Below are 922,746 nucleotides of genomic sequence, written 5' to 3' on the forward strand. Positions count from 1 at the left end.
ACTCGATGGCGAATCAGGTTGATAGCCAGGTGGAGATCAGCACGTTCCTCGAACTGAATGTGGACGAGAACCTGCGTAACACACTGGAGCAAGAAATCAGCGCGATGCCTGAAGTAAGTGAGATTCGTTTTGTTTCCAAGGAAGAAGGACTCAAGGAGTTCCGTGAGCGTCTTGGAGAGAGTGCAGATAACGTGCTTAGCGGTTTCGATGTGGACAACAACCCACTGCCGGAGACCATTGAAGTTGAGGTCATTGAACCGGAAACCGTCACTTTTGTGGCGCAAAAAATCGAAGCTTTGAACGAAAAACACCCGGAGAAGCCAATCATGAAAGTGAACTACGGCAAGGAAACGGTGGAAGTGTTGTTCAAATTTACGAAGCTTGTTCGTAACATCGGATTTATTTTTGTTGGGGGACTGGGTCTCATGTCCATGTTCCTGATCTCGAATACGATTCGCGTAACGATTCTGGCACGTCGCCGGGAGATCGGTATTATGAAGCTGGTCGGCGCAACCAACACCTTTATTCGTTGGCCTTTCTTTATTGAGGGTGCACTCATTGGATTTATAGGCTCGGTCATTACAGTTGGTGTGCTGTTTGTTGGATACAGCCAGTTGATGAACACGATTGGTCAGGATGTTTTCATGCAGATGCTTAACTTGATTCCGCTCGGCGAAATCTGGGGGCTGTTTGGAACACTGTTGATCGGACTCGGTGTGCTGGTAGGTATTTTGGGAAGTACACTGTCCATTCGGAAATCACTCAACGTTTAAATTTTGTTTTCAACGATCGAATTGCAGAATATGTCGAAAAGAATGACAAAGCAGGTTCATTAATGGACGCTGTTTGACGATATGTAGGAAAGACGGAGTCTTTAAGATTGAAGAAAGCAAAGAACATGTTGTTCACCACCTGTGCAGGTTGCTTTCTTGTGAAATCATAGGATGGGGGATCATCATTTTGAAAAAAACTGCTTCGCTGCTGGCCTTTACGTTATTGGCCAGTTTGACGCTTCAACCTTCTGACGGATATGCCAAGAGTAGCATCAGCGATATTGACCAACAGATTCAGCAACTGGAGAGCAAGGCGGCTTCTGCCAAGCAGGAGCAAAAAAAAGCGGCTTCCAACAAAAAGGAAGCGCAGCATTACAAGAACAAAACCAACGCTTATCTGAAGGTTGTCATGGAACAGATCAATGTCGTTAGTGATGAACTGGCCAGTGTATCCTTGCAGATCGAGAACACGGAAGAAGATCTCCGTACAACGAAGAAAGATCTGCAAGCGGCAGAAGAACGCATTGTTGCAAGGGAAAAATTGTTGGAGTCACGTGTACGCCTGATGTACACGGACGGTGCTGTATCCTATCTGGATGTACTGTTGTCCTCTACCAGCTTCACTGACTTTCTGACTCGTGCGGATTCACTCAAAACGATCGTGGATCAGGATCAACATCTGCTGGATGAGCACAAAGCGGACAAGCAACTTGTTGTGGACAAAAAGGCAGAATTGGATGTGCAATATGCGGAAGCCAAGAGCCTGTATGCACAGAAGAAACAGCGCAAGTCCCAATTGAATGAAAAAGAAGCGGAAAAGCAAGTGCTTCTCGCTTCATATGATGCTAAAATTGAAGAGTCAGAAGAGTTGACACAAGAGCAGGAAGACGTATTAATGCAGATTGCCAGCAAACGTTCGGCACTTCTTCAAGAGAAAAATAAATTGCGTGAACAGCAAGCAGCCGCAGCGGCCAAAGCAAAAGCAGCGGCAGCAGCTCGGGCGAAGGCTGCTGCCAAGGCGCCAACCAGAGTGAGTTCGGATAGCAGCAGTGAGGTCACGTATTCATCCGGTAATGGTATCTTCTCAAGACCGGTATCTGGAGGACGTATTTCTTCTCCATTCGGTCCTCGTACCCATCCAATTACGGGCGTAGTGGGTAAGATGCATGCCGGTGTCGATTTTGCTGTTCCTCAAGGAACTTCAGTTCACGCTGCTTCTGGCGGAATCGTGATCATGGCTGAATGGTATAGCGGATATGGCTATACGGTTATTGTGGACCACGGCGGTGGACTATGGACGTTATATGGTCACTTGCGCGAAGGTGGATTCAAAGTCAGCAAGGGAGACACTGTAAGCAAAGGGGATACCATTGCTGAGTCAGGAAATACAGGGAACTCTACTGGACCTCACTTGCACTTTGAAGTGAGAGATAACGGTACCGCTGTAAATCCGATGAACTATTTGTAATTATTGCTCCATTGTTCGAATGGAAAAAACATATTCCGTACAAGCTAGACATATAATAAGCTGGCATGTTCAGGGAATGGATTCTCGCAACAATGGAATCGGACACGCTTCAAAACTAAAGGCGGTGACAAACGGATGATGAAGAAAAGATCGGCGCTACTGCTTGTCATTGTGGGTCTCCTGGGTGGTAGTTTGCTAACCCTGGTACTAATGACTTACCCGGGAATAGCAAATCAGACCACAGCGGGCGAAGGTTTGCTGGCTAGTGTAACCGGCAATACACAGCAGAAGAACGATTTGAAAAAGATTGAAACTGCGATGGATTTGATCTCAAGCAACTATTATAAAGACGTGGATCAGACCAAATTGATTGACGGTGCGATCAACGGCATGATGGAATCGCTTGGTGATCCGTACTCCAACTATATGGGGCAGGAAACGGCTGCTCAGTTTGAAGAGTCGATCGAAGGTTCATTTACCGGTATTGGCGCAGAGGTATCCTCACAGGATGGAAACGTTGTTGTTGTTTCCCCAATCAAAGGATCACCTGCCGAGAAAGCGGGTATTCGTGCAAAAGACATGATTATGTCGGTCAATGGCGAATCCCTGCAAGGGTTGGAACTGAACAAGGCTGTTAACAAAATCAGAGGTCCCAAGGGCAGTGAAGCGAAGGTACAGGTCAAACGTGCCGGATCTTCCGAACTGATTGAATTTGTGATTGTACGGGATGACATTGATCTGGAGACCGTATATGCTCACATGGAGGATGGCGGAATTGGCGTTATTGCCATTACTCAATTCTCTTTGAATACAGGTGATCGCTTCAAGGAAGAGTTGGCGAAGCTTGAGAAGCAGAACATGAAAGGTCTGGTCATCGATGTACGGAATGACCCAGGCGGTGTATTGCAAGTCGTTATTGATATTGCTGAACAGTTTGTTCCTAAAGGCAAGGTTATTGTGCAAGTTGAAGACAAGAACGGCAAAAAGGAACAAAGCAAGTCCAATGGATCAGCAAAGGCTTATCCAGTCACAGTCCTGATGAACAAAGGCAGTGCGAGTGCGTCGGAGATTTTGGCCGGGGCATTACAACAGTCAGCAGGCGCTAAGTTGATTGGTGAAAACTCCTTTGGTAAAGGAACCGTGCAGACGAGTTATGACAAGCAAATGGGTGACGGCAGCTTGCTGAAGATCACAATTGCCAAGTGGCTCACTCCGAACGGAGACTGGATTCATGAAAAAGGAATCAAACCGGATATTGCGGTAGACCAACCGGATTATTTCTCGGTGGCACCGATTAATAAAGAGAAGTTACCACTGAAATATGACAGCAATAGCACGGATGTGAAAAGTGCGCAGACGATGCTGAGAGGACTCGATTTCAAACCGGATCGTGTGGACGGATACTACGACCAGAAGACAGAAGAAGCGGTTAAAGCATTCCAGAAGCAAAAAGGCATTCAGGCTACAGGCCAGATTGACGAGAAAACCGCTGAATCACTGGAAGCGGCTCTGATTGAACGTATTGCCAATCCTCAATATGATGCACAGCTGAAACGCGCGATCGAAAATGTCTCGAAGGATATTTCGTCCGCTGTGTCGAAGCCATAAAGAAGGCTGATTTTCAGCCTTCTTTTTTTCTGAACCGGCTGAAAGAGAGGGGTGACCGACCACAATGGAATGGGTATGGCCGTGGTTAACTACATTAGGGGAAGCTTTGTTGCAGTTGTTTATTCAGCCGTTTTATTATATTGCGGTGATCCTGATTGCGCTGATCTATCATCGTCAGTTACTGCAGGAGCGTAAATTGTTCCATGTTCGTTTGCAAAGCTCGATAACACAGACGATTCGTGCGGTGCTCGGAGGCATACTCATCGGTACCATCGTCTCAATTGTGTCCCTATTCCTGGGTGCACATCTTACACTGGGAAGCCTGATATGCATATGGGCTGCAACATTAATTCTATCCTTGTTCCGTATCCGGTATCTGTGCTTTGCTTATGCGGCCGGGTTACTGGGTGTGTTGCAATTTGGTTTGAATCTGGCTTCAGGCTGGCAACCATCGGGTTGGATGGGTAGTGTAACGGAAACGCTACGTACCCTGGATATGCCTGCACTGCTTGTCCTGGCGGCGCTTCTACATATGGGTGAAGCCCTGTTGGTACGCATGCAGGGGGTATCGATGGCATCACCGCTTCTCTTCGAGGGAAAACGCGGGAAACTGGTTGGTGGATATCAACTGCAACAGTTCTGGGCCATTCCTCTACTAATTCTTGTCCCGGTCACAGGCAGTGGAGCGGAGCTGGCTTGGAATCCACTGATGAATGCAGGACATAGTTACATGCTGGTTGCGTTACCGATTATGCTCGGATTTGGTGAGATCACGCAGAGTATGCTTCCGGGACAAAAGGTACAGATCTCATCGAAGCGGTTGATGATATATGGGGCAACTTTGCTCGTGTTCAGTTTGCTTGCTGCATGGTGGTCTCCACTCATGTTGGTTGCTGCACTAATCGCATTTATTGGACATGAATTTCTGGTATGGTACAGCGCGTTTGAAGAGCAAAACCGCAGTCCGGTATTTGTCCATCCGCAGCATGGGCTGAAGGTATTGGCTGTTATTCCGGAGAGTCCTGCTGCAGATTTGGGGATTGAAGCAGGAGAGACCTTGTACAAGGTGAATGGTAAGTTGGTTCATTCGCCGGAAGAGTTACATCGTGCCCTGCGGATGAACCCGGCTTTTTGCAAACTTGAGGTTCGCAATCATCAGGGAGAAAGCAAGTTCATGCAACGAGCGATCTATGAAGGGGAGCATCATCAGCTTGGGGTCATTATGGCACCGGACAATCACGAGGTTTGGGCGATTCGGTTACGTCCACTGACACTGTTCCATATCATCAACCTCAAATTGTTGGCCCGTCTGAAAAAACCACAAAGGGACGAAGCTCCCTTGGCTTTACCGCCAGCCCCGGTGTCCAGTGATAAAGGGTCCGTGGAGATGTAACTAGCATACGTGATGAAGTATGTTTGCATAAATCAAGCAATGAAAAAGGTATTTCCTAACGCCGTCGCAGGCAAGGGAAATACCTTTTTTGTTATTGTTTTAACATAAAGATGGCGATTTGGGTTCGATCACGCAAGCTCAGCTTGCCGAGAATATCCGTGACGTAGTTTTTGACTGTGCCTTCACTGAGGAACAGTTTGGCGGCAATTTCCTTATTGGACAACCCCTCCGATATGGCTTCGGCAACCGCCAGCTCCATACGTGTCAGTCCAGAGGCTTCGATTGGGTTCTGTGTCAGGGGAATCGCAGCGGGACGGAGAAGGCCTGCCAATTTGCGGGCAATATCCGGATGAATTAACATATCGCCGTTATGTACGGTCTTGATGCCTTGAATGATCCGCTCAGGGGGCACATTTTTGAGTAAATAACCGCTTGCGCCATTCTGCAATGCCTGAATAATATACTCATCGTCGTCAAACGTAGTCAGCATGAGCACCTGGATTTCAGGAAAACATGACTTGATGCGTTTGGTACCTTCAACTCCGTCACATTCCGGCATCCGAATATCCATCAACACCACGTCCGCAGGCGTTCCTGCTTCAAGCAATTCCAACGCTTCCTGTCCATTTGAGGCTGTGCCTGTAACGCGAATGCCGGAGTCCAGTCCGAGCAGCACTTTCAGGCTCTCACGAATGAAGTAATCATCGTCGGCGAGAATCAGCCGAATAAGTGGGAGTTGGGCTGAATCATTGTTTTGGTTCACATCATTCCGTTTGGACATGAAAACATTCACTTCCTTTTTTCAGAGTATATCCATCTGGTTCGTTAATGGAATGCGTGTAATCACTGTATACGGATAAGCTGATTGAATCTCCAGGACTCCTCCCACCATTTGTGTGCGCAGAAGCATGCCTTCCTGTCCTATGCCATTTCGCTTGGAAGAATGAGGATTGATTTTGCCATCATTACTCACACTCATACACACTTCTTGATCCCCGAATACCAACTCCACTGTGATCGAAGAAGCATTTCCATGTCGCAGGGCATTGGTCAAGGCTTCTTTGGCATTTTTGAACAAAACGATCTGTATGCTGGGATACAGCACATGAGATGGGCCATGAACTTCATAATTTGTCTTCACGCCGGTATCTCTGCCCACTTCCTCTAGGAGACGATCCAGGGCGTAGGCTTCGGATGCATAGGAATTAGGTTGCAGTTTGTGCAGTGTGCTGCGCATATCATCCATACTGGTGGCCAATTGATCGCGAATCTGTCGCACCATTTCCGTTCCTTGTTCCATATTCAGGGGGAGGGTCAGCAAAGCGGCTTCCGACATCATTTTGGTGCGAATCAGTCGATGCCCGATATCGTCATGAAGCTGTCTGGAGATACGGGTACGTTCCTCTGCCTGAGCCACTCCTTCAAGTTGCTTTGTAAATAACAGCAGCTGCGCACGCGCTTCTTGTAGCTCGTAATGTTTGCTGCGGAGCTCGTCATAGACTTGTTCCAGTTGTCCGCGGCTGCTCGCCGTTCTTGATCCCTGCCAGGACAGAGCCGCTGTGATGAGCAGAAGCAGGTTGCCAAGAACCATCGCAATTGTCTCTGTGGAGAGTAATGCAGTGGCGGTTGTATTTAGTGTGGTTAACCCTGGCTGCGATGCCTGTGGGACAGAATAATGCCAATGCAAAGCGACATTGTTAGCAACGAGCTGAATCGCAAACATCAACCATCTCCGACTTCCCTCCAGTCTGTATATATATACGTAGAGCACGGATAGAGAGAGGAATAGCAGAAACGGTCCATACGAAACAATCAGCCAGCAGCTCCAGAGTATTTCGGCCAGAAGCAACAGCCATTGCTGTGTACTTGAACGGTTGAAATCTTTCCACACGGAGAGTCCAAGGGCGATGATGATATGCAGGGTGTAGACGGCTTCGTTTTCCAAGGGCAGCATCAACATGTACAGTACTGCTGGAACGATAATTAATCCGTATTGCAGAAACCGCATCGGCATATGTAAATGACATCCTTTATATAAAAAGTGGAGTAGAAAATCTCTTGGTAATGCGCCCTTGATTATACCATAAGCAGCATTCGAATCAGGAGATGACTTAAGTCACCTTCGATTCATGACTTTTCGTACCTTCGCTACAGATTGCGATCCGTTACAATAAAATTATGAAATCCAGCGGCGGAAGCCGAAACGGAAAAGGGGCGTATAAGGGATGGGCATACTTGAAGTAGATCATGTAGTAAAACGATACGGCAGCAAGCTGTCCGTGGATCATTTGAACCTTAGTGTTGGCAAAGGCGAAATTTTTGGATTGCTTGGTCCCAATGGAGCAGGAAAAAGTACCACCATCAGCATGATTGCAGGGCTCCTGAATATGGATCAGGGTGAGATCAGATTAGATGGGATCTCGGTCAAGGAGCGACCGCTTGAAGTAAAGCGCAAGATCGGACTCGTTCCGCAGGATCTGGCTTTATACGAAACCATGTCTGCTGCGGAGAATGTGACTTTCTTTGCCCGACTGTATGGACTGCGTGGAAAATTGCTTAAGGAAAGAGTGCTGGAGTCCCTTGAATTTGTAGGGTTGCAGGATAAAGCAAAGGATGCCCCCTCGACCTTCTCTGGTGGTATGAAACGCAGGTTAAACATCGCATGTGCGATTACACATCGCCCGGATCTAATTATCATGGATGAACCGACAGTTGGCATTGATCCGCAATCTCGGAATCATATTCTTGAATCGGTACGCACACTTAACAAGATGGGTTCAACGATCATATATACAAGTCATTACATGGAGGAAGTGGCGGCGATTAGTCACCGGGTTGCGATTATGGATCAGGGGCGAATTATTGCCTGTGGGACTGAAGCAGAGCTGAGAGAACGGGTAGCATCGGAGGAAAAAGTAGTGCTCTCCACTTCCGGTATCGGTGCCGACGTTGTGGAAGAACTGAAACTTCACCCTCGCGTGCGGATGGTAGACGTTTCAGAGAATACACTGACCATTACGCTGCCCTCGGCACAGCAGGATCTCCAGGATCTGCTCTTCATTTGCAGCAAACATGAAATATCCATTCAGTCGCTCAAGGTCGAAGAGCCGGATCTGGAAACGTTGTTCCTCAATCTGACCGGGCGTACGCTTCGGGACTAGGGGGAACAAGAGATGAATATATGGCATATTTGCATCTTTGAATTGAGGCGTATTCTTAAGATTCGATCTGTAGTGTTAAACCTGTTCATTTTGCCGTTGTTACTGATTTTTATATTGGGTACGGCACTTTCCAGTACGATGGGTACGGCGAAGGATGTTATTCCGGATACTGTACGTGTGGGAATCATCCATTTGAATACTGAATCTGGTGGAGGATCAAGTGCGGTTAATCAAGCACTGGATACATTCGTGAATTCCCCGGCGGTAGCTGAGATGGTCCAAGTGCAGAACTTTACGACAGAAGAAGAGGCAGTCCATTCACTGCGTACCGGCAAGCTAGACTTTGCTGTAATGATTCCTTCGGATTTTGAGCAAAACGTGATGACGGGGAAAGAGGCCAGGTTACAGTGGATACGAGGAAAGGACAACACACTTAATACCTTGGGTGAAACTTTGTTCACACGTTTTACGGATGAATGGAACCGACATATGGCGATTACCAAAGTGCTCGGTCGGGAAGTGACTACTGCCATGGCCTCTGCTTCGGAGTCTGGTACGGCGAATTCCACCTCTATTGCTGTCACTAATCCCGGTAAGACAGGTACGGCGTATAGTGCCTCCCAATACTATGCAGCTTCCATGCTGGCGATGTTCATGTTGTACTCAGGCATGACAACAAGTACCAGCCTTTTTGGAGAGCGTGATAACAAAACGTTAATTCGCCTTCAGGCTGCGCCTATAGGCAATGGAGTTATTTTCGCTGGCAAAATTGCAGGTAATAGTCTGCTCGCTTTCTTACAAGCAACAACGATCATACTTATGACGTATTGGTTCTATGGTGTAGATTGGGGAACGCATCCTTGGTATATTGTGCTCACTTGTGTATGTATCACATTGGCATCCATGACCCTTGGCGTGATCGTGGCATTGGTATGCAAAAGCTCGGCATCGGCCAGCGCAACCATCCAAGGTATCATCGTTGCAATGACATTTATTAGCGGTGGGTTCACGCCCATTCCGATTGATTTTGTACAACGGATTAGCGAATTTACGGTTAACCACTGGGCGCTCCAAAGTTTTCTGAGAATGATGCTGGATGCACCTGTACGAGAGATTGTATATAGCATTCTGATGTTAGGCGTGGTATGCGCTGTATTACTGTTCATCTCAGGATTGATCTATAGAAAGGCAGGATACCGATATGAATAGTCTACACATCGCCTGGTTGATGATTAGACGTACACTTGGCCGTAAAATGGGCTTCATTACGTTTCTGCTTCTGCCTTGCCTGGTGATTACAGGAGCGGTTGCTCTTTTTGGAAGCGAGCAGAGTGCACGTACTGTTATTCCCTATGTCAATGAGGATGGAGGGGTGGCAGGGACATGGATGATTCATGAACTTGCTGGCAAAGAGGAGTATCTGCTCAAGCCGATGAACAACCAAGCAGAAGTGAAGGAAGCCATCGCTCAGCAAAAAGGAAGTTCTGGCATCATCATTCCGGTACATTATACGGAGGATCTGTTACAAGGAAAGCCAACCGAAATTCAATTGGTGGAACTGCGTATAAGTGAAAGTTCCTATACTCTACGAGCAGCAGTTGAAGGTTTGACGAGCGGATTGCAACAATCTGCTTCAGCTGTTAAGGTGGCCGCAGGTCCTGTTTCAAGTGAGACTGAGATACTATCGAGTACACATAAGCCATTTGAACAGCTTTTACAGGAGATAGGAAAACATCAGGTTGCTGGTGAAGTCACCGATCTGCAGATCTATCCCAAGCCAGGCCTGAACAATGTGACTGGATTTACGATTATGTTTATGATGGGGCTGCTGACTAGTGCAGTGGCTGTGATAATGGAAGATCGCAGGAAACGTACGATGGCCAGAGTATATACGGCACCCGTCCGTGCATATGAGATTGCGCTTGGTAATTTCCTCGGCAGCTTTGTCATTGGTATGATTCAGATTGTTCTGGTTTTGGGAGTCAGCAGGTGGTTGCTGCATTATGATGCCGGTATTCCTTTTGGCATTCATTTCATCATCTTGGCCGCATTTATGCTGGTCTCCATGGGGATCGCAAGTACCGTGGCAGGATTAATCCGTAATCCCAAAAATGCCAACATGCTGAATTCACTTGTCATTATGCCAACCTGCATGATAGGTGGTTGTTTCTGGCCGATCTCGTTGATGCCGGATTATATGCAAAAGCTCGCCAACTTCGTTCCACAGAAATGGGCGATTCAGGCGGTGGAAACGATCTCTGCTGGCGGTACATTGTCGGATATCACATTGCCACTATTGATTTTGTTTGGCATGGCTGCCATTTTACTGACCGTAGGCTCTGCGATTCTACGCCCTAGCCAGCCAGGAGTAGAGGCATAAGGTAATACGACATAAAAGAAAGCACGCTCTGCTGAATTGAATTCAGTTAGAGCGTGCTTTCTTTGCATAAGGAATGATGCATTATGTGAGATATTGATGATTAAGGTTGGAGTTGCCGCAGGACCGTTATTTCAACCCGACGGTTCTTTTGTCTTCCGGCCGCTGTGGTGTTGTCACCCGTTGGGCGTGTATCCGCATATCCGGCATACTGGAAGCCGTCCGGGTTAAGCTTCTCTGTATCCAGAAAAAATCGTAATACAGACAGTGCGCGTTCTCCGGAAAGTTGCCAGTTATCGGTATAGGCGGAGTTAGCTCCCACAGGAATGTTATCGGTATGACCCTCAATGCTGACAACGGTATTCAGATCACGGAACAGGCTGGCAAGTTTACTGAGCGTTGGTGCTGCACCGTCCTTTAGAGCGGCCTGGCCCTGATCAAACAGGAAGCGGTCACTGAGGGTAATGGATAGGCCCTGTGGCTTGTCCGCAACAAAAATCTGATTTTCCAGTTTATTATCCTCGATATATTGGGTAATCACATTGAACAGATTTTGCAATTCCTGCTCCTGTGATCTGAACTGTTCTTCCCGTTCTGTGAGGGGCTTGTGGTCATCATCTGGTGTTGCAGTCCCGGTATCGGAAGGGTTTCCTTCACCTTTTGAAGGATCTTCACCCTGCACCTCGGATGGTGGAGTCTCTGTAATCGTTTGACCGGGTTTCTCCCCGAGTCCCTCACCAAGCTCAAGGATAGAGTCGGACGCATTAAATGTATTTTGTAATGATTGAGTAACGACGTCATATTTACCGGAATCCAGATTGCTCATGGCGTACATGATGACAAAAAAGATCAAAAGCAGAGTTATGAGATCGGCATAAGTAATCATCCAGCGATCCCGATGATCGATAGTTTCACGTTTTCCGCGCCGTTTACTGCGCCGACTCATCCAATCCCTCCTTTGCTAGGGGGCGTATATGCTGACGATGCGTAAGGGTGAAAGACTCCAGTCTTTTGCGTACAAGCTGGGGATTCTCACCGTTCTGAATGGCAAGTACACCTTCGAGAAGCATTTCCATGGTCTGCACTTCATCGGCACCTCTGGATTTGATCTTGGAGGCAATGGGCAAAAAGATAAGATTGGCACTGGCGACCCCATACAGGGTTGCGGTAAAGGCAACAGCAATGGCAGGTCCGAGTCCGGTTGGATCGGTCAAACTGCCAAGTACCTGAATAAGTCCCATCACGGTTCCGATGATCCCCATGGTTGGAGCGTACCCACCAGCGGATTCGAATATTTTGGCGTAGCCCTCATGTTTTTGTTCAATCGAGTCGATCTCCATCTCCAGGATCTGGCGAACCACATCCTGATCTGTACCATCAACAACCATCTGAATCCCGTCTTGCAAAAATGGATGCGGATGATCCATAACCTTGCGTTCCAATGCAAGTACACCTGAGCGGCGTGCGATTGAAGACATCTCCACCAGTTCTTCGACCCATAAGCCTGATTCATTGTTGTTACGTCCAAAAGCCATACGCAGGGCAGCTGGAATCGTACGAAGGCGATGCGCCGGGAAACTGGCAACCACAGCAGCAATCGTTCCACCGAATACAATTAAAGCAGCCGTTTTTTGCAGGAGACCGGACAATTGGCCGCCTTCCCACAAAAAACCGCTAATGACTGCGGCAATTCCGGCAATAATACCGATAAGTGTCGCAATATCCATAAATTAACCCACTCCTATCTTCATTTCACGTTTGCATCACTAAAACGAACGAGGTATAATTAAACGGGAACAAATATTCCTATTACTATAAGTTTTCCCATATGAAAATTCGGGGAACTTCGACAATATATAGTGACTATTATTTTAGACGATAGGGTGAGATACGGCAATGAGCGATATTATAATGAGCGACAAAACGTTCGAAATCGAGTCAGAGTTTTCTCCCCAAGGTGATCAGCCTGCAGCCATTAAAGAATTGGTGAAGGGTGTTCAGGAGGGGAAGAGGTACCAGACACTGCTGGGTGCGACGGGTACGGGTAAGACGTTTACGATAGCCCAGACGATAGCCCAACTGCAACGTCCTACGCTGATTATTGCACACAACAAAACGTTGGCAGCGCAGCTTGCAAGTGAGTTCAAAGATTTTTTTCCTAATAACATGGTTGAGTATTTCGTCAGTTATTACGATTATTTTCAGCCAGAAGCATATATCCCGTCCTCCGATACGTATATCGAGAAGGATTCAAGTATTAATGAAGAGATCGACAAACTGCGGCACGCAGCGACGAGTTCGTTGTTTGAGCGCAGGGACGTCATCATTGTAGCGAGTGTTTCCTGCATTTATGGTTTGGGTTCACCGCACTCGTATTCAAGCATGTTGCTGTCACTTCGGGTAGGCATGGAGAAACCGCGCAATCAGATTTTGTCTCGTCTGGTAGAGATCCAGTATCAGCGGAACGATATTAACTTTGTGCGGGGTACGTTCCGTGTTCGTGGGGATGTTGTTGAGATTTTCCCTGCCTCCAAGGGCGAACATGCAATTCGGGTTGAGTTGTTTGGTGATGAGATCGAGAAAATTACGGAGATTGATGTGTTAACCGGAGAGCTCATTGGCGAACGTGAACATATTGCCATCTTCCCGGCGTCTCACTTCGTAACGCAAGAAGAGACGATGAAGGTTGCGCTGGTGAACATTGAGCGTGAACTGGAGGAGCGTCTTGAAGTGTTGCGTGAACAGGGGAAACTGTTAGAGGCTCAGCGACTGGAGCAGCGCACACGGTATGATATCGAGATGATGAAGGAAGTTGGATTCTGTTCGGGGATTGAGAACTATTCCGGTCCACTGACTTTCCGCGAACGCGGCGATACCCCGTATACACTGATGGATTACTTCCCGGATGACATGTTGATCGTGGTTGATGAGTCTCACGTGACTCTGCCACAGATCCGTGCGATGTACAATGGTGACCAAGCGCGGAAGACAGTATTGGTTGAACATGGTTTCCGACTGCCGTCGGCGCTGGATAATCGTCCGCTCAAATTCGAAGAGTTCGAAGGCAAGATGGATCAGATTATATATGTATCGGCCACACCGGGCCCTTATGAGATTGAGCATACCGATACGATGGTGCAACAGATTATCCGTCCAACCGGACTGCTTGATCCAATCATTGAACTGCGTCCAACGAAGGGACAGATCGATGACTTGATCGGTGAGATTAACGACCGGATTGCCAAAGACGAGCGTGTGTTGATTACAACATTAACGAAGAAGATGTCCGAGGATCTGACGGATTATCTGAAGGAAGTTGGAATCAAGGTTCGTTATCTGCACTCCGAGATCAAAACATTGGAACGGATGGCGATTTTACGTGATTTAAGGTTGGGCGTTTTCCATGTTCTAATCGGAATCAACTTGCTCCGGGAAGGTCTCGATCTGCCCGAAGTATCCCTCGTAGCTATACTGGATGCCGATAAGGAAGGATTCCTGCGTTCCGAACGCTCACTGATTCAAACGATTGGTCGTGCAGCACGGAACAGCGAGGGTCGCGTTATTCTATACGGTGACAAAGTGACGGATTCGATGGATAAAGCGATAAAGGAAACAGAACGTCGTCGTGCAATCCAGATCGAGTACAACGAGAAACATGGAATTACACCACAGACGATTCGCAAAAAAGTGCGTGATGTGATTGAGGCAACCAAAGTTGCCGAATCCAAGAAAGACTATCTCACGGGCGCAGCCGAGAAGATGTCGAAGAAAGATCGCCAGGCGCTTATTCAGCGCCTAGAGGTAGAGATGAAAGATGCAGCCAAAAACCTGCAGTTTGAGCGTGCTGCCGAGCTTCGCGATGCGTTGCTGGAACTTCGCGCTGAATAAGATACTGCTTACTCATATGCTCCAGTTAAGATGGATCTGTAACAAGAGAACGGCCAATTGGCCGTTCTCTTGTTGAGTAAGGAAATCGCTTATATCTACCGATAATAAGAGATGTTGAAATCTTGAATTCGGGTCTATACTGATAGAAATGTTGAAATTGGTTAAAAGGTTTATAGGAAAGCAATCGGGAGTCGTGTCCCCCTGAGAGTCAAGAGCGCCCCGGTGTTGAACTCGGAGCCGAGCCGAAGGCAATGGCGACCTTGTCGCGAACGTGGCGAAGCCGAGAGCGTCCCGCTCTTGACCTTGGAGCCGAGCCAAAGGCAATGGCGACCTGCCGCGATCAAGGCAAAGCCGAGAGCGTCCCGCTCTTGACCTTGGAGCCGAGCCAAAGGCAATGGCGACCTGTCGCGATCAAGGCGAAGCTGAGAGCGTCACTCTCTTGACCTTGGAGCCGAGCCAAAGGCAATGGCGACCCTGTCGCGATCAAGGCGAAGCCGAGAGCGTCCCGCTCTTGACCTAGGAGCCGAGCCAAAGGCAATGGCGACCTTGTCGCGAACGTGGCGAAGCCAAGAGCGTCACCTCGCAGTAGAGCGGTCGCATAAGGTTTCGGCAATGAGCCGGAACCTTATGCGGAGCCGCGGGCACACGACAACCCTTCACATAGCAAGACCCGACCCCTCACCGTTGCACCGCTTGTTTCGGGTGTCCAGAGGGCTGCGCCCTCTGGGGCCCTCCCTTGGAAGGGAGGGTTTGGGAGGGATCGAAAAGCCTTTATAAAGGTTTGGATTAACACACTGAGAGGATGAATACTATTGGCGAGCGATAACATTGTCATTAAAGGCGCACGAGCGCATAACCTGAAAAATATCGACATTACCATCCCACGTGACCGCTTTGTGGTATTGACCGGCCTGAGTGGCTCAGGCAAGTCCTCGCTGGCTTTTGACACGATCTATGCCGAAGGACAGCGGCGTTATGTAGAATCATTGTCAGCTTACGCAAGGCAGTTTCTGGGACAGATGGAGAAACCGGATGTTGATTCCATCGAAGGATTGTCTCCTGCCATTTCAATAGATCAAAAAACAACAAGCCGTAACCCGCGTTCCACAGTGGGAACCGTCACCGAAATTTATGATTACCTGCGTTTGTTATTTGCACGTGTGGGCCATCCACATTGTCCGGACCATGGCGTGGAGATCAGCTCCCAAACGGTAGAACAAATGGTTGACCGTATTATGCAATACCCAGAGCGTACCCGGCTACAAATATTGGCACCCATTATCTCGGGCCGTAAGGGTGAGCACAAAAGTGTATTTGCCGATGTGTCCAAGCAGGGCTTTGTCCGTGTGCGGGTGAACGGGGAACTTCGTGACCTGTCAGAAGATATTCAATTGGAGAAAAATAAAAAGCATACCATTGAAGTCGTTGTTGACCGAATTGTCGTTAAAGATGATGTGCAGGCACGTCTGGCCGACTCTATTGAAACAGCACTAAATCTGTCTGGTGGACAACTCCTGGTGGACATTATGGGTGAAGAAGAGCTGCGATTCAGTTCCAACTTTGCCTGCCCGGTGTGTGGATTCAGTATTGAAGAGCTTGCACCACGGATGTTCTCATTTAACAGTCCGTTCGGTGCTTGCCCGGATTGTGATGGGTTAGGTGTCAAAATGATTGTTGACCCTGATCTGCTCGTACCGGATCGGACTAAGACCATCGAAGATGGTGCTTTTGATGCTTGGACAGGTGGAACGTCCACCTATTATCCGCAGTTCCTGAAGTCAGTATGTGAGCACTTCAACATTCCCCAAAATGTACCTGTCGAAGATCTGCCAGCTGAGCAGATGAACAAGTTGTTGCAGGGTACAGGTACGGAGAAAATCCGTTTCCGCTATGAGAATGATTTTGGACAACGGAAGGAAGCACTGGTTACCTTTGAAGGTATCGTGAATAACCTGGAGCGTCGTTATCGTGATACAGCATCTGAAGGTATCCGTGAATTTATTGAGGGTTACATGAGTGCGAAGCCTTGTGGTACATGTAAAGGTCAACGTCTGAAACGCGAGAGTCTTGCGGTTACGATTAATGATCACAACATGGCCTATGTGACTAGTTTGTCCATTGGTGAAGCTGGCCGATTCTTTGATACATTGGAATTGACGGAGAAAGAGCAGACGATTGCCAAACTGATTTTGAAAGAAATCAACAGCCGTCTCGGCTTCCTGGTGAATGTTGGTCTGGATTACCTTACACTGAGTCGTGCTGCCGGAACATTGTCCGGTGGGGAAGCTCAGCGGATCAGACTGGCTACACAGATCGGTTCCAGCCTGATGGGTGTACTGTATATTCTGGATGAGCCAAGTATCGGTCTGCATCAACGGGATAATGACCGTCTGATCTCAACGCTTGCGCACATGCGCGACATTGGTAACACGTTGATCGTGGTTGAACATGATGAGGATACGATGATGGCTGCCGACTATATTATTGATATTGGCCCAGGTGCAGGTATCCACGGGGGTACCATCATGTCACAGGGTACACCGGAGGAGATCATGAATGATGAGAACTCCTTAACCGGTCAATATCTGAGTGGACGCAAATTCATTCCGATTCGTACAGAACGTAGAAGTGTAGGAGACCGTTGGTTGGAAGTACGTGGAGCCAAAGAAAATAACCTAAAGAATCTGAATGTGAAGATTCCTGTAGGTGTATTTACCGCGGTAACGGGTGTGTCAGGTTCTGGTAAATCCACATTAATCAATGAGATCCTGTACAAAACGCTGGCACGTGATTTGAACCGTGCTCGGGTACGTCCGGGTCAGCATAAAGAAATTCGCGGTCTGGAACATATCGATAAAGTCATCGATATTGACCAGTCGCCAATCGGACGGACACCACGTTCCAACCCGGCTACGTATACAGGAGTCTTTGATGATATCCGGGATCTGTTTGCTCAGACGAACGAAGCCAAAGTACGTGGATACAAGAAAGGCCGATTCAGCTTTAATATCAAAGGTGGACGTTGTGAAGCCTGCCGTGGAGACGGTATTATCAAAATCGAGATGCACTTCTTGCCGGACGTTTATGTTCCTTGTGAAGTCTGCAAAGGCAAACGATACAACCGGGAAACGCTTGAAGTGAAATATAAAAACAGAAATATTTCCGATGTGCTGGAAATGACGGTTGAAGATGCAACCCAATTCTTCGAGAACATTCCGAAGATCCATCGCAAAATGCAGACGCTGATGGATGTGGGCCTGGGTTATATCAATCTGGGACAACCTGCAACTACATTGTCTGGTGGTGAAGCCCAGCGGGTGAAGCTTGCTTCCGAGCTGTATCGCCGCAGTACAGGGAAAACCATCTACATCCTCGATGAACCGACTACCGGTTTGCATGTCGATGATATCGACCGTTTGCTGAACGTATTGCACCGTCTGGTTGATTCCGGGGAATCGGTGTTGGTGATTGAGCATAACTTGGATGTTATCAAAACAGCAGACTATGTTGTTGATCTGGGTCCAGAAGGCGGTAGTGGTGGAGGAACCATTGTTGCAACCGGAACCCCTGAGGATATCATCAAAGTGGAAGCTTCCTACACAGGCAAGTACTTGAAGCCGGTTCTGGAGCGGGATACCGAGCGGAGCAAGGCACTGCAATTGGTGGACTAAGGTCAGCTAACCATTAGTTATATCCTATGAAGTGGCATTATTGGCCCTTCTTTTCGAAAAGGTTGAGACGTTGGATTACGATCTGATGTGCTCTGCTTCCGAGAAGAAGGGCTTTTTAATTTTGAATTATGCACCGTTTTTCTTCGGACTATAGTTATTTCGTGAAAGTGTTTACATATGCATGATGACGAGCAATACAGGAATATTCGGCCAAATTGGCTTTTTTTCATTTTTATGGATGATAGGGCTTGCATTACAAGCGGGGTACAGATAACATAGAGGAAGATATTAGGGTATGCGTTAGCTGTTCAACTATGGTAAGGAGGTCTGTCTATCCATGCTGTTTGCAGAAGCTGCCACGGCGAGTACATCGAATTTTAATGCATTTGATATTTTTGTCATCTTATTTACGATCCTGATTTTCATCGGAGTTGTTCGGCTTCTTCGGGCACCGAAGAAAAATCTGTTTGCGATCGGATTTGCAGTAGTCAGCCTACTGGTATTTCTGATGACAGACTATGCGATGATAACAGGTTGGTTTGCTCAGTAGGAATACCGTTAAATGTAATTTAAGCCAAAAGAGGTACAGACGAACACTTTCCAGAGAGACATGGAGGGTGTTTTTTTCGTTTATATCGAGCGATAGAACAAGATTCTACCTTCTCTACTAAAATAGGACTTAAAACAATTGTATATCCAGATTCTGTATGATACATTGAGGGATACCGGAATTGCAGATGAGAGAAAGAGAGAATAGATTCAGCAATGAATCCGATGTCGAGTCGCGCAAGAAGGATGTATAGAGAGGGTCAGGTGAGAATATGAGCGTGTTGGGTAAAAAGGGGATAGCCATACTGATGGCTGCTGTACTCTCGATTAGTGTAGCGGCAACGGCCGGTGCAGCTGAATCCAAAGCGGCAATGCAAGCGAAGGTGGTAGACGGTCAAGTCTATGTGAACACCAAGGATCTGCTCAAGGCAGTTGGTGGAAGTGGACAATATGATGCCAAATCAGGAACGTACACGTACAAGGGAAGTGAAGCCATTCCCAGCGTGATCGAAAAGGTATCTCCTTCGGTCGTAGGCATTATTGGGAAATCTACCGAAGTGCAGGACGGTGCAACATCAGACGACCGTTATAATCTTGCACATGGTACAGGTGTCATTATCCGGTCGAACGGATGGATTGTAACGAATGCTCACGTGGTCGACGGATTAACGAATCCGGTTGTCGTAACGACGGATGGCAATACATACAAAATTACGAAAACATACAGTGATGCACTAAGTGATCTGGCGCTAATCAAAATCAATGCCAAATCACTCAAACCGGCGAGCTTCGCCAAAGCTTCACAAACCACTGTTGGAGAAACGGTGATTGCCTTGGGTACGCCGATTTCCTTTTCTTTGCGCAACTCGGCAACGGTAGGGGTAATTAGCGGCTTGAATCGTGGTGTTGAGGCGACCTACCGGTTGATTCAGACCGACACGGCGATTAACCCAGGAAATAGCGGAGGACCGCTGGTCAACCTGAAGGGTGAAGTGGTTGGTATCAACTCGATGAAATTCTCTGCGGTAGGCGTAGAGAGTTTGGGATTTTCGATTCCAGTGGATACCGTTCAATATATCATCGATCAGTTTTTTAAATATGGAAAAATAAAACGTGCAAGTCTGGGGCTACAACTTGAAGAAAGCTGGTCTGCGATTGTGGGCCTGCCTACAGATGATCCCTTAACGATTACGGGTGTACTGTCTCCTGAAGCCAAGAAAGCCAAAATCAAAGAGGGCGATGTCCTTTACAGTGTCGCGGGCACACGTGTCTCTTCAGTAGTGGATATCAATGAGTTGCTCAAAAAGTATCTGCCTGGACAAAAGGTGAAGCTGTTGATGCAATCGGATGGCGATATCGTCACCCGCACGTTAATGCTTGCTGATCGCGCAGACATCGTAGACGAGGAAGATGAAGCGTTCCTTGCAGATGAAGAACAATAAAGCCCGGCGATCAGCCCGGATGGAGAGAGGACGAAAGAACGGAATGAAAAAGTCATGGATACGTGTGCTAAGCACAGGTGTATTAACCGGGATGCTGACCATTGGCGCAGCATTGCCTGTATGGGCATCTGATTTGACGACAAGTGAACTGCGTGTCAAAGCGGGTAGCACGAGCGCCTACATTAACGGCGATAAGCAGGCCATAGCCAAACCTTACAAGTTCAAGGGTGTAACGATGGTACCTATCGGTGTATTCAAGAAAGCATTTGGCAGTGAAATCCGGCTGGAGAAAAATGATGTTGTCAAAATCAAGGAAGGCCCGCACACTGTGACTCTAACGATTGGCAGTTCAATTGCCTGGGTGGATGGTGTAAAACATGAGATGGGTGCCGCTCCCAAGATGGTGAATGGCGTACTTATGGTTCCACTTCGTCCGGTTGCTGCCGGTATCGGAGCGACGCTAGCTCCAACCAGTTCCGGAGAAATGGTCATTCGTCTGTTGCAAACCGATGATTCGGTGGATGACGAGGATGGCATTCATCCGGACGAAGGCAAAACCAGAATTGGCAACAGTTTTTACGGTTGGTCCATTAACTACCCGGCAGACCTTATGGTTTTCCAGACCGGTGAGCAGGAGCGCATGATAACTTTTGGCGCTGCGGACAACAGTTATTATCTTGAAGTGTATGTCAGCGATCAGGATGTGGCTCTGGATGCGGATGATTTGTTGCAGCAACTTGTCCAGGAGGCCAAACAATCGGGAGATACGGTGCTGGATCGTGAAGCGGTGTCGAAAGGCAAAACGCCTTATGCACGGATTATCGTGAAAGATGTAGACGGAATGTTATGGGAGATGCGTCAGTATCTGAGCGAAGGTCGTCAATATGATGTGTACCTCGCGGATTACGAAGCCCTGAATTATAAAGATCTGGGCAAACGTGCAGCGCTACTCAATTCATTCCAGCCAACCTATGCGGAATCGGATCGAACGATCAAGGATCTGTCCACCGTAGATAACGGCATGCGCTCCGCATGGAACGATGACTATGGTATTGAATTGAAGATACCTGCCGGCTGGTCGATGGATAACAATCAGATGATCTATGAAGCCAAGGATGGTGCATTTCTGCAATGGCGTGTCACATCGGCGAAGGCAGGTACTACGGTAAAAGACTGGAGCGGCCAACTGGATAAGTGGATGCGTGAGACATTTACACCAGAGAGTTACGAGCCAATTGGTTCATATACGATGGATATCTCGGGAGAGACTGCCGAGGTGAATGAATTCCGTTATAACTTTGGCGGGGGCTGGCAGACCGAGTTTGATGTTCTTTTGCAGAAGAATGGGTATCGATATTATGCAGAGTATACGTTCCCTGAGGAGCAGGTTGCAGATCGGGCATGGTTTGAACGGATTATGAAAAGTGTGGAGATTAATTTTGATACGGTTGCCGATAATTTCGGTCAGCTGGATGAAGATCCTTATTTGACAGACAAAACGAAGACACTTACACGTACGTCCAAACGTTATCATTACAGTGTAGATATTCCGCGTTACTGGACGCCGTATAGTGATCGATTCGAATATTCACCTGTGGTGTACACCTTTACCGGCGGAGAATTCTCCATTGCGGCTAGCGAAGATAAGTCAATCGAGATGACGGTCAGCCAATTGAGAGAAGCTTATGCCGAAGCCACCAAAACCCGTAAGAACTTCAAGTTGCTTGGCAGTGAGGAGCTGACGTTTGCGGGTGTGCCTGCATTTTCCTTCACGTATCATGAACTGGACAAAGGCGTGCCATATGCGGGTCGCCAGATCGTGTTTGAAAAGGACGGAACAACCTATACGATCACAAGTGGCCTGAATGATGCCAACAAGACAGAAGTTCAGGCGGCAGCCTTGGAAAAAGCAGTGAACTCATTTACTTTTATTAAATAATAGTGATGCAAGCCGGAGGGTCAGAGACCTTCCGGCTTATTTGTTTCCCGTATAAGATAAATTAAAATATTTACACTGGTACTGCAATCGAAGTGTCTAGTGTAAATCTTAATGGAAATGAAAATGGTAAACGGTTTTTTCAGGAAAACGTAGAAGAGTCGGTGCAGAAGTGGTACACTATACTAGTTCAGGAGTTATGACTGCTGATCTGATGATTATGAATGACTGTAAGCTTGGAGTTCAGGCAATACAGACATAATAGATAGATATTGTAATACCGTGACAATGCAGGTGTACCCGATAAGGTGCAGTTTTAAGCTTAGGATGTTCAGGCGTTTAAGGATATAGGGATGAAATCCGGCGGATAGCCGGTTATGGGGAGGATCTACATGAAAACAGCAACAATACGAAGAGAAGACGTTGAACTTCTGGCACCTGCTGGTGACTGGGATTGTATGCGTTCGGCGGTAGCTAATGGCGCAGATGCAATTTTCTTCGGAGTCGAAAAGTTTAATGCACGGGCACGGGCGAACAATTTCCGCATGGACGAGCTGCCGGAGATTATGGCGTTTTTGCACAGTTATGGCGTAAAAGGTTTTCTGACCTTTAATATATTGATTTTTGAAAATGAATTGACGGATGCAAAAGAACTGATTGACGCTTGTGTCGATGCAGGTGTGGACGCTGTAATTGTTCAAGACTTGGGTTTGGTGAAGATGATCCGCGAGATCTCGCCGGATTTCCCGATTCACGGTTCAACACAGATGACAATCACGTCACCGGAAGCGGTCGAGTTTACGAAGCCGTTTGATATGGAACGTGTCGTTCTGGGACGGGAGAACAATTTGAAGCAGATCCAGAAGATCGGGGAGCAGGCAAAGCTTCCAATGGAAGTATTCGTTCACGGTGCATTGTGTGTATCCTACTCGGGGCAATGTTTGACTTCCGAAATGTGGGGAGGACGTTCCGCGAACCGCGGGGAGTGCGCACAAGCTTGTCGTCTGCCATATGACCTGATGGTGGATGGAGAGCATAAGCCGATGGGTGATGTAGCCTATCTGTTGTCTCCAAAGGATCTGGCAGCGATTGATCTGATGCCTGAACTGATCGAAGCAGGAGTAACTTCCTTCAAAATTGAAGGACGTCTCAAAACGCCGGAATACGTAGCAAACGTAGTAAGCAAATATCGTAAAGCGATTGACCGTTATTTTGATGGAGATAACACACCGCCAAGTAAGGAAGAAGTTCGCGAATTGCAGCAAAGCTTCTCCCGTGGATTCACGCATGGTTTCCTGAGCGGTACAAACAACAAAGAACTGGTGGATGGAACATTTCCGAAAAGCCGTGGTGTCTATCTTGGTCGTGTAGATCAAGTCTTGCGTGATGGTGTGGTTCTGAAGTTGGATGCACCCGTGAAACGTGGGGACGGAATCGTTTTTGACGCTGGAGACCCGACTCAGAAGGAAGAGGGCGGACGTGTATACGATGTGCGTCGCAAAGGCGTAAAACTCGAAGGCGAAGCCGAAGAGGGCTGGATCGTTGACGTTGTGCCAGGCCGCAGTGACGTGGATCTGCGCCGCGTGAAAGTTGGCGACAAAGTGTGGAAAACAAATGACCCGGCGTTGGACAAACGTCTGCGTCAAAGCTTCGAGACCGAGAAGCCATACCGCGTATTCCCGGTGAAGGTGAAAGTCATCGGCAGCCCGGGGCAGCCGCTTAGCACGTGGTGGACAGACGTGCAGAAAGGCACAACCGTCCGGATTGATTCCGAGATGGAACTGGACATCGCGCAGAAGCGTCCAATGACACATGAATTGCTCGAAGAGCAGTTCGGACGTCTGGGAGGCACAGTGTTCCAGTTGGAAGGAATGGACGTCAATCTGCACGGTGACGTCATCATCCCGATGCGCGAGTTGAATAACATTCGCCGTCAGGCGGTAGAACAACTCGCGGGTGAACGTCCTAAACCACCCGTCTACGTGAAACGTGCGGTAGATGTATACGGCGATTCGGTTAAACCGGCATCGCCAGTCGCTCGCGGTCAAGCGGAGTTGACCGCGCTCTGTCGTAGCCTGCCACAAGTGGAGGCAGCGATTGAAGCAGGAATCGGCATGATCTATGCCGACTTCGAGTTTATCAAACAGTTCCCGGCAGCCGTGGAAGCTGTGCATGCCGCTGGTCGCAAGATCGCGTTGGCAACACCGCGTATTCATATGCCAGGGGAGAACGGATATCATAACAACATCCTGCGTCTGAAGCCGGATGCAGTATTGGTACGTAATACAGGAGCACTGTACTTCTACCTTCGTCACCGGATGGAAAACCCGGATGCGAAGCACCCGGAACTGATCGGTGACTTCTCATTGAACATCGCCAATCACAAAGCAGTAGAATTGTTCCTGGAAGCCGGATGTGACTGGATTACCCCATCCTATGATTTGAACATTCAACAAATGGTTGATTTGCTGGGCCACTCCCGTACAAGTCAGACCGAAGTGGTTATCCATCAGCATCTGCCGATGTTCCACACGGAGCACTGTGTATATTGTACGTTCATGAGTGAAGGAACGGACTTCACGAACTGTGGACGTCCTTGTGAGGAACAGCGTGCATCACTGCAAGACCGGATCGGTATGTCCCACCCGGTGCGTGTGGATGAAGGCTGCCGTAATACGGTATACAACGCAGTGGAGCAGTCAGGTGCCGAGTATCTGACCAACTTTATGGATCTGGGTGTATCCCGTTACCGTGTGGAGTTCTTGGAAGAGACACCAGAGCAGGTACGCGAAGTAATTGATCTGTACAACCGTGCACTGCGCGGTGAGATCAGTGGTACACAAGTGTGGAAAACACTCAAAGCAACGAACCAACTGGGCGTTACACGTGGTCAATTGGTGAAATAAACAGATTGTATGGTACAACAACAGTTACAAGCATGAAGGAACCCCAATCTCTGCTTCAAGGAGCTCTTGGGGTTTTTTTTACATCATGACACAGGAGGCGAAGAAGCGTGGCGCCATTCACAATTATGGATATCAAATTGCTGTGCGGGGTCACAGCATTCAAGCGCGGAGAAGATTATAACCAATCTGGCAGGGTGACCAATCTGGTGGTTAGTGAGGATCAGCTTCATTATGAAGCACAGGTACGTGGATCGGAGCGCTATCAGGTGACGGTGGATATAGATGGATCAGGTGAGGTTGTGGCAGGCTGCAGTTGTCCGGGGGATGGCAGGCATTATGACTATTGCAAACATGTCGCTGCTGTCCTGTTGGCTATTCACGAATGGGGTGAGCAGCAGGAGCGTAATGCCACGATTGCTTCTGGGAAGCCTCCTCAACCTGCTACAGGACAAGGAACTGGTTTCAGCTCAGGTTCCAAGTCCAGGGTCGGGACACTGGTCGAAGAGAGCATGTGGGAGCGCCCCCAGTCTGCTTCACAACGAGAGCAACTGAATGATGCTCCAAAGCGTCCTCCGGTTCATTTTGCCCAGGCAGGTCGTCCAAGCTCAGCTTCGGGGTGGGGGCGCTCGGCAGATAAACCTTCTTACCGTACGGCGGATCAGATTCTGTCCATGTTTGCCAAGGATCGGAGACCGCTGCATGAAAATGATCGTAAATACACGGCCCCTGTCAGCCGTTCCTCACTGCGGGAAGAATTGCAGGTTCAGTTTATATGCAAGCTGATACAGGTTCATAAGGGTGGAGGGAAACTTGCTCTTGAACTGAAAGTGGGTAACAAACGTCTGTATGTGGTGCAGAAAGTGAAGCAATTCCTGAACTGCATCGAAAAGGGCGAGCCAATGTCATTCACCAAACTGTTCCACTATGATCCATTAATGCATGTGTTCACTCCGCAGGATCAGGCCATTCTCTCGATGCTTATTCGAATGAGACAGAGTGAGGAGGCCTATCGCCAATCCATCTCCGGTTATCTTGGAGCTTCGGACGGACGGGATATACTGATTGCTCCGCTCGTATGGAAGCCATTGCTGGAATTGCTGCTACAGGCCGACAGTCGGATGGAGGGTACAGGATTTGCCAATGGACCACTCACACTGGGTGAGGGGGTACTTCCTTTATTTTACCGGATCGCCCAGGGAGCGAATGAAGGATATCAGCTTGAAATTTCCGGACTGCGTGAGCTGATTCTTCTTCCTGCTTATGATGCCGCTGTGGTGGAAGGGCAGTTGCATATGTTGGAGCCGATGCAGATGCGAAGTCTGGAGGACTTGAGCGCGGCACTTACCTCATATGGGATCAAGGAAAGCATTGATATTTCGACCCAGCAGGTGGATGAGTTCGTACAGCATGTCGTGCCAGAACTGCGTACGCTTGGCCATCTGTCTATTGATTCACAGGTGCGTGAACAGATCGCGGAACCGGAACTCTCACCCAAGTTGTACATCGACTTCTATCGTGAGCGTATTACAGCACGTCTGGAATTCGACTATGAGGTCATGGTTATTAATCCGCTTGCAGAGTATTTGATAGATGAAGAAGAGAAAAAGGTTATTTTGGTGCGTGATCGATACAAAGAGCGGAATCTGATTGAACGGCTTGATCGGTCTTTCCTGGAACGTGATGGTAGCGTCTGGGCGAGTGAACGGGAAGATGCGATCTATGATGTTATGTATCACCTGTTGCCTGAGCTTGAGAAACAGGTAGATATCTATATGCCAAACGCCGTGAAGGCGATGGTGCAATCCTATCCAACACCGCCGAAAGTACGAGCAGACTTGGGAAGAGGACTGGACTGGCTGGAGATTTCATTCGAGATGGAAGGTGTGGACGAGCAGGAACTTCAGGAACTCATGCGTCGCATTGTGGAGAAGAAACCATATTTCCGTCTCAAGAGCGGTGTCTTTCTCTCACTTGAAAATGAAGGTGCAGATAGCTTCGCTCATATGGCCGATTCACTCGGACTGGGAGCAAATGACATCAAGAGCAGCCATATCCGGCTGCCAGCTGTTCGGGCGTTACAATTGCCGGGCAGGGATGAAGTTTCCGGTCATGTGAAGTGGGGAGGTTCTCTGAAACGTTTCCTCGATGATCTCCGAGATCCCGAGCGGATGGATTTTGCACTGCCGGGATCTCTGACCCCCATCCTGCGGGATTATCAGAACAGTGGATACCAGTGGCTGCGTACCCTCGCTTATTATCGTTTTGGCGGCATTCTCGCGGATGATATGGGACTTGGCAAAACGTTGCAAAGCATCGCCTATATCACAGCGGTTCTTCAAGAGAAGCCTGAGTACAACATTGACCATACGGGCGGTGATAAATACCGGGAGAGCGGATCATTACGGGGTGGTGAAACGTTGGCGAATTCCGACATCGATCCCGAAACTGGGCTCCCATTGGATAAGATGGCTTCAGAGAATACGGATGGCTTTTGGTCTACGATGCATCAGGATGGACTGACAATCCGAACGAGGGTCATTCATCCCCCGGTACTCGTCGTTGCGCCTGCCTCGCTGACTTACAACTGGGCTAATGAGTTTGCGCGGTTCGCCCCGCATCTGAAAGTCCTGATCGCAGCCGGTCAGAAAGAAGAGCGAGCCAGCATGCTTTCAGGTATGGATGAGGCGGATGTGATTGTGACGTCGTATCCTTTGTTACGACGGGATTTGGACACCTACCTGGGCCGAACCTTCCATACGCTCATTCTGGATGAAGCTCAGGCGATCAAAAATGCTTCTTCCCAGACCGCGCAGGCAGTGAAACAAATTCAGGCGCCGCGTCGTTTTGCACTCACAGGAACGCCTGTAGAGAACTCGCTGGATGAATTGTGGTCCATTTTTGAAGCCGTATTCCCTGGGTTGTTTCCAAGTTACAGAAGATTCCGCGACCTTCCTCCGGAACGGATCTCGCGGATGGTGCGTCCATTTATTCTGCGTCGCCTGAAGAAGGATGTGCTGGAAGAATTGCCGGATCGCATTGAAACGGTACAGCGGTCAGAGCTCACGGGTGAACAGAAGAAACTGTACGCCGCATACCTCTCTCAACTTCAGGATGAAGCATCGAAGGACATGGAGGATAACGGATTCCAGAAGAATCGTATCAAAATTCTGGCTGGCATCACGCGTTTGCGTCAGTTGTGTTGTCATCCAGCACTCTTTGTTGAAGGGTATCAAGGCGATTCCGGGAAAATGGAACAGCTGCTCGAAACGGTCGAGGATTGTTTGGCGGCAGGCAAACGTATTCTCATCTTCTCTCAATTCGCGAGCATGTTGAACTTGATTCGTCAGACGCTCGCAGCACAGGGAAGAAATCTTTTCTACTTGGATGGTCAGACCCCTGCACAGAGCCGTGTCGAGATGTGCCGCCGATTTAATGAGGGCGAAGCTGAACTGTTCCTGATTTCCCTGAAGGCTGGAGGTACAGGGCTAAACTTAACGGGTGCAGATACCGTTATATTATATGATCTATGGTGGAATCCCGCCGTGGAAGAACAGGCAATTGGCCGTGCCCATCGTATGGGACAGAAACAAGTGGTGCAAGTCATTCGTTTAGTTACCGAAGGTACAATCGAAGAGAAGATTTTGGAGCTCCAGCAGCGGAAGAAGGACTTGATTGCCGAAGTAATTGAACCGGGAGACGGGGGATCGACGACCTTATCCGAACAGGATATCCGCGAATTGTTAATGGTATAATGGAGTCCAAGCATCCTAGCAATAAGAATCATTAAATATATGAATCTATACAAGATGGACTAATCATTTACATGATAACGGAGAGGACAGAAATAACCTGAAAAAGCGAAGCGTTCGCCTAAAAGCTTTCTGAAAGAAAGCTGCATCGGAAGCATACGCTATCCCCGGATTTTCCCCTTTAAAAAAGGGAATGAAAAAAATCTGGGGGTAACAGCGATTGGAAGGTTGTTCTGTCATCGTAGTGTCAGTGTAAATAATCTTTAGTTCAACTTATCTAGCAAAAGGAGTGGGTTCGTGTGCGTATTCGCAAAGCGATTATTCCAGCTGCAGGGCTGGGTACCCGGTTTCTGCCTGCCACCAAGGCGATGCCTAAGGAAATGCTGCCCATCGTGGACAAGCCAACGATCCAGTATATTATTGAAGAAGCCGTAGCTTCAGGCATTGAAGATATCATTATTGTGACAGGTAAAGGGAAGCGGGCTATTGAAGATCACTTCGACTATTCATTCGAGCTGGAGCAGAATCTCGCGGACAAACAGAAGTGGGACTTGCTTAACGAAGTACGCAAACCCTCCGAGATGGCAGATATCCATTATATCCGTCAAAAGGAACCGAAGGGACTTGGTCACGCCATCTGGTGCGCCCGCAAGTTTATCGGCAACGAGCCTTTTGCCGTCCTGTTAGGGGATGACATTGTGGAAGCCGACCATCCCTGCCTGAAGCAGATGATCGATGTCTACGATGAACTGCAATCTCCGATTGTTGGTGTACAGCCTGTTGATTGGAGCGAGGTATCCCGCTACGGGATTGTAGACGGAGAATTGCTGACTCCTACCGATGATCGTGTCTTTCGCGCGCGCCGCTTAATTGAGAAACCAAAGACTGAAGATTCCCCTTCGAACCTTGCTATTATGGGACGTTATATTCTTACACCAGATATCTTCGAGATACTAGGTCAACAATCGGCTGGCGTTGGGGGCGAAATTCAGCTCACGGATGCCTTGTCCCGATTGAATGAACAGCGGCAGATTCTCGCATATCATTTTGACGGACTACGCCATGATGTTGGTGAGAAGTTGGGCTTTATTGAGACATCGATTCACTACGCGTTGCAGCGACCGGATCTACGGACAGATCTCTTAAAGTATTTGGAACAGGTCGTAAAGGATCAATAAATGGTTTTCCGCATGCCCTTGAAGTCCAGCCGAAGAATGATATCGCGGCTGGACTTTAATTTATTTTATGGAAGAGTAAATATGAGGGTTATACAGGCCAATGAACAAACACTTACCCGACACTTTACATATACATAGTCAATATGAAGAAATGATGTTAACAGCAAAACGGAGGGATGTCATGAAGGTACTTCCGCTGTTTATGGATGGCGCTGCCATCTTGGAACCCAAGGTTTATGGTGATCACCGTGGATATTTTATGGAGAGTTATAATGAGCAGATTCTGCATGAACAGGGAATACAGCACGTCTTTATTCAGGACAATCAATCCTTATCGGCTGAAGCGGGTGTTCTCCGTGGGCTTCATTACCAGCTCCAGCCCAAAGCACAGACTAAATTGGTGAGGGTTATATCAGGGGCTATATATGATGTGATTGTGGATGTCCGCACGTCATCCCCTACCTTTGGCCAATGGAAAAGTGTCATTCTAAGTGAGTACAACCAGCGGCAACTGCTTGTTCCTCAAGGATTTGCTCATGGTTTCTGCACCTTGGTGCCTCATTCCCAGGTAACTTATAAGGTAGACGCCTATTATTCGCCTGAACATGACCGTGGAATTCTGTGGAACGATCCTGCGCTCGCCATTGATTGGCCTGTGACGAAACCTATATTATCGGAGAAGGATCAGAAGCATCCTTTACTGAAAGATGCTGAACTGAACTTCGACTAATTAATCAGACTTTTCAGATACTTCTGTATCTGGAGGCAGAGGGAGAGAGACAGCATGAAACTACTGGTTACGGGTGGGGCCGGATTTATCGGCAGCAACTTTGTATTATATATGCTTCGTGAACATCCGAGTTATGAGATTATCAATGTGGATGCATTAACGTATGCGGGGAACTTGGAGAACTTGCATACAGTAGAGTCCAATCCCCAATATACCTTCATCAAAGCAGATATTGCAGATGTACAGCAGATGGAAGCTGTTTTTTCCCAAGGCATTGATGTGGTTGTGAATTTCGCTGCCGAGTCTCATGTGGATCGAAGTATTCTGTCCCCGGATATCTTTGTGCGTACCAATGTGATGGGTACTCAGGTTCTATTGGATGCGGCAAAGAAATATCAAGTCACCAAATTTGTTCAGGTATCGACAGATGAGGTATATGGATCACTAGGTGCAACAGGTTTATTTACTGAAGAAACCCCTCTGATGCCTAACAGTCCTTACTCTGCAAGTAAAGCTGGCGGGGATCTGCTCGTCAGAGCCTATCATGAAACATTTGGACTTCCTGTAAATATTACACGTTGCTCTAATAACTACGGACCTTTTCAGTTCCCGGAGAAACTGATTCCGCTGATTATATCCCGTGCATTGAATGATGAAGCCATCCCAGTATATGGTGACGGGCTCAATATTCGTGACTGGCTGTATGTCGAGGATCACTGCAGCGCGATTGATCTGGTGATTCATAATGGACAATCTGGAGAGGTATACAACATTGGTGGTAATAATGAACGTACTAATATTTACATTGTGGAGAGCGTATTGGAGCAACTGGGTAAACCTGCGAGTTTGATTCAATATGTACACGATCGATTGGGTCATGACCGACGTTACGGTATAGATCCTACCAAGATACGTACAGAGCTCGGCTGGCAACCTGCACACAATTTTGAGACAGGGATCAAGGAGACGATCCAATGGTATCTGAAACATCAAGATTGGTGGACGAGAATTCAATCAGTCACGTATCAGGACTATGTTCAGCTTCAGTATGGCAAGCGGATGGGTGATTCGTCCAAATGAACTATAGAGTTATGGTGACTGGCGCGGCGGGACAGCTGGGTTATGATGTGGTGAAGACCTTCGAAGCAGAGGGTCATCAGGTATTGGCCTGTGACAAAAACCAGATGGATATTACCGATCAACAGCAGTGCACAGATATGATTAAGACGTTCCGACCCCACATCATAATTCACTGCGCTGCTTACACAGCGGTCGATCAGGCTGAGGTAGATGAGGATACAGCATACGCAATCAATGCATCAGGTACTAGAAATATTGCGGTTGCCGCCGAGAGTGTGAAAGCAAAACTGGTATATATCAGTACGGATTATGTATTTGATGGGAGTGGTAGTACACCATACCGAGAATACGATGTAACGAATCCGCAGAGTGTTTATGGCAAGTCGAAGCTTGCTGGGGAACGGCTGGTTCAAAGTTTGTGCACGCAATGGTTTATCATCCGAACATCATGGGTGTTTGGCGTGTATGGCAGTAATTTTGTCAAAACCATGCTGGAACTTATGGCGAAACGTCCACAATTGCAAGTTGTTCATGACCAACAAGGTTCGCCTACCTATACGGTGGATCTTGCCCGATTCATTCATACCCTTTCTACGAGTGAGAAGTATGGCATCTATCATGCCTCCAATTCAGGAACTTGCACATGGTACGAGTTTGCACAGGCAATAAGAGAGGAAGCCGGTAAACAGATTGGGTTCGAGCCGACAGCCGAACTTACTCCATGCACAACCGATCAGTTTCCGCGGCCAGCCCCTCGTCCTGCATACTCGGTGATGGATCATCTGGCGATTCGAACGAACGGTCTGGAACCTCTGAGACCTTGGCGTGAGGCGCTGATTGCATTTTTGAAAGAGTTGAGTGTACTGCAAAAGGACTGAGCATGTCGATGGCCCTTACTTTATTCCCACAGTCTATCCACCATTTAACAGCCGCCTCGGGCGGCTATTTTGTTTTACACCTCATCAATTCGGGTAGTTAGCTATCAAAAAGGTACTGAGGATGTGAATGTGATATGAAACGCATTGCCGCCGTGTTAATACTACTGATCGTTACCGTGGGCACACTCTTTTTCGCCTATGAAAGTGAGAGTGAGGAACAACGGGACGGATTTACCGCTTATAGATTAATCGCCCACGCCATGGGCAGCATTCGTGATCAACCATATACCAACGCCTATGAAGCGATGATTGCCAATTACGAGAAAGGCACACGTGTTTTTGAGATCGACTTTATGCTGACATCGGATCGCAAAGCCGTAGCCAGACATGAGTGGACCGCTAATATGAGTAAAATGCTAGGACAGGACCAAGAGCTTCCCGAGGAAAAACAGGCCGGAGCGTTGACACATGATGAATTCATGGATACGCCAATCTTGGGCATGTACCAACCCATGGATGCCGATGGCATTATAGATGTACTGGCTCAGTACCCGGATATGTATATCGTAACCGACACCAAGGAACAGAAGGATGAGGATATACAGCAGGTGTTAAGATCCCTCGTGGATGCTGCCAAAGAACATGATCCATCCGTGCTGGATCGAGTGGTTGTACAGATCTATAACGAACCGATGCTTGAAACGGTGAAAGAAGTCTATGCATTCCCTTCCATTATCTATACGTTATATGCCACACAGGATACAGAAGATCAGGTCGTTGATTTTGTACAAAAGAATGATATTGATGCCGTGACTATGCCGGAATATAAAGTAAACCAGAATTTCGTCGCCAAGCTGAATAGTGCAGGCTCAGTCACCTACGTGCATACTATCAATGACACTGAACAGGTGGCTAACTATGAGAAATGGGGCGTGTACGGGGTGTACTCGGACGTGCTGACGGAGCAGGAGTTGGACGAGATGAATACACGTTTTGCCTGGAAACCGTGAAAATTCATGTTTTTCTGTTCCCCTTTTTATACGAACATTGACACTCACTGTCTGCTGACTTAGACTTAGTTTACAAGCTTTCTAGGATGCAGAAGAACTTCTGGAGGAATGTTCGTTGATAGACATGATTAAGCAGTGGAGACATGTATTTAAGCTTGACCCGGACCGGGAGATTACGGACGAAGAACTTGATCTGGTCTGCATGTCGGGGACCGATGCAATTATCGTCGGCGGATCTTCCGGAATTACTTATGATAACACGGTAGACCTGATGTCCCGTGTGCGTCGCTATGAGTTGCCCTGTGTGCTTGAAGTATCTGATCTGGAGGCCGTTGTTCCCGGGTTTGACGGATATCTGATCCCCATGGTCCTGAATGCAACGGACAGCAAATGGATGATTGGGCACCACCAGCAAGCCATAGAGCGTTATGGTTATCTTATCCCTTGGGATCTGCTGATTGCCGAGGGTTATATTGTGCTTAATGCAAACTCCACGGTAGCGCGGTTGACTGGTGCAGATACGGATCTGACGACAGGAGCTGCGGTGGCATATGCCCAGGCTGCGGAGCGTCTGCTCAATCTTCCCATTGTATATATGGAGTACAGCGGAACGTTCGGAGATATGGAGCTTGTTGGTGAGACACACAGACAATTGGAGCGGGCACACCTCATCTACGGCGGTGGAATTGATGATCCGGAGAAAGCCTCGCAAGCTGCCCAGGTGGCAGATACCATCGTGGTAGGTAACATTGTGTATAGCGATTTGAATAAGGCACTTGAGACGGTGTTGGCTGTAAAAGGTACCATATAATCGGTTTAGTTTACCATTCCCCCATTTTCCCCTTATGATCTGTTAAAATAGAACTTTGCCCTTACTAATTAAAGAAGTTATATGAGCGTATGTCGTTTACACGAGAACGAAGAGGAGAGAAGTAAGCTGACGAAGCGATGCGTTCGCCTTTATTCCCGGATTTTCACCTCTTACCAACAATTCGTATAGAGGAACTATGTTTACACAGAAACGGAGAATGCAGAAGCAATCTGAAGAAACGAAGTGTTCTCTCTTGTGATTTCAACTACCCTTAATTATAAGTTAAACTATTTTTACACGAGAACGAAGAGGACAGAAATAAGCTGGAGAAGCGGAGCGTGCGCCTTTATTCCCGGATTTTCACCTTTGAAAAGTAGATCGAAAAATCCGGGAATAACAGCGATCGGAAGATTATTCTGTCATCGTAGTGACGAGTGTAAACGATAGCTCACTTATACCGACCAACCAACGAAAGGAGCATGCATGCATGCAACCTGTAAATATACATGATGCCGTTGCACGGCTTAACACCCCCCAACGGCAAGCCGTCGAGGCGACGGATGGCCCACTGCTGATTATGGCGGGAGCGGGCTCCGGCAAAACCCGGGTGCTGACACACCGGATTGCCTACCTCATTGCAACACGGAAAGCGCCCCCGTGGGGCATTTTAGCGATTACATTTACGAACAAAGCCGCTCGTGAGATGCAAGACCGTGTATCCCAACTGGTTGGTGGCTCCCAAGGCCGCGACATTTGGGTATCCACGTTCCACTCCATGTGTGTGCGAATTCTGCGTCGTGATATTGAACGTATTGGCTTTACCTCCAACTTCAGTATTTTGGATTCATCGGACCAATTATCTGTAATTCGCAGCTGTATGAAAGACCAGAATATCGATACCAAGAAATTCGAGCCCAAAGCAGTTCAATCGATGATGAGCACGGCCAAGAATGAACTGATCAGTCCGGAGCAATATGAGAAGCAGGCAGGAGACTATTTCGAGGGTATTGTAGCGAAGATATATAAGATGTACCAGAAACGGTTAAGAGCCAACAACTCACTTGATTTTGATGATCTCATTATGCAGACTATTCAACTGTTCAAGGAAGTACCTGAAGTCCTCGACTTTTACCAAAAGAAATTCCAGTACATTCACGTGGACGAGTATCAGGATACGAACCGTGCACAGTACATGCTGTGCCGCATGCTCGCTGACAGCCACCACCGCATCTGCGTTGTAGGGGATAGTGACCAATCGATCTATCGCTGGCGCGGGGCGGATATCAGCAATATCCTGAACTTTGAGAAAGACTATCCAGAAGCAAACACGATTTTGCTGGAGCAGAACTATCGTTCAACTTCCAATATCCTGAATGCAGCGAATGAAGTGATTGGCCTGAATACAGGGCGTAAACCGAAGAAACTGTGGACGGACAAAGAGGGTGGTTCGAAGATCAAGGTATACCGTGCGGATTCCGAACATGATGAGGGGTATTTTGTTACCTCCGAGATTAGTAAAAATGTGAAAAACGGCAAATCCTATCAGAACCATGCCATTTTGTACCGTACCAACGCCCAGTCCCGGGTTATAGAGGAAATTTTGATCAAGTCTGATATTCCGTATCAGATTGTCGGCGGCATCAAGTTCTATGATCGTAAAGAGATCAAGGACATTCTGGCGTATCTGCGCCTGTTATCCAACCCCGACGATGATATCAGCCTTACCCGGATCATTAATGTACCGAAGCGTAGCATTGGTGATACAACAGTAGCGAAGCTGGCGGCTGCGGCAGGAGAGCGTGGAATTTCCATTTTCCGAGTACTGCAGGTCGTGGATGATCTTGGTTTTGCTGGCCGTACGCGTAATGCGCTGGTGGAGTTCTATGACATGATCGCTGCGTTGCATCAGATGGTAGAATATCTGTCTGTAACTGAATTGACCGAGAAGATTCTTGAGATGAGCCAATACCGTCTCGAGATGCAAAATGAAAACACACTCGAATCCCGTGCACGGCTGGAGAACATTGAGGAGTTCCTGTCGGTAACGATGGAATTTGAGAAAAATAATGAAGACAAAACGCTCGTATCGTTCCTCACCGATCTTGCATTGATTGCTGACATCGACAGCATGAACGATGATGAAGAGGATCAGAGCGACGCTGTTACCCTGATGACCATGCACAGCGCCAAAGGTCTGGAGTTCCCGGTGGTCTTTATCGTGGGTATGGAGGAAGGCGTCTTCCCTCACAGCCGGGCCTTTATGGATAATGAAGAGTTGGAGGAAGAACGCCGACTTGCTTATGTGGGGATTACTCGTGCAGAAGAGCAACTTTTCCTGTCGTGTGCCCAGATGCGTACCTTGTTTGGACGTACCACAGCGAATCCACCTTCCCGCTTCCTGGACGAAATTCCGGATGAGCTGAAGGAAGACACTTCCATGGCTCGTGATCGTTACCGCCGCGGCAGTAGCGGAGGCGGCTCATATGGTGGACGTGGACTAGGTTCTAGTGGAGGAAGTAACTTCGGTGGTGGCACCAAGCTCTTTGATCACCAAAGCAAGAGCGGTTCATCTGCTACCTCATCCACGCCAACTTCGCGTGTGACTACGAGTACCTCCCGCCCGACATACTCTACGCCATCATCTGCTTCCAAGCCGGTGGCTTCTAATGGTGAAGCAGGATTCAAGGCAGGGGACAAAGTGCAGCATGGCAAATGGGGGACAGGCACAATTGTTGCAGTAAAAGGGACTGGTAATGATACCGAACTGCAGATTGCCTTCCCGGCTCCGGTTGGCGTGAAACGTCTGCTTGCCGGTTTTGCCCCGATTACGAAAGTGGAATAAGAACGAAACTTCCTTTTGCACGATAACGGAGAGAACAGAAATAACTTGAAGAAGCAAGGCGTTCGCCTTTATCCCTGGATTTCTACCTTTTAAAATGAATAAAAGAAATCCGGGGATAACAGCGATCGGAAATTATTCTGTTATCGCAGTCCAAGTGCAATAGGAGTGTTCGTTCTACATAGATCAAATTAACGGAGGGATGGCCCTGTATGGACCCGATGCACCGGATGGAGCAACTCGTTACCGAGCTGAACCAGCATAATTATCAGTACTACACGATGGATCAGCCACAGATCAGCGATAAGGAGTATGATCTTCTGTACGATGAACTGGTTACGCTGGAACAGGAAAGCGGCATGGTTCTGCCTGATTCTCCAACACAGCGTGTGGGCGGCGAACTGCTCAAGGGGTTTACCCCACATCGCCATTTATCCTCATTATGGAGTCTGGACAAAGCGCAGAATATTGAGCAGTTGCGCAGCTGGAATACCCGTGTACTGAAACTGATTAACGACTATAACAGTAAAAATCCGGATACGCCTTTACCGGAACCAGGTTATGTCATTGAGTTGAAGTTTGACGGATTGACGCTGAACCTGACGTACACCAACGGTGAGTTGGTACAAGCCTCTACGCGTGGTAACGGTACTGTAGGTGAAGGTATTTTGGCACAGGTGAGAACAATCCGCTCCGTTCCGCTCAAAATTCCTTATACAAGCGGTACGATTGAAGTACAGGGTGAAGGCATTATGAACCTGTCTGTCCTGGATCGATACAATGAGACGGCGGCAGAACCGCTCAAGAATGCGCGGAATGCAGCAGCGGGAGCACTGCGTAACCTGAATCCAAAGGCGACGGCTGAGCGTCGGCTGAATGCTTACTTTTATAACGTAGGTTATTCGGATGACGTTCAGTTTACCAATCATCAGCAGATGATGGACTTCCTGCGTGAGAACCGCTTCAAAGTTAATCCGTCGATTACTTATTTCCATGAGTTTGATGATGTGATGGAACAATTGGCTGCGATTCAGGAGAACCGGGGTCAGTTGGATTATCTGATCGATGGAGCTGTTATCAAAATTACGGACATGCGCACCCGCGAGGTGTTGGGTTATACCGATAAATTCCCTCGCTGGGCGGTGGCATATAAATTCGAGGCAGAAGAGACCACGACGGTTCTTAATGCTGTGGTATGGAATGTGGGCCGTACTGGCAAAGTAACTCCGTTGGCACGCGTAGAACCGGTTGAACTTGCCGGAGTAACGGTACAGAACTGTACGCTGAACAATGTCGGCGATATTGAGCGCAAAAATCTGAAGTTTGCTCTGGGCACACGGGTCTTTATTCGTCGCTCCAACGACGTCATTCCTGAAATTCTGGGTAAAGTGACGGAGGAGAGTGATGGCGAGGAGATCGTCTTCCCTGAGCAGTGTCCTGCATGTGGATTCCCACTGGAGCAACGCGGAGCGCATCTGTTCTGTAACAATAGACTTGCGTGTAAACCGCAAACGGTGGCACGTATTTCCCATTTTGCTTCCCGTGATGCCATGGACATCGAGACGTTCAGTGAGAAAACGGCGATTCAGCTGTATGATGAATTGAATGTACGTGAGCCTGCTGACCTGTATACGTTACAGTTTGATGATCTGGTGAAGCTGGAGCGGTTTGGGGAAAAGAAAGCGAACAACCTTATCGCTGCGCTTGAGCTTAGTAAAGATAGAGACTTGGCTTCCTTCTTATACTCACTGGGTATTCCGAACACAGGTAAATCTACAACGCGCATGCTGGCTGATCATTACCGAGATCTGCACGCCATTATGAATGCAACCGTAGAAGAATTGGTTGAACTACCTGACGTCGGTGGTATTGTGGCGGAGAGCATCGTAACTTTCTTTGCAGATCCGTTTACACAGGCTGCAATTGAGAAGATGCTCAACTTGGGTGTGAAAGCTCAGGCACCTGAGGCGCCAGCCGTTGCTGTTGTGGAAGATTCCTTTTTCAGTGGTAAAACGGTCGTCTTGACCGGAACGCTGCACCAATTGACGCGGGAAGAGGCGACGCAAAGACTGGAAGCGCTCGGAGCGAAGGTGACTGGCAGTGTGTCGAAAAAGACAGATCTGGTTATTGCCGGAGAGAAGGCAGGTAGTAAACTAACCAAAGCCCATGATCTCGGTATTCCAACGATTGAGGATGAGGACGAACTTGTACGTCTTTTGAATCCCTAGGGTTAAAGGATGAATTAACAGAAGAGCTCATATAATAAAGCCCCCGAAGACACGAATATGTGATCGGGGGCTTTTGCTGTTTATTGAATTATTTGATACAACGAATGAACGCTCATCAATCTTATCTTATCATGATCCACTTAAATTGTTAGGGATACGTTGAGATGCGCCTGTAAGCCATGCATCCTTATCATACCCTCGCTCTTCCCAGTAACCGATATGTTCGCTGTCGATGAGTTCAATGCGATTTAACCATTTTACTGATTTATAGGCATACATCTGAGGAATGACGAGCCGTACCGGACCGCCAAGATCAGCCGGGATGGGTTTGCCATCATGCATGACAGCGACCATAATATCTTCCATTTGTGCTTGATCCATCGTAATCGCATCTGTATATACACCATCACCGGAATAAAACTTCACACTATGAGCTTCCGGTTTGACCCCGGCTTGTTTCAAAAGCTGTGCAAGAGAAATGCCTTCCCAGGTATTCTTATATACAGACCAGCCCGTTACACAGTGGAAATCACTAACCTGTACGGTACGAGCGAGCTTCACGAATTGTTCCCAGTTCCATACCTGTGCCCGTTCAACCAACCCATCAATTCGAAAAGACCAGTTAGCATTGGAGAAGGACGGTATGGGCGTAACCGTATATACGCGGAAATGACCTTCAGCTCCGCCTCCAATGGGAGGTGAAGAGGCAGACAGCGGTTGTGGCAGAGGAACCATACGGTTAGGATCGTTCTCCAGCATGCTATCAATACTATTATCGATCTTGAGATTTCGTCCTACCCAGGATATAAAAGTAGGTCCAAGAGTCACGGCGAGACCAACCCCCACAGCAGAACGGATGAAAGCTCGTCGTGTATACAACGGTTGAGGTCGCTCCTCAGATTTGAGGGGATCTCTCTCGGAACTGCGATCAAACTGTGAAGAAGATATAGCAGCCGGAGTTTCTTTTTCATCCGATATTGAATCAGATGGATCAGCAATATTTTGAGTTTTTGTTGAAGTTGTAGTAGTTTTAACCGCACGACGTGCAGGGTCCTTTAACCATTTGGTCCGAGTGATGGAGTGATAGATAATATAAGGTAAGCCCACCCAAGTCAGCAGGTCATGGATCAAAAGTGCAGCATTCGACCATCGAGGTCCAGCTAGCTTGAACTGCCATAACAAAATACCCGAGAGTAGCCAGCCTACCAGCAGCGCAAGAACAAAGATGGTGTTCACCCTTTGCCAAGGTCTATTACGAAGCTGTTTCCAGTGCTTTCCGGCCAAAATCAAGTAATATACTACGGGTGCCAGCATAGCTAGACCAACGATGATATGTAGCCATTTTAACCAGACACGACCGATTCCGAGTATCTCTCGCCAAAAGCCGCCTACCAGCATAAGACCTGATATAGCAAGGATCACAACAATCCAGGCATTCCAAGCATGGATGGAAACCAACTTTTTGCCATAACCTTTGCGCATGTTCTTCAACCATTGTTTCAAGTGCGATCACCCCATATAGGTTAGTAATGAGTTTATTCAGAACTTTAATATGTAATAGCCAGCTGCAAATGGAGTGCGTTATCGGTGTAAAGGTACTCATACGAGACGATTAACGATTGTTCATAACTACGTATGAAGAAGTACACTTGATTGCTTAGCCTTATCTCTATATCTATATACCTTATTATAGAGTTTTTGGATCACTTTCTTCAAACCAACAGGAGGGCAGGGCTCATTATCCCAATCGGGCACTCTAGCTGTCTTTCATCTAGATCCTTATTACGTATGGTTTTAGAAATCAATATTATAGAAAGGACATGTTTCTTGGATATAAAGTAGCCTTTAATAGGGTTCCATTTTTGTTTCAGATATTGTGTTAATGTGCCGCATATAGGCTGAAGGCAAGATAGCGTTGTTGAAGATTTATATAATATCAAATGGTAGATTAAAAATGCTTGCTAAATAAATCGCTACATGATATATTATTTCTTGTCGCTTCAAACGAATGATTGTCATAATCATTTGAAAGGTGACGAAAACAAAGTGTTGACAGTAAGTTAGTTAACATGATATGATAAGATTCCTGTCTGGTTGATAAACATCAACATAAACGGACATACAAGTTCCTTGAAAACTGAACAAATGGATAGTAACTTTTGATTCACAATGAATCGTCAGATTCAAAATGAGCTTATCGCTCTTTTCAATACTTTATTGGAGAGTTTGATCCTGGCTCAGGACGAACGCTGGCGGCATGCCTAATACATGCAAGTCGAGCGGAGTTGATAGGAAGCTTGCTTCCTTGATACTTAGCGGCGGACGGGTGAGTAACACGTAGGCAACCTGCCCTCAAGTTTGGGACAACTACCGGAAACGGTAGCTAATACCGAATAATTGTTTTCTTCGCCTGAAGGAAACTGGAAAGACGGAGCAATCTGTCACTTGGGGATGGGCCTGCGGCGCATTAGCTAGTTGGTGGGGTAACGGCTCACCAAGGCGACGATGCGTAGCCGACCTGAGAGGGTGATCGGCCACACTGGGACTGAGACACGGCCCAGACTCCTACGGGAGGCAGCAGTAGGGAATCTTCCGCAATGGGCGAAAGCCTGACGGAGCAATGCCGCGTGAGTGATGAAGGTTTTCGGATCGTAAAGCTCTGTTGCCAGGGAAGAACGCTTGGGAGAGTAACTGCTCTCAAGGTGACGGTACCTGAGAAGAAAGCCCCGGCTAACTACGTGCCAGCAGCCGCGGTAATACGTAGGGGGCAAGCGTTGTCCGGAATTATTGGGCGTAAAGCGCGCGCAGGCGGTCATTTAAGTCTGGTGTTTAATCCCGGGGCTCAACCCCGGATCGCACTGGAAACTGGGTGACTTGAGTGCAGAAGAGGAGAGTGGAATTCCACGTGTAGCGGTGAAATGCGTAGATATGTGGAGGAACACCAGTGGCGAAGGCGACTCTCTGGGCTGTAACTGACGCTGAGGCGCGAAAGCGTGGGGAGCAAACAGGATTAGATACCCTGGTAGTCCACGCCGTAAACGATGAGTGCTAGGTGTTAGGGGTTTCGATACCCTTGGTGCCGAAGTTAACACATTAAGCACTCCGCCTGGGGAGTACGGTCGCAAGACTGAAACTCAAAGGAATTGACGGGGACCCGCACAAGCAGTGGAGTATGTGGTTTAATTCGAAGCAACGCGAAGAACCTTACCAGGTCTTGACATCCCTCTGACCGGTACAGAGATGTACCTTTCCTTCGGGACAGAGGAGACAGGTGGTGCATGGTTGTCGTCAGCTCGTGTCGTGAGATGTTGGGTTAAGTCCCGCAACGAGCGCAACCCTTATATTTAGTTGCCAGCACTTCGGGTGGGCACTCTAGATAGACTGCCGGTGACAAACCGGAGGAAGGTGGGGATGACGTCAAATCATCATGCCCCTTATGACCTGGGCTACACACGTACTACAATGGCCGGTACAACGGGCTGCGAAATCGCGAGATGGAGCCAATCCCAACAAAGCCGGTCTCAGTTCGGATTGCAGGCTGCAACTCGCCTGCATGAAGTCGGAATTGCTAGTAATCGCGGATCAGCATGCCGCGGTGAATACGTTCCCGGGTCTTGTACACACCGCCCGTCACACCACGAGAGTTTATAACACCCGAAGTCGGTGGGGTAACCGCAAGGAGCCAGCCGCCGAAGGTGGGATAGATGATTGGGGTGAAGTCGTAACAAGGTAGCCGTATCGGAAGGTGCGGCTGGATCACCTCCTTTCTATGGAGAATCGTTTCCTGCAACGGAAACATTCAAATAAGCAGGTTCTTAGAACCTGCAACAGCAACACAGTTACTTATCCATTTGTTCAGTTTTGATGGAATTTGAGGGGCCATAGCTCAGCTGGGAGAGCGCCTGCCTTGCAAGCAGGAGGTCAGCGGTTCGATCCCGCTTGGCTCCACCAAACAATTTCATCTATTTGGCTTGTTCTTTGAAAACTAGATATCGAAACGAAACAAACGCGAATTAGAACATTCCTTTAAGCTGAACTTGTGCAAACAAGTCAAGTGTATAAAGGTAGTTAAATTGCTTTTGTGATGGTATCGGGTGAGAGCGACTTTTGGATTTGGACGCAGTCCAAACCAAGGGAAGCGAGCGACCGAAACCGGAACAAAATGGTTAAGCTACTAAGAGCACACGGAGGATGCCTAGGCGCTAGGAGCCGATGAAGGACGTGGCGAACAACGAAACTGCCTCGGGGAGCTGTAAGCAAGCTTTGATCCGGGGGTGTCCGAATGGGGAAACCCAGCTGGGGTAATTTCCAGTTACTCATAACTGAATACATAGGTTATGTAGAGGCATACCAGGGGAACTGAAACATCTAAGTACCCTGAGGAAGAGAAAACAATAGTGATTCCGTCAGTAGCGGCGAGCGAACGCGGAGAAGCCCAAACCAGAGAGCTTGCTCTTTGGGGTTGTGGGACGTCTCACATGGAGTTACAAAGGAACCGGTTAAGCGAAGAGGTCTGGAAAGGCCCGCCAAAGAAGGTAAAAGCCCTGTAGTTGAAAGTCTGTTCCCTCCGAGACGGATCCCGAGTAGTGCGGGGCACGTGAAACCCCGTATGAATCCGGCAGGACCATCTGCCAAGGCTAAATACTTCCTAGCGACCGATAGTGAAGCAGTACCGTGAGGGAAAGGTGAAAAGCACCCCGGAAGGGGAGTGAAATAGAACCTGAAACCGTGTGCTTACAAAAAGTCAGAGCCCGTTTTAGGGGTGATGGCGTGCCTTTTGTAGAATGAACCGGCGAGTTACGTTCCCGTGCAAGGTTAAGGTGAAGAGCCGGAGCCGCAGCGAAAGCGAGTCTGAATAGGGCGACTTAGTACGTGGACGTAGACCCGAAACCGGGTGATCTACCCCTGTCCAGGGTGAAGGTGCGGTAACACGCACTGGAGGCCCGAACCCACGCATGTTGAAAAATGCGGGGATGAGGTGGGGGTAGCGGAGAAATTCCAATCGAACTCGGAGATAGCTGGTTCTCCCCGAAATAGCTTTAGGGCTAGCCTCGGAAAACAGAGTCGTGGAGGTAGAGCACTGATTGGGTGCGGGGCCCGCAAGGGTTACCAAGCTCAGTCAAACTCCGAATGCCATAGACTTACTTCCGGGAGTCAGACAGTGAGTGCTAAGATCCATTGTCAAAAGGGAAACAGCCCAGACCATCAGCTAAGGTCCCCAAGTGTGTGTTAAGTGGGAAAGGATGTGGAGTTGCACAGACAACCAGGATGTTGGCTTAGAAGCAGCCACCATTGAAAGAGTGCGTAATAGCTCACTGGTCGAGTGACTCTGCGCCGAAAATGTAACGGGGCTAAACACACCACCGAAGCTATGGCTTGATGCTTTGCATCAGGGGTAGGGGAGCGTTGTATAAGGGTTGAAGGTGTACCGTAAGGAGCGCTGGACATTATACAAGTGAGAATGCCGGTATGAGTAACGAAAAGATCAGTGAGAATCTGATCCGCCGAAAGCCTAAGGGTTCCTGAGGAAGGCTCGTCCGCTCAGGGTAAGTCGGGACCTAAGGCGAGGCCGAAAGGCGTAGTCGAAGGACAACAGGTCGAAATTCCTGTACCACCGTAAGCCGTTATGAGCAATGGGGGGACGCAGTAGGGTAGTGACGCGGACTGATGGATGTCCGTCTAAGCAGTGAGGCTGATGTGTAGGCAAATCCGCACATCATTAAGGCTGAGCTGTGATGGGGAGCGAAAATTATAGTAGCGAAGGTCATGATCTCACACTGCCAAGAAAAGCCTCTAGCCAGGTGAAGGTGCCCGTACCGCAAACCGACACAGGTAGGCGAGAAGAGTATTCTAAGGCGCGCGGAAGAACTCTCGTTAAGGAACTCGGCAAAATGACCCCGTAACTTCGGGAGAAGGGGTGCCCCGGTAGTGTGAATAGCACGAGGGGGCCGCAGTGAAAAGGCCCAAGCGACTGTTTAGCAAAAACACAGGTCTGTGCGAAGCCGTAAGGCGAAGTATACGGGCTGACGCCTGCCCGGTGCTGGAAGGTTAAGGGGAGTGGTTAGGGAGCAATCCCGAAGCTGTGAACCGAAGCCCCAGTAAACGGCGGCCGTAACTATAACGGTCCTAAGGTAGCGAAATTCCTTGTCAGGTAAATTCTGACCCGCACGAATGGCGTAACGACTTGGGCGCTGTCTCAACGAGAGATCCGGTGAAATTTTAATACCTGTGAAGATGCAGGTTACCCGCGACAAGACGGAAAGACCCCATGGAGCTTTACTGCAGCTTGATATTGAATTTGGGTACGATCTGTACAGGATAGGTGGGAGCCTTTGAAACGTGAGCGCCAGCTTGCGTGGAGGCAACGTTGGGATACCACCCTGATCGTATCTAGGTTCTAACCTGGTACCGTAATCCGGTGCGGGGACAGTGTCAGGTGGGCAGTTTGACTGGGGCGGTCGCCTCCTAAAGAGTAACGGAGGCGCCCAAAGGTTCCCTCAGAATGGTTGGAAATCATTCGAAGAGTGCAAAGGCATAAGGGAGCTTGACTGCGAGACCTACAAGTCGAGCAGGGACGAAAGTCGGGCTTAGTGATCCGGTGGTACCGCATGGAAGGGCCATCGCTCAACGGATAAAAGCTACCCTGGGGATAACAGGCTTATCTCCCCCAAGAGTCCACATCGACGGGGAGGTTTGGCACCTCGATGTCGGCTCATCGCATCCTGGGGCTGAAGTAGGTCCCAAGGGTTGGGCTGTTCGCCCATTAAAGCGGTACGCGAGCTGGGTTCAGAACGTCGTGAGACAGTTCGGTCCCTATCTGTCGTGGGCGTAGGAAATTTGAGAGGAGCTGTCCTTAGTACGAGAGGACCGGGATGGACGTACCGCTGGTGTACCAGTTGTTCCGCCAGGAGCACCGCTGGGTAGCTATGTACGGACGGGATAAACGCTGAAAGCATCTAAGCGTGAAGCCCCCCTCAAGATGAGATTTCCCAGTATGTAAGACCCCTTGAAGACGACGAGGTAGATAGGCTGGGGGTGGAAGTGCAGCAATGCATGGAGCTGACCAGTACTAATCGGTCGAGGGCTTATCCAATAGCAAGTGATAATTCGCATGTTTCGTTTCGAATCTAGTTTTCAGAGAACAACACTCTGAAATGTAAGCTACGCGTTTGGTGGCGATGGCGGAGGGGTTCCACACGTACCCATCCCGAACACGACCGTTAAGCCCTCTAGCGCCGATGGTACTTGGACCGCAGGGTCCTGGGAGAGTAGGACGCCGCCAAGCGAAGAACCACTGCCGATGTTATTCGGTGGTGGTTTTTATTTGTTTATTTAAGGGGATGCGTAAGCATCTCTTATTTGACTTTGTAAGAATCCTCTGACACACTCTAAGGGGTACATATATCACATATCAGGCCATGATTTGGATTGATAATAACTCTAGCGAATGGGGTGTAGGACGACATGGAAATTCAGAAATTGACGGTAGATGATTTTGAACCGGCTATGGCACTCTCCGAATATGCTTTTCAGGTGGTAATGAGTGAGGAACAAAAAGAAAAACGGCGGAGTCAATTTTCGTCACAGGATATATGGGGTGTATATGAGGACGGGCAGCTAGGAGCCAAACTTCACATAATCCCTTTTCAAACCTATATTCATGGCAGATCGTTCGAGATGGGCGGTATTGCAGGTGTAGCCACCTGGCCAGAGTATAGACGCAAAGGCTGGGTAGCGGGTCTGCTGAAGCATGCATTGGAAGAAATGAATCGTAACAAACAAAGTATATCGTTCTTGCATCCATTCTCTTTTGGTTTCTATCGGAAGTATGGATGGGAGACTTATGTTGAATTTAAACGTTATAAAGTACCTACAGCTCATTTGCCTCTGAAAAAGGCGACACCTGGAACGATTCGGCGTGGGGATCCAGGTCTCAGCATATTAAAGGAAGTATACAGTGCTTATGCTGAGCGTTATAACGGAACTCTGGTTCGGGATGATGCAAGGTGGGAGAATTCAGTTCTTGTTAATGGGACCAGCCAGAAGGCTGTATATTACGATGAAGCTGATGCAGCACAAGGTTATCTTTTATATGAGGTTAAGGAAAATAAGTTTACCATTAAAGAGATCATCTATCTGAATGAAGAGGCTAGGCAAGGGCTGTGGACCTTCATTGCTAACCATGATTCCATGATTCAGGAAGTTACGTTGCAGGCACCAGCCAGTGATACGCTTGCTTTCCAATTGGATAACCCACGGATTCAGCAAGAAATCGTACCTTATTTTATGGCGCGTATCGTTAGTGTAGAGCAGTTTATATCCCAGTATCCATTTGCAAGCCAGGACTCACCGGTGCAGATTGTTCTACAGGTAGAGGATACCCACGCTCCGTGGAATGAAGGAGTATGGCAATTAAACGTAGCGATGAATGGAACAGCGTCCATATGGAAAACTTCAGAACCAATTACTGATGATCAGACCATTAAGGTGGATATTCAATCCCTTACCGCAGTGCTGATGGGGTATCGCAGACCAACGGAAATGGCACGGATCGGAAGAATTCACGGACCAGAAGCAGCAATTAAGGCTTTGGAACAAGCGATTCCTGAACGGGAAACCTATTTGCTCGATTTCTTCTGATGACTATTCCCACTGCTCCATTTAACTTGATTAGCTTATATAGAAATATGGCGTGATCGAAAGACAAATGGACTTCTCCAGCAATTTTGGGGAGGTTTTTTTGTGTCTGGGGAATATTTCGTGTAAAATCGTAAAAAATGAATAGTGACCCCACTTGGCAAAACCACAAAATATGCTATAATGGTTATAAAGTCAAAGAAAGTCAAAGTCAACTAAAGGTTTAATACTTAAGTAGCTTTCTTTCAACAATCTGATGCATGATCGCCAATATACGGGATTCATCTCATCGGAGGATCAAGGGAATATTAAAGGACCTTCGTGCTTCCTTCGCTCTCCTGTTGATACCTGTGGAAGCAAGATTCGCTGTTTTCCTGATTGGTTAAATGGGTAGAGAAGGTGTACTCTGTGGGGGCGTGTGGGTCCTTATTGACTTAACGTTTCAGACAGTGGAGGATGATTGGATGCGTAATATCTCTGATATTATCGAACGATATCTGAAGAGTATTTTGCATGAAAGTCCCGAAGGAATGGTTGAAATTCAGCGTAATGATCTGGCAGATCAATTCTCATGTGTACCTTCCCAGATCAATTATGTCATCAGCACACGTTTTACACTCGAGAAGGGATACCTGGTAGAGAGTAAACGCGGCGGTGGTGGTTATGTTCGCATACAGCGCATTGAATTACCGGCCCAATCAGCTCTGCATAATCATTTGCACCATAGTATTGGTGAAGAGATCGGGCAGACAGCTGCCGAAGGTTTGATCTATCAATTGGAAGAAGCACGCTTCTTGAGCAAGCGGGAAGCCGGGTTGATGCGAGCTGCTGTATCTAGAGAGGTTATATTAGTCAAACTTCCTTACCGGGATCAAATTCGTGCCAGAATGTTGAAGGCGATGTTAATATCTTTGCTCGGTAAATGAAAACTATCGGGGTCAAAGGAGGTACATCAATATGCTGTGCCAAGAATGCAATAAACGTCCGGCGACACTTCATTTTACGAAAATCGTAAATGGAGAGAAGACGGAATTCCATATTTGTGAGTCATGTGCCCGTGAAAAAGGGGAAATGATCCCTGGAACAGCAGGCGGGTTTTCCATTCACAACTTGTTGTCCGGATTGCTTGATTTTGATCCAGCCAGCAAAAGTGGATCGGCAGGAACACCACCTGCAAAAGCACTTCAGTGTGAAGAGTGTGGTATGACGTACTCACAATTCAGCAAGATAGGCCGATTTGGCTGCAGTTCATGTTATAAATATTTTGACAGCCGTCTGGACCCTTTGTTCAAGCGGGTTCATGGTAGTACGTCCCATGTAGGCAAAGTGCCTGCACGAGCTGGTGGTCGCATCAAGGTGAAACGGCAAATCGCTGATCTGAAGCGTGAGCTCCAGGAGAGCATCGCGCAAGAGGAATTTGAAGAGGCGGCTCAGATCCGTGACCAGATCAGAGGACTTGAAAAAGGAATAGCTCAGGAGTAAAGTTTGTCATGAGTAGGAGGGATGCGTAATGCCTAATCTGCGCTTTACAGAGAAGGCGCTCAGCGACTGGATGCGCAGTGATGCGGCTGATTCCGAAATTGTCATTAGCAGCCGTGTCCGGATTGCACGCAACCTTCAGCATGTTCCGTTTCCGATGCTGGCTTCCAATGAGCAATCGGAAGAGGTGCTGAATAAGCTGAGCGAAGTACTTCAATACGATGACGTTCATGCCTTTGGGGATTTTCATACGTTGGATCTGATCGATATTGACGAACTCGACAAACGGGTGCTGGTGGAGAAACATCTCATCAGTCCAAGTCTTGCGAATGAATCCAGGAATGGTGCGGTTATTCTCAGTGAGGATGAGTCGGTCAGTATTATGATTAATGAAGAGGATCATCTTCGTATCCAGTGCCTCTATCCGGGGTTCCAGGTGAAAGAAGCCTGGGAGAAAGCTTCCGCAATAGATGATGCTTTTGAAGCGCACGTGGACTATGCTTTTGATGATCGCAGAGGATACTTAACCAGTTGTCCTACCAATGTAGGTACAGGTGTTAGAGCATCGGTTATGATGCACTTGCCTGCCCTAGTGATGACGCAACAGATAGGCCGTATTCTAACCGCAGTTTCCCAAGTGGGATTAACTGTAAGGGGGATATATGGTGAAGGCAGTGAGGCGATGGGTAACCTGTTCCAGATCTCGAACCAGATTACATTGGGACAGACCGAACAGGAAGTCATCGAGAACCTGCATGGTGTTGTATTACAGATGATAGGTCATGAGCGTACAGCCAGAGAACGGTTAATTACCGACTCCAGACTTCGGATTACGGATCGTGTCATGCGTTCTTACGGCATATTGTCTCATGCAGCTATTGTTGATTCCAAGGAAGCTGCACAGCGCTTATCGGATGTACGCCTTGGCGTGGATCTCGGCTTACTGGATGGATTGTCCATCACGGTAATGAATGAGTTGAATGTGATGACACAGCCGGGATTTTTGCAGAAAACATTCGGGGAAGATATGCGCACAGATGAGCGTGACATCTATCGTGCTCAGTTGATTCGTGATACGATCAATGCAGCGAAGCAGTCCTAGCTTAGCCTGATATTGTATTGAATTATGGTTTCATGCCGCATTGCGGCTTTTATATAATAAATAAGGCATGTACGAATGCCAAATGACTTTATTCGCAGCACGGCTGCAAACAAAAATGATATGAAGAATACGACGGTTATTTTATTACATGACCCTCGTTTTATCCAAAACCATGGAGGTGCAGGAGATATGATGTTTGGAAGATTTACGGAACGGGCCCAAAAGGTGCTCGCACTCGCGCAGGAAGAAGCTGTCCGTCTCGGTCATAATAACATCGGTACTGAGCATATTTTGCTCGGCCTCATTCGTGAAGGCGAAGGCATCGCTGCCAAAGCACTGATCGGCCTGGGACTCGGATTGGAAAAAATTCAGGATGAAGTAGAAACGCTGATTGGCCGTGGCCAAGAGCAACCTACCAACATTGCATATACGCCACGTGCGAAAAAAGTAATTGAACTGTCTATGGATGAAGCTCGTAAATTGGGCCATACCTATGTAGGCACAGAGCATATCCTGCTCGGATTGATTCGTGAAGGCGAGGGTGTTGCAGCACGTGTGCTCAATAACCTGGGTATCAGCCTGAACAAAGCACGTCAACAAGTGTTACAGTTGCTTGGCAGCAGTGAAGCTGTATCCAGTCATAATGGAACACCTGCCAATGTCAGCACACCAACACTGGACAGTCTGGCACGTGACCTCACGGCTTACGCCAGAGAGAATAACCTTGACCCAGTCATTGGGCGTAGCAAAGAAATTGAGCGTGTCATCCAAGTGCTCAGCCGTCGTACCAAGAACAACCCGGTATTGATCGGTGAGCCAGGTGTAGGTAAAACAGCGATTGCTGAAGGCCTTGCACAAAAAATCATTGCAAATGAGATTCCGGAAACATTGCGCGACAAACGTGTAATGACCCTGGATATGGGTTCAGTAGTCGCTGGAACCAAATATCGTGGTGAGTTCGAAGATCGTCTGAAAAAAATCATGGATGAGATTCGCCAAGCAGGTAACATTGTCCTGTTTATCGACGAATTGCATACTTTGATTGGTGCAGGCGGAGCTGAAGGTGCCATCGATGCTTCTAACATTTTGAAACCGGCTCTGGCCCGTGGAGAACTGCAATGTATCGGTGCGACAACACTGGATGAATATCGTAAATACATCGAGAAGGATGCAGCGCTTGAGCGTCGTTTCCAACCGATTACTGTAGATCAGCCTTCTCCGGAAGAAGCGATTCAAATTTTGCATGGCTTGCGTGACCGTTATGAAGCGCATCACCGCGTGAAAATTACGGACGAAGCGATTGTACAGGCGGTTAAACTGTCTGACCGTTACATCACAGACCGTTTCCTGCCAGACAAAGCGATTGACCTGATTGATGAGGCGGGTTCCAAAGTAAGATTGAACTCTTACACGATCCCACCAAACCTGAAACAACTGGAAAGCCGTCTGGAAGATATCCGTAAAGAAAAAGACGCTGCAGTTCAAAGCCAGGAGTTCGAAAAAGCCGCAGCGCTTCGTGATACGGAACAAAAAATCCGTGAAGAGCTGGATGTAACGAAGAATCAGTGGAAAGAAAAACAAGGTCGCACGGATTCTGAAGTAACACCTGAGGATATTGCACAAGTGGTAGCCAACTGGACAGGAATTCCGGTGAACAAGCTGAAAGAAGAAGAGACACAACGCCTGATGAATCTGGAATCGATTCTTCATGAACGTGTCATTGGCCAGGATGAGGCTGTGAAATCGGTCAGCCGTGCGGTTCGTCGTGCTCGTGCGGGACTTAAAGATCCAAAACGTCCGATGGGTTCATTCATCTTCCTCGGTCCTACTGGGGTAGGTAAAACAGAACTTGCTCGTGCTCTGGCTGAAGCAATGTTCGGTGATGAAAATGCAGTAATCCGGATTGATATGTCTGAGTATGGCGAGAAACATTCAACTTCCCGACTCGTCGGAGCGCCTCCAGGATATGTTGGATACGAAGAAGGTGGTCAGCTGACAGAGAAAGTTCGTCGCAAACCATACTCCGTAGTCCTGCTTGATGAGATCGAGAAAGCACACCCAGAAGTATTTAATATCTTGCTGCAAGTGCTTGAAGATGGTCGTCTGACAGATTCCAAAGGTCGCGTTGTTGACTTCCGGAATACGCTGATTATCCTGACATCCAACGTGGGTGCCGAAGCGATCAAACGTAACTCTACACTTGGCTTCACAGCGGTTGTGGATGCAGGTGCGGATTACGATAACATGAAGGGTAAAGTTATGGATGAGCTGAAGAAAAGCTTCCGTCCAGAGTTCCTTAACCGGATTGATGAAATTATCGTATTCCACTCTCTGGAACAGAAACACATTGCAGAGATTGTTACCCTCATGAGTGAGGAACTTCGCAAACGGCTGCGTGAATACGAAGTTGACTTCGAACTCACCGACAATGCGAAGGACTTCCTTGCCAAAGCCGGCTTTGATCCAGCTTACGGTGCACGTCCGCTTCGTCGGGCAATTCAGAAGCATATCGAGGACAAATTGTCTGAAGAGTTGCTCACAGGTAACGTAACCAAAGGGGATTCATTGCTCATCGACGAAGAGAACGGTGCACTGTCTGTTACGAAAAAAGACGTGGTTGTTCCTTCGAATGAGGAAATCGAAACCAAATAATATACAGCAAGCACTGGAGTTAAACTTCAGCTTGTATTAATCCTTAATCCTTCTCGGCTTCGGCCGGGGAGGATTTTTTGCACTTTGGACAGAAGACGGACATGATTATGTCAGGAACATGTGTAAAGTTTGCGATAATCCTTTACGAAAAATCTCAAACAATGGTAAACTTTTAGTAACCCTGCACGTCAGGGAGTTTGGGTGAAATTCGTCGAATAATGCAAAATGCTGTTATAAAACTAAATTATAGGAGTGCTGAAGTGGCCAAAGTTAAAACCAAGTTTCAATGTACGGAATGCGGCTATGAAGCCCCCAAGTGGTACGGTAAGTGTCCGGGTTGTCAGTCATGGAATTCAATGGTGGAAGAGACAGAGACGGTGGTCAAAACACAAGGGAGAAATTCTCCTCTGTTTGACAGTAAAGATAAACCGCTTCCTATCATAGATATAGATAGCGGTCAGGAACCGCGTGTACAGACTGGAATCGGAGAGTTGAACCGGGTATTGGGTGGCGGAATCGTTCCAGGTTCACTCGTTCTGGTGGGCGGAGATCCGGGTATCGGTAAATCAACGTTGATGTTGCAGACGTCTCATGCTTTGACGCACTCGGGTTTGCGTGTGTTATATGTTTCCGGTGAGGAATCAGTCAAGCAAACCAAATTGCGGGCAGACCGTCTCGGGGCACTCTCTGCCGAGTTGTATGTGTTGTGTGAAACCAATATGGAACGTGTAGAGGAAGCGGTGGATCAGATCCAGCCGCATTTTCTTGTCATCGACTCCATTCAGACGGTATATCTTCCCGAAGTTACCAGTGCGCCGGGTAGTGTAGCACAGGTAAGGGAATGTACGTCAAGGTTCATGCGCATTGCCAAAGGCAGAGGCATTGCAACGGTTCTTGTGGGGCATGTTACCAAAGAAGGTGCCATTGCCGGTCCACGTATGTTAGAACATATGGTGGATTGCGTGCTTTATTTTGAAGGAGAACGGCATCATACGTATCGCCTGCTGCGTGCGGTGAAGAACCGTTTTGGTTCAACCAATGAGATTGGCATTTTTGAAATGGGCGAGGATGGACTTCGTGAGGTGGGCAATCCGTCCGAACTCTTTTTGTCAGAACGTCCACTGGGTGTAGCAGGTTCAACGGTAGTTGCCAGTATGGAGGGTACACGCCCTCTGCTCGTGGAATTACAGGCGTTGATCTCGACTACTCATTTCCCTTCTCCCCGCCGTATGGCAACAGGGGTAGATCTGCATCGATTAAATCTGATCATTGCAGTGCTGGAGAAACGGATGGGCATGTTTTTACAGACCCAGGATGCATATCTGAACGTGGCTGGTGGAGTACGGTTGGATGAGCCCGCTGTAGATTTGGCGGTTGCTGTCAGCATTGCATCCAGTTTGAGAGATGTACCGACCAAGCCGGATGACGTCATCTTTGGCGAGATTGGTCTGACAGGTGAGGTTCGAGCCGTATCACGGGCCGAACAACGAGTGAAGGAAGCCGCGAAGCTGGGCTTCAAACGAGTCATTTTACCGGAAAAAAGCTTAAAGGGCTGGAAACATCCTCGCGGGATACAACTGATCGGTGTGAATACCGTGGCAGATGCACTAGCGGTTGCTTTAGATTAGGGGGCATAACAAGATGAAAGATTCGAGCCAACTGGATAATATGAATGAATTGTTAAGGCTGATCGCACCAGGTACACCTTTCCGCGAAGGTCTGGAAAATGTGCTGCGCGCCAAGACGGGCGCACTGCTTGTTGTAGGATACAGCCCTGAAGTAATGGAAGTGGTGGATGGGGGATTCTCAATTAACTGTGATTTCTCCCCGAACTACCTGTACGAACTTGCCAAGATGGATGGAGCCATTATTCTTAGCGAGGATTTGAAGCGAATTCTTTACGCCAATACCCAGTTAATCCCGGACTCTTCGATCTCTTCATCAGAGACGGGGATTCGTCACCGGACGGCAGAGCGTGTAGCAAAGCAAACGGGTAAATTAGTCGTATCCATATCACAGCGCCGGAATATCATTACCTTGTATCAGGGAACACTTCGTTATTCCCTCAAGGAAATCGGGGTTATTTTGACCAAAGCAAATCAAGCGATTCAAACCCTGGAGAAATACAAAGCGGTATTAACACAGTCCCTTACAAATCTGAGTGCCTCTGAATTTGAGGAACTGGTGACGATTCCTGAAGTGGTCAATGTAATTCAGCGTACCGAAATGGTGATGCGGATCAAAACGGAAATCAAACGATACATTCATGAACTCGGGAATGAGGGACGACTCATTTCCATGCAAATGGAAGAGCTTGTGGGTACAACGGAAGAAGAAGCCTGGTTGCTCTACAAAGACTATGCCCGTGACGACAGTGATGACAAAATCCGTGAAATTATCGTGGGACTGAAAAGATTGTCGGACGATGAGTTGCTGGATGCACATCATATTGTCCGTCTTCTCGGCTATCCTTCATCAGCCGCTACTTCTGAGGATTCGGTTGCACCTCGTGGATTCCGGGTATTAAATAAGATCCCCCGCCTGCCCAATGTCATTATCCATAACCTGGTGGATCAATTCGAACAATTGCCTCATGTTATTATGGCTACAATTGAAGAACTGGACGAAGTGGATGGTATTGGTGAAGTTCGTGCCCGGACCATTAAGGAAGGCCTCAAACGTTTGCAGGAGCAGATGTTTATCGACAGACAGATGTAAGGGTTTGCCTATATAAAGGCTTGAAATGGATGAGGTGAAACAACGATGCTAACCAGATTCATTCCGAATCTCTTTACCCTGGGTAATCTGTTTCTTGGAATGATGGCGATTTTGCTTGCGATTGATGGAAATTACAGTTTGGCTGCCATTATGGTCATTGTAGCGATGCTGCTGGATGGTCTGGATGGCCGAGTGGCACGTGCGCTTAATGCCCAAAGCGAATTCGGCAAGGAACTGGATTCCTTGTCTGACATGGTTTCCTTTGGTGCAGCACCAGCCTTGATCATATTTATGGTGTCGTTTCAAGATTCGATGCCGATCCTCGCCTGGATCGCAACAGCGGCTTTTCCGATCTGTGGAGCCATTCGTCTTGCTCGGTTTAATGTTCGTCCGGGAATCCCCGGTTACTTCACAGGTCTGCCGATTCCCGCAGCCGGTGGGGTGCTGGCTACACTGTCCTTGTTCAATAAGGATATTGGCCCGGTTAGCATGATGATTGCTACATTGCTGTTATCGTATCTGATGGTGAGTTCGCTTAAATATCCCAATTTCAAAAAGGTCGGTTTGCCACGCAAGGCAATCTGGATTGCACCGTGGGTTGTGTTATTTGCCATAGCCGTAGCCGTTATTTTTCCGGAGCAGTTATCCAAATTGATCTTTATTCCGCTGGTGTTATACGCCCTGTATGGAATGAAGCATAATGTGCGAACAGCGGCCTCGCGTAGTCGGGCGAAAAAGCGCAAGGATGAGAAATCTTCCCGTCCTTCCGATCGTTAAGTCGCCTTGGGGACAGACACTATACAAAGAAAGCACGTACTCTCCTGAACTGGAGAATGCGTGCTTTTTGTTTATTCAGATCTATTTACGGTAAAAGAAACCCTTGCGGACGACATGCATATCTTCTTACGACAGATTAAACATCCCTAACGTTGAACACTTCTGTGATTCGTGATTTACGACCTCTTCCATGTTAATGTCCAGCAGATTGCAGAGAGCCGACATGTAGAATAGGTTCCGCCCTAGCTCAGAACTGATGACCTCTCTGCAGTTCTCACACAACTCACCTTCCACATGCGTTTCCAGCAGGCCCTTGGTTTGAGCGATATCGCTCTCCGGGGCATATTTCTGCTTGGTGGCGTGCAGCTCGATGCAGCCGCATTCGGTAATGGCTTTGGACACGGCACGGTTAACAGACGCTCCGGCTTGTCCCGTTTTGGACAGTACATCAATCAGGCTGCGATGACGCAGCAACAGTTCAGAAACTTGATCCTGGAAAGCCTGTAAACTTAGCGTACTCATTTTGCCACTCACCTCGGGATATGAATTGAATTCATTATATGCCAATAATTTACCTACTTTCAACTGACGATTGCAACATTTCCAAAAAGTTCTTCCAGATGGGATTAGCAATTCAGGAATTGGATCATACTGGATATAAAGATCAAGATACATTGAAGGAGGTGCAGGGACTAATGTGGAAAAAAGGCATTTTAACTTTTACAGGATTGTGCGGTGCATGGTTCGGCTACACGGCATATCATCTGGCAGGAAAATCGGTCCCATGGATGGCTGAGTGGATTCAGTCAGCAGGATTACTGGGAGCTGGTATATCAACGCTGCTGGGAGCTGTAATGTTTATGGCTGTATGTAATATTGGTGGAACATTGATGGCAGACAGGCTGCATAGTGGGATCAATTCATTGGCGAAAGTACCTATGAACGAATTGGCTGCAGGAGCCGCAGGTACCGTTGCTGGGTTGCTGGTGGCTTTGTTGCTCTACCCTGTTGTGAGATGGATGGGGACGGCAGGAGAAGTGCTGCAAGTGGCGCTGACGGTGATTAGTGCTTATTCCGGTTATGCCCTTGCCATGGCGAAGAAAGACGATCTGGGGGCCTTCTGGATGTCTGGACGATGGGGTCATCCCGAGGTGGACGAGGATAGACGGATGGAAGAACATAAAATTCTGGATACCAGTGTTATTATCGATGGGCGTATCGCTGATATATGCAAAACCGGATTTATTGAAGGCACGATCGTAATCCCGGAATTTGTTCTGGAGGAGTTACAGCATATTGCAGATTCATCGGATCTGCTCAAGCGGAACAGAGGACGTCGTGGACTGGACATTTTGAACAAAATCCAGAAGGAACTCGATGTAAAAGTTCTGATCTACGAGGGGGATTTCGAGGAAATCTCCGAGGTGGACAGCAAACTGGTTAAACTGGCTAAAGTGCTCCAGGGTAAAGTGGTCACCAATGACTTTAACCTGAACAAGGTGTGCGAACTTCAGGGTGTATCTGTATTGAACATTAATGATCTCGCCAATGCGGTTAAGCCGGTTGTTCTGCCAGGTGAGGAGATTATGGTGCAGATCATCAAGGATGGTAAGGAACATGGTCAAGGTGTAGCCTATCTGGATGATGGCACAATGATCGTTGTGGAGGGCGGACGCGAGTATATCGGCATGATGATGGAAGTGCTGGTGACCAGTGTGCTGCAGACTTCAGCGGGGCGAATGATTTTTGCCAAGCCGAAACTGTTGGAAAAAGCCCAATAAAGCGGTATGATGGGTAGTGTATCGTTGAATGATATTGTATATCTTTGGACGATAAACTGACAGACAAGGCAGGGATTGCGGCATGGATAAAGGGTGGGGCGTTGTCATTGTGGCAGCAGGTCGCGGAACCCGGATGGGGACGACCGAGAGTAAACAGTTTCTGTTGCTGCAGGACAAGCCCGTTTTCATACATACGCTTGAGGTATTTGCTGCGCTGGACGAGATCCGCGAGATGGTGCTGGTCACAGGAGCCGCAGATGTTGAACGCTGCCAGGATTGGGTAAAAGAATACCAACTGGATTCACGTGTCCGTGTTATCCCCGGAGGGAAAGAGAGACAACATTCTGTCCATAAAGGCCTTGAGGCACTTGGGACGGATTGGGTTCTCGTTCACGACGGGGTACGTCCTTTTGTGAACCATGAGCAGATCAAGGGATGCATGGCGGCCGCCATATCCGGTGGTGGAGCAGCTGTACTGGCGGTTCCCGTGAAGGATACGATCAAACAAGTGAATGCGGAAGGAGTCGTTACGGCGACGCCAGACCGCAGCAGTCTGTGGAGCATTCAAACCCCGCAGGCTTTTCGTCTTTCCTCCCTGCTCTCCGCCTACGAATCAGCCGAGCAGGACGGATTTCTGGGGACAGATGACGCCATGCTGGCTGAACGTCAGGGAATGTCGGTCAAGGTTGTGGAAGGCAATTATACTAATATCAAATTAACAACGCCGGAAGATTTGCAATACGCTGCGTTTTTGCTGGGGGGAGAGAAGAAGCGATGATACGTGTAGGACAGGGATTTGATGTACATCAGCTGGTAGAGGGACGCCCGTGTATTATTGGCGGAGTAACGATTCCTTATGAAAAAGGACTGCTGGGTCACTCGGACGCAGACGTGCTGTTACACGCGATTAGTGATGCCATTTTGGGTGCGCTGGCACTTGGAGATATTGGCAAGCACTTCCCGGATACCGATCCGGAATTCAAAGATGCCGACAGCCTGAAATTGCTGGAGCATGTATGGCAGCTTGTGAAGGATCGCGGGTATAAGCTAGGGAATATCGACTCAACGATTATTGCCCAAAAGCCGAAGATGGCTCCTTACATTCCACAGATGGCTGAGGTTATTGCCAAAGCACTCGAAGCGGATGTAACACAGGTGAACGTGAAAGCAACAACGACAGAGCAACTGGGATTCCCGGGACGGGGAGAGGGCATTGCCGCTCAATCCGTTGTTTGCCTTGTACGTGTGTGATATCATCAATCAATTAGTGACGGAGGGGATCATATGAGCACGGAAATTCGTGTGCGTTACGCGCCGAGCCCAACGGGACACCTGCATATCGGGAATGCCCGTACGGCGTTGTTTAACTATTTATATGCCAAACATAATAACGGTAAATTCATTATTCGTATTGAAGATACAGACGTGAAACGAAATATTGCGGGTGGTGAAGAAAGCCAACTGAAATACCTGAAATGGCTCGGAATCGAGTGGGACGAAAGTATTGACGTGGGCGGAGAATACGGACCATACCGTCAAACGGAACGTCTGGACCTCTATCGTAAATATACGCAGGAATTGCTGGATAAAGGTCTGGCTTACCGTTGCTTCTGCACGGAAGAAGAATTGGAGCAAGAGCGCGAGGAACAGTCAGCACGTGGAGAAACACCGCGTTATTCTGGCAAACACCGTGACCTGACTCCAGAGCAAATTAGTGCGTTTGAAGCTGAAGGCCGCGTAGCGAGTATTCGTTTCCGTGTGCCGGAAGAGCGCACATATACGTTTGATGACATGGTTAAAGGTACAATCTCGTTCAACAGCAAGGAATCCGGTGACTTCGTCATTGTGAAAAAAGACGGCATTCCCACATACAACTATGCCGTTGCTGTGGATGATCACTTGATGAAGATCTCCCACGTCCTGCGTGGGGAAGATCACATCTCAAACACGCCGCGTCAACTGATGATCTATGAAGCGCTTGGCTGGGAGCCACCGCAATTCGGTCATATGACGCTGATCGTGAATGAAAATCACAAGAAGCTGAGTAAACGGGATGAATCCGTCATTCAGTTTATTGAGCAGTATGATCAGCTCGGCTATTTGCCTGAAGCGATGTTTAACTTCATTTCCCTGCTTGGCTGGTCGCCGGAAGGGGAGGAAGAAATCTTCTCGCAAGAGCAGCTGATCTCCATTTTTGATACGAAACGTCTGTCCAAGAGCCCGGCGGTATTTGATACCCACAAGCTGGCTCACTTGAACAACCACTATATCAAACACGCTGATCCGGAACGTATTGCCGAAATGGCCATTCCGCATCTGCAAAAGGCTGGACGTATTTCTTCCGAGCTGTCTGCTGAACAAAAAGAATGGGCTTATACTCTGGTACACCTGTACCAGGAGCAAATGAATTCTGCCTCCGATATTATCGAATTGTCGGAAGTATTCTTCCGTTCCAATCTAGAGCTTGAAAGTGAAGGAGAAGCAGTGCTTGCGGAGGAGCAGGTGCCAACCGTACTGAAGGCATTTGCGGATAAAGTACAGGCGAGCGAAGAGTTTACTCCAAGCAAAATGGCTGCATTGATCAAGGAAGTACAGAAAGAAACCGGCTTTAAAGGCAAACAGCTCTTTATGCCAATTCGTGTAGCCTTGACTGGACAGACGCATGGACGGGATCTGAACCAAACGATCGTGCTTCTGGGTCGTGATACGGTGATCGAACGTTTGCTTGCGCAAGTAAAATAATCTTAGTCGAGGACATTCCGTTTATTTGGAATCTGAACACAGTCCTATGATGTATGGATTACGTAGGAGGCTGTTGTCAGTCTGAAGCCTTTTCGCTATAATAACAACACAACGAATAATTGAAATGATTTATCTAATAGAACAGCAAAGATCGGGAGGAGTAGACTGACCCGGACAGATTCAGAGAGGATGGTCCCGCAGCAAAGAAAGATTTCTTTGGTTGCGGTGGCTGTGAACCATCCACTGTCCATCAGTCGAAATGCGCCCGTGAGCTGCACAGCCGAATCCAGCCCCGCCTTTGTCGATCATGACATAGGAAAACGTTAGGATAGGTTGTGACGATTGGTTTCCGTTACCAAACCGCTTGAGGGCTTATTCTATTTAAGAATGAACCGAGCAGAGTGGGACCGCGATAAACGCCTCTGCAGCTAAATGCTGCAGGGGCGTTTTTTTGTTTAGGCGAGTGTGCAGTACACTACCAAGGAACGCGCCGTCCGGTAAGCCGGAGGACGGGAACCTGAACAAGAGGGGAACGAGCATGTTCAAGAAGATCAGATCAGATATCCAGGTGGTGTTTGAAAACGATCCGGCGGCCCGAGGTTGGTTTGAGGTGGTATTTACCTACTCAGGGCTGCATGCGATATGGGCACACCGGATCGCTCATTTTTTATACAAGCGAAGATGGTTCTCGGTTGCCAGGTTCATTTCGCAAGTTAGTCGATTTATGACAGGAATCGAGATACATCCTGGAGCTACGATCGGAAATCGGTTGTTTATTGACCATGGAATGGGCGTCGTTATTGGAGAAACATGTGAGATTGGCGACGATGTTGTTATCTACCAGGGGGTTACTCTTGGCGGAACAGGGAAAGAAAAAGGAAAGAGACATCCGACCATTGGTAATAATGTGGTTATCTCATCCGGAGCCAAGGTGCTGGGTTCATTTAGCGTGGGGGATCAGTGTAACATTGGTGCGAACTCCGTTGTGCTTAAGGAGGTCCCTTCCAATAGTACCGTGGTAGGTATACCGGGCAGAATTGTTAAACAGGATGGCCGACGGGTAGATCGCCTCAGTCAGCAATTGCCCGATCCGGTCGTTGACTCCTTGCGCGGTATGCAAAAAGAACTCGAACGATTGCAGGAAGAAGTACGTACACTGCAAAATGCCCGTGAAAATGAGACTGTGCGTGATACGTGATACAATAAATAAAGGCAGTATAGGATGAAAGGATAAGTGACCATGACGCTTCAGATTTATAATACGATGAGTCGTACCAAAGAGGAATTTGTTCCCCAAGAGCCAGGGAAAGTAAAAATGTATGTCTGCGGACCAACGGTATATGACTACATTCATATCGGGAATGCACGCCCGGTTATCTTTTTCGACACGGTTCGTGGATACCTGGAACAGACAGGACATGATGTGAACTATGTGGTGAACTTCACGGATGTGGACGATAAGCTGATTCGCAAAGCAGAACAACTTGGAACAGACGTTCCTCACGTGGCTGAGAAATTTATTGCTGCCTATTATGAAGACCTTGAGGGATTGGGTATTCCCAAGGCGAGCAGTAATCCGAGAGTAACGGAAAACATGCCGCTGATCATTGATTTTATCCGTGAGCTCGTTGAAAAAGGATTTGCGTATGAAAATGGCGGTGACGTCTATTATCGTACAGGCAAATTCAGCGAATATGGCAAACTTTCGAAACAAAACCTGCAGGAGCTGCAGTTCGGAATCCGTGTGGGTGTAGACGAGCGCAAAGAGCATCCCGAAGATTTTGTGCTCTGGAAGGCTGCCAAACCAGGTGAGATCTATTGGTCCAGTCCTTGGGGCGATGGTCGACCAGGCTGGCATATTGAATGCTCCGCCATGGCTCGGGAGTACCTTGGGGATACACTGGACATTCACGGGGGTGGACAGGATTTGCAGTTCCCGCACCATGAGTGCGAATGCGCCCAATCCGAGGTATTAACAGGTAAACCACTTGCGAACTACTGGATGCATAATGGATTCATCCGGATTGATAACGAGAAGATGTCAAAATCACTCGGTAATGGTGTTCTTGTTAAAGACTTGCGGAATCAATATAAACGCGAAGCGATTCGTTATTTCATGTTGTCTACCCACTATCGCAACCCATTGAACTTCACGGATGATACGATGGAGCAGGCACAGAACAGTGTGGACCGGATTGCGAATGCGGTAGGTAACCTGAACCATCGTCTGAATGCAGTAACTGTTGATCAGGATATCACAGCAGAGTTTGCGGCAAGACTCGACCAAATTCGTCAACAATATCACGAGAAGATGCAGGATGATTTCAATACTCCTGATGCAATTACTGCGATGTTTGAGTGGGCAGGGGAAGCCAACCAACTGTTGCAGCAAGAAGTAGTTAATGCGGCAGACATTCGCGCGCTCCTCGAATTGTTCAGTGAATTGAATGCTGTACTGCGCATTTATACTGACGCAGAGCCAGAACTTCTGGATGAGGAAGTAGAACGTCTGATTGAAGAGCGTGTAGAAGCACGCAAGTCCAAAAACTGGGCAAGAGCGGATGAAATTCGCGATGAATTGTCTGCACGTGGCATTCTGCTTGAAGATACAGCGCAGGGCATGAGATGGCGGCGCAAATGAGCGAAGGACATCCAAATACACCAAAACAACAGGAGCAGGTCACAGAGGGAGGATGGTTCCCATATCCTCCTTCCAGACCTGCGAGGTTGATTCCACCTATTGCACTGGCCTATATTGGTGATGCGGTTTATGAGGTAGCTGTTCGTCAATATCTGTTGTCGAAAGCCAACATGCGTCCCAATCATTTGCACCGTAGTGCAACAGGGCTGGTATCAGCGAAGGCACAGAGCCGCATACTTACAACGATTGAGGCTGAACTGACAGAGGAAGAACGGGATATCGTCCGGCAAGGGCGGAATGCCAAGTCGGGTAGTGTACCCAAAAATGCAGATGTGTTGGAGTACAGACATGCCACGGCTTTTGAATGTCTCATTGGTTACCTCTACAGTAGTGGTCATCATGATCGCATGATTGAACTGATCGGGCATGGCATTGAGCACGCGGAACAACAATCGCCATCACCAACAAAAAAATAGAAATTTCAACAAAACAACGCATTACAGAGAGGATCGAACAACGATGGAAGAAGAATGGATCGCCGGTAAACACTCCGTGACGGAGGCGCTGCGTTCAGGCCGGACCATTAATAAAATATGGATTGCCGATACAGCACAGAAACATCTGACTCAACCTATTATCTCAGAAGCTAAAAAACTAGGTATTGTCATTCAACACGTGGACAAGCGTAAGCTGGATCAAACGGTACCAGGCATTCAGCATCAGGGGGTAGTTGCACAAGCTGCACCTTACGCTTATGTTGAGGTAGAAGACATTCTTGCCGCAGCAAAAGCGAAGAATGAGCATCCTTTCCTGATTCTGCTGGATGAGATTGAAGATCCTCATAACCTGGGGTCAATTTTGCGGACAGCAGATTGCACGGGTGCACATGGCGTTATTGTACCCAAACGTCGTTCGGCAGCAGTAACCGTGACGGTATCCAAAACGTCAGCAGGCGCCGTGGAGTACGTGCCAGTGGCTCGTGTAAGTAATCTTGGTCAGACCATCGATCGCCTCAAAGAGGAAGGTGTATGGGTTGTAGGGACAGATGTCACGGCTCATGAAGGTGTCTTTGGTAATGGAGTCTTTACTGGTCCTGTGGCATTGGTAATCGGAAATGAGAACAAGGGAATGGGACGACTTATTCGCGAGAAATGCGACGTGCTGATCAAATTACCGATGCAAGGTCAGATTAATTCCCTGAATGCTTCCGTGGCAGCGGGTGTTGTCATGTATGAAGTGCTCCGCTCGCGTCAAGCGCAGGAATAGAAGGTATGGCTGATTCCCGTGATGTGCTTCTTGTAGACGGGTACAACATGATTGGTGACTGGCCGGAATTAACCAAACTGGCGGAAAGTGGGCTCGAAGAGGCGCGTAACAGGCTGCTCTTTCGTCTTGCAGACTACCAGGCTTTCTCCGGCCGTCGGGTCATTGTTGTGTTTGACGCCTACCTCGTGCCTGGACTCGGTAAATCCTTTACTCAGAGCAAAGTGCAGATCTATTTTACAAAGGAAAAAGAGACGGCAGACGAATGCATTGAGAGACTCGTTCGGGAACTAAGCATGCGAAGACGCCAAATCTATGTGGCTACGAGCGATATGGTAGAGCAACATGTCATTTTTGGACAAGGAGCGCTGCGTGTATCTGCAAGGGAATTGCTAATTGAAGTTGAGCAGAACGAAAAAGAATTAAAAAAACGACTGGAAGAAGATCAGGCGAAGACCACGCGTAACACACTTGGGGGCAAGTTGAGTCCGGATGTATTAAAAGAGTTTGAGCGATGGCGCCGGGAATAACAGTGCGTTTTTACAAAATTTAGAATATTGAAACTCTTGACATTTATGTTATTGATGTTCTTTTTTAGGCAGAGCGTGGTTGACGGTGTGAGGTACCATCATATATACTGATCCTATATTTCATAGAGTAGAGTAACGGGGTACCTTGCGTTGCAGCCGGAGGGATTGTCTGTGAGTGTCGACCTCAAAGATATCATGTTATCCAAGTATGATTACCAAAGTGACGAAGACATTGTCGAAGCTTTCCGTGAAGGCGAAAGCGAAGCGTTAGAGTTTCTAATTAACAAATATCGTAACTTTGTACGCGCCAAGGCAAGATCTTATTTTCTGATTGGGGCAGACCGGGAAGATATTATTCAAGAAGGAATGATTGGCCTCTACAAATCCATTCGAGATTTCAAAGGGGACAAGCTGGCTTCGTTCAAGGCTTTTGCCGAACTGTGTATTACAAGACAGATCATCACGGCGATTAAGACAGCAACACGTCAGAAGCATATTCCGCTTAATTCTTATGTATCTCTGGACAAGCCTATTTATGACGAAGAGTCTGATCGTACGTTACTCGATGTGATTTGTGGAACCCAGGTCAGTGATCCGGAAGAACTTATCATCAATCAGGAAGAGTTTGTGGGCCTGGAAGATAAAATGTCCGAGATTCTGAGTGATCTGGAACGTAAAGTATTGATGTTGTATCTGGACGGGAGATCTTATCAAGAGATTGCAGTAGATTTGGACAGACATGTGAAGTCCATTGATAATGCACTTCAGCGCGTCAAGCGCAAACTTGAAAAGTACCTGGAAGTTCGAGATAATTAAACACATGTTGTCGTTGACGGAAAAGGCTCGGTGTTTGAGTCTTTTTTTAGTGTCTCAAGTTTATAAAATCTAAGAATGTTCATACTAGTAATCGCTCGGTCCATGCAGGAGAAGAGAAAAACAGAGATGAGAAACGAATGTACATTGTACGGAAGTAATACCCAATGAATGAAAGGCTATTCTTTCATTGACACGGTTATACCCTTGTGATAAAGTGTTTTAGGTAGGCCTAAATTTATGGCTTTTTTTCAGGATCAATTTAGAGACTCTGCTTGAATGTGGAAGTCTTCGGGAGGTGTACATCATGCGGGTAATTATTACTTTGGCTTGTACTAACTGCAAACAAAGAAATTACACTACGACAAAAAACAAGCGTAATCACCCCGACCGCATGGAGATGAAGAAATTTTGCAAGTTTTGTAACGAGCAGACTTCTCATCGCGAAACCAGATAGTTTTTGGAGGTGTCGGCGTGAAACGAAGTTTCAAATCTCTGATTTCCTTTTTCTCAGAAAGCTGGGCTGAACTTAAAAAAGTTCGCTGGCCTAATCGTAAAGAGCTGACCAACTACACATTGATCGTACTTGGTACTGTTGTGGTTATGACGCTGTTTTTTTGGGTCATTGACATTGGCATCTCCTTTGTGATCGAAGCGATTATTTAAGAAGGGTTCCGGTGGCTTGATATGGAAAAAAGATGGTACGTCGTTCATACCTATTCAGGGTATGAGAACAAGGTCAAAGCCAATTTGGAAAAACGCGTAGAGTCTATGGGCATGGAAGACAAGATATTCCGCGTTCTTGTTCCTATGGAAGAAGAAGTGGTAAACAAGGACGGTAAGAAAAAAACCGTTATGCGTAAAGTTTACCCTGGTTATGTCTTGGTGGAAATGGTACAGACGGATGATTCTTGGTATGTTGTTCGCAACACACCAGGTGTTACAGGATTTGTCGGTTCGACAGGTTCTGGGTCCAAACCAACTGCATTGTTGCCTGAAGAAGTGGAACAAATTCTGAAGCACATGGGTATGGTTGAACCTAAGCCGAAAATTGAGTTCGATATTAAGGAATCCGTACGTATTAAAGTCGGCCCTTTTGCGAATTTTGTAGGCTCCGTGGAAGAAATTTTGGTAGACAAAAGCAAGTTGAAAGTGCACGTGAACATGTTTGGACGGGAAACACCGCTTGAGTTGGAATACACGCAAGTGGAGAAGATATAGTCTCTTCAAGTTTCTTGTGGGAGGGTTGAAAAACCCGTTAACCACTATTTTGCAAGGAGGTGTCAATCATGGCGAAAAAAGTTATTAAAATGGTAAAACTGCAGATTCCAGCAGGTAAAGCAAACCCAGCACCACCAGTAGGTCCAGCTTTGGGTCAAGCAGGTGTCAACATCATGGCATTCTGTAAAGAATTCAACGCTCGTACAGCTGATCAAGCGGGATTGATTATTCCAGTTGAAATTTCTGTATTCGAGGACCGTTCCTTTACTTTCATCACTAAAACTCCACCAGCAGCAGTTCTGTTGAAAGTGGCAGCTAAAGTTGAAAAAGGATCCGGCGAACCGAACAAGAAAAAAGTTGCTACTGTTAAACGTGATGCGGTACGTCAAATCGCAGAAACAAAAATGCCTGACCTGAATGCAGCAGACGTTGAGTCCGCTATGCGTATGGTCGAAGGTACTGCCCGCAGCATGGGTATCACCATCGAAGACTAATTTTCATAAGAAACATGGCTTCGTAAAACCGGTCGATTCGCGACCGGTTGATGTGGGAGGTATATCCGCTAACACCACAAAGGAGGAATAAAACATGGCTAAACACGGTAAAAAATACCTGGAAGCTGCTAAGCTGATTGACAGCGAAGCAACTTACGAGCCTTCAGAAGCTGTAGAGCTTGTGAAAAAGGCAGCTACTGCAAAATTTGATGAAACAATCGAAGCAGCAGTTCGTTTGGGCGTAGACCCTCGTAAGCAAGACCAGGCTGTACGTGGTGTTGTTGTCTTGCCACACGGCACAGGTAAAACACAACGCGTATTGGTATTTGCAAAAGGTGACAAAGCGAAAGAAGCGGAAGCGGCTGGCGCGGACTATGTTGGTGATGCAGACATGATCAACAAAATCCAACAAGGCTGGTTCGAATTCGACGTCTGCGTAGCGACACCAGATATGATGAGTGAAGTAGGTAAATTGGGCCGACTGCTCGGCGGTAAAGGTCTGATGCCTAACCCTAAAGCCGGAACGGTAACTTTCGATGTAACTAAGGCTGTTCAAGAAATTAAAGCCGGTAAAATCGAATATCGTCTGGATCGTGCAGGTCAAATTCATGCACCGATTGGTAAAGCTTCTTTCTCTTCTGAGCAACTTAATGAGAACTTCAAAGCTCTCATGGAAGCTCTGAATCGTGCTAAACCAGCGGCAGCAAAAGGTGTTTATCTGAAGAATGTTAGTCTTTCTTCCACGATGGGCCCTGGCGCACGCGTGAACGCAGCAGCTTTTAGATAATATCTCTTGACAGGCTTGTCCTGTTTTTGATAAGATATAAAAGTTGTGAGTCCGAGTGACTGACCGTTGACATTTGAATATGCTTGCCGTAGACAGTAGGTGCCATTTGGCTTAATTTCCTGCCGAGGTGTGATTATAGAACTTAGAACGATGCAAATCGATGATGAGTATATATCAAGCCTTCGTGATTCTACGGAGGCTTTTCTTAATGGGATAAATTTGATCAGGAGGTGTACAGATTGGCAAACGCAAAAGTGATTCAAGCAAAACAAGAGTCCGTTGATGCAGTAACAGCAAAATTGCGCGAGAGCGTTACAACTGTTGTTGTTGACTATCGCGGATTGAACGTTGCCCAAGTAACTGAGTTGCGTAAGCAACTTCGTGAAGCAGGGATCGAATTCCAAGTGCTGAAAAACTCGTTGCTTCGCCGTGCAGCTGCAGCAGCAGAACTGACAGAACTCGATAGTGTTCTTACAGGTCCTACTGCAATTGCATTCAGCGTAGATGACGTTGTGGCTCCAGCTAAAATTCTGAACGACTTCGCGAAAAAGAACGATGCACTGGAATTGAAAGGTGCAGTTGTAGAAGGTCGCGTAATCGGAGTACAAGAAGTTAAAGCATTGGCAGAACTGCCATCCCGCGATGGTCTCCTCTCCATGCTCCTCAGCGTGCTTCAAGCGCCAGTGCGCAACTTCGCGCTTGCGGTTAAAGCAGTTGCGGAAAAAGAAGAACAAGGCGCGTAAGCAACTTGATCTGAATGCTGCTTAAGTGGCAAATGAATTAAAAAAAATAATATTATATATGGAGGTTCACTCATGAGTAAAGAGCAAATCTTGGAAGCAATCAAAGGCATGACTGTACTGGAATTGAACGATCTTGTTAAAGCAATCGAAGAAGAATTCGGCGTAACTGCTGCAGCTCCAGTAGCTGCTGCAGGTGCAGTAGCTTCTGCTGAAGCTGAGCAATCCGAGTTCGACGTAATCTTGACTAACGCTGGTGCTTCCAAAATCAACGTTATCAAAGCAGTTCGCGAAATCACAGGTCTTGGCCTGAAAGAAGCAAAAGAACTGGTTGACAACGCTCCAAAAGCATTGAAAGAAAAAGTTGCTAAAGAAGAAGCAGAAGCGGTTAAAGCTAAGCTTGAAGAAGCTGGCGCTACAATCGAAGTTAAATAATTTAGCTTTTATAAGCTAGATGAACAAAACAACAAACCCCTTGACTTATATCAAGGGGTTTGTTGCTGTAATTGTAAATGGAAAGTGAGTGAGGGCATGTCCAATCATTATTATTCGGACAAACCGCAAGTAGCGCATGATCGCAGAGCAACTGAAGCGGTTCTTCGCGGATTCAGTCTGCGATTCGTGACGGACGCCGGTGTGTTTTCCAAAAACGGAATCGATTATGGCAGCAGAGTATTGATTGATGCGATAGAGTTGCCATCAGGGGCTCGTGTTCTCGATGTGGGCTGTGGATACGGGCCAATGGGTCTTACAGCAGCCAAACTTGTGCCGGATGGGCATGTCACCATGATCGATATCAACGAGAGAGCCGTTGAACTTTCCAGGGAAAATGCAAAAGCGAACGGAATTAACAATGTTACGGTATTACAAAGTAATCTACTGGCTGAAGTAAAAAAGCAAGATTTTGACGTTATCCTAACCAATCCGCCTATACGGGCTGGGAAAGAGACGGTTCATACTATTTTCGAACAGGCACATCGCCATCTGAAGGTAGGCGGTTCGTTGTGGATTGTCATTCAGAAGAAACAAGGAGCCCCATCAGCGAAAGCGAAATTGGAATCTTTGTTTGGAAGAGTGGAAGAAGTGACGAAGGATAAAGGCTATCGGATTTTCAAAGCGGTGAAATCGGAAGAGGTATCTACTAAAAGCTGAATCCGAGTTTGTAAAGTAAGCAGGGGATCATTTTTTTTGCAATAGGACTATTGACTTGAAATTCAGGTCGTGGTATAGTTGTAAAATGTCAGTATTAAGATGCCCTACTTGGCTTTAGCTAACTAAAAATGTCAACCTTTTTTTACGCCGAACGGGCTTATTATGCCTTCGTTTGGCGTATAATATGTACATTTTGGGCAAACTGGGGATAAGAATGATTTGGAAAGACATCCGCCGATCAAAGTTGCTCTTTTTTCGAACGACATTTCGAGTAAGGGCTTTTCTTTATTTGTGGATGCATTGCTTTGCTCTGTATGTGTACCATTATAAGGTTACAAACAGAGGTTCGCAACGAAATTTTTAAAGTGAGTAGACATTGAGGGGTGAGTTTAAGTTGGCAGGACATCTTGTTCAATATGGTCGACGCACTCGGCGCAGTTATGCACGAATTAACGAGATACTCGAAGTTCCGAACCTGATTGAAATCCAGCAAAAATCCTATGATTGGTTTTTGGAGGAAGGGTTGCGCGAAATGTTCCAGGATATCTCGCCGATCCAGGATTTTACAGGTAACTTGATTTTGGAATTTATCGATTACAGTCTCGGTGAACCGAAGTATACAGTAGACGACGCGAAAGAGCGTGACGTTACTTATGCAGCACCGCTTCGGGTCAAAGTCCGGCTCATTAATAAGGAAACCGGCGAAGTCAAAGAGCAGGAAGTATTCATGGGAGATTTCCCGCTGATGACCAACACGGGCACATTTATTATTAATGGTGCGGAACGGGTTATTGTCAGCCAGTTGGTTCGCTCTCCTAGCGTTTACTTCAGTACCAAAGTAGATAAAAACGCCAAAAAAACGTATACCGCTACAGTTATTCCTAACCGCGGCGCTTGGTTGGAACTGGAGATGGACGCGAAGGATGTTGTTTACGTCCGGATCGACCGTACGCGTAAAATACCGGTTACGGTTCTCTTGCGTTCACTTGGTTTTGGCACAGATGCTGAGATTCTGGATCTGCTCGGTAATGACGAATATATCCGCAACACACTGGACAAAGACAACACGGATTCCACGGAGAAAGCACTCATTGAGATCTATGAGCGTCTTCGTCCGGGCGAGCCTCCAACGCTGGATAATGCGAAAAGCTTGCTCGTAGCACGTTTCTTTGATCCAAAACGTTATGACCTGGCTAATGTAGGTCGTTACAAAATGAATAAAAAACTTCACATCAAAAACCGTTTGTTTAACCAACGCTTGGCTGAGTCACTTGTAGACGCTGAGACAGGTGAAATCATTGCTGAAGCAGGTCAAATGGTTGATCGTCGTTTGTTGGATGAAATCATGCCGTATCTGGAGAAGAGCGTTGGATTCCGCACGTATCACGTGGGTAACGGCGTTTTGGATGCCAATGATATCCCTATGCAAACGATTGATGTGTTCTCACCAACTGAAGATGGTAAAGTGGTCAAACTGATTGCCAATGCAAACATTGACAAGTCCGTTAAAAACGTGACACCGGCGGATATCATTTCGTCCATCAGTTATTTCCTTAACCTTCTGCAGGGAATTGGTAGCACGGATGATATCGATCATCTGGGTAACCGTCGTTTGCGTTCGGTGGGTGAACTTCTGCAGAACCAGTTCCGTATTGGTTTGTCCCGTATGGAGCGTGTGGTTCGTGAGAGAATGTCCATTCAGGATGCTAACGTAATTACACCACAGGCTTTGATTAACATACGTCCTGTTATTGCATCGATTAAAGAGTTCTTTGGTAGCTCTCAGTTGTCACAGTTTATGGATCAAACGAACCCTCTGGGTGAGTTGACACATAAACGTCGTTTGTCCGCACTCGGACCCGGTGGTTTGACGCGTGAGCGCGCAGGTATGGAAGTGCGTGACGTCCATCCATCCCACTATGGCCGTATGTGTCCAATCGAGACTCCAGAGGGACCAAACATCGGTTTGATCAACTCCTTGTCTACGTTCGCCCGTGTGAATGAATATGGCTTCATTGAAGCTCCATATCGTTGGGTTGATCCGAAGACAGGTATTGTAACAGAACAAATTGATTACCTGACAGCGGACGAAGAGGACAACTATGTTATCGCGCAAGCGAATGCGAAGTTGAACGAAGACGGTACATTTGAAGAAGAAGCGATCATTGTACGTTACAACAAACAGTCGGATAACATCCTTACGATGCCGAGTGAGCGAGTTGACTACATGGACGTATCTCCTAAACAGGTTGTATCCGTCGCTACAGCGCTGATCCCGTTCCTTGAGAACGATGACTCCAACCGTGCACTCATGGGATCAAACATGCAGCGGCAGGCGGTTCCACTCTTGATTCCTAAAGCACCACTTGTAGGAACAGGTATGGAGCACAAAGCTGCAAAAGATTCTGGTGTATGTATTGTCTCCGATTATGACGGAATTATTGAACGTTCTTCTGCGAACGAAATTTGGCTCCGTCGTGTTGAAGAAGTGGACGGTCAGGAAGTTAAAGGCGATATCGTTAAATATAAATTACACAAATTTATGCGTTCGAACCAAGGAACATGCATTAACCAGCGTCCGATTGTCAAAAGAGGTGCTGCTGTCAAAGCTGGCGATATCCTCGCTGATGGTCCTTCAACGGAAATGGGTGAATTGGCTCTGGGACGTAACGTTGTTGTTGCCTTCATGACTTGGGAAGGTTACAACTACGAGGATGCGATCTTGCTCAGTGAAAAACTCGTTAAGGAAGATGTATACACATCCATCCATATCGAGGAATATGAGTCAGAAGCGCGTGATACCAAGCTCGGACCTGAAGAGATTACACGTGACATCCCTAACGTTGGGGAAGAAGCGTTGCGTAACTTGGATGAGCGCGGTATTATCCGCATCGGTGCTGAGATTAGCGCTGGAGACATTCTGGTTGGTAAAGTAACACCTAAGGGTGTAACAGAGCTGACTGCAGAAGAACGTCTCTTGCATGCGATCTTTGGTGAGAAAGCACGTGAAGTACGTGATACTTCCTTGCGTGTACCACATGGTACCGACGGTATCGTAGTAGACGTGAAAGTATTTACCCGTGAAAACGGTGATGAGCTGCCTCCAGGTGTTAACCAACTCGTTCGTGTATATATCGCTCAAAAACGGAAAATTTCCGAGGGTGATAAAATGGCCGGACGTCACGGTAACAAAGGGGTCGTGGCCCGCATCTTGCCGGAAGAAGATATGCCTTTCCTGCCAGACGGTACACCGGTTCAGATCGTTCTTAACCCACTGGGCGTACCTTCCCGGATGAATATCGGTCAAGTACTTGAGGTTCACTTGGGTATGGCGGCGATGCAACTGGGTATTCACGTAGCAACTCCTGTATTCGACGGAGCGAAGGAGTATGACGTCTTCGATACGATGGAAGAAGCAGGTATGCAACGTAATGGTAAAACTGTCCTGTATGATGGTCGTACAGGGGAAGAGTTTGAACGTGAAGTTACCGTAGGTGTCATGCACATGATCAAATTGGCACACATGGTTGATGATAAAATCCATGCCCGTTCCACGGGTCCTTACTCACTTGTTACGCAACAGCCATTGGGTGGTAAAGCCCAATTTGGTGGACAGCGTTTCGGGGAGATGGAAGTATGGGCGCTTGAGGCATACGGTGCAGCTTATACACTGCAAGAAATCTTGACTGTTAAATCCGATGATGTTGTTGGTCGGGTTAAAACGTATGAATCCATTGTCAAAGGTGAGAATGTTCCGGAACCAGGCGTTCCTGAATCATTCAAAGTATTGATCAAAGAGCTGCAAAGCTTGGGTATGGACGTTAAGATTTTGAGCGAAGATGAGCAAGAGATTGAAATGAGAGAAATGGACGATGAAGATGACGCTGCGAGCGATAAGCTCAGCCTCAACCTTGAGGGTACAGAGGTCGGAGCGGAATAAACCGCTTCGAGCGCATGATGACCGGCGTTTTTCATCAGGCTCGCGTCTTGCTCCGGCTTCGGCCGGAGTGGGCGTAACCTAGAATACAGGAATTGGTTAAGGAGGGTTGCTCCTTGTTGGACGTCAACAATTTCGAATACATGAAGATCGGGCTTGCTTCCCCAGAGAAAATTCGTTCTTGGTCCCGCGGAGAAGTGAAAAAACCGGAAACGATCAACTATCGTACGTTGAAACCGGAAAAAGAAGGGCTGTTCTGCGAAAAGATTTTTGGCCCTACAAAAGACTGGGAATGTCATTGCGGTAAATACAAACGCGTCCGTTATAAAGGCGTTGTCTGTGATCGTTGTGGCGTTGAAGTAACACGTGCGAAAGTACGCCGCGAACGGATGGGCCATATTGAGCTCGCTGCTCCGGTATCGCATATCTGGTACTTCAAAGGTATTCCGAGCCGTATGGGTCTTGCGCTGGATATGTCTCCAAGATCACTCGAAGAGATTATTTATTTTGCATCATATGTTGTAACTGATCCAGGAGAAACTCCACTGGAGAAAAAACAGCTGTTGTCCGAGAAAGAATACCGCAGCTACCGTGAAAAATACGGCTATGGTTTCCAGGCTGGCATGGGCGCAGAAGCGGTTAAAAAATTGCTTCAAGACCTTGACATAGACAAAGAGCTCGAGTTCCTGAAAGAAGAGCTCCGGACTGCGCAAGGACAACGTCGTAATCGTGCAATCAAACGTCTGGAAGTTATCGAAGCATTCCGTAACTCCGGCAACAAGCCAGAGTGGATGATCATGGATGTACTTCCTGTTATCCCACCGGAACTTCGTCCAATGGTACAGTTGGATGGCGGACGTTTTGCAACGTCTGACCTGAATGACTTGTATCGCCGTGTAATCAACCGGAACAACCGTCTGAAACGTCTGCTTGATCTGGGCGCGCCAGATATTATCGTGCAAAATGAAAAACGGATGTTGCAGGAAGCTGTTGACGCATTGATCGATAATGGTCGTCGTGGACGCCCGGTAACGGGTCCTGGTAACCGTCCATTGAAATCTCTCAGCCACATGCTGAAAGGTAAACAAGGACGTTTCCGTCAGAACTTGCTCGGTAAACGGGTTGACTATTCTGGTCGTTCCGTTATCGTTGTTGGACCTTACCTGAAAATGTATCAGTGTGGTCTGCCAAAAGATATGGCACTTGAATTGTTCAAGCCTTTTGTTATGAAAGAGCTTGTTAATAAAGGGCTTGCCCACAACATCAAGAGCGCGAAACGTAAAGTTGAGCGTGTAAGTCCTGAAGTATGGGATGTTCTTGAAGAAGTAATCAAGGAGCATCCGGTTCTGTTGAACCGTGCCCCTACGCTTCACAGACTCGGTATTCAAGCATTTGAACCGATTCTCGTTGAAGGTAAAGCAATTCGTCTTCACCCGCTCGTATGTACGGCATACAATGCCGACTTTGACGGTGACCAAATGGCCGTGCACGTTCCGTTGTCCGCTGAAGCTCAAGCGGAAGCACGTATCCTGATGCTTGCATCTGGTAACATTTTGAACCCGAAAGACGGTAAACCGGTTGTTACTCCTTCCCAGGATATGGTGCTTGGTTCTTATTACCTCACTATGGACAACAAGGAAGAAAAGGGCACAGGTATGATCTTGCGTACAGTTAACGAAGCTGTATCGGCATACCAACGTGGTACTGCTGGTCTGCATGCGCGTGTAGCTATTCCGGTTAAGGCGCTTGGTAAAACAAGCTTCACGGAAGAACAGCAAGAAGGAATGTTGCTGACAACTATCGGTAAAATTATCTTTAATGAAATTTTCCCGGCAAGCTTCCCGTATATCAATGATGCGACTCGTGCTAACCTATACCAAGGTACTGCAGATCACTCATTTGTATATGAAAAAGGTGCTGATCTCAGAGAAGCTATTATGAATGCTCCTCTGGCTGGCGGTGTCGGTAAAGAATACCTCGGCTCCATCATTGCACGTTGTTTTGAAATTTATCACACAACGGAAACAGCCGTTATTTTGGATAAAATCAAACAACTTGGATTCACATACTCTACACGTGCCGGTATTACGGTTGCGGTATCTGATGTTATCGTTCCGCCTGAGAAGTTTGAAATTCTTAGACAGTCTGAGGAAAAAGCACAAATCGTTACGAATCAGTACCGTCGTGGTCTGATTACGAATGAAGAGCGCTATGACCGTATCATTGATATCTGGTCAAAATCCAAAGATGACATCACTGAGATTCTGATGAAGTCCATGGATCGTTACAACTCGATCATGATGATGGTAGACTCCAAAGCACGGGGTAACAAATCGCAAATCACCCAATTGGGCGGTATGCGTGGTCTGATGGCCAACCCATCCGGTCGTATTATCGAACTCCCAATCAAATCGAACTTCCGTGAAGGTCTGACGGTACTCGAGTACTTTATCTCCACTCACGGAGCGCGTAAAGGTTTGGCGGATACAGCCCTACGTACAGCCGATTCAGGTTACCTGACTCGTCGTCTCGTAGACGTAGCCCAAGACGTAATCGTGCGTGACGATGATTGTGGTACAGATAAAGGCTTTACGGTAAGTCGTATCCAGGATGGTAAAGAGGTTATTGAAGATCTCTACGACCGTATTGAAGGCAGATACTGCTTCGAGACAGTTCGTCATCCGGAAACAAAAGAAATCATTGCAGGTCGTAATGAATTGATTGACTCCGATAAAGCAGAAGCGATCATCAAAGCGGGAATCACCAAATTGCAAATCCGCTCCGTACTCAGCTGCCGTGCAAGTCACGGTGTCTGCAAGAAGTGTTATGGTCGTAACCTTGCGACAGGTAAACACGTGGAGATTGGTGAAGCAGTTGGTATTATTGCAGCACAATCCATTGGTGAGCCAGGAACACAGCTTACAATGCGTACGTTCCACACCGGCGGTGTAGCCGGAGACGATATTACGCAAGGTTTGCCGCGTATCCAAGAGTTGTTTGAAGCTCGTAATCCTAAGGGTCAAGCAACGATCAGTGAGATTGATGGTGTGGTAAAAGAGATTCGCGAAGCGAAAGATCGTCGTGAAATCGAAATTCAAGGTGAAGCGGAGTCCAAAGTATACTCTGTTACCTACGGTTCCCGTGTGCGCGTAAGCGAAGGCATGGAAATTGAAGCTGGTGACGAGTTGACAGACGGTTCCATTGATCCAAAAGAAATGCTGCGCATTAAAGGCGTACGTGGCGTACAAAACTACATTTTGCAGGAAGTACAGCGCGTATACCGTAACCAAGGCGTAGAAATCAATGACAAACACGTTGAAGTTATGATCCGTCAAATGCTGCGTAAAATCCGCATCGTAGATGCAGGTGATACAACGCTGTTGCCAGGATCGTTCGTTGATACGCATGAGTACGAAAGAGCTAACAAAATTGCGATTCTTAGTGATAAAGAGCCAGCGGTTGCTAAACCAATCCTGCTCGGTATTACGAAAGCATCCCTGGAAACAGACTCCTTCCTCTCGGCGGCTTCGTTCCAAGAAACTACACGTGTACTGACAGATGCAGCGATCAAAGGTAAAGTCGATCAGTTGCTAGGTCTGAAGGAAAATGTAATCATCGGTAAATTGATTCCTGCAGGTACAGGTATGCACCGTTACCGCAGCATCAAATTTGCTGAGCCAGAAGATGGTCAATCTTCAGTAGAAGAACTTGAGCCAGTTTCGGTTGATTAAATAGATTCCTCCTCATTTAGAGGAGAATGAAAGTTTTGTACTTCAGGAGGCGGACGCTTGTATAATGCAGGCGGACGAATCCTGATGTGCGTAAACTTTTAAAAAATGTTTTAGGATTAGCATTGACAATGCTTGCGCTAGATGCTAATATATCAAAGGTGCGTGGGCAGCTGATTGTACATGGTTCTATTCGGAGGAATGCACAATGTCTAATGAAAAAGCCTTGCAAGATGCTCATGTCAAAATAGGTACCAAACAGACCATGCGGATGGTGCAGACAGGTATGGCTTCTGAAGTCTATGTCGCAGAAGATAGTGATCCGCAGCTCACTTCCAAAATCATTGCTTTGTGTGAACAACACAATGTGAAGTACACGAAAGTGGATACAATGAAAAATCTCGGCAAAGCTTGCGGGATTGGAGTGGGAGCAGCTATGGCTGCTGTCGTAAAATGATAGTGTAAGGAACGTTTTTGTCCGAGAACTTTTAGGGATTCTCTAAGGCAAAAACTTTTCATTTGTCTTTTTATGAACCGCCTGGGTCTGTGGACTTAGCGAAAAGAGGTTTATAAAGAAACATGAATATTTGAGGAAGGGGGTGGCAATCACATGCCAACTATTAATCAACTGGTTCGTAAAGGACGTCAAGCAAAAGTTGAGAAGTCAAAATCTCCAGCTTTGCAAAAAGGATTCAACGCTTTGAAACGTGAATCTACTAACATCAGTGCCCCACAAAAACGTGGTGTCTGCACTCGTGTAGGTACAATGACTCCACGTAAACCAAACTCTGCACTTCGTAAGTATGCTCGTGTTCGTTTGACGAACCGTCTCGAGGTAACTGCTTATATCCCGGGAATCGGACATAACCTTCAAGAGCACAGTGTGGTACTGATCCGCGGAGGTAAAGTTAAAGACCTTGCAGGAGTTCGTTATCACATCGTTCGTGGAGCTCTCGATACTGCAGGCGTAAACAACCGTATGCAAGCTCGTTCGAAATACGGTGCAAAACGTCCAAAAGCTAAAAAAGCCTAAACCATTATAAGCAGAGAACCTGAAAGCCTTCTGGCTTAGGTCTGGAAGGTACAGGGTCTGCTGAACAAGAAAGAAAGGGGGATATCCATGCCACGCAAAGGTCCAGTTACGAAAAGAGACGTGTTGCCAGATCCGGTATACAACAGCAAGTTGGTTACTCGTTTGATCAATCGCATCATGCTCGACGGAAAACGCGGTGTTGCTCAAAGCATTCTGTATAATGCGTTCAAGTTGATTCAAGAACGTACGGGTAATGACCCGATGGAAGTATTTGAAGCAGCAATCAAGAATATCATGCCAGTCCTGGAAGTTAAAGCTCGCCGTGTCGGCGGTGCCAACTACCAAGTACCAATCGAGGTAAAACCAGAGAGACGTACTGCTCTGGGACTACGTTGGCTCGTGAACTACTCCCGCAACCGCGGTGAGAAAACAATGGAAGAGCGTTTGGCGGCTGAGATCATCGACGCTTCCAACAACACAGGCGCTTCCGTTAAAAAACGTGAAGATACGCACAAAATGGCTGAAGCGAACAAAGCGTTTGCTCACTACCGTTGGTAGGATTCAGTTCACAATAAAAAACTTCAATTTTGAAGGGAGACCCATTTCATGGCTAGAGAGTTCTCCTTGAAAAATACACGTAATATCGGGATCATGGCTCATATTGATGCGGGTAAAACCACGACAACTGAGCGGATCTTGTTCTACACAGGACGTACGCATAAAATCGGTGAAGTACACGAAGGCGCTGCGACAATGGACTGGATGGAACAGGAACAGGAGCGCGGAATTACGATTACTTCCGCTGCAACTACCGCTGCTTGGAAAGGCCACCGCGTTAATATTATTGATACCCCGGGACACGTTGACTTCACTGTTGAAGTTGAACGTTCCCTTCGTGTATTGGACGGAGCAGTTGGTGTATTCAGTGCGAAAGAAGGCGTTGAGCCTCAGTCCGAAACCGTATGGAGACAGGCTGACAAGTACGGCGTACCTCGTATCGCATATGTAAACAAAATGGATATCATCGGTGCTGACTTCCTGAACGTTGTATCTGACATGCGTGATCGCCTTCAAGCGAACGCTGTTGCGATTCAACTTCCAATCGGCGCTGAAAATGATTTCAAAGGTATCATCGATATCGTTGCACAAAGAGCTCATATGTACAAAGATGATCTCGGACAAGATATCGAAGAAACCGACATTCCTGCAGAATTTGCAGATCAAGTTGAAGAACTTCGCAACGAGTTGATTGAGCGCGTTGCTGAACTGGATGAAGACTTGACAATGAAATACCTGGAAGGCGAAGAAATCACAATTGATGAGATCAAAGCCGTACTCCGTAAAGGTGTTGTAGATGTTAAGATCTTCCCAGTTATCTGTGGATCCTCATACCGTAACAAAGGTGTTCAACTGATGTTGGATGCTGTTATCGACTACTTGCCAGCTCCAACAGATGTACCATCAATCACTGGTCATCTTGAAGATGGAACTGAAGCAGTTCGTAAGTCCTCTGATGAAGAGCCATTCTCCGCATTGGCATTCAAAATCATGACTGACCCTTACGTTGGTAAATTGACATTCTTCCGCGTATACTCCGGTGTTCTTCAATCCGGATCATATGTATTGAATGCCACTAAAAACAAACGTGAGCGTATCGGTCGTATCCTTCAAATGCACGCGAACAGCCGTCAAGAGATCACTGAAGTTTACTCCGGTGATATTGCAGCTGCCGTAGGTTTGAAAGATACGGGTACAGGTGATACACTATGTGATGAGAAAAATCCGGTTATCCTGGAGTCAATGAACTTCCCTGATCCGGTTATCGAAATCGCCGTTGAACCTAAAACCAAAGCTGACCAAGATAAAATGGGTGTTGCTCTCGGTAAGTTGACTGAAGAGGATCCAACTCTTCGTGCTCATACTGACGAAGAAACAGGTCAAACAATCTTGGCAGGTATGGGTGAGCTTCACCTTGATATCATCATCGACCGTATGCGTCGTGAGTTCAAGGTTGAAACTACTGTGGGTAAACCACAAGTAGCTTACCGTGAAACATTCCGTGCTCCAGCGCGCGTTGAAGGTAAATTCGTACGTCAATCCGGTGGTCGTGGTCAATACGGTCACGTATGGGTTGAATTCGAACCTCTCGAGCCGGGTACAGGCAGCCAGTTCGAAAGTAAGGTTGTCGGTGGTTCCGTTCCAAGAGAATACATTCAACCTGCACTGTCAGGGATTGAAGAGCAAATGAAAAACGGCGTTATTGCAGGCTTCCCGCTTGTTGACGTTAAGGCTACAATCGTAGACGGATCTTACCATGATGTCGATTCCAACGAGATGGCATTTAAAATTGCCGGATCTATGGCGCTTAAAGCGGCTAAAGACAAGTGTAAACCAGTTCTGCTTGAGCCTATCATGAAAGTAGAAGTAACTGTTCCAGAAGAGTACATGGGTGACGTAATGGGTATGTTGAACTCCCGTCGTGGCCGCATCGAAGGTATGGATTCCCGTAGTGGAGCTCAAATCATCCGTGCTAAGGTACCTTTGTCTGAAATGTTTGGTTACTCTACAACTCTTCGTTCCGGTACTCAAGGACGCGGCGTATTCTCCATGGAACTCTCTCATTATGAAGAAGTTCCTAAGAGCATCGCTGAAGAAATCGTTGCTAAAACAAAAGGCACCGAGTAGTTTTCTCACACTGGATGCAAGTGCATAAGAATTCATTTCGGAGCACTTCATTCAGTGAAAACATAAAATTATAATTTTAAGGAGGCCACGTTCAAATGGCAAAGGCTAAATACGAACGTAATAAACCCCACGTTAACATCGGTACTATTGGTCACGTCGATCACGGTAAAACAACTCTGACTGCTGCAATCACAACTGTATTGTCCAAAACTTACGGTGGTGCTGCTGTAGCATTCGACCAAATCGACAAAGCTCCAGAAGAGCGCGAGCGCGGTATCACTATCTCCACAGCACACGTTGAGTACGAAACTGACACTCGTCACTACGCTCACGTAGACTGCCCAGGTCACGCCGACTATGTTAAAAACATGATCACTGGCGCGGCACAAATGGACGGAGCTATCTTGGTAGTATCCGCAGCTGACGGCCCAATGCCACAAACTCGTGAGCACATCTTGCTCTCCCGTCAAGTAGGCGTACCTTACATTGTTGTATTCTTGAACAAATGTGACATGGTTGAAGACGAAGAGTTGTTGGAATTGGTTGAGATGGAAGTTCGCGACCTTCTTAACGAATATGAGTTCCCAGGTGACGATACTCCAATCACTCGTGGATCCGCTCGTGAAGCACTGGCAAACCCAGATGGCGAATGGGCTCAAAAAATCGTTGAGATGTTCAAAGAGATCGACACTTACATCCCACTGCCTGAGCGTCAAACTGACAAGCCTTTCTTGATGCCTGTCGAGGACGTATTCTCCATCACTGGTCGTGGTACTGTTGCTACTGGCCGTGTAGAGCGTGGTACTGTTAAAGTCGGCGAAGAGATCGAAATCGTTGGTATCACTGAAGAAACTAAAAAATCTGTTGTAACAGGCGTTGAGATGTTCCGCAAATTGCTGGATTCCGCTCAAGCTGGTGACAACATCGGAGCACTTCTTCGTGGTGTTGACCGTAACAACATCGAGCGTGGCCAAGTTTTGGCTAAACCGGGTTCTGTTAAGCCTCACACAGAATTCACAGCTCAAATCTACGTTCTGACTAAAGAAGAGGGCGGACGTCACAAACCATTCTTCACTGGTTACCGTCCACAGTTCTACTTCCGTACAACTGACGTAACAGGCATCATCAACTTGCCTGAAGGTACTGAAATGGTAATGCCTGGTGATAACATCACTGTTACTGTTTCCCTGATCTCCCCAATCGCGATTGAAGAAGGAACTAAGTTCTCCATTCGTGAAGGTGGACGTACAGTAGGTGCCGGTTCCGTAGCATCTATCCAAAAATAATTCGGCTTAACGCTGAATAAAGCATATGCAACAGTGTACTGGAACGAGTAACATTGTATTGTAACGAAGCTTCGGAAGAGTTCTTTATCCGACATCGGATAGAGAACTCTTTTATTATGTTAAAAGTTTCGGAACCTGCGTCATACGAAATGAACATCATTTACGAGTTTAGAAGGATTGGCAAGGCAGCCTGGATATTGAAGAATAACACTGCAATAAACGAAGTCATTTCATCAGAAAAGATAAGTTTAAATGTTTTTCTTAAATATGCTTGCAATACGCCTATCTTTTCTATATAATAATGAATGTTGTTCTGTGACGTTGCGATGATGTGAGAGGTTACTGGCACACCCGGCCCCTTTGCCATGGGAGAGTGGCTAGAAAATTTTCACGGAGTATGTCCGATAAAAAATTGGGCGATAGAAGGAGGGACTAAAATGGCAAAGCAAAAAATTCGTATTCGTTTGAAAGCTTACGACCACAGAATTCTTGATCAATCCGCGGAGAAAATTGTTGAAACAGCAAAACGTTCGGGTGCTGGTGTATCCGGTCCGATTCCGCTTCCTACTGAAAAACAAATCATTACTATTCTTCGTGCGGTGCACAAGTACAAGGATTCTCGGGAACAATTCGAACAACGTACACATAAACGTTTGATCGACATCGTTAACCCGACTCCACAAACTGTGGATGCCTTGATGCGCTTGGATCTGCCGTCCGGTGTAGATATCGAAATTAAATTGTAATATAGCTACAACAAAGACCATGTATAGAGGAAAAGAGGTGTCAACATGAAAGCAATCTTAGGAAAAAAACTCGGAATGACTCAAGTATTTACTCCTGAAGGTAACGTAGTTCCAGTAACGGTTATCGAAGCAGGCCCTTGTGTTGTTTTGCAAAAGAAAGACATTGAGAACGATGGCTACGAAGCAATTCAAATCGGTTACTCCGATAAGAAAGAGAAAAATGCTAACAAGCCAGAAGCAGGTCACGCTAAAAAAGCGAACACTGCCCCTAAGCGCTACGTTCGTGAAGTTCGCGGTATCAACATCGCAGAATATGAAGTTGGCCAAGAACTGAAAGCTGACATTTTCGCTGAAGGCGAATTCGTTGACGTAACGGGTGTATCTAAAGGTAAAGGTTTTGCCGGCGTTATCAAACGTTGGGGACAAAGCACTGGACCTATGTCACACGGTTCGCGTTACCACCGTGGCCCTGGTTCAATGGGTTCGATCCAAGCTAACCGCGTTCCTAAAGGCAAACGCCTGCCAGGACACATGGGACATGATACTGTTACAATCCAACGTCTTGAAGTAGTTAAAGTAGACGCTGAGCGTAACGTGTTGCTCGTGAAAGGTTCCATTCCTGGACCGAAAAACAGTCTCATTAAAGTTAAAGAAACGGTGAAAAAATAACCACTGAAGAAAGGAGGAACACAAAATGCCAAAAGTATCAGTTTACAATGTAGATGGTAGCCAAGTAGGCGAAGTTGAATTGAACGATGCGGTTTTCGGAATTGAGCCGAACCAACACGTTCTGTACGATGCAGTTCTTATGCAACGCGCTTCCCTTCGTCAAGGTACCCACAAAGTAAAAGGACGTTCTGAAGTACGTGGCGGTGGACGTAAGCCTTGGAAACAAAAAGGTACAGGTCGCGCTCGTCAAGGTTCAATTCGTTCACCACAATGGAAAGGCGGCGGTATCGTATTTGGTCCAACACCACGGAGCTATGCGTACAAACTGCCTAAGAAAGTTCGTCGCTTGGCGATCAAATCAGCCCTTTCATCCAAAGTGCTTGACAATGACATTATCGTTTTGGACGCTCTCACATTGAGCACACCTAAAACTAAAGAATTCGCAGCCATCTTGAGTAACCTCAAAGTGGGACGTAAAGCTTTGATTGTAGCTCCTAGCTATGATGATAATGTAGCTCTTTCCGCACGGAATATTCCAGGCGTGAAATTCGTAGCTGCTGACGGCATTAATGTTCTTGACGTGCTTTCGCACGACAAATTGATCATTACGAAAGAAGCAGTTCAGAAGGTAGAGGAGGTGCTCGCGTAATGAAGGATCCTCGTGATATTGTAAAACGTCCGATTATTACGGAACGTACTGCTGACATGATGAACGACTTGAAATATGTATTTGAAGTCGATATCCGTGCAAACAAAACCGAGATCAAAAAGGCAGTAGAAGCTATTTTCAATGTAAAAGTGAAAAACGTGAACACGCTTCGTGTTCCAGCTAAGCCGAAACGGTACGGACGTTATTCCGGATATACTAGCGAATGGAAAAAAGCGTTTGTAACGCTGACAAAAGACAGCAAAACGCTTGAGTTCTTTGAAACTGTATAATTGAATTTTTGAAGTAAGGAGGGAAACCCAGTGCCAATCAAAAAGTATAAACCAACTTCCCCGGCAAGACGGAACATGTCCGTTTCTACATTTGAGGAAATCACCACAAATCAGCCGGAGAAATCGTTGTTGGCCCCGTTGAGCAAACAAGCAGGCCGCAACAACCAAGGTAAAATTACAGTTCGTCACCATGGTGGTGGACACAAACGTAAATACCGTATCATTGACTTCAAACGTACTAAAGATGGAATACCGGGCCGCGTTGCTACGATTGAGTATGACCCGAACCGTACATCCAACATCGCTCTGATTCACTATGCTGATGGTGAGAAACGTTATATCATCGCTCCTAAAGGTTTGAAAGTTGGAGATCAAGTATTCTCCGGACCTGAATCAGACATCAAAATCGGTAACGCACTGCCACTCGAAAACATTCCAGTAGGTACCGTTATCCACAACATCGAGTTGAAACCAGGTAAAGGCGGACAATTGGTTCGTGCTGCTGGTACAGAAGCTCAATTGCTTGGTAAAGAAGAAAAATACGTTTCCGTTCGTCTCTCTTCCGGAGAAGTTCGTCGTATTTTGAAAGTTTGCCGTGCGACAATCGGATCTGTTGGTAACCAAGACCACGAGCTCATCAAAATCGGTAAAGCCGGTCGTAGCCGTTGGTTGGGTAAACGTCCTGAGGTTCGTGGTGTAGTAATGAACCCTAACGATCACCCACACGGTGGTGGTGAAGGTCGTGCTCCAATCGGACGTAAATCGCCAATGTCACCATGGGGTAAACCTACTCTTGGTTACAAAACGCGTAAGAAAAATAAAGCTTCTGATAAATACATCATTCGCCGCCGCACGAAGTAATACACACTGTGCATAACTTCGTGAGGCATCTGCGGATGCATAATAGCTACGTTTGAAGGGAGGATCTCCACATGGGTCGCAGTTTGAAAAAAGGGCCATTCATTGATGGCTACATGCTCAAAAAGGTAGAAGAGATGGAAGCTTCAGGTAAGAAGAACGTAATCAAAACCTGGTCCCGTCGTTCTACAATTTTCCCACAATTCATCGGACACACATTTGGCGTTTACGATGGTCGTAAACACGTGCCAGTATATGTAACTGAGGACATGGTCGGACACAAACTGGGTGAGTTCGCTCCAACCCGTACGTACAAAGGCCATACTGATGATGATAAGAAAACAAGAAGATAAATGAACATCTTTAATGTTTGAGAGGAGGTTACACAATGGAAGCAAAAGCACATGCTAAGTTTATCCGGATTGCTCCTCGTAAAGTTCAACTCGTTGTTGACTTGATTCGCGGCAAGCAAGTAGGTGAGGCGGTTGCCATTCTCCGTCACACTCCGAAATCCGCTTCTCCAATCGTTGAGAAGTTGCTTAACTCCGCTATTGCGAATGCGGAACATAACTATTCTTTGGATGTTAACAACTTGGTTATCTCGCAAGCTTACGTGAACCAAGGACCGACAATGAAACGTTTCCGCCCTCGTGCAATGGGACGTGCAAGTCGTATTAACAAACGTACTAGCCACATTACTTTGGTGGTATCTGAGAAGTAGAAGGAGGGGAAATGTGTGGGCCAAAAGGTAAATCCAGTCGGACTCCGTGTCGGAATTATCCGTGACTGGGAATCTAAGTGGTATGCAGGCAAAGACTTCGGTGATCTTTTGATGGAAGACGTGAGAATTCGTGAATTCCTGAAAAATAAATTGAAAGACTCCGCTTTATCTCGTGTAGAAATTGAGAGAGCGGCTAACCGCGTAAACGTAACGATTCACACTGCTAAACCAGGTATGGTTATTGGTAAGGGTGGTTCGGAAGTTGAAAATCTTCGTAACCAAATTACGAAAATTGCTGGCGGTAAAAAAGTACACATCAACATTTCTGAAATTAAGAACCAAGACTTGGACGCTGTTCTTGTAGCTGAAAGCATTGCACAACAATTGGAACGTCGTGTTTCTTTCCGTCGTGCTCTGAAACAAGCAATTCAAAGAACTATGCGCTCCGGTGCTAAAGGTATCAAAACTCAAGTAGGCGGACGTCTTGGCGGTGCTGAGATCGCACGTTCTGAAGGCTACAGCGAAGGAACTGTTCCACTGCACACACTGCGTGCTGACATTGACTATGGTACAGCAGAGGCTCATACTACTTACGGACGTATCGGCGTAAAAGTATGGATCTATCGTGGAGAGGTTCTTCCTACGGCTAAGAAACAAGCTGCTAAGGAAGGAGGCAACTAATCATGTTGGTACCAAAACGTGTAAAACACCGTAAGCAACAACGTGGACATATGAAAGGCCAAGCTAAAGGCGGAACGACTCTGAACTTTGGCGAATACGGTCTGCAAGCTACGGAACCGGCTTGGATTACGAACCGTCAGATCGAAGCGGCTCGTATTGCGATGACTCGTTACATCAAACGTGGTGGTAAAGTTTGGATCAAAATTTTCCCAGACAAACCAATCACTCAAAAGCCTCTCGAGGTTCGGATGGGTAGCGGTAAAGGTAACGTAGAAAAATGGGTTGCAGTAGTGAAACCAGGTAAGATCATGTTTGAACTTGCTGGTGTACCGGAGGAAATTGCACGCGAAGCAATGCGTCTTGCCGCTCACAAACTGCCAATCAAAACGAAGTTCGTGAAACGTGAAGAATTGGGTGGTGAAGCAAATGAAAGCTAGTGAATTTCGCAACCTAACCTCTGCTGAAATCGAGCAAAAGATTGCCGGATTTAAAGAAGAACTCTTTAACCTCCGCTTTCAATTAGCTACCGGTCAGCTGGATAACCCGACTCGCATCCGTGATGTGCGGAAAGAAATAGCTCGTGCTAAAACCATTATCCGTGAGAGAGAATTGGGAATCGGTTAATTAGGGATAGGATGGACAATCCGTCCGTAATCAGGAAGGAGGCCAACAATGAGCGAAGAACGTAACGCACGTAAAGTGCAAACTGGTAAAGTGGTCAGCGATAAAATGGACAAAACAATTGTTGTTGCTGTAGAAACTTACAAAAAACACAACTTGTACCATAAACGCATTAAGGTTACTAAAAAATTCAAAGCACATGACGAAGAAAACACTGCGAAAATCGGTGACACGGTGAAAATCATGGAGACTCGTCCGCTTTCGAAAGATAAACGCTGGAGACTTACTGAAATCGTAGAAAAAGCGGTTATCATCTAATGCTCAGCAGCACTGCTGAAAGGAGGAATACTAAATGATTCAACCATTTACACGTTTGACTGTGGCTGACAACTCCGGTGCGAAGGAACTGATGTGTATCCGCGTACTCGGCGGTACGGGACGTCGTACAGCTCAAATCGGTGATCTGATCGTTTGTTCTGTTAAACAAGCAACACCAGGCGGCGTTGTCAAAAAAGGTGATGTAGTTAGAGCGGTTGTCGTTCGTACGAAACGTTCTGTACGTCGTAAAGACGGTTCCTACATCGGTTTTGATGAAAATGCAGCGGTTGTTGTAAAAGACGACAGAAGCCCACGTGGAACACGTATTTTCGGACCAGTTGCTCGCGAACTTCGCGATAAAGACTTCATGAAAATCGTTTCCTTGGCTCCAGAAGTAATCTAAAGCTTAATCTCGTGATGTTAGAAACAGGAGGTGTACGAAATGCCAAGAGTGAAAAAAGTTCTGGAATCCCATAACAACAAACTTCACGTTAAGAAGGAAGATACGGTTATGGTGATCAGCGGTAAAGACAAAGGTAAAAAAGGCCGTGTCATCGCTGCTTATCCTCGTGAGAACCGCGTCCTTGTGGAAGGTGTTAACATGGTGAAAAAACACCAGAAGCCTAACCAGCAAAATCCGCAAGGCGGCATTATCGAGAAGGAAGCTCCGATTCACGTTTCCAACGTAATGCACATCGATCCGAAGAGCGGAAAAGTAACCCGTGTAGGTTACAAAGTTTTGGATAACGGAAAGAAAGTGCGCGTTGCTAAACGTTCCGGAGAAATTATCGACTAATTGAACCGAATGAGAAAGGAGGGCTATGATTCATGGCATCAAGAATGAAAGAACGTTACCTGCAAGAAATCGCTCCTGCTTTGATGCAGAAGTTTAACTATACAACGGTAATGCAAGTGCCGAAAATCGAGAAAATCGTTATCAACATGGGTGTGGGCGACGCTGTCCAAAACTCCAAAGTGTTGGATTCCGCAGTAAGCGATTTGCAACTGATCGCAGGTCAAAAACCTGTAATCACTCGTGCTAAAAAATCTATCGCAGGATTCAAACTGCGTGAGAATATGCCTATCGGTGTTAAAGTAACATTGCGCGGCGAGCGTATGTACTTCTTCCTCGATAAACTGTTCAACGTTACGCTTCCTCGTGTCCGCGACTTCCGTGGTGTATCGAGCAAAGCTTTCGACGGACGTGGTAACTACACACTGGGTCTGAAAGAACAATTGATCTTCCCAGAGATCGAGTATGATAAAGTTGATAAAGTCCGCGGTATGGATATTGTCATCGTAACAACGGCGAAAACAGACGAAGAGTCCCGCGAATTGCTCACGCAAATGGGAATGCCTTTCGTTAAGTAATGTTGGCATAACGTTTCCGGGTGTCTGGAAAGACTCCCTTTTCTCCGAAATTATTTAGGAGGTGTCAGGCTAAGTGGCAAAAACTTCGATGAAAGTTAAACAACAACGTACACCTAAGTTTAAAGTACGTGCATATACACGCTGTGAGCGTTGCGGACGTCCACATTCGGTCCTGCAAAAGTTCAAAATTTGCAGAATTTGTTTCCGTGAATTAGCTTATAAAGGCCAGATCCCTGGCGTGAAAAAAGCAAGCTGGTAAAAAGTCCTGAACGGGAAGGAGGTTAACTCACAATGACTATGTCTGATCCAATTGCAGATATGCTTACTCGTATTCGTAACGCGAACACTGTTCGTCACGAAACGGTAGAAATGCCTGCTTCGACAATGAAAAAACAAATCGCCGATATCCTGAAGCGTGAAGGTTTCATCCGTGACGCTGAAGTTATCGATGATAACAAACAAGGGATTATCCGTGTTTTCCTGAAATACGGTCAAAATAACGAGCGCGTTATCACTGGTCTGAAAAGAATCAGTAAACCTGGTCTTCGTGTTTACACGAAAAGCAACGAAGTACCTCGTGTACTTGGTGGCCTGGGAATCGCGATCATCTCGACATCTAAAGGTATCATGACGGACAAAGAAGCTCGTCAATCGAAATCCGGCGGAGAAGTCGTTTGCTACGTTTGGTAATATAACGTCACAAGATAGGAGGTGCAACATATGTCTCGTATTGGTCGCAAACCAATCACAGTACCAAGTGGTGTAGACATCACCCTGGACAACACCGTTATTACGGTAAAAGGACCAAAAGGAACTTTGACTCGTGAGCTTCATAAAGACATGAAGGTTACAGTTGAAAATAACGAAATCACAGTTGTGCGTCCTTCCGATAACAAAACTCACCGTTCTTTGCACGGCACAACGCGTAGCGTTGTAAACAATATGGTGAGCGGCGTTACTGAAGGATTCGCGAAATCTCTGGAATTGGTTGGGGTCGGATATCGTGCAAGCAAATCCGGAGATAAAATCGTTCTAAACGTTGGTTACTCTCACCCGGTTGAAATTACACCGGAAGCGGGAATTGAATTCGAAGTACCTTCGAATACAAAAATCATCGTTCGCGGAATTGACAAAGAGCGTGTAGGTGCTTACGCTGCTAAAATCCGTTCCGTACGTGAGCCTGAGCCATACAAAGGTAAAGGTATTAAATATGAAGGCGAGCGTATCATCCGTAAGGAAGGTAAAGCCGGTAAGAAGAAATAAGATTTCTCTTACCGCCTTTGCGCGGCTTTCGGCTTGCTTGCTTCGTGTGTCTCTAATATACCCCGTGGCTTCTGCTTTGAAGCCAGCGAGGTAACCTGAAAGGAGTGAATCTTTGAGATGATTACGAAACCAGATAAAAATAAGGCTCGTCTGAAAAGACACCTTCGTGTTCGTAAGAAAATCCAAGGAACGGCAGCACGTCCTCGTTTGAACGTATTCCGTTCTGGTAAACATATGTATGCTCAAATCATCGATGATGTTGCTGGTGTAACAATCGCTTCTGCGTCTACTGTAGACAAAGAATTGAGCACTGACATCAAAAATGGTGCATCTGTTGAATCAGCTCGTAAAGTTGGCGAACTCGTTGCTAAACGTGCTAAAGATAAAGGTGTTTCCAACATCGTATTTGACCGTAGCGGTTATCTGTACCATGGTCGTATCGCAGCATTGGCTGAAGCGGCTCGTGAAGCAGGACTTGAGTTTTAAGATATTTTTCAAAAGGAGGTTAACGACTTGCGTGTAGATCCGAATACTTTGGAACTGACTGAAAGAGTTGTAAATATTAATCGCGTAGCTAAAGTAGTAAAAGGCGGACGCCGTTTCAGCTTTAGCGCACTGGTTGTAGTCGGCGACGGCAACGGCTGGGTTGGAGCTGGTATCGGTAAAGCGGGCGAAGTACCTGATGCAATTCGCAAAGGTATTGAAGACGCTAAGAAAAACCTTGTACACGTTCCACTCGTAGGAACATCGATTCCTCACTTGGTAACAGGTAAGTTCGGCGCAGGACGCGTGCTGTTGAAACCAGCATCTGAAGGTACTGGTGTTATCGCTGGTGGTCCTGTACGTGCGGTTCTCGAACTTGCTGGTGTAGGTGACATTTTGACAAAATCTCTGGGTTCTTCGAATTCCATGAACATGGTCAATGCGACTTTGGAAGGTTTGTCCCGTTTGAAGCGTGCTGAAGACGTGGCTAAACTGCGCGGAAAATCCGTCGAAGAGCTTCTGGGTTAAGGAGGGAATTCTCATGGCTAAATTAGAAATTACCCTCGTCCGCAGCTTGATCGGACGTCCGGAGACGCAAAGAACAACTGTGAAAACATTGGGTTTGCGCAAAATCAATAGCAAAGTGGTACAAAACGATAATCCTGCCATCCGTGGTATGATTAACAAAGTAAGCCACTTGGTTGCTGTTAAAGAAGTAGAAGCTTAAAAACGGGTTAATCCCACAAATCTTTAAGGAGGTGCAACGAACGATGAAGTTACATGAGCTTTCACCATCTCCTGGATCCCGCAAAGAACGTAAACGTCTTGGTCGCGGTCCAAGTAGTGGTACAGGTAAAACATCAGGTCGCGGTCACAAAGGACAAAATTCTCGTTCTGGCGGTGGAGTTCGTCCAGGCTTCGAAGGTGGACAAAATCCATTGTATCGTCGCTTGCCAAAACGTGGTTTTGTAAACCCAACTCGCAAAGAATATGCAGTTGTGAATACTGAAGACCTGAACAGTTTTGCTGCGGGTACTGAAGTAACTCCAGAATTCTTGATGACGAACGGCGTAGTTAAAAACGCTAAATCCGGAATCAAAATCCTGGGTAACGGTGATGTCACTGTGAAGCTGACTGTTAAAGCTAACAAGTTTTCTCAATCTGCTATTGAGAAAATTGAAGCTGCTGGCGGTACAACTGAGGTGATTTAATGTTCAAGACCCTAAAGAATATCTGGCGGGTTGAAGATCTGCGCAAAAGGGTATTATTTACCCTTTTTGTACTGATCATTTACCGCATCGGCTCCTTTGTCCCCGTGCCGGGAGTTAACAAAGATGTGTTCGAAGCGACAAATTCTGCGGGTAAAGAAGTTTTTGGACTTCTCAATACGTTCTCGGGTGGAGCGCTCTTCCAGTTCTCGATATTTGCGCTCGGGATCGTGCCTTACATCACTGCGTCTATCATAGTACAGTTGCTTTCCATGGACGTTATTCCTAAATTAGCGGAGTGGGCAAAGCAAGGTGAACAAGGTAAGAAGAAATCTGCACAGTTAACCCGTTATTTAACCATCGGGCTGGCATTGATTCAAGCGTTTGGTACGTCGATCGGATTCAACCGCTTGTACAATACAGAGATGGTGCCTAACGCTACTTTTGCAGATTATATCTTGATCGCGATTGTACTTACGGCCGGTACTTCATTCCTGATGTGGCTTGGTGAGCAGATCACCGAGAAGGGCATAGGAAACGGGATTTCGATCTTGATCTTTGCGGGTATCCTATCTACGGTGCCTAACATTATCAAACAAACGATCGAATCTGACTTCATTCAACCTGACCAACTGTTTATGAATATTCTTAAAGGTGTTATCATCGCAATTGTTATTGTGTTGATCATCATAGGAGTCATTTACATTCAGCAGGCGATTCGGAAAATTCCTGTACAGTACGCTAAACGTGTCGTAGGTAACAAAATGTACGGTGGACAGAATACACATATCCCGCTGAAAATTAATGCAGCAGGTGTTATCCCTGTCATCTTTGCTTCATCGCTGTTGATGTTCCCAACGATCATCGCCAACTTCTGGGCAGATCGCCTCTGGGCACAGTGGATCGGACAGAACCTGACTACACACAAACCTCTGGGTATGTTGCTGTATGTCGTGATGATCTTCGGTTTCACATTCTTCTATACTTTTGTACAGATGAATCCACAGCAGATGGCTGATAATATGAAAAAGAACGGCGGTTACATCCCAGGCATTCGCCCGGGTAAAGCAACCGAGAAATATCTGACCCGTGTCATGACTCGTTTGACAATGGCCGGAGCCATCTTCTTGGCAGTCATTTCCGTTCTGCCTGTATTCTTAGGGGCACTTTCTGGTTTGCCTCAATCTGCGCAAATTGGAGGAACATCCCTCCTGATCGTTATCGGTGTTGCGCTGGATACGATGAAGCAAATCGAAAGCCAATTGATCAAACGCCACTACAAAGGTTTTATCAATAAATAGGCAATAGGTACCGGTCGAGTGAAGATTTACTTGCCGGCACCTATTGTGCTGTTTGTTGATGTAGGGTAGTCTTGGAGGGAGTGACATAACGTGAACATCCTATTCATGGGCCCTCCGGGGGCAGGAAAAGGAACGCAAGCAGACGTCATCGTGAAAGAGTTCGGTATTCCCCATATTTCAACAGGCGATGCATTTCGTCTCGCGATCAAACAGGGAACTCCCATTGGCATGAAAGCCAAGGAATATATGGATCAAGGATTGCTTGTACCAGATGATGTAACCATTGGCATCGTTGAAGAACGTTTGCAGCAGCCTGACTGCAGAGAAGGTTTCCTCTTGGACGGATTTCCAAGAACCCTTTCGCAAGCAGAAGCGCTCGATGGCATTCTGGATCGATTGAACTCAGGTCTCGATCATGTAATCAACCTGAAAGTGGATCGCAACAAATTGCTGGCTCGTTTGACGGGTCGTCGAATTTGTAAAAACTGTGGTTCCACTTATCATGTGGTATTCAATCCGCCTAAGCAGGAAGGTATTTGTGATAAATGCGCTGGTGAGTTGTATCAACGCTCTGATGATAATGAAGAGAGTGTAGGTACACGACTGGACGAGTATATCAACAAAACAGCACCACTCCTCACGTTCTATGAGACTAAAGGTCTTCTTCGTCAAATGAACGGAGAACAGGATATCGATCAAGTTTCTCAAGAAATCGTGTCCTTACTGAGAGGTTAATTGATGATCATTGGTAAGTCCGAAACGGAACTGGGCTTGATGAGGGAAGCAGGGAGAATTGTTGCGGAAACGCACCGTCTCTTGGCAGAGCATATCGCTCCCGGTATTACGACTGGAGAACTTGACCATATGGCCGATCAATATATCCGCAGTCAAGGAGCTGTGCCGTCTTTCAAAGGTTATAACGGTTTCCCTGCCAGTGTGTGCGCTTCAGTAAATGAAGAGTTGGTACATGGATTTCCCGGCAAACGCAAGTTGAACGAGGGCGATATCGTTACGTTTGACATTGGCGCGCAGTACCAGGGGTATCATGGAGATTCCGCCTGGACTTATCCGGTCGGCCGTATTTCCGAAGAAGCCCGTCGTCTTCTGGACGTTACCGAGGCTTCGTTATACGCAGGTCTGGCGCTGGTAAAACCGGACGTTCGCTTGTTTACAATATCTCATGCGATTCAGAAATATATTGAAGATGAAGGGTTCTCCGTAGTTCGTGAATATGTCGGTCACGGCATAGGCGCAGATCTGCACGAAGAACCACAGATTCCGAACTATGGTCTTCCCGATCGGGGACCACGGCTTAAAGCGGGCATGGTGCTGGCCATAGAGCCGATGGTTAACGTAGGTAGACGGTATGTGAAAACGTTGGAAGATAACTGGACTGTCGTCACGGTTGATGGAAAGTTATGTGCCCACTTTGAACACACCGTAGCAGTTACACCAGATGGTATGGAAATTTTCACGAAACTGAATGCGTAGGTGATGAGGCATGAACAGTCAGTCTAATCCGCAGCTCGGTCAACTTGTGAAGATCCGTAAAGGCCGCAATGCGGACCAAGCCGCAGTAATTGTTGCTATAGCGGACAGTAAGTTCGTATATATTGCGGATGGAGACAAACGTAAGTTTGATCAACCAAAGAAGAAGAATCTTCTTCATCTTGAACTCCAGCCCATGATTAGCAGCGAGGTTGTGAACAGTTTAAACGAGAGTGGTCGGGTGACAAATGGAAAGCTCCGTTACGCGGTTCATTCATTTCTGGAATCCACCAACATTCAAGCTGAAGAGAAAGGAGACTGACTAATGGCTAAGGAAGATGTCATTGAAGTGGAAGGTACGGTTCTCGAACCGCTACCGAATGCAACATTCAAGGTTGAGCTTGAGAACGGTCATCAAATTCTCGCTCACGTTTCCGGAAAACTGCGGATGCACTTTATCCGTATCCTGACTGGAGACAAAGTAGTTGTTCAGTTGTCGCCTTATGATTTAACAAAAGGTCGCATAACTTACCGTAAATAGTAGTAGACAGTTGCAATGAACTGTGAAGCTTATGTAGCGGGTTTTGCCCGGCAAAACTTGCGAAAGCTTCGAAGCCGGTTTTACAATAGTAGAACAAGGTCAATGCTTACGAAGAGGGTTTTGCTTAGCAAAACTTTGAGGAGGTAATTCACATGAAGGTAAGACCTTCGGTCAAGCCGATTTGCGAAAAGTGCAAAGTCATTCGCCGCAAAGGGAATGTTATGGTTATCTGTGAAAATCCGAAACACAAACAAAAACAAGGTTAAAGAAGGGGGTGTAGCGTAAAATGGCACGTATAGCTGGTGTGGATTTGCCACGTGATAAGCGCGTTGAGATCGCCTTGACTTATATTTTCGGAATCGGTAAAACGACTTCCCAGAAAATTCTGAGCACAACAGGCATCAATCCGGACACTCGTGTTCGTGATTTGACGGAAGATGAAGTCAGCAAATTGCGTGAAAGTATCGATAAAGAGGTCAAAGTAGAAGGTGACCTGCGTCGAGAAATCTCTTTGAATATTAAACGTTTGACGGAGATCGGTTGTTACCGTGGAGTTCGTCATCGTCGTGGTCTGCCTGTTCGTGGACAACGTACGAAAACGAATGCTCGTACTCGTAAAGGTCCTCGTCGTACAGTAGCGAACAAGAAGAAATAATAAGGGGGGATAAGAGAAAATGGCTAAACCGAAAAAAGTCGTACGTACTAAACGTCGTGACCGTAAGAATATTGAATCTGGCGTGGCGCATATCCGTTCCACTTTCAATAACACTATCGTTACTATTACGGATCCTCACGGAAATGCAATTTCGTGGGCAAGCTCCGGCGGCCTCGGATTCAGAGGTTCCCGTAAATCGACTCCGTTTGCTGCACAAATGGCTGCTGAGACTGCTGCCAAAGCTGCAATGGAACATGGGATGAAAGCCGTTGAGGTTATGGTTAAAGGACCAGGCGCAGGCCGTGAAGCAGCGATCCGCTCTTTGCAAGCTGCTGGTCTTGAAGTTAACCTGATCAAAGACGTAACTCCAGTCCCGCATAACGGATGCCGTCCTCCAAAACGTCGTCGTGTCTAATGAGATTTGCCCCTGCGTGTGGTATATTTCCGGCACAATCTGCTAATAATGGTTGTTTAGGCATACTACTACATGTTTTCGCAAGAGAAGGTAAATGTTTCATAGAGGACCGACGTTTTGAAGGAGGGGTATTGCAGTGATTGAAATCGAAAAGCCGAAAATTGAGACGGTAGACGTCAACGATGATGGCACCTATGGGAAATTCGTAGTAGAACCGCTTGAGCGCGGATACGGTACGACGCTTGGAAACTCGCTTCGCCGAATCTTGCTCTCGTCACTGCCGGGTGCGGCAGTGTCTTCGGTTCAAATCGATGGCGTTCTGCATGAATTTGCTACAGTTCCTGGCGTAATGGAAGATGTAACGGAGGTTATTCTTAACCTGAAAGCTTTGTCGCTTAAGATTCATTCTGATGAGGAGAAAGTGCTCGAGATTGATGCTGAAGGCGAAGGAGCAATTACGGCTGGAGATATCCGTGCTGACTCCGATGTGGAAATCCTTAACCCGGATTTGCACATTGCTACGCTCGGACCAGGTTCGAGACTTCACATGCGTATTTTTGCCAATCGCGGTCGCGGCTACGTCCAGGCAGATCGGAATAAACGCGATGACCAGCCGATCGGCGTCATCCCAGTCGATTCCATCTTCACCCCGATCAGTCGCGTTAACTACGCTGTGGAAAATACGCGTGTCGGTCAAGTGACCAACTATGACAAGCTCACGTTGGAAGTTTGGACTGATGGAAGTATTCGTCCTGAAGAGGCTGTAAGCCTCGGCGCTAAAATTTTGACTGAGCATCTGATGCTCTTCGTGGGTCTTACAGACGAAGCGAAAGATGCAGAGATCATGGTCGAAAAAGAAGAAGACAAAAAAGAAAAAGTACTCGAAATGACGATCGAAGAGCTGGATCTCTCTGTTCGTTCCTACAACTGCCTCAAACGTGCCGGTATTAATACCGTGCAAGAGCTGACTACGAAAACGGAAGAAGACATGATGAAAGTCCGTAACCTCGGACGCAAGTCTTTGGAAGAAGTTCAAGAGAAGCTTGAGGAACTTGGTTTGGGACTCCGTACAGAAGAATAGACAGCCGAGTGCTTGAAGTGAAGGAGGGAAAACAATGGCATACCAAAAGTTGGGCCGTAATTCCAGCGCACGTAAAGCTTTGTTCCGTGACCTGGTAACCGACCTGTTCTTATACGAACGCATTCAGACAACTGAAGCGAAAGCAAAAGAGGTTCGCTCTATTGCTGAAAAACTGATCACTAAAGCGAAAAAGGGAGATCTTCATGCCCGTCGCCAAGTGGCAGCTTATGTTCGCCGCGAAACTATCGATGGTGAGCAAGATGCAATCCAAAAACTGTTTAGCGAATTGTCCGGTCGTTACGCTGAGCGTCCAGGTGGATACACTCGTATCTTGAAACTGGGACCTCGTCGTGGTGACGCAGCGCCAATGGTTTACTTGGAACTGGTAGACCGCGCGTAAAACAGATGAGATGAGGAAAGGGACAGAATCAACGATTCTGGATTAACCCTTTTTTTCTCTTCATTTCGGAATTCGTGCTGTAATAGAAGCTCCGTAAGGGGCTTCTTTTGCTGTTCGGGATAGGGATATGTATAGTATGGAACAAAGGTGTGGTAATAATGCGGAACTTATGTATGACGTTAACTTATGATGGCACTGCCTATTACGGCTTCCAAGTACAGCCGGGTGGGAATACCATTCAGGATCATCTTGAAGATGCGATTCGTGCTTTAACCGGTGAGAAGGTTAAAATTACAGGTTCAGGCCGAACAGATGCAGGTGTTCACGCCCGCAGACAAATCTTCAATTTTCCTACGGAGTCCCAGATCCCGATTGAACGTTGGTGTATTGCACTCAACTCCAGATTACCCTCCGATATTGTCGTTATTGATGCGATTGAAGTTTCGGCTGATTTTCATTCTCGCTATGCAGCGAAAAAGAAAACATATCGTTATACAGTCAATGCGAATCAATTCCCGGATGTATTCAACAGAAGACTGCAATATCATCATCATGCGAAGCTTGATATTATGGCAATGCAGGAGGGCTTACGACATTTCATAGGGACGTATGATTTCACCTCTTTTGCTTCACGCAAGTCTCAGAAAGAGAATCATGTCCGTTCGGTATACGAAGCATGGATGGAAGTGGACCGATCAATGTGCAGAGACCATCCGCGCGATCAGGGTGTCATTCACATTTATGTGAGTGGTAACGGCTTTTTGCAGCATATGGTTCGTATTATTGTTGGGACACTGCTGGAGATCGGAGAGGGAAAACGGAAAGCCTCTGATGTACCGAATATGATTGCTGCATGTAATCGATCTGCTGCAGGACCTACTGCAGTTAGCTGCGGTTTAATGCTCTGGGATCTTGAATACAAAAAAGATTAAATTTGGTGAGTGAAAAGCTTAATTAACACTTGCGATTTAATCGCCTATCATGTAATATAAAAGTTGTGTTTTCTTAATGGCTTTCCCACAGCCCCAATTAAGAGGTTCACATCAAATTTACAATCCATCAACACCTAAAGTTATAACTTAACGAACGAAGATAAATGAAAATGATGATTTTGAACATTTTAAGGAGGAACTTTTCATGCGTACTACGTACATGGCGAAGCCTAACGAAGTTGAGCGCCAATGGCACATCATTGATGCTGAAGGCAAAACCCTCGGACGTTTGGCGAGCGAAGCAGCTGCTTTGATTCGCGGCAAACATAAGCCACAATTCACTCCACATGTGGACACTGGCGATTTCGTTGTTATCATCAATGCTGAGAAAATCGTATTGACTGGTAAGAAAATGCAAGGTAAAAAATACTACCGTCACTCTATGCACCCAGGTGGTTTGAAAGTAACTACTGCTGAAGAGATGGTTAAAAACAAACCTGAGCGTATGTTGGAATTGGCTGTTCGCGGTATGCTTCCTAAAACTCGCATGGGCGAGAAAATGAAGTTGAGACTTAAAGCGTACAGAGGCACTGAGCATCCACATGCAGCACAAAAACCAGAAGTTTACGAACTTCGCGGTTAATTAAAAGGAGGACAGTTTCATGGCACAAGTACAATACTATGGGACAGGTCGTCGTAAACATTCGGTAGCACGTGTTCGCCTTGTACCGGGTGAAGGACGCATTGTCATCAATAAACGTGATATTAATGAATACTTCGGTTTGGAAACACTCAAACTGATCGTAAAACAACCACTGAACTTGACAGAAACGCTCAACAACTATGACGTTCTTGTTATTGCTCATGGTGGCGGAATCTCCGGTCAAGCCGGCGCAATCCGTCATGGTATCTCCCGCGCTCTGTTGAAAGCAGATCCGGAATACCGTGCATCCCTGAAAAAAGCAGGATTCCTGACTCGTGACCCACGTATGAAAGAGCGTAAAAAATACGGTCTTAAAGCGGCTCGTCGCGCACCTCAGTTCTCCAAACGTTAATATTAAAAGCCTTTGGCCTCGGTCAAAGGCTTTTTTATATATTCATGACCATTCAACCTTATACTATATATGTTTTGCAATAGCTCTCATAACTCTGATGTCTCTCCACATGCTTGTGCATTTTTCCTTCATTGCCTTTTCAATCTTCTTTTAATGTCCCTCAATACAGCCCTATAATATGTACGTTAATACATCTACATCTTACTGAACCTCTCTAATCGTTTTAGATCATTCTTTTTTCGCTTACCCATCACTCACTACACGATCAACACCTTCTTATAAAATCATCAATTGGCGCTCACGCTGGATTTCTTAAAACATTTGCTTTACTGGTTTTGCACTTAATGCTTTACTGCAGCAAGCCTCATCAGTATTTCTTATAGAAACGATAAAAGTCCCTTACATATCAATCGCTATATGTCGTCACTCACCTCCCTTTAAAACTTCATCTTCTTTTTCTTTATTTTTAATCGACTAGTCATTTTTTGATGCTGCTTTTGCCTGCAAGAACTGTCCAAACCTAGCAGCAGCAAAACTTTCCAAGCCGAAGAGATGTATTATCATCTGACCAATGACTTGGACCAACATCATTGTTTTTGTCTCATGAACTGAGAAATGGATAAATTGAACCAAAATATTGCGTTAGAGCGACAATCAAAAATGGGCAAAAACTGATTTATTTTACCATATGGCAGGCATTGACATCCGCATTGAAAGATTTATACTAAACATAATTCATATTAGATTAGTCGGCTTTAAGATGTATTGAAATGCAGAATGGGGGAAATTCACAGATGAACTTGTTGGAGAAAGAAGAATTGGCACGGACGAAGGCAGAGGAACTGGAACATGCTAGTCCAGAGGATATTATTCGTTATGCTATTGAAACATTTCCTAATATCACTTTTGCATGTAGCTTTGGTGCGGAAGATGTTGTACTTGTAGATATGTTGCAGAAGATCAGCCCATCCACAGATATTTTTTATCTGGATACTGATTTCCACTTCAAAGAAACATATGAAACACGTGATAAGATGCAAGAGAACTACAACCTTGAATTTGTACGCGTGTCACCTAAGATTACTCCGGAAGAGCAGGCAGCTCAACACGGTGAAGAGTTGTGGAAGTCTGATCCCAATGCGTGCTGTAACATTCGCAAAGTCGAACCGTTAACACGAATTCTTTCTCAGTATGATGCATGGATTACAGGTATTCGTAGAGATCAAGCACCAACTCGTGCAAACTCCAAGAAGGTTGAGTATGATTCAAAATTTGGCCTGATGAAGTTTAATCCGATTGCACATTGGACGACGGAGGATGTATGGCAATATATTCGTGACAATAACGTTGTATATAATCCTCTACATGATCAGAACTACCCGAGTATTGGCTGTGAGCATTGCACACGTCAGGTTATGCCTGGCGAGGACCCTCGTGCTGGACGCTGGTCTGGTAATGATAAAACGGAATGTGGCCTTCATAAATAATAGATACACAAGGAACTGACAAGATGACATCGATTCTGCCACATGGAGGTACGCTGGTTCAGCGTATCGTACAAGGAGAAGAACGGGAGCAATTGTTGCAAGACAGTAAACACTTATCCTCTTTGCGTATTAATACCTGGACGATATCAGATTTGGATCTGATTGGTGTGGGTGCGTTCTCACCACTTGAAGGTTTCTTGAATGAGGAAGATTACCTTTCGGTGGTGTCTCGCATGCGTCTCGCCGATGGAACAGCCTGGAGTATACCAATCACACTTGCTGTTGACGATAAACAAGCCGCATCCCTCCAGATTGGTGAACGTGTGAAACTTGTTGGTGATCAAGATGGAGTCACTTATGGATTGCTTGAAGTCCAAAGTATATACCAGGTGGATCAGGGTGAAGAAGCCCGGCGTGTATTCAAAACAGATGATCCCGAGCGCCCTGGTGTTGAAAAACTGTTGGAGCGTCCTGCAACAGAAATTCGAAGAATTCTATTATGATCCTGCAGATACCCGGAAGATTTTTCAGGAGAAGGGTTGGAAGACGGTAGTTGGTTTTCAGACACGTAATCCGGTCCATCGGGCTCATGAGTACATCCAGAAGAGCGCTATGGAGATTGTAGACGCACTCTTCCTGAATCCGCTTGTTGGAGAGACGAAGTCCGACGATGTTCCCGCAGATGTTCGGATGAAGAGTTATCTGGTATTACTGGAGAACTATTACCCGGCTGATCGTGCGTTCCTTGGTGTGTTCCCCGCAGCGATGCGGTATGCCGGTCCACGTGAAGCTATTTCCATGCGATGGTTCGCAAAAATTAGGTGTACCCACTTTATTGTTGGTCGTGACCATGCGGGTGTGGGTGATTATTATGGAACATATGAAGCACAGGAGATCTTTACTAACTTTACAGCAGAGGAACTGGGGATCACACCGCTGTTCTTCGAACATAGTTTCTTCTGTACCAAATGTGGAAACATGGCATCCAGCAAAACTTGCCCACATGATAAAGAACATCATATGGCGCTTCCCGGCACCAAAGTACGCGGGTTGCTCCGTGACGGCCAGTGTCCTCCTCCTGAATTTACACGTCCTGAGGTAGCTGAGGTGCTGATTGAAGGAATGGCGGAGCAAGTCCGTCCTAGCGGTATATTTGTCCATCTTGTCCCATATAGATGATTAGAGTCATTTATAGGGACGAGGTGGTTTTTTTATGCGTAAAAATATGGGGAAACATTTTGTAGTCTGGATTAGGTTAAAAACACTCAAAAGGGTCATGCTGAGCCTCTGTCTGCTGGCCATGTTAGTGGCGGTAATGTCCTATGAGCTGCCTTCCGCCAAGACGTCAGGTTATTGGAGTTTGCCGATGGCGGGTAAAGTCATTGCCATTGATGCAGGACACGGAGGTCCAGATGGAGGAGCGGTAAGTAAACAGGGGGTTATTGAAAAAGATATCAACCTGTCTATCGCCCTGTATGTGAGAGATTATTTGCAACAGGCAGGGGCCTTAGTGGTGATGACACGAGAAATAGACACTGATTTGGCAGAATCGGACACCAAGGGGTACTCCAAACGCAAGACGGAAGATCTGAAACAAAGAGTACGGCGGATAGAGGATAAGCAAGCAGATCTCTTTATTAGCATTCACATGAACAGTGTCCCTTCCAACCGATGGAGTGGAGCGCAGGTTTTCTATACAACTAACCATCCGGATAACGAAGGTTTGGCTAATCTGCTTCAACAAGAGATGGTTCGTAATCTGGAGAATACAGATCGAATCGCCAAAACGGTGAATACGGTTTATCTGTTACAGGCTCTGAAGATCCCTTCAGCGTTGGTAGAAGTAGGTTTCCTTTCTCATCCGGAAGAGGCACGTATGCTTGCCGACGAAGCTTATCAACGCAAGGTAGCAGCTTCGATCTATAATGGGATTCTCAGATATTCCTCAGGAGAACGGCCTAAAAGTTAGTCAGAACAAGAAAGGTAATGATATAATTGGATCAGCATACCTAATTACATGCCAATAGATAAAGCTGAGGTGCTGTCTGATGTTATCAAAAGAACAGATACTTGAACTATTACAGCCATTACAAGAACCGCAATTGGGAGTAAGTCTGACCGAACTGGAATGGGTTCGAGATATTATGGTGAAAGAAAATCATGTGGCTCTGACCATAGTGACACTGGAAAATCGACCTGAGGATACAACAGCCTTGAGTGATGCAGCGCGTAATCTGTTGTCCCAGCACGGACTGAAGGATGTACATATTCGTGTGCGTGCAGCTTCTGAGCATGATCGTGAGAGCCTGAATATGGGACAACCCGATGATGAGCCAGATCGGGACGAAGTGCTCGTAAAAGGTCACGCAGCGGGTCTAGATGGACATGAGTTGTTAAGTCCTGAATCAGGTGTTCGTTTTATTGCTGTGGCCAGTGGTAAAGGTGGCGTTGGTAAATCAACGGTAACCGTTAATCTCGCTGCAGCATTGGCACGTCAAGGCAAGAAAGTGGGCTTGATTGATGCGGATATCTATGGCTTCAGTGTACCCGACATGATGGGGATTGAAGAATATCCGGTCGTTGAAGATGGCGTTATTCAACCGGTTGAACGTTTCGGCGTTAAAGTCATGTCGATGGGCTTCTTTATTCGGGAGAATAATCCGGTAATCTGGCGTGGACCCATGTTAGGTAGGATGTTGCGTCAATTCTTTACGGATGTCCAGTGGGGCGAATTGGATTATATATTACTGGATTTGCCACCAGGAACGGGAGATGTTGCTTTGGATGTGCATCAGATGTTGCCACAGAGCAAGGAAATCATCGTTACCACGCCGCATGCAACAGCAGCTTTTGTCGCAGCACGGGCGGGTGCGATGGCCATTCAGACCGATCATGAGTTACTTGGTGTGGTTGAGAATATGGCTTATTATGAGTGTGGCAGTTGCGGAGAGAAGGATTATGTCTTTGGTCGTGGAGGCGGGGGAAGACTTGCGGAAAGTCTGCATACAAGCTTGCTTGCCCAGATTCCATTAGGCACACCGGATAATCATCCTTCCGAGCCTGATTTTTCACCTTCTGTATACAAAGCAGGTTCCCGTATAGGGGCTATCTACGATGAAGTTGCCCGGTCCATTGAATCCAAATTCTAATGGTATGAGTGTTATAAATACAAATAAAGCCTGCGTCCACCATTCGGATGCAGGCTTTTCAGTTTCTGTAATATACCAACATCTACTGTTTATGAACCTCCACCGCTGCCAGAATCTCCACTTCCACCATCTCCGCCATCACTACCACCTTCGCCCTGACCCTCTTGCTGTCCGCCTTGCTCTTGCCCCTGTTGTCCGCCACTTTCCACTTTAGGTTGCAATTCGTCCTGTACTACCTTCTTGAGCAAAGTGAGTACTTCCATGCGGAACAACGGGTTTTGCATCACTTCCTGCATGACAGTCATCGTCTGTTTACGATAATCCGGAGTCTTCGTCATATCCATGAACATCTTGGATACCTCAGGTGACTTCATGATGGCTTCAACAGACTTTTGATATGTGGGATCTTTAATCAATTGCATATGAAGCTGTTTACTTTGTGCGTTGATCACTTTGGCAAATTCACCCGCAAACTGCGGATCAGTCATGATCTTTTCGAACTCCTTCTTATATTCGGGAGCTGTGATGGTATCTTTTACTGCAATACGTATTTGTTCCGAAGATTGCACAGGCATTAACATTTTCATACCAATGGATCCTGAAGCGCCACCCGAACCGCCGCCTTCTTCAGAACCGCTGCTTCCGCTGGATGAGCTTTGACCTGTAAGAGCTTCCTCCACCGCTTTCTTGCCTTCGTCACTTTTCAAAATATCTACAACCATTGTTTTCATCTCTTTATAACTGCCCTGAGGAGGCGAAGAACTCTGATCTGAACCGCAGCCGGCAAGCATGACGGATAGCCCCAGTACGACACAGCATAGCTGCCACAAAGGCCGTTTCATGTGTACAATCCCTCCTTGATTAGATACTGGATGTAGTATGTGATGGGAAAGGGGGAAATATGTTGAGCAATGATGGTTTTTTGCTGAGAAGGTTGGTAAAATAAACACTCGGGGGTGGAAAACTTTTGAATTTACGTAGATGGTTTTTCCTGTTTTGGACAGCCTTGCTTATCGGGGCCGCGGGAGCATTGGGTACAGGATTGATTATGATGCTGGTGAACGGGGAGAAAACAAATGGATTAAATGATTTTCTTCTGTATCTTTTGATCCTATTTGGATCAGGGGTTATGATCAGCGTGTATTCACAAATGGGTTTCTTTGCATATCTGATATTGAATTATATGGGTAAAGGTGTATTTCCAAAGCGCGGTTGGCAGATCGTGCAGATTGTACTAACGGTGTTAGCCCTGCTTGACGTGATGTTTTTACGCCTGTTTGTTGGGGGAGACCGGGAGCGCATATCGGATATTGTGTTAGGTATCATTATTTTGGCAGCCGCAATTGTTACCGCTTACGTTAAAGTAAAGCTCACTCATATCTCCGCGCTTGTACCTACACTCTTTTTCATGATTGCCGTCACCATAGTGGAGACGATTGGCGTATTACGTATTGATGTGAATGCTGCAACCATATTTATTGTGGTTCCTTTGCTCTTATGTAATGCATACCAAATGCTGATATTGCACAGGCTGGTGGATGTATCTACGAACCGGAGTGCAAGTGGAAAGGCAGAACAGTTGAAAGAAAGCCGAGCATAGTATTCGTTTTGCATAAAAACATACCAAAAAGAGCTAACCTGGTTAGCTCTTTTCAACTTTTACACTCGTATTTGAGCTGTAGCTCAAGCAATCTACCAATTATTGACCGCTGGCTTGATCACGAACTTCCTTACCTTCTACACTGGAATGGTTAAGCAACTCAGACACGGTTACGAATTCATAGCCCTGGTTTTTTAATTTGTCGATAATGACAGGGAGTGCCTCATGAGTTTGTTTAGAAGAATCGCTTGCATGCAGCAGTACGATGTCCCCTGGATGTGCCTTGCTTACTACGCGATCAACAATCGTCTGTACACCCGGGTTTTTCCAATCCAAGGAGTCGGTATCCCACTGCACAACCTGATAATTCAGACTATTGGCTACCTGAAGCACTCGCTTGTCAAAGTCCCCGTTGGGCAGACGTATTAATTTCGGTTCTTTTCCCGTTAAATCGGTTAAAATGCTATGAGCTGTCGAAATTTCTTTGCGAATTTCTTCCTCGGTCAGGCTGCTGTAGTTCTCATGTCTGTGACCATGGCTGCCAATTTCATATCCTGCCTCTTTGATTGCAGTGACAATTTCGGGGTGAGTCTTGCTCCAGGGGGAGGAAAGGAAAAAGGTTGCCTTCTGCACTTTATTCTCCTGAAGAACTTTCAGAATCGGCTCTGTCCGTTTATCTCCCCAGCTAATGTCAAAGGTAAGTGCAATGACCTTCTTCTCGGTTGGAACGCTGTAGACTGCTGAAGGTGCTTCCTCCGAGAATACGGAGACATTGCCACTCTCCAGATAAATAATACCGATCGCAAAGATGGCAGCAACGAGGACAATCAGGTACCGTTTAATCTTTTTGCCGCTAAATACATAGAACGAGTTCATTTCAATAAGCGCCCCTCTCCCATAAGAAATGCTTGTTTACTCTCCAATGTATGCTCGTACTCCCCAGTTATTCGTAACGGAACCTTGTTTGTCCATCATTTTAGATTCTACAGGAGGTTATTATGTTAAAATTCAGTACATTTCTTAGAGGTCTTGGCTCCATCCGCAGTGCATTAATCTGGTCCATTGTATTGTTTGCTGTTGGTATAGGGGCAGGATGGGTGAGTACAGGGCCACTGGAAGAACTATTGTTGAACCAAATCGGAGGATTACGTGAAGTCAGTGAACGGCTGGAGCAGGGGGGCAATGTGCAGTGGAACTTCTTCCTGTTCATCTTTTTCAATAATGCCATCAAAAGTGTACTTGTCATCTATGCCGGCATATTTTTCGGTATTCTGCCTGTTATCTTCCTGCTGATCAATGGGATGGTCCTTGGATTTGTGGTGCACACCACGATGAATTATGGGGCAAGCTTCTATGATATTGTGGTTAAAGGTTTACTTCCGCATGGCATTATTGAGATTCCGGTCATTATTATTGCTTGCGCCTTCGGACTGAAGTTTGGTGGTCTGGTTATCAAAAGCCTTGTACAACTTGGAAGTGACAAGCGAAATACGATGGGTACCCGGTGGAGAGCATTCATGAATAGGACGTTAACGGCATCTTTCTGGGTTGTCATCTTGCTTCTGGTTGCAGCAATCATCGAAAGCACACTTACGTATACTCTGGTGAGAGGATAAAATTTTGTGATGGTTGGCATTCATAAATTTTCAGAAAGTTGACCATAACAATAAAACGGGTTCCAGTAGCACTACAAAAAGCGAATGCACGAGGTGCTGCATGGAACTTCTGTAAGTGTGATAAAGAGGCTATGCACAAAAAGGAGAACTCTAATGCTGGGTATGTTGTTTAACGAGAAGGAATGCAAGGAACTAGACTATGTGCTGCGTAAAGAATTAGATGAAATGCTGTTCGATCTGAGTGATAATCGTCTTGACCAAGAGATCAAATATGCTATCGCGAGCCGATATAAGACTGTGTTCCGCATGTATGCACGCTTTGCCCCGCCAAAAGAGTTGTCCAAGTATGCAAGAGGTGGGAAGCTAAAAAAGTCGAAGCCGTAATGCTGAAGTTGGTCATATATTCGATTTACAATAGTGGAAGTGAGGTGCGGCTCTTAATAGTGGGTGCTGTACCTCTGAACCATGAGAATGTGAAATTGTTAAGGGGTTCATACTTTTTGTCGAAAAAGGGTTGACCTATCTGATTTCATATGGTAAATTAATTTTCGTTCCTTTTTTAGGAGCGGTTCACTGAAACAAGCACGAAAATAAAGCGATTGAAAATAATCGAAAAAATAATGCTTGCAAAGAGAACTTCAACATGATATATTATAAAAGTCGCCGCTGAAACGACGACAACATGAAAAACAGCACTAAATTGAATGTTTGATCTTTGAAAACTGAACAACGAGTGAGTAAACATTCTGCTTGCAGAATGAACGCGAAAGTTGGAGACAAGCCTTGGCTTGAATCGACTGGAGCACAAATGAGATTTTTAATCTCGTCAGATTCAAAATGAGCTTATCGCTCTTTTCAATACTTTATTGGAGAGTTTGATCCTGGCTCAGGACGAACGCTGGCGGCATGCCTAATACATGCAAGTCGAGCGGACTTGATGAGAAGCTTGCTTCTCTGATGGTTAGCGGCGGACGGGTGAGTAACACGTAGGCAACCTGCCCTCAAGTTTGGGACAACTACCGGAAACGGTAGCTAATACCGAATAGTTGTTTTCTTCGCCTGAAGGAAACTGGAAAGACGGAGCAATCTGTCACTTGGGGATGGGCCTGCGGCGCATTAGCTAGTTGGTGGGGTAACGGCTCACCAAGGCGACGATGCGTAGCCGACCTGAGAGGGTGATCGGCCACACTGGGACTGAGACACGGCCCAGACTCCTACGGGAGGCAGCAGTAGGGAATCTTCCGCAATGGGCGAAAGCCTGACGGAGCAATGCCGCGTGAGTGATGAAGGTTTTCGGATCGTAAAGCTCTGTTGCCAGGGAAGAACGCTTGGGAGAGTAACTGCTCTCAAGGTGACGGTACCTGAGAAGAAAGCCCCGGCTAACTACGTGCCAGCAGCCGCGGTAATACGTAGGGGGCAAGCGTTGTCCGGAATTATTGGGCGTAAAGCGCGCGCAGGCGGTCATTTAAGTCTGGTGTTTAATCCCGGGGCTCAACCCCGGATCGCACTGGAAACTGGGTGACTTGAGTGCAGAAGAGGAGAGTGGAATTCCACGTGTAGCGGTGAAATGCGTAGATATGTGGAGGAACACCAGTGGCGAAGGCGACTCTCTGGGCTGTAACTGACGCTGAGGCGCGAAAGCGTGGGGAGCAAACAGGATTAGATACCCTGGTAGTCCACGCCGTAAACGATGAGTGCTAGGTGTTAGGGGTTTCGATACCCTTGGTGCCGAAGTTAACACATTAAGCACTCCGCCTGGGGAGTACGGTCGCAAGACTGAAACTCAAAGGAATTGACGGGGACCCGCACAAGCAGTGGAGTATGTGGTTTAATTCGAAGCAACGCGAAGAACCTTACCAGGTCTTGACATCCCTCTGACCGGTACAGAGATGTACCTTTCCTTCGGGACAGAGGAGACAGGTGGTGCATGGTTGTCGTCAGCTCGTGTCGTGAGATGTTGGGTTAAGTCCCGCAACGAGCGCAACCCTTATATTTAGTTGCCAGCACTTCGGGTGGGCACTCTAGATAGACTGCCGGTGACAAACCGGAGGAAGGTGGGGATGACGTCAAATCATCATGCCCCTTATGACCTGGGCTACACACGTACTACAATGGCCGGTACAACGGGCTGCGAAATCGCGAGATGGAGCCAATCCCAACAAAGCCGGTCTCAGTTCGGATTGCAGGCTGCAACTCGCCTGCATGAAGTCGGAATTGCTAGTAATCGCGGATCAGCATGCCGCGGTGAATACGTTCCCGGGTCTTGTACACACCGCCCGTCACACCACGAGAGTTTATAACACCCGAAGTCGGTGGGGTAACCGCAAGGAGCCAGCCGCCGAAGGTGGGATAGATGATTGGGGTGAAGTCGTAACAAGGTAGCCGTATCGGAAGGTGCGGCTGGATCACCTCCTTTCTATGGAGAATCGTTTCCTGCAACGGAAACATTCAAATAAGCAGGTTCTCAGAACCTGCAACAGCGATTCATTTCGGTCCGTCACTTCGGTGTGGATGGAATGAAGAGCACAAGCAACTCACTCGTTGCTCAGTTTTGAGAGCTCAAACTCTCAAACGTTTGGTGGCGATAGCGAAGGGGTTCCACACGTTCCCATCCCGAACACGACCGTTAAGCCCTTCAGCGTCAATGGTACTTGGACCGCAGGGTCCTGGGAGAGTAGAACGCCGCCAAGCGTAACCCATTTTGGGTTCAAATAGTATATGTAATGTGGGCCCTTAGCTCAGTTGGTTAGAGCGCACCTCTGATAAGGGTGAGGCCGGTGGTTCGAGTCCACCAGGGCCCACCATCTATACCTTTAAACTTTATATGGGGCCATAGCTCAGCTGGGAGAGCGCCTGCCTTGCAAGCAGGAGGTCAGCGGTTCGATCCCGCTTGGCTCCACCAAAAATGTTTTACAAGTTTGTTCTTTGAAAACTAGATATCGAAACGAAACAAACGCGAATTAGAACATTCCTTTAAGCTGATCTTGTGTAAACAAGTGAAGTGTTTTTATAAGGTAGATTGCATGAGCGAGTGATCGAAATGGAACGACTTTTGGATTTGCGCAAGCAAACCAAGCGGAGTGACAGCTCGAACACGAGCGATATGGTTAAGCTACTAAGAGCACACGGAGGATGCCTAGGCGCTAGGAGCCGATGAAGGACGTGGCGAACAACGAAACTGCCTCGGGGAGCTGTAAGCAAGCTTTGATCCGGGGGTGTCCGAATGGGGAAACCCAGCTGGGGTAATTTCCAGTTACTCATAACTGAATACATAGGTTATGTAGAGGCATACCAGGGGAACTGAAACATCTAAGTACCCTGAGGAAGAGAAAACAATAGTGATTCCGTCAGTAGCGGCGAGCGAACGCGGAGAAGCCCAAACCAGAGAGCTTGCTCTTTGGGGTTGTGGGACGTCTCACATGGAGTTACAAAGGAACCGGTTAAGCGAAGAGGTCTGGAAAGGCCCGCCAAAGAAGGTAAAAGCCCTGTAGTTGAAAGTCTGTTCCCTCCGAGACGGATCCCGAGTAGTGCGGGGCACGTGAAACCCCGTATGAATCCGGCAGGACCATCTGCCAAGGCTAAATACTTCCTAGCGACCGATAGTGAAGCAGTACCGTGAGGGAAAGGTGAAAAGCACCCCGGAAGGGGAGTGAAATAGAACCTGAAACCGTGTGCTTACAAAAAGTCAGAGCCCGTTTTAGGGGTGATGGCGTGCCTTTTGTAGAATGAACCGGCGAGTTACGTTCCCGTGCAAGGTTAAGGTGAAGAGCCGGAGCCGCAGCGAAAGCGAGTCTGAATAGGGCGAATTAGTACGTGGACGTAGACCCGAAACCGGGTGATCTACCCCTGTCCAGGGTGAAGGTGCGGTAACACGCACTGGAGGCCCGAACCCACGCATGTTGAAAAATGCGGGGATGAGGTGGGGGTAGCGGAGAAATTCCAATCGAACTCGGAGATAGCTGGTTCTCCCCGAAATAGCTTTAGGGCTAGCCTCGGAAAACAGAGTCGTGGAGGTAGAGCACTGATTGGGTGCGGGGCCCGCAAGGGTTACCAAGCTCAGTCAAACTCCGAATGCCATAGACTTACTTCCGGGAGTCAGACAGTGAGTGCTAAGATCCATTGTCAAAAGGGAAACAGCCCAGACCATCAGCTAAGGTCCCCAAGTGTGTGTTAAGTGGGAAAGGATGTGGAGTTGCACAGACAACCAGGATGTTGGCTTAGAAGCAGCCACCATTGAAAGAGTGCGTAATAGCTCACTGGTCGAGTGACTCTGCGCCGAAAATGTAACGGGGCTAAACACACCACCGAAGCTATGGCTTGATGCTTTGCATCAGGGGTAGGGGAGCGTTGTATAAGGGTTGAAGGTGTACCGTAAGGAGCGCTGGACATTATACAAGTGAGAATGCCGGTATGAGTAACGAAAAGATCAGTGAGAATCTGATCCGCCGAAAGCCTAAGGGTTCCTGAGGAAGGCTCGTCCGCTCAGGGTAAGTCGGGACCTAAGGCGAGGCCGAAAGGCGTAGTCGAAGGACAACAGGTCGAAATTCCTGTACCACCGTAAGCCGTTATGAGCAATGGGGGGACGCAGTAGGGTAGTGACGCGGACTGATGGATGTCCGTCTAAGCAGTGAGGCTGATGTGTAGGCAAATCCGCACATTGTAAGGCTGAGCTGTGATGGGGAGCGAAAATTGTAGTAGCGAAGGTCATGATCTCACACTGCCAAGAAAAGCCTCTAGCCAGGTGATGGTGCCCGTACCGCAAACCGACACAGGTAGGCGAGAAGAGTATTCTAAGGCGCGCGGAAGAACTCTCGTTAAGGAACTCGGCAAAATGACCCCGTAACTTCGGGAGAAGGGGTGCCCCGGTAGTGTGAATAGCACGAGGGGGCCGCAGTGAAAAGGCCCAAGCGACTGTTTAGCAAAAACACAGGTCTGTGCGAAGCCGTAAGGCGAAGTATACGGGCTGACGCCTGCCCGGTGCTGGAAGGTTAAGGGGAGTGGTTAGGGAGCAATCCCGAAGCTGTGAACCGAAGCCCCAGTAAACGGCGGCCGTAACTATAACGGTCCTAAGGTAGCGAAATTCCTTGTCAGGTAAATTCTGACCCGCACGAATGGCGTAACGACTTGGGCGCTGTCTCAACGAGAGATCCGGTGAAATTTTAATACCTGTGAAGATGCAGGTTACCCGCGACAAGACGGAAAGACCCCATGGAGCTTTACTGCAGCTTGATATTGAATTTGGGTACGATCTGTACAGGATAGGTGGGAGCCTTTGAAGTGGGAGCGCAAGCTTCCATGGAGGCAACGTTGGGATACCACCCTGATCGTATCTAGGTTCTAACCTGGTACCGTAATCCGGTGCGGGGACAGTGTCAGGTGGGCAGTTTGACTGGGGCGGTCGCCTCCTAAAGAGTAACGGAGGCGCCCAAAGGTTCCCTCAGAATGGTTGGAAATCATTCGAAGAGTGCAAAGGCATAAGGGAGCTTGACTGCGAGACCTACAAGTCGAGCAGGGACGAAAGTCGGGCTTAGTGATCCGGTGGTACCGCATGGAAGGGCCATCGCTCAACGGATAAAAGCTACCCTGGGGATAACAGGCTTATCTCCCCCAAGAGTCCACATCGACGGGGAGGTTTGGCACCTCGATGTCGGCTCATCGCATCCTGGGGCTGAAGTAGGTCCCAAGGGTTGGGCTGTTCGCCCATTAAAGCGGTACGCGAGCTGGGTTCAGAACGTCGTGAGACAGTTCGGTCCCTATCTGTCGTGGGCGTAGGAAATTTGAGAGGAGCTGTCCTTAGTACGAGAGGACCGGGATGGACGTACCGCTGGTGTACCAGTTGTTCCGCCAGGAGCACCGCTGGGTAGCTATGTACGGACGGGATAAACGCTGAAAGCATCTAAGCGTGAAGCCCCCCTCAAGATGAGATTTCCCAGTATGTAAGACCCCTTGAAGACGACGAGGTAGATAGGCTGGGGGTGGAAGTGCAGCAATGCATGGAGCTGACCAGTACTAATCGGTCGAGGGCTTATCCAATAGCAAGTTCTAAATCGCGTGTTTCGTTTCGAATCTAGTTTTCAGAGAACAACACTCTGAAATGTAAGCTACGCGTTTGGTGGCGATGGCGGAGGGGTTCCACACGTACCCATCCCGAACACGACCGTTAAGCCCTCTAGCGCCGATGGTACTTGGACCGCAGGGTCCTGGGAGAGTAGGACGCCGCCAAGCGAACTCTTTCATCATACATAGAAAACAGGCTCTGCATGTGGACGTTGTACGATGAATTGCATTTGCCCTGCAAATGCATATTATTCCCTGATAGCTCAGTTGGTAGAGCACTCGACTGTTAATCGAGTTGTCACAGGTTCGAGCCCTGTTCGGGGAGCCATTTGCTCTCATAGCTCAGTAGGTAGAGTGCATCCATGGTAAGGATGAGGTCACCGGTTCGATCCCGGTTGAGAGCTTTGGAAATGGGGCCCGTTGGTCAAGGGGTTAAGACACCTCCCTTTCACGGAGGTAACAGGGGTTCGAATCCCCTACGGGTCATATAGTTGGAGGCTTAGCTCAGCTGGGAGAGCATCTGCCTTACAAGCAGAGGGTCGGGGGTTCGATCCCCTCAGCCTCCACCATATTTTTTATTGGGGATTAGCCAAGCGGTAAGGCAACGGACTTTGACTCCGTCATGCATAGGTTCAAATCCTATATCCCCAGCCATTTTAGTATGAGTCATTAGCTCAGTTGGTAGAGCACCTGACTTTTAATCAGGGTGTCGAAGGTTCGAGCCCTTCATGACTCACCATCATATGCGCGTGTGGCGGAATTGGCAGACGCACTAGACTTAGGATCTAGCGTCTTTGACGTGGGGGTTCAAGTCCCTCCACGCGCATCCTTTATTTGCGGAAGTGGCTCAGCGGTAGAGCATCGCCTTGCCAAGGCGAGGGTCGCGGGTTCGATTCCCGTCTTCCGCTCCAATATTTTGCGCCCTTAGCTCAGCTGGATAGAGCGTTTGACTACGAATCAAAAGGCCGGGAGTTCGAATCTCTCAGGGCGCGCCATTATTTTTTTAGTATCGGGATGTAGCTCAGCTTGGTAGAGCACCTGGTTTGGGACCAGGGGGTCGCATGTTCAAATCGTGTCATCCCGATTTTTTTGTTTATGCGGGTGTAGTTCAATGGTAGAACTTTAGCCTTCCAAGCTAATAGCGTGGGTTCGATTCCCATCACCCGCTTACAGGATATAATGAAAGAGCCTTTGCAGATGCAGAGGTTTTTTTATTTTTATTAACGTAATAATTAGCAGTTATTTTATATAATATTTTATGTAAGGTACAGTGCAGGTTTATTCAAAAAGAGCCAAGACCCCTTTGCAATCCAAATAGGGAGGTCTTGGCTCTTCTGTTTATCTCTGTGGATGAGCTGCTTCTAAGACGTAGCAGCTATTGTAACGTGACGTGAGTACAATTTAACGTTCGTTGTGATCCGTCACTCTTCTACGCATGCCCGCTAATCCAAGCAGTCCCAGCAAACCGAGCCAGCCCCAATCCATGCCGTTATCACGGTCGGTTGTTGTGGCGTTTGCACGAACACTGTTGGTACGATAGTCACCATTGTTGCGGTAGTTTCCATCCATATTCAGGTTGGTGTTTGTGCGATCCATGTAGTTGGTGTCCTGATAAGACCGGACACGTGATCCATTGGTGTTGGTATCCATTCCTTTGGACATTTGACCATCAGCTGCAGCAGGGCCAGCCATCGCGGCCACCAGAAGCACGGAAGCAATAATTGTTGTACCTTTCTTCATCATTTAAATTCCTCCTTTTTGGTTAGAGCTATAGATTAATCTGCCCAAAAAGCTAAGAACATTATGTAGAAATGGTCTGTTAAGATATCCCTACAATTACAGTAGGTTAGGAACACACATAAGAGCCTCCCCTAATAAGCAGACTTGTAGTGGGAAGAAATTTATAATTACATCTTTAATTTATTGCGTCACTGTGGTAAAGTATACAAAAGCTTGCTTTGCCGGTCATGTTTCTTTGTATATCATCTGTTCTCAAACAATGAAATTATGCGGTTTAACCTTACAATCAGGTACATGGGATCATATCTAAAAGAACTGTATATTTATGAGTTTTTAAGAATAGGTATGAGACTTTTGATTTATCTAAAGTACGTGAAAAAGGTATCATGCGACAGTATATGACCATTAATTGAAGCAGAACAAGAAAATGAATAAAAAAGCGTGTTTTTGTGCTGTAAATCGGGGATAATCCCCATTTTTTCTAGTAGAAAAATAAAGATTTTCGTACCATTTTATTGTATGATGTTATGAAGGTGTCAAATTTACGTGTACGAATGGAACGATCAGATGGGAGGATAAGCATGACTGAAACTATGGTAACCGCCAGCAAAAGCCAATCCAACAACCTGCTTCGGCGAGACGTGCGGTTCCTGGGCAATATACTCGGAGAAGTTCTTGTCCATCAAGGCGGCACGGAGCTTCTAGATATCGTTGAGAAGATTCGGGAAACGAGCAAATCGTTGCGTGCAGAATTTCTGCCAGAACTCTATGCAGAGTTCAAAACGATGATCCAGGAATTAGACTCGGACAATCGTCACCAGGTTATTCGGGCTTTCGCTATTTATTTTCAATTAGTTAATATTGCTGAACAAAACCATCGGATCCGGCGTAAACGGGATTATGAACGTTCTGCAGGGGACGCTGTGCAGCCAGGATCGATTGAGAAAGCAGTACAGGATCTTAAGGAACGTGGACTGTCTCATACAGAGGTGGAAGAGATTCTCGATGATTTGTCGTTGGAACTCGTCATGACAGCTCACCCAACCGAAGCCATGCGCCGGGTTATTCTGGACATCCACAAGCGGATATCCGAAGATGTCATGTCACTTGATAATCCTACGCTGACGTTGCGTGAACGTGAACAGTTGCGTGAGAAACTGCTGAATGAGGTTATTACACTCTGGCAGACAGATGAACTTCGCGACCGTAAACCGACTGTACTCGATGAAGTGCGGAACGGGATGTATTACTTTCATGAAACGTTGTTCCACGTACTTCCGGATGTGTATCAGGAGCTGGAACGCTGCCTGAACAAATTTTATCCTGACCATGACTGGCACGTGCCGACGTATTTGCGGTTCGGTTCCTGGATCGGTGGAGACCGGGATGGAAATCCTTCGGTAACTTCAGATGTAACATGGCAGACGCTGTTGATGCAACGCAAGCTCGCTTTGCGAGAATACCAACGGATTATGATTGAACTTATGGGCCATCTCAGCTTCAGCACAAACATCATCCATGTATCGGATGAGCTGGTGCAGTCGATTGAGCAGGACCGTAAATCTGTTACATTGAAAAAAGTGGATATCTGGCGGAATGAAAAAGAGCCATACCGCATCAAATTGGCCTATATGATTGCCAAGCTGAACAATGTACTGGATGAGAACAAATTAGGTCAGCCTGACCGTTATCATAGCGCACAGGATTTGATTGATGAACTGATGATTATTGATCGAAGTCTGCGCCATCATTTTGCCGATTACGTAGCAGATACGACCATTCGCAAAATGATTCGTCAAGTCGAGTTGTTTGGTTTCCATACCGCAGCATTGGATGTGCGTCAGCACAGTAAGGAACATGAAAATGCGATGTCGGAGATTTTGGCGAAAATGAACATTGTAGAGGATTATGCGCGTCTGACTGAAGACGGTAAAATCGATCTGCTTGCTCGTTTGCTGGATGATCCACGTCCGCTTACTTCTCCTTATCACCAATACACGGAGGGAACCAAAGAGTGTCTGGATGTCTTCCGTACCATTAAACGTGCCCAGAACGAATTTGGGGACGGCTGTATCACAAGTTACCTGATCAGTATGACGCAGGGCGCAAGTGATTTGCTTGAGGTTATGGTATTTGCCAAGGAAGTGGGCTTATTCACCAAAGGTCACAACGGTGACGTTGTATCTACACTTCAAGCGGTACCGCTGTTTGAAACGATTGATGATCTACATGCGGCTTCGGACATTATGGAGAAGCTGTTCAACCTTCCTGTATACCGCGCAAGCGTAAAAGGACGGAATGAACTGCATGAAATCATGCTTGGTTATTCAGACAGTAACAAGGATGGCGGAGTGGTTACAGCCAACTGGGAACTGCGCGTAGCAATGAATGCCATCACGGCTGTAGGTAATGAACACGGCGTTAAGCTGAAGTTCTTCCATGGACGTGGCGGGGCTCTTGGACGTGGCGGCATGCCACTCAACCGCAGTATTCTTGCTCAACCACCGCATACCATTGGTGGAGGCATCAAGATTACGGAGCAGGGAGAGGTTATTTCTTCCCGTTATTCCCTTCAGGGGATTGCATACCGCAGTCTGGAGCAAGCAACTTCGGCTTTGATTACAGCAGCACTTAATGGGCTAGAGCCTCAGGAGTCAGCATCCGAGCGCCATTGGGACAGCATCATCAAAGAGATTTCGGAAGTATCTCTGACGAAATATCAGGACCTGATTTTCCGTGATCCAGACTTCTTTACCTTCTTCAAAGAATCAACGCCGCTTCCGGAGGTTGGTGAACTGAATATTGGTTCCCGTCCATCCAAGCGTAAAAATAGCGATAAGTTTGAAGATCTGAGAGCGATCCCTTGGGTATTCGCATGGACTCAAAGTCGATATCTGCTTCCGGCATGGTACGCGGCAGGAACAGGATTGCAAAGTTACTATCAGGATAAAGAGGAAAATCTAATTGTCCTGAAAGAAATGTATGCAAGCTTCCCATTCTTCCGTACATTAATTGATACGGTACAGATGGCCGTAGCCAAGGCAGATCTGGTGATTGCCAAAGAATATTCAGCAATGACTTCGAACAAGGAAGCCCGTGATCGCATATACGGTCAGATCGAAGCCGAATTCAAGCTCACAAAAGAGCTGATTCTGAAAATTACCGGAGAAGCTGAAATTCTGGATGATGTACCGGTTATTCAAGAATCCATTCGTCTTCGTAACCCTTATGTAGATCCGTTGTCCTACATGCAGGTTCAACTTCTGAGCGAGCTCAGAGATATGCGTGAACGTGGTGAGGACGATACGGAGCTGCTTAGAGAAGTGTTGTTGACTATCAACGGTATTGCTGCAGGCCTGCGTAATACAGGTTGATGCCTGAACTGATGCATATGAATAATTCATATGTAACAAAGTACTCATTACTTTGTTAACTAAAAAGCTCCATTCTCTGCTCTACGGAGTGAGAGATGAAACGGGACTCCTGCGGGAGTTCCCGTTTTTACTGTTTTTGGCGGATATTTGTCATACAGTCTTGATTTTTGACCAAAGTTGATTTACGATTTGATTGGTGAATTACAAGTGTGGACGGGTATCAGAAGACGGAAGACCCATCAGCATGTCTGGGGGAATAAGGGTGGACAATTTGGAGAACAGGCTTGTGAAACTGGTGCTCAAGGGCGACCAGAGAGCCTTCGCAGAAATCGTTGAACTATATAAGGACAAGCTATTTCATTTGGCATACCGGATGCTGAACAATCGTCATGAAGCTGAAGACGTTGTGCAGGAGACGTTTTTGCGTGTGTTTCGTAATATGGAGAAGTACGATCCGAACCAGAAGTTCTCAACCTGGATCTACCGGATCGCGACAAATCTGTGTATTGACCGACTGCGCAGAAAGAAACCTTCATACTCTTTGGATGCTGAACTGAATGACCAGGAAGGATCTGATGGTTATGCGATGCTCCCGAGTGATGATCGTACACCGGAGAGTGAAGCGCTCCTGTCAGAAACGCAGACACTCATTCGTGAGGCCATTGACAGTTTGCCAGCCAAGTATAAGTCCGTTATGATTCTGAGATATTTACAGGACTTGTCGCTACAGGAAATCAGTGACGTGACAGGTATGCCCGTAACAACGATCAAGACACGCGTTCATCGGGGCCGTGATTTTCTACGTAAAAAATTGGAGTATAAGTTATAAATGTTAAACGCCTTTAAATATGGGCGAAATTATTTGAAACATATCCGAAACGGATGCGTATGTAATGTATGCAAGTCTTATGCGTGCTTTTTAATGGCACATGGACTAAGTGATTTAAGAAAGGATTGGCTCTCATATGGATTGCAACTCGGCCGTCTCTTTAATGCATGAATGTTTGGATGAGTCGTTGTCCCCGGCCCAGAAGGTTGAACTGAAAAGTCACCTTGTGATCTGTCCGGATTGTCGCATGCGCTTTAAAGAGTTGGAACAGACGGAAATGTTACTCTTTGCCATGAAACACTATTCACCGTCTGCCTCTGATGAGCTGACCAATCGAATTATGAATGCTCTGCCCCAGCCCAAGAGACAGCAAGCATGGCTCAAATGGGTCAAAGGACATCCCGCGCTGACGGCGGCAGCCTTCTTTTTGGTCGTGATGCTCTTTAGCGCCTTGAATTTCTGGAATCAGAATAACGAAATGGTTGTTAAGGGAAATAATCTGGACCAGATCGTGATTCAGGGTAACACGGTTATTGTTCCTGAAGGTAAGTCAATTGCTGGCGATCTTACGATAGAAAATGGAACCGCACAAGTATATGGTGATGTGAACGGCAATCTGACGGTTATCGACGGACAACTGTTTCAGGCTTCAACGGCGCATATTTCAGGTCAGGTGAAAAGTATTGATCAGGCGCTGGACTGGTTCTGGTACAAAATAACCAATATGGTAAATGAAGTGGCTTATCGCTAGAACAGGGTAAAATCTTCAATGGTATATACCAAGCAGGGTACCTCCAGATTGCATGGGGTACTCTTTTTTTATACGCAAACTTTGTAATTCATGGTAAATGTGATGTTTATGTGCAGTTTGAGACTGCCGTAACTTGCAACCTGAACGTTAACGTTATAACCTAGATACTAAAGAGAACATACTACTACATATAGATACGCATTTTGCACAAATTGAATGATGCAGAAATGCGGAGACAAAGGATTATATAAAATCCTAATGGGTTAATATGAGATCAGGGTTTACTCATCAATGGGGATAGCGGGGGCTGGCTTATGAATTATTTTGCTGACTTAACGTGGACAGAGTCCATTAAGGACGTTATCGATATATTGATCGTTACCTATATTATGTACAAACTGATTTTGCTTGTGCGAGGGACACGTGCGGTTCAGCTCCTGAAAGGAATTCTGTTCCTTGTGCTGATCTGGGCATTAAGTACGTGGCTAAACCTGTATACGCTCAAATGGTTAATGAACCAGATGTTTACGTTTGGTGTTGTTGCGGTGTTCATTATCTTTCAGCCGGAACTGCGTCGTGGTCTGGAGCAATTGGGACGCGGTAAGCTGTTTGGACGTTCAGCGGCAGCGAGTGATGAAGAATTAACGGTTTTAATTGGTGAGATTATTAAGTCAGTTAATTATTTGTCACGGCGTAAAATTGGCGCATTGGTCGTATTTGAACGTGAAACGGGTCTGAACGATTACACGGAATCGGGCATTAAGATGCAATCTCTGGTCAGCTCGGAGCTGATGATTAACATCTTTATTCCAAATACACCGCTCCATGATGGAGCCGTTATTATACAGGGAAAACAGATTTCGGCGGCAGCTTGTTATTTGCCATTATCGGAGAATCCTTTTATCAGTAAGGAACTGGGAACACGTCACCGTGCAGCAATCGGGATTACCGAAGTTGCAGATGCGATCTGTTTGGTTGTCTCTGAGGAGACAGGACAAGTGTCACTTGCAATGAATGGACAGGTCGTTCGTGATATTAAGGAAGAATCGCTGATTGCCAAACTGTATGAGGAGTTGCGCCCTACATCCAATCTGAAAAAGAGTGGCTGGACAACCTTCTGGAAACGGAAGGGAGGACGTAACAATGGATAAGTGGTTTAACAATAATAACTTTGCCAAAATACTTGCGCTTGCGGTGAGCCTGCTGCTCTGGTTCATGATTCATCTGGATGAAGTACCAACCACCCCTACGATTACAACAGGGACAACCAACAAGGTTGTGGAACGTACGGTGCCTGTTCAACCTTATGGATTAGACAGCAACAGCTATGTGCTTACTTCATTAAGTACGGATGAGGTCCGGCTGGAGATCAAAGGACAGCGCTCGATGCTAACATCAATTTTTACGAATGACGATTACAAAGTACTGGTCGATCTGAGTCAGGTGAAAGATGGGTCCAATACACTGCCACTTGTACCTGATTTGCCTTCCGGGGTAGAAGTGGTCAGCATGGAACCTTCCATGGTTACGGTGAATGTAGAAAAATTGGGCACCAAATCCTTCAATGTGAATATTGTACCCGAAGGGGAACCATCCGCCGGATACAGCGCTGGAACGCCCGTAATTGAACCTTCGACGCCGGTTAAGGTAACTCTGCCCGAAGGACAACTCGAGGCTGTAGCGAAGGTTCAGGGCAGTGTGAGCGTGAAAGATGCCAAGGAAGATGTCATACAGAAAAAAGTGAAACTTCAAGCATACGATGCTGAAGGCAAGGTCCTTGAAAATGCGATTATAACGCCTCAAACGGTTGAAGTCCGAGTTCCGGTCAATCAGCCCTATACATCTGTACCCTTAAGAATCAAATATTCGGGACAGCTTCCGGAAGGCCTGGTACTCTCCACGGTAGAGCCAAGCGTGAAAGAAGTCTCGGTTTATGGATCAGAGGATGCGCTTGCGGGTATACAGGCCTACGACCAAGTAACCCTTGATCTTACACAGTTTGATCAGTCGGGTACATCGACAGTTAACGTGGACTTGACGCCGCCTTCCGGTTTTGAGAAAATCGAGCCTAGTTCGATTCAGATCAAGGTAACCATATCACCATTTGACGAGGCAGAGGAGACAACCAAAGTCTTTCCGAACGTCCCCATCACACTTACCGGTGCGGGGAATGGACTGGAAGGGACGCTGGTTACGCCTAGAAGCGGCGGTCTGAACCTTACACTCACAGGCTCAGCTAGTATGCTTGAGGGTCTAAGTAGTGATGATCTCACGTTGACCGGGGATCTCACTGGACTTGCGGTCGGAACGCATGAGATCAAGCTTGAAGCCGACCTGCCCCGTTATGCCAAACTGGATGAATCATCCAATGCTCTGAGTGCAACGGTCAAAATTAGCGAAAAGGCTGAAGACACCACAACTACTCCTAGCGAAGATCCGACTGAAGAGGGAACGGTAGCACCTGACCCTTCACCAGCCGAGGTCGAAAATGGGGAAACGGAGCCTGTTCCTGATGAAGAAGAAACGGAATCGAATACGGATACTCAGGATCAGGGTCAACAGGGGAGCACAAGCAGTCGAGGTAATTTAAATAATAATAACAGCGGTACTGGCAGTAAAAGTGGCGCGAATCCGTAAACGTTCTAATTTTAAAATTCTCAAAAAATAATAATAGTGCTCGTATATGATGCGAATAGAAGGAGTTAAATCATGGGGAAATATTTTGGTACAGACGGTGTAAGAGGGGTTGCCAATAAAGAGTTAACGGCAGAGCTGGCTTACAGCATTGGACGTTGTGGTGGTTACGTGCTTGCAGGTGGTGTGGAAAGACCAAAAGTGGTTATCGGCATGGATACTCGTATCTCGGGATTGATGTTGGAATCCGCACTGGTTGCAGGCCTGTTGTCCATTGGCGCTGATGTGATCCGTCTGGGCGTTGTATCCACTCCGGGAGTGGCGTATATTGCACGTTTGTTGAAAGCTGACGCGGGCGTGATGATCTCGGCTTCCCACAATCCGGTTGAGGATAACGGAATCAAGTTCTTTGGTGGAGATGGCTTCAAGCTGTCTGATGAAACAGAGAACCGGATTGAAGAACTGATGGATGCGGAGACAGATCAATTGCCACGGCCAGTTGGTGGCGGGCTGGGTACTGTAACGACAGATGAAGAATCCCGTTATCGTTACCTTGATTTCCTGAAAACGACTGTAAATGAATCGTTCTCTGGACTTAAAATTGTTTTGGACTGTGCAAACGGAGCAGCTTATGAACTGGCACCAAAATTGTTCAGTGAACTAGGTGCAGAAGTCATTGCCATTGGCGCTGAGCCTAACGGCCTGAATATTAATGAGCAATGTGGATCAACTCATCCAGAGAACCTGAAACAAGAAGTGCTCAAACATAAGGCAGATCTGGGTCTTGCTTTTGACGGGGATGCGGATCGTCTTATTGCTATTGATGAGACAGGCGCTGAGGTGGATGGAGACTTCATTCTGTGTATCTGCGGTGATGCGATGAATCGTGCAGGCAAGTTGAAGGACAGTACCGTTGTATCGACCGTTATGAGTAACATCGGATTCTACAAAGCAACGGAGAAACTTGCACTGAAAACAGCTAAAACGGCAGTAGGTGACCGTTATGTGATGGAGGAAATGCGTCGCGGCGGTTACAACTTGGGTGGAGAACAATCTGGCCATGTTATTTTCCTGGATTACAATACAACTGGAGACGGTATGCTGACTGCGATTCAACTCGTGGATACGCTCAAGGCTTCCGGTAAAAAACTGAGTGAACTAAAAGCGCTAATGACCCAGTACCCACAAGTATTGGTGAATGTGCGTGTTGAAGATAAGAGCAAATACGAGGGCAATGCTGCAATCGAGCAAGCTATTGCTACAGTAGAACAACAACTCGGTGATAATGGACGTGTACTCGTTCGTGCTTCAGGTACTGAATCTCTTATCCGTGTTATGGCGGAAGGACCAGATAAAAACGAACTTGAACAATTTGTGTCTCAAATCGCAGATGTAGTGCAAAAAGAACTGGTATAGGACTGGAAGATGTAAGAGATACCTTCTGCGTACGGTTCTCTTAAGGGAATTGTTGTTTAGAACGAGGCTTAATATAATATGATTTAGGACTTATGCATGGATATTCCTGCGTCCCGGCCTGATGAGACCATAGGTCCGTTTATCCGGTCGGGATTGTAGGTAAATATGCTAAAATTGTCACAGGTACTTTGCTCCATTGCAAAATGGACCTGACGTGCATATAATGAGTGGAGTCGTCATTCAGACACAGAAAGTGAGGAACGTAAGGTTACAGTTACACAAGCGCCAGAGCTTGGAGTTGCGCGGGATGATGTTGATCAGGATTTCTTCGGGTTGAAGAACGGCTGATTAAGATCAACGGCAATCAAGCTGACGAGGTGGAGGTGTTCGGATTGTTCGGCGGGGACCTCCCGGTGAAGCACCAGAGCCGTAAACCGGATTGCGGAAAATGGATAGGTGACTGTCCACACAACGCGCCGGTGCAGGTGCAAGAGTTAAATTAAAATTCAAATGAATGTGCGTGAAGAGCGTAAACAGTACGCGGACGGGAAAATGATGTACATTCATGATTGCATTCATAACAGCTTATGATGACTGCGGGGCGACACGAGGTCGCTCTGATCATTGATAATTGAATAAGTCCCAAGTATTCATGAAACGCTAGGCAATCACTCATTTTTCCGATATGCCGCCTCTGCCTGTTTCTCTTCGTGACACAGTATTCATATACAAACGGAGGAAATAAACTATGTGCGGTATTGTTGGATATATTGGTAATAAGAACACTCAATCGGTATTGGTCGAAGGATTGAAGAAACTCGAGTATCGTGGTTATGATTCTGCAGGTATCGCGGTATTTACACCGGAAGGTCTGCAAATCACGAAAGCTCTTGGTCGTCTTGCGAACCTTGAAGCCAAGCTGGATGGTGCACCTCTGGTAGGTAATGCCGGAATCGGACACACACGTTGGGCAACTCATGGTAAACCATCGGATGAGAACTCTCATCCACACACGGATGGAAGCCAGAAGTTCTCTGTTGTGCATAACGGTATTATTGAGAACTACCTGGATCTGAAGGACGAATTGATGGCTCAAGGTCACACGTTCACTTCCGAGACAGATACTGAGGTTATCTCTCACCTGATCGCACGTGAATACAATGGTGATATCGTCAAAACAGTACAAAAAGTGATCACGTTGTTGCGTGGCGCATTTGCACTGGGTGTATTGACAGAGCATGAGCCTGAGAAACTCGTAGCTGTGCGTCAAGCAAGCCCATTGATTATTGGTATTGGTGAAGGCGAGAACTTCATTGGTTCCGACATCCCTGCAATTCTGGAACATACACGTAACGTGTACATTCTGAATGATGGTGAAATGGCTGTTTTGACACATGATGCTGTCGAATTGATGACGATTGAAGGCAACTTTATTTCTCGGGAAATGATTCGTGTCGATTGGGATGCTGTAACCGCAGAAAAAGGCGGATTTGAGCACTTCATGCTGAAAGAAATTCATGAGCAACCAAAAGCATATCGTGATACTATGCTGGGTCGCATCGATAATGAAGGCAAAAAAGTTCAACTTCCTGAGTTGAAAATGACTGAAGAACAAATTAAAAATATCCGTAACGTTCAAATCATTGCATGTGGTACAGCGTACCATGCAGGTCTGGTTGGACGTACAGTGATTGAGCAATTGGTACGTATTCCGGTTGAAACAGATGTGGCTTCCGAGTACCGTTACCGTTCCCCAATCGTGCACAAAGATACACTTGTAATCGTAGTGAGCCAATCCGGTGAAACTGCCGATACGCTTGCTGCATTGCGTGAAGCACAATCCAATGGTGCACATGTACTGGCAATCACAAATGTAGTGGGTAGCTCCATTGCACGTGATGCAGATGATGTTATCGCAACATTGGCAGGTCCTGAGATTGCAGTAGCTTCTACCAAAGCGTATACTTCGCAGTTGATTGCTTTCAACTTGCTTGGTCTGTACCTTGCACAAGTTCGTGGTACTCAATCTGCAGAAGAGATTGCACACACGCTGGCAGCAATGCAAGCATTGCCTGAGCAAGTGGAATCCATGTTGGAGCAAGCGGAGGCAATCAAAGGGTATGCAGAGCAAATCTCCAAACATGAACATCTCTTCTTCATTGGTCGTGGTCTTGACTATGCAGTAGCTCAAGAAGGATCTTTGAAGCTGAAAGAGATTTCTTATATTCACTCCGAAGCGTATGCTGCGGGTGAGTTGAAACACGGTACGCTTGCATTGATCGAAGACGGTATCCCTGTTATTGCCCTGGCAACGCAGGAGAACGTACTTGAGAAAACAGTGAGCAACATTAAGGAAGTAAAAGCACGTGGCGCAGATGTATTGGCAATTACGTACGAAGAGCACGTAGCACCATTGCTGAAATCCGTAGACCAAGCGTTTGCGATTCCTAAGACGTTGCCACTGCTTAGCCCTGCTTTGTCTGTAGTTGCTCTGCAATTGCTGGCATACTATGCTTCCCTGGCACTGGGTCATGATGTGGATAAACCACGTAACCTGGCGAAAAGTGTAACGGTTGAGTAAGGTATTCTGTACAAATTAGTTTATTGTCCAATGATAAATAAGTATAGAACCATTAACAAAAGTATGGAACTACACGAACTAATGTCCAATGACATGGATAAATGGGTTAATCAATAGATTCAGTAAACTAATAAAGTATGAACAAAATAATGGTCCTGATGACTCTAAGTCGTCAGGACTTTTTTGATGTTTCAGGAGGGTGGTTCTGAATATTAGAACCATCTTATTTGTGTTTTTGCATTATAAATTGCGGTCATTCATTGAACGAAAATTCACCAGATTATAGAGTACCTTAGGAAGAGTATCTTTTTGTAATTCTCACATTTGAAATATTCTTCGTGCACGAATGGAATCAACTTCTTAAAGAGAGTCATGAACATTCGCAACTCGTAAGTGCCAATATATCCTCAAGCAGGATGCAGATCGGGCATATGAGATCATTTGAACAATAAAGAAAGGTGATTAAACGTGACTGGTACATCCTTCAGCGACTCACAAAATGGTATGCCAAGCAGCAACAATGCGCACGATGAAGGAGCTTATTGCGCGAAGTGAAATCATTGCCCGTTCAACTCGGATTCAGAACGCTATTGTAATCTTCATGTAAATGAGTGAAGACATCGGATAGTGTATAAGGGAAAACCTCACGTACGGTTTGATGAGGAGGAGCAGAGAAGAAGGCGTGATACAAAACTATGTCGGCTGCCATCCGTGCGGACGCTGTGGCCAGTTTCCAACCAGGCTTTCAGAAATTGGTCAGGTAATCATGTTAAGTTATTACAAAGTGCAAGGAATCGGAACACCGGCAAAAGAATATCTTAAGGGAATATATACCAAATTTACCTGTTCAATGGCTGAATGTCAACACTCGTCTAATTCCTCGATTGATGTCAAATCATTCCCAACGTTTCTTCTCCATTCACTTTTTTTAACGAAAAATGTTAACACATTATGTTTTAAGAACCAAATTTAACAATATAATGACTATATTTAACAAAAAATCACTATACATTCTTGTAAATTTTGATATAATTCAACCTAGGTCTTATTCCCTATTATTCTAATAAATGGAATTGTAGGGTTTTTTATACCCATCCAAGCTGTGTGCGAGAGACCAGTATACTGGCTAACCAACAAGCCGGCATGCGGGGACCAACAATTGTGGAAAATGACAGCCTAGAATATGTTGCTCCATGACGTCAGAAGGTTCAGAAAGGAAGGTTCAGAAAGATGGGGCCAACCTTATCCCAATTCCGATGGAGGATGAAGTGAGTGAGCATTTTTGAAAAGCTGGAATCCAACGTAAGATCTTACTGCAGAAGCTTTCCGGTGGTATTCGACCGGGCCAAGGGAGACCTTTTATATTCTGAGGACGGAAGAGCATATATTGATTTCTTTGCAGGTGCCGGGGCACTCAATTACGGCCATAACAACGATTATATTAAAGACCGGGTTCTCGATTACTTGACCTCCGACCGGATTATGCACGGTCTGGATATGTATACAATGGCCAAGCGTGAATTCATCCAGAGCTTCTCTGAGCGGATCCTGGAGCCAAAGAAGCTGAATTACAAGCTTCAATTCTGCGGTCCAACAGGGACGAATGCGGTGGAAGCGGCCCTGAAGCTCGCACGCAAGGCGAAGAAGAGAAGTGGAATATTCGCATTCATGGGTGGCTTCCACGGCATGTCGCTCGGCAGTCTGTCGGCGACAAGCTCCAAGTCTATGAGAGAAGGGGCGGGGCTTCCTCTGGACGGAGTTACGTTCATGCCGCACCCGAGCGGGGCTTTCGCAGAAATGGATACGCTCGGCTATATCGAGAATATCCTGACTGATTCGCACTCCGGAATCGACAAGCCGGCCGCGATCCTGCTTGAAACGGTACAAGCCGAAGGCGGAATTCACGTTGTCGACGTGCAGTGGCTACGCGAGCTGCAGCAGCTTTGCCGCAGGCACGATATTCTGCTCATTACAGACGAAATTCAAGTAGGATGCGGGCGGACAGGCGAATTCTTCTCCTTCGAACGAGCGGGGATTGAGCCGGATCTCATTACCCTGTCGAAGTCGATCAGCGGATACGGCCTGCCAATGTCCCTCCTGCTGCTGAAGCCCGAACTGGATATCTGGACACCGGGCGAGCACAACGGCACCTTCCGCGGCAACCAGCTGGCTTTTGTGGCCGCGAAGGCTGCTCTCGAGTACCGGGACAGAACCGAACTGGAAGCTCAGGTGAAACAGAAGGAAGAGTTTGTACGCTCGTTCCTTGATCAAGAAATCAAGCCTCTGCATCCGTCCATTGCCATCCGTGGACTCGGCCTGATCTGGGGCATTGACGTCTCGGGGTTCATGGATGAAGCCGGGGCGAAGCGGGTGACGGATATCAGCTTCGAGAACGGGCTCATCATTGAAAGAGCCGGTAGAGGAGACTGTGTACTGAAGATCATGCCTCCGCTGACCGTCTCGATGGAGCATCTGGCCGCCGGCTGCGACATTATCAAGTCCAGTATGCAGCAGGTGATCTCTCAGGAGACCAAGGATTTGCTAGTTACGACCTAAGCTTGTCCAAGCGGATGGCCGCCCCCGGCAAAAGGCACGAAAGTGCCTTCCGGAGGGCGTGCCGACTTGATGTTAAGGTAGCGCTTTCACCTAAGTGGAAGACTTTCTCCTCATGCTAGCTGCGGTAACGTCAATCAGCATGGAATTCTCCGCCAATCCAAGGGCAGTCCCGTTCATGCCATACGGAGCATTCCTTGAGTCTCATGCAGTACCCTCGTTAAATTTAATCGTCAGGAAAAGCTCACTACCCCGCAGCCGAATCTTTACTTATCCACACCAGGGCTGTGGGGGATAAGCAAATCGTACATAGAGTGTATCAACACCCCTTAAACATAGGCTTCGTCAAAGGTCGGGTGCCAAATCAGGAATTACGGTCGACTTCCTGCTGGACGGCCGGAACCCTGCGGCAAGCCTTACATCGACAGGAGGAACATTCCTTGTCGTTTATCCCCAAATCCAGTTCCGAACCCCATGTTAAACCAAATCCCGTCTTCGGGTGGCTCGTCCGCAGCAATCATATTGAAGCAGAGGAGTCCGAAGCAGCCGCATCTCTTGCGTAGAACGATGCTTGTTGTTGTCCTTTACGCATGGGAGCCGAGGGGGACAGCTGCTAGGCAGAGGATTGCCGCATGCGATCAACTGGGCAATCCAAGCAGTGACATGGCGCAAGCCATTGATATTGTTGTCAGATGTTTGAAAAGGAGATGAGCGAGGCTGGAGCGTTGCTTTGGCATATGCTCCGCCGGATTGCTTTTACCGATGAAGAGAGGGGAACGATCCAGATGGCTTTTGAAAAAGAAACGTTGTTTTGGAACGAAAAATTCGGTAGTGACGATTATACCTTGACGCGGTTGCCTTACAGCAAAGCTCCAAACTCCCTGGTGCCCAATGTGAAAACCGTTGGCGGTTCGCTTTCGGAGGAAGCGGCGCAGCGCGTCCTTCAAATGAGCAAGGGTGCTCCGCTGGCTGCTTTTATGATTTTGCTCGCTGGTGTTCAGGCACTCTTGCATAAATATACAGGAGCTTCAGACATTCTGGTCGGCATGCCGGTTGTGCCGAAAAAGGGGGAGACGCGTCGATCCGTTAATCATACGGTCATTTTGAAAAACTCGCTTTCGGTGGGGGCAACTTTTAAGACGCTGCTGAGCGAACTGAGGACTTCCTTGCCGGAAGCCATTCAGCATCAACATATTCCGTTCTTGAAAATGACGGAGAAGCTGGATCTGCAATATGCAGAAGGGATACCCTTCGTCCATACGCTAGTATCCCTTAAGGAGCTGCATCTGGACGAAATTGGGCAAAACGTGGTCACGGACTGTTCCTTTGAATTCAGTTTAACCGGCGGGACGATACAGCTAGCGCTGTCATATAACGAGCACTTATATGACTCCGAGTTCATGAATCGGGTCGTTGGCCATCTGAATCGCCTGCTGTCCGTGGGGCTTCATGAGTTGGAGCTGGACATCGTGCGAGCGGACATGCTGTCGGAGGACGAAAAATTTAAATTACTGCAAAGCTTTAACGATACCGAGAAGGACTATCCTCGTGATCGGACGATTCATCAGCTTGTGGAGGAGCAAGCGAAGCGTGTGCCCGAGGCGACGGCGGTAGTCTTTGAGGGGCAGCGTCTTTCATACGCAGAGTTGAACGAACGGGCGAACCAGCTGGCGCGTACGCTACGATCGGTCGGCGTGCTGCCTAATCAGTTGGTAGGCTTGATGGTCAGGAGATCGCTGGAGACGGTCATTGGAATTCTGGCGGTTCTGAAAGCTGGTGGTGCCTACGTGCCGATCGACCCGGAGTACCCGGAAGAACGTATCCGCTACATTCTTGAGAACTCAAACGCGCAGCTGCTGCTGACTCAAAGAGAGCTGTTACAGCAAGTCCCGTTCGAAGGGACCGTATTGGCACTAGATGACAAGCAATTCTATAGCGACGATGGTTCCAACCTGGAGGCGGCCAGCGGTCCAAACGATCTTGCTTATGTCATTTATACATCAGGTACAACGGGCAAACCCAAAGGGGTCATGCTGGAGCATCGTGGTTTGGTCAGCTTGAAGCTGATGTTCGCAGACAGGCTGGGCATCACGGAGCAAGACCGGATCGTTCAATTTGCGAGCTTGTCCTTCGACGCATCCTGCTGGGAAGTTTTCAAAGCACTCTATTTTGGCGCGGCTTTGTACATCCCGACGGCAGAGACAATTCTCGACACTCGTCTGTTCGAGAGTTATATGAACGAGCATGCGATTACGGCGGCGATTTTGCCTCCGACGTACAGCGCTCATTTGAACCCAGATCGTCTTCCCAGCTTAACAAAGCTTGTAACGGGAGGTTCGGCGGTATCAGCCGAATTCGTGCAGCAGTGGAAAGCGAAGGTTCACTATTTCAATGCTTACGGCCCTACCGAGGCTTCGATTGTTACGACGCTTTGGGATGCGGATGAGCAGCAGCCGGAGCGCAGAGTCATTCCGATTGGGCGCCCGCTGGCTAATCATCAGATTTTTATTTTGGATGCCCACCTGCAACTTGTGCCTCCGGGAGTGGACGGCGAGCTGTGCGTGGCAGGCGTGGGGCTTGCGAGAGGTTACCTGAACCAACCGGAGCTGACGGCAGAGAAGTTCGTGGAACATCCGTTTGCGCCGGGAGAACGCCTATACCGGACAGGAGATCTCGCCCGCTGGCTGCCGGACGGTAATATGGAGTACTTGGGCCGGATCGACCATCAGGTGAAAATCCGTGGATTCCGAATCGAGGTCGGTGAGATTGAAGAGCAACTTCTGAAGATCGACTCGGTGCAGGAGACGATTGTGATCGCGCGGGAAGGCAAAAGTGGGCAAGAACTGTGCGCTTACCTGGTCGCGAGCCTCCCTCTTACGCTCGGCGAGCTGAGAAGCGCGCTGGCGCAAAAATTGCCGAATTACATGATTCCGGCGCATTTTGTTCAGCTACCGCGGATGCCTCTCACGCCGAACGACAAAATCGATCGTAAGGCTTTGCCTGCCCCGGAAGGCAACGCACTGACCGGTGGCGCGTACGTAGCTCCCCGCAATGAAACTGAGCGAACGCTTGCTGATGTGTGGCAGGCGGTATTGAACGCCGATCGTGTTGGGGTAACGGATCATTTCTTTGAGCTGGGCGGAGACTCGATCAAGTCCATTCAAGTATCTTCGCGGCTTCATCAAGCCGGGTACAAGCTGGAAATCCGGGATTTATTCAAATATCCGACGATTTCACAGCTCAGCCTGCATGTTAAACCGATCAGACGTACCATCGATCAAGGCGAAATAACGGGTGAAACGGCTTTGACACCGATTCAGCATTGGTTTTTCGAGAGTTCCTTTGCGGACCCGCATCATTTCAACCAGTCGGTGATGTTTTATCGGAAGGAACGCTTCAACGAAGAGACAGTGTATCAGGTGCTGCAAAAGCTGGCCGAGCATCATGATGCCTTGCGCATGGTGTTCTGCAAGACGGAACAAGGGTTTAGTGCGTTAACCCGAGCGATTCAGAATGGTGGGCTGTTCACGCTGGACGTGTTCGACTTTAAGGATGCGGAGAATCCCACGCAGGTTGTGGAAGCGAAGGCAACGGGCATTCAAGCAGGCATCGATCTGGAGAACGGGCCCCTCATGAAGGCGGGACTGTTCCAGTGCGAGGACGGAGATCATTTGCTGCTCGCGGTTCATCATGCTGTGGTAGACGGAGTGTCTTGGCGCATTTTGATGGAGGATTTCGCTCTAGGTTACGAGCAGACTGGAAAAAGCGAGGAAATTCGTTTCCCGGCGAAAACAGATGCGTACCGCACTTGGTCCGAGCAGCTGGCTGCTTACGCGCAAAGTCCGGAGATAGCGAAGGAACGGGCCTATTGGCAGGCCGTGGAACAAATGGAGGTTCTGGCCGTGCCGAAGGATATGGAGGCGGACGTTACGACGCAGTATGACAGCGAATCGCTGTTTGTCCGTTTGACTCCTGAAGAAACGGAGCTGCTACTGAAGCGGGTTCACCGTGCCTACAACACCGAAATGAATGATATTTTGGTAACGGCGCTCGGAATAGCCTTACACAAATGGACGGGGCACGAACGGGTGCGGATCAATCTCGAAGGACACGGACGTGAATCGATCGGAACGGATATCGACATCACGCGTACAGTTGGCTGGTTTACGACCAAGTTTCCGGTCGTACTGGAGCCGGAAACCGACCGAGATTTGGCATATCAGATTAAACAGGTCAAGGAAAACTTGCGTCGCATTCCGAACAAGGGGCTTGGGTACGGTATATGTCGCTATCTCTCGAAATCGGAGGATGGATTGGTTTGGGGCGCAGAGCCAGAAATTAATTTTAACTACCTCGGTCAGTTCGACGATGATGTCAACCAAGACGAGATCGGCATATCTTCTTATTCCAGCGGCAGCCCGGCTAGCGACCGGCAGGCCCGCAGCTTTGTGCTGGATATCAACGGTATGGTGCTGGACGGCGCTTTATCGCTCGATCTCAGCTACAGCCAGAAACAGTATCGCAAGGAAACGATGGAAGCCTTCGCTCAGCAACTTGAGCACAGTCTCCGAGACCTCATTATCCACTGTGCAGGCAAAGAAAACACTGAATTGACGCCGAGCGACGTTCAATTTAAAGGCTTGACCATTGCAGAATTGGAGCATATCGCCCAGCGCTCGGGCCATCTCTCGGAAATCGAAAATATTTACTCACTTACGCCGATGCAGAAGGGAATGTGGTTCCACAGCGCGCTTGACCGGCAAACGTCAGCTTACTTTGAGCAGACGCGGTTTACGATGCGGGGAGCGCTCGACGTCCAGCTTTTTGAGAGGAGTTGGATGGAGCTTGCGAAACGTCATCTGGTGCTGCGGGCGAATTTTGTGAAAGGACCGGCGGGCGAGCCGTTGCAAATCATATACCGCGACAAGCCGGTGGGTTTTGAATATGAAGAGCTGCTTCATTTGCAGGTGGACGAGAAACAAGCTTACTTGGATAAAAAGGCCGAGGAGGACAAGCTTCGCGGCTTCGACATGGAACATGACGCGCTCGTTCGGTTCACGATCCTGCGCACCGAAGAGCAAAGCTATCATGTACTGTGGAGTTTCCAACATATTTTGATGGATGGCTGGTGCCTGGCTCAGCTGACACAGGAGCTGTTTGAGGCATACTCGGCCTTGACATCCGGCGAGCAGTCAGCGGGAGATAAGGGATCGGATTATGGGGCCTATATCGAATGGTTGGAGAAACAGGACGATCAGGCGGCATCAGCCTATTGGATGGGATTTCTGGCAGGTTATGAAGGGCAAACCATACTCCCGGGACAAAAGGAACTGGCGCCCAACGGCAGATTTACGGCTGATCACGTCACCGCCGAGCTGGGCAAGGACTTGAGCGAGCGGATGGACCGGGTGGCGAAACAGCGCCTGGTTACGGTCAATACACTGTTGCAAGCTATCTGGGGCGTGATGCTGCAAAAATATAATGGAACAAACGATGCCGTATTTGGCAGCGTCGTGGCCGGAAGACCGGTGGAAATCCCAGGCATTGAGTCCATGATCGGGTTGTTCATCAATACGGTGCCGGTCCGGGTCACGAGCGAAGCGGACACCGTGTTCGCCGACCTGATGGCGAAGCTTCAAGAGCGGGCGCTGGAGTCCGGGCGTTATGATTACTATCCGCTGTATGAAATTCAGGCCCGCAGCGTGCAAAAGCAGAACCTGATCAACCATATCATCGCTTTTGAGAACTATCCGGTGGACGAGCAGATGGAGCAGGCGGGGGACCAGCAGCACGGCGACCTGACGATTGCTGATGTTCAGATGGAGGAGCAGACAAACTATAACTTCAACGTCACCGTCGTGCCGGGAGACGAGATTGAAATTCGGTTCGACTTTAACGCCGAAGTGTTTGATAAAGATAGTATTGAGCGGCTCAAGGGGCATCTCGTTCATTTGCTGGAGCAGGTGGCGGATAACCCGGAAATTACCGTGGGCGAGCTGGAACTTGTGACGGAGGAGGAAAAGGCTGACCTTCTCGGACGTTTTAACGACACCACCACGGAATTTCCACGCGGGAAAACGCTTATTCAATTGTTCGAAGAGCAGGCGGCGCGCATCCCGGATGCAGTTGCCATCTCCTTGAATGGGCAAGAGCTGACCTACCGCGAGCTGAACGAACGCGTTAACCGTCTTGCTCATACCTTGCGTAGCCACGGGATATCCAAAGACCGTCTGGTAGCTATTATGGCTGAGCGTTCCATCGAAATGGTGGTGGGTATGCTGGCGGCACACAAAGCTGGTTCGGCTTACGTACCGATTGACCCGGAATATCCCGAGGAGCGTATCCGTTTCTTGATCGAGGATTCGGGTGCGCAGGTCATGCTGACGCAAAGCCGATTGCGCGAGCGTCTGGCGGGTTCGGACTCCGTGATTTTCCTGGATAACGAGTCCTTCTATCACGAGGACCGCACAAATCTAAATCCGGGCAACGAAGCGACAGATCTGGCTTGCATCATCTATACGTCAGGCACGACGGGCAAGCCAAAAGGCAACCTTGTTTCGCACCGCAATATCGTGCGGATCGTGCGAAATACGAATTATATCGACATCACTGAGCGGGACCATGTCCTCCAGCTTTCGAGCTATTCGTTCGACGGAGCGATTTTTGATATTTTCGGCGCTTTGACCAACGGGGCACGGCTGGTGCTGGTTCCCCACGAGACTTTGCTGGAGATCGGCCAGCTGGCGGATCTCATCCAGCGCGAGGGAATTTCGGTCATGCTGATTACGACGGCTTTCTTCAACGTCCTTGTGGATGTGAACGTCGACTGCCTGCGGGATGTCCGGGCGATTTTGTTCGGAGGAGAGCGCGTGTCGGTCGGCCATGTGCGTAAAGCGCTCGCTCATATCGGACCGGGCAGGCTCAACCACCTGTACGGCCCATCGGAAAGCACGGTTTATACCACGTACCTTCCAGTCGACTTTGTCGATGAGTCGGCGGTTACCGTACCCATCGGACGGCCGATCAGCAATACGACGGTGTATATCGTCGACAGCCAGAATAAACTTCTGCCGATCGGCGTGGCCGGGGAGCTTTGCGTCGGCGGAGAAGGCTTGGTAGGGGGCTACAATAACCGGCCGGAGCTGACGGCGGAGAAATTTGTGGACCATCCGTTTGTGCCGGGAGAGCGCATGTACCGGACAGGGGATTTGGCAAAATGGCTAACGGACGGCACGATTGAATACGTGGGGCGGACGGATGATCAAGTGAAAGTCCGCGGCTTCCGTATTGAGCTGGGCGAGATCGAAGCTCAGCTTCAGAAAGTGGAGGGAATTCGGAAAACGACGGTATTCGCGCGGGAAAACACCTCCGGAGAGAAGCAGCTTTGCGCCTATTATGAAGCGGATCGTGATCTTCCGGCGGCCGAGCTGAAGAGCGTGCTTTCCCAGGAACTTCCTGCCTATATGATCCCGGCTTACCTGATCCAGTTGGAGCGGCTCCCGCTGACAACGAACGGCAAAGTTGACCGCCGCTCCCTCCCGGCACCTGAGGATAGCTTGCAGCCGGGCGAAGGACGTACTCCGCCTCGGACTCCGTTGGAAGTGAGCTTGGCTGAAATATGGAAAAGCGTGCTCGGATTGGAACACATCGGAGTTCATGACAACTTCTTTGACTTGGGCGGCCATTCCCTGCGGGCAACGACACTGGTGAGTAAGGTGCATCAGGAGTTGAACGTCGAGCTGCCTCTGCGCGACGTATTCCGTTACTCAACGATCGAAGAGATGGCTCTCGCCCTCTCCCGGATTGAAGAGCAGTTGTTCTCGTCGATTCCACTGGCAGACGAAAGAGCGTATTATCCACTTTCCTCAGCTCAGAAGCGGCTGTTTATCCTGAATCAGCTGGAAGGAGCCGATCAGAGCTATAACATGCCGGGAGTGCTGTTGCTCGAAGGATCGATTGACCATAGCCTGCTGGAGAAAGCTTTCCGCGGATTGATCAAACGTCATGAAACGTTGCGAACCGGATTTGAGGTCGTGCAAGGCGAAGCGGTACAGCGTATTTACGAAAGCGTTGATTTTGCCGTCGAGTGCCGTCATGCGAACGAGGAAGAAGCGTCTGCAGTCGTGCAGGCTTTTATCCGACCTTTCGACTTGGCGAAGCCACCGTTGCTGCGTGCCGAGCTCGTAGAACTGGCAGCCGATCGTTATTTACTGATGTTTGACATGCATCATATCATCTCCGACGGGGTTTCGATGGACGTGTTCGTTGAGGAACTCGTTCGTCTGTATGGCGGTGAGTCATTAGAGCCTTTGCACATTCAGTACAAGGACTATGCGGTATGGCAGCAATCGGACGAGCAAAAAGTGCAATTGAAACGTGAGGAAGCTTACTGGCTGGACCGTTACCAGGGCGAGCTGCCGGTTCTGGAAATGCCAACGGACTATCCGCGTCCTGCTGTACAGAGCTATGAGGGACATACGCTGACGTCCTTCGTGGATGAGGCAACGAACGAAGGCTTGAAGCAGCTGGCCGCTCAAAGAGGAGCGACGCTATATATGGTGCTGCTTGCCGCATATACCGTGCTTTTGCATAAATACACAGGTCAGGATGATTTGATCGTTGGCACGTCAATTGCGGGCAGAACGCACGGCGACATGCAGCCTTTGATTGGAATGTTCGTCAACACGCTGGCGATCCGCAATTATCCGGCTTCGGAGAAGACCTTCTTGTCGTATTTGGAAGAAGTGAAAGAAACGACCTTAGGCGCTTACGAGCATCAGAATTATCCGTTCGAAGAACTCGTCGATAAAGTGCAGGTTAGCCGGGATTTGAGCCGCAACCCGCTGTTTGACACGATGTTCTCCCTGCAAAACCTGGAGGAGTCAGAGTTTGAGCTGGAAGGGCTGAAATTGTCCCCGTACCCTAGCGAATATGGTATGGCCAAGTTCGACCTGAGTATGGATGTTACGGAAGAAAATGGCGGGCTGGAGTGCAACTTTGAATTCGCAACGGCTCTTTATAAAGAAAGCACGATCCGGCGGCTGTCGATTCATTTTGGACATTTGCTTGCGGCGATCGTAAGCCGTCCAGATGCGAAGATTGCCGAGCTGGACTTGCTGACGGCAGAGGAAGAAGAACAAGTTCTCAGTGCGTTTAATCCAGCGCAGCTAGAAGCGGCTCCTGCGGCTACGTTCCACCGGCTGTTTGAGAAACAGGCGGAGAGCACTCCGGAAGCTGAAGCTGTCGTGTACGAAAACGATCGGCTGACCTACACGGAGCTGAATGAGCGGGCGAACCGCCTGTCGGCAACGCTGCGCGCAAGTGGAAGCGGCCGTGAGGAGATTGTTGGCATTCTCGCCGAGCGTTCGGTGGACCTGCTGGTGGCCGTGCTGGCCGTCTGGAAAGCGGGAGGGGCGTATGTACCGCTCGATCCTGATTATCCGGCAGACCGCGTGCGGTTCATGCTGGAAGACAGCGGAGCGAAGGTGCTGCTGACACAAACGCCGCTGCGAGAGCGTGCTGAAGCCTGGCTCGGCGAAGAGGAACTGGCACTGGCGACGGTGCTGTATCTCGACGAAGAAACGTCGTACAGCGAAGACCGGGAGAATGCAACGCTTAGCTCCAGCCTGGTTTCCGGTAAAGTCTCCGGCAAACTGACGGGGGCTGTGAACGGTGGTGGCGAAAGTCATCCAACTGATGCTGATGTTGTCGGTATGGACAGCTTCCATGAAGCCCGTCCTGAGGATTTGGCGTATGTCATCTACACATCGGGAACGACGGGCAAGCCTAAGGGTGTGATGATCGAGCATCGTAGCCTGGTGAACACGGCAGCGGGTTACCGACGGGAATACCGGTTGGATCAGTTCCCGGTAAGGCTGTTGCAGCTCGCCAGCTTCTCGTTTGACGTGTTCGTGGGTGATATCGCACGCACGTTGTATAACGGAGGCAACATGGTCATTGTACCGAAGGACGATCGGATTGATCCGTCTCGCCTGCACCACTGGATAGAGCGGGAGCAAGTGACAATTTTTGAATCAACACCAGCGCTGATCGTGCCGTTTATGGAGTACGTGCATGAGCAGGGGGGGGAATTAAGCGGTATGGAGCTATTGATCACAAGCTCGGATAGTTGCAGTGTGGCGGATTACCGCACCTTGCAGGAACGCTTCGCCTCGTTGTTCCGCATCATCAACGCCTACGGCGTGACGGAAGCAGCGATCGACTCTAGTTTCTATGACGAGGAGTTGGTGAAGCTGCCGCAGACAGGCCATGTGCCGATTGGCAAAGCGTGGTTGAATGCGAAGTTCTACATCGTGGATGCGTACCTGAACCCGGTGCCGGTCGGGGTGCTGGGCGAGCTGGTCATCGGCGGCGTTGGTGTAGCACGTGGGTACTTGAACCGTCCAGAGCTGACGGAAGAGAAGTTTGTAGACAGCCCGTTTGTCGCGGGCGAACGGCTGTACCGCACGGGAGACTTGGCGCGGTGGATGGAGGACGGCAACGTGGACTTCATCGGGCGGATAGATAACCAGGCAAAAATCCGGGGTTACCGGATCGAGACAGGTGAGATCGAGTCGCAGCTGTTGCGGGTGGAAGATGTGCGCGAAGCGGTGGTGCTGGTTCGAAGTGATGCGAACGGGCAGAAGGCGCTGTGTGCGTATTACACACCAGATACCGATGCGGAGCTGTTAGTGAACGATCTGCGCAGTGCGCTGGCGCAGGAGCTGCCGGGTTACATGATTCCGTCGTACTTCGTGGAGCTGGAGAGTCTGCCTCTGACACCGAACGGGAAAATAGACCGGAAGGCGCTGCCAGCGCCGGAAGGAGAAGCGGGAAGTGGAACGGAGTATGTCGCACCGCGGAATGAGCTGGAAATGAAGCTGGCGGTGATTTGGCAGGAAGTGCTGGGGCTTGCGAAGGAGATTGGTGTTCACGATAACTTCTTCGACATCGGCGGCCATTCCCTGCGGGCGACAACGTTGGTCAGCAAGATTCATAAAGAGTTGAACGTGGATTTGCCGCTGCGCGACGTGTTCCGCCATTCCACGATCGAGAGCATGGCGGCCGTCATTTACCGGCTGGATGAGCAGACATTCGTTGCTATTCCGGTGGCGGATGACCGAGAGGTATACCCGCAATCTTTTGCTCAAAAACGTCTCTTTATCCTGAACCAGCTGGAAGGTGCGGAGCTTAGCTACAACATGCCGGAAGCGATGCTGCTGAAGGGTGCTTTGGACCGGGCGAGGTTTGAAGAAACGTTCCGTAAGCTCGTGGCGCGGCATGAAATGTTGCGCACAGGGTTTGAAATGATGGATGGAGAAGCATCACAGCGGGTTTACCAGGACGTGAATTTTGCGGTGGAGTTCTATCAAGCGGATGAGCAAGAGGTCGAAGCGGTGGTTCACGGTTTCGTCCGTCCGTTTGACTTGGCTAAGCCACCGCTGTTGAGGGTAGGCCTTGTTGAGCTGGCTCCGGGACGCCATATTTTGATGTACGACATGCATCATATTATTTCTGACGGCGTTTCGATGGAAATCTTTGTTGAAGAATTCGTGCGCTTGTATGGTGGAGAGCCATTGGAGCCGCTGCGCATTCAGTACAAAGACTACACCGTTTGGCAGCATTCCCAGGAGCAGCAGGAACGGCTTCAGCATCAGGGGGCGTATTGGCTGGACATGTTCCAGGGCGAGCTTCCAGTGCTGGAAATGCCGACTGACTATCCACGTCCGGCTGTACAGAGCTATGAGGGTCAAACGCTGGAGTTTTTCTTTGACGCTTCAAAAACCGACGGCCTGAAACAGCTGGCTTCGGAAACGGGCACGACGCTGTTTATGGTGCTACTTGCGGCGTATAACGTACTTTTGCACAAATATTCAGGTCAGGAAGACGTGATCGTTGGTACGCCGATTGCCGGAAGGAATCATGGAGATGTGCAGCCGTTAATCGGGATTTTCCTAAACACGTTGGCGATTCGCAGTTATCCGTCTTCGGAGAGAACATTCCTGTCATATCTGAACGAAGTCAAAGAAACAACTCTGCACGCCTTTGAGCATCAAAACTATCCGTTTGAACAATTGGTTGACAAGGTGCAAGTCACCCGTGATTTAAGCCGTAATCCGCTCTTCGATACGATGTTTACGATGCAAAATACGGAGAACGAGCAACTTGAGCTGGAAGGGCTTCGCCTGATTCCTTACCCGAGCGTACTGGATACTGCGAAGTTTGATATCAGCTTGGATGTGGGCGAGGAAAACGGCGGGTTGGATTACAGCTTTGAATATGCGACGGCTCTTTACAAAAGGGAGACGATTGAACGGCTGGCAAAACATTATGAGCAGCTGCTCGTGACAATTGTAAACCGTCCAGATGCGAAGATTGCCGAGCTGAACTTGCTGACGGCAGAGGAAAAAGAACAAGTTCTCGGTGCGTTTAATCCAGCGCAGCTAGAACCGGCTCCTGTGGCGGCGTTCCACCAGCTGTTCGAGGAACAGGCGGAACGCACACCGGAAGCGGAAGCTGTCGTGTACGAGAATAACCGCCTAACGTATGTGGAGCTGAACGAGCGAGCGAACCGCTTGGCGGCTACGCTGCGCACAAGCGGCATCGGCCGGGAGTCAATCGTTGGCATTCTCGCCGAGCGTTCGGTGGACTTGCTGGTGGCTGTACTGGCCGTATGGAAAGCGGGCGGGGCCTATGTACCGCTCGACCCGGAATATCCAGTAGACCGGGTGCGGTTTATGCTCGAAGACAGCGGAGCGAAGGTACTGCTGACACAAACGCCGCTGAGAGAGCGTGCCGAAGCCTGGCTCGTCGAAGAGGAACTGGCACTGGCGGCGGTATTGTATCTCGATGACGAAACGTCATACAGCGAAGACCGAGCGAATGCACCAATGGACTTCGGACAAGGCTCCAACAGTGCTTCCGATCGAGTCTCCGGCGAGCTGACGGGTGCTGTGAACAGCGATGATCCGAGTCATCTGAAGGTTGCTGGCTTGGACAGCTTCCATGAAGCTCGTCCAGAGGATTTGGCCTACGTGATCTACACGTCAGGTACGACGGGTAAGCCGAAGGGTGTAATGATCGAGCATCGTAGTCTGGTGAACACGGCAGCGGGTTACCGACGGGAATACCGATTGGATCAGTTCCCGGTAAGGCTGTTGCAACTCGCTAGCTTCTCGTTTGACGTGTTCGTGGGTGATATCGCGCGGACGCTGTATAACGGAGGCACGATGGTGATTGTGCCTAAGGAAGACCGGATTGATCCGTCTCGTCTGCACCACTGGATGGAGCGGGAGCGGATCACCATCTTTGAATCGACGCCGGCACTGATCGTACCGTTTATGGAATATGTGCACGAACAGGGGCTGGATATAAGCGGGATGGAGCTGTTGATCACAAGCTCGGATAGTTGCAGCGTGGCGGATTACCGGACCTTGCAGGAACGTTTCGGCTCGTTGTTCCGCATCATTAACGCCTACGGCGTGACGGAAGCAGCAATCGACTCCAGCTTTTATGACGAGTTGTTGGCGAAACTGCCGCAGACAGGTCATGTGCCGATTGGCAAAGCGTGGCTGAATGCGAAATTCTACATCGTGGATGCACATCTGAACCCTGTGCCAGTCGGCGTGCTGGGCGAACTGGTTATCGGCGGAGTCGGCGTGGCGCGCGGGTACTTGAACCGTCCAGAGCTGACGGAAGAGAAGTTTGTAGACAGTCCTTTCACCGCTGGTGAGCGGATGTATCGCACGGGAGATTTGGCGCGGTGGATGGAAGACGGCAACGTGGACTTCATTGGCCGGATCGACAACCAGGCAAAAATCCGGGGTTACCGGATCGAGACGGGTGAGATTGAGTCGCAGCTGCTGCGGGTGGAAGGCGTGCGTGAAGCGGTAGTGCTGGTTCGAAGTGATGCGAACGGTCAGAAGGCGCTGTGTGCGTATTACACACCGGATACCAGTGCGGAGCTGTTGGTGAACGATCTGCGCAGTGCGCTGGCACAGGATCTGCCGGGTTACATGATCCCGTCGTACTTCGTGGAGCTGGAGCGCTTGCCTCTGACGCCGAACGGAAAGATGGACCGGAAGGCGCTGCCAGCGCCGGAAGGGGAAGCGGGAAGTGGAACGGAGTATGTCGCACCGCGCAATGAGCTGGAAATGAAGCTGGCGGTGATTTGGCAGGAGGTGCTGGGACTTGTGAAGGAGATTGGCGTTTACGACAACTTCTTCGACATCGGCGGCCACTCCCTGCGAGCGACGACACTAGCGGGCAAGGTATTTAAGGAACTAAACGTCAACCTCCCGCTGCGCGACGTATTCCGTCACTCCACGATTGCGGCGATGGCCGATGCGATTGCCCGGATGGAACGGCGGGAGCATGAGGCCATTCCTCAAGCGGAAGAGAGAGAGTACTACCCTCTGTCCTCCGCGCAGAAACGGCTGTTTATTCAGCACACGCTGGATGGAGCGGATCAACTTTACAACATGCCGGAACTGGTGCAGGTGGAAGGCAAGTTTGATTTAGACCGGTTGGAAGCCGCATTGCGGAAACTGATAACACGGCATGAATCGCTGCGCACCGGTTTTGAAATGGTGAAGGGCGAAGCGGTTCAGCGGATTTACCCGCAGGTCGATTTTGCTATTGAGCATCATCAAGCGGATACAGAGGATGCAGCTCAAGTTGAGCAGATCGTCCGCAACTTCGTTCGTCCGTTTGATCTCGGCAAGCCGCCGCTGCTGCGCGCCGGAGTCGTCGAACTGGAGCCGAACCGGTATATTCTCCTTTTCGATATGCACCATATTGTGTCGGACGGCGTATCGATGGCGATTGTGATGGATGAGTTCTCGAGTTTCTACGCCGGGGAAGAACTGCCGCCACTACGCATTCAATATAAGGATTATGCCGTTTGGCAGCAGTCGGAGGACCACCGAGAGCGGATCGGAAGGCAGGAAGCGTACTGGCTGCAAACCTTTGAAGGCGAGCTGCCGACGGGGGATCTGCCGATGGACTACGAACGTTCTACAGTTCGCAACTACGAAGGTGCGCATCTGGAGTTCGATGTCGATGCTTCTCTCTCTGCGCGACTGCGTGAATTGGCGGCCGAGCGTGAAAGCACGCTGTACATGGTACTGCTTGCGGCATATACCGTGATGCTGTCCAAGTACAGCGGGCAGGAAGACTTAATCGTGGGCACCCCGGTGGCGGGAAGAACTAACGCCGATTTGGAGCCGGTCATCGGCATGTTTGTTAATACACTGGCGCTCCGCAATCGTCCGTCAGGCGAAAAAACTTTCCTGTCCTACCTTGATGAAGTGAAGGAAACGGCGTTGGGAGCTTTTGAGAATCAGGATTATCCATTCGAGGAGCTCGTGGAGCGTTTGAATGTTAAGCGGGAGCCTGGCCGCTTCCCACTGTTTGATGCCGTTTTCGACTTGCAAAATATCGAAGAACGAGACGCCGAACTGGAAGGGGTCAGCCTGAAGAATTACGAGCTTGACCAACTGGAAGAAGCGAAGTTTGATCTGACGTTGTTTATGTATGAAAACGAAGGGGCGCTGAGCGGGGGCTTTTTCTACGCCACCAAACTGTTCAAAGAAACGATGATCCGCACCTTAACCGAGGATTACCTGTGGGTACTTTCTCAAATTGCGGAAAATCCACAACTTGAGCTAAGCCGGATTGAATGTCATAAACCGGCGGCAGGCGCAAAGAGTGCCGTCGATACGATCGAATTCGCGTTTTAATATTACAAGCGCGCTCCGCCGTCAAGCGAAAGTGGTGCGCATCCCAGGGAAGACGTCGAACAACTTGCAAGTCCGTAAATCAAGCCCGTAAATGCGCAGGCCGAAAGCAAGCTTTATCGGACCTGCGCCGGGGCATGCGGTCACTTCATTTTTAGGGGAGGTACGAATGAAATCTTTATTTGAAAAGGAAGAACGGTACTGGAGCAGCAAGTTTGACGACGAAGACAGCCTGAGCTTCCTTCCCTATAGTCAATCCTCCAAATTATCTGCGGGCGGCGAAGCTGCGGCAGAGCCGGCTTTGCTTCACCGTACCCTGCCGAGTGAGCTCTCGGAGAGAATTATTCGCCTCGCTAATGGTTCGGATCTGGCTTTGTACATGATTGTTTTGGCAGGAGTAAAAAGCCTGCTGTTCAAATATACAGGGCAGGATCAAGTACTGGTCGGCATGCCTTCTTGTAGCGCGGACCCGGACGTGACTCAGCCGTCGCATGACATCCTGGTGATCAAAACGTCCGTAAGCAGCCAGACTACGCTGAAAACGCTGCTCGGGGGCATCAAAGCCTCCATCGGCGAGGCGCTGGAGCATCAGCATCTGCCTTTTCGGAAAATGGTGGAGCCGCTCCATCTGGACTATACAGGGGAAGGAGTCCCAGTCGTCAACACCGTCGCATCCTTCGCCCCGATTCATCCTGAACCGCTGGGTAACCGGGTGGCGGCCGATACGGATTTTCGATTCGACCGCCAAAACGACTCTATCGAGCTAGAAATAAGCTTTGACGGGAATCGATACGAGCGTGCATTTGTGGAACAGACGGCCGACCACCTTGTTCGGCTTCTGTCCGTGCTTGTATTTCAGCCGGATCTGGAGCTTGGACAAGCCGATGTGCTTTCCCCGGACGAGAGGGAGACGTTGCTGAATCGATTTAATGATACCGAAACCGGGTTCGAGCGGGGGAAAACGATTCACGGTTTGTTTGAAGAACAGGCGGAGCTTTACCCGGACAACGTGGCCGTTGTCATGAACGAACGGCAGCTGACCTACCGCGAGCTGAACGAGCGATCCAACCGTCTTGCGCGCAGGCTGAGGGAGACGGGAGTCGCAGCGGACCAGCTGGTAGCGATTCTGGCCGAACGCTCACTCGATATGGTTGTCGGCATACTGGGGATTCTCAAAGCGGGCGGAGCCTACGTGCCTGTTGATCCCGACTACCCGGAGGAGCGCATCCGCTTCATGATCGAGGATTCGGGTGCACCGTTATTGCTGATTCAAAAGCATTTGCATGAGAAGACCGACTTCGCAGGAATGCGCCTTGAAATAAATGATTTCGTTTGGGGAGATAGTGGGACGGATTCGGAAGGTGCGCTGGACGCTTTGAATCTGGAGCCAATTTCCGGTCCGGAGAACCTGGCATATGTCATCTACACATCGGGAACGACTGGCAAACCCAAAGGCACGTTGATCGAGCATAAAAACGTTGTGCGCCTTTTGTTCAACGACAAGAACCTGTTCGACTTTGGGCCGTCCGACACGTGGACGTTATTCCATTCGTTCTGCTTCGATTTTTCCGTCTGGGAGATGTACGGAGCGCTTCTAAATGGAGGAAAGCTGGTTATCGTACCGCCGCTTACGGCGAAAAATCCGGCCGAGTTCCTGGCACTGCTGAGCCGCGAAAGTGTCACGATTTTGAACCAGACGCCAACATATTTCTACCAGCTGCTGCGTAAGGTCTTGGCGGATCATCCATACGATCTGCGGATTCGCAACGTCATCTTCGGCGGCGAAGCGCTTAGTCCGCTTTTGCTCAAGGGCTTCAAGACGAAGTACCCGGAGACAAAGCTGATCAATATGTACGGCATTACCGAAACGACGGTTCACGTGACGTATAAGGAAATTACGTGGGTCGAGATGGAGGCGGCGAAGAGCAATATCGGCAAGCCAATCCCAACACTGAGGGTTTATGTCCTGGATGAAAACCGCCGCCCTGTGCCGATTGGCGTAGCGGGCGAAATGTACGTGGCCGGGGAAGGGCTTGCGAGAGGATACCTGAACCGTCCGGATTTGACGGCGGAGAAGTTCGTTGATTCCCCGTTTGCGGATGGGGAAAAACTGTATCGCTCAGGCGACTTGGCGACTTGGCTGCCGGACGGCAACATCGAATACCTCGGCCGAATTGACCACCAGGTCAAAATCCGCGGATACCGGATCGAGCTGGACGAAATTGAGACGCAGCTTTTGAACGTGGAGGGCGTGGAAGAAGCGGTGGTACTCCCCCGGGACGACGCGAACGGCCATAAGCAACTTGTTGCTTATTACGTCGCGGAAACAAAGCTGGCGGCGAATGAACTCAAGGAGCAGCTCGCCCAGCAGCTTCCGGGGTATATGATTCCTGCGCATCTTGTGCAGCTTTCGCAGATGCCGCTGACTGCTAACGGAAAAATCGACCGCAAAGCTCTGCCGGTGCCGGAGGAAGCTGCGGCTGTAGGAGCGGAATATGTTGCGCCGAGAACACTGCTCGAGATGAAGATCGCCCGTGTCTGGCAGGATACACTTGGCATTCCACAGGTCGGCGTAAAGGATAACTTTTTTGAGCTGGGCGGCAATTCCTTAAGTCTGATGAGGCTCGTTCAAGCCGTTTACGATGAAACGGGCATTGAGATACCGCTGAATCGCCAATTCCATCATGTAACCGTTGAAGCCATGGCTTTTGGAGAGGAGGATCTGGGCCTGGATAAAGGGGGAGATTCCTTCATTAAGCTGAATAAAACAGGGGATCTGAACGTGTTCTGCTTCCCTCCAGGCAGCGGCTTCGGCATCGGTTACCGAGAGCTTGCAAGCAGGCTAGACGGCCGATTCGTGCTTTACGGCATTGATTTTATAGACGATGTCATCGATTACGAGGCCATGCTGAACCGTTATGTGGATGAGATTGTTCGCATCCAGCCGGAAGGACCTTACGTGCTGCTCGGTTACTGCTTCGGAGGCAACCTGACGTTCGAAGTAGCCAAAATGATGGAAAGAAGAGGGTATTCCGTAACGGACTTGCTCATGGTGGACTCGTGGATTAAGGACACACTCACACCTTATGAAACGTCTGAGAAAGAGCTTGAAGAAATGCTTGCGGATTTCGACGAAGAAGAAAAGGAATTAATGAGCAATCCACTCGTGCGGGAGCGTGTTCATCGGAAAATCAAAGCCACCTTGACGTACGAAGCGCAGCTTATTAATTCAGGCACAATAACTGCCCGTATTTACGAACTGATTGCGAAGGACAGCGAAGCGTTCCGCCTGGAGCACCAGTTGCCGTCCTGGCAGAGGGCAACGACGCAAGCTTATTCTGATTACCGGCTGGAGGGCGCACACGAGGAATTACTGGAACTCGCGCGTGTGGAAGAAACGGCCATTGTCATCCGTGACATCTTAGTGCAAATCAAGCGGCAGATCGAAGCGGAGGCCGGGGTCCTGCATGGGAGCTGATCGGCAGATGTCTGTTCAAGAACAAGGCACAGCGGCGCCTTCCAAGCGCCGAACCGCTTATGCCACCTGGAAAGCGTTCCGCTGGCTGATGTCCTATGTAAGCCGTCACAAAGGCTGGATGATCGTCGGTATCCTGTCCGCAATTGCCGCCGCGGTTATTGAGATATGGACGGGACGTTTGGTCGAGCAGCTGACCACACAGGCCGAGAATGGGGCGGGGCCGATCGTTCTGCAGATCGTGTACACGGTCTTTGTGGTCATCTTGATCGGTGTGCCGGCGAAGTTTTTCATGAGCTTTGGTGTGGAGCGAAGCAGTGCCTCTGCGGTGCAGGATATCCGCAACCATGTCATGCGTCATATCGGCAAACTCCCGGTCCCCTATTTGGAAAAGCAGCACTCCGGCGACGTGTTGTCGCGGATCAACAACGATCTGCAGCTCATCCAGCAATTTATGATTCGGGACCTCGCCCAGTGGTTTTATCATCCGTTATTATTTATCGGCTGTTTCGCTTATTTGATGTATCTCCAATGGGAGCTGATGCTGTACAGCCTGTTGTTATTTCCCGTAGCACTGCTGGTTTCCCAATGGATCGGCAAGCAGTTGGAACAGTTGACGGAGGAAGCCCAGGCAAACATGGGCCGAATGAACATCAACCTCCAGGATACGCTTGGGGGGATGCCTATTGTAAAAAGCTATCTGCTATCTGGTATGTTATCTCGCTCCTACCAAGTGTTGCTGCAATTAACGGCTCAAAAAAAGCTGGCCGTGAAAAAGCGGGAAGCCTGGGTCAATCCTCTGCTTTCTACGCTGATGATCAGCCCGATCATTTTCGCCGTCAGTTACGGTAGCTATTTGATCTACAACGGGCAGCTAGCCGCGGGAGAACTAATCGCCTTCCTGTACTTGCTTAATCTGTGTCTGGAGCCGCTGGAGCATATTCCCGAGCTCATCACGCGCACGTTTGAAATGACCGGTGCCCTGAGAAGGGTCTCCGAAATCGTCGAGCAGCCGACCGAAACGGAGAATGGCCGTTTGCTTCCAAAAGCGAGCGCCGCTCCCATCCATTTTCAGAACGTAACCTTCGGGTATGAAGAGAGTTCTCCAATTCTGCGGAATGTTAGCTTCTCGGTGCCGGAAGGCAAGACGATTGCACTTGTCGGAGCGAGCGGCGGAGGGAAGAGCACGGTGTTTAAACTGGTATGCGGGTTTTATCCACTTCCGGAGGATCAGGGTGAGATCCGCGTGTTCGGAAGCCTGATCCACGGCGCTGATCCAGAGCAGCTTCGGTCGCATTTTTCCGTGGTAACCCAAGATTCATATTTGTTTAGCGGTACAATCGCCGAAAATATCGGCTATGGGCGGGAAGAAGCGTCGATGGACGACATTATCGAAGCCGCCAAATCCGCTCAGGCTCATTCTTTCATTATGCAGCTTAAGGACGGTTACCAGACGTATGTCGGAGAGCGCGGCGGGTTTTTGTCCGGTGGGCAACGCCAGCGCATTGCAATGGCCCGGGCTTTTCTGAAGGATGCTCCCGTTCTGCTGTTGGACGAGCCCACATCGGCACTTGATCCGGAGTCGGAAAGCGCGGTTCAGGAAGCGCTGGGCGTATTGATGAAGCAGAGAACGTCCATGGTTATTGCCCACCGGCTTTCTACGGTACAAAACGCCGATGAAATCTGGGTTATGGAACAAGGAAATATTATCGAAAAGGGCACTCATGAACAATTGCTCGAGAGGAAGGGAATGTACGCCCAGTCGTACTACCAGGAATTTACCGAGTCTGCCGAACGCAGGGAGGTGTCGTACACATGAAAAAGGGCGGAAGGCTATCGCAAGTGAAAGAACTTGGCTACTTGCTGACGTTTATGAACCGCAAGCGCAAAACCCAGTACGCGATTGGCCTTGCTGTAACGGCGCTCACCCAGACATTGTTTCTGATCGCCTTCAGCTTGGTCGTACATAACTTGGTTGATTTCGCCGTGTCCCGAGATACGTCCCTGATGGTGGAAGCTTTTATTATTTTGGGCGCGGCCCTGTTTCTGGAAAATATAATTTCTCCCTGGTTCATTTACTTATACCAGCGAAGTGTCGAGCTGACTGTGCTGAATATCCGCAAACGTCTTTATGACAAGCTGTGCCGGGTGCGGCCGAGATTCCTGGAGCAGACGCACCATGGGGACTTGCTGTCGCGGGTGAACAACGACGTAACGACCGTTGAGTTTACATTCTCGCAGGTTTACTTCGTTTTGTTGCTTCAAGTTGTCTTTTGCATCGGCTCCATTGTCTCCATGGTGGTGATCGATTGGCGATTTGCCGGCGTATCCTTCGTCGTTCTGCTGCTGTCCTCTCTGGTCAGCCTGAAATTTGCACGGGATATCCGCGCTTTGTCCGAACAAGGCTTGCAAACGCTCGGTAAAATGACTGAAAAATTCAAAGATTTTATGGGCGGCATTCAAATTGTGAAGCTGTTCCGCATCCGCACGATTTACGGCCAGTACGAGGCGTTGAACGAACAAATGACGCAAACGCTTCGGCAAACGGCGAAAAAGAACGGTATGCAGGCTGCGGTGAACCATTTTATCAGCTACGTCACGTTCTGCGGCATCATCGTCATCGGCAGTCTTCTTTATGCCTACGGATTGATGGGAATGGGAAGTGTCGCCGCTCTGGCAGTTTTGCAAGTGAATCTGACGCACGCCTTGTTGAACTTGGGGACGGTTCTGTCGATGACCCAAAATTCGCTCGCGGGCGCTCACCGGATTCAAGAGGTACTAAGCGAAGAAGAGGAACCGGAGCGTCTGGGATCTTCTCGTAGCGAGCTTGTATCGGAGGCTGCGGTGGAGTTTCGCGATGTGGAATTTTCCTATCAGGCGGATAAAAAGGTACTTGTCGACATGTCCATGCAGGTGTTTCCTGGTCAGGTCGCTGCGATCGTGGGAGCCAGCGGCAGCGGCAAAAGTACACTGATCAAGTTGCTGCTCGGCTTTTATCCTGTGGATAGCGGTGATATCCTGCTCCAGGGCAAACCGTTCGGCCATTACACGCTGGACGAAATCCGCAGGCAGATTGCATACGTTCCGCAGGAGCCGTTTTTGTTTACCGGCACGATTGAGGAAAACATCCGTTATGGCAACCCGGATGCAACGGATGAAGAAGTGGTTGAAGCGGCCAAAGCGGCGTACGCTCACCATTTCATTCAGGAACTTCCTGAACAGTATAAAACGCCGGTGGGAGAGAGGGGAGCGTCGTTGTCAGGTGGACAAAGGCAGCGAATTGCGATCGCCCGGGCGATTCTTAAAAACGCCCCGATTCTCCTGCTGGACGAAGCAACTTCTGCATTGGATAACGAATCCCAGCATTGGGTACAGCAAGCTCTGAACGTATTGATGAAGGGGCGCACCACCATTCTGATTGCGCATCGTCTCAGCACGGTGGAACATGCAGATTTGATTACGGTTATGAACCAAGGAACGGTCGTCGAACGGGGCCGCCATCAGGACCTGCTGGCGCTCGGAGGTTACTACGCTCGGCTGTACGGATAGACCCGCTTTACGGCGGGCGGCTTCCTGCTGATATCCAGGTATAAAGCCTAACTACAAACAATCTCTAATACGGGAGTGTGTCGATGTGAGAGAGAATACGAACAAGCAATATGGATTAACGCAAGCCCAGCGCCGGATATGGTTCATGGAAATTATGAATCCGGGCACATCCATCACGATGCTTTCCGCGACCTACCAGATTACGGGCGAGATCGACACCAAGCTGCTGGAGCAAGCGGCGGCAGAGATTGTCAAAACCTATGATGCTTTCCGAATCCGCATTGGCGGGGATTTGCAAAATCCAACGCAGTGGTTCGAAGAGACGGAGAATGTCCAAACGCGGATAAGCCACCTCGAAATAGGCACGACCGAACAATTCTATGCTTGGGTGAAAGAAGTAACCGAAAAACCGGCCAGCGTGTTCGACGAACACCTCTATCAATTTACGATGATCCATTTTGCGAACGGCCAAGTATGGCTTAATTTGACTGTAAATCATATCATCGCCGATGGTTTGTCCGTCACTGCTTTGCTGCATGCGGTGATGGAAAAATACCTGGAACTGCGCAAAGGCATCTTCACCAGTTACCAGGCCCCTTCCTATCTGGATTATATTTCAACTGAACATGAATATGAGCAATCGCAGCGTTATCAAAAAGGCAAGGAATACTGGCTGACCAAGTACAACACTTTGCCTGAAACGAGCGGCATTAAATCGGTTCCGCCATTCTCGATTGGCAGCGAATCGAATAAACGTTCAATCACTTTGGATGCTTCCCGCTACGACCGCATTCTGGCTTTTAGCGAACAATATCAGGTCAGTTTATATACGTTATTTTTGTCCGCCATGTACGTTTTATTGTATAAGCTGACCGACAGCACCGATGTGCCGGTAGGCACGGTTTTTGCCAATCGCACCAGCAAGAAGGAAAAAGATACGATCGGTATGTTCGTTAGCACCGTAGCTACGCGGATTAGTCTGAATCCAGATGGGTCCGTGCTTTCCTTGATCCAAACGGTTTCCAAGGAAAATACGGCGGATCTGCGGCATCAGAAATATCCTTATAACCAATTGATCCAGGATTTACGTGAACAACACGGCCGCAACGATCTTTCGGAGCTGTTCCGCACGTCTCTGGAATATCTGCCTTTGAAAATCGTGGAGTACGAAGAAATCAAGGTACGTCTGGAGGCTCACTTTGCTAGGCACGAGATGGACGATTTACTGCTGCGCTTCGACCATATGCTGAATGAAGGCCATGTCATTCTCCATGCTTCCTATCGTACCGGCCTGTTCGAGACGACCGAGATTGATCGCATTATAGAACAGTATGTAACCGTTTTGGACCAGTTTCTTGAGACTCCCGAACTGCGGGTACGCGAGATTTCTCTACTGAGCGATGAGGAGAGACGCCGAATTCTGGAAGTGTTTAACCCGCCGGTGGCAGCACTGAACGAGGGAATAGCGTTTCATCGGTATGTCGAAAAGTTTGCCCGAGACATTCCGGATCACCCGGCAGTTGTTTACATGGACAAAAAGCTGACTTACGGCGAATTGAACAAACACGCCGAGCGTCTGGCTTCGCTCCTTCGTGAACAGGGCGTGGGAAGGGAGACGATTACGGGGATCTGGGCGGAGCGTTCGGTGGAACTGCTGGTCGGTGTGCTCGCTGTATGGAAAGCTGGCGGAGCTTATGTACCGCTGGACCCCGATTATCCGGCGGAACGTATTGAGTACATGCTCAGCGATAGCGAAGCATCGGTGCTGCTTACGCAGCGTCATCTGTTGGAGGGGACCGGAGGTTGGTTGGCTGATGACCGGCTGAAGCTTCAAGCTGTCTATGCGATGGACGATGAACAGATGTATAACGGGGATACCTCAGCAGCCGTGGAATTTGAATCTGCTGATAGTGCCCCGCAAGACTTGGCTTATGTGATTTACACCTCGGGTACGACGGGACGCCCAAAAGGCGTCATGATTGAGCATGGTAGTCTCATGAATACGGCGGATGCGTACCGCCGTGAGTACCGGTTGGATCAGTTCCCGGTGAGGCTGCTGCAACTGGCAAGCTTTTCGTTTGACGTGTTTGTTGGAGACATCGCGCGGACGCTGTATAACGGAGGCACGATGGTAATTGTGCCAAAGGATGACCGGATTGATCCGAACCGCTTATACGGCTGGATTCGGGACCAAAACATTACGGTATTTGAATCGACACCTGCGCTCATCCTACCGTTCATGCAGCATATTTATGAAGAAGGGCTAGACGTTAGCTCCATGCAGCTGCTGATTACCAGCTCCGATGCTTGCAGTGTCACCGATTACCGATTGCTGCAGGAAAGATTCGGCGGACAATTCAGCATCATCAACAGCTACGGCGTTACCGAAGCGGCCATTGACAGCAGTTTTTACGATGAGCCGCTGGACAAGCTGCCATCGTTGGGTCATGTGCCGATCGGCAAAGCCTGGCTGAACGCCCGGTTTTACATTGTCGATGCCGGGTTAAAGCCGGTTCCTGTAGGGGTTCCGGGTGAGCTTGTCATCGGCGGCGCCGGGGTGGCGCGCGGGTATTGGAACCGTCCGGACCTAACCGCCGAGAAGTTTGCAGACAGCCCGTTTGTGTCCGGCGAACGTCTGTATCGGACAGGAGATTTGGCCCGCTGGCTGGAAGACGGCAACGTTGACTTCATCGGCCGGATCGACTATCAGGTGAAAATTCGCGGGTTCCGGATCGAACTCGGCGAAATTGAAACGGCCCTGTTGCGTTTCCCGGGGATCAAGCAGGCTGTGGTGACTGACCGTACGGATGAGCAGGGGCAAAAGTATTTGTGCGGTTACGTGGCGGGGGATGTTTCCTTGCAGCTGAGCGATCTGCTGTCCCAATTGAAGCAAGAGCTGCCTGCGCATATGGTTCCGACCCGGCTGGTGTCTCTTGATCAGCTTCCGCTCACACCAAATGGCAAGATTGACCGTAAAGCGCTGCCTGAACCGACCGGAGAGGTAGAAGCGGGCCGTGAGTATGTGGCTCCTCGCACAACGCTGGAAACAAGACTTGCTCTTATTTGGCAGCAGGTGCTGGGTGTTGCGCGAGTTGGAGTCCAAGACGATTTCTTTGACCTGGGTGGTCATTCCTTGCGGGCCTCCGCGCTTGTTTCCAAGATTCGAAAAGAGCTGCAAGTCGAGGTTCCGCTGCGGGACGTTTTCCGCTACACCACGATCGAACAGCTGGCCCAAAGAATCGGCGGTTTAAAGCAGCAGGAGACGTATGAGATTACAAAGGCGGCAGAGGCCGAGTATTATCCGGTTTCATCCGAGCAAAAGCGTCTGTACGTCCTGCGCCAGCTTGACACGGCCGAGCGTAGCTACAATATGTCGGCGGCGCTTCTTCTCGAAGGCAAGCTGGACCGCACGCGCGTAGAGTACGCGTTCCGGGCGTTGATTCAGCGCCATGAGACACTGCGTACCGGGATCGAGCAGGTTCAAGGCGAGTTTGTGCAGCGCATCTATGACGAGGTGGAGTTTGCTGTAGATTATTTCCAGGCGAGCGAGCGAGAAGTGGACCAAGTGGTGGAAGCATACTATCACCCGTTTGATCTGACCAAGCCACCACTTCTTCGCATCGGCCTGATCGAAGTCGCCGAGGATCGCCACATCCTGCTGTTCGATATGCACCATATCGTCTCGGATGGCATCTCGACAGCATTGCTTTTCGACGAGTTCAGCCGTCTGTATCGGGGTGAGGAGCTGGCTCCGTTGCGTATTCAATACAAAGATTATGCCGTTTGGCAGCATTCCGAAGCCTACGGGCAGTTGATCCAGCCGCAGAAGGAGTACTGGCTGGAACAGCTGTCGGGCGAGCTGCCTGTATTGGAACTGCCGACGGACTTCCCGCGGCCTGCGGTGCAAAGTTTTGACGGCCGGACCGTGAAGTTTGATATTGGGAAAGAACGGACGGAGAAGCTGAAAGAACTGGCCGCACGGACGGGCACGACCCTGTACATGGTGCTGTTGTCTGCTTACTCGATCCTTATGCATAAATATTCGGGTCAGGAAGATCTGATCGTGGGAACGCCGATTGCCGGAAGAACGCAAGAAGAAGTGCAGCCAATCGTAGGTATGTTTATCAACACGCTTGCCATTCGCAGCCATCCGGAGCGTTCCAAGCCGTACCTTAAGTACCTGGAAGAAATGAAGGAAATCACACTCGGGGCTTTTGAACACCAAAATTATTTGTTCGAAGATTTGGTGGAAAGTCTTCACATTCCGCGCGCGACCGGCCGGAATCCGCTCTTTGATACGTTCTTCTCCCTGCAAAATACGGAGAATGAGCAAATTGTCATCGAGGGGCTGGAGCAATCGTTTTATCCGTTGGAAAACCGAACGTCCAAGTTCGAGCTGCTTCTGGATATTTCGGAGCTGGATGGTCAGCTCGAATGCCGGTTGGAGTACGCTACTGCTTTATATAAACAGGAGACTGCGGAGCGGTTCGCCAGACATTATGACAAGCTACTCGAAACTATCGCAACAGCGCCGGAAGGGGATATTGCTTCACTGGAAATGCTAACGGAGCAGGAAATCCGTGAACTGGTGCGCGGTTTTAATGATTCGGAGGCAGACTACCCGCGTCAGCAGACGATTCATGGCTTGTTCGAAGAGCAGGCGAAGCTTTACCCGGATAACGTGGCCGCCGTCATGAATGAGCGGCAGTTGAGCTACCACGAACTGAACGAGCGATCCAACCGCCTTGCGCGTAAGCTGCGGGAGACAGGAGTCGAAGCGGATCAGTTGGTAGCGATTCTGGCCGAACGTTCGCTTGATATGGTCGTCGGCATTCTGGCGATTCTCAAAGCGGGCGGAGCCTACGTGCCTGTTGATCCCGACTACCCGGAGGAACGCATCCGCTTCATGATTGAGGATTCGGGCGCACCGTTATTGCTGATTCAAAAGCATTTGCATGAGAAGACCGACTTCGCAGGAACGCGCCTTGAATTGGACGATTTCGTTTGGGTCGACAAAGGGGCGGACTCCGCTGGTGCGCTGGACGCTTCGAATCTAGAGCCGATTTCCGGGCCGGGTAACTTGGCTTATGTCATCTACACATCGGGAACGACCGGCAAACCCAAAGGCACGTTGATCGAGCATAAAAACGTTGTGCGCCTTTTGTTCAACGACAAGAACCTGTTCGACTTTGGGTCGTCCGACACGTGGACGTTATTCCACTCGTTCTGCTTCGATTTCTCAGTCTGGGAGATGTACGGAGCGCTGCTGAATGGAGGAAAGCTGGTTATCGTACCGCCGCTTACGGCGAAAAATCCGGCCGAGTTCCTGGCACTGCTGAGCCGCGAACGGGTCACGATTTTGAACCAGACACCAACATATTTCTACCAACTGCTGCGTGAGGTTTTAGCGGACCATCCGTACGATCTGAGGATTCGCAACGTCATCTTCGGCGGCGAAGCGCTCAGCCCGCTGTTGCTCAAGGGTTTTAAGACGAAGTATCCGGAGACAAAACTGATCAATATGTACGGTATTACCGAAACGACGGTTCACGTGACGTATAAGGAAATCACATGGATCGAGATGGAGGCGGCGAAGAGTAATATCGGCAAGCCGATCCCGACGTTGAGCGTGTACGTTCTGGATGAAAACCGTCGTCCTGTTCCGATCGGGGTAGCAGGCGAAATGTACGTAGCCGGGGAAGGCCTGGCGAGAGGATACCTGAATCGCCCGGATCTGACGGCGGAAAAGTTTGTTGATTCGCCGTTTGCGGAGGGGGAGAAACTGTACCGTTCGGGTGACTTGGCGGCCTGGCTACCGGACGGCAACATTGAATACCTCGGCCGGATCGACCATCAGGTCAAAATCCGCGGGTACCGGATCGAGTTGGACGAAATTGAGACACAACTTCTGAACGTGGAGGGCGTGGAAGAAGCGGTGGTGCTCGCCCGTCAGGACAACGGGGGCGAAAAGGCGCTTGTTGCCTACTTTGTGGCGGACCGGACGCTGACGGTCAGCGAAATGAGAAACTTGCTGGCCCAGGAAATGCCGGGATACATGATCCCGTCGTACTTCGTGCAGCTGGAACGCATGCCGCTGACGTCCAACGGCAAAGTGGATCGCAAAGCGCTGCCGGAGCCTCAAGGCGGCTTGCAAACGGGCGTCGAATACGTAGCGCCGCGTAACCTTACGGAGTACCAGCTTGTGAAAATCTGGGAGGAAGTGCTGGGTTACTCCGGCATTGGAGTCCTGGACAATTTCTTCGAGCTCGGAGGGCATTCCTTGCGGGCTACAAACCTTGTCAGCAAAATTCGGAAGGAAATGAACGTTGAACTTCCGCTGCGCGATGTGTTCCGCTATATGACGGTAGAGTCGATGGCTGGGGCTATTGCCAGCTTGGAAGAATCGCAGCACAGCTCGATTCCAAAAGCGGAAGAGAAAGCATATTATCCGGTTTCCTCTGCACAAAAAAGGCTATACGTCCTGCACCAGCTGGATAGCTTGGAGCTGAATTATAACCTTCCAAGCGCCTTACAATTGGAAGGGGTTTTGAACGAGGCCAAAGTTGAAGATGTGCTGACTACTTTGATGGCCCGGCACGATATGCTCCGCACTGGTTTTGAAATTGTGAATGGGGAGCCGATTCAGCGTATTCATCCACTCGTCGCTTTCAAGGTCGAGAAGCTTCAAGCAAGCGAAGATCAGGTTGCAGCCATTCTAGAAGGCTTCATTCAGCCTTTTGACTTGACCCAGCCGCCTTTGCTGCGCGCCCTGTTGATTGAATTGGAGAAAGAAAAATTCCTGCTCGCGCTGGATATGCATCACATTGCTTCCGACGGCCTTTCCATGGATGTGCTGCTACGCGAATTCGTGCGGCTGTACAATGGGGAAGAATTGCCGGAGCTGCGGATTCAATACAAGGATTACGCCGTTTGGCAGCAATCCGAGGAACAGCGTCAACGCATCAAACTACAGGAGGAATACTGGCGCGGGGTATTCAGCTCCGAGCTTCCGGTTCTTGAGCTGCCTCTTGATTACTCCCGTCCAGCCGTTCAGCAGTTTGACGGTCAAACGCTCACGTTTAGGCTAGATGCGGAGAAAGGTGAAGCTCTCAAACAGCTTGCCAGCGATTCGGGGGCGACGTTGTACATGCTTCTGCTGGCTGCGTACTCCGTAATGCTTCATAAATATGCGGGACAGGAAGATATCGTGGTCGGTACTCCGATTGCCGCTCGTTCTCACGCCGACTTGCAGCCGATTATCGGCATGTTTGTCAATACGCTGGCCCTTCGCTTGGGTCCGACGGCAGAGCTGACGTTCATGGATTACTTGCAGGAAGTGAAGGAAACGACGCTTGGAGCCTACGAACACCAGGACTATCCGTTTGAGGAGCTGGTAGAAGCTCTTCAGGTGAGCCGGGATTTAAGCCGGAATCCGCTGTTTGATACCATGTTTTCTTTGCAAAAGCACGAAAGCCTGGATTTAACCCTGGAAGGCCTGGAATGGTCGCTGTTTGACATCGAGGAAAAGACGGCGAAATTTGATCTTAGCTTGGATATCGTGGAAGAGGGTAACGAGTTGGTTTGCAAGATCGAGTACGCTACCTCGTTGTTTAAACAGGAAACGATGGTACGGCTGGCGGGTCATTACGAGCAACTTTTGGCGTCGATCCTGGCTCAGCCGGGTGCGCAGATTTCAGATTTGGACATGTTAACAGACAGCGAAAAGGATAATTTATTGGTTGGGTTTGACGTGTCTTCTTCGGCTCTTGCAAAGCAATCCGCCACAGAGGATACAGGTTTGGAAGCAGAGGAGTCTTGGAGAGAGAGTACGTTCCACGAGCTGTTCGAGGAGCAGGCGGAGCGAACTCCGGGAGCGCTGGCGGTTGTCTACGAAGACAACAAGCTGACGTATGCGGAGCTGAACGCCAAAGCGAATCGTTTGGCGTATGTACTGCGGGCACGCGGGGTGAAGCCGGAACAGGTGGTCGGCATTCTGGCCGGCCGTTCAGCGGAGCTGTTGATTGGGGTACTCGCCGTATGGAAAGCTGGCGGCGCTTATGTACCGCTTGACCCCGACTATCCAGCGGAGCGGATCGAATATATGCTCGCGGATAGCGGTGCATCGGTGCTGCTTACGCAGACCTGCCTGTTGGAGCAGGCGGAAGCTTGGCGCAGCGATGGAGCTCTAACGCTGCAAACGGTGCTTGCACTTGATGACGTCGCGGCGTACAGCCTCAGCGCGGCAGAAACGGCTGTGGGCCTACAAGCTTTAGGCGAAGCAGGCGCGGAGGCGGAGGCTTTGGTGCAAGTGGCAATGGCTGCTGTCGAAACATCTGCCACGGCAGAAGCTGAGCAGAACGTACAAGCGGCGGATCTCGCATCAAATCCGGTAAATGTAAACAAGCCAGGTGATCTGGCTTACGTCATCTACACCTCCGGTACGACGGGCCGTCCGAAGGGCGTGGCAGTGGAACACGGCAGCTTGGTGAACACGGCGGCGGGCTACCGGCGGGACTACCGTCTGGATCAGTTCCCGATCCGGCTGCTGCAACTTGCCAGTTTCTCCTTTGATGTGTTCGTTGGTGACATTGCACGGGCGCTGTACAACGGTGGCACGATGGTCATCGTGCCGAAGGAAGACCGGATTGATCCAAACCGCCTCTATGGCTGGATTCGCGACTACGCCGTGACGGTGTTTGAATCAACTCCTGCGCTGGTCGTACCGTTCATGGAGCATGTGTATGCCGAGGATCTGGATCTTAGCTCGATGCAGCTGCTGATCACAAGCTCGGATGCGTGCAGTGTAGCGGATTACCGCACCTTGCAGGAGCGCTTTGGCTCGCAGTTCCGTATTATTAACAGCTACGGCGTAACAGAAGCGGCGATTGACTCCAGCTTCTATGACGAGCCGATTGAGAAGTTGCCGAAAACGGGCAGCGTGCCAATCGGGAAAGCGTGGCTTAACGCCAGATTCTACATCGTGGATGCAAATCTGAAGCCGGTGCCGATCGGGGTGCTTGGCGAGCTGGTTATCGGCGGAGCGGGTGTGGCCCGCGGTTACTTGAACCGCCCGGATTTGACGGCGGAGAAATTCGTAGATAGCCCGTTCACCGCTGGGGAGCGGTTGTACCGGACGGGTGATCTGGCTCGCTGGATGCCGGACGGCAACGTAGATTTCATCGGCCGAATCGACAATCAGGTGAAAATTCGCGGTTACCGGATCGAGCTTGGTGAGATTGAAGCGGCCATGAAAAATGTTGCCGAGGTGCGTCAAGCGCTTGTCATCGACCGGACGGACGAGCGGGGGCAGAAATATTTGTGCGGGTATGTTGTAGTGGATTCCAGCTTTGATCTGGAAGGGCTTGTGGCCCATCTGGACGCCGTACTGCCTTCTCATATGGTGCCTTCGCGCATCATGCGCTTGGATCAACTGCCGCTTACACCTAACGGCAAGATCGACCGTAAAGCGTTGCCTGTGCCGGAAGGAAGCATTCGTGCCGAGGCTGCATACACGGCGCCGCGTACTCCTGCCGAGAAAGCACTCGCGTTGGTCTGGCAGTCAGTGTTAGGCGTGGATCAGGTTGGCACCATGGATAATTTCTTTGCGCTTGGTGGGGATTCAATTAAAGCTTTACAGGTATCTTCTCGTCTTTTGCAAACGGGGTACAAGCTGGTCATGAAAGATTTGTTCCATTGCCCGACGATTTCCACCCTTAGTTTGCGGTTGCAAACGGCGGAGAGAACGGCAAGCCAGGCCGAAGTGACGGGAGAGGTTATCCTGACTCCAATTCAGCGCTGGTTCTTTGAACAAAATCCGGCCGATGTGCATCATAGCAATCAGGCATTCATGCAGTTCTCCAAGCAAGGCTTTGATGAAAAAGCTTTACGCCAAGCGGTGCGTCAGCTTATCGTGCATCACGATGCTCTTCGTACGGTTTATCGTCAAACCGAGAATGGTTATACCGCCTGGAACCGAGGCGCTGGGGAGAACGAAGTACTGTTCGATCTGGAGGTTGTCGATTTCAAGGGAGTCCGCGACGTGAAAGAAGCGGTAGAGGCTAAGGCAAATGACATTCAAGCGAGCATCGATCTGGAAAACGGTCCGCTGGTGAAGCTTGACTTGTTCCGCTGCGACGACGGCGACCATCTGCTTATCGCAATCCATCACTTGGTCGTAGACGGCGTATCCTGGCGGATTCTGCTTGAGGATTTTGCTGCCGCCTATGAGCAGGCGCTGCAAGGGCAGCCGATTCGTCTGCCGCTCAAAACGGATTCATTCCAAACGTGGGCGAAACAGCTCGCTGATTATGCGAACGGGCCGGCGATGGAAAGCGAGAGAGCGTATTGGCAGTATATCGAGCAATTGGCCTATGAGCCGATTCCAAAAGATTTTGAACAAGGCAGATCCAAGCTGAAGGACAGCGGGCTCGTAACCGTTCGATGGACAGCGGACGAAACTGAACAGCTGCTGAAGCAGGCTCACCGTGCTTACCATACGGAAATGAATGATTTGCTGCTTACTGCGCTGGGCCTCTCCGTACAAGCTTGGAGCGGTCAGGAACGCGTGCTGGTGAATCTCGAAGGCCACGGCCGGGAAGAACTTTTGCCAGATGTGGACATTACGCGCACGGTAGGTTGGTTTACAAGCCAATTCCCTGTTGTTCTGAAGCTGGGTCACGCTCAGGCACTCGGTCATCAGGTGAAACAGGTGAAAGAAAACTTGCGTCGCATTCCGAACAAAGGAATCGGCTACGGCATCCAGCGTTATTTGTCGGCGCCGCGTGACGGAGAGAGCTTCGTTTTGGAGCCGGAGATCAGTTTTAACTATTTGGGTCAGTTCGATCAGGATTACGAAAGCAGTGGCTCGCAGCCATCTCCGTTCAGTCCGGGCTCCGATTCAAGCCCAAATGCTGTGATGGATTATGTCCTCGATATCAACGGTATGGTGTCGGAAGGCGTGTTGGAACTCACGATCCGTTATGGGGAAACCCAGTATCAACGGGAGACGGTTGAGCGCCTGGGCACCCTGCTTCAATCGAGTTTGCGTGAAGTCATCAGCCATTGCGTATCCAAAGAGCGGCCGGAGCTTACTCCTAGTGACGTACTGCTTCAAGATATGACGGTGGAGGAACTGGAGCAGCTGTCCGAACATACGGCGGCACTGGGCGAACTGGAGAATGTATATACCCTGACTCCGCTGCAAAAAGGGATGTTGTTCCACAGCTTGCTGGATGCCGATTCGGAAGCTTACTTCGAACAGGTGACCTTTGATCTGTACGGAAGCCTGAATGTGGAAGCCTTCACTCGCGGATTGGATACGCTGGTACAGCGAAATGAGGCGCTGCGGACCAATTTTATTACCGGCTGGAGAGACGAGCCGATTCAAGTGGTATTCCGCGAGCGGAAGTGTGAAGTGTATTTTGAAGATATTCGCTTGGCAAGAGATGAACACCCGGAGAAGACAATAGCCGATTTTGTAAGCGCGGATAAAGCGAACAAGTTTGATTTGGCCCAAGACTCTCTTATGCGTGTGACCGTTTTGCGCACAGGCGACGAGTCTTACCATGTGATTTGGAGTCATCATCACATTTTGATGGATGGTTGGTGCATGTCCTTCATGATCAAGGAAGTGTTCGACACTTACTTTGCGTTTCAGGAGAAGCGAACGATAGAGCTTCCTCCGGTTACCTCGTACTCCCGGTATATCGAATGGCTGGAAGCTCAAGATGTAGCGAAAGCTTCGGATTACTGGTCGGAGTATTTGGCGGGTTACGATCAGCAGACCAAGCTGCCGCAGGAGAGAACGCAGCTGAAACAGCATGCTTTTGAAATGGCTGAAATCGATGTGGAACTCAGCCAAGGACTGACTGGGCAAATTGAGCGTGTGGCGCGCCAGCAGCAGGTGACACTCAACACGTTTATGCAGACTGTATGGGGACTGGTTCTACAGATATACAACAACAGCGAGGATGTTGTATTCGGCTCCGTTGTATCCGGGCGTCCGGCGGAAATTCCGGGCATCGAAAGCATGATTGGCCTGTTTATTAATACGATCCCGGTCCGTATTCAAGGTAAAGCCGAGGAAACGGTAGCCGATATTTTGAGAAAAACCCAGGATCAAGCGCTGGCATCGGGAGTTTACGAAACGTTCCCACTGTTCGAAATTCAGTCGCTGAGCGAGCAAAAGCGCGACTTGATCAACCATATTATGGTCTTTGAAAATTATCCGATGGAAGAACAGATTGAGCAGGTTGTCGGCGGAGGACAAGAAGCGCTGAAAATCGCTAATATCCAATCGCCAGAACAAACGAACTACGACCTGGACATTACCGTCATTCCGGAAGAGCATATTTTGCTGCGGTTTACGTACAATGCACTGACGTTCAGAGAGCATGACATCAGGCAGATACACGGTCATTTTACCCGTGCATTGGAGCAGGTTGCGGCTAATCCGAATGTTCGTGTAAATGAGTTAGAGCTTATGACGGCGGCGGAAAAAGAAGAAATTGTCGGCGCGTTTAATCCGGTACAGCCGGAAATGGCTCCTGTGGCAGCGTTCCATCGACTGTTCGAGCAACAGGCGGAGCGCACACCGGAAGAGGAAGCCGTCGTGTACGAGAACGATCGGCTGACGTATGCGGAGCTGAACGAGCGGGCGAACCGCCTGTCGGCAACGCTGCGTGCAAGCGGCATCGGCCGGGAGGAGATTGTTGGCATTCTCGCCGAGCGTTCGGTGGATTTGCTGGTGGCCGTGCTGGCCGTCTGGAAAGCGGGAGGGGCGTATGTACCGCTTGATCCGGATTATCCGGCGGACCGCGTGCAGTTCATGCTGGAAGACAGCGGTGCGAAGGTGCTGCTGACACAAACGCTGCTGCGAGAGCGTGCCGAATCCTGGCTTGGCGAAGAGGAACTAGCACTGGAGACGGTGCTGTATCTCGATGACGAAACATCATACAGCGAAGACCGAGCGAATGCACCAATGGACTTCGTCCAAGGCTCCAGCATGGTTTCAGGTCTGGTCTCCGGCGAGCTGACGGGTGCTGTGAACGACCGTAATGAGAGTCACCCAAATGATGTTGATGTTGTCGGTATGGACAACTTCCATGAAGCCCGTCCAGAGGATCTGGCGTACGTCATCTACACGTCGGGAACAACGGGTAAACCAAAGGGTGTAATGATCGAGCACCGCAGCCTGGTGAACACGGCAGCGGGTTACCGACGGGAATATCGGTTGGATCAGTTCCCGGTGCGGCTGCTGCAGCTCGCCAGCTTCTCGTTTGACGTATTCGTGGGCGATATCGCGCGGACGTTGTACAACGGAGGCACGATGGTGATTGTACCGAAAGACGACCGGATTGATCCGTCTCGTCTGCACTACTGGATAGAGCGGGAGCAAGTGACGATCTTTGAATCAACGCCGGCGCTGATTGTACCGTTTATGGAATACGTGCACGAGCAAGGGCTAAAGTTGAGCGGGATGGAGCTATTGATCACAAGCTCGGACAGCTGCAGTGTGGCAGATTACCGTACCTTGCAGGAACGGTTCGGCCCGTCATTCCGCATCATTAACGCCTACGGCGTGACGGAAGCGGCAATTGACTCCAGTTTTTATGACGAGGAGTTGGCGAAATTGCCGCAGACAGGCCATGTGCCGATTGGCAAAGCGTGGTTGAATGCGAAGTTTTACATCGTGGATGCACATCTGAATCCCGTACCGGTCGGGGTGCTGGGCGAGCTAGTTATCGGCGGCGTTGGGGTAGCACGCGGTTACTTGAACCGTCCAGAGCTGACGGAAGAGAAGTTTGTAGACAGCCCTTTCACCGCTGGTGAGCGGTTGTATCGCACGGGAGACTTGGCGCGGTGGATGGAAGACGGCAACGTGGACTTCATCGGCCGGATCGATAACCAGGCAAAAATCCGGGGTTACCGGGTCGAGACGGGCGAAGTCGAAGCAAAGCTGCTGAGTGTAGGTGGCGTGAAGGAAGCAGTCGTTGTTGTCAGGGAAGATCAAGATGGGCAGAAAGCGTTGTGCGCTTATTATACAGTGGAAAAAGACTTGACGGCGGCAGATTTGAAACGTGCGATCTCCAGCGAACTGCCGGGATACATGATTCCGTCGTATTTCGTCGAACTGGAGCAATTGCCTCTAACGCCGAATGGGAAAATTGACCGGAAGGCGCTGCCAGCGCCGGAAGGGGGAGCAGGCGGAGGCCGCGAATACGTGGCGCCGCGCACCGAACTGGAGGTAAAACTGGCCGCCATTTGGCAGGAAGTGCTTGCTCGGGAGAAGAAGGTAGGCGTAACGGACAACTTCTTCGACCTCGGTGGACATTCCCTGCGGGCGACAACACTTGTCAGCAAAATGCATAAGGAGCTGGGCGCCCAATTCCCGCTTCGCGACGTATTCCGCTACTCGACAGTTGAGGAAATGGCTGTGGCTATGGAGCGTTTGGAGATCGGCTCGTTTACGGCTATTCCGGTTGCAGAACCTAGCGAGTATTATCCTCTCTCTTCCGCGCAGAAACGTCTCTATATCTTGAACCAGCTGGAAGGAGGCGAGCTGAGCTACAACATACCAGGAGCTATGCTGCTCGAAGGGCAGCTCAACCGGCAGCGGTTTGAAGAAGCGTTCCGCGGGCTTGTAGCTCGTCATGAAACGCTACGTACTGGCTTTGAGATGGTTGAAGGCGAAGCAGTTCAGCGGATCTACGAAGAAGTCACCTTCCAGGTGGAATATGTGCAGATCAGCGAGGAGCAGGCGGAAGAAACGGTGCGCCAATTCGTTCGTGCGTTTGATCTAGCGAAGCCGCCACTTCTGCGGGTGGGCATTGCTGAACTCGCGCCGGACCGGCACATCCTGATGTTCGATACACATCATATCGTATCTGACGGCGTTTCAATGGACGTACTGATCGAAGAGTTCGTGCACTTGTACAGCGGGGAGCCGCTCAAGCCACTCCGCATTCAGTACAAAGATTATGCAGTATGGCAGCAATCGGACGAGCAGAAAACGCAGCTTGCCAAGCAGGAAGCCTACTGGATTGACATGTTCCGCGGAGAACTGCCAGTTCTAGAAATGCCGACGGACTATCCGCGCCCGGCTATGCAGAGCTACGAGGGCCGCACGCTGCAATTGTTTATGAATATTGAGAAAAGCGAAGGTCTGAAACGGCTTGCAGCTGAGAACGGCGCAACGCTTTACATGGTTCTGCTTGCGGCGTATAAAGTACTTCTGCATAAATATTCAGGTCAGGAAGACGTGGTGGTTGGGACGCCGATTGCGGGCAGAAATCATAGCGACGTTCAGCCGCTGATCGGGATGTTCGTTAATACCTTGGCCATCCGCAGTTACCCGGCTGCCAGTAAGACGTTCCTTGACTACTTGAAGGAAATCAGGGAGACAACGCTGAGTGCTTTTGAACATCAGAATTATCCGTTTGAGGAACTGGTGGATAAGGTAAACGTGGCTCGTGATTTACGCCGTCATCCACTGTTTGATACGATGTTTGCTTTGCAGAATACAGAAAATGTGGAAATCCAGCTTCCGGGCCTTCATTTGTCGACGTATGCCAGCGAAGAAATTGTTTCCAAATTCGATCTCAGCTTGGACGTTACGGAGATTGAGGACGGCTTGGAATATCTGTTTGAATACGCCACGGCTCTATATAAAACCGAAACGATGGAGAAGTTGGCTGCCCACTACTTGCAATTGCTTGAATCCATTCTCCGCAACCCGTCGGCGACTATTGCCGAGCTGAACTTGTTAACGGCAGAGGAAAAAGAGCAGATTGTCGGCGCGTTTAATCCTGCGCAGCCGGAAGAGGCTCCAGTGGTAGCGTTCCATCGACTGTTCGAGGAACAGGCGGAACACACGCCGGAAGCGGAAGCCGTCGTATACGAGAACGATCGGCTAACGTACGCGGAGCTGAACGAGCGGGCGAATCGCTTGGCGGCTACGCTACGCGGAAGCGGCATTGGCCGTGAGGAGATTGTTGGCATTCTCGCCGAGCGCTCGGTGGACCTGCTGGTGGCCGTGATGGCCGTCTGGAAAGCGGGCGGGGCCTATGTACCGCTCGACCCGGATTATCCGGCAGACCGCGTGCGGTTTATGCTCGAAGACAGCGGAGCGAAGGTGCTACTGACGCAAACGCCGCTGCGAGAGCGTGCCGAATCCTGGCTCGGTGAAGAGGAACTGGCACTGGAGACGGTGCTGTATCTCGACGATGAAGCGTCGTACAACGAGGAACGAAGCAATGCGCCAATGGACTTCGGCCAAGGCTCCAGCAGTGCTCCCGATCCAGTCAACGGCAAGCTAACGGGGGCTGTGAACGGTGGTGGCGAGAGTTATCCAAATGATGTTGATGTTGTCGGTATGGACAGCTTCCATGAAGCCCGTCCGGAGGATTTGGCGTATGTCATCTACACGTCCGGAACGACGGGCAAGCCGAAGGGCGTGATGATTGAGCACCGCAGCCTGGTGAACACGGCGGCGGGCTACCGAAGGGAATATCGGTTGGATCAGTTTCCGGTAAGGCTGTTGCAGCTCGCCAGCTTCTCGTTTGACGTGTTCGTGGGTGACATTGCGCGGACGTTATACAACGGCGGTACTATGGTCATTGTACCGAAGGACGACAGGATCGATCCGTCTCGTCTGCACTACTGGATAGAGCGGGAGCAAGTGACGATTTTTGAATCAACACCGGCACTGATCGTGCCGTTCATGGAGTACGTGCATGAGCAGGGGTTGGAATTAAGCGATATGGAGCTATTGATCACAAGCTCGGACAGCTGCAGTGTGGCAGATTACCGTACCTTGCAGGAACGGTTCGGCCCGTCATTCCGCATCATTAACGCCTACGGCGTGACGGAAGCAGCAATCGACTCCAGTTTCTATGACGAGGAGTTGGAGAAACTGCCGCAGACAGGCCATGTGCCGATTGGCAAAGCGTGGTTAAATGCGAAGTTTTACATCGTGGATGCACATCTGAATCCTGTTCCAGTCGGCGTGCTGGGCGAATTGGTTATCGGCGGAGTCGGTGTGGCACGCGGGTACTTGAACCGTCCAGAGCTGACGGAAGAGAAGTTTGTAGATAGTCCGTTTGTCGTAGGTGAGCGACTTTATCGCACGGGAGATTTGGCGCGGTGGATGGAGGACGGAAACGTGGATTTCATCGGCCGGATCGACAATCAAGCGAAAATCCGGGGCTACCGGATCGAGACGGGTGAGATCGAATCGCAGCTGCTGCGGGTGGTAGGTATACGCGAAGCGGTTGTGCTGGTTCGAAGTGATGCGAACGGTCAGAAGGCGCTGTGTGCGTATTACACAACGGATATCGAACTGACGGCGGCCGATCTGAAACGAGCGATCTCCAGCGAGCTGCCGGGTTACATGATCCCGTCGTACTTCGTGGAGTTGGAGCATTTACCTCTGACACCAAACGGGAAAATCGACCGGAAAGCGTTGCCGGCGCCGGAAGAGGGAGCAAGTGCAGGGCGCGAATACGTGGCGCCGCGCAACGATCTGGAGACGAAATTGGTCTCCATCTGGCAGGACGTGCTTGGGTCAGTTACGATTGGTGTGACGGACAACTTCTTCGACCTCGGCGGTCACTCGCTGCGGGCGACGACGCTGGTCAGCAAGGTGCACAAGGAGCTGCACGTGGACCTGCCACTGCGCGATGTATTCCGGTACTCGACTATTGAAGCGATGGCTGAAGTGATTAGCCGATTGGAGCAGCAGGAATTCCTCTCCATTCCGGTTCTGGATAAAAGGGAGTATTATCCGCTTTCCTCTGTGCAAAAACGGCTGTACATCCAGCAGCAGATGGAAGGTGCCGAGCTTAGCTACAACATGTCCGGCATGACGGTTCTCGTCGGGCGCTTGGAGCAGAATCAATTCGAGGCGGCGCTCAAAGGATTAATCGCTCGTCACGAAGTTTTGCGAACTGGCTTCGAAATGGTCGACGGTGAACCGGTACAACGGGTTTATTCGGACTTAGAGTTTGCCGTCGAGTATACAAAAGCGACGGAAAGTGAAACTAAAAGCATTGCGGATGCCTTTGTACGTGTCTTTGATTTGGAGCGGCCGCCGCTGCTGCGTGTGGGCTTAGTTGAATGGGAAGCGGAACGTCATCTGCTTATGCTGGACATTCATCATATCGTCACGGATGGCATGTCTATGGGTATCTTCATCGAAGAGCTGCTGCGCCTGTATAACGGTGAGACACTGGAACCGCTTCGGATTCAATACAAGGAATTCGCCGCTTGGCAGCAGTCCGAACCTGTAAAAGAACGGCTGAAACGCCAGGAAGCCTACTGGCTGGACATGTTGGAAGGCGAACTGCCAACGCTTGAGTTGCCTACGGACTTTGTCAGACCTGCCGCTCGCAGCTTTGAGGGAGATGTGTTGCCTTTCAGTATCGACAAGCAGATGACTGAAAGCTTACAGCGCATTGCCGATGAGAACGGTGCTACCCTATATATGGTGTTATCGGCTGCCTATTCCATCCTGCTCAGCAAGTACTCGGGACAAGAAGATTTCATTGTAGGCACACCGGTTTCGGGCCGCACACATGCTGACCTGGAGCCGCTCATCGGAATGTTTGTCAACACGTTGGCGATTCGCCATTATCCATCCGGGGAGAAGACGTTCCTCGCTTACTTGAACGAAGTCAAAGAAACGATGCTGGGGGCCTACGACCATCAGGATTATCCGTTTGAAGAACTTGTGAAAAAGCTGCAGGTGCCGCGCGATCAAAGCCGCAATCCTGTATTCGATGTCATGTTTGCGCTGGAAACGAAGGAAGATAACGTTCAAAGCTTCGGGGATATCCAGATCGAATCTTATCCAGAAACGCATGCGGTTTCCCAGTTTGACCTTACCTTGGTCATTTCGTTGCTGGATGAGGGAATGAACGGGCAGTTTGAATATGCAACCAAGTTGTTTACGCGCAATCTGATCGACAATTTCGCTCAGGACCTGCTCGTGATCATCACCCAAATTTGCGAACAGCCTTCGGTGCTGCTCAAGGATATTTCTCTGAACGGCCAATCCGAACAGGAGCAAGATGAGCTAGAGGCTATTGATATTATTTTCTAATCCTTTATCCGGCTTGGGTGAAGATGGATCATTTAAGCACGTTATATGCGACATTCGGTATATTGAGAAAAAGTGGTAATGGAAATTTGTGGTGGTTTCACGACTTTTTTATCACCTGACAAAAGTATTTAAGTTATGTAACAAAGGGTCCTGATGACAGTTGTCATCAGGACCCTTTGTTTATGAACGTATAATTAATGTTCCTATGTCCAAATCAGTATGAGGCTATTATAATGAGGGCCTTTAACTGATATAGGATGAGTACTCTGGTATTATGGGATGCACAGTGATTTTCATCTATTTTTCAGACTTAGTATTTACTATAGCATCATCCATAGTCATTTTAGTCTTGAGAGTAGCTGTTGGTTACGCCCAAGTTGTAATCGTTTCAACCGGGAGACGATAGGAAGGATAGCCATCTTTTGCTGCTTTACCTATGGAGATCAACATCACGGGCTGGAACCGTTCTTTATCCAGGCCGAACGCTTCGGCGATCTGACCTTTGTCATAACCAGCCATAGGGTTCGTATCATAGCCATGAGCACGGGCAACGAGCATGAGTTGCATGGATATGAGGCCTGAGTCAATGAGGTTCATGTCACGCAGTTCGGATGCGTTTATGTTCGCATAATAAGGTTGTACCTGCTGCATCTGCATATCCATGATGTCTTGTGGCATGTATCCAAGTTCCACTGATTTGCTGAAAATCTCTTCCATGTATTCAACGTTGTAGGCATCGTAAAACACGGCAATGACAGCGGAAGACGTTAGTGCCTGTGTCTGGTTAAAAGAGGCCAGTGGTGCAAGCTTCTCTTTGCCTTCAGCACTGTCGATAACAAGAAAACGCCAAGGTTGCATGTTAATGGCCGAAGGGGCACGGGAAGCTTTCGCCAGTATTTCGGTCATCTCCTCGCGACTGATTTTCACTTCAGGGTCGTAGACTTTAACGGAATGGCGCTCCAAGACGATGTTATCAAAATCATTTGTTTTGTTGAATTGACCGGTAATTGTGTTCATATTGAAATCTCTCCTCATATCTATATTGGTGAGAGTAGGGTATAAATTATATCTCCATCTGTCTCACTATGAGGATTGTAAACTATGAAGTATACTTTATAGCAAGAAGAAGAAACGGGGGAAATCCATATGAAGATTAGTGAAGTAGCGAACCATGTAAACCTTCCGATATCCACGATTCGTTACTACGAGAAAATAGGTATTATCCCGGATGAACATATGCTGAGAGATCATAATAACTATCGAATATATGCGCAGAGCATTATTCAGCATCTGGACGTGGTCAAACAATGTTTAGCTGTTGGTTTTACGATCCATGAGATCCAATCTATGATCTCTAAACATGGGTTTTCAAGTAATGATCAAGCAAGCATTATCCAAGCGAAAATATCAGAAATTGAAGAAACACAAAAACAATTAGAGAATTCCAAACAAAATCTGTACGAAATTCTTAAATCGGATATCACGTGTGAGGAAGGTTTTGGTAAGTATTAAGCCGGAAGTCCCTCTTGAGGTTTTCATTCAGTACGTTCTTACATCATATCGATTCAATCGTATACATATCGTCCTGTATACGCAGATTACCGGGCTGCCCAGTTTCCACCTTTACCTCTGTAGCAAATACACCAGGCATACGCCCGTCTGGGAACCAGGGCATCTGTTTATCAATGACAATAAACATGCCTTCTGCATCACCGGTGGGGGAGAATTGTTTTCCGTCCCCGGCAAATGGTTCAAGTTGATAATGCTCATTCAATGTGTTCATTGTCTCAGGAACATCATCGACAGGTAGACCGATTTCACTAATACATAACAGATGCTTCGCTTCGAAAGCTTCATCAACTGCATTATCGAGTGAATGGTGAGCGATAAATTCCATCAAGTTGCCGCTTGGATCATAGAAATAGAAGGCTGTTGCATCCCAGTAGGGGAAATAATATTCATCCTGTCCATCTTTGGAGAGCAACGGAATGTTACGGTCTTGAGCCCACCTTTTTGCATCAGCAAGTTTATTCGTTGGAATCGTAAATGCTACATGATAGTAGGGCTTCTCTTGTTCTGCCGCCTTCTTGAAAGATAGTACCGAGTTCCCCGCACGAAATGAAACGCATGTTGCACTATCCTCCACAAGCTCCAATTCCAGTAGTGTACCGTAAAACTCCTTTATGGCATCAATTTGATGTGTCAACAAACCAACTTCTCTTATTATCATTTCAATATCCTCCTTTTAATCTCACCTTTGATTGAAATACTCGATTGTTTTCTCAATAAATGCCTTGGCCGATTGCGTCAGGTAACGGTCGGAGCGATGGATAATCTCAAAGTGTCGGTATGGCGGATCGTCTGTAATTCGGATGCAACGTAGCGTGGGCTCATTCATGGCTTTGATCAGAGGATAAGGCAGCAGTGTTCCTCCGACGTTGGCTTTGACCAAGCTAATGATGGAGGTTGCCGAACTGGTCTCCATGATGGTATTTAGGGTGAATCCATATTTACGGCAATAGCCATCGACCAATTCTCTGCCCGTAAATCCTTCGGGGAACATCACCGTTTGGATATCACGTAACTCCTGAATTTCAATTGTGCTTCGTTCAGCCCAATCATGATTCTCGGAAACGACGAGTACATATTCTTCACTGCACAAAGGAATGCGCATAAGCCGCCTATCAGGGGCAGACGTGATCTCGATGCCGATGTCGACTTCATTTTCCAACACTTGATTTACGACATAGATCGAAGAGATAACCTTCAATTGCACCTTGGGGAATCGAGCATGAAAATCAACGAGCAGCGGAGTGATACGGTAATCCAAATCGGATGGAAGAACACCAATAACCAATCGTCCCCGCTGATCATTGCGAAATTCAGCCAACGCATCTTGGGTATTCTGTAAATGCCGGATCATCTGTACACAGTGCTCCAGAAACAGAGTGCCTGCCTGGGTCATCACAATTTTTTTGCCGACACGGTCAAACAAAGGAACACCAAGTTCATCCTCTAACCCACGTATTTGTTGACTCAACGTAGGTTGAGATATGCCAAGTTTCTCAGCTGCCCGTGTAAAATGAAGCTCCTCACACACTGTAATAAAGTTTTCCATTTGACGAATCTCCATAAATTCACCTCTAATCATTGGTTTTAGTAATCATTTTAATAGAAACAATAGTATTGTTCAATCATTCTAATGATCCTATACTTAATCGTGTACCACCCGAAGATCTTGTCATTAACAATTGGGATCTTTGGTGAAGGCAACGATACTACTACCATGAGGTGATCCATAATGAAACTTTTTTATATTGTACTGGCGCTTATTCTTGCTTCACTGAACTTAAGACCACCGATTACTTCCATTTCTCCTCTGATGAGTACCATACAGAATGATCTGGGTTTGAGTGGCATGACCGCCAGTCTGTTAACTACACTACCGGTATTATGTATGGGCATATTCGCTCCATTCTCTGTAAGACTAAGTAGAAGGTGGGGGAACGAAGGTGCCATTGTGCTGGCTTTAATCCTTATTGGGATAGGTACGGGATTACGATTGTTCGTAGGCGCAACTCCGTTGATGATGTTCACTTCTTTTCTGTCAGGTGTAGGGATTGCATTGGCAGGGCCGCTGTTGTCCAGCTTCATTAAGCAGTATTTCCCTAACCGAGTGGCAGCCATGGTCGGCATCTACTCTACAGCGATGGTGATGGGGGCCAGCATTAGTGTGGGATTATCGGTTCCGCTCCAGCATACGCTAGGTGGATCTTGGAAAGGTTCTTTGGCTACATGGGCATTACTTGCAGCCATTGCTTTGCCGATCTGGTTAAAATTAGCTTGGTCTGCGCGTACAGAGCGACAATCCGGACAAACTTCGTCTGTCATTCATGCAACACTTCCGGTGAAGAACAGGCGTGCATGGGTGCTGACACTGTTCTTCGGACTGATGGCCGCGATCTTCTATTCATTAACCGCCTGGCTTGCGCCAGCCATTCAAAGCCATGGATATAGCCAAGAGACTGCTGGCAACATCCAAACGTTATTTACATTGATATCACTGCCCTCAACGTTATTCATTCCCATGCTTGTACACCGATACCAAAAACGTGTCTTCTGGCTTGTTGGATGTGCGATGTTGGAGTTAACAGGTGTCCTGATGCTGAATCTCTCTGTCAGTCCGTGGCTCGCGGCGATCCCGCTCGGTATTGGTGCAGGTGGACTGTTCCCGATTGCACTCATGTTGCCAATTGATGAGACAAACAATGCTCAGGAAGCTAGCAGCTGGTCGGCTATGACTCAATCTGGTGGCTACATTCTTGGAGCACTTGGGCCGCTGGCGATTGGTTGGCTCCGCGATCTAACAGGCAGCTTTGTGCAAGCATTTTATGGTTTGGCTATCATCATTGTGTTGCAGATTATCGTTCAATTGGCTATTGGCAATAAAAAAAGCTCAAAAGTTATTGATCATGAGCAGGAGCTAAAAGGTATTTAAAGTTAAATGGATATAGAAATATGACTTTTATACATGATCCAACAAGTCCAGATAGTACTGCCTTAAAGCTTTCTGTAAGATGACGGGCTCTATAATCTTAATCGATTTACCATAGCCCGCAAGGTATCTCACTATGAAATCAAGCTCGTGAGGTTCATACGAACCGACAAGATACATGTATCCCATCTTCTCGATGATCTGCATAGATGGGAAATGTTCTTGCTGGAATAGCTCCATCCCGGCTTCATCAATCAGGCATTTGAATGGAATTGCTTGTTCCGATGGTTTCCATAGAGATTGGGCATCCTGTGAATAGAGTTCCTTTACATGAGTTAAAGGTTCAATCTCTGTTGTTTCGGCTGAAATGATGCGGTCGCAGCGGAATACACGATAAGCTTGTTTATGCAGATCATAGGCCTGACAATACCAGTAGCCTTTCCTGGCATAAAGCGTGATGGGTTGAATGGTGCGGATATTGGTGTTTACAGAAGATGGCCTTTGATCAGAGGATCTACGCTGATTAGCGTACGTAATCTGGATCACTATATTCTGAACAGCAGCCATCAACAGAAACTCCAAATGTGCACTGTCGCGGATCTGCTCGGTATGTTGGAAGTAAACCCGGTGTTGGATGTTCTCAATATCCTGTCGTTGCTTGTCGGATAACGCGCTCATAAATTTCTCATGAATGGTACGGAAAGAGACTTGAAAGGGTAAGCTGGAGAAGCTGCGGAGAGCCTGCATCGCAAAATAAAGGGCATGAAGCTCACCCGTATTAAACGAAATGGGAGGCAGCTGCATCTGCTGCAGCAGACGATATCCGCCGTAGCGTCCATATTCGACATAGATGGGCGCACCTAACTCTTCCAATGAAGCGATATCTCTTAACGCGGTTCGTTTGGAGATCTGGAACTCCTGCATGAGATCTTGCAGAGTGAACTGTTGTTTTTGATTAATGAAGCGCAGCATCTGGTTCATACGTTCTGATTTTTTCATATCAAACCCTCTTAATGGTGCCATGGATTGGCACCTTTCGTTGTTATAGTGATAAGTGTAATCCAATAGGAACAAGGAGGCAATATAATGAATTTTGAAGTGATACCATTTTTGTCGATGAACGGGGATGCGGCGGCAGCCATTGCTTTTTATGAGGAGTTTCTGGGCGCCAAGGTGATATTTAAGAAAAGTTATAAAGAGATGAAGGAAATGAACCCAGGTTTCGAGTACCCTGCCGGTCAAGATGAGTATATTACACATTCGGTGCTGGAGATTGGGGTCAACAAAGTCATGATTGCGGAAGAAGCAATGGATACGGAGAGAGCATGGCAATTGGGGAACAGCACGTCACTATGTATTCAATCCAAGGATAAAAATACAATCGATCAACTGTATCATTCTCTGATGCATCATGAGGGCGTGAAGGTACTGGTACCTTACGAGCAAAATGAATTCAGCCCAGGTTATGGCATTGTACGGGACCCATTTGGCATTGCGATTCAGCTATGTGTAACTGTGCACGATTTTTAAAATGAGTTCAGGCCCCCGGTTAAGCACTCGGTATGTAAACCTGTAACTAACTTAAAAACATCAAAGAAAGAAGAGCCATGGATATCATGTGCTCTTCTTTCTTGGGTTTCTATCAAGGTTGTTTGCACAACCATCAGGATAAGTGAGACAGCTCGATGGTTATAGCGGACCTCTTTTCGTGTAAATCATATAGGTACGGATGTCGCTGTGTACAAGCAAGTTCAATGGATAAAGGAAAGAAGGGATAACATGATTACGAGAGGAATCGACCATATTGGAATAACTGTACCGGATATGGAGCAGGCGACACTATTTCTACAACAGGCGTTTGGAGCTCAACTTGCCTATGACCATATAACGCCGGATGATCCCCCACAGGAAGGACCTGAGGCAGAGCGTAAATTAGGACTGCGTTCAGGAGCAAAGGTTATTCATATTCGGATGTTATCGCTCGGGGAGAGTGCCAGTATAGAGTTATTTCAGTACGCGAATACAGCGCAATCAGAGCCAGTTAGGGCATCGGATTACGGATTGCAGCATATGGCGTTGTACGTGGACGATATGCAAGAAGCTGCACGACACTTCAAGGAAGCGGGCGGGGTGTTGCTAACAGAGCCTGGGGCGTTGACCGGTTATATTGAAGGCGGAGAAGGCAATCAGTTTGTGTATGGAAGGACACCTTGGGGGATGCTGATCGAGCTGATCTCCTATCCTGCGGGCATTCAGTATCCGAATCACAGTGAAGCGAAGCGCTGGACACCACGAAAAAAATAATAAAGATGAGACTGGATAAGAAACAGGACGATGCACGACAAATCGTTCTGTTTTTCTTGTATATAGGGGCTAAACGGTTACTAAAAAAACAGAAATTATGTTACAAATACGTTACAAATACTGAAGTGTATACCTCTTTGCCTTATGTTACGATACGTACAAGTAGATACAGAGATATTTTACGGATAAGATAGTTAATAACGTCTCTTTTCTGGACGATGAACATGCTCCGAAAGTATGTTGATGGAAGCCTTTTATCCAGGATATTGAAGAAACATTGAAACGAAGGAACAACTATATATTTTGACTGAACAGGTTTGCAATAAAGTGCAGGGATACTACTACAGCAAGCCATTGTCAGCGGATGAGGTGGAGCAGATTTTCTTTTGAAAAAATAAATAACAACAGGTGATCCAAAATGCTGTAAATCGGGTATCAATAGTAGAGCCATCTAGAAGCTGATGGATACATATGTTGTTATGATCGTTTTTTGCTAGTTAAAGCTGTCTATTATGGAATGAACTGTGGGGGTTATCAAGTGTCTATATTAGATATGGAAAAGAAAGATGTTGTCACCGATGCAATGGTCATCAAGGCGATGGAGAAAAGTCTTGCTATCATTCGATTCGATCTGGATCGCCGGGTAACCTACGTGAATGAAGTCTTTGCCCAGACGATGGGATATACGGTAGATGAGATGTATGGCATGAAGCATCAGCAACTATGCTTCGGTCAATTTGCAAATACCCCGGACTATGATGCTTTTTGGAATAGCATCTTTAATGGGGTCAGCTTCCAGGACAAGGTTGAACGCAAGGATGCAAAGGGGAATTCCGTATGGCTTGAGGCGACGTATATGCCGGTGTACGATGAGACGAATCAGAAGATACTGGGTGTCTCCAAAATCGCCACCAACATTACCAACCGTCAGAACAACATTTCGGTCGTAGTGAATGAGCTGAAAACGATGTCTCACGAACTAAATGGGCAGGCAGATGTAGGCATTGAACGCAGTCAGGAGTTAATGTCCAGTATCTCCTATATCTCAGAGGTGTCGGCTACTAACCGTGCAACGCTGACTCATTTGCAAGAACAGGCCGGATCGATTCAGGGCGTGGTACGAACGATACGCGAGATTTCGTCTCAGACGCAACTGCTCGCGTTGAATGCTGCCATTGAGGCTGCACATGCAGGAGAATTTGGACGAGGATTCGATATCGTGGCCAAGGAAGTTAAGAAACTATCCGCAATGGTGGAGAGTTCGATTAATGAGATTCGTGATAGCGTTACCGGAATAACGAAGGAGATTGGTAATATCACAGGCGGTACCAAAAAAGTAGAAGAATATGTGGAGCAGAGCCAGAAGCAGATTGAGATCGCATTGAATGATTTTACAGCAATTGCTGCTTCAGCTCACTTGTTGGATGCCAAAGCGGAGCATGTGACCAGAATCGTATAATTATAGAGCAAATAGTGGTTCCTAATACAGGAACCGCTTTTTTTTGTCGTTTAGTACACAAAAAAACGGGAATTATTGTGATCAAACGGGGACACAATACTTGGGAATACCTGCAGCTTTGTCATGCAGAGAAATGTTGGGGTGGGAACATGTGGTCAACAATTGTATCCTACGTGCCGGATTGGTCCATATGGATTCAGGCATTCTTGGTCTTCATCATTCCAATTGGTATTACATTGAGCACACGCTGGATCAATGCTGCCATTAAGCGCGGAAGCTTCTCTCGCTCGAAGCAATCGTCCGTATCCTCGAAGGATATCTCGCCAGCAGCCAAAGGGCAGGGTGAAGGGACCGAAACAGGCCACTATGCCAATATTAAATTAACCGAAAAGTACAGCATAAATCTGACGAGTGTGAAAGAAAGCTTTGGTCTCAATGCAGACGTGCATATTCGGGAATTTATTATTAGGGGAACGAATACACGGGCTGCGGTGATCTATACCGAAGGCTTGGTAGATCAGGACTTAGTTGATGATCACTTGATTACACCGTTGATGTTCGAAGGTGTTCCTCTACTTAAGCAGGAGGGTTTCCTTCATCCAGACAACGCACACTTACTGTCGGCATATCTGCAAGATCAATTACTTCCTGTCAGTCTGGTTGAGGAGACGAAGTCCCTCCAAGAACTCGCAGTTGGTGTGTTGTTTGGGAAAAATGCACTGCTGGTTGATGGTTTGCCGGGTGCTTTATTAATTGGAGCTCATAAGATCAAAACACGTGGTGTAAATGAACCCCTGTCAGAGGGGCTGCTTCGTGGGCCACGTATTGGTTTTACAGAGCAATTAAGCGATAATACAGGCATTTTGCGTCGTTATGGAAGTGATCAGAGCCTGTTTATTAAGAAGTATGAAGTGGGTTCACGGATCAAAAAAGATTTGGCGATAGCCTATATTCAGGATATTGCCGATCCCAATCTCGTGGCTGAAGTATGCAAGCGAATTGAAGAGATGGATATGGATTCGATGTTGGAATCAGGTTATGTGGAACAACTCATCGAAGACAGTACCCTGAGTCCTTTTCAACAGGTACTGAATACGGAAAGACCGGACCGGGTGATGGGTGCCCTTCTGGAAGGTCGAGTGGCAATTTTGTTGGATGGAACGCCGTTTGTATTAATCGTACCAGTGACCTTTAGCATGTTGCTTCAGTCTCCCGAGGACTATTATGAACGCTGGATTCCCGGAACATTTTTGCGAGTGCTACGTTTTATGGCCGCGATGCTGGCATTGCTTGCTCCTGCGCTCTATATCTCGTTTATTTCGTTCCATCCGGGTCTTATTCCAACGAAGCTGGTATTGACGATTATTGAAACGCGGACAGGCGTGCCATTTCCTTCGATCATTGAAGTACTGATCATGGAACTTTCGATTGAGATTCTGAGGGAGGCAGGGATACGGCTGCCTAAACCAATTGCGCCAGCGATGGGTATCGTAGGAGGTCTGATTATTGGCCAAGCAGCGGTGCAAGCGGGAATAATAAGCCAATTCCTGGTCATTGTCGTTGCGGTAACAGCCATCTCTTCCTTTACGATTCCGGTCTATAGTGCGGGATTAACGCTAAGAATTCTGCGATTTGCCGCTATGTTCAGCGCAGCCGTACTTGGATTGTTTGGCGTGGTTATGTTCTTTCTGCTTGTGTGTACACATCTGGCACGACTCTCAAGCTTTGGCGTACCTTATGTTGCACCAGCGGTACCTTATCACATGAATGAATGGAAGGATTTTGTTATCCGTGCACCGCTAAATATGATGAGAATGCGTCCCAAGATGACTAATCCGATAGATGATGATCGGAAAAAATAAATGGAATTCCATCTACTGAAGGTCTGGAGGTGAACTAAAGTGAATGGCTCCCAAGGAAAGCTAACCACGACACAGGCCGTTGTAATTATTGTCAATTACATGCTTGGTGCCGGGATATTGACGTTGCCTCGAACGACTAGCAAAGCTGTCGGAACACCGGATGTCTGGATTTCCATTATCCTATCTGGATTCATTATCATAGGTGTCGGAATAATTCTGGTTACACTGTGTCGCAGATTTCCGGAGAAAACCGTCTTCCAGTTCACTCGTGAGATTACGGGCAGCTGGATTGCTTACATACTGGGATTGTCTATGATTATGTATTTCATAGTGATTGCCGCATTCGAAATCAGAGTTATGGCTGAAGTAACCGGGATGTATCTACTCGAACGCACCCCCACCTGGGCAATTGTGATGGTCTTCATGTGGATCGGTGTATATATGATCTCAGGCGGGCTTGGCGTTATCGTACGCGTGTTTGAGATCATCCTTCCGATTACGATTATTATATTTGTGATTGAAATTTTGCTTAGTAATCAGCTATTCGAGATAGGCAATTTGAGACCCGTGCTCGGTGATGGGCTTATGCCCGTTTTCCATGGGTTGAAGCCTTCACTATTATCTTATACAGGCTATGAGGTGATGTTAATCATGACTGCCTATATGAAAAATCCGAAAAAGAGCAATAAAGCGATGACCTGGGGGATACTCATATCCACTATTATCTACTTGATCACGGTCGTGATGGTTATAGGCAGTTTATCGCTCGATGGCATCAAAACTCGAACCTGGCCAACGTTGGATTTGGTAAGGAGCTTCGAAATTCAGGGTCTGATATTCGAGCGTTTTGAATCCTTATTGCTGGTCATCTGGATTATGCAAATCTTTTCGACTACAGCTATTACACATTACTGCGCTTCGGTGGGTATTCGTGACTTGTTTCGTTCCAAAAAAATCAAAGGCATCATGTACGGCCTGCTTCCGTTCATTTATCTGACAGCAATGATGCCCAAAACCGTGGATGATACCTTCAAACTAGGAGATATGCTGGGCAATGTGTCCGTATTTTTGTTTGGCATTTTACCTCTGGTACTACTGTTGTTAAGTCTGATTCGCAAAAAAGGAGGCAAGCATGCATGATTACATTCCGTATGTTGTTACGCTTAGCCACTGTATTATGCATTCTCTTAACGATATCCGGATGTTGGAGCAGTCGGGAGATAGAGGATCTAAGTGTCTACGTCGGTCTTGGGATCGATATCGGCAAAGAGACGGAATTTGAGAAAGACATCGCTAATCAGGGAGGAGCGTATTCCAAGCAGAACAATTTGACGGCCACGGTACAGATTGCTCCCGGTAATTCCAGCAGTCAAAAGAGCCAACAATCCGGTTCGCCTTCTTCTGGTAAAACGTCCTATTCCAATGAACAGCTTACCGGAGATTCCTTGCTGCAAATCTTTCGTCAGTTTGCACTGAGGCGAGATCACCCGCTCATCGGACATCATCTGAAGGTCATCGTTGTGTCCAAGGATATTGCCAAAAAGTATGGTCTGGATCAGCTGCTGGATTTTGTACTTCGGGATAACGATATTCGCCCTAACTGTCTGGTGTTGATTAGCCATCATCGCGCTGTTGATGTACTGACTTCAGATGATCCTTCCCGGATTCCAGCATTTTATCTGACAGGCATTACCGGTAATTCGTACTTGTCCAATAAAATCCTGGACCCCGTTCTACTCTCCAAATTAGATGCACAAATGCAATCTGGTTCCAGCTTCTTGCTCCAAAATGTACTGAACTCCAATGGAGAGGACAAATTCTCCGGTGCCAGTATCTTTGATGGGAAAACGACCAAATTCATCGGGGAACTCAGCCAAACGGATCTAGAAGGGCTATCGTGGATCAGACCTAAAGAAAAAGGAGGCATCTTGAAGACATACAATAAAGCGGGATTCACCGTGGTATATGAAATGAAAAAGAAAAAAACAAAAATAATTCCAAAAGTGGTTGGCGATGATATTTCATTCCATGTGAAGACTGAATCCGAAGGTTGGTTGATGGAGGATTGGCGTGCTCCCGAGGAAGAGGAAAAAGGTGCTTATCTCAGAGAATTGGAAAAAGAATTTGCTGAACTGGCCGAACAACAGATTCGACAGGTGTTATACAAACTTCAGCATACCTATAAAGTAGATGTTGCGGATTTTCGGGATAGCTTGCGTATCAAAGAACCCAAAACATGGAAAAAAGTCAAAGACGATTGGGATAAAATTTTTAGCACCGTGCCGATCACGTATGAGGTAAAGACCACCATCACCAATCCGGGGTCTTCCACCGAATAGCGAGGTGTGCCATTTATTATTTAAATGTTGACACATTCATGATAGATCGCTATATTTATAAAAAATCATTTTCTTATCCAGAGAGGTGGAGGGACTGGCCCTTAGAAACCTCAGCAACAGATCTGAAGGATACTGTGCTAATTCCAGCGGGTGAAAGCCTGATAGATAGGAGCGTTTGTTTTTATTTGTCAGTAACGGCGCACTCTTTAGGCAGAGTGGGTCTTTTTTGTTTTTTCTGGATGAAGAAGTAGGGGAGCAGCAGGTATGGAGAACAACAACGACAAAGGGCATTTTCAGCGGAAAATGCAGGCACGGCATGTGGTCATGCTCTCTCTAGGAGGAGTCATTGGAACGGGATTATTCCTCAGCTCAGGGTACACCATTCAGCAAGCGGGACCACTGGGAACCATTCTGTCCTATCTGATCGGAGCCATTGTTGTATATCTGGTGATGCTCTGTCTTGGTGAACTGTCTGTTCATATGCCAGAGACGGGAGCATTTCATAGTTATGCAGCCAAATATATCGGACCGGCAACAGGCTACACGGTGGCTTGGTTATACTGGTTAACCTGGACTGTTGCGCTTGGCTCCGAATTCACAGCCGCCGGATTGCTGATGCAGCGCTGGTTCCCATCGGTCAACGTATGGATATGGAGTGCGCTCTTTGCACTGATGATCTTTCTGTTCAACGCTTTAACAGTGAAATTATTTGCGGAATCCGAGTTCTGGTTCTCATCTGTAAAAGTAGTGACTATCGTAATCTTCATTATTATCGGTGGCGCAGCCATGTTTGGTATCATTCCCATGGCGGATTCTGAACCGGCTCCATTTCTATCAAATATTACTGCATCCGGGTGGTTCCCTCATGGGGCTACAGCGATATTGATGACTATGCTTGCTGTAAACTTTGCCTTCTCAGGCACCGAGTTAATCGGCATTGCCGCCGGTGAGACGGAGAATCCGGAAAAGACGATACCAAAGGCTATTCATACAACGCTGTGGCGTTTGGTTATTTTCTTCATCGGAACGATTGTTATCTTGTCGGCCTTGCTGCCCATGTCGGATGCCAGTGTACTGGAAAGTCCGTTTGTAGCGGTAATGGAGCGGGTGGGAGTACCCTATGCAGCAGACATTATGAACTTTGTTATTCTAACGGCGATTCTCTCTGCTGCCAATTCGGGCCTATATGCATCTTCACGGATGCTCTGGTCTCTGGCTGATAAAAAAACAATCTCTCCGTGGTTTGCCAAACTGACCAAACGCGGGGTACCGCTGAATGCACTTCTGATCAGTATGGTGGGTGGTGCACTAGCTTTGCTGTCCAGCATCATTGCACCAGGTACCGTGTATATTACTCTGGTCTCCATCTCAGGTCTGGCTGTCGTTGCGGTATGGATGAGCATCAGTGCCTCCCAATACATGTTCCGCAGACAATATATCCGGGAAGGACATGCGGTCAAAGATCTGGTCTACCGCACACCACTGTATCCGGTGGTACCAATTGTTTCATTTATATTATGCCTAGCTTCATGCATAGGTATTGCCTTTGACCCGACACAGCGAATTGCGCTGTATTGTGGGGTTCCGTTTATCGCAGTATGTTACGCTGCTTATTATCTGACAGAACGTGTGAATAAGAAAAGAGGACAAGTACATGACGCAAGCACAACAGACTAACCCCATAGAACAGATCCTGCGTGAACATCCGGTCATGATTCTGGATGGAGCGCTGGCAACGGAACTTGAACAGCATGGATGTGATCTCGATGATCCACTATGGTCTGCTCGTGTGTTGCTTGAGAATCCGGATGTTATTGTTCAGGTCCATGCAGATTATTTTCGAGCAGGAGCCGACTGTGCGATTACATCCAGTTATCAGGCGACGGTGGATGGTTTCCGCAAGAGAGGGATTGATGAACAGGCAGCACTGGAGCTGATCCGCAAGACGGTGGAACTGGCTGCACAGGCGAGAGATGACGTGTGGGCAGAAGTGCAGGACGGTTTAGTAGGGAGAGAAAGCTCGACAGGTCGGCTTATAGGAGTTCCTTCGGTACGTTCCGAGACCGTGGAGAATGAGGAGCATATAACAGATCGTACAGGGGATCGCGAAGAAGACAGTCTTCGTCCACGTCCAATTATTGCCGGGTCCGTTGGACCGTACGGCGCCTATCTGGCGGATGGTTCAGAGTATGTGGGACATTACGGCGTGTCGGATGAGACGCTTGCCGCATTTCACCGTCCACGTATGGCGGCGCTGATTGAAGCGGGTGCTGATATTCTGGCGTTTGAGACGATTCCTTCCCTGCAGGAAGCACAGGTGCTGGTTGATGTACTGAAGGAGTTCCCTCATGCGTATGCTTGGTTATCTTTTTCTTTAAAAGACGGGACAAGCATCAGTGAGGGCACACTGCTTGAGGTATGTGCACAGACGTTTGGCTCCGAGCCGCAGATTGCAGCGATTGGCCTGAATTGTGCTCCCATGGAAGTGGTGACGGAAGCAGTGGGTATTTTGAGCCGTACCAGCGATAAACCTGTTATTGTGTATCCGAACTCGGGAGAAGTATATGATGCAGCAACGAAGACGTGGAGCGGACAGGGTACATGTGGCAGTATGAGTGATGCTTCGGAGCAGTGGGTTGCTGCGGGCGCAAAAATTATTGGTGGCTGTTGCCGTACTACGCCACATCAGATTGGTGCACTTGCGAAGAAGTGGCGGAAATAGTTCATATGAATAAAACAAGCCCTTCCACCTCCTATAGAGGTATGGAAGGGCTTGTTTTATTGTGTTAAGGCATCCTTATTACATTATTCGATAACCAGCATACGTGGGGATGCTTCCCGAATGATTTGCGAAGAGAACCATGAGCCAAGACTGGCTGCAATGATGCTTAGACAGGTGAACAGTACCATTCCACCCCAATGCAGGATCAGTGGAAGTTGTACGATACCATAACCGGAAAGGACCATTTCGAGTAGAAGAGGCAGCAGATATACGCCGACGAAAATACCCAGTATGGCTCCCACGGAGGACAGTATGAACATTCCCATGGTGAGCGACAACCGGATTTGGCGAGATGTCATTCCCAGCGATTTGTATATCCCGTACGTTCTGCTTTCTTTACGGATATTGATTCTACAGGTACTGAAAATAATGATGAATGTCACAATGATAAACAGCAATCCAATCAGGCTCATCGGGTAGATCAGGATGTTAGCAGCTTCCGCGTAAACCGAATCAAGCAATGTCTTCTGAGTAACTACCGAAGCAAAATCTTTAAATTGCTCATTTAATTCCGAGGCAACCTTATCCGCTTGTGCCGTATCGTTCACATTGATGAAGATAACATCGAATTCACTATAACCCGGGTTCACACTTCTCATGGCATCAATGGTGATTCTGCCTGAGACAGACATGTTGGCGATCGCCTGATAGATGCCTGTAATGAGGAAGGTACGCTTTTCTCCTTCAATATAGATATCGATAAGATCACCGAGATCTTTATTTGATGTTTTGGCTACACTTACACCAATGGCAATTTCATTCGCATGTTGTGGGTTAACCCCTTTTAACGTTTCGAACCCAAGTTCCTGATAACTCCCGTCCAGTACACTCAAGTTGAGACTGATGGATTGGCCCTTCACTGTTGCCGAAGACTCCAGGCTAATTACACCCGTTGTGTTCCCTTGCCAGCCTGCATTGTTAATCCTTGAATCCTCTTCTAACGTTTGTTTCAATTCAATCTTTGGAAAGTTACCTTTGTTCACGACTACTGCTGCGATATTGGCATTGTCATACCCCCATTTAGCTGCTGTCTGTTCAATTCCGGTTATACTGGTCAGCAGAACATAACCCAGAACAAGTACGGAGGAAGCCATGGTGGTTAGCAGGAGTGTTAGAACAGAGCTTTTGGTGTTTTTGAACACATGTCGGAATCCAAGCACGGCGGTCACAGGCAGTCGTGTGAACCCGATCCAGTGCGCCAATGGCGAATTCATTTTGCCAGCCATCCGGCTGTGATCTATCTCCGACATACCATAACGAATAGCCTGCACGGGCTGTATGTTGCGTGCCTTTTTGGCATATAACACAGTGAACAGAATCACTAGAGCAAATAGTAGTACGCCGGCCAGTATGGCCGCATCCAATCCTTGGACTGGAAGGTTCTGATTCCCCACTCGAAGAGAGGATACAGAAATATTAATGATCCATTTGGATATCCATATACTGAGTGCAAGTCCGGGGATAATGGCTATGATGGATAACAATGCATATTGAATAACATAGGTGCCTATCGTTTTTCGGGAAGTCAGACCTAGTGATTTGAGGATTCCTATCGTTCTGTAATTGGCCAGGATGGCATCCGCAATCGTAAACCCGATGGTCATCATGGCGATAGAGAGCATGACAACACCCATGAATATCATGATAAATCCAATAACCTGATTGATGATCAGATAAAAAGAGGCAATGGCCTCGAACTCCATTTTGGATTCTAGAAACGGAATACCTGTCTCACGATTGTATCGTTCCCAATACACCGAATTCATGCTGTAATCGTTAAAATGGATGCCCATCATACGATTCTCGTTGCCAGCAAGTGTAGCGAGATCATGTTGATAATCGGTAGGATTCATCCAGACCCGTGCTGTATTGGAGAATGGTGCCCCGTATGGTACATCGATTACAATGCCCGATACATTCAGATTCAGCGTACTTGAGCCGGTTTTGAAGCCAATGGTATCACCTACCGAAATATGATAGGTATTTGCCATGGACGTTGGAATCCAGACGGAGCCTTGTTCGGGAACTGTGTTGGGCGTCCCGCTTGAGAAAATTAGTTCATCCACACCCCATGGCGGCGGAGGCGTATTAAACATGTACAGGTAGATGTTAGGGATGTGAGTTTCATTCAAAATGATGCCTGACAATGTACGATACGTTAGCAAAGGGGACACCTGAGCTCCATCCTGAGAAGCCCACCAGTTGTGCACAGCGTCAGGGTCATTGAGCCCTTTTTCAAACGTCAGGATCTGATGAGATCCATGGGTTCGGGTATGCATTTCATAAAACTGATTGCCTGTGTTCGCCAGAATGACAATAGCTGTAGATACAAGAAGTGTCGAGAGTAGCAGGAGCAGCGCAATCAACGCATTTTGTATTTTGTTCCTACTCAGATACGACAAGCTAAGTTTAAACATGACAGCCATCGTTATTCCTTCCCCGTAACCAAAGCGAAGATAATCGCTTCACGATCCTGAATTTGATGTTCGTCATAGGTGTCAAACTCAAGGATTCCGCCAATCTTGCCGTCCAAAATGTAGATCAGGCGATCTGCCCGACAGGCGGCCTTGATATCATGCGTCACCATAACAACGGACTGTCCTTTCCGGTTGAGGTCCGTAAGGATATCGAGAACAGCTGTGCCGTGTTCCATGTTCAGGCTTCCGGTCGGTTCATCCGCAAAAATGATATCCGGTGAATTGATCAAAGCCCGTGCAATGGCAGCTCGCTGCTGCTGTCCTCCGGAAGTTTGGGAGGGTAGGCGGTTACGCTGTTCATCGATATCCATGGCATTCATCAGCTCAGCAGCGCGGGATTGGATATCCTTCGTTTTGTTTCCTGCAATATATCCCGGTAAAGCAATGTTCTCTTTGATGGAAAGGTCTGGGACCAGATTGATGCTCTGATAGATATAACCGATCCGGCGGGTGCGGAAGTTAGACATTTCTCGTTCACTGTAAGCGTCAATCCGCTGGTCGCGAAAATAGACCTCACCTGCTGTGATCTGGTCCAGTCCGCTTAGCAGATATAAGAGGGTTGATTTGCCAGAGCCAGAGTTACCCATGATGACCGTGAATTCTCCTTCATAGATGTCGAGATCAACATTACGGATGGCATGATATTGTTCACTTCCGCTGTTGTACGTTTTGCACAGATTCTGTGCACGGATAATCACTTTTTTGGACAAGTCGAATCACTCCCGAGTGCAGTATAGGGTTCATTCTAGAGGAGGGATGTTGAGGAAGCCTTATCAAATTATGAATAAAGTATTACAGCTGTGGAGTGTGGGCTCAGCAGATCGGCAGATAGAACCGGAAGGTAGTACCTTGCCCTTCTTTACTAGTAAAGGAAATATGACCTCCGTGTGCTTCAATAATGCTTTGGCAGATGGAGAGACCCAGCCCTGTACCTTCCTGAACATGTTGTTCTGCATGACTCGTCTGGCCTCTGAAGTAACGCTGGAAAACAAACGGCATGTCCTGTACACGTATTCCCTGACCCGAATCGGCAATCGTCACTTTCAAGTGTCCGGATTCCAGTTCCATATCTATACGTATCGTGTCTCCTGGAGCTGTATGCTTGAGGGCATTGGCGGCAAGATTGGAGATCACCTGTTCAATTCGAGTGGGGTCGATAGCGATTAACACATTGGGGATGAAGTTGGGTCCTTTATAGATAAGCCCCTTTGTTAGGACAACATGTTCAATAGGTTTCAACATCGACTCCAGTATAGGCCCACTGTACATCTCACGGGTTTCCACCGAAATTTGCCCCAATTCCTGAAGTGCATGAACCAGCAGATCCTCCACAAGGCGGGCCGTTTTATCCGTATGGGTCCGCATGACTCCCATATATTCCATCAGCGTCTCCTGATCGTTGCATAGTCCTTCCTCAATAGCTTCTATGTATGCTTTTATCGTGGTAATTGGTGTTTTAATGTCATGAGATATATTGGTGATGAGTTCTTTTTGTGCTTGTTCCTGCTGAATACGCTGCTCGCTCATATGTTTAATCTCCGTGCGCATTAGATCAAACATGGCATATACTTCGAGCAATTCATCGTTCCGGTTGTACTGAATTTTTTCTTCATAATTGCCTTTAAGCATGGATTCCGCATGTTGCTTCAATTGATGGATGGGAGAGAGCAGGTGTTTGTCCAGTTTTCGTTTCATCCAGAATAGAAATAAGCTCAGAATCAGTGACAGGAGCATGAGTGCGCTAATCAATATAACCGGAAAAGTCATCGATTGATGAACCGTAACCATGGCTTGGGGGATGGAAAAGATGGCATTGCCGATCTGACTTCCCATCGGTCCGTCCATCACGGGAAACGCAATATCAAGCGTATCGTTACCGTCCGCGGCCTGCGTGGCATGATGCAGATCATAATGAAGAGCTGTACGCAGATTAACTTGCGTTCCTTCAGAGGTGGGGTCGGAGGACAGAATGACTTTTCCATCCAAGTTTAGATAGGTAAGCGGAACTCCGGTCTCTCTGGCGGTGGAACGTATGTCTTCACGAATATTTTGTTCATTAAGATGCTGATGATTTTGCTCCAAAGCGAGTAAGATCGGATTGACCTTGAGTCGAACCTGATTCAGGGACAGATTGGATTCGCCTGAATTTCGATCTTGTAACAGCATCATCGACAGTGCAAGGATACTTGAAACGATAATAATGAGAAGGCCAAGTGTTGTTAACAACCAGCGTTTGGACCAGCTGTTCAATGACATGTGGGAGCCTCCAATCTCACTTATTCGTAATTGAATTTGTAACCGACACCCCATACCGTCTTCAGAACGGTCGGATGCGAGGCATCTGCCTCGATTTTTTCACGCAGTCTGCGAATGTATACGGTTACGGTATTTTCATCGCCGTAGGTTGCATATCCCCAGATGGCGTCAAGCAACTGGGCTTTGGAGAACACCTGATTCTTATGGCTTGCCAGATAATGAAGTAATTCGAATTCCTTGGCAGACAGAGAAACTTCCGATCCGTTTAATGTAACTTTATAGGCTTTTTTATCAATCACAAGGTTTCCAAGATGCAGCAGATCTGTTCTGTCTCCAACGAATGTCATGCTGTCATAACGCCTGAAGTGGGCATTAATTCGTGCTAACAGTTCGCTCAGCGAGAAGGGCTTGGTCATATAATCGTCTGCTCCAAAACCAAGACCAAGTACCTTATCGGTATCACTGCCTCTGGCACTTAGAATGAGGATGGGGATATTGTTGCGCCTTCTGATCTCTCGACAGACCTCGATCCCGTCCATGTCCGGAAGCATAATATCCAGAATGATGTAGTCTGGTTGAATAAGCTCCATAATCTGAAGTCCATCTTGTCCAGTGGCTGCCACGGCGACTTCATATTGATTTTTGGTTAAATAATCTCGCAGAATGCGCGAAATATCTGATTCATCCTCGATGATGAGGACTTTGCGCTGGTGGTTTAACATATGTATCGCTCCAGTATGATAGATGTTAATCGAATATATATGTATGAATTTGTAAAATGACTGTCTCTATAATTGTACAGTCTTGTTCTGTGGGAGTCACATAAAAAAATATTGAATTGAACTTCATTCTTATAAAAATGGTCTGACTTCTATTCGCACTAAAAGCTGATTACAGTTTACCGTATCAAAATAACCCATGAACCTCTTTAAGGTCACGGGTTTCTGATGCTGAATATCATACATGCTCCAGATCATCGATAGGCTCATGCTGTCTGGATTTGAGATACTCCGCCGGAGACACACCGAAGTGCGCCCGGAATACCCGGTGGAAATAGGAGTAGCTCGCAAAACCGCAGGATTCGGCAATATGCTCCAGTGTCATTTCACTGTATTTCATTCGTTCCAGCGCTGCATTCAGACGGATCTCAATCGCATATTGAATCATGGTCTGATTGTAGTGCTCCTTGAATAAACGGACTGCACGTGACAGACTGAGCCCTGCATAACGTGCCGCTTCCTCAAGCTTGAACGTAAACGTGGCATGCTCCTCTATAAACCGTTTTAACTTCAGCGCAGAGGACACTGCCCGATCGGTCTGAATATTTTCTTTAATTGCCCGGTCGATATACAGACATAATCCGCGCAGTAACGCATCCTTTAGCTCCGCATTTTCCTCAAGAGGTCCGCGACGTTTCTCAAGTAACATATTTCTCCACAGGCTGATGAGTTTATCATCAAGTCCAATTCGGCTCACGGTAGATCGATGCTGCCGTTTCCACCAGTTCTCGATCCAGCTGCCCTCGCAGAACAGATAATAATCTCCGCTGGACAAGCGTCCTTCCTTATGTGGTTCATCGACCACAAGATGATAGTCATCGCCAGGTTTGAGCAGCAGTAAATCCCCGCTAGTCATCCTGAATTCTTTATCCTGTACATACACTTTGCACGAGCCTTCGGTCTGCAAACGGAACAGATAGGTTTGCAACTCGCCCTTCATATTATGTGTGAACGCCTTATAGTGGTATGAGTAGTCACAGATCAGTACAGATGTCTCTAACGTATCCAAAGATAAAATCCCCCAATATGTACATCCTGCATGCATTCAAATGGGCTACATTCAATAGATGCAAAATGATGGAAATAAAATTTGATCAGATAGTTCATGTTCTGACTATATTGTATATGTTCATTCTAGCCTGTTTTGCGTTAGGATGATACCAGATAGAGCAATGAAAGCAAATTTGAGAACAGAGGTGTATCCTACATGAAAAAACTTAATATTGGTTTGCAATTGTTTACACTCCGTGATGAAACTGCAGCAGATTTTCGTGGTACGTTGCGTAAGGTAGCGGCCCTTGGATATGAAGGTGTGGAGTTTGCCGGATATGGTGATATTCCAGCTGAGGAAATGAAAGCGCTACTAGATGAACTTGGACTGAAAGGATTCAGCAGCCACGTTTCACTACATGCGATGCGCGAAGACTTGCAAAAACAAATCGATTACCTGAAAACAATTGGTGCACAATATATCATTTGCCCTTACCTGATGCCAGAAGATCGTCCTGAGAATGCAGAAGGTTGGACCAAGCTATTCGCTGAGTTACAACAATATGGAGCTGAAGCAGCGAAACAAGGATTGATCTTCGGATACCATAACCATGACTTTGAATTCCACGGCCAGGTTGGCGATGCCAATGCCTTTGATGCCATGTTCGCTCAAACATCACCGGAAGCGGTAAAAGTGGAAATGGACGTATGTTGGGTACAATTTGCGGGACAAAATCCGATCGAGTATATTAATAAATATGCGGGTCGCTTGCCGCTGCTTCATCTGAAGGACTTCAGCAAAGACGAACAGGGCCAGATGAAAACACTGGAATTGGGACAAGGTTCGGTTGACCTGCCAGCTGTTATTGAAGGCGCTACGAATGCAGGTGTAGAATGGCTGATCGTGGAACAAGACGTATGTCAGAACCCTCCGCTTGAGAGCGTATCCAACAGCTACAACTGGTTGAAAGAAAACTACCTGAACCAATTCTAATGGGCCATCGAACCATGAAAAATGCTAATCTATTTGTCAAAGGAGACTTATGTACATGAGTAAAATTAAAGTTGCTGTATTCGGCTGTGGAGCCATTGCCGAGCGCAGACATATTCCAGAGTACGCTGCCAATGAGAACGTAGAACTTGTCGCTTTTGCCGATCCGATTGTGGAGCGTGCGGAGAAGATGGCCGAGACTTACGGCGGTAAAGCGTATTCCAATTACGAGGAATTGCTTGCAAACGAAACGGTGGATGCCGTTAGTGTGTGTACACCGAACTATCTGCATGCCCCAATGGCGATTGCTGCTGCAAATGCAGGCAAGCATGTATTGGTTGAGAAACCAATGGCAGTATCCACTGAAGAAGGCGAGCAAATGATCGAAGCTGCCAAGAAAAATGGCGTGTATCTGATGGTTGGACACAACCAGCGCTTGATGCCTCCTCACGTAAAAGCAAAAGAAATTCTCGACTCCGGCAGACTTGGAAAAGTTCTGAATTTCCGTACATCATTCGGTCACCCAGGTCCGGAAGGATGGAGTGTGGACGGAGCTGAAAGTTGGTTCTTCCGTAAAGAAGAAGCTATTATGGGCGCTATGGGTGACCTGGGCGTGCACAAATCAGACTTTATCCGTTACTTGCTGAATGATGAAGTATCTGAAGTGGCTGGTTTTATCAGCACACTGCACAAGGAAGGTACTCAGGTTGACGATAACGCAACTTGTTTGCTGCGCATGAAGAGCGGAGCGATCGGAACGCTGGTAGCGAGCTGGACACAATACAGAGCTGGAGACAACAGTACTGTTCTGTGGTGCGAGAATGGTGTCATGAAGATCGGAACAGTTGAAGGCGATGAAGTTATCGTTGAACTGACCAATGGCACAGTTGAGACGTACAAAGTTGGTGCCATGGCTACCAACGAGAAACAAGTGCCGAGTGGTGTAATTGACGCATTTGTAGAGTCAATTGTAACTCAAACCCCTCCAGCGATTTCCGGAGAAGAGGGGTTGCGTTCCCTGCAAGTGATCTTGGCAGCATTCGAATCCGAGAAAACAGGTCAGATCGTTAAACTGTAATCCATACGAATGACAGTGCAATTTCTAACATTCTATATGGCTTAATCTATGATATAAGGGACTTATCTTCAGAGAAGTGTTCTGGGGTAAGTCCTTCTTTATTTGTTCCCGGGCAAGTGGGGGGGAACGTGAACAGGGATACGGTAATTGTGCAATAGGGTTTACAATAGTGGATCGCTTTTGCATAACAGAAAAGGCTGATATTATGCGCTACCGCGTAATATCAGCCCCTTAGAGTCATTAAAATTAATGATATAATGATTAACTTTCTTTAGATGCCAGCCGGTACATCACTGCCCAGATCCAGCCATGTTATTTCAGCAGGAGTCAGCGTGATGCGGGAACCTTCGTCACAGGACAGCAGCTCCGCCTGATTCTGGGCACCGATCAGGGCACAGGTTGGGAACGTTTGATTCAATACATAAGCGAGTGCAATCTGAATAGGTGATGTTTTCTTCGAATTAGCCAATTGTTCAGCCCGGCGCAACCGTTCCCAGTTGCCATCACTGTAGAATACACGCACCAGGTCTTCGTTATCCCGAACTTCAGGTGTGAATCGTCCAGTGAAGAAACCACGCGCTTGAGAGGACCAGGATAGCAAGGGCAGCTTGGTTTGGTCATGCCATGCCAGCGTCTCTGCATCTGCTGACACACAACCTTCCCAGAAAGGTTCGTTTGCTTTGGCGAGACTGAGATTTGGACTGCTGAATGTGAAGCCCTTCAAGCCGTTTGCCGCAGCGTACGCATTGGCTTCCTCGAGTCGCTGCCAAGTCCAGTTGGAGGCGCCAATTGCGCCGATTTTACCGGATTCAATATGTTCGTTTAATGCTTCAAGAATGACACTGACAGGGGTATTGGGATCATCCCGGTGCAGGGCATACATCTCTACGTGATCTGTCTGAAGACGCTCCAGACTTTCCATCAAGTCACTGCGGATGGCATCAGCGTTCACACGTGGTCCATTCTGGTCATGATGCGCGCCTTTGGTGAGAATGACGATCTGGTCGCGGTTACCACGTTCTTTCATGTAACGACCAAGGACTTCTTCACTCTGTCCACCACAATAGATATGTGCTGTATCTACGGTGTTACCGCCAATCGACAGAAAAGCATCCATGTTCGTAGCTGCTTTATCGTAGGCATTATGCACGAAATAATCGGTTCCTTTAATCAATCTGGAGACACGTTTACCTGCACCAGCAATTTCGATATATTCCATAAGTCAGTTCATCCTCTCAATTATAGTGTAATTCGTGTACGTTCTTCCGCTGAACGAAGGCAAGCTTCCAGTACTTTCATATTAGCTACTGCATCGGAAGGGGCGAAGCGCAGATCCTTGCCCTGAAGTACAGCACGTGCCATATCATCTCCCTGCAATGAGTAGTGGTTCACTTGCGGGACTTCAATCTCTCTGCGTTCACCACCAGCCGTTACATAGAAGTTGGAACTGCGGTCCTGTCCGCTGATAAATGCGGAAGGGACTTCTATAATCCCGTCGGATCCCAATACCTCCAGCGTGTTGCGGAAGGCTGCCCACATGCTGCTGTCAAACGTCACGCCAACGTGATTATCGAATTCCAGCAGTCCGGAAGCCATCATATCGACTTGATCATGTTGTGGGGAGAACATGCCAATCACGGTAACTGCACTTGGTTCTTGACCAAGCAGCAGACGTGCTACGCTGATGGAATAACATCCGATATCATACAGTGCACCGCCACCCCACTCTTTCCGAAAGCGGACATTGCCGGATGCATTGGAGTTATTAAATGAAAATGTGCTGTGAATACCACGGATCTCACCGATCTCACCACTGGCAATGATATCCCTGATCTGCTCATATCTTGGATGATGGCGGTACATGAATGCTTCCGCGAGATGCACACCTGCATCTGCACAAGCTTGAACCATCTCCTGAGCTTCCTGCTCTGTCAGAGCCAGTGGTTTTTCGCACAAAATATGTTTGCCTGCTTCAGCAGCCCGGATCGTCCATTCCCGATGAAGATGATTCGGCAGTGGGATATATACGGCATCAATGGAATCATCAGCGAGCAAAGCTTCATAACTGCCATAAGCCTTGTCGATCCCAAGTTGTTCAGCCGTTTGCTTGGCTTTATCTTCGTCTCGACTAGCAATCGCGGTTACTTCATTCAACTCGGATTGCTGCAGGCCTGGAATGACGGATTCCACAGCAATGCTAGCGCTACCAAGAATGCCCCAACGCAATTTTTGAACTGAATTCATGTGTTGTATCCTCCTGTGTATGAATGTATATTGTGATTATAAAGAATAGATCAATGAATTAAAATGATAATATATTGAGGTTAGTTAACACAATATTGTTGATCAAGGAGAACCGGCTATGATGAGACAAACCGTATTGCTTACCCTGCAGGATATTCCATATTTTTGTTATCCCGAGTCCGTTGGACATTATATGGACCACGTCCAGCATTCCGTGTTGCGGGAGGCAGGAGCACTGAACAACTTTAATATTCACTACGTCGCTGCGGGCAAAGGGTACGTGGAAGTGGACGGGGTGGTGCATGAGCTTCGCGCAGGTCAGGCGGTTCTATATTTCCCGCAGCAGCGACAGCATTATTATAGTAGTGAAGATGATCCGTGGGATGTACGATGGGTTCATTTTTACGGTGAACGTCTACATGATTATATGATCGAGCGGGGGTTACATCGCAATCTATTATGGACACTGCGGCAACGCAGCTCTTGGGAAGAGGCTCATCTGGCCTTGCTGACTGAAGCGGAACAGAACACGATGCTGCGTCCGGCTCAGCTATCTACATTGACCTATGCCGTACTCGCGGAGTTCGTGCAGCATGCAGTACCTTTAAAGAGTACACGTACCACAAGTAAGGCGGAGAGTCGGGTTCTTGCACTTCTTCCACAGATGCAGCAAGAGGCCTGTCAACCTTTCCTGTTACAGGACTGGGCGGATCTCGCAGGTGTGAGTTCGTATTACTTTTGCAAAATGTTCAAGAGTGCTGTGGAGATGACGCCTATGGAATTTATCACTCGTTCACGACTACAGATGGCGAAGCAATGGTTACTGGAACGGCCTGCGGCCAACATTGGACAGATTGCGGAGGAAGCGGGGTATCCCAATGCCAGTTATTTTAACCGCCAGTTCATGGCCCATGAGGGGATGACACCTACGGATTACCGCGGATTGTATCACAATTAACCCGTATCCTTTCGATGTTGCCAGTGTTTGAAATGTAGTGGTTTGACAGAGAACTCAATCAAGTCTATTATGGATAAATTAAATCCGTGTATAATGAGGTGCCCTCATGAAATATTCAAAAGCGACAAATTATGCTTTGCATACGATGCTTCATCTTGTAAGCACTGCTCCTGAGCAGCTGGTTAGTGTACACCAACTTGCAGAATTGCAGAAGGTATCACCAACCTACCTGTCCAAAATTTTGACCAAATTGGTTAAGGCGGGCATGATTGAATCTACTTCTGGTGCCAATGGTGGTTACCGACTTAGTCGTAAAAATCCGGACCCTTCTTTCCTGGAGATCATTCATGCGATTGAAGGTCAGGCGTCCCTGTTCGAATGTTCCCAGAATCATAACGCAGGCTGTTTGATCCAGCAGGTGATGGTGCAGGCGGAAGAAGAGATGGAAAGTTTTTTGAACAATAAAAAAATGTCAGAACTGGCTTCCCAGATGAAGGGTGCACATTCCCTGTAACTTGCACTAGAAGTGATCTTTCCCCAACCTCGCGAGAGGTAAGGAAAGATTTTTTTGTATCGTTGTACCTAATAGAAGGCGAATGGTACAATAAGGAAGGTATAGTATGCATACATACATGATCCTAATCTTACATCACATTTTACATCTCTGGAGGGACAACACATGAGCCAATCAACGATCACAGGACTGGAACAATTGCTCGCGCTTGAAAACATTCGGAACACCAAGGCGCGTTATTGCCGCTATATTGATACGAAGCAGTGGGATACCTTGGGTGATGTGTTTGCTCCGGATGCAGTGGCCGATTTCAGCACAGAGGGCAATCCAATTCCGGTATTAACAGGCCGTGATACGATCGTACAAGTATTCCGTGATCTTGTGGATGTTGCCGTAACTGTGCATCATGTTCATAGCGCCGAAGTTGAATTTGTATCTGAGAACGAAGCAAAGGTCATCTCCCCAATGGAAGATTGGGTCACGTTCCCGGAGGGCAATGAGAACAAATCCTTCCACGGATTTGGGCACTACCACGAGACTTTTGTCAAAATCGACGGCCAGTGGTACATCAAACATACAAGTCTGAAACGTCTTCGTTTGGACCTGTTTGAATAGTATAATCAGTGTAGAAGAATATAGAATTTGATCAACCGTAAAATAATAGCCCCGAGGAGCGTGATGAACGCATTCTTGGGGCTGTTTTGTGTTTGTGGGAGAGGGCAGCTGACACATGCACAGAAAAATGGGATAGAAAAAAGCCAGGTTCAGAACCCGAGGGTCCCTTCCTGACTTCTTTTGCTTAAATGAGATGTTAGATCCGGTTACTTGTTTCCGTAACTTTCCGTGACTGCATTCTCAGATACACCTGAGAGAAAATAACGGATGCCAGTGCAACTACGGTCATACCCCAGAAAATATTGGTGTACGCCGAGGATAGCGGCATGTTTTGCATCGCAGTTAACGCTACACCAGTGACAGCAACGCTGAAGGCACCGCTGAAGAACTGACTAAGTTGGAACAGTCCCATACCTGCGCCCACCTGATCCATGGTCAGATTGCCAGACAATTCATTGGACACGCTGGTGGTTAGGGAAGAGAAGCCAACGCTGAGCAGGACATACACGGCCATGATGGCGTATATGTTATTGTCTGCAAATAAGGCGAACAATCCGGCAGCAGCAAGTAGCAACCATGGTGCAAATTTCAACAGCAACGTATTGCCATGTCGGTCAATCATGCGGCCGATCCGGTTGGACAGCAGCATGGACACGACTGCACCCGGGAAGATGACTAGCCCGGATTGAGCAGGGGTCAGTCCATATAGATGTGCCAAAATTTGCGGCAGCAGGAACAACGTTGAGAAGTTATTGATGTACGATACAATCCCCAGCGAGCTGAGCATCATATATTTTTTGTCTTTGAACAAAGCAGGTTGAACAAATGGATCTGCCGCGCGCCGAATTCGGAGCCAGAACAGAAGCAGTGCTGCAACACCGATAACAAGCGTGTACCACTGACGGGAAGTCAGGAATAACAGTACACCCGTAGTACCGATGGCAAGAAGCACGGCACCCAGCAGGTCAAATGAACCTTTTTGCGGTGTTTCCCGCGGAAGCAGTTTGAAGAATACAGGAATCAAGAATAACGTTAACCCCGTAACGATAAACAGATCATGCCATCCCAGGAACTGGGTAATACTTCCGCCGATGACGGGACCAAGTCCAAGACCCAGTGAACTGGCGGACATGATGACAGCCATCGATTTACCCCGGCGATCATGTGGAATGTACCGGGTAATCAGCACAATGGCGAGCCCCGGAACTGATGCAGCACCCGCAGCCTGGATCAGACGTGCAATGAGCAAAATGATGAAATGATTACTGAAGAACCCGAGAACGGATGCCGCACCAAGTAACGTAAGCCCGGTCGTGAATAATGTACGAATAGGTATGAAATCCGATAGACGTGAGAACGTAATCGAGGAAATGGCAAATACAATGGAATACCCTGTAACAATCCATGAGGAAGCGACGGATGTAAGCATAAATTCGGCTGCAATTTTGGGCAGGGCCAGATTAAACATCATTGTATTCATAACAACGAGTACAACGGTGAAACCAAGCAAGCTTACAATTAAACCTTCCTGTATTCCGGTCCGTTCCCCTGATGATGCGGTTGCGGTGTTGTTCATAAAAACCTCCTAAAGTGATGATGTGTATTTCGCAACATTTCAGAAACGGTGTGTAACATTTGCAAAATGTAGTATGATGTCAATCCCGTGCCTAACAGCAGGGGTTACATAACGAAATCATTAAAGTTCGATTGGTGTCGAACATTAGAAATATATCATGGATCTGTGTTAAAATACAATGGATAGTCTGATAAAAGGAGACTACAATATGAAGATTTTACATCATCCACAAGTATCAGATATTGAACTTTCCTCCGTATTGTACGCATTAAGCGACCCGACCCGTCTTGGGATTGTTGCCGAAGCAGCGAGAAGCGGGGAGCAGCCGTGCAGTCATTTTCATGCACCTGTTGTGAAGTCAACGATGTCGCATCACATTCGGACCCTGCGAGAAGCGGGAGTCATTCGGGTCAGAGTGCAGGGCACACAGCATTTTCTCACCCTGCGATCCGATGATTTGGAAACGCGCTTTCCAGGACTCCTGCAACCGTTATTGCAGGCCGCAGCTCAGTCGAGCACAGATCCTTCCTAAATGTTGTCCTTTCTTCAGGTCGAAGAGGGGACATTTTTATTTTCTGATACTGCATGTTCAAAAAGTTAACGATTCAGCACCGAGAAGGTTACGAGAACCTGAAGGAGGAGGAGCGGAGTGTAGGCAAATCTACATGAGCACCGGACTCCGAAGGTGAACGCAAGATTCGATGTCGAGTTCGCTTCGTGGTCTACTTCGTGATCAATTGGGGACTTTTTGAAATACTTCTAATACTGATGCGACATTCTGTGTCGTACCATGCCCTATATAATAACGGTGAACACACAAACCATATCGAAAAGAGGTTCACAACCATTGGCAAAAACCAAAAGAGGACGCGTCTTGTGGAGTCTTCCTTCCAGAGGCCGGGGAACATGCCCGGTGTGTAGCAGTACCCGAATTAAATTGTTGTATACGCAAACAAAAACAGACGGTACAAGTCTGAAAGTATGCAAGAAATGCTTCAAAGCCGTGCAATCCAGAGTGGATAAGGCACATGTATAACATAACTGGCCTGTTCTTCGGAACGGGCCATGTCTTTTGATATAATCGAATATATTAGGAATGGATGAGATGAGGGCGGGAAGATGAGTAACATGCATCGGATTCACTGGTTTGACGAACAGATTCGGGGTGGACGTTTTCCGAATAGCAGCTGGCTTGCCCGTGAGTTTGAAATCTCCCGTCGTCAAGCTCAGCGTGATATTGAATATATGGCAAGTTCCCTGCGAGCCCCTTTGGTGTATATGGCAAAATATCGGGGCTATTGTTATGAGGATCAGACTTTTCGATTGCCCCATTTGTATATGACCGAAGAAGAGCAGCGTGTGCTGAAATATCTGGCCCATCGCTATCGACATTACGATTATGATCAAGCAGACGCGGTGAAACGTGTAGCGCATTTGCTGGAGCGTTTTACGTTGGAGGAACAACAGATGGGAATTAGCGAGCTTCCGGTATTTTCGGCGCAACCGAAGCAACTGCAATTCTTTGAATTATTGTCCCATGCCATAACTGACTTGCGCAGAGTACATATTCATTACAGGGATCACGATGGAGAACGGCAGTTTTCCTTGTGTCCATTAAAGATGATATCCCAGTATAACGCCGATTACGTGGTGGGTTATGAAGCAGACCCTGTACAACAAGTGGCCATTCGCTTGGAAGGCATTGTTCATGTATCGATCTTGGATGAGAGATTTGAGTACAGGTCAGATGCTCTCCTAGGTGGATGGGAAGAACCACTGCCTGTGCGTAAACCGTTTGTAGCTGAGATTCGCTTGAAGGAATTGCAGCAAATGGACCTATGGCAAGGGTATCGTATCCAGGCTAGGCAAGATCAGATTTATTCAATTGAATTTTATGACACGGACGCTTTCTTGCAGCATTTGTTTATTAGCGAATGGGAGGAACTTTTGTCTCCTGGGTGGCTTAGACGCAAGCTTCAGCAAAGCGCAGAAGGATTAATTAACAGGCTCGCGATACAAAGTAAGATGGAATAAAGCAGCATAGAGAGGAGAAGATCCGTCCTTGGCTGAGAATATTTTAGATAACCTCATTATGAAGCGGGAGTCCAAATCGTACGTGGATAGTCTGCATGCGATACTCACCCATACAGGCCAGTTTAAAGGTTCCAAGGTTGTACTTGCCGGATATACGGGCATGGCTTTCAAGCTGTCGATACATCGCAGACTACTTCCCATGTCGGTTACAGCGTATGGACAATGGGGGGAGGCACATCGTCCCGGAGTCGATAACCTGGGGATATTCACGATTTGGGATGGGGGACGTACACGTCATTCCACGTTTGGTTATTACCAGCAGGATGCAGTGAATTGGGTGAGACGGAGTATTGATGAAGGCACTGGTGTGATTTACTGGATTCCTGAGTTCGGTGTTATTCATGGATATGATGACAGTGACCGCATCTTTTATGTGCAAGACGGATGGAGCAAGGAACCGCAGATTCTGTTGTATGACAATTTCGGCTTAAACTTTACCGGATTTTGGTATTGTCAGGTGTTTGGTGATCAGGTCCGCATTCCTGAACAGCAGATGCTGCTGGAATCCCTGCGACTGGCGATTGAGGATTGGGATATTCCCTATTGTCTGTTACCTGATCAGAATATTGCCTCAGGTAAAAAGGCATATGATGTGTGGGTGGAGGCCCTGCGGAGTGGGGATTTCGATGAATCCGGTGCAGGTTATATTTTGGAATCCTTCTGCCATTCGCGAACCGAAATAAGAATGTATTTGCAGGGTGTTCGAGGGATATGGAACGAACTGGACCAGGCTTGTGCATGTTATGAAAAGCTTGGGACGTTAATTGACCAAATGAAAGGATATATAGTTCAGCAGGAAAATAGACGTGTCTTGCGATCAGATGCGACAGAAGATCTAGCACAGGTACTAGTGAAGGCGAAAGCATTGGAAGAGCAGGCTATTGATTATTTTCGAGTGATATCCCGGAAGTATCCTGACCGTAAAAGGTCCACTATACCACGGTGGGGAGCACATTCCGCGCGATAGGATGAGAGAGGAAGGGCGTGAAGGATGATGGCGACAAAAGTAGTATTGCAGGACTGGATTCAATCCCCGCAAGCTGTGAATTTTGCTGATGAATATAGATCATGGAGCGGTATGAGCGCGTATACAGATGCGTTGTATCGCATTTTATTACATAAACAGTGGACGGTTTTCCCACACCACATGATTGCAGGTATGACAGCAAGTGCATTCAGACTAGTGGTGGATCGGTGTCTGACGGCAGAGTCAATCTCCGCATACAACTGGATGGCAGAGAACTTTGTCGCAGCCGACTTCATTGGCGTGACGGCGAGCCAGGCAGCGGGCTTTTCGTTCGAACCGACTTTTCCGCTCTATCAGAAGCAGGCTCTGCTGGATATCAAAGCTTCCATTGACCGGGGCGTAGGTGCGATTCTTTGGCACGATCAATTTGTCATTGTTACTGGATATGATGAGGTGGAACGTGTGCTGTTCATCTGTGAAAGTAAAGGTAATGAAATCATTCGTCTGCCCTATGATTCGTTTGGGAGGGACAGTACACCCTACTGGTACTATCAGGTAATGGAAGCCTGTGCACCTATAGATCTATGGGAAGTCTGCAAGGAATCGTTAATACAGGCCGTCTACAAATGGGAAACCCATGACTATATGCTGCCGCCCCAAGATTATGCCTGTGGGGCGGCTGCGTATGCCGCTATTGCTGGTGCTTTGCAGTCAGGAACATATGACGCAGAACAAGCGGCAACAGTTCTTCGCTATTATGCCAAATCAAGATGGGATATTGCCTCTTATGTGGCAGGACTTAAGCATCTGTCCATTCAAATGGATCAGGTCATAGACGAGTATGAGCTACTCGTAAACCTGTATACAATGATCGTTGAGGAAATAGACAACTCCATCTCTTGGGATGCGAGAGAACCGGAATGTGTGCAAAGCTTGATTGAGCTTATCCGGAAGGCAGGGGCTACGGAACAACGTGCCATTGATGCCATTAAACTTGCCTTTCCAGAGACGATAGGCAATCGGTTTAAGGATGTTGGATTAAGATGAATATAACAAGTAGTTTATCTGATGTGATACCCCCCGGGTCGAAGTTCCATTTGATGCTAGAAGCGCAGTTTAAATATTTCTCACTTAACTTGGCGGGGTAACCATGCTGACCGCATTCTCAAATTCCGCCTGCCAGTCGCCCTTGATGATGCTGCCGATGTAACCATCGGGTCGAATCAGTACCAGCGTGTCGCTGTGAATGCCATAGATTTCGGTCAGTTTTTTGGTGGTATCGTTGATAACATTCTGTTCGGCTTCATTGCCGGTACTAACGATGTATCTGCGCAATTCGGCACCGCTGGTTGGCCAGATCAACTCTGGGAGAATATGAGCGGTATTGGCTCCAAAGGCAAGCAATGTGAATTGTGGTCCACGAAGGATCTCAAACAGTCGTCTTACACCGCCTGGGCCGATGCATGGAGCATCAGGTGCTCGGTCTCCGACCTGAAGTGACTTGGTCGCTGATGCATGCTCAGAGCTAAGTGGACCACTATGATACGATAGTGCGAGCTGTCGTTCTTCGTCACCGCGTTTGAGACTGGCGAGACGTTTATTATCGAGCTTGGCGTACAACTCGCTGGATTTCCCAAGAACGCGTGCGGCAACAGGTTGACGTTCAGCTTCATAGGTGTCAAGCAGGCGATCGGGTGCGCCAGCAATGACCTGACCTATCTTCCAGCCGAGGTTGTAAGCGTCCTGTACACCGGTATTGAGCCCTTGCGCACCGGCTGGGGTATGGACGTGGGCTGCGTCGCCTGCAAGGAAGACACGGCCCGACCGATAATGCTCAGCAAGTCGCACGTTGGGACGGAATACGGAACTCCAGGTAATGTCGTAGAGTCGTAAACCAGTGAGCTTGTAGAACTGAGCGGCAAGTACAGCCTCGTCCAGATCTGGGTTCTCGTCTGCTCCCAACCTGATCATGACCTGAAACTGGTCGGAGTGTGGCAATGGGCATGCTCCTACAAATTTACCTTTTGTGCGGGGCCACATATGCCAACGATTGCGAGACAAGCCATCGATTGTACCATCAATGATGAGCATACGATCTGATTCGTTGGTCTCTCCAACAAATCGAATACCTGTACCTTTACGAACGGTGCTGGAACCCCCGTCTGCCCCCACCAGATATCTGCTGCGAATCTTTTCCCCTGAAGAGAGCGTCACCGTCACCCCAGCGTCATCCTGTTCAAAAGTATCTACCGCGTTGTTAAATCCAATATTCAGCCCCTGACGTTCGAGTAGGCGGTGCAGGATGGCATCCGTGCGGTGTTGAGCCAGCAGAAGAATATTCGGATAGGGCAGATCTGGTGTAGGTTTATTTCGCTGCTGCATGCGCCACGGCACAGTGATCGGACCTAGATGGATACCTGCGAGCGGGTAAGAACTTCCCTCTGTGTGAGCATCACTCAGCACGCCTAGATCTTCAAAAACCTCCTGGGTACGCGGCTGTACCCCCTTGGCACGAGAACCCTTAAAGGCATGGGGAGCCTTATCGACCAGCCGGACACGAAGGCCGCGACGCAACAGATCTGCTGCTAATGTAGATCCGGTCGGGCCAGCACCTGCAACCAATACGTCGATATCGTAATCTTCCCTCGATGGACTCACATCCGGTTGTTGCTTCTCTTGCGATGGCTTGAATCGTATAGCTGTCATTTGTAATGTTCCTCTCTAAATTGGATCTGAAATAAAGTTCTGTTTCTAATAACTAACGGACTATGAAAATTACAACTTATTGTTTCTTAGAAACAATAAGTTTCCTTGCAACAATAGTAATTTAAATTCTATTCTTTTGTCAATATTGTTTCCTGGAAACTTTAATTATGAACCTGTCCTTGATATACTGGGATGAAGTTCATTAGTGTTGGAGGAAAAAGGATGATCAAGCCATCAAACTATCACAATAAAGAGCACCTGATTGGTGAAGTGCTGGAAGCTGTGAAAGACATACAGATTAAATTCCAAGCGGAAGATGACGAAGAGAAGGAATGGCTGCTTAAGCACAGCCCTGATCCGGAAGTTCAAGAGTTAATCGAAGAAATGACGGTTACGATGTTACATGTGCTGGATGCTATCGGAACACTTGAACCTGTAAATGGGATAACCATTTCAAAGCAATTTGGCTTTTCCAAAGGCACGGTTTCCAAAATCACCAAGAGGCTGGTACAGAAAAATATCATTTTGCCTGAATACCTGCCGGATAATAAAAAAGAAGTATTGTTTCGCATGACAGAACAGGGTCAAGACATCTATCGTTTACATCAAGCCATGCATCAACAAATTGATCTTGGCGCAAATCGTTTTTTGCAGCGATATACCGAAGATGAATTGCAGTTCTTAGCGCATGCTCTCCGTGATACGGCACAGGCGTCCTGGTTCAATTCGGAAAAAGATGGGCCATCCATCGTTTCTGGTGATGGGGGGGCTTATCCTGAAGAAGACTCAGAACTTAATGAGACCACAGGGGAGTTAACCGTTAACGAGGAAATGAATGAAATTATGGGGATGCTTCATACGCTGAATATCCTTGATCTGAAGAAGGCCAAGGCCGTTCTTGAGGATGTTTTCTTTACGAAATATGAGGATTAACGTAAGTAAGCTGTTGAGCCTGCTCATATTCATCTCGGCATACGAAGTTGTTCTGCAATAAATAAACGCAAATAAACCGGACAGGCTACAGCCGATCCGGTTTATTTGCTTTGAACATATATGCACATCAACTCATGTAATCCACGCTGGTCATAACTTTTACAAGAAAAAATAACCAAAATTTTAATTTTGGGGTAATCCAAATCCCCTCTTGTTCCGAATATTATATTAGATGGTCTTTTTTGGATGATGATATTCAAGGACAACAGGGGGCGGGAGTATGGTACATAATCCGGAAACCATTCAGGAATGTATCGAACATGCACGGCAAAGACTCTACCAGATTGCAAGTCAATACCCGGAACTATGGCATCCGGAGGTTATTCGCCAATCCATGGTGCTGGATGAGTTAATTAATGAATATAACAATGCAACTCGCGGGAGAACGATCTCGAATCAACTGAAATCATGATCTTTCTGAACAAAGAATTCCAAGAAGGGATTCCGTGTGTTTGCCTTACTCTTTTACCGCCCCGAGCACAATCCCCTTCACGAAGAAACGCTGCAAGAACGGATATACGAGCAGAATCGGCAGAGCGCCAATAAAGATCTGAGCCGCGTTAACCGTACGCTGGGACATGTTCTGGAGCTGCGTTGCATCCACGTTCATGTTGGAAAAATCCTGCTGTACGATAATGGTCTGCATTAACGTGGCGAGTGGATATTTGGAAGCATCATTCATATAGATCAACCCGTCGAACCAGGAATTCCATTGACCTACCATGGTGAACAAGGAGATCGTGGCAATGGCGGGCATGGATACAGGCAGATAGATTTTGAACAGGGTCGTGATATGGTTGGCTCCATCAATGAATGCGGCTTCTTCCAGCTCTTTTGGCACGTTACGGAAAAAGTTCATCATCAGAATCAGGTTCCAGACAGCCACCGCGCCTGGCAAAATGAGAGCCCACATCGTATTAATCAGTCCAAGCTTCTGGATCAAAATATAGGATGGAATCAATCCCCCGCTGAATAGCATCGTGAAGATGAAAAACCATGCATATAACGAACGTCCCTTGAAGTGCAGACTCTCCTTGGATAATGGATAAGCCGTCAGGAAGACAAGTGTCATACTGAGCAAAGTACCCAAAACCGTACGCTGGACTGAGATCCAGAGTGCACTGAGAAAGTTACTGTTACCAAATGTTTTGGTATAAGCGTCCACCGTAAAATCAATCGGCCATAGTGTCACCAGATTGGCGGATGCTGCCGCTTTACCACTGAAGGAAACGGCCAGAATATGGACCAGCGGCAGGATGCACAGGATCGAGACGGCCGCGATGAATATCAGGTTGAAACCATTAAATATACGGTACCCGGTTGTTTTGTGATACACCTTGATTCCTCCTTAATGCGTTATGCTAACTCTTTTAGAAAATGCGGTAATTGGCGATTTTGTACGCCATCCGATACGCAGAGATGACCAGGAACATCGCGACAAATGATTTGAATAGTCCAACGGCAGTCGCAAAGCTCATTTTGCCATTCAGAATTCCCATCCGGTAGACAAAGGTATCGATAATATCACCTTTCTCATATACCAGCGGATTGTACAGATTGAAGATCTGGTCAAAGCCTGCATTCAGGATATTGCCCAGCGATAACGTACCTACCACGATAATCATCGGCACAAGTGCAGGCAGGGTAATATGCAGTGTCTGTCTAAGTCGTGTTGCTCCATCTACCTCCGAAGCCTCATATAATGCCGGGTTTATACCCGCAAGTGCTGCCAGAAATACAATCGTTCCGAATCCAAACTCCTTCCACACATCACTGACAACCACCGTTACACGGAACCAGTCTCCATCTCCCAGAAAGAAGATCGGTTCAACGCCAGCCGCCGCTAACACCTGGTTTACCAGCCCGCCTTCCGGTGATAACATATCGAGCAGAATGCCGCCCAGGACAACCCAGGACAGGAAATGGGGCAGATACACCAAGGTCTGTGAGAAACGTTTGAACGTGGAGTTCCGAACCTCATTCAGCAGAATGGCGAATACCACGGGGGCCACAAGTCCGGCCACAATTTTCATCGAAGCAATTAGCACCGTGTTCCAGATGACCTGAACGCTGTCGGGATATTCGAACATGAACCGGAAGTTGTCCCAGCCCACCCATTTGGAGCCAGTGAATCCCAGCCACGGTTTGAAGTCTTGAAAAGCAATAATAATGCCGCCCATGGGCACATAGGCGAACAGCAATGTGAGCAGTACAGCAGGCAGCAGCATCAGATGCAGCGGCCACGTGCGTTTGAAATTCCAGCGGGTACGTTTGCGTGGATGGGGTGTCATTTTTCGCACCGGCGTATTGGTTGTTAACGGTTGTTCCATAGCCATCAGGGTCCCTCCTTTATCTCGTCCAACCCCGACAACATGAGGCGAGTTAGCCTCTGCACAGAGTGGAGCAACTGAATTATAGCAACGGAAAAGGGCGGACTATAGAACAACATTTCAATGCGGATGTTGAAATATTAACTTGTTGATGGAAACAGCAAAAAAGAGCATCCGACTGTAAAGTCCAATGCCCCTGTCTTCAGGTTGTGCTCCTGCCATATGTTATTTTGCTTCCGATATGCCCTTCATGCTGAACGTGCCTATATTATTTCACAATCGAGCCATCATACTCCGCATCAACGGTACGAACCGCTGACTGCACCTCGGCCACTAAACGTTCCCGTTCTTCATAGAGGGGGGATTCCTCTGCCTCAAAATCAAACTGAATCGCTCGTACGCTACCTTGTGGCAACGTTAATCCCTGAAGCTGTAATTCAAACAATAATGAAGCATCAAAGGCCATGCCATCCAGGTCCCTGTAACAGTATAAGCTAGAAATATCATCTTCTTTAATATGCAAAATGCCTTGTTCTGTCAGTTGCATCACAGAGCCCCCTCACGAAATGTTGATTCACTCCCAGTATAAGGGGATTACAAGTTGCAGGAAAGCAGGCGAATATAAAATCATATAGAAATGTAAGGGTTTTCAATATAAAATAGGACTTCGGTGTAGAAGGACTTCAAATTCAGGAACAGGGTGAAACGATGAAATTCACAGTATTTGCGAAGACGGTCATTCTTTTAATCTGCCTGCTGGTACCCATTCTGCTGCTCTATACGTACGCGAACCAGGCAAATGTGGACATGGTCGTTGAAGAGAAACAGCAGTCGAGTCTGAACCAGTTCAATTATTTCAGCTCCCAGGTGGATAAAAATATCGAGCAGCTCTCGCTGTATGGCCTGACATTGCTGCGAGATCCGAGTATTCTGCATTACCGTTACATGACGGACTCCACCAGCCAATATGAGAAAAACAGCATCTATCTGGATATTCTCGACAAATTATCATTGTACCAGTCCACCAGCCGCTGGAAGAACGATATTACCATTGTCCTGCCACAAGCGGAACTGGTGTTATCCACCATGTCCAGCCGGACAGTCTACGATGAGAAAATGTTGACGTTTCCGCAACCTGGACAATGGCAGCTGGAGCAGGGGAGTTTCACCTACTTTTTCACAGATAACTATGAGTGGAATGAAAAACCGGTGAACACAGGTGTGCGAACCGTGATGGAGATTAATTTTGACCCGATGAACGTGGTTGCCATGTTGGATGATTTTAAAGAAACGCAGGGAGGAGATCCTTTCTTGTTAGTACCGGGCAATGATCCGTTGCTGAACCGTACGGCAGACCGCGAACTGGTCGAAGCGATTATGCGAGATATCCCCTTTGACGGACCGGAGAGGGAAGGTAATCATCAGCTGGAGGTGGGTGACAAACAATATTTGGTCAGTTACGTGCACTCCAAACAACTGCAAGCGGTATACGTGAACCCGGTGGTATTGGATGATTTGTTAACCCCGATGGACAAGAGCCGAAATATGTTTATTACCTCCATTCTGTTACTGCTCGTGCTGAGTATCGGGGCCGCACTGCTTTTGTATCGAAAAGTCCAGGTGCCCATCCATCGTTTGATGAGAGGGCTGCAACAGATTCGCAAAGGCCAGTTGTCCACTCGGATTCCAGTCGATCACTCCCGTGATGAATTCGCGTATCTCACCCAGAGCTTCAACCATATGGCGGAGCAGATTCAGGAATTGATCGAGAAGGTATACGAGGAACGTATCCGCTCACGGGAAGCCACACTGAAACATCTGCAATCACAGATCAATCCTCATTTCCTGTACAACTGCCTGTTTTATATCAAAAATATGACCCAGCTTGGCAACCGCGAAGCGGTTATTGCCATGTCGCTAAGTCTGGGAGACTACTATCGCTACATTACGCGGGGCGAGAATGACATGACAACGGTGGAAGAAGAGATCCGGTTACTGGACCATTATCTGTCCATTCAACAGATGCGGACCAACCGGCTGACCTACGAGATCGCCGTACCGCAGCAACTGATGCAGCTCCACATTCCACGGCTGCTCATTCAACCAATCGTAGAGAATGCAGTGATCCACGGCATCGAACCGATGGAAGGCAGTGGGCATGTCGTCGTAACGGGGATGGCGGTACCCGAACATATTGAGGGTCGGAAATATACAAGATATAGCCTGTTTGTTGATAATGATGGTGTCACGCTGACAGCGGAAGAGATTGCCGAATTGGAACGGGAGATCAATGAACCAATGGGTGAGGAGATTGGAACAGGCACGTGGAATGTGCACCAGCGTCTCGTTACGCGATATGGGTTGTCGTCGGGGCTTCATTTTGGAGCGATTCCCTATGGTGGACTTAGTGTAGAAATTCGATGGTTTGAGGAGGAACAACCGCATGATGAATCTGATGGTCGTGGATGATGAACATTCGGCAGTGGAGTCGATCGCTGTCTCCATACCGTGGAGAGAACACGGGATTGGTCAGGTATTCAAAGCCTATTCTGTCAAAGAAGCCTTGGAACATATGGCATCACATCAGGTCCATATTATTATCACGGATATCCGCATGCCGGGTCTGTCCGGTCTGGATCTGGTCAGTCATATCCGGCAAAAGTGGGAACAGACAAAATGTATTATTTTATCGGGGCATGCTTCCTTCGATTATGCGAAGCAGGCGCTTAAACATGGGACGGTTAGTTATCTGCTCAAACCGGTTCGAGATGAGGAACTGATCGAATCCGTGCAGCAGGCTGCAGTGCAGATTCGCCTGGAGGGTGAGAAACAAATGCTGCATCAGCGGGCCATGTATTCGGTAAGGGAACATCTGCCCGAGAAGCGGGCGGAGCTAATGAAGGATGTACTGTTAGGGCATAAATTTGCGGATGCTGAACTCGAAGGGAAGCTGGAGCAACTGGAGATCGGGTTCCGTCCACAAGATAAAATGCAACTGCTGCTCATCCGGTATGATGACCATCAACCTACACATAAAGCGTTTCGATTGATGAAGTACGCCATCTCGAATGTAGTGGAAGAGATCTACGGCAGTACCTATCATCTCTGCCATACGGATGATGCCTATGATGATCTGGTCTTCATGGCCAGTCCCAAACAAACTCAGGCCGAACCTGAAATGTTAATGGGCCGACTTGGAGAGCGGTTGATCCACAGTGTGAGGCAGTATCTGAACGCGACCATTTCCCTATCCGTTAGTCGTATGGGGCGTTTTCCAGATCAGGTGCCGCAGTTATATCATCAAGCCGTCAGTGCACTTCGCAAGCAGGCCGAGGCGGGCAAAGGATTACATCTGAATGCGGCTGCGGGAACCAATGGGGCCACGTTGAAGTCACTTGCAGCACTGTATGAACCGCCGGGTCTAACGGCGTTGCTGGAAGCCGGGCGCATGGAGGATGCACACCGCAAAATTGATCAGATCTTTGCCGAACTGTCGAACAGTGTGTTCCCGGAGCATGTGTATGTGGCCTTTCATTATCTGGCGGCGGCATTCTCATATATGGCTCATCGGGAAGGAAGACAGTTAGCCGAAGTGCTTGGCGAGCAGTACCAGCAGTTGCTCAAGGATGGTTATGGCATCTCTCTGCGCAGTCTGGAAACGTGGACCAGAAGTGTGATGCAGCAGTGGGCAGAGAGTGCAAGCGATGCGGGACAGGATGCCGGATCAACGCTGATCAGGCAGGTGCAGCAATGGATCGACCATCATCTAGGTGAGGATTTATCGTTGCAGGTCATTGCCGGAGAGGTGCATCTGCACCCGGTATATCTGTCGAAAATGTACAAACAATCCACTGGTGAAGGCATTAGTGATTATATTATCCGTTCCAGAATGGAACGTGCGGTTCATTTGCTCAAGCATACGGCGATGAAGATCTATGAAATTGGTCAGGAAGTGGGGTACAACAACACGCCTTATTTCATTCAGGTGTTCCGCAAACATTATGGACTGACCCCGCAGGATTTTCGGAACGGTTAACAAATCAATATGAACATTGAAATTGTGATATATGTTTGCCTCCCCGGCTGCACTATCCTTTTCATGTAAGGTGCATTTGGCACATAAGGGTATCCAAGTTACCTGAGGAGGGGTTAGTTCATGTATAGAAAAATGATGACGGCATTACTCGCAATAACGATGGTTGCTGTAACGGCATGCAGTTCGGGGGCCAAGGAAGAACCAACGAAGGAAGCCGCTGCACCACTTGCTCTGCAAGACGGGAAGTATGAACCCGCGGTACAGATGAGTTATTTGCGGGCCTGGAATGATGATACGAAATTCAAGAATGGGGAAACGGCACAGAACAATGTGCATACCAAATGGGCCAAGGAACGACTTGGCATCGATCTGACCACGCCATGGGCTGTATCGGTAACCAATGATGCATTTTACACGAAATTGCGCTTGTCCCTGTCCGCTAACGAAGAACTGCCGGATATTGTCTCCATTCGAGGGGACTACAATCTGGTAAGGGAATTAATTGAGTCCGGCAAGTTTGCCAATGCAGGCGAGCTGTTTGACAAGTATGCTTCGGACACATGGAAACAGGCATCCGAATCGGCACCGGAAGAATGGTATCCTTACATGTATGAGGGCGAGCGTTACGGCATTCCAATCTTCGATTATGCGTATAACGGCGATTCGGTCATGTTTATCCGGGAAGACTGGCTGAAGAAGCTGGGGCTGGAAGAACCGAAAACTATCGATGAGCTGGTTACGGTCATGGATGCTTTTACAAATCAAGACCCGGATGGGAACGGCAAAAAAGATACGTATGGTCTGACCGTGGGCATGAAAAATGCGCTCAATACCTGGATGACGGAATCCGGCTGGATCTTCGGTATGTACAACACGATGCCTGGACAGTGGAATGATGCCGGAGACGGAACACTGCAATATGGTTCCATTCAGCCAGGTGTGAAGGAAGGCCTTGCAACGATGAAAGATTGGTTATCCAAAGGTTACCTGCCGAAAGAAGCAGGCGTCTATGACGAGATCAAGGCAGCAGAATTGTTCACCGCAGGTAAAGCAGGAATTATCGTGGGACCACACTGGATGCCAAACTGGCCGATTGATGATGTGAAGAAAAATGTGGATGGTGCCACGTATAAGGCCATTGCCTTACCTACAGGGCCAACAGGCGAGAGCCACCAACATGGTTCTGGTGCAAGCAACGGGGTGGTGCTGATTAACAAGGATATGGCGAACCCGGAGATTTTCTTCACGTATCAGAATTATCTGTTCGACAACTTTGCCAACCCGGAAGTGGGCAGCGAGTTCGAACATGGCTTCGCGCAAGGATATGACTATGACATCGTGGATGGCAAAGTTGTTGGTGAAGCCGAAGTGAAGGACGGCGTATCACCACTCAAATATACGATTACGTATGATGGTGCACGGATTCCGAATCTCATGATGGATACGCTGGCGGAACTTGCGAAGGGCAAGGAACCGGAGACTCCTTTTGAGAAAAATACGAAGATTGCCAACAAACCGGAAGTGTTTGTAGCCGCTGAGGTGGTTGTTGCGAATAAAGATAACGCCATCAAGAACAAGTTCACCGGGGCACCAACCGAGACGATGAAAATGAAGAAGGACGCAATCGACAAGTTGGAGAAAGATACGTTCAGCAAGATAATCTATGGTCAGGTAGGCATTGAGGAATTTGATGTGTTTGTGACGAAGTGGAAGTCCATGGGCGGGGATGATATTACCACCGAAGTGAACGAGTGGTATAAGACAGTCAATTAATTTACAAAGCAGGGGAGAACTGATGAATTCATCGGATCTACCCTGCTTTTTTTGTAGACATTTTAATGACAAAAAACAACAAGGATAAGAAAAATAGAGCCTTTGAGGTGGATACCAATAATCTATATAAATTGAACTAAAACATTCACAAGAGAACGAAGAGGGCAGAAATAACCTGAAGAAGCGAAGCGATCGCCTTTATCCCTGGATTTTCACCTTTGTAAGAGTGAATGAAAAAAATCTGGGGATAACAGCGATCGGAAGGTTGTTCTGTCATTGGAGTTGTAAGTGTGAATAATCTTTAGTTCAACTTATATAGTACATGATCGACTATGACTCGCAGCGCACAAAAGTTACTTGTTTTCCTAGAATTACATTCTCAACCTTCCATCCGGCATTTAACCAGGATAGTGCCTGTGTATGATTCATGGAATTATTCACCCACCATTGTTCGCGATTATACGCTGTAGGGGGTAACGTAAATCCGAGAATCTCCTCAAGCTCTGCGTATGTAAGGGTGATCGAAACTTGATTCAAATAGTTTTCCAAGGGGAAGTATTTGCTGTAGCTCATTTAGTCGGACCTCCTGAAAAGGAATACAATGATTATACAACTTGGGGATGACGATAGCGAGGGCATACCGAGAGCATACATAGATATGAAAAAAAAGGAATCCGTATCCGTAGATCTCTTTGACTAGGGCATGTCTTAAATACCACTTATGGGCATCTTTCACCACCTTTTCTCCCCCTGCTGCCTTATTGTTCCGGGTGTCCTGGAGAGAGTAAAATAATAGGTAGTATACGAACATCAATACGTATTTATAACATAGATGCCTTGGATTAATCCGGGATTCATAGAGGTTCAAGTGTGGTTGATGAACATCATAAGATGCATGGGAAGGCAGGAGATTAGATGAGTACACTTTATGATCAGGCGATGGAAGAGATGATAACGACGCTCCATGAATGGTTTGATGAACAGGAAAAGCGGGATGACTTGGAAAGTGTTGTGAAGCGAACCACGCTGCAAATGGGTATTGTTAATGATATTGTGCTGGATTACAAACCTGGACGGACCACGGTAGACAGCCTGGATCTGGGTTTGGATGATGATGTGAAATCAAAGCAGGCAGTAGCCTTTACCGAGGAGCAGGTACGGAATGAGATCGGGCCTAAGCTTGTAGAGGTTGTTCAAGCTAGATTGGACAACCTGGCAGATACTCCGTTGATTGACTACCGCTTCACCTTGCGTGGGAAATTCCCAACAACCGAAGGCAAGCTGCAACTGAATTTATTGGAATGGATAAACGAAGAGAAAAGAAAGCTGCTCCTTGAGCGTATTCATACCTATGTAGACAAGAATCTGGAGAACAGTACATATCCAACAAAGCCATTGGAATCCTTCTTTTTGACGAGTCATCTGCTCGATCCAAAGCTGTTCCCGGAGTTGGATGTAGCATGGACCATCAGGCAGTATGACCGGATTCTAGAGTTGAATCAGGGTCGTCCGGAGGCACTTGCGGAACATCGGGGTGAGATTACTCGTGCGGTGACGGCATGGGCGGAGAATCAGTTTTTGCCACAGTATTATGATGTACAGTCTTCGGCTTATCGTACCAATGAATATTCGCTTAAGCCAGGAGCAACGTTGGAATGGGACGTTGAATCACAGACAGGCCAACCGTCGGATGAGCAGGGGAAGGCGCAAACACCCGGGACTCAACCAATAGATTTGCTGTTATACGCGGCGGTCATGATTCTGCGTTTTGAGCCGAGTTATAGCAAACCCCAAGGTGTGACTTTTCTGGAACTCGCGAAGCAACTCGGTAGCAAACGTGCGGCACGTATGATGACAGAAGGTAGCGGGACGTATGCGAAGGACGATATTCATGTGAAAACGGAAGAAGTAGAATGCACAGCAAATGATGTATTTGCTCTGATGACCATTCACATTCGCAAGGAAGAGCCGGGTGCCTATCAACAGGCACTTACCTTTATCACGCATCTATTGAAACAGGGCTTTCCGAAAGGTTATAAGATCAAGCTCAAGTCCAGCGTAAAGCAGTATTTGCCGATCAAGGGACTCGCGAAGTCGGATACCCACCGATTCTTTGCCAATGCACTGGAGTATCCGGAGTTGCATCCACTCCTGGAAGAGTATGCGCGTGAGGCTATCCAGGAGTTTGAGTTTTATGAGGATACCGAGGGAGAGAAAAGCTGTATGCCGGGCAGTTATGCAACTTTTGGGCTGGGGCTCGTGGATGAGCGGTATTTCCCGCTGGTTGAATATTACATGGGCGAAGTGGATGATGAGCATCAGTTGATTCAGGATAAGTTCATTGCGGCATTTGTGGAAAAACAGGGTGTAACGGCTCAATCCATACCTGCGTTAGTCACCAGCTTGCGTCGTTCGACGGACAGTCTGAGGCTGAAGATTCAGTCCGAGCTGGAGAATGAGGAAATACTCGAACTGTTGGTTAGGCAGATTCAAGAATTTGAGCATTATGAAGCGGAACGTGTACTCTATCCGATCTTTGGCAAGGTGGAGAAGCTCACAACGCTCGCTCGCAAAGCGGAGGGAAGACGGAAGGAATTATTGCTGGAACTGTTGCAAGCCGCAGGGAAATGAAGATGTACACAAGACAAATAAGATTGTGCTGTGCGAGCCAGTAAAGCATTTTAGAGAAGTGAAAGTGTATAAGGAAAGGTGGGGAGAGTTATGGAAACATTGAGACGAGACATGTGGCAGGCGTTGAACGCTCAGGACAAAGAGGCTTGGATGCGTAAGCTTGTTCGTCAGTTACCAGACGGTATGGTATATGAGGGTCTCGAGACATTTGAACGATTCGGTCAGCGGATGGAAACAGGTGTATTTAGGGAGGATGGGTTGAGATTTGTGTTTGTCCCTGGGGATCAAGTAACCCTCGGCTGGGATCGTTGGCAGCATGGTATGAACGAAGAGACCTCAGCCGACCTGCATGAAACGGTCAGTGAGTATGGTGTAGAGAACGTGGATTCTTTCTTGGCGAGTCAGATGTCACCTGTGAGAGAAGTTACTGTTGCGCCGATGCTCGTGGAATGCGAACTGATCTCGCTTGGCTGGATTGAAGTGTCCGAGGAGGAAGCATTGGCACAGGAAGATCCTGATTTCCCGTCAGCCCTGGAGCAATTTAAGCAATCGGAAATACGTGAATATGAATTGCATCAACAATTTCGTCTGATTCGCCAAAGTGAGAATGGAGTCCGAATCCTGTGGTTCAACGAAGGAATCGAGTTGGAAGACGTCGTGAGGGAGGAAGCTGCGGCGGGTTTTGGTTTGCTGACCGAAGACGAATGGGAGTATATCTATGGCGGCGGTTGTCGCACGTTATTTCCCTGGGGTGACAGCTTCGACTATACGATGAGATTGAAGCACTTTGGAAGTCTGGAAGACGTGGATGAGAATGTGGATGAATCGATAGATCTAGACTCTACACGGGTTGAAGAAAAGGATGATCGTCCTTATGATCTGGCACTGCCGAATTTCTTCGGAGTGCAATTTGCCGGTGATCCCTACAAGTATGAGCTTACACTGGATTCGGCTGGGGATGTGATGCCCAAAGGCGGAGACGGCGGAAGTCTGATTTGCGGTGGTACAGGGCCGCTGGTTGGTTTCTTGCCTGCTGCTGCGGTCTATTATCGAGACATTAATGCCAGTGAACTCGACTGGGAGGATTTGATGGATGCGATGTACTATCGCAGGGTTGTTCGTTTGGCTGACCTGGCATTGTAGTCATGAAGAAACGAATCTATCAAGGAAGAGTTATAATGGCGAACAATAAACGTTCAAATCCGTATGAGGATTCACCTTATGTCATCTATGCAGTAGATGGTATTCGGCTGAGTGCAGGCATACTTGTCCTGTTTTTTCTTAACGTATTTCTGCTTATTCCCGTGTTCAGTGTCCCGTTCCAATCACTGTATGCGTATATTCTCGTTCCACCGCTAGCCTTTATGAATATATGGGCGATTGCCCTGATTGCTGCCCCACGTAGACTCCAACTGAATTATGTATTGTTCCGAGGCGTATTTGGCATCGTTTGTTCTGTGGGATTTATGGTGATTATACAGAAGTTTGCTTACGGGACAATTGGTCTGACAACACCTTGGTACGCCATTGGATCATTTGTGGTATATAGTTTTGCTTTGTTCCAATACGTGAAGTTTCGTTTGCGTAAGCTGCAGCAGCCCCCTCAGCGTAAAAAAAGAGATAAAAGCACAGGTATGCCTGTTGCCACATTAACGATGATTACGGGCGGAGCATATCTTCTGGCCAATATTTCACTGGCCTTTGTTACACACCAGACTGTGGCTGTTGTGCTAATGTGTGTATACATTATGTTGGCTTTTGTGGTGTTTCATTTTATCATGGACTTGCATCGGTATTACTGGCTTCGCCAGGTCATGAATAAGTCAGAGAGTTAATTGCAGGATAGGGACAGACGAACAGGAAGAGGTCTTTGCAGCAGAGTTTGAGCATACAAAACACACATCAAATCAGCCCCAGCTCATAGAGCGGGACCGAAATGATGTGTGTTTATTTTTGTTTATTTCACTTTTTGTACGGAGACCGCCATTTGCTCCAGTTGAGTGTGAGTCAATTGGTTATTTGGCGAGCTGAGTGTTACATAACGATCATCCAGCTTGAACGTGAGCATATCCGTTTTGTCTGGTGTGTACCATTTGGCTGATACGCCACTAGGCAGTTTTACCGTTTTGCCATCATAGCTGAAAGAGTAGTCTTTAGGGGATACCGTGACATTCATACGATTGAAAACAAAGTTTACACCATCACCGCCTGCACCTACGCTTTTGAACGTATCTCCAGCAACCATATGTTGTGGAGCATAGGCTGTGGTGAAACCGTCAAACTTCGCAAATGCCTTACGAATGTTATCCAATTGTTGTTTGCTATAATTCACATCTGCAAATGCAGTGATCCCTTGATCGTTGTTGCCAGTTGCCTTCTGAACAGAGACAGCGACTTGTTGCAACTGAGCTTGGCTCAGCTTATGATCCGGGGAGCTAAGCGTAACGTAGCGATCATCCAGTTGGAACGTGAGCATGCCCGTTTGATCTGGTGTATACCATTTGGCGACAACACCATTGGACAGTTTCACGTCTTTGCTTGTATAACCGTCCGAATAATCTCTTGGAGATACATCCACTTTCATATGGCTAAAAATAAAGCTAACACCATCGCCACCCGCACCTACACTTTTGAACGTGTCACCTGCGATCATCTGCTGAGGGGCATAAGCGGTCTCGAACCCATCGAATTGTGCAAAAGCCTTTTGAATGGCCTCTTTTTGTGCTGCACTATACGTTACATTTGTCAGAGCTGATGGATTGCTCGTAGCTTGGCCAATAATGACCTGTCCTTTTTTGCCGTCATAGGATACAGGCACATGCAGTGCATCGGCAAGCGCACGTACAGGCAGATAAGTAGAGTTGTTATAAGTAATTGGCGCAAGTTTGTTGCCATTGCCATCCGTTGGTGAGTAAGCCGTGCCATCGACATTAAAGCTGATTCCATGGTTAAGGTATGCAGAGATTTTCTCCAGTTGTGTTCCGGCGAATACGCCCGTTGCTCCTGTTAAAGTCATGCCCAGTACCATCATCGTTGCTACGGATTTCTTCATGTTTTTTTTCATCATATATCTCTCCTTCAAGTTGGGGGTTAGTTTTGTTTAATGGGCTCGCTGTCCCTTATGGCTTTATATTAAACCCCGAACATATCCAGAATAATTCTGAATTATCTCCAACTTGTAAACATGTGTATATACGGAGAATGTAGAGCGAAAACTGAAGATGCTTGGCATGTTTGAACGTATCCTTTGCCGAATTGAAACATTTTAGTTAAAAAGATAGAGGATTAGTCCGCCAAACCCAAGGACAATCGCACCAACATATACATAGGAGAGTTTGCTTAGGTTTTGCTTTGTGCGGCGGTCATATTCGGGGTTGCTGGTCTGATTGGCTTTGGAATTTCCGATGATCATGGTAGCAATACCTCCAAATAAGGCAATACCCACAATTAAAACATAAGGCAACCAGGTCATGAATGGACCTCCTTCGCGAATAATATGATATGTCTTTATTGTACTTCAAGTTAACCTTTGATGTAAGATTCATTTGAGAAAATAAGGGAAATGAAGTATTTGTCTTACAGTATGTATGTAGTCTTGGATCGGAAAGATCACTATAATTTTATTATTTTTTAATATTAAAAAACCTTGATACAACAGGCATTCGCAGCTTTCTTCACTGAAGGTTGCGAATTTTTTTTGCCCACAGAGTGATCCAGAATAGAGAACCCTGCGTTACACCCTATGAAGACAACGACGAGGAAAGAAATTATACACAAAACATAATCGAGGAGTGAACACGTAATGAAAATGAAAATGAAGAAGTTTATCGCACCTGTACTTAGCTTGACACTGTTGATGCCGGGGATCGCTGGAGCAGCTTCCGCACCACAGACACCAATGACAATGATGAAAGCATCCGTGAACACACCGGCGGCTGACCTGAGAGCGAACCTGGACCACCTGCTGTCCGAGCATTTTGCACTCGCAGTAACAGCAATGGCAAAAGCATATGACGGAGCAAAAGATGCAGATGCAGCTTACAAAGCACTCGACCAGAATGCACTGGATATGCAACCAGCCATCGCTTCCCTATACGGTGACGCAGGTGCCAAAGAATTCGAACGCATCTTCCGTGCTCATAACAAATACACAGATGATCTGGTGAAAGCAACCAAAATGGGCAACCAGGCTGGAATCAAACAAGCACAAGCAAACATCAACGGTTTTGTGGATGAGTTCTCCACATTCCTGAGCACAGCTACCGAAGGCAAGTTGCCAAAAGCAGCAGCCAAACAGGCGCTGCAAGTACATGAAGATCTCGTGCAAAAAGTATTCGATGAGTATGTAGCTGGAGATTACGCTGATGCATACAAGGCTTACCGTGAAGGTTTCAAAGAAATGTTCGACGTAAGTAAGGCACTCTCCACAGCCATTACTACACAAATGCCTGAGAAATTCGAAAATACCAAAGCGGATACAAAAGCAGCCGATCTGAGATCTGCACTCAACCACTTGGCTTCCGAACACTTTGCGCTTTCGGCTCTGCAAATGCAAGAGGAATTTGATGGACGTACAGCCGCTTCCAACGCACTGATTACAGCTGAAGCTGGAAACACAGCTGACTTCAAAGCAGCGATTGCTTCCGTTTACGGTAACGATGGTGCCAATGCTTTCGAGAAAATTTGGGTAACGAACCACGTTAATGCACAAAGCGACTATGTAAAAGCTGTTAAAAACAACGATGCTGCGGCTCGTGCGGCAGTAGAGAAACGTATTGATGGATTTACAACAGAGTTCGCTACATTCCTGGATTCAGCAACAGCTGGCAATCTGCCAAAAGCAGCAGGACAACAAGCGCTGACAACGCATGAAAATCAAGTACAAAACGTATTGAATCAATATGCAGCAGGTAACTATGATGCTTCTTACACAACAAATCGTGAAGGCTTCAAAGTGATGTTTGGTGTAGGTCAAGCCCTTGGTAATGCCATCGTGACTCAATTCAATGACAAATTCCAAGAGCCAGCAACACCTGCACCAGCGCCAGAAATGACAACGGTGTGGATGCAACTGAACAGCAAAATGCTGAAAATTAACGACAAAACAACCAACATGGACACCACACCAGTGCTTTGGAAAAACACAACATACATTCCACTGCGTTTCTTGAGTGAAGGTATTGGCGCAACGGTGAAATGGGACAAAAAAGCACAACAAGTAACGGTAATGGCTGGTGATGATACCCTTGAATTCTGGGTGAACAACAACGTTATGGAAGTGAACGGCGTGAAGAAAAACGTGGGTGCAACTGTATTTGTAAATAAAGATGGACGTACGCAAGTGCCTCTGCGCTTCATTGCTGAACTTCTGAACTGGGACGTGAAATGGGCACAAAAAGATGGTTCCATTACGCTGACTAAATCCATGTAATAGTAAAGTAAAATAAGATTAAAACAAAAAGAGCTGCCCCATACGGCAGCTCTTTTTGTTCATCATAAGTGGGTCAGTGTGTTTCGATACATAATTTGATGAACGGGGTGACGTACCGTTTGATGTCCATTTTTCGTACCTTTACCAAGAGCGATCAGCATGACATCCAAGTATCTATCAGAAATATTCAAGCTTGCTTTTAATCGAGCGGAATCATAACCTGACATCGTGATGGTTTCGAAACCAGCCTCATTGGCGAGCAGAATGAATGACATGGATGCTAGACTTACATCTCGGGTTAATTCCAACTTCAGCTCTTCATCGGATTTATTTGCATAGTATTGTATTGCAGCATTCGCCAGATAATCTCTGAGTGATGCATCAAAATAGCCCGACTGAAAGCCTTCTTCGTGAATGTTGATAATATTATCCGCTTCAAATGCTCGATAATCCCCTAACATGACGATCAAAGCGGAAGCATCCATCACCTGTTGTTGATTGTAAGCTATAGGTAGTAATGCGCTCCGTAAATCAGGGTCATCAATAATAAGATACCGGGTCGCTTGAATATTATTCCCATTAGGTGACTTGCTTGCAGAAGCAATGAGTGAAGTCAAAGTCTCTGGCTGTATCGTATAATTTGAATCAAAATGTCGAACGGAACGCCTTTGTTCCAAAACGGATTGTACACTCATGGGATCATCTCCATCGTTGTTATTTAGGACTCCCTTGAATTATAGTAGGCATTAACAAATGAGAAAATAACGCACAAAAAGGTGGGATAGCCACTTTAAAGTATCTATTGGGGAGGGACGGCACATTGGTTAAATATAATACCGGAATAAATATTTTCATGGATATCGCTGGCGGGAAATGGAAGTGTCTTATCCTTTTTTTTCTGAGTCAACAATCGGTTCGAACTAAGGAGTTCTATGAATTGATACCTGGAATTACACAAAAGGTCTTAACCGACCAATTGAAACAGTTGGAGAGTGATGGCCTCGTTCATAGGGAAATATTCAAGGAAGTCCCGCCAAAAGTAGAATATAGTTTAACTGATCTCGGAAGATCCTTCGTTCCGGTCTTGAACACGATGTGCGACTGGGGCAATACGTACGCAAGGACCAAAGGTATGGAGCAGGATGAACATATTCAATGTGACCATGAATGAACCCAAAAGTTCAAATATTTGGTATAATCATCGGGTAATGACCTACATAACAGCTTGAATAGCCGATGGAGTCTAGAATGAGGTATGATAATTTGGTATAAGCAAAATGAAGAGGGGGGACATAGGAATGAGTACATCATCAAAATCGGAGCGTCCAGCGAGAAATGTGGATACCCGGTTATTTGTTGCTTGGGCCGTTTCCGTTATTGCAACAGGGGGGAGTCTCTATTTCAGTGAGATTAAGGGATATCTTCCATGTGATCTATGCTGGTACCAGCGTATATTCATGTATCCACTAACCATCTTGCTGGGCATTGCCTACTTTAAGGATGACGTGGGCATCACCAAATACGTACTCCCACTTAGTTTCGTCGGTGGCGGCATTTCGTTATATCATGTAACAATCCAGCGTATTTTTTCGGCTACAGGGAATGCCGTCGCGTGCGGTAAGGTTCCATGTTATACCGACTATTTGAATTGGTTTGGTTTCATCACGATTCCATTACTGGCACTGATCGCCTTTATTATCATCATCGTGATGCTGTGGGGTATCGGCAAAACACCAAAATCTTCTTAATAAGAAAGGATAGATGGTGATGAGCGGACAAGCTCGTTGGTTCATGCCCTTCATAATTCTGCTCCTCCTGACGGTGGGATGCTCTTATGAGGAACAGTCACAATCAGGCGAGATGCCAGAGATGATTAAAGTGAAACTTGACGTTCCAGAGAAGACTTCTCTTCATAAACCAACACGGTTGCAGGTGAAGCTTACACAGGGAGATGCACCGTTAAGTCAGGCTGACCATGTGCAATTCCAGATCTGGAATGAGCTTGATGATCCGCCTTCTGTATCTCCGGAACAAGGTATGATGACAGCGGACGAACTGGAGAATCAGGGGGCTATTACTGCCAATGAGTCAGAGGAAGGGCTGTATGAAATCCAGCATACCTTTGAAGAACCAGGTACGTATGTGGTACAGGTCCATGTTACGCACGGAGCTATGCATAGCATGCCGAGAGCGAGAATTGTAGCGGAATGAAGCAATGGGCGGGTACCAAGGGTTTGGTTCAGGGTTAGCAATGGGTTTATAATGTTAAAGGTATGAAGAATGTTGTAGGAAAAGAGGGTGTTATGGCAACTATTCATGATGTTGCACTCAGGGCAGGAGTTTCTGTAACTACCGTCTCGCGTGTATTAAACAACCGGGGATATATCAGTCAGAAGACTCGGGACAAAGTGTATCAAACCATGGACGAACTGAACTATCGACCCAATGAAATTGCCCGTTCTCTTCTGCGTAAACAATCAAATGTGATAGGCTTGATTATTCCTGATGTATCCCATCCGTTTTTTGGAGAACTGGCTAGCTATGTTGAGTATCATGCTTACCAGAATGGATTTAAAATTATGTTATGCAATTCCCACATGGACCCTTCCAAAGAGCGTGAATATGTGGAAATGCTTAAGGGTAATCGCGTGGATGGCATTATTATGGGAAGTCATACACTGGAAGTTGATGAGTATATGAATCTGCATTCCCCAATCGTGACCTTTGATCGTAAGATCGGTGAAGACATCCCGTTTATCTCATCTGATAACTATCAGGGAGGGGTTATGGCTGCTGAATTGCTGCTCTCGAAGAACAGACGGAATCTGGCACATATCTGCGGTAATTTGGAATTGCAAATGCTGTCCAATCGCCGGACGACAGGTTTCGTTGATACATTGCAGGCTCATGGAGTCAAACCGGTCATGATTCATGAAACCGATCTGAATGTGTTTGATCAGCATCAGTATACGGAATTGGTGGATAAGCTACTTGCACAACACCCCGAGGTGGATGGGCTCTTTGTAACGAGTGATCTGATGGCGGTGCATGCGCTGAAGCAGATCGTGTTAGGTGGGCGCAAGGTACCCGACGATATTGCTATTATAGGTTATGATGACAGTCGTGCGGCAGCGTATACGGTGCCTGGCATTACAACGATCAGGCAGCCGGTGGAGGCCATGGCTAAACTGGCGATTGATCTGATTCGGCGCCAACTCGCGGAAGAGAAGATCGAAATGGAGCATATTTTGCCGGTTACCATCGTGGAGAGAGAGACGACCTGATACAGGTCGTTTTTTCATATTCGTCCTTTTGCAATGTAAAAATCAAGGCGCGATATTTTTTTAAAATGGTATGTCAAACGATTGACATGTCAAACCTTTGACATTATAATTCGACTTGTAAGCGTTTCCTTTTAAACTATTGATCGGGGGACATAACAAGATGAAAAGAGAACAGAGATGGATGAAATTATTGGTATTGTCATTGATTATGATGCTTGTATTGTCGGCATGTGGAAGTAAAGCAGCGACGGAGTCCAACTCCTCCTCGGAGGGGAGCAGCAGTGAGAGTGTCAAAATCACGATGCTCAATTCCAAGTCGGAAATTAACAATCAGCTGGAGCAAGCGGCTAAAGACTTCCATGCCGAAAATCCAAATATCACACTCGAAATTGTACCTGTAGGCAGTGGACAGTCTCCGTTTGAAAAAGCGTCTGCTTTGTATGCCTCCGGCAGCCCTACAACGATGATGATGCTGGACACAGGGGATGTCGAGAAATTCAAGGATCGTGTTCTGGATCTCACATCCGAGTCTTGGATGAAGGATGCTGTGGAGAACAGCACAGCGGCTACAACGTTTGATGGCAAAAATTATGCCTTCCCGTTCTCTATTGAAGGATATGGATTCATCTATAACCAGAATGTATTGGATCAGGCAGTAGGTGGGACATTCGATCCCAAGTCTGTACAGACCACTGCACAGCTTGAGGAGCTGTTCCAAAAGATTGCTGCTACTGGAAAATCACCTTTGATTGTATCTCCGATGGATTGGTCGCTTGGTGCGCATTATCTGGGGCTTGCATATGGTGGGCAGTCGGCGGACCGTGCGAAGGTGGATCAATTCATTACTGATCTGAAGGCTGGTCAAGTGGACCTTGCTTCCAACGCCGTGTTTAATGGCTTGTTAGATACATTTGATCTGATGAAAACCTACAATATTGACAAGGCTTCTCCATTGTCCGGAACTTATGAGCGTGGACCTGAGGTGCTTGGCAAGGGTGAGGTTGGCATCTGGTTCCAGGGCAACTGGGCATGGCCACAAATTTCAAGCTTTGATACAGCAGATGGAAATTATGGCTTCCTCCCAGTACCTGTGAGCAATAATCCGGATGATTTCGGTAATACGCAAATCTCTGCTGCTGTATCCAAACGAATATTGCTGGATAAGGAAAAGAGCACACCAGCGCAGCAGGAAGCGGCGAAGAAATTTTTGGATTGGATTGTTTATAACGAAAAAGGTCAGGATTTCCTGGTGAATCAAGCCAGTATTATTCCGGCATTCAGCAACATTACACTGGAGCCAACCGATCCGCTTGGCAAATCCATTAGTGAATACATCAAGGCAGGCAAAATCGAGGAATCAATGAGTACACTTCCTGCGGATCACTGGTCCAAACTGGGTGCATCCATGCAGAAATACTTGGCTGATGTCATTGACCGTGCCGGGCTTGCCAGCGAAATTCAGGCATACTGGAGCAATGTGAAATAAAGGAATTAATCTTAGCCCTGCGCAGCACATAGAGAGAGACTTGCGGTAGCCGGAGATGATGAATGTACAGCTTCCACATGAGGTCTGTTCAACTTGTTTCCGGCATAACCGTTAGGCTAATCATTTGGATAGAGTGGAGGTTGACAATGCTGACCGAAAAAGGATTATGGACACGTCTGCGCACCCGCCTGATCTTTACTGGCCCGACATTATTTGCGTTTGCTACAGTGATGATTATTCCATTTTTGTATGGTATTTATTTGACGTTTACGAACTGGGATGGCATTGCCATCGATCAAAGCTTTGTTGGCTGGGATAATTATATCAGTGTGTTCAAGGACACCGTGTTCTGGAAATCATTCGGGATGACGCTGGAGTACGTATTTATTACCGTTGTGCTGACCAATGCGGTTGCCTTCCTGCTCGCTTACGCTGTAACTCGGGGAATGAAGGCACAGGGCTGGTTTCGGGCCGGATTTTTCCTGCCGAATCTGGTGGGCGGAATCGTGCTTGGTTTCATCTGGCAGTTTATTTTTAATCAGGTACTCGTTTTTGCAGGACAAAAAATGAACCTTACTCTGTTTTCCACCTCCTGGCTGGCTGACCCGGATAAAGCGTTCTGGGCACTCATTGTGGTGACCGTTTGGCAGTATGCCGGCTATATGATGGTTATCTACATTGCAGGACTAATGAATGTGCCGAAGGATGTTATGGAAGCAGCCAGCATTGATGGGGCAAGTAATCGCAAAATGTTGGCGCGCATTGTATTGCCACTGATGGTTCCTTCGTTTATTGTATGCATCTTTTTGTCACTGCAACGGGGATTCATGGTGTATGATCTGAACGTCTCCCTGACCAGTGGCGGGCCCTTCAAGAGCACAGAGATGGTATCCATGCATGTTTATGAGCAGGCATTTCTTGCTCGTGACTACGGATTGGGTCAGGCAGAAGCCTTTGTTCTGTTTATCCTTGTAGCCGCCATTACATTGCTCCAGGTCTATTTCAGCAAAAAACTGGAGGTCGAGGCATGATGGCTGGACAATCACGCATTCTCAACTGGATGAAGTTTATTGCATTAATCGTTGTGATGATTTTGTTTGTATTTCCTTTTGTACTTCTGATCGTCAATTCGTTCAAGGCTAACCAGACAATTACCTCCGATCCGCTGGGCTTGCCAAGCTCCTTTCAATTCGATAATTACGTCAATGCGTTTGACAAAATGGGATATGTATCCGCCTTCAGCAATTCGTTGCTCATTACCATTGCAGGTGTATTACTGATTGCTCTTTTTGCGGCGATGACAGCACATTACTTTGTTCGTCACAAAAGCAAAATGAATCAGTATCTCTTTTTCCTGATGGTAGCTGCGATGATTATTCCGTTCCAGGCCATTATGATTCCGCTGGTTAAAATATACGGCTCGCTCAGCCTGCTGGATAACAAGTGGTCGCTGATCTACATGTATATTGGCTTTGGCAGTCCGCTTGCCGTATTTATCTACCATGGCTTTATCAAAAGTATTCCCCTGGAGCTTGAAGAAGCGGCTCTAATGGATGGCTGTGGCAGAGTGCAAACCTTTTTTCGCATCGTACTGCCGGTGTTACTGCCAACAACCGTAACCATTAGCGTGCTGAATGTATTGTGGATATGGAATGATTTTTTGCTGCCTTCCCTGGTGCTGACTTCATCCGAGCAGCGAACGTTGCCGCTGTCCACGTTTTATTTTTATGGGACATACACCGTGGATTACGGTCCATTGATGGCTGGTCTGGTGTTGACCCTGCTGCCTGTCCTGATCGTTTATCTGTTTGCGCAGAAGTACATTATTCAGGGGGTCATGCAAGGGGCTATCAAATAAGTTCAGTTGGGTGATAGAGAGAGAGACAGGAGTGAAGGACATATGAATCAGGAACGATACGAGAAGCAGGGAATAGACACAAGGCAAGAGACAGACCCCGGACTGACGAGTTCTTCGGCTCAAACGAAAGAGAGTTATACACTCGCCCGGGCCAACGCATATATCAAGGAACATCGACATCAGGTTGATCCAACCTATCGAATGGCCTATCATCTGATGCCAGAGGTGGGCTGGATGAATGACCCCAACGGCTTCATATACTTCGGTGGGATGTATCATATGTTCTATCAGCATTATCCCTACGAACCGGTATGGGGGCCGATGCACTGGGGCCATGCGGTGAGCCGTGATTTGGTTACGTGGTCTTATCTGCCTATTGCACTGGCACCTGATCAGAGCTACGACAGTGGAGGGTGTTTCTCCGGAAGTGCAATCGTGCAGGATGGCAAGTTGGTGCTGATGTACACGGGGCATGTCGTGACTGGACCCGACAAGGATAACGATTACTTGCAGACACAGAATATCGCTGTCTCGGACAATGGGATTGATTTTGTCAAAAGCGCGATGAATCCGGTTATTCGGCTGGATCAAATCCCAGCGCATACCAGTCCCAAGGACTTTCGTGATCCAAAAGTGTTTGAACGAAACGGTGTGTACTATTGCGTCCTTGGCTCGAATGATGCTGCGGGCAAAGGTGTCATTCTGTTATACCGTTCAACGGACTTGCTGGATTGGAGTTATGTTAACATTATGGCCCAGAGTGACGGGACGCTTGGTGACAATTGGGAATGTCCCGATCTGTTCACACTGGATGGCCGAGATGTGCTGATCATGTCTCCGCAGCGCATGCCTGCTCAGGGAGATAACTATCGCAACTTGCATTCGACCGTTTATATGATGGGAACGCTGGATGAAGACCAAGGTGTGCTGAAGTACGAGCAGTACGTTCCGCTGGATTGTGGCTTCGACTTTTACGCGCCCCAGACGATGGAGGATGCACAGGGACGACGAATCATGGTGGCTTGGATGGATACGTGGGAAACGGAAATCCCGACACAACAGTCTCATGCCTGGGCTGGAGCGATGACCTTGCCGAGACAACTCATTCGCAGGGGACAACGATTGATATTCCAGCCGCTTCCCGAACTTACACAGTACAGGTTGGAAGGCACCGAGCAGTATGGTATACATTTAACTGATGATGAACATGATTTTGATCTTGGAATTAGTGGAGACCGTTACGAACTGTATGCTGTATTCGAAGCGGAACAGGCACGACACTTCGGGTTGAAGCTGCGCACGGGTGAAGATGAAGAAACTGTGATTTCCTATGATGTAGAGCAGCGTCGTTTATGCTTAAATCGCGAGCAGGCCGGACAAGGGCCGGGCGGAGAACGAGCTGCGACAGTGGAACTGCTTGACGGGAAACTGGAACTTCATATTTTTATGGATGTCAGCTCCGTTGAGGTGTTCATTCAGCAGGGAGAGCAGGTAATGACAGGGCGAATATATCCTGGGCCGAACTCAACAGGTATTAAGGCTTTCTCGTCCGGAACGTGTACGTTGACCGAACTTTGCAAATGGGATATACGAATTCCTTGATAAAATGTTTTCTATAATACAGCCTTGACCTTGAAGTATACTTCAAGGTTTATTCTTTTTTTATCAAGAAATATTGGAGGCTGAATAATGAAATTAATGGAATGGATATTGGTACTTGTAACGATTGCCGCAGCGGTGTGTATACCCATGTATTCGAAGCGTCGGAAGCTCGTGGCAGGCATGTTTGCTGCCATGATATTGGCAGTGGCACTTCACGGCATATTGGATTCGTTCCGCGTGATGCTGCTGCCAACGTATCTTGTTGCAGGCATAATCTTCATCGTATTAATCATTAAGTTAGTGAAAGGGTATCGTAACAGAGTCACTGGGCAATTTGCAGAGAAGCAGAAACCGAAATGGCGTTCGTTGCTTCAACTCACGCTGGTTGGGATGCTGGCTCTGGTCTCCGGCGCCGGATCAGGACTGCTCACTTGGTATTTTCCAGCTTTTACAATGCCTGAGCCTACGGGGAAGTTTGCTATCGGTACGTTTTCTCAACAATTGGTGGATGAAACCCGTGAAGAGACGTTATCTCCCGAAAGCGGGGACAAACGGGAACTGATGATTAACGTGTGGTATCCGGTAAACCCGGAAGATGCGAAGGGGGTATCTCCTGAGTCTTACCCGTCTGAACTCGGAGAAGCAATTAGTCTGGTATTTGGCATCCCGCCTAAGGTGTTCAGCTACCTCGATACCATTCCGACACATGTGGTTAAAGGCGCAGCCATGTCAGACGCAAGCCGTTCTTATCCGGTGGTGCTGTTCTCTCCCGGTGTCCGCTCGGCCCGTTATCAGAGCATGACTGCCATTGAAGAACTCGTAAGCCATGGCTATATTGTTGTAGGTATGGATCATCCTTATACCTCAGCTCGCGTTACCTTCCCCGATGGGCGTAAAGTGTCTTATGAAGCCGGGCCTGAATTTGCAACGTCAGAAGAACTGTATCAATATAATGTGGAGGGGGTAGGTATTCGTGCAGCAGATGCACGTTTTGTACTCGACACGCTTGAACAGTGGAACCTGAATGATCCCAATCAGGTGCTGGAGGGCAGGCTTGACCTGAATCATACAGGCATGATGGGGCATTCTTATGGCGGGGCTACAACAGCCGAAGCACTCGCACAGGATGATCGTTTACGTGCAGGACTCAGTCTGGAAGGCGGATTCTGGGGATCGGTATCCACGACAGCCCTGAAACAGCCGTTTATGTATATCATGTCTGGCGAAACGGCTAAAAGCTTCGATCCGAATGCTTCAGCCAAAGATAACGTGTTCTACCCTGAGTTTGAGCCTGATCTGGATCGAGTAATGACGAGTAGTCTTAATGATACCTATTATCTGATGGTGGAGAATTTCTTCCATCAGAGCTTTACGGATATTTCATTAATCTCACCGAAACTATTTGCCAGAGGCATGACGCCAGAACATAATGTGGATATAACAAGATCCTATGCGCTGGCATTCTTTGACCGTTATCTGAAAGGGGAAGAGCAGCCATTGCTGCAAGGATCTTCAGCACAATTTCCTGAGGCCACCTATGATGCCACATATACCAAGATACGCAACGAACAAACACAATAAATCCGCAGAAGGGTGGAGGCGTAGGCATGGAAACCATGACAAGAGGAACGTTGGCTAAGCGTACTGGTGTGAGTATGGCAACCCTCCGTTATTACGAAGATAGTGGAATTCTGCCTGCTCCCCGTCGTTCCTCCAACGGATATCGGGTGTATACCGAGGATTATCTGGTCAAAATTAAGTTCATTAAGGATGCCCAGTTGCTAGGTTACTCCTTAAAAGAGATACAAGAGACCCTGCAACTGCTCAGCCAGGAAGACATGGAAAAGGATACGTTAAAAACCCTTGTACGCGAACGCATCGCTGACATTCAGAAGCATATTGATCACCTGGAACAGATGCAGATTCATCTGGCACGACTGTTGCATACACCAGAGGACGATATCGACAATTATATTCAATCGTTCAGGGTGCAAAAGAAAGAGCCGTAATCGCGGCTCTTTTCCTGTTTAGGAGAAAACAGGGCGTCGGCTAACGAGGATCAGCCTCTATTGTGGATGAGTATCTGGATGCAATATTCAAGTTTATAACTAAAAAAGACCTTTATCCACTCATGCCGCTAGACCCTGTGGGTAATAAAATACTGGAAGTCATGATGCCGAGATAAAAAAACACCACGAACAGAGAGCACCTGAGGATGTACTTCGGGCGTTCTCTGTTCGTGGTTTCTTTTCGTTCTATTTTAATGGTCTTGATCATGACATACCCGCTTCACGCAGAAAATGGTGCACAATCTTCGTCTGATACTTGATACGGGTTGAGCGTTTCAGACTCCAACAGGTCTCCACCGTGACGGAACGGGCTTGTAATAGTCTTGAAGCCGCTGTACGGGCAGATCCAGGCAATTCATGCTGCTTGAGGTTAAAATGACGATCACGAATGGCAATCGACCGATTCATCCGTTCGATAACTCTTCTGCAAGCTGGAATCGTCCGACTGCCGGGATTGGTGATCAACGTCTGTCCAAGTACTCGTGAACTCAGTTGAGACAGGCCGTTGGCTTCATGCAGATCGAGCCACCAGTCGGCCCGATGTTCACGCGCCAGCTGAAAAACTGCCGCAGCGAGCGGATGTTTGGCCTTGCCTGACATACGGCGTGGAAACGTACGATTCAGATCTGGCTTGCCTCTGATTTTCTTTGCGTAGGCTTGCTGGTTCACGCGTGGCACGATAATTAACAGCCCTCGCTGAATGGCGTGACGACCTGTCGCAATATCATCTGCGAGTTTTTGCGCAGCGGCCATACTCGCCGTTTCATTCCCGTGAACCCCGGATGTAATGAACATCACGGGTCCCGGCATCATGCCACGTACGATGAAGTAGGGAGTAGCGTGTACGCTGGATGCTAGAAGGACATGTTTGGTCACAAGCATGACGCTTCACCTCCGTTATTACAGTACGCCATGTCCCTCTTTCATGTAACGGCGTAAGAACAGGTCTTCATCCTATTTACTCACAAAATGGGCCGACTAATACACCCGATGAATGATATCTTCGAAATCGGGTTCTTTCATCTCTACATCTTCAATCTCACCCCAGTGCTCCAACTGTTTCAGAATGTCCATTGTGCTCCATTCCTTCCGGTTCACTTCCACGGTGACAATCTGCCCTTCCACTCCTGTAATGTGTATCGCGGACGACACAACATCCGGGATGTGAAAAGCTCCTCGGAACGTTACCCGTATCAACGTAGGCAGTCCGATGGTTTCGCGAAGTGATGAGATCGTGCCGTCATATGTCAGTTGACCATGGTTAATCACCATGACCCGGCTGCATAACTGCTCAATGTCGTCCATGTCATGTGTGGTCAGCAAAATTGTTTTGCCAAACACCTCATTTAATGTACGTAAAAATTGACGAATATTCCGCTTTGCGTTCACATCCAGTCCAATTGTTGGTTCATCGAGAAAAAGCAGTTCGGGATCATGCAGCATGGAAGCTGCGAGATCCGCACGCATGCGTTGTCCAAGTGAGAGCTTACGGACAGGCGTGGCCCAGAACGATTCAAGGTCCAGCAGCTCGGCGAACTGGGACAGCCGTTTCTTTTTATCCTCGGCACGGACGCCGTACATCTCGGCCAGAATATCATATGAATCTTTCACGGGCAGATCCCACCAGAGCTGACTGCGCTGTCCAAATACAACGCCCAGTCGACCAACGGTTCTGCGCCTGTCCTGATGCGGATTCATACCGTCAAGCCTTACCTCACCCGAGGTTGGGTGCAGGATACCTGTCAGCATTTTGATCGTGGTAGACTTGCCAGCCCCGTTCGGACCGATGTAACCCACAAACTCACCTGGGCCGATATCAAAACTGATATCGCGTACCGCTTCCTTGGACACATACTCACGTGAAAATAACGTACGTAACCCAGAGAAACGTCCTTCGCGAATAACAGGGGTCTTGAATTCCTTTTGCAGATGCCGTGCTGTGATCATATTCATGATTCGTTTCCGCCTCCTTAGCTACCTGTACTTTGATATTTGGTCATGCCGAATTGCCAGAAACGCAGACTTGCAGCCAAGCTCAGTACGGCAACCGCAGCAACAGCAACAAGAATCCACGCTCCTCCTTCACCACGTAGCAGGTAGAGTGACGGAATGTAGTTGACGAATCCCACGGGAATCACCGTTAGCAGAATGCCAGACATCCATTTGGGATATAACGTTAGCGGATATTGGGCAGCCGTTCGTGCGGCATCTTCAGTGATCGTCTGTAATTCCTCGATACGTGTGGTCCAGAATCCGAGTGTGGCAGTAGCGAGTCCGATGGAAAAAAGAATGACTGCGCCCGTCAGGATAATGAGCAGGGAGAAGGGAATGGCAGTCCAGCCGATCTGTCCGCTGTGCATCATGCCTGCCAATGACCAGCAGAGAATGAACCCGCCTTGCAGGACTTCTCCAGCCATGATGCGGAAGTTTTGCGGCAGCAGTGCCAGCAATACGGGCATGGGACGTGTTAACAGTTGATCAAGCTCACCATTGACCAGATATTTTTCCAGATGATGAACTTCGTTTCCGAATGTTCGATACAGTGTTTTGGATAACGTCATGATGGCAAAGAGATAACCGATCTCATGGAGGGACCAGCCTTTAATGGCTCCGAATTTGTGCAGCACCAGAGCAACCATCAGAAACTCGGAGATCTGAATTAAAGCGGCCAGTACGGACGCCATGATGAAATTGAACTTGTATTGCATCCGGCTGCGGATGCTTGTTCGAATCAGCATTTTATATAAATTGAACCAGGAAGTTCGCTTCATCCGCCTTGTACCTCCACTTTACGACGTAACACTTGGGTAATCGCAAGACAGATCAACGTCATAAAGACGCACCAAAGCAAGGTTCCCCATAACAAGGAGCCATCTTCGAAACCAAGATAGATTCGGGTAGGTACATAGAGCAGGAAAGGGTAGGGTGATATCCAGGCAAGTTGTTCAAGCCAGTTCGGTAGCCATTCCAGCGGAATGAAAAAACCAGCCAGCAGATTCATCATCGCGTGATTGCCCCAGTGAAGCCAGGAGGACTCCGTGGTCCACATCGACGTGGCACCAATGATGTAGTTCATACAGATGGACAAGTATGCGGCGCCGGCAAGACCAAGTGCGGCATAACCAAATGTTGAAACGTCTGAGGGCCAATGTAGGGAAAAGACAATGGAGAAGAGCAGGTAGATCGGAATACTTTTGTACACGAACTGGTAGGCAATCTGCCCCCATTCGCGTGCCATCAGGTGGGTGAACAGATGAACAGGCCTCATCAGGTCCAGTGCGATCTGCCCTGTCCTGACGGATAAGGGAATACCCAATCCATTCGTGAGAAAACCTGAGATCCAGAGAGAGGATTGCGTGAACGCAATGTAACTAATCATCCCCTGTGTCCCGTATTCTCCGAGATTATGGTCGGCCCCGATGCCGATCCAGAGGCAGGCATACATGTAACCAAACATGGCGCTTGCCAAGTTATGTACCATGTGTGCCCCGCGGTATTGCAGATTCCGGGAGTAGGCTTTGGAAGCCAGAGTGAAATAAAGCATGTGACACCTCCGATAAGTGGATTGAACGGCGTTTCCGTTCACTTCAGTCAAGGCGAAAAAGAGAGAAGGACAACAGCATACCAATTTATTCCTTCACAGGCAAGACATTTTTTTAGCTAATAATGGTATTAATAGGGGTGTTCATGATTGCGCCACAAGACAACGGTCTGTACGTTCATTTATAATTGAGAGGTAGTATCGCAAACGTTTACAATGTGAAATATTCAAATTTTAAATAAACCGCCGGGCTTGTGCCTGACGATTGAGGATACAGAACGAACAATCCGGCAAGAGAGAAGGATGTCATGAAGAAAATTGCATGGGTCACCGATAGTACCAGTACACTGGATCCCGTTTTTGCGGAGCAAAATCATATCTACATCGTACCGCTGCGCATCGTATTTGGAGAGGAATGTTACCGGGAAACCGATGACATTACATCTGAAATGTTCTATGAGAAACTTGCGGAGGCTTCACGTGCGAGCAGTTCGCAGCCACCCATTGGCGAATTCATTGAACTGTATGAGTCGCTCAAAGACAAGTACGATGAGATTATTACGATTCATTGCTCTACAGAGCTTAGCGGAACGCTGCATACGTCTATGCAGGCTGCAGAGATTGCAGGAGTGACGGTGACCGCAATTGATTCAAAGGCAGGTGCTTATCCTCACCGTGAGATGATTATGCAAGGACTGGAATGGCAGAAGCAGGGATGTTCAGCTGCCGAGATCAAAGTAAACATTGAACAGATGATTGATAACATGTCCTTTTACCTCATACCGGCCAGTCTTCAACATCTTCATCGCAGTGGACGGGTGTCCGGCACACAGCTGATCATCAGTCAACTGCTTAAGATCCATCTGCTGCTTCGATTTGAAGAAGGTAAAGTGGTTGTGAATGAGAAGATTCGCACGTTCAAGCGGACGAAAGATCGCATGCTGGATATGCTCAAGCTGGATATGGAAAAAGTAAAGCATGTGTGCATTATGCACGCGAACAATCAGGAAGAAGCCATTACAATTAAAAAACAAATTGCAGCTCTGCTGCCTAGATTAAAGACCGAAATCATGCCGTTTATCCCTGTGGTGAGTATCCATGCAGGTGCAGGAACCATTGGACTGTGTTGGATTCACAGTGAGAACGGATATAGAGAATAGAAGCACCAGCATTTATTTACAGACACTCATAGACCTGGCAGGAAACACACTTGATGTCAAAGTGTTGCTCCTGTCAGGTTTTTTCGTATGTCATTGCCAATTCAAACAAACTGTGAGGTAATAAAGAAAATGTTCATGTGGGAGGGAAACATGTGTTAAGTCACCGCTTGTTGCTTGTTGAAGATGATCGTTCAATTAGTGAGATGGTCGGGCCATACTTGGAAAAAGAGGGCTACGACGTCACTTATGCATATGACGGCTTAGAGGCAGAACGTCAGTTCAGCCAGTCACAACCGGGGTATGATCTGGTTATTCTGGATCTGATGCTGCCCCGCAAAAGTGGGATGGATGTGCTGCAAACCATTCGGGCAGTCAGTCTGGTGCCTGTGCTCATTCTGTCTGCGAAGGATGGGGAGGTGGACAAAGCGTTAGGTCTGGGCTTCGGCGCAGATGATTACTTGAGCAAACCTTTCTCGTTAATCGAACTGACTGCCCGCATCAAAGCTGCGATTCGCCGCGCCAATTATACCACTCCGCCTGTGGCTGAAGCGGCTAAAGATCAACGTATTCACATTGGAGGACTCGTAGTTGACATGGAGACGTACGAGGTGGAACGTGAAGGTACACCCGTCAAGCTGACATCCAAGGAATTTGGCATCCTGAAGCTGTTCGTTACCCATCCTGGCAAAGTGTTCACGAAGGCTCAGATCTACGCTTCCGTCTGGAACGATCATTATTATGGAGACGAAAATATCATTAACGTACATATGCGTCGTCTGCGTGAGAAACTGGAGGTAGATCCTTCGGCTCCCCAGTATATCAAGACACTCTGGGGCATCGGGTATAAGCTGGAGGCGGAGCAGGGATGACACTGATTTTTGCCATCACAACGGGTATTCTGGCCATTGCCTTCATTGTATTGTGGTTGAAATTCCGGAAACGCAGTCAACACTTGACCTATATTCATCAGAAAATATCCGATATTTTGGATCAAGGCACCTTTGAGCGCTTGCTTGTATTCAATAGTGATGACCAAGTCAGTCAGCTTCTGAAAGACATGAACCAGCTGCTGGATCATGCGCACCGCGCTAAGGCCGGTTATGCGAATCAGGAGAAGGAGATGCGTAACATGCTCTCCAACATTTCACATGATCTGAAAACGCCACTCACGGTGGTGCTGGGTTATAGTGAGACCCTACTGCACAGCCCATCATTAACCGATCAGGAACGGAAGATTATGACGGAGAAAATACAAGATAAGGCGCAGGAAGTGCTGCGTTTGATCCATTCCTTTTTTGATCTGGCAAAGCTGGAATCTGGAGACACGGAGCTAGTGCTTAGTCGAGTGAATATAAGCGAATTATGCCGGTTGAAGATGCTTTCCTTTTATGAAATGTTGACGAATCTGGGGTTGCACGTGGAGCTGGAGATACCTGATGGTGATATCTTCGTGCAAGCGAATGAAGAAGCATTGGACCGTGTGCTGGATAATCTCATTACTAATGGAATGAAATACGGGGCAGAGGGTAAGGTACTGGGACTTTCACTTGATCATTCAATAGGTGGACCTGTGACGCTACTGATCTGGGACCAGGGAAAAGGAATTCCTGAGAGCGAGCATAGTCGTGTGTTTGAACGCATGTATACACTGGAGGATTCCCGCAATCGACTCTATCAAGGCAGTGGCCTGGGTCTGACCATTACGAAACGGCTAGTTGAGCGGATGGGTGGAAGTATTCACTTGCATAGTGTGCCACATCAACGGACTGTATTCTCGGTTACCTTTAAGACTTGGTAGACCCTGCATTGGCATGTCCGGTCAGACTTAAGGTTTTTGTAAGATTTGATTAATAAAAAAGAAGACTTTTCTCTTTACAATATAGATATAGGAACCCGGACAGGGGACGTAAAGGAGAACAAGGACGATGAATTATATCGCACGAACAATAGATGTGACCAAAGTATATGAAGGGGTGGAGGTTGTATCCAACGTCAATATGAATATTAAGCAAGGTGAGATCTATGGATTCCTCGGTCCGAATGGTGCTGGTAAAACAACCATCATGAAGATGCTCACCAATCTCGTCAAACCAACCACAGGGGAGATAGAACTGTTTGGGGAGAAGCTTACGCCGACCTCTTATGAAGTGCTGAAGCGAATGGGCAGCATTATTGAATATCCTTTTTTCTACGATAGACTGTCTGCTCGCGAGAATCTGGAGCTTCACTGTGAATACATGGGGTTTCACAACAAAAAGATCATCAACAATACGATGGAAACGGTAGGGCTGAAGGATACAGGCAAGAAACCGGTCAAGGACTTCTCCTTGGGCATGAAGCAGAGGCTGGGACTGGCTCGTGCACTTATAACCACACCAGAACTGCTCATTCTGGATGAACCGATCAACGGATTGGACCCTGTAGGGATCCGGGAGATGCGTGATTTGTTCAAGCGCCTTAGCAATGAGTATCGCATTACCCTGCTGGTCTCCAGTCACATTCTTGGCGAGATAGAGCAGATTGCGGATACAGTTGGTGTCATTCGCGGCGGTCGCTTGGTGGAGGAAGTATCGATGGAGAGCATTCGTGGAAGTCAAAATGAGTACATCGAGTTACAGGCGGTGGATATCCGCAAAGCGACCTATGTCATTGAACACCAGCTGGGTTTGAGTAATTATAAACTGGTCAATGACCAAACGTTACGCATCTATGATCCGGGAATCATTCCATCGGAACTGAACACCAAGCTGATCCAACATGGCATTGAGATCGAATCGATATCCAAACGGGCTCACTCCCTGGAAGAACACTTCATGAAGCTTGTGAAAGGGGATGAAGACGTTGCTTAAACTAATCAGACTTGAGATGCGGAAGCACCGTTTTGCACGTAATTTTGCAGGTGCAGGTATCGCCAGTATAGCCATTCTTCTTTTCCTGATCATGATTGGATTCATGGATGTGGGAGCAGAAGATTATGCCTATGCCGATTACCAGACCGCCTTTATAATTATCGATACATTTGTGAGAGCGACCTTCATCATATTTGCAGGAGCTTTATTATCCAAGCTGGTGATCAGTGAGTATCGAAATAAAACCATGAACGTCATGTTCACCTATCCCATCCAGCGTCATAAAATCATCGCGGCCAAATTGATTATCGTGTTTGGTTTTACATTTGTGATGATTATGGTTACCGATCTGTTGATGGGTTCACTGCTGTTGATTGTTAATCAATTCTACTCCTTCATTCCTGAATCACTGAGCAATCGGGATATGTTGGGACTTCTGGTGAAGTACAGTATCAGTTCTTTATCGGCTGCGTGTATGGCACTCATTCCCCTATTCTTCGGTATGCGTAAGCATTCTGTTACAGCGACAATGGTCTCGTCCATTTTGCTAGTTTCGATTGTCTGCTCCGGATTCAACGGGTCGGAAGTTTCCATTCATTCGCTTATTATTATCCCTCTGACCCTTGGAGCAATAGGGATATGGATTGCTTCGATGTCCATGGTTCGTCTGGAGACAAAAGATGTGAACTGAATCATTCGGAAAACCATGCTCTGTATGGCTTCAGATGCCATTGACATCCGCTCGTACAAGGGATAGGATAATGTCAACTGAGACACGAAGGAGAATGCAACTACCATGACGATTCCAAAAACATTAACAATAGCTGGTTCGGACACGAGCGGCGGTGCAGGTATTCAAGCTGATTTGAAAACTTTTCAGGAGCTGGGTGTGTATGGCATGACCGTACTGACTACGGTTGTGGCAATGGAACCCGAAACATGGGATCACCAGGTCTTTCCTGTTGAATTAAATGTAGTTGAAGCACAGCTTCGCACTGTTCTGGACGGCATCGGTTTCGATGCCATGAAGACAGGTATGCTCGGTTCTGTAGATATTATTGAACTGGTAGCAAAACATATTCGCCGCAGCGGTCTGCCACAGATCGTTATCGATCCGGTAATGGTCTGCAAAGGTACAGATGAAGTACTGCAACCGGAAAATACGGAAGCGATGATCGAATTCCTGTTGCCAGGTGCCGATCTGGTTACACCTAATTTGTTCGAAGCATCCCAACTGGCGAAGAGTGGACCGATTCGCTCCAAGGAACAGATGGAAGCAGCGGCAGCAGCAATTCATGCCCATGGCTCGAAACATGTCCTGATTAAGGACAGAGGTGTCATTAGCCCGGGTAAAGCAATGGATCTACTCTATGATGGAACCAACTACGAATGGTTTGAAGCCGATGTTGTCGGCTCCGGATATACGCATGGTGCGGGCTGCACAACGTCTGCGGCGATTACCGCAGGATTGGCTCGTGGTCTTTCAGTGAAAGAGGCTGTTCGTGAAGGTAAAGCCTTCGTGACCAAAGCGATTGCTGGCGGATTCCCGCTGAACCGTTTTGTTGGTCCGACACTGCATGTGGCACACCGTCTGGAGCAACAACGTTAAGTGTTGCCAGGGAGCGCGCAGTAGCGCATCAATTCTGGATAACACACTTCGATTTCATTCAAGTAGCTGTCAATGAGCAGGAGCTTGCTCGTTGATGGCTTCTTTTTTATGCGAATTTTTATAAAAATTAGTAACTTTTGGCTTATATTAATCGTATATATCATGGGAGCATTCCAAAACGTATGGACACATGAACGACACATGGAATAGGTATGTTATCATCAGAAATCTAAAAAGGAGAGTCGGCCATGATCAGAACAGTGCTTCTGGTGGAAGATGAAAGCCGCATTCGTGAGATTGTGGCCGATTATTTCATAAAAGAACAATGGAACGTCATAGAAGCAGAACATGGAGTACAGGCATTGGAACTGTTGGCTCTGCATGAGGTGGATCTGGTTATTCTGGATGTTTTGATGCCTGAAATGGATGGATGGACGTTATGTGGGCATATTCGATCCCAATCCACCGTACCTATTATCATGCTGACTGCACGGTCTGAGGATGACGATAAAATTCATGGATTTCAGCTGGGCGTAGACGATTACGTTACCAAGCCGTTTAGTCCACGTGTGCTGGTTGCACGTGCAGAGACATTAATGAAGCGTGTTGAAGGTGCATTTGGACGAGAGCAGGGTGTGATTCGCTTCGGACAGGTAACCCTTGATCCATGGGCCAGACGCCTGGAGAAGGACGGAATTGAAGTGGAACTTGCACCAAAGGAATATGATCTTTTGCTTTATTTGGTACGTAATGCAGGCATTGTGTTGTCCCGGGATGCCATTTTGAATCGGATCTGGGGATTTGATTTTGAAGGGGACTCACGTGTTGTAGATACTCACATCAAGAAGTTGCGCAGCAAATTGGGTGATGAAGCCAGGTGTATCCGGACGGTGATTGGTACTGGATATCGTTTCGAGGCAGAAGCATGAGAAGAAATGGCGTAACGATGAAGCTTTTCCTGGTCATGGCAGGATGTCTGGTTCTTCTATATGGGACGACGGTTTTTGCCCAGTTGGTCTGGTTCCCCGACTTCTATCAGCATCAAAAGGTCAGCAGTATGAAGAAAAAGCTGTCCAAGTTCGAACAGCAATATTCCAATGGACACTGGAGTGATTTACAGCTAGCCAAGGAGACCGGGAAGTTCATGCGTCAGAATCAGTCACATCTGGTCATTCTGACGAATACCGGAAGACTGGTTAATGACCCGTTCCACATTACGTTGCTTCAAGAAGATGGAAGTCACGTAAAGGTGTCCTTGTCCTTGTTTATCAATAGTGAGAATGCTGGCTGGATTACATCCCATCTGAAATATGGGCAAGAACTGACGGTGAGAGGTCCGGCCAGCGAGTCCATGGTCTATCCATTCAAAATTCAGGATGCCACTTCTGCCGCATGGGGAACAGAAAGCTTTCAGGAATCAATTGAACCGGTAAAGGAATGGTCCGGGGTATTAACCGAGGTAGTTCTTCCCAATCTGGCAACGTGGAGTCAGAGGCAGGGACTGCTGGTGCAAGCACTGGATAGCCGGTTCCCGTTGTCCACCGAAGACCAACTGGCCTTGGCGAATGGCAAAATGCTCAATGAAGAATGGATGGATAGCTGGAGCGGTGTTCGCAATGTCATCACCATTGCTCCAGTGCATCGTTCCGGACCCGAGCAGCAACTGATCTTCTCGCTCACCTCTCTACAGGAGATGAGGGAAGCGAATGAGGCAACACGTTTGTTCTATGCGTATTTTGGCATAGGGGCATTTATATTGATTCTGTTGCTGGCGTTACTCCTGTCCCGAATTGTAACGAAGCCGCTCTTGGCCTTGAACCATGTCGCGAAGAAAATGTCTACGCTGGATTTCACGGTGAAATCACCCATCCGGCGTAATGATGAAATCGGCAGTTTGTCTAACAGCCTCAATGCCTTATCGGGAACCTTGGGTCAGACACTGGAAGAGCTGAGGCAGGCCAACACGCAGATGCGTACAGATATGGAAATGAAGCAGGAGATTGAACAGCGTCAGCGCAAGTTTTTTGCCGATGCATCACATGAACTTAAGACACCAATCAGCATTATTAAGGGATATTCTGAAGGGCTGAAGGATGGCGTGAGTGAGAGCAAACGGGAGCGTTACATTGAGATCATTGCCGATGAGGCGATCAAAATGGAAACGATGGTTGAAGAGATGCTGGATCTGGTGCGACTGGAATCCTCAGCGGTTCAATTGAATACGGATGCTGTTGCACTGGCTGACATGATTGAAGATATCGCCGGCCGTCTGGGTCCGCAACTGAAGGACAAAGGATTGGATGTGGTGCTTGTATCCACAACAGAACAGACGGTTGAGGGTGACCGAAGCAAGCTGGAGCAAGTTATTTTCAATATCATGATGAATGCTATACGTCATGCGATACCACATACCGATATAACTATTGAGATCAGCAGGCGTGAAGGTTTTGTCCATATTTCTATTGAAAACAAGGGCGAGCACATTGCTGAAGCTGAGCGGCAGTATATATGGGAGAGGTTCTATCGGGTAGAGCGCTCACGTAATCGTAAAATGGGGGGGACCGGGCTTGGTCTGGCCATTGCGAAGCAGATTCTTGATCTGCATGGGTGCAGTTATGGAGTGGAGAATACACCGGATGGAGTCCGTTTTTATATTATTTTTCCTAAAGCCTAGTACGAAAGGGAGTCAACTCTTATGAAGTCTTTACCATCGATTTTAACCTTGGGGAATCTGAGTTCAGGCATGCTGGCAGTCATTATGGCTATTCATGGTGAATTTGCCCTGGCTGTGATGATGATATGGGTAGCGATGTTCTTTGATCTGTTTGACGGATTTGCGGCTCGTAAATTGCATTGTGAGGGTGAGTTCGGCAAGTCCCTGGACTCGCTTGCGGATGTAGTTTCATTCGGAACAGCCCCTGTGCTGATTCTGTACTTGAATTCCATGATTGAAGTGAGTGTGCTGGGGATGGCCCTGACTGCATTGTTTCCGGTTTGCGGTGCTTTGCGTCTGGCCCGTTATAACTGTCAGAAGACACCAAGCAGTGGTTTTGTCGGGATGCCAATTACATTTGCGGGAGGTCTGATGTCCTTTTTCGCACTCTGGAGTCCTTATTTCACACATGGTGTAGCTTATCTTGTCATTATTGTATTATCCGGTCTCATGGTGAGCCAAATCCGATTCCCGTCTCTAAAACAAGTGCTAGCCTCACATGAGAAGGATATTGTGGAACCGAAATAAGGAGCGAGTCAGTATGGAATTTGCAAAAGAATTTATTGGTCAATATGGTTATTTCGCAATATACGGACTACTGGCTCTTGGCGTTATTGGCATGCCGATTCCGGATGAGGTGATGATGACTTTTGTCGGTTATCTCGCCTCCATCTCGGTATTGAATTACTCCGTATCCATCGCCGTCAGTTTCGGTGGCGCTTTTACCGGAGGGCTGCTTAGCTACATGATTGGCAAGAAAGCGGGCAGGCCGCTGGTTGAAAAATACGGCAAGTGGGTCGGCGTGAATGCCAAACGATTCAGCAGGGTGGAGTCGTGGTTCCTCAAATATGGGTATTGGTCCATCATCCTGGGTTACTTCATTCCAGGCATTCGTCATCTGATGTGCTGTTTCTCCGGGATTAGCAAGATGGCAATGGGCAGGTACGTTCTCGTATCGGGCATTGGTGCATTTGTATGGTGTGTTGTCTTTATCTCGATTGGTTTTTATGTTGGCGTGTTAACTTAAAATGGGACAGCCTGTTGGAACAACAGGCAAGGATGGAAGACCTCTTGAGTGTAAGGTGGTCTTTTTTTGTTTTTCTATGAAATCGAATGAGTAACGAATAAGGATTACTTTATAAAAACACAAAAAAAAGCCGCTCTGATCATTTCCGACCTTCGCGTTGAAGGGGAGAATGGATCAAAGCGGCGTGTGCTTCACGACCGATATATTACATTTCTAGATCAAGTATAGCTTTAAATACGGAATGATTTCAATACTTTACCCGTTCAAATAGGATTCCTCAATCCCTTTTTCAACTTGCTTTTCCCCTTTTTTTCGTGCAAAGGTGATTTTGAGGAGTGGCGGAGTGACCAGTGTAGTAACAATAACCATGATCACAACGCTGGTAAAGTACTCCGAATCGAGCAATCCTGAAGCAAGCCCCGTTGAAGCGATAATCAGAGCAACTTCCCCTCTGGAGATCATGCCTGCCCCGATAGCCAGCGAAGAGGAACGGTTGAATCCCGTCAGTCGTGCACCGGCTCCTCCACCAATAAGTTTGGTTACAATAGCGATGATACTGATAACAACAATGAACCAAATTTGTGAACCCACACCATCAAAGGTGACATTTAAGCCGATACTAACAAAGAATACCGGGACAAAAATTCCGTAAGCAATCGGCTCGATTTTAGTTTCAACCTCGTGTTTGAAGTTAGTTTGGGAGATGGCGATACCAGCGGCAAATGCTCCAATAATTCCAGCAACACCCATCCACTCTGCAAAGTAGGAGAAGCCAAAACAAATAATCAGTCCCGCAGTAATGACGGTCTCCGTTACCTTCAGTGGTGCCATCCACTTCATGATGCGTGGAACAAGGAACCAACTGGCAGCGATAATAATAACAAAGAATAACAGCTTCTTGCCAATAAGCAGAGAAATCGAAGTGTCTCCTCCACCTGTGCCGAGCAAGCTCATCATGACGGCGAGCAGAACCACGACGAGCACATCATCCACAACGGCTGCACCCAGAATGGTGGTACCCTCCCGTGAACTCAGCTGATTCATATCCTTCAACGTCTGAACTGAGATACTGACGGAAGTAGCACAGAATAAAAGTCCAAAGAACAGCGCGTGTGTCTGTGACATACCAAATGCTATGGCCGAACCGTATCCCCCGACAAAAGGTAAAATAACACCACCGACGGCCACAGCAAAGGCCGCCTTCCAGTTTTTCTTCAACTGCTCCAGATCCGTTTCCAATCCGGCGATGAACATCAACAACAGTACCCCGATCTCAGCCATATAATGTACGAAATCACTTTGCTGAACCCAACCGAGCAGGGCAGGGCCGAGGATGACACCCACAATCAGTTTCCCCAGAACCGATGGCTGACCCAATCTTACGGATAGATCACCAGCAAGTTTGGTAAAGATTAAAATAAGTGCAAGAACCAAAATAAATTCCATAGGTGTTCTTCCCTCCAGTAACAGCGTCTATAGGTTAACCAACCCAAGGGCGATCCATCCTCTGCTTCAATCAGACAAAAAGGCACAGAACGGCATTTAGAAAAGTGCCGTTCTGTGCCTGAAAAAGACAAAGAGGGGCCCTTGGTGACAGGCTCCTCCAGTTTCAACGCGTATGTGATTAATTGCATTAATTATACCACAAATGTGGACTCGGGTAAATGGGAGCCGGTTTGAATTTGATTGAAAAAGGCCGTAAAGGGGCATTTTATAGGGGAGTGCAGCGGTTTTTGTTCAGAGTGTTGTCACTTAACAGCCCGGAATTGCCGAGATATAATGATATAGAACATAGAAGTTAGGATATGAGGAGGATTTTGCATTGGGCAAAAATAACAAAGGGGAGCCGAACATTCCATCCCCGACGAGTAATAAAAATTTCGCAGGCATCATTATCACGATTTCCATTCTCGCTAATGTCATTATTTTATTATTGTTCTTCGCACCGTCGATTGGTTACAAAGGTGATGTAACCTTTGATATTACGGTGTTGCCGCGGTTTAATGCCGTGTTTAACAGCTTTACCTTCATCTTCCTGCTCGCAGCGCTTATTGCTATTATCAAGCGGAATGTGAAGCTGCACAAACGATTTATTCTTGCTGCATTCTCAACAACACTTTTATTCCTCGTGACCTATCTGACGTTTCATTACCTCTCACCAGAGACGTCCAAATACGGCGGCGAGGGCATCATTCGTTCGATCTATTTCTTCATTCTGATTACCCATAGTATACTGGCAGCCCTCATTGTCCCATTGGCGTTGTTCACACTTGTGTGGGGTTGGACGAATCAATTGAAGAAACACCGCAAAATTGCGCGTTGGACTATGCCAATCTGGCTGTACGTCAGTTCTACAGGTGTCGTGGTATACCTGATGATGGCACCATATTATTAATGTGATGAACGTTTCACTGTGCTAATTAGTTTGACTTGCGGGTAATGTTTCCATGGAAGGAGGGTTCACTTTTATGTACAGAGTTGTTTTGATTCGCCATGGACAGAGCATGTGGAATGTAGAGAATCGTTTTACCGGATGGACAGATGTGGATCTGACGACGGATGGTTACTCCGAAGCTCGTAAAGCAGGGAAGATCATGAAGGAACAGGGATTTGATTTTGATTACGCCTATGCATCCGTGCTGAAACGTTCTATCCGGACACTCGATATTGCGCTGGATGAAATGGACCTCATGTGGATTCCCATTACGAAGACTTGGAAGCTGAATGAACGCCATTATGGTGCGCTGCAAGGACTGAATAAACAGCAGACTGCTCTGAAGTATGGGGAAGACCAAGTAAAAGAATGGAGACGATCCGTTAACGTATCTCCCCCGGCACTGGACCAAACCGATGACCGATATGTGCAGGATCTGGACAAGTACAAGCGGCTCGGATGTACCATCCCTTTTACGGAGAACCTGATGGATACCTCGAAGCGTGTACTTGAGTACTGGAATGCGGAGATTAAACCGATGGTGTCTGCTGGCAAAAGAGTGCTGATCTCTGCGCATGGTAACACGCTCCGTTCACTCGTCATGCATCTGGACCAATTGTCCGAAGCAGACGTGATGGCGCTCAATATCCCGACAGGCATTCCGCTTGTCTACGAATTGGATGAAGATTTGCATCCCATCGGACACTTTTATCTGACCGCCGATGGTTCGACCTACAAACATGAAGAAATGACCCATGTCGCAACGCCGTCCGATTAATTGGATGGTGAACGTCAAGCCTCAACAGAGCAAGTGAAAGATGACCGCTGAATTGAATTCGGAGGTCATCTTTTTTTCTGCGATCAAGCCTGTACTTCGTTTCGTTTTGCTCCCACAGGGTAATTGTCAAACAAGACACGATGTACATTTATCCTGAAGGAGGAGAAGCACATGTCTAAAAGAAGAGGAATTATCATGACGGCTATCGGCGCAGGTGTGACTTATCTGATGAGGAACAAACAAGCAAGAGATAAGCTGTTTAGCACTGTCTCGGGTATGATGAAAAGCTCCAATTCGTCCAATGGAACAAGTAAAACCAGACCACGTGTGGAAGTGAAATAGATTGCGATAGTTCGTTTATTGCTTGAATTTAAATGATGATCATGAGAAACCTGGAGATGAAGTCGTTCCAGGTTTTTTTGTGCAGTTGAAAACTACCTTTTGTTTCCGTGAGGCATGCGATTTTTGGCAGCAAGAATGATACAATGGATACTTGCAGAACGTATGGAGGGAGATGCACATATGAAGAAAAATCGTCTGGGTACATCTGAACTGATGGTGTCTGAGATTGGGCTGGGATGTATGTCACTTGGAACTGAAATGGAGCACGCTGTGGGCCTGGTTCATGAGGCTCTGGATCATGGGGTCAATCTGCTGGATACAGCCGATCTGTACGACGCAGGGCGTAATGAAGAGATTGTAGGACAAGCTATTAAAGGGCGTCGGGACCAAGTCATTGTGGCAACCAAAGTAGGTAATCGTCGTATCCCCGGCAATGAGGGCTGGTCGTGGGACCCGTCCAAAGCCTACATTAAGCAGGCTGTACATGAAAGCCTGAAGCGGTTGCAGACTGATTACATCGATCTGTATCAGCTGCATGGCGGGACCTTGGACGACCCCATCGAAGAGACGATCGAAGCGTTTGAGGAACTGAAGAAGGAAGGACTTATCCGATATTACGGAATTTCCTCCATTCGTCCCAATGTGATTCGGGAGTATGTAAAGAGGGCATCCATCGTCAGTGTGATGAACCAGTACAGCATTGCTGACCGCAGAGCGGAAGAAGAAGTGCTGCCTTTATTGGAACAAAAGGGGATCAGCGTAATTGCCCGTGGGCCCGTAGCTAGCGGTGTGCTTGCCGATTCCGGATCTGCCAAGGCAGACAAAGGTTATCTGGACTATACGCCAGAGCAACTATATACCATTCGGCAAGGGCTAAGTCGTCTTGTTACAGACCAACGCAGTATGGCTCAGACGGCTATTCGTTACGCGTTATCCCATCCTGCCGTAGCAGCTGTTGTCCCTGGTGCCAGTTCAAGAGAACAGTTGCTGCACAATATTGCTGCTTCGAATTCGCCTGAACTCACCGCTGCGGAAATTCAGGAAATACGAGAGCTCTGTCCCGCTAATCTGTACAAGCAGCATCGTTAACTCTATTAAGCCTATTTTCAATTGTAACTATACGAGGTACAATGAAGATCAGCCAAAAAAGGAACATATAAGGGAGAGAAGACATATGGAAAGAATTCAAAGTGAACAACAGTATTTGGATACAATTAACTCTGATGGTTTTACCGTCATTAAATTTGATACAACCTGGTGTCCGGATTGCAAAAACCTGGATCGTTTTATCGGGGATGTTATCGATCAACATACGGATAAAACCTTCTATGCCCTGGATGCAGAGAAGTTCCAGCCGTTTGCCGAAGAGAATGGTGTACGCGGCATTCCAAGCCTGCTCGTCTTCCAGAACGGCAAGAAAATTGCACATCTGCATAGCAAATGGGCTAAAACACCTGCTCAAATCTCCGAGTATCTGGAGACGCTTGAATCCAAAGTTTAAGCGTACGAAGGCTCAGCAGTTTGGTTAATTAACTTAGCTAAGAAGACCCCTTCTTGTCCTGTGACAGGAAGGGGTTTTTCTGTTTCATTCCAGCACGCATGATGTGCATTCAAATGTGCATTCGAAAAACTGAAGTTGAGAAACAACGCTTGTTTAGAATTTGTTCAGTGCTCCCATGTATACTGTGAGAACAAACTGAATATTTGGAGTGAACAAGATCCGTATGAAGAATGAAATTTTTGAAGAAATGCACCAATTAAGTCACAATGATGACCGGAGATATCGATTGTTGATGATTGGAGTGAAACAACTGCTGCAGGAACAAAAGGAGAATAGATATAATCTGCGTGAGAGATTGAAGAGTCGAAAGAAACTCCGGAACATTCAAGTAAAAGAGTGGTACTAGCCAGACTGCTTTTCAGAAGTGAACATAAATATGAATGTCCATGATACATAGTAAACCTATTCGGTATCACTGATGATCCAACTCAGCAAAGAAGGAAGTAATGAAGAGTTAGACTTCTTCTAATTACAGATATTCCTGTCTCTGAAGCAGCAACAGAATCGTGAAGCAACAGAAACATAGCCCAGAATATAAAATATGGCGGCCTCGCTTCCCAAGGGAATGTGAGGCCGCCATTGATTTTGCCTGTCTAATTACTTGAATTGTAATGCTTACATCAAAATAATAAAGAACACGGCTGCCAAGACAAAGCGATACACAGCAAAGACGGTCAGGCTCAATTTTTTCAAAATGGACAGGAACGTCTTGATCGCGAGCATGGCGACGATGAAAGCAGCGATGAATCCAATCGCAAAGATTGGGAAATCACTGCCGTTCAGGTGATCGATACTTTTGTACAGGTCATATCCCGTAGCACCAATCATAATTGGCACAGACACAAGGAATGTGAACTCCGCAGCGGCTACACGGCTTACCCCTGCAAAGAGACCGCCTGAGATCGTTGACCCGGAACGAGAGAAGCCTGGCCACAATGCCAAGATCTGAAATATACCCACCGCGAATGCCTGTTTGTAGGAAATATCATCGACATCATGGGTAGTAATCCGCCCACTCTTACGGCTCCAGCGTTCGGCCACGATCATTAATATACCACCTATAACGAGGCTGTACAGCACTGTTTCCGGACCAAACAAATGTGCTTTGATCCAGTCGCGGAATACAAGTCCGATGACTACGGCAGGAACCATCGCCAGGAAGATATGTCCCAGATTGAGGCGGCGGGAGTAAGGTCTGCTCCCTCCGGTGAAGCGGAACATATCAATGAATTTGTTCCAGTACAGTACAACAACAGCAAGTACAGCTCCGAGTTGAACAACCACCTCAAACGTTTTGACTGACTCGTTGTCCTCCGATAAACCCAGCAAGTGGGCAGTCAGAATCATGTGTCCAGTAGAGGACACGGGCAAAAACTCAGTCAAACCCTCGATGATGCCCATAATAATGGATGATATAATGTCCAATTCTCTTCCTCCTTGAAATGCAGGTGACAGCACAGGCTGTCCTGCTTGACCATGCCTGTTCATTTGAACAAGGCTATCACCTATTATGATCACAAATGCACTCAACTTCAACTTATGCTTGTAACCATTTGTTTAAAACTATATTGACAAAAACCTAGTTATCCCATAGGATATAACTTAACTGACTGACTGATCAATCGGGAGGGTTACGTGAATGACCAAAATCAACGGTTTGGAACCCGGTGAAGAACGCCGGGACCAAATAATACGCATAGCGATGGAGCGTTTTGCAACCCAAGGCTACCATCAGACGAAAATTTCCGATATCGTCCGCGAGGCTGGTGTGGCGCAAGGGACGTTCTACTGGCACTTCAAGAGTAAAGAAGCCATTGCTTCGGAGATTGTCTTAACGGGCAAGGAGGAGTTGCTTGAGGCGATTGGACAAGGGTACCGCAAGGATGCCGGATCGGTAGAGGATATGGTGAAAGCATCGGAAAGGCTGTTCACCGACATGTTTTCTTTTGCTGCAAAGAACCGTTATTTTATGGAACTGTTGCTCAAAGGTATCGTGACGGAAGAATCCGTACAACGCCTGGTCGAGGAGACACGTAATGCTGTCGAAACGGCGTTTCGTCACAATATGGAACGTGCCATCGAACTCGGCATGTTGCCTAAGGGCATGGATGTACCGCTTCGAGCAGCACTACTGGTAAGCATGATTGAAGGCATGATATCACGCTGGTTGTTCGGTTCCGATGAGTTGCACAGCAAGTTCTCAGCCATGACAGCTTCATCGCTGGCAGCTGAGGCAGCAAGCTTTGAGTTTTACGGACTGTTAGGCACATAAGATTCACATGATTAAACAAATAGCAGGGAATAATGGGTACAACTGCGGTTTAGTCACAATAAAGTAACCAAATGTACACCCAGATTAATACACGACTGAGAGGAAGTTAACGTAATGAACAAAACATATGGATCGAAAACTCGTAAAGGCTGGTCTTTGACAGCAATTCTGCTGATGACCGTGCTGGTACTTAGTGCTTGTGGAAGTAAGGCAACAGATGGTGGAAGCACAAATGGTGCACAGGCAAGCAATGAACTGGAGCAGATCAAGTCTGCTGGCGTTATCAAAGTGGGCATGATGGGCACATACGCACCGTACAACTTCCTGAACGATAAGAAAGAAATGGACGGCTACGATGCCGATATCGCACGTGAAGTTGCGAAGCGTCTGGGTGTAGAGGTTGAGTTTGTATCCCAAGAGTTCTCCGGTCTGACACCAAGTCTGCAAGCGAAGAAGCTTGATGCCATTATCAGCCAAATGACGATTACCGATGATCGTAAGAAAGTACTGGATTTCAGTGATCCGTATATTACGAACCAAGTTAAAATTATTGTAAAAGAAGACAATAACGATATTACCAAGCTGGAAGACTTCAAAGGAAAAACGATTGGCGTAGGTCTGGGTACAAATGATGAATCATATCTGCGTAATGAAGTGTTGCCAAAAGTGGGAGACTTCACGATCAAAACTTATGACGATGTCATCTCTTCACTCAAAGACCTGAATGCTGGGCGGATTGACGCAACAATTAACAATATGTACGCTCTGAAACCGATTGTGGATGCCAACGGATTGAATATCAAAGCTGTAGGTGAAGCTATTAAGAGTGACCAGGCAGGTATTGCTGTTCGCAAAGACAATCCGGAACTCGTAGCAGCACTGAATGATGCTCTCAAAGGCATGAAAGATGATGGCACGTACAATACCATTTTCAAAAAATGGTTTGGTGAAGAGCCTGCGCAATAATGAACCTGCAAGGCGAAGGGAAGATTTGACCCATGGAACTGGTATTTGAGAATATCCCCTTCTTTCTGAAGGGGGCTTACTATACGCTGTATGTAACTGTGATCTCTATGTTTTTTGCGTTCATCATCGGGGTGCTTGTTGCGATTGCTCGTCTGAAGGGACCGATGTGGCTTAGGTTGATCGCAAGGTTTTATGTATCCATCATGCGGGGAACCCCGCTGCTGGTGCAATTATTCGTTATTTATTACGGATTGGTCGATTATGGAGTGACCTTGGGATCACTCACGGCTGCCTGTTTGGGACTGAGTCTGAACGCAGGTGCATTTCTCTCAGAGACCTTCCGTGGAGCTATTCAGGCTGTACCAAAAGGACAGACAGAAGCTGCATATGCAACGGGAATGACCCCGGCTCAAGCAATGAGACGGATTATCTTCCCGCAGGCTGTGCGTATTGCCATCCCGCCGATGGGTAACACCTTTATTGGCATGTTGAAGGAAACATCACTTGTGGCGGCCATCGGTGTTACCGAGTTGTTGCGTTCAGCACAGCTGCTGGTATCACAATATGCATTGAATATGCCATTTTATCTGGCAATTGGTGTGATCTACTGGATCATGAGTATCGGCTTCTCGGCCATTCTGGAACAAGTGGAGCGCCGGTTGGCCCGGGCTTACTGATAGGAGGAGAGAACCGATGATTACAACAACTGGGCTTACCAAACGTTTTCAGAAAAATGAAGTACTTACGAACATCGATCTTCATGTCGATGCCAAAGATATTGTTGTATTGCTCGGACCGAGTGGCTCCGGCAAGAGTACCTTACTGCGCTGCCTTAATGGACTGGAAGAGTTGTCTGGAGGACAGATTGAAGTGAACGGTGTTGTGGTTAACAGCGCAGATCCGTTGCGAGTCCAGCGTGCCCGGGTACTGGAGATTCGTCGCCAGACCGGCATGGTATTCCAGCAGTTCAATCTGTATCCGCACAAGACAGTGCTGGGCAATGTGATGGAAGGTCTCGTTACGGTGAAAAAAATCAAGCGTGACGAAGCGGCTGAACGCGGTCGGATTCTGTTAGATCGGGTGGGCTTGTCGGACAAGCAGGATGCGTATCCATCCCGATTATCCGGTGGACAACAGCAGCGGGTCGCCATTGCACGTGCACTTGCAATGGAGCCGGAAGTGATGCTGTTTGATGAGCCCACTTCAGCTCTTGATCCTGAGTTGGTCGGAGAGGTGCTTTCCGTCATGAAGGAGCTGGCAGAGGAAGGCATGACGATGCTGGTCGTGACGCATGAATTGAAGTTTGCCCGTAATGTGGCGAACAAAATCGTCTTTATGGCAGATGGATCGATTGTGGAAGAAGCAAGTCCACAGGCGTTCTTTGAACATCCAACGCAAGAGCGCACCCGCCGTTTCTTGCAACAAATTACTGAATTTTGATAAAGATAACAGCAATCGGAAGAACGAACGTACCCGGAGCGGGTATTTAAGGTCGTGAACGATATCAGTTCAACTAAACTTTTTGCACAAGAACGGAGAGGACAGAAGAAACCTGAAGAAGCGGAGCGTGCGCCTTTATCTCCTGATTTTCCCCTTGAAGAAGGGAATCAAAAAAATCTGGGGATAACAGCGATCGGAAGGTTATTCTGTCATCGGAGTGGCAAGTGCAAACCTTTTTCGCTTGAACTTAAACTATTGTAAGAAAGAAGGATAACATCATGAATGTAACAACCGTATGGAAAGGCAAACGCGCGTTTACTTCCGAAGGACCCTCTGGCTACGCTGTTGGCATGGATGCCACTGCTGCTTATGGTGGTGACAGCAAGGGTGCGACCCCGATGGAATTGTTACTGGCTGGTCTCGGCGGCTGTATGGGAATCGATATCACAATGATTCTGGACGCTTTCCTGGACAAAATTGAGTCGATTGAGATTGAAGCGCAAGGCACACGCAGTGAAGAGATGCCTAAAGGTTTCACATCCATTGATTTGATCTTCAAAGTCGATGGGGATATTCCGGATTATCGCATCTGGAAAGCCATCCAGATGGCTGAGGAAAAATATTGTGCAGTCTCCGCTTCGCTGAGTGCCGATATTCATCCTAAACTGATCCTCAATGGGGTAAGTACACCTCGTCCTTAATAGCACACATACAGATTCTATTCTGAGAAGGCACTTCCAATCGTGGGAGTGCCTTTTTTTTGGCTTTTCTAACCTATCAAAAGTTCGTAGGTTTAAGTCAGGCTGGATGTTGAACAAGGTTCCAGATGCCCATGAATTCCGTGATAGCCTGATCGATCGTTGCATGAGGAACACCGTCGCGGGCTTGTGTAGATATGCCTTGCATAAAGGTATCAAATACGGTGGTCAGCATGTGTACATTCGTGGAAGCGGGGATTTCACCGACATCCACAGCGCGCTGGATGCAATCCTGCAGGCGGTTGCGAGTCAGCTTTCTTTTCTCAGCGGCAATGTCACGGATATGATTGTTTTTGGAAGAACATGTGCTGGCTGACAGCACAATTAAACAACCAGATGGATGTGTGCTGTCTGTTTGCATTTTTGCGGTACTTCTTAAAGTTGTTTCGATTGCTTCTCTGGGTGACAGCGTGAGATCCGAGAAACTTTCCGTCACACGTCCAAACGTATCCATATATCGTTCTACTGCTTCTTTATACAGCGCTTCTTTGGATTCAAAGGCTGCATAAAAGCTGGCTGCTGAAATATCCCCCATGGCTGCTCGAAGCTGAAGTAATGAAGTGGCCTCGAAACCTTGCTCCCAAAAGAGCATCATCGCTTGTAATAGGGCTTCATCCCGATCGAAAATTCGCGGACGTCCCGTTCTTGCCATAAGAGTTCCCCCCTCTTTTTTCTTAATTATATACTAATCGATCCAAAAGTAATTGACAAGGTGATACGGTCTGAATAATATAAGGAATGATCGATCCATAATTCGATTCTTGTTTTACACTATCTTAAAAGGAGCTGCACAGATGTCGGATATATCTTCTCATCGTTTTCCGTGGTTGGGGTTGCTGGCCCTGGCTATGGCGGGTTTCATAGCCATTATGACCGAAACACTTCCTGCGGGGTTGCTGCCGCAAATAAAAGAAGGGCTGCAGATCTCTGAGGCAGGGGCGGGGCAGCTTGTCACCTTTTATGCTGTTGGGTCGCTGGTTGCTGCCATACCTGTGGCGGTGTTGACAAAGGGGTGGCGGCGGCGTCCGCTTTTACTTCTGTCTATTATCGGTTTTCTTGTCTTCAACACCATTACTGCCCTCTCATCAAACTATGTACTGACACTGTTCGCTCGTTTCTTGGCCGGTGTTGCAGCAGGTGTCTCCTGGGGCCTAATTGGTGGTTATGCATTACGCATGGTACCTGATCATCTCAAGGGAAGAGGCATGGCTGTGGCTATGATTGGAACGCCGATTGCCTTATCATTTGGTGTTCCGGCAGGTACGCTGCTTGGTTCATTTATGGGCTGGCGCTCAGTGTTCTGGCTGATGTCGTTGCTGGCGTTTGTACTGATTTTCTGGGTGCTCTGGAAAGTACCCGACTATCCGGGGCAGTCAGCGGATAAGCGTATCTCTGTCAAGCAAGTACTGTTCACCCCCGGTGTAATACCAATTTTAACTGTCGTTTTGGCCTGGATGTTGGCTCATAATATTTTATACACGTATATTGCTCCTTTTCTCGCCGATGTTGGTTTGGAATCCAAGGTTGGACTCATTTTACTTGTATTTGGCCTGATGGCATTGGTGGGCATCTGGATTACAGGTATTTTCATTGATCGGTGGTTGCGTATGCTGGTTCTCATGAGCCTTGCGGGCTTTGCCTTGATTTCCCTGGTATTAGGTCTTTGGAGTGAGCACATTGTTGTCGTCTTTGGTTCTGTTGCGCTGTGGGGTCTGACATTTGGCGGTGCGGCTACCCTGTTACAGACTGCACTTGCTCAAGCTACTGGGGAACAAGGTGTGGATCTCGTCATGCCGATTAATACAACCGTTTGGAATCTGGCTATTGCCCTTGGGGGAATGGCGGGAGGTGTTCTTCTGAATCAATGGGGAGCTTCGTCATTTAACTGGGCCATCTTGGCTTTAACATTGGTGGCATTGATTGTTGCATGGCGTGCCAAAGGATATGGATTTCGCCCATCTAGGAGTCACTGAACTTCTGTCAGTAGAAAATAATTCGGTAAGCCCGGTCGCCATGTTAATGGCGGCCTCTTCTACTAGAGATAGGCTGGCTTGTAGTCTGGCAATATATTACCCATTGCAATGACAATCCGAATTCTGGCGGTTATGTGGTATGATTAATTCTGAGGACAGTACATCCTGATCCTGCTGTTTATATGTAAGCGCTTATACAGATGACGGAAGGTGCAGACATGTTTAAAAGGCTGATACGAACCACTAATAATCTCAAATTAAAGCATAAATTGCTCATTTCCTATGTACTGGTTGTCATGATTCCGGTCCTGATTGTTGGTCTTGCTGTGACCAGTTATTTTCGCCAGCAAGCTCTGGACAATGCAATAGGACAGACGATCATCAATGTGGACAAGATCAAGAGCCAGACGGCAACCATGCTGCGTGTACCAACCGATATATCCAATCTTTTAATGTTTAATGCTGATCTCAAGGAGATCGTGAATAAGCGGTACAAGAGCGTTGTGGAGTTAACCTCAGCGTATCTTGCATACAAAGACTTTCAGGAGTACAGGCGTTTGTACCGTGAGATAGCGGGCATTCGTTTTTACTCAACTAACCCAACATTGATCAACAACCTCGAATTCATCCCGGTAGACAAGCAGACGGAAGAGAGCTACTGGTACCAACAGGCACTGAAAACAACCAGCATCGGGTGGTTCTACATTCCGGACAAGGAAGATAATCCTGTACACAAGCTCAGCCTGGTGCGCAAAGTACCTTTTGCCGAGTATCGGACAGAGGGCGTATTGATGATTGTGATCAATCAGGATGAGCTGAATGGATTGTTACGTCAGGAACAGTTCGAGACGATGATTACGGACGAGCAGGGGTATGTGGTTGCAGCCAAGAATACCGAGCTTGTGGGTAAAACGCTGGATGAGCTTGATTTTGGCGTTGATCTGCAGAATCAGGCAAAAGGCACCATAGAGGGTGATTTCCGGGGGGAACCATCTAATATTGTTATTGATGAGCTGGGCCCTGGATCGAGCATGAATAGCCTGAAGGTGATTTCGGTTTTTGCCACCAAAAATATCGTCAAAGACGCCAACACCGTCAGCATGATCGGCATGATTTTTATTATCCTTGTGCTGGTTATCGCCCTATTATTCGTATATATCATCTCGTTCCTCACTTCGAACCGATTGCTCCGGCTGAGTAAACACCTCAACAAGCTTGCATTAGGAGACCTGAACGTGACTTCGCGGATTGATGGAAATGATGAGATTGGGCAACTGTCACGACAGTTCAACTATATGGTGAAAAGTATCAATGAACTCATGACGCAGGTGGTAGAAGCGACCGAACAGAACAATCAATTGGAAATCGCCCAAAAAGAGATTAAACTGAAAATGATGGCGAGCCAGATCAATCCACATTTCTTGTTTAATGCACTGGAGTCCATTCGGATGAAAGCGCATATTAAGGGAGAAGCAGAGATTGCCAACATCGTCAGGCTGTTGGGCAAGCTGATGCGCAAGAGTCTGGAGATTGGCAGTGGAAAAACAACCTTCCGGGCTGAACTTGAAATGGTACGTTCCTATTTGGAAATTCAGAAATTTCGTTACGGCGACCGCCTTGCATTCCAGATCCATATCGATCCCGAGGTGGAGAAGATGTACATTCCGCCTTTGATTATTCAACCTTTGGTTGAGAATGCGATTGTCCATGGTCTGGAGAACAAAGAGGGTACAGTCCGTGTTCATATAAGTATTCGTTTAGTAGAGAACATTGTGCAGATCCGTGTGGATGACAATGGTGCAGGCATAACGCCAGAACGACTGGCTGAGGTGATGCAGTTTATCTGTGGACCGGAGGAACAGGAGAAGAGTCGGATCGGCATGCGTAATGTACATCAACGCTTAACCTTGACGTACGGTGAGCCATATGGATTGCAGATTAAGAGTGTATATGGGGAAGGAACAGAGGTTTCTTTCACTTTGCCAGCAGGAGGGGACCAACATGTATAAAGTGTTTTTGGTGGATGACGAACCGAGCATACGTGAGGGACTGACAACCATTATCGAGTGGGAAAAATACGGATTCCAGGTCATTGCTACAGCTGCCAGCGGGCGTGAGGCCATCTCCCGGTTTGAGGAATTGGAGCCTGATCTGACGATTATTGATATTCGCATGCCCGGTATGACCGGGCTGGATGTGATTGAAGAAGTGCGCCGGAATCATCCGGATTCGCACTTTTTGATATTAAGTGGTTACGCGGATTTTGACTATGCCAAGAAAGCCATCAGTTTTGGTGTGGATGGTTATCTGCTCAAACCGGTGGATGAAGAAGAGATTATTGGTGAACTGGAGCGTATTGCTACAATCCTGACCCGTGAACGGGAGACAATGGCACGTCATGCTGGTGAAGATACCGTCTATCGGGAGCATCAGATCGAGGCTTTGCTCTTTGACAGTCTGGAGGGTGCGGGTAGCATGGAAGAAGATAGCCTGGGGCTGCACTGGCCTCACTATCAGATTGTGCTACTTGAGATGCATGTAGCCCCCGACCTGCAGCGGGGAAGTGTAATGAAACGCAAACTGATTGAAGCATTTGACCAGAAAGACCGAGGTATTGTATTCTCGTTCCATTCCGGTCTGGGGCTGTTAAGTAAGGAAACAATCACATCCGAGTCATCTGCAAGAAATCTGTATGATGAGCTGGAAGGACTGCTGGGAGAATGGGAGGTTCACATGTATGGTGCTGCAGGAGAACCCGTACATTCCACTTCTGAAATTGCGCGGTCATACACGCAGGCGAATCGTTTACTCGGGGAACGCTTCTTGTTCACGGAGAAACGTATCATGCTGTGGACTGAAGGTAGCGAAGGCGAAAGCGTTGTTAAGCCAGAAGTTGAAGCTGTGGACGGAGCACATGAGCCAGTTGAGGACGAACTCGCGGACAAGCTGTATTATGCGTTAGACATCCGCAGTAGTGAGTCCGTTATGCGGGTACTGGGTGAGATGGAAGAGCGCCTCGTTCCATATCACCGAACAGAGCAAGCGATCAAGACGGCGTTCTCACAGGTATTTTCCCTGGCGTTCAACAAGCTTGCAGCGACGAATCAACAGATGCACTCCATTATGCAGGAACATTCGGTTCTGATTAATGAAGTCTATCATCAATTTACGATGTCTGATCTCAAAGTTATAGCAGCGGAACATTTTAATCGACTTATTCAACGTATGGGTGGGGGAAGCAAGGATACTGTATTGAAACAGATGATTGAATTTATCCAGCGTAACCCTGGCGAAAATCTCAAGCTAGAGGTACTTGCTGAAGTGTTTAACTATAACAGCAGTTACTTGGGTAAGTTGTTCAAGAATCATACAGGAGAGTATTTCAATGCATTTCTGGACAAGGTTCGTATGGAAAAAGCCAAGGAATTGCTGGATGAAGGACTAAAGGTCCATCAGGTCGCGGCTAGAGTGGGGTATGCAAATGTGGACTACTTCCACGGTAAGTTCAAGAAATATGTAGGGGAATCCCCTTCCGCTTACAAACAGGCCAGAACCCAATCTTCGTCGAAAGGAACGGCTACGGATACAAACGAGGAATAAGTAAGGAGTGCTGGGCCTTGCCCTTGCCTCTTATGTAAAACGTTTTCGGTATTGCAGAGGAATTCCAGATTCATCATATTGTCCATGCACTTCCCATGATAAGCAATGGTCACGGAATGTTTCACATCTTAGACTGGATTTACAAGAATCCAGATGAAGGGATGGTTGTACGAGATGAATTTGTCTGATACAAGTGCTGTACGTCATACATTGAACTTAAATGGAACATGGCAGTTTCGTTTGGATCGGGAGTCCGATGAACTCGTTGAACAAGAGATATCACCGCCTTCACAGTGTGAAAATACATCATGGGAGACCATTCAGATTCCCGGTTCATGGGAAGAGCAAGGATACGGAGATGAGCCTGAATATGAAAGGCTCGATACCTGGACCAAGGTTCGCGAGTATGAAGGCTCAGCCTGGTATGCTCAGGATGTTCATGTTCCATCAGACGACCCCGGATGTCACTATGTATTCAGATTGGAAGGTGTCCGATGGACAACGAATCTCTGGATCAATGGACAGTATGCCGGGCAGCAGGATAGTCTGCTGAATCAACAGAAGTGGGATGTTACCTCTCTGGTGAAGCAGGGAGAAGTGAATCGGGTGGAGATCTGCGTGGATAATACGATGAAACTTCCGCTGGCTGGTAGCCATATTCATTCATTGCATACGGCCACAGCCTGGGGGGGAATCACAGGTGGTGTTTATCTGGATATTCTGCCCCCATGCCGATTACAGACATTACGGATTCAACCAGATGTTGAAAATGGAACCCTTCTGATTGATTGTACTGTAAGCGCTCCCTCAAATGAATCAGCCAGATCAATGCAATTACATGTGGATATCCAGCATCCAGACGGCACATGGCTTGATCGATCTAGTTGTAATGTGAATCTGAGTGTTCAAGCGCATGTGGATATAAGCTCAGCAGGTGTAACTGAAAGCAACGCTTTAATAGATCAGTGGCGATTGGAACTGGGGACAGGCAACTCTATCGCAAGATGGTCGGACGAATCCCCTGAATTATACAAGGCAGTGATTCGTCTGTGTAACGGTGAACAGGAACTGGATCGGCTGGAGCAATCATTTGGTGTTCGCTCCTTTGCAACAAACGGGAAGCAGCTTGAATTGAATGGGACACCAGTATATCTGCGCGGGTACGTCGATTGCTGTATCTTTCCACTGACGGGTTATCCCGTCTGGGACAAGGGGCATTATCTTCAGCAATTTCGAATCGCCAGATCGTATGGCTTCAATCATGTCCGACTGCATGGGTGGAGCGCGCCGGAGCCTTTCTGGGAGGCGGCTGATGAAGCGGGCATGTTGGTACAGGCAGAACTTCCACATTGGTCTCGTTTCTTTGAGCAATCGGATCAGTCTGCGCCAGCTGAAGTGTTGTCCTATCTGACACAAGAACTGGACAGGTTGCTCCAGTCGCTGCATAGACATCCTTCATTCGTCATGTTCTCCATGGGGAATGAACTCATTGGTCCGAATGGCCACCCTGAACTCAATGCATTAGTATCGAGGGCAAGGGATATGGACCCAACCCGGTTATATACGGACAATACAGGTTTTGGACAGCTTCCGGCGCAAGGCCGGGAAGGTGATTATTATATTCAGTCGTTGAACTGGCATCCCCCGTTGGAATCCGCATATTCTGCTGTACCGGATACCACGCTGGATTATCATGCAGTCACCCGGCTTGCGGAACATCCCGTCATTGGGCACGAGCATGCACAATACACGATGTATGTGCGTCCTCAAGAGCGAGCCAAGTATACGGGCGTATTACGCCCTAGCTGGTTACGGCCGATTGAAGAATCGTTGACAAACAAAGGGATGATGGCGGATCTGGAGCATTTTCAACAGGTCAGTGGTACACATCTGGTACGTTCCTTAAAAGAAGCGATGGAGCGGATTCGACGAACACCGGACGCTGCGGGCGTACAGCTGCTGGACATTCGTGATTTTCCAGGGCAGGGACATGCAACGACGGGTATTCTGGACGTATTTTGGGATGATAAAGGCATTACAACACCAGATGAATTCATGCGATTCAACACAGATGTGGTGCTGTTGTTAAGCTGCAAGGAGCGTACATTTTTCGCCGGAGAACCCATTCATGTTGATGTACGCATCTCTCACTACGGTAAGGAGCCGCTTGAGGACGCGGTCATTCAGTGGAGGTTAATAAGCAATGATGTGATACTTAATGAAGGGGAATGGAAGACCGGAAATATCCAATGTGGGTCTGTCATGTCACTGGGAAGTATCGTCGCTACCGCTCCTCATGAAGGGGCAGCAGCTTTTCGGATCGAAGCGGAGCTGAAATCAGGCGATTTGGAAAGAACTGTAGCGAATGTATGGCATGGCTGGTCGTTTCCTTTTTATCAGTCTCATCCGAGTTCGAATCGGTTCTGGAATACCGTGGCAGAGTTGAAGCCATTCCTGGGTGAAGCGCATGATGATTGCGTAGATCGTATCGATGGATTTCAGTTGTTGAAAAATCGGGAGATTGACTTGGTTATCGTTCAGTCGTTAACACCCAATGTCGTTGATTATGTGGTCAACGGGGGAAGTGTTTGGCTACAGCCAACCGCAGAAGGGTTATATGATTCAGTGGAGACCAAGTATCTGCCTGTATTCTGGAATTACCTGATGTTTGCTACGCAGCCTGGTGCAACGATGGGCATGTATCTGAGAGATCGGCTAGCACTACTAGGCTCCTTCCCGCATGATGGGGCTTCGGACTGGCATTGGTATCACTTGGTGAACGGTACACCAGCGATATGTTTGGATACGTTGCCCGGGGTTGAGCCGCTGATCGAAGTGGTGGACCATTTCCATCGGGCCAAACGACTCGCTTATGCCTTTGAGGCAAAAGTAGGGAAGGGCAAGATTTTGGTATCCTCACTTCCGTTTGCCAATCTGGCTGTAATGAAGCGTCCGGAAGCCGCCTACTTATTTAAGGAGATACTTGCCTATCTGAATGGAGATCAATTCCGTCCAGCAACCTCCATATCCGTAGCGCAACTACTCGGGATCGTTAAACTGCAAACCATTCAATTTACATTGTAATCATAGGGACCCGAAAGGGTCCTTTTTGCATGACATGTAGTTGAAGTAAACGATTACTATAAAACGTTTTCGATATTTACCACTTCCAATAGTATTTTACCTTAATATTACTTTTGTTTCATTTAAAAGTAGAATTTATCACTGATTTTAACGAATTAATGTCTGATTATATATGTCTATATCTAATTTTTATATGATTTTCTCTAAAATCCAGATGGTATTTTGAAAACGCTCTATCGAGTATGATTATTTTATAAAACAGAGGAGGGGGAACGGAGATGGAAACGCTAACAAAAAAATCCGCTTCCGCGAACAGAAGCAGTGACCCCAAACCGCCTTTAAAGAATCGGCGGAACGGAATTTGGGACAGAATGAAACAGCAGAAATATCTCTATCTCATGTCATTGCCATTCGTAGCTTGGGTTTTCGTATTTAACTATCTGCCACTATGGGGATGGACGATGGCTTTCCAAAATTATAAACCTGCCAGATCATTTGGTGATCAAGAGTGGGTTGGTTTTAAACACTTTGTAGAGCTGTTCAGTGATGATCGTTTCTATCTGGTACTTCGAAATACGCTTGCAATGAGCCTGATGGGACTGGTTGTCGGTTTTATCGTGCCGATATTCTTCGCTATTCTCCTGAATGAAATGAGAGGCATGTTCTTCAAACGTGCCGTGCAAACGGTATCATATCTGCCTCACTTTGTATCATGGGTCGTTGTGGCAGGGATTATCACCAAGATGCTCTCCACCGACGGCGGGATTATCAATGATCTATTGGTAGGACTGAATATTATCGATCAGCCGATCCAATTCATGGCCAAGGGGAACTTGTTCTGGTACATTGTAACCGCTTCAGATATGTGGAAGGAAACCGGTTGGAATGCCATCATCTATCTGGCGGCGATTACAGGTATCGACAATGAGCTGTATGAAGCTTCCCGTGTAGATGGAGCCAACCGCTGGAGACAGATGTGGCATATTACGCTGCCTGGCATACGGACCACGATTTCCGTACTTTTCATCATGTCAATTGGACATCTTATCAGTATCGGTTTCGAGAAGCAGTTCTTGCTTGGCAACAGTCTGGTCACAGACTACTCGGAAGTACTTGATCTATATGCGCTCAATTATGGTTTGAATATGGGACGATTCTCATATGGTACAGCCATAGGTATATTCAACTCCGTTGTCAGTATCATCCTTCTGTTTACTGCGAACGGCTTGTTCAAAAAATTCACTAAAGAAAGCATCATGTAGGGAGGGGACGACATTATGGCGAACAAAGCATTCAATGCTACTCGGGGCGATAAACTGTTCGATATATTCAACATCCTCGCGATGACCATGGTGCTGGTTGTAACACTTTATCCATTCCTTAACGTACTAGCCATCTCACTCAATAACTCGACAGATACAGTACGTGGCGGAATTTACTTGTGGCCTCGCGAATTCACATTACAGAACTACAAAACGATTTTCCAATATGATGGATTGTTACAAGGTTTGCAGATCTCCATTCTGCGTACGCTTGTAGGTACCGTGCTCGGATTGATCAGTTCATCCATGATCGCCTTTACACTGAGCAGACCTGATTTTGGACTTAGAAAATTTGTTTCCACAACGCTCGCACTCACGATGTATTTCTCCGGTGGTCTGATTCCGGTGTACATTCTGATGCGTGACTTGAACCTGATCGGTACATTCTGGGTATATGTATTGCCTGGCATGATCAGTGCATTTAACGTCTTCATCATCCGTTCATTCATTGATGGCCTGCCATACTCATTGCAGGAATCCGCGAAGCTGGACGGAGCGAATGACTTTACAATCTATTACAGAATCATCTTGCCACTGTGTAAACCAGTGCTTGCTACCATCGCATTGTTCCTGGCTGTAGGTCAATGGAATGCGTGGTTCGATACGTACCTGTATAATGGTTCAAAGGCACATTTGACCACGCTCCAATATGAGCTGATGAAAGTACTGCAAAGTACACAGCAAGGCTCAGGTGCTGGACGAAATGCCAATGATATGGCGCAGCAAATGACACAGATTTCACCGGAATCGATCAAAATGGCGATCACAATCGTTGTAACGGTTCCAATCCTCATTGTATATCCATTCCTTCAGAAGTACTTTGTTGGCGGTATGACACTGGGCGCAGTAAAAGGTTAAACAAGTGGGTACAGGCTGCCAAATAGAGCGGGCCGTACATCTACAAATGAAGCATCAGGATACCCGAAGCGCAGCCATTTGGTCTGCGCTTCACCGTATAGGGCTGCGGTGTGGTATTCATGAAGCTATAGACAGGGACAAAAAAGTCCCGGATAAGACAGACATATGAAACAGGGAGGATTACCATTATGGCAAGTTCCAAAATGAAGATTGCACTGGCACCAGTGCTTGCAATGTCTTTACTCGCAGGTTGCGGTGGAGGAAGCGGCGGTGATACGTCGTTCAAGGATACAAGCGCAGAGACAACTCCACTTACTTTTGATTTCTTCAGCGTTGACCCCAGTCCGAACTGGAATGGCATGAAGGATGAAGTAGGTAAAGTCCTTACGGAAAAAACAGGGATAACCCTTAACGGTGAGTTTGCCGTTAGTGGTGGTCAAGATAAGATATCCTTAATGGCGGCGAGCGGAGACTATCCGGATATCGTCTCCCCCAAAGGAGAACTCAGCAAACTGGTGGATGCCGGAGCAATGCTCGATCTGACAGATCTGATCGACCAATATGCTCCCAATCTGAAGAAGCTGTATGGTAATTACATGGACCGGTTGAAATACAGTAATGAAGATCAGGGTATCTATGTGCTGCCGACGTATTATGCGGTAGACCAGAAGTACTTTGATGCAGGTGGTGGATTTGGGATTCAGCATCGTGTACTGAAAGAACTCGGATACCCGGAAGTGCGTACACTTGAGGATTACGAGAATGTACTGAAGGCGTACAAAGAGAAACACCCAACAATTGATGGTCAGCCAACGATCCCGTTAACACTGGACGCGGATGATTGGAGAATCATGATTACCGTAACGAACCCTGCCTTCCAGGCAACAGGAGCTCCGGATGATGGTGAATACTACATCGATCCAGAGACGTATGAAGCAAGTCTGCATTACAAACGTCCAGAGGAAAAAGAGTACTTCCGCTGGTTGAACCATATGTACAATGAGGGACTGCTTGATCAGGACAGCTTCATCCAGAAAACAGACCAATACAAATCCAAAATTGCAAGTGGACGTGTTCTGGGTGTCATTGACCAGGATTGGGGTTATTCCGATGCAGAAAATGCACTGAAATCTGCGGGCAAGGATGAAGCAACGTATTCACACTTCCCGGTAACCCTGTCCGAAGATATCAAGGATCATGCCTACCAAGACCCTGGTTTTGTATCCGGTTGGGGTGTAGGGATTACAACATCGAATCCCGACCCGGTTCGTACGATCAAATTCTTCGATTACCTGGCTTCTGAAGAAGGGCAAGTGCTGATGAACTGGGGAATTGAGGGCAAACAGTACGAAGTGAAGGATGGCAAACGTGTCATTCCTGCCGACATTCTGGATCAGAAAACCAATAATGCAGCCGTATTCCAGAAAGAAACGGGTATTGGACTGTACACCAATCTGTCCGGTCACTATGGAGACGGTGTGAAGGATTCAACGGATAACTACTACACTACGAATTTCCCTGAACAGATCGTGGCAGCATATTCCGATGCAGAGAAAGAAACACTCAAAGCTTACGGTGCTACGACGTGGAAAGATCTGTTCCCGAGTGAAGACGAGTTCCCAATCAAACCATGGGGAGCAGCATACAATCTGCCAACACCAGGTGACTCTAACTACAACGTCATCTTCAAGAAAACACAGGATATCATACGGAAACGTATCCCGGAAGCCATTCTGAGTACTCCTGAACAGTTTGATGCAATCTATGATGGCATGATTGCAGAAGTGAACCAAGCAGGAGCAGAGGATATGGAGAAACAATATACAGAACTCGTTCAAAACCGTGTTCAATTGTGGAGCGGTGAAGAGGCTAAATAAACGTTTAGCAATTCAAATCTAAAACGAAAGAGAACCCAGAATATCTGGGTTCTTTTTTTATCTAAAACGTTTTCCAAAAAACGTTTTCAATTTTACAAATTCACTATTGACAAGGGATATAGGAGCGATTATTATTCAAGTATGAAAGCACTTACATTCGCTTGTACACCACGTGGAATATACCTGAATCTCAAAGTTAACACTTACAGGAATGAAGAGGAAAAGGGTAAGAAAAGAACATTTTTTTATTTTTAAGAAAACGCTTCTAATGTTATAAAAACAAGAAAATTACATTCGTTTCATCTGGTCATGGTATGTGCAGGTCAGCCTGTTATACAAATATACAGCTTCATTAATATCCATAAGGGGGATTACACATGAAGGGCAAAACACCAAAAACATTCGCAATGCTTCTGTTAGCCAGTGCACTTGCAATTACAGCAGGATGCAGCGGCAGTGGAGGAGGAACTAACGCTTCAGAGAAACCGGTTGATTCCGGAGATACAACCAGTCCAGTGACCTTTACATTCTTTGGTGCAGACGCGAGTCCGAACTGGAATAACATGAAGGATGCTGTCGGTCAAGAGATTACTAAGGCAACGGGAGTTACAATTGAAGCTGAGTATGATGTGAATAATGGTGGTGACCAAAAGATTCCTTTGATGGCTGCCAGTGGTGATTACCCTGATATTATCTATCCTAAAGGCAACTTGTCTAAGCTTGTGGATGCAGGCGCGATGCTGGACCTGACCGATCTAATTGAGGAGCATGCTCCCAATTTGAAAAAAATCTATGGTGATCAGATGAACCGTCTGAAATACAGTTTGGAAGATCAAGCCATTTACACGATCCCGACTAATATGGGTGTAGATAACGTTGCGTTTGATGCTACGGGCGGATTCGAAATTCAACAAAGAGTATTGAAAGAGCTTGGCTACCCTGAAGTAAAAACGCTTGAGGACTACGAGAACGTACTGAGAACGTATTATGAAAAACATCCAACGATTGATGGTCAACCGACTATTCCGTTAACATTGAATGCAGATGACTGGAAAATTATGATTACGGTAACGAACCCTGCATTCCAAGCTACGGGTGGACCGGATGACGGTGAGTATTATATCAACCCTGAGACGTATGAAGCCGTTCTACACTACAAACGTCCTGAAGAAAAAGAATATTTCCGTTGGTTGAACAAAATGTACAATGAGGGTCTGCTTGATAAAGATACATTTGTTCAAAAGGATGACCAATACAAATCCAAAATTGCCAGTGGCCGTGTACTCGGTCTAATCGACCAGGAGTGGAACTATGGTGAGGCGGAGAATGCTTTGAAATCGTCTAATGGTGGAGATAAAACATATGCCCACTTCTCCGTGTCCTTGAACAAGGATATTGTGGATCATACGTTCCAACCGACGGGATTCGACGGTTATGGTATCGGAATCACGACTTCGGCCAAAGATCCGGTACGTATTATCAAATTCATGGATTGGCTTGCTTCCGATGAAGGTCAGGTCCTGAGAAACTGGGGCGTTGAAGGCCAACATTACCAACTCGAGAATGGGAAACGCATCATTCCGGCTGACGTACAAGATCGCAAAACCAATGATAACTCTGCTTTTACCAAAGAATCAGGCGTAGGCATGTATAACATATTTAGCGCCAGATACGGTGATGGTGTGAAAGATGCCACGGATAACTACTATACAACGAACTTCCCTGAACAGATTCAAGCTGGTTACACTGCTGCTGAGAAGGAAACGTTGAAAGCGTATGGTATCACAACATGGAAAGATTTCTATCCTTCCGAAGAAGATCTGAAGCTGAAAGATTGGGGCGCAGCATACAACATGCCTGTACCTTCTGACACGGATTACAACGTAACGTTCCAGAAAACACAGGATATCGTCCGTAAACGTATTCCAGAGGCTATCCTTGCCAAACCAGAGAACTTCGACAGCGTATATGATGGTCTTCTGGCTGAACTCGATAAAGCGGGTGCAGTGGAGATGGAGAAACAATACACGGTTTGGATCAAAGAACGTGTAGCTCTCTGGACTGGAAAAGATGTGAAATAAGCTTGAAAACCAAGCATTAAAGTTAAGGATTTTCATAGCAAAAAAAGCCCTTGAGAAAGGGCTTTTTTTATTGTTGACGTGAGGAGATGGATAGCCTATAATCTATCATGTAAGCACTTTCAGTAAGCGGTTTATTCCATTTACGAAAACGTTTTACGTCTGTTAGAAGAAGAATCTTTCTTTTTGCAGAATCGAAACGTCAGCTTTAGTGAACACGTCGGAATGAACTATACCGAAAGCGCATTCAAAAAAAGTGGTATCCTCAGGCATAAAGCCTGTTATACAGATAAAACCTTCATAAATAATAGGGGGAACTAGACAATGAGAGGCAAAATGAAAGGCAATACACCCAAGACGTTTGCAATGTTGATGCTCGCAAGTGCAATGTTGGTTACAGCTGGCTGCGGGAATTCGGGAACCAAAGAGACTTCGGAGTCCAGCGGAACTGAACCGATCACAGTTACATTCTTCGGGGCGGATGCTAGTCCAACCTGGAACAAGATGCAAGATGCTGTTGGTAAAAAGATTACGGAGCAAACTGGCGTTACCATTGAAGCAGAGTATGATGTAAACGATGGTGGTAACCAGAAGATTGCGCTAATGGCTGCCAGTGGTGACTTTCCTGATATGATCTACCCTAAAGGTAACTTATCTAAGCTTGTGGATGCAGGCGCGATGCTGGATCTCACGGATCTGATTGAGGAGCATGCTCCCAATCTGAAAAAAATCTATGGAGAACAGATGAACCGTTTGAAATACAGTTTGGAAGATCAAGCGATATATACTATTCCAACCAATATGGGTGTTGATAATGTTACGTTTGACGCTACAGGTGGATTTGAAATTCAGCAAAGAGTGTTGAAAGAGCTCGGATATCCTGAAGTGAAGACACTTGAGGATTACGAGAATGTACTCAGAGCCTATTATGAAAAACATCCAACCATTGATGGTCAACCAACCATTCCATTAACATTGAATGCAGATGACTGGAAGATCATGATCACGGTAACGAACCCGGCCTTCCAGGCAACAGGCGCACCGGATGATGGTGAATATTACATTGATCCTGAAACGTATGAAGCAACATTGCACTACAAACGTCCAGAGGAAAGAGAATATTTCCGCTGGTTGAATAAAATGTACAATGAAGGCCTACTGGACAAAGATGCCTTTGTTCAAAAGGATGATCAATACAAGTCCAAAATTGCCAGCGGCCGTGTCCTCGGTCTGATTGACCAAGAGTGGAACTATCAAGAAGCGGAGAACGCGCTCAAATCATCGGGTAAGGATGATGCCACATACGCTCACTTCTCTGTGTCACTTAACGATGAAATTGTGGATCACACGTTCCAACCAGCCGGCTTTGACGGTTATGGCATTGGGATTACAACTTCGGCCAAAGATCCAGTGCGTATCATCAAATTCATGGATTGGCTTGCTTCCGATGAAGGACAAGTTCTGAGAAACTGGGGTATCGAAGGTGAACATTACAACGTAGAAGATGGTAAACGCGTGATTCCAGATGACGTTCAGGACCGCAAAACGAATGACAACTCCAATTTCAGTAAGGAAACAGGAATTGGGATGTATAACGTATTTAGTGCAAGATACGGTGATGGTGTAAAAGATTCTACGGATAACTACTACACAACAAACTTCCCTGAGCAGATTGTAGCTGGTTACACAGCTGCAGAGAAAGAAACGCTGAAAGCATACGGTATCACGACTTGGAAAGAGTTCTATCCGGCTGAAGAAGATCTGCCAGTTAAGGATTGGGGCGCAGCGTATAACATGTCCGTACCTTCCGGTACAGACTATGAGGTAACGTTCCAGAAAACGCAGGATATCATTCGTAAACGGATTCCGGAAGCTGTTCTGACTACACCAGCAAACTTTGATGCAACCTATGATGCTTTACTGGCTGATTTGGACAAAGCTGGTGCAGTTGAAATGGAGAAACAATTTACGGTTTGGGTTAAAGAACGTGTCTCTCTGTGGACAGGAAAAGACGTAAAATAATATGGATTGTCTGTGATCCATGGTTACGCAAGGAAAGGGCCCCATATAGGGCCCTTTTTTTGTGGAATGATGTGATGATTTGCATTGACGCAAATTTTGAAATCACATATAATTTTATTATTGTAAGCACTTACCGAAAACGTTTTATGTCATAAGAAATATACAGTTGATTTAGGAACAGGAGCTAATCATGTCCCAACACAATAAACAAACTAAAATCAATCGTCTATGGTATCGACAACCGGCGCAACGCTGGGAAGAAGCATTGCCCATCGGAAACGGCCGTCTTGGAGGCATGGTGTACGGTGGCGCAGCAGATGAACGAATTCAGCTCAATGAAGATACATTATGGTCAGGGTTTCCACGGGATACGATTCAATACAGCAGTCAGCGGTATTTGAAGCAGACGCGAGAGTTGATCATGTCTGGACAGTATGGTGAAGCTGAGGATTTGTTGAACCGTGAAATGCTTGGTCGTGATGTAGAGGCCTACCAGCCGATGGGTCATTTTCTATTGCACCATGAGGGTCTGGATGATCTTTCATATGATGCATTTGAACGGGAGCTTGATCTGGAATCGGGTATTGCAACCACAACCTACTCATTGGAAGGAACTCAATACGTACGTGAAGTGTATTCCAGTGCTTCGGATGATCTAATGGTCTGCACATTGACTGCTGATCAGAAGGGCGCTGTGAGTGTAAGTGTTACGCTAGATAGTCCCCATCCTTATCGCATTGAGACTTCGGGAGATGCTCTAACCATGTTCAGTCGGTGCCCAAGTCATGTGGAGTCCAATTACTTCAGGGATCACCCGGAATCCGTCCTCTATGAAGAGGATCGGGGGACGGCTTATGCTGTCCGTGTAGCGTTTACGGCATCTGGCGATCAGGTGAAGGTCTCCAATCTGGAAGGCAAGTTACATATTGAGGGTGCTGATCAGGTTGTGTTTTATCTGGCAGCAGCTACGTCCTTTGAAAGTTATGATGTTTTGCCTGTGAAGGATCATCTTGTATTGGAAGAGGAATGCAAGGAGATGATCTTCAAAGCGACCACACATGTCGCGGAAGCGCTTCGTGACCGACATATTCAGGATCATAGCGCGTTGTTTAACAGAGTCTCTATTGATTTAGGGGTATCGGCTAACGCCGAATTACCTACAGATGAGCGGCTGCAGGCTTATCAGGCAGGGCAACAAGACCCTGGACTGGAGGCACTTTATTTTCAATATGGAAGATATCTGTTAATGGCTAGTTCGCGTCCGGGCAGCCAGCCTGCCAATCTGCAGGGAATCTGGAACCATCAGGTAGAGCCGCCATGGCATAGTGATTACACAATCAATATCAACACGGAGATGAATTACTGGCCGGCAGAAGTCTGCAATCTCAGTGAATGTCATGAGCCGCTGTTTGATATGCTGACCGATCTAAGTGATACAGGACGAAGAACGGCGCGGATTCTGTATGGAGCTCGTGGATGGACTGCTCATCATAACGTGGATATCTGGAGAACCTCTACACCGACAGGTGGAGATGCAAGCTGGGCTTTCTGGCCGATGGGTAGCGTATGGTTAACCTCGCATCTATGGGAGCATTACCAATTTACCGGGGATCAGCGTTTTCTTGAGGAACGTGCGTATCCCATCATGAAAGAGGCGGCGCTGTTCTGTCTCGATTGGCTGGTGGAAGGGCCCGATGGTTATCTGGTTACGATTCCATCTACTTCACCTGAGAACAAGTTTCTCACAGATGCTGGGGAGGCACGCAGTATATCCATGGCTTCAACGATGGATATGACGTTAATTCGTGAACTGTTCAGCCGCTGTATTGAGGCCGCGAAGCAATTGAATCTAGATGAGTCATTGGCGAGCGAGTGGGGTGAGGCTCTGGACAAACTCTATCCATTCCGAATTGGAAGCGAAGGACAATTGCTGGAGTGGTTTAAAGATTTTGCTGAATCTGAACCAGGACATCGTCACGTCTCCCATCTGTATGGGTTGTATCCGGGGGAGCAGATCAATCGAGTACACACACCGGAATTGGTAGAAGCAGCACGGGTATCACTTAAACGTCGTATCTCACAAGGTGGCGGGCATACAGGATGGAGCTGTGCATGGTTGATTAATCTGTATGCACGACTGCTGGATAGCAGCCAGGCACATCAGTTTGTGCGCACGTTGCTGGCCCGGTCCACACATCCGAATCTGTTTGATGACCATCCACCATTCCAAATTGATGGTAATTTTGGAGGCACGGCTGGAATCGCGGAGATGTTATTGCAGAGCCACTTGAACGAGTTACATTTACTGCCTGCACTGCCTGAACTCTGGACTCAAGGTCGTGTTGAAGGGCTTCGTGCAAGAGGTGGTTATACGGTAGCAATAACGTGGACGGACAACAAGCTTGTGTCAGCGGTTATTAAGGCAGATCGAAATGAGTCGCTGACCCTTCGCAGTGTTTATCCGCTGCGTGTGGAAGGAAACGAACAAGCCAAGGCAGAGCTTACGCCTCAGGGCGATTATGTAATTATTTTAACCATGACCGCAGGACAGACGATCCGCGTGTCATCATGAGACGGAGGAGCCAACCATGACCATTTTTAAATTTCCGCAAGATTTTCGCTGGGGTACAGCAACAGCTTCCTATCAAATAGAAGGAGCGGCACAGGAAGGTGGACGCGGGGTATCCATCTGGGATACGTTTGCGCGCACCCCTGGCAAAGTATATAACGGAGATAATGGAGATGTCGCGTGTGATAGTTACCATCGGTATGAGGAAGACATCGAACTGATGAAGAAACTCGGGATTAATACATACCGGTTCTCCATTGCCTGGCCACGTATTATTCCTGACGGAGATGGTGAGATCAATCGGGAAGGTCTGGACTTCTACCACCGCTTCGTGGATGCATTGATCGAGGCTGGAATTGAACCGTTCCTCACCCTGTATCACTGGGATCTTCCGCAAACGCTGGAGGATGACGGAGGCTGGGGCAACCGCAGAACTGTGGATGCTTTTGTGAAATATGCCGAAGTGATCTTCAAAGAATTCTCTGGCAAAATCAACTTCTGGCTGACATTCAACGAACCATGGTGCATCGCGTTCCTGTCGAACCTTCTCGGGATTCATGCGCCAGGAAACAAAGACCTGCAGACGTCAATTAATGTTGCTCATGGATTGCTGGTCGCTCACGGCAAAGCCGTTCAATCCTTCCGTCGTTTGGGTACAACCGGACAGATCGGTATTGCTCCGAACGTATGCTGGGCTGAGCCGTACAGCAAATCTCCTGAGGACCAAGCTGCGTGTGATAGATCAATCGCGCTCAATACGGACTGGTTCCTTGACCCGATCTACAAAGGCTCGTACCCGCAATTTATGGTGGACTGGTTCGCAGAAGCGGGAGCTACGGTGCCAATCCAAGAAGGCGATATGGAGATCATCTCGCAACCGATCGACCTACTAGGTATTAACTATTACACGATGGGGATCAATCGCTTCAATCCGGAGGCAGGTGCTCTGCAATCGGAAGAAGTTGATATGGGCCTCACCAAAACCGATATTGGCTGGCCCGTGGAATCACGTGGTTTGTATGAATTTATGCATTACTTGCAAAAATACGGCAATGTGGATGTGTATATCACGGAGAACGGTGCCTGCATCAATGATGATCTGGAGAATGGCAAAATTAATGATGATCGCCGAATTGCATATTATGAACAGCACTTGGCTCAGATTCACCGCATCATTAACGACGGTATTAACCTGAAAGGGTACATGGCGTGGTCACTGATGGATAATTTCGAGTGGGCAGAAGGCTACCGCATGCGTTTTGGTCTTGTTCATGTGGACTATCGTTCACTCGTGAGAACGCCGAAGGAGAGTTATTACTGGTATCAGAACGTCATCAAGAATAATTGGTTGGAGACACGGAACGAACATAATCCCCAATAGTTTGGGTGGCAGGTTTAAGGGAAAAGCAGGTCCTCATTATATATGGTTCCCTTATTGAAGTTGAAAAAGACGGTAACATTGGAGTATTCCAATGTGCCGTCTTTTTTGCATTTTTACCGTTGGAAATGAGTAGTTCATAAAGGTTTCATAAGGTCAAGTGCAGTTCCTGTTATGAAGAGACGTTTTTTGGGTTATAAGAAGTATGAGTGAATTGAAAAATGTTTTGTCAACGGTCGAAATCAAAATAAAGTGTCCAAATTGCGAATAAAATTTGAACATTTGTTGACTAAAAATCATACTGATGTGGTATATTGGTATAAGGAAAGCACTTACAAAAAGGGAAAAGGAAGTGTTTACTATGGCATCGAAGACAGCAATGGTTAGCCAATTGGAGCGCAAAGACAAAAATATGCGGCGCGCCGTCTTGACGATGACAGTTCTGGCATGGGTCGCACTCATTACGGGAGTGGTCATGTGTCTGATCAATCTGAACGACTTTAATGATCGTAATCTTGGCTTGATGGTTGGTATTGGATTCCTTGTAGGTAGTGTGTTTATTTACGTTATTGCCAAAGCGATTGGCCTTGTTCATACACGCCGGGAAGACGAAGGCGCCGATTGATTATAATCCTGCGTTAATTCGTTCATAATAAGACTGGATAAGTTCCCGGAATCCAGTCAATAAAGCCCTTTGCGGATTCGTTGACACTGTTCAACGGGACTGCAAAGGGTTTTATTTTGTGACTTGAAGTGTAAAGATTACGAAGTACAAATATCAAGCATGCAAGCGATTTGTGAGAAAAAATTCACACATTTAAGGTGTAAAATCGACAAATTTGTTAACAAGAACAAAAAAGTTGTTCATTTCTGATATCTTTAGTAGGAAGAGAGTAGTATACTGATTTTTCAGTATGAGCGAATTTAAGGAGAGGGGATCAAAATGAACAAGAAACCTAGGTCGCTAATCCGGATTATCATTCCGGTTGTCCTGACGTTGGTTACAATTGCATTGATTGTCTGGCCAATGCTGGCAGGCGGGCAGTACGTTGTTCTGGATCCGAAGGGGCCAATTGGCGCTTCGCAGAGAGATTTGATTGTCATCTCGACAATTTTGTGTGCTGTCATCATTGTGCCAGTACTCATTTTGTCTGCCGTAATCGTATGGCGTTACCGCGACAAGCCGGATAACAAAGCTGCTTATGAGCCTAACTGGTCTCATAGTACGAAGGCGGAGGCAATCTGGTGGACGGTTCCAATTATTATTATTGGAATACTTGCAATTGTAACGATTCGTTACACGTATGATCTGGAGCCTTCGAAGCCGTTGGCTCATGAGAAAGAACCAATTACCATCCAAGTGTCTTCACTGGACTGGAAATGGCTGTTTATGTATCCTGAGCAAGGGATTGCAACGGTCAACACGCTGAATATACCGGCAGACCGGCCCGTGAAATTTGAACTCACTGCGGATTCACCGATGAACTCATTCTGGATTCCGCAACTTGGAGGACAGATTTATACGATGTCGGGTATGGCGATGACCTTGTATCTGCAGGCAGATCATGAAGGCAAGTACTGGGGTTCAGGCGCTAACTTCACAGGTGAGCATTTTGGAGAAATGCGTTTTGATGTGAATGCTACATCGGACGAAGATTTCGACAATTGGGTAGCTGAAGTGAAACAGAGTTCTCAGGCGTTGACTACAGAAGGTTACAAAGCACTGGCTGAACCAGGAACAAGCAATGTTGCTTATTATTCTGCCTTCCCAGAAGGATTGTTCCAAAATATTGTGACCAAGTATGTTGTAGATGGTCAAAGTGCTCACAGTAAGCATGGAAGTTCAAGTGAAGCTTCTGGAGCCATTCAAAGTGCAACTGACAAGTCCAATCAAGACGAGGACAAGAGTGCTAACTAAAGATTCGAAAGGAGGCCCCCAATGTTAGAGAGACTTAAAGAGTTTGCATCGGAGTTTTTCGTAACTGGCGACCCGCTGATCTATGGAGCAGACGTGGCCATCGGTATTACGATGATTACTATCGTAACGGTGCTGACTTATTTCAAAAAATGGGGCTGGCTCTGGCGTAACTGGTTAACTACCGTCGATCATAAAAAGATCGGTATTATGTATATCATTGCTTCCATTATCATGTTGTTCCGTGGTGGTGTGGATGCATTGATGATGCGTCTGCAGCTGGCTATGCCTAACATGGATTTCTTACATCCTGAACATTATAATCAGGTCTTTACAACTCACGGCACAATCATGATCTTGTTCATGGCGATGCCATTTATGTTTGGTTTATTTAACGTTATCGTGCCATTACAGATCGGAGCAAGGGACGTTGCCTTCCCGTTTCTGAATGCATTGAGCTTCTGGTTATTCTTCCTGGGAGCAATGCTGTTTAACCTGTCCTTCGTTATCGGTGGTTCACCAGACGCGGGATGGCTGAGTTATCCACCTCTATCGGAGCTGTCACACAGTCCGGGGGTCGGACAGAACTTCTATATATGGGGTATACAGATATCGGGTATCGGTTCCCTGGCTACCGGTATCAACTTCCTGGTTACCATCATTAAAATGCGTGCGCCAGGCATGAGATGGATGAAAATGCCGATGTTCACATGGTCGGTATTCTCCACTTGTATCATTATCTTGTTTGCTTTCCCGATCTTGACCGTGACACTTGCATTGTTATTCCTCGACAGGTTTGCCGGGGCGCATTTCTTCACACTTGATCTGGGCGGTAACCCAATGATGTATATCAACTTGATCTGGATGTGGGGTCACCCTGAGGTATACATTGTCGTCTTGCCGGCATTCGGTGTGTTCTCCGAGATTGTAAGTACCTTCTCTCGGAAAAAACTGTTTGGTTACAAGTCAATGGTATTTGCAATGTTAATTATCAGCTTCCTGTCCTTCTTTACATGGGCGCATCACTTCTTCACGATGGGTTCAGGAGCGGACGTGAATGCATTCTTCGCCGTAACTACGATGTTGATTGCTATTCCAACAGGGGTTAAGATATTTAACTGGCTGTTTACCATGTATCGAGGAAGGATTCGCATGGCGACTCCGATGATGTGGACACTTGCCTTTATCCCGTGCTTTATTGTCGGGGGTATGACAGGCGTTCTGTTATCCGTTGCTCCTGCTGACTTCCAGTTCCACAACAGTTACTTCCTGATTGCCCACTTCCACCAAGTATTGATCGGTGGCGTTGTCTTCGGATACTTCGCTGGTCTGTATTACTGGTGGCCTAAAATGTTCGGTTTCCAACTCGAAGAGAAACTGGGCAAATGGGCATTCTGGACTTGGAATATTGGTTTCTATGTCTGCTTCATGCCGCAGTACGCTGTCGGTCTGATGGGTATGACACGTCGTCTGAGCACATACGGCTGGGATACTGGCTGGTGGGAATTGAACTTCGTATCCACAATCGGGGCGTTCCTGATGGGTGTCGGATTCTTGTTCCAAGTTGCACAAATTGCAGACGGTATTCGCAAATACAAAACACTTAAAGCTTCCGGCGATCCATGGGATGGTCGTACGCTCGAGTGGTCGATTCCTTCACCAGCTCCTGAATATAACTTCGCTGTTACACCGCGCGGAGATGATATTGATGAGTGGTGGGAAGAGAAAGAACGTCGTGCCAAAGGCATCTATCCGCCTGAGCAACCGCTTGAGCCGATTCACATGCCGAAGAATTCTTCGATTCCGTTCATCATGTCTGTCTTCTGGTTCGTTGCTGGTTTCGGCTTCGTATTCGGTTGGCTGTGGATGGCGATTCTCGGACTTGCTGGCGTAGGCATCTGTATGATCGCCCGTTCATTCTCTTACGATACGGATTATTACATTCCGGTCGACGAAATTAAGCGTACCGAAGCGTCGTTAAGGGGGTCGGTATAGATGGCTCAAGCAGCCGCTAAGCACGGTGAGAATCATGCGCATGGTCATGACCATGGCCACCATGATCCACAGGAAATGAAAATTCTCGGATTCTGGTTCTTCCTGATTTCCGACGTTATCTTGTTCTCCGTATTGTTCGCAACCTTCATTGTGTTGCGTGACAATTCGGCGGGCGGACCGATTTTGTCCGAACTGATCAAAATGCCTGGCGTTATCGCCGAGACATTTATCTTGCTCACGAGTTCATTTACGAGCGGACTTGCCGTTCTGGCAATGAACCAGGGTAAAGTGAAACAATTGATTAACTGGCTGATTGTTACAGCTGTTCTGGGTGCAAGCTTTATCGCCCTGGAGGTTTACGAATTTGTTGAGATGGTTCACGAAGGTTTTAGTTACACGACGAGTGCGGCTTCTGGTGCATTCTTCACCCTCGTGGGTACTCACGGACTTCACGTATCGCTTGGTCTGATCTGGATGATCGGACTCATGTTCCAACTGAAAAAACGTGGGATTACCGACGTTACTCGCGGTAAGATCAACGTCATCAGCTTGTATTGGCACTTCTTGGACGTCGTATGGATCTTCCTCCTGTCGATCGTCTATCTCATGGGGGTGATGTAGATGGCAGAGCACAACTCACATGATTCCCACGGCCATGAACAACATGGCTCACTGAAGTCTTATGTCATCGGCTTCATTCTGTCCGTCGTACTGACAATCATTCCACTTGTGGTGGTTTTGAACGACATGATGGGCAAAACAGGTACACTCATTGTGATTCTTGGTACAGCAGCACTTCAGTTTGTGGTTCAACTCTTCTTCTTCATGCATATCCGTGAAACAGAGAAACCACGCTGGAATGTCATGGCCCTTATTTTCGGATTACTGATTATGATGACCATCGTAATTGGTTCGATCTGGATCATGCTTAACAATGCTGTTGCACATTAATTCATATGATGAAGAGCTTCACGACCTTGGAATTCAAGGTTGTGGGGCTCTTTTTTTTTCTAAGCAGAAGTTATCGCATATTTTAATGAAAAAAAGTTGTAAATATCATAATAAGTCATTGATGAAATAATTTACCATTGATACTATTGTTATACACTCTGTCAATATATTCAATATTTTAGCTAGAGCTATTTTAGCAAAATTATTTTAGGAGATGTACCAATGAAAGCTAGGGTAATCCGTTATTATCGTTTTGGCAAACCATGTGAAGTGTTATGTATGGAAGAAAAAGATGTGATACCCCCTGGCCCCGGTGAATTAGCAGTGAGGATGTATGCTCGGCCTATTAATCCCTCCGATATCATTCCTGTTCGAGGAGCTTACCCGCATCGTACCCGTTTACCAGCTGTTCCCGGGTTTGAGGGTGTGGGGATAGTAGAAGCAGTAGGACCGGGAGTATCCAATCAAATGTTGGGGCGCCGTGTCTTGCCGCTAAAAGGTGAGAATACTTGGCAGGACGTCGTGAAGACTTTGGAGCAACATACGATTATTGTGCCGAATGATATCGATGATCAATCAGCCAGTCAGCTCTATATTAATCCGGTGACGGCTTGGTTGATCTGTACAGAGGTGCTTAAGCTTACGTATGGTGATACCCTGATTGTGAATGCAGGGGGATCTGCGATCGGACGAATCTTTGCACAGATCTCAAAAATCAATGGATTTAAGTTGATTGCGCTTACGAGAGATGATCGTCATACTGCTGAACTGTATCGTCTTGGAGCAGTTTCTGTTATCAATACGACGAACGAGTTGCTACAGGCTAGAATTACGGAATTAACAGAGGGGTGCGGTGCTGATGCAGCCGTGGATTGTATTGGAGGGACAGACGGGGAACAGTTAGTCAGTTACCTTAAACCAAATGGGACGGTCATCAGTGTAGGACTGCTTTCGGGTATCACACCTTTATGGCATGAAGTAACCCGGGGAACACAAGTTCAAGTGAAACTTTTCTGGTTAAAGCATTGGGTGGAACGCTGTTCGCAAGAACGCTGGGAACAGGTATTTCATGAGGTGATAGAGCTGGTCAGAGCAGGGAGGCTTGTCATGGCAAACATTGGGGCGACGTATGAACTAACGAATGTACACCAGGCTATTGCAGCGGCTGAATCGGGTATCGAAGGGAAGGTTCTCTTATTACAGTAATACATAAGACATAGAAAAAACTCAACATAAAGAATGCGTAATTAACAACTAATTCATATTGGGTGCCTTGTTGTGAAGATTAAAGAGATGATGTTTACTGCGATTATGGCAGCCGTTATTGCAGTACTTGGACTGTTACCTCCGATTCCACTACCATTTTCTTGGGAGGAGTAGATACTCCGATCCACGATTGGTAATCCATAGCTTGCATCTCCTTTGACTGACCATGTCTTGTATTATATCGAAGACAGTTAGAATCATAAATGTTTTGTCGTAGAAAATTATTATTTCGAAAATAAAGGTACACAAAAGATACATAATGAACTAAAATGAACTTATATGAACATTATCAAACTCAATCCCAACTAATTTAAATGACGAAAGGAATGGATTAATAATGGAAAATCGTTATGCTGCACATCCCAATGAAGTGAAAACGTATGATACATCTCGCCTGCGTGAGGAATTTTTGATGGAGCAACTGTTTGCAACCGATGAATTGGTAACGGTGTATTCTCATGTGGATCGTTATATTGTGGGAACGGCTGTACCTGAGAGCAAGGACATTACCCTTGAAGTGAACCTGAAAGATATCGGAACGAACTTTTTCCTGGAGCGTCGTGAAATCGGTATCATTAATGTCGGTGGTCACGGAACAGTGACAGCGGACGGACAAGGTTATGAGATTGGAGCGAAGGAATGTCTCTACATCGGTAGAGGTGTGAAGGAAGTTGTGTTCACGAGCAGTGACAAGGCTCAACCTGCCCAATTCTATTTTGTATCCACACCGGCTCATCACACCTATCCAACAGTAAAAGCAACGCAAGAACAAGCTCAGCCAAATCATCTGGGCAGCATCGAAACTTCCAATGAACGTACGATCTATCGTTACATTCACCAAGGAGAAGGTGGAATTCAGAGTTGTCAGTTGGTGATGGGCATTACCGAACTCGACAAGGGTAACATGTGGAACACGATGCCTGCACATACCCATAACCGCCGTTCCGAAGTATACTTGTACTGGAACTTGCCTGAAGACGGTGTTGTATTCCATATGATGGGTGAGCCAAACGAAACACGCCATCTGGTTGTACGTGATCGCCAGGCGATCATTTCCCCAAGCTGGTCCATTCACAGTGGTGTGGGTACAAGCAATTACACCTTCTGTTGGGCGATGGCTGGTGAGAACCAGACGTTCGAAGATATGGACGGCGTAGCGATGAAAGACCTGAAATAATAAATTACAGATGTCTGAGTTAAATTGACAGGGTAGACACTAGAACGGAGGGTACAGAAAGGACCAGAAGAAGCGAAGCTAAGAGCTTTCTGGAAAGAAAGCTGCTTCGAAAGCATAAGCTTGCCTTTATCACCAGATTTCTCCCTTTAAATAAGGGATCAAAGGAAATATGGGGATAAGAGTGATCGGAAGGTTTTCTGTACCCGAAGTGTACGTGTGAAACTGCTATTTGACTCAGGTGATATAGGAAGTTGATTATGATGAATCCATTGAAAAGACATGAAAAAATTATGGAGGCTCTGCTGGAGCGTCAGGAAGTAACCGTCAGTGATCTGAGTGAGTTGCTGCAGGTGACTGGGAAAACAGTGCGAGAGGATCTCGACAAGTTGGAGAGTATGGGACTGCTCGTACGTGTCCACGGTGGTGCTATGCTGGCTCAGAATGATCAGTATGGCATCTTGAATAGCCGCGGAGTTACCGAGAAGCATCATCCGGAGAAGACGGAGATTGCTGAACGTGCCCTTACTTACATTCGACCTGGAGATATCGTTGCCCTCGATGGTGGCAGCACCACGCTGGAGATGGCCAAACGTCTCGATAATCAACCACTGACGGTGGTGACCAATGACCTGTTCATTATTGCGGAGTTGACCAAAAAGGAGCAAGTGCGACTGGTTGTGCCTGGCGGGGCGCGTGTACGGAATATGTTGGTTGGGGATGATACGGCTGCGTTTATATCCAGTCTTAACATTCATAAAGCCTTTATATCCACGACAGCCCTTCATCCCGAATTTGGATTATCCATATACACGGGAGATCTGGTTCCTTTGAAAAAAGCAATGATATCTGCCTCGCAGCAAGTATACGGCGTTGTGGATCATTATAAATTTGGACAATTTGCACTTCGGACTTTTGCCCAGTGTTCGGAACTGGACTACATTATCAGCGATAGTCGTTTGGATGAAGAGACGGCTGCCTTATACGAGCAGAGCGGTGTCACAGTGGATTATCAAAGTTAACCTCATTCATTATTCATGGGATTAAAGAACGGACGGCTCTAAGGATTGCATATCAAAACCATGCGGAGGAATCATTCATGAACCCATTTGATTTAAGCGGACAAGTTGCACTGGTGACAGGTACCTCGGGAGGACTTGGACAAGGGATGGCCATTGGTTTGGCAGAAGCAGGTGCTGATGTGGTGCTGGTCTCTTATTCCAAGCCTGCGGAAACGGCAAGTGCCATTGAAGCACTCGGACGCAAGGCTTATGTGATTGAAGCGGATTTAAGTCGTGAAGATGAGTTGTCGGCTGTGTTCGAACAGGCGCTTGCGTTCCAGGGCAGAATTGACATTCTCGTCAACAATGCCGGAATCATCCGTCGCACACCTGCGGCTGATCATGCAGGGCAGGACTGGCATGATGTAATTGGTCTGAACCTGAACACTGTATTTTTCCTAAGCCAATTGGCAGGCAGACATATGATTGAACGCGGAAGTGGCAAAATCATTAATATTGCATCCATGTTGTCCTATCAAGGTGGGATCAATGTGCCAGGATATACAGCCAGTAAACATGGCGTTGCCGGTTTAACGAAAGCACTCGCCAATGAATGGGCAGGGAAGGGAATCCAGATTAACGGTATCGCACCTGGTTATATGGAAACCGATAATACTACCCAGATCCGTGCGGACGAGAATCGGTACCGGGATATTACAGCCCGTATTCCTGCGGGGCGTTGGGGAACACCAGAAGATCTGAAAGGCCCGGTTGTCTTTCTGGCATCTGCCGCTTCGGATTATCTGAATGGTCATGTGCTGAATGTCGATGGAGGCTGGATGGCACGTTAATCGTTTGATAATCGGATTAGCATAAGGAGGCAGTGAGATGAAACTTGGTATTCTGGCACATACATTTGGCAAACAGCCTACAGCACAGCTTGCACAGACGATTGCGGATAACGGATTTAATTCCGTACAGCTGGCGCTGGCCAAAGCATTATCAGATGTGGACTCATCAAATGGCAAGCTGAGCCCCGGACTGGCAAATGAGATCGGAGATCAATTTGCACAGCGCGGGGTGAAGATTGCAGTACTGGGCTGTTATATTAATCCGATTGACCCTGATCCAGTAAGACGACGTGCGGACATTGATCGATTCAAGGAGCATTTGCGTTATGCCCGGGATTTTGGTTGCAGCATGGTAGCAACGGAGACCGGGGGCTTGGACACCTATCAGGATACACATCCGGATGGATATGAAGAGAAGGCGTGGAGTGTGCTGAAAGAAACGGTTGAGGAGTTGGCTGAGGAAGCGGAGAAATGGGGCGTGCATGCGGCGATTGAGCCTGTGTCCACACATACCCTTCATACGCATGAACATATGACACGTTTGTTTGAAGAGATTCCTTCATCGAATCTGGGGATGCTGTTCGACCCGTGTAATTTGATCAAACAGCCACATGCAGCAGATCAAGGGGCTTTCTTGCGTGAGGTGATGGAATCGCTGTATCAGCGCATGATTGTGATCCATGCGAAGGATGTAGCCTTTGATGCACAGGGAGAGAAGTTCAACCCAGTACCTGGGGCAGGAATACTGGATTACCCGTTATTTTTTGAATTGCTAAAAACGTATAAGCCACATATCGATATTTCACTTGAAGGCGTAACTGCGGAGGAAGCTGTACCTGCAGCCAAACATTTGCGTGAAGTATGGAGTGCAGTTCGGGTCTAACAAAACCCTGGCTTCGGTATTGCATACCTAAGCCAAAGTAGCTGAAAAACCTTTGCGAGGGCAAAGGTTTTTTTAGTACAGAAATAAATAGTGTACATATTTAATTTTTCTTATCGGAACAATCGGAAATAAGTCTTTTCAAATACGACATCTTGTGAGAGAATATGGAAAACATATGCCACCATGTGAAGACATCAGGAACTTCAAGAACGTATATATCGAGGGAGGATTCAGATTTATGTCAAACGAACGTGAGCTTTCATTTGAAACATTGGCAATTCATGCAGGCCAGGAGATTGATCCAACCACCAACGCACGAGCTGTACCCTTGTATCAGACAACATCCTATGGATTCAAGGACACCGAGCATGCAGCTAACCTGTTTGGTTTGAAAGAGTTTGGCAACATCTATACCCGTTTGATGAATCCAACAACCGACGTGTTTGAGCAACGGATTGCAGCGTTGGAAGGCGGAGCTGGCGCGCTGGCTACAGCTTCTGGTCAAGCAGCCATTACGTTTTCACTTCTGAATATTGCTGGTGCAGGTGATGAGATCGTTTCTTCGGCGAGTTTGTATGGAGGTACATACAATCTGTTCTCGACAACTTTGCCGAAACTGGGTTTGGACGTGAAATTTGTGGATTCCAGTGATCCTGAGAATTTCCGGGCAGCGATTACGGAGAAAACGAAAGCATTGTATGCCGAAACGATCGGTAATCCAAAGGGGAATGTACTGGATATTGAAGCGGTAGCAGCTATCGCTCATGAACATGGAATTCCTTTGATCGTGGATAATACGTTCCCAAGTCCGTACCTGCTTCGTCCCATCGAACATGGCGCAGATATTGTCGTTCACTCTGCAACGAAATTTATTGGGGGTCATGGTACATCCATTGGTGGCGTTATCGTGGATAGCGGAAAATTTGACTGGAACGCAAGTGGCAAGTTCCCTGGATTGACGGAGCCGGACTCCAGTTATAACGGTGTTGTATATACGGAAGCGGTTGGACCGATTGCTTATATTATCAAAGCTCGTGTACAGCTATTGCGTGACCTGGGTGCAACGATCTCTCCATTCAACTCCTGGTTGTTGCTGCAAGGACTGGAGACGTTACATTTGCGCGTAGAGCGTCATAGTAGCAATGCCCTTGCAGTTGCGGAATTCCTTGAGAAACATGAGGATGTGTCATGGGTAAGTTACGCAGGTCTGCCGAGCCACGGTTCTTACGAGCTTGCACAGAAGTATCTGCCAAGAGGGCAGGGTGCCATTCTGACCTTTGGAATCAAAGGTGGTGCGGACGCGGGGCGCAAATTGATTGAAAGTGTCAAACTGTTCTCTCACCTTGCAAACGTGGGCGACTCCAAGTCACTGATTATTCACCCGGCAAGTACAACTCACGCACAGTTGACTGAAGATGAACAAACTGCAGCAGGGGTTAATCCGGAATTGATTCGTCTGTCTGTGGGTACGGAGAACATTCAAGACATTATCTATGATCTGGAGCAAGCCATCAAAGCAAGTCAGGGAGCAAGTGTAGGCGCGTAAATGGCATTGGGTGGATGTGCGAACAATCGCTTAAGTGATATGGCATAAACAGGTCATATTGAATATCAATAGAAGGTTAAAGCCGTTGTCCTCTGGGACAGGGGCTTTTTGTCTTTTTGAACACATATTTATGAGTATCCATCGAAAAAGCCCATTTACAAATGTGGATCACAGGCATATACTGATTAAAAGTTGTATTGGGTAAAAATAATTGCACAAGTACAAAAATGATTATCATTCTCATTCGAGATTATTGTAAAATCATTCACAAAACCATGCTGCTGCGGGATTCCCGCAGCAGCATGTGTCATTTTTAGGGCATTAACAATGGCTCTCATTCTCAATACAACTTCATTTCTGGAAGCGGAACTTGAGCACATTCACTATCCGCAAACCTACCATTCGAAAGGAACGTGATTCATATGCAAGCGATACATCAACCTCTAAACAGACAGAAACAAGCAGAACAACGCTCATCCCAAACACCCGGCCCCAATCGGGGCAAGAAGCCTGATTTTAAAGCCATGATGCAGAATAAAGAGATGCAATCTGCATTGGGCAGCGGGCTGTTGATGCTGATTGCCTGGGGAACTGCACCGTATTTTGGTACCTTATCCATCATGCTCTACATTGTGGCGTATGCCGTGGGCGGTTGGACCAAAGCGAAGGAAGGTATCGAGACACTGGTTAAGGACCGTGATCTGGATGTAAATCTGCTGATGATTGCCGCATCCCTTGGGGCAGCAGCCATCGGTTACTGGAATGAAGGCGCGATGCTTATCTTTATTTTTGCACTCAGTGGTGCGTTGGAAAGTTATGCGACAGAGCGCAGTCATAAGGATATCTCATCGTTGCTCGCACTTAAGCCGGAGACTGCACTGCGTATTGAAGATGGACAGATGAATCTCGTGGCTATTGATGATCTGCAGCCGGGTGATCTGCTGTTGGTCAAACCGGGAGAACTGATTCCTGCGGATGGCGTGGTGTACCGGGGGAGTTCTTTTATCAATCAGTCGTCCATTACTGGAGAATCCCTGCCTGTGGACAAAGTTGCGGGGGATGAAGTCTATGCAGGTACGGTAAACGGGGAGGGCGCCTTATACGTAGAGGTTACAAAATCGGCTGAAGGGTCACTGTTTGGCAAAATCATTAAAATGGTGGAAGAAGCGCAGGCAGAAGTGCCGGATTCCCAGCGTTTCATGGAGCGGTTTGAAGGAATTTACGCACGCATTGTTGTAGGGGTGACTTTACTTGTGATTGCAGGAACTCCACTACTGCTTGGCTGGACATGGAATGAGGCATTTTATAAAGCGATGGTATTTCTGGTGGTTGCTTCGCCTTGTGCATTGGTGTCTTCCATCATGCCTGTTATGCTGTCCGCGATGTCCAGCAGTGCCCGCCGTGGCATTCTCTTCAAGGGTGGTGCCCATATGGAGAATATGGCTCGCACGCAGGTCGTGGCTTTTGACAAAACAGGTACATTGACCATGGGCACCCCGCAAGTCACCGATATTATTACGGCTGAACATGTAGATCGTACCCAGCTGTTAGCTGCGGTAGCGGCGATTGAGAACATCTCCATGCACCCCTTGGCTCGTGCCATCGTAGATCAGGCGAACAAGGAGAACATTACACTTCAGGAAGCGGAGCACGTACAGGCTCTAACAGGCTGGGGTATCGAAGGAACTATAAATGGTGTGGTCTGGAGTATTGGCAAAACAGATGTAATGGAATCGATGCAGTCAGAGGAGATGAAAGACAGCAACGTTGATGATCCAGATAAACAGGGTGTTACCCCTGTGAAGGTGTCTTCTGAGTGGGACGATGTACGCTCTCGTCTTGAGGGGGAGGGGAAAACCGTATCCGTTGTTATGGCTGATGGTGAATTAGTCGGGCTGATCGCGATGCGGGACACGGTACGGCCACAGGCAGCAGCTGCAGTGAAAAAGCTTGAAGTGATGGGTGTAAAAGTTGTCATGTTAACAGGAGACCGAGCCAGATCAGCTTCTGTAATTGCCCGTGAAACAGGAGTAAGTATGGTCTATGCAGATTTGCTGCCTGAAGATAAAGTGAAGCAGGTTCAAGGCCTCCGCAAAAAGTATGGTCCTGTGTTAATGGTAGGGGATGGAGTCAATGATGCACCAGCACTTGCTGCAGCTACTGTGGGTATGGGGATGGGATTGTCGGGTAGCGGAACTGCATTGGAGGTCGCTGATGCGGTACTGATGAACGACAATATTGAAGAGATCGCTTGGGTGATTGGGCAGGCCCGGCGAGCACAGCGCACGGTGAAGCAGAATATGTTTTTTGCCATCACCGTTATTGTGGCCTTAATTGCGGGTAACTTCCTCCAAGACGTTGCATTGCCTCTAGGTGTGGTAGGTCATGAAGGCAGTACAATTCTGGTTATTCTGAATGGGCTTAGGCTGCTGCGGTAATCAGATTTGGAGAGAAAGATGGTTAATTGGTTTCGCTGGTAGTATGCGGCTGGTTGAACGGCTCACGTTTGAACCTAGGGTCAGCGGGTAATGATTCGAAGAGACGATTCGATACTAAGGGAGTTGTGAAATATGGGACGTTATGTACAAGTGGAACCAAATGTAAAAGTATATGTTGAAGATATTGGCGAAGGAACCCCGGTTGTCTTTTTGCACGGCTGGCCTGTTAATTATAAAATGTTTGAATACCAATTGAACGTACTGCCGAACCATGGCATTCGTGCCATAGCGATAGATTTTAGAGGGTATGGCTTATCGGATAAACCTTCCACAGGATATGATTATGATCGCATGGCTGACGATGTTCGTGCCGTTATCGATGAGCTGGAGCTGACAGACGCGGTACTCGCAGGGTTCTCCATGGGTGGAGCGATCGCAGTTCATTACATGGCTCGCCATAAGGGACATGGTGTCTCAAAGCTGGCCTTGTTATCTGCTGCAGCCCCTGTGTTCACACAGCGTGAAGGTTATCCATATGGATTGACTCCAGAGCAGTTGAACGAGCAGATCATTGAGCCGATCTTTGCAGATCGTCCGATGTTACTGGAGACGTTTGGCGGCATGTTCTTTGCGAAGAAACACAGCCAGCCATTCATGGATTGGTTCCACGCGCTCGGCATGGAAGCTTCATCTTATGGTACCATTCGCAGTGCAATTGCGTTGCGCGATGAGGACTTGCGAGGTGACCTGAGTTCCATTCAGGTGCCGACAGCCATTTTGCACGGGAAAAAGGATGAGATCTGTCCGTTTGAATTCGCCGAGCAGATGCACAAGGGCATCGCATCGTCTCAATTGATTGCTTTTGAAGAGAGTGGTCATGGTGCATTCTATGATGAATTGGAAAAATTCAATTCGGAACTGATTCGTTTCATCCAATCCTGATCAGGAGAGGGCATAATACCTCTGACAGACGATCCCATTAATTTCATGGAATCTTCATTTGTGGCTAAACAAAGAACCCGGTCGACAGTCTTGGACTGTTCGCTCGGGTTCTTTAGTCTTCAATTAAAACAGTTCGGTCAGACCAATCATCGTGATGAGCCCGAGCAAAAAGGACATCGTCGCCACACGTGCATTGCCATCGCCGTGACTCTCGGGAATAAGTTCCTTATAAACAATGAACATCATCGCACCGGCTGCAAAGGCCAGACCATAAGGCACAAGACCAGCTACGAGACTGCTCAAGGTGTAACCAATCATAGCTGTAATAATCTCTACCGCTCCGGTCAGGGTGGCAATACCCAGTGCTTTGAAGCGGCCAATGTTCTGGTTCACAAGAAAGAGGGCCACCAAGAATCCTTCCGGTGCATTCTGCAATCCGATGGAGAAGGCAATGAGATTGCCCAGGTTCTCATCCGAGCTTGCATAGCTGACTCCAACGGATAACCCTTCCGGCAGGTTATGCATGGTGATGGCTGCAATAATCATGAAGGCTTTGGTTTCAATTTTAAAAGGCATTTTCTCGGGATTCTCCAGATCGACGTGTGGAATCTTCATCTCCAGCACCAGTAGAACCAGGCTACCAAGCATAATACCAAATGCAAGTACAAAGAGATTTGATTGGCCAAGCGCTTCCGGAATGAGATTATACACCGAGGCCGAGGTCATAATACCAGCGGCGTATGCCAGCAAGATATCACGCAGACGGTGCGATATTTTGCGCATAAATAGAATTGGTACGGCCCCTAGGCCGGTAGACATGGCTGATATAAAACTGCCAATGAGTGCATCGTTCATGCTTCCATTTTCCCTCCTGATGAAGACTTCTTCATAATCGCTGCCGAGCATTGACACCGTACATAAAAGAGATCATAATGAACAACAGATTAGAATGATTATAAATTAGAATTCCGTTTCTGCATAGGGCCATTGTCATTTCACAGGCAGGACTTGTGGACATGATGTAGGCTTTTCGTTCTAGTGTATGCAAAAGCCTAAGCTTTTGATGCCGGAGGGTCTAACCTTTTTGCAGAACCCGGGGGAGGAACTATACATGTATAAATCAATTATTATTGGAACAGGCCCTGCAGGGCTGACAGCAGCAATCTATCTGGCACGTGCCAACTTGAACCCACTCGTTATTGAAGGACCACAACCTGGTGGCCAACTGACAACAACGACTGAAGTGGAGAACTTCCCAGGTTTCCCTGATGGAATTATGGGTCCTGAACTGATGGACAACATGCGTAAACAAGCTGAGCGCTTCGGTGCTGAATTCCGCACAGGCTGGGTGAACAACATCGACATGAGCGAGCGTCCATTCAAGATTCAAGTTGAAGGTATGGGTGAACTCGTATCGGAAACATTGATCCTGTCTACAGGCGCAACTGCTAAATACCTGGGTATCCCTGGCGAAGAAACGAATGTAGGCCGCGGTGTCAGCACATGTGCAACATGTGATGGATTCTTCTTCCGTAACAAAGAAATCATCGTCATCGGCGGTGGCGACTCTGCCCTTGAGGAAGCAAGCTTCTTGTCCCGTTTCGGTTCCAAAGTAACACTGGTACACCGTCGTGAAGAACTGCGTGGCTCCAAAATCATGCAGGATCGTGCACGCAGCAACGAAAAAGTAGAAATGGCTTTGAACCGTACACCACTCGAAGTACTTGCTGGCGACAACGGCGTAACCGGATTGAAAGTGTTGAACAACGAAACAGGTGAAGAAGAAGTGATTCCAGCAAGCGGCGTATTCGTAGCAATCGGTCACACACCAAACACTGGTTTCCTTGGCGGACAGATCACTACGGACGAACATGGATATATCCTGACTACACCAGGTACATCCGAGACAAACATCCCAGGCGTATTTGCATGTGGTGACGTTCAGGATACACGTTACAAACAAGCGATTACAGCTGCAGGTAGCGGATGTATGGCTGCCATGGACACAGAGAAATACATTGAGAGCTTGGAGCACAGCGCAGTTGTTCTGTAATAGAATGAGCTGATTCCAACCAAACTATAGATTAATATAAAACCATATGAGGTGAATTAAACATGGAAAACGTAATTGTATATACATCAACGAACTGCCCGAACTGCAAATCCGTAAAAACGTTCCTGGCTGACAAAGGTATCTCTTATGAAGAGCGCAACATCGAAACTAGCGATGAATTTGCACAACAAGTATGGGACATGGGTGTACGTGCCGTGCCATTGACTGTCATTGGTGAACACCGCATTCTGGGTATGAACAAAACTCAATTTGCCAAAGCATTGGACGCTTAAATCAGGCTGATTATCTGAATCATCATGTCTTGAAAGAAATTTTCGATTCATATGCAATTCCGGTTTTCGCGAGCCGTTAGGATATAGAAAGAACCGTACCCGGAAGGGTACGGTTTTTTGTGCGTTTTCTTTGAGTGAATCGGATGAAGTGGTATCTGGTCGCAAACATCATTCGGAATTGTCCGATGTACAGAAGTGCGATATCATTTTCTTAAGTCGCAGAGCATAATTGAGGTGAACACGCAGCATGATTATAGATCAGGAGGAGCATTTTCCCTTCTGGGAACAGGCGAGTATACGAGATATTCATGTTGAACGAGCTATTCTTGCAAAGGGTGAAAGAACATTATTCACGATGCAGTCCAGCAGTTTTTTCTGTATAAAGAGGGGGAACTTACTGGTATTGCTCAATCAGAAGACCTATTCCATCCATCCTTTTGAGATTATTCATGCTCCTTCCAAAAGTCTGTTTGAAGTTAACGCAGGTTCAGACGGAGCAGAGTATATACTGATTTCGTATAAAGCAGAACGACGGTCAACGTCCGGTGATGAGCCGCTGTTTGTAGATGAACGCAAAGATCCAACTTACAATACATATCGTGTGACACTAACGCAGCCAATGATGTTATATGAAATTGCAGATCGTATGTTAGAGACCCAGCAGCAGGAGGGACCTTGGTTTCCGCTTCAACTTAAGGCATCTTTCTATCAATGGGTTTATCATATGGTGGAACAATACAATCTACAGTCTCTGGTCGTCAAAACAGCTAGTCCAGTCGAGTTGGTCATACAGACTCTGGAGTACCTGTTGCAGAACTATGCAAAACCGCATACGTTGGATTCTTTGGCTGGAGTGATGGGGCGGAGTCCGGGTCATCTCTCGAATTGTTTCAAACAAGTGCTTAATCGTGGACCGATTGACTGTCTAATCCGTCTAAGTATGCAAAAAGCATATAAACTATTGGCCGAGACGAAGCTTCCGTTACGAGTAATTGCTTCATCTATCGGATATCAGGATGCATATTATTTCAGCAATGCCTTTAAAAAGTACAACGGAATTTCTCCACAGATGTATCGGAAGCAAATCAAGGAGGAAGATGTTATATCCTTAGCAGGAAGAAATCATATTGTTGGCTCTCCAGACCCGTGTTATATTCCATTTTATGATAATGATAATTATTATCAATATTTAGATGGAGGGTCTGAAGACATGTTAAGAAATATAAAGAAAGTACCGATCGCACTGCTCCTGGCATTTGGATTACTGCTAAGTGCATGCAGTGGGGGTTCTTCGGTACATACGGGAAGTGCAGCAGGAGATGGTAGTACGGCTCAATCGGAAGCAACAGCTGGTGAGGCGAGCAATTCAAACGAAAATAATACAAATCAAAATAATCAGGCCACAAAACGCATAGTTAACACTTCTATGGGTGAGGTAGAGGTACCAGCGAGTCCTCAACGTGTCGTAACGGACTTCTTTTTGGGGCATATTCTGGCACTGAACGTTAAGCCCGTGGGTAGTAATGGCTTGTTTATGCAAAATCCTTATTTAGAGGGACAAGTCTCTGGTATTGAGGATGTTTCGGACAATCTGGAGGCAATCACTGGTCTGAATCCGGATTTGATTGTTACAGGTGATGCCCAAAGTTACGAGGCTTATTCCAAAATTGCACCAACCGTTTATCTGGACAACTCAGCACCAGTTCGTGATCAGGTGAAGGAACTTGGAGTCATGCTTGGTAAAGAGGCGGAAGCATCGGCATGGCTTATCGAGTTTGAAAAGAATTTGGCTTCAGCCAAGGAACGTTTGAGCGGTATTATCAAAGAGGGAGAAACTGCTACGGTTTTTGCCGGGGGAATTGTCAAAAACATCACGCTCTATGGTAATGCATATACAGGCAGAGGTATTCATGGCGAATTGGGTATTCCCATGAACGATAATGTGCAACGCGAGGTTGATCCGAAAGTGGGTTGGGCTACAATCTCAAGCGAGATTGTGGAGACATACGCCGGTGATCGTGTGTTTATGGCCGTGGATGCCAAAGCGGAATCGTTTGACTATGCAAGTGATCCGGTGTGGGGAACGCTAGACGCAATCAAAAACAATGAGTTATACGAAATTGATGGCTACAAATTCTATTTCTCCGATCCGATCTCAGTCATGGGTCAGATTCAGGATATTGTCGACATGATGGAAGAACGCGCTCTAGAGAATTCTAAAAAATAGTGATCTAACCTAGGTAACGTGAAAATCCCCTTACCGTTGTAATGTGGAGCACATGGTAACATGAACTCCAGGAATTACTGCGAAAGGGGATTTTGTATTTTATACAGGTGAGTTTACTTTAGAATAGAGTAATTTGTAGTAATCTGACGGGTTCACATACTAGTTAAAGCAATTGGAATTAAGGCCATTATAATAATAACCGACATTACTATTTTTTTAGTTCGGGATTTGATCATTATTTTTCGTGAGGTATACCAATTTCCAAAATTATAAAATCTAGAATGAATAAGAAAAGTTATCAAACAATTAATTACAAAGAGTATCAAAATATAATCTTTTGGATTAACACTCATCATAGGATAAACTTGCAGTTCTATACCCCATAGTAGGGTTATACCAATAAAATAAAGGATAGAACAAAGTATAAAATCAAACAGGAATCCAGATGTCTGTTTGAGCATATTAAAGCTCCTCTCTGATCAAGTGCAAACAATATTAAATTCTAATTAACGATAATTTTACATTAAAAAGTAAAAAAACATACTGGTTTAACTACTTTTGTTCCGTTAACTAGGATTAAAGAGTAAGTCAAAAAACTCCGTTGCCTACCTTCTTCAGAGGTCGGATCTCGAAACAAGGTAAAAGTATTAAATATATAGGTACCCAACCTCAAAGATTGAAATTGTAAATCCTGCATGGATCCAAGATAGCATTTATATGATGGAAGAACGAAATTAAGAGAATTTGATTTGTCCATAATTCAACATCCATGTTGAGAATGGACTCATGGCAGCTGAAAAATCCCCTTGCGTAGATAATTCAGAGTACATGATAACGTGTACCCATGAATGACTGCGAAAGGGGATTTTGCATGAAAACAAATAATTACATCTAGAAAAAAATACTCATGAAAGTCTGAAATACAACATACACCAGCAATCCTGACAGCATGTACATGAAACCAGCCTTCTTTTTGCTCTGGAACAATCGGAGTATGCCAAGGCTGAACAGGGGCGCAAGCACAATCAGGAACAGGAGGACGGTGACAAACATTTGCGCCGAGATATCTGAAGTATCCACGTAGGTCACGCTTTTTTTCACTCCGTTTCGTTATCGGAATTAACACAGCTTGATTCACACAGCCATGACAAAAATCACATAACCCCATTATACATCTGGATTTCTTTAACAAAAAGGGAGGAAATGGGGCGAAATGATGTCAATTTTCATCTGTTATTAGACAGATACCCTAATTTTACCTAAAAACTGGGATATCGCAGAGTAAGCGGCACCAACGCGGGTGGAACGGCTGCCCAGAGCTGCCCATTCAATCTGCAAACTGCGGCGATGATAAGGTAATGTACGTTCCTCGACAACTTGTTTTAACGCTGTTTCAATCCAAGGACCTGCTTCAGAGAGCGGACCGCCAATGATAATACGTTCCGGATTGAAACTGTTAACGATATTGGTAATGCCAATCCCCAGTTTGCGTCCAATCGTGTTGTATAATTCCTGAACAGCATCGTGGCCTTGCTCCGCATAATGAATAAGCTCGCGTGTGGTATGAGCAGGTAATTTTAGCTGATGGTCCGGGTGCTCGTAGGCTTTTTCCGATGCGTATAACTCCCAGCAACCACGGTTTCCGCAGGAACAGGGAAGACCTTCCGCTTCAATGGACATATGGCCTGTTTCCCCTGCGTAGCCCCACGCGCCTTTGTATAATTCACCATCTACCATGATGCCTGAACCAATCCCCATGCCTGCACTGATGTAGATCATGTGACGGACACCGATACCTGCCCCAAAATTCAACTCTCCATGAGCACCAGCATTGGCTTCATTATCAATCGTTACAGGCAGTTGAAATTCTTCTTCAAGCATCGAGCGCAGAGCTACCTTCTCCCATCCCAAGTTGGGTGCAAACAGGACCGTTCCTGCCTCATCCACCATGCCGGGCACCCCGATGCCAATACCAATGACTCCATGAGGGGAAGCAGGAGCTGCTTCAATGAGCTGTTTTGCTGCCAATTTCAATTGCTCCAGTACAGAGGACACGTCATGATGTTCCAAGGTCACTGCGTACTCTGTAATGATGTGTCCTTCGAGATCTGTAAGCACGCCTTTCAAATGGGTCACACTGAGTTCCAGACCGACTGCATAGCCTGATGTCCCTCGGAACAGCAGCATAAGTGGTTTACGTCCGCCGCTGGATTCCCCAGGGCCGATCTCCTGCACTAGGTCATCACTGATCAGATCAGCAACCAGGTTGGATACCGTTGCTTTGTTCAGCCCCGTAACCTCGGACACTCGTGCGCGAGAAAGAGGGGCATGGCGCCGGATCGTATCGAGAACGATCGACTTGTTTATTTTTTTGACCAGCATCTGGTCTCCGGTAATTTTCATATGGTTAAGGCACTCCTATTCTTCTGATAAAAGGGTTCTGACCCACATCCGAAACAAGTTATTCGACTATTATAGCGTAAACAAACATGTAAAAAACAATTTTATTTTACTTTGTTTAACCAATAGACAAAGTTTATTTGATGTGATAGGATAACAGTGTAAACGATTTCTTAAAACTATTGAGGAGGCATTTTACACATGGCCTATTTTGAATCCGTTAATAAAATTGCATTCGAAGGTAAAGATTCCAAGAATCCTTTTGCTTTTAAACATTATAATCCAGAAGAAGTGGTAGCCGGCAAATCGATGGAAGAACATTTCCGTTTCGGCATGGCTTACTGGCATACATTAACTGCAGGCGGCAGTGACCCGTTTGGTGCGGAGACAGCTGTTCGTTCGTGGGATAAATACTCAGGTCTGGACCTCGCGAAAGTACGCGTGGAAGCGGCATTTGAATTTTTGGAAAAAATGAATCTCCCGTTCTTCTGTTTCCACGATGTGGACATTGCACCAGAAGGCAACAACCTGCGCGAGTTCTACAGCAACATTGATACAATCGTTGATCTGATTGAAGATCATATGAAATCCAGCGGCAAAAAACTGCTCTGGAACACGGCGAACATGTTCTCGAACCCACGCTTCATGTTTGGTGCAGCTTCCACTTGCAACGCAGACGTGTATGCTCACGCTGCGGCACAGATCAAGAAAGGTCTGGAAGTGGGTAAACGTCTGGGCGCTGAAAACTATGTATTCTGGGGCGGTCGTGAAGGTTACGACACATTGCTGAACACAGACATGCAACTGGAGCAAGACAACATTGCTCGCATGTTCCACATGGCTGTAGACTACGCGAAGGAAATTGGCTTTGACGCACAATTCCTGATTGAGCCTAAACCAAAAGAGCCAACGAAACACCAATATGATTATGATGCAGCAACTTCCATTGCATTCTTGCAAAAATACGGTTTGGACAAACACTTCAAACTCAACCTGGAAGCGAACCATGCTACACTGGCTGGTCACACATTTGATCACGAAATCCGCGTTGCTCGTACAAACGGTATGCTCGGTTCCCTCGATGCGAACCAAGGCGATATGCTGATCGGTTGGGATACAGATGAGTTCCCGGTTGACATGTACGATGCTACGTTGACAATGTATGAAGTATTGAAAAACGGCGGTATCGGCCGCGGTGGTGTGAACTTTGACGCAAAAGTACGTCGTGGTTCCTTCGAAGCAGACGATCTGTTCCTGGCACACATCGCAGGTATGGACACGTATGCAAAAGGTCTGAAAGTAGCAGCGAAGTTGATTGAAGATCGCGTATTCGATGACTTCATCGAAAAACGTTACAGCAGCTTCAGCGAAGGTATCGGTGCAGATGTGGTTGCAGGTAAAGCAACACTTGCTTCCCTTGCTGAGTATGCACTCAACAACGAAAGCCCACGCAAAAACCAATCCGGACGTCAGGAATTGCTGAGAGCACAACTTAACCAGTACATTCTGGCTGACTAATAGCGGATTAGGCACGGTTCGTGTACGTCGACAACCGAGGGTTACTCATATGTGGTTGGACATTAGTAACTAAGCCTACCTTGCACAAGCTTGTACCACGGAACGCCTGAACAAGCATGACATTCGGACCGTCCCCGACTTTCCCTTGGGAAGACGGGGGCGGTTTTTTGACTAAACAAATAACGCGTTTTTTAAATTTTTGATATAAATGTTTGTCTAAGATGGTGCATGCAAAACGGAGTGAGAAGAAAGGACTCGAGGAAGCAAAGCGTTCGCTAAGAGCTTTCTGAGAGAAAGCTGGCTTCGGAAGCATAGGCTTATCCCCGGATTTTACCCTTGAAAAGGGAATGAGAAAAATCCGGGGGTAACGGCGATCTGAAGGTTTTCTGATCACGAAGTGGTTACATGTTTAATTGAGAGGTTTCATTTATAACCAATGACGAATCAAGGTCATTGGATCAATCTTTCTGTTATAAGAACGAGTATGTTTTACTCGTTTCATATCCATGTGTGTCCAGGATCATGCATGCAAAACGGAGTGAGCAGAAAGGACCCGAGGAAGCGGAGCGTGCGCATTTATCCCCGGATTTCTCCCTTTTCAAAGGGATTAAAGGAAATCTGGGGGTAACGGCGATCCAAGGGTTTTCTGATCACGGAGTGACTTTCATGTGTACTTGGATCTTTCGTGGATATAACCTGTGATAAACGAGAGGAGTTAACCTATGAGTTACGTAATTGGTGTCGATCTTGGAACCAGCGCGGTCAAAACCGTGTTGGTCAATCGTGAAGGAAAAGTGGCATTTGAAGCATCCGAGGCATACCCGTTGTACCAGCCCAAGGCTGGATACAGTGAACAAAATCCCGAAGATTGGGTAGAGCAAACCATTGTTTCCTTGCGTAAATTGCTCGAAGTGTCTGGCGTGCAGCCTTCGGAAATCGAGGGATTGAGCTTCTCCGGTCAGATGCACGGACTGGTTTTGGTGGATGCTGAAGGTAAACCGCTGCGTAACGCAATCCTGTGGAACGATACACGCACAACGGCTCAGTGCCGCCGGATCGAAAAAGTACTGGATGGCAAGCTGTTAAGTATTGCCCGGAACCGTGCATTGGAAGGCTTTACCTTGCCAAAAATTTTGTGGGTTCAGGAAAACGAGCCTGAATTGTTACAGCAAGCATCCTTGTTCTTGTTGCCAAAAGACTATGTGCGTTATCGCCTGACGGGTGATTACGCTATGGATTATTCCGATGCAGCGGGAACTTTGTTGCTAGACGTTGCAGGCAAACAGTGGAGCAACGAGATTGCAGAAGCATTCGAGCTACCAATCTCCCTTTGTCCACGTCTTGTGGAATCGTTTGAGGAAGTGGGCACGTTGCTGCCTGAGATTGCAGATCAAACGGGTCTGGCAGCTGCGACGAAAGTATACGCAGGGGGTGCGGATAATGCTTGTGGTGCCATTGGCGCAGGTATTCTGAGTGAAGGACAGACGATGTGCAGCATCGGAACGTCCGGGGTTGTGCTTTCCTACGAAGAGCGTAAAGATCTCGACTTCGAAGGCAAAGTACACTTTTTTAACCACGGAGAGAAAGATGCCTTCTATATTATGGGGGTAACGCTTGCCGCAGGATACAGCCTGTCCTGGTTCAAGGATACATTTGCAGCGGACAAATCATTTGATGTGCTCTTGCAGGGCATTGATCAGATTCCGGCGGGCAGCAACGGATTATTGTTCACACCGTATATCGTTGGGGAGCGTACACCTCATCCGGATGCTAATATCCGTGGCAGCTTCATCGGTATGGATGCGGGGCACAAGCTGGAGCACTTTGGACGCGCGGTGATGGAGGGCATTACCTTCTCGCTGCGCGAGTCCATTGATATTCTGCGTGGTGCAGGCAAAACAGTCAATGAAGTCATCTCCATTGGTGGCGGTGCCAAGAACGAAGCTTGGTTGCAAATGCAGGCTGATGTCTTTAACGCCACGATTGTGAAGCTTGAGAGCGAACAGGGTCCTGCGATGGGTGCAGCAATGCTGGCTGCCTATGGCTGTGGCTGGTTCCCGTCCTTGCAGGAATGTGCAACAGCGTTTATTCGTCCAGCGAAGTCCTATGAGCCGAACCCGGAAACGGTTGCTGTCTATGATGGACTGTTTGCACTGTATCAGGAAGTCTATGGACAGACACGTAGTCTCAATGATCGTTTGGCTGAATACCGTTAATTCATTTACTTCACTACATTAATCTTGTGATCACATTAAAAGCATCCGCGAAGGCGGGTGCTTTTTTGTCGTTCATCAAGATTAACCCCATGAAAGGTTTACTTGGCCTGCATATCCGCATTCCGGCTCTGCATAGATTGGAAATAGAGGATTGTGATTCGTCTAGGCATCGTGTGTCCGACATTTTAATAGGTAGAAGCTTGAGCATGGGGGTGAAGATTTGGATGGACATGAAGAACATGGAAGACCACATATTACCTTGTCGATGATCGTTCGTAATGAAGAGAATCGCTATCTCAGGCAGGCACTGGAGAGACATCGCCCCTGGATTGATCGGGCGGTAATCATTGATGACGGAAGCACGGATGGAACGGTCGCGCTGTGCAGGGAACTTCTGAACGGTATTCCACTCGTATTAGTGGAGAACGCTGCTTCACGTTTTTCAGACGAGGTAAGTCTGAGAAAACAACAATGGGAAGAGACGGTGGCGACCAATCCGGAGTGGATTTTGAATCTGGATGCGGATGAGATTCTAACCAGTGACTTTGGGGTGGTACGGGATCTGCTGCTCAGTGGCAATGAAGATGCGATCTATTTCAGATTGTTTGATATGTGGAGTGAGACGCATTACCGGGAAGATGAGTTCTGGCAGGCGCATGCCTATTATCGGCCATTTCTGATTCGTTATCACCCGGGGATGAGCTATGAATGGAAGGAGACACCCCAGCATTGTGGTCGTTTTCCGTTAACGATCCAGCATTGGTCCTATGGATGTCATGCTCCCCGGGTGAAGCACTATGGTTGGGCGCGGGAAGAAGACCGCATCCGCAAATATGAACGCTATCAAGCACTGGACCCTGAAGCAAGATACGGTTGGAAGGAACAGTACGAATCGATATTGGATCAAGAGCCACGACTGTTGACATGGTTAGAATAAGGAGAGGGGGAGTGAGCACGTTGAAGAAAGACCCGTTACGCAAATCGCAAGAAGAATCCCAACCTCTAATAGAGCTGAATTCACATGAGAAAGAGAATCAGAATGAGAAGCAACATGAGAGCGAGAAAGAGAGCCAGAGTAATCATCGACCGTCCAGACGTTCTGATAAATTGCTGGAAACCCGCCAATCGGAAGAGCATGAAGCGTTTGAGCAAGAAAGAATACTGATCGCCAGCCCGGTTCGCCAGACAACTCCGGTGCTCCGTGAATTTCTGGATTCTCTGCATGCATTGGAACGAACAACAGTAAAGACGGATTATCTGTTTGTTGACGATAACGTGGAAGAAGCTGCTTCAAATATATTGCGTGAATTTGTGCTTCAGCATGAAGGGACGGTTATTCAAGCAGATGAACATGGTAGCGGTAGTCCTGACAACAAAGGGGTGTACAGCAAGGATGAGGGAGGACATTATTGGCAGGATGAGCAGATTTGGCGTGTAGCCGGTTTGAAAAATCGCATATTGCAATATGCACGCGACAATCACTACGATGCGGTTTTCCTGATTGATTCTGACTTGGTGCTGCATCCGCGGACGCTGGAGCAACTTGTATCGAGTGGCAAAGACATTGTATCCAATATCTTTTGGACCCGCTGGCAGCCGGATGCCAGGGAAATGCCGCAGGTATGGCTGCAAGATGAGTATGCTTTATATCGCCGCGGTGGCAAAACAGTAGACGGAACCGAGACGGAGGACGAGGGCACGCAAACGACTGCTTTTCTAAATCAGCTACGGATCCCGGGTTGTTATGAAGTTGGAGGGCTGGGGGCATGTACCCTTATTCGCAAAAATGTTCTGGCAGCAGGAGTTTCATATGACCAGATTCCCAATGTATCCTTCTGGGGTGAAGATCGTCATTTCTGCATCCGTGCTCAAGCACTGGGTTTTCGTTTGTTCGTTGATACTCATCTCCCCGCATACCACATCTATCGATTGTCCGAACTGCCGGGGGTTTCCGCCTTTAACCGCAGGGCCAGACGAGGCGAAGAGACGATCAGTATTACCCTGTGTATGATTGTAAAAAATGAAGAAGCTTCCCTTGCCAGATGTCTGGACTCGGTCAACGGTATTGCCGATGAGATTGTAATTGTGGATACCGGATCAACGGATCGCACTCGTCAGATCGCTTCCAGATATACGGATCGTATCGTTGATTTTGAATGGGTGGATGACTTTGCAGCAGCACGCAACTATGCCTTCGATCAGGCAAAGAGTGAATATATTCTTTGGCTGGATGCCGACGATGTGTTCGAACCGGAAGATCGGGCGAAACTGATCGCCTTGAAACGTTCGCTGGACCCGGATGTTGATAGTGTCACGATGGATTACAATCTGTCATTCACAGCAGATGGCAAGGTAGCCTACAGCCTGCGGCGGAATCGTCTGGTGCGTCGGGACCGGCAATTTCGCTGGATTGGTGCGGTGCATGAATATCTGGCTGTAGCGGGTAATCTGCTGCATAGTGATATAGCGGTTACCCACAAGAAAGATAAGGAGTATACCGATCGTAATCTGCGGATCTATCGCAAAAGGGAACAGGCCGGAGAGGAATTTGGGCCGCGTGACTTGTACTATTTCGGTAATGAACTGAAAGACCATGGACAGCATGAGGATGCGGTGAAGTACTATGAGAAGTTTCTGGATACCGGGCTGGGCTGGGTGGAAGATCAGATCGCTGCTTGCCAGAAAATTGCGGATTGTGAAGCTGCACTTGAACGTCCGGAGCAGGAAGTCACGGCGTTGTTCCGATCATTTGCCTATGATTTGCCAAGAGCCGAGATATGCTGTCGATTGGGTGGTTATTTTGCCGACCGTGAAGATTATCGCAAGGCCCTGTTCTGGTACGAACAGGCGACTCGTGCTGTACGTCCTGATGATCCTATGGTAGTGCTGAATGAAGCAGCCTGGACCTGGATGCCGCATCTGCAACTATGTGTCTGTTATGACCGGATGGGTAACCGTGCCAAGGCCCGAGAACATAATGACATCGCACTCGCCTATCATCCAACACATCCGAGCATGTTATATAACGATCGTTACTTTAAAGATTTGGAGAAGGATAACGTATTGGAAAACGCTTAGGTTTCCGACGGAAATGATGCCTCTTTTGTGGAATTGAATGGGTGAATCAGCCCATGTTCCATGGAGAGGTTTTTTGCATTGTGATAAAAGTACATCATAGAGTTGGTGACAGACGCATTCACATTGAAATGGATTAATGTATTTCATCCAGGGGAGGATATGCTTTACAATAATGAATAACGGAAAAGCGGTGACCATGATTGCCTGTCTTCGGCTGCCGAATTGATGAAGCAAGGGGAACTGGATATGAATCTGACGGAAGTTCTATTAGAGTCGAGGCTAGTCGCGATTGTGCGAGGTATAAGCCGTGAGGCGGCAGTAACAGCTGGACAAGGTATGACGAATGGTGGCATCCGACTGATGGAAGTCACACTGAATACACCTGGAGCACATGATATTATTGCAGACTGGCGTGAGCGGCATGAAGGAAAGGCTTTTGTTGGAGCAGGTACTGTACTGAATGTGCAGATGGCAAAGGAAGCGGTCGCTGCAGGCGCACAATTTCTGGTGTCTCCTAATGTCGATCTGTCTGTCATTGAATATGCTGTAGAACATGGTGTCGAGATCTGGCCTGGAGCCATGACACCCACGGAAATTGTCGCTGCCCATGAAGCGGGAGCACGAGTTGTGAAGTTGTTTCCGATGGCGAGTCTGGGTATACCGTATCTGCGGGAGATCAAAGCTCCACTGAATCATATTCCACTGCTGGCAACAGGTGGTGCCACACTGGAGAATATTGCTGATTATTATGCAGCAGGCGCTGCTGCAGTGGGTCTGGGAAGTGCACTTTTGCCACGAGAAGCCCTTGCCTCAGGAGATCATGAGCAGATTGCAGCATGTGCTCGGAGATTTGTGGAAGCAGCCGAAGCATAGGCTCCAGTGTCATATGAGGGATATGTATATTTGGGTATATATATGAAGGCACCTTTAAATTAATTGTTGGATCAATCTTTATCATAAAAACCGATGTCCTTTAACGTACCGTTCATTCTATTGTTTTATGATGGATGTATGCCAGAATTCGGAGAGGAGAGATGCCCTGTGAAAGCTAAAACAATGATAGGCGGCATGATCGCCGTGGCCGCAGTAACGGCAGGTGGATTATGGAAGGCAGCGGTAAAGAGCCAGACACCCAAGAAGATTCCAATCACACTGACACCCCCAATGCCATTTGAGGATGTGACCTTTGAAAGTGGGGGAGGTCGGGTACATGGCTGGTTCATCCCGGCCAGAGCCGACATTCCGAAACCATGGCCGCTCGTTATTATTGCACATGGCTGGGGCTCCAATCGCTCCCGTGTTCTTCGTTACGCACGTCCGATCTGGGAAGCAGGATATGCCTTATTTATGTATGATGTGCGTAGTCATGGGGCCAGTGACCCGGTTCGTGCTGCATCTGCCTACCTGTTCCGGGATGATCTGCTCGCGGCATTGCAATATACGACTGCACGACCAGAGATTGATGCGGATGCCATCGGAGTGCTTGGACATTCTTTGGGTGGACTGGGTACGATTCTTGCAGTGACGGAGGGAATTCCTGTATCAGCAGTGATTACGGACTCGATGCCGTCGCAATTTGAGGTAATCGTCAGTTCAGAGCTGAGACGCCGGCGTCTGCCCTTGTTTCCACTGGCCCAGTTAATTCCGAGAATCTGGTTCTGGCGACTGGGTGAATCTCTGAAATCTTATCGTCAGCGTGATCCGGTGATGATGCTGAATGAACGGCGCAGGGGGATGCAACTGCCGATGCTTATGGTGCACTCCAAGGGAGATAATTTCATTCCCCCGAGTGAGCTTGAATATTTTATGTCCAAAGCCGATCCACCTGTTGAACATTTATGGGTCAACAGCGGAGGACACAGTTGTTCCGAGGAAGATCCAGCCTTCTGGGATACCGTTATTCCCTTTTTGAAAACCCATGTCCAAGGTCAGGAGAAGTCGAACGATTCGTCTATAGCGAGTAGTTGAAAAGATAGAATCAGCCTACATAAGAGTGCAGGCTAACAGAGAAAACGCCAACGTGGTTGGCGTTTTTTTGCTGTTATTAGCAATATGCAGAAATTCACATTTGTAAAATTGCCCGGAAAACGACGATTAAAAAGGAAGCTTATGGTATCATAGAATAGACTGGCAATATTCATGCGAGGTTATTTGTTATGCTTCTTTGTATGAAATTGAAGGGAGAGGTCGAGATTTGAGTTTGAATTGGAAGTTTAATTTACGTTTGAAAATGTTCGCAACCAAAGCAACAACCGCAGCGATGGCAACACTGCTGCTTGCTTCGCAAACACCAGGTTTTGCAGGCAGTGCATCAGCCGCGCAAGCAGAGCAGTTGACCGAAGCGACAACGGGGGAAAATGAACAACTAGACGCAACAAGCAATGACGTGCCTGAGGGAGCGAAAATCTCATCCAGGCAAGCCAGTGAAAATATACTGAAATTATTTCCATTGTTAAAAAAAGCAACAATCTCATCTGCACGATTCGATTCACCTAATTCCTATCCACCGCCAGACTACAAGGCATGGGAGATCGGGTTTCAGATTACACAAGGAAATCATACGTCGGGATTCAGTGGAACTGTACATGCAGGCACAGGGGAAGTGTTAAGTGTACATTTGCCGTCGGATATCCTGGATAAACATGTCTCGGAATCGGATGTGAAGTTAACCAAAGCTGAAGCTGAAGAAAAGGCCGTGGCATTGTTGTACCAAGCGATTCCAGGTCTTAAGGATAATGAATATGCTCCGCTTGGAGATCTGTATTCTTCCATTGAACAAGAGTCATTGTTTGGCAGAACAGAGTATCGATACGGGTACCAGTTAAAACATGATGGATTGTTATCTGACGCAGAGACAGTCTACATTAATGTGGATGAAAGTGGTTTGGTGACAGGTTACTCACGAGGTACGATCGAAGCCAAGTATCCCTCATCGAAACCGGCAGCTTCAGAAGAGAAGGCCAGACAGCAGTTTGAAGAACAGTTCGATGTGGAACTGGCTTATATCGCCAAAGATCGTCTATCTTCCAAACAGGGTCAGCAGTATTACCTTGCATATACACCCAAAAATATCAGTATCGTTCCGATTGAAGCCAATACGTTGGAACGGATTAATACATTAACAGGTAAAGCTGTAGATGAAGATTCTTTGCAGCAGGATACGAAGTTGAAAGGTGATGTAACGCCTTTTGCCCCGGCCAATGGTACGAGGTTAAATGTTCAGCAGGCCGCCACTCGGGTCGCAACAAACTTTGATATTCCCAAGGGTTATAAGCTGGAACATAGCCAGTTGGGCAAGGGATATTACTCAAGTCCGAACAGTCAGGTATGGAGTCTGAGCTGGAGCGACCGAAGTGCGAATATGTCCTATATGTTCATGCGGGATATCTCAGCACAGGTAGATGCAGTTACCGGGCAGATCTACAGTTATACGATGATGCAACGAATGGGACCGGAGATGGAACAGGAGAAGCCGGCTGAGGAGAAGGCAGGCAAATCGTTAACCCGGAAGCAGGCTGAGAAACTGGCGATGGACACGGTGATTGCGCTAGTTCCAGACGCAACGGAGCAGTTCCGACTGGCTAACGTGATTGAGGTGGATGATGCTCGCACATTTTTGTTCCAGCGTTATCTGAACGGAATTCCGGTTAAGGAAGATACGGCACAAGTACAGGTGTTGAACAACGGGACGATTAACGAGTTCTATACGCGTATTGCGGCAACGCCTGAACAACTGCCGGCAGATGTTAAGCCAGCCATCAGTTATGAAGAGGCCAAGGCACTCTATCTGGAGGAGTTCAAGCTGATCCTCGCATATTCCCGTTATGGCGGATATGGTATGAACGGTGGTCAAGTCATCCCAGCGGGGGTGAATCTTGCTTATATGCCTACACGTGATGAGAATTCGATCTATGGCAACTATGAAGCGCTGGATGCGAACACAGGGGACTGGAAGCTTTTATACGGGGACACAAGCTCTGCAACCAAGGTTGAACCTACGGATATCTTGGGTCATGTGGCCGAAGCAGCTCTACGCAATATGACACAGCATGGCGTATTGCTTGCTGATGAGCAGGGGCGCGTATTTCCGGATCGTGTAATCACCCGAGGAGATTGGTTTAACTATCTGGCAAGAGCGATTAATCCAAATATGGATCTGTACTACAGTGGGGACGGAGATGACAAGTTATACGCTGATGTGACACCTGACAGCCCTTATTATAAGGCAGTTCGGGCATTAATCGATCAGCGTTGGCTTGCCGGAGCGGACCCTGAACAGAATTTGAATCCGCAAGAAGAGATGACACGTGAAGAATTGGCAGTGTTACTTGTACGTATTTTACGCTATGAGAAGCTGGCCGGATTCTATACGTTGCCATCGGATCTTCCCAACATCGCGGATGCCAGTGCCATTACAAGTAAGGGAGCAGTCTCCCTGAGTCTGAAGCTGGGATTGCTTCCTTCGATTGAAGGACGATTCATGCCTGCACGCAAAGTGACGGTAGCTGAAGCGTCACAGGTATTGGAACGGCTCGCGAAGCTTCAAGGTAAGACAGATACGTTTATGAGTGGTAATCGTCTGTATTAGATGATGAACCACTCATATCGTGACCAAACGAATCATAGGATGAAGATAACGGGTAATCGTGATTCAATGAACTGAAGATCAAAGAGACCTTCCCTAGAAGGTCTCTTTTGATTTAATTTTTACAAAAATTATATCATTTCAACTAACATTTACACGATAACGGAGAGGTCAGAAATAACTTGAGGAAGCGAAGCGTACGCATTTATCACCGGATTTCCCCATTTGAATAAAGGATCAAAAAAATCTGGGGATAACAGCGATCGGAAAGTTGTTCTGACATCGGAGGTTGGTGTAAATATTCTTTAGTTGAAATGATATAGAAGAATGACGACAGAGCCTTTTGTGATACAATAGGGCGTGAGAACTTTGCAAAGAAGGGTGGGTTCCTTTCATGGGTAAGAACGGGAAACGAATTATCACCATACTGCTGGCAGGCTGTCTGATTGCTGTAGCGTTACCACGTACGGTTGATCTGGATCAACTGTATGCTGCATCAGGGACATCAGATATATCCACGGCAACAGATTTGCGCCAGACCTTGCTTACCGCAATGTCACAGCGAACGGAGGAACTTGTTTTTACATACAAAGGTAATGTGAAAGGCCTCAAAAAACAGTTACAAACCTCCATCGATGAGGCAATGAAGAGTGACCCTTATATCCAATATACCGTTAAAAGTTATGCATTCAATTATAAAGGCTCCAATGTGTCGGCCGAGGTCCATGTGACTCTCTCCTATCGGGAGACCAAGGAACAGACCGATTATGTGAATCGTAAAGTCACAAACGTGTTGAAAGAAATCATCAAACCAGGCATGACGGATCATGAGAAGGTCAAGGTCATCCATGATTGGATTGTGCTTAACCTTTCCTACGATACTTCGTTGAAGAAATATACGGCCTACGACGGGCTTGTTACAGGCAGTACCGTCTGTCAGGGATATTCACTGTTGGCATATCGAATGCTGGAGCGAGTAGGTATCGATAACCGGATTGTGGAAGGTACAGCAGGTGGGCAGCTTCATGCCTGGAATATCGTGAACCTGGACGGCAAGTGGTATCACATGGACACGACCTGGGATGATCCTACCCCTGACCGCAAAGGTAAGGTTAGCCATAGCTATTATTTGCTGAGCGATGATGAGATGGCACGTGACCATATCTGGACAGGCAAAAGCAAGTACCCCGCTGCGCCAGCCCCATATCGAGAAGCTTTATTAAAGCTGGTGAAGGCCGGAGATAGCAAAAAAGCCGCTTATCAGAAGCTGTACCATGCTCTGGACTATTCCCTGTATGATGAACAGGATGCCATCAAAGGCCATGCTGCGCTGAAGACCAAGGTTCAAAGTACACTGAAGGAAGGCGGAACCTCGCTCACGTTCAGGTACAAGGGTACGGAGTCTGGACTGATTGAAGATTTGCAGGATTTGTACCAGCTTGGCATGAAATCGATCTCTTATTATGTGTCCAAAATGGAAGGTACTACGGATCTGCGCGTCAAAATTAACTGGACAATATAAAAACCGTTTGAACAGGATGCTCCGCTTGAGGAGTATCCTTTTTTGTGTTCAATTTTGTGTTCAAAAACGAGGATTTTAGTGTTGTCTATTTTTTGTATATGTCGCTTTGCTATTCTAATCTTCGGCGTATGCCAACACTACGTACGAGGAGGATATGCAAACAATGAGGAAAAAAGTGAGCATAGTGATCATTGCTCTGTTACTGGTCACGCAAATGATGCAGGGTTGGATATTTACACCAACAATGCATGCTCAGGATGAATTAACTAATTTGCCAGCCAGTGCAATCAGCGATACAGCGTCAGAAGAAGGTTTGGCAGTTTCGGAAGAGATGAACAACGTTGACGTTGCAGCCACTCCGGAAGAAGAGGGGGAGGGAAACCTCAACCAGAGCAGTTTAGCAATGGCAGCTGCAGGTCCGGTAATTACAGATCAATTGATTACCAGTGTGCAGATGTACAATCAGGTACCAGAAGACAACGGGAATGGCACGATTGAAGTCAAAGGAGATATGATCAAAGATATTCGACCACGCATTCAGGATGAGGTGGCTGTAGTCTTTACATGGGGACTTGCAGATGACAACCACAACTATAGCGATGGCTCTACGTTCACCTTTAACTTGCCCGATAAATTCATCATCGGGTCGCAGCTTAAGGGTAATCTGGATGGCGGTGTTGGGGAGTATGTGGTGAATCCAGATGGCACAATCATCTTTACCTTTAATGAACTGATCGAGCATGCGAAGCTAGAAGGTAACTTCTACGTGTGGATTAAGTTCGATGAGAGCAAGATGGAAGATGGTTTGAAACAACAGATAGACTTTAGTTCCGTAGGGCAGGGCATCATTGATGTACATTTTGCCAACACAGCCGTAGATAAGTTGAAGAAATCGGGAAGCGCAAACAAAGAAAACTTCAACTCCGACGAAATTGAATGGACCGTAGATTTTAACCAAGGCGAGAAGCCTTTGAAAAATGCGGTTCTTACAGATACGTTGCCAACAAACCTTGAACTCAAGGGCAATATCGAAATTCGCGAATTGGAAGTGCAATTGAATGGATCTGTAAAAGAAGGCCCAGTAATTAAAACGGAACCACAGTTTCCAATTCAATTGGGAGACACAGATAAGGCCTATCGTGTAACCTATACGACAAGTGTTAAAGCACCAACCACTGCTCCGTTCACCAACGTGGAGTATCAAAACCAGGTTGCGCTTACAACGGATCAGAGTGAGCACAACGAAACAGATATTGGCCGAGTTCGTGTGAGTTTTAATGAGCCTTTGAACAAGTCAGGGCAAGATAGTGCGTATGATCCGGTGACACAGACGATCACATGGAAAGTTCAATATAACTACAATCAGCAAGAAATCATACAAGCGAATGCATGGATTGAAGACCGTTTTGATACGGCAAAACAGCAACTGATTAACAATTCCGTCAAAGTATATCAAGTGGACATTAGTGCAAGTGGAGCGGCTTCGAACAGAACACTGATCAATCCGAATGAGTACACACTTGAAGCGATGAATACAGGATTTGATGACGGCTTCAGATTACATTTTAAGAACGATATTACAAAGGCCTATGAGATCGAATATGATACACAATCCATTCATCGTGTTTATACAAACGACACCATTACGAACACAGTGAACATGTATGATGGTACTTCCAAAACAGGCCGAAGAGACATTCAGGAAGTCATTTTTGCAAAGAGTGTAAAAAGTGAAAACTTCAACACAAAAGAAATCGAATGGCAGATTGTTTTGAACCGTGATTTGCAGGACATGACGGATATCATCATCACGGATAATTACGAAGGCAGACACATGAAGCTGATTCCGGGTAGTCTTCAAGTGAGTGGGGTTAACAAAGAAGACTTCGAACTGACTCCAGACCCGGCTGATCCAACCTATGAAAAAGGATTCTCCGTTCGCCTGAAGGACGGCGTTACAATTAACACGGAACATGTCATTACCTATACAACAAGCTTTGACCCGACGGCAGGTATGCCAACGGATAATGAATATCGCAACTCTGCCAAGATCGATTGGGAAGAATCCAATGTAGCACAGACTGCGATTACCAAATCTGCTGTAGTCAAACCTCAAGAGTACACCATTCAAAATGGTAACAAAAAGGGCGAATACAGCGCCAAAGACAAAAAAATCACATGGACAATTGATGTAAACTACAACTTGTTTGATATTCACGAAGCCATCCTCAAGGATGCCTACACGGGTAACCAATCTTTTGTAGACGGTTCATTAAAAGTTCATGAGTTAGAGTTACAGGGAGCCAATAATGTTACTGCTGTAGGTAGCGAGGTTCCGCTCATACCTGGTCAATTCCAGCTGAACCCGGACGGTAAAGGTTTTACATTGGATCTGGGTAACATCGGCAAAACAGCTTATCGCATTCAGTATCAAACGAGCCTGGATGGACCTTATTCCGTCGAAGGCACGTATGCTAACCAGGCTGTTCTAACCGACGGTGAGGATGGTGAGGTACGCTTTAATCGATCAGCGAGCGTCACGCCAGTTCACGGTGGTGTGTATGTACAAAAAACAGGTCAACAGATCGGTACAACGGATAAAGCATCATGGACGGTAAATATCAATCCAAGTCAATCTTATATTCCAGCGGGTTCTCAATTAACAGATACCTTGTCGGAGAACCAAATTTTATTGACTGATTCATTGAAATTATATGCAACGAACCTGCCTGCCAACAATTCAGGCAATGTATCCAACAAAGCTGGACTGGTTGATCCGGCTGATTATGAATTGATTGTGGAGGGCAATACATTTACCTTCACCTTCAAGAAAGATATCCATACTGCATTCATTTTGGAATATCAGTCCTATATTAATGCCGATCATGGCGCCCGAATTGAGAATAAGGTTGAATTTGCAGGCCAATCTTCTTCGGTGGTAGGGGAAGGCAATCAGGCGGGGATTAAAGTTTCATTAGCTGGAGCAGGTGGAGGAGCCTCCACTGGTTTAGGCAAAATCAGAATTCACAAAGTCAGTGATACCGGAGTTCCGCTGGAAGGAGCGATCTTCGCAATCTATAATGCGTCTGGAACTACGCTTCTGGAAACATTGAAACCAACGGACGAGAATGGAGTAGTTGAAAGCTCCAGAAACTATCGATTAAACAATCTGACCAATGGTGTACCTTATAAGTTAAAAGAATTATCTGCACCTGCAGGATACTTGGTTGATCCTGAATATGGCTCTGTCTCAGGTAAAACGATTGAATTCAAGGATGCGGATATTGCTTTTGAAATTGAAAATAAAAAGATTCGTCAAGGCTTCGAATTAACCAAGGTGGATGCTGCTGACAGCACGAAAACGCTAAAAGGTGCAACATTCGAACTGTACCTGAAAAATGGTCAAACCAGCCAGTTAATCGATACGATAACTTCGGGTGAGGATGGAAAGATCGGAGCAACAGATCTGGAGCCAGGGGATTATGAGTTGATTGAGGTCGAGGCACCTGAATTCTATCAATTGGATTCAACGCCCATACCTCTTACCATTGTAACCAATCAAACTCAGATTGTTACGCTCACACATACCAATACGCAGGGCACAAATGCCAAGCTGGTGGTGACCAAAGTGAACGCCAAGGATCAATCCGTGTTAGCTGGAATTGAATTCGAACTGCGTAATGGTACAAATGCGGTGGTTGACACACAGGTTACGAATATCAATGGGGTCATTGAATTTGATAACTTGCCGTATGGCCCATATACATTGGTAGAGACCAAGGCAGAAGGCTTTGTTATTGAACAGCCGGAGACGCTTGTATCTATTATCAAACCGGAAACTCAATTGACCATTGAAAATAAAAAAAATGATCGTTCTGTGAAATTGATTAAAACCAATGCGGGTCGAACTCAGCACCTTCAAGGAGCTGTATTTGAATTACGGGCTCAAACTGCATTGATGGATGCAAATGGGAATTGGGAGTTCCACAAGGTAACAGGTCTAGATGAAGCTTCACTGACAACCAATCAACAAGGTGAAATTGTACTTAAAGACCTGGATATCAATAAATATCAGTTGGTTGAAATAAAAGCGCCTAACGGATACATGTTGGAAACAACACCAGTACCATTTGAAATTACGAACATACAAACCGAAGCCGTAGTTGTGGAAAAAACAAATCAGGCTATCCCGGTATCTGGTGGTGGGTCTAGTGGACCTTATAATCCGGGAACACCTACCACGGGTGTAACACCAGATCCAGAGAAACCAGTAACTCCGGAACCAGGAAAACCAAATCCGTCGGTTCCAGGCACGGTTGTAACTGAACCTACAGAGTCTGGGGGAGGAACCGAAAGTCCGACAGATGAAGAATCCGGGGTAGTGCCACCGACACCAGGCGATTCCAACGGGGACGACACTGCACCTCCAGTTGGGGATACAGATGCACCGGATGGTGATGGTACACTTGCACCTCCTGCTGGAATGGATACAGATGGATCACAGGGCAATGGAAATTCTGCATCACAGCCAAACGGAAATTCTGGATCTCAGGGAATGCTGCCACAAACAGGTGAAGAGAGCACAATGGCTTACACTGCTGTGGGCATGATGCTGATGGCGCTAGGTAGCGCGGGATTCATGTACTTCCGCCGCAGACAATTGCTTCAGCGTTAGATCGCAGCACGTAATGCAGGAACAGATCATATTTGGATAAAAAAACACCCTCTAACTTTCACAAGTGACTCAGCGTCATCATGTGAATTACTAGAGGGTGTTTTATTTTATTTCAGCTGCACCTTAGGGAGGATCAATATCCGGCAACCTCCGGTTTCACTTCAATAGCTCTTACAATTAGGCGATGTGTTGGATTGACGAGTGGATCACAGGTAATTAAGGTAAGGACCTGTCCAAGCCCGGGATCCTCCAGCACAGATAAGTCAGTTGGCTCCACAACGGATATCTGATCTACCTTGTATTGGATAATCGTTCGATCTGCCAGGGTGACTTCCATTGAATCACCAATCTGGAGTTCTCCCAGACGATTGAACAGCCGTCCTTTTTTGTGAGCGCGATGAGCGGCTATGGCAGCATTACCTTTGTTCCCGATACTGGTGGTTTCGACAAGATGGGTTGCAGCTACCTTCATGTTGTCCTCCGTTGCACCCTCCAGAATCGGTAAGCGGACATCAATCTTGTCAATCGATAGTACCCCCAACGTATCCGAGGAGGCCTCTTGTACTGTACCTATATTGTCAGTAGTCGGCTCGGCAGAAGCTGCATCTTGTATGCCCTGTTCGAAGGAATGATTAAGCTTAGACAAACCGTTTTGTAATTGCTCCAGATCGTTCATGACACGGGTTTGCTGCCAGTCATAATACGTTTCCCGCAGGAAAGGAAAGCTGATGATCAGGATGCCCAGTAGAACGAGCAGAATAGAGATTTTTTTCATTATACATCAACTCCCGTTGTCCAAGAAAAATAGTATACCTTTCTCTATTTTACTTACGGATCTATACAAAATATGGACAGGGACGAAAGGATGTACAGAAATGTTCGAAGGGGGAAGCCGCCCCAAAACAAAAACCTCCCCGTTTCGCTACAGTAGGAAAACTGCAACGCCACGGGGAGGTTTTTTAATATGTTAAATCGTATCCGCTGTATAAGTTGATAACAGCGATCGGAAGGTTATTCTGTCATCGAAGTGGCAAGTGTAAATATTGTTTCGTTAGTGCTTGTCACTTGGTGAATCGGTAGGTGTGAAATCACATTCCTGCAGCGGCACCACTTTGGTCTTTTTGATCCATTTGTAACCGAGCCACAACACCAGGAACAGGGGTACGCTCAGGTAGGCAACGATGGCTCCACTCCAGTCGATCTCGTCACCCGTAAATGCCTGGTAGTTCTGTCCGATGATCACGATGATACACAGGACAAAAGCAAAGATCGGCCCAAAAGGGAACCAGCGTGCACGGTAAGGCAGATCGCTCAGATCCCTGCCTTGTGCAACGTATGCACGACGGAAGCGATAATGACTGATAGCGATACCCAGCCAAGTGATAAAACCACACATACCGGATGCATTCAACAACCAGGTGTACACAATCCCATCGCCGAACAGGGAGGCAAGGAATGCCAACATACCAACAGCTGTTGTAAGCAAAAGTGCATTCATTGGAATGCCTTTTTTATTCAGTTTACCCAGGAAACGAGGGGCTTTACCGTCTCTGGCAAGGGCATAGAGAACCCGGCTTGAAGCATACATGCCTGAGTTACCGGCAGAGAGTACAGAGGTTAAAATAACGGCATTCATCACGGAAGCTGCAATGGCGAGGCCAGCTTTCTCAAACACCAGTGTGAACGGACTGACACCGATATTTTCCAGATCACCTTTAAGCAGATTCGGATGCGTATACGGGATGATCAGACTGATCACGGTAATCGCCAAGATGTAAAAAATCAGAATGCGCCAAAATACCTGACGAATTGCACGAGGTACATTTTCGCGCGGGTTTTCACTTTCACCGGCGGCTACCCCGATAAGTTCGGTACCTTGGAATGAGAATCCAGCAGCCATGAACACACCAAGCACAGCGAAGAATCCGCCATGGATGGGCGCATCACCGATGGTGAAGTTGCTGAAACCAACCGCTTCTCCACCCATAATACCAAAGATCATGAGCACACCAACGGCCAGGAAGATGATCACAGTAGCGACTTTGATAATGGCGAACCAGTACTCGGACTCTCCATAGCCTTTAACGGACAACACGTTCAAGGCAAAGATCAGCACGAGAAACAATAAGCTCCATAACATGGACGAACTGTCGGGGAACCAGTACTTAATGAGTACAGTAGCGGCAGCAAGTTCTGCTGCAATGGTTACCGCCCAGTTGTACCAGAAGTTCCAACCCATGGCGAACCCGAGAGCAGGATCGACAAAACGTGCGGCATACGTATTAAATGAACCGGAGTCCGGCATAAAGGTAGCAAGTTCACCAAGGCTGGTCATTAGGAAATAAACCATGATGCCAACGGCCGCATAGGCAATTAATGCTCCACCAGGGCCTGCGGTTGAGATGGCGGTACCACTTGCGAGAAACAGCCCGGTACCAATCGAGCCACCGAGGGCGATCATCGTCATATGGCGTGCGCGTAATCCTTTTTTCAGGGAAGGTCCAGTTGTTGTTGGGTTACTGCGGTCTTGCATGGAAACACTCCTTCATTCGATATACTGATGTTTGCGATACTTGAATTCATAAACAAAAAGACCACAGGCATCAGCCTGCGGTCTTTAATATTTCAATGTCCGCACCATGTCCCAGATGATTAAGATAGCTCAACACAGAAGAATTCATACCTTTATATAAAGGAAATGTACTTCCGTGACAGTTCTGCGCCTTTCGACAGCAGCCCCAGCTCACCGGACCGTATAAGGAACGTCCAGTAAGCTTCGGCGGGTACACCTTTCGGCTGATCTCATAAGCGGCTCCTTAGCGCCTCCATCAGCGTACTGATCGCACCCGCGACCTCTACCTCACCATCAATGGATGAGGTGTATCTATTGTCTATGAAATTATGAACAACACAACTTAACACAGTGTGTCCTGTTTAGTAAACAGACAATCAGTATAACGCGCATGGTTTTCCAGTGCAATAACAATTGTTGGATGTGAGGTCTGAGAGAGGACTATTCCTCTTTTTTGTTACGGCCAGCCATCTGCTGCCATACCGTTCCAGCGGCCTGTTCGCCCGATTCGATCCGCTCCAGAGCCATCTTGGCCTGTAGGCTGACTTCAAATTCAGGATCATCGGCTGCAACTCGCAACGCTTGCTCTGCTTCTTCAGTTCCCACCTCATAGAGAAAACGTGCTGCACGCCAGCGTACAAGTTTACTTTTATCGGATAACGTAGCTGTCATTGCTGGAGTGGCGGCAGGATCACCGATATCAGACAAGGTATCCCCAGCAGTCCGGCGTACCGCAGGAGAACTGTCCTGAAGCGCTTCATACAGCAGTTCCATCGCTTCCGGTGTACGGATGTCACCCAGGTATACCACGGCCAAGCGACGTATCTGCATTTTGTTGTCATGTAAGGCATGGGCTACGAGAGGCAGTCTTTCTGCCGTAGGCTCCATGCCGTCAAATGCCGCATAGCGAACATTCCAATCCTCGTTTCGCAGAGCCTCTTCAAGTTCGGCTCCATCCAATTCACGGCGGCGCTCAACGAACTCTTCGGATTTGGTACCATGTTCAATGGCCTGTTTGATAACCTGCTCGAGTCGTTCCGGGGGATAAGCGGCTTCCAATTCCTGCTCGACTTCACGTGCGATGTCAGGTAACTCGCCATATCGAACGCCGTAATCACTCAGTTTGCGTTCTTTGATCATCGTTGCACTGGCGACTTCCGTCACTGCTTTGACAAAGCGGTCCGACAACGAGATTCGTTCTTCCTTGACCCCGGCCTTGACCCTAATTTGCATCGGTACACCTCGGAAGAATTGTACAAATACCTGTGCTTCTCCGAAGTGCTCGCCTGAACCATCTTCGGATTCAATCCAGTCCAGATCAATGCCTTGCTGTCCAAGGCGATTTTGGACTTCGCCCAAGATAACGGACCAGTCGGCATTCCCTTTACGATCAAGTGCGACAAAGTCTGTTGTGTGGAACACACTCTTTACACCGGGAATATGAAGCATCTGGCGAATGAACGCCGGAGCAGATCGTTCGTTGTCCAGGGTATATGTTTTGCGAATTCCGTCCTCCAGACGTTCATCGAGATGTAGCATCATCGTATTTGGACTCGGTGTTGGTTCAATGGAAACAATATTCATCAATGTAACCTCCTATAGTACCAGATTCATCTTTCACTTCCCGTAAATTAAATCACACGGGTATTTCTCTATTTTACATCAATGTGTGGAATCTGCGAAATCATCCAGAAATGAAGTGGACGTGTCTAACACTTAATGTGAAGAAGTACGAAATTTGTTAACACTTCTTTCATGTTCACGCACAAACATTTTTAAACGAAAATTGGCACAATAAAGATAAGAATCAACTGGAGGTTATACCTATGGAACCCATTACCGTGCTCTCGGATGGAAAACGTCGTATTGCATATGAGAATATTATTCAATTGTTCAGGAACTGGATTGAGGACTCAACATCCGGTTCTGCGATAGAAACACATCGGGGAAGTTGGGAAAATGCCCGTTATTGTATTGTTGACTATCAGAATGCCGAAGAAGCGGTGTCAGCAGCAAATGCCATTCGGGCTTTTATGCCACAACTTCCGTTACTGGTCATTACGGATTTCCATTCCCTTATTCGGAAGCGTCACCTGCAACAGATTACAGGTACGGGTGAGATGAAGATGATTCTCTGGAACGAGCAAGACCCGAATCAACTAATCAAGGATATGGAAAATTGGTTGCATTCTTCGTCTGTCCATAAATCAGAAATAGCCATACCACCCATCTTATCCATGAGATAAAAGAGGGATATGGCCAAAAATGTTTAACTTTTTAATCGTTACGATCGTATTAGATCACATATTTATAGCCTGTTCCCCAAACCGTCTTAATATAACGTGGGTTTTTGGGGTCAGGCTCAATTTTTTTTCGCAGACTTGAGATATGAACATCAATGGTACGATCCAGATAGGCCCGTTCGGAGCCTTTGATCCGATCCATCAGCTCATTGCGGGTGAACACTTTACCCGGATTGCGGTACAATTCCTTCATAATCTCAAACTCAATATGAGTGACCTCGATTTCAACACCATCCACAAACAGGGTTCTTCTGTACTCATTCACATTTACATGTCCAGTAACCTCTGCCTGCTTGTCTTCTTTTACCGGTTTATCCTTATAGGAAATGATTGATCTTCGCAGCAGTGCTTTAATCCGGGCATCCAACTCTTTCAAACTAAATGGTTTGCACAGAAAGTCATCCGCACCATTATGTAATGCACGAAGTCGATCATTCAGCATGGTGCTTGCCGAGATCATCAGAATGGGCACAGTGGAGTGCTGGCGAAAGGCTTCTACGAGATCATTTCCATCCATTTCAGGAAGCATGAGATCCGTTACAACAATATCCGGCTGGAATTGTGGAAACAGTTGAAGTGCCTCGCGGGCATGATGAACCCGTTCAGTGATGTATCCTTCCTCCTCAAGAAAGAAAGCAATCATGTCGGCCAGATTTTTCTCATCTTCTATAAGAAGTACTTTGATAGTCATAGGGTCACACTCCTGGTGAAAATAATATGTTAAGAAAATGCTAAAAAAACAAGGTGAATTGCGAATAAATGCCGCAAATTTTTTAATGTTTCTATCCCAAAATATAGGATGTATATGTAGAGAAAGAATACGCTTTTTGAATGAACTTCAATATTCTAGCATGAATGCAGTTTGGTTGCCGATCAATCAGAATTTCCCAAAGCTACACCAAGTATTAATTACAGTATAATGGATCAGAACGAGTTAAGGGGAAAAAAAGTAATATTGTATCCGCTTAAGTTTATAGGGGGAACCAACGTTGTTGTTGAAAACAGAAGAAAAAATGATCCATGAGGGCAAATGCTTATGGATCGTATAAAGGCAAGACAAATGCTGGATTGGGTCGTGTTGAAGCTGAGAATACCCTGGATTGGGACCAGCATTCTGATCATTCTGGGCTCACTAAGCACCATTTTTCCGTTTACTTTATTCTATGGTGTACAGTTTATGATTGGGAGCGCGGCAGCACTCGTTGCTCTTCGTTTGCATGGGGCCATCTATGGATTTGTCACCCTTACAGTCATCCATCTGCTGAATACTGTCTTTGTCGGCTTTGTGCCGCACAATCTAACTGTCATGCTTGCCCACTTCATGGAATTAATCTGGATGCTCGTTTGGCAGATCCGCTGGAAGAATGGCAGCTTAATCAAGGCTAATGCTGTCTTTTGGGTAGTCATGTTACTTCCTGTTATCTATACCGGGCATTTTATGTTGGGTTTAAATATAGACGATTTGAAGTATGAGTATATGTATATTGCTGTGATTGGTATGGTGAATGCGCTGATTGCGGGAATTGTAGTTGATTTTTGGATCACTACGGGTGAACACAAATCAAAACGCATGGGAACCATCCCATTAACAAGAATTGCGTTTAAATATGTAGTCGCCTTTGTGGTATTTGTTTCTCTCGTACTGTTATCCGCAGATAGCCGCAGACAATTGGATCAAATGAATGATGCCATATTACGTGATATGAAATATGCAGCGACTGCGGTTGTTCAGGATATTGATGAAGAGTATGTTACCTCCGAGAATATGGATCAGAATATGGCGCGTTATCATCATCTACTAGGCGTGAATGTGATTCTGCTGGATCGGAATGATACGGTCGTCGCTTCTGGATTGAATACACTTCAGGCAGGCGATTACCTGGACATGGACAGATTCCGTCTTCTGAAATCAAGGGATAATCTCTTTCTGTTAAGTTCCGCAAATATCCATTACAGCGATGTATTGAATCACTGGAAACAAGCCTCTTTTATCTATGAAGCAGAAATGACAAGGTTAACACCTTATCGGGTATTCATTGTGACCGACTCGTCCGAGTATTACCCCCGAATCGAATCCATTTACCTGACCACGCTGCAATCCCTGTTCATCATCATCGTGGCTTCCATGATCGTAGCGGCTCCTCTCAGCAGTAAGGTTGTTAGCCCGTTGTTAAGACTGACTAGGATGACAGGCTCTCTTCCGAGACTGCTGTTTCGAAATGGGAAGATGGAGTGGCCAACCAGCCATGTAACCGAAGTACAGATCCTGATTGGCAATTTGCGCAAAATGGCTGATGTGCTGCTGGAACAATTCGAACAGATTCGTCACGACAAGTTAACGCTGGAGGACAGGGTTATTGAGCGTACCAAGGAACTCAAGAATAGTGAAGAGGTCAAACGTGCCATTATTGAATCCTCTATTGATGCGATTATCGCTGTGGACTCCAATGGGTTGATCGTTGAGTTTAATCCGGAGGCTGAAAGAATGTTTGGATTGCGTCGGGAAGAAGTGATTCTGCACAAGGAAGCGCCGACTCTTTTTCAAGGGGCCAGCTGCAAGGAGATCAAGAATTTGCTGGAGCGATTTGAATATGTTGAAGGTAAAAGATACACCATCGTTGAAGAAATTTCAGGTATTCGACGGGATGGTTCCGTATTTCCGATTGAGTACAAAATTGTTGAGATCCAGTTGGGCAAAAATGAGACATTATATAACCTGTTTATTAAGGATATTACAGAGCGGACCAGAGCAGAAGAAGATCGTGTACGTCATGCCCTGGCGCTGGAGAAGCTGAACTCAGAGTTGTTCAATGAGAAGATTGCCATTCAGGAACAGCGAGATATCAGTGAGCAATTTATTGAATCCGTACGAGAAGGGCTTGTGATGTCTGATCGATCAGGGACCATAACCATCGTCAACCGAAGGATAGAAGAGATGTTTGGTTTGGGTGATTTTATGGGCAGATCCATTGAAGATTTGGCGCAGGCGATTGATACGATGGTATTAACGGACAACTTCAATCTGATGGAACAGACGAGAGCATTCCTGAATGGAGAAACAGCGTTTATCGAGACCGAATTTATATTCAATAATGTGGATAAAAGTGTATTTTCCTTGTACATGAAGCAGATGGATGTCCCGGGTAAAAACCATGGGTTTCTGCTAGTGTTCCGTGACCGGACAGGAGAAGAACGGCTGGATCGGATGAAAAATGAGCTGATCAGTGTGGTATCTCATGAGCTTCGAACGCCAGTAGCCACCATTATGGGATATGTGGAATTAATGATGATGTATGACCTTCCGGCAGCTCAGCAGCGGGAATTCATGCAGACCATCTCTTCGGAGGGCAAGCGGCTGAGCAGTTTGCTCGATGATGTACTCGATATTCAGCGCCTCGACAACGAAGGTATGACTTACCACATGACGTATGTACCGCTGGTTGAGTTGGTAGAAGGGGTTGCCGAACAGTGGAATATGAAGTCTGCCCAACGTATCTACGTGCATACGTTTAATGGAGACTTTTTTGCTTATGCTGACCAGAACAGGATGGTTCAGGTTCTGCATAATCTGGTGGGCAATGCAGTCAAGTATTCTCCGGGAGCCGATCGTATCGATGTGACGTTATGGGAAGAAGAGGAATGGTTATGTCTTGATGTGCGTGACTACGGAATAGGCATTGCGGAGCAAGAGAAGGACATGCTGTTCAACAAATTCTATCGGGTCGATAATTCAGATCATCGGCAGATTGGTGGAACAGGAATTGGGTTGTACATTTCCCGTAAAATTGTAGAGGATCACAAGGGTACACTGACCTTTATATCTGCACCGGACAAAGGAAGTACGTTCAAGGTTCGACTGCCCAAGCAGGACGTATTGGTGTAAATTTAATGATGGATGAAGAAATGTATTTCACTTTTTTATAAATAATAATTATTTACGAGACCTACGGATAGAGCCTTTGCCCTTCAGCGCGTGAGCGTGATAAGGGGAAAGGCTTTTTTTGTTTTTCAATTTCCCCGGATAAAAAAACAACTTCTTTTGCAAACTGTCTATAGAGCCATAATTTGCATCCCATGCAAAAGGAGGACGGCAGGTATATGTTCCGTAAACAAGAGAAAACACTCATTATCGTCTGTCTGGTTGCAGCTGTGGTTGTGCTGTATGCCGTTGTGAAGAGCATCATCCGAATCATGAGTTATTGAGATACATGTTCAAGCAGAGTAACTGCTGTCGTACATAACGATTATGTGAAAGAGGAGTGTAACCATGTCATCTCTGGACCCTGTTTTGCTCAGCCGGATACTAACCGGCCTTACCCTGTTTGTGCACATTATTTTTGCATCTATTGGTGTAGGTGTTCCACTCATGATTGCCTTGGCCGAGTGGCGAGGACTACGAACCAATGATATGCATTACACCCTGCTGGCACGCAGGTGGGCGCGAGGTTTTGTCATCACCGTTGCCGTGGGCGTCGTTACAGGCACCTCGATCGGATTACAGCTCAGTCTGCTGTGGCCGATGTTTATGCGGGTCGCGGGTCAGGCGATTGCGTTGCCACTGTTTATGGAGACGTTCGCGTTTTTTATAGAGGCGATCTTTCTTGGGATTTACCTCTATACGTGGGATCGTTTCAAAAAGAAATATACGCATATGCTGCTGTTGATTCCGGTAGCTCTCGGCTCATCTGCATCTGCGATTTTCATTACAACGGTGAATTCCTTCATGAACCAGCCTCAGGGATTCACCCTGATTAATGGCATCATGAAGGACATTCATCCGATTGCTGCCATGTTGAATCCGGCAACGCCAACCAAAGTGTCCCATGTACTCGCCTCATCCTACACCTTGAGTGCAGGTATCCTGGCGGGGATAGCCGCCTTCAGTTTGCTTCGGGGACGGGATCATGTGTATTACAAAAAAGCACTGAAACTCACGACGGTATCTGCGCTCGTATTTGCCGTCAGTACCGTCATGATCGGCGATTCCTCCGGTAAATTTCTGGCGAAGTATCAGCCGGAGAAGTTGGCTGCCGCAGAATGGCATTTCAAGACGATGAAAGAGGCACCGCTCGTTTATGGGGGGATTTTGGATGAAAATAATGAAGTGAAATACGCGATTGAGATTCCTTATGCCCTTAGCATTTTGGCGGGTAATCGTCCAGATACGGAAGTGAAGGGTCTCGAAGAATTTCCGGCGGATCTGAGACCACCACTATCCATTCATTATATGTTCGATCTGAAAGTCACAACGGGAGTGATCATTCTGATGATTCCTGTGTTATATGTACTGCGGCGGTGGTTGCCAGGGCGCAAGCCGTATCCCAAATGGCTGCTGCTTGGCATTGTCTTGCTGGGGCCTCTGGCCATGATTGCCATCGAGCTGGGGTGGATGTTCGCCGAAGTTGGCAGGCAGCCTTGGATCTTACGCGGTTATATGAAGGTGGCGGAAGCGGCTACGACGTCAACTTCGGTAGGATGGATGCTGGTGTTGTTCATCTTGCTGTATCTGATCCTGTGTTTCTCGTGCATTCGGGTACTCAGCAAGCTGTTCCGTAACAAGGAAGCAGAGAAGGAACTGGAGTCTCTGGGGCTTGAAGGAGGGATCGTGCATTGAGTTTCGAAATTGCAGGCATCGCGATATTGTGGACGTTTTTGTTCGGTTATTTGATCGTCGCTTCGATTGATTTTGGCGCCGGGTTCTTCAGCTTTTATAGCATTTTGACCGGGCATGAGAACAAAATTCATAACATCATTCAGCGCTACCTGTCTCCCGTGTGGGAAGTGACGAATGTGTTTTTGATCTTTTTTGTGGTTGGACTGGTCGGATTTTATCCGGACAGCGCCTTTTATTACGGGACAGCTTTGCTGGTTCCGGGTTCCCTGGCTATTGTACTGCTTGCGATCCGGGGCGTATATTACGCCTATAATACCTATGGCAACCATGGGCAGAACAGCCGGATCTACATGGCATTGTACGGGGCGACGGGATTGCTGATTCCGGCGGTATTCTCCACCATTTTGGCGATATCCGAAGGCGGGATCATTGAGCAGGTGGGCGATCAGGTGTTTTTTCGCTGGCGTGAATTTTTGACGAATCCCTATACCTGGTCGGTTGTTTTGCTTGCACTGGTTAGTGTGCTCTACATCTCGGCGATGTTTCTATCCTATTATGCTAAACGGGCGGGGGATGAGCCGGCATATGAGGTGCTTCGAGAGTACGCGCTGCTCTGGAGTTTGCCTACCATTTTTGCGAGCTTTCTGGCTTTTCTGCAGATTAACAAACAGAATCCCGAACACTTTGAGCAGATGGTGGATATTTCGTGGATGTTCATCGCTTCGTTTATTTGTTTTGTCATTGCCGTGTCGCTGGTGTGGAAAAGTAAATATCTAGGTTGGTGTTTTGTCGCTGTCATGCTTCAATTTGCCTTTGCCTGGTATGGCTACGGGCGATCCCACCTTCCGTACATTCTGTATCCTTACATCAATATTTACGACAGCTTTACAAATCGGACGATGGGGATTGCGCTCATTACAGCGTTTAGTCTGGGGCTACTTGTGCTCATTCCTTCGCTTGTGCTGATTATGAAGCTGTTCCTGTTTGATGCCAATTATGTGCGCGGTAATTCTGGTAAAAAGAAAGGATGAGTCTGTTCATGCACCCAAACATGTTCTTACTCATGACTCCCTTGCTGGATCCACTATCTACTGAGGGAGTCACGGGGATACCCGGTATAACCGGATTAAGCTTTTTTGAGACATTCACCATTATGTACGCCCCTCCACTGATCATTGCGGCTGCTATTGTCTTTCTGTTTGTATATCTGGCCGTATGTAAGAACCCAAAGGATTGATTGGCTGGTACGTCCATTCCCGTTTGGGGTAATCTTTTGTTAAGAAATGAGGAAGGGAGGAGGGCCCTTTCATGCCGAAAATCCGTTATAACAATATCGATAATGTAAGTACGGACAAAACGCTGAAGGAATTCAAACAATGGAGGGAGCAGCGGCGCAATAAAGTGAAGGACTACTCCTACACCGTGCCCAAACACCCGCCTGAACTGGATTATCTGCATGCCAACCGGGAGGACACAAGTATCACCTGGATTGGTCACTCCACGTTTTTCATTCAATATTATGGATTGAACATCGTGACTGACCCGGTGTGGGCCGAAAAAATGGGATTTCAACGAAGGCTCGGTGCCCCCGGCATTCCGATTCAGGATATTCCACCTTTGGATGTGATTCTGATATCCCATTCCCACTATGATCATCTGCATCTGGCTTCCTTGCGTAAGCTGATTACAGCCAAGACATTGCTCATCGTACCCGATGGTCTGAAGCGTAAGATGATTCGCAAAGGATTCCATCGATGCCAGGAGATGAAATGGTGGGATCATATGACACTTGGTGGAGTCAAAATAACTTTTGTCCCTGCACAGCACTGGACGCGCCGAACGTTGTTTGATACCAATACGTCCCATTGGGGCGGTTATGTATTGGAACTGAACCATCCGGCAACGACTTCAGCAGCGGAAAGTGCTGCAACAACGAACAATCAGGATGAATCATCCACGGAATCAGGGAAGAACGAAACATCCAAAACATCAGGCGGTCCGCCTGTGTTGTATTTTGTGGGTGATACAGGTTACTTCCAGGGTTTCAAAACGATTGGAGAACGCTTTGACATTGGTGTTACCCTGATGCCCATCGGTGCCTACGATCCGGAATGGTTCATGACTTCTCAGCATGTGACACCCGAAGAAGCGCTGCAGGGGTTCGTTGAATCCGGTTCACAGCTCATGGTGCCAATGCATTACGGCACATTCAAGCTGGCGGATGATACGCCCAAGGAAGCGCTGGATCGGCTGGAAGTTGAACGTGAACGTCTAGGCATTGGTAAAGAGCGGATTCGGGTGCTTGGTCATGGCGAGACGCTCCGCATTCACCACGAGGAAGGCAAACAGGGCTAACAAAAATGAGTCAAATATGTTAATGTAGGGGTATGCCTGCATGAACAGTGTATTTACCAAATCTTTAATAAGTAAAAAGCGGCCAATTTTCGAATTTGCCGCTTTTTTGTGTTATAATATGGTGCCAGAATAGGCATCGGGATATTGAATCCATGATTTACGCAACTTGCTATTCATGCAGTATGCAGATTAACCAATAAAGGATGGTATGCTTAATGATCAGTACAAGCGGCATCACGCTCCGCTACGGAAAACGTGCACTTTTTGAAGATGTAAATATCAAATTCACACCAGGAAACTGTTACGGCCTCATCGGCGCCAATGGAGCCGGTAAATCAACATTCTTGAAAATTTTGTCCGGTGAAATTGAATCAAACTCGGGAGAGGTGCACATCACCCCGGGCGAACGTATGGCCGTTTTGAAGCAAAACCACTTTGAATATGATGAGTATCCGGTTCTCGAAACGGTAATTATGGGTCATAGTCGTCTCTATGCCATTATGAAAGAAAAAGATACGCTGTATGCCAAAGCGGACTTCACTGAAGAAGACGGCCTGCGTGCAGGTGAGCTTGAAGGTGAATTTGCCGAGTTGAATGGCTGGGATGCTGAGCCGGATGCAGCGGCACTCCTGATCGGTCTGGGTATCGACCGTGACATGCACGATAAGAAAATGAATGAACTAAGTGGTAACGAAAAAGTTCGTGTCCTGCTTGCACAAGCATTGTTTGGTCGTCCAAACAACCTGTTGCTCGATGAGCCTACCAACCACTTGGATCTCGAATCCATTCAATGGCTTGAGAACTTCTTGATGGACTATGAAGGTACTGTTATTGTGGTATCCCATGACCGTCACTTCCTGAACAAAGTATGTACGCATATTGCGGATATCGACTTTGGTAAAATCCAGCTGTACGTAGGTAACTATGACTTCTGGTATGAATCCAGCCAATTGGCACTTGCGTTGCAACGTGATGCCAACAAGAAAAAAGAAGAGAAGATTAAAGAGCTTCAAGCCTTTATTCAACGTTTCTCTGCGAACGCCTCGAAATCGAAACAGGCAACTTCCCGGAAGAAACAACTCGACAAAATCACGCTGGATGACCTTCGTCCATCGAACCGTAAATATCCTTTTATCAACTTCAAACCTGAGCGTGAAGCCGGTAAACAATTGTTGACCGTAGATCGTATCAGCAAATCCATTGATGGTGTAAAAATGCTGAATGATATCAGCTTTGTCGTGAACAAAGGGGATAAAATTGCATTTGTTGGCCCGAACGGAAATGCCAAGTCACTCTTGTTTGATATTCTTATGGGTGAAACGGAATTGGATAGCGGCGAATATACTTGGGGTGTAACTACAACTCAAGCTTATTTCCCGAAAGACAACTCCAAATATTTTGACGGTGTAGACATGACTCTTGTGGATTGGCTCCGTCAATATTCCAAAGATCAGGATGAAACGTATCTGCGTGGATTCTTGGGACGTATGTTGTTCTCAGGTGAGGAATCCTTGAAAAAGGCAAGTGTACTCTCCGGGGGCGAGAAAGTTCGCTGTATGTTGGCGAAAATGATGCAGACTGGTGCTAACGCATTGATTCTGGATGAGCCTACGAACCACTTGGATCTCGAATCCATTACAGCGCTGAACAATGGTATGATTGATTTTGACGGCACCATGCTGTTCACTTCCCATGACCATCAGTTCATTCAAACCATTGCTAACCGGATTATCGAAATTACGCCGAATGGCATCATTGATCGCCAAATGAGCTATGACGAATATCTGGAAAGTGACGAAATCAAAGAACTGCGCAATAAAATGTATCCGGTAGAAGCTTAAACTAAGCATCATCTACGGCACATTATTATAGGAACACCAAAGAACCGCAAGTCTCTGTGAAGAGGGCTTGCGGTTCTTTTTGTAATTCAATGGGTTTCTCTGCGGTTTAAGACCTAAGATCCACCAGTACGGCGACGTTGGTTGTTAGGCTTTTTGTTGTTTTGACTCTTCATCGCTTTAGGTCCGCCTTCAAAGTAGGCGCTGGATTGGTTACCGGAATTTGCTTGTTCTTTCTTTTGCGCCAGCTTTTGGCGTATAGCATCCTGCAAACTGACCTTTTTCGGTTCGTTATTTTCGCTCATCGTTATTTCCCTCCCGGTCTTACAGTGAGCCGTCCAGATTGGACGGGATGTACCTATTTTATACGTTTTACAAAAGCCCTACAAGGGCAACCTGATAAAATGCTCAAAACCTTTGGTTTTACCCAGGCCAACATTTTTTCTCATTAACTACAGCCCTGCCGTCTGGCAACTTTGTTTCGGCTTGCCTACAGCAATGCAGCCTGGCAACACTGTTTCTGTAGACCCACACGCTCCGCATTTGTTAACATGGAAAAACCGTAATACGAAACGTTAAAGGGGTGTCGCCCGGTTTGAACGCTTATGAAGAAATTCGAAAAGGGGAGCGAGGGGCTTGGGTTAGTATTGCAGCCTATCTCGTTTTGTCCGCCTTTAAGCTGATCTGTGGTTATTTATTTGCTTCCAGCGCCTTGCTGGCCGATGGTTTTAATAACCTTACGGATATTGTGGCATCCGTTGCTGTATTGATCGGGCTTCGAATCTCCCAGAAACCACCTGATTCGGATCATGCCTATGGTCATTTCAGAGCGGAGACGGTTGCTGCCTTGGTGGCTTCATTTATTATGGCTATGGTTGGGCTGCAAGTATTGGTTGAAGCCGTTCGCTCCTGGTATGAAGGAGCCTTTGTTGCTCCAAATCTGTGGGCGGCAGCGGTGGCTGTAGTCTGTGCTGTGGTGATGTTAGGCGTATATCGTTACAATCACCGTCTGGCTAAACAAATTAATAGTCAGGCTTTGATGGCTGCGGCGAAAGATAATCGTTCGGATGCCTGGGTCAGCATAGGCGCTGCAATTGGAATTATAGGTGCGCAGTTTGGACTTCCATGGCTGGATAAAGTAGCTGCCATTGCTGTAGGTCTGTTGATCTGCAAAACGGCTTGGGAGATTTTCCGGGATTCTACACATCGTCTTACCGATGGATTTGACCAGAAGGAACTGACGGATCTCAGATCCTCAGTAGCACGCGTTCCCGGTGTTGAGATGATCAAGGATGTGAAGGCACGTGTGCATGGCAGTCATGTACTTGTGGACGTAGTCATTGAAGTGGACGGAGGCCTAAGCTTGATTGAAGGCCATCAGATCTGTGACCGTGTTGAAGAGCGGTTGAAGCGATCGCATAACATCATGCATGTACATGTACATGTGGAACCAAAGACGGAAGAAGTCACAAGGAACCCTTGAACAGGGAGTGAACATCTTGGAAAATGAAAAGAGGACAGCCGCGATTGTGCGTGCTGTCCTCTTTACTTATCATTAGAACGATTATACGATGTTATTGAATGGCAACGTGGATCCACGCTTTGCCTTTCCAAGTGTATACTTGTACCCACTCGCCGCCATCGAATCCATCAACCACTTCACCTGTTGTATCGATGACTTGGGAGCCTAATGCACCAATTGGTTTACCGTTAGGTGCATCATAGAACCAAGTGCGCTCCAGAAGGTTCAGCAACATCGTTGGTGCCAGTACTTCATCGCCTGGTTTTACGAGTGGCTCTTCAAACATTTTGTCATCTGTAGTCGTAGCTGGCGTTTCAGTTGTAGTTGAAGTACCTTCTGCACCTGTAGTGTCTGTTGTTGTGCCTGTTACAGTCTCAGCAGTACCTTCTACTGTGTCTACAGCAGGTTTGTTCACTTCAACAGCTGGAGTTGTTGTGGTCGTTGGCGTTGTTGTAGCCTCAGTTCCTGTTTCCGGAGTTACCGTTCCAGTAACCGCTTCCTCAGCACCTGCAGCGGCAGCCATCGAACCCATCAACGTTAAAGCAGCAGCAAAACTTACGATTTTTTTCATTTTCTTTTCCTCCTCGGTTTGTTATGTAATTTGTTGTCCTGTGTTAAAAGTAACCAAGCAAGCTACCTTATGAATCACAAATTATAACAATATTTTCTTGCATTCTCCAGTGTCAACTGGCTCATATGTGGGTATATAGCAAGCCTGTAAATATCATACTTCGGTGGGATAAAACCGGGTTGGCTATCTCAAAAAGGTCCTGATTTTTTGGAATTCATACGAGGGCGGATTGGAATAAAGCAGAAGGGAGTGCAATACATAATATAGAAAAGTTGACCTATGCCTGAACGCACAAAAGCCAATCGGCTTGGTAGCACGATCGGCTTTTGTATGTATTCTTTTAGTAACACTCAGTCATATCAGAGCCTGAGGTTATCGCATTCGGCTACGTCCCGTAATCAGGGAGATTACGAACAGTACAACAAAGATGAAGAAGAGTACTTTCGCGATTGAAGCAGCTGCTTCAACAATACCGAAGAATCCAAAAATACCTGCTACCAGTGCAATAATTAGAAATAATACAGACCATTTCAACATAAGTATTCATCCTTTCGTATAAATGATTGTGCAGTGAGTTGTGTTCACCTCACCGCCTTGTGTAGTCTAACTTTAACCGGGTGCTAACCGCTTGAAACATTGGTTTTTTTTCCAAGCGAGGGCATATATGAAGGGATATATAATATTGTTTCGTCCGGGAAATCGCCGGGTAACTATAGCAATAACAAACTGATGCACATATGGAAAGAGAGGTTCTTCTATGATCTATCAAATTAGCGTGGCCCTGATTGCAGTGGCATTTGCAGTACTGGTTTTCTTTTTAATTCGTACCTTGAAATCCGCTCAGGGTTCTTTGGACAATGTCTCACAGACACTGCAGGAGGTACAGAAAACCATTGATGAACTTAGTTATGAAGTGAAGCAGACGGTAAGGCATGCCAATGATATTACGGTGGATGTACAGCACAAAATGAAAAAAATTGATCCTGTTATGGAATCTGTTGAGAATCTGGGAGAAGTGTTGAACGAAGTGACGGCAGCAGCCAAACAAGTCTCCACAACGCTGATGGCGAGATTTCAGACTAAACGTAACAACGCTGAACAGACCAAACATGCTGAATCGGTTCATGTAACTGCACCGCCTGCTACATCAACGGATCGTACCCTGCAATCCTATGAAGCTACATATAATGGTGAAGCTAAGGGCGGGAAAAACTGGATGAAGTATATTGATGTTGCAGCGAATGTATGGCAACGGATGCGCAAGTAACATGACCGCTTTATAACCATGAAGAAGCCTTCAGAGCGGTGATGAACCTGATGAAAGGGTGAGAATCATGATGAAACTACTGCTTGTGATGTTTAGCGTAATTTCTCCCTTTTCCGTTCAACCGGCAGCGGTACCCGTTGCTCACGATATGCAATGGACGGTAATGGAAGAGAAGGCGTCAGAGGTAACTCTGGCTGTTGATCGATCCGAGACTTTCCAGCATTTTCGGACTCTGAATGGCATTTCTCTGGATGACACCATGGATGATTTGTTGGCCAACAAGGGCCAGCCGGGGCATAAGCAGGAAGATCCTTATCTGGGGTGTCCTGAATATCACTTTCATGATGTAAAGGTTGGTTTGTGTGAAGATACGGATGTTATTCAATATGTGCATATCGATGCATCTGAGAATCACATCATGTTAAACGGAAAGAGAATTGAGATGAATATTGAAGCGATCCATCATGCTCTCGGGAAACCTTATTATGTGGCAGAGGACGGAGAAGTGTTTCTCCGTGGAGACCAGGCTCTGAAAGTATATATGAAGTCAGGCTCTCAGCAGATTGAAGGCATTGATCTTTTTGATGACACAGTTTCCTAGGATTGGTTATTACCGAATCGTTTCAACCCCATATAGTATGGTTATATATTAAGTAGCTCGATACAGAAGATTAAATCAGAGGAGAGTGGAAACGATGAATTCAACCAATGAGCAAGCTTATGCAAAAGTGGTAGAAAACGGAGTCCAGGCGGTAGAAGCGGTGAAAGAATTGCAGATTACCGGATACCTTGCTGATCAAATCTTTGTTCTCGCCCATGAGAAGGATCGTACAGATCGAATTGCCGATACAGCAGATGCCAAAGAAATTGGCATAAAGGAAGAAGGCGTATTTGATTCCTTGGCGAATCTGTTCCGCTCACGTGGTGATGAACTCCGGGCCAAAATTGTTTCGATGGGCTTTACCGAAGCCGAAGCGGACTTCTACGAGAGTGAACTCGACAAAGGTAAAGTACTCGTTATTGCTAAAAAGAAAGATTAACCCGATATACGTTGCAAGTTGAAGTTTGCTGAACATAGACAAGCTTCTGAATCATTTATGTAAAATGCTTAATCAAAAACATAGATAAGGAATGGGGCTTTCCCCATTCCTTATCTATGTTTTTGCAAGTTTGGAAGCGGGATCAGGACGCTGCAAAAACAGGGTGGGTTGCGGGGAGAATCTCCAGCGATGGTGCCATTTACTGATAGAAGTTTTTTGTTTTTACGATTATAGTTATACTAGGAATTATTATGTCTACTGCCGTTTTGTATGCAAAATTTGTATAATCAACGTTTGTTTTAACCTAATAAGAATCGACAAACCCGGACGCCACAGATAAGGAGATATCAATGAGAATACTTATTGTTGACGACAATCCGACGAATGTCATTATCATTCGAGAAATTCTGAAAAAAGAAAACTATCGTGACATTGTAACGGCGAGTTCCGCCATGGAAATGTTTGAAGTGTTGGGAATTGGGGAGGAAAGCAACGAACTTCGTCCAAGACCGTCGGATATTGACCTGATTTTGCTAGATATGATGATGCCGGAGATGGATGGTATCGAAGCCTGCAGTATTGTGCAGAAATTTGAGAATCTGAAGGATATACCGATTATTATGGTGACTGCCATCGGAGATTCCAAGAAACTTGCCGAAGCATTGGATGCAGGGGCATCTGACTATGTGACCAAACCGATTAATAAAGTCGAACTGATGGCCAGAATTCGACTCGCACTTCGTTTGAAACAGGAGAAGGATTGGCACAAAGAGCGTGATCAACGTATTCAGGATGAGCTCAAGTTGGCAGCGATGGTCCAAAATGCTGTTTTAAGTCCGGCAATTAGGGACCCGTTGTTCCAAGTGCATGCCATCTATAAACCATCTTTTGAGCTTGCGGGTGATCTGTATTCTTGGTATCCACTTGGGGAAGGCCGTTACGGAGTTCTGCTGCTCGACATGATGGGACACGGGATATCTTCATCCCTGTTTACCATGTTTATCGCTTCTGTGTTAAAAGATACGGTTACCACTTATGTGGATCCAGAGAAGGTCATTCAAGAGTTGAACCGTCGTTTTAACCAGCTCCATCTGGAAAAACAATTGGTGCAGTATTATTTCACGGCAATTTATCTGGTCGTTGATACACGGATGAAGCGTATTGATTATGTTAATGCAGGGCATCCACCTGCTTTATTCTTCCGAAACGACGGCAGTGTCACCACATTTGACAGCGTCTGCTGTCCTGTTGGTTTATTTGACAAGATGGATATTGAACCACAAACGATCCATTACGAGGGTGACGGGCATATTGCACTATATACGGATGGATTATTGGAAGCTGTTCAGGGCGGGCAGGAAGAACAACATGAATTCCTGATCGAAAAACTGACCGGGTCACATCAGTGGAATGAAGCTGCCATGCAGGCCATGTTCTTTGACGACGAAATTCCCCAGGAGCGGGATGATGATAAATGTCTGGTCTGGATTACTTTGGATAAAGGGGCGGGGGATGAATGAAGATCAGGAATAAACTGCTGATTGGTTTTACCGCTCTGATGGCTATTTTGATCGTGCTCACGTTTGTGAGTTATGAACGGCTAAACAGCAGTAATAAACAGATTGATCAGATGTATCAGGAACGTTATCTCAAAGTAAGGTTCACTTCTGCTGTACGCGGAGAGGTCAATGATATTGCCAAAGTGCTGGCTAACTTGTTATTGAATCCGAACAATTCAATTAGTGCTGCTGAAGGTGACCTGAAGGAGATGAAGGATCGGGGGGATGGTTACCTCGTAGAAGTGAGAAACCGAGCAGACAGTGCACCTGAACATCAACTGGTGGATCGTGTGAATACTGCGTGGACTGCTTATACTTCCTATGCAACAAGACAGATCAACTTGATGTCCCAAAGCAGGGTAGAAGATGCGAATAACTACCGCAATGCAACAGGACTCGCGGTGCAAAAAGAAGCTGTGGATAGTTTGAATGCTCTTTCCCGTTATCAGGACCAAGAGATTGATGCCGAGATCAAAAACGCTAACGCAGCGTATACGAGAGCAGTACAGATCACGATAGGTATCATGATTGCGGGGTTGTTGCTTGCATTGGGTGTCATTATGTGGGTGCTGCCGAGTATCACACGGGGTCTGAACACGGTATCTATGATGATTACCAGCTTTGGTAAAGGGCGTTACCGAACCATTCGGCGCATACAGGTCAAATCAACCGATGAGATTGGTCAGATTGCCAGTGTGTTCAAGGATGTATCCAGTGATCTGGAAGAAAAACTGGAAATCGAGAGGGCTTATGTACAGGCTCAGCAGGATCAAAACTGGATGAGTTCGAATATCGCAAGAGTCCCGGAACTGCTTCGGGGGATTGGCTCCATTCGCCAAATTTCACAGATGTTTATCAGTGAGTTCACACCTGTGCTTGGCGCTCAGTTGGGTGTTGTCTATCTGATCGATGAGGAGAAACATCCCGACGAACTGAGACGTTACGGTGCATACGCATTTGAAGAGAACGAAGATGTTGGTAAAGAAATGTATCGCATCGGTGAAGGCTTGATTGGTCAAGCCGCGCTGGATATGACACCAATTATTCTGGAAAATACGCCTGAAGATTATGTGCATATTGGTTCAGCTTCAGGTTCAACACGTGCTGCGGGTATCATGATCTATCCTGTCGTGTTTGAAGATGAACTGATTGGTGTAGTTGAAATGGCTTCCTTTGAAGGTTTCAATGAACTTCACAAGCAGTTGTTCACACAACTGATTATGAACCTGGGCGTAATTTTGAACAACGTTCGACGTCGTTTGCGTGTGGAGGAGTTGCTGCGTGAATCCCAGGCACTGACTGAGGAACTGCAGGTTCAATCGGAAGAATTGCAGACACAGCAAGAAGAACTTCGTCGTTCCAATGAGAATCTGGAGGAGCAGACAGAGGCGCTTAAACGTTCCGAGGAATTGCTGCAGCGTCAGCAGGAAGAATTGGAGCATTTCAATACGGAACTCATTGCCAAGACGCGGGCGCTTGAAGAGCAGGTGCGTGAAGTTGAAGAGAAAAATGACGAAATTGAGAAAACGAAGACACAGTTGGAACAGCAAGCTACACAGCTGTCGATGACAAGCAAGTACAAGTCCGAATTTTTAGCGAATATGTCACATGAACTCCGTACACCATTGAACAGTCTGCTCATTTTGTCCCAGTTATTGTCGGAGAACAAGGGTGGGAATCTGACTGACAAACAGCAGGAATATGCGCAAACCATCTACATGTCGGGCGCCGATCTGCTGAAGATGATTGATGAGATTCTGGATCTGTCCAAAGTGGACGCAGGTAAGATGGATATCAATTATGAGACAGTTCGAATGGAAGAGCTGACCAGCTTTGTTCAGCAGAACTTCGGACCGATGGCGAATAAAAAGGAACTGAACTTGAATATCGATTTCGACAGCGATCTACCGGAATGGGTATACACCGACAGTCATCGCGTCAAACAGATTTTACGGAATTTGTTGTCGAACGCATTTAAGTTCACCAATCGAGGTTCGGTTAGTCTGATTGGACGACGAATGAAACCGGAAGAGCTGCCGGGTTATATGAACACCAATCAGGAATATCTCGGATTTAGTGTAAAAGACACCGGCATTGGTATTCCATCGGATAAGACGGATTTGATCTTTGAAGCGTTCCAGCAAGTAGACGGGACCACAAGCCGGAAATACGGTGGAACTGGCCTGGGATTGTCCATTAGCAGGGAGCTGGCACGTTTGCTTGGTGGCGCAATACAGGTGGAATCATCCGAAGGGGAAGGTAGCTGCTTTACCTTATACCTGCCGGATAATCATGAAGAGGAAGCCTTGGCAGAAGAAGGTGCTTCAAGAGAAGCGGCTGTATCCTCAGAGGATCTTTATGAACAGTCCATCGAAGCACGGACCATGCTTTCAAGTCATCAGTCCATTCTCTCTCCTGATCCGGAGCGTAGCGTGGGTAAAGATCTATCTCCTTCCCATACTCCAGATGTCACGCAGATCGAAGATGATCGGGAGAATATCATGGAAGGCGACAAAATCCTCCTCATCATTGAGGATGATGTGAACTTTGCACATATTTTGATGGATATGGCGAGAGGAAGAGGATTCAAAGCACTTGTTGCCCTACAAGGTGATAAAGGACTTGAAATGGCACGTCAATATTTGCCGGATGCCATTATCCTGGATATTCAATTGCCGGTAATGGATGGTTGGACCATTCTGGGCGAGCTGAAGAGCAGTTCGGCAACACGCCACATTCCGGTTCATGTGATTTCAGTTATTGATGATATGAAGCAAGGTCTGATGATGGGCGCCATTGCGTATCTGAAAAAACCTTCGAGCAAGGATTCACTGGATAAAGCATTCTCGCATATCAAATCATATACCGAGAATCAATTAAAACGACTGTTGATCGTCGAAGATGATGAGATTCAGCGTAAAGCCATTATAGAATTGATTGGTCATGATGATGTTGCAATCACTGCTGTATCGACAGGTAGTGAGGCGTTGAATGAATTACACAGCCAGCGTTATGACTGCATGGTACTGGATCTAATGTTAACGGATATGACCGGGTTTGAGTTGCTCGACCAGATTCGCGATGATGAATATCTGAACGATCTGCCGATTATAATTTATACAGGCAAAGAGCTGGATTCCAAGGAAGAAATGAAGCTGCGCAAATATGCGGAATCCATCATTATCAAAGATGTGAAGTCACCGGAACGTCTGCTGGATGAGACCACTTTGTTCCTGCATCGGGTAGAAGCCAATTTGCCGGAAGACAAGCGTCGAATCTTACAGAAACTACACAACAAGGAAACGTTGTTTGAAGGCAAAAAAATATTGCTTGTAGATGACGATATCCGTAACGTATTTGCCCTTTCAAGTGTCCTTGAAGGCTATCGGATGGATGTGACATTTGCGGAGAACGGCCGAGAGGCTTTGGAGATTTTGGACAAAAATCCTGAATTTGATCTGGTACTGATGGATATGATGATGCCAGAAATGGACGGTTATGAAGCAATGACACGAATCAGACAGATCCCGCAGTTTGAAAAGTTGCCGATTATTGCGCTCACGGCCAAAGCCATGAAAGAGGATCGCGGCAAATGTATTGAGGCCGGAGCATCTGATTATGTGAAAAAACCGATCCAGACAGATCAATTGTTATCCTTAATGCGCGTATGGTTGTATTCGTAAGTTCATTATTCGTATGTTGATTGTTTGGGTAATGAAAGACAATACGACGAATACGCAAGTAACAAATGAAGAAGTGGAGAGAACTTATGACACCGTGGGAACCTACCGAGACGGGGGCAGATTTGGTCCGTATGCCGCAAGATGAAGAACGTGAGCTGATCGAGATTGAGTTGCTGTTGGAAGGCATGCACCGTTTATATGGATATGATTTTAGAAACTATGCATTGCCATCCCTAAAACGAAGAATCTGGCATCATGCACATGCTGAAGGTGTTAAGAGCATATCCGGCTTGCAGGAGCGTGTTCTTCATGACCGTTCCGCGTTTGACCGTTTTGTACAGAACTTATCCATCCCTGTAACGGAAATGTTTCGAGATCCTTCGCTTTTCCGAATGTTTCGGGAACAGATTATTCCTATCCTGAGAACATACCCGTATATCCGAATATGGCATGCGGGATGCTCTACGGGAGAGGAAGTTTATTCCATGGCCATCATGTTGCATGAGGAAGGACTGTATGACAAGGCAAGAATCTACGCAACGGATATGAATGATCGCTCTTTGCAACAGGCCAAAGAAGGCGTATATGGTATTGAGAAAATGAAACTATTTACTACAAATTATTTGGAGGCAGGGGGTACCAGAGCCTTCTCCGAGTACTATACAGCGAAATATAATTCGGTGATATTTCATCCTTTTCTAAGGAAGAACATCATTTTCGCCGAGCACAACCTGGCAACAGACCGGTCATTTAACGAGTTTAATGTTATCTTTTGCCGTAATGTCATGATTTATTTTAATGATGAACTGCGGAACCATGTGCATGGGCTGTTTCATGAGAGCTTGAGCCACTTTGGTATTCTGGTTCTGGGGTCGAAAGAATCGATACATTTTACAGAGTTCAGTGATACCTATGAGCCGTTAGACCGGACCGAAAAAATATACCGGAAGATTAAATAGGGGGTTAGGGTTAGCCATGGGGCTCAATGAACCAATCCACATATTATTGGTAGATGACCGCCCTGAGAACTTGCTTGCTCTTGAAGCAGTTCTGGAATCGGAACAATATAAACTCGTTAAGGCAACTTCCGGAGAAGAGGCACTCCGCTGTCTGCTAAAAGACGAATTTGCGGTTATCGTTCTCGATGTGCAGATGCCTGGAATGGACGGAATTGAGACAGCAAAGTTAATTAAGGCACGGGACAAGTCCAAGGATGTGCCGATTATATTCATCTCTGCGAATAGTAGAGAAGCGGAGCACTTGTTTGCCGGATATTCAGCCGGGGCCATTGATTACATGGTTAAGCCATTTATTCCTCAGATTTTGAAATCCAAAATCGAGGGGTTTGTGGAGATGTTTATCACCAATAAACGTTTGAAGACACAGACCATGCTTCTTCACCAGAAGACACAGGAACTGGAGAAGATGAACCAACAACTCATTCAGGCCAAGGAAGAAGCAGAAATTGCAGCCAATGCAAAGACCGAGTTCCTGGCGATGATGAGTCATGAGATTCGTACACCGATGAACGGAGTTATCGGTATGGTTGATCTGCTGATGGAGACGGAACTGAGGGAAGATCAGAAGGAATATGCAGACATCGTTCGTCGCAGCGCGGATGCACTTGTCACGGTCATCAACGACATTCTTGATTTTACCAAGATGGAATCCGGCAAAATGGAACTTGAAGAGCATCCTTTTGAAATTGTCTCCTGTGTTCGGGAAGTGTTGGGATTGTTTGCTGCAGAAGCAGGCAAAAAGAACTTGGAACTGGATTATTTCCTGGAGGATTCTGTCCCTGAATTAATCTATGGAGATATGGCAAGGCTCCGTCAAGTTCTCTTGAATCTTATTGCAAATGCGATCAAATTTACCGATCAGGGTGGAGTGTATCTGATCGTGTCAGTTAAGGAAGAAAAGGATGGAGAAATGGCATTGGAGTTTGCCGTTAAAGACACCGGGATAGGTATCGCTTCAGACAAAGTTGATCGCCTGTTCCAGCCGTTTTCCCAGCTGGATACATCCATGACACGTAAATACGGTGGAACTGGCTTAGGACTGGCAATATGCAAGACTCTGGTTGAAATGATGGGTGGACAGATCTATCTGGATACAACAGAGCAACGGGGAGCAACGTTTGTATTTACAATTCAGGCGAAACGTTATGTAGAAACTGAACTGATCCAGAGGAACGGGGAAGAGAAGCCAACGGATGTGAAAAATGAGAATAAATATCCTACGGTATTAATCGTGGATGATCATCCTATTAACCAGAAGTTGATGGCGATTATGCTCGGTAAGCTTGGGTTGCTCTCAGACATTGCTGAAGATGGGCAGAGCGCACTCGATATGGTAAACGGCAGCCGTTATCCCTATGACTATGTGTTTATGGATCTGCAGATGCCTGTGATGGACGGTTTGGAATGCACACGGCGGATTCGAGAGAGCCTGTCCCAGTCTGATCAGCCAATCATTATAGCCATGACTGCTAACGTGATGGAAGGTATTCAGCAGCGCTGTATTGCTGCCGGCATGGATGATTATATTAGTAAACCGGTGAAAATGGGCAATGTGAAACAGAAAATAGCCCAGTTTCAGAAACAACGACAAATGTTAGATCCAGGCCCTTCAGCCATGAATCAGGCCAATTGAAACATTTTCCAAACTTCTTTCTGTTTCACTCGTGCTGAAGTTGGGTTATTAGGTAAGGAAACCATTGATCAGGAGAGAGATGTCTAATGAATACAAATAAAAATGAAAAATTCAATGCAAGAACTGAAACACAGGACGGCGTATGCACGGTGTATCTGACTGGCGAACTGGATTTGTCGGTTGCTCCTGACTTCCGCTTGGTGATGGAGCCGCTCGTGGATAACAAGGAACAGGATCTTGTGATCAACATGAAAGAATTGAAGTATATCGATAGTACAGGGATTGGTATCCTGTTATCTGTTCTGAAGGCAAGACATGGAATGGAAGCTCGCTTTGAAGTACAGGAAGTTCCTGCGCAGATTCAGAAACTTTTTGATATGACGGGCATTGCCAAATTCTTTGTCACACAGAAGAATTCCCAATAGGAAAGGATCGAAAAAGGAATGAATGCAGAAGTTCAAAGAGTCACCCTTAATTTACCTGCGACAGCTGATTACGTTGATATTGTAAGACTCAATCTCTATGGAGTAGCATCCAAAATGGGATTTTCTTATGAAGACATTGAGGATATGAAAGTTGCTGTATCCGAGGCCTGTAACAACTCTGTATTGTATGCCTACTCACACGAAGGCGGCATGGTTGAAGTTGTATTCGAAGTGGATGGCGAAACATTGTCCATTATTGTCAAGGACGAAGGTGCCAGCTTCGAGAACATGAACCCTGCTGTGTCACGTGCCGGTCTACACGACAAAGAACTGACGGAAGCACAGATTGGCGGACTTGGGTTCTACCTGATGCAAGCCTTGATGGACGATGTCAGTGTGGAAAGTGAGACGGGCAAAGGTACGAAAGTAGTACTCGTAAAACGTCTTGCAAGAAGTGAGGAGAAAGTATGAATGAAAAAGTGACTCCCCCAGAGTCCATGTCTGAAGCTATAGGTTTGATCTGGGAATACCAGCAGACCCAAGATAATGAAATTGCAACAGTTCTCATCCGTAAGTATGAACCAATGGTAAAGATGGCAGCAGGTAAAATCGCTCGGAATCGCCCCGATCTATACGAAGACTTGTATCAGACCGGGCAGATGGCTTTGATTCGTTTGCTCAAGCAATACGATATCAATCTAGGTATTCCGTTTGAACCTTATGCCATGAAGAGCATGATCGGTCATATGAAGAACTACTTGCGCGATAAATCCTGGTATATTCAGGTGCCCCGGAGGATTAAGGAAAAGGGAGCACTTGTGCAACATGCCATTGATGAGTTAACCGTTAAGCTGGAGCGCTCACCCGGTGTGAACGAAATTGCTGAATACCTTGATTTGACTGCAGAAGAGACGATTGAAGTTCTGGCTGGTCGGGAATGTTACCACTATGTATCACTGGATTCTCCTTTATCTCAGGATGACAGTGCAGCAACATTGGGTGAACTGATCAGTGCAGATGTTAATGACTATGATTCGGTCGAAAAACGGATGGACTTGCAACAGGCATTGGGACAATTGAAGGAACAAGAGCAGCAGGTACTTATTCTAGCATTCCAGGATGGCCAATCTCAGCGGGCAATTGCCCAGAAGCTTGGTGTTTCACAGATGAGTGTATCTCGTATTCAGAAGCGAGCTACAGAGAAATTGAAACAGATTATGTCTAATGCTTCAATGTTATGAAAAATGGAACCCTAATGTTGTTGAGTACGGCATAAAGAAGGACACGTCATTGCACTGAAATGCATACGTGTCCTTTTTGGGATCAAAAAGATGGGTATGTAATGAAGAAGATGAGTGCAGGAGTGGATAAAGTGATTGTGAACCAAATCAAGTTGGAAGCTCGCCGTGACAAGTTATCTTGCTCGGACCATTGGCAATGGTGGGATTGGGTTGCACCTGACACCGATAGCATGAACGATGCTTTGGAGGAGCTGACAGAGGCGTTTCCGGATATGCGATATTGGCTTTATAAAATTCCGGAAGTCGAATCGAATTATTTGTCCGTCCGTTTTGTGAATGGTAAAGAACCAGTCATATTTGGTTCATTGTTGTATGCGATCAAGAATGAGAGAGATGACAAAAGAAAAGATAATCAGATGTTCTTTTATGTCGATCGTAATAACCTGGTTACCTTGAATATGGATGACAATACACGAGGTATTATGAAGACGGATGAACGTGCCCATATGTTACAGCAATGTAGTGAGGCCAGGGACGGGATGTTTGTACTTTTTCGAGCTATACTGCATTACTACCATGTGGGAATGGATCATTTTGAGATGAACCTGCGTGATCTGGAACGGAAGATGGAATCTCGCAATGCCCGCACCTTGATGGACCAGATTCTCGCCGCTCGATTTGAATTATTGTATTGGAGTAATCTGTTCATCCCTTACTCGGAACTGATGGCTGCTTCACATGAGGCTTACCTTGATGAAATAAATGAAAATCGATATTTCCAGCAGCTCCAACATCGAGTAGAGCGAATGGAACGTTTGTTTAGTCACTACGAGAAAGAGATCGATACGTTAATCTCCATTGATAATGCAATCTCCGGTGTACGTGGCAATGAGATCATGAAGACGCTGACCATTGTCACTGCTGTGTTCATACCTGCCACGGCAGCTGGCGCGATATGGGGGATGAACTTTGAGAACCTGCCCTTTATCGACAAATCATGGGGAGTTGTACTGGTCCTTGTTGTCATTATCTTAAGCATGATCAGCATGTATGTATGGCTGATGATGAAAGGCTGGACAGGAGATCTGCTCAAAGTGAAATCCTCACAGCCTTCAGCTGAAGAGACAGAGAAAAAAGGAGCTACGGAAAAACGTAAGGGATAGCCTACTATTGGTTAGTCCTCTTAGTTTTTGTAATCTTCAATATAACCAAGCAAGTCAGCGATATATTGGCCCACAATCGGCATATTCACGAATTGGCTGAGAATGAATGCCAGCAAACCGAGAACAACAAAGGTACCCACAGTCAGCCCGAGACCTCGTGCCATGCCCGCTGTGAAATTGGTAATAATCCGCTTTTTGGGACTGCTATAATTCTCAATAATATCCTTGATCTGTGCTCTCTCCAGACTGTCCGCAATCTGGTCCAAGCGGGTGTTCAATCGCTTTACCTCATGACGTAATTCAAAAGGATGCTCGCTTGTATCATACTGCTGTGTCGGTGTTGCTCCCTTAATTGGAGTATTACCGTTGATTGTAACTTTACTCATAGTATTCGTCCTCCTCAACTCTCATTGGATAAAAAATAGCCAGCTGGAGTGCAGCTGGCTATTGGTCACTCGATCTGTATCGCCTTACAGGCTAGTCGAGTTAAGTTCTTTACGTGCATCTTCCTTCGCTTCAACGGAAGCGGCAGCCACTTCATCAGATGCACGGGATGCTTCGTTAGCCACATCAGCGGACGCTTTTCTCACAGAGTCCATTACATCATTGCGGCCTTGATTTACCGTTTTTGCAATATCGGAAGTTTTGGAAGAGACCGTTTTAGCCAGTTCAGTGGCTTTGTCACTTACAACAGTTGCCACTTCTTTGGTGCGGTCAGTAACGATGCCCACTTTCTCGGAAAGGTCACCACGCAATTCACGTCCTGGTTTAGGCGCAAAGAGTAGTGCTGCTGCAGCTCCCAGCAAACCCCCGATGAAAATACCTTTTGCGAAAGTTGAACCCGTCTGTACAGGATATTGCTCTTCTGCTTTATTCATGTCTAATCACTCCTTCTTCAATTTAAGAAACAAATACGAAACAACGAACACCTTGTTGCCCGAATCAGGCAGCCTGTCTTAGCAGTCTGGACACAAGCCCCAGCAAGAAAACAAAGAGCGCTGTACCAATGATGGCAGGGATGATGGCAAAGTTACCGATAACTGGTCCCCAGTTACCAAGCAAAAGTGCTCCCAGCCAGGCTCCGGCAAATCCTGCAATCATTGCACCGATTATGCCTCCAGGCATGTTGTGACCGGCAAGTGCATCTCCGATCAAACCGATGATGACAGCCATCACAATGCTGATAATGATGCCCCACATAACAACCGCCTCCTTTAAACTTGATGTAGGATGTTGTCTGTTCGCGTTTGCTTACTTCGTATATAAACCCCGTGCAACCCTGTGAAACAATAAAGATGAGGATGAATGAACTGGAAATCAGAGGAATTCATTCTTTAGCGGTTTTGTTTAATGCCCTTAACCATGCAGAAGATCCATGCCAATCCAGCAGTAAATCCAGTTAATACATCCGTAGGATAATGAACGCCCAGCATGATTCGGCTGAGGCCAATCAAGAAAATAAAACTGATACCACATAGAACAGGAAGCCACACACCGGAAGAGTTATGTCGCTGTCGTTCAATGGCCCAGATTACAAAGAGCATACCGTAGAAGCCCATGGAGATCATGGCATGTCCGCTGGGAAAGCTGTACCCGTGAACGACCAACAGATGATCCAGTTCAGGTCTGCTTCGTCTGAAAAATTCCTTCAATAACGTGTTTAGAATCCACATCATGGCAAAACTTCCCGTGAGCGCATATCCATATATAACAAACCTTGGACTACGTTGTATGAAGAAAAGAAGAGCAAAACCTCCTGCAGCCACAGCAGAGATTTTGAATGAGCCCAGTGCGGTTATGAATGCAGTGTAAGGGAATAGATGAAGACGTGAATCTGAATTCAGATAAAATAATTGCTGAATTTGATCATCCAGACGAATAATAACATCAGCACCCAACCAGGCACCCAGACCTGCCAGGATGAATACAACCGAAGCGCTGAGGGCCAGACCAATCAAACCCCAGTTGAGGAGTGGACGTAATAACGTGCCGGGAGTTGAACTGAATGAGGCTGGTGAATACGTTTTGCGCGGCATAATGAGTTTCTCCTTCAGTTATTGTAGTAGATGAACATAGATGATAAAGCTATACCCGAAATGCCTGTCGAAAAAACTGTAAAAACGTCGCTTTTGTACTATACTATTTAAGATATCCCATGCGGCGTCGTGACGCAAAGCAGAGATGAAATCGGGAGCACAAAGGAGAGAACTCGCATGGAGAGTGCCTTGTTAATTAAAGAATACCGTGCAGGCGTTATGGAATGCGCCCATTACGGACACATAAGTATTACGGATGAGTATGGCCGAATCGTATACTCGGCTGGCGATCCTCATTTTAGAGCATTCACTCGCTCATCTGCCAAACCTTTTCAAGCCATTCCAGGTATTCGGGCAGGAATTGCCAGTCACTATGGTCTGTCAGCACAGGAGATTGCCATTATGTCCTCTTCGCATCGTTCGGAACCGGAACACATTCGGGTGCTGGAGCAGTTATCCGGTAAAATTGGATTGGGAGAAGAATGCCTGATCTGTGCACCAAGTTATCCGCTTAATGAAGAAAGCCGTAATCAATGGTTACGTGGACAGGGAGAGAAACGGCGCATCTTGCACAACTGCTCCGGAAAACATCTGGGGATTCTGGGGTACAGTCAGATGAAGCAGGTTGATCTGGGTAGTTACGCTGAACCGGATCATCCGGTACAACGAGAAATTCTTGAAACCTTTGCCGACCTGGCAGGTATTGAAGAAAAAGAGATTGAGCTTGGGACGGATGGCTGCGGCTTTCCGGTATTTTCTTTGCCGTTGTCGGCATTGTCGAACGCTTATCTGAAGCTCGCTTGTCCGGATCTTATCGCTGATCCTTCCACAAGAACAGCTGTAGAAACCATAACATCAGCTATGAATGAACATCCGTTGATGGTGGGTGGCACGGAGCGTGTAGATTCAGTGCTGCTGGAAGACGATAACATTGTAGCGAAGGGTGGATTCAAGGGGGTATTCGGTTTTGGTCTGAAAAAAGAAAGACTGGGAATCACCTTCAAGGTGCTTGATGGTTCCGAGGAAGAGTGGGCCTTCATCACCCAATCCATCCTAAGACAGATTGGTTATTCCAATGAGAGAACCATTGCACGATTGGCTGAAGTGTTCCCTTCGGACATCCGAAATGATGCGGGTACCCTTGTAGGTCATGCAGATAGTGAGTTCATTCTCCACTCACTTGAAGATAGCGTATAACCTTAAGAAGGGGCGTGATTAGAGTTGCCGGACCCCGGGTAAAGATGACATACCAACTGGTATTCATCTATACAATTCATATACACGCATGGACTGCCGCGGTAATGTGGCAGCTCTAAACCCTTGGAGGTGGATGAACATGATTAAAGTGGTGACATCGGAAGAAAGGCACACGTCGGATCGAGGTTGGATACACAGTGAATTCAGCTTTTCCTTTGCGGATTATGATGATCCAAGCAATGCCCATTTTGGCTGTCTGTTGGCTCATAATGAAAACACGCTGATGCCGCAAGAAGGCTTTAAGAAACATCCACATCATGATCTTGAACTTGTCAGTTATGTCATATCAGGTACACTCAAACATACGGATAGTATGGGAACAGAGCAATTGCTTGAACCGGGTACGGTCCAGGTGATGAGTGCGGGTACGGGAGTGGAACATTCTGAGACCAATCCGTCAGCGGATGAACCGGTACGTTTCCTCCAGATGTGGTTTTTGCCATCGGAGCGTATGCTGAAACCATCCTATACGAATCGGAGAATAGAGCCGCAGGAGCATTTAAATCGTCTATGTCCGATTGTATCCGGGCAAGGGGGAGAGGGAACCGAAGGCGCATTGCCTATTTCCCAGGATGTAACCTGTTACCTCTCCCATTTGGAGTCCGGGAAAAAGTTGATGTACCCGCAACACGAAGATCGACGGACACATCTTTTCCTGATCAGTGGGCATGTAGAGATTCATTGTTCGGATGGTAACTTCAACCTCAAGCCGGGCGATGCCGCACGAATTCGCAAAAGCTGTGATCTGCAAATCACGAGCACAGACAGTGAACCTGCCGAATTTGTTTTGGTTGACCTGCCTTAAGGATGGGATGTATTCCGTTAAGGATAGTCTGGAAATATAAATATGTGAAAAAGGACCTGTTCCCACGGTGATGTGGAAACAGGTCCTTTTTTTGGACTAAGATTTACGAAGATTACCCAGTTCCGAAGCGACAGCTTCCACTTCAGAGATACTGAGATGTTCCTTGCTCAAAATCATTTCATACAGGTCAAACAGATCTTCATATTTCTCAAGTGGGAATGAAGAAGCTTGCATGGCGGCACCACTTGCCATACGAAGTTTGGTTTTGATCGCTTCAATCATATATTCCATATTGGCTGCTGTTGCTTGTGTTAAATCCATCGTTAAGTTCATCCCTTCCGTATCGGAAACTCTTGTTATTGTATCATGATTGGAAGCGCTCAGGCTAATGCTTTTGCGAGGAAACCAAGCATCGGTTACAATGATGGATACAACAACAGGATTTCATGGAAACCTGAGTGTACTGGAGGGAATACAGCTTGGCAGCGTATAAGCGAGAAATGGTTCGCCATCAAGGAAGGGAAGTCCGTAAAGGCGTGCCTGCAGAGAATTTGATCTTATTTTTCAAAAACATCGTTCAACTTCATTCTCCAGCTGAGATCACGTTTGTCTGCATCGGTACTGATCGTTCCACCGGGGATGCTTTGGGTCCACTGACAGGAAGTTTACTGCAAGAGAGCGGAATGGAGAACGTGATTGGCACGCTGTCTTCCCCTTGTGATGCAGATACGCTGGAAAAGAAATTGGCACTTATTCCTGCACACCATGCCATCATAGCGATTGATGCATGTCTGGGTCCAAAGCAGGCGGTAGGTACATACTATCTCTCGAATAACCCACTCATTCCGGCCCAATCGGTCGGAGGCAAGCTACCTCCTGTTGGACAATACAGTGTAGCAGCTGTGGTTAATGCGAATGGACCAAGGCCCTATTCCATTTTGCAGATGACCTCGCTTCACCTGGTCATGGGGATGTCCCGAACGATTGCAGACGCCGCAATTGAAGCAGGGAAATGGAGACAAACGTTTCATTCATGATATGTAGGCTTAATAATATACAACCTGAATTATTTAATTCGCGCAGAGAGAGGGATTCATATGGAAAAAGTGATGTGTGATGGAACGACGATTTGTTATGCCGAACAAGGTAAGGGAGAAGCACTCATTTTGCTCCACGGATACTGTGGCAGTTCATCGTATTGGGATGAGGTCGTACCTGAACTGGCACGCAGCTATCGCTGTATCGTCCCCGATCTGCGTGGACACGGAAAAACAGATGCACCTGTAGGAAGTTATACCATCGAACAGATGGGCAACGATGTATTACAGTTGATGGATGAGTTGAATGTGGAAAAAGCGGTCCTTCTGGGACACTCGATGGGGGGATACATTACGCTCTCGATTGCACAGCGTCACCCGGAGCGTTTGAATGCATTTGGTCTGATTCATTCGACAGCCTATCCGGACAGTGAAGAAGCCAAGGAAAAACGCCTTCGTGCTGTATCCACCATTCAGACCGAAGGTATCGTGAATTTTGTAGATGGACTGGTTCCCGGACTTTTTGCACCGGAACATGTGGAATTGCTATCTACGCATGTAACACGTGTGAAGGAAATTGGTTACCAGACTGCTCCTCAAGGTGCTGTTGGTGCTGCACTTGCTATGCGAGAACGTCCGGATCGCCGCGATGTGTTATCGGCTACACCTTTACCTGTATTGCTGGTTGCGGGAGAGAAGGATGCTGTTATCCCGCCAGAACGTACATTTACAAGTGACAAGCCACATATCGTGCAAGCCGTGATTGCGGGTGCGGGTCATATGAGCATGTATGAAGCTCCTGAAGAATTAATTCAGGTCATTAAACAATTTATGGCTGGATTATCGAAGTAATTGATGAAGTAATTTATGTTGATTTCATTAGGGCGTGTCTGAAAACTCCGAAGGAAGTAGATTTTACTGAATTTTCGTTCCAAGCAAGGAAGTTTTCCGCAGGCGTGCCGGGGCACGTCAAGGGGAAGTGACGCAGCATGGGGCGAAAAGGCGGTAAAAGATGCACTTCAGCGAGTTTTGAGACACGTCCTAGAATATAGTTTGGTTTCTGGATGATTCAACCTCTTGTGGAGGAGGAGTTACCAGTTCCATTTCAACCGAACCCCTGCCACGTCCCTTTGGGATAGGCAGGGGTTTAGTGTGTTCATGGCCAGAGCAAAGACACGCGTGTCTTGTTTTTGGCTTTTTGTCATGGCATGAATTAAAATAAATATAAAGGAACGATATGAGAACGATTGGATGTATAGGGTCGAATGATGAGGGGGCATACAGCATGTTCAGAAAAGATTATCTGCTCCGCATGATGGAGGAAATGACTGAAGCAATAGGCAAAGTGTTCACGCTCAAACAGCAACGTAAGCACACCGAGGCATTGTCTGAACTGGATGAGCTGATGCGCAGGCAGTTTGGGTTGAATTTATCTCTACTGAACTCATTGCCAGCGGAGGATGTTATTGAAATGTTCCGTTTTCGCGGAATAATTGAGGTAGACAATCTGCAGCAGGCCGCGAGGCTGATTGAAGAAGAGGCTTACATTTATCAAGAGAAGGCCAAAGTGGAAGGCATAGATGATCAGGAGAGAATGGACGCAGAGGATGAGGCTGTCATTCGATTGATGAGATCACTTCATTTTTACCTGTATGCATTGAATCATGGCGCTAATCCCAAGTTGTTGGACGCACCGGAACGGGTGGAGGGTGTGTTGGGGCTTACGAAAGAATATGAACTTCCTGCCCGGACTGAAAGACAGCTTGCCCTCTATCGTGAACAACAAGGACGTTACGACCAGGCAGAGAACAGTTGGTATCGATTGCTCCAGCTTGGTGATGAATTCCCGATGAGCTACCGAGATGATGTACAGGCGTTCTATGAAAGGTTGAGCCAACTCACGGATGAACAACTGGAGCAGGGCGGTCTGCCACGGAACGAAGTTGAAGAGGGACTAGCTGAACTAAGTCGTCAAGAGATGAACTCATAAAATATGGATTGGATCAAGGCTTGTTACATGCCTTTACTTGGAGAGGGAACGGAATTGTGGTATGGTAACGGTTGACCAAACCAAACCGAAAGTGAGATGTACCCCGTGGATTCATTGCGAAAGCTTATACAAGACATCTTTGAACAGAATTCGCTGATTACAGCGACCTGGAGCCAGCTGCGCAGACGGGACAATGTCTCGTATACCAAAGTGCAAGTCAAGCCGGTGACACTGAAGAATCAGCTGCATTATCAATTTGCATTTCATTATAACAACAAAGTGCTGCACGAGAATTTGACTCCGGCTGAAGCGGCTGAGCGCATGACTTTGTTATGCGAAGAGACGTTTCGTCAAGGGCTGCTCTGTACGACCGAGGCAGACTATCAAATTTTGATCAGCAAAAAATATAAAGTATCCATTCTTACCAAATCTGCTTCCAAGACTGCGGTGGATCTGTCGCATAATCGCAAGAAGCAATATGTATTGGAAGAGGGAGTACCCGTATCGTTCCTCGTTGAACTTGGTATTATGAACGAAGAAGGTCGTGTGCTGGCCCGTAAATATGACAAGTTCAGACAGATCAACCGTTTCCTCGAAATGGTGCAGGATGTCATTCCACATCTGCCGGAAGGACGTCCACTGACCATCGTTGACTTTGGTTGTGGCAAGTCTTATCTGACATTTGCGTTATATCATTATCTGTCTGTACAACAACGTCGTTCACTCAAGATTATTGGGTTGGACTTGAAGGCAGATGTAATTGAACACTGTAATGATCTGGCTAATCGATTGCATTATGGCGATCTGAAGTTTCTGGTTGGAGACATCGCGGACTACGATGAATTGAATGAAGTGGATATGGTTGTCACACTGCATGCCTGTGATACAGCTACCGATGCTGCTTTGGAGAAGGCAGTTCGTTGGGGAGCTTCTGTTATTTTGTCTGTTCCTTGCTGTCAGCATGAACTGTTTGATCAAGTAGAGGCCTCCGTGATGAATCCGTTGTTGTCCCATGGCATCCTCAAGGAACGTTTTTCTGCACTGGCTACGGATGGGATTCGTGCCAAGTTGCTTGATCTGATGGGATACAAGACACAATTGCTTGAATTCATCGATATGGAGAATACGCCTAAAAACATATTGATTCGTGCTGTTCGCGGTCAGGCTGGCGAAGTGACGGAGATGTGGAATGAATATACGGCTTTCCGTGATTTCATTCATGCCGATCCATATTTGGAGCGGGCTTGTGCCGATTTGCTTCCTGGCGATGGCAAGCAGGCCAACGGGAAATCAAAATCGAGCAAAGAAACCGTTCAAGATTCCGCAAATTGCGACCTTTGCTGAGTGTGCCAACGCCTATACAGGGACATACTACAGTTAGGGTCTCTGAATGTAAACTTCAATAGAGTGCACATACTTCGTAGCAAGCAACATCATAACTGTCAGATGTATATCAGGCAGAAGGACCCGTTATCGGGATCTTCTGTCTTTTTGTTATGCATATGGAGCGGTGGAAGGAAGGAGGGAGGGTGGAGATGAAGAATAGGAGAATGGATAAGGGAGTTCTAAGGTATAGACGAGGGTATGAGGCGAACGAGTTAATGGTGGAACAGGCGTTTGACGGGTCTCGCCATGCAGAGGGTACAGAATATGTAGATAACAGGGACTTATGTAATGGGGGCAAGAGGGACGGTAGAGATAGTAAGGGCAGTAGGGACAGTACATATAATAGGGAAGATACATACAACAAAGATGATACGTATAAAAAAGATGACAAAAATAATCCAAATGGAGCTATTCAGACCGATGCGTCAGGGAGTTTTTCTCAAAGTTTGAAGTGTAAACGTTATTCAGGATCGGAGTGGACTGTTGGGTTGGGCATACTCTCCATTGTCTTGCTGCTTGCAGGATGTCTGAGTGGGGGACTGTATTATTCGGCCGATCTGTACCCTGTCCTTTTGATCGCAGCAGGAAGCATATTGATCATGTTTTTTCTTTTCCTTGTAGGTATTCGTTCACTCGTCTTCTGTGGACGAAAACCCATGTCATTAGGACAGGGTCAGGGGAACATCGAACGAATGGTTGAGACAATATTTCAATCTCCCGGGATGTGGCGGGTATTGTGGCCGCTGGGGATGATGACATGTTTTGGGCTACATGCATGGGCAGGCTCGGTGAGTAAACAGGGCAGCATGGATGAGATGCTGCGGTGGAGCCTGCTTGTGCTGTTCACCCTGCTCACTGCAATACTGGCTGCGCGCACGGATGGTGCGCGTTGGTTAGCCTGCGGTTGGCAGATAGCGGGCGGCTTGCTTGTGCTCAGCGGCATCTTTGCCGTGTGCGGGATATTGCCGCTGCCCTTCGGGGTGATGCGGACTGCTGACCCCGAGATCAGCTCCGCCGGAGCAAGGCTCGGCGGATTATTGCAGTACCCGAATGCGTACGGTGCCATTGTTGGCATGTACGCATTGGAGCGGCTGACAGCCGCCGCGCGAGTCATAGCCCGGCCTGTGCCGGCCGGGCGACTCATCGCGGCAGTGCTGCCGCTCATGCCCGCGCAAGCCGCGCTCCTGCTGAGCGAGTCGCGCGGCGCTTGGCTGGCGACCGGCTGCGCCGTAGTCGCCGCCTTTGCTTTGCAGCGGCGCGGTGCCCGCCTGCCGCTGCTGCTGGCCATAGCCGCGCCACTGGCGTGCGCGGCCTGGCTGTACCGCCAGCTAGCTGCTGCTCAGCTGGCGCCTGCACCCGTGCCCGGCCTGCTGGCACTGGCCGGGGCATGGGCAGCTGCGCTGCTCGGCACGCTGCTGCTGTGCCATCTATGGCAAAGCAGCGCCGCCAAGGCTCCGCGCGCCGCTGCTTTGACGGCCATCGTGCTAGCGGGAGCCGCCGCCGCACTGATGGCCGTGGCCTCCACCGCCGATCGCCTCGCGGCGGGTGTCGGCACTGGGGTGTCCCGCCTACAGATGTGGCGGGACGCCCTCCAGCTGTGGACCGAGGCCGCATGGCTTGGCCACGGGGGAGACACATGGCGCAACATGTTCCGCGCCATTCAATCCTCGCCTTATGTTGGAGGCGAGGTCCACAACGGCTTGCTCGATCTTGCCCTGGACACGGGCTTGATCGGCATCGTGCTTGTCGCAGGGTGGTTTCTCCTCACCCTGCGAAGCATCTTTTATTTTGCACCACAGCTCTTTCCATCCGTGCTTATTTTTGGCCTGCATGGGGCGATGGACTTTGACTGGAGCTTTACATTATTTTGGATGCTTTTCATCTGGCTTGGTGCTTGGGCAACTGCATTGAAGACGGAAACAGAGGGGGTCCAGCGATCCGAAGGAATTGCGGACTACACTCCCTCCAGATTCAAACTGAGATCTAAATCCAGATCTCTTTTCTTGCGATATTTACCAACCCAATCCCGTCCAGCTACTGTCCCGATGCGTTCCTTCTTTCATATTCTTCAGCGAGTAACTGCTCGGCTAATAAGGGTATCCACAGTGATGATCATCCTTTTATGGCTTGGTGGAACAGTCTGGCTGACCTCCCGATATGCCGTAGCAGAAGTGCAGTACCGTCAGGCGATGTCTGAACTGGATGGCACTCCAGCACAGAAGGTGCATCTTATGGCTGCTTTTCAATCGAATCCGAATCGATCGGATATCGTGATATCTCTTGCGCGAACGCTCACGGGACGAGAAGCAGAATCACTCCTTTTAAACAGCCTGTCCCATTCCCCGATGCACCCTCAGATTTACATCGAACTGGGACGATTGGCAGCCCAATTCGGCGAAGGACAACAGACAGGAGAATATTTTGAACAAGCGATCGCATTGAATCAGTATGATGGCATTGGCCAATCCGCGGCTTTGTATTGGATGGAGCAGGCAGCGCGGCGGGAATGGAAGTCAGGATATAGAGATCGAGCCCGACAGACTGCCGCTGCTGGTGTACAGATGTATGAACGGTATCAACTGCTGGCTGAGGAAGTGGAAGCAGGAAACGTTCGCAATGATCGTCGTTTTGTACTGGAAGAACATGCTCCAGGTTATGGAGAGAACCTGCGTAGGCTTGCTTCGGGTTCTTCTCCTCCGTTTACTCCAGAGTTGACCAAGCGGAGCCCTTAAATCACTGCTGGATCTTGACGTTTACCCATGCGATATAATGTTGGATGTCAGCGTCTAAAAAGTCTGGGAGTCCAAGCTGGCTGCTCCTTGCGGAGGGTATGCGATTTTCTAAGGAACACAGGACGTCTTATTTGGCCTCTAGCTCCTCTTTTTAAATTGTAAGGAACATCAGACACGTTATTTCCCGAAACTCCTAACAAAAACATTATAAAAGGCCAAAAATCCCGAGATAACGTGTCTCAGATTCCTTAGATTTCTAAAATTGCTTCAAATCCTTGAATAAGACGCCTCAGATTCGTTACCACTCGTGGGCTTGAGCATGAAAAATTACTCGGTGTTTATGTTCATACTCCCAGCTTATATTCATGCCCACCTGGAGGTCGGCTCCATGCTCTGCTCCAACCGCAAGGGGTCGCCCTCGAATCCCACCTAGAGTGAAGCTTTACATCGGAAAGAGAAAATCGCATTTTTGTTGTCTCTATCGCTTACTCGTACGTGAAGGACACATTAACATCATCACACGTTAAGGACACAGTGCCCTTGACTGTTCCTAACATGTTCAGATTCGCTTTAGCTTTGCTGCGTCTTTCAGTAGGTTTGAAGACACAACTAACTGCCTCATTTTTGCATTCCTACAGACGATAACCGCCAAATGCGTGCTGAAACGCATCTTTTAATGGTTCAACATCTACTTCCCACATCGCGGCGATCTCTGCACTGACATCCGTGTTCCACCACTCACATAATTTCTTGCGGTTGTCGCGATTCTCCCCAATCCAGAGCAGATTTGTGATCACCTTACCGTAATAATATTCTTCTGCCTGCTTCATCCGTTCGGGAGAGACATATACTTTTAGCCTTTTGGCTGTCCGGTACAATTCCTTGCTGCATGCTCTTCGAATTCCTCTGGCGGAAGGAAGGTTTTGACCGGATTGCGTATGTTTGACCGGCGGAGAACCGGGTATTGACTTGTGTGACATCTTCTCACGCTCCTCTCCCCATACCATATGCGGACTGCTGCGAACGGGACACTATCCCAACCTCGTGAAGTAGCAACGTCCACAGCCCTGTGATAAAATAGGGACGAACATCCATGGTGCGGAGGGGCACCGCCAATCAGGATGGAGAAAGAGGGTTGAGATGGACTTTATTCATAACCTTGTTGGCCAATTGTTCGATTGGATTCAAAGTCTTGGGTACTTTGGAATCATGCTTGGATTAATGTTGGAAGTTATCCCGAGCGAAATTGTGCTGGCGTATGGAGGTTTTCTCGTTTCACAAGGTAATATCAACTTTTTCGGTGCTATGATTTTTGGTACGGTGGGCGGTGTGATTGCCCAGTTATTTATCTACTGGATTGGCCGTTATGGCGGCAGACCTGTGCTTGAACGCTATGGGAAATACATACTCATCCAGAAAAAACACATCGACCATTCCGAGGAGTGGTTCCGCAAGTATGGTACAGGTGTCATTTTCACGGCGCGTTTTGTTCCGGTGGTAAGACATGCAATCTCCATCCCGGCTGGCATCACGAAAATGCACACAGGCAAATTCATCTTGCTTACTACACTCGCTGTTATACCTTGGACTGCATTGTTTATATATTTAGGGATGATTCTTGGAGACCAATGGAAGCATATTGATGAGAAAGCGGCACCATATGTTATGCCTATTTTGCTTGTCGCTCTCGCCCTTATGATCGTTTATGTACTTATTAAATGGATGAATGCTCGTAAAAAGAAAGGAAGTGTCTAGTCATGGGTAAACCCAACTTGTCTCACAAATTCGGTAAAGGTCTGCCACCGAAGGATTTTATTGAAAGTATGACCAAGAACCAAAGTGAATTTCAGGCCAATTATGATAGCTTTACTTGGTCGAACGAAGAGGATCGTGAGTTTTTTGAGAGTCTGAACCATCGCGATGATCTGCGTGTGTTAATTCTGGCTGCTGACTGGTGCGGGGATGTTGTCCGTAATATTCCGGTTGTGTTCCAGGCGCTTGAAATCTCAGGAATCCCAACTGAAGTTTTGATCATGGAGAACCATCCTGAAGTGATGGATGAGTTCCTGACGATGGGTGGCCGTTCCGTGCCAGTCGTTATTTTTGCAGATACAGGTGGTCATGTGTTGGGTCAGTGGGGACCACGTCCGCAGCATGTCCAGGAAGTCATGATTGAATTCAAACGCCTTAATCCAGATCGTGAAGCAGCAGATTATCAAGAAAATTTGGCTGTGGCGCGTCAAGAGATTGGTAAACGTTATGGGGAAGGAACGGAGTCACATGCGGCCATTATCCGTGAGCTGCGTGAACTGATTTCGGGTTACTAAGCCGATATGCTTAACATTCGTACGTTTACACTAGGCCCGCTTCAGACCAATGCTTATCTCCTACAAGGAGATGATCCGGGCAAAGCCGTCATTATCGATCCAGGCATGAATCCAGGGCCGCTGCTTAAGGCGATCCAAGACTTGGAGATTGAAGCCATTCTCCTCACTCATGCTCACTTTGATCATATGGGCGGGGTAGATGAGATCCGTAAATTGAAGGGATGTCCCGTTTATCTTCATGACTTGGAGAGCGACTGGCTTACCACCCCGAAATTAAATGGATCTTTGAATTGGCCGCAGGCGACACCACCGCTTTCGACAGATCCTGCTGAATATGCCATGGACGAAGGGCAGAAGCTGAATCTGATTGGTCATACGTTTAAAGTGTTCCATACACCTGGACATTCACCAGGCAGTGTAAGTTTGCTTTGTGATAACGACCTGTTTGCCGGTGATGTGCTGTTCCGCATGGGTGTGGGCAGAACGGACCTGACAGGAGGGCGTGAACGGGATCTGATTGATTCAATCCAGAACAAGCTTTACACCTTTGCAGATGAAGTGAAAGTATATCCAGGTCATGGTCCAAAAACGACCATTGGTTATGAGAAACAGAACAATCCTTACGTGTCCGCAAGATAATCCGACATGATATGTGAAGAAAGTCTGGACAAGTGACAACTTTTTCATTAGAATAGCAATTAGTTGTTACAAGCGTTAAGGCATCATCTAACTGAAGCATTACCAAGAAACACCCAACCTCGCGAAGCACGCAGACTGTGGTCTATACCCGGTTTGCGTTCTTTTTTTGTTTTCAGCCCCTTTTTATCACAGAATTAGCCTTTTTTACGCTACATAGAGATGTAAGATGCGCTTCATCACAAGCCAGTTTGAGACCAATAACAAGTTAGCAACAAGAACAGATTGTTTAGAAATGATGAGTTTAAGAAAATAGTATATAAGTTGAACTAATCATTTACACGATAACGGAGAGGACAGAAAGAACCTGAAAAAGCGAAGCTAAAAGCTTTCTGCAAGAAAGCTGCATCGGAAGCATAAGCTATCCCCGGATTTTCCCCTTCGGAAAAGGGAATCAAAAAATCTGGGGATAACAGCGATTGGAAGGTTATTCTGTCATCGTAGTGTCAGTGTAAATAATCTTTAGTTCAACTTATATAGATCATGAGAGCGGGGAATATCAAAGTGGAGAAACCAAGAGTTATTCCGTTGAATCAGCGTGTCGAGCATCCGATCATTGAAGAAAACCGTCGTATATTGGAAAGTGGGAAAAGAGAACCGGGTACTGAGCGAGCTTTAATACATAACCCTAGCGTGGCCAATGAAATGATGAAGTCTCAGCAGAATATATGGACAAGCCGTGTTTTAAGAAACGGAGCCCGCAACCAACCATGGTTCGACAAGCTGCAAGATTACCGGAATCAAGTCTGATTGCCCGGGAAATTGTCGGGTTTTAATTTTTTTTTGATTCCATTGAACGTTTCTGCTGAGCCTGTCGTATTAACTCCAGATTGAACGGGAAGCAGGTGATAATCATGATAAAGGCAGCTGAGCAGGAAGAGGTACGCAGAGCAGTATCGGGAGACGATAGCGCACTCGCAGCGTTGTTGCAACGTCACTACACGTTTGTGTATAAGTATCTTGTCAAAGTTACGATGGACGCGAACCTCGCAGAAGAGACGGTGCAGGATACGATGATTCGTTGTATGGGAAATATCCATCGATATGATGGCACGTCTGCCTTTTCATCATGGATGATCACCATTGCGACCCGCATCTATATCGATAAGACAAGACGTAAGAAGAGAGAACAGAACTGGCTTGCTCTCATCCGGGATCAGGCTGTACGTCGATTCCGCTGGCAGCTTGAGACTCGGAATGAAGAATGGACAGATGTCATGGATGCGATGACAAGACTGACACCCGAACATCGTGTTGCAGTGCTACTGAAGCATTATTATGGATACGGGTATGACGAGATCGGGGAAATGCTGGGTATTCCTGCGGGAACGGCGAAGTCACGCACAGCTTATGGTCTCCGTCAGTTAAGAAAGGAGCTGGAATAAGGATGAGCAGATCAGATGATGCACAAGAACAAGAAGTTGTAGAACGATTGCAGCAACACATGAAAGTGCTGGATGATGCATTTGAGCCGACAAGTATTCCTTCTTTGGGTGCACTTGAAGCCGAAGTCAGGGAACGGAGACAGATTAGACGTCGAGCCAATTGGATTGAGATGATATGTTTCTGGTTGGTTGGATTGCTTGCCATTGTGTTCGGTACATTATTGTTCGTATCTGCTCCAGCTCTATATTTGAGTATCCAGGCTCTTGGTACAGCTGTTGCCGTGATTTTAGTTGTGATCTGGGCAGGACGGCGTCGGAAGGAGGTTCATCATGAATAAAATGCATTATTCATTGGATGAAATTTCTCCACTATGGCTTATACTGCTTGGCATTTTCCTCCTGGTTCAAGGCACATGGATCTTTCAGGACGCACGCAGACGCGGACGTTTCCCTTGGTTATGGGGATTATGGGGAATCACCGGATTTCCCACGCCGCTTATTATATACTGGTTTGTCGTGATTCGATCACAGCGCAAGCCAGGTCAACGAAATCCGAAATAACATCATTTTAAAAATGGAAAAAAAGATTTTGCACAAATATGTTGTTTAATTCTAGTATTCCTAGACATCGTTATTCTTTTCTAGTAGACTATACAAATAAATATTAATGATAGACTACCAGGAGGTTAGACGATGCTGCGATTAGGAGAGAAGGTTGTCATCGTCGCGGATGCGTTTGAGCAGAATCTTCCTGTGGGGGAATATGGTTTCATCATCGCTTATGACCGGAATCCGGACAATGCGTTCGATTACGTGCTTCGAGTGCCGCAGGTGAACCGGAACTTTTTTGTTCCATCCGGCGACGTCGATCTGGAAGAGGTTCTGCTGAAGCAGGAAGCTGAGCGGGTCGAGCGAGAAGCGTTGATAGATTACGCCCTTGCGACACACAATGAGAAGCTGTTTCATCATTTGATGAACGGAGATTTTCAAGCTGTGGAAGAGGAAGAGGAAACCGCGAACGATGTTATGTCACAGGCGGATTTTATAAAGCAGGTTAATCTGCGTGCATGGATTTAGAATTTTAAGAGTCGGCTGATGCCGGCTCTTTTTTATTTTATAAGTTTGATTTTAGCTTCCCGGAAGCCTGTCAGGTCATTTGCATTGAATTGTCGAACCATCTCACCTATAATGAAAAAAGTTATCTTGAGACTTTAGCCCGTTAAACGAGCGATTCGTTTCAGGTCGTTTCGGGAATCAGAACGAATGAAGGAGGCATCCGCTAATGAGTATTTCGAATAATGACGTTCAGCATGTGGCCAAGCTGGCCCGGCTCAACTTGACTGCTGAAGAAGAACAGACCCTGACAGGTCAGCTGAACGCGATTTTAAAATATGCAGAAAAGCTGAATGAGCTGGATACAGAAGACATCGAACCCACCACTCACGTTCTGCACGTAAGCAATGTCATGCGTGAAGATGAGACCAAAGAAAGCCTGTCGATTGAACAGGTGATGCGCAATGCACCGGAAGAAGAAGACGGGCAGTTTAAAGTGCCTGCTGTAATGGAATAACGGATAACCGGAAGGAGGACAAAAACTGTGAGTTTATTTGAACAATCGTTGCCTGAGTTACATAACAAGCTGCATGCCAAAGAGCTGTCGGTCAGCGATCTGGTGGATCAGGCGTATCAGAACATTGGCGCGCATGATGATAAAGTTAAGGCATATTTGGCACTAGATGAAGAACAAGCACGCGCTCGTGCACGTCAACTGGATGACCGTCTGGTTAGCGGCGAGGAGAAAGGTTTGCTTTTTGGTCTGCCTGTAGGTATTAAGGATAACATCGTTACAAACGGACTGCGCACGACTTGCGGTAGCCAATTCCTTCGTAATTTCGACCCGGTGTATGACGCGACAGTTGTCGAGAAATTGAAAGCTGCGGACACCGTAACTATTGGTAAACTCAACATGGACGAATTTGCCATGGGCGGCTCCAATGAGAATTCAAGTTTCTCCCCTGTACGTAATCCATGGGCACTTGATCGTGTTCCAGGAGGCTCCAGTGGTGGTTCTGCAGCAGCTGTGGCTGCGGGAGAAGCATACTTCACGCTTGGATCAGATACAGGTGGTTCTATCAGACAGCCTGCTTCATATTGCGGTGTTGTTGGATTAAAGCCGACGTACGGACTTGTTTCCCGCTTTGGATTGGTTGCATTTGCATCATCCTTGGATCAGATTGGACCTTTGACGAAAAATGTTGAAGATTCTGCTTATGTATTGCAAGCCATTGCTGGTTATGACGCCAAAGATTCGACATCTGCAAAAGTAGAAATTCCGGATTATTTGAGCGGACTGACAGGTGATGTCAAAGGACTTCGTATTGCTGTTCCGAAGGAATACATCGGTGAAGGCGTCGATCCACAAGTGAAAGAAACGGTTCTGGCTGCATTGAAAGTTCTTGAAGGACTCGGGGCAACATGGGAAGAAGTATCCCTTCCGCATACCGAATATGCGGTGGCTACGTATTACCTGCTGGCATCTTCAGAGGCTTCTTCAAACCTGGCTCGATTTGATGGTGTACGTTATGGCGTGCGTGCAGACAATCCGGACAACTTGCTGGATCTGTATCATCAGTCCCGCAGTCAAGGCTTTGGTCCCGAAGTGAAACGGCGTATCATGCTCGGAACGTATGCACTCAGCTCGGGTTACTATGATGCCTATTATCTGAAAGCACAGAAGGTACGTACATTGATCAAACAGGATTTCGACAATGTATTTGCCAAATATGATGTGATTATCGGACCAACTGCACCAACTACGGCGTTCAAACTGGGTTCACAGGTGGATGATCCACTTACAATGTACTTGAACGATATTCTAACGATTCCAGTCAATCTGGCTGGTGTACCTGCCGTTAGTATTCCATGTGGATTCTCGGATGGATTGCCTGTTGGCCTGCAGATTATCGGTAAAGCCTTTGATGAAACAACCGTATTGCGTGTAGCGCATGCGTTTGAACAAAATACAGAATTCCACAAGCAGCGTCCGCAGCTGTAGACTGCCCGGAACGGAGGAATATAGAAATGTCCGCATCTAAATATGAAACGGTCGTTGGACTTGAAGTCCACGTGGAGTTGCATACCAACTCCAAAATTTTCTGCGGCTGCTCCACAGCTTTTGGAGCTCCGCCGAACACGCATACCTGCCCGGTCTGTCTCGGACATCCGGGCGTACTGCCAGTACTGAATCGTCAGGCGGTAGACTATGCCATGAAGGCAGCGATGGCCCTGAATTGTACGATTGCTGATGTCAGCAAGTTTGACCGTAAAAACTACTTTTACCCCGATTCACCAAAAGCTTATCAGATCTCGCAATTCGATCAACCAATCGGTGAGAACGGCTGGATTGATATCGAAGTGAATGGTGAAACGAAACGAATCGGCATCACACGTCTTCACTTGGAGGAAGATGCAGGGAAGCTTACACATATCGATGGCGGATACGCGTCTTTGGTGGACTTTAACCGTGTTGGTACGCCACTCGTGGAGATTGTATCCGAACCTGAGATTTCTTCTCCGGAAGAAGCACGTGCGTATCTTGAAAAATTGCGTGCAATCATGCAGTACTGTGATGTATCGGACGTGAAGATGGAAGAAGGTTCACTGCGTTGTGACGCCAACATCAGTTTGCGTCCACATGGACAGGAGAAGTTGGGAACAAGAGCTGAGCTGAAAAACATGAACTCCTTCCGTGGTGTTCAACGTGGTCTCGAATATGAACAATATCGTCAGGCTGAAATTCTGGATGATGGCGGTGAAGTGGTTCAGGAGACACGTCGCTGGGACGAAGCTCAAGGAAAAACACTGTCGATGCGTGGTAAGGAACAGGCGCATGACTACCGTTATTTCCCGGACCCCGATCTCGTGAAGCTGCATATTGATGCAGCCTGGAAAGAGCGCATCAAGGCTACCATACCTGAGCTCCCAGACGAACGTAAAGCTCGTTACACGGCTGATTACGGATTGCCTAGCTATGATGCAGAGGTTATTACTTCATCCAAGGCTATAGCTGATCTTTTCGAAGATAGCTTGAAATTCACTCAGGATGCCAAATCCGTATCCAACTGGATCATGGGCGACTTGCTGGGTTACCTGAATACGAGCAATCTTGAGGTGACTCAGGTCCCACTGACAGGTCAGGGTTTGGGTGAGATGATCGGGCTGCTGGAGAAGGGCACCATTAACAGCAAAATCGCCAAAACGGTATTCAAGGAAATGCTGGAGAGCGGCAAGCTTCCACAGCAGATCGTTGAAGAGAAGGGTCTTGTGCAGATTAGTGATGAAGGCGCCATTCTTGCCATCGTTGAGCAGGTTGTAGCGAATAACCCTCAATCCGTGGAAGACTATAAAGCTGGTAAACAAAAAGCCATTGGCTTCCTTGTTGGTCAGGTTATGAAAGAAAGTAAAGGCAAGGCGAATCCTGCTTTAGCCAACCAACTGCTTGCAGATGTACTGAACCGCTAATCCTTCCGGTGAGGCCGGACAGAAAGAGGCTCGTCCCTGTGACAGCCTCTTTTTGGTATTGATAGATACAAATGTATTTCGGACGGGGGAACGGATATGAACATTCAACCATTGTCACTGAGTGATCTGGAGACGTTGGGACAGTTATGGAGACTACAACATGTAGCTTACCGATTGGAAGCCGAAATCATCGGATTCCAGGAGATTCCTCCTTTGATGGATACGATGGAGACTCTTCGGGATTGTGGAGAGAGCTTTTACGGTTGTATCCATGATGACGGAGATCTTATCGGGGCTGTCGCTGTGGCGGAGGAAGAGGAGAATACACTGACCATCACACGAATGATGGTGCACCCGGATCACTTTCGCAAGGGAATTGCGGCATCTTTGATGACGTATGTGTTGGAACAGCATGCGGATCTTCCGCGTTATATCGTCTCCACAGGAACGCTGAACCAACCCGCAGTCAATCTGTACACCAAATTTGGTTTTAATCCCGTGGAGGTCACACAGATTGCACCTGGAGTGGAATTAACGACTTTTCACAAGAATAAACTTTAATAATATTAACAACTTGAGGAGGAATACCGACTTTGGGCGATCCCTGGTTCATTGATGAGTGGCACATTTTATTACGATTATTGCTGGCTATGCTGCTTGGAGGGCTCGTAGGCCTGGAGCGGGAACGGTCCAATCATGCTGCCGGTTTGCGTACCCATATCCTGGTATGTCTTGGCTCTGCACTGATTATGATGTTGTCTGTTTATGGCTTTAAAGATTTTGCTAATGAATTAAATGTAAGGATCGATCCAGCACGTCTGGCTACTGCTGTAATTACTGGTGTCGGATTCTTGGGAGCAGGGACAATTCTTTTCACGGGAAAATCCATTACCGGACTGACTACAGCTGCTTCAATCTGGGTTGTTGCAGCCATTGGGCTCGCAGCAGGGGCGGGATTCTTTTTTGCCTCTATCGTATCAACCGTTCTGGTATTGCTTAATCTCTGGGTCTTTAACAAATTAGAGCTGAGGTATTTACGAGGGAATAAACTGCATGTTGTTACACTTCATACCTTGTCAGAACCCGGTTTTCTCGAACAACTGTCTTCATGTATGGAGCAGGAAAAGATCAAAATTCGTAAAATCACCGTGAATGAACAAGACCTGGCTTATGCAGAGATGGTGTCGGTTGAACGTAAAATTGAGATTGTTTTACATGTTCAGGTACCGCATGATTTCCAAACGGTAGGCTTGGTATCCAAGTTAAGACAGTGGGAACACGTTACCAAGGTGTCGATCGAATAAATGAATTACAACCCTCCCCAGGCCAGTAGTGCCGGAGGGTTTTTGGTCATATCCATATTTCTTCCAGTTACTCTCCTTGCTCTTTAGGGTACTATCTAACCAAATGCATGAAGAGCGGAAGGTCAGATCAGAAGAGAGGAGTATGTTATGAAACGGAGACGTCAATTGAACAAAAAGAACCGTTCAGTCCAGGCAAAACCGGTCAGGAATCGGACTCACAAGTTTATTGCGGGATTACTGAGTGCCATTATTCCTGGGCTGGGTCATATTTATCTAAGATTGTACATGAGAGGTTTGACCTTTATGCTGCTTGTTTTGCTTGATCTGTCAGCAGTATTGTACTTCTCATCCATTGGAATACAGATCAATGTGCCATTGCTCATCTTACTGGCTTTGTGTATCCCGGTTATTTACTTTTACAATGTATATGATGTGTTGCAATCTGCGGATTGGGTCATGATGCGCAGACGTAGAGCCGTAACCCAGGCAGCTTCGGACAAGCCGATATCCAATGAACGTTCTACACGAGATGCAATGATGGTCTGGGAGAGAGGCATATCGTTTGGATTACTTCTGATTGTGGGAGGGTCTTTGATGGTGCTGTTTTTCCGCAAACCACGTTGGTTTCAAGAGATTCTCGCCATGTACGGCGGATATTCATTTGCGGTTCTCATGATCGTAGGCGGTTTGCTTCTGTTTGGTCGTGAGTTCTGGGTGATGTTGAACAAGAAAAAAATGTAGTGGAAACGACACAAGGAGGGAACGTGATGAACCGTAAAGTCCGGGTTGGCCGCTATACGGCTGCCGCCTTAATCATAGCGGTCGGTGTGCTGTTGATTTTGGATAAACGGTGGGGAACTGACTATGTATATGAGATGGTGGACTGGTGGCCATTTTTGCTCGTTGTTTTAGGTGTTGAATATATTGTGCTGTTCCTGTGGACACGCAGAAGAAACAAGGTGCAATCGGATAACCCGAGCAATCCTGATGAGCAAATCAAAGTACGCTTCAGACCCGATGCCAAAGGCATTCTAACCTCACTGATTATGGCAGCTTCCGTATTTATCGTCACCGAGCAGGATCACTACATGCACTTATGGAATAGAGTGAGTCTAAATCTCGGAGCGGCATCCATGGACTACAGTCAAGCGGCAGGATATATGGAGGATAAGGGCACGATTCGTGTACCTGTTCGCATGGATACGTCGGATCTTGTGGTCGAAGGTGTCAACGGAGATATCTCGGTACAACGCGGAGATACGGATGAGATTGAAGTACGGACGGTGATCTGGGTAGATCAGACGACGGAAGTACAGGCAAAGGCCGTTGCAGCAGCCTCTTTTGTAGAGACCGATGGTACAAAAGTAATTTATATCAAGGCTACAGGCAAGACGTATGGAGACAATGAAAAAACGCAGCCACGGATGAATCTTACCATTACGATCCCGGATGATCGTCGTTTTAATCTGGATATTCGAACTTCCAATGGAGCCATATTATTAAACCGTCCGGAAGCCATTAGTACCATACTGGCCGAAACGGGTAACGGACGTATCCGGATTACCAATGCTGTTGGAGATATCTCAGGGAAAACGTTGAACGGAGATGTCATTGTAGCCAACGCCATCGGTAATGTGGATCTGGACAGTAACCGTGGCGACATGAAGGCTCGCGGTATTTCCGGCGATGTAGATCTTACTACACAAGTGGGAAGTATCAGTATTGCGGACTCCGTTGGTGAATTCACCGCAGAGACACGCAACGGCAATATTACGCTGGATGGAGCCAATCTGGGAATCAAAGCCCAATCGCTTAATGGCAGTATTAACATCATATCTACCAAAGTCGGAGGGGACTGGGATGTGTACAGTGCGGTGGGAGCCATTAACGTATTACTTCCTGATCGTGGAGACTACAGTCTTGCGGGTTCCAGCAGTTATGGAGATTTAAGTACGGATCTGCCGTTCAAAGTACAGAATAAAACCATAGAAGGCCAGCTCGGTGAGGGCGAGTACAGGGTGAAAATTGAAGGCAACAGTGATCTCACCATTCAGAGCAACCCGGCTGTATCTACGCCTGAAACAGTTACACCTGATTCTGAAGATACGGCTGAGAATCTGGAACAGACTACCGAGGACGGACCAAATTCCCAGGAGGATTCTACAGAGGTTCCTTGACTGCCGCGTTGACAATAAACTTGTAATCGCCGTACAATAAATGTACACTGGCAAGATTACACGGCATGAAAGATGGATTGTCGTTCTTAATGGCCGGGAATCAACTCTGAGCGAGGAGACAGTAACTTACTCTTCACCAGAGAATGAAAGGTAAGGCGGTGGGTTTTATGGCAACACGTGTCCAACATGCGTTGGAGCATCTGAAAACGACCGGTGTCCGTATTACACCCCAGCGTCATGCCATATTGAACTATCTGATGGAATCCATGGGGCATCCGACAGCCGATGAAATTTACCGAGCCCTTGAACCCCAATTTCCCAGTATGAGCGTGGCAACGGTATATAATAATTTGAAGATGTTTCTGGAAGCTGGCATGGTCCGGGAATTGACATACGGAGATAATTCAAGTCGCTTCGATGCCAATGTGACGGATCATTATCATGTTATCTGTGATCAATGCGGCAAGATTGAAGACTTCAGCTATCCTTCACTCAAAAGTGTAGAGCTTCAAGCGGAGTCTAGTACAGGATTCGAAGTACACGGTCACCGATTGGAAGTATACGGCGTTTGCAAAAGTTGCAGGGATTAAGAGAGTTGAATTACAATATTAACGTGCAGAATTCAGTATGGATTCTTCACGTTTTTTTTTTTTAGCATTTATGCAAAAGGCTCATCTTTATAACAACTTATGCGCACATCCTTATGATCAGCATAATTAACGGAGGTAGACGTTTGGGTAGAAAAAGCAGATATACACGTCAGAAGCGACGTTCATTTTGGCCCGGTTTTCTGGGGGCTTGTCTGATCGCCGGGGGGGCTTACTGGCTTATAACAAATGTATGGTTGAACCAGACCCATGAAGACCCCGACTGGGTAGGAAGAAGCCAGCCTATTTTTGTAGACGGGCAACTGATGGATGGAGACGCTCTGGGTACAGGAGATCAACTCAAGTTGCCTGTAGATGTGCTGCAAGAAGCGATTGATGCAGGCATACGTTATGAATCAGAATCGGGAGATATCATCATTGCCTCTCCTCAGCGAGTTCTTCATATGAAAGATGGAAGCACACAAGCAGAACTTAATCACAAAGATTATCCTATGACAGTTAAGCCTGAGGTTAAGGACGGAGAAGCCTATATTCCGCTCAAACCTTTGAAAGAAGTATATGGCATAACCGTACAGGAAGATTCAGTAACAGGTGCTGTGCTGCTGATGCGTGGAGGAGACATGATTCAGTATGCAGAGATTGATACATTATCATCCAAAGCGGACAAGACGGTGCCGTTATATAAACGTGGGGGAGAATCCTCACCAATCATTGCCGATATGGAAAAGGATGCACGGGTACGTGTATGGCAGACGGGTGATAAACAGAGTTTTGTTCAACTCGATAATGGATATGCCGGATATGTAGATAATGATTATATTGTCCTCACTGAGAAAAAGAAGGTGGACTTGCCCAAGTATACGCTGACTGCAGCAGAGAAGAAGTGGCAGAATAAACCGGTAAATCTGGTTTGGGAAGCCGTGTACAATCGTCAGCCTGATGTGGGCTCTATCGGTAAAATGCCTGGTGTGAACGTGGTCAGCCCCACATGGTTTCATATTACGGATGGACAGGGCACTGTGAAAAGCAAGGGAAACCAAGCTTATGTGAACTGGGCTCACCGTTCGGGTATGGAAGTATGGGGACTCATGGATAACAGCTTTGATCCGGACGTTACAAAAGAAGCCGTAGCTTCTTACGAGACACGCACTCATATTATTGAGCAGATGTTAGAGTATGCACAGACGTATCAACTGGATGGTATCAACATCGACTTTGAGAACGTGTATACAGATGACGGGCCGAATATTACGCAGTTTGTGCGCGAGATCAAGGCGATGGCTCGTATACATGGATTGATGTTATCAATCGATGTAACACCAAAATCAAACAGTGAGATGTGGTCTGCCTTTCTGGATCGCCGTGCATTAGGTTCTTTTGCAGACTATGTTATTGTGATGGCTTATGATGAACATTGGGCGGCCAGTCCCAAGGCAGGTTCGGTAGCGTCTCTGCCTTGGACCGAGGCTTCCATGAGACGTATACTTGAGGAGGACGAAGTCCCTTCTAACAAGTTGATCATGGCGGTTCCGCTCTATACCCGGATATGGACGGAAGAGACGAATGATCAGGGTGAGGTTAAAGTGTCTTCCAAAGCGGTGGGCATGAATACCATTGTGGAGCTGATCCAAGAGAAGAAACTCAAACCTGAACTGGATCAAGCAAGTGGACAGAACTATGTGGAATATAAGGAAGACGCAGCTACCAAGAAAATATGGATCGAAGATGCCGTGTCCCTTCAGGCGCGTGTGGATTTGATTGCTTCGTTGAAGCTGGGCGGAGTAGCTGCGTGGAATCGGAGTTTTGCTAATGCTTCTGCATGGGAGGTATTAAAGCAGGCTGGTTACCAGAAATAATTTACTCGAACTTAGAGTGTCTGCTTGTTTTAATTTATTTTCGCTAAGCTCAAATTTTCTCCTTGGGTACCATCATACGTGCAGTCTACCGTTTTATTGATAGTAGAACTTATAACATAATTTCATATCTTAGCTATTGATAACAGCAACAAGGGCTCACTTATAAGCCAAGTCCAAAAAAGGTCCGGTAAACATACCGGGCCTTTTTTTTGTTCTTCAATGAAATTAAGGTAAAAGACATTTAGCGGTTGGAGATCATTTCGTGCTAACCATCGGTGGGGGGAGCTTGTGTAGAAGGCGCTTTCAGTTGTTGACTGGTCATGTTGGCTTTAGTAGGGTCCAGGGTGAGGATGGTATGACAGAACATACAACGATCCGTTTTGCCAAGCATTTTGGTTAACTTCCCGCATTCCGGACAGTCGACTTGTACTGCACTGGTGGAGAGCATACCCGCCCAGAAATAAATGGCTAGACTGGCCATCATGGCAATCAGTCCGATGACGAGGCCTACAGCTGCGAATACCTTGCCTGCATGTCCCCAAAAAACAATCCCGGCTGTTCCCAGTATCATTAGGCCCATACCTAGCATGGTCAGTAGTAATCCCCAAGTGCGAAAAGCATTAATTTTTGCTGATTTAAAAATCATGAAAAATGCTCCTATCGTATGAGTAGTATTGGACCTGGAAAAGAAGGAAACTTCAGTCTGGATGTAGAATTACATTATAACTGACTTGGCGCTTATCTGCCATGAAATGTATGGAGGGAATCGTGGAATTAAAGAACCTTGCTTTTTTGTCCGAACAGTCGGAAGAGACAGGGGCAGTTGGGGCTATCGCTTATTCCCACCCGGGAGAGCGATTCCACGGCTCCCTAATTCAAGATTTCGAATTATTAGTACTTGTTGTTCATAATGATGATCAATTGAAGTCGGCGGTGGGACATTACAGATATGGTGATCTTCGTTATCAAATGATCTATGCAAGCCGTCATGAATTAAAGAGTAGTGTAGTTACCGGGAATCATAATAATCTCACCCAGTGTCTGATTGAAGGTGAGATTATCTGGGAAGCGGACAGCGCTTTAAGTGATTTGCGAGAAGAACTGTCTACCTTTGGGGCAGAATTGCGTGAGCAGAAGCTGCTACATGAATTCACCAGTTTCTTGAGAATGTATGTGGAGGCCAAACGTCATATTCAGGAAGGTCATGTTGTAGACGCCTACTACAATGTATTGGAGGCTCTGGGGAACTGGGCAAGAATTGTATTGATTGAACAGGGGATATACCCGGATCATGCCGTCTGGACACATGTGCAGAATCTGGATCGCGCTTTATGGAAACTATATCAAGAGCTTACCGTAAGCTCGGAAACGCTGGAGCAGCGAGTAGAGCTTGTCCTGCTTGCCTGTGAGTTTTCCGTAATGTCCAAAATGAGTGAATGCTCAGAACTGCTGCTGCGTGTGTTAAGAAGTCGCAAGGAGCCGTGGAGCATGAATGAACTTGTTCATCATCCGCAGTTAAGATTTGTTCGAGAAGATCTGCCTTTGGTTATACGTAAGCTGGTCTTTCGTTCTATTGTAAAAGAATCGGCAGGATGGCCATCGATCGAAGGAGAAGGTAGGGAAATTCGGTATTGGATTGAGGCATAACCTCCTCCCGAAGCCTGACGCTATATTGATCACATAAGGGAGGGGAAACCTTCCTTTTTTGTTTGTTTAATAATTTATAAAAAGAGGTTGACTCTCATTCACGATATATGATACATTATATTTCGTTCCTCAAACGAGATTATCGCCAACAAACGATAAATTCTTCAGAGGAAAAGTGAAGAACTAAAGCCTCAAAAAAAGAAATCAAAAAAAGTTCTTGACGAAAACAAACGAAATGTGTTACATTATTTAAGTCGCCGCCGAAACTTGGTTGAGACGAAAAAGAAGTGAAACAAATCGTGTTTGATCTTTGAAAACTGAACAACGAGTGAGTAAACATTCTGCTTGCAGAATGAACGCAAAAGTTGGAAACAAGCCTTGGCTTGGATCGGCTGGAGCACAAATGAGATTTTTAATCTCGTCAGATTCAAAATGAGCTTATCGCTCTTTTCAATACTTTATTGGAGAGTTTGATCCTGGCTCAGGACGAACGCTGGCGGCATGCCTAATACATGCAAGTCGAGCGGACTTGAAGAGAAGCTTGCTTCTCTGATAGTTAGCGGCGGACGGGTGAGTAACACGTAGGCAACCTGCCCTCAAGTTTGGGACAACTACCGGAAACGGTAGCTAATACCGAATAGTTGTTTTCTTCGCCTGAAGGAAACTGGAAAGACGGAGCAATCTGTCACTTGGGGATGGGCCTGCGGCGCATTAGCTAGTTGGTGGGGTAACGGCTCACCAAGGCGACGATGCGTAGCCGACCTGAGAGGGTGATCGGCCACACTGGGACTGAGACACGGCCCAGACTCCTACGGGAGGCAGCAGTAGGGAATCTTCCGCAATGGGCGAAAGCCTGACGGAGCAATGCCGCGTGAGTGATGAAGGTTTTCGGATCGTAAAGCTCTGTTGCCAGGGAAGAACGCTTGGGAGAGTAACTGCTCTCAAGGTGACGGTACCTGAGAAGAAAGCCCCGGCTAACTACGTGCCAGCAGCCGCGGTAATACGTAGGGGGCAAGCGTTGTCCGGAATTATTGGGCGTAAAGCGCGCGCAGGCGGTCATTTAAGTCTGGTGTTTAATCCCGGGGCTCAACCCCGGATCGCACTGGAAACTGGGTGACTTGAGTGCAGAAGAGGAGAGTGGAATTCCACGTGTAGCGGTGAAATGCGTAGATATGTGGAGGAACACCAGTGGCGAAGGCGACTCTCTGGGCTGTAACTGACGCTGAGGCGCGAAAGCGTGGGGAGCAAACAGGATTAGATACCCTGGTAGTCCACGCCGTAAACGATGAGTGCTAGGTGTTAGGGGTTTCGATACCCTTGGTGCCGAAGTTAACACATTAAGCACTCCGCCTGGGGAGTACGGTCGCAAGACTGAAACTCAAAGGAATTGACGGGGACCCGCACAAGCAGTGGAGTATGTGGTTTAATTCGAAGCAACGCGAAGAACCTTACCAGGTCTTGACATCTGAATGACCGGTGCAGAGATGTACCTTTTCTTCGGAACATTCAAGACAGGTGGTGCATGGTTGTCGTCAGCTCGTGTCGTGAGATGTTGGGTTAAGTCCCGCAACGAGCGCAACCCTTATATTTAGTTGCCAGCACTTCGGGTGGGCACTCTAGATAGACTGCCGGTGACAAACCGGAGGAAGGTGGGGATGACGTCAAATCATCATGCCCCTTATGACCTGGGCTACACACGTACTACAATGGCCGGTACAACGGGCTGCGAAATCGCGAGATGGAGCCAATCCCAACAAAGCCGGTCTCAGTTCGGATTGCAGGCTGCAACTCGCCTGCATGAAGTCGGAATTGCTAGTAATCGCGGATCAGCATGCCGCGGTGAATACGTTCCCGGGTCTTGTACACACCGCCCGTCACACCACGAGAGTTTATAACACCCGAAGTCGGTGGGGTAACCGCAAGGAGCCAGCCGCCGAAGGTGGGATAGATGATTGGGGTGAAGTCGTAACAAGGTAGCCGTATCGGAAGGTGCGGCTGGATCACCTCCTTTCTATGGAGAATCGTTTCCTGCAACGGAAACATTCAAATATGCAGCTTAGCTGCAAAAACACTCACTCGTTGCTCAGTTTTGAGAGCTCAAACTCTCAAACAGCTTGCTTTTGCATGGAGCTTGTTCTTTGAAAACTAGATATCGAAACGAAAGTAAATGCGAATTAGAACATTCCTTTTTAGCTGAACTTGTGTAAACAAGTGAAGTGTTTATAAGGTAGATTGCATGAGCGAGTGATCGAAATGGAACGACTTTTGGATTTGCGCAAGCAAACCAAGCGGAGTGACAGCTCGAACACGAGCGATATGGTTAAGCTACTAAGAGCACACGGAGGATGCCTAGGCGCTAGGAGCCGATGAAGGACGTGGCGAACAACGAAACTGCCTCGGGGAGCTGTAAGCAAGCTTTGATCCGGGGGTGTCCGAATGGGGAAACCCAGCTGGGGTAATTTCCAGTTACTCATAACTGAATACATAGGTTATGTAGAGGCATACCAGGGGAACTGAAACATCTAAGTACCCTGAGGAAGAGAAAACAATAGTGATTCCGTCAGTAGCGGCGAGCGAACGCGGAGAAGCCCAAACCAGAGAGCTTGCTCTTTGGGGTTGTGGGACGTCTCACATGGAGTTACAAAGGAACCGGTTAAGCGAAGAGGTCTGGAAAGGCCCGCCAAAGAAGGTAAAAGCCCTGTAGTTGAAAGTCTGTTCCCTCCGAGACGGATCCCGAGTAGTGCGGGGCACGTGAAACCCCGTATGAATCCGGCAGGACCATCTGCCAAGGCTAAATACTTCCTAGCGACCGATAGTGAAGCAGTACCGTGAGGGAAAGGTGAAAAGCACCCCGGAAGGGGAGTGAAATAGAACCTGAAACCGTGTGCTTACAAAAAGTCAGAGCCCGTTTTAGGGGTGATGGCGTGCCTTTTGTAGAATGAACCGGCGAGTTACGTTCCCGTGCAAGGTTAAGGTGAAGAGCCGGAGCCGCAGCGAAAGCGAGTCTGAATAGGGCGACTTAGTACGTGGACGTAGACCCGAAACCGGGTGATCTACCCCTGTCCAGGGTGAAGGTGCGGTAACACGCACTGGAGGCCCGAACCCACGCATGTTGAAAAATGCGGGGATGAGGTGGGGGTAGCGGAGAAATTCCAATCGAACTCGGAGATAGCTGGTTCTCCCCGAAATAGCTTTAGGGCTAGCCTCGGAAAACAGAGTCGTGGAGGTAGAGCACTGATTGGGTGCGGGGCCCGCAAGGGTTACCAAGCTCAGTCAAACTCCGAATGCCATAGACTTACTTCCGGGAGTCAGACAGTGAGTGCTAAGATCCATTGTCAAAAGGGAAACAGCCCAGACCATCAGCTAAGGTCCCCAAGTGTGTGTTAAGTGGGAAAGGATGTGGAGTTGCACAGACAACCAGGATGTTGGCTTAGAAGCAGCCACCATTGAAAGAGTGCGTAATAGCTCACTGGTCGAGTGACTCTGCGCCGAAAATGTAACGGGGCTAAACACACCACCGAAGCTATGGCTTGATGCTTTGCATCAGGGGTAGGGGAGCGTTGTATAAGGGTTGAAGGTGTACCGTAAGGAGCGCTGGACATTATACAAGTGAGAATGCCGGTATGAGTAACGAAAAGATCAGTGAGAATCTGATCCGCCGAAAGCCTAAGGGTTCCTGAGGAAGGCTCGTCCGCTCAGGGTAAGTCGGGACCTAAGGCGAGGCCGAAAGGCGTAGTCGAAGGACAACAGGTCGAAATTCCTGTACCACCGTAAGCCGTTATGAGCAATGGGGGGACGCAGTAGGGTAGTGACGCGGACTGATGGATGTCCGTCTAAGCAGTGAGGCTGATGTGTAGGCAAATCCGCACATTGTAAGGCTGAGCTGTGATGGGGAGCGAAAATTGTAGTAGCGAAGGTCATGATCTCACACTGCCAAGAAAAGCCTCTAGCCAGGTGAAGGTGCCCGTACCGCAAACCGACACAGGTAGGCGAGAAGAGTATTCTAAGGCGCGCGGAAGAACTCTCGTTAAGGAACTCGGCAAAATGACCCCGTAACTTCGGGAGAAGGGGTGCCCCGGTAGTGTGAATAGCACGAGGGGGCCGCAGTGAAAAGGCCCAAGCGACTGTTTAGCAAAAACACAGGTCTGTGCGAAGCCGTAAGGCGAAGTATACGGGCTGACGCCTGCCCGGTGCTGGAAGGTTAAGGGGAGTGGTTAGGGAGTAATCCCGAAGCTGTGAACCGAAGCCCCAGTAAACGGCGGCCGTAACTATAACGGTCCTAAGGTAGCGAAATTCCTTGTCAGGTAAATTCTGACCCGCACGAATGGCGTAACGACTTGGGCGCTGTCTCAACGAGAGATCCGGTGAAATTTTAATACCTGTGAAGATGCAGGTTACCCGCGACAAGACGGAAAGACCCCATGGAGCTTTACTGCAGCTTGATATTGAATTTGGGTACGATCTGTACAGGATAGGTGGGAGCCTTTGAAGTGGGAGCGCAAGCTTCCATGGAGGCAACGTTGGGATACCACCCTGATCGTATCTAGGTTCTAACCTGGTACCGTAATCCGGTGCGGGGACAGTGTCAGGTGGGCAGTTTGACTGGGGCGGTCGCCTCCTAAAGAGTAACGGAGGCGCCCAAAGGTTCCCTCAGAATGGTTGGAAATCATTCGAAGAGTGCAAAGGCATAAGGGAGCTTGACTGCGAGACCTACAAGTCGAGCAGGGACGAAAGTCGGGCTTAGTGATCCGGTGGTACCGCATGGAAGGGCCATCGCTCAACGGATAAAAGCTACCCTGGGGATAACAGGCTTATCTCCCCCAAGAGTCCACATCGACGGGGAGGTTTGGCACCTCGATGTCGGCTCATCGCATCCTGGGGCTGAAGTAGGTCCCAAGGGTTGGGCTGTTCGCCCATTAAAGCGGTACGCGAGCTGGGTTCAGAACGTCGTGAGACAGTTCGGTCCCTATCTGTCGTGGGCGTAGGAAATTTGAGAGGAGCTGTCCTTAGTACGAGAGGACCGGGATGGACGTACCGCTGGTGTACCAGTTGTTCCGCCAGGAGCACCGCTGGGTAGCTATGTACGGACGGGATAAACGCTGAAAGCATCTAAGCGTGAAGCCCCCCTCAAGATGAGATTTCCCAGTATGTAAGACCCCTTGAAGACGACGAGGTAGATAGGCTGGGGGTGGAAGTGCAGCAATGCATGGAGCTGACCAGTACTAATCGGTCGAGGGCTTATCCAAATATGCAAGTTCTAAATCGCGTGTTTCGTTTCGAATCTAGTTTTCAGAGAACGATCTCTGAAGCATATTCCCTGATAGCTCAGTTGGTAGAGCACTCGACTGTTAATCGAGTTGTCACAGGTTCGAGCCCTGTTCGGGGAGCCATATGGAGAGGTGTCCGAGCTGGCCGAAGGAGCACGATTGGAAATCGTGTAGGCGTCACAAGCGTCTCGAGGGTTCGAATCCCTCTCTCTCCGCCATAATATTAAGGCCCGTTGGTCAAGGGGTTAAGACACCTCCCTTTCACGGAGGTAACAGGGGTTCGAATCCCCTACGGGTCATAATAACTTCAAAAAAAGAAGTTGATTTTTACAACAAGATTATGGTATGATCATAAATGTGTTGTTCGGAGGCTTAGCTCAGCTGGGAGAGCATCTGCCTTACAAGCAGAGGGTCGGGGGTTCGATCCCCTCAGCCTCCACCATATAAACTTTATAACGACGCGGGGTGGAGCAGCCCGGTAGCTCGTCGGGCTCATAACCCGAAGGCCGCAGGTTCAAATCCTGCCCCCGCAATTATACTTTCCTTTGAGAAAGTGATCTGGAACCGTGGTGTAGTTGGCCTAACATGCCTGCCTGTCACGCAGGAGATCGCGGGTTCGAATCCCGTCGGTTCCGCCATTTAATCTTTACATGAGGCAAACTGTTCACTACATCTGCTGTATGGCACTGATGCCCTATATAAAGTGTAAGGAATTAAGATTAGACTTTATTATGGCTCGGTAGCTCAGTCGGTAGAGCAGAGGACTGAAAATCCTCGTGTCGGCGGTTCGATTCCGTCCCGAGCCACCATTTTTAAAACAATTTAATATGCCGGTGTAGCTCAACTGGTAGAGCAACTGACTTGTAATCAGTAGGTTGGGGGTTCAAGTCCTCTCGCCGGCACCATGTAATCCTGGAGGATTAGCGAAGTGGCCAAACGCATCAGACTGTAAATCTGCTCCCGTACGGGTTCGGTGGTTCGAATCCATCATCCTCCACCAGTTTTTAGGGGCATAGTTTAAAGGTAGAACAACGGTCTCCAAAACCGTTGGTGTGGGTTCAATTCCTGCTGCCCCTGCCAATTAACTTTTTAGATAATAACCTTTTGTGGCGATCGTGGCGAAGTGGTTAACGCACCGGTTTGTGGATCCGGCATTCGGGGGTTCAATTCCCCTCGATCGCCCCTTTGTTTTTTCATTTTTTATTGGGGATTAGCCAAGCGGTAAGGCAACGGACTTTGACTCCGTCATGCATAGGTTCAAATCCTATATCCCCAGCCATTATGCGGACGTGGCTCAGCGGTAGAGCATCGCCTTGCCAAGGCGAGGGTCGCGGGTTCGATTCCCGTCGTCCGCTCCAAAATATGGCGCCATAGCCAAGTGGTAAGGCACAGCTCTGCAAAAGCTTTATCCCCAGTTCGAATCTGGGTGGCGCCTCCAGCATATGCCGGCGTGGCGGAATGGCAGACGCGCTCGACTCAAAATCGAGTGGGAAACCGTGGAGGTTCGAGTCCTCTCGCCGGTATATTGAATAGCCCTACATGTTGCTTATGCAATGTGTAGGGCTATTTTCATTTTATATAAATTGATTTTTTGTATTGTAAGGATAGTTGGACGTTAATAAAGATTGACGTATGATTATATTAAGTATATTGTAGATAAGTAAAGTCTTTAATGTAGAGGAGTGAAGTAGAGTGACTAATGGAAAAAATGTATTGGATACCGATCTGTTATTTGATCTTTCTGTATGGGAAGAGGCATGGAAGAATCGTCCGAGAAGTTCAAAATATAAGAAGAAAAGCGTCCCCTTTAATACAGAAGAAGCTTTTGAGCGGTGGGCCAGGGATTATCATGCACAGTCGTTCACTGAAGAAGGAAAGCAGCGTTCTGAGCGCATTATGGGCTGGATTGAGAATCAGGGTGTAGATTTTGCAGGGTTATCCATTTTGGACATTGGAGCAGCCTCAGGCATATTTACCATTCCTTTTGCGGAAAAGGGAGCAAGTGTGACCGCAGTTGAGCCTTCGGAGTTGCTTGTCTCCCTTATGAAAGAGACGATACCTTCATCTTTGGAATCCAATATCGAAATTGTAAACGAACGATATGAAGAAATCTCCATTAAGGATAAGGGTTGGGAGAAGAAATATGACTTTGCATTTGCATCCATGTGTCCGGCGATGTCGGATTGGGAAACGATTGAGCAGGCAATTAATTGCGCCCGGAAGTATGTGTATATAAGTACTATGGCGGGACAGAAGGAACACACACTAATGGATGAACTTAAGGATGTACTGGGAGTAACTTCTTCATACATGGCCGGTGATATGGGGTATATCCAACAGTTGCTGTATTTGAAGGGTTATTCTTATACGATGATTATTACGAGAGAAGTTAACTCATTTGAATTACCGGTGAAAGAGATTATCGAGCAGCTGCCAGAATGGCTTAATACGTATGAGTTCCCATCCGATGAAGATTCTCTCAGATTGGCTGAGAAGTACATTCGGGATACGTACAGGGATAGTACGGTGACCTTCTCACGTGGAGCAAGGTTTGGCAAAATTCTAATTCAACTTGAACAACCCAATATGAAAACAGTTCGCACTAAGGATAAGCGATAATTCGCGTAAGCTTGGCACGTGTACTGATAATCAGGAATTGAGACTGACAATGTAGTCTAACGTCTAAGATGACACTAGGAAGCATCGTACTACCAAACAAGAAGATGCACGTGTGAAACATATGAAGTTAAGATTGCAGAAGTGAAGTTGTAGGTGAAGGGTGCAGGTTATAAGCTCCCTCTTTTTTGAAGCCACTAATTCATCGACCGCTTTGAACCAGACCCTCATTTATTTAGAGATGTTCGAGACAACGAAAAACAAAACACATACCTCGTTTTCAGAGATGATCTCTGAAGCATATTCCCTGAAATTTCAGTTGGTGAGCAATCAACGGTTAATCGAGTTGTCACAGGTCCGAGCCCTGGCCCTGTTCGGGGAGCCATATGGAGAGGTATCCAAGCTGGCCGAAGGAGTACGACTTACAATCGTACTCCTTTTCTAATTTCGGTTCGACACTTCTGCTTTCTGCTTACGCTCCCGATACTGGCCGGGGGTGATTCCTTCCCATTTACGAAATGATCGGATAAAGTTTTGTGGATTGTTGTACCGAAGTCGTGCTGCGATATCTTTAACGGTTAGATCACTTTCGTCAAGCCATTTTTTAGCGATATTAAATCGGTACTTGGTCAGATATTCACTAAATGCACAGCCTGTCTCTTTGCGGAAAACACTACTTAAGTAGTTGGCATTGTAGTGAAGCTTAACAGCACATTCCTCAAGCGTCAGATCCTTATCATAATCTTGATGAATCATGGCAATCATTTTCTCAGATATATGTTGATACTGGGCATACTGTCTTGCTTTAAAAACCTGGATGATGGGCAAGATGACTTGATGGTTAAACCATTCCTCAACTTCAGCAGCGTACTGCAAACCATGAAGTTCATGAAACATCGAGCCCCGACCTTGGGAGATCTGTCCGAGTCGTATGCCGGATTCCTGAGTCATTTGCAAAATATGCGTGAGTAGCCTCGTAAGAGCCACCTCATACTCCTCGGGTGTAACCTCCATACCAAAGATCACTTCAAGCAGTTGTTGCAGAAGAGCAGAGGCCTGGACTTCGTCCGCACTTTGAATAGCTTGGATCAATGAATATTCCAATGATTCCGGGTAGGTCATGGGCCAAGTGGGAGCGTAATGATCTATGTTCTCATATTGAAAAATAATGCCTGTTCCCAGCTTCATCCGATGCCTCAATGCTTCCATAGCTTCTGTGTAAGCTTGAGGGATGTGATATATAGAGCTGTGCGGCTGGCTGAATCCTATACTGACTTGAAGAGTTAGAATCTTATCCATCTGTTGTTGTAACTGGTCTGTTAATACATATAGTTGCTGTGAAAAAATAAACTGATCCTGTTCAACGGTCCCAATCACCGTGACTACCGTATGTTCCAGCACAATGGGAAGCAATTGTTGGTTATGCACAACCGTTTCCGCCAATATATTTTGAATAGCGAATAATAAGAGGTCACGATCACTAGCTCTATATTTTGTATGATTAACGAGATCGGCCTGTAATGTAATAACAGCAATTTGTTGCCATTCCCGAACCTGATGCGTGTAGCCATATTCATTCAAGGTGTCATGAAGAGTATGCACAGGGCTCCTGCCCTGGAACAGATTCATCATAAAATGAGTGCGAATCTGCAACAGATGCATATTAAGTGTGTTCTCTAATTGGGAGCGAGAGGCAGATAATTGTGAGACTCCTGCTCTAATCTGTTCGAACTCATCAGAAAATGGTGGTGATTGCTGAGCTAATGTTTTTCCTTCTTTGGACAGATGGTTGTCACCAAGTTGGGTTAAAAGTTTACGAATCGGGACATGCATTCGCTTGGAGCCGAGCCAGGCGAGTAATAATGAAAGTAAAAGTAAGAAGATACTGATATACAAGGTGTGTAAGCCGATATCGATATATTCTTGTGTCAGAATATTGGTAGGTGAGATTAGAACATATGTCCATCCTTTTAAGGTAGAAGGGCTATATGTCAGGGAATAATGTGTATCTGCGATCTTGACTTCCCGTTTTTCAAAGCCTGTTGAAAATGTAATGGGTGATAGTTTGGTTATGTTGTCTTCCGTATCCCGATCCTGTAATCCTAAGGCAGACAAAGGTTGTCCAATGTATACAGGATCGGGATGGACCAAAATACGTTGTTCCCGATTCAAGATGATCAGTCCTGAGGCAGCATTGCCTAAGAAGGCTTCTCCAAGTGTATTTTGCAAAGAGCATGCAGGAATTCCCGCAATCAGAGCAGCATCGGAAGACGTATTTAGATCCGGAATAGATCTCGCAAGGGCAATATGATAAATACAGCCTGTACCGGGTGAACGCTCATCATTACTGAACACCGATGAAGGGGAGAGCTGCCATCCAGAGGTTAGCGTATCCGATATCAATTCCTTCATGGGAAGAGCCAGCGGAAAATCCGTATTACGATATAATCCGGCATGATCAATAAGCCAATTCTGAGATTGATTCACCAGGGTAATATCCAGCATAGGTTCCCATGACCTCATATTCTTAAATTCACTCTGTAGTTTGTCGGCAAGCAAAGGCCCTTTCCCTTCCAGTGAAGAAGAAGCAGACAGGGAACGGAGGGTTACTGGAGAGCGAACGGCCTGATCAAGCATATAACTGACTGTAGCGAGTTTGTGCTCTACGTTGGATTGCATTTGTTCCAGCAACTGTCTGTTGGCCTGCGTACGATGCAGCTCAGTTTGGTTCGATGAATAGATAAATGCGGCAATTCCCGTTAACAAAATGGGCAGGGTGCTTAACAGGATTCCAAAGATGATCATCTTATGGAGATAGCTGATTGGTCGCACAGTTTCAGTTCCACCCCTGACATTAGAAATAGTAACACTTTCTATTTTAGTAAACGCTTACATATAGAACAATCTAAATTTTGTTTATTTGGATAAATAAGTAATTTTATGAGAGGGTATAGAAGTAGAGATAAGGGATTGCTGATAGATGATCTTGCAGAAACGGCTAGAGAAACGGCTTGGACTGACTATCCAACACGGAATCATGAGAAACGAAATTGCAGTGTGAACGTAAATAGAGACATGGACATCATTCTCTCTACAGGTCGATATCGGCTAAAGGGCAGCCTGAATACGGGTAATGGAAGGTATCTGGAGTGTTATTCAGCTTAGGTGGAACGTTGGTCTTATACAGGGACAGTCAAAGGTCCAACTAGATCCCCGACCTGAGTCTAGGATGAAAAACCGTCCACGGTCTGTTTTGAAAAGTCGCGGAATCCCCTAGAATAAGGACATAAGGTTAAACAAGAAACACGGAAACAAAAAAACAAGAAACAAACGAACAAATGACTCAACACATTAAAACGAACGAATGGAAAGGGCGGTGAACAACAATTATGAGATTGAATAAGGGAAATGGCTGGGCGATTGTATTGATTGCGCTGGGTGCACTACTCCTCTTCGGAAAGTTAACTCCACTTCTTGGACACTTAATGGGTTATCTGATTCCGGTCCTGATGATTGCACTGGGATACTACGGAGTTAAACGAGGGAATGTGATGCTTGGCTGGATTGTTCTCATCATCGGTATCATCTCACTGATGGGTAAACTGGCATGGTTGATCGGACCGATCATCGCGATCGGGTTAATCATCTTTGGTATCTCAATGCTAAGTAATAACCGCAGTCGTCGTGGTCGGTACTAAGTTTTCACGATTATGAAAAGGAGGGACAGAACATAATGAGTGTATTTCGTCGAATGCGGGATATTACCGTAGCCAATCTGAACGAACATTTGGAGCAAAGTCAGGATCCAGTTAAACTGATTGATCAGTTCCTGGTCTCGACCCGCCAAGACATCGGTGAAGCCGAGAAACTTCGTCATCAATATGCAAGCCATACCAGACAAATGAAACAACAAGCCGATCAGGCAGCAGGTATGGTGAACAAACGGGAAGAACAGGCTTCCATGGCTTTGAAAGCAGGGGAAGAACATCTCGCTAAGCTGGCCTTGCAGGAGAAAATCCTCCACGAGGAAAAAATGGAACAGTACAATGAATTGTATGCACAAAGTTATGCGGCATTACAGGAGCTGGATGAACAGATCGACCAGCTGAAGGTTGAATATCAGAATGTATACAGCAAACGCCAATATTACTACGCTCGTATGCAGACGATTCAGTTACAACAACGTATGAACCAGAGAGGCAATCACAACGGTCAGAATGTACCTCGTATGTTTAACCGACTGGATGATCAAGTCTCTGATCTCGAATATGAAGCACAAAGTCTCCGCGATATCCGGCGGATGAATCAAGATGGTTCAGGAGTGACTGGCAGCATGTCATCCTCTACGCTGGATAAGGAACTGGAACGCTTAAGACAGAAATTGAACAATGACAGAAAGGAGTAGTCACATGAGTAAATTATACCGCTCGGCGCGTAATCGAATGCTAACAGGTTTGATCGGCGGCATTTCTGAAAATCTCGGATTGAGTACCACGCTGCTACGTATCATTTTCTTCATCAGTATTTTCGCTACGGGAGGTACATCATTGTTGATCTACTTCATCGCTGCATTAGTGGTACCAAAGGAATCCAATCACGTTGATCCATATGCTTATGATTCCAACGTAAGAGGATACAAGTAAACGAAAGGAGCAAGCACATGAGCAAATTATACCGCTCAACGCGTGACCGGATGTTAACCGGCTTGTGCGGCGGAATTTCCGAAACCATCGGAATGGATTCCACCCTGCTGCGTATCATCTTTGTTATCAGTATCTTCGTAACTGGCGGCACGTCGTTGTTAATATACTTTATTGCAGCACTGGTGGTACCAAAAGAACCGTATCCGCCTTATGATCCATATGGCTACGGTCCGGGCCCAGGCCCTGGTCCTGGTAGAGGATACAACAACTATGATCACCAGCCACCAAGAGGTCCTTTTCAAAATAATCACAACCAGCAAGGTCCTGGTAACTTCGGTCCCGGCCCTGGATTCAACGGCAGACCTCAATCTGGTCCCCGTTCTTATGACAACAACGCCTACGGAGCAGGAGCACCACAAGAAAGTGAACTTGATTCCATGATGAAAGATATCGAGAAAAAAGCACTGAAAAAAGAAGTTGAAGAGCTTCGCCAAAAATTATCTCGTTACGAGAAGGGAGAAAAGTAAAATGGGAGTATTTAAACGGATTAAGGATATGACGAAAGCATCGGTAAATGATATGTTGGATAAAGTAGAGGACCCGATTGTAATGTTGAACCAGTACTTGCGTGATATGGAGGCTGAGATTCATGAGGCAGAGGTAACTGTTGCAAAACAAATGGCAAATGAGCGTCGCATGAAACAACGTTTGGATGAAGCGGAGCGTACTTCGGTACAACGTGAGTCCCAAGCAGAAGCTGCTCTGTCTAACGGTCAGGAAGAAGTGGCACGCAAATTGTTGGAAGAGAAAATCTACTTTGATCAAAAAATTACGGAGTACAGCGAACTGCATGCACAGTCCGAAGCACAAGCAAAAGATCTGTTGCAACAGTTGCATGATATGAAAGATGAGTTCTACAAAATGCGTAACAAACGTAATGAACTCGTATCCCGTGCACAAATGGCAAAAGCCAAAAAACAAATGTCTTCCATCAACAGCTTGCATTCGATCGAAAGTGGCGGCGCATCACTTGGATTCCACCGCATGGAAGAGAAAATCATGCAGCTGGAAGCTGAAGCTGACGTAGCTCGTGCACCTTATCGCAACACATCATCCACGTATACGAATCCTGTAGATGTGGAAAAACAGTTCAAAGTGGATCAGCAATTACAAGCCCTCAAAAACAAAATGGGCAATGGTTCCAAGAATGAAGCGAACGGAACTTCAAAAGAATAACTGTTCGCTTAGTGGACAATATGATATTCTATAAATCGTGTATAATGTACGGTTGGTAGAACAAAAGTTAAGCCATACAGGACTTCATTGCCTGGTATGGCTTTTCCGTTGAATAAAGAGAGATTAACTTACAGAGGAGGTGCGGCGGGGATGAATCAAAAGAGTAAATGGCTTGCAGTTGTCATTATGATTATTGGCACAATGATGTTATTGAATGACAATATTAACTTCCTGACCGCTGCCGCACTGATTCTGTTAACGGTTGGAATGCTTCAAGTCCGCAATGGGGATACCCGCAAAGGTCATCGGTATCTTGGCATTGGTGCGGCACTGTTATTGCTGGATAATTTAATGATTGTATTTTTGATTGTACTTGCGTCTTTAGCTTACTTTTATTCAAAAAACAAAAAGATTCATCTGGACGAAGGCGTTATGAAGAAACAGAATTTCATGGCTCGTTACTACTGGGATCAATCATCCTGGACGTTACGTAGTATGAGTCTGTGGCATGCCATAGGTGAGGTTAACGCCGATCTATCTCTTTCGATTCCGGAGGAGAAACAAACGATTGTGCTGCTGCAAGGAGTTATGGGTAATGTTCGCCTTACACTACCAGAAGATTATGGTGTGGAGATTGAAGCATCGGTTCTTTTCGGCCGGATTAATCTTCTTGGAGAACAAGATAGCGGCATGATGAACAAATTAGTATGGAGAACACCTGGATATGAATCCAGTGAACATAAAGCAAAATTTGTCATTTCTTATATTGTTGGCGACCTAAACATCAGTAATCCGTAGTAAAATAGATGAAGAGAAGGAGGAGACCCCGATGAAGACAAAACGACATACCGACATGGTAACCCGAAGTATGGGTGAAGGGATCCTCCTGGTTTTCATTGTGCTCGCTGTTATTTTGTATGTATTGTATACATATGGTTATCTTGCTCCGTTTACAGGTTGGCGTCATCTGATTCAATCGGGTCTGGCCTTATTGCTGCTTCTGATTGGAATCGGTGCGGTCTTTGGGTTCTATCAGAGTTACCGGGTTAAACGCCGGCTCGAACTGCTGCGGGAAACACTTCTACTGTGGGAGAAGGGCTCTCTATCACGCACTGTACCTGATCTGGGCGATGATGATGTGGGCCGTTTAAGTGAGCAACTCGGACGAATCGGCAAAAAGTGGGAAGATCAGATATCTTCGCTCCAGCGATTGTCTACTCATAATGCACAGCTTGCTGAACAAGCCAGAATTACGGCTATTGTGGAAGAGCGGCAACGTTTGGCACGGGAACTGCATGATGCGGTATCGCAGCAATTGTTCGCGATATCCATGACAGCAACAGCCGTTGGACGGAAGATGGAGAAGGATTTTGAACGTGCTCAGAGGCAGGTGGCTTTGATTGAGGAGATGGCTTCGGTAGCCCAGTCCGAGATGCGTGCGTTACTGTTACATCTGCGGCCAGTCTATCTGGAGGGTAAACATCTCGAACAAGGTCTGCGTGATCTGGTGATGGAACTGAAAACAAAAGTACCCATGGACATTGTGCTCGAAATGGACGAAGACATTGATCTGATCAAAGGCATTGAGAATCATCTGTTTCGAATCGTTCAAGAGGCTATGTCCAATACGTTACGGCATGCAAAGGCGGAAAAAATGGAGATACGGATCCAGCGCCGTACTGATGCGATCCGGGTATTGATTCGTGATGATGGGCAAGGCTTCGATCTGGATGAGAATAAACAAGCTTCCTACGGTCTGGCTAACATGCGTGAACGTGTTACGGAGATTGGCGGGGCCATACAATTTGTAACAGCGCCTGGTAAGGGAACGCGGATTGAGATTACGATACCTTTGATGAACGATGAAAGCGAGGAAGAACATGTCAATGGAACCGGAAGTCGAAACGGAGACGGAAACGTCGATCAAAGTATTGCTCGTGGATGATCATGAGATGGTACGTATTGGTCTTGCAGCGGTACTGGATACCGAAGATGGAATTGAAGTTGTTGGTGAGGCAGGTAGTGGAGAGGAAGGCATTCGGCTTGCACAGGAGTATAAGCCTGATGTTGTTCTGATGGACCTGGTTATGGAAGGCATGGATGGCATTGAGGCTACTCGTCAGGTACTTAAAATGTATCCGGAGTGCAAAGTCATCGTATTGACCAGTTACCTGGATGATGAAAAAATGTATCCTGTCATTGAAGCAGGCGCATTCAGTTATCTGTTGAAAACATCAAGAGCCAATGAAGTGGCAGATGCGATTCGCGCAGCCGCTCGCGGGCAATCCGTTCTGGAGTCACAGGTCGCTTCGAAAATGATGAATCGATTTCGGCAGCCACAGGCAGCAGCTCCTTTGCATGATGAATTGACAGACCGTGAAATGGATGTGCTCCGGTTGCTCGCCAAAGGTAAATCGAATCAGGACATCGCTGATGATCTGATCATCGGCATTAAGACAGTCAAATTCCATGTTACCAACCTACTGGCAAAATTGGGTGTAGACGACCGTACACAGGCAGCGATCTATGCTTATAAAAACGGACTTGCAGAGTAAGCAAGATCATATGCAATATCATAATCAAGCCAAAGAACCGTGCATTAATGTGCGGAAGTTATAGATAAGAGATGATTTATATAAATTGAATTAAAGATTTACACAAAACGGAGAGGACAGAAAGAACCTGAAGAAGCGAAGCTAAAAGCTTTCTGAAAGAAAGCTACTTCGGAAGCATACACTTCGCCTTTATCCCGAGATTTTCACCTTGAAAAAGGGAATTAAAAAAATCTGGGGATAACAGCGATCGGAAGGTTGTTCTGTCAGCGGAGTGCGAGTGTAAATATTGATTAGTTCAATTTATCTAGAAAAGGATGAATGCAAAGCTCTGATCTGCCATGTAAGTGGCGGCGGAGCTTTTTTTGATGTGTGCAGAAGAAGTATAGCAAATATGCGAAAGGGGCATGCTGTTGATAGATTCATAGAATGCAAGAAAGAAGCGGGGGATTCAAATGTTAAATCGTTGGATGACAGCAGGTATCTTGGCAATAGCAATCATTATTCTTATCGGTGTGACACAGGTATATGCAGAGAAGAACGAATCCAAAGCTGCCCAACTGGAACAACTAATCTATACAGCTGACAGCGTGATTGATAATGTTGATCGTCTGGTGATTAAATGGCAAGGAGAAGGCCGGGGAGATGCACAAGCACAAGCAGCATTACTGGCCAGTCACTTGGGACTGGAACAACCAGTACGGGTAAGCCAGACGGGCCATGATGTGTATCGCAGTGAAGTAGTACCAGTTGAGGCTACTGGTGGAGAAGCAGGCCTGTTGGTCAATGTCGTCGAGACTGGAGATAACGGTTACTACGCCATCGTACAACTTTCAGCGGATGCACACACGGATCGGAAGGCATTAATGACAGTACATGAACAGATCGGTCAACTGCTTGTAGACTCAGGGATGAAGGCAAACTGGAATATGTCTGTGCAAGGTACGGCAGCTAATGTTATTAAACGTGATGCGAGTCAGCAGTTAGCACTCATCGAGAAAGACCTGTCCAAAAATGTGGATATCGCCTCCATTGAACGTTATACGGATGTAGCCAGCGCAAGTGTCTCTTATAAGGCGGCTGAGCTGCCCCTATCGATCAAGAGTGGCTCGCACATGTTGAATATGCAACTCGCAGTTCACCAGGTTGGAGACGAGGTCGACAATCGAATTACAGTGGGGTTTCCGGTGATTACGATTGAATATTAAGGGATGAATTTTTCATGAATTAGGACCCAATATTGAGAATCTTTATCAGAAAAATGAGTTTGAAATAGTGCATCCATTCAGTTGATATGCTAAAATGGCATCACATCCAAGAAGGAACTTGCTGGTAATTGACAGTTGTATGTCGTGCATATATAACACCATTACATAGCTCGGGGAGAGCATGAAGGTTATCTTCCCGGAAGAAAGAGGAGCCCATGGTTGAAAAACAATCGCAAGATGAAGTACAGACACCAGGCGCAGTATTTTTCATTTTTGGAGCAACGGGTGATTTGGCCCGCCGGAAGCTGTTTCCGGCCATCTACAGTCTTTACCGTGAAGGCAAGCTTGCCGAAGACTTTGCGGTTATTGGCGTAGCACGTCGTCCGAGGTCCCCAGAAGAATTCCGGGAAGACATCTATGAATCCATTAAAGAGTTCTGCCGTTATCCAGCGGGGGAACCTGATGAGTGGAACGCTTTTGTCGATCATTTTGAATACAAAGCACTGGATATCAATAATGTGGAAGGATTCAAAGAGCTGCGTGCGCAGACGGAGCATCTGGAATCGAAGTTTAAAACGCCAGGGAATCGGCTGTTCTATCTGGCATTGGCACCTGAGCTGTTTGGCAGTGTCTCGTACAGTTTGCGGGACGGCGGTATGTTGGAAAGTCAGGGGTGGAACCGTTTGGTGATCGAAAAACCATTTGGTTATGATCTGCAATCGGCCGAACATCTGAATGAGCAGATTCGTGAGGTATTCCGTGAAGAGGAAATCTATCGGATTGATCATTATTTGGGCAAGGAAATGGTGCAAAATATCGAAGTGATCCGCTTCGGAAATGCTTTTTTTGAACCGCTGTGGAATAACAAACATATTGCCAACGTTCAGATTACGCTTGGTGAGACGGTAGGCGTGGAAGAACGTGGTGGTTATTATGATCACTCCGGTGCACTGCGTGACATGGGGCAGAATCATATGCTTCAGATGCTGACGATGATTGCGATGGAACCGCCGAGTCGCCTTTTTCCGGAGGATATTCGGGATGAGAAGGTGAAGGTATTACGCTCATTGCGAGCTTTTACTTCGGATGAGGAAGTGAGCAACAACGTTGTGAGGGGACAGTATGCCGAAGGGGAGTACCGTGGCAAGCAGCTTCCGGGGTATCGCCAGGAAGACAAGGTTGATCCACAGTCGAATACGGAGACTTATTTTGCAGCACGTGTATTCGTGGATAATTTCCGCTGGGCGGGTGTTCCATTCTACATTCGGACAGGCAAGCGTCTTCCGGTGAAAACAACCGAGATCGTAGTTGAGTTCAAGTCAATGCCAAACAACGTTTACCTTGGGAAAAAGTATAAATTGGAACCGAATCTGCTAGTCATTCGGGTGAATCCGATGGAAGGCATATATATCAAAATCAATGCCAAGAAACCAGGCTCGGATTCTGAGATTCAGCCGCTTGCGATGGATTTCTGTCAGAGCTGCATGATTGGAATTAACTCGCCTGAAGCGTATGAACGTCTGCTGCACGATGCAGCAGAGGGTGATTCTACGTACTTCACCCGTTGGGATGAAGTGGCAACAGCCTGGTCCTTTGTGGATCGGATCGCAGCAGCCTGGGGGCAGAATCAAGGAGAGCTTCATACGTACCCTGCTGGAACTTGGGGACCAGAAGCGACAGATAAGCTGCTGGAGCAGGACGGATTCCACTGGTGGCCGGTGAATGGTCAGGACGAGGACAGCGTGATCTGGCAAGTGAACGGTTAGGTTAAGGGAATTAACAACATAAACACCATGACTGAGCCTGGAGACTTCGCAATTTTGCGGTGTCCCCAGGCTTTTTAGCGGGTAAAAGGGAGGTATCCATCATAAGGAAATAAGTAATTTAAATTAAGTTGTTGACAAAAAGTAAGTATGTAACTTATACTCAACACATGAGTTAAAGAGTTACGCAAATGACAAACTTCATCCGGGCAAACGTTTCGGATAAGTTATCATTCATGAGATAAAATGTAAACCAGTTGAAGGGGTTTGCGTCACAGAGAATCATGAAAAAAATATGCATAATATCTTTAATCTAAGAATACTATTTTGTATATATTGAATGGAGGAAAAAGAAAATGATGTTGGATGTAGGGTTGTTGTTGATTCGTTTGGTGATTGGATTGTCGTTCATGGCGCACGGGGCTCAAAAGCTGTTTGGTTGGTTCGGAGGTTACGGAATCAAGGGTACAGGCGGCTGGTTCGAGTCGATGGGCATGAAACCCGGTGCATTGGTGGCGTTACTGGCTGGACTCGCGGAATTTGGTGGCGGATTGCTGCTGGCTCTGGGTCTGCTCACACCGGTAGGTGGCATTCTGATTGCATTGACGATGGTCATTGCGATTGTGAAAGTCCATGGAGCGAACGGATACTGGTCCACACAGAACGGATTTGAATATAATCTCGCGATTCTGGTGGTTGGTGTAGCGCTGGCCCTGACCGGTGGCGGACAATACGCGCTGGATGCATTGATTTTCTAAACCCGATAACTAAAAATGAATGAGGAGTGCCTGGATGCCATGAAAATGGCTGAAGGGTGCTTTTTTTTTGCAAATGAAAGAGAAGAATCTGCGGTAGTAATCGGTTATTTTCGGTACAGATTATGGTACAATAGGAGAGTTGGGTTAAGAAGCAGTTCACGGTATACATGAAAGCACAGATTTGAGGAGGATGAACTCCATTGTAAATGTGTAAAATTAATCTAGTGTATGAATACCTCGTATGCAAAATGACCAGTGTACAATCAACCGGCTTTGCCGGATTGCATAAAGATTGAATGATGGACCGGCGATGCCGGATTAACGTGAATGAACGGACGAAAGGGATTAAACCTATGAGCAAAGCTGCAAATGATATTCTTCAACAGGAAGTGGACAAACGCCGGACGTTTGCCATTATCTCTCACCCGGATGCGGGTAAAACTACATTAACCGAGAAACTGTTGCTGTTCGGGGGCGCGATTCGCCTTGCGGGAACGGTAAAAGCTCGGAAAGCCAGCAAACACGCAACAAGTGACTGGATGGAAATTGAGAAACAACGGGGGATCTCGGTTACCTCTTCCGTAATGCAATTTGATTACCTGAACCATCGCGTTAACATTCTGGATACACCGGGTCACCAGGATTTCAGTGAAGATACGTATCGTACACTGACGGCTGCCGACAGCGCGGTGATGTTGATTGACGTGGCAAAAGGTGTCGAGGCACAAACGATCAAGTTGTTCCAGGTATGTGCGAAGCGTGGGATTCCAATCTTTACGTTTATCAACAAACTCGACCGTGAGGGTAAAAGCCCATTTGATCTGATGGAAGAACTTGAAAATGTACTGGGTATCCGTTCAGTTCCGATGAACTGGCCTATTGGTACAGGTCGCGAGCTATGCGGTGTGTATGACCGGATGAAAAATCAGGTGGAGTTGTTCCAAGGGGACGATCACTCGACAATTAAAGTTCAGAAAGTAAACGGTTATACAGATCCAATTATCCGTGAGATGGCAGGAGAATATCTGCATGATCAGTTAATTCAGGATCTGGAGCTTTTGGACGTTGCGGGAGATCCGTTTGATATGGAGAAGGTTCAACGCGGCGAATTGACCCCTATTTTCTTCGGTAGTGCGATTAACAATTTCGGCGTGCAGACCTTCCTGGAGAATTTCCTGGAACTGGCACCGAAGCCTGAACCACGCCGCAGTACGGCAGGAGAGATTCAGCCAACGAATGAGAAATTCAGCGGTTATGTATTCAAGATTCAAGCGAACATGAACCCGGCACACCGGGATCGTATTGCGTTCCTGCGTATTGTATCAGGCAAGTTCCAACGTGGAATGAGTGTGAAGCATACTCGTGTGGGTAAAGAGATCAAGCTGTCACAGCCACAGCAATTCCTGGCACAAGATCGGGATATTGTGGAAGAGGCGTATGCCGGCGATATTATCGGTTTGTTCGATCCGGGTATCTTCCGGATTGGCGATTCACTGAGCCAAGGCAGCGAGGTTATCTTTGAAGAGTTGCCAACGTTCTCGCCAGAGATTTTCGCTAAAGTTACCGTTAAAAATGCGTTGAAACATAAACAGTACCAAAAAGGAATTGATCAGTTGACGGAGGAAGGAACCATTCAGGTGTTCCAGACGGCAAGTTTCGACGAGACAATCCTCGGCGTAATTGGTCAACTACAGTTTGAGGTATTTGAATACCGGATGAAAGGTGAATATGGGGTAGACGTGCAATTGCAGCGTATGCCTTATCAGTTCGCTCGCTGGATCGTGGACGAGAATCTGGACCCAAGCAAATTCCGGATTAACTCTGCGCTTGTAAAAGACAAAAAAGGGAATTATGTGGTGCTCTTCGAAAATGAGTATGCCATGAGAACGGCTATGGATAAAAATCCTACTGCTAAATTCTTGGAGACTGCACCTTAAGTGACGGTCCACGTATTCTGTGGTAATCAGTTAATGTGTTAGTTAAACGTGACAAGTTCATGTGATGAGATAGAGCTTGTTAAAAATAAGATCCCTCCGCCAATTGGCGGAGGGATCTATTGCTATACACCTTACTGAGAGGCGGGTATGATCCAGCCGAATAAGGGAAAGCTTTCTTTTGCAGACAGAACAAACGGTGTGATGGTTACCTTACCCTCCAATGCTTCGATTAGCGAAGCGGTTGAACGGGAATGGTGTGCAGATGCTCCTGCGCGATTTGAATGAGTTCTTCCTGCTTGGCAGGTTCTGTGTTCTTCCAGATCATCTCGAAAATGGCGCCAAGTCCAGGTAATGCAGCTTCCGGTCCATCTACTGAACCTTCAATCATCTCCCGGAGCTGATCATCACTCTTGTCATGAACTTTATGAACAATCGCTTCACGCAGGCTTAATGTAATGGGCATCGCAATTCCCTCCTCGTATATTCGGCTGCTCTAATACTGTTCCCTGGGAAGCGCGAGCGCATTCAAGTTTATCAGGCTTTGTGGTATACTACGAAGGATTATTTACGTTAGCATGGGTATCCGTAATGATGCGTCATGCTGAAGTGCAGCGGGAGGTTAAGACCCTAATGGCCAAGAAACAGTATGCCGTAATTGGCATGGGACGGTTCGGATCAAGTGTTGCCAATGCACTGAGTGGCATGGGATTTGACGTGCTGGCAATTGATGCGGACGAGCAGCGGACACAGGAAATGTCCAATGTGGTGACCCATGCGGTATCGGCAGATTCAACAGATGAAGAAGCGCTGCGTGCGCTGGGCATACGGAATTTCGATGTTGTCGTTGTGGCAATTGGTGAAGATATACAGGCGAGTATTCTGACAACCTTGATATTGAAAGATATGGGTGTACCAGTGCTGATCGTAAAAGCTCAAAATGAGCTTCATGGTAAGGTGCTGCAGAAGATCGGGGCAGACAAGGTGATCTATCCTGAGCGGGATATGGGACTACGTGTAGCCCATCATCTGACCTCGCCGAATATACTCGATTATATTGAGTTGTCTGAGGATTACAGCATTCTGGAGATGAGAGCTTCCGAGCAAATGATCGGTAAGAACCTGATGGAATTAAACATCCGGGCACGTTTTGGGTGTAACGTGATGGCGATTCGCAGTGGGAATTCGATGAACATCTCGCCGTACGCGGAGGACCGAATCGAAGCTGGAGATGTGCTGATCATTGTGGGTCACAAGGATCATTTGACGAAAATGGAGCTTGCGTATCCGAAGTGATGGATGCAGATGGGAAGGATGGAAAGATGGATATTGTATCACCGCAAAATACACGTGTAAAAGAATGGGCACAGTTGCTGGAGAAAAAGCATCGTACCCGTCAACATAAATATATCATTGAGGGCATTCATCTGGTACAGGAAGCACTGCGTGCCGGAGCAGATCTGGAGTGCATCGTGTACGATGGAGAGCAAGGCGTACCTAGCGAACTCGCCGGGCTTGAGAACCCGCTACAGCGTGTGGAATGGGTTAGTGTATCTCCTGCCGTTATCGCCAAATGTACGGATACAATGACACCGCAGCCTGTATTCGCAATTGTGCGTAAAGGCAGTGAGCCACTGGAAAGCCTGATCGCAGGAGCTCGCGGGCTTGTTGTTGTGCTGGATGGGGTGCAGGACCCAGGGAATGTGGGAACCATTATCCGTAGTGCAGATGCAGCGGGAGCAGCGGGTGTGGTACTTGGCGCGGGCTGTGCTGATGTATATAACCCGAAGACCATTCGTTCGACGATGGGGTCATTGTTTCATCTGCCCATTGTGGAGGACCAGTTGGAATCCTTGCTTCCTGAAGCGAAGGCTGCGGGCGTGAAGCTGGTAAGTACTTCTTTGCAGGCAGAGCATTCATGTTATAGTTATGATTTTACGCAGTCGGTATGGCTTGTCATTGGTAACGAAGGCAAAGGCATCTCGGATGCTACGGCACGTTTGGTAGATGATGCGATTACGATCCCGATGCAGGGACAGGCAGAGTCGCTTAACGCGGCAATGGCGGCAACGATTTTGTTATTTGAGGCGATGAGACAGCGGATATTTAATTAACTCATAATTCCTGTCCAATTTAAAATTAACTGTCCCTAACTAAAATTAACTTTCCCCCAACCACCAAAGGCTGGAACCTGGTTGCCGCTTTTCTCGGGCCATGTTTCCAGTCTTTTTGTCTTTCTCTTTGAAGCACCACAGCAGGGATTTTCCATTCAAATCCCGAATAGGTGATATAGTTTCTATCTCTTAATCTGATGGGCAGGTGTTCATTTTGGAAATGAATAATGGAAAAGGAAACACTCTCTTTAGGGAATTTATGACTTGGGCCGGGGAAAAGGGCTGGGATATAATGAGTAAATCCGGTTCGCAGTCACATTTAAACAGCAGCATTACTTCAAGATATAAAGGACTTCCAGATGAATATTCAGAATTTCTAAATGTAGTTGAAAAATGCGTTGCACCGGATGAGCAAACCTGGTTTATTTGTGAGGCTGAGTTTAACAATAGCACGGAGACCGCATTCCAATGGAATGAATTTGAAATGCTTAGTTTGGAGGCAGCAGAGGGTGATTCTATTTGGCAGTCAGAGATAACGGCTTGGTGGGATCATCACTTGCCGATCGTAATGTCTGTGGAAGATGGATATTCCTTCTATGCCATTGACTTAACAACCGACAATGGAGCTATTGTCCGTGGATGTGAACCTGAATTTGAAGAGGTTGAAAAGGTATCCGATTCGTTTGGAGAATTTCTGGCATGGATGATGTCGAATTCAGATTAGCGTAGCTAGGAAAGGTTGATGGTTATACTTGTGGCCAGCGGCCTGACATTAGATTATTCAATGAAAGAACTTATGAAACGATATAGGAATTCTCAATTTATGATATAAAAATGGTTTATATAGCGTATTTTTATTCTCATTTAAGTATGTTCCAAGCATATTTTTTATATATAAAATAATTCTTTACTGTTCGTTCTAGAAATGATATGCTAACAGCAAGTTAGATCTAACTGTTTTTTTTACACATTAAAGAACGATCGTTCTAAAAAACCGGAATTACACTAATCTAAAGAATATGAGGGAGAGAATATAATGAAATACACAGTGATTACAGGAGCAAGTTCAGGAATTGGATATGAAACAGCATTGGCATTTGCAGCACGGGGTAAAAACTTGATCTTGGTAGCTAGAAGATTGGATAAGCTGGAAGACCTTAAATCGACTATTCAGGGTATCGACCCTAAAGTAAATGTTGTCGTTCACACAAGCGACCTGTCTGTTACCGCAGAGGCGTACACGCTATATAACGATTTGAAGGAATATGAAATTGAGACTTGGATCAATAATGCAGGGCTTGGAGAAGGCTCGTTCATTGCTGAACAGAATTTGGATAAAGTGGAGACCATGTTGCGTGTTAACATCGAATCTTTGACCATTCTATCTACACTGTATGTGCGAGATTATGGGAATGTGGAAGGCACTCAATTGATTAACGTCTCATCCGCACTCGGATATGCCATTGCTGTAGGCAGTGTTGCTTATTCTGCATCAAAATACTACGTTAGTGCCTTCACAGAAGGTCTTGCCAAAGAACTGGAACTGAAAGGTGCAAAACTAAAAGCGAAGATCCTGGCACCAGCGATCACGGAAACAGAATTTGTACAAAAATCAATAGATGCTGAAGGATTTGATTACAAAGCGAATATGCCCAAATACCATACAGCTAAAGAAATGGCTGGCTTCATGATTGATCTGTATGATCACAATGAAGTGGTCGTAGGAATTGTAGACCAGAACTATGAGTTCCAACTGACAGGTGCAATCTACCCGGTGATTTCAGAATTGAATTAATACAGCAGAATCTAGAGGATACATCTACAAAATCTCAAATAAGAAGAGGAGTACATCCAATTGGAAAAGATATGGAGTAAAACAAAGATTGGCAACATGGAATTGCCTCATCGACTAGCGATGGCACCTATGACACGCAGTCGAGCACAAGAAGATGGTACACCTGGAGAGTTGGCGGCACTTTATTATGCTCAGCGTGCAACGATGGGACTTCTGATTACTGAAGGAACACAACCTTCCGATGATGGACAGGGATACTTGTGGTCACCTGGCATCTATACCGATAAGCATATTGAAGGATGGAAAAAGGTAACGGATGCGGTGCATGAAGCTGGCGGATATGTTTACATCCAATTAATGCATGCGGGTCGCATGTCACATCCGGACAATACCCCGCATCATCGTCAACCGGTTGCTCCATCAGCAATCGCACCGGGTGTAGAAATGTTTACGGCTACAGGGATGCAGGATATCCCCGTTCCCCGTGAATTGAGTCAGGAGGATATTCAAACGACCATTGCCGATTTCCGAAAAGCAGCAGCCGCAGCGATTGAAGCAGGGGCGGATGGCGTTGAGATTCATGGGGCCAACGGATACTTGATCAATCAATTTTTAGGAGAAAATTCGAATACACGCACAGATGAGTATGGCGGATCTATTGAAAATCGTGCTCGCTTTGCGATTGAAGTAACCAAAGCCATCGTGGAGGAAATAGGGGCAGAACGAACAGGCTTCCGTATCTCACCAGGGACACCGCTGGGTGGAATTCAAGATGGCGAACAAGGTCCTGATCTGTATCGCTACCTTGTAAAAGAATTAGCTCAATTGGATTTGGCTTACCTTCATGTTATGCATCTTGGAGATGAGAACCTACTCCAAGACATTCGTTCGATCTGGCAAAATCCATTGCTGGTCAATCGGGCTGGAAGAACGTTGGATGATCTCAGTGTCGATTTAGATCGTGGTCTCGCTGATGTGGTACCTGTAGGTGTATGGTCCTTAGCTAATCCAGATTTGGTGGAACGACTTCAACAAAGTGCGCCACTGAATGAAGCAGATCCGACAACATTCTTTGGGTTGGGAAGTAAAGGCTACACAGATTATCCCACGTTGGAAGAATTACAGTCACAAGAGGGGCAGCACTAGCACATACCATGGAGCATGGCGTACAACTGGACATTGCGCGCCATGTTCCTAACATAAGTTGAACTAATCATTTTACACGATAACAGCGAATGGAAGGTTGTTCTGTCATCGTAGTGTCAGTGTAAATAATCTTGACTTCAACTTTTATAGTCTACAAGCAAAGGATGAGGATAAATGATGAGAGCAGCTCAAATACAGAAATACTCTAAAAAAATCCAAGTGGAAATCAATAATATTGAGACACCTCAGATTCAGAGCCATGAGGTCCTTGTCAGAGTAAAAGCTGCGGGTGTAAATCCGCTGGATATCTTGAATATGAATGGCAGTGTTCGGATGATTGCCGACTATAAGCTACCTCTAACTTTAGGGAATGAATTATCGGGTGTCATTGAAGCCGTCGGTGATGATGTTTTGAATTTTAAAGTGGGGGATTCGGTTTATACCAGGTTGCCACTGAATAAAATTGGTGCTTTTGCTGAATATGCCGCTGTACATGAGGATGCCTTATCCATGATGCCTGGAAATCTTTCTTTTACCGAAGCTGCTGCGGTACCCCTTACTGCCTTGACCGCATATCAAGCATTGCATGATGTACTCCGAGCTGAACCGAATAAAAAGTTGTTTATACCTGGCGGAACGGGTGGATTCGGTGCGATGGCCATCCCGATTGCCAAGTCCATGGGATTAACGGTTATTACAAGTGGTAGTGAGAGGGGCAGAGCACGTAGTTTATCCATTGGAGCAGATCAATTCATTGATTATAAGACCGAGCAGTATGCTGATATTCTGTCCGATATCGATTATGTGATCGATACCTTGGGTGCGGATGAGATCAAAGCTGAATTGAGTATTTTGAAACCACAGGGCAAATTAGTTTCTTTGAAGGCAGGACCCAATTATCGTTTTGCAGTGGACAGTCAATTCCCGTTGTGGAAAAGAGCATTGTTTGGTCTCGTAGGTGCACGCCTAGATTCTTTAGCGCGTAAGAATCAAAATGAATATCGTTTTTTATTTGTGCATTCCAGTGGGATTCAATTGCAAGAAATCACAGCTCTTGTAGAAAAAGAAGACATTAAACCTTCGATCGATTCTACGTATACGTTTGATGACATTGAAAAGGCATTGATTAAAGTATCCACGGGTCACTCCCAGGGCAAAGTCATTGTTACCTTTTAAAGGCTCGTTAAGAGGATGCTCATGCTATTCAATGTTCGTTTTCTGAACAGGAGGGAAGCCAATGGCGAGAAGCAAAGAGTTCGAAGAGTCTGTTGTACTGGATAAAGCGATGAGACTTTTTTGGGAACAAGGCTATGAGAAGACGTCTATGACGGATCTGGTTAATCATATGGGAATTCATCGTAAAAGTTTGTATGACACATTTGGTGACAAACACACCTTATTTCTAAAGACAGTAGATCTGTATGATCACAAAATCAGCTCAGCCCTTGCAGCAGGCGTAAAGCGTTCTCAAACGGCAACGGAAGCACTTCAGTTTATATTTCTTTCTTTAATTCATGGAGAGGAATCTCCAGCATCAGGCTGCTTTATTGTCAATTCGACGGTAGAATTGGCGGCACGCGATGACGACATGAACCACCGGTCGACGGAGATGTTTGCAAATACGGAGAAACTAATCAAGGACATTATTGTGTGGGGACAGCAAGAAGGTGAATTCACAACGGAGTACAACGCCGAGGTATTGGCGGAATATCTGCATAACGTTAGCATTGGGTTAAGGGGGATGTCCAAGACCTCGATGACCAAGGAAAAGCTGCTTCGTATAGCGATGCTATCCACGGATTTCATACTAAGGTAGTCTATTTTTTTCACATTAAAAGAATGTTCGTTCTAATATGGGTGTTCCAGATGAAATATATTTATAGAAAAGAGAGGCAGGTAACGATATGAGAAAGACAGTTCTAATCACAGGGGTATCGGGTGGGATTGGTAAAGAGTTAGCGGATCGGTTTGCCAAAGGTGGACATCATATTGTGCTGGTAGCACGAAGCAAGGGTAAAATACAGGATCTAGCTCAGGAATATCAGAAAAAGTATGGCATTCAGGCGACGGTTATTGCCAAAGATGTAGCAGCACCTGGGGTACCACAGGAGATTTACAATGAGTTGAAGGAAAAGGGGATTGTTGTTGACTATCTTGTAAACAATGCGGGCTTCGGTCTGTTCGGGACGTTTATGGAAACGGATATGGAGCAAGAAGTTAATATGATTGACGTGAATATCAAGGCTTTAACCATCATGACAAAGCTATTCTTGCCGGATATGATCCAACGTGGGTACGGCGGTGTGATGAATGTGGCCTCGTTGGTAGGATTTTTCCCTGGACCGATGATGTCGGTATATTATGCAACAAAGGCATACGTGCTTTCATTCACCGAGGCTTTGGAGAATGAAGTAAGCGGAACTGGCGTTACGGTGACGGCACTGTGCCCAGGCCTGACATCCACCGGGTTTGTTGATCGTTCGGGTATGGGTGTCTCGAAGATGTTGCAGGGCCCGATCATGGAAGCAGGACAGGTCGCTGAAGAAGGGTATCGAGGCTTCTTACGTGGCAAGACGTTAATTATGCCTGGTGCTCGAAACCGATTCATCGCGTTTATGCCGCGGTTGTTGCCGCGTAAGATGATGACTCGCATAATTAGATCCTCACAGGACAAGACAGGACATTAAACAATTGTAGAGGATAAATCAGATCTTTCCCAATTCGATCGTTTCATGTTGTTCTTCATCGGGCCTTCTACGACAAACATACACAAATACAGGAGGGAAACTGAAAGGCACAAATTGAATTTTCTCTATCTCAAATGACTCAGCTAATTGTTTCTTCATATGAAGTGAGTACTGATATAACACTAAGGTGCCTCCAGGTCGGAGCGCTGTATGGATCTGTGACAGGATGTTTTGTCTCATTTCTCTGGAAAAATTAAAAAAGGGCAGTCCGCAGATGATGCTATCCAACTGATGAATATGTTCTTGATTAATCCTTTTTAATAGATAGGAAGCATTCGAATGGAACATGAATTCAGGATATGTTTTCTTCAGATTACTTCTCATTTTGGGGTCCCTTTCAAATAAAAACACGGTTGCAGATTTCGGTAAATGTGATCTCAAGAGACGTGTGACGGCCCCTGTTCCTGGCCCCAGCTCAGCCATGGTTCTAACCTCATCCCATGGTACAGAATGGACGATTTTACGGGCTAGAAATTTGGAACTGGGCAGGAGACTGCCTACTCGTTTGGGGTTCCTCAGAAATCCTTGCAGGAAAAGAAGTGGTTCGGATGTTTTCATCGCGGTATCCTCCATGGTTGAATTCATTGATGGTTCACTTGATGTTGGAAGGCAAGTTTAACTCGAATGTAAATACGTTATGTGTATGTTGAAGCATCAAGGTGCCTTGATGTAGCTCTGCAATGTTTTTAGCTATCGAAAGACCTAAACCTGACCCCGCTTGAATGCCTTCACTGCTTCTTGAATAATCCACCTTATAAAAACGGTCAAACAGTTTATCTTTTTGCTCCATTGTGAGCGGCGCACTTTTATTTTCGACTTGAATGGTAATGTGCTCATGGTGCATACTCATTCGAATGTGAATCACACCAGGTTTAAAGGAATACTTCAGGGCGTTCATGAGAAGATTATCAATAGCACGAGCAATCTTATCACTATCCACGCAGGACATAATTGGGGCATTACCGATCTCTTTCTCGATATGAATACCATTCTCCTGAGCTAACGGTTCAAATTCAAACAACAACTGGTCTAACAGCTGATATAGGTCAACCTTTTTCAAATCCAATTGGGTATCTACTGAGGTTAGACGTGTGTATTCAAATAAATCATCGAGCAGCTTCTTTAGATGCGTTGCTTTGTTATAGGCGTTTTGAATGAAGCGGTCATACTCTGCTTTGTCTTGAAATGATTCTGTTCTTAGAAGCTCAATATACCCGATGATGCTGGTAAGCGGTGTGCGCAGGTCATGCGAGATCCCCGTAATCATGTCCATCTTGGATTTCTCCAGCTCGCGCTCTTTGATGATCTGCAGCTGCAACTGTTCAGTCATGTGATTGATGTTGGAAGCGACGCGTCCAAGTTCATCTTGTCGATTGACAGGTACCCGATAGTCCAGATTGCCTTCTGAGATGAATTGAAGTCCTTGCTCTAAAGTAATGAGATCTCTCACAATTTTTCGTGTGGAAAACAAAAAAATTAACGTGAAAATTACGATGAAAATTGGTGTTAGAACATAAGGAAAGATGTAGAGAAGTGAAGGCCAATTAAATTTTTCACTAATTTTTGCGGCACCTATGATCAACATATTATTTACACCCACAGAACCAACAAACGAAATCAATAAACTGATCAACATTCGATATAGGATGTTAATCTGTATCTTTTTTTTAAACTGTGGTAATCGTTTAATCAATTTTATAACCCACTCCCCATACCGTTTTAATATACTGAGGTTCTCGTGGATTCACTTCCAGCTTTTCTCGCAGGTTACGAATATGAACCATCACCGTATTATCGGAATACCCGTAAGGTTCTTTCCACACGGTTTCGTAAATCTTCTCGGAGCTAAATACTTGTCCAGGATGGCTGGCAAGCAACACCAGAATGGAAAACTCCAGTGGTGTAAGCGAAATATCATTTTCTTTGAGCTTCACGGAATGTTTACTTGTATCAATGACAAGGTCCTTGATCAAAATAAGTGAATTAGATTCTGGTTTCCCGATCAGTGTTTGACGTCGTAACTGAGCCTTAACTCGAGCCAGTAATTCTAGCGGATTAAATGGTTTGACCATGTAATCGTCAGCCCCGGTAGTCAGGCCTGTAATTTTATCGATGTCCTCTTCCTTGGCGGATAGCATTATAATCGGAGTGGATGATACTTCTCTTATTTTGAAGCAGGCTTTGATTCCGTCCATGATGGGCATCATGACATCCAGTATTACGAGTTGGACCGATGTTGTTTTGATAATATTTAGCGCTTCCTCACCATTGGCTGCTTCAATGACCTGATATCCTTCGTTACGTAAATAGACATGAATGACATCACGGATATCGGGTTCATCATCAACCACGAGAACGGTATTCACAATTCAACACTCCTTTTATGACCTGTTTTAAATTAATTTATATTTCTTATAAAGAGGATAATATCAGTGTAAACGATAGCCTAAGATGTTTAAATTGTTTCCTTTTTGCGACAGACATAAACGAACGCAGGTGGGATATTCAAAGGCACTAATTCTATTTTTTCGATGATAAAGTGCTCCGATAATGTTTTTTTCATTTGAAGTGAATATTGAAAGGCGATGAATAACCCTCCAGGTTTGAGTGCCTTATGGATCTGGTCTACCAACGTATTTCTTAATTCAGGCTCAAAGTTGAAGAAGGGCAATCCGCTAAAAATGTAATCCAGTTGCTGAACGCCCTCTTGCTTCATGGATTCCACTAATCGAGCGGCGTCTGGATAACAGGAGAACTCCGGGTATGCCGTCTTAAGAGTATTCCTCATCGTTTCGTTCATCTCAAACAACAACACCTTCGTTGAACCCTGCACCTCTTGTTGAATATAACGAGTGATAGCACCTGTACCCGATCCGAGTTCAGCGACTGCTTTTGCCTCCAGCCAAGAAGCTTGATTCACCATTTTGTTGGCGAGAAACCGGGAACTGGGTATGATGCTACCGACATGTTTAGGGCTTTGAAGAAAGCTTTTCAGAAATAAAATGGGTTCATTGGAATTCATGTTTGTGGTTCCTCCGTATATGTGATGGTCTGTTATCAAAACCAGTTAGAGATGTAATAATTGCAGCGTAGAAAGAATGGGACCACCGAAGTAAATTCCCGCTGTAAAATACGTTATGGTCCATAACAAAGCACTGGAATAGGAGATGAGAGCAAATTTTCTATACTGCACGCCGCTCAGCCCAATGACCAAAGGGAGAACATATCGCACGATTGGAATGAACAAACCGATGCACATCGCCCAATTGCCACTCTTATTTAGAATCAGTTCAGCTTTGACAAAGTGTTTATGATGTTGAAATCTGTGTTTTATCTTGGTTCCAAATAACTTCCCTGCAAAATAAGCAAAGGTAATGGCCGTTAATAGTCCTGATAAAATACAGAAGTATGTGATCCATGAATTGATAACTCCTGTGTGGCTCAGAATGGCACCGCTGATAATCGTGATTTCATTTGGAATTGGAATCCCGAAAGGCCCCAATGAGAAGGCAAAATAAAAAATCAGATATCCATACTGATGAAGTAGCTCTAAGATCGTATTACTGATCATTGTTTTGCCTCCTCTCTTGTTGATATAGCAATCTTAATGAAAAAAACTAAGGAATTAATGAGCATAAATCTGAAGAAAATCTAAAGAATACATAAGCAAAGCCACACAACTACGTTAAAGAGAAAAAAGCCTTGCCAACGTACTGGCAAGACTTGAACAGGTGGATATACTCAGGAGCGGTGATCAAGTGATATGAATTTCTGAATATCAAATAAAGTTTGTCTCAAAAAGGAACGTATAAGTGAGCTCGAGTTGATTACCTATATCTTTATCTGCAAGGAAGAGGATGAGCATCAAAGAAGAGCCGAGACGTCATAATGACGACTCAGCTCTTTTTATGTCCGATGAGAACAGACTTTTTGGATCAGTTTAATGTAGGAAGTAGAACCATCTGAATTTTGTACCAGCAACAAAAAACAAAACAATCCATCCCCATAGAAACAGTAAACGTAAAGGTCGTGGAATCAGTAAATATTCCGAGTACAATTTGCTGAAAAGTTTCATTACAGTAGTGACCACCCCTGCTAAGTTACTCCCTTATATCCGCTTTCGAAAGAAAAAGAGACGACCAAGATCCCAATAAGTCTGTATACCGTGGCGTAGGCCTCGAGGTTGCTTCTGGCGATTACCGATCCGATGATCGAAATAAGATAATAGCAAAAGACCAAAGGTGATCTTATAACTCAGATGCAGAACCTCCAATTATATCAAAATTAGGTATATTATATCATGATAAACAACCAGAGGACCTTTTTGTATCAGATTCAGCCATACCTACTCATTCAATAAATAAATCGAACGAAATAATGCTGTCATGCCAATATATAGTGTAAGGAGGAGGGGGATGGATAATGAGTGAGCATGATGAGTACATAGAACTTGTAACGTTAATACGGGCCGGGCGTGAAGAAGCATATGGAGAATTATATGAGAAAACAGTGACGGGGGTATATCAAACGGTGCGATTTCTCATCAAGGACAAGTCTGACGCGGAGGATGTGGTACAGGAGATTTACATTCAGGCGTATCGATCATTGGCGCGATATGATGCGGAGCGTGCTTTTCGTCCCTGGTTAATGGGTGTGACGATGCGGCAGGTCCAGAGTTATCGACGCAAAAGATTGATGCAGTTTCGGTTTGGCAAGCGGATCGAAAAATCTGACGTGGGACTAGAATATGATTTTTCCACTGATCTGATCAACAAACTGGCTAATCGTCCTCTGCTGGAACAGGTGCGCCGTTTGCCGTACAAGCTGCAGCAGGTGGTCACCCTTCATTATTTGAATGAATACACGCAAGAGGAGATTGCTGACATATTGGAGATTCCGCTTGGAACCGTAAAATCGCGCATACATGCGGCGCTGGCGAAGTTGAGACAGAAAGAGAAGATGAATCCGAGATTGCGGGGAAAGGTGGAGAATCTGCATGAAACTCGATGAACAGTTGCGAACAGCCTACCAGGAAGAAACCAAAGACTGGTCCATCTCTGCGAGTATTAAACACAAAATGATGGATAGTATTCGAAGTGATTCACACATCAGAAGATATCGAAAAAAATGGCTGGTCACGGGGCTCTTGGCTGCTGTACTCATTATTCCCACCGGTGCCTACGCAGGGTACACCTATCTCGCAGACGGAATATATGGTTCACAGGAAAACATCACAGCTATGGGGGGAACAGCTGAGGATTATATGAGGTTGGAAGCAAAGTTGCAGACGGCCAAGGCCCATTTCAGCGAAGAAGAATTTGTTCAATATATGGACTTGCTAAAGCAATTAGGGCAAATGGCCGTGAAGTATGCCGATTCTCAGGGCAATATGCATCCAGAGCAGTGGAGTACAGTGGAGCAGGAACGATATAACCTTCTTGCAGCTGAGCTGGAACCGTTTTTCGAGAAGCTGGAAGCTGTGAGTGTAGGGTCCTCCAAAAAACGGATGGACGAGGAGCAATTTTGGACGGAACAGTTGGAACAGGCAGAGAAGACATTTACCAAGGAACAATATCGTGAGTTCAAGTCTGTCTATGAACAAATGAAGAAATACAAAGTTATGGTGATGGACAAGGATGGAAGTATTCATGAGGAACGTTTGTCGGCGGAGCAGAAGGATGATTTAAACCAGCTAGAGAGACGCCTAATCCCCTATTTGAAACGGTTAGAGCTCAATTTGCGTTAATTCGGGTGAACTGTGAAAGTGGAGAAGAAGCGGAGAAGTGAATTTTTTCGCTTCGTTCTTGTTGTTGTGACTGTTACTTCCTCCCCTGCACCTTCAGCCGATACTGATGCGGCGTAGAGCCTGTGGCAGTACGGAATACTTTGCAAAAGTAGGAGGGGCTGGTCATACCGACACGGTGACCGATTTCGGGAACGGTGAGCGAGGAACGGGTGAGCAGCACACAGGCATGACGAATGCGGGTAGCTTGAGCATAAGCAACAATCGTGGTGCCAGTCGCTTTTTTGAATACATGAGATAGATGATAGGGGGACAGATGAAGTGTATCTGCGATATGCTCCAAACGAAAAGGCTCTTGGTAATGCTCCTCAATCCATTGCATGATGGCTTCGGCATGAGGGTGAAGAACGTTTGCACTGGACGAGAGTACATCTTGGGAGCGGTGTTGCTGCCCGTCCTGCCACAGATAGCGAAGTTGTGCGAGCAGATCCAATAAAAAGAGGCGTGTATCCTCCTCTATTTCATGAGGAAGCAGACCTGGATACGTATCTGCATATTGTTCCATTCGTTGAACGAGTGGGGATGTGGCAGCAAGTCGGATGGGCTGAATGGGGGATTGCTCTTCCAGCAGATCCTGTATGAAGTCGTGAGTAACAATAAATTGGGGCCAATGTGCCTTCAGTAGATCAAGTTCAACCATGAGTACATTTCGAATGAAAGGCTGCTGTCTGGATACCTGAATCTGGATGTGGTGCAATTGAAAAGGTCGAAAAATCATGAGCATACCGGGTTCAAGGGAGAAAACCTGACCTTCCGTTATCAACTGCCCATATCCTTCGTGAATATAGGTTATCTCCAGCTGCGAATGAGCATGGAACACTTCGCGAAACGTAGTGTTGGATGTCCGACGACAGGCCAGATTAAATTGTTCTCCCAGGATGATAGACAACATGAATGCCTCCCTTATCATGCGCAAGATAGTTTTATTTTAGCACAAGATGAACGCATAAAAGCGCTTTATTATTGTGTATTGTGAAGGGAATAAGGGAGGTATGCAACGATGTTAAAAGTAGCGATTATCGGAGCAGGTGCAATTAGTGGGGCACATATCTCAGCATATTTGGCATTCCCAGAGCGATGTCAGATTGTTGCTGTGGTCGATATGTACGTGGATAAGGCAGAGAAGCGAATTAACGAATATGGGCTGGAAGATGCACAAGCCGTTACGGATTACACAGAGTTACTTGCCCAAAACATTGATCTGGTATCAGTCTGTACGCCGCCGTATACACATGCTTCAATTGCGTGTGATTTCATGCAAGCAAGTGCGCATGTGTTGGTCGAAAAACCGATGGCCTCTTCCCTGGAGGAAGCGGATCTGATGTTGAGAGCAGCGCAAAAAAGTGGCAAGTTACTATCTGTAGTAGCACAGAATCGGTTTACAACACCGATGATGAAACTGAAAGGTGTGCTAGACAGTAAACGGATGGGCCCCATCGTACATGTGCAGGTTGATTCTTTCTGGTGGCGGGGTCACAATTATTATGATCTGTGGTGGCGCGGGACATGGGAAAAAGAAGGCGGAGGCTGCACCCTCAATCATGCAGTGCATCATATTGATGCCATGCTTTGGATGATGGGACCTCCAGTGGAATTGCAGGCCATGATGGCAAATACGGCACATGATAATGCCGAAGTTGAGGATATATCCATGGCGATGCTTCGCTTCCAGGAAGGGGCGCTTGGCATGATTACCAGTTCGGTCGTGCATCACGGAGAGGAGCAGCAGTTAATTTTTCAGGGCAAAGAAGCCCGGGTATCTGCACCTTGGAAAGTGGTTGCTTCTACAGCACGGAGTAACGGATTTCCAGAATCCAATCAAGAGCTGGAACAGCAGATTCAGAAGCTGGCTGACGAATTACCGGATGTTGTTCATGTCGGTCACGCTGGGCAAGTTGAGAATGTGTTAAACGCTATTGAGACAAGATCACCCCTTCTGGTAGATGGAGAAAGTGGTCGAAATACGCTTGAACTGATTGTGGGTATCTATAAGTCGGCAAGCACGGGAGAAAAGGTTGTTTTTCCACTTGGGGCGGAAGACGCGTTTTACACAAGAGAAGGAATTATGCAACATGCCGTACACTTTTATGAAAAGAAGACGACGGTGGAGAACTTCGAGGATTCGAGTATTACGCTTGGGAGCAAGTTGAATTCGTAGTATTTTACGTGAAAAAGATGCTCCTCACATAAGTGAGAATGGGCATCTTTTTTTTGTACTAGATCCATTACACCTACCTCACGATAAAAAATTAATACACCCGGTTTTTCCATCCATTTAACTCGCAATCGCTTCAAGATAATAATCTCCATAGTCATGGATTAGATCAATAAAAAGAGGGAGAAAATGAAACGCTTTCGCAGTTAGCGGATTCACGTCATTTGAGAAACTTGGAGAAGAGGATGCAATGGATTGAAGAGCATTTCAAATATGAGATCAGATTAGACCAGATAGCGGCAGATGTTCACCTGCCCAAATCGTATGCTTACCGCATTTTCATCAAGACACAGGTAGCAGCATTACGGAATACGTCAAAGCTTGAATGTGCAGTATGCCTACTCGCTCCTTGAGACAACAACACTTTCGGTGGACGAGAATGGCAGACATGCAGGGTTTTCAAGTGGATCGTATTTCATCCAGTTATTTCGCAAATCTGCGGAGATGACCCTGCTGCAGTATCGGCAACAATTTGAACAGATAAGTAAGCATTCATTTGGTTTGCAAAAAGTAGCGTTATTACGTCTCAATATATACAATTAGTATTTACCGTTTGAAGTAAATAAATCCCGGCTGTGGATTGCACTAGCCAGTTGCTAAATGCGATACTCCACCTCCGGGATTGCACATCGGTAACCTTCAAGCTAAATAAACCTTAAGGATTCCTCAAGTTGTTACAGCCACTTATCAGCCCAACGTTCCACGGCGCTTAATGCTCTCCCCAGTTCCGTGCCTTTTCGTGACAACATATATTCAGTTCGAACTGGACGTTCCGTGACCACATGGCGAACCACAAGTCCTTCTTCCTCCAATTCCTTCATTCGCTCATTTAACACACGTTTGCTCAAGTCAGGGATATAAGCGTGAATCTCACTGAAGCGTTTGGGTTCCTCCATCAACGCATGGATAATGAGGGCTACCCATTTTCGGCCAATGATCTGATAAGATTGTTCCACTTTTGTACATATTTGCTTGGCATTCTCATCATCGCTCATGATTGTACTCCTTTGATTTAGTATTGCTTGTAATATCATTAGTATACTTATTGTAACCTACTTGTCCACAAGCCATATGTGTAAAATGTCACATACCAATTGTTCTTAATCTTACCACATAAAGCGTTATCATCAAATAAAAACCCTATAAACACTGGAGTTCACAGGTTCGACACGATTGTTGACGAATTGTGACGACAGGTGTAATATGGGTAACGTTAATTCAAATGGTTACAATTTATAACCTATAAACAGGTTGTGGAGAGAAGGAATGTTCCATGGTTGAATTCAGGTGCGCTATATAAACGGAGGCAAGGCGGGGAACACACCCACTTATTCCGTCTTTTGTCATGCTTGGATTTGAACATTTTGCAACATCATATACTATACTGCACAGATCACAGGAGGCACTCCAATGGATGCAATGACATTTGTCCTGTTCGGGGCAACAGGCGATTTAGCCAAACGCAAGATTTACCCTGCATTATATAACTTGTACATGGATCAGAAAATGCCGAAATCTTTCTCCGTTATCGGATTGGGACGACGTGAATTGTCGGATATGGACTTCCAGGCCAATGTTGAAAAGTCACTGCATGAATTCTCACGTCAGACGCCAGAAGAAGCATCTCAGGTTCGTGATTTCATTGGAGCTTTCCGTTATTGTTCTTTAAATAATACGAAGCTTGAAGATTACACCAAACTGTTGGAGTTGGTTCAACAGCGTGAACAAGAGCTTAACATTCCCGAAAACCGCATGTTCTACATGTCGGTGGCACCGGAATTCTTTGAGCCAATCGCATTAAACATTCAAGAAAGTGGCCTGGGTAACACCAAAGGCTGGAAGAAACTGATTATCGAAAAACCATTCGGACACGATCTGCAATCGGCTCGTGATCTGAACGAAAAACTGAGCAATACCTTTGCGGAAGAAGAGATCTATCGCATTGACCATTTCCTTGGTAAACCGATGGTTCAAAATATTGAGACGCTCACCTATGCAAATCCGGTAATTCAGGCGTTGTGGTCTAACCGTTATATTGCCAATGTACAAATCACGGCAAGTGAGACGGTGGGTGTTGAAGAACGTGCCGCGTATTACGACCAAAGCGGTGCCCTTCGTGACATGTTCCAGAACCATATGCTTCAGTTGCTGATGATGATTGGTTTGCATTTGCCAAAACGTTGCACACCGGAAGAAATTCAATTCAAAAAACAAAAAATTGCTGAAGCACTTCGTCCGTTGACAAAAGAAAATATCGCTTCTGAAGTTGTTCGTGCGCAATATGCAGCAGGTGACCTGCAAGGGACATCGGTTGTTGGATATTTGGACGAGCCTGGCATCCCAGCCGGATCTCAGAACGAGACCTATGTTGCCGCAAGACTTTGGATCGATGATCCGTTCTGGAGCGAGGTTCCATTTTATATCCGTACAGGTAAACGCCTGGCTGAGAAATCCACCAGAATCGTTGTTGAATTCAAGTCTCCACTCAAAACGGGGCATGAATCCGAGAATACAACGGAACCTAACCTGCTTACGATTGAAATTGGTCCGGGAGAAAGTATTTCCCTTCAATTAAATGCGAAGAATCCATTGAACCATGGTGAAGTGGAACCAATGCATATGACCTTCAACTCCGGTAAACGTAATATCCCTGAAGCATACGAGAATCTGATCTTTGATGCGATGCGTGGAGATTCCACCTTCTTTGCTCACTGGAACGAAGTGGAGCTGGCATGGCAATGGGTGCAACCGATTCAGGAAGCATTCGAAGCTGGCAGCGTGCCACTGGATACGTACAGTGCAGGTTCGCATGGACCAGAGTCAGCAGATCGCCTGACAGCAGCAGACGGTTACCGTTGGTGGTAAGTGAAACGAAAAAGCGAGCATAAGAGAACACAATAGTAAAAACAACAGTACAATCCGTTCTGCTCACCCATGAACATTTTGCACAATCCAAATGCTTCTTCCAAGTCAACAGGATATAGAACGAAATGTTTTATTCCCCTAGAGCTTTACTCAGAAGCGAGTTGGATGGAAGCAAATTGCTGATATAACAAAGTAACTTACGAATTATACCGTTTATACCGTTCCAATTTTGCATAAGTCCTTCCGGTTATGTTTGCCGGAAGGCCGTGAAAATTTTTGAATATAGATTAGCTGTTCAGTTTTGAAAATGGGTTGGCTTGAACGCTGCGAATGTAGTGTAGGGGACGAAATCGATTCTGTAGAAGCACAGCGTTCGCCTTTATCCCCGGATTTTCTCCTATATAGGAGATTCAAAAAAATCTGGGGATAACAGCGATCAAAAGAACGATTCGTGACCGGAACGGTTACCTTCGCCAAACGTTAAGCACTTATTTTTAATTTTGAGCGCACATGAAATTTAAACATTGTTCATAACAGGAGGATTTTGAAATGAAACTTGGACTTGTCGGATTAGGAAAAATGGGATTGAACCTGGGTAGAAACCTGATTGATCACAAACACGAAGTGGTTGCTTTTGACCTGAACGCTGAAGCAGTAAATGAAATGAAAGAATACGGCGCTGAAGGCGTATCTTCTTACGCAGAGATGGTGGCTTCGCTCGAATCCCCACGTGTATTGTGGATCATGGTTCCCCACAACGTGGTAGACGCTGTGCTGGCTGAAGTTAGCCCATTGTTGTCCAAAGGCGACATCATTATTGAAGCGGGTAACTCCCACTACAAAGAATCCATCCGTCGCTACGAAGAGATGAAAACTAAAGGCATTCACTACATGGATGCAGGTACATCTGGCGGTATGGAAGGCGCACGTAATGGAGCATGTTATATGATCGGTGGAGACCCGGAAGCTTGGGCCATCGTTGAACCGGCATTCAAAGATACTTCCGTGGAGAATGGCTACCTGTATGCTGGTAAAGCGGGCAGCGGTCACTTCCTCAAAATGGTTCACAATGGTATCGAGTACGGTATGATGGCATCCATCGGTGAAGGTTTTGACGTATTGGAGAAAAGTGGATTTGATTTCGACTTCGAACAAGTGGCTCGCGTATGGAACAACGGTTCCGTTATCCGCTCTTGGTTGATGGAGCTGACAGAACGTGCCTTCTCCAAAGATGCAAACCTCGATGAGATTAAAGGCGTAATGCACTCTTCCGGTGAAGGACGTTGGACGGTAGAAACGGCATTTGACCTTCAAACCGCTACACCGGTTATCGCGTTGTCCTTGCTGATGCGTTACCGTTCCCTGGAGACAGACACATTCACAGGTAAAGTGGTAGCAGCATTGCGTAATGAATTTGGCGGTCACGCTGTAGAGAAAAATTAATTTTATATATAACTGTTAACATATGATGAGAATCGGGTAATGACTTATATCGTGTTTACGAATTCATCAAGTGGAGGTAACATATCATGAAATTTTTCTTGGATACAGGGAATGTGGAAGAAATCAAACGGATCGAACGTCTGGGTCTGGTGGATGGAGTCACGACTAACCCGTCTTTGATTGCCAAAGAAGGTCGCGTATTTAAAGAAGTCATTCAGGAGATCTGTGGCGTTGTTAAAGGCCCGGTCAGTGCTGAAGTCATCGGTCTCAAAGCCGAGGATATGTTGAAGGAAGCTTATGAAATTGCAGAATGGGCACCAAATGTAGTCATTAAATTGCCGATGACCGAAGATGGGCTGTACGCTTGTCATGAGTTGACGCAAAAAGGGATTAAAACCAATGTTACGCTGATTTTCTCCGCAGCACAGGGCCTGATGGCGGCGAAAGCCGGTGCAACCTTCATCAGTCCATTCGTTGGTCGCTTGGATGATATTGCGGTGGATGGTATGAAATTGATTCGTGATCTGCGTCTTATTCTGGACATGTATGATCTGCCTTCCGAGATTATCGCAGCAAGCATTCGCAATATCAAACATGTAGAGGATGCAGCCCTTTCCGGTGCGCATATTGCCACCATTCCGGGTTCGCTTCTGCCGACACTTTGGAAACACCCACTGACGGACAGCGGAATTGAACGTTTCCTGAAAGACTGGGAATCTGTTCCGAAATAAAAGGATAGACATGGCCTGAATCTTTGGTTGGTCTGAACGTAAAACCTTTCGCCTTGCAGAGTAATCTGCGGGTGAAAGGTTTTTTTATCTCTGTTTATGTAGTTTCCGATTTCCTGTTAGTTTTGCCAATGAGGAGTACGAGGAGTACTTGTCCCTTTAATGTTGTTGTTACTTTCTATCCAGTGTCCACGTACTGTCCTTCTTTTTCGGGACAACGGTGCATAAGGTTAACATATAGCCTATAGCTCATCCCGTAGGGGAGGGACACTTCGATGATGAGAAGAAAATGGCGAAGCCGGAGACGCCGTAAGCCGCCAAGCGGCAAACGCAAAATGTGGTTAATCATTTTATTGGTCACCGCGTTTTGTTTGATGCAGGGCTTTGCTTATGTAGATAAGAAAATGAAGCCCCCCATCATGCACTTGGCCAAGATCAGAGTGAAGCAGATTGCGACCGAAGCGATCAACAAGGCAATTACAGCACAGGTTGCAGATGGCAAAACCAACGAAGGACTGATTGATTGGAAGACGGATACCGCCGGAAAAGTGTCCGGTTTTATGCTGAACTACAATGAGCATATGCGAATCACCGCAAGTACGATGAATATCGTGCAATCCACGCTGCAGAATGTACACATGTTAAAAGAAAAAATCCCGCTGGGGCAGGCGCTCGGCAGTCCGGTGCTGGCTTCATTTGGCCCGAGTATACCGGTTCGTATAGAGCCCCAGGGCGCTGTCAAAGTGGACCTGAACACCCGTCAGCAGAATGCGGGTATTAACATGATTTTGGTGGAAGTGTACATTCACATCATTGCTGAGGTCGCGGTCGTGGTGCCATTTGACATGGAGCCCGAAACGGTCGATACGGAGATCCCGATTTCCTACCTGCTGGTTGTCGGGGATGTGCCAATGTATTATTACGATAATCAGGGCAAGCCAGTGGGCAGTAACGGCAGTAATGCCCCAGCTATTGCGCTGCCATCAGGTCATACGGGTGTATCAAGCGATAATGGAGTAACTACGAATCCCCCTAGCCAGAACCAGCAACAGACGCCGTCAAACCCTTTGCAAGGGAATGAACTTGAAATTGAGCCGGATGATCTGCCTGATGTGAATGGGGGATTTCAGCTCAATAAGGACGCGCACCCATGATACTCACAAATATCTAAAGCAAAGCGAAAAAGGGACCTCTATCTAAGAGGTCCCTTTTTCGAATGCTTATCGTACACTGAGCCGAAGAGAATCAACTTAATCCCGCCAATTTACAGGTTTGGGTCAAGACGTGAGGTGTACTCCAAATTGCTCCCGCGTACCAAGCATATCCTCGTCTCACTTACTTTTCTTGCTCTTTTGTTTGCGTTCATCCTGTTCCCAATGTTTCAGCAGTGGATAAGGATCGAACGACCATTCGTGCAGTCCGCTGTCCCGGTAGATCCCATAGTGCAGATGCGGAGGGAATTTGCCCTGTGTCCCAGGTTTCCCGTAACCTGAACTGCCAACCCAACCTACAACTTGACCAGGGATAACAACTTCACCAATGCGTGCACTTTTGTCAAAACCCGAAAGATGGGCGTAATAGTGATAATGATTGTTCAAATCCCGGATACCGATGCGCCAGCCGCCAAAAGGGTTCCAGCCTTTGATCTCCACGACCCCATAACAGGTACTGCGCACAGGCAGGCCATGCGGAGCAAAAATATCTGTTCCCTCATGAATGCGATAACCGCCCCAGCTTCTTTTTGTACCCCAGGTACTGCGATAGGAGTAGTTGGTTCCAAGCGGGACTGGAAAGGCATGTCCGAATAGATCCAGATTGTCAAAATGCTCATATAACTTCGCGAATTGCTGTATCCGTTGCACAGCACGGGAATTGTGATAATATTCCCACAAGGCAATGTTGAAGTCCTCTTGTTTGTTTCCATAACCTTGAATAACCGAAGCCATGCTGTACAGCACATCCTGATCATTGTTGGCATCCGCTATACCGTCTCCTGAACCATCACGTCCATATCCTTTGAAAAAAAGAATGGATTCCGGATGTTGATCCGTCTCATCGGGATTTAGCCATCCTCTCCAGGCCGGAGGGGTCATGAAGATACCCGTAAGCCGCTCCGGATGTTTGCGATCCTTCGGGTGTGCACGGGTAATCGTTCGTTCATACTGATCAATGGCAGCAAGCCTGTACCAGGGAATCTGGGTCATCTGACCGATGGTTTCATATAAATGGCGACGTGCAGCGAAAATTTCTGCGGGTTTTAACTCGGCAGCCTGTGGTTTGGGAGCGGCCTGGGCGGGTTCACTGTAAACTTCAACAGGCAAGAATGGGAGAAGCAGAGTACCTGCAAGTAATGTTTTGATCCAAAAGCGGTACGTGTGCCTGAAGGTCAAGCGTTGTTGCACTGGGAAGCAGCCCCTTTCCATTAGAATGATACAAGGTACCCGATGAACCAAGCTAAAGGTTAGCGTTCTTCAAAAGTTCTCATTTTATCCATGTAAGCTCTTGGGGGGGAATCGAATTATACAAATTGTCCATATCGGGCAGGAATGCACAAGATGTGACAAATGGGGGTTTTTCCAGCGCTTTCATGGTATAATATGTTCCGAGCAACAGCCTAACTTCAGTAGAAAGAAGGTTTATGCATTGGCTAAACGTGTTAAAGAACCGAAGCCGGATTGGATTCGGATCAAATTGACAACCGGCGATAACTATCAGGAAATGAAAACGATGATGCGTTCCAAAACGCTGCATACGGTATGTGAGGAAGCGCGGTGTCCGAATATTTATGAATGCTGGGCCAATCGAACGGCCACTTTTATGATTTTGGGCGATATTTGCACAAGGGCATGCCGTTTTTGCGCGGTGAATACAGGCTTGCCAACGGAGCTTGATTTGCAGGAACCAGAACGTGTGGCTGAAGCAGCAGAGCAGATGAATCTGCAACACTGCGTAATTACAAGTGTAGCCCGTGACGATCTGAAAGACGGGGGAGCTACGATCTTTGCAGAGACGGTAAAGGCCGTACGGCGGCGGTTGCCATTGTGCAGCGTTGAAGTACTCATTCCAGACTTTCTGGGCGATCGGGAATCTTTGCAGATTGTAATGGATGCCAAACCGGACATCCTGAATCACAATATTGAGACGGTTGAGCGGTTGTCAGACAAAGTGCGTGCCAAGGCGAAATATAAACGTTCACTGGAATTGCTTGCTCGTGCCAAAGAAATGCAACCTAACATCCCAACGAAATCAAGCATTATGCTTGGTGTAGGTGAGGAATATAATGAAATTTTATCAACAATGGATGATCTTCGTGCGGTGAACTGTGATATTATGACGATTGGTCAATATTTGCAGCCATCGGAGAAACATCTGTATGTTGAAAAGTATTATCCGCCAGAGGAGTTTGCTGCATTGAAACAGGAAGGATTAAAACGTGGATTCAGCCACGTCGAATCTGGCCCGATGGTACGCAGCTCCTACCATGCGCATGAACAGGTGAAATCGGCTACCAAACATGCTGAACAGGCGGCAACACACGCGTGATGGAGGATACCGGATTGGAAGAAGAAAAAAACACAGAACAGATTCAGGACCAACTTCAGGAACAGATCCAGGAGCCGGTTCAGGAATCGGTTGTTGAGTCAGTTGAAGAAAAGCCCAAAGAACCGGTCATTGTACAGATCGGCGGCAAAAATTATGAAATCGTCCAGAACCACAAAGAAGGCTGGAATCCAGAGGTTTTCCGTGATCGTTACAGTGAAGTGCTGGAGCGTTATGATTATATTATCGGAGACTGGGGTTATAGCCAGTTAAGGTTAAAAGGTTTTTACCGTGATAACCATCCGAAAGCGACAAAGGATTCCACGATCGCCAGTATGGTGGATTATATCAATGAATATTGTAACTTTGGCTGTGCGTACTTTGTGCTTCAGAAGAGCAAAGATCAGCCTCAAGCCAAAGCAAAAAGCGGTTCCTGAGAAGGACCGCTTTTTTGGTGTGTTTATTTTAGTCAAGAAATGCCGTGCGAACCCGGTTCCAGAATGGATAAGGGCGGAAACGCGCGAAACTGACCTTGTGACTGGATACCTGACAACGGACGGAGATCAGATCCTCCACCATCACATTCACATGATCAATGGTCATCAATAACCGCTGATCCTTGCGGGAGAAAATATCACAATGATGATGCTTGGGCAAAATAACCGGTGAACCAAGTGTCCGATAGACCCGGTTATTAATCGATGCAATCTCCGCAATCTGAATGGCCTCGATGGTTGGATGAACCATGGCACCGCCAAGGGCCTTGTTGTATGCGGTGCTGCCTGATGGCGTGGATACACAGATGCCATCCCCACGGAACATCTCAAATGTCACATCGTTAATATCGACCTGGGCCACGACGGTACCGTCTACACCTTTTAACGTAAATTCATTAAGGGCGATGTAAGAGGAATTCCCTGACTTTTTCCGAATCTCAAGCTCCAATAGCGGGTATTGTACAATGCGTGGTTTGAGACGTTCCGGATCTCCTTTGCCACTCATCAGCCTGACTAACTCGCGTAATTCTTCCTTCTTCCAATCGGCGTAAAAACCGAGATGGCCTGTATGAACCCCAACAAAAGCAATATCCGGAATGCGGTCGATGAAATTGTGAAATGCCTGTAGCATCGTACCATCGCCCCCGATGGAGATAACAATCTCCGGCGATTCTGCATCCAGCTTGAACCCTTCTTCCTTCGCCAGCGCATGAAACTGCTGACTGAGATCAATCGATAACTGGTCTCCGCGGTCTTGAACATAGTATCTCAAGATGAAAGCTCCTTTGTGGTCATTATACTACCGATGATAATCAATTCCGCGAAAGAACACAACGTTTGGGCGCATATTCCGTTAAATATAGATGAATCGTTCACTTATTTTTGGCATGTCGTCTAGGCTTGAGAATGGAACTTAATATCGCAAGGAATAACAACAACACGATGAGGCTTACAAAAACAATCATTCCGGACAAAAAGATCAGTCCCCAGTCCGGTGTATATGTTGATAACGATGGGATGAAACCGGGCTCCATGAGAACGGGTGAAGAGGAACGCCCCATCATGGGTGTCCATAACAGCAGGACCAGCACAGGTGCGATTAGCGCATGAATCGCTCTGGCAAATAGAAATGGACCGTATCTCATGGGTGTGTTGCTAAGAACACTCATAATCTGTGCATGGACGGAAAATCCGCCCCAGGAGAGAACAAAGGCTGCTGCTGCTACTTTATAGACGAGTGGGATGGATGCCCCGGCACTCCCAGCCTCTTTGTTCCCCAGCGTTACTTCAAACAGCCCACCGACCAAGCTAGGAGATAAGGATGGAGGCAGTCCGCTATGTCGTAACAATTGCTCGGTTATCCCGTATAATCCGCCAAGCCAACCGGTCTGTACAAGCAGCTCCATCATGACCGAGAAGAATACAACCAGCCCTCCTACGATAATAATAAGGCGAAGGGATGAGGAGACTGCCTGGCGCAGCAGTTCACCGAATTCCCGTCCGTCAGCCTTTCTGGCTTCATGCATCGCATAGATGGCCCGTACCAGTCTGTTTCGAGGTGTCTCCTCCGATGGAGATGCAGAAGAGATGTCTGGCTGTGAGCCTTTTGCTGTACCCCCGTGAAAACGCATGAGCATACCCACCAGAAAAGCTGCAGCGTAATGGCTCGCAACCAATACTGGAGCGATGGCGACATTATGGAAGAACCCAACCGATACGGCTCCAATCATAAAGATCGGATCGGATGATGTCGTGAAGGCAACGAGCCGTTCTCCTTCTTCCCGGGTAACCAGCTTTTGTTCCCATAACTGAGCGGTCAGTTTTGCCCCTGTAGGATAACCGGATGCACAGCTTACGGCAAATACAAAACCACCGCTTCCGGGAACACGAAACAATGGACGCATCAGTGGATTCAGTAAGGTACCTAGAAAATGAACAATGCCAAAGCCGAGCAGCAGCTCGGACAGCACCAAAAAAGGAAAAAGGGAGGGAAACAATACGTCCCACCAGATGGACAGTCCGCGTACACCTGCATGCCAGGTTTCCGCTGGATACAAGACCATTAACACACAAAGGATCAGGAGAGCGAGTGTGACCAGGACATGGGTGAGTCGTTGTGAAGCAGCCATGAATTCTTCTCCTTTATTTTTGGAATGGTCGGTGTGCGGAAGTCTGTGATGTCTATTGCCATCAATATATGAAAAAAAGTGGACAAACAGTACAAAATTATACGTAGAAAGCGCTTGCAAAAGTGGCTGTGTTTTTGAGTGATGTATGCTAAAATGAGAAAAACGCCTGAACGTCACCTAATTGTCTCCAAGGTGGAATTCAATTCGGATGGAGTGATGATCATGAGTCTTGTCACCGGAATCCTGGTCTGTGCTTTTGTATATGTGATACGTGCCTCGCTGGTACGCTCTGAGGAAGAGGACTGGCGGAGTTATTAATGGAATATCTAGTGCGCCAACCTATGCGGTTGGCGCTTTTTTTTTGTGTTATGTTTTGAAGAAGTCCTATATACAGATGGCAGGTTACATGTGCTGATGATTTCATGTTATATAGGACTTTTTGGTTTTTTTTGATAGAATGGAGATAAAGGCTTTTGGGGCCTGGATATTGTTACTGTTTTCACAATGTTCACGGAACGTGTAATATATGGCAAAATTCGACATCAGAAAGGGGAATCAGACGAATGAATCCCAGTTTGAGTATTTATGACAATCTTGGCGGTGAGAAAGGTGTTCGCGCACTGGTCGAGGCTTTCTATCCGATCGTTCAGCAGAATGAGCAGCTGGCTCCGCTTTTCCCGGAAGATATTCAGCCGGTCATCGACAAGCAGTATATGTTTTTGTCTCAGTTTTTTGGAGGACCAGGGCTGTTTTCCGAGGCGTTTGGACACCCGATGATGCGTGCCCGTCATATGCATTTTGAAGTGACGGTTGAACGGGCTGAGGCGTGGCTTGCGTGTATGGACCAAGCCTTAACACAGATCGGTGTGGAGGAGCCCTTGCATTCATTTATCCTGCAGCGTTTATCTGGGCCTGCACATCATTTTGTGAATACACCGTAGTTCCGAATATGATTATAAGCGTACGGGAGAGGGATGGAAGAGATTGGAATTAGAGCCGCTATATAAGGTGAAGGTGACCTGTCATTATTGCGAAACCGAGTATGAAACCTCTCGGGTAAGACCGAGTTTGAAAAGGCCCTACCGGACGGATTCGGATTTTTGTGCGTACTACAAGCTGGAGAATCCAGATTTTTATGTGGTTCGCATCTGTCCGCAGTGCGGGTTTGCCTCCACGGAGAACGCAACGGAGCATTTGAATGATGCTCAGCGCAAGGCTTTTAAGGAACAGGTCGGTAATCGCTGGGTAAAACGTGATTATAGTGGAGCACGGACACTGGACCAGGCGCTGGCTACGTACAAGCTTGCTTTGTTATGCGCACAGGTTATCCAGGAGAAAGATCGTGTCGTCGCTGGTCTGTTGCATCATATAGCTTGGTTGTATCGTTATATGGAAGACCATGCACAGGAACATCGTTTTCTTGAATTTAGCCTTGAAGCCTATGTGAAGGTGTTCGAACGTGAAGGAACGGGTGGCAATGAAGCCAAACTGTTGTATTTGCTCGGGGAATTGAACCGTAGGGTAGGACGGTTTAATGAAGCAGTGCAATGGTTCAGCAAGGTCATTCATGACAAGCGGATCACTGATGCGGCCATGATTCGTGCTTCAAGGGAACAGTGGGCTGTGCTGCGTGAGCAGATGATCTCAAGTAAGTTGGAACTCCCTGAAGAGATGCTGGAAACAGACAAAGAGGCTGCGAAGCGCAGCCCCCTCTAAGTTGATCTTGCATTAGTTACGGACAGGACGGTTGGATAACAAATAGTCACTGTCGTTGTCGATCACGGTCATGCTTGTATTACAGCAGGGAAAGACCAGTAATTTCTTTTTGCCTTCGCGAATGAGCACAAGCTCTTTTGGTTTGAGGGGGAGCAGCACGTTGCTTGCATGACAGTAGGGACATTGCTGTACATAGATGTCTCCCATCACAATATCGTAAGGCCAGCTGTTCTCAAATGGAATCATTCTTGTTCGCCTTCTGGTGCGGAAGGTTTGGAGGATTCTTGTTTGGCGAGTTCCGCAATCTTCTGCATCAGGATATGTTGGGGCATGTGCATCAGGTGCTCCAAAGGTACGCCCAGGGATTCTGCTAATTTGACGGCTGTATCAGCCGATACTTGTAAAGGTTTCATACGTTTACCTCCTGAAAGTTGCTATAAGTATTTCTCTAGTATAGAGATACAGCACACAGAAAACCAGTTTTTAATTCAATCCTAACCATCCAATTTATAGAGAGAGGTGCCTTATTAAATGAAAACGCCATTACACCCCGTATGGGATCTGGAGTCCATTTTTAGTGGAGGTTCTTCCTCCGAGACATTTGCTGCGTATCTGATTGAACTGGAAGAGGATGTACGTAAACTGCAACATCTGTTGAACGAAACAGCTGCACCGACTTCATTAGAAGAGACGGCTGCATTTGATCCGATTTTGGAACTGCTACAAAGCTGTTATATGCGCGTATCGGAAGGTTCTGCGTTTGTAGGTTGTCTCTCATCGCAAAACCAGAAGGACAAAAAGGCAACGCAGCTTCAGGGCGCCATCAGTTCTATTGCTGCAATGCTGAACGGCAGCAAATCAAAGTTTGATAATACACTTAGTCAGACATCGGATTCGGTGTGGGATGCATGGATCGCTCGGGAAGATATTAAGCCGATGGCATTTGTATTAAACGAGAGTCGTACGCTGGCTCGTGAGAAGCTGTCGCCTGAACTGGAAGGACTTGCTCTGGATCTGGGTGTGGATGGTTACCATGGTTGGGGCAAATTCTATAACACGATTGTCAGCAAGGTGAACATTCCATTTGAGCAAGATGGGGAAACGGTGATGCTCTCCGCAGGACAGGCTGCCAACAAGCTGAGCGATAGTGATCGAAATGTACGCGAGACGGTATTCGCAAACTGGGAACAGGCTTGGACCGATGTCGAAGATTTCTGCGCTGACACGCTGAACCACCTCGCAGGATTCCGTCTGAAGTTATATGAGAAACGTGGCTGGGATGATATCCTCAAAGAACCGCTGACCATCAACCGGATGTCACGTCAGACACTGGATACGATGTGGGATGTGATTAACGGTGCCAAACCTGCGCTTGTTCAATATCTGGAGCGCAAGGCAGAACTGCTGGGAGTAGACAAGCTCAGCTGGAGCGACGTAGATGCACCTGTAGGTAAATCGAGTGGCAAAATCACTTACGATGAGGCAGCCATCAATATTGTTGAACAGTTTGCCAAGTTCAGTCCTAAACTTTCTTCGTTTGCAGAGATGGCTTTTGAGAAACGCTGGATCGAAGCAGAAGACCGTCCTGGCAAGCGTCCAGGCGGATTCTGTACGTCTTTGCCACTTAGCAAAGCAACCCGGATTTTCATGACCTTCTCCGGGACACCATCTAATGTGTCGACTCTTGCGCATGAACTTGGTCATGGATATCATCAACACATTATGGAAGAGCTGCCTGCATTGAATCAACGTTATGCGATGAATGTGGCTGAGACAGCATCCACGTTTGCTGAACTGATTGTAGCAGATGCCCTGGTGCAGGCGGCAACAGATGAGCAAGAGAAGCTGGCTTTGCTGGAAGACAAGATACAGCGAAGTGTGGCTTTCTTTATGAACATCCATGCCCGGTTCCTGTTTGAGAATCGTTTCTATGAACAACGCAAAAAAGGTCTGGTCAACGCGGATGAATTATCCAAATTAATGGTGGAGGCGCAGCAGGAAGCGTTCTGCGGTGTACTTGCATCAGATCATCCTCATTTCTGGGCATCCAAACTGCATTTCTATCTGACTGGTGTGCCATTCTATAATTTCCCATACACGTTCGGTTATATGTTCAGTGCGGGAATCTATGCAAGAGCGCAGCAGGAAGGTACAGCATTTGCAGATAAATACGATGATTTGTTGCGGGATACAGGGCGTATGACGGTCGAAGAACTTGCTCAGAAACATCTGGGTACGGACCTGACACAACCGGAATTCTGGCAAAATGCTGCGGACTTGGTTATTGCCGATATTGAGCAGTTTCTACAGATGACGGCGACCGAAAAATAGGTTGAATATATATGAAAGAGGCTGCAATCCCCTGTTAACAGACACGGGATTGCAGCCTCTTTTTGTACTGAGTCCTCATTTTCGATTCTCGAAGATTTTGTCGTAATTGAGTGAAAAAGCTCAGTTTAAGGGAGTGGAATGGCAATTAATTGTGCAAATAATAGTTAGAAATACCCAACTTTGACTTTGTTTGTTGAATGAGCACATATGATGTCATATAATGAGTCGTAAGTCCTTGATGTATAGGACTATAAGCATATAAGGAGAGTGTTAATATGAAAATTGATGAGCTTTCATTAGCGAGGCAGTTGGATCTGGTATTCAAAGAACTTGATCATGAGTTATCAGGGTTAGATTCAGGGGTAGTTTTTGTGCAAATACGAAACAACGTAATTGGGAAATTCGGTATTCGACATAATCCGATAGCTGGACGAGATGGGCAGATGGATGTGGAGGAAGGGGGGCTAAACAAAACCCAGAGAACTTCTTTCCGGGCAATGGCACTGGAGACGTTGAAATTCAAACGAAATTGGACGCATGGCGAGATATCATACGACTTCACAGTAAGACAAGGTATGATTTTGGTAGATGCAACAATGGAGTCTAATTACAATATGGCAAGCCTGATGATTCGTTACCCTAGAACCAATACATACAAGGATTCAGATATGGAGTCGACCTCCTAATTAGTTGCACAAGAGAAAGCGGCACTTCCGAAGAAGGCCGCTTTTACTTTTGGATTCTGCTTAGGCTCAAGCAATAATTACGAGCTTACGAACGACCCGATAATTGCTGCTCAGCGATTTGCACCAGACGTTTAGTGATGTATCCACCCAGAGAACCTGTCTCACGGGAAGTATAGTTACCGTAGTAACCATCTTGTGGAATAGTTACACCCAGCTCTTGAGCAGCTTCAATTTTCAATTGTTGCAATGCTGCTGTTGCTTGGGGAACGACCAGGTTATTGGAGCGGCTACCGCTACCTTGGTTTTGACTTCCGTACATATGTGTCACCTCCTTATGGGTTGGTGATGTTAGTATGGTTAGAGAATAAGGAAATATACATGATATGGCGTAAGGAAAAATATGGATAACTATCAGTGCACAGGACACATAAAAAAGCCGACCCAATGCGGGTCGGCAAGTTGTATTTGGATATCCAAATATATGGTGATAGCGTAAAAGCAAAATAGAGGAGGATCAGCTCGTTTAGTCTGTAGGAGGTATAACCTCAATACGTGTAAATAACTCAACAGGCTGTTCCGGTTCCAAGCGGATCAACCCGGTTTGTTCATCCGATAAAGCCAAATTAGGTGCATCCGGGAGCCAAGTGTACGGTTCAATGCACAAAAACTGATCGGATTCACCTTTGGTAAAGAGAACCCAATGTTTGAAAAATGCTTCATCTGCTGAATATTTCAATGTATATCCATCTTGCCTGCGTAAGTAAGCGGTAGCCGGTTCACCTTCGGTAGCTTTCAACAGGGTATCCCAGTTACGTCCCTGCAAATTGATGCCTTCGTTAAGAGCAGACCATTCACCCAGGGACTCCAGTTCACCTGTCGGTAGTTGTTCTTCATTCTGTCCGTATATTCCGGAAACAGGCAGTTGCAGTGTCCAGTCGGCAGGTTTGCCGTCTAACAAAAACCATGTATGATATCCCATACCAAAAGGAGCAGGTGTTGAGCTCAGATTGGTGACTCGCAGACGCTGGCTAAATACAGCGTTTTGCAGACTGAACGTCATCTCAAGTTTCAGGGGAATCGGGAATTGAGCCATCCAATGCTCTTCATTTTCGGTCAGTAATTCAGTCGTAATTGCACAGCCGTCTTCATCTTCCTCAATGTCACTGACACACCAGGATTGGGTACGGTGGAGGCCGTGAATATGGTTGTCATTCGCCGTGTTCTGATCGAACTGGTAACGAACGCCTTCATATTCGAATTGTCCACGATGGATGCGCCCTGGTGGAATCAGGAGAGGAACGCCAAAATGGTACGGCTTCTGCAGATAAAAGGCAAGATCGTCTTCATCCGGACGGCGGACGACATCTCTGTCCTGCACTAAATCGCGAATAGAAATAATATTATTTCCAAGACGCGGCAGCAGGGTGATTTCCAATTCACGGCTATGTAGGATATACGTGTCGTAACCATTCCATTGGCCTTTGGTCACTTGTTTCATATCGATGCTCCTTTTCCCACTTGAAATCTGTCTGCAAGCAGTTGTGATGAAGCTACTGCTGCAGGCGTGTCGTTGTGTACATGCCAGCTATTTCCTGCGCTATTTCGTGTGAAGCAGGCAACAGGATAAGCAATTCCATCATAACAGATTTTGATGTCTCGGGTAAAAAAGTTCAACTCATTTTGACATTCGCGCCTGTGCGCATTAAGATGGAACTCTGAAAGCATTTATTAGAATTGAATGACATGAAATCGATGACAGGGATAAGTAGGCCAAGAGAATCCTCTTCAGAAAGCCGGTGGTTGATGCGAACCGGTGTGAGCTCTTAACCGAATGGACCCTTGAGTGTAGGTTTGAACAGGTTAAGCCAGAGATGGGCTTGCCCCACTAGAGTCTGCCGTATAATCCACGTTACGGAACAATGAAGGCATTTCTTCGGCTTGACTTGATTCAGGGTCAGGAGCAATGGAAGAAAAGCGAATAAGGGTGGCACCACGGTCTCACGTCCCTTGCGGATGTGGGGCCTTTTTGCGTTCGCAGAGAATGGCAGGAGTTTTTTTATATACAATCAGGGAGGCGTTATGTGCAATGAAAACAGTACTTTCAGGTATTCAGCCAAGCGGTAAGCTCACATTGGGCAACTATATTGGTGCAATCAAAAATTTTGTAAAACTCCAGCATGACTATCAATGTCATTTCATGGTAGTTGATCTTCATGCCATCACCGTGGCTCAGGAGCCAGCAGCATTGCGTGAACAGTCGGAAGCGGTAGCTGCACTGTTTATTGCAGCAGGTATTGATCCGTCGAAATCTAACGTATTTCTGCAATCCCATGTACCGCAGCACGCGGAATTGGGCTGGTTGATGACAACGCTGACCTCCATGGGTGAGCTTGAACGAATGACTCAGTTTAAGGATAAATCATCTGGTAAAGATTCCGTTGGTGCCGGACTGTTCGTGTATCCATCATTAATGGCGGCGGATATTTTGTTATACAATGCTGACCTTGTACCAGTAGGTGAGGATCAGAAGCAGCATCTGGAACTGACACGTGATCTGGCAGGACGTTTTAACCACCGTTATGGGGAGTACTTTACCATTCCAGATCCGTATATCCCACAGGTAGGTGCTCGGGTAATGTCACTAGATGATGCCTCTTCGAAAATGAGCAAAAGTAACCCTAACGCTGGCAGCTATATTGCCCTGCTGGATCCGCCGGATGTGATTCGCAAAAAAATCAGCCGAGCCACTACAGATTCGGGCCGTGAAGTCGTATATGATCCGGCAAACAAACCGGAAGTTAGCAATCTGATGAGTATCTACGCTGAATGTGCAGGTATGACGCTTAAAGAAGTAGCTGAGCGTTATGAAGGCAAGATGTACGGTCCATTCAAAAAGGAACTGGCTGAAGTGGTTGTATCTGTGATTGAACCGCTACAACAACGATATAATGAGATTCGTGAATCTGGCGAATTGGCGGATGTTCTGGATACGTCAGCCCGTCGTGCAGAAGAAGTTGCTGCTCAAACGTTGGATGCAGTGAAAGAACGTATGGGATTTGTTCCGAGACGTAAACAGTAGTGCTGAACAAGATCTTCATATTTCATGGAATGAATAGTTAACATGAATAAAGAGGAGCCCTATTGAAGGACTCCTCTTTATTTGTGCGTTCATTATTGAACTATCAAATGACCTGCTCAAGAAGTGGGCTCAGAAGCAGCCGAGCGAACTTCCTGACGTTCTTTTTTGGCACGAATCACAAATCCCCAGCCAATGTTGGAAATGGACAGGACAAACATCAGTGCAGCAAACCAACCGGAGTAGGAGATCATAATTGCTGAAACCGTTAACAAAATAATCGAAGAGAATGCGAACCATAAGGATAAGCCTTTACTCATTGGGAAAAACCTCCATCTACAAATTTAGTAAAACTCCGTATAACCTGTAGCCTAAGAGCCATAATAATCTTGCAAGCTTGCAATTACATTACAGACACAGATTGAAGGGAGATTATAAATATGGCTCAAGGATCTCGTTCTAACAACTTGGTGGTACCTCAGGCAAATTCAGCACTGCAACAATTGAAAATCGAGGCTGCACAGGAACTGGGTGTAACTATCCCACAAGACGGTTACTATGGTAACTACACTTCCCGTGAAACAGGATCTTTGGGTGGATATATCACCAAACGTCTGGTACAAATCGCTGAGCAGTCTCTGGCTGGGTCTGGCAAATAATTTATTTTAACCAACAGCAACAAAACAGGATAAACAGAAAGCCCGGAGCGGAAACGCTCCGGGCTTTCTCGCGTATCAGTTCCTATGTCTGATTGTGCCTTGCCATGCTCACTTCGTCAAGGGCGTGCAGATAAAAGTTTTTTATCCATTTTCTCATCGCTTAACCAGCCTACATACGTATCAATCGTTTCAAAATTCCGATCCATCACAATTACAGCGACAAATGGATATTGTTTCCGGTGTCGATAACGTACATCTGCCCAGCGGACCTTGTAACCGGCAGGCAGTTCTTCAACCTCTGCCACCGCATAGGAGGTGAAATAGAGGAAGGCACTGACTTCCGGTGATTTGCGTGAAGCAGCAACGGCCGCATGAGTAGAAGACGAGGCGTGCAGACTCCATACCAGGTTAGAACCATCCATTTTACCGATCACATAACTGCCGTCCTCAACTCGTTTAACCACATGCCAGCGGTTCCAGGATATCGTTGGAATGACGATGTATCTTGCCTGCTCTGGGCTGTTGTCGAGACGTCTTACTTTTCTGACTGCTTGTGCACGAGCAATCGTTCGCCATATATAATATAAACCGGTCAAACTATACAACGTAACGAAGAGTGGTGCAGGGGCGATCAGATCAAAGGCCCATAACAGGATAGCTATGACATGTGTAGTGAATAGAAACGGATCAAAAATATGAATGATGTTCCAGGCGATCCAGCGTTCCGTAAAAGGCCGGGCGGCTTGGGTTCCATAGGTGTTGAACAGATCGGTGAATACGTGAAAGCCTACGGCCACAGCGGTCCACGTGGCAACGTGTCCAATAGGGACACCAGGGAATATCAATGCAATGACGCCGGTGATGAGCAAAACCCATAACAGGAGAAATGGCAGAGAGTGTGACAAGCCCCGATGATTCCGAATGTAAAGCGAATTGCTTTTGAGACGTAACGCAGTATCGATGTCTGGGGCCTGAGAACCGGCGATCGTGCCAACCATTACCGCAGCTGCAAGCATGGGACTAGCCGCGACAACAGGATCGACATAAGCCAGACCGGCTAGACCAATCCCCATGACAAAATGTGTAGAGGTATCCATAAACGTCTCCTTTGTGTGGTGTATCGTTCTAAGGCATATTACTTCTCTATCTAGGTGATACCCATATATAGTGTATAATATCCGTCTGTCAGGATGCAAAACATCCCTAATTTCAAAGTTATGACAATTACCTGTGACATACCCAATAAATGTACGTAGTTTGTCAAACTATTTTGGCAGTTCCTATGATAAACTTTATATCGGATACAGTGAGAAAAATCGCCAGAGAACGTACGATACTATTCGAATGATATACAACGCTAAAATAATTTATGGGCATTGTTCCTTTTAACCGTTACAATAATATAGAATCTCATAAAAAGTAGGTTTCTTTGAATACATATGTCACAGTAGATGGATGGAGCGAAACAAACGTGATTTTAGGTTCACATATGTATGCGTATTCATAAGAGAAGATACAGAAGGGACGAGGAAGATGCTGAAAAAGTACAAATGGACATGGATGCTGCTCGGGCTCGCACTGATAATGGCTGTGTATCTGATGTGGGGCACCGTATTTGCCAGTAAGGAAAAATTACCCGAGATTCGTGAAATCCAATCCTTTTCTATGGAAAATGTAGATGGCAGTACGGTATCACTGGAGGATACGCAAGGGAAAGTTCGATTGTTCTACTTTTATTTCACCAGTTGTCCGGATGTCTGCCCGATTACGACCTTTACGTTATCTCAGGTGCAGGATCTGTTGAAAGAGGACGACACCTTCGGTAAAGATGTCTCATTTGTCTCTATTTCATTCGACCCGAAAGTCGATACAAGAGAGAAGATTAAGACGTTTGCGGACCGCTTCCACGCGGATTATTCCGGATGGTATTTCTTGCGAGGGGATATGGACAAAACCAAACAGTTCGCCAGGGATTCATTCCAGATCCTGATCGAAGGGGAGAATAAGGACGATTTTGCCCATATGAACATGATCGGGTTGGTGGATGAGAATAACCAGCTGCGCAAGGTATATAACGCATTTAATACAGAGGACGTTGTGCCGGCTGTCATTGCCGAGGATATTCGCAATCTGATCAACGAATAATCATCTGATCATCATACTGTAAAGGCTGCCTTCAGGTTGGATATCAACCCAAAGGCAGCCTTTTGGTATTTCATTTTAATAGGAAGGATGTTCAGGGTATTGGATGTATGTCTCTAACCCGGCCTTTTCCAGCTGGGCAATGATATACTCATCAGGTGTTCCTTCCACACCCGCATATCCTCGTCGTGTATACATCTGTACTGCATCCGGGAAAGCATCCCGAAGTACACCTCTAATTTTTTTGCCGGAACTGTCATTATCCATAAATAAAAAGACTTCATCGTAACCGACTTGCTTGCGCAGGGTCTCCAACTTGAGGGAATTAAGTGTTCCAAACGTACATAGAATGTTGATTTCGGGTCCAACCAAACGTTTCAGTTTGCTTCGGTCATTCTTACCTTCCACAATGACATGAATAGGCATGATATTCACCTCTTGTTCGAGAGCTTATGTCGACATTCCCCGGGAAATGTTGCAGCGAAAATCGACTGATTATATAAAATGGACTCCTTTCTTTACACTGTTCACCACGCGGATAGGAGCGCCTCTGATTTCTAAATTCTTTTCACGTACCTCAGGGTTTAATTTCTGGTCAGGAGTGGCCGTTACGGTTACGGATCGTTCATTCGATCGCTGTTGTCTCCAAATTTCTGATTAATTTTTTATAGGTTGAAATATGGAGACAAAGGCGAACGCTATCGCTTCTTCAAAATCGATTCCGTCCCCTTCACTACTTCCAATGATCATCCATACCCGATGACGGTATTCAAGAAAAAAATGAAATCTTAAAGACAGCGCTGATGATCCCTAGGCCGCTCCGTTCGTGTGTAAAACGTTAGTCCATTTTATATAGTTTAGCTGTAAATGGGGGAATGATGCAAAGCTAATGAAAATACTGGCCTAATTGATGCCATAACGGTAAGGAGACAGAGACTGATCGGAATTTAGTTTAATATAGTTTTGGGATCGGCAAGGGAAGCTTCACCTCTGCTTGTATAGTATGGAAGCAGTAGCATACCAATCATTAACAAAAGAAACGCGATGAAATAGGGTGATACCCCAACACGAAGTTGCCCGGCTGTGATGGGGCCGATGAAAGAGCCTATGGAAGTGGCGATGGATTGCAGCGAGAATATGCGGCCTAATCTGCTTCCTCCGCTCAGACGGATAAATAGGGTAGCCATAGCTGGAAAGATAATGCCTTTGGACATCCCGAGTACAAATAATACGGTAGACAACGGGATTTGCGGAATGGCGGCCATTACAAAAAAACACAAGGACATCAACAGCACACCCGCAACCAGACGCAGTTTGGGGGAATACCGATTGAGAAATAACATGCTCAGTGTGAAGAGAGCTCCGATACTGATTACGGAAAATAACAGGCCGGTAGACATGATGGACGAATGCCCTCCTCCTCGAAGGGGCAACTCGAAGAAGAGAATCCCTTGAGCACAGGCAATCACCAGCGGCAAGGCAAAGTATCGCCAGGACACCGGCAGGAATGCACTTGTGGCATCTGCTGGTGAAACGTCAGGTTTGGCAGGTTCAGTTACTCTCTCATGCTGCTTGATGATGCCACGGGGCATCGTCATGAAAGCAATGACACCTGTGAGAATAAGCAGATAGCCCAATCCTGAAAATGTAGCAGAGAATCCCATGGAACCCACAATGATCGCACCGGCTGCGGGAGATACCACAGACGCAAGGGTATGTACTACCCCGTGACCTGACATATACTTCCCCTGTTTCACCGGATCGCTGGATAACTGTGCAAGCAGGGCGAGACATGCAGGAGACAGGAAGGCCAGCACAAAACCGCTGATGGAACGCAGCGCCAGCAGTTGCCATGGTGTCTGGACATAGGCTTGTAAGAGCAGGATCAATCCTGCTCCGAGCAGACTGAATACAATGTAGCGGCGACTGCCATGTTTATCGATTTGTGTTCCAGCAATCAGATTGCCAGGAAGATGCGTTAAGGAATAAATGCCCATCATCCAGCCAATGAAAGTAGGGGCGGCTCCCAGCGAGATGGCAAAAGGGGTCAGAATGGGATACTGGGCGTGCAGATCAAATACAGCAAGGAACAAAAACAGGTATAGCCAGATGGCCGTTTTCACATAAGCCCCTCCTTGTTAAGCGATGCATGTTCAAACTACAGGTCTTGAACGTGTTCCCCGTTCGCCCGGCAGAACCTCATGGTACTACTTGTACGCCCGGCGGGACGAACTTAGACCGTTTATTTTTAAGGGAGAGGGCTTAGCTGACAGCAGCTTCGGAAATCATGTATAATATTCGGGAGTGTTACGAATGAATTCTAATACGGAAGGTGTAGTCATGAACATAGAAGTAATCAAAGAGTTTGTGATGCAGAACTGGCTGGTGATCGTGGTTGCATTGATCATATTGTTCTTTGTTCTGAATGTGGTCAAAACCGTATTGAAATGGGCGATTGCCATCATCATTATTGCGGCTCTACTGATATACAGCGGCATCTCCATTGATCAGATCAAACAGACAGTGACAGACGTACAATCCAGCACGATGGACACATTGAAGAAGGAAGCAACCAGCATGATGCTTAAGGAGGCTTCCAAAGCGAAATACGTCAAAGGACAGGATGGAGCGTTCACCATCACAAGTCCCAATGTGGAGATTAAGGGCAGAACTCAATCGGATAAAGTTGATGTGACCTTCCGCGGAATTTCACTTGGCGAATGGAAACTCGACAATGAAACCATACGTACGTTTGTCGAACAGGCACAGGAGAACAAAACAGCACCAGCATCGTAGTAAAGGGGGAATCGGTACGTGCTGCAGAATTGGCTGGACAGCCTGAAGGAATTGAATGGCATCACGATTATGCTGCTGCTGATTGTGGCTGCTTCATTATTGCAGGGTTGGTCCAGAGGGGCTTCGCGTTCAGCAGGCAGACTCTTTGGGTTCCTGATGGATGGCATTATGGCGGTCATTGGTATTCTGTTGTCGATCGGTTTAACATTGTGGCTTGCACCATATGTACAGCAGTGGCTGTCTGAGTATGCTTCTGCCATGCCTAATCGTGAGTTGAACCGGTGGGAACAGATGTATTATACGTTGGTTACGGCGATTGCAGATTTTCCACTAATGCGGTTCGCTGTATTATTTGTATTAAGCTATGGACTCATCCGACTGATTCTCGGGTTTCTCTCTTCATTTATTTTTAGCAGCAGGCAGGGGTCAGCCGAGGAAAGTGCGCCTAAAGGTATGTTTAGTCGGTTGACGGGTGCATTAATTGGCACGATTATAGGCTCCGTCCGCGGAATGATTGTTATTGCGGTCTTGTTCATGATTGTCAGTCTTTATCCCGGGAGCATGTTCAGCCGATATGTGGAAGCATCTCCGATCTATATGCAAGGGGCCAAATCGGTTATCGAACCGTTGTCTGGAACGTTTATCAAGGACAAGCTTCCCGTATTTACGCAGGCTGTGCAGAAGGAACTGGGCGGCATCCTGCAACGCAAATATGAAGTTATCGACCACAATATTCCGACGGACATTGAATCTGCAGCGAGTGAGATTGTTAAAGGCCAATCGACAGATGAAGCCAAAGCAAGAGCACTATACGACTGGGTAGGTTCACGTATTCAGTATGACTATGGTAAAGTGGATGACTATGAGCAAAAGGGCATATGGCATGAACAGAATCCACAGAATACATTTGATACACGCAAAGGCGTATGTATTGATTATGCCCGTCTCTATGCCGTGATGGCCCGTTCACAAGGACTTGAAGTCAAAGTTGTTACAGGACTTGGTTATAACGGCCAGGGAGGGTACGGTCCGCATGCGTGGAATGAGGTGTATTTGAGTGATTCCGAGAGCTGGGTTCCGCTTGACCCAACATGGGCGATCAGTGGAGACTGGTTTAATCCTCCGAATTTTGCCGACACCCATCTAAAGGATCAGTCAGCTTAACATTACAATGGACATGGGTCCGGAATATGACGACGTTGCCAGGTTATCATGCCGCGAAGAATCAGTTTGAGTGGTATGCATCAAGTCATGAAAGAGGTAGGATGGATGAAAAAGCATTCCAATGAGAAGGATGAACTTACAGACAAACGGCGCTTCAGTTACCGAATGAACGTATTTTTCTTCGCTTCCTTTGTTATTTTTAGCGTTATTATTGTACGCTTGGCCTTTTTGCAATTTGTGGAGGGCCCTGAACTTAGTCAGGAAGAAGCAAGTAACATTACCAAGGATGTACCGCTTCCTCCTGTGAGAGGCACGATCTATGATTCTACAGGTGAAGTGAAGCTGGCTTATTCCAAGCCCATTCAGTCTCTCTACCTGACACTGTATAAAAACTATGGGGATGTTGATGGGAAACCGAGTCCTAACATAGGGGAAGTGCAGGATATTGCAACCCGGTTGCATGATGTATTTGAACAGTACAAGCTGAAGGATTCAGAGTCACTTACAGTGGAAAAAATTATTGAAGAGATGGACTTGAACTCCCGCAAAGCGAACGGTTTTATGCCGCGTCTGATCAAGAGTGATCTGTCCGAGGGAGAAGTCGCTTATTTCCTGCAACATAAGGATGAGTTCAAAGGTATTCAGATCGTCGAGGAGAGTGTACGATTCTACGATCCGGATACGGTAGCGGTTCAGACAATCGGTTATCTGAAGAAGTTCAGAAGTTCGAAGTCCTTGGACAAATACAAAGAGGTGGACGAGGCCAATAAAACGCAAACGGATCCGGGCCTGGTGTATACGGAAAATGAATTTGTAGGCTTTGATGGACTGGAACTGCAATATCAGGATGCTCTCCGCGGCAAAAGCGGATATACATCCGTTGATGTTGATTTGCGTAATTTGCCTGAAGGTGTAGCAGGTTCTACACCGCCGCAGAAAGGTTACGACCTGATTTCCAGCATTAACAAGAACGTCCAGGTGAAAACAGAACAGGCCATTCTGGATCAGCTGAGTTGGCTTCATCGAAATCAGGTTTCCGGTCGATTGCATCCCAATGCCAAGACCGGATTTGCGGTTGCGATGGAAGTGGATACGGGGAAAATCGTATCTGCTGCCAGTATGCCAGATTATGATACCAACATCTGGAGAACAGGCAGTATCACAAATGATCAGTATGATGATATCAAATATGTGTATCAAAATGGTACGATTCGTTCATTCCCTCCGGATGACTCTAAAAAGCGAGCTGAATCGATCGTGTTACTCGGTTCCACCATCAAACCGCTTAGTGTCTTGATCGGTTTGAAAGAAGGTTTCTTCACTACCAATACGGTTTATTCGGATAGAGGTTCAACGACCTTTGGTGGGGACAATCGCAGAGTGCAGAACTCATCAGGGCATGTGTATGGTGCAATGTATCCTCGTGATGCGATTCGTCATTCCTCGAACGTATTCATGATTGATGAGATTGGGAAGAAGATGTACTCAAAATACGGTGCGACCGGAATTGACAAATGGGATGAATACATGAAGCAGTTTGGCCTTGGGGTATCTACAGGGGTTGATCTGCCGAATGAATTCCTGGGCATACGGGATTACATGAACGACACGGAAAGCTCGTTGACTCGTCTCGTGTATGGTTCCTTTGGACAGCAGGGAAAATACACAACCATGCAGTTAGCACAGTACACGACAATGCTGGCGAACAAAGGAAAGCGGATGGAGCCACAACTGGTTAGAGAGTTCCGGGATTCGGAAGGCAACGTGGTCGAGAAAGTAAAACCGAAGGTACTCAGCACGGTGGAGTTTAACGATGCCTACTGGAATGAAGTACAACGAGGCATGGCAACCGAGGTATCTGCATTTAGCGGATTCCCTTATGACTTTGCTAGAAAAACAGGAACATCGACACAGGTAGTAGGCGGTAAACTGGTGGATAACGGTGTATTTATCGCCTATGCACCACGTAATAATCCAAAGCTTGCTGTCGCTGTGGTTATCCCCGAAGGGGGCTTTGGATCGAGCAGTGCGGCTCCGGTTGCACGTGCGATCTTCGATGCCTATGACGAGGAATTCGGTCTCGACGGTGTACCGAAAAAAGACAAAAATAAAGATTCAGAATCGGAATCAGGCACACAGTGATGTGAGGCATTGGTTACAGAGGGGACCCTTCGTGGGTCCTCTTTTTTGTTTTTACGTGGAGAATGGATCGTAAGGGTGGACTAATTAGTTGCATTAATATGTAACCATATGAGCTGTACCACGTTTATATAAGGGAAGGGGAAACGCGATCTGGAGAAATGGATAACGTTTATATGTCAGTGTTTACATTGGAATCGGTAGATTGGGTAGTGTAACGGTTCTGTTTACGAAAATGTAACCAAATATTGAAAGACTTGACAGCTAACCTTTGGTAGACTTGTATGAGAAAGGATTAAATATCTGATTGAACACGTTCACAAGACGGATTAAATATTTTATTTTTATAAAGGAACGGGAGAGGCTTAAAACATGTTTAACCGATTGAGGAAGAAACCCATGACTGAGGAAGATACACCCGTCAACAAGCCTTCCACGGCAAGGCTGAATCTGTTTTTTTTCGCGGCATTTGTCATATTCAGTATCCTTATTTTCAGGTTGGCCTTTGTACAATTCGTGGAGGGTCCTGAACTGACGTATATGGAAACGAGTCGTAATACCAAGGATATTCCGCTCGCACCTGTTCGTGGTCCCATCTATGATGCTACGGGAGAAATTGCGCTTGCTTACTCGGAACCTGTGCAGTCCCTCTATGTGTTGTTGTATGAGGATTATCGGAATGATGAACGTAGACAGGAAGCAGAGGAACTGGCTCATGATCTGGCGGCTGTGTTTAAGCAGTTTAATCCCGGGGATAAAGAGCAGCCGGACGCGGAAGAGATCATCAAACGATTGGATCTGGATTACCAGAAAACGTTCGGGTATGTGCCGAGGCTTGTGAAGTCGGATCTATCGACTAAAGAAATTGCTTTTTTCATGGAGAAAAAAGCGGATTATCCAGGCGTTATGGTGCTGGAAGAAAACATAAGAAAATATGACCCGGATGGCGTAGCGGTTCAGATTGTGGGTTACACAAGAGAGTTCAAACGGGCACCAGATTCCATTGCCAAATATAAGGCCATCCGCGAGGGGGCAAGTACCCAGCGTGATCCAGGGCTTGTCTATCATGAGGAAGAGAAGGTTGGCTTCGATGGGTTGGAGCTTCAATACCAGGAAGAACTCCGTGGACGAAGCGGATATCAGTCCATTGATATTGACGCACGTAATCTGCCAGATGGAACGATGTTACAGACGCCACCAGAGAAAGGCTACAGTCTGGTTTCCACCATTAACAAGGAAATTCAGATGGCCGCACAAGAAGCAATAACGGACGAATTGCGAAGACTCCCTAAGGCAATTACCGGATACGCAGTAGCCATGGAAGTGGATACGGGGAATGTGGTGGCTATGGCAAGTATGCCGGATTATGATCCGAACGATTGGGATTATGACAAAATCAAATATGTATTCCGGAACGGAACCACCGAATCGTTCCCACCGAATGATGCCAAGCCTAGTCGGGCGGAATCCGTTATACTTCTTGGATCAGTAATCAAGCCGTTAAGTGTCCTGATTGGATTGAAAGAGGGATTATTTACAGCAGGACAGACCTATCATGATCAGGGATATGCGGTTTTGGGGAAAGATGGCCGACAAGTGAAGAACTCGCATTCTGCTTATAATGGTTCTATTACGGCGAGAAGAGCGATTGAGAAATCCTCCAATGCCTTCATGATTGATATGGTGGGGAAACGTTTGTTAAGTAAATATGGCTCAGAGAAAGGCATCGATGTCTGGCATAAACACATGCAGGAATTTGGCTTGGGTGTGTCCACTGGTGTAGATCTGCCTAATGAATTTCTGGGTAGGCTAGAATATACTAATGAAGACGAATCAGCTCTAACACGTTTGGCATTTGCCTCCTTTGGACAACAAGCCAAGTACACCACGATGCAACTCGCCCAATACACGACCATGCTTGCCAATAAGGGCAAACGGATGGAACCACATCTGGTGAAGGAAATTCGTGACGCGGATGGCAATGTGGTGAAAGAGATCAAACCTAAGGTGCTTAATGAAGTTGATTTTGCCGATGCGCACTGGAATGAAGTGCATAAAGGAATGGTTACCAAAGTAAGCTCATTTGACGGGTTCCCATACGATTATGCACGGAAAACAGGAACATCAGAGCAGGGGACAGGACCGAACAAAAAAGAGAATGGTGTATTTATTGCCTTTGCACCACGAGATAATCCGAAGCTTGCTGTAGCTGTTGTTGTACCGGAAGGTGGGTTCGGGTCAGTCAGTGCCTCGCCGATTGCACGGAAAATCTTCGATGCATACGATGAAGTGTATGGTCTCGATGGAACGCCAAAAGGTAAGAAAGACGAAGGAAAAGACAACGAGTAATGTAAAAGAAATGCGGCAGATGTAGCGCTTTTACATCACATCTAACAGGTTAATGAAGTGAACAATATATGAATTTGGACAGGCAGGGGAAATAATCCCTTGCCTTTTTTTTTGGCTTCGGATAAAATTTGCACAAGGGAAACATTATTAGTCTTGATTAAAACTTAATACCTTGTACAACAAAATTAGATGTAGACAAGTATTTTAGGAGAGGGAAAGGGGTCGGTTGAATTGTTAATGGTGAAAATGAGGAGTATTCAGAGGGGGTTCATTACGCTAGCGGCTCTGGTTCTGGTTGTTGTACTTACGGCATGTTCCAGTGATGCAGAGACGAGCAGTGGTGGCAAGCTTCAAGTAACCGCTACAACGGGAATGATCGCTGACGTAGCACGTGAGGTAGGCGGGGCATATGTTGATGTTACCGGGTTAATGGGCCCGGGAGTTGACCCCCACTTGTACAAGGCATCCCAAGGTGATATTCGCAAGCTGGAACAAGCAAAAGTCATTTTCTATAATGGACTGCATCTTGAAGGCAAAATGACAGATATTTTGGAGAAAATGTCCTCAAGCAAACTGGTTACTGCCGTTACAGAGACTATTCCAGTCGAGGAGTTACACTCAGGCAAAGATACAGGCGGCACCGAATATGACCCACACGTCTGGTTTAACGTCAGCCACTGGATGCATGCGGCAGAAGCCGTACGCGATACGCTCGTGGAGGCGGACCCGGACCATGCGGAAGAATACAAAGCTCAGGCAGAGGCGTATCTGGCGAAGCTCGAAGCACTGGATGCCGAGGTGCGCGAGAAGATTCTGGAGATTCCGGAAGCAAGCCGGGTATTGGTTACGGCGCATGATGCATTTGGATATTTTGGTCAGGCTTATGGCATGAAAGTGATGGGGCTTCAGGGCATCAGTACAGCAGCCGAATATGGGGCAAAAGATGTTAGCGAACTGCGGGATTATCTCGTAGATAACCATATCAAAGCAGTATTTGTTGAATCGAGTGTGCCTGCAAAAGCGATGGAAGCCATCATTGCCGGAGCAGCTCAAAAAGGACATACGGTCAGCATTGGTGGAGAACTGTTCTCGGATGCCATGGGGGCTGAGGGAACGGAAGAAGGCACATACATCGGTATGATTCGCCACAATGTTGAGACGATTGTAGAAGCCCTGAAATAATGAATCACATGAAGAGAGGAGTTACAGGATTATGGAAGATACAACTTTATTGGAACAAACTCCTACGAAACTTAATAATAGTCACTTGCAGGGAACGCAGCCAACATCAGCTCCTCTTAGTGTGAGGGATCTGGCTGTTGCGTATCACAAAAAGCCGGTGCTTAGCAGCGTATCCTTCGATATTCCGGAAGGACAGCTCATCGGTATTCTTGGCCCAAATGGCGCAGGGAAATCAACACTGATCAAAGCCGTTCTGGGACTGGTACCGAAGATGCATGGAGAGGTTCGGATCTTCGGACAATCGTACAGGGAACAACGTCGCCGCATCGGTTATGTGCCCCAACGGGAATCGGTGGACTGGGATTTCCCTACGCATGCGCTTGATGTGGTGATGATGGGACGGTATGGTCATTTGGGCTGGTTCCGTCGTCCGGGGAAAAAGGAGCGGGACCTGGCGGCACACTGCCTGGAGCAAGTCGGCATGGGCGATTACATGTACCGCCAGATCAGTCAGCTGTCCGGTGGACAGCAGCAGCGTGTCTTTCTGGCGCGGGCACTCGTACAAGACGCAGATCTGTATTTCATGGATGAGCCATTTGCAGGTGTCGATGCCACCACAGAGAAAGCGATCATTTCGCTTTTGGAACAGTTGAAGAAACAAGGCAAGACGGTACTGGTTGTTCACCATGATCTGGCGACAGTCGAGGAATATTTCGACCATGTGCTGCTGCTCAATGGACGACTGGTGGCAGGTGGGCCGACAAGTGAAGTATTTGTACCGGATACACTGCAAGAGACGTACGGAGGCCGGATTGCGATGATCGGAAGCCGGACGGAGAAAGGCCAGGTGTAGTGCATGTGGAACTGGATCGTTGCCATCTTATCTGACCCGAATACACGTTGGATATTGCTTGGCTGTCTGTTGTTGGGATTCAGTAGCGGAATTATTGGCTCCTTCACCTTTCTTCGTAAACAGAGCCTGATGGGGGACACCCTTGCTCATGCTGCTCTGCCTGGGATCTGTATTGCATTTATGTTGACGGAAACGAAGTCCGTCGGATTATTCCTGTTCGGTGCTCTGGTGGCTGGCATTGTCGCTACCTTCGGAATCTCGTGGATTACGCGCTACTCCCGAATCAAGCAGGATGCGGCGATGGGAATTGTGCTGACCGTATTTTTCGGGATTGGTGTAGTTATGCTGACGCGCATCCAGCATGGGGCGAGCGGAAGCCAAAGCGGACTCGATAAATATTTGTTTGGGCAGGCGGCATCCATGGTCATGACGGATGTGTATGTCATGGGAGGCGTATGTCTCGTATTACTGATTGCCTGTCTGGCCTGGTTCAAGGAATTTAAACTGGTGAGTTTTGACCCGGGATTTGCACGTGGTATGGGACTGCCAGTTGCGATGTTGGAGCAGCTCATCCTGCTCTTAACGGTAATCGCGGTGGTGGCCGGAATACAAGCCGTTGGTGTCGTGCTTGTTGCGGCCTTGCTGGTAACCCCAGCAGCAGCAGCACGTTGCTGGACCGACTCACTCGCACTGATGGTGGTGTTGGCAGGCATATTTGGAGCATTGAGCGGGGCAACAGGAACCATCTTCAGCACGCTTGTACCTAATCTGCCGACAGGGCCTGTAACCGTTCTTGCGGCTACGGTGTTGTTTGCCGGATCAGCCTTGCTAGCTCCGCGTCGTGGATTATTAGCTCGACGGTTGCGTAGTATTCAGGCAAAATCGGCGTATATGCGTGAAGAGCGGGCTACACTTCAGACTCTCGCCACACAGCGAAATCAGCAGGAACGGGGGGAGATGTAATGGCAACGTTTTGGATTATCTTGACGGCCGTATTGGTTTCTTCCGCTTGCGCCATCCTCGGTTGTTTTCTGATTCTGCGGCGAATGGCTCTGGTCGGTGATGCGATCAGCCATGCGGTTCTCCCCGGTATTGCGATTGCTTTCCTATGGAGCGGTTCCAGAGATTCATTATGGATGCTGCTCGGCGCAACGGTGTTTGGACTACTGACGGTGTTCTTCATACAGAGTTTACAGGCGGGTGGACTCTCGTCGGATGCCTCGATCGGAATTGTGTTTACAGCACTCTTCGCAGTAGGGGTCATTCTGATTAGTCTGAACGCCCAGCATATTGATCTGGATCTGGACTGTGTCTTGTTTGGTGAGATCGCTTATGTACAGTGGGATACACTAACCCTTGGGGGTACGGATGTCGGTCCGAGGGCAGTCTGGATGCTGGGGATCACTTTGCTAGTCATCCTCGTCGTCATTGGGCTGTTCTACAAACAGTTTAAGCTATGTGCCTTCGATCCGGCGCTGGCTGCGGCCTGCGGCATTCCAGTAGTGCTGTTCCACTATCTGCTCATGGGACTTGTTTCGATGACGTCCGTAGCTTCATTTGAAAGTGTTGGTTCAATTCTCGTTGTGGGCATGCTGATTGTACCTGCGGCAACTGCTTATCTGCTCACAGATCGTCTGGGCAAAATGATTCTTTACGCCGTCCTGATCGGAGCAGCTTCCTCGGTTGGAGGTTACATCATGGCATACGCCCTGGATGCTTCCATTGCGGGCTGCATGGTGGCAGTTGCTGGGATTTTGTTTGTTCTTGCACTGCTGCTGTCACCGAAACACGGCATCGTATTCCGTTACGCTCGTCGCAAATTCGCGGCACGTTAATTCATAGAGATTGTCAGCCGCCTGCTTTGCAGGCGGTTTTTTTTGATTGGACTGGTAAAAGAAGAAAATTCAATAGCAGCCCCTCCTGCTGGAGTGAGCTGCTATTGGGATGCCTAAAGGGTGTCTATGAGGTAGATGAATATAACAATCCTTACGGTTTCAAAAGCACCCGATGAACCCCTTGGCTTCCTCCTGGTGCGGTTCCGAGATATAAATATTTCCCTTGGCTTACGGCCGTGGTAATGCCATACAATGTTCCTTCAGGATCATGCCAGCTATTCACAAGTTCTCCTTCTGGTCCATATTCTGCGACAAGTCCGTGTTTCACCGGGGCACTGGCTCCATTTAACAAGGACTGTGGAACTTTGGACATTGTTGCCGCTAACCAAGGATGACTATGCATGTAATCGGCAAAAGGCAGACGGGTTGTGAACACCCCTACCCAGAAGTGTCCCTGAGCGTCACGTGTGATATTGTCCGGAAACCCAGCCAGATTCTCTGCAAAAATATCAGAGGTACCTTGTTTGGGCCCCTTCAGCCAGTACCGGGTCAACTGATAATGATATGATTCGGCTACAAGCACGAAATCTTCTTCGGCAGACAATACGACCCCATTGGCAAAATATAAATCCTCAAGCAGAACGGTCGTCTGCTTGGTCACCGGATCATATTTCAATAATCGTCCATGCGGTTTATTCTCTGCAATTTCTTTGAACATGACTTTGCCATAGTTAGAGGTATCGGAGAAATAAATCGATCCGTCTTGGGCGATGTCCAGCTCATTTGCCAGGTAGATCGGCCCTCCATCTACTTCAGTGGTTAGTACTTCGACATCTCCGTTCGGGTCAATGGACAGCAGCCCTTTCTGAATATCCGCCACAATCAAATTCCCTGTAGCATCAAATTTCAGGCCGTTAGGTGTTCCGTGGGTATCAGCGAATACCTCTGCTGGCTGTGCCTTGTCCTCGGCGTCAAAGGTTACTCTGTAGATTTTGCCGTCGGAGTCACCCGCATACAGCCGCCCTTCTTTATCAAAAGTGATAAATTCCGGGAACTTCGCGCGGTCAGTAACCAATTCAGCGGAGCTAAGTTTGTTGTTCTCTTTCCAGGGACCCTCCTTCTCAAAAGAAGGAGCAGCAGGTGCAGACCAAACAGCGGGTTCTACCGGGGCGGGCATTAGCAGGAATACAACGATTCCCAGCACAATTACCCCTAGCAGGGTCAGGCTCCATCTACGAATTTGTTGGCCAGTGGATCGTTTGCGTTGTTTTTGTTCTGTTGACATATTAATCCTCCTAATATTGTTTCTGTTGTCCTTTGTCATAGCGTGCAGTTAACTGCCACTACATGTTCTGGCGTGTCCTTCGCACCGACAGAGGCGTTCTCCCCCTGTACCACTCACGTTGAGAGAGTTATCTCCGTCGAGCTGGCACAGAAAGAGAAATTGCACGCCACGGTTACGATTCTTCCACCCAAAGAGCATCAATTATAATACGTTGTTTTTTTAAAGAAACAATGTTACCTTAACTCCAAAAAAATAATGAAAATTTAAAAAAATGAGCATGAGACCATTTTCGGTAACACTGTTTCTTATAAGAATCATAGTAACCAAAAGAAAACGATTGTGTCAAATTCTTTTTTTATCATAATGACCTTCATTGACAACTTTTCTGCAAATGGTTAGAATGCCTGTATTTAGAAGTCGGAAAATGCCCGCAGATCATTTATAGTTTGTTTGTCAATAAAGAGGGTCTGGCTCAGCAGTTGTATCTGGAGGGCTGCAAATTGCTCGCCAAGCGTTTGGAAGAAGTGCCGCCGTCCTCTGACTTCTTGCAGCATTTACTGGATTTGGGGGAAGCCTTCTGGCAGTTTGCGCAAGATTATACCAGCTACTATAAGCTGATGTTCGGGGGGGCTTTTGCCGAGTTCAAGCCGGATGCAGAGAGTATGCAGGGAACGAAGACTGCCATACACCGCTTGCTGATTCTAATTAGCACTGCCCAGAAGCAAGGACAGATTTCGGGCCAGAAAGAGACCGAAACTCTTGTCAGTACTATCTGGGCATCGCTGCGCGGTGTAATCCACCTGCATATGGGCGGGTTCCTTGGTGATGTAAAAGCAGCCCATAACGTATATAAACAAACCATGAATTTGATGTCCCAATCCTTGTTTGCGGTATTCAAGCCAGACAGAGGAGCGGACAGGGGATAATGGATTAATTCTTGGCTACGGGTTAGGCTGGGAAAACAGGCAGAGTGAAAAAGGTTAAGCTAAAAGCGATGCATCCTGTAGCAGGTGGATCGTTTTTTTATTTAGGAAACTATACATTACATAAAATGTAATAACTTCGAAGTGTAATCCTGAGCGGGTTATTTTGTTGCATACAGATGATCTGTGGTAAAATGTCGTTAGCTGTGACGTCCGGAGCGTCCGTTTTTACGGGTGCCGGGCGATCTTGTTATGAGAGAATGTTTATAATTAGATAAAGAGAACCTTTAAGTTGAACTGGAGAACCATTGTGGAGCGGAGAGGGCTCGCTTAGTGCCTGAATGGATATCCATGAGTTCAACTTGGAGAGAGACAACCTAGGAGGAACTACTGTATGAGTGAACTGAAATACAAATTGCTTGCATTGGATATGGATGGAACATTACTTAACGATAATCATGAAATTACACAGGAGACCGCCAAGTGGATTCAAATTGCCATTCGTCGGGGTGTGCATGTGTGCCTTTCCACGGGAAGAGCCGTATTCCACGCAATGCCTTATGCGGTCCAGCTTGGACTGGAGACACCAATGGTTACCGTTAACGGTAGTGAGGTCTGGAAAGCCCCGCATGATCTGCATATGCGTCATCTGATGGACCCGGCATTGATTCGCCAAATGCAGGAGATCGGTGAGAAATATAACAGCTGGTACTGGGCATACTCCGTGGAAGAGCTGTTCAACCGTGACCGTTGGACGGACAATATTGAAGGTCTGGAATGGTTGAAATTCGGCTTCAATACCGAAGTGGATGAAGTGCGTCACCAGATCATGATGGAACTGCAACAAATGGGTGGTCTGCAAATGACGAATTCCTCACCGGTTAATATTGAGATCAACCCTGCTGGGGTATCCAAAGCAAGTGGTGTAGCGGAAGTCTGCAAGCTGCTGGGCATAGAGATGTCCGAAGTTGTTGCTGTCGGAGACAGTTTGAATGATCTGGCTGTCATTGAGGCGGTAGGTCTTGGTGTAGCGATGGGTAATGCGCAAGAGCAGGTGAAGGAAGCGGCTGATCTGATCGTAGCGAGTAACAATGAAGACGGCATCGTCGAAGTGATCCGTGAACATATTTTGAAGGGGGAGTAACCTTTGCTCGCAACCATTGCCTGGATTTTAATTGTGCTGCTGTTTGCAGTGGGGATGGCTGGAACGGTATATCCCATACTGCCTGGTGCTGTAGCGATTTTCTTCGCGTTTCTGGTCTACGGCTGGTTCTTCAGTTTTGATCCGTTTGGTGTGTGGTTCTGGATCATTCAGATTCTGATTGTTGTTGTGTTGTTTGTGGCTGATTATGTCGTCAGTGCATGGGGCGTGAAGAAGTTCGGTGGCTCCAAGTTATCAACAACGCTGAGTACCATTGGTGTTATCATTGGGCCATTTGTCATTCCGGCATTTGGACTGGTACTGGGACCATTTATCGGTGCTTTTATCGGGGAACTGATCGGAGGGTCTTCACCTTCCAAAGCGTCGAAAGTTGGATTTGGGTCCGTTGTGGGGTTATTTACGAGTACTGTGATGAAAATTATTTTGCAAATCGTCATGATTGTTCTCTTTATTATCTGGGTGGTAAGATTCGCCTAAACGTTCAGGATTAGCTTCAACGGGATGCACGTCCGGTGTGGAGGAAAGAAGGGGAATTCGTTTGTCTAAGAAAGAAACATTCATTAGGGGTACGCTCATACTGGCGGCCGCTGCGCTGATCGCGAGAGTACTGGGATTGGTTCAACGGGTGCCGCTGGAGCATATCCTCGGAGATGTCGGTAACGCATCGTTTACGATCTCCAATACGGTATATTTAATGCTGTTAACTGTAGCAACGGCGGGCATACCGAGTACTCTGAGTAAAATGGTATCGGAACGTTATGCGCTCGGACGCGCGGGTGAAGCTCAACAGATCTACCGTGCAGCCCTGATCTTTGCGGCTGTTGCCGGGGTAGTCATGTCTGCTTTATTGTGGTTCGCGGCACCTTATTATGCTACGTATGTCTCCAAAGTACCGGAGTCGGTCAGCGCCATTCGTGCCTTGGCTCCAGCCTTGCTGCTGTTCCCGGCCATTGCGATGATGCGTGGATATTTCCAGGGACGCGGCAACATGACAGCGGGTGGTATTTCACAGATTGTTGAACAGTTTGCCCGTGTAGGTACAGCCATTATCGTGGCTTATGTCATGCTGCAATGGAATTATGATGACCAGACAATTGCTGCGGGTGCCTCATTTGGTGGAGTATTAGGAAGTGTGGGTGCCTTCGGTGTCATGCTGTACTTCACCTTGAAGCTGCGTCGTAGCGACCGTGCGGCCCAATTGAATTACGAACGTGCAGAACAGTTGCCGATGCGAGGCATCTACAGTGATATCTTCAAGTTGTCTATTCCTATTGTGCTGTCTTCACTTGCGGTTCCAGCCATTAACTTCATCGATTCATCCCTTGTGGTACCACTGCTTAGTGGCCAGATCGGACTCGAAGAAGCGACTGGGGTACTTGCGATCCTTGGTGCAAAGGCCCAAAGTATTGCGGGTATTCCTCCGATTCTGGCTATCGCTTTGAGTCAATCGTTGGTGCCTGTCATATCGGCAGCATTTGCCCGCAAGGATGAAGCGCATCTGAAGAGTCAGGTTACACTTGCGTTGCGCATATCGATTCTGACAGGTATGCCAATTGTCATTGCACTTTGTGCGGCAGCGTATTCGGTCAACGGATTGCTGTTTACCAATCTGGATGGAACGCCGATCATTGCCTTGCTGACATTCGGTACCATTTTCCAGATTACGATGATGACCACCAACTCCATTTTGCTTGGGGTAGGTAAACCGCGGATTACGATGGTCAGTGTGGCAGCGGGTGTTGTAGTCAAGCTGATTGCAGGTCTGATCCTCGCGCCGATGTTTGGCATATACGGCATCATTATTGCAACGGCCCTTTGTTTCCTGGTTATCACATACCTGAATCTGCGGGTCCTTCGCAAAATCGTTGATTTCTCCATCATGGGAGATCGTTGGAAAGGGTTTATCGTTACGGTGTTGCTTGCAGCAGGTGTAGGATTTGCAACGAACTGGATTGGGAATACGATCTTTGGACTGTTCCTGCCAGCACGTGTATCCTTCCTGTTTACCTGCCTTGTGGTTGGTGTGCTTGTTGTGGTGGTGTATCTGGTTCTCATGGTTGTGCTGCGTGTACTGCGCAAGGACGAGCTGGGCAGTTACCCCCGTATTCTGCAAAAAATTCTTCGTCCACTTATGCGTCTTCAACGTGGAGCTGGGCAAAGAGGTTAAAAATGCAAAAAGCATCATCCATGCTCCAATATTTTGTGAAAATAGGATACAAGCTCTGTCTGCTGTTAAGCGGACAGGGCTTTTTGTATAGTTAAGGAGAGCTGAGCGACTGAACTCGACATTACCCCAGCAAGCGAGGATTAGCGGTACATCGGGTATCACATCATCCGTCTTTGCCTGCTCTATATGATCTTCAGCATTAGTGTGTGATGGCTTTAGCATCATGAGCCAGTGCTGTTTTCAGCATGCCATACCGGTGTTCGTGACTCATCTCAAACAGCCATGGCCGCCGCGGTGCCGTCAGATAACCGAGACAATCCCGAGTCTGAAGCCAGTCATGTCTGGTGATCGGTTCATACGGCGTGTCTCCCCATACGGCGAGCAGTTCCGGACTATATAATCGTTGCCCTTCTGGAAGCCATTCCTCATCCAGTAACGCCTGAGCGTATAATGTATGATCGTCCGCCTCGTCTTCACGATCGGTAAACAGCCCAGGCCAATATTCGGCACGCGAGCCACGATGGGGAACCGAACGTGCAAACTCCAACACTTGTGTGTGTACTTGCTCCACGCCAAACAACAGGGCATATAGCCCTTTGCCAAACATGATTCGCTCATCCAGCTTGCCAAAATGTTCAATGACGCGTCCTGCGAGTCCTGCTCCCCGTCCAAGAGGGAAGACGATATGATTCAGACCCGCCAAATTATGCAGATGGAATGCGGGTTTTGAGAGTATTTCTTTTTGAAAATAAGGATGCTGCACCACCCGGCTCTCGATATAGTTCTGCTCATTAATAATTAATGCCACACTAAGCAGTGAACTGCAACGTTCCAGCCAAAAGCGTTCCCAAAACGGTGTCATAAACGCCGATACGTGAAAGTGCGACAAGAGATGGAAACAGCTTCGTCCGATCCGGCGACTGTTCATATACAGCAGAAGCTGGGGATAGGCATCCTGGAAAATGAGTGCATTACACCGCTCCAGCAGCCGGTACATATGCTCGCGATCGCTCTGATTCTGTAGATTATGCATCAAGTCACTCTGAAGATCTGTCATGTGATATCCACCGTTGCGAGAGACCATATGGGCCAGCAGTGCCCAATGCAGTTCGGGATATTGCTCATAACATTCCAGATAGGCTGCCGTGCGGGTGATATTACTCCGATTGTGCTCCTGGGTCAGTGTCTTAATCTCTTCCAGAATGATGCAATCTTCTTCGCAGACGAGTGCACTTTGAACCTGGTCCGTGCGTGCAAAAGACTTGCCGCTGGCAGGTAACAAACGCTCCACCTCAGACTGTAAGGCAGCTGCCGTATCTGTATCCCACTCGATGTCACGTAATGGGTGACGAAGCTGTGCTGAAGCTTGCCATGCAGCCTGTTTGCCACGCCAGATTTCCCGGGCAGCACCCGGAATGGAACGGACAATCTGCAGGAGGGACCCGTGATGCTGTTCGCTGGAAGAATCGGTTCTGGTGGAAGTCATGATGTGACATCCTTTCATGATGTTCTGGGTTTAATTTCACAGACCATGTGGTTTATTCTAAGTATGCGCTGATTATTTGACTTCCACTCGCCAATTTGCTTCACTTAGGGTAAGACAAGGTACAGAAAGGGAGATGAACCGAATGGAACAGATTACTTCCAAACCGGCTTTTGATGTAGCCATCCAATCCCCACGTTTGACGATTGCCGTATTCAAGGCAGACTGGTGTGGTGACTGCAAATACATCGATCCGTTTATGCCTGAGGTTGAAGAGAAATATGCACGTGAACTGACTTTGATTGAGGTCGACGTGGATCAGGTTGGAACGGTTAGTGAAGAGCAGAATATTCTTGGCATTCCGAGCTTTGTGGCGTATACAGATGGCCGCGAACTCGTACGGTATGTGAACAAGCTGCGCAAGTCGAGAGAAGAGATTGAGCAGTTCCTGGATCGCGCAGTCGAAGTGTACAACACGATCCATAAATAATGTTATATAAGTTCAACTAATGAATATTTACACAGACACACAGACACTGTCTCCGTTATTGTGTAATGTTTCATTGAACTTATATAAAAGTATGACAGGTTCATGTTGTAAAAGGGTATACTAAAAGAACGCCATTTCTCTTGAAATAGGGAAATGGCGTTTGTATGTTCGGCATGTTCTATGCAAGAGACGTTTCTGTACATAACTCCAATGACCTGTGGGTCATTATTTCACCAGACGTTAACATTTTGTCACAAAGCGCGACGTCAATGAACATTTTATCCGGTATAATGAATTTAGTTGTGAAATAAGTGTCAAAGTACCGAAACAAGCGGAGAATATTCTTCGCCATCTTAAACCAACAGCGGGTGAGAAAAAATTGAAACACTTAACTTTGTTTAAATGGTTAACCGTATTAACCTGTCTTGTCATGTTTCTGGCCACTTTTGGTGGAGGCATCGTAACCAAAACGGAATCTGGCCTTGGCTGCGGAACGGAATGGCCTTTATGTAACGGAAAACTCGTTCCGGCGCATACTGTGGCTTCACTTATTGAATATTCCCATCGCGCTGTAAGTGCACTGGCTGGACTGTTGTCCATTGCCTCGTTTGTTGCTTTTCTGCGGTTTGGCAAGTCACGCCGTGACCTGCAATTGTTTTCTTTCTTAACTCTGGTATTTGTTATCGTCCAGGGAATCATGGGGGCTTTTGCCGTTGTCTTCTCCCAATCTTCAGCAGTCATGGCACTGCATTTTGGCTTTGCACTGATTGCTTTTGCCAGTTCTCTAATGATGGCGCTGGGCATCAGGCAAGAGGCAAAAGATGGCGGATTGGAGCGACTGAATAAATACCCTCGGGTTAGTAAAAAATTCAGGAATCTGGTCTGGTTCTCCACCATTTACACATATCTCGTGGTATACACGGGTGCATTTGTGAGTCACACGGATTCTGCCGGCGGATGTTCCGGATTTCCGCTCTGTAACGGGCAGATTATTCCTGAGCTTTCGGGTGGGGTAGCGGTTGCTTTTGCTCACCGTGCAGCAGCTGCGTCGCTCGTGATTGTTATTGCAATCCTGGGTCACTTCGCTTACCGTAATCATCCGGACAATAAGGAAATGCGTACTCTGGGTGTGGTATCCGTTGTTCTTATTCTGATGCAAGTAGTCATTGGTATTTTCATGATGGTGACAATGAACCGTCCGGAAGTATACATGTTCGTAGCTCTTGCTCATATGCTGGATATCGCCATATTGTTCGGAGTCTTAACGTATATGAGTTTCCTGGTGTACAAGCTGTATCGCCCGGTTAATCGTTTCTAAGATATAGATTCACTTTTTCAAAGGTACTTGGGCTAAATATGAAAGTCCACCATCCAGTGATGTACATCATTGGACAGGTGGACTTTGTTTGATGTCAGGGGGATCAGGGCAACCTATGGCAAGCAGCAATTACACGGATTGGATGATGTGTTAAGGTGATGAATTCTTGTTGATTTGGAAAAGAGGAGGTTAGATATGCTGCGAACGTTGTTGGGGGAAAAGCCACGTATAAACGAAGGTAAATTGAAGGCAGCGATGGACGCAATGGCGCATACGCTTGAGCTATTTCAACGACAAATGCATGTGGACCATGATCCCACGCATGACTATCGGAAGCTGTATGTGTGGACTCAGGGACTCATCTCCTCACTGGATGAACTGGAGCAAAGCTGTTTCGCTGCTGCTCATTTTCGCAAAAAGGTCGTTGCAGGTTCAACGGATGATATGACGCCGACTGAAAAAGCCGAGTATGCTCGGTATGTGTATTTCTACAAAGATGGCTTTATCCGCTGCTTTGCCATTCTGGATAAAGTCGGCACCGTCTTAAATGAAATATTCCAACTGAATACGTCAAATACCAAAGCGCATTTTTCATATTTTACTGTGTTGAGGCAGTTCGATTATGTGAGGGAGCATCATGATCTTGCGTTGCGATTGATTCAGATCAAGGACTCTTATCGTGAGCCGATGAGCAAGCTGCGCAAACGTCGTAATATGGAAATTCACTACATGAACTCCGAAATGCACGATGACCTGTGGCAGTTACACCAGACATTACAAGGTAAAGTGAAGTTGGAGGATCTGAATCAGCATGTGCAGGAAATGCGTCAAGGCGTCGATATGGTCTGTGAAACGTTAACAGCCTCTTATAGTTATATCAATAATATATGGAAAAGAAATAATTCCCTTTGACAAATCGGAATACTTGGAATATACTGAGTTTCAATCGAATGTTACACGGATAGAACTGATATTTCGGAAGTTACGTTCACATTATAAAGCATAAACTACATGAACTTATAAAATCCTACAACAACATATTTCTTATCGAGAGCGGCGGAGGGACAGGCCCGATGAAGCCCGGCAACCGATTTGTAACGACATGATCTTGTATCATTCGTTATAGATGTTAGGTGCTAATTCCTACAAAATGGTGCAAGACACGATTTTGGCAGATGAGAAGGTATATTCTTTCACGTGAAGAGCCCTCTTTGTATCTGCAAAGGGCTCTTTTTTGTACTTTAAGGGGAGTTTTCCTTTAGATCGGGTAAAGATACATGTAGGTGGTTGGAAAGGGGCAAGTGCGATTGATTGAATTAAAAGGTTTAACGAAAACATACGGCAAAGGGGCAAAATCTACAACAGCGTTATCCGAGCTGAATTTGAGCATCCAAAAGGGCGAAATCTACGGAGTGATTGGCCATTCTGGAGCGGGCAAAAGTACATTGATTCGCTGTATTAATTTGCTGGAGCGCCCTACGGAGGGTGAAGTATGGGTTGACGGGATCAACCTGACTGAACTGAGCAAAACCGAATTGCAGCAACAGAGACGCAAGATCGGGATGATTTTCCAACACTTTAATTTGTTATCCTCGGCAACGGTATATGACAATGTAGCTTTTCCACTAAAACTTGTGAATACACCCAAAGATGCCATTGATCGCAAAGTGAAGGAAATGCTCGCACTGGTTGGTCTGGAACACCATAGCAGCAAATATCCGGCTCAATTATCGGGTGGACAGAAACAACGTGTCGGGATTGCGAGAGCACTTGCAAGTGACCCAAATGTACTTCTCTGTGATGAGGCTACTTCGGCACTTGATCCGCAGACGACAAATTCAATCCTGAAGTTACTGCTCGACATTAATGAAAAGTACAACCTTACAATTGTGCTGATCACACATGAGATGCATGTCATTCAGAACATCTGTGACAAAGTGGCTGTCATTCATCAAGGTGGTATTGTGGAACAAGGACCTGTAACAGAAGTGTTCCTGAAGCCGCAGCACGCGATTACGCGGGACTTCATGATGCGTGACCATGAAGCTGGACTTGCCCTAGAGGAGACGGCTCTGGCGAATGCAAGCATTGAATTGCAGGCAGGTGTTGCTTCCAAACTTGTGAAGATATCTTTTCTGGGTAACAAAACGTATGAAGCGATTTTGTCCAGGACGGTACGTAAGACGGATGTGGATTTTGCCATCCTGCAGGGTACAATCTCTACGATTAAACAGGTGCCTTATGGACAGCTGACCGTTCGGTTCGAGGGTGATTCAATTGCGATTGATCGGACGATATCAGAATTGACCGCAGAGGGACTTGATGTGGAGGTGCTTCGTTAGATGGATTTTTCAACAGTTCGCTGGGAAGAGGTTGGTAAAGCCTCCATTGAGACACTGCAAATTTTGGGTGTATCAGGCTTGTTTACCGTTATCTTAGGTTTACCGCTCGGAGTTCTGCTGTTCATGACGGCTAGATCTGCTTCGATCAAGTCACGGGCAGTGTACACGATACTATCTCTGATTGTTAATATTTTGCGCTCAGTCCCATTTATCATATTGATTGTTGCTCTTATTCCATTCACTCGTATACTCGTCGGTACAGCTACAGGAGTGTTAGGTGTTATACCACCTTTAGTTATTTCAGCAGCTCCTTACTTTGCTCGCTTGGTGGAGACGACGTTGCGAGAAGTTGATCGGGGTGTCATTGAAGCGGCGCAGTCGATGGGTGCATCAACCGGACAGATTGTAAGACGGGTGTTACTGCCTGAGGCACTGCCTGGTCTGCTTGCTGGTATAACAATCACGATCGTTACGCTTGTCTCTTATACGGCGATGGCGGGCATGGTTGGTGGTGGAGGTCTTGGAACACTGGCAATTAACTATGGATACTTCCGTTATCAAAATGAAATCATGATTATATCTGTAGTGTCGATGATCATTCTTGTGCAAATTCTCCAGATGGCTGGGGATCGCTTGGTTACATTTTTCACCAGGAAATAACACATAGATAACTTGATGGATATGCATTTTATGCGGACGCCACATGAAAAAAAATGATTAGAGAAGGGGTTTTACACATGAAAAAATGGTCTTTTGCTCTACTTAGCCTTATGTTAATTGCGGTTCTCGCAGCTTGCGGAAACAACAAGGACGCCGATAGCGGCGCAGACAATTCAGCAGGTGCACCGCGCACGGTTGAATTGAAAGTTGGAGCTTCACCTACACCACATGCAGAGATTCTGGAAAGCATCAAGCCTGAACTGGAAGCACAAGGTATTCGTTTGCAAGTTGTTACGTTTAATGACTATGTACAACCCAACCAGCAACTTGCTGATAAAAAATTGGATGCAAACTTCTTCCAGCACCAACCTTATCTGGACACAGAGAATAAAGAACGTGGATTCAACCTCGTTTCTGTAACACCTGTTCATGTTGAACCTTTTGGTGGATACTCCAAAAAGATTAAGTCTTTGGATGAATTGGCTGACGGCGCAAAAGTAGCAATTCCAAATGACCCATCCAATGGTGGACGTGCTCTGTTGTTGCTCGCGAAGGAAGGTATCATTACGCTGAAAGACAACACAAATATTACTTCTACGATTCAAGATATCACAGCAAATCCGAAAAATCTCGATATCATCGAGCTTGATGCAGCCATGATGCCTCGTCAATTGGATGAAGCGGATCTGGTATTCATCAACGCTAACTATGCGCTTGAAGCAAACCTGAATCCAGCGAATGATGCTTTGTTGATCGAAGATCTGCAAGGTAACCCATACGCGAACATTCTCGTTTCCCGTGAGGACAACAAAGATTCAGATGCAATTCAGAAGCTGGCTGCTGCTCTGCACTCCGAAGAAGTGAAAACATTCATCAAAGAACGTTATAAAGGTGCAGTTGAACCCGCAACTGAATAATTCACGATATGTATGACATGATGTGAAGCTATATAAAATAAGCCGTATATCTCTTCTGAAGAGATATACGGCTTATTTTATGTTTCCTGAGTCTGTGCTGATGTGGGGATCAACATAAGTCAGAGTTTTTCCGTTTTATCAGCGCTATAGTGATGTCCAGATTGACGGTAGTAGGACAATTCATTTTGATCAGCATACTGCTGTTCATCTGCTTCTTGCAGATACATGCTCTCGGAAGGAGAGAGTTTTTCTTCTTCTCCATTTAAGCTTTTGATTTTGTATCTGATCCAACCGATTAGCCCGAGAACGACAACCAGGATCAAGGCCAATCCTTTTTTGAGCAAAAGAAGAGCACTGAATTTCTGGGAAGCCGTGTACCCGATCCCGCCCATCAGAAGACTGTTGAGCCCTATGGTGGATGTTTTGTCAGTCGAAACATTGTACTCCTCGTAGGTATATCCTGCATTGATGCTAAGTTGATTAAGGACAATGCACTCAAATTTTGATCGTCATCATGGATATGACCTGTCTTCACGTACTCAAACACAACATACCACGAGCCGAATTCGCTATTGCTGGTTAGGCTTCCGATTTCAATCAAAATATATTTGGAATTTAAGGTGGATAATCCCTTGTGGATAAGCGAGTTGTAGGAGGACGATAAATCTTTTATACTGGATAGTGACTGCTCTTTGAAGAGGGGGATGAACGTGAAGGGAAAGATTGCCCTCATAACGGGAAGTGCCAAAGGTCTTGGTAAAATGACGGCCCTCAGTCTGGCAGATCAAGGGTGTCATATTGCCCTCAACTATGTACACAGCAGAACAGAAGCTGAGGCTTTAAAGGCTCAGATTATAGCCAAGGGTGTGCGGTGCATTGCCATCCAGGCTGATATATCCAAGGTGGAAGATATCTCTTCATTGGTTGAGCAGGTGGAAGGCAACCTGGGCAGCATTGATATTTTGGTGAATAACGCAGGTCCATTTGTCCGTGAACGACGATTATTTGCGGATTATTCTGAAGCTGAGGTCCAGATGCTTGTGCAGGGAAATCTGTTGGGACCGATGTTGCTGGATCAGCGTGTATTGCCAGAGATGAGACGCAAGCAATGGGGACGCATTATCCATTTTGGCTTCAGTCATGCTGGAGAAGCGAGATCTTGGCCTCATCGCGCCGTATATGCGGCTGCTAAGGTGGGTCTGGTATCTTTTACAAAGACACTCGCGGTTGAAGAAGCCCCGTATGGAATTACGGTTAACATGGTATGTCCAGGTGACATTCGTGGTGCGAACAAAGAGAAAACGATTGATGAAATGGCAGGCATCACCGACGAGGAAACGCCAAGAGGGCGACCAGGCAGCGGTGAAGATATTGCACGAGTGATTACGTATCTGTGCCTTGATCATTCCGATTTTATAACAGGTAACATTATGGATGTATCTGGAGGACTTGATCCGATTCGTCCAACCATACAGCGCGAGGATACTTAAAAGGTGAATTAAAGGATTGTACGTGGAAACGGGTCAAAGGGACAGATGAAATGGACTCTCTGCATATGCACACAAAAAAAAGAGCCCTCCGCTTCATGCGAAGCGAAAGGCTCTTGAGGTTTATTTCGTGAAGGATTGATTAGAATACTTGTACGACTTCTTGTACACCCTCAACTTCTTCGAGAAGGGCACGTTCAATCCCGGCTTTTAAGGTAATGGTGGAGCTTGGGCAACTGCCGCAGGCACCGACCAGTTTCAGCTTAATGATGCCGTCCTCCACGTCGACCAGTTCCACGTCACCGCCATCGCGCTGCAGGAACGGACGAAGTTTATCAAGCACATCAGATACCTCATCATACATGGTGCTTTGTGCGTTTTCGCTCATATTGTTCAACTCCTTTCCTTCCTATATTATATTACAAATGGCCACAAATTAAAATGGTCAAACAAAGCAGGTGAACTTAATTGAGACCGATTATTGAATTTTGTGCCAATAATATGCATTTTGGCACAGATGAAGTCATGGATCAACTGGAAGAAAATCCAGACTATGACGTGATTGAATACGGCTGCCTAACCAACTGCGGCCAATGTTCTATGACTCCATTTGCACTGGTGAATGGCGAAGTTGTCATCACGGACAAAGTGGAAGATCTATATAACGCCATTTTGGCCAAAATTGCCGAAGCCGATGTCTGGGACGAGCTCGATCTCGACTAGCCGAGATGGCGCTTGGACATCCAGAGCACACCACTTTTCAAAATACGAGGTACACGTCCCATCATGGACGTTTTGCCCATCAGCCCAAACCCAGACTTCTTGCCGAGTGCACCGAGTGTGCCACGAAGCTTGAGTGGATGTGGATTGGGCTTTTCGCCTTTCCAGAGGGCATGCTGAATATGGGCGATCTGCTCACCCTGCACTTCCGCAGCTTGACCGCTAGGTGCATAAGGGACACTCGCACAGTCACCAACGACATATACATCGGTATATTCCGGGATTTGGTAGTATTCATTCAGGACGACACGTCCTTGAGGGTCTTTGGTCACGTCCAGATCCTGTACCACTTTTACGGGCTGAATGCCTGCAGTCCACACGACAGCATCGGTTAGGATCTGTTCATCCCGGTTATAGATGGCGTTCGGTTCAACACGTGAAATGGCGATATGCCCGCGTGTCTCTACCTGATGTTCGTTGAACCATTCATGCACATACACAGACAGACGTTGTGGGAAAGCGGATAATACACGTTCACCACGATCCAAAATGCTGATGTTTAGATCGGGTCTGCTCTCACGAAGTTCAGCTGCCATCTCGACACCACTTAATCCTCCGCCTACGATATGCACATTGCCATAGGCTTTGACTTCATTAAGGCGCAGGTAGGTCTCGCGTGTTTTGCTAAAGCTCTGAATGGTACAGCTGTAGTCTTCGGCGCCAGGCGTGTTGTGGAAACGATCTGTACAACCAAGTCCAATGACAAGCTTGTCGTACACGAGCGGGTCTTGGCCTTCAAATTCAATCTGACGCTGTTCCAGGTCAATCGAAGTAACTTCTCCATAACGGTAAGTGACTTTATCGCTCACTGGAAATTGGATACGCAGGTCATAATCAGATACGGTTCCTGCTGCGAGTGCGTAATATTCTGTCTTTAATCCCTGAAAGGGGCTACGGTCCACCAAAATAATTTGTGTATCGGATGGAATTTTACCCTCCAGAAGTTCCTTGATGATTGTGAGGCCGCCATAGCCGCCTCCAAGAATGACGAAATTTTTCATGACTCGGCTTCCTTTCTGCATCAGTCCCACTGAAATGGGGCTGTAAACTGTGGAGCAGCTATGCAATAACATAGCTGCTCCTTTTGTTATGATTTGAATAATTAAAAAGTAGACGTTGAAAATTGAAGATATTATTCAGCAGTTTGCACCACTCGAATTCAAACGTCTCCCTATAATGAAAGCTTCGTTCTGGAGTGGTGCTGGTGCAATATTGGTTGTGGATGGAGTTATGTCCTATTCGTACACTTGAATTTCATTGTAGAACGTATCACGTTCTACCGGAATACGTCCTGCACCTTTAATGAGCCATATGAGCTCTTTACGTGTAAGGCCTTCAGGTGTGAGTGCACCTGCCGCATGACTAATCCGTTCGCGAACGATCGTGCCGTGTGCATCTGAAGCACCAAATCCAAGGGCAACTTGAGCTAGCTGTGGACCGATGTTAATGAAGTATGCTTTGATATGATCGATGTTATCCAGCATCAGACGGCTGATCGCAATTGTTTTGAGATCCTCATAAGCCGAGTTACGACGCATAATGCTCGCGTTTTTACTTTTTGGCTGCATGGAAAGCGGGATAAAGACCATGAATCCGTTGGTCTCATCTTGCAATTCACGGATCTGCACCATATGGTTGACGCGGTCCTCATAGGATTCGATCGATCCATACAACATCGTAGTATGTGTACGCATGCCGAGATCATGAGCTGTACGGTGCACCTCAAGATAACGATCCACGTTGGCTTTGTCTACACGCATTTTTTTGCGATATTCATCCGAGAGAATCTCAGCGCCGCCACCAGTCAATGTTTTCAGACCTGCTTTTTGCAGCTCTTGCAGAACTTCCCTGATACTGAGTCCGCTAATCCGGGTGAAGAAATCAATCTCGGCTGCCGTGTAAGCTTTCAGTGTAACATCTGGATATTTCTCGTTTAAAGCACGCAGGGAATCGACATAATACTGAAAAGGAACATGGTTGTTATGTCCGCCTACGATATGGAACTCACGTACGCCCGGATGAATATGCTGTTCCACATAATCGATCATTTCCTGACCGGATAATGTATAAGAGCCTTCTTCACCCTGGTCTTTACGGAAATTACAAAAAGCGCAGCGGGCTTCGCATACGTTCGTAAAATAAAGACTCATGTTTTCGATGAAATATACTTTCTTGCCATTTTTCCGCAAGTTGGCCTCATTGGCCAACTGGCCCAAAGTCAGCAGATCATCTGTTTCATACAGATATACGCCGTCTTCTACGCTCAGCCTTACGCCGTTCTGCACTTTCTCAACGATTTCAGCCATTCTTTTGTCTGTGAACGGTGTTACCAATGTAGACATACTGTTTCCTCCTGTTCTTAACCGGATTTGAGTTGTGTGTAGGATCTGTATACAGAACTACATAGCAAAGATGCGGTCATCTGCCGCTTCCTTATAAGGACTAACTCTTATTTACCCGGTGCAGCGTGTGCTGCATATGAAAGCTAAATTTTTTCAAAAAATGGAGTCTGTTGACTCATATATGCATTGGGGACTGCGTTGCAGTCTCGAAATGTGAAAAAAATTACAACTCCAATTATGACCATCGTCTGAATAAGTCATGACAAAATATCGACATTTCAGTGCGACCACCTATTCATTATAAACCTCGTATCGCGGGGGTTCAATACACTGGGAAGAAAAAGGAGTTCAGGGGGAACGCGGAAAGAGGCAAACATGACTTGAGACCCTTGACGGGGTGGAGTATAATTTGAAGAAGAGTTAATGAAAGGTTGTTCAAAAGTACGCTTTTGATTACGAAGGATGCCTAGCGGCATCTCAGCGTCGAATATGGGATTCAGCCGAAATGTCCGTTGCTCACGTAGTTTTGCCTACGCTCCGCTACTCCATTTCTATCTTCATCCCATCTTCTTGGTACTGAAAAGCGCCCTTTTTGAACATGATTTTATATGAAAAAGGAGAGTGACCTGGCATGATTAACATCAGCGAAACGGCTGCTGACAGATTGAAAGAGATGCTTGCACAGCAAGAGACACCTGGTATGTTCCTGCGTCTTGGCGTAGCACCGGGCGGTTGCACCGGATTTTCGTACGCCATGGGCTTTGACGATAAAGAGTCCGATGAGGACCTGTATATGGATATTCAGAACATGAAGGTTGTAGTCGAGAAGGAAAACCTGAAATATCTGAATGGACTTGAAATTGATTTTGAAGAGTCCGGTATGACGGGTGGGTTCACCATCCATAATCCGAACGCAGTAGCCACTTGTGGTTGTGGATCTTCTTTCCGTACGAAGGAAGATGCGGGTGTGCCTGATAAGGATTGTTAAGAAACTGAGTTGTACAGCGGTTTCCCAATTCTGTTTTGAAATAAGCAGTTTGCAATCCCTTTAATAGATAGCCTCTGAATTGTATCCGTTTTGCACGGGCATGATATCAGGGGCTTTTTTGCGTGTACTGATTGTGCATGGTTGACAAACTTAGTTGTAACAACTATAGTTACAATATAAAGTTCAAACATAAACAATATCGATAATTTAAAGGAGAGATCATGATGAACATTGCAATCATTGGTGCAACAGGCAAAGCAGGAAGTGTAATTTTGAAAGAAGCCGCAGACAGAGGTCATAAAGTAACGGCAATCGTTCGTAATGCATCCAAATTGGAAGATAAAAGCTTGAATACGCTGGAGAAAGATGTATTCGATCTTACAGCTGAAGATCTTAAAGCATTCGATGTGGTTGTAAATGCATTTGGTGCTCCAGCGGGTAAAGAAAACCTGCATGTGGAAGTAGGACAAGCGTTGATCAACATCCTGAAAGATGCACCAAACACTCGTCTGATCGTTGTGGGTGGAGCAGGAAGCCTGTTCACTGACGAGTCCAAGACATTGCGTCTCTTTGAATCCCCAGGATTCCCTGATGCATACAAAGCAACTGCAACGAACCAGGGTCAAAACTTGCAGGATCTGCAAGCATCCTCTGGTATTCAATGGACATTCCTGAGCCCGGCTGGTTTCTTTAATCCAGAAGGTGTACGCACCGGCAAATATCAAGCAGGCAACGACGTTATTCTTGTGAATAGCGAAGGCAACAGCTACATCAGCTATGCAGACTATGCGATTGCTTTGGTTGATGAGATCGAGAATCCACAACACAAAAACGAGCGCTTTACCGTTGTTGGTGAAGTGAAGTAACACTTTTAAATTATAATATGGAACATACAAACGGACGCTGATCTCCACAGATTGGTGTCCGTTTTTTATGTTATCGAAGAGGGATGATCTGCAATAACGTTAGACAGTTTAGAGGATTATCGCTCAACTTCCAACTACTCCTTTGAATCTATGTTATATTATTCTAAAGATGGGAAGGAAATGTGATTATGTGAAAACCATCTTCTCTTCATTGGAATTTCTGCGAGTTCAAATGTACAAGGGAGTGAACAGTTGTGAAGATGTATTCTAAAGGAGTTATATTATTGATCTTTGCGGTTTTTATGATTAGTGTATCGAGTGGTTCAGGGTTGTCCCAATATACAAACGTTAAAAATACGATGAATCAAATTCACATCACTTCTCTTTATCCGAAAAATAAGAATGGACAAACATATGGCTCTGCCATATATGCGACTTCTCCAGAAACGGAACCTGATTTAATCCTGGCTACTGGTGTGGATGGTACAGAAGGATATCTGCTGAAAAAAGACATGGATGGCGAGCAACCAAAAACACCTGAAGAAGCTATTGCGATACAGAACAGCAGACCACCAGACGGATGGGATATTCCACTGTATGACAAGGATGGTGAAACCGTAATTGGTGTGTTTCATGTTGGAGGAAAGTGAAAGTAACCAGATTAGGATCAAATGTGATGCTACCATGAAACGTTAATGAAATGACCACCATTCGGGCAGTTGATCAAAAGGGTCGGCTGCTTTTTAATTTTATGATTTATTTAGTTTGCTAAAGGATGAGAAGGTAATATGCAATACTTCATTACAAAATTTACAACATATATCCTTCGGACGATACGAGAAACTTAATTGCGCACAAATAGTTGCGATACGAAAACCTAACGAAACTATACTTTTGTTGAGAGGAGGGATGGGGTGGATTGGCTTATGAGGATGAATCGGGCATTGGATTATATTGAAATGAACTTGGTCGGCGAGATCGAATTGAAGGAAATTGCTCAATGTGCTTATTGTTCTTCACATCAGTTCCAGAGAATGTTCTCGTTCATTACCAATGTTTCACTTGCGGAATATATACGAAGAAGAAGACTGACTCTGGCTGCAATTGAATTGCAGAATAGTGATAGGAAAGTTGTTGATATTGCCATAAAGTATGGGTATGAGTCACCGGTATCATTCGCAAGAGCTTTTCAATCGGTGCATGGTGTTAATCCAGCGATGGCTCGTGAAGAAGGGACTGCCCTCAAAGCCTATCCTCGGCTTTCCTTCCTTATTTCAATCAAAGGGGAAGAGCCTATGAACTATCGTATCGAAACAAAAGAATCCTTCGAAATATTTGGAATTGAGAAAGTGTTTCAAGTAAACGGAGTAGAGACCCCCGCAGAATTATGGAAGCAAAGCCACGAAAACGGTGAGGTTGAAAGACTTGCTACAAATGCTGGTGATCTACCAAACTCTTTGAATCCGAATTATCATAAAGTTCATGCGGTGTGTAGCTACAAAAAAACTGGAGAGGATACCTTCCCATACATGTTGTGTGCATTTAAAGGTGAAACAAGTAAATCTGATGGTTACACAAGTATAACGATACCAGCACAAACGTGGGCGATCTTTTCATCTGATCCTTTTACATGGGATAAATTCGATGAAACTATTGAAACTTTATATAGACGATTCTTTTCTGAATGGCTTCCTACTACAGGATACGAACAGGTCGACGGAATGGAATTTGAAATTACTGGTGGTAAAGATGGACTGAATTTTGTTGAGCTATGGTTTGCTGTAAGAAAAGTATCTTAGTTTTATTTCTTTTAGATTATCTGGATGATAACTTAACAAAGACAATTGGAGCAACCGACGGTGTCGGTGGGTTGCTTCTTTGTTCACCTAAACTTCCAGGAAAATGCAACATTTTTCCTATTGAAAAGGTCAATAAAGATGTACGAAATAACGTCATGAGAAGAAGGTGGGAAAACTGAAGCTTCGTATATTCACGTTAATATGTTTTATATCCACCGTTTTCTTTATCTCAAATGCACAAGATGTTAACGCTTTGTCATGTGTAGAATCGGGAAGCCCCCAAGAACAGTTAGAAATATATGATGGAGCTGTTTATGGTGAAGTAAAGCAAATAAAGGTCGACTTAAAGCAAGAGGGGTTTACGGGGACCAAAGAGAAAATTAGATATATTTTAGTGGAGGCTGAAAGGAGTTGGAATACTGAAGTTGTCTCTCAACTCATTATTGCAACTAACTACACTTGGGGGTTTGATTTTAAGGAAGGCAACAAATACTTAATATACTTTAGCGAAGTGGATGGCGAGTTAAGCAGTAGTCCGTGCAGTGTGACTATCGAAATGAATAATCTTAATCAAGCAACTGAACTATTCGGGGAAGGATATCCACCAAAACAACAAGTAAACCTAGAACACAAAATGTGGTTTATGTTTGAGCAAGATATTGATTTATATATCATAGGTGTAGTCGTATTTGCGGTGATTTTTATCCTTTTTATGAGAGTAAGAAAGAAAAAGGGAAAAGTATAATCTCGCTGCACTAACGTGAAGCTTTTGCCCAAAGATAAATTAGTTGAACGAGAGCATGGCTTCCAGCATGACCTATGACCCCTTTACTTAAACAAGGATCGAGGCGTATAATCCGTTGAGACATTAGAGTAAGTAAGAGGGGAAAAAGCTATGAATAATGGGTTAATCAACGCGATCATTGCGTATATCATGTGGGGGGTTCTCCCGCTGTATTGGAAGTTGTTTGAAAATGTACCGGCAGGCGAGATTTTATCACACCGGGTTGTCTGGTCATTTGTCTTTATGGGGATTTTCGTTGCCGTCCAACGTCGTTGGAGTGACATGAAGCGCATTCTGACCAGTCGTTCGACCCTGCTGTCCCTTACCGCGAGTGGGCTGCTAATTGCTGTTAATTGGCTTATCTTCATCTGGGCAGTTAACAATGGTCATGTCGTTGAGACAAGTCTGGGCTATTATTTGAACCCGTTGCTGAATGTGTTGCTGGCGGTTGTCTTCCTTCATGAAAAACCAAACCGGGGACAATGGCTCGCGATTGCCATCGCTGGTGTCGCGGTACTTATCATCGCTATCGACTACGGACGTTTCCCATGGGTTGCGATCTCATTGGCCGTGTCATTTGGCTTGTACGGTCTGGCGAAGAAGAAGATTAAGCAAGACGCTTCTGTGGGCTTATTTTCGGAGACAGCTGTAGTTCTGCCCGTCGCACTCGGCTACTGGATCTATCTGGCTGTTGTAGGAAAAGCAACGGCATGGACGCTGCCTGCGCCCATGTTCTTCGAACTGCTTCTATCTGGTGTGGTGACGGCGCTGCCGCTGCTCTTCTTTGCACGGGCGGCTGCTCGAATGTCGTTGTCCACATTAGGCTTCGTACAGTATATTGGGCCAACAATCATGCTGATCCTGAGCGTGTTCGTGTTCAAGGAAACGGTCTCGCCAGTTCTGCTCGTTGGTTTCGCGCTGATCTGGACAGCGCTTATCGTATACGCTGCCGCATCAATGCGTGCTACGAGACTAGCTAAGGTAAGCTGAATTTAGAGGTATTCTGGTATCGTCATAGTTGCCCTGTCTGCCGATTTGGTGGACAGGGCAACTATTTGTTTGAGGGGAACGAAACTCGACAAAAACCAGAAAGGAAGCTGGATCAACCTTGTGGTAAAATACAGGAGTACTAATCAAAAATAGTAATAAGAAAATGAGGAGGCAACAGATATATGATGGTCAATGACCTGTACCGTAAACGTGTTCTGTTCTTTACAAAGAATGATGTAGTTCAGACATTATTTCAGTTTTCTATTTCAGCGATAATTGGTGTTATATACGGGGTTATGCTCGTCAACGAGACGATAGGTGGGCTTATTAATAAATTGCTCCCGAGCACGGATGGTCCGGATCTTCATTTATATCTGCCCGTTGTGATAACGGTGTTCATCTACTCGTGTTTTATTCAGAAGAGACAACGGATTTTACTTGAAAAAATCTCATTTAGTTGTCTCCATATTTTTGTTGCCCTGCTAGGCTGTGTTTCTTCAGTTATTGTGTTATTGGTGTTCTAATCCAAATTCCTACGTATCCACACCTTCAGCCCCATCAACTGCATCAATCACACCGACAGCGAGTGTTGTTACCGCAGCAGCAGCTAAAAGATTCTTGGCACCAAGCTTCACTCTGTCCTTATCTTCCTCTTTCATGCCCACAACAACATCTTTACCGCTGTTATATACATACTTGGCTGATATCGCTACACCTTTTGCAGTATTGGTTACAGCACCTCCAATATCGGCAAGCCCCGCGTCTATGGCGGTATCATCTTTTCGAATTGCACCACTGGCAAGATCATATGTGCCACTAGCCAGTTGTCCAACGGTTTTGCCTGTATTAATCGTAGCTTTCTCTACGCCGTTTCCGATTTCTTTGATAAAGGGGCTTCCTGCGATCTCACCAACAACCCTCACGCTGCCGCCGAGTACTTTCCCGGTTACTTCCCCAGCTAACTGACCTAGCCCTTTTAAAAAACTCATCCTTATGCCTCCTCTCCTATAAAAAGTTGATCCTATGTGTTATCTCAATAAACTTATTATATTCATATGTAAGCCAAAAGAACATCAGTCTCCAGCCCGAGTGGTACACCCCTCCTCGATTGATCGCGACACGCTTTAGAAGTTCCACAAGGAGCAGCAACGTAGTGAAGGGGGCGGAATCGATTCTGAAGAAGCGAAGCGTACGCCTTTATCCCCGGATTTTCCCCCTTATCAGGGGAATTCATAAAATCTGGGGATAACAGCGATCATAAGAACGATCCGCCACCGGAACGCCACCACGCGGCCCCCTCAACGCACTTCATCGCCAAAAGGCGCTCATCCCACCGGGAACAGCGCCTCAAGCCCTTGTTTTACCTTGCTACCTAATCCATTTGACTACACACGGTTTTAGAAGTGTCTCAAGGAGCAGCAACGTAGTGGAGGGGGCGGAATCGATTCTGAAGAAGCGAAGCGTACGCCTTTATCCCCGGATTTTCCTTATCAGGGGAATTCATAAAATCTGGGGATAACAGCGATCATAAGAACGATCCGCCACCGGAACGCCACCACGCGGCCCCCTCAACGCACTTCATCGCCAAAAGGCGCTCATCCCACCGGGAACAGCGCCTCAAGCCCTTGTTTTACCTTGCTACCTAATCCATTTGACTACACACGGTTTTAGAAGTGTCTCAAGGAGCAGCAACGTAGTGGAGGGGGCGGAATCGATTCTGAAGAAGCGGAGCGTGCGCCTTTATCCCGGGATTTTCCCCTTATCAGGGGAATTCATAAAAATCTGGGGATAACAGCGATCATAAGAACGATCCGCCACCGGAACGCCCACCACTGCTCCCATCCAAACTTCTAACCTCTCCGTGTTCTAGTCAATAAATCCTTCCATGACAGCCGTTGGCATCATATTGGACTGCCATGCGCCTTTGCCGTAGCCGCCGTTGTATCCTGGTGTAGCCTGAGGCTCCCAGTAGAATACACCTTTTCCTTTGCCATTTGGCAGATTGCGGATTTGGTTTTTCATCGCCGCAACAAAACTTTTACCAGCTGCAGCCTGGTTATTGTCCATGCCAATTTCGGAGATGATGATCTCTTTACCATAACGGTTGATCATATCCTTGGCGTTGTTTACCGTATTTGTAACAGCGGTGTTCCAGCCGGAAGCTGAAGGATAGAGGGACATGGCGATCATGTCAAAGTTAGCTCCGTTATTAATCAGACCACCAATATTCCATACATAGAGGGCGTTATCATCCCCACCTGCCAGATGCACAATGGTTTTGGTACCGCTGCTCAGGGATTTCACTGCGTTATGGCCTGTATTCACCAGCCACGCATAGTTTTTCATGTTGGTGGATGCTTTACCATCTTCCCATAACATGCCGTTGCTTGTTTCATTACCGATCTGTACCCAGTCAGGGGTAACACCTTTGCTTTGCATCGCTGTGATAACTTCACGAGTGTGGTTCCATACCGCATCCATGAGCTGTTGGAACGTATAGTTTTTCCAGGCAGCAGGTTTGGTTTGTTGACCAGGGTCTGCCCAGGAATCGCTGTAGTGCAGGGTAAGCATTACACTCATGCCAGCATTCTTGGCACGTTGTGCGAGTGTAGCCGCACGATCCTTATTCATGTAACCGTTCCCATAATCATTCGAAGGATTAACAAAGACCCGAATGCGAACGGAGTTGATTTGATAGTCGTTTTTCAAAATATCAATGATGTCACGCTGTACCCCGTTTTTATCTTTCCATTTGTAACCTTGGGCTTCCATTCCGGGAACCCAACTGATGTCAGCTCCTTTGGCGAAACTTGGTGCTGCGCTGGCATGCTGACCTGCGGGCAACATGATGGAGGTGAATAACAAAACAAAAGCCAACATGATGGATGTCTTGAAACCCCTTACATTTTTGAACATTACAAGATGCCTCCTCGGATTTAGGTTGAGTTGCATCCTAATTATAGCCATCTTGGTTTGCTCTACTAAAGGGTCTATTTCCAATATTTTGGGTGTTTTCTCAACCTCTCTACAGAAAATGAGAAAACAAAAAGCCGTCCGAAGACGGCTTTTCTACCCGTGGCGCTTTTTGAAACATTGATCCGTATCCCGCGCCTCCACCAGACTCTTTTAATTTGAGCTAGTGGATCGGGTAAGGGACACGTTCAACATGTGATTAGAAATGTTGACGCACCTCCTTTCCTTGTGGCAAGAGTATACAACACCTGGTTTCGGAAAGCTAGTCTTTTTTACGTTTTTACGCAAAATTATTTTTCAGTCTGGAACATCGTGATATCTCGTGCATAATGACTCTTTGTTCCGTCATTGTTTCGGATGCGCACACTGTCTTCACTGATCCGCTCCACAATGCCACAACCGACCTCGCAATAGACGCCAGCCGGGTCTTCCTGCCATGCGCTTACCATACATTGGGATAGTGCAGCCGTGAAAAACTCTATATTTTTTTGTAACGTTCTAGGTTTGTTGGATTTCATTATATACTCCTTTAATCAAATATATTTGGAATGAGAACAAGCAACCCGACCAAATCACACTGTACTTCACTTTACTCTGTCTATTGACCTTTGTAAAGGGATGGAAAAAGTTGCGGCCATGAGGTATCATTTACATAAATTTTACGTAGCGTTTACACTGCGCTGACGCTTGATGTTGATTACGAATAGTACAATTATATGAGAACTTCTAACCAAGAATAGATATGCAACACATTCGGAGGCCATACATGCATAGAGACGTCAAAACAGGCAACTACGTTAATCGTGATTTGAGTTGGGTTGAATTTAATCGGCGCGTACTTCAGGAGGCCCAGGATCCAACAACGCCTCTGCTGGAACGCATGAGATTTCTCGGCATTGTCGCTAGTAATCTGGACGAGTTCGTCAGTGTAAGGGTGGCAGAGACAAAAGAGAAGATCAAGGCCGGATTCACGCAAAAAGATTTTACAGGATACACGCCTTCGGGATTGTACCGCAGATTGATCAAACGAACCGGGACCATGGTCGCCGAACAGTATAAAACGTATCGTGAACTCATTCGTCTACTAGCCAAAAAAGGCGTGAACATTCAGGAATATACAGATCTTAATGTGACACAGCAGCGCGCAATGGACCAATACTTTCATGAAATTATTTTTCCGGTACTCACACCAATGGCGATTGACCAGAGTCGTCCGTTTCCGCTGGTACACAACAAGTCTGTCTATCTGTCCGTGATGCTTCAGAAGGAAGGGGAGCAAGAGGGCGAGCCGTTTATGGCTATTGTTCAGGTGCCTTCCAATCTGCCGCGAGTAGTTCAAGCTCCCATTCGGGCGAATAGTAAAAAGAAAACATTTATTCTGATTGAAGACCTCATCAAACATCATATTCATACGCTCTTTAGCGGATATGTCTCACTTGCTGCACAGGAATTCCGAGTGACCCGCAATGCGGATCTGTTTATTAATGAAGAAGAAGCGGAAGATCTGCTTGAGGCCATTGAAAAAGAATTGCGACGCAGACGCCGCGGGGCTCCTGTACGACTGGAAGTCTGTAAGGATTTTCGTCCGGATGCCTTATTGGAATTGCAGGATGAATTTGATATTCAGGACCCGGTATATGAAATTGATGGACCACTTGATCTGAGTTTTCTGGCGGGATTCGTGGACAGTCTGGAAAGTTTTTCACATCTGAAATACAGTCCGGTGAAGCCGGTCTATCCACCGGAGTTTCTGCCAAGAGAAAGTCATTTTGAGCTGCTGCGCAAACGCGATGTACTGGTGCATCATCCGTATGAATCGTTTGAACCAGTCACTGATTTTATATTGGAGGCTTCCGAAGATCCAAGAGTCCTGGCCATCAAGATGACATTATATCGGGTTAATGGCGACTCACGCCTTATTCCGGCACTTGCACTTGCGGCTGAGAGTGGTAAGCAGGTCACGGTGGTGGTGGAACTGAAAGCCCGATTTGATGAAGAGCGTAACATAGCTTGGGCTCGTAAGCTGGAGAAGGCCGGTTGTCACGTGGTTTATGGACTGGTTGGACTCAAGACCCATGCCAAAATCATTCTTGTCGTACGCAGGGAACAGCAGGGGCTGAGACGTTATGTTCATGTAGGAACAGGTAACTATAATGAGAGTACAGCCAAAGTGTATACGGACGTGGGACTGTTCACCTCCAATCCGATTATTGGGGAAGATGCATCCGAGTTGTTCAATGAGATTACCGGATATTCCGGTCCGAAGGCATTGCAGGCATTCCGCGTAGCTCCGGATGGTATGAAGGATGAACTGTTCGCACTGATTCGTAGAGAAACGGAGCATGCGCTGAAGGGCAAACCTTCCAGAATCATTGCCAAGATCAACTCCTTATCCCATCAGGATATGATTGATGAGTTGTATGAGGCTTCTCAAGCTGGCGTGCAGATCGATCTGATTGTGCGTGGTGTATGTTGTCTGCGTCCGGGGGTAGAGGGGCTCAGTGAGAACATTCGGGTCATTAGCATTGTGGATCGTTTTCTGGAGCATTCACGGTTATTTTATTTTGAGAATAGCGGCAACCCGGATGTATTCATCTCCAGTGCAGACTGGATGACACGTAACCTGAATCGAAGAATTGAACTGATGTGTCCCGTATTTGATCCAGAGCTGAAGAAGATGCTGGTCGATATTCTTAATCTGTCCCTTATGGATAATGTCAAAGCCAGAGAGCTTATGCCTGGTGGCAATTATGTATTTGTAAAAAATGAAAAGCCCCCGCTGAGAAGTCAGACGGAGGCCATGGGGATTATCCCTTGGAAGCCTGCTGAATGGAGTGCGTTAACGTAATTCCCCAGGCTTCCTTCAGATCCTTGACGGCCTCTTCCAGGCCATCAAGTTCCAGTAACGGCTCAGCTGTACAGGTGAATTGCACCTGCAGCGAGTCGTTTTCTTTTGTTGCTTCAATCGCAGCGATGCTTTCGGATCGATTGATGGCTTCCGCTACGCGCAGCAGAGAGCCAATACGATGAGCATGCCGCTCATCCGAGTTTTTCAGAATGTCCCGGTGCTTATTCAGCAGCTGGGGCGTTCTTTTTTTGGGATGATAATCAGCTGCACTGGCACTTAGAATGGTCTCCCGATGAGAAAGTCCATAGATACTTGCATTCATGATCCAATAGGCCGAGTGCTGTGTATAACGGAAATAGTTAATCTGTTTACCTGCCATGTGCAGCATGGAGGATGCATACAGGATTCGGGCATCTGCTTGATCAGGAGGGGTACCTTGTAATGCAGTATACAGGGTAACCGTATCCTGATGAATCCGTTGCAGACGTTTCTCTGGAATAGGCGGACCAAAATGGATAAAGTTGCGGATACTGTCCTTCAGCGCGTCCGGAACGACCGGCTGACCTCCAGCCATGTAATCACGCAACAACCCGTCTCGTAGACCCGCACCACTAACCACATAACGATCTCCCTGTATTAACTGGAAGACGGTTCGAAGGATCAGTACGCCGGGCACAATGATGTCTGCGCGATCTTTGGCGAGCCCAGGTACCTTTTTGCGCTGTGCCGAGGTGAGATGAGGCAAGGAGCGAGCGATGTTCTCCATCGCTTCCTCACTGATCTCATAATGATGGGTGACAGGCAAAGAATACTGGGTACGCTTCTGTTCCACTTTGGCAAGTGTACGCATTGTGCCACCAAGTCCGATGAGTGGCAGGCCGGGATGCTCACGAATCCAATCCTGTCCACGGAGAGCCTCAATGACTTCGTTGCACAATGCATTTGCATTCGCCTCGGTCCACTGATCTTCACCCCCATAACGGGCATGTGAATTCACTGCACCAATGGGGAGGGAGATGCTATGTAACCTTTTCCGATCCTGAAAGACCGTGATCTCTGTGCTGCCGCCTCCAATATCTACGACGTAACCGTCTGCCAGATCAATGGATTGAGTGACACCAAGGAACCCATAATAGGCCTCCCGATCTCCCGATACACATTCAATGGTAAGTCCCGTCTCTGTCTCCAGCCATTCAATAATCTCCAGGACATTGCTTGCATTACGAATAGCTGCTGTAGCTGCTGCGCGAATCAGCTTGGTCTGATACGCTTCACAGGTCGCTTTGAATTGACGCAAGATGGTAATGGCTTTATCCAGAGAATGGCGCAGAATGGTTCCATCGGACTCAACAACGCTGCTCAGACGAGCGGCGTATTTGTCTTCATGAATGATGCGATAGGCTGCGTCCTGATCCAGTTCATAGATAACCAGACGAATGGAGTTCGAGCCGATATCAATAATTCCTAAGGTTTCATTAGTACGTGTCATAAGCATCTCCTTCTACAGAGGTTCAACTACCCGAAGTGAAGAAGGGCAGCCATGGCTTCCGGTGAACCCGGCGGTGTGGCAGAGAAGGGCGTAGTTAACATAACAACAATGATAAAGACGATGAAACAGGCAAATATAAGACAACTCACGGCAAAGCCGCGATTACGCTTTTGCATAAACAGTCGAATACCTGTGACAAAAAGAAGTACCGTAACAGCTACCAGAACGATCGACATTGCAAAATAGGCTACGCCATAAAGTGATTTGAAAAATGCTTCCATTTGTTCTGAACGCTCCTTAGATCCTCATATTTAAGCCCTTCCAAGCCATTCCTTAGTAGCATACGACAGATTGACTTGTTTGAAAAGCAAACCAGGCGCTTGTTCCCGTTTCCGCCATCACCCCTGGGACAGGTTACATGGAAAAGGGGCCTTTGCCGTGGACAGACATCCAAGAAAGCAAGGCTTCTGTTGAGTATGTATAAGGAAGGACTATTGTTTCAAGGAAGGAGATCAACCCATGTCGAGACAACTTGCAAGCAAATGGCGGAAGACAGCGGCTCTGATGAAATACCCGGTAGCGGCTGTCCATATCCCACAGACCAAGGCATTCAACTCGGGTAATCTGCTGCAAATGCTCAGTCGTTATGGAATGGTGTATGTCAAACCTATTGTAGGAGGCGGTGGTTACGGTGTCATTCGGGTATCGGCGAGCGGTGGGGCTTATCGATACACCCATATGAAAACGACCCGTTCTTTCGCCAGTTTCAGCCAGATGTATCGCTCTCTGGTGCGTGTAAAAGCTAGACGCAAGTACTTGATCCAGCAAGGTATTCATCTGGCAACAATTCAAGGGAGACCTGTTGATTACAGAGTCAAAGTTGTCAAAACCGAACGAGGCTGGGTATTCCGTTCTTTAGTAGGACGACTCGCTCGTCCCGGACTCTGTGTGACGAATCTGAGCAAGGGTGGCACCATGTTATCAGGAAGGCGAGCTCTTGGTTTATCCCTGCCACATATATCCGGTCGGCACAAACGCCGGGAGATGCGCTCCCTTACACTGACATGTACGTACATTATGGAAAGTCAGTTCCCTGGTGTAGGTCAGCTTGGATTTGATTATGGACTGGATTATTCAGGCAAGATCTGGATTTTGGAAGTGAATACCAGACCTCAATAGAAAATGAATGGGAAAACTCAAGAAAATTCAAGAAAAACCGATAATATAGAAGAAAACGGTATGAAAACCGTTTGAAATTTTACATTACTGGGTAATTTACTCGCAACAAGTCTTGAAACTATGAATTTATTCCAAAAAAAATACGCTGATAAACGTTCTGACAGTAGTACAAACTTCCTGTGCATAAATATTGTCCACACTATACACGTTGATTACTCTGTATTTTTTCCATTTATCAACAAACTATGCACAGGATTTCCACATAACGTTGTGGATAACAAGAACGCTTGTTCTCTATATGAATCTCTGATATGATAGTTTTGAGGAAAAAAAAGGAAAGGTTGTGGCGGGAAATGGCTATGTTATCCGATGAGATGTTGTTGGATTCCTACCATAAAGCGATTGAGTTGAATCTCGAACGAGATTTCATCGCACTGCTGTTGGCAGAAATCCATAAGCGCAAACTGGGTACCGACGTATCTGCCATTCTTCACTAGAGATCCTCATTGCAGGCAATGTTACAGGTTTCCGGACAAGTCCCATAGTGAGACAGGCCATGGCGTGCTCGTCTGACAATGGTGACAGTACATCACATGATTGCAAACGTTTTCGACTTCGTCTGCCGTGTCAGAGGAAGGTTGGAATACGTAGGGGCTGTATGGTCCGGTGTAATCATCCAATTTGCCGCATTCTAACAGTCCCTGAAGGCAGTGGGGGCAAGCCTGCTCCGGTACAACCAGACCGTTACACAGCGGGCATATATAAGACAAGGGTATCCCTCCTGATATGGATTCACTCAGGAGTAAGATACCCTTTTTTGTATCAATATATGTTATTTCCGCAAAACTAGCGTTTCATGTTACTACTGTGTCCTGGGGACAACTTGGCATCTGGATCGAAGTATACCTTCGCATTGTTAACGGCTGTTGGAGCTTCGCCGAATCCGACAGCGATCAGCTTCAGTTTACCTGGGTAGGTTGTGATATCTCCGGCAGCGAAGATTCCTGGAATAGATGTTTCCATGCGGGAATCAACAACGATGGAGTTGCTGTCAATTTCGATACCCCACTCGGCAATCGGTCCGAGAGAAGAGACAAATCCGAAGTTAACGATCACGTCATCTACTTCGATTTCCTGTGTTTCTTTGGTTTTCACATGGGAAAGGGTTACCTTGGTAATGGTGTCATCCCCATGAAGTTCCGTGATTTCGGTCGGTGTAACAACGTTCACCTTGGAATTCATCAGGTTTTCGACACTGTGCTCATGTGCACGGAACTTGTCCCGGCGATGGATCAGCGTCACTTGCTCAGCGATAGGCTCCAGCATGAGTGCCCAGTCTACCGCGGAGTCACCGCCGCCACTGATCAGTACTTTTTTGCCAGCGAAGGCATTCAGATCACTGATGAAGTAGTGCAGGTTGCTCTTCTCGAACTTGGCAGCACCTTCAAGCTCCAGGCGACGTGGTTCGAATGCACCTACGCCAGCTGTAATAATGACGGCTTTGGCATGATATTCATTCTCATCCGTCTTCACGACGAAATGTTGTTCATCCTTTTTCTCCACCGATACAACCTTTTCTTCAAGGCGGATGTTCGGGTTAAAATGGCTCATTTGCTCAACCAGGTTATTCACCAGTTCCTGAGCCGTTACTTTAGGAAATCCGGCTACATCATAGATGTATTTCTCCGGGTAAAGAGCGGCAAGCTGTCCACCAAGCTGTGGCATACTTTCAACCAGTGTAACGGATGCCTGACGCATCCCACCATAAAACGCGGCGAACAGACCCGCAGGGCCTCCACCGATAATAAGTAAATCAGTCATATCATGACTGGAATTTTGTGCAGTCAAGAATCAACAACACCTTTCATATTTTAATAGGTAGTTAACAGAAAGAATGTGCAGGCTACGTATCGTAACTGGCATTGGTGCTGAACTGTCTTTCCTATTATAAACGGTGTACTCAGGGTTGCAAAGTTAGCGGTGTCACGAATCAGAGAATAATTGATGAAGATCAGATGAGAATAGGATGAAATTGGAAATGAAAGGTTATGAAAAATAACAAAAAAAACCTTGATCTTTACTTGAAATACAGATATCCTTGACCTGTACTATGTGTTTTTTTGTCTAATTTAGAGTCAATATGTAATATGAAGACAGATCCCGTGTTTTGTAGAATCTTGTGGTTAATTTCACAACTTGAAACGATAACTTGCGTGCAAACGTATCAATTTCATAAACCCTTTAGTTGCTTCAATCAAGTCTAGATATAGATCAAAAAAGTTCAATATGTCGATATCTAGTTTCATAAAATCCATTTTTAGTGAGTTATGAAATTGATGCAAACGTTTAAATAAATTCGCGAAGTTAACATTTGTCGTCATAATGGGCAAGACCTCATCAATATTTGTAAGTATGTGCATTTTGCATCTCACCCAAGATCGGGCTGATGCAAGTGAAACCGGAAGGGGTATAGACATGAGCAGTATTCCCAAAATCGTCATCCTCGGCGCGGGCTATGGCGGGATTCTGACAGCCCAGCGGCTGCAGAAGGAATTGAACTATAACGAGGCCGACGTCACATTGGTGAACCGGCATGATTATCATTATATTACTACACATCTACATATGCCGGCAGCCGGCACGGATACCATTGAGCATGCAAGAGTACCCATTTCGAAGCTGATTGATGAGTTCAAGATTGATCTGGTCAAGTCTTCCGTGAAGGAGATTCGTCTGCAGGATCGGAAGATTATTCTGGAGGATGGCACGTTATCCTATGATTATCTAATTATTGGACTAGGCGGAGAACCCGAGACCTTCGGGATTCCGGGTATGCTCGATCACGCGATGACAATCCGCAGCATTAACTCGGTCAGACTGATTCGAGAACACATCGAATATCAATTTGCGATGTACAAAAACGATAACAAACGAAATCGTATTCGGTTTGTCGTAGGTGGAGCGGGTTTCAGTGGTGTAGAATTCGTAGCTGAACTTGCAGATCGTATTCCACAGCTGTGCAAGGAGTTCGACGTGAATCCGAAACATGTGCACATCTATAATGTAGAGGCGGCGCCTTCGGCCTTGCCTGGATTTGACCCGGAATTGGTAGAACATGCGATGAATGTGCTCAAGAAGAAGGGCGTTACTTTCAAAATTGGTGTTCCAATCAAGCAATGTCTCCCGGACGGGGTTATTGTGGGTGAGGGTGAAAAGCTCGATGCTGCTACAGTTGTATGGACCGGCGGTATTCGCGGTAACTCACTGCTTGAACAGGCAGGTCTTGAAGTGATGCGAGGACGTGTGAAAGTAGATGACTACTTGCGTGCTCCGGGGCATGAACATGTTTATGTCATTGGTGATAATTCACTTGTGTTCAACGCGGAAGGACGGCCTTATCCGCCAACAGCCCAGATTGCGATGCAGCAGGGTGTGAACTGCGCCAAGAACGTCGTGGCATCCATTCGCAAGAAACAGCCGCAACCTTTTGTATTTACGAGCAAAGGAACGGTTGCTTCATTGGGTAAAGGTGAAGCCATTGCTGTTGTAGGCGGCAAGAAATACAAGGGCTGGAAAGCGGCTCAGTTGAAGAAGCTGGTTGATCTGCGTTATCTGTTCATCATTGGTGGTATTCCGCTAGTCCTGAAGAAAGGGCGGTTTTTTGGATGAGACATTGTAGTGTTCAGGTCCGGGGACTATTAACACGTGAAGAGCTGGATCGATACAACGCCCTGATGCAGGTCGGTGGTTATCTCGAGGAACAGGATCAATATGATCTGGCCTACATTGTGCAGAAAGAAGTGGATATTCTCATTATGCCTGCGATTGAGCGGCTTAAAGAGAAGGGGCGTGACCGTGATCGGGCCACAGCCGAGTTCCTCGAATCGCTGAAAGCGGTAGATGAGGAGCAAGATTAGAGACGATATAAGTTGAACTAAAGATGTTTACACATACACTTCAATGACAGAATAACCTTCCAATCGCTGTTATCCCCAGATTTTTTTGATTCCCTTTTGTTAAAGGGAAAATCCGGTGATAAAGGCGAACGCTTCGCTTTTTCAGGTTTTTTCTGTCCTTTCCGTTTTTGTGTAAATAAATAGTTCAAACAATATAGATCTAAATCAAGCTTGAGGTAGTAGAATATTGATAGATAATAAAGCACCGCTGACAATATCCTTAAAAGGAGATGTCGCGGTGCTTTATTGTACTTTGTGCTATTTTTACAGCTTAAGCATGTCTTCCAGGGTTCCTTCGTTCAACAGACTTCCCACATAGAACGAACCGAATTCGCCATAACGTGCGCTAACTTCATCGAAACGCATCTCATAGACGAGTTTTTTGAACTGAAGTGCGTCATCCGCAAATAGTGTAACGCCCCATTCCCAATCGTCGAAACCGACAGAGCCGGTAATGATCTGTTTCACTTTACCCGCATAGCTACGACCAATCATGCCGTGACTGCGCATCATGGTGCGACGCTCGTCCATGGACAGCATGTACCAGTTGTCATTCAGCTCACGTTTTTTGTTCATCGGATAGAAACAGATGTATTGCCGTTGTGGCAGAACAGGTTTCAGGCGGGCGATAATCTCCGGATTCTGCATCGGGTCTTCGCCTTCTTTGCCAAGATAGTTGCTCAGTTCCACTACACTAACGTAGGAATACGACTTCGTTGTGTATTGAGCAAACATCGTTTTGTTAAACGCGTTTTCAACAGCCTTCAGATCTTCCAGCGTTTCACGCAGGTGCATCATGACGAGGTCTGCTTTTTGACCTACAACCGTATATACAACGGTACTTCCTTTGGATGAATCCTCGACTTCTTTCCATTCTTTCCAGAATTCCTGAAGCTCGTCCAGTGCTACAGCGCGTTCTTCATCATCTGCTGCTTTCCAGGCGGCCCAGTTAATCGAGCGAAAATCATGCAGGGCATACCAGCCCTCCAGTGTTGATGCGGCTTCGTTCATTGGTTGTGTTCCTCCTGCAAGGTATATTTCCAAATCCCTATAAGAGGTTGTTCAAAAAGTCCGCTTTTGATTACGAATGATGCCTAGTGGCATCATCAGCATCGAATATGGCATTCAGCCGAAATAAGTGGGAGGCTTCCGAAGTATGTTTCCTTAGGAAACATTGTAGCTGCTCACGTAGCTCTATCTACGCTCCGCCGCTCCATTTCTAACTTCATTCCATCTTCTCGGTACTGAAAACCATTCTTTTTGAATACGCACTATAAGGGACGGGTGAGTGCTTTATCGTTTACATTGTATCCCAACATGAAGCAGAAGGGCAAATGAACAGAGTATAAATATAGGGAAATTTGTCCAGAAAGTTCGTTGCTTCGCCACATTTTTTGCGGTACACTAACTACTATCTAGAAGTGAAACCTGAATGTGTGAAAGAAGAGGTGAATGTCGCCCGATGCAATTTATACCTGTGTTGGTATTGATGGTATTATTTTTCGTTATGATGTTTGGTATCGGTTTCATTCTGAACATGCTGATGAAGACCACTTGGTTTCCTTCCTATCTGTTCATCATTGTGATTTTGCCTGTCGTCGTTTACTCTCTATGGGATCATTCGTCATCTCTAATGTCACATCTGGGTTCTTTCCAGCTTGTAGACTATATGACGGGCATCGCTGGACTGGCTGGTGCGATAATCAGTGGCTGGACGATCCAGAAGTTGCGTTTGGGTGGGTACAGAATGTTTTAGATTGTTGGAGTGAGGTAACACATGCCACTGTAATCGCGTGAAAGTCTTGTCTTTGTCGTAAACGCTTACGAGTACAAAGGGAAGGCTTTTTTGCTGTTTATTTATATTAGAAGGATTATTGTACACTTGTACTTCATATACATCTGGAGAACATTCTCTTCAGATATTCCCTTGTATTCTGCGGCTACAGCTTTTATAGTATTCTAGCGGCTCTCGACATTTTTATTTAGAAATTTGCTAAATTCGGCGAAAACGTGAATGATGTCGACCTAGGACGAAACGGAGCGAGAACAGGCCATCTTTTTACCTGTTTTTGAGCATTTGAGGATCAGACATTTATGATAGAATAGATAAACATACATTTGGGGAGAAGGAGATCAGGCTATGCGCATGAAGAATCTGCACCATTATACTGAACATCATCGCTACTGCGTATACAGGGAGTTTGGACTTAGCGCCCTGGATGACCGTATGCTTACAGGAGCATATCAGCCCATGGTAGGTGCTTTTGCGGTTGGCTTGTATCGGCTGTTGTTTCAGCATCTTCCCGGTGAACAGGTCGGTTATTCGCCGCTTGAACAGCAACGGAGGCTGTTCATGACGCTTGGCTTGGAGCCAAGTGAGAAAGGGCGCAAATATTTGTTAGAGCAGACATCCAAGCTTGAGGCAGTGGGGCTACTTCAGACTTCACGGCTATATATACCGGAAAATGATGATTACATCTACGAATATGAGTTGCAACCGCCGCTCTCTCCGGCAGAGTTTTTCCGGACACAGCATTTGACACTGCTGCTTCGTGACAAGATAGGCAAATTCGCCGTGCTTTCCCTGCGTTCGGGTTTCTCGGCAGTGGAAAATGGGGACGCGCCTTATCCGGCAGCCAATAAAGAGAATATTTCCGTTCCCTTTTACGATATATTTGAATTGAATACCCATGTGATTGATTACGAGTTGGAGCAAGCATTGTCGGAAGTATCGACTACGGCCCAGCGGACAGGCACGAATGATGCAGCGGAAGAAAACAGTTTGAACTACGCTGACATTATTTTGCGTTTTCCGCGGGAGTCGGTCAATCGCCGTCATGTAGAACAGTTGCGGTTCGATCATGAACAACTGGGCATTGTGAATTATGTCGTGAACAAGTTTAACCTTAGTGTGCAGGATGTATGCCGTCTGCTGGATGAAGATGATATCTTCAGTCCACAGGGCCAGCTAATTCTGGATGATCTTCAGCATAAAGCAAGTATGCAGTTCAGACAGACGAAGAAGCGTCATGAGCAACAGACCGTACAGGCCGCGAAGGTCGTAGCACTGAGACAGCATATGGAAGAGCCAGAGCGGAAAGAAGACTCCGGTGAACCACCTGTTGAGCATGGAGTACAGATGGAATATTACGTCGAAGTACCTCCACAATTTATGACGAAGTGTGATATTCATCAATATAATATGATGCTTCGTAATGAGCCGTATACGCGTCTGTTGCAGACGTTCTTCCCGGGCGCAGTACCGGACAATCTGATCGATATATTTGAGAAAATTGATCTGAGCTACAAGTTGCCTGGTGAAGTCATCAATGTATTGATTCATTATTTGATGGCATTACTTGTATCCGGCGGAGAGCAGCGGATTAACCGTAACTTCGTTGAGGCCATTGCCTCCAACATGTTGCTCAAGCAGGTAAACTCATATGAGAAAGCTGTGCAATATATTCGTGATCAGGCCAAGGTCAAAGGCAAACAGGCTGCTGGTGCAGCTGGAACCCGTACCCGTACATACGGCAAAGGAACCAAAGCTAAGCCCGAAATTCCGATTGTACAAGACATAAGCACCGATGGGGATGCCGTATCTGAGGAAGAGTTCGAAGAGATGATGAGATTTGCCCAGCAGATGCAGGCGAGTAAACAAAAAGGAACTTCATAACTCCCTGACATAGAAGAAGTGCAAGTCCACTTTAACCGAAAAAATAAGATCCATTCGCCTAATTACTTTGCGAATGGATCTTTATTTTTAGATCATGCTTTTTATATTGTGGCATTTCTACACTTCAAACAGAGAATATTTTTTCTATGGATTTATTCACGGGTTAGTGGATGCTCTAATTCTGCATGACCCATTAAACTGTCAGTGGCTTTTCCGTCAACAAGCAAATCAATACTGGTTACTTCATCAAACTGAAAAAAAGTTCCTTTCAAAGCATCGATCGCTAAAAGCTCGCCGCCAGACCCTAATCTTGCTTCATCTGGAATATGCACATCCAGCGTTAATTTTCCTTGATCAAAAGTAGCAGAAAGTAGATCAATATTACTCCACAATGGAATAAGTTCGGTTTGATCGCTACTTTGAAGGGCCGCATATGTCTTACTATATTTTTCGGAGTCATCTTTGAATGTAATTTCTTTTTTACGTTGCTCTACTTGTAATAGTTGATCATCTGCGTAGAATACCTCAATTTCTTGAGATTCTTCATTTTCTTCGCTCGGGTTAATTATTGGCGCTGGTGTTGTACTTGCCGGATCGGAACCCTGCACTGGACTAGAAGAAGTAGGTTTCGTAGCACAGCCTACCGCTAGTATGCTTATGGCACAAATCGTGATAGCCCAATAGATTCTTTTTTTCATAGAAGCACATCCTCTTAAATTATTCACTACCCTATAACTTCAAATACTCTTTTATCCCATCCACAATGGCTTGTGCCGCTTTATTTAGATTGGTTTCTGACATCATGGCCTCCTCCTCAATCTGGTTACTTAAGAATCCGATTTCTAGAAGAACCGCAGGCATCGTGGTTTCTCGGATGACCTGGTAGTTTCCGTTCTTTACGCCACGATCATTAAATCCCAAGGCATTGATCAGTTTTTTATGAATGAGGGTCGCCAGTGCTTTACTACTCTCGCGTTGGTAATAATACGTTTCAGTTCCCGATATCTGAGGAGCAGCGGTTACACTGTTACCGTGTATAGATACAAACACATCTGCATTAAGATCGTTGGCAAGTTTGACACGTTCCGGTCGTGTAGGGTAGATATCCGTTTCCCGAGTCATAATTAATTCTATGTCGGGTTCCTTTTCTAAAAGAGCCTGCACTTTTAGGCCTAAAGCAAGGGCAAAATGCTTCTCATGTTTTTTGGTAAAACTTATTGTACCTGGATCACTTCCTCCATGCCCCGGATCAATAACGACTATTTTTTTGCCGCTGTTAACAGGAGTGGCAGGTGCAGATTCATTTGTCATACTTAGATCAAGGATAAATTTACCGGCGATTGTCTGTTGTTTGTAATTCACCGAACTTATATTGTTTAATTCGATTACGATTCGAACCTGAGGCGGATCATTTTTAAAAAGAGAATAACGTATCTCGGTAATATTTGGAAATTCGTTAACATCCAACCTTCCCATGGATCCTCCAGAGGGGACTTGTCCCATATTTCCGAAGTTGGTGGATGGGAAATCTACGATAATCCGTTCGGGATTTTTTAGTGTAGATATGACTGGAGCAACTTCACGGTCTAATGAGACGACGAGTTGATTATTGGCATAAGTTATATCATGAACCAGGTTAGTGGCTGCATCATTCCCATTAGAAGGTGAAGTTGGTTGTGATACATTATTGCTGGTTAGTGTAACAATCTTGTCTTTGTTATTCCAGCCCACTCTCAGACCCATCTCTTCACTAACAAAACGTAGAGGAACAACAACCGTATTCTTGATCATTTGTGGAGCGATATTAAGTTTGACGTTGTTGTTTTGGACTGTAGCTTGATCCTTCCCAACGGTCAAAGAAATGGCATTGGAAGCTTGTTCGATATTTACATTTTGTGTCTTTTGATCCCATTTCACGTTGAATTTTAAATTCTCAGCGACTACTCGAATAGGAATCATAATATTGTTTCTTACATTGACGACTTCAACATCACTGGGTAAAACCAGCTCCTGGCCATCTAAAATAATTTTAGTTTGATTCGTAGCTGCATGGGTGTGCATGGGAATTAGCATGAGTAGCAGTGCGCTGAAAAGTAACAGGATTATAGATTTCTTCATTTTACACCTCGGTTTTAATTTGCGTAGTACCAACTTCTAACGGGGAAAAACCAATCACCTCCTTTTTCTTTTATGAAAACCCAAATTTACTAGAATATTCTGTTCACTAATATGAACGCTACAAACCACATGAAAGTCGTAAAGAAAATTTGTTTAATACAAAATATGGACGAGAGAACTGTTGTCAGTCAGTAGGTAGGGGATAAAGGAAGGAGAGTTGAATAATCATTTTATTTATCTAATTTTAACCACTGTTGAAATTCTTTCCGGCTAATTTTTTTAACAGGTTTAACTTGGCTGCTGGCTGTATTGTATCTAAAAAGAATCCATTGATCTGAAGGATACTCACTAATGTAATCTATATTTTTTCCGTTCTTATGCCATAAAATTAAACCGGTGCTAATATAGTTGGTTGCCCGAGGGAGATAAACAAAACGGTCTTTCTTAGTATCGTAGATTGCTAAAGTGCTTTTCTCCGTATTTCCATAGGAAAATGCAATGATGTCTTCTTTTGGTGACCAATTATATGATGAAATGGTTTCTACATTTTGTTTACCTGCTTTTTCAAGACGTTCGTTTAAAATTGTGTACTTTCCTGTTTTAAAGTTCACGAGAATGAGGTTGCTGCCGGCACTTTTTTCTACTTGGATAGCAATCCATTCATTTGATGGAGATCCAACAACACTAGTGATATTCAATAATTTAACTTCAAAATCTCCCGTTTGTAAGGTGTGCTTTTCTTTACCATGAGTAACTACAATGGTGTCAATAATGTTTTGCTCAAAATCTGCAGCAGCATCTAGCTTTAAGGTGTTCGCGGTTATCGTGATGTTGTCACCTTTCCAGACAATTTTATTTGAGCCTATCGTTTTTTCAAACCTAGGTATACTCTGGTATGTCGAGGAGTTCACAGAAGTTGATTTAACAGCAATTGGAGCTACTGACTTATCAAGAGTATGGAACGAAGCTGATACAGTTGATAACGTGCCTAAGCTACCTAAGACAATGAGGCCTGATAATAAAACATTGGTGTATTTCATTATTATCTCTCCTTCATTTTTGGGAAGGCGTTTACATGATGTGATTCCCTCCAGAACTACTCCAATCTTTGCTTATCATTGTTAATTTGTAAAGATATGAAATCATAGAGATGATTTGAAGACAGATTTCAAAAAGGGTGATTAGCCATTGGTCCTGTAAGTAACAAGCCTAAAAAGTTGAATACATATTTTATATTTATGTGGCCTTCTGACTCTCTCTGGTGTCTAATTCATTGTAAATCAAGAGGAGGTTCTTACCATGTCAGGAGCTCATGACACAAAACCTGTTTATCCGGATAAACAGGAAAGTATCACTGACTTTGAAAACACTTATGAGTTGTATCGTCAAAGAATTTGCAAGTACTTTTCCCTGAAATTGAATCCGATGGTTGCAGATGATTTGACTCAACAGGTGTTTTTAAAAGCAGTCGAGAATCTTCACCAATTTCAAGGCAAATCAAATTTATTCACGTGGATATTCAAGATTGCTCAGAATACAGTGAAAAACGAATATCGAAGGTTATCGCGAAAAAAAGAAACGCCGTTTGATTTTACAGGATATGAATCACAGTCGATCTCCCTTGAATTTACGAAGTATGTTGATTTTCGAATTGATATCGGAATTGCGCTGAAAAAGTTAAATGAAACCGACCAGGAAATCATTGCATTACGCTTTTTTGTGGACTGCACACTGCTTGAAATTTCTAAGATCGTAGGGATGCGTGAAAGTGCAGTAAAGAACAGACTCTACAGAGCTTTGGAAAAACTTAAAAAGGAACTGAAAGAATGGGGAGGCGTTACGATCATGTCTATTCAAGATTTGATTTCAATTGTTAATAAGGGTGAAAACGAGGGATTGAATAATCAGCCCAATAAAGTACACCATGATTTGTTCAATGAACTAAGTGATCATATTGAACGAATCTCGCTAAAGTACAATTATCATCCATCGCGCAAAGTAACGATTGAAGTATATCCTGATATGCCATCGTTTCACCAAGCGGTCGGAGAAGCAGATGCTCCGAATTGGTTCATGGGTACCTATGAAGGGAGTATTCTCAAAATTGTATCTCCATTAAATCCAGGACCGGAGCATACCTATCAATCGATTCTTAAAGGTACGGTTCACTTGTTCACCATGTGGCTAATAAGTGAAATTAATCCGAAGGCTCCGAAATGGATAAGGCAAGGAATTGGTGGATATGAAGCCAAGCTGATGACTCAGGACTTTATTGATGGTACAACAGAAGAGGCTATTCACAATTTAGAGATCCCAACGTTCGAACAATTAGATAATGATAATTGGGAATTCGAAACGATGAAGGGTTTTCAGTTTTCGTTCCTATTTGTGGAGTTTGTTGTTCAACAATATGGAATAGACCAGTTAAACAAATTGATCCGTAACCCCCAGGATTTTAATGGTATCTTTCAATGTTCTGAGAAGGAATTGCATCAAAAGATGGTAGAATTTATAAGTAAGTAACCCATACAAAAGTGTATGTTGCCCGGGGGATGAACCGGGCTTTTTTTAACGTGGTTATATCTAAGTTAAATGTACTATCAATAAATTGGATTATTTTGTATGGTGTATGTAAAAAAGAGGTTGTCTATGAATCCTATGGATGAATATAAATAATACATATGGAGGTAATTAAGTTTGAAAACTCACTACTATTTCAGTTGGTTTAATCATTTTTTTCCTGAGAAGCTGGTCCATTGTTTGCAAGAGGATATACAAGACAGAAAATCGCTTGTTATGATTAGTGCTGACCCGTCTGGTTATACAGATGAGCAAATTAACATGGATGATATTTCTGAATGGACCTGGTTGAATCAGGCTAACATTATTTTTGATGAATATCATTTCATTGATTACCGTATGCAGAAAGAAGATGCTCAGCGATTCATTCGGAACGCTTCTGTCATTTTTTTATGTGGTGGATATCCTGTTCTACAGAACCATTTTTTGTTGGATTATGAATTATCGAATGCGATTAAGAATAGCAATGCCGTTATCCTGGGGGCCAGCGCCGGTGCGTTAAACATGGCAGCAAAATGGTTAAGCTTGAATAACACTGATGAACTGGAAACAAGTACTATTTATGATGGTATTGGCTTTGATCATTTTGCCTATGAATCTCATTCTCAACGCGACTACGCCACGTTTGTTCAAGGCTACCTGTTCCCCTTGTCTGAAGAGATTGATGTTTATGCGGCAGAACAGGAGAGCGCTATACGTGTAAAGGACGGCAACATAGAAACAATGGGTCCTGTATATTTAATTTCCCACTCAAAGATTCAGAAGTTGGTTGAGACGCTCTAATTAGGGTGAGTGGCTGTGACCTTACATAAGTAATCCCTTTGATGTATAAAATGTATAAAATCAAGGCTAACAGGCGAATCATCTCAGGTCTCCTTTCTATGATTGGAATACTGTTGGTAAACAGATGCAATCTAATATCCCTAGGACTTATAGTCGGCAGGGTATCGAAGTGATCAGTTACTTATTTCAACTAGCGGACTGACAATAGGGATCGTTGAAAAAATGCTAACGATCCTTAGTGGTATACCTTTACAGAAAGTAGAGAACAGGAAAATTATAATAGGATGATGAGCTCCTTATTAAGCTAACGGGCAGGATAGCGCAATAGATCAACCATTTTAGTTGACTGTAAAAAGTTGGATTAGTATGATTTATATGTATATAAAAATCTTGAAAGTGGGGCTTTCGCATGTCACCAGGCATTCATTTTATTAAATTTAGGCAACAGCGAGTTAGGCCATAATTTAATCTATATTACTAAGGAGAGCTAATGGACCCAAAAATAAAATTATTGTTCTTGGACGAACATGCTGCAGAAGGCGCCGCGCGTTATGAGGGCAGCCAAGAGGAACTCACTTTCATTGGAGGTTTTCAAAACTTTATATATTCCTATAATCGCGATGAATTGAAATATATTCTCCGTTTCACTCCGAGCACTCTTCGCACGGCGGAAGGACTTGTAGCAGAAATGGATTGGATTCATTATCTTTCAGAGAGTGGTATAGCAGTGTCAGAACCTATTTATTAAATTAATGGATAATATTGTGAACTAGTTCAAGGAAATAAAATGGATTTTTACGTAACCTGCTTTAAACATGCACCAGGCCGTAAAATCGGATATCCAGAATGTCTAGGCAATTCTATACTTTATGAAAAGTGTGGACGTATAACGGGCCGACTTCATGAATTAGCGAAGCTTTACAACCCTACGATTGCCAAAAGGCACACTTGGGAGTTTAATGAACACCTCTTACGAGCCGAGGATTTACTTGCCGTCAGAACTTCAACCAATCCTTATTGCCCTTGATGAACTTAAAGTACAATTGGCGAGTCTGCCTGTTAATGCAGATAATTTTGGTTTGATCCACGGAGATATTAATGTGGGAAACTTCACGATCAATGAAGCTGGGGGATTAACTCTCTTTGACTTCGACGAGTGTCAGTACAGTTGGTATGTCGAGGATATTGCTATCCAGCTGTATTACTCGCTATATGTATTCGGAGAAGATTCGAAATTCGAACGAAAGGACCAGTATGAACTTTTCATAAAGCACTTCGAGCTAGGCTATATAGAGGATGGTCGACGAATGCCAGACAACTGGAAGGATTTGTTGAAGCTATTCCTTAGACTTCGCGAAATCATTGTGGTTGTCGGTATGCATCGGAGCTGGGATTTAAGCAAACCAGATGACTGGACCCGCGATTTCTTGCAAGATAGTAGAATGAGGATTACTAAAGGTATCTCGTTGATCGATGAGTTTTGAACGACTAAATTGAGGATACTCATTGAGCTAACGAGAAACAATAGCTGAATATGATAAAACTGCAGCCGAGCAATGGATCGACTGCAGTTTCTTTAAGTTAACAGCAATATACTACTATTTTTAGTGAAACATACAAAACGGTAATAGACTTAGTTTGTGTGTGCAACAGCGCTAATTTCGATCAGCTGCTCAGGTGAAGCCAAATAGGTCACACCGATACAGCTGCCCGCGGGCCGGTGTTGTCCCATGTATTCCCTAAACAACTTGATACATGGCCCTATATGCTCTTGTGCGTTTGTCAAATAAATCTCCACATAAGCGAGGTTCGATTTTGTAATATCAAATTCCGCCAACACGCGATCGAGATTTTCCAGCGTTTGCAGGGTTTGTGCTTCAATATCGCCCTCACCAACGAAGGTGCCCTCCGAATTGTGGGAAAATTGTCCCGAAATGTAGATGGTTCCGTTGACGCTGTAGCCTTGAGATATGCCGTGATCCCATAGATTGTGATTATAAGTTTTGACAGTAGTCATTTTTTTTCTCTCCTTTATTTCAAAGTAAGGCTAGTATAAAATGAGTACTTATAAAAAAATAGTACGCACTTTAATGATAGGTACTATCAGAAAGGATAGTGGAAATATGAGCATGGCTGAATATCAGGGGAAAGTTAAAAATATTCAGGATACACCTTTTGGGTATACATTGTCAGTTATTGGTGGGAAATGGAAAATGGTTATTATGTATCTTTTGGCAGAAAATCAACCGGTTCGCTTTAATGATCTAAAAAGACAGGTCGGAGCGATTACTTTCAAAACACTGAGTTCACAACTTAAAGAATTGGAAGCGGACGGTATGGTAATACGGAGAGAGTATCCTCAAGTTCCTCCTAAAGTCGAGTACAGTCTTACAGATAAAGCGGGAACACTATTACCGGTCTTAGAAGGGTTTTGCGAGTGGGGAGCAAAAAATCAACCCTAGAGATCTTGGCTTACAAAAAAACGGTTTGAAAATAGGATCGTTGCATAGAGAACGGTACGCTAACATAGAAACGATAACTCAATATAATCAAGAAACCAGCCGATCAACATTACAGTGCCCTTAAAGTTAAACCAATATTTCTTTGCACTTTGGTGGGCATGAGCTCGGTATTGTACCGGGCCCATGCCTTTTAATTTTGACTTCATAATGCCAAAGAATTTGTCGATTACTGCAGCTCGAAATCTAGCTTAGCTCCGAAGATTTGGCCCCAATTGAAGATGTCAGCCCTAAACATGTAGTCCATGGGACACGTTACATAAAAGAAGAAATGTCAAAGCTTAACGGATAATCAACACATAGGAGTTATATATAAGAATGTATAAGAGCTGGAGCAAGCCCCTGACTGAACTGGATTTACCCATTCCTAGTTAGGGTACGCGGTAGCTCTTTTTTTTCGCACTTGAATCTTGAAAAAGGATAAACAACTCAGGCATTTTGAGCAATTATTTCCGGTTAGTTCAATTGTCTTGAAAATTATCTGATTTAAACAGACCATGTAATAGCATTGATAAAAACAGACAGAATATATGGCAAGGGAGGTGGATTTAATCAACACATGTACTATAATAATGGAAATTAAATAAGGGATGGTGTTTCTCAATTGAAAACTTTTTATTGTGATCTGGAAATAACCTTAGATGTCATTGGCGGAAAGTGGAGACCTCTTATACTGTATTACTTAATAAAAGGTCCTAAACGGACCGGTGAATTGAAAAGGCTCATACCATCAATTTCTCAGAAAATGTTAGTACAGTCATTGCGGGAGTTGGAGAGTAATAATTTGATTATAAGAAAAATGTATAATCAGGTACCACCAAAAGTGGAATATGCAATATCAGAAATGGGTATGTCACTTGAACCCACTTTGCGAGCTCTTTGTGATTGGGGTCAGGATTATGCAGAGAAGACATGGAACAAGGATGAATATCGGAGATTAAATGTAGAATAGAGTAATTTAAAAAATCAATTTATTCTGCATTTCATCACAATTATCACTTTTTGGTTACTATATAACCAAAAAGTACGTACTATTTTAAAAGTGATACATAGTACATAATGAGACTTGTGACCATGAAGAAATTAAAAAAATTAATAAGAGGAGTGTTCGAATGATGTCAACGAACAACAGTCAAATAATTCTCAATATACGTTTTAAAATTAAGCCTGGTAAGAAAGAAGCTTTCCGTGAAAGTCTATTTGCAATGATTAGCAACTTCAAGAGTGAACCTACCTTTGTCAATGCAATCGTCTCCGATGATCTTGATCATTCTGATGATCTTGTCATCTATGAGATCTGGCAGGGTACAAGAGAAAGTTGGATTCAACACGAACTTAATAAACCTTATCGTGCTGAGTATGAAGGTGCACTTACCAACCTAATTGATGATAGAATCGTAAGCTGGCTTGAACCAGTCGGTGAATGGGGAAGTACACTGACGAATGTAAGACGGTAAGTTTTTTAAAGGTAAGGATTATCACTTGCAATCCATTCTGCAGCCTCCAAATTCGAATTTTACAAATAATCTCTGAATATTTCACCGTGAAACAACAGTCACTTGATCTACTGCCAAACTTAATCAAAGGAAGATGTTCTCGCTAGCTTCACGATAAAAGATGATGTGGATGATATGATAAAAAAGGCACAGGAAGTTAATAACCTTTTTTTTTGGTCATAATGTAACTGATATTGTTACATTATGACCAACTTACCTTCATTGGAGAATAAGATGAGAATGTTAAACAAATAAATTTTCATGGAGGTGCCTAATGAAATTTGGCTTTATTGGTGCTGGAATAGTTGCTCAAACGCTGGCGAAGCATCTCTTGCTTCACGGTCATGAAGTTGTTCTCAGTAATAGCCGTGGTCCCGAAACGCTCTCAGACCTGGTAAGCTCGCTCGGTACTGGCGCAAAAGCTGGAACACCTATAGAAGCAGCTGAGCAGGACTTTGTAATTTTGAGCGTAATGTGGCCGCAAATGCCTACTGCTTTGTCCATGGTTCCTGACTGGACAGGCCGTGTTCTTATTGATGCTACCAATCGCTTTGAAAATATGGAACCTTTAGTCGGTGAATTATCAGGAAAGAATTCGAGTGAAATCGTAGCCCAATATGCTCCGGGTGCTCGGGTAATCAAAGCTTTTAACAGTGTTCCGATGGAATGGATTAAGGATTACACGGAAGAGAAGCCGAAGACTGTCCTATTCATGTCCGGTGACGACATCCAAACCAAACAAGTCTTGCAAGAAATTTGGGAGAACATTGGTTTTGCCTGTATTGATCTTGGCTCCTTAAGCCAGGGCGGTCTGCTGCAGCAAATAGGACGTCCTCTTGCTGGATTGAATTTAAATCTGTTGGAGAGATACAGTGTACGATAACGCTATTCTAGGCAGTAGGTGCCAGCAGCTGTGTGAACCAAATCTTATTGGTTGAAATGTATCGTAATTTGTGGACATTTACCGACTTCCATATTCATGCACCCTCTAACGTTAAGGGCTTTCAGTCAATCATATAGTCATAAAACTGGTAAACGATTCGAAGTCGTGATTGGTTTCTAGTATAAAATTTAAGCATTAATAAAAGTACAAAGGGGTTATTCATATGGGGAAAATACTTATTACTGGTGCAACAGGTAATCTCGGCAGCAGGACACTAGAGCTTCTTCTGAAAAAAGTTCCGTCAAATCAGGTCGCTGTATTGGTACGTGATCCGGAATCCGAAAAAATAAAAAAGTTTGTTAAAGAAGGTATAGAAGCTCACAAGGGCGACTATTTTGATTATAACTCACTTTTGCGGGCTTTTAATGGTGTTGAAAAAGTAATGCTTATTTCCGCGCAAGCATTTACCGACCGCAATACGCAACATTTCAATGTAATCGCAGCTGCAAAACAGGCTGGTGTCAAACAAGTGATTTTTACGTCGATCATACGAAGAGAAAATTCAAATCTTATTGTGCCCGAAGTATCGATGTCAGACTTATTTGCTGAACAAACGCTTAAAGCATCCGGATTAGACTATACCATTTTGCGGAATCCACCGTATCTTGAAGTCATGCATTCGTATTTCGGAGAGGCGCTTAAAGTCGGCGTGCGAGTACCCACGGGTTCCGGTAAAGTAGCCGCTGCATCTCTGGACGATTTGGCGGCAGCAAACGTAGCCGTTCTCACTCAAAACGGGCACGAAAATAAGTCATATACTTTAAGTGGCAGCGAGGGAAGCTCTTTTGCAGACATCGCTGAAGCTCTCTCGGAGATTAATGAGATGAATATCCCTTATGAGGCAATTAGCGAAAAAGAATATATAGACACTATGGTAGCGAATGGTTTACCTGTTCTTATGACTGATTTCTTATTAGGTTGGGTGCGAGGAATCAACACTGGAGAATTCTCGGAGACGTCTGGAGATCTTGAACGTCTGATTGGCCGAAAACCAATAACGTATAAAGAATTCTTTAAAATCAAATCGCCGTTTTCTAAAATTGAAGATTGAAAGCTTCTATGATCCTCAAGAGGTTTTTGATGTGAAGTTCACGACTTTTGACTACAAGATCGCCAGAGGCGATATATTGGTCAGAGTTAAAAGGAGCGCCTTACCAGCTAATCGCCGCAAAGTACTCCGAACCTTCAATAAAGCCCTAAACGCGGTGGTCCGAACTATTGAATATAAGATACTTCGAAAATGATGTAGCTTTTGTGAACAGATAAATTTGTAGCCGCTAATTCATAAATATGTGGGTTAGCGGTTGTTTGCTATGACGGATTGTAGTGTGAAGTATAAATAAGGGCACATGGTCGGATTCGTGTAGAGTGAAGTCACCATAACACACCTTTCACACAAGGAGAATCCACCATGAGCTACACACATCTTAGCTTAGCCATCTTGGAGTAACTTACTGGGCTGGTGAGGTGAAAACAAGATCACAAAATGAAAAAGATTGTTTCATTTAGGTTGTTAATTGTTGAGAAACAACCGATTCAGAGAAATACGGATACATAATGTAAGACTTATGTTTGTTGATGCAAACTTAATTTAACACTAGAAAAAGAAACTTTACATCAGATATTAGGAGTATTCATTAATGAAGAGAAAATCACTTAAATCAATGGCCATGTTATTAACTCTTGGGTTATTAATAGGAGGACCATTAGCGGTAATGTTTCCTAAAACGTCCGCAGCAGCTGGTATGATCACCGTTAATCTAACTGAAACGCAAGAGGCTTTCAAGAATCCTTTTAAGGGGTTTAGACCTACACGGTTTATGAATGACACTAAATTTCCGAGTCATGAATACGGAACTGTTTTTAAGCACTATATCAAATACACGGACTTGGAAAATGCATCATCGGACTCTGTTCAGAAAATCATGGATTGGAGCAATGCAGCCTGGGAAGGCATTGAAAGCCAGAATAAAAAAGTTATTCCTCGTGTTCTCATCGTATATCCGAACGAAGGAGAGTTTTGGCCCCCTGGGGTTCCTAGTGGTGACTTGGCTACACGTTGGACAACAAATATATTGAAAGATCGTCTCGTTGCATTTATTCAAAAGCTTGGTCAAGCTTGGGATAACGATCCCCGTGTTGCTTATGTGGAGCTGGGATTGTGGGGTAATTGGGGAGAACATCATATTTACCCGGATCAACTTGCCGATGAGACCGATCGGATTCCGCTTAGCTTCCAGACAGCTTTAGGCGACGCTGCCGAGCAAGCTTTTCAAAACAAGAAAGTTCAAGTGCGTTATCCCGATACGTTCCAGAATTATGATTTCCGACTTCTGTGGGACTCATTCGCATTAATTGATGATCTGGAAGGTGGGGAAGGCATTGTTGCTAGAGATAACTGGAGAACGCAAGTCAACGGCGGCGAGGTTGCTTATGATTGGGGACAGAAACATATCCAGCCTGGCGATTCTCCGGATGATACTTTAAGCGATATAAAGCATCTGAATTATGTTATCGATTGGATCAAAAAGACGCATACGACCAGTCTAGGGTGGATTGACCTGTACGATGCCCAAAATCCCGCTGTCTCTCAGGGAGCTGCACTGATGCAGAAGGAACTCGGATATCGATTCGTCATCAATCAAGCGACATTTTCCGAGAACGTTCAGCCAGGTAAGAAAATGAAAGTATCTTTTCAAGTTGTAAACAAGGGTTCTTCCCCGTTCTATTATAACTGGCCCGTTGAAGTCAGCTTGCTGAGGAGCGATCGCACAGTTGCTTGGAAGGGCATTTTCAACAATGTGGATATTCGGAATTGGATGCCAGGTGACGATTGGAACAGCTCTACGCGTCAATATGATCAAACGCCTTCGGATCAGCAAGTTTCCGGGGAATTTGATATCCCTTCCAACCTGCCAGCGGGTACTTACACCTTGGCGCTGTCCATTCTTGATCCTTATGGCAATCGTCCGAGTGCAAGATTTGCCAATGCAAATTATTATACCGGTGGCAGGACACCGCTTGGAAAAGTGGGCATTGGCATGGATCCTGCTAACCAGAACATCGGGCCTTTCGACAGCTTGAAGTCTGAAAATACACTTTTGTATAGCTTAACTCAAACTCCATATGACGGCGGTTATAGTAGCGGAAGTAGCGGTTTAGTCCTAGATGAATTTAACGACTTAATGAGCTGGCCGGGAAGCAATGGTATTAACAAATGGACGGGAGCAAACGGGTTCGTAAACGATGCAGGTGTCATTGAATCCGGGGCGTTGAAGCTTCAGTATAACAATAACGGATGGTTTGGCTCTGATATTAAGCAAAACATAGGGGATTATTCAAAAATGGTAATTAGAATCAGAGGTGAACACGGCGGTGAACAACATCATATGCAGCTCTCGATCGGCGGAGTGTCCCAAACACTGGCAGCTTTCAGCGGGGATACGATAACAACCAGTTTTAAAGAAGTTGCGATTGATTTGGCAGCAAAGGGGATAGATCGCAGCAGCCCAGGACAACTGACGATGACTTTCTGGCATGGTGGCACAAGTACAATCTGGATAGATGAGATTCGATTCGAATGAATAGCTAATCATTAGTCTTATTACAACCATACCATGTTTTCCCCTTTGCCACTAGAATACTTGAGTTGGGAATTTTCTTTGATTGCTCTCATTTCAAAAATGGGTATAACTTCATACAATTCATTTGAAATTCAAATGATTTCTAACACAATAGATAGATATATACTCACTATAGAAACACTGAATATTCGTTCTGAATTTTTTAAATATTCAAAAAAAGGAAAAGAAATGGATAGGTAATCAGCATACAGCTGAGTTCCTATCCATTCTTCATTTCATGGTATTAAACGTGGTCCCAATGGCGGGACTGTATACCATAGTAAGCTAAGACCCTGCGTTTGTCCTTTCCGCCAACTTAGTAATCAACTCAATATCTTGTTCGGTTAATTGCTCAAAAAAATGTTTGCGAATTGCCTTGGAGAGGAAGGGACGGGCATCATCTAACATTGATTTTCCAGAAGAAGTGATACTGACTTGTACTCCGCGATCGTTGTCTAATGGTTTCCTCATCACTAGTCCTCGTTTTTCCATACGCTTCAAGTGATGAGATAACCTACTTTTATCCCAAGCCATAGAGTCGGCTAATTCCTGTTGGCGAAGGCTACCGTCGCCAAAAAGGACTAATCGGTCCAATACTCCAAAATCACCCTCTGACAGTCCTGAGTGATCGGACATATCTTTGACAACACGACCGAAGATGCTCTGAAAGGAACCTTTCCACATATGCCATATTCGCATTTCTTCTTCGTTAAGTTCGTTTTTATCCATAGGTGCATAATAACATGGTTGACGCGTCAACTTCAATGTGCTAAATTTGATCTATGGTTGACACGTCAACTTAAGTCGCATTGCCCACCAATCGCAAAAAAAGGAGATTATAACTATGCAAAATAAACCCGTCGCTCTGGTCACTGGGGCTAACAAAGGTATCGGCCTTCAAATTGCGAAGGACCTCACGGAACACGGATTCACCGTGCTCGTCGGATCTCGTAGCCTCGAGAATGGAGAAACTGCCTCAAATAGCATCGGTTCAAATGCACACGCTCTCCAGCTCGACGTTGCAGATGAGAGCTCTATCGCTGCAGCAGCAGAACGTATTCGGAACGAATTCGGACGTCTCGATGTACTTGTGAACAATGCGGGGATCTCGCACGCAGGCAGATCGGGTGATCCGTTTCCGAACGGGGGCGCGGCGAGTGGTCTTTTGACCGTTGCTTCACTTGATGATATTCGTACAGTTTATGAGACTAATGTTTTTGGTGTTATTGCTGTCACGCAGGCGATGTTGCCACTTTTGCGGGAGGCCCCGGCAGCACGTATCGTAAATATGGGCAGTACCGGCGGCTCCCTTAGCTGGAACTCTATTCCGGAAAACTCGCATCGTGCGATGTTTGGTGCCTATTCGGCATCCAAATCGGCTGTTCATGCGGTGACACTTGCCTTTGCATTTGCGCTTGAATCCACTAACATCAAGGTCAATGCGGCATGTCCAGGCTTCACATCGACTGCGCTTAATAATTTTGCTGGTACTCGTAGTGTGGAACAAGGGGCGCGTGAGGCGGTTCGGCTTGCCATGATTGGAGCAGACGGTCCAACAGGAACATTTTCAGATGAGGATGGACCCATTGCGTGGTAATTATCGTTTATACAATTATATATAGTAGCTTAAGGGGGATTTCATAATGCGTGTTTTCGTAACAGGAGCAACAGGTTATATCGGTTCCGCTGTCATCCGCGAACTCATTGATGCCGGTCATCAGGTCACCGGTCTTGTGCGCTCAGACAATAGCGCTGCGAAACTAAAAGAGGCTGGGGCCGAAGTTCACCGTGGTGACATCGAGGATCTCGACAGCCTTCGTAGTGGCGTGGCTGCTGCGGAAGGCGTCATTCATCTGGCATTCAACCACGACTTCTCGAACTTCGCTGGAGCACTCACAACAGATCTGCATGCCGTAGAAGCGATGGGAGCAGCACTTGAAGGATCTGGTAAACCCTTCGTAATCACTACGCACGCAAATGGAGCTGCAGCAGAGAACGTAGTGTTATCGCTGGCAGAGCGCGGAGTGCGGACATCGATTGTAGAGCTTTGTCCGTCAGTACACGGAGCGGGTGATACAGGATTTGTACCAAGACTAATCAATATTGCCAAAACAAAGGGCTTTTCAGCTTATATAGAAGAGGGGAACAATCGGTGGCCAGCTGTGCACCGCCTTGATGCCGCACATTTATACCGACTTGCGTTAGAAGAGGCACCCGCCGGTGCAAGACTGGATGGTGTCGCAGATGAAGGTGTGCCATTCCGCGACATCGCGAGTGTTATAGGTAAGCAACTGAACGTACCTGTAGTCAGTATTTCACGTGAAGAGGCAGAGACCCACTTCGGCTTTCTCAGCACACTTGCAATGCTTGATATCCCGAGATCAAGCATTGCAACTCAGGAACTTCTGGGATGGCGCCCTGTACAACCCGCACTGATTCCCGACCTCGAACAATCGCACTACTTCAACAGCTAATTAAAATGCTCCCGTACCTTTTAGCCACAGGTACGGGAGCATTTTTCATTTAATAGACAATAACCCACTTTAATGTACAGGAGGGAAAATGATCTCCGTAAAACTGAAAGAGGGACGGGCGGAGTTAGGTTGGGAGGGGGCCACGTTGAAATAGCGTTGTCCTAATCACTTCGTTGGACAGACAGAGTTTTGTGTAAAAATGGCCACCGCCCGGGAACGGCTATTCTTCGTATACATTTCCGAACCGACTTACTTGACCGGCCCCATCCAGGTTGAAATCGTCTTCTGCTGATGCGGCAACGGCGGTTTCAACTTCCCGTTATCGATCAAATGCTTCAAAATATAAGCGACAAGCCGGCCTCCGCCGGTGTTGCCTCTCACCATGTAAGCAAGCTGCGGCTCCAAATGCTTCGGCTGATTTTGCAGGAACAGGTTGAGCATTTTATCGTAGAGCTTGCCGACAGCAGGCGCATACAGAGCGGACAAATCCGGCATTGCCTTGTTCAACCGATCCAACGTTTGCGGAGAGTCGATCCAAACCGCATTGAACTTGTACCCCTCCTCCGTCTTGCGGATGTACCCCTTCTCCAGCAGGAACGAATATTGCTCGGCGTTCTCTTCGTTGTCGGGCAGCTCCCCTTGTTGGAACGCATGACAAATCTCGACATTCCGGTATTCCAGGAAACGCCAATCCATCTGGCGGTCGCTCCAGTACGTATTAAATTGCCACAAGTATAAGGGAGTGTCTTCGACGTAGCGGAGCGACGGACCGAAGGTGACGTAACTACTCAAATCAAAACCCGGATCGGAACTGTGGCTCTGGTTTAACGCCGCATAGGCAATATACTGACCTCCGTCCTTTCGCATTGGTGCGACCGCATCGAAGTTTTCGCCCGCCGGCATGCTCCGCCATGATTGCTCCTCGACGTTCTTGGGCAGCAAGGTCCAGAGCAGGAAGTTATAGTCGCCGTCCGGAACGTACACTCCGCTATCCTCGACTTGCTGGCGAACTTCCATTAACGCGTCGAAATGAACATCGGCCACTTCGGCGGCACAATCTTGCCAAAATTGATGACCGGCTACAGCCAACTCGAAGAGGTCCCAGACGATGGTATTGCTTTGATATTTGCCGGGAGAGGTTTGGGTGAGAAAATTGTAATCGGCCAGGTGCCGGACTTCGCCTTCCAGTAAAGACGGCGGCATTCCTAGCTCCTCCGCGATTTGATGTACGGTACGCGCCTTGTGATAAGCCGCGTAAACGATATTTTGCGCCAAGGCGCGTCCAAGAAAATCGTTGGTTTCGCCTAGACTGCCGGCCGAACCGGAATGGCCCATTTCCCCCATGCTGACCGGATTGACACTTAAAGTTCCTGTTGCACGCATACGTTTCATCCCTTTCCGTAACTTCTTTTTAGCCTCGCTCAAATGCCACTTCACCGTGTTGACAGGAATGTTCAGAGCAATCGCGATATCGCCGATTTTAAGCTCGTCGTAGTAATGCATGACCACGATCCGGCGATGGATGTCGGATAGAAACGCGACTTCTCGGCGCAGTTCGCGGTAAGCTTCGGTTACCAGCAGCCGGTCAAGCGGCTCCCGGGAAGGGGCGGCAGACAGTTCGGACATGCCGTTGATTTCAATCGCTTGGGGAGCGTGCGCACGCTTTTTCAACCAATTCACCCAAGTGTATCGGGCAACCGTCCAGACGTAAGCGTCAAGGCTTCTAATGTCCCGCACCCCAGAGAAGGATTTCAACAACTGCAGCATAATCTCCTGAGCCAGATCCTCCGCCTCGGCCCGCTGCTTGACCCGGTTTAACGCAAAACCGAAAATCGGTTTGACATAGCTCCGAATCGCTTCCGCCGCTTCTTTTCCGTTTTTACCAATTGAGTCCATTTTTTTCCTCCATAGTTGCATCTGTAATTCCTGACAATTATATAGTGTGCCAGGCGAAATAAAGGTTGGGATTATTTCAAAAAAAAAATTGGACGTCCTACCGGATCGCTCATATATGTATAATTATTACAAACATCATGAGTAGATTATTTGAATGGTTAAAAAGACGTTATGAATTTTTTGTTAAGTATATTGGAAAAGAATTAAACAAGTTGAAGATTACTTTAGATGTAAAGGCCTCACTTTTAGTATATAAAGATACTTCTTTTCGGTTCAACTATGGGAGGATACAAACTAGGAGCACGAGCCAAAGTTCTTCTTCGGGGACTTGGGGTACTCCTTCGTTCCGTAGTTTACCAGGAGTGGTCTCGATTAATTATTCAAATGCATAATTGAGTTTCATTAAACTAACGGATGACAATAGGGATCGTTGCAAAAATGCTAACAATCCTTATTGGTATACCTTTAGGGGGGGGATGTACTCCAGAAAATACGGGCAAAAAAAAGCCCAAAAGGGCTACTTCCATAATTGTCATAATAAACTTTTCCTAGCACTCTCACTGGAAAAAAATTATATCCTTTAACTTTCCCTTGTAGGAGTATGGGTAGCAACTTTCCATTTACCTTCCTCATAGGTTAATGTTATTTTTGCAGAGAGCGACCCCTCATTGGCACGATACTTACTGACCTCTATGGCAATGTTATTATCTGATTGCTTCTCCTGCTTTTCAATTTTCAGTAAAATCCCTTTTAGCGTGTTTTCAGACTGTTCAGACAGTCCTTCTTCAATCAATTCTTCATAGGTTAGGTTATAAATTTTTACGTTATATTTGCTGTGAAGGTAATCCTCAATGCTTTTCTTATCAGAATCCTTTAATGGAATTCCTTTATCAAAATCCAATGAGATATACTCCATGTTTCCATTAAGAGCCGTATCTGTTGAAATTAACTCCTCCAACGCCACACGATATGGTTCACCTAGTTCATTCTGCTGACTAGAGCCAGTAACACCACCTGCGCAAGCTGATATTAAAAATAACGCTACAACACTGAGAATAAAATACATTGTCTTTACTTTTATGACAAACCCCTCCTTGGTACTCGTTACCTAAATAAACGTAATGATAAAAGAAATGTTGTATTTCAGTTTACAAAGCAGCCCAATTAGGGCTACCTAATTAAGTTAGCAAGTAGGGTAAATGGCAGGATCGTCTGTTGGCGGAACTGTAATATTAGAAGAATTTATGGTTTTAATAGGGGATAATGAATACTTATTATTCCAGATATATGCTACTCTCTTTTTATTCCATAGTTTTCTTAACGGAAAAAATGGAAATTTAAATATTGGGGGTAATTGCTTGCTTCTATCCGAACGATTGCCGATTGCAGCAAGTCTGTACCCTGAGGAACCTGCGTTAATGCGACATGGCCAAACGATGAGTTATGGGGAGCTTTACGGTTTAGTTGAAAGACTAGGTCATGCCCTGTATGTTGAAGGTCTCCGGGCGGGCGATCGATTTGCCCTTTTAGGTGATCCAGATCCCCAACTCGTCGTTGCGTTTTATGCAGCAGTTGGAATCGGTGCTATACCGCTCGTGCCGTCTCCTATGCTAACAGTGCCTGAACTCGCTGCGATATTTCAGGATGCAGAACCACATATGGTTATTCATGATGACCAACATGCTGACGCAGCTATTGCCACGGTAAAGCTTCTTGGGTATTATCCAAAATTGTTCACGACAGACGTAGAAGGGACGAAGAGCAGTTCGCTCGCTGCTCTTTTACAGCAGGAACCCGCGTTCTCTCCAAAAGACCATTTCAAACGAAGTGTAGACGATACGGCAGTCCTGATTTATACGGGTGGGACAACTGGTCGGCCAAAAGGGGTCATGCATTCGCATCGTGGTATGGCTGCTTGGAATCAACTTACGCCTTCTGCAGGCTTCGGTCATGATCTCAGGCGTCGTGTGTTAGTGTTCAACCTATCACATCTGGTGGGTCAATTCCAATTGTGGGCGACCATGGCTGCTGGGGGTTGTCTTGTATTTCTAGACGAATACCCAGCGGATGTACACCGCATTATGGAAGCTGTTGAACGTGATCAGATTACGCAACTCAGCACAGTAGGCCAACTGCTTCGTGATTTTACCCGCGAGGCATCCGTAGGAGGTAGAAACTTGAAGAGCCTATCGCTTATTGGCTGTGGAGGGTCCATTATTTCCCCGGATACACTACAGGAAGTCGTATCGCAATTCCCTGAAGTTATCATTGTGAACAACTACTCACAAGCAGAATGTGGAATGTCCATAAGCCGTCTTTTTCCTGCTCAGCATATGGGCGATCCTCATCGCCTTCGATCTGTAGGTCGTCCCGCCGACCTGGCTGCCCAGGGTGAACAGGCCTTCGAAGTTCGGATATTAGATACGGACGGAAGTGAGACAGTTAGGGGCGAGGCTGGAGAAATCGTTGTTCGAGGTGAACAAACCATGCTGGGGTATTGGCGCCAGTCGGAGGCTTCTGCCGAGACCATGCACGATGGCTGGATTCGAACTGGGGATGTCGGTTGTCTGGATGTCGAAGGTTATCTTTATGTGTTTGATCGCTTGAAGGATATGGTTATTGTGGGCGGTTCCAATGTGTTTTGTGCCGAAGTGGAGCATGTTATTGTAAGCCATGAGGCGGTAAGCGAGGCGGCCGTAATCGGACAGCCTCTTCCCGACGAAGGAGAGGAGCTCGTCGCTTTCATAGTGTTACGGGACGGTGAAAGTTTGGATCTGACACAGGTGCGGGCGTTCTGTGAGCCACACCTTGCTCCGTACAAATGGCCGACTAAACTGTTCATTGTGGATACTTTGCCGAGAACAGCCGTGGATAAAATAGACAAAAAGCAGTTGCGCAAGCATCTGTCCTCAATTTCATCCGAAGGACTATGCTAACGGAAAATGGTGTTTAATAGCTGTTGGTAGAATATTTATTGTTAGATCAACAAGAACAGCCCTTCAACTTCCTTTTGGAAGTGAAGGGCTATTTGTTTTCATTACTGTTATGCTGGTGTATACAAAAAATACTTTGCAGTATTATCTCAAAATCGTACTGGCCTGATTGCCCGCATAATCCTCAATGACCAGCTTCAAAGAGCTGCTGCTGGAGGCTGGTGTGAAGGTCAGTTCACTCAGCTTCGTTCTACCCCGAATGATATACGGGAATTTCTGCGAAACGTAAGTGACTCCGAACTCGCGTGGTACCCCATTTTCATATACATAGATCTTGTACCAGTCCTCCAGATCCGGCAGGGCAAGTGTGTATTTTCCATCTTTTACCGTGACCTTTTCCTTGGCATATGGTGTAATCTGAAGATCTGCGAGCTGTCCGGTATGGGTAACCGGGTTCTGCCCGCCAATGGCGATGTTCAGCACATAATGCTCACCATTGGTCGGAAGTCCGGTCAGAACGGCAGATTGTTTTCCTTTTTTGACCTGAAGCGACTTGGTGAAGGGTTCTTTTGTGTATTCGGTTTCTAGTGTGAGCTGAATTGACTCGTTGCCTTTACCTTTGTCTTTATTTTTATCCTTGTCCTTATCCGTATTCTTATCTTTGTCTTTGCCTGATTCTTTTGCCTTTTTCGGGTTTTTCCAGCTTACAATAGCATCGCCATTCTTTTTGAATTTCACATCAATATTCTGAACGGCTGCATTCAGATCGTAAGGCAGGACGGTTGCTTTACTTTCGGTACCATCTGCACCAACCGCACGAATGGACAGTTCACCAGACGGCTGTTTCAGCGATTTGATATAAAAAGTAGAATCATACACGCCGCCAACATAGGCGCCATTTTCATATAAATTGTATTGTTTGACCTCTGAATAGTCCTTCATGTCCCATGCAACAACCAGTTCATCGGTGTTGGTCAGTGCTTTGGCAATATGGAATCCGGTCGGTGCATCCGGTACAGCCGCTGAACCGTCGTAAATGCGGATCTCACCAATATTCATCTGATAATTTTCGATTGACTCGCCATTAGGGTCAAAGGATAATCCCATAGCGGCAATGGTTTTGCCTTGATAGGCACTCAAATCCAATGTAGCTGTCTTCCAGTCTTCCGTATGCTGACCTGAATTAGGCACTTCCACATTGACCACGTTGGATGGATCATCTTCGAAGATCAGCCCAACATGCAGGGAAGAAGCGTCACTAGTTGACGGTTTGTTATACGTCAGATCCAGTTTGGATTGTCCGTTGACGGACAGGTCGGTTTTGTATAGGCGCAGGAAGTTGTCAGCGTTCAATGTACCGTTCACCACGAGAGAGCTGCCGCCATTGAATGCGCCGATGGAGTCATAGTTGTACCTTGCGCCTTTCTCATAAGAGGGACCATAGTCAAAATCAACACTGAGCTTGTCGCCTTCACTATCCATCCACCATTGCCAAGTGACAGGGATATCCTGAATGTTGATATTTGACCATTCTTTATCGTTCGAGACAGCACCGTCTTCATAATATTTCAGACCGTGGCCCGTATTGAAACTTGTTGCAAAATTAGAGCCATTGATGACGGATCTCTCGGTAAGATACGCAGCGATTCCATCCCAATTTGCACCGGAAGCATACACATCGGACAGATCGGCAGACGCATTACGACGTGCATCCGTAGGGTCCTGATTTGGACCAGACCACCACGCACGATCACGTACAAAGGTCATCCATTGGTACTCATCCTCAGCTCGATGATTGGTACTGCCATCGCCCATTTCTTCATCCAGGGCGTTGTGGGTGAAATCGGCACCCAATGTCGCGATACTATTCATGGGCTGACCGTTCTCATCCAGGTTATGGCGCAGGTCGTAGGACTGCTTCCAGCGGCCGAATTTGTCATGTCCACCTTCGACACCAGCAAATACGGTTTCCAGTGGATCCAGTCCCAAGCTAAGGGCATGATCACGGGAATCGCGGAGCATCTTGTGGTTCCATACATAGTTCAGGAAGATGGAATCCGAGACTCTGCCGAGAACGGAATCTTGTACAAAGGGGCTGTTAAGCCCATTGAATTGGTTCTGGTATTGAATTTTGCCTGTTGTATTGATGGTGGAATCATACCACTGAACGTACAGGCCTTTATCTCTTAGATATTTCATGAATTTCTTGTAGGAAGCGATATCCTCAGGGGCTACACCCCGGGCAACCTCTTCCTGATTGAAGAAATATCCATCGTAGTTGTAGTATTCTGCCATCTCGGCCAGTTTCTCGGCCACAGGGAAATTACCGTTTTCATCCTGGATCAGCATTTGTTTGTACGTCTGTGGTCCACGGTCATTGTCCGAGAAAAAGATGTTAGCAATGGACTTAACGCCATTCTTATGGGCTGCATTGGTGTAGGCCGGATTCGGAATGTTCAAGATACCAAACTCAAAGTATTTCTCCGTCCACTCTTTACTCGGGTCATACAGCTCCTCAGGTACTCCCGCAGAGGCCATGCCGTGCCAATAGCTGTAGTAGTCTGTATATTGCCAATAATTAAACAGATACTGGCTGAATTCATTGGTATAAGGTGTGCTATCGAAGAATGCATTGCCGTAATCACCACTCATTGTGAACAGTTGGGTGTCCGGGCTGAGCTCAGGATATGCCTGTGTGGCAGCGAACGCTTCATTACGGGGCTGCAAGGGAACATGGGCACGAAGCAGGTCACCATGGATATCACTTTCCGGTGTCCAGTTCAGAATCTGGGCCGAGGTGTACCCGTGTTGATAGGGCTGATTCACCCCTTTGGCACTTTCACCGGTGTAAGGGAGCGTGTCTCCGGCATAAACGGATGATGCAACAACTTGTCCAAGCAGAGCCGTAGTAAGGACCATGGCGGTTACCTTGGGAATGATGCCTTTTGCTTTGAGTTTGCGTGTCATGCTGTTCCTCCTTCAAGTGGAATGAATGTAAGGTATTCTTTTACACAAAGCTAAACTTATGGTTAACGATAGTGGATGAAAGCGTTTTTAAATAGGGTGAAATTAAAGAATCGCTAGTACAAACTAAAGAAAAGTTCCAGGTGACAAGTTAATGTCAGAAGCCTGATGATATAATTCTATATAGTTAAACTAATCATTTACACGAAAAAGGAGAGGACAGAAAAAACTGGAAAAGCGAAGCGTTCGCCTAAAAGCTTTCTGAAAGAAAGCTGCATCGGAAGCATACGCTATCACCGGATTTTCCCTTGGGAGAAGAGAATCAAAGAAATCTGGGGATAACAGCGATTGGAAGGTTATTCTGTCATCGTAGTGTCAGTGTTAATAATCTTTAGTTCTACTTATATAGTCAGGAATACAGCATCGGAGGGAACATGCGACTTGAAAATTGTTAGCGTTTACAATAATTTCTTTAAAAATAATATGTTTATGAAAATGCTCCTGATTTTCTCGATGATATCCATTGTCACGATCATTACATTGTCTTATATCATCTTCCTGTCAGTGTCCGACTCCACGATTCGCCGGGAACTGGCGATCCAGAAAGCGGCGATGGAACATGTGGATCGATACATTCATCAGCAGTATGAATCGGTACAGAATATGGTGAGGGATATGCATCAGAATGAGGCACTGTCCGCCAACATTACTTATCTGATGAATCATTCGTACGCTGAATATGTTCAGCACATGACCAATGGATATTATGCTAATCAGGATGACTATTCGGCCGATGTGTTAAAACATTTTCAGAACATTATGGATCGTAATTCGCAGATCAACCAACTCATGTTGTATAGCGCTGAGCAGCAGGATCTGTCTACCTTTAATCAACATAAGCAGTTCCGCAAGCTGGACGCCAATGTGGCTCATTCCTATATTCCGGACGTGATGGCGATGGAAACGCCCAATATCAGTGCACCCAATTACTGGATTCGCAAAGAGATTAATCAATGGGACCCTGCGCTCTACTCCATCCGCGTACCAATTAACAATACACAGACTCTTCGGAATCAGGGCCAATTTCTTGTCTTCTTTGACTCGGAGGGAATCGGTAACGCGCTGGATAACTACGAGAGTAACCTCAAGGGAGAAATCGTGGTGTTATCGGCGAAAGGGACAGTGTTATTTGACTCCAACAATCATTATTACGGGAAGAAGTATCCCTACGTGAATGTGGCCGATTCCCTGTTTGATCAGACGGATATGGATTCGATGAAAAAGGAGCAGAACATGTATGTGAACAAGTTTGTCTCCGCGGATCAGGGTTATGTGGTCATTGGCACCGTTCCGGTAGAAGAGATGGCTGAAACCTATGCGGGCATTCGCAATACCATCATCTCGATCAGTATTGTGTGTATTTTATTTGCTGTGCTGGTTCCGGCGTTTTTCATTATTAACTTTGCCAAACGAACCCGTCGAATTATCCGCTTTACGCAGAAAGTGAAATACGGCAACTTGACGGCTCGCATCGACGATCCGCGAGATGATGAACTGGGGCAGATCTCCCATAGCTTCAACGACATGCTGGATGAGCTGAATCTGTATATTGAACGAGTCTACAAAGCCGAGATCAAACAGAAGGAGACCGAGCTGGTCGCATTACAGGCGCGCATCAACCCTCATTTTCTCTACAATACGCTTGAAGTGATTCGGATGAGGGCGATATCCCAGGGGGCGAGAGATGTTGGCGAGATGATCTATAGTTTATCCGTATTGTTCAAGAGCCTGGTACAGCAGAAGAAAAATTATACGCTGAAGGATGAGATGGAAGCTTGTCGCTTGTATCTGGAGTTATTCCGAATCCGCTACAAGGATATTTTCATATATACGATCCAGATCGATGCTGCTTATTATCAACACCCTGTGGTGAAACTTTCGCTGCAACCCATCATTGAGAATTATGTCGTACATGGCATTCAGACAGAACGTTCGGATAACCGATTATCAATTGTTGTGGAAGAAACAGATGATGTGGTGCAAGTGGAAGTCAGAGATAATGGCAAAGGCATTGATCCAGCACGCCTGACGGAAATCCTTGAAGAACTGGAACGTCCTGAAGAGTCTGGTCAGATGTTCGGGCTGCGCAGTGTCCATAGTCGATTGCGCTTCCTGTATGGGCCAGAGTTCGGTATCACCATAGAGAGCACCCTCGGAGAAGGAACACGGATCAGGGTGCGTTATCCACATACAGAAGGGACAGGTGTTTAACATGTACAAGGTGTTTATTGTGGACGATGAGCCATTCATCATTGAAGGTTTATACGATATTGTGGATTGGTCTTCATTTGATATGGAAATTGTGAGCCATGCAGGTAATGGGCAAGCAGCTTTACAAGCGCTCTCTTCTCAGCCTGTGGACATTCTGATCACAGATATATCCATGCCACTCATGAATGGTCTCGATCTGATTCGGGAAGCAAGGCGAGTGCAGCCTGAGATTAAGGTCATTATCCTGAGTGGTTTCAATGAGTTCGAATATCTGAAGGAAGGTATGCAGCTGGGGATCGAAAATTATCTGCTCAAACCGATTAATGTGGAGGAACTGGAATCCACGCTGAGCAACACCGCGTCCAAGCTGGATCATACGGTATCACCTCAAGCCGATGATGCGTATGGCATCCAGATTCTGAAAGATAACATTCTTCATCGATGGCTTACGGGACAGATTGCAGCTACCGAATTTGAAGAACGTGCCCAGTTTATGAACCTTTCGTTGGATGCACCGGACGTTGCTGTGGCCATTCTACGTGACAAAGGGCAAGTACCCGGCATGTTTGAACGTGTAGAAGAGATGCTTAGAGACAAACGCCATCTGAACGTATTTCATGATATCGATGGAGACATCGTCATTATTGCCAATATTCAGGGTACGAGTGACGAGGAACAGAAGTTGATGGATGGCCTGCAGGCATTATCTGATGAGATAACCGTAACCCATCCGGCGGTGCGCATTGGAGCAGGCAGAATGATGAAAGGGCTGTACCATGCGCCGACCAGTTATGCCGAGGCCAAAAAAGCACTCCAGTATGTGATGATCTATCCCGACCTTAAAGTCATCGACCATGGCATACTGGAAAGGTGCGGAAGTTCAACAGCGACCTTTTTCATTGATTGGAGGGAATACGCCAAACTCATTCTGTCCCGCAATACAGAACAACTTGCCGACCGGATTCGTATGGATTTTGAACAGCATCGCGATGGGCTTACGCCTGGGGAGTTACAGAATACCGCACTGGAAGTTGTGATTCGCTTCAAAATGGAACTGGAGAGCATCAAACACTCGGATGAGTCTGCCATATACCAACAAGGGCTTCAACTTGTACTGGACAGTGGTACTTTTGATGAACTCGTGCTGGCGCTTCAGCAGGTTGGGTCCCAGACGATCCAATCCCTATTGCAGGATTTGAAGAATCCAATTGTAAACCAAGTGCTTCAGCATATCGACAAACACTACGCAGAAGAGCTTTCCCTGAAGCTGCTGGGTGCCCACTATCATCTGCATCCGGTGTATTTGGGACAATTGTTCCATAAGGAGACGGGGGAGACGTTTGCCGAATATATCAACAAATACCGGATTGAACGTGCGAAGGAGCAACTACGCAATTCCAATCTGAAGGTACATGAGATCGCCCGAAATGTGGGGTATTGGGAGACGGGGTATTTCTATAAACAGTTCCGCAAATATGTGGGGATTTCACCGACTGATTTCAAGGTGTTTGGTTAATTCGGTGACGGGTAGATCCAACTATGCGGACAGAGAGCCAAGAGACATATCGGGAACAGGAATGGCATGGATGAAAATCATGGCATACGTTACCCGGCATGTCTCTTTCATGTAAGCGATTTATTTAAACAGGTACAAAATAGTTGTCCAAGGATGATTTCTCTTTAATTTGTACCTCGAAAACTTAAGTTTATCTTCTTTTTGTAAATGCTTTCATTCGATAAGGTTAAAGCAGTTAGTAAGTAGAGCCTAAGGGAACACGAAAAGGGAGGATCAAAGAAATGAGTAAACAAAGAAAACGCTTCTCACTCGTTCTTGCATTGTTAATGGCCGTTACACTTGTTCTTAGTGCCTGTGGAGGAAGCAAAGATGCTTCGGAATCCGGGGGAGCTGGAGATGACGCGGTAGAGTTGATCTGGTATACCATCGGTACCCCTCAGAAAGACGTCAACAAAGTGATGGAAGAAGTGAGCAAGTATACCAAAGAGAAAATTAATGCCACGGTAACAATGAAGATGGTTGACTGGGGTGACTACCCGCAGAAGATGCAGGTTAACGTAGCATCCGGTGAGCCAATGGACATTCTGTTCACTTCTTCTGGTGGATTTGATTATGTACAAAATGCCAGAAAAGGTGCATTCCTTGAACTGGATGACCTGCTTGCTGAATACGGTCAGGATCTTACCAAGACCATTGATCCTGCATTCCTCAGCGGTTCCAAGGTAGACGGACACAATTACGGAATTCCAGCCAACAAAGAGCTGCCTCAACAAGAGGTATGGCGCTTTAACCAAATGCTGGTTGATAAATACAAGCTGGACATCTCTGGCGTTCGTACGTTAGACAGTCTGGAGCCTTTACTGAAAACGATCAAGGAAAACGAGGCGAGTGTAACACCATTTGCCATGGATAAAAACTACGTTCCTTACGTGCCATATGATTATGTCATTCAGAATCTGCCAATGGCAATCAAGCTGGATACAACAGACTATAAGCTTGTAAACATACTGGAAACGCCTGAAATGAAAGAAGCACTAACCACGATGCACAAGTACTACAAAGCCGGTTATGTATCGGCAGAAGCGGCAACAACAGGTTCCACGAACGACCTGACAACATCGGGCAACTGGTTCCTGGATCGTGCACAGACTCAACCGCTCGCGGACAATCAATGGTCTGCAAGTTACGGTTATCAAGTTGTTTCAACACCTGCAAGTGAAGCAATTATAACGAATACATCTGTACAAGGCTCCATTATGGCGATCTCTGCCAACTCGGAATATCCGGAGAAAGCGATGGAGTTCCTGAACCTGCTGAATACAGATCCTGTGCTGCGTAATATGGTGGATTCCGGTATCGAGGGCACACACTACAAAAAAGTGGATGACACGCATATGGAAAATCTGCCTGAATCGAAAAACTACGATATGCCTTCATACTCCCTTGGGAACAACATGCTGCTCTATCTGAACAGCAATGACCCGGATAACAAATGGGATGAGTTCAAGAAGTTCAACGCTGAAGGTGTCAATTCCCCGATCCTCAGCTTTAACTTTGATGCAAGCAATGTATCTGCCGAACTAACGGCGGTACAGAACGTGAAAGAGCAATATTGGGCAGCACTGATGACAGGTACACTGGACCCGGCAGCCAATCTGGATCAAGTGATTGAGAAGTTCAATCAAGCCGGACTGGAGAAAGTAATGGCTGAAGCCCAAAGCCAACTGGATGCCTGGAGAGCGGAAAACAAGTAACGATACATCGTAAGGATCGGGCGGCTGATTATCGCGTCCGGTCCTTTTTCATTCAAGCCTGAAGGAGGATCTCCACAATGACTACATTTTTGAAAAACCTGATTAGAAACCGAGTCATGTTGCTCATGGTACTGCCAGGCGCCATCTGGTTCTTCTTCTTCTCCTACTTGCCACTCGTGGGCACCGTGGCTGCCTTTAAGGAATATCGATTCAGCCGCGAAGGGTTCTGGGCAAGTCTGATGAAGAGTGAATGGGTAGGCTGGGACAATTTCAAATTCCTGTTCAGCACAAGTGACGCATGGCTCATTACACGCAACACGCTCTTTTATAACATCGCCATTATCTTCCTGGGACTGGTATTTGCTGTGGCATTGGCAATCCTGCTCTCGGAACTAGTGAATAAACGACTCGCCAAACTGTATCAAACCGGTATGTTTCTGCCGTATTTTCTATCCTGGGTTATTGTTGGTTACTTCGCATTCAGCTTCTTGAGCATGGACCGCGGGATGTTGAATCAGATTATCGGCTGGTTTGGGATGGAACCAATTCAGTGGTACTCCGAGGCGAAATATTGGCCGTATATTCTGGTATTCGTAGCGTTATGGAAAACCATCGGTTATAGCAGCGTTGTCTATCTGGCTTCCATTCTGGGGATTGATAAATCACTGTATGAAGCAGCCATGATTGATGGAGCAAGCAAATGGCAGCAGATTCGCAACATTACGATTCCGCTGCTGTCGCCGATCATCACGATTATGACCTTGCTGGCCGTAGGCCGCATTTTCTATGCCGACTTTGGACTGTTCTATCAGGTGCCAAGGGATTCGGGTACGCTTTATTCCGTGACAAATGTTATTGATACGTATGTATATCGTGGTTTGAAAACTAGTGGTGAGATCGGCATGAGTACAGCAGCGGGATTGTATCAATCCGTAGTGGGCTTTGTTCTTGTTATTATCTCCAACTATGTTGTTCGCAAAATCGATAAAGATAGCAGCCTATTCTAGGACAGGGAAAGGAGTGAACCACTATGGCTCAAGCAAGGCTCGTTAAAAAACGCGACTTCCATCATGTATCCAACGGATGGAACGTGATCATGAACATCATCGCCGGTCTATTTGCTCTGATCTGTGTATTTCCTTTTGTATTTGTAGTCATTATCTCGTTTACGGACGAGAAAGCACTGGCCCGTGATGGGTATCGTCTGATTCCGGCAGAATGGAGTCTCGCGGCATATCAGTTTGTCTGGCAGAGTGGGGACACGCTGCTGCGGGCGTATGGAGTGACCATTCTGGTGACGGTACTCGGTACCATCATCAGTCTGATTCTCATGTCGCTGTATGCGTATGCGATTTCACGCAAGAGCTTCCGATATCGGAGATTTTTCTCCATCTTTGCGATTCTGACCATGTTGTTCAACGGCGGGATGATTCCAACCTATATGGTCGTATCCCAGCTGCTTGGGTTGAAAGATACGTTATGGGCACTGATTCTGCCGCTGGCGATGAATGCCTTCTATATTATGATCCTGCGTACATTCTACTCCACTAGTGTGCCGGATGCAGTCATTGAATCGGCCAAAATTGATGGCGCCGGTGAGTTTTATACCTTTATGAAAATCGTGATTCCACTCTCCTTGCCGGGACTTGCAACCATCGGGTTGTTCAGTACACTCGGTTACTGGAATGATTGGTTCAATGCGCTATTATACATCGATAATCCGAATCTGGTACCGCTGCAATCCATGTTAATGCGGATTGAGTCGAGTATCCAGTTTATCCAGCAGAACTCTGCTAACAGTTCGATGAGTCTGGCAGCCATGCAGTCCATTCCGCAGGATACGTCCCGAATGGCGATGGTTGTGCTTGCTACGTTGCCGATTATATTCGCTTATCCGTTCTTCCAGCGTTATTTCGTACAGGGTCTGACGGTGGGCGCGGTCAAAGAATAACCGGATCACGTTATAGGATTGGAGAGATGCAGATTGATGACTTACAAGGACCAAAGCAAATCCGTAGAGGAACGGGTACAACACCTGCTTAGCCTGATGACTACGGAAGAAAAGGTAGGCCAACTTACTCAGCCATTTGGCTGGCAGACCTATACGAATGATCAAGGGAACATTACGTTAAATGAATCCTTTAAGCAGCAAGTGGAAAATGGGGGCATCGGCTCCCTTTACGGTGCGCTTCGGGCAGATCCGTGGACTGGCGTTACGCTGGAAAATGGACTATCCGCCAGAGAAGGCGCTGAGGCGGTTAATCTGATTCAACGTTATGCGGTAGAGCATTCCAGACTGGGGATTCCCATCCTGATTGGGGAAGAGTGCTCGCATGGTCATATGGCCATTGACGGAACGGTCTATCCTGTCCCCCTTTTACTGGGGAGCACCTGGAATGTGGATCTGTATCGGGAGATGTGCAAGGCAGTAGCAAGGGAGACACGTGCCCAAGGTGGTGCGGTCACCTATTCTCCGGTACTGGATGTTGTGCGTGATCCGCGCTGGGGACGTACCGAGGAATGTTTCGGTGAAGATCCGTTTCTCATTGGAGAACTGGCAGTTGCTTCCGTGGAAGGGCTTCAGGGTGAAAGTCTGGACCGTGGAGATACAGTGGCGGCAACGCTGAAACATTTTGTTGGTTACGGCAGCTCCGAAGGTGGACGTAATGCAGGGCCTGTACATATGGGCTGGCGTGAACTGCTGGAAGTGGATCTGTATCCATTCCGCAAAGCGGTGGAAGCTGGCGCGGCGTCGATCATGCCGGCGTATAACGAAATTGATGGCACACCTTGTACGGTAAATACGGAATTGTTGGAAGATGTTTTGCGTAAAGATTGGGGCTTTGACGGTCTGGTCATTACGGATTGTGGTGCGATCAACATGCTGGCAAGTGGGCATGATGTCGCAGCAGATGGAATGGAAGCTTCCGTACAGGCGATTGAAGCAGGCATCGATATGGAGATGTCCGGTGAGATGTTTGGGCAATATCTGGTGCAGGCGTTAACAGAAGGCAAGCTTGATGTGCAGGTTCTGGATCAGGCTGTCTCTCGCGTGCTGGCGTTGAAGTTCAGACTGGGCTTATTCGAACAGCCTTACGTGGATGCCGATCGTGCAGCAGAAGTCATTGGCAGTGAAGCGCATGTTCAGCTGGCACGACAGTTGGCTGCGGAAGGCGTTGTACTTCTCAAAAATGAGGCTGAAACGCTACCTCTATCGATAGCAAATGTGGGTCGGATTGCCGTCATTGGTCCCAATGCGGATCAGGCCTACAATCAACTGGGTGATTACACATCTCCGCAACCGAAGTCGAAAGTGGCGACGGTACTTGATGGGATTCGCAGTAAGCTGGCTAGTCATGTGGATGGGCGAACGGAGAAGAGTTCTGTTGGTCCTTTGACTGGTGACAGCAGCACAGATCAGGTTCTATATGCACCAGGCTGCCGGATTAAAGGGGATTCAAAAGAAGGATTTGAGCGTGCAATCGAAATAGCCAGCCAAGCGGATACGGTCATTATGGTGGTTGGCGGTTCCAGTGCACGTGACTTTGGAGAAGGAACGATTGATCTGAAGACGGGTGCTTCCAATGTGTCCGATAACTCCTGGAATGATATGGAGTGTGGCGAAGGGATCGACAGGATGACGTTGGGTCTTGCCGGAGTACAGCTGGAGCTCATTCAGGAGATTCACAAGCTCGGCAAGAAACTTGTCGTTGTTTACATTAACGGTCGTCCCATCACTGAACCTTGGGTGGATGAACATGCACATGCAATTCTGGAGGCGTGGTATCCGGGTCAAGAGGGCGGGCATGCCATTGCAGATATTTTATTCGGTGATGTGAATCCATCGGGTAAATTGACGATCTCCATTCCGAAGCATGTCGGTCAGTTACCGATCTATTATAACGGCAAACGTTCCCGAGGCAAGCGTTACCTCGAAGAGGATTTGGAGCCACGATATGCATTTGGATACGGACTAAGCTATACCGCGTTTGAGTACAGTGAACCTCAGTTGAGTGATGTGTCCATCACAGCCGGTGATTCAGTTAAGATATCTGTGAATGTGACCAACACCGGCCGTTATGCAGGTGCAGAAGTTGTACAGATGTACATTGCTGACGTGGTCAGCTCACTGACTCGTCCAGCCAAGGAACTGAAGGGGTTTGCAAAAGTGAACCTGGAGCCTGGAGAGACACAGACCGTGGAATTCCAAATCGGAGCCGAACAGTTACAGTATATTGGTCGTGACTTGAAGCCTGTTGTTGAACCGGGAAAATTCCATATTCATATCGGCAGCAGCGTAAACGATACGCAAATGGCCGAACTGACCGTAAGGGAGGCGTAAGATTTTGGAACGTATCAGACGATTTATTCGCGAGTTGTCCGAACATCAGTGGCTGGAGCAATTGCAGCTGCGCAGCTGGGGCATTACCCGCGCTTATTATAATGTGCCAGGACAGTATGAGGATCAGGGTGAGTACCCGGAAGGCCAAGATTTTGATCGTTTTCCGAGCAAACAGGGAACGACTTATTTTTTTAGAACACGTCTGGAGATCCCTGCTACATGGCAGCAAGCACCTTATGGGCTTGTATTTGAAACAGGCGGAGAAGGCTTGCTTCGGGTAAATGGGCACTCTTATCAGGGCCTTGACCGCAATCATACCTACGTCACGCTTGATCCATCCAAAGTCGGAAACGCTCCGGAACTTGAGATTGAGGTGTTTGACCCGGTACCTGAACCTGTAGACCCGTTGAATCAACAGGCGGTTATTCAGCCGCCGATCACATCAATTACGAGCCTGCTGGTGAGACCCAATGAAGCGGTTCGCAGTCTGATGTATACCGTCATTATTGTGCGTGATTCGGCTGTGTTGCTACCGGAAAGTGACTTTCGGCGGGTTCGCCTGTTAGAACTGGTGTATCGTGCGATGGATCAATTTGTAGGCATGTCAGCAGAAGAGATTGAGCAGGGAGGGGGTATTCGTCAGATTGAGAATAATCTGAAGCATCATGTGCGTGAGATTGGCGGCAACGCAGAAGGTCTGGAGCATATGGTGGGACAATCCCATATTGATATTGCCTGGCTGTGGCCTGTACGTGAGACGGTTCGCAAAACGAGCCGTACCTTCTCCACCGTGGATGCACTTATGAATGAATATCCCGACTATGTCTATTCCCAGAGTCAGCCCTTATTATATGCGTTTCTGAAGGAGCATGATCCCGAGCTGTACGCGCGGGTGAAGCAGCGGATTGTAGAAGGCCGCTGGGAACTGGTTGGCGGCATGTGGGTTGAGCCGGATCTGAACATCCCGAGTGGGGAGTCCCTGATACGCCAGATGTTGTATGGTCAGCGGTTCTATATGGAGGAGTTTGGCAAGACGTCACAGATTGAGTGGTTGCCGGATACATTCGGGTACTGTGCCTCCCTGCCGCAGATTTTGAAGCATGGCAATGTGGAGTATTTCATGACAACAAAGCTCGGATGGAATGACACAAATGTGTTCCCATACGATCTCTTCCACTGGGTGGGCATTGACGGTACACCGATCCTGTCCTACCTAAATCATGGTGTCAACGAGCACACACTGCCGAAGGACATTCATGATCACTGGCAGTCCTACCGTGAGAAAGCGGCTCATCCGGAGCATATGCTTCTATACGGACACGGAGATGGCGGCGGTGGGGTAACACGCGAGATGCTGGAGTATGTGGATCGCGCAGACCTGATGGTAGGTCAGCCTGCGAGTCGTTATAGCACAGCTGGAGCTTTCTTTGCCGGAATTGAAAAGGAGCAACCTGTACTTCCGAAGTGGCATGGCGATCTGTATCTGGAGTTACACCGGGGAACCTACACGACACATGCGCGCAATAAGCGCAACAACCGGAAAGCGGAGGTTCTATATCGAGAAGCTGAGCTGTGGAATACACTCGCTCTGCCAGATATGGAGGCGAATACCGAAGTTCAAGTGCGTTCAGCACTGCATGACGGCTGGAAATTAATTTTGCTGAATCAATTCCACGATATTATACCGGGATCGGCGATTACGGAATCCTACGTGACTTCGAATGAGGAATATGTACAGGTTTTTGAATTGGGCAGAACCGGACTGGATCAAGGCGTTTCAGCATTAACAACGGGTATCAACACAGAGGGGCCAGAAGGTTCAGTAGCCTATGTTGTATTCAACAGCTTGGGCTGGAAACGAAGTGCAGTCGTTCAATTGGCTGTGCAGGATGGCTTGGATCGCTACGGCATCGATGAAAAAGGTCAGCGCCTGCGGATGGATCGGGAAGATGGCAGTATGTCTATTCTCGTGACAGACATTCCGGCGTTTGGATATAAAACGATTTGGCTGGTACCGGAAAATACAAGGGAAACGAATGTACGGGAAATGAAGAACCTTGCCACACAACCAACCTTTAATGATACATGGGATACGGCCTTTTATCATGTGCAATTCAACAAACGTGGGGAGATCATCCGCCTGTGGGATAAAACCGCAGAGCGTGAGATGTTGAAGCCGGGTGAACGGGGCAATCAACTTCAATTCTTCCACGATCGTCCAACGCTCTGGGATGCATGGGATATCGACAGTCGTTATGAAGAACAGATTGCTGGCGAAGTGGAACTGTTGGAGAAAAAGCTGGTGCTGGCGGGTACAACGAAGGATATCCTGCGTTTCCACTGGAAGCTTCATCAATCGGTGATTACACAAGATATCGTCTTTTATCATGACTCACGGCGAATTGATTTCCAGACACAGGTGAACTGGAACGAGAATCACAAACTTCTGAAAGTTGGTTTCCCGATTGATGTGGTGACTTCCAAGGCCACATTCGAGATTCCATTTGGCGCACTGGAACGTCCAACACATCGCAACACAAGCTGGGAGCAAGCCCAGTATGAAGTCTGTGGACATCGCTTCGCGGATGTATCCGAATATGGATACGGCGTGAGCCTGCTCAATGATTGCAAATATGGGTACGACGTGCAAGGAAGCACCATTCGTTTGTCCTTGCTGCGAGCACCAAAATGGCCTGATCGCACCGCCGATCTGGGAGAACATGAATTCACCTATTCCCTGTATCCACACGACGGAGACTGGAGAAACGCACATATTGTACGTCAGGCGGCTGAGCTGAATCATGAGGTGACAGTACAGCAGAGCGGAGTTACTGAAGTCGGTTCAACCACAGATGCAACTGCAAATGCGGCACCTGTACGTCCAGCAACAGGCTCCTGGATTAACTTTAATAGTAATCATGTCATTCTGGATACAGTCAAAATGGCAGAGAATGGACAAGGCACCGTGCTGCGTTTCTATGAATCATCAGGCAAACGCGAAACCATCACATTGCAATGGCCACATGCCTTTGAGCAAGCGTACCACTCCAACGCACTGGAAGAACCGATCCAACCACTGGCCCATACCCATGGCCAGATTACACTATCTTTTAAACCTTACCAAATACAAACCGTGCTACTGCGGTAAACTTTTTTGAGATATTTTTGAGCTATACATGTTCAACTAAACATTTACACGATAACGGAGAGGACAGAAAGAATTCGAAGAAGCGAAGCGTTCGCCTCAAAGCTTTCTGAAAGAAAGCTACATCGGAAGCATACGCTATCCCCAGATTTTACCCTTTAGAAAAGGGAAACAAAAAAATCTGGGGATAACAGCGATCGGAAGGTTATTCTGTCATCGTAGTGGTCTAGTGTGAATGTTCTCAGCTTGATCTTTTATAGCTATACCATTCAATTTGTTTAAGGAGTTGCACTCATCCATGGAACAGTTCAGATTACCCAAAATACCCATGCCACCTGTTGCTTTGCCACAATCCATTCAGGTTGTACTCGAAGAAGCAGAACAGAAACTGGCTCACCGACCAAAACTGCTTCAATTATTCAAAAACTGTTTCCCCAACACCATCGAAACAACAACCAAGTTGATGGAGGACGGTACGACTTTTGTCATCACGGGAGATATTCCGGCTTCCTGGCTGCGTGATTCCGTGGAGCAGGTGGTACATTACATTCCGTTTGCAAAAGAAGACGAGGACCTGCAACGCATTATTGGCGGGCTGATCAAACGTCATATCCAATATGTTCACATCGATCCATATGCCAATGCCTTCAATGAGACGGCCAACGACTGGCACTGGAACACCACGGACGAAACCGAGATGTCACCTTGGGTGTGGGAACGCAAATTTGAGATTGACTCATTATGTTTTGTTGTACGCCTGGCCTATTTATATTGGAAGGAAACCGAGCTGACCGACATTTTTGATTCAAGCTTCAAAGCAGCGATGCGTAAAATCGTGGACCTGTTCAAAGTCGAACAGCATCACATGGAACAATCTCCATATCGCTTCACACGCAATAACGGTATTCCAACAGATTCCCTGCGCAATCACGGAAAAGGTATGCCAGTCAACTACACGGGTATGATCTGGTCCGGCTTCCGTTCCAGTGATGATGCGTGTGATTTCCACTACAATATCCCTGGCAACATGTTCGCGGTTGTAGCTCTGCGCCAAATGCAGGAGTTTGCCGAGTGGGTGTTCCGTGATATGGAACTTTTGCAGGAATTGAAGGATCTGGAGCAGGACGTGGATCACGGTATTCAGCTGTACGGGATTTATCGTCATCCGGAATTTGGACCGATCTATGCATACGAGACGGACGGTTATGGCAACCACTGTCTCATGGACGATGCGGGTACACCGGGACTCATGTCCATTCCATATCTGGGTTACGTCACAGCGGATGATCCGATCTACCAGAATACGCGCCGCTTCGCTCTGAGCAAAGAGAACCCGTTCTATTATGAGGGCAAGGTTGCCAAAGGGATCGGTAGCCCGCACACACCACCAGATTACATCTGGCATATGGGATTGTCCATGCAAGGTCTGACTGCGCAGTCTGCCGAGGAGAAACTGGAGATTATTCGCATGCTCGAAGCGACAGATGCAGATACAGGTTATATGCATGAAGGCTTCCACGCCGATGATCCAACGATTTTTACAAGAAAATGGTTTGCATGGTCCAACAGCCTGTTCTCCCAGTTGGTCTATAAATCCATGAAGGATGGCCTGTTATGAGTATCCAACCTAATGATAAAAAGCTGATTATCTTCGCTGATTCTGCGTTTCCAATGGAAGGTGCTTCTCCAACTCATGAGGCTCTGAATACATGGAAAGCAGTAGAAGAGATCACCGTTGTAAACGCCGATGAACTTGCAGAGATTTTGAAGGCCACGGCTGGTGAAGGATGTCTAGTGAATCTGCATGCACCTTATTTCCCAAAATCCGCCTGGACGGAGATTGCAGCTTACTTGCATCAGGGCGGAAGCTTGATCAGTGTGGGGGGCGCACCCTTTAAACGTCCAGTTCGATATGAGAATGGGGCATGGGTTGTAGAGTCCGAGCAGACCGCGTATCATCAGGAACTCTATATTCATGAGGCGTTGAACGTATCTGCTGCCAATGTGCAATCGTACACGTCATCTGAACAGATCCCGCTTCTCACTGGGAAAGAGGGACTGTTCGAGAAGGCAGATACATGGAACCTGGTTCCACATACAACCAAAACAAGTGATCTGCCCCACCAGATGGGTTCATCCGGTCCCATGAGTACGCAGATTTATCCATTACTTCGTGGCATGAGCAAGGATGGACGCAGCATCGCCGCTCCGGTCGTTCTGTGGGAAAACTCCCGCGGGACTTTTGTTGGTTCACGCTGGATGTTTGTGCATCTGCCGCTGACCACCTCATTCTGGACGCAGGATGGCGCTGACGAGATTGTGAAGTGGGCGCAATTCTGTGCGCAAGGTGTAACGGAGTTATCCCTGAAAACAAATTATGCTTCGTATGAGCCAGATGAACGGGCTGTACTTACACTTCAAGGCCAGATTTTACAGCGTGCAGGCAGCAGGCGTACAACGTCTGAGCTGTGGACATTCGACATAACGGTCGAGCATGAGGATCGCACAAGTGGCACGACGGAAACGGTATGGAGCCATCAACTGGAGATGGAACTTTCCGGTGAGCAGCGTTTCGAACGTATACTTCTCCCGGTTTCCATTGAAAGTGGGCTGTATCGGATCGTATGCCAAGCGCAGGCACCTGATGGAGAAGTTCGAACCTTGCGTCAAGGCTTCTGGGGACAGGATGCAGCATTGCTGGCAGAAGGGGAAGTGATTACCCGCAGCAGGGACTATTTTGTAAAAGACGGACGTCCTCTTCCTGTTGTGGGTATGACCTACATGACCTCGGATGTGGCACGGAAATTTTTATTTCTGCCCAATGCGGATGTCTGGGATCGAGACATGGCTCAGATGGCAAAAGCCGGCATCAACTGGATTCGCACGGGAATCTGGACCGCCTATCGCAACATGATGCAGGTGGACGGACATATGGCAGAAGATGTGCTTCGTGCCATTGATGCCTTTATTTTAACGGCGAAACGCCACGGCTTGCAGGTCACATTCACCTTTTTCTCCTTTACACCGGAGACATGGGAAGGCACGAATCCATATTTGGACCCGCAGAGTGTCGAGGCTCAGAAACGTTTTATCCGCAGCATCGTCAGTCGTCACACGCATACAACACATGTGGACTGGGATCTGATTAATGAGCCATCGATGTTCGATCCGGTGCGAATTTTCTCAGCTGGCCCACGCTCGGCGAGGGATTTGTATGAACAGCAGGCTTATATCGCTTGGCTTGAGCAGCGGCATCAGACGATTGAAGCGTTGCAGGAGGCATGGAACATGTCACCGAAGCAGCTCCCCAATTTTGCAGCCGCGGTGATCCCGGAGGCAGAAGAGATTAACTTTGATGTACAGGACATGCACAAGGCCAAAAAAGGAACACGCTGGCTCGATTACTGTCTTTTCTCCATGGAAATGCACAATGTTTGGGCAAGAGAGCTTGTAGGTACGATCAAGGATCTGGTACCGGATCATCTGGTCACCGTGGGGCAGGATGAAGCCCTTGGTGCGCAGCGTCCTTCACCTTTCTTCTATGAACGTGAAGTGGACTACACAACGGTGCATTCCTGGTGGTTGAACGATGATCTGATCTGGGACGGTATTTTCGCCAAAACGCCTCATAAGCCCAATCTCATTCAGGAGACGGGCATCATGTATGTGGAAACCCCGGATGGACGAGCCAAACGTACCGAAGAAGAGCTTCGTGGCATTCTCGAACGCAAGTATGCCTATGCTTTCTCGACAGGCGGCGCTGGAGCGGTGCAATGGATCTGGAACACCAACTTTTATATGGATAACGCCAATGAATCTCATATCGGAGCCCTGCGTGCAGATGGTACGGAGAAACCGGAGGCGGATGTTTCTTATGATTTTGGCCGATTCATGCATGGCATTCGTGATCTCTTTGAAGACCGTGAGCTGGAGGATATTGCAGTGGTGTTCCCATACTCCAATGACTTCTCCAACCGTGCCCTAGCCTATGATGCCACAACAAAGCTTACTCGAGTGATGTCCTATGATCTGAAACTGCCGTTCCGTGCGTTATCCGAGTATCATCTGGAAGCGCTGGAGCAGCTGCCACCGAAACTGATTATCGTGCCGAGTCCGCACAATATGGACAGCGACGCACTTCAACAATTGCTCACGTTTGCGGAGAAGGAAGGTACTAGTTTGCTCATCACTGGACCACTGGGGCTGGATGCATACTGGAAGGCAACTGACCGGGCAGATCATATCGTAGGCAAACGCAGTCTGGGTAACGTGCAGCGAGAAGAACTGCTGAGTATTAATGGCGTGAATCACCGGGTGACCTATGGACGGCGTCGTATCGCCGAGGTGGCGAAGGAGACTTTGCTTCACAGGGATAATGTTACACCAGATGAAGTACACGTTCTGCCTTTGGGCAAAGGGAAATTAATCTGGACCCCACTGCCGCTTGAGTTGAACGGACGGGATGAGCCACTTGCTGAATTATATCGTTATGCAACCGAAATTTCGGGCATCGAACAGGAGTTGGAATGGATATCTGGCGGAGATATCGCAGGGATCTACGGCCGGAAGCTGAGTTTTCCAAAAGGGAATCTGTATGTATTTGTATCGGAATTTTCCTTGAACCATGAAGTTCATGTGAGAGATCAACGTACAAGTGTATCGTACTCGTTCCAATTGGAGAAAAATTGTTCGGTGCTGTTTGCCACAGATGTTTCCGGAAAGCTGACTGCGGTGTATCGCCCTGATGAGGTTGAGATTGTACAACAAGAGGAAAGAGGTGGGATCACACAATGACCAAGAAAAAGAGAGCACATATTATTTCGCATACCCACTGGGATCGGGAATGGTACTTGCCGTATGAGAAGCATCATATGCGTCTTATTCAGCTCGTCGATTCACTGTTGGATCAGCTTGATGAGGGATCAGACTATAAAAGCTTTTATTTGGATGGACAAACGATCATCATCGATGACTATCTTCAGGTTCGACCGGAGCAGAAGGAACGACTGGAGAAACATATCCGCAATGGGCGGATTGTGATTGGACCATGGTACATTTTGCAGGATGCGTTTCTGACGAGCGGAGAAGCCAATGTGCGCAACATGCAGGTTGGACATAAGGACGCCAAACGTTACGGCACCCCTTCGAAAATTGGTTACTTTCCCGATACATTTGGATTGGTCGGACAGACTCCGCAGCTGATGCAGCAATCGGGCATAGATAATGTGTTTTTTGGACGTGGTGTGAAGCCTACGGGATTTAATAATACGGTCTCGGATGCCGGATATGAATCAAGCTTCTCGGAGCTGATGTGGGAAGGACCAGACGGATCAAAAGTGCTCGGCGTATTGTTTGCCAACTGGTACTCCAACGGGAATGAAGTTCCAGTAGACGAGGAATCGGCCCGCAAGTTCTGGGAAACCAAGCTGGCAGATGCGGAGAAATATGCATCAACGAATGAGTTGTTGTACATGAATGGATGTGATCACCAGCCGATTCAGCGAGACCTGCCAGAAGCGATTCGCATGGCTGAACAATTACATCCCGATATCGAGTTCATTCACTCCAATTTTCCGGATTATCTGGAAGCTTTGAGAGCATCGTCTGAACATGAACTTTCCACGGTCAAAGGCGAACTGCGCAGCCAACGTACCGATGGCTGGGGAACCCTGGTGAACACCGCCTCGGCTCGTGTGTATCTGAAACAGATGAACCAGCTGGGCCAGACCATGCTGGAAAAAGTGGCTGAACCCCTGGCATCCTACGCCTATCTGCTTGGACATGCCTATCCACATGATCAACTGACGTATGCCTGGAAAACGCTGATGCAGAATCACCCGCATGACAGCATCTGTGGATGCAGTGTGGATGAGGTGCACCGCGAGATGGTGACACGGTTTGATAAGAGCCGTCATGTAGCAGAGGCTTTAATTGAAGAGAGCACCAGCCAGATTGCTACAGCCGTGGATACCTCCATATTTGAGCGTTACGGTGAGGGGGCTCGGCCTGTTGTGGTGTTTAATACAACGGGTTGGGAACGAAGCGGTGTAGTTCAGATGGAACTGGACGCGGCTCGGTTGTATTTCCGGGATGGATATACATTGGAAGAGATGGCGGCACAGATGAAAGCCGTTGAACTGTCAGATCGCATACTTGTAGATGAAGATGGTAACCACATTCCATGTACGGTGGAGGATCTGGGTCTGCAATTTGGCTATGATCTGCCAGATGATCGCTTCCGTCAGCCGTATAGCTGTCGGCGCGTTCGTATTCGTTTTGAAACAGAGAATGTAGCTGCATTTGGCCTGAAAACCTATGCATTGATCAACTTTGCGGATGGTGCTAAGCGTGGTACTCCGTCGAAAACGACTACGCTGTTGCGTGGTGAACGTGGAATGGAAAATCAACATTTGATCGTCACGATTGCAGACAACGGTTCATTCACACTCACAGACAAACGAACAGGCCGGACTTACAAGGACCTTGGCGTGTACGAAAATGTGGGCGATATCGGTAATGAATACATGTTCAAGCAACCAGAGGATGAAGTAGCATTGACAACACAAGCGCTTCAGGCCGAGATTCGAATCCTTGAGGATACATCATACTCTGCCTCGTTCGAAGTGATTCATCAATGGGAGATACCGGAGTCTGCGGATGAGATGCTGGATCAGGAACAGCGAGAACTGATTTATTATCCACATCGCAAAGCCCAGCGTTCAACTAAAATGATTCCGCTCCAGATTCGCACGGTTGTATCCCTCAGTCGTAATGGAAAAGGAGTACAAATGGAAACAACCTTCAACAATCAGGCGAAGGATCATCGGGTGCGTGCTCTTTTCCCAACGGATCTTGTATCTGCTGTTCATCATGTGGATTCCATGTTCGAAATTGCAACACGTGATAACACGCCTGCACCGGAGTGGCAAAATCCAAGCAATACACAGCATCAACAGAGTTTTGTAGATGTAAGTGAACAAAACGCAGGATTGGTCGTTGCCAATCTGGGCCTGAATGAATATGAAGTCCTTCAGGATGGCCGCAATACCATCGCCGTAACGCTGCTTCGTGCTGTGGGCGAACTTGGAGACTGGGGCTTGTTCCCGACACCTGAAGCACAATGCCTTGGTGAACATACGTTTAAAATCGAGATCATTCCGCATGATGGAAATGGTGCAGCGTCAGGTGCATATATCGAGGCGTATCAGTTCCAGGTTCCGTGGACTTTGGCACAGACTGAAGTACACCCGGGTTATCTGACACCTAGTAACACACCGTTTGCATGGCAAGGGGACGGCTTGGCGTTTTCCTCCCTCAAGGTAAATGAGGATTCCGGCGATGTCATGCTTCGCTGGTTCAATATGACCACTGACTCTGCCACGTTGAAGCTTGCTGCATCACAGGCGAATCCACAGCCATTCGAAACGGCATACAAGAGCAACATCCTGGAGGAAGAGGGCGAGATGCTTCATGCCCACAACATAGAAGAGGCGTCGACATTATCATTTGCCAGCAAGGAATGGAACATACAGACAAGTTCATGCGAGATCGTTACTGTCGGCTTGCGCCGCTGATAAAAGTTGTTTAAAGAGTTGAAAAACAGACTTTTGAACACACGCTAAAAGGTACAGGACTGGAAGTGTACTATACACTAGACATTACGTACGGTGGCGGAAGGGTTACGCTATTTACCAGATGTATCTGTTGAGTTATTGGTTGTTTTTCTATAGAATGAACAGTAGAATTGCTAATGATCGAAAGTACCTATGCCATCAAGATGGTCGCAGGTACACTTCATTGTTCATTCTATATTGAAACATTAAGGGGGCTTGAAGCCATGGAATCCTTGGGAGGACTGCTTCAGCAGCTGAACCCTGCCTTTCGTGAGCAATCGCGGCGGATTGCGGCGGATTTGATGGAAAACCCGTACGTACGCGAATTCCGCGCAGGTCATCCTGAACTGCAAGATGCACAGCTCATGACCGATCTGAGCAAGCTGTTTCAGTACGCCAAAGACTCTAAGAACTGTGCGAATTGTCCGGGACTCGACAACTGTCCTAACGATTTTCAGGGCCACTTTTGCAAACTGGAAGTAGAACATTTTAACGGTAAACCCGAAATCATAGATATAAAAGCGCCTTGTTCCAAACATATCGCCCGGCAAAATGAACATATTATTAAGCAACGTATTCGCAGTTTCTATGTGGACGAGCGTGCGCTCAGTGCCGGATACAACGACGTGGAGATCATGGGCAAGGATCGGATGCGTGCTCCAGCAGTGAATCAGGTGCTTCGTTATATTAGGGAGACCAAGGAGAATGGATTATCTCCGCAAGGACTGTTTCTGGAAGGAACTTTCGGGACAGGCAAGACGTTCCTGATGTGTTATCTGCTGCATGAACTGGCGGTTGCAGGCCACACGGGTGTCATTATCTATATGCCTGACTTTGTGGAGGATCTGAAATCCATGATCAGTGAAGGGCAGAAGCTGAAGGAAATGACGGATATTTTGAAAAGTTGTGATCTGCTCATCTTTGATGATATCGGGGCAGAGAATCTGAACCCTTGGGTTCGGGATCATGTGATGGGGTCCATTCTGAACTATCGGATGAATCGCAAACCAACCTTCTATACGTCCAATTACAATCTGGATGGGCTTGAAAAACATCTGAGCTTCACCAATCGGGACGGCGAGGAATCAAATAAAGGCCAGCGTCTCATGGACCGGATTCGTCCATTCGTGGATGTCATCTCCGTTCGGGGTGAGAATCAGCGCGGCAAACGTTAATCGGTTAGTTTATGGGTCTGATCTACAAATTATACTTTTTAAGCAATAAGTAGTCCCAAAAAAAGCCTGGCTTTCGCATTGTCGCGAAAACCGGGCTTTTCTGGTCCTGCGTGAGACCTGTGAGTATCCTATTCGGTGATGAATTTGAAGATAACCATACCGAAAAAGATCACTGTCATCAGGCCGGCCATGCCGGCAACACCCACGATCAGATCAAACAGATCGTTGCGGGGTTCCTCGTTCACATGTTCACGCGGGTCGCTGATCCGCACATTTGCATCCATGTTATTGCCTCCTTATGGGGAATACAGCTTGCCCGTATGGGGGCTGAAACCCGGAGTAATTTTAGTATACTTGGAAAAGAAAGCGTTTGTAAAGATTTTGAAGTTGGTATGCCACATCCTGTAATTGTGAAGATTTGATGTTGGGAAGATGAACATTGCAGCGTTCAATTCACAAGTTTGACGTACCTGTGTTATACTGGAAGTGTCGTTCACGACGTTACAGGTTAAAATAAACCGTAAGTATATATAAGGAGGACAATTTCATGGCTATTGTTAACGTATCCGATCAATCCTTCAACGCTGAAGTAGAAGGCGAAGGAACGGTTCTTGTTGATTTCTGGGCGCCTTGGTGTGGTCCTTGTAAAATGCTCGCTCCAATCCTGGAAGAGCTGTCCACAGAAGTTGGCGATGCAGTGAAAATTGCTAAAGTTAACGTGGATGAAAATCCGGAATCTGCTTCCCGCTTTGGCGTAATGAGCATTCCAACTTTGATCTTCTTCAAAGACGGTCAACCGGTAGATAAAGTGGTTGGTCTGAACTCGAAAGATGCGCTCAAAGGAATTATCGCAAAACACCAATAATTTACAGGCTTACACATACGCCTCCGGTTTACATGCCGGGGGCGTTTTGCGTCGAATACCTTTATATAGGACAATATAAAGTATATATTTTTTATAAAATGAAACTGGAAATTTACATGTTTAACGAAGAAGACAGAAATGAACTGTAGAAGCGAAGCGTTCGCCTTTATCACCGGATTTTCCCTTTTAAAAAAGGGAATCGAAAAAATCTGGGGATAACAGCGATCGAAAGATCATTCTGTCATCGGAGTCACTCATGTAAGGTGAGGATTTCAGTTTTTTCGGGAAGGAGGATTCACCGAATTATGGATCAATTCATGAATGATTTGCAGGATCAGGAAAAGGCATTGGAGCAGATTCGCCACAAGCTCGCTTTGCTGCCAGACATGTCTGGATGTTACCTGATGAAGAACAGTGAAGGTACGATTATCTATGTAGGTAAGGCCAAAGTGCTGAAGAACCGCGTACGCTCTTATTTTATCGGCAGTCATAACGGAAAGACCCAGCGTCTGGTGTCCGAAATCCGTGATTTCGAATATATCGTGACGGGCAGTAACATGGAAGCACTCATTCTGGAATGTAACTTGATCAAGAAACATATGCCGCGTTATAACGTGTTGCTCAAAGATGACAAGACATTCCCGTATCTTAAAATTACCAATGAAAAGCACCCCCGGTTGGAAGTAACCCGGCGTGTGCTGAAAGATAAAGCCAAATATTTCGGACCTTATCCGAACTCATATGCGGCACATCAAACAAAAAAACTGCTCGACCGCATGTATCCACTGCGCAAATGTGGTGTAATGCCCAAAGAAGTGTGCCTGTACTATCACATGGGACAGTGTCTTGCCCCTTGTGTGAAGGAAGTGGAGAAGGAGCAGTACGACCAGATTTCCCAAGAGATTGGTTCATTTCTGAGCGGTGGTCACGAAGAGATCAAAAAGGATTTGCAGCGTAAGATGCAAGAGGCTGCGGAGGATCTTTATTTTGAACGTGCCAAGGAACTGCGCGACCAGGTAATCGCCATCGATGCGATGATGGAAAAACAGAAAATTACGATGGCCGATGCCAGAGACCGTGATGTATTTGGTTTTGCCATTGATAAAGGCTGGATGTGTGTCCAGATTCTATATATGCGTCAGGGTAAAATGATTGAACGTCATGTATCAACCTTCCCGTTTTACGGTGAGGCGTACAGTGATTTCATGTCTTACGTAACACAGTACTACAGTGATAATCCGGCATTGCCACAAGAGATTTTGTTGCCGGAAATGCCCAAGGATCTTGCAACGGATAACGACAATTTGGATACGGGTTCTGATGCTGATGGATCGGTACCTGCCGCAGTTACGGTTGAGTTTGAGCAGACGGGACAAGTGGAGCATAGTAACGCTTCCCAGCCACTGGTTGCTGAGACTCGTGCAGCTTACGGAGGTTCCACTGAGGCAGAAGGTGAACAACCTGACAGTATGCAAGAGGATGCTCCAATAATGGATACAACTGATTCAACTGAAAAGCTTCCAGCTGGACTGGAAGACCCAACTCAGGTTGCTGCTGCTTTACAGGAGTGGTTGGAGATCAAAGTGCTCATCCCGCAACGTGGATTGAAACGCCAGATGATCACCATGGCTGTGGATAATGCACGTGTAGCACTGGAAGAGAAGTTCCGCCTGATTGAGCGAAATGAAGAACGGACATCCAAAGCTGCTGAAGGACTGGGACGTTTTATTGGACTGGATCAGCTTCACCGTATTGAAGCGTTTGATAACTCGAACATCCAGGGTACGAACCCGGTATCTGCCATGATTGTATTTACGGATGGTAAACCGGATAAGAAGGAATATCGGAAGTACAAGGTCCGTTCGGTTGAAGGACCCGATGATTATGAAACCATGCGAGAAGTCATCCGTCGCCGTTACGAGCGGGTATTAAAAGAAAACCTGACCCAGCCTGACCTGATTGTGGTCGATGGTGGTAAAGGACAGATCTCGGCTGCGGTCGATATTTTGGAAAATGAGCTGGGGCTGTTTATTCCGGTATGTGGTCTGGTGAAGGATGCGAAGCATAAGACTTCACAGTTGATGATCGGTAATCCACCGGAAGTCATCTCCCTGCCTCGGGATAGTCAGGAATTCTACCTGTTGCAGCGGATACAGGAAGAGGTCCACCGTTTTGCGATCTCGTTCCACCGGGAACAGCGTGGCAAATCGATGGTGACATCACGTTTGGATGCCATTCCGGGTATTGGAGAGAAGCGGCGTAAGCTGCTGTTGAAGCATTTTGGCTCTTTGCGCAAAATAAAAGAGGCCAGCGTCGAAGACTTCCGGCCTCTATCTATTGGTGACAAACTGGCAAATCAGATTATTGCAGCACTTCGTGATGAGGAGTCGTAATATACGGCTTCTCTTTTTGTTTTGGATTGAATTTGTAGACCACATATCCAACGATGGCCGGGAGTACAATCCAGAAGAGTCCAGCAGCCATATTCAGGGCATCGCCCATAAAGACCAAGCTGAGTCCCATCAGCAAGCTGTCGAAGATCACATGTGCGAATACAACGGCAATAAAGCCGTGACGCAGCATGATCAGACTGAACAGCAATCCAATCACCATCAGCTCAATGGGACGGGTGATTACTGGATAGATCGGATACAAAGTGTGTCCAAGTGCCCAAATGATGGTTGGGATCAGACAGGCAATAAACGTGTTACGCACAATCTTTTGCATCATGCGAATGCCGAACAGTCGATAAACAGTTTCTTCACCAATACCGGCCATCCAGGCCATGATCGGGAAGAGCCAGGCATAGGTCATATTAAATGTAGATTGATCTGCTGACGTTGTTGACCATGTGCCGATGCTTCGCTCCAGAATGAAGAACAGGATGGATTGCACACCCAGTAGAATGAATGCCCACAGGTAACCAGCATACATACTGTGAAGTACATATTTTCCATATCCGGGTTCTTTGGCACGAGGCCATGGGTTCAGACCTATTTTACGCCACATGCCGTCACCGGCAACGAGGGACAGATAGATGGTTGCACTCATGACCAGTGTAATACCTGCCTGCATTAACATCAGGAATGCTAACATGAAATTGGAGAGCCCTTGTGCCTGAAAGAGTGGAATCATGTTCAGTGTACCAATTACCGAAGCTGCGAAATACACCAGCGAGAGAATAATCCCGCGTTTGAAAGACGTATGTGCTCGGGTCAGAATGCTATAGATGATTGCCAGCACGCCCAGTACAAAGGTCAGGAATGCATAGCCGCCATAGGTCATCCAATTGGCCTGACGTGTTTGATCTTTCACATAGTCGGTATGGGATTCCGGGACCGAGAAGCCAGGATCGAAGGATCGTACCGCCCCCTCTTCAAACGTAAAGTTCAGTTCAAGCTTGGAGTCTCCAATGGCTTTTTCAGAATCCACATACTTCAGTCCCGCTTCACCATCTCGAGTCTCCAGTTGAAGTGCCGGTACTTCATAACCGAATTCGGTGAGAACGCCAGCCGCGAGCTGTTGTTTCTCGTCCAGAGATATATTGCCTTCAGCAAGTACTTGCGATGTGGTCACTCGTCCACTAACCTGCTCCGCCTCAATGGCGGTATAGAGGGAGGAAGGCAGTTCCCGTTTGAAGCCGACCACTTTTCCTGTTTTCATATGTACGTCAACATTAAGATAACCGCCTTTGTGTTGATCAGGCAAACGAACGCGGAATACATCGTAAGGATAGCTTGTTTCCCATTTCTGGTTATAGGTATCAAGTTGTTTGGTTTTGGCCATATACCCGTAGATATCGGAATGTGTCTGGTAGGTTACCAGGGTTTTTGCATCATCATTTGGCAGTGAATAGTCATTCACAGAAGCTGCGAATGATCGTGCGGATTGTGTCGCCTGCTCCTTGGTTATGAAGGACGTGGACGAAATTTCTGTCGTTTGTGATGAGGTAGCTGGAAAGATCTGAAATACAAAAAATAGAATCAGGCCAATCGCCGCAAGCAACCCCAGCCGCTTGAAGTTAGCCTTGAGTTGCAAAGGCTGCCCTAAGGGATTCATGTAATGGTGTTCCTCCTTTATTGATAGAGGTAGTTCAAAAAGTTTCTAGCTTCATCCCATCTTCTTGGTACTGAAAACCGCCCTTTTTGAACACGCACTAATATGGATATTAAAGTTAACATAGCACAGGCCAAGCACCGAATGCCAATGATGTAACGAAAACAGGTGTAAATCCTTGAAAATGAATGAAAAGCACCGAAAGAATCTGATCTATCCGTCGCTATATCTGAGTTCTTCCCTTTTTGGCTGAATTCGATGCTATTTACACAAAAAACGTTTTGTCTACAAACGTCGCAGCGCTTATAATTTTGAAGCAAATGTGCAATGATTCGCATGTCTTTCGCCCAACAAGGGAACGAATAGAATATATTCCAACTTCATTATATATGTCGTTTTAATCTGAATCATACTTGTTTAACGTTTGGCAACAGCATTTCAAATGAAGAAGGCTCCACGGGTGTGGAGTTATTTTCATTTTAGAAGAGGTGGAAGATACTCAAGTGAAACTGAATGTTCAATGGATGCGATTATCGCCACCCCGTATTCTTGTGTTAGGGTTTGCTGGCATCATATTGGTAGGCACACTGCTATTAATGCTTCCGGCATCCAGCCGTAACGGAGACAGTCTTGCATTTATTGATGCGCTCTTTACAGCAACTTCGGCTGTTTGTGTCACTGGTTTGGTTGTCGTTGATACAGGGACTCATTTCTCGGTGCTGGGTCAGGTTGTAATTGCAATTCTGATTCAGATTGGCGGACTGGGCTTCATGACAATGTCCACATTGGTTGCCATTGCGTTCAAACGGCGGATTTCGCTTAGAGAGCGGTTGATTCTACAGGAAGCGATGAACCAGAGCACGATGGAGGGAATCGTCCGGCTGATTCGTAAAGTTGTGATCTACTCACTCATTATCGAAGGCATATGTGGCACACTGTTTGCCATCCGCTGGTCGTTCGACATGCCAGTCGGACAGGCGATTTATTATGGCTATTGGCATGCGATCTCCATGTTCAACAATGCGGGCTTTGATATGTTTGGCGATTTCCGCAGTCTGACCGGTTATGTGTATGACCCATTGGTTAATTTTACAGCGATGTTCCTGATTGTCTCTGGCGGTATCGGTTTTGTGGTGTTGTCAGACCTGGTGGATTACCGCAAAACGCGGAAGCTGTCTTTGCACTCCAAAGTTGTACTGTTAATGACTGGATTGTTGATTGTGTTTGGTGCACTTGTCATTTTCGTATTTGAATTTAGCAATCCGCGGACACTGGGTGGCCTGAACTGGGGTGGCAAAATTCTCGGTTCATTCTTCCAGTCCGTTACGCCGCGAACGGCAGGAGCCAATACGGTAGATATTGCCGGGCTGAGACAGGCAACACAGTTCTTTATGATCATTCTGATGTTCATTGGTGCTTCGCCAGGTTCTACGGGAGGCGGGATCAAAACAACGACATTTATGATTATGGCTGGCGCGGTCATCGCCATGATGCGTGGACGTGAAGATATCGTATTTTTCCGCTACCGGCTCGTACAGGAACGGATTTTCAAGGCGCTTACTATTACATTGCTGGCGCTCTTGTTCATCATAGCTGTAACGATGGCACTGAGTACCACAGAAGACGCCAGTTTTATGATGATCTTATTTGAAACGACATCAGCCTTTGGTACCGTGGGATTATCGCTTGGACTAACGCTGAAGTTGACTACATTGGGCAAGCTCCTGATCTGTTTTACGATGTTTGCAGGAAGGCTTGGACCGATCACATTAGCGTATGCACTTGGGCAGAAAAAGGGTAAAGAGTTATACAGGTATCCGGAAGGCAAAATGATTATTGGATAAATCAATTTTTAGTGAGTTATGAAAATGATTTGGATAAGGGGTTCGTGAAGAACAATGAAAACACAGCAGTTTGCGGTGATTGGGCTTGGGCGGTTTGGCTCCAGTCTGGCACAGGAATTAATGGAACTCGGCTACGAGGTGCTCGGGATCGATAAAAATGAAGAAGTCGTCGAAGACATGAGTGAATTGGTCACCCATGCCGTTGTAGCTGATGCCACAGATGAGGAAGTGTTGCGCTCTCTGGGTATTCGCAATTTTGATTGTGGTATCGTAGCCATCGGGGATGATATTCAGACGAGCATTCTCACCGCGATTCTGTTAAAAGAGCTGGGCGTCAAGACGGTCGTGGCCAAGGCCATATCCGTCCTTCACGGACGCGCACTGGATAAACTGGGGATTGATCGTGTCGTTTATCCTGAGCGGGATATGGGCATTCGGGTTGCCCATCAGCTGGTTACCCCGAATTTGCTGGATTACATTGAATTATCCAATGATTACAGTATTGTTGAGATGAAGGTTCCCGCCTGTCTGCACAACAAAACCCTTTCGACCCTGAATGCACGTGTACGCTTTGGTTGCAGCATTGTGGCGTTACAAAAAGAAGCCGGGGTCATTATTGCTCCGACAGCACTGGACTCGCTTCAGATGGGGGATATCATGGTCATTATTGGTAATAATGCTGATATCGACCGATTTGAAGAAGAGGTTATCAGCCAAGAGAGCTGATAATTAAGATGAGTTAAATATGGGAGGCCAGGCGTTAGAGCCTGGCTGATTCAGATCAAAGCTAAGGCGTCGTAGTCCTCCTTGAGGGCAATGGCGCCTTTGCTGTAAAGAGCGCAGCCGTCTCCTTGACCCATTGTCTGGAGGTCTCGCTGAGGTCCTCTTTTTCCCCATAGATCATGCAGGTTGTTCTGCGGGTCTGCTGTAGTTGAGGCAAATGAACAGAAACAAGATCATTGTCCGCGAGCAATTGTGGACGAAGATATGACTTGGGCAATAGAGCAGCAGCTTTGGCGGAAGGCAGAAGTCGGATAATCGCTTCAAAGGAGTCAATTTCCATGCGAATATCCGGCATCACGGCACAGCGCTGGAAGAGGTCGTCCGTTAATTTGCGGTACCAGGTGCCTTTGGAGAACGTGATCATCGGCAGATCCTGCAAATGCTCCATCCCGGCTTCCTTACCGGATAAGGGGTGTGTAAGCGGCACAACCAGTTCCAGGTGATCGTCAAAAAGCGGCACACAGTTAAGCCCCACTTCGCTGATGGAGGAGGCGACAATGCCCACATCGGCTTTTTTGTCACGCACAAACGAGACAATCTCATGTGTTTTTCCCGTCAACAGTTTCAGTTCGGCATTTGGATGTTTCTCCATAAAGGCATTGACGAGAGGTGGTAATGTAGTTTGAAGCGTCGTCAGACTGGCTCCGAGTGTAATGGTGCTTTGTTCTTCGTCTTTATACTGGGCAAGCATGGTGAGGAACTTCTGCTGCTGTTGCTTCTGTTCTACCGCGAAGGTATAGGCGAACTGGCCCACACTGGTTAACTCCAACCGTTTGCCACGGCGGTGAAAAAGGGAAACCCCAAGTTCATCCTCCAATTTGGCAATTTTGCGTGAGAGTGCGGGTTGAGACAAGTTCAGTAACTTGGATGCACGGTTCAGGCTGGATTGCTCCACGACCGCTGCAAATGCATTTAACTCCTCAAACATGAACAATGACCTCTTTTCCATGAGTGTGATTCTTGCCCTTGCTTAATCGTTTTCCATGTTGTATAGCCTGTAAACCCAATGTTTCACTGCTTATACCTATAGGGTATAACATTTAATAATTATATTGCAATTCCCTTATAAGAAAAAAAGGAGTAACATGAATCGTGACACAAGTTGTTCACACCTGGGGAAAACGGAACAATTTGTCGAACCTTTTCATGGAAAAGGATTCGTGTCATGATAAGTGAAATCATTTATGAAAACGTTGTATTTAGCGAAAGGGGATCGACATTTTATGAAAGGGTTTTACTCCAGAAAGCTGCACTCCTTGCTTGGCGTCATTCCGCTCAGTTTGTTTTTTGTTGAGCATTTGGTGACGAACTTCTCGGCAGTTGAAGGCGGCAAAGAGGCTTTTGACGGTGCTGTTGCATTCTTGAACAGTCTGCCACTGGTTATTGTTTTGGAAACGCTCCTCATCTGGTTACCGTTGTTCTATCACGGTGTATATGGTCTGTATATTGCTTATCAGGCCAAGCCTAACGTGGGTCGTTATGGCAATGAGCGCAACTGGCGTTACACGTTGCAGCGGGTCAGTGGTGTCATTACGTTTGTATTCGTAATCTGGCATGTATGGGAGACTCGGGTACAGGTTGCGTTGGGTACAGTCACCCACGAAGAACTTGGTGGTGTCATTCATGAGATCGTGATGAACCCGGTAACATTTATTCTATATCTGATCAGTGTGGTTGCGGCATCCTATCACTTTGCCAACGGTCTGTGGTCGTTTCTTGTTAGCTGGGGGATTACCGTGGGTCCGCGTGCGCAGCGTGTGTCCTCTTATGTGTGCATGAGTTTGTTTGGTATTATTTCCATTATGTTTATTGCTTCGTTGTTCGCTTTCCGGAGCATGGATTTCCAAGCAGTAACTTCGATGGTTGATGTAGTAAAAACAGTTCTAATTTAAGCATTTAGCGTATAAATGCTGACTTATAAGGGAGTGAACAGCAATGGCATCAACGAATGTAATTATTGTGGGCGGCGGTCTCGCGGGATTGATGGCGGCGATCAAATCGGCTGAAGCCGGAGTCCATGTTCATTTATTTTCACTGGTTCCTGTTAAACGATCCCACTCTGTATGTGCACAAGGCGGCATCAACGGAGCGGTGAATACCAAGGGTGAGGGTGACTCCCCATGGGTACACTTTGACGATACGGTATACGGCGGTGACTTCCTCGCGAACCAACCTCCTGTTAAAGCGATGTGCGAAGCAGCACCTGGCATCATTCACCTGATGGACCGTATGGGCGTCATGTTCAACCGGACACCGGAAGGTTTGCTTGATTTCCGTCGTTTCGGGGGAACGAAGCATCACCGTACGGCGTTTGCTGGAGCAACAACAGGACAACAATTGCTCTATGCATTAGACGAACAGGTACGTCGCTGGGAAGCAGCGGGCCTGGTTACGAAATATGAGAACTGGGAATTCCTGCAGGCGGTTTTGGATGATGAAGGCATATGTCGCGGGATCGTAGCTCAGGATCTGAAAACGATGAAGGTACAGACCTTCCCGGCAGAAGCGGTTATTCTGGCGAGCGGTGGTCCAGGGATCATTTTCGGTAAAACGACCAACTCTGTAATTAACACAGGTACAGCGGCAAGTGCGGTGTATCAGCAAGGTGTAAATTACGCCAACGGGGAGTTCATTCAGATTCACCCAACAGCCATTCCAGGGGATGACAAGCTGCGTCTCATGTCTGAATCCGCGCGTGGTGAAGGTGGACGGATCTGGACGTACAAAGACGGAAAACCTTGGTACTTCCTTGAAGAAAAGTATCCATCCTACGGTAACCTGGTTCCACGTGATATCGCGACTCGTGAAATCTTCAGCGTCTGCGTAGATATGGGTCTGGGTGTGAACGGCGAGAACATGGTTTATCTCGATTTGTCGCACAAAGATCCGAAGGAACTGGACGTTAAACTGGGCGGAATCATTGAGATCTATGAGAAGTTCATGGGCGATGACCCGCGTAAAATCCCAATGAAAATCTTCCCGGCAGTCCATTATTCCATGGGCGGTATGTGGGTAGATTACAACCAAATGACTAACATTCCGGGGCTGTTCGCAGCTGGTGAATGTGAATATCAATACCATGGTGCAAACCGTCTGGGTGCAAACTCATTGGTATCTGCGATCTATGGTGGTATGGTGGCTGGACCAAAAGCGGCTGAATATATCAAAGGACTTAAAAAATCATCCGCTGATATCCCATCTTCCGTATTTGAGAAACACACCAAACAACAAAGCGATAAATACGAAGGCATCTTGAAAATGCAGGGCACGGAAAATGCCTATGTCATTCATAAAGAGCTTGGCGAGTGGATGACCGCCAACATGACGGTTGTGCGCTACAACGACAAGCTTGAAGCCACGATTGGCAAGATCAAGGAATTGAAAGAGCGTTATGGCAAAATCAACATGTACGACAGCTCCGGTTGGAATAACCCGAGCGCAGCATTCACTCGCCAACTGTGGAACATGATTGAATTGGCAGAAGCAATGACACTGGGCGCACTGCTGCGTAACGAAAGCCGCGGCGCGCATTACAAACCGGAATTCACGGAACGTAATGACGAAGAGTTCCTGAAAACGACTATCGCGAGCTGGTCGAAAGAAGGCCCGAAAATCTCGTACGAGCCAGTAGACGTATCCCTGATCCCACCACGTATCCGGGATTACTCCAAGGATTAAGAAGTACCACACTATTCATGTAATGAATAGTTAGACACCTGAACGGAGAGGCAGGAGAACTTTGGAGAAGCAAAGCTTCTTCAAAGTTACTGCCATCAACGTGATGGAGTGAAGGTTCTCAGCAAAGGTAATCTGTGTGCACAAAGCAGCAGAGGAAGCCAAAATACCTGTTCATAAGCAAGCAACGCATTGGCAAAGCTTGTATATCTAAAATTACCGCAATCCAAGAATGAATTGGAGTGCAGTTTCCAGCAAAGTGACCCTGCGTGCACGACGTAGCGGAGGAGGCGGAAATGCCCAGAAGAAGCGAAGCGCCTTAGCGATGCTTCAGAACTTCAATACTGCCATCCAGCATGAATGGAGTGCAGTTTTCCAGCAAAGTGACTCTGCGTGCACAACGTAGCGGAGGAAGTGGAATTGAACTGAAGAAGCGAAGCGTCCGCCTTTGATACCCCATTTTATTCAATAGAGATCCATTCCGTAAAATGGGGGAGCAACAGCGGTCGGAAGGTCATTCCACTGACGAAGCGTCTCCCGTGCACCAAAATATTTTGCGCATCAGCAATACAATCATCGTCACCAGAGGAGGGGACAACGATATGGCGGAACAAGCTACAGCCAACAAAACCGTCAAGTTTATCATCACCCGTCAGGATAGCCCGGAGTCATCTTCGTACAACGAAGAATTTGAGCTTCCGTACCGTCCCAACATGAATGTGATCAGCGCCCTGATGGAGATTCAGCGGAACCCCGTCAATATAGATGGCAAATCCATTGCTCCCGTGTGCTGGGATTCCAACTGTCTCGAAGAAGTCTGTGGTGCCTGCTCCATGGTTATCAACGGCAAGCCACGTCAAGCATGTGCAGCCCTGATCGACAAGCTCGAACAGCCTGTTCGTATCGAACCGATGAAGACATTCCCGGTGGTTCGTGACTTGGTCATCGACCGTAGCCGGATGTTTAGCGCCCTGAAACGCGTAAAAGCATGGATTCCGATCGATGGTACCTATGACCTCGGTCCAGGTCCACGGATGCCTGAGAAGAAGCGTCAGTGGGCATATGAGCTGTCCAAATGTATGACATGTGGTGTATGTCTGGAGGCATGCCCGAACGTCAATGAGAAAACAGACTTTATCGGTCCAGCAGCACTGTCCCAAGTGCGCTTGTTCAACGCTCACCCAACAGGGGAGATGAACGCCGACGATCGTCTGGAAGCATTGATGGAAGATGGAGGCATTGAGGGCTGTGGTAACTCACAGAACTGCGTGCAATCCTGTCCAAAAGGCATTCCACTGACAACCTCCATTGCCGAAATGAACAAACAAACGACCAAGCATATGTTCAAACGCTGGTTGGGTGTATAATCTCGTCATAACATGTGCAGAAGTGTAATATGCAACTTAGAAGAAGTCGTGATCCCGTGCAGCAACATGCCGGAGATCCCGGCTTCTTTTTGTAATGAAGCAGAGGAACCGGGCTACCCATGCAGAATATGATATACTAAGGGGATGGATTAAGAGCGTAGAAGGAGGGGGAGATATGGCAGAGACACCGCGTCAGGGCAGCAACAACTCGCCGTCCCAGCGCTCGCACAAAGCACCAGGTGCAGAAGAGTCTGTGTTTCCTGGGGAAGAAAAGGATCATGATCCCTCTCGCCGAAGTTTCTTATTGCGCATGGTTTTGATGACAGCGGGTGCCAGTTTGCTCACAGGAGGTTATGCCTGGTTATGGGAGCCGCGTCGTCTGGAGATCAAGCAAGTGGAGCTGAAACTTCCGAAGTTTCCAAAGGCATTTGACGGCTTGCGTGTCATTCAGTTCAGCGATGCCCATCTTGGTTTTCATACCGGGGTGAAAGAGCTGAAGAAGCTGGCAGCAACGATTGAGGAGCAGCAACCGGACTTGATTTGTTTTACCGGAGACATCGTCGAGAGGGAAGCAGAGCCGATGCGTGAATGTATTCCGGTACTCGCCTCCATGCAAGCGAAGTATGGCAAATTTGCCGTTTTGGGGAATCATGATTATCGGGGCGGACAGCAGAATGAAGTGACAACCATGTTCCGTGAAGCCGGATTCACTTTGTTACGGAACGAACATGTGGTGATTGAACAAGGGGGCGAACGTCTGGCCATAGCTGGCCTGGATGACGCACTTACAGGCAGGCCTGATCCTGCCCAAGCCATCAAGGGATTGGATCATGATGTGTGGAAATTGTTACTTATGCATGAACCGGATTATGCCGACATTGCCACTCCCTATGGTTTCGGATTACAACTTTCCGGTCATAGCCATGGTGGACAGGTACGTTTTCCCTGGATCGGGGCACTGACAACTCCGCGAGGTTCACACAAGTATGTTCAAGGGTTGTATTACACGGATGTCCAGGGGGTATATTACACCACCCAGACACAGATGCCCGTGTATGTGAATCGTGGTTTTGGCATGACTCAACTGCCCATTCGTTTTCTGTGCAGACCAGAATTAACAGTTTTTGAGCTTAAAGGATCAACCACATAAAAGAATATAAGATGAATATAAAACATAAAGGATTCAACATGAATGGAGGTTATCCAGATGGAAAGAATTGCGATTGTATCCGACATTCATGGCAACATGACTGCCTGGGAAGCAGTGTTAGAAGATATCCGAAGTCGTGGCGTGGTGCGAATCTTTTGTCTTGGTGACCTCGTGGGCAAGGGGCCAGAACCGGTAAAGGTTGTGGATCAGGTGAGAGCAACGTGCGAACTTGTTATCCGTGGCAATTGGGATGAACTGGTTGCGGTTAACCAAGACAACGAGAATTTCACGTGGCAAGCAGAACGGCTGGGTGAGGAACGATTGGCGTACTTGGCGGGCCTACCCTTCAGCCATCAATTTCAACTGAGCGGTCGCACCATCCGTCTGGTCCATGCTTCACCTCAAAGTGTATACCATCGTGTACAGCCGTGGGACGCGATAGAAAAGAGGTTGGCAATGTTTGATCCTCCGGCTGATGAGCCTGAGCAAGGTGTTGCAGATGTTGTAGGTTATGGGGATGTGCATAACGCATACTTGCAGTATATGAACGGCAAGTTACTGTTTAATGCAGGCAGTGTTGGTAATCCACTCGATCTTCCCCAGGCTTCCTACTGTATTCTGGAGGGTGAAGACAGCAACGATAACAATACCCCGTTCAATGTTCAATTTGTGCGGGTACCTTATGATATTGAGCGAGAAGTACAGGTTGCACAGTCGGCGAATGTTCCTGCATTGGATTTCTATATTCGTGAGATTCGTACGGGTATCTATCGCGGGCTGCAGGAGTAGTCAGCATCTGGGCCTTTTAGCGTGAGGAATTGAATGATGCAATATATTAATACTAAAATGCGAATACTAAAGTTCGTGGATCAGTTCAAATGGTATTACGCCGGATCATCATCAGAGCATGCTTGTCTTACCGGACTAGAGCCCGTTTAGGCAAAAGGAGCGATTGTCATGCTTACCCGAAAAATGCTGGTTCAAGGTCTGCCGGCTTTGTGGACAGAGCGTCTTGTCCTGCGATCATTACGTCAAAGTGATTACAGCACATTATCGGAACTTTTTTCCGATCCTCAAGTCATAAGATATGTGAATAGGGGAAGCCAGCCCACGCCAATCAGGGCGAGACGGTTATTGAACCAGATACGGAGCAGCAGCGCCAAGCTGGATTCGTTACATTATGGGATCTGCTGGAGAGGCAAGGAACAAGTGATTGGGATCACCTCATTCCAGCACTGGAATGATCAGAATGGTACCGCACAGATTGGTTACATCCTGAACAGGTCCTGTTGGGGCAGGGGTGTGGCTACCGAGGCGGTACAGCGACTGTTGCAGTTTGGATTTGACGATCTTCATTTGTGGAGGGTGGAGGCACGGTGTTATGAGGCCAATGTATCTTCACAACGGGTGTTAAGCAAAATAGGGATGTCCTATGAGCGGAGTCTTCCCTCCTTCGGACTGCATGATGAGGATGACGAGGAATCAGAATCCCTGATGGATGTTAAAGTGTACAGTATGTACCGGGAACAATACGCCCGCCCGCTTCAGGAAAAAGACCTGCAAACCCTGGTATCTGACAAGCCGCAATGACATAGAGTAAGAGTAGTCAAAACGTGAATGAATCGAACTTCAATCATTTGTTACACAATTGAAATATAGCTGCAATTGAACTCTAACAGACAGGGGGTAAACTTATCTCATGACCCCCTTTTTGATAATAGATAATGCTGTTGGGACCCGCGCGAGCGGGTTCATTTTTTTTGTCCATATAAGTTAACTTGTGGAATATTTACACTGGCCACTCCGATGACAGAATAACCTTCCGATGCAGCTTTCTTTCAGAAAGCTTTTAGGCGACCGCTTCGCTTCTTCAAGTTATTTCTGTCCTCTCCGTTATCGTGTAAATGTTCAGTTGACCTTATATAATATTTTTAATTTAGAATTAAACCCAAAACCCCCACAGCGTGAACAAGCGCGCTGTGGGGGTTTCTATGTGGTCTGATATTTTTTACAGTGGTACAATCTGCATCTGTTTCTGCTTGAAGTACACCCAGTCGGTGAATCCGATCTCCTTGAGACGTGTACGAACGTCATCCAGCTCGTCTGCCACCCGCTGCGGTTTATGAGCGTCCGATCCAAAGGTCACCTTCACTCCATAATGATGGGCCCGTTCCAAAATGGCATCCGAGGGATACCAGCCACCGCTGAGTTTGGTTTTGCCAGATGTGTTAATTTCAATCGCTACGTTGGATTCTGCAATGACCTGCAACGTTTCATCAATGGCCTGATCAGCGATAATTTCGGAGAAAGGTGGATAATTTCCTTTCATCGCATCAATGTGTCCAAGAATCTGGAACATACCGCTGCGAGCCGATTCCCGGATTAATGAATAATAACTCTCTTTCACTTCAACTTTGCGAGCATTGCTCAGTCCATTCCACCGGGTTTTGTTGAAGATACTCACATCCTCGGTATGATGAACCGAACCAATAATATAGTCAAAAGGATACTGTCCCAGTGTGGTACGGTACAATTCTGCATAAGCAGGGAAGTAGTCGGATTCAATGCCGAGCAGCACATCGATTTTACCAGCGTACTCTTCTTTCAAAGCAAGGACTTCTTCCACATAATGCTGCAATTCCGACTTGCCCATTGCGATCCGGGGAAATGCCTGCTCAAGCTCACTGCCAAAGTATGGCGTATGATCCGAGATACCGATGGCCTGAAGTCCTGCTTTAATACCCGCCTCTATATAATCGCGGATGTTGCCGTCTGCGTGACCACAACGAAAATGATGTGTATGAAGATCAAATTTCATATGGAATCCTTCCTTTCTCATGGCTCATTGTCATTCTGAACTGATGAATTGGGTTTCCGGCATACCTTTGAGGTCACTTATGAATTGCTGCATTGCTGAGTTAAGGTATCGACTGGACTTATAGATGACACCAACAGGGTGACTGACCTCCAGCTCACTTAAGGGTATCATTCGCAATGTACCTTGACGCAACTCATGCGCAACAGATTGTTTGGAAATGACAGCTGCCCCGAGATCAATCTCGACCATCCGTTTCACTTCTTCGCTGCTCGACAACTCCATTACTATATTAGGTTCAATATTATGTTTCTTGAAGATGGTTTCTGTAAACCGTCGGCCTACTGTATCAGGGGATAGCAGAATCAATGGTGTACTCCGGAGCACATCGACTGCAGCATGTTTTTTCTTTGCCAGCGGATGGGAAGGAGATACCACGAGTTCAAATGTGTCATAGTACAGTACAGATGTATTCAGGTTGGGATTACGCTCCGTGAGATAACCGATACCAATATCAACCAGACCATTTTCGACCTGGGTATAGATCTGTGATGACGGAAGGGATTGGATACTGGTTTTGATCAGCGGGAATTGATCTTGGAAATAGGATAACACCCTTGGCAAGATCTGAATAGCAATGGAAGTTGTTGTGCCTAACACGATACGTCCCTGAGGCGTTTCATCGAGATCGGACAATTTTTGTTTCAACTCATCAACGATATCGAGCATCCGTTCAGCGTGCTCCAGAAATACCTGTCCACGGTCTGTCAGGGTAACGGGTTGATTCCGATCCACAAGAACGGTGCTGAATTCGTCCTCCAGACTTTTGATCTGGGCAGAGACGGCAGGCTGGGTCAGGTTCAGAAGTTCTCCCGCTTTGCGGAAGCTCATCGTTTTGGAAATGGTAATTAGTGTCTCCAGTTGGCTTATGTTCATAGGTGACCTCCTTGCAGGCAAAGTATCTTGATTATGTAGTGTTTGGTGCGATGAAATCCCGTAACTGGTTATTGTTCCGTTATCTTAAATTATAGGTGATTCAGGACAGCAGAGCAATGAAGGCAATTGTAAGGATCAAAAGTAGTTCAAGAGACTGTGAAAAAAACGCGAATAAAAGAATTTGATTTTTTTAACAGTTGTGAGAAGCAGTAATAAAGTCCTAAATGCCTTTTGCCACGCACAATGAACGAAAAGCTTTCTTCAAAAGAAGTAAAAAGCTCTGTTTATTCGCTAGAATCAGCTATAAACATTTGCCTCACGGATGACGATAAATTATAGTACACATGGTTTAACGAATTCTTAATGAATTCTTGTACGTGATAAAGTATAATAAATTTAATGAATATGGGACTTTTGGTGTGTGACCAATAACCCAGTGTGAGGGGGACATAGACAGTGAAAGCGGAAGTGATTAATCCTTTCCTGGAATCGGCACGGAACGTATTTGAACAGCTCATCCAGGTTTCGCCTTCCACCGGGAGTCTTGGCGTGAAAAATGTAGAGTACATTGCAGACCATGTCTGGATCGTGATCGGAATGACCGGACAACTTAGCGGAAACATTGTATTTGGAATCAATGAACAAGTTGCATTGAAAATTGTATCTGCGATGATGGGTGGTTTTGTCATTACAGAAATGGATGAAATGAGTAAAAGTGCGATTTCGGAACTGGGTAATATGATCAGTGGTAATGCCAGCACCATCCTGTCAAACCAGGGTGTTGTGGTTGATATTACACCTCCACAAGTGATGAAGTCCGAACATCTGACTACATTTAGTGCAACGAAAGCACTTAGCATTCCTTTGCTGATGGACGGCATTGGTGAGATGGATATTCAGGTCATGATCTCGTAGAATAGAGCCATACGCCTCAAGAGGCAATATGTGTTCAATACGGGAGGACATCGGGTATGCTGAAAGATCAGGTAGTGTTTATTACAGGTGCATCGAGTGGTATCGGTGCGCTGTGTGCGCAGATGCTGATAGAAGAAGGAGCCATCCCGATTCTGGCTGCCCGTTCGCGGGACAAGCTGGAAGAGATTGGTGCCTCGCTGAAAGGGCCGCATGAATTACTCACGCTTGATGTTACGGATAGTGAGCAGGTTCAGGCAGCTGTGGAGGCGATATTGCATAAATACGGACGAATTGACATTTTGCTGAACAACGCAGGTTACGGGAAATTCGCAGCGATGACAGAGATGTCTGTACAGGAATTCGATGAGATGATGGACGTTAATTACATGGGCATTGTCCGCTGCACCAAAGCAGTGCTTCCACAAATGTTGGAACGGGGCAAAGGTCAGATTGTGAACGTGGCCTCCATGGCTGGCAAAATCGGTACAGCCAAATCCGCTTCCTATACAGCTACAAAACATGCTGTACTCGGATTTAGTAATGCGCTGCGTCAAGAGCTTCGCAAGACTGGCGTCATGGTGACAACGATTAATCCTGGTCCGATTGATACACCATTTTTCCATCGGGCTGACCCATCTGGCAATTATGTGAATAATGTACGTTGGATGATGTTGAAACCGGAAGACGTTGCGGGTCATATGATTCGGGCGATGAAAAAGCGCAAGGAAGAAGTGAATCTGCCAAGACTTGCTTCTGCTGGCATATGGTTGTACCAGCTATTTCCTCGTCTTGCAGATCGATTGTCGCACGGTGTAATGAATCAGAAGTAAATGTGATACGAGGCATCATATACGGAATGAAAGAAAGGCTCCGCCGAGGGGCTTTTCTTTTTTTTGGCGTGTATACATACAATTCTGGAATAAGATTTGGTACACGGGCTTTTTTCGCATATAATGAAAGGTAATGTGATGACAGGCTTCGGTTTTAGTAAGTACAAGCAGGGCTAGCATCAAAATGAATAAAATTAAAAGGATGGACATACATGACGAATCAAACATTTGCTTCAATTGGCGTGGAACAGGATCTGGAGGCCGTTTTGGCGAAACATGGCATAAACGAACCCTCACCTGTACAGGCTCAGACGATCCCGGTTATTTTGGAAGGTCGAGATGTCGTATCCAAATCCCAGACGGGAACAGGAAAAACGCTGGCATATCTGCTGCCACTGTTACAATCCATCAAAATGGATATCAAAGGTACGCAGAAACTCATTATTGCACCTACACAAGAGCTGGCGATGCAGATTGTACGTGAGGCACAGCGCTACGGGGAAGAACGCAAGATCGGCGTATTAGGTCTGATTGGTGGCGCAGCGGCTAAACGTCAGATCGAGAAGCTGCGTGAGCATCCACAATTGGTTGTGGGTACACCGGGACGACTGAAAGAATTGATTACACTCAAAAAACTGAAAATGCACAACGTCTCTACAATTGTTATCGATGAAGCGGACCAAGTGTTCCAACTTGGCGGCGTAAGTGACGTGAACTTTGTACTCAAGAGCGCATTGCGGGATCGTCAGTTGATCTTCCTGTCAGCAACAATTGATGAGAATACGGCCGGACTCGCGAAGCGTGAGATGAAAGAGCCTGTTCAGATCGGAATTGAACCGGATCGAGCTACGGCTGCGGGCCTGGAGCATTATTATTTTGTAGAAGAAAACCGGAACAAAATTGACATGCTGCGTCGTCTGGTCAGACAGTACAATCCGGATCGGGCGATCGTATTTGTGAATGCAACCGAAGATATTGGTGAAGTTGAAGCAAAAATGAATCATTTGGGCTTGTCCGCTGCTGCGCTGTATGGGGATGCTGACAAAGTGACCCGCAGTAACGTATTGTCTGCCTTCCGTAATGGCAAACTTCAGTTGCTGATTGCCAGCGAAGTCGCTGCCAGAGGACTGGATATCGAAGGCTTGCCAATGGTCATTAACTATGACCCTGCCTTTGACTCGGAGCACTATGTTCACCGTGCAGGTCGTACAGGCCGGATGGGACGCTCGGGGATCGTTTTGTCCATTGTGGATGAAACACAGATCTTTATTATGCGTAAATTCGCACGCGAACTCGGAATCGAACTGTCAGAACGTGTACTCTTTGGTGGTAAAGTACTGGAGGCTGATCCGCGTCCGGACACGCGGCCTGAGGGACATTCGTTCTCCAGAAAACCAGGACAATCCAGAGATCGCAAACCAGGTCAGGGCAGCCGCAATGGCGGTACCCGGGCTACAATCTCCAATTCGCGTCCAGCGGGTAACAAACCAACTGGCAATACTGGCCGCACGGAGCGCGATCAGGATCGTAAAAACAAGGGAGCACCCAAGTGGAGTAAAGACAAAACGCCACGCTCCGAAGAATAGAATCTGACGAAAGGGGTGCAGGGATAGATGGAAAATGTTCAAACGCCTGTTCTGCAAATCAGCGGTTTAAGCGGAGGCTATAGTGCCAAACGGCCGGTCCTTCACGGCATCGATCTGGAAGTCGGACGTGGAGAGATGGTCGGACTAATCGGCTTAAACGGTGCTGGCAAAAGTACAACCATGAAACATATCCTCGGCTTGATGACACCTCAACAGGGCGAAGTACGAGTGATGGGCAAGAAGCGGGACGAGGATGCGCAGATCTACCAATCGGCCATGGCATTTGTACCGGAATCACCCGAACTTTATGATGAGATGACGGTGATGGAGCATCTGGAGTTTACGGCAAGAGCGTACAATGTGTCGGAGTCTGATTTCAAACAACGTACGGAGAAACTGCTGGAACTGTTCCGTATGAATGAGAAAAGTACAAGTCTGTCGACTCACCTGTCCAAGGGGATGAGACAAAAGGTCATGATCATGTGTGCTTTTGTGGCAGGACCACCACTGTACATCATTGATGAGCCTTTCCTGGGACTGGACCCGCTGGGTATTCGCTCTTTGCTTGATTTTATGCTGGAGATGAAAGCTTCGGGATCATCCATCCTGCTCAGTTCACACATTCTGTCCACGATTGAAAATTACTGTGACCGTTTTATCGTTCTGCACCGTGGGCAGGTTATTGCTCAAGGGACGCTGAATGAACTGCGCTCCCAATTCGGGGAATCGGATGCCACGCTGGAGCACATGTTCTATTCCCTCGTACAAGGCAGGGATTGAGCATGGATCTCAAGCTGCTATGGAAGCAAAGACGCACAGGATTCTGGAACGGAATTCTTCCTTATCTGGGATATGTAATCCAGAGCGGTGTAGCTATGGTTTTTTTATTTCTCGTCATTGCGTTCTCCGCCTGGTATACATCGTTTGTCCAGAACATTCCGGCGGAATTTCCGATTCGCTGGATTGCATTGTTGCTGCTGGCACCACTGGTGCTGTTTAGCAGTTATCGTACATATCTGCTTCCGGCAGATATCGTGTTCCTGCGACCACAGGAATACCGGATGCAGGAATATTTGAAGAACAGCTTTGCCCGGGGCATTATCTATAAAAGTCTGGGCCTGTTACTTGTGTTTGTTACATTGTGGCCTCTCTATGTTAGAGCAGATCTGGATGCACGGCCATTTGGCTGGTTCATTGTATTCCTGCTGCTGTGGAAAGGGTTGTCCAGTTATGGAGCATGGCAAGAGCTAAGAATGGTACAGGTCGGGGCAGCAAGAGGATATCGTCTCTTGCGTTGGGCTCTGGCAGTGCTGGCGGTTGGCGCATGGCTATGGCAGCCACCGCAGCGGAGCATATGGTTCCTGTTGTTGCTGGCTGTCGTCTACATCGTCGCCTTGCGTATACCAGTGAAACATCGGGTAGCGTGGGAAAGACTGATTCAGGTGGAGCAGGGTCAGGCTGGCAGGGTTATGCGGACGCTTGGCTGGTTTGTGGATGTACCTTCATCCGGACAGAAAGTAAGTTCGCGTCGCTGGCTTAGCAAATGGGGGAGCGGTCTTCCTTGGAATGCAGGGAAAGCTTACCGATATCTGATTACCAAAACGTTTATTCGAACCGAAGTGTTCTCAATCGTGTTACGCCTAGTTGTATTGGGCATGTTACTATCCTGGTGGACAGCAGGCAGCTACTTTGGTGTAGGTGTGTATCTGTTCTTCCTGTTGCTTGCAGGTGTTCAGTTAGGTGCGCTGCGTCGCAGTCATAGTGAGTCGTTCTGGATTATGATCTATCCGATCTCGGGTGAGAGTCGTCGCTCTCAGGTGTTGGGATTCATATTCCATCTACATGCACTGGCTGCGTTGCTCATGTGGTTGCCTATGCTGGCTGCCGGAGCAAGCGGACTGACTGTCACCGGAGTAGCACTTATTTTGGGTATACTGGTGATTGTGATCATGCGGCGTTCGCAAGGTAACAAGTGGTTGAAGGAAGAAGAAGACGAGTAAACAAGAGACCGTACCTTCGTACCTCTCGCCAGCCAAGATGGTGGTTCGAGGTGGAGGGTGACTTCTACTTAAGTTAACAAAGAAGGGTATTCCGGGCTGTGTCCCGGAATACCCTTCTTACTGCTGTAATCAGATCACTTGGTTCTCGCGCAAGTGTGTATTGGTACTAACAGAGGAACGATTTAGTGATAATCACGAGCAAGATGAACAGAACGAGAATGGCACCTGTGTTAGTAAATCCTCCGTAACCGCCGCATCCATAACCGCCTCTTGTATCTTCAACTCCAGACATGGTCATTCCCCTTTCAAGTGGTTGTTTGGCACGCCCTTGCGTACATCGTATATTATGTGCCTTGGGGGTAGGCTGATTGGGCCGATGCCCGGTAAAGCCAGAAATTGACGCTTTTGGGCTGATAAAACACAAAAGAACCCTTCGTATATCCAGAGACATGAAGCGTCGCCGTTATACAAAGGGTTCTTATATCATTCAGGGTACAGGTCTGTGTTAACTAAGTCGTCCGCAGATCCTGAACTCCACGATAGATGGTTTCATACAGATCTTCCAATCCGGATTCTTCAATACAGGAGAAGGCGATTCGCAGATCCGATTCACCCAGCGCGATTGTACCCACACCATATTTGTGCAGCAAATGGCTTCGAAGTTCTTCAGCGCCAACTTCTTTTAGCTTCAGGCACATGAAGTAACCGGAGTTGAACGGATAATAGTCCCATGCATCTCCATACTTGCCGCTATCGAGAATGGCTTTTACCTTATTGGCGCGGCCTTTCATAATCTCGAACTTCTCCTGTTTCTGTGCTTCAAACTCCGGTGCTTTGAGCGCATCCAGTACAAAAGTCTGGGAAGGATGCGGGCCACTGGAGATCGTTGCCCGGATAATACCGAGTGTTTTTTGTTCCAATGCGTGCAGAACGGCTGCATCTTCATGGGCATACGTAATGAATCCAACGCGGAAGCCCCATACGAACTCCTCCTTGGTTGCACCATCCACTTTTACAGTCAACACACGTGGATGAATGTTGGCAAGTTTGCCAAACAGGGATTCATGAATGGAATCTTCGAAGAACAGTCCGAAGTAGGCATCATCTGTTACAGCAACCACGTTAACGCCGGCTTCAGCTGCCTGACGAATCGTGTTCACAATTGCATCTGCTTCTTCGGCTCCAGGCGTATAACCTGTAGGGTTATTCGGGAAGTTGAGCAGCACGATCGCTTTACCTTTGTCCTTTTGATCAAGCAAAGCCTGAAGCAGACCATCACTGTTGAAGTTCAACTGATCATCGAACAGGGGATAATGAACCAACTGGCCATGACGACGAATTCCGAAGGTCAGCTCGTAATTTTCCCAGTTTTTATCTGGATATATGACAGCGTCCCCTTCATCGGCGAACAGGTCGGCTACGATACTTAGTCCATGGGTTAATGCATTGGTTACAATTGGATTGCCAAACGTTTTGCCTTTCAGGGAAGGCGTTTCCTTCAGCATCTTGTCTCTCCAGACGGTCCGCAATTCAGGTTTGCCTGCAGGTGGAGCGTAAGGATACAGATCCTTTGGCTGGAATGCAGACAGCTTCTCCTGAATAACCTGAAGATGCATCGGCACACCACCCTCCAGGGCGATACCAATCGTGGCATTATGGGTCTTGGCCAAGCTTGCTGCTTCAGCAGATTGACTCAAGATCCCCTCTTTAGGAAAATAAATTTCTTTGCCAAGCTGTGACAGCATGGAGTAGACGTGACTGCTGCCTGTCTGAATACTTTCGTTCAACTGTTCAGCCAGTGGATTCATTCTTTTCATCCTTCCAAGTCTTTGTGATTCAACTGCCTAACATTATATCACCTTGACATGCCCCCGTCACGGAAATTACGCAATATGACAGTTATATCGCTTTACCGCGTTGTTGCAGAAGGTTTTTGGGTGGGTTATCGTTGAATTCAACCTTGGAGTAATCCTCAAGAAATGAAACTTATTGCTGATGAAAAGGACAGTATTTCCGCATCATTTCAGCAGTTTCAGTATCTCTTCCTTCATTGCGCTGTTCTAACTGACCACTGATATGATCAAATCGTTCACTGGAGAGGTTTTGTCCAAATTTAAATTTGGCACTAATCCGTTCAGGAATAATTCGGACTACGGCTACAGCTTTGAGGTTTCCTGTGTAACGCGAGTCAGTAGCGTCAATGGGTACATATCCGCCTTGCGGCTGGAGTTTCTCCATAAATCGTTGCAGTACCTTACCTTTGATGTCCAGATCTTTAACCGGTTCAGCCTCACCGAAGGCCATGACACTTTTGAAGAAAGAAGTCGCCGGACAAGCAAGCTCAGGATCACTGAAGTAGGATGGAATCAGGGAGAACTCTTCAGCTACTGTGAAACTGACCGACGAATCCTGCTTGATCTGTTTCATCTTCTCACCAGCCAGACTGCCGTGGAAATAAAAGCAACCGTCCATATATACGAAATTCAGCGGTGTAACCCGTGGTTGTCCGTCCGGACTGACCGTTCCCAGAAACCCGAAGGAGCACTGATCCAGAAATGCGGTAATCTCCTGTTCTTCATCTACTGTGAATTCTTTCCGTCTCATGTGTATTCCCCCATCATTGAAATGTATAATAGAACGCCATATCTTATGGATAACAATAGTTCATACATTGACAATGAAATAGATCCAATTTACATTCACTTTAGTAGGCCAATTCGTCAGGGATCACATAATGAAGAAAAATGAAGAGAGGTGCATGATGGAATTGTGGCTGCCCATGGATACCTATGAACTTCAGCATCGATACAAGTATGAGGCACTGTACCATGCGTTACGTGATGCCATTCATGCAGGCACATTGGTAGGAGGCACGCGGCTTCCTTCCACCCGTGAGTTGGCAAGGCAATATGAGATGTCACGTGGTTCGGTAGCTCAGGTATACGACATGCTGCTTGCAGATGGTTATGTCCATGCACATCGGGGAAGAGGTACATTTGTAACCGAAACATTATCCACTCAGGAAAATAAAAAACAGGAAGCCGTTCTCAAGTTGTCTGCCTGGGGCGAACGAGTACAGCGGTTGAATACGCAACATGAAGTCCTGCGGACTCAGATGTATTCAACGAAGCCGTCCGTCATTAATTTTCAAATGCAGCGCATGCCTGCAGAACATTTCCCGTTAGGGGAGTGGAAGAGTGCACTCGCTGCGGTTCATCGCAGTGGTTGGCGAGAATCGAGCGGTGTAGCCGGTGATCCGGAGCTGCGTGAGGCCATCGCCTCCCATCTCAGATGGACACGTGGTATCCAGGCTGAACCCTCTCAGATTGTATTGTTCAGTGGTTCAATGCAAGGCATCACCCTGCTATCTCAATTGCTGATAACGGAGAATACAGCAGTTGTATTAGAGAATCCGGGGTATCCGGGTATCGCCCATGCCGTCAAGTCCTGTGGTGGGCATATCATCCCGGCAGAGGTGGATGCTGCAGGCATTATTCCTCAGCCTTGGGAGGCACAGACGTTATTTGTCACCCCTACCCGGCAGTTTCCAACAGGGGCCGTGCTGGGGTTGGACAGAAGACGTGCCTTGCTTGCGTGGGCCTCAAAGCGTAATGCGGTCATTATTGAAGATGATTATGACAGTGAATTCCGATGGGGCGGAAGACCAATTGAACCCCTCAAAGTGCTTGATCGTGAACAGCGCGTCATCTACGTTGGTTCATTCTCACAAACGATGGTTGTTTCGTTCCGACTTGGCTATGCCGTACTGCCACCTGGTCTGGTAGAACCTCTCCTTGCCGCCAAGGCGTTGTATGAACCGGTACCTCCCGCACTGCTGGAGCAGCGCGCACTGGCGAAGTTTATGACCCGAGGAGGTTACCTGAGGCACTTACGACGGTTAACCCGGTTATACGGGGAACGGCATGATTTTTTTGTGCGAGAGATGGAACTACAGTTGCCTGAAGCATTCACGATGCAACTTGGTGATGCAGGACTGCATATCTATGCTACCTGGAATGGCGATGTGGACAGTTATCAGCGATTTAAAAAGCTTGCCGAGGAGGATGGCATATTGTTCCGTGATGCAGAGCGATATCGGCTGACTTCAGGTCATCCGGCGGCCTGTTTTGCTTTTGCACATCTGGAGAAAGAAGAGATGACAGAGGGAATCCGGCGAATGCGGCTAGCCTGGGAGAAGTGCACATTTTCGTTTCGGTGAATTCCGCTGTATAATGGGATAAGACATTTCGCTCCTGTAGGAGCAGAGATCATATATGAGCAAGTTGTATTGAACCATGCAAGATGCTGAAATACATATGGCCTTGATTGAAGAAGTGAGATTCAGATCAGCATGATGCCATATGCAGAGAGATTAACTATCAAGGGGGAGTGGCGACATGCTGCAGGCATCGCCGTCATCATTTGTTATTTTGCCCGCTGTCGCCAAAATTGTCTGTGAACCGGGCTGGAAGTGGCAGAAACGGGAAAAACCGATGCAAAACTATGATTTATTTTATGTATGGAGTGGTGAAGGAACGCTTGTACTGAATGACCAGTCGTATGAAGTTGGCAAGGGTAGTTGTTTTCTGTTCAGGCCAGGAGATCATCCTACTGCAACACATAATAAGCAAAAACCGTTGGTACTTACGTATATTCACTTTGATGTGGACGTGCCTGTTGATGATGTTCCCCAGTCCTATCGCGAGGTACAGGAAACGGTGGAGTTTGAGCATTTGCTGGCACGTTATGTAAGACTGTTCTTATCGGATGTGTACGGACGTGATGAAGAGAGCCGATTGATTCTGAAGCAATTGATGATTCATTTGCTGCGCGCCGATACGGAAGAACCTGTGGAGAAAAAGGTAAGCAATCAGTTGTCTGATGTCATCCAGGAGGTCGCCAATTATGTGCGTCAGCATCCGGGGATTACGCATCGGGTGGAAGATCTGGCTGCGCGGGCTGGCTTATCGCCCCGATACTTCTCGATCAAGTTCAAGGAACTGGTGGGATCATCGGTGCAATCTTATATTATCCGCATGCGTATTGAACGGGCGGAACATCTGCTGGTGCATACCGGCATGAATGTGACCGAAGTGGCGGATGCTCTGGGTTACCGGGATATTTTCTTCTTCAGTCGTCAGTTCAAGCAATATACCGGCAAAAGCCCGTCCGAGATTCGTTAAAATTCTGATGAGAAAAACAAGAAACCGTTTCAAGTCTGGAACGCAAGGGTAATTATCTAGCATTCCAGATGACCAAAAGGGGGAACTTGTGATGAACGGAAAACGTCGGGTCCGCAACCGGGGATGCTCTACGAAGGGATGCAATATTTTCCGGAACCGTCTGCGTCGCTTCAAACCGGCAGAGGACTTGCAAGATGTGTGGTTTTGAGGAGAACTCAGCAGACCAATAACGACGGAGCGAAGCTTCGTATTGCATGTATACATGGATGAATATGAAAGCATAAAGAGGATGGCGCAATACCTGGTTACAGGTGCTGCGCCATCCTCTTTATTTGCGTATGGACTCATTAGTTCTTCGGTTTCAAACGACCAAGCAATGCGCCCATTTTGACCGAATCGCCTGGCTGTAAGCCCGGGTTTGGTTCGAATGTGCCGCTCTGCGTCAGCAGAACAACGGTGGAACCGAATTCAAAATAGGCCAGATCATCGCCCTGTGCCCAGGTACTTGTGTCCGTATCAGCATACTGTATGCTACTCACGTTCATCGCACCTACTTTGACAACCGCCACTTCACCGTAATCGTGTGCGATATACGTAATGAGTCGTTCATTTCGACTAAGCACGGATCTCATATGGGTCAGGCCAAAGTCATTCACGGGATAAACTTTGCCCTTGATGTGTTCGCTCTCTATTTTGCGGCCGCTGACAGGTGCATGAATGCGGTGATAGTCGCGAGGGCTGAGATAGAGGACGAACCCGTACCCGTGCTTGTACTTCTCCAGATGGGGAGAATGGTTTAATAATTCAGCAAGTGTATAATTTTGTCCCTTAACATTCAGGAGTGTCCCTGCAGATATTGGACCGGCTGCCGTAATCTTGGCATCTACCGGGCTGATCAGTGCATGCTCTGAAAGTTCCAACGGGCGCATGCCCGGCTTTAATTTGCGGGTAAAGAAATCGTTCAGTGAACGGTATTCCTTCCAGTCTTTCTCGGCCTCCTGAACAGGGATGTCGTAGGTCCGGACAAAATAAGGGATAAATGCCTTACTTCCCCGGCTTTTGGAAAAGGCTCCCACAGTCCGGGAGATCCATTTGCGCGAAGAAAGCTCGGTCATTAATCGCAACAGCGTTTTTGCCATGAATATCCCCCTTAGGGTTAATGCGAACTTCAAGGCCGGCAAGACCGGCCGTTCTGCATAATATTGACACAGAATGCACACGAAATCAATATAGTCTCCTATCGTATGTCTGCGGTTGTCTCGGTATCATCGAATTTTGTTCCAGCAGCAGACGCCCATAAGCCATCGGTTTGCTGTACGTTGTCTTCCAGTGTTCCGACATTCCCGCCTTGCGAAATCCGTAACGCTGATCCCGTCCATTGCATTCAATAAAATAGATCTGACCGCTGCGCGTTATCCCGAGATCAAGGCCCAGATCAGCCAGATGTGGCAGACTGGCCGCCAGGTTCTGGGCAATTCGAAGTGCAACGAGTCCGATTCTGTATTCCAGTCGAGCCAGGTCGAAGCCAGATTCTCCTAATCCAAGGGCCTCTGCGAGCTTCATGACTTTACCGCCCTGGGCGATATTGCTGACAAATGTATGGGCAGGAGCCGCTTTGGCAAACATGCCTGTTATTCCCCAAAGACCGTCGCTGCCACGTTGTACAGATACCCGCAAATCTACCGGCCTGCCCTCATAACGTACCAGTGGGATACGCTCTTCAATGAGGTAGGCATGGCGAAAGATCCGCCTTAGGGTGGCGGAAGGAAGCTGTCCTTTGCTCAACCGGAAGGTAGCCCACCCTTTGCGTGCAGCCTTCGTCTCACAGGTTAGTTTCCACTGTCCATCTCGCTCAAAGACTCGCATAATACCATGACCGATGCTGCCGCTGCATGGTTTGATGACGAGGTCATCATATTGTTCCATCATATAGGCCAGAGACTCTGGCGTAGCTTTAACTGCATGGGGTAGGTGTTCTCGCAAGGCGAGGTCCTGATGAAGCATGTCATGAATGTGATCTTTACGATACCGGTTGCGAACGTTGAATACCTGGATACCCTGCAACATGAGCTTGGTAATCTGATGCTGTTCCGTCCGGCGAAGCTGGAGTGATCGGTTATGAATGACGGAGGGCAGTGGCATGCGCTCACGAACATATCTGCCTTCTTTTTTAACATAGGCAAGACATGTTTTTTGATCCGAATCGATATCTTCCAGCCTCAAAAAGCAGGGGGTTAATCCATAACTGGCCGCTGCCTGTTCATAATTCGCGAGTGATTCCTGACCGGTCCTTCCGGCCGGTATCCCCCGGTACATGCGTGAATCGAACATAATGCCGATCGTTTCTTGGAGCATGACCGTTCCTCCTTCGATGTTATCGCGACCATGGATCGTCCATTCATGGAATGCCGGCCTGTCACCGCATGGCTCAGACATCGCGATAACGCAGACCGGTGTATAAGATGCATCGCCAAGCACTAGTGCTTGCTCAGGGCGTGTCTAAGACTCCGAAGGAAGCAGGTTTTGCCGAATTTTCGTTCCAAGCAAGGAAGTTTTCTGCAGGCATGCCGGGGCACGTTAAGGGAAAGTGACGCAGCAGGGGGCGAAAAGACGGTGAAAGATGCACTTCAGCGAGTTTTCAGACACGACCTAGACATAATATCCTATGACATGACTGGGACGGGGGCGTGGACAGCCGCCTTTCCTCTGCAGCCCTGACACGCCTATTTCCACGGAGATCATCGAACGTTCCTGTCTTGACGCCTGTACATTCGTGCTCTGGAATCCGCAAAAGTCATAAATGAAGTGGCAGATGCCCATATGGAAGCATATGATGCCGGAGACGAACGTTAGAGGAAGGAGCAAGCTGCATGAGTAAAAATGGCAAAAAGAAGGTCCCGACGCCGAAACTGCGGCATGTGAGCCCGAAATTTAAGGAATTGGAACTGACTGATCGCCGGGCAGATAAGATGAACTCAGGTTTCACTGTGAATAGGGAAGAACGCTTGAATACGAATAAAAGGGATTCGAGAGCTGTTCAGGAGTCGGAAGAATTCCTATTCGAATCAACGGAGCTACCTGCTTCAACAAACGAGCTGGAAGAGCTAGAGATCGAAGCCAAAATCAAGTCGGAACCCGTAGAGTCTGATCGCAAGGAAGTTGAGACACAAGATAGCTCGGAAAAGCAGATTCAGGTTAGCAGCGTGGCTCCGGTTGCTCTGGAAGAAGAGCAGGACATCAACAAGCAGGAGATAACAAGCAAGGATCGGCTGCAAATCTTGAACCAAAACCAGATGCCGGGTCATACCGGACACTACATCTACACGGACGACTTGAGTGAATTTGCTGTTACGGAGAGCAAGTTGGCTCCTTTCTCTGTGGATGCTTCCAAGCTGAAACCGGATGCGGTCGGCAGTGAAGCATTGCAGGATTATGCGGTGACCAGCATTCACATTGCAGACGGGGCCATTGTTTCGGCGAAACTAGCGGAAGCGTCTGTATCTGAGGAGCACCTGATTGACGGCTCTGTGTCTGGTCATAAAATACGAAATGCTTCTATTGCCGGTGAGAAAATCAGAGATGGCAGTATTACTTCTCAGAAGCTTGGCAACCAGGTCATCGATTCGGCCAAAATTGCCGACGGTTCCATCAGCACAAGACATCTCAGCCGCATGCTGGTAACGGAAGAATTAATCAAGAATCATGCCGTAACTGGAGACAAGATCGCGATTAGCGGCGTGGATACAAGGCATCTCACGGGAGGAGCTGTGAATACCTCCAAACTGGCTGACGATGCAGTGACTACATCCAAAATTCGGGAAGCTGCTGTCACAGGCAGCAAAATCGAAGAACACTCCATCGAGTCTCACCATATTCAGGCAGGTGCTGTTAAACAGACACATCTGGCAGAAGGGTCTGTCGGTCGTTCACAACTATTAAATGGCAGTATTGGAAGTGACCAGATAGAGGATGGATCCATACAAACAAGACATTTAGCTGAGGGTTCATTAACTGGAAGACATCTACTGGACGGTTCAATCGGATCAAGTCAGATTCGTGCTCATTCCGTTGGCAAGGAGCAGATTGGCAATGGAGAAGTGGGCAATGAGCATTTGACGGAAGGTGCAGTAACCAGCAGCAAACTGGCAGACCAGTCTGTGGGAACAGCAAAATTGCTGGAGCAGTCCATTACGGCATCCAAGATCTCTGATCAGAGCGTCATTTCTTCCAAAATTGCGGATGAAGCCGTACAAGGTAAACATCTTGCCAAGGGGTCCATTCGTGCGGAACACATTGCGAATCGGGGAATCACACCGGTACATGTGGACAATTCCGCAATTCACTCCATTCACATTGCAAGTGGAAGCATCGAGGCAACTCATCTATCTGCCGGAAGTGTGTCTGGAGATGCTCTCGCAGACGACGTGGTGTGTGAGCGGCATCTTGCAGAGTCGGCCGTGGGTACGTATGAATTGCAGGATGCTGCCGTTACAGACGTTAAACTCGCGGATGGAAGTGTGACAACAGAAAAGCTTGGAACGGCATCGGTAAGTAGCAGAGCGCTTGCCCCGGGAAGTGTTATATCCTCGCATCTTGCGAGTGGTGGAGTCACAGGTACACATCTGGCTCCAGGCAGCGTGGGTTCCGAGGCCCTGAGACCTTATGCAGTGAAATCAGAACATCTGACAGAACATGCCGTAGGTGTACCTCATCTCCAGCCGGGCAGTGTTGAAACGGATGCGATTGCACGGGCCGCGGTCACAACTGACAAATTGGCTCTTGATAGTGTAACTTCAGCCCAGCTGGCTGGCGGGTCCATTTTTCCGCCTCATCTAACAGATCATGCGGTTACTTCCCCCAAGCTCTCACCAGAAAGTGTTGCCACAGATAAACTGGCGGATTTTGCTGTCACGTCGGCTAAACTGGCAGACGGTAGCGTGACTTCTTCCAAGATTATGGCAGAGAGCATTAACGCCAAACATATTCCAGCAGGAACCATTCGTGGGTATCACCTGAAGCAGCATTCCGTTTCACTGGAACATTTGTCGGAAGAGATACGCTCACCGGAATTATTTGCTAATGGCAGTATTACCGGCAACAAACTTCGGCATGGCTCCATAAGTGCGGACCATTTGACAGCAGACTCGGTATCCGGAACAGAACTGCAACAGGCTGCTGTAGGTAGCGAGCACTTGCAGCCATCCGCTGTACAATCCGTCCATCTGGCTGAAGGCAGCGTGAAATCTGATCATTTGGGGACTCAAGTAGTGAGCTCACAGCATCTGAAGCCAGACATCATTCATGAGGAGCATATTGCTGAACAGGTGGTCACATCGCATCACTTGGCACCCGGATCTGTCGAAACAGACCATCTGGCACCTTTATCCATTACAGCAGCTCACCTTCAGCCAGGTTTGATCAGTGGTTTGCATCTTCAGGCAGAGTCGACAAGTGCTGTTCACCTGCAGCAAGGAGCTGTGCATTCCCGTCATATTCAAGATGGTGAGATTCTTCCTCATCATATCCATGAACGCAGCATCGGAACATCTCATCTGGAAGAAGAAGCGGTAAGTACGATTATTTTGCAGGATGAATCTGTAACACGCTCCAAACTAGCAACGGGTAGTGTGGATGGCAGCAAATTAGCCGCAGGAAGCGTATCGGCTAATCACATTGCCAATGAAAGTGTGCAAACCCGTCATATCCAAGAAGGAGCAATCCTTGCTGATCATATTCAAGAGTGCAGTATTGGCTCAGTTCATCTGGATGAGGAGTCTGTAAGTGCGATTCATTTGCAAAATGGATCTGTAACAAGTGCCAAACTGGCGGATGGCAGTATAAACGGCAGCAAATTGCTTGAAGGAACCGTATCGGGTGCTCATATTGCGTCCGAAAGTGTGCAAACCGGGCATATTCAGGCAGGGGCCATTCATGCTGACCATATTCAGGAGCGGAGCATCGGCACAACCCATCTGGAGGAGGAAGCAGTAAGTGCGATTCACCTGCAAAATGGGTCTGTCATCAGTGCCAAACTGGCCGACGGCAGTGTAACCGGCAGTAAGTTGATCGAAGATGCGGTGTCAGGAATCCATATCGCCTCTGAAAGTGTGCAATCCCGCCATATCCAGGCAGGAGTAATCCTTGCTGACCATATTCAGGAGCACAGTATTGGCATGCTTCACTTGGAACAGGAAGCAGTAACTGCCATTCATCTGCAAAATGGATCTGTAACAAGTACCAAGTTGGCCGACGGCAGTGTAACCGGCAGCAAGTTGCTTGAAGGAGCAGTATCAGAGATCCACATTGCAGACGATAGTGTACAATCCAGTAAGATTCAGGCAGGAGCCATTCATGCTGACCATATTCAGGAGCGGAGCATCGGCACAACCCATCTGGAGGAGGAAGCAGTAAGTGCGATTCACCTGCAAAATGGATCTGTAACGAGTGCCAAACTGGCGGATGGTAGTATAACTGGCAGCAAGTTACTCGAAGGTACGGTATCCGGGATTCATATCGCATCGGAAAGTGTGCAATCCGGGCATATTCAGGCAGGAGCCATTCAAGCTGATCATATTCAGGAGCGAAGCATCGGCACAGCCCATCTGGAAGAGGAAGCAGTAAGTGCGGTTCATCTGCAAAATGGGTCCGTCACAAGTGCCAAATTGGCTGACGGTAGCATTAGCGGCAGCAAATTGCTCGAAGATGCTGTATTGGGGAGCCATATCGCATCGGAAAGTGTGCAAACTCGCCATATCCAGGCAGGAGCGATCCTTGCTGATCATATTCTGGAGCATAGCATTGGTACGTCCCATCTGGAGGAGGAAGCAATAAGTGAGATTCATCTGCAAGATGGGTCCGTAACGAGTGCCAAACTGGCGGATGGCAGTGTGAGCAGCGACAAACTGCTTGAAGATGCGGTGTCGGATGTCCATATTGCCAATGGAAGTGTGCAATCCCGTCATATCCAAGAGAAAGCCATACATGCTGACCATATTCAAGAGCGAAGCATTGGGATCTCCCACCTCAAAGCGGAATCGGTAAGTGCGATTCACCTGCACAATGGTTCCATAACAAGTGCCAAAATGGCTGACGGCAGTGTAAACGGTAATAAATTGCTTGAAGGTGCGGTATCGGCTATCCACATAGCAGACAAAAGTGTGCAAACTCGTCATATTCAGGATGGAACCATACATGCTGATCATATTCAAGAACGCAGTATTCGCACAACTCATCTGGAAGAGGAAGCAGTAAGCGGGGTTCATCTGCAAAATGGGTCTGTCACAAGTGCCAAATTGGCCGATGGCAGCGTGAACGGCAGCAAACTGAGTGAGCAGAGTATTACCTCTAATCACTTGAATGCGGGGATTGTAGGTCCAGCGCATCTGAGCGAAGAGATATGGAATGCGATTCGTCAGTTCAGTGGAGAAACGCTGGAGCAACTGGCAGCTATCAAAAGACAAGAGGGATTGTTTCAACCAGAAAATGAAGGTGTACAGCAATCACAGCAGGTAATCGTCGAGGCATTACCGAGTGCTGGTCTGGAGCAACAACAAGACCTGATATCCCAAACAGATCAGCTTGGCGAATCACCGGCAGCTTTGTTCACGACAGATCAGGCGGATCAGGCAGATCAGGCTCAGCAACCACAGCTTGAACGGTCACAGGAGATCGCTGAAATTACGGAGTTTATGTTAAGTAAACAATCGATTACACAGGAGCATCTGTGTGATGATGCCGTGGGCAGCAGCCAGTTGCAATCGGGGGCAGTTCAGGCCAACCATCTGGCCTTCCAGCCCGTTCGCAGCGTAAGTAAACAACCGGTTGTGCAACAATTCGGAATGGAAGCTTTTGTACTGCCAGAGAGTGAAGTAAGCACAGAGGTAACGGTTGTTTTTGAAGAGTCATTTGCTTCAGAACATTATGTGATTGTGGGCATGAGCAATGATCGGGGATTCCAAATCTCCCTGCTCTCGCAGAGTGAGGACGAAGCGGTACTTGAGGTGTCACGTACGGCAGATTGCAAGCATACGTACGGGTTGTTGTCATGGATTGCTGCGGGACCTTCGCAAGAATAGTGCCGGTTGTTGTATCTGTAATACAAAAATGACAAAAGCGGTGTCCAGAGTTGTCCGGGACACCGCTTTTGGTTGATATAAGCTTAATCCGTTCGGACGGTGAGGGGTGTCTGAACGTTTTGTTACCATTAGGATGAGTACATTATAAGTTCAACCACAATAAAATAAGATTTTACAGGCCTACAGCTTGATACGCTTTGGTAATGGCAGTAGCTTCAGCAGAATTCGCTCCGTACAGATCTTTGGCTGCTTGGATGGTAGCTGTTTTGGCAGCGGCAAATTTGGACGTTGGTGTCAGGTAGTTCACCAGTGTGCTGTAGAAAATTTGAATCGCTTTATCCCGGCCGATTCCGGTAACAGTCACACCATTATGTGTTCCGCCTTGAGCAGCAAGGTAATAGGCTTTGTTGATGATACCGCTGTTGATATGAACACCGCCGTTGTCCTGTGTGCCTGTGTAGCGATCGCTGTATTTGTCAGGTTGACCATACAATGTAGGGTTGGAGAGGGATCGCAGCGCATCTCCTGGAATGTTAGGTGTGTAGATATCATCACCGAGCAGCCAGTTTTTGTTTTGGATCGTATTACCGAAAATATCGGCAAAGGCTTCGTTGAGTGCACCTGGTTCATTGCGATATTCCAGATTGGCTGTATATTCAATAACACCATGTGTCAATTCATGCCCCACAACATCCAGATCACCAGACAGGGATCGGAAAGTCGTTCCATCTCCGTCACCAAAGACAATCTGTGCCCCGTTCCAGAAGGCGTTATTGTAATTGGAGCCGTAGTGCACGGTTGATCTGATCAACAATCCGTTACCATTAATACCGTTACGGTTGAATTTGTTTTTGTAGAAATCATACGTAGCAGCCGCATGAGCGTGAGCATCTACACCTGCACGATCGGTCCATACATTATCCGAATCTGTGAGCAAGCTACCAGGCAGTGAGGAGCCATTGTTCGCCGTGTACGTTTGGATGCCATTGCCGCGAGTGGTGTCTTTCAGTTGGAAGGTGCTGCCGGATTGGGTGGTTGTCAGGGTTTTGGTATCTCCAAGCACACCTGTACCTGTTCCGGTGGCGAAGTTAATGAGGTCAAACTGGGATACGATACTGCCATCCACTGCGTTAATGAAATATTTGGTCCGTAGAGGGGCTGGTTCCAGTACGTTTACTTCCGTAATGTAAACCAGATACGTCTGACCATCTTCTTCATGATGATAGATGTTCAATTCAGCTTGAGGTGTGATTTCCGCGGCACCAAGCTCTCCAATCCGGGAGGTTGCTTCTTCGGTTGCAATACGGATCGCGTCTTCTCCGCTGATCTCGGCTACACCATCATTCGGAATGGCCTGCTCTTCAATCGGTGGAAGATCACCAAGTGCGGAGCTCACGGCTCCGGTTTTGTCCAGGTGGACCGTCTGTTCTGCACCATAAACCGGGATACCTTTAATATACTGTTTCAGACGGAAGTGTCTTACACCAGATGTATCTGTGTTTCTTTTGACAATTTTGAGCTGGGATTTCACATCGGAATTCAGGAATTGTTCCTGCTGTCCAAGATAATTAAAGATGGTGTCATCTGTTCCACTGTTCAATGGAATACCCTCCTCAGAGGCATAAGGGGCCTGAAGTGGAATGGATTGATCAGACACTGGAGCTGCAGTAGCAGAGGATACGGAAGCGAGCAAAAGAGCTCCTCCAAGAATTGTTGGCATAACTTTAGCGAATTTCATAGTAAACTCTCCCATTCTTAAACTTATTTTTTGGTTGGAAAATGTTCATGCCAGTCTCGGTTGGAATTCCGTCTGCAACTTGGGCAGCTCGGAGCGTGGGGCTGAACCTGAAGCGTGGAATGAGACAAGAAACGATTGGAACAAAATTGGCTTGGCCTTAGCTCGGGAAGTGTTAAGCACGACACCAAACGAAAAGGATAACCGTTTATTCAGTTCAGCCCGAAGGTTTAATCGTCTATTGTGTTCCTCTTTCAGAAAGCCGGGGGTTGTCCAATTGCGCAGGTAGAAGATACGTTCACGGAAAACTGGGGTGTTCAATCCGGGTTTGCGTAAATGACAAAGGCAGTGTGTTCTGAACGGCATCACTCCTCTCAAGAGTAAAATGTATCTGCTTAACAGGTTCTGCGAATGAGGTCATAATCTAATCAACCTAAGGTCAATAAATTGATTTAAAAAATATATGGGAACTTATGTTCACCACAAGGTTATTTTTGTAAATAAAACTGCTTGGAACGTATATTATCACAATGTAAAACTTTGGAAAAGATACAAATTTAGATTTTTGCTAAAATTGTGTCTGAAGTAGGGGAGAGGTAGCGTTTTTCACATATTTTGACGTATTTTGTCTAAAAGCAAGGCCTGTACCCTCGTGATCACAGAGAGAACCTGCTTAGTGCAAGGACAAACGCCGTTTCCACTGCTCCACGAATACATAGAATAACGTGTACTCCCTTGGCATGCCGATGATCGAATGCGGGAGGTGAAACTGTTGCGCAAAACCCGTACCACAGCACGTTATGCAACCCGATCCAATGTGACACGAAGAAAAACAGTGCTGAAGAAACGAAGATGGAAGTCTGGACACAAAAAGGGTACAAAGGCCTATACGTTCGTTATTCCATCCAAACAGCTGATGTCACAGGCTGAGGATAGAGTAGAGAATGGAGCGGAAAATGGCATGAGTGATGCTCCTTCACACAGGGATGTTTCTCAGCGACCGATACTCTCGGTCATTATCCCTGCTATGAATGAGGAGAAAAAGATTGGTGCAGTTGTACGTGAAGCGCTGCGGATATGCCGTGATGCTGAAGTGCTTGTCGTTGTGAATGGTTCAACAGATGGTACGGCTAAAGCAGCCAAACGGGCTGGAGCACGAGTGCTCACGTATGCAGAAGCGCTGGGGCATGATGGAGGACGAAAAGTAGGCGCAGCGGAGGCGCGCGGTCAGGTATTGTTATTTACTGATGCCGATATCGCAATTCCCGCAGAGCACCTTGCACCTTACGTGAAGGCTGTGCTGAAGGGAACGGATGTGGCACTTAACGACTACCATGGGCCGGTCACTCATCATCCCGTTCATCCGGTAGTGGAGGCCAAACACATGTTGAACAGCATACTCGCAAGATCCGATCTCCGGGGGGCATCCATGACAGCTATTCCACATGCAATAAGCCGAAAAGGACTTGAGGTCATGGGAATATCCTCACTGGAAGTTCCGCCACTCGCACAAGCCAAGGCAGTGATCGGCGGACTTCGGGTACGCGCTGTTCATCACGTACCTGTGGGTAGATTGAATGCAGTACGAATCAAAAAGCGAAGCGGAGCTGATCCGCTAAGTCAAGTGGTACTGAATGATCATATGGCAGCGATCAAGTGGATTACGGATACGCTCGGTCCCCGCGGAGGTTATACCGATCTGAAACGTGTTCGCAACTTGGCGAGGTAAGCATGTCGCATCGGATGATGCAGCATGCTGGAGGTGAGGAAATGAAGGGACGTTCAGGGGTTGTCCGCCGCAGGCGGACAGCAAATAGACAAACGACAGCAGGAAGAACAGTAATGAACAAACGTCTTAGGAACAAGAAACATGTAGATATTCAAAAAACAAGAAGAAGCCGAGTAAAGTCTGGCCAAGTAGATCTGCACTTGATGTGGAAAGCGGGGCAAGTTGCAGGAAGCGAGGCAAAGGCAAACAACACAGTATCAGAAAAACACGCACGTCTCGTGTGGAATGCACACGCGGCGAACGTTGGGGAGCTAAACAACTTCGAGCTAGCTCTGAAGGCAGGTAAGGCATTTATGCAGGGTTATACTCAGGCCTCGGGACATTCATTCCAGATCGTGCCGCTACCTCTTCGTCATTCGGCTGCTGCCGTTGTCTGTGCCTGTAATGAGGAACACACACTGGGGCAGGTGTTATTGCAACTAAAGCGGTTGCCTCTGACGGATATTATTGTGGTACTGAATGGAACGACAGATGACAGTTTGAAGCAGGTACTAAGGCAGCCGGGACTTACAGTAATCTATGAACCGGATCGGGCAGGACATGATGTGGGCCGGGCACTTGGAGCCAAGATGACGGATGCGGAGACGGTACTTTTTGTGGATGGAGATATGGTCGTCTCGGCTGAACAGCTTGCACCCTTTCTGTTCGCGGTTGATCAGGGACAGGATGTGGCGTTGAATAATCTGACGTCTTTGCTTCCTGCGTTTGCCGGGCAGGATGAGGTAAGCCGGATCAAAGCATATCTGAACCGAACATTAGGCAGGGCAGATCTTGGTTCCAATTCCATGACAGCCGTGCCTCATGCATTATCTCGTCGTATGATTCAGACCGTGAAGCCAGCATCACTGGCCGTTCCACCTAAGGCACAAAGTCTAGCTATTCAGCATGGAATGAACGTCTCGGCACCAAGTCAGGTGGATGTTATTCGTTCCAATCGGTTGCGTCCTGGTAACACGGGAAGTGGGAATGATGTCGCCAAATTGATCATCGGAGATCATCTGGAGGCACTGGCTACATTGCTGGGTACAGGTTGGAATCCAGCCCAGGCACATACACTCTCCCGTGTAGAAGTGGCTTACAGGAGGAACGCCTAATGACACTGACGAGTATGATTATCCCAACTTACAATGGTCTGGATCTGATCAGGCCCTGCATCGATGCCATACGTCAATACTCGGGCGATCCTGCGTCATATGAAATTATCGTGGTAGATAACGGTTCGACGGATGGAACGGCTGAATATTGTGCGCTGGAGCGAATTCGATTTGTAAGGTTCCCGGACAATCGGGGGTTTCCGGCAGCGTGTAACGCTGGACTTCGTGCAGCTTGCGGGGATGAGCTGTTGCTGTTGAACAATGATGTTACGGTCACGCCCCGTTGGCTGGAGAACCTGAGAACGGCTCTGTACAGTGACGCAAGTATTGGGATCACGGGTCCTGTTACGAATTATGCAAGCGGCATCCAGCAGATTGAACTGGCGTTTCGGGACATGGAACATTTTCAGGAGTTGGCCAGTTCCAATAATGTTGCGGATTCTTCAAGGTGGAGGGAAGTGCGCCGGATCGTCGGTCTCTGCATGCTGATGAAACGAGATGTCGTGGAATCGGTTGGACTGCTTGACGAGGCATATTCTCCGGGACACTATGAGGATGACGATTATTGTTATAGAGCAAGATTGCAGGGATATCGCCTGCTGGTATGTGGAGATGTTCTCGTGCATCATCAGGGAAGTGCCAGCTTCCAGAAGACAGATCCGGTAGCGTGGAAACAGCTGCTTGAGCGTAATCGTTCGATTTTTATGAACAAATGGCATGTCGATCCGCTTGAATATATGGACATATCCGATGAAGGAGGGAACGTGGAATGAAAGGTGTAATTCTTGCCGGCGGAACAGGAACTAGACTGTATCCGCTGACCCGGCTCATTAACAAACATCTGCTTCCAGTCGGTAAACATCCGATGATTATGTATGGCATCGACAGGCTCCGCCAGGCAGGCATTGATGAACTATTGATTGTGATCAACAAACATTCCGCCGGCTTATACACAGAGTATCTTGGTGGCGGAGCGGATCATGGGGTGAAGTTGACTTATCGCATTCAGGAAAAGGCAGGCGGGATTGCAGAAGCATTGGACCTGGCAACTTCCTTTATTCTTCCTGGCGAAAAATTCGTTGTGCTTCTCGGAGATAATCTCTTCAGCGATGATCTGAAGCCTTATGTGGACCGTTACATGCAGCAGCCTGCTGGTACAGCGCGAGTTCTGCTCAAAGAGGTGGATGATGCACGACGTTACGGGGTGCCTGTTTTTGATCCAAAGCATCCAGAGCGAATCTCGTACATTGAGGAGAAGCCAAGCCAGCCGAAAACCTCTTATTGTGTGACGGGCATATACATGTATGACGATCATGTATTTAACCTGATTCGCAACATTGCGCCGTCTGCGCGCGGAGAACTTGAAATTACGGATGTGAATAATCACTACGCATCTGCTGGAGGGCTGGAATACGACATTTTGCAGAAATACTGGAGTGATGCAGGTACATTTGAATCCCTTCAGGAAGCAGCTGTCCGTATGAAAGGACAATTGCCCTAAAATATATGCGACTGATGCTGCCGCTGTGCGGTGCCCCATGGGAGCAGAACACTCTGCGCCGGAGCTGGAAGGATGCTCCGGCGCTTTGCGCAGCGACAATCCTCGTGCATGCCAAAGGAGGGAATGGCGTGAGAGTAGTGACACGCAACGGGGCTGCTAGGGCCACCGTGTCAGGTAAACCCCGGGGCATCCACCCGGCCGTATTTATGGGCAGTGGCACTCCGGCAGCAGCAGATACAGGGTCTGCTGGAGTCAGAGGTGTGAAGTCAGGGAAACGTAGTACCCTGACCAAAGCGGGTACATCTGCCGGCGCATCGCATAAGGTCCGTGCAAGGAAAGCGAGCAGCACAGGCAGTGTTGTTGGCAGAGCAGGCAAAGCTGGCTCTGCGAGCGCGAGCAAAGCGGCAAAAGCCAGCCGCACCGGCAAAGGCAAAGCCGGTCTGCGCCAGGCCACTGCTTGGCGCAGGCCTGCATCAGCACGGGGCCGGCGTGCCGCTGCCCGCGCCAAGCAGCGCACGGCGATGCGCCGTGCGCCCATGCCAGCACCGCAAGCCAGCACGCCACAGGCGATGCCTGCCAGCGGTGCTGGCCCCGCACCGCGCCAGGCGACACACCCGAAGGGTGTCGCCCCCGCGGGGCGGGGAGGCGCTGCCGGCGCGAAGGCGGGCAGCGCGAAGGGTTTGCCGCCTCCGCCCGCGGAGCACGCAGTGCAGGCGGAGGCCGTGCCCGGCGGCTACGCCGAGGGCTACCGCGACGGCGTATTCGCCGGCGGGGAGGCGCTGGTGGCGCAGCACATCCCGCCGGATCACATTCTGCCTGCCGTGGCGGCGGCAGATCTGATCGCGGCGGGATTCCGCCAATACGCGCCCAGCCTGACCCGGCTGTCCAGCCCGCATGAGATGGCTGGACACATCACGGCGGCGCTGGATGCGCAGCGCCCCTTGTCTGTCGTTCGCCTCGGAGATGGCGAACTGCTCACGCTGGCAGCCGATACGGTGCTGCCAGGCCAGGAAGTGCAGGAGCTGGCACCGTTTCTGCCCTATGCAGGGGTGCCATGCTCAACCCCCGACATCCGCGCGATGCTTGCGGAAGCCATACAGGCCGCCGACTGGGTTGGCGTGCCGATCTCGCGGGCGCCGACATTCCAGGGGCTGTTATTCCCGGTATTGCGCCACTTCGGGATCGACTGGTCCCGGCTGAAATTGACCAGTTCCACGATCAATTACAGTCTGCATCAGTCCGGCCTGGTGTTGCCCTTGCTGCAAGGACGGCGGGTTCTGCTCATAGGCAGCCAGGCACCAGAGCTTGCGGCACTGCTGCATAACCGGGGGATTCATGTCACAGGCATCATTGGTTCTGTAGCAGGAGTTATGGATATACCGAGGGTGATGCAACAAACCGCAGAACATGCTTTTGATATCGCGTTGGTGGCGGCGGGAATTCCGGCGGTCATTCTGTGTCGGCGAATTGCAGGTGAACTCGGCAAGGTCGCTCTGGATTTTGGACATTTGGCCGACAAACTGGTAACAGGAGAGCTTCAACTCTAGTGGACCGTCCGGGGGCTGGTTATGTGCGTGTTGGCCTCACGGACAAGTGGAAATGGAGGGAGCAACATGAGCACACCCGATCAACAGCGCGGGGAAGAACGTCATAGCCGCAGCAACAAGGTTAAGGCTCGAAACGTCGTCCGTCGAAAGGGTCACAGTCATCTGAACATCATTCCAAATATCAGCACTCGCAGTGACAACAGCCGCAGTGAAAACAACCGGAATGGCAGCATAAGCAATGAAAAAAAAGCGGCACGCCGTGCCACACAGCACGATGTCTCGCGATCTGATATGGCAGTCCTGCATGCAGCAGGTCTTCGCTCAATGCGGAAATCCAGACGTAAAGGCAAAAGCAGGCGCACAGCCAAAGGCGCGAGGCTCTACAAACAGGGGTATACCAGAGGATACAACGAAGGTGTCCGCCAGGGACAGAGCTCGTTTGGTCTTGTTTTTGAAGGAGTTAGCATTATTATCCCCACGTACAATCAGCGGGAGTATGTGCTGAAATGTGTGTCCAGTATCGAAAAGCATACCCCTGCCCCTTTCGAAATCATTGTCGTGGATAATGCCTCCAAGGATGGAACTGCCGAGGCCATGCTCCGCAAAGGCGGCATGGTGAGGGTGGCTGCCCTGGATAAGAACCGGGGGTTTGCCGGAGGTGTCAATCATGGGCTGATGATGGCGAGAGGTCGACATATCATCGTGCTGAACAACGATACGCTCGTTACTCCAGGCTGGCTGGATAACATGATGACTTGTCTTGCCAGTGATCCGAAGATTGGTGTGGTGGGTCCGGTGACCAACTATATTGGCGGGGATCAGCAGATTCAGGTTCCGTACCGTGAGGTAGAAGAGATGTGGTCTTTTGCAGCCACACATAATCGTCCGGATGCAGACAAACATCGAATAACCGATCGCCTGGTCGGGTTCTGCTGGTTGTTCTCACGGGAGCTGCTGGAACGGGTAGGTTATCTGGACGAAGGGTACGCGGTGGGCAATTTCGAAGATGATGACTGGATCATCCGGGTGAAGCTGGCAGGATACCAGCTTGCGGTAGCCGGGGATGCCTTTATCCACCACTTCGGAAGTGTCAGTATGAAAGCCTTGGGTGAGCAAGACTTTGCTGTAGTGAATAAGGATAACGAGCAGTTTTATAGCCAAAAGTGGGGAGATCCCCATGCGCTGGTTGCCGAAACCTCCCGCTTGGCTAGACAACAAACCTCTGGTACCCCATCCGGTCAACAAGAGGATGGTGACACAAACCCAATGGATCCGCGTCAGCGAATCTCAACGCAGGGTAGCCAAGATCCAGCATTACAGTTCAGACACAGTTATGACTTCTACCCGGAAGGTTCGTTCCTGTCCGATGCCAAAGGTGATGTCTATACTTTAACCGGCGGTCGGCGACGTAAGCTGAACATCCCTGTACCGCGTGGAATATCACCTGTTCAGGTTGCCAAGCCGGACCTGCTCGCCATTCCTGCCGGAGAAGCACTGATATCAGCGGGGGACGTGCAAGGATGGCCGAGGGAATCACAACAGGTGCATACGACAGCGGTTCATGGTTCTCACAATGGCTGGGCAGAAGGAAGTATTGTTGCCGCAGTGGATGCACCCGAGATTCGATATCAGATCAGCGGAGACAAGCGGAGACGATTTGTTTCGGTCTATGCGGCAGAACGTTGGGGTGTACATTCTGGGCATATTGTCAGCGTGTCTGCAGACCAACTGGATTCGATGGAAGAAGGATGGCCCATTATTGCCCCACCTCAGCTCTTGAACCCAGATCTGTAATGTCAGGCGATCTGTTTATCCAGATTAGCAGTATGATGCGGAATGGAAAATGTAGCGGTACCCTGTGTAATCGCTCTGATTCATTCCGCATCCGAATATTACATATGAGTTGTTAGCTAGACTACTGAAGCAGAGCGATTCATTCCTGTAAAATAAGCCATCTTTCAAATTTATAATTTAATCTTTCTATTTGGTTATAGGTTTATTCTATTAGCAGATCCATTGACGCAGGAAGGGCGCAGGAGTACATTTAGAGCCATAATTCTTATTTAACAGATGGGAATTGAAGGTCTAGGGCGTTCATAGTTAATCACCCAGACCTTGATCTTAAAACCAATCAGGAGGTATGTCGATGTCATCATCAACCAAAAAAGTCGTGCTGTGGAGCAAAACAGGCTGTCATTTCTGCGGGGAAGTGAAAGCATTTCTGACAGAGCGAAACCAGCCTTTTGAGAACATTGAAGTGCAGGGAAATGACGTGTTGCGTGATGTGCTTGAAGCAAAATATGGCATTCGGCATGTACCCGTTATTGAAGTGGGAGGGGACGGCAAATTTGAAGCCTTGCTGGAACCTGATCTGGAGAAGCTGGCGGAACTTCTGGCACGAACGGACGAAGCGACAGCAGTCTAACGGGAGTTAATATATACCTTTGAAGCAAGCCGTTCCGGCTGTTGCATGATGCAAGATCGCATTTGTACAGCAGCTGGAACGTTCATAAGTTATGGCTCACTTGGGATGTAAATGGTCTTATTTACATCTTCAATGTTCATATAGAAAAAATCTATTAGTCACGCTGTTGACCCTTTTACGGGGCAGTGATAAGATTTGTGAAATTAAAACAAACCAAACTCATATGAATAGTTAACTTTTAAGTTATTTTGCATACGTAATCAGTTCAGTTGGCCCTTGATCATTCTTTTGAAGATTCTAATCCAAGGAAGGCGGAGTGCATATGACAGCGAAACGCAGTTTGAAATTTGGAGCCATTATTCATGGGGTTGGAGGAAGCAACACCACATGGAGACACCCGGAGGTTCTGTCGGATGCCAGCGTTAACTTTGGATTTTACAAACGTCAGGCACTGAAAGCGGAGGAAGGCAAGTTCGATCTGGTCTTTATCGCAGACGGTCTGTATATTACCGAGAAATCCATTCCGCATTTCCTGAATCGCTTCGAACCAATCAGTATCCTCTCCGCTTTGGCTGCCGTTACTTCACGCATTGGACTGGTGGGTACCCTCTCAACATCCTATAGTGATCCGTTCACCGTAGCCAGACAGTTCGGTTCCCTCGATCAGATCAGCGATGGCCGTGCAGGCTGGAACGTTGTGACTTCTCCGCTGGAAGGTACAGCGAAGAACTATAGTAAGAGCAGTCACCCTTCGCATCCGGAACGTTATCGCATTGCCGCAGAATATTTACAGGTAACCAAAGGGTTGTGGGACTCTTGGGAAGATGATGCCTTTGTAAGAGACAAAGAGAGCGGCGTATTCTTCGATCCATCCAAGCTGCACACGCTTAATCATGAAGGAGAGTTTTTCTCCGTACAAGGGCCGCTCAATATTGCCCGTTCACGGCAAGGACAGCCGGTGATATTCCAGGCAGGTTCATCGGAAGATGGCAAAACGCTGGCGGCGCAAGAAGCGGATGCTGTCTTTACCGGACACGATACGATTGAAGATGCACAGGCATTCTATAAGGATGTCAAAACACGGGCGGCCTCCTATGGACGTTCTGCACAGGATATTGTTATTCTGCCAGGCATCAATCCCATTGTTGGACAGACCGAAGAGGAAGCGGAACAGAAATATCAGGAGATTGCGAGCCTGGTTACCATTGATAAAGCGCTGGATTATCTGGGACGTTTCTTCGAACACCATGATTTCTCCCAATATCCGCTGGATGAACCGTTCCCGGAGCTGAATGGCATTGGAAGCAACAGTTTCCGCAGTGGAACCGACAAGATCAAGAAGGATGCCAAAGAGCAAGGATTGACCTTGCGTGAAGTGGCTCTGCGGGCAGCAACACCACGCAGCAAATTCCTGGGCACACCAGAGCAGGTCGCTGACAAGATTCAGGAATGGTTTGAGACGGAAGCAGCAGATGGTTTCATTATTGCTTCTGAGCTGCCAAGTGGATTGTCTGATTTTGTGGAACTCGTTGTTCCGATTCTGCAAGAACGCGGTCTGTATCGTACGGACTATGAACACGATACATTGCGGGGGAATCTTGGGGTACAGATTCCGGTTAACCGTTATACGGCTGCGAAGAAGCAAGTTGTATCTGATTTGGCATAACTGAGATGAACGCTATTCACTTTACACTACGTTTCGTACTACTTAAAAACCGACTTAACTCATAGGATATATAGAGTATTGGTATAAACATCAATTTAATGACACCTGTATACACAGAGGGGGAAGCGATATGAACAGGTCTATCTCATGGATGAAATATATGGCATTGGCAGCAGTATTGGTGATGGTATTATCCGGTTGTGGAGCGGCGGGAGGCAGCACGAACGGTGCAGCACAGGCTTCGGGCGGGGATCAGGCCGGGCAAGCTGAAGGAGGCAACCTGACTTTTGCACTCGCCACTTCACCGGATACGCTTGACCCTCATCGCAGTGGGCTTGCCGTAACAGTACGTGCCATCCGAACGATCTACGACAATCTGGTCGTGCAGCTGCCTGATGGTTCCATCAAACCTTGGCTCGCCACGGAATGGAGCGTATCCGAGGACGGCAAGAGTTATACGTTCAAGCTGCGTGAAGGTGTGAAGTTCCATGATGGTACACCTTTTAATGCGGAAGCCGTGAAATACAATCTGGACCGGGTGATTGATCCGGCCACCAAAGCTGCCAATTCTCTGGCCCTGATTAGACCGTACAGCTCCTCCGAAGTCATTGATGAATATACCATCAAGGTAAATCTGGAATCACCATCGCAAGCCTTTCTCGGCAACTTAAGCCAGGCGCTTCTGGGGATCGTATCCCCAACAGCTGCTCAAAAATATGGTGACCAGCTGGGTAAAAATCCGGTGGGAACAGGTCCGTATACCTTTGTGAAATGGGATGAAAATGCGGATATCGTCGTTGCCAAAAACAAGGATTACAACTGGGGACCTGAGACGGTTGAAAATAAAGCCGCGCCCCATGTGGATACGATCACATTCAAGATTGTACCGGAAGAAGCGACGCGCATCGGAAGTGTACAGAGTAATCAGGTACTCGCTGCCGAGACGGTTCCACCGCAGAATATCGCTGCATTAAAAAACGATCCGAACCAGCAATTGTTACAGGCCAATACGGTTGGACTGCCGTACACACTCTTCTTCAATCTGCGCAAAGCGCCTTGGGATGATGTGAAAGTAAGGCAGGCAGTACAATCCGCTGTAGATGTGGAATCGATTGTCAAAACATTGTATCTGGGCAACTACGAACGAGCGTGGTCTGCACTGTCTCCTGGAATCCTGGGTTATGATGCATCGCTGGAAGGAAGCATCAATCCGGACATCAACAAAGCTAATCAGCTGCTGGACGAACAAGGCTGGGTGAAAGGCGCTGACGGTATTCGTGCAAAAGACGGCCAGAAGTTGACCCTGCGTTATGTCGATGGTTCGCCCAATCGGGAGAAACGTAATGACATTGCCGCCATTATCCAGCAGCAGTTGAAACAGGTTGGTATCGCTGTTGAAGTAGAAATTACAAAAGACGTGGCAACGGTTATCTATCAGAACTGGGATTATGATCTCTATGGCAACAGTCAGGTCAATTCTGATCCAAATGCCTTGTACGCTTTCTATCATACGAGCGCAGAGGGCCAGCGTCCGACCTTATCCGGTTTGTCTGATCCGAAGATCGATGAACTGTTAGAGCAGGGAGCCGTGGAGAGTGACGCGGATAACCGTGTCGAGATCTACAATCAGATTCAACAATATCTGATTGAGCAAGCGGTAATTCTGCCGATCTATGTATTCCCGTACACCGTCGCAGCATCCAAAAAGGTCGAAGGCATCAAGTTTGATTCACTGGGGTATCCACTCTTTAACGACGTTCGCATTCAGCCCTAACAGGAACGACCAATCCAGATTCAGGAAGGAGATATCCCGGTATGGTTCAAACGATACTGTCACGACTCGCAACATCGCTTCTGGTTATTTTCGGAGCTTCGGTGCTGGTGTACTGCATCATGTATCTTCTGCCGGGTGATCCGGTTCTACTCATGCTGGACCCGTCCTCGGCTACCCCGGAGATGATCGAGAATCTGCGGGTTCAGCTTGGACTGGATCAGCCGTTCTACATCCAGTTTGCGAACTATTTTGGTGATATGCTGCGTGGGGATTTCGGTAAATCAATGATCAATTCGGATCCGGTTCTGCCAAAAATACTGGAACATTTTCCAGCCACACTGGCTTTGACCGCACTCAGCTCAATCATTGCCATCACGATTGGAATTACACTTGGTGTATTGTCTGCGATTCATCGCAATGGCGTGATTGATTTCGTCGCCCGGCTCGTTGGACTGTTCGGCATTTCCATGCCAACCTTCTGGACGGGGATACTGCTCATCCTGTTATTTTCAGTACAGCTTGGCTGGTTCCCGGCGATGGGTTCCGACGGATTCAGCTCACTGGTTCTTCCGGCTGCCACACTGGGTCTTGTGGGTGCAGGATTTATTGTACGGATGGTGCGTAACAGCATGCTGGAAGTGATCAATGAACCGTTTATCGTGGCATTACGGGCCAAAGGACTTTCGGAACGTGCCATCATGTATGGTCATGCACTGCGTAATGCGCTTATTCCTGCAGTAACGGTAATCGGCATGCTGATCGGTGATCTGCTTGCTGGAACCGTGGTGGTGGAGACCGTTTTCTCCAGACAAGGAATCGGCCGGATTATTGCAGATGCGCTAATGGCCAAGGATCTGCCAGTGGTGCAAGGTGTCGTCTTTTTTACCTCAATTATCTATGTCGTCTTGAACTTGCTGGTGGATATCTCGTATTCGTACATTGATCCCCGGGTTCGGCGTGCAGTCCGCACATGATATTGGATGGAACAGTCAGAAGTGTCCTGACGCGGAGTATGAAAGGAGGAGTTGGTGCTCATGAGCATGAAACCTTTGGCTGGTGACAAAAAAGCATGGGCGGGCAGTGTAGGACGTATCCGTCTGTGGAATCGCCGCCCTTGGCGTTATCGCGTTTCATTCGCGGTATCCCGATTATTCTTTTATGCAGCATTGCTGGTGGTGGTATTTACCGTGGCATGTGCGATTGTGCCAGGCTGGATTGCGCCCTATGATCCAACTCAGATGATGACGGATGCCATCCTGCAGGCTCCCTCTGCTGCGCACCTGTTCGGGACGGACTATTTTGGCAGAGATATCTTCAGCGTGGTTGTACATGGGAGCAGAGATTCATTGCTCATTGGATTCGCCTCGGTACTTGTAGGCGGGATTGTTGGCAGTGCTCTTGGTATTATCTCCGGTTATGCCGGAGGTATTGTTGATACCATCACCATGCGGGCTGTTGATATTCTGATGGCTGTACCCGGCGTACTGCTTGCATTATCTGTTGCAGCTGCTCTCGGGCCAGGACTGATGAATATTGCACTGGCTGTTGCGGTTTCCTCCATTCCGGGCTACGCACGGGTGATGCGTGGGCAGGTCATATCAGTTAAAGGTCTGCCTTTCATTACAGCGACACGTTCACTGGGCGGTTCCAATACACGTATTTTCTGGAAACATGTACTGCCACATTCGTTGTCACCCTTGCTGGTCATGGCTACGCTGGGCGTAGGGACATCAATTCTAACGGGCTCCGGACTCAGTTTTCTGGGACTTGGGGTGTTGAAGGAAATACCGGATTGGGGCGCATTGCTCTCACAAGGAAGAGGTTATCTGACGGTTGCCTGGTGGATCTGTACGTTCCCGGGACTGGCGATCACTTTGTTTGTACTGGCGGTTAATCTGATTGGAGACGATATTCGCGATCGGCTGGACCCCAAAGTAAAAGGAGCGGCCTGACCGCTATACCAAGGAGGAATACGTTATGTCACATGTTGTCATTATTGCCGGATCACCTTCCAAACGTTCGCGTTTGACAGGTCTGACGGATTACAGCAGCCAAAAATTAACGGAGGCAGGCATCACCGTTGAAGTCATTCATGTTGTGGATCTTCCCGCTGAGGATCTGGTGCAAGCCCGGTTTGACAGCTCATTCATTCGTGATGCACTTGCTGTCGTGGAAGCGGCGGATGCAGTTATTGTGGCTACGCCGGTATATAAGGCATCTTACTCGGGAGTGCTCAAACTGTTCCTGGATCTGATTCCGCAAGAGGGGCTACGGGGTAAGTTGACACTTCCGCTCGTTATCGGTGGTTCTATTGCTCATCTGCTTGCCATTGATTATGCATTGAAGCCTGTACTGGCAGCCCTTGGTGGAAGACATATCCTTGGTGGGGTCTACGCTGTGGATCAGGGGATTGAACGATTGGATGATGGAAAGTTCGTACTCTCGGCGGATATTACTACACGTCTGGATCGCTCGCTGGATGAATTGATATTGACACTGGAAAAGGATGGGATTACGATATCATAAAACCAAGTAAATATATTGGATAAATCAATATAAGATCAAACGTCTGCGGACGTGGATACGGAGGCGCTCATGAATATCGAGAATATTGAAGCATTTGTATATATCAATCATTATGGAAGCTTCAATAAGGCTGCCGAAGTACTCTTCTTGTCCCAACCTTCGGTCACAGCTCGCATTCAGTCACTGGAAAGGGAGCTGGGCTGCAAGTTGTTTGATCGGCTTGGCAAGCAAATCGTGCTGACAGAGGAAGGTAGGAAATTCCTGCCATATGCGCAGCAAGTGCTGCAAGTGATTCAGAAGGGCAAGCAGAAGATTCAGCAACGGCGATCAACACCGGATGCGCTTCGGCTCGGTAGTACAGTATCGGTGTCCAATTATGTCATTCCTGATTTTCTACCCAAGATCAAGGAAGCTTACCCCGAAATTAACATCAAATTGACGACAGCAACGACGGATCAGCTGATTGCCAAACTGCTTGGTCAAGAGATCGATCTTGCTTTTGTGCGCAAGGTCATGCATCCTGCGATCCGTACGGTTGCTTTTTATGAAGATCCGATCCAGCTCTATGTGTACAAAGGGCATCCATTCATTGAGAGCGGGCATGTCAGCATGGAAGCCATCCGGAATGAGCAACTGGTCTTTTTTGAATGTGGTTCACTGGACTGGCTTCGCATTCACCGGGCTTTCGACTCGCTGGAACATCCGCCGAATATTACATACCATGTCGATAATTCGGAGACGGCGAAGAAACTGGTTATGCAAGGGGCAGGTATTGCCTTTCTCCCGGGACTTACGGTGAAGAAGGAAGTGCAGAATCAGGAGTTGTTCCCCATTCAGGTACATGAGGTAGCAGGTGTATCGTTGCAGATCAGCGTTGTCACGTTAAAAGAAGAATATTCGCCATTGGCAGAGCCCTTCGGGGAACTGCTGCGGCAGTTATAGATTGTTTGTAAGATTCAAGAACAGCGGTTCAGCACAATCAAGGAGGAGAAGGATATGAGTATTCGTGTTGGCATTTTGGATCAGACCCCTATCTATGAAGGGGAAACGGCAGTGGATGCTTTTCGGCATACAATTGAGCTGGCACAGCGGGCAGAGCAGCTTGGATTCCATCGGTTCTGGGTATCGGAGCACCATGATTCCGGGCATGTTGCAGGTTCCTCCCCGGAGGTACTCATCTCCCACTTGCTTGCGCATACAAAGCGGATTCGGCTGGGGTCTGGCGGAGTAATGCTCCAGCATTATAGTCCATACAAAGTCGCCGAGAATTTCAATATCCTCGCAGCGCTCGGACCCGGAAGAGTTGACCTGGGAATCGGTCGTGCACCAGGTGGATTACCCCGTTCAACACAGGCGTTACAGGAAGGTATTCAGGAAGCTGCATCTCTGCAAGAGAAAATTGTTCAGGTGAAACGATACATCCACAATGAGCCGCTTGAAGATCCATCACATCCACTTGCAGGTCTCAGTGCCTCGCCAGTGTCCGACATTCCAGCGGAACTGTATGTGCTTGGAGCAAGTGTCGATAGTGCAAGCATGGCTGCGGAACTGGGACTCCCATATGTCTTTTCACTGTTCATTAACAGTAATATAGAGGTAGCGCTTCAAGCGATCCGTGTATATCGTGAACAATTTGATCGTTCCCAGGGACGGGAGCCTTACGCTGCATTAGCCATATCGTTAATTGTGGCCGAGAGTGAGGAAGAAGCGGAAGGACTTGCGAGTGAGCATATGCTGGTGAAGATTCATCTGGAGAGTGGAAAGGTGCTGACCGTTGGTTCTGTGGAGCAGGCGGAAGAATTCGGACGTCAATCAAACGAAACCTATCGGATCGAAATTCTGGAGCCAAGTGTGACCCGGGGTACAAAAGAAACCGTAGGTCAGGCACTGTTGAAGTTCCAGCAGGATTTTGCCGTGGAAGAGTTCATTGTGACTACAGCTACACGGGACTTTGCCAAGCGAATTCGTTCATTCGAATTGTTGCGTGAGATTCTGGCAGAGCAGGGACTCAGTGAATTTGCACTGGAATCCAAGGAACAGGAAGCTGCAATCGGATAGAAGTAGGCAGTTAATATAGCAGTGAATATATATGAATGGGAGGCCATGTGATGAAAAGTGATCTGGAACAGCCTAAACAACAGGCTGAGCAACAAGTACAGGGCCCCGAGCATGAACTTCACGGTGAACGGGCGGAAGAATTTGCGGAACGTTTAATCACCATTCGGCGACATCTGCATCGCAACCCGGAATTGTCCGGCGAGGAAAAGGAGACGACAGCAGCCATTCGCAGTTGGCTGGAAGAGGAAGGCGTCCGTATTGCAGACGAATATGCGCTGAGGACAGGGCTTGTCGCTGAAGTAGGCCAAGGGGACGGACCTGTTGTTGCCCTAAGAGCAGATATTGATGCGCTGCCCATTCAGGAAGAGACAAAGCTGGAATTTGCCTCCCAGGTAGATGGAAAGATGCACGCTTGCGGACATGACGCACACACGGCAATTCTGATTGGTGCTGCACGATTACTGAAACAGCGCGAGTCCAGTTTGCCGGGAAAAGTACGGTTGATATTCCAGCCCTCGGAGGAAAAAGCAACGGGTGCTCGGCAAGTGATCCAGAGCGGCGCATTGTCCGATGTTCGGGCGGTATTCGGATTACATAACAAGCCTGATCTCCAGGTAGGTACGGTGGGCATTCGGGAAGGCGCATTGATGGCAGCAGCAGACGGTTTTGTTGTCAAAGTGGAAGGTGTAGGTACCCATGCAGCCGTGCCTGAAGCCGGCATTGATCCAATCGTGGTTGCCGCACATATTGTTACGGCATTACAGGCCATTGTGAGTCGTAATGTGGGAGCACAGGAGAGTGCCGTAATCAGCGTCACCAAGCTCCACAGCGGCACAGCCTGGAACGTTATTCCGGATGAAGCGATCCTCGATGGCACGGTACGTACCTTTGATGAGAAAGTGCGTGCACGGATTCGCGAGCGTTTCAATCAGGTGGTAGCGGGTGTTGCGGCGGCCTATGGCACACGTGCTACGGTTCGCTGGATTCAGGGACCACCTGCCGTGGTCAACGATGAAGCACTGACATCTGCGGCGGAGCAAGTTGCAAGTGAGATTGGATTGAATAGTGTTAGACCGCTACCTTCTCCAGCAGGTGAGGACTTCTCTTTTTATCAAAAAGAAGCTCCCGGCCTGTTTCTCTTCCTGGGCACCTCTGGCCCGCATGAGTGGCATCACCCTGGCTTTGATGTGGATGAACAGGCATTGCCGCTCGGAGCACATCTTCTGGCTGCACTGGCTGAGAAAGCACTGCACAATGTGCAAGCACATCAAGAGTGATGAGTATAGTGAATCACTGGATCATATCCAGATCGAAACGGTTCCGTTCGACGGCAACCGTTTTTCGTATTTTTTTGATAAGAGCGGTCTCGGGACGACGAGTCGTTGAATCTTAATATATGGTGTAGTTATGGCTAGGGTTGGCGCAAAAGCGTCAGCTCTGTTTGGGTTTTCTTACAGGAAGGGCAGCTAAAGGTATTGTTAAATTTTATTTTTTTTAATGGAAATATTTGTTGACGCTCCCCAAAAGGATGTGCTATATTTTTCTCGACCTTTAATCGTAATAATTACTATTAGATAAAAAAGAAGAACAGGAGTAGTCGCTGCGATGAAACAGGAGATCGATTTTATCAAGTTCAGTCCCACTCAAAACATGACGATTCTGGTTAAAACGGATCATGCAGCAGAGAAATACAATCATATTGCGACTCGTCTAATGTCGTATGATAACGTTTACGCTGAGCAAGTGGGATTCATTGAACCAACGAGGAGACCGGAAGCTGCTGCCCGTTTGGAAATGGCCGGAGGCGAGTTCTGTGGCAATGCCTGCATGGCACTTGCAGCACACCTCGCATCTGAAGCAGGACTGGTACAACAGGAGTCTATGGATATCATGCTGGAGGTTTCCGGAACCGATCAATTGATCATGTGCCATGTGAAGAAGCAGCAGAACGAATACAACTGCCAGGTAACCATGCCGGTTCCGAAGCAGATTGAGCAGCGAACAATCCGGTACGAAGGCATCGAGCTCGATATGGTGATCATCCGGTACGCTGAGTTCATCCATATCGTGATTGAAGTCGATGACTTCGACGATACGATGAAAAAGAGGGCACAGACCCTTGCAAGGTTACTGGGACTAACCCTGGGAGATAAGCTGATCGGTATCTTGTTATATCAATCACACTTGGAAGAAATGGCCCCACTCATCTATGTTCCAGAGCTGGATAGTCTGATCTGGGAGAGAGGATGCGGTTCGGGTACGGCCTCTGTGGGAGCCTATCTTGCATGGAGCCAGCAGAGGGAGATTACACAGTATATCAAGCAGCCCGGTGGTGCGATCAAAGTGATAGCTGAGTGGAATGGCGCAGAACTTGTGAGCATTACGATTGAGGGATCGGTAGGCATCGTGGCACAGGGCAAAGCCTACATAGATGCTCCAGCAGAATGGAGCGTTATAAACGCATGAGGTACATGACATGATCGAGACAACGTATTGGGGGAAAAGAAATGATCACATTGGTTCATTTTCAGACATGTTTGAGTGAATTTGCAGAGAAATTTGATAAGCTCGCGAGCAAGTATGATCATACGATTCTGCATAGTTCGGAGCTGGAGGCTGTGATCAATGACTACTCCCGCTTTGTGACCGATCAGGAGAATAAGGCAGCCTGGGAACAGTTGGAGCATTCCGAGCTGGAAGAACTGGATTCGCTTGTGTGGCAGTTAAGAAATAAATCCGCCCAGTGTGTGGCGATCATGGAGAAATATCGTGCATTAAAGTTAGAGAACGGGGATGTGCAGATTGCCGATTATTTCAAAAACATAGAAGAGTGTATCGATAAAGAATTTGGCAGCTTCCATGTCACCTCCGATTCCAGAGTGTTGTTGGTAGGCTCCGGTTCATTCCCAATGACACCATTACTCATCGCCAAGCGAACAGGTGCACAGGTTGTCGGGATCGATATTGATGAAGAGTCCATTACACTCGGGCGAAAAGTGGTGGAGACACTGGGCACGGGTTTGAAGATTCGTTTGGAGTCAACCTTGCTGGAGGATCTGGATTATACCAGGGAAGCAACCCATATCATTTTCAGCTCTACGGTGGCCCCTAAATATGAGCTGCTTGATCAACTGCATGCCCTGACGAATGCACAGGTGGTTGTAGCCATGAGATACGGTGATCAATTGAAGTCGTTGTTCAATTATCCGATGAGAGCGACGGACAGCAGCAAATGGAAGCTGGTGGATACCATCCTGCGCCCGGATGATGTGTTCGATATTGCGTTGTACCAGAAAGCATAGGTATGCAAGTGCGTCCAAATGGATTACAGATTGAACTTTGAATTAAGGAGGCTTATATGAGCAATCTTCAGCGAATTCTGTTACTTGGAACCGGGCCTGCATCCATTCAGCTTGCGGTAACGCTCAAAGATCATCTCAACTGCTTAATAGGCATTGCGGGGAGACAATCGGTTCGTTCAGCGTCCGTATTCTCAGCCCTCGAACAGAGCAATCAACGTATTCAGGTCAGCATTCAAAATGAGAAACATCAATCGCTCGCAGGTGAGTGTTTCGTTGATCATGTGTTCAAGGGATATGACACCATTGAGGGGGAATGGGATACACTCATTTTGGCGGTTACCACCGATGCTTATATCGATGTATTGGAAAAAATGAAAAATGAATTCATCAAACAACTGAAATGTATCATTTTGATTTCTCCAACGTTTGGGTCGAATCGACTCGTGACCCATTATATGAGAGAGCGGAATGCAACGCCGGAAGTGATCAGTTTCTCTACCTACCTTGGAGATACCCGTTGGATGCACGAACATCCGTCCAATCATGTGATTACTACAGGGGTCAAGAAAAAGGTCTATATCGGTTCCACTCGTTACCCGTCTGAACAGGTCAGTATGTTACGCCAAGTTTATGAACGTTTGGGTATTGCGCTGGAAGTGATGCGATCTCCACTGGAGGCGGAAACGAGAAATATCTCGTTGTACGTGCATCCACCCTTGTTCATGAATGACTTCTCATTAGAAGCCATCTTTGGAGCTCCAGATACTCAGAAATACGTATACAAGATGTATCCTGAAGGTCCGATTACACAAGTTTTGATACGGGAAATGCGGGCACAGTGGCAGGAGATTATGAATATTACGGACCGACTTGATATTCAGGGAGTGAACCTGCTTCAATTCATGACGGATGACAACTATCCGGTTCGATTAGAGAGTATATCACGCCAGGATATCGAGAATTTCAATCAGCTGCAGGTCATTCATCAAGAGTATTTATTATACATACGGTACACTTCATTATTGATTGATCCATTCTCGGAACCCGATTCGGAAGGGAAATATTTCGACTTTTCAGCAGTCCCATTCCGTCAAACGTTCATGAACCGCGAAGGGGAACTGGACATCCCCCGTATGCCCAAGGAAGATTACTACCGCATCAAAATCATTCAGGGCATTGCCAGACATCTCGATGTGAGCTGTCCAACCATTGATCAATTCATCGCCAGATATGAAGCGAAGCTTCAGGAAGTGGCTGACGCCAACCCGGATCAACGCTTGTCCGACGCCTTTGCGATTCAATCCTTTGACGAGGATATCCGCATGATTTGCACCGGACTTTGACTTTGAGTAATTGGGTTAATTACATCTCAAATTAATCAAGTTGAACCTGATGTTTACATCATAACGAAGAGTGCAGAACCAATCTGAAGAAGCGAAGCGGTCGCCTTTATCCCCGGATTTTCTCTTTGGAAAAGAGATCAAAAAAATCTGGGGATAACAGTGATCGGAAGATGGTACTGCAATCGGAGTTGCCCGATGTAACCTACGAGGTCTGCTTGTAATTTCATCATCAGGAGGAAATGTTGTGAATAAAGGTAGTACTTTTAAATGGTTATTATTGCTGGTATCTGCCATTGTGCTGCTCGTCGGATGCGGACAGCAGAGCACAAAAGAAAAAGAGAGCGCCCAAACGGAGCCTGCCAATAGCCAGGTACAAACGGAACTTATCTATGCTTCTGCCAAAGATATTAATGATATGAACCCCCATCTGTATACAGGCTCTATGCCTGCGCAAGGGATGGTATACGAGTCTCTGGTGGAGAACACGCCTGACGGAATCAAGCCATTGCTGGCGGAATCATGGGATATTTCCGAGGATGGGAAGACCTATACCTTTCATCTGCGACAAGATGTGAAATTCCATGATGGAGAGCCGTTCAACGCAGAGGCGGTTAAACAAAATATCGATGCAGTACAGGCGAATGCCGAAAAACATGCCTGGATCAAGCTGTCTACCAAAATCACAAGTGTAAAAGTTTTAGATGAGCACACGGTGGAGCTGACGCTATCGGAAGCCTATTATCCGGCACTGGTGGAATTGTCCATGACAAGACCTTACGTCTTCATATCACCCAAGGATTTCAAGGATGGCGGAACCAAAGACGGAGTAAGTGGTTTCCACGGTACAGGACCTTACAAGCTTACTGCTCATAAAGTCGAAGAGAATGCCACGTTTGAAGCCAATGAAGACTATTGGGGTGGTGCACCTGCAATCAAGAAGATCACATCCAAGGTCCTTCCGGCAGGTGAAACAACATTCCTGGGATTGCAAAAGGGAGAGATCAACTTTGTGTTCACCGATGACCGGGGAGCAGATAGTATCGATGTCGAAGCCATGGACCAATTGGCTGAATCCGGTGGTTATCAAGTGGTTCGAAGTGAAGCGATGAATACCAATATGATCGTAGCCAATAGCAGTCGCGAGAATAGTCCGGTTCAGGAAACGGCAGTGCGGGAAGCGCTATGGGTTGCCATTGATCGCGAAACGATCAGTAAGGATATTTTCAACGGAACGCAGACTGTAGCGGACACGCTATTTTCAGCCAATGTCAATTACGCCAAGGTAGACCTGAAGAAACGGGAGTATGATCCGGAAATGGCTAAAAATCTTTTGGACCAAGCTGGCTGGACATTGGCAGATGGTAAAGAGGTGAGAACGAAGAACGGTCAGCCTTTAGCCATGAAACTATACTATGACAGCAACTCGTCTTCACAGAAAATACAGGCTGAATTGATCCAGTATTCGATGAAAGAATTGGGTGTTCAGCTTGAGATTGTGGGCGAAGAATCCACTTCCATTGCGAATCGGAGAGCCACCGGGGAATATGACCTGCTCTTTAATCAAACCTGGGGACTGGCCTATGATCCACAAAGTACCATTGCGGCATTTACATCCGATTCGGCATACAAGCATACGACAAGCGGAATTGCCAAAGCAGATGAATTGTACAAAAAAATCGATGCGGTCATGGTTTCCACGGATGAGGCTTCACGCCAATCCCTGTATGCCGACATTATGAAGATCGTCCATGATGAAGCAGTCTTCATCCCAATTACCAATGGACGTGTCACCGTAGTCGCTCCTGAAAATCTCGATGGAATCTCATTCAAGCAGACCCAATATGAACTACCTTTTGAAAAAATGAATTTTAAATAGAGCGGAGATGGATATGGGAAGTTATATCGTCAAAAGGATTCTGTTAACCATCCCTTTACTGATTATCATTTCATTTATAACGTTTGTTCTGATTAATCTATCTCCCTTGGACCCGGCGGTTGTTGTGTTACAGGCACAGGAAGTTCCGCAGATCACAGAGGAATTAATTGCCCAGACCAACAAGGCATTGGGGTTCGATCAGCCGTTCATGATCCAGTATGTGAACTGGATTATGGCTGTTGTGCAGTTGGACTTTGGCAATTCTTATGTATCTGGTGAACCCGTATGGTCATTGATGGGGCCGGCTTTTATGAACACATTGAAGTTAACGCTTGTCTCATCGGTATTCATTATTGCGCTGTCCATTCTGCTGGGTGTGATCTGTGCCATGAGAGAAGGCAAGTTGCTGGATCGATCGGTCAGAGGCGTATCATTTTTCCTTACCGCCATGCCATCCTACTGGCTTGCAGCCATGATGATCTGGTATTTTTCCGTCAAGCTGGACCTGTTACCTACCAGCGGCATGGACTCGTATCGAATCTACATTCTACCGGTGATTGTAATCACGGTGAGTTATACAGGCATTTATTTCCGAACGGTTCGAAGTTCCATGCTGAGCAATATGAATGAGGACTATGTATTATATGCAAGGGCAAGCGGTCTGAGCGAAAAGAAAGTAACCCTGCATATTCTGAGAAATTCATTACAGGTGGCTGTGTCCATCTTTTGCATGGCGATCCCGATCGTGCTGGGCAGTACGGTGGTCATTGAAAATGTATTTGCCTGGCCGGGGCTCGGAAGGCTCAGTGTAAAATCCATTTTAAGCAGGGATTTTCCGATTATTCAGGCGTATGTTCTGATGTTGGCTGTAACCTTTGTCTTGTTTAATACGTTATCCGACATCATTAATGCGGCGATGAATCCCCGGTTGAGAAAGGAATTCTGATGCGAATACTGAAAAATCTGATCAAAGACAAGCTTGCGATGACCTCTTTGGTAGTGATTATGGTCACGATTATGGCGGGCGTACTGGCTCCGCTTATTGCGCCGCATGATCCTGGACAAGTGAACATGAAGCTTCGGTATGCCTCCTCATCCTGGGATTATCTATTAGGCAATGATCATCTGGGTAGATGTGTATTATCTCGGCTTATCTATGGCATCCGTCCAAGTGTGTTATGGGTTCTGGTTGCGCTGAGCCTTTCTGTTCTGATCGGGGCCATTGTTGGATTCATCGCAGGTTACTTCAAGGGGAAAGTGGATGCGTGGATCATGAGAGTCTGTGACATTATGCTTTCTTTCCCCGGATACGTAATGACACTGGCGGTGGTTGGCATTCTGGGTGCAGGACTGGAGAATATTTTGATTGCCTTTGTGTGGATGAAATGGGCCTGGTTTGCCCGCGTTATTCGAACATCTGTGATGCAATTCTCTGATATGGATTATGTAAAATTCGCTAAAGCCTCCGGCACGCCTAATCTGAGAATTATAACCAAACATATTGTTCCGGTTACATTTGCCGATATTGCTGTCATTGCCAGCGGTTCCATGTGTTCGATGATGTTGCAGATCTCCGGCCTTTCCTTTCTGGGGCTTGGAATCCAGGCTCCGCATGCGGAGTGGGGCATGATGCTCAATGAGGCGAGGGAAGTCATGTTCTCCAGACCTGAATTGATGTTGGCACCAGGCCTGGCCATTGTGGTGGTGGTGTCTGCCTTTAATTTTTTATCGGATGCGCTTCAAGTGGCTTTGGACCCCAAATTGATGACCTCTCAAGGTAAGTCTGACAAGTCTTACGAAAGTGAGGTGAGAAAGGCCGCTTATGAATATAGTCGAGGTTAAACATTTAAAAGTATGGGACAGCAATACAGGCAAAGTGATTATTCATGACAGTTCATTTGAAGTCAAACAGGGAAGCTGTATGGCCATCGTGGGGGAAAGTGGTAGTGGGAAGTCCGTTACGTGCAGGGCTATCATGCGACTGAACAAGCCATGGATTCGCCAATCGGGCACAATGTTATTTCAGGGCGAAGACCTGAACCAGCTTTCGGAACCGGAGATGCGGCGTAAGCGGGGCAAGCATCTGTGTATGATTTTGCAGAATGGCATGAGTGCATTTGATCCTTCCTGTGTCATTGGTGTGCATATCCGGGAGACGCTTCAGCAGCATTTTGGCTGGAACACCCGCGTGATTGAACAGAAAATCATCCATGCCATGGAAAGCGTCATGCTCAGAAACCCACGCGAGATTCTGAATCAATATCCACATCAACTGTCTGGTGGGATGCTGCAACGAATCATGATTGCACTGGCGTTGGTGCTTGAGCCCGATCTGATTATTGCGGATGAGCCGACAACGGCACTGGATACGATCTCTCAATATGAAGTGGTGGAGCAATTGATTCAATTACGTGAACGCATGGGCTGTTCCATGATGTTCATCTCCCATGATCTCGGCGTCGTCCAGAAGATTGCAGATGACGTGATGGTTATGAAAGACGGCAAGATCGTTGAGCGTGGCAGCATGCATTCTGTTTTGACAGAGCCGAAGCATGCCTATACGCAGTATCTGGTCTCTACCCGGCTGGAGCTAAGCAATCATTTTAAGGCGTTGATGCAGGGGGAGTCATAGATGCTAAAGGTGGAAGGTATCGAAAAATCATATAACCAAGGCGGACTGTTCTCCAAGCACAAACAACAAGTTTTGAAACAGGTTACCTTTGAATGCCAGCAGGGCGAGTGTCTCGGTATCATCGGTGAGAGCGGAAGCGGTAAATCTACGTTGGGCCGTCTGATTCTGGGCATTGAACGCCCGGATCGTGGAACGATCTCGCTCGATGGTAAAGACGTACAGGATCGACGTGTACGGATGGGTAACATCAGCGCCGTTTTTCAAAATTATACGTCCTCCATCAATCCGTTTCTTACCGTGGAAGCTGCCATTATGGAACCGATGCAAGCACAGCAAAAGCTGCGAAAGGATCAGGGTAATTCAGAGAAGGTGGATCTGTTGCTGAGCCAAGTTGGACTGGACCCTTCCTATAGATCCAAATATCCGCATGAACTATCCGGCGGGGAGGCTCAGAGAGTGTGCATTGCCAGGGCCATCTCCACCGCCCCCAAATGCATTGTGTTTGATGAAGCGATCAGTTCACTGGACGTGTCTGTTCAGATTCAGGTGTTGCAATTGTTGAAAGAGCTGAAAGAAATCTACAAGCTGAGCTATGTTTTTATCACGCATGATATACAGGCGGCAGCCTATATCTGCGACAGGGTGATCATTTTCAGAGAGGGACAGGTTGTAGAAATCGTTCCGACCAAGCAACTTAAGGACGTACAGTCCGATTATGCGAAGCGATTATTGAAGCATTTAATACCATTTTAGGAGGAGCCCCATTGTGAGTGGAGCGATGTCTTGGCCTTTTCTACGTTTGTACATATTGGTTCTTCTATATTTCAGTGCCAATGCCATTCTTAACGTGATCATCCCATTACAAGGGGAGTCCTTGGGTGCGAGCGGTACAACGATTGGACTGATCATGGGCGCTTATATGTTTACAACGATGTTCTTCAGACCCTGGGCAGGTCGGATTATTCAAAAGCACGGACCGATCAAAATATTACGTCTGATTCTGATTATCAATGGATTTGCGCTGATTTTATATACCTTTACGGGACTTGGAGGTTATTTGCTTGCTCGTATTCTTCAGGGGGTATCCACGGCTTTCTTCTCAATGGCTTTGCAGATTGGCATTATTGATGCTCTTCCGGAGAAAGATCGGTCTCAGGGTATTTCCTATTATTCGCTATTCAGTTACATACCGGGGATCGTGGGGCCTGTGCTCGCATTGGGGATATGGCAGGCGGGAGGCATGGATTATTTTACAGTGGTTCTGATCGGCATTGCTGTCTGTACGGGCATCTTCGGATATACCGCCAAAATGGAACCAAACAAGGAGCAGCCTGCTGTGGATCCATCGGAGCAGAATGTGAGCATGTGGGAATCCTTTGGGCAGTTGGTGAAGAATCCATATTTATTTCGTTGCAGTGTGTTAATGCTCGCTGCTTCCGTTGTATTTGGCGCGATTACCACCTTTATTCCCCTGTATGCGAGCCAAGTACCAAACGGGAATGCCGGCGTATATCTGATGCTTCAGGCAGGAACGGTGGTGCTGGTTCGAATTATGCTTCGAAAAAGGATTCCTTCCGATGGCAGTTGGCATTCTCCTTTCATGATGGGCACCATGTGTCTGCTCGCCGTAGCTGCGCAATGTGTCAGTTTTGCCGTGACAGGCGGAGTGGTCTTTTTCTATGTGGGCGCTGTATTTATGGGAATCGGTCAGGCGATCCTGTATCCGACACTCACGACCTATTTATCTTTTGTGTTGCCTAAGCTGAATCGAAACGTTCTGATCGGTTTATTTATCGCGATGGCGGATCTGGGTATTTCTCTGGGTGGTGTGATTATGGGACCCGTCGCTGACTTCTCTTCCTATTCATTTATGTACATGATGTGTGCTATCCTAGGAGCGGTAATGATCGTTTTTGCCTATGAACGGCGGAGAACCGTTACAGGTACATCTGTGAGTTGACTGCCAGAAGAGAAAGTGGTGACGAACGTTTGAAGTCTTCAATGACGGCAACATCCAATGGAAAATTAAATCCGGTATCCTTTTCCTTTATCCGGTTTTATATGCTGGCCTTTTTATTTTTTGCGGCGAATTCTGCTTTGACGATTATTCTGCCTTTGCGAAGCGAGGCCGCCGGATTGAATCAGGCTGAGATTGGTCTGATGATGGGGGCATACATGTTCACCTGTATGCTCTTGAGACCTTTTGCAGCACAGCTGCTGGGCAAGCATGGGCCGCTTCGTGTGATGCAATGGCTATTACTTTTACATGCCGGGACGTTGCTGCTGTTTGTTGTTTTTGGTGTGGAGACGTATCTGTGGTTGCGAGCCCTGCAAGGGGTGGCTACGGCCTTTTTCTCCATGACGATGCAGGCAGGCATTGTGGAAAAGCTGGAGGACAAAGACCGGGCACAAGGGCTGTCCATGTACACCCTGTTTACGATGGTTCCTTCTCTGGTCATTCCGATCCTCGCCATACAAATCTGGGAAAATGCCAGTGATCTGGCGTTTACGCTGCTGATGATCGGACTGGCGGCGCTGCCACTTCTGATTGGATATAATGTGGATCTGCCCCGGAGTACCGTGCAGAACAAATCGTATACCTTGGGTGATATGTGTCGTTCATTCGGCGGCATCTGGCGCAGTACGCCACTGCTGATCAGTAGTGTGGTGATGCTGTTTGCGTCCTGCGTTTTTGGGGCAACAGCGACCTTCCTTCCCTTGTATATGGTATCCACCGGAACGGCGAGTGCTGGGGTATTTCTGACGATTCAGGGATTGGTTGTGATCCTGTGCAGGTTTATTTTACGTAAAAAAATTCCGTCCGACGGTAGCTGGAATACCTGGCTGATGGCAGGATTAATGCTGTGTGCAGCACTGGGAACCCAGTTACTCAGCCTGATGGAGATCATCGGGCCATTGGTGTATCTCTCCGCGGTGTTCAGCGGTTTTGCCTTGGCACTGTTGTACCCGACATTAACCACATATCTGTCTTTTGTGCTGCCTGCGGATTCCAGATATGTACTCATGGGGATCTTCATGTCCTCGTATGACCTTGGATTCTCTCTGGGAGGACTGGCGATGGGGCTCATTGTACAGGTGAGTTCGTATTCGACCATGTTTATGATCTGCACGTTGCTGTCTATTGCAGCGATGGTACTGGTGTTGGTGTTCAGGCAACGGATGGAAGCGGGCAATAAGGCCAGATCTGTGGTGACTATATAAATTGAACTAAAGAACATTTACACGGATCACTCCGATGACAGAACAACCTTCCGATCGCTGTTATCCCCAGATTTTTTTGATTCCTTTTTATAAGGTTAAATCCGGGGATAGCGTATGCTTCCGATGTAGCTTTCTTGCAGAAAGCTTGTAGGCGAAGTGTATGCTTTCGAAGTAGCTTTCTTGCAGAAAGCTTGTAGCTCCGCTTCTTTAGGTTTTTTCTGTCCTCTCCGTTTCGTGTAAATGTTCAGTTCAATCTATATAGTTTTGTTGAATATGTCCCGGTACAGGCGTACTTCTAATTTATATTGATAGTTCCGCTGTCTAGCCTATCCCGCATGTAGTGCGAATATTTACAGAGGAGGTTTATGACTCACTTCTTGCCAAAACGTATCATCAGGATGCGAAAGTGTAAGGGGCGGTCATCAACCTTTTTTTGCAGGTTGAATCAAAAATAGTTTGACAACGACCGTCCAACAGGATTATAGTCATTGTTGTTAATCGTAATAATTACTATTAAAGTCTGGATTACGCAGACTGCACATATAAGGAGTAGATTTCTATGACACAAAAGCAAGTTCCGGTAACCGTACTGAGTGGTTACCTCGGTTCAGGGAAAACGACGGTTTTGAATCATGTGTTGAACAACAGACAAGGGCTTAAGGTTGCCGTGATCGTTAACGACATGAGCGAGGTCAATATTGATGCTGCGCTGGTTAAGGGGGAGGCAACCTTGTCTCGAACTGAAGAGAAGTTGGTGGAGTTGTCCAACGGCTGTATCTGCTGCACCTTGCGGGATGATCTGATGCAGGAGATTGAGAAGCTGGTGAACGAAGGCAAGTATGATTATATTTTGATCGAATCCACTGGCATCAGTGAACCTGTTCCAGTTGCACAGACCTTTACATACGCCGATGAGGAGTCGGGTATTGATCTAACTCGCCTGGCCCGATTGGATTGTCTGGTAACGGTGGTGGATGCCAATCGATTCTGGCATGATTTTGGATCAGGACAGAGTCTTCTGGATCGTAACCAGGCGACCGGAGATGAGGACACTCGTGACGTCGTAGACTTGTTGATCGATCAGATTGAGACATGTGATGTGTTGTTGCTTAACAAATGTGATCTGGTCGATGACACCGAGCTGAACAAGCTCGAAGGGGTCATCCGCAAGTTACAGCCTAACGCCAAGATCATTCGGACTGAGAACGGACAGGTGAATCCGTCTGAGATTCTGAACACAGACCGCTTTGATTTTGAGAAGGTGAGCATGTCCGCTGGATGGATTCAGGAGCTGGAGAAGGAGTCGCATACACCGGAAACCGAGGAATATGGCATTGGTTCCTTTGTATATCGCCGCAGAAAGCCGTTCCATCCTTCCCGTCTGGCTGAATTCATGAGTTACTGGCCGGAAGAAGTGGTACGTGCCAAAGGTTTGGTATGGCTCGCGGCCGAAGGGGATGTTGCTGCAAGCCTGAGTCAGGCGGGACCATCCATTCAATTCGGTCCTGCGGGACATTGGATCGCTGCATTGCCGGAAGCGGACAAAGAAGAGATTTTACGTAACGAGCCGGATGTTCTGGAGAAATGGGATGCCCAGTGGGGAGATCGTCAGACGGAACTTGTCATGATTGGGATCGACATGGAACGTGCCAGTATTGAAGATGAGCTGGATCAGTGTCTACTCAGTGACGAAGAAATGCTGGGCGACTGGGGTCATTTTGACAATCCCCTGCCATGGCCTGTGGAAGCCGTTTAACTCGGAAGATGATGTCATAATCATAAATTCAATGGATAAGGAGCTGTAATTCATGGCTAAAAAATCAAAAGTGGTACGTGAGAAGCAACGTCAGGCGATCGTGGCAAAATATGCGGACCTGCGCCGGGAACTGAAGGAAAAAGGGGATTACGAGGCATTGCAGAAATTGCCGCGGAATGCATCTCCGACTCGTTTGAAGAACCGTTGTGAAGTGACAGGCCGCCCGCGGGGTTATCTACGCAAGTTCAAGGTATCTCGAATTAAGTTCCGTGAATTGGCTCATCAAGGTCAGATTCCTGGTGTAACTAAATCCAGCTGGTAAAATGATCAAGGGTTTGGTATTTTGCTGAAAGGATGTGCATCTTCATGCTGGACTTGTTTACGTTACGGAGAATTGAGTCCGTAATGAACGGATATATTCACGAGAAGGTACCTGCGCCACTGCGTACGATGGTGAAGCTGACATATGAGATGAATGACAATGAATTGATCCTGACCGAAGAAAGACCCGCCGAGGAACGGTATCAATGGGATAAGATGCATATTGCCCGATTTTACTGGGAAGAAAATCAGTGGAAAGTGTATGCCAGAGATGAACAGAGCAGCTGGAATCCGGTAGATGATATTACACCTTGTTCTGATTTTGAGAATGTGCTCGAGCAGGTGGAACGGGATGAAGCTGGACTGTTCTGGCGTACATGAGCGAGTTCAAAGATAACCACATTCAGTGGCTATCTTTGGGCTTTTTTTGTGTCCAAGAATCACTGAAGCAAAGAGAGATGCGATTTTTTGATCTTCCTTTCTTAATGGGCAAAAGAATAAATAAAATCTGTTTTACAATAAAAATTTATTGTAAAACGATAAATATTATGATAAATTCATATCACTTAAAACAAGTGAGGTGCTTTTTGTGAAGCGAGGTACAACCATATTTTTAAAATTAGCTGTGTTGCTTATTGCTGTTCCCATTCTTGCCTTATGTATATTCGGTATACCCTGGTTAGCAAACAATCCGGTGAATCCGAATTATGCAGGTGCACTATACCCCATAGTGATTATTATGTATGTGTCAGTTATTCCGTTTATTGTTGCACTGTACCAAGCATTCCGTCTGTTGAGCTACATCGACAAAAATGAAGCGTTCTCTCTAATGTCAGTGAAATCCTTAAAAACAATAAAATATTGTGCTATTGTAATCAGTAGTCTCTATTTTGTGATGTTGCCATTTGTGTATGTTGTAGCAGAGAAAGATGATGCCCCAGGCCTCATTCTTATGGGGATGGTTCCTATTTTTGCTTCATTAGTCATCGCAGTGTTTTCCGCTGTGCTCCAAAGATTGTTACAGGAAGCGATTGATATCAAATCAGAAAATGACCTAGTGGTCTGAGGTGAATATATGGCCATTATAATCAATATTGATGTGATGTTGGCAAAGCGGAAAATGACGGTTACCGAGCTTGCAGAGAGAGTTGAGATCACGATCGCCAATATTTCCATATTAAAAACAGGAAAAGCAAAAGCGATCCGTTTATCCACTCTGGATGCCATCTGTAAAGCACTGGATTGTCAGCCTGGAGATATATTGGAATACAAAGCTGACGAGGACGAAGATACAAATGATCATTTTTGAAAAATGACCGAAGAAGACTCTGCATGTTGTATGCAGAGTCTTCTTTTGCGTCAGCTTGTTCAAGGAACATCTGACTATAACGAATGATTGTGCATTATTCGAAATTGCATGGGTGTTACGTTTTCCTGGGTTTTAAAACATCGGATGAAGTAGCTTGACTGAGAGAACCCCGTTTCCAGTGTAATTTGTTTAATGGAAAGGTTGGTTGTCGCGAGCAGTTGTTTCGCATGTAGTAGCCTGGATTCCAAGAGGAATTCCGGGAAAGAGATTCCAAACGTCTGACTGAACTTTCGGCTAAAGTATGTTGTACTGTATCCGGCAATCCCGGCAGCGTGGTCTAGTGTAATGTGCTCGTTACTATGGGAACGAATATAATTCCCTGCTTCACGAATTCGCTCGGAAGTGTGATTTAACGAAACATTGATTTGGCTCGCTGCGGATTGCAATCGGGTCAGAAGTTCATATAGAGCAGCTGCCACACTGTGCTCATCCTCCACCTGATAGCCTCTTCCTAGCTCCAGTATTCGATCCATGAGCGCGGTAACCACTGGAAAGTTGGAACATTGAAACAGCCAGGGCTCGTCAACGCCTTTTCCATTTAACAGCTCTTCGAGACGAATACCGTAGAAGTGAATCCAACGAATACTCCAAGGATCATCCAAATCTGAGTAGTAGGTTTGTCTGAGACCGGGGCCGTAGAGGAATCCCTGACCTCGTGTTAGCTCATAACGAGTGGTTCCCGTGTCCAGGAATCCTTTACCGTCCAGGACAAGGTGCAAATTGTAGCATTGATCTAAGTTGATATCTTTCGTTCGATATTCCCGATTCACATGATGCTTCGGAAAATCACTGTACCCTCCAATAAAATCGGGAAAACATACATGTCTGGGGAAAACCGGCTTGGGGAGAAAGATGTGTTCTTTCACGTGCATCCTCCATTTAAACGCAATATTTTTATGTAGTGAACTGAAATAGATTCAGCCCACTGTTATTTGAATATTCAGCAATGACAATATTTTATTATAAGTCGCATAATCTTGTCATTTATTATATGTGAAGGTTCCAATAGAATGGAGGCAATATGGCAGGTTAAGGGGGCAATTAAAGGTGGCAAAATCAATCCAATTGGATGAATTAAAAATGGGGGTCTGTTATTACCCTGAGCACTGGTCGGAAGCGTTGTGGGAGGACGATTTCCGTAGAATGAAAGAGATGAATATCACAGTTATTCGGATGGCTGAATTTGCATGGTCCATCTTTGAACCGGAAGAAGGTCAGTTCGATTTTAGTTTTTTCCAGAAGGCACTGGATCTGGCGCATCAATACGGTTTAAGCGTTATTTTGGGAACACCTACTGCAACTCCACCAGCATGGTTAACATCCAAATATCCTGAAGTATTAAACGCAAATAAGGACGGGGTATTGTATCAACACGGTATGCGACGCCATACCAACTACAGCAGCCCAATCTACAGACAGCAATGTGAGAAAATCGTGCGTAATATGGTGATTGCCTATAAAGATCATCCTGCTCTCATTGGATGGCAGATCGATAACGAATTCAATTGTCATATGGATGTTTTCTATGCTGAGGCTGACCATGTCGCCTTCCGTGAATGGCTTAAGAATCGTTATGAATCGTTGGAGAACCTGAACCAGGCTTGGGGAACCGTTTTCTGGAGTCAGACCTATACCGACTGGGAGCAAGTTCACCTTACCCGAAATATGGTCAGCCAATCGCCAAATCCTCACCTGGCATTAGATGAAAAGAGATTCATCTCAGCAAATACCATTTCATTTGCCAAACTTCAGGTGGAGATCATTCGGGAACTGGATCCGAAACATTGGATCACAACGAACGGTACGTTTGGACACTTGGATAATCATGAAATGACAGAAGACCTGTTGGATTTCTTCTCCTATGATTCGTATCCGCAGTTTGCCACGATCTTCCCAGGGACAGACGATAACTCATTACAAGATCGGGCCTGGAGCATGAAACTGTCGAACGTGCGCAATATGTCACCGAACTTCTGCGTCATGGAACAACAGTCTGGGCCAGGAGGCTGGGTCGACAGTATAGGCATGGGTACGCCAAGACCGGGACAGATCCGATTATGGTCGTATCAATCTGTTCTTCATGGAACAGATCTGCTCGTCTACTTCCGCTGGCGGACGGCAACATTTGGCACCGAGATGTACTGGCATGGCATCAATGATTACCATAATCAGCCCAACAGAAGGGTACGCGAGGTTGCACAAGTAGGGGAAGAGTTTGCCAAGATCGGGCGTGTTATTGCGGGCACTACATATCAAGCCGATGTTGCCATCCTGCAGGATTACGATAATATCTGGGACGGGGAGTTGGACGAGTGGCACGGTCCGCTTCAGCAACAGAGTGTACGCTCCTGGTATAAGCAGCTCCAGTATCGTCATATTCCGACGGACATGGTTACACTGCAACCAACGACAACACTGGAAGAGTTATCCGAATATAAGGTGATCATCTATGCTCACCCGGCCATCATGACAGACGAGACAGCAGAACTTCTCCAAGCCTATGTCAGTCAAGGAGGCACTCTGTTTTTCGGTGCTCGCACCGGATATAAGGATCTCAAGGGGCATTGTTATATGAGACCGTTCCCTGGGGCTGTCGCTGAGTTGTGTGGTGTAACCGTAGAGGACTTTACCTTAATCAAAGGAACCATTTCCGCAGCTGAGCTGCAATGGAAAGGGGCGAGTGAGCGACTTCAGGAGGGAACGTCAACGGCCGGATTTAACGAAGTTCTTCATGTGGAGCATCCTGACGTACAGGTCGTAGCCGAGTATGCATCCGAATATTATGCAGGTAGTCCTGCATTGACCAAACGTGCAGTAGGTCAGGGACAAGTATGGTATTATGGAGCGGCTTACAATGAACCGGTCGTAGATGCTCTCCTGGATGAAATAGGGCTATCTTCACCTGTGGATGACCTGGTAGAGGTACCGTCCGAAGTTGAGCTTGGTATCCGTTCCGGTAAGGATAAAGCTTATTTATTTTTACTCAACTACTCGGATCAACAAGTACCCATTAAGCTTAAGAAGCAAGCAAAAGAGTTACTGTCAGGTACAACACTTCAGAATGAGATCAACATGCCCGCGTATGGTGTGTTCATTTTTGAGATCGATTTGCCACATTAAGCAATCCATTCATCCATATATGCGTTATATATAGAAAGAAACACCAAAGACGCCTTGCAGCCATTGCAAGGCGTTTTGTATATGCATGATGTGATGTGTAACATATATTTAGCATGAACTTATTTCGTATAACTATGCTTCGTACAAAATTTCACCTGTCCGGGATACATCATATCCCTCGAATGATTGCAGTTCCTGCCTGAACTCCGGCGATTGGAGAATCCGCAGTACAGATTTTGTCCAGGCTTCATTACCTTGCTTCCTCAGCATGACTAGATCATAACGTTCCTGAACGAGCGGGATAAAATCAACCTGTCCCACAAGTCGCGCAGCCTTCTCAATGCCAACTCCGACATCAGCTTCGCCTGAACTGACTTTGGCCGCCACGCCCATGTGACTGGTTTCTTCGACTTGATATCCGATCAGACCTGCGGCAGGAATTCCATGCAGTCGAAGTTGCTCATCCAGCAATACTCTCGCACCAGAACCTATCTCCCGATTAGCTAGTCTCAGTTCAGGCTTGCTCAGATCGGTCCAATTCTGCAAGTTCTGCGGATTGCCACGCTGTACATACAGTCCGGCAGGACGTGATAGCAGGTTCACCACAACATAGGACCTTCCAGTCAGAATTTTGCGAATATACGGCAGATTATACTCACCGGTATCTCCGTCGAGCAGATGGGTGCTGACCAGATCGGACTCACCGCGATACATCGAGATAAGCCCATCCAGACTACCCATGAACGAGCGTAGCGGACGAATGTCCCGAGTTTGTTTTTCCATATGGCGCATTAGGATATCCAGACTGACATCCTGACCTGTTATGACCAGATGCCGTGGTACAGCAGTCATTGCATGAGCAGAACTCGCTGGAGTAATCGCATGCGCAGACCCTACAGGTGTAGTCAATTGTAAGGAAGTTCCCTGAAAATCACCCTGACCTGGATGAGTTCCTGATGCCGAGGTCTGATGAGGAGTCGGGATACGCTGACCTGAGGACTGAAGTTGTTTGGAGCGACGTTTATATGCCTCCAGATCGGTTGCATCAATTCGCATTTGTTTACCCACACGGTATGCGACGAGGTCTCCCTTTTTGATCAGGTCATAGACCGTCAGTTTCGATATTTTGAGCAGCTTGGATATTTCTTCGGTAGTGTAGGATTGCTCCTCCGTCATAAGTGAAGATCCTCCTTCAAAGGTATAGAGCAATTATGGTTTTGTTATGAATGTTTCTTGTACTATATCATTAATTGAGGGATGCCATAAACCTGAGAACACGCAATAAACGCATAGGACAGATAACAAAAATCAAATGTGATCTTAATCACCTTCCCATTTTTTTTGTCTTGTGTATAATTAGATATAATCAATTATAACTAGTTATAACCAAAGATAACGTTGGGGGAGAAATGAATGAGAAAGAGAATCGGATATGTGTTGGGAAGTATGTCACTGGGACTGGCTCTTGTATTGGCTGGTTGTGGCGCAAGCACGGGCACTACGGATACATCCACGGGTGCAGAACAAACGACCTCAACGCCAGCGGCAACAGGTGAAAGTTCGTCAGCAGGAAATACTGATCCGCAGGAAACGGTAGATCTGACAATCTCTGCGGCGGCCAGTCTGACCGATGCGATGAAAGAGATTGAAACCAATTATGAGCTAGCTAATCCTTATATAGAACTTAATTTTAACTTTGGCGCCTCGGGTGCCTTGCAACAGCAGATTGAACAGGGTGCCCCGGCTGATGTTTTTGTATCGGCGGCAACAAAAAATATGAATGCGCTAGTGGATGAAAACCTGATTGCATCGGGCGATCAGAAGAATTTGCTACAGAATTCACTGGTGGCCATAGTGCCAGCAGATGGGACCCACACAGTAACCAGTGAAACGGATCTCACCAGCGACTCCATCAAGACGGTAGCCATTGGGATTCCAGAAAGTGTTCCTGCGGGAACCTATGCCAAGGAAGCTCTGACCAATGCCAAGCTGTGGGATGAACTGGAAAGCAAGCTTGTGCAGGGGAAAGACGTTAGACAGGTTCTTCAATATGTAGAGACAGGTAACGCTGATGCAGGATTTGTATATAAAACGGATGCTCTTACTTCGGATCAGGTGAAAATTGCGTTTGAGGTGGACAAGAAAAGTTACACTCCCGCCAATTATCCAATAGGCATTATTGAAGGAACCAAACACCGTACAGAGGCCGAACAATTTTATGCGTATTTACAAACCCCTGAAGTGCTGGATATCTTCGCGAAATACGGATTCACAATTCCGGAATGAATGTGAACGCCATAGACTGGTCCGTATTCTGGTCACCGGTGCGCTTGTCACTTCAGGTTGCGCTGTTATCCAGCGTGGTGGCCACTGTGCTCGGAATTGCGATAGCCTGGAAGATGTCACGTTCTTCATTTCGAGGAAAGATCCTGCTGGAAACGGCATTTATGCTGCCGCTAGTCCTTCCCCCAACGGTGGTTGGATTTCTGTTACTTGTCATACTGGGGCGTAAAAGTCTGTTTGGACAATGGATTGAAGCCATATTCTCCGCTCCGGTTATTTTCACCTGGTGGGCTGCGGTAATTGCTTCGGTGGTGGTTGCTTTTCCACTTGTGTATCAGACGATGAAATCGGGATTCAGTGGTGTGGATCGGGATCTGGAAGATGCGGGTCGTTCGATTGGGGCGGATGAGTGGCAGGTTTTTCGTTACATCTCCCTGCCGCTCGCAGGCAGAGCATTGATGACCGCCTTCATCCTGGGCTTTGCCCGCGCACTCGGGGAATTCGGAGCCACACTGATGATTGCAGGGAATATTCCAGGCAAAACACAAACGGTACCCACGGCAATCTATGTCGCTGTGGATTCGGGCAATCAGACCATGGCTTGGGCATGGACTATTTCCATTATCATCATCTCGTTTATCATGTTACTGATGACCAGACAGCAGCGAGATGGAAAAAATGACTAATTTGATATGTGTTAATATTATATATAAAATGATGAAAAACTCGTTTTGAGGAAAGAACTTTTTTCCTTAACGCGGGTTTTTATTACCAATTTCATATGTACCAATATCAATATCCTGCCAAATTGGTCTTAATGGAAATGTAAAGCTGTTTTAACATAAAAAAATAAAAATTTTCCCAAAATTTAATCGTTCAGTACTCGCTTTCAGTGGGCTTGTTCCTGTAAGATAGAAGTAATGGATTCCAGCCAAGTACTGAAATAAGGAGAGACGACGATGAACACTAAATCTGATTGCGGCGTTTCGTTGCAAATCGATGACTATCTGGATCTTTTGCATTTTGCCATCCAAATTCAGGATCAGGAATGGCAACAATCCCTTATCCGCCAACTCAAAATATTTCAGACGGCGACGGAGCAGCAACGCACACCTGAAGAGGAATTATGGACACGGTTTGATTACATCAACAGCAAACTGACAGGTCTGTGCCACCAGATTCATGCCGCTCATTCCATGGACGAACGCAAGAAGTTCGAGGAACGGATCGGTCTCTTACAATTACAGCGAGTGGAAGTTGCACGTAAAATTAAATGGGCGAGTCGCAGATAGATGAGTAGTGTATACACCAAGTGATGCACCGCCAAAATGGTATAATCAGTGAGAGTCATACAAGAAGAAGCCATCCGCTAATCGATATTGGGGATGGCTTTTTCTTGTACTATAGAGAAGTTCTATAACCTTATCAGGATGTCCTATTAGTTTAGTTATTGCCCAAAGATGACTTGTAATGATATTCTTTGTTCAACCTAATTCCGACTATACAAGTAAGAATGGTTTGTTAATAGGGTAGAGGAATGGGAGTACACATCATATTCGCTGTGATAACAGCCTGTGGAGGAGATTGGGAATGGTTAAAAAACGGGGGATTCAAAAATTCCGGACAGCACTGCTGTTCATTACAATGCTGGCGGTACTGGCTGGATGCAGCACAGGAACTGCAAGCAATGATTCAGAATCTGCTTCGGCAGCAGGCGACACCAAAGTGAAAAAGATCATTGTAGGAACAGGTACACAGTTCCCAAATGTCTGCTTCATTGATGAGAATGGCAAGTTAACAGGTTATGATGTGGAACTGATCCGGGAGATCGACAAACGTTTGCCTGAATATGAATTCGAATTCAGCACGATGGATTTCAAAAACCTGCTGCTGAGTCTGGAAACGAAAAAAATTGACCTGATCGCTCACCAGATGGAAGTGAATGATGAGAGACAGGCCAAGTTCCTGTTTAATGATGAAGCCTATAATATTTTTCCAAATAAAATTGTCGTAAGTCAGAAAAATGAGGAAGTAAAATCGATTGAGGATCTCAAAGGGAAAAAACTGATTGTTGGTGCTACAAGTAATGCGGCTGTACTTGCTGAGAAATGGAATGCAGCGAATGGCAACGGGATTGATATCGTTTATTCCGGAGCGGGTGAGGATACCATTACCCAGATCAAAACAGGCCGGGTGGATGCCACCATCAGCACGCAGTTTGCCATTGATTATCAGAATAAGGCGGTTGATGCTCAGTTGAAAACGGTAGGCGATGCCCTCTCCAACTCCAAAGTGTACTTCATTCTGAACAAAGATGAGCAGGAGCTCAAAACCAAAGTGGACGAAGCGCTAAAAGCAATCAAAGAAGATGGAACGTTAGGCAAACTGAGCACTGAGTGGCTTGGAGCTGACTATACGGTTGAAGAGTAGTCTGAGAAAGGTGTGCAGCGGTAATGGGAAAATCATTTGATCTGTCATTGGTTCTGGATTTCATCCCGGAACTGCTACGATATTTGCATATAACACTGATTGTACTGGGTGGTTCCATCGTGCTCGGACTGGTGGGCGGCGTGCTTCTGGCCGTTCCCCGGTTGTATCGGATTCCGGTACTAAGCCAGTTGGCTACCCTGTACGTCTCATTCATGCGGGGCACACCGATCCTGATCAAATTGTTCCTGGTGTATTACGGACTTCCCGAGCTGCTCAAACCCATTGGCATCGACCTGTCGAGAACCGACCCGTTGTTATTTGTCATTGTGACCTATGCGCTTAGTGATGCGGCATCCTTTGCCGAGATCTTTCGCGGAGCGGTGCGCAGTGTGGATAAAGGCCAGACGGAAGCAGCCTATGCTGCAGGTATGACCACATTCCAGTCTTTTCGGCGGATTGTTGTTCCACAGGCACTGATTGTTGCTTTTCCGAACATGGCCAATACGTTAATCGGTTCATTGAAGGATACTTCTTTGGCCTTCTCCATTGGTGTCATGGATATGGTGGGCAGAGGGCAGACGTTAATTTCGGCTACATCGCACGCACTTGAGGTGTATATCAGTCTGTCTGTGGTCTATTATGTCATTGTCATTGTGCTTGAAAAAGGATTTGCCTTTGCAGAACGCAGACTCCAGCGTCATGAACGCAAAAGAGTTGTACACAAACCGGCAATTCGAGCCGAACGCCTGAAACGAATAGCGGGGTGAGCATATGTCGATTGATCTCCAGTTTATCTATACATCTTTTTTTCAAATCCTGAAGGCATTGCCACTGACACTTGTCATTACGATTGTTCCGTTGATTGCAGGCTTCGGAATCGGTCTGGCTACAGCTCTGATCCGTATCTATCGCGTGCGGTGGATTCACCGTATTGCTGACTTCTACGTTTCTTTCCTGCGTGGAACACCGATGCTGATGCATCTATTCCTCATCTATTACGGCATTCCGATGATTATCGATAAGCTAGCGGAACGTTACGGTTGGGCTTTTCAATCCTCGTCGATTCCAATTCTCGTATTTGTACTGATTGCTTTCTCGCTCACTGCGGGCGCCTATATGTCCGAGATTATCCGTTCAGGTATTCTTGCTGTGGATATCGGCCAGATGGAGGCGGCTCACGCTGTAGGCATGAGCACATTCCAGGCTTTAAGGCGTATCATCATCCCTCAAGCGATCGGGGCTGTATTGCCTAACCTGTGCAGTATGTTTGTTGGGTTCCTGCATGGATCAACACTCGCTTTTACCGTGTCTCAGATGGATATACTCGGTAAAGCGGATGTGGTGGCATCCGTCAGTCTGAAGTTTCTGGAGGCCTTTATCGCCGCAGCGTTTATCTACTGGGGGCTGACCATCATTGCCGAGCGGATCACTGCTCTGCTTGAGCGTCGGGTTGCCGTGTACAGCAAAGGAGGCGTGTCATGATTACACTAACAAACATACACAAAACTTTTGGCAAGCAGGAAGTATTGAAGGGAATTGATCTGACCGTGGAACAGGGCGATGTCGTAGCGATCCTTGGACCGAGCGGATCAGGTAAAACAACGCTGCTGCGCTGCGTCAATTTTCTGGAACGTGCCGATGAGGGCGAGGTTCAGATCAGTGGATTAAGCGTCGATTGCAAGCATGCACGCAAACATGACATTGTGCAGTTGAGACGAAAAACGGCGATGGTGTTCCAGCATTATAATCTGTTCAAACACAAGACAGTGCTGGATAACGTCACCGAGGGATTAATTATTGCCCAGAAAATGTCCAAAGCCGATGCCCGCACGCGTGCCTTGCGCGTGCTTGAACAAGTCGGACTGTCTGCCAAAATCAATGAGTATCCAAGTATGTTGTCAGGTGGACAACAGCAACGGGTGGGCATCGCCAGAGCGCTGGCACTGAATCCCGAAGTGATTTTGTTTGATGAACCGACATCAGCGCTGGACCCCGAGCTTGTGGGTGAGGTGTTGTCTGTCATCCGCTCCATTGCTCAGGAGGGGATCACCATGATTGTAGTCACCCATGAAATGGGGTTTGCCCGTGAGGTGGCAAATCGGGTTGTTTTCATGGATGGAGGTTCCGTTGTGGAGGAAGGAACCCCGGAGGAGGTGTTTGTACGTCCCAAGCAGGAACGTACTCGCCAATTCCTCAGTCGATATTCTTCGGACTGGAGTTATGTCATCTGACGATATAGGCGCAAGCTGTAGTAACTGACGATCCCGGCCCGGCATATGCTGTAACAGGCAAATGCTGATAGGCCGGGTTTTTCTATGGGTGAAGCAGGCCGTGACGGTAAGGAGGAGGACCATGCAGAGCAAAATCGATGAAATCATCACACATATTGCACACTCTCACCAGCAGATCGCACGTGTGCTGGATGCCAAACGCCAAGTCGCTGTACGCATGTCTGAAATCATCAATCATTTGCCAGATATCGAACCGGAGTTGGATGGCGTTGACGGTCTGCTGGATAGCTCTGGGCAAATCAACAAAAGCATTATCTCTTACTTGGGGGGCCTTGCAGATCTGGAAGAGGCTGTAGCCGAAACGCTGACCCAAGTCATGCGGGAGATCGCGGTTCAAGAAGAAGAATAAGCCCGGAAGGCGGGTGAAGGAACATGAGTAGAGAACAGAGCCTCATTCTGATGCTGGACGCAGCAGCCAAAATGCAGTGGAATATTGCCCTGATTCTGGAGGCAAAAGCGATTGAGGCCGAGAAGGTACGGAACTGGACGCTGAATCATTTGAATGGGGATACCTTTCTGACGCATGGGGATCAGGTAGGCGAGCCGCTTAAAATGCATGATCAGCTGGTGGAATTGCTGGAAGGATTAACCCGGATGGAGACCGGACTGTGCAACAATCTCAAAGCGGTGATGGTGCAGAACGATAGCGAAGATGGCGGCGGTATGGACGGTGGCATGTTTGGCGGCATGGATCTGGGAGACATGGGAAAATGAGTCTGATGCGGCGTGAGCAGGAAGCCAAACTGGCGCTCATTGAATCCATTGCACACAGTCAGCAGGCGCTGGCACGCATTCTGGACAGTGTAGCCAGTGTAACCGCTCATTCGGAAGTATCCGCCCGCAGTCTGGCCGAGAACATTCGTTTGCTGAGTCGCTATCAGGCAGAAATGTCTCGTATGGTTACGGGAATCAGGCTGGCCCGAATCCAGCATGGGGAGCCTGGCTTGCCGTGGCTCAAAGACCCCGGGTGTGCAATTCGTATCGTTCGGGACATACAGGAGGAATGTTGACATGTTAAAGAAGAAGAAAATACGACTGAGAACCAAAAGAGCTTTGGTAACCCGTGGAGCCCGTCTGCGCAAAATTCGCAAACTGCGTGCGCTCAGAGCCAAACGTGTTCTTCACAAACGCCCACTTAAAGGACGCAGTGCGTGGCTCAAAAAAAAGAAACGTGCGGTACGGCGGCACCGGAGTCCAAAGCCCGTACAACCAGTCGTCCCGGCTACCCCTACCGATCCGAACCCGGACGGTGCGTACAGCCAGGGATACAACGAGGCGTACAACGAGGGATTCAACGCGGGTTTCGCCAAGGGATTCGAGGACGGACATCAGCTGGCGTACAAAGCACAGTAACCGAGTAGACAGGATTATTCCTGCATGGAATGATACCTGTCCAACAGTTAGCCCGGGGGGACAGATCCCTCCGGGCTATTTGCATCGCCGCAAAAGCGGACATGCCCGTACAGGCGGATGTGGAGGGCAAGCGCCAATTTTGCGCCTTGCAGGACACCCGTCCATGATGCATCTGACCCCGAGGCATATCCTTTAGAGGGAAGACCAATCTCGGGGAGAGTCTGGAAGTGAGATCTCCTGAAGGAAGACAGGGTGAAGAATGTGGCAAAACGAAAGCACCGTCCGCTGACCGAAGCGGAAACGGCTTACCGCGGCGGATATGCAGAAGGCCGCAGATTTGGCGGCTGTCAAGCCATGATGGAGCGGGTGCAGATGTTTGAACCGACCCTGCGGGATATGAAAGTGTTATATATCCCGCAAGGATTCGATGCCATCGATGAAGGTGTCACCTTGGCTCTGCAGCAATCTGTACGTGAATGCGTTGTTGGATCGCCAGCAGCGATGTTGCAGGAAGCCAGTCAGCATCGGCCCGATGTTGTGCTCGTCATGAATGGTCTGCATGTATTTCCCGCAGATCATGTGGAGCAGGTGAATGGCATACGTGCACTCGGTATCCGAACTGCCGTGTGGTTTGTGGATGATCCGTATTTCACCGAAGATACAACGTCCCTTTGCCAGCACTATGATGTCGTGTTCACGCATGAAGAGGCCGCGGTGCCCTTCTATCTGGCACATGGAGCGAACCAGGTCATCTATATGCCACTCGCGGTGAATCCAGGCATGTTTCAACCGCGGCGCGCGGCACCGCAGCATCAACACGACATTTGTTTTATCGGTACCGGATTCTGGAACCGGATTGCTTTGTTCGACGAGCTGGCCCCTTTTCTTGCGGACAAAAAGGTATTCATTGCGGGTAGCCAGTGGAATCGGCTGGCACGCTTTGATGTACTAGGCCGTTTCATCCACGAAGGATGGATCGCTCCTGGAGAGACAGTGGATTATTACAATGGCGCCAAGATTGTCATTAACATTCACCGGACTTGCGAGAATGGGGAAGACAATCGCAACACACATCATCTTGAAGGTCACTCGATTAATCCACGCACGTATGAGATCAGCGCCTGCGGCACAATGCAGATTACGGATGCACGTGCAGATTTACCCCGTTATTATAAGCCGGGATATGACATCGAGACGTTCACCAACGCAGCAGAACTTCAGCGCAAGATCCACTATTATCTGAAGCATGAAGAAGAACGACAGGCGATGGCGTGGCGGGGACTTCTCACCACGATGAACCAGCACACATTCACTCGCCGCATCGGTCAGTTGCTGGAACATTTGTAATTCCCATCTGAAGTGCAGCACCAACGAGAACCCTATCCCAAAAAATAAAGGAGTGGCGGTATGTCTCTCAAACACCGTAAAACCAAAAAGGTTCATGCACCCGTACTGAGCCTGGCTGATCAAGCACGCAAAAATGGGCAACATGCCGGATATGACGCAGGTAAGGAAGAAGGATATCTGCGCGGTCGGGCCAACTATATTGTGAATTGCGCACAGGAACCGTTGCCTTTCCGACAGCTTCACGTGCTGTATGTATCCTCGGGTAAAGGCTTCCCTTACTCCCCGTTGGATGAGGCCATTATGGCCACGCTACAGGGTATGGTAGCTCAAGTAACCCTCTCTGATCCGCGTCAACCGGTATCTGAAATTGCGCTGCAGACGCGTCCTGATCTTGTGCTTGTGCTGGATGGAATGGATATCCCCATCGAGCATATCGATGCGATTCGCCAAGCGGGCATTCAGACGGCGATCTGGCTCACGGATGACCCGTACTATACAGATATGACGCTGGATATTGTGACACATTTTGACCATGTCTTCACGTTGGAACTGAACTGTATCGATCTATATCGACAAATCGGCTGCGCGTCAGTTCACTACCTCCCTTTTGCCGCATTCACTAATCATTACTTTCCGATTACAACTCCTTCCCCGTTAAAACGGGATGTCAGCTTTATCGGCTCGGCCTATTGGAACCGGGTATACTTCTTCAATCCGATCATGCCTCAGTTGATGTCACACAATACGGTATTTAACGGAATCTGGTGGGACCGTCTGCCTGACTATACTGCCTATGGCGAGAAGATTGAACTCGGGCGCTGGATGAGTCCGCCGGAGACCAATGATGTGTACAATGGCACCAAAATTGTCATCAACCTGCACCGATCCCACGAAGATGATTCCGTCAATAATAATCACCTCAAAATCCCACCAGCCTCACCGAACCCGAGAACGTTTGAAATTGCCGCGTCCACGACGCTGCAGCTGACCGACGCCCGGGATGACATTGCGCGTTTCTACAAACCGGGTGTGGAGATTGAGACATATTCCTCGCCACAGGAGTTACTCGACAAAGTGGAATATTATCTTACTCATGAAAAGGAACGCCGTGAGATTGCACTTCGTGGACTCGAACGTACACTGAAAGACCACACGTATGGCAAAAGAATTAATGAAATGTTAACCATCATATTCCCTTAATTCTGGCCGGGAGGAGGTGTGCACAGTACCCTGTATCGGTTACCCGTGTACAGGGTCCGTGCGGCCATGGCAACGAAACCAAAGATGATGTTATTTTCACATGTGTGCAATACTCGCAGCATTACAGGCGCCGAGAAGCTGCTGCTTCATTTTATGAGAGAGATCGGTGCAATCTTTGAATGTGTGCTCGTAGTCCCTCAGGAGGGGAAGCTTGCGGGGCTTGCGCGGAGATTCGGCATTCAGGTCAAAATATGCACTCTGCCGATGCTTCACGGTGTGTACACACCTTACCTGGGCATTGCAGATGATGCGGAGCATCTTCGCCATACACCAGCGTATCAGGAAGCGGTCTCCCTCATACGGGAGACTGCTCCCGATATGGTGTTAACGAACACCTGCGTTAATGTGATGCCGGCTGTAGCGGCAAAGTCCCTTCAGATTCCGGTCATCTGGAAGATTACCGAGATCATTCATACGAATGAACATACAACCGAGGCGATCCGGATGATTGGGCGTTACGCGGATTGGATTATCGGTATATCCGAGACAGCGGTAGCCCCATTTCAAGAAGCCGGCATGGGTGACAAAGTGACCATCATTTCCCCAACTTGGGAACCCGCGCTACCCGCACCGGACCGCTGGGTTCATCTGCGTGAACGCAAGCGTAAGGAGCTCGGTTTCAAATCATCCCAGACCTGTATCGGTTATATTTCTTCATTTATATATGATGCCAAAGGGTTGAAACCTTTTGTGGATATGGCCTTGAGGATCTGTGAAACGCATTCGCGCTGTCGCTTCTGGATCATCGGGGCACCATCGGATAAAAAGTATTACGACGAGTGTGTATCACGGGTGAGAAAATCCGGGTATTCACGCCGGTTTACCTTCACCACATTTGAAGAGAACGTATCTCTGGCGTATACCGCGATGGATATCCTGGTCATCCCAAGCATGGTCAAGGAAGGATTTGGCATGACCGCACTGGAGGGGCTCTATTTTGCCAAACCGGTCATCGCTTTTGCCCAGGGTGGACTGAAGGAATTAATGGAATCCGTAGGCAGTGATACATTTTTGGCCCCGCCGGGCGATACCGAAGCGCTTGTCACTTTGGCAACAACCTTGCTGAATGATGCAGAGCTGGCCTCAAATACGGGGTGGCGCAATCGGACAGAAGCGGAAAGGCTCTACGGCGTTGAAACCTACCGAACGAAACTGCATACGATGGTGACACAGTGGTTATTGCGTTTTCCCGGATGGTTTGCTTATATCCAACCTCCGAATGGACCTGTGTATACCCATGGGGAGGGAGGACTACGCACTGTACTGGTTCTGGAGCCGACTACGGTGCGGGCACTGTTATTCCCACTGACCGTCATACAGGCGTTGCCACATTCCTCATTACCTCCAATCGCATTGGGTCACGATGCTCCTGTTGCCTCAGGTACTGGCCCAGCTGCAAAGCCGATTCAACAGAGGGGCAAAACGCGGAAACGTCGTCGCAAGCCACTTGCACCTCATTCTCGCCGAGACCGTGAGGGGCTGAAACGTACTTCCGGAACTGGCAGACGTAAGGGGAGAACCCGTACAACGAAGGGACCGCGTCCACATATGGGGAAATCGGCTAGTCGCAGACGCAAATCTGCCAAGGCAGGACGTAGCCGAGCAGGGCGCAAGGGTTCCAATACAAGATGAAGGCAGGGATTACGATGAAGATCATGACGGTGCTGGGTACGAGACCTGAGATCATACGGCTCAGCCTGATCATCTCCAAGCTGGACCAGTACGCGTCCAAACATATTCTGGTGCACACGGGACAGAACTTCACGGAAAGTCTCAGCGGTCTCTTTTTCAAGGAAATGGGCCTGCGCGCACCGGATTACGTTCTTCAGGATGAAGCGGCCTCTCTGGGACGACAGCTATCCTCGATGTTTACGCAGATGGAAGATCTGATACTGCAGGAGAAGCCCGATAAATTGCTGCTGCTTGGCGATACCAATAGCGCATTATGTGCAATATTGGCTGAGCGCATGGGTGTTCCTGTTATTCATATGGAAGCAGGCAATCGTTGCTTCGACCTGGATGTGCCTGAGGAGAAAAATCGTAAGGTTATTGATGCCATCTCTACCGTTAATATGCCTTACACGGAACAGAGCAAGAAACATTTGGTCAGCGAAGGGGTACCAAGCAGGCGCATCGTACTAACGGGCAATCCCATCTATGAAGTCATGCAGCACTACGACGCGCAAGTAAGTTCGAGCAAAATACTCAAAAAGCTCAAGCTGAAGTCCGGGCAATACTTCCTGGTTACTGCCCATCGAGCCGAGAATGTGGATCATGCCCCTCATTTGCTGGAGATTATGAAAGGACTGAACCAGGTCGCAGAGGAACATGGGTTGCGTGTGATCTGCAGTATTCATCCGCGTACCGCGATCCGGATTGCGGAGCATCTGCAACTGGAGATGAACCCGCTGGTGGAGTTTCACGAGCCGTTTGGATTCTTCGACTTTGTAATGCTTGAACGTCATGCACGCTGTGCACTTACGGATAGCGGTACCGTGCAGGAGGAGTGCTGCATTATGGGCGTGCCGACCGTAACGATGCGTCGAACTACCGAGCGGCCGGAAACGGTCGATTGCGGCAGCAATGTCGTCTCCGGTCTGGATGCCGCGCGCATCGCTGATTGCGTGAGAGTCATGACAAAGATGTCTAGCGACTGGGATTGCCCGCAAGGTTACAAAGCCACAGATGTATCCAGTAAAGTGGTTAAATTTCTGCTTGGAGGGAAAATGCATGTTTGAAAATAAGCGTATACTCGTGACTGGCGGTACGGGATCATGGGGTTATGAACTTGTGGCTCAACTACTGCCCCAGCAGCCCAAAGAAATTATTGTATATTCCCGGAACGAGTCCAGCCAAGTGGCTATGAGTCGTGAATTTGAAGACCCGCGTCTTCATTTCCGGATTGGAGATATTCGTGACAAGGATGCCTTGACGGCGGCTTGCCAGCATGTAGACTATGTATTTCATCTGGCAGCGCTCAAGCATGTTCCGGTGTGTGAAGACCAACCGTACGAAGCACTCAAAACCAATGTGATTGGTACACAAAACGTAATTGAGGCTGCTATTGAGAACAAGGTGGAAAAAGTAATTTATATCTCGACTGACAAGGCTGCCAATCCGTCCAACTTCTATGGCATGACAAAAGCGATCGGCGAGAAATTAATTGTATATGCAAACTTGTTACACAGCGATACCAAGTTTGTTACGGTACGGGGTGGGAATGTACTGGGAACAAACGGAAGTGTGGTACATCTGTTCAAGAATCAGATCCGCCAGAAAGGGCAGGTCTCCATCACGGATATGAGTATGACTCGATTCTTTCTTACGCTGAAGGATGCAATTACCTTGCTGTTCAAAGCTTCGGTGGAAAGTGTCGGCGGAGAGATCTTTGTCATGACGATGCCTACCTGCAAAATCGTTGATCTTGCGGAAGTGCTGATTGAGGATTCCGGTGTGGAGAATGTGAGCATTGTGGAACGTGGCATTCGTCCTGGGGAGAAAATCCATGAAATATTGATGAGTGAATTCGAGAGCATGACCACCGTTGTCTACGATGAGCAGTACCTGGTTATTCTCCCTACCCTGGGTATACCGGGTCTGCGTGAACATTATACCAATTGTCCCCCGGTCTCCTTTAACAGTTTTAGTTCTGAACACCAACTCATGACCAAAGAGGAGATTCGTGAAATTCTGAAACGCGGAGGATTCTTGTCATGAAACTGCTGATACTTGGTGGAAACGGAATGGCCGGCCATATTTTGGTCGACTATTTCCGCCGTCAAGGTGTACACAGCGTCTTCTACACATCTCGGGATGTAACGGACCCCAATGGTCTGCTCCTGGATGTGAACGACAGCTTCATGGTTGATCGATTGGTAGAAGCTGTGCACCCGGATGTGATTATTAATGCTGTAGGTGTGTTGAACAACTTCGCAGACGAGGACAAAATTACTGCATATCATATTAACGGTTTCCTGCCACATCGTCTGCGGCGGGTTGCGGATACGATTGGTGCACGCTTAATTCATATCAGCACGGACTGTGTGTTCAGCGGAGAACGGGGAGCATACCGGGAAGATGATGTTACGGATGGGACTTCAGCTTACGCCATCACCAAAGCCCTAGGCGAAGTTCAGGATGAAGGTCATCTGACGATCCGTACGTCCATCATTGGACCCGAGATTCGGCAGGGCGGCATTGGTTTGATGCAATGGTTTATGTCCAGCACAGGTGAAGTCGGCGGGTATACCCGCGTATTCTGGAACGGTGTGACCACACTTGAGTTGGCCAAATGGGTAGATCATTACCTGGCCTCATCGGTTAGTGGTCTGATCCACCTAGCTCACCCGGCACCTGTCAGCAAGCATGACCTGCTTGTATTGTTCAAGCAGACCTGGGATAAGCAGGATGTGACGATTGTGCGTGATGACAGTGTAGTGCAGGACCGTACGCTGGTGTCCACTCGCGAGGATGTGAAGACAGACCTGCCGGATTATTCTACAATGCTGAAGGAGTTGGCATTATGGATGGAGCAGAGCTGAGAGGCAAGAACGTACTGATTACAGGCGCCTCCGGTTTTACCGGGCGACATGCCGTATCTTATTTTCGGGAAGCGGGTGCAGTGGTTGCAGCGGTAGTCCGGAGGCCGGATGTGTATTCATTTGGTAAAGGTGCACAAGTCCATGTCTGTGATCTGAACGATAAACAGCAAGTACGTCATCTGATCGGCGAGGTGCAGCCCGACTATGTGCTGCATCTCGCTGGCAAAAATTCAGTGCCTGATTCGTGGTCTGATCCGCTACTGGTCCTGGAGACCAATGTGATGGCCGTGCTGTATTTGCTGGATGCGCTTCGTAGTTGTCCGACAGCACGAACCGTTATTGTAGGATCGCGGTTAAAATATACGCCGGAACCTGGCCGGATTCCCCGGCCTCCGCATCCATACAGCCTCAGTAAAGCGCTGGAAGAGATGGTGTCGTTGTCGTGGATGTCGCTCTTTGGACAACAGATCATGCTGGCGGAGCCAGGCAATCTGATTGGTGCGGGTCCTTCCACAGGCATCTGTTCACTGCTTGCACGCCATGTTGTTGCCTGTGAGCAGGCGGGCAAAACCGAGGCATTCCGTCTGTCCGGACGGGACAATACCCGTGACTTTCTGGATGTGCGGGATGCCGTCAGAGCGTATGCGACCCTCCTGGTACACGGGTCCAGCGGTACAGTATACCCGGTGGTGTCTGGAGTCGAGCGCAGTCTTGGTGAAATTGCAGATCTGCTGTTGTCCATGACAGAAGCGGAAGTCCCTGTTCGCTGGGATGGGGCATCTTCTGGTCCGGATGGTTCGGGAAAACAGGAGGAATTATCACTGCTGCGCAAGCTTGGCTGGCAGCCGATGATTCCATTTGCCACATCGCTTCAGGATATCCTGAGTGATGTTCGTGTCCAGCAAGGGAGGACGACAAGTTGAATCCGAGAGTATCCATTGTCATTCCATTTTACAACTGCCCTTATGTGCCTCAGGCAATTCAAAGTGCGCTGAACCAGACGTATCCCGATGTGGAGATCGTTGTTGTGAATGACGGTTCAACCCGGCATGCAGAGTTGCTTCAACCCTATCTTCCTTATATTAATGTGCTTGGCAAAAGCAATGGCGGGACGGCTTCGGCACTTAATCATGGCATCCGTCATGCCTCTGGTGATTATGTAGCCTGGCTCAGTTCGGATGATTATCTGTACCCGGATAAAATTCGGCATCAGCTGGAGTTTATGCAACGTGAGAATGTGCTCGTCTCCCATACGAACTTTCATTATATCAATGAACATTCCGCAGTGACCAAGTTAAACGGAGGACCTGCACCGATGGCCGATCTGGATTGGCTGCGAGTGTTCGTTAACAGCAATCCAGTCAACGGTTGTACTGTCATGATCCGCAAGGATCTGTTCAGCGGAGTGGGATTGTTTGATGAGCTTCTGCCCTACACCCATGATCTGGATCTCTGGATGCGGATTTTGCTGAACGGTCATCGGTTTCCGTACCTGAACGAGTCACTTACCGCATATCGTTGGCATGGTGGAATGGGATCGGTACGTCATGCGGATGTCATCGGCAGAGAGGCATCCATGGTATGGTCAAGATATCGGGAACCGCTGTTGCAGCGAATAGCGACGCTTGGCGGGTAGCGTAGGGAGGGCAGTTATGAAAGCCAAAAGATGGCTGATTAACGCCCTCTTTGCGCAGCATTTTACCTAAGACAGTAAGAGGAGGGGAAGGCCTGAATGGAGCCAAAAGTATCGATCGTCATTCCTTTTTACAATTGTGCTTATATCGAGCAGGCTGTTCACAGTGCCATTCACCAGACGTATCAACATATTGAAGTCATCGTGGTGGATGATGGGTCAACCGAGCACGTGGAGAAGCTACAACCATTCATGGATTCCATCCGCTATATTCACAAAGAAAACGGTGGAACCGCGACAGCATTAAATGAGGGCATCAAACATGCAACAGGGGATTACTTTGTCTGGCTCAGCTCGGATGATGTGATGCTGCTGGATCGGGTGGAGAAACAACTGAAGTTTATGCGAGAGGTCAAGGCTTCATTCTGCCATGGTGCCTACCATTATGTGAATGAGAAGAGTGAATGGTTGGATACGGTGCATCCGGAAGTGGGAAGTCGTCTGGAGATGTTGCAGGTACTGCTGGAAGGTTGTCCGATCAACGGCTGTACTGTCATGTTAGAGATGGAAGCATTTGAGCGGTTTGGACTGTTCGATACTGATTTTCGCTACACCCATGACTATGAGATGTGGATGAGGCTGTTTCCAATGTATGAGCTGTTCTACTACAATGAACCTCTGATGTGTTACCGATTGCATGAGTCGATGGGTACCAAACGTCACTTCAAGGCACTGGTTGCCGAGATGGAAAAAGTTCAAGAGAAGCATAGACCTATTTTACTCAATTTGCTTCAGGTTGGCGGGTATTGGAAGTAGATGGATTTGGCAATGATGGCTGAGTGGATTAGTTTTTAAAATGGTAGGAGAGCACCCTTATGAAGCACTTTTAATGTGCTATAAGTGGGGAGCTCTTTTTTTGTTCCATGGACGATCCGTGGATAGAAATGTAGATGGGTTGCTGAAGTCTCTGTATAATGAAATGATTCATACACGGAAGGGACTGGACTATGCGCAGATATCAATATCTTAAACCGAATCATTAATAAACTAATGGAGGTAAAAGAATTGATTACAGAGTTACACACAGAACGGTTATATTTGCGAAAAATGAACGTATCGGATTCGGCCAGCTTGTTTAAGATTTGGTCTGATCCGGATGTTACTAGATTCATGAATATCAGTCATTTTACGGATGAGAATCAAGCTATAGCGATGATTAATCTTCTGAATGATCTTTCTCAGGATAACAAGGCTATTCGGTTCTCCATCATTGCGCAAGAGTCCAACGAAATCATAGGTTCATGTGGTTATAATTCGCTGGATTTTGACAATCTTAAAGCAGAAATTGGGTATGATATTGCCAGATCACACTGGGGAAAAGGATATGCTACGGAAGCGATCTCTTCTTTATTAGCTCACGCCTTCTCGACTATGAAGCTGAATCGAATTGAAGCAAAGGTTGACCCCCATAATGTGAATTCAATCAAGCTATTACAAAAGCTAAATTTCACATATGAAGGCACTCTCAGAGCATACGAGAGGGTAGGCGAAACGTTCAGTGATCTGAATATGTATTCCAAGTTGGCGACAGATTAATAAGATCTGTAATAGCGTGTTCTCGGTCCATTAGAATACATTTGAAGCGAGCAAGGGGTGTCCTCAGTCATTCATATGACAGATGGGACACCCCTTGTTTGATATTTCGGCATGTTATATAAAGACGGCATATCATTGGACGACTCAATCTTTTGAATTCATGATCGCCATGGATGCAGGATCGGGAAATACATATCCTTTAGGCAGCTTTTTCATCAATTCATTCATTACAGCGTAATCCACGTCGATGTGAGGTGTGGAAACTGGAGTCGAAAACCAGCGGTTGTACAGATCACTCGGTACAAGTAACGTCATATCGTATGTCCTCCTCTGTAGATGGCTTCTTGGTAGACTTGAAATGTACGCAATCCCATCACTTCCAGTGAACGGTGTTGTTCAGCCCAGGCTTTCGCCGCCGCACCCACTGTTCTCCGGGTAACATTATCCTCAAGTAGTGCATCCAACAGTTCACGGAGCGAGTCGACATCCTGCGGAGGAACAACCCATCCCGTACGTCCAGGTTCAACCATCTCGGGCATGCCGGCTGTGCCACTGACGATAACAGGTACACCCGCAAGTTGCGCTTCGGTAACGGAGAACGGCTGGGTGTCCTGCAGGCTGGGCTGGACATAGATATCTGCATGGCGCAGGAAGGAAGGAATATTGTCCAACTTGCCCCAGAACACAACATCCGCTCCAATACCCGTTGACGCGGCCTGTGCTCGCAATTCATCGGTTAGATTGCCTTCACCTGCGATCCAGCAGACCCAATCAGAACGTTTATTTTTCAGACTGGCTAAGGCCTTGATTAACACATGAACACCCTTGATGTATTCAAGTCGTCCGGTAAAGGCAATGACTTTCTTGCCCGCAGGTGGTCGCTGGCGGAACTTCACAGCTGCTGAGGCACGGTAGGCTGGGAGATCTACAGCATAGGGAATCTGTCTGAACTTTGATTCAGGAACGGCAAGTTCTGTAAGCGTACTCTTGATCCAGTGGCTTGACACGAGAATGAGCTCGGACTGTGCTGCACTTCTCTCTTCCAATGAGAGAAAATAACGTCCACGCTTGGATTGCAAATATGAAGGGAGAGTAAGCTGTGGGTTGGAATTTTGAGCATCGTAAAAGGCTTCGCGTGCAAGAGCGCCATGATAGCTTGTAACCAGTGGGATATTGCGGTTCAAAATGCGTTTTATGGCTACGGCAGCTACCGGATCTTGCGCATGAATAACGTCATAGTGGTCCACTCCCAGATAAGCGGCCGCCATCTCGAAGGCATATCTATTCAGTTCATAATAAGCGAGAAGAGGATCGGCAGTGAATTGTGGCAGATCAGTCGGATTGAATTTGGCTTGCAGCATGGGCCACACCTTATCCTTGGAGAAAGCGCGATTCAGATTACGAACATATACTTCGTTATTGGCACCATTTGTGCCCATGATATCAACCTCTACACCAAGCGCCATCAGCCTGTCGGCCAGTTGTTTAACATATGTCCATATGCCTCCCATATGTGTAAGCTCCCAATACGTAACGAGCAGAACTTTCATAGCTACCTCCTTGTCACGACCTGCACCGGCCGAGCTTCTATCCTTTTATTCTATGAAAAAAGAGGACCGGAAGGTCGGGCATTTCCGTGTAATTGGTCGAAAATGGGTGAATGCAAATGGCAATGGACGAGAGGAAGCATATCCTATGTACAGGAAGGTTCATGTGCTCCGAAGGAGGGATCTACAGTGGCGGTATATTTACTTGAGATTCATGAGAATCTGTTACAGACATTTGTTCCCGTCAAGTACATGGATGTGGAGTTGGCCTATGTGGGCGGCGAGGAAGGGACGGATGTATTTGTTGGTGGAGCCAGTATTCACGGAGAACTGTACCGACACCTGTTTCACCTAACGGCATATTCGGGGGGAGCGGGCGGTAATCAGGTCATTCATAATCTGGATGTGTCATCCGAGCCTCATGAACTGAGGATCATCAGCAACAGCTCTTCACCGAAGCATCTGGTTATTCGAATATATTGCAGAAGTATTCACGGTCAGACATTGGGCATACTGTCAGAATATCAGATGATGAAGCTTGCAGATTGATATGGACATCATTGCATAGTCATGATTAACCAACGTGTGGAGCAGGGAAGGTGCCTGTTCCATTTTTTTGTGGTGGATCCATAATAGAAATGCCTGAAAAAATAGCTTGACAGCAAAGGTATTTTCATTAGAATTAGATCAGTATTAAACGAAAGTTTAAAACGACGATTTAAAACGATAGTTTGAAATTAGTCGTCAATATAGGCTGAGTGAGACGCATGGATAAGCCTGCGATCTCCTGGCTGGAAAAGAGTGTGGAGAACGTGAAAGAACAAACAGCAGTATCCCAGGAGCCCGCAGAGTTTTCAATCAAAACGATTATACTGCCACTCCTGGCTATTATCGTCGGTATGATCATGGTTATTCTGGACAGCACGGTGGTGAATGTAGCCATTCCGAATCTCGTTCAATATTTCGAGACGGATCTTAAAACCATCCAATGGACGGTTACGGGTTATACCCTGGCTTTGTCTGCGGTTATTCCACTGGCAGGCTGGTTAACAGACCGCTTTGGTGCCAAAAGAGTATTTCTGTTCACGATTGCCATGTTTACCTTGGGTTCTGTATTATGCTCGATTGCCCAATCACCTGAGCAATTAATCATTTACCGTGTCATTCAGGGCCTTGGTGGAGGCATGGTTGCTCCTATTGGCATGGCAATGGTCTTTCGTCTGGCTCCTCCTGAGCGAAGAGGTTCCATCATGGGGATGCTGGGAATTCCGATGCTGCTTGCCCCTGCATTGGGTCCGGTCTTGTCCGGGTGGTTTATTGAATCACTGAGCTGGCACTGGATCTTCCTGATTAACTTGCCCATTGGTATTGCAGCTTTCATTCTATGTATCAAGTTTTTGCCGGATACAGATCGTGGACGCACACCTGCACTGGATCTGCTCGGCATGATTCTGGCGCCAATTGCGTTCTCGATGCTGGCTTACGGTGTGAGTGAGGGTGGAACGAGCTGGACGTCTGCAACAACTTTGACGGGTGTCATTGTGGGTGGTGTAGCGCTCATTATGTTCATTATTGTGGAGCTTCGTCATCAAAATCCATTGCTCGAACTCCGGGTATTCAAATCATCTGATTTCTCACGGGGAATTATTCTCGCATGGGTGTCACAAGTGGCGCTGTTCGGTGCGATGATCCTGATCCCGCTTTATTTGCAGCAGATCAAAGGATACACTGCACTGGAAACAGGATTGATTCTACTGCCACAGGCGTTGGCTTCCGGAGTGGGTATGCCTCTTGGTGGTCGGTTGTTTGATAAAATCGGTGCTAGACCTCTGGCCTTTGTGGGTCTGGGTATTATTTCGGGAGCATTGTTTATTCTGTCCTCCATTACGGCAGAGACAGGTCTTGGCCTGATTATAACAGCTCTGGTTATGATGGGTCTGGGTATGGGCCTGTCCATGATGCCACTCAATACGCATGTATTAAATGCTGCACCGCGTAAGTTGGTTGGACGGGTGACACCGCTCACGGCGGCTGCACAGCAAGTGGTCGTGTCCTTTGCGGTTGCAGGGCTTACAGGCTTCCTTACTTCAAGAATCGCAGACAATACAACGAGTACAGAGCCGACCGCTATCGTTCATGGTTTGGTGGCTGGTTTCAATGATACGTTTTTCCTGGCCGCTTGTATTGCATTGTTCGGATGTTTGCTCAGTCTGATTCTGCGCAAACCTAAACCGATGCAGGAAGAAGAACTTCAAAATGGCGACAAGCCTGATCCCGCGATGATGATGGGACACTAAGACTCTATAAAAACCATACTAAGGCAGTTCAGAGAAATTTTGCTGAACTGCCTTTTTTGTTATGCTCAATGGAAAATTCGCAGTGCTGTCATCATTTCACGGAAAGAAATGGCATATCGATCTGGTGAAAAAGACAAGCTCATATGCTGTCTGCCCTGAATGCGAATATACTCACGCAGTTTCTTGTTATTCATCAGGTCCCTTGCTTCGGCTACAGCGGCCTCTACATTTCCAATTGGATAAAACTTACCAGTCTTATTATGTGTGATAAATGAACGCACACCATCCGAATCCGTGCTGAGCACCGGGCAGCCACAACTGATGGCTTCAGCGACGGCATAACCGAATCCTTCAAGCAGGGAAGTGGATAACATGATGCCCCCTGAAGCGGCAATCATGGAATAGTATGCAGGCATCTGAGAATGAGGAACATTGATAAAAATGCCAATCCGATCCTCAAGCCCGTATTCTGCCAGCATGTGCCGGAACATGACTTCATCTTCTGGATTAGCCAAAGTTGGATCGTGGAATAACCATAGTCTGGCTTCTGGATTTTTTTTGACGATTTTACTCGATATGATTAAATATTCACGCCAGTTTTTGTTGTGTTCAAGTCGTCCTACCCAAGCCAGCACCGGATAGGGTGGGGTATCCACCAAAATTGGTGCGAAGGTGTCAGTATCCAGCATATTGGGAATAACAAACCGATGAAGCCAAGGACAGATATGAATGAACATATCCAGCAGGTGGTCTGTGGGAGGTATAACGGCAGCATCACAATGAGCTTGGAGGTAAGGGACACCCATCTGTATCGTTTCCAGAGCCTGATCGCGTGTTCCGAGTCCCTGCGCTTCAAAAATAATACGTCCCGTATAACCAAGTCCTCTCAAGCGGCCGGGCATAGCGATGTCTGAAGTGGCAATGATGGCATCATAATGATGAGTATGAATGATATGATGGATATCCTCGTCACTGGACGCGGTGAAAATGGGCGTATCACTGTTGTTCTGCAATCCCGAGCCTGTGTTGAGATACAATAGGTGCGCTTCAATGCCATGACGTTTCAGAACAGCGGTGCGCAGTCGATTTAACGTATCCACGCCACCGCTTGGAATATAAAACGTGAATAATACTTTCACACGATTCACCCTCTGACTTTTGGTCAGGAGCACATTCTCCTGTACTCTATGTTACGTTGGCTCTAAGTGCAGGGTGTGGGTGTTAACCGGATTGTTCACATTTTTGACAAAAATTTTTAAGCTGTCTTTTAAGTGTCATTAAGCTGAGGCTAGGATAGCTCACGTAAGATACAAGGAACTTCCCGTGTCTATCATCTATTACATAAGTTCAACATAACATTTACACGATAAACGGAGAGGCAGAAATAACTTGAAGAAGCGAAGCGTTCGCCTAAAAGCTTTCTGAAAAGAAAGCTACATCGGAAGCATACGCTATCCCCGGATTTTTCCTTCTGATGAAGGAATCAAAAAAATATGGGGATAACAGTGATCGGAAGGTTATTCTGCCATCGGAGTGCAAGTGTAAATATTTTCAGTTGAATTTATATAACGAACGATGGTGCACGGGTATTTTAACGGGAAAGGATGAATGATGTGCTCGAAGTGAAACAGGTCAGCAAAGTTTACGAAGGGCAACGCGGCGTACATCAACTGGATTTCACCATGGAACGTGGTGAGATTGTTGGCTTTCTCGGGCCCAATGGTGCCGGAAAAACAACAACGATGCGTATGATTACGGGTTATGTGCATCCAACCGCGGGTTCCATCATGGTGGATGGGGTATCGGTGCATGAGCAGGGTCAGCGTGTTCGTTCCAAGATTGGGTATCTGCCTGAAACTCCGCCACTGTATCCCGATATGACGGTGCAGTCCTATCTTAAATTCGTAGCCAATTTACGAGATGTCCCGGCACGTGAGGTTAAGCTGCGGGTCAGTGAGATGGTTAGCAGACTGGGGCTTCAGGGTCGGGAAAGGCAAATGGTACGTGGGTTATCCAAAGGATACAAACAACGCCTTGGGCTGGCAGGAGCCATTATTCACAAGCCGGATCTGCTGGTTCTGGATGAGCCAACATCGGGCCTTGATCCAAACCAGATTATCGAGATCAGAGATCTGATTCGAGAACTGGGGGAGAACCATACAGTGCTGCTCAGTACGCATATTTTGCCTGAAGTGAGCACGCTCTGTAATCGAATGTTGATCATCAATCAGGGACAACTCGTGCTGGATGGTTCACCTCAGCATTTCGGATCAGCAATGGGGGATCAGTTCAAGGTGTCGATTGAAGTGAAGGCCACTACGGAGCAATTACATAATGTGCTGACCCCATGGGAGAAGGTGCAGAGTGAAGTCATTCAAACATCGGATGCGAATACCGCCAAAGATACTTCACTTAATTCAGATTCAGCGAATACGGTTAAAATGCTGCTTACTGGAGAAAACTCGGAAGATTTCCGGGAGGAGCTGTTCTACCTTTTGTCAGGTGCAGGATTACCGATACTGGAGATGAAGAAGGAGAACCTAAGTCTGGAGCAAATCTTCCTGAAGCTGACCACAACCGAGGCCACAGACACAGACGCAAATTCGGCAGATGTGGATAAGGTTGCTGGGGCAGAGATGGATCAGGATGTAACTTCGGACATCGACTCGTCGAGTATATCGGGAACAACAGTTAGTACAGCAGCCGATGCTTCGCCCCATTCTCGCAAAGGGGAGGACTCCAAATGAGACGAATGATGGCGGTATGCAATAAAGAGCTGCAAGCTTATTTTCTGTCACCCACGTCCTATTTTGCTTTTGCCGTATATGTACTGATGACCAGTCTGCTGTTCTATTCAAGCTTTGTATATTACCAGCCGAGCATTGTCGATTATCGTCTCGTGTTGGGCGATACGTTGTCCATGCTGCTGTTTGTTGTGCCCTTGTTAACGATGCGACTCGTTGCAGAGGAATTCAGACAGGGAACGGATGAATTGTTGCTGACTTCTCCGGCACGAGTAACAGAAATTATTTTTGGTAAATATCTTGCTTCTCTGGCCATTCTGGTTGTGCTCATCCTGTGCAGTCTGGTGTACCCTTTCATCATGTCATTTTATGGGACATTGGATATGACGACGGTATGGATGTCTGCGCTGGGGTTATTTTTCCTGGGCGGAAGCATGATGGCGATTGGACTGTTCGCTTCCACGTTATCTCAACATCAGATGGTGTCTGCGGTGGCGGGTTTTATTATTTTGCTCGTTTTGTGGATGCTTGATTCATTCGCAGGCAATACAGGTTCTGCTTTGCAACAGTGGCTGGACCCGTTTGCACTGACTAACCGGTTCGACAGCTTCATGAAAGGCGTACTTAGTGGACCGGATATCTTGTATTATGTCACCCTTTCGGGTGTGTTTCTGCTGTTAAGCATTCAAATTGTGGAACGGAAGCGGTGGAGGTGAGAAGATGAAAAAATGGTTAAGTCATACCAACAGTACCGTGCTGTCTGTAGCGGTGATTGGCATCTTTATTTTGCTAACACTGTTCCTGAATTCACTTGGCGGCTTCCAGCTCGATCTGACCTCGAACAAACAATACACGTTATCTGACCAGTCCCTTACTGCGATCAAAAATGTGAAGGATGACGTCAACATTCTGGTGTTAACGGTCGAAAATGCCAACAACACCGTCCTGAACCGTGAGGTCACGGATATGGTCGAGGAATACACGAAACGTAACAGCAAGTTGAAAATAAAACAATATAATCTGACGCAGGAACCTGCGCTTGCATCCAAATACGGCATAACAGGCAGCTCCATTGTGCTGGAGCAGGGAGATCAACACAAAGTGATTGATATCGCCAGTTTGTTCACCGCGACAGGTGACGGCAGTGATGGATCATATCAGTTCACAGGTGAGGAAAAACTTACGCAGGCGCTCATGAATATGTCATCCACCGAGATGCACAAAATGGTCTTTTTGACCGGACATGAAGAGCTGAGTCTCGCTCAGATGACTACGCTGAAATCCTCCTTGGAACAAAATAATGTGCAGACGGAAGAGTTGCAGCTGAATCAGGCCGGGAAAGTTCCGGAAGATGCAGATGTGCTTGCCATTATAGGTCCACAACGTGATCTCAGTGATGCAGAAATGAAAGCCATTCGCACCTATCTGAGTAATGGAGGTAAGCTGTTATTATCCCTCGGATTTGTGGAAGATATGAAATCCAGTTGGAAAAACATCGATGCTCTGATGGCTGACTATGGCGTCGTTGATGAGCATGCGGTCATGGTGGATAATCAGCAAGCCAGTACGATGGGGCCCCTCTGGGTGGTGCCGGAGTATGGTACACATGCAATTACGGACAAACTTGCTGCAAGCCAATTGTATCCGATGTTGTCGCTGTCGATTGCGTTGACCAGCAAAGAACAGGATAAATATACCCTTTCACCGTTAATTCATTCTTCGAATGACAGTTATGGGGAGACAAATATCGGCGGCTTATTGCAAAATGAAACAAGCAATGATGCCGAAGAGGACATTCAGGGACCAGTGGAACTGGGGTATGCAGCCGATACAACGGATGGTAAACCGAAGGCGGTTATTCTGGGCTCGTCCATTTTCATGCAGGATTCGGAAATTGCAAATGGCGGCAATCGGGACTTTATTTTGAATACGGTAAACTATCTGAGTGAGAAAGAAAATGGATTGACGATTCGCCCAAGGGTACAAGCCGGGTATGAGATGGCATACCTGAATGGCGAACAGGCCAGAACGATTTTCTTTGTGGCTATTGTAGCGTTCCCGCTCATCTTTGTTATCATCGGTGTACTCTTATGGTGGAGGCGCAGACGGGTATGAGAAAATGGGTCCCAACGATTCTGGTAGTCATCGTACTGATTGTGGGCTGGGTGTACGCGGCCAGTCAAAATTATTTTCGAGAAGAAGAAGCGGTACAAGCCAAATTGCTCGGTATTCAATCCGGGGATATCCAATCCATCACGATACATGATACTACGGAGGAGACATCTGGTGCAGCAGGATCTTCGACTTTGTCGCTTGAAAATGGCGTATGGCAGATGGTTGAGCCAAAAGCCTATCCTCTGAACGGTTACAGTGTCAGCAGTTGGTTAGATGCTCTGAGTGGTGCGAATCAGGAACTGGTGGTGGAAGAAGCGCCGACGGATCTGGATAAGTATGGATTAGGAACAGATGCTACACGTATGGATATCAAACTCAAAGATAATCGGGAGATCAAACTGGCTATTGGTGGCCAGCTTCCAGCAGATGATGCACGTTATGTGCGTGTTGATTCGGGTCCTGTGGTTGCCGTGCAGACAGAGGCGATTACCAGCATGGCTTTGTCTCGTCGTGATTTGTTGGACACGACACCTTTTAACATGGATGAGACAAATGTTGGGTCTCTGGAGTGGGAAGGTGAAGCAGCTACCTGGATGTTAACATCGACATCGGAGAACGATGCGGCAGAGCAGACTTGGACACTGAATGGAAAAACGATTGAAGCCACAGATGCCGTATCTCTTATCGGCAAAATCAAAAACTTGTCGACAGCAGATGATGTGCGCAAAGCGTCCGAGCTGAAGAATTCGGTTCCCCGATTCACCCTGTCTGTTGAACAGACGGTCAATGGGCAACAAGTTCGAGATGTGTATCGAGGAATTACGGTGCCATCCGAATCGGATCAGATCTGGGTCATTACGCCGGATGGTCAATGGGCATATGCCATGGAGGCGACGAGTCTAACGGAAGCCGAGAAATTCCCGGATACAATTAAAGCATCCACAACTTCTTCGGAAGAGTCATCAAGTTCGGCAAATGAAGCAACGACATCCTCATCAACAGACGGGAAATGAGTGGGGCGGAAGATAAGTGATATTATTGTGTTGAGATGCAAATATTATGATGCAAATATTATTTCGAGGCAGTGCTGCGAACAAGCAGCACTGTTTTTTTATTTTATATAGCAAGAAATTCACGGTCCACAGATCAAAAACTATAAACAAAGACCAGAACCAGAAGACCCGAATCTATAGGGTAAGGTACCATATCCTTTCAGCATATCGGTACGTACAGAAGCACATCCTATCTTTGTGACCAAAACCAACAAACATTGGAGGATGAGTACATGCCAGCAGTCAAAAAGGCAACAGCTATTACGTTATCATTATCTACTGCGATCTTTGTAATGGCCGGTTTGACAGGTTGTGGCACGAATCGGGATACCAACAATATGCATACACAAAGTGTTCGTCAGCAAGCCAACGGCATTAACCGTTATGGTGTGGAAACAAATGGCATGGATGGCATCCGTGCGAAAAGTTATCGCATGCATAATGTCACTGACCTGAAATCCAGTGAAGAGCTGGCAAAACGCATCACGGAGATGAAGGAAGTTAAATCTGCCCGTGTCATGTTAACGGATCGTAATGCTTATGTGGCCGTTCGTTTGGCAGATGGTCACGCAGGCAAGTTGGAAAGCAAGTCCAATGGTCGTACGAGCATGCTGAATGGAACGATGCGTAATCATGCCAGTGATACCATGCGTGGGGGAAACATGAATCACGATATGGGTGGTATGCGTGTGAATGGCGGTACGGGCACAATGTCTCCGTACAGCACTAGCGGAATTGCTCCAGGACTGAACACGAATTCAGCAACGGATCGCAGCCATATGGGGAATGACCGCAGCATCTATGGAACCATGGGCACAGGTACAATTGGTATGATGCGTGGTCTGACAAATAGTGGCAAAGCACGTGGGACGGACGATGGGCATTATGGTATGAAAAGTGAAGGACAACGTGTAGATAGCACGGATGATAACACATCAGCTGAGATTAAAGGTAAGATTTCAGCAAAAATCAAGCAGTTTGCACCGAACATCGAGAATGTATATGTATCAGCCAATCCGGATTTTGTGGAGCAAGTGGAGAACTACGCCACAGATATTCGTAATGGTGAGCCAGTCAGTGGCATGATCGATACATTCCAATCGATGGTAGAGCGTATTTTCCCAACCAACGGTACGGATACCAATCACCGTGATGGCATCCTTGACGATGGCCTGATGAATCGTAATCACAATGGTGGGGTCATGAATCGAATGAATCGGTAGTTTTTTGACTGAACAAGTGTGCCTTTGCGCAGATGGTAACATCAGCTGCAGGGGCATGTTTGTTTTACATAATCTCAAATACATAGACAACTGCATACGTTCACTTTGGACAATGAATCACATGTTTTACTGCCCATTTTTCTTATAAAACTGAACCAACGCCCTTGACCTGACATAAGATGAGTTGACTGTATCCCCTTAACCTTGTTACACCAACACAACCCGAGCAAGGAGGGGTGAACATTGAAGGGTATCGATCATAAAAGCAAATTTTTGTTAACCCACCGTGAACGCGAAGTATTCGAATTACTGGTTCAAGACAAAACAACGCGTGACATCGCAGGGCAGTTATTCATCAGCGAGAAAACGGTGCGTAACCATATTTCGAATGTGATGTGATTTGAAATTTATAATAAGATAGGGATAAGCGGTAAAGTAGAAAGTGAGTTCGCATGCATGGTGTAATATCCTTATATAAAAAGGGAGGTTGTACATGAGATCATTATCGTTAAAGGACAAACTTATACTTGTTGGTGGCTCTGCATTTCTTATCTTGTTTTACATTGCCTACAAGACAGATTATAGCTATCAAGGTGTGGGTTATCTTATTGGATACTCATTTGAACATTTATCAGGCTTTATAACATCAGTTCTTAAGCCGCTTAAACCACAGATACCACAAACTAGACAGCCCTCACGCGGCTGTTTTTTGCTTTACTCGATATTGCCCACCCAACTCCCAAAATTCCAACACAGCCAGTCCTACCATCTACAATCGTGTCACTCGGTGACACTGTGGTTCCGAATTTCGGAAGTAAAAAAAGTTGCTCTCCAGTGGTGTCATTTGGTGACACCCTATAGTTGGTTGACTTCACGTCAACTCCTACCGACCATTTTTTTTAATCCCGTATGTATCTTTACTCACTTTGACGGGTGCTATACTGTATATAAGGAGTGAAAATACATATGAAGATAGAGATAGAACGGTAGTTGAACATATCCTTTTGACTCATCTTGAAGTAGTTCTTAAAACTAAAAAAGTAAAGCACCAATTACAGGTTTCCAATTTAGATGTTCCCATGCTTTATGGCCTGATCAAAGCTTTATATGAAGTAACAGAGGATAAACTATTCGACCCAGATAGGTATTTCGGTAAGCGAGAAATTAAAGAAGCGGAGAATGTTCTTAGTCAATCAGTTCAAGAAAGAGTCACTTTACCTATCCATTTTGAGAAATGTACAAAGATTAAATTTGATAGCTACGTCACTAAAATTTCAATTCAAAACTTAGTCAAGTTGTACGACAGCCAGTTAATTATTTATGACGATGAAACACAACGTGGAGTCAACTATAAGACAAACAAATCAGGAGGTATAGTAGGACTCCTATTGTACACAAGGCCAGTGTTAAAAGGATCGCTAATAAAATGGCATCAAATAGTTATTTTGAAGATATGATTACTCTCAATGTATTTTCAAGTGAAGTAGACCCTGTCACGTACACCGAGGAGTCCAACACACTGACAATAAACGAGGGCGCTGTTATATCCATCCTTGGATGCACGTACAGGTGTGGAGGGTAACGTACCAGCAGCTTCCGCATTGATCAATTGTTTTCGGTTAAGATATTAACCCAAAACCAAAGGATAAGTACTAACAGAGATACTTAATAAACAGAGATACGTACTTAACAAGTGCGGGGTTAGATAATCGAGATTCCCCGAATAAGTCCTATGTATCAACCATTTCCCATACTACCCACATGACAATCTGACAAGTTTAACTGTGTACTCAGTGTACACATACCTGATCCTCAAATTTGAGGGACAGCTTCCACGAACATTTCGGAGAACATTATGTACTAAGTTGTCTCACAATGATCAGACATCGGAACATTCAACAGCGGAACGATAGAAGCATCCCAACCCAATGGAGTGCTTGCAGATTAATTATAAAGTTCAAGAATTTTCTCTGAATAATACAAACTTTGCTTAATATATTTCCTTTCTAATTCAAGACTTGCTATAACTTTTTGAACCTTTAACCCTCTGTACTACGTTCGATTTGTACCTTAGTGATCAAATGTTTAAGTTTCTTAATTTGCTTTAGTAATACGGCACTTTTTCTGCTACAGTGCTCTCCTTTTTAGCAGCGGCTTCTACTTTAGGCTGAAGGACTCTAATCTATAACATTATTGTTTTTCTCTATTATAATTGACAGATTTAAGGGAATATTTTATATTGGAAAAGATTTCAAAAAAAATGTAATGTTTTTACTTTTTTTAAAGACGTAAAAATAGCTGATTGAAACGATTGTTAGGATTATTATTAATGATCGTTCTAGGAGGTGTGATTGCAAAAAAAACTTTAATTTCATGTTTGTAGTATTGTTTTTTTATACAAATGAGATGAGAGGAATGATTTTTTTTGAAAAAAATAATGAGCAATGTGATTATAGGTGCACTTGTACTTTCCATGAATATTCCAGCTGCTCAGGCTCAAAGTAACCCACCTGAGATTGATACTCAAGATATTATTCTACCAGACCATAATTTTGATGATTCGTATGTTGAACCCAGTAGTCCATTACAAATTGAATTGAACACTCAGGATAGAGCGATTAGCTTATCTGCCGTGACAACTAGTTATTCCCTTGCAAAAGAATTGTTGAAGAATTACTATGAAAATATCGATCTCGGAACAAAGCAATTAGATAACAAATCAACTGTCAGGACAGAATTACTTGATTCCGAACTGTCAGATTACTTGGAAAAGAAAATTAAAACAAAACAATTTGTGATAGATGCCGCAAATGCACAAAAAGAAAACTACGTCTTGAAATTCAATTTACTGTCCTCTGAAGTTACCGAAGAAGGCATCCTCTTGACAATAGGTACTGAGGCCTCATTCAATTACGTGGGAATGGAAGTGGAGTCTGGATTTGGCGAAGTGTCAAAAATGTTATTTCGCAATACAGATGCAGGGCTTACTATTTCAGATTGGTATATGCCATATGACTATTATGATGAATATGTTAGAGGTGAAGGGGATCATATAAGTAATCTCGTTAATATCAACTCTAAGCTGGATAGCTCTTATACCGCTAAAAGACAAGAGGAATTAAATGATAAAATCACCGATTATTTTTCTGTTGATCGCGAAGCTCCAGCACAAATCAATAGTTTAGAAAATGACGGGTCATCTAATCAGGTTATTACGCCTTTTGCAACCTTATCTTCATTAAATAAGACAGCGATAGCAAATTACGCGAAAAATAATAAAGCAAAAGATCAGCCTGCAAGTGGTGGTTCGAATGTTTCTTACTACGATTTCTCACAAATAACTGGAAATTGGGACTGTACAAACTTCGTTTCTCATGCATTACTCGCTGGTGGTGCAATTACTTACGATACTAATGGAACAGGTATTGCCTCTACAGGCTGGTATTATAGAAGTTTGAGTAATCGTGCTTCATCCTGGTCAGGTGTACCAAACCTGTATAATTTTTTGGTGAATAACACAACGAAGGGTCCGGCTGGGACGGGTACTACATACTCAACGTTCAAATATAACGCTAGTGCAGGCTATCCATATCAAATTGGAGATGTATTGCAATTTTATTTGAGCGGATCTTACAATAATTGGCGGCATTCGACTATTATTACTGAATACTACGAAACTAATACGATGTCAGTTCTTGGAGCATTGGTTACAGGACGCTCTGGTAAAAATAGTTATAACAACAACCAAAAGGCGGAGGAAATTTATCCTGGTGATAGCAAAAGGGTTATAAAATTGACTGGTTATTACAAGTGAAAAATTTGAGGGGAGATGCACAACACTTCATTGGTTTTTTGAGGCGTTGTGCATCAAACTAATTTCTCCTCCTTAATTATCTGAAGTTCGAGAATATTTTCGTAGGAGGAAACTTAATGAAACGTGCTTACCTGTTATTATTGATTTTATTAACTCTTAGTGCATGCGAACAGACTAGTACTAGTGACAATGAAAATAACAATGTTCCCGTTGTTGGAGATATTAATAATGCTGAAAACACAAGAGTTTCGCCTGTAACAAAAGGAAATTCATCAAAAGATTCCTCCTATTTTTTGGCGAAAGACGAAAGTGGTCTAACCGCTTCAGATTTTGAAACAGCATACAAAATGTGTACGGATGCTCTGTCTGAATATTATAGGGCGATCTGGAACGGTTCTGACATTGAATTGGATACTTATATAGATAACGAAAACCTTAAACAATATACGCAAAAAAAAATCACCTCTCAATACGATTTGTTCCTTAAGAACAATCTAACTCATAATTTGGTGACAGGCGTTGATGTTGATGCAGCAGAAGTAAAGTATGTTGGAGAGGGTAAGAACTTTTTCTATCTTAAATTAGATGCACAAGTTAAAAAGGATGTAGGCAGTTTTGCTGAACCTACTGAATTTCTTGTGCAAAGTGCGAATGGAAAGTTAGTCATTGTTGACTGGTATACTAATGCAAAGGATAGTTATGATTTCACTGTACGTGGAGAAAACCAAACGATCAATAATCCTGATATATGGAATAATAGCGATGTTATAGGAAATAATTAACTAATTGAAGTCTGTATGTAAAGATCCTTCCGACATGAAATTTCCGCTCTTACCATACCCCGTAGTAAGCTATAGGTGTCCTCATTGCTAATTCAGCGGTCCATCTGTAAAGTTTATGTCTAAGTATCGAATGTATCATTTAAAGTGAGCGGAGTTTCAACGTCCATTGATTATGTGGGTATGAGAGCTTAATGGATGTTATAAATTGATTTTTTACTCAATAGGACAGTGATTGATGTATAGAAGCATAAAAAAGCGCGGGTTACAGGGGTGAATTCAGCACTGTGACTCGCGCTGTTTAGTCCATGCTGTAGTACCAAAGTGAAACCTTTGAAGTCCTAATTCCATTTTGAATGGCTTAATTAGGTTAACTTCCAATCTTGCTTAATTATCTTTTTCATCATAGTGATTGTCCAGATGGACTGTCCAAATATCAGAATGAGTCAATAAACCCGAAATCAGGATGACACTGAGCGGCATAAATCTGACACAAACAATATGCACTTTTACTGATTTATACGCGGATATCTGGAAAATAGGAATGAAGTAAGTTGGGAACATAATGGAAGCGTGGCAGTAAAACCTCTTCAAGTTATACAAGGTCATACGAATAAGAACCCATTATACCTTTTGAGTGAAACATCAAACAACAGTCCTGGTTTCATTTCTGAAGGCTACTTCAATGCATCGGGCACTTGGACTATGAGAGCAACAGGGGCTGCTGGCTTTATAAGCGATACATTAGGAATAAATATTAAAGCTTCAACGCCATCTCATAGATATTATTCTTTTACAACCAGTCATTCTAATATGACACCTACCAATGGTTGGGTGGCGTTTTAATAATAGAATAATGGCATGGTGATAAATACAAGGAGTTAATGATGTTTACTTGTTAAATTATAGGTAATACACTTATAAGTAACATGATAATACACTGAATGAATTTGAGATGAAGAATTGTAACTGTTCTAGTGTGCAGCAATTTAGCACTCAAATATAAATAAATAACAAATATAGGTAAAACTTAACCCCTCTTGAGATATTATTCTCTTAAGGGGTATTTTTTCATTTTTTAAACTTGTGTATGTTTTCTTGGAGCACCTGCTTACAGTAAGTTGGACTTAATCCATATCCTTATAAATTTGAGTAGAAGCTAAATCCATCAACAAAGTGCAAATTATATATCCTCTCAAAGTCACGAGCACGTCTTGTTACTCCTCTTTCTTTAGTTGTAAGCAAAATGGCTCGCTTATCCTTATACATTTGCTTTATAGTCCACTAGTCTGTTTTGTGGCTTCTGCAATTTGTTCAAAACTAGCAAGTCTTCATTGTACATTTTCAACATCTGAGGATAAAGGTTCTCAATACTTTCCCATGAAGGAGGGGGGATTCAACTACCCACTTAAGCTTATTGAAGTTGACTGAAGCAGAGACGTAGGAATCATTTCTAATTAAAGGATTCCTAGTGTTACCATAATCAACCTTCGGGGAAAATTCATATAAGGCACAGGCTAAGCCAGTTTATGCATTTGAGATGGGAAACAAGCAAACCAATGTAATTCCCACATTTAGAAGATATGATTCGATAACAGATGCAAAGAAAGACTTGGGTTTACCTACGCTAGAAAACGATACTGGAGTTTTTACAAACACTCAAGATGGAAAAATAGTTTTGATTCAATCGGAGCAATCAACGACTGGTCAAAGAAGCATTGAAGTAGACAGTAATGAGAATGAACAGAAAGTGTATAAAGGATACATACCAATAGGACAGATAGAGATTGATGGTCAAATATACAATGTGCATCAACCGTTTACCTTTGAACAAATGCAAATTAAGTTGAAGGATTAAGAATAGAAATACATAACAAAAGAACATGCAAGATTATCTCTAGACTCAATTGTAATCCATCTATTCATTGCACTCTAAACTACACTAAACATAAATGGAACATGTCTTAGAATACTGAATAGTCTCGTGGGTTTCCGGGTGACAACTACTATTACCTCGAATATACAAGGTGAGGAGGTGAGTGAATATCCAAAGTGCAGCAAAAACATTGTCTGTCATTCGTCCAAGCAGCATTCGCATACATTATCCGTACGAAAGTCATACGGGTGGTGTACAACGGATGAAGGAGACAAACAAGCAGAAAAAATCTAAATCATTCAACTTTATTTTTATAGACGATAACCGTAGCGAAGAAGAAGCAAAAGCAGCAATTCAATTTGTAGTTGATACTGTAGTACAAAGAGCGATCAAAAATTTCCCTGCTACAGACTATGATATCACAATTAAATCTACAGACTGAGGGGAATGTCACATGAGATATGAGGATACAGCAATATATGTTAGGGTATCCACAACAAAGGAGTCACAAAAGTTCAGTCCAGAACACCAACGGATGGATTGTGAAGAGAAAGCCAGACAGCTAAGTTTAAAGGTTCGTGAAGAGTACATATATGTAGACAGGGATAGTGGTACATCCATTGTTGGAAGACCATCTATTCAGACACTAATTGAGGATGCAGGTAAGGGTTACTTTAAAACCATCCTCTTTTCTTCTTTATCTAGATTCTCTCGTGATACGTATGACTCGTTAGGTTTGAAGAGAACTCTTGTGGATAAGCTTGGTCTAAGGGTTGTATCCTTAGACGAGAACTATGATTCACAAGTTGATCATGATGAGTTTAAATTTCAAATATTCTCAGCAGTTAACCAAAAGTTGAGTGAGCAAATTAGCATATCATCACGAAGAGGTATACGTCAGTCTGGAATGAAAGGAAATTATTTAGGTACTATTGCACCATTGGGCTATGACAAAATAAAGGTCGATGATAGGAAAACCATTATACCTAATGAACGTGCCAGGATCGTTCAACTCATTTTTGATATGTATGTCAATCAAAAGATGGGTGAGAAAGCTATAACAAAGTATCTGAATAAAGAGAAAGTTCCCTCTTACAGAGGAGGGAAATGGGGAGTAACGTCTGTAGAACGTATACTAACGAATGAGATATATACAGGTAAAAACATATTTAATAAATTTACAGTTGTAAAGGTTTATAACGATATCAACAATATCTCTGATAAATCTAGAAAGTTGGTTAAGCGTGACAAGGAGCTATGGGAAGAAAGCGGTAAGCAGACTCATGAAGCAATTGTTAGTGAGGAGCTATTTAGAAAGGCACAGGAGATACGGTTAGAGCGTGGCGGTGGAAAGCGTGGAGGGGTAAGAAACAAAGTTAATGTATTCGCTGGTATAATCAAGTGTAAGCATTGTGGATCATCATTAAACATTGTGACCTCAAACGGCAAGAAGAACAGCTATCGTTACTTAGTTTGTTCTAAAAGAAGAAGACAGGGTGAAACTGGATGTGAAAATCACAATAGGATTCCATACGACGATTTCAAAGATGCTCTTATTGAAAGATTGAGCGAGAAACTTAGAAGTAAAACAAAGTCGGGGAAGACTGTAACCTTCACTAAAAAAGCGAAAGAAGATACCGGAAAGTTAATCGTTAAATATGAGAAGCAGATACAGAATACACGTAAATTGCTTTTTGAAATCCGAAAGCAAAAGTTAAACGATGAAATTGATGATGAGCAATATGAGTTTGAGAAGGAACAGTATGAACAAGAGATTAAACAGAAACAAGAACAGTTGTCCAAAATGAAATCTGAATTAGAACGAGCTTTGAATGACAGTGAACAGTTTAAGGAGATAAACATCTCACTTGATGAATTATCAGATCTAGGACAATTTACTGAAGTAGACCAAGTGAACCTGATCCTGAAAAAATTAGTGTCAAACATTACAGTTGATAAAGCAAACAATGTTGAGATCCATTCTGTATTGGGTAGGCTATAGTTTTTTTGTGTATTTCAAACCACATCTCGAATGTGATGCAGAAACTCAATGTTAAGGGTCGTTCGCAGGCAGTTGTCGAGCTGATTAAGCTTGGAGAACTGAAGATTTAGTTGCGAATTACAGTTAGGATTACGTAGCAGCATGAAAGCCTTTCTCTATTCTTTGTCATGAAGAATGGGGCAAGGCTTTTTTGCTGCAATGGACCATAAAATAAGGGAGTTAACAATAAATTGAGGGAAGATCCGAAACGTAGCATCGCTTGTTTTCGATATTTTAGTAGACCATAATGATTACATATACGAAGATAAGGCAGTAGAATTGAAACAATGGTTTGAACGGATGATTGGGTTCTTAAATCACATTTCCATCAGTTAGACTACACAGTTACATTAGAACATAGAGGACAGAAATGACCTGAAGAAGCAGAGCGTTCGCCTTTATCCCCAGATGTTCACCCTTATAAAAAATGATTCAAAAAATCTGGGGATAACAGTGATCGGAAGGTTATTCTGTCAGCGGAGTGGCAAGTGTAACTATTCCGTATTTCAACTTATATTAGCAATGGAAGGATGAGCTAAATGGACCGTTTCTTAAATGAATTTGAAGATCAATTTCGAGCGGGGTTTCTACCCGATCTGGAACAAACGCTGGCTAAGGTAGAGCATGAGAAAGTATATGCTTGTGCTTTTGGAACGGACAGTGATTGGGTTACCCTGTTTTTGGCGGTAAATACAGAGGAATCCCTTGCTGGGCATATTGTGAGTATGAAAGAGCAAGGGCTATGTGATAGTGAGGAGGACGAGATCTATTACAGATGGGGTTGCTCCGAATATCAATATGGCGAGGAGACGCACTTTAAGCATATCAGCCGATTGTTGTATGCAACAGAAGATGTCCAGAAGTATAAGGATGAGATCATTCGAATCATCGCCAAAGTTGTGAATGAGACAGCAAATGACGTTTTCGCCCGGTATGGACAAGCAAAAGCAGACATTACGTTCTTTGTTTCTCTAACAGATGACGATCTAGCGGAGGAGATTGAAAATCAATCGGTTCATCAAATGACTGTACCCGGCTTAGCCAGCAAATTCTTAAAACGATATGATGGCATCAATTAGAACGAGTTAACTCGAATCAAAACGAATTGAATCTTAGTACCGCGAAAGTCTTTCCTATTCTTTAACTAAACTAAAGAAGGAAGAGGCTTTTTTGTTTTTGCGTGAAAAAATGAAACAAACGAATCCATACACTTACTGATTCCTATTCATTTGAAGGAAAATCCTCCATTTTTTCTTCGAAAATGGCTGATAAAAGAGCTGCTCCAATTCCTCAAATTGTGCTTCGTTCAGATGAAGATGGAGCGCTCTTTTCGCAATTTTTGCGGCAGGTTGGGAAGCGGATTTCCTTCCTCCGGCTTTTCGTTTGATCGGAATATGAAATTGCAGCAAGTCTTCGAGCTGATTCCAACCTTCCCAACTCAACCGACCTCCGCGTTTCCAGTCGATAGCATAGAGGGCATAATAGGCGTGTCCTTCTGTTTGTTTGGAAGCCATAATCCAGATGGAAGGAATGAGCTTTTCCCGTTGTCTTCGATTCATTAGAATTGCACCCCTCTCGATTCTCAATATAAAGGACATCAACTATGCGTATCAAGCAGGTGAGGGGCTATACACGCTCAGATCATTGCAAAAGTCATGTTAAATTCCTCTTGATTTGCAGGATCGTCTTGATTAAAATGAAGTTATAAAAATAATTTTCTTGATTTATTAAAAATAAATAAAAATAATTTTCATAAAGTGAGGTCCTCATGGCAGCCATATTACGTGCGTTGCAGCAAGAACTGAATAACCTTCCGTCTCAGGAGCGACGTATTGCCGAAGTCATTATGCAATCTCCATCGGACATTCCCGGGTGGACGATTAGTCATCTGGCAGAGCAGAGTGGCACAAGTGCGGCGACGGTGACCCGCTTTTGCAAGTCGTTTCATTTTAAAGGCTTCCCCGATTTCAAAATGAAGCTCGCCGCAGAATTGTCCCACGCATCTGATGAAACGGCGTATCAGGATATTGTAGCGGGCAATTCACTATCCAAAATTGTTGAAGCTATCGAAGCCAACCACCTTGCGTCTATTTCAGATACCACCCGTTTGCTGGATTTGGGCAGATTGGAGCAAGCCGTTCAATTATTGTGCCAGGCTCGCCGCATCGATCTGTACGGTGTGGCTACCTCATCGATTGTTACACAGGATTTCTATCAGAAACTGGTGCGGATTGGCAAGAGCTGTACGGCTTTTTCCGACTCACATATGCAGATTACATCCGCATCTTCGCTCGCCGAGGGAGATGTGGCGATGGCCGTATCCTATTCAGGCGAAACACCGGAGACCATCGATGCCCTGCATTGTGCCAAACAGGCCGGAGCTTCTACGATTTCACTGACTTCCTATGGCAGTAACACGCTTGCAACTGTATCCGATATCCCACTATTCACCTCTTCTCTGGAAGAAGGCATGAGGCGTGGAGATATGGCTTCACGTATTGCACTGCTGCATGTGGTCGATATTTTGTTCACAGGCATGGTAAGTGCCGACTTCGACCGTTTTATCCCCAGACTGGAACAATCCTATCATAATGTGCAATCTTATCGAGTCCAACACAACGGAGGTGCCTGACAGATGAAGATGAATATACGAATTTTTGAAAATGAAGAAGACTTGAACGCCACGGGTGCTGGCCTCATTGCCAGCTTGTTGCAGACCAAACCACGGGCTGTATTGGGGCTCGCAACAGGAAGTTCTCCTGTGGGCATATATAAACAGCTTATCACGTTGTACCAGAAGGGGCTTGTCAGCTTCTCACAGGCTTCTTCTTTTAATCTCGATGAGTATGTTGGACTTCCAACAGAACATCGCGAGAGTTACCGCAGTTTCATGAACGAACAATTATTCAAACATATCGATATAGATATTGCTAGAACGCAAGTGCCTGATGGTCAGGCTGCCGATCTGGAACAGGAATGTAATTCCTATGAACAACGGCTGGACGATCGTGGACCTGTAGATCTGCAACTGCTTGGCATTGGACATAATGGTCATATTGGCTTCAATGAACCGGGAACTGAACTTACAGGACGAACACATGTTGTGGATCTGAAAGACGAGACGCGAAAGGCAAACGCACGCTTCTTTGACAGCATTGATGAAGTTCCGGCTCAGGCGATTACGATGGGTGTTGGTACCATTTTGAAAGCCAAACAAATTCTGCTCATTGCCCGTGGCGAGGAAAAAGCCGAGATTATTCGCGAAGCATTCATGGGCCCAATCACAACGGCATGTCCTGCATCGCTTTTGCAATGTCATCCAAATGTGGTGGTATTGCTGGACCGTGCAGCAGGGAGGCTGGTGAGATGACCGAGGTGAATAGCCATGAACCTAGGAGCCAGCGTGATGAAAATATTTCTCTTCTTCGGGGCAAGCTGCTCCTTGCAGATGAGATATTGGAAGACGGTGTATTAGCTTGGAGGGATGGGAAAATTATCTATGCTGGGATACCGGAAGGCCTTCCTGAACAGATTCGGAGCGAGGCTTTGCCGCTGTCAGTACCGGAACGTGGTCTCATTGTGCCTGGATTCATTGATATCCATGTGCATGGTGGGAACGGAGAAGACTTTATGGACGCAAGCCCTGAGGTGTTGGACAAGATCACTTCTTTCCATAGTACGCAGGGAACAACAGCGATGCTTGCGACTTCCATGACAGCTCCAAAAGAGCGACTGGATAACGTACTTGCTGAGGTCAATCGGTACCGTTCCGGTGAAATGCCTTATGCTCAGCTTGAAGGTGTACACCTGGAAGGTCCGTTTTTTAGTCCGAAATGGCCTGGTGCGCAAAATCCGGAACATATCATACTGCCTGATGTATCTTGGCTCGAAGCATGGGAGAAGCAATATCCTGGCCTGATCCGTCAAGTTACGTTGGCACCGGAACGTGAAGGCGCGCTGGAAGTCATTTCATGGCTGCGAGAACAACGGATTACAGCGGCACTTGGCCATACAGATGCGACCTATGAAGAGGTGGAGCGGGCAGTGGAAGCCGGACTGCATCATGCGGTACATACATTCAATGCCATGACACCGTTGCATCATCGGTTACCCGGGGCTGCCGGAGCCGTGCTGAGTGATCCACGTATCAGTGCCGAGGTGATTGCCGACGGCATTCATGTTCACCCTGCGGCGATCTCAATCCTCGCTCAGCTGAAGCAACATGATGATCAACTCGTGTTGATCACAGATGCCATGTCTGCGGCGGGATTGGATGACGGGGAATACAAGATCGGTGACCTGCCCGTAATCGTGAAGCATGGCGAGGCCAGACTGAAGGACGGCGGCGCACTGGCGGGAAGCACGCTGACAATGATTCGTGGTTTCCGTTACCTGGTACAGGAAGTGGGCCTGAGTCTGAACGCTGCATCACGTGCAGCAAGCCTGACACCGGCACGCCTGCTGGGCATTGATCATCGGACAGGTTCCCTGGCTCAAGGAAAACAGGCAGATATCGTTTTGCTGAATGCGGTGCTGGATATTGAGAGTGTGTGGGTTAAGGGCAGACGGATTGGCGAGTCATATTAGATTTAGAAAATTAGTATCGTGCTAATAACTCTCATTTGTGATGCATCAGTCTTAGGAGTTAAAACTTGGCTTTTATCTGTGGAGAGGCAACACCTTGCACAATATGTTAAAATAGATCTCAAAAAGACGGGATCTGCGGATCACGCATAACGGAGGCGTGAAACATGGAACGTAACGCTATGCTCGAACATGATCCGTTCATCACAGTGTTGGCGGAGAAGTTGCACATACACGGATATTATGCCTTTTATGGCGAGCATTACAATGAGACCGATATGGAGCTGTACCGCAGGCATCTGTTCACATCATTCAGCAACATCGTATGGGTAGAGCTGGACGCACGCAAAAAGTATATGATTGTCGATCATCGTGGACGTAACACGGTCATGAAACTGATCGAAGGTATGCTGAACACACGTAGAACGCTGCGAGCGAATCAGGCAATGGCAGGTACGGACACCTCTGGAGTCCAGCAGGAAATCGCACATTTATCCAAGCTTGTGCACATGTTGAAGTTCACAACATTCCGCACATAAGCGAAGTGTGATATGTAGGCTGTAATAAGCGGCGTGAGTAGGAAGAGTAGAGTATAATATGTGGCTCTCATAAGCGATGAGTAACAACGAAAAATGAAAATAAACACCAAGACATGACAACGAGTGCATCTCATAAGTAGTAATCTCCGAAGGGTCGCTCAGTTCTAACGAACCTGCGAAGCCTTATTTCAATGATTTGGCTGTCATACAAAATGTAACGAATCTTAGACACGCTATTTAATGTAAATGAGCGATATTACGTTACAAAATCTTGCTTACACTCCAAATAAGTTGTCTACGATTCGTTAGATTTTCAAACCTGCGAAATTTCAAGTAATAAGGCTTGTGAGGTTCTTTAGACGACAGTTGGCAATTTCCATGAAAGCTATGTGTTGGGTTTAGATAATAAACGAGTAAACATAAAGAGAGAGTCCTGTCATAGCTGACGGAACTCTCTTTATTTGCTTTATACAATTCAACAACACACATTCTCTATATAAGCAATTATCTAAACGAAGTCACAAAACTGCTGAACAGCGTCCGGACATCATACTGATATTTATTGATCGGCTCAATCGGACGTTTCTCTCCAAGCAGGGTATAGACGGCGATCCGTGCTGCCCGGACCGAATATTCTTCCGTGAATACCACGTCATCGGGAATTTCGCAGAATTGGCTGATGAAGGCCAAGTTGGTGGAGCCTTCAGGCACAACTTTTGGTCTGTCGCTGTTCAGTCTAGGCATAAATTGGGCTGTAATGTAAGGCATCATGCATGGAATGCAGTTGGCGGTCGCCATGATCTCCTCTTGATGTTCCTGGAAATGAAGATGGCCGATCAACTCCTGCATAATCTCTTCCCCGGTACAGTCGCACATTCTTTTCTTCACGTAATCGCCCACGTTATCCGGATATAATCCGTATCCCCAGAATACGTTGACATGCTCCGGCTGACCGCGGAAGTGCGGTTGGAAGGCTAGAACGACAGACATGAACCAGCTGGAATCCTTGAAAGTAACCAGAGCACCGGTACCTGCCCGGTTGCGTGTGAATTTCTCCATCAGATCAAAGAAGACCGAATCCTGGAAGGTGACCGTAAACGACTCCCATTTGGACTCATCCACATGATCATTAAAAGAAGAAGGGTTGCCCAGCATCGGTTTCTTGGCGGCAATGTTCTCCCACAGCTTCCATGAGCTGCCCTTACCGTTCAGTTTTGGTTCGGAAGTCATGGAGCCGATGTCGGCCCCTTCGGTCATCGAACCGTTTGTAACAATGACCAGATCACCTTCATGGATGTCAATGACTTCCTCGGTACCATTCCGGCTCACATGCATCCGACTTACCGTAATGCCCTCGCCGTCTTTGAAATCCAGATCCGTGACGGTACATTTCAGCGTGAAATCTACGCCAAACGGTTCCAGATAATTATGCAATGGAAGGATGATCGAGTCATATTGGTTGAAGGGAGTGCGGGTAACGCCTTCCAGCGTCTGAATTCTCGGGAATTCGTGAAAAAAGCGAAGCATGTATCTTTTAAATTCCACGGCGCTGTGCCAAGGTTGGAAGGCAAAGGTGGTCGCCCACATATACCAGAAGTTTGTTTTAAAAAAGTGAGGGCCAAACCAGTCGTTGATACGCAGTTTACCCAGCGTGTCTTCAGGAGTAATAATCAGTTTACCCATCGCCAGACGGTCCGCCATATCAAAGCCCATCGAGAGCACATCTTCAACCTTCCCGTCACGGTTGATGAGCCGTGCATTGGAATGTGTGGGATTGGCATCGTCAAATTCGGTAATTTCCTGTCGGACAGATATGCCTGGACGGTCGATGGAAGGGATGGAAGCCAGCAGCTCCCACAGATTCTCATAGGCCTCGTCATTGAGCATCCGCCCGCCGCGGATGATATATCCTTGATCGGGATGGCCAGCGCCGTCATTGCTGCCACCGAGAATCGGCATTTCTTCGATAATGTGAATATGTTCTCCGGGAAAGCCACAATCTCTGACCAGATAAGCTGCACCCGCCAAAGATGCAATGCCGCCGCCTACGAAATAGACCTGTTTATTACCATATTCTTTCTTCACGATCATTCGCCTCCAAAAGGTACTGTAATCACATTTCTAATGTAATCCTTGCAGGTTTCGTAAGGTATGATCAAAAGAACGGGAGTGTCTAATTTTTGGTCACTTTTGGAAAAGTGTCTAAAACCTAGGCTTAGATCACATATGAAAAAAAGCCGCGCATCCTTAAGTGGATGGCAGCTTATTCTCATACCTGTGCAGTGCCCTCAGGACACTGCCTTCGATCAGCTCACTGAGCTTCTCAATAATCTGTTTTGGCGGTTCTCGCATGTCGCCCCTCATCCATTGGATGATCAGCCCCGTGAAGGCCAAGGTATAGAAGTTGGCGACGAACTCTTTGTCCTCACTGCGGACCTGTATCCCACAGGCCAGCTCATCAATAACACCCATGATCAGATCATGGGTTACTTCATAGAGGTATGTGTCCAAGTGGGTGCGCCCGAGCGAGTCGAGTGTGTTGCAGCAGAACGTTTTGTTGTTCTCGATGTAACAAAAGATTTTATAAAATCCGTCCGTCCATGTACTGTAGCTTCGGTACTCCGTAAGGCTCTCCACCGCTTCAGTCTGATAGATCCACCCAAGTAGCGCGTAAATATCCTGAAAATGATAATAAAAGGTTTGCCTGTTCACTCCGCAATGGTCAACCAGATGTTTGACCGTAATCTTGTTCAGTGGAGTATGCTCCATCAGTGATTTAAGCGAGTGAGCCAGCGCATGTTTGGTTAGGTGAGAAGCAGACACAACATTCACCTCATCATTTTGGATTAGTTTGTGGGGGCATAACAGCAGGTAAACACTCATGGCAAAAGCCCCGCGCCGAAGTCGCTAAGCATAAGCAAGTCAAAACGCAGGAATCCCGAAAGATCCTCCCATCCAGAATCCCCTGTAGCTATCAACATCTTCTTTACCCGATCCACATGATACTCCCTAAGGATGCATCCTTAGGGAGTATCAATCGATTCAAACAAACTCCTAAAGGCCACTTGTGTTGTCTCTATCACAATCCCTTAAACGTTAGCCGTCGTCTAAAACCAGTCACAATAAAGAGCAACCACAGTAAAAGCCAGAAACCTAGTGAGGAGACGTAATTAATCTAAAAAAACGGTCGAAAAGGTCGCGTATATCAACTCTAATACACTAAACCATTAAAAGAGAGACACCGTCTATAAAATCAGTCATAGGAACAACGATAACGAAGTTATCGAGAAAAAAACGAACAAATCGAAAACTGTTCAGCAGCCCATCGTTAAGGTAATCTATCACACTAACCTTCAAAGTTAAACCCATACCTTTAAAGAAGCCATAATAAAGCAAACTGTACGTAATGATCGATACAAAATTCAAAGAACGGCCTAAAGGTCACCATGTTTTTATCTCTAATACACTAACCCATTTTAAAGTAAGTCTCCATCGTCTCCATCATAAAAAGCAGCCACGAAAAAAAACCACAATTTCACCAAAGAAAAAGAAAAAAGAAACAAAAAAACAACTTCACCAAAGAAACAAAAAAACAATAAAAAGAAACAAATAAATCAAATAAATCAAATAAATAAAAAAGACGACCCGAAGGCCGTCCTTTTTTCTCCCCATTACACTAACCAATCAATAGTTAGGCTCAATCTTAAAATCAGTCTGCGAGAAGCTGCAACGTAGTGAAGGGGACGAAATCGATTCTGAAGAAGCGGAGCGTTCGCCTTTATCCCCGGATTTCTCCCTTTAGAAAGGGAATCAAGGAAATCCGGGGATAACAGCGATCAAAAGAACGATTCGGCCCCGGAACGTCCACTCAGCACGCTCTCATGAACTGCTTTTAAACACGATGATTACAAACTCTTCAGAAACTGCACAATCGTCAACAACCCTTTATCAAAGTTCTCCAGGTTGAAGTGCTCATTCGGTGCATGCAGATTCTCATCCGGCAAACCAAAGCCCATCATAACAGCAGGGATTTCGAGTACACGTGAGAGCTTCTCAACAATCGGAATGGAGCCGCCATCTTTGGTAAAGAGGGCACGAACGCCATACACGTGCTCATACGCATCTGCCGCTTTTTGCAGAATTGGATTGGAAGGATCAGTGTTGAAAGCAAAAGCTTTTTCAATCTGTTTCACATGCAGCGTTGCACCCGGTTGAACGTGAGCGCGCAGATGTGCTTCGATACGATCCAATACATGTTGTGGATCTTGATCCGCCACGAGGCGGCAGGTGATTTTGGCATGAGCTTCCTTCGGAATAACCGTTTTGCTACCTTCGCCTTGGAAACCACCCCATACGCCGTTTAGTTCCAATGTTGGACGAGCGCCAACACGTTCCACGAACGAGTAACCTTCTTCGCCGTACAATTGCTCCAGTCCGAGGTCTTGACGAAGTTGTTCTTCATTGAAGCCCTGTTTCACAAATTCTTCTCTCATCTCAGGAGATAGTGGCAGAACGCCGTCGTAGAAACCATCTACACTCACACGGCCTTGCTCATCATGCAACGAAGCGAGCAGGGATACGAGTGCGTGCAGTGCGTTAGGTACACCACCACCAAATGAACCGGAGTGCAAGTCGGTATTGGCTGTGTTCAGATCTACGTGAAGCGAGCAGAGGCCGCGCAGGCCAGTGGAGATCGCCGGTTTACCTTTTTCAAGCAGGGACGTATCCGAGATCAGTACCATGTCTGCACGCAGCTTGTCTGTATGTTCATTAAGATAGATGGGCAAGTTCGGGCTGGAGATTTCCTCTTCGCCTTCGATACAGAACTTGATGTTAACCGGAAGTTCTTTGTTTTCGGCAAGAATGGCTTCTACTGCCTTGATATGTAGGAAAATCTGTCCTTTGTCATCCGTCGCACCACGGGCGAACAGCTTCCCATCACGAACGGTAGGTTCGAAAGGAGGTGTCTCCCACAGGTTAAGCGGATCAACTGGTTGTACATCATAGTGTCCATAGATCAGCGCTGTCGGTTTGCCGGGTGCATGCAGGTGATCTGCATAGACAATCGGATGTCCAGCCGTTTGAATGACCTCTACGTTTTCCATGCCTGCACGTGTGAGCGCATCTGCTGCCCATTGTGCTGCACGATTAACATCCTCTTTATGCTCGGAAATGGCGGAAATACTTGGAATGGACAACCATTCATTCAGTTCTGCCAGGTGTTTTTCTCTATTTTGTTCAAAATAAGTCTGTTCTTTCATTAAAAAGGCCTCCTTCATGTTTGCTTTATCTCATTGTAATCCATTTTGTCATGTTAATAAAACATTGGTTAAAAAAATGATCGGTTACAGATCGTTTCATTCACCTGAGGATTGTGCGTATAATACAAGAAAAGGATTTCATCCATATATTCTCAGGGGAGTTGAGGAAGTTTCCATGACAGTCAGACCCGATGCAAGCAGGCAGGTGAGCAGCGATGGAACCGACTAGGAGCGATCGAATATTTGGCAGATTCAAGCGATTATCCGATCTGAAGGCTGGAAGGCATAAAGGACGATTTTATCGAAACAGCCTGATCCTTATTTTACTCATTGCCAGCATTCCCGGACTAATCACAGGTATCGTCATGTATCAACAGGTTGTTGGCCGGATGGAAACCGAGTTCAATCAGATGCATCAGAACCAAATCGAGAACCGGGCACGCAATGTGGATGACCAGCTGGCTTATCTGGAGATGAACTTATCCCATTGGGCTTTTGAACCGAGGTTTGGCAATGCTTTGCGAACGCTGGATTTTGTATATTATTTCAATGAAACGCAGGAGATTGTGACTACCTTATACGTATTACAAGGTTCCCATCCACTGATCAAGTCAGCACAGCTGTATTTGCAGGAACCAAAGCCAATCTTGTTTAATCGGGATTATACCGAATTGAACGATGAAGCCAAAGTACAAGCCTATGATCGATACCTTTCCATGGGGAACCACGTGTACTGGACAGACTGGGTTTCCAGCATCAACAGTGATACCGCAACATCGACCAACGATAGTCCACTGCATACGGATGCAGGCAATGCACTTGTTCTAGTACATAAGATACCAGGCGAGAGCATTAATCCGTTTGGTGCACTGATCATCACGCTGGATAACGAGAAAGTCGCCAGTTTATTGAAAACGCTTACTCCTTACGACGAAGGGTTAACGTTCCTCATGGATCAGGAAGGAAACACACTGGTTACCGGGAATCCGGGAACGGCGGGAGAGACTTCTGCTTTTGAGCAGCAGCTAAAAGAAGAAGTAGCCCTGCATGCGGGCAACCGCTCATTCCTGTTCCGATATGAGGATCAGACCTATTCTGTCTCATACGGTTCATTGAGTCGGATCGATTCAGACTGGACTTACGTCTCCGCAGCACCTTTGACATCAGTCACTTCGCCAGTTAAACTGGTGTCCAAAATCATCGTCATTGCCAGTATAGGCAGTCTCATCCTGGGATTATTGTTATCCTGGTTTGCTTCACGCCGCATATATTCGCCTGTAGCGCGGATGCTGCATCTGCTTACGCCTGGCAGAAACGAAACCACACCAACGGATGCCAAGCTGGATGAGTTTGAGCTGCTGGAGCAACAGTGGAACGAACTGACCTCCCGCAGTGTCACGGCACATCGCCAATTGCAGGAGCAGCTTCCCCATTTGCGCGACAGTTTTGTCTTACAACTTGTACAGGGGCATCTATACGCCTATAACGAGAAGGATCTCCAGCAGCGGATGCGTCATCTCGGATTTGAACTGGAGGGCCAGCAGTTTTTGCTGGTGCAGATGTATTTTACGGGGTATGAGCAGCTGCAAGGCAGATTTGGAAGCCAGGACACGGGATTAGTCACCTTTGCAGCAGTGAATATCACTCAGGAAGTGGCGAAAAATTATTTCAGGCAGATCAGTGTCATGAACTTTCATGACCTGTCTTCCGCCATGCTTGTGATTGCTCCCCAGGACGAACCTGTGAAATCACAAGCGATGTTATGGGGGCAGGAGCTTGTGGAGGTCATTGGAAGAACACTCAAACTGAAGGTGACTTTGATGATCAGTCGCCCAGCAGCTTCACTACAGGAACTGCCCGGACGATTCGTTGAGATGGAACAGGCCGTGGCTTATCGCAGTGTGGACGAAGGAAGTCAGATTCTCGATCTGGAGGATGAGGAATGTTTCCGCAGAAATGAAGCAGCTTCCTATCCACTTGGGCTGGAACGGGAGTTGTTACAGGCGGTCAGGCTGGGCAAACAAACCGAAGCGGAACGTGTGCTGGAACAATTCATGAGTGAAATTACGCGGACGGGCAGTACCGAATTTCAGGTGCAACAGATGATGCTTCAATTGCTCGGCAGCATTCAGCACATGATGTTGCAAACGGGTGTCACACCTTATAAGCTGTTTGGTGGTAGCAACATGTATGAGCGATTATCCGGTATTCGTGAACCTGTACAGATGAGGCAGTGGATGATGAATGAGGTATTCATACCTTATATACAAGAGGTTGAGGTACGATCGCAGGAACCGCTGAAACTGGTGGTGGAACGAACGATGTTGTATATCGATACACATTACCGTAGCGACATTTCGCTGGAAAACTGTGCTGACGAGGAGCAGATGACACCCTATGCACTGAGTAAGGCTTTCAAACAGGTTTCAGGCATTAATTTTATTGATTATCTGACACGTGTGAGAATGGATGCGGCGAAGCAATTGTTACGTGAGACAACGATGAAAATCAATGATGTTGCGGCGGCTGTGGGATATCAGCACAGTTATTTTAATCGGATCTTCAAGAAACAGGAGGGAGTTACCCCGAGTCAGTATCGCGATCAATGGTTTGGACAATAACCTTTTATATCTTTGTCATTTCAGACTGGCATCCAGCTTTAGTGGATGTCGGTTTTCTTTTTTTTACCGTGATACAAAGAAGGATAAACCCGCAAAAATGTGCAATTCTACCTGCTACGTTATGTTCAGTTTCTTGTGGAAATGGCGTTATAGCGGGCTTTCCGACCATCATGCCGTAGCAATGCAAAAAATGAAGGTTGCTGGAAAAAGATCGGCTGTATAGTCTGAATAACAGGCCAATTGATAACGCTTACATATTTGAGGGAGGGGAGACATGATGAACGGGAAGACGGACTGGAATACCAACGGTACTGCAACTGCTCAAGCGGATATGGCAACAATGCCATTAAAACAGGAGTCCAATTGGAAAAGACAGATTAAACGAAACAAATGGTTATATGTGCTTGTGCTTCCCGGCTTTTTGTACTTTGTCATCTTTAAATACTTGCCCATGTGGGGGATCATCATTGCCTTTCAGGACTACCAGCCTTTCCTGGGCATCCGGGAGAGTAACTGGGTGGGGTTAGAGAACTTTACGAACTTTTTCTCCAACCCGGACTTCTTCCGACTATTACGCAATACATTGGTCCTTGCCCTGTATGATCTTATCTTCTTTTTCCCGGCACCGATCATTATCGCATTGTTATTAAATGAAATTCGAGTCGCTTTCTTCAAAAGAACGATTCAAACGCTGGTTTATGTACCCCATTTTGTATCCATGGTGATTATCGCCAGTATCACGTATGTGTTCCTGACCCCCCAAGGCGGGGTGTTATACGACCTGATCGCCTGGATTACAGGCAAGCCCATTGATGTACTCTCCAGTCCAGGTTCGTTCCGTCCGCTCATTATTGTGCAGATGATGTGGAAGGAGATGGGATGGGGCACGATCATTTTCCTTGCTGCCCTCGCAGGTGTAGATACGGAACAATATGAAGCCTCCATTGTGGATGGTGCAGGACGGTTACGGCGGATGTGGCATATCACACTTCCAGCCATTCGTACGACCATAGTCATTTTGCTCATTCTCAGACTGGGGAACTTCCTCGATACCGGATTTGAGCAGATCTATCTGATGACCAACTCTCTCAACCGGGATGTCGCTGACGTCTTTGATACGTATGTGTACACGGTGGGGATCACGCAAGGTGCATTCAGTTACAGTACCGCTGTTGGACTATTCAAGTCTGTGGTGGGGATTATCCTGGTGCTCGGCAGTAATAAACTTGCGAAAAAATTCGGTCACCCCGGAATTTATTAAGGAGGAGCGCCCATGAACAGCCGTCTATACAACAGCCCTGCCGGCAAGGTTTTTGATATCTTCAATTACGTCATGCTGGGGATTCTGGGCATATTAACCGTCCTTCCTTTCCTGTATATTATAGGGAATTCTTTCGCAACAGAAGCTGAGATCACCGAACGCAGTTTCTTCCTCATTCCGAAGGTGTTTTCCTTCAGCGCGTATGAGTATATCTTTTCCTCGTCCACGATCTTTCGCAGTATTGGTGTTTCCATTTTCATCACGGTGGCAGGTACACTGGTCAATCTGTTCTTCACATTAACGATGGCCTATCCACTATCCAGAAGTGACTTCTGGGGCCGTAATGTCATGATGAATATGGTGATCTTCTCGATGTTATTCGGCGGTGGCATGATTCCAACGTATCTCGTCATTCGTGGATTGGGACTGCTTGATTCCTACTGGGCCCTTATGCTTCCTGGCGCGATCAGCGCTTTTAACTTAATTGTTGTCAAAAACTTTTTTCAGCAAATGCCGCCTGGGCTGGAGGAAGCGGCCCACATCGACGGCTGTTCGGATCTTGGGGTGCTGTGGCGAATTGTTCTGCCTTTATCCAAACCGGTCATCGCCACGTTTGCCTTATTCTACGCCGTAGGACATTGGAACAATTTTTTCTCAGCACTGCTGTACATTTCCGATAGTGACAAATGGCCGCTACAAGTCATGTTGAGACAGATCGTATTGCTCTCGCAGGCCAGTGTCGGAGATATGGCGAACATGGACCCCAATTTTGTACAGCCACCAGAGCAGTCGATCAAAATGGCGGTAATCGTTGTAGGTACAATTCCGATTTTGCTGGTGTATCCGTTTTTGCAGAAGCATTTTGCCAAAGGTGTCATGTTAGGTTCAATCAAAGGCTAAAGCCAAGGGGGAGAACGTATGGGACAAAAAACGGGATTCAAAAAAGGTGCACTGTTACTCTCTGCGTCACTGGTACTAAGTACAATTCTGGGAGCATGCTCCACGGACAAAGCAGGTTCAGGAACCGCTGGTGGTGGCACAGACGAAATTACCATTATGCTGCCGAACTTTGAAGCGGAGAATCCGCCGGAGAACAGCCCGGTCATCCAGAAACTTGAGGAATTGACCAAGGTGGATGTGAACCTGCAGTGGGTGCCAAGCAGCTCGTACGAAGACAAATTCAACATCACATTGGCCTCGGGAAAGCTTCCTCAGATTATGGTGGTGTTAGGGAAGTCCCCAAGTTTCATTAATGCGGCCCGAACCGGGGCTTTCTGGGAGCTGGGTCCTTATCTGAAAGACTATCCGAATCTGAGTCAAATGAATGAAATCATCACCAACAATGCGTCAATCGATGGCAAAACCTATGGGATCTACCGGGCACGGGCCCTGGGACGTAATGGGGTTACAATCCGCAAAGATTGGCTGGAGAATCTGGGGCTGGAAGAGCCGAAGACGATTGATGAATTTTACAATGTGTTGAAAGCGTTCACGAAGGATGATCCGGACGGTAACGGCAAAGATGATACGTACGGTCTGGTTGCCAGCAAATTCACGGGCCCTTGGGATAACATGCAGGTATGGTTTGGTGCGCCCAACAAATGGGGAGATGATGGCAGTGGAGGTCTGATCCCGGCGCATGAGACACCAGAATACATGGAAGCCCTGAAATTTTTCCGGCAAATTTATAGTGAGGGTCTGGTCAACAAGGACTTTGCCGTGATGGATGCAACGAAACTGCCTGATCCATTTGTGAATGGGCAAGCCGGTGTCATGGTGGATGTAGCAGATAATGCCCAGCGCATGGATCAGAAAATACTCGATAAAGACCCTAATGCGACAGGACGTGTGGATGTGCTGCAAGCGATGGAAGGTCCAAAGGGATTACGTGATATGCCAACGTCCGGTTACTCCGGCCTGATTGCTATCTCCAAAAGCAGTGTCAAAACGGAAGAAGACCTGAAGAAGGTACTGAGTTTTCTGGATCAGCTGAATGAACCGGAGTTGCAGGCATTGTTGTACAACGGACTGGAAGGCAAGCAGTACGAGAAAAAAGAAGACTACATCATACCGAGCACTGACAAGCTGGCACTGCGCGACCTGCAGGGTTTAAATCAGATTTTGATGTTTGTACCTGAAGACAGAACGCTTCGTGTACAACAGACACCTGTCCGTGAAAAGGTTGCACAGGTGCAGAAAGCCAACGAAGAGATTGTCATTGCCAATCCTGGTGAACCGCTGATCTCTGATGTTTACGCTCAGAAAGGACCGCAGCTGGACAATATCATTAACGATGCGCGGATCAAATATATCGTAGGTCAGATTGATGAGAAAGGGTTCGAAGATGCTGTTGCTCTGTGGAAGAACAACGGCGGAGACGATTATGTGAAAGAAGTCAATGAACTGTACGCAGCACTGAAGTAGTCGTATAAGCCAGAGCCCGGTAGCTGTGCTTTCAGTGTAGCGGAAACAGCCGGGCTTTTCTTATCGTTGTAATGGCTTGATTCGCGAACAAAATTTCATCCAACTTTCTGGAAATTATGACTTCCTGAATATGGTTTTTGATGTATAATCAAAACGAAAAAAACCTAGTTGAACTGAAATGAACGGTATTGGTAAAGCTGGTTACCATACACTCTTGAACATGCAGGGAGGAAGGCAACATGTGGAACGGGGATGCTTTTGAAAATCCCGAGGCGCAGTACAGGGTCCATCCCTTTTGGTTCTGGAACGGGGATATGGAAGAAGAGCAGATTAAGCGGCAGGTGGCTGAGATGGCCGCGCAAGGTGTAGGCGGATTCTTCATCTGTCCGCGTCAGGGACTACAGATTCCCTATCTCTCTGAAGCATGGTTTGATAAGGTGCGGGTTGCAGTGCAGGCAGCTGCCGACCATGGCATGCAGGTATGGTTATATGACGAATATCCATATCCAAGCGGGATGGCTGGCGGAGAAGTGACCCTTGATTTCCCTGAAGCGAAGCAGCGACAGCTCGTGCATCATCATCTGGTGGTTCAGGGCGGAGAAGCTGTGGATCTGGAGTTGCCGTGGGGACGAGTCTTGGTTGCCAAGGCGATTCCCAAGGATGAACAGGGCAAGCGTCTGTGGCATGGGTCCATCGATCTGCGCAGCAAAATCGGCAATATCCAGACCGATCAGGTCTTTCAGGAGACCGGACTCACATCGTATAACCGCAAGCGGTTCTTCACCTACCGAACAGCGTTCCGCTTGTTGTGGGATGTTCCCCCAGGTGACTGGGAGTTGATTATATTTCAGGAAAAAGAGATCGATGATTTCAAATATTACGGCAACTTTGTTGATCCTTGCCACAAGGAAGCGATGAGTCGTTTTATTGAACTGACACATGAGCGTTATAAGTCAGCGGTTGGAGATCAATTTGAAAGCGTAATCAAAGGTATGTTCTCGGATGAAATCGCACCGCTGGGCCGTCTCCCCTGGTCTCCACAACTTCCCCGTTATTTCAGTGAGCGTTGTGGTTATAGTCTGATCGATTCGCTACCGGCGCTGTTATATGGTGATGTTCCGGACGCGCATCGAATTCGGTATGACTATTACCAGTCACTCCACCTGCTTCTCAGGGAGTCCTATCACAAACAGGTGCATGACTGGTGTGAGGAAGCAGGAATCCAGTACGCCGCTGAGGTACCTGGCGTACGGATGACCACCCAGTTGTTCAGCCATATGCCAGGCGGTGATTCGGCACATGAGAAAATCGGACGGTCCTTATCGTGGATTCTGGAACGATATGGCCAAAAGATGCGTGACAATCCCAAGATGGTCAGTTCGCTTGCCCGACAATTGGGCCGAAGTCGCAATCTGATTGAATGTTTTCACAGTGTGGGCTGGTCGATGACGCTACAGGATGCCAAGTGGATGATTGATCGCATGGCTGCCATGGGCACCAATTTTTATAACTTTCACGCCTTTTTCTATACGATTGGTGGGCTTGCGAAGCATGACGCACCACCGTCTCAATTTTTGCAGAATCCCTACTGGAAGCATTTCCGGCAGTTGGGGGATTACACCGGACGGTTGAGTTATCTCATGAGCACCGGAACAGCAGACATTCGTATCGCCGTACTTGACCCAACGACGACATTCTGGAGTCTGATGGGTAATCCGCTGCATGGATTTGAGTATAGCGGCGAAGACGAATTAGAACGGGCGCAACTGGAGCGTCTGACGAAGGACTGGATGCGGATTACTACCCATTTACTCGAAAACAGACGAGATTATGATCACCTTGACCCCGAATTGTTGGCTGAAGCTGACTTAACGGATGGCACCATTCGGATCGGCGTTGCCCGTTATGACGTATTAATTCTCCCACCGATGCTGAATCTGGAGGCCGCGGCCTGGGAACAGGTGAAGAGATTCGTTCAGCAGGGAGGAACTGTTATTTCTGTTGGGATGCCTCCGCATATTGCGATTCAGCCGGGAAGTCCGGAGGGAGAGGAAGCTGCCCAGTTCTTTGGTGCGGGCGAGCAGCCTCAAGAAGTGTACTGGGGCCGTAACGTGACAACAGATCATGATAACCGTGAAACCATGTGGCATCAGGGTGAGGGGAATGCCTTTTTTCTACCCGCAGGAACGGGGCAGGGAGATGACTTTTCGCTGGAGCTAATCTCTCTCCTGCTCGATCAGGTATTGCCCGAACCCATCTGTTGGATAATGGAGGAGGAAAGTGCATCTCTGCTGATGCACACCCGTCAATTGTCGGCTGGGGAGCACATGGTTTTCTTGACCAATCAGGAGGGGCAGAATCTGAAGGGGCAATTGAAGGTGGTCGCCAGACAGCTGTGGGATGGAGAGGAGCTGGCAGAGAACGCTTGTCTGGTGGCAGAACGACTCGATCTGGAGACAGGGCAGCTTCAGGCATTGCCGTATACGAGCAGTGGCGGGGAATGGTGCATTGCGCTAACGCTCGCGCCTTACGAAGCGCATGCTCTACGCCTTACTTTACAACCTGCGAAGGAAGAGGCATTAACAATGAAGGTGGATGTAGCAGACAAAACGGGTTCGGCGTTTGTAACGGATGTATCGGCAGGAGCGAATCAGGCCCGTAAGATCAGAGTTCCTTCAGAAGGGCCATGGCGAATGGAAACGGTGCAGTCTAACATCCTGCGAATGGGACAATTCCATCTTCTCGCCTCCAATGATCACGGTGTAATTCTGGAAAGCCAGCATGTAGCTGTGAAACCGTTTATTGATCAGGCGGCAGAATTATCGGAACAGCAGCATCTGCCAATCCAGTTTAATCAGGTATTTGGCACACCGAAAAAGGCATCCGTTGCTTACCCGATCGAGTGCCGTTATACGACCACATTTGAGCTGAGAACGGCATTGCCTGCATGCCTTTTATTCATGGACAGAGCGGCGATCTCGGGCACTTGGTCCATGGAAATTAATGGGCAACCACTTGGAAAAGAACAGTTCGATCCAATCGAAATAACCGACCACAATAACATCGCTTGTGATATTACGGAGCTGCTGCACAGCGGTCTCAACGAAATGACGGTGAGTGTGCAGGTAACGAAAGATGAGGATGGTATCGTTGATCCCTTGTATCTACAGGGAAGATTCGGCGTGGAGTTCCATCATGAAGGCATGGCTTCGCTTGTACGGGAGTCGGATACGGCCCTTCGTATCGGACCCGAACCGCAGCCACTGTATCCCCATTTTTCCGGGGAAATGAGTTATAAACGCACGTTCTGGTTGGATGAGCCAGGGGAAGATATGACCACGTTTGAACTGGAATTCAGCGATTGGCGGGTACAGGATGTGGTGGAAGTGCGGGTAAACGGGCATAGCCTGGGTGTACGATGCTGGTCTCCGTATCGCTGGAAGGGAGAGGTCTCCTGGTTGCGTCCGGGAGATAACGACATTGAAGTTCGGATTACCAACACATTGATTGGCCTGCTGGAAGGTACGTATTTTGATTCGGAACATCATCGATTACAGGATGCCGGTCATGTACCTTTTGCAGAATTCGGATAAAGGAGTGGAAGTAGGGCATGGGACATCGTATTCAGTTTGACCGTTATCCAGGTGGTGTGATGAAAGCGTTAACGCTCAGTTATGACGATGGAGTGGTGCATGATCGCAGACTGGTGGAAATCTGTAATCGGTATGGACTGCGGGGAACATTTAATCTGAACTCCGGTACGCTAGGCAATCCAGGCCGTATTGATCCGGAGGAAGTCGCTGAATTATATGAGGGGCATGAAGTAGCCGTTCACACGGTTACTCACCCTACGTTGCCTTATGTTCCGAATGAATTGTTGACGGAAGAGATTATCGAAGACCGAAAAGCATTGGAGCAGCTCGTCGGTTATCCGGTACGAGGCATGGCTTATCCCAACGGAGGGTACGACCGTGCGTTAAGTACCAAGCTGGAGTGGCTTGGCATCGATTATGCCCGTACCGTTGAATCTCATGGCAGATACACGTTGCCAGACCGGCCGCTTGAATGGCATCCGACCTGTCATCATAACCATGATCTGGCGGGGCATGCCGAACGTTTTATCCAACATTCCAAAACAGGTACGCCACTATTACTCTATGTCTGGGGTCACAGTTATGAGTTCAACGACAACGACAACTGGGAGATCATCGAACAGTTTGGTGAGCAGATTGGCGGCAGGGACGATATTTGGTATGCCACGAACATCGAAGTGATTGCCTATTGGAAAGCGGTGCAACGATTGGAGTGTTCGGCCGATCGCTCCATCATCCATAATCCGTCTGCCATCCCGGTTTGGTTCACGGCTGACCAGCAGGTTGTTGAAGTGCAGGGCGGAGAGACATTGCGGCTAAGCGAACGAATCAAGGTATAAGGAAGGGAGCTGACGGTCATTCGTTATTTTCATGAGAACGAGGCGATTGCAGGCAAGGTGTACGATTCAATTCCGGATATATTAACAACGGTGGCTCAGCGTTATATTGGCGATCATCCAAAACATTCATTTTTGTTCAGAGCCTATCATCAGGGAGGTTTTCGCAGGCTAGGGGACTATCGCTACGACCTGAATTTGAATGAGAAATGCGTAGAGGCTCGTGCAGGGCAGTACGTGTATGTATGGGGCAAGTTATGGAGCGAGCAGAATGCAACGTTAAATACGGGTTTGAACTGTTATAGTCCGGTGACGATTTACGTGAACGGTGAAGAGGTGTTCAAGTCCGAGTTGTTGCAGGAGTTATTTCCCGAGCGAAGAACCCAGATTCCAATTTCCGTGAACTATGGCTGGAATGATGTGTTGCTATGTTTTGTCAAAACAGAAGTGGGATTCGGCGGTATCTACGGAACAGCCTCGTTCAAAAATTTCCCGCTGCACTTCCTCACTCCTGGGGCAGATCGTCAGGGTCAGGAAGGCTGGTTATATTCGGAACCCGTTGATGAACCTGTATTATCTCTTCCTCGTGACGGCATGACGGAAGAAGAGACGGGCCTTTCCTGGTATCCGCGCAGGGGCTGGACAGAAGAGGAGCAGAGCGCAGGTTCATTTGCTCGAATCTTTGGTATGGAACAACTAGCTGTTGCCTATGCGTGGTCCAAACTGGATGTAACCTTGCCAGGATCAACGCCAGTTATTTTAAAAGGCCGTCATGATGGAGCTTTGACTCTGTATGTGGATGGCACGGAAGTATACTCTACTGGAAGCAGCGGTAATTTCCGCGTTGAACTTCCTCGCCGTTACGGTTCATCCGATCTGGTCGCGAAAGGTGAAATTCAGGCAGTCGGCGGCTCATGGGGATTCACGTTGGAAGATGCCGAGCGTTCGGGTTCCACAGGCTGGAGACTGAAATCGCCTCATCCGGTTGCCGGATGCTCTGACCCATGGCTGTACACAGGTGTGTTTACTCCCGGTGCTGAACCATCCCACGCCGACATCGTGCGAACAGATACCGTGTTTGATGATGGCGCACAAGGTGTGTATTGGCGGGTAGATCTTCCCGACACCCATGTTCGTCCTTACCTGGAAAATACACATTACGGAAAGTGGAATTATCCGCTCGGCGTTACCCTGCTTGGACTTCTCCAGACGGGACAGGAATTGGGACGGGATGATTACATTCAGTATGTACAGCAACATATTGAACTGAGCACTTCATTTGATCGCTACGGTCTGTGGGATCGGGAAGGGTACGGTGCGGCAGGAATCAATAATCAGCTGTCTGCGATAGACAGTCTGGATGATTGCGGTTCGTTTGGATCTACGTTGCTTGCTGCGATGGAATTCGGCGATATTCGTGGGGGAAGAGATACCGCGGATCGGATTGCAGGTTACATTACGGATGAGCAGGAGCGTCTGGAGGATGGTGCCTTTTACCGGGTTCGCGGAAGTGGGGAGATGCGTCAGGAGACGATGTGGTGTGATGACTTGTACATGAGTACACCTTTTCTGATGCGTTATGGTCAGTTGACAGGTGATGCGACGTATTGGGATGATGCGATCAATCAGTTCCTGATGTTCCGTAAATACCTCTACCTTCCCGATCAACAGATCATGTCCCATGTGTATGATTTTGTGCGTGGTCGGGCGACAGGTATTCCATGGGGACGAGGGAACGGCTGGGTGCTTTTCTCATTAACCGAATTGTTATCCATCCTGCCACATGATCATGTGAAACGACCGGAACTGCTACGTTTCTACCGTGATTTAAGTCAAGGTTATCTGGCGCTGCAAGGGGAAAATGGACTATGGCATCAGGTGCTGAACCGTCCGGATTCGTATGAAGAGACCTCCTGCACATCCATGTTCATCTACGCTTATGCCCGTGGTATTCGGGAAGGGTGGCTGGAGCAGCCTGAGCCCTACCTGGAAGCAGTGTGCAAAGGATGGGAAGGCATGACGCGTTTGTCGATTGACTATAAAGGTAATGTATATGGGGTATGCCGGGGTTCCGGGTACTCGTTTACCGCCTTGTATTATCGCGATGATCTGGGTTGGAATCTGAATGATACCCATGGGATCGGCATTGTGCTCTTGGCTGGCATTGAAGCGCATAAAATGAATCAGCAGCTCCGTGAGGCGCATATCGATTCTTCGGTTACAGCCGCGCAGCGCTGATGTTTGACGCAACGAAACGAATGTATGTGGATAGCCTTCTATTGGTAGATTACCAGCTAAAGAAAGCGGCAATGCCCTCAGGCTTGCCGCTTTTAGTTTTATTCCAATCCCGAATCTGATCTGCATAATAGCAATATATAAATACACTTACCTTCACCCAATAATATGAATAACTCCGTTTTTAGCACGCATTAAAATAACTCCATCTGCTCCGGTCCTTCTTCCTTCTCCGGTTCAGTACGGTCAGGGAAAGGCTTCACCGGCTGACCCAGCAGGTCCATCATCATCTGGGCATTCGCCGCTGCATCGCCACCTGAGTTGTTGTTGAAAATAACATAGACATCCTTGCTCTGCTCCTGCAATTGCTCCAGATAACCTTTCCACTCCAACAGCTCTTCCTTGTTGTAACGGTACAGGTAACGGGTCTCGCGCCAATTGGGCGCACCATTCTGATGCCAGCCGGACACGTTGCGTCCGTGCATGCGAACCAGTGTCATCTCCGAATCCGTCGCCTGTGGAACGATGGGAATGGAACCTGGACCCGCCTGAGGTTCGTCACAGACGCTGTGAATCCAGCCTTCCTCTTTCAGGAACGCAAGCGTGCGCTCTCGCATGTCACCTTCATACCAGCTACGATGACGGAATTCGAGGGCACACGGAATACCCTCCATTCGTAGTTTCACTTCACGAAGCTCTTTCACGTTGTCTTTATTGCACTCAAACCAAGGTGGATATTGAAACAGGGCTGCCTGCATTTTGCCGGCTTCGATGACCGGCTCCAGTGATTCCCGAAAAGCCTTATACATCTCTGACGTGCTGGTGAAGTAGGGCTTGCCCCGCAGATGTCCGGTCATTCCCTGATAGGCTTTGATGATAAAAGCAAAGGATTCGGGCGTCTCTGCAGCCCATCGTGCCATTCGATCCCGCGGCTGAACCGCGTAGAAGGAACTATCCACCTCCACGGTGGAGAAGTATTGTCCGTATAGACTGAGCTTGTCTTTGGCTTTGGTACGGTTTGGATAGAGATCTTCCTGATCCCCCCATCCGGTAAGTCCGATGCGAATCATAAGAACACCTCCTGTTGCTTTTTGAACAACTTCTTATAATTAACCGATTTACTGGCGTATGTCTAACATTATATCGTGTGCATTTTGGCTCTTCAATGTTGGAAACTTACTGGAATTTTTTGAGTTTGCAGAATAAAGACGTTACAATACATTAAAGCTAGGGGAAATGATCAGGCTTGTACAACAGTGACTATAGATAGAGAGCCAGTGACCAAGTGGAGGGCGAGAATGGATGACGGAATGGTATGAAAAGAGTTTTGGAGAAGATTATCTTCTCGTATACAAGCACCGGGATGTGCAGGGTGCCTATCAGGAAGTACATAAAATGATCAATTGGTTGAAGCTTGAGCCCAATGCTGAAGTACTGGATCTATGCTGCGGTATGGGACGGCACTCCATGGCACTTGCTGACGCAGGTTTACGAGTGACCGGAGTTGATCTGTCCGATGTGCTTTTGCGCGAAGCACGCCTAATGGACACTGAACACCGAGTATCTTGGTGTCACGCAGACATGCGTGAACTCCCGCTGAAAGGCGGCTTTGATGCCGTAGTCAATCTGTTCACATCGTTTGGTTATTTCCTGGAGGACGGAGAACAACTGAAAGTATTACGTGCCATTCATCGGATGCTTCGCCCGGGTGGCAGCTTTATAATTGATTTTATGAATACGGCTTATGTGACTCGTCATCTGGTACCGCACTCCGTCCGAGAGGATGAGGGGCAGCGGATTGAGGAGTATCGCAAGATTGAGGAAGGGTTTGTGCAAAAGGAAATTCGCATTACGGATACCACATCCGGACATGAACCGCGGGTATATCAGGAGCGTGTGAAGTTGTACACACGGGATCAACTGAGTCAGATGTTAAGTGCCGCCGGACTCCGGGTAGATCAGGTACATGGCGGCTATGACGAAGAGAAATATGACGAGCAGACTTCTCCACGCATGATTTTTGTGGGTCGTCGTCCTGTGGAGTGAACAGAGACAGTCTGGAAGGGGGATAACATGAAGCGCACAGAAGAGATGTCCATGACAGAGGGCATACACCGGGTCAAGATCAGCATGTCGTTTCCCTTGCGATGGGTGAACAGTTATGTGTTATCAGAATCGGGTGGGAAGATAACCATTATAGATCCGGGACCGCGTAATTCGGAAACAGAACAGGAGTGGAGTGAAGCGCTGGCAGATCTTGGCCTGACCTTTAGTGATATTCGTCAAATTGTACTCACCCACCATCACCCCGATCATCTTGGGTTGTCGGGTTGGATGCAACAGATGACGGGGGCACCCGTTCGAATGTCCACACGCTCCCGCCAAGAGGCCGACTATATGTGGGGACCTGATTCACGTATCAATACAATATTACCTGATTATTATGGTCGTCATGGTATGCCGGAAGACAAGACTGAGCAGATACATGAACATATGAAGGCATTTACTTCGCAGATCACGCCACTTCCGAATGTCACACCCGTTGAAGATGGCGAGTGGCTCGATATGGGCGGGAGACGTTGGATTGCTGTGGAGACGGGTGGACATGCCCCAGGCCATTTATCCTTTTATGCGCCGGAGTCCATGGAGATTCTGTGCGGAGATGCAGTTTTGCCACAGATTTCACCGAACATCAGTCTGCAACCCGGCAGTGACCCTCAGCCATTATTGTCTTATATGGAAGGATTGCAACGTCTTGGTGAGCTGAACGTCAAGCAGGCGTATCCCGGACATCGGAATCCTTTTGCCCAGTTCAACGAACGGACAGTACAATTGCTGGCTCATCACGAGGAACGTCTTCAGAAGATGACGGAGCGAATTCAGGAGTCACCGGCGAATGCTTATGACATCTGTGTGCACATGTTTGGCAATCGGCTGGGTACCCATCAACTGCGGTTTGCCATGAGTGAGACGTTGGCCCATTTGCAGGAGTTACTTCGACGCGAAGTAGTGAAGCAAGAGCAGCAACCGGATGGCAAGTTCTATTTTCAAATCTAAACGAAATGATGATATGGATATGAAAAGATAATACGATCTATATAAAGGCTCTGGACAGGAAATTCACCTGTTCTGGGCCTTTTTAGCCTCTCTTAACGGTTCATTCATCTATTTTTAAGCCAGCGCGCCTATGATACATCTATGAACTTCGCTAGGGCGTGTCTTGAGACATACCCTAAAGAAAGTAGGGAAGAGCGATGACCAGAAGAAAACGGAATCAATGGAGAAAATGGCAAGCTTCAGCGGCAGCAACGTTGACTGTGGCTGCACTCTTTCAATATGTAAGAACTTCGGATGCCTTTGATGTGGCCTATGCAGCAGCAAATGGCACAGATACAAGTGTTACTGCTTCAAGCCAAGTGGATACGCATGATGATGTGATGGATGAATGGATCAACAGTACAACGGACAGCAACAACTGGAACACGCAGGACAATGACATTAATGATAGTCAATATAATGGAACATCTGATAGCACAAAAGCAGCTCTGCCAGATCAGAGCACGAGTAACAAGGGGAATTATTCAGATTCTCAGCGTGTCGGACAAAATAACCAGGGTACAGACTCCGGATACAGCAGTGGCAACTATCAGTCACGCACAGGTTCATCATGAGCCGCACGGAGCAAGTTGCTCGTCCGCTCCGATTTCAATTCCGTGCGATGAACACGGATGTTGAAGTGCAACTGTCCGCTGGGCGGGAAGAAGCTGAACATGCAGCAACCTTGGTGAAGAATTGGTTTGAGACGCAGGAGCAGCGCTTCAGCCGATTTGTGGCAGACAGTGAACTAAATCGTCTGAATGGTTCGACCGGATGGATCCCCATCTCCGCTGCGATGGATGAAGTTTTGAGTCTGGCCTATGGATATATTGGACTGACTGAAGGGATTTTTCAACCAGGTATCTCGCAGGCTCTTCAGGCTTCGGGATATGATATAAGTTTCGAGAAAGTGCAACAACGACAACCGCAACGTCCGTTGCTTGAACGCATATTGCGAACTAAAACGCCTGAATGTTCAGGGATGACAGAAGATCGATATGACCACAGTCGTCCGAGCTGGATTCAGCGGGAAGGTAGCCGGATGGTTCATCTGGACCCCGGAGCTGAGTTGGACCTGGGAGGCATTGTTAAGGGCTGGGCAGTGGAGCGTATCGCAGACTGGTTACAGCGAACGTTGCATATTCCGGCAGGTTTGATTAACGCGGGTGGAGATATTCAAGTATGGGGTTCACCAGACCATTCCCAGTGGACCTTGCAAGTAGCAGATCCTTTGCAGAATCAGGGTGCTGTGTCGGGAGTGATCCGTTTACAGCGAGGAGCTGTTGCCACTTCGGGTATTTCCCGCAGACAATGGCAGAATACGGATGGAAGCTTTGCACACCACCTCATTGACCCCCGGACGATGGAACCGACGGATACGGATGTGTTACAGTGTACCGTCCTGGGACAGCATGCGTCACAATGCGAGATCATTGCCAAGACGGTCTGCATTTTGGGTAGTGCCGAGGCAGTGGGCTGGTTAAATCGACATTACGATCGGCATGACGTCCTGTGGATGACACGGGATGGGATTACTTATTTTAGAGGGAATACGGATACGCTTGCTGAGCACTGGCCCGGTTTTGATCCGGATCATCGCTTCAGTCTGATCTAGGACAAGTCTAACAGATATGGGGGAGCCGGTTATGGCACAATGGATTGTAGATTACCTGCCAACGTGGAATATCATTCGAATTAGTGGAATTGCTGCTTATGTGCTGCTCTTTACAGGTGTGTTTCTGGGCATTGCGCAAGGGATGCCTATGGCCAAAGGCAAACCAAAAGCAACCATGTTCAAATGGCATATTCGAACGACCTGGCTCGCCTTCGGACTTGGACTCGTGCACGCATTAACGTTATATATTGATCACTATAGCCCGTTTACCTGGGGAGAACTTCTGATTCCTTTTACAGCTTCCGTGCATCCGATCGGCAGTGGTCTGGGAACGTTAGCCTTCTACGGATTAGTGATTGTCCTGTTATCCAGTGATCTGCGGAACAAGCTGGGCCGTAAATGGTGGTTCATGTTCCACCTGTTGTCCTATCCGGTGTTCATTGGTCTGCTGGTTCACGGCATGGTTACCGGAACGGATTCTGGCAATATCATCATGCGGATGATGTATGTATTTACCGGACTCAGCATTCTCGGTATCACGGTGTTGCGTGGCATGTTGCGAGAACGCAAAGGCCCGGAAATCACGATTGGACCGAAACGGGCAACATCTGGTTCACATTCCGAGCAGAATTGGGTTGAAGGTATTGGTTTGGTGAGAACGGTACGACCTAAACATCTGAAATAATAACATGTGGATTATCCAATATGTATCGTTACACATGCAAAAGAAGCGGCCATCAGGCCGCTTTTTTCATGAATAGTTATTTCCTCAAACAGTTATTTCACGAAGCATCCACACACATGTCCAATGTTCCACATGGCTTCAGATATGAAACGAGTTACGCATTATACAGCGTCATCACTGACAGGTTTTTCTCCCAGTGCTTCTTCAAGCTCGGATTGTTTGCGATGGGCGATCCGACTGCTCGCTGCCGATGCAATCGCACCGACAATATCATCGAAGAACGTGTGAACAGGGCCCAGGCTCTTGTCATTCAGTCGTTCAAGCACCCCTGGTTTCAGCTTGTCCACATAACCATAATTCGTAAATCCAATACTGCCATATACATTGACGATGGAGAATGCCAAAATCTCATCCACGCCATACAGTCCTTCATCGTTCTCAATCATCTCCTGCAAAGGAGATATGAGCTGCCCCTGTTCTGCCAGAATATCAAGCTGAATCCCGGTCAGAACGGCGTTCTGTACCTCACGTTTACGGAGAACCATCTCCACATTTTCGATACATTCTTCCATCGTAAGACCTGGATAATATTTTTTCTGCAATAACATGACCAGCTCTGCGATCTCAGGGATCGTGACGCCCCGCTTATGCAGCCATTCCCTTGTTGCCTCCGCCACTTTGCGGCTATTCAGGCTGTAAGGGATTTTTTCTTGCTCAGGATGTTCCATGGGCGATTCCTCCTCTGAAGTTAGCAATGTCCCTACTCTTGCTTCCTAATACGTTATTAACCTGTTTTACGTTTCTTTAAGATAATATATAAGTTTTCAGCAAAGCGATTATCTTTTAGTTATTTTTTGGACAAAGGCTCGTATACATGGTAGTACAAACTGTAAAAATGATGAGGGGGAACGTGATCATGAGAAAGATCCAATCTTTGCGTACGGTATCGGCAGCAGCGCTGCTGAGTATTCCTATGGTATTGTCAGGCTGCGGCATGTTTGGAGCACAGTCTTCCGAAGCTGTTGATCCACCACCGCCCATTCAGGAAGCAGCCATGATTCAGGCAGCCGAAGGAAATGGGGCACTCGCAACGCTCCCATTAACGACGGTATATCTGCAAGACCAGCAGGGGCTGCTCGCTCCGGTATCCCTGACACTTCCTTCTGGAACAGACGCCAGCAGTCCAAAGACAGCTCTGGATACACTTGTCACAGGCGGGGCCTATGCGGGTATGTTGCCGGAAGGATTCCAGGGCGTTCTCCCACAGGGAACGGTTGTGCAGAATGTAACGATTCACGCGGATGACAAGCTGGCGGTCGTGGAGTTCTCGGGTAATTTTGCCAAGTATGATGCGAAGGAAGAACGGAAAATGCTAGAAGCTGTCACGTGGACATTGACGGGAACGCCTGATGTGGAGAATGTGCAGATCTGGGTGGATGGCAAAAAGTTAACACAAATGCCGGTGAACAGCACGCCGTTGCCTGAACCGCTGAATCGGGCTGTGGGAATCAATCTGGATTTGGGTGATACGTTTGTGACCAACAGTAGTCCGGTAACGGTCTATTTCTCCGCTGCTTCACCAGCAGGCATCCAATATTATGTTCCGGTTACACGTCTGGTTACACCTGGTGAAGATCGGGTGCAGGCAGCATTGAATGAGCTGATCAAGGGACCTGACAAAGGTGGAGAACTGGAAGAGGTCATGACAGGCGGAACGGAGCTGCAATCGGTCAAAACGGCAGAGGATGGCACGGTAACGGTTGCCTTGAAAGATGATATGTTTGCCGAAGGGGATATCGTGCCAAGCGAGCTTTTACAGTCTGTCGTATTAACCACTGCGGAGAACACAGCCAGCAAGGATGCTAAAGTACAGATCGAGTGGAACGGCCAAAAAACGGTCATGGGTGACGACAACAGGGATTACAGTGCGCCGGTTTCCAAGCCTGAATATATTAACGAAATTCCGATTTAACGAACGCAGAATGCATAAGGATGCTTTTAACCGAACTCTTTGGTAAAATATAAGGGATTAGTAAAAGTGTGAACAAGCTCAACATTACAGGATGCTTAAGTCGTAGGAGGCAGAAAAAATGAGATCAAACGGACGAACCAGCGAACAGCTGCGCCCGCTGAATTTAACAGTGAACACAAATAAATACGCCGAGGGCTCTGTACTGATTGAAGTTGGAGATACAAAGGTGATCTGTACAGCTACAGTGGAGGAACGTGTTCCTCCCTTTATGAAAGGGCAAGGGAAAGGCTGGGTAACGGCTGAATATTCCATGCTGCCACGTGCAACACATACTCGGAACCAACGTGAAGCCAATCGCGGCAAATTAACTGGACGCACCATGGAAATCCAGCGTCTGATTGGTCGGGCACTTCGCTCGGTGGTCAATTTGCAGGCTCTTGGTGAGCGTACGATTACGCTGGACTGTGATGTTATTCAAGCCGACGGAGGCACACGCACAACGTCCATTACCGGTGCGTTTGTAGCGCTGGCGCTTGCCGTGAACAAGATTTCCCAACAGCACAAACTGCAAGTGTTCCCGATTACGGATTTCATTGCTGCGGTAAGTGTGGGCGTAGTAGGTGAACAGCCTGTACTGGATCTGAACTATGATGAAGATTCCAAAGCCAAGGTGGATATGAACCTGGTGATGACAGGCGGCGGTAAATACGTCGAGCTTCAGGGAACAGGTGAGGAAGCGCCATTTGATCGCCGTGAGCTGAACGCAATGCTGGAACTGGGTGAGCAGGGAATTCTGGAGATGATCGAGCGTCAAAAAGAAGTACTTGGACCGATTGCGCTTAAGATCGGCGCGCGTGGATTAGGGGAAGCTTAAGATGAGTTTGGACAGCCCAATCCTCATTGTTGCAACCCGCAATGCGGGTAAAGTCCGTGAATTCGCTCATGCTTTCGCACCGCTTGGCAAAGAGGTTAAGAGCATGTTTGACTACCCGGAGCTGCCGGATGTGGTGGAAGATGGCGTAACGTTTGCGGAGAATGCCTGGAAGAAAGCCAAGGCGGTTGGTGATGCGCTTGGATTGCCTGTTCTGGCAGACGATTCAGGACTTTGCGTAGATCTGTTGGACGGGGAGCCGGGAGTATATTCAGCGAGATATGCAGGCGAAGAAGCAACGGATGCACAGAATAATGCGAAGTTGCTGGAGACGCTGGAATCGTTGAAATCCGGTGAGGACACCGAGCAGCCGCTACTAAGTCCGGCTCGTTTTGTCTGTGCATTGGTACTGTACGATCCGACAACAGGTGATAAGTATGAATCGGAAGGCACTGCGGAAGGTTGGATCACGGCCCAAGCTGCAGGTGCTGGCGGTTTTGGATATGACCCACTCTTTTATGTACCTGAATACGAGATGACGATGGCAGAGCTGACGCTTGAGCAAAAACAGGCGATTAGCCACCGTGGTCATGCGCTGAGAGCACTTGTATCCAGACTTGAAGGATAAGAAATAACATTAAAGCGTTAATGGAAGGACAGAAGCATTCCAATGGAATGGTTCACCCGCCATTAACGCTTTTTTGATGTAATGGGGGATGGAGGGGGTGGGCGTGGTTGGTAAGGTCCATCCATATACCTAATGCTATGGGTTATTTCTGTGACTGTTACATAGAACATATGTTCTTATACCTACATAAAAGTTGGTTTACATTGCACGATTGGGAATCTCATTGGGACTGGAGTTGGAAGAAGTTGCAAGCCTTCTGTGGTATGGGTTAACATTCAAATTAACGAATCATATATGAACCTTAAACGGAGGGATTTGCTCATGCAAGAAGTGAAGCTTGTTGTATCCTACGATGATTATGAGGACGGCATTCGTATGGAAAAATTAATCAAGGAACTGGCGGCTAAACCGGAGGCCAGCTCATTGGAAAGTCTGGTCATTGGAGATTGGGGACAGGCTTATGAAAATTCGCCTGATGAGTTCGTGGGTGCGCTCGTCGAGTCGGCTCCAAGCTTTCCGTCATTGAAGAAACTGTTTATTGGAGAAATGGGATTCGAAGAATGTGAAGTATCATGGATTATCCAGACGAATCTCACACCACTGCTGGGTGCTTTTCCAGAATTGAAATCATTCTCTGTAATGGGTAGTAGTGATCTTAGTCTGGAACCACTCCAGCATGCCAAGCTTGAAGAACTGATTATTATTTGTGGCGGTCTCCCGAAAGAAGTGTTATCTTCAATCACTCACGCTGAATTGCCTGAATTGCGTAAACTGGAACTGTACTTGGGTGTGGATAATTATGGTTTTGATGGATCACTTGAAGATGTACTCCCTTTGCTAGAAAAAGGATTATTTCCAAAGCTGGTTTACTTGGGGCTGAAAGACAGTGAAATTCAGGATGAGATTGCCAAAGCAGCAGCTCAAGCACCTATTCTGGATCAACTTGAAATACTGGATCTATCGCAAGGAACGTTGTCCGATGAAGGGGCTGAGGCCTTGCTTGCCAGTGACAAGATCAAGAAACTGAAACATCTCGATCTAAGTTACCATTACATGACCAATGAAATGATCCTTCGCTGGAACCAATCGGGTATATCTGTAGATGTTAGCGACCAGCAACAGAGTGATGAGGATGACTGGCGTTACCCGTCGTTAACGGAATAGATGATGTCAGGTGTTACGGAAATGAAAGAAACCATGTATCAACCCATAGGTATACCTGATCCAACGCAAGATCAGCCCTTATTGCTGATTGGAAACCCCAATAACCGAAGAACGCAAGGGATGCAAGAGGCCAGGCATAGATTAGGTTTGAAACCTGCCGTTGTACTGTCTTATGCCCAATTGCTCCAGAACTGGAGACAGGGACGAACGATCGCTGATACAGTTGATTTCAATCTGCCTGTACCCCTGATTCGCATTGATGCTCCTGGTGAGGATTGGGAAGTAGAGCGTGAATTGTTGTTCCTTGGAGCGATGGACGATACCTCACCCTTAATAGATGGAATAGGTGCAGAAACATTTTCCGCAGAACAGGCACTTGAGCTGGAACAGGAGTGGGGAAGAATATACGCTCCCGCCCAGTGGTTTCGTGGCTGGAAAGCATGTTTGGATCGAATCGGCCGTGAGTCTCGGGAAATATGGCCTGAAGTTCGATTCTTGAATGATCCCGCCGATATCCAATTGATGTTTGACAAGAGAGTATGTCAGCAGCATCTATCTTCACATGGAGTTGATGTACCTCCGGCGCTTCCATTTTCGCAGCCAATCCGCAATTATACGGACTTGTGTGCCTCAATGAAGGCTGCCGAGATGAACCGTGTATTTGTGAAGCTTGCGTGCGGCTCCGGGGCTTCAGGAGTGGTTGCCTATCAAGTCAATCCCCGAACGGGTGATGAGATCGCTGTAACAACGATGGGGATCGAACAGAGACAGGGCAAGACAATTTTCTTCAATGAAGGACGTCTACGCAAGTATACCCGCAGTGAAGAGATTGCTACGCTGATGAACTGGTTATGTGCAGAAGGTGCACAGATTGAACGGTGGATGCCCAAAGCCACGCTTGATCAACGGGCCTACGATATTCGCCAACTGGTTGCGGGTGGACAGGCAGGTCATGCGATTATGCGGCTGAGCCGTACGCCAATTACCAATCTGCATCTGCGCAATGAACGTATGCTGCCTGCTGAAGCAGGGCTGGATGAACAGCGGATGTCGCTGGTTCGGTCGGCAGCGCAAGCAGCTATGTCTGCATTCCCCAACTCGTGTTCAGCCGGGATTGATGTGATGCTTACGAGTGGTTCGAATCCGCGTGCCTATGTGCTGGATGTGAATCCGTTTGGAGATCTGTTATACAGGGTCGAGCATCATGGCCTCGGAACCTATGAGTGGGAAATGGAGCTTTTACGAAAGGAGCCTATTCAATATGCCTGATATGAACACCATTGTGGGCTCCCATGATCTGTTAATGATTACGCTGGATACGTTACGATATGACGTAGCCAAGCTGGAAGAGAAAAATTGTCCTAATCTGTGTGGTTCGGGTCCGTGGGAGAAACGTCATACCCCGGGCAGTTTTACATATGCAGCGCACCATGCTTTTTTTGGTGGTTTTATGCCGACTCCTGCCAATACAGATAAGGCATCTCATGTAAGGCTATTTCATTCCCGGAATACTGGGCTCAAGACACATCCGCACACCTGGTTGTTTGATACACCGGATATCGTATCCGGGTTCGCAGCTGAAGGTTACCGCACCATCTGTATTGGCGGCGTCATCTTTTTTACGAAAAAAAACCCGCTTGCGAAAGTATTGCCCGGTTATTTCCAACAGAGCTACTGGCGAATGAACTTTGGGGTAACCAACCCGAAATCAACAGAGCATCAGGTACAGCATGCATTAAAACTGCTTGAACAGACATCGCCGGATGAAAAGATATTTATGTTTTTGAACGTGTCTGCCATTCATGGTCCCAATCGTTACTTTGTAGAAGGAGCCAAGGAGGACTCGGTGGAGACTCAGCGAGCTGCACTTCGATATGTAGATGAGGCTCTTGGTCCATTGTTCGAGGCGATGAGGAAACGCGCCCGGCCTGCGTATTGCCTAGCTTTTTCCGATCATGGTACAGCTTACGGTGAAGACGGGTATCAAGGACACCGGCTTGCGCATGATGTCGTCTGGACGGTGCCTTACCGTGAATTTTTAGTATAGTGTGTATTGATCTTATGAGGACAACAACCGGAGACAGGAGGAAACCGATGGAGAAACATTTACAACATACAACAACAGGCCATTCCACGCAGTCCGGATCCAATATAGCTAAAGGCCTCAAAGAAGTACTGGCATTCCCTTATCGTTCTTACTTATACTCGTACCCGCACAAGACCGCCTATCGGGAGCTTGACCCACCACTGCCGTTAGGGCCACTGTGGGAACGAGAAAATACCGATACGTATTTTTTATATATGCATATTCCCTTTTGCGCTGCTCGTTGCGGATTCTGTAATCTGTTCACACTGCCGGATCGACGGGATGATACGCATGAACGCTATGTAGATGCGCTGGAACGTCAGGCGAAGCAGTGGGCACCCATTACATCTCGAAGGCCGTATTCGAGGTTTGCGATTGGTGGAGGAACGCCTACATTATTAAATGAGGTTCAGTTGAATCGTCTGTTTGATATTGCTGAACATGTGATGGGGCTGGACCCTGCGCAAGCATCGATTTCGGTGGAAACGTCGCCAGATACCGTTACGGAAGCCAAGTTATCCATTATGAAGGAACGAAGTGTGGATCGTGTTAGTATGGGCATCCAGAGTTTTATTGAAGCTGAAGCATCTGCCATCTATCGTCCACAAAAACCGCAGGAGGTCGAACGAGCGCTTGAGAAGCTTACTGGGTATGATTTCCCATTGTTAAATCTGGATCTGATCTATGGTTTGCCAGGGCAAACGGTGGAATCGTGGATCTATTCATTGGAAAGAGTTCTGGCCTACGAACCAGGCGAAATCTTTATCTATCCCTTGTATACACGGGAAAATACAATCGTGAAGCCCGATGATATCCGCCGTCAGGGACCTGACATCCGGATGGAACTGTATAAAGCTGCACGTGAGACTTTAAAAAGTAAAGGTTATGTGCAATATTCGATGCGCAGATTTGCCAAGGAACATTCGTCCTCCAAAGTGCTTCTGCCTTATAGCTGTCAGGAGGAGGGCATGGTTGGTCTGGGATGTGGCGCACGCTCTTATACGAGTGAGGTACATTATGCTTCCAAGTATGGCGTGAGTTACAAGGCCACACAAAGCATCATTGCCGATTATGTGGCAACTGAGCGCTACGATGTGGCAGATTATGGCATCGTGTTAAGCCGTGAGGAACAGAGACGTCGCTTTATCCTGAAAGCCTTGCTGCATCGCGAGGGATTGACGTTGTCTGACTACCAACAGCGCTTCGGTACCGATGTGATGTCCGACTATGTCTGGTTGGCTGAACTGTTGACAGAGGGCATGGCGGAGTTAGAGAGCGATGAGGGCAAGCAGGTACTGCGTCTGACAGAAGAAGGACTGGGTTACTCCGATGCGATTGGAGATTGGCTTATATCTGCCGAAATTCGTGAACAGATGGAAGGGTTTGTTTTCTCATGAGAGCGACTTTGTATTATCGGGGGAAGTTGTCTTCCTGTAATTACGATTGTCCATACTGCCCTTTTAGCAAAACGGTGGATTCCAAAGAGACGTTGGAAGTGGATGAACAACAATTGCGTCAATTTGTGAATTGGGTGAGGGAGCAGGAGAGTGCCGGGCATCAATTTTCGATTTTCTTCAATCCCTACGGTGAAGCTTTGGTGCGTCGTTGGTACCGGGAAGCGATGGTTGAGCTGTCACATATGCCACATGTGGATAAAGTTGCAATTCAAACCAACCTGTCCGTCAAACTGGATTGGGCGAGGGAGCTGGATGCGAATAAAGCAGCCTTTTGGGCGACGTATCATCCTCGTGAGACAAAAGAGGCTTCTTTTGTAAAACAATGTCTGACCTTGCGTCAGATGGGACTTGCTTTTAGTGTCGGTACTGTCGGACTCCGTAGTGCTTTCCCCGCAATTGAGTCCATGAGACAGGCTTTGCCGGATGATGTGTATATGTGGGTAAATGCCTTCAAAGATCGACCCAAGTATTACACGCCGGAAGAGATTCAGTTTTTACGTGGGCTTGATCCGCTTTTTGAAGGTAATCTGCAGGATTATGAGAGCTTGGGCAAACGATGTGCTGCCGGTTCGGAAGTGTTTTATGTACAAGGGTCAGGGCATGTGAAGAGGTGTTACAAGGATCGCCGGATCATCGGACATCTATATCGCGATGGTTTGCAGGCTTTGGCCGCTGATCGGCCTTGTCGCATGAAAAAATGTGGCTGTTACATCGGTTATATCCATATGGAGGATTCCCCATTCAGAGAAACCTTTGGTAGCGGGCTGCTTGAACGAAATCCGGTATTGATCAATCGGTAATTTTGAATTGAAATGCGCTGAAAACGATAAAGACTTTACACCAGTAGGTACTGCTGGGTAAAGTCTTTTTTTTATTTTAGTCTAACGATTCAAAATGTGTAATTTAGGATAAAAGAGATGTAGTATATTGTCGGTTGGTTGTGTATAAAAACCTAAATTATAGTATGGGTAGATACTATAGACCTATATTTGATTGCGCAATATGCTAACCTGTTTCAATTATTATCATATTTATCCATTTTTAATTGAATAAAAAGGAGGGAGAATTTTAGCATTTAGACTGACTACATAATTCATGATTGAAATACATTGAAACGTATGGGGGAAATGAAATGAAAAGAGTATCCATTAGTAGGAAATTGCTTTTAGGTTTTGGTTCTGTGCTGCTGTTATTGGTGGCCGTTGTAATCATCTCATATACTCAGTTTGTCTCGGTTGAGAAAACGTTTACAGATTTAATCCGGGAGCGAACCGCGAAACTGCTCATTATCAAAAATATGATCATTGATGTGAAATCCCAGCAGGTTGCTTTACGGAATTTTGTGACGGAAGAGAATGATCAAAGCGAGCAACAATTCAAGTCTTTTTATGAAGATTACCGTAAAACAAGCGAAGAATTAAGATCAGGGATACAAACCCCAACGATGATTGATTATCTGGATCGTTCAGACCGCAGTGCGGAGGAATATTATGCCTTTGGACAGAGTGTCATCGAGTTGAAGAGACAAGGGGAAACTGGCGAAATCACAAGGATGCTGTTAGAGACAGGTCCAACGATTATATCCGGATTTGAAGAAACGGTAACGGCCATGGAACAACATCAACAAAACTCGTTGGACACCGGCATTGTTAATGCCAATCAACTCATTCAAACAGTGCTTCGTTTAATCATAATTATTGGTATTGTCTCGATCGTTTTAGGCGTGGTAATTGCTTTGATCATGGGGAGAATCATATCCAAACCGGTTGCACATGTTGCAAGGGCTGCAAGCCGAATTGCTGATGGGGACCTGACGGGTGAGGCGATTGTTGTTCGTAATCGGGATGAGATCGGAGAACTGGCGGAATCCTTCAACAAAATGATGGACAACTTGCGTCATTTAATCCATCAGGTGGGTCATAATGCGGATCGGGTAGCTGCTTCATCTGAGGAATTAACAGCAAGTACAGAGCAAACGGCGACAGCGACCGAACAGGTAGCTACGACGATGGAAGAGATTGCTACGGGTATGGATACGCAAGTGAGTATGGTTGGAGACGGATTTCATACGATTAGTGAATTGTCCACAGGCTTCCAGCAGATGACAGAGAATACACAAAATATGTCGGATGAAGCAACCAATGCGTCAGCAAAAACCATAACTGGTAATGATGCAGTTCAATCGGCTGTTGAGCAGATGAACTCGATTCATCAGACTGTACGTGTACTTGCTACGGTTATTGAAGAACTGGGTAATCATTCCGATGAGATTGGATCCATGGTTGAAAGTATCTCCGAAATATCGGCACAAACCAATCTGCTGTCTCTTAATGCGGCTATTGAAGCGGCAAGAGCAGGGGAGCATGGGCGTGGATTCGAGGTGGTTGCTACCGAGGTGCGCAAGCTGTCTGATCAATCTGCGAAATCAGCGGAACAGATTAGTGTACTCGTAGCTGCTATACGCAAAGGGATGAATAATGCATCACAATCCATGGGAGAAGTAAACGCTGAGGTTCAGGAAGGTATAGAACTTGTCCGTAAAGCGGGAGGTACCTTTGAGGAGATTCGTGAAGCTGTCAGCAATGTCGCAGGTCAGACTCAGGAGGTATCTGCATCCATCGAACAAATGGCGGCGGGTGTGGAGCAGATCAATGTGTCCATGAAGACTATCATGGAAGTAACAGAGAATGCAGCTGCCGGAACAGAGGAAGTCAGCGCAACGTCCGAGGAACAACTGTCTGCCATGCAGGAAATCGCTTCGGCGGCTAATGACCTTTCCTCTATGGCGGAAGAGTTACAGGAGTCCGTCAGTCGATTTAAGGTGTAATCATGGGTATACTTCTGGGTGAAGTTCAATATTTATGAACGATCATATCGTGTATGTAAAACAAGTGGGTGCCCAAGAGAACAACAGTTATGCTGTTCTCCTGGCACCCCTTTTTTGATGAAGTAGCGATCAGTGGGTCATTTTAACGAATAGCGACTTTATATGTCCGCAACCAGGTATTGATCTGAGTCAGATATGCAAATAACTGTGGCCCTGACATTAACTGTCCGAACCAGGGGAGGTTGGAAGCTGCATCCGGTGAAGACGCAAGATTGCGGATCTGAGTTTTGTCGATCAAAGGCAAAATAGGTGATGTGGGATCATCCAGGATATCAAGTACCTGCTGTTTGACCGCGGCCAGATATTGCGGATTATGTGTTTTCGGGTATGGACTCTTTTTGCGATATAACACATCGTCAGGCAGGACACCTTCGAGCGCTTTACGCAGAATACCTTTTTCCCGCCCGCCGGTTATTTTCATTTCCCACGGGATGTTAAACACATACTGGATCAGACGATGGTCACAGTAAGGTACCCGTACTTCCAATCCTGCCCCCATGCTCATCCGGTCTTTGCGATCCAGAAGTGTAGGCATGAAACGTGTGATGTTCAGATAGGACATCACACGCATTTGTGCTGCTTTACCTGTTTCCCCATCCAACAGAGGCACTTCAGCCACTGCATCCGAATAGCGGTCTGCCAAATAATCGAGTGGCCGAATCCATTCCCGAATGTCCGGGGATAACAACGCGGCTCGCATATCAGGCGCTACAGACCACGGAAACGTACCGGAGTTCAACATATCTTCTCGATGGAACCAGGGGTAACCGCCAAACACTTCATCCGCTGCTTCGCCTGAAATGGCAACCGTGGCTCCTTTTTTGATTTCTTTACAGAACAAATAGAGCGAGGAGTCTACATCTGCCATACCTGGCAGATCCCTTACTAGCATGGCCTGTGTCAGTGCATGAACCAGTTCTCCGTTCTCAATCTCAATCCAGTGATGGTCGGTCTTGAGTTCATCCACCATTCGCTTAATCCAGGGACCATCTGCACCCGGCTGAAAGGAATGCGCCTGGAAATGCTTGGCGTTATCCACATAATCGACAGAATACGTGCTGACTTGGCCTTGCCCGGTGCGGTTGTAATAATCCACGGCTAATGCAGACAAGGCACTGGAGTCCAGTCCTCCTGATAAAAGAGAGCATACCGGAACATCCGAAGCCAACTGGCGCTCCAGTGTATCTTGCAAGAGAGATCGTACCTCGGCTGCCGTCTCTTCCAGGTTATGTTCGTGATTCTGGCTTTCCAGTTTCCAGTAGGCATAGGTTCGGATCCCGTTTCGGTTGTAGATCAGCGCGTGCGCAGGCTTGAGTTCGCTTAGTGAAGAGTATACGCCGTGTCCTGGTGTCCGTGCAGGCCCTACGATAAACACTTCGGCCAATCCTTCCGGGCCAACAGCGGCTTCCACATCTGGATGAATAAGCAGAGCTTTGGGCTCTGAGCCAAATACGAGTGTGTCTTTGGCATTACTGTAGAACAGAGGTTTCACGCCAAGGCGATCTCGTGCGATAAAAACCTGTTCGCGTCCCCCATCCCATATGGCAAAAGCAAAAATACCGTTAAACCGGTCAACACATGCCGGTCCCCACTCAATATAAGAGGCGAGCAACACTTCCGTATCACATTGTGTGCGGAACTGATGCCCTCGCTGGAGTAATTCCTTTTTCAACTCGGGTGCATTGTATAGTTCTCCGTTATACACGACGGTATAGGAGGTATCTCCCTGTAACGCATGCATGGGCTGTGCGCCGTTCTCGGGGTCCATTACACTAAGACGCCGATGTCCAAAGGCACAAGGATTGGAGATCCATGTACCTGAAGCGTCGGGCCCCCGGTTCGACAAGCTATCCGTCATACGGACCAGCAGCTCTGATTCCTGGGTCAAATCCCGATTCCACTGTATGAAGCCGGTAATACCGCACATGGTTTGTTCATCCTTTCTTGGTCGAGTCATTCATCCGTATGGCTGCTTAGTTACTGGCAACCAGCAAATGTTGTCTTTTTCGTCAGAGGTCGTAACAAATATATGCCGAAAGCAGGCATAAAATGTCTGTCCTCTTCGGAAACTAGTTCTAGGGACAACGGCCTTAACATGCCTGTGAAGGAGAGAACATGCAATGGACAGTATGAAGTATTATGTGTCTGTCATGGGCCGCTCCGTTATTCCGGATCCGTCGGTAACATCGTATGAATGGATCATTCAGGCAACGCCGCAGGAAGCGGAGCAATTATTGGGACTGCTGAGCCTCATGCAGGAAAAGGAGGAAGAGGCCTTTCCTGGCATGGTATTCCCATGGCCAGATACACCGGAGGAGTCCGTAAACCGAGCGTATGAAACGGTATTACAACAGGTGTATCGGGAGATTTACCGATTGGGTACACCAGAGACACGATACCAGATTGAACAAAGTATTTGATAAGCACAAAGGAAAAGGAGCGATGACGAATGTATGCCATTCAAGATGCCAAAATACGCAGATTAACCGAGGTAGATGGATTGTCTTGTGCAGAGGTTGAAGTGCAGCCTGGAAATGCCGGAGATCCGTCGTTACTTGTATACGTGGCCTCAACACAGCCCGGAAATTCGCTGGAAGTTGTTCGAATTGTACGCAATCACTCCGATTCGGCGATCGACTGGTATAACAATAATATGCATACCGCATTTGAAGAGGCGACAGAAACCGCATTTGAGAACAGCGAAGGCATTACTGCCGAAGAAGATAAGGCTCGATTTCAAAGTGAGTTGTTTGCCTTTGGTTTGCTTGGTCCAACACTTCAGCGTTATCTGATCGGGCAGGCTTAACAGGTAACGTTCTCCAGCAACACATGTGGTGATAGCGGGATAGAGTTCAATGTTGAGCATACGTAGACAGTGACCTACTGCTGTTGCTATAACTTCATCTGTAATGGGAAAACCCCGCCGTTGTTGAACGGCGGGGTTTGTTATGTGAGATCAGTTCAGGTGGAGATATGATCAAGCATACTCGCGCAACACTTGAATCCCTTTGACCACGTTGTACACAAAGCTTAATCCGTAGATTACAAAGAATAGAATGACAAACCCGACGGCGGAACCCAGACTATGCGCAGTCACGAAGAAATAAAATAGCGGAATAGCGGCGAGAAACGGGAATACATGTGAGAATAAGGCACGTTTCGCATGTCCCTCAATGTAATCATCCTTGGCAACAATCCATATAATGATCGGAAATAGGAACGGGGCAAAGAAAATACTAAAGTAGGATAGCGCTGATAAAAGTTGTCTCATGACGATTCTCTCCTTCAATGGATCATTGAATGTATGTATGCAAAAGATTACCCAGCAATTCTGACATTGAAAATGTCTGATGTTAATCTTACTCTAAATGTATCAATCTCCTCAATATAACCCGGTTCAAGCTATCATATTCTCAAAGGGGCTGAAGTATGAGAATAATACGGTAAAGTACATTTATCGCCTTTGATTACGAATGATGCCTAGTGGCATCATCAACATCGAATATGGAATTCAGCCTAATAAGCATAAGCTTACGAAGTATGTTTCCTTCGGAAACATTGTAGTTGCTCACGTAGTTTGCCTACGCTCCGCTACTCCATTTCTAGCTTCATTCCATCTTCTCGGTACTGAAAACCGGACTTTCTGAACCTGTATTTAAGTATAATTATTAATTTTTTTATAAAACTATTGAAAAATATAGAAATCAGAGTATAATAAGAACCGCGCCGAAAATTTATTATACATATTTGTCTCAGTAGCTCAGCTGGATAGAGCAACGCCCTTCTAAGGCGTCGGTCGGGGGTTCGAATCCCTCCTGGGACGTAAAAAACAAGAAGCTTCCTTCGGGAAGCTTCTTGTTTTTCGTTCAAGGGAAGAGAACCCCCAATGGTTCGTCGGAGCATCCGCTTCGTTAGCGTTACATCGCAGTCTCGACTGGAAGGAGAGTATCCCTCCTGGGACGTAAAGAACAAGAAGCTTCCTTCGGGAAGCTTTTTGTTTTTCGTTTAGGGGAAGAGAACCCCAATGGTTCGTCGGAGTATTCGCTTCGATAGCAATACAACGCAGTCTCGACTGGAAGGAGAGTATCCCTCCTGGGACGTAAAGAACAAGAAGCTTCCTTCGGGAAGTTTTTTTGCGTTCAAGGTAAAATTGTTTTATTGGTTATACCTATAAACAATATAGAATTTATATATTTAAAGAATAAACAATTCTATGCCACAATGAGGATATCAATAACGAAAGCGATGGTGGTATTCATGAAATCATTAAATCAATGGCAACCAGATGAGTATGACAACAAACTGGCTTTTGTGTCCGGATATGGCAAAAATCTGATCTCTTGGCTTCAACCCCAAAAAGGGGAATACATTCTTGAGCTGGGTTGTGGGACGGGGGATTTGACGTATGAAATATCTCTGGCCGAAGCTGAAGTTATTGGTATGGATGCATCGCCGGACATGATTCGCCGTGCGAGGGAGAAATTCCCTGAACTTGAGTTCGTGGAAGGAGACGGTCATCAGTTTGAGACGGATAGACTGTATGATGCCGTCTTCTCCAATGCAGCCCTGCACTGGATGCGAAGTCCGCGATTAGTGGTGGATAGTATATGGAACTCTTTGAAGCATGGAGGGCGTTTTGTAGCAGAATTTGGTGGTAAAGGGAACGTGCAGACCATTGTGAATGCATTAGAGCAGGTTATGGAGCGAAACACGGGCATTCGTGCATCGGAACGCAATCCTTGGTATTTTCCTTCGATCGGAGAATATAGCCATATTTTAGAGCAACGTGGATTTGTGGTGCGTCATGCCTATCACTATGACCGTCCTACCAGATTGGAAGATGGTGAGCAAGGTATAGTAGGCTGGTTGACTCATTTTGGAGGGGACTATTTTGAGGGTCTCAGTCATGAAGAGATACAACAAATATGCAAGGAAACCAGTCAGATCGTGAAGCCTCACCTTTGGAAAGATGATGCTCTCTATGCCGATTACAAGCGCCTGCGTATTGAAGCCGTGAAGCCAGAATAACTAGAATTTTGCGATATGTAGCAATTTTTATTGATGTTAAACGAATTATCGCGATCCTTTGTATACTAACCACGCTTCCCCTATACACCAGGAATCTCTTTCGGATAAAGAGGCTCTTGGTCTTTTTTTGATGCATTATTTTAAAAATGAAATATTCAAACGACAAATAATTACAAATGGATATTTTTATCGTACTCAAGACCCATATAAGTAATTTCTATATCATATTTGTAAGTATTTAGAAGGAAAATGTGGTATTTTGATAGAATAATTTACCAAGGGTCAATCTTCTTGCAGATAGGTGGTGAAATTGGAGTGTGTATTGCAGTACGCACAAACAGCAGGAACCCATCATTTGGTGAGGTATTCACATTTAAAAGGAGGGGCAAAGCCTTGAGTAAACGATTAATATCCACGTTATTAAGTGTTCTGATGGTCTTTTCCATTATTCTCCCCGCGGCTGGAGCCGCTCCCGCAGATTCAGGTATTCAACTTGAGAATTTACCAAGTACGGCCGAAGCCAAACAATGGAGAGAGATTCTTGCAGGACGGGAAGCAAAACTTGCCGCAGATCCATTTTTGGATAAAAGCTTGGAAGGTCTGGGTGGAGAGAACACCCGAGTGATCGTTGAGCTTTCCAATAAACCTGTTGCAGTAGCGCAAGGTGAATCAACCCTCTCCGGAAAATCTTTTACCTCCTCTATGGAAACAAAGGCTGTGACTCAAGTTGAGCAACAACAACAGTCATTTGTACATAGCCTCACTCAGAAGAAAATCAAACATGAAGTATTGGAAGAATATGCATATGCCCTGAATGGTGTAGCGATTGAGCTTAAAGGAAACCAGGTGGGACAATTGCTTCAAATACCTGGCGTGGTCAGTGTATATCCTGACCTTGAAGTTACAATAGCGCCAGAGACAGATGAAGTGAACCCGTACATGAAAGACACAGCGCCTTTTATTGGTGCACCTGAAGTATGGGATCTGGGTTACAAAGGAAATGGCATCAAAGTCGGAGTCATTGATACAGGCATTGACTATGAACATCCTAATTTGCAGGAAGCTTACAAAGGCGGATGGGACTTTGTTGGAAACGACAATGACCCGTATGAAGCAACATATCAGGAATGGAAAGCTTCGGGCGAACCTGAGTTCAATGCTACTGGAAGCGCGTATTACACCTCCCACGGTACGCACGTAGCAGGTACGATTGCTGCTCGTGAAGCAGGGGACTACGGCATTGTTGGTGTTGCTCCTGAAGCAGATATTTATGCTTACCGTGTACTTGGACCGTATGGTAGTGGTCAAACCTCATGGGTACTGGGCGGAATTGATCGTTCTGTTGAAGATGGCATGGATGTAATCAATCTCTCGTTAGGTAACGCCGCCAACGACCCGAGTTATATTACTTCAGTTGCCCTGAACAATGCGATGTTGTCTGGCGTGACAGCGGTTGTGGCAAGTGGTAACAGTGGCCCTAACCGTTATACACTCGGTTCTCCGGGTGCGTCTGCAATGGCCATTACGGTAGGTAACTCTACGGGACCTAGCCAGGTGATTACAGCCGATACTCACTTCTGGATTGGTGAGGAAGGCGAAGAGGCACAACCTGAACAACAACCGGTGCCAGAGGTTGAACAATCTCCTGAACTGGGGACGGCACCTGGAACAGAAGCACCAGAAGTTTCAGAGCAAGGTGTACCCGCAACTGCTGATGAGGAAAGTGCAGCGGCTGTGGAGGACACAGTTTCTAACGAAGCTGAAGTTCCGAATGTAGAAGAAGTTACAACAGAAGAAGTTACAACAGAAGAAGCTACAACAGAAGAAAATACTCCATCTGCGTCACCTTCTGCACCGGTTGAAGCTTCTCCTGAAGCTGCCCCTGTGGAAGAAGAGTATGTAATTGCTCCGACTGAAACTCCACTGGCTATTACAGAGTCGGTTTACCGTCTGGATCTGATGGGATGGAGCCTGTCAGCAGACCCTGAAACTGTTTTGACAGGGAAATATGAGCTTGAATTTGCAGCACTGGGTAAGCCAACTGACTTTGAAGGTAAGGATTTTACAGGTAAAGTGGCATTAATACAGCGTGGTGAAATCGCATTTGTAGAGAAAATCGCCAATGCGAAAGCAGCCGGAGCCTTGGCTGTTATTGTATATAACAACATTCCGGGTCCAATCGGTGTAAGTCTGGGCGATAACTTTGAACTCATTCCAACACTGAGCATGTCCAAGGAAGATGGAGATGTGATCAAGTCTGAGCTGGACGCAGACCAAACCGTTGAAGTGAGCTTTAGTGACTTTGAACGTTCCCAAACTCCGGGCGATGAAATGAATTCATCGAGTTCACGTGGACCTGCAAAGGTAACACTGGATATCAAACCGGATATTGTTGCACCAGGTACAAGCATTTTGTCTACGATTCCTGCCTACGGCAAGGATGAGCCAGACGCAGATTACGCACAAGCTTATGATCGTAAATCAGGTACAAGTATGGCTACACCTCATGTAGCAGGTCTGATTGCGCTGTTGATTGAGAAACATCCGGACTGGACGCCATTTGATATCAAAGTTGCGCTCATGAACAATAGTAAGGTGCTGGATACAACCAAGTTTGATGTATTTGATCAAGGTGCTGGCCGTATTCAGGCTGTTAATACCATTGATCCTGCTGCTTTTGTCAAAGTGCTTGATGTAACTCAGTACACAGAAAGTGGCTCTGTTGTTGAAAAGGAGAATATCACCGGAAGTATCAACTACGGTAATTTCCTGAGCACAGATGAAAAGACGGTTACCAAAACGATTAAAGTTGAAGCGCTGAATGGTAGTGGTGGGGATTACACCGTAAATGTGAATCCAACTCGTAATGTGGCAGGTGTGTCCGTTGCTGTAGACAAGAGTTCCTTCACACTGAATGGTGAGGAAGAACTTGCAGTGACAATCACTGTCCCACGAGGGGTTACTGCCACTACGGAAGCACAAGGATACATTGAATTCTCGAATGGAACCAATACTTTTACTGTGCCATATGTTGCTCATTTCAACGTTACGTTGAGTGGGGTTAAATATATTGAAACCGTAAAAGGCACTGAAAAAAATCCATTCCACTATCCATTGAAGGCTGATGGTACGTTGGATACCCTTAATGTAGCGATGGAATTCTATAATCCGATGACATTTGCCCTGATTGAGATCTATGATGGTCTTAATCCGGAAGGCGGATATTATCAAGATGGTTATATCGGCTCCATCTTTGGTAACTATTTTAACTTCAATGCCAATGCAAGATACAACCTTGCTTGGGACGGCTCATATGCAGATTACACAACCGATGAAGTGACTGAGATTCCGGATGGTTTATATACGGTAGACATCACTACCATTGGTACGGACGGCAAAACCTATAAGGAAGACACTTCGCCATTTTTGGTGAAAAAGACAGCTCCGGCTGTAACTGCACCAGAAGCGTTGGAGTTCAAAGAGGATGAGTCTGCTGTTCTTAATGGTAGCGTGGAAGACTTGTACTTCCGTGTAGCTCCTGCGCTTGCCAGCGGATGGGACATCACGTTTGATCCGGCAGCTTCCCTGGAAGCAACGTATGTTGTGAAAAAAGAGGATGGTTCGGTTTATAAAGAAGGAGTCTTTGAAGTACAAGCTGATGGCAGCTTCAGCCTTCCTTTGGAGGGGATTGAAGCAGGCGAGTATGCTGTTGACCTTACAGTAAAAGACCAACAGGGGCTTTCGGGTACAGCCAATACGGCACTGAAATTGGAAACCGTGGAGACCGAACCTGAAACTCCGGCAACTAAGGCCCCAGGTACACCTGTATTGTCTCACAATAACTGGGTAGGCAACGGCTTACCAGAGGGCGCGTATATTGTTACAATGAACCTGTGGTGGGGCGAGAACGCAACTAGCTACAAGTTATATGAGGATGGGGTTTTGGTTGATACGCAAAAGTTGACTTACAACGCGCCTTGGGCACAGTTTGCTCAGACGAAGATCACGGGCAAAGCCAATGGCACGTATACGTACGTGGCTGAGCTGACTAACGACAAGGGAACAACGCGTAGTCAGACGTTGACTGTTCGGGTTACCAACGCAACGCCAGGCAAAGCGGTTCTTTCTCACGATAACTGGGATGGCGATGGCAATTATAAGGTGACTATGAACCTGTGGTGGGGAACCAACGCTACAGAGTATCGTCTCTATGAGAATGATAAGTTGATCGATACGCAAGAACTCCGTTCAGCTACACCTTATGCGCAAAGTGCTGTGACTACACTGTCCGGGAAAGCATCGGGCACGTATACGTATCGGGCAGAGTTAATTAACGCAGCCGGAGTTACCAGCACAGACACGATTAAGGTAAAAGTGAAGTAAGTTCATTCCTCATTGAAATTGATTAAAATTGATTAAATTAATGAAGGAATTGTTGTATGAATAAACGGCCTCCATCCTGATTTGCTGGATGGAGGCCGTTTTGTTTTTTTATAAATGAATTATATGACTAACCGATCATTCTATTTTTGCTGGCCTGAATCCCTGCGATTAGCAGAGCGACGGCCAGAATGACCTGTATTAGCAACGGCAGGGTCCATCCTTTTGTCCAGTCATGAAGCATGCCGAACAGTAGAGGTCCCACTGCAGCAAGCATATATCCGAAGGACTGAGCCATTCCGGACAGGCTGGCAGCTTGTCTGGCATCTTTTGTGCGAAGGACGAAGAACATGGTTACCATTCCAAATGAAGCTCCAGCACCTATTCCTGCCAACGTGACACCGATGGTAACGAGCGAAGCGATACCACTTAACAATAAAGCATACCCGACAATTAAAGAAGAGCACGTTATCGCAGTTAGAACACGCTGATCTTGCGTTCGGCCGGCGAGGATTGGAACGATAAAGGTAGCCGGTACACTAACCATCTGCATTAGGGAGAGCATCCACCCTGCTGAGGTGGGGCTGAATCCTTGCTCAGCGAGAATCTCGGGAAGCCAGGTAATCGTTGTATAGAATATTAGAGATTGCAGACCCATAAATAAAGTAATGAACCAGGCCAGAGAAGAGGTCCGTAGACGTACAGGCGTCCCTTCACTTTGTGTGGCTATAAATAACATTCGCTGACGTCCTGCGGCGATCTGGGGGAGCCACAAGAGAAGCGCCAGTATGGACAATAAGGCCCACATGCCTAACGAAGCACGCCAACCCATAGATGTGGCTCCTGCTACGGGCACACTCACACCTGAGGCGATGGCGCCAAATATGTTCATGGATACAGAGTATAATCCGGTGACGATACCTACCCGCAATGGAAAATCACGTTTGATCAAACTTGGCAAAAGCACGTTGCTTAATGCAATGCCGCACCCCAATATTGCGGTTCCTGCATATAAGGAGAGAACGGAAGGCAACAAGCGTAAGGCCACCCCCATGGTTACGATCATAACAGCCAATAGCAGAGCAGATTCGAGTCCTAAACGTTTGGCAAGACGTGGTGCAAAGGGGGAGACTGCTGCAAAGGCGAGCAAAGGTAGTGAGGTCAGAAGCCCGACCATCGTATGGCCGATACCTGTATCTGAGCGGATCATCTCCACTACAGGTCCGGTTGCTGTAATCGGTGATCTCATGGTAGCGGCGATGACGATAATGCCTGCTAACAACAGGCCGAATCTTTTGGATGTCGAAGAATGTTCTTCCTCGGTATGGATAGATGAGTGTTGCTGTATTGAAGATGACATTGATAAAATCTCCTGTTTCCTAAGAAGTTGATATGTATGGATTGTTACATAATCCACTCCGTAAGCATAACATTCCATGTCAATATTGAGCAATGAAATGAAAAAACACCCAATGGACCGTGGGTGCCTCGACTAGCCGGTGAACTCTAACGAATCCACGAGGTCTTATAATGGGTAAAATCGCTATTTTCAGATTCTAACGAACCTCAGCGACGTTAATCTGGCTATGAAGTGTAAATAAGTGAGTTAATCCCCAGAATTGGTGAGATAAGCTCTCTAAGATTCGTTAGAATTCAGTGATGCTGAATTTGGAGCAAATAAAGTGTCCCGCGTTCGTTAGAACATCGATTCTTCAACGTGTTGCTTATAGAGTGAGCAAATGTGGACGCTCCAATGCAGCGACATAGAGCATATAACGAAGTGAATGCTCCGACGAACCCTTGGGGGTTCTCATCCCTAGAACGCAAAAAGAAACTTCCCGAAGGAAGTTTTCTTTTTATACGTCCCAGGAGGGATACTCTCCTTGCAGTCGAGACTGCGAAGTAGTGCTAACGAAGCGAATGCTCCGACGAACCGTTGGGGTTCTCATCCCCAGAACGCAAAAAAACTTCCCGAAGGAAGTTTTCTTTTTATACGTCCCAGGAGGGATACTCTCCTTGCAGTCGAGACTGCGAAGTGTTGCTAACGAAGCGAATGCTCCGACGAACCCTTGGGGGTTCTCATCCCCAGAACGCAAAAAAACTTCCCGAAGGAAGTTTTCTTTTTATACGTCCCAGGAGGGATTCGAACCCCCGACCGACGCCTTAGAAGGGCGTTGCTCTATCCAGCTGAGCTACTGAGACATGAATTTTTTCAAGCAAAATTGATTTTATCATATGCATACAGGAATATCAAGCATTTTATTTTAAACTGTTTTTCGTATATGATATTTGGCGGCAGTAACGTTTTTTTCATTATATTTAAGGTTATGTTAGAATATCAGGAGAACTCAAAAATAGATCAACAATCGTTTTAATATATACATCTATTTAGGTTGATTCCAACTGGATATTCAGGATATAGAGGAGGTGCTCCCATTAAGGAATCCACGACCCCGGAAACCGAGCATAACAACAATATTGTGCTGTTTCCTAAGACGCTGGACTATTACCAGATTCAATTGACAGTTATGCTTGAAAATGAACGGTATGGTGAAGCGATGAAATTGCTTCACTTTTTGCTGCAATGTCAGGGACAGGAAGAGCGCCACTATGATGAATGGCGGGCCCTGCTTGAATGGCTTCAGGCTGCGTTTCCTCAATATGAAGAAACCTCGCCTCCCGTTCTTGAAGAACGAGAAGAGGAAGAAGAGATTAGTGAGGAGGACATGGCACGGCAGCATGCCCGAATGAAGCTTGAACAGGATGATGGCTATGCAGATAAGATGCTTCGCACAGTAATGGAGGAGCCGCTGTCTGAACAGACGATGCTGGCTTTGGAGCAGCTGGCCTATCTTGATCTGCCGAAGATTGACGAGGCACTTACGAGTTGGTTAAAAGATAAGTCGCTTCACCCTCTGCTTCAATTCCGGGTGCTGCAAACCTTGCGTCGCCGAGGTGTTCAAGGTATGATCCTGTTTACGAGAGGCGAAGAGCAGGTTGAAGTCGAGATCGACACCGTGCCTCTTAGACCAGAGGAATTCCCAATCCAAATCGTTCAGATTCTGGAACGAGTGGCAGATCAGACGGAGGTTCATGAACCTACGCTCTTTTATTTTGCCCAGGAACTGTGGATACAATATGTCATGGCGGTGTATGGAACCCGTGATTATGTATCGATGTTGGAAGAAAATGATTCCATGACAGATATATGGGCAGCAGCTCTACATATGACCGTTGCAGACAGTCTGGGTGGTTCTCATGATGAGGAAAATACCCGCTCAATGTATGCTGTGACAGGCGCGATGCGCTTTCGACTGGAGCAGGCTTATCGTTCCATGAAACAATTTGTATCTGCCGGTTTGGACGGTTAATCGAGGCCGGAAACGTTTTCCTTAAACCGTATCAAGGGATTCCCCTTGAAAAAGAATCTAATCTTGTTTATACTAAAATGGTTATTTTGTACGTGATTGCCTACGTGAACATGTGAATTTTGGAGGGGAAAGTATACAATGAAAGCAACTTGGGAAAAGATAGAGAAGAACCTTGGGGTTCTTGAGGTTGAAGTGGATGCAGATCGTGTAACTGCAGCACTCGACAAAGCTTTTAATAAAGTGGTTAAACAAGCAAACGTACCTGGATTCCGTAAAGGTAAAGTACCACGTTCCATCTTCGAAGCACGTTTTGGTGTAGAGAGCCTTTATCAAGAAGCAATCGACATTTTGCTTCCTGAAGCTTATACAGAAGCAATCGACCAAACGGATATTTTCCCGGTTGATCGTCCTGACGTAGATGTTGAACAATTCGCTAAAGGACAAACATTCAAGTTTAAAGCAAAAGTAACTGTGAAACCTGAAGTTACTCTTGGTGAGTACAAAGGAATCGAAGTTGCTGTAGCAAAAGGTGAAGTAACTGACGCAGAAGTGGCTGAAGAACTTGAGCGTCTTCAACAACGTCACGCTGAACTCGTTGTAATCGACGAAGGTTCCGCTGCTAACGGCGACGTTGCAGTAATCGACTTCGACGGTTCCGTTGATGGTGTACCTTTCGAAGGTGGACAAGCTGAGCGTTATTCCCTGGAACTGGGTTCCAACACATTCATCCCTGGATTTGAAGAGCAAGTTGTGGGTCTTTCCACAGGCGACTTCAAAGACGTAGAAGTGACTTTCCCAGAGAGCTACCATGCAGCAGAACTTGCTGGCAAACAAGCGGTATTCAAAGTGAAAATTCACGAAATCAAACGCAAACAACTTCCTGCATTGGATGATGAGTTTGCTAAAGATGTTAGCGAATTCGACACACTGGAAGAGTACAAAGCTGACCTGAAAACACAATTGGAATCCCGTAAAGCTGACGAAGCCAAAGCTGCACAAGAAAATGCAGTTGTAGAAAAAGTGGCTGAGAACGCTGAAGTGGACATTCCTGCTGCAATGGTTGAGAGCGAAGTACAAAACATGATGCGTGATTTCGACAACCGTCTGCGTAACCAAGGTATGAACCTTGAAATGTTCCTGAGCTTCTCTGGCCAGACTCAGGCTGACCTGAGAGGACAAATGCAAGAAGATGCTTCCAAACGTGTTCGCAACAACCTGGTGCTTGAAGCTGTAGGTAAAGCGGAAAACATTGAAGTATCTGACGAAGAAGTGAATCAAGAACTCGAGAAAATGGCTGAATCTTACAAGCGTCCTGCTGATGAGATCCGTGGCATCCTCGAAGGTAATGGTTCCCTGGACAGCCTTCGCGATGAAGTTAAACTGCGCAAAACGATTGACGTTCTTGTTGAGAACAGCACAGTTGTTGAACCAGTTGAAGCTCCAGCTGAAGAAGTTGTTGCAGAAGCTGACGAAAAATAAGACAAGCTGTTATCAACTTGTCAGTTGAATAAACGATAAGGCACGTGAATTATTGCGTGCCTTATTTTTAAATTATGACATCCATTTTATAGAAAATGAAGTAATTATATGGATGAACACTAATTTTATTGATCCGTGTACACTTTTTACATACCTATGTACTTCATGCAAATAAAAAACGGCAAGACGGCATAGGATGGCTTCAATTTGCACATACATAGAAAACATGGTTAAATATGATCAGGCTAAAAAAGTAAACAAACGGATGTCTGACCCCTCTTGTGAAAAATGACATTGTCACAGGAAAGTGTTAGAATGAATTTGGGTTTGCTTTACAGGTGGCCTATGTCTAATTACATGTAGAAAAGAGGTTGGTCTCATGAGTCTGGTGCCAATGGTTATAGAACAAACCAATCGAGGCGAGCGGTCTTACGATATATATTCACGTTTGCTGAAAGATCGCATTATCTTTCTAACCAGTGCGATTGATGACGATGTAGCCAATCTTGTCATAGCACAGCTTTTGTTTTTGGCAGCCGACGATCCTGAGAAGGATATCAGCTTGTACATTAACTCACCTGGTGGTTCTGTCACCGCAGGGATGGGTATATACGATACGATGCAATTTATCAAGCCGGATGTATCTACCATTTGCGTAGGGATGGCAGCAAGCATGGGCTCGTTATTGCTGACAGCCGGTGCACCTGGCAAGAGATATGCGCTGACAAACAGCGAAGTAATGATTCATCAGCCGCTTGGCGGCATTCAAGGACAGGCTGCGGATATTAAGATACACGCAGAATGGATTATTAAAACACGTCAGAAACTGAATCAAATATACGTCGATCGTACGGGTCAGCCTCTTGAGAAAATTGAGCGGGATACCGACCGTGACTTCTTCATGAGCGCTGAAGAAGCTAAGACGTACGGCATTATTGACCAGGTGCTCAGTAGACCGATCAATTCCTAAAGGGGTGGTTTCATGTTTAAATTTAACGATGAGAAAGGGCAATTGAAATGCTCTTTTTGCGGTAAATCTCAGGAGCAGGTACGCAAGTTGGTCGCTGGACCAGGCGTGTACATTTGTGATGAATGTATCGAACTTTGCACCGAAATCGTTGAGGAAGAACTTGGTCATGATGAAGAAGTAGACCTGAAAGATATTCCGAAACCAAAAGAAATTCGTAATATTCTGGATCAATATGTTATTGGACAGGAACAAGCGAAAAAATCATTGTCTGTTGCAGTGTATAATCACTACAAACGGATCAACACACAAAGCAAAATTGAAGACGTTGAATTGTCAAAGAGTAACATTTTGCTGTTAGGACCAACAGGTTCTGGTAAAACGTTGCTTGCGCAAACGATGGCGAAAATTTTGAATGTTCCTTTTGCTATTGCGGATGCTACGTCATTAACAGAAGCTGGTTATGTAGGTGAGGATGTAGAGAACATCCTGCTCAAACTGATTCAAGCTGCTGATTATGATGTGGAAAAAGCAGAGCGTGGCATTATTTATATCGATGAGATTGATAAAGTAGCGCGTAAATCCGAAAACCCATCCATTACTCGTGATGTATCGGGCGAAGGTGTGCAACAGGCTCTCTTGAAAATTCTTGAAGGAACTGTGGCTTCTGTACCACCACAAGGTGGTCGTAAACACCCTCATCAAGAATTCATTCAGATCGATACAACAAACATCCTGTTCATTTGCGGCGGTGCCTTTGATGGTCTGGAGCAAATGATCAAACGCCGGATCGGTAAAAAAGTCATTGGCTTTAATACCGTTTCTGAGCAAAAAGATCTGAAACCAGGTGAATACCTGGGTATGGTATTGCCGGAAGATTTGCTGAAATTTGGTCTGATTCCGGAATTTGTAGGCCGTCTGCCAGTCATCTCCACTTTGGAGCCGCTGGATGAAGATACGCTGGTACGGATTCTTTCCGAACCAAAAAACGCGCTTACCAAACAGTACCAAAAACTGCTTGAGCTGGATAATGTGAATCTGGTCTTTGAACCAGCTGCATTGCTCGCGATTGCAAAAGAAGCAATTAAACGTAACACAGGTGCACGTGGATTACGTGCCATCATTGAAGGTATCATGCTGGAAATCATGTATGAAGTGCCTTCACGTGAAGATGTTACGAACTGTGTCATTACCGAAGAAGTTGTTGAGAAAAGAGTCGTGCCTGAACTAAGCCAATCAAAGGACGATAAGCAGGAAGAGAGCGCCTAATAAAAGGCCTGAATCCCGTTGAACTCTGAAATATAGACTTGTCAGTTCTCCACTTTGGCAGAAGGCGAATTCATGTCTCTGTCAGGGTGGAGCTTTGACGTTGTGGGGAGAGAAATCACTCATGTATTTAAGACAGGATACACGTCCCGTGAAAGTGGGAAACGTAACGATCGGTGGCAGTAACGAAGTCATTATCCAAAGTATGTGTACAACCAAAACGGCAGACGTTGAAGCCACGGTTGCAGAGATTCTGCGACTGGAAGAAGCGGGCTGTCAAGTGGTACGTGTAACGGTGAATAATGAGGAAGCTGCCGCAGCCATCAAGGAAATCAAAAAACGCATTCATATACCGCTTGTAGCGGACATTCATTTCAACTATAAGCTGGCTTTACTTGCGATTGAGAACGGCATCGATAAAGTTCGGATTAATCCAGGTAACATCGGTAAACGTGCAAAAGTGGAAGAAGTGGTTAAGGCTTGTAAAGACCGCGGCATTCCGATTCGGATTGGAGTAAATGCGGGTTCTTTGGAAAACCATCTCCTTGAGAAGTATGGATATCCTACGGCAGATGCTATGGTAGAAAGTGCATTGTATCACATTGGTATTTTGGAAGAGCTTGATTTCCATGATATCATCGTATCTCTCAAAGCATCGGATGTGCCGATGGCGATTGAGGCGTATACCAAAGCAGCTCAAATCATTCCGTATCCGTTGCATCTCGGAATTACCGAAGCGGGTACACTGTTCTCGGGTACGATCAAAAGCTCCGCAGGTATGGGAGCCTTGTTGTCGATGGGTATTGGTTCAACGATGCGGATCTCACTGAGTGCGGACCCGGTAGAAGAAATCAAGGTTGCTCGTGATCTGCTCAAAACATTTGGACTCATTACAAATGCAGCCACATTGATCTCCTGCCCAACGTGTGGACGTTTGGATATCGACCTGTTCTCCATTGCCAACGAAGTGGAAGAGTATATCTCCAAACTGAAGGTGCCGATTAAAGTATCGGTGTTGGGTTGTGCGGTTAATGGTCCAGGTGAGGCTAAAGAAGCGGATATCGGGATTGCCGGTGCTCGTGGAGAAGGTCTCTTGTTCCGTCACGGCAAGATGATCCGTAAAGTGCCTGAAGAAATCATGGTTGAGGAATTAAAAAAAGAGATCGACAAAATCGTCGAAGCCTACGAAGAGACAGGTGTTATTCCTGGTCGTTCGCACTGATTGATTCATATCTTGTTACAACAAAAGCTCGCCAGTGATGGCGGGCTTTTTATTTTCTCGCATACAATTTCCGCATCGCCCGTTTACGTCGCGTTGAAAAGGCTATACTACCAAGTATTAGCATGATCTCATATGAGAATAGCGACAAAATAGGAGGATGTGAAGACATGGAATTTGGTATGGTCATCATGTTGATTCAGTTATTTTTTGGAGTGGTGATTGGTTTGTATTTCTGGAACCTGCTGCGTGGCCAGAAAACGAACCGCAGTGCCGTTGAGCGTGAATCTCGCAAGGAACTGGAGAAGCTGCGCAAGCTGCGTTCGATCTCACTCACCAAGCCGCTGTCGGAGAAGACGCGTCCAGCTACCATTAACGATATTGTTGGGCAAAAAGACGGGCTACGTGCCCTTAAAGCTGCATTATGCAGTGCGAATCCGCAACATGTTATCATTTATGGCCCTCCCGGAGTCGGGAAGACAGCTGCCGCAAGGGTTGTGTTGGAAGAGGCTAAGAAGAATCCATCTTCTCCTTTCAAGCCAGACGCCAAATTCACGGAGCTGGATGCAACAACAGCCCGTTTTGATGAACGTGGTATTGCGGACCCCTTAATTGGTTCGGTTCATGATCCGATATATCAGGGAGCAGGAGCTATGGGCGTTGCTGGTATTCCCCAACCAAAACCAGGCGCTGTGACGAAAGCGCATGGGGGAATGCTTTTTATTGATGAAATTGGTGAATTACATTCGATTCAGATGAATAAGCTGTTGAAAGTGTTGGAGGATCGCAAGGTGTTTTTGGAGAGTGCGTACTATAACTCGGAAGACACGCATACTCCTGCTTATATCCACGATATTTTTCAAAATGGGCTGCCGGCCGATTTCCGCCTTGTTGGAGCGACGACACGTTCGCCTCATGAACTGCCACCAGCTTTGCGTTCACGCTGCATGGAAGTTTATTTCCGTCCTTTGTTGCCTGAGGAGATTGGGCGAATTGCAGAGGATGCTGTTCAGAAAATAGGGTTCAGTCCATGTCCGGATGCCGTTGATGTGGTCAAGCGATATGCAACCAATGGACGTGAAGCGGTCAATATCATCCAGCTGGCTGCTGGACTTGCGCTGACAGAGAAGCGTGAGACGCTTCAGGCGTCTGATGTGGAGTGGGTGGCGGGTAGCAGCCAGATTCAGCCACGGCCTGATCGGAAGGTCCCTACACAGCCGCAGGTGGGGTTTGTTAACGGCTTGGCGGTATACGGACCGAATATGGGAACCATTTTGGAGATCGAAGTGTCTGCTGTTCCGGCTCTTAAAGATCAAGGCCGAATCAACATTACAGGCGTTGTGGATGAGGAAGAGATTGGAGGCGGTTCGCGTACACTCCGGCGAAAAAGTATGGCCAAAGGCTCGGTTGAAAATGTGTTAACCGTATTAAAAGCCATGGGTATTCGTCCGAATGATTACGATTTACACGTGAATTTCCCAGGTGGGACGCCTATTGATGGTCCATCTGCCGGGATTGCGATGGCGACTGCCATTACATCAGCCATTCAGGGACGCCCTGTGGATCATGAGACAGCGATGACTGGCGAGATCAGTATTCATGGTCGGGTTAAGCCTATTGGTGGCGTGCTGGCCAAGGTGGAGGCTGCCTTTCAGGCAGGGGCGAAGACCGTTATTATTCCCGCGGAGAACTGGCAGTCCATTTTTGAGAATCTGGATGGCTTGCGCGTTATCCCGGTAGATACGGTACAGGACGTATTCCGTGAAGTGTTTGCCTGGGTTCCGGAATCACAACAGATGGAACAAACGAAGCTTGCAGAGGAGACAGTTGCACCTGCACCGGAGATTTTTCCACCAGCATCCGCTTCCTATTTGCGTGCGGACGTGCCTCGTCCAGGACAGGTTACAGATTCGGGAAGCTGCTAAGCGCTTCCCTTCATTGGTTTTTTATGTGAACATTTGATAGAATAATGAATGACTACAACCTGAGAGCCATTGGAGGTGCGAAAGCGATGGGACCGAGCAAAGCGAAAGGTCGTCGTTTTCCTTTACTGCCTTTAAGAGGACTTCTCGTCTACCCGAGTATGGTACTGCATCTCGATGTGGGCCGGGAGAAATCGGTCAAGGCTTTAGAAAAAGCGATGGTAGAAGAACATCTGATTCTCCTATGTTCCCAAGCCGAAGTAAATATTGAAGAACCAACACAAGAGGACATTTTCAGAATCGGAACCGTGGCCAAGGTCAGACAGATGCTGAAGCTTCCGAACGGTACGATTCGTGTACTCGTGGAAGGCTTGGAACGGGCTGAAATTATTGAATATACGGACAACGAGGAATATTATGAAGTACTGGCTAAAGAGCTGCCTGAAGAGGAGAATACCCATCCGGAGACGGATGCCTTGATGCGTACCGTTCTGAACCAGTTCGAGAATTATATTAATCTGTCCAAAAAAGTGACACCAGAGACACTCGCAGCGGTGTCTGACATCGAAGAACCAGGGCGTCTGGCCGATGTCATCACGAGTCACCTGTCCTTGAAGATCAAGGACAAACAGGAAATTCTGGAGACCATCGACGTTCGGGAACGTCTGGAGAAATTGCTGGATATTTTGAACAATGAGCGCGAGGTGCTGGAGCTTGAACGCAAGATTAGCCAACGTGTGAAGAAACAGATGGAGAAAACGCAGAAGGAATATTATTTGCGCGAGCAGATGAAAGCGATCCAGAAAGAACTGGGTGAAAAAGAAGGCCGTGCGGGTGAGGTCGAGGAACTTCGCACTCAGATGGAAGAACTCGGCTTGCCGGACAAGGTGAAAGAAAAGGTCGAGAAAGAAATTGATCGACTGGAGAAAATGCCTGCAAGTTCAGCCGAGGGCGGAGTCATTCGCAACTACGTGGATTGGCTGCTTGGCCTTCCTTGGAGTCAGATGACAGCGGATGACCTGGATATCCAAAAAGCCGAAGATGTGCTCAATGCAGATCATTACGGATTGGAAAAACCCAAAGAGCGTGTGCTTGAATATCTGGCTGTCCAGAAGCTCGTCAAGAAGCTCAAAGGGCCAATTCTCTGTCTGGTTGGACCTCCAGGGGTCGGTAAAACATCACTTGCCCGTTCGATCGCCAGATCGCTGGGTCGGGAGTTTGTAAGAATATCTCTTGGCGGCGTGCGTGATGAAGCCGAGATTCGTGGTCACCGACGCACCTATGTAGGCGCCATGCCTGGGCGTATCATCCAGGGGATGAAAACGGCGGGTTCACTTAATCCGGTATTCCTGCTCGACGAGATTGATAAGATGGCTTCAGATTTCCGCGGAGACCCTTCCGCAGCGTTACTTGAAGTCCTTGATCCGGAACAGAACAATACGTTCAGTGATCACTTTGTAGAATTGCCGTTTGACTTATCCAACGTTATGTTTATAACAACTGCCAACACGGTGCACAATATTCCGCGTCCATTGCTGGATCGGATGGAAATGCTCAACATCCCTGGTTACACAGAGCTGGAGAAGCTGCAAATTGCGAAAAACTATTTGTTGCCCAAACAGAAGCAGGACCATGGTCTGGAAGAAGAGCAATTGGAAATCCCGGATGACGCGCTGTTGCGTGTCATTCGTGAATATACACGGGAGTCAGGTGTGCGTAATCTGGAACAGCAGATGGCTTCGTTGTGCCGGAAAGCTGCCAAGAATATCGTATCTGGTGTGGAAGGTCAGATTAACATCACATCAGATGAGATCAAAGACTATCTTGGACCTGGCAAGTTCCGTTATGGCATGGCCGAACTTGAAGATCAGATTGGTACCGTAACGGGTCTGGCGTGGACTGAAGTGGGCGGAGATACCCTTGTTATTGAAGTGACTGTTGTGCCTGGAACAGGTAAATTGACTCTGACAGGTAAACTGGGAGATGTCATGAAGGAATCGGCACAAGCCGCATTCAGTTACACTCGTTCCAAAGCTACGCAACTTGGGATATCGCCTGATTTCCATGAAAAGAACGATATTCATATCCACGTTCCGGAAGGAGCGATTCCGAAGGATGGTCCATCTGCCGGGATTACGATGGCAACAGCGTTAATCTCAGCTTTGACGAACAAACATGTGTCCAAGGATATCGCGATGACTGGTGAAATAACACTGCGTGGACGTGTGCTGCCGATTGGTGGTCTGAAAGAGAAATCACTGGCAGCCCATCGTGCCGGCTATAAAAAAATATTATTGCCTAAGGATAACGAACGGGACCTGCGTGACATTCCAGACAGCATCAAGGAAGATGTGGAGTTTGTCCCTGTAGCCCATATGGATCAGGTATTGCAGCATGCACTTGTTGAGCAGACAGGAATTCACCTGTAATCCACGTATCCGAAAGGTTCGTATGAAGATTAGACCGTTCTGCGGAGGCTTCGGCGTCCGCTGGAACGGTTTTTTTGGTATGATAGAACAATCCATGGCATAATACCTTCAACAGGTGATGCATAGCACAGGCGTTCAAGAGAGGAAAGATACAATATGAAAGTAAATCAATCTGAATTTATTATCAGTGCCGTTCGGCCTGAACAATACCCCGAGGACGGTCTGCCAGAGATTGCTTTGGCGGGACGCTCCAATGTGGGAAAATCTTCCCTGATCAACCGTTTGATCAATCGTAAAAATTTGGCTCGGACGAGCTCAACACCGGGTAAGACACAGCAACTCAACTATTATAAAATTAATCAGGATCTCTACTTCGTCGATTTCCCGGGATATGGCTACGCTAAAGTTTCCAAAGAGCAACGCTTTGCCTGGGGCAAAATGATGGAGAAATACTTGCTCGGACGCGAAGAATTGAAACTGGTTATGCAGATGGTGGATATGAGACATGAGCCATCGAAGGATGACAAAATGATGAATGAGTGGCTTCGTCATAACGGATTGCCTCTGGTTGTCGTAGCGACCAAGATGGACAAGATTCCAAAAACACGCAGAGCCAAACATATCAAAGTCATTAAGGAATCACTGGGCCTTCGTTCAGGAGATTTGTTTGTGCCGTTTTCATCCGAAGAGGGATTGGGGAAAGAAGAGTTATGGGACATCATAACCCGCCATGCCCGCATCGATAAGTATGCACCAGTGCCGGATGCAGAGGGTGTTTCTGAAGAGGAAGAAAACAACAAAATTAACGGATAACCGAGATAGTATACTGTTTTAGTGCGGGAAAGTGAGCATGCTAAATGAATCTTAGATGAGATCAAGATTAATCGGGTTTTTTATGGAATTTCGTGAGAATTCATCATCTGGGTATGGAGAAAAATAGTGTTAGGGTAGTGTATAATGAGCATAGGTGCATATTGCCAACAGTACCAAAATACCGGCCTTGCCGGCCTGAAGAATTTTGAGATGACTGCTATATGTGCAGGAAGACAAAACAATCGGGAAAGAATTGAGGGATTTGTATGGCTCAGCGGTTAGCCACAGAGTATGTTAAGGCCACTATGAAATTGTCAGAACCCCAGATGCATCAGTTTTTGCGCATGACAGAAGACGGCAGGCTTCATCATCGGGTTAAGGTGTTGGACAATGGTTGTCAGGAGGTTGTGCTGGGGGATGTAAGTGGAGAAGAAGTGCATTTCCCTTTTGACCGCATAGAAGGGTTTTATATCTGTGAGTTATCTTGCCGCCTGGTGAATCTGCATTTGACCAACGTTGTCCGGAAGCTCTTTGTGACTTTCAAAGGTGACGGGGTCGTGCATCGGATCTATAAAGGGTTCACCATGACGTATGTTTATGCTCAAGGCACTGTCCGTAAAATTGTGGAGAAAACCGGGGAGAACACCCGAGTGATCTATGAATACAAAAATACGTTGCTTGAATTGCAACATCTGTTCCAGGCCAGAGATGTAGAACGCGAAATCAACCGTGTGTATGCCGAGATCGATTCACTGCTGGACACTAGAAAAGATGCGACTGCTGATCAGCTCCATCAGATTGATGAGACCCTTGCTCGTCATCAAAAACGGTTGTTTGAGCTTGAAGCCTATTAACTTAAAATTGTATGTTTATAAACGTATATGAATGTAATCAATTCCCTTGTATCTTCCGGGCAGTGGCACTCGCCAATGTGGAGGTTTCAGGGGATTTTTTAATGTGAGATCGAATATTCCGAATTGAAAATATTTATTTTACAATCTTCTGGAAAAGGGTTGATTTCACTCTGATTCAATGTTATTTTTAATCTCGTTGAAAACAATATAGGAACCAGGATTCACTCAGGACATTATATGTTGCGAGAGATTTTTCCCTCGGGAAGTGAATGACGTAGGTCCTAGCGGATGAAATTTTTCAAACATTTTATTCCTAGGAAGGGGGAACCGAAGGATGGAATATTCAACTTTCGGAAGACACGTTGCTGTTGATACTTGGGGTGTCGACTTTAATCTACTGAACAATGCAGAGTATCTGGAAGCCCAAATGGTTGAAGCAGCAGAGGCATGTGGCGCGACAGTGATGTCCGTACAGTCCAAGCAGTTTGATCCACAGGGAGCGACCGTACTTGTACTATTGTCTGAGAGCCATCTCTCCATTCATACGTATCCTGAGAGAGGTTTTGCAGCGATTGATTGTTACACTTGTGGGGAGACTGTAGATCCACAGCTTGCTATTGACTACCTGGTATCCGTATTAAAGCCTGAAAAAACGTATGCAAAGAAGTTGGTACGTGGTTTGGGCGAATTGCAAGTTGAAACACCAGACATGAACAACCAGACTGAACGGGTTTAAATAAAAAGTATATTGCATACACAATGTTCACATATCGGGATGGACACATAACCTCCCAAACTCTAATAGTCATGGAATAATTCCATGGCTATTTGTTTTAATATGCGTATCGTTATGAATATTCATAATCGACACCTTTTAACGCATAACGGTGAACTTTGGTGAGACACTACAATAAATGACAGTGCATATGATGATGAACATGGTGATTTCATAAACATTTCATAAAAAGGACCCGGTCACGGCTATGATGTGTGATATAATTAACCATGTCAATCATAAATGGATAGACATATGCAGTAAGCACTTTGATTGGAAATTTATTAGGCAGGTGAACTTGCAATGCACATCGTTGTCGTTGGTTTGAATTATCGCACGGCGCCTGTAGAGGTTAGGGAACGATTCACATTTGCAGAAAAGGACTTGTCTGAAGCGCTGCAGCAGCTCAAGCTGACCAAGAGTGTATTGGAAGGTGTAATCGTAGCCACATGTAACCGTACCGAGTTGTATGTTGTGGTGGACCGTCTTCACATGTGTGGTTATTTTATTCGAACATTCATGGAACAATGGTTTAATGTACCACGGGAAGAATTTACGCAACACTTATATATATATGAAGATGATCAAGCCATGCGCCATTTGTTCCGTGTCATCTGCGGACTAGATTCCATGGTCATTGGTGAGACTCAGATTCTTGGACAGGTGAAACAGGCTTTTCTTAAAGCGCAGGAAGAGAAATCAACAGGTACATGGTTTAATAAGTTATTTAAGCAGGCAGTTACATTGGGCAAACGGGCACATTCGGAGACTTCCATTGGGGAAAGCGCCGTATCTGTCAGTTATGCTGCTGTTGAACTCGGTAAGAGGATTTTTGGCATGTTCACAGACAAGAAGGTGCTCATTCTGGGTGCCGGCAAGATGAGTGAACTAACCGTGAAACATCTCTATGCCAACGGGGCATCCGAGGTCATCGTGGCGAATCGTACGCTTGCAAGAGCAGAAGAATTGGCAGCCAAGTTCCGGGGTACACCTTGTACGATGGAACAGGCATTAAATCGACTTAATGAAGTTGATATTGTGATTAGTTCCACTGGAGCTGAACGTTATGTCATGGATGCAGCAGTGGTACGGGAGAGCATGAAGCGTCGTCAATCTCGTCCATTGTTCCTGATTGATATTGCGGTTCCACGCGATATTGATCCGGCGATTGGTGAATTATCCAATGTATTTCTCTATGACATTGATGATCTGGAAGGAATCGTGGAGAGCAACCTGGAGATGCGTAAGGTGGAAGCTGCCAAGATTGAGAGAATGATCGAGCTTGAGATGGAGGATTATTACCATTGGCTCAAAACGTTGGGTGTTCGTCCCGTTATTCGCGCTTTGCAGGAAAAAGGTGTCTCCATTCATGAAGAAACGATGGATAGCCTGTTTAATAAACTGCCTGAGCTCGATGAACATCAACGTAAAGTCATTCGTCGTTTGACCAAGAGTATTGTGAACCAAATGACGACAGATCCGATTAATCGGATTAAGGAAATGGCAGGCACGAAGCAAGGTGATGAAGCTCTGCGCATGTTTACTCAGATCTTCGCTCTGGAAGATGCAGTAGAGGTGGCCGCTGAAAAAGTGAGTCAGAGTGATGCTACAGCTCTGGCGAAACCAGCTGCTCACCTTAACGAAAACCGGCAAGACCCCGTGCCGGCTTATGCTCCGGCAGGCGTATAAGGCGGGTGGGCAGCTTGACCCTTGCTGAACAAGTCTATGAAGCTCTAATCTATATGTATGCCCTGAGCCTACTGTTCTATTTCTCGGACTGCATTCGACGCAATGCGGGGGCGAAGCGGACAGGCACAGGGTTTCTTGTCGTTGTTTGGGGACTGCAGGTGACGCATGTCATATTGCGCATGTGGACTGAAGGCCATTTCCCCATCTACACCACCTTTGATTTTTTGTTTATATTTTCATTCAGTATTGTGCTGATGTCTCTTGTCATGACTCGCATTCAGCGTTCCGAATTTGTGATTTTGTTGCTGAATGTTGTAGGTTTTTCCGTTACGGTATTAAACCGACTATGGTTTACGGCCGGAGAGATATCACTGCATAACTGGCAAACGGTACATGGATTACTCATTATGCATATTACCTTGGCGAATCTTGGTTTTGCGGCGTTAACCGTTGCTACGGTATTTGCCTTGTTATATCTGTTCTTGCACCGTAAGTTGAAGAAAAAAAAGTGGAATGATACGATGCGACGGCTGCCAAGCCTGGAAGTGATCGGTAAGTATATGGATGGTGCTACGTTGATAGGAACACCGCTCCTTGGTGTTTCTGTGATGCTTGCCGTATTATCCATTGTGGCGGAAAGACGCTGGATTCTACTCTTGGATCTCAAAGTTATTTCGACAGGTCTTGCTATAGCCATCTATCTGGGTTACTTCGTATCCAAGAGAAGGAAACAGTTCTCTACAATTATCATGGCAAGATGGACACTGATCGGGTATGGATTTGTCATTATAAGTTTTTTATCCAATGCGTATTCAGCGTTTCATCGTTGGACGGGAGAGTGAAGGGGATGGACCGTTACACGCCGATATTTGTGAATACTTCAGGCAAGAAGTGCTGCGTGGTTGGTGGTGGACGTGTTGCCGAACGTAAAATTAAGGGATTGCTGCATGCTGAGGCACAGATTACGGTCATTAGTCCGGAGCTTACTCCCGTATTACAACAACTGCATCATGAATCCCGAATTCAATGGATAGACCGGTCCTACCGCAATGGAGATTTGCGGGGGGCCTTTCTCGTATATGCAGCGACTGACCATTCAGAGGTCAATTCAACTGTGGTTCGGGATGCTGAGGCTGCGGGCGTATTGGTGAATGACGCAATGTGTTCGGAGCACAGCAGCTTTATTACACCAAGCGTGGTAAGGCGCGGGAGATTAAGCATAGCGATATCCACAGCAGGAGCGGGACCGGCAGCAGCTGCGGAGATACGTGCCACACTCGAACGACAGTTCGGTGATGAGTATGAGACGTACCTTGAGTTTTTGCACCAGATGAGGACCGAGGTGAAGTCACGCGTATCATCTTCAAGTCTCAGAAGTGCGTTGCTTCGGCAATTAACTGAAATGCACATATTAGAAGATATTCGTACAGGCCATTTTCGGTGGTGGACCGAAGAAGAAATCGGGGACTGGATATCCCGTAATCAGGAGGAAGTGTAGATATGCGTACAATTAAAGTTGGAAGTAGACAGAGCGCGCTTGCGCTAACCCAGACAGGCCATGTCATTCAGGATTTACGTGATATTTGTGAGCGGGAAGGATTAGCTTTTGACTTTGAAGTACATAAGATTGTTACCAAGGGAGATCTCATTCTGGATGTAACGTTGTCAAAAGTCGGAGGCAAAGGTTTGTTTGTCAAAGAGATTGAACAGGCGATGCTTGATCGTACGATTGATATGGCTGTGCATAGCATGAAGGATATGCCCTCCGAGTTACCCGAAGGATTAATCAATGGTGCTATTCCCCGTCGTGCAGATCCACGGGATGCGCTGATCTCCAATGGTGGACTTACTCTGGATCAACTGCCAGAAGGAGCTAGAGTCGGAACAAGCAGTCTGCGCCGGTCGAGTCAATTAAAGGCCTACCGTCCAGATTTGCAATTGGAATCGATTCGCGGCAATATTGATTCCCGTCTGCGGAAGCTGGAGACCGAAGGATTCGATGCGATTATTCTGGCAGCTGCAGGATTGTACCGTATGGGCTGGGAAGACCGGATCACAGAATACCTGACGGAAACAGCTTGCCTTCCGGCAGTGGGTCAAGGCGCGCTTGGTATCGAATGTCGTGAAGACGATGAGGAACTATTGCACTTGCTGCAGCTGTATAACGATCCGGAGACAGCATTTCCTGTACAGGCGGAACGCCGTTTTCTCAGTGTATTGAATGGGGGCTGTCAGGTTCCAATTGGTGCTCATGCGGTATGGCTGCCTCAGGAAGATGCGGATTCCCTGAATGGTGAAAACACGTTACAATTAACAGGTATGGTCGGCACGCCGGATGGTGGACTGATTCTTAAGGAAGCTCTGATCGGCAAAGACCCGGTTCGTCTGGGTGAAGAAGTGGCTTGGAGATTGATTGAACGGGGAGCAGAGCAGATACTGGCAGAAGTTAGGGGATGAAGACATGGTGGGAAAGGTCTTTTTGGTAGGAGCAGGTCCTGGGGATGCAAAGCTGATTACGGTAAAAGGGTGGGAATCCATCGGTAAAGCCGATGCTGTAGTCTATGATCGTTTGGCAAGTCCGAGATTGTTGAAACAAATGAAACCCGGCGCAGTCAAGATTTACGTGGGCAAGCGCCCGGATCGGCATACGATGAAACAGGAAGAGATCAATCAACTGTTGGTTGATCTTGCTCTTGAAGGCAAGGTTGTGGTTCGGCTTAAGGGTGGGGATCCAACGATCTTTGGACGCGTGGGCGAAGAGGCAGGTTTGCTGTACAAAAACGGGATTCCGTTTGAGATTGTGCCTGGGGTAACCGCTGCAATAAGTGTACCTGCGTATGCCGGAATTCCTGTGACTCACCGTGACTATGCATCTTCCATCTCTATTATTACGGGGCACGAGAGTCCGGACAAGCTTGATCGCAGTATCCATTGGGATAAAGTGACGAATGCAACGGGTACACTGGTATTTATGATGGGGGTTGCCAAAATTGGATATATCAGCGAACAATTGATTCGTCATGGTCGTCCAGCGCAAACACCGGTCGCTCTGATTCGTTGGGGAACACGAGCGGAACAGGATACCCTTACAGGTACCCTTGAGGATATAGAAGCGAAAGTGATCGCAGCCAATTTCCAACCACCAGCTGTTATTGTGGTGGGGGATGTCGTCAATCAAAGGGAACAATTGAAATGGGCAGAAGCGCTGCCGCTGTTTGGCAAACGAATTCTGGTAACCCGTGCTCGCAGTCAGGCGAGTGAACTGGTGAATCGCATTGAGGAACTCGGCGGGGAACCGTATGAGTTTCCGGTTATTGAGACGGTCATGCCGTCCAGTGAATCTGCCAAGCAAAGTGTCAAAGACGCCTTCAGTGCTTTAAATACCTATGACTGGGTGTTTTTCACAAGTGTGAACGGCGTGGAGTTTTTCTTCCGCCATCTGGAACAGGAAGGCAAGGATATTCGCTCGATTCATCAAGCGAGAATTGCTGCCGTAGGACCTTCCACAGCAGATGCTTTGCGCAAACATGGCATCGTTGCAGAGGTTGTCAAAGGTCCTTTCCAGGCCGAAGGTATGCTTGAGGCTTTTGAAAGCGAATTGAAGGAAGGTCAGAGAGTATTGCTTCCGCACGGTGATCTTGCACGTACATGGTTACGTGATCAGTTGAGAGAACGAGGACTTCAGGTCACCGAAGCCATCACCTACGATACGATCCTCGCTGGTGAGAATGATGATGAACTGCTCAAGCTGCTTGAAGAAGGTGGTATTCATGCGGTGACCTTTACAAGTTCGTCCACAGTTACCAACTTCATGAGTATGTTGAAACGTATGGGGTTGCAAGATCCACTGCCTTTATTGAAAGATGTGGAGGTTGCGTGTATCGGACCTGTTACAGCGAAGACGGCAGAAGCCGCTGGACTAAAGGTTACACTGATGGCAGAGGAAGCAACGATGGATAGCTTGATCACAGTGCTATGCGACTGGAAACGGACAGGCACCAAAGAAGGCGCTCTTCGAAATTAATACACATGTAATCATGTCAACATATGAAGCGTGCTGAATTCGATAGGATACCAGCGCGCTTCCCTTTTTGCTCTATTTAACTTTCAGGGAGGTTTTACTCGTATGAGTTTTCCAATTGTACGGCATCGCCGTTTACGTCAATCCGCAGGTATTCGCAATATGGTCAGAGAGACCCATCTGACCGTGGATGATTTTATTCAACCAATCTATGTTACGTATGGAGAAAATGTAAAATCTGAAATTAAATCCATGCCTGGCGTATTCCGCTTTTCGCTGGATCGTCTTCAGGAGGAAGTAACGGAAATTGCCGAGCTGGGAATTCCAGCCGTGTTATTGTTCGGTATTCCGGAGACCAAGGACAGTGTGGGTTCATCTGGCTTCGCTGAAGATGGCATCGTGCAGGAAGCGACGAGATTGATCAAATCCTGGTATCCAGAACTGCTGGTTGTTGCGGATACTTGTCTGTGTGAATTCACGGATCACGGTCACTGCGGTATGGTACACACCGTGGAGATTGACGGTCATATCTGCGGAGATGTATTAAATGACGAATCATTGGATCTGCTCGTGCAAACTGCAGTGTCACAAGCCAAAGCAGGAGCGGACATTATTGCACCATCCAACATGATGGATGGATTTGTACAAGCGATCCGTGCCGGGCTGGATGAGAATGGATTCAGTCACATTCCGATTATGTCTTACTCTGTTAAATATGCATCTGCATTCTATGGCCCGTTCCGCGAGGCGGCAGATTCCACGCCACAATTCGGAGACCGCAAGTCGTATCAGATGGACCCGGCGAACGCGCGTGAAGCCTTGCGTGAAGCAGAGACGGATGTGCTCGAAGGAGCGGACATGTTGATGGTAAAACCATCCCTTTCCTATCTGGATGTTATGCGCACCATCAAGGATCAATTTGATCTTCCGCTTGTTGCCTATAATGTAAGTGGCGAGTATGCCATGGTGAAGGCGGCGGCGATTCAAGGCTGGATCGATGAGAAAAAAGTCGCCATGGAAATCCTGCTCAGCATGAAACGCGCAGGTGCAGATATGATCATTACCTACTACGGAAAAGACGCTTCACGCTGGTTGGCTGAGAAATAAAATAAATTACATTAAGGAGGATATTCATGACTGCACAACAAGGTAATCGTCGAAATGATGAGCGCTCACGCAGCGCGTTTGAGGAAGCGAAGCAGTACATACCCGGGGGTGTGAACAGCCCTGTACGCGCATTCAAATCGGTGGGACTTACTCCGATCTATGCAGAACGCGGCGAAGGGTCCAAAATCTACGATATTGATGGCAATGTTTTTATTGACTATGTGGGATCGTGGGGCCCACTCATTATGGGACATGCACACCCTGACGTTGTAGAAGCTTTGCGTGAGACAGCCCTCAAAGGAACAAGTTTTGGTGCGCCTACCTTGCTGGAGACCGAGATGGCAAAACTCGTCTGTGAGCGTGTACCTTCTATCGATATCGTGCGGATGGTTAATTCCGGTACGGAAGCAACGATGAGTGCCATTCGACTGGCACGCGGAGTAACCGGACGCAGTAAAATTCTGAAGTTTGAAGGATCATATCATGGACATGCCGACAGCTTGCTGATCAAGGCGGGTTCAGGTGTTGCAACACTGGGTCTACCGGATAGTCCAGGTGTACCTGAAGGTGTAGCTGTGAATACAATTACGGTACCTTACAACGATCTGCAATCCGTTAAGCTTGCTTTTGAACGTTATGGTGAAGAACTGGCCGCTGTTATTGTGGAACCTGTGGCAGGTAACATGGGGGTTGTACCTCCGGCTTCCGGTTTCCTTGAAGGCCTGCGCAGTTTGACGACCCAATATGGCAGCCTGCTTATTTTTGACGAAGTCATGACCGGTTTCCGCGTAGGGTTGAACTGTGCTCAGGGACGGTATGGGGTTACACCTGACCTGACTTGTCTGGGTAAAGTGATCGGTGGCGGACTCCCGGTTGGTGCTTATGGTGGCCGTCGCGATCTGATGGAACAGATTGCTCCAACAGGACCGATCTATCAGGCGGGTACACTTAGTGGGAACCCGCTGGCTATGGCCGCAGGATATACGACGCTCAAATTGTTAACACCAGAGGTCTATGACCGTCTGGAGACATTGTCTGCACGTCTGCAAGCCGGATTCGAGAAAAATGCAGCTGAGACGGGTGTTGCGATAACCATCAACCGTGTGGGTTCCATGGTTTGTCCATTCTTCAGTGCCGTTCCCGTAACTAATTATGATATTGCCAAAGAAAGCAATCTGGATCAATTCCGTCGTTATTTTGCGGCCATGATTGATCAAGGTGTGAGTGTTGCTCCTTCGCAATACGAAGGCATGTTTGTCTCTGGTGTGCATACGGAGCAGGATATTGACGATACGATTGAGGCGAATCGTAAAGCTCTTCAATCGTTATGACCATCAAAAGTTGGAAACGCCGCGGGGAATGGCTTGAGCTGATGCCAGGGAAAGCTGTAACAGGCAGTTCAGACAAACCGATGGCTGCAGAGCAATGGCTATTGTCTGAGCTTCAGTTTCCGGAGAAACTGCTTCGTCAGCTGAAAACTAACCGAGGAATACAACTTGCAGGGGACCGGCTTCGGCTGGCCCTTTTTGCGTCCCAGCCAATCGATGTCGAGCCACGCTGGGCTGATGTGGATGTATTGTATGAGGATGATTTCTGTCTGGTTATGCACAAACCGGCAGGCATGAAACTACATCCAGATGGAAGCCGTACCGATCAGGCCATCACGCTGGATCATGTGGTTGCCTCCTATTATGAAATGAACGGAATACAGGCGAGTGTACGCCATGTTCATCGACTGGATGAGGATACAACGGGACCTGTCCTATATGCCAAAAATGCTTTTGCCCTCGCCAAACTGGATGAAGCGATGCGTCGCAAAGAGATTGGCCGCCATTATGTAGCCATTGCAGGTGGACAAATCCCCCTTGAACTCCACAAAATTGATGCTCCCATTGGCAAGGACAGACATCACAAACAGCGCAGGCGTGTCTCGGAAGGTGGACAGGAAGCTGTTACCCATGTGGAGATCGTCGAAGTGTGGGAACGAGCAACCCTTGTACGATTAAAGCTGGATACAGGACGTACACACCAAATTCGTGTACACCTGAGCTACGCGGGACACCCGCTCATTGGTGATGCCTTGTATGGAGGTAGAGCGGATGCCATTGGTCGGCAGGCGCTTCATGGAGAGGTGCTGAAGTTTAGCCACCCGCTAACTGGAGCTATGATTGAAGTGGATGCCCCTTGGCCATCTGATTTCACACAATTGGCAGAGCGTGAGGTGGCTTACTAATACACTATTTAAGTTCGACTAACTATTTACAAGAAAACGGAAAGGACAGAAACAACCAGAAGAAGCAAAGCGTTCGCCTAAAAGCTTTCTGAAAGAAAGCTGCTTCGGAAGCATAAGCTATCCCCGGATTTTCCCTTTTATAAAAAGGAATGAAAAAAATCTGGGGATAACAGCGATCAGAGGGTTGTTCTGTCATTGGAGTGACAGTGTAAATAACCATGAGTTGAACATATATAACAAGGTTTTTCAAAAGGTGGCATGCTCATCTCATTCAAGGCATATAGATGGGGTAACGAAGGATTTGGACCATGGATCAGTCCCATGAGAAGGATCATGGTGAACATATGCCGAAAGGAGGACGCCACCTTTGTTGAATCAACCTTATGGTTTACGGTTCGATATTTATGAGCGCGTTCATTTGTCTGAGGGAGTCCCTGCGATTGAGGAATTGGAGGAGATTGAACTTTACCCGCGCATTCAAGTCATAGGGCAGGATGATCATGCCACGTTAAGAGGACATCTTTTACTTACAGGTGCGTACAGAGGAGAAAATGAGGCTTCAGAGGAGCTCAAACATTTTATTCCCGTGGAGATCACAGTGCCGCTGAACCGGGTCAGATCGATTGAGGATATTTCCATCGAGATCGAAAATTTTGACGTGGATCTGTTATCCAATCGCAGTCTGAACATTACAGGCGTATTGTCGCTGCGAGGCATCGAGGGGTTTCCTGTTGAAGAGCCACAAGTGTGGTCAGCAGATGAGTTTACAGTTGTTCATTCACCTGATGCTCAGCAATCCAACCGTTCCGATGAAGCAGCACAGACAGGCAGCGACCCCAACACATTTGCACAAGAGTACCTGCTCCAGCGGAGTGAGGAAGAGAGACTTGCGAATGCAGCAGAACTTGCATATGGTGCCCCGGAATTCGCTGACCTGTCTACAAGGGAAGAGACATTAAGGAATAGCGAAGAATGGCAGCAAGAATATGCGGATTCGTCATCGGCCGAGCCAATTCAATCTGAGGAGCAAAGTGCGGAGTACGCTAACGAAAACAGACAACCTGATGTAAACGAAGATCCCGCCTCTCTGACAGAGAATGGGGATGAATTGGCATCTCATGAGCAATACAGCGAACCTTCTCCGATCTCGTCATTTATGGCTGAGACCGCAGATCGGTTAGCTTCTTACCCTGAGTCGGAACCATTGCTGCCTCTGGAAGATGAGTCTTCGGGTTGGTCCGAGCCTTCCGTGGATGCATTGCCTGCGAACTCGAGAAGTGCAGATCAAGCAGTCACAGAGCCTACTGCTCAATCATCTAATGAGTTGGCAGCACCGGATGTACCGGACGCACCAGAGGTATGGCACTTCGAATCAGCGAGATCTGTACCTCAGCAGGAGAATCAGGCAGTTGCCGATGTCCCGAGCGAATCACAGGCGGAGAACTGGCAAGGTGTATTTGCTTCGTCTGAACCACCAGGCAACGCTGAGGAAGACCGACCGTCTTTTGAAGCGACTGGGGTAGACGAGTTCGTACAGAACGAAGCATTTGTTCCTGAACCTGTGGCTGAGACGGAAGACAAGCCGGAGCTGAAGGTTGCTTTTGGCAGCAAAAAAGAATCCGCACCACGGCAAGAAGAGGGCGTAGGTATCTCTTCCTTGTTATCCTCGGGCAGAGCGGCACGCGATGCTGAAGTGGAGCGAGGCGATGAGGTTCCTGCGGGTGTGGTACAGGAAGAAACATATCCAGCTGATGATGTGGAATGGAAGAACCTGTTCCTGGGAACGATTGTCGACCAGACCCCATTCCGCAAGGTGAAACTGTGCATCGTTCAGCGAGAAGACACACTGGATGCCATTGCAGATCGATATCAATTGAGCACGAGGGAACTTCAGTTGTATAACCGATTATCTGAACAAGTTGTGGAAGAAGGTCAGATATTGTACATCCCTTAATCCGTAGTTAAAGCCTTCGTTACAACCCGTGATCCCCTTGAGGATTGCGGGTTTTTGCATAATTCGCCCTAAACCTGCATTCCAGCGCTCTTTATCCGCTGTTGTCAGGTTGACTATCGCGCACGAGCAAGGTATGATGTGTGTAGGTTTTTTGAAGAACAACGTGGAACGGGAGTAGTAGACAGTATGACCTTTCAGAGAGTGGAATTGCAGCGCTGTGAGATTCCGCAGGAACCAACTGATCGAAGTCGCCCGGGAGTTGCCTGTTTGAATACAAGAGATGAATGAGATCTATCGTCATTTATTTCTGAGGTAGGATGGGCCGGTAGCAGCCGTTATCTGCTTGAAGTGTCACGTCATGTACAGAGGGTGAAGTCTATCTTGCTGTAGGCGTGAAACAAAGGTGGTACCGCGAAAGCTAACCTTTCGTCCTTTGATGGATGAAAGGTTTTTTTTGTTTTTTTTGGCGAAGATGATGAAGTAACGGAGGAATGACACATGTCTGAGGAAAAAAAATCAGCTGCAACAGAAATGCCGACCACTTATGATCCTAAGGCGGCAGAGGACAAATGGTACTCCACCTGGATGGAGCGCGGATATTTCAAAGCCGGTCAACGTAAGGATGCCGAGCCGTATACGATTGTAATTCCACCCCCGAATGTAACCGGGATGCTGCACATTGGGCATGCGCTCGATTTTACACTGCAGGATATTCTGATCCGTACCAAACGGATGCAAGGTTACGACGCACTGTGGCTTCCGGGTTCCGACCATGCAGGTATTGCTACCCAAACCAAAGTGGAGCAGAAGCTGCGTGAAGAAGGTCTGACTCGTTATGATCTGGGACGCGAGAAGTTTTTGGAAAAGGTATGGGACTGGAAAGATCAATATGCCACTACCATTCGTCAACAATGGGGCAAAATGGGATTGTCGCTTGATTACTCACGTGAACGTTTTACGCTGGATGAAGGTCTGTCCCAAGCGGTTCGCAAAGTATTTGTTCAACTGTATGAAAAAGGCCTTATTTACCGAGGCAAACGCATCATTAACTGGGATCCGGTGAACCGGACAGCTCTGTCCGACATTGAAGTTGAATATAAAGAGGTTCAGGGTCACTTGTACCATCTGCGTTACCCGCTCAAAGACGGAAGTGGCTACGTTACAGTGGCAACAACACGTCCTGAAACGATGCTGGGTGATACAGCGGTTGCTGTTCATCCGAAGGATGAGCGCTATGCAGATATGATTGGTAAAGTACTTGTACTGCCTATCATTGGACGAGAAATTCCAATTATCGCTGATGATTATGTGGATAAAGAGTTTGGAAGTGGTGCAGTTAAAATCACGCCTGCGCATGATCCAAATGACTTTGAAGTAGGTCTTCGTCATGATCTGCCTCAAATTACGGTAATGGATGAGAGCGGCACAATGAATGCTGAGGCTGGCAAATATCAGGGACTGGATCGCAGTGACTGCCGCAAGCAGATTGTTGCTGACTTGAAAGAGCAGGGCGTATTGATCAATATCGAGGATCACACGCATCAGGTTGGACACAGTGAGCGTACCGGAGCTGTTGTTGAGCCGTATCTGTCTACACAGTGGTTCGTTGAGATGAAGCCACTTGCAGAGAGAGCGATTAAGAAACAACAGAGCGGTGAAGGAGTTAATTTTGTTCCAGATCGTTTTGAGAAAACCTATCTGAACTGGATCGAAAACGTTCGTGACTGGTGTATTTCCCGTCAACTGTGGTGGGGACATCGTATTCCTGCTTGGTATGATGAAGAAACGGGTGAAATCATCGTATCTGCTGAAGATCCAACAACGCTGCCAGAGTATGCTGGACGCAAGCTCAGACAGGACGAAGACGTACTCGATACTTGGTTTAGCTCCGGCTTATGGCCATTCTCCACACTAGGCTGGCCGGAAGATACGGAAGACCTGAAACGTTATTATCCGACAAGTGTACTTGTGACAGGGTATGACATCATATATTTCTGGGTTGCACGTATGATTTTCACTGCATTGGAATTCACCGATGAGATTCCGTTCAAGGATGTGCTGATGCATGGTCTTGTTCGTGATGCAGATGGACGCAAAATGTCCAAATCACTGGGCAACGGTGTAGATCCGCTGGATGTGATTGAGAAATACGGCGCAGATGCAATGCGTTACATGATCTCAACCAGCAGCACGCCAGGTCAGGATCTCCGTTTCCGTTGGGAACGGGTGGAACAGGCTCGTAATTTCGCCAACAAGATCTGGAATGCTTCGCGCTTTGCATTGATGAATCTGGAAGGATTCACTTATGAGGAACGTGACATTAGCGGAGAGCTTGGTACAGCGGATTATTGGATTTTGCACCGTCTGAACGAAACTTCCCGCGATATTACGCGTCTAATCGAAGCGTATGAATTTGGGGAAACGGGTCGTGTGTTGTATAACTTTATCTGGGATGACCTGTGTGACTGGTACATTGAGTTTGCTAAGCTGTCCTTCTATGGGGAAGATCCGGTTGCCAAGAAGAAAACACAATCCGTGCTTGCTTATGTTCTGGATCAGACGATGCGCCTGATTCATCCGTTTATGCCATACATCTCCGAAGAGATCTGGCAGCATCTGCCGCATGAAGGTGAGACCATTACGTTGGCAGCATGGCCGGTATATGATCCTGCTCTTGAGAACCCAGAGGCTGTTGCCGAGATGAACCTGCTCATGGATACCATTCGTGCAGTTCGAAACATTCGTGCAGAAGTGAACGTGCCGATGAGCAAAAAGATCGAGTTGATGGTCAAAGCAAATAGTGCTGAGACGTCCAGCATCATTGCGCGTAACAGTCACTACATCAAACGTTTCTGTAATACGTCTGAGTTCGATAGTGGGCTGGATTTAAACTCACCGGATAAGGCAATGACTGCGATCATTACGGGGGCAGAACTATACTTGCCGCTCGCAGGTCTCATTGATATCGAGCAGGAAGTGGCTCGTTTGGAGAAAGAGTTGGAGAACCTTGAGGGCGAAGTTCTCCGTGTAGAGAAAAAACTGGCGAACGAAGGCTTTGTTGCCAAAGCTCCTGCCAAAGTTATTGAGGAAGAGCGCGCCAAGCAAGCAGATTATTCCGATAAACGGGATAAAGTGATTGCACGAATCAAGGAACTTAAAGGTTAATATATTTGGGTCGGATGGAGAGCGATTATGCCATCCGGCCGCTTTTTTCACTCAAACTCGGGACCGAAGGTGAATCAGATGACGGAATTAGACGGGACAGATGCAGCAGCTCCTTTACTTACGTATAACGAGGCCGTGGACTGGATCAATGGCCTTATTCCTTTTGGCATCCGACCTGGATTGGAACGAATCGAGAGTCTGATGTCCATGTTAGGCAATCCACACCAACGTCTCAAATTTATTCATGTCGCGGGAACGAACGGCAAAGGTTCGACTTGCGCTTTTTTGACGTCAGTGCTTCTTCAGGCTGGATATGATGTGGGTACCTTTACGTCGCCATATATCACCAAGTTTACCAACCGTTTTCAATACAACGGTGAGGATATTCCTGAAGAAATCCTGCTTAAACTCTCGAATCGATTACATCCACTGGTCATGGAAATGGCCTCCACTCCGCTGGGATCACCCACGATGTTTGAGGTGTCCACAGCTCTCGCGCTTCTGTACTATGCAGAGGAGTGTTACCCTGACGTTGTGGTATGGGAGACGGGGCTAGGGGGAAGGATGGACGTAACGAATATTGTCTCACCTGTTGTGTCCGTCATCACCAACATTGGTTTGGATCATACGGATGTTCTTGGAGATACGATTGAGCAGATTGCTGGAGAAAAGGCAGGTATAATCAAGCCGGGAGTACCCGTTGTGACTTGCGCGACTCAACCCGAAGCTGTGAAGGTGATTCAGGAGAAAGCACAGCAGCTTCAATCAAGCGTGTATTTGGCTGGAGATCAATTCTCTTATCATAGACTGGACAGCAATGAGAACGGACAATCTTTTCATTTTACAGGCCCGTTTCGTGATCTGGACGTTCGCATACGCATGCAGGGCTCACATCAATGTGACAATGCAGCGGCCGCACTTATGGTGCTTGAATTGCTTAGACAATACATGGCATTTATGCTGGATGACAACGATATTGCACTTGGACTGGAGAATGCTTTCTGGGCAGGGAGATTCGAAAAAGTCGTCGATGAACCTCGAATTGTGCTCGATGGAGCACATAATCCGGAAGGGGCAGAGTCACTGGCCAAGAGCATTATGGATGTCTATCCGCACAACAAGTTAATTTTGATGATGGGTATGTTGGCAAATAAGCATCACGAAGCGTATTTGCAGCATATACTGCCACTAGTGGATACGCTGATCCTGACCGAGCCAGATTTCCGACGCAAAATGGATGCAGCCGAATTGCTGCAGATTGTCGAACGGGTACGTCCCGCCATTGCGAAGCAGGAACTGGAAATCATCGTCGAGCCCGAATGGGCAAAGGCACTTGATCTATTGAAGTCACGGACGGAAGCGGAAGATCTGGGGGTGGTCTCCGGCACTCTGTACCTGATTGCGGATGTGCGGGCAGCCCTTTTGCATCAAACCGATTCTGAAAAAGGTTGGTGAAAGTTTTGTTAAATACATCGGAACACGTTCATTTTATAGGGATTGGCGGATATGGCATGAGTGCCATCGCAAGAGTTATGTTGGAAATGGGATATACCGTTACCGGATCGGATGTCGCTTCGCAGGAGTTGACCGAGAAGTTGGCAGCCAAGGGAGCGAAAATATATATCGGACACACGGCAGAGCACGTCACTGGAGCAGACCTGGTTGTTTACTCTACGGCAGCACCTGCTGATAATGTGGAACGGGTAGCAGCTGCAGAGCTGAACATTCCGATTCTGCATCGTTCCCAGATGCTTGCACGTTTGTTGAACGAACGTAAAGGTGTGGCTGTAGCTGGAGCTCACGGTAAAACAACCACCTCATCCATGATTGCACTTGTTATGGATAAATGTGATACAGATCCGACATATATTATTGGCGGAGAAATCATGAATGTGGGCACCAACGCCAAGGCAGGCCAGGGCGACTGGGTAGTCGCTGAGGCGGACGAGAGTGATGGCTCATTTTTGCAATACCATCCATGGCTCGGTATTGTAACGAATATTGAGGCAGATCATCTGGAGAATTACAACAGTGATTTTGAGGAGCTCAAAAAGGCTTATGTGCAGTTCCTGAGCCAGATTCGTCCGGAAGGAACAGCGATTGTGTGTTCTGATGACGAGAATGTTCAAGCGATTCTGCCAGAACTCAAGTCACGGATTACAACCTATGGTATTGATCGTGCTGCGGATTATACGGCAACCGATATTGTACTGGGCGATCGCCGTATCTCCTTTACGATGAATCATCAGGGTGCTGCTATGGGTACGGTGGAATTATCAGTGCCGGGTAAGCATAATGTTTATAATGCGATGGCTACTGTGATTACCTGTCTGGAAGCTGGTATTCCATTTGAGAAAATTGTCGCAGCTATCATCCAGTTCCACGGAGCCAAACGCAGATTCCAGGTATTGGGTGAGGCACGTGATATGCTGATCATCGATGATTATGCTCATCACCCAACTGAGATTGAAGCTACCATTAGTGCAGCCAAAGCAACAGGCAAACGCATTATTGCGGTATTCCAGCCACAGCGTTATACGCGTACGTTCTTCCTGCTGGATGCGTTCAGTCGTGCTTTTGCGGAAGCGGATGAGGTGCTTATTACGGATATCTATTCTCCTGCGGGCGAAAAACAGATCGAAGGGGTAACCTCAGCCCGACTGGTTGAACTAATCGTTCAAAACAGTAATGCTTCTGCACGTTACCTCCCTACGAAAGAAGAAGTTGTAGCTGATTTGCAGCATCGTCTGCAGCCAGGAGACCTTGTGATTACGATGGGTGCAGGTGATATTTGGAAAGTCGGCGATACACTTGCCAAAGGTTTGAAATAAATCAATTGAGAAATCGCCTGTCTTCGATACGAAGCAGGCGTTTTTTTGCGTTATATGGAATGTATTCTGCCTTCTCTGCATATAGCTGATATAAATGGGACAAAGGAGAGGGTACGGGTGAGCAATGCTAGAATGACGTTTCGCTTCGGGGATCATGAGTCGGACAAGCCTGAAAACAAGAGGATATCCGCGTCCAGTCCATTGGTGACGTTAAATGAAGAATTACCGCATAATCCACCGCTAACGCCTAAGCAGATGGATACAACTCCATCATGGACGCCTGAGGATATCCCCGGAGACTGGGGAGAGACAGTGCTGACAAGCTCTACTGTACCTGAACCTGACGAGCGGGTAAGCCGTGATTCGAACTTAAACTTGGATGAGCCTCATTATTTTGGGAACCGTTCCGGTTACGGTTATGTTAATCACACCGATAATCCGGAGGAAGAGCGTCGTGATCTGTTCAATACACATGATGATCAAGGCCATGACTGGCTTGCAGATTCGGAGAACTATTCCTATAAACGCAATCGCCCTCCAAGGGGATGGAAGATGATCGGTTCTGTGACTGGGGCACTTGTTACCGGAGCACTTTTTGGCATGGTTATTCTCTCATTTTTTAATAAAGAAGGAGCCGTCAAGCAAGGCGATCTTCTGCCCGTCAATCAGGCAGTTTCCACTGTGACGGGTCAAGAGGGGGCTTCAGGTACAGAGCAACAGCTTCAGGCAGCGGCGACTGGCAGCACGTATTATGCACTTCAATACGGCGTGTTCAGTTCTCCTGAACGAGCGGAGCAGGCCAAGCTTGAGCTGGCTCAGGCAGGTATAGCCGCAGGTTCTGATCCTGAAGATGGCAATCGAGTATATGCAGGCATTTCGGCAGATCGTGAAGAGGCCAAGCTACTTAGCTCCAGGCTAAAAGCTCAGGGAGTCGAACTGTATGTCAAGGAGATTGTGAACCCTGAGATTAATCCGGCTATATTCGGCGGCAAACAAGAGGATGTGCAGTTGTTCTTCACAAACAGTTCTGCACTGGTCGAACAATTATCTACCTTGTCCATTCAGCAGTTGGGACAATCCGCACCGACAGCAGTCTCTACAGAAACGATGACCGCGATTCAGAATAAGCACCAGTCATGGTTAACCGGTTTGAATAGTCTCTCACCCGGTCTGACTGCGGAGGTACAACCTATTGTTGGTGGAATGGAGAAATCAATGAACAGCGCAATTACGGCTATCGCGGAGTACAACAAAAACCCGGATGATGTGCACATGTGGTCCGTGCAGTCCGATCTGATGGAATATGTACTGCAGCAGAAAAAATGGCTCGAAGCGATAAAGCAGTAACATGCTCTTTCCCATAACAACGCTTGGAAATACCCATCCGGCAAGGAACTGGAAATAGTTCCCCTTGCCGGATTTGTGTTTGTATTGACGTACAAAACCCCGTATAATAATGTGGGTGTCAAAAAATGGCGAGGGAAGATTACCGATGAAAAAAAACTTCGGCATGTTATTGCTGTTTCTGCTGCTCGGCTGGATGGCCGGAGCGTGGATCGCCAAGGCACTGCAGCCTGTTAAGGCAGTAGCCTTTCTTACGAAAGCCACGACCATACGTTGGTCGCCGCAGGCTGATCTGGATATTATCAGTTATGATATTTCACTTCAATTTCAAATGAGCCTTCTGAGTCTGATCGGTATGATTGCCGCTGTGTGGCTGTATCGCAGACTGTAGGAGAATGACGAGTTATGACGAAAAAAAATTAAACCAGTGACATCTATTATCGTGATCCGGACAGGATGTTGCCGTGGCATAAGGAGCCGTTCATTTTGGATAACACTCAACAGCGCCCTATTATTCTGGCCTCCACATCGCCTCGGCGCAAAGAACTGATCGCATCACTCCACCTAGCGTTTGATGTAATACCAAGTCATGCCAATGAAGATACACCACCAGAGTGGACACCTGAACAGACGGTACAGGAGCTTGCTTTGCGCAAGGCGCTTGCCGTGTATCGCGGGCTTGAAGGCCGCGAGCAGGAAGCCATTATTGTAGGTAGTGACACCGTTGTTGTTCTGGATGGTGAGATTTTAGGCAAACCCGTAGACGAAGCGGATGCTGAACGTATGTTATCCCGGCTGCAGGGCCGTGTACATCGGGTGTTTACGGGCGTCGCTTGTATTGATGCGGGCAATGGACAGTCGTTAGTTCATTACCGCCAGACCGATGTAACGATGAAAGAACTGTCGGATGCGACCATTCGTGCTTATGTGCAGACAGGTGAGCCTTCAGACAAAGCAGGATCATATGCCATTCAGGGCATTGGTGCTTCACTGATCGACCGCATTGAAGGATGTTATTTTAATGTGGTTGGCTTGCCGCTATCCTTGCTAAGTGATATGTTGGACGGGTTCGGCGTACATGTGTTGCCACGAACATGAATGAAGCAAAATGTTGTGAAATGAAAAGAGGGAACATATGGAGTCGCCTCAATACATGATGCGCGACATCCCCCAGGAAGAACGCCCGAGAGAACGCATGATGGAATACGGGGCGGGCGCCTTAAGCCATGCTGAATTGTTGGCAATTTTACTTCGAACAGGCACAAGACAGGAATCGGCGGTGCATATGGCACAGCGGATTCTGACCGAGGCGGGTGGAATTCGCTCGTTAATGGATCTGAGTCTGGAAGAATTGACTGCGATGAAAGGGATCGGCAATGCCAAGGCTGTGCAATTGAAAGCTGGCATTGAGCTGGGGCATCGGATTGCCAAGAGCAGACTCACACAGTCGACTTCAATTCGTACACCGCGTGATGCAGCTGATATCCTGATCGAACAATTGCGTTATTTGCAAAAAGAACATTTTGTGTGTCTCTTTCTGAATAGCAAAAATCATATTATTGCCCAGGAAACACTCTCCATGGGCAGCCTTAACGCTTCGATTGTACATCCGCGTGAAGTGTTCCGGGCTGCCATCAAATGCAGCAGCGCATCGATTGTGTGCGCACACAACCATCCGAGTGGTGATCCTACGCCCAGTCCGGAGGATATCCAAATAACCAAGAGACTGATTGAAGCAGGCGCTATTGTTGGCATTGACGTGCTTGATCATATTATTATCGGAGATGGAACGTACGTAAGTTTGAAGGAGAAGGGCTTAGTATAATATAATGGTTGGCGTTGATGTTTTCCTATGAATGTTAACGGCGTTGTCCGTAAAAGATAGGTTCACTTTACTAATGCAAAAAAACAAATGCGAATATTAGCTCCACGTGTTGCGTGGGAATGAAATTATCACGCTCTGGATCAGAATAGAGCGGCTATATGAGGCAGAAAAGGAGATTATGTTATGTTTGGTGGTTTTACGAAAGATTTGGGTATTGACTTGGGGACAGCAAATACGTTGGTTTATGTACGAGGAAAAGGAATTGTGGTGCGCGAACCTTCGGTTGTCGCTATACGGACAGATACAAAAAGCATTGAGGCAGTAGGTGAAGCCGCCAAAAAAATGATTGGTCGTACACCAGGTAACATCCGTGCCATTCGTCCAATGAAAGATGGCGTTATTGCCGATTTTGATACAACGGCAACGATGATCAAATATTTCATCCGTGAGGCGCAGAAACAACGCTCCATGTTCCAACGTCATCCAAACGTGATGGTATGTGTACCATCCGGGATCACGGCAGTAGAACAACGTGCGGTTGAAGATGCAACCAAACAGGCTGGAGCACGTGAAGCCTATACAATTGAAGAGCCTTTTGCAGCTGCAATTGGTGCAGATCTTCCTGTATGGGAACCAACAGGTAGTATGGTTGTAGATATTGGTGGCGGTACAACGGAAGTGGCTGTTATCTCTCTTGGTGGTATTGTGACGAGCCGTTCGGTTCGTGTAGCAGGTGACGAGATGGACGAATCCGTTATCCAGTACATTAAACGTCAATACAATCTGATGATCGGTGAGCGTACATCGGAGCAATTGAAGATGGACATCGGATCAGCAATGCCATTGGAGCAAGTAGAAACGATGGAAATTCGTGGACGTGACCTCGTTACAGGTCTGCCGAAGACAATTACGATTACTTCGGACGAGATCAGTGAAGCGCTGGCTGATACCGTGAATGCAATTGTTGAAGCGGTAAAAGTAACACTGGAAAAATGCCCGCCTGAACTTGCAGCCGATATCATGGATCGGGGTATCGTTCTTACAGGTGGTGGGGCATTGCTTCGCAACCTGGACAAGCTTCTGGCTGGTGAGACAGGAATGCCTGTCATTGTGGCTGAGAACCCGCTGGATTGTGTAGCAATCGGAACAGGTAAAGCGCTAGAGAATATTCATTTGTTCAAAAGCAGAAGCAGTTCGGCAGTTCGTTCCAAACGTTAATTGGTATTTGCCTAACTTGGCATAGCGACCAAGTGGCAAGGTATCTTTATAGAGGACCCGGTTAACCCCGGGGATGAGCTATTACCCGCTTAACAGGGGAGGATCGGCTGATATTCTCGCAGGGACTACAGGTCTGACAGTCTCCCCGCCGGGCATGGCTCGGAAGAGAATATGGATGTTAGAGGGTGTTCGAACTGTTTAAACTGCTAGGCAACAAAAGACTTTTTGTTTTGCTGGTGGGACTTGTTACATTTATCGCGTTAATGGGCTTTACGCTCAGTCCGCGAACCACTCTATCCTGGCCGGAGAAATTCCTGAAGGATTCAGTTGGATTTGTACAATACGTATTTTACAAGCCCGCTTCCTATGTAGCGGGCTTTTTCAAAGATGTAGCGAACATGCGTACGGTATATGATGAGAATGAAGAGCTTCGCATCGCGATGGGACACTATACCCGGGATCGGCTGAAGTACAATGATATGGAGCAAGTGAATGAGCAGCTTCAGAAAGCGCTCAATTTTACCGAAGAACAGAAAAACCGCTATAATTACGGTTCACGAATTGCTCAGGTTATCAGTGCCAATTCGGATCCCAATAGTAGAACCATTAACATTGATATCGGTGAAAATGCGGGAATTAAGCCGGGGATGGCCGTTACCTCCCAGGAAGGGCTGGTCGGCGTGATCAGTCATGTCAGCTCATATACATCAACGGTTAATCTGTTAACTTCCATGGACGCCAACGATCCGACATCCAATGCCATTGCAGCAACGGCAGTAGGTAAGGAGAAAGTATTTGGTATGATTGAGAGTTATGATCCGAAGACGGGCATGCTCAAGATGACCAAAATCTCAGAAGATTCTAATATCCAAGAGGATGATGAGATCATCTCCTCCGGAATTATTAACAATTTTCCGAAGTACATGCGGATTGGTAAAGTTAAAAGTGTCGAGAAAAGTGAGTATGGTTTAACAAAAACAGCTACAATTGAACCATATGCTAGCTTCCTTGACTGGAAAGAGCTGATTGTCATTATCCCACCTGAGGTAAAAGAATAATGGTAACGCGCAAGCAAGTTTTGTTCCTGTTACTATTCGTTTTGTTCATTGCGGAAGGCACAATTTTGCCGCTGCTCATCCCTTCTGGCTGGCACATGCGTATTTCTGCCAATCTGGTCTATATCGTAATTTTGTTTATTGCTGTATATCATCATCGACACACGGCACTAGTGCTCGGTATATTTTTTGGACTATTGCATGACGTCGTATTCTACGGCGAGATGATTGGACCTTATGGATTCTCGATGGGATTATCGGCATACATGATGGGACTCATTTTTCAAGCACCGCGTGCACCACTGCCGGTTATGGTATCGGTTGTCATTTTGGGAAGTCTGCTTAATGACACCATGCTATTCTTCCTGTACAAGCTCTTCCAACTTAACCACGTGACCTTTGACTGGGCGTTGATTGAATACATGATTCCTAATTTGTTCATTCATTTTGTGTTTGCCTTGATCATATATGTCCCGCTTCGGAAACAACTGGAGCGGATCGGCAAGAGACGGAGCAAGACAGAAGAAGCTTCCTAAATACATTTATGGAGCGCAAAGCAGGAACTTGGGGCCCCGGGCACGAAATGTAATGAGATGGGAGGGACAGGCTTATGACGGTAAAATCGAATCACGTAACGATTAAAGGCATCCGAGACGGCCTGGTTTTCCTGTTGGACGATCAATGTGAATTCGAGGAATTGCTCTATGAGCTCCGCTATAAGCTGGAACACAGCCATCAAAATATTTTGACCGGACCGATTGTTCATGTGGATATCAAGTTGGGTGCCCGCGAAGTGACAGAGGACCAGAAAGAAGCAATTCTCGATATATTGAAGCAAAAAGGGAATCTTCTTATCCGATCCATCGACTCACCTGCACTCCAACCGGAGGTTAAAGGACCGCCGCCGATTGTAACCATGTGTGGTATGGTGCGTTCAGGTCAGGTGCTTCATCATGAAGGAAATCTCCTGTTTCTTGGGGATATCAATCCGGGGGGCACAGTGACGTGTACCGGAGATATATATGTGTTGGGTTCACTCAGAGGTATGGCTCATGCCGGAATTGGCGGGGACGAGGAAGCGATCATTGCCGCTTCGGTATTTGCACCGACGCAGCTACGGATTGCGGATATCATCAGTCGTCCTCCCGATGAATGGGAGAGCCGAGAGACCGGAATGGAATTTGCTTACTTACAGGACAATCAGATGCAGATAGACAAAATGAGCAATATCGTTCGGTTACGCCGAGATTTTAATGTGTTTAAAGGAGTGTAGCTCATGGGAGAGGCGATCGTGATCACTTCGGGTAAAGGCGGCGTGGGTAAAACAACCACCTCGGCAAACATCGGGACAGCGCTGGCGCTGCTCGGCAAAAAGGTTTGTCTGGTAGATACCGATATCGGCCTTCGTAATTTGGATGTCGTGATGGGACTCGAAAACCGTATTATTTACGATCTGTGCGACGTTGCGGACGGCCGCTGCCGTCTGAATCAGGCTTTGGTCAAAGACAAGCGTTTCGAAGAATTATATATGTTGCCTGCGGCGCAGACGAGAGACAAAAACTCAGTGTCGCCAGAGCAGGTCAAGGATATTATCCTTGAATTGAAAAAAGATTTTGAATACGTCATTATTGATTGCCCAGCCGGTATAGAGCAGGGTTTCAAAAATGCGGTAGCAGGAGCAGATCAGGCCATCGTGGTCACTACACCGGAAAATGCTGCAGTACGTGATGCGGATCGTGTCATTGGCCTGCTGGAGAGCTCACACATTCAATCACCAAAGCTGGTGGTGAATCGAATTCGCAATAATATGGTTAAATCGGGTGACATGTTAGATATCGATGGTATTTTACAAGTACTTAATATTGACCTGATTGGCATCGTGCCTGATGATGAACTGGTCATCAAAGCTGCCAATTCAGGAGAACCTACGGTCATGAATCCGGATTCACTTGCGGCGATTGCGTATCGGAATATCGCACGACGCATTCTGGGAGATACGGTTCCATTGATGCAGCTGGAGCAGAAAAAGGGAGCTTTCACTCGTTTCAAAAAGTTCTTCGGAATGGGTTAACTCGTTAAACGAACTTATTCATAAAGCAATTACATGACAGCCGTGGCTTATAGCCCGGCTTTTTTTGTTACCTGCTGGCAGGCTTGTTCATATTATCAACCACCTCTTCATAGGATGTAGTAAACAAGCCTCGGCGGGAGGATATTCCATGAACACGAAACTCAGAATTAAGCAGAGACGAGAAGAACGCATTCGGCGACTGATGGATGGTGCCACTGTGGAGGTCTTACAGGAGCAAAAAGTAGGTTCACTGTTGGACAAGAATGAGATCATACACCCGAAACCATTTGCGCCTAGTGAGGGGATACAGGAAAGAGATCCGGAATGGTTATGGAAAAAAGAGAATGGTCATTTCGTTCCAGGGGGGCATTCGAGATTCAACCTGTTCAAGTCACTTCTCAAACGGACGGTTATTAGCGCTTTGATATTTGGCGGAGTATGGGGTCTGTTTCAGTTGGATACATCGTGGACGACATCACCCAAAACAGTAATTGCCGATGCACTCCATCGGGATATGGATTTTGCCTCAGCAGCGGTCTGGTATGAACGGCATTTTGGAGGAACGCCTTCGTTTCTTCCAGTTCTCGGACATACGACGGATGCCGTGAACGGATTGAAAGTAAGGCAGTTACTGGGCAAACCGATCTCAGGCACAGTCGTGCAGCCATTTGCGCTAAGCATGAAGGGAATTGAGATCGTTCCGGATGCCGCGGGTGCAGAACTTATACAGGTCGCAAGTTCTGATGCCGGGCGTGTCATGGAGGTTATCGGGGATGCAGCCAGTGGATTCACAGTTGTCATCCAACATACAGGCAATGTCACGGCAATATACGGTCGGCTGAACGAAAGTGAAGTGAACGTGAATGACTGGGTGGAAGCGGGGAATCCAGTGGGGAGTCTTAAGGCTACGGGTGGTGAACAACCGGCCACGCTCTATTTTGCAGTCAAAGAGGGGGAGGAGTACGTAGACCCGGCGGAAGTCGTTGCCCTTGATTAGGGTGTGGGGAGTACGCATTACGTTTCATCCGTTTTTTGTAATTATCATGATGGCCTCCCTTCTGACTGGACATTTTATTGAGCTTATTACGTTGTTTGCCATCGTATTTATTCATGAATGTGGACATGCTGCGGCTGCTGCCCTTCTGGGCTATCGTGTCTTGTCGATCCAGATGCTTCCTTTTGGAGGAGTAGCGGTTATCGAAGATGGAGGTAAGATCACGGCCTACCGGGAAATCATCATTGCTCTGGCAGGTCCATTACAAAACATGCTGATGGTTGGTGTGGTTTTGCTGTTGCAGTATGGCAATCTGGGCGATCCGGTTTTTCTCAATTATATCATTCAGGGGAATCTGCTTATCGCCCTCTTCAATCTGCTGCCTGTACTTCCTCTGGACGGAGGTAAAATTGTTCAGGCGCTTGTCAGTCTGTGGGCACCCTACTATACAACATTAATGTGGACTTACAGAATTAGCATTCTGTGTAGCGTAGGGGTTATTTTATATGCTATCAGCCGATGGTTTACTGGGGACTACGGCTTACCGCTCAACATTCTGTTAATCGGACTTTTTTTGTTTTATTCAAACTTAACGGATTACCGAAATGTGCCCTATCGCTTCATCCGTTTTCTCATGAATCGTGAGGGTGTGTTCGCTCGTCATGCGGCTACCGGCAGTTTGGCGCAGCCAATAATCTCATTTCCCGCGAAACCTTTGGACACTATTTTGCGTCTATTAAAGAGAGAAAGATACCATATGGTATACGTGATGAACAGACAGGGTCGAATTATGGCCGTCTTGCCTGAGCAACGGATTATCGGTTCCTATTTTCAACAAAATGGTGATAAATTGTAGAGTTCTGGTGGACCTGTTCTGAAATGGGTTAATACATGTACAATGAGAATTGAAAAGATATTGAAATGGATGTGGATGAATTGAATTGTCTTCTAGAGGTGAAGCCATGAAACAAATGATAGTACATAATGAACATAACCTCATGCAAATGGCGCTTCTGGAAGAAGGCAAAGCTGTGGAATTTACGGCAGAGCGTACACGCGAGCGTGGACTGCTGGGTTCCTTTTTCAAGGGACGGGTCGTGAATGTGTTACCAGGTATGCAGGCTGCTTTTGTGGATATTGGTCAGAAAAAGAATGCGTTTCTTTATGTGGACGATGTGTTGCATCCCCATCTGGAGAAACAGCCCAAGGTGAAGCCTTCCATCTCGGAGTTGCTTCGTCCGGGTCAGGAAGTCATTGTTCAGGTTCTGAAAGAACCGGTAGGAGGCAAGGGAGCCCGGGTGACGACTCATTATTCACTCCCGGGCCGTTGGCTTGTCTACATGCCTGTTGCTGACTATGTAGCGGTATCCAAGAAAATTGCCCGTGAAGGGGATCGTTCCCGTCTTAAGGCACTTGGGGAGCAACTGAGGCGGGATGAAGAAGGACTTATTATTCGGACCGTATCTGGAGAAGAGCAGCATGAAGCCATTAAGTCGGACTTGGAAACATTACGCGCGCAGTGGTATCTGATTCGTGAAAAAGCGGACAGTTTGCCTTCACCAAGCCTCTTGCATCGGGATCATAGCATGGTACAGCGAATCATCAGAGATGTGTATACGCCAGGGAGTGACGAAGTCATCACTGATAGTGAAGGACAAGCCCGTGAGGTAAAAGCATTGCTTGAAGAGATTAGTCCTGGTCATCAACCCAAAGTACAGGTGTATCGGGGAACAGAATCCATCTTTGCTGCCTATGGTGTGCAGGAACAGTTGAATAAGGATTTTGCCCGGAAAGTGTGGTTGCCCGGAGGCGGATACATTGTCATTGATCATACTGAAGCTCTGACTGTAGTGGATGTGAACACAGGCAAATATACGGGAGCTGGCGGTGACAGTCTGGAAGAGACCGTGACAGAGACCAACATACAGGCAGCAGTGGAGATTGCCCGTCTTATGCGCCTGCGGGATATCGGTGGCATGATTATTGTCGACTTCATTGATATGGAGGAAGCCTCGAATCGGCATGAAGTCGCGGCCACCTTGGAGGGTGAGCTCAAGAAGGATCGGACCAAAGCGTTTGTAATGGGTTGGACCAAGCTGGGCTTGCTGGAACTTACCCGTAAGAAAGTGCGGGAAGAAAGTACGTTACCCTATGTGGAGCCGTGTTCTTCCTGCCATGGTACGGGAAAAAGATATATTTCACCTTTGCATTGATTTTTGATATATTGCGTGATATAATCTTCAAGTATGTGTTTAGCCTAATGGTCTTGCACATGCTGTAACCGCACTGGCCGGGTATAAGAACAGTTCCGCAAGGACACTGTCACCTGAGAACGGGCGAGTCTGAGACATGAGGAGGTGCAAGGCAAATGTACGCAATTATTGAAACAGGCGGCAAACAGTACAAAGTCCAAGAGGGCGATGTTCTGTTCATCGAGAAATTGACTTCGAACGATGGCGAAAGCGTAACGTTCGACCGTGTCCTGGCTGTATCTAACGATCAAGGTTTGACAGCAGGTACACCATTGATTTCCGGAGCTACTGTAACGGCTAAAGTGGAGAAACATGGCAAAGGACAAAAGGTTATCGTATACAAATACAAACCTAAAAAGAACTACCATGTGAAGCAAGGTCACCGTCAACCGTACACTAAAGTAACTATCGAAAAAATCAAAGCGTAAAGAAGGTGCGATAAGTGATTATCGTTCAAATCTTTCGTGATGAGGACGGGAACATCGAACGATTTTCCATCGAAGGGCATGCTAATTTTGCCAAGCGGGGAGAAGACATCGTATGTGCCGGGGTATCCGCTGTCACAGTGGGTACGGTGAACTCGATTGAAACATTGACCGGTGTCGAAATGGATGCCAAGATGAAGAATGGCTTTTTAAGTGGTTCTTTACCTTTGTTAGATAGAGGAGAAACTTGGTCCCAGGTACAATTGTTACTCGAATCCATGGTGGTTATGCTCTCTAATATTGCAGAGTCATACGGGAAGTATATTAAAATACAGCAACTCAAATAAGCAAAGAAGGAGGACAACCAATCATGTTGAAATTAAATCTTCAGTTATTCGCATCGAAAAAAGGTGTAGGTTCCACGAAGAACGGACGTGACAGTAATGCTCAACGTCTGGGTGTTAAACGTGCTGATGGTCAAACTGTAACTGGTGGTAGCATTCTCGTTCGCCAACGCGGAACGAAAATTCACCCAGGAACTAACGTTGGCATCGGTAAAGATGACACTTTGTTCGCGAAAATCGACGGCGTTGTAAAATTCGAACGTTGGGGACGCGATCGCAAAAAAGTAAGCATCTATCCTGTTAATGTTGCTCCTGTAGCAGCAGCAGTAGAAGCGTAATATCGGCATTCCGCCTAAGGAGCCTTCGGCATTTTTGCCGAAGGTTTTTTGTATTCAACGGTTATTCGATAATGAACTGGCAGAAAAGACATGTTATACTTGGTTACGGTGGGTGTAGACCAACCGAGTTTTGTAGAACGGGGAGAAGCCATGAAATCTTGGAAAAGAGTGCCGTGGATTGCGGCATGTTCACTTCTGATTCCTTTGGTTTTCGTTATGTTGTATCCGGCGATGATCTCAAGCGTCGTGTGCGCATTGTGGTCCGTCGCAGTATTGCTCATTTCTGTGAATGCGATGAAGAAACAGGCGGAGGCGGAACGCAGAGCCATCATACAATCCATGGAAAAAACAGCAATTGCTTCATTAAATCATCATCGACACGACTGGATGAACGACCTTCAGGTGTTATATGGATATCTTCGGCTGGGCAAACTTGATAAATCCCTGCAATGTGTGGAAAGAATAAAAGAGCGGGTTACAGAAGAAAGCCGAATCTCCAGATTAGGCATTCCTTCCCTCGTATTTTATCTTCAGTCTTTTCGCGCCAGTGGAATTTCGCTGGACTTGCATGTGGAAATAGAAGATGAGTTGCAGCTTAGTGCTCTGGTCTCTCCCGAGGATGGCGAGTCACTTACCGGGGCGATTGCGGATGCAATCAGGGCCTATCAATATGGCGGCGGCCGGTCTTCTTGGGGAGAGGTTCGCAAACTGACCTTGAACTTCGGACAGGATCATGGAGATGTGATTGTCCGACTGGATGGGGATCAAACACCCGATCCGGAAACACTGCGGCAGCTTACTGCCGTACTCAAAGGAAAAAAAGTCAGAACGGAGCAGTTTCCGTCTGAGGATACGTTTATACAATTCAGAATGCCGTGTGGAATATAGGAAGAAGGGGTTAACCAATGTTTGTAGATAAAGCGAAGATTTATGTAAAAGCCGGAGACGGAGGGGACGGAATTATTTCGTTCCGTCGTGAGAAGTATGTACCAAACGGCGGACCTGCCGGGGGCGATGGAGGCAGAGGAGCTGACATCATTTTCCGCGTGGATGAAGGTTTGCGTACATTGATGGATTTCCGTTACCAGCGTCACTTCAAGGCCCCACGTGGTGAGAAGGGACGTAATAAAAGTCAGCATGGTGCAAACGCGGAGAACATGATTGTGCGCATTCCACCAGGAACTATCATCTTGGATGAAGACAGTGGAGAAGTACTGGCGGATATGACACGTCACGGTCAACAGGTTGTTATTGCACGTGGTGGACGGGGCGGACGGGGTAACATCCGATTTGCTACACCGAACAATCCTGCACCTGAACTTGCTGAGAACGGTGAAGAAGGACAAGAGCGTTACATTGTACTCGAACTGAAAGTTATGGCAGATGTTGGTCTGGTTGGTTTCCCGAGTGTCGGAAAGTCCACATTGCTTTCTGTCGTTTCGTCAGCCAAGCCAAAGATCGGTGCATACCATTTCACAACCATTACACCGAATCTGGGTGTAGTCGGTGTAGGAGAAGGCCGAAGCTTCGTCATGGCCGATTTGCCTGGACTGATTGAAGGTGCGCATGAAGGGGTCGGACTGGGACATGAGTTCTTGCGTCATGTCGAGCGTACTCGTATTATTGTTCATGTCGTAGATATGTCGGGTTCGGAAGGGCGCGATCCTTTTGAAGACTGGCAGAAAATCAATGACGAATTGAAGTTGTACAATCCGCTTCTCGCCGAGAGAACACAAATTGTAGCAGCTAATAAGATGGATATGCCAGACTCTGAAGCGAACCTGGAGCAATTTTTACAGCAAGTTCGTGAAGTTCAACCTGATATTGAAGTGATGCCAATTTCATCCTTGACCCGAAAAGGGATTCAAGAACTTCTGTATCGTGCAGCTGATCTGCTGGATCAGGTTCCAGACGAGCGAGTGGTTGAAGAGGTAGCAGATGTATCTGAACGTAAAGTATACAGTCTGGACAAAAAAGAAGACGATGGTTTCAAAATTGTGCGTGAGAACGAAATGTTCGTTGTCGAAAGTGCCAAGATTGACCGCATGATGAAACGGATGCAATTGAACTCACATGAAGCTATACTGAAGCTCGCACGTACACTGCGTTATATGGGTGTGGACGCTGAGTTGCGTAAGCGTGGAGCTGTAGAAGGCACCATCGTGCGTATTGGAGACTTTGAATTCGAATTCGTGGAAGGCAGCAGTTACTACTAAGTAGCCGTCTTCCGTGGAGAGACAGATTGATATAGGAACGCAGAGAAGTGGGAAGTTGACCCGCAACTCTGCGTTTTTTTTGTTTTTTCCTGACATGGGAGAGGGATAAACTTGTATACTGTGAGGAACGTATTTCAAAAAATAGGCGTGTCATGTATTGCCCTTTTGTCATAGATCCTATATAATGTCCACTATATGAATACATGAGTCTTTGAGGAGAGGACGTTCTGTGAACGAACGCTATTACTTAGTACGGGAAGATATTTTACCAGAGGCAGTGGTGAAGACCATGCAGGTAAAAGAACTACTGGCTTCTGGTGATGTTAAAACAGTGCATGAGGCGGTTGAGCAGGTCGGATTAAGCCGGAGTGCCTTTTACAAGTACAAAGATGGGATTCATCTGATCAACCAGCTTGAGCGTGAGAGAATTGTAACGATCTCCATTGATCTGGAGCATCAGTCGGGTATCTTGTCTCGTGTGCTTGGACATGTAGCTGGTTATGGAGCTAATGTACTCACGATTAATCAGAGTATCCCGCTTCAAGGAAGAGCCAATGTTGTCATTTCGGTGGAAACGACACATCTTCATGGCGAAATTGGTGAAATGCTGGATCGAATGCAAGATATGCCTGGCGTAAGACGTACACGTATTGTAGGCCAAGGGTAATTAGGCTTTAACATACAGGACTGACAGACAAGAATAGACATTAGGGGGTAGATCGTTAGTGAAACCAGTAAAAGTCGGATTGTTGGGTCTGGGAACTGTTGGAACGGGAGTCGTTCGCATTGTGGAAGGGAATCAGGAGGATCTGAGCAGTCAGGTTGGATCGCCGATTGTCATCGAGAAGATCGCAGTGAAAAATACAGAGAAAGAACGTGTTATTGCTGTAGACCGTGCCAAGCTTACGGAAGATCCTTGGGAAGTCATTCGTCATCCGGATATTGATGTCATCGTTGAAGTCATGGGCGGCATTGATCAGACGAAGGAGTATATTCTTGAAGCGTTGGAACGTGGGAAGCATATCGTAACAGCAAACAAAGATCTCATGGCACTGCATGGTACAGAGATTTTGGCGAAGGCACAGGAAAAACAATGTGACGTGTTCTATGAGGCAAGTGTTGCTGGAGGGATTCCGATCATTCGTACGCTGATTGAAGGTTTCTCTTCTGACCGGATTACTCGCATTATGGGGATTGTGAACGGAACAACGAACTTTATTCTGACCAAAATGAGTCAGGAAGGTGCATCCTATGAAGAAGTACTGGCTGAAGCACAGGCTCTGGGATACGCTGAATCCGATCCAACTTCCGATGTGGAGGGACTTGACGCAGCTCGCAAAATGGCGATCTTGAGTACACTCGGTTTCCGCACCAATGTGGAGTTGAAGGATGTAACCGTTAAAGGAATATCCTCCGTAACTCGTGAAGACATTATGTATGCCAAAAGACTGGGCTATGAGATGAAGTTACTTGGTATTGCGGACCGTATTGGCGATGAGATCACGATCAGCGTTCAGCCGACAATGGTTAGACAAAATCACCCGATTGCTTCAGTCAACGGTGTATTCAACGCAGTATATGTACACGGTGAAGCTGTAGGGGAGACGATGTTCTACGGTGCAGGTGCGGGAGAACTCCCAACGGCAACTTCGGTTGTAGCTGACATTGTGGCGGTTACCAAAAACCTTAAACTTGGCGTGAACGGTCTCAAGGCCATTGTGCCTTATAAGACAAAGCGACTGCAAAGCGACGAGCAAATCGTGTCGAAAAACTTTATTTTATTACACGTAGACGATAAAGCCGGTGTATTGGCACAAATCACACAAATTTTCGCAGAGTATGATGTCAGTCTGGCGTCGGTTGTTCAACAGCCGAATGAGCACAACCCGGATGCCGAGATCATTATCGTTACACATAATGCAAGCAAGGCAAGCATGGATAAGGTGTTAAAACATTTTGAATCACTCAGCGTCATTCGCCGCATTAAGAGTGTCTACCGGGTCGAAGGATAAATGTCACTATCCCATACGGCATCTCAATTATTTCAGTTATAACGTACAAGTTAATCATATCCGGTTCAACAGGTCATCATTTCAGATTATTAAAACATAAAGGAGATTACCCACAATGAGATATCAAGGACTTTTGCAAACGTACAGAGAGCACCTTCCGGTTAATGAAAATACACCCCTGCTTACGCTTCAGGAAGGAAATACACCGTTGATTCATGCAGAGAATCTGTCTGAGGAACTTGGCTTGAATGTTTACTTCAAATACGAAGGTTTGAACCCTACGGGATCTTTCAAAGACCGCGGTATGGTTATGGCTGTTGCCAAAGCTATGGAAGAGGGTAGCCGTACGATCATGTGTGCATCCACAGGTAATACATCAGCAGCTGCAGCAGCCTACGCCGCACGTGGTGGCCTCAATTGTATCGTACTAATCCCGAATAACAACATTGCACTGGGTAAACTGGCCCAAGCCATGATCTATGGAGCTAAGGTGATTGCGATCAATGGTAACTTTGACCGTGCACTGGAGATTGTGCGTGAGATCACAGCCAAACATCCGATCACGCTTGTAAACTCTGTGAATCCGTTCCGGATTGAAGGACAGAAGACAGCAGCGTTTGAAGTAATTGAACAACTTGGCGAAGCGCCTGACGTTCTGGCAATTCCAGTCGGCAATGCGGGGAATATCTCGGCGTATTGGAAAGGTTTCAAAGAATATAAAGAGGCAGGCAAGTCCAGCACACTTCCACGTATGGTTGGTTTCGAAGCAGAAGGTGCGATGGCCATTGTAAAAGGTGAGCCGATCCTTGAACCTGAAACAGTAGCAACAGCGATTCGAATCGGTAATCCGGCGAGCTGGAAAACGGCAGTAGCTGCAGCTGAGGAATCTGGTGGACAAATCAACTATGTAACGGATGAACAAATCCTGACAGCGTATCGTACGCTTGCTTCTCGGGAAGGAATTTTTGCTGAACCTGCTTCTGCGGCTTCCCTTGCCGGTGTATACAAACTGAAGAGTGAAGGGTACTTTAAAGGCGGAGAGACTGTAGTTTGTGTACTGACAGGTAATGGCCTGAAAGATCCTAATATTGCGATCAAAACAGTAGCGACTGAGCCACTTGTTGTTGAAGATACGGAAGAAGCAGTAATGGCGGCCATTGCACAGTTGGAGCAGCAATCTGTATGAGTTTGCGTGAAAAGGTAACCGTAAAAATACCTGCAAGCACAGCCAATCTCGGTCCGGGGTTTGACACCCTGGGCATGGCATTGTCTTTGTACGCCTGGTTGGAAATGAAACCTGCCGAGCAGACGACATTTCATCTTCACGGCGATCATTTGACAGGACTGCCTACGGATAAATCGAATTTGATCTATGAAGTCGCACAGATGGTATTTGATGAAGCTGGGGTATCCGTACCTGAATTGGAGATTTCCATGTATTCCGATATTCCGCTTACGCGGGGACTTGGGAGTAGTGCATCAGCCATCGTTGGTGCACTGGCGGCAGCGAATGCATTAATTGGTGCTCCTTTATCCGATGCGAAACTCCTGGATATGGCCACATCCCTCGAGAAGCATCCTGACAATGTGGGAGCATCTCTGTATGGCGGTATTATTACGGCTGCATGGAATGGTCAACAGGTAGATCATATACGTATTGAACCACACCAGGATTTGCAGGCTTTGGTTATTGTACCTGAATTCCAGCTGTCTACTTCAAAAGCTAGGAATGTGATTCCTGAGCAATTTGGCATGTCTGATGTGGTGCATAACATTAGCAGATCCTCACTGCTCGTTGCTGCTTTGGCGAGTGGGCGACTGGATATGATTCAGAAGGCGATGTCAGATCGAATTCACCAACCGTACCGGGCATCATTGGTGCCAGGCATGGCTGAAATATTGGAACATGCTGTCGATCATGGAGCGTTGGGAGCTGCTCTGAGCGGAGCCGGACCGACCGTATTGACTTTGGTGGATCGTCATGACACCCGAAAAGCGGAATTGGAACAATATTTGCTGGAGACCATGGAGCGGGAAGGCATATCTGCTTCTGCACTGTGGCTCGATCCGGATTTGGACGGTGTAACCGTACTGCCTGATCAAGACGAACGTCCTTTTTTGGACAGAATCAAAGGGGAAGTTAATGTATGAAACGAATTGCAGTATTACCTGAAGGCTCAGTTTCCCATGAAGCGATAGATTTCCTTTTCAACGGAGAACCATTAGATTTGCTTCATTCCAAGCTGATTTCGGACGTGTTTAGAGCAACGGATAGCGGGACTACACAATACAGTGTTATTCCGATTGAAAATACCATTGAGGGTTCCGTTAGTCTGCATATGGACTGGCTTGTGAATGAAGTCGACATTCCAATGCAAGCGGAGTGGGTATACCCATCCATCCAGAATGTCATTGGACATGGCTCGGAATTTAAGACGGAGAGCGGCGAGTATGATTTCAGTAAAATTACCAAGATCATGTCTCATCCTGTGGCTATTCCGCAGTGTCAGAATTTTATTCGGCTGCATTCGCCTGGGGCGAACCTTGAAGGTGTGAACAGTACAGCCGAAGCTGTAGAAATTGTGAAAAAAAATCCGGGTAAGGGCTGGGTAGCCATCGGTACCAAGCTTGCTGCTCAGAAGCATGGTCTGGACATTATGGCTGAACGGGTTACAGATCATGACAACAACTATACCCGTTTTGTGCTCATCGGCCATGAACCTGTGAACATTCCACGTGAACCGGATCATGTGAAAACCAGCTTGCTGGTGACGTTGCCAGAAGATGCACCGGGTGCGTTGCATCAGGTATTGTCGGCATTTGCCTGGCGGAAGCTGAATTTGACCCGCCTTGAATCTCGTCCAACGAAGAAACAATTGGGCAGTTACTATTTCTACATTGACGTTGTGGAAACGGTGGATTCGGTATTGCTCACCGCAGCCATGGGGGAGATTGAGGCGTTGAATTGTCAGGTGCGCGTTCTTGGTAGCTATCCTTGTTATACATATCCTTCGAGGTAATCGACCTTTATGCTGGTTGTGATTGTTAGAAGGTTGTCATAATTCTGGGTAGAGTGAACAAGTAAGAGCTTGTCATTTTGGTGTACAATGGACGGGTTAATAAACGTTTCGGAGTACAGTGAATGGATATTTTATGGAGGTGCAGTCATCGGTGGCAGAACAATGGATCTATTTGGATGGTCAGTATGTGACCAAGGAGAACGCAACCGTTTCGGTATATGATCATGGATTTTTGTATGGAGACGGGATTTTCGAAGGTATTCGGATCTATAACGGAAATATTTTCAGATGTAAGGCCCACTTGGATCGTTTGTATGATTCGGCCAAATCCATCAGTTTGAACATCCCGCTGTCCATTGATGAGATGCTGGAAGTGATGGCTGAAACGGTGCGCCGCAATGATATGCGTAATGGTTATATTCGTCTTATTGTATCGCGTGGCCCTGGTAATCTGGGGTTGGACCCGCTTCGTTGCCCCAAGGCATCCGTAATTATCATTGTGGAGCAATTGGCGATCTATCCGGAGGAAGCGTATCTTACTGGATTGAAAGCAGTGTCTGTATCCCAACGCCGGAATATCCCGGACGCCTTGAATCCAAAAATTAAATCATTGAACTATCTGAATAACATCCTGGTTAAAATCCAGTCTAACTATTCAGGTGCCGGAGAAGCTATTATGTTGAATTCCCAAGGTTACGTTACTGAGGGTTCAAGTGATAACATCTTCATCATCAAAAATGGTGTAGTGTATACGCCGCCTTGTTATCTCGGAGCACTTGAAGGGATTACACGTCAAGCCATTATCGATCTATGTGGCGAACTGGAGCTTGAATTAAAAGAAGTGCCATTCACCCTGCATGATGTGTATATCGCAGACGAAGTCTTTTTCACCGGGACAGCTGCAGAAGTTATCGCTGCATATGAAGTGGATGGAAGAACAATTGGTACGGGTGTAGCAGGTCCGGTAACGCTGAGACTGCTGGAAGCATTCCGTCAGATTGTTGACAAAGATGGTTATAAAGTGTGGGAATCTTAAGTTAGAATTGCATAGCATAGGGAACAGGAAATCCTCCTTGTCCGATAAAATTCAGCATACCTGGTGTATGGGGATTTTAGCGACAGGAGGATTTTTTTTGTTTAGTTGATGTCATTAGCCCGGTTTCTGCATAGGATGTAGTAACGGTATGGGCGAATGTACTGCCCAAGTATGACGTCTAGGAGGTTAGTTCCCTGTGAAAATACACATGGTGAAAAAAGGCGACACATTATATCTGCTGTCCCAAAAATACAATGTAGCGCTGGACAAATTGATCGCGGCTAATCCGCAAATCACAAATCCCGACAAGCTGGATATTGGCATGAAGATCAAAATCCCTGCAGAGCCAGTAACACCGAAGCCGGAGGGTGTGCTCCACAGTCACAAGGTGCAGCAAGGAGATTCGTTATGGAAGTTGGCACAAGCCTGGGGAGTTCCTTTAAAAGATATGATCAATGCCAATCCACAGTTGAAAAATCCGAACGCTCTGCTGGTGGGGGAGACAGTTTATATTCCATCTATGCACGCACAAGGAAACAGTACATCTAATTCGGGTGCTGGCAACATTGCTGCTCAAGAAAAGTTGTCACCTGAAGGTAAGGAATACACGGGAGTCAAAGAACCTGAACCACCGGCGCCAGTTATGCCAACTCCTCCTGCTCCGGTAGCAGAGGTTCCTGTTCCGGTCCCGGTTCCTGCTCCACCACCAGTCAATACGGAGAAGCCGAATGTGAAGCCTGAACTGGAGGTACTGCCGCAGTTACCGGAGCTTCCTGAAGTGAAACCTGAAAAGGAAACGCACAAAAAAGAAGAGGTTAAACCCGAAGTTCATGTAAAACCGGTAGCAGAATCCAAGAAATACACAATGCCTAATCTTTCGCCTGAAATTATGCCTTTGCCTGTAATGCCTAATACTAAGTCTCCAACTGAGGTTGCACCGGCAACGAAAAAGCCTTGTGGTTGTGGTAATAAGTTGCATCATGCTCCAGCCGAGCACCCTTATGTTCAAATCCCGGTTCCTGTACAAGAGGTGTATGGTGCTCAGCAAGACATGTACACGGCAGGAGCGAGTAACAATGCGTCGTTTCCAGGGATTCCGGAAGTTAGTCCATATAGTGGCAGTGACCTGCCTAACAGTCCGTGGACTGGCGCGGAGCAGGGTTATAACCACAATAACGTTATGCCGAATCTGTCCGCAGAAATACAAAACAACTCATTTCCGATTGCGCCAGCTGGCGAAGTGAATAGTCCATTCCCAACGTATGCAGCACCTAGTCATATGAATCATCAGCCGCCTTTCATATCTCCATACTCAATGCTTCCGTACCCTCCATGCGGATGTGGCTCACATACACATATGCCTCAGTATACTTATCCTTCTCATGGTTATCAGGATCCGGCTTGGAATATGTATGGTCCTTCGTACGGTATGCCGCCTGAAATGTCCACATCAACGATGCCAAACCAGCCTATTGAGTATGCTTATCAGAATCCGTATCCTACTCAGAACATGGTTCCGCCGTCCCCGCTTGGAGCATTTGGTGAAATGTATCCTCCTCAAGAGCAAGGCAAGGGTGGTAAAAAAGGGGGGCGTGAAGACGCTAACTTAAGTCAGGTAGCAATTGAAGAGGTTGGATCAGATTCGGAAGGGAAGTCCAAACAAGCAGGGAATAAGCCGGCAGCTGCAAAACGCAGAACAAGCAAGGCTCCTCTGAAGAATAAATCCAAGGTATCCGTGTCCGGGAAAACATCCAGAGAGGGTGCAGCTACTTCCAACCAACGGAAATCCGATAAAAAGCGTCGTAATCCATGGATACAAAACTAACCTGGGGATTGCGATTAATGAATAAGTGAGGTACCTGTTATATCAGCGGGAAGCCAGCTCTGTAATAGAGAACTGGCTTCCCGCTTACCTGAGTGAACATTGAGTTGCACATAACGAAGATATAGTTGCTTAGGAAATGATAAAAAGCATTTTATTAAGAAGTTATTGTAAACCCTTTCATAAATGTGTTAAAATATTTGTACCCTATGAGCATGACCTAATATGATAGGAAAAGATAGGGTACGGATATGATAGCTTTAGCTAATGCAAAACTACTAAAGAAAAGAAATGAAAAAAACTGTTGCATTACATTCAGCCGTATGATATATTATTTAAGTCGCCGCTGAAACACACGGCTGACACGGGAAACACAAGAAATAACGAAATAAGTTTGATCTTTGAAAACTGAACAACGAGTGAGTAAACATTCTGCTTGCAGAATGAACGCAAAAGTTGGAAACAAGCCTTGGCTTGGATCGGCTGGAGCACAAATGAGATTTTTAATCTCGTCAGATTCAAAATGAGCTTATCGCTCTTTTCAATACTTTATTGGAGAGTTTGATCCTGGCTCAGGACGAACGCTGGCGGCATGCCTAATACATGCAAGTCGAGCGGAGTTGATAGGAAGCTTGCTTCCTTGATACTTAGCGGCGGACGGGTGAGTAACACGTAGGCAACCTGCCCTCAAGTTTGGGACAACTACCGGAAACGGTAGCTAATACCGAATAGTTGTTTCCTTCGCCTGAAGGAAACTGGAAAGACGGAGCAATCTGTCACTTGGGGATGGGCCTGCGGCGCATTAGCTAGTTGGTGGGGTAACGGCTCACCAAGGCGACGATGCGTAGCCGACCTGAGAGGGTGATCGGCCACACTGGGACTGAGACACGGCCCAGACTCCTACGGGAGGCAGCAGTAGGGAATCTTCCGCAATGGGCGAAAGCCTGACGGAGCAATGCCGCGTGAGTGATGAAGGTTTTCGGATCGTAAAGCTCTGTTGCCAGGGAAGAACGCTTGGGAGAGTAACTGCTCTCAAGGTGACGGTACCTGAGAAGAAAGCCCCGGCTAACTACGTGCCAGCAGCCGCGGTAATACGTAGGGGGCAAGCGTTGTCCGGAATTATTGGGCGTAAAGCGCGCGCAGGCGGTCATTTAAGTCTGGTGTTTAATCCCGGGGCTCAACCCCGGATCGCACTGGAAACTGGGTGACTTGAGTGCAGAAGAGGAGAGTGGAATTCCACGTGTAGCGGTGAAATGCGTAGATATGTGGAGGAACACCAGTGGCGAAGGCGACTCTCTGGGCTGTAACTGACGCTGAGGCGCGAAAGCGTGGGGAGCAAACAGGATTAGATACCCTGGTAGTCCACGCCGTAAACGATGAGTGCTAGGTGTTAGGGGTTTCGATACCCTTGGTGCCGAAGTTAACACATTAAGCACTCCGCCTGGGGAGTACGGTCGCAAGACTGAAACTCAAAGGAATTGACGGGGACCCGCACAAGCAGTGGAGTATGTGGTTTAATTCGAAGCAACGCGAAGAACCTTACCAGGTCTTGACATCCCTCTGACCGGTACAGAGATGTACCTTTCCTTCGGGACAGAGGAGACAGGTGGTGCATGGTTGTCGTCAGCTCGTGTCGTGAGATGTTGGGTTAAGTCCCGCAACGAGCGCAACCCTTATATTTAGTTGCCAGCACTTCGGGTGGGCACTCTAGATAGACTGCCGGTGACAAACCGGAGGAAGGTGGGGATGACGTCAAATCATCATGCCCCTTATGACCTGGGCTACACACGTACTACAATGGCCGGTACAACGGGCTGCGAAATCGCGAGATGGAGCCAATCCCAACAAAGCCGGTCTCAGTTCGGATTGCAGGCTGCAACTCGCCTGCATGAAGTCGGAATTGCTAGTAATCGCGGATCAGCATGCCGCGGTGAATACGTTCCCGGGTCTTGTACACACCGCCCGTCACACCACGAGAGTTTATAACACCCGAAGTCGGTGGGGTAACCGCAAGGAGCCAGCCGCCGAAGGTGGGATAGATGATTGGGGTGAAGTCGTAACAAGGTAGCCGTATCGGAAGGTGCGGCTGGATCACCTCCTTTCTATGGAGAATCGTTTCCTGCAACGGAAACATTCAAATATGTAGCTAAGCTACAAAATACTCACTCGTTGCTCAGTTTTGAGAGCTCAAACTCTCAAACAGCTTTCTTTTGCATGGAGCTTGTTCTTTGAAAACTAGATATCGAAACGAAACAAACGCGAATTAGAACATTCCTTTAAGCTGATCTTGTGTAAACAAGTGAAGTGTTTTTATAAGGTAGATTGCATGAGCGAGTGATCGAAATGGAACGACTTTTGGATTTGCGCAAGCAAACCAAGCGGAGTGACAGCTCGAACACGAGCGATATGGTTAAGCTACTAAGAGCACACGGAGGATGCCTAGGCGCTAGGAGCCGATGAAGGACGTGGCGAACAACGAAACTGCCTCGGGGAGCTGTAAGCAAGCTTTGATCCGGGGGTGTCCGAATGGGGAAACCCAGCTGGGGTAATTTCCAGTTACTCATAACTGAATACATAGGTTATGTAGAGGCATACCAGGGGAACTGAAACATCTAAGTACCCTGAGGAAGAGAAAACAATAGTGATTCCGTCAGTAGCGGCGAGCGAACGCGGAGAAGCCCAAACCAGAGAGCTTGCTCTTTGGGGTTGTGGGACGTCTCACATGGAGTTACAAAGGAACCGGTTAAGCGAAGAGGTCTGGAAAGGCCCGCCAAAGAAGGTAAAAGCCCTGTAGTTGAAAGTCTGTTCCCTCCGAGACGGATCCCGAGTAGTGCGGGGCACGTGAAACCCCGTATGAATCCGGCAGGACCATCTGCCAAGGCTAAATACTTCCTAGCGACCGATAGTGAAGCAGTACCGTGAGGGAAAGGTGAAAAGCACCCCGGAAGGGGAGTGAAATAGAACCTGAAACCGTGTGCTTACAAAAAGTCAGAGCCCGTTTTAGGGGTGATGGCGTGCCTTTTGTAGAATGAACCGGCGAGTTACGTTCCCGTGCAAGGTTAAGGTGAAGAGCCGGAGCCGCAGCGAAAGCGAGTCTGAATAGGGCGACTTAGTACGTGGACGTAGACCCGAAACCGGGTGATCTACCCCTGTCCAGGGTGAAGGTGCGGTAACACGCACTGGAGGCCCGAACCCACGCATGTTGAAAAATGCGGGGATGAGGTGGGGGTAGCGGAGAAATTCCAATCGAACTCGGAGATAGCTGGTTCTCCCCGAAATAGCTTTAGGGCTAGCCTCGGAAAACAGAGTCGTGGAGGTAGAGCACTGATTGGGTGCGGGGCCCGCAAGGGTTACCAAGCTCAGTCAAACTCCGAATGCCATAGACTTACTTCCGGGAGTCAGACAGTGAGTGCTAAGATCCATTGTCAAAAGGGAAACAGCCCAGACCATCAGCTAAGGTCCCCAAGTGTGTGTTAAGTGGGAAAGGATGTGGAGTTGCACAGACAACCAGGATGTTGGCTTAGAAGCAGCCACCATTGAAAGAGTGCGTAATAGCTCACTGGTCGAGTGACTCTGCGCCGAAAATGTAACGGGGCTAAACACACCACCGAAGCTATGGCTTGATGCTTTGCATCAGGGGTAGGGGAGCGTTGTATAAGGGTTGAAGGTGTACCGTAAGGAGCGCTGGACATTATACAAGTGAGAATGCCGGTATGAGTAACGAAAAGATCAGTGAGAATCTGATCCGCCGAAAGCCTAAGGGTTCCTGAGGAAGGCTCGTCCGCTCAGGGTAAGTCGGGACCTAAGGCGAGGCCGAAAGGCGTAGTCGAAGGACAACAGGTCGAAATTCCTGTACCACCGTAAGCCGTTATGAGCAATGGGGGGACGCAGTAGGGTAGTGACGCGGACTGATGGATGTCCGTCTAAGCAGTAAGGCTGATGTGTAGGCAAATCCGCACATTGTAAGGCTGAGCTGTGATGGGGAGCGAAAATTGTAGTAGCGAAGGTCATGATCTCACACTGCCAAGAAAAGCCTCTAGCCAGGTGATGGTGCCCGTACCGCAAACCGACACAGGTAGGCGAGAAGAGTATTCTAAGGCGCGCGGAAGAACTCTCGTTAAGGAACTCGGCAAAATGACCCCGTAACTTCGGGAGAAGGGGTGCCCCGGTAGTGTGAATAGCACGAGGGGGCCGCAGTGAAAAGGCCCAAGCGACTGTTTAGCAAAAACACAGGTCTGTGCGAAGCCGTAAGGCGAAGTATACGGGCTGACGCCTGCCCGGTGCTGGAAGGTTAAGGGGAGTGGTTAGGGAGCAATCCCGAAGCTGTGAACCGAAGCCCCAGTAAACGGCGGCCGTAACTATAACGGTCCTAAGGTAGCGAAATTCCTTGTCAGGTAAATTCTGACCCGCACGAATGGCGTAACGACTTGGGCGCTGTCTCAACGAGAGATCCGGTGAAATTTTAATACCTGTGAAGATGCAGGTTACCCGCGACAAGACGGAAAGACCCCATGGAGCTTTACTGCAGCTTGATATTGAATTTGGGTACGATCTGTACAGGATAGGTGGGAGCCTAAGAGACATGAGCGCCAGCTTGTGTGGAGGCAACGTTGGGATACCACCCTGATCGTATCTAGGTTCTAACCTGGTACCGTAATCCGGTGCGGGGACAGTGTCAGGTGGGCAGTTTGACTGGGGCGGTCGCCTCCTAAAGAGTAACGGAGGCGCCCAAAGGTTCCCTCAGAATGGTTGGAAATCATTCGAAGAGTGCAAAGGCATAAGGGAGCTTGACTGCGAGACCTACAAGTCGAGCAGGGACGAAAGTCGGGCTTAGTGATCCGGTGGTACCGCATGGAAGGGCCATCGCTCAACGGATAAAAGCTACCCTGGGGATAACAGGCTTATCTCCCCCAAGAGTCCACATCGACGGGGAGGTTTGGCACCTCGATGTCGGCTCATCGCATCCTGGGGCTGAAGTAGGTCCCAAGGGTTGGGCTGTTCGCCCATTAAAGCGGTACGCGAGCTGGGTTCAGAACGTCGTGAGACAGTTCGGTCCCTATCTGTCGTGGGCGTAGGAAATTTGAGAGGAGCTGTCCTTAGTACGAGAGGACCGGGATGGACGTACCGCTGGTGTACCAGTTGTTCCGCCAGGAGCACCGCTGGGTAGCTATGTACGGACGGGATAAACGCTGAAAGCATCTAAGCGTGAAGCCCCCCTCAAGATGAGATTTCCCAGTATGTAAGACCCCTTGAAGACGACGAGGTAGATAGGCTGGGGGTGGAAGTGCAGCAATGCATGGAGCTGACCAGTACTAATCGGTCGAGGGCTTATCCAATAGCAAGTTGTAATTCGCATGTTTCGTTTCGAATCTAGTTTTCAGAGAACGATCTCTGAAATGTAAGCTACGCGTTTGGTGGCGATGGCGGAGGGGTTCCACACGTACCCATCCCGAACACGACCGTTAAGCCCTCTAGCGCCGATGGTACTTGGACCGCAGGGTCCTGGGAGAGTAGGACGCCGCCAAGCGAACTCTTTCATCATACATAGAAAACAGGCTCTGCATGTTGATGTTGTACGATGAATTGCATTTGCACTGCAAATGCATATTATTCCCTGATAGCTCAGTTGGTAGAGCACTCGACTGTTAATCGAGTTGTCACAGGTTCGAGCCCTGTTCGGGGAGCCATTAAGGCCCGTTGGTCAAGGGGTTAAGACACCTCCCTTTCACGGAGGTAACAGGGGTTCGAATCCCCTACGGGTCATAGCTATATTTATAGCTTCAACAAGGGATGAGAATCCCAAAGGTTCGTCGGAGGATATACCTCGTTAGCAACTGCATCGCAGTCTCGAACGAAGTGAGAGTATCCCCTACGGGTCATATAGATGGAGGCTTAGCTCAGCTGGGAGAGCATCTGCCTTACAAGCAGAGGGTCGGGGGTTCGATCCCCTCAGCCTCCACCATATAAACTTTATAACGACGCGGGGTGGAGCAGCCCGGTAGCTCGTCGGGCTCATAACCCGAAGGCCGCAGGTTCAAATCCTGCCCCCGCAATTATACTTTCCTTTGCGAAAGTGATCTGGAACCGTGGTGTAGTTGGCCTAACATGCCTGCCTGTCACGCAGGAGATCGCGGGTTCGAATCCCGTCGGTTCCGCCATTTTTATATTAATAATACCATGTGCGGAAGTGGCTCAGCGGTAGAGCATCGCCTTGCCAAGGCGAGGGTCGCGGGTTCGATTCCCGTCTTCCGCTCCAATATTTGCGCCCTTAGCTCAGCTGGATAGAGCGTTTGACTACGAATCAAAAGGCCGGGAGTTCGAATCTCTCAGGGCGCGCCATTATAACTTCAAATTTGCCGGCGTGGCGGAATGGCAGACGCGCTCGACTCAAAATCGAGTGGGAAACCGTGGAGGTTCGAGTCCTCTCGCCGGTATATATAACGGGATGTAGCTCAGCTTGGTAGAGCACCTGGTTTGGGACCAGGGGGTCGCATGTTCAAATCGTGTCATCCCGATCTCTAAAAAGCACTATCTAATTATAGATAGTGCTTTTTTATATTTATCTATATAAGATTCTATAAATGCAGGTTCCGGTATTCACTATGACAAGTTCTCTAACCTAACACATGCGTGTTCCTTCTTCAGACGATAAGCTAGTTGTGCATAAAGCCTCAGTCTTTAGGTCACAATAGGTTTAAAAAGTGATAGAAGGGGTTCATGTGAACACGTTTAACTTTAGAAAACAATTCAAGAGACGGTGGCGACGGTGGAAACGAACAGTATGGATGACGGCGGCTTTGCTTGCAGTTACGATATTGGCTTACAGCGGGTTGTCTATCTCATCGGCGATTGAGCGTTTGCTAACAACTAATTTTAGTGAGGCAACCAGTGTGATGGGCCCTGTTACGCAGGAAACAAGATCTGAACAGGAGATTCAGGCGTTAGTAGAGCAACTTGATTCTGATCCGGATCATTTAACAAGTGTGGTTTTGGAAACACAGTACATCTGCGGAGTGGAGACAGAGCAGTTAGGCAAGATGGCTAGACCGCAGTTGAAGATGCTGCTGGCTCAACATCCGGAATGGGATGCTACCGTTGGAACATCAGATGAGTTGCATTTGAAGCAACGTGTAGATGACCTTTCACCGCTGTGTAAACAGCAGGCTTATATCAGCATAGATGCTGTAGGGAACCTTAATTTGTACGAAGGTAAGCCTACAGATGAGAAGGTTATTCGTACGTTCTTTCAGTTGGATGTTGGGACGTTGGAGAGTTCTTTGCCTGAAGGCGTACTGGAGCAATTGCAGCAGGGTATTCGGATTCAGGACAAGGATGAGTATGATAGCGTGATCTCTACGTTCAGTGACTATGCCGTGGATGAAGATCACCATTTAATCCGTAATGGCGGGTAATCCAAACGTCCTCACCTACAGTATTAAGATTGTTACGTACTGAAACGATGATGGCAATAGCAATAACAATGGTGGTTTAGGGAATCAAGCGATAGACCCAAAAATATGTGGAATATGATGAAGGACATCGAAGAGATGTCCTTTTTGTCGTTTGAACTGAAATAGTTGGAAATACGAATAAACATGTAAAAAATCCGCAAATAAAGACGAGTAATCAGTTAGACAAAGTTTTTCCTGCCGCAGGGTCTATCTTTTGTTATAATGAAATGAACGATACATATGTTCGCTTTTGTGAGGGAGAGATGGTTTTGCGTTTTTTGGGAATTGACCCGGGGATTGCGATTGTTGGTTTTGGTTTTGTGGATAAAATCGGCAGTAAGGTGGTACCCGTACAATATGGATGTATTCAGACGGAAGCTCATACCCCTGAAGAGGAACGGTTGCTTCACGTATATGAAGGTATGGTGCAATTGATTGATAAATACAAACCGGACGCAGTAGCGCTGGAGAAACTTTTTTTCAATCGGAACGTTACAACAGCGATGTCTGTCAGTCAGGCTAGAGGGGTCATGGTACTCGCTGCCGCACAGAAGGGTTTGCCTATTGCAGAGTATACGCCAATGCAGATCAAGCAGGCCGTTGTGGGGTACGGTAAAGCGGAGAAGAAGCAAGTACAGGAGATGGTCAAAATGTTCTTGCGTCTTCAGGTCGTTCCTAAGCCGGATGACGTAGCGGATGCATTGGCTGTAGCCGTGTGCCATGCACACTCTTATACATTAAATTCCAAGTTGAATGAGGTATTGCGAAAATGATTGATTTTCTAAGAGGACAGTTCATTCATGTAGAGAATGATTATATTGTGCTGGATGTTCATGGTGTAGGGTATCGTGTATTCTGTCCAAATCCATTTGCGTTTGCGAAGCAAGAAGGCGAAATTACCGTGTACACTCACCATCATGTGCGTGAGGATGCGATGTTGCTGTTTGGATTTGTTACACGGGATGAGCAGCGTTTGTTCCGTAAACTGATTGAAGTATCCGGTATCGGTCCAAAAGTAGCGCTGGGCATACTCGCTGGAGGTACACCAGAACATGTGGTTACGGCGATTTATCAGGAGAATCTTACGTTCTTGACCAAATTGCCAGGCATCGGCAAGAAGACTGCACAACGCATGATTCTGGATCTTAAGGATAAGCTGGATAGTTTTGGCGCGGCAGCGTATGCAACAGGCCTGTTCGCTCCTCCATCGGAGGAGTCGGGAAGTGGTTCAGCCTGGGATGAGGCACGTGAAGGTCTCAAGGCACTTGGGTATACTGACAGTGAGCTTGATAAAGTATGGCTCAAATTGAAAAAGGATGTTACTACAGCAGATTCCGTTGATGTGTTGATGAAAAAGGCGCTGCAAATGCTGTTTACGGGATAATACAAATTGCATATTATAATATAGCTGTAGCCTGCAAAAAAAGGTAGGGATGAACATGGATGATCGGATTATTTCCGCGAACCTGATGATGGAGGACCAGAATGTTGAGTTGAGCCTTCGTCCCCGGTATCTGAATGAATATATCGGGCAGAATCAGGTGAAGGAAAATTTAAAGATATATATTGAAGCTGCCAAATTTCGTAATGAGGCATTGGATCACGTTTTGTTATATGGCCCACCTGGACTGGGTAAAACAACACTTGCCAACATTATTGCCAACGAATTGGGTGTTAATTTACGAACTACGTCAGGACCGGCTATTGAACGCCCGGGTGATCTTGCAGCATTGTTAACCAATCTGCAGGAAGGCGATGTCTTGTTTATTGATGAGATTCATCGTTTGCATCGTACAGTTGAAGAAGTCATGTACCCCGCTATGGAAGATTCCGCATTGGATATTATGATTGGTAAAGGTCCAAGTGCACGTTCTGTTCGGCTGGATCTGCCGCCATTCACTCTGATTGGGGCTACAACGCGTGCTGGCTTGCTGTCTGCTCCACTTCGAGACCGTTTTGGTGTTATCAGTCGCTTGGAATTCTACACGGTTGATGAGCTGGCTTATATCGTCTCACGCTCTACCGAAATTTTGGGTGTGGAGATTGTGGGAGATGCTGCGCAAGAGATTGCATTGCGCTCACGTGGGACACCGAGGATCGCGAACCGTTTGTTAAAACGAGTACGCGACTTTGCACAGGTGCGTGGTGATGGGATTATAACGCAGACACTGGCGGAAGAAGCACTGCAACGTCTCCAGATTGATCCGCGTGGCCTGGATGAGATTGATCACAAGATGCTCAAATCGATGATCAATAGCTTCCGGGGAGGCCCGGTAGGGCTGGATACAATTGCTGCTACGATTGGTGAAGAAAGTCAGACGATAGAGGATGTCTATGAACCGTATCTGCTTCAGATTGGTATGATTCAGCGTACACCAAGGGGCAGGATCGTAACAGATCTCGCCTATCATCATTTGGGTCTACCTGTTCCTCCAAGAGACGGTAAATAATCAAATCTGTTGAACATTCATCATAAACATTGAAATAATCACGTGTTAACCCGATATAAAGTGAAAGAAATGCATGGAGAGGAGTCTGATTGTGGGAAAAGCAATACGAACGAAGAAGTGGAGTCGTCGATTGAAGGTACTGGCGGCAGCTCTTTTGACAGTGGGTTGTCTGCAAGTGCCTGCATATGCAGCAGGAAATGATGGACAGACGATCCGGGTAGCCATGTTTGCGAATCTGGGCAGTACGTATAAATCAACTACACCACTCATTACGCTTGAATCGACAGGACAATGGAGCATCCAATCGGAGAGCGGCGCAAATGTAAACCTTCCGGCAGGACAAGTCCGTTTCAGTGCAGATGGATTCCGAGTAAAGGTGTTGGAAACAGCGGACTTTAAGGCAGCATCTGCAGCAGCAAAATTGTTGCAGGCAACCGCAGATAAACCGTTGCTGTTCACAACGTCTGTGAATGGAAATGCCATTTACCAGCTCTACACAGGCAACTATGCAACGGAGGCACTGGCAGGACAAGCTGTTACACGAGTACAAAAGGTAGCAGCAGCTCAATTGGCTGGTCAAAAGCCAGCTGTAACAGGAAGTAAACGCCTGTCTGCTGGAACCTATGGTTCGATTCAGGAAGCAGAGGCAGCACAAGCCAACCTTTTATCAGCAGGAGTTAGTAGTGTCTATCCAGTCCTTCAACTGAGTGGAGGAAGCCAAGCATACACGGTATGGGTGGGTGAAGCTTCAACGGATGCGGAATTAACCGCATTGAAGAACAGTGTGGAAGCCAAAGCTCCAGGGGTAAGCCTTTCACCTGTCAACAATAGTGCAGGACTCATCATCCGCCAAGATGCAGGATTAAGTACGGATGCAATCAAAACAGCTCCGCATTACACCATTGCAGGTACTGAATCCAAAGCATTGGTACAAGGGAATGGCAATGGGATCAAAGTAGTGGAACGTTCTCAGCGAACGTATCGTGGAGATATGGAAATCAGCATCGTAAGTGGTGATCTGGCGTTGGTCAACGTCGTTCCACTGGAGCAATACCTGTACTCTGTCGTAGGGGCAGAGGTGTATTCCTCCTGGCCTGCTGAAGCTCTGAAAGTTCAAGCTGTAGCTGCTCGATCCTACGCGCTTCAACAGGGTGAACGATTCAAAATTGCGAATGTCGTGGATACAACGCTCAGCCAAGCCTATAACGGGATTGGTTCGGAGAACGATAAAGTAACCAGTGCAGTGGATGCAACTGCTGGAGAAGTGGTCAAGAGCGGTGGGAAAATCATTGAAGCTGTATTCTCCTCCAATGCTGGCGGCCAGACGGCTCATCCTTCTGAGGTATGGAACGGCGGAGCAGGTGTGTTCACCAATGTGGTTAGCTCGGGAGATACATCAGCCCAGGCAGGATTACATACGTGGTACCATGTGCTGCTCAGTTCAGGCGTTAGCGGGTACATTCGTGAGGATAACATCAAAGAATTAACGACCAAGACCAATGCAGGACTGGCAAAAGTAACGGTAACGGCTCAGAACACCAATGTGCGTGCCGTTCCGTTAATTCAATCCACCGTTGAACCTGTAGCCAAAATGAATCCAGGCAACGAAGCTGTTGTACTGGCAAAAGTGCCTCAATCCAATGACTATGCCTGGGTGAGAGGACCTTTCACGTCAGCTCAGTTGGTTAAATCCCTTCAGGGTAAAACAACAGCGTCTGTTCCTGCTTCAATCTCAACCTTGGAAGTGACCAAGCGTGGACCTTCCGGAAGAGCACTTGAAGTCACTGCCAACGGACAGGCAATGACGGTGAAATATGCCGATACATACCGCTCTGCACTCGGTGGATTACCGAGCACTTTATTTGATATTGCAGGGACCGGAAGTTATACTGTATTAGGCGCTGACGGCAAAACAGCCAGTAAAACCGGCTCAAATGGTGCCTCTGTATTGTCTTCTTCTGGCGCAGGAACATCATCCGGTAATGCACTTGTCGTTATGAGTGGTGATGGTCAAGCGAGAGCGGTAACGCAGGGTCAGACCTTCATGTTCATCGGTCAGGGCAATGGCCACGGTTTGGGCTTGTCCCAATGGGGAGCCAAAGGCATGGCAGATGAAGGGTATGATTACCAGGCAATATTGAAACACTATTATCAAAATGCGACTATTGTTAAGGAATGAAACTAAATGAATGTGAACTTATATGATTTTGAATTACCAGAGCAATTGATAGCACAGACGCCGTTGCTTGATCGCACGGCATCCCGTTTGCTTACCTTGAACAAAGATAGTGGTGAGATTAATCATCAAACGTTTCCCGATATTATCGATTTTCTGAATCCCGGCGATACATTGATTCTGAATGATACACGTGTTCTACCAGCCCGTCTGTTCGGTACAAAAGAAGATACCGGAGCAAAAGCGGAAGTGTTATTGCTTAAAAATGTGGAAGGCGACAAGTGGGAAGCACTGGTTAAGCCGGGTAAAAAGCTGAAAGCCGGTTCGGTCATTGTATTCGGTGAGGAACTGAAGGCAATCATTGAAGAAGAGGGCGAGATGGGGGCACGTACACTTACGTTTACGTATGATGGAATCTTTCAGGAGATTCTGGACCGTCTGGGTGAGATGCCGTTGCCACCTTATATCAAGGAGACATTGGATGACCGCGAACGGTATCAGACCGTGTATGCCAAGCATGAAGGATCGGCGGCTGCACCTACAGCGGGACTGCACTTTACGGATGAATTGTTGGATCAGATTCGTGCCAAAGGTGTTAATGTGGCCTTCATCACGCTTCATGTAGGACTGGGAACATTCAGACCGATGTCGGTTGACGTTGTTGAAGATCATGTCATGCATGAAGAGTATTACTCCTTGTCACAAGAAACGGCAGATCTGATTAACCAGACCAAAGAGAATGGACACCGTGTTTTTGCGGTTGGGACAACGAGCTGCCGGACTTTGGAAACGGTAGGCAGCAAATTTGAAAATGGAATACTGCAAGCGAGCAGCGGATGGACCAGCATTTTCATCTATCCGGGCTATTCCTTCAAAGTGATTGATGGGATGCTTACGAATTTTCATCTCCCGAAATCCACGTTGGTTATGTTGGTTAGTGCACTAGCAGGCAGGGAACATATTATGCAGGCATATGAGGAAGCCATCCAAGAGAAATACCGGTTCTTCAGCTTCGGCGATGCCATGTTGATATATTAGTATAACGGTATAACGATTAACTTTTAGAGGATGATTAAAACCAATGGCAGCAATTACGTATGAACATATCAAAACTTGCAAACAATCCGGTGCACGTCTGGGACGTGTACATACACCTCACGGTATTATTGAGACACCAACCTTTATGCCTGTAGGTACACAGGCGACTGTCAAAACAATGAGCCCTGAAGAATTGAAAGAAATGGATGCTCAGATTATTTTGAGTAATACCTATCACCTGTTTCTGAGACCAGGACATGAAATCATCCGTGAAGCTGGCGGATTGCACAAATTCATGAACTGGGATCGTCCAATTCTGACGGACAGCGGCGGATTCCAAGTGTTTTCTCTTAGCGAGATGCGCAAGATTACGGAAGAAGGCGTTAACTTCCGTTCTCATCTGAATGGAGACAAAAAGTTCCTTTCTCCTGAAGTGGCGATGGAAATCCAGAATGCACTTGGCTCCGATATTATGATGGCGTTTGACGAATGCCCACCGTATCCGGCTGAATATGAATATGTAAAAAAATCACTCGAAAGAACAAGCCGCTGGGCAGAACGTTGTCTCGAAAGTCACGCTCGTCCGCATGACCAAGGTCTGTTTGCCATCGTACAGGGAGGCATGCATGAAGATCTTCGCCGTCAGAGCGCCGCAGATTTGACTTCCATGGATTTCCCGGGGTATGCTATTGGTGGACTGAGTGTTGGAGAACCGAAACATTTGATGTATGGTGTATTGGATTATACGTTACCTTTGCTGCCGTCCAATAAACCACGATATTTGATGGGGGTAGGTTCGCCCGATGCGTTGATTGAGGGATCTATTCGTGGAGTGGACATGTTCGATTGTGTTCTGCCTACTCGGATTGCCCGTAACGGAACAACGATGACCAGTCAAGGACGTCTGGTAGTTCGTAATGCCAAGTTTGCAACTGATTTTGGACCATTAGATCCTGAATGTGATTGCTACACTTGTCGCAACTATTCCAGAGCTTATCTGCGTCATTTGATCAAAGCAGATGAAACATTTGGCTTGCGTTTGACAACGATCCATAATCTTCATTTCTTGCAGAATTTGATGCGTAATGTACGTAAAGCCATTATGGAAGATCGTTTGCTTGATTTCCGGGATGAATTTTTCGATCAATATGGTCTTCATGACAATGACAAAGGTTTCTGATTGAGGTTTTAAGGGAACCGGCTTAACAAGCAATATCTGTATGTATAGTCGATAAGGGGGAGTTTGAATGTTTCAGGGAATGACTCTAGCAGGAACACAAGCAGGCGGAGGCATTGTATCTTTGATTGTACCTCTGGTACTCATGGTTGCAATTTTCTACTTCTTGATGATTCGTCCACAGAACAAAAAGCAAAAGCAACGGAATTCGATGCTTAGCCAATTGAAAAAGGGCGATAAAATTGTAACGATTGGTGGCCTTCACGGTACGATCGCTGAGATTACGGACGATGTGGTTGTATTGCGTGTAAACGATGTAACTAAGCTTACATTTGACCGTAATGCAATCAGCACGGCTGTAGCTCGTGATACGGCTGTTGAATAGTTACTGTAACATAGAATAACGAGGGTGCGTTTGTGGCGTATTCCCTAGTAGAGAACCGGATCTCCTTGGAGACCCGGTTCTCTTTTTTGATTTATGAGGGAAGGTTGATGTTCTTTACCAGTCAGTTAGGAGCGATGCGTATTAACACCGAACATGCCACCGAGAGCTGAAATGAAGAAAGCGCTAAGCAGTTGTAAACTATCTTTCCAATTAAACGAAGCATCCAGCGCGAGAAATCCGATCAACAGCACAAGGAGTCCATATACGATTCCGGTAATTCCTCCGTAGTACCATCCTTTTTCACCAGATCGTTTGCCTGCGACAAAACCACCGACCAATAATGACAAGCCATGAACAACATAGGTATACAACGAGAGGTCCTGTTCCCGCATTCCGCTCATCCAGAGAAACAAGGAGAGAATTAATGCCCCGATAAACATCCATACAAAAGCCTGACAGAGGCCTGACAGAATCGGATTGGACACTCGAAACGAAACCAAGCGGCGGATCAATTGCATGAAGCAACCCCCTTGTACAAGTTATAAGTTAATACAGTGTATGGTCAAGCCTTCGGACTTATGAACTGTTTTCCATTAAATGAACGGATTATTTCTGCATGAGCATGTAAGGTTCAGGTCAAAATAGGGATTGCACTACCCAGCAAACTGTTAAAAACTCAGTTTCGAAGGAGGACCCCTGTTGTGAACTTCCCAGATGTCGGATCACATATCTTTCGAACCATTCTCATGTACTTTCTGGTGTACTGTGCAATGAGGGTTATGGGTAAACGTGAGATTGGTAAGCTATCCATGTTTGATCTTGTTGTCTCCATTATGCTTGCTGAAATGGCTGCTTTTGTCATTGAAGATATTGATAAACCGCTCTCTCATGGGATTGCCCCCATGCTTACCTTGATTATTGTACAGATCGGAATGGCCTTTATAGGTCTTAAAAGTCGGCGTCTTCGCCTGATAATTGATGGCAAACCTACTGTTTTGATCTCCAAAGGTGTTCTTCACCGGGATGAGATGCGGAAGCAACGATATAATCTGGATGATCTATTGCAACAACTCCGTGAACAGAATGTAGACAGTATCGGTGAGGTTGATTTCGCTATTTTGGAGACAACAGGCAAGCTGACCGTTTTTCCCAAGGATGAGAATACTTCTAACGATAGCAATTCTTCCGGTTCTGACTCAGAAGATTCTTCCTCCAGTAAATCCAAAACGGGAAAAAACCAGATTGACGGATCTCCAAATATTAAATTTCCAAATATTAAATATGAAGGTCTGCCACTACCCTTAATTATGGACGGAAAGGTCCAGGATCAGAATCTGGAGATCATTCAGAAAACGAGATTTTGGCTGAAAAATCAAATTCAACATAACGGAATTCTGGATTTTAAGGATGTATTTATATGCTCCATTGATCACAATGGGAAGATATATGTCAGTCCAAAAGATGATAAAAAATGAAAATCATTTGCCTGAGCGGCGCTTGAACCATGAACCAATCAAAGGAGCACGGGACAGATCATGAAAGTCAATCATTTTGGTCCAGCCCATGACGATGAAATACACGATAAGCCCGACAAAAGGAGCGAGAAGCATCCTGACCCAAAAAGGCAATATCATGGCAGTCTCTTCGTATACGAGTAGGGTCGCTGCTCCCATGATAAACATTCCTGCACCCGTCTTGACCCAATCCATCATTTTGAAGCGGAACTGTAGCAGGCTACGTACGCTTTGGGCATGTAACAGGGTAACTACCGTAGAATTCACACAGATGGCGATGACTGCACCGAAGATGCCATATTCAGGCCGAGAAGCAAGCGTTAAAATCAACGTGATTTTGATAACAGCACCGATAAACGTATTCAGCAATGCTTTACCCGGACGGTCAAGAGCTTGTAATGCAGCTTGAAGAGGAGCTTGAATATAAATGAACAAAGCAAAAGGAGCCATTAGTTTCAGCATGCTTCCGATCGATGCATCATTATACAGAACAAGACACATCGGTTCGGCAAGCACATACATAAACACAGAAAACGGAGCACCTGTCACAAGTGCCAAACGTAAGGCCTGATGCATTCTTTTGTGAATCAGTGCGCGATCTCCCTGAGCAGAAGCTTCGGACAGTGAAGGCACAAGTGATGTCGCGAGCGAAGAGGTTAGTGCCCCCGGCAGTAGCAGCAAAGGAATAATCATACCTTGTAATGCACCATATTGTGCTGTAGCGAGCCCTTTGGATATGCCTGCCAGAGCCAGACTCTGGGCAGTAACGATGGTTTCGGCCAAATAGGATAAGGAGCCAACCAATCGGCCTGCTGTAACAGGAATAGAGATTGCAAGCAAACGCCGGATTAATCCGGGCTGTGGAGTACCCGTTTCTTTCAGAACTGAAGGTATTGGGTTTAAAGGTTTGGCTGAAGGTTTGGTTGTGAGATTGGACATGTTCTGTTGCTTAGCGAGCGGTAACTCTTTCTTCTGCCTGTTATACTTCCACAAGAGTACAAGCATACCGCCGAATTCTCCAACGAGCGCGCCCAGCATGGCACCAGCAGCAGCTTGGGCAATACCGTGGGGGAGGAGAAGCCAGGCAAACCAAATGACACAGACGATACGAATGATGGTTTCAACAATGGATGAAATGGCAGTAGGCATCATGTTTTGCTTACCTTGGAAATACCCTCTGTAGACAGCAGATACGGCGATAATGGCAATCATGGGGCTCATACTAACGAACGTATGGTACACCCGCTCATCTGTGAGCACGTACTTGGTAACCCAGGGCGCAAATAGAATGCATAAAAACATGAATACAACACCCAGGGTCAACGTAAAGCTTAAGCTTACTTGCAGGATTCGCTGGGGGGAATAACGATTGGCACCGGTATCAGCTTCGGCTACGAGCTTGGCTACGGCGAGCGGAATACCACCCGTAATTAATGTCACCAGTACGATAAAAAAGGGATAGCTCAATTGGTAGATGCCAACACCTTCTGCACCAATTACTCGTGGCAGCGCAATGCGCGGAATGAAACCAAGTATTCGATTAATTATGCCTGCCGCGAGCAGGATCATGGCCCCCTGGATAAATGTCTGTTTCTTCAAGACTACCCCTCTTTCCCGGTTGAAAGTACAGGCTATCAACATAAACGGGACAAAGCCGTTGTTCTTCATCCTATGCCAGTCCTTTATCTTCTCATGACAACTTGGACACGATTAACAAAAAGAACCATAATCAGCAAGAAGGAATATGATCAGGCGAAGTCGAATCATGTAATATTGATGCCGCATAAAGGCTTGGATGTATGAAGGGAGGCTCCCCGTTGGAAGAAATGAATGATGTGGAGTTGGAACAGTCAATAGAGATGCTCTGCCGTAGCAAAGCGGAGGAATTAAGGCTTGTCGGTTACGAATATGTCACCAGCAAAGATGTCTGGAATTGCGTCAGTCATAAATATGAAAAACAGGGCATTCCACCGCTTCACCAGCTGGTGAACGACATTTTGTCACTGAAAGCAACAAGCTTTATGAACTTTATGACCGTGTCTGCATACCGGGGGTCCTCTTTCTAGACGAAAGGGATCTTTTTTGTTGAAAATTGACTGCTTTTTACGGCATCGCTATAATAGGAATATTGAGAACGAAAGGGGATCTAGGAACGGCATGAAAAGAATTATCAGTTTCATTCTGGTCGTGCTTGTCACCACAGGGGTAATGGTGGGAACAAGCCCGGAACTGCTCAAAAATATACGCTTGGGCCTTGATTTAAAGGGAGGCTACGAGATCTTATATGAAGCAGAGCCGCTCGAAGCAGGTCAACAAGTCACCAAAGCATCTTTGGTGCAAACGGCCAAAAGTCTTGAAAGCCGCGCCAACGCGCTCGGAACAAGCGAACCGGAGGTAACCACTGAAGGAAGCAACCGGATTCGATTGAAGTTGGCAGGGGTTACGGATGAGGCTGAAGTTAGAGCCAAAATGAAAGAACCGGCTGTTTTGACCTTCCGTAGTAAAGCTGAGAACGACAAGGAAGGCGAATACACCAAAATTGAACTTCGCGGAAATGAATTTGTTGAGAATGCAGCCAAAGTTGTTTTTACAAGTTTGAATCAGCCGATGATTGACATTCAAGTGAAAGACAAAGCTAAGTTTTCCGAGATTACCAAACGTTTGATCGGACAACCTCTTGCTATCTATCTGGATGATCAACTACTTTCTGCACCAACAGTTCAACAACAGTTGACAGATGGATCTGCCCAAATCTCAGGTGCCTATTCACGTGACGAAGCAAACCAGCTTCGTGACACCATTAACCTGGGTGCATTGCCACTGAAACTTACAGAGAAGTATTCACAAAGTGTTGGTGCAACACTTGGTAAGCTTTCTCTGGATCAGACCATTAAAGCGGGATTGATTGGTTCCGTTATTATTCTAGTGTTCATGATTGGGCTTTATCGCATTCCTGGTATTATCGCGAGTTTTGCCTTGATCACACATACGTGGCTGGTACTTGCAATCTTCTATTTAGGAGAATTCGTGCTTACCCTTCCAGGTATTGCGGCATTTATCCTGGGTATAGGGATGGCGGTGGATGCCAATATCATCACGTACGAACGGATTAAAGAAGAGATGCGCAGTGGTAAGTCGATCTTGTCTTCGGTTAAAGCGGGTGGTAAACATTCCTTCCGAACAATCATTGACTCCAACATCACAACCATTATTGCTGCGGCTGTTATGTTCTTCTTGGGAACAGGTGCGGTTAAAGGTTTTGCACTCGTGCTGATTTTTGATATTGTCACCAGTATTATCACGAATATTTTCTTCTCCCGCTTCCTGTTGACCCTGCTTGTACGGGGTAACGTGTTGAAGAAGCCTAAGTACTTCGGAGTGAAGGAGAGTGAAATTCGTGCGCTTTAATTGGAATTTTGATTATGTTAAAGGTAGTAAGATTGCCTATATCTTCTCGATTATTCTGACGATTACGGGGATTATCAGCATTCTGGCTTTGGGTTTGAATTATGCGGTTGATTTCCGTGCTGGATCGAATGTGGATATCTCGGTATCCAAAGCAATCACAGCGGAGCAGATTAAACCTATCGTTAAGGACATCGGTGTTGATGAGGGTGATGTTACCATTACACCGGGGGCTGACCGTGTAAATGTTCGTTTCTCCAATGAATTGGATGAGACTCAAGAGAGCAAATTTAAACAGGAATTTACCAAATTGGATGCATCGGCTTCCTATGAAGTAAATACCGTCGATCCAGAGATGGCCAAAGAATTGGAGCGCAACGCGATCTACGCGGTACTCATTGCAAGTATCGGGATCATGATCTATGTTGCGATCCGATTTGAGTGGCGCTTTGGTTTGGCTGCGGTTATCGCACTCTTCCATGACGCATTTGTTGTAATAAGTGTGTTCTCTATCTTCCGTTTGGAAGTCGATCTGACCTTTATTACTGCAGTATTAACCATTGTCGGGTTCTCGATCAACGATACGATCGTTATCTTTGACCGAATTCGTGAGAATCTGCGTTTTGCCAAAAAGACAACCAAAGCCGACTTGCGTGAGGTAGTCAACCGCAGTTTGGCTCAAACGATGACACGTTCCCTGAATACAACATTCACCGTGTTTGCAGCTTCAATCTGTTTGTTCATATTTGGTGGAGAATCCATTCGCATGTTCTCGCTTGCGATGGTTATCGGAACACTGTTCGGCGCATATTCTTCAATCTATATCGCCGCTCCACTATGGCTGATGCTCAAAGGTAAACAAGTGGAAAAGCCAAAAACAGTAGCTAAAGAATCTAACTAAACATCTTATTGTGAAGCCGCGTCTGCCAGGCGCGGTTTTGCAACTTTATGTACAGAATTAAGGGGGAATATTCATGACCAGAGAACATATCCCATCTGCTCAGGCTGCCACATGGAGCGGTATTGCCGGTAATATGGGACTTGCGGTGATCAAAGCGGGAGTCGGTTATATGGCAAACAGCAAATCATTGCTCGCTGACGGCTTGTATTCTGCTTCTGAAGCTGGTTCTGCCCTGGCTGGTCTCTTTCCCTCCAAGTCTGTACGCGATAAGAGCAAGGCTCGCAGGGGACGGTTTAAAGAACATTCAAGTGTTGCTAGACCCGGAATCTCAGTATTGTTATCTGTGCTAATCCTTATGGGTGGATTACAGCTTGCCATCTCCGCATTGGGTAGTCTCTCCGGAAGTGATCCGGAAGCACCCGGCAAGTCGGTACTTTTGGTGGCTGTTGCAGCTCTGGCTGTGAAAGAAGCGATTTTTCAATTTCAGTACAGATATTTCCGTAAACGAAATCAGTCTCAGGCGCTGGCTTATGCACAGCAACATCGCCGTGCACTCTATTGCTCGCTCACCGTATTAATCGGTATTATCGGTTCGATGGCTGGTGAAGAGACGGGCTTGAGCATGTTGCTCTACCTGGACCCCACGGCTGCGTTGATTGCTTCCTGTTTTGTGCTTCACAAGGGTTACCGAATGATTGTGGACACGGTGTATGGTTCACTTGTTCAGGAACTGGAACAGGAAGAAGCGTCCGATTTCAAAGAGACTGTACAGCGAGTATATGGCATCATTACCATTGAGCATTTGGTTGCACGTGAACAGGAACATGACGTTACGATTGAGCTGGTCATTAGTGTGAATCCAAGAATCTCAATACTGGAAGCACAGGAGATTGCTAATCGGGCCAAGACTCTACTGTTAACCCGTTTCAGTCATGTGAAAGAAGTACAGATTCAAGCGATACCTTATGATCCAGGCTATCCTTATAAATCCAATCATGAACTGCCCGATCACGAAGCGACATTAATTCAGTAGTGAAGCGCGGGTCCAGTAGATCAGGAAAGGAGCGTTATCATTGCTTTATTCGCAATACCGGTGGAATACACCGAATATCGATTTGGAGGCGGCTGCGGGACTCTCGCAGGCGCTTTCCGTTTCACCCCTTGTTGGACGTTTGCTTGTGAGTCGAGGAGTGCACAATGAGAAGGAGGCCGAACGTTTTTTGCATCCTGATCTGAATCAGATGCATGATCCCTATCTGCTCCTCGGCATGAATGAAGCTGTGCCACGTATCAAGCTGGCATTGGAGCGGGAAGAACATATTTTGATCTACGGGGATTATGACGCTGATGGCGTATCCAGCACATCACTCATGATCCATTTGATGCGTCATCTTGGGGCTTCGTACGATATATATATCCCTCATCGCTCGAATGAAGGGTATGGATTGCACAATCATGCGTTGGATTGGGCACATCAACAGGGCGTCTCATTGATAATTACCGTGGACACCGGAATCAGTGCTGTTGAACAGATTGCCTATGCGGCAACGCTGGGCATCGAAGTCATTGTGACAGATCACCATGAGCCGCCTGAAATTTTGCCCGAAGCCTTTACACTTATTAATCCGAAACTTCCAGGCTGTCCGTATCCTTTTAAAGGTTTGGCAGGAGCAGGAGTAGCCTTGAAGCTCGCTCAGGCATTAATCGGGGAAGTGCCCGGTGAATGGATGGAGATTGCCGCCATCGGTACCGTTGCCGATCTGATGCCTTTGGAAGGGGAGAACCGGGTTATCGTCAGTTATGGAATAGAATCGATGCGTGGTTCACGTCTTCCCGGTGTAAGTGCATTGCTGGAAATCAGTGGTGTGGATCAGAGTCAGGTGACTTCAATTAATATTGCCTTTGCCATGGCACCTCGTATTAATGCCAGTGGACGTTTGGATCATGCTGGGAGAGCCGTATCACTTCTCACCACCGAGAATCTGGATGAAGCTCATACGCTTGCGGGCCAGCTTGATCTATTGAATCGGGAACGGCAGCAAGTCGTAGAGGGCATATTACAAGAAGCAACAGCACAGTTGGAACAAAAGATACAGCTTCGTTCAGGATCCGTTCCAGATGTAATCGTATTGGCTGGTGAGGGCTGGAACGTTGGAGTGGTTGGTATTGTGGCTTCCAAATTGCTGGAGCGTTATTACCGACCTACACTTATCCTTGGGATCGATCCAGAGAGCGGTGTCTGCAAGGGCTCTGCGCGCTCCATTGAGGGCTTGGATATCTACGAGGCGCTCACAGTCAATAAACACACTATGGACCATTACGGGGGACATCCTGCTGCAGCAGGTATGACCTTGCATCGGGATCAGTTGGAAGAACTTGAGGCTGGTTTGAATAAGTTTGCTGCATCTGTATTGACTGAAGAGGACTTTGTACCTCAACGTCTTGCGGATGATGAATGCAGAATCAGTGATGTTCCACTGAAAGTAATCCAGGAGATCGACAGATTGCAGCCTTTTGGGATGAGCAATCCTTCGCCACGGTTTGTATTGAGAAGTGTGACTGTGAAGGAAACCAGAACAATGGGACGAGAGAAACGCCATCTGAAACTGGTTCTGGAACAGGATGGTCAGCAACTGGAAACCGTCGCTTTTGGCAAGGGAGCGTTAGCAGAGTTTCTTCTCCCAGGTTCCGTTATTGATGTGATGGGAGAACTGTCTATCAATGAATGGAATGGGGTGAGAAAACCTCAACTGATGCTTCAAGACATTCATGTTCCTCAGGTCCAAGTGTTTGATTTGCGCGGTAATGCCGAGCCATTAAATGCGATGAAACATTTCTTGAGCTCACTTGAGGTACATCTGCGATATAAATCTGGTTCTGTTGGTGCTATTGTTCGGAAAGAAACAGACGTTTCCGAGGGAAATTCATTGTATGAACCTTGCCTTTGGGTATATGATAGAAAGGTCGGGTTATTTCCGTGTAATGCTGCTGCACAGCATTATGGACAGGAACAAGTCCGGACGTTATTTGTGTTTGATACGCCGGAAACCCCGGAACAACTTAATGCCATGCTGGCTTTGTTCAGTGGAGCTGAGAATATCATCCTTCTGCACGGATCAGGCAACCGCCGAGATCGCCTTCAGATGCCTTCCAGAGAACTCTTTAAGCGTATTTATATGCAGGTGTTGAAATGGAAAGCTGAACCCGTGGAGGAACAAGAGATTACTCCTGTGCTCAGTCGTCAGTGTGGTTGTTCGCCGCGCATGATTACGATGATGTTGGATGTATTCGAAGAGTTATCCTTCATTACCCGTGATAACGGCAAAATTGCGTTTGTGGATAACCCGCCTAAGCGTGAACTAACCGCTTCACGTCACTATCAGGCGCTCGAAAATATGGCCGAGATAGAACAGGTGATGCTGGATGCAGCCACACCGCAACTGACACAATGGATGATATCCCGGATGAAGGGCGTATCTTAGATGGAAGTTTGTGTATTTATTTTAGGAGGAGATTATTTTGGATTTTAAAGATTATATTCGTGTCATTCCTGACTTTCCACAACCGGGAATCAGCTTTAAGGACATTACAACATTGTTGAAGGATGGAGAAATGTACCGCAATGCGATCAATGAACTGAAAGTGATGGTTTCTGATCTCAAAATTGACGTTATTGCTGGACCTGAAGCACGTGGTTTCGTTGTGGGCGCCCCTCTGGCATATGCTCTTGGTGTCGGTTTTGCTCCGATTCGCAAAAGTGGAAAATTGCCTGGAGAGACGATTGAAGTTGGTTATGATCTCGAGTATGGCAAGGATACACTCGCAATGCACACAGATGCGATTGAAAAAGGTCAAAATGTCCTGATCGCAGATGATTTGCTCGCAACGGGTGGAACGATTGCAACTTCCATCAACTTGATTGAACAATTGGGTGGGAACGTTGTTGGTGCAGCCTTCCTGATCGAGCTGTCTGATCTGAATGGTCGTGCTAAATTGCCAGAGAAAATCGATGTATTCACATTGATGAACTACTAAGTTTAAAATCTCCACTTGGAGTGTTGTGATTAAAACCTGAATTGTTTTTCCCTTTTCCCGGGAAATAATATACAGCATTAATGATTATCAAAAAGCCTGTTCTTCCAACCTAAAGGTTAGGGAGAACAGGCTTTTTGATGTGTATACGATGAAAATTAATCGGGCGTTTTTTCAGTAATAGGCTGTTTTTGCGAATCGTCATTTAACCAACCCAGGACTTCAAACAGTTTGAACAACAAGCTCATCAGGATTCCGACGATGGTTGCCAATGCCATCCCTTTCAGATGAACGCCGTAGAAGGTAACTTCTGTACCACTCAGTCCGATGACCAATACAAGTGTAGTAAGCAGCAGATTGGTCGGTTTGGCAAAATCGACTTTCTGTTCAACCAGAATACGCAGACCGGATGCAGCAATAACTCCGAACAGAAGCAGGGATACCCCACCCATAACAGGCACAGGAATGTTAGCTACAAGCGCAGAGAATGTTCCTGAGAAGGAGAGTACAATTGCAATGACTGCTGCGCCACCAATGACATATGTGGAGTATACGCGAGTCAGTGCCATAACACCGATGTTCTCACCATAGGTTGTATTGGGAGTAGATCCTACAAACCCGGACAAAATGGTGGAGACCCCATTACCAAGTAGGGAACGATGAAGGCCAGGGTCTTTCGAAAGATCTTTACCCACAATGCTGCTCGTTACAAGCAAATGTCCAATATGTTCTACAATAACCACGAGTGCTACAGGTAAAATGGTGAAGACAACAGACCAGTCAAATGTAGGAGTGGTTACGGTTGGCAGTGAGAGAAAATCAGCGTTTCCAATAGCCTGTTTATCAACCAGACCCATAGAATAGCCAAGGATATAACCCACTACAATACCGATTAGAATATGAATGATTTTGGGGAATCCACGGAACGTTACGGCTCCAATGACAGTGATACCGAGTGTGGCCATGGATAAAATAATGGGTTTGGCCTGCGGCACCCAGTTCGGGTTAGCAACAGGATCAGAATTAATCAAACCAGCCATTTGCGCTGCAACAGGTACAAGCTCCAGGCCGATCAGAGCAACGATGGCACCCATAACTGCTGGTGGGAAGACTACGTTAATCCATCCTGTCCCGGCATATTTAATAATTAAAGCCACCAGGCAGAAAACAAGTCCAGTTATAATAAAAGCTCCAAGTGCCATGGAATAACCGTTCTCTGGATGGGTTTTCAATACCGAAGTGACAGGAGCAATAAAGGCAAAACTGGACCCAAGGTATGCGGGGATCTTTCCTTTACACATCAGTATGTACAACAGTGTTCCAATTCCGTTCATCAACAGGATCATACTTGGATCGACACCGAACAGGTTAGGTACAAGCACCGTGCTGCCAAACATGGCGAACAAATGCTGAAGGCTAAGCAGTGAACCTGAGCCAAGTGGCATCTTTTGATTAACCTGAATTTCGCGTTGCAATGAATTTCATCTCCTTTTCCGAAACACAAACTTTCAATAGATTACAGAGTTTCTCTTAATTAAGCAATAACATTTTTGACGTAGCAGAGCGATGGAATTTATATTTTCATGAATTTTCCTTCTATTTCAGCAAATAACGGCAATAATACATAAGAAATAAGAAATACATTCAATCCCCTGTGAGTCATAGGGAAATGGGTTAGAAGTAATTCAGATCACGAATATAAAAATTGGATAAGCGCTCTTATTCGTCAGCAGTTGACGGGAAACGGGCGAAGCGTCATAATTATAGGAAATTACTTTTACGGGGAACCTGTGTTGCAGCACTGTCACGGGTTCCATTTGGTATAGAAAGGACACGGAACAGATCAGAATGGGCATAGAGCAATTACTCGAGAAGGCCGGGGCATATATCAAAGAACCCGATCTGGTGCGCATACGAGAAGCTTACGAATTTGCTGATCAGGCCCACCATGGACAGACGCGAAAATCGGGAGAACCGTATATTCTGCATCCGCTTGCGGTTGCCGACATTGTTGTGAACATGCAGATGGACACCATCTCCATAATAGCAGCGCTTCTTCATGATGTAGTAGAGGATACTACGGTCTCACTTGAAGAGATCCGCAATCATTTCGGCAATACGTGTGCCATGCTTGTTGACGGCTTGACGAAGCTGGAACGTATTCAGTTTCGCTCCAAGGAAGAACAGCAGAACGAGAACTACCGCAAAATGTTCATCGCCATGGCGCAGGACATCCGTGTCATCGTGATTAAATTGGCTGACCGTCTGCATAATATGCGGACACTCAAGTTTCAGTCGGAAGAAAGCCAGCGCCGGATCTCATATGAGACGCTGGAAATTTTCTGTCCGATTGCGAACCGTTTGGGTATCTCTGCGATCAAATGGGAAATGGAGGACATCGCCCTCCGTTATTTGAATCCGCAGCAGTACTATCGAATTGCAAACCTGATGCACAAAAAGCGTGCGGAACGTGAGCAATATATTGATACGGTTATGGATGGGATTACGAACAAACTCGATGAGATGGGAATTCAGGCAGACCTTTCGGGCCGCCCGAAACATATCTACAGCGTGTTCAAAAAAATGACCACCAAAAATAAGCAGTTTAACGAAATTTATGATCTGCTTGCCATTCGTATTATTGTGGATAATATCAAGGATTGTTATGCTACCCTGGGAATTATACACACGTTATGGAAACCGATGCCTGGACGCTTTAAAGACTACATTGCGATGCCGAAGGCGAATATGTATCAATCGCTCCATACAACGGTAGTTGGTCCCAATGGCGAACCAACGGAAGTACAGATCCGGACATGGGATATGCACCGGACTGCTGAATTTGGTATTGCTGCCCACTGGGCCTACAAAGAAGGCGCTGCGAACGGAAATCATTTTGAAGATAAGATTACGTTCTTCCGTGAAATTCTTGAACTTCAAAACGAAGCACAGGATGCATCAGAATTCGTAGAGTCACTCAAAATGGATTTCTTCTCTGATCTGGTATTTGTATTTACGCCAAAAGGAGAAGTCATCGAATTGCCGATCGGCTCTGTTCCTTTGGATTTTGCTTATCGAATCCATACGGAGGTTGGTAATCGGACCATTGGTGCCAAAGTGAACGGTCGAATTGTTCCGCTCGATTATCATCTGAAGACAGGTGATATCATCGAAATTTTGACGTCCAAACATTCTTACGGACCGAGCCAGGACTGGTTGAAGATTGCGAAATCTTCTCATGCACGTGCGAAGATCAAGCAATGGTTCAAGAAGGAACGCCGTGAAGAAAACGTTGAAAAAGGTCGAGAGAGCTGTGAGCGTGAACTGAAACGCATGGGGCTTGATCCTTCTGCGTGGATGACGGATGACAAGTTGATGGAAGCTGCCAAAAAATATGCGTTTAACGATATTGATGACATGCTTGCGGCTGTTGGATTCGGTGGGATTACTGCTGCACAGATTGTAACCAAAGCAACCGAAAAACTGCGTAAAGAGCAGGAAGAGTCCAGTTTGTTGGAATTAAATTCCGAGATGCGCGAGCTGAAACCTGCACCTGAGCGGAGAAATCGACCAACCAACGGTATTCGTGTCAAAGGCATCGATAATCTGCTTGTTCGTTTCGCACGATGCTGTAATCCTGTACCTGGGGATGACATTATCGGATATGTTACACGCGGACGCGGCGTTTCCGTTCACCGTAGTGACTGTCCAAATATCCCGACAAGTGCAGACGGAGAAGAAGCAGCACGTGTGATTGAGGTCGAGTGGGAAGAGAATATCGAAGCGAGTTACAGTGTGGATATTGAGATTACAGGTCATGATCGGAATGGCTTGCTCAACGAGGTACTTCAGGCTGTATCCGAAAGTAAAACCAATATATCTGCCGTTACAGGACGGACAGACAAAAATAAATTAGCATTGGTGCACGTCACAATACTGATTCGTAATACGGATCATCTGCAATCCGTTGTAGAACGGATCAAACGGGTGAAAGATGTTTACTCGGTGCATCGGATTATGCAGTAAGGAGCCTGTAAGATGAGGGTGCTTGTACAACGCTGTAAAGAGGCTCAGGTGACCGTGGGAGACGAGCTGACAGGTAAGATCGAATCCGGATTAATGCTGCTCGTAGGCATTACCCATGAGGACACCGAGAAGGATGCCCAGTATCTGGCTGACAAAGTTAGTGGGTTGCGGATATTTGAGGATGATCAGGAGAAGATGAATCTCAGCCTGCTTGATGTAGGCGGTGCTGTATTGTCTGTTTCCCAGTTCACCCTGTACGGAGATTATCGCAAAGGAAAGCGTCCGAGCTTTGCGGCTGCGGCCCGACCTGAAGCGGCGGAACGGTTATATGAAACGTTTAATCAACTACTACGGAATAAAGGTATTCAGGTTGAAACCGGACGTTTCGGAGCGATGATGGATGTAACATTTACCAACTGGGGACCCGTGACTTTGATGCTTGAAAGTCCGGTTCGTCAGGAACCACGTGCATAATTTCATTGGGTTCAGGCCATAATAAGGGATAATTCGTTGATGACTATTTCATGATCAAAGGAGTATCCATCCAATTATGCGCCAATCTGCGAAAGAAACACGTACCCGTTCAGAACCTTTGTTACTCCCTGGCAACCTGTATGAATCTTTGCACCTTGCCCGTTCGGCTGCTGATTATGTTGCAACGATCTGGGCACTTCAGGATTCGGACAAAGGGAAGCAGAGTCATCTTCCGCGATCTTGAATGTTTACACAGGTATATAAATATCCGATATTCTGGATTATACAGATTCTGAAAAAGTCCTGATTCCTTCCCGAATCAGGACTTTTTTTCGTGAGTAGAACTTTTTAAGTATTTGTTTGACGACTTCGTTACAAAATGAAATTACATCAAATTGTTATAAATTGCTCTGGTGAGGGTAATAACAAAGCGAGGCACAACGAAGTGCCAATGTACTGCAAGACCCGATTTTATAAAGAAAGTTCGAACACGGAAAGGAGAACATACGTTATGAGTAAAGTTGCTTTTTTATTGGCGAATGACTTTGAAGATTCGGAGATGCAGGTTCCGTATGACGAAGTAAAAAAAGCTGGACATGAAGTGGAGATTATCGGGTTAAAAGCCGGTGAGACCCTTAAAGGTAAAGGAGGAAAGGCCTCCTACACTACAGATAAGGCAATCGCTGAGGCATCCGCTTCAGATTATGATGCAGTCGTGATTCCAGGTGGATCATCCCCTGAGAATTTGCGAAGTGATGCGCACATCTTGAAGTTTGTCACCGAGATCAACAGTGCGAAGAAAACAATCGCAGCGATCTGCCATGGTCCGCAAATTTTGGCTAGTGCCGGTCTGTTGAAAGGCCGCACCATTACATCCTATCCACCACTTAAGGATGACATGGTAAACGCAGGAGCAGAGTTCAAGGATCATGAGGCGGTTGTGGATGGAAACTATATTACATCCCGTACGCCTGAAGATGAGCCAGCGTTTGTACGTGAACTGCTAAAAGTTATATAACTTCAGCTAGTACAACTGACATATATTGATGTATCTTAACTACGTTACATCGTGGGGTTACGAAACTTCACGTTGCATTTCATTCCGAAAAAGGAGGGTTTGACATGACAAAACATATTCAGGCGTATTTTCGAACCGAAGACGAGGCAGAGGGAGCAAGAACTTCACTTCAGACGTTCCGTACAGAGCATTTGGAAGTAGGTCAACTCGATAGTGCGGTAGGTAGAGACACGCGTGTTATGGTACCACTGGTGCCATATAATACGGCGGGTGGCGTAGGCACTAACGGAGCAATGGGTGTAGGTGCAGCCCCAGGCGTTCCAGCCAGTGAAAATGTGATCCCCGTGGTAGCCAATGTGGATCGTGATGCAGAACGGGATACTCGTGACAGAGTGAATGAGGATGGAGACATGCTGAATGCTGCGGATGTGTCTTCGGCCGATTATGATGATCTGCATTATGTTCTGTCTGCCAAAGTAAGGGATGAGGATTATGACGAGATTGTTCATAAGCTTCGTTCCAACCATGCCTATGTGGAAGAGTTGAACTAACGTGTAGATACTTCTTGGCCCTTGCACTGCTTGACTACAGAGTCGGGTAATGTGCAAGGGTTTTTCAATTATAAATATATTAAAAAACACAATTATAAAGCGCTATCATTTTTGTAATATTACTGTAATATTAGTTACATAAGCCTTTAACATAGTGGGCTTATAATAACACACATGACCCCCTTTTTTTATATATCCTTTGAGCCTGCACACCGTGTGCAGGCTATTTTTTTTGAACTGAGAATGTGTATGTTTTGGGCAGAGCTTACCCCTTTATTCAATTTTTGCTAGAATAGAGAGATGGGTTTATATATTCTACAGCGAATTGTTTTCATAGTTGGGCTACATTGGACGGTAAATCTAGCTCCAGCGATTGGGTTCAGGCGAATCCAATCCTATGACAAAGAGTATGAGGAATTCATCGCCAGAGTGATCCGTCATATTCCAGATGAACATATACTCGCTGAAACGGCCCCGCCTTTTTATATAAGTACGGGGCAGCCGTTTCTGCTTGATCGATGGAATTTGAAAGTTATATAGAATGCCTCGTTTGAGAAATGACACCTACAATGCTAAAGCAACAGAGTTCTCATGCGAATGGCTAGAGACAGATTTAAGGGGGAATTAGTTTTGAGTAAGGTTGGAAGAAATGATTTATGCCCATGCGGTAGTGGGAAAAAATATAAGAAATGTTGTCTGAACAAGGAGTCCTCTGCAGTAGAATCCATACTGGGGATAATATCAACGGAGCAACCAGTTCGGGAAGCCTCCATTCAGCCTGAGAGCAAACTGACCTTGACCAAGCTGAAAAAAATGGTGGCAAGCGATTTGAAATGGGAGCATCCGGCTCACGAACAGCTGGCTCTGCAGACTATTGAGAACATGAGGAAACAATACGAGCCAGAGGTAATTTTGGAAGCTCTGGTGTTATGGAACGGCTACTCCCGTCAGACCCGCCCTACTGTGAAGAAGACAGGCTCGTTCTCTGCTGCAATTGAGTATTTGCTGTCCGAGGAATACGGCTTCAATGTCTCAAAGGCTGAGCTGGCTGATAAATATGAGGTAACGACAGGCACGATCTCCCGGAAGGTTAAGGAGATGAATAGTTACATCGAAGAATACGGCATGGGCGGTGAAACGGATGAGCTATTGATGCTGAACGGCCCAGGCACATCGAAAGACAAAGCACAGGCTCTGCTGGATAAGGCGAGGGAAGCCAGTTCTTCCAAACGGAGAGTACAGCTGGCGGAAACAGCGCTGGAGATGTATCCTGACAGTTCTGATGCGTATCTCATTTTGGCTGAGGAATCCGACAATGAGAGTGATGCACGATCTTACCTCAAGGAAGGAATCGCTGCTGGCAAACGTGAACTGGGCGAACTGTTTTTTGAGGAGAACAAAGGGGACTTCTGGGGGCTTCATGAGACTCGTCCCTATATCCGGATATGCAAAAGCTATGCCGAATCCTGCTGGTTTGGCGGAGATACGAAAGAAGCAGCACAGATCCTGGAGCATATGCTAGAGCTTAATACGGAAGATAATACCGGAGCACGTTACCTGCTCGCTGCTGTGTATTTGTACAGCAACCAATTGGATCAGGCAGAGCAATTGCTGGAGGAGTATGGAAAAGGTGACGCTGCAACGGCCTTTGCCTATGACCAGATCATTCTGGAGTATAAGAAAAACGGAATCACCTCCCAGCTTAAAATGCTATACCGTGTGGCCCGAGGTGTGAACAAACATGTGCCTGATTACCTGTTGGGTTTGAAACGGCTGCCGCATAACCTCCCTGACTTTGTCGGAATGGGCGACTCAGACGAAGCGATTGCATATGTCATTATGCATTCCCGTTTATGGGCGAGCGCGCCGGATCTGTTGAAGTGGATGCTGAAACAATAGAGGAATAAGAAGCGAATAGAAGTTGGAATTCATAGATGAATCCAGCTTCTATTATCCGTGATTTCTGTGACTCCCCCATCCGGTGCAGTGTGTGAGCAAATTTTTTAGAGCTATCTTTTTGTGTTAACCCTTGACTTTAGCACTGCGGTTCATTACAATCAGAAAATAATACGTTGACTATAGTCAATACAAGTCGATTTTTGAACTATATTACTGATTTGATGACGGGACCAAGTACTCCGTGCCCACATGACCAGAGAGGAATCCCAAGGCTGTAAGGATTCTCTTGATGAGCGGACGAATGACTTCCCCGAGAACAGACGGCGAACATAACAGAAATGATCTGTTGACTAGTAGCCGGCCTGCGCAGGACGTGCGTTACACGTAGAGCGGAATATCTGCTTGATCAGGGTGCCCTTGGCAATCCTGAATCACCAGAGATCACCTGAACGGCTAAAGTGTCAGGTTTCCGGAATGTGGGTGGTACCACGGGTGAATGTATATTACACAATCTCTCGTCCCTTTGTTTGCTATACATAGCAGACAGGGCGAGGGATTTTTTTGTTATATAAGTTGATTCTAACATTTATACCATAACGGAGATTGTAGAACCAATCTGTAGAAGCGAAGCGTTCGTCTAAAAGCTTTCTGAAAGAAAGCTGCATCGGAAGCATATGCTATCCCAGGATTTTCACATTGGAAAATTAATTCAAAAAATCTGGGGATAACAGCGATCGAAAGATGGTACTACAGTCGGAGAGACCAGGTGTAACATTCTGGATTAAATTTTAGAGAAAAAAATCAATGCTGGAGGGATCAAGATGGCTTTTCAAAAACCGACTGGAACGCAGGACTTACTGCCTGGAGTTGTCGAGAAATGGCAGTACGTAGAAGAAAAAGCACGAGATCTGTGTCGACGGTTTAATTACCGTGAGATTCGTACACCGATCTTCGAACAGACTTCTTTATTTGTACGCGGTGTAGGAGAGACTACCGATATCGTTGAGAAAGAAATGTATACCTTTGATGACAAAGGCAATCGCAGCATGACTCTTCGTCCAGAGGGAACAGCGGGGGTTGTCCGTGCGTATGTAGAGAATAAAATTTACGGCGAACCGGATGTAAGCAAGCTGTATTATATCGGTCCGATGTTTCGGTACGAGCGTCCGCAGGCGGGCCGGCAGCGTCAGTTCCACCAGTTTGGTGTAGAAGCCATCGGTGCGCTGGACCCGGCGATTGATGCCGAAGTAATTGCACTGGGCTACCAGTTGTGTGTAGAGCTCGGTTTGAAGGATGTCAAAGTGGAGATCAACTCTGTTGGTAACTCGACCAGCCGTGCAGAATATCGTGAGACGTTACTTGGATTCCTTAGACCGATGAAAGACAGCCTGTGCAAGGACTGTCAGTCCCGGATGGAGCGTAATCCGCTACGTGTGCTCGACTGCAAAGTCGATCAGGAAAAATTCGTTGGGGCACCGTCCATACTGGATAGCTTGGATGAAGAGTCTTTGAATCACTTTGCCAAGCTGCAGGCATACCTGGATGATTTCGGAGTGGATTATGCTGTGAACAATCGTCTGGTACGGGGCTTGGATTATTACACGCTGACTGCGTTTGAATTAAAAGCCCAAGGTATTGGAGCGATTGATACGGTTGGCGGCGGTGGTCGATACAATGGTCTTGTTGGTGATATCGGCGGACCTGATCAGCCGGGCATCGGCTTCGGTATTGGTCTGGAGCGTATTCAACTGATTCTGGAGCACCAAAATATTGAGGTTACTACGCTGGCTCCACTTGATGTGTACTTTGTTGCTCTGGGAGAGGCTGCTGATCGTGAAGTAAACCGACTGTTGTTCAAACTTCGTCAGTCTGGACTGTCTGGGGAACGTGATTATCTGGGCCGCAAGATGAAAGCACAGATGAAATCAGCTGACCGTTTCAAATCCCGCTATACTGCCATCCTTGGTGATGACGAGCTGGAGCGTGGTGAGATCGCCCTCAAGTCGATGGATACGGGTGAGCAACAAACCGTGAAGCTTGATGATCTGGTAACAGCAATTCGCGAAGGCAAATAAGCACGAATTGTTACATTAAGTCTTAAACATTCAAGTAAAACAATTGATCCGGCAAAATTACTGAGGTTCACCGACGATTCCAATTAACCGGAAGTTGGCGAGCCAGAGGTAACATGCCTTTTCGAATACATGGTCTACACGTAACCGGACTGTTGAAGAGCAGGTACTAACTGCCCATACAGAACGGAAATTCACATAATGAGGAGTTTGGTTATGAAAAGAAGTCATCATTGCGGCGCATTAACACCCGCACACATCGGTGAAACAGTAACATTGAACGGTTGGGTTCAGACCCGTCGTGACTTGGGGGGCGTACTCTTCATCGATCTGCGTGACCGCAGCGGGATTGTACAAGTTGTCTTTAACCCGGCTTATTCCGGTGAAGCTCTGCAAATCGCAGATCGCGTACGTAGCGAGTATGTTATCGCTGTAACAGGTAAAGTTGTTAAACGTGATGCAGAAACAGTTAATAAAAACCTGCCTACTGGCGAAATTGAAGTTCAAATCACTGAAATCGAAGTGCTGAACGCGGCAAAAACACCTCCATTCTTCATTGAAGATGGTGTCGAAGTTGATGAATCCCTTCGTTTGAAATATCGTTACCTGGACCTGCGTCGTCCGGAAATGTTCGAAACACTGAAACTGCGTTCCAAAGCATCCAAAGTGTTCCGTGACTACCTGGATGGAGAAGAGTTCGTTGAAGTGGAAACACCGATCCTGACAAAGAGCTCCCCGGAAGGTGCGCGTGATTATCTCGTACCGAGCCGTGTGCATGAAGGTGAATTCTTCGCCCTGCCGCAATCACCGCAAATTTACAAACAATTGCTGATGGTCGGCGGACTTGAGCGTTATTATCAGATCGCTCGTTGTTTCCGGGATGAGGATCTGCGTGCAGACCGTCAACCAGAATTCACTCAAGTCGACATCGAGACTTCTTTCCTGCAACAGGATGACCTGCTGCCAATGATGGAAGAACTGATGGCCAAATTGCTGCGTGAAACCAAAGGCATTGAGCTGGAACTGCCTTTCCAACGGATTACGTATGCAGATGCAATGGGTAAATACGGTTCAGACAAACCAGATCTGCGCTTTGGTATGGAACTGGTTGAAATGAACGATATCGTAGCAAACAGTGGTGTAAAAGTATTTGCTTCTGTCATCGAAAAAGGTGGAGAAGTGAAAGTGCTGAACGCTAAAGGCTGTGGCACATGGAGCCGTAAAGAGATCGATGATCTTGGACCATTTGCTGCACGTTACGGTGCGAAAGGTCTGGCTTGGATTCAAGTGAAAGACGGCGAGTTCAAAGGGCCAATCGTGAAGTTCTTCACGCCTGAAGAAATCGAAGCTGTCAAAGAACGTACAGGTGCTGAGGATGGCGACTTGTTGCTCTTCTCCGCAGACACGAAAAAAGTGGTTGCTGACGTTCTGGGCGCATTGCGTCTGAAAATCGGCCGTCAACTTGGATTGATCGATGACAGCAAATTCAAATTTGCTTGGGTTGTGGACTTCCCACTCCTCGGATATGATGAAGATGCGAAACGTTATGTGGCAGAACACCATCCGTTCACACGTCCAAAAGATGAAGATGTACATCTCTTCGACACTGATCCGGGTGCAATCCGCGCTCAAGCCTATGACCTTGTTCTCAATGGTTATGAAGTAGGTGGCGGTTCGATGCGTATCTACAAACGTGATGTTCAGGAGAAAATGTTTGCTGCCCTTGGACTCTCACCAGAAGTAGCGAATGAGAAATTCGGCTATCTGTTGGAAGCATTCGAATATGGAACTCCACCGCATGGTGGTATTGCCTTTGGTCTGGACCGCCTCGTGATGTTGCTGGCGGGCCGCACGAATCTGCGTGAAACGATTGCTTTCCCGAAAACGGCAAGTGCAACGGATCTGCTCATGAATGCACCTTCCGAAGTGGATGACTCGCAATTGGAACAACTTCATATCCGCGTAGCCCGTAAACCGGTAGCGGAAAAGAAATAAAGGAGGCATCGATTCTCAATGCTCCATCAATTTTCAAGAACAGAACTTGCGATCGGACCTGAAGGTCTGGACGCATTGAAGAATAGTACAGTCGCTGTGCTCGGTATTGGCGGCGTAGGTGGAATTGCTGTAGAAGCTCTTGCCCGTAGCGGTGTTGGGCGCATCATCCTGATTGATAAAGACGTAGTGGACATCACCAACATTAACCGCCAGATTCATGCGCTGACCACGACAGTGGGGCAGAAAAAAGCGGATCTGATGGTGGAACGTGTGAAACTGATCAATCCGGAATGTGATGCAATTGCATTAAATATGTTTTACACGGAAGAGACGTATGAGGAATTGTTCAAATATGAACTGGATTATGTGCTGGATGCATCCGACACGATTATCTACAAAATCCATCTCATTAAAGAGTGTCTGAAACGTAAAATTCCGATGATTTCCAGCATGGGTGCGGCGAATAAAATGGATCCAACGAAATTCCAGGTTGCGGATATTTCGAAAACGACCATGGACCCGATTGCCCGTGTTGTGCGTACCACACTTCGTAAAGACGGCATCAAAAAAGGTGTAAAAGTGGTCTTCTCGACTGAAAAGCCGATGAAACCGCGTGAGGACGTAACACAAAAAATCGTTCCCGAGAATGCTCCGGAAATTCGCAAGGCTAAACAGCCACCTGCGAGTAACTCATTTGTACCTCCGGTAGCCGGACTGATTATGGTCAGTGTTGCGATTAAGGATTTGTTAGAAATTGCAGAGAACAAGCAGCAGTAACTTGCTGCCAACTGAAGAAGCGTGGATGCTGATAATGCATCTGCGCTTTTTGGTGTGATCATACTTCGCAAGACGGAGCGGATGGGACGTCAATCGTCTATGATAGACGAACTGCATACCTGGACAAATGTCAGAGTTACGTCATGTACTTCAAAGTCAAAACCGTGTATGATATTCACTGCTGCGCGAAATGATGATACATACATAAAGATTTTGCGGCCATATAAGCTGAATAAGATTTACACAAGAACGAAGAGGACAGAAGAAACCTGAAGAAGCAGAGCGTTCGCCTAAAAGCTTTCTGAAAGAAAGTTACATCGGAAGCATACGCTATCACCGGATTTTCCCTTTGGAGAAGGAAATGCAAAAAAATCTGGGGATAACAGCGATCGGAAGGTTGTTCTGTCCGCGTAGTGGTGGAGTGTAAATACTCAGTTATTCAGCCTATATAGAGAGAGGGGAATAAAACGAAATGAAACACGGATGGATGACCAAACGTCTTGGCATGGAACCAGGAGACCAGTGGAAAAAGGAAGTTGTGGCGGGAGCCATTTCCTATTTTGCCGTGGTCTATATCGTTATGGTCAATGCTACAATTCTTTCCGATGCCGGAATGCCATTGCAGGCAGCTATGGTTGGAACCTTGCTGACATCTATTGCAGGCTGTTTGCTCATGGCATTTGGCGGAAAATCACCGATTATCGTGGTACCCGGAATGGGGATTAATGCATTTTTTACGTATACACTCGTACATTCCATGAAATTAAGCTGGCAAGAAGCACTGGCCGTTGTAACCGTTACAGGTATACTGTTTGCCATTGTTGCGTTTACGTCACTATACAAAATGATCAGCGAAGCAATTCCAAAAAATTTGCAGCATGGCATTACGGTCGGGATAGGTTTGTTTCTGACATTTATCGGTTTGCAAAAAAGTGGAATCGTTATCGCACACCAGACCACGTTTGTTGCGATTGGGCATTTCAATGATCCAAATGTCATTACAGCCTGCGTTACGCTGGTGCTTGCCTTAATTTTATTTATACGGAACGTACAGGGTGGACTTCTGATCAGTATTCTGGTCGGGACAGGTCTTGCCTATGTACTTGGAGCAGTGAACCCGGGTGAGTCCGTATCAGCGATGGATGCGTTGCGTCAATACGGTGGGTTGTTTGGCGAATTGTCTTTGATAAAGCTGGCTGATGTCGCCTTCTGGATCGCAGTATTTTTGCTACTGCTAATTGTGGTGTTCGAAAATATCGGATTAATTACCGCTCAGACACAGATGATTGGTCGTCCAGAGCGGTTCAAAGGAAGTCTGCGCGCCTTATCCATTAGCACCGTGTTGGCAGGTGTATTCGGAAGCAGTCCTCCAGTTGCCGCAGCAGAGACTACAGCCGGAATTGCCGCAGGCGGACGCACAGGCTTGACTCCACTCGTTACAGCTGTGTTATTCGGGGCTACTTTCTTCTTCATCCCACTACTCGGTTACATTCCGGACAGTGCCATTGCTCCCATTTTGATCATTATTGGTGGCCTGATGGTGCAAGCTGTGAAAGATATGGATTTTGGTGACTTCACAGAGGCATTCCCAGCATTTCTAATCATGGTCATGATTCCATTTACATATAGCATTGTGGACGGTATGGCGTTTGGGTTTATTGCCTATCCATTAGCGAAGCTGGCAGCAGGTCAAGGTAAACAGGTACCTGTGGTCATGTATGGCATTTCCATCCTCTTTTTAGCCAATTTTGTGTTACATGGTATCTTGTAAAGCTATGTTAACTAACAAAAGGCAACGTCATGTAATTTCATACGTATGATCTCTGGTGAGCAGATGGAGAACGGGAGGAACGGGAATGGAAGAACAGCAACAAGCAGGGCATAATGAACCGAAGGTAGGAAAAAAGGGATTTAAGGATTTCGTCAAGCTTATTGCTTCCACGAACCCGCCAAAACTGATCCTGATTCTGGCCCTCATTTTAACCCTGATTCAAACGACGGCCGGACTGATTGTGCCACTGATGACCAAAGGTCTGATTGATGGACTTACCACTTCGGCACTGAACAAATCTGTTATTTTGTTATTGCTTGGGGCATTTGTGATTCAGGCGATTGCCTCAGGTATCAGCATTTATATGTTGAATTACGCAGGACAACGCGTGGTCGCAACGCTTCGCACGAAGCTGTGGAACAAGGTATTGTCGCTGCGAATGCCGTATTTCGATCGCAACCGCACTGGCGATACCATGAGCCGAATTACGAATGATACAAGCCAGATCATGACGTTGATCGCGGATTATCTGGTTTCTTTTGTGTCAAACATCGTTGCCGTTGTGGGTGGCGTGGCGTTACTGTTCTATTTGGACTGGGTGATGTCGCTCATTATTCTGAGTCTGGTGCCACTTACGCTGTTGATCCTGTTGCCGGTGGGTAAGAAGATGTACAAGATCTCCAAGAAACAACAGGACGAGATGGCAGGTCTTACGTCTGTACTTAGTCAGGTTATCGGTGAGATCCGCTTGGTGAAGGCCTACGGAACAGAGAAACAGGAATCAGAAGCAGGAGATTCCCGGATTCGTAAAATGTTTGCTTTTGGCTTGCAGGAAGCACGTATCCTCGCTCTGATCGGTCCCTTGTTTACATTTGTCATGACTGCCGTGTTGGTCGTTATTCTGGGTGTGGGGGGAATGCGTGTAGCGTCTGGACTGTTGTCGCCTGGTGAACTGGTTGCGTTCATATTGCTGTTGTTCCAGGTCATTATGCCAATGGGGCAATTCACGACGTTATACTCCCGTTTGCAAAAAGTTGTAGGTGCAACGGAGCGCATACAAGCCATCCTTGCCGATGAGGAAGAACCACATCACAGTACCAAGGTAGCGCCAAAAGGAAATGAGACGATTACATTCCATGATGTGCACTTTTCCTATGTCACAGGTGAGGAAGTGCTGCACGGGATCAATCTGACGGTTCCCACGCGCAAGGTGACAGCCATTGTAGGTCCAAGCGGTAGCGGAAAATCAACACTGTTCTCTTTGATGGAGCAGTTCTATATGCCCGATTCAGGCCATATTTCATATGGGGGACAAGCCATAACAGATTATTCTTTGGCCTCCTGGCGTAGCAAGATTGGGTATGTATCTCAGGAAAGTCCACTTATGGCGGGTACGATCAAAGACAACATCACGTACGGATTAGGTCGTGAGGCCACGATGGATGAGATCCGGCGAGCTGCTGAGATGGCCTATTCTGCCGACTTTATCGACAAGCTGCCACAGGGTTATGACACGGAAGTGGGCGAGAGAGGAATTAAGTTATCCGGGGGCCAACGTCAGCGGATTGCTATTGCTCGTGCCTTACTGCGCAGTCCGGATATTCTTATGTTGGATGAAGCCACATCCAGTTTGGACAGTACCTCGGAATATGAAGTACAACAGGCTTTGTCCAACCTGATGGAAGGCAGAACCACGATTGTGATAGCACATCGGTTGTCCACAGTAGTGGACTCCGATCAGATTGTTGTATTGGAGCATGGACATGTTACCGGAACAGGAACTCATAAGGAATTAATTAGCAATCACCCGGTATACCGTGAATTAGCTCAAAAACAGTTTGTGGCACAGGAAGGAAATGCAGCTACGGTACAAAACGAAGAGTAATTCTCATTAATGCAGGGTCTCCGTTATACCCATGAGGTATTTAACGGGGATCTTTTTTCTAGTTCTATAAATTCATAATATTTACAATAAGACCAACATACTCTATATTATAGATACCGACCGTTGGTATGTATAAGGAGGGACTTATGGCCAGAAATAAATACCCTGAGCAGACACTGGACCTGATTCTGACAGTCTCAACTCAAATGTTTACCGAAAAGGGATATGAAAAGACCAGTATTCAAGACATTATAGATGAATTAGGTATGTCCAAAGGTGCAATATATCATCATTTCAAATCCAAGGAGGATATCCTTAGTGCAGTGATGGAGAAGGAGCTTGGGCGGGCAGAAGAGATGTTTATGGAACTCATCCAGAACACGCATGCTCCGGATGCCAGACAGAAGCTCATCAGTATTTTGGAAAATATTATCGTTGATCCTGGAATCCAGTCCAACTCAATTGATCAGGTTCTAAGCACTCAGATCAAGAATCCACAGTTTGTACTTGGTGGAATCAGGAAGGGGGTTCTGAAGGATGCTCGAATTATTGCCGACATTATGGAACAGGGCAAGGAGGATGGGTCCATTTCAGTCGAATTTCCTTTGGAGTGTGCCGAAATATTCATGTTGCTCGTCAACATTTGGATTAATCCCTTACTTTTTGGCCGAGATCAGGGACAGACATTGGAGAGACTCAAGTTTCTACAGCACATGATGAAGCTCTTGGGAGCAGATATCGTTAGCGAACAGCTCATTCAGCGAATTACGAATCGGCATGCCAGCACGGGGGGCTATGCGGAGGCGGAATAAACATACACCTATTGTTTGAAATGGAGAGGGAAAAGATGTTGAAAAGTAGTGAGCTTGCCATATGCAAGACCATAGACATTGATCAATCCATTCAAGATATACAGCTAAATTGGTTGTCAGGAGATATCAGAGTTCTTCCGAGTGTGGATGAACTGATTCACGTCATGCAATATGCGGATGCGTGCTTTTCCAAGCGAAGGCTGCTGCAGGTTAACATACGAGGGGATACCTTAAGCATTGTGGACGGAAGAAAAAGGAGAGGCCTCGTTGGAATAAATATCGGTAGAACAGCATTGGAGATTCAGCTTCCTGCTCGGGTTTTTGATCGTATTTTACTAAACTCCACAGGAGGACAACTCCGGTTGAATCGGCTTTTGGCTACTCGCTGTCAATGTAAGATCACCTCAGGTAGTGTAGATCTATCAGGGAGGATGGAGGAGCTTGAACTGAGCGCAGTGGCATCCGTAGTGAAAGCGCAACACCTTAGTGCAGATAAGCTCAATCTTCAATCCAGTTCAGCCAAGATCGACATTTTGGGGGAGTTTCGTCACTTGCAAATTAACACAACAGGCAGAGGATTAAATATGGACTGTCTCAAGATGCCAGAGAGATTGCATTCCGTATCAACAGGGGCAAAGGCAGTGGTTTCCATTCCAGATAACGAAGGTTTTCAAATTATACTTAAAGAAAGATCAGGAGTGTTTAAAAGTGAATTTGATCTGACTCCCCTTCATGAGGACAGCAACGATCTAATACACAAAAGTGGAAAAAGTGAATTCCATGTGGATATTCGAGGAGGAGCTTTTCATCTAAAATCCAGGAAATGAGACACCGATCGTGTACTGAAAATAAAGGGGGCAGATATAATGGCTGGTTGGATCGTAGGAATTAGCTTTTCCTCCATCGTACTGCTAATTGGGATTTACGGCGCATTGAACGGCAGGCGCGGGCAGGCCAGAAACAAGTGGGCCTGGTGGTTTATTTTGTTTGGTTGTTGTGCGCTTGTCAGTGCCATCATTAATTATCAATTCAGATGAGCCTCATATATTACAAAAGTAAGCCTACAAAACGGATGTGGCTTTCAATTGCTCTATGTGATATAGTAAGTATCCTTTTGTATTGCCAGATCTAGGTGATGCAGAGCAAAACATATTCTTAGGAGGTAACTGAAACATGTCAGACAGCTTTCAAAGTGCCTATCAAGAAGAAGAGTACAGGTTAGAGCGAACGATGGAGGAAGTGGACAGTCAGCTGGAACGACTGCAGAACATTCCGGTGTATACCGGCCACGACTTCACAGAACAAGTGCTGGAAGCTGGACGCGAAGAGCGCCGCACTGCCTTGTCCAAGAGCGCGCAGCAACCCTATTTCGGACGCTTGGATTTCGAAGAACAGGGCAGTGGTGCACGGAAACCGCTGTATATTGGCAAAATCGGCGTAGACCGCGAAGAGGTGGGAGAGCATCCGCTCGTCATCGACTGGCGTGCTCCTGTCGCCAGCCTGTTTTACTCATTTACCGGAGGCGAAGCCTCCGCTACGTATGAAGCCCCGGAAGGGCTTATTGAAGGTCTGGTATACCTGAAACGAAACGTTGTCATTCGACAGCGGATATTGGAACGTGTGGCGGATACATATAACCGTGACAGCGACCAGCCAGCGGTATCTGATGAATTCCTCGTTTATCGTCTGGGAGAGAACAAGGATAACAAACTGCGTGATATCGTATCTACGATTCAGGCGGAGCAGGATCTGATCATTCGTGCGGCTCGAAATACCGCATTAATCATTCAAGGTGTAGCCGGATCCGGGAAAACAACGGTTGCCCTGCATCGGCTTGCCTTTTTGCTGTATCAGTATAAGGAGCAGGTATCTGCAGAGAAAATGGTTATTTTTGCACCCAACCACATGTTCCTGGATTACATCTCGGATGTGCTCCCGGAACTCGGAGTAGGGGATATTCAGCAGCGGACATTCCCGGATTGGGCGATGAATCTGTTGGGGCTGGAAATGCCTTTGGCGAATACGTCGGATACATTGAACACATGGTTTGAAACACCTGATGCACGACCTGAGTTGAATGATGATGTACCTGGACGTTACAAAGGATCGATCCGTTTCATGGAGCTTATTCGAGAGTGGCTCTCGGGGATGGAAGCGGATTCCGTACCAGATATGGACTTCAGTCCATGGGATGGTAAGGTGCTCAGCAAGACGGAGATCGAGAACTGGTTCGGTGAGGAATACAAACATTATCCGTTGGCCAAACGCAAAGAACGGGTCATGGCGCGAGTTCACCGCTGGATTGAGATGGAACTTAAGAAACCGATGCCAGAAGCTGTGCGCAAAGAACGCAAGAAAAAAGCGTCTACTCGTGAGAAAGCCTATGCCAAAAAATGGCCTCAATACGAGCCGCTTACGTTATACAAACAGCTGTTCAAAGCTGCAAAGGGTGGTTCTGTGCCAGCCTCGCTCAGCGGGCTTATTCCAAAACTAGTCATGAAACAAACGGCAGCAGATCTGAAGCAGGATATCGTCCGTGAAGAGGATCTGCCTGCATTGGTATACATTCATACATTGGTCCATGATATTGAGGGTTCGGAGCGGTTCGATCATGTCGTGATTGATGAAGCACAGGACTTTTCTCCTTTTCATGTGGCGTTATTGGATCAGTTCGTCAAAGGGCATTCCTTCACTATACTGGGTGACTTGTCTCAAGGCATTCATGAGTACCGTGGTGTTCATGCGTGGGAAGAGATGAGTTCTCTGTTTCCTGAGGAACAGAATGCATACTTTGCATTGACCCGAAGTTATCGTTCAACGATGGAAATTATCGATTATGCCAATACGATTCTGGAACGTGGCGTCAAGAGCGGAATTACGGCGATTCCTGTTTTCCGGAGTGGTGATCCGGTTCGGACGCTGGCTTATGGAGGCGAAGGGCGGACGGCGAGTCTGGAGCAGGCTTTGAAGGTGTTAACGGTCAAAGACTACCGAACAGTCTCCATCCTGACCCGTACACTGCATGAAGCAGAGGAACTTCATCGTGAACTTCAGGACGGAGGCTGGGATCTAAACCTGATCGATGGTGGCAAAAAGCAGTACACGGGTGGACACTCCGTTTTACCGGTCTACTTGTCCAAAGGGTTGGAGTTTGATGCCGTTATTGTGGCAGACGTAGACCAGAAGCATTATTTGCCAAATGCGGGTGATGCAAAGCTGTTGTACGTTGGTTGTACACGGGCCTTGCACGAATTGTGGTTGTTCCATGACGGTGTACTGCCGATCTATGCGGCTGCAACACATAATCCCGATGGCGAACCCGTAACCATTCAGGGTTGGCCAGAGCTTGGTTAGATAAAGTTTGCTTATACAAGAAAAGGCATGGCGTTCATGGGAAAATCCCATAAGCGCATGCCTTTTTTGCTTTTGTGCGAGAATTGCTTAATCTTCCAACGAAGAACGACGGGGGAGTTCAAGTTTATGTTACGCTATTTCTCATTTTGGATGAGCGACGGTTCACCAGGAATATACCAACACCAATGAATAAACCGCCTGCTAATGCAAACCACTGAACGTGCTCTCCCAGCAAAATCCAACTCGATAGTACACCAAAGAACGGTGCCAGAAACAGATACGAACTGGTTTGGGCTGGGTCACTATTCTGCAGCAGATAAAACCAGAGTGAAAACTGAATGATGGAGCAAACAAGCGTTAACCAGAGCAGCGCCATAACCGAGGTGGTATTGACCATAAAGTGAGGTTGTTCAGTCCATACGCTCAGCAGAAGCAACGCAGCACCTCCAGCAAGCATCTGATAGGCTGTTAAGACAAAAGTATCATAGCCATTACCCCAGCGTTTGATGAGCAATGTGGACACGGCAAAGGAAATCGCTCCACCAAATCCAATCCAGGTTCCGGGGCTAAAGCTCATCTGCCACCCAAAAGTTAACATTATCCCGATGAAACCGAGTATAACACCGATCCACTGACTGAAACGGTAGGTCACTCTATATAAGAGAGCACTGAGGATAATGACCAGTAGCGGATTGGTAAACGTAATAATGGCGGATTCACCGGATGTAATCCAGTTCATGCTGTAGTAGGCGCAGCCCATCACTCCTGCGGATTGGAACAGACCAATGAGGGTTATTTTCAACCAAGACTGCCATCCAGTAGGCAAAGGACGTTTACGAAGGAACAAGGCCATCAATCCACCAGCCAGTACATAACGTATGCCCATGAGCAGGAAAGGTGGGGCATATAACATGCCGATCTTGCCAACTGGAAAAGAAGTACCCATGATTAGCGTTGTCAAAATGATCAATAGTGTATATTTTAATGGTTTTATGATCCGGGTATCTTTATCATGACTGGAGCTCATAACGTCTGTCCGCTATCTACAGTAATTAGCTGCCCGGTCATGGATTGCTGTTCAAGCGCAGCACAGATCATGTGTGCGATATCCTCAGGTGAGGCAATGTGCTGCAATAACACTTCTCCACCGAGATGATGCATGCGCTCCTCGTTTCCAGCCCACCACCTTGTCGCAACTGCGCCAGGGACGATAGCATTCACCCGAATGTGTGGGGAGAGTGCGTGCGCAAGTGATAATGTCAGACCGTGAACTGCCGCTTTGGAGACGGCGTAAGGGAGGGATGAGCCAGAACCCGTACTTCCTGCAATGCTGCCCAAATTCACGATGGAACCACTACCAGCCTGTCTCATGCCTTCCGTTACTGCACGAGCGCAATGAAACATGCCTTTCACATTCACATCAACCAGCTCATTCCAGATGTCATCTGTAACAGACTCCAGATCGTGCATGGGGATATGGTGCGTGATTCCAGCGTTATTTACAAGTGCAGTGATCGGGCCATAGGTTTCAGTTATTGTAGTGACCATCCGCCGGACATCAAGATCATTGGCAACATTAGCTTGAACGGCGAATGCATGGCCTCCCGTATTCAGAATGTGTTGAACAGTCTCGTTTGCTGCATCTTGTGAGCGGGAATAGTTGACAGCGACCAAGGCTCCGCGTTCAGCGAGCATCTCACTTACAGCACGGCCTATACCTGTTCCACCACCTGTGATCAGAGCAACTCTATTTTTCCAGTATGTCATGCTGAACACTCCTTATCATCATCCAGTCAGATGACTGGTTTGGGATCTACATGAATTGTAGTCTGGTTTACACATGAAGTATAATGATTGGTAATGAAGCGGATATCATTTTGAATGATGTCAGAGTGGGGGGGACCATGGAGAGCGGGGATCTTAGAATATTTCAGTGTGTTGCACAGGAAGGGAATCTGACCAAAGCTGCTTCTAAACTGGGGTATGTTCAATCCAACGTAACGGCACGAATCAGGCATCTGGAAGCAGAAGTAGGTACAACGTTGTTCATTCGTCATAACCGAGGCATGACGTTATCTCCAGCCGGAGAAATGTTGCTGACCTATGCAGATAAAATTATTGGTTTGCTGAATGATGCTTCCAAGGCGCTTCGGGCGACGAGCACACCATCGGGTCCAATGCGAATAGGGTCTACACAAACTGCTGCGGCCGTGCGACTACCAGAACTTTTCGTCAGATATTATAAACAGTATCCAGATGTCTCCTTGTCACTGGTTACTGGAAATTCGCAGATGCTTATGGATCAGGTTATTGGGTATGAATTGGAGGGAGCATTTATAGGCTGTCCCTGTGATCATCCTGATATCGTTTCTATTCCCGTATTTGATGAGGAACTATTTGTTGTCTATTCTGGTATGGGTCCTACGGATGAAGATCTTAAGAGTAAACCCATTCTTGTCTACAGCATGGGGTGTTCCTATCGTCAGATTTTGGAGGAATGGTTAGAGGTGGGTGGTGTTACCCGCCCAGTAATTATGGAATTTGGAACCCTTGAAGCGATTATTAGTGGGGTTACATCCGGCATGGGAATTTCCTTGTTACCAGAGATTGTGGTTAGGCAGCAGATCAAAAATGGATTACTGCGCACGCATACACTCCCCGTAGGTATGAATCGCATGATGACTCATTTTATTACTCGCAAGGATGCCTTTGTCAGTAGTGCACTTCATGCATTTATGGCTATGTTACCGTGAGAGTATGATATGATAGAGAGTGGAGAACCATCAGAAGTGTAATTGTAATCAAGGCAAGGCAATCCGTTAAGGAAGTGATGAGCAATGGATTTATTTTCGTTTCAACAAGAGTCAAAACCACAAGCTAGATTGCTCGCGGACCGCTTGCGGCCAGAGCATCTGGATGAATATATTGGACAGGAACATATTATTGGACCGGGGAAATTACTCCGGCGCGCCATCGAGGCTGATCAGATTTCGTCAATCTTGTTATACGGCCCGCCTGGATGTGGCAAGACTACCTTGGCACATATTATTTCCCAGCAAACGCAAGGACAGTTCGTTCGACTGAATGCAGTGGAAGCTTCCGTCAAGGATGTGCGTGAAGTCATCGAACAGGCGCAAACGAACAAACAGCTGTATGGAACCAAAACCATTCTATTCCTCGACGAGGTACACCGGTTTAACAGTTCACGTCAGGATGCGCTATTGCCAGCGGTAGAGAAGGGCACGATTATTTTTATCGGAGCAACAACAGAGAATCCCTTTCATTATGTCAATGGGGCCTTGATGAGCCGTTCTACTCTGTTTCAGCTAGAATCGCTAAACAAGGATCATTCCCTAATTGCGATGCGCAGAGCATTGAGCGATGCGGACAAAGGTCTGGGGTTCATGGAGCTGCAGGCGGACGATGAGGCGCTTGAACATATTGCAACGATGGCCAACGGAGATATTCGGCGTGCGCTTAATGCGCTTGAACTGGCTGCGTTGACCACGCCACCGGAGAAGGATGGGTCCATTCATATCACGCTTGGTGTAGCTGAAGAGTCTATTCGGCGCCCCATTGTGAAGGCGGATGAATCGACACAGTATGATGTGCTGTCTGCATTTCACAAGAGTATTCGGGGTTCCAGTGATGCGGCGCTGTTCTGGTTTCTATACGCGGTGGAGAAGCTCGGCATGGACCCGATGACCTTCATTCGGCGTCTGATTGCAGCGAGCAGTGAAGATATTGGACTTGCGAACCCGCAAGCCATGACTCAGGCGATTGGAGCACTTGATGCGTACCGGAATAACGGCTGGCCCGAAGCCAAGCTGAACATTGCACAAGCGATTCTGTTTGCGGTCGAAAGTCCAAAATCCAATGCGGTGTACACCGCCATTTCCAAAGCCATGAACGCGATTGATGAGGTAAAATCGGCAGAAGTTCCACTTCACTTACGAGATACGCATTACTCTGGTGCCGTGAAGCTCGGACATGAGGGTTATCAATATCCACACAACTATCCGGGGCATTACGTGAAACAAGAATATTTGCCGAAGCAGCTCTCACGGAGAGTATTCTATGAGGCCACGGAGCAGGGGAACGAATCGAAGATTAGGTTAAACCAACAGCGGCGTAGGGATTTGTAAGATCAGTCAGATCACTCGGGAGATGCACATAACATGAAAGAGTTTTTGTATATAGGGGCAGGTGGATTTCTCGGAACAGTGACCCGATATGCCATACAGTTGGCGATACCAACTGTCCATGGGGGGTTCCCTTGGGCAGTGCTGTTAATCAATGCGATGGGCAGTCTTTTTTTAGGGTGGTTCTTTACCATAGCTGTTCCAGGCAAAATAACACCACAACTTCGACTGGCGATTGGCACAGGTTTTACTGGCGCATTTACAACATTCTCCACGTTTACACTGGATATTGTTCGTTTATCCGAAGAGGGCGAATGGATCAGTGCCGCTATTTATATGATCGTAAGTCTGTTGGCAGGGTTGTTGCTCTGTGCGCTGGGAATGAGCCTTGGACATCGCATGTTGGGAGCACAAAGACAAGAGGGTGCTGCCTCATGATCCTGTGGATTGGGTTGGCAGGTGTGCTGGGTGCGGTACTGCGTTTCAGTCTGGGAAAATGGGTCTCTGGCTTGCTGGGAACGGCTTTTCCATGGGGAACATGGATCATCAACATCAGTGGTTCACTGCTGCTTGGGCTGTTATACGGGTGGCATCAATCTGCAATGATCTCAGATGGAATCTGGGTGATCTGGGGAACCGGGTTCTGCGGTGCGTACACCACGTTCTCCACCTTTGGCTATGAAACGTTAGGACTTATGGGTCGACAACGATACGTAAGAGCGGCGCTCTACGTCGTCAGTTCGGTTGTAGTTGGGGTGTTGGCCTGCTTGGCAGGAGTCTGGTTGACTGCATAACGAACTAATTTTATTTTTTTTGCAAAGAAAAGCAGGAAAAAAGCCATCCTTCATGGTATACATGAAAGACGGCTTTTTTAATAGGGATACACGGTATTGTGTATAATCCGCATTTTAATGGACAAGCTCTATTATTGCATTGCAGGTACAGGTACTTTTTGCACCTGATCGATCGTACCCCCACCCAGGCAGACCTCTCCGTCGTAGAAAACAACGGCTTGTCCTGGCGTAATGGCTTTTTGCTGCTGATCAAATTGTACATCTACACTTCCATCTTCCTGCCAGGTCAATGTAACACCTTGATCCGGCTGACGATAGCGGAATTTGGCAGTACAACGGAATGGCACATTAGGCATGTGCTCTTCACCAGCAATCCAGTTCACACCCGTTGCGATTAGACCCGTGGAGTACAAGCTTGCATGGGCATCGCCCTGAACAACAAGCAGTTGATTCTTCTCCAGATTCTTGTCTGCAACGAACCAGGGTTCACCATTGCCGGAACCGCCAATGCCAAGACCTTGGCGTTGTCCAAGTGTGTAGTACATCAGACCATCATGACGACCTTTGACTTCACCAGTTGCGATATCAACCATGTCTCCACCTTTGGCAGGCAGATAGTTACTCAGGAACTCTTTGAAATTACGCTCACCGATGAAGCAGACACCTGTGCTGTCTTTTTTCTTGGCAGTATACAAACCAGCCGCTTCTGCGATTTTGCGTACTTCCGGTTTGGGCAGATGACCAATCGGGAACATGGCTTTGGACAGCTGGTTCTGATTGAGTGCGTTAAGGAAATACGTTTGATCCTTATTGTTATCCACACCACGCAGCAACTTGAGTGTGCCATCTTCTTCAATCAGACGAGCATAGTGTCCTGTAGCTACATAATCTGCGCCGAGATCCAGAGCTTTGTTCAGGAATTCACCAAATTTGATCTCACGATTACACATGACATCCGGATTTGGCGTGCGGCCCGACTTATATTCATCAAGGAAATAGGTAAATACTTTATCAAAATACTCTTTCTCGAAGTTGACAGTGTAGTAAGGAATGCCGATCTGTTCACATACGCGGCGTACATCCTCTGAATCTTCTTCAGCGGTACAGTGGCCGAACTCGTCGGTGTCATCCCAGTTTTTCATGAAAATGCCGATGACATCGTACCCTTGCTCTTTCAGCAGCAGTGCGGTAACGGAAGAATCGACACCTCCGGACATGCCAACGACGACCCGTGTATTTTCAATTGTTTTGGACATCGTTATCACCATTTCTATATATAAATGTGTTTCGTTTCTTATTCTAGCATAACCGGACTCAAGATACGATACACCCGGCCAATTTTGGATAGTGTCCACCACAGACGCACATTTTGGAATATCGTCAATCTTTCTTTTCCATAAAGCATGCAGATATGTTAACATTAGCTGAGGGTTATGATCGGAATACGGAGAATTAGAAGCTTAAAGATTAGTTCTATGAATCTCTGCTGTGGACAGATCGTGAAAGAAAAGGTCGTGGACCACAGGATAAAATATAAAGTTTCCAATCGTTTCTGAAAATTGAAAGAGGTGACTCCTTTGAAAATATCGACAAAAGGCCGTTACGGCCTCACAATCATGATGGAGCTTGCTGCCAGAACAGGCGAAGGCCCTACATCACTTAAAAGCATTGCCGAGCGCAATCAACTCTCGGAGCATTACCTGGAGCAACTGATTGCTCCACTACGTAATGCAGGACTGGTGAAGAGCATTAGAGGTGCTTACGGCGGTTATATCCTTGCGGGTGATCCTGCAACCGTGACTGCAGGCGATGTAATCCGTGTACTGGAAGGGCCAATCTCTCCAGTAGACTTCACGGAGGAAGATGATCCGGCGAAACGTGATCTGTGGTTGCGTATTCGTGACGGGATTGCGGAAGTGCTGGATTCCACAACACTGAAAGACCTGATTACCTTTCAGGATCAGGACAAAAAAGATAGCTACATGTTTTACATTTAAGGTCACTAATTCGCATCACAGAAGACACAATAAAGCCCCCAACTTGGGGGCTTTAGACATGCCAATGGGTACTTTGTTCTTCATTTTTTCTACAGATTACTTTAATTGAGCAGGGACTATGTATTCAAAGCTGCAGATTTACAAGTTGGTCAAGTTGGAGCCTAACTGTCTATCTTGTGAATCAGCGACTTTTTAAGGTTTCTATATCAGCTTCCATGCGTAACTGACGGCGATTCAAAATATCAATGCTGTGCTGATGGGTATTCAATTCGGTAGTTACTTTGCGTTCAGAGGCGGATTGGGAAGCGTCAAGACGTTTCGTAACGGTCAATGTTTCCAGAACAGCTTCTTGAAGAAGCGGAATGTTTTTAGTTTGTTCCTCTATGGTGTCCAGTCTTCTATCCATGGTATTCAGTCTGTCTTCCATCTTTTCAAGACGTACGTCGATACTGTCGAATCGTTTGTCCATTTGTTGAAGCTGATTCAGAATCTGCCCGAGAATGGGATCACTCATGTCTCTCTCTCCTTTTTGAAATGGATATATAACATTATACACGAAGATGTGACAACAGAGCATCCGTTTCAGTTTCCAATTTTGACAGTTTGCCATCAGATAGAAATTTAACATATAACGGGGTGAAGATAAATGAAACGAATTTATTTGGATCACGCCGCATCGACACCTATGCATCCACAAGTCGCAGAAGCGATGATGAACGTCATGACAGGACAATTTGGCAATGCATCAAGTATCCATGCCTTTGGGCGTGAGGCCAAACGGACTGTCAGCGGAGCAAGGGATGTCATTGCGGCGTCTTTGGGCTGTTTCCCGGACGAATTGGTATTCACCGGAGGCGGCACGGAGAGCGACAATCTGGCAATCTTTGGAGTAGTCTCATCCAGGCAGGATAAGGGGAAACACGTCATTACGACTGCAATTGAGCACCATGCTGTCTTTCATACGTGTCAGGAATTGGAGCGGCAAGGTTATGAAGTAACCTATCTATCTGTGGATCGTTATGGACGAATAAATTTGGATGAGTTGCAAGAGGCCATTCGACCGGATACGGTGTTAATCACCATGATGTATGCCAACAATGAAGTAGGCACGATTCAGCCGATCCGCGAGGTAGGTGAGCTTGCCCGTCAGCATAATATCCTTTTCCATACCGATGCAGTTCAGGCTCTGGGCAGCCAGAATATTTCCTGTAAGGAACTGCCTGTGGACCTGATCAGCTTCTCAGCGCATAAAATCAATGGACCTCAGGGCGTGGGTGCACTCTATGTCCGGCGAGGAATTGTGCTGGAAGCAAGAGCTCACGGTGGGTTGCAAGAGCGTCAGCGTCGCGCTGGTACGGAAAATATCGCAGGTATTACCGGATTTGCAGAGGCGCTCAAGATTGCATCAGCACAAACGGAGGCGCATCGGCAGCATGATTTGGAATTGCGTAAACTTTTGTTGGAACAGCTTGAAATTCATGTGGGGACGGAGCACTTTCACGTGAATGGACACCTGGAGCATACGCTGCCAAACATCCTGAATATCAGCTTTCCGGAAGTGTCCACAGAGACGATGTTAATGAATCTGGATATGGAAGGGATTGCTGTTGCAAGCGGTTCTGCCTGCACTTCAGGTTCACTTGAAGTCTCTCATGTGCTCAAAGCGATGAAATTGCCTGAAACATTTTTACACTCTGCGATTCGATTTAGCTGGGGATTGGGTAATACTACGGAAGAAATCATGATAACCGCCGAAAAAATTGGAACCATTCTTGGACGTCTGCGTAATAGACCCTAAGGGGAACTTTACACATGGAACAGAAGGAGGGAAGAAGTTCCATTTCATCGGTTGGATAGAAGCGGTTTTGATGATCGGCGTCTGATTGCCACTCATCAACTTTGGGCATACCTAGCAATAGCGCCGCGCCTATTTAATGATAAGAAGATGAGGGGGACCCAGCGATGAAGCTTCAGGAAATGATCGGACTTGCCGTTTTTGATGTTGAGGACGGGAAGCAGGTCGGTAAAATCCAGGATTTCATTGTGAATGATGATTGGGAGATCGAAGGCATTGAGCTTGAGAACAAAGGTCTGTTTACCAATCATGTCAAAATCGTGCAGTGGCAAGATATCGTTGCCTACGGCGAAGATGCCGTCATGATACGTAATCAACAGGCTGTCCGCAAGACGGGAGCCGACGACATAAAATACACGTACCTCCTCGGTCGGTCTAAATTGAAGGAGATGTCCGTGCTCACCGAAGAAGGTTTGCTGCTTGGGCGTGTCTCCGATGTTTATTTTGACCAAGAGTTGGGAAATACAATAATAGGGATTGAAATTACGGACGGTTTTGTGTCCGATCTGATCGAGGGCCGCAAATGGCTGCCATGTACAAGCGATATGTCCATCGGGGAAAGTGCCATTATGGTGCCGTCTCTGAGTGAACAACGCTTGGAAAATGCCATTCATTCTGTTAATGGATAGGTGAATGAATATGAAATGTCCAAACTGTAGTTCCAAAGATATCGGGAAAATTGGTTCCCACCAGTTTTATTGCTGGGGATGCTTTATCGAATTAACGGTGAACGGTGAGAAAATGTCTGTATATCAGGTGGAAGAAGACGGTACGCTGAGCTCTCTGGATGATTTGTTTTTCGGGGACGAGTTGCCACAAGACTTCCCTCATCTTCACGCTTCTTCTTAATAAGCAGAATAACTTCCTCTATATGCGGTTTCATGACAATGTCTGTCATGGGAGGCTGTCGTTAATTGTTGGCAGATGTATATAGATGCGGTTACATAGTGGTTCGGCTGGTGTATGTATGATTATATGCTAACCTGTACTGCAAAATGCGCTTCCTTCTCTGATGAAGGAGGCGTTTTTTGGGTTTAAGAAAAAAAGTTAGGATTGCTCTTTCCACTTCTGCGCTGTGTTAATAAATATTACCTTTCCTACATATACTGACTCTTAGAGCCAGTCCAAAAGGAGAGATGCAAGTGGAGCAATTAACCAAAAACAAGCTGTTCCGTTACGCAATCTGGCTGCTGCTCGGATTGATTATTTTATATTTTATATGGCTGCTGCGGCCTTTACTGCTTCACATATATGCGTTCCTGAAAACAGTGCTGGCGCCCTTTATCGTAGCTCTTATCATATCCTATGTACTTAATCCGATTGTCAGCATGCTGGGAGGGCGCAAGGTGCCTCGTACGATTGCGGTACTCCTCATATATGCCTTTTTCCTGACCTGCCTCGGTGTCATTCTGATGAATGTCATTCCGGTATTGATTGAACAGCTGGAGGAACTCAACGAGCATATGCCGGAGCTGTCCATGCGTGCCCAGAGCCTGATGAACAATATGGATCACAAATTAATGCCGCCAAGTGTGCGAACAGGCATGAACAGTTGGTTCTTTCAGATGGAGGATCGACTAACCCAGGGAATTACCGTGCTAATGGACAATATCGGGGCGACCATTAATGTGTTATTCAATGTGTTTATCGTGCCATTTTTGATCTTTTACATGTTAAAAGACTTTGAGGTATTCGAGCGCACCATTGTGGCGTATCTTCCGCGTTCACGTCGAAAAGCGATTGTCTCGGTGATGAAAGAGATCGATACTGCACTGGGGAACTACATTCGGGGACAGTTTATTGTCTGTGTCATTGTTGGTATCTTTGCCTATATTGGTTATATCGTCATTGATATGCCGTATGCCCTGCTGCTTGCAAGCATTGTAGCTGTGTTTAACATTGTGCCCTACCTGGGGCCATTCCTTGGAGCTGCTCCTGCTGTGGTCATGGCATCAACCGTATCGTTTAAAATGGTGCTGCTTGTTGTCATTGTGAACACACTGTGCCAGGTGTTGGAGAGTAACGTTATTTCTCCTCAGGTGGTGGGACGTACGTTGCATCTGCATCCGCTGTCGATTATATTTGCACTGCTCGTCGGAGGTGAACTGGCAGGCATTGTAGGTTTAATTCTGGCAGTACCTGTTTTTGCCGTGCTGAAGGTGATTGTGCAACACTTTTTCGCCTATTACATCAAACGAAGGACCGACTAAATAGTAGACCTAAAACATCAACTGGCCCGCGTTGACACCCGCTTGTGCTACCGATATAATGAGTGTGTATGTTTAGAACATGAAATCGATGATGAAATAAAGTACGCCGAGGGTTCCTTTCCTCAGAGAATAGACTTCTTCGGATCAGGGTGAGCCTGAACTGATGGCTGGAAGAGTCTTGAAAGATGAAGCGGCGGAAAGCTAATTTCGGAGTGCAGGACAACCCTGCCGGGAGCGACCGTTATTTCGCATGAACGAGGAGATTGTTTGTTTGTCCGGGCAGCAAGGGATGAACAGCAATAACCAGGGTGGTACCGCGATAACATCGTCCCTGATTATTCAGGGGCGTTTTTTGTGTTTATTTTTACAAAATCAATGTTGACCAACCGGAGCGAATACGCAACGGACTATTATAATTTAATGGGGGCATCCAGTATGAAAGCCAGTGAAATCCGGTCCAAATGGATAGAGTTTTTTGCAAGTAAAGGTCACAAAATCGAGCCTAGCGCATCGCTCGTACCTCACAACGATCCTTCCCTTCTGTGGATCAATGCGGGTATGGCACCGCTCAAACCATATTTTGATGGACGTGAAAAGCCGGAGAACCCGCGCCTTGCGAACTCCCAAAAATGTATCCGTACCAATGATATCGAGAATGTTGGCAAAACGCGTCGTCACCATACGTTCTTTGAAATGCTCGGCAACTTCTCTATTGGAGATTACTTCAAGGAAGAGACCGTAACATGGGCGTGGGAATTCTTGACCAGCAAAGAGTGGATCGGATTCGATCCGGAGCGTCTGTCCGTAACGGTATATCCGGAAGATGAAGAAGCATTCAAACTGTGGAACGAAAAAGTGGGACTACCTGCTGAGCGTATCATTAAATTGGATGAAAACTTCTGGGATATCGGCGAAGGCCCCTGTGGACCTTGTACCGAGATCTTCTATGACCGCGGCGAAGCTTATGGAAACGACATGAGTGATCCTGAAATGTATCCAGGTGGGGAAAACGAACGTTATCTGGAAGTATGGAATCTGGTATTCTCCCAGTTCAACCATAACAAAGATGGCAGCTACACACCGCTTCCTAACAAAAACATTGATACAGGTGCAGGTTTGGAGCGTTTTGCTTCCATTCTGCAAAATGTGGATTCCAACTTCGACACAGACCTGTTCCAACCGATGATTCAAAGAACAGCCGCTCTTGCGGGTGTGAAATATAACGACAGCGTAGAGATTGATGTTGCACTGAAAGTCATTGCCGATCATATTCGTACGGTTGCCTTTGCAGTAGGTGATGGCGTTCTGCCAAGTAATGAAGGACGTGGATATGTCATCCGTCGCTTGCTTCGTCGTGCAGTTCGATATGGAAAAGTGCTTGGACTTGACCGTCCATTCCTGTATGAACTGACTACAACCGTTGGTGAAGTGATGGGAATGTACTACCCTGAGGTAGTGGACAAACAGGAATTCATCGCCAAAGTGATTAAAACCGAAGAAGAGCGTTTCCACGAGACACTCACAGATGGTCTGGCTATTCTGGCTGATATCAGCGGTACTGCCAAATCCGAAGGACGCACGGTTATTAGCGGACCTGAAGCTTTCAAACTGTATGATACGTACGGATTCCCGTTTGACCTGACAGAAGATTATGCCGCAGAGCATGGTCTGACTGTGGATCGTGAAGGTTTTGATGCTTCCATGCAGAAACAACGTGAGCTTGGACGTGCTGGGCGTCAAGAGAACGAGAGCATGAAAGTTCAAGGTGGACCACTTGCTGACCTGGAGGTTAAAAGCGAGTTTGTTGGTTATACTGACCTGTTGACGGAAGCAAAAGTGGTAGCCATCGTAGCTGGTGACGCCCTTGTTGAAACTGTAGGCGAAGGCCAAACGTGTCAGGTTGTTCTGGACAAGACTCCGTTCTACGCGGAAAGTGGCGGTCAAGTGAGTGATCAGGGCTTGCTGCGCGGTGCTGGTGTAACAGCGAAAGTACAAGGTTTGTTCAAAGCTCCACTCGGACAACATGTACATCTGGTGACTGTGGAGTCCGGTGAACTGCGTGTAGGTGATGTGATCAACGCCGAAGTAGACTCAGCGAAACGTGGCGACATTATCAAAAACCATACGGCAACCCACTTGCTGCACAAGGCACTCAAAGATGTGCTCGGAACACACGTAAACCAGGCCGGATCGCTCGTAGAGCCACAGCGTCTGCGGTTTGACTTCTCTCACTTCGGCAGCATCACACCGGAAGAGTTGACAGAGATTGAACGTCAGGTGAATGAACAGATCTGGAATCGTCTGAACGTGAACATCGAGCTGAAAGCTATTGATGAAGCCAAAGAAATGGGCGCGATGGCCCTGTTTGGCGAAAAATATGGAGATATTGTACGTGTCGTTCAAGTTGGAGACTACAGTTTGGAACTTTGTGGCGGCTGTCACGTAAATAATACTTCAGAGATTGGAATCTTCAAACTGGTGAGCGAGAGCGGAATCGGCTCCGGCGTTCGTCGGATCGAAGCTGTAACTGGCCGCGGCGCATATCTGTATGTGGAAAGCCAGTTGGAACTGCTCAAACAATCAGCAGCACTGCTCAAAGCAAATGTGGCTGATGTACCTAAACGGATTGAAGGTCTGAACCTGCAACTGAAAGAAGCAGCCAGAGAGACTGAATCCCTGCAAAGCAAGCTGAGTGCCATGGAAGCGGGTCAATTGACCGATCAAGTGGTACAAGCAGGAAATACACAATTGCTGGCAGCACGCGTAGATGCTCCGAACATGGATGCACTGCGTACAGTGGCAGATGAGTTGAAAGTAAAATTGCCTAACGCGGTACTCGTATTGGGTGCTCCAGCGGACGGCAAAGTGAATTTTGTTGTAGCTGTACCTGCTGAACAAGTAAAACAAGGACTGCACGCTGGTAAAATCGTCAAAGAAGTCGCAGCAGTATGCGGCGGCGGTGGCGGTGGACGTCCAGATATGGCGCAAGCCGGAGGCAAGGATGCGACCAAGCTGGATGAAGCGCTGAAACTGGCGGTTTCGCTGGTTAGCGGGCATACTGCATAAATCGAACGAGGGCTTTCAAAGGCCAAAATATAGTTCGAAAGGTTCTGTTCGTTATACGGAGGTTGGATCGGGATGCTTCTTCCCGTCCAACTTTTGTACCTGAGAGCGAGTGGAATCGACTGATGCAATATGCTGAAGCCAGTAAAGGACAAGCAAAAAACACAATTGCCTTATCCTTTGTTTACTTGTGGCAGTCAGAATATGTTATTATATAAACAGAAATCAATTCGGCAGGACATGGTCCCCATGTTCATGCAGGAGCGAGGTGTCATCAATGGACTCCATGGATAAGACGGTTAAATTTAATGTGAAAGGTGACGAACAGGAAGCATCATCCAAAGAGATTCTTCTCACGGTATATGATGCATTGGTCGATAAGGAGTATAATCCGATCAACCAGATTGTTGGGTATCTGATTTCCGGAGACCCGGCATACATTCCTCGTCACAACAACGCACGTAGTCTGGTCCGTAAAAAGGAGCGCGATGAGCTGATTGAAGAGCTTGTACGTTCCTATCTGGCCAATCACCGGTAATGTACGCCGCTTCCGCTGTGTTGCAGCCATGCAGGCAGCGGGAAATGAACCGACAGAAGACAGCCTGAAGCTTGAGAAGGCGATGTTGAATCGACCTGAGCAGGCCCCAGGATGGGAGAGCATGGATGAAAATATTAGGTTTGGACTATGGGGACCGAAGAATCGGAGTTGCCGCGAGTGACGCCTTCGGTTGGACTGCCCAGGGATTGGAAGTGCTAGAACGCCGCCGTGATGAAGGCGAGTTCGCTCGGATTGCCGAACTTGTGCGTGAGCATGAGATTAGTGAGATCGTAGTCGGACTTCCCAAAAACATGAACGGCACCGTAGGACCGCGCGGTGAGATATGCATTGCTTTTGCCGAACGCCTGCGGGATGAACTGAATTTACCTGTTCACCTTTGGGATGAACGGCTGACAACCATGGCAGCAGAACGTACGCTGATTGAAGCGGATGTCAGTCGGAAAAAACGCAAGCAGGTTGTGGACAAAATGGCCGCAAGCTTGATTTTGCAAAATTATTTGGATGCCAATAGTAGAAGGTGAGGGGGATCAACAATGGCTGAAGATCAACTGGGTATGGAAGAAGAAGCGGAAATTATTTACATTGCGGATGACGAGGGTAATGAAGAGGAATTTGAAGTCATCATGAAGTTTGAAGTAGATGGTTCGGAGGCCAAGTACATGATGGTTGCTCCGGTTGAACCTGAAGATGGCGAAACGGATGTATATGCATTCCGTTATGAAGAAGAGGGCGACGATATTAAACTTTTCGTCATCCAAGATGATGCCGAATGGGATATCGTCGAGGAGACGTTTAATACATTTCTTGCTGAAGATGAAGAGGAAGCGAACTAAATGACGGAATATAGCCGCAAAGACCTGAAATGGACAGATTCACTGCGTCTGGCATTCGGTGCTCATGTTGAGCTCGAGGAAGAGAACGGTAAATCACAACCGTATGACTTGTTGGCTGAGTTCGAAGTGAACGGTCAGCAGTACGCGGTGCTCCGCAGTTCGTTGCGACCTTATGACGAGGTTGAACTTCTGCGAGTATCGCCTGGAAGTGAAGACCAGATCATGCCAGAGTTAGTTACGATCGACGATGATGATGAGTGGGAGAACATCTCGGAACTGTATGATGAATGTACTCTCCCCATTGACGAAGATTAAATCAGCTTCAAATTGAAAAAACCGGGAGGGCGGAGAAGTCCGCTCTTTTTGGTTGTGTAAAGGAGTTGTTTCTTTTTTGAAAGGGAAAGCAATTGTAGTTATACTGCTTATCATTGTAGTTCTTGCCGGAGGCGCAGGCGGTTACGTATGGAGTATGATGCGTCCTGTGGAAGCTTCTACAGAACCGATCGTATTCGAGATTAAGAGCGGATCGGGAACTTCGAAAATCGCGGATCAGCTTCAAGAAGAAGGCCTTATTCGAAGCGGGTTAACCTTCAAAGGGTATTTAAAGTGGAAGAAACTAGGTTCTAATTTCATGGCGGGTACATATTCTATGAATCCTGGCGTGACATATGACGAGATTGTTAGCAAGCTGAGTAGTGGTGAAGTTGTACCGGAGGAAATGGTGAAATTTACGATTCCGGAGGGTTATAACGTTTTGCAAATGGCGGGTAAGCTTTCTTATGAGCATGTTGTAGATCGGGATGAATTCATCAAGCTGGCCAATGATCCTTCGGCCTTTGATGTAGATATCATCAAAGATATTCCAGTGGATGAAGAACTTCGCTACGTATTGGAAGGGTATTTATTCCCGGAAACCTACGAGCTGAAAAAGGGAAGTTCCACACATGATGTGATGCAACGGATGCTGGAAGAATTCCAGACCAAGATTAATTCCATTCCTGATTTGGAAGCCAAGCTCCAGGAAAAGAACCTTTCCCTGCATGAACTGCTGACGATTGCGTCACTCGTGGAGAAAGAAGTTGTGGTGGATGAGGAACGTGCTCTGGTTGCAGGTGTAATCTACAATCGGATCAATCAGGATATGAAGTTGGAGATTGATGCTACTGTGCAATATCTGCTCGACAAACCGAAGGAGCGATTGTTTTTCAAGGATCTGAAGGTGAAAAGTCCCTATAATACCTATCTGAACAAAGGCTTGCCACCAGGTCCAATTGCCAGTCCAAGTCTTCCGTCCATTGAGGCAGCGCTAAATCCGGAAGCTTCGGAGTATCTGTTCTATGTGACAAAAAAGGATGGCTCATCTGGACATCTATTTGCCAAAACGTATAAGGAACACCAGCAAAATATAGCCAAAAGTAAGGCTGCGCAATAAGCGGAGGGGATTATATGAGTAAGAAACATGAACTGCTTGTTACAGCAGCGAATGTGAAAGAGGCAGAAGTGCTGCTCCAGGCGGGAGCAGATGCTCTGGTTATTGGAGATGATCGATTCGGCATGCGTCTTCCAGGCAGCTTTAGCGTGGAAGAGACAGCAGAGGTGGTTGCCATTGCAGCCAAACATCAGGCGCGTGTGTATGTATCCATGACTAATCTGATGTCCAACGAATTGTTAAAAGAATTGCCTGAATATGTTCAAGCACTTGGCAGAATCGGTATTGATGGTGTGGAGTTTAATGATCCATCCGTGCTGGCTACCATGAAGGAATACGCTCCACATGTGAAGCTGCACTGGAATGCGGAGATGACTTCAACGAACTATGCGACAGCCAACTATTGGGGAACCAAGGGAGCGAGTCGTGTTGTGCTTGCCCGTGAGTTGAATATGGACGAGTTGACCGAAATGGTTCCTTTTTTGAAGGTGGAAGCTCAGGTTCAGGTGCATGGTATGACGAATATTTATCATTCCAAGCGCAGTCTGGTGCAAAGTTATATGGCTCATCAAGGGCGGCCGGTTGAGGGACATCTGGGCAAAGAACGGGGATTGTTCCTGATCGAGGCTGAACGCCGGGATGAGAAGTTTCCGATCTATGAGGACATTAACGGCACGCACATTATGAGTTCTGAGGATATATGTATCCTCGAAGATCTTCATCTGTTGATGGAAGCGGGTGTGCACAGTTTCAAAATTGAAGGTATGTTAAAATCACTTACCTACAATGAAGCTGTTGTACGTGCATATCGGACAGCGATTGACAGTTATGTAGCCGATGCTGATGCATATGCGTTCTCTGAAGAGTGGCTCGCTGAGGTACGGAAGTTACAGGACCCTGAACGTGAATTGTCGTTTGGATTTTTCTATAAAGAACAAGTGTATTAATAGACGAGGTGAACAGAATGGAAACAGTGGCGGTACAGCGGAAGTTCTCGGGTAAACGTAACCGTCTGGACAAACCGGAGTTGCTAGCTCCGGCGGGTAATCTGGAAAAACTGAAATTTGCGATCCATTACGGTGCAGATGCCGTTTATATCGGTGGACAGGCCTATGGACTGCGTTCCAACGCGGATAACTTCAGCTTTGAAGAGATGCGTGAAGGTGTGGAGTTTGCCAAAAAGTATGGAGCCAAAGTGTTCGTAGCGACGAACATCTATGCACATAATGAGGATGTTGAGGGTATCGAAACATACCTGCAAAACCTCTATAATGCGGGAATCTCTGCGATCATCGTAGCCGATCCAGCTATTATTGAAGTAGCCCTTCGTGCTGTGCCAGGCCTTGAGGTACATCTAAGTACTCAACAATCCACACTCAACTGGCAAGCCGTGAAGTTCTGGAAAGATGAAGGACTTCCACGTGTTGTTCTCGGACGTGAGACCAGCTTTGAAGAGATTGAAGAGATCAAGGCCAATGTGGATATTGAAATTGAAGCCTTTATTCACGGGGCAATGTGTTCCTCGTATTCCGGACGTTGTGTACTATCCAATCACTTTACGGATCGGGACTCCAACCGGGGTGGCTGTTGCCAGTCTTGTCGCTGGAAGTATGATCTGTTCGAGGATGCGAGAGAAGATACGGTGTGGGTCAGCGAAGAGGACATGCAGATGAAGGCACCTGCGCCATTCAAACTGGGTGAGAATCAGCTTCCTCTGTTCCAGGAACAGGATAATTCATTCTCCATGGGATCTAAGGATCTGTGCATGATTGGCCATATTCCCGAGTTGATTGATGTGGGCGTGGACAGTTTCAAGATCGAAGGACGTATGAAATCGATCCACTACGTGGCAACTGTGGTTAATGTATACCGTCAAGCTATTGACTCCTATATGGCAGACCCGGAAAATTATGTTCTGAAACCTGAATGGGTTGAAGAAATGAACAAAGCGGCGAATCGCCCGCTGAATACTGGATTTTTCTATGATACACCAGACCATGAAGATCATATCTATGAACCGGAAGAAAAGGCTGTACCTTTTGACTTCGCTGGATTGGTCATGGGATATGATGCTGAAACAGGAATGGCAACCATTCAACAGCGCAATCACTTCAAACCAGGACAGGAAATCGAATTTTTCGGTCCGGGAGGTCACTTTTTCAAACAGGTGGTCGGTGAAATACAGGATGAAGAAGGCAATGTTCTAGATGCTGCTCGTCACCCGTTGCAACTGATTAAAATGAAGGTAGATCAACCGGTTTCGTACTTCGATATGATGAGAAAAAAGAAATAGGCTCAAATACCTATAATGTGTCAATATTGTATTATGATTTAACAAAATAGTGTTATGAAATTTACATGGGGACCTCCGTTTATCGGCAGATGGGGGTCTTTTTTTTATAGAAAAATAGGAATAAAGTTGTAAAATATTTCTGGAAAGTGAAAGGGGAACGAAGAAAGCTGTCGAATACTACATATTTATAGGGGAGAGAAAGAAAAATCCAACAAGTAAATTACTGGCAGGTGAATGGGATTGGTTCAAAAGAAGCAGAACGACAGTGGGGAGCAAGTGACAAAAGCCGAGCAGGTTAATCCTGAGAAGGTTCAGAAAGTGAAGAAAGAAAAAGTAGTCAAAAGCAAAACAACAGGCAGTGGCAAAAGAATGTTTAAGATTGACCGCAGCAAGCTCAAGCTGGGCTGGATCAAGACCGATTGGGTGAAGAAACAATTAAAAAACCGGGATTGGAAAAACTTTGGGGGGGCTTCTTTCGAACAGATTAAGAAAGCAAATCCGGTTAAATCCGTAGGGGTTAAACTGTTCTTGATCTTCTTTGCGGGAATTATGATTTTTGTAGTAAGTTTAGGTCTATTATCCTATTCAAAAGCCAAAGGTACGATAGAGAAAAATGCCTCACGTGCCAATCAGGAGACCATTGATCAGACCAAACAAAAAATGGACATTATTTTGGAGAGGTTTGTGGATACATCCACACAGATTTTCTTTGATCCGGAAATGCAGTCCTTGCTTCAAAAAATGTCAGATACGAATTTGACTGCGTATGATACATTCATAAACTCAAGTTCAATCAACAAGCAACTGTCCAATGTTGCATTTACAAATAAATCTATGGAAGCGATTTATTTGGTACCTACGGACGATACAAAGTCCATTATGGGTACAGGTAGCAACAGTTCATCCATGGGCAATATTCGTCAGGAAGCATGGTACAGTGAGTTGATTGAGGCGGGCGGTTATCGCTGGCTTCCAACAGAGGTCAAGGAAGATGGCTCAACGCCAACGTTTAAAATCGCACGTTCAATGAAAAACCTGCAGGGAACGACCCAGTCGTATGTTCTGGTTATTGAATTGAAACTGGAAGTTCTGGAGGAACAATTGAAATCGCTTGATCTGGGTTCAGGAGCTGTTCTTCAACTGATTGCTCCCGATAATAAAGTGGTTGCATCCTCCATCTCGGATCGTACGGGACAAGATACAGAGCTTGCATTTGTCAAAGAGTTGACCGAACCAGCAGGTAGCACGAATACGGAGTATACGGTAGATGGCAAATCTACGGAAATGTTGGCTGTATACAGTACGATGGACACATCCAATTGGAAACTGGTTGGTATGATACCTACCTCTGTTTTGGTTCAGGATGCAAAAGGCATTCTGACCCTGACCCTGTGGATGGCGCTGATTGATGCGGGGATTGCAGTATTGATCGGGATCTGGATGGTGCGTATGATCGCTCGTCCACTCGGCAAATTGAAAGACCTGATGCAGGAAGGTGCGAAAGGTAATCTTAAAGTTCGTACACCATATAGCTCCCAGGATGAAATCGGTCAGCTCTCATCCGCCTTCAATCTGATGATGGAGCAGATCACAAAGCTGGTTGAACAAACCAATCGTTCTGCGCAGGAAGTATTGGATACGGCCTCTGAGCTGAGCAGTGCATCCAAGAAAACGGCTGTATCTGCTTCGGAGATTGCCGTAGCTACAGAAGAGATCGCAGGCGGTGCAGGCAGTTTGGCAACCGAAGCGGAACGTGGCAATGAATTAACTGACAATATCTCTCGTCAGATGCAGAGTGTAATCGCTGCTAATGAACAGATGGGTGATTCTGCTCGTCATGTAGAGAAGTCCAGTCAGACAGGAACACAACATCTGAATCAGTTGATGACCAAAACCCAGAAGACAGAAGAAATGATTGGTGCACTGGTGAATAAGGTTGATTCGCTGAAAGAGAGCACGTCCTCTGTTCTGAAAGTGCTTGAAGTGCTGCAAAACATAACGAAACAGACAAATATCCTTTCCCTGAATGCGACCATTGAAGCAGCACGTGCCGGTGCAGCCGGACGCGGATTCATGGTGGTGGCAGATGAGGTTCGTCAGCTTGCGGCTCAATCCAGACAATCCATTGAGATGGTTGGAGAGATCACAGACAAAATCATGACTGAAATGAATGAGACCGTGGATGCTTTGTCTGCAGCTTATCCATTATTCAAGGAACAGATGGATGCGGTTAAAGATACCAACGTCATCTTTGCTTCCGTACAGGAACAGATGGGTGCATTTGTGGAACGTCTGGGCATGGTGACAGGTTCTATTGGAGAATTAAACAAATCCCAAGGTACATTGTCTGAAGCTATGAGTAATGTCAGCGCTGTAGCTGAAGAATCTTCTGCAACGTCTCAAGAAGTAGCTTCCTTGAGCAGTGAACAGCAAAATATCAGTAACCAGCTGGTCAATCTGTCTGGCAAACTGGAGAATGTGTCCACTGAACTGAAAGAAACCTTGTCACGCTTTACGGTGTAACAAGCCAAGGTTGAAATGAGGAGAACCTGTCCCGCACATGGGACAGGTTTTCTTTTTGTTTACCGGATAATTCCAAGTCATATCAGCAATAATATGGTCAAAACGACAAAAGGTGAGATTGGGATGCATCTCCTTGCGAAACGGCGAATCTATATAACTTGTATTCTTCTAACTCTTGTCTTTGGATTGCTTATATTACGATTGGGATGGGTCCAGATCGTTCAGGTGAATCAGACGATGCCTGGATTTCACCGCACGGTACGTGAAATGTCTGTATTGCAGCGTGAACGCGGGGTGATGCTTGACCCGGGGCGGGGACAATTTACGGATTACAAAGGTGAAGCGTTGACTGGTAAGCTGCAATGGGGACTGGTTCTTTTTCCACAGGCAGGTCCATTAGAGAAATTACGCAAGCATGGGAAATTAGAAGGCTCCAAGATGACAGAGTTAGCAGCTATATTACATACCGATCTAGATCAATTGAAGAAGGAATGGATTCAGGAAAGTATTCCTCATTTCTGGACAGCAGGTACACATCAGCCTGTTCATTTGACCGCTGCTCAGGTGGAGCGCCTACGTAGTTTGCATCTGCAAGGTGCTGGCATCTATCCGATGATGACAAGGTATCTACAGGGGCATACAGGGATGCAGTGGATGGGTTATCTGGCTGAACAGCCTGAGTCCTCCAAAGTTCTAAATGGGCATCAGGATGAAGTAAAACAGCCATTTGCTATGAAATCAGGGGCAGCTGGGCTGGAGAGGACACTTGAACCGCTGTTAAGGGGAATTGGCCCTACGCTTGTATCACGCATGGTCTCAGGTGGTGGAGAGATTATCCCTGATATTCAGCCGCACGTCATTGCACCGGCCAATAGCCATTATCCTTTACGTGTAGAAACCACAGTGGATGCTGAGTTACAGCGTGGGTTGGAGGAGTTGACACAAGAATCTGGATTACAAGAAGGGGCCATTGTTGTGTTAGATGCCGCTAACGCAGATGTTCGCGCCATGATCTCCCGCCCTTTCTATCAGCCACAACATGTGAACCCTAAAGAATCGTCCTGGGGGAATCGTGCAGTACAGGGAGCCGTACCGGGTTCCATTTTCAAAATTGTCACTGCGGCTGCTGCTTTGGAGTATCATGCGGTTTCTAACGGAGAAGAATTCCATTGCGGTGGTGAGTACGGAAGATATGGGCTGTCTTGCTGGAAGGAGCATGGTCATGGAGACCTGAATCTGGAGCAAGGATTCGCTGAGTCTTGTAACATCGTATTCGCGGAAACGGCGCGCAGGCTTAGTATGGAACAACTGGAGAACACGGCTGATCGTCTGGGGCTCGCGCGTCCGATTGGCTGGGAGGGGAAGCAGATGGCAGGAATGCCCGTGTTACGACACTTTGATCATGAGGATCACGGGCGTGTGAGAACAGAGGCTGTTTCTTCTGCTGATGAAGGTGCGAAAATACAGACAGCAATCGGTCAGCGCGATGTCTTGGTCACACCGCTGCAAGCTGCCAATCTGATCGTTACACTGTTACATGATGGAAAGGTTAGTGCCCCACGTCTCGTTAAGCGCATCCGATATGCGGATGGTGGCACCATGCTGGAGATGCCCTTGCATGATTCACCTTCAGCATCAGGACAGATTGCTCCCGCAACAGCGCATAAACTGTTATCCTGGATGAATAAGGTAGTCCGTGAGGGAACAGGAAAATCCCTGCAGCGTGCACGGTGGCATGTTGCAGGGAAATCAGGTACAGCTCAGGTACAGAAACATGGAGAGAAGCGCAACAATCAATGGTTCATTGGTTATGGACCGGTAGAACAACCCCAATATGCTGTAGCCGTTCTTGTTCAAAATGTCTCTCCTGACAGCCAACATCAGGCGACGGCTCTCTTCAGGAAGGTGATGGACTATTTGGCTGAGTCCTCATGATCCTTCGCAGAAACGGGACGTTGTAAAGTAGACTCGGCAGAATTCGCTGAGGCCTTGTTAACGGGTGGGTCCATCACTAATGGAGAGGATTCAAATTCATCTTTTGGCAGGTGAATCCACTTCTGCAGGTACCCTTGTTGTAACAGTTCTTTCAGTAGGATGAGAAGCACTGGAGATAACACTACACCAGCCAGGCCAAAGATCGAAAGGGAGATCAGCATAAACGAAAGCATCAAGTACGCCGAAGATACACCAATCGAGTTACCCGATATTTTCGGTTCCAGCAATTGTCGTGTCAGCATCGTCACTGCCAGAATCACAATCAGGCCAATCGCCAGGCTACTATTGCCAATAATGAATAGGTAGACGATCCATGGAATAAACACAACAGGAACGCCAAGCAATGGTACCAGATCAAAAACCGCACAAACTGCTGCAATGGTAAACGCGTTAGAGGTTCCCAAAATCAACAAACCTGCATAAATCAATACAAACGTAATGAGCATCATGATCAGCTGTGCCTTCAGATACGAGCGGATCGTCTTGAACACGTGATTACGCATGAATTCCATAGCTAACTTTAATGTTTTGGGCGTTTTCGCACGGGCGAACTTGCGCCAGGATTCAATCTCGATACTGAGGAAAAATGCCAGAATAATCGCAATTCCGAAATTCGTAATAAACGAAGAGAATGAACTGAGGAAACCTACGACAAATTGCGCTCCGCTAGTTACCCATTTGGACAGAAATCCGGTCAGTGTTGCAAAATAATCATTCGCTTTTTCCATAACTCCATCAGGGAGAGCGTCTGACTTGTCCTGAATGAACAACACCAGATTGGTGAATTCACGTTGTATCATTTCAATGTATACGGGGAAATTATCTTGAAGATTGGAAATTTGTGAAATGATAATTAAACCTACACCAAAAAAGGCAGCGACAATCAATGCAAGAAACAACAAGACGGAGATGGTGGCTCCAAGTGTCTTGGGCAATCCTTTGCGATGTAAAAATCTGGCCAGCGGTTCAATCATCCAATACACAATGAATGATAGAAAGACCGGTGCAGCCACTTGGTATAATTGACTGAAACCGTACATGATCACATACACGGTTAATACGAGCAAAGCGATGTCAAAGACAGTTCGCCCGTATTTTTTGTAAAGCGGTAACATGGACATGGCTCCTTTAATGGCAATAATTAGATTGTATTTATTGTACACGATAGCTATCTTTTTGGGAAAACAGGATTCAAGAAAAGTCTGAACTATGATAAAATTAAAGGCGGTTTATTTTAGATAGTGCCATTGTGCACCGTAATTCAGCATGAGAAGTGGGGAGCTTGTATCATGACAACGATACTTCATAGTATTTTACTGTGGTTATTGTATCTTTCATCTTTTTACGCCTTTATTCCAAGTTTGATTAGCAGGCTTTTTGGTTTTCGTGTATTTCGACGGGGAAGAAGTGATACACAATTTGCATTAACGTTTGACGATGGGCCAGATCCACATTATACGCCGAGACTGCTCGATCTGCTTCGTCAGCATCAAGCAAAAGCCACATTTTTTGTCGTTGGAGAACATGCTGCGAGTCATCCTGAACTCATACAGCGCATACATGAGGAAGGTCATCTTATTGGCATTCATAATTATATTCATAAGACGAACTGGCTCATGCGGCCGCGTACTGTTCGTGATCAGATTCAGAGAACAGGTCAGATTATCCATGAAGTAACCGGCGTGAAGACTTGTTATTATCGTCCACCGTGGGGGATTATGAACTTGTTTGATTTTTTCAGCAAGAAAGAACGAAAGATTGTACTGTGGTCTTCCATGTTTGAAGACTGGAGAAGCCGAGTAGGTGCCCAGAGATTGACCGAACGGATGCTGAAGGAACTGAGAGGTGGAGAGGTCATGCTGCTGCATGATCGAGGAACGACCCTTGGTGCAGATGCACACGCGCCGGAGCAGATGCTTCAGGCGCTGGAAGTCGTATTACAGGAAGCTGAACGGCTAGGCCTGCAAAGTGTACGCGTTGATACGTTGATGGGAGGTATCACAGTGAGCGAATCTCAGAACAAAACGCAATTACAGACACCATTGAAGCTATGGAAACGAACCGTTGTTGCCTTATGGCTGGGCTGGGAGAAGTTGTTCCACTGGGTATATCATCTACGGACGGCTTCGCCAGAGGACCCAATGCTGCACTTCAGATCACGAGTATATCACGGAGCGCGGGTGGAGATGAATGATGGCCATGTTATTCAAAATGGAGATCCGGTGATAGAACTACATTTTGACAATCAGAAGTTGTTTGAACTTGGAGTGACATCACGTTCCAGTATGCATTTGGCTATTCGCATGATTCGGACCATGGAACAGCAATTGCCGGATCTGGCACGCATGGTGGCACTCGAACCGGAGTTACGCTCTGCCAAGGCGATATACGGTGTGAGCATGATTAACAGAGGCCCAGAAAAATTCGGATTTACCATACAAGAATTGCCTCCTGGACCGTTCAGTGCTGCATCCAAAGTATACTTGAAGCTGCTGTTAAGTGTAATCCACCCGGCAGGAACCAAACGTCTGAAACAGCGTACAGAACAATTGGTACCCAAGATGATTGCCATGCCGCTGGATCTACTGTTGGAACGTTACGGTCAACATACGATGCAGGTGGCAGCAACGGTAGAAGAATCCAGAGATGAATCGTTGTTAATTGAACAAGAGATAATACCAGAGCGGAACTAAACGGAATGATCCCACCAACCAGCAAAAGAAAAGGGTTGCCCTTCGCCAGATTTGGCAGAAGAGCAACCCTTTATTTATTAGTGAATTAGATACTCAGTACGCCACCGTTGCTTGCATTGGTAACCAGTTTGGAATAACGAGCCAGGTAACCGGTTTTTACTTTCGGTTCAAAGCCTTTCCAATCAGCGCGACGACGTTCAAACTCTTCGTCACTGATGTGCAACTCGATGATACGGTTGTTCAGATCCAGCTCGATGATGTCTCCTTCTTCAACAAAGGCGATTGGACCACCCTCAGCTGCTTCCGGAGAAATATGTCCGATACTGATTCCGCGGGATGCGCCAGAGAAGCGTCCATCGGTGATCAGACCAACTTTGGCACCCAATCCCATACCTACGATCTGCGAAGTAGGAGCCAGCATCTCAGGCATACCTGGTCCGCCTTTTGGTCCTTCATAACGGATAACAACAACATGTCCTTCTTTTACTTTGCCGTTAGCAATACCTTCGAGCGCTTGCTCCTGGGAGTCAAAGCAGATGGCAGGACCTTTGTGGTATCCACCAACCGAAGCATCAACAGCACCAACTTTGATGATAGCTCCTTGTGGTGCAAGGTTACCAAACAATACAGCCAGGCCGCCTTTTTCGGAATGTGGGTTATCCAGATGGTGGATGACATTTGTATCCTGGATTTCTTTTCCTTCAACGTTCTCACGGATTGTTTTACCTGTTACTGTAATACAGTCACCATGAATCGCGCCTGGTTTCTTGAGCAATTCGTTCAGCACTGCGCTTACGCCACCTGCATTGTGAACGTCTTCGATGTGAAGATCGGAAGCAGGTGCAAGTTTCGCCAGATGCGGAACGCGGTTAGCTACTTCATTGATCCGCTCGATTGGATACTCGATGCCTGCTTCATGAGCCAGTGCCAGCGTGTGCAGTACTGTATTTGTAGATCCACCCATAGCCATATCCAGTGCAAACGCGTTATCAATCGCTTCTACAGTAACGATATCACGTGGTTTCAGATCCATTTTAATAAGTTCCATCAGTTGTTTAGCAGATTGTTTAACAAACTCACGACGCTCAGGAGCAACAGCCAGGATGGTTCCGTTACCTGGCATAGCCAGTCCCATCGCTTCAGCCAGACAGTTCATGGAGTTTGCCGTAAACATGCCGGAACATGATCCACATGTTGGACAGCCAAACTGTTCAAGTTCAAGCAAGCTCTTATCATCGATTTTACCTGCTTGATAAGCGCCTACGCCTTCAAATACAGAGGTCAAGGACAGAGCTTTACCATTGCTGTCACGACCGGCTTTCATCGGTCCACCGCTGACAAACACGGTAGGGATATTACAGCGGAGTGCACCCATCATCATGCCGGGTGTAATTTTATCGCAGTTCGGGATACATACCATGCCGTCGAACCAGTGTGCAGACACAACGGTTTCCACGGAATCCGCGATAATGTCACGGCTTGGCAGCGAGTAACGCATACCAATGTGTCCCATGGCAATACCATCATCTACTCCGATGGTGTTGAATTCGAATGGAACGCCACCGGCTTCACGAATAGCATCCTTTACAATTTTACCGAATTCCTGAAGGTGGACGTGCCCGGGCACGATATCGATGTATGAGTTACATACGGCAATAAACGGCTTGCCGAAATCCTCTTCTTTAACGCCCGCTGCGCGGAGCAAACTCCGGTGTGGTGCACGGTCAAAACCTTTTTTGATCATATCGGAACGCATCTTCTTGGCTGACATGGTGTATTCCCCCCAAATATATAATATTGAGCAACATGAATGGAAAAGTAAATGGCAGTGCATCTGTCGTTTAATTTCATCCGTACTCTAAAAAAAAGGACCGGCATGCCGGTGTCGAGCTCCCCGTAGTTTGTGAAATTCTTTGCTGCTTTAAACCCGTGAACACCCGGTTTTTCTATTGAGTCTATCACAACCGTCGTCATATTTCTACAATCAATAGAAAGAAGCCTTAAACCATTTTCATGGAATTAGACTTCTTGATTTTACGGGAAAGCTATGATCATGTTTCGATGTGGCAAGCGGAATTCATTAGTTGCTTCCGCCTTTGCGTCCAATCTCACGATAGAATTCCTTATTATGAGTTTCGGAGGTTGCTTCGCCGCCCTTGCGACCAATCTGCTTGTAAAAGTTAGTGTCATGGGCATCTGAAGTCGCTTCTCCACCCTTTTTTCCAATCATCTGGTAGAAGCTTCGATCATGGTTCTTGGAAGTCGCTTTGCCACCTAATCTGCCAGCTTCCTCACGGCTCATCTTGCGTTCTGACGTCGGTTGACGTGCCATTACAAATCACTCCTTACAACGATAAGTTGTTTTTTGTAGCGCGTATCCCTAATTTACCACCTTATTTCCAGCCTGAAACAACACACCAGGATAGAACGGATGGTGAAGAGACACGTCAGAGCATTAGGCCGATCGTTTAAACACCTCATGTCGATTGAAAGAAAATCGGGATATATCCGGTTCAATTAAGGGTTTGAACGTGTGACGTACAGCCGGCAGAGCCAGTGTGACTGCGAAGAGTACGGCAATGACCAGTATGACTGGAATATACGCCGAGCTTCCCATATAACTGTAGACTCCGGACCAGATCGCGAGACGAACGAGAAACCCATGCAGCAGAAATACATAGAGTGTACGTCGTCCAAGGTCCGTCAGTCTGGAAGTCAAGGAAGGTACCCAGGCCAAGAACAGTGCTGCCGATGCGATCTCCAATAGGTAGACTCCAAGTCGGAAGATGCCGGCATACCATTCGTGGTGACCCAGTTCGGCGTACGTCATGCTGCCGAGTAACCATCCGGATGATATGTTCAAACCACCATACCCAATCCACACCAACAGTGCAGCAGAGAGGATGGCTGCGGTTTTTCGCCCCCAACCGGATAATAAATGTGAACGGATGGTTGCTCCATAGTCATAACCGATGACAAAGAACGGCAGAAATACAAACGTACGGCTGAAGCTGAGCCAGAATCCGTCGATAGGCAAATACCCCGCAATTACACCGAGCGTAATCGATCCAATCAGCCGATATATCGGTTTCCAGGAAATCGTCAGACGAAGCAACAGTCGCCAACAGAAATGACTCGCGAGAAACCATAACAGCAAGTAAGGTGCAAAGAAGGATAGCCGCATATGGGGTGTGTGGAATACGGTAAAGTCCATCAATGCGTATAAGGACTGAAACAGTACATACTGTAGTGCAATCTGCTTCAGGACGTTTCGCCCAGATGCACCTTGGAGTGAGTGTGTCGCAAAATACCCGGTTACCCATACAAATAGTGGCATGTGAAACGTATATATCCACAGGAACAGAGCTTCAGCTCCTGCAAAACGTGTAATGAGTGGTTCAAGTGCATTACCAGCAAGGACACAGACGATAAGCATAAAGCGCAGATTGTAAAAGAAAGATTCCTGATCATCCCGGATCAGTGTCTGATTTTTCATGGTGCAGCCCCCTTATAGACCCTGGTTGCCAGGTCATTTGCATCTGTAATAAGGGTAATATGGATGTGCATTATCTATTGTGATTTAATTCACATCGGTAAGCGTTATCTTTTCTCAAAGCTGTGACAACAAAATGAACGCTCCGGGATTGACAACGGTTGCATAGAGGATGACAATAGAAAAAGAAGATGAGGGAATGTAATTATAAGGAGGGAAGAAATCATGTCAACGAGTCCCTATCCAAGCCCGGAAATTATTACGTTTGGGGAGAGTATGGGTTTGCTGACTGCCAAGGATACAAGAGGGCTGGAATATGCAGCCACACTGGACAAGTCTTTCGGGGGTGCTGAGAGCAATCTGGCTATTGGCGTATCCCGCCTGGGGCATACCAGTGGTTGGTTTGGACGCTTGGGCAATGATCCGATCGGCAACATGATTCTGAAAGCCATTCGCGGTGAAGGCGTAGATGTATCCCGGGTAAGGTTAAGTGATCACGAGCCCACTGGTTTGATGATTCGTGAGAACGCTTCCGGGAAAGCCTCGGTGCATTATTATAGGAAGCTATCTGCTGCAAGTGCGATCACACCTGATGATCTGGATCCCGACTATATTGCCGGGGCGAAGATATTGCATGTTACGGGTATAACGGCAGCGATAAGCCCGTCCGGACTTGCAACCGTAGAGGCTGCCATACATATTGCCAAACAGGCAGGGGTGAAAGTAAGCTTTGATCCAAATCTGCGTCTCAAACTATGGTCTGCGGAAGAGGCCCGTCCAGTTTTACTGCGTTTAGCTGAACTGGCGGACTACTTTTTACCGGGTCTGGACGAGATGAAACTTCTATATAACGAAGAAAATGATCAAAAAGTACTTGAGCGTTTATCTGCCATGAATGCTGTGTGCATCGTGAAGGGTGGCCCTGATTTGACCTACGTATTGGCGAATGGTACCCTAACGGAAGTTCCGTACTTTAAGGCGGATTATGTTCTGGATACGGTAGGTGCAGGAGATGGATTCTGCGCGGGATTTTTGTCGGGTTTATTAAAAGGATACTCCCCGCAGGAAGCAACCCGTCTCGGCAATTTGACCGGTTCCATGGTTATACAGGCTGTTGGCGATTGGGAGGCGCTCCCGACGTGGGGGCAGGTCGAGGCCAAGCTGAACAACGTTGCCCATGTTGAGCGTTAGTCGCTGCTGAAATCATATATGGCTCATCTTCGTTCTTAAATGTAAGGCTTGTATACACAACCACCACATTGACAAGGGAGAGAATGAAATGAAGAAGCTTCAGCTGTTGCAAAAGATTACGGACAATGGGGTTGTGGCAGTTCTGCGTGCAGATTCTGCGGATCAAGTCATTGCCATGGCCGAGCAAGCGATTGCGGGTGGCATTAAAGTTATCGAGATTACGATGACAGTACCCAGTGCACTCAAAGCCATTGAAAAATTAAGCCGTGTATACCATTGGAACACACAAGATCCAGAGAAATTCGCGATTATTGGTGCGGGAACGGTGCTTGAACCGCAAACGGCGAGAGCGGCTATCATGTCGGGTGCCGAGTTTGTAGTCGGACCTTCCCTGAACCCGGATACGGTTCAGATCTGCAACCTGTATCGAATTCCGATTCTGCCTGGTGTGATGACGATTGCTGATGTTCAACGCGCATTGGAACTCGGCGTGGACATTGTGAAGTTGTTCCCGGGTAATCTGTATGATCCTTCGATTATCAAAACGATGAAGGGCCCTATGCCGCAGGCGAATTTTATGCCAACTGGCGGGGTATCCTTGTCTAATCTGGGAGATTGGATCAAAGGTGGAGCAGTGGCTGTAGGTATCGGCTCCGACTTGACATCGGAAGCTGTGAAGACGGGTGACCTGAGTCATGTCCGTCGCAAAGCGGAACAATATATGGATGCTTACCGCAAGGCCAAGGCTGAATAATATTTTTTAATTCGTAGAAGGGGAGCCTGATGGACAAAGGCTCCCAATTCTGTGAGCCGCGGCACCTGCGGAAGTGAAGAAAGGTGATTAATGTTGAGAAATCGGTATAATACAGGGCGCAAGAAGAGGGGCATCGGGAAATTCCTGCTCGTACTTCTGGCGCTCATTGTCATTGGATGTGGATTTGTTGCGTGGAAATTATTCACACCATACGGTCCACAGGAAACAGCCCAAGCGGCTATGGAAACAGCCAATAAGGTGACCGTGAGCGAACAAGAGAACTGGATTGATTTTGTGCCAGATAAACCGACTGGGAAAAGTGTACTTTTCTACCCTGGTGGACTGGTAAAACCGGAAAGTTACGCACCACTTGCCCATGAGCTGGCTGCTGCCGGTCATCACACGATTATTGCCAAAATGCCAGTTAATCTGGCAGTACTCAAGCCAAACTTGGCAGATGAGATTCTGGCCGCATATCCGGACGAACAATTTGTTATGGGTGGACATTCTCTCGGCGGGTCGATGGCTGCACGTTATGTAGCATCGCATCCTGATGCTCTACAGGGCATCTTCTTTCTGGCATCCTACCCGGATGAAAAAGGAAGCGTAAAGTCACTTGGAATACCTGCTTTATCCATTCTGGGAACTAAAGATGAGGTCGTGAATGCCACGAAGTATCAAAGTGGACGGATGTATCTTCCAGAAGACACGGTATATTACACCATTGAAGGTGGTAACCACGCCCAGTTCGGTGATTATGGTCATCAAAAAGGAGATGGCGAGCCGGAAGTGAGTGGAGAAGAACAGCTGAATCAGACGGTCAAGACAGTTCTGGGTTGGTTAAGTACGATTAAGTAGGTTTTGATTATTCTGCATTAAGGGCTGTATGCATCTACATTTATAGCATAACTTGATGGAGGTGATATGGATGACCATGCTTCAAGTGAATGGAGCGCAGATCCCATGTAAAGGTATCCTGTTTGATAAAGATGGAACACTGCTGGAATTCCTCCAGCTATGGGGGCCGTGGGCAGAGACGTTGCTGAGTCAGTTACAATCACGTATGAATGAGCTTGGAGCTTCATTTACGGTTGAACGGGAGCACGTCCTGGGCACCATTCATAATGCAGAAGGTCACATTGTTGGATATGATCCGCAAGGCCCGCTGGCCATTGCGACTGTGGATGAGTGCACGGGATTGCTTGCCGGGCAGCTATATGCAGCAGGCATGCCATGGAATGAAGCGATCACAACGATACGCCAATTTTCAAGTGTGGCTATGAGATCGGTAAGAGAGCGCAAATCCGCTGAACCAATGTCAGGATTGCTGGATTTCTTGCAGAAATGCAGGGCAGCAGACATACCACTGGCGGTCGTCACTTCAGACAGTACAGCGGCAGCAGAAACACATCTGGATTGGATGGGGATTCGTTCCTTTTTCACCTCCATTGTGGGCTGTGATCGGGTGACCCAGGGCAAACCGGATAGAGAAGCAGCACTCTTGGCTTGCCGTGAATTACATATCGATCCTGCCGAGGCCGTTGTAATTGGAGACAGCAATGGGGATATGCAGATGGGGCGTCACGCAGAGGTATCCTATACGCTTGGTTACTGTCCACAGTTAGATCAAGGATCTCATCTGGTTGATGCCCATGCCATTATTCGTCATTATAATGAGCTTAGCGTAATTATATAAGTCACCCTTGCTTGGTTGAAGGATATAAATTGAACTCACGGAGTGGCCAGTGTAAATATTCTTTAGTTCAATTTATATAGTAAGTAAAAGGAGGAGAGAGGATGAACGCATTAGAACAACTGGCTGCCTGGATTCAGGAAAGCTCCCGTATTGTTTTTTTCGGAGGGGCCGGAACTTCAACGGAAAGCGGGATTCCCGACTTCCGCTCAGCTGCGGGTCTGTATCAGACGGAGCAGCATTCGCCTTATCCACCGGAAGAGTTATTAAGCCGACATTTTTTTGATCAACATGCCGATATTTTTTATGATTTTTATCGTGGCAAAATGCTTCATCCAGATGCGGAGCCGAATGGGTGCCATCGACTGTTGGCCCGTCTGGAGCATGAGGGGAAACTTCAGGCAGTTATCACGCAAAATATCGACGGACTGCATCAGAAGGCAGGCAACAGTACTGTTTTTGAGCTTCACGGCTCAGTTCATCGTAATGCCTGCATGGATTGCAAGCAATTTTATACGTTGAATGATATTATACAATCCCAACATACCGTTCCTCGCTGTACCGCATGTGGTGGTGTAATCAAGCCAGATGTGGTGCTGTACGAGGAAGAGCTGGACCAGACGACATTGTATCGCTCTATTGATGCATTGTCGTCTGCCGATCTGTTACTTGTGGGCGGCACGTCACTGACGGTATATCCAGCCGCCCAGTTAATTACGTATTTTCAAGGAAAACATACCGTTCTTCTTAACGCCACACCTACCGCTTATGACCGTAGAGCTGATTTGCTGATTACAGAGCCGATTGGTGAGGTAATGAATAATGTGGACCAGCTTCTTGGTTAAACGTTTGGACTGAATAACCGCATTCTCCGGCACAGACCGGACAAAAGAGGCGGAACCTGGGGAAAGAAGGGATTCATAATGGTCTACGTAGCAAGCGATACTCGCTATGAAACGATGAAATATAACCGCGTTGGACGTTCAGGTTTGAAACTGCCAGCGATTTCACTGGGGCTGTGGCATAATTTTGGCGGTATCAATAACGCTGAGAATGGCCGTAATATGATTACCCGTTCATTTGATCTGGGGATTACACACTTTGACCTTGCCAACAATTATGGCCCACCGGCAGGTTCGGCAGAGCAATTATTTGGACAGGTACTGGCCCAAGATCTGAAACCTTATCGGGATGAACTTGTGATCTCCACCAAAGCGGGATATTATATGTGGCCCGGGCCTTATGGCGAGTGGGGTTCACGCAAAAATCTGGTGTCCAGTCTGAATCAGAGCTTGAAGCGTATGGGCCTGGATTATGTAGATATCTTCTATTCACATCGTTATGATCCCGAAACGCCTTTGGAAGAAACGATGATGGCACTGGATCATATTGTTCGCTCGGGTAAAGCCCTCTATGTAGGGATCTCCAACTATCCCGCAGAGCAGACAAGACAGGCTGCCGAAATTCTGAAAGGTCTGGGTACGCCACTGTTAATCCATCAACCGAAATACTCGCTGCTGGAGCGCTGGATTGAAGATGGTTTGCAGGATGTGCTGGATGAGTATGGAACAGGCAGTATTGCATTTTGTCCATTGGCACAAGGTGTGCTCACAAACAAATATTTGAATGGTATCCCGGAAGACTCACGTGCCAAAGGACCGTCGGTATTCCTGAATGAAAACAACATCTCTCCAGAGACGCTCCGAAAAGTGCGTGCGCTGAACCAGATTGCAGCGGCCCGCGGTCAGAGCTTGGCCCAATTTGCACTCTCCTGGGTTCTGCGAAATGGCAGGGTAACTTCTGCGCTGATTGGCGCAAGCCGTCCTTCCCAGATTGAAGAGAATGTGGCTGCGCTCAGTCAGCTGGATTTCTCTACAGAGGAATTGGAACGGATCGAATCCATTCTGTCTCCGCAGCCTGATGACAAATAAATAAAGTGCAAAAGGTGCATCTTAGCCATAATGGCGGGATGCACCTTTTTTTTCGTATGTGATTTCGGCCGTTATGTTGCTCACCGTTTGTTTTGTTGAGCATTCTTCTGTACCCCCTGATGTAGTGGGCGGGACAGGATTTTGTCTCGATACAAGCTGGGCGCTTCACCATGAAATCGTTTGAACTGTTTGGAGAAATACAGCGCGTCTGGCAGTCCGACCGATGCAGATACCTGTTCGATGGACAGATCCGGGCGTTCTCTTAGGAGTTGGCGTGACTTGTCGATCCGCAGTTTGAGCAGATAAGTGACTGGCGAGAGTCCAGTTTCCTGTTTGAAAATACGGGATAGATACGCACGATTGTACCCGAGACTCGCAGACATTTGTTCAATGGAGACAGGATAGGCATATTGGGTGGACATATACTGAATCATCTGTTTCACCGTACGTCGGATGGAGGATTCACCTGGAATTAAGGTTTGGCCCTGCGAAAGGTGATTCTGTGCTTCGGCTAGAATCATATATAACGTACCCAGTGATGTGAAATGGGAGCTTTCTTTGCGCTCGGCAAAAGCATCTTGCATCACGGATAACCAATCGGAAATTCCACACGTGGGTCCGGCATGAAAAACGGATTTCTCCGGGCGGAATCCCGCCTCCTCGGCATGCTGGGCAGCCTGGCTGCCCGTGAAGGCGATCCAGCGGTATTGCCATGGATTGCGGGCATGAGACTGGTAGCTTACCAGTTGCCCGGGGTGAATGAGGAAACAGTCACCTGCGGATAACTCGTAGGTGTGCAGTTCGGTACGGAACGTACCCGCCCCTTTTTCTACATAGTGCAGCAGATAATAATCAAATAGTTTCGGTCCGACGGCGTGACCCGGAAGGGTCTGGCTTGCTCCGGCAAACAGGACATGCAGCGTGCCTTGCTCATAATAGACCGGATTGGAGGCAACAGAATAACTGAGTGCTCCACTTTTACCGGAAGGTGATTCCTGCATTTTTTCTGTAGAAGATGCAAGGGATTCTTTTTTGGCCTTGAATGGGTCTGTCATGCTCGTTTCCTTCTTTCCGGGATGCTCCGATCATTATACGCCTTAAGGTCACATTTATCCATATGAAACACACATGGTTGCATTACAAGAGGCACCGCTTTCTTATATAATAACATTAAGAAAACCACAACAACGAGGCGAGGTGCAGCAGCAGTGAACGTAACTGAATTGAAACAAAAGTTTATTGAGAAGTACGGAGAGAGTGGAGCGGACATCCGTGTATTTCATGCCCCTGGGCGTGTGAATCTGATCGGTGAGCACATTGACTATAACGGTGGATACGTGCTTCCGGCAGCACTTGAATTCGGTACAACATTAATGATCCGTGAGCGTCAGGACAACAAGTTGCAACTGGCTTCCACGAACATGTCTTATGAAGGAACACTGGATACTTCCACTATTGGTAAAGAGAAAACCGGAGAGTGGACCGACTATCCTGTTGGTGTCATGGTTGAATTGCAAGGAAAAGGTGTGAATGTAACGAAAGGGTACGATTTCCTGTACCACGGGGAGATTCCCAACGGGGCAGGACTTTCATCGTCTGCATCTCTGGAGGTACTTACCGGATTTGCGATGCAGTCTCTGGAGGGTGTGTCGGATATTGATACGGTTCAACTGGCGCTTCTGTCCCAGAAAGCGGAAAATGAGTTCGTAGGCGTCAACTGTGGAATCATGGATCAGTTCGCTGTTGCAAACGGTGCTCAGGATCACGCGATCCTGCTGATGTGTGACACACTGGAGTACGAAAAGGTTCCTTTCCGTACAGGCTCCTACAAATTGGTCATCGGTAACACAAACAAACGCCGCGGTCTGGTAGATTCGGCTTATAATGAACGTCGCTCCCAATGCGAGCAGGCACTTGCCATCTTGAAGGAACAGCTGCCTGCACTGAATTACCTGGCTCAATTGACGCCAGAGCAGTTCGTAACACTACAGGATCAGATCAAGGATGAGAAAGTAAGACAGCGTGCACAACATGTTGTGGAAGAGAACGCGCGTGTGCTCGCTTCGGTCGAAGCATTGCAGGGTAACGATCTGGAAACCTTCGGCAAGCTGATGAACGCTTCTCATGAATCGCTTCGTGATTTGTATGAAGTTAGCTGTGATGAGCTGGATGTTATGGTTGAAGAAGCTCAGCGGATTCCAGGCACGCTTGGTGCACGGATGACTGGCGCAGGATTTGGCGGTTGTACCGTATCACTTGTGCATGAAGATGATGTCGAGCGTTTTGTAAGCGAAGTGGGCGCTGCATATGAAGCGCGTACCAGTCTCAAAGGTGATTTTTATGTATGCGGCGTAGGTGACGGTGTTAAAGAATTGAAGGAGGCGAAGTAAAATGGCAATTTTGGTGACTGGTGGAGCAGGGTATATTGGATCTCATACGGTAGCAGCATTGTTGGAACGTGGGGAAGAGGTTGTAGTACTGGATAACTTGCAGACAGGGCATCGTGAGGCGTTGCTCGGCGGTAAGTTGTATGAAGGGGATCTGCGTGACAAAGAAATTCTGGCGAAGCTGTTCGCTGAGAATTCAATCGATGCAGTTATTCACTTTGCAGCCAATTCACTCGTAGGCGAAAGTATGAAAGACCCGGTTAAATATTATGACAATAACGTGTTTGGTACACTCTGTCTGCTGGAAGCGATGAATGCAGCGAACGTACGTCGCATCGTCTTCTCCTCTACAGCAGCTACCTACGGTGAGCCTGAGAAAGTGCCAATCGAAGAAAGCGATCGTACAGAGCCAACCAACGTATACGGCGAAACAAAGCTGATGATGGAACGCATGATGTCATGGTTCGATAAAGTTCAGGATATCAAATACGTTTCCCTGCGTTACTTCAATGCAGCCGGTGCTCATGACAGCGGTAAAATTGGTGAAGATCACCAACCAGAGAGTCACCTGATTCCACTGGTGCTGCAAACGGCTTTGAAACAACGCCCGCACATCGCCGTGTTTGGTGACGACTATGCAACAGAAGATGGAACATGTATCCGTGACTATATCCACGTGAGTGATTTGGCTGATGCACATCTGCGTGCAGTAGATTATCTTCGCAAAGGTGAGAACAGTAATGTGTTCAACCTGGGTAACGGCACAGGATTCTCGGTAAAACAAGTGATCGAAACAGCTAAAAAAGTGACTGGCCTCGATATTCCGGTTGTACAGGAACCACGTCGTGCAGGTGACCCGGCTGTGCTGGTAGCTTCATCTGCAAAAGCGAGATCTGTCCTGGGTTGGAATCCGAAATGGACCAATCTGGAAGATGTCATTCAAAGCGCTTGGAGCTGGCACCAATCACGTCCTGACGGCTACGGAAAAAACTAGGAGGCGAACACCTTATGTCACAGACTCATATTGCAGCAGGTGCCACAGAGCGGACACCGGAGCAGCAGGAAGCACTGCATGCCATTGAACGTCTGGTTGCATTTGCCTTGCAGAAACAATTAATCGAGGAAGCGGATTGGGATTATAGCCGCAACCTCTTGCTGGAACAATTCGGATTCTCAGAGCCTTATGCCGGCGAGTTGGACACAACTGTGCCTGATGGTCCACAGGCGATGCTGGATACGTTGATCGATTATGGATTTTCCATTGGACTCATTCCTGAAAATAGCGATACATTCCGTGATTTGCTGGATGCCAAGATCATGGGCCATCTGATGGCACGCCCATCCGAAGTGGTACGCGCATTCCGCCACACGGAGCAGACGGAAGGTATTGAGGCAGCTACATCTCAATTCTATGACTTGTCAATTAACTCCAACTATATTCGGATGGATCGGATCTCGAAGAACGTCTACTGGACACAGGACACGGCCTATGGAGACATGGAGATTACTATCAACCTGTCAAAACCGGAGAAAAGTCCAAAGGAAATTGCCATGGCGAAGTTGCTTCCGCCACCGGTATATCCAAAATGCCAACTGTGTCGTGAAAATGTAGGTTACGCTGGTCGGGTGAATCACCCGGCCCGCCAGAATCTGAGAGTCATTCCGTTGGAACTTAACAACGAGCCTTGGTTGTTCCAATACTCGCCGTATGTGTACTACAACGAGCACTGCATCATTTTCCATCATGATCATGTGCCGATGAAACTGACCAAAGATACACTACGCAGACTGCTTGCCTTTGTCGGGGAGTACCCGCATTACTTTATCGGATCTAATGCGGATTTGCCGATCGTGGGCGGTTCTATCCTGACACATGACCATTTCCAGGGTGGACGTCATACATTCGCTATTCAAAATGCACAGCCAGAGGCGGTCTTCCGCCATGCGGATGCACCTGGACTTACATTGAGTCTTGTGAAATGGCCAATGTCTGTAATGCGTCTGGCTTCTCACGACCCTGCAGAGCTGCTAGAAGCGGGTAACGCCGTATATGAAGCGTGGAAGGTCTACAGTGATTCTGCTGTGGATATCGAAGCATTCAGTGAAGTGGACGGGGAACAAGTACCACACAATACGGTAACACCAATCGTTCGTCGTAGTGCAGATGGTGGTTATGAGATGGATCTTGTATTGCGTAACAACCGTACGAATGATGTGCATCCTGAAGGGATTTTCCATCCGCACCGTGAAATGCACCATCTGAAGAAAGAAAACATTGGTCTGATCGAAGTGATGGGGCTTGCCATCCTGCCAGGTCGTCTGAAAGAAGAACTGGACAGTATCGCGGATATCCTCGCTGGAGATGCCAAACTTGCTGAAGCCGCCAAAGCTTCTGATCATGTGTTGAACAAACATTTGGGCTGGGCGGAAGAATTGATTGAACGGTTTGGTCCTAACCTGGACAAAGAACAATCCGTTGCCATTGTCCAACAGGAAGTTGGCTTGAAATTTGCCGAGATTCTGGAACATGCAGGTGTCTACAAATATGATGAAGCAGGACGCCAGGCTTTCCGTCGTTTTGTAAGCAGCATGGGATACACTGAATAGTAGTCTACAAACCAAGAACACCCGCCCAATCATGAGCGGGTGTTCTTGTCGTCTAGTCGTTCTTGTCTTTTGTGCGCATTGGAATGAACTTCTGTGGCAGTTATAATGGAGAGAAGTCCTAGAGTACCGCAATGAATTGAGGGAATGGGGGTAATGATTTGGAAAAGCAGGCATTGAATATTCCGTTGATTACAGATGCTGAGGAACTGCAAGGCATGGTGGGTGAACCGCATGAACATGTGCGTAACAAGGCAATTTCATTTGTGGATTCACATGTTCAGAAATTTATATCCATGTCACCATTATTTTTCCTCTCCACCTCCGATCGTGATGGAAAAAGTGATGTGTCACCTCGGGGTGATGGAGCGGGATTCGTAAAAGTGTATGATACATACCGGCTTGTCTATCCCGAACGCCCAGGCAATCGGCGGATAGACTCGTTGTTGAACATGTTGTCGAACCCTGGTATTGGTATGCTCTTTTTGATTCCGGGTATGAATGAAGTGCTGCGTATTAATGGCACAGCATCCATTACCAAGGATGAGGAGTTCATCGCCAGTATGGGCTGGAGTGGTAAAACCATAGGTGCGGCTGTCATTGTGGATGTGGAAGAGTGTTTTATCCATTGTCCGCGGGCATTCAAACAGGCTGGATTATGGGCCTCAGAAACATGGGTGGATGCTGAGGATTTGCCTTCAACGAGCGAGATGTTTCGAGCCCATTTGGAGATTAACGGGTTGTTATAAAGTGAGTGACTATCGATTTGTTTTTCTATAAACGGGGTACTATAATTGGAGTTGCACTAAAAATTCTAAACTCCATTGGAGGCGACAATAGATATGAGATCTTTCCAATTCTATAATCCAACCCGTCTGATTTTCGGTAAAGGACAACTGGAAGCATTGAAAACAGAAGTGCCGAAATACGGTAAACGGATTCTGCTTGTATATGGTGGCGGCAGTATCAAACGCAGTGGTCTATACGATCAAGTGATCGGATTGCTTAAAGAAGCTGGAGCAGAAGTGACTGAACTGGCAGGTGTGGAACCTAACCCACGTCTTTCTACGGTGCATAAAGGGGTAGACCTCTGCAAAACAAATAACATCGACCTGATCCTCGCTGTAGGTGGCGGTAGTGTATTGGACTGCTCCAAAGCCATTGCAGTAGGTGCAAAATATGATGGCGATATGTGGGATTTTGCTCAGCGCAAAGCTGTTGCACAAGACGCTCTTCCGCTTGGTACCGTATTGACGATGGCAGCAACCGGGTCGGAGATGAACTCCGGTTCGGTTATTACGAATCAGGATACACAAGAAAAATTGGGCTGGGGTAGCGCTTATTCATTCCCTGCGTTCTCCATCCTGGATCCGGTGAATACATACACGGTTCCACTGGACCAAACGGTATACGGTATGGTGGATATGATGTCCCACGTATTGGAGCATTACTTCCATCTGGATGCCAACACACCGGTTCAACTCGGTTTCTGTGAGACGATTCTGCGTACCGTCATGGAAGCAGCGCCTCGTCTGGTTGAAGACCTGGAGAACTATGAACTGCGCGAAACGATTCTGTATTGCGGAACAATGGCACTGAATGGCGTGCTGAATATGGGTCTCGCAGGAGACTGGGCAACACATAATATCGAACACGCGGTATCCGCAGTGTATGATATCCCACACGGCGGTGGACTTGCAATCTTGTTCCCACACTGGATGAAACATAACCTGGATGTGAATGTGGATCGATTCAAACGTCTGGCAATTAATGTATTCGAAGTGAACCCTGAAGGCAAGTCGGACAGACAGATTGCTGAAGAAGGTATCGATGCGCTCAGCAAATTCTGGACATCCATTGGTGCACCTAACCGTTTGGCAGATTACGATATCGATGACAGCCAGATCGACGTAATGGCTGACAAAGCGATGCTATTTGGTCCATTCGGTAACTTCAAGAAACTGCAACGGGAAGATGTTGTATCCATCTACAAGGCTTCTCTGTAATTTTATAATCACTGACAAGTGAACGGACACATCCTGTTGTCGAATAACCGCAAGTCTCCTTCATGGAGGCTTGCGGTTTTTTCATGTATTCGGGCTGTACACGTGAATGATGGAGGAACATGAAGCAAGAAGAACCGAATGTCGTGATAATACCCATTATCGGGTTCAGAATACATTTGAGGAAAGATTTTGAAACATTTTGATGTTAGCTACGTATTTATTTACATGTGGAATGCCCAGTTAGGATGAATTTGCGGCAGAGGAGAGGAGGAACAGGGGATGGAGACAATTTATTGGGGGTGTCTGATCGGAGGAGCAATATTTGCGGTTGTCAGTCTTGTGCTGGGTGACTTGATTGACGGCTTGCTGGACGGAGCCTTCGAAATGCCAGGTCTTGATTTTTTCAAACCCGTTGTGCTAGCTGGTTCCATTACAACCTTCGGTGGGGCAGGCATTATGCTGACACGTTATAGTTCATTAAGTGCGATGTCGGGTCTAATATTATCCCTGCTTATAGGTATTGCTGCAGCCATGCTGGTATTCTTCGCATATATCAAACCGATGCGTAACAGCGATGTCTCGATTGCATTTTCAATGAAAGAGTTATCTGGAAAAATTGGGGAAATTACCATTCCGGTGCCGGAAAAAGGTTTTGGCGAAGTGATGATCCGCTTTGCATCCGGTAGTACGATTCAAACGGCATCCAGTTTTGAACACCTCCCCATTGCGGCGGGAGCCCGTGTTGTCGTGGTGGATGTTGTAGATGGTGTACTACGTGTGTCGGAATGGGATGAAAATGTACTTAAAGATTTATAAAGTACTCTTATCACCTAATTAGTTTAAGCACTCATCATGAATGAATAAGGGGAGAGATGTGGAATGGAAAATTTGAATTTGAATTGGGATGTTTTATTGATTCCCATAGTTGTAGTCGGAGTCATTCTAATTTTAGGTCTGGCTTTCTGGGCGAGATACAAAACGGTTGGACCGGATGAAGCGATGATCGTTACGGGATCATTTCTGGGTAGTAAAAATATCTCCGATGATGATTCTGGCCGAAAAATTAAGATTGTTCGTGGTGGCGGTGCATTTATCTTGCCGGTATTCCAGCAATCCGAGTTTATCTCCTTATTGTCCCACAAGCTGGATGTCTCCACACCTGAAGTGTACACGGAGCAAGGGGTTCCGGTTATTGCTGACGGTGTAGCTATTATCAAGGTTGGAGGCGCTGTAGAGGACGTTGCTACGGCAGCTGAGCAATTCATCGGTAAACCTGTAGAAGCGCTGAGAAGCGAAGCACAGGAGGTACTGGAGGGGCATTTGCGGGCCATCCTGGGTACAATGACGGTGGAAGAAGTATATCGGAACCGGGATCGATTTGCGCAAGAGGTTCAAGGCGTAGCAGCTAGAGATTTGAAGAAAATGGGACTGCAAATTGTTTCATTTACCATCAAGGATGTTCGTGACAAACAGGGTTACCTGGATGCTCTCGGTAAACCGAGAATTGCCGCAGTGAAGCGGGATGCCGAGATTGCTGAAGCGGAAGCGATGCGTGATGCACGTATTCAGAAGGCTAATGCGGAAGAACAGGGTCAAAAAGCAGAATTGCTGCGTGATACCAATATCGCCGAGGCAGCCAAAGAAAAGGAACTGAAAGTAGCCACGTTTAAGCGGGATCAGGATACAGCCAAAGCGGAAGCCGATCAGGCATACCATATCCATGAAGCGCGCGCGAGACAAACCGTGGTGGAAGAAGAAATGAAGGTTGAACTCGTTCGTAAAGAACGTGAGATCGATCTCCAAGAAAAAGAAATCGTCGTACGTGAGAAGCAATATGATGCTGAAGTGAAGAAAAAGGCAGAAGCGGATCGTTATGCGGTAGAGCAGGCTGCCGAAGCAGATAAAGCCAAAAGAATGCGTGAAGCCGATGCTGTACAGTATTCCATCGAAACACATGCCAAAGCAACAGCTGAACAGAAGCGACTTGAAGGTCAGGCCATGGCGGATGCAGAACTTGCCAAAGGTACAGCAGATGCAGAAGTTATTCGTTTGCGTGGTCTTGCAGAAGCAGAAGCGAAGGAAAAACTGGCCGAAGCGTTCCAGAAGTTTGGCGAAGCAGCTGTACTCGATATCATTGTCAAAATGCTGCCTGAACTGGCTGGTAAAATTGCAGAGCCAATTGCATCCATTGATAAACTGACGGTGGTAGATACAGGCAAAGGTGAAGGTGCAGCGCGAGTGAGTAACTATGTTACTGAACTTATGGCGACCGCTCCAGAGATGCTCAAAAGTGTATCCGGCATTGATGTAGAGCAGCTAATTAAAGGCCTTACGAAGTCTAAAACACCTGCGCCAGTTGCCATTCAACAGAGCGAGGCTGTTACAACTCCTTCTATAATCGACAAGATTGTGGAAAGAGCTGGAGTTGACGAGTAAGAAGCACTTCGAATCTTGCATGGTTGCTCTATTGACCTTAAGACGAATTTTTGTTACTTTTTAAGCGAGACGTCCGGCGCGGTTTGCCCGCTCCGGGTGTCTTTTCGTTCGTAACAGGGTGTGACTTAATCACACCTAAGATGGTGTGAAAAAGAGGTGCAAACAATGAGCAGCCTGCATGTAGATAAAGCGCTAAATAATAATGTAATCATTGCACAGCATCCTGAACACGGGGAAGTCGTTGTTATTGGTAAAGGCATTGGCTTTAACCGAAAACCGAGTGATCACATTCCATTGATGGCTGTGGAGAAAATGTTCATTTTGAAAAACCAGCAGGAGCAAGAGCAGTACAAACAACTTCTTCCACAGGTGGATGAAGCACTGATCGAGATTATTAACGAAGTTATTACGTATATTGCAGAGCGTACGGACGTTCCTCTGAATGAACATATCCATATTGCATTAACCGATCACATTTCTTTCGCGTTAAAACGCAAGGAGCAGGGCATTATCATACAAAATCCATTTTTATATGAAACCCGCGAGATTTATCCTGAAGAATATCGAATGGGAGAATACGCTGTTCGTCTGATCAAAGAGAAAATGGGTGTAGATCTGGGGATGGACGAGATTGGTTTTGTTGCCCTCCATATCTATAGTGCAATGACCAATCAAAATATATCCCAGGTACGTGAACATTCACAATTGATCACTGATTTGGTGAACCTGGTGTCTGATCAACTTGATTATTCGTTTGAAACGGAATCGCTTGATTACTCTCGTTTGCTGACTCATCTTCGTTTCGCCCTTGAGCGTGTTCGCCGTGGAGACAAAGTGGAAGAGCTTCATAAGTTAGATTCCCTGCTTAAGTTGGAGTATCCCGAAATGTACTCGCTTGCATGGAAACTGACCAAAGTAATGGAGAAAAGACTGAAACTGCCGGTTTATCCTGCGGAGGTAGGTTATCTTACCATTCATCTGCAAAGGCTGAATCAGCGGAAGGAAGAAGAGAATAAGTGAGATCATTCCAGTGATGGAATGCGGAATTTATTTTTTTGGTGTAAAGGCTTGCAATAGATTAGAACTGGTGCTACAATGGTTTCCGTAATCAAGCAACTGAATAAACATAAGCGACGTGTTACTGACTCGATCAGGCATGAGTTAATTAAAGTGTGATTGTTCTTTCCTTGTACAGGGTATGCTATACCCCAAGGTTGGCACAGTTTACTTTATTAATTCATGCCTTTTTTTGTGTTCCCTTGCTTGCATCACAACATATAAATTAGACGAAAGGGAGAAACGACGCGATGTTTAAAAAGCTTTTTGGTGTATTGCAAAGAGTAGGTAAAGCTCTCATGCTGCCTGTAGCCATTCTACCTGCGGCAGGTTTGCTGCTCGGAATTGGTAACATGCTGGTTAATCCAGATTTCTTGCAATATGTAACGGCGCTCGACACCCCTTGGGTGAACTCGATCGCAACAATTATGATGAACGCAGGTCAGATCGTATTCGATAATCTGGCATTGCTGTTCGCCGTCGGTGTAGCCGTCGGATTGGCCGGTGGCGAAGGGGTTGCAGGTCTCGCAGCGATCATCGGTTATCTGGTCATGAACGTCACACTGGGTAGCGCAGTAGGGGTTACTCCGGCCATGATCGGTGAAGTACCGGGTTATGCCAGCATCTTGGGTATCCCAACATTAAGTACAGGCGTGTTCGGAGGTATAATCATAGGTATTGCCGCCGCGCTATGTTACAATCGGTTTTTCAAAATCGAACTGCCGTCTTACCTCGGTTTCTTTGCAGGTAAACGATTTGTACCGATTATCACATCGGTAGTATCCCTTGTAATCGGGTTGCTTCTTGTGATTATCTGGCCTCCGATTCAAAATGGACTGAATTCCATATCTCACTTCATGGTAGATACAAGTCCGACCTTGTCGGCGTTCATCTTTGGAGTTGTGGAACGTTCATTAATTCCGTTCGGTTTGCATCACATTTTCTACTCCCCATTCTGGTTTGAGTTTGGTGAGTATGTGAATAAAGCCGGAGATGTTATTCGTGGGGATCAGAAGATTTTCTTCAGCCAGTTACGTGATGGCGTTGCTCTCACAGCAGGAACATTCCAAGTTGGTAAATTCCCGTTCATGATGTTCGGTTTGCCAGCGGCCGCACTTGCGATGTACCATGAAGCAAGACCGGAACACAAAAAGTATGTTGCAGGTATCATGGGTTCAGCTGCGCTGACCTCGTTCCTGACAGGTATCACAGAACCACTTGAATTCTCGTTCCTGTTTGTAGCACCAATCCTGTTTGCAGTACACTGTATCTTTGCAGGTTTGTCTTTCATGACCATGCAAATTCTGGGTGTAAAGATCGGTATGACCTTCTCCGGTGGGTTCATTGACTTCCTGATCTTCGGGATTATTCCGAACCGTACACCTTGGTGGGACGTGATTATTGTCGGATTGATTCTTGCGGTGATCTATTACTTCGGTTTCCGGCTTATCATTCGCAAATTCAATCTCAAAACACCTGGACGAGAGGATGCAACGCCTGAAACCGAATCTGGCGGAGGCTCTGGTTCAACGGATGACCTGCCACATAACATTCTCGAAGCTTTTGGTGGCAAGGAAAATATCAAACATCTGGACGCTTGTATTACTCGTTTGCGGATTGAAGTTAATGAGAAATCCAATGTGAAAAAAGATCGTTTGAAACAATTGGGTGCATCTGGTGTACTTGAAGTGGGTAATAATGTTCAAGCCATCTTCGGTACACGTTCCGACACGATCAAATCTCAAATGCAGGATATTATTGCAGGAAGAACACCAGCACCAACGCCAGCAGCTGCCAAACCAACTCCTGAAGAGGAGAAGGCACAAGGTGAGCAAGGCGAGCGCATCGTTGCTGAGGATATCGTCATGCCAGTCAATGGTGAATTGCTGGACATTACAAACGTACCTGATCCGGTCTTTGCTGAAAAAATGACAGGTGACGGGTTCGCAATTTTGCCACATGATGGTACGATAACTTCTCCTGTGTATGGTAAAGTGTTTAATGTATTTCCAAGCAAACATGCCGTGGGCATCATGTCCGATGGTGGCAAGGAAGTGCTTGTTCATATAGGTGTTAATACGGTGAAGCTGAAAGGTCAAGGCTTTAACGTACTGGTACAGGAAGGTGATCTGGTATCGGCAGGTCAGCCGATTATGGAAGTGGATCTGGAGTATGTCAAAGCAAACGCTCCTTCGATCATTTCACCAGTTATTTTCACCAACCTGCCAGAGGGCTCCACAGTAACTCTGAAGAAGAGTGGAGTGCTGAAAGTTGGCGAACAGCCAATCATTGAGATAAAATAAGAAGTGTTACGACGATGGCAAGCAAGTGTAAATATATGCAATGCCTAAACCAAACTACTGAAAGTGAGATGATTGTAATGCAACAAACATTCAGAATTACAGACGAAGATGGTATCCACGCACGTCCGGCGACAGCCCTGGTTAATACAGCAAACAAATTCAAAGGTGCAGAATCCTTTGCAGAAGCTAACGGTAAAAAAGTAACTTTGAAATCCATCCTGGGTGTTCTTTCCCTCGGATTGGAACAAGGCGACACCATCAGCATCATCGTTGAAGGCGAAGGCGAAGCTGAAGCTCTTCAAGCTTTGACTGACGTTATGGTTAACGAAGGGTTGGGCGAAATTAATGCTTAATGTCTCCGGGATCGCGGCTTCGGCGGGTATTGCTATCGCCAAGGCGTTTATCTTGGAGCATCCTGACTACTCTGTAGAAAAACGCCAAATCAACGACGTTGACGCAGAGATCGCGAAACTCGACTCAGCTCTGGGTAAATCCCAGGCTGAGCTTGAGGCGATCAAAGAGCGTACTTTACAAGAGCTTGGCGAGAAAAAAGCTGAGATTTTTGCTTCGCATTTGCTCATTCTGAATGACCCGGAACTGATTGATCCGGTTAAAGCTAGAATTGCAGATGACATGATCAATGCAGAATTTGCTTTGAACGAAACGGCATCGCAATTTATCTCCATGTTCGAGAACATGAAGAGTGCATACCTGCAGGAACGTGCAGCAGATATGCGTGACGTTACCAAACGTGTGCTAAATCACTTGCTTGGTATCGACTTCATGAGTCCGGCTGAGATCAATGAAGAAGTGATTGTGCTTGCGGAGGATCTAACACCTTCCGACACGGCTCAATTGAACCGCCAATTTGTTAAAGGTTTTGCAACTAACATTGGTGGACGTACTTCTCACTCGGCTATTATGGCTCGCTCTCTTGAAATTCCGGCTGTTGTTGGAACCAAGGACATCTTGGCTCAAGCGAAACAAGGCGATATGATCATTGTTGACGGTCTGGATGGTCACGTACTGGTTAACCCTACTGATGAAGTTATTGCTGAATACCGTGCCAAACAGGAACAGTATGATGCACAACGTGCAGAGTGGAGAAAACTTCGTGATGAGCCAACGGTAACGGTGGACAACGTTCATGTTGAACTTGCAGCCAACATTGGTACACCAAATGATGTAACGGGTGTTCTGGAGAATGGCGGCGAGGCTGTAGGCCTGTACCGTACCGAGTTCCTGTACATGGGCAGAGACAAGCTTCCTTCTGAAGACATTCAGTATAATGCTTACAAAGCGGTACTGGAAAAAATGGAAGGCAAACCTGTCGTTGTTCGTACACTCGACATCGGTGGAGACAAAGAGCTTCCATACCTGGATCTGCCAAAAGAAATGAATCCATTCCTCGGCTTCCGCGCAGTTCGTCTGTGTCTGGACCGTTTGGATATCTTCCGTACACAATTGCGTGCATTGCTGCGTGCAAGCGTACATGGAAACCTGCGTGTCATGTTCCCAATGATCGCAACACTCGGTGAATTCCGTGAAGCAAAAGCTGTCTTGTTCGAAGAGAAAGAGAAGCTGGTTGCTGAAGGTATTGCTGTTTCTGACAGCATTCAACTCGGAATCATGGTCGAAATTCCTTCAACTGCAGTTCTGGCGGATCAGTTTGCCAAAGAAGTGGATTTCTTCAGTATCGGAACCAACGATCTGATTCAATACACAATGGCTGCTGACCGTATGAACGAAAGAGTAGCGTATCTGTACCAACCTTACAACCCAGCCATTTTGCGTTTGGTTAAAATGGTTATCGATGCAGCGCATCGTGAAGGCAAATGGGTTGGCATGTGTGGTGAGATGGCAGGAGACGAAACAGCAATTCCATTGCTGCTTGGTCTTGGATTGGATGAGTTCAGCATGAGCGCAACCTCCATCCTGCCAGCTCGTAGTCAGATCACCAAGCTGTCCCGTGCGGATATGCAGGAACTGGCTGCTAAAGCTCTGGATATGCAAACGGCTGAACAAGTCGTTGAATTGGTTCAAAGCATTAAAGCGTAATTTTGCCGGGGTTTCCTCCGGATTTGAGGTTTTTCTTTTTCCGATAATGAGCTGCATTGATGCAGCGATTTTGCCGGTATCCGCGATTCATTGTGGATATCGGCTTTTTTTGTTATAAACAGGACAATGTGATTCGGACACTGGTATACATCGGAGCATAACTTGCCTGCGTTTGAGACACCCTCTAGCAGGAGGATGGTGAGCTGTAAGAGTGGCATAAGTAGACCGGGAAGGCAACATAAAAAGCTCTTGCTGATTGGAACATCAGCAAGAGCTTTTTGTGTTAACAATGATTTGATTAACTGCAAGCGCAGTTCAATACAGGTTTGCGGGCAGCGGTGGTCTCATCAAGACGAGTGACCGGTGTTCCGTAAGGTGCGTTGAGTACCAATTCTGGTTTCTCTTCCGCTTCTTTGGCAATCCGTATCATCGTATCAATGAATCCATCCAACGTTTCTTTACTTTCGGTTTCGGTCGGCTCGATCATGATGCATTCCTCCACGTTGAGCGGGAAGTACACGGTAGGCGGGTGATATCCAAAATCAAGCAATCGTTTGGCAACATCCAGTGTGCGCACACCATATTGCTTCAAACCCCGACCAGACATGACAAATTCATGTTTGCATACACCCGGATACGGAATTTCGTAGTAAGGTGCAAGACGGGCCATCATATAGTTGGCATTCAGTACCGCACATTCAGAGACACGGCGTAACCCTTCCGGTCCATAGGTGCGAATATAAGCATAGGCGCGTACCAAAATACCGAAGTTGCCGTAGTACGCTTTGACCCGGCCAATGGATTGATCTCCTTCACGGTCCAGTGAATATACACCATCAGCATTCTTGATCACCATCGGTTTAGGCAGGAACGGGATCAAGCGGCTCTTCACACCGACTGGTCCGGCACCAGGTCCACCACCGCCATGAGGCGTGCTCATCGTTTTGTGCAAGTTCAGGTGCACCACGTCAAAGCCCATATCACCCGGACGGGTAATGCCCATAATGGCATTGGAGTTTGCGCCATCGTAGTATAACAAGCCACCAGCCTGATGTACGATGGATGCAATCTCCTGAATGTCTTTCTCGAACAAACCAAGTGTATTCGGGTTTGTCAGCATCAATGCTGCCGTATCCGAACCGACTGCTGCACGGAGTGCATCCAGATCGACCAGTCCGTCTGCTCGGGATGGAATCGTCACAGTTTCAAATCCTGCAACGGTTGCACTTGCCGGGTTGGTACCATGCGAAGAATCGGGCACGATGACTTTGGTACGTTGTTCGCCACGACCTTCGTGGTAGGCACGAATCATCATAAGTCCAGTCCATTCTCCATGGGCACCCGCAGCTGGTTGCAGAGTCACAGCATCCATACCTGTCAAACCTGCAAGGTCGTTTTGCAACGTATATAACAGTTCAAGTGCACCTTGAATGCTGGATTCGTGCTGGTACGGATGGATTTTGGCGAATCCATTGTAACGGGCAACATCCTCATTGATCTTCGGATTGTATTTCATTGTACAAGAGCCCAGTGGATAAAATCCGTTATCTACCCCGAAGTTGCGGCGGGACAGAGCGGTATAGTGTCGAATAACATCTACCTCAAACACTTCCGGCAGTGCTGCTGCTTCCGAACGGAGCATTTCCCGGGGAATCAACGTATCGGCAGCCTGACGAGGAACGTCACATTCTGGCAAGGAATAAGCGACACGTCCAGGGCTGCTGAGTTCAAAAATCAATGATTGTTCCGGAGCAGGAGATAAGGTCTGTGCACTAAATGTTGTATCCGTCTCAGGTTGAACCGAAGTGGAGACAGAGGTACCCGTTTCCGATTGTCCTTGTAGCGATGTTGTCGTTGTCGTCGTCGTTTCCTGAGTCACAGCGATCCCTCCAATGCTCGTGCGAATTCGTCAATCTCTTCCTTAGTGCGCCGTTCGGTAACAGCAATCAGCATATGTCCGGTAAGCTCCGGATAATCACGTCCGAGTTCGTAGCCACCAATAAAGCCTGCATCCAGCAGTTTCAACTGAAGAGCATCCACGTCTGTTCCTTCAGGAAGATTAATCACGAATTCATTAAATGTTGGTGCATTAAAAGTAAGGCTAACTCCAGGAATCGCAGTTAATGTATTCAGGGTGTAATGACTCTTTTGCAAATTCAGATCCGCGACATCGATCATGCCCTGTTTACCCATGATGGACATGTACACAGATGCGCTGAGTGCAAGCAAAGCCTGGTTGGAACAGATGTTGGATGTCGCCTTTTCGCGGCGGATGTGCTGTTCACGTGCTTGCAGTGTGAGTACAAAACCACGCTTGCCGTTGCGATCGGTGGTCTGGCCTACAATTCGGCCAGGAATTCGGCGCATATGAGGCTGGGATACGGCGAAATATCCGCATGTCGGGCCGCCGAGTGAAGCGGCGATGCCGAGGGGCTGCGCATCACCTACAACGATGTCGGCACCCAGCTTGCCTGGGGCTTCCAGCAGACCCAGCGATAGCGGGTTGGCACTTACAACGAGCAGGCCCTTGTGCGCATGCACGAGGTCGGCAGCCTGTTTTACATTTTCTACAGCACCAAAGAAGTTCGGACTCTGGATCATGACAGCAGCGGTATCGTCCGATATGGCGGCTTGCAGGGCATCCCAATCAGTGACGCCATCCTTATAACCAATCTCGACAATCTCCAGACTTAATCCGTGCGCATATGCCTGCAATACCTGACGGGCTTCCGGATGAACGGTACGGGATACGATGAGCTGTTTGCGACGAGTTGCCGCTGCGGCCAGATTACCTGCTTCTGCAAAGGCAGTTGCGCCGTCATACATACTGGCATTGGCTACAGCCATACCGGTTAATTCACAGATGTAGGATTGAAATTCGAAAATGGCCTGTAGTTCACCTTGGCTGATCTCAGGCTGATAAGGTGTGTAGGCAGTGTAAAACTCGGAACGGGAAATGACATGATTGATGACGGAAGGAACATGATGATCATATATGCCAGCGCCGAGGAAGCTGGCGTGTGTTTCGAAATTGGCGTTAGCGCCGGCTTGTTTGGACATATGACGTGTCAGCGCATATTCATCAAGTTTGGAGGATACGGGCAGCTCGCCCTGATAACGAATCTCCTGCGGAATGTCCTGAAACAGTTCCTCCAGCGTATCCACACCGATGGTTGCGAGCATGGCGCTCTGATCTTGCTCAGTCATGGGAATGTAACGGTGCTTGCTCATGCTTGATCAGCTCCTTGAGTAGGTGTCTTCGACGTACGTGTCCGTTTATGAAAAGGGGTCTTCACGACCTCGGCTTTTAGTTTCTTGCCGCGGATCTCAATCTCAAGCGGGGTTCCCAGCGCAGCGTATTTACTGTCGATGAGAGCAAGCCCCAGATTACGCTTCAATGTAGGTGATTGCGTGCCTGTTGTTACTTCACCAATCTGTACGCCTTCGGCGTAAATCGGATAGTGGGGGCGGGGAATACCACGCTCCAGCACTTCGATGCCGACCAGTTTGCGGGCAGGCCCGTCAGTTTTTTGCTGTAACAAGGCTTCGTATCCGATAAAAGGTCCGGCATTCAGCTTCACAAACATGCCAACGCCAGCTTCGAGCGGAGAGATGGTTGCCGACAATTCCTGTCCATACAGGGGGAGCCTTGCTTCAAAGCGCAGTGTATCCCGGGCACCAAGTCCGGTTGGTACGAGTCCGTGACCTTCTCCGGCTTGCATTAATCCATTCCACACCGCAGCAGCATGGTCCGCAGGTACATATAGTTCAAAGCCGTCCTCACCGGTATAACCTGTACGGGACAACAGTAATTTAACGCCGCATACCTCTGCCTGCTGTACAAAACGGAAAGGCTCAATCGAGGATACATCCGTATCTGTAACTTTCCCGATAATATCTACAGCCAGTGGACCTTGCAAGGCGAGCAGCGCCGTCTGCTCAGAATCGTTAGTCATGCTTACGCCAGGGATCAAGTGCTCTTGCAGCCACGCCCAATCCTTGTCGATGTTGGAGGCATTAACAACGAGCATGTAATGCTGATCTTCCAGCTTATACACGAGCAGATCATCTACCACACCGCCATCTGGATAACACATCAGGGTGTACTGGGCTTGACCCGGAACGAGCGTGGTCACATCATTGGTCGTCATTTGTTGCAAAAAAACTTCAGCCTGCTCACCCTGTACGGTGAATTCACCCATATGGGATACATCAAATAGTCCAGCACGCTCACGCACCGCTTCATGTTCTTTCTGGATTCCGCTAAATTGCACTGGAAGCTCCCAGCCTCCAAAATCAATGCACCGTACGCCTTCGTATTGCTGATACAGTGGGAAGAGTGGTGTTCTAAGCAAATCGGACATCAAATCACCTCGTCATGGGCCGTCAACCGGCCGGATATACAATCGTGGATCAATGAACCAGGGTATTTTTACATTTTTCAGCAGAGATTTTTCGTAGATAAGTATGTTAAGGCAGCTATGACAGCGCCGTTCTACATCCTGTTTTTCGTTTTTTGGGAAAAAGGAAAAGGACAGGCCAAAGAATCGGCATGCCAAGTAGCACGCTGTATTCTAAGGCTCTGTCCCTTGTACCTGAGAGTTACCCCGCTGCGTTGTGCAGCAGGTTTCCCCTTGGGTGATCATAACGCCCGCACAGGGCGAATAGATGCTCTCCAGAGTTGCGTCCCGTAAAAGTCCTTTTGCCTGAGAGATTCACCCCCGCTTATCGGTGGTTTACTCCTTCGGCGTTACCTCATGTACATCCCGAATCGGGTGTCACGGGTAATCTCTCCCTTTACATTCATCCGCGGGTATAACATAGTCCAATAAACACATTTACTCCTCTCATTAAAACGTGAATCCACTACCGATGTCAAGAACGATGTCATAGATTATAATTAAAAACCGAATATTTAATTTGGTTTCAATGTTATTGTTCGTGTATTTAAAAAGACTGCGCTTACTATTCTAATATTCACCAGTATATGAAGAAAGAGTGTAATCGGGTTACAGGATTTAGAGGTGATCAATAAATAAATTGTGAGGTATCTTGACATTTGAATCAAAAATATCATACGCTATGTTCTGGGAAAAAGGTTAAGGTCAAAGAACGCATGCACTCATTTAATGAAAAGCGAGGCGGATATCGATGAGCGAATTGAAAAGTGATTTCCTGTACAGTGAAGAGCACGAATGGGTGCAAACCGTAGGGGAGGATACTGTACGTATTGGCATTACCGAGTTCGCGCAGCATCAGCTGGGTGACATTGTGTTTGTGGAATTGCCTGACCTTGAAACCAATGTAAAAGCAGAGGACAGCATTGGAACGATTGAATCGGTCAAAACGGTTTCCGACTTGTTCTCTCCCGTCACAGGTTCAATTATTGCAGTCAATGATTCGTTGCAGGACTCCCCTGAACTTGTGAACAGCTCTCCTTACGAGGAAGGTTGGATGATTGAGATTCGTGTTGAGGGAGATCTGACAGCAGCATTGTCTACATTGATGAATGCAGACGCGTATCGTAAACATACGGAAGAATAGTATCAACGAACTTGTACTTATTAACATATATTTTATAAGCGAATGAAATGAGTTTCATATTGTTTCGACCTGTGTGAGCCGGATGCTTGCACAGGTTTTTTGTGCTTTCCAAGAATGGTTTTGAATGTAGATTTGAGCAGATTGTGGATGTAAATCATCTGATTGGACCAAGCTATAGGTTAGAAAATGACTCTGGAAATGATAAAAGTCATAGGCAAGAAAAACCTTGTGTACCAATGGGTTCAGCCATTATGCATCGATTAAAACGATTACATAACCTAATGTTGTCATCATTGTTCATGACGAAAGTACGCTTTCATTTCATTGAACAGGAGAGCATTCTCGCTTAGGATTACAGCAGGGGAGAAATGATACCCCTTTCATAAATCATAATCACTTGATCCAAGGAGGATAATACAATGAGTAATTTGGACCAATCGTCCAATTCCAAAGGTGGGCTACGGGTAGGTGTGCAGCGTTTTGGCCGTTTCCTGAGTGGTATGGTCATGCCGAATATGGGAGCGTTCATCGCCTGGGGATTAATTACGGCCATGTTCATTCCAACAGGCTGGTTCCCTAACGAGACACTGGCACAGCTAGTCGATCCGATGATCAAATATTTGCTGCCACTGTTAATCGGTTACACCGGGGGTACGATGGTGCATGGTCAGCGTGGTGGTGTCGTGGGTGCCATTATGACCATTGGGGTCATCGTGGGTAGTGATATCCCGATGTTTCTAGGTGCCATGATTGCCGGACCACTGGCAGCATGGATCATCAAAAAGTTTGATAAATCGATCGAAGGTAAAGTTAGAGCCGGATTTGAAATGCTGGTTAACAACTTCTCAGCCGGTATTATTGGCGGGATCTTGGGGATTTTTGCGCTACTGGGCATCGGGCCTGCTGTAGAAGCAATTAGCAAAGTATTATCTGCCGGGGTACAAGGCTTAATGAATCTTGGTTTGCTGCCGCTGGTCAACCTAATCATTGAACCAGGTAAAGTATTGTTCCTGAACAATGCAATCAACCACGGGATTCTAACACCAATTGCAACAGATCAAGCGAGAGAATTAGGGCAATCCGTATTATACATGCTTGAATCGAACCCGGGTCCGGGACTTGGTATCTTGCTTGCTTACTGTTTCTTCGGACGTGGAATGGCCAAATCTTCTGCACCAGGTGCCGTTATCATTCATTTCTTCGGGGGAATTCATGAGATCTACTTCCCTTACATTTTGATGAGACCAATTCTGATTCTTGCCGCAATTGCGGGTGGCGTCGCAGGTACATTAACATTTATGCTCACCGGAGCAGGACTTGTTTCAGCACCATCACCGGGTAGTATTATCGCGTATTTCCTCTTAACACCAAAAGGTGGATACCTGCCAATGCTTGCAGGGGTGCTTGTAGCAGCCGTCGTTTCCTTCCTGGTAGCAGCAGTGTTGCTGAAAACGGGTAAACAAAAGGACGAAGATCTGGAGTCCGCATCCAGTCGGATGAAAGACATGAAGAGTCAAGGAACCGTGCCAAACGCTGGCATTACGGCTAATCATCGTGAAGCAGACAGAGCCGCAGATATGGCTTCTTCTACAGTCAAAACAGACGTGAAGAAAATTGTCTTCTCCTGTGATGCAGGGATGGGGTCGAGTGCCATGGGTGCTTCCATTCTACGCAAGAAGATGAAGGCAGAGGGGATTGACGTTACGGTGACCAATACGGCTATCAGTGATATCCCGCCGGATGCAGATGTGGTCATCACACAACAAATATTAACCGATCGTGCCCGCTCCGTTGCGCCGAACGCAGAACATATATCCATCGACAACTTCCTAAAAAGCCCGGAATACGATGCGCTCGTTGAACGTCTAAAGTAATTGCACGCATTTGTTTTCCCTGAGCCGGAGGCTGAGATATGAGTATTACCAAAAGACAACGTGAAATCGTGGAGTTTCTGCTGGAGCATCCACATGAAGTCACTGCCGGCGAAATCGCCGTTGAAGTAAAGGTCAGTACCCGAACAGTTCACCGGGAGCTGCAAATGATTGAACAATGGCTTGAACCTTTGGGCATGAGGCTGGAAAAAAAATCAGGAACCGGTATCCGAATCGATGCCGGTTCCGATGATCTGGCTGTATTGCGCCAGCAACTAGAGGGTAAAGAATATGTAGAGTTTACGCCGGAAGAGCGTAAGCTCTTCATGCTTTGCATCCTGCTGGATGAACCGGAGCCTGTAAAGTTACTCGCCTTGGCTTCGGATCTGAAAGTGACCGTATCCACCGTAACCACTGATCTGGACGATCTGGAGTCACGAATTCGTCAGGCGGGACTGAAGCTGGTTCGCAGACGTGGATATGGCGTCAAGATTAACGGAAGTGAGACGATTCATCGCACAGCCATAGCTGCACTTGCTCTCGAATTTCTGGATGAGTCCGACCTATTCGGAAGACAGCCAGAACAGGGAGGATCCATCGTAAACCAAAAACTGTTGGATATGATTGGGCACGGTGATGTGCTTACGGTCGAGAATGCGTTATGGCAACCAGATATCGAATGGCTGGAGAACATCCCGGAACGGCAATACATGAAGCTGCTGATTCAATTATCCGTAGCGGTTGTACGTATTCGTAAAGGCTTTGGCATTGGCCGTATGTCTCCACGAGAGAACACGGGAGATGCAGTTGCAGAGCAGGATGAGATGAAGGTTCCACCTTATATGGCTTCCCGCTTGTGTGGTGTGTTATCCACCCAGCTGGGGCTGACATTCTCCCAAGATGAGCAAGCTTATTTTCACAGACTATTAGTTGAGACAGAGCAGCGGATTCACTCTTCGAGGCTGTTGCCAATAGACGACTTGATTTTACTGGACAGGGTACATTCACTGATTGATCAGATGCAGGCGAGGACGCATTACGCCTTTCATGAGGATCGTTTGCTTCGTGAAGGTCTGCTTGGTCATATGCAACCTGTAATGGAGCGAATTGAAGGACAACAGATGATTCGTAATCCGCTTTTGCAGCAGATTCGCAAGGATTATGATTCCCTCTTTGAAGATGTCAAAAAATCTGTGGGGCAAGCTTGGCCAGGCACAGACGTTCCGGATGAGGAGATTGGTTTCCTGGTTATGCACTTTGGAGCTTCCATCGAGAGGTTACGTGCATTGAAACGGGAGATCAGGGCGATCATCGTGTGTACAAGCGGAATCGGATCATCACGCATGCTTTCCAGCCGATTATCCAAGGAGATTCCCGAGATTCGGATTATGGATAGCGTGTCCTGGTACGAGGCTGCCCGGATACCTACAGATCAATATGATCTTGTCTTATCTACTGTTGATCTGCCGATGGATGAGCATCAGTATTACAAAGTGAGTCCACTGCTTACGGCAGAAGAGAGCGAACGTCTGCGTCATTTTATCCGAACAACAACGTTACAACGACAGCATAATAAGCCCCGTGAAGCAGAGGTTCAGACGACAAGTCGTTACTCTGACCCTGATGGAATGGAAGCTATTTTAGTTGAAATCGTCCGAATTATTGGCAAGTTTCAGGTGTACCCGCTGGATAATCAGGACATCGGGTTCTATAAAACGGTGTATGCGATGTGCAACGTACTCCATGGATCTGGTGTGCTGAAGGAACCGGGGGAGATCGCAAAACGGTTGGAGGCACGTGAAGCAGTGGGGAGTCAGAAGATTCCCGGTACAAGACTTGCGCTGTTTCATACACGCAGTGAGGGAATTTATAGGCCGTCCATTAGCTTGTTTCAACTCACTGAGCCACTTCTTCGTACGCCGGATGATCCGGCAGGAGTTACCCATGTCCTCTTGATGCTTGGTCCCAGAGAATTATCCAAGGAAAGCCTGGAGGTTCTCAGTGAGATCAGTGCCCTGTTATTGCAGGAAGAAATGATTACATTGCTGGAAAAGGGAATCAGGGATGAACTCATCCATTACCTGTCCCAAGAACTTGTTGGATTTTATCGCAGTAAAACCGAAATTGGAGGTCAACCATTATGAGTATGTTAACAACAGATAAAGTCATCATGAACGCGACGGCTCAGGACAAATACGAAGCGATTCGTATGGCAGGGCAGATTCTGAAGGATGCGGGACATATTACCGCTGATTACATTGAAAAGATGATTGAACGGGAAGAGATTGTCTCGACCTATGTAGGGAACGGCCTGGCTATTCCGCACGGTACGAAGGAATCCAAAGCTTTCATTTTATCCACAGGTATCTCTGTCATCCAGTATCCACAGGGTGTTGATTTTGGCGAAGAAAAGGCTTATATGGTCATTGGTATCGCGGCTCAAGGCGGGGAACATATGGAGATCCTGACTAGCATCGCGGTGATCTGTGCTGAAGATGAGAATATGGAGGCCTTGCGTCTGGCGAAAACAGCCGAAGAAGTTATCGCTATTCTGGAAAGTGAAATGGAGCTATGAAGGCCCTACACTTTGGCGCAGGTAACATTGGTCGCGGGTTTATCGGCTTGATTCTGTCCCGTGCGGGCTATGAGGTGGTTTTCTCCGACGTGAATCAGAACTTGGTAACAGCTCTCCAGCAACGGGGGCAGTATACGGTGGAACTGGCTAACGAGAGCAAGGATCAGGAGACCGTCACAGGCGTAAATGCAATTGATGGGACCCAGCTGGAGACGGTTGCCCAAACCGTTGTGGAAGCTGATCTGATTACAACCGCAGTGGGTGTGGGTGTGCTGAAACATATTGCACCAGGTATTGCAAAGGGACTTGAGAAAAGACTGAATTCAGGTCCTGTTCAAAACCCACTTCACATTATTGCTTGTGAGAACGCCATTGGAGCCAGTACACAGTTGAAAGAACATGTATATGCTCTGCTCAATGAAGAAGTGCGTTCCCTTGCAGATCAGTACGTTTATTTTCCAGATTCAGCCGTAGACCGGATAGTGCCTATTCAGCATCATGAAGACCCGTTGCATGTACAGGTGGAGCCTTTTTACGAGTGGGTGGTGGATCGTTCCCAGATGGCTCCTGCATTCAAACCGGTTGAGGGTATCGTATATGTCGATGATCTGGAGCCGTATATCGAACGGAAGCTGTTCACTGTTAATACAGGACACTGCGTTGCAGCTTATATAGGTAATGTGCACGGGTATGACACGATTCAGAAGGCTATTGCCGACGAGAAGGTGAAATCGATTGTATACGGTGCTTTGCAGGAAACCGGAAAAGTTCTGGTGAAGCGTTTTGCATTCAACCCGGAAGAACATGAGCAGTATATTGTCAAAATATTGGGACGGTTTGTCAACCCGTATCTCACCGATGAGGTTACTCGAGTTGGTCGTTCCCCGCTGCGCAAGTTGTCTCCAAATGATCGTCTGGTTCGCCCGGCCCTTCAGGCATATGCGGATGGAACTGATACGACTTATCTGGCTATGGGTATGGCAGCAGCCTGCAAGTTCGATGTCTCCGATGATCCGGAAGCAGTTGAACTGCAGAACATGATCCGCCAGAAGGGGATTACAGCTGCGCTCCACCAATATACGTCCATGGATGAGCATCATCCGGTGCTTGAACAGGCTGTTGCCCAGTATAACCAAATGTAAGAACAGTGGCAGCCAGCTAACAGTATAGATGAGGCATAATGAAGAAGAGCCATACAGTTGTTAACTGTGTGGCTCTTCTTTTTGTTGGCTTTTATCGGCATATTCGTCCAAACAGCGTTGACATATGCACGATTTTCGACGCTGCTCTGGCGGAATGCGGTCAAACACACCCTCGGGGAAAGTAGCCCGGTTACACCAGCATTCCGAATGAGGATGTCCTGCGGCATAGGAACAGCGATTAGCTTCCCCGCATAATGGGCAGACAAGAACATCGATATGGATGTGCTCTTGATCGTCTTGTTCTGCAGACATTCAGTTCTTCCCTCCCTGTGCAATAGCTACGAGCTGAAGTTAAACATACTGGTCCCCAGTATAACAGAAATGTGCCGGTGATTATGGATTTCGCTCTGTATATATGACTTCCAGTTCACCACATCTGTTTCTCCCATCGGCTATTCTTCAGGCGGTAATTCGATCTGTAGGCCTTCCACATGTTTGCGTCCCATCAACTTACGCTTCTTTCGATTTTCCTTTGTTTCTAGCACAATGTCCAAGTCATAATCGTCACCCGGATAAAGCTCATCGGCTGATATATGCAGGGTCAGGCGTTTCTTATGGATTTTGACTTTGCGTCCTCGCAGCATGACCCCGATATTTCCACGGCTATCCTCGACATCACAGACGATGCCCGACTGATTAAGATAGGCCGCATACACCCGATCCCCTTTGCGAAAAGTTTTGGCAGGAGCAGGAGAATCCGACTCTCTGGTTGTTGTCTTTTTGTGGGGACCGATTGAATCCTTTGACTGTTTCGACTGGTTCCGCTTGGATAACTCTGCTGGGCCGTCTGCTTCTGCAACGGAACGATCAGGCGTCAGGGCCGGATTTTCCAAAGGAGATGATGTGAACACTAATGTACGATCTCTTGAAATACTTTGATCGGACAGGGACTTGGATCGCTCGATAATTCGCTGTGGCATGCCCAGCTTTAATGCGATGGAATAAGCATAGCTTTCACCAGCTTCTCCGATACGCAATCGATACAGCGGCTGGAGAGAAACGGTGTCAAATTCCATACGGGCATTTTCGAATCCTGGCGAGGCAGCAGCAAAATGTTTGATTTCACCAAAATGTGTTGTAGCCACAACGGTTGCTCCGCGGCTGTGCAGCTCCTCCAGCATGGCGATGGACAGTCCGACACCTTCACCGGGATCTGTGCCGGAAGCCATCTCATCAATGAGCACCAGAGTTGACGTATTGGCCTGTTCCAGTATGCCAATCATATTGCGAATATGTGCTGAGAATGTACTGAGCGCTTGTTCCAAACTCTGCCCGTCACCAATATCAACCGCTACCTCGTTATAAACAGCCATCTCGCCACCTTCCTCCACCGGAATAAGCAAACCGGATTGCATCATCAGGGTTAGCAAACCAAGTGTTTTGAGTGCGACCGTTTTACCGCCGGTATTCGGACCCGTAATAATGAGCGACGAGTACGTTCTGCCGATTGCAAAATCAAGGGGAACCATGGAAGAACCCATGAATGGATGACGTGCACGTTGAAGGCTGATGTGGCCCTGAGTATTGACTCGAACGGTACGTCCGTCCATGGTGGCCGCATATTTGGCTTTGGCAAACAGGAAGTCCAATACACCTACCGTTTCGGTGTTCAGGGCGATTTCACGGTTATACGATTCGGCCAGGGAGGTTAAATCACCGAGAATTTTCATCTCCTCTCGGGATTCCTCCGCTTGTAGAGCAGCCAATTCCATCTGCAGGCCTACTAACTCAGCGGGTTCAATATATACGGTTTGCCCGCTCCCGGATTCATCCAGCACACTGCCTTTCACCTGTTTACGGAATTCTTTCTTAATGGGTAAAACGGTCCTTCCTCCGCGTTGGCTGATGACATGCTCCTGCATAATGGAGCGATGTTTGCTCACCAGAGAATCAAGCTTTCGTTTCATACGTTCCTCATTGACGGTCATTTTTTTGCGAATTCGAATCAGTTCCTTGCTCGCCTGATCCTGAATCCGTCCACTATGAATACAGCGCTCGATCTCAATCAGCAAAGGTTCAATCAGAATCATGGATGCTGCATAACGACTGACGGTGGGAGCGGCCCCAGATTTGCCCTCCATGTACTTCATGAGTTGTGCACAGCTCCGCAGGAACTGAGCGAGATGACTGAAGTCGCGTTCACTGAATAGATAACCGGTGCCAAGCAGATCCATAATGGTTTCCATTCCGTCGAGTGAAGGGAGGGGAATACTGGCCCCGAAGCGAATCAACGCAGCCGCTTCTGCAGTTTCTTCCAGGCGAATCTGAATAAGGTGAGCATCTACCATCGGTTTTAGTTCTCTCGCATAACGTTTGCCCAGGTAAGACAGGGCGCAGTCTGCAACGTTTTTTTGAATTTGTGGATAGCCCAGACTGTTTAATGTGTTTTCATTCATGCGTAATCTCTCCTTGAATTTGAATTGGGATTTCAGTTGATGCGATGAAACATATTCCTGGAAAACGCAAAAAGGGCGGAGAATGAACAAACGTCATTCTCCGCCCTAAACATATGGGAAAGCAAAGTCCACTACAGGTCTATATTAAAAAATAAGCGCTGAACTCAGCGCGGAAATAGACCCGGACAATTACAATCCCGGAGGCGATTTATGATATCCGCTGTTCTTAACTAAGTACAGGGATCTGGCGCATCATGAAATACACGTATGCCATATGGGCACAAGCGCAATGAAAGGCCAAACTCCTGAATATGAAACTTGGTTAGTTAAGAACATTCACCGACATTAAAAATCTCTCCTTTGATTGAGGAATATGCAACCAATATAAACTGGAAATTGGTTTGAAGTCAACCTTTAGAATAAATGAGTGGACTTGAATAAGAATGGGTTTTAAAATAACAATAGTAAAATAATCCAATGAAAGCGATTTAATTTAATGAACATATGTATAAAGGAGGATGCTCTTCTTGCCTAAGTATTTACTGCGTTTGCTCTGTTTTACCCTGATCCTCGGAGCCCTTCCGGTCATTGTTATTGGTTCGGTCTCGTATACGATTGCATCACGTGACATTGAACAGAAAGTGCGTGAGAGCAATCTTCAGATATTACATCAGACCCAAATGCGGGTAGAACAAGTTCTGCGCAGCCTGCAATTATCATCCATCCAGTATGTTAATTCGCCCCTGGTACTACAAGCGATGAAGAAACCACTAGACAGCAGCGAGTTTCAGGAGATTCGTGATCTGACATCCGGTTTTAACAACTTGCAAGCGGTTACGAACATTGACCAAGCCTATCTGGTTAATCTGGATGAAGATTGGGTCGTGTCCATGCGTTCTTTTGGCAAATTGGATGATTTCAGCATTCGAGACCGAATTGGCTCCTACCTAAGTTATACCAACAGCCTGTTCTGGGTCACTCAGAATGCCAGTTCAGCCAAAGAAAGTGTACCTGTGTCAGCAGGTATGGGTGAACTAACACCCGAACAGGCACCTACCCTTATATCATCGGATAATGTGGTCAGTATGGTATTTAAAATCCCGATGATACCAACCAATGTGAAACCAAAGGGATTTCTTGTAATTGATATCGCCGATACGGAACTGAGTACCTACTTGAGCCGAAATACGAATTCTGGAGATATGTACGTTCTGGATCGGGAGCAGAAGTATTTTCTGAACGATATGCAGCAAGGCGGGAAATATGACGCGCTGAATAAGGAAATTCAGGAAATGGTACAAACGACGGCCCAGTCAGAGGGTTTCTTCAGTGCGGAGGTGGAAGGTAATCAAGTGGCGGTTAGTTATAGGCAATCTCCGCTCAATGGCTGGTTATACGTGTCCGTTGTATCTCTTGGACAGATTACGGCCCAGTCACAGAAAATTGCATTGGTTACCGGTATCGCTACACTGGTCATGTTATGTGTAACGGGATTGTTCGCCATATACGGCAGTCGGCGGATGTACTCACCGATCTCCAGACTGCTGCAATTTACGAAGGGGTTGGATTCCCCAGTTGCTCCGTCAGGACGCCGACAGGATGAATTTATCTATATTGAGGAGCAATTGTCAACCTTGTTCAGCTCGGAGAAAACGATGCGTGAGCAGATGAAGGGGCAGCATGTGCACCTCCAGGAGTTTTTTATGACCAAACTGCTCACAGGCAAAATCTCGGAAGAGGATTTCAGATATCAGGGAGAATTGTACGATTTCCCGACAGGGTGGGCAAATCTTGGCGTACTCATGCTCCAGATCGATACCTTGGAAGGGACACGATATGAGGAACAGGATCGCGATCTGCTGCTGTTTGCTGTCAACAATATGGTAGGTGAGCTACTCCCTTCGGCAGTTCGGTTCACCCCCGTCATGCTGGATGATGCTCAGGTCACCGTACTTGCCTCCGAACTCACGGATGAGGTGAAGCTGAAGGAATGGATGCATACCCAGGCAGACTGGATTCGCGAACGTGTCGTGACTTATCTGAATCTGCCCGTAAGTATCGGTATCAGTCGTTCCTACGCTTGTATCGGCGATACGCCAAGAGCTGTTCAAGAGAGCCGAGAGGCTCTGCAGGGCCGGGTAAGTCTGGGCAGCCGTATTATTTTGCATTACGAGGATATTCAGCCACGTGGTCAGATGGAGGCCGCGTTGTATACCCAGTTACGTATGATTGAGGATCAGCTTGCGTCTGCGCTCAAGCAAGGAGATGAGGAGAAGACGGACGCCTACTTTAAGCAATATTTGGGGCTGCTTGCAGACAAAAAACTCCATTTCAGTGAATACCCCGTCATTATGGTTCAGTTATTGTCTCGTGTATATCAGCTTGTGCAGGAGCAAGGTGGAGATGTGGCTGAAGTACTGGGTGAAAAAGCATCCATGTCACATTTGCTGAAGTTGTCCACATTGGACGAAATGACCAAGTGGTTCCGCAAGCGGCTGTTCCTGCCAGTCATCCGTTTCTGGCGAGAACAGGAAGAATCCCAATACATGAACATTGCGAGACGTATGATTCGTTTGATCGAGGAACGTTATGATCGTGAATTATCGCTGGAAGCCTGTGCCGCGGAGCTTAATTTTCACCCTGTCTACCTAAGTCGGGTATTCAAGAAGGAAGCAGGAGTCAATTTTACGGAATATCTCGCAGAGTATCGTATGGAAAAAGCAAAGACATGGCTGCAAACAACAAATCTTAAAATATCGGAGATTGCCGAGAAATTAAACTATACCAATCCAACCGCATTTATCCGTACGTTTCGCAAAATCACAGGAACAACCCCCGGCAAGTACCGGGAGCAACAGCGATAAAACAAACCTGCTCTGCCCGCCATGGCAGGCAGGCTTTTTTATGTTCGGATGAAGGAAGAAGACCACTTTCCTCTATGAAGTTAAGACAGGAATATGGAGGTTGAAAGCAGTTCATTGCGCCTTTAGATTCTGTGAGGGAAATGGACTAAACCCTTACTACATAAGGAAAAACAAAAGGCTAAAACGAGACGATAGCCAGTCATTCGTTTATCCTCCACAATGAAGACATGAATTCAGGAAGTGATATTTTGTAATCGTTTCCAATGTGGGGAGGAAGACAATATGAAAGCCGAAACGGCGGCTCGAACACGGCCCGCTACCCGCAGTGACAAAAACCTGCTGTGGAGGGACATTATCAAAAACCGGTGGCTGTATATCATGTTAATACCGGGTGTGCTTTACTTTGTTATTTTCAAATACATACCCATGTATGGCATCACGATGGCTTTTCAGGATTACACGCCTTACAAGGGCATCTTGGGAAGTGACTGGGTAGGGTTCAAACATTTTCAGCGTTTCTTCGGAGAACCGCAGTTCTGGACATTATTTCGGAATACGTTTTTGCTAGCCATTTATAACATTGTGTTCTTTTTCCCACTGCCGATTGTACTGGCACTCATGATGAATGAAGTTCGCCGTGAACGCTTCAAACGATTTGTACAAACGCTTGTTTACGTTCCACACTTTGTTTCCTGGGTTGTTGTTGTCGGTGTGTTCTACATGCTGTTCACAACCGAGGGTGGTGCGATTAATGAATTGCTCTATAACCTGACTGGACAAAAGGTGGCGTTCCTGCTTGAACCTGGATGGTTCCGAACGATGATTGTTGGACAATCCATCTGGAAAGAAGTTGGTTGGGGCACAATTATCTTCCTGGCGGCGCTTTCCGGTGTGGATACACAGCTCTATGAAGCTGCACGGATTGATGGTGCCAATCGTTGGCGCCAAACCTGGCACATTACGCTGCCTGCGATTCGCAGTACAATCGTCATTTTGCTCATTCTGCGTCTGGGAAATTTCCTGGATACAGGCTTTGAACAGATCTTCCTGATGCTAACTCCGACAAACCGGGATGTGGGCGAGGTATTTGATACCTACGTGTACACGAAGGGTCTTACCCAGGCACAGTACAGTTATAGTGCTGCTGTCGGGTTGTTCAAATCGGTTGTCGGACTGGCGCTTGTTCTTGGTGCCAATACGCTGGCCAAAAAATTCGGGGAGGAAGGCGTCTACTAACCTTTGGGGGCAGACGTTCTTCACCAGACAGGAGTGAACATTAAGATGCAACAGGATAAAACGTGGGGCAACCGGATCTTTGATTTTGTGAATCACGGCTTGCTGCTGTTGATTGGTATCGTAACGGTCATCCCGTTCATTTATATTTTGGCTGTCTCATTTACCAGTCCGCATGAAGTGGCTAAGGGAGGATTCATTCTTTTTCCAAAAGAGTTCTCTCTGGCTGCGTACCGTTACATTTTCTCTACAGATACCTTGATTCGCAGTCTGGGTGTATCGGTCTATATTACCGTGATCGGTACCTTCATTAACCTGCTGTTTACGTCACTTATGGCGTATCCGCTTTCCAGAAGATATTTGCGTGGACGCCAGCCTATTTTGCTCGGTGTATTGTTCACGATGCTCTTCAGTGGGGGGATGATTCCAACATACTTTGTCGTGAAATCCTTGCACCTGACGGATACGTTATGGTCGCTGATGCTGCCTACTGCTATTAGTGCTTTTAACTTGATCGTACTCAAAAACTTCTTCCAGGCCATTCCCGACGAACTGGAGGATGCAGCCAAAATTGATGGATGTAACGATGTCGGCGTATTGTTCCGGATTGTACTGCCGTTGTCCATGCCAGCCATGGCGACATTTTCACTCTTTTACGCGGTGGCCCACTGGAACAGTTTCTTCAGCGCTGTTATCTATATCAACGATAGTGAGAAGTGGCCTGTCCAAGTCTGGCTACGTGAGATTGTCATTCTGGCACAGAGCCGAATCGGAGATACAAGTATTGAGGAGACCGAGATCCAGCCGCTTACCATTCGCATGGCGGTTATCGTATTCTCCACAATCCCGATTATGCTGGTGTATCCATTCCTGCAAAAGCACTTTGCAAAAGGAGTGATGCTGGGTTCGGTGAAAGGTTGAGTCGTCACATGGTTCAAAGTCAGTTCAGTATGACTGTATAAAAAAGGGAGGTTTTTATGTTATGAAAGCAACAAAAAAGAAAGCCGTAGCTGTCTTGAGCACACTGGCACTGGTGACAGGTTTGCTGGCAGGATGCGGATCAGACGAGGGTCAGGCTGCCGAGGGCGGCGTACAAAATGTGTCCATAGCTATTGCGCAAGTGGGTGATGTGCCAAGCAAAGGCAATGAAGTTCAGCAAAAGATTGAAGCGTATACGAATACCAAACTGGATATCCAGTGGATTCCGGCTTCGGCCTACAATGACAAAATCAACGTGATGATCGCTTCAAGCGATATGCCGAAAATTGTGAAGGTGCAGTATAATCCGACCGTGACCAGCGCGATGCGTAATGACGTGTTCTGGGAAGTGGGCCCATTGCTGAAAGACTACAAAAATCTGTCGGCACAGAATGAGCGTTTTTTTGACAACATCAAGGTAGAAGGCAAAATCTACGGGGTTCCTGTATTCTCGGATATTGCGCGGGCTACAGTGATCTATCGCAAGGACTGGTTCGAGAAGCTGAATCTCAAGGTGCCAACGACACCGGATGAATGGTATGAAACGATCAAGACACTGGCCACCTCCGATCCGGATGGAGACGGTCAGGATAATACGTTTGGACTGATGCTTTTCAAAAAATATAATGAGGACCAATATTCCTTCACGACGCGCCTTGGCGTAAGTTTTGGTGCTCCCAACAAGTGGAAGGTCGAGGATGATGGCAGCTTCACACCGGAGTTCATGACACCGGAATACATGCAGGTATTGGATCTGCTAAAACGGTTGTATGATGAGAAACTGCTGAACCAGGACTTTGCCGTATTCGACTCTACGGAAGCGGAGAAAAAGTATGATTCCGGCGTTGTCGGTATCCGTGTTGGTGTTGCTCAGAACGGAAAAAGTCAGCAAGAGCGTCTGTCCAAAAACAATCCGGATGGTGTGGTAGATATCGCTGGTTTGCTTGGACCGAAAGGAGACCGTGTTGCAGGACAGACGGGTAACTCGGGAATTCTGGCATTCCCCAAATCGACGGTGAAATCGGAAGAAGAACTCAAGAATTTGCTCTCCTTCCTGGATAAACTGATGGACCCTGAGATGGCGACCCTGCTGATGCGCGGTATGGAAGACAAACACTACACCAAAGTGGGCGAAGATCAGGTGGAGATGAGTGACTTCGATGCATTCCAGCGTGAAGTGAAGCCTTACCGTGACAACCTTCCTTATGTCGAAGGATATAACGTACCAAAATTGAAGGATACCGAACTGGGCGAGAAAGGTACGGCACTTGCCAAGGAACTGGCGGAGCACGCTGTGCCAAATCCTGCGCTGACGTTATATTCTCCAACGTATGGTGACCGCGGGGCAGACCTGGATCAGGTGATTGCAGATGCACAAACCAAATACATCATGGGCAAGATCGATCTAAGTGGCTGGGAAAAGGAAATTGAGAATTGGGGCAATGCTGGTGGAAACCAGATTCGTGAGGAATATGCCGAAGATTATAAAAAACAGGCTCAATAAAGAGCCGGAAGCGGAGGCTTGATCATGAAGGAAACACTGCAATTCACATCGGTGCGCATGGCACAGCAATTCATGGAAAGTTATCGCAATCACGAGCTGTACTCCACTTGGCATTATGAGAACGGTTGCTTTTTGAAAGCACTGGAGGAGCTGTATGCGCACACGGGGGAGCAAAAGTATTTTGACTACATCCGTGAGCTGATGGATCATTTCGTTCAGGAAGATGGCTCCATTCGCTCCTATACAATCGAGGAATATAATCTGGATCAGATCAATCAGGGGAAATCGCTGTTCCTGTTGCATGAGAAAACGGGAGAAGAGAAGTATCGCAAAGCTGCGGAGTTGCTTATGACTCAGCTTAAGGGACAGCCACATACGAGTGAAGGCGGGTTCTGGCACAAAAAGATTTACCCTTTCCAGATGTGGCTGGATGGATTGTACATGGCTACTCCGTATCTGACCCAGTATGGCGCAGTGACGGGTGAAGAGAAGTGGTTTGACAAGGCGGCTCTGCAGCTCTTGTTGGTGGAGCAACGTACACGTGATTCGCGTAGCGGTCTCTTGTACCATGCCTGGGATGAGAGCAAAGAGCAGCGCTGGAGTTCGGGTGAGACAGGATGTTCACCACATGTCTGGAGTCGGGCGATGGGCTGGTATGTGATGGCGGTTGTGGATACCTTGGATTATCTGCCGGTAGATCATCCGCAGCGCGGGCAGATTGTGGGTATCTTCGAACGGGTAGCAAACGCACTAGTGCATGTGCAGGATCAGCAGACCGGACTATGGCCACATTTGTTGGATCAACCGGGACGTGAGCGGAACTATCTGGAGGCTTCCGGGACCTCAATGTTTGTCTATGCATTGGCCAAAGGTGTGCGTAAAGGATATCTGAGTGGCAAGTTCAAAGCGGTTGCGGAAAAAGGGTATCAGGGTCTGCTACAGCATCTGCTGCAAACGGACCGTGAAGGCGTGCTGTCCTTGACACAGTGTAATGGCGGAGCCGGTCTCGGGGGTAGCCCATATCGTGATGGGTCATACGAGTATTATGTGACCGAGTCCATTCGGATCAATGATCCGAAGTCGGTCGCTCCGTTCATTTTGGCGGGAGTGGAGATTGAACTTTACAAGTCCAACTAACATGTACATGAGAACGTAGAGGACAGAAATAACTTGAGGAAGCGAAGCGTTCGCCTAAAAGCTTTCTGAAAGAAAGCTGCATCGGAAGCATAGGCTTATCCCCGGATTTTCCCCTTTGTTTAGAAGGGAATCAAAAAATCTGGGGATAACAGCGATCTGAAGGTTGTTCTGTCATCGGAGTGGTCTGTGTACATAACCTTATCCAAAAGGAGAGATGGTTCATGAGTCCAAAAGGTCCAATGTCCCGTTTAGGCGGAATTGTTGTAATTGGTGCAATGTCCGCTGGATTGCTTGCAGGTTGCGGGGGAGAAAAAGCGCCTGCTGCAGGGGAAGGTAAACTTCCCATTTCCATCTCTTTAATGCAGGTAGGTGATATACCGGCCAAGGAGAACGGGATTGAACAGAAGATTGAGGAATATACCAATACGGATGTCAATGTACAGTGGATTCCGCAATCTGCTTTTGATGATAAGGTGAATGTTATGGTTGCTTCAGGCGAGATGCCAACCATTATGCGTGTGAATTATGTGCCGACAACGTTTAATGCCGCCAAAACGGGACTGTTCTGGGAACTGGGGCCGTACCTGAAGGATTATAAAAACCTGTCTGCCCAATCCGAAGCTTATTTTAACAATATCAAAATTGAAGGCAAGGTCTACGGTATTCCGAACTTCCGGGATATTGGACGGACTGCGATCGTATATCGCAAGGACTGGTTTGATACGTTGAAGCTGGATATACCCAAAACGCTGGATGACTGGTATGAAGTGATGCGCTCTATTCGCAAGGATGACCCTGACGGGAATGGTAAAGAAGATACGTACGGTGCACTGCTCTTCAAAAAGTATAATGAGGGCGTCTCTTCCCCACTGACCCGGATTGCTGTAAGTATTGGCGGTGTCAACAAATGGGGTGTGGATGATGCTGGGAAACTGACCCCGGAGTTTTTGACCACCGAATATGTGGACACAATGAAACTCTTCAAGCGACTGTTCAGCGAAGGACTGATTAATAGTGATTTCCCTGCCCTGGACCCTTCTGATGCGGACAAAAAAATGGATTCGGGTCTAGTTGGCATGAAGCTTAACGGTGTGGCCCAGAACGGAAAGTCCTCTCAGCAGAGGCTTACGCCTAATGCTCCGGATGGAGAGATTGATGTGGCTCCGTTCCAGGGGACCGACGGCATTCGTATCGCCGGGGAGCCAGGAAACTACGGAATGCTGGTCATCCCGAAAGCGTCCGTTACCGATGAGGAGCAATTGAAACAAGTTCTCACGTTCCTGGACCAGTTAATGGACGAGGAATTGAGCACGTTGCAGCTCCGTGGATTGCTTGATGTGCACTACACCAAGACTGCTGATGGGAAAACTGAACTCAAAGATTTTGACGCTTATCAGCGTGAAGTAAAGCCATATCGGGATAATTTGTTAAGCATTGAAGGTTATAACGTGCCTGAACTGGTTGATGTTCCCATTGGTATGAAAGGTACAAAGATGGCGCGTGAGAATGAGCAGTACGCCATTGCCAATCCGGCACTTACATTATCTTCAGCGATCTATACCGAGCGTGGTCAGGAGCTGGATCAGATGATCTGGGATGCGCAGACCAAGTACATTATGGGTAAAATCGATGATGCAGGATGGGAGCAGGAAATCGCAAGCTGGAGAAAAGCCGGTGGTGATCAATTGATCACGGAACTCGAAGCGTCCTATAAGGAATTGAACGGAAAATAAAGCTGGCTGAAATAAAAAAAAGGTTGATCAAATGGAATGATATGGTTTATTCTATGAGTGAGTTCATTTTTCCAATATCATAAGAAAGACCACACCCTTAAAGCATAAGGCTATGAATCTGCGGATTCATGGCCTTTTTTTGTGTTTTAGGCGAATGAAGTGGGTCTATGGAAGGAGCGTTGCACGCCTTGGAGTGATGGGGATGGACGAAAAATAATACCAATAGCCTAGTACAACATGGTAGAATATTGATTATTATGGCAAATTTAGGTTTTGGTTATGAAGAGAAGTGATTAGGTTGACCAAGTAAAGCATCCCCATACTAAGGTACATAGGAGCGTGAGTAGATTGAAGAAGCAGATCAAAGGACACGAGAAGAAAAAAAAACGGAATGTTTGGATCATCGGGTTATTAACAACAGCTGTATTGGCAGCAACACTATTGCCCGTTGGCCCCGTACATTTGAAGTTAACAGCGAATGCTGCATCGGGAACAAGTGATACTGCTCTTAGCAAGTTCAAAGATATCAAGGGTCACTGGGCTCAAGCGACAATTGCCAAAGCTTATGAAAAAAATCTGATCTCTGGTTACCAGGACGGAACGTTTCGTCCCAATGGCAAAATCACGCGTGGGGAATATGCGACAATACTCGCCCGCGCGACTGGACTGGAGAAGGTAGAGGGGCAGAATCCCTTTGCTGATCTCAAAGGACATTGGTCTGAAGCGGCGGTTAACCAGCTTGTAGGACAAGGGTTCATTAACGCTGGCGATTACGCCAAAGGATTCAATCCAAATGCGGAGCTAACGCGTTACGAGATGATGAAATGGATTGCCAATGGACTGATTAAGTCCGGAACCAGCTTCCAGGATGCTTTTAACGATTCAAAAAATACGCTGCTTCCTACACCGGAAGTGAATCGTGGCACGATTCGTGCCGAGCAGGTTCCGTATCTTGCCCTTGTTCGTGGGACAGGTATTGTTGGTGGATTCCAGGATGGCACATTAAAACCTGCGGATTCCACCACTCGTGCGGAAGTATCAGCCATTTTGCTGCGTTATATGGATGTGGAGGGCACGGACGCCGGGAAGTACAGTGACCTGAATGAAATGAGAGAGGTCGGCACGACGGGTACGAATTTAACGACGATTAGTAATTATAGGTATAGTAATAACTCCGCTAAAGTAAGTGATTTAGCAAGAGAAGAAATTAAATTATCCAATAATTCCGGTGTAGTTACACTGCATAGATATATTGTTGTAGATGTTACTCAAGGAAAAGCAAAAGGTCTCTATGCAACATTATTCATTGGTCCAGAGACACATCTTTTCAAAGGCAACTATATGGCTTTTGCAGATATATCTTTGACATCAAAAATTGAGAGATCCGATCCAATCACTTTTAATGGAGGGCTATATAGTGGTTTTTTACAATTTAATCGTTTGGATCTTAAGCAAGCATTCAAGAATGGCCTAGTGACTATCCCTGAGAGATCGAGTGATTTGATTAAGAAAGATATAAAGAAGAGATTTTGGGTGACATCTGTTTTAGAAGGTAAAAATGGAGCATATTCCTTTAATCAAAAAAGTGGAAATATACTCAAAATTCAGAATATGTAAGTCAAACTTAATGGTGGTGGAATATTTTTGTGTGCTCATGTTGAGAAGAAATCTTTAATTTTTATCTCAATGTTTCTTATTACTATACTATGTTTGAATTTAACATCCTCAATAGAAGCTGCAAGTTCAGATCCATATGGACCTAAGAAACAAAAAATATCTAATACGGTACAGTCTGAAAAAAGGATAGCAAATCCAGGTGTTTACTGGTATCAACTTGATGATGGTAATTTCAAAGCAGATCACACTACTGGACCAACTTTTTCGAATAACCTCAATCCTAATTCATGTTCTATTCCATATCCAGATGAGAAGGAAATTCCTAATGAGGTCGATTTTTCTGAATGGCCTGCAATATCTTGGCCAGATTTTCAATCACAGACTGTTACACAGAGAATGCTAGATAAAATACGTATTAAAAGCGTAGATTACCAATCAACTACACTACAGTCGTCTTATACTGGTGTGGGTAATACGATTATAAGAGAAGGAAATACAATCGTAAAAATTATTACCAAAACAGGAGGCTCACACACAGTTACTAATCGAAGGGACTATGAGAACGGTGGTAAAACAATTCGAAACTGTGTGAAGCAAATCGTTGCATACCATACGCCCATGGATATCATCTGGGAAGGTGATCTGGTTGAAGAGAAGGAGATCGATGTAACACCGGATTCAGTTTTGACTATTCGACAAACAAAGCAGATGAAAGCCGAAGTTAGCACAAGACATTATGGCGAAACAGATTTCAATGAGGGCATCGACGTATCCCGAAGGGAAGCGGAGATCAAATGGTTTTCTTCTGACGAGACGATTGCGAGTATAGAGCTCAAAACAGGGATGTTAACGGCCGAAAGTCCGGGCACGGTCACTGTGCGTGCGATCTGGAACAATGGTACATATCTGATCTCGGATACCGCCACCATAACAGTCACGTCTGAGCCAGGACTCGTTGTGAATCTGCCGAATGCTTGTAAGGCCAATACGACACCTTTACAGGCAGAAGCAGTTTTAACCAAACCGGATCGCTCTGTTCATAAACTGACGGCTCATCCCAAATTGACGTGGCAGAGCTCGAATCCGGCTGTGGCAACGATTGGTGCTGATGGCAAAATCACGACAAAAGGTATCGTGGGTAGTACTACCATCAAAGCCCATTTTCTTGATTCAGCTCAGCAACTGGATGAACAAGGAACTCAGGTGCTTGAGGTGAAGGACTGTACAGATAATGGAGAAGGTGGTAATGATGGCGATCCGGGGGGCGACCCTGCGAACGCTTGCCCTGTGACCATCAGCCCACCGAGTAGAGGCACAGTTATTGAAGCATCGGTTATGGACCCGTCTGTTCGAGGTGTGTTGAAGGCAGACGATCGGGGATCTGAGAAGTTCGATGTTACCCGTGGTATTCCGACTTCGGAAGATCTCTATGCCAATGTCTTGGCCAAGGAATATCTGTTTCAGCACCGTTGGGTTAATATGACAGGGACGGTGACTTACACCGTTAAAGTGAAAAGGGTTTATCATAAAACCTGGACGATCCCGGGAAGAGCATCTAGTGGTGAGGGGGATCCAGGAACACCTCCTCAGCCGAGAGAACGTGATGTGCCTGGGGATAAAACGATGCAAGTAACAAGGACATATAGCTATTGGCAGATCGATAACCTGGAGGTATACAAGTTAAATGAGGCTAAGGTCTCTAACTATGCATTAGGCGGTTATCGTGACACCGTGACCCTTATGCCCATTGCATATACACCACCGACTTTGCAATCGGCTATGGATACTATGGTTACCAGTCATGTGAAACCTGCACCATGTCGAGAAATTGATCTTGGCATCAAAGGGGTCCCAGGTGGTTCTACTGAACCCTCTACGCCAGATGAAACGTCATTGTTTCAATCTGAAGCTGAAGCGGAGGTTAGAGAGAACACCGTTAATAACGACAAGGTAGCCTTTAATGGAGCAACGATTGTTGATCCTGCTCCTGTGGAGAAAACAGCTCCAAGACCTGGGACGATCCCGCAGCCTGGCATGATCGGAGACGATGTTCTGTACCAGAACCGGCTTACGATCAAGAACACGTTGATGAACAAAGCTAACCAGCCGACCACGGGTGAGATAACGTATGGACTGCTCCCTGGCAATGTTAACGGAGGGCAGGATCAGAAGTTCCCCATTCTGGGCATCAACTCGGTGACGGTACACACTCCAGTTGTGAACTATGCCTGGGTGTCAGATGATCAGCCGCATAACCAGAAGACCACGCCTGATCCGACCAGAGCTGCACTTATTTTAGAACGTCCATTCATTGTGCGGATACCGACCTCAGGTCAACATTTGGATGTAGCGAGTTACCCAGGTTATGGAAACCATGATTATGCGAAATATTTCCGGATCAAACAGGTTCGTTTCCCATTTGATGTCTATAACGGTGCCAGAAGTCAGTTTATTCCGGCCCTGACATGGGTGGATATTCCGGTAAATCAGTTGGACACCCCTTTTTATCTTCCTGTATGGGTAGATGAAGGAAATTACCAGATCGAGTTTCGTAATATCGCCGAAAATGCACCGGCAAACTTCACAGAACAACAGGATGCCAATACGAATCTGAGCCATCATGTCGCAGCAGATACCGTTGCTGTAGAGGTTATCGGAAGGTTGTATGATTTTCACATTACCGATATTTCAGACTACAACTGGGAGAATGTGTTCCGCAAGCGGATGGGCAGCCCGGAACCAACGGGTGTGAGCTATTGGACCGGAGGAAACGGTATTGACGGAGATCCCCGAGGTAACTTGGCTCCCTATGTACTGCCTATTCGTCCCGGCAGTCATCCGGTACAGGGTTTCCGAAATGCTGCAGTGAAGACAGGTTACCATTTCAAGTTTGATCTGAAAACCAAGGGCAATATGTTTGGGAAACAGGATGGTATACGAATCACGCCGACGTTCTCTTTTGTGAGTAAAGATGGCACCACCCGGCAAGAAGTGGATTTATACTACCATCGAGGACAGGATCGACTCATTCGTATCGGATCGGCACAAGATTTAGAAAAATGTTTTGTTGTCCTGAACTCACGGTTGCGGAATGTCCCCGGTACGGAGTTGGGTGATACAGCGCGTTATCAGTATACCTATGAACTGTCGGCGGAGGAACGTAATCAGGGTACAATGGCGGAACATATGGTTCGTTTCGTGGATCAGACCTCTCATCATAAAACGTGGGTAGGTCGTTATGACTGGATGATTCTTCCTTCACAGATCCGCACACTCATTGGCCCAAAAACAGATATTCCCTCCAGTGTTAATGTAGATCGGGCGAATGCAGCGATTCAGCGCTGGTATGGGGAATATAGCTTGCCAGCAGATGTATATGCAGTGCCCAAAGGAACCGATCTCGAGTCACTTGCCAGACAAAATCAATTGGATGAGAAGGCAACGGTATTTCTGAGGGACGGTTACATTGTGGTTAACTTCAATATCGAAACTTTGCGCAGCGGCAATACGAATGCACCACATCTGCAATATATTCATGCACCGTTGATGAATCAATGGCAAATGGAAGGTTTTGATAACAGCCCGGTAGATGGTCAGGGGAGAAGCTGGTCGATGCAAGATGGGGACGTGGTTTTGTACCATGCCGATCAATCCAGCCGTAATGATTTCCAATCCCAGGTACCACATTAGAGAGATATCGTTTTACTTATAAAGAAGGCAGGCGTAATGTGAATCTACATGACGTTTGTCTTCTTTTGTGTAATTTGGATTATGGCTGGGCAGCAGAACGGGTATAAAGGGTAAGGAGCATTCGTTCCATCCATATTCATTAATTTTCTCAACGAGAGGGGAACCACACATATGATTGAAGAGAATAAGCAGGATATGTTGATTTCAGAAGATACATACGAAGGAAGAGATCTGGGTGTCACATTAGAAGCACAAGCCTGTCGCTTCAAAGTCTGGTCACCGTTAGCAGTTCAGATGGAACTACTTCTGTATCCACCTTTGACAGGGGGGACCCCGGAGGAAGAGCCCAATCAACGGAAACAGCAGGCGTTACCTATGCAAAAGAAAGAACAAGGCGTCTGGGTTCTGGAACTGGAGGGCGATTTAAGTAGCTACCGTTACATGTACAAGCCTACTTTCGAAGATGGACATTCAACCCATGCTGTAGATCCTTACGCACGAGCAGTGACCATGAATGGAGAAATGGGTGTAATTGTAAGACTGGAGCAGACACATCCGAAGGGATGGAGTGAGGATATTCGTCCGGAATTGACCAGTCCTGTAGATGCAGTCCTGTACGAACTGCATGTACGTGATTTTTCCATTCATCCATCATCTGGTATAACGAATAAAGGCAAATACATGGCTTTTACCGAGACGGGTCTGCGTGATTCGGAGGGCAACACACTGGGGATCGATCATTTGGTTGAACTCGGGATTACCCATGTGCATCTGCTGCCTGTATTTGATTTTGCGACGGTGGATGAATCCAGGGTGGATGGTGATACGTCTGATGCGTCCAACTATAACTGGGGATATGATCCACTTCATTACAATGTCCCGGAAGGTTCCTATGCATCACGTGCAAATGATCCGGAGACACGAATTCGTGAGTTTAAATCAATGGTGCTTGCCCTTCATAATAAGGGAATAGGTGTCATTATGGATGTGGTATATAATCATACGTTTGATACGGCAGGCAGCTCTTTTGAAAAATTGGTACCCGGGTACTACTATCGACAAAACGCCGATGGGACCTATAGCAATGGTTCAGGTACGGGTAATGAAGTGGCTACTGAACGCACCATGGTTCGTAAGTTTATCATCGACTCTGTCCGTTACTGGGCAGAGGAGTACCATGTGGACGGTTTTCGATTTGATCTCATGGGCCTGATCGACACAACTACGATGAAACAGCTTGCAGCGGAATTGCACACAGATGTTTCACCTTCCATATTGTTATATGGTGAACCATGGGGCGCACTGGATTCACCGCTTGGGGATGATATGACCCTAAAAGGAACGCAGCGCAGGTCGGGTTTTGCTGTGTTTAACGATAATTTCCGTGGAGTGATCAAGGGAGACAGTGATGGCATGGGTACGGGATTTGCGACGGGTGCGGACGGAAAAGAAGACGAATTGTGGACTGGCGTCCGGGGAGCCATTCAAGATTTTACGGATGGTCCATCCGAGACGATTAACTATGTAACAGTGCATGATAATCTCAACCTGTGGGACAAAGTCGCACGTACACAAGGACTCCACGATACCTTGAATTTCCTCACCTATGACGAGGATGGAAGTATTCGTGGATGCCAGAGTGTGGAGGAGGCCGTAGAGAAGGCTAAGCCTTACCTACAGATTGATCCGGAACACATTCTGGAGAATGAGACCGTTAGGCGTAGTCTGCTTGCCAATGGTATCGTTCTAACCTCCCAGGGTGTTCCCCTGATCGCGGCTGGAGATGAGCTGCTTCGCAGCAAATATGGGGACGCCAACAGCCACCAGAGTGGAGACGTGGTCAATGCGATACATTGGGAACAGAAGAAGCTGTTCAAGTCGGTATTTGATTATTATCGTGGGCTGATCCGTCTTCGGCGAGAACATCCAGCTTTTCGGCTTCGTACCCGGGAAGAGATCGAGAAGCATGTTCGTCTAATCGAAAAAGGTAATGGGCTGCTAGCGTATGAACTGAACGGTACAGCAGCCAGCGATTCATGGGAACGCATTGTTGTTATATACAACGCGGCAAAAGAAAACCGTGACATCGCTGTTCCCACAGGGACATGGAATGTGATTGTAGAAAAAGGACAAGCAGGCGTTAATACGATACGCACCATACAGGCTGGTCAGGTACATGTGAATGCGATATCCCTTACGGTGATGTATTCCAATTCCTAATGAACGCAATGCTTGCCAAGAATTGAAGAGCCCAACAAACCATTAGTAAAATGGCTAACAAGGCCACGGTCAAGATTCCAATCAAATCTAATCAAATAAATTGAGATAAAACAAATCCTCCTTTCCCGTAAGAAAGGAGGATTTGTTGATGCATCAGAGCCATTGGCTTGGTCTCAGGACTATACATCGTCATATATCGACCTTCTTTATGTTGTGCATCAGTTGGGCATTTTTAATCTCAACCCAATGACATCCTGCATTATATTCTTGTATATTTCAAACTTTTTTTGTCAGGACAGGTACAAATGCTGTCAATCTATGGCGCTTGTTTTCATATCTATATTTTGAAAGCGATTGCTAATTGAATATGCAAATTGGACCGATATGATGAGTACAGACAACCCCGGGTTGACAAATCACGTCCCGCTCCGTAACATCGGGACAACACGAAAACAATGGATATAAAGGCGGTGGGAACGATGCCGGAATGGACTTCTTTTCGTTACGAAGGCAACGATCTTGGCTTAACATATACTCGTGCTGCAAGTACTTTTAAATTGTGGGCACCTACGGCACAACAGGTTTATATATTGATTTTTGACGATGAAGGGCATTACAACGATACTGGTAAAGTACAAGATCATGAAAATGGGCAGGAACATACTCTGACGCGCGATGCGGACGGAATATGGAGTCTGAAGCTCAGCGGCGATTGGGCAGGACATTATTATATGTACCGCATTATCCATGATGAGCAGCGGATTGAAGTGGTTGTTGATCCTTATGCCAGAGCGGTAACGGCTAATGGGCAACGAACGGCTATTATAGATCCGGAGACCACCAATCCGGTTGATTGGGACCTGGATGTCAAACCTGCTTTTCTGCGTCCTGTCGATGCCGTGTTATATGAGTTGCATGTCCGTGATTTCTCCTCGGATCCACATGCAGATATTCCGTATAAGGGAAAATATCTGGCATTCACGGCATCTGGACTGACGGATAGAGCTGGCAATAGCATTGGGGTAGACCATCTTGCCGAACTGGGAGTCACTCATGTACATCTTCTGCCTGTGGCAGATTATCAGACGGTGAATGAACTCGCTACAGCAGATGTGGGTTCAAATGTCAGAGCACCATACAACTGGGGGTATGATCCCCAGCATTATAACGTTCCCGAAGGTTCGTATGCGACAGATCCTCGTGATCCTACAGTTCGAATTCGGGAGCTCAAATCACTCGTTCAATCGCTGCACAGACAAGGCATTCGCGTTGTACTTGATGTTGTCTATAATCACACGTATAGCGTCGAAGAGGGACCTTTTGAACGGATTGTACCAAATTATTATTACCGTTATCGGGAGGATGGCACCCTCAGTAATGGTTCTGGTGTAGGCAATGAATTGGCGACAGAACGTCCAATGGTGCGAAAATATATTTTGGATTCTCTCCGATATTGGGCAGAAGAATATCATGTGGACGGATTTCGATTTGACCTCATGGCCCTGATTGATACGGAAACGATGAATGAATTGACACGCGAATTGAGGGAGCAGATCGATCCGGCGTTTCTGATCTATGGGGAACCCTGGATGGGTGGAGACTCACCTTTGGACCGCAAAACATTAAAAGGAACCCAGCGAGGTCAGGGATTTGCTGTATTTAATGATCATTTTCGCAGTGCAATCAAGGGCGATAGTGATGGCAGTGGCAGAGGGTTTGTCACGGGTGCCGGAGGGCAGGAATATGAGCTTATTAGGGGATTAGCGGGAGGACTGGATGATTTCACATCTTCACCTGTGGAAGTTGTCAATTATGTGACTGCCCATGACAATCTCAATCTGTGGGATAAAATTGCAACAACGATGAACCTTAGGCATGAATTAGGATTTCCCGTATGGAAGGACGGACAGCCCGTAGGTGGTGGGAGTGCTGAGTCCGCTGTAAAAGCAGCAGATCCTTATCGGTATGTGGATGCAGATGATGTTTTGAATCATGAGATGGTTCGTCGCTCTTTACTGTCTTCCGGGATTCTGCTTACTTCTCAGGGAATTCCGTTTCTGCATTCAGGGGATGAGATGCTCAGATCCAAAGCCGGTGATCATAACAGTTATCGGAGCGGGGATGCGGTGAACGCCATCACATGGGCCAACAAATCACGGTTCAGACCGGTGTTCGACTACTATCGTGGTCTTATTCATTTGCGGAGAACACATCCCGCTTTTCGTATGATTGATGCTGAACAGGTACGAAATCACCTTCGTGTTATTCGTGCGGATGGCAATGTAGTTGCCTTTATACTTCAGGATGGTGCGAATCAGGACACCTGGAATCAGATTATGGTCATCTATAACGGAACGGAACATGCGCAGCATGTCGACCTGGGGGAAGGGGACTGGCATGTTGTAGTCAATGATCATCAGGCAGGCACAGATTTGATCGAGACTGTTCGTGGTACTGTTCAGGTAGAACGATGGTCTTTAATGGTACTGTATGACACAGAGCATGCTGGAGGCGCTGAACCATCAACAGTGGAGATTAGTTTTCCTCGCCAGGTATATAGTCCGAAGGAGACCACTCAACTGCGAGCGATTGTAAGGGACAGCATTGGCAATGTGGTGGAAAAAGCTCCAGTTACCTGGACTTCTTCTGATCCGGATATTATTCAGATCCAGCCTGATGGAACAATCCATGCACTGGAACGGGGGGAAGCTTCGATTACAGTCCACTGTGGGGACATAACGGCAAGCTGTATGTTACAAGTGGATTATCGTCATGCTGAACGAATCGAAATTGTGGGCGAACCTGTCATGTACATGACTCGAATCAGTCGCTTCCGTGCTTTGGTTCTGGATCAATTTGGTCAGCCGCTTCAGGATTCAAATATACGCTGGAGCTCTTCTCATCCAGAACTTGCAGCGGTGAGTGCAGCAGGGATCGTACGTGCGATGACACCTGGGGTAACCCATATTATTGCTGAAGCTGGAGGAATCCGGGCAACGCTTGGTGTAACGATTCATAAACAGATTTCGCGAACCGTCACGCTTCGATACGAACGGGAAGACCAGCATTATGAAGGTTGGGATGTCTGGGTATGGGGCACAGGTATGGAGGATGGAGCAGTACGGCTGGAACAAGTCGGAAATGCCGCCGAAGCCCGCTTCCGCGTTGCTCCGGGTCTGCATCACCTGGGACTGATCATTCGATTGAACGAATGGGAAGCTAAAGATACGTGCGGAGACCGTTACGTGGACATTGTACCTGAAGACGGGGATGTGCACATTATTGTCCGTAGCGGATCAGACGAGATGCAGATCATTCGTGAAATTGAAAATACAGAGGATCGTAATAGCGCATAGTTTCTTTATTTATAACGTCGAATGTAGTTCGTCAAAACCTTGTTATACCAGCAGTTGGAAGAGATTCCGACTGCTTTTTTGGTCTGATTATAAGCCGCATAACTTGCCAAAAAATAATTAATTGTCCTGTTTCGTGTTTGAGATCCTCTATCATTGGGGTAAATATAGATATGGCCCACGATTTGGCCAAAGGAAAAAAGACCATCATGGTCTATGAGATAAGCTCAGCGCTTTCCAACAAATATAATGTAGTGATCCCTTGAAGGAGGATGTTCAATCATGAAATCCAACGGAAAAATGGCTCAACTTACAGCAACGCCAAGAACGGAAAAGAAAGGTGCAGCACTGCGCCTGTTAAGACAAGGCGGACGAGTTCCTGCAGTCGTTTACGGCCCAGGACTTGAAGGTGCTTCAATACATGTAGATGAAAAAGAGATGCTGAAAGTGGCGCGCACAGGCCGCTCCGAAATGTTCAACCTGAATGTGGAGGGCGGTAAAACGGTTCCGGTGCTGATCAAGGATCAGCAAGAGCGTAACGGACGTTTGCTGCATGTGGACTTTCTGCAAATTTCCAAGAACAAGCCAATCAGCGTAAGTGTAACGATCGACTTCCAGGGTACAGCGGCCGGCTCGAAAGCTGGCGGTGTGTTCCAGACACAGGAGACACAGCTGGAAGTAGAAGGATTGCCTGCGGATCTGCCAACGTCCATTGAGGTGGATGTCAGCGGATTGGATATTGGCGATCGCTTGACTGCTGCGGATATCAAACTGGACAAAGGTTTGACACTCATAACATCACCTGAGTCCATCATCGCTTCCGTCATGCCGCCACAAGCCGCTGAGGAAGAGCCAACAGCTTCTGCTGAGGAAGCTGAACCGGCAGCTGAAGAAAAAGCTACTGAAGAATAAGCGAAGCTCAGGGATCTCATCAGATCCCATGCTTAGCCGAAGCCCAGTCCTAGTGACTGGGCTTTTAAATTTCCAGGACAAGAGATTTTGCTAATCGCATGAAAAATGAGAATGTACTACAATACATGTTAAAGGGTAAGAAAGTAGGTTTATTTCAATGTTTGATCCAACGGTGTATGACAATCTGAAAGTCGGGTTTGAGAATTATCTCTATGATATGGATAACCTGGACGAACGTATTCAGATTACAGGGCGTAAAGATCGCCTGGAGATGGCAGTGATGTCCAGAGAGTTCACATTACAATTCTGTCTCAGGGATCGCCCGGAAGTAACAGGGGAAGTTGTATTAAGCAGTTCCCTTGAGGAGCTTGCAGCGGAGATCCTGGAGACGCCTGGTGCGAATCCGGGTTGCCGTTTGGAACTACGGTTTAGTATGGTTGTGAAGGAACCTGAGAAGCAGTGCCCGGTTATTCGTCCGATATTACAGAAGAGCTGGCCTGAGCAGAGGATGTGCCAGAACATCCGATATATATTTGATGAACAGCCAATCATGTATAACGTCACGGCTCACGTTTATTTTGACCGCAGTGTGAATGAAGACCAGATGGGGGACATTCCTGAACTCTGTGAGCATATGGCAAATGTGATGGATCAATTATTACAGTTACATAACCAGTAATTCCGAGAAAAGCCTTGTCTCTTTGTAGAGATCAGGGCTTTTTTTGTATTATTTTTAGAAAATTGTATAGGCTTTCAGGCTTAGGTTTAAGGGCTTTTGGGTTAATGTTTTACGCAAGCAAGTAAGAGAATGTATATTAAAAGGGGGTAAGAGTGCAATTGGACTATACAAAAATGGTGAAATTGCGAAAATGATATTGGGACTAAAGATTTAGTTCTGTACTAAAGGAACTAGTTTTCCTTGCCGATAAAATATCGAAGGGGAGAAACTACATGACAGAGAAATTAATTCGTCTGCTGCGTATACTTCAGGCTATACAAGCAAATCCTGGAATTTCGGCCAAGGAGTTGGCGCTGAAATGCGGTACGACTGTACGCACGATTTATCGTGATCTCCGGATTTTGGATAGGGTCGCCCCGATTATGAATGAAGGATACGGCAAGGGTTACCGATTTATTGGTGAGTTTGCGATGTATCCATTAGATTTTACTGAACAGGAAGCGATGGTCTTCTCCATGCTTCCGTCCGTAGTTGATACCTCCAAGTTACCTGCTGAGTTTGATTCAGCGTTTGACAAGGTCATGTCGGCTCATACCAAATTAAAATCAAGAAACAGTGACATTGTAGAGAATATTGCGGGAATTATTCGGATGGGCACGCCAGCTTATCGCGAGGAAGGAAAAGACCCTAATTTGCTGATTCCCATTATTGAATCTATTCTAAGCCAGCAAACCATTCGTACTCAATATCATACGCTGACAAGAAATGAGATCACAGTCCGGGATATCGATCCCTATTATCTCATTCCACGTGATCAACGTTTTTATTTGATCGGATACTGCCATTTGCTGCAAAAAGTTCGATTGTTTCGAATTAGCCGTTTTTTGGATGTGACACGAACAAATGCCGGTTTCGACAAGGGTGATTTCAACATAACACAGTACATGAAGAACACATGGTCTATTGACCCTGGCGACGAAAATATCCATTTCAAGGTAAGATTCTCTGAGAAAGTGGCCCCCTACATAAAAGAAGAAGAAATGTTTGTTCGCCCGCGAATGACGAATATGTCGGATGGGGGATTGTTATTTGAAGTGACACTGAATAGCAGCAGAGAATTTTTGAAATGGTTGTATCAATTTGGGCCCGAGGCAGAGGTACTTGAACCTCGTGAGTTTCGTAGAGAGATACGCAGGCAACTTGTCGAGTGGTTGGAACGTTATGAAACCGATATATCTTTAAAATTTTAATCATGGAGAAATACAGGAAAAGGGAGCAGGTAATATGAGCACCAAATTATTCGCAGCTATGTATGGGATGGACCACTACCATGGAGTACAGGTTTTACAAGTGGGGGATACCGTGTATCTCGTCAAAGATCCAGATAATCGTTTGGATCATCAAGCGATTAAGGTTGTTATTCCCCCGATCGGAGCCGTAGGTTATATCGTTAATGATCCACTTGTCGTACCTCATGGATGTTGGACCGGGACGGCATTCTACGATGTATTTCATCAACTCACGTGTGCCAAAGTACGATTCATGATGAGAGATATGGTTATTATGGAGTTAATTGAGATGAGTCACATTCCTGTTCCGCAGATGGATTCTTTGATTAAGGGATGGCAATTTCGTGAAAAAGCTTGATCATCCTAACAGAAGAAAGGCTCATTTACGGATGAGCCTGGTATAGGTCGCTTCCAGATGCATGGCTGTTCTTGCCCAACTGAAGTGTGCCCTTGCGCTGTCTCGGCCAGCCTTCCCTAACATCTCGGCAAAAGTGGGGTTGCTTGCAAGTTTGTATAGGTAAGAGGTGAAACGTTGGGGACGCTTATAAGCGGTGACAAGGTATCCATTGATACCTGATTCAATAATCTCACGAATACCTCCGTTATCCGAAGCAATGACGGGTAATCCTGAAGCCATCGCCTCAACATTAACCAGGCCAAAAGCTTCATGTTCTTGAGACGGACAGACCAGACAATCGACTGCCCGATACAATTGATCGATATGCTCATGGTTTATCTGACCACGGAAGGAAACATGGACTTTTTGTTTTTGGGCAAGTTCGCGAAGTTTACGCATGTAATACGGAGGACCTTTGCCTGCAACAACCAGTTGAACAGGCATCTGTTGCTGAAGGAGAGCAGTTGCACGAATTAATACGTCTACACCTTTTCCAGGGATCAGCCTGCCGACATACAGAATAGAGAAAGGTTTAGTTACTCCAAATTGTGTACGCAGATGAATCTGTTCTTCGCTGGATTCAACAGGCCTGAAGCGGCTTAGATCTGCACCCAGTGGAACAACACTCATCCGGTGTTTTACCAACGGAAATCTGCGGCCTAACCTTTGTCGCAGGGAATGACTGTTGACGGCAATCCAATCAGCTTTTTTCATTAATGTGAGTTTGGAAGGTCCGGGCTGAGCAAACGTTAATGAGTGAAGATAGAGTACAACAGGGGTGCGTGGAAAGGCTCGTTTGATGGTCGCCATACTTCGTGGCCTGTTATCCACTTGAATTACATCATAGGGTTGTTGGGATAACAAACGTATGACTGCTTTGGTGTACATGACAGGACTCGACGCAGGGACACGTTGAATGGTGATCCCATCGATCTGTTCTGTGGCGGCGAGACCTTGCATTTGACGACTTATAATGGTTACCTGATGGCGATGGGCTAGTTCACGAGCGATGCCCAGGATACAGATTTCCACGGAACCATTACCGGGCAAAGGCAATTTCTCGGGTGCAACCATAGCTATTTTCATGATCCGGCTCCTCCTTGTCCGACATCTGTAACAATCTTCGTCAGATATCTTATGAGAAGTTAAAGCATTTGGCTCCTGCGAAATGGTAGATGAACCACCCATATAAGCATGCAGGAATAATCTGCTGCATGGCATTAAGCGAGATATTCAGCTTTTGTGATATACTGTACGAGAACAATTGAATTCGTTACATGTATAAAAGCAGGAGGAAAAAAATGTTACATTCTACGCTGGGGCGCTTCCGGCTGATGTTGTGGTTGCAGGGCATTTCGTACGTGTTGCTACTGTTTGTTGCTTTTCCGTTGAGGGATGCCGGGGTTATGCCGCAGGCTGTCACATGGTTTGGGAATCTGTACGGTTTTTTGTTTTTAATGTACTTGTTATTTATGGTGACTATGTACACCTCACAGAAGTGGCGTCTGCGCCGTCCGATTGCTCTGTTCTTTGTTTCTTTCATTCCACTGGGGAATATGATCTACGATGTTGTCGTATTTCGTAAGCTGTATCGTCAACGAAATAAAGCTTGACTTTATTTAACGTTATGAAATATGATGAGTACAGGTTAAACAACCCGTTCCAACTAAAACTACATATTCCTGTTAAAGGGGAGTAGCTTTTACAGTAAAGTCGTCAATTCGGGATTATATCCCCGGCTTTATTGGCAGCAATTTTGTTGTTAGCGAGACCTTTACCAAGTTTTCATGCTCGGTAAAGGTCTCTTTTTGTGGATATAAAAGGACCTTACCAGTGATGGTAAAGGTCCTTTTTTTTGTACATCATAAGAATATTAAGGAGGAGTCAATGTTGGATGTTTCATTATTATTAGAATATGGGTGGGTGCTTGCTGTCTTAGTGGTCCTTGAAGGATTACTCGCAGCAGATAATGCATTGGTACTCGCAATCATGGTTAAACACTTGCCTGAAGATAAGCGCAAAAAAGCGTTGTTCTATGGTTTGATGGGTGCATTTGTTTTCCGTTTAGGTTCGTTGTTCCTGATCTCTTTCCTCGTCGATGTATGGCAAGTACAAGCGATCGGTGCCCTGTATCTCCTGTATATTTCGATTAACCACATCGTTAAAAAGATACTGGGTAGTCGCAATAAGACAGATGAAGCAGCTGATTCAACGCCTAAGAAACCGAAAAAACAATCTGGTTTCTGGATGACCGTTTTCAAGGTCGAAGTAGCGGATATCGCATTTGCAGTTGATTCCATTCTGGCTGCTGTTGCTTTGGCCGTGGCGTTGCCACCAAGTGGATTGCCTGCAATTGGCGGACTCGACGGTGGACAGTTTATCGTTATCTTCCTCGGTGGATTCATCGGGCTTGTGATCATGCGTTTTGCAGCCTCATACTTTGTGAAATTGCTTCATTCCCGTCCAGGACTTGAAGTTGCGGCATTTGTAATCGTAGGTTGGGTAGGGGTTAAGCTGGCAGTTATTACACTCGCACACCCTTCATTGGGTGTTCTGGATGAGCATTTCCCGGAAAATAAAATTTGGAAATTCGGATTCTATATTGTACTGATCACCATTGCGGTATGTGGCTGGTTCCTGTCTTCCAAAGTTCCTGAAAAAGAAGACGAAAATCCGGTTGATGAGTTGGAAAAACAAGCAGGACTGTAATAATCATGTTACGCTAACAACATCATTATTATTTGGAAAACAGGAGATTGTCCTAGGACAATCTCCTGTTTTTGTTTACATATGCAATATGCAACATGGTCCAATTTCCAAGAAAAGGGTTGACACATGAATTCTAGTCCCTTTAATATAAGACTAACATTAACGAAGGGAGGCCGAGAGACATGATGCTTGGTTATGATTTGATTCAAACAGGGCGCAACGTAGACACAATAGCATATCCGGCTCATCGTTTCATTGGCCTCATACGGTCGACATAGGGGATAGGCATATCGTTTAGCGGTTTTTATAATCGATATGCGTTCTTCGCTTAAATTATAGCGATGGATGACAGACACACAGCATGTTTATGCTGCTCTGTTCTCCGTTATTGTCATTCAGTAGAAGTCATGGGCGATTAGCCTATGGCTTTTTTTAGTTTTATTTTACAGATGAATCAGCAAACCGAATTTGCTGAACGTACAGGAAGGAATAATACACTTTTATGAATACAGAATTTAATTTATTTACTAATCCAAATGAAATCGCAGGTGGCTACCGGCATGAAGTAAAATTGCCTGCAGGCGACCTAACCGTATATGCGGCGCAACAGCTCTTCTCCTCGCTCGATTACAAGGTGTTCGAGATGGCAAACAATAATCTGCAGATTCCGGGAATCTCTTATATGAGTTACACGCCAGACGTACACGTCGGTGTAGGTACGTGCATTGGAACGACAGCCGTGTGGGATGCGCAGAGCGGATACGTTTCTCCTTCCATTGTTGGCAGTGACATTGGCTGTGGCATGCGAGTGCATATGACAAACTTGCACAAGGACGAATTGAAAGACATCAAGCTCCGCCGTAAACTCGTCAAGGCCATTGAGAAAGTATTGCCGATGGAGGCAAACCAGCGAGGTCATTACTCGGATATAAGACTGGAGCATATTGTTCGTAAAGGGCTGCATGGTTTACCCAAAAAGTATATTCCGGACAGCTATACACCGAAAAAATCAACCTCGATGACACATGTGGAAAGCAGCAAGTTTAGTTACGATGAGGATGTGTTAAACCACGTTCCTGAAATGACGTGGCATCGTTCGCATCGTCAGCTTGGAACACTGGGTGGGGGAAATCATTTTGCCGAGATCCAGGCGATTGAGATCGCTGAAGAGAATCGTGAAATCGCCGAAGCTTGGGGATTGTATGATGGACAGGTCGTGGTCATGATTCATTCCGGCTCTCGTGCATGGGGTGGTTATGTAAGTCAGACGAGTTCGTCAGCGATTGCCAAAGTCATGCAGCGGCTTAACCTGGGTACATCCGATCCCAGACTGGTATTTGCTCCACTGGAGCATGCGGAAGGTCGTCATTATGTGAACATGATGTATTCTGCATTAAATTACGCTGTTGTCAATCGTCATCTGATTGCGTATGCTATTCGCGAAGCATTCCGGGATGTGTTTGGCTCCAAATGTGAATTTCGTACGTTATACGATCTGATGCACAACTATGCCTGGGAGGAATCTCATGTAGACCAAGGCTCCGTTTTTGTGCATCGCAAAGGGGCAACACGTGCGTTGCCGGCAGGTCACCCGGACAATCCAAAGCCTTATCTGGCAACAGGACATCCGGCGCTTATTCCCGGTTCCATGGGAACTGCTTCATATATCATGGTAGGTCAGCCGCAGGGGGCTGATAATTATTATTCAATATGTCACGGTGCGGGTCGCATCCGTTCACGGACGGCAACGAAACGATTGATTAGCGTGGAAGATTTTGCAACGGCACTGGGTGTGGGTACAGAAGATGAGATCGTGGTAAACCAACGCTCACTTGAATCCATTATTGATGAATCACCTCAGGCTTATAAAAATGTAGATGAAATTATAGACAGTGTTACCGGCGCAGGCCTGGCTCAAGTTGTAGCCAAATGCAAACCGCTTGTAGCGGTAAAGGGAGCGAAATAATGACAATAAACGAAAAACAAACAGATCCAACCCAGGCGATCTATACCTATGACGAACAACATGATACCCGAATTCGAGTGGAAGGGTACGCCATCTATTCAAGGCTGATTCGTGGAATCAGTGAGGCGCTCCTCCAGCGCTATGGAGTTGAGTACAAGCTTTATGCCAGTTCTGACCCGAACAATGAATACTGGGAGTTACTCCGGGAAGACTTGCAAAATGGCAGTGACGAAGTGGAATTGGTAGCCCGCATATTCGAGGATTTGGAGCTTCAGACGTTGCATTACGACGATGATGGAGATGTACCCACTTATGGTGTGCATTACTCCATTCGCAATAACGTATTTGCTTATCCGAAATGGGGCGTAGCACTTGTGCGGGTTCCGTTTTTCCGAGAGAACGGGATCTACAGTGAAGACTTTGTCTTTGCCGTCGGTGATGAGGAGATGAAGCAATTTCTGGGAAGTGTCCGGGAACGGGAACGTCAGCAAAATATGAAAAAAGTAACGGTCTACACCGATGCCCGGAATGGTAGCGATCGCCATGTGGAATCCATCACTCGTTCCGTGGGAAGAGAGGATGTTGTTCTCTCGGCACAGATCAAGCAGGATATTTTCCGCTCGCTGGATCAGTTTTTCGAAGCGGATCGTTCTTTTTACCGAGATTATGATATCCCGTACAAACGGGGCATTTTATTGTATGGGCATCCAGGGAATGGTAAGACCACGTTGGTAAAATCCATTGCTGGAAGTATCCCGGGCCCGGCCGCGTATTGGCAGATTACGGAGTATACCAACAGTGAATCGGTGCGTGAAGTGTTCGAGGCTGCCAAGCGGTTGGCACCGATGGTACTGATCATTGAGGACATCGATTCGATGCCGGATGAAGTCCGTTCCTTTTTCTTGAATACACTGGATGGAGCTACGTCAAAAGAAGGCATCTTCCTGATCGGGACAACGAATTATCCGGAGAAAATAGATCCGGGCCTCATGAACCGTGCTGGACGGTTTGACCGAGCTTACGAAATTCCGCTGCCAGATGAAGCGCTGCGCCTGCAATACTTGCGCCAACGAGGCTTCACCGTATTTGCGGGTGAAGAAGGAACAATTGAAGCTGCTCGTCTGACCGACACGTTTTCTCTTGCGCAGCTGGGTGAGTTGTATGTGAGCGTTGCGCTCGAATGGCATCAGAATGGACAGACAGACATTGTAAAAGTCATTCAGTCGATGCGTGGCGAGCTGGATAAGAGCCATAAACATACTTGGCTGGCGCAGCCAGGTAAGGGCCGTGCAGGCTTTTATTGATCAGACCTAACCCATCCATCCTATAATATGACGCAATTTTATAAATAATCCTACCTCAATTGGTGATACTAACCTTGTCTGCTCTAACATACAATGACTTTCGGGAGGTACATAACGCAGCCCTGAGCTGGTGAGATGCCGGAAAGTAACGCGATCTGTTCCATACCTGACTAAGGCTTGTTTTGCAGAGGGAGATGCATGGGGACAAAAGGTAATATGCAAAAATTTTTATGCCAATTGTTTAAATGCTTCTGTAGCGGTTAATAGTAGACAGACAACAACAAAAACTTTAATTAGAGGTGAATGATATGGGTTGGTTATGGTCATTAATTATCGGTGGTATCATTGGATGGTTGGCAGGTTTGATCGTTGGTCGTGACATTCCAGGTGGTGTTATTGGTAACATCATTGCTGGTTTCATCGGTGGATGGTTAGGTGGAGTAATCTTGGGCGATATGGGTCCTGAGATGGGTGGATTCCACATTGTACCTGCATTGATTGGTGCGATCGTTCTTGTAGCCATCGTAAGCTTGATCTTCCGTTCGATGGGACGTAGTCGTGGGTAACTTTATCAAGATAATTTCTTGAATTAGTTGTCAGCTAAATGCATTATCAATGAAGAGGTTGATTGAGAGCCATAACGATGGCTTTCAATCAACCTCTTGTTGTTTTAAAATATATAAAGATATGCGTATTAAGCTATCTATATAAAATGGACTAAACATTTACACGAGAACGTAGAGGACAGAAATAACCTGAAGAAGTGGAGCTAAAAGCTTTCTGCAAGAAAGCTGCTTCGAAAGCATACACTCGCCTTTATCACCAGATTTTCTCCTTGTAAAGCCAAATATAAAAAATCTGGGGATAACAGAGATCAGAAGGTTGTTCTGTCATCGGAGTGGTAAGTGTAAAAGGTAGTTTAGATAAGAGGGGATGAACGGAATGGAAAAAGCTACATTCGCCGGCGGATGTTTCTGGTGTATGGTTACACCGTTTGAAGAACAACCGGGCATTCATGGCATTATATCAGGTTATGCTGGCGGCCACGTCGACAATCCAACATATGAGCAGGTCAAAACCGGGGAGACCGGTCATGTCGAAGTGGTTGAAATTACATTTGATCCAGATGTATTCCCTTATGAACGACTGCTGGAGCTATACTGGCCGCAGATTGATCCCACGGATGACGGAGGTCAGTTCCAGGATCGAGGGACACAGTACCGTACGGCAATCTTTGTGCATAATGAACGTCAACGTGAGCTTGCTGAACAGTCCAAACAGGAACTGGCAGCCAGCGGACGATTCAGTCAACCGATTGTTACGGAAATTCGCGATGCAGCTGTATTCTATCCGGCTGAAGACTATCATCAGGATTACCACAAGAAAAACGAAAAACATTATAAGGAAGACCGTGCGTTATCCGGACGGGACGAATTTATAGACGAGAATTGGAAATAGGATGATTCTATCCTGCCAATGAATAAGCCGGGAGAGCTCCTTTTGGAACTCTCCCGGCTTATTATTAGATCGAGTATTTAGTTCGGTTCATTGGTATACGATAAAGAGCCGGAAAGACTCTTTTGTTATTTTGCAGAATTGGACTTCAGTACATATTTGGACAATGTCTCATTGTTCATGGAATAGATGACATCATCGACATAGGTTGAGACACCTTCTAATGAAGGAACTGAGGCACTGGTCGTGTAGATGTGCACGTCTTCCAGCGTCTGAGGATCAAGAATGTATCCTGTTTTGGAAAAATCAAGCTGATACTGACCATCCTGTGTCTGGTCTACATGCATCAATGCAGGCTGTGCGTCCTTGAACGTACGCTCAGTCACTTTGCCTTTCATCGTGTACAGTTCCAGCTTCTGCCCTGTAAAGACTGTATAACTGTTGCCAGCTGTCTGAATGTAGGCATCACCAGCAATGGCACGTCCCCAAGCAAGCTTGCCATCGGTGCCAAAGCCCATCAGTCGGTTACCGGTGTTTTCGAAATTCGCACGCATAATGATGGAACCATCGTCCAGAATGGCCAGGGATTCACCGCCGCCATCTCCTAATGTATTTGCATTGGCAGGGAATTGGTAGGAGGACAGACGATTCAACGTACGATCATAGATCTCCACTTTGGGATTCGCAGCTTGCTGCCAGAAGTTGCCTACCTTGGTTTGTTTACTGGCATCCACTACAATTCGACCATGATCAGCCTTAAGCACGTTACCGATGATGGTTTTTTCAGTAATCAGCTTGCCCTTTTTGTCATATAACGAGATGGCGGAGCGAACCGAACCATTCGATTGCACGCCCTGACTTGAAGCAACCATCAGCGTATTGTTATCCAATAGGGATATGCTTGCAGGTGAATTCACCGTTTTGACCCAGTTGGTTTTACCAGATGTATTGAATGAGTACAATTTTTTGGTTTTGTCCGAATATTCCATATACACATAAGCTGTACCGTTGCTGGCATATACCGAATCGGAGTAGGTGGTATAAGGACCACTTTTCTCATGGAATATCGTATTCCACTTCAATTGTCCAGTTGTAGCATCGAATGCTTGGAGAGAGTCCAGTTGCCAGTCCAGTGTTGTTTTGCTGCTTGTTTTCGTTACGGGCTGGGAGGCATGTACATATACAAGATTTTTGGATGGCACGGCATGGATTCCCTTGATCAGGACATCTTTTTCCGTATTGGCCTCAGATAACATCAGGGAAGATGACGTCCACGCCGGTTTGGGCATGGATTCGGTAGAGGCAGCGGCGTAACTCGTTGTATTCATGGTGAAGAGGAGCATGCCGCTAAGAATTAGGGCAGCCCATGTTTTGGACTTGTGTTTGGTCAATGTATGCAAGTGATAAACCACCTTTCTTCTTCGGTTCAAAATAGAACCGATTGTTGAATTTTACCATTAAAGTCAAGCTGAATTCAACCGAACACACTGTAACCTTTTATAATTGGTTTGTCGAAATAACCATGTTTGGTGAAGTGTAACAGTTACAGGGAATTCATCTTCTTTCGATGAAGGTGGAAGTCTGATATATTTAGTGCGGTGACAAGCCATATCTGCGTAAGACGTTGGATAGAACATAGGAAATGAACAAGGAGAACAGCTATGAACTGGAGTGAAAATGTGACCCTATGGGTCATAGGAATTATTGTCTTATTACTACTGCTGGCCTGGATTATTCGGCGTGTTATCGGGCGCGGACAACGGATACGAAGTGAAGCCAATCCTCGTAAGATCACAATAAAGGACATCGACAAGATGGAGGATGGTTCGGAATTTGAATTATATCTCTATCATTTATTCGAAGAGCTCGGGTACGATGAGGTGCATAAGACAACGAGCAGCCGGGATTTTGGGGCAGATCTGGTGTTTGTTGATAGACTAGGCAGACGAAGTGTGATACAAGCGAAGCGATATGGTGCGAACCATCCCGTAGGATTGAGTGCAGTGCAGGAGATATATACATCCATGCGTTATTATGAAGCCGACCGGTCAATTGTATTAACGTCCGCTCGTTACACCGAAGCCTGTCGGACGCTTGCAGCAGTTAATGGAGTGAAGCTGCTGGACCGGGAAGACCTGATGGAATTAATTCTGTTATTCAAAGCCAGAAGAGTGGAAGAAGCATTGGAACTGATCGAAGAAGATGATCATGAACCAATCGAGACGTGGCAGTCCCGGCGAAAGCGGCAATCCCGCTAGATTGCATTGTGTTACTGTGCTTTAATGTAGATTTTTTTAATATAATCGAAAGTAGTAATGTAGTTAGGATTAACGTTTTAAACCGTGGAGGCTTCCACAAAAAAACGGATGACTGCGACAGATGCAGATTTTAAAACAATTATAACCAATCGCTAGGTAAATATAGGCGACTGGTTATTTTTCTGGATGGATATTTAGAGCTCCGTTTGTTCATCTGTTAGTTGTAGCATTTCGAATATTTGATTCATCCCCCCTGGTATCGACAATGTTCACCTCGAGACCGTGACATTTAAAATTGTGGTTAGGATTTTTCCTAACCTCATCTTTTTGAAGTTCATACATAGCTAATTTATAATTTATTTCTTCCATATGTTTCAAACTTTCTTCGATTTTCTTTTGTAATTCAATTTTATGTTTCTTTAACATCTCCTCTCTTTCTGAATAGGTGGAGTTCCCCATCTCATAAGATTCCTTGTAGTCTTTAATTTTAGAAAGTGGCATTCCTGTTTCTTTAAGACAAAGAATAAAAGAAATCCAATCGATTTGTTGTTCGGTATAAACTCTATTCCCTTTTTCGTCGCGCGAAATATTCGGTAATATCCCTTGCTCTTCATAAAATCGAAGTGTCTTTGCAGTTATATTATAATTCTCCACCACATATTTCATTGAAAAAAACATCTGATCGCCTCCATAGTTACAGTTACTGTAACTGTTATTTTATCACAATAGAAAATTATTAAAAGTAAATCCTTTTAAATTACGTATCAAATTCCTACTTTACTTCCCCTTAGGTTAACCTGATATTCTTGAGTAGAACTTGTGGTTGGGATGGATGAGATAGGGTTACCTTCATCTGTTCCATACATAAGCACTTAGAAATCAAAATACAAAGGAGAACGTACCATGAGTAAATTTAATAACTTGTTTGAACCCTTTATATTCAATAAAGGGATTACCTTAAAGAATAGAGTGGTTATGTCTCCGATGACGACATGGTCAAGTAATGATGATTACACGATTTCCGATGAGGAAGTTGCATATTATAAAAAAAGAGTGAATGGTGTAGGTTTAGTTATCACGGGCTGTACTCATGTCCTACCCAATGGGATTGGATTTACACATGAATTCGCCGCATATAATGATTCATTTATCCCTAGTCTAAAAAAATTGGCAGATGCTGCTAAGAGTGGAGGAGCTCCAGCAATTCTTCAATTGTTCCATGCTGGAGATAAAGCGATTGCTGAATTAGTTCCTAATGGTGACGTGGTAAGTCCGAGCGGTGTTGCTCTGACTGAAGCAGTATCCCCTAGAGAACTCAAGCATGAAGAAATTCTGGAAATTATACATGCGTTCGGTGAAGCTACAAGACGTGCAATTGAAGCTGGTTTTGATGGTGTTGAACTCCATGGAGCCCACGGTTTTTTACTTCAAAGCTTTTTATCTCCATTCTTCAACAAACGTCAAGACGAATGGGGGGGATCACTGGAAAAACGTCTGAGTTTTCCACTAGCTGTTATTCGAGAGGTGAAAAAAGCTATTGAGAGATATTCGACAAAACCTTTTATTTTAGGTTACCGCATTTCCCCAGAGGAACATCAACAAGATGCCCTTAGAATGAAAGATACTTACGCACTGATTGATAAACTGATTGAAGAAAATGTTGATTATGTTCATGGTTCCTTGGTACAAGCCCTTACGTCAAAACCAAAATATAACCAAGATCACAAAAAAACGTATCTTGAGCTGATTGTTGAACATGCGAATAATCGAATTTCAGTAATTGCAGCGGGTTCTTTGGAAAGCCCAGAGGATGTCTCTGAAAGCTTGGAGAAAGGACTTTCATTAGCGGTAATTGGACGTGTATTAATCTCCGATCCAGAGTGGATTGAAAAAGTTCAACAAGGAAGGGAGGCGGAAATTCAAAACGTGATTAAATCATCTAACGTTAGAGATCTTATGTTGCCAGCGAAATTATGGGGTGTCATACAAAATGCAGGTCCATGGTTTAAAGTTGAACAATAAAGAAGATGAAAGATCAAAAAAGGACGCTAAAAATAGCGGCCTTTTTTGATTTCAAGAACTTTTGTACTAATTTATCCGCTTCAACAAAAAAAGCTTCACCTTCACTTGCGTAGCTGCACATGATATATTGAGTGTATATCAACCAAAGGAGTGTGTGATCCATTATGGCACGTACACAAACACAAAAAGCATTACGCAAAGCAGAGCGGTCAGGTCAATGGTGCTCGGAACAGAGCCGAAGAGTTAACGGAGATTATGGTGCGTTATCCCAGCATGTACGGCTCATGCCTACGAAGCAGGAAAAATTGCAAAAGGTTAAACACAAGAAGCAGATCATCCAGGATGGTAGTGCTTCTTTTTATTTTGTCTGTGAGGCGCCGATTGCTGGATAAGTAAGACGATAAAATTCTTTCTTTGGTTGGAAAGTAATCATGTGGACTGTTAAAATCATTCTAATGAATTGGACTATAAATCCTTGTATATCTAATGAAGGGAAGAACCTATACATATGACAACAGCGCTGCACATGAATAAAAAAATCGTTCGGCGTTTTTTACTGCAAACGCAAGCTTTACTTGGACGTTGGCCCGCAGTTTCCTTACCTTCAGGACCGGACCAAGTTTTAAGTTTGATTCGCTCCCTCGGTTGCGTGCAGATCGATCCTGTGGCTGCTGTAACTGGAAACCAGCATTTGGTGCTGGGGGCTCGTGATCCTGGTTATACTGCTGACAGCTTAAATACGCTGCTGAGTGATCACAAGGTGTTTGAATATTTTGCAAATGCTGCCTGTGTCATTCCAATCGAGGATTATGCTCTCTTTGAACCTGTGCGTGCCCGATTAAGGGAGCGTCTGGCTCCGTCCCTGCAAGGTCTGGAGAAAACAGTGCAGCATGTGTTACAACGTTTGAAGGAAGAAGGACCTTTACCTTCCAGAGCCTTCCGTGCTGTTGAGCGGGTAAGTGGTTATTGGGACAGTGCAGATGTGCCAAAGACAAAGGATACTACACTTGCTCTGAATTTACTGTTAGACTCCGCTGTGATTCGTGTGGTGGCGAGGCAGGGGAATGAACGTTATTTTCATATTACCGAATCCGGATTGCAACAACAGGGACTTACGATAAAAGAAGACATCGATTTATTTGCCCAGAGACAGGCTCTGCTGGATAAATACATTCATGCGTATCGTGTCGTAGATGCCCGTGATCCCCGACTCGGTTGGCTGAAATCTACAGCGGCTGAACGACGCGCCGATATTGCTGCCCGTGTGTCAGATGGGCGAATGATCCCGCTTAAGGTGGAGGACGTGGTGACGCCTTATTATATACGTGCTGAAGATGAGGATTTGCTGCTGCGCATGGAAAGGGAAGAGCCACACTATGATCCATCAGGCCCGGTCCGTTTCTTGCCACCGCTGGACAACCTATTATGGAGAAGAGAACGTATTGTTGATTTATTCGATTTTCATTATAAATGGGAGATTTATACCCCAGAGGTGAAAAGAACCTACGGTTATTATGCCATGCCTATTCTTCACGGTGATCGGTTGATTGGACGTATGGACCCACGACTTGATCGCAAAACGGGAGTACTTACCGTTCGTTTGTTATCAATGGAAGAGACTGCTCCACCTGTGGAGGAATGGCTTACGGATTTTCGGGAGGGGCTTCAATTCTTTGCGTCCATGCATGGAGCGCGTTCGATCACTATCGAGAAGACGGTACCAAAAGAGCTGAAAAAGCAGCTTAAATCGATTTGATTAGGGGATATACGAAAGAATGTATGGATACGGGAAATTGGAGTTGTTAAGGGGGGGAGGAACTAAAAAGAACAAAAAAATGGAGGAGCCAGAAGGCCCCTCCTTCTTCATTTGATTTTAAAATTAGTTTTAACATGATATCCGCAGTTAGCTCTAACAAAAACCTAAGCTCACGTCCACGCAAAAACTTCTTTAGTTCACCAGATGAGGCATTTCAACGTTGGGATCAACATCTGCTTCATAATCCACACCATCGGTTTCAAAACCAAACAGCTGGAAGAATTCGCGACGGTAACCTTCCAGATCGGACAGATCGTAGATGTTTTCTGTGGTCAACTCGTTCCAGAGCTTCGCCACTTCTTCCTGAACATCAGCTCTCATCTCCCAATCGTCAATACGAATGCGACCTTCAGCGTCGGTTGGAACTTCTCCCCCCGCATACAGGCGATCAGCGAACAAACGTTGCAATTGCTCGATGCAGCCTTCATGCAAGCCTTTTTCTTTCATGACTTTGTACAGTGCTGAGATATACAACGGCACCACTGGAATTGCAGAGCTGGATTGAGTCACCAACGCTTTGGCTACAGTTACGTACGCACGTCCACCTTTGGCACTCAGACGATCATTCAGCTTATGTGCTGTCGCTTCCAGATGATTCTTGGCCTGACCGATGGAACCATCACGATAAATGGCATGGGTAAGTTCAGGGCCGATGTAGGAGAAAGCAATCGTTGTTGCGTCATCCGCAAGAACGCCGCCTTGTTGCAGGGCATCCATCCATAGTTCCCAATCGTCTCCACCCATTACGGTTACCGTCTGACGAATTTCTTCTTCGTTTGCCGGCTCAAGGGTAACGGAGCTGATTTCGCCTGTGTGGAAGTTTACCGTTTTGTTTGTGTAGGATTGTCCGATAGGCTTCAGCACAGAGTTGAATACCTCACCCGTGTTCGGATCGGTACGGCGTGCCGAGGCTACGCTGTATACGACCAGATCTACTTGACCGAGTTCACTGCGAATCAGTTCAACGGTTTTGTCTCTTGTTTCGTTTGCGAATGCATCACCTGTGATGCTGTACGATTTGAGGCCTGCTTCTTCAGCGGCTTTTTCGAATGCAGCGGAGTTGTACCAACCTGCTGACGCTGTACGTTTCTCTGTGGAACTGCTTGGACGATAAATGCCGACCGTATTCGCTCCCGCCCCAAAAGCAGAGACAACACGTGACGCGAGTCCGTATCCAGTGGAAGCACCGATGACGAGCACATTACGGGGTCCTTTCAGCTCAGGCTGGGATTTCACATAATCAATCTGTTCCTGCACTTGCGCAGCGCAACCTACAGGATGGGAAGTGGTACAAATAAAACCACGTGTTCTTGGTTTAATAATCATTTATTTGCATCCTTTCATATTCAGCTCATGTTTCAGCATTTCGATAAAATGCTCTTACACATACTTTCTTATTGTAAAACAATTACCTCGGAAACGGAAACCGTTTCGTTTGATTTCGCCGGAAGGGTGGCGTTATATCTCCAATTTTGCGATGATGTGAATAGAATGTACTCGTTTGTTAGGATAGAAAGGACAGGGATACCATGCTGAAGGAACGCATTGAACTACTAAGCAAAAGAAAACAAATCTCACGTAAAGACCTTGTGGAAGGTCTGGTCACGCAGGCCCACTTTGCCAATATCCTGGCTGATCGTTATCCTCTACCTGAGGACTTGGCAGAAGCCATCGCGGGGCGTCTTGGGGTATCCCCTTCCTATATTCTAAAAGCTGCGGCTCAGGACGAGGAAACACTCGAACGGGCCGAGGCCATCTTCGAACAAATGTCTGTTCCAGCGTCGGCCATATCCGAAGATACGGTGCATGCACTGGCAGATCGGGATGACACGCTGACCGTCGAGCTGACAACGGCCTTGATGAAGGCGGTCTATTATCAGCAATTAAACGATGCAACGGCTCATGAGTATATACATACATCCTACCTTAATTTTTACCTGGAGAAGTACGGTCGTCCAGATGATATTGATCTGCCGCGTCCGTTAGCCAAAGCACTTTTGTTCTATAAAATACAATATTATCGCTCCAAAATGGCCTTTGTGGATGTATTAACTCATGCAACCAGGCTCAGTGAGCTGGCGCTTCCTGGCAGTGAATTCTGGCTGTCTGTGCAAAATATCAAGATGGAAGCTTACATTCAGGTCAAACAGTATGAAGAGGCAAAACAGGTATTTGAGCTTACGATGCGTCATGTCTATGATCAGCGGATGTTCCACCGGTTGTCCGGGTTATATGTGGCATATAGTGGTTATTGTTTCGCAATGGGGCTGGTTCAGGAGGCACTCTCGGCATTAACCATGGCGGAGGCAAACCTCGTGTATGCAGGCAACCAGGGAGATCTGGTGACGGCGATTGCGAACAATCGGATTGTCATGCTGACAATGACATGTGAACTGGATCAGGCACAGGCTGAGATTGAACGATTTGAATCGCTATTGCAGCAGGAAACGGAAGAAACACAGCTCGCGATGCGACCGCTCGTCAGTGTATATCGGTGCGAAGTGGCTCTGGCGCGGAAGAACTGGGGCGTGCTGGCGCAAAGTGTAGATCAACTCTTGAAATGTGCAACCACACGGGACCAGCAGATGAGCGCAACCTTCTACCAGAGCCATCTCGCTCTTGCGCATGGAGATCGCGAAGTTTTCATGGAGCGGGCGCTGGCCTGTTTGCCTTATTTTGAATCCGCGCAGCACGTCATGCGGCTTGAACCGTTATATGAAGGGCTGGCCGTAGTATCCGAGGATCAGCGGAAATACAAGGAAGCAGCCATGTATTATCGGAAGCTGGTATATCTGTTACGCAAAAAATAGACTGGATTAAAAGTAATGCTAGTAATAAAGGGTGTTAATCAGAAGGATAAAAGAAAAAATAGAATTGAGAATGCCCTTCTGATAAGAGTCAATCATGAGTTGGTTGTTTCTTTGAAGCATTAAGGAATAACCCCCAAAAAAATGTTGAATAACGCTACTGACATACCGTTGTCAGTAGCGTTATTTTATCATCAATGAAGTAAACATAAAGGGATGGAAGGCCGATTCTGGCCCAAAAAATGATAGGGTACTTTATCATTAACAGGAAGGATGTTATTTTATGTTTTTTGCTTCTGTACGAATTATTACCGACGACGTGGATCGTCTTGTCGAGTTTTATGAGAAAGTCATGGGTGTTTCGGCGGTACGCCCCGCGCCTGTCTTTGCCGAACTTGTTTTGCCATCGTGCACCCTGGCGATTGGCCACTCCCAGACGGTGCCACTGTTTGGCGTTGGTTCTGCAGTGGCGGCCGACAATCACACTGTCATCCTCGAGTTCCGCGTTCACGATGTCGATGCCGAATACGAGCGTTTGCAGCCGTTTGTGGACGAGTGGGTAAAGGAACCGACCACGATGCCGTGGGGGAATCGTGCTGTGCTGTTCCGTGATCCTGATGGCAATCTCATTAACCTCTTCCAGCCAGTGACCGAGGAAGCGATCAAACGTTTCAGCGGTAGGGGCTGATTCTAGGGGAACAGCTCACTCAGTGAAAAGGTTGAAAAAGTGTGTGTTTTGGAAAACTTATGGGTTAAATCCCGCTGTTTTGGCATGATTTTGTGCATTGCCAAAGCACTTGGCACAAAATATGGCCGTCAATCGTGAAATGAAGATCGGATTAGCAGATCTTTTTTTGCGGAATTAGCATACTTCCTTACCAAAGAAACGATTATCCGGTAATTCAATTGCCGGATTTTTCGTTTTTTTTGTATGCCGCCAGAAGGGTATTCAAGGACAAGCCGCGGTGTTTATAATTTAACTATAATCAAATAAAACAAATGAGGTGTTTATTATGGGATGGTTCGGTAAAAAGAACAAACAGGAAGATGCGATTGCTAAAGCGGATAAAATGATGAATAAAGGACTCACTGGCATGATGATGAAAGGCTTTGTATCGAAAGAACATCGGGAGGCCATCAACCAAAGTCTAGATTCGGCGAAGCAGGCACAGTTGGCAGCGAGTGGTTCTCTGCCTTTAACAGCTACGGCTATGGTGGTGACAATCACCGATACAGGCAAACTGATCAATTTTGATCCGATTGTTGTGCTTGTGTTGGATGTGACAGAAACGAATGGCAACCAGTATCAGCGAACATTGGAGACATTGGTGTCCAAAATGCAGATTCCACGAGTTGGAGATCGGGTGGGATTGGGCCAGAATCCAGCGAATCCGTCCGAACTGATCTACATGGGGTTAATATCCATCTAGAAGATATGTGGTTATAGACAGCGATACTCTATTTAAATAATGCGTATAACAACGATTAATAGATATATTATTAAAGCTTTTGATAGAGATATTAAGAGAAGGATTAAGAGAGGGTGGGTCATATGGTAGGTTTCCTGAGATTGATTGGCGTATTAACGGTGTTCGGAGTGGGGTTCTCCCCATTTCTGGCACAGCAGCTGTGGAACGATCCATTTATGATTATGCAGGCATGGTGGTATACTCCGGCAATCTTTGCCGGGTTTGCACTGATCTTTGTTCCTGCGATTTTGAGCAATATTTTTGGCGTAGGTCGAGTGAAGACAGGTTTACCAGCAGTTGGGGTCATTAAAACTATACAACAGACAGGTACGTATATTAATGAACAGCCTGAGGTTCGATTGGGTCTGACGGTGTCGCGTAAGGGGCGTGAGAAATACGATACCGAGATGAAAGCCGTCATTCCGCTGACATCCATGGCACAGTTTCAGCCGGGCAGTTTTATTCCGTTAGTGGTCTCCGTAAAGGATGAGCGCAAGGTAGGGCTTGATATGAAGGGGCAATTATCACAGGAGGATATGCAGCAATTGTTGGATGAAAAGATGGTACAGCAAGGGGTATCACCTGAAATGATAGACATTGCAAGAACAGGGGAAAAAGCGATGGCCAAGATCCTTGATGTCACTCCACTTGGGAGTGGAGGCAGTAATAAGATCAAGCTTCAGCTCAAACTCAGCATAACAAAGACGAACGGTGAAACCTTCAATGTGACAACGCAAAAAGAGATTTTGTCATCTGCGCTGCCCCAGGTGCAGCAAGGTCATATCATTAACGTCATTTATTCAAGACAAGACCCAACAAAATTGGTGTTGGCATTGAATGTACAGGAGCGACAATTAAGTGACTTGTTCTCCTCCTGATGATGTAGACAAAAGGAGGACCTACAGATCATGTTTATGACGTGTAGGTCCTCCCTATTGCATTTGGTATGTACGAGAGATGCAAGCAACGGACTACTTTCAGACAATACCAAGGCGCATGCGATAAGAAAAGAGTACTTTTCTTGATTCTCCGTTAAATACACGATTAGCCAGCGTTCTGAACTCGTCAGCAGCTGTTAATAAATCATCCGCCCCAAGCTTCAACGCCGTTTGCAGCCCGCCTTGGCTTAGGGCGAGATTGACGTATCGATCGGCAGTGAATGTCTCGTGGTGATGAAACACGATTTCCCGCACATATCGGAACAGACCGGACTCCTGAATCTGCTGCAAATGCCCATCCTTGCTCCATTTATGTGCCTGGCTATCCTGGGGAGCCAGACTGGCTGCTCGTTGATCTGCTTCTTGATTCAGCTGCAGATAGGCTTGTTCTAACTGCCAGTCTAACATTGGTGGCCAGTCGCAATCGTAGGCTGCAAATATGCCCCCTGTGCGAAGTACACGTGCAAACTCGCGTAGTGTGGGTTGCGGCTCCATCCAGTGGAATGATTGGGAGCAGGTAAGCACATCAACACTGCCATCTGGTAGTCCGAGGTCGTGAGACAAGCCGGACACAAACCGCAGGTTATCCGGCTTCCCGGCAGATTTCCACTTGGATTCTGCTACAGACCTCATGTCATCGCTGGGTTCAAAGCCGATAATGCGTTCTGCCTCATTAAGCCAGATCCACGAGGATAAGCCGGTGCCACAGCCAACATCTGCGACCATACGCGGTGTGCTGCCAAGATATGTCGTTAGAATATCCACGACTTCAGTGGGAGCGGCTGGTCGGTTCTGATCGTATAACGTACCAAAACCTTTGAAACGTTCCACATTGTTGCGTCTAATGTCTTGCATGAATAAACCTCCTTGGGTCAGATGGATGACGGAGAGTCAGCTGTGATCAAAAGTTGTATAGGCCTATATTATATCATTCATTGTTGGGAAGTTTGTTCATGACGTTCTGCAAATGTTCAACGGCTTTGATATGACGTCTGAGCAATTCCTGTCCTACATGAACAGGATCGATTACGGTCAGCTCGGAACCAAATGACAGCAGGAAGGAGTAGAGCCATTCCCCTACATTCAGTTCGAGAGACACACGGAGCCTGCCATCAGGCTCTTTTTTAATGAGGGACGGTTCGAAAAAATCATGTACTCGGTATGCAATGGTGCTGGAAAACGAGAGTGTCAAAGGAGTCAGGGCTGGAGCTATCTCTGATTCAGGGTGGGTTGACCCCGCATCAACAGGGTGATCGTGTTTTCTCGTTAGAAAAGTCAATTGGGTGATCCGTTTCATCTTAAATGTCTCGAATTCTCTCCGATCAGGGTCATCATGGATATATCCTTTGAAGTACCATGTACTGTTTTTGAATATAAGTTTCTGTGGCTCCACGGTTGGAATGCTCTTCTCACCATCCGAATTAACATAATGAAACGTAATCAGTTGATTCGTTAATATGGCTTGTTTCACCTGATTGAACAGTTCTCTCTCTTGCAGGGGGATGCTGCCCCATGGTGAGAAATTGAATTCGATCCAATCCAGCTTGTGATCAAACAGGGCGGTCAGCCGTTGCAGCATATGAGCACTATTAAGGTGTGGGATCGCACTGATGCTGTATAGTCCCATCAAAATTTCGTTCTGGTCTTCTTCCGACAACAGGGACTTGTCCATGACATAGTTGTCCATCAGATGGATCCCGCCATGCTTGCCGGTCGTGGTATAGACAGGGATGCCCGCAGCGCTCAGCCGGTCGATATCGCGGTACACCGTACGTACAGAAATCTCGAACATACGGGCGAGTTCGGGTGCAGTGGCTTTCTTTTTCTCCAATAACAACAGCAACATTCGAAATAGTCGGTTATTTTCCATGCTCTGATTATACCATGACAATAGGTGTCAGGGTATGGATGGTACACTGGTTATATAGTCTTGTTGAGATATGAAGGAGGAACTGGTCATGACAATGAAAGAAGGATTTTACTGGGGTGGCGCTACGGCTGCCAATCAATTCGAAGGTGGATGGAACCAGGGTGGCAAGGGGCCAAGCACGTCTGACATGATGACAGGAGGAACCCACACGATTCCACGCCGGATTACGCCTGTACTGGAAGAGGGCACGTATTATCCGAGCCATGAAGCGGTTGATTTTTACGGTCATTACAAAGAAGATATTGCCATGATGGCAGAGATGGGCTTCAAAATGTTCCGCATGTCCATCAACTGGTCCCGAATCTATCCGAACGGTTACGATCTGGAGCCAAACGAAGAGGGATTGCAGTTCTACGATAATGTTTTTGCCGAGTTGAAAAAGTACAATATTGAGCCGCTCGTAACGATCTCCCATTATGAAACACCATTTGGTCTGACACAGAAGTATAATGGCTGGGCTTCCCGTGAAGTCATCGACTGTTATATCCGTTATTGTACAACCCTCTTTAATCGATACAAGGATCAGGTCAAATACTGGCTGACGTTCAACGAAATCAACTGTCTGACGATGCCGATGGGTGCTTATATGGCTGCAGGTATTCTGTTTGAAGGTAAAGAGACACTGGTCGACGGAGTGGATGATCCACAGACTCGTTTCCAGGCATTACATCACCAATTCATTGCGAGTGCCAAAGCGGTGAAGCTGGGACATGAGATTAACCCTGATTTCCAGATCGGCTGTATGGTTGCTTTCATGACAACCTATCCAAACACATGTAACCCGGACGACATGTTGCTTGCACAGAAGAAAGACCAAATCTCCAATATGATCTGCGGTGATGTACAGGTTCGTGGAGCATATCCTGGATTCGCCAAACGTTTCTTCGCCGAAGAAGGTATCCAAATTGAGATGCAACCGGGAGACGAACAGACCCTGCGTGAAGGCTGCGTAGACTTCTATTCCTTCAGTTATTATATGTCTTTGGTTGAAAGTGCGGACGAGTCCCTCGAGAGAGCAGAAGGTAATCTGCTGGGCGGTATCAAAAATCCATATCTCGAAGCTTCCGACTGGGGTTGGCAGATTGATCCAAAAGGACTGCGTTACACACTGAATCATCTGTATGATCGTTATCAGATTCCATTGATGGTGGTTGAGAACGGTCTGGGTGCTGTCGATGTGGTAGAGGAAGACGGCACCATTCAAGATGACTATCGCATTGATTATTTGAAAGGTCACATTGAGCAGATGAAAGAAGCGGTAGCTGACGGCGTAGATCTGATTGCCTACACCATGTGGGGATGTATCGACCTGGTTAGTGCATCCACTGGAGAGATGAAGAAGCGTTATGGCTTCATTCATGTCAACAAGGACAACGACGGTAACGGAGACTTAAGCAGAACACCGAAGAAGAGTTTCCACTGGTACAAAAAAGTCATCGAATCCAATGGTGAAGAGTTATAAATTGGTGTAAAAAAACTGATCCGTCTATTCGCTTAAATGGGACAAGCGGATCCATGTATCCTGAACGAGTTCAGGACTACTATATATGAATATAAAAATACCCGGCTATCCTTCAGTTAAGGAAAGCCGGGTATTTCTTTGTGTAGTACAATAGCGGGCCGCCTAGGCTAGCCTTCTGCTTTGCAGTTGCGACATGCGCTCCAAATGCCGCCGATAAAACCATATGCATGTGGAGAGCCAGCAACCACTCAAGAAGTATCCGCCTACGATATCACTTGGATAATGGACCCCCAAGTAGATACGACTTATACCAATGGTCAGTATAAATACGGCGCTGGCCACAATCATCAGCACACGTCCGGTGACGGTGGGTACATGTTTCCAGATTAGAAATGCCAGTCCACCGTACAGGCTAAATGCTGCCATGGAATGCCCACTGGGGAAGCTGTAACCACTCACTTCAATGATCCGGTTAATGGTAGGTCTGGCACGCTGGAATACCAGCTTGAGCAATGCATTTAACAGGGTTGAACCTGCGAGCACACAAGCCAGGAAGAGCAGTTCGCGTTTGTGTCGCAGGTAAACGTATAACACAATCATGGCGATGATGGTAATGAAGACCACTGGCATTTCGCTGCCGATCCAGGTAAAAAGGTGCATGAATTGTGTCATACCAGGGGATTCCAACCCCTGAATCCAGCCGATCAGCGTATCATCAAATCGATGAATCTGGTTGTCGCTGATGGACAGGGCGATGCTTATAAAGGCGATCATGCATAACACTGCAACGAGCAGCGAGAATGAAATATTCTTTTTCCAGTTGTGCATCAAATGTTGAGTTCCTCCGTGATCGTTGATTTCGTATGTTGTGTCCTTGCGTATGTCGGACATAACGATATTTATATTATGCTATAATTTTACAATAAATATAGCAGCAATAAAAATATGTAACCTTAACAACGCTTATTTAAGCAGAGAATGTAGGAGGGGAGCAGTCGGAATGAAACGATGGTTGGTGATGTGCATGTTGATCTTACTGTTGGTTACGTCTGGGTTAGCTCTATTTCCCGGAGAGAAAGTGTATGCTTGCAGTTGTGTCGAGAGTGATGTTCAAAAGAGATTGGAAACGTATACCACGGTATTTACAGGAAAAGTAGTGAAGAAAGGCGGATCGCAGCTATACCGGTATAATGGCGTAAGAGAGTATACCTTTGATGTAGATTCTGCATGGAAGGGAGTCAGTGCCAAAAAGATGAAAATTGTGGGGAAGGACGGTGGGTCTGACTCCTGTGGCATTCAATTTGAAAAGAATCAGTCCTACCTGATCTTTGCCAGTCTGGATGAACGAGACAACAGGCTGCATACGAATCTGTGCAGTGGCAATGTTCCTGTTGAACAAGCCGGGGACGATCTGAAATTGCTTGGCGCGGGCAAGGTTGTAAGTAAAGAAGATTTTGGAGAAACAAATGATGGGCGAAGTGAATATTACCTGCTTATTTTATACGGTGGAGTCATTTTATTGGCAGCGTTGGCAATCGTGTGGATATGGAAACGAAAGAAAAGAATCTGATTGCAGGTCTAATGAAATTTGAAAGTTGGATTGTATAACATAAGGTTTGTATGACAAAAAAAGAAACTAATCCCCGTACAGAGTGTTAAGGTACATTAACGTTCTATACGGGGATTTTCAGGATTGGCGTCAAAATTGTATCCAATTGGAGCAGGGACTATCGATCTTATGAAACTAGTTTAGCTGCAACATGTATTCATAAGCTGTGACGCCAAATACCCGTTTGAAATGCCTATTCAGATGGGTCAGATCCACGAATCCGCAATCGGCAACAGCAGCATAGACGTCCTTCTGCATTTCGATGGATTGACGGGCACGCTCCACCTTGCAGTTTAAGAAAAACTGGTAAGGGGATATGCCTGCGTGTGCCTTAAACTCACGGATAAATTGAAACTTGGACATGCCAAATTCGGAGCTCAGATTGTCCAGCTTGAGTACATCTTCGGTACTGCAAAACATGATTTCCTTGGCTTTGCGGACCAGGTTGTCCTGAGGCAACCAGAGCTTGGTATCCATCTCCTTCTGAGCCAGAAGGTGGACGAGATCGAAGACCCGTTCGCTGCACTCGGCTTCGTCCTGTCTGAGTTGAACGGCATCGTTCAGCATCAGAATGCTACGTGCAAGCTCGGGATCATAGACGATGGGACTTCCAAAACGCAATTCCTTTTTGCCTATAATCTCCTCAACCAAATCCGCCTTCAAATACAGCATCACATAATCAATGCCAGCCTTATCGTAGGAGCTTCCATCATGGGACTGTTCACGGTTGAATAACATGACACCATTTTGGTGAGACGCCTGATATTGTCCGTCCAGGTTGTATTGTTGAATGCCGCGCAGGGTTACGCCAACCGCATACTCTTCGTGGCAATGTTTTTTGTATGCAAAATCAGTAAAGCTGGCGGATAGTGCCAGCACGTCTTGCGACTTTTTATAGTTAAACCGTTCCATGCAGCACACCTCCCAAGCTTTAGATCAATCCGGATACTATAATGGCTGAGTATAACAAAAAAAGTGCCATGAGAATACTCAGTAATTTTTGGTGGCGATTCAGCAGCGTTCTGAAAACCGTGCCAAAAACAACCCAACTGGAATAAGCCAGAAAACCAATGAACGTAATGAGCAGCACAAACAGAAACGATGAGAAGGAACTTTGATAAAAGGGCAATACATAGCTTGGAATGACCGTGAAAGTAAACAAGACCACCTTTGGATTCACAAATTGCATGATGAAACCGTTCCAGAATCCGGTAACTTGTTTCGGTGCATCCTCGGTGGTACCCATCTTGTAGATCTGGTACGCCAGATACACCATGTACAGACCGCCGACGATCTGCATCACTTTCAGAATTCCGGGCAACACGCCAGCAAGAAGTTGATTAAGAAAAGCTGATGCGGTAAGCAACAGACCAAATGCCAGTGTAGCTCCCCAGACATAACGCATTGTTTTTCGTGCGCCAACGATTTGTGTAGAAGAAAGAATTACGATATTGCTGGGGCCGGGGGTGAATGTAACAACGATGCAGTAGATTAAAAAAGATGCAAGATTCATAATGATGATGCTCTCCTCTGGTTGTAGTCTAGTTCCATGATCATACGTCCAGAGGGAGAAACCATATAGTACATTATTGCAGCAGATACACCATTAACAGCATGCGCTTGTTTTTAAAAAATAAGGGGTGGTTTTCTTTTTGAATGATTGCGTTTACAATTTAGACGATGTACAAGGTGATCAGACCACTTGAGGAAGTGAACGGAATGAAAAAAATACTGCTGGTATACATTTTACTAATCTCAGCCTTTGCATTGTATGTGTTGAGATTCGAATACACCAGTCAGGTAAACAGTTCATGGGAGGACCGGGGGCTGCGCGGCGATATCGGAGAGACGTATATCATGATTACATTCCAGTCCGGGCTGGAGTATTGGAAGAGCCCGCTCAAAGGTTTCGAGGATGCCGCGGATGCACTTGGTGTGACCGTAGAATATCGCGGAGCTACCCGGTATGACGCGAAGGAGCAGACCATGGTAATTGAGCAGGCCATCGCTCGTAAACCTGCGGGTATTGCCATATCTGCAATCGATCCGCAATCGCTAGTTCCAGCGATTAACAAGGCAATCGACGCAGATATCCCTGTTGTATTATTTGACGCGGATGCACCTGGCAGTCAGGCCTATACTTTTCTTGGGACAGATAATTACAAGTCGGGTGTAATGGCCGCCGATAAAATGGCTGAACTGCTGGGTCGTGAGGGAAAGGTCGCGGTTGTAACCTCGCCAGGACAACAAAATCATGAAGAGCGCACAAAGGGCTTCCGCGATACGATCAAGGAAAGATACCCTTCCATGCAGGTCGTTGAAGTTGCAGACGGACACGGTGATGCGATGGTATCCAGAGACGAAACACTGAGAATGATGAAGGAACATCCGGAGCTGGCGGGTATTTTTGTGACTGAAGCTACCGGAGGAGCAGGAGCGGGGGAAGCCGTTCAGACTGCCGGGGACAGACATCCATTGCAGATTATTTCGTTTGATACGAATAAGGATACATTGGACATGATCAAGAATGGTACGATCTCAGCTACCATTGCACAGGGAACCTGGAATATGGGATATTGGTCACTCCAATATTTGTTCCATCTGCATCACCAGTTAACGGTTCCGGCCCCATCCTCATCCGGTGAAAATGCACCGCTTCCCGTGATGGTGGACACAGGGATCTCTGTGGTGACACGCTCGGATGTGGATGATTACTATGCCAAATAACAAGGGAGATTTCAAGAGTCCAAGGCCTTGGAGCAGGAGAGCAATTCTCTCCACTTTCAGGAACGGGATTCGGCGTTTACGCTTGCGTAATATGCCCCTTCGCTACCAGCTGATGCTGCTTTTTCTATTATTCGCCATTGTACCTTCCGTAGGACTTGGGTTGCTTGTGAACTGGACGGTGGAGCGGGTAGTTGAGCGACAGGTTGAAGGGCATACCATGCAACTGATTGGCAAAGTGAATGAAGCTCTGAACAGCAAAATGGAGAATTTGCAGAACATGACCTATCTGATTGCATTTGACCCGGATATTGATGCTTTTATGAACGACAAAGTGCCACTGAATGATGATGCAGGCATCGAACCGATGACCATGGACACCAATGCCGAAACGGAGCAAAATCGGTTATATGGCATCAAACAAACCTTGCAGGGGTTCACAACGTTGTATCCTGAAATCGCCGGGATTGTTCTTGTCAATGGAAGTGGTGACTATATTAGCAACGAGATGTATCCCCGGGCGGAACAGAGCCTGATCCAGGAAAAATGGTATCAAAAAGCTTCGGCCAATCCGGGCATTTTCATGGTATTGGGTCAGCCAAAAGAGCGTAATCTCACGACACATGTACGGTACAAGGACGATGAGATTGTATCGGTTGCACGTTCCATAACGGATGAGGCGTCAGGACGTGTGCGGGGCGTTATTATGATTGATCTTAAACTAAGGTCCGTCTCTCAGGCTGCCCGTAATGTAACCTTGGGGAAATCCGGTTATGTGATGGTGACGGATGCAGAGGGTCAAAGTGTATACAAGCCTGAGCATCCGCTAATAGAACACATTCCCACAGACTGGTTCCCCTCCGGTGAGAGTGGAACGTTTACCGCCGATACAGAAGGTGGAACGTTATTATTCATGTACCAGTCGTCTACCTTTACGGGTTGGAGAACGGTAGGGGTATTTCCCACAAGAGACTCGATCTCGGAAGTGCGCCAGATCCAGTTTTATGTGGTTAGCTTTGTATTTGTGGTGTGTTTGTTTGGCCTGAGCGCCTCTTTATGGTTCTCCCGTTCTATTGCTCAGCCCATTTTCCGGCTCATGTCCTATATGCGCAGGGCGGAGACCGGCAATCTCAGACCAGGCCGCTGGAGCGATCGCGCTGACGAGATTGGCATGCTTGGCAACAGTTATAACCGAATGCTGGCACAGATTAGACAACTGATATCACTAAATGAATTGCGGGAGCGGCAGAAGCGCGACGCTGAAATGCGAAGTTTGCAGGAGCATATCAAACCACACTTTTTGTACAATACCTTGGATACGATTCATTGGATGGCACGCAAAGAGGGTGCAGAAGATGTGTCCGGCATGGTTGGCGCGTTATCTCGATTATTTCGCATAGGGCTTAGTAAAGGACAGGATTACATTCCACTGGACTCCGAGCTTGAGCATATGACCAGCTATCTGCAAATTCAGCAGACACGATACCGCGATCGTCTTCAGTATACATTGAATATTCCAGAGGAACTGCGGGACCTTTTTGTGTTAAAGCTACTGCTTCAGCCCCTGATAGAGAATGCAATCTATCATGGAATCAAGGGCAGGCGTGGGCCGGGACACATTCGGGTGGAGGCCAGATTGGAACATAACAGACTGCTGCTGACCGTTCAGGATAATGGAGCAGGCATGTCCAACGAACGACTGGCCGAGATGCAGCATCTGCTCGAAGCTCCTCTAGCAAGTTTGGAAGCGTCTTCGCCTGGGATGACAGGCAAAAGTTATGGAATGTTGAATGTGCAGGCCCGTCTCCGGCTGTCCTTTGGTGATGAATACGGTATTATGCTGGAGAGCCAGGAAGGTGAAGGAACTAGTGTGACCATCATTCATCCGTTGATGCGAGAGCTCCCGGCAACCAAGCAAATCAATAACGAAGAGAGGCAGGAGAGTGAATGGGAAAATTCATGAAGTTGACCGTGACAAATTCCACTGAAACAGATGAGACATCCGCATCGACCACAGTAACGGAGATTACGCCGGATAGCCATGTGGCGAAGAAATACCGCGTGCTCATCGCTGATGATGAACCGATCATTCGTGAGGGGATTCGGGATGCCATTGACTGGACAACTCTCGGGATGGAGGTTGTTGGTGAAGCGGAAGATGGCGAGGAAGCGCTGGAACGGGCGGCTGACTTGGGTGTGGATATTGTTCTCGTTGATATGAATATGCCATTCCTGAACGGAATCGAACTAATCCGTGCCCTTCAGCAGAAGTGCCCGGGCTGTCGTTACCTGATCATTTCGGGACATGATGAATTTGCATATGCGCAGGAGGCGGTTCGTCTTGGGGTAGAGGATTACATCTTAAAACCTGTGCAAGCAGAACAATTATATGCGGCACTTGAGCGATTGCATCAGCGACTTACTGAAGAACACCAGAGGACGGCATATGTACAACAGGCAGCTCATCAGATTGAACGTAATATCCCGCTGCTTCGCCAGCGATTTATGCTGGAGTGGTTGGAGGGGCAGGCTGAAGGGAGGGATCTGACGGAGCAGCTTGTGTTTTTGCGGTTACCCGCCGTCCCACCTGTGCAGATTGGGGTCGTACGCTGGCCTGCCGCTGAAGCTCGTCAGACGATACTGAGAGAAAATGATCGTCAGTTGTTTCTGTATGCAGTGGAAAATATAATTAGTGAACTACTGGGGGACGTGCCACATGTCCTGTTTCGGGACGTAAGCGGGTTGATCGGCATATGTCTGTGGCAGGAAGCCCCTGAAGAAATAGAGTCCCTTCTGGAACAGCAGATCAGTTCTTGCCTGAATATTGCCATTCATGCTCATGTGGAGACACATGCAGGGACACTGGAAGAAACGCCGGATACGTACCGTCATTGCCGGGAACGGGTATACGGGGAAGTGCAGTTGTCGCCTCTGGTTCGCCGGGCAAGACAACTTATTCACGAAGAATATGCCGAGCGGGAACTGACCCTGGAATCGCTCGCTTCCCGTCTACAAGTATCTGCCGTATATCTTAGTCGTGTGTTGAAGAAAGAGCTGAATGATTCCTTTGTCACGCTTGTCACCCATGCTCGCATTCGCAAGGCTATACAGCTGTTGGACTCAACAACACTTCCGATCCACACCATAGCTGAGCGTGTAGGTTATGACACCCAGCATTATTTCAGCACCGCGTTTAAGAAAACAATGGGTATTTCGCCAGTGCAGTATAGAAAGAACGGGGGAACGGCTTATCATCCTTCTGCGAATTAAATATAATATGTAGCATATGAGGCCAATCAAAAGACTTACCTCAACAGAAATAACCGCAATACTTGATCATTAAGACGTATGATGAAAGAGCTGGATGTGTTCTACTTCGTGTGAAGCGAAGTGGAGCATGTCTTTTTTTTGACTCTGTTATGGTATCTCATGGGTCACACTTGAACTTTAAGCGTTTCCATCAAAAGTTAAATTTTTATAAAAAAGGTTCAAAACGTGCAAAGACCTTACGGCTTCTCCAATGCTACCATTGGTCTCAGACAGGAACACAAAGCAACAGAATGTACCACATGCATTGTAAGCGTTATCTTAGAACTCATTCAGAACCGTATGACGTGAGGAAAGGGGAACTTCATATGAAAAAAGGAGCAATGCTCATCTGGCTTCTGGTGATGACCTTGATGCTCTCGGCCTGCAATCTGGCAGAGAGTGGCCCAGGCAGTAAAGAAAAGGGATATGTCGGTATATCGATGCCAACCAAATCATCAGAACGATGGGTGGGGGACGGGGAGAACATGGTCCGTCTGTTTCAGGAGCAGGGGTACAAAACCGATCTTCAGTATGCTGAGGATGTGGTCGAGAATCAGATTTCACAGATTGAAAACATGATCACCAAGGGTGTGGATGTGATGGTGATTGCATCCGTGGACGGCAACACGCTGACGGATGTAATCAAGAAAGCGCATGACGAAGGAATACAAGTGATCTCGTATGATCGGCTCATTCGCAACACGCCATACTTAACCTATTACGCCACGTTCGACAATTTTAAGGTGGGTGTGCTTCAAGCCTCCTACATCGAACAAAAGCTTGGGCTCAAGGATGGAAAAGGACCGTATAACATTGAGCTGTTTGGCGGCTCCCCAGACGATAATAACGCCTATTTCTTCTTCGACGGTGCGATGTCTGTGCTGAAGCCGTACATCGATTCCGGCAAACTGGTGGTACGCAGCAAGCAGATGACGATGGCCCAGATTGCGACCTTGCGCTGGGACGGTGCATTGGCCCAGTCACGGATGGATAACCTGCTGAGTGCCTATTACTCGGGTGATCATCTGGATGCAGTGTTATCTCCTTATGATGGAATCAGTATTGGTATCATCTCATCCTTGAAAGGGATTGGTTACGGTACTTCGAACAAGCCGCTCCCCGTTATTACAGGACAGGATGCCGAACTTGCCTCGATCAAGTCAATTGTGGCCGGGGAACAGACGCAGACGGTTTTCAAGGATACACGGAAGCTAGCGGAGAAGACGGTAGAGATGGCCAATAGTATTTTGCAAGGAAAACAGGCGGAAGTTAATGACAAAACATCATATAACAACGGAATTAACGTTGTTCCGGCGTATCTCTTGGATCCCATCTCCGTGGATCGTACAAATGTGGAGCAGGATATCGTTGGTACACAGTATTACACGAAGGAAGAAATCGGACTGAAATAATAAATGAAAGGAGCACATTCCATGGCCGGAATCATTCTGGAAATGAAAAACATCACCAAAACCTTTCCTGGCGTCAAAGCGCTGGAAAATGTCAATCTGAAAGTCCGTGAAGGCGAAATTCATTCCATATGTGGTGAAAATGGCGCAGGTAAATCTACGTTGATGAAGGTGCTGAGTGGTGTATATCCACATGGCACGTATGAAGGCGACATTTTATTTCAGGGCAAAAATTGTGAGTTCAAGGATATCAAGCAGAGCGAGGATCTGGGAATCGTTATTATCCATCAGGAGTTGGCCCTGATTCCCTACCTTTCGATCGCGGAAAATATATATCTGGGCAATGAGCGTGCCAGCAGAGGAATTGTCAACTGGAAGGAAACTTTTGTAGGTACAAGGGAGCTGCTCTCGAAGGTGGGATTGAGCGAAAATCCAAACACGCTGGTATCCAGCATCGGGGTAGGCAAGCAGCAACTGGTCGAAATTGCGAAAGCGCTCTCCAAAAAGGTTCGACTGCTTATTTTGGATGAGCCAACCGCTGCGCTGAACGAGGACGACAGTGAAAATCTGCTGCAATTGATGCTGGAATTCAAGAAACAGGGCATCGCCTGTATCCTGATCTCACACAAGCTGAATGAGGTATCCAAGGTATCCGATTCGGTGACTATTTTACGGGATGGCAAGACGATTGAGACGTTGGATATGAAGAAGGAAAAAGTGACGGAGGACCGGATTATTAGCGGAATGGTTGGACGTGATCTCACCAGCCGTTATCCGGAGCGTCATGCAACCATTGGTGAAGTTATCCTTGAAGTAAAGGACTGGACGGTATATCACGAACATCATGCCGAGCGGAAAGTACTGGATCAGATCCATATGAATATCAGACGTGGTGAGATTGTAGGCATTGCTGGGCTGATGGGCGCTGGGCGTACCGAACTTGCCATGAGTATCTTTGGCAAATCCTATGGCCGAAATATTTCGGGTCAACTCATTAAGAATGGTAAACCAATCCACAACAATACCGTCACGGAGGCCATTCAGAACGGCTTTGCTTATGTGACAGAAGACCGCAAGGAATACGGACTCATTCTGATGGATGACATCAAGCGTAATATTTCCTTAACGGGTCTGAGCAAGCTGACGCGAAACGCCGTAGTGAACGAGCGTGAAGAAGTACTGGTAGCGGAAAAGATGAAGAAAAGCATGAACATCAAAGCACCAAGTATTTTGCAGAAGACCGGTAATCTAAGTGGAGGCAACCAGCAAAAAGTGGTGCTCAGCAAATGGATTTTTGCCGGACCAGATATCCTTATCCTGGATGAACCTACCCGCGGTATTGATGTGGGAGCAAAATTCGAAATCTATACGATCATTCATCGGCTTGCTGCTGAAGGCAAGGGCGTACTGGTAATCTCATCCGAGCTTCCGGAGGTTCTTGGCCTGTGTGACCGGATCTATGTGATGAATGCCGGGCGAATCACCGGTGAAGTCAGCCGGGAGCAAGCATCGCAGGAAACGTTGATGAGATATATGACCAAGTCTGGAGGCGGCAAGCATGGAAATGATAACAAAACTGTTCAAAAATAATATCCGTCAATACGGCATGATTATTGCCTTGGTAGTGATTATGCTCTTGTTCGAGGTACTTACAGGCGGGCTGTTGCTCAAGCCGATTAATATTACAAATTTGATTTTGCAGAACAGCTACATTTTGGTGCTGGCGATCGGAATGGTGCTGGTCATCATTACCGGGCATATTGATCTGTCTGTTGGTTCCATTGCAGCCTTTGTGGGTGCCGTTGCCGCGATTATGATGGTTGATTGGCAGCTTCCGGCTTGGCTTGCAGTCATCGCTTCCTTGCTGGTTGGTGCTTTGATCGGTGCATGGCAAGGCTTCTGGATCGCGTATGTGCGAATTCCGGCATTTATCGTAACGTTGGCAGGGATGTTGCTGTTCCGCGGCTTAACGATGATTGTGCTGGAGGGGCAATCGATCTCTCCTTTCCCGGGTGGATTCCAGAAAATAAGCTCGGGTTTCCTGGCAGATATTCAATTCTCAGGCTTCGGTCTGGTATCGATCATTGTTGGTCTTGTGCTCACCGTCTGGTACATTGTCAATGAGCTGCGTGAACGCCGTTCCCAGCGAAAATATGGATTCGAGGTCGTGTCACAGGGACTGTTCTTGCTCAAGTTGATTGTGGTGGCTGTTGTGACGAATCTATTTACGTTTGTACTCGCAAGTTATGCAGGTATTCCGAATATTCTGGTCCTGCTCTTTGTCCTGATCGTTGTGTATTCCTTCGTTATGAATCGTACTGTCATGGGACGACATGTGTATGCGCTTGGAGGTAATGAGAAGGCCGCAGGTCTGTCCGGTGTCAAAACAAAAAAGGTAACCTTCTGGGTTTTCGTGAACATGGGTACGCTTGCCGCGGTATCCGGGTTAATCTTCGCCGCACGTCTGAATGCGGCTACGCCAAGAGCGGGCACCAACTTTGAGCTGGATGCCATTGCGGCCTGTTTCATCGGTGGTGCTTCCGCTTCAGGGGGCATAGGTACGGTATTTGGTGCTATCATCGGTGGTTTGGTTATGGGTGTGCTGAATAACGGGATGTCCCTGATTGGTCTCGGTATTGACTGGCAACAGGGGATTAAGGGATTGGTACTACTGCTCGCTGTAGCGTTTGATATCTATAATAAAAATAAAAGATCAGCGTAACACTGGATAAAATGAAAAAACAGACCTTGATCTCAGGATCAGGTCTGTTTTGCTGTATGCACCTTAGTTACATCAAGGCATCGAGGAAACGTGTGGCGATCCCAAAATAGATAAACAGGGACAAGATATCATTTAATGTGGTGATTAATGGGCCAGAGGCAACAGCCGGGTCGACTTTGAAACGACTAAGTAGAAGCGGGATGCAGGTACCGGTCAGTGTACCAATGACAAGAGTGAGGAACAGAGACACCCCAATAATGGCGCCTAGCAGCCAGTCCCCTTGCCAGAAATAAGCGATGACAGTAATCAGCAATCCACAGACCAAGCCAATCATGGTGCCTACCTTGATCTCCCGACCAATCAGTGCGAGTACGGTGGCTTTGTCGAGCTTGCGTCCGATCAGTCCGCGTACCACAACAGCCAGAGACTGCGTTCCTGTGTTACCGGTCATACCTGCGATCATCGGCATGAAAAATGCCAATGCTACAACCTGATTGAGTGTATCCTCGAAGAAATCCACAATACTTCCCGAGATTAGACCAATTAATAGAAGCAAGATGAGCCAGGGAAGCCTGCGTCTGACGGCCACGAGTGGTTTGGTATCAAAGTCGATATCCTTGCTGCCACCCCCCATCTTGGCCAAATCTTCACTGGCTTCGTCCATAATAATATCGATGACATCATCCATCTGAATGATACCGCATAATCTGTGATTTTCATCTACCACCGGAAGTGCAATGAACTCATAACGCTGTAGAAGCTGTGCTGCTTCTTCCTGGTCCATATCAACCGTTGCATGGATCACCCGCCGGGTCATCAGTTCTTCAACCTGGGTCTTATCGTCAGCCAAGGCAAGGGATCGATAACTCACGACACCGACCAGTTTGCCTTCATTATCGGTTACATAGAGATAACTAGAGGCTGAAATATGCATGGTACCTTGCGATTGTCGTAAGGCTTCCTTGGCTGTCTCATGAGCGAGCAGGGTCCGATATTGATCTGTCATGATGCGTCCTGCCGTTTCCGGCGGATAATTAAGCACGGATCGGATAATGGCAGAGTGGTCCAGATTCATGTTGGACAGCAATTCTTCTCTGCGTTTGGCAGGCAAATCGTGCATGAACCGGATCAGATCACTTTTGTCCATCTGCTGCATGACTTCAAGTGTTCGTTCCGGCCCAAGTCGTTCAAACAGTTGAATCTGTTCGTGCAGCTTCAAGGTCTCGGCGAGATCCGCCAGAGCATCAGGTTTGAACAGGAGCAGAAACCGATTGGTTTCTTCTTCAGGGAACTTTTTATATACAAGTGAGAGGTCGTAGGGATGCAGTTCTTTCACCAATTTATAGAAGTCGGGAAGGTTCCGGGATTGTACATGTTGCACGAGTTGTTCGGTGATCTCCTCCACGGAGAAATCTTTCTTGGTATGAGGTCCGTTCATATCGACACTCCTTTCTATTCGGTCAGCTTCATATTTTTAAACGAAATAGGTTGGCGGTTAAACAAATGGAGAAAAAAAGAGAATATCCAAAATGATATTGTAATCTTGCTCAAACATTCGATATGGGCTTACAAACAGCCGCTGCAAGGATATACTTGTTGTACAGCAACAGACGAGGAGGACATGCGCTAGTGGAAGCAGATATCAGAACACAATTGCTCAGTATGGTTGAGCCGGAGTATCAGAAATTCTCGGCTGCGCTTATTCCCAACATCACGAATGTACTAGGTGTAAGGTTGCCGGCCTTACGAAAAATTGCCAAGCAACTTGCCGCCGGGGACTGGCGCACGTATCTGGAAACGGCAGAGGATGAATATTTTGAAGAAGTGATGTTGCAAGCGATGGTCATTGGACATGTCCAGGCTGATCTGGACGAACTGTTAAAGGCTATTGAAACATTTGTACCGAAGATTGACAACTGGTCGGTGTGTGACAGCTTCTGTGCGGGACTGAAATATACAAAGGTCCATTCGGAGCCGATGTGGGTGTTCTTGCAGCCCTATCTGAGATCAGATCAGGAATATGAAATCCGGTTTGGCGTGGTAATGCTGTTGAATTTTTATCTGAATGAGAGATATATCGATCAGGTTCTAAATGCATTGGATCAGATTAGACACGAGGCGTATTATGTGAAAATGGCAGTTGCTTGGGCCATCTCAATGGCCTATGTGAAACAACCTGAGGTGACTATGCGGTATCTAAAGGATAATACCTTGGACGATTTTACGTATAATAAGGCACTTCAGAAAATCACGGAATCTTATCGCGTTGATCCAGAGAGCAAGCAGATAATCCGCAGTATGAAACGTAAGGTGAAGAAGCAGATTACCTCCTAGTTCTAGCATTAAGCATTCCACCGGGGAGAGGGCGATAAACGGATGAGAAAAAAGTTGATGTACACTACGATGCAGTTGGACGGTCGTCCATGGGTGCTGCTCGCTACGGAACAAGGATTGTGCCGAGTGGTCATGCCCAACGAAACACTGGAGGACTGGAACGGCTGGATACAGAAAGTTGCACCTGGCGTGGAACTGGAAGAGAACGAGGATGCTCTGAAACAAACAGGTATGATGGACTGGTTACAGTCCTATTTTGCAGGGGAACCGATGGCTTATACAGATGCGATCCCACTGGACTTGATCGGAACGAACTTCCAGCAGGAGGTATGGAGAGAGCTAGGGCGTGTGCCTTATGGTGAAATTCGGACCTATGGTGATATAGCTGCTGCGATTGGAAGACCTTCGGCTGTGCGAGCGGTTGGGGCTGCAAATGGAGCCAATCCAATTCCAGTATTGTTACCCTGCCACCGTATTATTGGGGCTAATCGCAAGCTGACAGGGTTCCGCGGAGGTTTGGAGATGAAGCGCAGACTGCTGGATATCGAACAGATTGAAGGTGTGACCGATGGAGGGCATGCGCGGTTTCATTTTTAATGGAAGAGGGAACATAGAAGATTAAGGTGATATGGACAGGGCAGGCACTTCAGTGTGTCTGTTTTTTTGCATGTATTAAGGTAGAATAATGCAAACGTTCCGCATATGGAACACCAACGTTTTACGTATTTTTGCCCGGTGAAACCGTATGGTACCATGGATCATAGATCAATCGGTATCCGGGGGACGTAATGCCGGGTAAGAAAAGAGGGATGACATGATGAAGCAGGCTTATTGGTTAACAAACGTGAATGTGGAGCGGGGTTATGTTTGGGAGGGGGAACAGGTGACGGGGACACGGACAAGCCCTGCTCATCTGCGGATTGAAGAGGGAGTGATCGCGGAGATTGTGGAAGGAAACAACCCGCTGTCTAGCGATCTACCACAAGTAGATGGCAAGGGACTTCTGCTGTTGCCTTCGTTCGAGGAGGCACATATTCATCTGGATAAAACCTACTACGATGGGCCGTGGACAGCCGTTAAACGTATCTCCAGTATTTTCGAACGTATTGAAGAAGAAAAGGTTCTGTTGCCCAAGTTGCTACCAGATGCCAAGCATCAAGCGGAGAGTATTCTAACCTTGATCCAGGGATACGGCTCCACTCATGTACGTAGCCATTGTAATATTGAACCTGTCAGTGGGTTGAAAAGACTGGAAGCAACGCGGCAGGCTCTGGAATCATTTTCGGGCAAAATCTCTTCGGAGATCGTGGCTTTCCCGCAGCATGGACTGCTTCGCTCCCATTCAGTGGAGCTTATGGGCCAAGCGATGAAGGAAGGTGCAACACATGTAGGCGGACTTGATCCTCATACGGTGGATGAACAGATCGAGAAATCACTGAACGCCATGGTTGAACTGGCTGTTCAGCACCAGGTGGGCATCGATATACATCTGCATGATGGCGGGCAGGCCGGCAAACAAACACTGCTGGAACTCGCGAATCTGACCGAAGCAGCAGGGCTTCAGGGTAAAGTTACGGTAAGTCATGCGTTCTGGTTCGCCCGCGCGGAGCAGCAGGAAGCAGAAGATATGGCGCAGCGAATGGCTTCGCTTGGGATGAGCATTGCTTCCACGGTGCCCATTGGCAGAACGATGATGCCTCTTCCCATGCTCTACCGTATGGGCGTGAACGTGAAGCTGGCCACAGACAGCCTGACGGATCACTGGTCTCCTTTTGGCAATGGGGATATGCTTGAGAAAGCGGGACGATTCGCAGAACTGTACGGTTATAGTGACGAACTGTCCTTGTCTCAATCTTTGGCATGGGTAACAGGCGGTATTACACCGCTGGATTCACAAGGGGATCAGGTATGGCCGAAGGTAGGCGACACCGCGAGTTTTGTATTGGTGCATGCGAGTTGTTCGGCGGAAGCCGTTGCGCGGCGATCTGCGCGGCAGGCCGTATGGTACAAGGGGCAATTGGTCAGCGGATCAACAGCGGATTGAGGAAAATAGAGCGGGTGAAGCCACGGGAAACCGTGGTTTTTTGGCATGGGAGAAAAAGAGGAAAGAACTGTTCGCATATACCACATTTTGGGTTATGATGGACGTAGTTAATGAAGGGAGTAATTCAAATGAAGATTGAGTATGCAACGGAAGCTGACTATGACTATATCATTGAAAGAGATCGGCATATCCATCAGCCACTTGTGAAAACGAAGATTCGTGAGAAAGAAATATTCATCCTATGGGACGAGGACGAGGGATCCAGAGTTGGATGGATGAGGTACGGTTACTTTTGGGACAACCTCCCCTTCATGAATATGATCTGGATTGATGAACCCTATCGAAACGATGGATTTGGCAAAAAAGTGGTGCATCACTGGGAAAGTTTAATGAAGCAACAAGGCTTTGATACGGTGATGACTTCAACGCAATCAGACGAACATGCCCAACATTTCTATCGAAAGCTGGGGTATGTTGATGCAGGGGCTCTGTTGCTGGATACACAACCTCTGGAGATTATGTTAATCAAGAAAATCTAGTAAGTAAGCTGCAAGGAGAGAGGATTGTGGGTATGGAGCAAGTGACGTTACGACCTATAACCAAAGAAAATGAACTTGAGTGCATCCACCTTAAACCACGGGAAGATCAGCTTGATTTGGTAGCTAGCAATGCGGATTCATTGATTCATGCAACGAAGGAAATTACGTCCAAGCCATACGGCATTTTGGCAGAGGATCAGATGGTCGGTTTTATTTTATATGATAACGAGATCTACAATGATGGGTATTACTGGATTCTGCGCTTCATGATTGATGAGAAGTACCAGGGGAAGGGTTACGGGAAACTTGCTATTCAAGAAGTGGTTCGTATGTTGCAAGAGAGAAGTGACTGCCAGCAAATCAGGGTATCCCATGTTCCGCATAACATTGCGGCAAATGCGCTGTATAAGCGTATCGGGTTTCAAGAAACGGGAGAGTTTGAAGACAACGGTGATATCATTTTAAGTTATCAAGTGAAATAACAGGGAGGGGATGCTTGATGATAAGAGAGGCAGAAGCTAGGGATGCAGCGGTTATCGAAAGACTGTATAAAGAATTATTACCGAACAACTTAAACACGAAGGTGCTGGCAGAACGGATTGAAGAAGTTCAGAATAACCCAAACAGTTTCTTGTTTGTGTATGAACTGGGTGATCAGGTGATCGGCACGGCTCATTTACATATATGTCTGGATGCTTTGGTGGAAAATAGACCATTTGGCGTAGTTGAGCGGGTTATCATTACGGAACATGTGCAGAGCAAGGGATATGGATCTGAATTGATGAAACATATAGAGCATGTATGTGTGCAGAAAAATTGTATAAAGGTGTTTCTAACCAGCGGATCATCCAGAAACGAAGCACATCACTTTTATACGAAATTGGGATACAACGGAGAATCCAGCAAGGCATTTAAAAAGTATTTATAACTTATAACATTCATCAAGGAAAAGGAAGTAGAAGCAAAGAAATGAAAGATCACAAACATCCGGTTCAAGATGTCCGACTCTTCTTTACCTTGCTCGTGGCTACTCTTTGTTGTCTAGGTATTGTGATGTATTTACGTGCCCAATCAGATACGAATATGTATCGATTTTTAAGTTGGGACATGTTCCTGGCATGGGTACCATTCATCATCTCATCCTGCATTAGATACATATTCAATAAGAAATTAACCACAACGAGCATGATATGTATGGGGCTGATGTGTGGAGTATGGCTCTTTTTTCTGCCCAATGCGGCCTATCTTTTTACGGAGATTCTGCATTCATTCAGATATTTTGATGCTCAAGGGGAGGTTAGATTTTGGGTTAATATTGATTTTTGGTATGGACTCACTCTGACGTTTGCCGTAGCGATCATCGGATTGCTGCTCTCGACTTGTTCGATCATTCAAATCCATGGCATGTTAAACAAATTAATAAATAAGTACATTAGTATGATGGTTGTCGGTGTTATTTTGCTATTGAGCAGTATAGGGGTCTACATTGGTAGATTTAATCGGTGGAATTCGTGGGATGTATTATCCCGACCTGGGAAGATCTTCGTGGATCTTGTGAATGATTTTAATGCAGCGAACAGCATCATGGTTGAGTTTGTTGCCATTGTATTTACGGTTCAACTTTTTGGATACGTTATTTTATCTTTGCTAACCGCAAGGTCTGGCAGTTAATCTTCGTTTGAAAGGGCAAAGGATCTGAAATGATGAAATCAATAACACAGGAAATTATGGAAGAATTATTGGCTGTGATGGATATGTACCAAAGAATCGCGCGGCAATTGATCGAGCAATTGATATTGGAAACGGATCAGCCTGATCGGACGGCAATTCTCGAAGGGGCGTACCATTTGCTGTCCAATGCGGATGTAATCCATGGAGAAGAAGAATTAACGGGAAACTGGTATTTTGATGTTCACGGTGAGCACTGTATGTTCAAGAATACAGAAACAGGGCAGACATTAGAGGTTTTCCTTGGTAGTCCAGAGGATGTGGGCAACATGGACCCCTACTTTTTTTACAATTTTATAAAAACAACGCCAGAGCTTGCATACCTGACTTCGTATTTCGAGAATCCGTTTAAGGACATG

General features: G+C 46.9%; 772 protein-coding genes, 40 tRNA genes, 12 rRNA genes, 3 pseudogenes, 5 riboswitches and 4 other annotated features (2 of these 836 running past the window's edge). Of the genes and pseudogenes, 678 read left to right on the forward strand and 149 right to left on the reverse strand.

Translation table 11 applies throughout. The features are described 5' to 3' along the window. The 4 genes from ftsX to MHI14_RS03180 form a co-directional block, all read left to right on the forward strand. On the forward strand, window positions 1-773 hold the 3' portion of the coding sequence (gene ftsX, locus MHI14_RS03165) for a permease-like cell division protein FtsX (protein WP_091036421.1). Its footprint begins 145 nt before the window's first position; only the last 773 of its 918 coding nucleotides appear in the window; the start codon falls outside the window, past its left edge; it ends in the stop codon at window positions 771-773. Between the two features lie 187 nt (window positions 774-960). After that, window positions 961-2,241 carry a murein hydrolase activator EnvC family protein gene (locus MHI14_RS03170; RefSeq protein WP_091036424.1) on the forward strand — a complete coding sequence of 427 codons (1,281 nt, stop codon included), beginning with the start codon at window positions 961-963 and terminating at the stop codon, window positions 2,239-2,241. Between the two features lie 135 nt (window positions 2,242-2,376). Beyond that, window positions 2,377-3,849 (forward strand): S41 family peptidase, encoded by a 1,473-nt coding sequence (locus tag MHI14_RS03175; protein WP_074096593.1) that lies wholly within the window; start codon window positions 2,377-2,379, stop codon window positions 3,847-3,849. A 64-nt stretch (window positions 3,850-3,913) separates the two neighbouring features. Further along, complete coding sequence (locus MHI14_RS03180; RefSeq protein WP_341129880.1) at window positions 3,914-5,242, forward strand: PDZ domain-containing protein; 1,329 nt, start codon at window positions 3,914-3,916, stop codon at window positions 5,240-5,242. Window positions 5,243-5,333: 91 nt separating this feature from the next. On the opposite strand, the gene MHI14_RS03185 is transcribed toward MHI14_RS03180, so the two are convergent. Together MHI14_RS03185 and MHI14_RS03190 are read right to left on the reverse strand one after the other, a co-directional pair. Beyond that, entirely contained in the window at window positions 5,334-6,023 is a 690-nt protein-coding gene (locus MHI14_RS03185; RefSeq protein WP_341129881.1) for a response regulator transcription factor, read from the reverse strand. A gap of 21 nt (window positions 6,024-6,044) precedes the next feature. Then, the gene (locus tag MHI14_RS03190) at window positions 6,045-7,256 is read right to left on the reverse strand and encodes a sensor histidine kinase (RefSeq protein ID WP_341129882.1); all 1,212 of its coding nucleotides are present in this window, start codon (window positions 7,254-7,256) and stop codon (window positions 6,045-6,047) included. 211 nt (window positions 7,257-7,467) lie between these two features. Between MHI14_RS03190 and MHI14_RS03195 the strand changes: the two genes are divergently transcribed. Genes MHI14_RS03195 through MHI14_RS03205 form a run of 3 tightly spaced genes read left to right on the forward strand, consistent with a single transcriptional unit; the run spans window position 7,468 to window position 10,783 of the window. Further along, a complete protein-coding gene (locus MHI14_RS03195; RefSeq protein WP_341129883.1) occupies window positions 7,468-8,403 on the forward strand; it encodes an ABC transporter ATP-binding protein in 936 nt (311 codons plus the stop codon). Window positions 8,404-8,415: 12 nt separating this feature from the next. Then, a complete protein-coding gene (locus tag MHI14_RS03200; protein WP_341129884.1) occupies window positions 8,416-9,612 on the forward strand; it encodes an ABC transporter permease in 1,197 nt (398 codons plus the stop codon). Continuing rightward, entirely contained in the window at window positions 9,605-10,783 is a 1,179-nt protein-coding gene (locus MHI14_RS03205; RefSeq protein ID WP_341129885.1) for an ABC transporter permease, read from the forward strand. The genes MHI14_RS03200 and MHI14_RS03205 overlap by 8 nt, the downstream gene beginning before the upstream one ends. 100 nt (window positions 10,784-10,883) lie before the next feature. Here MHI14_RS03205 and MHI14_RS03210 read toward each other — a convergent pair whose 3' ends face one another. Together MHI14_RS03210 and MHI14_RS03215 are read right to left on the reverse strand one after the other, a co-directional pair. Continuing rightward, the gene (locus tag MHI14_RS03210) at window positions 10,884-11,726 is read right to left on the reverse strand and encodes a flagellar motor protein MotB (RefSeq protein ID WP_341129886.1); all 843 of its coding nucleotides are present in this window, start codon (window positions 11,724-11,726) and stop codon (window positions 10,884-10,886) included. Further along, complete coding sequence (locus tag MHI14_RS03215) at window positions 11,710-12,507, reverse strand: flagellar motor protein (protein ID WP_062837042.1); 798 nt, start codon at window positions 12,505-12,507, stop codon at window positions 11,710-11,712. The genes MHI14_RS03210 and MHI14_RS03215 overlap by 17 nt, the downstream gene beginning before the upstream one ends. Window positions 12,508-12,676: 169 nt before the next feature. Here MHI14_RS03215 and uvrB point away from each other — a divergent pair, with 169 nt between their 5' ends. The 15 genes from uvrB (at window position 12,677) to ligA (ending at window position 39,675) form a co-directional block, all read left to right on the forward strand. Beyond that, a complete protein-coding gene (gene uvrB / locus MHI14_RS03220) occupies window positions 12,677-14,668 on the forward strand; it encodes an excinuclease ABC subunit UvrB (protein ID WP_091013102.1) in 1,992 nt (663 codons plus the stop codon). Between the two features lie 812 nt (window positions 14,669-15,480). Next, complete coding sequence (gene uvrA / locus MHI14_RS03225) at window positions 15,481-18,339, forward strand: excinuclease ABC subunit UvrA (RefSeq protein ID WP_091036448.1); 2,859 nt, start codon at window positions 15,481-15,483, stop codon at window positions 18,337-18,339. Between the two features lie 337 nt (window positions 18,340-18,676). After that, entirely contained in the window at window positions 18,677-18,889 is a 213-nt protein-coding gene (locus tag MHI14_RS03230) for a hypothetical protein (protein ID WP_017692026.1), read from the forward strand. Window positions 18,890-19,160: 271 nt separating this feature from the next. After that, window positions 19,161-20,330: a S1C family serine protease gene (locus MHI14_RS03235; RefSeq protein ID WP_249912624.1), complete on the forward strand. Its 1,170-nt coding sequence runs from the start codon at window positions 19,161-19,163 to the stop codon at window positions 20,328-20,330. Further along, window positions 20,317-22,269, forward strand: a complete 1,953-nt coding sequence (locus tag MHI14_RS03240) for a stalk domain-containing protein (protein WP_341129887.1) — start codon at window positions 20,317-20,319, stop codon at window positions 22,267-22,269. The genes MHI14_RS03235 and MHI14_RS03240 overlap by 14 nt, the downstream gene beginning before the upstream one ends. A gap of 389 nt (window positions 22,270-22,658) precedes the next feature. Next, window positions 22,659-25,172, forward strand: a complete 2,514-nt coding sequence (locus tag MHI14_RS03245) for a U32 family peptidase (RefSeq protein WP_237177474.1) — start codon at window positions 22,659-22,661, stop codon at window positions 25,170-25,172. Between the two features lie 107 nt (window positions 25,173-25,279). Beyond that, a complete protein-coding gene (locus tag MHI14_RS03250; protein ID WP_341129888.1) occupies window positions 25,280-28,924 on the forward strand; it encodes a DEAD/DEAH box helicase in 3,645 nt (1,214 codons plus the stop codon). Window positions 28,925-29,220: 296 nt separating this feature from the next. After that, window positions 29,221-30,099, forward strand: coding sequence for a UTP--glucose-1-phosphate uridylyltransferase GalU (gene galU / locus MHI14_RS03255; protein WP_091036458.1), 879 nt, complete (start codon window positions 29,221-29,223; stop codon window positions 30,097-30,099). Between the two features lie 181 nt (window positions 30,100-30,280). Beyond that, window positions 30,281-30,829, forward strand: coding sequence for a dTDP-4-dehydrorhamnose 3,5-epimerase (gene rfbC, locus MHI14_RS03260; RefSeq protein WP_341129889.1), 549 nt, complete (start codon window positions 30,281-30,283; stop codon window positions 30,827-30,829). 54 nt (window positions 30,830-30,883) lie between these two features. Further along, window positions 30,884-31,909, forward strand: coding sequence for a dTDP-glucose 4,6-dehydratase (gene rfbB / locus MHI14_RS03265; protein WP_341129890.1), 1,026 nt, complete (start codon window positions 30,884-30,886; stop codon window positions 31,907-31,909). Continuing rightward, entirely contained in the window at window positions 31,906-32,787 is an 882-nt protein-coding gene (gene rfbD / locus MHI14_RS03270; RefSeq protein ID WP_341129891.1) for a dTDP-4-dehydrorhamnose reductase, read from the forward strand. The genes rfbB and rfbD overlap by 4 nt, the downstream gene beginning before the upstream one ends. A 134-nt stretch (window positions 32,788-32,921) precedes the next feature. Continuing rightward, window positions 32,922-33,797 (forward strand): phosphatidylinositol-specific phospholipase C/glycerophosphodiester phosphodiesterase family protein, encoded by an 876-nt coding sequence (locus tag MHI14_RS03275; protein ID WP_249912618.1) that lies wholly within the window; start codon window positions 32,922-32,924, stop codon window positions 33,795-33,797. Window positions 33,798-33,912: 115 nt separating this feature from the next. Continuing rightward, window positions 33,913-34,608, forward strand: a complete 696-nt coding sequence (locus MHI14_RS03280) for a heptaprenylglyceryl phosphate synthase (protein WP_340964602.1) — start codon at window positions 33,913-33,915, stop codon at window positions 34,606-34,608. A 487-nt stretch (window positions 34,609-35,095) separates the two neighbouring features. Then, complete coding sequence (gene pcrA, locus MHI14_RS03285) at window positions 35,096-37,450, forward strand: DNA helicase PcrA (RefSeq protein ID WP_062837066.1); 2,355 nt, start codon at window positions 35,096-35,098, stop codon at window positions 37,448-37,450. A gap of 209 nt (window positions 37,451-37,659) precedes the next feature. Continuing rightward, complete coding sequence (ligA, locus tag MHI14_RS03290; protein WP_133386045.1) at window positions 37,660-39,675, forward strand: NAD-dependent DNA ligase LigA; 2,016 nt, start codon at window positions 37,660-37,662, stop codon at window positions 39,673-39,675. Between the two features lie 129 nt (window positions 39,676-39,804). Here the strand turns inward: ligA and MHI14_RS03295 are convergent, their stop codons facing one another. Then, entirely contained in the window at window positions 39,805-41,178 is a 1,374-nt protein-coding gene (locus tag MHI14_RS03295; protein WP_341129892.1) for a molybdopterin-dependent oxidoreductase, read from the reverse strand. 711 nt (window positions 41,179-41,889) lie between these two features. Between MHI14_RS03295 and MHI14_RS03300 the strand changes: the two genes are divergently transcribed. The 12 genes from MHI14_RS03300 to pssA (MHI14_RS03355) all read left to right on the forward strand — a co-directional run bounded on the left by MHI14_RS03300 (window position 41,890) and on the right by pssA (MHI14_RS03355) (window position 57,040). After that, window positions 41,890-43,442, forward strand: a 16S ribosomal RNA gene (locus MHI14_RS03300). A gap of 108 nt (window positions 43,443-43,550) precedes the next feature. After that, window positions 43,551-43,626 (forward strand) — tRNA-Ala (locus MHI14_RS03305). A 213-nt stretch (window positions 43,627-43,839) separates the two neighbouring features. Next, window positions 43,840-46,768 (forward strand): 23S ribosomal RNA (locus MHI14_RS03310). 75 nt (window positions 46,769-46,843) lie between these two features. Beyond that, window positions 46,844-46,960: ribosomal RNA gene (rrf, locus tag MHI14_RS03315) — 5S ribosomal RNA — on the forward strand. The 16S, 23S and 5S rRNA genes sit together here with 1 tRNA gene alongside, the layout of an rRNA operon. Window positions 46,961-47,139: 179 nt before the next feature. After that, on the forward strand, window positions 47,140-48,315 hold the full coding sequence (locus MHI14_RS03320) for a GNAT family N-acetyltransferase (RefSeq protein WP_341129893.1): 1,176 nt from the start codon (window positions 47,140-47,142) through the stop codon (window positions 48,313-48,315). A gap of 461 nt (window positions 48,316-48,776) precedes the next feature. After that, the gene (locus tag MHI14_RS03325; RefSeq protein WP_036607135.1) at window positions 48,777-49,238 is read left to right on the forward strand and encodes a CtsR family transcriptional regulator; all 462 of its coding nucleotides are present in this window, start codon (window positions 48,777-48,779) and stop codon (window positions 49,236-49,238) included. Window positions 49,239-49,269: 31 nt separating this feature from the next. Further along, window positions 49,270-49,794, forward strand: a complete 525-nt coding sequence (locus MHI14_RS03330) for a UvrB/UvrC motif-containing protein (RefSeq protein WP_091039155.1) — start codon at window positions 49,270-49,272, stop codon at window positions 49,792-49,794. 28 nt (window positions 49,795-49,822) lie between these two features. Continuing rightward, the gene (locus tag MHI14_RS03335) at window positions 49,823-50,893 is read left to right on the forward strand and encodes a protein arginine kinase (protein WP_036607140.1); all 1,071 of its coding nucleotides are present in this window, start codon (window positions 49,823-49,825) and stop codon (window positions 50,891-50,893) included. 189 nt (window positions 50,894-51,082) lie between these two features. Beyond that, window positions 51,083-53,545, forward strand: a complete 2,463-nt coding sequence (locus tag MHI14_RS03340) for an ATP-dependent Clp protease ATP-binding subunit (protein ID WP_062836200.1) — start codon at window positions 51,083-51,085, stop codon at window positions 53,543-53,545. A 260-nt stretch (window positions 53,546-53,805) separates the two neighbouring features. Continuing rightward, entirely contained in the window at window positions 53,806-55,173 is a 1,368-nt protein-coding gene (gene radA / locus MHI14_RS03345) for a DNA repair protein RadA (RefSeq protein ID WP_036671578.1), read from the forward strand. A gap of 13 nt (window positions 55,174-55,186) precedes the next feature. Beyond that, window positions 55,187-56,263 (forward strand): DNA integrity scanning diadenylate cyclase DisA, encoded by a 1,077-nt coding sequence (gene disA / locus MHI14_RS03350; RefSeq protein ID WP_062836168.1) that lies wholly within the window; start codon window positions 55,187-55,189, stop codon window positions 56,261-56,263. A gap of 45 nt (window positions 56,264-56,308) precedes the next feature. After that, window positions 56,309-57,040, forward strand: a complete 732-nt coding sequence (gene pssA / locus MHI14_RS03355) for a CDP-diacylglycerol--serine O-phosphatidyltransferase (RefSeq protein ID WP_017692048.1) — start codon at window positions 56,309-56,311, stop codon at window positions 57,038-57,040. A gap of 126 nt (window positions 57,041-57,166) precedes the next feature. On the opposite strand, the gene MHI14_RS03360 is transcribed toward pssA (MHI14_RS03355), so the two are convergent. Next, entirely contained in the window at window positions 57,167-57,562 is a 396-nt protein-coding gene (locus tag MHI14_RS03360; protein WP_017692049.1) for a hypothetical protein, read from the reverse strand. Window positions 57,563-57,735: 173 nt separating this feature from the next. Between MHI14_RS03360 and MHI14_RS03365 the strand changes: the two genes are divergently transcribed. The 64 genes from MHI14_RS03365 to MHI14_RS03675 all read left to right on the forward strand — a co-directional run bounded on the left by MHI14_RS03365 (window position 57,736) and on the right by MHI14_RS03675 (window position 106,255). Beyond that, window positions 57,736-58,821 (forward strand): PIN/TRAM domain-containing protein, encoded by a 1,086-nt coding sequence (locus MHI14_RS03365; RefSeq protein ID WP_091039184.1) that lies wholly within the window; start codon window positions 57,736-57,738, stop codon window positions 58,819-58,821. Between the two features lie 82 nt (window positions 58,822-58,903). Then, window positions 58,904-59,599, forward strand: coding sequence for a 2-C-methyl-D-erythritol 4-phosphate cytidylyltransferase (gene ispD / locus MHI14_RS03370; RefSeq protein ID WP_091039159.1), 696 nt, complete (start codon window positions 58,904-58,906; stop codon window positions 59,597-59,599). Continuing rightward, entirely contained in the window at window positions 59,596-60,072 is a 477-nt protein-coding gene (ispF, locus tag MHI14_RS03375) for a 2-C-methyl-D-erythritol 2,4-cyclodiphosphate synthase (protein WP_017692052.1), read from the forward strand. The genes ispD and ispF overlap by 4 nt, the downstream gene beginning before the upstream one ends. Before the next feature lie 33 nt (window positions 60,073-60,105). After that, window positions 60,106-61,563 (forward strand): glutamate--tRNA ligase, encoded by a 1,458-nt coding sequence (gene gltX, locus MHI14_RS03380; RefSeq protein WP_341129894.1) that lies wholly within the window; start codon window positions 60,106-60,108, stop codon window positions 61,561-61,563. Window positions 61,564-62,101: 538 nt separating this feature from the next. Beyond that, a complete protein-coding gene (cysE, locus tag MHI14_RS03385) occupies window positions 62,102-62,761 on the forward strand; it encodes a serine O-acetyltransferase (protein ID WP_341129895.1) in 660 nt (219 codons plus the stop codon). A gap of 42 nt (window positions 62,762-62,803) precedes the next feature. Beyond that, window positions 62,804-64,204 carry a cysteine--tRNA ligase gene (cysS, locus tag MHI14_RS03390; protein WP_091020524.1) on the forward strand — a complete coding sequence of 467 codons (1,401 nt, stop codon included), beginning with the start codon at window positions 62,804-62,806 and terminating at the stop codon, window positions 64,202-64,204. After that, entirely contained in the window at window positions 64,201-64,680 is a 480-nt protein-coding gene (locus MHI14_RS03395; protein ID WP_076334124.1) for a Mini-ribonuclease 3, read from the forward strand. The genes cysS and MHI14_RS03395 overlap by 4 nt, the downstream gene beginning before the upstream one ends. A 43-nt stretch (window positions 64,681-64,723) precedes the next feature. After that, a complete protein-coding gene (gene rlmB / locus MHI14_RS03400) occupies window positions 64,724-65,470 on the forward strand; it encodes a 23S rRNA (guanosine(2251)-2'-O)-methyltransferase RlmB (protein ID WP_017692057.1) in 747 nt (248 codons plus the stop codon). A 5-nt stretch (window positions 65,471-65,475) separates the two neighbouring features. Beyond that, on the forward strand, window positions 65,476-65,997 hold the full coding sequence (locus MHI14_RS03405) for an NYN domain-containing protein (protein WP_036607162.1): 522 nt from the start codon (window positions 65,476-65,478) through the stop codon (window positions 65,995-65,997). Between the two features lie 171 nt (window positions 65,998-66,168). After that, on the forward strand, window positions 66,169-66,813 hold the full coding sequence (gene sigH / locus MHI14_RS03410) for an RNA polymerase sporulation sigma factor SigH (protein WP_017692059.1): 645 nt from the start codon (window positions 66,169-66,171) through the stop codon (window positions 66,811-66,813). 304 nt (window positions 66,814-67,117) lie between these two features. Then, a complete protein-coding gene (rpmG, locus tag MHI14_RS03415) occupies window positions 67,118-67,267 on the forward strand; it encodes a 50S ribosomal protein L33 (protein ID WP_072735843.1) in 150 nt (49 codons plus the stop codon). Between the two features lie 17 nt (window positions 67,268-67,284). Beyond that, the gene (gene secE / locus MHI14_RS03420) at window positions 67,285-67,476 is read left to right on the forward strand and encodes a preprotein translocase subunit SecE (RefSeq protein WP_017692060.1); all 192 of its coding nucleotides are present in this window, start codon (window positions 67,285-67,287) and stop codon (window positions 67,474-67,476) included. A 21-nt stretch (window positions 67,477-67,497) separates the two neighbouring features. Next, entirely contained in the window at window positions 67,498-68,031 is a 534-nt protein-coding gene (gene nusG / locus MHI14_RS03425; protein WP_024633599.1) for a transcription termination/antitermination protein NusG, read from the forward strand. Window positions 68,032-68,099: 68 nt separating this feature from the next. Further along, window positions 68,100-68,525: a 50S ribosomal protein L11 gene (rplK, locus tag MHI14_RS03430; RefSeq protein ID WP_017692062.1), complete on the forward strand. Its 426-nt coding sequence runs from the start codon at window positions 68,100-68,102 to the stop codon at window positions 68,523-68,525. Between the two features lie 94 nt (window positions 68,526-68,619). Continuing rightward, window positions 68,620-69,312, forward strand: coding sequence for a 50S ribosomal protein L1 (gene rplA, locus MHI14_RS03435; protein WP_017692063.1), 693 nt, complete (start codon window positions 68,620-68,622; stop codon window positions 69,310-69,312). Between the two features lie 68 nt (window positions 69,313-69,380). Continuing rightward, window positions 69,381-69,527: a sequence feature (ribosomal protein L10 leader region), on the forward strand. A 24-nt stretch (window positions 69,528-69,551) separates the two neighbouring features. Next, window positions 69,552-70,055 (forward strand): 50S ribosomal protein L10, encoded by a 504-nt coding sequence (gene rplJ, locus MHI14_RS03440; RefSeq protein ID WP_062836175.1) that lies wholly within the window; start codon window positions 69,552-69,554, stop codon window positions 70,053-70,055. Between the two features lie 72 nt (window positions 70,056-70,127). Continuing rightward, entirely contained in the window at window positions 70,128-70,487 is a 360-nt protein-coding gene (gene rplL, locus MHI14_RS03445; protein ID WP_062836176.1) for a 50S ribosomal protein L7/L12, read from the forward strand. A gap of 96 nt (window positions 70,488-70,583) precedes the next feature. Next, window positions 70,584-71,204 (forward strand): class I SAM-dependent methyltransferase, encoded by a 621-nt coding sequence (locus tag MHI14_RS03450; RefSeq protein WP_341129896.1) that lies wholly within the window; start codon window positions 70,584-70,586, stop codon window positions 71,202-71,204. A 394-nt stretch (window positions 71,205-71,598) separates the two neighbouring features. Then, the gene (gene rpoB / locus MHI14_RS03455) at window positions 71,599-75,144 is read left to right on the forward strand and encodes a DNA-directed RNA polymerase subunit beta (protein WP_091039164.1); all 3,546 of its coding nucleotides are present in this window, start codon (window positions 71,599-71,601) and stop codon (window positions 75,142-75,144) included. A 113-nt stretch (window positions 75,145-75,257) separates the two neighbouring features. Next, window positions 75,258-78,872 carry a DNA-directed RNA polymerase subunit beta' gene (gene rpoC / locus MHI14_RS03460; RefSeq protein WP_091039166.1) on the forward strand — a complete coding sequence of 1,205 codons (3,615 nt, stop codon included), beginning with the start codon at window positions 75,258-75,260 and terminating at the stop codon, window positions 78,870-78,872. 205 nt (window positions 78,873-79,077) lie between these two features. Beyond that, window positions 79,078-79,326 carry a ribosomal L7Ae/L30e/S12e/Gadd45 family protein gene (locus MHI14_RS03465; RefSeq protein ID WP_047841123.1) on the forward strand — a complete coding sequence of 83 codons (249 nt, stop codon included), beginning with the start codon at window positions 79,078-79,080 and terminating at the stop codon, window positions 79,324-79,326. A 153-nt stretch (window positions 79,327-79,479) separates the two neighbouring features. Continuing rightward, complete coding sequence (gene rpsL / locus MHI14_RS03470; RefSeq protein ID WP_017692070.1) at window positions 79,480-79,902, forward strand: 30S ribosomal protein S12; 423 nt, start codon at window positions 79,480-79,482, stop codon at window positions 79,900-79,902. An 87-nt stretch (window positions 79,903-79,989) separates the two neighbouring features. Then, window positions 79,990-80,460 (forward strand): 30S ribosomal protein S7, encoded by a 471-nt coding sequence (rpsG, locus tag MHI14_RS03475; RefSeq protein ID WP_018753997.1) that lies wholly within the window; start codon window positions 79,990-79,992, stop codon window positions 80,458-80,460. A gap of 48 nt (window positions 80,461-80,508) precedes the next feature. Further along, entirely contained in the window at window positions 80,509-82,587 is a 2,079-nt protein-coding gene (gene fusA, locus MHI14_RS03480) for an elongation factor G (RefSeq protein ID WP_091039168.1), read from the forward strand. 95 nt (window positions 82,588-82,682) lie between these two features. Further along, a complete protein-coding gene (gene tuf, locus MHI14_RS03485; protein WP_062836181.1) occupies window positions 82,683-83,873 on the forward strand; it encodes an elongation factor Tu in 1,191 nt (396 codons plus the stop codon). Window positions 83,874-84,310: 437 nt separating this feature from the next. Further along, window positions 84,311-84,619 (forward strand): 30S ribosomal protein S10, encoded by a 309-nt coding sequence (rpsJ, locus tag MHI14_RS03490; RefSeq protein WP_017692074.1) that lies wholly within the window; start codon window positions 84,311-84,313, stop codon window positions 84,617-84,619. Between the two features lie 45 nt (window positions 84,620-84,664). After that, a complete protein-coding gene (gene rplC, locus MHI14_RS03495) occupies window positions 84,665-85,288 on the forward strand; it encodes a 50S ribosomal protein L3 (RefSeq protein WP_053779208.1) in 624 nt (207 codons plus the stop codon). A 25-nt stretch (window positions 85,289-85,313) separates the two neighbouring features. Then, the gene (gene rplD, locus MHI14_RS03500) at window positions 85,314-85,937 is read left to right on the forward strand and encodes a 50S ribosomal protein L4 (RefSeq protein WP_017692076.1); all 624 of its coding nucleotides are present in this window, start codon (window positions 85,314-85,316) and stop codon (window positions 85,935-85,937) included. After that, window positions 85,937-86,227 carry a 50S ribosomal protein L23 gene (gene rplW, locus MHI14_RS03505; RefSeq protein WP_017692077.1) on the forward strand — a complete coding sequence of 97 codons (291 nt, stop codon included), beginning with the start codon at window positions 85,937-85,939 and terminating at the stop codon, window positions 86,225-86,227. The genes rplD and rplW overlap by 1 nt, the downstream gene beginning before the upstream one ends. Before the next feature lie 30 nt (window positions 86,228-86,257). After that, window positions 86,258-87,088 (forward strand): 50S ribosomal protein L2, encoded by an 831-nt coding sequence (gene rplB, locus MHI14_RS03510; protein WP_017692078.1) that lies wholly within the window; start codon window positions 86,258-86,260, stop codon window positions 87,086-87,088. A 71-nt stretch (window positions 87,089-87,159) separates the two neighbouring features. Beyond that, entirely contained in the window at window positions 87,160-87,438 is a 279-nt protein-coding gene (gene rpsS, locus MHI14_RS03515) for a 30S ribosomal protein S19 (RefSeq protein WP_062836183.1), read from the forward strand. Window positions 87,439-87,473: 35 nt separating this feature from the next. Further along, window positions 87,474-87,806: a 50S ribosomal protein L22 gene (gene rplV / locus MHI14_RS03520; protein WP_024633583.1), complete on the forward strand. Its 333-nt coding sequence runs from the start codon at window positions 87,474-87,476 to the stop codon at window positions 87,804-87,806. Window positions 87,807-87,821: 15 nt separating this feature from the next. Then, entirely contained in the window at window positions 87,822-88,487 is a 666-nt protein-coding gene (gene rpsC / locus MHI14_RS03525) for a 30S ribosomal protein S3 (RefSeq protein ID WP_076216858.1), read from the forward strand. A 2-nt stretch (window positions 88,488-88,489) separates the two neighbouring features. Further along, entirely contained in the window at window positions 88,490-88,924 is a 435-nt protein-coding gene (rplP, locus tag MHI14_RS03530) for a 50S ribosomal protein L16 (RefSeq protein ID WP_017692082.1), read from the forward strand. Further along, a complete protein-coding gene (gene rpmC, locus MHI14_RS03535; protein ID WP_017692083.1) occupies window positions 88,914-89,111 on the forward strand; it encodes a 50S ribosomal protein L29 in 198 nt (65 codons plus the stop codon). The genes rplP and rpmC overlap by 11 nt, the downstream gene beginning before the upstream one ends. A 48-nt stretch (window positions 89,112-89,159) precedes the next feature. Then, window positions 89,160-89,426, forward strand: a complete 267-nt coding sequence (gene rpsQ / locus MHI14_RS03540) for a 30S ribosomal protein S17 (protein WP_017692084.1) — start codon at window positions 89,160-89,162, stop codon at window positions 89,424-89,426. Window positions 89,427-89,460: 34 nt separating this feature from the next. Then, window positions 89,461-89,829, forward strand: a complete 369-nt coding sequence (gene rplN, locus MHI14_RS03545; protein ID WP_017692085.1) for a 50S ribosomal protein L14 — start codon at window positions 89,461-89,463, stop codon at window positions 89,827-89,829. Between the two features lie 39 nt (window positions 89,830-89,868). Continuing rightward, window positions 89,869-90,222 carry a 50S ribosomal protein L24 gene (gene rplX / locus MHI14_RS03550; RefSeq protein WP_017692086.1) on the forward strand — a complete coding sequence of 118 codons (354 nt, stop codon included), beginning with the start codon at window positions 89,869-89,871 and terminating at the stop codon, window positions 90,220-90,222. Window positions 90,223-90,254: 32 nt separating this feature from the next. Beyond that, window positions 90,255-90,797 (forward strand): 50S ribosomal protein L5, encoded by a 543-nt coding sequence (gene rplE / locus MHI14_RS03555; protein ID WP_062836185.1) that lies wholly within the window; start codon window positions 90,255-90,257, stop codon window positions 90,795-90,797. Between the two features lie 73 nt (window positions 90,798-90,870). Then, entirely contained in the window at window positions 90,871-91,056 is a 186-nt protein-coding gene (locus tag MHI14_RS03560) for a type Z 30S ribosomal protein S14 (RefSeq protein ID WP_013312154.1), read from the forward strand. 32 nt (window positions 91,057-91,088) lie between these two features. Further along, window positions 91,089-91,487, forward strand: coding sequence for a 30S ribosomal protein S8 (rpsH, locus tag MHI14_RS03565; protein ID WP_017692088.1), 399 nt, complete (start codon window positions 91,089-91,091; stop codon window positions 91,485-91,487). A gap of 30 nt (window positions 91,488-91,517) precedes the next feature. Continuing rightward, window positions 91,518-92,060, forward strand: a complete 543-nt coding sequence (gene rplF, locus MHI14_RS03570) for a 50S ribosomal protein L6 (protein ID WP_017692089.1) — start codon at window positions 91,518-91,520, stop codon at window positions 92,058-92,060. A gap of 117 nt (window positions 92,061-92,177) precedes the next feature. After that, entirely contained in the window at window positions 92,178-92,546 is a 369-nt protein-coding gene (gene rplR / locus MHI14_RS03575) for a 50S ribosomal protein L18 (RefSeq protein ID WP_017692090.1), read from the forward strand. A 27-nt stretch (window positions 92,547-92,573) separates the two neighbouring features. Further along, window positions 92,574-93,071 carry a 30S ribosomal protein S5 gene (gene rpsE / locus MHI14_RS03580; protein WP_017692091.1) on the forward strand — a complete coding sequence of 166 codons (498 nt, stop codon included), beginning with the start codon at window positions 92,574-92,576 and terminating at the stop codon, window positions 93,069-93,071. A 13-nt stretch (window positions 93,072-93,084) separates the two neighbouring features. Continuing rightward, on the forward strand, window positions 93,085-93,270 hold the full coding sequence (rpmD, locus tag MHI14_RS03585) for a 50S ribosomal protein L30 (protein ID WP_017692092.1): 186 nt from the start codon (window positions 93,085-93,087) through the stop codon (window positions 93,268-93,270). 43 nt (window positions 93,271-93,313) lie between these two features. Then, entirely contained in the window at window positions 93,314-93,754 is a 441-nt protein-coding gene (gene rplO / locus MHI14_RS03590; RefSeq protein WP_017692093.1) for a 50S ribosomal protein L15, read from the forward strand. Then, complete coding sequence (gene secY / locus MHI14_RS03595) at window positions 93,754-95,052, forward strand: preprotein translocase subunit SecY (RefSeq protein WP_047841120.1); 1,299 nt, start codon at window positions 93,754-93,756, stop codon at window positions 95,050-95,052. The genes rplO and secY overlap by 1 nt, the downstream gene beginning before the upstream one ends. Window positions 95,053-95,142: 90 nt before the next feature. Continuing rightward, a complete protein-coding gene (locus MHI14_RS03600; RefSeq protein WP_036607188.1) occupies window positions 95,143-95,787 on the forward strand; it encodes an adenylate kinase in 645 nt (214 codons plus the stop codon). A 3-nt stretch (window positions 95,788-95,790) separates the two neighbouring features. Then, window positions 95,791-96,543 (forward strand): type I methionyl aminopeptidase, encoded by a 753-nt coding sequence (gene map / locus MHI14_RS03605; RefSeq protein ID WP_036607191.1) that lies wholly within the window; start codon window positions 95,791-95,793, stop codon window positions 96,541-96,543. Window positions 96,544-96,553: 10 nt separating this feature from the next. Beyond that, window positions 96,554-96,862 carry a KOW domain-containing RNA-binding protein gene (locus tag MHI14_RS03610; RefSeq protein ID WP_091039171.1) on the forward strand — a complete coding sequence of 103 codons (309 nt, stop codon included), beginning with the start codon at window positions 96,554-96,556 and terminating at the stop codon, window positions 96,860-96,862. Between the two features lie 3 nt (window positions 96,863-96,865). After that, a complete protein-coding gene (infA, locus tag MHI14_RS03615) occupies window positions 96,866-97,081 on the forward strand; it encodes a translation initiation factor IF-1 (protein WP_017692098.1) in 216 nt (71 codons plus the stop codon). Between the two features lie 152 nt (window positions 97,082-97,233). Next, window positions 97,234-97,347: a 50S ribosomal protein L36 gene (gene rpmJ / locus MHI14_RS03620; protein WP_003333770.1), complete on the forward strand. Its 114-nt coding sequence runs from the start codon at window positions 97,234-97,236 to the stop codon at window positions 97,345-97,347. 20 nt (window positions 97,348-97,367) lie between these two features. Beyond that, entirely contained in the window at window positions 97,368-97,736 is a 369-nt protein-coding gene (rpsM, locus tag MHI14_RS03625) for a 30S ribosomal protein S13 (protein WP_062329455.1), read from the forward strand. Between the two features lie 19 nt (window positions 97,737-97,755). After that, window positions 97,756-98,151, forward strand: a complete 396-nt coding sequence (gene rpsK, locus MHI14_RS03630) for a 30S ribosomal protein S11 (RefSeq protein WP_017692100.1) — start codon at window positions 97,756-97,758, stop codon at window positions 98,149-98,151. Window positions 98,152-98,287: 136 nt separating this feature from the next. Further along, window positions 98,288-99,232 (forward strand): DNA-directed RNA polymerase subunit alpha, encoded by a 945-nt coding sequence (locus tag MHI14_RS03635; protein WP_017692101.1) that lies wholly within the window; start codon window positions 98,288-98,290, stop codon window positions 99,230-99,232. A 34-nt stretch (window positions 99,233-99,266) separates the two neighbouring features. Then, the gene (gene rplQ / locus MHI14_RS03640; protein ID WP_017692102.1) at window positions 99,267-99,632 is read left to right on the forward strand and encodes a 50S ribosomal protein L17; all 366 of its coding nucleotides are present in this window, start codon (window positions 99,267-99,269) and stop codon (window positions 99,630-99,632) included. A 158-nt stretch (window positions 99,633-99,790) separates the two neighbouring features. Next, window positions 99,791-100,564: a tRNA pseudouridine(38-40) synthase TruA gene (gene truA, locus MHI14_RS03645; RefSeq protein WP_076216861.1), complete on the forward strand. Its 774-nt coding sequence runs from the start codon at window positions 99,791-99,793 to the stop codon at window positions 100,562-100,564. A 205-nt stretch (window positions 100,565-100,769) separates the two neighbouring features. Further along, window positions 100,770-101,207: a 50S ribosomal protein L13 gene (gene rplM, locus MHI14_RS03650; RefSeq protein ID WP_024633564.1), complete on the forward strand. Its 438-nt coding sequence runs from the start codon at window positions 100,770-100,772 to the stop codon at window positions 101,205-101,207. Between the two features lie 19 nt (window positions 101,208-101,226). Beyond that, complete coding sequence (gene rpsI / locus MHI14_RS03655) at window positions 101,227-101,619, forward strand: 30S ribosomal protein S9 (protein WP_017692105.1); 393 nt, start codon at window positions 101,227-101,229, stop codon at window positions 101,617-101,619. A gap of 794 nt (window positions 101,620-102,413) precedes the next feature. Then, window positions 102,414-103,106 carry a phosphoadenylyl-sulfate reductase gene (locus tag MHI14_RS03660; protein WP_091039173.1) on the forward strand — a complete coding sequence of 231 codons (693 nt, stop codon included), beginning with the start codon at window positions 102,414-102,416 and terminating at the stop codon, window positions 103,104-103,106. A 23-nt stretch (window positions 103,107-103,129) separates the two neighbouring features. After that, on the forward strand, window positions 103,130-103,609 hold the full coding sequence (locus MHI14_RS31090) for a hypothetical protein (protein WP_445670325.1): 480 nt from the start codon (window positions 103,130-103,132) through the stop codon (window positions 103,607-103,609). Further along, complete coding sequence (locus tag MHI14_RS31095; protein WP_445670326.1) at window positions 103,536-104,285, forward strand: hypothetical protein; 750 nt, start codon at window positions 103,536-103,538, stop codon at window positions 104,283-104,285. The genes MHI14_RS31090 and MHI14_RS31095 overlap by 74 nt, the downstream gene beginning before the upstream one ends. A 34-nt stretch (window positions 104,286-104,319) precedes the next feature. After that, complete coding sequence (gene cwlD / locus MHI14_RS03670) at window positions 104,320-105,075, forward strand: N-acetylmuramoyl-L-alanine amidase CwlD (RefSeq protein ID WP_133387520.1); 756 nt, start codon at window positions 104,320-104,322, stop codon at window positions 105,073-105,075. A gap of 79 nt (window positions 105,076-105,154) precedes the next feature. Further along, entirely contained in the window at window positions 105,155-106,255 is a 1,101-nt protein-coding gene (locus tag MHI14_RS03675) for an Mrp/NBP35 family ATP-binding protein (RefSeq protein WP_341129897.1), read from the forward strand. 89 nt (window positions 106,256-106,344) lie between these two features. On the opposite strand, the gene gerD is transcribed toward MHI14_RS03675, so the two are convergent. Beyond that, entirely contained in the window at window positions 106,345-107,097 is a 753-nt protein-coding gene (gerD, locus tag MHI14_RS03680; protein WP_133387519.1) for a spore germination lipoprotein GerD, read from the reverse strand. Between the two features lie 125 nt (window positions 107,098-107,222). Here gerD and MHI14_RS03685 point away from each other — a divergent pair, with 125 nt between their 5' ends. After that, window positions 107,223-107,855: a KinB-signaling pathway activation protein gene (locus MHI14_RS03685; protein WP_133387518.1), complete on the forward strand. Its 633-nt coding sequence runs from the start codon at window positions 107,223-107,225 to the stop codon at window positions 107,853-107,855. Window positions 107,856-107,954: 99 nt separating this feature from the next. Here MHI14_RS03685 and pdaB read toward each other — a convergent pair whose 3' ends face one another. Then, on the reverse strand, window positions 107,955-108,731 hold the full coding sequence (pdaB, locus tag MHI14_RS03690; protein WP_124118831.1) for a polysaccharide deacetylase family sporulation protein PdaB: 777 nt from the start codon (window positions 108,729-108,731) through the stop codon (window positions 107,955-107,957). 122 nt (window positions 108,732-108,853) lie between these two features. Between pdaB and MHI14_RS03695 the strand changes: the two genes are divergently transcribed. The 19 genes from MHI14_RS03695 (at window position 108,854) to MHI14_RS03785 (ending at window position 116,696) form a co-directional block, all read left to right on the forward strand. Beyond that, on the forward strand, window positions 108,854-109,471 hold the full coding sequence (locus MHI14_RS03695) for a stage II sporulation protein M (RefSeq protein ID WP_341129898.1): 618 nt from the start codon (window positions 108,854-108,856) through the stop codon (window positions 109,469-109,471). Between the two features lie 153 nt (window positions 109,472-109,624). Further along, complete coding sequence (locus MHI14_RS03700) at window positions 109,625-109,855, forward strand: hypothetical protein (protein WP_017692114.1); 231 nt, start codon at window positions 109,625-109,627, stop codon at window positions 109,853-109,855. Window positions 109,856-110,334: 479 nt separating this feature from the next. Further along, window positions 110,335-111,887, forward strand: a 16S ribosomal RNA gene (locus MHI14_RS03705). A gap of 158 nt (window positions 111,888-112,045) precedes the next feature. Continuing rightward, window positions 112,046-112,162, forward strand: a 5S ribosomal RNA gene (gene rrf, locus MHI14_RS03710). A gap of 36 nt (window positions 112,163-112,198) precedes the next feature. After that, window positions 112,199-112,275: transfer RNA gene (locus MHI14_RS03715), tRNA-Ile, on the forward strand. A 22-nt stretch (window positions 112,276-112,297) separates the two neighbouring features. After that, window positions 112,298-112,373, forward strand: a tRNA-Ala gene (locus tag MHI14_RS03720). 203 nt (window positions 112,374-112,576) lie between these two features. Continuing rightward, window positions 112,577-115,504, forward strand: a 23S ribosomal RNA gene (locus MHI14_RS03725). Between the two features lie 75 nt (window positions 115,505-115,579). Further along, window positions 115,580-115,696 (forward strand): 5S ribosomal RNA (gene rrf, locus MHI14_RS03730). A gap of 84 nt (window positions 115,697-115,780) precedes the next feature. Beyond that, a tRNA-Asn gene (locus MHI14_RS03735) sits at window positions 115,781-115,856 on the forward strand. A 3-nt stretch (window positions 115,857-115,859) separates the two neighbouring features. Continuing rightward, a tRNA-Thr gene (locus tag MHI14_RS03740) sits at window positions 115,860-115,932 on the forward strand. A 10-nt stretch (window positions 115,933-115,942) separates the two neighbouring features. Then, a tRNA-Glu gene (locus MHI14_RS03745) sits at window positions 115,943-116,014 on the forward strand. Between the two features lie 7 nt (window positions 116,015-116,021). After that, window positions 116,022-116,097, forward strand: a tRNA-Val gene (locus tag MHI14_RS03750). 10 nt (window positions 116,098-116,107) lie between these two features. Beyond that, a tRNA-Gln gene (locus MHI14_RS03755) sits at window positions 116,108-116,182 on the forward strand. Between the two features lie 9 nt (window positions 116,183-116,191). Further along, window positions 116,192-116,267, forward strand: a tRNA-Lys gene (locus MHI14_RS03760). A 6-nt stretch (window positions 116,268-116,273) separates the two neighbouring features. Beyond that, window positions 116,274-116,354: transfer RNA gene (locus MHI14_RS03765), tRNA-Leu, on the forward strand. 10 nt (window positions 116,355-116,364) lie between these two features. Beyond that, window positions 116,365-116,439 (forward strand) — tRNA-Gly (locus tag MHI14_RS03770). 7 nt (window positions 116,440-116,446) lie between these two features. Next, window positions 116,447-116,523, forward strand: a tRNA-Arg gene (locus tag MHI14_RS03775). Between the two features lie 15 nt (window positions 116,524-116,538). Next, window positions 116,539-116,612, forward strand: a tRNA-Pro gene (locus MHI14_RS03780). Between the two features lie 13 nt (window positions 116,613-116,625). Then, window positions 116,626-116,696, forward strand: a tRNA-Gly gene (locus tag MHI14_RS03785). A gap of 233 nt (window positions 116,697-116,929) precedes the next feature. Here the strand turns inward: MHI14_RS03785 and MHI14_RS03790 are convergent. Then, a complete protein-coding gene (locus MHI14_RS03790; protein WP_091038383.1) occupies window positions 116,930-117,271 on the reverse strand; it encodes a WGxxGxxG family protein in 342 nt (113 codons plus the stop codon). A 578-nt stretch (window positions 117,272-117,849) separates the two neighbouring features. On the opposite strand from MHI14_RS03790, the gene ppc reads away from it, so the two are divergent. The 14 genes from ppc (at window position 117,850) to MHI14_RS03860 (ending at window position 173,266) form a co-directional block, all read left to right on the forward strand. Then, window positions 117,850-120,642 carry a phosphoenolpyruvate carboxylase gene (gene ppc / locus MHI14_RS03795; RefSeq protein WP_341129899.1) on the forward strand — a complete coding sequence of 931 codons (2,793 nt, stop codon included), beginning with the start codon at window positions 117,850-117,852 and terminating at the stop codon, window positions 120,640-120,642. A gap of 262 nt (window positions 120,643-120,904) precedes the next feature. After that, window positions 120,905-121,471 (forward strand): RNA polymerase sigma factor SigW, encoded by a 567-nt coding sequence (sigW, locus tag MHI14_RS03800; protein WP_017692117.1) that lies wholly within the window; start codon window positions 120,905-120,907, stop codon window positions 121,469-121,471. A gap of 136 nt (window positions 121,472-121,607) precedes the next feature. After that, window positions 121,608-122,222 (forward strand): zf-HC2 domain-containing protein, encoded by a 615-nt coding sequence (locus tag MHI14_RS03805; protein ID WP_036614042.1) that lies wholly within the window; start codon window positions 121,608-121,610, stop codon window positions 122,220-122,222. A 314-nt stretch (window positions 122,223-122,536) separates the two neighbouring features. Further along, on the forward strand, window positions 122,537-123,373 hold the full coding sequence (gene cdaA / locus MHI14_RS03810; protein ID WP_289390448.1) for a diadenylate cyclase CdaA: 837 nt from the start codon (window positions 122,537-122,539) through the stop codon (window positions 123,371-123,373). Continuing rightward, a complete protein-coding gene (locus MHI14_RS03815; RefSeq protein ID WP_341129900.1) occupies window positions 123,366-124,859 on the forward strand; it encodes a CdaR family protein in 1,494 nt (497 codons plus the stop codon). Before cdaA ends, MHI14_RS03815 begins: the two co-directional genes overlap by 8 nt. Window positions 124,860-124,931: 72 nt before the next feature. Next, complete coding sequence (gene glmM / locus MHI14_RS03820) at window positions 124,932-126,272, forward strand: phosphoglucosamine mutase (RefSeq protein ID WP_133387215.1); 1,341 nt, start codon at window positions 124,932-124,934, stop codon at window positions 126,270-126,272. A 748-nt stretch (window positions 126,273-127,020) separates the two neighbouring features. After that, window positions 127,021-128,853: a glutamine--fructose-6-phosphate transaminase (isomerizing) gene (glmS, locus tag MHI14_RS03825; RefSeq protein ID WP_076217241.1), complete on the forward strand. Its 1,833-nt coding sequence runs from the start codon at window positions 127,021-127,023 to the stop codon at window positions 128,851-128,853. Between the two features lie 1,272 nt (window positions 128,854-130,125). Then, window positions 130,126-131,409: a diaminobutyrate--2-oxoglutarate transaminase gene (gene ectB / locus MHI14_RS03830; RefSeq protein WP_133387214.1), complete on the forward strand. Its 1,284-nt coding sequence runs from the start codon at window positions 130,126-130,128 to the stop codon at window positions 131,407-131,409. A 437-nt stretch (window positions 131,410-131,846) separates the two neighbouring features. Continuing rightward, complete coding sequence (locus MHI14_RS03835; RefSeq protein ID WP_256332438.1) at window positions 131,847-131,969, forward strand: hypothetical protein; 123 nt, start codon at window positions 131,847-131,849, stop codon at window positions 131,967-131,969. A gap of 129 nt (window positions 131,970-132,098) precedes the next feature. Further along, window positions 132,099-147,146: an amino acid adenylation domain-containing protein gene (locus MHI14_RS03840; RefSeq protein WP_341129901.1), complete on the forward strand. Its 15,048-nt coding sequence runs from the start codon at window positions 132,099-132,101 to the stop codon at window positions 147,144-147,146. A 166-nt stretch (window positions 147,147-147,312) separates the two neighbouring features. Continuing rightward, window positions 147,313-150,621 (forward strand): non-ribosomal peptide synthetase, encoded by a 3,309-nt coding sequence (locus tag MHI14_RS03845; RefSeq protein WP_341129902.1) that lies wholly within the window; start codon window positions 147,313-147,315, stop codon window positions 150,619-150,621. Beyond that, on the forward strand, window positions 150,611-152,437 hold the full coding sequence (locus MHI14_RS03850; protein WP_341129903.1) for an ABC transporter ATP-binding protein: 1,827 nt from the start codon (window positions 150,611-150,613) through the stop codon (window positions 152,435-152,437). The genes MHI14_RS03845 and MHI14_RS03850 overlap by 11 nt, the downstream gene beginning before the upstream one ends. Next, the gene (locus MHI14_RS03855) at window positions 152,434-154,167 is read left to right on the forward strand and encodes an ABC transporter ATP-binding protein (RefSeq protein ID WP_340912614.1); all 1,734 of its coding nucleotides are present in this window, start codon (window positions 152,434-152,436) and stop codon (window positions 154,165-154,167) included. The genes MHI14_RS03850 and MHI14_RS03855 overlap by 4 nt, the downstream gene beginning before the upstream one ends. Before the next feature lie 85 nt (window positions 154,168-154,252). After that, window positions 154,253-173,266, forward strand: a complete 19,014-nt coding sequence (locus tag MHI14_RS03860; RefSeq protein ID WP_341129904.1) for a non-ribosomal peptide synthetase — start codon at window positions 154,253-154,255, stop codon at window positions 173,264-173,266. Window positions 173,267-173,632: 366 nt separating this feature from the next. On the opposite strand, the gene MHI14_RS03865 is transcribed toward MHI14_RS03860, so the two are convergent. After that, window positions 173,633-174,283 (reverse strand): nitroreductase family protein, encoded by a 651-nt coding sequence (locus MHI14_RS03865; RefSeq protein WP_091038400.1) that lies wholly within the window; start codon window positions 174,281-174,283, stop codon window positions 173,633-173,635. Between the two features lie 129 nt (window positions 174,284-174,412). Here MHI14_RS03865 and MHI14_RS03870 point away from each other — a divergent pair, with 129 nt between their 5' ends. Then, window positions 174,413-174,778, forward strand: coding sequence for a MerR family transcriptional regulator (locus MHI14_RS03870; RefSeq protein WP_165980421.1), 366 nt, complete (start codon window positions 174,413-174,415; stop codon window positions 174,776-174,778). A 43-nt stretch (window positions 174,779-174,821) separates the two neighbouring features. Here the strand turns inward: MHI14_RS03870 and MHI14_RS03875 are convergent, their stop codons facing one another. Both MHI14_RS03875 and MHI14_RS03880 read right to left on the reverse strand, forming a co-directional pair. Then, a complete protein-coding gene (locus tag MHI14_RS03875) occupies window positions 174,822-175,496 on the reverse strand; it encodes a VOC family protein (protein ID WP_341129905.1) in 675 nt (224 codons plus the stop codon). Between the two features lie 21 nt (window positions 175,497-175,517). Next, a complete protein-coding gene (locus MHI14_RS03880; RefSeq protein WP_341129906.1) occupies window positions 175,518-176,399 on the reverse strand; it encodes a LysR family transcriptional regulator in 882 nt (293 codons plus the stop codon). Window positions 176,400-176,567: 168 nt separating this feature from the next. Here MHI14_RS03880 and MHI14_RS03885 point away from each other — a divergent pair, with 168 nt between their 5' ends. Beyond that, window positions 176,568-177,764: an MFS transporter gene (locus MHI14_RS03885; RefSeq protein WP_341129907.1), complete on the forward strand. Its 1,197-nt coding sequence runs from the start codon at window positions 176,568-176,570 to the stop codon at window positions 177,762-177,764. A 27-nt stretch (window positions 177,765-177,791) separates the two neighbouring features. Here MHI14_RS03885 and MHI14_RS03890 read toward each other — a convergent pair whose 3' ends face one another. Further along, window positions 177,792-178,760 (reverse strand): helix-turn-helix transcriptional regulator, encoded by a 969-nt coding sequence (locus MHI14_RS03890; protein ID WP_341129908.1) that lies wholly within the window; start codon window positions 178,758-178,760, stop codon window positions 177,792-177,794. Between the two features lie 87 nt (window positions 178,761-178,847). Between MHI14_RS03890 and MHI14_RS03895 the strand changes: the two genes are divergently transcribed. The 8 genes from MHI14_RS03895 (at window position 178,848) to mmuM (ending at window position 188,447) form a co-directional block, all read left to right on the forward strand. Further along, on the forward strand, window positions 178,848-179,291 hold the full coding sequence (locus tag MHI14_RS03895; protein ID WP_091038410.1) for a VOC family protein: 444 nt from the start codon (window positions 178,848-178,850) through the stop codon (window positions 179,289-179,291). A gap of 249 nt (window positions 179,292-179,540) precedes the next feature. Further along, the gene (locus MHI14_RS03900; protein WP_206105822.1) at window positions 179,541-180,065 is read left to right on the forward strand and encodes a VOC family protein; all 525 of its coding nucleotides are present in this window, start codon (window positions 179,541-179,543) and stop codon (window positions 180,063-180,065) included. A gap of 553 nt (window positions 180,066-180,618) precedes the next feature. Beyond that, entirely contained in the window at window positions 180,619-181,524 is a 906-nt protein-coding gene (locus tag MHI14_RS03905) for a methyl-accepting chemotaxis protein (protein WP_176873120.1), read from the forward strand. 149 nt (window positions 181,525-181,673) lie between these two features. Next, the gene (locus MHI14_RS03910; protein ID WP_091038413.1) at window positions 181,674-183,386 is read left to right on the forward strand and encodes a spore germination protein; all 1,713 of its coding nucleotides are present in this window, start codon (window positions 181,674-181,676) and stop codon (window positions 183,384-183,386) included. Between the two features lie 39 nt (window positions 183,387-183,425). After that, a complete protein-coding gene (locus MHI14_RS03915) occupies window positions 183,426-184,526 on the forward strand; it encodes a spore germination protein (protein WP_133387205.1) in 1,101 nt (366 codons plus the stop codon). Beyond that, window positions 184,523-185,725 carry a Ger(x)C family spore germination protein gene (locus MHI14_RS03920; protein ID WP_091038415.1) on the forward strand — a complete coding sequence of 401 codons (1,203 nt, stop codon included), beginning with the start codon at window positions 184,523-184,525 and terminating at the stop codon, window positions 185,723-185,725. Before MHI14_RS03915 ends, MHI14_RS03920 begins: the two co-directional genes overlap by 4 nt. 70 nt (window positions 185,726-185,795) lie before the next feature. Further along, window positions 185,796-185,897, forward strand: a riboswitch (SAM riboswitch). 92 nt (window positions 185,898-185,989) lie between these two features. Continuing rightward, window positions 185,990-187,402 carry an S-methylmethionine permease gene (mmuP, locus tag MHI14_RS03925; protein WP_091038417.1) on the forward strand — a complete coding sequence of 471 codons (1,413 nt, stop codon included), beginning with the start codon at window positions 185,990-185,992 and terminating at the stop codon, window positions 187,400-187,402. Then, entirely contained in the window at window positions 187,380-188,447 is a 1,068-nt protein-coding gene (gene mmuM, locus MHI14_RS03930; protein ID WP_445670327.1) for a homocysteine S-methyltransferase, read from the forward strand. Before mmuP ends, mmuM begins: the two co-directional genes overlap by 23 nt. 83 nt (window positions 188,448-188,530) lie before the next feature. On the opposite strand, the gene MHI14_RS03935 is transcribed toward mmuM, so the two are convergent. From MHI14_RS03935 to MHI14_RS03955, 5 genes are all read right to left on the reverse strand, one after another. After that, the gene (locus MHI14_RS03935) at window positions 188,531-190,933 is read right to left on the reverse strand and encodes an ABC transporter permease (protein WP_091038420.1); all 2,403 of its coding nucleotides are present in this window, start codon (window positions 190,931-190,933) and stop codon (window positions 188,531-188,533) included. A gap of 2 nt (window positions 190,934-190,935) precedes the next feature. Then, window positions 190,936-191,694 (reverse strand): ABC transporter ATP-binding protein, encoded by a 759-nt coding sequence (locus MHI14_RS03940; RefSeq protein ID WP_091038421.1) that lies wholly within the window; start codon window positions 191,692-191,694, stop codon window positions 190,936-190,938. A 103-nt stretch (window positions 191,695-191,797) separates the two neighbouring features. Further along, window positions 191,798-193,240, reverse strand: coding sequence for a sensor histidine kinase (locus MHI14_RS03945; RefSeq protein WP_341129909.1), 1,443 nt, complete (start codon window positions 193,238-193,240; stop codon window positions 191,798-191,800). A gap of 20 nt (window positions 193,241-193,260) precedes the next feature. Further along, entirely contained in the window at window positions 193,261-193,962 is a 702-nt protein-coding gene (locus MHI14_RS03950) for a response regulator transcription factor (protein WP_133387203.1), read from the reverse strand. Window positions 193,963-194,197: 235 nt separating this feature from the next. After that, window positions 194,198-195,028, reverse strand: a complete 831-nt coding sequence (locus MHI14_RS03955; RefSeq protein WP_240768314.1) for a helix-turn-helix domain-containing protein — start codon at window positions 195,026-195,028, stop codon at window positions 194,198-194,200. A gap of 198 nt (window positions 195,029-195,226) precedes the next feature. Here MHI14_RS03955 and MHI14_RS03960 point away from each other — a divergent pair, with 198 nt between their 5' ends. Together MHI14_RS03960 and MHI14_RS03965 are read left to right on the forward strand one after the other, a co-directional pair. Further along, complete coding sequence (locus MHI14_RS03960; protein WP_036606781.1) at window positions 195,227-196,003, forward strand: sugar phosphate isomerase/epimerase family protein; 777 nt, start codon at window positions 195,227-195,229, stop codon at window positions 196,001-196,003. A 55-nt stretch (window positions 196,004-196,058) separates the two neighbouring features. Further along, window positions 196,059-197,078: a Gfo/Idh/MocA family protein gene (locus MHI14_RS03965; protein WP_091038428.1), complete on the forward strand. Its 1,020-nt coding sequence runs from the start codon at window positions 196,059-196,061 to the stop codon at window positions 197,076-197,078. A gap of 271 nt (window positions 197,079-197,349) precedes the next feature. On the opposite strand, the gene MHI14_RS03970 is transcribed toward MHI14_RS03965, so the two are convergent. Further along, on the reverse strand, window positions 197,350-198,297 hold the full coding sequence (locus MHI14_RS03970; protein ID WP_091038430.1) for an aldo/keto reductase: 948 nt from the start codon (window positions 198,295-198,297) through the stop codon (window positions 197,350-197,352). Between the two features lie 20 nt (window positions 198,298-198,317). Next, window positions 198,318-199,322 (reverse strand): Gfo/Idh/MocA family protein, encoded by a 1,005-nt coding sequence (locus tag MHI14_RS03975; protein WP_091038431.1) that lies wholly within the window; start codon window positions 199,320-199,322, stop codon window positions 198,318-198,320. A gap of 118 nt (window positions 199,323-199,440) precedes the next feature. On the opposite strand from MHI14_RS03975, the gene MHI14_RS03980 reads away from it, so the two are divergent. The 3 genes from MHI14_RS03980 (at window position 199,441) to MHI14_RS03990 (ending at window position 201,409) form a co-directional block, all read left to right on the forward strand. After that, the gene (locus MHI14_RS03980; protein ID WP_091038433.1) at window positions 199,441-200,280 is read left to right on the forward strand and encodes an AraC family transcriptional regulator; all 840 of its coding nucleotides are present in this window, start codon (window positions 199,441-199,443) and stop codon (window positions 200,278-200,280) included. 106 nt (window positions 200,281-200,386) lie between these two features. Continuing rightward, a complete protein-coding gene (locus MHI14_RS03985) occupies window positions 200,387-200,794 on the forward strand; it encodes an RrF2 family transcriptional regulator (RefSeq protein ID WP_017692155.1) in 408 nt (135 codons plus the stop codon). A 165-nt stretch (window positions 200,795-200,959) separates the two neighbouring features. Next, window positions 200,960-201,409 (forward strand): nuclear transport factor 2 family protein, encoded by a 450-nt coding sequence (locus MHI14_RS03990; protein ID WP_074096526.1) that lies wholly within the window; start codon window positions 200,960-200,962, stop codon window positions 201,407-201,409. A gap of 196 nt (window positions 201,410-201,605) precedes the next feature. On the opposite strand, the gene MHI14_RS03995 is transcribed toward MHI14_RS03990, so the two are convergent. Beyond that, window positions 201,606-202,985, reverse strand: a complete 1,380-nt coding sequence (locus MHI14_RS03995) for an MFS transporter (RefSeq protein ID WP_091038435.1) — start codon at window positions 202,983-202,985, stop codon at window positions 201,606-201,608. Between the two features lie 208 nt (window positions 202,986-203,193). Here MHI14_RS03995 and MHI14_RS04000 point away from each other — a divergent pair, with 208 nt between their 5' ends. From MHI14_RS04000 to MHI14_RS04020, 5 genes are all read left to right on the forward strand, one after another. Next, window positions 203,194-203,517 (forward strand): ArsR/SmtB family transcription factor, encoded by a 324-nt coding sequence (locus tag MHI14_RS04000; RefSeq protein ID WP_036606795.1) that lies wholly within the window; start codon window positions 203,194-203,196, stop codon window positions 203,515-203,517. 315 nt (window positions 203,518-203,832) lie between these two features. Beyond that, window positions 203,833-204,021, forward strand: a complete 189-nt coding sequence (locus tag MHI14_RS04005; RefSeq protein ID WP_074096524.1) for a hypothetical protein — start codon at window positions 203,833-203,835, stop codon at window positions 204,019-204,021. A gap of 83 nt (window positions 204,022-204,104) precedes the next feature. Beyond that, entirely contained in the window at window positions 204,105-205,019 is a 915-nt protein-coding gene (locus tag MHI14_RS04010; RefSeq protein WP_133387202.1) for a helix-turn-helix transcriptional regulator, read from the forward strand. A gap of 28 nt (window positions 205,020-205,047) precedes the next feature. Continuing rightward, window positions 205,048-206,046 carry a hypothetical protein gene (locus MHI14_RS04015; RefSeq protein ID WP_341129910.1) on the forward strand — a complete coding sequence of 333 codons (999 nt, stop codon included), beginning with the start codon at window positions 205,048-205,050 and terminating at the stop codon, window positions 206,044-206,046. 27 nt (window positions 206,047-206,073) lie between these two features. After that, window positions 206,074-207,093, forward strand: coding sequence for a hypothetical protein (locus tag MHI14_RS04020; RefSeq protein WP_341129911.1), 1,020 nt, complete (start codon window positions 206,074-206,076; stop codon window positions 207,091-207,093). An 84-nt stretch (window positions 207,094-207,177) separates the two neighbouring features. On the opposite strand, the gene MHI14_RS04025 is transcribed toward MHI14_RS04020, so the two are convergent. Continuing rightward, window positions 207,178-208,752: an FAD-dependent monooxygenase gene (locus MHI14_RS04025; RefSeq protein WP_341129912.1), complete on the reverse strand. Its 1,575-nt coding sequence runs from the start codon at window positions 208,750-208,752 to the stop codon at window positions 207,178-207,180. Between the two features lie 222 nt (window positions 208,753-208,974). Here MHI14_RS04025 and MHI14_RS04030 point away from each other — a divergent pair, with 222 nt between their 5' ends. Together MHI14_RS04030 and MHI14_RS04035 are read left to right on the forward strand one after the other, a co-directional pair. Continuing rightward, window positions 208,975-209,685 carry a MarR family transcriptional regulator gene (locus MHI14_RS04030; protein ID WP_341129913.1) on the forward strand — a complete coding sequence of 237 codons (711 nt, stop codon included), beginning with the start codon at window positions 208,975-208,977 and terminating at the stop codon, window positions 209,683-209,685. Window positions 209,686-209,965: 280 nt separating this feature from the next. Continuing rightward, the gene (locus MHI14_RS04035) at window positions 209,966-210,157 is read left to right on the forward strand and encodes an aspartyl-phosphate phosphatase Spo0E family protein (RefSeq protein WP_341129914.1); all 192 of its coding nucleotides are present in this window, start codon (window positions 209,966-209,968) and stop codon (window positions 210,155-210,157) included. A 45-nt stretch (window positions 210,158-210,202) separates the two neighbouring features. Here MHI14_RS04035 and MHI14_RS04040 read toward each other — a convergent pair whose 3' ends face one another. The 3 genes from MHI14_RS04040 to MHI14_RS04050 all read right to left on the reverse strand — a co-directional run bounded on the left by MHI14_RS04040 (window position 210,203) and on the right by MHI14_RS04050 (window position 212,622). Further along, entirely contained in the window at window positions 210,203-211,081 is an 879-nt protein-coding gene (locus MHI14_RS04040) for a carbohydrate ABC transporter permease (protein WP_017692164.1), read from the reverse strand. A 34-nt stretch (window positions 211,082-211,115) separates the two neighbouring features. Further along, window positions 211,116-212,036 carry an ABC transporter permease gene (locus MHI14_RS04045; protein WP_036668173.1) on the reverse strand — a complete coding sequence of 307 codons (921 nt, stop codon included), beginning with the start codon at window positions 212,034-212,036 and terminating at the stop codon, window positions 211,116-211,118. A gap of 307 nt (window positions 212,037-212,343) precedes the next feature. Continuing rightward, complete coding sequence (locus MHI14_RS04050) at window positions 212,344-212,622, reverse strand: hypothetical protein (RefSeq protein WP_341129915.1); 279 nt, start codon at window positions 212,620-212,622, stop codon at window positions 212,344-212,346. Between the two features lie 161 nt (window positions 212,623-212,783). Between MHI14_RS04050 and MHI14_RS04055 the strand changes: the two genes are divergently transcribed. The 3 genes from MHI14_RS04055 (at window position 212,784) to MHI14_RS04065 (ending at window position 217,884) form a co-directional block, all read left to right on the forward strand. Further along, window positions 212,784-214,544, forward strand: a complete 1,761-nt coding sequence (locus MHI14_RS04055; RefSeq protein WP_341129916.1) for a sensor histidine kinase — start codon at window positions 212,784-212,786, stop codon at window positions 214,542-214,544. After that, entirely contained in the window at window positions 214,519-216,111 is a 1,593-nt protein-coding gene (locus MHI14_RS04060; RefSeq protein WP_341129917.1) for a response regulator transcription factor, read from the forward strand. Before MHI14_RS04055 ends, MHI14_RS04060 begins: the two co-directional genes overlap by 26 nt. Window positions 216,112-216,231: 120 nt before the next feature. Further along, the gene (locus MHI14_RS04065) at window positions 216,232-217,884 is read left to right on the forward strand and encodes an extracellular solute-binding protein (RefSeq protein WP_341129918.1); all 1,653 of its coding nucleotides are present in this window, start codon (window positions 216,232-216,234) and stop codon (window positions 217,882-217,884) included. A gap of 330 nt (window positions 217,885-218,214) precedes the next feature. Here the strand turns inward: MHI14_RS04065 and MHI14_RS04070 are convergent, their stop codons facing one another. After that, window positions 218,215-218,457 carry a DUF7662 domain-containing protein gene (locus MHI14_RS04070; protein ID WP_124118181.1) on the reverse strand — a complete coding sequence of 81 codons (243 nt, stop codon included), beginning with the start codon at window positions 218,455-218,457 and terminating at the stop codon, window positions 218,215-218,217. 342 nt (window positions 218,458-218,799) lie between these two features. Between MHI14_RS04070 and MHI14_RS04075 the strand changes: the two genes are divergently transcribed. The 3 genes from MHI14_RS04075 (at window position 218,800) to MHI14_RS04085 (ending at window position 222,350) form a co-directional block, all read left to right on the forward strand. After that, entirely contained in the window at window positions 218,800-220,515 is a 1,716-nt protein-coding gene (locus MHI14_RS04075; RefSeq protein ID WP_341129919.1) for a DUF6138 family protein, read from the forward strand. A gap of 90 nt (window positions 220,516-220,605) precedes the next feature. After that, window positions 220,606-221,658 carry a hypothetical protein gene (locus tag MHI14_RS04080; protein WP_341129920.1) on the forward strand — a complete coding sequence of 351 codons (1,053 nt, stop codon included), beginning with the start codon at window positions 220,606-220,608 and terminating at the stop codon, window positions 221,656-221,658. A 35-nt stretch (window positions 221,659-221,693) separates the two neighbouring features. After that, window positions 221,694-222,350, forward strand: coding sequence for a hypothetical protein (locus MHI14_RS04085; RefSeq protein WP_341129921.1), 657 nt, complete (start codon window positions 221,694-221,696; stop codon window positions 222,348-222,350). 122 nt (window positions 222,351-222,472) lie between these two features. Here MHI14_RS04085 and MHI14_RS04090 read toward each other — a convergent pair whose 3' ends face one another. Both MHI14_RS04090 and MHI14_RS04095 read right to left on the reverse strand, forming a co-directional pair. Further along, window positions 222,473-223,579, reverse strand: a complete 1,107-nt coding sequence (locus tag MHI14_RS04090) for a stalk domain-containing protein (protein ID WP_341129922.1) — start codon at window positions 223,577-223,579, stop codon at window positions 222,473-222,475. Window positions 223,580-223,780: 201 nt separating this feature from the next. After that, on the reverse strand, window positions 223,781-223,987 hold the full coding sequence (locus MHI14_RS04095) for a hypothetical protein (protein WP_017692174.1): 207 nt from the start codon (window positions 223,985-223,987) through the stop codon (window positions 223,781-223,783). Between the two features lie 336 nt (window positions 223,988-224,323). Here MHI14_RS04095 and MHI14_RS04100 point away from each other — a divergent pair, with 336 nt between their 5' ends. Then, window positions 224,324-225,946, forward strand: coding sequence for a copper amine oxidase N-terminal domain-containing protein (locus MHI14_RS04100; RefSeq protein WP_133387221.1), 1,623 nt, complete (start codon window positions 224,324-224,326; stop codon window positions 225,944-225,946). A 62-nt stretch (window positions 225,947-226,008) separates the two neighbouring features. On the opposite strand, the gene MHI14_RS04105 is transcribed toward MHI14_RS04100, so the two are convergent. Next, window positions 226,009-226,641 carry a nitroreductase family protein gene (locus tag MHI14_RS04105; protein ID WP_105601928.1) on the reverse strand — a complete coding sequence of 211 codons (633 nt, stop codon included), beginning with the start codon at window positions 226,639-226,641 and terminating at the stop codon, window positions 226,009-226,011. A 125-nt stretch (window positions 226,642-226,766) separates the two neighbouring features. On the opposite strand from MHI14_RS04105, the gene MHI14_RS04110 reads away from it, so the two are divergent. The 10 genes from MHI14_RS04110 (at window position 226,767) to MHI14_RS04155 (ending at window position 236,185) form a co-directional block, all read left to right on the forward strand. Beyond that, entirely contained in the window at window positions 226,767-227,117 is a 351-nt protein-coding gene (locus MHI14_RS04110; RefSeq protein WP_091038462.1) for a winged helix-turn-helix transcriptional regulator, read from the forward strand. Between the two features lie 127 nt (window positions 227,118-227,244). After that, window positions 227,245-227,694, forward strand: coding sequence for a disulfide oxidoreductase (locus MHI14_RS04115; protein ID WP_124118173.1), 450 nt, complete (start codon window positions 227,245-227,247; stop codon window positions 227,692-227,694). Between the two features lie 43 nt (window positions 227,695-227,737). Further along, window positions 227,738-228,157, forward strand: coding sequence for a FixH family protein (locus MHI14_RS04120; protein ID WP_181155600.1), 420 nt, complete (start codon window positions 227,738-227,740; stop codon window positions 228,155-228,157). A 92-nt stretch (window positions 228,158-228,249) separates the two neighbouring features. Further along, window positions 228,250-229,230 (forward strand): LacI family DNA-binding transcriptional regulator, encoded by a 981-nt coding sequence (locus MHI14_RS04125; protein WP_091038467.1) that lies wholly within the window; start codon window positions 228,250-228,252, stop codon window positions 229,228-229,230. A gap of 160 nt (window positions 229,231-229,390) precedes the next feature. Further along, entirely contained in the window at window positions 229,391-230,716 is a 1,326-nt protein-coding gene (locus MHI14_RS04130) for an ABC transporter substrate-binding protein (protein ID WP_091038468.1), read from the forward strand. A gap of 146 nt (window positions 230,717-230,862) precedes the next feature. Continuing rightward, window positions 230,863-231,747, forward strand: a complete 885-nt coding sequence (locus MHI14_RS04135; RefSeq protein WP_076319689.1) for a carbohydrate ABC transporter permease — start codon at window positions 230,863-230,865, stop codon at window positions 231,745-231,747. Further along, window positions 231,747-232,574: a carbohydrate ABC transporter permease gene (locus MHI14_RS04140; protein ID WP_091038600.1), complete on the forward strand. Its 828-nt coding sequence runs from the start codon at window positions 231,747-231,749 to the stop codon at window positions 232,572-232,574. The genes MHI14_RS04135 and MHI14_RS04140 overlap by 1 nt, the downstream gene beginning before the upstream one ends. A gap of 42 nt (window positions 232,575-232,616) precedes the next feature. Then, window positions 232,617-234,176 carry a glycoside hydrolase family 32 protein gene (locus MHI14_RS04145; RefSeq protein WP_091038471.1) on the forward strand — a complete coding sequence of 520 codons (1,560 nt, stop codon included), beginning with the start codon at window positions 232,617-232,619 and terminating at the stop codon, window positions 234,174-234,176. A gap of 87 nt (window positions 234,177-234,263) precedes the next feature. Continuing rightward, entirely contained in the window at window positions 234,264-235,757 is a 1,494-nt protein-coding gene (locus MHI14_RS04150) for an alpha/beta hydrolase family protein (RefSeq protein WP_341129924.1), read from the forward strand. 26 nt (window positions 235,758-235,783) lie between these two features. Beyond that, a complete protein-coding gene (locus tag MHI14_RS04155) occupies window positions 235,784-236,185 on the forward strand; it encodes a MerR family transcriptional regulator (RefSeq protein WP_017692184.1) in 402 nt (133 codons plus the stop codon). A 264-nt stretch (window positions 236,186-236,449) separates the two neighbouring features. Here the strand turns inward: MHI14_RS04155 and MHI14_RS04160 are convergent, their stop codons facing one another. The 4 genes from MHI14_RS04160 to MHI14_RS04175 all read right to left on the reverse strand — a co-directional run bounded on the left by MHI14_RS04160 (window position 236,450) and on the right by MHI14_RS04175 (window position 239,789). Next, entirely contained in the window at window positions 236,450-237,127 is a 678-nt protein-coding gene (locus MHI14_RS04160) for a succinylglutamate desuccinylase/aspartoacylase family protein (protein WP_133387184.1), read from the reverse strand. A 96-nt stretch (window positions 237,128-237,223) separates the two neighbouring features. Continuing rightward, on the reverse strand, window positions 237,224-238,192 hold the full coding sequence (locus MHI14_RS04165) for an ABC transporter ATP-binding protein (RefSeq protein ID WP_105601999.1): 969 nt from the start codon (window positions 238,190-238,192) through the stop codon (window positions 237,224-237,226). Window positions 238,193-238,215: 23 nt separating this feature from the next. Further along, window positions 238,216-239,016, reverse strand: a complete 801-nt coding sequence (locus MHI14_RS04170) for an ABC transporter permease (protein WP_105601914.1) — start codon at window positions 239,014-239,016, stop codon at window positions 238,216-238,218. Further along, complete coding sequence (locus MHI14_RS04175) at window positions 239,013-239,789, reverse strand: ABC transporter permease (protein WP_249913209.1); 777 nt, start codon at window positions 239,787-239,789, stop codon at window positions 239,013-239,015. The genes MHI14_RS04170 and MHI14_RS04175 overlap by 4 nt, the downstream gene beginning before the upstream one ends. Window positions 239,790-240,094: 305 nt before the next feature. Between MHI14_RS04175 and MHI14_RS04180 the strand changes: the two genes are divergently transcribed. From MHI14_RS04180 to MHI14_RS04225, 10 genes are all read left to right on the forward strand, one after another. Continuing rightward, window positions 240,095-240,946, forward strand: a complete 852-nt coding sequence (locus MHI14_RS04180; protein WP_133387181.1) for a DegV family protein — start codon at window positions 240,095-240,097, stop codon at window positions 240,944-240,946. Between the two features lie 203 nt (window positions 240,947-241,149). Beyond that, window positions 241,150-241,815, forward strand: coding sequence for a response regulator transcription factor (locus tag MHI14_RS04185; RefSeq protein WP_371129107.1), 666 nt, complete (start codon window positions 241,150-241,152; stop codon window positions 241,813-241,815). Then, entirely contained in the window at window positions 241,812-242,744 is a 933-nt protein-coding gene (locus tag MHI14_RS04190) for a sensor histidine kinase (RefSeq protein WP_249913208.1), read from the forward strand. The genes MHI14_RS04185 and MHI14_RS04190 overlap by 4 nt, the downstream gene beginning before the upstream one ends. Window positions 242,745-242,871: 127 nt before the next feature. Then, a complete protein-coding gene (locus tag MHI14_RS04195) occupies window positions 242,872-243,795 on the forward strand; it encodes an ABC transporter ATP-binding protein (protein WP_091038484.1) in 924 nt (307 codons plus the stop codon). Next, window positions 243,779-244,486, forward strand: a complete 708-nt coding sequence (locus tag MHI14_RS04200) for an ABC transporter permease (protein ID WP_091038485.1) — start codon at window positions 243,779-243,781, stop codon at window positions 244,484-244,486. The genes MHI14_RS04195 and MHI14_RS04200 overlap by 17 nt, the downstream gene beginning before the upstream one ends. 105 nt (window positions 244,487-244,591) lie before the next feature. After that, window positions 244,592-245,404 carry a bifunctional hydroxymethylpyrimidine kinase/phosphomethylpyrimidine kinase gene (gene thiD, locus MHI14_RS04205; RefSeq protein WP_017692191.1) on the forward strand — a complete coding sequence of 271 codons (813 nt, stop codon included), beginning with the start codon at window positions 244,592-244,594 and terminating at the stop codon, window positions 245,402-245,404. Window positions 245,405-245,652: 248 nt separating this feature from the next. Further along, the gene (locus MHI14_RS04210) at window positions 245,653-246,333 is read left to right on the forward strand and encodes a response regulator transcription factor (protein WP_105601904.1); all 681 of its coding nucleotides are present in this window, start codon (window positions 245,653-245,655) and stop codon (window positions 246,331-246,333) included. Further along, window positions 246,330-248,078: a sensor histidine kinase gene (locus tag MHI14_RS04215; RefSeq protein ID WP_091038487.1), complete on the forward strand. Its 1,749-nt coding sequence runs from the start codon at window positions 246,330-246,332 to the stop codon at window positions 248,076-248,078. The genes MHI14_RS04210 and MHI14_RS04215 overlap by 4 nt, the downstream gene beginning before the upstream one ends. Before the next feature lie 21 nt (window positions 248,079-248,099). Continuing rightward, entirely contained in the window at window positions 248,100-248,645 is a 546-nt protein-coding gene (pssA, locus tag MHI14_RS04220) for a CDP-diacylglycerol--serine O-phosphatidyltransferase (RefSeq protein ID WP_091038489.1), read from the forward strand. 13 nt (window positions 248,646-248,658) lie between these two features. Beyond that, complete coding sequence (locus MHI14_RS04225) at window positions 248,659-249,144, forward strand: DedA family protein (RefSeq protein WP_062836407.1); 486 nt, start codon at window positions 248,659-248,661, stop codon at window positions 249,142-249,144. A 255-nt stretch (window positions 249,145-249,399) separates the two neighbouring features. Here MHI14_RS04225 and MHI14_RS04230 read toward each other — a convergent pair whose 3' ends face one another. Next, window positions 249,400-250,590 (reverse strand): cation:proton antiporter, encoded by a 1,191-nt coding sequence (locus tag MHI14_RS04230; protein ID WP_289390406.1) that lies wholly within the window; start codon window positions 250,588-250,590, stop codon window positions 249,400-249,402. Window positions 250,591-250,966: 376 nt separating this feature from the next. On the opposite strand from MHI14_RS04230, the gene MHI14_RS04235 reads away from it, so the two are divergent. From MHI14_RS04235 to MHI14_RS04260, 6 genes are all read left to right on the forward strand, one after another. After that, window positions 250,967-251,539, forward strand: coding sequence for a DUF420 domain-containing protein (locus tag MHI14_RS04235; RefSeq protein WP_017692198.1), 573 nt, complete (start codon window positions 250,967-250,969; stop codon window positions 251,537-251,539). Window positions 251,540-251,612: 73 nt separating this feature from the next. Beyond that, the gene (gene gpmA, locus MHI14_RS04240; RefSeq protein ID WP_091038493.1) at window positions 251,613-252,356 is read left to right on the forward strand and encodes a 2,3-diphosphoglycerate-dependent phosphoglycerate mutase; all 744 of its coding nucleotides are present in this window, start codon (window positions 251,613-251,615) and stop codon (window positions 252,354-252,356) included. Window positions 252,357-252,527: 171 nt separating this feature from the next. After that, on the forward strand, window positions 252,528-252,698 hold the full coding sequence (locus MHI14_RS04245) for a hypothetical protein (RefSeq protein WP_176873103.1): 171 nt from the start codon (window positions 252,528-252,530) through the stop codon (window positions 252,696-252,698). A 180-nt stretch (window positions 252,699-252,878) separates the two neighbouring features. Then, window positions 252,879-253,787 (forward strand): aldo/keto reductase, encoded by a 909-nt coding sequence (locus MHI14_RS04250; protein WP_341129926.1) that lies wholly within the window; start codon window positions 252,879-252,881, stop codon window positions 253,785-253,787. Between the two features lie 85 nt (window positions 253,788-253,872). Then, the gene (locus tag MHI14_RS04255; protein WP_017692202.1) at window positions 253,873-254,199 is read left to right on the forward strand and encodes a thioredoxin family protein; all 327 of its coding nucleotides are present in this window, start codon (window positions 253,873-253,875) and stop codon (window positions 254,197-254,199) included. A gap of 223 nt (window positions 254,200-254,422) precedes the next feature. Next, entirely contained in the window at window positions 254,423-254,605 is a 183-nt protein-coding gene (locus MHI14_RS04260) for a hypothetical protein (protein WP_091038496.1), read from the forward strand. Between the two features lie 269 nt (window positions 254,606-254,874). Here MHI14_RS04260 and bacA read toward each other — a convergent pair whose 3' ends face one another. Beyond that, window positions 254,875-255,684, reverse strand: a complete 810-nt coding sequence (gene bacA, locus MHI14_RS04265) for an undecaprenyl-diphosphate phosphatase (protein WP_017692204.1) — start codon at window positions 255,682-255,684, stop codon at window positions 254,875-254,877. Between the two features lie 214 nt (window positions 255,685-255,898). On the opposite strand from bacA, the gene MHI14_RS04270 reads away from it, so the two are divergent. From MHI14_RS04270 to MHI14_RS04290, 5 genes are all read left to right on the forward strand, one after another. Further along, window positions 255,899-256,531: a TetR/AcrR family transcriptional regulator gene (locus MHI14_RS04270; protein WP_091038498.1), complete on the forward strand. Its 633-nt coding sequence runs from the start codon at window positions 255,899-255,901 to the stop codon at window positions 256,529-256,531. A 114-nt stretch (window positions 256,532-256,645) separates the two neighbouring features. After that, the gene (locus MHI14_RS04275; protein ID WP_091038500.1) at window positions 256,646-257,497 is read left to right on the forward strand and encodes a substrate-binding periplasmic protein; all 852 of its coding nucleotides are present in this window, start codon (window positions 256,646-256,648) and stop codon (window positions 257,495-257,497) included. Window positions 257,498-257,529: 32 nt separating this feature from the next. Beyond that, complete coding sequence (locus tag MHI14_RS04280; protein WP_017692207.1) at window positions 257,530-258,174, forward strand: amino acid ABC transporter permease; 645 nt, start codon at window positions 257,530-257,532, stop codon at window positions 258,172-258,174. A gap of 16 nt (window positions 258,175-258,190) precedes the next feature. Beyond that, complete coding sequence (locus MHI14_RS04285) at window positions 258,191-258,937, forward strand: amino acid ABC transporter ATP-binding protein (RefSeq protein WP_133387173.1); 747 nt, start codon at window positions 258,191-258,193, stop codon at window positions 258,935-258,937. Window positions 258,938-259,215: 278 nt separating this feature from the next. Continuing rightward, window positions 259,216-259,638, forward strand: coding sequence for an OsmC family protein (locus tag MHI14_RS04290; protein WP_036606882.1), 423 nt, complete (start codon window positions 259,216-259,218; stop codon window positions 259,636-259,638). A gap of 97 nt (window positions 259,639-259,735) precedes the next feature. On the opposite strand, the gene MHI14_RS04295 is transcribed toward MHI14_RS04290, so the two are convergent. Next, the gene (locus MHI14_RS04295) at window positions 259,736-260,347 is read right to left on the reverse strand and encodes a TetR/AcrR family transcriptional regulator (RefSeq protein ID WP_091038503.1); all 612 of its coding nucleotides are present in this window, start codon (window positions 260,345-260,347) and stop codon (window positions 259,736-259,738) included. Between the two features lie 142 nt (window positions 260,348-260,489). Here MHI14_RS04295 and MHI14_RS04300 point away from each other — a divergent pair, with 142 nt between their 5' ends. The 24 genes from MHI14_RS04300 (at window position 260,490) to MHI14_RS04415 (ending at window position 295,418) form a co-directional block, all read left to right on the forward strand. Continuing rightward, window positions 260,490-261,668 (forward strand): MFS transporter, encoded by a 1,179-nt coding sequence (locus MHI14_RS04300; protein ID WP_091038505.1) that lies wholly within the window; start codon window positions 260,490-260,492, stop codon window positions 261,666-261,668. 218 nt (window positions 261,669-261,886) lie between these two features. Continuing rightward, window positions 261,887-263,677: a sensor histidine kinase gene (locus MHI14_RS04305; protein WP_091038507.1), complete on the forward strand. Its 1,791-nt coding sequence runs from the start codon at window positions 261,887-261,889 to the stop codon at window positions 263,675-263,677. Beyond that, window positions 263,670-265,268: a response regulator transcription factor gene (locus MHI14_RS04310; protein WP_341129927.1), complete on the forward strand. Its 1,599-nt coding sequence runs from the start codon at window positions 263,670-263,672 to the stop codon at window positions 265,266-265,268. Before MHI14_RS04305 ends, MHI14_RS04310 begins: the two co-directional genes overlap by 8 nt. Window positions 265,269-265,442: 174 nt before the next feature. After that, entirely contained in the window at window positions 265,443-268,352 is a 2,910-nt protein-coding gene (locus MHI14_RS04315) for a glycoside hydrolase family 2 protein (RefSeq protein WP_341129928.1), read from the forward strand. A gap of 278 nt (window positions 268,353-268,630) precedes the next feature. Then, entirely contained in the window at window positions 268,631-269,614 is a 984-nt protein-coding gene (locus tag MHI14_RS04320; protein ID WP_036606891.1) for an ABC transporter permease, read from the forward strand. A 15-nt stretch (window positions 269,615-269,629) separates the two neighbouring features. Further along, on the forward strand, window positions 269,630-270,532 hold the full coding sequence (locus MHI14_RS04325) for a carbohydrate ABC transporter permease (RefSeq protein WP_036606894.1): 903 nt from the start codon (window positions 269,630-269,632) through the stop codon (window positions 270,530-270,532). Between the two features lie 188 nt (window positions 270,533-270,720). Beyond that, window positions 270,721-272,409, forward strand: coding sequence for an ABC transporter substrate-binding protein (locus tag MHI14_RS04330; protein ID WP_133387170.1), 1,689 nt, complete (start codon window positions 270,721-270,723; stop codon window positions 272,407-272,409). Window positions 272,410-272,786: 377 nt separating this feature from the next. After that, a complete protein-coding gene (locus MHI14_RS04335; protein ID WP_341129929.1) occupies window positions 272,787-274,490 on the forward strand; it encodes an ABC transporter substrate-binding protein in 1,704 nt (567 codons plus the stop codon). A 321-nt stretch (window positions 274,491-274,811) separates the two neighbouring features. Then, window positions 274,812-276,509 (forward strand): ABC transporter substrate-binding protein, encoded by a 1,698-nt coding sequence (locus tag MHI14_RS04340; protein ID WP_434060095.1) that lies wholly within the window; start codon window positions 274,812-274,814, stop codon window positions 276,507-276,509. Between the two features lie 190 nt (window positions 276,510-276,699). Then, window positions 276,700-279,081 (forward strand): glycoside hydrolase family 95 protein, encoded by a 2,382-nt coding sequence (locus MHI14_RS04345; protein WP_341129930.1) that lies wholly within the window; start codon window positions 276,700-276,702, stop codon window positions 279,079-279,081. 16 nt (window positions 279,082-279,097) lie between these two features. Next, window positions 279,098-280,459, forward strand: a complete 1,362-nt coding sequence (locus tag MHI14_RS04350) for a GH1 family beta-glucosidase (protein WP_133387168.1) — start codon at window positions 279,098-279,100, stop codon at window positions 280,457-280,459. 358 nt (window positions 280,460-280,817) lie between these two features. Further along, window positions 280,818-281,081: a hypothetical protein gene (locus MHI14_RS04355; RefSeq protein ID WP_091038518.1), complete on the forward strand. Its 264-nt coding sequence runs from the start codon at window positions 280,818-280,820 to the stop codon at window positions 281,079-281,081. Between the two features lie 318 nt (window positions 281,082-281,399). After that, window positions 281,400-282,374 carry a ubiquinol oxidase subunit II gene (gene cyoA, locus MHI14_RS04360; protein WP_091038520.1) on the forward strand — a complete coding sequence of 325 codons (975 nt, stop codon included), beginning with the start codon at window positions 281,400-281,402 and terminating at the stop codon, window positions 282,372-282,374. Between the two features lie 21 nt (window positions 282,375-282,395). Continuing rightward, entirely contained in the window at window positions 282,396-284,366 is a 1,971-nt protein-coding gene (locus tag MHI14_RS04365) for a cbb3-type cytochrome c oxidase subunit I (RefSeq protein WP_091038522.1), read from the forward strand. After that, window positions 284,367-284,987 (forward strand): cytochrome o ubiquinol oxidase subunit III, encoded by a 621-nt coding sequence (gene cyoC, locus MHI14_RS04370; RefSeq protein WP_091038523.1) that lies wholly within the window; start codon window positions 284,367-284,369, stop codon window positions 284,985-284,987. After that, on the forward strand, window positions 284,988-285,317 hold the full coding sequence (gene cyoD / locus MHI14_RS04375; protein ID WP_091019256.1) for a cytochrome o ubiquinol oxidase subunit IV: 330 nt from the start codon (window positions 284,988-284,990) through the stop codon (window positions 285,315-285,317). Between the two features lie 222 nt (window positions 285,318-285,539). After that, a complete protein-coding gene (locus MHI14_RS04380; protein WP_341129931.1) occupies window positions 285,540-286,523 on the forward strand; it encodes a zinc-dependent alcohol dehydrogenase family protein in 984 nt (327 codons plus the stop codon). Window positions 286,524-286,920: 397 nt separating this feature from the next. Further along, window positions 286,921-287,760 carry a 5-dehydro-4-deoxy-D-glucuronate isomerase gene (kduI, locus tag MHI14_RS04385; protein WP_036606918.1) on the forward strand — a complete coding sequence of 280 codons (840 nt, stop codon included), beginning with the start codon at window positions 286,921-286,923 and terminating at the stop codon, window positions 287,758-287,760. Window positions 287,761-288,020: 260 nt separating this feature from the next. Further along, window positions 288,021-288,779 carry a DeoR/GlpR family DNA-binding transcription regulator gene (locus MHI14_RS04390; protein WP_176873132.1) on the forward strand — a complete coding sequence of 253 codons (759 nt, stop codon included), beginning with the start codon at window positions 288,021-288,023 and terminating at the stop codon, window positions 288,777-288,779. 77 nt (window positions 288,780-288,856) lie between these two features. After that, a complete protein-coding gene (gene kduD / locus MHI14_RS04395; protein WP_062836432.1) occupies window positions 288,857-289,609 on the forward strand; it encodes a 2-dehydro-3-deoxy-D-gluconate 5-dehydrogenase KduD in 753 nt (250 codons plus the stop codon). 37 nt (window positions 289,610-289,646) lie between these two features. After that, complete coding sequence (locus tag MHI14_RS04400; RefSeq protein WP_074096473.1) at window positions 289,647-290,492, forward strand: sugar phosphate isomerase/epimerase family protein; 846 nt, start codon at window positions 289,647-289,649, stop codon at window positions 290,490-290,492. Window positions 290,493-290,730: 238 nt separating this feature from the next. Next, window positions 290,731-292,038, forward strand: a complete 1,308-nt coding sequence (locus MHI14_RS04405) for a homocysteine synthase (RefSeq protein WP_341129932.1) — start codon at window positions 290,731-290,733, stop codon at window positions 292,036-292,038. 422 nt (window positions 292,039-292,460) lie between these two features. Further along, the gene (locus MHI14_RS04410; RefSeq protein ID WP_341129933.1) at window positions 292,461-294,476 is read left to right on the forward strand and encodes a heavy metal translocating P-type ATPase; all 2,016 of its coding nucleotides are present in this window, start codon (window positions 292,461-292,463) and stop codon (window positions 294,474-294,476) included. Between the two features lie 132 nt (window positions 294,477-294,608). Then, window positions 294,609-295,418 carry an alpha/beta fold hydrolase gene (locus MHI14_RS04415; protein WP_341129934.1) on the forward strand — a complete coding sequence of 270 codons (810 nt, stop codon included), beginning with the start codon at window positions 294,609-294,611 and terminating at the stop codon, window positions 295,416-295,418. 123 nt (window positions 295,419-295,541) lie between these two features. On the opposite strand, the gene MHI14_RS04420 is transcribed toward MHI14_RS04415, so the two are convergent. Further along, the gene (locus tag MHI14_RS04420) at window positions 295,542-296,273 is read right to left on the reverse strand and encodes a ZIP family metal transporter (RefSeq protein WP_036606933.1); all 732 of its coding nucleotides are present in this window, start codon (window positions 296,271-296,273) and stop codon (window positions 295,542-295,544) included. Between the two features lie 256 nt (window positions 296,274-296,529). Between MHI14_RS04420 and trxB the strand changes: the two genes are divergently transcribed. From trxB to MHI14_RS04435, 3 genes are all read left to right on the forward strand, one after another. Next, window positions 296,530-297,471, forward strand: a complete 942-nt coding sequence (gene trxB / locus MHI14_RS04425; protein ID WP_047841589.1) for a thioredoxin-disulfide reductase — start codon at window positions 296,530-296,532, stop codon at window positions 297,469-297,471. Between the two features lie 62 nt (window positions 297,472-297,533). Next, the gene (locus tag MHI14_RS04430) at window positions 297,534-297,764 is read left to right on the forward strand and encodes a glutaredoxin family protein (protein WP_036668031.1); all 231 of its coding nucleotides are present in this window, start codon (window positions 297,534-297,536) and stop codon (window positions 297,762-297,764) included. Window positions 297,765-298,011: 247 nt separating this feature from the next. Continuing rightward, window positions 298,012-299,991, forward strand: a complete 1,980-nt coding sequence (locus MHI14_RS04435) for an AraC family transcriptional regulator (RefSeq protein WP_339310823.1) — start codon at window positions 298,012-298,014, stop codon at window positions 299,989-299,991. A gap of 891 nt (window positions 299,992-300,882) precedes the next feature. On the opposite strand, the gene MHI14_RS04440 is transcribed toward MHI14_RS04435, so the two are convergent. Both MHI14_RS04440 and MHI14_RS04445 read right to left on the reverse strand, forming a co-directional pair. Continuing rightward, complete coding sequence (locus MHI14_RS04440; protein WP_017692236.1) at window positions 300,883-301,080, reverse strand: hypothetical protein; 198 nt, start codon at window positions 301,078-301,080, stop codon at window positions 300,883-300,885. A 147-nt stretch (window positions 301,081-301,227) separates the two neighbouring features. Beyond that, on the reverse strand, window positions 301,228-302,394 hold the full coding sequence (locus tag MHI14_RS04445; RefSeq protein WP_289390393.1) for an ROK family transcriptional regulator: 1,167 nt from the start codon (window positions 302,392-302,394) through the stop codon (window positions 301,228-301,230). Between the two features lie 198 nt (window positions 302,395-302,592). On the opposite strand from MHI14_RS04445, the gene xylA reads away from it, so the two are divergent. The 9 genes from xylA to MHI14_RS04490 all read left to right on the forward strand — a co-directional run bounded on the left by xylA (window position 302,593) and on the right by MHI14_RS04490 (window position 319,985). Continuing rightward, window positions 302,593-303,909 carry a xylose isomerase gene (xylA, locus tag MHI14_RS04450; RefSeq protein WP_036606941.1) on the forward strand — a complete coding sequence of 439 codons (1,317 nt, stop codon included), beginning with the start codon at window positions 302,593-302,595 and terminating at the stop codon, window positions 303,907-303,909. Window positions 303,910-304,631: 722 nt separating this feature from the next. Further along, window positions 304,632-306,125: a xylulokinase gene (gene xylB, locus MHI14_RS04455; RefSeq protein WP_076328895.1), complete on the forward strand. Its 1,494-nt coding sequence runs from the start codon at window positions 304,632-304,634 to the stop codon at window positions 306,123-306,125. 220 nt (window positions 306,126-306,345) lie between these two features. Continuing rightward, window positions 306,346-307,062, forward strand: coding sequence for a glycosyltransferase family 2 protein (locus tag MHI14_RS04460; protein ID WP_341129935.1), 717 nt, complete (start codon window positions 306,346-306,348; stop codon window positions 307,060-307,062). Between the two features lie 1,070 nt (window positions 307,063-308,132). Beyond that, window positions 308,133-309,203, forward strand: coding sequence for a glycosyltransferase (locus MHI14_RS31100; RefSeq protein WP_206105823.1), 1,071 nt, complete (start codon window positions 308,133-308,135; stop codon window positions 309,201-309,203). Window positions 309,204-309,449: 246 nt separating this feature from the next. Further along, window positions 309,450-310,076, forward strand: a complete 627-nt coding sequence (locus tag MHI14_RS04470) for a bifunctional 4-hydroxy-2-oxoglutarate aldolase/2-dehydro-3-deoxy-phosphogluconate aldolase (RefSeq protein WP_091038541.1) — start codon at window positions 309,450-309,452, stop codon at window positions 310,074-310,076. Between the two features lie 168 nt (window positions 310,077-310,244). Further along, window positions 310,245-311,171 carry an alpha/beta hydrolase gene (locus MHI14_RS04475; protein ID WP_240768311.1) on the forward strand — a complete coding sequence of 309 codons (927 nt, stop codon included), beginning with the start codon at window positions 310,245-310,247 and terminating at the stop codon, window positions 311,169-311,171. 226 nt (window positions 311,172-311,397) lie between these two features. After that, a complete protein-coding gene (locus tag MHI14_RS04480) occupies window positions 311,398-313,791 on the forward strand; it encodes an S-layer homology domain-containing protein (RefSeq protein WP_091038542.1) in 2,394 nt (797 codons plus the stop codon). 391 nt (window positions 313,792-314,182) lie between these two features. After that, on the forward strand, window positions 314,183-315,310 hold the full coding sequence (locus tag MHI14_RS04485) for a transglutaminase domain-containing protein (protein ID WP_091038543.1): 1,128 nt from the start codon (window positions 314,183-314,185) through the stop codon (window positions 315,308-315,310). A gap of 163 nt (window positions 315,311-315,473) precedes the next feature. Next, a complete protein-coding gene (locus MHI14_RS04490; RefSeq protein ID WP_341129936.1) occupies window positions 315,474-319,985 on the forward strand; it encodes a collagen binding domain-containing protein in 4,512 nt (1,503 codons plus the stop codon). Window positions 319,986-320,118: 133 nt separating this feature from the next. Here the strand turns inward: MHI14_RS04490 and MHI14_RS04495 are convergent, their stop codons facing one another. The 3 genes from MHI14_RS04495 to MHI14_RS04505 all read right to left on the reverse strand — a co-directional run bounded on the left by MHI14_RS04495 (window position 320,119) and on the right by MHI14_RS04505 (window position 324,141). Further along, a complete protein-coding gene (locus MHI14_RS04495; RefSeq protein ID WP_341129937.1) occupies window positions 320,119-320,760 on the reverse strand; it encodes a class D sortase in 642 nt (213 codons plus the stop codon). Window positions 320,761-321,036: 276 nt separating this feature from the next. Then, window positions 321,037-322,518 (reverse strand): amino acid permease, encoded by a 1,482-nt coding sequence (locus MHI14_RS04500; RefSeq protein WP_249913182.1) that lies wholly within the window; start codon window positions 322,516-322,518, stop codon window positions 321,037-321,039. Between the two features lie 117 nt (window positions 322,519-322,635). Beyond that, window positions 322,636-322,851, reverse strand: a riboswitch (Lysine riboswitch). Between the two features lie 147 nt (window positions 322,852-322,998). After that, complete coding sequence (locus tag MHI14_RS04505; protein ID WP_047841582.1) at window positions 322,999-324,141, reverse strand: virulence factor; 1,143 nt, start codon at window positions 324,139-324,141, stop codon at window positions 322,999-323,001. Window positions 324,142-324,383: 242 nt separating this feature from the next. On the opposite strand from MHI14_RS04505, the gene MHI14_RS04510 reads away from it, so the two are divergent. Continuing rightward, window positions 324,384-324,803, forward strand: coding sequence for a hypothetical protein (locus MHI14_RS04510; protein ID WP_091038549.1), 420 nt, complete (start codon window positions 324,384-324,386; stop codon window positions 324,801-324,803). A gap of 49 nt (window positions 324,804-324,852) precedes the next feature. Here the strand turns inward: MHI14_RS04510 and MHI14_RS04515 are convergent, their stop codons facing one another. After that, on the reverse strand, window positions 324,853-325,551 hold the full coding sequence (locus tag MHI14_RS04515; RefSeq protein WP_036668013.1) for a response regulator transcription factor: 699 nt from the start codon (window positions 325,549-325,551) through the stop codon (window positions 324,853-324,855). A 345-nt stretch (window positions 325,552-325,896) separates the two neighbouring features. Here MHI14_RS04515 and MHI14_RS04520 point away from each other — a divergent pair, with 345 nt between their 5' ends. The 6 genes from MHI14_RS04520 to MHI14_RS04545 all read left to right on the forward strand — a co-directional run bounded on the left by MHI14_RS04520 (window position 325,897) and on the right by MHI14_RS04545 (window position 334,670). After that, the gene (locus MHI14_RS04520; RefSeq protein WP_165980413.1) at window positions 325,897-328,743 is read left to right on the forward strand and encodes an ATP-binding protein; all 2,847 of its coding nucleotides are present in this window, start codon (window positions 325,897-325,899) and stop codon (window positions 328,741-328,743) included. A 384-nt stretch (window positions 328,744-329,127) separates the two neighbouring features. Continuing rightward, window positions 329,128-330,474: a cytochrome ubiquinol oxidase subunit I gene (locus MHI14_RS04525; RefSeq protein WP_091038553.1), complete on the forward strand. Its 1,347-nt coding sequence runs from the start codon at window positions 329,128-329,130 to the stop codon at window positions 330,472-330,474. Then, window positions 330,471-331,505 carry a cytochrome d ubiquinol oxidase subunit II gene (locus tag MHI14_RS04530; protein WP_341129938.1) on the forward strand — a complete coding sequence of 345 codons (1,035 nt, stop codon included), beginning with the start codon at window positions 330,471-330,473 and terminating at the stop codon, window positions 331,503-331,505. The genes MHI14_RS04525 and MHI14_RS04530 overlap by 4 nt, the downstream gene beginning before the upstream one ends. Window positions 331,506-331,525: 20 nt before the next feature. Continuing rightward, a complete protein-coding gene (gene cydS, locus MHI14_RS04535; protein ID WP_165980411.1) occupies window positions 331,526-331,711 on the forward strand; it encodes a cytochrome bd oxidase small subunit CydS in 186 nt (61 codons plus the stop codon). A gap of 71 nt (window positions 331,712-331,782) precedes the next feature. Continuing rightward, window positions 331,783-332,829, forward strand: a complete 1,047-nt coding sequence (locus MHI14_RS04540) for an MBL fold metallo-hydrolase (RefSeq protein WP_249913180.1) — start codon at window positions 331,783-331,785, stop codon at window positions 332,827-332,829. Between the two features lie 215 nt (window positions 332,830-333,044). Further along, entirely contained in the window at window positions 333,045-334,670 is a 1,626-nt protein-coding gene (locus MHI14_RS04545; RefSeq protein ID WP_091038559.1) for an ABC-F family ATP-binding cassette domain-containing protein, read from the forward strand. 113 nt (window positions 334,671-334,783) lie between these two features. Here the strand turns inward: MHI14_RS04545 and MHI14_RS04550 are convergent, their stop codons facing one another. Continuing rightward, the gene (locus MHI14_RS04550) at window positions 334,784-334,972 is read right to left on the reverse strand and encodes a hypothetical protein (RefSeq protein WP_017692261.1); all 189 of its coding nucleotides are present in this window, start codon (window positions 334,970-334,972) and stop codon (window positions 334,784-334,786) included. 290 nt (window positions 334,973-335,262) lie between these two features. Here MHI14_RS04550 and MHI14_RS04555 point away from each other — a divergent pair, with 290 nt between their 5' ends. Further along, on the forward strand, window positions 335,263-336,150 hold the full coding sequence (locus MHI14_RS04555) for a cation diffusion facilitator family transporter (RefSeq protein ID WP_105601872.1): 888 nt from the start codon (window positions 335,263-335,265) through the stop codon (window positions 336,148-336,150). Window positions 336,151-336,241: 91 nt separating this feature from the next. Here MHI14_RS04555 and MHI14_RS04560 read toward each other — a convergent pair whose 3' ends face one another. Continuing rightward, window positions 336,242-336,760 carry a hypothetical protein gene (locus MHI14_RS04560; RefSeq protein ID WP_091038561.1) on the reverse strand — a complete coding sequence of 173 codons (519 nt, stop codon included), beginning with the start codon at window positions 336,758-336,760 and terminating at the stop codon, window positions 336,242-336,244. A gap of 372 nt (window positions 336,761-337,132) precedes the next feature. Continuing rightward, the gene (locus tag MHI14_RS04565) at window positions 337,133-337,297 is read right to left on the reverse strand and encodes a DUF1328 domain-containing protein (RefSeq protein ID WP_017692264.1); all 165 of its coding nucleotides are present in this window, start codon (window positions 337,295-337,297) and stop codon (window positions 337,133-337,135) included. A 220-nt stretch (window positions 337,298-337,517) separates the two neighbouring features. Here MHI14_RS04565 and MHI14_RS04570 point away from each other — a divergent pair, with 220 nt between their 5' ends. The 11 genes from MHI14_RS04570 (at window position 337,518) to MHI14_RS04620 (ending at window position 349,790) form a co-directional block, all read left to right on the forward strand. Beyond that, the gene (locus tag MHI14_RS04570; RefSeq protein WP_133387150.1) at window positions 337,518-338,027 is read left to right on the forward strand and encodes a DUF948 domain-containing protein; all 510 of its coding nucleotides are present in this window, start codon (window positions 337,518-337,520) and stop codon (window positions 338,025-338,027) included. An 88-nt stretch (window positions 338,028-338,115) separates the two neighbouring features. After that, window positions 338,116-338,628 (forward strand): hypothetical protein, encoded by a 513-nt coding sequence (locus MHI14_RS04575; RefSeq protein WP_341129939.1) that lies wholly within the window; start codon window positions 338,116-338,118, stop codon window positions 338,626-338,628. Between the two features lie 94 nt (window positions 338,629-338,722). Next, window positions 338,723-339,067, forward strand: a complete 345-nt coding sequence (locus tag MHI14_RS04580; protein WP_017692267.1) for a general stress protein — start codon at window positions 338,723-338,725, stop codon at window positions 339,065-339,067. A gap of 350 nt (window positions 339,068-339,417) precedes the next feature. Beyond that, complete coding sequence (locus MHI14_RS04585; protein ID WP_047841574.1) at window positions 339,418-340,587, forward strand: PP2C family protein-serine/threonine phosphatase; 1,170 nt, start codon at window positions 339,418-339,420, stop codon at window positions 340,585-340,587. Next, window positions 340,584-344,309 carry a response regulator gene (locus MHI14_RS04590; protein ID WP_091038562.1) on the forward strand — a complete coding sequence of 1,242 codons (3,726 nt, stop codon included), beginning with the start codon at window positions 340,584-340,586 and terminating at the stop codon, window positions 344,307-344,309. Before MHI14_RS04585 ends, MHI14_RS04590 begins: the two co-directional genes overlap by 4 nt. 86 nt (window positions 344,310-344,395) lie before the next feature. Continuing rightward, window positions 344,396-345,268 (forward strand): CheR family methyltransferase, encoded by an 873-nt coding sequence (locus MHI14_RS04595; RefSeq protein ID WP_074096446.1) that lies wholly within the window; start codon window positions 344,396-344,398, stop codon window positions 345,266-345,268. A 16-nt stretch (window positions 345,269-345,284) separates the two neighbouring features. Beyond that, window positions 345,285-346,961: a response regulator gene (locus MHI14_RS04600; protein ID WP_091038563.1), complete on the forward strand. Its 1,677-nt coding sequence runs from the start codon at window positions 345,285-345,287 to the stop codon at window positions 346,959-346,961. Window positions 346,962-347,047: 86 nt separating this feature from the next. After that, the gene (locus MHI14_RS04605; protein ID WP_036606989.1) at window positions 347,048-347,386 is read left to right on the forward strand and encodes an STAS domain-containing protein; all 339 of its coding nucleotides are present in this window, start codon (window positions 347,048-347,050) and stop codon (window positions 347,384-347,386) included. Between the two features lie 18 nt (window positions 347,387-347,404). Beyond that, entirely contained in the window at window positions 347,405-347,857 is a 453-nt protein-coding gene (gene rsbW, locus MHI14_RS04610; protein WP_036606993.1) for an anti-sigma B factor RsbW, read from the forward strand. Then, complete coding sequence (locus tag MHI14_RS04615; protein ID WP_047841571.1) at window positions 347,854-348,627, forward strand: sigma-70 family RNA polymerase sigma factor; 774 nt, start codon at window positions 347,854-347,856, stop codon at window positions 348,625-348,627. The genes rsbW and MHI14_RS04615 overlap by 4 nt, the downstream gene beginning before the upstream one ends. Window positions 348,628-348,728: 101 nt before the next feature. Continuing rightward, window positions 348,729-349,790, forward strand: coding sequence for a magnesium transporter CorA family protein (locus MHI14_RS04620; protein ID WP_249913176.1), 1,062 nt, complete (start codon window positions 348,729-348,731; stop codon window positions 349,788-349,790). 20 nt (window positions 349,791-349,810) lie between these two features. Here MHI14_RS04620 and MHI14_RS04625 read toward each other — a convergent pair whose 3' ends face one another. The 4 genes from MHI14_RS04625 to MHI14_RS04640 form a co-directional block, all read right to left on the reverse strand. After that, entirely contained in the window at window positions 349,811-350,176 is a 366-nt protein-coding gene (locus MHI14_RS04625; RefSeq protein WP_091038566.1) for a DUF5665 domain-containing protein, read from the reverse strand. Between the two features lie 84 nt (window positions 350,177-350,260). Further along, window positions 350,261-350,668, reverse strand: a complete 408-nt coding sequence (locus tag MHI14_RS04630) for a YtxH domain-containing protein (protein ID WP_076212649.1) — start codon at window positions 350,666-350,668, stop codon at window positions 350,261-350,263. Window positions 350,669-350,732: 64 nt separating this feature from the next. Next, window positions 350,733-350,990 carry a GlsB/YeaQ/YmgE family stress response membrane protein gene (locus MHI14_RS04635; RefSeq protein WP_017692278.1) on the reverse strand — a complete coding sequence of 86 codons (258 nt, stop codon included), beginning with the start codon at window positions 350,988-350,990 and terminating at the stop codon, window positions 350,733-350,735. Between the two features lie 134 nt (window positions 350,991-351,124). Then, window positions 351,125-351,826, reverse strand: a complete 702-nt coding sequence (locus MHI14_RS04640; RefSeq protein WP_341129940.1) for a phosphatase PAP2 family protein — start codon at window positions 351,824-351,826, stop codon at window positions 351,125-351,127. A 177-nt stretch (window positions 351,827-352,003) separates the two neighbouring features. Here MHI14_RS04640 and MHI14_RS04645 point away from each other — a divergent pair, with 177 nt between their 5' ends. Both MHI14_RS04645 and MHI14_RS04650 read left to right on the forward strand, forming a co-directional pair. Beyond that, entirely contained in the window at window positions 352,004-353,023 is a 1,020-nt protein-coding gene (locus MHI14_RS04645) for an asparaginase (RefSeq protein ID WP_249913175.1), read from the forward strand. A 139-nt stretch (window positions 353,024-353,162) separates the two neighbouring features. Continuing rightward, window positions 353,163-353,888, forward strand: a complete 726-nt coding sequence (locus MHI14_RS04650; protein WP_133387146.1) for a pirin family protein — start codon at window positions 353,163-353,165, stop codon at window positions 353,886-353,888. A 96-nt stretch (window positions 353,889-353,984) separates the two neighbouring features. On the opposite strand, the gene MHI14_RS04655 is transcribed toward MHI14_RS04650, so the two are convergent. Next, window positions 353,985-354,209: a DUF1128 domain-containing protein gene (locus MHI14_RS04655; protein ID WP_017692283.1), complete on the reverse strand. Its 225-nt coding sequence runs from the start codon at window positions 354,207-354,209 to the stop codon at window positions 353,985-353,987. A 158-nt stretch (window positions 354,210-354,367) separates the two neighbouring features. Here MHI14_RS04655 and yyaC point away from each other — a divergent pair, with 158 nt between their 5' ends. From yyaC to MHI14_RS04680, 5 genes are all read left to right on the forward strand, one after another. Then, window positions 354,368-354,925 carry a spore protease YyaC gene (gene yyaC / locus MHI14_RS04660; protein ID WP_091038572.1) on the forward strand — a complete coding sequence of 186 codons (558 nt, stop codon included), beginning with the start codon at window positions 354,368-354,370 and terminating at the stop codon, window positions 354,923-354,925. Window positions 354,926-354,985: 60 nt separating this feature from the next. Continuing rightward, entirely contained in the window at window positions 354,986-355,777 is a 792-nt protein-coding gene (locus tag MHI14_RS04665; RefSeq protein WP_133387144.1) for an alpha/beta fold hydrolase, read from the forward strand. Between the two features lie 433 nt (window positions 355,778-356,210). Next, window positions 356,211-356,915, forward strand: coding sequence for a DUF6483 family protein (locus MHI14_RS04670; RefSeq protein WP_341129941.1), 705 nt, complete (start codon window positions 356,211-356,213; stop codon window positions 356,913-356,915). A 96-nt stretch (window positions 356,916-357,011) separates the two neighbouring features. After that, a complete protein-coding gene (locus MHI14_RS04675) occupies window positions 357,012-358,259 on the forward strand; it encodes a class I SAM-dependent methyltransferase (RefSeq protein WP_051447021.1) in 1,248 nt (415 codons plus the stop codon). Between the two features lie 191 nt (window positions 358,260-358,450). Next, a complete protein-coding gene (locus MHI14_RS04680) occupies window positions 358,451-361,033 on the forward strand; it encodes an O-antigen ligase family protein (protein WP_341129942.1) in 2,583 nt (860 codons plus the stop codon). A 632-nt stretch (window positions 361,034-361,665) separates the two neighbouring features. Here MHI14_RS04680 and MHI14_RS04685 read toward each other — a convergent pair. Beyond that, on the reverse strand, window positions 361,666-362,013 hold the full coding sequence (locus MHI14_RS04685) for a dehydrogenase (protein WP_074096436.1): 348 nt from the start codon (window positions 362,011-362,013) through the stop codon (window positions 361,666-361,668). A 160-nt stretch (window positions 362,014-362,173) separates the two neighbouring features. Between MHI14_RS04685 and MHI14_RS04690 the strand changes: the two genes are divergently transcribed. The 17 genes from MHI14_RS04690 (at window position 362,174) to MHI14_RS04770 (ending at window position 375,907) form a co-directional block, all read left to right on the forward strand. Beyond that, on the forward strand, window positions 362,174-362,788 hold the full coding sequence (locus tag MHI14_RS04690) for a DedA family protein (protein ID WP_091019353.1): 615 nt from the start codon (window positions 362,174-362,176) through the stop codon (window positions 362,786-362,788). Window positions 362,789-362,790: 2 nt separating this feature from the next. Continuing rightward, on the forward strand, window positions 362,791-363,360 hold the full coding sequence (locus tag MHI14_RS04695) for a thioredoxin family protein (RefSeq protein WP_017692292.1): 570 nt from the start codon (window positions 362,791-362,793) through the stop codon (window positions 363,358-363,360). Window positions 363,361-363,366: 6 nt separating this feature from the next. Further along, window positions 363,367-363,999: an MBL fold metallo-hydrolase gene (locus MHI14_RS04700; protein ID WP_036607016.1), complete on the forward strand. Its 633-nt coding sequence runs from the start codon at window positions 363,367-363,369 to the stop codon at window positions 363,997-363,999. A gap of 561 nt (window positions 364,000-364,560) precedes the next feature. Continuing rightward, entirely contained in the window at window positions 364,561-364,806 is a 246-nt protein-coding gene (locus MHI14_RS04705; RefSeq protein ID WP_341129943.1) for a hypothetical protein, read from the forward strand. Between the two features lie 104 nt (window positions 364,807-364,910). Beyond that, window positions 364,911-365,441, forward strand: coding sequence for an RNA polymerase sigma factor SigY (gene sigY, locus MHI14_RS04710; protein WP_341129944.1), 531 nt, complete (start codon window positions 364,911-364,913; stop codon window positions 365,439-365,441). 2 nt (window positions 365,442-365,443) lie between these two features. Then, a complete protein-coding gene (locus MHI14_RS04715; RefSeq protein WP_341129945.1) occupies window positions 365,444-365,779 on the forward strand; it encodes a DUF5345 family protein in 336 nt (111 codons plus the stop codon). Beyond that, on the forward strand, window positions 365,772-366,002 hold the full coding sequence (locus MHI14_RS04720) for a sigmaY antisigma factor component (protein ID WP_341129946.1): 231 nt from the start codon (window positions 365,772-365,774) through the stop codon (window positions 366,000-366,002). The genes MHI14_RS04715 and MHI14_RS04720 overlap by 8 nt, the downstream gene beginning before the upstream one ends. A 132-nt stretch (window positions 366,003-366,134) precedes the next feature. Then, complete coding sequence (locus MHI14_RS04725) at window positions 366,135-366,518, forward strand: hypothetical protein (RefSeq protein WP_024631336.1); 384 nt, start codon at window positions 366,135-366,137, stop codon at window positions 366,516-366,518. Between the two features lie 205 nt (window positions 366,519-366,723). Further along, window positions 366,724-367,011 carry an Asp-tRNA(Asn)/Glu-tRNA(Gln) amidotransferase subunit GatC gene (gene gatC / locus MHI14_RS04730; protein ID WP_036607033.1) on the forward strand — a complete coding sequence of 96 codons (288 nt, stop codon included), beginning with the start codon at window positions 366,724-366,726 and terminating at the stop codon, window positions 367,009-367,011. 27 nt (window positions 367,012-367,038) lie between these two features. Further along, a complete protein-coding gene (gene gatA, locus MHI14_RS04735; RefSeq protein ID WP_091038584.1) occupies window positions 367,039-368,496 on the forward strand; it encodes an Asp-tRNA(Asn)/Glu-tRNA(Gln) amidotransferase subunit GatA in 1,458 nt (485 codons plus the stop codon). A gap of 26 nt (window positions 368,497-368,522) precedes the next feature. Beyond that, on the forward strand, window positions 368,523-369,962 hold the full coding sequence (gatB, locus tag MHI14_RS04740) for an Asp-tRNA(Asn)/Glu-tRNA(Gln) amidotransferase subunit GatB (protein WP_062836483.1): 1,440 nt from the start codon (window positions 368,523-368,525) through the stop codon (window positions 369,960-369,962). Between the two features lie 96 nt (window positions 369,963-370,058). Then, a complete protein-coding gene (locus tag MHI14_RS04745; RefSeq protein WP_133387136.1) occupies window positions 370,059-370,523 on the forward strand; it encodes a GNAT family N-acetyltransferase in 465 nt (154 codons plus the stop codon). A gap of 32 nt (window positions 370,524-370,555) precedes the next feature. Beyond that, window positions 370,556-371,266, forward strand: a complete 711-nt coding sequence (locus MHI14_RS04750) for an MgtC/SapB family protein (protein WP_017692302.1) — start codon at window positions 370,556-370,558, stop codon at window positions 371,264-371,266. A 147-nt stretch (window positions 371,267-371,413) separates the two neighbouring features. Continuing rightward, window positions 371,414-372,007: a hypothetical protein gene (locus MHI14_RS04755; RefSeq protein WP_341129947.1), complete on the forward strand. Its 594-nt coding sequence runs from the start codon at window positions 371,414-371,416 to the stop codon at window positions 372,005-372,007. A 26-nt stretch (window positions 372,008-372,033) separates the two neighbouring features. Further along, window positions 372,034-373,443: a DUF4097 family beta strand repeat-containing protein gene (locus MHI14_RS04760; RefSeq protein ID WP_341129948.1), complete on the forward strand. Its 1,410-nt coding sequence runs from the start codon at window positions 372,034-372,036 to the stop codon at window positions 373,441-373,443. Between the two features lie 167 nt (window positions 373,444-373,610). Next, window positions 373,611-374,033: a peroxide-responsive transcriptional repressor PerR gene (gene perR, locus MHI14_RS04765; RefSeq protein WP_026081471.1), complete on the forward strand. Its 423-nt coding sequence runs from the start codon at window positions 373,611-373,613 to the stop codon at window positions 374,031-374,033. Window positions 374,034-374,176: 143 nt separating this feature from the next. Beyond that, a complete protein-coding gene (locus MHI14_RS04770) occupies window positions 374,177-375,907 on the forward strand; it encodes a glycosyl hydrolase family 18 protein (protein ID WP_341129949.1) in 1,731 nt (576 codons plus the stop codon). Between the two features lie 265 nt (window positions 375,908-376,172). On the opposite strand, the gene MHI14_RS04775 is transcribed toward MHI14_RS04770, so the two are convergent. Next, complete coding sequence (locus MHI14_RS04775) at window positions 376,173-376,553, reverse strand: DUF2614 family zinc ribbon-containing protein (protein ID WP_091038591.1); 381 nt, start codon at window positions 376,551-376,553, stop codon at window positions 376,173-376,175. A gap of 122 nt (window positions 376,554-376,675) precedes the next feature. On the opposite strand from MHI14_RS04775, the gene MHI14_RS04780 reads away from it, so the two are divergent. The 19 genes from MHI14_RS04780 to MHI14_RS04870 all read left to right on the forward strand — a co-directional run bounded on the left by MHI14_RS04780 (window position 376,676) and on the right by MHI14_RS04870 (window position 385,440). Further along, window positions 376,676-377,554: a nucleotidyltransferase-like protein gene (locus MHI14_RS04780; RefSeq protein WP_240768309.1), complete on the forward strand. Its 879-nt coding sequence runs from the start codon at window positions 376,676-376,678 to the stop codon at window positions 377,552-377,554. Window positions 377,555-378,012: 458 nt separating this feature from the next. Continuing rightward, window positions 378,013-379,565 (forward strand): 16S ribosomal RNA (locus tag MHI14_RS04785). 307 nt (window positions 379,566-379,872) lie between these two features. Continuing rightward, window positions 379,873-382,800, forward strand: a 23S ribosomal RNA gene (locus tag MHI14_RS04790). Between the two features lie 68 nt (window positions 382,801-382,868). Further along, a tRNA-Asn gene (locus MHI14_RS04795) sits at window positions 382,869-382,944 on the forward strand. Between the two features lie 3 nt (window positions 382,945-382,947). Continuing rightward, a tRNA-Ser gene (locus tag MHI14_RS04800) sits at window positions 382,948-383,039 on the forward strand. A 9-nt stretch (window positions 383,040-383,048) separates the two neighbouring features. Next, window positions 383,049-383,120, forward strand: a tRNA-Glu gene (locus MHI14_RS04805). A 67-nt stretch (window positions 383,121-383,187) separates the two neighbouring features. Further along, window positions 383,188-383,263 (forward strand) — tRNA-Val (locus MHI14_RS04810). 17 nt (window positions 383,264-383,280) lie between these two features. After that, window positions 383,281-383,354 (forward strand) — tRNA-Met (locus tag MHI14_RS04815). A 27-nt stretch (window positions 383,355-383,381) separates the two neighbouring features. Continuing rightward, window positions 383,382-383,459 (forward strand) — tRNA-Asp (locus MHI14_RS04820). Window positions 383,460-383,554: 95 nt separating this feature from the next. Further along, window positions 383,555-383,630 (forward strand) — tRNA-Phe (locus MHI14_RS04825). A gap of 20 nt (window positions 383,631-383,650) precedes the next feature. Continuing rightward, window positions 383,651-383,726: transfer RNA gene (locus MHI14_RS04830), tRNA-Thr, on the forward strand. Window positions 383,727-383,735: 9 nt separating this feature from the next. Next, window positions 383,736-383,821: transfer RNA gene (locus MHI14_RS04835), tRNA-Tyr, on the forward strand. Between the two features lie 6 nt (window positions 383,822-383,827). Beyond that, a tRNA-Trp gene (locus MHI14_RS04840) sits at window positions 383,828-383,901 on the forward strand. 29 nt (window positions 383,902-383,930) lie between these two features. After that, a tRNA-His gene (locus MHI14_RS04845) sits at window positions 383,931-384,003 on the forward strand. A 22-nt stretch (window positions 384,004-384,025) separates the two neighbouring features. After that, window positions 384,026-384,100 (forward strand) — tRNA-Gln (locus MHI14_RS04850). A 4-nt stretch (window positions 384,101-384,104) separates the two neighbouring features. Beyond that, window positions 384,105-384,179 (forward strand) — tRNA-Gly (locus MHI14_RS04855). A gap of 6 nt (window positions 384,180-384,185) precedes the next feature. After that, window positions 384,186-384,259: transfer RNA gene (locus MHI14_RS04860), tRNA-Cys, on the forward strand. 6 nt (window positions 384,260-384,265) lie between these two features. Beyond that, window positions 384,266-384,344, forward strand: a tRNA-Leu gene (locus MHI14_RS04865). Window positions 384,345-384,513: 169 nt separating this feature from the next. Beyond that, on the forward strand, window positions 384,514-385,440 hold the full coding sequence (locus MHI14_RS04870) for a class I SAM-dependent methyltransferase (RefSeq protein ID WP_339310782.1): 927 nt from the start codon (window positions 384,514-384,516) through the stop codon (window positions 385,438-385,440). 438 nt (window positions 385,441-385,878) lie between these two features. On the opposite strand, the gene MHI14_RS04875 is transcribed toward MHI14_RS04870, so the two are convergent. Continuing rightward, window positions 385,879-388,269: a helix-turn-helix domain-containing protein gene (locus MHI14_RS04875; protein WP_341129950.1), complete on the reverse strand. Its 2,391-nt coding sequence runs from the start codon at window positions 388,267-388,269 to the stop codon at window positions 385,879-385,881. 557 nt (window positions 388,270-388,826) lie between these two features. On the opposite strand from MHI14_RS04875, the gene MHI14_RS04880 reads away from it, so the two are divergent. The 12 genes from MHI14_RS04880 (at window position 388,827) to MHI14_RS04935 (ending at window position 399,534) form a co-directional block, all read left to right on the forward strand. Next, window positions 388,827-389,135, forward strand: a complete 309-nt coding sequence (locus MHI14_RS04880; protein ID WP_017692311.1) for a LiaF transmembrane domain-containing protein — start codon at window positions 388,827-388,829, stop codon at window positions 389,133-389,135. 35 nt (window positions 389,136-389,170) lie between these two features. After that, on the forward strand, window positions 389,171-389,842 hold the full coding sequence (locus tag MHI14_RS04885) for a PspA/IM30 family protein (protein ID WP_017692312.1): 672 nt from the start codon (window positions 389,171-389,173) through the stop codon (window positions 389,840-389,842). Window positions 389,843-389,846: 4 nt separating this feature from the next. Further along, complete coding sequence (locus tag MHI14_RS04890; protein WP_017692313.1) at window positions 389,847-390,080, forward strand: PspC domain-containing protein; 234 nt, start codon at window positions 389,847-389,849, stop codon at window positions 390,078-390,080. A 17-nt stretch (window positions 390,081-390,097) separates the two neighbouring features. After that, a complete protein-coding gene (locus MHI14_RS04895) occupies window positions 390,098-390,607 on the forward strand; it encodes a PspC domain-containing protein (protein ID WP_264935287.1) in 510 nt (169 codons plus the stop codon). 1 nt (window position 390,608) lies between these two features. Continuing rightward, the gene (locus tag MHI14_RS04900; protein ID WP_017692315.1) at window positions 390,609-391,316 is read left to right on the forward strand and encodes a PspA/IM30 family protein; all 708 of its coding nucleotides are present in this window, start codon (window positions 390,609-390,611) and stop codon (window positions 391,314-391,316) included. Window positions 391,317-391,466: 150 nt separating this feature from the next. After that, a complete protein-coding gene (liaF, locus tag MHI14_RS04905; protein WP_036605686.1) occupies window positions 391,467-392,114 on the forward strand; it encodes a cell wall-active antibiotics response protein LiaF in 648 nt (215 codons plus the stop codon). Window positions 392,115-392,145: 31 nt separating this feature from the next. Then, window positions 392,146-393,261 (forward strand): sensor histidine kinase, encoded by a 1,116-nt coding sequence (locus tag MHI14_RS04910; protein ID WP_339788953.1) that lies wholly within the window; start codon window positions 392,146-392,148, stop codon window positions 393,259-393,261. Then, window positions 393,203-393,871: a response regulator transcription factor gene (locus tag MHI14_RS04915; protein WP_091020933.1), complete on the forward strand. Its 669-nt coding sequence runs from the start codon at window positions 393,203-393,205 to the stop codon at window positions 393,869-393,871. The genes MHI14_RS04910 and MHI14_RS04915 overlap by 59 nt, the downstream gene beginning before the upstream one ends. 452 nt (window positions 393,872-394,323) lie before the next feature. Further along, a complete protein-coding gene (locus MHI14_RS04920; protein ID WP_341129951.1) occupies window positions 394,324-395,076 on the forward strand; it encodes a YwmB family TATA-box binding protein in 753 nt (250 codons plus the stop codon). A 215-nt stretch (window positions 395,077-395,291) separates the two neighbouring features. Then, entirely contained in the window at window positions 395,292-396,842 is a 1,551-nt protein-coding gene (gene zwf / locus MHI14_RS04925; protein WP_091037967.1) for a glucose-6-phosphate dehydrogenase, read from the forward strand. 356 nt (window positions 396,843-397,198) lie between these two features. Beyond that, the gene (locus MHI14_RS04930) at window positions 397,199-397,597 is read left to right on the forward strand and encodes a DoxX family protein (RefSeq protein ID WP_053783291.1); all 399 of its coding nucleotides are present in this window, start codon (window positions 397,199-397,201) and stop codon (window positions 397,595-397,597) included. A 353-nt stretch (window positions 397,598-397,950) separates the two neighbouring features. Beyond that, on the forward strand, window positions 397,951-399,534 hold the full coding sequence (locus tag MHI14_RS04935; protein WP_091037965.1) for a peptide chain release factor 3: 1,584 nt from the start codon (window positions 397,951-397,953) through the stop codon (window positions 399,532-399,534). Window positions 399,535-399,763: 229 nt separating this feature from the next. On the opposite strand, the gene sspI is transcribed toward MHI14_RS04935, so the two are convergent. Then, the gene (sspI, locus tag MHI14_RS04940; protein WP_036673259.1) at window positions 399,764-399,997 is read right to left on the reverse strand and encodes a small acid-soluble spore protein SspI; all 234 of its coding nucleotides are present in this window, start codon (window positions 399,995-399,997) and stop codon (window positions 399,764-399,766) included. Window positions 399,998-400,125: 128 nt separating this feature from the next. Here sspI and MHI14_RS04945 point away from each other — a divergent pair, with 128 nt between their 5' ends. From MHI14_RS04945 to MHI14_RS04980, 8 genes are all read left to right on the forward strand, one after another. Continuing rightward, window positions 400,126-400,827, forward strand: coding sequence for a potassium channel family protein (locus tag MHI14_RS04945; RefSeq protein ID WP_076211287.1), 702 nt, complete (start codon window positions 400,126-400,128; stop codon window positions 400,825-400,827). Between the two features lie 26 nt (window positions 400,828-400,853). Then, window positions 400,854-401,645 (forward strand): TrmH family RNA methyltransferase, encoded by a 792-nt coding sequence (locus MHI14_RS04950; protein WP_341129952.1) that lies wholly within the window; start codon window positions 400,854-400,856, stop codon window positions 401,643-401,645. Window positions 401,646-401,865: 220 nt separating this feature from the next. Beyond that, entirely contained in the window at window positions 401,866-402,369 is a 504-nt protein-coding gene (locus MHI14_RS04955; RefSeq protein ID WP_341131673.1) for an SMI1/KNR4 family protein, read from the forward strand. A gap of 312 nt (window positions 402,370-402,681) precedes the next feature. Further along, entirely contained in the window at window positions 402,682-403,440 is a 759-nt protein-coding gene (locus MHI14_RS04960; protein WP_133387413.1) for an SDR family NAD(P)-dependent oxidoreductase, read from the forward strand. Window positions 403,441-403,500: 60 nt separating this feature from the next. Further along, complete coding sequence (locus MHI14_RS04965; protein ID WP_341129953.1) at window positions 403,501-404,586, forward strand: alkene reductase; 1,086 nt, start codon at window positions 403,501-403,503, stop codon at window positions 404,584-404,586. 177 nt (window positions 404,587-404,763) lie between these two features. After that, window positions 404,764-405,762, forward strand: coding sequence for an NADP-dependent oxidoreductase (locus MHI14_RS04970; protein WP_341129954.1), 999 nt, complete (start codon window positions 404,764-404,766; stop codon window positions 405,760-405,762). A gap of 61 nt (window positions 405,763-405,823) precedes the next feature. Continuing rightward, window positions 405,824-406,402 carry a TetR/AcrR family transcriptional regulator gene (locus tag MHI14_RS04975; protein ID WP_341129955.1) on the forward strand — a complete coding sequence of 193 codons (579 nt, stop codon included), beginning with the start codon at window positions 405,824-405,826 and terminating at the stop codon, window positions 406,400-406,402. A gap of 88 nt (window positions 406,403-406,490) precedes the next feature. Further along, window positions 406,491-407,273, forward strand: a complete 783-nt coding sequence (locus MHI14_RS04980; protein WP_341129956.1) for an SDR family NAD(P)-dependent oxidoreductase — start codon at window positions 406,491-406,493, stop codon at window positions 407,271-407,273. Between the two features lie 18 nt (window positions 407,274-407,291). Here MHI14_RS04980 and MHI14_RS04985 read toward each other — a convergent pair whose 3' ends face one another. From MHI14_RS04985 to MHI14_RS05005, 5 genes are all read right to left on the reverse strand, one after another. Continuing rightward, window positions 407,292-407,918, reverse strand: a complete 627-nt coding sequence (locus MHI14_RS04985) for a class I SAM-dependent methyltransferase (protein ID WP_341129957.1) — start codon at window positions 407,916-407,918, stop codon at window positions 407,292-407,294. A 7-nt stretch (window positions 407,919-407,925) separates the two neighbouring features. Then, window positions 407,926-408,969 carry a sensor histidine kinase gene (locus tag MHI14_RS04990; RefSeq protein ID WP_341129958.1) on the reverse strand — a complete coding sequence of 348 codons (1,044 nt, stop codon included), beginning with the start codon at window positions 408,967-408,969 and terminating at the stop codon, window positions 407,926-407,928. Window positions 408,970-409,018: 49 nt separating this feature from the next. After that, entirely contained in the window at window positions 409,019-409,699 is a 681-nt protein-coding gene (locus MHI14_RS04995; RefSeq protein WP_133387419.1) for a response regulator transcription factor, read from the reverse strand. 89 nt (window positions 409,700-409,788) lie between these two features. Continuing rightward, window positions 409,789-410,355, reverse strand: a complete 567-nt coding sequence (locus tag MHI14_RS05000; RefSeq protein WP_133387420.1) for a class I SAM-dependent methyltransferase — start codon at window positions 410,353-410,355, stop codon at window positions 409,789-409,791. Window positions 410,356-410,400: 45 nt separating this feature from the next. After that, window positions 410,401-410,904, reverse strand: coding sequence for a DedA family protein (locus tag MHI14_RS05005; protein WP_091037940.1), 504 nt, complete (start codon window positions 410,902-410,904; stop codon window positions 410,401-410,403). Window positions 410,905-411,755: 851 nt separating this feature from the next. Here MHI14_RS05005 and MHI14_RS05010 point away from each other — a divergent pair. Beyond that, the gene (locus MHI14_RS05010; RefSeq protein ID WP_133387422.1) at window positions 411,756-412,343 is read left to right on the forward strand and encodes a sigma-70 family RNA polymerase sigma factor; all 588 of its coding nucleotides are present in this window, start codon (window positions 411,756-411,758) and stop codon (window positions 412,341-412,343) included. Then, complete coding sequence (locus MHI14_RS05015) at window positions 412,330-413,079, forward strand: DUF3600 domain-containing protein (RefSeq protein ID WP_133387423.1); 750 nt, start codon at window positions 412,330-412,332, stop codon at window positions 413,077-413,079. Before MHI14_RS05010 ends, MHI14_RS05015 begins: the two co-directional genes overlap by 14 nt. A 73-nt stretch (window positions 413,080-413,152) precedes the next feature. Here the strand turns inward: MHI14_RS05015 and MHI14_RS05020 are convergent, their stop codons facing one another. Continuing rightward, on the reverse strand, window positions 413,153-414,028 hold the full coding sequence (locus MHI14_RS05020) for an AraC family transcriptional regulator (RefSeq protein ID WP_249912805.1): 876 nt from the start codon (window positions 414,026-414,028) through the stop codon (window positions 413,153-413,155). A gap of 108 nt (window positions 414,029-414,136) precedes the next feature. On the opposite strand from MHI14_RS05020, the gene MHI14_RS05025 reads away from it, so the two are divergent. Together MHI14_RS05025 and MHI14_RS05030 are read left to right on the forward strand one after the other, a co-directional pair. Beyond that, window positions 414,137-415,294 (forward strand): Gfo/Idh/MocA family protein, encoded by a 1,158-nt coding sequence (locus tag MHI14_RS05025; RefSeq protein WP_341129959.1) that lies wholly within the window; start codon window positions 414,137-414,139, stop codon window positions 415,292-415,294. A gap of 384 nt (window positions 415,295-415,678) precedes the next feature. Continuing rightward, complete coding sequence (locus MHI14_RS05030; RefSeq protein WP_240768332.1) at window positions 415,679-415,894, forward strand: AraC family transcriptional regulator; 216 nt, start codon at window positions 415,679-415,681, stop codon at window positions 415,892-415,894. A 131-nt stretch (window positions 415,895-416,025) separates the two neighbouring features. Here the strand turns inward: MHI14_RS05030 and MHI14_RS05035 are convergent, their stop codons facing one another. Then, window positions 416,026-416,346, reverse strand: a complete 321-nt coding sequence (locus MHI14_RS05035) for a winged helix-turn-helix transcriptional regulator (protein WP_036605715.1) — start codon at window positions 416,344-416,346, stop codon at window positions 416,026-416,028. Window positions 416,347-416,761: 415 nt separating this feature from the next. Between MHI14_RS05035 and zwf (MHI14_RS05040) the strand changes: the two genes are divergently transcribed. The 4 genes from zwf (MHI14_RS05040) (at window position 416,762) to yunB (ending at window position 421,541) form a co-directional block, all read left to right on the forward strand. Beyond that, window positions 416,762-418,216, forward strand: a complete 1,455-nt coding sequence (zwf, locus tag MHI14_RS05040; protein WP_249912807.1) for a glucose-6-phosphate dehydrogenase — start codon at window positions 416,762-416,764, stop codon at window positions 418,214-418,216. 549 nt (window positions 418,217-418,765) lie between these two features. Continuing rightward, window positions 418,766-419,659 carry a phosphogluconate dehydrogenase (NAD(+)-dependent, decarboxylating) gene (gene gnd, locus MHI14_RS05045; protein WP_062838007.1) on the forward strand — a complete coding sequence of 298 codons (894 nt, stop codon included), beginning with the start codon at window positions 418,766-418,768 and terminating at the stop codon, window positions 419,657-419,659. An 86-nt stretch (window positions 419,660-419,745) separates the two neighbouring features. Beyond that, window positions 419,746-420,390, forward strand: a complete 645-nt coding sequence (fsa, locus tag MHI14_RS05050) for a fructose-6-phosphate aldolase (RefSeq protein WP_249912808.1) — start codon at window positions 419,746-419,748, stop codon at window positions 420,388-420,390. Window positions 420,391-420,662: 272 nt separating this feature from the next. After that, window positions 420,663-421,541 carry a sporulation protein YunB gene (gene yunB, locus MHI14_RS05055; RefSeq protein ID WP_091037929.1) on the forward strand — a complete coding sequence of 293 codons (879 nt, stop codon included), beginning with the start codon at window positions 420,663-420,665 and terminating at the stop codon, window positions 421,539-421,541. A gap of 177 nt (window positions 421,542-421,718) precedes the next feature. Here yunB and MHI14_RS05060 read toward each other — a convergent pair whose 3' ends face one another. Then, window positions 421,719-422,789 carry a M23 family metallopeptidase gene (locus MHI14_RS05060; protein ID WP_341129960.1) on the reverse strand — a complete coding sequence of 357 codons (1,071 nt, stop codon included), beginning with the start codon at window positions 422,787-422,789 and terminating at the stop codon, window positions 421,719-421,721. Between the two features lie 241 nt (window positions 422,790-423,030). Here MHI14_RS05060 and lipA point away from each other — a divergent pair, with 241 nt between their 5' ends. Together lipA and MHI14_RS05070 are read left to right on the forward strand one after the other, a co-directional pair. Next, window positions 423,031-423,930 carry a lipoyl synthase gene (lipA, locus tag MHI14_RS05065; protein ID WP_017692371.1) on the forward strand — a complete coding sequence of 300 codons (900 nt, stop codon included), beginning with the start codon at window positions 423,031-423,033 and terminating at the stop codon, window positions 423,928-423,930. 14 nt (window positions 423,931-423,944) lie between these two features. Continuing rightward, window positions 423,945-424,364: a YutD family protein gene (locus tag MHI14_RS05070; RefSeq protein WP_240768331.1), complete on the forward strand. Its 420-nt coding sequence runs from the start codon at window positions 423,945-423,947 to the stop codon at window positions 424,362-424,364. A 28-nt stretch (window positions 424,365-424,392) separates the two neighbouring features. Here MHI14_RS05070 and MHI14_RS05075 read toward each other — a convergent pair whose 3' ends face one another. After that, complete coding sequence (locus MHI14_RS05075; protein ID WP_036673293.1) at window positions 424,393-425,196, reverse strand: NAD kinase; 804 nt, start codon at window positions 425,194-425,196, stop codon at window positions 424,393-424,395. Between the two features lie 100 nt (window positions 425,197-425,296). Further along, window positions 425,297-426,553, reverse strand: a complete 1,257-nt coding sequence (ylbJ, locus tag MHI14_RS05080) for a sporulation integral membrane protein YlbJ (protein ID WP_289390343.1) — start codon at window positions 426,551-426,553, stop codon at window positions 425,297-425,299. Between the two features lie 153 nt (window positions 426,554-426,706). Here ylbJ and MHI14_RS05085 point away from each other — a divergent pair, with 153 nt between their 5' ends. From MHI14_RS05085 to MHI14_RS05095, 3 genes are all read left to right on the forward strand, one after another. Next, a complete protein-coding gene (locus MHI14_RS05085) occupies window positions 426,707-426,871 on the forward strand; it encodes a hypothetical protein (protein ID WP_155984997.1) in 165 nt (54 codons plus the stop codon). 245 nt (window positions 426,872-427,116) lie between these two features. After that, entirely contained in the window at window positions 427,117-427,494 is a 378-nt protein-coding gene (locus MHI14_RS05090) for a globin domain-containing protein (protein WP_036605723.1), read from the forward strand. Between the two features lie 43 nt (window positions 427,495-427,537). Further along, window positions 427,538-428,269 (forward strand): DUF2225 domain-containing protein, encoded by a 732-nt coding sequence (locus tag MHI14_RS05095; RefSeq protein WP_091037923.1) that lies wholly within the window; start codon window positions 427,538-427,540, stop codon window positions 428,267-428,269. A gap of 12 nt (window positions 428,270-428,281) precedes the next feature. Here the strand turns inward: MHI14_RS05095 and MHI14_RS05100 are convergent, their stop codons facing one another. Together MHI14_RS05100 and MHI14_RS05105 are read right to left on the reverse strand one after the other, a co-directional pair. Continuing rightward, on the reverse strand, window positions 428,282-428,515 hold the full coding sequence (locus MHI14_RS05100) for a hypothetical protein (RefSeq protein ID WP_091037922.1): 234 nt from the start codon (window positions 428,513-428,515) through the stop codon (window positions 428,282-428,284). Beyond that, complete coding sequence (locus MHI14_RS05105; protein ID WP_091037920.1) at window positions 428,512-428,682, reverse strand: YycC family protein; 171 nt, start codon at window positions 428,680-428,682, stop codon at window positions 428,512-428,514. Before MHI14_RS05105 ends, MHI14_RS05100 begins: the two co-directional genes overlap by 4 nt. 118 nt (window positions 428,683-428,800) lie before the next feature. Here MHI14_RS05105 and MHI14_RS05110 point away from each other — a divergent pair, with 118 nt between their 5' ends. Then, on the forward strand, window positions 428,801-430,600 hold the full coding sequence (locus MHI14_RS05110) for a M3 family oligoendopeptidase (protein WP_341129961.1): 1,800 nt from the start codon (window positions 428,801-428,803) through the stop codon (window positions 430,598-430,600). 275 nt (window positions 430,601-430,875) lie between these two features. Continuing rightward, window positions 430,876-431,286, forward strand: coding sequence for an O-methyltransferase (locus tag MHI14_RS05115; RefSeq protein ID WP_091037917.1), 411 nt, complete (start codon window positions 430,876-430,878; stop codon window positions 431,284-431,286). An 85-nt stretch (window positions 431,287-431,371) separates the two neighbouring features. On the opposite strand, the gene MHI14_RS05120 is transcribed toward MHI14_RS05115, so the two are convergent. Both MHI14_RS05120 and MHI14_RS05125 read right to left on the reverse strand, forming a co-directional pair. After that, window positions 431,372-431,605: an alpha/beta-type small acid-soluble spore protein gene (locus MHI14_RS05120; protein ID WP_047841310.1), complete on the reverse strand. Its 234-nt coding sequence runs from the start codon at window positions 431,603-431,605 to the stop codon at window positions 431,372-431,374. Window positions 431,606-431,809: 204 nt separating this feature from the next. Then, window positions 431,810-432,784, reverse strand: a complete 975-nt coding sequence (locus MHI14_RS05125) for an aldose 1-epimerase (RefSeq protein WP_036673298.1) — start codon at window positions 432,782-432,784, stop codon at window positions 431,810-431,812. A 245-nt stretch (window positions 432,785-433,029) separates the two neighbouring features. Further along, window positions 433,030-433,297: a binding site (T-box leader), on the forward strand. A gap of 75 nt (window positions 433,298-433,372) precedes the next feature. Here MHI14_RS05125 and trpS point away from each other — a divergent pair. Then, window positions 433,373-434,365, forward strand: a complete 993-nt coding sequence (gene trpS, locus MHI14_RS05130; protein WP_036605729.1) for a tryptophan--tRNA ligase — start codon at window positions 433,373-433,375, stop codon at window positions 434,363-434,365. Between the two features lie 116 nt (window positions 434,366-434,481). Here the strand turns inward: trpS and MHI14_RS05135 are convergent, their stop codons facing one another. Next, complete coding sequence (locus tag MHI14_RS05135; RefSeq protein WP_341129962.1) at window positions 434,482-434,682, reverse strand: hypothetical protein; 201 nt, start codon at window positions 434,680-434,682, stop codon at window positions 434,482-434,484. A gap of 120 nt (window positions 434,683-434,802) precedes the next feature. On the opposite strand from MHI14_RS05135, the gene MHI14_RS05140 reads away from it, so the two are divergent. Beyond that, window positions 434,803-435,021 (forward strand): alpha/beta-type small acid-soluble spore protein, encoded by a 219-nt coding sequence (locus MHI14_RS05140; RefSeq protein ID WP_017692386.1) that lies wholly within the window; start codon window positions 434,803-434,805, stop codon window positions 435,019-435,021. Window positions 435,022-435,137: 116 nt separating this feature from the next. Here the strand turns inward: MHI14_RS05140 and MHI14_RS05145 are convergent, their stop codons facing one another. Beyond that, window positions 435,138-436,118, reverse strand: a complete 981-nt coding sequence (locus tag MHI14_RS05145) for a metal-dependent hydrolase (RefSeq protein ID WP_036605731.1) — start codon at window positions 436,116-436,118, stop codon at window positions 435,138-435,140. A 436-nt stretch (window positions 436,119-436,554) separates the two neighbouring features. Between MHI14_RS05145 and MHI14_RS05150 the strand changes: the two genes are divergently transcribed. After that, window positions 436,555-437,166, forward strand: a complete 612-nt coding sequence (locus tag MHI14_RS05150) for an SCO family protein (protein ID WP_091037915.1) — start codon at window positions 436,555-436,557, stop codon at window positions 437,164-437,166. Between the two features lie 75 nt (window positions 437,167-437,241). Here the strand turns inward: MHI14_RS05150 and MHI14_RS05155 are convergent, their stop codons facing one another. Both MHI14_RS05155 and MHI14_RS05160 read right to left on the reverse strand, forming a co-directional pair. Next, entirely contained in the window at window positions 437,242-437,589 is a 348-nt protein-coding gene (locus tag MHI14_RS05155; RefSeq protein WP_036605733.1) for a toprim domain-containing protein, read from the reverse strand. Window positions 437,590-438,110: 521 nt separating this feature from the next. Next, window positions 438,111-439,286 (reverse strand): MFS transporter, encoded by a 1,176-nt coding sequence (locus tag MHI14_RS05160; protein ID WP_341129963.1) that lies wholly within the window; start codon window positions 439,284-439,286, stop codon window positions 438,111-438,113. A gap of 190 nt (window positions 439,287-439,476) precedes the next feature. Between MHI14_RS05160 and MHI14_RS05165 the strand changes: the two genes are divergently transcribed. The 8 genes from MHI14_RS05165 (at window position 439,477) to MHI14_RS05200 (ending at window position 449,481) form a co-directional block, all read left to right on the forward strand. Then, window positions 439,477-439,959 (forward strand): ATPase, encoded by a 483-nt coding sequence (locus MHI14_RS05165; protein ID WP_174806458.1) that lies wholly within the window; start codon window positions 439,477-439,479, stop codon window positions 439,957-439,959. Between the two features lie 18 nt (window positions 439,960-439,977). Further along, the gene (locus tag MHI14_RS05170) at window positions 439,978-441,123 is read left to right on the forward strand and encodes a transglutaminase domain-containing protein (RefSeq protein ID WP_249912814.1); all 1,146 of its coding nucleotides are present in this window, start codon (window positions 439,978-439,980) and stop codon (window positions 441,121-441,123) included. Window positions 441,124-441,228: 105 nt separating this feature from the next. Then, complete coding sequence (locus tag MHI14_RS05175) at window positions 441,229-443,265, forward strand: peptidoglycan D,D-transpeptidase FtsI family protein (RefSeq protein WP_091037911.1); 2,037 nt, start codon at window positions 441,229-441,231, stop codon at window positions 443,263-443,265. Between the two features lie 396 nt (window positions 443,266-443,661). Then, complete coding sequence (locus MHI14_RS05180; RefSeq protein ID WP_341129964.1) at window positions 443,662-445,611, forward strand: peptidoglycan D,D-transpeptidase FtsI family protein; 1,950 nt, start codon at window positions 443,662-443,664, stop codon at window positions 445,609-445,611. Window positions 445,612-445,848: 237 nt separating this feature from the next. Then, window positions 445,849-446,793, forward strand: coding sequence for a metal ABC transporter solute-binding protein, Zn/Mn family (locus tag MHI14_RS05185; protein ID WP_091037908.1), 945 nt, complete (start codon window positions 445,849-445,851; stop codon window positions 446,791-446,793). Between the two features lie 31 nt (window positions 446,794-446,824). Next, window positions 446,825-447,646: a metal ABC transporter ATP-binding protein gene (locus tag MHI14_RS05190; RefSeq protein WP_244898219.1), complete on the forward strand. Its 822-nt coding sequence runs from the start codon at window positions 446,825-446,827 to the stop codon at window positions 447,644-447,646. A gap of 3 nt (window positions 447,647-447,649) precedes the next feature. Next, entirely contained in the window at window positions 447,650-448,609 is a 960-nt protein-coding gene (locus tag MHI14_RS05195) for a metal ABC transporter permease (RefSeq protein ID WP_091037906.1), read from the forward strand. After that, a complete protein-coding gene (locus tag MHI14_RS05200) occupies window positions 448,609-449,481 on the forward strand; it encodes a metal ABC transporter permease (RefSeq protein WP_047841304.1) in 873 nt (290 codons plus the stop codon). The genes MHI14_RS05195 and MHI14_RS05200 overlap by 1 nt, the downstream gene beginning before the upstream one ends. A gap of 151 nt (window positions 449,482-449,632) precedes the next feature. Here the strand turns inward: MHI14_RS05200 and MHI14_RS05205 are convergent, their stop codons facing one another. Beyond that, a complete protein-coding gene (locus tag MHI14_RS05205; RefSeq protein WP_341129965.1) occupies window positions 449,633-450,766 on the reverse strand; it encodes an SMP-30/gluconolactonase/LRE family protein in 1,134 nt (377 codons plus the stop codon). A gap of 446 nt (window positions 450,767-451,212) precedes the next feature. On the opposite strand from MHI14_RS05205, the gene MHI14_RS05210 reads away from it, so the two are divergent. The 4 genes from MHI14_RS05210 (at window position 451,213) to MHI14_RS05225 (ending at window position 455,018) form a co-directional block, all read left to right on the forward strand. After that, window positions 451,213-451,692, forward strand: coding sequence for a TetR-like C-terminal domain-containing protein (locus MHI14_RS05210; protein ID WP_341129966.1), 480 nt, complete (start codon window positions 451,213-451,215; stop codon window positions 451,690-451,692). A gap of 391 nt (window positions 451,693-452,083) precedes the next feature. Next, window positions 452,084-452,833: a Cof-type HAD-IIB family hydrolase gene (locus tag MHI14_RS05215; protein WP_076253219.1), complete on the forward strand. Its 750-nt coding sequence runs from the start codon at window positions 452,084-452,086 to the stop codon at window positions 452,831-452,833. 54 nt (window positions 452,834-452,887) lie between these two features. Beyond that, complete coding sequence (locus MHI14_RS05220) at window positions 452,888-453,328, forward strand: DUF456 domain-containing protein (protein WP_047841365.1); 441 nt, start codon at window positions 452,888-452,890, stop codon at window positions 453,326-453,328. Window positions 453,329-453,389: 61 nt separating this feature from the next. Then, entirely contained in the window at window positions 453,390-455,018 is a 1,629-nt protein-coding gene (locus MHI14_RS05225) for a putative polysaccharide biosynthesis protein (RefSeq protein WP_341129967.1), read from the forward strand. 199 nt (window positions 455,019-455,217) lie between these two features. Here the strand turns inward: MHI14_RS05225 and MHI14_RS05230 are convergent, their stop codons facing one another. Then, window positions 455,218-456,504 (reverse strand): DUF2515 family protein, encoded by a 1,287-nt coding sequence (locus MHI14_RS05230; RefSeq protein WP_341129968.1) that lies wholly within the window; start codon window positions 456,502-456,504, stop codon window positions 455,218-455,220. A 142-nt stretch (window positions 456,505-456,646) separates the two neighbouring features. On the opposite strand from MHI14_RS05230, the gene MHI14_RS05235 reads away from it, so the two are divergent. The 6 genes from MHI14_RS05235 (at window position 456,647) to MHI14_RS05260 (ending at window position 462,228) form a co-directional block, all read left to right on the forward strand. After that, window positions 456,647-456,991, forward strand: a complete 345-nt coding sequence (locus tag MHI14_RS05235; RefSeq protein WP_017692403.1) for a thioredoxin family protein — start codon at window positions 456,647-456,649, stop codon at window positions 456,989-456,991. 430 nt (window positions 456,992-457,421) lie between these two features. Next, on the forward strand, window positions 457,422-458,309 hold the full coding sequence (locus tag MHI14_RS05240; RefSeq protein WP_433584013.1) for a COX15/CtaA family protein: 888 nt from the start codon (window positions 457,422-457,424) through the stop codon (window positions 458,307-458,309). A gap of 195 nt (window positions 458,310-458,504) precedes the next feature. Further along, entirely contained in the window at window positions 458,505-459,221 is a 717-nt protein-coding gene (locus MHI14_RS05245) for a Cthe_2314 family HEPN domain-containing protein (protein ID WP_289390333.1), read from the forward strand. A gap of 129 nt (window positions 459,222-459,350) precedes the next feature. Next, a riboswitch (SAM riboswitch) is annotated at window positions 459,351-459,491 on the forward strand. A 125-nt stretch (window positions 459,492-459,616) separates the two neighbouring features. Further along, window positions 459,617-460,651, forward strand: a complete 1,035-nt coding sequence (locus MHI14_RS05250; protein ID WP_289390332.1) for a methionine ABC transporter ATP-binding protein — start codon at window positions 459,617-459,619, stop codon at window positions 460,649-460,651. After that, window positions 460,652-461,311, forward strand: a complete 660-nt coding sequence (locus tag MHI14_RS05255; protein ID WP_036673326.1) for a methionine ABC transporter permease — start codon at window positions 460,652-460,654, stop codon at window positions 461,309-461,311. 77 nt (window positions 461,312-461,388) lie between these two features. Next, complete coding sequence (locus tag MHI14_RS05260; RefSeq protein ID WP_133387447.1) at window positions 461,389-462,228, forward strand: MetQ/NlpA family ABC transporter substrate-binding protein; 840 nt, start codon at window positions 461,389-461,391, stop codon at window positions 462,226-462,228. A gap of 119 nt (window positions 462,229-462,347) precedes the next feature. Here MHI14_RS05260 and MHI14_RS05265 read toward each other — a convergent pair whose 3' ends face one another. After that, window positions 462,348-462,719: a DUF2167 domain-containing protein gene (locus MHI14_RS05265; protein ID WP_341131674.1), complete on the reverse strand. Its 372-nt coding sequence runs from the start codon at window positions 462,717-462,719 to the stop codon at window positions 462,348-462,350. A 219-nt stretch (window positions 462,720-462,938) separates the two neighbouring features. Between MHI14_RS05265 and MHI14_RS05270 the strand changes: the two genes are divergently transcribed. After that, the gene (locus MHI14_RS05270) at window positions 462,939-463,718 is read left to right on the forward strand and encodes an SDR family oxidoreductase (RefSeq protein WP_017692411.1); all 780 of its coding nucleotides are present in this window, start codon (window positions 462,939-462,941) and stop codon (window positions 463,716-463,718) included. 139 nt (window positions 463,719-463,857) lie between these two features. Here MHI14_RS05270 and MHI14_RS05275 read toward each other — a convergent pair whose 3' ends face one another. After that, complete coding sequence (locus MHI14_RS05275; RefSeq protein ID WP_053783253.1) at window positions 463,858-464,103, reverse strand: NifU family protein; 246 nt, start codon at window positions 464,101-464,103, stop codon at window positions 463,858-463,860. An 80-nt stretch (window positions 464,104-464,183) separates the two neighbouring features. Between MHI14_RS05275 and MHI14_RS05280 the strand changes: the two genes are divergently transcribed. Beyond that, window positions 464,184-464,438: a YuzB family protein gene (locus MHI14_RS05280; RefSeq protein WP_036605750.1), complete on the forward strand. Its 255-nt coding sequence runs from the start codon at window positions 464,184-464,186 to the stop codon at window positions 464,436-464,438. On the opposite strand, the gene MHI14_RS05285 is transcribed toward MHI14_RS05280, so the two are convergent. Both MHI14_RS05285 and mqnE read right to left on the reverse strand, forming a co-directional pair. Beyond that, window positions 464,435-465,496, reverse strand: a complete 1,062-nt coding sequence (locus tag MHI14_RS05285; RefSeq protein WP_036673332.1) for an NAD(P)/FAD-dependent oxidoreductase — start codon at window positions 465,494-465,496, stop codon at window positions 464,435-464,437. The two genes, MHI14_RS05280 and MHI14_RS05285, sit on opposite strands and share 4 nt — an antisense overlap. Before the next feature lie 234 nt (window positions 465,497-465,730). Continuing rightward, entirely contained in the window at window positions 465,731-466,837 is a 1,107-nt protein-coding gene (gene mqnE, locus MHI14_RS05290; RefSeq protein ID WP_091037892.1) for an aminofutalosine synthase MqnE, read from the reverse strand. Between the two features lie 631 nt (window positions 466,838-467,468). Between mqnE and MHI14_RS05295 the strand changes: the two genes are divergently transcribed. The 7 genes from MHI14_RS05295 (at window position 467,469) to MHI14_RS05325 (ending at window position 472,788) form a co-directional block, all read left to right on the forward strand. Further along, window positions 467,469-467,825: a HesB/IscA family protein gene (locus tag MHI14_RS05295; RefSeq protein WP_062837974.1), complete on the forward strand. Its 357-nt coding sequence runs from the start codon at window positions 467,469-467,471 to the stop codon at window positions 467,823-467,825. 224 nt (window positions 467,826-468,049) lie between these two features. After that, window positions 468,050-468,691, forward strand: a complete 642-nt coding sequence (locus MHI14_RS05300) for an NAD(P)-dependent oxidoreductase (protein WP_091037890.1) — start codon at window positions 468,050-468,052, stop codon at window positions 468,689-468,691. A 284-nt stretch (window positions 468,692-468,975) separates the two neighbouring features. After that, the gene (locus MHI14_RS05305) at window positions 468,976-469,341 is read left to right on the forward strand and encodes a hypothetical protein (protein ID WP_289390329.1); all 366 of its coding nucleotides are present in this window, start codon (window positions 468,976-468,978) and stop codon (window positions 469,339-469,341) included. Window positions 469,342-469,605: 264 nt separating this feature from the next. Then, window positions 469,606-470,490 (forward strand): AraC family transcriptional regulator, encoded by an 885-nt coding sequence (locus tag MHI14_RS05310; RefSeq protein WP_341129969.1) that lies wholly within the window; start codon window positions 469,606-469,608, stop codon window positions 470,488-470,490. A gap of 166 nt (window positions 470,491-470,656) precedes the next feature. Further along, a complete protein-coding gene (locus tag MHI14_RS05315) occupies window positions 470,657-471,235 on the forward strand; it encodes a hypothetical protein (protein WP_133387453.1) in 579 nt (192 codons plus the stop codon). A gap of 150 nt (window positions 471,236-471,385) precedes the next feature. Then, window positions 471,386-472,264: an EamA family transporter RarD gene (rarD, locus tag MHI14_RS05320; RefSeq protein WP_341129970.1), complete on the forward strand. Its 879-nt coding sequence runs from the start codon at window positions 471,386-471,388 to the stop codon at window positions 472,262-472,264. 182 nt (window positions 472,265-472,446) lie between these two features. After that, window positions 472,447-472,788: a hypothetical protein gene (locus MHI14_RS05325; protein ID WP_091037880.1), complete on the forward strand. Its 342-nt coding sequence runs from the start codon at window positions 472,447-472,449 to the stop codon at window positions 472,786-472,788. A 9-nt stretch (window positions 472,789-472,797) separates the two neighbouring features. Here MHI14_RS05325 and MHI14_RS05330 read toward each other — a convergent pair whose 3' ends face one another. The 3 genes from MHI14_RS05330 to MHI14_RS05340 form a co-directional block, all read right to left on the reverse strand. Then, window positions 472,798-473,253, reverse strand: coding sequence for a hypothetical protein (locus MHI14_RS05330; RefSeq protein WP_101314224.1), 456 nt, complete (start codon window positions 473,251-473,253; stop codon window positions 472,798-472,800). A gap of 877 nt (window positions 473,254-474,130) precedes the next feature. After that, window positions 474,131-475,180 (reverse strand): glycoside hydrolase family 53 protein, encoded by a 1,050-nt coding sequence (locus tag MHI14_RS05335; RefSeq protein ID WP_445670328.1) that lies wholly within the window; start codon window positions 475,178-475,180, stop codon window positions 474,131-474,133. Window positions 475,181-475,527: 347 nt separating this feature from the next. After that, window positions 475,528-475,755, reverse strand: coding sequence for a hypothetical protein (locus MHI14_RS05340; RefSeq protein WP_017692425.1), 228 nt, complete (start codon window positions 475,753-475,755; stop codon window positions 475,528-475,530). 248 nt (window positions 475,756-476,003) lie between these two features. On the opposite strand from MHI14_RS05340, the gene ppk1 reads away from it, so the two are divergent. Beyond that, window positions 476,004-478,085, forward strand: a complete 2,082-nt coding sequence (ppk1, locus tag MHI14_RS05345) for a polyphosphate kinase 1 (protein WP_339310725.1) — start codon at window positions 476,004-476,006, stop codon at window positions 478,083-478,085. Here the strand turns inward: ppk1 and MHI14_RS05350 are convergent. Together MHI14_RS05350 and MHI14_RS05355 are read right to left on the reverse strand one after the other, a co-directional pair. Then, the gene (locus MHI14_RS05350) at window positions 478,045-479,574 is read right to left on the reverse strand and encodes a Ppx/GppA phosphatase family protein (protein ID WP_341129971.1); all 1,530 of its coding nucleotides are present in this window, start codon (window positions 479,572-479,574) and stop codon (window positions 478,045-478,047) included. The two genes, ppk1 and MHI14_RS05350, sit on opposite strands and share 41 nt — an antisense overlap. A gap of 26 nt (window positions 479,575-479,600) precedes the next feature. Then, window positions 479,601-479,855 (reverse strand): hypothetical protein, encoded by a 255-nt coding sequence (locus tag MHI14_RS05355; RefSeq protein ID WP_017692428.1) that lies wholly within the window; start codon window positions 479,853-479,855, stop codon window positions 479,601-479,603. 238 nt (window positions 479,856-480,093) lie between these two features. On the opposite strand from MHI14_RS05355, the gene MHI14_RS05360 reads away from it, so the two are divergent. Continuing rightward, window positions 480,094-480,753, forward strand: a complete 660-nt coding sequence (locus tag MHI14_RS05360; protein ID WP_091037871.1) for a YheC/YheD family protein — start codon at window positions 480,094-480,096, stop codon at window positions 480,751-480,753. A 353-nt stretch (window positions 480,754-481,106) separates the two neighbouring features. Then, window positions 481,107-481,250 carry a sporulation histidine kinase inhibitor Sda gene (locus MHI14_RS05365; RefSeq protein WP_017692430.1) on the forward strand — a complete coding sequence of 48 codons (144 nt, stop codon included), beginning with the start codon at window positions 481,107-481,109 and terminating at the stop codon, window positions 481,248-481,250. Between the two features lie 21 nt (window positions 481,251-481,271). Here MHI14_RS05365 and MHI14_RS05370 read toward each other — a convergent pair whose 3' ends face one another. Together MHI14_RS05370 and MHI14_RS05375 are read right to left on the reverse strand one after the other, a co-directional pair. Further along, a complete protein-coding gene (locus MHI14_RS05370) occupies window positions 481,272-481,523 on the reverse strand; it encodes a hypothetical protein (RefSeq protein ID WP_074096361.1) in 252 nt (83 codons plus the stop codon). Window positions 481,524-481,599: 76 nt separating this feature from the next. Then, on the reverse strand, window positions 481,600-482,574 hold the full coding sequence (locus MHI14_RS05375; protein WP_210437008.1) for an NAD(P)/FAD-dependent oxidoreductase: 975 nt from the start codon (window positions 482,572-482,574) through the stop codon (window positions 481,600-481,602). Between the two features lie 654 nt (window positions 482,575-483,228). Here MHI14_RS05375 and MHI14_RS05380 point away from each other — a divergent pair. Beyond that, the gene (locus tag MHI14_RS05380) at window positions 483,229-484,422 is read left to right on the forward strand and encodes an NAD(P)/FAD-dependent oxidoreductase (protein WP_036605766.1); all 1,194 of its coding nucleotides are present in this window, start codon (window positions 483,229-483,231) and stop codon (window positions 484,420-484,422) included. Then, window positions 484,419-484,670 carry a hypothetical protein gene (locus tag MHI14_RS05385; protein WP_091037868.1) on the forward strand — a complete coding sequence of 84 codons (252 nt, stop codon included), beginning with the start codon at window positions 484,419-484,421 and terminating at the stop codon, window positions 484,668-484,670. The genes MHI14_RS05380 and MHI14_RS05385 overlap by 4 nt, the downstream gene beginning before the upstream one ends. A gap of 303 nt (window positions 484,671-484,973) precedes the next feature. Here MHI14_RS05385 and hemQ read toward each other — a convergent pair whose 3' ends face one another. Next, on the reverse strand, window positions 484,974-485,720 hold the full coding sequence (gene hemQ / locus MHI14_RS05390) for a hydrogen peroxide-dependent heme synthase (protein WP_062837936.1): 747 nt from the start codon (window positions 485,718-485,720) through the stop codon (window positions 484,974-484,976). 451 nt (window positions 485,721-486,171) lie between these two features. Between hemQ and MHI14_RS05395 the strand changes: the two genes are divergently transcribed. Then, window positions 486,172-486,465: a YuiB family protein gene (locus MHI14_RS05395; RefSeq protein ID WP_091037866.1), complete on the forward strand. Its 294-nt coding sequence runs from the start codon at window positions 486,172-486,174 to the stop codon at window positions 486,463-486,465. Window positions 486,466-486,849: 384 nt separating this feature from the next. Then, window positions 486,850-488,385 carry a helicase DnaB gene (locus MHI14_RS05400; protein ID WP_036605770.1) on the forward strand — a complete coding sequence of 512 codons (1,536 nt, stop codon included), beginning with the start codon at window positions 486,850-486,852 and terminating at the stop codon, window positions 488,383-488,385. 152 nt (window positions 488,386-488,537) lie between these two features. On the opposite strand, the gene MHI14_RS05405 is transcribed toward MHI14_RS05400, so the two are convergent. The 3 genes from MHI14_RS05405 to MHI14_RS05415 form a co-directional block, all read right to left on the reverse strand. Then, a complete protein-coding gene (locus MHI14_RS05405; RefSeq protein WP_341129972.1) occupies window positions 488,538-489,083 on the reverse strand; it encodes a GerMN domain-containing protein in 546 nt (181 codons plus the stop codon). Between the two features lie 31 nt (window positions 489,084-489,114). Next, window positions 489,115-490,503, reverse strand: coding sequence for an N-acetylmuramoyl-L-alanine amidase family protein (locus tag MHI14_RS05410; protein ID WP_341129973.1), 1,389 nt, complete (start codon window positions 490,501-490,503; stop codon window positions 489,115-489,117). Window positions 490,504-490,733: 230 nt separating this feature from the next. Continuing rightward, on the reverse strand, window positions 490,734-491,543 hold the full coding sequence (locus tag MHI14_RS05415) for a hypothetical protein (RefSeq protein ID WP_341129974.1): 810 nt from the start codon (window positions 491,541-491,543) through the stop codon (window positions 490,734-490,736). Window positions 491,544-491,802: 259 nt separating this feature from the next. Here MHI14_RS05415 and MHI14_RS05420 point away from each other — a divergent pair, with 259 nt between their 5' ends. The 4 genes from MHI14_RS05420 (at window position 491,803) to MHI14_RS05435 (ending at window position 495,350) form a co-directional block, all read left to right on the forward strand. Beyond that, window positions 491,803-493,026, forward strand: coding sequence for an RNA polymerase sigma factor (locus tag MHI14_RS05420; RefSeq protein WP_341129975.1), 1,224 nt, complete (start codon window positions 491,803-491,805; stop codon window positions 493,024-493,026). A gap of 174 nt (window positions 493,027-493,200) precedes the next feature. Next, window positions 493,201-493,866 (forward strand): cyanophycinase, encoded by a 666-nt coding sequence (locus tag MHI14_RS05425; RefSeq protein ID WP_341129976.1) that lies wholly within the window; start codon window positions 493,201-493,203, stop codon window positions 493,864-493,866. A 490-nt stretch (window positions 493,867-494,356) separates the two neighbouring features. Beyond that, the gene (locus MHI14_RS05430; protein WP_341129977.1) at window positions 494,357-494,614 is read left to right on the forward strand and encodes a hypothetical protein; all 258 of its coding nucleotides are present in this window, start codon (window positions 494,357-494,359) and stop codon (window positions 494,612-494,614) included. A gap of 184 nt (window positions 494,615-494,798) precedes the next feature. Next, on the forward strand, window positions 494,799-495,350 hold the full coding sequence (locus tag MHI14_RS05435) for a phosphotransferase (RefSeq protein WP_341129978.1): 552 nt from the start codon (window positions 494,799-494,801) through the stop codon (window positions 495,348-495,350). A 149-nt stretch (window positions 495,351-495,499) separates the two neighbouring features. Here the strand turns inward: MHI14_RS05435 and MHI14_RS05440 are convergent, their stop codons facing one another. Next, complete coding sequence (locus MHI14_RS05440; RefSeq protein ID WP_133387021.1) at window positions 495,500-495,883, reverse strand: RidA family protein; 384 nt, start codon at window positions 495,881-495,883, stop codon at window positions 495,500-495,502. A gap of 106 nt (window positions 495,884-495,989) precedes the next feature. Between MHI14_RS05440 and MHI14_RS05445 the strand changes: the two genes are divergently transcribed. The 6 genes from MHI14_RS05445 (at window position 495,990) to MHI14_RS05470 (ending at window position 502,408) form a co-directional block, all read left to right on the forward strand. After that, a complete protein-coding gene (locus MHI14_RS05445) occupies window positions 495,990-496,328 on the forward strand; it encodes a winged helix-turn-helix transcriptional regulator (RefSeq protein ID WP_249912833.1) in 339 nt (112 codons plus the stop codon). Window positions 496,329-496,989: 661 nt separating this feature from the next. Then, window positions 496,990-497,337 (forward strand): winged helix-turn-helix transcriptional regulator, encoded by a 348-nt coding sequence (locus MHI14_RS05450; protein ID WP_133387023.1) that lies wholly within the window; start codon window positions 496,990-496,992, stop codon window positions 497,335-497,337. Window positions 497,338-497,500: 163 nt separating this feature from the next. Then, window positions 497,501-497,842 (forward strand): putative quinol monooxygenase, encoded by a 342-nt coding sequence (locus MHI14_RS05455; protein WP_133387024.1) that lies wholly within the window; start codon window positions 497,501-497,503, stop codon window positions 497,840-497,842. Between the two features lie 313 nt (window positions 497,843-498,155). Beyond that, complete coding sequence (locus tag MHI14_RS05460) at window positions 498,156-498,764, forward strand: NADPH-dependent F420 reductase (RefSeq protein ID WP_341129979.1); 609 nt, start codon at window positions 498,156-498,158, stop codon at window positions 498,762-498,764. 223 nt (window positions 498,765-498,987) lie between these two features. Continuing rightward, window positions 498,988-499,875 (forward strand): SDR family oxidoreductase, encoded by an 888-nt coding sequence (locus MHI14_RS05465; protein WP_133387026.1) that lies wholly within the window; start codon window positions 498,988-498,990, stop codon window positions 499,873-499,875. 874 nt (window positions 499,876-500,749) lie between these two features. After that, window positions 500,750-502,408, forward strand: a complete 1,659-nt coding sequence (locus MHI14_RS05470) for a DUF4832 domain-containing protein (protein WP_341129980.1) — start codon at window positions 500,750-500,752, stop codon at window positions 502,406-502,408. Between the two features lie 324 nt (window positions 502,409-502,732). Here the strand turns inward: MHI14_RS05470 and MHI14_RS05475 are convergent, their stop codons facing one another. Further along, a complete protein-coding gene (locus MHI14_RS05475; protein WP_133387028.1) occupies window positions 502,733-503,176 on the reverse strand; it encodes a MarR family winged helix-turn-helix transcriptional regulator in 444 nt (147 codons plus the stop codon). 115 nt (window positions 503,177-503,291) lie between these two features. Between MHI14_RS05475 and MHI14_RS05480 the strand changes: the two genes are divergently transcribed. Together MHI14_RS05480 and MHI14_RS05485 are read left to right on the forward strand one after the other, a co-directional pair. Continuing rightward, a complete protein-coding gene (locus MHI14_RS05480) occupies window positions 503,292-504,044 on the forward strand; it encodes an SDR family NAD(P)-dependent oxidoreductase (RefSeq protein WP_133387029.1) in 753 nt (250 codons plus the stop codon). 46 nt (window positions 504,045-504,090) lie between these two features. After that, entirely contained in the window at window positions 504,091-504,921 is an 831-nt protein-coding gene (locus MHI14_RS05485; protein WP_133387030.1) for an SDR family oxidoreductase, read from the forward strand. Window positions 504,922-505,170: 249 nt separating this feature from the next. Here the strand turns inward: MHI14_RS05485 and MHI14_RS05490 are convergent, their stop codons facing one another. Both MHI14_RS05490 and MHI14_RS05495 read right to left on the reverse strand, forming a co-directional pair. Further along, on the reverse strand, window positions 505,171-506,817 hold the full coding sequence (locus MHI14_RS05490) for an RNA polymerase sigma factor (RefSeq protein WP_176873021.1): 1,647 nt from the start codon (window positions 506,815-506,817) through the stop codon (window positions 505,171-505,173). Window positions 506,818-507,397: 580 nt separating this feature from the next. Then, entirely contained in the window at window positions 507,398-507,883 is a 486-nt protein-coding gene (locus MHI14_RS05495) for a hypothetical protein (protein ID WP_341129981.1), read from the reverse strand. Between the two features lie 292 nt (window positions 507,884-508,175). On the opposite strand from MHI14_RS05495, the gene MHI14_RS05500 reads away from it, so the two are divergent. Beyond that, the gene (locus MHI14_RS05500; RefSeq protein WP_341129982.1) at window positions 508,176-509,753 is read left to right on the forward strand and encodes a class I adenylate-forming enzyme family protein; all 1,578 of its coding nucleotides are present in this window, start codon (window positions 508,176-508,178) and stop codon (window positions 509,751-509,753) included. 141 nt (window positions 509,754-509,894) lie between these two features. Here the strand turns inward: MHI14_RS05500 and MHI14_RS05505 are convergent, their stop codons facing one another. Further along, window positions 509,895-512,717 (reverse strand): endo-beta-N-acetylglucosaminidase, encoded by a 2,823-nt coding sequence (locus MHI14_RS05505; protein ID WP_341129983.1) that lies wholly within the window; start codon window positions 512,715-512,717, stop codon window positions 509,895-509,897. A gap of 438 nt (window positions 512,718-513,155) precedes the next feature. On the opposite strand from MHI14_RS05505, the gene MHI14_RS05510 reads away from it, so the two are divergent. From MHI14_RS05510 to dnaI, 11 genes are all read left to right on the forward strand, one after another. Further along, window positions 513,156-514,985, forward strand: a complete 1,830-nt coding sequence (locus MHI14_RS05510; protein WP_434060088.1) for a sensor histidine kinase — start codon at window positions 513,156-513,158, stop codon at window positions 514,983-514,985. A 1-nt stretch (window position 514,986) separates the two neighbouring features. Beyond that, window positions 514,987-516,501: a response regulator transcription factor gene (locus MHI14_RS05515; protein WP_249912841.1), complete on the forward strand. Its 1,515-nt coding sequence runs from the start codon at window positions 514,987-514,989 to the stop codon at window positions 516,499-516,501. 281 nt (window positions 516,502-516,782) lie between these two features. Then, the gene (locus MHI14_RS05520) at window positions 516,783-518,255 is read left to right on the forward strand and encodes an ABC transporter substrate-binding protein (RefSeq protein WP_036673370.1); all 1,473 of its coding nucleotides are present in this window, start codon (window positions 516,783-516,785) and stop codon (window positions 518,253-518,255) included. 77 nt (window positions 518,256-518,332) lie between these two features. Continuing rightward, window positions 518,333-519,262 carry an ABC transporter permease gene (locus tag MHI14_RS05525; RefSeq protein ID WP_091037846.1) on the forward strand — a complete coding sequence of 310 codons (930 nt, stop codon included), beginning with the start codon at window positions 518,333-518,335 and terminating at the stop codon, window positions 519,260-519,262. A 23-nt stretch (window positions 519,263-519,285) separates the two neighbouring features. After that, entirely contained in the window at window positions 519,286-520,206 is a 921-nt protein-coding gene (locus MHI14_RS05530; protein ID WP_289390314.1) for a carbohydrate ABC transporter permease, read from the forward strand. 36 nt (window positions 520,207-520,242) lie between these two features. Next, entirely contained in the window at window positions 520,243-522,597 is a 2,355-nt protein-coding gene (locus tag MHI14_RS05535; protein ID WP_341129984.1) for a glycoside hydrolase family 3 N-terminal domain-containing protein, read from the forward strand. Window positions 522,598-522,601: 4 nt separating this feature from the next. Further along, complete coding sequence (locus MHI14_RS05540; protein ID WP_341129985.1) at window positions 522,602-525,745, forward strand: alpha-mannosidase; 3,144 nt, start codon at window positions 522,602-522,604, stop codon at window positions 525,743-525,745. A gap of 295 nt (window positions 525,746-526,040) precedes the next feature. Next, entirely contained in the window at window positions 526,041-527,360 is a 1,320-nt protein-coding gene (locus MHI14_RS05545; RefSeq protein ID WP_341129986.1) for a glycoside hydrolase family 125 protein, read from the forward strand. Beyond that, the gene (locus tag MHI14_RS05550; RefSeq protein ID WP_341129987.1) at window positions 527,357-530,536 is read left to right on the forward strand and encodes a beta-galactosidase; all 3,180 of its coding nucleotides are present in this window, start codon (window positions 527,357-527,359) and stop codon (window positions 530,534-530,536) included. Before MHI14_RS05545 ends, MHI14_RS05550 begins: the two co-directional genes overlap by 4 nt. Next, window positions 530,533-533,316, forward strand: a complete 2,784-nt coding sequence (locus tag MHI14_RS05555) for an alpha-mannosidase (protein ID WP_341129988.1) — start codon at window positions 530,533-530,535, stop codon at window positions 533,314-533,316. Before MHI14_RS05550 ends, MHI14_RS05555 begins: the two co-directional genes overlap by 4 nt. Window positions 533,317-533,579: 263 nt before the next feature. Then, entirely contained in the window at window positions 533,580-534,530 is a 951-nt protein-coding gene (dnaI, locus tag MHI14_RS05560) for a primosomal protein DnaI (RefSeq protein WP_091037835.1), read from the forward strand. 128 nt (window positions 534,531-534,658) lie between these two features. Here the strand turns inward: dnaI and MHI14_RS05565 are convergent, their stop codons facing one another. Beyond that, on the reverse strand, window positions 534,659-534,814 hold the full coding sequence (locus MHI14_RS05565; protein WP_091037832.1) for a YqzM family protein: 156 nt from the start codon (window positions 534,812-534,814) through the stop codon (window positions 534,659-534,661). Window positions 534,815-535,077: 263 nt separating this feature from the next. On the opposite strand from MHI14_RS05565, the gene trxA reads away from it, so the two are divergent. After that, window positions 535,078-535,395, forward strand: coding sequence for a thioredoxin (trxA, locus tag MHI14_RS05570; protein ID WP_017692451.1), 318 nt, complete (start codon window positions 535,078-535,080; stop codon window positions 535,393-535,395). A 305-nt stretch (window positions 535,396-535,700) separates the two neighbouring features. Beyond that, window positions 535,701-537,788, forward strand: a complete 2,088-nt coding sequence (gene uvrC / locus MHI14_RS05575) for an excinuclease ABC subunit UvrC (RefSeq protein WP_091037830.1) — start codon at window positions 535,701-535,703, stop codon at window positions 537,786-537,788. Here uvrC and MHI14_RS05580 read toward each other — a convergent pair. Continuing rightward, window positions 537,757-539,454 (reverse strand): CPBP family intramembrane glutamic endopeptidase, encoded by a 1,698-nt coding sequence (locus MHI14_RS05580; RefSeq protein ID WP_339310687.1) that lies wholly within the window; start codon window positions 539,452-539,454, stop codon window positions 537,757-537,759. The two genes, uvrC and MHI14_RS05580, sit on opposite strands and share 32 nt — an antisense overlap. A gap of 521 nt (window positions 539,455-539,975) precedes the next feature. Here MHI14_RS05580 and MHI14_RS05585 point away from each other — a divergent pair. Both MHI14_RS05585 and MHI14_RS05590 read left to right on the forward strand, forming a co-directional pair. After that, window positions 539,976-541,295, forward strand: a complete 1,320-nt coding sequence (locus MHI14_RS05585; protein ID WP_371129102.1) for a TrkH family potassium uptake protein — start codon at window positions 539,976-539,978, stop codon at window positions 541,293-541,295. Window positions 541,296-541,349: 54 nt separating this feature from the next. Continuing rightward, complete coding sequence (locus MHI14_RS05590) at window positions 541,350-542,021, forward strand: potassium channel family protein (protein WP_091020848.1); 672 nt, start codon at window positions 541,350-541,352, stop codon at window positions 542,019-542,021. A gap of 61 nt (window positions 542,022-542,082) precedes the next feature. On the opposite strand, the gene MHI14_RS05595 is transcribed toward MHI14_RS05590, so the two are convergent. Then, window positions 542,083-543,006 (reverse strand): LysR family transcriptional regulator, encoded by a 924-nt coding sequence (locus MHI14_RS05595; protein ID WP_341129989.1) that lies wholly within the window; start codon window positions 543,004-543,006, stop codon window positions 542,083-542,085. A 295-nt stretch (window positions 543,007-543,301) separates the two neighbouring features. Between MHI14_RS05595 and MHI14_RS05600 the strand changes: the two genes are divergently transcribed. From MHI14_RS05600 to MHI14_RS05630, 7 genes are all read left to right on the forward strand, one after another. Beyond that, entirely contained in the window at window positions 543,302-543,970 is a 669-nt protein-coding gene (locus MHI14_RS05600; protein WP_091037822.1) for a succinate dehydrogenase cytochrome b558 subunit, read from the forward strand. A gap of 43 nt (window positions 543,971-544,013) precedes the next feature. Further along, the gene (sdhA, locus tag MHI14_RS05605) at window positions 544,014-545,756 is read left to right on the forward strand and encodes a succinate dehydrogenase flavoprotein subunit (protein WP_341129990.1); all 1,743 of its coding nucleotides are present in this window, start codon (window positions 544,014-544,016) and stop codon (window positions 545,754-545,756) included. 229 nt (window positions 545,757-545,985) lie between these two features. After that, window positions 545,986-546,159 (forward strand): hypothetical protein, encoded by a 174-nt coding sequence (locus tag MHI14_RS05610; protein ID WP_341129991.1) that lies wholly within the window; start codon window positions 545,986-545,988, stop codon window positions 546,157-546,159. Between the two features lie 196 nt (window positions 546,160-546,355). Continuing rightward, window positions 546,356-547,120, forward strand: a complete 765-nt coding sequence (gene sdhB, locus MHI14_RS05615) for a succinate dehydrogenase iron-sulfur subunit (RefSeq protein ID WP_341129992.1) — start codon at window positions 546,356-546,358, stop codon at window positions 547,118-547,120. A gap of 175 nt (window positions 547,121-547,295) precedes the next feature. After that, window positions 547,296-548,270, forward strand: a complete 975-nt coding sequence (locus tag MHI14_RS05620) for a metallophosphoesterase (RefSeq protein ID WP_341129993.1) — start codon at window positions 547,296-547,298, stop codon at window positions 548,268-548,270. A 57-nt stretch (window positions 548,271-548,327) separates the two neighbouring features. After that, complete coding sequence (locus tag MHI14_RS05625) at window positions 548,328-549,059, forward strand: metallophosphoesterase family protein (RefSeq protein ID WP_091037819.1); 732 nt, start codon at window positions 548,328-548,330, stop codon at window positions 549,057-549,059. Between the two features lie 168 nt (window positions 549,060-549,227). After that, window positions 549,228-549,860 (forward strand): GNAT family N-acetyltransferase, encoded by a 633-nt coding sequence (locus MHI14_RS05630; protein WP_341129994.1) that lies wholly within the window; start codon window positions 549,228-549,230, stop codon window positions 549,858-549,860. 418 nt (window positions 549,861-550,278) lie between these two features. Here MHI14_RS05630 and MHI14_RS05635 read toward each other — a convergent pair whose 3' ends face one another. Beyond that, window positions 550,279-551,088, reverse strand: a complete 810-nt coding sequence (locus MHI14_RS05635; RefSeq protein ID WP_249912854.1) for a histidinol-phosphatase — start codon at window positions 551,086-551,088, stop codon at window positions 550,279-550,281. Window positions 551,089-551,118: 30 nt separating this feature from the next. Beyond that, window positions 551,119-552,021: a LysR family transcriptional regulator gene (locus tag MHI14_RS05640; RefSeq protein WP_036605798.1), complete on the reverse strand. Its 903-nt coding sequence runs from the start codon at window positions 552,019-552,021 to the stop codon at window positions 551,119-551,121. A 456-nt stretch (window positions 552,022-552,477) separates the two neighbouring features. On the opposite strand from MHI14_RS05640, the gene MHI14_RS05645 reads away from it, so the two are divergent. The 5 genes from MHI14_RS05645 (at window position 552,478) to MHI14_RS05665 (ending at window position 557,352) form a co-directional block, all read left to right on the forward strand. Continuing rightward, window positions 552,478-552,936 (forward strand): chemotaxis protein CheX, encoded by a 459-nt coding sequence (locus tag MHI14_RS05645; protein WP_036605799.1) that lies wholly within the window; start codon window positions 552,478-552,480, stop codon window positions 552,934-552,936. Between the two features lie 56 nt (window positions 552,937-552,992). Continuing rightward, window positions 552,993-553,766: an SDR family NAD(P)-dependent oxidoreductase gene (locus MHI14_RS05650; RefSeq protein WP_017692466.1), complete on the forward strand. Its 774-nt coding sequence runs from the start codon at window positions 552,993-552,995 to the stop codon at window positions 553,764-553,766. Window positions 553,767-553,978: 212 nt separating this feature from the next. After that, window positions 553,979-555,352, forward strand: a complete 1,374-nt coding sequence (locus MHI14_RS05655; RefSeq protein ID WP_133387044.1) for a DEAD/DEAH box helicase — start codon at window positions 553,979-553,981, stop codon at window positions 555,350-555,352. 27 nt (window positions 555,353-555,379) lie between these two features. Further along, window positions 555,380-556,132, forward strand: a complete 753-nt coding sequence (locus MHI14_RS05660) for an ABC transporter ATP-binding protein (RefSeq protein ID WP_091037813.1) — start codon at window positions 555,380-555,382, stop codon at window positions 556,130-556,132. Between the two features lie 2 nt (window positions 556,133-556,134). Next, window positions 556,135-557,352: an ABC transporter permease gene (locus tag MHI14_RS05665; RefSeq protein WP_091037811.1), complete on the forward strand. Its 1,218-nt coding sequence runs from the start codon at window positions 556,135-556,137 to the stop codon at window positions 557,350-557,352. Window positions 557,353-557,518: 166 nt separating this feature from the next. Here the strand turns inward: MHI14_RS05665 and MHI14_RS05670 are convergent, their stop codons facing one another. From MHI14_RS05670 to MHI14_RS05680, 3 genes are all read right to left on the reverse strand, one after another. Next, on the reverse strand, window positions 557,519-557,644 hold the full coding sequence (locus MHI14_RS05670) for a YjcZ family sporulation protein (protein WP_206759599.1): 126 nt from the start codon (window positions 557,642-557,644) through the stop codon (window positions 557,519-557,521). A 217-nt stretch (window positions 557,645-557,861) separates the two neighbouring features. Further along, window positions 557,862-559,160, reverse strand: coding sequence for an aminotransferase class I/II-fold pyridoxal phosphate-dependent enzyme (locus MHI14_RS05675; RefSeq protein WP_091037809.1), 1,299 nt, complete (start codon window positions 559,158-559,160; stop codon window positions 557,862-557,864). A gap of 178 nt (window positions 559,161-559,338) precedes the next feature. Then, window positions 559,339-559,956: a pyridoxamine 5'-phosphate oxidase family protein gene (locus MHI14_RS05680; RefSeq protein WP_091037808.1), complete on the reverse strand. Its 618-nt coding sequence runs from the start codon at window positions 559,954-559,956 to the stop codon at window positions 559,339-559,341. A 157-nt stretch (window positions 559,957-560,113) separates the two neighbouring features. On the opposite strand from MHI14_RS05680, the gene pdxR reads away from it, so the two are divergent. Then, window positions 560,114-561,571 carry a MocR-like pyridoxine biosynthesis transcription factor PdxR gene (gene pdxR, locus MHI14_RS05685; RefSeq protein ID WP_091037806.1) on the forward strand — a complete coding sequence of 486 codons (1,458 nt, stop codon included), beginning with the start codon at window positions 560,114-560,116 and terminating at the stop codon, window positions 561,569-561,571. 178 nt (window positions 561,572-561,749) lie between these two features. Beyond that, on the forward strand, window positions 561,750-562,535 hold the full coding sequence (locus MHI14_RS05690) for a helix-turn-helix domain-containing protein (RefSeq protein ID WP_091037805.1): 786 nt from the start codon (window positions 561,750-561,752) through the stop codon (window positions 562,533-562,535). A 347-nt stretch (window positions 562,536-562,882) separates the two neighbouring features. Here MHI14_RS05690 and asd read toward each other — a convergent pair whose 3' ends face one another. Together asd and MHI14_RS05700 are read right to left on the reverse strand one after the other, a co-directional pair. Beyond that, the gene (gene asd, locus MHI14_RS05695) at window positions 562,883-563,674 is read right to left on the reverse strand and encodes an archaetidylserine decarboxylase (RefSeq protein WP_047841263.1); all 792 of its coding nucleotides are present in this window, start codon (window positions 563,672-563,674) and stop codon (window positions 562,883-562,885) included. Between the two features lie 85 nt (window positions 563,675-563,759). After that, complete coding sequence (locus tag MHI14_RS05700; protein WP_091037803.1) at window positions 563,760-564,890, reverse strand: YheC/YheD family endospore coat-associated protein; 1,131 nt, start codon at window positions 564,888-564,890, stop codon at window positions 563,760-563,762. A 515-nt stretch (window positions 564,891-565,405) separates the two neighbouring features. On the opposite strand from MHI14_RS05700, the gene MHI14_RS05705 reads away from it, so the two are divergent. Then, a complete protein-coding gene (locus MHI14_RS05705; protein ID WP_133387050.1) occupies window positions 565,406-570,610 on the forward strand; it encodes a WIAG-tail domain in 5,205 nt (1,734 codons plus the stop codon). A 172-nt stretch (window positions 570,611-570,782) separates the two neighbouring features. On the opposite strand, the gene MHI14_RS05710 is transcribed toward MHI14_RS05705, so the two are convergent. Continuing rightward, window positions 570,783-572,348 carry a M4 family metallopeptidase gene (locus tag MHI14_RS05710; RefSeq protein WP_091037797.1) on the reverse strand — a complete coding sequence of 522 codons (1,566 nt, stop codon included), beginning with the start codon at window positions 572,346-572,348 and terminating at the stop codon, window positions 570,783-570,785. A gap of 45 nt (window positions 572,349-572,393) precedes the next feature. Next, a complete protein-coding gene (locus tag MHI14_RS05715) occupies window positions 572,394-572,666 on the reverse strand; it encodes a hypothetical protein (RefSeq protein WP_133387051.1) in 273 nt (90 codons plus the stop codon). A 442-nt stretch (window positions 572,667-573,108) separates the two neighbouring features. Here MHI14_RS05715 and MHI14_RS05720 point away from each other — a divergent pair, with 442 nt between their 5' ends. The 30 genes from MHI14_RS05720 (at window position 573,109) to MHI14_RS05865 (ending at window position 604,486) form a co-directional block, all read left to right on the forward strand. Continuing rightward, on the forward strand, window positions 573,109-574,074 hold the full coding sequence (locus MHI14_RS05720; protein ID WP_341131676.1) for a glycosyltransferase family 2 protein: 966 nt from the start codon (window positions 573,109-573,111) through the stop codon (window positions 574,072-574,074). 41 nt (window positions 574,075-574,115) lie between these two features. Continuing rightward, on the forward strand, window positions 574,116-575,228 hold the full coding sequence (locus tag MHI14_RS05725; protein WP_249912862.1) for a glycosyltransferase family 2 protein: 1,113 nt from the start codon (window positions 574,116-574,118) through the stop codon (window positions 575,226-575,228). After that, window positions 575,228-576,001, forward strand: a complete 774-nt coding sequence (locus MHI14_RS05730; protein ID WP_249912863.1) for a glycosyltransferase family 2 protein — start codon at window positions 575,228-575,230, stop codon at window positions 575,999-576,001. The genes MHI14_RS05725 and MHI14_RS05730 overlap by 1 nt, the downstream gene beginning before the upstream one ends. Next, window positions 575,998-576,729: a sugar phosphate nucleotidyltransferase gene (locus MHI14_RS05735; protein WP_036605812.1), complete on the forward strand. Its 732-nt coding sequence runs from the start codon at window positions 575,998-576,000 to the stop codon at window positions 576,727-576,729. Before MHI14_RS05730 ends, MHI14_RS05735 begins: the two co-directional genes overlap by 4 nt. 707 nt (window positions 576,730-577,436) lie before the next feature. Continuing rightward, window positions 577,437-578,276, forward strand: a complete 840-nt coding sequence (locus tag MHI14_RS05740; RefSeq protein ID WP_256332429.1) for a GT-D fold domain-containing protein — start codon at window positions 577,437-577,439, stop codon at window positions 578,274-578,276. Between the two features lie 66 nt (window positions 578,277-578,342). Next, window positions 578,343-580,070, forward strand: coding sequence for a glycosyltransferase family 2 protein (locus tag MHI14_RS05745; protein ID WP_341129995.1), 1,728 nt, complete (start codon window positions 578,343-578,345; stop codon window positions 580,068-580,070). A 352-nt stretch (window positions 580,071-580,422) separates the two neighbouring features. Next, on the forward strand, window positions 580,423-580,701 hold the full coding sequence (locus tag MHI14_RS05750) for a glutaredoxin family protein (protein WP_091037789.1): 279 nt from the start codon (window positions 580,423-580,425) through the stop codon (window positions 580,699-580,701). Between the two features lie 322 nt (window positions 580,702-581,023). Next, window positions 581,024-582,367, forward strand: a complete 1,344-nt coding sequence (locus MHI14_RS05755; protein ID WP_249912865.1) for an LLM class flavin-dependent oxidoreductase — start codon at window positions 581,024-581,026, stop codon at window positions 582,365-582,367. Window positions 582,368-582,497: 130 nt separating this feature from the next. After that, window positions 582,498-584,141: an ABC transporter substrate-binding protein gene (locus MHI14_RS05760; protein WP_341129996.1), complete on the forward strand. Its 1,644-nt coding sequence runs from the start codon at window positions 582,498-582,500 to the stop codon at window positions 584,139-584,141. Window positions 584,142-584,182: 41 nt separating this feature from the next. Continuing rightward, window positions 584,183-585,115: an ABC transporter permease gene (locus MHI14_RS05765; RefSeq protein WP_036605816.1), complete on the forward strand. Its 933-nt coding sequence runs from the start codon at window positions 584,183-584,185 to the stop codon at window positions 585,113-585,115. Between the two features lie 60 nt (window positions 585,116-585,175). After that, window positions 585,176-586,093 (forward strand): ABC transporter permease, encoded by a 918-nt coding sequence (locus MHI14_RS05770; protein WP_091037784.1) that lies wholly within the window; start codon window positions 585,176-585,178, stop codon window positions 586,091-586,093. 25 nt (window positions 586,094-586,118) lie between these two features. After that, window positions 586,119-586,667, forward strand: a complete 549-nt coding sequence (gene ssuE, locus MHI14_RS05775; RefSeq protein WP_074096318.1) for an NADPH-dependent FMN reductase — start codon at window positions 586,119-586,121, stop codon at window positions 586,665-586,667. Window positions 586,668-586,736: 69 nt separating this feature from the next. Continuing rightward, window positions 586,737-587,609: a LysR family transcriptional regulator gene (locus MHI14_RS05780; protein ID WP_017692495.1), complete on the forward strand. Its 873-nt coding sequence runs from the start codon at window positions 586,737-586,739 to the stop codon at window positions 587,607-587,609. Window positions 587,610-587,663: 54 nt separating this feature from the next. Next, on the forward strand, window positions 587,664-588,725 hold the full coding sequence (locus tag MHI14_RS05785) for an LLM class flavin-dependent oxidoreductase (RefSeq protein WP_091037781.1): 1,062 nt from the start codon (window positions 587,664-587,666) through the stop codon (window positions 588,723-588,725). A 50-nt stretch (window positions 588,726-588,775) separates the two neighbouring features. Next, on the forward strand, window positions 588,776-590,002 hold the full coding sequence (locus MHI14_RS05790; protein WP_289390291.1) for an amidohydrolase: 1,227 nt from the start codon (window positions 588,776-588,778) through the stop codon (window positions 590,000-590,002). 328 nt (window positions 590,003-590,330) lie between these two features. Further along, window positions 590,331-591,191: a diaminopimelate epimerase gene (locus tag MHI14_RS05795; RefSeq protein WP_341129997.1), complete on the forward strand. Its 861-nt coding sequence runs from the start codon at window positions 590,331-590,333 to the stop codon at window positions 591,189-591,191. Between the two features lie 41 nt (window positions 591,192-591,232). Next, a complete protein-coding gene (locus tag MHI14_RS05800; protein WP_341129998.1) occupies window positions 591,233-592,027 on the forward strand; it encodes an SAM-dependent methyltransferase in 795 nt (264 codons plus the stop codon). Between the two features lie 56 nt (window positions 592,028-592,083). Beyond that, window positions 592,084-593,370, forward strand: coding sequence for an opine metallophore biosynthesis dehydrogenase (locus tag MHI14_RS05805; RefSeq protein WP_341129999.1), 1,287 nt, complete (start codon window positions 592,084-592,086; stop codon window positions 593,368-593,370). A gap of 244 nt (window positions 593,371-593,614) precedes the next feature. Continuing rightward, window positions 593,615-595,246, forward strand: a complete 1,632-nt coding sequence (cntA, locus tag MHI14_RS05810) for a staphylopine-dependent metal ABC transporter substrate-binding lipoprotein (protein WP_341130000.1) — start codon at window positions 593,615-593,617, stop codon at window positions 595,244-595,246. Window positions 595,247-595,259: 13 nt separating this feature from the next. Next, window positions 595,260-596,192, forward strand: a complete 933-nt coding sequence (gene opp1B, locus MHI14_RS05815; protein WP_341131677.1) for a nickel/cobalt ABC transporter permease — start codon at window positions 595,260-595,262, stop codon at window positions 596,190-596,192. Beyond that, entirely contained in the window at window positions 596,192-597,088 is an 897-nt protein-coding gene (gene cntC / locus MHI14_RS05820; RefSeq protein WP_341130001.1) for a staphylopine uptake ABC transporter permease subunit CntC, read from the forward strand. Before opp1B ends, cntC begins: the two co-directional genes overlap by 1 nt. Continuing rightward, window positions 597,069-597,878 (forward strand): staphylopine uptake ABC transporter ATP-binding protein CntD, encoded by an 810-nt coding sequence (cntD, locus tag MHI14_RS05825; protein ID WP_341130002.1) that lies wholly within the window; start codon window positions 597,069-597,071, stop codon window positions 597,876-597,878. Before cntC ends, cntD begins: the two co-directional genes overlap by 20 nt. Continuing rightward, window positions 597,879-598,631 carry an ABC transporter ATP-binding protein gene (locus MHI14_RS05830; protein ID WP_091037766.1) on the forward strand — a complete coding sequence of 251 codons (753 nt, stop codon included), beginning with the start codon at window positions 597,879-597,881 and terminating at the stop codon, window positions 598,629-598,631. Between the two features lie 13 nt (window positions 598,632-598,644). Next, on the forward strand, window positions 598,645-599,838 hold the full coding sequence (gene cntE / locus MHI14_RS05835) for a staphylopine family metallophore export MFS transporter CntE (RefSeq protein WP_341130003.1): 1,194 nt from the start codon (window positions 598,645-598,647) through the stop codon (window positions 599,836-599,838). Further along, window positions 599,835-601,100 carry a staphylopine family metallophore export MFS transporter CntE gene (gene cntE, locus MHI14_RS05840; protein WP_431523233.1) on the forward strand — a complete coding sequence of 422 codons (1,266 nt, stop codon included), beginning with the start codon at window positions 599,835-599,837 and terminating at the stop codon, window positions 601,098-601,100. The genes cntE (MHI14_RS05835) and cntE (MHI14_RS05840) overlap by 4 nt, the downstream gene beginning before the upstream one ends. Before the next feature lie 559 nt (window positions 601,101-601,659). After that, window positions 601,660-602,856, forward strand: a complete 1,197-nt coding sequence (locus tag MHI14_RS05845; RefSeq protein ID WP_341130004.1) for a GTP-binding protein — start codon at window positions 601,660-601,662, stop codon at window positions 602,854-602,856. 52 nt (window positions 602,857-602,908) lie between these two features. Next, entirely contained in the window at window positions 602,909-603,178 is a 270-nt protein-coding gene (gene rpsN / locus MHI14_RS05850; protein ID WP_036605831.1) for a 30S ribosomal protein S14, read from the forward strand. 44 nt (window positions 603,179-603,222) lie between these two features. Continuing rightward, the gene (locus MHI14_RS05855) at window positions 603,223-603,558 is read left to right on the forward strand and encodes a DUF3024 domain-containing protein (RefSeq protein ID WP_165980400.1); all 336 of its coding nucleotides are present in this window, start codon (window positions 603,223-603,225) and stop codon (window positions 603,556-603,558) included. 208 nt (window positions 603,559-603,766) lie between these two features. Further along, window positions 603,767-604,243: a DUF2975 domain-containing protein gene (locus tag MHI14_RS05860; RefSeq protein WP_339310643.1), complete on the forward strand. Its 477-nt coding sequence runs from the start codon at window positions 603,767-603,769 to the stop codon at window positions 604,241-604,243. A gap of 9 nt (window positions 604,244-604,252) precedes the next feature. Then, window positions 604,253-604,486 (forward strand): helix-turn-helix domain-containing protein, encoded by a 234-nt coding sequence (locus tag MHI14_RS05865; protein ID WP_339310642.1) that lies wholly within the window; start codon window positions 604,253-604,255, stop codon window positions 604,484-604,486. A 74-nt stretch (window positions 604,487-604,560) separates the two neighbouring features. On the opposite strand, the gene MHI14_RS05870 is transcribed toward MHI14_RS05865, so the two are convergent. Continuing rightward, the gene (locus tag MHI14_RS05870) at window positions 604,561-605,412 is read right to left on the reverse strand and encodes a helix-turn-helix transcriptional regulator (protein ID WP_091037741.1); all 852 of its coding nucleotides are present in this window, start codon (window positions 605,410-605,412) and stop codon (window positions 604,561-604,563) included. A 181-nt stretch (window positions 605,413-605,593) separates the two neighbouring features. On the opposite strand from MHI14_RS05870, the gene MHI14_RS05875 reads away from it, so the two are divergent. Continuing rightward, window positions 605,594-607,666 (forward strand): beta-galactosidase, encoded by a 2,073-nt coding sequence (locus MHI14_RS05875; protein WP_339310639.1) that lies wholly within the window; start codon window positions 605,594-605,596, stop codon window positions 607,664-607,666. Window positions 607,667-607,798: 132 nt separating this feature from the next. On the opposite strand, the gene MHI14_RS05880 is transcribed toward MHI14_RS05875, so the two are convergent. Further along, on the reverse strand, window positions 607,799-608,842 hold the full coding sequence (locus tag MHI14_RS05880; RefSeq protein ID WP_339310638.1) for a helix-turn-helix transcriptional regulator: 1,044 nt from the start codon (window positions 608,840-608,842) through the stop codon (window positions 607,799-607,801). 237 nt (window positions 608,843-609,079) lie between these two features. On the opposite strand from MHI14_RS05880, the gene modA reads away from it, so the two are divergent. From modA to MHI14_RS05985, 21 genes are all read left to right on the forward strand, one after another. Further along, window positions 609,080-609,952, forward strand: a complete 873-nt coding sequence (gene modA, locus MHI14_RS05885; RefSeq protein WP_339310636.1) for a molybdate ABC transporter substrate-binding protein — start codon at window positions 609,080-609,082, stop codon at window positions 609,950-609,952. Then, window positions 609,949-610,635: a molybdate ABC transporter permease subunit gene (gene modB / locus MHI14_RS05890; RefSeq protein ID WP_206105818.1), complete on the forward strand. Its 687-nt coding sequence runs from the start codon at window positions 609,949-609,951 to the stop codon at window positions 610,633-610,635. The genes modA and modB overlap by 4 nt, the downstream gene beginning before the upstream one ends. Before the next feature lie 273 nt (window positions 610,636-610,908). Next, window positions 610,909-611,241 carry a hypothetical protein gene (locus MHI14_RS05895; protein ID WP_017692504.1) on the forward strand — a complete coding sequence of 111 codons (333 nt, stop codon included), beginning with the start codon at window positions 610,909-610,911 and terminating at the stop codon, window positions 611,239-611,241. Between the two features lie 316 nt (window positions 611,242-611,557). Next, entirely contained in the window at window positions 611,558-612,379 is an 822-nt protein-coding gene (locus MHI14_RS05900) for a transporter substrate-binding domain-containing protein (RefSeq protein ID WP_036673581.1), read from the forward strand. A 23-nt stretch (window positions 612,380-612,402) separates the two neighbouring features. Beyond that, window positions 612,403-613,146: an amino acid ABC transporter permease gene (locus tag MHI14_RS05905; RefSeq protein WP_339310634.1), complete on the forward strand. Its 744-nt coding sequence runs from the start codon at window positions 612,403-612,405 to the stop codon at window positions 613,144-613,146. A 4-nt stretch (window positions 613,147-613,150) separates the two neighbouring features. Then, on the forward strand, window positions 613,151-613,861 hold the full coding sequence (locus tag MHI14_RS05910; RefSeq protein ID WP_036673453.1) for an amino acid ABC transporter permease: 711 nt from the start codon (window positions 613,151-613,153) through the stop codon (window positions 613,859-613,861). After that, window positions 613,858-614,610 carry an amino acid ABC transporter ATP-binding protein gene (locus MHI14_RS05915; protein ID WP_091020897.1) on the forward strand — a complete coding sequence of 251 codons (753 nt, stop codon included), beginning with the start codon at window positions 613,858-613,860 and terminating at the stop codon, window positions 614,608-614,610. Before MHI14_RS05910 ends, MHI14_RS05915 begins: the two co-directional genes overlap by 4 nt. A 121-nt stretch (window positions 614,611-614,731) precedes the next feature. Next, a complete protein-coding gene (locus tag MHI14_RS05920) occupies window positions 614,732-615,019 on the forward strand; it encodes a hypothetical protein (RefSeq protein WP_017692509.1) in 288 nt (95 codons plus the stop codon). Between the two features lie 23 nt (window positions 615,020-615,042). Then, on the forward strand, window positions 615,043-615,384 hold the full coding sequence (locus MHI14_RS05925; RefSeq protein ID WP_017692510.1) for a hypothetical protein: 342 nt from the start codon (window positions 615,043-615,045) through the stop codon (window positions 615,382-615,384). Beyond that, a complete protein-coding gene (locus MHI14_RS05930) occupies window positions 615,381-615,680 on the forward strand; it encodes a hypothetical protein (RefSeq protein ID WP_017692511.1) in 300 nt (99 codons plus the stop codon). Before MHI14_RS05925 ends, MHI14_RS05930 begins: the two co-directional genes overlap by 4 nt. Window position 615,681: 1 nt before the next feature. Beyond that, complete coding sequence (locus MHI14_RS05935) at window positions 615,682-616,023, forward strand: hypothetical protein (protein ID WP_133387074.1); 342 nt, start codon at window positions 615,682-615,684, stop codon at window positions 616,021-616,023. A 252-nt stretch (window positions 616,024-616,275) separates the two neighbouring features. Then, window positions 616,276-617,370, forward strand: a complete 1,095-nt coding sequence (locus MHI14_RS05940; protein ID WP_091020899.1) for a CgeB family protein — start codon at window positions 616,276-616,278, stop codon at window positions 617,368-617,370. Between the two features lie 60 nt (window positions 617,371-617,430). Next, window positions 617,431-618,570: a CgeB family protein gene (locus tag MHI14_RS05945; protein ID WP_091020900.1), complete on the forward strand. Its 1,140-nt coding sequence runs from the start codon at window positions 617,431-617,433 to the stop codon at window positions 618,568-618,570. A 45-nt stretch (window positions 618,571-618,615) separates the two neighbouring features. After that, complete coding sequence (locus tag MHI14_RS05950; protein WP_341130005.1) at window positions 618,616-620,262, forward strand: glycosyltransferase family 4 protein; 1,647 nt, start codon at window positions 618,616-618,618, stop codon at window positions 620,260-620,262. A 14-nt stretch (window positions 620,263-620,276) separates the two neighbouring features. Next, on the forward strand, window positions 620,277-621,368 hold the full coding sequence (gene wecB / locus MHI14_RS05955; RefSeq protein ID WP_091037994.1) for a non-hydrolyzing UDP-N-acetylglucosamine 2-epimerase: 1,092 nt from the start codon (window positions 620,277-620,279) through the stop codon (window positions 621,366-621,368). Beyond that, window positions 621,361-622,347: a polysaccharide biosynthesis protein gene (locus MHI14_RS05960; RefSeq protein WP_017692517.1), complete on the forward strand. Its 987-nt coding sequence runs from the start codon at window positions 621,361-621,363 to the stop codon at window positions 622,345-622,347. Before wecB ends, MHI14_RS05960 begins: the two co-directional genes overlap by 8 nt. Beyond that, a complete protein-coding gene (locus MHI14_RS05965) occupies window positions 622,344-623,171 on the forward strand; it encodes a dTDP-4-dehydrorhamnose reductase family protein (protein ID WP_036605842.1) in 828 nt (275 codons plus the stop codon). Before MHI14_RS05960 ends, MHI14_RS05965 begins: the two co-directional genes overlap by 4 nt. Continuing rightward, entirely contained in the window at window positions 623,153-624,094 is a 942-nt protein-coding gene (locus tag MHI14_RS05970) for an NAD-dependent epimerase/dehydratase family protein (protein ID WP_133387076.1), read from the forward strand. The genes MHI14_RS05965 and MHI14_RS05970 overlap by 19 nt, the downstream gene beginning before the upstream one ends. Continuing rightward, entirely contained in the window at window positions 624,091-624,807 is a 717-nt protein-coding gene (locus tag MHI14_RS05975) for a glycosyltransferase (RefSeq protein ID WP_133387077.1), read from the forward strand. The genes MHI14_RS05970 and MHI14_RS05975 overlap by 4 nt, the downstream gene beginning before the upstream one ends. A 96-nt stretch (window positions 624,808-624,903) precedes the next feature. Further along, a complete protein-coding gene (locus MHI14_RS05980; RefSeq protein WP_133387078.1) occupies window positions 624,904-625,620 on the forward strand; it encodes a glycosyltransferase in 717 nt (238 codons plus the stop codon). A gap of 249 nt (window positions 625,621-625,869) precedes the next feature. Further along, a complete protein-coding gene (locus tag MHI14_RS05985) occupies window positions 625,870-626,400 on the forward strand; it encodes a GNAT family N-acetyltransferase (RefSeq protein WP_339310625.1) in 531 nt (176 codons plus the stop codon). 144 nt (window positions 626,401-626,544) lie between these two features. Here the strand turns inward: MHI14_RS05985 and MHI14_RS05990 are convergent, their stop codons facing one another. Then, window positions 626,545-626,715: a hypothetical protein gene (locus tag MHI14_RS05990; RefSeq protein ID WP_167483784.1), complete on the reverse strand. Its 171-nt coding sequence runs from the start codon at window positions 626,713-626,715 to the stop codon at window positions 626,545-626,547. Further along, complete coding sequence (locus MHI14_RS05995; RefSeq protein ID WP_341130006.1) at window positions 626,712-627,950, reverse strand: glycosyltransferase family 4 protein; 1,239 nt, start codon at window positions 627,948-627,950, stop codon at window positions 626,712-626,714. Before MHI14_RS05995 ends, MHI14_RS05990 begins: the two co-directional genes overlap by 4 nt. Before the next feature lie 186 nt (window positions 627,951-628,136). On the opposite strand from MHI14_RS05995, the gene MHI14_RS06000 reads away from it, so the two are divergent. Then, window positions 628,137-628,496 carry a hypothetical protein gene (locus tag MHI14_RS06000; protein WP_091037706.1) on the forward strand — a complete coding sequence of 120 codons (360 nt, stop codon included), beginning with the start codon at window positions 628,137-628,139 and terminating at the stop codon, window positions 628,494-628,496. 218 nt (window positions 628,497-628,714) lie between these two features. Then, a complete protein-coding gene (locus tag MHI14_RS06005; protein ID WP_240768305.1) occupies window positions 628,715-630,244 on the forward strand; it encodes a DHA2 family efflux MFS transporter permease subunit in 1,530 nt (509 codons plus the stop codon). A gap of 65 nt (window positions 630,245-630,309) precedes the next feature. On the opposite strand, the gene MHI14_RS06010 is transcribed toward MHI14_RS06005, so the two are convergent. Beyond that, entirely contained in the window at window positions 630,310-631,392 is a 1,083-nt protein-coding gene (locus MHI14_RS06010; protein WP_341130007.1) for a glycosyltransferase family 4 protein, read from the reverse strand. Window positions 631,393-631,857: 465 nt separating this feature from the next. Here MHI14_RS06010 and MHI14_RS06015 point away from each other — a divergent pair, with 465 nt between their 5' ends. From MHI14_RS06015 to MHI14_RS06085, 15 genes and pseudogenes are all read left to right on the forward strand, one after another. After that, on the forward strand, window positions 631,858-632,991 hold the full coding sequence (locus MHI14_RS06015) for an ABC transporter ATP-binding protein (protein WP_091037700.1): 1,134 nt from the start codon (window positions 631,858-631,860) through the stop codon (window positions 632,989-632,991). Continuing rightward, complete coding sequence (locus tag MHI14_RS06020) at window positions 632,988-633,704, forward strand: ABC transporter permease subunit (RefSeq protein ID WP_017692528.1); 717 nt, start codon at window positions 632,988-632,990, stop codon at window positions 633,702-633,704. The genes MHI14_RS06015 and MHI14_RS06020 overlap by 4 nt, the downstream gene beginning before the upstream one ends. Before the next feature lie 4 nt (window positions 633,705-633,708). After that, window positions 633,709-635,103, forward strand: coding sequence for a GldG family protein (locus MHI14_RS06025; RefSeq protein WP_341130008.1), 1,395 nt, complete (start codon window positions 633,709-633,711; stop codon window positions 635,101-635,103). Further along, on the forward strand, window positions 635,100-636,116 hold the full coding sequence (locus MHI14_RS06030) for a DUF4340 domain-containing protein (RefSeq protein WP_341130009.1): 1,017 nt from the start codon (window positions 635,100-635,102) through the stop codon (window positions 636,114-636,116). Before MHI14_RS06025 ends, MHI14_RS06030 begins: the two co-directional genes overlap by 4 nt. Before the next feature lie 272 nt (window positions 636,117-636,388). Beyond that, window positions 636,389-637,378: a YhcN/YlaJ family sporulation lipoprotein gene (locus MHI14_RS06035; protein WP_341130010.1), complete on the forward strand. Its 990-nt coding sequence runs from the start codon at window positions 636,389-636,391 to the stop codon at window positions 637,376-637,378. 243 nt (window positions 637,379-637,621) lie between these two features. Continuing rightward, window positions 637,622-637,774: pseudogene (locus MHI14_RS06040) on the forward strand (LuxR C-terminal-related transcriptional regulator); the annotation flags it as partial. A gap of 608 nt (window positions 637,775-638,382) precedes the next feature. Beyond that, entirely contained in the window at window positions 638,383-638,835 is a 453-nt protein-coding gene (locus MHI14_RS06045) for a hypothetical protein (protein ID WP_341130011.1), read from the forward strand. A gap of 980 nt (window positions 638,836-639,815) precedes the next feature. Then, window positions 639,816-641,192 carry an amidase domain-containing protein gene (locus MHI14_RS06050; protein ID WP_165980404.1) on the forward strand — a complete coding sequence of 459 codons (1,377 nt, stop codon included), beginning with the start codon at window positions 639,816-639,818 and terminating at the stop codon, window positions 641,190-641,192. 116 nt (window positions 641,193-641,308) lie between these two features. Further along, window positions 641,309-641,974 (forward strand): hypothetical protein, encoded by a 666-nt coding sequence (locus tag MHI14_RS06055; protein WP_133387089.1) that lies wholly within the window; start codon window positions 641,309-641,311, stop codon window positions 641,972-641,974. Window positions 641,975-642,544: 570 nt separating this feature from the next. Beyond that, window positions 642,545-642,817, forward strand: a complete 273-nt coding sequence (locus MHI14_RS06060) for a hypothetical protein (protein WP_133387090.1) — start codon at window positions 642,545-642,547, stop codon at window positions 642,815-642,817. 694 nt (window positions 642,818-643,511) lie between these two features. Next, entirely contained in the window at window positions 643,512-643,829 is a 318-nt protein-coding gene (locus MHI14_RS06065; RefSeq protein ID WP_133387091.1) for a hypothetical protein, read from the forward strand. A gap of 181 nt (window positions 643,830-644,010) precedes the next feature. Continuing rightward, a complete protein-coding gene (locus tag MHI14_RS06070) occupies window positions 644,011-644,289 on the forward strand; it encodes a hypothetical protein (RefSeq protein ID WP_133387092.1) in 279 nt (92 codons plus the stop codon). Window positions 644,290-644,301: 12 nt separating this feature from the next. Continuing rightward, complete coding sequence (locus tag MHI14_RS06075) at window positions 644,302-645,849, forward strand: recombinase family protein (protein WP_339310608.1); 1,548 nt, start codon at window positions 644,302-644,304, stop codon at window positions 645,847-645,849. Between the two features lie 11 nt (window positions 645,850-645,860). Then, window positions 645,861-645,959 (forward strand): annotated as a pseudogene (locus MHI14_RS06080) (LuxR C-terminal-related transcriptional regulator); the annotation flags it as partial. 468 nt (window positions 645,960-646,427) lie between these two features. Further along, on the forward strand, window positions 646,428-646,967 hold the full coding sequence (locus MHI14_RS06085; RefSeq protein WP_341130012.1) for a DUF4303 domain-containing protein: 540 nt from the start codon (window positions 646,428-646,430) through the stop codon (window positions 646,965-646,967). A 132-nt stretch (window positions 646,968-647,099) separates the two neighbouring features. Here MHI14_RS06085 and MHI14_RS06090 read toward each other — a convergent pair whose 3' ends face one another. After that, a complete protein-coding gene (locus MHI14_RS06090) occupies window positions 647,100-647,447 on the reverse strand; it encodes a hypothetical protein (protein ID WP_341130013.1) in 348 nt (115 codons plus the stop codon). Between the two features lie 209 nt (window positions 647,448-647,656). Here MHI14_RS06090 and MHI14_RS06095 point away from each other — a divergent pair, with 209 nt between their 5' ends. The 4 genes from MHI14_RS06095 (at window position 647,657) to MHI14_RS06110 (ending at window position 651,011) form a co-directional block, all read left to right on the forward strand. Continuing rightward, entirely contained in the window at window positions 647,657-648,520 is an 864-nt protein-coding gene (locus tag MHI14_RS06095; RefSeq protein WP_289390265.1) for a MurR/RpiR family transcriptional regulator, read from the forward strand. A gap of 9 nt (window positions 648,521-648,529) precedes the next feature. Next, window positions 648,530-649,258, forward strand: a complete 729-nt coding sequence (gene nagB / locus MHI14_RS06100; RefSeq protein WP_091037991.1) for a glucosamine-6-phosphate deaminase — start codon at window positions 648,530-648,532, stop codon at window positions 649,256-649,258. Further along, a complete protein-coding gene (gene nagA / locus MHI14_RS06105) occupies window positions 649,255-650,475 on the forward strand; it encodes an N-acetylglucosamine-6-phosphate deacetylase (RefSeq protein ID WP_133387097.1) in 1,221 nt (406 codons plus the stop codon). Before nagB ends, nagA begins: the two co-directional genes overlap by 4 nt. A gap of 164 nt (window positions 650,476-650,639) precedes the next feature. Then, the gene (locus tag MHI14_RS06110) at window positions 650,640-651,011 is read left to right on the forward strand and encodes a hypothetical protein (protein WP_074096289.1); all 372 of its coding nucleotides are present in this window, start codon (window positions 650,640-650,642) and stop codon (window positions 651,009-651,011) included. Between the two features lie 504 nt (window positions 651,012-651,515). Here the strand turns inward: MHI14_RS06110 and MHI14_RS06115 are convergent. The 3 genes from MHI14_RS06115 to MHI14_RS06125 all read right to left on the reverse strand — a co-directional run bounded on the left by MHI14_RS06115 (window position 651,516) and on the right by MHI14_RS06125 (window position 656,272). Continuing rightward, window positions 651,516-653,102 (reverse strand): oleate hydratase, encoded by a 1,587-nt coding sequence (locus MHI14_RS06115; protein WP_341130014.1) that lies wholly within the window; start codon window positions 653,100-653,102, stop codon window positions 651,516-651,518. Between the two features lie 156 nt (window positions 653,103-653,258). Further along, a complete protein-coding gene (locus MHI14_RS06120) occupies window positions 653,259-653,894 on the reverse strand; it encodes a TetR/AcrR family transcriptional regulator (protein WP_341130015.1) in 636 nt (211 codons plus the stop codon). Between the two features lie 1,022 nt (window positions 653,895-654,916). Next, window positions 654,917-656,272 (reverse strand): dipeptidase, encoded by a 1,356-nt coding sequence (locus MHI14_RS06125; protein WP_133387100.1) that lies wholly within the window; start codon window positions 656,270-656,272, stop codon window positions 654,917-654,919. Window positions 656,273-656,487: 215 nt separating this feature from the next. On the opposite strand from MHI14_RS06125, the gene MHI14_RS06130 reads away from it, so the two are divergent. The 7 genes from MHI14_RS06130 (at window position 656,488) to MHI14_RS06160 (ending at window position 669,245) form a co-directional block, all read left to right on the forward strand. Beyond that, a complete protein-coding gene (locus tag MHI14_RS06130) occupies window positions 656,488-658,893 on the forward strand; it encodes an AraC family transcriptional regulator (RefSeq protein WP_341130016.1) in 2,406 nt (801 codons plus the stop codon). Between the two features lie 331 nt (window positions 658,894-659,224). Next, on the forward strand, window positions 659,225-660,154 hold the full coding sequence (locus MHI14_RS06135; RefSeq protein ID WP_165980409.1) for an ABC transporter permease: 930 nt from the start codon (window positions 659,225-659,227) through the stop codon (window positions 660,152-660,154). 12 nt (window positions 660,155-660,166) lie between these two features. After that, window positions 660,167-661,054 carry a carbohydrate ABC transporter permease gene (locus MHI14_RS06140; RefSeq protein WP_091037661.1) on the forward strand — a complete coding sequence of 296 codons (888 nt, stop codon included), beginning with the start codon at window positions 660,167-660,169 and terminating at the stop codon, window positions 661,052-661,054. 18 nt (window positions 661,055-661,072) lie between these two features. Continuing rightward, window positions 661,073-662,578, forward strand: coding sequence for an extracellular solute-binding protein (locus MHI14_RS06145; RefSeq protein WP_091037658.1), 1,506 nt, complete (start codon window positions 661,073-661,075; stop codon window positions 662,576-662,578). Window positions 662,579-662,817: 239 nt separating this feature from the next. Continuing rightward, on the forward strand, window positions 662,818-666,171 hold the full coding sequence (locus tag MHI14_RS06150) for a glycosyl hydrolase (RefSeq protein ID WP_091037656.1): 3,354 nt from the start codon (window positions 662,818-662,820) through the stop codon (window positions 666,169-666,171). 17 nt (window positions 666,172-666,188) lie between these two features. After that, a complete protein-coding gene (locus MHI14_RS06155; protein ID WP_091037653.1) occupies window positions 666,189-667,010 on the forward strand; it encodes a polysaccharide deacetylase family protein in 822 nt (273 codons plus the stop codon). Between the two features lie 57 nt (window positions 667,011-667,067). Then, on the forward strand, window positions 667,068-669,245 hold the full coding sequence (locus MHI14_RS06160) for a glycoside hydrolase family 88/105 protein (protein WP_341130017.1): 2,178 nt from the start codon (window positions 667,068-667,070) through the stop codon (window positions 669,243-669,245). 191 nt (window positions 669,246-669,436) lie between these two features. Here the strand turns inward: MHI14_RS06160 and MHI14_RS06165 are convergent, their stop codons facing one another. After that, complete coding sequence (locus tag MHI14_RS06165) at window positions 669,437-670,312, reverse strand: DUF72 domain-containing protein (protein WP_341130018.1); 876 nt, start codon at window positions 670,310-670,312, stop codon at window positions 669,437-669,439. A gap of 232 nt (window positions 670,313-670,544) precedes the next feature. On the opposite strand from MHI14_RS06165, the gene MHI14_RS06170 reads away from it, so the two are divergent. From MHI14_RS06170 to MHI14_RS06190, 5 genes are all read left to right on the forward strand, one after another. After that, complete coding sequence (locus tag MHI14_RS06170) at window positions 670,545-671,288, forward strand: class I SAM-dependent methyltransferase (protein ID WP_091037647.1); 744 nt, start codon at window positions 670,545-670,547, stop codon at window positions 671,286-671,288. Window positions 671,289-671,315: 27 nt separating this feature from the next. Continuing rightward, on the forward strand, window positions 671,316-672,299 hold the full coding sequence (locus MHI14_RS06175; RefSeq protein ID WP_341130019.1) for an MBL fold metallo-hydrolase: 984 nt from the start codon (window positions 671,316-671,318) through the stop codon (window positions 672,297-672,299). Window positions 672,300-672,496: 197 nt separating this feature from the next. Next, window positions 672,497-672,913 (forward strand): hypothetical protein, encoded by a 417-nt coding sequence (locus MHI14_RS06180; RefSeq protein WP_091037641.1) that lies wholly within the window; start codon window positions 672,497-672,499, stop codon window positions 672,911-672,913. After that, on the forward strand, window positions 672,910-673,953 hold the full coding sequence (locus MHI14_RS06185; RefSeq protein WP_341130020.1) for an FAD:protein FMN transferase: 1,044 nt from the start codon (window positions 672,910-672,912) through the stop codon (window positions 673,951-673,953). Before MHI14_RS06180 ends, MHI14_RS06185 begins: the two co-directional genes overlap by 4 nt. Before the next feature lie 31 nt (window positions 673,954-673,984). Next, window positions 673,985-674,638, forward strand: a complete 654-nt coding sequence (locus MHI14_RS06190) for a ferric reductase-like transmembrane domain-containing protein (RefSeq protein ID WP_176873009.1) — start codon at window positions 673,985-673,987, stop codon at window positions 674,636-674,638. A gap of 161 nt (window positions 674,639-674,799) precedes the next feature. Here the strand turns inward: MHI14_RS06190 and MHI14_RS06195 are convergent, their stop codons facing one another. Beyond that, complete coding sequence (locus tag MHI14_RS06195; protein WP_091037633.1) at window positions 674,800-675,366, reverse strand: phosphatidylglycerophosphatase A family protein; 567 nt, start codon at window positions 675,364-675,366, stop codon at window positions 674,800-674,802. A gap of 188 nt (window positions 675,367-675,554) precedes the next feature. Between MHI14_RS06195 and MHI14_RS06200 the strand changes: the two genes are divergently transcribed. From MHI14_RS06200 to MHI14_RS06240, 9 genes are all read left to right on the forward strand, one after another. Then, the gene (locus MHI14_RS06200) at window positions 675,555-676,610 is read left to right on the forward strand and encodes a GerMN domain-containing protein (RefSeq protein ID WP_091037631.1); all 1,056 of its coding nucleotides are present in this window, start codon (window positions 675,555-675,557) and stop codon (window positions 676,608-676,610) included. A 118-nt stretch (window positions 676,611-676,728) separates the two neighbouring features. Next, window positions 676,729-677,484: a ribonuclease PH gene (gene rph / locus MHI14_RS06205; RefSeq protein WP_017692572.1), complete on the forward strand. Its 756-nt coding sequence runs from the start codon at window positions 676,729-676,731 to the stop codon at window positions 677,482-677,484. Between the two features lies 1 nt (window position 677,485). Beyond that, window positions 677,486-678,109, forward strand: a complete 624-nt coding sequence (locus MHI14_RS06210) for an XTP/dITP diphosphatase (protein ID WP_091037628.1) — start codon at window positions 677,486-677,488, stop codon at window positions 678,107-678,109. A 321-nt stretch (window positions 678,110-678,430) separates the two neighbouring features. Beyond that, a complete protein-coding gene (locus tag MHI14_RS06215) occupies window positions 678,431-679,273 on the forward strand; it encodes an STM4015 family protein (protein WP_091037625.1) in 843 nt (280 codons plus the stop codon). Window positions 679,274-679,294: 21 nt separating this feature from the next. Continuing rightward, window positions 679,295-680,542 carry an STM4014 family protein gene (locus tag MHI14_RS06220; protein WP_341130021.1) on the forward strand — a complete coding sequence of 416 codons (1,248 nt, stop codon included), beginning with the start codon at window positions 679,295-679,297 and terminating at the stop codon, window positions 680,540-680,542. Next, window positions 680,535-681,320, forward strand: coding sequence for an STM4013/SEN3800 family hydrolase (locus MHI14_RS06225; RefSeq protein WP_339310572.1), 786 nt, complete (start codon window positions 680,535-680,537; stop codon window positions 681,318-681,320). The genes MHI14_RS06220 and MHI14_RS06225 overlap by 8 nt, the downstream gene beginning before the upstream one ends. A gap of 47 nt (window positions 681,321-681,367) precedes the next feature. Further along, window positions 681,368-682,756, forward strand: a complete 1,389-nt coding sequence (locus MHI14_RS06230; RefSeq protein ID WP_341130022.1) for an STM4012 family radical SAM protein — start codon at window positions 681,368-681,370, stop codon at window positions 682,754-682,756. Continuing rightward, window positions 682,753-683,616, forward strand: a complete 864-nt coding sequence (locus MHI14_RS06235) for an STM4011 family radical SAM protein (RefSeq protein ID WP_091037619.1) — start codon at window positions 682,753-682,755, stop codon at window positions 683,614-683,616. Before MHI14_RS06230 ends, MHI14_RS06235 begins: the two co-directional genes overlap by 4 nt. 332 nt (window positions 683,617-683,948) lie before the next feature. Then, complete coding sequence (locus MHI14_RS06240) at window positions 683,949-685,643, forward strand: methyl-accepting chemotaxis protein (protein ID WP_091037615.1); 1,695 nt, start codon at window positions 683,949-683,951, stop codon at window positions 685,641-685,643. A 142-nt stretch (window positions 685,644-685,785) separates the two neighbouring features. Here MHI14_RS06240 and asnB read toward each other — a convergent pair whose 3' ends face one another. Continuing rightward, window positions 685,786-687,630: an asparagine synthase (glutamine-hydrolyzing) gene (asnB, locus tag MHI14_RS06245; RefSeq protein ID WP_091037612.1), complete on the reverse strand. Its 1,845-nt coding sequence runs from the start codon at window positions 687,628-687,630 to the stop codon at window positions 685,786-685,788. Window positions 687,631-687,823: 193 nt separating this feature from the next. Between asnB and MHI14_RS06250 the strand changes: the two genes are divergently transcribed. Next, on the forward strand, window positions 687,824-688,123 hold the full coding sequence (locus MHI14_RS06250; RefSeq protein ID WP_091037609.1) for a hypothetical protein: 300 nt from the start codon (window positions 687,824-687,826) through the stop codon (window positions 688,121-688,123). A gap of 29 nt (window positions 688,124-688,152) precedes the next feature. Beyond that, the gene (locus tag MHI14_RS06255) at window positions 688,153-688,509 is read left to right on the forward strand and encodes a hypothetical protein (protein ID WP_145325244.1); all 357 of its coding nucleotides are present in this window, start codon (window positions 688,153-688,155) and stop codon (window positions 688,507-688,509) included. Between the two features lie 171 nt (window positions 688,510-688,680). Here the strand turns inward: MHI14_RS06255 and MHI14_RS06260 are convergent, their stop codons facing one another. After that, window positions 688,681-688,974: a DUF4870 domain-containing protein gene (locus tag MHI14_RS06260; RefSeq protein WP_017692583.1), complete on the reverse strand. Its 294-nt coding sequence runs from the start codon at window positions 688,972-688,974 to the stop codon at window positions 688,681-688,683. Between the two features lie 478 nt (window positions 688,975-689,452). Between MHI14_RS06260 and MHI14_RS06265 the strand changes: the two genes are divergently transcribed. From MHI14_RS06265 to MHI14_RS06275, 3 genes are all read left to right on the forward strand, one after another. Then, a tRNA-Arg gene (locus MHI14_RS06265) sits at window positions 689,453-689,526 on the forward strand. Between the two features lie 434 nt (window positions 689,527-689,960). After that, a complete protein-coding gene (locus tag MHI14_RS06270) occupies window positions 689,961-690,731 on the forward strand; it encodes a class I SAM-dependent methyltransferase (protein WP_341130023.1) in 771 nt (256 codons plus the stop codon). Between the two features lie 393 nt (window positions 690,732-691,124). Then, the gene (locus MHI14_RS06275) at window positions 691,125-695,114 is read left to right on the forward strand and encodes a S8 family serine peptidase (protein WP_341130024.1); all 3,990 of its coding nucleotides are present in this window, start codon (window positions 691,125-691,127) and stop codon (window positions 695,112-695,114) included. Window positions 695,115-695,241: 127 nt separating this feature from the next. Here MHI14_RS06275 and MHI14_RS06280 read toward each other — a convergent pair whose 3' ends face one another. Next, window positions 695,242-696,471 carry a CynX/NimT family MFS transporter gene (locus MHI14_RS06280; protein ID WP_249912908.1) on the reverse strand — a complete coding sequence of 410 codons (1,230 nt, stop codon included), beginning with the start codon at window positions 696,469-696,471 and terminating at the stop codon, window positions 695,242-695,244. A gap of 768 nt (window positions 696,472-697,239) precedes the next feature. Further along, window positions 697,240-697,313, reverse strand: a tRNA-Arg gene (locus MHI14_RS06285). Between the two features lie 233 nt (window positions 697,314-697,546). On the opposite strand from MHI14_RS06285, the gene MHI14_RS06290 reads away from it, so the two are divergent. The 66 genes from MHI14_RS06290 to yajC all read left to right on the forward strand — a co-directional run bounded on the left by MHI14_RS06290 (window position 697,547) and on the right by yajC (window position 763,855). Then, the gene (locus MHI14_RS06290; RefSeq protein WP_091037987.1) at window positions 697,547-698,482 is read left to right on the forward strand and encodes a hypothetical protein; all 936 of its coding nucleotides are present in this window, start codon (window positions 697,547-697,549) and stop codon (window positions 698,480-698,482) included. Between the two features lie 138 nt (window positions 698,483-698,620). Then, entirely contained in the window at window positions 698,621-699,961 is a 1,341-nt protein-coding gene (tig, locus tag MHI14_RS06295) for a trigger factor (RefSeq protein ID WP_091037594.1), read from the forward strand. A gap of 379 nt (window positions 699,962-700,340) precedes the next feature. Beyond that, window positions 700,341-700,931, forward strand: coding sequence for an ATP-dependent Clp endopeptidase proteolytic subunit ClpP (clpP, locus tag MHI14_RS06300; RefSeq protein WP_036605886.1), 591 nt, complete (start codon window positions 700,341-700,343; stop codon window positions 700,929-700,931). Window positions 700,932-700,943: 12 nt separating this feature from the next. Then, the gene (gene clpX / locus MHI14_RS06305) at window positions 700,944-702,197 is read left to right on the forward strand and encodes an ATP-dependent protease ATP-binding subunit ClpX (protein ID WP_036605887.1); all 1,254 of its coding nucleotides are present in this window, start codon (window positions 700,944-700,946) and stop codon (window positions 702,195-702,197) included. A gap of 121 nt (window positions 702,198-702,318) precedes the next feature. Next, window positions 702,319-703,416 carry a flavodoxin-dependent (E)-4-hydroxy-3-methylbut-2-enyl-diphosphate synthase gene (ispG, locus tag MHI14_RS06310; protein WP_076216934.1) on the forward strand — a complete coding sequence of 366 codons (1,098 nt, stop codon included), beginning with the start codon at window positions 702,319-702,321 and terminating at the stop codon, window positions 703,414-703,416. A 167-nt stretch (window positions 703,417-703,583) separates the two neighbouring features. Next, the gene (gene lonB / locus MHI14_RS06315) at window positions 703,584-705,338 is read left to right on the forward strand and encodes an ATP-dependent protease LonB (protein WP_133387115.1); all 1,755 of its coding nucleotides are present in this window, start codon (window positions 703,584-703,586) and stop codon (window positions 705,336-705,338) included. Window positions 705,339-705,424: 86 nt separating this feature from the next. Next, on the forward strand, window positions 705,425-707,764 hold the full coding sequence (gene lon / locus MHI14_RS06320; protein ID WP_341130025.1) for an endopeptidase La: 2,340 nt from the start codon (window positions 705,425-705,427) through the stop codon (window positions 707,762-707,764). A 156-nt stretch (window positions 707,765-707,920) separates the two neighbouring features. Further along, window positions 707,921-708,577 (forward strand): ribosome biogenesis GTP-binding protein YihA/YsxC, encoded by a 657-nt coding sequence (yihA, locus tag MHI14_RS06325; protein WP_341130026.1) that lies wholly within the window; start codon window positions 707,921-707,923, stop codon window positions 708,575-708,577. Between the two features lie 266 nt (window positions 708,578-708,843). After that, entirely contained in the window at window positions 708,844-709,431 is a 588-nt protein-coding gene (locus MHI14_RS06330; protein WP_036605891.1) for a hypothetical protein, read from the forward strand. Window positions 709,432-709,765: 334 nt separating this feature from the next. Beyond that, entirely contained in the window at window positions 709,766-710,167 is a 402-nt protein-coding gene (gene speD / locus MHI14_RS06335) for an adenosylmethionine decarboxylase (RefSeq protein WP_036673526.1), read from the forward strand. Between the two features lie 342 nt (window positions 710,168-710,509). Then, window positions 710,510-711,895 carry a glutamyl-tRNA reductase gene (gene hemA, locus MHI14_RS06340; protein ID WP_091037583.1) on the forward strand — a complete coding sequence of 462 codons (1,386 nt, stop codon included), beginning with the start codon at window positions 710,510-710,512 and terminating at the stop codon, window positions 711,893-711,895. Between the two features lie 14 nt (window positions 711,896-711,909). Beyond that, window positions 711,910-712,737, forward strand: coding sequence for a cytochrome c biogenesis protein CcsA (gene ccsA, locus MHI14_RS06345; protein ID WP_445670329.1), 828 nt, complete (start codon window positions 711,910-711,912; stop codon window positions 712,735-712,737). 5 nt (window positions 712,738-712,742) lie between these two features. Continuing rightward, window positions 712,743-713,393 (forward strand): precorrin-2 dehydrogenase/sirohydrochlorin ferrochelatase family protein, encoded by a 651-nt coding sequence (locus tag MHI14_RS06350; RefSeq protein WP_133387118.1) that lies wholly within the window; start codon window positions 712,743-712,745, stop codon window positions 713,391-713,393. Between the two features lie 2 nt (window positions 713,394-713,395). Next, a complete protein-coding gene (gene hemC, locus MHI14_RS06355; protein ID WP_091037577.1) occupies window positions 713,396-714,352 on the forward strand; it encodes a hydroxymethylbilane synthase in 957 nt (318 codons plus the stop codon). 4 nt (window positions 714,353-714,356) lie between these two features. After that, the gene (gene cobA / locus MHI14_RS06360) at window positions 714,357-715,919 is read left to right on the forward strand and encodes a uroporphyrinogen-III C-methyltransferase (RefSeq protein WP_341130027.1); all 1,563 of its coding nucleotides are present in this window, start codon (window positions 714,357-714,359) and stop codon (window positions 715,917-715,919) included. 102 nt (window positions 715,920-716,021) lie between these two features. Beyond that, on the forward strand, window positions 716,022-717,023 hold the full coding sequence (hemB, locus tag MHI14_RS06365) for a porphobilinogen synthase (RefSeq protein WP_091037572.1): 1,002 nt from the start codon (window positions 716,022-716,024) through the stop codon (window positions 717,021-717,023). Between the two features lie 26 nt (window positions 717,024-717,049). Next, a complete protein-coding gene (gene hemL, locus MHI14_RS06370; RefSeq protein ID WP_249912913.1) occupies window positions 717,050-718,354 on the forward strand; it encodes a glutamate-1-semialdehyde 2,1-aminomutase in 1,305 nt (434 codons plus the stop codon). Further along, window positions 718,351-719,256, forward strand: a complete 906-nt coding sequence (locus MHI14_RS06375; RefSeq protein WP_133387120.1) for an RluA family pseudouridine synthase — start codon at window positions 718,351-718,353, stop codon at window positions 719,254-719,256. The genes hemL and MHI14_RS06375 overlap by 4 nt, the downstream gene beginning before the upstream one ends. A gap of 367 nt (window positions 719,257-719,623) precedes the next feature. After that, window positions 719,624-721,210: a LysM peptidoglycan-binding domain-containing protein gene (locus tag MHI14_RS06380; protein ID WP_091037568.1), complete on the forward strand. Its 1,587-nt coding sequence runs from the start codon at window positions 719,624-719,626 to the stop codon at window positions 721,208-721,210. Between the two features lie 155 nt (window positions 721,211-721,365). Further along, window positions 721,366-721,647 (forward strand) — a binding site (T-box leader). A gap of 61 nt (window positions 721,648-721,708) precedes the next feature. Beyond that, complete coding sequence (locus MHI14_RS06385) at window positions 721,709-724,375, forward strand: valine--tRNA ligase (RefSeq protein ID WP_091037565.1); 2,667 nt, start codon at window positions 721,709-721,711, stop codon at window positions 724,373-724,375. Between the two features lie 78 nt (window positions 724,376-724,453). Next, window positions 724,454-725,830 carry a bifunctional folylpolyglutamate synthase/dihydrofolate synthase gene (locus MHI14_RS06390; protein WP_341130028.1) on the forward strand — a complete coding sequence of 459 codons (1,377 nt, stop codon included), beginning with the start codon at window positions 724,454-724,456 and terminating at the stop codon, window positions 725,828-725,830. A gap of 56 nt (window positions 725,831-725,886) precedes the next feature. Continuing rightward, entirely contained in the window at window positions 725,887-727,206 is a 1,320-nt protein-coding gene (gene murC / locus MHI14_RS06395) for a UDP-N-acetylmuramate--L-alanine ligase (protein ID WP_062837803.1), read from the forward strand. Window positions 727,207-727,323: 117 nt separating this feature from the next. Continuing rightward, a complete protein-coding gene (locus MHI14_RS06400; protein WP_341130029.1) occupies window positions 727,324-728,553 on the forward strand; it encodes an SPOR domain-containing protein in 1,230 nt (409 codons plus the stop codon). Window positions 728,554-728,698: 145 nt separating this feature from the next. After that, on the forward strand, window positions 728,699-728,941 hold the full coding sequence (locus MHI14_RS06405) for a DUF4321 domain-containing protein (RefSeq protein WP_047841183.1): 243 nt from the start codon (window positions 728,699-728,701) through the stop codon (window positions 728,939-728,941). Between the two features lie 95 nt (window positions 728,942-729,036). Next, window positions 729,037-729,648: a Maf family protein gene (locus tag MHI14_RS06410; RefSeq protein WP_091037560.1), complete on the forward strand. Its 612-nt coding sequence runs from the start codon at window positions 729,037-729,039 to the stop codon at window positions 729,646-729,648. 37 nt (window positions 729,649-729,685) lie between these two features. Then, window positions 729,686-730,375 carry a RadC family protein gene (gene radC / locus MHI14_RS06415; RefSeq protein WP_091037557.1) on the forward strand — a complete coding sequence of 230 codons (690 nt, stop codon included), beginning with the start codon at window positions 729,686-729,688 and terminating at the stop codon, window positions 730,373-730,375. Window positions 730,376-730,558: 183 nt separating this feature from the next. Beyond that, window positions 730,559-731,593 (forward strand): rod shape-determining protein, encoded by a 1,035-nt coding sequence (locus MHI14_RS06420; RefSeq protein ID WP_024633969.1) that lies wholly within the window; start codon window positions 730,559-730,561, stop codon window positions 731,591-731,593. A 185-nt stretch (window positions 731,594-731,778) separates the two neighbouring features. Then, window positions 731,779-732,651, forward strand: a complete 873-nt coding sequence (gene mreC, locus MHI14_RS06425; protein ID WP_341130030.1) for a rod shape-determining protein MreC — start codon at window positions 731,779-731,781, stop codon at window positions 732,649-732,651. Next, complete coding sequence (gene mreD / locus MHI14_RS06430) at window positions 732,651-733,184, forward strand: rod shape-determining protein MreD (protein ID WP_091037552.1); 534 nt, start codon at window positions 732,651-732,653, stop codon at window positions 733,182-733,184. Before mreC ends, mreD begins: the two co-directional genes overlap by 1 nt. 74 nt (window positions 733,185-733,258) lie before the next feature. After that, on the forward strand, window positions 733,259-733,921 hold the full coding sequence (minC, locus tag MHI14_RS06435) for a septum site-determining protein MinC (protein ID WP_017692615.1): 663 nt from the start codon (window positions 733,259-733,261) through the stop codon (window positions 733,919-733,921). A gap of 3 nt (window positions 733,922-733,924) precedes the next feature. Then, on the forward strand, window positions 733,925-734,719 hold the full coding sequence (minD, locus tag MHI14_RS06440) for a septum site-determining protein MinD (RefSeq protein WP_053783092.1): 795 nt from the start codon (window positions 733,925-733,927) through the stop codon (window positions 734,717-734,719). Between the two features lie 148 nt (window positions 734,720-734,867). Next, window positions 734,868-735,716, forward strand: coding sequence for a M23 family metallopeptidase (locus tag MHI14_RS06445; RefSeq protein ID WP_341130031.1), 849 nt, complete (start codon window positions 734,868-734,870; stop codon window positions 735,714-735,716). Continuing rightward, window positions 735,709-736,569, forward strand: a complete 861-nt coding sequence (locus MHI14_RS06450; protein ID WP_341130032.1) for a M50 family metallopeptidase — start codon at window positions 735,709-735,711, stop codon at window positions 736,567-736,569. Before MHI14_RS06445 ends, MHI14_RS06450 begins: the two co-directional genes overlap by 8 nt. 106 nt (window positions 736,570-736,675) lie before the next feature. Next, on the forward strand, window positions 736,676-737,926 hold the full coding sequence (locus MHI14_RS06455; RefSeq protein ID WP_091037546.1) for an Rne/Rng family ribonuclease: 1,251 nt from the start codon (window positions 736,676-736,678) through the stop codon (window positions 737,924-737,926). Between the two features lie 56 nt (window positions 737,927-737,982). Beyond that, window positions 737,983-738,067 (forward strand) — a sequence feature (ribosomal protein L21 leader region). A gap of 14 nt (window positions 738,068-738,081) precedes the next feature. Beyond that, window positions 738,082-738,393: a 50S ribosomal protein L21 gene (gene rplU / locus MHI14_RS06460; protein ID WP_341130033.1), complete on the forward strand. Its 312-nt coding sequence runs from the start codon at window positions 738,082-738,084 to the stop codon at window positions 738,391-738,393. Between the two features lie 14 nt (window positions 738,394-738,407). Then, entirely contained in the window at window positions 738,408-738,737 is a 330-nt protein-coding gene (locus tag MHI14_RS06465) for a ribosomal-processing cysteine protease Prp (protein WP_091037540.1), read from the forward strand. A gap of 23 nt (window positions 738,738-738,760) precedes the next feature. Then, the gene (gene rpmA, locus MHI14_RS06470) at window positions 738,761-739,072 is read left to right on the forward strand and encodes a 50S ribosomal protein L27 (protein WP_017692622.1); all 312 of its coding nucleotides are present in this window, start codon (window positions 738,761-738,763) and stop codon (window positions 739,070-739,072) included. A 90-nt stretch (window positions 739,073-739,162) separates the two neighbouring features. Further along, window positions 739,163-739,960: a Spo0B domain-containing protein gene (locus MHI14_RS06475; RefSeq protein ID WP_341130034.1), complete on the forward strand. Its 798-nt coding sequence runs from the start codon at window positions 739,163-739,165 to the stop codon at window positions 739,958-739,960. 17 nt (window positions 739,961-739,977) lie between these two features. Next, window positions 739,978-741,288, forward strand: coding sequence for a GTPase ObgE (gene obgE / locus MHI14_RS06480; protein WP_076216952.1), 1,311 nt, complete (start codon window positions 739,978-739,980; stop codon window positions 741,286-741,288). A 229-nt stretch (window positions 741,289-741,517) separates the two neighbouring features. Beyond that, window positions 741,518-741,955 (forward strand): ACT domain-containing protein, encoded by a 438-nt coding sequence (locus MHI14_RS06485; protein WP_017692625.1) that lies wholly within the window; start codon window positions 741,518-741,520, stop codon window positions 741,953-741,955. A 58-nt stretch (window positions 741,956-742,013) separates the two neighbouring features. Then, the gene (locus MHI14_RS06490; RefSeq protein ID WP_133387123.1) at window positions 742,014-743,300 is read left to right on the forward strand and encodes a homoserine dehydrogenase; all 1,287 of its coding nucleotides are present in this window, start codon (window positions 742,014-742,016) and stop codon (window positions 743,298-743,300) included. A 115-nt stretch (window positions 743,301-743,415) separates the two neighbouring features. Next, on the forward strand, window positions 743,416-744,486 hold the full coding sequence (gene thrC, locus MHI14_RS06495) for a threonine synthase (protein WP_036673546.1): 1,071 nt from the start codon (window positions 743,416-743,418) through the stop codon (window positions 744,484-744,486). Next, a complete protein-coding gene (thrB, locus tag MHI14_RS06500; RefSeq protein WP_339310538.1) occupies window positions 744,483-745,451 on the forward strand; it encodes a homoserine kinase in 969 nt (322 codons plus the stop codon). Before thrC ends, thrB begins: the two co-directional genes overlap by 4 nt. Further along, entirely contained in the window at window positions 745,448-746,320 is an 873-nt protein-coding gene (gene pheA, locus MHI14_RS06505; protein WP_339310536.1) for a prephenate dehydratase, read from the forward strand. The genes thrB and pheA overlap by 4 nt, the downstream gene beginning before the upstream one ends. Window positions 746,321-746,471: 151 nt before the next feature. Beyond that, window positions 746,472-747,356: a branched-chain-amino-acid transaminase gene (ilvE, locus tag MHI14_RS06510; RefSeq protein WP_017692630.1), complete on the forward strand. Its 885-nt coding sequence runs from the start codon at window positions 746,472-746,474 to the stop codon at window positions 747,354-747,356. Window positions 747,357-747,552: 196 nt separating this feature from the next. Continuing rightward, complete coding sequence (locus MHI14_RS06515) at window positions 747,553-749,181, forward strand: LysM peptidoglycan-binding domain-containing protein (RefSeq protein WP_341130035.1); 1,629 nt, start codon at window positions 747,553-747,555, stop codon at window positions 749,179-749,181. Between the two features lie 546 nt (window positions 749,182-749,727). Continuing rightward, a 16S ribosomal RNA gene (locus MHI14_RS06520) occupies window positions 749,728-751,280 on the forward strand. Window positions 751,281-751,586: 306 nt separating this feature from the next. Next, window positions 751,587-754,514, forward strand: a 23S ribosomal RNA gene (locus tag MHI14_RS06525). 74 nt (window positions 754,515-754,588) lie between these two features. Then, window positions 754,589-754,705, forward strand: a 5S ribosomal RNA gene (gene rrf / locus MHI14_RS06530). 84 nt (window positions 754,706-754,789) lie between these two features. Next, window positions 754,790-754,865: transfer RNA gene (locus tag MHI14_RS06535), tRNA-Asn, on the forward strand. Window positions 754,866-754,869: 4 nt separating this feature from the next. Beyond that, window positions 754,870-754,941 (forward strand) — tRNA-Glu (locus MHI14_RS06540). Between the two features lie 123 nt (window positions 754,942-755,064). Further along, window positions 755,065-755,140 (forward strand) — tRNA-Val (locus MHI14_RS06545). Between the two features lie 17 nt (window positions 755,141-755,157). After that, a tRNA-Met gene (locus MHI14_RS06550) sits at window positions 755,158-755,231 on the forward strand. A 27-nt stretch (window positions 755,232-755,258) separates the two neighbouring features. Then, window positions 755,259-755,336, forward strand: a tRNA-Asp gene (locus tag MHI14_RS06555). A gap of 23 nt (window positions 755,337-755,359) precedes the next feature. After that, window positions 755,360-755,434: transfer RNA gene (locus MHI14_RS06560), tRNA-Gly, on the forward strand. Between the two features lie 6 nt (window positions 755,435-755,440). Next, window positions 755,441-755,517: transfer RNA gene (locus MHI14_RS06565), tRNA-Arg, on the forward strand. Window positions 755,518-755,533: 16 nt separating this feature from the next. Then, window positions 755,534-755,612, forward strand: a tRNA-Leu gene (locus MHI14_RS06570). A gap of 7 nt (window positions 755,613-755,619) precedes the next feature. Further along, window positions 755,620-755,693: transfer RNA gene (locus tag MHI14_RS06575), tRNA-Pro, on the forward strand. 204 nt (window positions 755,694-755,897) lie between these two features. Continuing rightward, entirely contained in the window at window positions 755,898-756,590 is a 693-nt protein-coding gene (locus MHI14_RS06580; protein ID WP_289390239.1) for a BofC C-terminal domain-containing protein, read from the forward strand. Window positions 756,591-756,898: 308 nt separating this feature from the next. Beyond that, window positions 756,899-757,402: a crossover junction endodeoxyribonuclease RuvC gene (gene ruvC / locus MHI14_RS06585; protein WP_017686765.1), complete on the forward strand. Its 504-nt coding sequence runs from the start codon at window positions 756,899-756,901 to the stop codon at window positions 757,400-757,402. Beyond that, window positions 757,399-758,013: a Holliday junction branch migration protein RuvA gene (gene ruvA / locus MHI14_RS06590; protein ID WP_036616866.1), complete on the forward strand. Its 615-nt coding sequence runs from the start codon at window positions 757,399-757,401 to the stop codon at window positions 758,011-758,013. The genes ruvC and ruvA overlap by 4 nt, the downstream gene beginning before the upstream one ends. A gap of 55 nt (window positions 758,014-758,068) precedes the next feature. Continuing rightward, the gene (ruvB, locus tag MHI14_RS06595; protein ID WP_091020485.1) at window positions 758,069-759,079 is read left to right on the forward strand and encodes a Holliday junction branch migration DNA helicase RuvB; all 1,011 of its coding nucleotides are present in this window, start codon (window positions 758,069-758,071) and stop codon (window positions 759,077-759,079) included. Window positions 759,080-759,152: 73 nt separating this feature from the next. Continuing rightward, entirely contained in the window at window positions 759,153-761,258 is a 2,106-nt protein-coding gene (locus MHI14_RS06600) for a SpoIID/LytB domain-containing protein (protein WP_445670330.1), read from the forward strand. Window positions 761,259-761,264: 6 nt separating this feature from the next. After that, window positions 761,265-762,293: a tRNA preQ1(34) S-adenosylmethionine ribosyltransferase-isomerase QueA gene (gene queA / locus MHI14_RS06605; RefSeq protein ID WP_091027605.1), complete on the forward strand. Its 1,029-nt coding sequence runs from the start codon at window positions 761,265-761,267 to the stop codon at window positions 762,291-762,293. A gap of 43 nt (window positions 762,294-762,336) precedes the next feature. Beyond that, entirely contained in the window at window positions 762,337-763,473 is a 1,137-nt protein-coding gene (tgt, locus tag MHI14_RS06610; RefSeq protein WP_036616872.1) for a tRNA guanosine(34) transglycosylase Tgt, read from the forward strand. A 67-nt stretch (window positions 763,474-763,540) separates the two neighbouring features. After that, window positions 763,541-763,855, forward strand: coding sequence for a preprotein translocase subunit YajC (gene yajC / locus MHI14_RS06615; protein WP_091027608.1), 315 nt, complete (start codon window positions 763,541-763,543; stop codon window positions 763,853-763,855). Between the two features lie 125 nt (window positions 763,856-763,980). On the opposite strand, the gene MHI14_RS06620 is transcribed toward yajC, so the two are convergent. After that, complete coding sequence (locus MHI14_RS06620; protein ID WP_017686772.1) at window positions 763,981-764,373, reverse strand: TIGR04086 family membrane protein; 393 nt, start codon at window positions 764,371-764,373, stop codon at window positions 763,981-763,983. Window positions 764,374-764,601: 228 nt separating this feature from the next. On the opposite strand from MHI14_RS06620, the gene MHI14_RS06625 reads away from it, so the two are divergent. Further along, the gene (locus MHI14_RS06625; RefSeq protein ID WP_091034732.1) at window positions 764,602-765,330 is read left to right on the forward strand and encodes a DUF421 domain-containing protein; all 729 of its coding nucleotides are present in this window, start codon (window positions 764,602-764,604) and stop codon (window positions 765,328-765,330) included. A gap of 3 nt (window positions 765,331-765,333) precedes the next feature. Here the strand turns inward: MHI14_RS06625 and spoVB are convergent, their stop codons facing one another. Beyond that, window positions 765,334-766,968, reverse strand: a complete 1,635-nt coding sequence (gene spoVB / locus MHI14_RS06630; RefSeq protein ID WP_091027613.1) for a stage V sporulation protein B — start codon at window positions 766,966-766,968, stop codon at window positions 765,334-765,336. Between the two features lie 227 nt (window positions 766,969-767,195). Here spoVB and MHI14_RS06635 point away from each other — a divergent pair, with 227 nt between their 5' ends. The 6 genes from MHI14_RS06635 (at window position 767,196) to MHI14_RS06660 (ending at window position 773,710) form a co-directional block, all read left to right on the forward strand. Next, a complete protein-coding gene (locus tag MHI14_RS06635; RefSeq protein WP_036617497.1) occupies window positions 767,196-767,435 on the forward strand; it encodes a post-transcriptional regulator in 240 nt (79 codons plus the stop codon). 91 nt (window positions 767,436-767,526) lie between these two features. Further along, window positions 767,527-768,777, forward strand: coding sequence for a protein translocase subunit SecD (secD, locus tag MHI14_RS06640; RefSeq protein WP_133385900.1), 1,251 nt, complete (start codon window positions 767,527-767,529; stop codon window positions 768,775-768,777). Further along, window positions 768,767-769,675 carry a protein translocase subunit SecF gene (gene secF, locus MHI14_RS06645; protein ID WP_091027615.1) on the forward strand — a complete coding sequence of 303 codons (909 nt, stop codon included), beginning with the start codon at window positions 768,767-768,769 and terminating at the stop codon, window positions 769,673-769,675. The genes secD and secF overlap by 11 nt, the downstream gene beginning before the upstream one ends. Window positions 769,676-769,748: 73 nt before the next feature. Continuing rightward, the gene (locus tag MHI14_RS06650) at window positions 769,749-770,708 is read left to right on the forward strand and encodes a cation diffusion facilitator family transporter (RefSeq protein ID WP_091027617.1); all 960 of its coding nucleotides are present in this window, start codon (window positions 769,749-769,751) and stop codon (window positions 770,706-770,708) included. A gap of 40 nt (window positions 770,709-770,748) precedes the next feature. Further along, window positions 770,749-773,157, forward strand: coding sequence for a single-stranded-DNA-specific exonuclease RecJ (gene recJ / locus MHI14_RS06655; protein ID WP_341130037.1), 2,409 nt, complete (start codon window positions 770,749-770,751; stop codon window positions 773,155-773,157). A 37-nt stretch (window positions 773,158-773,194) separates the two neighbouring features. After that, complete coding sequence (locus tag MHI14_RS06660) at window positions 773,195-773,710, forward strand: adenine phosphoribosyltransferase (protein ID WP_091020472.1); 516 nt, start codon at window positions 773,195-773,197, stop codon at window positions 773,708-773,710. A gap of 155 nt (window positions 773,711-773,865) precedes the next feature. Here MHI14_RS06660 and uraA read toward each other — a convergent pair whose 3' ends face one another. After that, window positions 773,866-775,182 carry a uracil permease gene (gene uraA / locus MHI14_RS06665; protein WP_341130038.1) on the reverse strand — a complete coding sequence of 439 codons (1,317 nt, stop codon included), beginning with the start codon at window positions 775,180-775,182 and terminating at the stop codon, window positions 773,866-773,868. Window positions 775,183-775,555: 373 nt separating this feature from the next. Between uraA and MHI14_RS06670 the strand changes: the two genes are divergently transcribed. From MHI14_RS06670 to MHI14_RS06740, 15 genes are all read left to right on the forward strand, one after another. Then, entirely contained in the window at window positions 775,556-777,733 is a 2,178-nt protein-coding gene (locus MHI14_RS06670; RefSeq protein ID WP_091027624.1) for a RelA/SpoT family protein, read from the forward strand. Between the two features lie 12 nt (window positions 777,734-777,745). Next, window positions 777,746-778,207 carry a D-aminoacyl-tRNA deacylase gene (gene dtd / locus MHI14_RS06675; protein WP_341130039.1) on the forward strand — a complete coding sequence of 154 codons (462 nt, stop codon included), beginning with the start codon at window positions 777,746-777,748 and terminating at the stop codon, window positions 778,205-778,207. A gap of 76 nt (window positions 778,208-778,283) precedes the next feature. Then, window positions 778,284-778,451, forward strand: coding sequence for a hypothetical protein (locus tag MHI14_RS06680; protein ID WP_165980258.1), 168 nt, complete (start codon window positions 778,284-778,286; stop codon window positions 778,449-778,451). Between the two features lie 267 nt (window positions 778,452-778,718). Next, window positions 778,719-779,225 (forward strand): type 1 glutamine amidotransferase domain-containing protein, encoded by a 507-nt coding sequence (locus tag MHI14_RS06685; RefSeq protein WP_249911878.1) that lies wholly within the window; start codon window positions 778,719-778,721, stop codon window positions 779,223-779,225. A gap of 104 nt (window positions 779,226-779,329) precedes the next feature. Beyond that, window positions 779,330-779,776, forward strand: a complete 447-nt coding sequence (locus MHI14_RS06690) for a hypothetical protein (protein WP_091027632.1) — start codon at window positions 779,330-779,332, stop codon at window positions 779,774-779,776. Between the two features lie 630 nt (window positions 779,777-780,406). Continuing rightward, entirely contained in the window at window positions 780,407-781,675 is a 1,269-nt protein-coding gene (locus MHI14_RS06695; protein WP_341130040.1) for an SEC-C metal-binding domain-containing protein, read from the forward strand. Window positions 781,676-782,496: 821 nt separating this feature from the next. Then, entirely contained in the window at window positions 782,497-783,750 is a 1,254-nt protein-coding gene (gene hisS, locus MHI14_RS06700; protein WP_091027641.1) for a histidine--tRNA ligase, read from the forward strand. Between the two features lie 213 nt (window positions 783,751-783,963). After that, window positions 783,964-785,742: an aspartate--tRNA ligase gene (gene aspS, locus MHI14_RS06705; protein ID WP_091027644.1), complete on the forward strand. Its 1,779-nt coding sequence runs from the start codon at window positions 783,964-783,966 to the stop codon at window positions 785,740-785,742. A gap of 18 nt (window positions 785,743-785,760) precedes the next feature. Further along, window positions 785,761-786,519: a tRNA threonylcarbamoyladenosine dehydratase gene (locus tag MHI14_RS06710; protein WP_091020457.1), complete on the forward strand. Its 759-nt coding sequence runs from the start codon at window positions 785,761-785,763 to the stop codon at window positions 786,517-786,519. Window positions 786,520-786,991: 472 nt separating this feature from the next. Then, the gene (locus tag MHI14_RS06715) at window positions 786,992-788,290 is read left to right on the forward strand and encodes an NCS2 family permease (protein WP_341130041.1); all 1,299 of its coding nucleotides are present in this window, start codon (window positions 786,992-786,994) and stop codon (window positions 788,288-788,290) included. 85 nt (window positions 788,291-788,375) lie between these two features. Next, complete coding sequence (locus MHI14_RS06720) at window positions 788,376-790,175, forward strand: ABC transporter ATP-binding protein (RefSeq protein ID WP_341130042.1); 1,800 nt, start codon at window positions 788,376-788,378, stop codon at window positions 790,173-790,175. 146 nt (window positions 790,176-790,321) lie between these two features. Further along, complete coding sequence (locus tag MHI14_RS06725; RefSeq protein ID WP_133385891.1) at window positions 790,322-790,987, forward strand: TetR/AcrR family transcriptional regulator; 666 nt, start codon at window positions 790,322-790,324, stop codon at window positions 790,985-790,987. Window positions 790,988-791,022: 35 nt separating this feature from the next. Then, a complete protein-coding gene (locus MHI14_RS06730; protein ID WP_341130043.1) occupies window positions 791,023-791,814 on the forward strand; it encodes a DUF4097 family beta strand repeat-containing protein in 792 nt (263 codons plus the stop codon). Window positions 791,815-791,853: 39 nt separating this feature from the next. After that, a complete protein-coding gene (locus tag MHI14_RS06735) occupies window positions 791,854-792,024 on the forward strand; it encodes a hypothetical protein (RefSeq protein ID WP_249911884.1) in 171 nt (56 codons plus the stop codon). Between the two features lie 136 nt (window positions 792,025-792,160). Then, on the forward strand, window positions 792,161-794,341 hold the full coding sequence (locus MHI14_RS06740) for a HelD family protein (protein ID WP_341130044.1): 2,181 nt from the start codon (window positions 792,161-792,163) through the stop codon (window positions 794,339-794,341). A 124-nt stretch (window positions 794,342-794,465) separates the two neighbouring features. On the opposite strand, the gene MHI14_RS06745 is transcribed toward MHI14_RS06740, so the two are convergent. Beyond that, window positions 794,466-795,311 carry a DMT family transporter gene (locus MHI14_RS06745; protein ID WP_341130045.1) on the reverse strand — a complete coding sequence of 282 codons (846 nt, stop codon included), beginning with the start codon at window positions 795,309-795,311 and terminating at the stop codon, window positions 794,466-794,468. Between the two features lie 53 nt (window positions 795,312-795,364). Then, on the reverse strand, window positions 795,365-796,108 hold the full coding sequence (locus tag MHI14_RS06750; protein ID WP_249911887.1) for an SDR family NAD(P)-dependent oxidoreductase: 744 nt from the start codon (window positions 796,106-796,108) through the stop codon (window positions 795,365-795,367). Between the two features lie 137 nt (window positions 796,109-796,245). On the opposite strand from MHI14_RS06750, the gene MHI14_RS06755 reads away from it, so the two are divergent. The 4 genes from MHI14_RS06755 (at window position 796,246) to crcB (MHI14_RS06770) (ending at window position 799,277) form a co-directional block, all read left to right on the forward strand. Next, window positions 796,246-797,094, forward strand: coding sequence for a LysR family transcriptional regulator (locus MHI14_RS06755; RefSeq protein ID WP_341131679.1), 849 nt, complete (start codon window positions 796,246-796,248; stop codon window positions 797,092-797,094). A gap of 84 nt (window positions 797,095-797,178) precedes the next feature. Then, window positions 797,179-798,486, forward strand: a complete 1,308-nt coding sequence (locus MHI14_RS06760; protein ID WP_249911889.1) for a replication-associated recombination protein A — start codon at window positions 797,179-797,181, stop codon at window positions 798,484-798,486. 33 nt (window positions 798,487-798,519) lie between these two features. After that, on the forward strand, window positions 798,520-798,921 hold the full coding sequence (gene crcB / locus MHI14_RS06765; protein WP_249911890.1) for a fluoride efflux transporter CrcB: 402 nt from the start codon (window positions 798,520-798,522) through the stop codon (window positions 798,919-798,921). Continuing rightward, a complete protein-coding gene (gene crcB / locus MHI14_RS06770; protein WP_249911891.1) occupies window positions 798,918-799,277 on the forward strand; it encodes a fluoride efflux transporter CrcB in 360 nt (119 codons plus the stop codon). Before crcB (MHI14_RS06765) ends, crcB (MHI14_RS06770) begins: the two co-directional genes overlap by 4 nt. A gap of 131 nt (window positions 799,278-799,408) precedes the next feature. On the opposite strand, the gene mnmA is transcribed toward crcB (MHI14_RS06770), so the two are convergent. Beyond that, entirely contained in the window at window positions 799,409-800,533 is a 1,125-nt protein-coding gene (gene mnmA / locus MHI14_RS06775; protein ID WP_143023545.1) for a tRNA 2-thiouridine(34) synthase MnmA, read from the reverse strand. Between the two features lie 321 nt (window positions 800,534-800,854). Here mnmA and cymR point away from each other — a divergent pair, with 321 nt between their 5' ends. Next, entirely contained in the window at window positions 800,855-801,274 is a 420-nt protein-coding gene (gene cymR / locus MHI14_RS06780) for a cysteine metabolism transcriptional regulator CymR (RefSeq protein ID WP_076212458.1), read from the forward strand. 181 nt (window positions 801,275-801,455) lie between these two features. On the opposite strand, the gene MHI14_RS06785 is transcribed toward cymR, so the two are convergent. Beyond that, a complete protein-coding gene (locus MHI14_RS06785) occupies window positions 801,456-801,788 on the reverse strand; it encodes a hypothetical protein (protein ID WP_339310503.1) in 333 nt (110 codons plus the stop codon). Between the two features lie 132 nt (window positions 801,789-801,920). Between MHI14_RS06785 and MHI14_RS06790 the strand changes: the two genes are divergently transcribed. The 14 genes from MHI14_RS06790 to MHI14_RS06855 all read left to right on the forward strand — a co-directional run bounded on the left by MHI14_RS06790 (window position 801,921) and on the right by MHI14_RS06855 (window position 817,974). After that, window positions 801,921-803,072, forward strand: a complete 1,152-nt coding sequence (locus tag MHI14_RS06790; protein ID WP_341130046.1) for a cysteine desulfurase family protein — start codon at window positions 801,921-801,923, stop codon at window positions 803,070-803,072. 164 nt (window positions 803,073-803,236) lie between these two features. Further along, a complete protein-coding gene (locus MHI14_RS06795; RefSeq protein ID WP_017686814.1) occupies window positions 803,237-803,758 on the forward strand; it encodes a PRC-barrel domain-containing protein in 522 nt (173 codons plus the stop codon). Between the two features lie 10 nt (window positions 803,759-803,768). Continuing rightward, entirely contained in the window at window positions 803,769-803,978 is a 210-nt protein-coding gene (locus MHI14_RS06800) for a hypothetical protein (protein WP_017686815.1), read from the forward strand. 293 nt (window positions 803,979-804,271) lie between these two features. Then, window positions 804,272-805,339, forward strand: a complete 1,068-nt coding sequence (locus tag MHI14_RS06805; RefSeq protein WP_341130047.1) for an AI-2E family transporter — start codon at window positions 804,272-804,274, stop codon at window positions 805,337-805,339. A gap of 435 nt (window positions 805,340-805,774) precedes the next feature. Continuing rightward, entirely contained in the window at window positions 805,775-808,405 is a 2,631-nt protein-coding gene (alaS, locus tag MHI14_RS06810) for an alanine--tRNA ligase (protein WP_341130048.1), read from the forward strand. A gap of 274 nt (window positions 808,406-808,679) precedes the next feature. Then, a complete protein-coding gene (locus tag MHI14_RS06815; RefSeq protein ID WP_036616950.1) occupies window positions 808,680-808,940 on the forward strand; it encodes an IreB family regulatory phosphoprotein in 261 nt (86 codons plus the stop codon). 125 nt (window positions 808,941-809,065) lie between these two features. After that, on the forward strand, window positions 809,066-809,482 hold the full coding sequence (gene ruvX / locus MHI14_RS06820; RefSeq protein WP_062835871.1) for a Holliday junction resolvase RuvX: 417 nt from the start codon (window positions 809,066-809,068) through the stop codon (window positions 809,480-809,482). A 12-nt stretch (window positions 809,483-809,494) separates the two neighbouring features. After that, window positions 809,495-809,794, forward strand: coding sequence for a DUF1292 domain-containing protein (locus tag MHI14_RS06825; RefSeq protein WP_017686820.1), 300 nt, complete (start codon window positions 809,495-809,497; stop codon window positions 809,792-809,794). After that, the gene (locus tag MHI14_RS06830) at window positions 809,795-810,109 is read left to right on the forward strand and encodes a DUF1292 domain-containing protein (RefSeq protein ID WP_047844066.1); all 315 of its coding nucleotides are present in this window, start codon (window positions 809,795-809,797) and stop codon (window positions 810,107-810,109) included. 76 nt (window positions 810,110-810,185) lie between these two features. Then, a complete protein-coding gene (gene mltG / locus MHI14_RS06835; protein ID WP_240768091.1) occupies window positions 810,186-811,226 on the forward strand; it encodes an endolytic transglycosylase MltG in 1,041 nt (346 codons plus the stop codon). Window positions 811,227-811,240: 14 nt separating this feature from the next. After that, window positions 811,241-812,170: a peptidase U32 family protein gene (locus MHI14_RS06840; protein WP_036616959.1), complete on the forward strand. Its 930-nt coding sequence runs from the start codon at window positions 811,241-811,243 to the stop codon at window positions 812,168-812,170. A gap of 17 nt (window positions 812,171-812,187) precedes the next feature. Next, entirely contained in the window at window positions 812,188-813,516 is a 1,329-nt protein-coding gene (locus MHI14_RS06845) for a peptidase U32 family protein (RefSeq protein ID WP_091027680.1), read from the forward strand. Window positions 813,517-813,750: 234 nt separating this feature from the next. Then, window positions 813,751-816,039, forward strand: a complete 2,289-nt coding sequence (locus MHI14_RS06850) for a methyl-accepting chemotaxis protein (protein WP_341130049.1) — start codon at window positions 813,751-813,753, stop codon at window positions 816,037-816,039. 93 nt (window positions 816,040-816,132) lie between these two features. Next, entirely contained in the window at window positions 816,133-817,974 is a 1,842-nt protein-coding gene (locus MHI14_RS06855; RefSeq protein WP_341130050.1) for a peptidoglycan D,D-transpeptidase FtsI family protein, read from the forward strand. On the opposite strand, the gene MHI14_RS06860 is transcribed toward MHI14_RS06855, so the two are convergent. Beyond that, entirely contained in the window at window positions 817,953-819,149 is a 1,197-nt protein-coding gene (locus MHI14_RS06860; RefSeq protein ID WP_341130051.1) for an AI-2E family transporter, read from the reverse strand. The two genes, MHI14_RS06855 and MHI14_RS06860, sit on opposite strands and share 22 nt — an antisense overlap. A 174-nt stretch (window positions 819,150-819,323) precedes the next feature. Here MHI14_RS06860 and MHI14_RS06865 point away from each other — a divergent pair, with 174 nt between their 5' ends. Next, the gene (locus MHI14_RS06865; RefSeq protein ID WP_339310491.1) at window positions 819,324-820,727 is read left to right on the forward strand and encodes a polysaccharide deacetylase family protein; all 1,404 of its coding nucleotides are present in this window, start codon (window positions 819,324-819,326) and stop codon (window positions 820,725-820,727) included. Between the two features lie 85 nt (window positions 820,728-820,812). Here MHI14_RS06865 and ilvD read toward each other — a convergent pair whose 3' ends face one another. The 3 genes and pseudogenes from ilvD to MHI14_RS06880 all read right to left on the reverse strand — a co-directional run bounded on the left by ilvD (window position 820,813) and on the right by MHI14_RS06880 (window position 824,223). Next, window positions 820,813-822,498 (reverse strand): dihydroxy-acid dehydratase, encoded by a 1,686-nt coding sequence (gene ilvD, locus MHI14_RS06870; protein WP_289390206.1) that lies wholly within the window; start codon window positions 822,496-822,498, stop codon window positions 820,813-820,815. 318 nt (window positions 822,499-822,816) lie between these two features. After that, window positions 822,817-823,059 (reverse strand): annotated as a pseudogene (locus MHI14_RS06875) (KGG domain-containing protein); the annotation flags it as partial. Between the two features lie 123 nt (window positions 823,060-823,182). After that, complete coding sequence (locus MHI14_RS06880) at window positions 823,183-824,223, reverse strand: acyltransferase family protein (protein ID WP_091027693.1); 1,041 nt, start codon at window positions 824,221-824,223, stop codon at window positions 823,183-823,185. 222 nt (window positions 824,224-824,445) lie between these two features. On the opposite strand from MHI14_RS06880, the gene MHI14_RS06885 reads away from it, so the two are divergent. The 6 genes from MHI14_RS06885 to mgrA all read left to right on the forward strand — a co-directional run bounded on the left by MHI14_RS06885 (window position 824,446) and on the right by mgrA (window position 829,789). Beyond that, on the forward strand, window positions 824,446-825,411 hold the full coding sequence (locus MHI14_RS06885; RefSeq protein WP_133385876.1) for a sugar kinase: 966 nt from the start codon (window positions 824,446-824,448) through the stop codon (window positions 825,409-825,411). 88 nt (window positions 825,412-825,499) lie between these two features. Then, window positions 825,500-826,165: a bifunctional 2-keto-4-hydroxyglutarate aldolase/2-keto-3-deoxy-6-phosphogluconate aldolase gene (locus MHI14_RS06890; RefSeq protein ID WP_017686833.1), complete on the forward strand. Its 666-nt coding sequence runs from the start codon at window positions 825,500-825,502 to the stop codon at window positions 826,163-826,165. A 90-nt stretch (window positions 826,166-826,255) separates the two neighbouring features. Further along, entirely contained in the window at window positions 826,256-827,023 is a 768-nt protein-coding gene (locus MHI14_RS06895; protein ID WP_091027697.1) for an alpha/beta fold hydrolase, read from the forward strand. Between the two features lie 70 nt (window positions 827,024-827,093). Then, window positions 827,094-827,861 carry an HAD family hydrolase gene (locus MHI14_RS06900; RefSeq protein WP_289390203.1) on the forward strand — a complete coding sequence of 256 codons (768 nt, stop codon included), beginning with the start codon at window positions 827,094-827,096 and terminating at the stop codon, window positions 827,859-827,861. A 101-nt stretch (window positions 827,862-827,962) separates the two neighbouring features. Further along, window positions 827,963-828,703 carry an NAD-dependent protein deacylase gene (locus tag MHI14_RS06905; protein WP_341130052.1) on the forward strand — a complete coding sequence of 247 codons (741 nt, stop codon included), beginning with the start codon at window positions 827,963-827,965 and terminating at the stop codon, window positions 828,701-828,703. 78 nt (window positions 828,704-828,781) lie between these two features. Next, window positions 828,782-829,789, forward strand: a complete 1,008-nt coding sequence (gene mgrA, locus MHI14_RS06910) for an L-glyceraldehyde 3-phosphate reductase (protein ID WP_340915428.1) — start codon at window positions 828,782-828,784, stop codon at window positions 829,787-829,789. 80 nt (window positions 829,790-829,869) lie between these two features. On the opposite strand, the gene MHI14_RS06915 is transcribed toward mgrA, so the two are convergent. Further along, the gene (locus MHI14_RS06915) at window positions 829,870-830,790 is read right to left on the reverse strand and encodes an AraC family transcriptional regulator (RefSeq protein WP_341131680.1); all 921 of its coding nucleotides are present in this window, start codon (window positions 830,788-830,790) and stop codon (window positions 829,870-829,872) included. 207 nt (window positions 830,791-830,997) lie between these two features. Here MHI14_RS06915 and MHI14_RS06920 point away from each other — a divergent pair, with 207 nt between their 5' ends. The 11 genes from MHI14_RS06920 to ptsP all read left to right on the forward strand — a co-directional run bounded on the left by MHI14_RS06920 (window position 830,998) and on the right by ptsP (window position 844,639). Further along, window positions 830,998-832,179, forward strand: a complete 1,182-nt coding sequence (locus MHI14_RS06920; RefSeq protein ID WP_341130053.1) for a galactokinase — start codon at window positions 830,998-831,000, stop codon at window positions 832,177-832,179. 1 nt (window position 832,180) lies between these two features. After that, the gene (gene galE, locus MHI14_RS06925; RefSeq protein WP_017686840.1) at window positions 832,181-833,170 is read left to right on the forward strand and encodes a UDP-glucose 4-epimerase GalE; all 990 of its coding nucleotides are present in this window, start codon (window positions 832,181-832,183) and stop codon (window positions 833,168-833,170) included. 14 nt (window positions 833,171-833,184) lie between these two features. Then, the gene (locus MHI14_RS06930; RefSeq protein WP_091027705.1) at window positions 833,185-834,783 is read left to right on the forward strand and encodes a UDP-glucose--hexose-1-phosphate uridylyltransferase; all 1,599 of its coding nucleotides are present in this window, start codon (window positions 833,185-833,187) and stop codon (window positions 834,781-834,783) included. 158 nt (window positions 834,784-834,941) lie between these two features. Then, on the forward strand, window positions 834,942-835,529 hold the full coding sequence (locus tag MHI14_RS06935) for an MSMEG_1061 family FMN-dependent PPOX-type flavoprotein (protein ID WP_341130054.1): 588 nt from the start codon (window positions 834,942-834,944) through the stop codon (window positions 835,527-835,529). A gap of 93 nt (window positions 835,530-835,622) precedes the next feature. After that, the gene (locus tag MHI14_RS06940; RefSeq protein WP_341130055.1) at window positions 835,623-836,786 is read left to right on the forward strand and encodes an iron-containing alcohol dehydrogenase; all 1,164 of its coding nucleotides are present in this window, start codon (window positions 835,623-835,625) and stop codon (window positions 836,784-836,786) included. Window positions 836,787-837,065: 279 nt separating this feature from the next. Beyond that, entirely contained in the window at window positions 837,066-837,602 is a 537-nt protein-coding gene (locus tag MHI14_RS06945; protein WP_017686844.1) for a hypothetical protein, read from the forward strand. A gap of 63 nt (window positions 837,603-837,665) precedes the next feature. Beyond that, a complete protein-coding gene (locus MHI14_RS06950; protein WP_289390194.1) occupies window positions 837,666-839,222 on the forward strand; it encodes a flotillin family protein in 1,557 nt (518 codons plus the stop codon). Between the two features lie 165 nt (window positions 839,223-839,387). Then, window positions 839,388-840,242 carry a glucose PTS transporter transcription antiterminator GlcT gene (gene glcT, locus MHI14_RS06955; protein WP_047844046.1) on the forward strand — a complete coding sequence of 285 codons (855 nt, stop codon included), beginning with the start codon at window positions 839,388-839,390 and terminating at the stop codon, window positions 840,240-840,242. Between the two features lie 287 nt (window positions 840,243-840,529). Continuing rightward, window positions 840,530-842,581, forward strand: a complete 2,052-nt coding sequence (gene ptsG, locus MHI14_RS06960) for a glucose-specific PTS transporter subunit IIBC (protein WP_249911907.1) — start codon at window positions 840,530-840,532, stop codon at window positions 842,579-842,581. Between the two features lie 77 nt (window positions 842,582-842,658). Beyond that, on the forward strand, window positions 842,659-842,934 hold the full coding sequence (locus MHI14_RS06965) for an HPr family phosphocarrier protein (protein ID WP_036617010.1): 276 nt from the start codon (window positions 842,659-842,661) through the stop codon (window positions 842,932-842,934). Then, window positions 842,927-844,639, forward strand: coding sequence for a phosphoenolpyruvate--protein phosphotransferase (gene ptsP, locus MHI14_RS06970; RefSeq protein ID WP_341130056.1), 1,713 nt, complete (start codon window positions 842,927-842,929; stop codon window positions 844,637-844,639). The genes MHI14_RS06965 and ptsP overlap by 8 nt, the downstream gene beginning before the upstream one ends. A gap of 298 nt (window positions 844,640-844,937) precedes the next feature. Here ptsP and gcvPB read toward each other — a convergent pair whose 3' ends face one another. From gcvPB to gcvT, 3 genes are all read right to left on the reverse strand, one after another. Then, on the reverse strand, window positions 844,938-846,377 hold the full coding sequence (gene gcvPB, locus MHI14_RS06975; RefSeq protein ID WP_341131681.1) for an aminomethyl-transferring glycine dehydrogenase subunit GcvPB: 1,440 nt from the start codon (window positions 846,375-846,377) through the stop codon (window positions 844,938-844,940). A 137-nt stretch (window positions 846,378-846,514) separates the two neighbouring features. Then, complete coding sequence (gcvPA, locus tag MHI14_RS06980; protein ID WP_341130057.1) at window positions 846,515-847,870, reverse strand: aminomethyl-transferring glycine dehydrogenase subunit GcvPA; 1,356 nt, start codon at window positions 847,868-847,870, stop codon at window positions 846,515-846,517. Then, on the reverse strand, window positions 847,867-849,003 hold the full coding sequence (gcvT, locus tag MHI14_RS06985; protein WP_091027713.1) for a glycine cleavage system aminomethyltransferase GcvT: 1,137 nt from the start codon (window positions 849,001-849,003) through the stop codon (window positions 847,867-847,869). The genes gcvPA and gcvT overlap by 4 nt, the downstream gene beginning before the upstream one ends. Before the next feature lie 216 nt (window positions 849,004-849,219). Continuing rightward, window positions 849,220-849,320, reverse strand: a riboswitch (glycine riboswitch). 3 nt (window positions 849,321-849,323) lie between these two features. Continuing rightward, a riboswitch (glycine riboswitch) is annotated at window positions 849,324-849,446 on the reverse strand. 344 nt (window positions 849,447-849,790) lie between these two features. On the opposite strand from gcvT, the gene gcvH reads away from it, so the two are divergent. The 5 genes from gcvH to MHI14_RS07010 all read left to right on the forward strand — a co-directional run bounded on the left by gcvH (window position 849,791) and on the right by MHI14_RS07010 (window position 855,771). After that, a complete protein-coding gene (gene gcvH, locus MHI14_RS06990) occupies window positions 849,791-850,183 on the forward strand; it encodes a glycine cleavage system protein GcvH (protein ID WP_047844042.1) in 393 nt (130 codons plus the stop codon). A 419-nt stretch (window positions 850,184-850,602) separates the two neighbouring features. Beyond that, complete coding sequence (locus MHI14_RS06995; protein ID WP_091027715.1) at window positions 850,603-852,057, forward strand: PTS mannitol transporter subunit IICB; 1,455 nt, start codon at window positions 850,603-850,605, stop codon at window positions 852,055-852,057. 38 nt (window positions 852,058-852,095) lie between these two features. Then, window positions 852,096-854,198 carry a BglG family transcription antiterminator gene (locus MHI14_RS07000; protein WP_341130058.1) on the forward strand — a complete coding sequence of 701 codons (2,103 nt, stop codon included), beginning with the start codon at window positions 852,096-852,098 and terminating at the stop codon, window positions 854,196-854,198. Continuing rightward, the gene (locus MHI14_RS07005; RefSeq protein ID WP_017686856.1) at window positions 854,195-854,629 is read left to right on the forward strand and encodes a PTS sugar transporter subunit IIA; all 435 of its coding nucleotides are present in this window, start codon (window positions 854,195-854,197) and stop codon (window positions 854,627-854,629) included. The genes MHI14_RS07000 and MHI14_RS07005 overlap by 4 nt, the downstream gene beginning before the upstream one ends. Beyond that, the gene (locus tag MHI14_RS07010) at window positions 854,626-855,771 is read left to right on the forward strand and encodes a mannitol-1-phosphate 5-dehydrogenase (RefSeq protein WP_341130059.1); all 1,146 of its coding nucleotides are present in this window, start codon (window positions 854,626-854,628) and stop codon (window positions 855,769-855,771) included. The genes MHI14_RS07005 and MHI14_RS07010 overlap by 4 nt, the downstream gene beginning before the upstream one ends. A gap of 60 nt (window positions 855,772-855,831) precedes the next feature. On the opposite strand, the gene MHI14_RS07015 is transcribed toward MHI14_RS07010, so the two are convergent. Further along, on the reverse strand, window positions 855,832-856,083 hold the full coding sequence (locus tag MHI14_RS07015) for a cysteine-rich CWC family protein (RefSeq protein WP_133385867.1): 252 nt from the start codon (window positions 856,081-856,083) through the stop codon (window positions 855,832-855,834). Between the two features lie 140 nt (window positions 856,084-856,223). Next, window positions 856,224-858,227 (reverse strand): endonuclease MutS2, encoded by a 2,004-nt coding sequence (locus MHI14_RS07020; RefSeq protein WP_341130060.1) that lies wholly within the window; start codon window positions 858,225-858,227, stop codon window positions 856,224-856,226. A 527-nt stretch (window positions 858,228-858,754) separates the two neighbouring features. Here MHI14_RS07020 and MHI14_RS07025 point away from each other — a divergent pair. The 14 genes from MHI14_RS07025 to MHI14_RS07090 all read left to right on the forward strand — a co-directional run bounded on the left by MHI14_RS07025 (window position 858,755) and on the right by MHI14_RS07090 (window position 881,794). Then, a complete protein-coding gene (locus tag MHI14_RS07025; RefSeq protein WP_341130061.1) occupies window positions 858,755-861,091 on the forward strand; it encodes an AraC family transcriptional regulator in 2,337 nt (778 codons plus the stop codon). A gap of 282 nt (window positions 861,092-861,373) precedes the next feature. Further along, the gene (locus MHI14_RS07030; protein ID WP_017686861.1) at window positions 861,374-862,327 is read left to right on the forward strand and encodes an ABC transporter permease; all 954 of its coding nucleotides are present in this window, start codon (window positions 861,374-861,376) and stop codon (window positions 862,325-862,327) included. A 45-nt stretch (window positions 862,328-862,372) separates the two neighbouring features. Continuing rightward, on the forward strand, window positions 862,373-863,245 hold the full coding sequence (locus MHI14_RS07035; RefSeq protein ID WP_133385864.1) for a carbohydrate ABC transporter permease: 873 nt from the start codon (window positions 862,373-862,375) through the stop codon (window positions 863,243-863,245). A gap of 61 nt (window positions 863,246-863,306) precedes the next feature. Next, complete coding sequence (locus MHI14_RS07040; protein ID WP_341130062.1) at window positions 863,307-864,806, forward strand: extracellular solute-binding protein; 1,500 nt, start codon at window positions 863,307-863,309, stop codon at window positions 864,804-864,806. Between the two features lie 24 nt (window positions 864,807-864,830). Then, complete coding sequence (locus MHI14_RS07045; RefSeq protein ID WP_341130063.1) at window positions 864,831-865,943, forward strand: glycoside hydrolase family 88/105 protein; 1,113 nt, start codon at window positions 864,831-864,833, stop codon at window positions 865,941-865,943. Between the two features lie 221 nt (window positions 865,944-866,164). Further along, window positions 866,165-867,676 (forward strand): extracellular solute-binding protein, encoded by a 1,512-nt coding sequence (locus MHI14_RS07050; RefSeq protein WP_249911915.1) that lies wholly within the window; start codon window positions 866,165-866,167, stop codon window positions 867,674-867,676. 348 nt (window positions 867,677-868,024) lie between these two features. Continuing rightward, window positions 868,025-869,293 carry an S-layer homology domain-containing protein gene (locus MHI14_RS07055; RefSeq protein ID WP_341130064.1) on the forward strand — a complete coding sequence of 423 codons (1,269 nt, stop codon included), beginning with the start codon at window positions 868,025-868,027 and terminating at the stop codon, window positions 869,291-869,293. Between the two features lie 588 nt (window positions 869,294-869,881). Beyond that, window positions 869,882-872,983: a DUF5704 domain-containing protein gene (locus MHI14_RS07060; RefSeq protein ID WP_341130065.1), complete on the forward strand. Its 3,102-nt coding sequence runs from the start codon at window positions 869,882-869,884 to the stop codon at window positions 872,981-872,983. A 171-nt stretch (window positions 872,984-873,154) separates the two neighbouring features. Beyond that, window positions 873,155-875,203: a type I pullulanase gene (gene pulA, locus MHI14_RS07065; RefSeq protein ID WP_341130066.1), complete on the forward strand. Its 2,049-nt coding sequence runs from the start codon at window positions 873,155-873,157 to the stop codon at window positions 875,201-875,203. Window positions 875,204-875,682: 479 nt separating this feature from the next. Beyond that, window positions 875,683-878,559: a type I pullulanase gene (pulA, locus tag MHI14_RS07070; protein ID WP_341130067.1), complete on the forward strand. Its 2,877-nt coding sequence runs from the start codon at window positions 875,683-875,685 to the stop codon at window positions 878,557-878,559. Window positions 878,560-878,838: 279 nt separating this feature from the next. Continuing rightward, on the forward strand, window positions 878,839-879,468 hold the full coding sequence (locus tag MHI14_RS07075) for a 50S ribosomal protein L25 (protein ID WP_289390166.1): 630 nt from the start codon (window positions 878,839-878,841) through the stop codon (window positions 879,466-879,468). 157 nt (window positions 879,469-879,625) lie between these two features. Further along, a complete protein-coding gene (locus MHI14_RS07080) occupies window positions 879,626-880,147 on the forward strand; it encodes a hypothetical protein (protein ID WP_341130068.1) in 522 nt (173 codons plus the stop codon). Window positions 880,148-880,419: 272 nt separating this feature from the next. Then, window positions 880,420-881,397 (forward strand): helix-turn-helix transcriptional regulator, encoded by a 978-nt coding sequence (locus MHI14_RS07085; RefSeq protein ID WP_091027748.1) that lies wholly within the window; start codon window positions 880,420-880,422, stop codon window positions 881,395-881,397. A 34-nt stretch (window positions 881,398-881,431) separates the two neighbouring features. Beyond that, complete coding sequence (locus MHI14_RS07090; protein WP_289390164.1) at window positions 881,432-881,794, forward strand: HIRAN domain-containing protein; 363 nt, start codon at window positions 881,432-881,434, stop codon at window positions 881,792-881,794. 21 nt (window positions 881,795-881,815) lie between these two features. Here MHI14_RS07090 and MHI14_RS07095 read toward each other — a convergent pair whose 3' ends face one another. Further along, window positions 881,816-882,919 (reverse strand): glycosyltransferase family 4 protein, encoded by a 1,104-nt coding sequence (locus MHI14_RS07095; RefSeq protein WP_341130069.1) that lies wholly within the window; start codon window positions 882,917-882,919, stop codon window positions 881,816-881,818. A 215-nt stretch (window positions 882,920-883,134) separates the two neighbouring features. On the opposite strand from MHI14_RS07095, the gene MHI14_RS07100 reads away from it, so the two are divergent. The 6 genes from MHI14_RS07100 to msrA all read left to right on the forward strand — a co-directional run bounded on the left by MHI14_RS07100 (window position 883,135) and on the right by msrA (window position 889,270). Then, the gene (locus MHI14_RS07100) at window positions 883,135-883,446 is read left to right on the forward strand and encodes a DUF3817 domain-containing protein (protein WP_165980254.1); all 312 of its coding nucleotides are present in this window, start codon (window positions 883,135-883,137) and stop codon (window positions 883,444-883,446) included. A 277-nt stretch (window positions 883,447-883,723) separates the two neighbouring features. Beyond that, complete coding sequence (locus tag MHI14_RS07105; protein WP_133385850.1) at window positions 883,724-884,542, forward strand: TerC family protein; 819 nt, start codon at window positions 883,724-883,726, stop codon at window positions 884,540-884,542. Window positions 884,543-885,044: 502 nt separating this feature from the next. Further along, on the forward strand, window positions 885,045-886,508 hold the full coding sequence (locus tag MHI14_RS07110; RefSeq protein ID WP_240768083.1) for an RtcB family protein: 1,464 nt from the start codon (window positions 885,045-885,047) through the stop codon (window positions 886,506-886,508). Then, complete coding sequence (locus tag MHI14_RS07115) at window positions 886,508-887,812, forward strand: ATP-binding protein (RefSeq protein WP_133385849.1); 1,305 nt, start codon at window positions 886,508-886,510, stop codon at window positions 887,810-887,812. Before MHI14_RS07110 ends, MHI14_RS07115 begins: the two co-directional genes overlap by 1 nt. A gap of 308 nt (window positions 887,813-888,120) precedes the next feature. Continuing rightward, a complete protein-coding gene (locus MHI14_RS07120; protein WP_062835823.1) occupies window positions 888,121-888,378 on the forward strand; it encodes a GlsB/YeaQ/YmgE family stress response membrane protein in 258 nt (85 codons plus the stop codon). 376 nt (window positions 888,379-888,754) lie between these two features. Next, window positions 888,755-889,270 (forward strand): peptide-methionine (S)-S-oxide reductase MsrA, encoded by a 516-nt coding sequence (gene msrA, locus MHI14_RS07125; RefSeq protein ID WP_133385848.1) that lies wholly within the window; start codon window positions 888,755-888,757, stop codon window positions 889,268-889,270. 125 nt (window positions 889,271-889,395) lie between these two features. Here the strand turns inward: msrA and MHI14_RS07130 are convergent, their stop codons facing one another. Then, entirely contained in the window at window positions 889,396-890,658 is a 1,263-nt protein-coding gene (locus tag MHI14_RS07130) for a hypothetical protein (protein ID WP_341130070.1), read from the reverse strand. A gap of 270 nt (window positions 890,659-890,928) precedes the next feature. Here MHI14_RS07130 and MHI14_RS07135 point away from each other — a divergent pair, with 270 nt between their 5' ends. After that, window positions 890,929-891,525, forward strand: a complete 597-nt coding sequence (locus tag MHI14_RS07135; protein ID WP_341130071.1) for a restriction endonuclease — start codon at window positions 890,929-890,931, stop codon at window positions 891,523-891,525. A gap of 210 nt (window positions 891,526-891,735) precedes the next feature. Here the strand turns inward: MHI14_RS07135 and MHI14_RS07140 are convergent, their stop codons facing one another. Further along, complete coding sequence (locus MHI14_RS07140) at window positions 891,736-892,203, reverse strand: MerR family transcriptional regulator (RefSeq protein WP_133385844.1); 468 nt, start codon at window positions 892,201-892,203, stop codon at window positions 891,736-891,738. A gap of 225 nt (window positions 892,204-892,428) precedes the next feature. On the opposite strand from MHI14_RS07140, the gene MHI14_RS07145 reads away from it, so the two are divergent. From MHI14_RS07145 to MHI14_RS07155, 3 genes are all read left to right on the forward strand, one after another. Next, window positions 892,429-893,547, forward strand: coding sequence for an NADH-dependent flavin oxidoreductase (locus MHI14_RS07145; RefSeq protein WP_133385843.1), 1,119 nt, complete (start codon window positions 892,429-892,431; stop codon window positions 893,545-893,547). Between the two features lie 164 nt (window positions 893,548-893,711). Then, window positions 893,712-893,939, forward strand: coding sequence for a hypothetical protein (locus MHI14_RS07150; protein WP_133385842.1), 228 nt, complete (start codon window positions 893,712-893,714; stop codon window positions 893,937-893,939). 134 nt (window positions 893,940-894,073) lie between these two features. Then, window positions 894,074-895,303 (forward strand): DNA glycosylase AlkZ-like family protein, encoded by a 1,230-nt coding sequence (locus MHI14_RS07155; protein WP_133385841.1) that lies wholly within the window; start codon window positions 894,074-894,076, stop codon window positions 895,301-895,303. Window positions 895,304-895,495: 192 nt separating this feature from the next. On the opposite strand, the gene fabV is transcribed toward MHI14_RS07155, so the two are convergent. Beyond that, complete coding sequence (fabV, locus tag MHI14_RS07160) at window positions 895,496-896,689, reverse strand: enoyl-ACP reductase FabV (RefSeq protein ID WP_091027779.1); 1,194 nt, start codon at window positions 896,687-896,689, stop codon at window positions 895,496-895,498. Window positions 896,690-896,892: 203 nt separating this feature from the next. Between fabV and MHI14_RS07165 the strand changes: the two genes are divergently transcribed. The 4 genes from MHI14_RS07165 to MHI14_RS07180 all read left to right on the forward strand — a co-directional run bounded on the left by MHI14_RS07165 (window position 896,893) and on the right by MHI14_RS07180 (window position 900,517). Then, window positions 896,893-898,173: an XRE family transcriptional regulator gene (locus MHI14_RS07165; RefSeq protein WP_341130072.1), complete on the forward strand. Its 1,281-nt coding sequence runs from the start codon at window positions 896,893-896,895 to the stop codon at window positions 898,171-898,173. 280 nt (window positions 898,174-898,453) lie between these two features. Then, window positions 898,454-898,858, forward strand: a complete 405-nt coding sequence (locus MHI14_RS07170; RefSeq protein WP_145150094.1) for a VOC family protein — start codon at window positions 898,454-898,456, stop codon at window positions 898,856-898,858. 325 nt (window positions 898,859-899,183) lie between these two features. After that, on the forward strand, window positions 899,184-899,600 hold the full coding sequence (locus MHI14_RS07175) for a hypothetical protein (protein WP_341130073.1): 417 nt from the start codon (window positions 899,184-899,186) through the stop codon (window positions 899,598-899,600). Between the two features lie 122 nt (window positions 899,601-899,722). Next, window positions 899,723-900,517 (forward strand): hypothetical protein, encoded by a 795-nt coding sequence (locus tag MHI14_RS07180; protein WP_289392867.1) that lies wholly within the window; start codon window positions 899,723-899,725, stop codon window positions 900,515-900,517. Between the two features lie 99 nt (window positions 900,518-900,616). On the opposite strand, the gene MHI14_RS07185 is transcribed toward MHI14_RS07180, so the two are convergent. Both MHI14_RS07185 and MHI14_RS07190 read right to left on the reverse strand, forming a co-directional pair. Further along, complete coding sequence (locus MHI14_RS07185; protein ID WP_341130074.1) at window positions 900,617-901,432, reverse strand: class I SAM-dependent methyltransferase; 816 nt, start codon at window positions 901,430-901,432, stop codon at window positions 900,617-900,619. 73 nt (window positions 901,433-901,505) lie between these two features. Then, on the reverse strand, window positions 901,506-902,423 hold the full coding sequence (locus tag MHI14_RS07190; protein ID WP_341130075.1) for a helix-turn-helix transcriptional regulator: 918 nt from the start codon (window positions 902,421-902,423) through the stop codon (window positions 901,506-901,508). Window positions 902,424-902,535: 112 nt separating this feature from the next. Here MHI14_RS07190 and MHI14_RS07195 point away from each other — a divergent pair, with 112 nt between their 5' ends. Then, window positions 902,536-903,969: a glycoside hydrolase family 1 protein gene (locus MHI14_RS07195; protein WP_133385838.1), complete on the forward strand. Its 1,434-nt coding sequence runs from the start codon at window positions 902,536-902,538 to the stop codon at window positions 903,967-903,969. Window positions 903,970-904,131: 162 nt separating this feature from the next. Here the strand turns inward: MHI14_RS07195 and MHI14_RS07200 are convergent, their stop codons facing one another. Then, window positions 904,132-904,797, reverse strand: a complete 666-nt coding sequence (locus tag MHI14_RS07200) for a phosphatase PAP2 family protein (RefSeq protein ID WP_133386037.1) — start codon at window positions 904,795-904,797, stop codon at window positions 904,132-904,134. A gap of 172 nt (window positions 904,798-904,969) precedes the next feature. Here MHI14_RS07200 and MHI14_RS07205 point away from each other — a divergent pair, with 172 nt between their 5' ends. After that, the gene (locus MHI14_RS07205) at window positions 904,970-905,539 is read left to right on the forward strand and encodes a hypothetical protein (RefSeq protein WP_165980252.1); all 570 of its coding nucleotides are present in this window, start codon (window positions 904,970-904,972) and stop codon (window positions 905,537-905,539) included. 174 nt (window positions 905,540-905,713) lie between these two features. On the opposite strand, the gene MHI14_RS07210 is transcribed toward MHI14_RS07205, so the two are convergent. Together MHI14_RS07210 and MHI14_RS07215 are read right to left on the reverse strand one after the other, a co-directional pair. After that, window positions 905,714-906,490, reverse strand: coding sequence for an AraC family transcriptional regulator (locus MHI14_RS07210; protein ID WP_133385836.1), 777 nt, complete (start codon window positions 906,488-906,490; stop codon window positions 905,714-905,716). 19 nt (window positions 906,491-906,509) lie between these two features. Next, window positions 906,510-907,091, reverse strand: coding sequence for a LysE family translocator (locus MHI14_RS07215; RefSeq protein WP_091020334.1), 582 nt, complete (start codon window positions 907,089-907,091; stop codon window positions 906,510-906,512). A 206-nt stretch (window positions 907,092-907,297) separates the two neighbouring features. On the opposite strand from MHI14_RS07215, the gene MHI14_RS07220 reads away from it, so the two are divergent. From MHI14_RS07220 to mmsB, 6 genes are all read left to right on the forward strand, one after another. After that, entirely contained in the window at window positions 907,298-908,305 is a 1,008-nt protein-coding gene (locus MHI14_RS07220) for a substrate-binding domain-containing protein (RefSeq protein ID WP_133385835.1), read from the forward strand. Between the two features lie 91 nt (window positions 908,306-908,396). Next, window positions 908,397-910,265, forward strand: coding sequence for a cache domain-containing sensor histidine kinase (locus MHI14_RS07225; protein ID WP_133385834.1), 1,869 nt, complete (start codon window positions 908,397-908,399; stop codon window positions 910,263-910,265). Between the two features lie 8 nt (window positions 910,266-910,273). After that, on the forward strand, window positions 910,274-911,572 hold the full coding sequence (locus MHI14_RS07230; protein ID WP_430982053.1) for a response regulator transcription factor: 1,299 nt from the start codon (window positions 910,274-910,276) through the stop codon (window positions 911,570-911,572). 365 nt (window positions 911,573-911,937) lie between these two features. Next, a complete protein-coding gene (gene chvE, locus MHI14_RS07235) occupies window positions 911,938-913,023 on the forward strand; it encodes a multiple monosaccharide ABC transporter substrate-binding protein (RefSeq protein ID WP_341130077.1) in 1,086 nt (361 codons plus the stop codon). Between the two features lie 21 nt (window positions 913,024-913,044). Then, complete coding sequence (mmsA, locus tag MHI14_RS07240) at window positions 913,045-914,610, forward strand: multiple monosaccharide ABC transporter ATP-binding protein (RefSeq protein ID WP_047844003.1); 1,566 nt, start codon at window positions 913,045-913,047, stop codon at window positions 914,608-914,610. Next, complete coding sequence (gene mmsB / locus MHI14_RS07245; RefSeq protein WP_036674453.1) at window positions 914,579-915,742, forward strand: multiple monosaccharide ABC transporter permease; 1,164 nt, start codon at window positions 914,579-914,581, stop codon at window positions 915,740-915,742. Before mmsA ends, mmsB begins: the two co-directional genes overlap by 32 nt. Before the next feature lie 67 nt (window positions 915,743-915,809). Here the strand turns inward: mmsB and mgtE are convergent, their stop codons facing one another. After that, window positions 915,810-917,180 (reverse strand): magnesium transporter, encoded by a 1,371-nt coding sequence (mgtE, locus tag MHI14_RS07250; RefSeq protein WP_091020324.1) that lies wholly within the window; start codon window positions 917,178-917,180, stop codon window positions 915,810-915,812. 191 nt (window positions 917,181-917,371) lie between these two features. On the opposite strand from mgtE, the gene MHI14_RS07255 reads away from it, so the two are divergent. The 8 genes from MHI14_RS07255 to MHI14_RS07290 all read left to right on the forward strand — a co-directional run. After that, on the forward strand, window positions 917,372-918,076 hold the full coding sequence (locus MHI14_RS07255) for a DNA alkylation repair protein (RefSeq protein WP_341130078.1): 705 nt from the start codon (window positions 917,372-917,374) through the stop codon (window positions 918,074-918,076). A gap of 42 nt (window positions 918,077-918,118) precedes the next feature. Continuing rightward, complete coding sequence (locus MHI14_RS07260) at window positions 918,119-918,673, forward strand: methylated-DNA--[protein]-cysteine S-methyltransferase (protein WP_036617114.1); 555 nt, start codon at window positions 918,119-918,121, stop codon at window positions 918,671-918,673. A 220-nt stretch (window positions 918,674-918,893) separates the two neighbouring features. After that, a complete protein-coding gene (locus MHI14_RS07265) occupies window positions 918,894-920,120 on the forward strand; it encodes an amidohydrolase (RefSeq protein ID WP_341130079.1) in 1,227 nt (408 codons plus the stop codon). A 128-nt stretch (window positions 920,121-920,248) separates the two neighbouring features. Then, complete coding sequence (locus MHI14_RS07270; RefSeq protein WP_341130080.1) at window positions 920,249-920,659, forward strand: GNAT family N-acetyltransferase; 411 nt, start codon at window positions 920,249-920,251, stop codon at window positions 920,657-920,659. A 32-nt stretch (window positions 920,660-920,691) separates the two neighbouring features. After that, the gene (locus tag MHI14_RS07275) at window positions 920,692-921,141 is read left to right on the forward strand and encodes a GNAT family N-acetyltransferase (protein ID WP_341131682.1); all 450 of its coding nucleotides are present in this window, start codon (window positions 920,692-920,694) and stop codon (window positions 921,139-921,141) included. A 17-nt stretch (window positions 921,142-921,158) separates the two neighbouring features. Next, window positions 921,159-921,587 (forward strand): GNAT family N-acetyltransferase, encoded by a 429-nt coding sequence (locus MHI14_RS07280; RefSeq protein ID WP_341130081.1) that lies wholly within the window; start codon window positions 921,159-921,161, stop codon window positions 921,585-921,587. A 41-nt stretch (window positions 921,588-921,628) separates the two neighbouring features. Further along, a complete protein-coding gene (locus MHI14_RS07285) occupies window positions 921,629-922,330 on the forward strand; it encodes a DUF1361 domain-containing protein (RefSeq protein WP_341130082.1) in 702 nt (233 codons plus the stop codon). A 32-nt stretch (window positions 922,331-922,362) separates the two neighbouring features. Continuing rightward, window positions 922,363-922,746, forward strand: the 5' portion of a protein-coding gene (locus tag MHI14_RS07290; RefSeq protein ID WP_253502684.1) for a DUF6896 domain-containing protein. 78 nt of this gene lie beyond the right edge of the window; 384 of the gene's 462 nt are visible here — the first part of the coding sequence; the start codon lies at window positions 922,363-922,365; its stop codon lies beyond the right edge, outside the window.

The sequence above is a fragment of the Paenibacillus sp. FSL K6-2393 genome, from assembly GCF_038002545.1.
GTDB lineage: Bacteria > Bacillota > Bacilli > Paenibacillales > Paenibacillaceae > Paenibacillus.

Coding starts and splice junctions, on each gene's coding strand:
- rplN (WP_017692085.1), top strand. CDS start 89,461: ATGATTCAACCATTTACACGTTTGACTGTGGCTGACAACTCCGGTGCG.
- MHI14_RS06175 (WP_341130019.1), top strand. CDS start 671,316: ATGAAGCGCACAGAAGAGATGTCCATGACAGAGGGCATACACCGGGTC.
- MHI14_RS04620 (WP_249913176.1), top strand. CDS start 348,729: ATGAAGAAGATGAGTGCAGGAGTGGATAAAGTGATTGTGAACCAAATC.
- MHI14_RS06855 (WP_341130050.1), top strand. CDS start 816,133: ATGGTCAAAACGACAAAAGGTGAGATTGGGATGCATCTCCTTGCGAAA.
- MHI14_RS03205 (WP_341129885.1), top strand. CDS start 9,605: ATGAATAGTCTACACATCGCCTGGTTGATGATTAGACGTACACTTGGC.
- MHI14_RS06280 (WP_249912908.1), bottom strand. CDS start 696,471: ATGTCATCTTCAATACAGCAACACTCATCTATCCATACCGAGGAAGAA.
- MHI14_RS06825 (WP_017686820.1), top strand. CDS start 809,495: ATGGCTGAAGATCAACTGGGTATGGAAGAAGAAGCGGAAATTATTTAC.
- MHI14_RS04485 (WP_091038543.1), top strand. CDS start 314,183: ATGGGTAAGAACGGGAAACGAATTATCACCATACTGCTGGCAGGCTGT.
- hemC (WP_091037577.1), top strand. CDS start 713,396: ATGCGTACAATTAAAGTTGGAAGTAGACAGAGCGCGCTTGCGCTAACC.
- MHI14_RS05380 (WP_036605766.1), top strand. CDS start 483,229: ATGAGCAGTATTCCCAAAATCGTCATCCTCGGCGCGGGCTATGGCGGG.
- MHI14_RS06110 (WP_074096289.1), top strand. CDS start 650,640: ATGGAACGTAACGCTATGCTCGAACATGATCCGTTCATCACAGTGTTG.
- gcvPA (WP_341130057.1), bottom strand. CDS start 847,870: ATGAGCAAGCACCGTTACATTCCCATGACTGAGCAAGATCAGAGCGCC.
- MHI14_RS04135 (WP_076319689.1), top strand. CDS start 230,863: ATGCTGACCGAAAAAGGATTATGGACACGTCTGCGCACCCGCCTGATC.
- yajC (WP_091027608.1), top strand. CDS start 763,541: ATGTTTCAGGGAATGACTCTAGCAGGAACACAAGCAGGCGGAGGCATT.
- MHI14_RS05295 (WP_062837974.1), top strand. CDS start 467,469: ATGATTAACATCAGCGAAACGGCTGCTGACAGATTGAAAGAGATGCTT.
- MHI14_RS04515 (WP_036668013.1), bottom strand. CDS start 325,551: ATGACTATCAAAGTACTTCTTATAGAAGATGAGAAAAATCTGGCCGAC.
- rph (WP_017692572.1), top strand. CDS start 676,729: ATGAGATCAAACGGACGAACCAGCGAACAGCTGCGCCCGCTGAATTTA.
- MHI14_RS05800 (WP_341129998.1), top strand. CDS start 591,233: ATGATCACATTGGTTCATTTTCAGACATGTTTGAGTGAATTTGCAGAG.
- MHI14_RS06725 (WP_133385891.1), top strand. CDS start 790,322: ATGGCCAGAAATAAATACCCTGAGCAGACACTGGACCTGATTCTGACA.
- MHI14_RS04350 (WP_133387168.1), top strand. CDS start 279,098: ATGACCATTTTTAAATTTCCGCAAGATTTTCGCTGGGGTACAGCAACA.
- MHI14_RS05865 (WP_339310642.1), top strand. CDS start 604,253: ATGGCCATTATAATCAATATTGATGTGATGTTGGCAAAGCGGAAAATG.
- MHI14_RS04495 (WP_341129937.1), bottom strand. CDS start 320,760: ATGAAAAAAATCTCTATTCTGCTCGTTCTACTGGGCATCCTGATCATC.
- MHI14_RS05625 (WP_091037819.1), top strand. CDS start 548,328: ATGGAAAGAATTGCGATTGTATCCGACATTCATGGCAACATGACTGCC.
- MHI14_RS06885 (WP_133385876.1), top strand. CDS start 824,446: ATGTCAACGAGTCCCTATCCAAGCCCGGAAATTATTACGTTTGGGGAG.
- MHI14_RS05235 (WP_017692403.1), top strand. CDS start 456,647: ATGGAACAGATTACTTCCAAACCGGCTTTTGATGTAGCCATCCAATCC.
- MHI14_RS04380 (WP_341129931.1), top strand. CDS start 285,540: ATGAAAGCTAGGGTAATCCGTTATTATCGTTTTGGCAAACCATGTGAA.
- mmuP (WP_091038417.1), top strand. CDS start 185,990: ATGGAGAACAACAACGACAAAGGGCATTTTCAGCGGAAAATGCAGGCA.
- thiD (WP_017692191.1), top strand. CDS start 244,592: ATGACGATTCCAAAAACATTAACAATAGCTGGTTCGGACACGAGCGGC.
- fusA (WP_091039168.1), top strand. CDS start 80,509: ATGGCTAGAGAGTTCTCCTTGAAAAATACACGTAATATCGGGATCATG.
- MHI14_RS04655 (WP_017692283.1), bottom strand. CDS start 354,209: ATGGATTTAACACAAGCAACAGCAGCCAATATGGAATATATGATTGAA.
- MHI14_RS03845 (WP_341129902.1), top strand. CDS start 147,313: ATGAAATCTTTATTTGAAAAGGAAGAACGGTACTGGAGCAGCAAGTTT.
- MHI14_RS05520 (WP_036673370.1), top strand. CDS start 516,783: ATGAGTAAACAAAGAAAACGCTTCTCACTCGTTCTTGCATTGTTAATG.
- MHI14_RS04680 (WP_341129942.1), top strand. CDS start 358,451: ATGAAGAATAGGAGAATGGATAAGGGAGTTCTAAGGTATAGACGAGGG.
- MHI14_RS05530 (WP_289390314.1), top strand. CDS start 519,286: ATGGCTCAAGCAAGGCTCGTTAAAAAACGCGACTTCCATCATGTATCC.
- thrC (WP_036673546.1), top strand. CDS start 743,416: ATGAGATATCAAGGACTTTTGCAAACGTACAGAGAGCACCTTCCGGTT.
- MHI14_RS05420 (WP_341129975.1), top strand. CDS start 491,803: ATGTCAGGAGCTCATGACACAAAACCTGTTTATCCGGATAAACAGGAA.
- MHI14_RS07275 (WP_341131682.1), top strand. CDS start 920,692: ATGGAGCAAGTGACGTTACGACCTATAACCAAAGAAAATGAACTTGAG.
- MHI14_RS06895 (WP_091027697.1), top strand. CDS start 826,256: ATGTTGAGAAATCGGTATAATACAGGGCGCAAGAAGAGGGGCATCGGG.
- MHI14_RS04500 (WP_249913182.1), bottom strand. CDS start 322,518: ATGCAAGACCGCAGTAACCCAACAACAACTGGACCTTCCCTGAAAAAA.
- cyoA (WP_091038520.1), top strand. CDS start 281,400: ATGAACAAGAAACCTAGGTCGCTAATCCGGATTATCATTCCGGTTGTC.
- rpsK (WP_017692100.1), top strand. CDS start 97,756: ATGGCTAAACCGAAAAAAGTCGTACGTACTAAACGTCGTGACCGTAAG.
- MHI14_RS07095 (WP_341130069.1), bottom strand. CDS start 882,919: ATGAAAATAGCTATGGTTGCACCCGAGAAATTGCCTTTGCCCGGTAAT.
- MHI14_RS07090 (WP_289390164.1), top strand. CDS start 881,432: ATGAGCACCAAATTATTCGCAGCTATGTATGGGATGGACCACTACCAT.
- MHI14_RS04630 (WP_076212649.1), bottom strand. CDS start 350,668: ATGAATAAAGCAGAAGAGCAATATCCTGTACAGACGGGTTCAACTTTC.
- MHI14_RS03320 (WP_341129893.1), top strand. CDS start 47,140: ATGGAAATTCAGAAATTGACGGTAGATGATTTTGAACCGGCTATGGCA.
- cysE (WP_341129895.1), top strand. CDS start 62,102: ATGTTCAAGAAGATCAGATCAGATATCCAGGTGGTGTTTGAAAACGAT.
- rfbC (WP_341129889.1), top strand. CDS start 30,281: ATGAAGGTACTTCCGCTGTTTATGGATGGCGCTGCCATCTTGGAACCC.
- MHI14_RS05175 (WP_091037911.1), top strand. CDS start 441,229: ATGAAAAAGCATTCCAATGAGAAGGATGAACTTACAGACAAACGGCGC.
- ssuE (WP_074096318.1), top strand. CDS start 586,119: ATGTCACATGTTGTCATTATTGCCGGATCACCTTCCAAACGTTCGCGT.
- MHI14_RS04175 (WP_249913209.1), bottom strand. CDS start 239,789: ATGCTTTATTTCACTCTGGCTTCCAAAGCCTACTCCCGGAATCTGCAA.
- MHI14_RS04595 (WP_074096446.1), top strand. CDS start 344,396: ATGACACCGTGGGAACCTACCGAGACGGGGGCAGATTTGGTCCGTATG.
- MHI14_RS04935 (WP_091037965.1), top strand. CDS start 397,951: ATGAGCAAAGCTGCAAATGATATTCTTCAACAGGAAGTGGACAAACGC.
- MHI14_RS06755 (WP_341131679.1), top strand. CDS start 796,246: ATGGAGAGCGGGGATCTTAGAATATTTCAGTGTGTTGCACAGGAAGGG.
- dtd (WP_341130039.1), top strand. CDS start 777,746: ATGAGGGTGCTTGTACAACGCTGTAAAGAGGCTCAGGTGACCGTGGGA.
- MHI14_RS03235 (WP_249912624.1), top strand. CDS start 19,161: ATGAGCGTGTTGGGTAAAAAGGGGATAGCCATACTGATGGCTGCTGTA.
- ispD (WP_091039159.1), top strand. CDS start 58,904: ATGGATAAAGGGTGGGGCGTTGTCATTGTGGCAGCAGGTCGCGGAACC.
- MHI14_RS05505 (WP_341129983.1), bottom strand. CDS start 512,717: ATGACACGCAAACTCAAAGCAAAAGGCATCATTCCCAAGGTAACCGCC.
- MHI14_RS06090 (WP_341130013.1), bottom strand. CDS start 647,447: ATGAATCGAAGACAACGGGAAAAGCTCATTCCTTCCATCTGGATTATG.
- MHI14_RS06710 (WP_091020457.1), top strand. CDS start 785,761: ATGCTCCATCAATTTTCAAGAACAGAACTTGCGATCGGACCTGAAGGT.
- yunB (WP_091037929.1), top strand. CDS start 420,663: ATGATGAGAAGAAAATGGCGAAGCCGGAGACGCCGTAAGCCGCCAAGC.
- MHI14_RS05705 (WP_133387050.1), top strand. CDS start 565,406: ATGAGTAAAAATGGCAAAAAGAAGGTCCCGACGCCGAAACTGCGGCAT.
- MHI14_RS05335 (WP_445670328.1), bottom strand. CDS start 475,180: ATGTTCAAAAATGTAAGGGGTTTCAAGACATCCATCATGTTGGCTTTT.
- MHI14_RS05760 (WP_341129996.1), top strand. CDS start 582,498: ATGAACAGGTCTATCTCATGGATGAAATATATGGCATTGGCAGCAGTA.
- ispG (WP_076216934.1), top strand. CDS start 702,319: ATGTATTTAAGACAGGATACACGTCCCGTGAAAGTGGGAAACGTAACG.
- rpsJ (WP_017692074.1), top strand. CDS start 84,311: ATGGCAAAGCAAAAAATTCGTATTCGTTTGAAAGCTTACGACCACAGA.
- queA (WP_091027605.1), top strand. CDS start 761,265: ATGAATGTGAACTTATATGATTTTGAATTACCAGAGCAATTGATAGCA.
- tig (WP_091037594.1), top strand. CDS start 698,621: ATGAAAGCAACTTGGGAAAAGATAGAGAAGAACCTTGGGGTTCTTGAG.
- MHI14_RS06815 (WP_036616950.1), top strand. CDS start 808,680: ATGGACTCCATGGATAAGACGGTTAAATTTAATGTGAAAGGTGACGAA.
- rfbD (WP_341129891.1), top strand. CDS start 31,906: ATGAACTATAGAGTTATGGTGACTGGCGCGGCGGGACAGCTGGGTTAT.
- MHI14_RS05240 (WP_433584013.1), top strand. CDS start 457,422: ATGTTTCTGGCCACTTTTGGTGGAGGCATCGTAACCAAAACGGAATCT.
- MHI14_RS03855 (WP_340912614.1), top strand. CDS start 152,434: ATGAAAAAGGGCGGAAGGCTATCGCAAGTGAAAGAACTTGGCTACTTG.
- MHI14_RS05905 (WP_339310634.1), top strand. CDS start 612,403: ATGGGAAAATCATTTGATCTGTCATTGGTTCTGGATTTCATCCCGGAA.
- MHI14_RS07265 (WP_341130079.1), top strand. CDS start 918,894: ATGAAGCAGGCTTATTGGTTAACAAACGTGAATGTGGAGCGGGGTTAT.
- MHI14_RS05630 (WP_341129994.1), top strand. CDS start 549,228: ATGCTTACCCGAAAAATGCTGGTTCAAGGTCTGCCGGCTTTGTGGACA.
- MHI14_RS06945 (WP_017686844.1), top strand. CDS start 837,066: ATGGAGACAATTTATTGGGGGTGTCTGATCGGAGGAGCAATATTTGCG.
- MHI14_RS05635 (WP_249912854.1), bottom strand. CDS start 551,088: ATGAAATTTGATCTTCATACACATCATTTTCGTTGTGGTCACGCAGAC.
- ruvX (WP_062835871.1), top strand. CDS start 809,066: ATGAAAATATTAGGTTTGGACTATGGGGACCGAAGAATCGGAGTTGCC.
- MHI14_RS04665 (WP_133387144.1), top strand. CDS start 354,986: ATGGAAAAAGTGATGTGTGATGGAACGACGATTTGTTATGCCGAACAA.
- MHI14_RS04945 (WP_076211287.1), top strand. CDS start 400,126: ATGCGTCATGCTGAAGTGCAGCGGGAGGTTAAGACCCTAATGGCCAAG.
- MHI14_RS06390 (WP_341130028.1), top strand. CDS start 724,454: ATGACGGAATTAGACGGGACAGATGCAGCAGCTCCTTTACTTACGTAT.
- MHI14_RS06670 (WP_091027624.1), top strand. CDS start 775,556: ATGGGCATAGAGCAATTACTCGAGAAGGCCGGGGCATATATCAAAGAA.
- MHI14_RS03995 (WP_091038435.1), bottom strand. CDS start 202,985: ATGAACAACACCGCAACCGCATCATCAGGGGAACGGACCGGAATACAG.
- MHI14_RS04745 (WP_133387136.1), top strand. CDS start 370,059: ATGAACATTCAACCATTGTCACTGAGTGATCTGGAGACGTTGGGACAG.
- MHI14_RS04955 (WP_341131673.1), top strand. CDS start 401,866: ATGAATAATGGAAAAGGAAACACTCTCTTTAGGGAATTTATGACTTGG.
- MHI14_RS05960 (WP_017692517.1), top strand. CDS start 621,361: ATGTTTGAAAATAAGCGTATACTCGTGACTGGCGGTACGGGATCATGG.
- MHI14_RS05920 (WP_017692509.1), top strand. CDS start 614,732: ATGCAGAGCAAAATCGATGAAATCATCACACATATTGCACACTCTCAC.
- MHI14_RS05360 (WP_091037871.1), top strand. CDS start 480,094: ATGTCGAGACAACTTGCAAGCAAATGGCGGAAGACAGCGGCTCTGATG.
- MHI14_RS04030 (WP_341129913.1), top strand. CDS start 208,975: ATGATCAAGCCATCAAACTATCACAATAAAGAGCACCTGATTGGTGAA.
- MHI14_RS03340 (WP_062836200.1), top strand. CDS start 51,083: ATGATGTTTGGAAGATTTACGGAACGGGCCCAAAAGGTGCTCGCACTC.
- MHI14_RS03865 (WP_091038400.1), bottom strand. CDS start 174,283: ATGAACACAATTACCGGTCAATTCAACAAAACAAATGATTTTGATAAC.
- MHI14_RS05610 (WP_341129991.1), top strand. CDS start 545,986: ATGAATTGGAGTGCAGTTTCCAGCAAAGTGACCCTGCGTGCACGACGT.
- MHI14_RS05165 (WP_174806458.1), top strand. CDS start 439,477: ATGAATTCTAATACGGAAGGTGTAGTCATGAACATAGAAGTAATCAAA.
- MHI14_RS06455 (WP_091037546.1), top strand. CDS start 736,676: ATGAAACAAATGATAGTACATAATGAACATAACCTCATGCAAATGGCG.
- MHI14_RS03200 (WP_341129884.1), top strand. CDS start 8,416: ATGAATATATGGCATATTTGCATCTTTGAATTGAGGCGTATTCTTAAG.
- MHI14_RS04520 (WP_165980413.1), top strand. CDS start 325,897: ATGGATCGTATAAAGGCAAGACAAATGCTGGATTGGGTCGTGTTGAAG.
- MHI14_RS06025 (WP_341130008.1), top strand. CDS start 633,709: ATGAAAAAATGGTTAAGTCATACCAACAGTACCGTGCTGTCTGTAGCG.
- MHI14_RS04550 (WP_017692261.1), bottom strand. CDS start 334,972: ATGAGCGAAAATAACGAACCGAAAAAGGTCAGTTTGCAGGATGCTATA.
- MHI14_RS06030 (WP_341130009.1), top strand. CDS start 635,100: ATGAGAAAATGGGTCCCAACGATTCTGGTAGTCATCGTACTGATTGTG.
- MHI14_RS05675 (WP_091037809.1), bottom strand. CDS start 559,160: ATGAATCCACTGGCTGAACAGTTGAACGAAAGTATTCAGACAGGCAGC.
- MHI14_RS05255 (WP_036673326.1), top strand. CDS start 460,652: ATGGATTTTTCAACAGTTCGCTGGGAAGAGGTTGGTAAAGCCTCCATT.
- MHI14_RS07135 (WP_341130071.1), top strand. CDS start 890,929: ATGAACTGGAGTGAAAATGTGACCCTATGGGTCATAGGAATTATTGTC.
- rpmJ (WP_003333770.1), top strand. CDS start 97,234: ATGAAGGTAAGACCTTCGGTCAAGCCGATTTGCGAAAAGTGCAAAGTC.
- MHI14_RS04215 (WP_091038487.1), top strand. CDS start 246,330: ATGAGAAGAAATGGCGTAACGATGAAGCTTTTCCTGGTCATGGCAGGA.
- MHI14_RS04335 (WP_341129929.1), top strand. CDS start 272,787: ATGAAGGGCAAAACACCAAAAACATTCGCAATGCTTCTGTTAGCCAGT.
- MHI14_RS05135 (WP_341129962.1), bottom strand. CDS start 434,682: ATGAGTAAAGGCTTATCCTTATGGTTCGCATTCTCTTCGATTATTTTG.
- MHI14_RS04245 (WP_176873103.1), top strand. CDS start 252,528: ATGTCTAAAAGAAGAGGAATTATCATGACGGCTATCGGCGCAGGTGTG.
- MHI14_RS07040 (WP_341130062.1), top strand. CDS start 863,307: ATGAAAGCAACAAAAAAGAAAGCCGTAGCTGTCTTGAGCACACTGGCA.
- rplK (WP_017692062.1), top strand. CDS start 68,100: ATGGCGAAAAAAGTTATTAAAATGGTAAAACTGCAGATTCCAGCAGGT.
- MHI14_RS04185 (WP_371129107.1), top strand. CDS start 241,150: ATGGTCGGGCCATACTTGGAAAAAGAGGGCTACGACGTCACTTATGCA.
- rplM (WP_024633564.1), top strand. CDS start 100,770: ATGCGTACTACGTACATGGCGAAGCCTAACGAAGTTGAGCGCCAATGG.
- MHI14_RS05100 (WP_091037922.1), bottom strand. CDS start 428,515: ATGATTCCATTTGAGAACAGCTGGCCTTACGATATTGTGATGGGAGAC.
- MHI14_RS03970 (WP_091038430.1), bottom strand. CDS start 198,297: ATGGAATATATCGAAATTGCTGGTGCAGGTAAACGTGTCTCCAGATTG.
- wecB (WP_091037994.1), top strand. CDS start 620,277: ATGAAGATCATGACGGTGCTGGGTACGAGACCTGAGATCATACGGCTC.
- MHI14_RS06185 (WP_341130020.1), top strand. CDS start 672,910: ATGAGCCGCACGGAGCAAGTTGCTCGTCCGCTCCGATTTCAATTCCGT.
- MHI14_RS07170 (WP_145150094.1), top strand. CDS start 898,454: ATGTTTTTTGCTTCTGTACGAATTATTACCGACGACGTGGATCGTCTT.
- MHI14_RS05765 (WP_036605816.1), top strand. CDS start 584,183: ATGGTTCAAACGATACTGTCACGACTCGCAACATCGCTTCTGGTTATT.
- MHI14_RS07050 (WP_249911915.1), top strand. CDS start 866,165: ATGAGTCCAAAAGGTCCAATGTCCCGTTTAGGCGGAATTGTTGTAATT.
- MHI14_RS06065 (WP_133387091.1), top strand. CDS start 643,512: ATGGGAAACAAGCAAACCAATGTAATTCCCACATTTAGAAGATATGAT.
- MHI14_RS04000 (WP_036606795.1), top strand. CDS start 203,194: ATGAAGATTTTACATCATCCACAAGTATCAGATATTGAACTTTCCTCC.
- MHI14_RS05845 (WP_341130004.1), top strand. CDS start 601,660: ATGACACAAAAGCAAGTTCCGGTAACCGTACTGAGTGGTTACCTCGGT.
- secY (WP_047841120.1), top strand. CDS start 93,754: ATGTTCAAGACCCTAAAGAATATCTGGCGGGTTGAAGATCTGCGCAAA.
- MHI14_RS06120 (WP_341130015.1), bottom strand. CDS start 653,894: ATGAGTGTTTACCTGCTGTTATGCCCCCACAAACTAATCCAAAATGAT.
- MHI14_RS04195 (WP_091038484.1), top strand. CDS start 242,872: ATGAATTATATCGCACGAACAATAGATGTGACCAAAGTATATGAAGGG.
- MHI14_RS05525 (WP_091037846.1), top strand. CDS start 518,333: ATGACTACATTTTTGAAAAACCTGATTAGAAACCGAGTCATGTTGCTC.
- MHI14_RS05350 (WP_341129971.1), bottom strand. CDS start 479,574: ATGACACGTACTAATGAAACCTTAGGAATTATTGATATCGGCTCGAAC.
- ppk1 (WP_339310725.1), top strand. CDS start 476,004: ATGCATAGAGACGTCAAAACAGGCAACTACGTTAATCGTGATTTGAGT.
- MHI14_RS04405 (WP_341129932.1), top strand. CDS start 290,731: ATGTCAAACGAACGTGAGCTTTCATTTGAAACATTGGCAATTCATGCA.
- MHI14_RS05565 (WP_091037832.1), bottom strand. CDS start 534,814: ATGGATGCAAATGTGCGGATCAGCGACCCGCGTGAACATGTGAACGAG.
- MHI14_RS05550 (WP_341129987.1), top strand. CDS start 527,357: ATGAGTATCCAACCTAATGATAAAAAGCTGATTATCTTCGCTGATTCT.
- MHI14_RS06125 (WP_133387100.1), bottom strand. CDS start 656,272: ATGAAAGAACAGACTTATTTTGAACAAAATAGAGAAAAACACCTGGCA.
- MHI14_RS05735 (WP_036605812.1), top strand. CDS start 575,998: ATGAAAGGTGTAATTCTTGCCGGCGGAACAGGAACTAGACTGTATCCG.
- MHI14_RS05375 (WP_210437008.1), bottom strand. CDS start 482,574: ATGACTGATTTACTTATTATCGGTGGAGGCCCTGCGGGTCTGTTCGCC.
- MHI14_RS06760 (WP_249911889.1), top strand. CDS start 797,179: ATGGATTTATTTTCGTTTCAACAAGAGTCAAAACCACAAGCTAGATTG.
- MHI14_RS05755 (WP_249912865.1), top strand. CDS start 581,024: ATGACAGCGAAACGCAGTTTGAAATTTGGAGCCATTATTCATGGGGTT.
- MHI14_RS03365 (WP_091039184.1), top strand. CDS start 57,736: ATGTGGAAAAAAGGCATTTTAACTTTTACAGGATTGTGCGGTGCATGG.
- MHI14_RS06005 (WP_240768305.1), top strand. CDS start 628,715: ATGGATAAGCCTGCGATCTCCTGGCTGGAAAAGAGTGTGGAGAACGTG.
- rplX (WP_017692086.1), top strand. CDS start 89,869: ATGCCAAGAGTGAAAAAAGTTCTGGAATCCCATAACAACAAACTTCAC.
- MHI14_RS05005 (WP_091037940.1), bottom strand. CDS start 410,904: ATGATCAGTAATACGATCTTAGAGCTACTTCATCAGTATGGATATCTG.
- MHI14_RS07140 (WP_133385844.1), bottom strand. CDS start 892,203: ATGTTTTTTTCAATGAAATATGTGGTGGAGAATTATAATATAACTGCA.
- rarD (WP_341129970.1), top strand. CDS start 471,386: ATGAATAATGGGTTAATCAACGCGATCATTGCGTATATCATGTGGGGG.
- MHI14_RS07165 (WP_341130072.1), top strand. CDS start 896,893: ATGCTGAAGGAACGCATTGAACTACTAAGCAAAAGAAAACAAATCTCA.
- MHI14_RS31100 (WP_206105823.1), top strand. CDS start 308,133: ATGATTGTAAAAAATGAAGAAGCTTCCCTTGCCAGATGTCTGGACTCG.
- MHI14_RS05990 (WP_167483784.1), bottom strand. CDS start 626,715: ATGACGTTACTTGTACCGAGTGATCTGTACAACCGCTGGTTTTCGACT.
- MHI14_RS05110 (WP_341129961.1), top strand. CDS start 428,801: ATGAAAACGCCATTACACCCCGTATGGGATCTGGAGTCCATTTTTAGT.
- rpsM (WP_062329455.1), top strand. CDS start 97,368: ATGGCACGTATAGCTGGTGTGGATTTGCCACGTGATAAGCGCGTTGAG.
- MHI14_RS04575 (WP_341129939.1), top strand. CDS start 338,116: ATGTTTAGCGTAATTTCTCCCTTTTCCGTTCAACCGGCAGCGGTACCC.
- MHI14_RS03875 (WP_341129905.1), bottom strand. CDS start 175,496: ATGATAATAAGAGAAGTTGGTTTGTTGACACATCAAATTGATGCCATA.
- MHI14_RS03325 (WP_036607135.1), top strand. CDS start 48,777: ATGCGTAATATCTCTGATATTATCGAACGATATCTGAAGAGTATTTTG.
- cdaA (WP_289390448.1), top strand. CDS start 122,537: ATGAATTATTTTGCTGACTTAACGTGGACAGAGTCCATTAAGGACGTT.
- MHI14_RS05365 (WP_017692430.1), top strand. CDS start 481,107: ATGGCTATGTTATCCGATGAGATGTTGTTGGATTCCTACCATAAAGCG.
- MHI14_RS05700 (WP_091037803.1), bottom strand. CDS start 564,890: ATGCTCCAAGAAACGATCGGCATTATGTTCGATTCACGCATGTACCGG.
- MHI14_RS05585 (WP_371129102.1), top strand. CDS start 539,976: ATGCGATTATCGCCACCCCGTATTCTTGTGTTAGGGTTTGCTGGCATC.
- kduI (WP_036606918.1), top strand. CDS start 286,921: ATGGAAAATCGTTATGCTGCACATCCCAATGAAGTGAAAACGTATGAT.
- cyoD (WP_091019256.1), top strand. CDS start 284,988: ATGGCAGAGCACAACTCACATGATTCCCACGGCCATGAACAACATGGC.
- MHI14_RS07020 (WP_341130060.1), bottom strand. CDS start 858,227: ATGAATGAAAACACATTAAACAGTCTGGGCTATCCACAAATTCAAAAA.
- MHI14_RS05025 (WP_341129959.1), top strand. CDS start 414,137: ATGTTAAAAGTAGCGATTATCGGAGCAGGTGCAATTAGTGGGGCACAT.
- MHI14_RS05355 (WP_017692428.1), bottom strand. CDS start 479,855: ATGGAAGCATTTTTCAAATCACTTTATGGCGTAGCCTATTTTGCAATG.
- MHI14_RS04625 (WP_091038566.1), bottom strand. CDS start 350,176: ATGAGTAAAGTTACAATCAACGGTAATACTCCAATTAAGGGAGCAACA.
- MHI14_RS07080 (WP_341130068.1), top strand. CDS start 879,626: ATGTTTGATCCAACGGTGTATGACAATCTGAAAGTCGGGTTTGAGAAT.
- MHI14_RS05590 (WP_091020848.1), top strand. CDS start 541,350: ATGAAAACACAGCAGTTTGCGGTGATTGGGCTTGGGCGGTTTGGCTCC.
- rpsS (WP_062836183.1), top strand. CDS start 87,160: ATGGGTCGCAGTTTGAAAAAAGGGCCATTCATTGATGGCTACATGCTC.
- MHI14_RS04565 (WP_017692264.1), bottom strand. CDS start 337,297: ATGTTGAAATGGTCTGTATTATTTCTAATTATTGCACTGGTAGCAGGT.
- MHI14_RS03210 (WP_341129886.1), bottom strand. CDS start 11,726: ATGAGTCGGCGCAGTAAACGGCGCGGAAAACGTGAAACTATCGATCAT.
- rfbB (WP_341129890.1), top strand. CDS start 30,884: ATGAAACTACTGGTTACGGGTGGGGCCGGATTTATCGGCAGCAACTTT.
- mnmA (WP_143023545.1), bottom strand. CDS start 800,533: ATGTCCAAAACAATTGAAAATACACGGGTCGTCGTTGGCATGTCCGGA.
- MHI14_RS03985 (WP_017692155.1), top strand. CDS start 200,387: ATGAAATATTCAAAAGCGACAAATTATGCTTTGCATACGATGCTTCAT.
- glmS (WP_076217241.1), top strand. CDS start 127,021: ATGTGCGGTATTGTTGGATATATTGGTAATAAGAACACTCAATCGGTA.
- MHI14_RS06220 (WP_341130021.1), top strand. CDS start 679,295: ATGAAAGAAACCATGTATCAACCCATAGGTATACCTGATCCAACGCAA.
- rpmA (WP_017692622.1), top strand. CDS start 738,761: ATGTTGAAATTAAATCTTCAGTTATTCGCATCGAAAAAAGGTGTAGGT.
- MHI14_RS06950 (WP_289390194.1), top strand. CDS start 837,666: ATGGAAAATTTGAATTTGAATTGGGATGTTTTATTGATTCCCATAGTT.
- rplV (WP_024633583.1), top strand. CDS start 87,474: ATGGAAGCAAAAGCACATGCTAAGTTTATCCGGATTGCTCCTCGTAAA.
- MHI14_RS06635 (WP_036617497.1), top strand. CDS start 767,196: ATGAATGATGTGGAGTTGGAACAGTCAATAGAGATGCTCTGCCGTAGC.
- zwf (WP_249912807.1), top strand. CDS start 416,762: ATGGATGCAATGACATTTGTCCTGTTCGGGGCAACAGGCGATTTAGCC.
- cysS (WP_091020524.1), top strand. CDS start 62,804: ATGACGCTTCAGATTTATAATACGATGAGTCGTACCAAAGAGGAATTT.
- ispF (WP_017692052.1), top strand. CDS start 59,596: ATGATACGTGTAGGACAGGGATTTGATGTACATCAGCTGGTAGAGGGA.
- sspI (WP_036673259.1), bottom strand. CDS start 399,997: ATGCCCATTACATTAAGCCTGCGTGAAGCGATTGTTCATAAAGTTCAT.
- MHI14_RS03190 (WP_341129882.1), bottom strand. CDS start 7,256: ATGCCGATGCGGTTTCTGCAATACGGATTAATTATCGTTCCAGCAGTA.
- MHI14_RS06730 (WP_341130043.1), top strand. CDS start 791,023: ATGTTGAAAAGTAGTGAGCTTGCCATATGCAAGACCATAGACATTGAT.
- MHI14_RS06800 (WP_017686815.1), top strand. CDS start 803,769: ATGAAATGTCCAAACTGTAGTTCCAAAGATATCGGGAAAATTGGTTCC.
- MHI14_RS05115 (WP_091037917.1), top strand. CDS start 430,876: ATGAAAATTGATGAGCTTTCATTAGCGAGGCAGTTGGATCTGGTATTC.
- MHI14_RS04080 (WP_341129920.1), top strand. CDS start 220,606: ATGGAAACATTGAGACGAGACATGTGGCAGGCGTTGAACGCTCAGGAC.
- MHI14_RS04200 (WP_091038485.1), top strand. CDS start 243,779: ATGAAGACGTTGCTTAAACTAATCAGACTTGAGATGCGGAAGCACCGT.
- MHI14_RS05795 (WP_341129997.1), top strand. CDS start 590,331: ATGAAACAGGAGATCGATTTTATCAAGTTCAGTCCCACTCAAAACATG.
- MHI14_RS06210 (WP_091037628.1), top strand. CDS start 677,486: ATGAGTTTGGACAGCCCAATCCTCATTGTTGCAACCCGCAATGCGGGT.
- MHI14_RS07225 (WP_133385834.1), top strand. CDS start 908,397: ATGCCCCTTCGCTACCAGCTGATGCTGCTTTTTCTATTATTCGCCATT.
- MHI14_RS05410 (WP_341129973.1), bottom strand. CDS start 490,503: ATGAAGAAATCTATAATCCTGTTACTTTTCAGCGCACTGCTACTCATG.
- MHI14_RS04160 (WP_133387184.1), bottom strand. CDS start 237,127: ATGCTTGTGACCAAACATGTCCTTCTAGCATCCAGCGTACACGCTACT.
- MHI14_RS06880 (WP_091027693.1), bottom strand. CDS start 824,223: ATGAAAAATCAGACACTGATCCGGGATGATCAGGAATCTTTCTTTTAC.
- rpsL (WP_017692070.1), top strand. CDS start 79,480: ATGCCAACTATTAATCAACTGGTTCGTAAAGGACGTCAAGCAAAAGTT.
- MHI14_RS06330 (WP_036605891.1), top strand. CDS start 708,844: ATGGCTCAGCGGTTAGCCACAGAGTATGTTAAGGCCACTATGAAATTG.
- MHI14_RS04120 (WP_181155600.1), top strand. CDS start 227,738: ATGCCCTTCATAATTCTGCTCCTCCTGACGGTGGGATGCTCTTATGAG.
- MHI14_RS07185 (WP_341130074.1), bottom strand. CDS start 901,432: ATGCAAGACATTAGACGCAACAATGTGGAACGTTTCAAAGGTTTTGGT.
- mmsA (WP_047844003.1), top strand. CDS start 913,045: ATGGCCGGAATCATTCTGGAAATGAAAAACATCACCAAAACCTTTCCT.
- MHI14_RS03610 (WP_091039171.1), top strand. CDS start 96,554: ATGAACAGTCAGTCTAATCCGCAGCTCGGTCAACTTGTGAAGATCCGT.
- xylB (WP_076328895.1), top strand. CDS start 304,632: ATGAGTTACGTAATTGGTGTCGATCTTGGAACCAGCGCGGTCAAAACC.
- MHI14_RS03465 (WP_047841123.1), top strand. CDS start 79,078: ATGTCTAATGAAAAAGCCTTGCAAGATGCTCATGTCAAAATAGGTACC.
- MHI14_RS05925 (WP_017692510.1), top strand. CDS start 615,043: ATGAGTAGAGAACAGAGCCTCATTCTGATGCTGGACGCAGCAGCCAAA.
- MHI14_RS07150 (WP_133385842.1), top strand. CDS start 893,712: ATGGCACGTACACAAACACAAAAAGCATTACGCAAAGCAGAGCGGTCA.
- MHI14_RS04685 (WP_074096436.1), bottom strand. CDS start 362,013: ATGTCACACAAGTCAATACCCGGTTCTCCGCCGGTCAAACATACGCAA.
- mqnE (WP_091037892.1), bottom strand. CDS start 466,837: ATGTCTACATTGGTAACACCGTTCACAGACAAAAGAATGGCTGAAATC.
- MHI14_RS04165 (WP_105601999.1), bottom strand. CDS start 238,192: ATGATCACAGCACGGCATCTGCAAAAGGAATTCAAGACCCCTGTTATT.
- MHI14_RS05090 (WP_036605723.1), top strand. CDS start 427,117: ATGAATCCCAGTTTGAGTATTTATGACAATCTTGGCGGTGAGAAAGGT.
- MHI14_RS04310 (WP_341129927.1), top strand. CDS start 263,670: ATGTATAAAGTGTTTTTGGTGGATGACGAACCGAGCATACGTGAGGGA.
- MHI14_RS05245 (WP_289390333.1), top strand. CDS start 458,505: ATGCTGCGAACGTTGTTGGGGGAAAAGCCACGTATAAACGAAGGTAAA.
- murC (WP_062837803.1), top strand. CDS start 725,887: ATGAGTGCCATCGCAAGAGTTATGTTGGAAATGGGATATACCGTTACC.
- MHI14_RS05385 (WP_091037868.1), top strand. CDS start 484,419: ATGAGACATTGTAGTGTTCAGGTCCGGGGACTATTAACACGTGAAGAG.
- rplP (WP_017692082.1), top strand. CDS start 88,490: ATGTTGGTACCAAAACGTGTAAAACACCGTAAGCAACAACGTGGACAT.
- MHI14_RS04930 (WP_053783291.1), top strand. CDS start 397,199: ATGTTGGATGTAGGGTTGTTGTTGATTCGTTTGGTGATTGGATTGTCG.
- MHI14_RS03275 (WP_249912618.1), top strand. CDS start 32,922: ATGAAACGCATTGCCGCCGTGTTAATACTACTGATCGTTACCGTGGGC.
- MHI14_RS07175 (WP_341130073.1), top strand. CDS start 899,184: ATGGGATGGTTCGGTAAAAAGAACAAACAGGAAGATGCGATTGCTAAA.
- mmsB (WP_036674453.1), top strand. CDS start 914,579: ATGGAAATGATAACAAAACTGTTCAAAAATAATATCCGTCAATACGGC.
- MHI14_RS04570 (WP_133387150.1), top strand. CDS start 337,518: ATGATCTATCAAATTAGCGTGGCCCTGATTGCAGTGGCATTTGCAGTA.
- MHI14_RS06420 (WP_024633969.1), top strand. CDS start 730,559: ATGTTTGGTGGTTTTACGAAAGATTTGGGTATTGACTTGGGGACAGCA.
- MHI14_RS03900 (WP_206105822.1), top strand. CDS start 179,541: ATGATTACGAGAGGAATCGACCATATTGGAATAACTGTACCGGATATG.
- MHI14_RS04155 (WP_017692184.1), top strand. CDS start 235,784: ATGGAAACCATGACAAGAGGAACGTTGGCTAAGCGTACTGGTGTGAGT.
- MHI14_RS05125 (WP_036673298.1), bottom strand. CDS start 432,784: ATGAAACAAGTGACCAAAGGCCAATGGAATGGTTACGACACGTATATC.
- MHI14_RS06995 (WP_091027715.1), top strand. CDS start 850,603: ATGAGTAATTTGGACCAATCGTCCAATTCCAAAGGTGGGCTACGGGTA.
- MHI14_RS05730 (WP_249912863.1), top strand. CDS start 575,228: ATGACACTGACGAGTATGATTATCCCAACTTACAATGGTCTGGATCTG.
- gatC (WP_036607033.1), top strand. CDS start 366,724: ATGAGTATTTCGAATAATGACGTTCAGCATGTGGCCAAGCTGGCCCGG.
- gpmA (WP_091038493.1), top strand. CDS start 251,613: ATGTACAGAGTTGTTTTGATTCGCCATGGACAGAGCATGTGGAATGTA.
- MHI14_RS05545 (WP_341129986.1), top strand. CDS start 526,041: ATGGAACAGTTCAGATTACCCAAAATACCCATGCCACCTGTTGCTTTG.
- MHI14_RS05275 (WP_053783253.1), bottom strand. CDS start 464,103: ATGAGCGAAAACGCACAAAGCACCATGTATGATGAGGTATCTGATGTG.
- lon (WP_341130025.1), top strand. CDS start 705,425: ATGGGACCGAGCAAAGCGAAAGGTCGTCGTTTTCCTTTACTGCCTTTA.
- MHI14_RS05440 (WP_133387021.1), bottom strand. CDS start 495,883: ATGACTACTGTCAAAACTTATAATCACAATCTATGGGATCACGGCATA.
- MHI14_RS04985 (WP_341129957.1), bottom strand. CDS start 407,918: ATGAATTCAACCATGGAGGATACCGCGATGAAAACATCCGAACCACTT.
- MHI14_RS04670 (WP_341129941.1), top strand. CDS start 356,211: ATGTTCAGAAAAGATTATCTGCTCCGCATGATGGAGGAAATGACTGAA.
- MHI14_RS05180 (WP_341129964.1), top strand. CDS start 443,662: ATGACTGAGGAAGATACACCCGTCAACAAGCCTTCCACGGCAAGGCTG.
- MHI14_RS05405 (WP_341129972.1), bottom strand. CDS start 489,083: ATGAAAAAAAGAATCTATTGGGCTATCACGATTTGTGCCATAAGCATA.
- MHI14_RS05395 (WP_091037866.1), top strand. CDS start 486,172: ATGCAATTTATACCTGTGTTGGTATTGATGGTATTATTTTTCGTTATG.
- MHI14_RS04095 (WP_017692174.1), bottom strand. CDS start 223,987: ATGACCTGGTTGCCTTATGTTTTAATTGTGGGTATTGCCTTATTTGGA.
- gcvT (WP_091027713.1), bottom strand. CDS start 849,003: ATGTCCGATTTGCTTAGAACACCACTCTTCCCACTGTATCAGCAATAC.
- MHI14_RS05140 (WP_017692386.1), top strand. CDS start 434,803: ATGGCTCAAGGATCTCGTTCTAACAACTTGGTGGTACCTCAGGCAAAT.
- MHI14_RS07260 (WP_036617114.1), top strand. CDS start 918,119: ATGAGAAAAAAGTTGATGTACACTACGATGCAGTTGGACGGTCGTCCA.
- minC (WP_017692615.1), top strand. CDS start 733,259: ATGACGGTAAAATCGAATCACGTAACGATTAAAGGCATCCGAGACGGC.
- MHI14_RS05340 (WP_017692425.1), bottom strand. CDS start 475,755: ATGAAATCCAACAAACCTAGAACGTTACAAAAAAATATAGAGTTTTTC.
- MHI14_RS06750 (WP_249911887.1), bottom strand. CDS start 796,108: ATGACATACTGGAAAAATAGAGTTGCTCTGATCACAGGTGGTGGAACA.
- MHI14_RS04045 (WP_036668173.1), bottom strand. CDS start 212,036: ATGACACCCCATCCACGCAAACGTACCCGCTGGAATTTCAAACGCACG.
- hisS (WP_091027641.1), top strand. CDS start 782,497: ATGGCTTTTCAAAAACCGACTGGAACGCAGGACTTACTGCCTGGAGTT.
- alaS (WP_341130048.1), top strand. CDS start 805,775: ATGAAAGCCAGTGAAATCCGGTCCAAATGGATAGAGTTTTTTGCAAGT.
- MHI14_RS06085 (WP_341130012.1), top strand. CDS start 646,428: ATGGACCGTTTCTTAAATGAATTTGAAGATCAATTTCGAGCGGGGTTT.
- MHI14_RS04170 (WP_105601914.1), bottom strand. CDS start 239,016: ATGAAGCGAACTTCCTGGTTCAATTTATATAAAATGCTGATTCGAACA.
- MHI14_RS05725 (WP_249912862.1), top strand. CDS start 574,116: ATGAAGGGACGTTCAGGGGTTGTCCGCCGCAGGCGGACAGCAAATAGA.
- liaF (WP_036605686.1), top strand. CDS start 391,467: ATGAATCAAAAGAGTAAATGGCTTGCAGTTGTCATTATGATTATTGGC.
- msrA (WP_133385848.1), top strand. CDS start 888,755: ATGGAAAAAGCTACATTCGCCGGCGGATGTTTCTGGTGTATGGTTACA.
- disA (WP_062836168.1), top strand. CDS start 55,187: ATGAAAGATTCGAGCCAACTGGATAATATGAATGAATTGTTAAGGCTG.
- MHI14_RS04050 (WP_341129915.1), bottom strand. CDS start 212,622: ATGCAACTGACAGAACAAGGCATTTTGCATATTAAAGAAGATGATATT.
- MHI14_RS05325 (WP_091037880.1), top strand. CDS start 472,447: ATGATGGTCAATGACCTGTACCGTAAACGTGTTCTGTTCTTTACAAAG.
- MHI14_RS07100 (WP_165980254.1), top strand. CDS start 883,135: ATGTTACATTCTACGCTGGGGCGCTTCCGGCTGATGTTGTGGTTGCAG.
- ylbJ (WP_289390343.1), bottom strand. CDS start 426,553: ATGGCTGCTTCACAACGACTCACCCATGTCCTGGTCACACTCGCTCTC.
- MHI14_RS03175 (WP_074096593.1), top strand. CDS start 2,377: ATGATGAAGAAAAGATCGGCGCTACTGCTTGTCATTGTGGGTCTCCTG.
- MHI14_RS04320 (WP_036606891.1), top strand. CDS start 268,631: ATGGAAACGCTAACAAAAAAATCCGCTTCCGCGAACAGAAGCAGTGAC.
- MHI14_RS03805 (WP_036614042.1), top strand. CDS start 121,608: ATGGATTGCAACTCGGCCGTCTCTTTAATGCATGAATGTTTGGATGAG.
- MHI14_RS04145 (WP_091038471.1), top strand. CDS start 232,617: ATGAATCAGGAACGATACGAGAAGCAGGGAATAGACACAAGGCAAGAG.
- MHI14_RS04115 (WP_124118173.1), top strand. CDS start 227,245: ATGAGTACATCATCAAAATCGGAGCGTCCAGCGAGAAATGTGGATACC.
- MHI14_RS05895 (WP_017692504.1), top strand. CDS start 610,909: ATGAACACTAAATCTGATTGCGGCGTTTCGTTGCAAATCGATGACTAT.
- sigY (WP_341129944.1), top strand. CDS start 364,911: ATGATAAAGGCAGCTGAGCAGGAAGAGGTACGCAGAGCAGTATCGGGA.
- MHI14_RS07010 (WP_341130059.1), top strand. CDS start 854,626: ATGAAGGCCCTACACTTTGGCGCAGGTAACATTGGTCGCGGGTTTATC.
- MHI14_RS05945 (WP_091020900.1), top strand. CDS start 617,431: ATGTCTCTCAAACACCGTAAAACCAAAAAGGTTCATGCACCCGTACTG.
- hemL (WP_249912913.1), top strand. CDS start 717,050: ATGACTGCACAACAAGGTAATCGTCGAAATGATGAGCGCTCACGCAGC.
- MHI14_RS04590 (WP_091038562.1), top strand. CDS start 340,584: ATGAAGATCAGGAATAAACTGCTGATTGGTTTTACCGCTCTGATGGCT.
- MHI14_RS03945 (WP_341129909.1), bottom strand. CDS start 193,240: ATGTCATTGAACAGCTGGTCCAAACGCTGGTTGTTAACAACACTTGGC.
- MHI14_RS05155 (WP_036605733.1), bottom strand. CDS start 437,589: ATGCCTATTCATGTCATTGTGGAAGGTAAGAATGACCGAAGCAAACTG.
- MHI14_RS06890 (WP_017686833.1), top strand. CDS start 825,500: ATGAAGAAGCTTCAGCTGTTGCAAAAGATTACGGACAATGGGGTTGTG.
- MHI14_RS06240 (WP_091037615.1), top strand. CDS start 683,949: ATGAAAAGAGTATCCATTAGTAGGAAATTGCTTTTAGGTTTTGGTTCT.
- MHI14_RS06230 (WP_341130022.1), top strand. CDS start 681,368: ATGGAGAAACATTTACAACATACAACAACAGGCCATTCCACGCAGTCC.
- MHI14_RS05640 (WP_036605798.1), bottom strand. CDS start 552,021: ATGAACATAAGCCAACTGGAGACACTAATTACCATTTCCAAAACGATG.
- MHI14_RS04400 (WP_074096473.1), top strand. CDS start 289,647: ATGAAACTTGGTATTCTGGCACATACATTTGGCAAACAGCCTACAGCA.
- pssA (WP_017692048.1), top strand. CDS start 56,309: ATGCTAACCAGATTCATTCCGAATCTCTTTACCCTGGGTAATCTGTTT.
- tuf (WP_062836181.1), top strand. CDS start 82,683: ATGGCAAAGGCTAAATACGAACGTAATAAACCCCACGTTAACATCGGT.
- MHI14_RS03815 (WP_341129900.1), top strand. CDS start 123,366: ATGGATAAGTGGTTTAACAATAATAACTTTGCCAAAATACTTGCGCTT.
- MHI14_RS03880 (WP_341129906.1), bottom strand. CDS start 176,399: ATGGAGATTCGTCAAATGGAAAACTTTATTACAGTGTGTGAGGAGCTT.
- MHI14_RS07015 (WP_133385867.1), bottom strand. CDS start 856,083: ATGTCTGCAGAACAAGACGATCAAGAGCACATCCATATCGATGTTCTT.
- MHI14_RS04225 (WP_062836407.1), top strand. CDS start 248,659: ATGGAATTTGCAAAAGAATTTATTGGTCAATATGGTTATTTCGCAATA.
- asd (WP_047841263.1), bottom strand. CDS start 563,674: ATGGCAAAAACGCTGTTGCGATTAATGACCGAGCTTTCTTCGCGCAAA.
- MHI14_RS05200 (WP_047841304.1), top strand. CDS start 448,609: ATGGCAACGTTTTGGATTATCTTGACGGCCGTATTGGTTTCTTCCGCT.
- MHI14_RS06180 (WP_091037641.1), top strand. CDS start 672,497: ATGACCAGAAGAAAACGGAATCAATGGAGAAAATGGCAAGCTTCAGCG.
- MHI14_RS05880 (WP_339310638.1), bottom strand. CDS start 608,842: ATGACGGAGGAGCAATCCTACACTACCGAAGAAATATCCAAGCTGCTC.
- ilvD (WP_289390206.1), bottom strand. CDS start 822,498: ATGTCAGCCAAGAAGATGCGTTCCGATATGATCAAAAAAGGTTTTGAC.
- MHI14_RS04470 (WP_091038541.1), top strand. CDS start 309,450: ATGAATCTGACGGAAGTTCTATTAGAGTCGAGGCTAGTCGCGATTGTG.
- rplF (WP_017692089.1), top strand. CDS start 91,518: ATGTCTCGTATTGGTCGCAAACCAATCACAGTACCAAGTGGTGTAGAC.
- MHI14_RS05415 (WP_341129974.1), bottom strand. CDS start 491,543: ATGAAATACACCAATGTTTTATTATCAGGCCTCATTGTCTTAGGTAGC.
- MHI14_RS04540 (WP_249913180.1), top strand. CDS start 331,783: ATGCCGAAAATCCGTTATAACAATATCGATAATGTAAGTACGGACAAA.
- MHI14_RS04105 (WP_105601928.1), bottom strand. CDS start 226,641: ATGAGTGTACAATCCGTTTTGGAACAAAGGCGTTCCGTTCGACATTTT.
- MHI14_RS31095 (WP_445670326.1), top strand. CDS start 103,536: ATGATCCCGAGCGCCCTGGTGTTGAAAAACTGTTGGAGCGTCCTGCAA.
- rplW (WP_017692077.1), top strand. CDS start 85,937: ATGAAGGATCCTCGTGATATTGTAAAACGTCCGATTATTACGGAACGT.
- MHI14_RS06190 (WP_176873009.1), top strand. CDS start 673,985: ATGGCACAATGGATTGTAGATTACCTGCCAACGTGGAATATCATTCGA.
- glmM (WP_133387215.1), top strand. CDS start 124,932: ATGGGGAAATATTTTGGTACAGACGGTGTAAGAGGGGTTGCCAATAAA.
- minD (WP_053783092.1), top strand. CDS start 733,925: ATGGGAGAGGCGATCGTGATCACTTCGGGTAAAGGCGGCGTGGGTAAA.
- truA (WP_076216861.1), top strand. CDS start 99,791: ATGCGGAACTTATGTATGACGTTAACTTATGATGGCACTGCCTATTAC.
- MHI14_RS05580 (WP_339310687.1), bottom strand. CDS start 539,454: ATGAATCCCTTAGGGCAGCCTTTGCAACTCAAGGCTAACTTCAAGCGG.
- MHI14_RS03990 (WP_074096526.1), top strand. CDS start 200,960: ATGAGCCAATCAACGATCACAGGACTGGAACAATTGCTCGCGCTTGAA.
- MHI14_RS05710 (WP_091037797.1), bottom strand. CDS start 572,348: ATGAAATTCGCTAAAGTTATGCCAACAATTCTTGGAGGAGCTCTTTTG.
- MHI14_RS06115 (WP_341130014.1), bottom strand. CDS start 653,102: ATGATCGTGAAGAAAGAATATGGTAATAAACAGGTCTATTTCGTAGGC.
- MHI14_RS04275 (WP_091038500.1), top strand. CDS start 256,646: ATGAACAAAACATATGGATCGAAAACTCGTAAAGGCTGGTCTTTGACA.
- MHI14_RS05400 (WP_036605770.1), top strand. CDS start 486,850: ATGCGCATGAAGAATCTGCACCATTATACTGAACATCATCGCTACTGC.
- MHI14_RS04900 (WP_017692315.1), top strand. CDS start 390,609: ATGGGAGTATTTAAACGGATTAAGGATATGACGAAAGCATCGGTAAAT.
- lonB (WP_133387115.1), top strand. CDS start 703,584: ATGGAATTTGGTATGGTCATCATGTTGATTCAGTTATTTTTTGGAGTG.
- MHI14_RS05785 (WP_091037781.1), top strand. CDS start 587,664: ATGAGTATTCGTGTTGGCATTTTGGATCAGACCCCTATCTATGAAGGG.
- MHI14_RS05680 (WP_091037808.1), bottom strand. CDS start 559,956: ATGAGACGGAAAGAATTCACAGTAGATGAAGAACAGGAGATTACCGCA.
- yihA (WP_341130026.1), top strand. CDS start 707,921: ATGAAAGTAAATCAATCTGAATTTATTATCAGTGCCGTTCGGCCTGAA.
- MHI14_RS05205 (WP_341129965.1), bottom strand. CDS start 450,766: ATGTCAACAGAACAAAAACAACGCAAACGATCCACTGGCCAACAAATT.
- MHI14_RS05660 (WP_091037813.1), top strand. CDS start 555,380: ATGGAAAATGTTCAAACGCCTGTTCTGCAAATCAGCGGTTTAAGCGGA.
- MHI14_RS04020 (WP_341129911.1), top strand. CDS start 206,074: ATGGCGACAAAAGTAGTATTGCAGGACTGGATTCAATCCCCGCAAGCT.
- MHI14_RS04355 (WP_091038518.1), top strand. CDS start 280,818: ATGGCATCGAAGACAGCAATGGTTAGCCAATTGGAGCGCAAAGACAAA.
- MHI14_RS05600 (WP_091037822.1), top strand. CDS start 543,302: ATGAAAGGGTTTTACTCCAGAAAGCTGCACTCCTTGCTTGGCGTCATT.
- MHI14_RS05465 (WP_133387026.1), top strand. CDS start 498,988: ATGGGGAAAATACTTATTACTGGTGCAACAGGTAATCTCGGCAGCAGG.
- MHI14_RS03950 (WP_133387203.1), bottom strand. CDS start 193,962: ATGTTAAACCACCAGCGCAAAGTCCTCATCATCGAGGATGAATCAGAT.
- MHI14_RS05185 (WP_091037908.1), top strand. CDS start 445,849: ATGGTGAAAATGAGGAGTATTCAGAGGGGGTTCATTACGCTAGCGGCT.
- MHI14_RS06260 (WP_017692583.1), bottom strand. CDS start 688,974: ATGAGACAACTTTTATCAGCGCTATCCTACTTTAGTATTTTCTTTGCC.
- MHI14_RS04280 (WP_017692207.1), top strand. CDS start 257,530: ATGGAACTGGTATTTGAGAATATCCCCTTCTTTCTGAAGGGGGCTTAC.
- MHI14_RS05980 (WP_133387078.1), top strand. CDS start 624,904: ATGGAGCCAAAAGTATCGATCGTCATTCCTTTTTACAATTGTGCTTAT.
- fsa (WP_249912808.1), top strand. CDS start 419,746: ATGAAATTTTTCTTGGATACAGGGAATGTGGAAGAAATCAAACGGATC.
- MHI14_RS06215 (WP_091037625.1), top strand. CDS start 678,431: ATGCAAGAAGTGAAGCTTGTTGTATCCTACGATGATTATGAGGACGGC.
- MHI14_RS03975 (WP_091038431.1), bottom strand. CDS start 199,322: ATGAATTCAGTTCAAAAATTGCGTTGGGGCATTCTTGGTAGCGCTAGC.
- MHI14_RS06905 (WP_341130052.1), top strand. CDS start 827,963: ATGAACGCATTAGAACAACTGGCTGCCTGGATTCAGGAAAGCTCCCGT.
- MHI14_RS05480 (WP_133387029.1), top strand. CDS start 503,292: ATGCAAAATAAACCCGTCGCTCTGGTCACTGGGGCTAACAAAGGTATC.
- MHI14_RS04755 (WP_341129947.1), top strand. CDS start 371,414: ATGAAACGGAGACGTCAATTGAACAAAAAGAACCGTTCAGTCCAGGCA.
- MHI14_RS05260 (WP_133387447.1), top strand. CDS start 461,389: ATGAAAAAATGGTCTTTTGCTCTACTTAGCCTTATGTTAATTGCGGTT.
- MHI14_RS04510 (WP_091038549.1), top strand. CDS start 324,384: ATGGAACCCATTACCGTGCTCTCGGATGGAAAACGTCGTATTGCATAT.
- MHI14_RS04600 (WP_091038563.1), top strand. CDS start 345,285: ATGGGGCTCAATGAACCAATCCACATATTATTGGTAGATGACCGCCCT.
- MHI14_RS04075 (WP_341129919.1), top strand. CDS start 218,800: ATGAGTACACTTTATGATCAGGCGATGGAAGAGATGATAACGACGCTC.
- MHI14_RS03935 (WP_091038420.1), bottom strand. CDS start 190,933: ATGGCTGTCATGTTTAAACTTAGCTTGTCGTATCTGAGTAGGAACAAA.
- MHI14_RS05015 (WP_133387423.1), top strand. CDS start 412,330: ATGAAACTCGATGAACAGTTGCGAACAGCCTACCAGGAAGAAACCAAA.
- MHI14_RS06050 (WP_165980404.1), top strand. CDS start 639,816: ATGAGCAATGTGATTATAGGTGCACTTGTACTTTCCATGAATATTCCA.
- MHI14_RS04285 (WP_133387173.1), top strand. CDS start 258,191: ATGATTACAACAACTGGGCTTACCAAACGTTTTCAGAAAAATGAAGTA.
- infA (WP_017692098.1), top strand. CDS start 96,866: ATGGCTAAGGAAGATGTCATTGAAGTGGAAGGTACGGTTCTCGAACCG.
- trxA (WP_017692451.1), top strand. CDS start 535,078: ATGGCTATTGTTAACGTATCCGATCAATCCTTCAACGCTGAAGTAGAA.
- cntD (WP_341130002.1), top strand. CDS start 597,069: ATGAATATAGTCGAGGTTAAACATTTAAAAGTATGGGACAGCAATACA.
- pcrA (WP_062837066.1), top strand. CDS start 35,096: ATGCAACCTGTAAATATACATGATGCCGTTGCACGGCTTAACACCCCC.
- MHI14_RS07285 (WP_341130082.1), top strand. CDS start 921,629: ATGAAAGATCACAAACATCCGGTTCAAGATGTCCGACTCTTCTTTACC.
- MHI14_RS06445 (WP_341130031.1), top strand. CDS start 734,868: ATGAACACGAAACTCAGAATTAAGCAGAGACGAGAAGAACGCATTCGG.
- MHI14_RS04345 (WP_341129930.1), top strand. CDS start 276,700: ATGTCCCAACACAATAAACAAACTAAAATCAATCGTCTATGGTATCGA.
- rpmD (WP_017692092.1), top strand. CDS start 93,085: ATGGCTAAATTAGAAATTACCCTCGTCCGCAGCTTGATCGGACGTCCG.
- MHI14_RS03960 (WP_036606781.1), top strand. CDS start 195,227: ATGAAAAAACTTAATATTGGTTTGCAATTGTTTACACTCCGTGATGAA.
- MHI14_RS06840 (WP_036616959.1), top strand. CDS start 811,241: ATGAGTAAGAAACATGAACTGCTTGTTACAGCAGCGAATGTGAAAGAG.
- hemQ (WP_062837936.1), bottom strand. CDS start 485,720: ATGAACGAAGCCGCATCAACACTGGAGGGCTGGTATGCCCTGCATGAT.
- rplO (WP_017692093.1), top strand. CDS start 93,314: ATGAAGTTACATGAGCTTTCACCATCTCCTGGATCCCGCAAAGAACGT.
- MHI14_RS05020 (WP_249912805.1), bottom strand. CDS start 414,028: ATGTTGTCTATCATCCTGGGAGAACAATTTAATCTGGCCTGTCGTCGG.
- MHI14_RS04885 (WP_017692312.1), top strand. CDS start 389,171: ATGAGTGTATTTCGTCGAATGCGGGATATTACCGTAGCCAATCTGAAC.
- MHI14_RS04545 (WP_091038559.1), top strand. CDS start 333,045: ATGATCAGTACAAGCGGCATCACGCTCCGCTACGGAAAACGTGCACTT.
- MHI14_RS07280 (WP_341130081.1), top strand. CDS start 921,159: ATGATAAGAGAGGCAGAAGCTAGGGATGCAGCGGTTATCGAAAGACTG.
- MHI14_RS04920 (WP_341129951.1), top strand. CDS start 394,324: ATGTTAAATCGTTGGATGACAGCAGGTATCTTGGCAATAGCAATCATT.
- MHI14_RS06965 (WP_036617010.1), top strand. CDS start 842,659: ATGCAACAAACATTCAGAATTACAGACGAAGATGGTATCCACGCACGT.
- MHI14_RS04895 (WP_264935287.1), top strand. CDS start 390,098: ATGAGCAAATTATACCGCTCAACGCGTGACCGGATGTTAACCGGCTTG.
- MHI14_RS07180 (WP_289392867.1), top strand. CDS start 899,723: ATGGTAGGTTTCCTGAGATTGATTGGCGTATTAACGGTGTTCGGAGTG.
- MHI14_RS06165 (WP_341130018.1), bottom strand. CDS start 670,312: ATGATTCGCATCGGACTTACCGGATGGGGGGATCAGGAAGATCTCTAT.
- MHI14_RS04065 (WP_341129918.1), top strand. CDS start 216,232: ATGTATAGAAAAATGATGACGGCATTACTCGCAATAACGATGGTTGCT.
- MHI14_RS04915 (WP_091020933.1), top strand. CDS start 393,203: ATGGAACCGGAAGTCGAAACGGAGACGGAAACGTCGATCAAAGTATTG.
- MHI14_RS04190 (WP_249913208.1), top strand. CDS start 241,812: ATGACACTGATTTTTGCCATCACAACGGGTATTCTGGCCATTGCCTTC.
- rplU (WP_341130033.1), top strand. CDS start 738,082: ATGTACGCAATTATTGAAACAGGCGGCAAACAGTACAAAGTCCAAGAG.
- ruvA (WP_036616866.1), top strand. CDS start 757,399: ATGATTGATTTTCTAAGAGGACAGTTCATTCATGTAGAGAATGATTAT.
- MHI14_RS04560 (WP_091038561.1), bottom strand. CDS start 336,760: ATGAAAAAAATCGTAAGTTTTGCTGCTGCTTTAACGTTGATGGGTTCG.
- MHI14_RS05460 (WP_341129979.1), top strand. CDS start 498,156: ATGAAATTTGGCTTTATTGGTGCTGGAATAGTTGCTCAAACGCTGGCG.
- MHI14_RS06680 (WP_165980258.1), top strand. CDS start 778,284: ATGCGCCAATCTGCGAAAGAAACACGTACCCGTTCAGAACCTTTGTTA.
- MHI14_RS04125 (WP_091038467.1), top strand. CDS start 228,250: ATGGCAACTATTCATGATGTTGCACTCAGGGCAGGAGTTTCTGTAACT.
- MHI14_RS05830 (WP_091037766.1), top strand. CDS start 597,879: ATGCTAAAGGTGGAAGGTATCGAAAAATCATATAACCAAGGCGGACTG.
- MHI14_RS04070 (WP_124118181.1), bottom strand. CDS start 218,457: ATGAGCTACAGCAAATACTTCCCCTTGGAAAACTATTTGAATCAAGTT.
- MHI14_RS05970 (WP_133387076.1), top strand. CDS start 623,153: ATGGATGGAGCAGAGCTGAGAGGCAAGAACGTACTGATTACAGGCGCC.
- MHI14_RS04180 (WP_133387181.1), top strand. CDS start 240,095: ATGAAGAAAATTGCATGGGTCACCGATAGTACCAGTACACTGGATCCC.
- MHI14_RS03920 (WP_091038415.1), top strand. CDS start 184,523: ATGATTACATTCCGTATGTTGTTACGCTTAGCCACTGTATTATGCATT.
- gnd (WP_062838007.1), top strand. CDS start 418,766: ATGAAACTTGGACTTGTCGGATTAGGAAAAATGGGATTGAACCTGGGT.
- MHI14_RS04640 (WP_341129940.1), bottom strand. CDS start 351,826: ATGCCGCGCAAAACGTATTCACCAGCCTCATTCAGTTCAACTCCCGGC.
- MHI14_RS04100 (WP_133387221.1), top strand. CDS start 224,324: ATGAAAATGAAGAAGTTTATCGCACCTGTACTTAGCTTGACACTGTTG.
- MHI14_RS05665 (WP_091037811.1), top strand. CDS start 556,135: ATGGATCTCAAGCTGCTATGGAAGCAAAGACGCACAGGATTCTGGAAC.
- gcvH (WP_047844042.1), top strand. CDS start 849,791: ATGAGCGAATTGAAAAGTGATTTCCTGTACAGTGAAGAGCACGAATGG.
- MHI14_RS05745 (WP_341129995.1), top strand. CDS start 578,343: ATGAGCACACCCGATCAACAGCGCGGGGAAGAACGTCATAGCCGCAGC.
- MHI14_RS04420 (WP_036606933.1), bottom strand. CDS start 296,273: ATGAACGATGCACTCATTGGCAGTTTTATATCAGCCATGTCTACCGGC.
- MHI14_RS06735 (WP_249911884.1), top strand. CDS start 791,854: ATGGCTGGTTGGATCGTAGGAATTAGCTTTTCCTCCATCGTACTGCTA.
- rplL (WP_062836176.1), top strand. CDS start 70,128: ATGAGTAAAGAGCAAATCTTGGAAGCAATCAAAGGCATGACTGTACTG.
- crcB (WP_249911891.1), top strand. CDS start 798,918: ATGATCCTGTGGATTGGGTTGGCAGGTGTGCTGGGTGCGGTACTGCGT.
- MHI14_RS05000 (WP_133387420.1), bottom strand. CDS start 410,355: ATGAATTCCAATGAACCCATTTTATTTCTGAAAAGCTTTCTTCAAAGC.
- clpP (WP_036605886.1), top strand. CDS start 700,341: ATGAGTCTGGTGCCAATGGTTATAGAACAAACCAATCGAGGCGAGCGG.
- rplC (WP_053779208.1), top strand. CDS start 84,665: ATGAAAGCAATCTTAGGAAAAAAACTCGGAATGACTCAAGTATTTACT.
- fabV (WP_091027779.1), bottom strand. CDS start 896,689: ATGATTATTAAACCAAGAACACGTGGTTTTATTTGTACCACTTCCCAT.
- MHI14_RS06385 (WP_091037565.1), top strand. CDS start 721,709: ATGTCTGAGGAAAAAAAATCAGCTGCAACAGAAATGCCGACCACTTAT.
- MHI14_RS04130 (WP_091038468.1), top strand. CDS start 229,391: ATGAAAAGAGAACAGAGATGGATGAAATTATTGGTATTGTCATTGATT.
- MHI14_RS07075 (WP_289390166.1), top strand. CDS start 878,839: ATGAAATCCAACGGAAAAATGGCTCAACTTACAGCAACGCCAAGAACG.
- MHI14_RS04390 (WP_176873132.1), top strand. CDS start 288,021: ATGAATCCATTGAAAAGACATGAAAAAATTATGGAGGCTCTGCTGGAG.
- MHI14_RS04505 (WP_047841582.1), bottom strand. CDS start 324,141: ATGAATATTGTTTCCATTGAACCAACACCGAGTCCAAATACGATGATG.
- MHI14_RS03895 (WP_091038410.1), top strand. CDS start 178,848: ATGAATTTTGAAGTGATACCATTTTTGTCGATGAACGGGGATGCGGCG.
- MHI14_RS06140 (WP_091037661.1), top strand. CDS start 660,167: ATGAACAGCCGTCTATACAACAGCCCTGCCGGCAAGGTTTTTGATATC.
- MHI14_RS03905 (WP_176873120.1), top strand. CDS start 180,619: ATGGAAAAGAAAGATGTTGTCACCGATGCAATGGTCATCAAGGCGATG.
- uvrB (WP_091013102.1), top strand. CDS start 12,677: ATGAGCGATATTATAATGAGCGACAAAACGTTCGAAATCGAGTCAGAG.
- kduD (WP_062836432.1), top strand. CDS start 288,857: ATGAACCCATTTGATTTAAGCGGACAAGTTGCACTGGTGACAGGTACC.
- aspS (WP_091027644.1), top strand. CDS start 783,964: ATGAAAAGAAGTCATCATTGCGGCGCATTAACACCCGCACACATCGGT.
- mmuM (WP_445670327.1), top strand. CDS start 187,380: ATGACGCAAGCACAACAGACTAACCCCATAGAACAGATCCTGCGTGAA.
- rpsI (WP_017692105.1), top strand. CDS start 101,227: ATGGCACAAGTACAATACTATGGGACAGGTCGTCGTAAACATTCGGTA.
- MHI14_RS06405 (WP_047841183.1), top strand. CDS start 728,699: ATGAAAAAAAACTTCGGCATGTTATTGCTGTTTCTGCTGCTCGGCTGG.
- MHI14_RS05655 (WP_133387044.1), top strand. CDS start 553,979: ATGACGAATCAAACATTTGCTTCAATTGGCGTGGAACAGGATCTGGAG.
- MHI14_RS05300 (WP_091037890.1), top strand. CDS start 468,050: ATGAACATTGCAATCATTGGTGCAACAGGCAAAGCAGGAAGTGTAATT.
- asnB (WP_091037612.1), bottom strand. CDS start 687,630: ATGTGCGGTATTACCGGCTTCATACAGTGGAATCGGGATTTGACCCAG.
- MHI14_RS06900 (WP_289390203.1), top strand. CDS start 827,094: ATGACCATGCTTCAAGTGAATGGAGCGCAGATCCCATGTAAAGGTATC.
- MHI14_RS05145 (WP_036605731.1), bottom strand. CDS start 436,118: ATGGATACCTCTACACATTTTGTCATGGGGATTGGTCTAGCCGGTCTG.
- MHI14_RS05930 (WP_017692511.1), top strand. CDS start 615,381: ATGAGTCTGATGCGGCGTGAGCAGGAAGCCAAACTGGCGCTCATTGAA.
- MHI14_RS05490 (WP_176873021.1), bottom strand. CDS start 506,817: ATGGACTCAATTGGTAAAAACGGAAAAGAAGCGGCGGAAGCGATTCGG.
- sdhB (WP_341129992.1), top strand. CDS start 546,356: ATGGCGGAACAAGCTACAGCCAACAAAACCGTCAAGTTTATCATCACC.
- opp1B (WP_341131677.1), top strand. CDS start 595,260: ATGGGAAGTTATATCGTCAAAAGGATTCTGTTAACCATCCCTTTACTG.
- MHI14_RS03215 (WP_062837042.1), bottom strand. CDS start 12,507: ATGGATATTGCGACACTTATCGGTATTATTGCCGGAATTGCCGCAGTC.
- rplE (WP_062836185.1), top strand. CDS start 90,255: ATGGCATCAAGAATGAAAGAACGTTACCTGCAAGAAATCGCTCCTGCT.
- MHI14_RS06865 (WP_339310491.1), top strand. CDS start 819,324: ATGACAACGATACTTCATAGTATTTTACTGTGGTTATTGTATCTTTCA.
- MHI14_RS04085 (WP_341129921.1), top strand. CDS start 221,694: ATGGCGAACAATAAACGTTCAAATCCGTATGAGGATTCACCTTATGTC.
- rpsQ (WP_017692084.1), top strand. CDS start 89,160: ATGAGCGAAGAACGTAACGCACGTAAAGTGCAAACTGGTAAAGTGGTC.
- MHI14_RS07000 (WP_341130058.1), top strand. CDS start 852,096: ATGAGTATTACCAAAAGACAACGTGAAATCGTGGAGTTTCTGCTGGAG.
- MHI14_RS04645 (WP_249913175.1), top strand. CDS start 352,004: ATGGAGAGTGCCTTGTTAATTAAAGAATACCGTGCAGGCGTTATGGAA.
- tgt (WP_036616872.1), top strand. CDS start 762,337: ATGGCAGCAATTACGTATGAACATATCAAAACTTGCAAACAATCCGGT.
- MHI14_RS05555 (WP_341129988.1), top strand. CDS start 530,533: ATGACCAAGAAAAAGAGAGCACATATTATTTCGCATACCCACTGGGAT.
- zwf (WP_091037967.1), top strand. CDS start 395,292: ATGGTTGAAAAACAATCGCAAGATGAAGTACAGACACCAGGCGCAGTA.
- MHI14_RS06940 (WP_341130055.1), top strand. CDS start 835,623: ATGAGATCTTTCCAATTCTATAATCCAACCCGTCTGATTTTCGGTAAA.
- pulA (WP_341130066.1), top strand. CDS start 873,155: ATGATTGAAGAGAATAAGCAGGATATGTTGATTTCAGAAGATACATAC.
- MHI14_RS06020 (WP_017692528.1), top strand. CDS start 632,988: ATGAGACGAATGATGGCGGTATGCAATAAAGAGCTGCAAGCTTATTTT.
- MHI14_RS05195 (WP_091037906.1), top strand. CDS start 447,650: ATGTGGAACTGGATCGTTGCCATCTTATCTGACCCGAATACACGTTGG.
- MHI14_RS05750 (WP_091037789.1), top strand. CDS start 580,423: ATGTCATCATCAACCAAAAAAGTCGTGCTGTGGAGCAAAACAGGCTGT.
- MHI14_RS03395 (WP_076334124.1), top strand. CDS start 64,201: ATGAGCGAAGGACATCCAAATACACCAAAACAACAGGAGCAGGTCACA.
- MHI14_RS04315 (WP_341129928.1), top strand. CDS start 265,443: ATGAATTTGTCTGATACAAGTGCTGTACGTCATACATTGAACTTAAAT.
- MHI14_RS04695 (WP_017692292.1), top strand. CDS start 362,791: ATGGGTAAACCCAACTTGTCTCACAAATTCGGTAAAGGTCTGCCACCG.
- MHI14_RS04025 (WP_341129912.1), bottom strand. CDS start 208,752: ATGACAGCTATACGATTCAAGCCATCGCAAGAGAAGCAACAACCGGAT.
- MHI14_RS04210 (WP_105601904.1), top strand. CDS start 245,653: ATGATCAGAACAGTGCTTCTGGTGGAAGATGAAAGCCGCATTCGTGAG.
- MHI14_RS06930 (WP_091027705.1), top strand. CDS start 833,185: ATGTCACAGACTCATATTGCAGCAGGTGCCACAGAGCGGACACCGGAG.
- MHI14_RS06650 (WP_091027617.1), top strand. CDS start 769,749: ATGACCAGAGAACATATCCCATCTGCTCAGGCTGCCACATGGAGCGGT.
- MHI14_RS04605 (WP_036606989.1), top strand. CDS start 347,048: ATGAATACAAATAAAAATGAAAAATTCAATGCAAGAACTGAAACACAG.
- ptsP (WP_341130056.1), top strand. CDS start 842,927: ATGCTTAATGTCTCCGGGATCGCGGCTTCGGCGGGTATTGCTATCGCC.
- rlmB (WP_017692057.1), top strand. CDS start 64,724: ATGGAAGAAGAATGGATCGCCGGTAAACACTCCGTGACGGAGGCGCTG.
- pdxR (WP_091037806.1), top strand. CDS start 560,114: ATGGAATTGTGGCTGCCCATGGATACCTATGAACTTCAGCATCGATAC.
- MHI14_RS05595 (WP_341129989.1), bottom strand. CDS start 543,006: ATGTTTGAGGAGTTAAATGCATTTGCAGCGGTCGTGGAGCAATCCAGC.
- MHI14_RS05475 (WP_133387028.1), bottom strand. CDS start 503,176: ATGGATAAAAACGAACTTAACGAAGAAGAAATGCGAATATGGCATATG.
- gerD (WP_133387519.1), bottom strand. CDS start 107,097: ATGAAACGGCCTTTGTGGCAGCTATGCTGTGTCGTACTGGGGCTATCC.
- MHI14_RS05455 (WP_133387024.1), top strand. CDS start 497,501: ATGTCAACGAACAACAGTCAAATAATTCTCAATATACGTTTTAAAATT.
- MHI14_RS03885 (WP_341129907.1), top strand. CDS start 176,568: ATGAAACTTTTTTATATTGTACTGGCGCTTATTCTTGCTTCACTGAAC.
- MHI14_RS05470 (WP_341129980.1), top strand. CDS start 500,750: ATGGATTGGAGCAATGCAGCCTGGGAAGGCATTGAAAGCCAGAATAAA.
- MHI14_RS04445 (WP_289390393.1), bottom strand. CDS start 302,394: ATGAAAATTACCGGAGACCAGATGCTGGTCAAAAAAATAAACAAGTCG.
- MHI14_RS06625 (WP_091034732.1), top strand. CDS start 764,602: ATGTACTTTCTGGTGTACTGTGCAATGAGGGTTATGGGTAAACGTGAG.
- nagA (WP_133387097.1), top strand. CDS start 649,255: ATGACCGAGGTGAATAGCCATGAACCTAGGAGCCAGCGTGATGAAAAT.
- MHI14_RS06740 (WP_341130044.1), top strand. CDS start 792,161: ATGTCAGACAGCTTTCAAAGTGCCTATCAAGAAGAAGAGTACAGGTTA.
- MHI14_RS06255 (WP_145325244.1), top strand. CDS start 688,153: ATGTATGCCATTCAAGATGCCAAAATACGCAGATTAACCGAGGTAGAT.
- MHI14_RS04525 (WP_091038553.1), top strand. CDS start 329,128: ATGTCATCTCTGGACCCTGTTTTGCTCAGCCGGATACTAACCGGCCTT.
- MHI14_RS03245 (WP_237177474.1), top strand. CDS start 22,659: ATGAAAACAGCAACAATACGAAGAGAAGACGTTGAACTTCTGGCACCT.
- MHI14_RS06055 (WP_133387089.1), top strand. CDS start 641,309: ATGAAACGTGCTTACCTGTTATTATTGATTTTATTAACTCTTAGTGCA.
- pulA (WP_341130067.1), top strand. CDS start 875,683: ATGCCGGAATGGACTTCTTTTCGTTACGAAGGCAACGATCTTGGCTTA.
- MHI14_RS03195 (WP_341129883.1), top strand. CDS start 7,468: ATGGGCATACTTGAAGTAGATCATGTAGTAAAACGATACGGCAGCAAG.
- MHI14_RS07045 (WP_341130063.1), top strand. CDS start 864,831: ATGAAGGAAACACTGCAATTCACATCGGTGCGCATGGCACAGCAATTC.
- MHI14_RS04330 (WP_133387170.1), top strand. CDS start 270,721: ATGGCAAGTTCCAAAATGAAGATTGCACTGGCACCAGTGCTTGCAATG.
- MHI14_RS04340 (WP_434060095.1), top strand. CDS start 274,812: ATGAGAGGCAAAATGAAAGGCAATACACCCAAGACGTTTGCAATGTTG.
- MHI14_RS05515 (WP_249912841.1), top strand. CDS start 514,987: ATGTACAAGGTGTTTATTGTGGACGATGAGCCATTCATCATTGAAGGT.
- MHI14_RS04880 (WP_017692311.1), top strand. CDS start 388,827: ATGAGATTGAATAAGGGAAATGGCTGGGCGATTGTATTGATTGCGCTG.
- mreD (WP_091037552.1), top strand. CDS start 732,651: ATGGTAACGCGCAAGCAAGTTTTGTTCCTGTTACTATTCGTTTTGTTC.
- rsbW (WP_036606993.1), top strand. CDS start 347,405: ATGAATGCAGAAGTTCAAAGAGTCACCCTTAATTTACCTGCGACAGCT.
- MHI14_RS05215 (WP_076253219.1), top strand. CDS start 452,084: ATGAGTGAACTGAAATACAAATTGCTTGCATTGGATATGGATGGAACA.
- MHI14_RS07145 (WP_133385843.1), top strand. CDS start 892,429: ATGAGTAAATTTAATAACTTGTTTGAACCCTTTATATTCAATAAAGGG.
- rpmC (WP_017692083.1), top strand. CDS start 88,914: ATGAAAGCTAGTGAATTTCGCAACCTAACCTCTGCTGAAATCGAGCAA.
- MHI14_RS03910 (WP_091038413.1), top strand. CDS start 181,674: ATGTGGTCAACAATTGTATCCTACGTGCCGGATTGGTCCATATGGATT.
- MHI14_RS04415 (WP_341129934.1), top strand. CDS start 294,609: ATGGGACGTTATGTACAAGTGGAACCAAATGTAAAAGTATATGTTGAA.
- MHI14_RS05910 (WP_036673453.1), top strand. CDS start 613,151: ATGTCGATTGATCTCCAGTTTATCTATACATCTTTTTTTCAAATCCTG.
- MHI14_RS04250 (WP_341129926.1), top strand. CDS start 252,879: ATGAAGAAAAATCGTCTGGGTACATCTGAACTGATGGTGTCTGAGATT.
- nagB (WP_091037991.1), top strand. CDS start 648,530: ATGAATATACGAATTTTTGAAAATGAAGAAGACTTGAACGCCACGGGT.
- MHI14_RS06035 (WP_341130010.1), top strand. CDS start 636,389: ATGCCAGCAGTCAAAAAGGCAACAGCTATTACGTTATCATTATCTACT.
- obgE (WP_076216952.1), top strand. CDS start 739,978: ATGTTTGTAGATAAAGCGAAGATTTATGTAAAAGCCGGAGACGGAGGG.
- MHI14_RS06845 (WP_091027680.1), top strand. CDS start 812,188: ATGGAAACAGTGGCGGTACAGCGGAAGTTCTCGGGTAAACGTAACCGT.
- MHI14_RS06130 (WP_341130016.1), top strand. CDS start 656,488: ATGGAACCGACTAGGAGCGATCGAATATTTGGCAGATTCAAGCGATTA.
- MHI14_RS04725 (WP_024631336.1), top strand. CDS start 366,135: ATGCTGCGATTAGGAGAGAAGGTTGTCATCGTCGCGGATGCGTTTGAG.
- MHI14_RS04975 (WP_341129955.1), top strand. CDS start 405,824: ATGGCGAGAAGCAAAGAGTTCGAAGAGTCTGTTGTACTGGATAAAGCG.
- MHI14_RS04435 (WP_339310823.1), top strand. CDS start 298,012: ATGATTATAGATCAGGAGGAGCATTTTCCCTTCTGGGAACAGGCGAGT.
- MHI14_RS03790 (WP_091038383.1), bottom strand. CDS start 117,271: ATGATGAAGAAAGGTACAACAATTATTGCTTCCGTGCTTCTGGTGGCC.
- MHI14_RS03180 (WP_341129880.1), top strand. CDS start 3,914: ATGGAATGGGTATGGCCGTGGTTAACTACATTAGGGGAAGCTTTGTTG.
- MHI14_RS06350 (WP_133387118.1), top strand. CDS start 712,743: ATGGACCGTTACACGCCGATATTTGTGAATACTTCAGGCAAGAAGTGC.
- MHI14_RS05780 (WP_017692495.1), top strand. CDS start 586,737: ATGAATATCGAGAATATTGAAGCATTTGTATATATCAATCATTATGGA.
- MHI14_RS05915 (WP_091020897.1), top strand. CDS start 613,858: ATGATTACACTAACAAACATACACAAAACTTTTGGCAAGCAGGAAGTA.
- MHI14_RS06720 (WP_341130042.1), top strand. CDS start 788,376: ATGGAAGAACAGCAACAAGCAGGGCATAATGAACCGAAGGTAGGAAAA.
- gatB (WP_062836483.1), top strand. CDS start 368,523: ATGTCCGCATCTAAATATGAAACGGTCGTTGGACTTGAAGTCCACGTG.
- pdaB (WP_124118831.1), bottom strand. CDS start 108,731: ATGAACTCGTTCTATGTATTTAGCGGCAAAAAGATTAAACGGTACCTG.
- MHI14_RS05035 (WP_036605715.1), bottom strand. CDS start 416,346: ATGAGCGATGATGAGAATGCCAAGCAAATATGTACAAAAGTGGAACAA.
- MHI14_RS06475 (WP_341130034.1), top strand. CDS start 739,163: ATGTTATACTTGGTTACGGTGGGTGTAGACCAACCGAGTTTTGTAGAA.
- trxB (WP_047841589.1), top strand. CDS start 296,530: ATGTATAAATCAATTATTATTGGAACAGGCCCTGCAGGGCTGACAGCA.
- MHI14_RS07085 (WP_091027748.1), top strand. CDS start 880,420: ATGACAGAGAAATTAATTCGTCTGCTGCGTATACTTCAGGCTATACAA.
- MHI14_RS04615 (WP_047841571.1), top strand. CDS start 347,854: ATGAATGAAAAAGTGACTCCCCCAGAGTCCATGTCTGAAGCTATAGGT.
- MHI14_RS04270 (WP_091038498.1), top strand. CDS start 255,899: ATGACCAAAATCAACGGTTTGGAACCCGGTGAAGAACGCCGGGACCAA.
- MHI14_RS04980 (WP_341129956.1), top strand. CDS start 406,491: ATGAGAAAGACAGTTCTAATCACAGGGGTATCGGGTGGGATTGGTAAA.
- speD (WP_036673526.1), top strand. CDS start 709,766: ATGGAATATTCAACTTTCGGAAGACACGTTGCTGTTGATACTTGGGGT.
- MHI14_RS03185 (WP_341129881.1), bottom strand. CDS start 6,023: ATGTCCAAACGGAATGATGTGAACCAAAACAATGATTCAGCCCAACTC.
- MHI14_RS06200 (WP_091037631.1), top strand. CDS start 675,555: ATGAGAAAGATCCAATCTTTGCGTACGGTATCGGCAGCAGCGCTGCTG.
- MHI14_RS06715 (WP_341130041.1), top strand. CDS start 786,992: ATGAAACACGGATGGATGACCAAACGTCTTGGCATGGAACCAGGAGAC.
- MHI14_RS04760 (WP_341129948.1), top strand. CDS start 372,034: ATGAACCGTAAAGTCCGGGTTGGCCGCTATACGGCTGCCGCCTTAATC.
- MHI14_RS07155 (WP_133385841.1), top strand. CDS start 894,074: ATGAATAAAAAAATCGTTCGGCGTTTTTTACTGCAAACGCAAGCTTTA.
- MHI14_RS05690 (WP_091037805.1), top strand. CDS start 561,750: ATGCTGCAGGCATCGCCGTCATCATTTGTTATTTTGCCCGCTGTCGCC.
- secD (WP_133385900.1), top strand. CDS start 767,527: ATGAAAAGAATTATCAGTTTCATTCTGGTCGTGCTTGTCACCACAGGG.
- nusG (WP_024633599.1), top strand. CDS start 67,498: ATGGAAAAAAGATGGTACGTCGTTCATACCTATTCAGGGTATGAGAAC.
- rplA (WP_017692063.1), top strand. CDS start 68,620: ATGGCTAAACACGGTAAAAAATACCTGGAAGCTGCTAAGCTGATTGAC.
- cobA (WP_341130027.1), top strand. CDS start 714,357: ATGGTGGGAAAGGTCTTTTTGGTAGGAGCAGGTCCTGGGGATGCAAAG.
- MHI14_RS04890 (WP_017692313.1), top strand. CDS start 389,847: ATGAGTAAATTATACCGCTCGGCGCGTAATCGAATGCTAACAGGTTTG.
- MHI14_RS06850 (WP_341130049.1), top strand. CDS start 813,751: ATGGGATTGGTTCAAAAGAAGCAGAACGACAGTGGGGAGCAAGTGACA.
- MHI14_RS03850 (WP_341129903.1), top strand. CDS start 150,611: ATGGGAGCTGATCGGCAGATGTCTGTTCAAGAACAAGGCACAGCGGCG.
- dnaI (WP_091037835.1), top strand. CDS start 533,580: ATGGAATCCTTGGGAGGACTGCTTCAGCAGCTGAACCCTGCCTTTCGT.
- MHI14_RS04715 (WP_341129945.1), top strand. CDS start 365,444: ATGAGCAGATCAGATGATGCACAAGAACAAGAAGTTGTAGAACGATTG.
- MHI14_RS06785 (WP_339310503.1), bottom strand. CDS start 801,788: ATGAGTGATCCCATTCTCGGGCAGATTCTGAATCAGCTTCAACAAATG.
- mgrA (WP_340915428.1), top strand. CDS start 828,782: ATGGTCTACGTAGCAAGCGATACTCGCTATGAAACGATGAAATATAAC.
- MHI14_RS05805 (WP_341129999.1), top strand. CDS start 592,084: ATGAGCAATCTTCAGCGAATTCTGTTACTTGGAACCGGGCCTGCATCC.
- MHI14_RS05010 (WP_133387422.1), top strand. CDS start 411,756: ATGAGTGAGCATGATGAGTACATAGAACTTGTAACGTTAATACGGGCC.
- MHI14_RS03840 (WP_341129901.1), top strand. CDS start 132,099: ATGTTTGAAAAGGAGATGAGCGAGGCTGGAGCGTTGCTTTGGCATATG.
- MHI14_RS04365 (WP_091038522.1), top strand. CDS start 282,396: ATGTTAGAGAGACTTAAAGAGTTTGCATCGGAGTTTTTCGTAACTGGC.
- MHI14_RS03335 (WP_036607140.1), top strand. CDS start 49,823: ATGCCTAATCTGCGCTTTACAGAGAAGGCGCTCAGCGACTGGATGCGC.
- MHI14_RS04010 (WP_133387202.1), top strand. CDS start 204,105: ATGAGTAACATGCATCGGATTCACTGGTTTGACGAACAGATTCGGGGT.
- MHI14_RS07110 (WP_240768083.1), top strand. CDS start 885,045: ATGAATACAGAATTTAATTTATTTACTAATCCAAATGAAATCGCAGGT.
- MHI14_RS06155 (WP_091037653.1), top strand. CDS start 666,189: ATGGGACATCGTATTCAGTTTGACCGTTATCCAGGTGGTGTGATGAAA.
- MHI14_RS04090 (WP_341129922.1), bottom strand. CDS start 223,579: ATGAAAAAAAACATGAAGAAATCCGTAGCAACGATGATGGTACTGGGC.
- MHI14_RS04035 (WP_341129914.1), top strand. CDS start 209,966: ATGGTACATAATCCGGAAACCATTCAGGAATGTATCGAACATGCACGG.
- MHI14_RS04410 (WP_341129933.1), top strand. CDS start 292,461: ATGCAAGCGATACATCAACCTCTAAACAGACAGAAACAAGCAGAACAA.
- MHI14_RS05430 (WP_341129977.1), top strand. CDS start 494,357: ATGGACCCAAAAATAAAATTATTGTTCTTGGACGAACATGCTGCAGAA.
- MHI14_RS04060 (WP_341129917.1), top strand. CDS start 214,519: ATGATGAATCTGATGGTCGTGGATGATGAACATTCGGCAGTGGAGTCG.
- rplD (WP_017692076.1), top strand. CDS start 85,314: ATGCCAAAAGTATCAGTTTACAATGTAGATGGTAGCCAAGTAGGCGAA.
- MHI14_RS07190 (WP_341130075.1), bottom strand. CDS start 902,423: ATGTTGCTGTTGTTATTGGAGAAAAAGAAAGCCACTGCACCCGAACTC.
- MHI14_RS06790 (WP_341130046.1), top strand. CDS start 801,921: ATGAAACGAATTTATTTGGATCACGCCGCATCGACACCTATGCATCCA.
- MHI14_RS06600 (WP_445670330.1), top strand. CDS start 759,153: ATGGAGAGGAGTCTGATTGTGGGAAAAGCAATACGAACGAAGAAGTGG.
- rpsH (WP_017692088.1), top strand. CDS start 91,089: ATGACTATGTCTGATCCAATTGCAGATATGCTTACTCGTATTCGTAAC.
- MHI14_RS03360 (WP_017692049.1), bottom strand. CDS start 57,562: ATGAGTACGCTAAGTTTACAGGCTTTCCAGGATCAAGTTTCTGAACTG.
- MHI14_RS07270 (WP_341130080.1), top strand. CDS start 920,249: ATGAAGATTGAGTATGCAACGGAAGCTGACTATGACTATATCATTGAA.
- MHI14_RS03330 (WP_091039155.1), top strand. CDS start 49,270: ATGCTGTGCCAAGAATGCAATAAACGTCCGGCGACACTTCATTTTACG.
- rpsG (WP_018753997.1), top strand. CDS start 79,990: ATGCCACGCAAAGGTCCAGTTACGAAAAGAGACGTGTTGCCAGATCCG.
- MHI14_RS06690 (WP_091027632.1), top strand. CDS start 779,330: ATGACAAAACATATTCAGGCGTATTTTCGAACCGAAGACGAGGCAGAG.
- ppc (WP_341129899.1), top strand. CDS start 117,850: ATGACTGAAACTATGGTAACCGCCAGCAAAAGCCAATCCAACAACCTG.
- MHI14_RS05995 (WP_341130006.1), bottom strand. CDS start 627,950: ATGAAAGTTCTGCTCGTTACGTATTGGGAGCTTACACATATGGGAGGC.
- MHI14_RS04700 (WP_036607016.1), top strand. CDS start 363,367: ATGCTTAACATTCGTACGTTTACACTAGGCCCGCTTCAGACCAATGCT.
- gltX (WP_341129894.1), top strand. CDS start 60,106: ATGAGCACGGAAATTCGTGTGCGTTACGCGCCGAGCCCAACGGGACAC.
- MHI14_RS04690 (WP_091019353.1), top strand. CDS start 362,174: ATGGACTTTATTCATAACCTTGTTGGCCAATTGTTCGATTGGATTCAA.
- MHI14_RS07115 (WP_133385849.1), top strand. CDS start 886,508: ATGACAATAAACGAAAAACAAACAGATCCAACCCAGGCGATCTATACC.
- MHI14_RS06135 (WP_165980409.1), top strand. CDS start 659,225: ATGGCAACAATGCCATTAAAACAGGAGTCCAATTGGAAAAGACAGATT.
- MHI14_RS04990 (WP_341129958.1), bottom strand. CDS start 408,969: ATGTTGATCAGTTTATTGATTTCGTTTGTTGGTTCTGTGGGTGTAAAT.
- pheA (WP_339310536.1), top strand. CDS start 745,448: ATGAAACGAATTGCAGTATTACCTGAAGGCTCAGTTTCCCATGAAGCG.
- MHI14_RS04720 (WP_341129946.1), top strand. CDS start 365,772: ATGAATAAAATGCATTATTCATTGGATGAAATTTCTCCACTATGGCTT.
- MHI14_RS05190 (WP_244898219.1), top strand. CDS start 446,825: ATGGAAGATACAACTTTATTGGAACAAACTCCTACGAAACTTAATAAT.
- MHI14_RS04650 (WP_133387146.1), top strand. CDS start 353,163: ATGATTAAAGTGGTGACATCGGAAGAAAGGCACACGTCGGATCGAGGT.
- MHI14_RS06250 (WP_091037609.1), top strand. CDS start 687,824: ATGGACAGTATGAAGTATTATGTGTCTGTCATGGGCCGCTCCGTTATT.
- MHI14_RS07210 (WP_133385836.1), bottom strand. CDS start 906,490: ATGGAACGGTTTAACTATAAAAAGTCGCAAGACGTGCTGGCACTATCC.
- chvE (WP_341130077.1), top strand. CDS start 911,938: ATGAAAAAAGGAGCAATGCTCATCTGGCTTCTGGTGATGACCTTGATG.
- MHI14_RS05670 (WP_206759599.1), bottom strand. CDS start 557,644: ATGTCTGGAGTTGAAGATACAAGAGGCGGTTATGGATGCGGCGGTTAC.
- pssA (WP_091038489.1), top strand. CDS start 248,100: ATGAAGTCTTTACCATCGATTTTAACCTTGGGGAATCTGAGTTCAGGC.
- MHI14_RS03675 (WP_341129897.1), top strand. CDS start 105,155: ATGTTATCAAAAGAACAGATACTTGAACTATTACAGCCATTACAAGAA.
- MHI14_RS05330 (WP_101314224.1), bottom strand. CDS start 473,253: ATGAGTTTTTTAAAAGGGCTAGGTCAGTTAGCTGGGGAAGTAACCGGG.
- uvrC (WP_091037830.1), top strand. CDS start 535,701: ATGGATCAATTCATGAATGATTTGCAGGATCAGGAAAAGGCATTGGAG.
- MHI14_RS05965 (WP_036605842.1), top strand. CDS start 622,344: ATGAAACTGCTGATACTTGGTGGAAACGGAATGGCCGGCCATATTTTG.
- MHI14_RS04950 (WP_341129952.1), top strand. CDS start 400,854: ATGGATATTGTATCACCGCAAAATACACGTGTAAAAGAATGGGCACAG.
- MHI14_RS06685 (WP_249911878.1), top strand. CDS start 778,719: ATGAGTAAAGTTGCTTTTTTATTGGCGAATGACTTTGAAGATTCGGAG.
- MHI14_RS05220 (WP_047841365.1), top strand. CDS start 452,888: ATGGCTGGAACGGTATATCCCATACTGCCTGGTGCTGTAGCGATTTTC.
- MHI14_RS04430 (WP_036668031.1), top strand. CDS start 297,534: ATGGAAAACGTAATTGTATATACATCAACGAACTGCCCGAACTGCAAA.
- MHI14_RS06225 (WP_339310572.1), top strand. CDS start 680,535: ATGCCTGATATGAACACCATTGTGGGCTCCCATGATCTGTTAATGATT.
- MHI14_RS04255 (WP_017692202.1), top strand. CDS start 253,873: ATGGAAAGAATTCAAAGTGAACAACAGTATTTGGATACAATTAACTCT.
- MHI14_RS03890 (WP_341129908.1), bottom strand. CDS start 178,760: ATGAAAAAATCAGAACGTATGAACCAGATGCTGCGCTTCATTAATCAA.
- MHI14_RS07035 (WP_133385864.1), top strand. CDS start 862,373: ATGCAACAGGATAAAACGTGGGGCAACCGGATCTTTGATTTTGTGAAT.
- MHI14_RS07200 (WP_133386037.1), bottom strand. CDS start 904,797: ATGCACAACTGGAAAAAGAATATTTCATTCTCGCTGCTCGTTGCAGTG.
- MHI14_RS07195 (WP_133385838.1), top strand. CDS start 902,536: ATGACAATGAAAGAAGGATTTTACTGGGGTGGCGCTACGGCTGCCAAT.
- MHI14_RS31090 (WP_445670325.1), top strand. CDS start 103,130: ATGACATCGATTCTGCCACATGGAGGTACGCTGGTTCAGCGTATCGTA.
- MHI14_RS06830 (WP_047844066.1), top strand. CDS start 809,795: ATGACGGAATATAGCCGCAAAGACCTGAAATGGACAGATTCACTGCGT.
- MHI14_RS06195 (WP_091037633.1), bottom strand. CDS start 675,366: ATGGAACATCCTGAGCAAGAAAAAATCCCTTACAGCCTGAATAGCCGC.
- MHI14_RS03870 (WP_165980421.1), top strand. CDS start 174,413: ATGAAGATTAGTGAAGTAGCGAACCATGTAAACCTTCCGATATCCACG.
- trpS (WP_036605729.1), top strand. CDS start 433,373: ATGAAAACAGTACTTTCAGGTATTCAGCCAAGCGGTAAGCTCACATTG.
- MHI14_RS05770 (WP_091037784.1), top strand. CDS start 585,176: ATGAGCATGAAACCTTTGGCTGGTGACAAAAAAGCATGGGCGGGCAGT.
- MHI14_RS03450 (WP_341129896.1), top strand. CDS start 70,584: ATGTCCAATCATTATTATTCGGACAAACCGCAAGTAGCGCATGATCGC.
- hemB (WP_091037572.1), top strand. CDS start 716,022: ATGAGTTTTCCAATTGTACGGCATCGCCGTTTACGTCAATCCGCAGGT.
- MHI14_RS07005 (WP_017686856.1), top strand. CDS start 854,195: ATGAGTATGTTAACAACAGATAAAGTCATCATGAACGCGACGGCTCAG.
- clpX (WP_036605887.1), top strand. CDS start 700,944: ATGTTTAAATTTAACGATGAGAAAGGGCAATTGAAATGCTCTTTTTGC.
- MHI14_RS06095 (WP_289390265.1), top strand. CDS start 647,657: ATGGCAGCCATATTACGTGCGTTGCAGCAAGAACTGAATAACCTTCCG.
- MHI14_RS04635 (WP_017692278.1), bottom strand. CDS start 350,990: ATGTGGGGCATCATTATCAGCATTGTGATGGCTGTCATCATCGGTTTG.
- MHI14_RS04305 (WP_091038507.1), top strand. CDS start 261,887: ATGTTTAAAAGGCTGATACGAACCACTAATAATCTCAAATTAAAGCAT.
- MHI14_RS03230 (WP_017692026.1), top strand. CDS start 18,677: ATGCTGTTTGCAGAAGCTGCCACGGCGAGTACATCGAATTTTAATGCA.
- MHI14_RS04970 (WP_341129954.1), top strand. CDS start 404,764: ATGAGAGCAGCTCAAATACAGAAATACTCTAAAAAAATCCAAGTGGAA.
- perR (WP_026081471.1), top strand. CDS start 373,611: ATGGCAACACGTGTCCAACATGCGTTGGAGCATCTGAAAACGACCGGT.
- MHI14_RS06860 (WP_341130051.1), bottom strand. CDS start 819,149: ATGTTACCGCTTTACAAAAAATACGGGCGAACTGTCTTTGACATCGCT.
- MHI14_RS06620 (WP_017686772.1), bottom strand. CDS start 764,373: ATGCAATTGATCCGCCGCTTGGTTTCGTTTCGAGTGTCCAATCCGATT.
- crcB (WP_249911890.1), top strand. CDS start 798,520: ATGAAAGAGTTTTTGTATATAGGGGCAGGTGGATTTCTCGGAACAGTG.
- modB (WP_206105818.1), top strand. CDS start 609,949: ATGAATGTGAACGCCATAGACTGGTCCGTATTCTGGTCACCGGTGCGC.
- rpsN (WP_036605831.1), top strand. CDS start 602,909: ATGGCTAAAAAATCAAAAGTGGTACGTGAGAAGCAACGTCAGGCGATC.
- MHI14_RS06145 (WP_091037658.1), top strand. CDS start 661,073: ATGGGACAAAAAACGGGATTCAAAAAAGGTGCACTGTTACTCTCTGCG.
- galE (WP_017686840.1), top strand. CDS start 832,181: ATGGCAATTTTGGTGACTGGTGGAGCAGGGTATATTGGATCTCATACG.
- MHI14_RS05085 (WP_155984997.1), top strand. CDS start 426,707: ATGAGAAAAACGCCTGAACGTCACCTAATTGTCTCCAAGGTGGAATTC.
- MHI14_RS03405 (WP_036607162.1), top strand. CDS start 65,476: ATGGCTGATTCCCGTGATGTGCTTCTTGTAGACGGGTACAACATGATT.
- MHI14_RS04910 (WP_339788953.1), top strand. CDS start 392,146: ATGAAGACAAAACGACATACCGACATGGTAACCCGAAGTATGGGTGAA.
- cwlD (WP_133387520.1), top strand. CDS start 104,320: ATGCGTAAAAATATGGGGAAACATTTTGTAGTCTGGATTAGGTTAAAA.
- map (WP_036607191.1), top strand. CDS start 95,791: ATGATCATTGGTAAGTCCGAAACGGAACTGGGCTTGATGAGGGAAGCA.
- MHI14_RS05120 (WP_047841310.1), bottom strand. CDS start 431,605: ATGTACGGAAGTCAAAACCAAGGTAGCGGTAGCCGCTCCAATAACCTG.
- MHI14_RS04675 (WP_051447021.1), top strand. CDS start 357,012: ATGTACCCCGTGGATTCATTGCGAAAGCTTATACAAGACATCTTTGAA.
- MHI14_RS04140 (WP_091038600.1), top strand. CDS start 231,747: ATGGCTGGACAATCACGCATTCTCAACTGGATGAAGTTTATTGCATTA.
- MHI14_RS04300 (WP_091038505.1), top strand. CDS start 260,490: ATGTCGGATATATCTTCTCATCGTTTTCCGTGGTTGGGGTTGCTGGCC.
- MHI14_RS05445 (WP_249912833.1), top strand. CDS start 495,990: ATGAGCATGGCTGAATATCAGGGGAAAGTTAAAAATATTCAGGATACA.
- hemA (WP_091037583.1), top strand. CDS start 710,510: ATGCACATCGTTGTCGTTGGTTTGAATTATCGCACGGCGCCTGTAGAG.
- ruvB (WP_091020485.1), top strand. CDS start 758,069: ATGGATGATCGGATTATTTCCGCGAACCTGATGATGGAGGACCAGAAT.
- xylA (WP_036606941.1), top strand. CDS start 302,593: ATGGCCTATTTTGAATCCGTTAATAAAATTGCATTCGAAGGTAAAGAT.
- rplR (WP_017692090.1), top strand. CDS start 92,178: ATGATTACGAAACCAGATAAAAATAAGGCTCGTCTGAAAAGACACCTT.
- ligA (WP_133386045.1), top strand. CDS start 37,660: ATGGACCCGATGCACCGGATGGAGCAACTCGTTACCGAGCTGAACCAG.
- MHI14_RS03965 (WP_091038428.1), top strand. CDS start 196,059: ATGAGTAAAATTAAAGTTGCTGTATTCGGCTGTGGAGCCATTGCCGAG.
- MHI14_RS04960 (WP_133387413.1), top strand. CDS start 402,682: ATGAAATACACAGTGATTACAGGAGCAAGTTCAGGAATTGGATATGAA.
- MHI14_RS05535 (WP_341129984.1), top strand. CDS start 520,243: ATGACTTACAAGGACCAAAGCAAATCCGTAGAGGAACGGGTACAACAC.
- modA (WP_339310636.1), top strand. CDS start 609,080: ATGAGAAAGAGAATCGGATATGTGTTGGGAAGTATGTCACTGGGACTG.
- MHI14_RS05285 (WP_036673332.1), bottom strand. CDS start 465,496: ATGAAAAATTTCGTCATTCTTGGAGGCGGCTATGGCGGCCTCACAATC.
- cydS (WP_165980411.1), top strand. CDS start 331,526: ATGTTCTTACTCATGACTCCCTTGCTGGATCCACTATCTACTGAGGGA.
- MHI14_RS05650 (WP_017692466.1), top strand. CDS start 552,993: ATGCTGAAAGATCAGGTAGTGTTTATTACAGGTGCATCGAGTGGTATC.
- ptsG (WP_249911907.1), top strand. CDS start 840,530: ATGTTTAAAAAGCTTTTTGGTGTATTGCAAAGAGTAGGTAAAGCTCTC.
- MHI14_RS04150 (WP_341129924.1), top strand. CDS start 234,264: ATGAAATTAATGGAATGGATATTGGTACTTGTAACGATTGCCGCAGCG.
- MHI14_RS06915 (WP_341131680.1), bottom strand. CDS start 830,790: ATGCAGGAATCACCTTCCGGTAAAAGTGGAGCACTCAGTTATTCTGTT.
- MHI14_RS05150 (WP_091037915.1), top strand. CDS start 436,555: ATGCTGAAAAAGTACAAATGGACATGGATGCTGCTCGGGCTCGCACTG.
- MHI14_RS03660 (WP_091039173.1), top strand. CDS start 102,414: ATGAACTTGTTGGAGAAAGAAGAATTGGCACGGACGAAGGCAGAGGAA.
- thrB (WP_339310538.1), top strand. CDS start 744,483: ATGAGTTTGCGTGAAAAGGTAACCGTAAAAATACCTGCAAGCACAGCC.
- radC (WP_091037557.1), top strand. CDS start 729,686: ATGGAGTCGCCTCAATACATGATGCGCGACATCCCCCAGGAAGAACGC.
- MHI14_RS05855 (WP_165980400.1), top strand. CDS start 603,223: ATGCTGGACTTGTTTACGTTACGGAGAATTGAGTCCGTAATGAACGGA.
- MHI14_RS04775 (WP_091038591.1), bottom strand. CDS start 376,553: ATGATTTTTAAATCAGCAAAAATTAATGCTTTTCGCACTTGGGGATTA.
- MHI14_RS07220 (WP_133385835.1), top strand. CDS start 907,298: ATGAAAAAAATACTGCTGGTATACATTTTACTAATCTCAGCCTTTGCA.
- rpmG (WP_072735843.1), top strand. CDS start 67,118: ATGCGGGTAATTATTACTTTGGCTTGTACTAACTGCAAACAAAGAAAT.
- mgtE (WP_091020324.1), bottom strand. CDS start 917,180: ATGAACGGACCTCATACCAAGAAAGATTTCTCCGTGGAGGAGATCACC.
- MHI14_RS04490 (WP_341129936.1), top strand. CDS start 315,474: ATGAGGAAAAAAGTGAGCATAGTGATCATTGCTCTGTTACTGGTCACG.
- rplQ (WP_017692102.1), top strand. CDS start 99,267: ATGGCATACCAAAAGTTGGGCCGTAATTCCAGCGCACGTAAAGCTTTG.
- MHI14_RS03980 (WP_091038433.1), top strand. CDS start 199,441: ATGATGAGACAAACCGTATTGCTTACCCTGCAGGATATTCCATATTTT.
- MHI14_RS05485 (WP_133387030.1), top strand. CDS start 504,091: ATGCGTGTTTTCGTAACAGGAGCAACAGGTTATATCGGTTCCGCTGTC.
- MHI14_RS07120 (WP_062835823.1), top strand. CDS start 888,121: ATGGGTTGGTTATGGTCATTAATTATCGGTGGTATCATTGGATGGTTG.
- MHI14_RS05230 (WP_341129968.1), bottom strand. CDS start 456,504: ATGACTTCCACCAGAACCGATTCTTCCAGCGAACAGCATCACGGGTCC.
- MHI14_RS03700 (WP_017692114.1), top strand. CDS start 109,625: ATGCTGGGTATGTTGTTTAACGAGAAGGAATGCAAGGAACTAGACTAT.
- MHI14_RS07215 (WP_091020334.1), bottom strand. CDS start 907,091: ATGAATCTTGCATCTTTTTTAATCTACTGCATCGTTGTTACATTCACC.
- MHI14_RS05620 (WP_341129993.1), top strand. CDS start 547,296: ATGGCAGAGACACCGCGTCAGGGCAGCAACAACTCGCCGTCCCAGCGC.
- MHI14_RS04260 (WP_091038496.1), top strand. CDS start 254,423: ATGAAGAATGAAATTTTTGAAGAAATGCACCAATTAAGTCACAATGAT.
- glcT (WP_047844046.1), top strand. CDS start 839,388: ATGAGCAGCCTGCATGTAGATAAAGCGCTAAATAATAATGTAATCATT.
- MHI14_RS06235 (WP_091037619.1), top strand. CDS start 682,753: ATGAGAGCGACTTTGTATTATCGGGGGAAGTTGTCTTCCTGTAATTAC.
- MHI14_RS05495 (WP_341129981.1), bottom strand. CDS start 507,883: ATGTATTTTATTCTCAGTGTTGTAGCGTTATTTTTAATATCAGCTTGC.
- sdhA (WP_341129990.1), top strand. CDS start 544,014: ATGGCATCAACGAATGTAATTATTGTGGGCGGCGGTCTCGCGGGATTG.
- MHI14_RS07205 (WP_165980252.1), top strand. CDS start 904,970: ATGAAACGATGGTTGGTGATGTGCATGTTGATCTTACTGTTGGTTACG.
- MHI14_RS06150 (WP_091037656.1), top strand. CDS start 662,818: ATGTGGAACGGGGATGCTTTTGAAAATCCCGAGGCGCAGTACAGGGTC.
- MHI14_RS04055 (WP_341129916.1), top strand. CDS start 212,784: ATGAAATTCACAGTATTTGCGAAGACGGTCATTCTTTTAATCTGCCTG.
- cntC (WP_341130001.1), top strand. CDS start 596,192: ATGCGAATACTGAAAAATCTGATCAAAGACAAGCTTGCGATGACCTCT.
- MHI14_RS03695 (WP_341129898.1), top strand. CDS start 108,854: ATGTTAAAATTCAGTACATTTCTTAGAGGTCTTGGCTCCATCCGCAGT.
- MHI14_RS06795 (WP_017686814.1), top strand. CDS start 803,237: ATGAAGCTTCAGGAAATGATCGGACTTGCCGTTTTTGATGTTGAGGAC.
- MHI14_RS05105 (WP_091037920.1), bottom strand. CDS start 428,682: ATGAAACCTTTACAAGTATCGGCTGATACAGCCGTCAAATTAGCAGAA.
- MHI14_RS06170 (WP_091037647.1), top strand. CDS start 670,545: ATGACGGAATGGTATGAAAAGAGTTTTGGAGAAGATTATCTTCTCGTA.
- MHI14_RS04580 (WP_017692267.1), top strand. CDS start 338,723: ATGAATTCAACCAATGAGCAAGCTTATGCAAAAGTGGTAGAAAACGGA.
- MHI14_RS03240 (WP_341129887.1), top strand. CDS start 20,317: ATGAAGAACAATAAAGCCCGGCGATCAGCCCGGATGGAGAGAGGACGA.
- MHI14_RS05790 (WP_289390291.1), top strand. CDS start 588,776: ATGAAAAGTGATCTGGAACAGCCTAAACAACAGGCTGAGCAACAAGTA.
- cyoC (WP_091038523.1), top strand. CDS start 284,367: ATGGCTCAAGCAGCCGCTAAGCACGGTGAGAATCATGCGCATGGTCAT.
- MHI14_RS06075 (WP_339310608.1), top strand. CDS start 644,302: ATGAGATATGAGGATACAGCAATATATGTTAGGGTATCCACAACAAAG.
- MHI14_RS04295 (WP_091038503.1), bottom strand. CDS start 260,347: ATGGCAAGAACGGGACGTCCGCGAATTTTCGATCGGGATGAAGCCCTA.
- MHI14_RS04325 (WP_036606894.1), top strand. CDS start 269,630: ATGGCGAACAAAGCATTCAATGCTACTCGGGGCGATAAACTGTTCGAT.
- MHI14_RS04230 (WP_289390406.1), bottom strand. CDS start 250,590: ATGGAATTTATTTTGGTTCTTGCACTTATTTTAATCTTTACCAAACTT.
- MHI14_RS05935 (WP_133387074.1), top strand. CDS start 615,682: ATGTTAAAGAAGAAGAAAATACGACTGAGAACCAAAAGAGCTTTGGTA.
- MHI14_RS04290 (WP_036606882.1), top strand. CDS start 259,216: ATGAATGTAACAACCGTATGGAAAGGCAAACGCGCGTTTACTTCCGAA.
- MHI14_RS06375 (WP_133387120.1), top strand. CDS start 718,351: ATGACCATCAAAAGTTGGAAACGCCGCGGGGAATGGCTTGAGCTGATG.
- MHI14_RS06270 (WP_341130023.1), top strand. CDS start 689,961: ATGAAATCATTAAATCAATGGCAACCAGATGAGTATGACAACAAACTG.
- MHI14_RS07030 (WP_017686861.1), top strand. CDS start 861,374: ATGAAAGCCGAAACGGCGGCTCGAACACGGCCCGCTACCCGCAGTGAC.
- MHI14_RS04585 (WP_047841574.1), top strand. CDS start 339,418: ATGAGAATACTTATTGTTGACGACAATCCGACGAATGTCATTATCATT.